We start from the raw sequence: 719,709 nt of genomic DNA, 5'->3' as shown, positions 1-719,709 counted from the left end.
TGTTTGTTTTTTGGTAATCGTACCCGGCCGCCATTCAGCGGTTCCCCCGGCACGCCACAAGCGGCGTTTACGCCGCGCGATCCGGGCCATCCTTACCGTATTAGGAATCAATTCCGTTCGGTGAGGCCTCCGCGGCATGCCAATGCAGCAGCCAGCGAACCTTCAGGTTCGCCGCACTGGCGTGCGTTCAGTCATGCGTTGCCGCGGTGGGGGCCCGGGTTGCGCCTGCGCCACGCAGCCCGTGTAGTGTTTGGACCCGGATTGTACCCCCGCCCCTGAGTTATCCACAAAGGATAAGTCTGTGGACAACTTGTGCAAATGCAGTGGATTTGTGTGCACAACCCTTGCTGTGATGCGGCTTTCCGGGGTGTGAAAACGGGGAAAATTTCAGGTAAAACAGGGACTTCACCTGTGGATGACTGCACTGGCGGTGGCCCGGAGGGCACATACAGTTACCCACCGGGCGTTGTGGACAATGACGCACCAGGGGCCACAGAGCGGTGTAGCAATTGTGTCCTTGCACACAGACCGGCCGCTTGACAGCGTCGGAGAAAATCGGTTAAATGCCGGGTTCTGCGATGCGGCAGGGGATCACGTATGCGCATCGCCGGGTCTGGCCTGTTCGTGCCGTCCTTGCTAACAGGTTATCGACCTGCACATGCATAAACACGGCCGGCAGCAAGACAGAACCAGAATCGTCGGCAATCCCGCTGCAGTGTCTTGCCAGCGGCAGCCCCATGCGAACCATACGCGGCGGCCACGGCACCCCGGCACCGGCCGGTGTCAGGCGCGCCCAGATCAACCAGAGAGTGCAACATGAAACGTACCTACCAACCTTCCGTTACCCGCCGCAAGCGTACCCACGGCTTCCGTGTCCGCATGAAGACCCGCGGCGGCCGTGCCGTCATCAACGCACGCCGCGCCAAGGGCCGCAAGCGCCTGGCCATCTGAGGCCGGGGCGACCGGTATGACGGCGCGCACTGCGTTGCCGTCATGGCCTGACGCCTTACCTCAGGGACGGCCGGCAGCTTGCCGCAGGGCTCAGCTAGTTAGTCAGCAGTATCTCTCGCCAGCATTGCCCAGCGTGTCTGCCCATGCCTTCCCCAAAGCCGCAAGACTGACAAAGACGGATGAGTTTTCATCCGTTTTTGCTTTGCGGCCCCGGCGTCGCAGCCCGCATTTCGTGCTCTATGTACGCGCCAATGACCGGCCGGAAGGCCGCCTTGGCGTGGTGGTGGGCAAGAAGTTCGCGCCGCGCGCCGCTGAGCGCAACCTGGTGAAGCGCATGGCGCGCGAGCTGTTCCGCCAGCGCCGTGAAGCGCTGGCGGGGCGCGACGTGCTGCTGCGCCTGCAAGCCAAGTTTCCGCGCGCGGAATTTGCGACGCGTGCTGCGGTCAGACAGGCGTGCCTGGCGGAAATCACCAGCTTGCTGGAAATTGCCGCCAGGCCGCTGCCGCCACCACCGCCGACGGCAAACCCCGCACCGCCTGCGCCACCCAGCCAGGCACCGGGCCTCCCAGCCTGACCACCCCGCCATGAAGCCGATCCTGCTAGCCCTGCTGCGTATCTACAAGATCGCCCTGAGTCCTTACCTGGGCTCGCAGTGCCGCTTCGTGCCGACCTGTTCCGAGTACGCCCGCGACGCCGTCGTCCATTACGGCGCCGCGCGCGGCAGCTGGATGGCCGCCTGCCGGCTGTGCCGTTGCCATCCTTTCACACAAGGCGGGTATGATCCCGTGCCGGGCACGGAAGCTGACGACACTGCCAGGCCGGACACCCACGCGGGCCGTTCCGTCCATGCCGCCGCAGGCCATGCGCCTGTGGCGATCCGTCTGCCCAGACCCTGATTTCTCCGACCACAGCCAGACATGGATATCAAACGCACCATCCTCTGGGTCATCTTCTCGATGTCCCTCGTGCTGCTCTACGACAACTGGCAGCGCTCCCAAGGCCATGCGTCGATGTTCTTCCCGAGCACGACGCAACAGCAGGGCGCTTCGGCGCCGGGCGCCAGCGGCGCTGCCGCGCAGGGCGACGTGCCCAAGGCCAACGTGCCGGCAGGCGCAGCGGGTACCGCTGCCCCGGCCGCGCCGCAGGCCGCGGCCCAGCCCACCGGCGAGAAGATCGTGGTGACCACCGACGAGGTGCGCGCCGAGATCGACACCGCCGGCGGCATCCTGTCGCGCCTGGAGCTGCTCAACGAGCACGAGAAGGACGGCAAGCCGGTGGTGCTGTTCGAACGCGACACCACCCGCACGTATATGGCCCGATCGGGCCTGATCGGCGGCGACCTGCCCAACCACACCACGGTGTTCACCGCGGCCCCGGGCCCGCGCTCGCTGGACGGCGCCGACAAGCTGGAAGTCACGCTGACCGCCGACAAGAACGGCGTGAAGTTTGTGAAGACCTACATCTTCCACAAGGGCAGCTATGTGGTGGACACGCGCTTTGCCGTGACCAACGAAGGTGCCGCGCCGGTCTCGCCGACGCTGTACCTGGAACTGGCGCGTGACGGCAGCAAGGTCGAGCAGTCGCAGTTCTACAGCACCTTCACCGGCCCGGCCATCTACACCGACGCCGACAAGTACCACAAGATCACCTTCGACGACATCGGCAAGGGCAAGGCCAGCGTGCCGGCCGCAAGCAGCAGCGGCTGGGTGGCCATGGTGCAGCACTACTTTGCCTCGGCCTGGATTCCCCAGTCCGGCAAGGAGCACAGCTTCTACGTCGAGAAGATCGATGCCAACCTGTTCCGCGTGGGCATTCAGCAACCGCTGGGCCAGATCGCCCCGGGCGCGACCGTGACGACCGACGCACGCCTGTTTGCCGGTCCGCAGGAAGAGCGCATGCTCGAGAAGATCACCCCGGGCCTGGAACTGGTGAAGGACTACGGCTGGCTGACCATCCTGGCCAAGCCGCTGTTCTGGCTGCTGGAAAAACTGCACGGCTTCCTGAACAACTGGGGCTGGTCGATCATCGCGCTGACGGTGCTGATCAAGCTGGTGTTCTTCCCGCTGTCGGCGGCAAGCTACAAGTCCATGGGCAAGATGAAGGACCTGCAGCCGCGCATGACGTCGATCCGCGAGCGCCACAAGGGCGATCCGCAGAAGATGAACCAGGAGATGATGGCGCTGTACAAGACCGAGAAGGTCAACCCGCTCGGCGGCTGCCTGCCCATCGTGATCCAGATCCCGGTGTTCATTGCGCTGTACTGGGTGCTGCTGTCGTCGGTGGAAATGCGCGGCGCGCCGTGGCTGGGCTGGATCCATGACCTGTCGGTGCCGGATCCGTTCTACATCCTGCCGGTCGTGATGGCCGCATCGATGTTCGTGCAGACCAGGCTGAACCCGACCCCGCCGGACCCGGTCCAGGCCAAGGTCATGATGATCATGCCGCTGGTGTTCTCGTTCATGTTCTTCTTCTTCCCGGCCGGCCTGGTGCTGTACTGGGTGGTGAACAACATCCTGTCGATCGCCCAGCAATGGCAGATCAACCGCATGCTCGGCAAGGGCAAGGCGGGAGCGGTGGCGAAGAGCTGAAGCTGTTGCAGGATGCGGTAAGTGAAAAGCCCGGCAGAGATGCCGGGCTTTTTGTTTGGTGCGCGCTGATGGTTTTCTCTCCTACCCCAGTAGCCGTTTGCCAAGAAAATAGACCCCACTCCGTCATTCCCGCGCAGGCGGGAATCCAGCGACTTTGAGAAGCGCTAGTGCTTCAAAGACACTGGGTCCCCGCCTTCGCGGGGACGACGTGTCGGTTCTTGGGAGCAAGTCAGCATGGCCAGCGTGCATCGGTCTCACCCGCAAGCGGGCGAGGAGTGCCTCGTTCACGCGGCATTGCCTGCGGCAGGCGTATCCTACTGGCCTGTCCCAAAAGTCAGGAGATCCCCATGAGCTGGTCTTCCCGCCAATACGTCGCCTTTGAAGACGAACGCACCCGCCCGGTCCGCGACCTGGTGGCTGCCATCCCCAATGAGATCGTGCGCAGCGCGGTGGATATCGGCTGCGGGCCGGGCAACTCGACCGAGGTGCTGCTGGCGCGCTATGCGGGGGCGTCGGTGACCGGGATGGACAGCTCGCAGGACATGATCGACGCGGCGCGCAAGCGCCTGCCCGACGTGCAGTTCCGCGTGGCCGACATCGGCGCCTGGGACGAGGCCGGTCCCTATGACGTGATCCTGGCCAATGCCGTGCTGCAGTGGCTGCCTGATCATGCCAACCTGTTCCCGGCACTGGTGTCGAAGCTCTCCACTGGCGGCACGCTGGCCGTGCAGATGCCGGACAACCTGGAAGAACCCGCGCACCGGCTGATGCGCCAGGTGGCGGCGGAAGGCCCGTGGGCCGGCAAGCTCGCGGGTGCCAGCAAGGCCCGCGCCGAGCGTGCCCCGGCGCGCTGGTACTACGAGCTGCTGCGCCCGCTGTGCCAGCGCGTGGACGTTTGGCTGACCACGTACCACCATCCGCTGGCCGGCGGCCCGGCCGCAGTGGTGGAGTGGTTCAAGGGCAGCGGCCTGCGCCCTTTCCTGCAGCCGCTGGATGACGCCGAGCGCGCCGCCTACCTGACCTGCTACGAGGCCGGGATTGCCAGGGCGTACCCGGCGCTGCCGGACGGATCGGTGCTGCTGCCGTTCCCGCGCCTGTTCATCGTGGCGACGCGCTAAACGCGCCGCCGGTCAAGCGGGCATGTGGCAGACCGCCTCGATGTTGTGCCTGTCATGGGTGGGCGCCTTTAGCGAGTGGCTTGCGCGTCGCCTGGCCGCGCAAGCGCGTGCCGTCACCTACACTGAAAGCATCCGCGTCCCGCCTACGCGCCTGACCGCATGCAGCCCGCCATGACCGTCGACGCCCATCCCCCCACACTGCACCGCAAGACGCGGCCGGCTGCTGCCTTTGCCGCGCTGATACAGGCCAGCCTGGCGCGCATCGAAGCATGCCTGGACCAGTTGCTGCACCGCGACGAGCCCGAAGACCTGCACGCGCTGCGCGTGGCGGTGCGCCATGCGCGCGCGGTGCTCTGGGCCCTGGGGCCGTCGTTGCCGCGGCAGGAGCGCGACCGCTGGCAGCAAGACCTGCGCATGCTGGCGCGCGCCACCAGCGCGGTCCGCGACTGGGACGTATTCCTGGCCGAAACCATCGCCCCGGCATGCAAGCTGGAACCGGACGACACCGTGCTGGCGGCCATCGGCGACACGGCGCGTGAGCGCCGCACTGCGGCCCGTGACGCCATGCTCGCGGCCCTGGCCCGCTACCGCGACTGGCCGCTGCCCGCGCTGCATCGGGACCTGGCGCACCTGGCCCATCTTGCCACCCGCGCCCGCAAGGACGGCGGCCGCCTCGGACCCTTTGCCCGCAAGCGCGTGCGCCGTGGCCGCAAGCAGCTGCGCGCGCTGACCAAGGTTGCGCGCCATGGCGATGCCCGCGCGGTGCACAAGCAACGCATCGCCGGCAAGCGGCTGCGCTATGTGATTGAAGCATTCGAGCCGGTGCTGCCGTCGCGCTATACCAGGCGCCTGCATCGCAAGCTGGTCAAAGGCCAGACCAAGCTCGGAAGCTTTGTCGACGGCATCGTCGCGCGCCGGCTGATGGCCGATTGCCTGGACGCGCAGGCAATGCCGGATGAAGCGCCGCCGCCGCTGCCCGGCGCCACCTGACCACCCGCCCGCCATGGCGGCCTGCCCACCGTGTGCCACGCCAACTGCACCCGATCTGCGACAATACCGCCATGACTGCACCCCAGGTTCCCATTGCCGCCATCGCCACCGCGCCCGGACGCGGCGGCATTGGCGTGGTGCGCGTGTCGGGCCCCGATGTCGGCCCCGTGATGCGCGCCGTCTGCGGCCAGGCACTGAAGCCGCGCCACGCGACTTACCTGCCGTTCCTCGATGGCCATGGCAAGGTCATCGACCACGGCCTGGCGCTGTATTTCCCGGCGCCCAATTCCTATACCGGCGAGGAAGTGCTGGAGTTGCAGGGCCACGGCGGCCCGGTGGTGATGCAGATGCTGCTGACGCGCTGCCTGCAGGCCGGCGACGGCCTCGGCCTGCGCCTGGCCGAGCCCGGCGAGTTCACGCGGCGCGCCTTCCTTAACGACAAGCTCGACCTGGCCCAGGCCGAGGCCGTGGCCGACCTGATCGAAGCCAGCACCGAAGCCGCGGCGCGCTCGGCCGCGCGCTCGATGGAAGGCGAGTTCTCCAACGCCATCCGCAAGCTTGTGGATAAAGTTATCCACCTGCGCATGCTGGTGGAAGCCACGCTCGACTTCCCCGAGGAAGAGATCGACTTCCTGGAGCAGTCCGACGCGCGCGGCCAACTCGCCACCATCCGCAACGAACTGGGCGCGGTACTGGCGCAGGCGCGCCAGGGCGCCCTGCTGCGCGAGGGCCTGTCGGTAGTACTGGCGGGCCAGCCCAACGTGGGCAAGTCATCGCTGCTGAACGCACTGGCCGGCGCTGAGCTGGCCATCGTCACGCCGATTGCCGGCACCACGCGCGACCGCGTGCGCGAGACCATCCAGATCGACGGCATCCCGCTGCATATCATCGACACCGCCGGCCTGCGCGAGCACGCCGCCGACGAAGTCGAGCGCATCGGCATCGAACGCACCTGGGACGCCATCCGCCGCGCCGACATCGTGCTGCACCTGGTCGACGCCACCGACTACCTGCGCCACGGCCTGTCCGAGACCGACGACGCCATCGACGACCAGCTCAGCGGCCAGCTGCCGCCGGGCTCGCCGATCGTGCGCATCGTCAACAAGATCGACAAGGCGCCGGCGGTGGGGGATGTCGTGTTCGGCGGCAACCGGCCGCACGTGGTCGCGGCCAATGGGCCAAATCCGACAGAGATCTGGATCTCGGCACGCACCGGTGCCGGCATCGAACTGCTGCGCCGCGAACTGCTGCGCCTGGTCGGCTGGCAGTCTGGCAACGAGGGCACCTTCCTGGCCCGCGAGCGCCACCTCACGGCGCTGCGCCAGGCGCAATCGCATCTCGACGTTGCCGCCGAGCAGGCCGCGCAACAGGCACAGGCACTGGATCTCTTTGCCGAGGAGCTGCGGCTGGCGCAGGAACACCTGAACAGCATCACCGGCGACTTCACCAGTGATGATTTGCTGGGGACGATTTTTACGCGGTTTTGTATTGGGAAGTAGCAGTTCCCGCGCCTCTGCAAGAGATGCCTAGGGGGCCTGCGTGTCGCGCCCCGGTGCAGCGTGGTCGCCCGCGCGAACGAGCTTTGCCACTGTATATTCATACAGTAGAATGACCCTGGAACACTGAGGGACACCCAACATTTCCGGGGAGATCACATGGCTGATGATCGAGTGGCGGCACAGCACCACCAGACCTTCGAAAGCATTCGGCACGAAGATGAGCTCGGCCGCGAATTCTGGCTTGCAAGACAGCTGGCTGGAGTGCTCGAATATTCACAATATCGCCACTTTGTTCCTGTCATAGACCGCGCAAGGGAGGCTTGCCGCAACAGTGGCCAGGCGGCAGACAACCATTTTGAGGACGTCCTCACAATGGTCGAGATCGGTTCCGGCGCGCGCCGCGAAATTGAGGATTGCCGACTCTCCCGCTACGCCTGCTACCTGATCGTGCAGAACGGGGACCCATCCAAGCCCGTGATCGCCAACGGTCAAACGTACTTCGCGCTCCAGACAAGGCGGCAAGAGCTAGCCGATGAAGCCCGCTTCAGAACCCTCACCGAGGATGAGCGTCGCTTGATGCTGCGGGGGGAAATGACTGAACACAACAAAGCCCTGACAGCAGCGGCAAAGAACGCAGGCGTCGAGACCACATTGGACTATACGGTTTTTCAGGACCACGGCTACAAAGGGCTCTATGGCGGGCTGGGTGCAAAGGACATCCACGCTACCAAAGGCCTGAAGAAGAGCCAGAAGATCCTGGACCATATGGGCAGCACCGAGCTGGCTGCCAACTTGTTCCGTGCGACGCAGACGGAAGAGAAGCTGCGACGGGAAAGCGTTCAGGGCAAGAAGCAGGCAAACCAGACCCACTATGAGGTTGGTGCGAAGGTACGGCAAACTATCGCCGACCTTGGCGGCACCATGCCAGAGAAGCTTCCCACGCCGCAAAAAAGCATCAAGCAGATCGAGCGTGAACAGCGTCAGCTGCAAAACGATGCAGACAAGTCCACACCTGACGACTTCTGACCCAAGGGAAGCCGGCGCTTTGCAGCCGGCCACGCGCGAACGGGCCGCCACGCTGGGCCGCGCGATCGCCGCCGAGCGCGGCGTGGACAATGCCGTGGCCGCGATTGAGCGCTTTTGCGGCAGGCAGGGGGCATAATCCGGTTCCGCCTTCCGCTTTCACAGACGCAGGACCTCCTGATGATGAACCGTACCCAGCAAATCCTGATTGCCATCGTCGCCGTGGCTGTCCTTGGCATGTTGTGGTTTGCCGGCAATGACCGCCGCGACGATGTCGGCGGTGCCACGCCCGACGCACAGGCTGAAGCACAGGCCGCGGCCAGCGCGGTGCCTGCCAGCGACGTGCGCGGCGTGCCGCGCAACGGCACGCTGGACCCGGTCAGTATCGACCCGGAGCGCCCCGCGGACCGCCTGCCGCAACTCCAGGCCGACGCGCTGCTGAATGAATACCGCGACAACCCCAGGGGAGCCAACACCCGCTACCTGGGCCAGTACCTGATCGTCGAAGGCGTCGCCAGCGGCATCCGGCGCGAAGGTGACCAGGTCTATGTCGATATCCGCACCAACGATCCCGGCGTAAGCGTGCGCGCGCTGCTGCTGCAACGCCAGATCTGCGGCCCGGCAGGGCGGGTGTGTGAAGTGGAAGCCCGCGCCACCATGGTGCGCCGCGGCCAGAAGGTGGCGGTGGAATGCAATGGGGCAGGGCTGGCGGATGGCTCGCCGCTGCTGCGCGACTGCCTGCTGCGCGGCGGCGCCAACTGATCGCGCTGGTCCAGGAATCCGGAGTCTTTCCATGCAATCCGTACTGTCCGTCCTTGCCATCCTGATCATGGTGGGCACCATCGTCGGCCTGGTCTCGCCGGCCTGGCTCAGCCAGACGCTGTTTGGCGGCAAACCCGTTACGCGCGTGCAGGTGGCAGTGATCGGGGTCTGCCTTGCCGGGCTGTGCCTGGTCCTGGTGGGCCGGCTGGCGCAGGGCGGCTGAGGCGCCACCCCTTCATGCAGAAGCGGCGGATTTGCGCTTCTGTTTGGACGATTGGATCGGCGTGCCGGCACCTACAGTGTGAAGGTATGCGGTAACCACTGCGCCTTGCATGGCACGCCGCCCCAGCCATCCAGGACATCCCATGAACAAAGCTCTGCTGGCCGCCGGCCTTGGCCTGCTGCTCACCGGCTGCTCGACCTACCAGGCCGTGACGCCGGTCGACCGGCCTGACCGCAACGATCCCCTTGTCGCGTTCCAGGTGCCGGCCGGCGGCGGTCCGCTGGGCAACTACGGCGCCAATGGCACGCTGCTGTGCGTGGTGGTGAACCCGGTCACCGGCAATGACTTTGTCGAGAGCTTCCTCGCGTCGCTGCGGCGGCGCAATTTCGAGGTGAAGGTGCTGCAGGCGCAGGCCTCCCCCGGGGCGTGCCCGATGGTGGCGCTGTACACGGCGCGCGGCGCCTGGTACTGGACCTCTTACCTGAACAGCGCGGACATCACCGTGTTCCGCAACGGCGACCGTGTCGGCAAGGCGATCTACGACGCCAACCGCAGTGCGGGCGGGCTGAACCTGAGTAACTTCGTGCAGCCGTCGTCCAAGCTGGATGAACTGGTCGAACAGCTGTTCCCCGGCATGCTGCCGCCGCCTCCGCCGCCGGCGGGGACGCAGGCTAGTCCGGCGGCGCAAGGCGCGACACCTGCGGCCTGAGCGGGGGCGTGGCAACTTTTCTGAACCCTGCGGTTTGCTCCCCTGCCGCTTGCGGGAGCGGGGCAGGGGGTGAGGGCAGGCACTGGCAGACCGACACGCCATACTTCGTCGATACCCCCGCCCTCACCCCAACCCTCTCCCGCAAGCGGGAGAGGGAGCACACACGCGGTAGATCGGAGCGCCTCGCCGGGTCAGCGTTCCAGCCGGCCCAGGCGCACCACGGTCACGCCCGGGCGCAACTGGCGCAGCGACGGCATCACCAGCACGCAATCCGGATACGGCGTCACCACTGGCTCGCCGTCGCGCCAGCCGATTACGGTCCCGGCCTCGGTAAAGGTCTCCAGCCCGGTGTAGGGACCGGCAAAGCGGAAGTCCATGCTGGTGGCCACCACCGGCTCGGTCACGCGTACCACGCGCTGCGTGGCGGGCAGCGGCTGCAGCCAGCCGGCGGGCAGGTCGGCTTCATCCACGATGCCGGCATGCAGCAGGAAGCGCGCGGTGCTGTCCTGCGCCACAGTCACGGCGCTGGGCTCCCAGTGCTGGCCGCACTCGATCAGCAGCGCGTTGCGCGGGCTGGCGGCATCGCCAAAGCCATCGTAGTCGCGCATGCGGCGGCCTTCGGGGTGGCCTTCGTCGACGATCACATCGGCCGGCGCGCCCAGCGCGCGTGACAGTGCAATGCCCTTGTCCAGCGGGCCGGAGACGATCAGCGGCCGGCTTTTCTCATGCATGGAATGCAGGTCCAGCAGCAGGTCGACGGTGTCGATCACCGGGCGCATGGCGCGCGCGCGGCGCAACTCCGATGAATCCAGGCTGGTGTCGTCCAGCACCCTGGCGGTCCATACGCGGTTGAAGTCCTGGTCGACGAAGCGCGAGGCGTCGGGCCTGGCGGCATCGAAGCGGTGATAAGCATCGACGTTGGCAAAGGCCAGCGTCAGGCGGCCACGGCGCGGGCGCAGGCCATGATCCAGCAGCGCCTTGACGGCGATGGCGCCGCAGACCTCGTTGCCGTGGGTCAGCGCGTTGACCATCACGTGCGGGCCGGGCTGGCCGCTGTCGAAGGTGAACAGGTAGGGGATGCCGGTGTTGCCGGCGGCGTAGGGGCGGATGTCGGGGAAGGCGACATCGACCGGGTAGGCGTCGATCGGTGCGGTGGGCTGGGTCATGGGAATCGGTGCGTTCAGGGTGCCTGGCGGGTCGAGTGCCTGCCGGGTCAAGGTTTGAGATTGGCATTATTGAGGGCAGCGGTACTGCCAGCGCCCGCCCTCACCCCCGCCCCTCTCCCGCAGGCGGGACGGGCGCAAACCGGCAGATTAAGGAAGGCTTCAGCCTTTGCCATTGCCGATTGCGGTCTCCCCTCTCCCGCGCGCGGGAGAGGGGCGGGGGTGAGGGTGAGGGTATGCAAGAGCGATATCGCCCGCCACCTCACTTACTCATGAATCCCAGCCGTCTGCACGATGGTGCGATAGCGCCCCGTCTCGCGCTTGATAAAGCTGCCGAACTGCGCCGGGTTGGCAGGCGCCACTTCCACGCCGGCTTCTGCCAGCTTCTTCTTCACATCCGGCATCGCCAGCACGGCCTGCATCTCGGTGTTCAGGCGATCCACCACCGGTTGCGGCAACCTGGCCGGGCCCATCAGGCCGAACCACACGCCCATGTCGACGCCCTTGAGCGCCGGGGTCTCGGCCAGCGCGGGCACGTTCGGCGCTACCGGCGAGCGCTTGGCATTGGTCACGCCGTATGCCTGCACGCGGCCGGCCTGGATATGCGGCAGCGCCGACGACAGCACCATCACCGCCAGGTCGATCTGGCCGCCGAGCAGGTCGGTGGCCATGGCCGAGGCGCCCTTGTACGGCACGTGCGTGATATTGACCTTGCCCTGCTGCTTGATCAGCTCGCCGGCCAGGTTCAGCGGCGTGCCCACGCCCGACGAGGCATAGGCCAGCTTGCCCGGCTGGGCCTTGGCCAACGTAATCAGCTCGGCCGCATTTTTGGCCGGCAGGCCGGTCTTGCCGACCAGCACCATCGGCTGGGTGCCGACGAAGGTCACCGGGGCCAGGTCCTTCTCGCCGTCGTAGCGCACGGCGGGGTTGGTCAGGCGGGCGATCGACACTTCACTGCCGGAACCCATCAGCAGGGTGTAGCCGTCCGCGTCTGCCTTGACCACCTTGGACGCGCCGATGGTGCCGCCGGCGCCGCCCAGGTTTTCGATCACCACGCTCTGGCCCAGGCGCTTGCCCAGTTCCGGGGCGATGGTGCGGGCCACCAGGTCGACGCTGCCGCCGGCGGTGTAGCCCACCACCAGCGTGATCGGCTTGGTGGGCCAGGTGGAAGCGAGGGCGCCGGCGGAAGCGGCAAGGAAGAGTGCGGCAGCGGCCGCGCGCAGGGTGGTCTTCATGGTCTTGGCTCTGGGGGTCCCGGAATCATGGTTGTGGACCGATGGTAGAGAGCGCGGAGCCGGCCCGGCGTGCAGCTTTGGCAAGGGGGGTTGCCGATTCGGCAATGGTGCGGCCGAAGGCGAATCAGCGCGGTGCCTGCACCGCCGCCTGCCAGAATGCCTCGGCCAGCGGCCGCATCGGCGCGCGCGGGCGGTACAGCCGGATATCGAGCGCCAGGTCGCCGCCATCGTCGCCCCGTGCGGCGCTGATGGCACGCACCAGCCGGCCCGCGTGCAGGTCATCGGCAATCAGCCGCGCCGGCAGCCAGGCCAGGCCCATGCGCTGGCGCACCATCTCGTGCACCGACTCGGCAAAGTCGCTGACCGCGATCACGTCCAGCCGCGCTGCCAGCTTGCGGCGCGCGATCTCCTGGTTGACCATGCGGCCCAGCGTCAGGGTCTCGGCGTAGGCGATCATCGGCACGGGCTTTGCAGCCGCCCTGGCAGTGGCCAGCCGGTGCAGCGGCGCGCCGCGCGCATCGGCGGCGCTGACGCACACCAGCCGCTCCACGCCGGCCAGGTGGAACTGGTAGCGCGCGTCGTCCAGCATCACCGGCAGGTCCGGCGGGCTGTAGCAGAGCAGGAAATCGGCATCGCCCTCGGCGAACATCGCCAGTGCATCGTGCATCGGGAAGGTCGACAGGCGCGTGCGGAAGCTGGCCGCGGCGGGGTCGTGCCGCAGTGCCTCGCGCAGGCCCGCCAGCCAGGCCGGCACCATCGAGCGCGCCAGGGTCTTGCCGGTGGCGATGGTGACCGTGCTGGCGTCGGCGCGGTGCGCGGCGCGCAGCGCCAGGCGGGTTTCATCCAGCGTGCGCAGGGCGCTCTGCGCGGCTTCCAGGAACTGGCGGCCTTCGGCGGTCAGCCGCACCGGGAAGGCGCTGCGGTCGATCAGCGGGGCGCCGGCCCAGACCTCCAGCGCCTGCATGCGCCGGCCAAAGGCGGGCGGGGTCACGTTGCGCAGCTCGGCGGCGCGCGCCAGGCTGCCGGCCTGGGCCAGGCAGACGAAGTCTTCGAGCCAGCGGATATGCATGGAGGTGGACAATTGAGGGTAGGGCGGCAATGCCCTCATTATCGGCAAAACCAGGCGCCACCTTTGCCTGCCGCATTCCTCGGTTAGAATTTTTCGCATGACACTGACCCGGCGCCGCCACCCCTCGTCCCCGACCAGCCAGGCATCGGACACCACGCCGCCCAGCCCGGAATACACCATCGACGAGCTGGCGCGCGTGGCCGGCACCACGGTGCGCAACGTGCGCTCCTACCAGGACCGCGGCCTGATCGACCCGCCGCAGCGGCGCGGGCGCGTGGGCATCTACACGCAGGCGCACCTGGGCCGGCTCAAGCTGATCCACCACCTGCTGGCGCGCGGCTATACGCTGGCCAATATCACCGAGCTGCTCAAGGCGATTGTCGAAGGGCACGACCTGCGCTCGATCCTGGGGCTGGAGACAGCCATCAGCAGCCCGTGGACCAATGAGACGCCGCGGCACTATTCCTACCTGGCGCTGGCACGGCTGTTCGGCCGCGCGATCTCGCGCCCGGCGCTGGCCAAGGCGATCTCATTAGGGCTGCTGGAACCGGACGGCCTGGGCTATCTTGCGCGCAGCCCGCGCGCGCTGGCCGCGGGCGCGGAGATCGCCCAGGCGGGCTTTGCGCTGGAAGACGTGCTGGAGATCATCGCGCAGTCGCGCGGGCATTTCCAGGCGGTATCGGACCATATCGTCGCCACCGTGGTGCGCGAGCTGGACCGCTTTGGCGAGGGCAAGCTGCCGCCGCCGCAGGACGTGCCGCGGCTGGTGGACATCCTGTGGCGCATCCGCCCGCTGGCGCTGGTGATGGCGGAAACAGAGATGATGCGGGCGCTGGAGATCTCGGCCAACAAGTACCTGGGGGACCGGGTGGCGGCGATCATCGAGCATTTGCATGATGAGGAGGGTGGGGGCGCCAAGCCGTAACGGCCGGCGCCTCAGCCCTTTTCCAGCACCACCGCCCGCCTATAGCGCAACCATGTCGAAATCCGCTTTCGCCATGCCGCAGTCCGGGCAGTTCCACTCCGGCGGGACCGCGCCCCACGGTGTGCCGGGCGCGATGCCGTGCTCGGGCATGCCGAGCGCTTCTTCATAAACGAATCCACAGATACGGCACTGCCAGATGGTCATGCCGCCCCCCGCAGCGAAGGCGCACGGGTGGAGACGCCGGCGGCGCGCGCGGTGTCCTCGATCTCCTGGACCAGCGGCGCGATGCGCGCCAGCTCGGCGCGGTTGTCGTCGTCCCATGGATGGAAGCCGGGGCGGAAGTAGCTGAGCCACTCCGGGATCATCTTGGGCAGCACGCCGGGCGAAGCCCACAGGAAGCGCAGCACGCCGCCAAACCCGGTCAGCTTGTTGCGGCAGCCCTTGTCGCCCATCACCAGCGCGATGTGGAACACGAACACCATGGCCCAGAACGTCACCGTGGTGGTCAGCATGGTGAAAGTGCGCAGGAAGTAGCGGTACGGGCCGGGCTTCATCACCGTGTTCCAGACATCGTAGGCCACGGCCTTGTGCTCGGTTTCCTCCAGCGCGTGCCAGGTCCACACCTGCCGGTAGCCGGTCTCCGAGGCCGCGCCCATGTGGCGCTGATCCCGCAGCAGACCGTCGGCCAGCATCGCCGTGTAGTGCTCCAGCGCGATGGTGTGGGCCAGCTGCCACGACTTGGGCAGGATCTTGCGCAGCACGTCCAGCAGCTTCCACACCGCGCGGTCCAGCGCCGCGGCGGGCAGGCCGGCGTCTTCCATCAGCCGGTTGTAGAGGATGTGCTCGCGCGTGTGCATCGCTTCCTGGCCGATAAAGCCGGCGATGGCACGGCTCAGCTCCGGGTCCTTCACCTGGTCGCGGTAGTTGCGCACGCTGTCCATGAAGAAGCGCTCCCCGCCCGGGAAGAAGATCGACAGCGCGTTGATGAAATGGGTGACGTGACGGCCCCGTTCGTGCCAGTCGCTGATGCGTTCTGGCGGCAGGTGGGGATGCACGTCGCGGCGGACTGGCATCATGGCGGTCTCCTTGGGTGGCAGGCTCATTGAGCTAAAAAGGGCAGCAGGTCTGCGGCCACGCGTTGCGGGTCTTCTTCCATCGGCACGTGGCCAAGCCCCGCGTAGCGGCGCAGCTGCGCGCCGGGGATACGCTCGGCGAAGGCCTGTGCGTGCGCGGGCGGGATCCAGCGGTCGCGCTCGCCCCACAGCACCAGCGTGGGCGCGCGCACGCTGCCGAGCAGGTGGGTGCCCAGCTGGGCAAAGTCGAGCCTGGGCACCATCTTGCCGACGGCCTCGCGGCTGCCTTCGGCATAGAAGAAGTCCACATAGCGGCGGAAGGTGGATTCCGGCACGCGCGAGGCATCGCCATAGACGTCGCGCGTGGCGGCGCGGATGATGAACTCGGGCAGCATCCACGGCGCCGACCAGCGCACCGGCGCATGGCGGAACAGGTCGATATAGATCGGCAGCCGCATCGGAAAGCCGGCGGCGTCGATCAGCACCAGCTTGTCGACCGCATTGGGCCGGCGCACCGCCAGGTCCCATGCAATCAGCCCGCCCAGCGAATTGCCGATGATGCTGGCGCGGCGCACGTTCACCGCGGCCAGGAAGGCGTCGATGAAATCGCGGTAGCGGTGCACGTCCATGGTCTCGATGCGCCCGCGCGCATCGCGCAGCGGGCCGGTCAGCCCGAACGGGGCGATGTCCAGCCGCAGCACGCGATAGCGCTGCGCCAGCGCCGGCACGATCCCTTCCCATGTATGCAGCGACGCGCCGAAGCCGTGGATCAGCACCAGCGTTTCGCCGTCAGGGGGACCTTCGTCGGTGTAGTGCACCATCGCACCGAGCACGCGCACCCAGCGCGAGGCCGGCAGCGCGTGGCGCTGCGCCAGCGTGGCGCGCGACAGGCTGAACAGCCCCACGCGGCCCTGCCCGAACCAGCGCGTGAGCGCGCCCGGTGGCGCCAGCAGCGCCGCATCGTGTTCGATCGCCAGCCGGTTCACGGGCGCTCTCCCTGGCCCACCGGGGCCGGTGCCGCGGCGGGGCCGAGATCGCGCTTGCGGCGCGTCTCGCGCACCACCAGCGACTGATAGGCGGCGGGCAGGAGCCGCGCCATGGCATCGGCGGCGTAGGCATCCGGCCCGATCAGCACGCGCCGGCGGTTGCGGCGCACGCCTTCCAGGATCACGCGCGCGGCCTTGTCGGGCGAGGTGATGAAGAATTTCTCGAACTCATCCTTGCCGTGCTGCGCGTCGCGTACCAGGAAGCCGTTGACGCTGGCCGACACGCGGCTGGCCTGCGCGATATTGGTCTTGATGCCGCCGGGGTGCACGGTGGTGGCCGACACGCCGCAGTCCATCAGGTCCAGCTCCTGCCGCAGCGATTCGGTGAAGCCGCGCACCGCGTACTTGCTGGCGTTGTAGGCGCCCATGCCGGGCTGGGCGAAGATGCCGAAGATGCTCGACGTATTGACCACGTGACCGTCGCCGCTGGCCTTCAGGTACGGCAGGAAGGCCTTGGTGCCATACACCACGCCCCAGAAGTTGATGCCGATGATCCATTCCAGGTCGTCGTAGCTCATGCCCTCGACGGTGCTGGACAGCGCCACGCCGGCGTTGTTGAAGATCAGGTTGACGCGGCCATGCGCCTCGGCGGACGCGGCAGCCCACGCATGGACCGCGGCGCGGTCGGCCACATCCACGGTGTGCTGCGTGATGCGGGCATGCGGCGCCGCGGCCATGGCCTGGGCCACGGTCTGCGCCAGCCCGGCCTCGTTGCGGTCAGACAGCGCCAGGTGGCAGCCTTCGCGGGCCAGCGCCACCGCCAGCGCGCGGCCGATGCCCGAGCCGGCGCCGGTGATCGCGGCAACCTTGTTGCGGAAGTCCTTCATGTCCGGTCTCCTTCCGGTGTGGTGTCGTTCTTTTGGTTGGGAATCGGGGGAAATGCGCGTGCGTCAGGCACCGGCGGCCGTGGCGATGTCCGGCGACGGCTGCATCGCGGCCTCCTCGGGCAACGCGTGCCGCACCGGGTACAGGTCGTAGTCGGTCATGCGGAAGCTCGCGGTGGCGCGGCGGAACTGCCAGGTGAAGCCCGGCCACAGTGTGGTGTTGCGGCCGCTGCGCGGGTCGATGTACCAGCTGGCGCAGCCGCCGGCGGACCAGATGGCATGGCCCAGGCGGGCCTGCAGTTGTTCATTGAAACGGCGCTGCACCGGCTCGCGCACGTCCACCGCCTGCACGCCTTCGCGGCGCATCTGCTGCAGGGCGTCGACGATGTAGGCCACCTGCGATTCGATCATGAACACCATCGAGCTGTGGCCCAGGCCGGTGTTGGGGCCGACCACGAAGAACAGGTTGGGAAAGCCCGCTACCGTGGTGCCCAGGTAGGCCTGCGCGCCGTCGCGCCAGGCATCGACCAGGTCCACGCCGTCGATGCCCGAGATCACGCCGCGCGGCAGCGGGTCGGTGGCATGGAAGCCGGTGCCCAGGATGATGCAGTCCGCCGGCCGGCGCGTGCCGTCGCGCAGCACCACCGCGTCGCGCTCCACGCGGGCGATGCCGCTGGTGACCACGTCCACGTTGTCGCGCGTGAGCGCCGGGTAGTAGTCGTTGGAGATCAGCACGCGCTTGCAGCCGATGGTGTAGTCCGGCGTCAGCGTTGCGCGCAGCGCGGGGTCGCGTACCTGTCTGGCCAGATGGCGGCGCGCGACGCGTTCCACCACCTTCATGATCTTCGGATGCAGCACGAAGCCCAGCACGCGCGATTCCAGCATCCAGTAGATGCCGGTGCGCACCAGTGTCTGCGTGAACGGCAGGCGGCGGAACAGCCAGCGCTCGGTCGCGCTGACCTCGCGGTCCGGCTTGGGCATGATCCACGGCGGGGTGCGCTGGTACAGGTCCAGTTGCGCCACCTGGGGCGCGATCTGCGGCACGAACTGGATCGCGCTGGCGCCGGTGCCGATCACGGCGACGCGCTTGCCGGCGAGCGCATACCCGTGGTTCCAGTGCTGCGAGTGGAAGCACTCGCCTTCGAACGAATCCAGCCCGGGGATATTGGGGTAGGAAGGCCGGCTCAGCCCGCCCATGCCGGATACCAGCACGCGCGCCCGCACCACCTTGCCGTCGGCCATCTCCAGCCGCCACACCTGAGCGGCCTCGTCCCAGGCGGCATGGCGCAGTTCATGGTGCAGCCGCAGGTGCGGGCGCAGGCCGAAGCGGTCGGTGCAGCCTTCCAGGTAGGCGCGGATCTCCGGCTGGGTCGAGAACATGCGCGACCAGTCCGGGTTCGGGGCGAACGAAAAGGAATACAGGTGCGACTGCACATCGCAGGCGCAGCCCGGGTAGTGATTGTCGCGCCAGGTGCCGCCGACCGAGCCGGCCTTCTCGAAGATCAGGAAATTGCGCTCGCCGCGCTCGCGCAGCCGAATCGCCATGCCAAGGCCGGCAAAGCCACTGCCGATGATGGCAATGTCGGTGTGCTCAGGGGCAGGGGATGCCTGTTGCGGCAGCTCCGCGGGTGCATTCATGGGCGCTCCTCACCGTTATTACAGTGTTTATTGTGACATTGATGGATGTCATCGTAGGAAGCGCGGCGCGGGTGGTCAATGCCGTGAGTTGAAGGATGATTCTAATTTTTGGGATTTTCCAGCGGCGCCTGGCGCACATAAAACGAGGCGAAGCCACCCTATAGGCGCTTGTGCCGTGGGATTCAGTTGTGCGTTTGAAACCGGGAAGTTTTTTTCAGGCTTCGCGGATCACGAAGGCGTGGAAACACCACCGTCATTCCCGCGCAGGCGGGAATCCAGCGTCCTTTGAAGTGCCAGCGACGTTTGAAGTCACTGGGTTCCCGCCTGCGCGGGAACGACGATGGTTAGCCAAGGGACATAGGCGCTACGCCGTCCGCCCCCTGCGCCGCCAGCCATGCGGCGTTTCACCGGTCCAGCGCTTGAAGGCGTGGGTGAAGGCGCTCTGCTCGGAATAGCCCAGCCGCATCGCGCACTGCGCGAGACTGATGCCGGGATCGGCAAGGTACTGCTCCGCCAGTGCGCGCCGCACGTTATCCACAAGCTGTGAATAACTGATGCCCTGCGCCTGCAGCCGCCGCTGCAGGGTGCGCACCGGCAGGCTCAGGTGCGTGGCGACGTCGGCAATGGGCAATTCGCCCTGCTGCAGCCGCCCGCTGATATAGGCACGCGCCTGCGCCAGCGCGTCGGCGCCCACCGGCACGATCTGCTGCAGCTGGGTGTCGGCAATGCGCGTCATCTGCGCCTGCATGCCCGCGTCGGCCTGCAGCGACGGCAGGTCCAGCAAGGCCCGCTCGATATGCATGGCATGGCGCCCGGCGTTGAACACCACGGGGCAGCCAAACACCTCGGCATGCAGTCGGGTGTCCGCTGGCGCGGAGTGCGGGAATTCCACCTGCGTGGCCACGTGCTGCGCACCGATCAGCCAGCGCGCGAATACCACCCAGGTCGCCATATGCAGTTCATGCGCGTGGCGCGTCAGCGGGCCATGCCGCGCTTCCCAGGTCATGCAGGCGGCCTGCGGCGTTTCGATCAGGCGGGTGCCGCCGATATCGTTGGCCAGGACTTCATAGCGGATGCCTTGCAGGATGGCGTCGCGCACGGTGGGCGTGGTCAGCACCACGTAGCCCATCTCGGCATAGTGGCGCGGCGCGAAGGCGGCGCCGGCGCGCAGGCCGACGTTGGGATCGCCGGTGACCTGTTCCAGCCAGTCGAGCAGGGCCAGGTAGGCAGCACCGGGAAGGCGCGTGGCGGTCTGCGCGCCGGTGACGTGCAGCAGCTCGGGCGGCACGCCGACGGCGCGCAGCTGTTCGGCCGGGGCAATGCCCTGGCGCGCGCCGTGGTCGAGCACGGCGCCGAGGTAGGCAAGCGAGACGGTGCCCGCTTGCGTACCACTGGCACCGCCATCAGGCAGGTTGGCGCGTGGCATCAAATCACCTGTCATGCGGGATCAAGACCGGGCCCCGATCTTTATCCAAACTCCGGGTAGCGTCAATGCGGGCCAGCCCCGCCTGAAACCAAGAGACCGACGCATGGAGACAATATGCCCCCCGATCATCCACACCGCCTTGCGGGTGCAGATGCTGATGCCGATGCGCTGCACGCGCTGACGCGGCGCGGCTTCCTCAAAGTCGGCATCGGCTTCTCGGCCGCGCTGGCCTGTACCGCGCTGGTGCCGTCGCTGGCCGGCTGCTCGCCGGCCGATCCCGCGCCGCAGGCCGGCATGAAGTGGCTGCGCCCCGAAGACGTGGCGATGTTCCGCGCGCTGCTGCCGGCCATCGTCACCGAGCTGGCCGAGGCCCCGCCGCCACGGCGCGCATCGCTGGAGCAGGACGCGCTGCGCAATATCGACACCACCTGCGCCGCGATGGGCGCGGGCGCGCAGGCCGAGGTGCGCAAGCTGTTCGGCCTGCTTGCCAGCATGCCGCTGCGCTGGGCGCTGACCGGCATCCGCCACGACTGGAGCGCAGCCACGCCGGCGCAGGTGCAGGCCTTCCTGGCGCGCTGGCGCGCCAGCCGCGTGGCCACGCTCAATGCCGGCGCGCTGGTACTGGTCAAGCTCACCAGCGTGGGCTACTACGTGCTGCCGGCCGCGTGGGCCGGCAGCGGTTATCCCGGCCCCAACGCGGCCGTCTACCAGGCGCTGCACGCCTGATCCCCGACATGGCCATCGACAATCTCTACGACGCCGGCATCGCCGCCGGCTGGAAGATACTGGACGCCGCCGCCTTCACCACCACGCGCACGCTGGATGCCGACGTGGTCATCGTCGGCAGCGGCGCGGGCGGCGGCATCAGCGCCGAGGCGCTCAGCCGCGCGGGCCTGCGCGTGGTGCTGCTGGAAGAAGGGGCGCTGCGCACCTCGGACAGCTTCCGCGACATGGACGAGCAGCGCGCCTATCGCGAGCTGTATCAGGAGGCCGCGGCGCGCACCACGGCCGACGGCGCCATCGCCATCCTGCAGGGGCGCTCGGTCGGCGGCAGCACCACGGTCAACTGGTCGTCGAGCTTCCGCACGCCGCCGCAGACGCTGGCGCACTGGGCCACGCATCATGCCGTCACCGGCCACAGCGAGGCCGACATGGCCCCATGGTTCCAGAAAGTGGAAGAACGCCTGGGCATCGCGCCATGGGCGATGGCGCCCAATCCCAACAACGACGTGCTCAGGCGCGGCTGCACAACGCTGGGCTGGGAATGGCACGTGATCCCGCGCAACGTGAAGGGCTGCTGGAACTCGGGCTATTGCGGGCTGGGCTGCCCGGTCAATGCCAAGCAGTCGATGCTGGTATCGACCATCCCCGCCGCGCTGGCCAGCGGCGCGACGCTGGTGCACCGCGTGCGCGTGCGCACGCTGGACCATGACGGCAAGCAAGTGCGGTCGGTCACCGGCGAGGCACTGGGCGCGGACGGCTATACGCCCACGGGCGTCGGCGTGATCGTGCGCGCCAAACACGTGATCGCCGCCGGCGGTGCCATCAACACACCGGCGCTGCTGCTGCGCTCGCGCGTGCCGGACCCGCATGAGCGGCTGGGATTGCGCACATTTATCCATCCGGTGAATATCAGCATCGCAAAAATGCAGAACCGCATTGATCCCTATTATGGCGCGCCGCAGTCGATCGCCTCCGACCACTTCCAGTGGAAGGACGGCGCGACCGGGCCGATGGGGTACAAGCTGGAGGTGCCGCCGCTGTTCCCCGGCATCAGCGCGGGCGTGGTCAACGGCGTGGGCGAGGCGCTACGCCGCGACATGGCGCAGCTGCCGCACACCAATGCCATGCTGGCGCTGCTGCGCGATGGCTTCGTGCCGGAAAGCGTGGGCGGGCGCGTGCGGCTGGCGGCCGACGGCAGCCCGTTGCTGGACTATGCGATGACGGACTACGCCTGGGACGGCGTGCGCCGCGCGTGGCTGAGCATGGCGCAGGCGCAGTTCGCCGCCGGCGCCGAGCGCGTGCGGCCCGCGCACCTGGATGCCGCCGAGTACCGCAGCTGGCCGCAGGCGCGCGACGCCATCGCGCAACTGCCGCTCAAGCCGTTCCGCACCGCGCTGTTCACCGCGCACCTGATGGGCGGCAGCGGCATGAGCGACGATCCGCGCGGCGGCGTGGTGGACAGCCACGGCGCTCACCACCAGCTGGCCAACCTGTCGGTGTTCGATGGCTCGGTGTTCCCGACCAGCATAGGGGCGAACCCCCAATTGTCGGTGTTTGCGCTGACGGCGCAGAATGCGGATGCGCTGGCCCGGCGCCTCACGTCATGATGGATTGGCCGCGCAAGCCCGCAATGTCCGCCATTGCAGGCATTCGGCGAAGCGCCTCAATGCAGGACGCGGCCGACATTGTTGCGCGATTCCCCACATCACTGGCGCAATTAGAATATCCACTCCAATTCAGGTCTTGTGAAACGCTCGAAGCACTGGATAGGCTTCGTACAGTTGTTTCAAGCATCCGTATGCCGTCAGAGCAGGGAGCGGAACAGCGTAGCAAATTGCTAAGGGGTTTACGGCAGCAAAGAAGAGAGACGCCCCCATGAAGACCGGCAAGAGCTCGGCAGGAGACACCAAGGCCCGGATTCTCGACGCCACGGAAAAGCTGTTCACCGAGGTCGGCTACGAAGCCACCTCGCTCAGGCAGGTCACGTCGCGCGCCATCGTCAATCTGGCCGCCGTGAACTACCACTTCCGCAGCAAAGACATCATGATGCACGCCGTGCTGAGCCGGCGGCTGGATCCGCTCAACGCGCGGCGCCTGGCGCTGCTCGATGCGTGCGAAGCCCGCTGGCCCGGCAACAGCATCCGCTGCGAGCACGTGATGGGCGCGCTGTTCGTGCCCGCGCTGCAGATGGCACGCGACCCCTCGGTGGGCGGGCCATCGTTCCTGCGGCTGCTCGGGCGCGTGTATTCGGATACCTCGCCCTTTATCCAGCAATATCTGCTGGAACACTACGCGCCGATGTACGGCCGCTTCTTCGATGCCTTTTCGCGCGCCATTCCGGCGCTGCCGCGGCATGAGCTCGGCTGGCGCCTGCAGTTTGCGCTCAAGGCGCTGGCCGGCGTGCTGGCCGGCGAAGAACTCGCCAGCCTGCTGCCCGTGTTCACGCAAGGCCGGCAGATGAGCGATGCGCACGTGCTGGCCCAGCTCACCGCCATGGTAGAAGCCGTGCTGAACGTGGCGCAACCCGGCGCGGACGAGTTCTCGGCCCTGCAGTCGGTGTTCGACCTCGGCGAGCAGCAGCAGGCCGAGCAACGCGCCAGCGGGCTGGCCGCGGTGCAAACCGCCGACGACCTGAGTGCCAGTTGCGCCGCGATGGCGGCAACGCGGGGCGACCCGGCCAGCCATACCGCCGCCACGCTCGACAAGGCCCGCATCAGCGCGCGTACCGTGCGCAATGCGGGCACCAAACGCGCCGCCGTGACCAGCGTACCGGTCCGCGCGCGCGAGCACACCGTGAGCTTCCCCAGCAATCCGCTGGATGACTGGATGCGAATGCGCACCAGGACATAGCGGCGCGCGCCGCGCCCGGCTACCGCCGGACGGCGCCACCGCCCTCACGCAAACCTGAACTGACGATCCACCCAGCGAGGCCACGCACAGGCCCCGCGGACCCCGTGCGCCCGGTCGGAATTCCCGCGGGCGCGGCGGTGGCCCCGTTCGTCCCTGCGCTGCCGCGCTCCGCCGCTGGCGGACACCTTGAGGAGGAAGCTGCCATGTCGATCCAACCGCTGTATCTCGCCGCCGTCACCGGCGCCGTCATCGGCCTGCTGGCCGCGCCACTGGCCATGCCACCCGTGGCCATCGCCCAGCCGGCCACAACCACTGCCGCCGCGGGCACGGGCTATGACGGCCTCCCATCGGCACAACAATCCGCGCTGTTCTCGCGCCAGGTCGCCAGCGGCGAACTCGCGCGACTGTCCGACGAGCAGGTGCTGGCCGTGTTCCAGGCGCTGCAGCCCGATGCACTGCTGAAATGGGCACGCGCCGAGATGAACCGCTATCCCGAGTACGAGTACTGGATGTCGCGCCAGGAACGGCTCAACAACCAGTGGCAGGACCAGCCCGCGAAGATGCAGATCCGCTACCGCCATCAACCGCGCCAGCTCTATGCGAAATGGCTGTCCGGCGGTGCGCAGTCGGGACAGGAAATCCTCTATGACGAGACCCGCCGCAAGGACGAGATGTACGGCCACCTGGGCGGCGTGCTGGGGTTCACCTCGATGTGGATCGCACTGGACGGCACGCTGGCGCGTTCGCAGTCCAACCACACCGTGCGCGACCTGGGCTTCCAGTTCGTGCTGTCGATGCTGGAGCGCGATGCCAGGTCCCTGCGCGCCGCCGGGCTGTCCGAGAAATACAGCAAGGCCGAGATCGTGCAGGAGCAGGGCGTGCGCATGGTGGCGCTGACCTGGGACCTGCCGGCCGGCGCGCCGCAGTACTACGCCAAGAAGGTGCAGCTGATGCTGGACCTGAAGCATCCATATATCCGCGTGGAAACCGCATGGGATGCCGACGGCAACATGGTCGAGAAGATCGTGTTCGACAAGCTGGTGCGCAAGACCTTCGAGGCCTCTGCGTTTGATCCGGCCAACCCTGACTATCGCTTCTGAAATACGGCAAAGCGGCGCGCACCGTGCGTTTGAATCGCTGGCCGCGCCGCTTGCCGCGCAGTCCGAGCCAGGCCCGCAATCCACGGCCACACGCGGCACGCACGGCAGGTTCGTCTGTTTGGAACGGCCGCTCTATTGACGCAAAAACACGCGAGCGGCGAGAGTCGCCGCACCCGGGAGGGATCCGGACACAGAGCCGGACGACAGATCCGGAACCAGGGGTCGCCAGAAAAGTCAGGAGACAGGCCATGACCATGTCGATGCTTCGACGCAGCACTTTCGTTTTGACAGGGGTGAGTCTTGCCGCGGCGCTGACCGGCTGCGGTGGCGGCGGCGATGCAGAGGCGCCGCGCGCCAGCACGCAGGCACCGCCGCAATGCGCGGACACCGGCACCTGCCCCGCGCAGGGGCCGGTGACCATCGGCGGCCCGCCCGGATCCTTGTGCCCGGCGGCGCTGGACTACAGCACCACCTTCACCGGCGGCTCCGGCGCGGGCGAGCTGGTGAAGCTGCGCTTCGACACCGCGGCCCGCACCTACCAGCTGGAGATCATCGAGTCGCCGGTGCCCAAGCAACCCGGCAGCGTCAGCCCGACGCGCGCGGGCGTGACCTTCACCGGCACCTTCGCCAACCTGACCTCGCTGCCCACCGCCGAGCAGAACCGCTGCGCGGTCGCGCTGCAGACGGCCACGGCCTCGGACGGCACTTCGCAGGCCAATATCGACAAGGCAAAGCCGCCGGTGATCTTCCTGGGCAACGGCGTCGCCGGCGGCGGCATCCCGGGTGCCACCATCTCCTATCCGGGCGTGCTCGGACTGGGCGCGATCCCGGCCACCACGTTCCCGTTCTACCCGGTGCTGGCCTTCGCGCAGACCGAGACCGACTTCACCAAAGTGGCCGGCAGCTACAACCTGCTGGGCTACCACCAGGTGCCGTCCGGCGGCTCGCTGACTGCGTCGAGCCACTTCACGCCCGCCACTGCGCAGACCACCGAGACACTGAATGCCGATGGCAGCTGCACGGCAGCCGCCGGCAGCTGCCTCAGCACCGGCAACAGCTGGAAGCTGCGCAGTGCCGACGGCGCCTTCGAAAGCAGCAATGCCGACGGCAGCCGCCGCTACCCGTCGTTCCAGAGCCAGGCCATCACCAGCAACAACGCCAGCCGCGCCAAGGGACTGATGGTGGTGGGCAAGCTCAATGGCGCGCTGGTGCCGTTGCTGGTGCGCACCGGCTACGCGCAGATCTCGCTGCTGCCGCTGACGGTCAATGTCGACGATGAATCGGGGCTGGCATTGATGGCGCCGGCCAGGGCGGTGGCCAGCGGCCAGCTTGACGGCGGCTATATCGGCTCGGGCAGCGACTTTGCCTACACGGCATCGCTGATCAAGGGCGCGCGCGTGGACCTGCTCGATCCGATGACGATGCACCAGACCGGCGGCTTCCAGCTCGACTTCACGCAGACCGCGCCGGGCATGGTGGCCACCACCGACAACAGCGGCACCACCGGCGCGCTGATCGCGAGCGGCCGCGTGTTCAGCCACCTGTCCGGCACCGGCGGCGCCAGCCCGACCTTCCGCGTCGGCGTGCTGGCGGCACCCTGAACACACCACAGACAAATAACACCGAGGAGACAACGCCATGCAACCCCATCGAATGATCCCGCCGCGGGCTTCGCGCCCCGCCACTGTGCCGGCGCGCGCGCTGGCCGTGGCCGCCACCGCCATGCTTGCCGCCTGCGGCGGCGGAGGCGGCGGCAGCGATGCGCCATCCACGCCGGCGGCCGTGCAGACGCGGCTGTGCCCGGCATCGCTGGACTACACCACCACCTTCACCGGCGGCACCGGCTCCGGCGAGCTGGTGAAGGTGCAGATCGACACCACCAAGAACACCTGGCAGGTGACCTTCCTGGATTCCTCGGTGCCGCGCCAGACCGGCACCGTGCAGCCCACGCGCAGCGACCCGACCAACGGGCAGAACGTGATGCGCGGCACGCTGAAGGCGGAGACGGGGTTGCCCACCGAAAAGCTTAACCAGTGCGCGTTCGAACTGGTCGGGGCGAGCCTCGATCCGAACCGCCCGGCCAAGCTCTTCGTCGGCGAAGGCGTGATGGGCGGCACCATCCCCGGCGCGCGCATCCAGTTCAACGGCGTGCTCGGTGCCGGCGCGGTGCCCGATACCACCTTCCCGTACTTCCAGTTCATCGGCTTCGCGCAGACCGAGACCGATCTGTCGAAGATTGCCGGGCAGTACAACGGCACGGGCTTCCACGAAGTGCCGTCCAAGCAGTTCAAGACGGTGGCGCAGGACTACCGCATGGCGCTGGCCGCGGATGGTTCATTCACGGTTTGCGACAACGCCACCAACACCTGCGAGCGCAAGGGCAACAACTTCGTGCCGCAGGCCAACGGCGCGCTGCTGTCGACCAACTACAAGGCCGAGAGCCAGCCGCCTACGCTGGGCAGCACGCTGGGCAAGGCCTACCTGATCGTGGGCAAGCTGCGCGGCCAGCTGGTGCCGGTCATGATTCGCGTGGGCTATGCCAATGACTCGCTCGCCAACGGCCCGCTCGGCGCCGACGACGAGATCGGCATCGGCATGATGGCGCCGGCGGTGGCGATCACCGAGGGCACGGTCAACGGCGAATACGTCGGCGTCGACAGCAACTTCAACTACCGCGTGACCGCGCTGGTCGGCGCCGCGGCGACCATGATGGATCCGTTCCGGCCGTCCGATGCGTCGCTGGCGATTCCCTACCAGCTGGACTACTCGCAGCAGGTGCCGGGTGTGGTCCGCACGTCGCGGCGCGATGCGCCCGCGGGTTCGGCGCCGACCGGCAAGCTGATGTTCACCGGCGGCGTGTTCGGCTTCCTGGAACAGCGCGACAGCGGCCCGTACTTCACCGTCGGCGCATTCGTGCAGTAAGCACGCGACAGGCCCGGGCCATCGCCGCCCGGGCCGCCATGACTCGACCAACAGAGACATCCACTGCCGGGGGACACAAGATGAAGACCATACGCCTCACTCTCACACTGATGCTGGCCGCGCTGGCCAGCTTCGCCCTGCCTGCCCATGCCCAGAAGAAGGGCGACAACGTGGTATCCGCCGGCTGGTTCTATATCCAGACCCACGGCCAGAGCGACCCGCTGACCACCACGCTGCTGGACGTGCCGATCAACTACCCGCTCGGGCTGCCGTCCAGCTTCACCGCACCGGGCAGCAGCCTCTCCTCATCCAATGCCAATACGCTGGGGCTGACCTTCAGCCACTTCGTCACCGACCATATCGCGATCACCGCGGTGGGCGGCATCCCGCCGGAGTTCAAGCTCTATGGCCACGGCGAGCTGATCCCGCCCGGTCCGGCCGGCGCGCTCGGCCGCCAGAGCCTGGGCGATCCGTCGCTGAACCCCATCATCACCAAGGCACGCCAATGGAGCCCGGCAACGATGGTGCAATACCACTTCCTGGATCCGGGCACGCGCTTCCGGCCGTTCCTGGGTCTGGGGCTGTCGTACAACTTCTTTACCAACATCGAGGTCAACCCGGCGTTTGCGAGTTCGGTCAACAACAACCTCGGCGCGATCCTGGCGGCCGGGGCGGGGATTCCGGGCCCGACGTCGGTGAGCGCGGATGCGTCGTCGTCATGGGCACCGGTGTTCAATGTCGGCGGCACCTACAACTTTGACGAGCATTGGGGCGTGACGGCGGCGGTGACTTATATTCCGCTGAAGACGACCTCGACGATGACGATCAAGGCGGCCAATGGCACGGTGCTGTCGACGTCGAAGACCAAGCTGGAGCCGGATCCGCTGGTGTTCTTTCTGGCGGCTTCGTATAAGTTCTGACGGCAGAACGAAGAAGAGCCAGCGGCAATACCGCTGGCTCTTGATTGACCGATTGTGGTCTCCCTCTCCCGCTTGCGGGAGAGGGTTGGGGTGAGGGTGGGCGTGTCGACGAAGTAATGCGTGTCGGTATGCGAGTGCCTGCCCTCACCCCCTGCCCCTCTCCCGCAAGCGGGAGAGGGGAGCAAACCAGCAGCGCGGAAAGCGCCGCGGGTGACCTTACTGCGTCGCGGTGCCCGATGTCGCAGGCGTCGCCTGCTGCGCCACCGCACCGCTCTCCTGCAACCCGCCACCCAGCGACCGGTACAAATCGATCGCATTGTTCAGCCGCAGCTGCCGCGCCTGGATCAGCGCCTGCTCCGCGGTGAACAGCTGGCGCTGTGCATCGAGCTCGTCCAGGTAGCTGGCCACGCCGCTGCGGAAACGCAGGCGCGCCAGGTCGTAGCGCGCGGCTTCGGCATTGCGCACGTCTTCCTGGCCGGCCACCTGGTCTTCCAGCGTGCCGCGTGCCACCAGCGCGTCCGCCACTTCCGCGAAGGCCGTCTGGATGGTCTTCTCGTAGTTGGCGATCTGGATGTTCTTGCGCACGTTGGCCAGGTCCAGGTTGGACAGGTTGCGGCCATAGTCGAAGATCGGCAGCACCAATTGCGGCGCGAACGACCACGCGTGCGTGCCCGCATCGAACAGCCCGGAGAAGCTCGGGCTGATGGTGCCGGCGCTGCTGGTCAGCGTGATGCGCGGGAAGAACGCCGCGCGCGCGGCGCCGATATTGGCGTTGGCCGACAGCAGCAGCTGCTCGGCCTGGCGGATATCGGGGCGCTGCTCGAGCAGGTCCGACGGCAGGCCGGCCGGGATATCGCTGATGATGCGCTCATCCGACAGGCGCATCGGCTCGGGCAGGTTCTCGATGGTGCCCAGCGGCTTGCCCACCAGCACTTCGAGCGCGTTCTGCGCCTGCGCGCGCTGGCGCGCCAGCTGCGCGGCGGCCACGCGGGCCTGGGCCACCAGCGACTCGTTGTCGCGCAGGTCCAGCGCCGAGGTGGCGCCAGCGTCGAAACGCTGCCTGGCCAGGCCGTAGGTGCTTTCACGCGCCTTCAGCGTGTCCCGGGCAATGTCGTACTGCTCGGCGAAGGAGCGCTCGGCCAGGTAGGCCTTGGCCACTTCCGACACCAGCGAGATCTGCGCCGAGCGGCGTGCCTCTTCGGTGGCGAAGTACTGCGCCAGCGCCGCGTTGGACAGGCTGCGCACGCGGCCGAAGAAGTCCAGCTCGTACGAACTGATGCCCACGCCCACCTGGTAGGTGCTGCCGGTGAAGTCCCGGCCGGCCGGCGACTGCGAAGCCGGCGTGCGGCCGCGGGTGAAGGCGGCGGTGCCGTTCACCGTGGGCAGCAGGTCGGCGCGCTGCACCTGGTACAGCGCGCGCGCTTCCTCGATGCGCAGCGCGGCGGTGCGCAGGTCGCGGTTGTTTTCCAGCGAGGTCGCGATCAGCGACTGCAGGCGCGGGTCGCGGAAGAACTCGCGCCAGCCGATGTCGACGGCGCGGCGGGTCTCGCCGCTCTTCGCCTCGGCGGTGGCGTAGCCCTCGGGCGCCACCGGGAAGCTGCCGGCCACCGGCGGGGCAGGGCGGTCATAGTGGGGCGCCAGGGTGCACCCCGTCAGAACGCCGGCCACCAGCAGCAGCGTGGTCAGAGTCTTGGTCATGTTCAGATTTCCTCTTTCGGCTCGTGCCACTTCTGGTCCAGCATTTGCTGGCGGGCATTGCCCTTGAAGCGCTTGCGCACCACGACGAAGAAGACCGGCACCAGGAAGATCGCCAGCACCGTGGCCGTGATCATCCCGCCCATCACGCCGGTACCGATGGCGCGCTGGCTGCCCGAGCCCGCGCCGCTGGCGATCGCCAGCGGCAGCACGCCCAGGATGAACGCCATCGACGTCATCAGGATCGGGCGGAAGCGCAGGTGCACCGCTTCCAGCGTGGCTTCGACCAGGCCCTTGCCTTGTGCCTGCAGGTCCTTGGCGAATTCCACGATCAGGATGGCGTTCTTCGCCGACAGGCCGATGGTGGCGATCAGGCCCACCTTGAAGTACACGTCGTTGGGCATGCCGCGCAGCGTCACGCCGAGCAGTGCGCCCAGCACGCCCAGCGGCACCACCAGCAGCACCGAGAACGGGATCGACCAGCTTTCATACAGCGCGGCCAGGCACAGGAACACGATGATCAGCGACAGCGTGTACAGGATCGGCTCCTGCGAGCCGGCCAGGCGCTCTTCATACGACTGGCCGGACCACTCGAAGCCGAAGCCCGGCGGCAGCTTGGCGAAGTTTTCTTCCATTGCGCGCATGGCTTCACCGGTGCTGCGGCCCGGCGCGGCCTGGCCCGCCAGCTTCACCGCCGGCATGCCGTTGTAGCGCTCCAGGCGCGGCGAGCCCATCACCCACTTGGACGTCGCGAACGCGGCAAAGGCCACCATGTCGCCGTTGCTGTTGCGCACGCGCAGCTTGGTCAGGTCGTCCGGCAGGCGGCGGTCCGAGCCGTCGGCCTGCACGATCACCTTGCGCACGCGGCCTTCATAGATGAAGTCGTTGACGTAGTTCGAGCCGAAGGCGATCGACAGCGTCGAGTTGATGCTCGCCACCGTGACGCCGAGCGCCTTGGCCTTCTCGCGGTCGATGTCGATCTGCAGCTGCGCCGCGTCCTCCTGGCCTTCCGGGCGCACGCCCATCAGCACCGGGGTCTTGGCCGCCATGCCCAGCATCATGTTGCGCGCTTCCATCAGCTTGGCGTGGCCCTGGCCGGTGCGGTCCTGCAGGCGGAAGTCAAAGCCCGAGGAATTGCCCAGCTCGGAAATCGCCGGCGGGTTGAGCGGGAAGATGATCGCGTCCTTGATGAACGACAGCGCGCCGAAGGCGCGGCCGACCAGCGCCTGCGCGGTTTCGCCGGCGCCGGTGCGCTCCTTCCAGTCCTTCAGGCGCACGAACGCGATACCGCCGTTCTGGCCGCGGCCGAAGAAGGAGAAGCCCGCCACCGTGATCATCTGGTCCACCACCTTGCTTTCTTTCTGCAGGTAGTAGTCCTCGATCTGCTTGAGCACGCCGATGGTACGGTCCTGGGTGGCGCCGTTGGGCAGCTGCACCACGGTGATCATGTAGCCCTGGTCTTCGTCGGGCAGGAACGAGGACGGCAGGCGCTTGAACAGCACCACCACGCCGACGATGATGACCGCGTAGATGATCAGGTAGCGGCCGGTGCGCTTGAGGATGCGCGCCACCACGCCCTGGTAGCTGGTCGAGGCGCGCGCGAAGGTGCGGTTGAACCAGCCGAAGAAGCCGGTCTTCTCATGGTGATGGCCTGCCTCCACCGGCTTGAGCAGCGTCGCGCAAAGCGCCGGGGTCAGCGTCAGCGCCAGCAGCGCCGAGAACGCCATCGAGGCGATCAGCGACAGCGAGAACTGGCGGTAGATGTTGCCCACCGAGCCCGAGAAGAATGCCATCGGGATGAACACCGCGGTCAGCACCAGCGTGATGCCGACGATGGCGCCGGTGATCTGGCCCATGGCCTTGCGCGTGGCTTCACGTGGCGAGAGACCTTCCTCGCTCATGATCCGCTCGACGTTCTCGACCACCACGATGGCATCGTCCACCAGGATACCGATGGCCAGCACCATGCCGAACATGGTCAGCACGTTGATCGAGAAGCCGAAGGCCAGCAGCGCGCCGAAGGTGCCCAGCAGCGCGATCGGCACCACCAGCGTCGGGATGATGGTGGCGCGGAAGTTCTGCAGGAACAGGAACATCACCAGGAACACCAGCACCACGGCTTCGAGCAGGGTCTTGATCACTTCCTCGATCGAGATCTTGACAAAGGCCGAGGTGTCGTACGGCACCGAGTACTGGTAGTCCGCCGGGAAGGTCTTGGACAGCTCTTCCATCTTGGCGCGCACCGCGGTGGCCGTGGCCAGCGCATTGCCGGTCGGGGCCAGCTTGATGGCGATGGCCGCCGACGGGCGGCCGTTGGTGCGGGCCAGCGTCGAGTAGTCGGCACCGCCCAGTTCCACCCGGCCCACGTCCTTGATGCGCACCGACGACCCGTCCGGGTTGGTGCGCAGCAGGATGTTGCCGAACTGCTCCGGCGTGGTCAGGCGGCTTTCGGTGGTGACAGTGGCGTTCAGCTCCGTGCCCCTGGGCGAGGGCGTGCCGCCCAGTTCGCCCACGGCGACCTGGATGTTCTGCTCGCCCACCGCGGCGGTGACGTCCAGCGGGGTCAGGTTGTAGCCCGTCAGCCTGGCCGGGTCCAGCCAGATCCGCATGGCGTACTCGGTGCCGAACAGGTCGGCCTGGCCCACGCCCGGCACGCGGCGGATCGAGTCGATCACCTGCGCCGAGACATAGTTGCCGAGTTGGATGGCATCGGCCGTGCCGGACTTGGACGACACGGTCAGGAACATCATGTAGTTGTTCCCGGCCTTGTCCACGCGCACACCCTGCTGGCGCACTTCCGCCGGCAGGCGCGCTTCCACGCGCTTGAGGCGGTTCTGCACTTCGACCGAGTTCAGGTCGACATTCGAACCCGGCGCGAAGGCGATGGTGATGCTCGCCAGGCCGGACGACTCGCTGGTGGAGTTGTAGTAGAGCAGGTTGGGGGCGCCGTTAAGCTCCTGCTCGATCACCGAGGTGACGGAATCCTCCAGCGTCTTGGCCGACGCACCCGGATAGGTGGCGGTGACCGAGATCGTCGGCGGGGCAATGTTCGGGTACTGCGCGATCGGCAACTGCAGGATCGACAGCACGCCGCCCAGCACGATGATCAGCGCGAGCACCCACGCGAACACCGGCCGGTCGATAAAAAACTTGGCCATAAGACTGGCTCCCTTTGGTCTGGCGGTCTAGCCGTATTTGCCGGTTTGCCGGGTTCAGCCTTTCCTGGCGCCAGACTTGGCTTCGGACTGGGCCTCGGTCTTCGGGGCCGAGGCCGGGGCTGCTGCCGAGGCCGGCGCCGCAGCCGGCGCCGAGGCCCCGGCCGCGACAAACGGCACCGCCCTGGCGGGCGCGCCCACCTTGATCTTCTGCAGGCCCTCGACGATCACCTTCTCGCCGCCCTTCAGGCCCTCGGTCACCACCCAGCTGTCGCCGATGGCTTGCGGCGCCTTGACGGGCACCGCCGCGACATTGCCGTCCGTGCCCACCACCATCACGCTGGCACCCTGCGCGCCGCGGATCAGCGCCCGCTGCGGCACGGTCAGCGCGTTCTCGTCCACGCCCTGCTCGATCTTCACCCGCACGAAGGTGCCCGAGAGCAGTTCGCGCTTCGGGTTCGGGAACTGCGCGCGCAGCGTGATCGCGCCGGTGGTCGGGTCCACGGTCATGTCAGAGAACAGCAGCTTGCCGGTTTGCTCGTATTCCCGGCCGTCTTCGACGTACAGGTGCACCCTGGCGCCGCCGTTCATGCCCTTGACCGCGCCGGACTCGATGGCGCGGCGCAGGCGCGTGACTTCCGAAGCCGGCTGGGTGAAGGTGACCCACATCGGGTCGACCTGCTCCACCAGCGCCAGCTTGGTCGCCTCGCCCTTGCCCACCAGTGCGCCCTCGGTCACCAGCGCGCGGCCGGCGCGGCCGTTGATCGGCGCTGTCACGGTGGTGTAGCCGAGGTTGATCTGGGCGGTGCGCACCGCCGCCTTGGCCGAGGCCACGTCGGCGTTGGCCTGGCCGGCAGCGGCCACGGCGTCGTCGTACTCCTGCTTGCTGACCGCGTTGACGGCCACCAGCGGCTTGTAGCGCTCAGCCTTCAGGCGCGCCGACACGGCGTTGGCCTCGGCGCGCTGCAGCGCGGCCTGGGCCGAAGCCAGCGTGGCCTGGTAGGGCGCCGGATCAATGCGGAACATCACCTGGCCGGCCTTCACTTCACCGCCTTCGGTGTAGTTGCGCGACAGCACGATGCCTTCGACGCGAGCGCGCACTTCGGCCGTGCGCACGCCTTCCAGGCGGCCCGGCAGTTCATTGACGACGGCGACGGGCGACGGCGTCACGGTCACGACGCCCACTTCCGGCGGGGGCGGGGCGCCGCCCGCGGCCTTCTTGTCGCCGCAGGCAACAAGCGCCACGGCTGACAGCGCCGCTAGTGCATAGGCAGCAACGCAACTGATACGTTGGGACTTCCTCATCGATAACCCCATGATGGCAATTTGAGATCTGCCGCATTGCCCCGAACTGTCATCAGACAAACGGAAACGACACAGCGCGCCGCACGGTTTGCGGCGGACAAAAGCGTGATGCTAGCCACAAATCGCTGCGTCGCGGTGACGATTGCGACGAACGGCGGCTTTTATGTAACGACTGGATTAATGACCGGATGGCCTGCGGCAGGGATTGCCAGCTGTGCTGGGTAGGGCACAGAAGGCGGCTGGCCGAATGCCGGGCAAGCGCGTATTATATATACATCCAAGCATGTATGTTAAGTTGATGTTTTGGAAGGGACTTTCGGCGCACAACCCTGCAAGCGAAGGCCCCCGGCAATACGGATCCCGGCGCCAGTCAATCCATTGGATCGGTCCGAAATGCTCCCAATCCGCCCGGAATCACGGCGCAAACCGCCGGCTCGGGTTAGGATGCGCGCCTGCCGGGTGAGGCAGTGGCGCCTGGGAAGGCGGCAGCGCCCAGCGACGCCGACGCGCTCCAAAGAACCGACACGTCGTCCCCGCGCAGGCGGGAATGACGGAGTGGGATCAACGTTTCAGGAAGCCCAACAAGCCGGCCATGACTGCCCACTATCGGCGTTATGCAACCGGCACCAGAGACAAAAATGGTCAGACGCACCAAGGAAGAGGCGCTTGAAACGCGCCACCGGATTCTCGACGCGGCCGAAGCCGTGTTCCACGCCCGCGGCGTGGCGCGCCCGTCGCTGGCCGACATCGCCGAGGCCGCGGGTGTCACCCGCGGCGCGATCTACTGGCACTTCAAGAACAAGAGCGATGTGTTCGCCGCCATGTGCGACCGCGTCCACCTGCCGGTGGAGGCCCTGTGCGACCCCGAGCGGCTGGCGCGCCAGGAAGACCCGCTCGGCGGCATCCGCGACATCTGCGCCTATGTGATGCGCCAGACCGTGGTCAACCCGCGCTGGCGCCGGGTCTTCGAGATCATCTTCCACAAGTGCGAAATGGTGCAGGACAACGGCGCCATCTTCGAGCGCCAGCGCCAGTCGCACCAGGAGGGCCTGGTCAAGATGCGCGAACACCTGCGCCTGGCCCTGGAGCGCGGCCAGCTGCCCGCCGACCTGGACCTGGACCTGGCCGTCAACGCCTTCCATGCCGCCATCGGCGGGGTGCTTGCGCACTGGCTGTTCTCACCCCCTGACTTCGACCTCGACGCCAACGCCGAGCGCCTGTCCGACGCCCTCATCGACACCCTGAAATTCTCCCCGGCGCTGCGCCACGGCTATGTGCCGCGCCCGATGGCGGAGCTGGACCAGGAACTGTCCACGCTGTGCCAGCAGGCCTGCCCCGGCGTCCAGAAGGTCGGCCTCGATACGGGCGACCTGGTGCCCTGAGCCCGCCAGCGCTGTCGTTCTATCCGCGTATGGCCTCGCGCCAGCGTGCCAGGAACGCGCGCTTGCGCATCGCGTCCTGCGCCGCCAGCAGGCCCGGACCGACGCTGATCGGCCTGAGCGCGTAGCCCAGCCGCTCCGACAGCGCCGCCGCGGTGTGCACGCTGTCGGTATCGGTGCGGATGGTGTAGAGCTGTGAGGTCGACCTGGCCAGCAGCGCCTGGCCTTCGCGCGACAGCAGGTAGTCCAGCCACAGCCGCGCCGCATTGGGCCGCGGCGCGCGCCGGGCGATAAAGGCCACCCGCGACATCACCAGCGTGTAGTCGCGCGGGGCGATCACATCGATGGCCGCGCCGCGCTCCATCAGCGACAGCGCATACGGGCCCAGCAGGTTGTAGCCCATCACCAGCTCGCCGCTGGCAATGCGCTCGATCATCTCGGCGGTGGACGCCGACAGTTGCACGCCGGCGCGCCCCAGCGCCTGCGCCAGGTACCAGAACTCGCTGCCCATGCGCGCGTCCTGCTGCGCCAGCAGATAGCCCACGCCCGAACGCTCCACGTCATAAGTCACCACCTTGCCATGCCAGCGCGGCGTATTTTCCTGCAGCAGCCGTGCCAGCCCGCTGCGGCTGCGCGGCGGGCGCATGCCGGCCAGGTGGCGGCGGTTGTAGACGATCACCGCGGGCTCGAAGGTGGTGCCCCACGCCTCGTCGCGCCACACCGCCCAGCCGGGCAGGCCGTCACGCTCGGGCGAGGGGTAGCGCTGCGCATGGCCGTCATTGACCAGCTTGATCTGCAGGTCCATGGCCGTGCTCCACAGCACATCGGCAAAGGCCGCGTTGGGCGCGGGGGGCTTGCCGGCCAGCGCCGCGGTTTCGGCCAGGAAGCGCTGGTTGAGTTCGACCGTGTTGAGATCCTGGTAGTGCACGCGGATGCCGGGGTAACGCGCCTCGAACGCCGCGATCAGCGGCCGCGCCACTTCCAGGTCGGTCGATGCGTACACCGTGACCATGCCTTCGCGCAGGGCGCCGGCAATGGTGGCGTCATACCCGGACGGATACCCCGGCGGCGCTGCCGGCGGCCTAGACTGGGCATGAAGGGGCCACGCGGCCGGCAACGCGGCGCCGGCCAGCAGCGATGCGCCCAGCAGGCGGCGGCGCTGGGTCGAGGCGGGCGGCTCGTATATGAACGGCAGGGGCGGACGCGTGGGCACGGTGATCGGGAAGGAGCGGCTGCCTGTGGCATGACGCTGGCGCGCCGGGACCGGCGGGGCGGAGGTATTATAGGCGCCCGCGGCGGGCACGCTCCATCGGTGCAGCCCCCTGTTGTCCGGACGCTTTCCGCGCGTCTTCCCGCCGCCGCAACCGCAACATGAACTCAACCGGCAGAGGAGGAGACCGGCATGCGCATCCTGCTGGTGGAGGATGAAGTCGAACTGGCGCGCTGGGTCGCCCGCGCGCTGGAGCAGGGCGGCTTTGTGATCGAGCACGTCGCCGACGGGCTGCAGGCCGACGCCCGCCTGCAGGCCGAGGAATACGACGCGGTGCTGCTCGACCTGCGCCTGCCCGGCAAGGACGGGCTGGCCGTGCTCAAGTCCATGCGCGCGCGCGACGACCGCACCCCGGTGCTGATCCTGACCGCGCAGGACACGCTGGATGAACGCGTGCGCGGCCTGAACCTGGGCGCCGACGACTACCTGCCCAAGCCCTTTGCCATCGCCGAGCTGGAAGCCCGGCTGCTGGCACTGATCCGCCGCAGCCGCGGGCGCGCGCATCCGCGCCTGCAGTGCGGCACGCTGGTGTTCGATGGCGAGACCCGCAGCTTCACGCTGGACGGCGCGCCGCTGGCGCTGACCCCGCGCGAATCGACCCTGCTGGGCGCGCTGCTGGCACGCAGCGGCCAGCCGCTGACCAAGGCGCAGCTGCTCGACAAGGTGTTCTCGCTCGACGCCGACGTCTCCCCCGACGCGATCGAGGTGTTGGTCTACCGGCTGCGCAAGAAGCTGGCCGGGCATGGCGTCACCATCGTCACCCTGCGCGGCTTCGGCTACCTGCTGGAGCCCGAGGCCGGGCGTTGACATGCGCTGGCGGCTGAGCCCCCGCCATCCCGTGCTGCTGTGGCGCCGCGGCAGCCTGCGACGGCAGTTGCTGTTGCTGCTGGTGCCGGCGCTGGCCGCGATGATGGCGATCGACACCTGGCTCACCTACGGCACCCTGCGCGACGCCGCCAACACGGCGTATGACCGCTCGCTCTATGGCTCGATCCGCGCCATCGACAACGCCATCGGCATGGCCGGCGACAGCGTCCAGCTGACCCTGCCCGATGCCGCCATGGAGATGTTCGAGACCGCGGCGCAGACCCATGTGTTCTACCGCGTGTCGACCGAGCGCGCCGGCCAGATCGAAACCGTCACCGGCTACGACGACCTGCCGCTGCCCGCCGGCAACCTCGTCAGCAACCAGCCGCGCTTCTACGACGCCGAATACCGGGGCGACGCCGTGCGCATCGCCGCGATGGCGCGGCCGGTGTACCGGCCCGATGCGCACATGCGCGTGATCATCCAGGTGGCCGAGACCGCCGAGCCGCGCACCGCGCTGATCGGCACGGTCTGGCGCAGCGCGCTGGCGCGCGACCTCCTGCTGATCCTGCTGAGCGCTGCCATCCTGGTGGGCGGCGTCACCTACGTGCTGCGCCCGCTGGCGCGCGTGCGCGACGATGTCGAAGCGCGCTCGCCGGACGACCTGACGCCGCTGGCGTTCGAGCGCGTGCCCGCCGAGGTGCGCCCGCTGGTGGACGCGGTCAACCTGCACGTGTCGCGCTCGGCCGCGATGGCGCAGGCGCAGGCCCAGTTCATCGCCGACGCCGCGCACCAGCTGCGCACGCCGCTGGCCATTCTGAAGACCCAGGCCGAATACGCCCAGCGCCAGCTGCACACGCCCGACCCCGAGGCCGCGCGCCAGGCCGCCGGCGAGGCCGTGGGCGGCATCGTCACCCAGCTGGAGCAGGCCGCGCGCCTGACCAACCAGCTGCTGGCGCTGGCGCGGGTACGCCAGCACCCCGGCGACACCGCGCAGCCGGGCGAGGCCAGCGACGGCATCGACATCATCGACGCCGTCACCGTGGCCGAGCAGGTCGCGCTGGACTACCTGCCGCTGGCGCGCGGCAAGCAGCAGGACTTCGGCTGGGAGCCGGTGCCGGGGCTGAAGCTGCCGGTGCGCGCCGATGCCGCGCTGCTGCGCGAGGCGCTGGCCAACCTGGTCCATAACGCGATCCAGTACTCGCCGCGCGGCAGCCGCATCACGCTGTCGGCCACGCGTGCCGACCAGAGCGCCTGCCTGGTGGTGGAAGACGACGGCCCCGGCATTCCGGCCGAAGAGCGCGAGAAGGTCTTCGCGCGCTTCTACCGGCGCGTGGGCAATGCGGAGCCGGGCTCGGGGCTGGGCCTGGCGATCTCGCGCGAGATGGCGGCGCGGTTCGGCGGCACGGTGGAACTGGGCGAGGGCCTGCAGGGCACCGGCGTGCGCGCGGTGCTGAAGCTGCCGGTCGGCGAATAACCGCTAGCCGAACAATTCCTCCGCCACGGTCGGATGCAGCTGCACCGTCGTCTGCAGATGCGATTCGCGCACCCCCAGCCGCAACGCCACCGCCAGCGTCTGCACGATCTCGGGTGCGGCGTCGTCCATCAGGTGCGCACCCAGCACGCGCCCGCTGCGCGCGTTCAGCACCAGCTTGAACATCGACTGGTGCGGCGTGCCGGCAAAGCGGTGCTCCAGCGAGACAAAGCGCTTGACCACCGTGCGCACGCGCCCGGGCTTGCCGGCGGCCTCGATCGCCTGGGCCTCGGTCAGGCCCACGGCGCCAATGGCCGGCTCGCAGAACACGGCGGTGGGAACAAAGTCGAAATCGGCGCGTTCGCCGCGCCGGCCGTACAGGCGGTCGGCCAGCCAGCGGCCCTGCGCAGTGGCCACCGGGGTCAGGTGCAGGCCGTCGATGGCATCGCCCAGCGCGTAGATGCCGCGCACACTGCTGCGGAACTGGCGGTCCACGCGGATGCCGCCCTTGTCGGCAAACTCCACGCCCAGCGCTTCCAGCCCAAGGCCCTGCACATTGGAGATGCGCCCGATCGCCGCCAGCACGGCCTGGGCGCGCACCGTCTCGGTCTGGCCGGGCCGGCCGGTGGGGCGGTAGCAGACTTCCACCGCGCCGTTGGCCTGGCTCAGCAGGTGCGCGCGGGCGTTCAGGTGCAGCCGCACGCCGCGCGCCACCAGCGCATCGGCAAGCGCCGCGGAGATGTCGTGGTCGAAGTGCGGCAGCACCCGGTCGCTGGCGACCAGCAGGTCGACCTTGACGCCATAGCGCGACAGGATCGAGGCCTGCTCCACGCCGATATAGCCACCGCCGATGACCGCGATCGACCCCGGCAGGCTCTGCCAGGTGAAGACATCGTCGGAGCTGGCGGCGAGGTCGCCGCCGGGCACGTCCAGCGTGCGCGGACGCGCGCCGGTGGCAATCAGGATGCGGCGCGCGTGGATGGTCTCGTCGCCGACGCGTACTTCGCCGGGGCCGGTGACCAGCGCGTCGCCGTGCAGCACCTCGACGCCGGCCTCGGTCAGGCGCTGGGTGTAGCCGACGTTCAGCCGCGCGACTTCGGCGTTGACGCGCACGATGGCGTCGCGCCAGTCCTCATGCCCGCCGGTGTGCGACAGGCAGCCCGACAGGATGGCCGACCAGGATGCGCCGTAGGACAGCATCTTCTTGGGCACGCAGCCGCGGTTGACGCAGGTGCCGCCGATGGCGTCGCGCTCGACCAGGATCACGCGCGCGCCGTGCGCGGCCGCGCGCCGCGCGCAGGCCACGCCGCCCGAGCCGCCGCCGATCACCACCAGGTCTGCCTTGCGTACCTTGTCGTTGCGGCGCGCGCGGCCATTGCGCGCGCGCGGCACCTGCTCCACCGGCGGCGCCGCGCTGACTTCGCGGGCGCGCCGCGGTTCCCTGGCCCCGGCGGGGGTTGTCTGGCGCTTAGTCATCCATGCCTCCTGTCGCGGCACGCGGGCCGCATCGACAACAATCAGGCCAGCGCCAGAAACGGAAACCAGGCGGCCGGCCGCAGTTCGGTATTCAGGATCGACGGCCGCTCGCGCAGGAAAGTTTCCCCGTCGCGGCGGGCTTGAATCAGAGCAGGGCGTAGGTGGTGGTGGCCTGCACCGCCAGCTTGCCGTCGGCGCCGGTCAGCTCGATCTCGCCAAACACCACGGTCTTGCCCAGGCGCAGCACGTTGGCGCGCACCATCACGTCGCCGTCGATCACAGGGCGCATGAAGTTGGTGGTAAGCGTGACCGTGGTCATCGGGCGGAAGGCGCCCAGCGCACTGGCCACGGCGACGATCATGGCGGTATCGGCGGCGGACATCAGCACCTGGCCGCAGACCACGCCGCCCGCATGGCGGAACGATTCGCTGAACGGCAGGCGCAGCGTGACGCCCTGGGCATCGACGGCTTCGGCGCGCAGGCCAAGCTGGCGCACCCATGGCGCCAGCACGCGTTCGAGCGTGGCGTCGATATCGGCGAGGGTCAGGGCTTCGGGCATGGTGCTCCTGGTTCTGGCTGGCCGCGCCGCAGCCGTCCTGTGGCGGACCGCTACGCTGTCTCCTGCGGCGCGACGCGATGTTTGAGGCAATGATACAGGGGCCCGGTGGCAAGCACCACGAAGGCCATCCGGATCACATGGAAGGCCGTCACCAGCGGCACCCCCACCTCCAGCACCTTGGCGGTGATGCACATCTCGGCAATGCCGCCCGGCGTGGTGCCCAGGATCACGGTGGCCGGGTGCGCGCCCGACAGCGCCGACAGCCCCCAGCCCAACAGCGCCGACACCACCAGCGCCAGCACCGTGTACAGCGCCACGCCCGACAGGAAGCGCGGCGCGGTATGCAGGAATTCGCGCGAGAAACGCACCCCCAGCGACACCCCGATCAGAAGCTGGCCGGCGCGGCTCATCCAGATGGGAATGGCCGACAACTCAATGCCGGAAGCGGTCAGCACCGCCGCGGCCAGCAGCGTGCCGATCACGAACGGGTTGGGCATGTTCAGCCGCTTCACCAGCAGCGCCACGGTCAGTGTGATGGCGATCAGCGCCAGCAGCCCCGGCGCGCTGATCACGCGCGGGCCGGGAATATAGGGATCGAGCCCGTGGATGCCGCCGTACTGGAAGATCGCCGGTACGGTCACCACCACCATCAGCACCCGCAGTGAATGCGCGGCCGCCACCTGGTCGATGCGCGCGCCGTTGCGCTCGGCCAGGTTGGCCATCTCCGAGGCACCGCCGATGGCGGTGGAAAAGAACGCGGTCTTGAAGGCCACGCCGGTGGTCCGCTGCAGCAGGATGGCGCCGCCCGCGCCCAGCAGCAGCGCGAACAGCGAGCCGGCGACGATGTAGGGCAGGAACTCCACCAGCCGCGCCACCACGTCCGGGGTGAAGTAGAGTCCGAGCGACGCGCCGATCACCCACTGGCCCGCATTGCGCGCCTGCGTCGGCGCCCGCAGGTCGGTCCCGGCCATGCGCGCGGTGGCCACGGACAGCAGCGGGCCGATCATCCACGGCAGCGGGGTATGCAACGCGGTACAGAGCAGGGCGGCGGCGAGCCCGAGCGCCAGCGTGGGCAGCGCGGACAGCCAGCGGTTGGAGAAGAGACGCATGGTGCGGCGGCCTGGCGCGGGGGGCCGGCGGCTTGTTGTTGTTCGGGTATGAAAATGCAAACGCCCGGCAAGGGTTGCGCCAGGCGTTTGCATTCTACGGCGGATATTTCGTCATCCCCGCGCAGGCGGGGATCCAGCGTCTTTTAACGTCGCTGGGTTCCCGCCTGCGCGGGAACGACCGGCAAAGAGCGACGGCGGAACATATGCCTCGCGCTCGCGCATCATGCTGCATTGTCGGCCTGCACATGCGCCGAGGTGCGGCTCGCGTGCCAGCGCAGCAGGCGCGGGATCACCACCACGGCCACGGTCAGCGCCAGGATGGTGGCCGAGATCGGCTGGCGCAGGAACAGGGTCCAGTCGCCCTGGCCGATCGAGAGCGCGTTGCGCAGCTGCTTCTCGGCCATCGGCCCCAGGATCATGCCGACGATCACCGGCGCGGTGGGGAAGTCGAAGCGGCGCATCACCATGCCCAGCAGGCCGACCACGAACAGCAGCAGCAGGTCGAACCACGACTGGCGGATGCCGTAGGCGCCCAGGCCCGCGAAGATCAGGATGCCGCCGTACAGCAGCGGCGTGGGCACGCGCAGCATGCGCACCCACAGCCCGATCGCCGGCAGGTTCAGCACCAGCAGCATGACGTTGCCGATGTACAGCGATGCCAGCAGGCCCCACACCAGGTCGCCCGAGGTCTGGAACAGCATCGGGCCCGGCTGCAGATTGTAGTTCTGGAACGCGGCCAGCAGGATCGCGGTGGTGTTCGAAGTCGGGATGCCCAGCGTCAGCAGCGGGGCCAGCGTGGCGGTCACGGCGGCGTTGTTGGCCGCTTCCGGGCCGGCCACGCCTTCGATGGCGCCGACCCTGCCGAATTCATCCTTGTGGTTCGACAGCTTCTTCTCGGTCGCATACGACAGGAAGGTCGGGATCTCGGCGCCGCCGGCGGGAATCAGCCCGAACGGGAAGCCGATCACGGTACCGCGCAGCCACGCCGGAACCGAGCGCTTCCAGTCCGACTTGTTCATGTGGACCGAGCCAAGCTTGTTGAAGGTGCCCTCCGGCTGCGGGAAGAACGCGTTGAACAGCGCCTCGCCCACGGCAAACAGGCCCACCGCCACCACCACGATATCGATGCCGTCGTACAGCTCCTGCACGTTCATCGAGTAGCGCGTCTGGCCCGACAGCGAATCCATGCCGATCAGGCCGATGCCCAGGCCGAGGAACAGGGCGGTCATGCCGCGCAGCAGCGACGAGCCCAGCACCGCCGAGACCGTGGTGAACGCGAGCAGCATGATCATGAAATACTCGCCCGGGCCAAACTGCAGCGCCACGTCGGCGGCCACCGGCGCGAACATCGACAGCAGCACGGTGGCGATGGTGCCCGCCACGAACGAGCCGATCGCCGCGGTGGCCAGCGCCGGGCCGGCACGCCCGTTCTTGGCCATCAGGTTGCCTTCCATGGCCGTGACCATGGTGGACGACTCACCCGGGGTGTTCATCAGGATCGAGGTGGTCGAGCCGCCATACATGGCGCCGTAGTAGATGCCGGCGAACATGATCAGTGCGGCGGTGGGTTCCACCTTGGCGGTCAGCGGCAGCAGCATCGCCACCGTCAGCGCGGGGCCGATGCCGGGCAGCACGCCGATGGCGGTGCCGAGGAAGCAGCCCACCAGGGCCCACATCAGGTTGACGGGCGTGATGGCGACGGCAAAGCCGTGCATCAACAGGTTCAGGGTATCCATTCGATGACTCCTTGCTGGACGGGCGGGGCTCAGAAGCCGGCGATGGGCAACAGCGGCAGGTTGATGCCGAGCAGGAATTCAAACAGCGCCCACATCGGCACTGTGATGCACAGGCCGATCAGCGCATCGCGCACGATGCGGCGGCTGCCGTAGCCGCGCGCCACGCACACCATCAGCAGCGTGGAAGCCAGCACGAAGCCAAGCGTGCCGATCAGCGCCATGTTCAGCACCAGGCCAGCGGCCACCCACAGGAAGCCGCCGAAGTTGTGCGGCGCGTCGGGCAGCTCGGCGTCTTCCTCCGGCATGTTGCGAAAGCCGCCGCGCACGCCCTGCCAGGTCAGCAGCGCGCCGCACACGGCCAGGCCGACGGCCACCAGCGTGGGCACGAAGCGCGGCGACAGGCCGGCATAGCCCTCCTCGCCGGAGATGCCGGACAGTCCGAGGAAGAAGAACAGCGAGATCGCCAGCACGGCGATGCCGATGGCGAGGTGCGAGGGTTTCATGGAGACTCCTTGGCCTTTGCCGCCAGCGTGGGGACACTGGCGTTGCACGGCGCTGGCTGGATTGCCCGCGCGGCGGCGGGGCCCGGTGACATATGGTTGTAGTCGTCGGTATCGCAGGTGGACACCGGGCCCCGCGCCGTGTTTCCCACCGCCGGGGTCACCGGCGGTTTGGCAGGCACGACAGGTAAGGCGGGTTGATGCGGTATTGCGAAGCTGCGGGCAGCCCTTACCTGGCCACGCCCAGTTCACGTAGCGAGCCGCCCAGGCGGGCCGATTCGCTGTCGACGAACTTGCCGAACTCGTCGCCGGTCAGCAGGAACGGGGTCCAGTCGTTCTTCTCCAGCGTGTCCTTCCACGACTTGCTCTCGGTGGCCTTGACCACCGCGTCGATCATGGCCTTGCGCTGCTCGGCGCTGATGCCAGGCGCGCCGTACACGCCGCGCCAGTTGTAGATCTCGACGTTCACGCCTTGCTCCTTGAGCGTCGGGATATCGGCGGTGCGGTCCTTGGAGGTCACCGCCAGCGCACGCATCTTGCCGCTCTTGATGAAGGGCAGGAACTCCGACACGCCGGCAATGCCCACCGTCACGTGGCCGCCCATGATCGAGGCCGAGGCTTCGCCGCCGCCCTGGAACGGCACGTAGTTGATCTTCTTGGGGTCAACGCCCGATTCCTTGGCGATCAGGCCGGCCAGGATATGGTCGATCGAACCCTTGGAGCCGCCGCCCCAGCTGACGCTGCCGGGGTTGGCCTTGAGCTGCGTGGTCAGGTCCTTGACCGACTTGATCGGCGAGCTGGCCGGCACGGTGATGACCATGGTGTCGGCGAACAGGCGCGCGATCGGGGTGGCGTTCTTCAGCGTGACCGGCGGATGGTTGGTCTCGATCGCACCCACCATCACCGCGCCCACCACCATCAGCGCACTGGGGTTGCCCTTGTCGGTGTTGACGAACTGCGTCAGCGCGATGGTGCCGCCGGCGCCGCCCTTGTTGTCGTACGAGGCGGTCCTGGCCGTGCCCGATGCGATCATCGCGGCGCCCAGCGAGCGGCCGGTCTGGTCAAAGCCGCCGCCCGGGTTGGCGCCGATCATGACCTTGACGCTGTCCAGCGCAAAGGCCGGTGCGGCGGCAAAGGTGGCGGCAACGGCGGCCGATGCCATCACGGCATGGGCCAGGCGGGAATAGGTACGGCGCATAGCGGTCTCCTGGTTGTACCGGGGACGCGCCATGCCAGCCTGCTGGCAACCGCGATCGGACCCGGGCGTTCCGGCAGCCACTGCGTTGCGGGGGGACGGGAAGAGTGTCCGGAGGCTGCGCGCAAAAGCGCAGTGCCGGTGCTGGTCTCCTGTCCGGCTTGGCGGGGCGTGGCCGGGACTGTTCTTGGATTCTTGGAAAACGTCAGACCGGAACGACTGGTCATGGGCCGGATTCTAGGCGGCGGAAACTGTCAAAAGGCTGTCAAATGCGGGGAGAAAGGATCGGGGTTTACGTGGATGGCGGGAGATGGGCATGTGGGCTGGCGGTACTTCGTGGAGGCTCTGGCCCTCACCCCCACCCCTCTCCCGCGCGCGGGAGAGGGGAGCGATTGCGAGCGCTGGCAGCAAGCACCAACGCTTCCAAATACCGGCGGTTTGCTCTCCCGCTTGCGGGAGAGGGGCAGGGGGTGAGGGCAGGCGCGTCCATAACGACCGGCTCTGAAGACCACCTCACCCCACTGGCTTTGCCTGCAGGCACGGATCCTTGCGCTCGACCGCCGGCACCACCACCGCCATATCGAACTCGCCATCCGCCGGCGGCGTTTCCACATAACCGATGCTGACCACCTGCCCCGCGTCCACCCCCAGCCAGCGCGGCACGCCGATATCGCGCCGCACGTGGCCGTTACCGGCGATCAGCACCGCGCCGCGTTGCGCATACGCGCCCAGCGTCTGCGCCATCACCGCATCGCGCGCGGCCTGCGCCGCCAGCATGCCGGGCAGCATGGCCCTGGGGAAATTGCCGCAGTGGCCCTGGTCGAGCACTGCTGTCTGCGCGGCGACGAGGTCGTCGGGCAACGCACCGGACAGTCCCAGCTGCCGGCGCTCGCCGGGCGGGAACAGGCTGTCCAGCCCGCCGCGCACGATCTTGCCGGCATCGGCACGCGACAGGTTGGCGGCCACCAGCGGCAGGTCGTACTGCAGCGCCAGCGCCACCACCGGCCGGTACAGCGGCCACTGCCAGGCACCGCCGCCGGCCTGCGCGATCAGGTAGTCGGCATCGCGCGGGCGCTCGCGGCGGGCGCGCTCGATATCGGCCTGGCGCTCGCGGTCGAACTGCTCCATGGCGATGGCGGGGCGCCAGCCTTGCTCGAGCGCGCGCGTCAGCGCGGCCAGGCGCTGCTGCTGCGCGGCGGCGTTGTCATGGACCTCGCCCAGCAGCACGTAGGACTTGCCGGCGAAGGCGGCGCTGACGGCCTCGGGCGCCGGGCGCGTCGCGGCGCAGCCGGTGGCCAGCATGGCGGCAGCCACGGCGAGCATGCCGGCAATACGCAAACGCAATGACATCACGCAGATCCTTTCTTATCTCGTTGCGGTCGTGGGATTGGCGGCCTGCTGTTCCGCTGGCTGCCCGGCCTGCTCCGGCACATACACCATCGACCCGTCCTTCATCCGATAGGCTACGCCAGCCTTGATGCCGTCGCCCGAACCCGCCTGTCCGCTGGCCTGGTAGCGCACCACCTTCTCGCCCTGGCGCGACACGATCTCCATATTGGGCTTGCCCGGGTTGGTAATGACGGTCACGTCGTCATGCGTGAACGGGTTGGCCGGATTCTGCGCGATCGCCACCAGCAGCGCGGCGATCACCACCAGGAACACGTCGATCAGGTTGACCACCGACAAGATCGGATCGTCGGCTTCGCTTTCTTCCAGGAACCTCATTCGTCGACCTCCCATTGCGGCAGCGACTGCCCCAGCCACACCAGCTCCTCGGCCAGCCAGCGGCGGCGCACGTTGACCACCCAGAACGTGATACTGGCCGCGATCAGCGCCAGGATCACCGCGGAGAAGGCGATGGTCAGATTCTCGCCCACATTGGCGAGGTTGCTGCCGGACAGGCCCTTGAGCGCCGGGCCCATCGGGATCATGGTGGCCACCAGCCCCAGCATCGGCGCCACGCGCGTGGCAATGCGCGGGCGCTCCAGCAGGCGGTGCGCGGCGACGTCGAGCGCATCCGCATTGGCCACCTTGTGCCGGCGCGCCCACGCCACCAGCACATAGCCGCGTCCGCTTGCGACCGGATGGCGCGCGCGCAGCCAGGCCTGCATGGCGAACTCGCCCAGCGCCCAAAAGGCATAGAGGAACAGCAGCGCGATCAGCGCCAGCGTCGGGATCAGGAACAGCTGGCCGACGTCATACATCAGGGTTTCAAGCAGGGTAGGGGTCATGGTGTTTCAGTTGTTGTGCATTACAAGGCCAAGATCTTCTCGCCCGTCGTCCCCGCGCAGGCGAGGACCCAGCGGCTGTTGAAGACACTGGATTCCCGCCTGCGCGGGAATGACGGTAGCTTTTGTGCTGTCATCGGTCAGCGCGGTCCCGGTATCCAGCTGCCGCCGGCAGCCGCCTGGCGCCGCCGCGCGCTGACGGCGCCGCCGAAGATGGCCGCGGCGAGCGCGATGCCGCCGGCCAGCCACGACAGCACCGGCACGATGGCGGCCGCGGGCGGCTGGCGCTCGACCAGCTGCATGCCCTGCACGGGCTGGGGTTGGGACGGGTCCGGCGCGGGCGGCGGCACGGGTGCGGGTTCGGCAGCGGCAAAGCTGGAAGCGCGGGGCGGCGCGGCCGCCGGCGCCTGCATGCCGAAGCCCTCGGTTGCCGCCTGCACCTGCTGCTTGCGGTACTGGTTGAATGCGCGGTTGTTGCTGACGATGTCGTGGCGTTGCGCGAGATCTTTGTAGCGCTGCGCCAGCGTTTGCAGCAGCTTGCTGTCGGCCTTCCAGTAGCCCTTGCGCGCGGCTTCCAGCATGCGCTCGATCACCTGCGCCTGGGCCTGCGGCGCGTTCTTCTCGAACCACGCGTTCAGCCCCAGCTTGTGCTTGTCGTTGACATAGACCTCGGCAAACTCGGTCCACTGATCGTCGCGCACGATCTCGGGCGAGACCGCGGTCCAGCCCCAGAAATTGTTGACGGTGTCGAGCACGTTCAGCGCGCCGCTGTAGCCCTCGGCCTTCATGCCCTCGATCCAGCCGGGGTGGAAGTAGCGCGTGCGCAGTTCGCTGGCAAGAAAGCCGGCCGCGGTCTCGGTGCGCGCGTTGTTCGCATCGCGCAGATTGGAGATCAGCAGTTCCGGCGCCTTGCCGGTCAGGTGCCGCACCGCCAGGCCGATGCCGCCGAGGTACTGGAACGGATCGTCGGTGGTCAGCATGCCGTACAGGTTGGAGCTGCGCGCCAGCAGCGCGCCGTCCACGCCCTTCAGGTTCTCGGCATACAGGTTGACCTGCGGCAGCGCCTCGCCCCAGTGCCGCTCGTCGGGGCCGTAGGCGTACTGCATGCGGGCGAGGTAGAGCCTGGCCAGCTTTGCATCGGCTTCGCGGCCACTGCCGAAGGTGTCGGTTGCCATCGCGGCATCGTTCAGGCCGGTGCCGTAGTTGCCCGATTCACTGGCGAAGATGCGCGTCACCGCCAGCGCGTCGAGCCGGTCGGCAGGGACGTTGAGCCTGGCCAGCCGTTCGCGCAGCGCGCGCGTGTTGGCGCCAACGACGTTGCCGGCCTCCGGCTGCGCGGCAGCCAGCTTCACCGCCTCGGCCAGCCACTTCATCAGGTTGGGGAAATGGTCGCGATACAGGCCCGTGGCCGACAGCACCACATCCACGCGCGGGCGCCCCAATTCCGCCGTGGAAATCGCTTCCACACCGACCACGCGGCCGCCATCGTCCCACCTGGGCCGCACGCCCAGCACCGCCATGGCTTGCGCTTCCAGCATGCCCTGGTGGCGCATGGTCTCCACGCTCCATAGCGAGAACGCCAGCTTATCCGGATAGCGGCCATGGCGCTTGCGCCAGTCGGCAATCATGGCTTCAGCCGCGGCTTGACCGGCGTTCCACGCCTCACGGCTGGGCACCTTGGACGGATCGAAGCCATACAGGTTGCGCCCGGTCGGCAGCGTATCGGGATTGCGCACCGGGTCGCCACCGGTGCCTGGCAGCAGGTGCCGTCCGGCCAGCGCGATCAGCAGGCCGGCAGTCTCCGGCGCCGCATCGAGACTGGTGTAGAGTTGCCGCGCGCGCTCCATGTCTTCGCGCTGGCGCGCGTTGCGCAGTTCGTCCGGCGGCGCGCCTTCGGCCACGTAGCGGCGCACCATCGCGTAGGGCGCGGTCTGCGACAGTTGTGCGTAGTCGACCGCGAACAGCTCTTCGGGCTCGTCCGGGAACACGCGCTTGAGCCAGTCCTTGCCAAGCATCGCCATGGTCGTATAGAGCCGCAGTCCGTCGTCCTGCGACTGGCCGAAGGTGTGCAGGCCATACGGCTGCAGCGTGCCGCCAAGTTCATGCAGGTGAATATGCAGCGCATCGAGATAGCCGGTGAAATCGGCACGCGCTCGCGCCGCAGTCCAGCCCATGTCCTCGAACAGATGCATCGACGCGCTGCGCGCCAGGATCTGCTGCCTGATCGTGTCCTTCACCGCGCCTTCGTCCTGCTGCAGGAACTGGTGCAACTGGTCGTGCAGCGACACCAGTTCGGTATGCAGCCCCGCCGGGCGGAACGGCGGCGTCTGGTGGCTGACGATCACCGCGCGGCCGCGGCGCTTGGCCTGAATGGCCTCGCCCACATCGTCGACGATATACGGATAGATCACTGGAACGCTGCCCAGCACCAGGTAGGGCTGGTCGGTGACGGACAGCCCGCGCTCCTTGCCCGGCGTCCATTCCTGCGTGCCGTGCGTGCCGTAGTGCACCAGTGCCTCGCGTCCTTCGCGTGCCCAGAGGTAGGCGGCCATGTAGAAGTGGTTCAGCGGCGTGGTGGTGGAGTGGTACAGCGCCTTCTCGTCCGGTTCATTGCGCTCGCCGCGCGGCGGCACCGGCATCAGCGCCACGTTGCCGAGCTGCAGGCGCGGGATCACGAAGCCGGCCTCGCCGTTGCGCGTGGCGGCCATCGCCGATTGCTCGGGGTTGCCCCAGCGCTGCGCCACCGAGGCGCGGAATGCGGCTGGCTGCGCGTCGTACCAGCGCCGGTATTGCGCCATCGGCATCCATGCCGCCAGCCCGGCATCGAGCAGCGGCTCCAGCTTGCCGCCGCGGTAGAACGGAGCCAGCAGCGCGCCCAGGTCGCGCTGCAGCCGGGCTTCGTCGGCGGCTTCGGTGGTGTAGCCCGCGGCGCGCAGCGCGGCCAGCGTGCCGGCCAGGCTTTTTGGCAGATTCAGGAACGAGGCCGACAGGTTCTTTTCGCCGGCCGGGTAGTTGTAGTACAGGATCGCGACGCGCTTGTCGGCATTGGGCAGGTGCCGCAGCCGCGCCAGTGCCAGCGCCTTGTCCGCCACGGTATCGAGCTGCGCCGGCAGGCCGACGATGGCGCCGTCCCCCTTGGCCGTCGCGGCGGCGACGATGGGATCAATCGCGCCGGCCAGTTCGGGCTGGACGAGGTAGAACGGCGTATCGGTCAGGCTGATGCCGTGCGGATCGTCCTGCCACGCCTGGGCATCGCCCTTGCGGTAGGGCATCACCTGCAGTACAGGCACGTCGAGCTTCTCAAACTCGGCCTTGCGCCCCTGCGGGTTCAGCATGATCTGGCCGTTGATCAGCACATCGACCACGCGCCTGCCTTCGGGCATGGCCATGCGCAGGATGCCGTCGGCATCCATTACCGGGCTGTAGAAGGCCAGCACGCGCGCATGGCGGGCTTCCAGGCGGCGGATCAGATCGTCGATAAAGCCGCTGTCCAGCCCCGACACGTAGGCCTGGTGGATGGCGATGCCCACCACCGGACCGCTGCTGCCGGACGCGGCCAGCGCTTCGTCGGGCGAGGTGGTGATGACGCTGGCCAGCCTTGGGTGGTAGTAGGCCGCCTTGGGGAACGCCACCGGTGCCGGGATATTGCTGTCGGCGCTCAGGCGGAACTGCTGCGCGGCTAGGGTGCGCATCATCGCGCTGAAGTTGGCACGGCCACCGTTGACGTAGTACGCGTGCAGCTGCGCGGCAAGCCTGTCGTCAACGCCGTGGGTCTCGTAGCGGTCCGTAGCGATCAGCACGCGCGGCACGCGCGCCTGCGTCCACAGTGAACCCAACTGCTGCAGCATCGCAGTAACGATATGGTCGCGCGGCGCATCGAGGATCAGCAGGTCGGCGTCGTTGATAAAGGGCGCGATCTCCTGCACTGGCGTGCGCTCGAGGTAGCGCGCCTCCAGCGTCATGCCCTGCGCCTGCGCCATCTCGCGCAGCGGTGCGAACTTGCCGGCGGGCACCGGCGAGCTGGTCAGGATGGCGATGCGCGGCACCGCGCCCGCGTGCGCAACACCGGCCAGCATCAGCAGCCATAGGAGCACCCGCAGGAAGCGGCTTCCCATTATGTTTTGTGGGGACATGGCAAACCTCCCGCGGCTCAGAACGACAGCTTCAGGCTGGCGGCGAAGGTGCGGCCAGCCTGCGTGTAGAAGTCCACGCCGGGCTCGCTGGCGGCCACGCCGGTCTGGCGCACATCGCCCCACAGCCAGTATTTCTTGTCGAACAGGTTGTTCACCGACAGCGCCAGGCTCGCATAGCGGTTAAAGCGCCACCACGCCTGCAGGTCGACCACGCCGTAGCCGGCGGGCCTGAAGTAGGTGAACGAGGTGTCGTCGGTGCGCGTGACCGGGCGCGCGCCGCGCCAGCGCACGCCCGCACCCTGGCCGGGCGCGCGCTCCCAGCTCAGGCCGGCACTGGCGCGCAGCGGCGACACGCTGTTCAGCGGCTGCCCGGTCTGCTCGTTGTTGCCATGCGCATAGGCCACCGCGCCGTCGACGCGCCATTGCGGCAGGAAGCGCCACGCGCCGCGCCACTCGGCGCCGTAGATGCGCACGCTGGTCTGGTTGCGGTACTGGTAGGTCGCGCGCAGGCCGGGGAGGCAGGCCGGGTCGGACGGGCAGCTCAGCTGCACCTGCTCGATAAAGTCGCGGTAGCGGTTGTCGAACACGGCCACGCTGGTCTGCACGTTGTCGTCGGTATAGCGCGCGCCGATCTCGAACGAGCGGCTCTTCTCCGGGTTCAGGCTGGCATTGGGCGCCGCGCCATAGCCCTGGATGGTGTTGCGGAAGCTGCCGTTGACCTCCTGATAGTTGGGCGCGCGATAGCCAAAGACGTATTGCGCCCACAGGTTGATGTGGTCCGTCGCCTGCCACAGTGCCGACAGCTTGGGCGACAGGTGCGAATCGCTCTTGCTGACGGCGGGGCCGCCCGCGGCCTTGTTGTAGACCGCGTCGCCGCCGTCGGGCGACAGCGCGTAGTGGTCATAGCGCAGGCCCGGCGTCAGCGTGAAGCGGCCATCGAAGAAGCGCAGCTCGTCCTGCACGAACAGGCCCGTCTGGCGCGTCTCGCCGGTGGGGAAGTCGTGCATCGGGAAGTTGTCGCCGGCCAGCGCCTTGCTGGTGGTGCCGGTGGTCAGGTTGCGCACGGTGCCGTCGCGCGACTCCGCGGTGCGCGTGCGCAGGAAGTCCACCCCGCCGATCAGCCGGTGCCCGACGCTGCCAGTGGCGAAGGACTTGTCGGCCTGCAGGTTGAAGCCGGTCTGCGCCTGCCGGAAGGCAAAGCCGAGCTCGACCTGGCACCGGCTGGTGCCGCGTGTGGAGGCCGAGCAGCCGGTGCTGGTATTGCTGCGCACCTGGTTGGTCAGGGTCCTGGTATCGGACTCCTGGTAGTACACCTGGGCGGTCAGCTGGTCGAGCACGCCGCTGGCCGGCTTCCACGCATAGTCCAGGCTGACGCGGTCGCGGTTCAGGTCTTCGGTGCCGTTGGCCGAGGTCACGCGCGGCAGCGCGGTCGACAGGCGCAGGAGGTTGGTGTCGGTATTGCCTTCGCGGTGTTCGTAGGTGAGCTTGAACTGGTGCTCGGGGCTGGCGTTCAGCAGGATCTTGCCCAGCCAGGCCTGGGTGCGCGCGTCCTGCGGGTTGGGCCTGGTGCGGCTGACCGAGTTGGAATCGTCGCTGCCCATGTTCTTCATTTCATGCGCGTTGCGGTTCGCAACCATGAACAGGCCCTGGATGGTGTCGTTGCCGCCCGCCACGCCGGCCGTCTGGCCGAAGCCGTTGTCGATGCCGTTCCAGTTCAGGCCGATTTCACCGCCAGCCTTGCGGCCCTGCATCAGGTCGGACGGGTCCTTGGTGGCATAGGCCACCACGCCGCCGATGGCGTCCGAGCCGTACAGGCTCGACGCCGGCCCGCGCAGCACTTCCACGCGCTTGAGGAACGAAAACTCAGGCGCATCGCGCGTGGCGCTGGAAATATTCGATGGCCCGCCGCCATTGAAGAAGTCCGGCAGCCGCACGCCATCGACCATCTGCAGCACGCGGTTGTCTTCGATGCCGCGGATATTGATGCTGCCGGCGCCAAAGCGGCGGCGGTCGCGCGGCACGTCGATATCGGGCTCGTCGGCAAAGAGACCGGTCTCGTCCACCGGCTGCGCGCGTTCGATCTGGCGCGCATCGCGGGTGGTGATGGTCGAGGCCACCGAATCGGCCCGCTCCTCGGTGCGGGTGGCGGTCACCACCACTTCATTGAGGGCGGCGAGCGCGATGGACTTGTTGTCGCCTTCGGCGGCCATGGCTGGCGCGCCCAGGGCGGCACAGACGGCAGCGACAGGCGTGACCTGGACGGTGGCGCGCAAGCGCGCCAGGCAGCGGCGTTTCATGGATTCTCCCCATAAGAAAGCGGACGCTGGCTGGCAAGGACCGTGACAGGATGGCTGGCTCGCGTTTGGGCGCGGCATGCGGCAACAGGTGTCGCGGCAGCTTGCGCCGTATTTAGTTAACGAGAATTATTATCATTTAAGGCTGATAGGTAAAGAGCTTAGATCAAAGCCGGCCGGGATGTGGCTGAGATGCCACATGTACGCCAATGTCTGGGGGGATCAGCGTGGAAGAGGGGCGCGGTTTTAAGTGCCCCCAAACCGCCCGAACTAGCCTAAGCAAGGTGTTCTCCCTCTCCCCTCATGGGGAGAGGGCCGGGGTGAGGGGTGGTTCAGCTAGGAGCCACAACAAGCGGAGCCAACGGTTTTCACCCACGGGCCTCAGCCCTTGACGCCCCAGCCCTCACCCCCTGCCCCGCTTGCGGGAGAGCGGGAGAAAACCAGTGGCAGAAGCAGGGCCTCAGTGCTGGTGCACCGTCTCGCCCGGCACCTTGTCCGGCAGCCTGTTGCCCTCGGCATCGATCTGCAGCGGACCGGTGCCGGAGAAGCGGTCCAGCGCCAGGTAGATCACCGGCGTGATGAACAGCGTGATCACCTGCGAGAACAGCAGGCCGCCGACCACGGCCAGGCCCAGCGGCTGGCGCAGCTCGGCGCCGGCACCCAGGCCCAGCGCCAGCGGCAGCGCGCCCATCACCGCGGCGAAGGTCGTCATCATGATCGGCCGGAAACGCAGCAGGCACGCCTGCCGGATCGCCCTGGCGGGGGTCATGCCCTGTTCGCGCTGCGCCGCCAGCGCGAAGTCGATCATCATGATCGCGTTCTTCTTGACGATGCCGATCAGCATCAGCACGCCGATCACCGCGATCAGCGACAGCTCGACATTGAAGAGGAACAGCGTCAGCAGCGCGCCCACCGCGGCCGAGGGCAAGCCCGCCAGGATGGTCAGCGGGTGGATGTAGCTTTCATACAGCACGCCCAGCAGCGTGTAGATCACCGCGATGGCCGCCACCAGCAGCACGATCTGCGTGGCCTGCGACGACTGGAACACTGCCGCGTCGCCGCCCCAGCTGGTAAAGATCGAGGTCGGCATGGCGATCTCCTGCCGGTAGCGGTCGATGCGCGCGGAAGCATCGCCCAGCGCCGCGCCCGGTGCCAGGTTGAACGACACCGTCACCGAAGGCAGCTGCCCCTGGTGGTTGACGGCGATCGGCCCGACCCGGCGCTCGGTGGTGGCGAAGGCCGAGACCGGCACCATCTGGCCGGTCTTGCTGCGCACATAGAGCTTGGAGAACGCGCTTTCGTCGGTGCGGTCGGCATCGGCCGCCTGCAGGATCACGTAGTAGTTGTCGATCGGCGTATAGATGGTCGACACCTGCCGCTCGCCGAAGGCCGAGTACAGCGCGGTGCGCACGTCCTGCATCTGCACGCCCAGCGCATTGGCCTTGTCGCGGTCGATCGACAGCTGCGCTTCCAGGCCCGACTGCTGCGAATCGCTGGTGACGTCGCGGAACACGGCATCGGCGCGCATCTTCGCCATCAGCCGGTCGGAGAATTCCTGCAGCTGGCCCGCCTTCACGCTCTGCAGCGTGTACTGGTAGCGGCTCTTGCTCTGGCGCCCGCCCAGGCGCAGGTTCTGCACCGGCGAGAAATACACCGCCAGCCCCGCAATGCCTGCCACGTCCTTGCGCAGCGACTCCACCACCTTCGCCATCCTGGGCCGTTCGCCCAGCGGCTGGAGTTCGATGAACATGCGGCCGGTGTTGATGGCGGGCGAGGGGCCGCCGCCGATGGAAACCACCACGCTCTTCACCGCGGGATTGGCGCGCATGCGCTCGGCCGCATCGCGCAGCCGCGCGGCCATGGCATCGAAGGAAATATCCTGCGGGCCTTCCGCGTTGACCTGGATCTGGCCGATGTCCTCTTCGGGGAAGAAGCCCTTGGGGATGGTCACGAACAGCACCGCGGTCAGCACGAAGGTCAGGCCCGCGGCCACCAGCACGGTGCGGCGGTGCGCCAGGCACCAGTCCAGTCCGCGCGCATAGCGGTGCAGCGTGAACTCGAACAGGTTCTCGAACCACTGCGTGGAGCGCATGCCCAGGGTCTGCTTCTGCGCTGCGGCAGCCGGCGCCGGATGACCCGGCGCGTGGTCGCCATAGGCGTGATGCGATTCGTCCACCGGCACGTTCTCGGCCGACAGGAAGCGCGCGCACAGCATCGGGATCAGCGTCAGCGACACCAGCGCCGACACCAGGATCGCCAGCGACACCACCGCGGCAAATTCATGGAACAGCAGGCCGATCACGCCCGGCATGAAGAAGATCGGGATAAACACCGCCACCAGCGAGATCGAGATCGACAGGATGGTGAAGCCCATCTCGCGCGAGCCCACCAGCGCGGCCTTCAGCGGTGCCACGCCTTCCTCGATATGGCGCACGATGTTCTCGAGCATGACGATGGCGTCGTCCACCACCAGGCCCACCGCCAGCGTGATGGCCAGCAGCGAGACGTTGTCCAGGCTGTAGCCGAAGGCCTTCATCAGCGCCACCGTGCCGATCAGCGAGATCGGCAGCGACACCGTCGGGATCAGCGTGGCGGCGGCGCGGCGCAGGAACAGGAAGATCACCATCACCACCAGCGCCACCGTCAGCGCCAGCGTGAACTGCACGTCGTGGATCGATTCGCGGATCGAGCTGGAGCGGTCGTTGACCACCGCCACATTGACCGAGCCCGGCATCTGTGCGGTCAGGCGGGGCAGGGCGGCCTTGATGGCATCGACCACCGCCACGGTGTTGGCATCGGGCTGGCGCAGCACCGCCAGCACGATCGAGCGCTCGTTGTTGAGCCAGCTGCCGGTCTTGATGGTCTCGACGCTGTCCTCGACCTCGGCCACGTCGGACAGCCGCACCAGCGCGCCGTTGGGCTGGCTGGCGACGATGATATTGCGGAAGGCATCGGCGCTGGTCAGCTGCCGGTTGGCCTGGATGGTCAGGGTCTGGCGCGCGCTGTCCAGCGTGCCCACTGGCGTGTTGGCGTTGGCGCGGTTCAGCGCCGTGGCCAGCTCGTCCAGCGTCAGCCCGCGCGCGGCCAGCGCATCCGGGTGCGCGCGCACGCGCACGGCAAAGCGCTTCTGCCCGAACACCTGCACCTGCGCCACGCCCGGCAGCGTGGCCAGCGTGGGCGAGATCAGGTTGTCGCCGAAGGCGTTCAGGTCCGCCAGGCTCATCGCCGGCGAGTTGATCGCCAGCAGCAGCACCGGCGCATCGGCCGGATTGACCTTGCGGTATGACGGCGGCACCGTCATCTCGATCGGCAGCGAACGCTGCGCGCGGAACAGCGCCGCCTGCACGTCCACGGCGGCGGCGTCGATATCGCGGTCGTTGTTGAATTCAATGGTGATGCTGGAATTGCCGAGCGTGTTCGACGAACTGATCACCGACACGCCGGGGATCGTCGCAAACTGCTTCTCCAGCTGCGTCGCCACCGATGCCGCCATGGTCTCGGGGCTGGCCCCGGGCAGGGTGGCGGTGACCTGGATCACCGGCGAGTTGAAGCTGGGCAGCGCGGCGATGGGGATGGTCGGGTACAGCACGATGCCGGTGACCACCACCGCCAGGCACAGCAGCACCGTCATCACCGGACGGCGGATGCAGAGTTCGGACAGCGTCATGGCTCAGTGCCCCGCGGTGGCCGGGCGGGCGGCGGCTGCGCCGGAGGCACCGGCAGCCGGGGCTTCGCGCACGAGCGCGCCGGGGCGCAGGTTCTGCGTGCCTTCCACCACCACGCGGGCGCCGGGCTGCACGCCCTCGACCACGGCCGCGGCGGCGGTGGTGGTCACCACCTGCACCGGCACGCGCGCGACCTTGCTGTCGGGCTGGACCACGTAGACGAAGCGGCCTTCGGGGCCGGTCACCACCGCCTGCGGCGGCACCGACAGCGCCCCCTTCAGGGTCTGCACCACGGCGCTGACGTTGGCGTAGGTGCCCGGCCACAGGCGCTGCTCGTCATTGTTGAACTGCGCCTTGACGCGGATGGTGCCGTACTGCGGATCGACCGTGTTATCCACAAAACTGATCTTGCCGGTCACCGGGGTCTTGCTGCCGTCGTTGGGCAGCGCAGTGACCTGCACCGGGCCGGCGCGCAGCGCCTCGCGCAGCGCGCCCAGCTGCCGCTCGGGCAGGCTGAAGGTCACGGCGATCGGCTGCACCTGGGCAATGATGACCATCGGCTGGGTGCTGTTGGGCAGCACCAGCGAGCCCGGGAAGGCGTTGATCACGCCGGTGCGGCCGCTGATGGTGGCGCGGATGGCACCGTAGCTGACCGCCACGCGGCTGGCTTCGATGGCGGCCTGGTCGGCGCGCACGGTGGCGGCAAAGCCGTCTACCTTGGCCTGCGCGGTATCGACCGCGCTCTTGGAAATGAAGTTGCGCTGCAGCAGCTCCTGGCTGCGCGCGAGCGTGCGGCGGGCATCGGCCAGGTCGGCCTGGTCGCGCAGCAGCTGGGCCTGCGCCTTGGCCAGGTTGGCCTCGTCCATGCGGGTATCGAGCGAGAACAGCAGGTCGCCTGGCTTGACGGTCTGGCCTTCCTTGATGTGGACGGTGCGCACGGTGCTGGACACCTGCGGGCGCACCTCGACCGTGGACAGCGCCGTGACATTGCCGTTGGCCGAGACCTGCAGCGGCACGTCGCCCTGCTGCACGGCCACGGTGGACACCACCGCCACCGCCGGCGGCCTGGGCGCCGGCCTGGGGGCCAGCCAGGTGCGCCAGGCAAGCCAGCCCAGGCCGGCAAGCACCAGCGCCACGGCCACCATGACCCAAGGCGATACGCGGCCGCGCCCCGTTCCGGTGGCCGACCTCCAGTTGCTGTCGACGAAGCCCTTGGGCTGGTCGATCCTGTCAGATTTCATGTTGTGTGGACCCTCTGCGCCGCGTCTTCGCGCCACTCCCCGTGATCCGCCCGGCCTGTTGTGCCCAGATGTTGCCGGTGCGTGTCGCGCAAAGCCTCTACTAGTACCGCGCTTCGCCCGCCGGAGCCAGCGCCGCGTATTACAGTCCGTTACAGGGGTGCAAAGGTCTGGCAATGCCCGGCGCCGGCAAACGCCGTCCGGGCCACAGGGGAGGCCGGGGATGTGTGTAGCGGGACGCTTGTATGATTAGACAAACATTATCAGAAAAGCTGCCGCCGGCCATCGCGGCGCCACTGATTAACGCTGTCGACCGACAGTTCGCGTGGCCCGGCCTGCACAATCACGGCATCGCCGGCGCGCACTTCCCCCTTGAGCACCACGCTGAGATAGACGCCGGAGTAGCCGCTCTCGACCATGTCGCGCACCGCGTGGCGGTAGCCCAGCGCGGCGTTGAACTTGTAGCAGGGCTGGCGCGGCGACTCCACCCGCAGCAGGGCCGTCCCCACGCGTACGAGGTCGCCGATCCACAACTCGGATTCGAGCAGGCCTTCCAGGGTCAGGTTCTCGCCCATGGCGCCGTAGGGCAGCGGCGGGCCCGATTCAGGCTGCGCGCAGGCGCGGCGGCGCGCGTTCCACCAGGCGTAATGCTCGGACGGGTAGGCGTAGACCGCCTTGTCCAGGCCGCCGTGCACGGTCAGGTCGCCCTGCTCGTCGCCGGCCAGGCCCAGCGGCTGCACCTGGACCCGCAGCGGATGCAGCAGCGTGCTGACAGGGTGCTTGCGGATGCCAGACAGCACCACCGCCTCGGTGCCCGCCCCGGCCACCACCAGCGGGATGGCCTTGCCCAGGCTGATCGCCAGCACACGCGCAAGGCCCGGCCAAGGTCTGGAATCGCTCACGTGCGCCCCCGCTTGGTGGTTGTGGAAAGAGATGTGGATAAGCTGCGGATATCCCTGAGGATAACGGGGCGGATAACGCTGTGGACAAGTGCTTGGTGCGCTTCCTCACAAGGCGCCCGGCGGCAGGGGACGGTGCCGGTTTCAGCCCTGCATCACACCTGGCGGGCCGCCTGCGGCCGCTGCCACTGGCAGCCCAGCATGCGGGCGCGCTGCGACACCGCCAGCGCCGCCAGCATCAGCGCCGCCGCGCCCCAGTGCAGGGCATCGGGACCGGCCAGCGTATAGATGGCCGCGCCGGCCATGGCGCCGGCTGCCTGGCCCAGGTAGATCGACGAAGAATTCAGCGAGATCGAGACCGAGGCCCGCTCCGGCGCCAGCAGCACCAGCCGCGCCTGCTGCGCGCTGTTGGTGGCAAACCCGCCCAGGCCCCACAGCATGAACAGCAGCACCAGCGCCACGCCGCCCAGTCCGGCCAGCGGCCACAGCACCATGGCCGTGATCGAGGTCAGCAGCGCAACCTGCACGATCCGGCCGGGCGTGACCCGGTCCATGCGCGACGCCGCCATGGCATTGCCGAACACCCCGCAGGCGCCGTAGGCCAGGAACATCAGGCTGAGCGCGCCGCCGCTGATGCCGTAGACATCGCGCATCAGCGGGGCGATATAGGTAAACAGCGTGAACATGCCGGCCGAAGAGATCATGGTGGTCAGCACCACCAGCATGACCGGTTTGTGGCGCAGCACCGCGCCCCAGGCCTCGCGCCCGGCCGGCGGCACCATCAGCCCGCGCGGCAGCGCGCGCCAGACCGCCGCCGACACCAGCAGCGCCATCACGCCGACCAGCGCCATGCTGACGCGCCACCCCATCGTGCTGGAAATCCATGTGCCCAGCGGCACGCCCACCACGCTGGCGACGCTCCAGCCCAGGAACACAAAGCTGATGGCGCGCCCGCGGGTCTGCGCATTGACCAGCAGCGGCAGTGTGGCCGCGGTCTGGGGCGTATAGATGGCCGCGCCGATCGCGGTCAGGAAGCGGATCGCCATCAGCGCGGCAAAGCTGGGCGCGCAGGCCGCGGCCACGTGCATCACCCCATAGACCAGCAGCGAACCCGTCAGCAGCAGCCGGCGGTCGATGCGCGAGCCCAGCGTGGCGAATAGCGGGGCGCCGATGCAGGTGGCCAGCGCGAACACCGAGATCAGCTGGCCGGCGCTGGCCACACCCAGCCCGAAATCGCCGGCAATATCGTTCAACATGCCGGTTACGATCATCGCGCCGGTGCCGATGACAAAATTGCCGACGCAGAGCGTCACAAGCCTGGGGTCCATGCCGGCCTTGGGAGAGGAATCGGCGCGCGGGGGCGCCTTGTTGTTGTCCGGGGGTGCCGCGGGCCATGGCGGCCGGGCGGTTGGGGAAGTCCCGAGTGTAGCGGGTTCGGGGAATTCGCGTTCGCGGGGGGGGGGGCGGCAGGCGCCAGCCGCAGCCACCACCGTGCAAACGAGGCTCCCCTCGCCCGCTTGCGGGGGAGGGGAGAAAACCGGCGGGAGCCGAAGCGTATCAGCGCGTCAACACCGGCGCCAGCGCCTTCGGATTGACGATGCAGTCATGCTTGCCGTCCAGCACGTCCAGGATGTTCTGGAACGCCGTGCGGAAATACAGCTCGTAGCTGTCGCGCTCCACATAGCCCAGGTGCGGCGTGCAGATGCAGTTTTCCATGCGCAGCAGCGCATGGCCCTGCAGGATCGGCTCGGACTCGAACACGTCCACCGCCGCCATGCCCGGACGGCCCCGGTTCAGCGCGGCGACCAGGGCGTTCTCTTCCAGCAACTCGGCGCGGCTGGTATTGACGAACAGCGCAGTGGGCTTCATCCGGGTCAGGTCGGCCTGCTTGACGATGCCGCGCGTGTCGTCGTTCAGGCGCAGGTGCAGCGACAGCACATCGCTGTCCGCAAACAGTTGTTCCTTCGACTCCGCCACGTCCAGGCCATCGGCGCGCGCGCCTTCCAGCGACGTTTCGCGGCCCCAGACCAGCACCTTCATGCCGAAGGCGCGGCCGAAGCCGGCCAGCAGCCGGCCGATCTTGCCGTAGCCCCAGATCCCGAGGGTCTGGCCGCGCAGCACCTGGCCCAGGCCGAAGTTGGGCGGCATCGTCGTCGATTTCAGCCCCGACTGCTGCCAGGCGCCGTGCTTCAGGCTGGCCACGTACTGCGGGATGCGGCGCTGGGCGGCCATGATCAGCGCCCAGGTCAGTTCGGCCGGAGCCACCGGCGAGCCCACCCCTTCGAGCACGGCCACGCCGCGGTCGGTGCAGGCCTCCAGGTCGATATGGCTGCCGGGACCGGCGCCGACCCGGCCGGTCTGGCTGATCAGCTTGAGCTTGGGCAGTTTTTCCAGCAGTTGCCGGGTGATGCGGGTGCGTTCGCGGATCAGCACCACGGCTTCCACGTCTGACAGGCGCGCGGCCAACTGGCCAACGCCCTTGACGGTATTGTTGAACACCTTGACGTCGTGACCTTCCAGCAGGCTGAAGCAAGACAGCTTGCGCACGGAATCCTGGTAATCGTCGAGTACAGCGATCTTCATCGGCAACCCTGGTTATCTTCGGGACGTTGTGCCGGTTGGTGCGCGCGCCCACCGAGCCGCGCGCCGGCCAACAGTATTGTTGTGAAACGTTGCGAACCCCGCCGGCACCCCGCGACACTGCCGCCGGGCGGCGCCAATGTCGCGCCAGCCGGCGCCCGCGATTGTTGCGCAGCAAAAAACAGGGGGGTGCGCCAGTGGTATCCTTGCCCGCTCCGGTGCCGCCGCGGATTGTCGGTCGAGCCTTGCTCCCGTTACGCGGACGCCTCCGGACAAAGCCCGGCCGGCACGTGCAGGCACCCCTGCGCTGGCGAAGCGCAACTGTAGCGCAGCCGCAGGGACCGCCGCGACCTTTTGCATAAACGGGGCCGCCGCGTAGTTGTAACGGGATGTGACGACCCGGGGATGACACACCGGAAGTGACGATTCCATCCCGGGACGTACGGCGGACCATGGGCCCACTGGCCAGGCTTTGAAAGGATTCCTTCCCTTCCTTCCCTTTACGAACCTGGAGTTTGCAGTATGAACCACCCCACGATGCAAGGCACGGTCGCCGTCAATGCGCCGGCCTGGGTCAAGCACCCCAAGCTGATTGCCTGGGTTGCGGAAATCGCCGCGCTGGCCAAGCCCGACAATATCTACTGGTGCGACGGCTCCCAGGAAGAATATGACCGCCTGTGCGAGCAGATGGTCGCCGCCGGCACCATGCAGCGGCTGAACCCGGCCAAGCGCAAGAATTCCTTCCTGGCCCTGTCGGACCCGTCGGACGTGGCGCGCGTGGAAGACCGTACCTTCATCTGCTCCGAGAAGCAGGAAGATGCCGGCCCGACCAACAACTGGACCGCCCCCGCCGAGATGCGCCAGACGCTCTCCGGCCTGTTCGACGGCTGCATGCGCGGCCGCACGCTGTATGTCGTGCCGTTCTCGATGGGCCCGCTGGGCTCGCCGATCGCCCATATCGGCGTGGAACTGTCGGATTCGCCATACGTGGCGGTCAATATGCGCATCATGACGCGCATGGGCCGCGCCGTGTACGACGTACTCGGCGCTGACGGCGCCTTCGTGCCGTGCGTGCACACCGTCGGCAAGCCGCTCGCCGCGGGCGAACAGGACGTGGCCTGGCCGTGCAACCCGACCAAGTACATCGTCCATTTCCCGGAAACGCGCGAGATCTGGTCGTTCGGCTCCGGCTACGGCGGCAACGCGCTGCTGGGCAAGAAGTGCTTTGCACTGCGCATCGCATCGACCATGGGCCGCGATGAAGGCTGGCTCGCCGAGCACATGCTGATCCTGGGCGTGACCTCGCCCGAGGGCAAGAAGTACCACGTGGCCGCCGCCTTCCCGTCGGCCTGCGGCAAGACCAACTTTGCCATGCTGATCCCGCCCAAGGGCTTCGAGGGCTGGCAGGTCACCACCATCGGCGACGACATCGCCTGGATCAAGCCGGGCCAGGACGGCCGCCTCTACGCCATCAACCCGGAAGCCGGCTATTTCGGCGTGGCCCCGGGCACCAGCGAGAAGACCAACTTCAACGCGATGGCGACGCTCAAGGAAAACGTCATCTTCACCAACGTGGCGCTGACCGACGACGGCGACGTGTGGTGGGAAGGCATGACCAAGGAAGCGCCCGCGCACCTGGTCGACTGGCAGGGCAAGGACTGGACCCCGGAAATCGCCCGCGCCACCGGCGCCAAGGCCGCGCACCCGAACGCCCGCTTCACCGCGCCGGCGTCGCAGTGCCCGTCGATCGACCAGAACTGGGACAACCCCGCCGGCGTACCCATTGATGCGTTCATCTTCGGCGGCCGCCGCTCGACCACCGTGCCGCTGGTGACCGAGGCCCGCAACTGGACCGAAGGCGTCTACATGGCCGCCACCATGGGCTCGGAAACCACCGCCGCGGCCGCCGGCCAGCAGGGCGTGGTGCGCCGCGACCCGTTCGCCATGCTGCCGTTCTGCGGCTACAACATGAGCGACTACTTCGGCCACTGGCTGGAACTCGGCCAGAAGCTGGAAGCCGCGGGCGCAAAGCTGCCCAGGATCTACTGCGTCAACTGGTTCCGCAAGGACGCCGACGGCAACTTCGTGTGGCCGGGCTTCGGCGAGAACATGCGCGTGCTGTCGTGGATGATCGACCGCGTGGAAGGCAAGGGGCAGGGCGCCGAGCATGTGTTCGGCACCACCCCGCGCTACGAGGACCTGAACTGGAACGGCGTGGACTTCAGCCCGGCGCAGTTCACGCAGGTGACCTCGATCGATCGCGATGCGTGGCAGCAGGAGCTGGCGCTGCATGACGAGCTGTTTACCAAGCTGCAGCATCGGCTGCCGCAGGCGCTGGCGCAAGCGCGGGCGGCGCTGGGCAAGCGGCTGGAGGGGTGATCTTCGGCGTCAGCGCCTGATGAAGAAGCCCGCTTCGCGCCGGTTTGCTCCCCGCTTGCGGGAGAGGAACAGTGGGTGAGGGTAGGAGGGTCAAAGGCTGACGCCTGTGGGTTTCAACCGTTGGCACCGCTTGATGTGGTTCCTTGCTAGACCACCCCTCACCCCGGCCCTCTCCCCATGAGGCTTGCCTTTACCCACAACTTCCGGCGGCTTACTCGTTTTTCTGGAAGATCCGATACATTTCGGTGATTTCGTGCAAAACGAGGAAGCCGCGCCAGAGGACAGTAGCACCGGGGGGATCGTCGTTTTTGCGACCCAGGTAGCCACCGAGCTTGGCGATCCAAAGGACCGTTTCGCTGAGTTTGGGTGCCTGCTCCGGTGGCTTGGTTGTGCCGTGCGTGCGGCAGTACAAGGCCTGCCATTCGAGCGACTGCAATAGCACCGAGCAAGGGATATCGGCTTCAAGCCGGCCGAGCATGGTCGCGTACATGATGCGCCAGCCGATCACGGCGAACAGCGCCGTGGCGCGCAGGAACCGCTCCAGCGTCCCGAACTGCCGAGCCTCGATCTGGCAGCCACTTTTCAGGACACGATGCCAGGATTCAATGGTCCAGCGCCGGGCATACCAGCTCAGCCGTTCCAGCACATCTTCCAGCGTTTGGGTGGGCATCGAACTGAGCAACATCCATTCGAGCGGCTCAACACCTTCGGGCGGATCGATTTCCAGTGCGTGAATGGCAAACACTTCGAGGCTTGGTAGGGCCTCTGCACCGCGGCTGCGCGGCGGTCGCAGTTGGACGGGCACACAGCGCAAAGCCAGTCGGGCGCTACGCGCTTGCCTGGCGCCACTCCTGGGCACGTGCAGGACGGTCTCCCCGAGTACGGGGGCCGCAGCAACCGTCTCCCACAGATACTTCTCTGGGTGATCCACGCCCCGATTCCAGGCGGCCCGCACCAACCAGTCCACCCCCGCTGGGCGCTGCGCCAGGAACACGTCGTACACATCGCCCTCGCGATCGCTGACGGCAACAAGGTGCGTGTCCGGACACTGCATCTTGAGCGGCTCAAGGCATTCCAGCCCCTCCAGCCACTTCACGCTTTCCTTGTCACGAATGGACAGCGCCCGGCGCTGCCTGGCCTTGCCCGATGCTTGCGGCGCACGCACCCACGTCTTCATGCTCAACACGCCCAGTGGCAGGCCCTCAGGCGTCACCGCCAGCACGCTGTGCAACATGAATCCGCGCAAATTGCCGCCCGTGCCGTGACCAAGTCCCTCAGTCGCGGGCAAATTTGCCAGATTGAATTCCGTGGTGTCCTGCACCGCCAATACGACAGGTACCTGCTGCATGCGACCCACGGTTTGAACGACGTGGCTCGCCAGTATTCCGTCCGGGTCGACCGCCTCATTATCAAAGAAGCGATATGCCGCCTTGAGTTGGGCACCACTCAAGGCCTGCGGGAACGAAACATGGGCTTTTTGCGCTAGTCCGCGCGCCAATGCCACAAGGCGCTGCGTGCGACGTGCATCGCCCAACTGAGCGCCACCGAATTCGTCGCTGGCCCAGTCTTCCAGATCTTCCGTATCAGACAAAATTGCCACCACTGATTGTCAACTTCCCCGAAGTTAACACCGTCCAATCCCGTTTACAACCTTTCCTATCGAGATGTGGGTAAAGACAAGCCATGAGGGGAGAGGGAGAACACCTTGCTTAGGCAAGCTCGGGCGGCTTGGGGCACCCCAAACCGCTCTCCTCGTTGGTATCGCGGGGCGTCCATCACCCCCCCTCGCTATCCCCCAGCGTCTGCACCGCATACTTCACCAGCCCGGCGCGCCCCTCGATCCCCAGCTTGCGCTTCAGGTTCAGCCGGTGCGTCTCCACTGTGCGCACCGACACCCCCAGCTGCGCCGCGATCTCCTTGTTGGCCAGGCCCCGCCCGATGCCGCGCAGGATGTCGCGCTCGCGCGGGGTCAGCGCATCCAGCGGGCCGGCCGCAGGGCTCTGCTCGGCCATGCCGCGGGCGATGCGGGCGCTGTAGAACACGCGCCCGGCCAGCACCGACTGGATCGCCGCCATCAGTTCGTCGGCTGGCGCGTCCTTGAGCACATAGCCGCGCGCGCCCGCTCGCACCGCCTGGCGCACGTATTCCAGGTTGTCGTGCATCGACACGATCAGCACGGCCAGCTCCGGATAGCGGTCATGCAGCGCCGCCGCCAGGGCAATGCCGCCCATGCCGCGCATGCCGATATCGGTAATGACCAGGTCGGGCAGCTCGTCGCTGCCGGCGCGGTCCAGCCACGCCAGCGCGGCTTCGCCGTCGTCGGCCTCGCCCACCACGCGCAGGCCGGGCTGCAGCGCCAGGTGCATGCGCATGCCGTCGCGCACCAGCGCGTGGTCGTCGATCAGCAATACGCGGGCGGGCACGTCGGTGGCGTCGGAAACAGACTGGGTCATGATTGCGAAGGTCCTGCCGATACGGCATCGTGCGCGATGGCCGCGGGCCTGGCCAGCGGCAGCGACGCGACGATCCGGGTGCCGCCCGTGCCGGAAATGATGTCGAACTGCCCGCACTGCGCAGCGATGCGCTCGCGCAGGTTGCGCAGGCCGATGCCGCGCTGTGGGTCCGCCTGCATGCGCGCCACGTCGAAGCCATGGCCATCGTCGCTCACGGTCAGGCGCGTGGCATCGGCATCAAAGGCCAGCGACACCGCGACGCGCCGCGCGCCGGCATGGCGCTCCACGTTGGTCAGCGCTTCCTGCGCGATGCGGAACAGCGCCGTGGCCTGCTCGTCGGGCAGCTCGCGCGGGGGGCCGCCCTGGGTCACCGTGATCGCCAATCCGCTGCCGCCCTGCATCTCGCGCGCCAGGTGCTGGAGCGCGGCGAACAGGCCCAGGTCGTCGAGCAGGGCCGGGCGCAGGTTGCGCGCCACGCGGCGCACTTCATTGAAGACGGCGTCGAGCCGGTTCAGCGCCATGCCCAGCACCGGCGCCACCGCGGCGCCTTCGGCCGGGGCCAGGCGCAGGCGGTTGGCGGCGGTTTCCAGCACCAGCTTGACCGATACCAGCAGCTGGCTGATGCCGTCGTGCAACTCGCGCGAAAGCCGGGCGCGCTCGTCTTCCTGCGACTGCACCACGCGTTGCGCCAGCTGGCGCAGCTTGGCGTCGGCCTCGCGATGCTCGCTGACATTCAGTGCCAACCCGCTGGCGGCCACCAGCAAGATGCTGATGCCGGCAATCACGCCGATCCAGGCCATGGTTTCGCGGATATCGGTCTCGGCGCGGGCGTCGAGCTGGCGCAGCGTGCTTTCCACGTCATCCAGGTAGATGCCGGTGCCCAGCATCCAGCCCCATTCGGGCACCGCCACCACATAGCCGAGCTTGGGCGCCAGCTGCTGTGACGACGGCTTTTTCCACAAGTAGCGCACCGCGCCGCCGCCGCCCTTGGCCGCGGCGATCAGCTGCTGGATGGTCAGCGCGCCCTGCGGGTCGCGCAGCGTCCACAGGTCCTGGCCGACCAGCTCGGGCTGGCGCGGGTGCATCAGGTTGCGGCCCTGCAGGTCGTACAGGAAGAAGTAGCCGTCGGGGCCGTAGTCCAGCCGCGCGAGGGCGTCCATTGCCGCCTGGCGGGTGGCGAGGTCGGTGCGGCCTGAGCGCACCAGCGGCGCGATCGCGCTCTGCGCCAGTTCCACGTAGTGGCGCAGCTCGGTTTCCTTGCTCTGGAGATAGGCCGCCTCGACCAGCGCGCGCTCGTGCCGGGCGAGCTGGGTGGCCTGGAAACGCACGGCGAATGCAATGCCGAGCATGGCCACCGCAAGGGGCGCCACGGCAAGCAACAGGATCTTCTGGCGGAGTTTCATCTGGACCGGGGGTAAACACCGACGCCGCGCAGGCGGCATGCCACCGTCGGCTTGCGTAGTACTACGCAGAAGTGCTGCGTAGTTACGCGCTTGTGCCGGGTTCGGCGGGTGTCAATACTACACGCCGGATGCGCAAGCCGCCCCAACATGGCACGCGCATCGACGCAGCTGGTGCACCGCCTACCCGGATGGCGCACCGCCTGCCTGCAAGACGAGATCCGGAAACGACGACACAACCGGGCGCGCAGCAGCATCCCCAGGAGACACCCTCACCGCCGGATTGCCCCGCTGCCTGCCCTCGGCGCACCTCCGCTGCCGATCCTGCCAGTTGCCTGTTACCAGTCCTTCGCCGCCGCAGGCTATCGATATCCCGGTCTGAGGAGACCCTTACTATGAATCGCATCGGAGAACACCTGGTGTGGCTGGCCGTCGCCGTCCTTGGCGCGTTTGCCTTCGGCACCGTCGCGCTGGCGCGCGGCGAGGCCGTCAGCGCGCTGTGGATCGTGGTTGCCGCGCTCTGCATCTACCTGATCGCCTACCGCTACTACAGCCGCTTTATCGCCGACAAGGTGATGCAGCTCGATCCCAAGCGGATGACGCCTGCCTGGCGCCACAACGACGGCCTGGACTACGTGCCGACCAACAAGGCGGTGCTGTTCGGCCACCACTTCGCCGCCATTGCCGGCGCCGGCCCGCTGGTCGGCCCCGTGCTGGCCGCGCAGATGGGCTATATGCCGGGCATGCTGTGGATCCTGGCGGGCGTGGTATTCGCCGGCGCGGTGCAGGACTTCATGGTGCTGTTCATCTCCACGCGCCGCGACGGCCGCTCGCTGGGCGACCTGGTCAAGTCCGAGATGGGCACGGTGCCGGGCATGATCGCGCTGTTCGGCTGCTTCATGATCATGATCATCATCCTGGCGGTGCTGGCGCTGATCGTGGTGAAGGCGCTGGCCGGCTCGCCGTGGGGCACCTTCACAGTGGCGGTGACGATTCCGATCGCGCTGTTCATGGGCATCTACACCCGCTACATCCGCCCGGGCCGCATCGGCGAGGTGTCGGTGATCGGCTTCGTGCTGCTGATGCTGGCCATCATCGGCGGCCAGCACGTGCATGAGAGCGCCGTGCTGGCGCCGCTGTTCACTTACGACGGCAAGGCCCTGACCTGGATGCTGATCATCTACGGCTTTATCGCCGCCGTGCTGCCGGTGTGGCTGCTGCTGGCGCCGCGCGACTACCTGTCGACCTTCCTGAAGATCGGCACCATCATCGCGCTGGCCATCGGCATCCTGATCGTCGCGCCGGAACTGAAGATGCCGGCCTTCACCCAGTTCGCCAAGGGCGGCGGCCCGGTGTGGTCGGGCAACCTGTTCCCGTTCCTCTTTATCACCATCGCCTGCGGCGCGGTGTCGGGCTTCCACGCGCTGATCTCGTCGGGCACCACGCCCAAGCTGCTGGAAAATGAATCGCACGCGCGCTTCATCGGCTACGGCGCGATGCTGGCCGAATCCTTTGTTGCCATTATGGCGCTGGTGGCCGCTTCGGTGATCGAGCCGGGCGTGTACTTCGCCATGAACAGCCCGTCCGCCGTGATCGGCACCACGCCGGACGCGGTGGCGCACGTGGTATCGACCTGGGGCTTCGTGATCACGCCCGACGTGCTGATCCAGACCGCAAAAGACGTCGGCGAGAACACCATCATCTCGCGCGCCGGCGGCGCGCCGACGCTGGCCGTGGGCATCGCCCACATCCTGCACCAGGTGGTGGGCGGCCAGGCCATGATGGCCTTCTGGTACCACTTCGCCATCCTGTTCGAGGCGCTCTTCATCCTGACCGCCGTCGACGCGGGCACCCGCGCCGGCCGCTTCATGCTGCAGGACCTGCTGGGCAGCTTCGTGCCATCGCTCAAGCGCACCGACTCGCTGCCCGCCAACCTGATCGCCACCGCACTGACCGTGGCGGCCTGGGGCTACTTCCTGTACCAGGGCGTGGTCGACCCGCTGGGCGGCATCAATACGCTGTGGCCGCTGTTCGGCATCTCCAACCAGATGCTGGCTGCCGTGGCGCTGGTGCTGGGCACCTGCGTGCTGGTCAAGATGAAGCGCGGCCAGTACGCCTGGGTCACGCTGCTGCCGACCCTCTGGCTGCTGGTCTGCACGCTGACCGCCGGCTGGCAGAAGCTGTTCGACGCCGATCCCAAGGTCAGCTTCCTGACCCATGCCGCGAAGTTCAGTGCCGCCATTGCCGAAGGCAAGGTGCTGGCCCCGGCCAAGTCGATCGCGCAGATGCAACGCATCGTCTTCAACGACTACCTGGACGCCGGCCTGTGCGCGCTGTTCATGTTCGTGGTGCTGTCGATCGTGTTCTACGGCTTCAAGACCGCGCTGCAGGCCCGCACGGCCAGCCGCCGCACCGACAGCGAAACGCCGTTCGAGCCGCTGCCGGCGGCCGCCTCGGCACAGTCCTGAAGCAGGAGCCGCCATGCTGGAACAACTGGGAACGATGGGACGCTACCTCGGGCAGTCGCTGCGGCTGATGGTCGGGCTGCCCGACTACCAGACCTATGTGGCGCACATGGAAAGCACCCACCCGGACCGCGCGCCGATGAGCTACGAGGAATTCTTCCGCGAGCGCCAGGAGGCGCGCTACGGCGGCGGGCAGGGCAAGTGCTGCTGAGCAGACTCTGATCCCAGCGTCCGCTAGCCGGATGCCGATACAAAACAGACAGGTGGCCTTAAGGTCGCCTGTCTTTTTTTTGCGATGTTGTTTTCTCACCGCGCTTTTGTTACGGCTTCCCGACCTTTCTGGGGAGGGTTACAGCGCCTTACAGGTGGTTACAGCAAGGCTGCGGCTCGTTATCTACACTTGCGACACTGTGGCAATTAAAGGAACAACTATATGTCTCGCCATTCCGTTCGCAATATGACCCTGGCCATCGCCCTGGCGGCTTCCGCGCTGCCGGCGTTCGCGAGCGATATGAACAATGCCCTGGGCGGTGCGCTCGGTGGCGTAGCCGGTGCGGCCGTTGGCGGCGCGCTGGGCGGCAGCACCGGCGCAGTAATCGGTGGCGCGGTTGGCGGCGGCGCCGGCGGCGCGGTGACGTCAAATCGCCGTGAGCGCACCGGCGCCATCATCGGCGGCGCACTGGGCGGCGGCGCGGGCACTGCGGCCGGCAACGCCATGGGCGGCCGTGCCGGCGGCCTGATCGGCGCAGGCCTCGGCGGTGGCGCCGGCGCCGCGCTGGGCGGCAATGTCTCGCGCAGCAACTCGTACGATAACGATCGCCGCTATTACGGGGGCGGTGGCTACCGGCACAAGAAGCACAAGCATCATCATCACGACTACGACGACTGAGTCGTTGCAGCGAAGCAGAAGAAACGGGCCAGTCGGCCCGTTTTTTTATTTGCTTGCTCTGGCATAATGACTCGCAAGCGGGCTATCTTCTGTCGACGCCAGAAACAAAGAAGCCCGCAACCAGTGCGGGCTTCTTCTCCAATAAAGTCGGAGAGGGCTGTGAGGCGCTCTCCCAAGGACCTGTGGAGACCAGGTTAAAGCAGGCGGGACGCCCAAGGGGAGGATACGGCCCCGGGACCGCGCGCTGCCAGGCCACTCGGGGAGGGCAGGCCCGGGCTGGCCTCAGAGGGGCGCGCGATCGGTGGTGGTGTCGTACTTGGCGCCTTCCGAGAAGGTGTCGAACTTGCCGGCGCGGGCACCGTCGGTGAAGGCATCGAACTTGCCGGCCTTGGCACCATCAGTGTACGGGTCAAACTTGCCCACCTTGGCGCCGTCGGAATACACGTCGAACTTGCCGTTCTTGGCAAAGGCCGGCGCGGCCGACAGGGCGGCGGCGAGCGTGGCGACAGCGATCAGGGCGTAACGATTGGATTTCATGATTCAGACCTTCTTTTGTTGCGTGGATGCCTGATTCGTCACTCCGAGGACGGACTATGTTGCGTTGCGGCATCCAATGGCTAGATATTAGGCATTTCCCTCATATCAATAAATATCAAGATCCACAATGATTAGTTCTGATTCGAACAATAAAATAGGCTGATTACGTAAGAATTCAGCGCAGAACCGGGAGACTGTGTCATGGATCGCCTGCAATCGATGCGTGTGTTTTCCAAGGTTGTGGAACTGGGAAGCTTCGCGCGTGCAGCGCAGCAGCTGGAAATGTCCAACGCGGTGGTGACGCGCTACGTGGCCGACCTGGAAAGCCATCTCGGCACGCGGCTGCTCAACCGCACCACCCGCAGCCTGTCGCTGACCGACGCCGGCGAGACCTACCTGCAGCGCTGCCAGCAAATCCTGGAAGACGTGGAGGAGGCTGAAAGCGTGGTCACCGCGCGCAGCCAGTCGCTGTCCGGCACGCTGCGCCTGGTGACCCCGGTGATGTTCGGCCTGCACCTGCTGCCAGAATTGCTGGCGCGCTTCCAGCAGCTGTACCCGGACGTGGTCTTCGACGTGATCCTGTCCGACCGCAACGTCGATATCGTCGAAGAAGGCCGCGACGTGGCCGTGATGCTGTCCGACCTGGGCCTGGGCTCGCACCTGGTGGCGCGCCCGCTGCTGTCGGCCGAGGTGATCCTGTGCGCCTCGCCCGGCTACGTGGCGGCGCACGCGCCGATCCGCCATGCGCACGAACTGAGCCACCACCGCTGCATCGCCATGCGCCTGCCCAGCGCCGAGCACGAATGGACGCTGCTGGGCCCGGAAGGCGAGGTGACCGTGCCGATCCGCCCCGGCCTGATGTGCAGCAATGCCGAGCTGGCGCACCAGGCGGCGCTGGCCGACATGGGCGTGGCCATGCTGTCGTCGTACCTGGCGCGGCCCAATATCGAATCGGGCAAGCTGGTGCACGTGCTGCCGCAGTACCAGCTGCCGCGGCGCGATGTCAGCGTGGTCTACCCGAGCCGCAAGTTCCTGCCGACCAAGGTGCGCGCCTTTATCGACTTCCTGCTCGAAGAAGGGCAGGTACGGGGCAAGGAAGTGCAGCCGGCGCCAGCCGCCAGCCACGGCGCGCAAACCGTGCGCACCTGAATTGCCCGCCTGAAGCCGCCTGCATGAGGGGCCGACCCAAAGCAAAACGCCCGGCGATGCCGGGCGTTTTGCCGTGAGACGCGCCGGCGCTTACTCGCCGGCGGCGGCCGCGCGCGACTTCTTGGCCGCCGTGGTCTTGGCAGGGGCCTTCTTGGCCGCCGCCTTCTTTGCCGGGGCCTTGGTGGCTGGCGCCTTGGCCGCGGTTTTGGTTGCGGTCTTGGCCGCGGTCTTGCTTGCCGGAGCCGCCTCGGACTCGGCCGCGCCGCGCGATGCCGCCGCCTTGGCCGGGGCCTTGGCTGCAGTCTTGGCGCCCGCCTTGGGTTCGCGCACCTCGAACTCGAAGCCGATCTTGCCGTCCGGCTGCTTGACCAGGAAGGCCTTGAAGTTGCGGCCGGTGCGTGACGACTTGAAGCCGGTCAGCAGGTCGGTCTTGCCTTCGTTGAGCAGCTTGCCGATCTGCTCGCGGCTGATTTCCTGCTGCAGGATGATCTTGCCCGTGGTGAAGTCGCAGCTCTTGGGGCTGGTCGTGCTGTTCTCGCAGACGTACTTCATGCCGTGCTCGAACACCGAGCCGCCGCACTTCGGGCAGGTGCCCACCGGCTCCTGGCCGCTGAAGTCGACCGGCTCGCCGTCGTTGTCGTCGTCGTTCTGGCCAAAGTCGAATTCCATCTTGAAATGGCCTTCGTCGTCCTTGCCCAGCTTCAGGATGGCGGCGAACGGACGGCCCATCTTGCTGCGGAAGCCCTGCAGCGGTCCGATTTCCTTCTTGAGCAGCAGCTCTTCGACCTCTTCGATCTCGAACTGGCGTCCGCCCGGGATCTTGCTGATCGAGAACTCGCACGCGGTGCAGGCAAAGCGGCGGTAGTTCTCCTTGACCTGCCCGCCGCACTGCGGGCAGGGCGTGTCCAGCGTGGCGTAGTCGCCCGGGATGGTGTCGCTGTCGTATTCCTTGGCGCGCTTGACGATCTGCTGCGTCATCTGCGCGATCTCGAGCATGAACTCGTCGCGCTTCAGGCGCCCGCGTTCGATCTGCGAGAGCTTGTGCTCCCACTCGCCGGTCAGCTCGGCCTGCGTCAGTTCCTGCACGCCCAGGCCGCGCAGCAGCGTCATCAGCTGGAACGCCTTGGCGGTGGGGATCAGCTCGCGGCCTTCGCGCACCAGGTACTTCTCGGTCAGCAGCCCTTCGATGATGGCCGCGCGCGTGGCCGGCGTGCCCAGGCCCTTGCCGGCCATGGCTTCACGCAGCGCATCGTCGTCCACCAGCTTGCCGGCGCCTTCCATGGCGGACAGCAGCGTGGCTTCGTTGTAGCGCGCGGGCGGCTTGGTGGTCAGGCCAACACCCTCGACCTTGTCGGTCTTGACCTTCTCGTCCTTCGCCACCGGCACCAGGTTGGCGGCATCCTTGTCGCCCTGCGCCTCGCGGCCGTAGATCACCAGCCAGCCCGGGTTGACCAGCACCTTGCCTTCGGTCTTGAAGTGGTGGCCGGCGACTTCCGTGATGCGGGTGGTGACCTGGAACTCCGCCGCCGGGAAGAACACCGCCAGGAAGCGGCGCACCACCAGGTCGTACAGCTTCTGTTCCGGCTCGGACAGGTTCTTGGGCGCCTGCAGCGTCGGGATGATGGCGAAGTGATCGCTGATCTTGCTGTTGTCGAAGATCTTCTTGTTCGGCTTGACCCAGCCCTGCGCCAGGATCTTCTTGGCGTGCGGCAGGTAGTTGGGCGAACTGTCGGCCAGCATGTCCATGGTCTGCTTGACCGTGTCCAGGTAGTCCTCGGGCAGCGCGCGCGCGTCGGTACGCGGGTAGGTCAGGACCTTGTGCTTTTCATACAGCGCCTGCGCCAGGCCCAGCGTGTTCTTGGCCGAGAAGCCGAAGCGCGAGTTGGCCTCGCGCTGCAGCGTGGTCAGGTCGAACAGCGCCGGCGACTGCTGCGTCGACGGCTTGGACTCTTCCGTGACGGTGCCCGGCTTGTCGCGGCAGGCCGCCACGATGCTCTTGGCCTCGGCCTCGCTCCACAGGCGCGACTCGCGCGCCTCGGGATCGAACTCGTTCTTCTTGAACTTGGGGTCGAACCAGCGGCCTTCATACAGGCCGGCGGCGGCGATGAACTCGGCGTGCACTTCCCAGTAGTCGCGCGGCACGAAGTGCTTGATCTTCTCTTCGCGCTCCACCACGATCGACAGCGTCGGTGTCTGCACGCGGCCCACGGTGGTCAGGAAGAAGCCGCCGCCCTTGCTGTTGAAGGCGGTCATGGCGCGCGTGCCGTTGATGCCGACCAGCCAGTCGGCCTCGGAGCGGCAGCGCGCGGCGTCGGCCAGCGGCAGCATGTCCTGGTCTTCGCGCAGGCTGGCAAAGCCGTCGCGGATGGCCTGCTGCGTCATCGACTGCAGCCACAGCCGGCGCACCGGCTGCCTGGCCTTGGCCTGTTGCGCGATCAGGCGGAAGATCAGTTCCCCCTCGCGCCCCGCGTCGCAGGCGTTGATCAGGGCGGTGACGTCCTTGCGCTTGATCAGGCGGTTCAGCACCTTCAGGCGCGACTCGGTCTTGGCGATCGGGCGCAGGTCGAAGTGCGGCGGGATCACCGGCAGGTTGGCGAAGCTCCACTTGCCGCGCTTGACCTCGTATTCGTCCGGCGCGGCGATCTCGACCAGGTGGCCAACGGCGGAGGACAGCACGAAGTCATCGCTCTCGAAATACTCGTCGTGCTTGGTAAACCCCCCGAGGGCACGGGCGATATCCGCCGCGACCGACGGTTTTTCCGCGATGATGAGGGCTTTTGACATGGGAAGGGTCCTTGCGAGCTGCATCCGGCAACCCGCTAATTGCACTGCAAACGAAGTAATCAGAACGCCGGGGGGCTATGAGGCGCCAATAATAAGCGCGGTTTCAACGGCGGTGCAAGAGAAGCCCCGCCGCCGCACGAGACGGCGCCTAGGCGCCGTCGCTCCCCCCGGCAAGCAACCAGTCCAGCACCTGCGGTATGTCTTCGGCGCTCGCCGGCATCGCCGCGCCGCGGCTCAGCATGCGTTCCAGCACCTCGATATGCGGCAGCAGGGTGCCATAGAACTGGGGAGAGCCACCCGAGGCTGGCTGCACCAGCAGCGTCGGGAAATTCTCGATATCGACATCGCCCAGCGCATCTGCATGCGTCTCGATATCGATCCAGACAAAGCAATCGTCCGGATGGCGCGCGGCCAGCGCCGTCAGCGCCACCAGGTAGTCCCGGCACGTGCCGCACCACTGCGCGCACAGGCAGGCCACCAGGCGGCCTTGCGGCCGCGCCGCCAGGCACCGGGCTATGGCGCCGGCATCACGTTCAGGAAAGTAAACGGTCATGGGTTCGGAAACATGAGGCGCCCGCGACACGCGGCTCGCGGACAGCCGGCGATTGTATAGGTATTGCGCTGCGCCCCTGCCCAGGATCAGCCAAGGCGCCGGAACAGGTTTCCCGGCAGACGCTCGGCGTGCCCGGCCAGTTCCAGTTCCAGCAGGCGCGCCGCGGCGGCTTCCGGAGGCTGGCCGCAGCGCTCGCATAACGCATCCAGCGTAACCGGATCGTAGCCGAGAGCGGCCAGCAGGGGGTCGGCGTGGCCGGCAAAGTCAGAAAGATCCGGTTGTTCCGGCGTGGCCGCGGGAACTCGCCGGGCAGCAGGGCGGGCAGGTGCCGGCAGCAGATTGATCTCTTCCAGTACATCCTCCACGCTCTCCACCAGCTTCGCGCCCTGGCTGATCAGCAGGTGGCAGCCCTTTGACAATGGCGCGTGGATCGAGCCTGGGACGGCAAACACCTCGCGCCCGAGTTCGGCCGCCAGCCTTGCCGTAATCAGCGAGCCCGAGCGCGCTGCGGCCTCCACCACCAGCACCCCGCGCGCCAGCGCCGCGATAATGCGGTTGCGGCGCGGGAAGTTGGCCGGCATGCCCGGCATGCCGAGCGGGAATTCGGTGACGATGGCGCCGCGCGCGGCCACTTCGTGCGCCAGCGCCAGGTTCTCGGCCGGGTAGACCCGGTCAGGCCCCGTACCCGTCACAGCGACCGTGCCGCCGCAACCGAGCAGGCCGCCGGCATGGGCGGCGGCATCGACGCCCAGCGCCAGGCCCGAGATCACCGCCAGGCCCGACTCGGACAGTTCGCGGCCGAACGCCTGCGCATCGCGCTTGCCCTGCTCGGTGGCGCCGCGCGCGCCGACGATGGCCACCGAAGGGCGTGACAGCAGCGCGGGATCGCCTTTGATATATAGCAGCGGCGGCGGATCGGGCAGGTCGAACAGGCGGGCGGGGTAGGCGTCGTCGGCCAGCGTGACCACATGGTTGCCGGGCGTGCCGAGCCAGGCGAGGGTGCGTTCGACCAGTGCCGGCAGCCCGGCAGCGGGCCTGGCCAGCACCGCGCGGGCGTGCTTCTTGGGCACCACCGAGGACAGCGCGGCCACGCTCTGCGCCAGGACCTGCTGCGGCAGCCCGAACGCGGCCAGCAGCAGGCGCGCCGTGGCAGGGCCGACCCCGGGCGCACAGGCGAGTTGCAGCCAGGCCTTCAGGTCGTCGGGATCGCGCATGGCGGCCTGCCGGGCAGCACCGGCACGGCAAACGGAGGCGGCGGTCGCCAAGACCGGCTCAGCGCGGCGAGGTCGCGCGGTCCCCGACGGCGATCACGTTGGAGGCGTCGGTGACCAGCGCATACGACACCCCCGGGAACACGCGGAAGACGAAGGCCAGGCCGTAGCGCTCGTCGGGCAGCCGGATGGCGCGGTTGCTGTCGGTCTTGTCCGGCACGGTCTCGCCGGTGCGCGACAGTGCCAGCACGTGGCCGGGTTCCACCCCGGCCTGGCTGCCCAGGTTGAGCACCACCACCTGCCTGGCGCCGCCGAACTCGACCCCGCCGTAGACCTTGGCGATGCGGCCGTCAAGCTGCGCATCGGGCGCGTGCGGCACGTAGCGCAGCGCTTCTCGCGCAGGTTGCGGCATCAGCAGCGTGCCCACGCCCATCTCCTGCCTGGCCCGCGTGACCTGCATCGTGGAGACCGCGTCCGGGCCCTGCGCGCCGCGCGCCAGGCGCACGTTGCCTTCATATTCGGCCTCGTAGCCGAGCACGGCATTGGTGACCGGATCGCGCACCGGGGTGACCGGCCGGTAAGCCTGCCAGTCGCCGCCCGGCGGCGCGTCGGCGGGAATGCCGCGCGCGTAGCCGGTGTCGTCGCGGCCCAGGATGACACGCGACTCGGACACGGCGACGATGCGCGCGGAGGTCGCCAGCGTGTCCTGGTCGACCACCAGCGGGCGGATCAGGAAGGGCTCGATATCAGAGGCCGCGATGCTCAGGATGGCGGCGCCGTCGGCGTCGCCGCCGCGCATCTGCGGCGACAGGCGCACCGTGCCGCTGCCGCCCGGCGTGGTCGACAGCCAGGCACGGCCGTCGCGCTGGATCAGGTACAGGATCTGTCCCGGATAGATCAGGTGCGGGTTGTGGATCTGTTGCCGGTTCATGCCCCACAGCTCGGGCCAGCGCCAGGGCTGGCGCAGGAAACTGCCCGAGATTCCCCACAGCGTGTCGCCCCTGCGCACCGTGTACTGCGACGGCGCATTGGGAGACAGGTCTGAAACGGGGATGCCCTGCTGGGCAACGCGCTGGGCTTCGGCCTGCTGTGCCGGCGTGACCGTCAGGTCCGCGGCCAGGGCCGGAAGCGTGGCCGCGGCGGTGAAGCCAGCGGCACTCAACAACGCATAGGCAAGCTTGGGGATGAACGCGTGCAGCCTGCGGCCCGACGCCGCCTGGTGTTCTTTGGTAAGATCGCGCATTTTCCTGACCAGCCGGTGGTGCGGCCGGATTGACCCGGGAGAGCGTGCCTGTTGCGGCGCGCCTTGAATTTTTGTACTTGCGCCCCGATTCTGCATGTAAACACCCGCCGCCGCAACGCGGCCCGGTTGCCGGCTGCCGCCGGCGTTGCGCCCTAGCATCATGGCAAAACTCGACATCCTGACCTACCCCGATCCCCGCCTGCACACCGTCGCCAAACCCGTTGCGGCCGTGGACGACCGCATCCGCCAGCTGGTCAAGGACATGGCTGAGACCATGTACGAAGCGCCCGGCATCGGGCTGGCCGCGACGCAGGTCAATGTGCACGAGCAGGTGGTGGTGATCGACGTCTCGGAAACGCGCGACCAGCTCCAGGTCTTTATCAACCCGGAGATCGTCTGGGCCAGCGACAACCGCAAGGTGTGGGAAGAGGGCTGCCTGTCGGTGCCCGAGGTCTACGACCGGGTCGAGCGCCCCGACCGCGTGCGCGTGCGCGCGCTCAACGAGAAGGGCGAGAGCTTCGAGCTCGACGCCGACGACCTGCTGGCGGTCTGCATCCAGCATGAGATCGATCACCTGCGCGGCAAGGTCTTTGTCGAGTACCTGTCGCCGCTCAAGCTCAACCGCATCAAGAGCAGGCTGCAGAAGCGCGAACGCACCCGCATGTAAGCGGCGTCCTGCCACAAAGATGTAACAGCCCGCCCGGAATCCCGCCGCCAGCGCGCGGCACCCGCGCGGGGTCTGTTATCTTTATGACTCCCGAAGAACAAAGGTACCGGCCGCTATAGCGGCCGGTCCTGTTTCAGGCCACGGAACCTGCCATGTCCCAAGCCAGCCCCTTGCGTGTCGCCTTTGCCGGCACGCCCGAATTTGCGCGCGTCGCACTGGAAGCCATTCACGCCGCCGGTTTTCCGGTGGTGGCCGTGCTGACCCAGCCCGACCGTCCTGCCGGCCGCGGCATGCAGCTTCAGGCCAGCCCGGTGAAGCAGTTCGCCGTCGCCAGCGGCCTTGCGCCGGTGCTGCAGCCGCGCTCGCTGCGCCGCCAGGGCAAGTACCCGGAAGAGGCCGCCGCCGCCGTTGAATCGCTTGCCGGCATCGCCCCCGATGTGATGGTGGTCGCCGCCTACGGCCTGATCCTGCCGGCCGAAGTGCTGACCCTGCCGCGCCTGGGCTGCCTGAATATCCACGGCTCGCTGCTGCCGCGCTGGCGCGGCGCGGCGCCGATCCACCGCGCCATTGAAGCGGGCGATGCCGAGACCGGCATCACGCTGATGCAGATGGACGAGGGCCTGGACACCGGCGACATGCTCACGCGCGAAGCTGTGCCGATCGGCCCGGAAGACACCACCGGCACGCTGCACGACACCCTGGCCGCGCTGGGCGCGCGCATGATCGTGGCAGCACTGCAGGAACTGGCTGCCGGCCGCGCGCTGGCCGCCACGCCGCAGCCGGCCGAAGGCGTCACCTACGCCGAGAAGATCGCCAAGGACGAGGCCCCGCTGGACCTGCGCCGCCCGGCCGCGGCGCTGGCCAGCCAGGTGCGCGCGTTCAACCCCTTCCCCGGTGCCACAGTGCAGGTCGGCGATACCGTGATCAAGTGCTGGCAGGCCGCGCCGCTGGCCGCCGCCGGCAGCCTGCCGCATCCGCCCGGCACGGTGCTGGCGGCCGACGCCGCCGGCATCCTCATCGCCTGCGGCGAGGGCAGCGCGCTGCGGGTCACCGAGCTGCAGAAGCCGGGTGGGCGCCGCCAGCCGGCGCAGCAGTTCCTGCAGGGACTGCCGCTGCCGCCGGGCACGCGCTGTGCGGTGCCTGGCAACGGCGCCAAGCAGGCATAATCGGGCAGGCCTATGCAGCACATGACGGCATAAGTGCCGGCGGAACCGCGCGGCCGGCGCGAGGCGCCGGGACACCACCCTGAAACCGTTGAACAACCGTTGAATTTTCGGGTATCCCCCCCTATCTAACGGTCAACGCGTCCGCTTTCCGCGGGGACGCTGCTCACGATTACACGGAGATCACCGCAATGTTCAACTGGGTCAAGACCTTCATGCTGATGGCGGCCATCACGGCGCTGTTCATCGTCATCGGCGGCATGATCGGCGGGCGCAGCGGCATGATGTTCGCGCTGCTGATGGCGCTGGGCATGAACTTCTTCTCCTACTGGTTCTCGGACAAGATGGTCCTGCGCATGTACAACGCGCAGGAAGTCGACGCCGGCAGCGCGCCGCAGTTCTACGGCATGGTGCAGGAACTGGCGCAGCGCGCCGGCCTGCCGATGCCGCGCGTCTACCTGATCAACGAAGACGCGCCCAACGCGTTTGCCACCGGCCGCAATCCCGAGCACGCCGCGGTGGCGGCCACCACCGGCATCCTGCGGGTGCTCTCCGAGCGCGAGCTGCGCGGCGTGATGGCGCATGAACTGGCGCATGTGCGCCACCGCGACATCCTGACCTCGACCATCGCCGCCACCATGGCCGGCGCGATCTCGGCGCTGGCCAATATGGCGATGTTCTTCGGCGGGCGCGACGAGAACGGCAACCGCACCAACCCGATCGCCAGCATCGCCGTGGCGATCCTGGCGCCGCTGGCGGCGTCGCTGATCCAGATGGCGATCTCGCGCGCGCGCGAGTTCGAAGCCGACCGCGGCGGCGCCGAGATCAGCGGCGACCCGCAGGCGCTGGCCAGCGCGCTGGACAAGATCCACCGCTACGCCCAGGGCATCCCGTTCCAGGCGGCCGAGGAACACCCGGCCACGGCGCAGATGATGATCATGAACCCGCTCTCGGGCGGCGCCATCGCCAACCTGTTTTCGACCCACCCGGCCACCGACGAGCGCATCGCGCGCCTGATGCAGATGGCCCAGACCGGCACCTATCCGGCCTGAACGGCTGGAAATCCGGGGCCAGGCCCCGGCACAAGGTAAACTGCCCGCTGTTCCGCACGGACCGGCGGGCTTTTTCTTATGAGCTTGCCAGGACCCCCTGCCGTTTCTCACGCCGATTCACCATTTTTCCGCTGCCTGATCCGCCGCCTGACCGATATGCGCCTGCCTCCCGATTCGCTTGCCTTCCAGATGCTTGGCGCCGCCACCGCGGTGCGCGCCGTCAGCGAAGGCACGGCCTTGCCCCAGGCGATCGAGGACGCCGCCGCCCAACTGCGGCTGGACCGCGTGCGCGATGCCGCCACGCGCGGCGCGCTGCAGGACATCGCCTATCGCACCATGCGCCAGTTCGGCACCGCGCGCGCGCTGGTGACCAGGCTGGTCACGCGCCCGCCGGGCGCGCAGGTCGATTCCCTGCTGGCCGTGGCGCTGGCGCTGTTGCTGGAACACGCACCGGGCCCGCGCGACCGGCAGGACCAGGACGCCGACGCCGGCCGCCCGGGCTACAGCACCTTCACGGTGGTCGACCAGGCCGTCAGCGCCGCCGCCTCCGAACCCAAGACTGCGCACGCGCGCGGGCTGGTCAACGCGGTGCTGCGCCGGTTCCTGCGCGAACGCAAGGCACTGCTGGCCGACGTCAACCGCGACGAGCAGGCACGCTGGAACCTGCCGCCATGGTGGCTGCAGATGCTGCGCGAGGCCTACCCTGACCAATGGACGGCGCTGGCCGCGAGCGCCAACGTGCGCCCGCCGATGACCGTGCGCGTGAACACCGCGCGCGTGTCGGTGCAGCAGTACCGGACCGACCTCGCCAACGCCGGCCTGGCCGGCCACGTGGTCGGCCCGCAGGCCGTGCGCCTGGTGCGCGCGGTGCCGGTGACGCAGCTGCCGGGCTTTGCCGAAGGCGTGGTGTCAGTGCAGGACGCCGGCGCGCAACTGGCCGCGCCGCTGCTCGAGGTGGCCGACGGCATGCGCGTGCTCGATGCCTGCGCCGCGCCCGGCGGCAAGACCGGGCACCTGCTGGAGCTGGCCGATATCGACGTCACCGCGGTGGAAAGCGACCCGCAGCGCGCCACCCGCATCGGCGAAAACCTGGCGCGCCTGGGCAAGCAAGCAAAGATCGTGGTCGGCGATGCCAGCCGGCCCGCCGACTGGTGGGACGGCCAGCCCTTCGACCGCATCCTGGCCGACGTGCCGTGCTCGGCCTCGGGCATCGTGCGGCGCCACCCTGATATCCGCTGGCTGCGCCGTGAGACCGATATCGCCAAGCTCATCACCGAGCAGCGCCGCATCGTCTCGCAGCTGTGGCCGCTGCTCAAGCCGGGCGGCATCCTGGTCTATGTCACCTGTTCTATTTTCCCAACGGAAGGGGAGGAGCAGGCGCGCTGGTTTGGTGCCCAGCTGGCAGATGCGATACGATTGCAGGCGCCGGGGCAGCTGCTGCCCGGCACCCATGCAATGCAAGCCGCCGGCGCAGATGGTGACAGGGACGCCCTTGCCGGCACCAGCGGCACCAGCGGCACCAGCCTGCCATCGGATCACGATGGCTTCTTCTACGCCCGCTTCCAGAAACGCGCCTGATCTGATCCGATGCTGAGCACGCCGCGCCTGTCAGACTTCCGCGTGAATGGGGATACCAGCGTAGGCACCATCGCGGACACGCGCAGCCTGCTGGCGCGCTGGTCGCTCGTGCTGGTGCTGGCGCTCGCAGCGGTGCTGTGGCTGCCCCCCGCGGCGCGCGCGCAGGTCATCGAGGCCACCGAAGCCCGCATCGAGTACCAGGACGGCGGCTTCGAGCTTGCCGCCAGCTTTGACTTCGACCTGCCGCCCGCGCTGGAAGACGCGTTGCACAAGGGCATCTCCCTCTATTTCGCGGTCGACTTCCAGCTCTCGCGCTCGCGCTGGTACTGGTTCGACGACAAGCCGGTCAACACCAGCCGCAGCGTGCGCCTGTCGTACCAGCCGCTGACGCGCCAGTACCGCGTCTCCACCGGCGGCCTGCAACTGCCGTTCACGCGCCTGAAGGGCGCGCTGCAGTTTATCCAGCACGTGCGCGGCTGGCGCATATTCGAGCGCAATGCAGTCAAGCCGGGCGAGAGCTACAACGCGGAAGTGCGCATGCGGCTGGACCTGTCGCAACTGCCCAAGCCGTTCCAGATCAACGCCGTCAACACCCGCGAATGGAACCTGGCCTCTGACTGGCGGCGCTTTGTCTATACGGTGCCGACGGACCTGAACGCGCCGCCACCACCCCCGCCGCCCGCACCGCCGCCGCCATCCGCGCCGGTTCCGGCGCCCGCATCGCCGGCGCTGCCGGCCTCGCCGGCCGTACCCGCACCTGCGTCGGCGCCTGCCGCGGCCGTTGACGGACGCGGCCTGACCATGCAGACGGTGTCGTACGGGCTGTCGCCCGCACTGCTGGTGCAGCCCGCATCGAGCCAGCCATGAACAACTCGCTGTGGGACAGCCGGTTCCGGCGCGTGCTGTACCGCGTCGTGGCCGGGATCATCGTCTTCCTGGCACTGGTGCTGGTGGGCCTGCTGGCCGGCGCCTCGGCCAACACCGAATTCTTCGATCGCTATTTCACGCTGCTGTTCAAGGTGAACCTGGTGATCGGCGCCCTGCTGGTGCTGATCGTGGGCGCGCTGGCGCTGACGCTGTGGCTGCGCTACCGCCGCGGCAAGTTCGGCACGCGGCTGATGACCAAGCTCGCCGTGTTCTTCGGCGTGGTGGGCGTGCTGCCCGGCGTGCTGATCTACCTGGTGTCGCTGCAGTTCGTTTCGCGCAGCATCGAGTCCTGGTTCGACGTGCGCGTGGAAACCGCGCTCGAGGCCGGCCTGAACCTGGGCCGCTCCACCATCGACAGCTCGCTCGCCGACCTGCAGACCAAGGCGCGCCTGATGTCCGAGCAGCTTGCCGGCGCCTCCGGCGTGGCCACCTCGCTGCAGCTGAACCGGCTGCGCGAGCAATATGGCGTTGAGGAAGCCGCCATCTTTACCGGCAGCGGCCGCGTGCTGGCCACGGCGTCCAGCAACTATGCGTCGCTGGTGCCGGACCTGCCTTCCGGCGTGCTGGCCGAACAGGCACGCCTGGCCGGCGGCTACGCGGCCGTGGAGGGCGGCACGGATCCGTCGGGCGACGGCAGCCCGGGCCCCGAGCGCGTCGACAGCAGCCACCTGTACCGGCTGCGCGTGATCATTCCGCTGGGCTCGACACCGGCCTCGGCGCGGGATGGGGCGGCCGGCACCAGCGCAGCGCGCGCACTGGCCAAGCCGCCGCGCTGGGCCGGCTCCGGCCTGTCCGTGGAACGGCGCCCGGAAGACTCGCCGTCAAGCGGCTTCGGCCTGGTCGGCGAGACCATGCGCGAAGAGCGCTACCTGCAGGTGCTGAACCCGGTGCCGGCCGTGCTGGCGCGCAACGCCGACGAGGTCCAGCGCGCATACCAGGAATACCAGGAAAAGGCGCTGGGCCGCACCGGCCTGCGCAAGATGTATATCGGCACGCTGACGCTGACACTGTTCCTGGCCGTGTTCATCGCGGTGATGCTGGCGCTCCTGCTCGGCGGACAGCTGGCGCGGCCGCTGCTGATGCTGCTGCAGGGAACCAAGGAAGTGGCCGAGGGCGACCTCTCGCCCAAGCGCGAGCTGAAAAGCCGCGACGAGCTCGGCATGCTCACGCAGCAATTCAACCAGATGACGCGCCAGCTGGCCGAGGCGCGCCTGGCGGTGGAAGAGAACCGCACCGCGCTGGAGCAATCGAAGGCCTACCTGGAAAGCGTGCTGCAGAACCTGACCGCCGGCGTGCTGGTGTTCGACCGGCGCTTCGTGCTGATCACCGCCAACCCCGGCGCGGAGCGTATCTTCCGCCAGCCGTTCGGCGCGGTGATGGGCCTGCCGGTGGAGCATATCCCCGGCATGGGGCCGTTCGGCGAGATCGTGCGCCAGGCCTTCTCGGACCAGAACACCAGCGAGGTGCTGGGCGGCGCCGAGCACTGGCAGAAGCAGATCGAACTGCCGCAGGGCGAGGAACAGCCGCTCACGCTGCTGGTGCGCGGCGCGCGCCTGCCCGGCGGCGAGCGCGACGAACCCGGCTATGTGATCGTCTTCGACGATATCTCCGATGTGATTTCCGCTCAACGCTCGGTCGCGTGGGGCGAGGTGGCACGGCGCCTTGCGCACGAGATCAAGAACCCGCTCACGCCGATCCAGCTCTCGGCCGAGCGCCTGCAGATGAAGCTCTCGCCCAAGCTTGAAGGCACCGATGCCGATGTGCTCAAGCGCGGCGCCGCCACCATCGTCAACCAGGTGGCCGCGATGAAGCGCATGGTCGATGACTTCCGCGACTACGCGCGCACGCCGCCCGCGGTGCTGCAATCGCTGCAGCTCAACAGCCTGGTGGCGGAGGTGCTGCACCTGTACGGCATCGACGACCCCGCGGTGCACGAACACCCGGTGATCCATCCGGCGCTGGGCACCGCGCTGCCCGAGATCAAGGGCGACCCCACGCAACTGCGCCAGGTCATCCACAACCTGTTGCAGAACGCGCAGGACGCCGCCGCCGAGAACGTCGCGGCCGGTAGGGCCGCGCCCCATATCACTCTGCACACCGAGACTGTAGAATACAAAGATTCTGCCGGCGAGAACCGGCAGGCCGTCAAGCTCACCATTGCGGACAATGGTCCCGGTTTTGCACCGCGAATCCTGAGCCGTGCGTTCGAGCCTTACGTGACCACGAAAGCCAAAGGCACGGGTCTGGGGCTCGCGATGGTAAAGAAGATCATTGACGAACACGGCGCGCGTATCGAGTTGCGCAATCGCATGGAAGGTGCGGAGATCGTCGGTGCACAGATCTCGATCCTGTTCGTTAAACTGACATAGTCAACATTGGCGTCCGGTCCCGGAACGCTGCGGTGGGGTTAAGAGGGGAAGTATGGCAACCATCCTCGTAGTCGATGACGAAATGGGAATCCGGGAGCTGCTCTCGGAGATTCTCAGCGACGAAGGCCACGTGGTCGAACTCGCGGAAAACGCGCATCAGGCGCGCGAATACCGCGCGGCGGGCACGCCCGACCTCGTGCTGCTCGATATCTGGATGCCCGATACCGATGGCGTGACCCTGCTCAAGGAGTGGTCCGCACAGGGACAGCTGACGATGCCCGTCATCATGATGTCGGGCCACGCCACCATCGACACCGCGGTCGAGGCGACCAAGATCGGCGCGCTCAATTTCCTGGAAAAGCCGATCGCGCTGCAGAAGCTGCTGTCCGCGGTGGAGCAGGGCCTGGCCCGCGGCATCGAACGTCCGCGCAGCAGCGCGGCCGCAGCGCCGGCAACAGCCCCTTCGGCCGAACCCGGCACCGCCGCCGCGCCCGAGTCCGCCGCCGAGGCCGCGCCCAACGGCAGCCCCGCGCGCGTGCCCGAGGCCGAGATGCAGTTCTCCTTCGACATGCCGCTGCGCGAAGCGCGCGACCTGTTCGAGCGCGCCTATTTCGAATATCACCTGCTGCGCGAGCACGGCAGCATGACCCGCGTGGCCGAGAAGACCGGGCTGGAGCGTACCCACCTGTACCGCAAGCTCAAGCAGCTCGGCGTCGAACTGGGCCGCAACAAGCCCGAGCCGGCCGAACAATGAAGCAGTGACGCACATGACGCTTGACTGGCCAAAAAAGTCCAGCTATAGTTTCGCTTCTTTGGCCCGGTAGCTCAGTCGGTAGAGCAGAGGATTGAAAATCCTTGTGTCGGCGGTTCGATTCCGTCCCAGGCCACCAGAACAGGAAAAGCCCGGCTCTTGCAGCCGGGCTTTTTGCATTGGGGCGCAGATTCCCACGCGCGCGCCATGCTTCCCTTGCTGTTGCCGCACCGGCGACACACTTCCATCCCGCTTCCGTCGTACTTCCCTGAACGTCCCGACACGAGTGATCGAGATCAAGATTCTCCGACGCGTGCGGGCACATTTTCAGGCCTTGCCCCGCCAGTAGCCGGACGTTGCCTGCTCCGACCGGCTCGAGGGAATTTTCGTATAGACAAATATTCCTTGCCTTGCCTATTTAACGCCAATACAATAAATAGATGCCGCTTGAGTTCGATCCCGTCAAGGATCTGGCCAACCAGATCAAGCATGGCGTACCGCTGGCATTGGCCGAAGCATTCGAAATGGATGGTGCGCTGATCCGGGACGATCTGCGCTTTGCATACGGTGAAGGGCGCATGGTCGCCACCGGGCTGATCGGCAACCGTGTGTTTGTGATGGTCTACATCATGCGAGGCGAGACGATGCGCGTCATCAGCCTGCGCAAAGCCAACCGCCGCGAGGTATTGAAGTATGTCGACGAAACGCAGGATCCATATCCCGACTGATGCCGAGGACAAGGCGCTGACGCGCGCTGCCCAGGCAGACCCGGACAACCCACCGCTGACCGATGCCGAACTGGCGCGCATGCGGCCCGCGCGGGACGCGCTGCCCAGGCTGGTTGGCGAGAAAGCAGCGCAGGCACTACTGCGGCCCCGCGGCCGCCCGGCACTGCCGGAAGACCAGCGCAAGGTCACGCTGAACATGCGCTGCGACCGCGACGTCGTAGAGGCCTTCAAGGCTACCGGCGACGGATGGCAGACGCGCATCAACGATGTGCTGCGTGCCTATGTGAAGTCGCATCGCATGCTGCCCGGTCGCTGACTGTCCTGGACTGATATTTTGCGCAACGCGCAACACCCAACCCAGAAGTAAATATCTTCTACTTGGCAGCCGGTCCATGTATCTCTACGATGCCCTGACGTGCTGCCGCCAGGCAGGGCGGGCCGAGCCGGCCAAGCCGCACCCACAACGCGGACATCCGGCCCGGGGCTGACACTTTCTTACCGGGGGGTCTTCTGATGGATACGTTGATCGGGACGGACGAGCGCTGGCCGCCGCAGACGGCGGGCGGCGAGCGCGGCTTGTGGAAGAGCACCGTGGCCGCGGCCAGCCAGGCGGCGGGGCGGATGCAGCAGGCGGTGTCGCAGACGCTGAAGCTGCAGAACAAGATCCGCGCGCTGCGCGACGAGCTGCACCAGATGGAAGCCGAGCGCGACGTCTACCGCGAACTGCATGCGCGCACGGTGGAAGAACTGCACCAGTCCATCGACCGCAGCCCGGCCGAGATCAAGCGGCTGCGCGCCGAGACCGAGGCCATGCAGGTGCGCCACCGCGCCTACAAGCTGCTGGTGCAGCACTATATGCGGCTGGGCACGCCGATCGATCCGGCGGTATTTGCCGAGCAGCGCAGCCGCGTGCAGCAGCACATCCTGTTCCAGCGCCGCAAGGGCATCCCGGTGACACAGATCAGCGTCGAGGACATCGCGTTCCTGCTGCGCTGAGACCCGGCGTCACGACGCGGGCACGGCCTCGCTGGCGTGCAGGCGGTCGTCGCTGACGACGCGGTTGCGGCCGTGCTGCTTGGCGTCATAGAGGCGCCGGTCCGCGACCGCCAGCAAGGCGTCGAGCGCCAGCGGCGCGCCAGCCGCGGATTCCGCCACGCCAACCGAGATCCTGAAGCGGATCAGCCGGTCCGATGGCGCCGCGGTGGTGTCGGCATCAGCCTCGACCACGCAGCCTTCAATGGCCACGCGCAGGCGTTCGGCAGTCTGCGCCGCCTCCGCCAGGTTCGTCTGCGGCAACGCCACGGCAAATTCCTCGCCGCCCAGGCGGCCCGGCAGGTCTGCCGCGCGCAGGGTGCCGCGCAGGGTCTGCGCGACCGTCGTCAGCACGCGGTCGCCCAGCGCAAGGTAGTGGTCGAACAGTTGCGTCACCACGCGCAGCGTGACCCAGAGCAGCAGCGGCAGCAGCAGCCAGACCAGCAGCAGCGGGCCGCTCATGCGCGCGGCCATTGCCATGGCCAGCGTGGACAGCGGCAGTACGTCCACCAGCAACCAGGGGCTCTGCCCGGCACGCTGGAAAAACAGGACGTCGCCGCTAATGCCGTTCAGTTAGCGACTGTCGTTCCCGCGCAGGCGGGAACCCAGTGACTTCATCCCCGAAGGGGACGTGAAAGACGCTGGATTCCCGCCTGCGCGGGAATGACGGTAGCGTTTGATACCTTAACTGAACGGCATTAGGACGTCGCCGCGGCTTTCCAGCATGCCCGCACCGCGCGCAAAGAATTGCGCCGGCGTATGGCCGGACCAGTTGCCGGGCACGGCCTGCGGCCACTTGAGCACACCACTGAAACCGCTCCCGGCCGCGGCAATGACATCGCCCTGCATATCGACCATGTAGCGCACCGTGTCCGGCGACGTCGCCGCCGCCAGCAGGTCATGCAGGCGTTTTTGCGCCACGTCCACGGCCACGACGCCGCGGAACTGGTTGCCGGCGTACACGGGCATGCTGATGGTGGTCAGCACCCGCGCACTGTCGAACTCGGTATAGAGCGGGGCCCAGTGGATGGCGCGCGCCGGCCGCGGCAATTCGATACCCATCGTCAGCACACAACAAAGCCGCCGCGCATTGACGCGCGCGGGGCCGGACGGAACACTGTCGCGACCGCGCGGCCCCTCGCGCGCCGGTCTTGCCACCCCAATGGCACGGTCCTGCCACTGTTCGAGGCGTCGTCTCAGGCGACGTTGTCCATCTTGCCGCTGCACGCTGTCCCCTCAGTCCTTCCCGCCGCTGCCCTGCGCGCGCGGCCGACCCCTTGCCGAATCCACGCGCCGCTGCGCGCCAGCAGCAGAGCGCAGCGATGAGTACGCTGGCGCGCCGCCTGGTGGCGGAAGGACTCGGCACGGCGCTGCTGGTGGCGATCGTGGTCGGCTCAGGCATCCGTGCCGAGCGCCTGGCCGCCGGCGACACCGCGCTGGCGCTGCTGGCCAATTCGCTGGCCACGGGGGCCGGGCTGGTGGCCTTGCTGGTGTCGCTGGGCCCGGTCTCGGGCGGGCATTTCAACCCGGTGGTAAGCCTGTCGGCGCTGGTGCAGGGCGCGTTGTCGCCGCGCGATGCGCTGCGCTATGTACTGGTGCAGGTGGCGGGCGGGGTCTGCGGCGTGCTGGCCGCGCATGCAATGTTCGGCGAGCCGGCGCTGGCCTGGTCGGCGCAGAGCCGCACCGGCGCGGCGATGTGGTGGAGCGAGTGCGTGGCCACCTTCGGCCTGATCGGGGTGGGCATCGGCACGCTGCGCAGCCGCCCGCAACTGGTGCCGTTCGTGGTGGCGGGCTATATCACCGCGGGGTACTGGTTCACGTCGTCGACCTCGTTTGCCAACCCGGCGCTGACCATCGCCTGCGCGCTGACCGATACCTTTACCGGGATCCGGCCGCAGGACGTGCCGGGCTTCGTGCTGGCCCAGATCGGCGGCGGCCTGGCGGCCACGCTGCTGTTCCACTGGCTGTGCCGCAAGCCGGCACCTGCGGCGGCTGCCGTGCCCGCGCAACCCGACTGGCGCGCCGCCCCCGCCAGCGTTCCTGCCAGCGCAACTACCAGCGCCGATTAAGCTGCACGCCGAAGACCGAGCCGCTCGCCTGCGAGGCCCACGCATCGGCCGGCGCAATGTAGCCGATGCCGTCCACGTCGCTGGCGCGGCTGTAGGTATAGAAGGCGCGCAGGTTGGCGTTGCCGGCAGACTTGCCCAGCGTCAGCGTGGGGGCCACGGTCAGCGCGGTGCGCTGGCCTCCGACGCCGAAGCCCGATGAGATCTGGTCGTGCGAGACCTCGAAGTTCAGGCGGAACTGGTCGCTCGCAATATAGGCGGGGCGCACGCGCGTGGTGGTCCACTGCAGCGTGCCGACCGGCGAACGGTCGAACTGCAGGCTTTGCTCCACCGCGCCGCCCAGCCCTGATCGGCCCTTCCATTCGATCGACTCCGCCACGCGCGTGCGCGACAGCCCCGGCCCCATGCCGGTATAGCCGGTCATGGCACTGCGCGAACCCGAGCCGAACTGCACGCCCAGCCGGTTGGTGCCGAACAGCACGCCTTTCTGCTCATGCAAGGCGGACGCCCACCAGGCGCCGCCGGTATCCTGCACCATCGGCTGCGCTTCCACGCGCGTGAAGCCGAGCTGGACCGAGCCCTGCTGGTTGGTGTGGATCGGCGCGGTGCGCAGCGAGTGATAGCTGGGCAGGTTCTGGCCGTTCTGGTCGGCGCGCGCCGTGTACTGGTAGTTCAGGCCGATATCGCCGATCACCCTGGCATTGTCGACGCCGAAGCGCATCGCCGTGGAATTCGGCGGCAGCAGGCCGGACGACATCAGGAAGGGCGCATTGTCGCGCCGGCCGGCCCACATGGTGGCGCCGTCCAGCACGGCCAGGCCGCTGACCGCGGTATAGAACTGCGGCACCAGCGCGTAAGGATCGATCGCCGCGGGGCGGCCATTGACGGTGGTGGCGTCGGTGCCGCGCGCCTGAGCGATCAGCATCACCTGCGCGCCGCCGTCCAGGTCGAGCACCGATTCGCGGATCTTGACCTCGCCAGCGCTGCGGCATGCCAGGCCGCCGCCGATGCCGGTGGACAGCGCGCCGCCGGGGCACGCGCGCATGGTGGCGGGACGCTCTTCGGCCGCGGCGCGGCCGCTGTAGCTGAGGCGCCAGACCGACTCCCCGGCGGGGTCGTCGGCGGGCAGCTGCGAGCGCAGCACCGGGGGCGCCTCTGGCGGCGTATCGGCATTGGCCGAAGCGCCGTCCGCGGGCGGGGTGGACGCCTGGGCCTGGAATTCGCCAAGCCGCGGCGGGAACAGCACCAGGGGCGGCGGCGGCGGGGCGGCGGGCGGTTCGGGTGGACCGACGAAATTCGGGTCGGCCGCAGTCGCCGCCGCGGCAACGCTTGCCGCCTCGGCCGGCGCTGGCGCGGTCACGCTGGCCGCGGGCGCGGCATCGCCCGCGATCAGGGCAGCGAGCGGATCGTCCGGGGCCGCGCTTGCCTCGGTGGCCGGCCGGGCCGGGGCCGGCGCTACCGCCGAGACCGTCGCCGGCACCGCCGGCAGCGGCCCGATACGGGGAGGCTGCAGGGTGGCGCTGGCCTGACCGGCGGGCAAAGCACCGCTCTGCGCGCACGCCGCCAGCCCCCACGTGGCCAGCACGGCAAAGCCGAGGCGGCGCAGGGGCAGACCGCGTCCGGCGCAAGCGCTGGGGCCGGGCGGCATCGGGGGGATTCGGCGGGAGGCGGGTGGCAAGTCGTACAACAATTCAGGCAAGCAACAACAATGGCCGGAGCAGGCAAGGGCTCCGGAGGCGGGACTGTTTTTTATCAGCCGACCCATTGGACCGCAAGCCGGGTTACAAAATCCATCACACCGTGCGCCGTCTCACGATGCGAAAAAACCCCGGATATGGCGTAATGCCGTTCAGTTAGCGACTGTCGTTTCCGCGCAGGCGGCAACCCAGTGACTTCATCCCCTAAGGGGACGTGAAAGACGCTGGATTCCCGCCTGCGCGGGAATGACGGTAGGGCTTGAGACCTTAACTGAACGGCATTACCGGATGTGGCGCAATTGATTAGCGAAAACCCGCACTTGCACAGGACCCCGTGGCGAAAGGGTCACCGCTATAATCGGCTGGCTTGTCTTTCGGGTAAGACAGCCCTTCGCCGTGGCCCGCGTCCGGCGCCCGGCATGCAGGGCCCGCCGCCGTGCCCGGTCGCAACAGGCACAGCGCTGCGCAGGCTGCCGTACCACGGCGGCCGGTGCGTCACGGTCCGGCGCGCGGCATCATGCAAGCCGCGGGCCCGCATCCGAATCAAAATCTATAAGAGGAGAAGTGGAGATGGAACGTCGTTCCTTTCTGTTGAAAGCGTCGGCCGTGGCTGCCACCGGGGCCCTGGCCGCATGCGGCAAGGGTGAAGAAAAGGCAGCGCCTGCCGCCGCCAGCGGCCCGGCCGCACCGGCTGTGGTCGGCAGCAATCCCGCCGTGGAATGGCGCCTGGCCTCGAGCTTCCCCAAGTCGCTCGACACCATCTTCGGCGGCGCTGAAATGCTGTCCGCCCGCGTCAAGGAACTGACCGACGGCAAGTTCAATATCAAGGTCTTTGCCGCCGGTGAAATCGTGCCGGGCCTGCAGGTGCTGGACGCGGTGCAGAACAACACCGTGCAGATCGGCCACACCGCCGGCTACTACTACTTCGGCAAGAACCCGACGCTGTGCTTCGACACCACCATCCCGTTCGGCCTGACCGCACGCCAGCAGAACGCCTGGATGCTGCAGGGCAACGGCATGAAGCTGATGCGCGAGTTCTTCAAGGAATACAACGTCGTCAACTTCCTGGGCGGAAACACCAACGCGCAGATGGGCGGCTGGTTCCGCAAGGAAATCAAGACCGTGGCCGACCTGCAGGGCCTGAAGTACCGTATCGCCGGGTTTGCCGGCGTGGTGCTGTCGCGCCTGGGCGTGGTGCCGCAGCAGATTGCCGGCGGCGACATCTACCCTGCGCTGGAAAAAGGCACCATCGATGCGGCCGAGTGGGTGGGCCCGTACGATGACGAGAAGCTGGGCTTCTACAAGGTGGCACCGTACTACTACTACCCGGGCTGGTGGGAAGGCAGCGCGCAGCTGTCGTTCTACGCCTCGGCCACCGAGTACGAGAAGCTGCCGGCGCTGTACAAGCGCGTGCTGGAAACCGCCACCATCGAGGCGCACACCAACATGATGGCAAAGTACGACACGGTCAACCCCCAGGCACTGGCGCGCCTGCTGGAAAACGGCGTCAAGCTGCGCCCGTTCTCGAAAGAGATCATGGAAGCCTGCTTCAAGGCGACCCAGGAAGCCTACGCCGACGAAACCGCCAAGAACCCGTCGTTCAAGAAGATCTATGACGACTGGCGCGTGTTCCGCAATAACGAGGCCGCCTGGTTCAACGTGGCCGAGCAGGCCTTCGCCCAGTTCAGCTACGCGCGCAAGCTGTAAGCCGGGGCCGGCCCTGGCGCTGCCGCAAACCCCATGTTCCTTCGGGACCATGGGGTTTTTTTCTGGCGGCGGCGCCAGCGCCCGCGCCGGGCGGGGATCGCGCGGCACCGGTAGAATCGCCGGCATCTACCGGAAAACCCTATGCAACTCGGCATCTTCTACGCCCTCATGGCCTACGTCATCTGGGGGCTGCTCCCGCTCTACATCAAATCGCTGCCCGGCATCGCGCCGGTGGAAATCCTGCTGCACCGGATGGTGTGGTCGCTGGTATTCCTGGGCCTGATCCTGGCGTGGCGGCGCCAGTGGGCGTGGCTGGGCAAGGTGCTCAAGGACCGGCGCCTGCTGCTGTCGTTCGGCGCCAGCGCGGCGCTGCTGTGCGCGAACTGGTTCCTCTATATCTGGGCGGTGTCGGCCAACCGCGTGGTCGACGCCAGCCTGGGCTACTTCATCAACCCGCTGTTCAGCGTGCTGCTGGGCGTGGTGTTCCTGCATGAGCGGCTGCGCCCGCTGCAATGGCTGTCGATCGCGGTGGCCGCGGCCGGCGTGGCCTGGCTGACGGTGGCGGCGGGCCAGTTGCCGTGGATCGCGCTGGGGCTGGCGGCCAGCTTCGGCGGCTATGGCCTGCTGCGCAAGACTGGGGCCCTGGGCGCGCTGGAAGGGCTGTCGCTGGAGACGCTGCTGCTGTTCCCGCTGGCCGCCGCGGCGCTGGCCTGGCTGTTCGGCACCGGCCACGACAGCTTCACCCACGCAGCACCGGGTACGCAGTGGCTGCTGCTGCTGGCGGGGCCGGTGACGGCGGTGCCGCTGCTGTTCTTCGCGGCCGGCGCGCGGCGCATTCCGCTGTCGCTGCTGGGCCTGCTGCAGTACACCGGGCCGACGCTGCAGCTGCTGCTGGGCGTGTGGCTGTGGAATGAGCCGTTCCCGGCGCAGAAGCAGGCCGGCTACGCGCTGATCTGGCTGTCGCTGGCCTTGTATGCAGCAGAAGGCTTGTGGATGAATACGCGGCAAAAACCGGCGAGCATCCAGGCGATTAATGAATCAACAAAATAATCAAACCCGTCCATTCATCGCGACGATAATTAACGGATAGCCGATCCGGTGCCTCGCCGCCATGTCCGCCCCGCCTGAAGCCACGCCCGCGGTCCAGCGCAAGATCATCCATTGCGACTGCGACTGCTTCTACGCCTCGGTCGAGATGCGCGACGACCCGTCGCTGCGCGGCCGCCCGATGGCCGTGGGCGGCGCGCCCGACCGGCGCGGGGTCATTGCCACCTGCAACTACGAGGCACGCGCCTTCGGCGTAAGGTCGGCAATGGCGTCGGCGCAGGCGCTCAAGCGCTGCCCGGAACTGCTGATCGTGCGCCCGTCGATGGACAAGTACCGCGAGGTCTCGCGCCGGATCTTTGCGATCTACCGCGAATACACCGGGCTGGTCGAGCCGCTTTCGCTGGACGAGGCCTACCTGGACGTGAGCCTGTGCACGCGCCACGCCGGCAGCGCCACCCGCATTGCCGAGGAGATTCGCCAGCGCGTGCGCGAGGAAGTGGGCGTGACGGTGTCGGCCGGCGTGGGCCCCAGCAAGTTCGTCGCCAAGATCGCCAGCGACTGGAACAAGCCCGACGGGCTGTTCGTGGTCAGGCCGGCGGCGGTCGATGCCTTTGTCGCCGCGCTGCCGGTGGAGCGCATCCACGGCGTGGGCAAGGTCACCGCGGCCAGGCTGCGCCGGCTGGGGGCCGAGACCTGCGGCGACCTGCGGCCATGGTCGCCCGACCGCCTGCACCGCGAGTTCGGCGTTTTCGGGGCGCGCCTCTACAAGCTGTGCCGCGGCGTGGACGAACGCGCGGTCACGCCCGAGCGCGAGCGCAAGTCGATCAGCGTGGAAGAGACCTATGCCGACGACCTGCCCGACCTGCAGGCCTGCCTGGCGGAGCTGGAACCGCTGGTCGCCATGCTCGAGGCCCGCATCGACCGCGCGCAGGCGCACGACACCATCGACAAGCTGACCGTGAAGCTGCGCTTTGCGGACTTCCGCCAGACCACGGTGGAATGCCGCGGCCATGCACCGGACCGCGCCGTCTACGCGCGCCTGCTGGCCGAGGGCCATGCGCGCCGGGGCTTGCCGGTACGGCTGCTGGGGGTGGGGGTAGGGACGAGCGACCGGGATACGTCGCAGCTGGAGCTGTTCGACTGAGCAGAAGATTATTCGGGCGAATTATCGATGCGCCTAAAATCACAACCACTCGATAAATAGCATCGATAACTCGTTACTGCAGCTCGTTCCGCATCACCAGCAACCACGGCATATGCGAATTGGTGACGCCGTCGAGCTGGCCAGAATCGCCCAGCTCGATTTCCTCCATCGAGACCGACTGCTGGACATTGCCGCCGATGGCGCGCACCAGGCGGGCGGCGGGGTCCACGGCCACCACGATGTCGCAATGCATGGGCGTCGTGCCGAAGCCGATTTCGGCGATGTCCTCGAGATAGCGGTCGCGCCCGCGGCCGGCGCAGATGATGTCGCCGGGACGAGGCATGGCGGGGACTGGCTCGATGCGGAAGGCGGGCCTGGGCAGGATGCCGTCGCGGGCGTCGACCACGTACATCGAATGCGACTGTCCGGTCAGGAACTGGCGCTCGTCCAGGCCCGCCTTGCGCAACACCCATGAAATGAACACCGCCGACCACGCCCAGGACCCCTGCGTGACCTGCCGGCAGCTCGGCGTTTCGCCGACGATGCCCCAGTAGCGGCGCGCCAGCGTGCAGCCCAGCGCGGTGGCCTCCATGCCTGTGCCATCCGGGAACGACAGGCAACTGGCCGCGGGCGGGGGATTGCCGTTGGATTTGGACTCGGTGTCGGTGGTGGCTGCCCTGGGCGCTCCCGTTTCCGCGGGCGCCGCTGGTTCGGGCCCTGGCGTCTCGGCCAGTGCCGGCGGCAACTCCGGCGCGGGCGCCGGGCTGTAGGTCACACAGGACGAGTCGTCCCGGCCCAGCCGCACCACCTGCCCGCCCCAGCGGCTCCATTCCTGGGTGGCGATCTCGACGATGCGCTCGCGCGGCGTGGCGCCCGGGCGCGTCACCGGCCGCTCCGTGTCGGGCAGCGCGCGCGCCTGCGGGCGCACCGGCTCGCTGACCGTGGCGCAGGCGCTCAGCAGGGCCAGCGCCGCCGCCACGCAGGCGGCACGCAGGGTGCCTGCCGCCGGTGGAGAAAGCTGTGGAACCGGCTGTGGAAAGCGCTGTGCATAACGCTGTGGAGATCTGCGGCGCGGCGGACGGGCAAGCATGTTGGCCCCACATGGCACGGCGCCCGGTGCGGCCTGTCGCGGCCACGGCTGGACGCCTGTTGGAAGACTTCGCGCGCCATCGCCAGGGTGTGGATTTGGCGATGCGGCGGGTACTGCAGAATATTCAGATCACGACTGTGGATAACGTCCCCCGCCTGGCGCACGCCCGCGCCCTCGGGCACCGGGGCGGCGGCATGGCGGGGTCAGGCTACTCCGGGCCCGTCAGGCTCACTGGTTGACAGCGTCCTTGAACTTCTGACCAGCCTTGAACTTCACGGTCTTGGCGGCTTCGACCTTGATTTCTTCGCCGGTGCGCGGGTTGCGCGCCATGCGCTCGCCACGCTCGCCCTTGCTGAACGTGCCAAAGCCGATGAGGCTGAGCGTATCGCCCTTGGCCACGGCGTCCATGATGGCCGACAGGGTCACGTTCAGTGCCTGTTCCGCCTTGGCCTTGGTCAGACCGTCCACGCCGGCTGCGATAGCGTCGATCAGTTCGGTTTTCGTCATGCTTCACTCCGTATCGAGTTGATAAAACACAGGCGTCCGCATGCCGGGCGGCCAGGCTGGCACGGCTCCGGCAAAGACGCCGCGGGCCACATGATACCGTGTCGGACAAGGCGCACCGGGAACAGATTGTTACCAGGCAGTTTCCGCAAGCCCGCGCCAGGCCGGGCTTCGCGGCAAATCGACGCAGTCAGGCAGCGCCGGAACGAAGGCCCGCAGGTGACGAAAACGCGCTATGGCCGCATGAGAACCATCAGGGTGTCGTAGCGCGCCGTTAGGCATGCAGATCGCGACAGGCCTCGCCAGAGGCCCTCACAGGGCTCCTGAGCGCCCGCAGGCACGCGGACAGGGCAGCAGAGCCAGCGCCCGCCAAAACTGCGGGAAGGCTCCTTGCAAGCCTCCCCATCGATAACTGCACTATGGTGCATGTTTTCCGGATCAACGCCCCGGATCATCCTGCATGGTTATTCGGCTCATGCATGACGCGGGTTCAAGCCGGTTAGCGGCTCTCTCTCGCAAGCCGCGGGGAGGCGCGTATACGCTGGCCCTTCCAGTTTCGCTGCTTTGCCGCATACGCCTGCCGGGGTATACGCGCTCCCAGCCAGGTCAAATCGAAAAGTTTCGCGCAATCCTGCCGTTTACGCCTGCCGCCATTCGGATGGGCCGCTGCGCGGGTGTCGTTCTTTCGGTTTACCTTTTTCTTTCATGTATACAAATAGTAGTAGTAGGTAAACGCCGGCCTCCTCTGTGGAAAACCCTGTAAACGTCTTTCCGTTCAAAGGTTTACGTAAACGAGAAGTGGTCGTATCCAGTGTTGGTCGAGGTGGATGACTCAGCCCGATGGATGAGGCTGGTCCCGGCCCCCCTCCGACTTATGCCTGAGGCATCCCCATGCCAGCCCCAGGCAGCCCACATCCAATCCGCGTGCTTTTCCACAGATCGGGGCCGGGTTATCCACATGCGGGGAGGTAAACGGACGCGGCGGGGCTGGTCGGGTAAACGGAAGTAGAGGGTGGGTGGGGCTGCGTATACCGGTGTGGCGACGTATACCGTCCGGTTTGCGGCTGGCTCGTGTCGATGCGGTTGCCGCCGGAGGTGGTTGCCACGTATACGTGCAGCAGCCGCCCCGGTATCATCCCCGATCGCGCCGGGGCGCCCGGCACCGGCCACCCAGGCACAACAGGCGACGAGCACGGAAAGGCAAATGGCGGACAAGGCAAAGCGCAAGGAAGCAGGCGAGGGCGGGAGGAAGACGGCGAGCGACCGGATCGAGGTGCGCCAGTCAGGCGTGCACGGCAAGGGCGTCTATGCCATCGCCCCGATCGCCGAAGGCGAGCGCGTGATCGAATACAAGGGCGAGCACATTTCGTGGAAGAAGGCGCTGGAACGCCATCCGCACGATCCCAGCGATCCCAACCACACCTTCTATTTCAGCCTGGACGACGGCAGCGTGATCGACGCCAAGTACGGCGGCAACCGCGCGCGCTGGATCAACCACGCCTGCGAGCCCAACTGCGAGGCGCGCGAGAAGAAGGGGCGCGTCTTTATCCACGCGCTGCGCGATATCGCCCTGGGCGAGGAATTGTTCTACGACTACGGCCTGGTCATCGATGCGCGCTATACCGCCAAGCTGAAGAAGGAATTCGAGTGCCGCTGCGGCAGCCCGAAATGCCGCGGCACCATGCTGGCGCCAAAGGAAAAGAAGAAGAAGGACAAGTAAGGCGATCGGAAGCAGGTTGTCGTTCCCCCGCAGGCGAGAGCCCAGTGATTTTTTCCCGGAGGGGACGTGAAAGACGCTGGATTCCCGCCTGCGCGGGAATGACGGATCGGTTAATTGAGTGCCATTGGTACTACGAGTGGCTTCATTTCGCCGATCCCGCCGGTTCGCATGGGACCCGGATCACGAAGCGCATGGTCGGCCGCCGCTCGGGCGCGCCGTCCGTGGCTGGCGCAACGCCGGCCGCAGCCGGTACCTGCGGCACATCCTCGATGCGGATGGTGCCCTGGTGCAGGGTGATGATCTCATGCACGATGGCCAGACCCAGGCCAGCGCCGGCCGGCTGGTCCGCGCGGCCGCCGCCCGGCTCGGGCGCACGGTCGCCGCCCGGCTCGGGCGCACGGTCGCCGCGGAAGAAGCGCTTGAACACTTCTTCGCGCCGCTGCGGCGCGATGCCGGGGCCGTTGTCTTCCACCATCACCACCGCCATGCCGCGGTGGCCCATGGCCTCGCCGCCGGCGCGCACCGTGATGCGCCCGCCCGCGGGCACGTACTTCACCGCATTGTCGATCAGGTTGGACAGGGCTTCGCGCATCAGCAGCCGGTTGCCGCGCACCACCGCGGGCGCGCCGCCGGTGAAGGTGGGGCCGGGCAGGATCTCGAAGCCCAGGTCGATGCGGCGCGCCAGCGCCTGCGGCACCCACTCGGCCCCGGTCTCGAAGGCCAGCTCGGCGAGGTCGAAGTGCTCCACCGGCCCGAGACGCTCCAGCGACAGCCCCGGCTCGGCGCGTGCCAGCGACAGCAGCTGGTTGGACAGGCGCACCGCGCGGTCGGCGGCGGTCTGGACCTCGCGCAGCGCGTGCCGGGCGACTTCCAGCGAATCGGCTTCCTGGGCCCGGTCGGCATGCAGCTTGACCGCGGTCAGCGGCGTGCGCAGCTGGTGCGCCGCGTCGGCAATGAACTTGCGCTGGGCGTCGAGCGCGTCGCGCAGCCGCGCCAGCAGCGCATTCAGGCCGCGGATCAGCGGTGCCACCTCGGCCGGCACCTGGGTTTCATCCAGGGCGGCAAGCGAGCGCGCAGTCTGCCGGTTGAGCTTGTCGGCCAGGATCTGCAGCGGCACCAGCTCTTCCTTGAGCACATGCGACAGGATCAGGCTGCCGACCAGCAGCAGCAGGATCAGCGGCACCGATACCGACAACAGGATCTCGTTGGCGGCGGTCTCGCGCCGGTCCAGCAGTTCGGCCACCTCCACCACGATGGGTCCGCGCGCCGGCTTGCCGGCTTCGCTGGTGCCGAGTTCATCCACCGCGATGCTGGGCAGCATCACCGGCAGCCGCACCGCGCGCACCTGGCGGCCGCTGAACCAGGCGTAGAACAGGCGCGCGTCGTGCAGCGTGGTCTGGCCGGTGCCGTAGCCCAGCCAGGTGTCCATGCCGCCGATCAGCCCGTCGGGACCGTGGATGCGCCAGTAGATGCGGTCGTTGCCCTCGGCCTCGACCAGCGTCTGCGCGATCATCGGGATGTCGTGCTCCAGGCGCGGGCCCGCGATGCGGATCTGCTGGGCGATGCTGTTGGCCACGCCATACAGCGCGCGGTCGAACACCTGCGTGGTGTAGTGCGCCGCCAGCCAGTACGACAGCGAGCCGCTGGTCAGCACCAGCGCAAACAGCGGCGTGGCCAGCGCGCGCAGCAGGTGCACGCGCAGGCTGAGGTTGAGGCCGGGCCGGGTGGCCTGGCGCGGGGCGGGCGCGGCAGCTTCGCTGCCGGGCGCAGCCTTGCCGCCGCCGGGGGGATCAGCCGTGGCTGAATCGGAGCGGGCGTTGCGGGATCTGGGCCACATGGCCTAGGCCGGGAGTCGCGAGGGCAGCGGGGGCTTCATTTGCCGGCGCGCATCTGCAGCAGGTAGCCGAAGCCGCGCACGGTGACGATCTCGACATCGCTGTCTTCCAGCTTCTTGCGCACGCGGTGCACGTAGACCTCGATCGCGGTGTCGCCGACGGTGTCGCCGCCCTCGCCGGCGGGGTGGGCAAAGGTAGCCAGGTGGTCCTGCAGCTGCGCCTTGCTGACCACGCGGCCCTGGCGCTGCAGCAGCAGCTCCAGCACCGCGAACTCGCGCGGCGACAGTTCCAGCGGGCGGGCGTCGATAAACATGCGGCGGTCGTTGCCCGACAGCCGCAGGCGCCCCAGGCGCACGTCGCGCTCGGGCGCGGCCTCGCCATGCTGGCTGCGGCGCAGCAGCACGCGCACGCGCGCCTCCAGCTCGGGCAGGGCGAAGGGCTTGATCAGGTAGTCGTCGGCGCCGGCGTTCAGGCCGGAGAGCTTGTCTTCGAGCTCGTCGCGCGCGGTCAGGATGATGACCGGGGTGGTGCGGTTGCGGGCGCGGTAGCGCGCCAGCAGGGTCATGCCGTCGATGCCGGGCAGGCCCAGGTCGAGGATGACCAGGTCGTGCTGCTCGCGCAGCAGGTGTTCGGTGGCATAGACGCCGTCATGGACGACGCGCACCTGGTGGCCGGCGCGGGACAGGCCGGCTTCGACGCCGCTGGCAATCTGGCGGTCGTCCTCGATCAGCAGGATACGCATGGCGGCAGCTCGGGTAGGACGTTGGGCATGACTGGAGGGAAGGCCTTGTGGCGCACACGGGAGGTGCGGGCCTGCGGCAGATTGTACTAGGCGCAGGCCGCGGGTTCCTTACGGATTGCCTACAGCTGCAATGCCTTGCCGCCCGATTCAGCCGCCAGGCTCAGTCCGTCACCGCGTCGGCGGCGCGCTCGATGAAGCGGGCCAGGTCGATGTCGCGCTGCGTCAGGCCGTTGGCATCGTGCGTGGACAGCGTGATGTCGACCCGGTTGTAGACGTTGAACCATTCCGGGTGGTGGTCGGCCTTCTCGGCCTGGATCGCCACGCGCGTCATGAAGCCGAAGGCGGCGTTGAAGTCGTGGAAGGTGAAGCGCTTGAAGATCGCGTCGCGGTCCGGGACGGTGGTCCAGCCGGGCAGGTCGGCGAGGAGCGTGGCACGGGCTTGCGGGGAAAGAGGCGTCATGATGGGCTCGATCTGAATCTTGGGGAAAAACGTGGGTCGCAAAATGCGGACAGCCGGCCCGCCCGCGCCGAGGCGGCGGGCATGCCGGCATTGTTTCATAAAGCGGGAAGCGGGGCAGGACGCCCCGGGTTTGCGGTCGGGTGCCGGATCAGATGTCGTCGGTATCGGCCCAGCCTTCGCGGTTGCCGGCGTTGAGCACCTGGTCGCCCGGGGCCACGTCGCCCGCGCCCAGCGTGGGCTGCGCGCGCAGTGCTTCGTACAGCGGCGCAAAGTCGGGCCGGGTGGCGTCAAACAGCTGTTCGAAGCTGTCGATCACGAAGTAGGTCTTCTGGAAGGTGTCGATGCGGTAGCGCGTACGCATGATGCGGCGCACATCGAAGCCGATCCGGTTGGGGCTGGCCGAATCCAGGCTGTAGATCGACTCGCCCTGGCTCGACAGAATGCCCGCGCCGTAGATGCGCAGCCCTTGCGGGGTGCGGATCAGGCCGAATTCAACCGTGTACCAGTACAGCCGCGACAGCATCTCCAGTGCGCCGAGGCCGGCCGCCTTCAGGCCGCCCTTGCCGTAGGCTTCCATATAGTCGGCGAAGACCGGGTTGATCAGCAGCGGCACGTGGCCGAACACATCGTGGAAGCAGTCCGGTTCCTGCAGGTAGTCCAGCTGCTCGGGCTTGCGCATCCACCAGCTGGCCGGGAAGCGGCGGTTGGCCAGATGCTCGAAGAACACCTGGTCCGGCACCAGGCCGGGCACGGCCACGACTTGCCAGCCGGTGGCGCGCATCAGGGTCTCGTTGAGCTGGTCGAAATCGGGGACGCGGTCCTTTTCCATGCCCAGCGTGGCCAGGCCTTGCAGGAACTCGTCGCTGACGCGGCCCTGCAGCATTGAGGCCTGGCGCTCGTACAGCTTGCGCCAGATGGCGTGGTCGGTGCTGGTGTAGCGGTGCACCGGCTGGGCGATGGTGAAGTCCGGGCGCAGTGCCTGGCCGGACAGCAGGCCGGCGTCGAACTGTTCCTTGAGCTTGTCGGTCAGGGTGCCCTGGAAGGCGCCGGGGGCTTCGGTGGCCGTTGCGATGGACATGGGTGCGCGTCTCCTGAATGCGTGCTTGCTGCATCGGCGGCAGCGTGAATGCGGATTTACTGCGTAGTTTAGGCGTCGGATGGCGCAATCTGGCCGCATAATCCGCCTGTTTCCAATGGATCGTGCATATAATTTGCAGCATCCGATCAAGAAATGCGGGATTTGTGTATGGCTGCCCAAAGCGTCTCCCTTGACCCTTATGACCTGGCCCTGCTGGCCGCGCTGCAAGCCGATGGCCGCACCACCCACCAGCAGCTGGCCGAGCGCGTGCACCTGTCGCCCAGCCAGGTCGGGCGCCGGCTGGCGCGGCTGGAAGCCGACGGCGTCATCACCGGCTACCGCGTCAACCTGTCCTCGCAGGCGCTGGGCCTGGGGGTGATGGTGTTTATCAGCGTCAAGCTGGCCCACCATGCCGACACCATCATCGAGCGCTTCCGCGAAGAAATTCTGCTGCTGGAAGAGGTGCAGGAGTGCTATTCGGTGGCCGGCGAGGCCGACTACCTGATCCGCGTGGTGGTGCCCGACCTGCCCACGCTGGCCGAATTCACCATGAAGCGGCTGATGCGCGTGCCCGGCGTGGAAAGCGTGCGCTCGAATATCGTGCTGACTGCGATTAAATGCGACGGCCCGCTGCCGCTGTCGCACCTGCGCTAAAACTTTTCCGGCGGCGCGCTGCAGGTTTGCGTGCCGGTCTTGCGCTCCTGTGGCGTGCGTGTCACCCTCGCCGGGTGCCGCAAACGCGGCGGGAACGGAGATGGCAGGATGAAGGCAATCGTCGCCCGAGCCGGTCGGGGCCTTGGCAGGTCGCCAACGCAATCGCAATCGCATGCGCTGCGCGCAGCCCTGGCCCTGGCGGCCGCGCTGGGAATCCTGGCCGCCGGCAGCGCCCAGGCCGCACAGGTGACGCGCTTTTCCCCCGAAGGCACGGTCGGGCAGGTGCGGCAGGTGGCGATCCGCTTCGACGAGGCCATGGTGCCGATGGGCGACGTCCAGGCCACCGCGCCCGCGGCGGTTTCCTGCACCGGCGCCGGCACTGGCGGCCAGGCCCGCTGGATCGATGCGAAGAACTGGGTCTACGACTTCGCCAGCGACCTGCCGCCGGGCGTGCGCTGCACCGTGCGCATGCGCACCGGCCTGCGCAGCGAGGCCGGCGCCGCCTATGCCGGCAAGCCGGAATACCGGTTCGAGACTGGCGGCCCGACGGTCGTCTCCAGCCGCCCGTCTGGCGGCGAGATCGAGGAGGACCAGGTCTTTGCGCTGCGCTTCAACGGCGCCGCCACGGCGGCCTCGGTGCGCGAGCACGCCTGGTGCCAGGCACAGGGGCTGGGCGAACGCATCCCGGTACGGCTGCTGACCGGCAAGGAGCGCGATGCCGTGCTCGACGCCATCCATTGGGACCGCATCGCCAGGCAGGCGCCTGATGCCGTGCACCTGCTCGCCTGCCAGCAGCGGCTGCCGGCGGCGGCGCGTGTCCAGCTGGTGCTGGGCGCGGGCATTGCCACGCCGTCTGGCGTCGCCACGCGCGACGAGCGCCGCTTTGACTACACCGTGCGCGAGCCCTTTACCGCCAGCTTCAGCTGCGAACGCGAGCACGCGCAGTCGCCGTGCACGCCGCTGCGGCCGATGTCGGTGTCCTTTTCTTCGCCGGTGCCGCGCAAGCTGGCCGAGAGCGTGGTGTTGAAGACCCCGTCTGGGCCCCGCGCGCCGCAGTTCGATCCCGACCAGGCGCCTGACGCCAGCGTCAGCAGGCTGACCTTTGCCGCGCCGTTCGCCGAGAAGGCGCAGTTCACCATCGAAGTGCCGCGCAACCTGCAGGACGACAGTGGCCGCGCGCTGGCCAATGCCGACCTGTTCCCGCTCAAGGTGGCCACCGCGTCGATGCCGCCGCTGGCCAAGTTTGCCGCGGCGCCGTTCGGCGTGGTGGAGCGCTTTGGCGAGCTGCCGCGCGGCAAGTCGCCGGCCGACTACCCGCCGTTGCTGCCGGTGACGCTGCGCAATGTTGAAGCCGACCTCGCTGTGCGTGGGCTGCAGGCCAGGGCGGGCACCGTGATGAAGCTGCGCGTGGACGAGGACGCCGCCGTGATGCAGTGGTTTGGCCTGGTGCGCCGCATGCATGAGGCCAGCTACACCCGGGCCGAGCTCGACGCCATGCTGGCGGGCCGCTCGCCATATCGCGTCAGCAACCCGCGCAATGCGGTGTCGATCGAGACCCGCTCGGTGTCGCTGCTCGAGCGCGCTGCCGGGGTGCAGAAGCTGGCCGTGCCCAAGACTTCGGGCGATGCGCCACGGCCGTTCGAGGTGGTCGGCATCCCGCTGCCGGAGCCGGGCTTCCACGTGGTGGAGATCGCCTCGCCGATGCTGGGCGAGGCGCTGCTGGGCAAGCGCGCGCCCATGTACGTGCGCACCGCGGCGCTGGTCACCAACCTGGGCGTGCATTTCAAGCTGGGCCGCAGCGCCGGCAATGAAGACGACGGCAGCCGCAGCGGGCTGGCCTGGGTCACCGCGCTGGACGACGGCAAGCCGGTCGCCGAGGCCGCCGTGGCGGTGCGCGACTGCAGCGGCCGCCTGCTCGGCGAAGGCCGTACCGACGGCAGCGGCGTGGTGCGCTTCGCCAGGCTGGCTGCGGCGCCCGAGGGCGCCTGCGACCAGAACGGGCTGTCCGGCTATTTCGTCTCGGCACGCATCGCCGCCACGCACCCGCAGGCACGCGGCAAGGCCGACATGGCCTTCGTGATGTCGGACTGGAACCGCGGCATCGAGACCTGGCGCTTCAATGTGCCGACCGACACCAGCCCCACGCCCACGGTGCGCGCGCACACCATCTTCGACCGCACGCTGCTGCGCGTCGGCGAGACCGTGTCGATGAAGCACCTGATCCGCGCCGAGACCGCGCAGGGCTTTGCCCTGCCGCCGGCCGGCCGCCCGCTGCCCACGCGCGTGGTGATCCGCCATGAGGGCAGCGGCCAGACCTACGAGCTGCCGCTGCAATGGCGCCAGACCGCGACCGGCGGGCGCAGCGCCGAAAGCACCTTCCAGGTGCCGCCGGCGGCCAAGCTTGGTGTCTATACCGTCGGGCTGGAAACGCAGAAGGGCGATGGCGCGCACGACGATGGCGGCGCCCGCGGCTACACCAGCGGCAGTTTCCGCGTCGAGGCCTTCCGCTTGCCGGTGCTGGCCGGCACGCTGCAGGTGGCGGGCAAGGCGGGGCCAGTGGTCGCGCCTGCCGAGCTGGCGGTCGGCGTCGAGATCCACTATCTCTCCGGCGGCGGCGCGGCCGGGCTGCCCGTGCGCGTGTCCGCGCTGCTGCGCGACAAGTACGTCAGCTTCCCCGGCTATGACGAGTTCTCGTTCAACCCGCCGCGCGCGCAGCGCGAAAGCGCCAGCGGCGACGAGGAGATGGATGAGGACCAGCAGGGCGACGCCAGTGCCGACGGCCAGAAGCTGGTCGCCGACAAGCTGCCGGTGACGCTCGACAAGAACGGCAACGGCACCGTCACGCTGCGCAAGCTGCCCAAGACTGACGCACCGCGCGACCTGCTGCTCGAAGCCGGCTTTGCCGACCCCAACGGCGAGATCCAGACGCTGCGCCAGACCGTGCCGGTATGGCCGGCGGCGGTGGTGGCCGGCATCCGCACCGATGGCTGGGTCTCGGTCAAACAGAAGCTGGCCGTGCATGGCGTGGTGCTGGACGTCAACGGCAAGCCGGTGGCGGATGCGCCGGTCAAGATCAATGCGCGGGCACGCATCACCACCTCGGCGCGCAAGCGCGTGGTGGGCGGCTTCTACCGCTATGACAACCGCACCGAGACGCGCGACCTGGGCACCGTGTGCGAGACCCGCACCGATGCGCAGGGCCGCGCGCGTTGCGACGTGGCGCTGGAGCAGGCCGGCCAGATCGAACTGGTGGCCAGCGCGCGCGACAAGGACGGGCGCACCGCGCAGGCGGCGTCGACGGTCTGGGTCACGCGCCAGGGCGAACTCTGGTTTGGCGGCGAGAACCACGACCGCATCGACCTGCTGCCGGAGAAGAAGTCCTATGAACCGGGCGACACCGCGGTGTTCCAGGTGCGCATGCCGTTCCGCCACGCCACCGCGCTGGTGGCGGTGGAGCGCGAAGGCATCTACCAGACCCAGGTGGTCGAACTGCATGGCAGCGATCCCACCGTGCGCGTGCAGGTGAAGCCGGAGTGGGGCCCCAACGTCTACGTGTCGGTGCTGGCCCTGCGCGGGCGCCTGCATGAGGTGCCCTGGTATTCGTTCTTCACGTGGGGCTGGCGCCAGCCGGGCGAGTGGTGGCGCGCATTCCGCAGCGAAGGCCGCGAGTACGCCGCGCCGAACGCGCTGGTCGACCTGTCCAAGCCGGCCTTCCGGCTGGGACTGGCCGAGATCCGCGTCGGCAATGCCGGCCACCGGCTGGATGTCACCGTGACCCCGGACAAGGCCAGCTATCCGGTGCGCGGCAAGGCACGCGTGGCGATCCAGGTGAAGCTGCCCGACGGCAAGCCCGCCGCCAACGGCGAAGTGGCGCTGGCCGCGGTGGACCAGGCGCTGCTGGAGCTGATGCCCAACACCAGCTGGGACCTGCTCGATGCGATGCTGCAGCGGCGCGGCTACGGCGTGGAAACGTCCACTGCGCAGATGGAGATCATCGGGCGCCGCCACTACGGGCGCAAGGCGGTGCCGGCCGGCGGCGGCGGCGGCAAGAGCCCCACGCGCGAGCTGTTCGACACGCTGTTGCTATGGAACCCGCGCGTGCAGCTCGATGCCGAGGGCCGCGCCAGCATCGAGGTCCCGCTCAACGATTCGCTGACCAGCTTCCGCATCGTCGCGGTGGCGGACCTGGGCCTGGGACGCTTCGGCACGGGCAGCGCCACCATCGCCGCCACGCAGGACCTGCAGGTGATTTCCGGCCTGCCGCTGCTGGTGCGCGAGGACGATCGCTACCGCGCCATGTTCACGCTGCGCAATACCACCAGGCGCGCCATGACGGTGCAGGCCACAGCGCGCGGCACGCTGCTCGGCAACGAGGCCGGCCTGCCCGCGCAGACCGTGCAGATCCCTGCGGGCGAAGCGCGCGAGATCGGCTGGGACGTGACCGCGCCCGCGCTGCTGGCGTACTCGCGCAGCGGCACGGTGATGTGGGAAGTGCAGGCGAGCGAGCAGGGCACTGGCGGCGCTTCCGACCGCATCAAGGTGTCGCAGCAGATCGTGCCGGCGGAGCCGGTCACGGTGCAGCAGGCCACGCTGGCGCAGGTGTCGCCGTCGCTGTCGGTGCCGGTCAAGGCGCCGCCGGGCGCGCTGGCCGATCCGGCGGGCAAGGTGCGCGGCGGGCTGCAGGTGAACTTCCAGTCGTCGCTGGCGGGCGGCATGCCGGGCGTGCGCGAGTGGTTCCGCAACTACCCGTTCACCTGCCTGGAGCAGCGCGCATCGAAAGCCATCGGCCTGAATGACACCGCCGCGTGGGACGCGCTGATGACGCAGCTGCCGTCCTACCTCGATGGCAACGGCCTGGCCTCGTACTTCCCGCTGAATGCTGACAGGGACTACGGCAGCGAAGTGCTGACGGCCTATCTGCTGGCGGTGACCGATGAGGCTGCGCGCGCCGGACTGGCGCTGCGCATCCCCGACGCGCAGCGCGCGCAGATGGAGCGCGGCCTGACCGACTTTGTCGAAGGCCGCATCCGCCGCGACAGCTGGTCGCCGGCAGACAGCACGCAATACCTGGAAGTGCGCAAGCTGGGCGCGCTCGAGGCGTTGTCGCGCACCGGCCATGCGCAGGCGCGCATGCTGGGATCGATCCAGATCCTGCCGGCGCAATGGCCGACCTCGGCCCTGCTGGACTGGACCCTGCTGCTCACGCGCCTGCAGGACATCCCGCAGCGCGAGCAACGCCTGGCCGAGGCCCAGCAGCTGCTGCGCTCGCGCCTGACGGTGCAGGGCACGCGCCTGGCGTTCTCCACCGAGCGCAACGACAACTGGTGGTGGATGATGGCCGGCGGCGACACCAACGCCGCGCGCCTGCTGGCGCTGGCGTCGGAGCTGCCGGGCTGGAAGGAAGACGCGCCGCAACTGGCCACCGGACTGCTGGGCCGGCAGGTGCATGGCGCCTGGGGCACCACCACTGCCAACACATGGGGCATGCTGGCGGTGACGCGCTTTGCGCAGGCGTTCGAGAAGACGCCGGTGGCGGGCACCACGCGCGTCAGCGTGAGCCATGCGGCCGACGCTTCGCGCAGCTTCGACTGGGCGCGCGCGCAGCGCACCGAGGGCGTGGCCCAGGGCAGTGTCGACCTGCCGTGGCCGACCGGCGCCGAGGGTGGCACGCTGCAGGTGGATCACGCCGGCGCCGGCCATCCGTGGGCCACGGTGCGCGCCATGGCGGCGGTGCCGGTGACCGCGCCGCTGGCCGCTGGCTACCGCATCAAGCGCACCGTGACGCCGCAGGAGCAGGCGGTGAAGGACAAGTGGTCGCGTGGCGACGTGTACCGCGTCAAGCTGGAGATCGATGCCCAGGCCGACATGACCTGGGTGGTGGTCAGCGATCCGATCCCTGCCGGCGCCACCATCCTGGGCAGCGGCCTGGGCCGCGACTCGGCCATCGCCACGCGCGGCGAGCAGCGCAAGGGCGCGGTGTGGCCGGCTTATATCGAGCGCACGCCGCAGGCCTACCGCGAGTACTTCGGCTACGTGCCCAAGGGCACGGTCTCGGTCGAATACACGGTGCGGCTCAACAACGCCGGCGACTTCGCGCTGCCGCCCACGCGCGTCGAAGCGATGTACGCGCCCGACGTGTTCGGCGTGGCGCCCAACCCGCGGCTGGCGGTAGGAGCACGCCCATGAGCTGGCTGGCAATGATGATGCCGGCGCGCGTGCGCGAGTGGTGGCTGGCGGGCGCGATGGCCGGCATCGTCTACGGCGCGCTGCTGGTGCAGGTGGCGATCGAGCTGCCTGATGGCGCGCCGCTGACCGGGCAAATCGCCATGCAGCCCATGTGGAAGACCGCGATGGCGCTGCTGCTGGCACGCGCGGCGTGGTTCCACCGGCCGCTCGGCGAGCGCCGCTGGCTGGTCACGGCGCTGCTGTTCTCGGCGCTCGGAGACTTCCTGCTGGCGCTGCCGGCGCTGTCGTTTTCGTTCGTGGGCGGGCTCGGCGCCTTCCTGCTGGCGCACCTGGCCTACCTGCGCGTGCTGGTGCCGCTGGCGGGCGATACCCGCCCGCACCGCCTGGTTGCGTGCGGCGCCCTGCTGGGCGTGGCGGGCACCATGCTGGGCCGCTTCTGGCCCAACATGGGTGCGCTGACGGTGCCGGTGGTGCTCTATGTGGGCGTGCTTGCCGCCATGGCCTGCAGCGCGCTGGTGGCGCGCCTGCCGACGCCGCTGGCGGCGCTGGGGGCGCTGTGCTTTGCCGCATCGGACATGATGATCGGCATCGCGCGCTTCCTGGTGCCGTTTGATTCCTTCCAGCTTGGCATCTGGTGGACCTACGCCGCGGCGCAGGTGCTGCTGGTGGCGGGCATCGTGGCAGGACGCAAGCAGGAATGACGTCGCGCGGGCCTCTGGTGGCACTGGTGATGGCGCTGGCCTGGTCCGCGCCGGCTGCGGCCTTGCCCGCGTTCGAGCAGGTCCGCGCCGATTGGCGCAGTGCGGACGTGGTGGTGCTGGACCGCCACGGCGACACCGTGGGCCGCGTGCGCGATGATTTCCGCGCGCGCCGCGGCGACTGGGTGGCGCTGGCCGATACCTCGCCCGCGCTGCGCACGGCCATCGTGCTGTCGGAGGACCGGCGCTTCTATGCGCACAGCGGGGTCGACTGGCAGGGCGTGGCCGCCGCCGCCTGGGCCAACCTGTGGAATACGCGCACGCGCGGCGCCTCGACCCTGACCATGCAGCTGGCAGGCCTGCTCGACGAGGACCTGCGCCGCCCGGGCGCGGCGGGGCAGGGGCGCAGCCTCACGCAGAAGCTGGGGCAGGCTGCGGGTGCGGCATCGCTGGAACGCAGCTGGAGCAAGGACCAGATCCTGGAGGCCTACCTGAACCTGGTGCCGTTCCGCGGCGAACTGGTGGGCCTGTCGGCGATGTCGCAGGTGCTGTTCGGCAAGTATCCGGAAGGACTCAACGCGCGCGAATCGGCACTGGCGGTAGCGCTGGTGCGCGCGCCCAACGCCAGGGCCGGGCAGGTGGCCAGCCGCGCCTGCGGCATCCTGCGCGAGATGCGCCTGCCGCGCGAGTGCGATGGCCTGGAGGGCTTTGCGCAACTGGCGCTGCTGCGCACGGGGCCGGTCGCGCAGCGTGCCGCGGCGGCCACGCCGTCGGCGGCGTTGGCGGCGTCTCAGCAGCTTGCGCCGCACCTGGCACGGCGCCTGGTCAGCGAGACGCGCGCGCGACTGGCAGCGGGCGTACCCATGCCTGCGCGCATCGCCTCCACGCTCGACGCGCGCACGCAGCGCGTGGCCGCGGCCAGTCTCGACCGGCACCTGCGCGAACTGGCCGGGCGCAATGTCGAGGACGGCGCGGTGGTGGTGATCGACAATGCCAGCGGCGACGTGCTGGCCTACGTGGGCTCGTCGGGCGCGCTTTCCGGCGCCGCGCAGGTGGACCACGCGGCGGCGCTGCGCCAGGCGGGCTCGACGCTCAAACCCTTCCTGTACGAGCAGGCGCTGGAAGAAAGGCGGCTGACGGCGGCCTCGCTGCTGGATGACCGGCCGGTGAACCTGGCGGTCGGCGGCGGGCTCTACGTGCCGCAGAACTACGACCACCGCTATGCCGGCTGGGTCAGCCTGCGCGCGGCGCTGGCCGCGTCGCTGAACGTGCCGGCGGTGCGCACGCTGGTGATGGTGACCCCGCACCGCTTCCACAAGCGGCTGGTGGCGCTGGGACTGCCGCTGACCGAGGCGGGCGACTATTACGGCTACAGCCTGGCGCTGGGCAGCGCCGACGTGTCGCTGCTGGCGCTGACCAATGCATACCGCGCGCTGGCCAACGGCGGCAGCTATGCGGCGCCGCGGCTATGGGAAGGCGCACCGGCGGCAGCGGCAAAGACCGTGATGCAAGCGGGCGCCAGCTACGTGATCGCAGACATCCTGTCGGACCGCCATGCGCGCGCGCGCACCTTCGGGCTGGACAGCCCCCTCACCACGCGCTTCTGGACCGCGGTGAAGACCGGCACCAGCAAGGACATGCGCGATAACTGGTGCATCGGCTGGTCGCAGCACTACACCGTGGGCGTGTGGGTCGGCAATGCCAGCGGCGCCAGCATGCACGAGGTCTCGGGCGTGTCGGGCGCGGCGCCGGTCTGGCACGACGTCATGGAGGCGCTCCATCGCACGCTTGCCAGCCAGGCACCCGCCATGCCCGCGGGGGTGCAGCGCGTGGCGCTGAGCTTCGACGACGGGCTGGAGCCGGCGCGAGATGAGGTCTTCCTTGCCGGCACCGCGATCCGGCGCGTCAGCGTGGGCGCGCCGGCCGCGCGCCCGAGCGCACCCGCGATCGCCAATCCGGCCGACGGCACCGTGTTTGCCCTCGATCCCGACATGCCCCCCGCAGCGCAGCGCGTGTGGTTCCAGGCGGAGGGCGTGGCCGGGCAGGGTGCGCGCATGGTCAGCTGGCGCATGGACGGCAAGCCGCTGGGGCGCGGCGGCGAGGTGCCCTGGCTGCCCTGGCCGGGGCGGCACCAGGTGGAACTGCTCGATGCCGCGGGCAAGGTGGTGGACCGCATCGGCATTGAGGTGCGTGGCGCGTCGGTGCGCGCACCGGCGGCCTCGGCTAAGCGCTGAGGCCTGCGCGGGCTTTCAGGAAATCGACGAACACGCGCAGCTTGGGCGGCATCAACACGCGGCTCGGGTAATACAGGTAGAGGCCGTCGAATGGCGGGAGCCAGCCATCGAGCACGGTGACCAGCCGGCCGCTGTCGAGGGAGGGCTGGATATGCACCGGGAATTCGTGGATCAGACCGATGCCGTCGAGCGCCGCCTGGTGCAGCAGGGTCCGGTCGTTGGCAATCAGCGCGGCGCGCGTGTCCACGGTGAAGGTGTGGCCGTCTTCGACGAACTCCCAGCGATAGACGCTGCCGTGTGGCCCGAAGCGGTACTGCAGGCAGGCGTGCGCGTGCAGGTCGCGCGGGTGGGCGGGTGTGCCGTGGCGCGCGAGGTAATCGGGCGAGGCGGCCACCACCATGCGCAGCGGGCCGGTGACCGGGATGGCGACCATGTCGCGCTGCAGCGCCTCGCCCAGGCGCAGGCCGGCGTCAAAGCCTTCGGCCACCAGGTCGGCGAAGCGGTCGTCGGTGATCACGTCGACGGTGATGCCGGGGCAGGCGCGCAGGAAGTCGGCCAGCAGGGGCCGCAGCACCAGCGCGCCGGCGGTGGTCGGCGTGGTCAGGCGCAGCGTGCCGGCGGGCATGTCGCGCTGCTGGCGGATATCGTCGGTGGCGGCGCCGATCTCTGCCAGCGCGGGTTCCACGCGCGCCAGCAAGGCAGCCCCGGCCTCGGTCAGGCCGACGCTGCGGGTGGTCCGCTGCAGCAGCCGCACGCCCAGGCGCGCTTCCAGCTGGCGAATGGTCTGCGACACCGCCGAAGGGCTGACGGCCAGCGCCATGGCCGCGGCGGTAAAGCTGCCCAGCCGGGCCACGCGTGCGAAGGCGGCGAGCGCGGGCAATGAATCGATATCGATTGTGAAGTCTGGCTTCATGATGTATGCAGCGTAGCACGCTGTTTCCTGGCGGGTCGAGTGCCCATACTTGCCTGATCCGATGCACCGCCGGTGTCCAATCGGCCAACAGGAGGCTTCGATGACCGCCAATGCCATTTCCACCCCATTCCGCCAGCTGGGCAAGACCGGCCCCAGCGTGTTCCCGCTCGGCCTCGGCTGCATGGGCATGAGCGACTTCTACGGCGCGCACGACGACGCCGAGTCGGTCAGCACCATTCACCATGCGCTGGACCGGGGCATCAACCTGCTCGACACCGCCGATGTCTATGGCCCGCACACCAATGAGGCGCTGGTGGGCCGTGCCATCGCCGGGCGGCGCGGCCAGGTGGTGCTGGCGACCAAGTTCGGCCTGGTGCGCGATCCGGCCAACCCGGCCACGCGCGGCGTCAACGGCCGCCCCGACTATGTGCGCGCCAGCTGCGAGGCCAGCCTGAAGCGGCTGGGCACGGACCATATCGACTTGTACTACCTGCATCGCGTGGATCCGGCGGTGCCCATCGAAGAGACCGTGGGCGCCATGGCGGAACTGGTGCAGGCCGGCAAGGTGCGCTGGCTGGGATTGTCCGAAGCCAGCGCCGCCACGCTCGAACGCGCACACCGGGTGCATCCGGTCACGGCGCTGCAGAGCGAATATTCGCTGTGGACCCGCGACGCGGACGAGGACGGCATCCTCGCGGCCTGCGAGCGCCTGGGCGTCGGCTTTGTGCCCTACAGCCCGCTCGGGCGCGGCTTCCTGACCGGCGCGATCCGCAGTCCGGAGGATTTCGACGAAGACGATTTCCGCCGCACCAACCCGCGCTTCATGGGCGAAAACTTTGCGCGCAACCTGGCGCTGGTCGACAAGGTGCGCGCGCTGGCGGCGGACAAGGGCTGCACGCCGGCGCAGCTGGCGCTGGCGTGGGTGCTGGCGCGCGGGCCGCGGGTGGTGCCGATTCCGGGTACGCGCCGCATCGCCAACCTGGACGACAACCTCGGCGCGCTCGCGGTGCGGCTGGATGCGCAGGACCTGGCCGACATCGACGCGGTGTTCCCCGCCGGCGCAGCGGCGGGTACGCGCTATGCCGCGCAGGTGATGGCATTGCTGGCGCGCTGAAGCGCGTGCCGGGGCATGCGCAATAATGGCGCTTCGCAACGTCTTGCCGGAGCCAGCGCATGTCCCTCGTCCCCCTCGATGCCGCCAGCACCGCGGCGCGCCTGCCTTATCCCGAACTGGCGCAAGCCATCGCCGGCATGCTGGCCGAACTGCGCGACGGCACCGCCATGGCGCCGCCGCGTATCGCGCTGCCCGTGGGCGATGCGCAGGACGGCGAGGGCACGCTGCTGGTGATGCCGGCGCGCAACCGCAAGCTGGTGATGACCAAGAACATCACCGTCCATCCCGGCAACCCGCAGCGCGGGCTGCCCAATATCCTCGGGGAAGTGGTGGTGGCCGATGCGCATACCGGCGAGCGTATCGCTATGCTCGATGGTCCCACCGTCACGGGACGGCGCACCGCGGCCGTGTCCCTGCTGGCGGCGCAGTGCTTCGCTGCGCGCCAGGACGGCGAGCTGCTGATCGTCGGCGCCGGGGTGCAGGCGCTGACCCACCTGGAGGCCTTCGTCGCCGGGCTGGGCGTGCGCAAGGTGTGGCTGCATTCGCGCACGCGCGACAAGGCCGAGGCACTGGCCGCGCATGCGCGCGCGCTGGGGGTGGAAGCGCAGGTGGCTGATTCGGTCGCGGCGGCATTGCCGCGCGTATCGATGGTGGTGACGGTGACGTCCAGCCGCAGCCCGGTGCTGCCGGACCTGGACAGCGGCCTCTGGCGCGACGATCACTTCATTGCCGCGGTCGGCGCGTTCCGGCCGGACATGTGCGAACTGCCGCCGACGCTGTGCCATGCCGCCGCGGATAGCGGCCGGCTGCTGGCCGATACGCTGTTCGGGATCGAGGACGAAGCGGGGGACCTGCTGCAGGCCGGCATCGACTGGGCCGACGTGCAGCCGTTCGAGACCGCGATCCTGCGGGCCGACGTCATCCGCGCGCGGGCCGGCAGCCCGCTGGTGTTCAAGAGCGTGGGCTATGCGCTGTGGGACCTGGCCGCCTGCGTGCTGGCCAGCCGCTAGGCCGCACCGTCGCGGGCGCGCAGCCAGTCGCCGAAGAGCTCGCGCGCTGGCGCCAGGAAGCCGGCGATCGGCTCGCTGCGGTCGCTGGCGTACCAGTGGCAGTAGCAGCCGTGGATGGTCGCCACCATCAGCCGCGCCATGTTTGCGGGGAGAGGGCGCCCGGGTGCTGACAGCGCATCGACCAGGTCCAGCACGTGCGCGTCCCAACTGCGGCGGATTTCCTCGCGCACGCTGGGCGGCACGCTGCCCGAGAACAACAACGCCAGCACCACACCCTTGGCTTCCGGATTGGCCGTGAAATAGTCGGCCACCCGGTCGAAGGCGTTTTCGAGCCGCCGCGCCGCGGTCCTGCCCCGGTGCGGCTCTGTGCCGAGCCCCTCGCCGATATCCCGGAACAGGCTGGTGGCGGCCTCCGCCAGCAGCATTTCCTTGCTGCCGAAATGCCATAGCAGGCTGCTCTTGGCCACGCCGGCCTCGGCGGAAATCTGGTCGAGCGTCACCTCGGCGTAGCCGTGCGCGCTGATCAGGCCGCGCGTCACGGCAATCACGCGCTCCCGGGTTTCAAGTCCTCGGCGGTTCTTGGTGACGGAGGCTGATGGCATTTGCGCGGCAGGGCGGGTCGGTGGCATGGGCGGGGGCAGAAGACAGTGGGGGCCGGCGGCAATTCTGGATTATTCAGGCCGGATGCCAATTTGACAGCGGGCGGGGTCTGCCAGCAAACTCCGGTATTGTACTGAACGTTCAGCACAATTACAGCAGCGTTGCAGGCCGGGCACCGACGTCCGGCCCAGGATTTCCAGGAGACCAAGATGCCGTACCCGACTGCCATTGCCGCAGCCGCCGCCGTGCTGGCCGCAGCCGCCATCAGCCTTGCCGGCACCGCCGGCGCCGCACCTGCCCCGGCCACCGCGGGCAATCCCGCCACCGATGCCACCGCCCGCGCCAATGCGGCGGTGCTGCAACAACTGCCGTTCAATGACCGGCGTGACTTCGAGGCTGCGCGCCGTGGCTTTATCGGCACGCTGGACAACACCGAAATCCGCGACGCCAAGGGCAATGTGGTGTGGGCGCTGGACCCCTACGGTTTCCTCAAGCAGGACAGGGCGCCGGCCACGGTGAACCCCAGCCTGTGGCGCCAGGCCCAGCTCAACATGCACAACGGGCTGTTCCAGGTGACGGACCGGATCTACCAGATCCGCGGCTTCGATGTCGCCAACATGACGATCATCGAGGGTGATACCGGCCTGATCGTGATCGATCCGCTGACCGCGATGGAAACCTCGCGAGCCGGCCTGGACCTGTACTTCAGGCACCGGCCCAAAAAGCCGGTGGTCGCGGTGATCTATACGCACAGCCATGGCGACCACTTCGGCGGGGTCAAGGGCGTCGTCAGCGAAGACGACGTCAAGTCCGGGCGCGTCAGGGTGCTGGCGCCGGAAGGCTTCATGGAAGAGGCCGTCAGCGAGAACGTCTTCGCCGGCAACGCCATGAGCCGCCGCGCGCAGTACATGTATGGCTTCAACCTGCCGCGTTCGGCAACGGGCCAGGTGGACGTGGGGCTCGGCAAGAGCGTTGCGCAGGGCACCATCACGCTGATCGCACCGACGGACCTGATCCAAAAGACCGGCGAGACTCGCACCATTGATGGCGTGCAAATCGAGTTCCTGATGGCGCCGGGCACCGAGGCCCCGGCCGAGATGCTGATGTACTTCCCGCAGTGGAAGGCGCTGTGCGCGGCCGAGGACGCCACCCACAACCTGCACAACCTCTACACCATCCGCGGCGCCCAGGTGCGCGACGCCAACCAGTGGTGGCGCGCGCTGGACGAGACCATCGACCGCTTCGGTGGCCGCACCGACGTCCTGTTCGCCCAGCACCACTGGCCCACCTGGGGCCGCCAGGACATCGTCACCTACCTGGGCAAGCAACGCGACGGCTACAAGTACATCCACGACCAGTCGCTGCGGCTGGCCAACATGGGCTACGTGCCGGCCGAGATCGCCGAGCGCGTGAAGCTGCCGCCGTCGCTGGCCGCCGAATGGCACCTGCGCGACTACTACGGCACCGTCAGCCACAACGCCAAGGCGGTGTACCAGCGCTACCTGGGCTGGTATGACGCCAACCCGGCCAACCTGAATCCGCTGCCGCCGGAAGAGGCAGGCAAGCGCTACGTTGAATTCATGGGCGGCGCGGCGCGCGTGCTGGAGCAGGCGCGCGCGGCCTACGCGCGCGGCGAATACCGCTGGGTGGCCGAGGTGGTCAAGCACGTGGTGTTTGCCGATCCGTCCAACCAGGCCGCCCGTCAGCTGGAGGCCGAAGCGCTGGAGCAACTGGGCTACCAGGCCGAATCCTCGACCTGGCGCAATGCTTACCTGACCGGTGCCGCCGAACTGCGCAGTGGCCCGCCCAAGGCCGGCCGGCGCGCCGGCAGCCCGGACGTGCTGCGCGCCATGACCGACACCATGTTCCTCGATTACCTGGCGATCAGCCTGAACGGCGAGCGCGCCGCGGGCAAGACGCTGGCGCTGAACTGGGTACAGCCTGACACTGGCAAGCGCTTTGCGCTGACCGTGGAGAACGGCGTGTTCCGCTACAAGCCCGATGCACAGCACGCCTCGCCGCAGGCCACGCTGACCATGCCACGCGCCGTCCTGACGGGCGTGCTGGCCGGCCAGACCACGCTGCAGGCCGAGACCCAGGCAGGCCGCGCCCGCGTGGACGGCGACCCGCAGGCGGTGGCGGCGTGGACGGCGCTGCTGGACAAGTCCGAGCCGAACTTCGCCATCGTGACGCCCTGACGGCACCAGGATGGGGCAGGTGGGCGACCTCTGTTGCGCGCCTGGCCCATAAAACCTTGTCAATTTGAGGGTTTTTTTCCTGCTCACGGCATAAACCGTTGCGCGAATGCCTCGGCAATGGGCCCTGAAGGCTACTCTTCCCTTGAACTCTTAGTGGTTAACCCTCCTTTTAGGGGGCGTCCTCTACGAATCAGTGTCATCGGTGAAACAGTCGCGCTCCCGCTAGCCGGATAATGCACGCCGCAGTAACCGAAAGAGGAGTAAGAGGATTATGAAATCGACCTATAAGAAGATGCTGGCGGCAGGCGCTGTCATGGCGCTGGCTGGAGCCGCACACGCGCAGTCGGCAGGCAGCAATATCGTCAGCATGGGCTGGTTCCGCGTGATGCCGAACAGCTCCGCGGATCCGCTGACCGTGGACAGCTTTGGCGGCCGCCCGGTGAACCAGGTCAAGCCGAACACCGGCGCGGACATTGAATCCGCCGATACGCTCGGCCTGGCGTTCACGCATTACTTTACCGACAACATTTCGGGCGAACTGGTCGCCGGGGTTCCGCCCAAGCATGAGGTAAAGGGCACCGGCAGCTTTGCCCAGTACGGCAAGCTGGGCACGGTCAGGCAGTGGAGCCCGGCTGTGCTGGTCAAGTACCACTTCTTCGACGCCAAGACCAAATTCCGTCCCTACGTCGGCATCGGCGTGAACTACACCTGGTTCACCGAGGAAACCATCACCAACCAGAACTTCGTCAACCGCGAGTTCGCTCCGGGCGCGCGCATGACCGCCAGCGCGGCACCGTCGTGGAACCCGGTGTTCAATATCGGCGCCAACTACGCGATCAACGACAACTGGTTTGTTGGTCTGTCGGTCTCGTACCTGCCGCTGTCGACGCGCGCTACCTTCACCACGCAGGCCGGTCCGGTGACGATCGTGTCGCATACCAAGATCAAGATCGATCCGGTGGTGACCTTCCTGAACGTGGGCTACCGCTTCTGAGCCTGCCGCGCGGATAGCAGAAGGGCACCCTGAGGGTGTCATGCCGTTTGGTTAACCACCGTCGTCCCCGCGAAAGCGGGGACCCAGTGACTTCATCCCCAAAGGGGACGTGAGAGACGCTGGATTCCCGCGCGCGCGGGAATGACAGTGGCACTTGAGACCTTAACCGAACGCTATTACACCCGGGGGGTGCCCTTTTCTTGTTGACGGTGGCGGCTTATGCCAGCGACTTGACCGGGTAGCCAGCCTCTTCGATGGCATGGCGCAGCGCCTGTGTGTCGGCGCTGCTCTCGACGCGCACGGCCTGGGTGGGCACATCCGCGCTGACGCGCGCGGCGGGGTCGACAGCCTGCACGGCACGCGTGATGGCGCCGACGCAGTGATTGCACGACATGCCTTCGACCTGGAACTGGATCATGGTGGAACGCTCCTGAACGGGATGAAAAGGCGGCAGGGTGCCGCGACAGACATAGTTTGAACCTTCCCATGGTGGGAAGCGCAAGCGGTAATTTGCTGGTGCCGGCGTGACGGCGGCGGCATCCCGATCCGGCATTGACCTTCCAATGATGGTAAGGTCCATGATGCTGACATCGACACTGTGGATGACTCAGAACCATGCCGGATTCCAGCGCTGTGCTTGCTTCCCAACCCGTCCGGACGGACGTCCGCCCGCCAGCCGACGGCATGCCCGAGTGGCGCCTGCCGGTCGACGGCATGACCTGCGCTTCGTGCGTGCGCCGCGTGGAGAAAGCGCTGGCCCAGGTGCCGGGCGTGCGCGATGTCGCCGTCAACCTGGCCACTGAAGCCGCCACGCTGCGCGCGGACTCGGGCGCCGTGCTGCCGGCCGCCGCGCGTGCCGTGGCCGATGCCGGCTACGCCGTGCCGCAGGACACCATCGAACTGAATATCGCCGACATGACCTGCGCCTCGTGCGTGGGCCGGGTGGAAAAGGCGCTGCGCGCGGTGCCGGGCGTGATGGAGGCGCAGGTCAACCTGGCCACCGAGCGCGCCAGCGTCACGCTGCTGCGCGGCGCCGCCGATACGGCGGCGCTGGTGGCCGCGGTGGCACGCGCCGGCTATGGCGCGGCGCCGGTCGCCGATGCCGCGTCGCAGGGGCCACAAGCCGGGCAGGCCGCGGCTCTCTGGGACGGCCCCTGGCCGGTAGCGATCTCGGCGGCGCTGTCGCTGCCGCTGGTGGCGCCGATGGTGCTGGAATGGTTCGGCGTGCACTGGATGCTGCCCGCCTGGGTGCAGTGGCTGCTGGCCACGCCGGTGCAGTTCGTGTTCGGCTGGCGCTTCTACAAGGCGGGCTGGAAGGCGGTGCGCGCCGGCGCCGGCAATATGGACCTGCTGGTGGCGCTTGGCACCTCGGCGGCCTACGGGCTGTCGCTGTGGCTGATGTGGCGCAGCGCCGACGCCATGCCGCACCTGTATTTCGAAAGCGCGGCGGTGGTGATCACGCTGGTGCGCCTGGGCAAGTGGCTGGAAACGCGCGCCAAGCGCCAGACCGCCGATGCCATCCGCGCGCTCGCGGCGCTGCGCCCCGATACGGCCCGTGTGCGCCGCGGCGGCGTGGAGCAGAGCGTGCCGCTGGCGGCGGTGCGCGTGGGCGACGAGGTGGTGGTGCGCCCGGGCGAGCGCATCCCGGTGGATGGCGAGGTGATCGAAGGCATCAGCCATGCCGATGAATCGATGCTGACCGGCGAAAGCCTGCCGGTACCGAAACAGCCCGGCGACCGCATCACCGGCGGCGCCATCAATTTCGAAGGCCTGCTGGTCGCGCGCACCCAGGCGGTGGGCGCCGAGACCGTGCTGGCGCGCATCATCCGCATGGTCGAGCACGCGCAGGCGGCCAAGGCGCCGATCCAGCGCCTGGTCGACCAGGTCAGCGCGGTGTTCGTGCCGGTGGTGCTGGGCATTGCGCTGGTGACGGTGCTGGGCTGGGGCCTCTTTGCCGGCGACTGGGAGGCGGCGCTCCTCAATGCCGTGGCGGTGTTGGTGATCGCCTGCCCATGCGCGCTGGGTCTGGCCACGCCCACGGCGATCATGGCCGGCACCGGCGCCGGCGCGCGTGCCGGCATCCTGATCAAGGACGCCGAGGCGCTTGAGATTGCGCACCGGGTCAGCGTGGTGGCGTTCGACAAGACTGGCACGCTGACGGTCGGCAAGCCGGAAGTGGTGGCGCTGCATGCGGCCGACCCCGCCGACGCTGACGCCAGCGTGCTGCTGGCCCGGCTGGCCGCGCTGCAGGCCGGCAGCGAACATCCGCTGGCCCGCGCCGTGCTGGCTGCGGCGCAGGCGCGCGGCATTGCCGTGCCGCAGGCCAGCGGCGTGCAGGCCCTGCCGGGCCGCGGCATTGCCGGCGTGGTGGACGGCCACGCGCTGCAGCTGGGCAGCGAGCGCCTGCGCGAGTCCCTGGGCGCGGCAGCCGGCACGCTGGCCGCGTTGGCGGACCAGCTGCGCGCGGAAGGCCGCACCGTGTCGTGGCTGCTGGAAACCACGCCGCCGCGCGTGGCCGGGCTGGTTGCGTTCGGCGATGCCATCAAGCCGGGCGCGCCCGCGGCGATCGCAAGGCTGCGCGCCGCCGGCGTGCGCACGGTAATGCTGACCGGCGACAACGCCGGCGCGGCGGCGCGCGTGGCGCAGGCGCTGGGGCTGGATGACGTGCAGGCCGAAGTCCTGCCCGAAGACAAGGCCGCGCGCGTGCAGGCGCTGGGGCGCGATGGCGCGGTGGTGGCCATGGTGGGCGACGGCATCAACGATGCGCCGGCACTGGCGGCGGCCGGCGTCGGCATCGCCATGTCGACCGGCACCGACGTCGCCATGCACGCCGCCGGCATCACGCTGATGCGCGGCGATCCGTCACTGGTGGCTGATGCGCTGGCGGTGTCGCACCGCACCGTGCGCAAGATCAGGCAGAACCTGTTCTGGGCCTTTTTCTACAACGTGGTGGGCATTCCGCTGGCCGCGGCGGGGTTGCTGAACCCGGTGGTGGCGGGCGCGGCAATGGCGTTCTCGAGCGTGAGCGTGGTCAGCAATGCGCTGCTGCTGCGCCGCTGGCGCGCGCAAGCCGGTACGGCATCCACCGCGCACGGAGGCGAGTCATGAATATCGGCGAAGCGGCGCAAGCCTCGGGGGTGTCGGCCAAGATGATCCGGCACTATGAAGCGATCGGGCTGGTGTCGGCGCCACCGCGCACCGAAGGCGGCTACCGCCGCTATGACGAACGCGCCGTGCATAACTTGCGCTTCGTGCGGCGCGCCCGTAATCTGGGATTCTCGCTCGACGAGATCCGCAACCTGCTGTCGCTGTGGCATGACCGGGGCCGTGCCAGCGCCGACGTCAAGGCGCTGACGCTGCGGCATGTGGCCGAGCTGGAGCAGCGCATCGCCGAGCTGGCCGCCATGCGCGACACGCTGCGGGAGCTGGCGCAGCACTGCAACGGCGACGACCGGCCGGACTGCCCGATCCTGGCCGACATAGCGCAGCCGGAAGAGCAGGGCAGGCCAGCCTGCCACAGTTGAGCAGGACAAGCAGTGCCGGAGCACCAAGAAGAACAACGACAGCCGGCGCAAACGCCTTGTGAGCGCTCCGTGCCGGCAGCAGACCTGTGCGAATGGAACCACCGATGACGGACGATCCTGCTGTGGCCGGCATTGCCGGCATGCCTGCCGATACCCCTGCCGTCGCGCATGCGCCGGTGCAGAGCCGCCAGCGCATGCGCGACGGCACCGAGCTGCTGCTGCGCACCTGGCAGCCCGATCCCGCGCGCTTCGCCGAGCCGCTCGGCTCGGTGTTGCTGGTGCACGGGCTTGCCGAACACGCCGGGCGCTACCAGCACGTGGCCGATGTGCTGTGCGGGCTGGGGTTGCGCGTGCGCGCGCACGACCTGCGCGGCCATGGCGCCAGCGGCGGCGCGCGCATGGTGGCGGACCATCCGGATGTCTACCTGAACGACCTTGCCGAGATCTACGACGCCGCGATGCCTGGCTGGCATGAGCTGCCGATCCTGCTTGGCCACAGCATGGGCGGGCTGATCGCAGCGCGCTTTGCCACCGCGCGCGTGCGCCCGGTGCGCGCGCTGGTGCTGTCCTCGCCCGCGCTGGCGCTGCGGCTGTCGGGGCCGATGCTGGCGCTGCAGCGCGTGCTGCTGGCGCTGGCGCCGCGGCTGCGCGTGCCCAATCCGATCGATGCGCGGCACTTGTCGCACGATCCCGCCGTGGTCGCCGCCTACCGCGCCGATCCGCTGGTGCAGACCACCATCACCGCCGGCGTGCTGGAGGGCTTTATCCGCGGCATGGCGCAGGCACAGGCAGATGCCGCGCTGCTGGAGGCGCCCTCGCTGATGCTGGTCGGCGGCGCCGACCGCGTGGTGGACCCGGCCGGCAGCCGCACCTTCTTCGACAACGCGCCGCCCGAGCTGCGCGAAGCGGTGTGGTTCGAGCAGGGCTACCACGAGATCTTCAATGAAGCGCAGCCGCTGCGCGGCGAAGTGTTCGCGGCGCTGACCGGCTGGCTGCAGCGTCGCCTGGAGAACCCGCAGCGCTAGGTTCGGAATACGGATTCGGCGACGCCGAAGACCGCCGCGACGACCGGGTCGTCGCGGCGCGTGGCCAGGCAAACCAGCGTCAGCTCGGTCTGTACCGAGACCCCTTCCACGATCACCAGCCCGTGCGCATGCGACTCGCGCAGCGCAATCGAGTCGCGCACCAGCGACAGCCCCACGCCGGAGCGCACCAGGTCCAGCATCGATGCCTCCTGGTCGACATGCGCCACCTTGGGCACGCCGGCGGGGTCGACGCCCGCCTGCGCGAAACGCGCGGACAAGAGCCGGTGGTGCGCCGATTCGGGCGGCGTCCAGATCCAGGGCAGCGTGGCCAGTTGCGCCCATGAGCGCAGCGCGGTGCGCTCCTTCCAGCCCTTGGGTGCCACCACGTAATACGAGAACGGCGTTAGCGTCAGCGCATGGAAGCCGGCATCGGGCGGCTGGCCCAGATAGAAGCCCACGTCGAGCGCGCCGCTGCGTACCTGTTGCAGCACCCAGCCCGACATGCCGTGGCGCAGCTCGGTGCCGATCTGCGGGTGGCGTTCCACCAGCGTGCGCAGCATCGGGCCCAGGCGCGTGAATTCCGGGTCGAGGATGGTGCCGATCGCCAGCCGGCCGCGCACGGTGTGATGCATCGCGCTGACGGTGTGCTGCAGGTCGCCCACGCCATCCAGAATGCGCTCGGCCAGCGGCAGCAGCGCGGCGCCGTCGGCGGTCAGCGTCAGGCCCGCGGCAGTGCGCTCGAACAGCCGGATGCGCCATGCCGATTGCAGCGCCTTCAGCTGCAGGCTGACCGCCGGCTGCGTCAGGTGCAACTGCTGCGCGGCGCGGGTCAGGTTGCCTTCGCGCGCGACGGCAACGAAGGCGCGCAGGTGGTGGAGGTCCAAGACGAATTTCGGGGTGAGAGTTGGCGCGGCAACGGTGGTGTGGTGCGGCGCAATATTTTGCGTCGCTTATATTGCGATTGACGATAAATCATTGGACGGGGCCGCGCAACTGCACCAAGCTTGCGCTCATCACGGCCCGGCACGCCTTGTGCAGCGAGGCATCGATACCAGTGCAGGACTGGAGGATGCCGGCACCAGCGTCTTCACCAGACGCAAAGATCGGGCAAGCCGCATGCCGTCAGCGAACCAGCATTCAGGAGCGGAAGTGGAAGACATCCTTGCAGAAGCCAGCGCGGTGCAGACCATCATCGGACATGCCATCGCAGGCCGGCAGACACGCGGCGCATCGCAGCGTCTGGCCGATATCTACAACCCCGCCACCGGCGAAGTTGCCGCGCGCGTGGCCATGGGCACCACGCAGGACGTGGCCGACGCCGTCGCCGCCGCCAAGGCTGCCTTCCCGGCCTGGGCCGATACCCCGCCGCTGCGCCGCGCGCGCATCCTGTTCAAGTTCAAGGAGCTGCTTGACCAGCACCACGACGACCTGGCCGCGCTGATCACGCGCGAGCACGGCAAGGTGTTCTCGGATGCCAGGGGCGAAGTCACGCGCGGCATCGAGGTGGTGGAGTTTGCCTGCGGCATTCCCAACCTGCTCAAGACCGATTTCACCGACAACATCGGCGGCGGCATCGACAACTGGAACCTGCGCCAGCCGCTGGGCGTGGTGGCCGGCATCACGCCGTTCAACTTCCCGGTGATGGTGCCGATGTGGATGTTCCCGGTGGCGCTGGCGTGCGGCAATACCTTTGTGCTGAAGCCGTCGGAGCGCGATCCGTCGCCGAGCCTGCTGATTGCCGACCTGCTGCGCCAGGCTGGTTTGCCCGATGGCGTGTTCAACGTCGTGCAGGGCGACAAGGAAGCAGTGGACGCGCTGCTCGCGCATCCGGACGTACAGGCACTGTCCTTCGTCGGCTCGACGCCGATTGCCGAGTACATCTACACGGAAGGCACGAAGCACGGCAAGCGCGTGCAGGCACTGGGCGGCGCCAAGAACCACCTGGTGGTGATGCCCGATGCGGATCTCGATCAAGCCGTGGATGCGCTGATTGGTGCGGCGTATGGTTCCGCTGGTGAACGCTGCATGGCGATCTCGGTCGCTGTGGCCGTCGGCGATATTGCCGACAAGCTGGTGCCGCGCCTGGCCGAGCGCGCGCGTTCGCTGAAGATCCGCAGCGGCATGGAGTCGGACGCAGAGATGGGTCCGCTGGTGACCGGTGCGCACAAGGCCAAGGTCGAAGGCTATATCGCCAAGGGCGTGGCGGAGGGCGCAACGCTGGTGACGGACGGGCGCGGCCACAAGGTCGAAGGCCATGAGCACGGCTTCTATGTCGGCGGCACGCTGTTTGACAACGTCAAGCCCGACATGACGATCTACAAGGAAGAGATCTTCGGCCCGGTGCTGTCCGTCGTGCGCGTGCATGACTTTGCCGAAGCGGTGGCGCTGATCAACGCGCACGAATACGGCAACGGCGTGTCGTGCTACACCAGCGACGGCGGCATCGCGCGCGCGTTTGCGCGGCAGATCCAGATAGGCATGGTCGGCATCAACGTGCCGATCCCGGTGCCGATGGCGTGGCATTCGTTTGGCGGCTGGAAGCGTTCGCTGTTCGGCGACCACCATGCCTATGGCGAAGAGGGCGTGCGCTTCTACACGCGCTACAAGAGCGTGATGCAGCGCTGGCCGGATTCGATTGCCAAGGGCGCCGAGTTCACCATGCCGGTAGCGAAGTAAGCTCCAACGACCATAACGACAATATCGAAAAGAAGCCATGGAGACATTCGACTACATCATCGTTGGCGCCGGCTCGGCCGGCTGTGTCCTGGCGAACCGCCTGACGCAGGATCCGGACGTCAACGTGCTGCTGCTTGAGGCCGGCGGCAAGGACGACTACCACTGGATCCATATCCCGGTCGGCTACCTGTACTGCATCGGCAACCCGCGCACCGACTGGCTCTATCGCACCGAGGCGGAAGCGGGGCTGAACGGCCGCTCGCTGGGCTATCCGCGCGGGCGCGTGCTGGGCGGCTGTTCGTCGATCAACGGCATGATCTACATGCGCGGCCAGCGCGAGGACTATGACGAATGGGCACGGCTCACCGGCGATGATGGCTGGCGCTGGGACTATGTGCTGCCGCTGTTCAAGCGCAGCGAGGACCATCACCGCGGCCCCAGTGAATTCCACGGCGCCGGCGGCGAATGGCGCGTGGAGGGCCAGCGCCTGCGCTGGGACATCCTGGAGCGCTTTGCCGATGCCGCCGAAGAGGCGGGAATCCCGCGCACCGAGGATTTCAACCGCGGCGACAACTTCGGCGTGGGCTATTTTGAAGTGAACCAGCGCCGCGGCATCCGCTGGAACACGGCCAAGGCCTTCCTGCGGCGCGCGTCGGATCGTTCCAACCTGACCATCGTCACGGGCGCTCAGGTGAGCGCGCTGACCTTCGACGGGCGCCGCTGCACCGGCGTGAACTATATCGGCGGCGGGCGGCCGCATACGGCGGCGGCCGCGCAGGAAGTGATCCTGGCCGCGGGCGCGGTCAATACGCCGCAACTGCTGGAGCTGTCGGGCATCGGCCAGGCCGAACGGCTGCAGGCGCTGGGCATTCCAGTGCGCCACGCGCTGCCCGGCGTGGGCGAGAACCTGCAGGACCACTTGCAGCTGCGCTCGGTGGTGAAAGTCAGCGGCGTGCGCACACTGAACACACGCGCCGCGAGCCTGTGGGGCAAGTTCTGCATCGGCCTGGAGTATGCCTTCAACCAGAGCGGGCCCATGAGCATGGCGCCGTCGCAGCTGGGCGCCTTTGCACGCTCGGATCCGTCGCAGGCACGCCCGAACATTGAGTACCACGTGCAGCCGTTGTCGCTGGACAAGTTCGGCGATCCGCTGCATGCGTTCAATGCGTTTACCGCGAGCGCCTGCAACCTGCGCCCGACCTCGCGCGGCAGCGTGCACATCGGCAGCGCGGATTTCCGCCAGGCGCCGGTGATCGCGCCCAACTACCTGTCGACCGACGAAGACCGCCGGGTCGCTGCCGATTCGATCCGGCTCACGCGCCGCATTGTGGCATCGCCGGCGCTGGCCCCGTACCAGCCCGAGGAATGGCTGCCGGGCCCGGCGTTCCAGACCGACGAGCAGCTGGCCGAGGCCGCCGGCAATATCGGCACCACCATCTTCCATCCGGTGGGCACCTGCAAGATGGGCCGCGCCGACGATCCCATGGCCGTGGTCGACCAGCGCCTGCGCGTGCTGGGCATCGACGGCCTGCGCGTGGTCGATGCCTCGGTGATGCCGCTGATCACGTCGGGCAACACCAATTCGCCGACCATCATGATCGCCGAGCGCGCCAGCGACATGATCCGCGAGGACCGCCGGCAGCGCGCCGTCGCGACAGCAGTGGCGGCGCATGCGGAACCCAGGGCAGCGTCTGTGGCCGCTCCGGCAAGTGCTTGAAGCGCCGCGCCGCCTGGCCACGGACGGGGCCGTAGACAAGTGGCGTAGCCTGCGCATGTGCGCTTGCAAAAAAACTGACACTTGGTTCATGTTTCATAGTGCAAACCCCGATGTTTTGCGATGCAACAGGCGCACACAATAGACGCCTTACAGGGTGCGCCGGCAGCACATCAAGGCCGTCGCCGAGCCTGCGCGGGAGCCGCCCCGCAATGAACAGAAAGCCGCAGGCAGGGCCGCCACCACGGCCCAGCCTGACGGTACAAGCGGCAGCAAGGGCCTACGAGGCCGGTTCGGACCATTGTCAGTGCCGGGCATCACCCCGGCAGTTCAGCAAGAGGGCGGGCAGGAGACATGAACCAGCAGGAAACCATCCTGGAAACGCGGAACCTCACCAAGGAGTTCAAGGGGTTCACGGCGGTGAGCGACGTCAACCTGCGGGTGCGCCGCGGGTCGATCCATGCCTTGATCGGCCCCAACGGCGCCGGCAAGACGACCTGCTTCAACCTGCTCACCAAGTTCCTGGAGCCGACCACCGGCACCATCCTTTTCAACGGCATCGATATCACCCGCGACAAGCCCGCCCAGATCGCGCGGCGCGGCGTGATCCGCTCGTTCCAGATCTCGGCGGTGTTCCCGCACATGACGGTGATGGAGAACGTGCGCATCGGGCTGCAGCGGCAACTGGGCACGGCGTACCAGTTCTGGCGCAGCGAGCGCTCGCTCGATGTGCTCAACGACCGGGCCATGGAGCTGCTCGACCAGGTCGGCCTGACCGAGTTCGCGCACACGCTGACGGTGAACCTGCCGTACGGCCGCAAGCGCGCGCTGGAGATCGCCACCACGCTGGCGATGGAGCCCGAACTGATGCTGCTCGACGAACCCACCCAGGGCATGGGCCACGAGGACGTGGACCGCGTCACGCAGCTGATCAGGAAGGTCTCGGCGGGCCGCACCATCCTGATGGTGGAGCACAACATGAGTGTGGTGTCGTCAATTGCCGACAAGATCACGGTGCTGCAGCGTGGCGCGATCCTGGCCGAAGGCCCGTATGCGGAAGTGTCCCGGGACCCGCGCGTGATGGAGGCCTACATGGGCACCGCCGACGCGGAACTGCAGGGCGCGCACTGAGCCAGGGACGACACGATGAGCACATCCAATACTCCCGCACTGGAAATCAAGGACCTGCACGCCTGGTACGGCGAATCGCACATCCTGCACGGCGTAGACCTGACCGTGAACCGCGGCGAAGTGGTCACGCTGCTGGGCCGCAACGGTGCCGGGCGCACCACTACGCTGCGCGCGATCATGGGCCTGACCGGGGCGCGCAAGGGCTCGATCAAGGTCAATGGGCAGGAGACCATCAGCCTGCCGACGCACAAGATCGCGCACTACGGCATCGGCTATTGCCCCGAAGAGCGGGCCATCTTCTCCAGCCTCTCATGCGAAGAGAACCTGATGCTGCCGCCGGTGCTCAAGGGCGCCGACACCAGCCAGGGCATGAGCGAGGCCGACATCTACGAGATGTTCCCCAACCTGAAGGAGCGCCGCCAGAGCCAGGGCACGCGCCTGTCGGGCGGCGAGCAGCAGATGCTGGCGGTCGGGCGCATCCTGCGCACCGGCGCCAACCTGCTGCTGCTCGATGAAATCTCGGAAGGATTGGCACCGGTGATCGTGCAGGCGCTGGCGCGCATGATCCTGATGCTCAAGCAGAAGGGGTACACGGTGGTGATGGTGGAGCAGAACTTCCGCTTCGCCGCGCCGCTGGCGGACCGCTTCTACGTGATGGAGCACGGCAGCATCGTTGAGCGCTTCGCGGCCAGTGAGCTGCAGGCCAAGATGCCGGTATTGCATGAACTGCTAGGGGTCTGATCCGTACCCCGGATCAACGGTTGCTTGTTTGGCAGGAACGGGTGGCGCACACGCCGCCGCAAATCAGGAGACTAAGAGATGAAGAAGACTCGGCTCGCGGCCGCGATGGCGGCCATCGCCATGGGTGCGGTTTCGTTCGGTGCGGCTGCCCAGGTTTCGGGCGACACCGTGAAGATCGGCTACATCACGGACATGTCGGGCCTGTACGCCGACATCGATGGCCCCGGCGGCCTCGAAGCCATCAAGATGGCGGTCGAGGACCACGGCGGCAAGGTGCTGGGCAAGCCCATCGAGATCCTCTCCGCCGACCACCAGAACAAGGCCGACATCGCCGCCTCGAAGGCGCGCGAATGGATGGACCAGCAGGGCCTGGACATGCTGCTGGGCGGCACCAACTCCGGCACGGCGCTGGCCATGAACAAGGTGGCCTCGGAGAAGAAGCGCGTCTATATCAACATCGGCGCCGGCACGGCGCGCCTGACCAACGAAGAGTGCTCGCCGTACACGGTGCACTACGCCTATGACACGGTGGCGCTGGCCAAGGGCACCGGCAGCGCGGTGGTCAAGCAGGGCGGCAAGTCGTGGTTCTTCCTGACCGCCGACTACGCCTTCGGCCATTCGCTGGAAAACGACACCGCGGCCGTGGTCAAGGCCAACGGCGGCACGGTGGCGGGGCAGGTGCGCCATCCGCTGTCGGCATCGGACTTCTCGTCGTTCCTGCTGCAGGCGCAGGCGTCCAAGGCGCAGATCCTGGGCCTGGCCAACGCCGGCGGCGACACCATCAATGCGATCAAGGCGGCCAAGGAATTCGGCATCACCAAGACGATGAAGATCGCCGGCCTGCTGATGTTCATCAACGATGTGCACAGCCTCGGGCTGAAGAACACCGAAGGCCTGCTGATGACCGACAGCTGGTACTGGGACATGAACGACGACACCCGCAAGTTCGCCAACCGCTTCTTCGGCAAGATGAAGAAGATGCCGAGCAGCTTGCAGGCAGCGGACTACTCGGCGGTCAACACCTACCTGAAGGCGGTGGAAGCAGCCAAGACCGACGATCCGGACAAGGTCATGGCCGAGCTGAAGAAGATGAAGATCAACGACTTCTACACCAAGGGCTATATCCGCCAGGACGGCCGTGGCATCCACGACATGTACCTGATGCAGGTGAAGACCCCGGCCGAGTCGAAGAAGCCGTGGGATTACCTGAAGGTGGTCGCGACCATCCCGGGCGACCAGGCCTTCACCACGGTGGCCGAGTCGAAGTGCGCATTGCTGAAGAAGTAAGAATCAGCAGGCCCGCGACGTTTGCTCCCCTCTCCCGCGCACGGGGGAGGGGAGACACCACCAGCAACTGACGCTCATGGACATCTTCGGAATCCCCTTGCCGGCCATGCTTTCCCAGCTCTTGCTGGGGCTGGTCAACGGCGCCTTCTATGCGATGCTGAGCCTGGGCCTGGCGGTGATCTTCGGCCTGCTCAACGTCATCAATTTCGCGCACGGCGCGCTCTTCATGCTGGGCGCGGTGCTGGCCTGGATGGGCATGGAGTACGCCGGGCTGAACTACTGGATCATGCTGCTGCTGTCGCCGCTGGTGGTCGCCGCGCTGGGTGTGGTGATCGAGAAGACCATGCTGCGCTGGATCTATAAGCTCGACCATATCTACGGCCTGCTGCTGACGCTGGGCATCACGCTGGTGGTCGAGGGCATCTTCCGCTCCGTCTACGGCGTGTCCGGGCTGCCGTACTCGACGCCGGACGCGCTGCAGGGCGCGACCGACCTGGGCTTCATGATCCTGCCCAACTACCGCGCGTGGGTCGTGGTGGCGTCGCTGACGGTGTGCTTTGCCACCTGGTACGTGATCGAGAAGACCAAGCTGGGCGCCTACCTGCGCGCCGGCACCGAGAACCCCAAGATGGTCGAGGCCTTCGGCGTCAACGTGCCGCTGATGGTGACGCTGACCTACGGCTTCGGCGTGGCGCTGGCCGCGTTTGCCGGGGTGCTGGCCGCGCCGGTGATCCAGATCTCGCCGCTGATGGGGCAGAACCTGATCATTATCGTGTTCGCGGTGGTGGTGATCGGCGGCATGGGCTCGATCATGGGTTCGATCCTGACCGGCCTGGGGCTGGGGGTGATCGAGGGCCTGACCAAGGTGTTCTATCCTGAAGCATCGTCGACCGTGGTGTTCTTCATCATGGTGATCGTGCTGCTGCTGCGCCCGGCCGGGCTGTTCGGGAAGGAGAAGTGATGGGCGCACCGACCACATCATCGACGCCATCCACGGCGGCGGCCAACGCAGGCAAGGCAGGAAAGGGACAAGGCGTGCAGAAGAAACTGTTGTACGGATTGCTGCTGCTGGCACTGGTGGCCGCACCGCTGGCCGGGGCGTATCCGGTGTTCGTGCTCAAGGTGCTGTGCTTCGCGCTGTTTGCGTGCGCCTTCAACCTGCTGATCGGCTACACCGGGCTGCTCTCGTTCGGCCATGCGGCCTTCTTCGGCGGTGCCGGCTACGCGGCCGGCCATGCGATGAAGGTCTGGGGCGTGACGCCCGAGATCGGCCTGGTCCTGGGCACCGGCACGGGCGCGCTGATCGGCTACGTGGTGGGCTCGCTGGCCATCCGCCGCCAGGGCATCTACTTCTCGATGATCACGCTGGCGCTGGCGCAGATGCTGTTCTTCATCTGCCTGCAGGCGCCCTTTACCGGCGGCGAGGACGGCCTGCAGGGCATCCCGCGCGGCAAGCTCTTTGGCGTGCTGCCGCTGTCGGACGACCTGACGCTCTACTACGTGGCGCTGGTGATCATCGTGGCCGCCTTCGCGCTGATCGTGCGCACGGTGCATTCGCCGTTCGGCCAGATCCTGAAGGCGATCAAGGAGAACGAGCCGCGCGCGGTGTCGCTGGGCTATGACGTCGACCGCTTCAAGCTGACCGCCTTCGTGCTGTCGGCGGCGCTGTCGGGGCTGGCGGGTTCGATCAAGGCGCTGGTGCTGGGCTTCGAGACGCTGACCGACGTGCACTGGTCGATGTCGGGCTCGGTCATCCTGATGACGCTGGTCGGCGGCCTGGGCACCTTGTCGGGCCCGATCGTCGGCGCCTTCGTGGTGGTTGCGCTGGAAAACAAGCTGGGCGACATCGGCAACTTCCTGGCGTCGGTGACCGGCATGTCCTGGTTCGGCACGCTGGGCGAGTCGGTGACGATGGTGACGGGCGTGATCTTCGTCATCTGTGTGCTGACTTTCCGTCGTGGCATCATGGGCGAGTTGCTGGCGCGCTTCGGAGGCGACGGCGGGCGCAAGCAGCAGTGACTGTGGGGCGACATGCCCGATTCCAGGGCTAGGGTTTTTTCTAGCTTGTCCTCGATGCACTGCTTCGGTACATTCCATATACGGTTTTCGCAGGTTAAATGGAGGCGGAAGCGAGGAGACGACAGGCGCGCACCCGGTGTCGGGTAGCAGCGTTATAAATAAAGGGCGTTGCCGGGTGATCCTCGGCAACGCTTTTTTCATTTGGGCTTCCCGATCCTTCCTGTGGCGCTTTCGCCTTATTTCGGGGCATTCATGCCGCATCGGCATTACCTGCCCTGACGCCACATGCGACAATGCTGGCGCTCTCGTTGCCCGCCATGCCTGCCGTTCCTGATTCCCCCGACTCCCCAGACGCACCGGATTGTCCCGGCGCACCCGCGCCGCAGGGCTTGGTACGCCCTGGGCTGGGCGCCGACGCCGCCGTGCTCGAGGCCTGGCTGGACGCGGTGCAGCCGTTGCCGGTGCCCGCTGCCCGGGCGCGCCGGCAGATGCTGGACGACCTGCTGGCCCAGTCCGGGCGCGGCATCTGCCTGCTGGCATACGACGCGCAGGCACCGCACGGCCTGCTGGCCTGCCTGCCGGTGGCGCTGCTGCCGAGCCTGGAGCTTGCCGGCCTGGCCGCCTGTGCCACCGAATGGTGGGTACGGCCCGGGCTGGACGCCGGCGCCAGCCGCACCTGCCTGGCATCCTGCTGCGCCACGCTGGCCGACTGGGGCCGCGCGCACGGTATCCGCCATGCGCTGCTGGCGCCCGCGCTGGTGGCGGGGCACGGCGGCGCACCGCCGGGCTTCAGCCTGCACGGCAACGGCATGTGGCACCGCAGCCTGGTGCCGGCGGCGAAGGTGCTGGGCTGACCCGGCGCCGACTGGCTGCGCGCCCTTGTCCTGTTCCGATCCTTCCTGATTTTTCCCTTTTCGCTTTCCTGCAATGACGGAATTTGCATTCCTGGCGGCTGCCGCCTTTCTCGCCGGCCTGATCGACGCGGTCGCCGGCGGCGGCGGCCTGGTCCAGATCCCGGCGCTGTTCTCGGCCTATCCCAATATCGCCCCGGCCACGCTGCTGGGCACCAACAAGGTGGGCTCGATCGCGGGCACCGCCAATGCAGCGCTGCGCTACGGCCGCAGCGTGCGTATCTACTGGGGCGCGACCGCGCCCGCGGTGGTGGCGGCCTTTGTCTTCTCGATGGCCGGTGCCTGGGCGCTGACCATGATCCCCGCCGAGCCGCTGCGCAAGGCGCTGCCCTTCGTGCTGGTGGCGCTGCTGGTCTATACCGTGGCCAAGAAAGACCTGGGCGCCGAGCACGCCCCCACGCTGACCGGCTGGGGCGAGCGCAGCGCCGCCTTGCTGGCCGGCGCTGCGCTGGGCTTCTATGACGGGGTGTTCGGGCCCGGCACCGGCAGCTTCCTGATGATCGTGTTCGTGCGCGTGTTCGGCTATGACTTCCTGCATGCGGCGGCGTCGACCAAGCTGGTCAACCTTGCCACCAACCTGGCGGCGCTGCTGCTGCTGGCCAGCAAGGGCCATATCTGGTGGCAGCTGGGCCTGGTGATGGCGGTGGCCAACGCCGCCGGCAGCCAGGTGGGCAGCAAGCTGGCGCTGCGCCACGGCAGCGCCTTCGTGCGCAAGGTGTTCATCGTGGTGGTGAGCGCGCTGATCCTGAAGACCGCCTGGGACGCGTTCCTGCGCTGACCGCAAAGCCAGGCGGGGCGCGCGATGCGGGTTAATCCTCCCTTTTCGCGCCAAAGCGCTGTGATAGACTCGATCCGCATTCCCGACCGCGCGGTCGGTGAATGCCCGAAGCGCCTTTCCGGGGGAGTGGTGCGGGCGGGAAATGGGGAGCGGCCTTGCGCTGTTCCTGGCTGTAGCGCAGGTGCCGGCGATGTGCCTGCGTTGACCCGAGGGGTCGGTACAAAATAGAAGGGGCATCCGCCGGCGGACGCCGGACGGATGCCTTTCCGTTTCAGGAACCGAAGGAGACAAGATGGATTTCAAGCGCGCCAGCCTGCTGGCAATCGCTGCGGCCAGCCTGGCTGCCGGGGCAGCCCATGCACAGGTCAAGGTCGGGGTGACGGTGTCGGCCACGGGTCCGGCGGCGTCGCTGGGCATTCCGGAAAAGAACACCTTCACGCTGATGCCCAAGGAGATCGCGGGCAAGAAGATCGAGTACATCGTGCTGGACGATGCCTCGGACACCACCACCGCGGTCAAGAACACGCGCAAGCTGATTAGCGAAGACAAGGTCGATGTCGTGGTGGGCTCCACGGTCACGCCGAACTCCCTGGCGATGGTGGACGTGGTGGCCGAGAACGAGACGCCGATGATCACCATGGCCGCGTCGGCCCGCATCATCGAGCCGATGGATGCCAAGCGCGCCTGGGTCTTCAAGACGCCGCAGAATGACTCGCACATGGCGACCGCCATTGCCGAGCACATGACCAATAACAACGTGAAGACGGTGGCCTTCATCGGCTTCGCGGATGCCTATGGCGACAGCTGGGCGCAGGAGTTCGCCAAGGTGGCCGAGCTGCGCAAGATCAAGGTCGTCGCCAACGAGCGCTTTGCCCGCACCGATACGTCGGTGACCGGCCAGGTGCTGAAGATGATGGGCGCCAATGCCGACGCCGTGCTGATCGCAGGCTCGGGTACGCCCGCGGCGCTGCCGGCCAGGACGCTCAAGGAGCGCGGCTACAAGGGCAAGATCTACCAGACCCATGGCGTCGCCAACCCTGACTTCCTGCGCGTGTGCGGCAAGGACTGCGAGGGGACCTTCCTGCCGGCCGGGCCGTTGCTGGTGGCCGAGCAGTTGCCTGACAGCAATCCGGTGAAGAAGCCGGCCATGGCCTACAAGACGGCTTACGAGAAGGCGTTCGGTGGCCAGGTCTCGACCTTTGGCGGCCATGCGTGGGATGCGGGGCTGATCCTGCAGCATGCCATCCCTGAGGCGCTGAAGAAGGGGCAACCGGGGACCAAGGAATTCCGCAAGGCGTTGCGGGATGCGATGGAGCAGACCAGGAATCTGCCGGTGTCGCATGGGATTATGAACATGAGTGCTACTGACCATCTGGGCTTTGATCAGCGGGCGCGGGTGATGGTGGAGGTTGTTGAGGGGAAGTGGAGGTTGTTGGGGAAGTGAGGGTGGGGGTGTTTTGGTGGTTGGCTTGGTTATGTCGGTCGGGTTCGATGTTGTCGTAGGTTTTACCGCCTGGTTCCGCCCTGCTGGGCGGGTCACTTTTTGTCCGAGCGACAAAAAGTAACCAAAAAACGCGTCGCCTCAGGCGGCTGGCCACCCATTCCTCGGTGTTGGTGGTTCGGGCGGTGGTGATTTCCGTTCCATGGGGTAGGTGGTTCGACCCTGCTACGCTCCCGGGATGTGCCTTGCGTCCAGGGACTATTGGACGAACCCGACTTTAGGCCGTTGGCAGCCTGCTAACGAGGTTATCGGTAGGACGCCTACGGCTGCGCTGCGCGCACTCAGTATCGTAGGTCGGGGGCTCGGGCACGGAGTGCGTCGCTGCGCTCGCACGGCGTTGTCGCGGATGATGCCGGGCCAAAGGAAGAAATCAGGACGTGGCCGCTGGTTCTGCCACGTTAGGATGTGCGCGCAGCGCAGCCGAAGGCGTCCGACCGACGACTTGGTTAGTAGGCTGCCAACAGCCTAAAGTCGGGTTCGTCCAATAGTCCGTGGAAGCAGGCACAGACAGGGTGCGTAGCAGGGTCGAACCACCAACCTCATGGACTGGAAATCACCGCCGCTGGAACCACCCCCGCCGAGGAATTGGTGGCCAGCCGCCAGAGGCGACGCGTTTTTGGTTACTTATATGAACGCGCCCCGGTTTGCAAGGTAAAGCCAACATCAGGCTTGGACAGGATTGGCTGCAGACTTATATCCGGCCTTGCGGTGCAGGCCTGGCCTGCAGGCCCTGATGGATTTCGCCGGGAGTGTCCCTATCTTTTGGCCGTGCTTTGAGCACCAGTAACCAATTGGGCTTGCACTCCCGCGGTCCAACCTGTTTTGCCATCACGTGGACATTACCCTCGCAACCTGTGGACGGGTTCCTTGCTTGCTAGCTCAGGCCTGCCCGCTAGGCAGGCCTGACCGAGACGTAGTCTCGGTCATAGGTGCGGTCGTGGACCAACAGGGCCCAGATGGTACGCACCGTCTTGTTAGCCAGGGCAACAGCCGCGACGTTTTTCGGCCGTCGCTGGGCGAGCATCAGGCTCCAGCCGGGCTGGTTCTTTCTGCGCAGATGACTCAGCACGACCCGAGCGCCGTGAATCAGCAAGGTGCGCAGATAGGGGTCGCCGCGTTTGCTGATGCCGCTCAGCCAGACCTTGCCGCCGGTGCCGGTCTGTTTGGGCACTAGGCCAAGATAAGCCGCCAGTTGGCGCCCGGACTTGAAGGTGTGCGCGTCGCCAATGGTGGCAACCATGGCCGTGGCGGTAAGCATGCCGATGCCGGGAATGGCCAAAATCGTTTTGCAGGCCTGACTTTGCCGACCCCAGGTATCAATGCGTTGATCCAGGCGAGCTATCTCTTGATCGAGCCGTTCGATGCTTTGCAATTGTTCGCGCACGAACTCGAACAGCAAGGGCGGCACGTCCTGTTCGATTTCGTCCATTCGTTGCACGATTTCCTGCAGGCCAATCCGTAGCCCGGGACGGATCCGGATTCCGAACTCAAACAACGTGCCGCGCAATTGGTTGACCAGCATGGTGCGCATCTTCACGCGCAGCTGGCGCATGGCGTGCAGGCTGAGCACGCACTGTTGCGGCTCGGTCTTCGGGGCCACGAACGGCATCCCGGGCTGCTGCGCCGCGGTCCAGATAGCCTTGGCATCGGCCGCATCGGTTTTGTTCGTCTGCACGAACGGTCGCACGTACCTGGCGTGCAGCAGCACTGGCTCATGACCCAAGGCTTGCAGTTGGCGGGCCCACCAGTGCGCGCTGCCACATGCTTCGAGCGCGATACGTCCGGGCTCGCGATTCGCGAGAAACTCCAGCAGCTTGGGCCGGCTGAAGCGGCGGTTGGAACACTTGCCGGAAGGCTCGACCCAATAGAGCTGGAAGACAGTCTTTGCAATATCCAGGCCGTAAGTCGTAGTATTCATCTCGGGTCCCTCCATCCTCGCGTGGTTGGTGACACTCCCACTCTGGCACATCGATGCCGTTTCGTGATGGGGGACCCGCCTATCCTGTCACGTTTCCCCGGATGCACAACTGAACTACCGGCGCCTTTGATCGGAGGGCCGGGGCGCGTTCATTCCATCTTTTGTCGCTCGGACAAAAGTGACCCGCCCAGCAGGGCGGAACCAGGCGGTCCAACCTACGACAACATTGAACCCGACCTACATAACCAAAGCAGTCAATCCGCTTACCATCCAGTAATCCCAAAGCACACAGACCCCCTGTCAGCTCCCCCTATAAAGCAGGCAGGCATCCACAAAAGACGGGGAGACAATGGACTTATCAATCGCCGCCATCCTGGCCCAGGACGGCATCACCTCAGGCGCGATCTACGCGCTGCTGGCACTGGCCCTGGTGCTGGTGTTTTCGGTGACCCGCGTCATCTTCATCCCGCAAGGGGAATTCGTCGCCTACGGCGCGCTGACGCTGGCGGCGATGCAGGCCGGGCACGCGCCGCAGACCAGCTGGCTGCTGCTGGCGATGGGGGCGCTGACCTTCCTCTATGAGACCGTCACCGTGCTGCGCAGCGCCGAATTGCGGCGCACGCTGGGCCAGCGGCTGGCGGTGCTGGCCGGCAAGTACCTGGTGTTCCCGTTCGCGGTGCACTGGCTGGCGCAGCAGTACGGCGCGCAGCCGCTGCCGATGCTGGCGCAGATCGCGCTGACGCTGCTGATCATCATCCCGCTGGGTCCGATGCTCTACCGGCTGGCCTACCAGCCGCTGGCCGAAGCCAGCACGCTGGTGCTGCTGATCGTCTCGGTGGGCGTGCACTTTGCGCTGGTGGGGCTGGGGCTGGTGATGTTCGGCGCGGAGGGCTCGCGTACCAATGCGTTCTCGGACGCGCGCTTTGAGGTGGGCGCGCTCAGCATCTCGGGCCAGAGCCTGTGGATCGTGGGCGTGTCGGCGCTGCTGATCGGCGCGCTGTACTTCTATTTCGAGCGCACGCTGCAGGGCAAGGCGCTGCGCGCGACCGCGGTGAACCGGCTGGGTGCGCGCCTGGTCGGCATCGGCACCACGCAGGCGGGGCGGCTGTCGTTCACGCTGGCCGCGGCGATGGGCGCGCTGTGCGGCATCCTGATCGCGCCGCTGACCACGGTCTACTACGAGTCGGGTTTCCTGGTGGGCCTGAAGGGCTTTGTCGGCGCCATCGTCGGCGGGCTGGTGAGCTATCCGGTGGCGGCGCTGGGCGCGCTGCTGGTGGGGCTGCTCGAATCCTATTCGTCCTTCTGGGCCAGCGCGTTCAAGGAGGTCATCGTCTTCACACTGATCATTCCGGTGCTGCTGTGGCGCTCGCTGACGAGCAAGCATGTCGAGGAGGAGGAATAAGCCATGACCATGCTGACCGACAAGCAGGCGGGCGTTGCCGGTGCCGAGGCCGGCAGCCGTGCGCGGGTCAACCGCAACCGGCTGCTGGTGCTGGCTTTCATCGTGGTGCTGGCGCTCTTGCCGGTGCTGCCGACACCGGAGTTCTGGATCACGTTGGGCAATTACATCGGCCTGTACAGCATCGTCGCGATCGGGCTGGTGCTGCTGACCGGGGTGGGCGGCATGACCTCGTTCGGGCAGGCCGCGTTCGTGGGGCTGGGCGCGTACAGCACTGCGTACCTGACCACGCAGTTCGGGCTGTCGCCGTGGTTCGGGCTGATGGTGGGGCTGGTGATCACGATGGCATCGGCCTATGTGATCGGCCTGATCACGATGCGCATGTCCGGCCACTACCTGCCGCTGGCGACCATTGCCTGGGGCCTGTCGCTGTTCTTCCTGTTCGGCAACCTGGAGTTCCTGGGCAAGTATGACGGCCTGAACGGCATCCCGGTGCTGTCGTTCTTCGGCATCGAGCTGCAGTCCGGGCGCTCGATGTTCTACCTGATCTGGGCCGTGGTGCTGCTGGCCGTGCTGGCGATGCAGAACCTGCTGAACTCGCGCCCGGGCCGCGCCATTCGCGCGCTCAAGGGCGGCGGCGTGATGGCCGAGGCCATGGGCGTGAACACCGCCTGGATGAAGGTGGTGATCTTTGTGGTCGCGGCGATCCTGGCCTGCGTGTCGGGCTTTCTGTACGCGCACCTGCAGCGCGCGGTGAACCCGACGCCGTTCGGTCTGAACTACGGCATCGAATACCTGTTCATGGCCGTGGTCGGCGGCGTGGGCCATGTGTGGGGCGCGGTGCTGGGCGCGGGCGTCCTGACCATCCTGAAGGATGTGCTGCAGGGCGTGCTGCCCAAGCTGCTCGGTGCCAATGGCAACTTCGAGATCATCGTCTTCGGTGTGCTGCTGGTGCTGCTGCTGCAATACGCGCGCGATGGCATCTGGCCGTTTCTGCGGCGTCTGGTTCCGTCGGGTCCGCCGGTACTGGCGCCGGCGCAGGCCGAGGCACTGGCCGTGCGCCAGAAGCCCGAGGCCGGCGAGCTGATCCTGGACGTGCGCGCGGCGCGCAAGGAGTTCGGCGGGCTGGTGGCGGTCAACGATGTCAGCTTCGAGGTGCGCGCGGGCGAGATCATCGGGCTGATCGGCCCCAATGGTGCGGGCAAGTCCACCACCTTCAACCTGGTGACTGGCGTGCTGCCGGTCACGCGCGGTGAAGTCCGTTATCGCGGCGAGGTGATCTCGGGCCTGCCGTCGCGCGAGATCGTCAAGCGCGGCATCGGCCGCACCTTCCAGCACGTGCATTTGCTGCCGACCATGACGGTGCTGGAGAACGTGGCCATCGGCGCGCACCTGCGCGGCGACTTCCGTGCCCAGGGCGGCGTCTCGGCGGCGATCCTGCGCATGAACAAGGCCGAGGAAGAGAAGCTGCTGTTTGAAGCGAAGCGCCAGCTTGAGCGCGTGGGCCTGGCCGACTGCATGTACATGGAAGCCGGCAGCCTCGCGCTGGGTCAGCAGCGCATCCTGGAAATCGCGCGCGCACTGTGCTGTGACCCGGCGCTGCTGTTGCTCGACGAGCCGGCAGCGGGCCTGCGCTACAAGGAGAAGCAGGCGCTGGCCGAGCTGCTGCGCAAGCTCAAGGGCGAGGGCATGAGCGTGCTGCTGGTCGAGCACGACATGGACTTCGTGATGAACCTGACCGACCGGCTGGTGGTGATGGAATTCGGCACGCGCATTGCCGAGGGCGTGCCCGAGGAAGTGCAGAAGAACCCGGCGGTGCTGGAAGCCTACCTCGGTGGCGTGGAATAAGGACCGGACATGAGCCTGATTCTCGAAGTGAAGGACCTCCACGTCCGCTACGGCAAGGTGGAAGCGGTGCACGGGGCCAACCTGAAGGTGGAGGCCGGCCAGATCGTCACGGTGATCGGCCCCAATGGTGCCGGCAAGTCGACCATGCTCAATGCGGTGATGGGTGCGCTCCCGGTGACGGGGTCGTCGACCGGCGCGGTCAGCTACCTTGGCCACGACATGGCCGGCATCCCGGTGGAGGGCCGTATCGCGCGCGGCATGTGCCTGGTGCCGGAGAAGCGCGAGCTGTTTGCATCGATGACGGTGGAGGACAACCTGCAGCTTGGCGCCTTCCGCCGCAAGCGCGCCGGCGAGAAGAACTACCTGGACCAGATGGACGTGGTCTACGGCCTGTTCCCGCGCCTGCGTGAGCGCGCCCGCCAGGACGCCGGCACGCTCTCTGGCGGCGAACGCCAGATGCTGGCGGTGGGCCGCGCACTGATGGCCAAGCCGCAACTGCTGATGCTGGACGAGCCCAGCCTTGGCCTGGCGCCGCTGATCGTCAAGGAGATCTTCCACATCATCAGCAACCTGCGCCAGACCGGTGTGGCCACGCTGCTGATCGAGCAGAACGCGCGCGCCGCGCTGCAGGTGGCTGACTACGGCTATGTGATCGAAACCGGGGACATGGCGATGCAAGGGCCGGCGGACGAGCTGGCGGCGAACCCGAAGGTGATCGAAACCTACCTTGGGCTGGCAAAAAAGGCGGCATAAGCTGTAATGCTGTTCAGTTAACCACCGTCGTTCCCGCGCAGGCGGGAACCCAGTGACTTCATCCCCGAAGGGGACGTGAAAGACGCTGGATTCCCGCCTGCGCGGGAATGACAGTAGCGTTTGATACCTTAACTGAACAGCATTACGGCATAAGCTGCCTGGTTTTCGCCAGGGGAATGAGGGCCTGCAAATGCAGGCCCTCTGCTATTGGTGGTGTGAATAACTTTGGGGATAACCCAATTCGAAGAGGCTTTGGCGCGATGTCGCGGCTGGCGCACTGATGTAGGTACGCAGATATCCGCTGGATGAATTTTTGCCTGCCTACTCTGCGAAAAAGCATCCATACAGATGATAGATTAGTAAATATTATTCCCGGGATGGATGTATATCCGCCTTGATGCGAAGATGAAACTCATGCGGAGAATAAAGTGTTGGTGTCGCTGCCTGTGTCTTTCGCTGCGGTCTCCAGCAGCCAATCCCGGAAGCAGTTCAGCGCCGGATGATCGCGCCGTTCCTTCGGCGCACACAGGAAATAGCCGCGTTGCAGCGAAATTGGCAGGTCAAACGGCGCCGTGACGCGTCCGGCGGCAATTTCGTCGCGCACCAGGCAGCGCTGCAGCACGGCGACGCCGATGTCGGCGCGCACTGCCTGGATCAGGATCGAAACCTGGTCGAACGCTGTGGATAACCTTGGCGCAGCGTTGGGTACGCCGGCGGCCAGGAGCCAGTTTTGCCAGTTCGCCGGCGCGGTGGTGTGGTAGAGCAGGGGCTCGTCCAGCAACTCCGCGGGCGACTGCCAGCGGCCGGCCTCGCGGCGCGCACGGGCGCGGTCCGGATGGCAGACCGGCACCATTTCACGTCCCACGACGTAGTCGACCTGCAGGCCGGGCCACTTGCCGGCTTCACCGGCCAGGATGGCGGCGTCCGGTGACGGGCCGCAGAGATCCTCGTCGCGCTGGTACGGGACGAAGTTCAGCCGGATTTCCGGATGGCGGCGATGGAAGTCCGGCAGTCGCGGCACCAGCCAGACACTGGCCAGCGTGGGCACGACCGACAGTGTCAGGTGGTGCCGGCGGTCGCCGGCGCGCAGGGCGGCGCTGGCGTGCTCGATCGTGGCCAGCGGCTCGGCGACGGCATCGAGCAATTGCTGGCCGGCATCGGTCAGCATCAGCCGGTGCGCATTGCGTTGCAGTAGCGGCTGGCCGAAATGCGCTTCCAGCCGTGCGATGGCGCGGCTGATAGCGCCTTGCGTCACGCACAGTTCGTCGGCTGCGCGCGTGAAGCTGCCCAGCCGTGCCGCGGTGGCAAAGGCGTGCAGTTCGGACATCGATGGGGAATGCAGCCGCATGGCGGGGAAGGGCGAGGCCGGGGGGAAGTCAACTTCCGGAGCGGTCGCCGCAACAATGATCTTTGGTAATGCAAACGTGCAATATAGTCGTTTGTGCACAGCCGGTAAACGGCTGACACTCGCCCGGTTCATGCACAAAGCCAACAGGAGAAACCCCATGATCCGAGCCCGGATATCCCGCCGCCAGCTGCTGCTGTCCGGCACCGCTGCCGCCGCCACGCTGGCCCTTGCCGGCAGCGCCCTCGCGCAAGGCGACTACCCGACGCGCCCGATCCGCCTGATCGTGCCGTTCGCGGCCGGCGGCTCCACTGACCTGTCGGCGCGCCTGGTGGCTCAGTTTGCCGGCCGCGAGCTGGGCCAGACCATCGTGGTCGAGAACAAGGGCGGCGCCGGCGGCTCGGTGGGCATGGAGCAGGTGGCCAACGCCGCGCCGGATGGCTACACCATCGGCATGGCCACGGTCAGCACGCACGGTTCCAACCCCGCCGTATACCCGAAGCTCAAGTACGACCCGATCAAGGACTTTGCCCCGGTCACCAACGTGGTGTCGATGCCGAGCGTATTTACAGTGCACCCAAGCGTGCCGGCGAAAACCATGCAGGAATTCATTGCCCTGGCCAGGGCCAATCCCGGCAAGTATTCGGTGGCCTCGCCGGGCACGGGGACCCTCGGTCACGTAAACCTTGAGAACTTCCAGATGCTGGCGAAGATCGACCTGCTGCATGTGCCGTACAAGGGCGCCGGCCTGGGGCTCAATGATGCGGTGGCAGGGCAGGTCAATGCCATCTCGGACAACCTGGCCTCCGCGCTGCCTCACGTGAAGTCGGGCCGCCTGCGCGCGCTGGCGGTGCTTGGTGCCACGCGCTCGCCGCAGTTGCCAAATGTGCCTACCTATGCGGAGCTGGGCTACAAGGAAATGGGCGACGGCGGCTGGTTCGGCATCGTTGCGCCCGCGGGCACGCCGCCTGCCATCGTAGCAAGGCTGAACCAGGCCATCCACAAGGCCATGCAGAACCCCGAGTTCAAGCGCAAGGTGGAAGACTCCGGCGGCACGTTGGTGCCGACCACGCCGGAGCAGTTCAAGGCCCAGATCCAGCAGGCCATTGCACGCTACGCCCGCGTCGCCAAGGCCGCCAACATCCAACTGGACTGACGCATGGCTGAAGCGAATCACCTGGCCGCCGCCCTGCCGCCGGTCATTGTGCGCCTGCCGGAAGGGGAGGCGCTGCCGCTAGTGTGCGACTCGCCGCATAGCGGCACGGCGTACCCGGCCGACTTCGGCGCGGCAATTCCTGCCGCGCGCCTGCGCGGGGGCGAGGACACGCACGTCGATGCCTTGTGGGAGGCCGTGCCCGCAGCAGGCGGTACGCTGCTGGCGGCGACCTTCCCGCGCGTTTATATCGACCCGAACCGGATGGCCGACGACATCGACCCGGTGCAGATCGACGGCGCCTGGCCGACGGCGCTGGCCCCGGGGCCGAAGACGCAGCTGGGCTATGGCCTGATCTGGAGCCGGATTGATGCCAGCACGCCGATCTATGACCGGCGCCTGTCCGTGGCGGAAGTGCAGAGCCGGATCGACCGCTACTACTGGCCGTACCATGCGGCGCTGGCCGAGGCGGTGGAGGGCGCCTACCAGCGCTTTGGCGCGCTCTGGCATCTGAACCTGCACTCCATGCCCAACAACGCCTACGAGCGGCTCAAGATCGACAGCCCGCACCCGCTGGCGGACTTTGTGCTGGGCGACCGGGACGGTACCACCTGCGAGCCGGGGCTGGTCGACCTGGTCGAACGGGAGTTGCGCGGCATGGGCTACACGGTGGCTTGTAACGATCCATACAAGGGCGTGCAGCTGATCGCCCAGATCGGTCGGCCGGCTGAGCGGCGCAACAGCCTGCAGATCGAGATTCGGCGGCCGCTGTATATGGATGAGGTGACGCGGGAGCGCAATGCCGGATTCGTCACGCTGCAGCGTGACCTTGCCAAGCTGACGGAGCGGGTGGCGGGTTATATCCGCTCGCAACTCTGAGGCGCTTGTTCCACGTGAAACATCCGGCCGGGCCATGTGCCCGGCCTTTTTGTTTCACGTGGAACATAACGTCGCTTTCGAGCGACTTGGCGGGTATCGTCAACGCCATGTTTCACGTGAAACATGTTGTCGGTCGGAAGGCGGCCAGTCGAATGCCGCTATAATTTCGCATTCCCGTATTTTCCCGCCAGCCTCCCGGAGGAGGTGTCCCATGCTTTACCCAAAAGAATTCGATGTCATCGTCGTCGGCGGTGGCCATGCCGGCACTGAAGCTGCACTCGCCGCGGCCCGTATGGGCTGCCAGACGCTGCTGCTGACCCACAACATCGAGACGTTGGGCCAGATGAGCTGCAACCCGTCCATCGGCGGCATCGGCAAGGGACACCTGGTCAAGGAAGTGGACGCGATGGGCGGTGCCATGGCCGCCGCCACGGACGAGGCCGGTATCCAGTTCCGCATCCTGAACTCCAGCAAGGGCCCGGCGGTGCGCGCCACGCGCGCCCAGGCCGACCGCGTGCTGTACCGCAAGGCGATCCGTACCAGGCTGGAGAACCAGCCGAACCTGATGCTGTTCCAGCAGGCCGTGGACGACCTGATGGTGGAGGGCGACCGCGTGGTCGGCGCCATGACGCAGGTTGGCATCGCCTTCCGCGGCCGCGCGGTCGTGCTGACAGCCGGCACCTTCCTGGATGGCAAGATCCATGTCGGGCTGGATAACTACACCGGCGGCCGCGCCGGCGACCCGGCGGCGGTGTCGCTGTCGGCGCGCCTGAAGGACCTGAAGCTGCCGCAAGGGCGCCTGAAGACCGGCACGCCGCCGCGCATCGATGGCCGCACCATCGACTTCTCGGTGATGGAAGAGCAGCCCGGCGACCTGGATCCGGTGCCCGTGTTCTCGTTCCTGGGCCGCCCGGAGCAGCACCCGCAACAGTTGCCTTGCTGGATCACCCATACCAACGGCCGGACCCACGACATCATTCGCGGCGGGCTGGACCGCTCGCCGATGTACACCGGCGTGATCGAAGGGGTAGGGCCGCGCTACTGCCCTAGCATCGAGGACAAGATCCATCGCTTTGCCAGCAAGGAGAGCCATCAGATCTTCCTGGAGCCCGAAGGCCTTACCACCAACGAGTTCTATCCCAACGGGATCTCGACCAGCCTGCCGTTCGACGTGCAGCTGGAGTTGGTGCACTCGATCCGCGGCCTGGAGAACGCGCATATCCTGCGCCCCGGCTACGCGATCGAGTACGACTACTTCGATCCGCGCGGGCTGAAAGCGTCGCTGGAAAGCAAGGCCATCCGTGGCCTGTTCTTCGCCGGTCAGATCAACGGCACCACCGGCTATGAAGAAGCCGCCGCTCAGGGCCTGCTGGCCGGCATCAACGCGGGCTGCTATGTGCGCGAACGCGATGCATGGACGCCGCGCCGCGACCAGGCCTACCTGGGCGTGTTGGTCGACGACCTGATCACGCGTGGCGTGACCGAGCCGTACCGTATGTTCACCAGCCGCGCGGAGTTCCGCCTGAGCCTGCGTGAAGACAATGCCGATATGCGCCTGACCGAGGTCGGCCGCGAACTGGGCGTGGTCGATGACGCGCGCTGGGATGCTTTCAACCGCAAACGCGACGCTGTTTCACGTGAAACAGAGCGCCTGAAGAGCACATGGGTGAACCCGGCCATGCTGCCGGCCGAAGAGGCCGTGCCGCTGCTGGGCAAGCCGATCGAGCGCGAGTACAGCCTGGCCGACCTGCTGCGCCGGCCGGAAGTCCGCTACGAAGCACTGATGGCACTGCAGGGCGGTCGCCATGCCCCGGAAACCCCGCTGGACGCGGAGCCGATGCTGGCGGAACAGATCCGCGAGCAGATCGAGATCGGCATCAAGTACCACGGCTATATCGCCCGCCAGGCCGCCGAGGTCGACAAGCTGGAAGCCAACGAGGCGACGCGCCTGCCGGAAGGGCTGGATTACACCGAAGTGCGTGGCCTCGGTTTCGAGGTCAGCCAGAAGCTGAACCAGCACCGTCCCGAAACGCTGGGCCAGGCCTCGCGCATCTCCGGCGTGACGCCGGCTGCGATCTCGCTGCTGCTGGTGCACCTGAAGAAGAAGGGGCTGGGCCGCACGCGCGCAGAGTCGGGCTCACCGTCCGCCAACTCTGAAGAGGCAGCCTGAGTGGCCGGTCCGCGACACACCATGACCGACGACGCCACGCAGCGCCGTCGCCTTGAAGCCGGTCTCGAGGCGATCGGCCTGGCGCTCGCGCCGGCGCAGATCGACACGTTGTTCGCCTACCTGGCGCTGCTGCGCAAGTGGAACGGCGTCTATAACCTGACCGCGATCCGCCACCCCGACGAGATGCTAACGCATCACATGCTGGATTCGCTCGCTGCAGTGCCGGCGCTGGCCGAAGCCGCGCGTGCTGCAGAGGTAGGTACGCCGGCGCGGGGCAGAGTGCTCGACGTGGGTTCGGGTGGCGGCATGCCGGGCCTGCCATTGGCGATCGCCTGTCCCGATGTGTCGGTGCTGATGGTGGACATCGTGCAGAAGAAGACCGCGTTCCTGACGCAGTGCCGCGCGCAGCTCGGGCTGGCCAATGCCGCGGCGCACTGGGGACCGGTGGAGAAGCTGGACGACGACGTCGGCTTTGCCGTGATCACCTCGCGCGCGTTTGCCGAGCTGACGGACTTCGTGAACCTGTCGGGCCAGCTGCTGGCGCCGCGCGGCAAGCTGATCGCAATGAAGGGTGTTTATCCTCAGGCCGAGCTGGACCGCATGGAAGCTGCCGGGCTGATGGCGCAGTGGCAGGTCGATGCGGTGCCCCGCATCACGGTGCCGGGGCTGGATGCCGAGCGCCACCTGGTGGTGATGTCGCGGCGCGCAAGCGCCCACGCATGATGTACGCCGCGGCGCTGCACCCGGCGCCGCGAACTGCCAGCCCCGCGCTGGCCGGATGAATTGAAGCAGGAGCCTCAGTAGCTTATGGCCAAGGTATTCGTGATCGCCAACCAGAAGGGCGGGGTAGGCAAGACCACCACCACGGTGAACCTCGCCGCCGGCCTGGCCGCGCAGGACCAGCGCGTGCTGCTGGTCGACCTGGATCCGCAGGGCAATGCCTCGATGGGTTCGGGCATCGACAAGCAGGCGCTGGAGCACAGCGTGTACCAGGTGCTGGTCGGCCTCTCCAGCATCGCGCAGGCGCGCCAGCGTTCCGAGACCGGCAGGTACGACGTGCTGCCCGCCAACCGGGAACTGGCCGGCGCCGAAGTGGAGCTGGTCGACCTGGACCAGCGCGAGCGCCGGCTGCGCCAGGCTATCGCGGAAGTCGATGGCGAGTATGACTTCGTGCTGATCGACTGTCCGCCGTCGCTGTCGCTGCTGACGCTGAACGGGCTGTGCGCCGCGCATGGCGTGATCGTGCCGATGCAGTGCGAGTACTTTGCGCTGGAAGGGCTGTCGGACCTGGTCAACACCATCAAGCAGGTGCACGCCAACCTGAACCGCGACCTGCAGGTGATCGGCCTGCTGCGCGTCATGTTCGATCCGCGCGTCACGCTGCAACAGCAGGTGTCGGCGCAACTAGAATCGCACTTCGGCGAGAAGGTCTTCAAGACCCTGATCCCGCGCAATGTGCGGCTGGCCGAGGCACCGTCCTATGGCATGCCGGGCGTGGCGTTCGATCCGTCATCGAAGGGTGCCAAGGCGTACCTGGATTTCGGCGCCGAGATGATCGCGCGGGTCCGGCAGCTGGGCTGAAGGAGAGGGCAAGCATGAGCACTGCAAAGAAGAAGGGCCTCGGCCGCGGCCTGGAAGCGCTGTTGGGCGGGCCGGCTGAAATCGTTGAATCGGTGAAGCAGGAGGGCGCGCCCACGGTGCTGCACCTGAACCAGCTGCAGCCCGGCAAGTACCAGCCGCGCACGCGCATGGATGAAGGCGCGCTGCAGGAGCTGGCTGCCAGCATCCGCGCACAGGGACTGATGCAGCCGATCCTGGTGCGCCGCGTGGCCGAGCCCGACCGCTACGAGATCATCGCGGGCGAGCGGCGCTTCCGCGCGTCCAGGCTGGCCGGCCTGGACAAGGTGCCGGTGCTGGTGAAGGACGTGGCCGACGAAGCCGCGGCCGCGATGGCGCTGATCGAGAATATCCAGCGCGAAGACCTGAACCCGCTGGAAGAGGCGCAGGGCATCATGCGCCTGATCCGCGAATTCAGTTTCACGCACGAGCAGGCGGCCGAGTCGGTCGGCCGCTCGCGCAGCGCGGTGTCGAACCTGCTGCGCCTGCTGAACCTGGCCGCGCCGGTGCAGACCATGCTGATGGCGGGCGATCTCGACATGGGCCACGCGCGCGCGCTGCTGGCAGTGGATGGCGCCAGCCAGATCACGCTGGCCAACCAGATCGTCAACAAGCGGCTGTCGGTGCGCGAGACCGAGAAGCTGGTGGCATCGACGCTCAAGCCGTTCGACCTGAAGTCGCTCAAGCAGAAGGGCGTCAATAATGTGCGCGACGTGGCGCGGCTGGAAGAAGAGCTGTCGGATGCGCTGGGGCTGGCGGTGCAGATCAAGCTGGGCGCACGCGGCAAGGGCCAGCTCACCATTCACTTCAGCAACAACGATGCGCTCGAAGGCGTGCTTGTGCGCCTGCGCGAATCCACGGAAGGGCAGAAGGTCGCCTGAGGCTGCGGGCGAGGGCGCAAGCGAAGCCGCGCACGCAATTCGGTGCGATTAACGGCCGTCGCGACGATGACTGTTGCGTGCACGCTGCACTGGCCGTTCCAATTGCCGGTATACACACTGCGTACCCGGTAATCCCTCATCATGCGCGGGGTTCCCTGCGCAATCCAATTACGTCAAACATCATTGCCGCGCAATTATTGCGCGGCCATCATGCAATCGTGATGGCAACCGTTGTGCGCAACGCACTGCAAGGCAAATGTAAGCAGATTGACGCGAATCAGTAGTTCCCCTTAAAATCGTGCGGTTTGAATTCTGGTCGGGCCGAAAAGTTCCGGCCTGGAATAAGGCAGGCAGGTGGTGGTTCGAGACCGTCAGCAACGAGGCGCCGGCTCCCGTCAGGAAGATGACTGGGACGACTGGAAAGAAGGCGCAGACCGTGAGGAAGAAGCTGTCGATCCGCTGTCGCACGCCGAGGCGGTAACGCTGTTTGGCGAGCGCGCACTGCGCCCTTCGCGCATGACCCCGGGCAAGGTTGTCCTGGCGCAGGTGTTGGTTTCCCTGCTGTCGGCACTGTGCTGGGCGCTGTTTGCGAAAGAGCCGGCGCCATATGGGTGGTCGGCACTGTTCGGCGGCATGGTGTGCTTCGTGCCGAGCGGATTGTTCGCACTGCGCCTGTGGCTGGCGCGCGACCGGGCTTCGGTCGGCGGCCTGGTGCTGGGCGAGGCGATCAAGGTCTTTGCCACGGTGGCACTGCTGGTGCTGGTCGTGGTGCTGTACCGGGATCTGCGCTGGGTGCCGATGCTGGTCACGTTCCTGCTCGCACTCAAGACATATTGGGTGGTGGCCCTGCTGATGCGCTAGGCCAGCCGCTCGAAAACGGTGCTTCATCCGGAAGTGGGGCACCGAAACGGAATATCAAGAGTTTTCCGTGACGGTTTCAAAGCGGCTTTCATCGCCGTGACACCGGGCACGGCCAAGGTTGGACCCCGCTTGCATTGCGGTGACCGGCGCATCCGCCGAAGGCAATGCAAGACGCGTACCGGGCGTTTGCCAGACAGTGGCGGCGCGCGGCCTGAAGATTTCGCAATATACCGTTCGTATCGACATGTCTGATGCTACCCAAGGCGCCGAACACGCGCTGACACCCTCCGGCTATATCGCCGAACACTTGCAGAACTTGAACTCGGTCGGCGGCAAGCAAGCGTCGGTGGTCGATTTCTCCGTGCTCAACTACGACACGGTGTTCTGGTCCGTGCTGTGCGGCGCCATCGCCGTGCTGTTCCTGTACGCTGCCGCGCGCCGCGTTACCCCCGGCGTGCCGGGCCGCTTCCAGGCCTTCGTCGAGATGATCGTCGAGATGGTCGACGACCAGGCCAAGGGCATCATCCACGGCGACCGTTCCTGGATTGCGCCGCTGGCGCTGATGGTGTTCTGCTGGATCACCATGATGAACGCGATCGACCTGATTCCGGTCGACTGGGTCACCGGCCTGAACAACCTGCTGGGCATCTTCCACATCCATCTCCCGCACCACCGCGCGGTAGCCACGGCCGACCTGAACGGCACGCTGGGCATGTCGTGCTCGGTGCTGGTGCTGATGATCTACTACAGCTTCAAGATCAAGGGCACGGGCGGCTTCATGCACGAGCTGTTCTCGGCCCCGTTCGGCGCCAAGTGGTACCTGGCCCCGTTCAACCTGATCCTGAACCTGATCGAATTCCTGGCCAAGGCCGTTTCGCTCGGCATGCGGTTGTTCGGCAACATGTACGCCGGCGAACTCGTGTTCCTGCTGATCGCGCTGCTGGGTTCGATCTGGACGTTCGGCGCCGACCTGTCCGCGCTGGGTTTTGTCGGCCACGTGGTGGCCGGCACGGTATGGGCGATCTTCCACATCCTGATCGTCCTGCTCCAGGCCTTCATTTTCATGATGCTGACGCTGGTGTACATCGGCCAGGCTCACGATCACCACTGATTTCCGGTTTTTGGTTTTTTGGTTTTTTGGTTCTAAGTCTCTCTAAATTAAAGGAGTCATCATGCAAGCATTTCTCGCCAACATCCAGGGTCTGACCGCCATCGGTATCGGCATCATCATCGGCCTGGGCGCTATCGGCGCCTGCCTGGGCATCGCCCTGATGGGTGGCAAGTACATCGAAGCCTGCGCACGTCAGCCCGAGCTGATGAACCCGCTGCAAACCAAGATGTTCCTGCTGGCTGGCCTGATCGACGCTGCATTCCTGATCGGCGTGGGTGTTGCAATGCTGTTCGCCTTCGCCAACCCGCTGCTGGCTGTCATCAAGTAATTCTTTTCGGTCTGCATGATGCTGACGGGCGGCGCGGGCCACCAGCCCAGCCGCCTTTTGTGCATTTATCTGTAGTTTGATTACCGAAAGGAACACACCATGAATCTGAACGCAACGTTTTTTGCGCAGATGGTCGTGTTCTTCATCCTGTGGTGGGTTGTTGCCAAATTCATTTGGCCGCCGCTGGTGAAGGCGCTCGACGAACGCGCAAAGAAGATCGCCGATGGCCTCGCCGCTGCCGAGAAAGGCAAGGCCGAGCTCGAACTCGCCAACAAGCGTGTGGACCAGGCTATGGCCGAAGCCCGCACCGAGGGTGCACAACGCGTCGCTGACGCCGAGAAGCGCGCCCAGCTGACGGCAGACGAGATCAAGCAAAACGCCCAGGCAGAAGCCGCACGCATCATTGCCCAGGCCAAGGCCGAAGCAGAGCAGCAGGTTACCCGCGCACGCGAAACACTGCGTGACCAGGTTGCCGTGCTGGCCGTCAAGGGTGCCGAGCAGATCCTCAAGCGTGAAGTGAACGCGCAGGTCCACTCCGACCTGCTCAATCAACTCAAGGCTGAGCTCTAATCATGGCTGAAACCGCAACCATTGCCCGTCCCTACGCTGAGGCGCTGTTCCGCGTCGCCAGTGAATCGAGCGCAGGCAATCTGGGTGCATGGTCCGAGCTGGTGTCGGAGATGGGGCAGGTTGCTGCCAATCCCGACATGAAGGCGGTCGCCGACGATCCGAACGTTCCCGGCGATAAGCTGGCCGAACTGTTCCTGTCGGTGCTGAAGTCCCCGCTGAATGACGAAGCGCGCCGCTTCGTCAGGCTGCTGGTGGAGAACGGCCGCCTCACGGTGATGCCTGACATCGCCGAACAGTTCCATGCGCTCAAGAACGCCCGCGAAGGGTCGTCCGACGTCGAGATCACCAGCGCATTCCCGCTGGAAGATGGGCAGCTGAACGACCTGGTCGCCGCACTCGAACGCAAGTTCGGCCGCAAGCTGTACGCGCAGGTGGCGGTGGACCCGTCCCTGATCGGCGGCGTCAGCGTCAAGGTTGGCGACGAAGTGCTCGACACCTCCGTGCGCGCGCGCCTGGCAGCCATGCAAGTCGCGCTGACCGCCTGAACGCACCGGCCGACGGATTGAAGAATTAGGAGCATTGTGATGCAACTGAACCCCTCAGAAATCAGCGAGCTGATCAAGACCCGCATCTCGGGCCTTGGCGCTGAAGCTGAAGTGCGCAATACCGGCACGGTGATCTCCGTGACCGATGGCATCTGCCGCGTGCACGGCCTGTCCGGCGTGATGCAGGGCGAGATGCTGGAATTCCCCGGCAACACCTTCGGCCTCGCGCTGAACCTCGAGCGCGACTCGGTCGGCGCCGTGGTGCTGGGTGAGTACGAACACATTTCCGAAGGCGACACGGTCAAGTGCACCGGCCGCATTCTGGAAGTGCCGGTCGGCAAGGAACTGCTGGGCCGCGTGGTGAACACGCTGGGCCAGCCGATCGACGGCAAGGGCCCGATCAACGCCAAGGAAACGGACGTGATCGAGAAGGTCGCCCCGGGCGTGATCGCGCGTCAGTCGGTGAGCCAGCCGGTGCAGACCGGCCTGAAGTCGATCGACGCGATGGTGCCGATCGGCCGTGGCCAGCGCGAGCTGATCATTGGCGACCGCCAGACCGGCAAGACCGCCGTGGCTGTCGACGCCATCATCAACCAGAAGGGCAAGGGCGTCTTCTGCGTGTACGTGGCAATCGGCCAGAAGGCTTCGACCATCGCCAACGTGGTGCGCAAGCTGGAAGAGCACGGCGCGATGGAATACACCGTCGTCGTGGCCGCCGCCGCTTCGGACTCGGCTGCCATGCAGTACCTGGCTGCCTACGCCGGCTGCACCATGGGCGAGTACTTCCGCGACCGCGGCGAAGACGCGCTGATCGTCTATGACGACCTGACCAAGCAAGCCTGGGCCTACCGCCAGGTGTCGCTGCTGCTGCGCCGCCCGCCGGGCCGCGAAGCCTACCCGGGCGACGTGTTCTATCTGCACTCGCGCCTGCTGGAGCGTGCTGCCCGCGTGAACGCCGACTACGTCGAGAAGTTCACCAACGGCGCCGTCAAGGGCAAGACCGGTTCGCTGACCGCGCTGCCGGTGATCGAAACGCAGGCCGGCGACGTGTCCGCGTTCGTTCCGACCAACGTGATCTCGATCACGGACGGCCAGATCTTCCTGGAAACCGACCTGTTCAACGCCGGTATCCGCCCCGCCATCAACGCCGGTATCTCGGTGTCGCGCGTCGGTGGTGCTGCACAGACCAAGGTGGTGAAGAACCTGTCCGGCGGTATCCGTACCGACCTGGCCCAGTACCGTGAACTGGCTGCGTTCGCGCAGTTCGCTTCGGACCTGGACGACGCCACCCGCAAGCAGCTCGAGCGCGGCCGCCGCGTGACCGAACTGCTCAAGCAGCCGCAATACCAGCCGCTGCAAGTGTGGCAGCTGGCCGCGTCGCTGTTCGCCGCCAACAACGGCTTCCTCGACAACGTGGAAGTGAAGGACATTCTGCCGTTCGAGAAGGGCCTGCACGACCATCTGAAGACCAAGTACGCCGATCTCATCAATCGCATCGAAGAGACCAAGCAGCTCTCGAAGGAAGATGAGCCCGCCCTGCGTGCCGCTGTCGAGGATTTCAAGAAGTCCGCCGCGTTCTAACCGCGTGATTCCACGACACCGCCGCCGCGCCTGGCTCACGCCGGCGCGGCGATGGTTCGGATGGAGAGGAAGATATGGCCGGAACGAAAGAGATTCGAACCAAGATCAAGAGCGTGCAGAACACGCGCAAGATCACCAAGGCGATGGAGATGGTCGCCGCGTCCAAGATGCGCAAGGCGCAGGAGCGGATGCGCAACGCCCGTCCCTATGCCGAGAAAGTGCGCAACATCGCGGCGCACCTGGCTACGGCCAACCCCGAGTTCAAGCACCCGTTCATGCAGGAGCGCGAAGTCAAGCGCGTCGGCATGATCGTGGTCACGACCGACAAGGGGCTGTGCGGCGGCCTGAACACGAACGTGTTGCGCGCGGTCACCAATGAGCTGAAGAGCCTGCAAGGCCGTGGCGTGGACGTGCGAGCGACCGCCATCGGCACCAAGGGCATGCAGTTCCTCGGTCGTATCGGCGCCAAGGTGGTTTCGCACGTGGTGCACCTCGGTGACACCCCGCATCTGGAAAAGCTGATCGGCGCGATCAAGGTCCAGCTCGACGCTTTCACCAATGGTGAAGTCGATGCGGTGTACCTGGCGTACACCAAATTCATCAACACGATGAAGCAGGAACCGATGGTTGAGCAGCTGCTGCCGCTCGCCGCCGACAAGCTGGTCCAGACCGAAGATGAAAAGCGCGCCTACTCGTGGGATTACATCTACGAGCCCGACGCCCAGACCGTAGTGGAGGAGCTGCTCGTCCGCTACGTCGAGGCACTGGTGTACCAGGCCGTGGCCGAGAACATGGCGTCCGAGCAATCGGCGCGCATGGTGGCCATGAAGGCTGCGTCCGACAACGCCAAGAACGTGATCGGCGAACTGCAACTGGTCTACAACAAGACCCGTCAGGCCGCGATTACCAAGGAACTGTCGGAAATCGTCAGCGGTGCAGCTGCGGTCTAAGGCGTCACGAATTCAAGCTATCGGAGATACGAAATGAGTATCGGAAATATTGTGCAGTGTATTGGCGCCGTGGTGGACATCGAGTTCCCCCGCGACGCAATGCCGAAGGTGTATGAAGCGCTCGTGCTGGAAGACAGCAGCGACGGCTCGTTCGCCGAAAAGGGTCTGACCTTCGAAGTCCAGCAACAGCTCGGTGACGGCGTGGTGCGTACCATTGCCCTGGGTTCTTCGGACGGTCTGCGCCGCGGCATGGCAGTGAAGGGCACCGGCGCCCCGATTTCGGTGCCGGTTGGCCACGGCACCCTGGGCCGCATCATGGACGTGCTGGGCCGCCCCATCGACGAAGCTGGCCCGATCGCTTGTGACGAACTGCGCGCGATTCACCAGAAGGCACCGAAGTTCGACGAACTGTCGCCTTCCGTTGACCTGCTCGAAACCGGCATCAAGGTGATCGACCTGGTCTGCCCGTTCGCAAAGGGCGGCAAGGTGGGTCTGTTCGGTGGCGCCGGCGTGGGCAAGACCGTCAACATGATGGAGCTCATCAACAACATCGCCAAGCAGCACAGCGGTCTGTCGGTGTTTGCCGGCGTGGGCGAGCGTACCCGTGAAGGGAACGACTTCTACCACGAAATGAAGGACTCGAACGTGCTCGACAAGGTGGCCATGGTGTTCGGCCAGATGAACGAGCCGCCGGGCAACCGCCTGCGCGTGGCGCTGACCGGCCTGACCATGGCCGAGCGCTTCCGTGACGAAGGCCGTGACATCCTGTTCTTCGTGGACAACATCTACCGCTACACGCTGGCCGGTACCGAAGTGTCCGCACTGCTGGGCCGTATGCCTTCGGCCGTGGGCTACCAGCCGACGCTGGCTGAAGAAATGGGCAAGCTGCAGGAACGTATTACGTCGACCAAGACCGGCTCGATCACGTCGATCCAGGCCGTGTACGTGCCTGCGGATGACTTGACCGACCCGTCGCCGGCAACGACCTTCCTGCACCTGGACTCGACCGTGGTGCTGTCGCGTGACATCGCTGCACTGGGTATCTACCCCGCAGTGGATCCGCTGGATTCGACCTCGCGCCAGCTGGACCCGCAGGTCGTCGGCACGGAACACTACGAAGTGGCCCGCCGCGTTCAGCAGACCCTGCAGCGCTACAAGGAACTGCGCGACATCATCGCGATTCTGGGCATGGACGAACTGTCGCCGGAAGACAAGCTGGCCGTGAACCGCGCCCGCAAGATCCAGCGTTTCCTGTCGCAGCCGTTCCACGTGGCCGAAGTGTTCACGGGTTCGCCGGGCAAGTACGTGCCGCTGAAGGAAACCATCCGCGGCTTCAAGATGCTGGTCGATGGCGAGTGCGATCACCTGCCCGAGCAGGCGTTCTACATGGTCGGCTCGATCGACGAAGCCTTCGAAAAGGCCAAGAAGCTCCAGTAAGCCTTGCTCGTCGTTCCCGCGAAGGCGGGAACCCAGTGTCTTTCGCCACGCTGCAAAAGTCACTGGACCCCCGCCTGCGCGGGGGTGACGGTGAATCCGTGCTTTGCGGGTCCGCCGTCTGAGCGAAGTGAGTGGAGAAAGGATCTGATATGGCAACCATTCTTGTAGACGTCGTCAGCGCGGAAGCGTCGATCTTCTCCGGCCAGGCGAAGTTCGTGGCGCTGCCGGGCGAGTCGGGTGAACTGGGCATCCTGCCGGGTCACACGCCGCTGATCACGCGCATCCAGCCGGGTGCGGTGCGCATCGAGAAGGAAGACGGCAGCGAAGAGTTCGTGTTCGTTGCCGGCGGCATTCTCGAAGTGCAGCCCAAGCACGTCACCGTGCTGGCCGACACCGCGATCCGCGGTGGCGACCTGGACGAGGCCAAGGCGCAGGAAGCCAAGCGCGCTGCCGAGGAGCTGATGCAGAACCAGAGCAGCGATCTGGATCTGGCACGTGCTCAGAGCGAGCTCGCCGTAGCGGCTGCCCAACTGGCTGCCATCGCCCGACTGCGACGTAAGAAGTAAGCAATTAGTGGGTTGTCGCGCTGTTGTTTTTTTGGCGCGACAATTAAAAAAGGCAGCCCCATGGCTGCCTTTTTTATTCGGCTGGCGATATTCTTTTTGCGTGCCTGGACCAAAAAAAAGCGCGCGGGCCGGGGAGGCTCCGCGCGGACGGGAAAATCCCTTCGAGGGGTCAATTCGAAGGAACGGGTTCGGTCCAGGTGACAATCAAGGCGCAACGGATACCCAACTATCCGCCTACAGGCCGCAAAGGCCACGCGCTGCAACGGTCTTCCTGGTGTTCCGGCCCAGCAGCATTCTGCTGGATCGGAAAATCGGGTTACTGCCGGAAACACTTCAAAAGGCTTTCTTCACCACCCCCCTTTTAATCTGCATTGCCATTTTCACCGGGGGGGCCACGCCCTGGACAGCGGGTATGTCAATGCATTGTGGGGGAAACTCCCCGGCATGGCAGTAACAAAATGTATCGTTTTGAAAGAAGTTGAAAGCCCGAACCCTCAAAAACAGGCGTGATCGGCATATTTTTGCACGTTGACGTCACGTTCGCTGCAAATACGTGCCGATGGATTATCTTTTCGCGCGCGTTTTCCGTGTTCGTTCCCGCACCAATCGCTGCGTGACAATTACGGTTACGATTCAGTACGCGCGCGGCCGCTGTGTCACGTTTTTGGCCTGGCCGCGAGTCGCCCATGCCTGCCCACGGAGATGCGATGCCGCCTGAGATGCAGCAAGCCATACAAGCCATGCTGGCCATGAAGACAGTAGCCGTGGTCGGCCTGTCCGACCGTCCGGAGCGGCCCAGCCACGAGGTGGCCGAGTTCCTGCAAGGCCAGGGCTTCCGCATTGTGCCGGTCAATCCGCGCCATGCCGGCGAATGCATCCTGGGCGAGACCTGCCATGCCACCCTGCGCGAAGCCGCAGAGGCTGCGTCCGCGGCGGGCGCCCCCATCGAATGGGTCGACATCTTTCGACGCGCCGAGGAAACGCCAGCGGCGGTCGACGAGGCCATCGCCATTGGTGCGCGCGGGGTCTGGCTGCAGCTTGGCATCGTCAGCGACCAGGCCGTGCGCCGCGCCGCCGGGGCAGGGCTGCTGGCGGTGCAGGACTGCTGCAGCAAGATCGAGCTGACGCGCCGGCTTGGCCTGGACTGATACCCGGCATTTTCTTACCATTCCCGCATTCCGACTTGCCGCCGACCATGGCCATCGATCCGCAACTGCTTGCCTATTACCGCCGCCTGGCCGAGCGCTATGCCGCTGAACCGGCGCCGGCCGATATTCCCGCCCAGCGGGCGCGCTTTGCCGAGATCGCGGCCGCGTCGCTGATACCGGACCCGGAGGGCATCGCCGTGCAGGACCTGGAACTAGTGCTCGCCGGCCGCACACTGGGCGCGCGGCTGTTCCGCCCGGCCGGTGTGGCCGCGCCGCGGCTGGTTGTCTACTTCCATGGCGGCGGTTGGGTGATTGGTTCGCCGCAGACGCACCATACGGTCGCGGCCTTGCTGGCGGCCGATACCGGCTGCGCCGTGGCCAGCGTCGACTACCGCCTGGCACCCGAGCACGCCTTCCCGGCGCCCTGCGACGATGCCGCCGAGGCCGTCCTGTGGCTTGCCGGCCAACGCCAGGCCCTGGGGCTGGCGCCGGGCTTCCTGGCGGTGGCCGGCGACAGCGCCGGCGGTCACCTGGCGGCCCAGGCCGCGCAGCAGCTCAATGCCGGCGACGCCGTGCGGGTCGATGCCCAGTTGCTGGTCTATCCGGTCACCGTGCCCGTGCTCAGCACCGAGAGCTACCGTGCCTTCGCCGACGGCCCCGGTCTCACGCGTGACGAGATGGCCTGGTTCTGGACCCAGTTCATCGGCGCCGAGGGCCTGGCGCAGGGTGCCGCCCATGGCGATCCGCGCGTGCACCTGATGGCCGCGCCGCCGGTGCGTCCGCCCGCCACCGTGCTGATGGTGGCCGCGCACGATGTGCTGCGCGACGACGGCCTGGCCTATGCCGACTTCCTGGTGCGCCACGACGCCCCTGTCATCACCATCGAGGCCAGCGGCATGACCCACGGTTTCGCGCGACTGCAGCCCGATGCCGAGCGCGCGCGTGAGTGGATGCGGCGCGCCGCGTCGGCCTTCGCCGGGATGATCGACGACGTCTGAGCGGCATCCTCCCGCGGCCATCCCTTAGAATGGCGGTCTTACGAGGATGACCATGACCGCACTGCAGAACGATACCTTCCTGCGCGCGCTGCGCCGCCAGCCGACTGAATACACGCCGCTGTGGCTGATGCGCCAGGCGGGCCGCTACCTGCCCGAGTACAACGCCACGCGCGCCCGCGCCGGCAGCTTCCTCGGGCTGGCCAAGAATCCGGCCTACGCCACCGAAGTGACACTGCAGCCGCTGGACCGCTATCCGCTGGACGCGGCCATCCTGTTTTCCGACATCCTGACGGTGCCGGATGCGATGGGCCTGGGCCTCTCGTTCGCGCAGGGCGAGGGTCCGCGCTTCGCCCATCCGCTGCGCACCGAGGCCGACGTGCAGAAGCTGGCCGTGCCCGACATGGCGTCGCTGCAGTATGTCTTTGACGCCGTGCGCGAGATTCGCCGCGCGCTGGTCCAGGACGGCAGCCAGCGCGTGCCGCTGATCGGCTTCTCGGGCAGCCCCTGGACGCTGGCCTGCTACATGGTCGAGGGCGGTGGCTCGGACGACTTCCGCACGGTCAAAGCGATGATGTACGGCCGCCCGGACCTGATGCACCGCATCCTCGAGATCAACGCCCAGGCGGTGACGGCGTACCTGAACGCCCAGATCGAAGCCGGCGCGCAGGCCGTGATGATTTTCGACACCTGGGGCGGGGCGCTGGCCGATGGCATGTACCAGGCGTTCTCGCTGGCCTATATGCGCCGCGTGCTGGCCGGCCTGAAGCGCGAGCACGAGGGCCAGCAAGTGCCGGCGATCGTGTTCACCAAGGGCGGCGGCCTGTGGCTGGAGGCGCTGGCCGACACCGGCGCCGATGCCATCGGGCTGGACTGGACCGTCAACCTGGCCGAGGCGCGCCGACGCACCGGTGGCCGCGTGGCCCTGCAGGGCAATATCGACCCGACCGTGCTCTTTGCCCCCGAGGCTGCGATCCGCGAGCAGGTGCGCGGCGTGCTGGACAGCTATGCCGCCGGTGGCGGCAGCGATGGCCATGTCTTCAACCTCGGCCATGGCATTTCGCAGTTCACGCCGCCCGAGAGCGTCTCGGTCCTGGTCGACGAAGTGCATCGACACAGCCGTCAGCTGCGCGCCGCGCAGAAGTGGCGGTGACCGTATGCGGGCGGCCTGGCGGCTGCTGCGGTGCCGTGCGCCGCAGCGCGATGGCTGCCAGCGTACCCAGTGCTGCGGGAGCCGCGCCGCCGGACCCTGTCAAGTTAACTTTTTCGCCAGCATTCGCCAAAAAGGTGCTTGGACTTGACTGACGGCCCTTGACTTATGCACACCGATAGGTTTGCCGCAGTGCAGGACAGGGTTAGTCCCTAACCTATCCGGGGGATGTTGGCAAGCCTTTGATTTTTAAGGATTTGGAAGATTTGCAAAGTCAGGCTTGATGCCGGTGGATCCCTTGTTTCGCGGGGCTTTCCGGCCAGCCGAAGCGACTTTTCAACAAAGTTATCCACAGGGGCGGTGGAATTAGTGGAAAACCAGTCATCTATCATCGACTTAGGGCCACATTTGAAGTTTTACTTTAAGTTGATGTTGCGCCGCACACTAACTTTCCGCCGTCCGCAGACCTGCCGCCCGTTGCACAACGGTTGCGCAAAGGCGGTGCACCAGGAAGGGCCAAATGGCGTCGGCTAGCGGTGCGCTGCCCCTCCCGGAGGCCGACGCGGCAACCGCTGGCGCCTTGACGCCGTCGGCCCGGTCGGTCATCCGGGTAGCGTTGGACACCCCTGCCGACGACTGCTTCGACTACCTCGCCACCCCCGACGTGGCCCAGGGCGACCTGGTCGTGGTGCCGTTCGGCCGCCGCAGCATGGTCGGGGTGGCGGTGGAATACGCGGAAGGATCCGGCGTACCCGCGGACAAGCTGCGGCCCGTTGCGCAGCGGCTGGACTGGATGCCGCCGCTGCAGCCTGACTGGATCGAACTGGCCGCGTTTGCCGCCCGCTACTACCAGCGCCGTCTCGGCGAAGTGATGCTGCCGGCCTTGCCGCCAGCCTTGCGTGAAGCCGAGAGCTGGCCGGGACTGGCCCAGCGTGCCCGCACCGACGAATACCGCCTGTTGCCCGGCCATGCCGAGGCCTTGCTGGCTGCCGTGCCGCCCCGCGCACGCAGCGTGCGCGCGCTGGCACACGCGCTGGCCGAGCGCGCCGCCGCAGGCGAGCCGCTGGCCCTGGCCGACGCCCGCGTGCTTTGTGCTGCGGCCCCGTCACGGCTGGCCGAGTGGCACGCCGCCGGCTGGGTCGAGGCCAGCCGCACCGCGCGCACCTTGCTGCCAATCGACCCCACGCAGCCGCCATCTTCCGCGCCGCCGCTGCACGACGAGCAGCGTGCCGCGGTGCAGGCCATTGCAGAGGCCGAAGGCTTCGCCCCGTTCCTGCTGCACGGGGTCACCGGCAGCGGCAAAACCGAAGTCTACCTGCATGCGATGCAGGCGGTGCTGGAACGCGACCCCCAGGCCCAGGTGCTGATGCTGGTGCCTGAAATCAACCTGACGCCGCAGTTGCAGGCCCGCATCGCCGCACGCTTTCCGCACCTGCCGCTGGCGGTGCTGCACAGCGGCCTGGCCGACCAGGAGCGCAGCCTGCAGTGGCTGGCCGCCCACCGCGGCGAGGCCCGCATCGTGCTGGGCACGCGCATGGCGGTGATGGCGTCGCTGCCGGCGCTGGCGCTGATCGTGGTCGACGAGGAGCACGACACGTCATACAAGCAGCAGGAAGGGCTGCGCTACTCCGCGCGCGACCTGGCGGTATGGCGCGCCAAGCAGCGCGGCGTCGCGGTGGTGCTGGGCTCGGCCACGCCGTCGATGGAAACCTGGTGGCGGGCCGGGCAGGGCACTTACCGCAAGCTGGTGCTGCGCGAGCGCGCCCAGGCCGACGCGACCTTGCCGGCGGTGCGGCTGGTCGACCTGAACCACGAGCGCCAGCGCCAGCGCGCGCTGTTCGAGGGGCTGTCGGTGCCGCTGCTGGAAGCCATCGACGCCCGCCTGGCGCGCGGCGAGCAGAGCCTTTTGTTCCTGAACCGCCGCGGCTACGCGCCGGTGATCGCCTGCGACAGTTGCGGCTGGCTGTCGGGATGCCCGCGCTGCTCGGCGTACCTGGTATTGCACCGCCCGGAGCGGCGCCTGCGCTGTCACCACTGCGGCCTGGAGGCGCCGGTGCCGCACCACTGCCCGGACTGCGGCAATGTCGATATCGCGCCGCTGGGGCGCGGCACGCAGCGCATTGAAGAGGCGCTGGCGGCGCGCTTCCCGCAGGCCCGCATCGCCCGCATCGACGCCGATTCCACGCGGCGCAAGGGCAGCGCGCAGGCCATGTTCGACGAGGTCCACGCGGGCGAAGTCGACATCCTGGTGGGCACGCAGATGGTGGCCAAGGGCCATGACTTCCAGCGCGTGACCCTGGTCGGCATCGTCCATCCCGATGCCGCCATGTTCAGCCACGATTTCCGCGCCGCCGAACACCTGTTTGCCTCGCTGATGCAGGTGGCCGGGCGGGCAGGGCGGGCCGGCCTGCCGGGCGAGGTGCTGATCCAGACCCGCTATCCGGACACCCCGGCATTGCAGGCGCTGACGCGCCACGACTATGATGGATTCGCGGCCAGCCAGTTGCGCGAGCGGCGCCAGGCCGGGTTGCCCCCGTTCTGCTACCAGGTGCTGGTGACCGCCGAGCACGGGCAGCTGGAGCGGGCGCTGCAGTTCCTGGAAGCGGCGCGCCGGCATGCCGAAACCTGCGAACTGGCGGCCGAGGTGCAACTGCACGACCCGGTGCCGATGTCGATGGTGCGCATCTTCAACCGGGAGCGTGCCCAGATGCTGGTGGAGGCCACCTCGCGCCCTGTATTACAACGCTTTGTGGCTGAGTGGGTGCAGACTTTCGCAGAGGTGGGGACGGAAGCAAAGGGAGTGCGCTGGCAGCTTGAGATCGATCCGTTGCGGATCTGAGCTGGCCGGTGCGACGGTGCGAGGTGCAACCCTATCATTAGGGTTTTCTATAGGGTTGCACTAGGTTGCACCGTGGTGATTTTCGGGAGTAAGATCGCGCCAGCTCACAGGCTGCGGCCGGTCGCGCGCCCCTGCCTGTCGGCATGGACGAGGTAGCACCGGCGGCGGCTCCAGTCTTTCGGAGAATTGCCCGCATGGCCACCACCACACTCGGCGTCAAGCTCGACGACGCCTCGCGCGACCGCCTCAAGCGCGTTGCCCAATCCATCGACCGCACGCCGCACTGGCTGATCAAGCAGGCCATCTTCAGCTACCTCGAGCAGATCGAGCGCGGCCACCTGCCGTACGAGACCGGCGCCGCCGGCAGCGCCGACGCGGACGGCGCCGATGGTGCCGAACTGGCCCATGGCGATGCCGCGCCGCAGCCGTTCCTGGAATTCGCACAGAGCATCCAGCCGCAGTCGGTACTGCGCGCTGCCATTACCTCTGCCTATCGCCGTCCTGAAACCGATTGCGTTCCGGTGCTGCTGGAGCAGGCGCGCCTGCCGCAGCAGCAGGCCGAGGCCGCCATCAAGATGGCCAAGACGCTGGCCACGCGGCTGCGCGAGCAGAAGGTGGGCACGGGCCGTGAAGGCCTGGTGCAGGGGCTGATTCAGGAGTTCTCGCTGTCGTCGCAGGAAGGCGTGGCGCTGATGTGCCTGGCCGAGGCCCTGCTGCGCATCCCCGACAAGGCCACCCGCGACGCGCTGATCCGCGACAAGATCAGCGGCGCCAACTGGCAGTCGCACCTGGGCCAGAGCCCGTCGCTGTTCGTCAACGCCGCCACCTGGGGCCTGCTGCTGACCGGCAAGCTGGTCGCCACCCATACCGAGTCGGGCCTGACCACGGCGCTCACGCGCATCATCGGCAAGGGTGGCGAGCCGCTGATCCGCAAGGGCGTGGACATGGCCATGCGCCTGATGGGCGAGCAGTTCGTCACCGGCGAGACCATCTCCGAGGCGCTGGCCAACGCGCGCAAGTACGAGGCCGAAGGCTTCCGCTACTCCTACGACATGCTGGGCGAGGCGGCCATGACTGAGGCCGATGCCGCCCGCTACCTGGCGTCGTACGAGCAGGCCATCCACGCCATCGGCCAGGCCTCGCGCGGGCGCGGCATCTATGAAGGCCCGGGCATCTCGATCAAGCTGTCGGCGCTGCACCCGCGCTACAGCCGCGCGCAGCATGAGCGCGTGGTGGGCGAGCTGTACGAGCGCCTGAAGTCGCTGACGCTGCTGGCGCGCCAGTACGACATCGGCATCAATATCGACGCCGAGGAAGCCGACCGCCTGGAGATCTCGCTGGACCTGCTCGAGCGCCTGTGCTTCGAGCCCGAGCTGGCCGGATGGAACGGCATCGGCTTCGTGGTGCAGGGCTACCAGAAGCGCTGCCCGTTCGTGATCGACTACCTGATCGACCTGGCCCGCCGCAGCCGCCACCGCCTGATGATCCGCCTGGTCAAGGGCGCCTACTGGGACAGCGAGATCAAGCGCGCCCAGGTCGATGGCCTGGAGGGCTACCCGGTCTACACGCGCAAGGTCTACACCGATGTGTCGTATATCGCCTGCGCGCGCAAGCTGCTGTCGGTGCCGGACGCGATCTACCCGCAGTTCGCCACGCACAACGCACATACACTGTCGGCCATCTACCAGATCGCCGGCCACAGCTACTACCCCGGCCAGTATGAGTTCCAGTGCCTGCACGGCATGGGCGAGCCGCTGTACGACCAGGTGGTGGGGCCCACGGCCGACGGCAAGTTCAACCGCCCGTGCCGCATCTACGCGCCGGTCGGCACCCATGAGACGCTGCTGGCCTACCTGGTGCGCCGCCTGCTGGAGAACGGCGCCAACACCTCGTTCGTGAACCGCATCGCCGACGACACCATCTCGCTGGACGAGCTGGTGGCCGACCCCGTCGCCGTGGTCGAGGCCATGCACCGCGACGAAGGCGGGCTGGGCCTGCCGCACCCGCGCATCCCGTCGCCGCGCACGCTCTACGGCAAGAGCCGACCCAATTCGGCCGGCATCGACCTGGCCAACGAGCACCGCCTGGCGTCGCTGTCGTCGGCGCTGCTGGCCGGCACCAGCGAACGCGCCGTGGCCGAGCCGCTGCTTGGCGCCGCGCTGGTCGCCGATTCGCCGCGCGCGGCCGACGCCGTGGCGGCCCCGGTGCTGAACCCGGCCGACCATCGCGACGTGGTGGGCCACGTGACCGAGGCCAGCCAGGCCGAGGTCGAAGCCGCGCTGCAGGCCGCCGTCAACGCCGCGCCGATCTGGCAGGCGACGCCGCCGGACGTGCGCGCGGCCGCGCTGGAGCGCGCCGCCGACCTGATGGAAGCCCAGATGCAGTCGCTGATGGGCATCATCATGCGCGAGGCCGGCAAGACCTTTTCCAATGCCATCGCCGAAGTGCGCGAAGCCGTGGACTTCCTGCGCTACTACGCCGCCGAGATCCGCCGCAGCTTCGACAACGAGACCCACCGCCCGCTGGGCCCGGTGGTCTGCATCAGCCCGTGGAACTTCCCGCTGGCGATCTTCACCGGCCAGGTGGCAGCGGCGCTGGCCGCCGGCAACCCGGTGCTGGCCAAGCCCGCCGAGCAGACCCCGCTGATCGCCGCCGCCGCCGTGCGCCTGCTGCGCGAAGCGGGCGTGCCGGCCGGCGCGGTGCAGCTGCTGCCGGGCCGCGGCGAGACCGTCGGCGCCGCGCTGGTGGGAGACGCCCGCGTCAAGGGCGTGATGTTCACCGGCTCGACCGAAGTCGCGCGCATCCTGCAGCGCAACGTGGCCGGGCGCCTGGACGCCGCCGGCCGCCCGATCCCGCTGATCGCCGAGACCGGCGGCCAGAACGCGATGATCGTGGATTCGTCGGCGCTGGCCGAGCAGGTGGTCGGCGACGTGGTCAACTCCGCCTTCGACTCGGCCGGCCAGCGCTGCTCGGCGCTGCGCGTGCTGTGCCTGCAGGAAGACGTGGCCGACCGCGTGCTGGAAATGCTCAAGGGCGCCATGCAGGAACTGAACATGGCCAACCCGGACCGCCTGTCGACCGACGTCGGCCCGGTGATCGACGACGAGGCGCGTGCCAACATCGTGCGCCATATCGACGCCATGCGCGCCAAGGGCCGCCGTGTCCACCAGGCCGATCCCAACGCCGCGCAGGGCGCGAGCTGCCGCAACGGCACCTTCGTGCCGCCGACGCTGATCGAGCTGGACAGCATTGAAGAACTGAAGCGCGAAGTGTTCGGCCCGGTGCTGCACGTGGTGCGCTACCCGCGCGCGGCGCTGGACACCATGGTCAGCCAGATCAACGGCACCGGCTACGGCCTGACGCTGGGTATCCATACCCGCATCGACGAGACCATCTCGCACATCGTCAGCCGCGCCCATGTGGGCAACCTGTACGTGAACCGCAATATTGTCGGGGCCGTGGTCGGGGTGCAGCCGTTCGGCGGCGAGTCGCTGTCGGGCACCGGCCCCAAGGCGGGCGGCCCGCTCTACCTGCACCGGCTGCTGTCGGTCTGCCCGCAGGACGCGGTGGCGCGCAGCGTGCGCGCGGCCGACGCCACGGGTGGTGCCGAACCCGTGGGCCCGGACGGCGAGGCCGCGCGTGCCACGGAAGCCTTCCGCACCTGGGCGCGCGCCGAGCTGCCGGAAGTGGCCGCCGCCTGCGAGCGCTTTGCCGAGGCCTCGGCCTCCGGCCTGGCGGTGACGCTGGCGGGCCCCACCGGCGAGCGCAACACCTACACCCTGCTGCCGCGCGAGCGCGTGCTGTGCCTGGCCGCGCAGGAGGCCGACCTGGCCCTGCAGCTGGGCGCCGTGCTGACTGTCGGCGCCGAGGCGGTATGGCTGGAAAACCCTGTCAGCCGGGGGCTGTTTTCGCGCCTGCCTGAGGGCGTACAATCGCGCGTCCGCATGGTGGCCGACTGGACCGCGGCGGACACGGCCATCGATGCCGTGCTGCACCACGGCGATTCCGACCAGCTGCGCACGGTGTGCGAACAGGTGGCCGCGCGCCCCGGTCCGATCATCGGCGTGCAGGGCCTGGCGCAAGGTGAACCGAATATCGCGCTCGACCGTTTGCTGATCGAGCGCTCGCTCTCGGTCAATACCGCGGCCGCGGGCGGCAATGCCAGTTTGATGACGATCGGCTGAGGCAACCCTCGGACGTCGTCATGTCGAAGCGCGCGGCGGCGGCGGCGATCCCGCCCCGTTGCGCACAGGAAGCAAGGCGCGGCACTGCCAGGCTGCGCCGCTACAACTGCCGGCAACGGCACCACATCGGCACCATTTGGGACCCAAGGAGATCTGATGAGCTCGACATTCCACAAGACGGCAATGACCGTTGCCCTGACCCTGGCCGGCCTGACCGCGGCCTCCGCCGCGTTCGCGCAGGCGCAGGAAATCAAGCTGGGCTTTGCCGGCCCGATGACCGGCGGCCAGGCACAGTACGGCAAGGACATGCAGAACGGCATCGTCCTCGCGATCGAGGACATGAACGCCACCAAGCCCAAGATCGGCGGCAAGGAAGTCAAGTTCGTGCTGGTCTCCGAAGACGACCAGGCCGACCCGAAGACCGGTTCGGTAGTCGCACAGAAGCTGGTCGACAACGGCATCCAGGGCATGCTGGGCCATTTCAACTCGGGCACCACCATCCCGGCGTCGATGGTCTACAGCCGCGCCGGCATTCCGCAGATCGCCATGGCGACCGCGCCGGAATACACCAGGCAGGGCTTCAAGACCACGTTCCGCATGATGACCTCCGACACCCAGCAGGGTTCGGTGATCGGCGCCTTCGTGGTGAAGAAGCTGGGCGCGAAGAACATCGCCATCGTCGATGACCGCACCGCCTATGGCCAGGGCCTGGCGGACGAGTTCGAAAAGGCCGCCAAGGCCGCCGGTGGCAAGATCGTGCGCCGCGAGTTCACCAACGACAAGGCGGTGGACTTCAAGGCCGTGCTGACCAACATCAAGCGCAGCAACCCGGACATCATCTTCTACGGCGGTGCCGAGACCCAGTCCGCGCCGATGGCCAAGCAGGTCAAGGAACTGGGCATGAAGGCCCCGCTGGTGTCGGGCGAAATGTCCAAGACCGACAACTTCCTGAAGCTCGCCGGCCCGGCCGCCGAAGGCACGGTGGTGTCGCTGGCCGGCCTGCCGCTGGACCAGATGCCTGGCGGCGCCAACTACGAGAAGAGGTACGAGAAGCGCTTCGGCTCGAAGGTGCAGACCTACTCGCCGTACGCCTATGACGGCGCCACCGCGATGATGACGGCGATGGTCAAGGCCGGCTCGACGGATCCGGTGCGCTACTTGCCGGTACTGGCCGCTACCAATATGCAGGGCGTGACCACCAAGACGCTGGCGTATGACGCGCGTGGCGACCTGAAGGATGGTGGTATCACTGTCTATAAGGTGGTGGGGGGCAAGTGGACGGTGCTGGAGACGGTGGGCGGGAAGTAAGCTGCCTGCTGTTGCCGGTGATGGGAGACGCCGCCTTTTGGGTGGCGTTTTTCCTTTTGGGGCTTGGGCGCCATAGCGCCCACGCACCCAAACAAATCCGACGCCCCACCATTGGCGCATAATCCCGCACTCGCACATTTTTTCATTCCATAGGAGCAGTACGTGTCCGAGCAGGAAGCCAGCTACGACCACGCCATCGGGCTAGCCAACCAGGGGCGCTTCGCCGAAGCCCTGCAGATTGCCGACCAGCTCTCGCAGGGCCGCCCCGAGGTGGTTGATTTCGTCACGCTGCGGGCGCGGCTGCACTTTGACAACGGTGACGCCAATGCCGCGCTGGCGGTGCTGGACGAGGCCCTGGCTCGGCTTGACACCCTGCCGCTGCAGCCGCCGCACCGCTGGGTCTCGCGCGGGGTGATCGCGCACCGCTACGGCGCCATGCTGATGAGCCTGAGCCGCGATGCCGAGGCGCGCCCGTGGCTGCATGAGGCCGCGCAGCGCAGCGGCCTGCTGACCGGCGAATGGGCCGCGCATTTCCACGCCGGCCTGGCGGCCCTGCGCATGGGCGACATGGCCGCCGCGGGGCGTTACTGGTATGACCTGATGGTCCGCAACCCGGACCTGGGCGCGGATGACATTGCCCCGCTGGTGACGGATTACATTGCCCGGGCCGAGGCTGCCGGCGTGCCGGTGGAACCGCTGATGCGCATCTGCCTGGGCCGCGTGGCGCTGGACAACCCGCACCTGCTGGAGCTCGATGCCGCGGCCGGCGATACCGTGGCAGCCGACCAGGCCGCCCGCGTGCTGGCCGAGCACCCTGACCATCCCGAGGCGCGCCGCCTGCGCGCGCCGCTGCGCCATGGTGTGGGCGACGCGCAAGGGGCACTGGACGACCTCGCGGTTTTCCTGCGCCAGGTGCCCGACCCGCACACCCAGGTACGCGAACTGGCCTGGCGCCACCAGCTGGCACAGCGCGCCGACAACGCGCAAGCCGCCCAGCCAGCCGACCGCGAGCCGTGGCTGCGCTTCACGCTGACCGACCAGTCCGACGACGGCGCCGGCTACTACCGCACCGCGATGGCGCTGGGCGAGTTCATCGACGAGGTGCCGGCCGCCGAGGCCGCGCTGCGGCCAGTGCTGGTGCAGGCCGGCCGCGCCGGCGTGGCGCGCTTCGACCAGTACTTTGCCACCGGCCAGGGCGATGCCGCCGGCCATGGCGGCAATGCCGACCCGCATGTCTATTCACTGCTGTGCCGGCTGCTGTCGCGCAGCCTGCCGGCCGGCGCCGCGCATGCGGACGAGCGCATCGCGCTGCACCGCCAGGGCATGGCCGCCAGCGAGTTCATCGACCACTGGATCGACCTGCTCGATTGCCACGCCGACGCCGGCCAGCACCAGGAGGTGGCGGAACTGGCCGGCGAAGTGCTCAACCGCTATCCGCTCGAGCGCAACCCGGCCGACGTGACCTGGGCCTTCAGCCGCATGATCGCGGCCTGGAAGGCCATGGGCGGGGCCGAGCCGACCGAGGCCGCGCGGGCCGCGATGATGCACATGGATGCCCGCCTGGATGCGTTGCCGGTGGAGGCGCGCAGCGAGGCCGCGCATCCGATGGCGCACGCGCGCGCGCACTATGCCGCGCTGCTGCAGGCGCGGCTGGCCGGCATGGACGAGCACGACCGTACCGATACGCTGGCCGAGATCGAGGGCCAGCAACGCCGCGCGCTGTTGGTGGAAGACGCCTGGCTGTACAACCGCTTCGGCCAGGTCTGGCGCGACGTAGGTGACTCGGCGCGCGCGCTGCCGCTGTTCGAGCAGGCGGTGGCGCTGACCGAGGGCGATCCGCTGGACCAGGCTGGCCCGCGCGTGCAGCGCGGGCTGGTGCACAATGCCGCGCGCCGCCACGACGCGGCGCTGGCCGACTTCGTTGCCGCGTTCGCCGTGCGTGACGACTGGGACGCCGAGGTGTACCTGCGCGCGGTGCAGTCCGCGCTCGGCCAGGAGCAGCGCGACACCGCGCTCGGTTATTTCGACAAGGCTCGCGCCCGTGGTGCGGCACAGGGCGCGACGCGCACTTTGTACACAGAGGTGGAAACCGCGCTCAAGGCCACCAGGCCGATGTGGAAAGTCTGGGGCGTCTGAAACTTCGTTCCGCTCCCCCGGAACGGTCTGGAAATGTAAGGGTTGTAAAAAACGCCATCCGAAGATGGCGTTTTTTACGTGAAGATGGCAGAAGTAAGATATAGGTTTGGTGCGGTGTCGGACAATCACTGACATGGATTGTGATGTGCTTACATTACCATGTCGCCATGAACGGACTGAGCCAACTATTTCCAAGCCTCCCGCTCGCCCCAGGCGGCCTGTTCTGGGTCGGGCTGGCGCTGGTCGGCGCCGGCCTGGCTGGCGAACTGAGCCGGCGCTGGCTGCGCTGCCCGCGCATTGTCGGGTACGCGGCGGCGGGGCTTTGCGCCGGCATGCTGGGCCGCGGCATCGTCGACGAGAACATGATCAACCAGACCCGTATCCTGATCGACATGGCGCTGGCGCTGGCCTTGTTCGAACTCGGGCATCGGCTCTCGCTGACCTGGCTGCGCGCCAACCGCTGGCTGCTGCTGACCAGCGCCTTTGAAAGCGTGCTGACCTGGGGCCTGGTGGCCGCGGTGCTGCAGTGGATCGGGGCCTCGCCCGGCGTGGCCATCCTGGCTGGCGGCATCGCGGTCAGCACTTCGCCCACCATCGTGCTGCAGCTCAAGAACGAACTGCGCGCCGAAGGGCAGGTCACCGAGCGGCTGATGGCAATGGCCGCGCTCAACAGCATCTACGCCGCCGCCATCGTGCAGGTCGCCACCGGCTGGCTGCATTCGGAATACGGCAATCTCGGCGCCGCGCTGCTGCATCCGCTATACCTGCTGGCGGGTTCCTGCCTGCTGGCCTGGGTGGTGGGCAAGGCCGGCCATGCCATCTATGACCGCATGTCGGCCGACGACCACTACAGCTTCCTGGTGCTGGTGGGCCTGGTGCTGTTCACGCTGGCGCTGACCCGGGTACTAAAATTGTCGATGCCGCTGACGCTGATGCTGGCCGGCGTGGTCTTCAAGCACCAGGACAACCAGCCGCATGTGTGGCCGCCGCACTTCGGCAGCGCCGGCAGCCTGCTGATCATCGTGATGGTGGTGTCGCTGGGCTTGCCGCTGACGGCACAGGACTGGGCCGTGGGTGGCGCCTACGCCATCGTGCTGGTGCTGCTGCGCCATGCCGCCAAGCTGGCCGGCGTGGTGTCGCTGGGCTCGTTCTCGGGCCTGAGCATGCGCCAGTGCATGGCGTTGGGACTGGCGCTGGCGCCGATGTCGGGCCTGGCCTACCTGCTGATGCACGATGTTGCGCGGCTTTACCCGGGGACCGGCCAGCCGCTGACGGCCATCATCCTGTGCGCGCTGGCCATCGAACAACTTTTCGGTCCGGTGATCGCGGCCTGGGCGCTGCGCTACGCAGGCGAAGTCCGCGTCGATATCCGGGCCAATGGAGGAGGGCGCTGATGTCGCTCGAACCGTTCAAGCACTCAGAGGCACTGACCTTCGGCGTGGAGCTGGAGCTGCAACTGGTCAACCGGCATGACTACGACCTGGCCCCGTTCGCGCCCGACCTGCTGCGCGCGCTCAAGGGTGCGGAGCATGCCGGCGACATCAAGCCCGAGATCAGCCCGTCGATGATCGAGATCAGCACCGGCATCTGCCACAGCTACCAGCAGGCGCTGGAAGAGCTGACCGTGATGCGCGACCTGATGGTGGCGGCCTCGCATTCGCTGAACCTGGGCATCGCCGGCGGCGGCACGCACCCGTTCCAGCAATGGGCCGACCGCACCATCTCGGATTCGCCGCGCTACCAGTACATCTCTGAGCTGTATGGCTACCTGGCCAAGCAGTTCACGGTGTTCGGCCAGCACGTGCATATCGGTTGCCCCAGCGCCGACGAATCCCTGTTCCTGCTGCACGCCATCGGCCGCTATGTGCCGCACTTCGTGGCGCTGGCGGCGTCCTCGCCCTATGTGCAGGGCGTGGATACCGGCTTTGCCTCGGCCCGGCTGAATTCGGTCGCGGCCTTCCCGATGAGCGGGCGCGCGCCGTTCCTGCTGACGTGGGAAGCCTTCACCGCGTACTTCGAGAAGATGCGCAATACCGGCGTGATCGAAAGCATGAAGGACTTTTACTGGGATATCCGGCCCAAGCCGGAGTTCGGCACCATCGAGGTCCGCGTGATGGATACGCCGCTGACGGTGCAGCGCGCCTGCGATATCGCCGCCTATATCCAGATGCTGGCGCGCTACCTGCTGCTGTCGCGCCCATTCATGCCGCAGGAAGACGATTACCTGGTGTACACCTTCAACCGCTTCCAGGCCTGCCGCTTCGGGCTTGAGGGCGAGTACGTGCATCCCAACGAGCTGACGCGCATGCCGATCGCCGAACATATCCTGTCGATCTGCGATGCGCTGGTGCCGCACGCCGAGGCGCTCGGTTCGCTGGAGGCGCTCGCCAATATCCGCGCGCTGGCCGAGCGCCGCGACGGCGACGCCGAGTGGCTGCGCCAGGTCGATGCCGATGCGCGCAGCCAGCGCGAAACAGTGCGCAAGGCGTGTGACCGGTGGGCTGCCTGAGCCCACCGTTGCGCTGGTCCCGGACTTACTTGACGCTGTAGCCGCGCCCCTGCATGCAGGCGGTCCAGGCCTGGTAGTACGAGCCCATTGCCTGGCTGGTATTGGCCGCCGCCTGCTGGTTGGCCGCATTTGCCTGGCGGCGCGACTGGCGGTGCTCCACGCCGCCCGCCACCGTACCCGCTGCAGCGCCGATCGCCGCCCCCTTGCCGGCGTCACCCCCAATCGCCCCCGCCACGGCGCCCGCGGCGGCACCGCCCGCGGCACCGCGCACGCGCTGGCCGCTCTGCGCATGGGCCGGCGGCGGCGCGTTGGCGGCCTGGGCGGGATCCACGCCAGTCTGCTGCTTGGCCCAGCTGTAGCAAGCGCCGTCGTCGCTGGCCTGCTGTTGCTGGCTCTGGCCCTTGGCCGGGTAGGCCATGGGCTTGCTCTGCGCCATGGCCTGGGCCGGGATCAGCGCAACGGCCGCGGCCAGTGCGCCGAGGCCGCGGTACAGCTTGCGATGCTGGCTGTGCTTCATGATGGTGTTCCCCACGAGTGTCGGTTATGCAACGCCTGACGCGCCGCCCGGTGCCCGGGGCAGCGCGTCATTCTGTGGGGACCAGTATTTGCAGTGCCGGGGTGGCAAGTCAAATCAGCGTTTTGATGGCGAGATATAAATTGTTTGTTGTTCGTCGCCAGTTGCCAGTTGCCAGTTGCCAGTCGCCAGTGCACGCGGCCGCGCCGGTGCGGGGCCTGGCTAGACCCCGGCGTACACCGGGTCGCAGCGCACCTCGGTCCTGACCGAGTTGGCGATAAAGCAGGCGTCATGCGCGGCGTGGTGCAGGGCGTCGAGTTCTTCGCGCGTGGGCTCGCGCTGGCCGCCAAAGGTGACCTGCGGGCGCAGCGTGACCACCGTCATGGCCATCCGCCCGTCGGCGTTCTTTTCCATCACACCGGTGGCCGCGTCCAGGTAGCGGTCGACGACAAAGCGCTGCTTCGCCGCCAGCGACAGGAACCACAGCATGTGGCAGCTGGACAGCGAGGCGATGAACATCTCTTCCGGATCGACCGCGCTGGCATCCGACATCGGCAGCGGCACCACATGGGGCGACGATGAACCCGGGACCTCGGCGCCGCCGTCAAAGCGCAGCACATGCCTGCGGCTGTAGCGGTTGCCGGCGAAATCCTGCCCGTCGCGTTGCCAGAGGACCTCGGCGGTGTAGGTGGACATGCAAAGACTCCTGACGTTGGGAAAATCTCAGGCGCCGTGCGGCACGCTTTCGCCGTCGCGCAGCCCCAGGCGCTGGTTGGCCGGCACGGCGACATCGATCAGCTTCGGGCGCGGCAGGTTGAGGTTGCGCATCATCTCGATGAACTCCTCGCGCGTGCGGCCGGCAACGCGGCTGTTGTGGGCGCGTTCCTGGCCGATGGTGGATGAGGTGCGGCCCTTGTAGTCATGGGCCGGATAGACCTGCGTATCGTCGGGCAGCGCAAAGAGCTTCCGGGTCAGGCTGTCGTAGAGCGTGCCGGCGTCGCCGGACTGGAAATCGGTGCGGCCACAGCCGTCGATCAGCAGCGCGTCGCCGGTGAAGACGCGGCGCACGACGCCGCCGGCGGTGGGCTCCTCCCACAGGTAGCTCATGCTGCCGGCGGTGTGCCCGGGCGTGTGTATCGCGCGCAGCACCTGCTTGCCGAAGGCGACCGTATCGCCGTCGATCAGCTGCTTCTGGGCGGGCTTGATATCGCAGCCGGACGGCGCGGCGGTATGCGCGCCGGTCTGCAGCGCGAGGTGGCCGGCCGAGGTGATGTGGTCGGCATGGGCATGGGTCTCGATCACCCACGCCAGCCGCGCGCCGGTTGCCTTCAGCAGCGCCAGGTCGCGCTCCAGCTCGTGGTCGACCGGATCGATCAGCAGCGCCTCCCCGGTGGCGGCATCGATCAGCAGGTAGGTGAAGGTGGACGAGGTCTCGTCGAACAGCTGGTGGAAGGTCTGCATGGCTGTCCTCTTGTTTTTTGTACGCGGAACGCCGCCATGATACGCCGCACCACCATGGCTAGCACTCCACGATATTCACCGCCAGCCCGCCACGCGCCGTTTCCTTGTATTTGGTCTTCATGTCGGCGCCGGTTTCGCGCATGGTCTTGATCACCGAGTCGAGCGATACGTAGTGCGTGCCGTCGCCGCGCAGCGCCATGCGCGCGGCGTTGACTGCCTTGACCGAGGCCATCGCGTTGCGCTCGATGCACGGGATCTGCACCAGTCCGCCGACCGGGTCGCAGGTGAGGCCCAGGTTGTGCTCCATGCCGATCTCGGCGGCGTTCTCCACCTGCGCCGGGCTGCCGCCCTGCACCGCGGCCAGTGCGCCGGCAGCCATCGAACATGCCACGCCGACTTCGCCCTGGCAGCCGACTTCGGCGCCGGAGATCGACGCATTGAGCTTGTACAGCAGCCCGATCGCGCCCGCGGTCAGCAGGAAGTCGACCACGCCCTGCGGGTTCGCGCCCGGCACGAAGCGGTCGTAGTAGTGCAGCACTGCCGGGATGATGCCCGCGGCGCCGTTGGTCGGCGCGGTGACCACGCGCCCGCCGGCGGCATTTTCTTCATTGACGGCGATGGCGTACAGGTTGACCCAGTCCATCACCGAGAGCGGGTCGGACAGGGTGCGCTCGGCACGTTCGGTCAGGCTGCGGAACAGTTCGGGCGCGCGCCGCTTGACCTTGAACGGCCCCGGCAGCTCGCCGTCGGTGCGGCAGCCGCGCGCGACGCACGCCTGCATCACCTCCCAGATATGCAGCAGGCCGCTGGTGACTTCCGCCTCGCTGCGCCAGGTCAGCTCGTTTTCCATCATCAGGCGCGCGATGCTCTTGCCGCTGGCGGTGGCCATCTCCAGCATGTCCTTGCCGCTGCGGAACGGGTGCGGCAGCTGCTGCGCCGCCTTGAGCAACTGCGTATTGGGTGCGCCCGCGGTCACCACGAAGCCGCCGCCGACCGACAGGTAGCGCGCCTCGCGCAGCGTCGCGCCGCTGGCATCGAAGGCGTGGAACTTCATGCCGTTGGGATGCTCGGCCATGGCCTCGCGCCGGTAGAAGGCGATATGCTCTTTCTCGACGAAGGGCACGATATGCCGGCCCAGCAACGACAGCTCGCGGCTGGCGCGCAGCGCGGCCAGGCGCGTTTCGATCGAATCGGGATCGATGGTGTCGGGCGCTTCGCCCATCAGGCCGAGGATCACGCCCTTGTCGGTGCCGTGGCCCTTGCCGGTGGCGCCGAGCGACCCGTACAGCTCCGCGCGCACGCTGGCCACCTGCGGCAGCAGGCCGTCGCGCTCCAGCCCCTGCGCAAACATCAGGGCCGCGCGCATCGGGCCCACGGTATGTGAGCTCGACGGACCGATGCCCACCTTGAACAGATCGAAAACGCTGACTGCCACGAAGGTCTCCAGGGGTTCAATGGCCCACGCAGGGCTCTTGTCGTTGTATGAGGGACGACCACTGGCTCTGGTGGTCCGATTGTTCGCTCCCTCTCCCGCGTGCGGGAGAGGGTTGGGGTGAGGGCGGGTGTCTCCACGAAGTACGGCCGGTGGTTTGCCACCGCCTGCCCTCACCCCCTGCTCCTCGCCCGCAAGCGGGAGGGGAGCAAACCAGCAGCATGCGGCGTCCTCTGTATTGAGCATAGCGCAGCGCCCGGCAGCCCGCCCGGGCCGCTGCCTCAGTCGACCACGTAGTCGCTGACCGGCACGCAGGCGCAGAACAGGTTGCGGTCGCCGTACACGTTGTCGGCACGGCCGACCGGCGGCCAGTACTTCTGCGTGCGCAGCGATGCCACCGGGTAGGCGGCTTCCTCGCGCGTATACTGGCGGGTCCACTCGTTGGCGGTCACCACCGCGGCGGTGTGCGGCGCGTGCTTGAGCGGGTTGTCCTCGCGGTCGAAGGTGCCGTCGGCGACGCGGCCGATTTCCTGGCGGATCGCGATCATCGCGTCGATAAAGCGGTCCAGCTCGTGCAGGGCCTCGCTCTCGGTCGGCTCGATCATCAGCGTGCCCGGCACCGGGAAGCTCATGGTCGGCGCGTGGAAGCCGTAGTCCATCAGGCGCTTGGCCACGTCCTCGTTGCTGATGCCGGCGTCCTTCTGCAGCGGGCGCAGGTCCAGGATGCATTCATGCGCCACCAGGTCGTGCTGGCCCGTGTACAGCACCGGGTAGTACGGCGCCAGGCGCTTGGCCACGTAGTTGGCCGCGAGGATTGCGTTCTCGGTGGCGGCGGTCAGGCCGGCCGAACCCATCATCGCGATATACATCCACGAGATCGGCAGGATGCTGGCCGAGCCGAACGGTGCCGCCGACACGCCGCCGATGCCGCGCTCGTCGCGGCGGTAGCCCACGCTGTCCTGGTTGGGCAGGAAGTCAGCCAGGTGCGCGCCGACCGCGACCGGGCCCACGCCCGGGCCGCCGCCGCCGTGCGGGATGCAGAAGGTCTTGTGCAGGTTCAGGTGCGACACGTCGCCGCCGAACTGGCCCGGCGCGGCGGTGCCGACCATCGCGTTCATATTGGCGCCGTCGACGTAGACCTGGCCGCCGTGCTGGTGCACGATCTCGCAGATCTGCTGCACGCCCTGCTCGAACACGCCGTGCGTGGACGGGTAGGTGATCATGATCGCCGCCAGGTTCTTGCTGTGCTGCTCGGCCTTCTTCGCCAGGTCCTGCAGGTCGACGTTGCCGTTCTCGTCGCAGGCCACCACCACCACCTTCATGCCGGCCATCTGCGCCGACGCCGGGTTGGTGCCGTGCGCCGACGACGGGATCAGGCAGATGTCGCGATGGCTCTCGCCGCGGCTGGCGTGGTATGCGTGGATGATCAGGAGGCCCGCGTACTCGCCCTGCGAGCCGGCGTTGGGCTGCAGGCTGACCGCGGCGTAGCCGGTGGCGGCGCACAGCATGGCCTCCAACTGGTCGATCATCTCGCGGTAGCCCACGGTCTGGTCCAGCGGCGCGAACGGGTGGATCTGGCTGAACTCGGGCCAGGTCACCGGGATCATCTCGCTGGTGGCGTTCAGCTTCATCGTGCACGAACCCAGCGGGATCATGGTGCGGTCCAGCGCCAGGTCCTTGTCGGCCAGCATGCGCAGGTAGCGCAGCATCTCGTGCTCGGCGTGGTGCGTGTTGAAGACCGGGTGGGTCAGGTATGCGCTGGTGCGCGCCAGTGCCGGCGGGAAGGCATCCTGCGCGGCGGCCTCGAGCCTGTCGAAGTCCAGTTCGGCCGGCAGCGGCTTGCCTTGTGTGAAGACTTCCCACAGCGCGACCACGTCGGCGCGGCTGGCGGTCTCGTCCAGCGAGATGCCGACGCGCGTGGCGCTGATATGGCGCAGGTTGATGCCGCGCGCGGTGGCCGCGGCATGGATGGCATCGGTATTGAAGCCGGTTTCCAGCGTCAGCGTGTCGAAGAAGCTGGCGTTGGCGCGCGCGAAGCCCAGCGCCTGCAGGCCGGCGGCCAGCGTCGCGGTCAGGCGATGCACGCGCTGCGCGATGCGCTTGAGGCCTTGCGGGCCGTGGTAGACGGCATACATCGAGGCCATCACGGCCAGCAGCACCTGTGCGGTACAGATGTTCGACGTCGCCTTCTCGCGGCGGATATGCTGCTCGCGCGTCTGCAGCGCCAGGCGGTAGGCCTTGTTGCCCTGCGCATCGATGGTGACGCCCACCAGGCGGCCCGGCATCGAGCGCTTGAACGCGTCCTTCACCGCCATGTAACCGGCGTGCGGGCCGCCGAAGCCCAGCGGCACGCCGAAGCGCTGCGAGTTGCCCACGGCCACGTCGGCTCCCCATTCGCCCGGCGCGGCGATCAGCGTCAGCGCCAAGAGGTCGGCGGCGGCCACCACCAGGCCGCCGGCGGCGTGCACGGCGTCGGCAATGGCGCGGTAGTCATTGACGTCGCCGTTCACGCCCGGGTACTGCAGCAGCACGCCGAAGGCGTTGGCTGCTGCGGCTTCGGCGGCGGGGCCAACCTTGACTTCGATGCCCAGCGGCAGCGCGCGCGTGCGTACCACTTCCAGCGTCTGCGGCAGCACGTCATCGGCCACGTAGAAGGTGTCCGAGTCGTGCTTGTTCACGCGCTGCAGCAGCGTCATCGCCTCGGCCGCGGCGGTGCCTTCGTCCAGCATCGACGCGTTGGCGATATCCAGCCCGGTCAGGTCGGTGACCATCTGCTGGAAGTTCAGCATCGCTTCCAGGCGGCCTTGCGAGATTTCGGGCTGGTAGGGCGTGTAGGCGGTGTACCAGGCCGGGTTCTCGAAGATATTGCGCAGGATGACGCCGGGCGTGACGGTGTTGTAGTAGCCCTGGCCGATAAAGCTCTTCAGGACCTTGTTCTTGCCCGCCAGCCCGCGCAGCTTCGCCAGCGCGGCTTCTTCGCTCAGCGGCTCGGTGAACTCGCCCATCGGCATGCCGTCGCGGCGGCGGATGGCGGCGGGAATGACGGCATCGATCAGCGCGGCGCGGCTGTCATAGCCCAGCACCTTCAGCATGTGCTGCTGTTCGGGGGTATCGGGGCCGATATGGCGGGCGGCGAAGGCGTCGCGCGCCTCCAGTTCGGCCAGCGTGGGCCGGTTCACTTGGGCGGCGTTCATGGGAAGCGGGGCGTTCATGGGCAAGAACCTCGTTCAGTGCGCTCGGCAGGTGGTCAGCCATGCCGGCGCGCTTCAAATGTTGCTTGTCATTCCCGCCTGCGCGGGAATGACAAAAATCAGGCGCCGACGCTGGCCTTGTAGGCGTCGGCCGACATCAGGCCGTTGACGTCGTCGCCGTTGGCCGGCTTGAGCTTGAACAGCCACGCGTCGAAGGCGTTGGCGTTGACGCTTTCCGGCGCGGCCGTGGCGGCCTCGTTGACGGCGATCACTTCGCCGGCCACCGGGGCGTAGATGTCGGAAGCGGCCTTCACCGATTCCACCACTGCCAGCGCGTCGCCGGCACCGACCGACTTGCCCACTTCGGGCAGCTCCAGGAAGACGATATCGCCCAGCGCGTCCTGGGCGTGGTCGGTGATGCCGATGGTGAGCGTGCCGTCGGCTTCGACGCGTACCCACTCATGCGACTCGGTGTACTTGAGGTCAGCGGGGAAATTCATGGAGGTTCTCCGGATGCAGATTTGTTTCTTGTTGGGTGATGCCTGCCCGGCAAGCGCCGGCAGGCGAGGGCGACCGTTGGTATGAGCTTCAGCTCACGAGTGCCTTGCCATTGCGCACAAACGGCAGTTTAACCACAGTCGCGTTGAGTTTGCGGTCGCGGATCTCCACCTGCACCGTATCGCCCACGGCGACCTCCTTCGGCAGGCGGGCAAAGGCGATCGACTGGGACAGCGACGGGCTGAAGGTGCCGCTGGTGATTTCGCCGTCACCGGCCGGGGTGACCACCTTTTGGTGGGCGCGCAGCACGCCCCCCTTGTCACGCAGGATCAGGCCAAGGAATTGCTGGCGCGATCCGGCCGCGGCCAGCGCCGCCTTGCCGGTGAAGTCGCGCTCGCTCTGCAGGTCCACCGTCCAGGCCAGGCCCGCGTCCAGCGGCGAGGTGTTGATATCCATGTCCTGGCCGTACAGGTTCATGCCGGCTTCCAGGCGCAGCGTGTCGCGCGCGCCCAGGCCGGCCGGGCGCACGCCGGCCGCGTTCAGCTTTTCCCAGACGGCGGCCACGTTTTCCGCCGGCACCACCAGTTCGAAGCCGTCTTCGCCGGTGTAGCCGGTGCGCGCGACCATGATCTCGCCGATGGCGGGGTCCTGGACCACGGCGGCGTTGAAGGGCTTGAGCGCGTCCGAAGGCTGGGTCGAGGGGAAGGTGCTCCACACTTTGGCGCGGGCGTTGGGGCCCTGCACGGCGACGATGGCCAGCGGCTGCACGCCTGCGGGCGCAACGTCTTCACGGCGCGGGGTGATGGTCACGCCGCTGCCGGTGGCTTCGTTGCGCGCGCGGATCCATGCGATGTCGCCCAGCGCGGTGCTGGCGTTGACGACCAGGCGGAAGCGGTCTTCGGCAAAGAAGTAGACGATCAGGTCGTCGATCACGCCGCCTTTTTCATCCAGCATGCAGGCGTAGAGCGCCTTGCCCGGCGTCTGCAGCTTGTCGACATTGTTGGCCAGCAGGCCGCGCAGGAAACTGCGGGTATTGGCGCCGTTGAGATCGACCACGCACATGTGCGACACGTCGAACATGCCGGCGTCGCTGCGCACGGCATTGTGCTCTTCGATCTGGGAGCCGTAGTTGACCGGCATGTCCCAGCCGCCGAAGTCGACCATGCGGGCGCCGAGGGCGCGGTGGATAGCGTTGAGGGGCGTGGCCTGGAGCGTCATGGGATCCTCGGGGGCAATCTCGGTTTGCGAAAACGAAAAAGGGCCATCCGCCGCAACGCTCGCCACGCCCGTGGCGTGGCAATCCGCTGCGGCGGATGACCCCTCTGTCCTCGATACCTGAGAGATTACAAGGCGGATCCTGGCGGAACCGGTCCTCGTGCGCCCCTTCGGTGGGCACGCTCGCCACGAATGGCGGGTGCCGCTCTCCAGAGTGCGGCATGCATTGTGTGCATGTTGCATGCCGATCCGACCGGTCCGTGGTGCCTGAGAGTTTTCGGGTGATACCCCTTCGGCGGCGCAGTCGATGCGCGCTCTCCCGGTCGGATGCGCGCAATGTACGGGAGGCCCCGGGCTTTGTCAAACCGGCCGCGCCGGCCGGGCGCCGGTGCCCGGCGGCACGCGCTGCTTACTTGTGGTGACGGTTGTCGTCGGTCACCACATTGCCGATCACACCGCCGACGGCCGCACCGCCGAGCGTGCCCAGCGCACTGCCATTGGTCAGCACGGCGCCGCCAACGGCACCCGCGCCCGCGCCGATCGCCGTGTTGCGCTGCTTGGGCGTCATGTCCGCACAGCCCGCGAAGGCCGCGACCGTCACGCCGACCAGTGTCACCTTGGTCAAAGTCTGCAGGGTTTTCATTATTGGCTCCGATGTGATGATATGTGCATGTCCGCGCGGCCTCGGAGGCCAGGGGGACACGTTAGTTAGAACCTTGCATTGCGCGATCGGCTCCGGGCTTTACGAAGTGTTACGCCGGTGACACAAGCAGTTGCGTCAATGCGGTTTGCGCTGACTGACCTGCCGCGGCCAGCGTGTTAACATCAATAGCTTTGCCGCCGTTCCCGTCTCAGTGGTGCCGGCGTATCCCGCCTGGCGTTCCCGCTTTTCTGCTGATTTCCCTGCTTCCTACCGCATTCCACGCATGACCCACGGCCTCAATTCCGCCCAATCCGAAGCCGTCCGCTACCTGGACGGCCCTTGCCTGGTGCTGGCCGGGGCGGGCTCGGGCAAGACCCGGGTGATCACGCAGAAGATCGCGCATCTGATCGAGGACAAGGGCTTCGAGCCGCGTCATATCGCCGCCGTCACCTTTACCAACAAGGCCGCCAAGGAGATGCAGGAGCGCATCGGCAAGCTGATGGAGGGCAAGACCACGCGCGAGGGCAAGCGCATCCCGCTCAGGCAGCTGACGGTCTGTACCTTCCACTCGCTCGGGGTGCAGATCCTGCGCATGGAGGCCGAGCACGTGGGCCTGAAGCCGCAGTTCTCGATCATGGATTCGGACGACTGCTTTGGCCTGATCCAGGAGCAGCTGGGCACCACCGACAAGAAGCTGATCCGCGGCGTGCAGGGCACGATCTCGCTGTGGAAGAACGGCATGGTCGATCCCGAGGCGGCGATCGCCCAGGCCGCCAATGCCGACGAGCACCAGGCCGCGCTGGTCTACCGCAACTACGTGGCCACGCTGCACGCCTACCAGGCGGTGGATTTCGACGACCTGATCCGCCTGCCGGCCGAACTGTTCGCGCGCAATGAAACCGTGCAGCTCAAGTGGCAGAATCGCCTGCGCTATTTTCTGGTTGACGAATACCAGGACACCAACGCCTGCCAGTACCAGCTGCTCAAGCTGCTGGCGGGCGGCTCGCACCTGCGCGCGCCGGCGTTTACCGCGGTGGGCGACGACGACCAGGCCATCTACGGCTGGCGCGGCGCCACGCTGGACAACCTGCGCGGGCTGCAGACCGACTTCCCGGACCTGAAGGTGATCAAGCTGGAGCAGAACTACCGCTCCACCGTGCGCATCCTGGAAGCGGCCAATGCCGTCATCGCCAACAATCCCAAGCTGTTCGACAAGAAGCTGTGGAGCGAGCACGGCATGGGCGACCCCATCGCCATCCACCCGATGAACGACGAGGAACACGAGGCCGAGTCGGTGGTGTTCCGCCTGTCCGCGCACAAGTTCGAGCGCCGCGCGCAGTTCCGCGACTACGCCATCCTGTACCGCGGCAACCACCAGGCGCGGCTGTTCGAGCAGATTCTGCGGCGCGAGCGCATTCCCTATGTGCTGTCGGGCGGCCAGAGCTTCTTCGACAAGGCCGAGATCAAGGACATCTGCGCCTACCTGCGCCTGATCGCCAACCCTGACGACGATCCCGCCTTTATCCGCGCCATCACCACGCCGCGCCGGGGCGTGGGCAATACCACGCTGGAAGTGCTGGGCACCTTCGCGGGCCAGGCCAAGGTGTCGCTGTTCGAGGCGGCGATGATGGGCGGCATCGAAGGCAAGCTGCAGCCGCGCCAGCTGGAGCCGCTGCGCGTGTTCTGCGAATCGATGGTGCGCCTGGCCGACCGCGCGGCCAGGGACCCCGCCACCGTGGTGCTCGACGACCTGATGGCAGGCATCCACTACGAGGCCTACCTGTACGACAGCTTCGACGAACGGCAGGCACAGTCGCGCTGGACCAACACACTGGAATTTCTGGACTGGCTCAAGCGTAAAGGCACCAAGCCCGAGGGCGCCGAGGGCGAGGAAGCCACCGGCTTTGACAATGCCGACGGCTTCGGCAGCGAAGGCAAGAACCTGCTGGAACTGACCCAGACCGTGGCGCTCATGAGCATGCTCGAAGGCCGCGAGGAAGATCCCGACGCGGTGCGCCTGTCCACGCTGCACGCGTCCAAAGGGCTAGAGTACCCGCACGTGTTCCTGGTCGGCGTGGAGGAGGGCATCCTGCCCCACTGCCGCGAGGACGAGGACATGAGCGACGAGAAGATCGAGGAAGAACGGCGGCTGATGTATGTCGGCATCACCCGCGCCCAGCGCAGCCTGCATGTCAGCTGGTGCAAGAAGCGCAAGCGCGCGCGCGACACCTACTCGTGCCAGCCGTCGCGCTTTATCGGCGAGATGAAGCTGGAAGAGGCGCCCGCGCCGGTGGACCAGACCCCGGCAATGAGCCCCAAGGACCGGCTCGGCGCGCTCAAGGCGCTGCTGGGCACCGGCGGCAAGACCGCCGCCGGCTGAGGCAAGTGCGTCAGCGCGCGCCTGACACCGCCAGCGTGACGTACTGCGAGCCGCGCTGGCCGTGGGTGAAGTCGAGCGTGAAGTCACCCACGTCGACACGCCCCTGCAGCGCGCGCCGCAGCTCGGCCGGGCCGCTTGCGTGCGCGCCGGCAAGTGCCCGCGCCAGCCACGCAGCGCCGATATAGCCGGCCAGCGTCGCCGCCGACGGCGGCTCGTCCAGGTACTGCTTCATGCGGGCCACATGCTCCTTCACCACCCGCAAGGTAGCCTGCTGCGGCCCCGGCGCGACCTGGGTCAGCACCATGCCGCCGTTGTAGCCGCTGCCCAGGATCTCGCGCGCCACGGCGGCGCTGACCGACGACAGGCCGACCAGGAAGCCGTACCACCCCTGCGCGGCCAGCGCCCGGCCCAGGCCGGCATAGGCGAGGGTGTCGCCGGCCACGATCACCGCGCCCGGACGGGTCGCGGCGATGCGCCGGGCGGCGGCCTCGCCATTGCCCTCCAGGGGCACCGCGCGCGTGCCGGTCTGCGCCTCCAGCCGGGCCAGCGAGGGGACCGCGAAGTCCGGCGCCAGTGCCAGCGCAATGCTCGTCAGCCCATAGCTGCGCAGCTGTTGCACCGCCGCGTCCAGTTCAGTCTGGTAGTCGGCACGGGTGAACCAGACGTTCTCGGCCGCCAGCGCCAGCCCCGACCAAGGTGCCACGATCTGCACGCCGCGCCGCGAGAGTTCGGTGGATGCCGCCAGCCCCGGCAGCAGCCGGTCGCCCGGGCCGAACAGCAGCTCGGCGTGTTCGGTATCGGCCAGTGACACCGCCTGCGCCACCGCGCGGCGCGGATCGGGGTCGGCATCGCGCACCACGTGCAGGACGCGCACCGGGCCGTTGGCGGCATTGACGGCATCGAACATGACCTTGGCCCCGGCCAGGTAGTCGCGCGCCAGGTCGGCCTGCGCGCCGGAGCGGTCGAGCAGATGCCCGACCACCACCGTGCGGCGCGCCTGCGCAAGGGCCGGCCAGCCGGGGAGGGTTAGTGCCATGCCGGCGGCGGCAAGCACGCGGCGCCGCTGCCGGGCTGGTGCGGGCAGGCTGGCGCGCAGCGGTGGGTACGGTGCAGGGACGGGAGTCTGTTCGGAAGTTGGCATCGCAGAGGCAGGAACGGAGGGCGCGCGGGCCGCGGTGGCGCGCAGCTTAACCGCCGCACATGACACCAATGTGACGTCCGCGAGCGCGCGGTTCCGGCGTGGCCGGCAGCGCCAATGTCCGCGGTTGACGATGGTCAACGCGCCAGAGCCAGCGCGGTTCTACGATGGGGCGTCCTACATCCGTTCCCCTGCGCCCCCCATGACTGCGTCCGCGATGACTTCCCCTGCGCTCGACCGCCGCGCCCTGTCCGACTTCCGTGCGCTGGCCGGGCGCATCGACGGCAACGGCCCGCGCTACACCTCGTACCCGACCGCCGACCGCTTCCGCAACGGCCCCGACCTGTCGCTGTACCACGACGCCCTGGCCGCCTGCCGCGCCGACGCGCCGGCACCGCTGTCGCTATACCTGCATATCCCGTTCTGCGAGAACATCTGCTACTACTGCGGCTGCAACAAGATCATCACGCGCGACCACGGCCGCAGCGCCCGCTACGTCAGCTACCTGGGCCGCGAGATGGCCATGGTGGCCGACCGGCTCGGCACGCGCCGCGAGGTGATCCAGTCGCACTGGGGCGGCGGCACGCCCACCTTCCTCGACCCTGACGAAATGCGCCGCGTGATGGCGCTGCTGAACGAGCATTTCGCGCTGGCGGCCGACGGCGAGCACTCGATCGAGATCGACCCGCGCCGCGTCGGCCATGCCCGCATGGCGCTGCTGGCCGAGCTCGGCTTCAACCGCGTCAGCCTGGGCGTGCAGGATTTCGATGCCGAAGTCCAGCAGGCCATCCACCGCATCCAGCCTTTCGAAGCGACCCGCGCCGTGGTCGATGCCGCGCGCACGCTGGGCTTCCGGTCGGTCAGCCTGGACCTGATCTACGGCCTGCCGCACCAGACCGCGGCGCGCTTTGGCCGCACCATCGGGCAGGTGCTGGGGCTGCGCCCAGACCGGCTTTCGGTCTACAGCTATGCCCACCTCCCGCATGTGTTCAAGCCGCAGCGCCGCATCGACGAAAGCGCCTTGCCGCCGGCGGGCGAAAAGCTCGACATCCTGGTCTCCACGATCGAGCGGCTGACCGCCGAGGGCTATGTCTATATCGGCATGGATCATTTCGCGCTGCCCGACGACGACCTCGCCGTGGCCCAGCGCGAAGGCCGGCTGCAGCGCAATTTCCAGGGCTACTCGACGCACGCCGGCTACGACCAGGTCGGGCTCGGCATCTCCGCGATCGGCGCGATCGCCGGGCGCTATGTGCAGAACGCGCGCACGCTCGACGCATACTACGGCGCGCTCGACCAGGGCCGCCTGCCGCTGGCGCGCGGCGTGGCGATGAACGCCGACGACCACCTGCGGCGCGAGATCATCGGCGACCTGATGTGCAACGGCGTACTTGACCTGCCCGCGATCGAGGCGCGCCACGGCATCGATTTCAACTGGGTGTTTTCGGCGGAACTGGCCGATCTGGGCCGCTTGGCCGAGGATGGGCTGGTGCGGTGCGAACCCGGCCGCATCACCGTGACGCCGCTGGGCCGGCTGCTGGTGCGGCGCGTGGCGATGGTGTTCGACTCCTACCTGCGCGAGGATGCCGCCCGCCGCGCGGACAACGACGCCCATGCCGCCAGCGATGGCGCGCGGGCGATCCGCATCGTGCCGCGCTACTCGCGCGTGGTGTAGCGCCCGCGCAGTCCGCAGGGACGAACCCGGGACGAAAAAAACCCGCGCACATTGCGCGGGTTTTTTTGATTGCAGCGATTCGGCTTACTTGGCGGCGCTGGCCATGTAGTCGGCGGCGGCAAGCACATCCGCGTCCGGGCCGGCGTAGCCACCCTTGGGCGGCATCACGCCCTTGCCCTTGAGCGCGAAGTTGTGGACCGCATCCATCCCTTCCTTCAGGCGCGGCGCCCACGCGGCCTTGTCGCCGAACTTGGGCGCACCGGCCACGCCGGCCGCGTGGCAGGCGGCGCAGACTTGCTCGTAGACCTTCTTGCCGACATCCGCCGAGGCAGCTGCCGGTGCCGCGGCAGGTGCCGGTGCTGCGGCGGCGGCCGGAGCAGCCGGGGCCGGCGCGGCAGTAGCAGCCGGAGCGGCGGCTTCAGAAGCGGCGGCAGCCGTTGGCGCCGCAGCGGCCGGGGCAGCTGGCTCGGGGAACTTGGCGCCACCGGCATCGGCCATGTAGACCACGGCGCGGGACAGTTCGTAATCGGTGTAGTCGTCCGGGGTGCTGCCGGCGCGCGGCGGCATGGCGCCCTTGCCATTGAGCAGCGACTTCACCAGGCCCTCGAAGCCCTGGCCGATACGCGCGCTCCAGTCGCCGGCATTGCCGTACTTGGGCGCACCCGCCGCGCCGGTCGCGTGGCAGGCGGCGCAGATTTCCTTGTAGACCTGTTCGCCCGTCTTGAACACGCGCGGCGCGTTGGCATCCTTGATTTCGAGCGAGGCGACCGGCTTGATGCGGTCGTTGACGGCTTCCGCCGTGGTGACTGCACCGGCGCTTTCCGTAGAGCCGTGTCCGACAAAGTTGACCAGCAGGATGATCACGATGATCGGCACCAGGAACGCCGCGATCACGACTGCGATCAATTGCTTCGGGGTTTTGATGGGAGACTCGTGTTCGGGGTGTTCGTTGTGGACGTCGCTCATACAGAACTCTCAGTTTTGCAGGAAACCTTCTGGCCGCTTACGCTCGGCTTGCTTTTTCTGGCCCTGGCGTGGCCCTTCGCTGACCACTATCCGGCCCCATCCGGACCGCCCGCGCTCCCCTGCGGCCCTTGCCTGACTTGGGTCTGTTGCCATTTGCGCGCTTCGGACTGTCTCCCGGACCGGGCCCGATTGTCACCCACAACCAGCCGCGCGGACTTGATCCCGGTCGACTCGTTGCGTCGGCGGCGCGACGGGCACGATTTGACGCAAATAGCTGGCGATTATAGCGCCAAAGCCCCCTGGCCAGTGCCAAAAAGCGGCGGTTGCGAGACGTTCCCCGACGCCCGTGGAGGCCCCGCATGGACGGCGCCGGGCAAAAGCGGTATCCTATGCGACTTCTCTGCGGCGGCACTCGCCCGCCGCAACCGCTGTACCCGCAAAACCGGTTGCAAAACCGTCCTGTGCGCCCGTAGCTCAATGGATAGAGTACTGCCCTCCGAAGGACGGGAAGGCTGCAACGATAACCGTTGACCGGCTTGGGTTTGCGGCGGATCAGAGTCCCGTAAGTCACTCCCGTAGGACGCCTACAGGACTCGACTCATCATGGGCGTCATCACCAAGCGCATCGCCAAAAACGGCACAACGACCTTCCAGGCGAAGTGTCGCAGGGCTTCGTTCCCGACCGTCTCCAAAACCTTCACCAACCTCCAAGACGCCAAGGCTTTCGTCCGCCGCGTTGAACGCGCGTTCGACTTGGGCGAGCTACCGCCCGACCTCCTCCCGAAGTCCGCCGCAGGGCAGCGCGCGGCCAGCGACTCGGGGAACCTCGCGACCGTGGCCGACCTGCTCCGGAAGTACCGGGAGGATGTTGCGCCGAAGCATCGCGGCGCGGACCTCGAACAGATGAGGCTCGACTACTGGCTGCGGGGCGAACTGCCGTTTGCGGAGGTGGCCGTTGGTCTACTTACCCCGGCCCATCTCGCCTCCTACCGGGATGCGCGGCTGAAGGTCGTGTCCGCAGGGACGGTGCTCCGGGAGTTCAACCTACTGCGGGCCGTGCTCAACGTCGCGAAGATGGAGTGGGGCGTGGCCGTACCAGACTTGAAGATCACACGGCCCAAGGCTCCACCCCCTCGGGAGCGCGTCCTATCCGCCGCAGAGGAGACCGCGTTGCTGGCCGCAGCAGCGAAGGGCAGCCGCAACAAGTACCTCGCCCCAGCGATCATCTTCGCGGTGGAGACCGCCTGCCGGCAGGGCGAGATTCTGGCCGTGCTCTGGGAAGACGTGGACTATGAGAGGAGGGTGGCGCGGCTGCGCACCACCAAGAACGGGCTACCCCGAGACGTGCCGCTGTCCTCGCGCGCGATTGAAGTTCTCCGGGCGCTGCCGCAAGACACGCGCGACGGTCGTGTGTTCTGTACTTATGAACTCAAGCAGGCGTTCGCCCGCCTCGTGAAGCGAGCGAAGCTGCCGCACATCGTGTTCCATGACCTCAGACATACGGCCCTGACCCGATATGCGGAGCGCGGACTGGACCAGATACGTCTGTCGGTCATCTCCGGCCACAAAACGCTCCAGATGTTGAAGCGGTACGTCCACTTGAAGGCTGAGGACGTGGCGGAACTGATGGGATAAGTACCCGCAGACCCTTCCAGAACGCTTGTACGCCATGATGGGCGGCCCAATGTGGCCGCCCTTTTTGTTAGTATTCTCCTAATATTTAGACCGCAACTAGTTGATTCATAACGATATCGCAAAGGCGAAACGTACCCGCACTAGAAGTTACGTATGCGCTAACGAATAAGCTAACGTAAAGAAATACGGATTTCTGGCGTTTAGGGCTGGCACGACGCAAAACTTGCTGATACACTCCGGTCATTGTGAGATGGAGGTGACCGATGAGTGACGTGCGCAAGAAGAGCCCAAGGGCTCCGACGATGGCCTTGCCGGATGCGCTCGACCGCGTGGAGAAGATTTACGCGCAAGACGGCCGTCACGCCACGCCCGTCGAAATCATTGCGCAAGCTCTCGGCTACAAGAGCGCCACCAACGGTTCCGCCGCGCAGGCGATTGCGTCGCTGCGGTACTACGGCCTGCTGGAGCGCCCGAAGGAAGGGCACCTGGCCGTGGCCAAGGACTACGAGAGCTACAAGTACAGCCCGGACGAAGAGCAGAAGCAGTCCCTCCTGATCGGCTGGCTGCGCACGCCGCCGATCTTTTCCACCCTGCTCGAAAAGTACGATGGCCGTCTGCCGTCCGACGCGAACATTCGGTACGACCTCATCAGCATGGGCTTCATCCCTGCGGGCGCTGACGCGTATGTGAGCGTGTTCCGGCGTTCGGTCGAGTTCGCCCGGTTCTATGAGCAGGTCGCCGCACAGCCGGAAGATGACGAGCAGCAGTCCGCGTTCGTCAGCGGTGCTGAGCCGACTCCCGTCCAAGGCCAAATGTTGCTGCAGATGGCTGCGCCTCAACTGCACGCGACGGGTCATGTAGCGCAACCGGCTCCCGCCGCGCATAGCGCGGTACAGGCGGGCGTGTCCATTGCCCATGCGCAGACGCATAACCCGGACGTAATCCGAGTGCCGGTACGTCTGTCGAAGGGGCGTTGTGCGTATTTGGAGTTGCCGATTCCCTTCTATGAAGCCGATAAGAAGCGGCTGAAGGCGTATATCGACATGCAGCTTGCGGATGATGCCGATGAGGCGGATGACGATGCGGATGACGAGTAAACCGCACGCGCAAAGAAAAAGCCTTACGCAGCGCCAACTGCGTAAGGCCATTCATCTCCCTGTGACAAAGGTTCCGTCCAAAAGGGAGGCCGGGAACAATCCCCGAGGTAGAAACCCATTATTGGGTCGAGGGTTGCCGGTGTCAAGCGGAGCCGCAGGTAAGGAGTTCCAGATATGGAAAACCCCCACCGCCCCGCCCCGCCGGGGTTTCGCTGGGTCTACTGCAAGTGCTTCAAGCACTGGCGTACCGGCAAGCTCGTCTATCCGAAGACGGCGGACTGCTTCATGTTCCTTGTCCGGGCACGGTAAGTAGAGCGCCCAGGCAAAGAAGATGACCCCGTAACCCTCTACACCCCGGCAGCCGATGGAGCCTGCCGGGGGTTTTGCTTTTGGTTCGCTACGTCCTTGTCGCGTCCTTTCATCCCGCCGCAGCCAGCGCGACGTCTTATGCCGTAAGTAAGCGAGACCGCCTAGAACGGGCGGGGTGCGTTGGGCTTACAGCTTCCGGCTCTCCACGATAGAGAAGTGGTAAGCGGACCCTTCTGGATCGACATACACCTTGTGCCCCTCCGCTACCAATGCCGTGCGGAACCGGATACACGCGTTGGTCTTGACGCCTTGTTCGAAGATACCAAAGACATTAAAGGCTTCCGGAACGCTTTTGAACTCAAATGTCCGACCAGCAATGGTGACGGACACGCGATGACGCATCTGGCGTGCTCGCCGCACCTCCTTGTTGTTCCAGCTATCTGAGGTCGCTGCGGCCTGCTTCGCTTGGTAAGCCTCACACTCCCAAGTCTTCTTGCCTACCGCCGCCAACTTGGCGCGTGCTTCTGGCTTGCTGAACGTAGCCTTTGATGCTGCCGAGATTTTCGCCTTGACCTCTGGGCTGCTGAGCGCGGCACGGACGGATGCGGAGTGCTTCGCCTTGACCCCTGGGCGGCTCATGACTTCCTTGGCGATTGCGGAGAGTTTGGCCTTGGCTTCTGGCGTGCTATGGGCCGCGCTGATCTTTGCCGCTCTCGCTTCCTTGTGGCCGTCTCGCTCCCATACCGCTTTTGATGCTGCGGACTTTCGCGCTTTGGATTCTGGCCGTGCCCAAGCCTGTTTCAGCAACTTTGTCGCAATCTCCCCCATCGGAGGCTTACCGGCCTGCGGCACAAGGTTCATACAGATGTGCTTGCCCCAGATGGAGTCGATGTACTGCTGCTCGACTTCGATGAGGCGCTGATAGTCATCGACTCGCTCCTCAACGCGAAACCGCATATTCTCCACGCCATACTTGTCTGCCGTGCGCTGGAGAACCTTGTTGCCATGACGTCCCGCCGCGAGGGCTTGGCGATGCGCGTCCCACCTCTCCGGAATATCGACTGAACTGCCGTAGTACATGCGTCCACTCGGACTGGTGATGGAATAGATGCCCATCTCGCCAACCTTCCCAATCGTTTCCATCTTCTGTCTTACACCCACCAAAATTGCGATAGGTCGGACGCTACGCCAGCGACAATTGGGACGATGAACAAAGTGGTGTCGAATCTGCTGATGTATCGGGAGGCATGAAGCCAAGGCCAAAAACGGCCCGCCGCAAGCACGCGCGGCGACATGTAGCGAGTGAGCGCAAGGGCGTAGCGCCCTGGCAGTCGAGCAGGCAATCCGTCCCGTCTACGTCCTAAGATGGCGCTGGATCGGCTGCAAAGGCTTGCCCGGTAAGGAGGCGAGACCGCCTGCGAGGGGCAGGGTGCGCTAGACCCGGAAATTCCCGACCCACGAGAACGCGCTAGGAGCCCAGCGGGCGGTCGTGGGCCCATAGGTACGTCCCGAGCCGTCCGTGGGCGCGGCGGACGGAATCCGTGGGCGGGCGGGGCTAATGCAGGGTCCGGGCTTCCGGAGGCCGCGCGGGTTCGACCGCCGCAGGGGGCGCTTCATGTTTCTTCCCCACCGGCACACCCTCATACAGCGCCAAATAGCCGCCCGGATCGAACCTGTGAACCAAATCCGAGCGGCTGCGCTCGTGTTCGGGGAGTGTCGCCTCGCTTCCGTACTGCGCATAGAAGTCGGTCAGCGTGAGGCCTGTGTAGTGCCCTGCCGCAACAAGGTAGCGATTGGCGATGCGCCTTCCATGCTGAGCGAGGATGCGCATGTACTCCTGTGCTATGTCGCGTACATCGGACGACATGGCCGAAGTGCTCCGAGTCAATGTTGGGTGGCCGCGCCGCTCTCCGCGTCAGCCTGGCGCTGCGCAGCCTCCATCGCGTAGAACTCGTCCAGCGTCTTGCGCGAGCGCGTGTTGCCCTTCTCGTCAATGACTGTGATGCCTGTGAGCACGTTTAATTCTTTAATGGCCGCGAGGCACGTGCTGTCCTTGGTCTCGGGATCGTTGATGATGTTGAGCAGTCGATTCGCCGCAACGCGCTCGTTCCAGAGGCTGCTGACCGCGAGGGATTCGATGAAGTATTTGAATTGCCTAATGTAGAGCGGGGCACATTCGATGCGGTCGATGTAGGCTTGGGCGCGGGCGTGATCGGCGTACTTGTCGCCCCAGAGCATGCGCAGTGCCGCACGCGAAGTCCGGCCATACGCACGCAGGGCTGCGTACTGACCAATCGCAGTCTTGTACGCTTCCTCAAAGCCCTTGCCTTGAAATACGCTCGGCGGAATCATGTCGCGGAATTCGGGGTCGAGTGGGTTATACATGGCGGTTGGCTCTTGATGTGGAAAGTCTCCAATTTATTCTAATTGCGATTTGGGATCGTGGTTAAGCGGTATTTGCTGGGTGGTGCGTCCTCATGTGAAATTCGCCAGTTCGCCGCAGCAGAGTGTCCGGTCGGCCTGTCCGCCGCGCCCATTGCGTCGGTCAAGCGCGGTGGTGAACTCGCGCACCCGGAGTGCTTTCAAGCATCGCGACACGCGTGAATTCGCGCCCTGCGAGCGCGATTGGATTCGCATGAATCCAAGCGCAAGACGGTGTTTCAACCAAACCAAAAGTGAATCCGCCGCAAGGTGCTGTGGTCGAGTGCCACAAGCTTCATGAACGATTTCGGTTATTCAGAGCCAAGGCACACAAACACACACAGCTGCGGTGGGATGGTGGTGGAGAATTACGAATTTCTTGCGTAATTGCAATCGTAATTCCCCGCAAAGCCTTACCCCGCTTCGGTTTCAGTGGTTGCAAATTACGAATTACGTAATTAATACGATATAGGGATAAAAATAAACGCGCCCGCCCGCGCCAGAGGGGTGTGGGTTTGGTCGCACACATCGTAATTCCGCCGAACGTAATCCTCCGACCCCAAAACCCGCGCCCCTATTAGCTCTCCGGGCGAATTACGTCGTAATTTGAGGCCCAAGTCTCTAACGTCTGCATCCGAAAAACCACGGTGCAGCGACATAAATCTCCACTTCAAGGGCTGCAAGCCCATAACTCCAACATCCATCGCCAGTAGCGTGAGGCGAATCGCGTCACTTGCAGCCCTCGTAAGGCTCAAAAACCACCGTCCTCCCGCTTATCCATACCGGCAGTGTCCTCTCCAAGCACAGCCTTCTTGACCAACTCTTGCACCTCCTCTGTGGTGATTACGAGCCGAATCTCCCCCGTTTTCTGCGATTTCACCAACCGACTAGGCACCGTCTCGGCAACCTTCGTGCCAATCTCCCCAGACTTCCACAGCCGCGCAAACGCATCGCTCAACCGCCTATCACCAATCTCCGCCGCGCCACCACTCCCTGCGGCGGACTCGGCAGCCTTCCGGACCCACTCCGATTCCCGCAGCGCCTCCATAACGCCGGGCAAACTGGTCAGCACGCGCGGCGAGAGCTTCAGCAAGACATTAGGCAGTTCATAGCAGCCCTTCGCCACGGCAGCCCCAATCCCAAACACCAGTGCGCGCTTCTTGTCCGTGAATGTGCCTTCCAGCGATTCGTGTTTCATCCCGAAAGCACTCAGATTCTTAAGCGCAGTTTTGACGATGGTCTTGTTGTCGTTGCCGGACTTCTCGATGAACTTGCGCTTGAAGTCAGGGAAGTACACCATCACACAGTCGGGGTGATTTCCCCTGGCCGGCTTGTGCGGCGGTTTCACATTGTTCGCGATACCGCCAGACTTGTAAACGAACTGGGTCGCCGTAAGTGACTCGCCAAAATGATCCCTCACCGACCCATCATCAATCAGCCCGACACCCGCCTGCTGCTGATCGTTGTTGTACTTCAACACCATGTCGATGCTCTCGCCAACGTGCTTGCGATATGCGTCTTCACCTTCTCGCTCAATCCACTCATGCACTTCGGCAAAGAGTTGCCACAAGACTCTTTCAAGCAGTTCTACATCGACCGAAAATGACGTATCGGTCGGGTCATCTCGCCCGGACCAATTCAGCCCATTCTCATCGTCCGGAAGCTGGCCGACAATAACTGGAACGATGCGCCGCTCTCCGCTCTCGTCCCGATACATGCCCTCAATCCCATTCCCGTCCATCACTGGGGTCCAGCGGCGCTGCTGGGTGAACTGATGCCCATACTTCCAGTGCATCACATCGGAATTCTTATTCAGAAACTCCTTCAGCTTGTTCGTATCGGCGCGCGTCTGTCCTGCCCTTTCGTTGAACAGCAGAAAGATGCTGCGTGAAGTCACATCGCGCAAAAGATCATTCTTCTGTCCATCCAGCGATCCTGAAACGGCGATCAAATCCTTGTCGCCCATTACGGTGCCGTTGATCGTGTCCAAGAAAAGGTTCTTGCCTCCGCCTTGGCGCCCGACAAAGAACAGCATGTGCTGCGCGTTCGCACCCGGCTTAATAATGCGCATATAGATCGACGCGAAGAAGTATCGCGAGATGTGCCGCATCAGCGGCGTGTTCTGTGTGCCGAGAATTGCCACGAACGCATCATCAACCCGCTCCACGCCATCCCACGGCTGCTCTTCGGTGACCATCCGCAACATCCGCGTCTTCACACTGTCATAACTGGCCCGTCTTGCCCAGGTCATAAATGCCTTACCAACCGGCGCGAAGTTCTGGTCATTCATCCCAGCAGCAACCAAGGCATCCGCGAGAACAGTGGACACCTGTTCGAGGTCTTCCAGCGGTTTTCCGTCAATCCAATTGATCGTCATTCCGAACAGGTCCAGATATGGACGATTCGTATTGACCTCCAGCGACTCCCCGAACAATTGGTCAAACACCGCCATCCGGTTTACATCTCCGGCTCCGGTGCTGATGTACTTTCCGCCATTCTTGCCCGTCTTCACCTTAATGTCCGGGAAGTCGATCTGCCCGCGAAGCGACTTCGCCCGCCGCACAATGTCCGGGTATTTCTCGATGAGCTCTGCGAGGTCCGCTTTCCGGTCGCGCTTGATTGCCGCCACGCTGGCTGCGGCGGCTTCGCGTTCGATGCGCTCTCTGAGAGATTTCTCGACGTGGTGCGACCACGATTGCCATGCTTGCTGATGCCACTTGTGCTTTTGATCGATGAATGCGGCCCAAATTGCACGAGCCACCGTCTCGTCCGTGATCTCCTTGTCGAACCACTCCTCAGGCGCATCTTTCGGGTCGCAGAAATAGGCCCGTATTTCGACGTCTGGGTCTGAGAAGAGGTGGATGGTCTCCCCGCCCGCCGCAGGCTCGCCCTGTGTTGGCGCGGCGGACTTCGAATCCATGAAGGCAAAAAACTCCTCATCCGTCTTGCGCCGCTTTTCTTGTTGTGCCGCATCATCTAGCGCGGCGGGAGACTCGCCCCCTAACTCAAGATCATTCCGGTCTTCAGACGGACCACTTTGATTTTTCATTGCCGAATTCTCCATGAATATTCATTTCGCACCTCCCCTTCGGAAATAAGATTTCCGCTTTTTCATGAATAAATTCGTCGCTTCGTGGCACGGCGCTCTATGTCGCGTGCTCATTATCGAGGGGATGCAATTCCCCTTTTCTATCTTAATCGGCGTATACTAAATAGGCTGATCGGCGTTTCTCCGTGCGCCGGTTAGCAGCCATTTTATGGTTGTGTCCATAACTCACTTTTAAGGCCGCACAAGACTCCTTCCTTGCGCGGCTTTTCTTTTGCGAGAATCCCGCCGCGCCATAGTTGCGCTATGCACAGTCCTGTGGCTCGCGGACTCTCCGCCAGAATTCACCCCGCTCCCGCCGCGACCCGTAACACGCGCGCAATTCCCTCAAAGGCCAACAGGCACACACGGGTTAGAGATAGAGAGGGCATCACGCGCGCCCGCCCCTCGGGTGGGTCGCGGCGGGTGGGGTGATCGGTCGCGAGCCTTACCGCGCGCCGCGCATCCGCACACGCTCGCCGCGCTCTAGGGATGCGGCTACATCGTCCGCGTTCCATGGTTGTTGACGAACGCGCTCATCCACAACTCCCTGGCAATAGGCGTAGTTCGCGATAGCCCGCCGCGAGTTGCGCACGGAGGCATCGGCGGAATACGCCGGGTTTTCCGGGTCGGCCGCGTGGCGCTCCGGGAACGGATCATCGGCCACGGGCGGAGGGGTCGGGTTAGCGGGGGTGGTGCTGCCGCTGAGTTCGGCCTCGTTCTCCCCGGTACTTGCGCCGGGGCGGGCCGCGCTCAGCCCGGTGTCCCGCTTGAACTCCGCTTCGGAAGGCTTATGCGCTCCGGCGTGGCTGCCGGTACGCTCGCCTTGTGCTTGCGGCGGGGCGTCCTGCCGGGAGGCTTTGCTGCGCTCGTATGCCTCGACCACCATATTGATGCGCGTGATGACCTCGCGGATTGATTCACGCAGACTCTCATCCGCCTGAAGCCCACGCAGCCCCTTGACCTCCGGTTTTACTGCGTCTCCGATTCGCATTATCTGATCGCCGCGAACATTGGCGCGAAATGGAATCGCTGCGTCATAAACGCAAGCGTGCTTGAGTAGTGCCATCACGTGTCTCCTAGGACATATTGATGCCGGTCTTTTTCATTGTTGCCTTGCTTCGAAATCGAGCGGCATCGGGGTAAACGAGAGAAAAGGTGCGCAAAATAAAATCGAGCAACTTCTGTTTTGAAAGTTACCGGCAATCCCTGATTGACCTTTCATTTACTGCCTTCCGCGACACGTCTAAGAGTTTCATCCGTGTAACCCTTGAACATTGCGCGGCATTTAGCGCACGCGAAGCCTTCATAACTGGCAAGCGCCTCAAGTAGCAGCAAGTCAGCTATCAAGCACTCAGCACAGACGCTCGCCTCCGCGCCGCAAATGACGCACTCGATGACCAGGGCGCGAGGCATCACGCCGCAGCACGCGCACAGTTCGGTCGCGTCGGGCATAGCGACTTACGCGGCATCCCGCTCATGGCCAGTTTCTCCGACTGGCGCATGGTGTAACCGCTTCGCTTCCATACCCCGCGCCAACGCCTCCCGGTAGCCACCGTAAGCGACACTCGGGCGGCCCGGACGGATGCCGAGGACGCGCATTTGGAATGGCGCCTCTCCGGTTTCTATTAAATGGAAAATGGCGCAGCGGACAAAATCATTCAGGCTGACGCCTCGTTCATAGAGAAGTTTCTCTGCGGCTTGCCTCGTCCCGGTAGGCACGAGAGTTTGAATCTTCTCGTTCATTTTCTTGCTGCTCATACGTAACTCCGATATCAGGTGAGTTAATGTTGCGGCGTGAACATCGGGGATGTTAGTTGGTTATTTAGATTCCCCGCGATTCGATTATACTAATTCTATCGGTCGATTATTAGGACGAAATATCACCGATTTTCCATTCCCCGAATAATCTCGCCGCGCACACATTAAATCGGAGAAAGTAAATGGCCATTTCCACTAGTTCTGACGAAATGTTCCCGCGAATCTTGTTGAAGGAGGGTGAGCACGCGGGATTGGCGCTGCTGCCGGAGGACTTCGCGGCGGAGAGTGGCGCGCTGCTGTGCTCGTTGTTCGGGCGCGATACCGCCCTTTACTCGCATCTGCGCATCTGTGGCTTCGGCCCGCTCGATTCCTTCGTCACCGTGTTCGGGCATCGCTTTATCGCCCACCCCGACACGCTCGCTTGCGCTGCTGCGGCGTGGGAAACGTCCCAAGAGTACAAGCGCCAAGTCTCCGAGATCAGCGACACAGTCGCGTACAGCGACATGGCCGAGGAATGGGCCACGCGTTGCGGCGAGATTTCCTCCATCACCCGCAGCCATCTCATGGGCCTTCGGGTCTCGATGGCGAAACTGGCTGACTCGGGGATTGAACCGGTGGTGTTTGACGAGTACTGGGCGGATAGTCGGGCGCGCGGCGCGGCGGCTGTCTTCGATGCGCGCCGGGAAGCGTGCGAGAGGGAGAAGCGAACCGCCATATCTATGGGCAACAACTATCGCGGCGAGCCGTCGGCCGCAACAGCAGTGCAACCGTCTGGGCGCATGTACCTCACGCCGGACGGTCGCGTGACGGATGACCCCGGTGATCCGCGCACCCAGCCGCAGAGCATCGGGTACTGATCGCGGAGGGCGCGACACCATGAGCGCAGTCGAATTCGATGAACTCGGTCGCGGCGCTGAACTCGTCAACCACGTGCGCGGCGGCCCCGGCTTCACGGTCCACCTTGTCGCTGAGGACACCTATTCGAAGGGCATCCGGCTGACGGAGTTTTCTGCGGACGGCCCGCCGCGCACAGAACGGATTGTTGCGCTCGATGGGCTTTCCGTAACGGAGACGGGCGTGCGCATGGCGAAGGGTGCGTATGTGGCCCTGTCGCTCGTGCCGGACGGGGAGGACGCGCGGCGCGTGAAGCGTATTCAGGCCGCGCCCTATGCGGTGCGCCCGGACGGCCGCAGCCGTATCGACGCGAGCGCGGCGGAAAAGGTCACGCTCACGGTGAAGGGGCCGGTCTCCGCACAACGATTCAAGGATGGCGCGCTGGTCGGGTACTCGCCCAAGGGCCAGTTCATTTTCTATTTCTCGACCGTGAAGGAGGAGGCCGATGCCTAATCAATCTCGCTCGGAGCGTGCTGCGGCGGACCTCGCCAAATCAGCCGCGCCCGAAGCGGTCGCAAACGCAGTCACGATCCACACGAACAGCGGCACCCCTCATCAAGTCCTCCTCTCGCGCTTCCCCGCCCTAGAGGGATACGACCTCTCGCGCGGCTATCGGGACTATGTGACCTCGAAAGATCCAACGTTCCGGCGTGCGTTCGTGCTGAAGGTGCTTGGGTATTGCTCGATTGAAGGCGAACGCCTGGACACGCCCGAGACGGTCAATCGGAGGCTGGAGAACTGGCGCAACGTGGACACAGTGTTTCTCGCCGCGCTCACGAGCAACGATATTGACCCCGAGTTGGAAGTCACGCGGAACGGGTACTGGCTCGCGGCGGGCGAATCGCTCGCGGCCTCGTTTATCGCAGGCTCCGCGCGGCTGATCCTGCCGCTGATGGCTTCGATGCAGGACGCGCAAGCGGAGGAAGCGGAGGAAGCCGCCGCACCACCCGATAGCGCCCCGCCGCAAGCGGGCGCGGCGGAATAGGAGGAGCGAATCATGGCCGACGAGCTAGACAAATTTGTCCTTCAATACACGGTCGATCTGAAGGACAGCATCTCCCGACTGGAGCAACTTCAGAAGAAGGTCGAAACCACGGGCAAGAAGGGAGCGCAGAGCGGGAAGACGCTGAAGGAGTCGTTTGAGGAGGCTGTGCCCGCGTTCGGGCGGGCTTCCTCCGCGTTGGGGAAGATGGGGACGGTAGCGGGCGCTGCCGCTGCGACCTTCGCGCTGCTGGCCGCTTCGGTGAAGGCAGTGAACAAGGCGCTGAGCGAGTACAACGCGCGTGCGGAATTGGCGTACCGGACGGGCGTGGGCACGATCGCCATTACGCAGTTCGAGCGCAACATGCGCGCGGCCTCGGGCGGTCGCGTGAACCGGGCCGGAGCGCGCACCGCACTCGGCACGGTGTCCGATCTGGTCTACGAGGCGTACACCGACCCCACCCGGCAGGGCACCGCCGCACGCAAGCTCCAACGCCTCGGCGTGAATCCTGTGGGCGCGGGAGGAGCGATTGCGGGGACGGATGACGTGATGGCGCAGCTCTCCAAGCAGTTCGCCGCAGTCACCAAGGAGCAAGCCGCAGCCCTCGGCCAGATTATCGGTCTCACGCCGCAAGCCACCGAAGCCCTCCGCAACCTCGCCACTCAGACCTACGAAAACGCCAAGCTCACAGACGAGGAGGCGATGCGCAAGGAGCGCGCGAGTGAGGCATCGCTCAGGCTCCAAGGCGCATACAACGACATTTCCGAGTCGTTCAACGACATGGTCACGACGATTGGCGAATCGCTGATGCCTTCGTTTGCCGACATGATGGAGGGGCTGTCGAAGTTGATGAAGTGGATGGCGGACGCTACCCGCTCCATCACGGACTTTGGCGATTACACGGCCCGCTTCTTCGCTTCCCTCGCGGATCACTGGAAGGACATCTTCAAGGGCAAGTCCATCTCCGAAATCCTCGACACGATTAAGTCGGAAGCCGCGCCAAAGAGCGCAGCCAAGGTCGCATCCGCAGAGACCGAACGGTACAAGAAAATCCGGGAGATCACCGCGCAAGAAACGCTCAACATCAACACGTTCGCCTCTGCCGTCAATAAGTTCGCGGGAACCGTGGACATTCAACGCGCATGGGCCGCATGGGCCGGAGAGGTTGGGCGTGCGGGCGGGATCGGTGGAGCGCCGCCCGGAGGCGTTCCGGGGGCGCGGCTCGCGCCCGGAGAGATTCGCGGCAGCGCGACGTACAACGCCGCAGCGGCACAGGGCGCATTCACCGGGACGGGCAGCGGGGCATCACGCGGCATCCGCAACAACAACCCCGGCAATATCGAGTACGGGCCGTTTGCGCGGTCGATGGGCGCGACCGGATCGGATGGGCGCTTCGCGGTCTTCCCCACGATGCAGGCCGGAGAGGCCGCGATGCGTGCGCTGCTCGGCGGGAAGGGCTACATGGGCGGAGGCCGCAACACAATCGCCTCCATCCTCGGCAAGTACGCCCCCTCCAACGAGAACAACACGAAGGCATATGTTGCGGCGGTCGCGAAGCAAACGGGCATCGATCCGAACGCGACACTGTCCGCCGCGCAGATTCCGGCTGTGGCAGCGGCGATGATGGTGCATGAGAGTGGGTATCGGGGCGGAGGGGGCGCGGGGATTCCCGGAGGCGTGCCGGGGATGCCTGCGCCACTCGTGGACGCCAACAACCCCTACGCCACGCCCACCTACGGTTTCTCCGGCCCTGTTCTTTCCTTCGGAGGGCGCGGCGAGAGCCGGGAGAGTGTGCGGTATGCGAGCACGCAGCAGCGTATCGCGGCACGCCTCCCCAATATTCCCCTCGCGCAACTCCAGCAGGGCCAAGCGACCCGTGGTGATGTTGCGTGGGCCGGTTCGCAGGAGTACGCCTCCCTCGTAACAGACCGTGCGAATCTGATTCAGCAGTTGAAGAACCCCTCGCTGCCGCAGTATTCAAAGGAGTTGATCGGGAACGAGTTGCGGGATGTGGACATGGCGATCTCAAACTTGATGAACTTCATGCCCACGCTGCTTTCGCAAGCAAAGGCAGGCGGACGCTCCGCCACCCTCGGAGACATTCGCATCCAGGTCAACGCGGGCGCAGTTTCCGACCCGCACGAACTGGCGCGGCTAATCCGGATAGAGCTACAGCAGAGCCTGAGAGAAACCGTGAACCAGTACTCGCAACCGACGCAGAGTTGAGGTGGCGCGTCCCGTCCGAGTCCCGCCGCAACATGCCGACCACCGAAGCCGCAGAACGGGTAGCGCAGAAGACCGCCCTATTAAGGCGGTATCGCACAAGAACAAAGGAGGAGAACAACATGAACAAGCACACGTACAGCAATCTGGGACTCGCACCCGGAGAACATCCCGGAAGAGCAGTCCTCATCCATATCCGCCGCAGAGGGTTGACCATCGCCACTGCTGCGGCGGAAATCGGGATGTCCTCCTCTGTGCTGCGCAATGTTGTTAACGGCTTGGTGTCGATGTATCCCGGCACGGCACTGCTGATTGAACAGTGGGCGCCGCACCTCAAGGCGCACGACCTTGTGCACATCCAAGCCGATCACTACCTTCACTTGGCGAGGCGGCGCGCGGATGATCCGAACTGGCCTGCGGCGGGCATGCCCATCATGCATCGGGTGCGCCATGAGGAGGAGGCCGCAGCATGACCCCCTCCTACTATGTCAGCTACAAGGACCATGCGATTGCGGCACCTCCTTCGTTCTTCGCGAGCGAGGAGGCTGCGGCCGTACTGCGCCCCAACTTCGACCATTACATCACGCTCCGCCTTCGGGGCGACAGCCGCGACCGCGCGCAGCGGCGGGCGTTCCCTTTGGCGCTTGGGCGTAACGTCTATGGGCAGACGTTCACGCTCCTACCGCCTCACTGGGCCAACGAGTTGGACCGGCTCCGCGATAGCCCAAAGTGGGCGGAGCGCGTGATAGGCGAGACCATCGAGGCCATCGAACTCAACGCCTACTTCCAGGAGACATGGGACAGGCGACTCCGGGCCGCACGCACCGAAGACATCCTGCCGCTGCGGGAGATGATTGTGAAGTTGCACGGCGATTTGACCGACGGCCTGTTCCGCGACAAGCCGCGTTTGCGGAAGGAAGCGGAGGAGATACTGAAGCGCCTACAAGCCCATCGGCGTGAGGGCTTGCCGATGCGACAGTATTGATGCCCGCCGCAACAGACCCGGACGAGGAGAAGCGGCGCGCGTTCGACAAGTTGCGCGATGCCTCCATGCGTTGGCCGCATCCGAAAAGGGATGACCTGATACCGGAGGAGTGCGAGCGCACGGGATGGGTGTTGTTCAAAGCGTGCCTGATCGCGAGGCCCGGTCTTGTACCCGCCGCCTACCGGGAGGACGGCGAATTAGTTCACCACTTTGACCACGGCTTCTATCCGACCGACGCGAGGGGAACGGCTGCTGGCGCACCGGTGGTGATTGGCCATGACAACATCGGAAATTGGGAGCGCTGCTACGGGTTCGTTGATGGCCCGGCGAGGTGCTTGCCGAATGGTGATCTGGTCGTGGACATCGTCCTTACGCATAAATGGGCGAAGGATTTGGTCAAGGATGGCGGCCACTGCATATCGGTGTGTGCGAGATGGATCGAACATCCTGTTGAGAACAAGTACGTCGAACTCAGGGAAATCAACCATGTCGCGCTGCTTCCTCGCTGGGACAAGGGCGCTGTCCACGGCGCGTGCTTAACCGGGGCGGAACTGTGGTGTGCCGGTGACCATTGGATTCGGTGAAGGCCCGCCGCAAGCACGCGATGTACAGGCCGCTTATCGGCCCATGTCGCCTCGCGCTACGGGCCGGAAGTCTTCCGCCGCGCGGGCTCGGGGCGCGGCTTTCCGCGCGAGAGCGCGAGTACATAAAACCGGGAGGGTCAACCACGCCATGGCACGCCACACGCACGAGTTTCCCGCCTTCGGCTCTACGTACCGGGTCACGGACCTGAGCGCCGCAGAGGCGTTCCGATTGTTCCTGAGCGAAGGCGCGGCGGCTGAGGTTGATCCGTTGGCGGTCCTGCGCGCCGCACATGCGGAGGTCATCGCCCCTGCCGCCACAGCACCCTCCGCAGGGGAGACGGGCGAATGGTTGCGGCTGGACTCGCGCGCGGCGGTGAACCGGCTCGTGCGTGACCCGGCGTGCGGCGTGGCGAACCACATCGTGCTCGCGGGGCTGCTGCGGCTGATCCGTGAGCGCAACATCGGCTTCCTGCTCGATGGAAGTTGGCTGCCTGTGCCGATCCCCTCCCGGTTGCGGAGCGGGGTGGAGCCGGTGCGGCTGGCGCACGTCGATCCGATCCTCAGCACGCTCGTGGCCAACAGCCTCGCCTCCCTCCGGGAGCTTCAGGAGTTCTACTCCCTTCGCGATGCGTTCGACATGTTCGACATCTTCTCTGCGGACTCGCTGAACAAGGCTCTCGCCTCGGAGGCTGCGGTGGCGGACGCGAAGAAGTCTGGCGCGGCGGGGAGACGGTAGAGGGCTGAGGCTGGGGCGCGCGGGATGGGGCGCGCGGGATGGGCGAAGCGGTCCGCCGCAGGGCGGTCTGACCGGAGAGGCGGATTGTTCGCTTGGGTGCCTGGGCCTAGGGGCCGCGCGGACGGGCGGACGGCTCCTTGGATCGGCTCCCGGCGAACTGGGCGCGGCGGGCCACCTCGTGGGTCGGGGCGGTTGCTCGGAGCGTCCGAGAGGAGGGCGGCAACGCAACCGGGCAAGCCGCTCTCCGGAGCCCCGCCGCGCGGCCCGATTCTGACCGTGTGGAAGGCGGTATGCGTTCGCGGCCACAGCGAGCCGGAAATGCCGTAAAATAGCGGGTTCGCGGGCCGACCGGCTCGTGACTAACCCGCGTCCCTCGTAGGACTGACGCGGGACTCGAAGTGTCGTAAATGCGCGGAGTCTGGTATTCTCCCGGCTTCCCGTAGATGCGCTAAGTGCTTGATTTAGCGCAGCTTTCCTCCCGCGCGCCCGTAGCTCAATGGATAGAGTACTGCCCTCCGAAGGCAGGGGTTGCTGGTTCGATCCCAGCCGGGCGCGCCAATCCCCACAAGGGTTTCCCGCTTTTCCCACCACCGCCGCGAAGGGCGACTGTAGCTGAGCTGCAGCCAGCTTCGGTGCCGGCACCTCCGTCAGCGGCGCATCGCCAGGCGCTCGCGCTACGGCTTCCAGCCTGACACCCGCTGTAGTTCCCGACTCGGACTTGCAGATGGCGCCAGGTGCCATGCGCGCACCCAGGCTGGAGTCTACGCGGCAGGCGATAGCCTGCGAAAGACGACGCGGCGCATGGCATACCCCGCCTCTGTCAATGCGCCTCCGAAGCGGCCTTCGCTTTCGCGAAGCACGAAAGTAGGACGCATCCTGACACCGGGATTTTTGTCAACGAACTAGAACCAACACATGAACCACTCCACCGAAGGTGTGCACATGTCCATCAGTACCGTCCAGGTAGTGCCGACCGAGGAATCCCGCTGGGTTGTGGAAACTGATGACCCCAGCATGACGCGTCTTTCCTATGCCACCCGGCGCGCGGCAATTGCTGCTGGTGTGCACATGGCGATGGAGCAGGATGCCGTCCTTATGATTCAGGGCACAGGGGAGCCATGCGGCCTCGATTTCAGGGGTTGTGATGCCAGCTTGCTTAGCTGATAGCCATAAGTCAGCCAGGCCAATCCACATGTGAGCGGGAGCGCGCGTACCAAGTCGAGCAGCCAAAGAAGCAAGTTCCCATAGGCCGGATGACTCCTTCCGGTCTTTTCAAGAGCCCGCCGAAATGCTAATGCCGTTCAGTTAGCGACTGTCGTTTCCGCGCAGGCGGCAACCCAGTGACTTCATCCCCAAAGGGGACGTGAAAGACGCTGGATTCCCGCCTGCGCGGGAATGACGGTAGGGCTTGAGACCTTAACTGAACGGCATTACCGCCGAAATGCGGGTTTTTTTTGGGTTTTTATATGAGCGCGCCTCGTCTTGCTAGGTGAACGCCAGGGTCAGGCTCGACAGAGGGTTGGTTGCAGACTTATATCCGGCCTCATCGTGCAGGCCATGCCTGCGGGCGGCGGGCGAAGCCTTCAAGGCCCGCCAGCGTGCGTGGGCCGACACCCAGCAATACGGCATCGCCGTCTGCTGCCGGCAGTTCCCATACATCGTCGTTGCGGTGCTGGTAGGCGGCTCGGAGCTGCGGATCCGCCGGCATGGCGTGCGGCCCGGTTTGCAGCCTGAGCAGATGTTCGGCAAAGTTGCGCGCGCTTGTCAGGCGCTCGGCCTCCACGTCCAGCACCGAGCCGATGCTGGCGACCTGCACTTGCCGGGTTTGCTGCAGCGATTGGATTTCGTAGTCTCGCAGCAGCCTCAGGCCGTGCACGGAAATCATCAGCAGCAATATCGAGGCAACCGCAAACGACAGCACCACAAAGCGCTGTGGCGTGCGTACGGCTTGTTCCCAGAGACGGTCGAGCAGAGCGGAAAGGCGGGGGCGCATATGAGAGGGTCCAATAGGCCCGCGGGCACCTGCCGGACACTGCGCATAGTCATGGGCAGCGCCGCGCAGCCAGTGCGGTTCGCGAAGCTGGCGCCATGATGCGTCAGCGGTAATAAAAGGCAAACCGGGACGACTCCGCATTGCTTGATTCGGAATAATCTGACCTGCAAAGTATCGTTGTGAATACAATGTGCATTAATGGCCCGGCGCCGCGGTCACCGCTTAAATCGCTTGCTGAAAACTTTCAGCACGCATTGCGCCGTAGCGGACACTGGTGCTGATAAATTCACACGATCCACGCAATCTGATGCAGCGGGTCGTGTGCTGCGCTGCCGCAATCCAACATGGCAATTTCGACGTCCCTGCGCAAGCTGCGCGGCGCGCTGGCAACGCTGTCCCTCGCTGGCGCGACAGCCGCCGCCACTGCCACGCCACTGAGCCTGCCCGGTTCACTCCCGAACATGGCCGGGCTCGGCGTCGGCTCCACCACCGAGTTCGCGGGCGGCAAGGACCGCATGGTCGGGGTGGTGCCTGGCCTGCGCTATGTCACGCCGGGTGGCCGGCTGCTGGAATGGTACGGGCCCTATGCGCAATTCAACTTCGGCGGGCTGACCGGGTTCCAGTGGGGGCCGGCGGTGGGATTGCGGCTGGGCCGCAATAACGTGGACGATCCCGTGGTGTCGCGCGTGCATGAGATCGACACCACCGTCGAGGCCGGCGGTTTTATCGGCTACGAATACCTGAACGAAGGCCGCATCCCCTGGCGGCTGCGTGGCGGCGTCAACGTGATGACCAATGCGGGCATCGTCTATGGCGGCACGCATATCGCTGCAACGGGTTCGCTGTGGGTGCCGCTGCACCCGCGGGTCTACGCGGGAGTCGGGCTGGGCGCGACGTGGGTCAGCGGCAGTTTCAACCGCACCTATTTCGGCGTCACCCCGTCGGATTCGGCGGCCAGCGGGCTGCCGGTCTACAACCCGGGCGGCGGCCTGGAGCAGTTCACCGGCTGGCTGGCGCTGATCTACCAGTTCGACAAGCACTGGTACGGCGGGGCGATGGTGTACGGCCAGCGCCTGGCCGGCGATGCCGCCGACAGTCCCATTGTGACCCAGCGCGGCACACGCAACCAGATCACGTATGGCGTCGGCATCGGCTACGCGTGGCGTTAGCGCGCACCGGGGCGCTTGCTATGATGCGGCCATGACCGACGACCTTGTCATCCCCCACCACGAATACCTGATCACCGCGATCCGGGCGCAGGGTGCGGGCGGCCAGAACATCAACAAGGTGTCCAATGCCGTGCATCTGCGCTATGACGTGCGCGCGTCCTCGCTCGCGCCCGACCACCAGGAGCGCCTGCTGGCGCTGCATGACCACCGCATTACGCGCGATGGCGTGGTGGTGATCAAGGCGCAGCAGTTCCGCAGCCTCGACCAGAACCGCGACGAAGCAGTGCGGCGGCTGCACGAACTGGTGCGCAGCGTGGCCGTGCCGCCGCGCGTGCGCCGGCCCACGCGGCCGACGCGGGCGTCGCGCCTGCGCCGGCTGGAAAGCAAGAGCCAGCGCAGCCAGGTCAAGTCGCTGCGCGGCCGGGTGTCCGACTGACCCCTGGCATCAGCGCGCCGACTGCAGCGCGGCAATGCGCTGCTCGATCGGCGGGTGGCTCGAGAACAGCGCCATCCACGACCTGCCGCCGGCGATGCCCATTGCCTGCATGTTCTGCGGCAGTCCATCCGGCTCCAGGCCGCCGAGGCGGCGCAGCGCCGCCACCATGGGCGTAGGCGTGCCCATCATGCCGGCTGCGCCCGCATCGGCGCGGAACTCGCGGCGGCGCGAGAACCAGGCCACGATGATGCTGGCCAGGATGCCGAACACGATCTCGCAGACGATCACCGTGACCATGTAGGCGATGCCCGGGCCGCTCGATTCCTCGTCGTTCTTGCGCAGCATCGAATCGACGAAGTAGCCGACCACGCGCGCCAGGAAAATGACGAAGGTATTGACCACGCCCTGGATCAGCGTCAGCGTGACCATGTCGCCGTTGGCCACGTGCGCGACCTCGTGCGCCAGCACGGCTTCCACTTCCTCGTGGGACATCGATTGCAGCAGGCCGGTGGATACCGCCACCAGCGAGCTGTTCCTGGTTGCGCCGGTGGCGAAGGCGTTGGGTTCGCCCTCGTAGATGGCGACTTCCGGCATCGGCAGGCCGGCGCGCTGCGCCAGCTTCCCGACGGTCTGCACGAGCCATAGCTCGGTGCTGGTGCCGGGATGGGTGATGACCTGCGCGCCGGTCGACCACTTGGCGATGGTCTTGGACATCAGCAGCGAGATAAAGGCGCCGCCGAAGCCCATCAGGGCGGCGAATGCCAGCAGCATGCCCAGGTTCAGCCCGTTGGCGGTCAGGTAGCGGTTCACCCCCAGCACGCTGGCGGTGATGCTGAGGACAAGCATGACGGCGAGATTGGTCGCCAGGAAAAGCAGTACGCGTTTCATGTGTGTGTGTGGAGCAGTGGTGTGTCGAGCGGATACAGCAAGGATGCGGACCAGCCGCTGGCGCGCGCAGCACGGTGAGGCGCGGCGCGCAGGAACAGGCGGGCGCGGGAGGGCCGCGCCGGTGGGAATCAGGCGCGGGGCGGGCGCGGCAGCCTTGGCAGGTCGGGTTCGGGCAGCGGGGCGCCGGCATAGTGCGGCGGCCCCGCGCGGCCGGCCCAGGCCGCCAGGCGCAGGGGGGATGGCGGCAGAAGTTGCTCGGCCAGGTCGGCGCCGGGCTGCCACTGCGGCTCCGCGGACTCGGGTGCCGGCGACGGGTTGCCCGTTGCGGCGGTTTCGACAGCCTCGTCGTCGACGATGGCGGCTGCGGGCACGGATGGGACTTCACCGGTGCTAGCCGCGGCGTGCGCGAACGCGGCCGCCCAGCCCGGCAGGGGCAGGAAGGCCAGCATCATGACCAGCAGGAGTAGCCGGAGGGAGCGCACGACGGGGGACGGTCTATCGGTAGGAGTGGAAGGAATTCTACAGGATGCAGCCTGGCGCAGGCGCCGTCCGCAACGGCATCGCGCAGGGTATGCGTGCTGCGTCCGACACCTCTGCCAGAAGCGGACGACTGGCCTACACTATCGATAACCCTGTAGCGATTACAGGGTGTAACGTGAAGGACCAATCACCATGCGCATCGGCGAACTCTCCCGTACCAGCGGCTGCGACGTCGAGACCATCCGCTATTACGAACGCGAAGGGCTGCTCGACGCGCCCCGGCGCGAGGCCAACGGCTATCGCCGCTACGACGACGGCCACCTGGTGCAGCTGAATTTCGTGCGCCACTGCCGTTCGCTCGGCATGGGCCTGTCGGACGTGCGGCGGCTGCGCGAGTTCGAGCGCAACCCGTCGCAGGATTGTGGCGACATCAACAGTTTGCTCGATCGCCAGATCGCCCAGATCCACGCCCAGCGCGTGGCGCTGGAGGCGCTGGAAGGGCAGTTGCGCGCGCTGCGCGAGACCTGTCGCCACCACCAGCCCGCCAGTGGGTGCGGCATCCTGCAGAACCTGCAGCAGGCCGCCGCCGGTGCCGCGTGCGAATGCCATGCCGCCACACATGAAGCCGGCAATGCCGCCAACGGGTGACGCCAGGGTGCGCGCCGCTATGCTACGATGATTGTTCCCGGATCCGCACCAGCGCGGTGCACAGACCCGGCGGCAGCGAAGCTGGTGAGCGATGACTTACCTGTCTTGCCAGTGCAGAGAACCTTCCGCCGCCTTGATTTTATTTTCCGCATGACCATGACTGATCGCCTGACGCCGATGCCCGACGCGCCTGCCCGCCTGATGCGGACCGGCCGCACGCACGCGTTCGCGGTCGCCACGGCCAGCAGCCTGCCCCAGCGCGCGATGTCTCCCGGCCGGATCAGCGCACCGCCTGATTCCGCCCGGTTCCCAGCCTGATTCGTCTCCCAAAGCGGGGCCCGGGCCGAACCGGGCCCGAGCCAGCGTTTCCGCTGTTGCCGGCGATCGCCGCAAGGCTTTCGCCGATCCGTTGATGCCCGCGCTGCTGCGCGGCATGCCAAACCTGCAAGACCTGACCGCCGCCGCCTGCCATGCTGGCCGGGCCGCGCCAACCCATGACTGCCGGAGGACCCGCCATGACGGCCACCACGACCAATACCAATACCGTTACCCTGTACCTGACCGAACTCGACGTCACCCGTCTGGAGCGCATCGCCAGCCGCGCCGGCTCGGCGCAGCTCGACGACATGCTTGACAGCCTGCTGGCGCGCGCCACCATCGTCGCGCCGGAGGAGATCCCCACCGATGTGGTCACCATGAATACCCGCGTGGTGTGCGCCCTGCCGGGCGAGCAGGCCCCGCGCAACTGGACGCTGGCGTACCCGGACGCGGCGGACTTCGATGCCGGCCGGCTGTCGGTGCTGTCGCCGGTGGGGCAGGCGCTGTTGGGCGCGCGCGCCGGGCAGACCGTCAGCTACCGCCTGCCGGATGGCCGCGAGCAGCAGGTAAGTGTTGTCGAGATCGCCTTCCAGCCGGAAGCCAGCGGCCAGTACACCCTTTGAACTGGCGCTGAACCCGCCCTGGCGCATGCCGCCAGGGCCACGCGCGCGCGCCGCGCGGCTTGTTCCCGGCGATCCGTGGACACCATTCATCGGCAAGCCTGTCGTTTCACGACTCGCAACGCACCATTCGTCGCAGCGGTATTTCTGCTTGCGCGGACTGTGACTAATCTTCAGTCCGTGCTCGTATCGCAACATAGATTGCAGAGCGGCCGGAGTCTCTTCCCGGTCCTTACAAAAAAGCAAGACGAAATCAGTTGAAGGAGTCCCAAATGATCGCCAGACGTATCCTCGGCGGCGCGCTCGTGTTCGCGGCGGTAGCCGCGTCCGCTGCAGCGTTGGCTGCCCCCGCTACTGCCAGCAAGGTTGGCAAGTTTGATGTGTATGCCGACGCGCTGCGGGTCGGCAAGTACGACGTGTATACGGACGGCGCCAAGCAAGGCAAGTTCGATACGTACACCGACGGGGCCCGCGCCGGCCGCTTCGACCCGTACTCGGAAGGTTCGCGCCGCGACGGCAAGTTCGACAGCTTCAGCGAAGGCGCGCATAGCTTCACCGGTGAAATTGCCGACCGCGCGCTCGACAACTCGCGTACGGGCGACGGTTCGCTGTACGGCTATCGCGTCTGATCCCCAACGGTCTTCCTGAAGACCCCAGGCGGCCACTACGGTGGCCGCAAGTTTTCTCTCCCGCCTGCCCGGCCGACCTCCTCCTCCTTCTCTCTTCGCCTGGCAGGCGCTTTTCTATTCCGTGATCCCGTTGCCGCATCGGCATAGCGAGCCCGCCTGCGCGTGCGCCATGTTGATGGCGGCTGCGTGGCCGAAGCCTCTTGTGCGGGTTACGCCCGCGACTACAGGTCGCGCGACGCGAAGGTGTCGCACTTGCGGAGATCGCCGGACTCGATGCCGCGGCGCAGCCAGCGCACGCGCTGTTCGCTGGAGCCATGGGTAAAGGCTTCCGGCACGACATAACCCTGCGCCTGGCGTTGCAGCCGGTCGTCGCCGATCGCGGCGGCGGCCTTCAGGCCTTCCTCGACATCGCCCGGTTCCAGCAGCTGCTGGTTGGCACGCTGCGCGGTGGTGGCCCAGACGCCGGCCAGGCAGTCAGCCTGCAGCTCCATGCGCACTGACAGCTGGTTGGCCTGCGCCTCGCCCATGCGGCGGCGCGCGCTGTCGACCTTGTCCGATACGCCCAGCAGCTTCTGCACATGGTGGCCGATCTCGTGCGCGATCACATAGGCCTGGGCGAAGTCGCCGCCCGCGCCGAAGCGCTGGCGCAATTCGTCATAGAAGGCCAGGTCGAGATAGACCTTCTGGTCACCGGGGCAGTAGAACGGGCCCATCGCCGACTGGCCGGTGCCGCAGGCCGTGGGCGTCGCACCCGAGAACAGCACCAGCGTGGGCGGCGCATAGCGGCGGTTCAGCTGGGTTTCAAAGATGTGCTGCCAGGTACGCTCGGTATTGCCCAGCACCTTGCGCGTGAACACGGTCATGTGATCTGTCGCCGGCGGGCGGCTCACCTGCTGATGTTGCTGCTGCGGGCCGGAGCCCTGCAGCACCGAGGCGCCCTGCATGATCAGCCTCGGATCGATGCCGAAGAAATACGACGCCGCCAGCGCAATGACGATGGTGCCGATGCCGATGGTCTTCGGCCCGGCGCCGAACCCGCCGCCGAATCCGCCGCGGCGGTCTTCAACGTTCTGGCTTTCGGCTTCGTCATCTAGGCGCATGGGGGCTCCGGGATAGGGGGGGTGTTTGACTTGGGGAGGTGGCAATCAGTATAGCAATCCGGGGATTGGTGCTGCCTCCGCCATCAGCCGGGCACATCCAGGCGCACAATAAAAAAGACACCACCCACTTACCCTGGAGACGGGCAACGCAGGCGGTGTGCGGCAAAAAGAAAGAAACCGGGTTTGCACCCGGTTCCGTCAAGACCTGAACGTTCCGGGACGGGAACGCAAGCAGCGTTGTCAGGCCAGGGCAGCCTCACGCGCAGCCGGTGCGGCTGCCGCCGCGCTGGCACCCACTTCGGCCACGCGCAGCAGGTTGGTGGTTCCACCCTGTCCGAACGGCATGCCCGCGGCAATGGTGATCTGGTCGCCCGGTGCGGCATAGCCTTCGGCCACCGCCGCGCGCGTGGCGGCTTCGACCATTTCGTCCACGCTCTGCACATCCGGGCTCACGGTGGAGTGGATGCCCCACGCAATCGCCAGGCGGCGCGCGATCTCCAGGTGGGGCGTGATGCTGACGATCGGCGCGCACGGCCGCTCGCGCGCCGCGCGCAGCGCGGTGGCGCCCGAGGACGTATAGGTTACCGTCGCGGCCGCGCCGATGATCTGCGTGACTTCGCGCAGCGCCGCGCAGATCGCATCCTGGCGCGTGTTCAGCGGGGTCTCGTGCTGGGCGTCGAGCAGGTTGCGGTAGAGCGGATCGCGCTCCACCTCGGTGACGATGCGGTTCATCATCGACACCGCCGGCACCGGGTAGCGGCCGTTGGCCGACTCGGCCGACAGCATCACCGCATCGGCGCCTTCATAGATGGCGCTGGCCACGTCCGACGCTTCGGCGCGGGTCGGCACCGGCGAGTCGATCATCGATTCCAGCATCTGCGTGGCGATCACCACCGGCTTGCCCAGCTGGCGGCACACGCGCAGGATGCGCTTCTGCACGCCGGGCACGCGCTCGGGCGGCAATTCAACGCCGAGGTCGCCGCGCGCCACCATCACGGAATCGGACACGCGCACGATCTCTTCCAGCTGCTGCAGCGCGGCCGGCTTTTCGATCTTCGACAGGATGCCGGCGCGGGTGCCGACGATCTCGCGCGCCTCGACGATGTCCGACGGGCGCTGCACGAACGACAGGCCGATCCAGTCGGCGCCCAGCGACAGCGCGAAGTCCAGGTCCTTGCGGTCCTTCGCGGTCAGCGCGGGGATGGGGATCACGGCGTCGGGCACGTTCACGCCCTTGCGGTCGGACAGCGTGCCGTTGTTGGCCACGCGCGTGGTGATGGTGCCGGTGGTCACGGCTTCGATCGACAGGCGTACCTTGCCGTCGTCGATCAGCAGCGACTGGCCCGGCTGCGCGGCGGCGAACAGCTCGGGGTGCGGCAGGTGGACGCGGGTGCCGTCGCCCGGCGTGGGATCGCTGTCAAGCACGAACACGTCGCCGGTACGCACCGCGACCTTGCCCGCGGCAAAGGTGCCGATGCGCAGCTTCGGGCCCTGCAGGTCGGCCAGGATGGCGATCGGGCGGCCGGTCTCGGCCTCGACCTTGCGCACGGCGTCATAGCGCGCGCGGTGGTCTTCGTGCGTGCCGTGGCTGAAGTTGAGCCGGAACACGTCGGCGCCCGCCTCGAACAGTTCGCGGATCACCGCGATGTCGGTGCTTGCGGGTCCAAGCGTGGCTACGATCTTCGCTTTGCGCTGGCGTCTCATGATGTCTCCTCTTCCATTCTCGGACGGCGCGCCACGTGGCGCGCCGGGTAATGCTGTTCAGGTGAACTACAGCTTCGCTACGACGGTACTGCGCTGGCTGCCGCGGGCTTACACGATCAGGATCGCGCGGAAGTCATTCACGTTGGTACGCGTCGGGCCGGTGACGATCAGGTCGTCGACGCCGGCAAAGAAGCCATAGCCGTCGTTGTTGTCCAGGTGCGCGCGCGCCGACAGGCCGCGCGCGCCGGCGCGCGTCAGCGTGTCCGGCGACAGCATCGCGCCGGCGTTGTCCTCGGAGCCGTCGATGCCGTCGGTGTCGCAGGCGATCGCGTGGACGCCGGGCAGGCCGTCGAGCGCTACCGCCAGCGACAGCAGGAACTCCGCATTGCGCCCGCCGCGGCCCTTGCCGCGCACGGTCACGGTGGTCTCGCCGCCGGACAGGATCACGCAGGGCTTGCTGAAGGGCTGGCCGCGCTGCGCAACCTGGCGCGCAATGGCGGCATGCACTTCGGCCACTTCACGCGCTTCGCCTTCGATGCAGTCGGACAGGATGTGGGCCTCGTAGCCCAGTTCACGCGCGCGCGCGGCTGCCGCTTCCAGCGATTGCTGCGCGGTGGCCAGTGTCACGTGACGGTGGCCGTCGAAGCGGGCATCGCCGGGCTTGGGCGTTTCGCCAGCGCCGCTTTCCAGGTGGGCGCGCACGTTGGCGGGGACTTCAATGCCGTACTTGGCGATGACGGCCAGCGCGTCGGCGCAGGTGGTCGCATCGGGCAGCGTCGGGCCGCTTGCGATCAGGGTCGGGTCATCGCCGGGAATATCGGAAATCAGCAGCGTCTCGACGCGTGCCGGGGCGCAGTGCAGCGCCAGGCGGCCGCCCTTGAGGGCCGACAGGTGCTTGCGCACGCAGTTCATTTCGCCGATGCTGGCGCCGCTCTTGAGCAGCGCCTTGTTGATCGCCTGCTTGTCGGCCAGCGTCAGGCCGGGCGCGGGTGCGGCCAGCAGGGCCGAGCCGCCGCCGGAGATCAGGCACAGCACCAGGTCGTCGGCGCTCAGGCCCTGCACCAGTTCCACCATGCGTTGCGCGGCGCGCTGGCCGGCTTCGTCGGGAACGGGGTGGGCGGCTTCCACCACTTCGATGCGCTTGCAGTCGGCACCGTGGCCGTAGCGCGTCACCACCAGGCCCGACAGCTCGCCTTGCCAGTTGGCCTCCACAGCCTGCGCCATCGCGGCAGCGGCCTTGCCGGCACCGATCACCACGGTGCGGCCCTTGGGCGGCGCGGGCAGGTGCGGCGGCAGGCAGTGGCTGGCGCTGACGGAAGCGACCGCGGTATCGAACAGGTCGCGCAGCAGCGCGCGGGGACTGATCTGTTCGGGATGGCCTGCCGGGCGCTGGGGCGACAGCAGGGCGGCTTGGGGTTCGGTGGCGAGCATGAGGAATCCTGGTACTGACTGGGTACAGACTGACAGCGAAAGCGTGTCGTCCCCGCGGGGCGGGGACGACGGAGTTACTGCTTACTTGGCGATCTGGTGGTTGGACATGATCTCGATCGCGCGGCACAGAGCCGAGTGGTCCTGCTTGCCCAGGCCGTTGGCCGAACAGGTGTTGAACAACTCCTGCGCGGTGGCGGTGTTGGGCAGGGCCACGCCCAGCGCCTTGGCACCCTGCAGCGCCAGGTTCAGGTCCTTCTGGTGCAGTTCGATGCGGAAGCCCGGGTCGAAGGTGCGCTTGACCATGCGCTCGCCGTGCACTTCCAGGATGCGCGAGGCGGCGAAGCCGCCCATCAGCGCCTGGCGCACCTTGGCCGGATCGGCACCGGCCTTGGAGGCGAACAGCAGGGCTTCGGACACGGCCTGGATATTCAGCGCGACGATGATCTGGTTGGCCACCTTGGTGGTCTGGCCGTCGCCGTTGCCACCGACCAGCGTGACGTTCTTGCCCATCAGGTCGAACAGCGGCTTGACCTGGTCATAGGCTTCCTGCGGGCCGCCGACCATGATCGTCAGCGATGCAGCCTTGGCACCCACTTCACCGCCCGACACCGGCGCGTCCAGGTACGAAGCACCCAGCTTGTTGATGCGCGCGGCGAAGTCCTTGGTGGCGATCGGCGAGATCGAGCTCATGTCGACCACGATCTTGCTGTGGCTGGCTTCCTTGCCGGCAGCCTTGAACGCGGCGGCCACGCCCTTTTCGCTGAACAGCACGGCTTCGACGTGCGGGGTGTCCGGCACCATGATGACGATGATGTCGGCACGCTTGGCGACTTCCTCGGCGCTGGTGCAGACGGTCACGCCTGCATCGACCAGCGCTTGCGGGGCCGGGTTGACGTCATGCACGAACAGCGTGTGGCCGGCGGCGCGCAGGTGGCCCGCCATCGGTGCGCCCATGATGCCCAGGCCGATGAAGCCGACGTTGCGATTGGTTGCCATTGTGATGTCTCCTCAGATTGAAAAACTAAAACGAAGCCAGCGGTTTTGGGTGCGCCAAAGCCGCCCGAGCTAGCCTAAGCAAGGTGTTCTCCCTCTCCCCTCATGGGGAGAGGGTTGGGGTGAGGGGTGGGCTAGCTAGGAGCCACATCAAGCGGAGCCAACGGTTTTGGAAGCCCCGTGGCTCCGGCAAGCCCCCGCCCTCACCCCTCTCCCGCGAGCGGGAGAGGGGCGCAAACAAACGGGATTTGAAAGGCGACGAGCAGTTACTGCACGCCGTGCGCAGCCCGCCAGCCCAGCCCCGCTTCCGTCGTGGTCTTGGGCTTGTACTCGCAGCCGATCCAGCCGGTGTAGCCGATCTCGTCCAGGAACTTGAACAGGAAGTGGTAGTTCAGCTCGCCGGTTCCCGGTTCGTTGCGGCCGGGGTTGTCGGCCAGTTGCACGTGCTTGATCTTGGGCAGGTTGGCCTTGATGGTGTTGGCGATTTCGCCTTCCATCCGCTGCATGTGATAGATGTCGTACTGCACGTACAGGTTGGGCGCGTTGACCTGGTTGATCAGGTCCAGCGCCTGCTGCGTGCGCGACAGGAAGAAGCCGGGGATGTCGAAGGTATTGATCGGCTCGATGAGCAAATCGATGTGCTCGGCGGCCAGCGCGCTGGCGGCGAAGCGCAGGTTTTCCACCAGCGTTTCCTGCGCCTGCTCGCGCTTGACGTTCTGGGGCTGGATGCCGACCAGGCAGTTCAGCTGGCGCACGCCCAGCACCTTGGCGTACTTGATGGCCTCGCCCACGCCGTCCTGGAATTCGCCGACGCGGTCCGGGTGGCAGGCAATGCCGCGCTCGCCCGCGTCCCACTTGCCGGCGGGCAGGTTGTGCAGCACCAGGTCCAGCTGGAAGCGGTTCAGGCGGTCAGCAATCTGGTCCGCGTGGAACGCATACGGGAAGAGGAATTCCACGCCACGGAAGCCCGCGCGCGCGGCGGCTTCGAAGCGGTCGAGAAAACCCACTTCGTTGAACAGCATGGTGAGGTTGGCCGCAAGTTTAGTCATTTGTCATCTCCTGTGACTTGGTCTTTGTTCGTCGTTCCCGCGCAGGCGGGAACCCAGTGACTTTTGAAGACGCTGGATTCCCGCCCACGTGCCCTTTGGGTATGCGCGGGAATGACGTATCGGTCTGCAAGGGGCGGTAAGGTCTTACGCCGTTTCCACTTCTTCCTTCAGGATCGCTTCCTCGATGTCCTCGAGGTCTTCGATCGGCTCGAACTCGTTGACGTTGTCGATCTCGGTGCCCATCGCGATATTGGTCACGCGCTCCAGGATCACCTCGACCACCACCGGCACCGAGAACTCGGCCATCAGGTCGCGCGCTTCGGCGAAGGCCGGGGCGATGTCTTCCGGCTTGAACACGCGGATCGCCTTGCAACCCAGGCCCTCGACCACCTTGACGTGGTCCACGCCGTAGCCGTTCAGCTCAGGGGCGTTGACGTTGTCGAAGGCCAGCTGCACGCAGTAGTCCATCTCGAAGTTGCGCTGCGCCTGGCGGATCAGGCCGAGGTAGGAGTTGTTCACCACCACGTGGATGTACGGCACCTTGAACTGCGCGGCCACGGCCAGTTCTTCGATCATGAACTGGAAGTCGTAGTCGCCCGAGATCGCCACCACGTCCGAATCCGGCGAGGCGGTCTTCACGCCGATCGCGGCCGGGATGGTCCAGCCCAGCGGGCCGGCCTGGCCGCAGTTGATCCAGTGGCGCGGCTCGTTGACCGACAGGAACTGCGCGGCGGCGATCTGCGACAGGCCGATGGTGCTGACATAACGCACGTCGCGCGGGAAGTACTGGTTCATCTCGCGGTACACGCGCTGCGGCTTGACCGGCACGTTGTCGAAGTCGCTCTTGCGCTGCATGGTGCGGCGGCGCTTCTGCACGTCGGCCACCCACGACTTGCGGCACGGCAGGCGGCCGGCCATCTTCATTTCGCGGGCGACTTCGACGAACAGCTCCAGCGCGGCCTTGGCGTCGGAGACGATGCCCAGGTCCGGACCGAACACGCGGCCGATCTGGGTGGGCTCGATATCGACGTGCACGAACTTGCGGCCCTTGGTGTAGACGTCGACGCTGCCGGTGTGGCGGTTGGCCCAGCGGTTGCCGATGCCCATCACGAAGTCCGAAGCCAGCAGGGTGGCGTTGCCGTAGCGGTGCGAGGTCTGCAGGCCGACCATGCCGGCTTGCAGCGGGTGGTCGTCGGCCAGCACGCCCCAGCCCATCAGGGTCGGCACCACCGGCACGTTGACCAGCTCGGCGAACTCCACCAGCAGTTCCGACGCGTCAGCGTTGATCACGCCGCCACCGCACACGATCAGCGGGCGCTCGGCCGCGTTCAGCATCGAGATGGCCTTCTCGATCTGGGCACGCGAGGCCGCCGGCTTGTACGGCTGCAGCGACTGGTAGGTGTCCACGTCGAATTCGATCTCGGCCACCTGCACGTCGAACGGCAGGTCGATCAGCACCGGACCCGGACGGCCCGAACGCATGATGTGGAACGCCTGCTGGAACACCTGCGGCACCAGGGCCGGCTCGCGCACGGTCACGGCCCACTTGGTCACGGGCTTGGCGATCGATTCGATATCGACGGCCTGGAAGTCTTCCTTGTACAGGCGGGCGCGCGGGGCCTGGCCGGTGATGCAGAGGATGGGGATCGAATCCGCCCAGGCCGAGTACAGGCCGGTGATCATGTCGGTGCCGGCGGGGCCCGAGGTACCGACGCAGACGCCGATATTGCCGGGTTCGGCGCGGGTGTAGCCTTCGGCCATGTGCGAGGCGCCCTCGACGTGGCGGGCCAGCACGTGATTGATGTTGCCCGACTTGCGCATCGCCGAGTAGAACGGGTTGATGGCAGCGCCCGGCACGCCGAATGCCGTGGTCACGCCTTCCTTCTCCAGCACGGCGATTGCCGCGTCGATTGCTCTCATCTTTGCCATGATCTTGTCTCCGGTAATGGTGGGAATTTCGCTGGAGTCGATCCTATTCCCGCAAGCGGGGTGGGATAAACAGAAGGGAGATCAGTTGATTCGATACCTGGGGTACGCAATTTCGCCTTGGAAGCCTGATCGGACGGTCGGCGGGCGTACGCCGGGGTACGCAATTGGATATATGGTGTGACGGTGCGGGCACGAAGCGCAGCGGTGGGTACGGGCCGGCGCACTTGCAGCGGCCGTGATCCGCCGTTGCGCGGTGCGGCAAAATGGCGGGATTCCTCGCCATCCGGGCCGACCATGTATTCCAGGCTGCCATCTACCTACGAACTGCTTGAAGCGCTCAACGCGCCCACGCCGCGCGCGCCGGCTGCCGATCCGGCGCGCGCCAGCCGCCCCGGGCGCGTGCTGTGGGCAGCCTTTATCGCCGCGCTGCTGGCGACCCTGCTGAGCGGCGCGGCCCTGGCTTTCTGGCGGCTGTGGCTGAAACACCCGCTGCCGCTGTGGTCGCTGCGCACCTTCGAGGCGCTGCTGGCCTTGTCGGCCGCCTGCTATGTGGGTACGGGGCTGGCGCACTCCGGCACGGTACTGGCCAGGCTGCGCAACCCGCTGCGCTGGCAGGCGGCGGAGATGGACCGCCAGCGCGCGGCCGAAGACGCGCTGCTGCGGCAACTTGCGCGCATCCCGCCGGCGCAGCTGGCAGCGCGGCAGCGGCGCGTGGCCCTGCAACTGCGGCTATGGGAGGGGGCGGCGCGCACGGTGGGGCTGCTGCTGGCACTGGCGCCCGCCGCCGCGGTGCTGGCCAGCGCCTGGCGCACGCTGCCGCTTGCGCAGCAGATGGTGCCGATGCTGCTGTGGGGCTATGGGGTGATGCTGATCGCCGGCGGCGCCAGCTACCTGTACCTGCACGTGCAGTGCAGTCGGCCGTTGCGGCGGCTGGCTTATGTGCTGGGCGAGGCCGCGCAGATGAATGCCGAGCTCGACACCCGTCGGGGCGCAGGGCCCCGGCAAGCGTGATCAGCCGTGATCACGCCGCAAGATAGGTCTGCACCAGCCGCACCCAGGCCGCCGCGCCCAGTGGCAGCACCGCGTCGTTGAAGTCGTAGCCAGGGTTGTGCACCATGCAGCCGCCGAATTCGCCTTCGCCGTTGCCCAGGATCAGGTAGCAGCCGGGCACGGCGTTCAGCATCCACGCAAAGTCCTCGCTGCCGTTGAGTCCCTTCGGCGCCTGCGTGACCACGTTGGCGGCGCCGACCAGCTCGGTGCAGACGCGCTGCGCCAGCAGCGTTTCGGCCTCGGCGTTGACCATCGGCGGCGTCAGCTGGCGGTAGTCGATCTGGGCTTCCACGCCATGCGCCTGCGCGGTCAGCGCGACGATCTCGCGGATGCGCTGCTCGACCAGTGCGCGCGTGTCGGGCCGCGCGGCGCGCACGTTCAGGCCCAGCGTCACGGTTTCCGGGATCACGTTGTGCGTGGCGCCGCCGCGGATAAAGCCGACCGATACCACCGCGGTGTCGTCCGGCGCGACATTGCGCGCGACCACGGTCTGCAGCGCGGTGACGATGGCGGCCGCCGCCGCGATCGGGTCGCGCGCGCGATGCGGCATCGCGCCGTGCCCGCCCACGCCGCGCACGGTCACGTCGGCCACGTCCGACGACAGGCTTACCGGTCCCGGCAGCACGCGGAAGGAGCCCGCGGGCACGCCCGGCATGTTGTGCAGCGCAAAGATCGCGTCGCACGGGAAGCGCTCGAACAAGCCGTCCTCGATCATCGCGCGCGCGCCGCACAGGTTCTCTTCGTCGGGCTGGAAGATCAGGTTGAGCGTGCCGTCGAAGTCAGGCTTGTCGGCGATCGCCCTGGCGGCGGCCAGAAGGATCGCGGTATGGCCGTCGTGGCCGCATGCGTGCATCTTGCCGGGCACGCGGCTGGCGTAGGGCAGGCCGGTGGCTTCGGCGATCGGCAGCGCATCCATGTCGGCGCGGATGCCGAGGCGGCGCGTGCCGCTGCCGCGCCTGAGCTGCCCCACCACACCGCTCTTGCCGACGCCGGTGTGCACCTCGTATCCCCATTCGGCCAGCAGTGTCGCCACCAGCTTGCTGGTTGCGCCCACTTCGAAGCCCAGCTCCGGCTGCGCGTGGATCTGGCGGCGGATGCCGACGAAGGTGTCGGCGTCGATGCCGATGGCGGGCAGCAGGTGCGGCAGGTACTGGAACGGCTTGAGTGTCGGGGCGCGGGTCATGGGTCGGTTCTCCGGAAGGGTTGATTTCAATGGGCGCGGGTTTCGCGGATGCGCGATACGGCCAGCAGCGTGATCACGCCGCACACCAGCATGTAGAGGGCGGGCGACATCGGATTGCCGGTACGCGCCAGCATCCAGGTCACGATGAACTGCGACGAGCCGCCGAACACGGTAACACCCACGCTGTAGATCACCGACAGGCCGCTGGCCCGCACGCCGGCGGGCAGCATTTCAAGCATCATCAGGAACATCGGCGTGGTGCCCAGGTTGACCAGCGCGGTCAACAGCGCCGACACGCACAGCACCAGCGGCACGCTCGGATAGGCATTGATCAGCCAGAAGGCCGGATACACCGCCAGCATGCTGAGCACCAGCGAGGCCACCACCAGCGGCTTGCGCGCGGTGAGCCGGTCGGCCAGGCGGCCGGCAAACAGTGACACCGCAGTCAGCGTCAGCCCGGTGACGCAGCCGGACAGGAACGACAGCGATGCCGGCATATGCAACACGCGGATCATGTAGGTGGGCATGAAGAACACCACCAGGTACATGGTGGCCGTGCCTGCGGTGGTCGCCAGGATGCCCTTGAGCACGGTGGCCCAGTGGTTGCGGAACAGCTCGCCGAGCGGGCTGGGCGCGTCGGCGTCGGCCTGGTGAGTTTCATCGAGATGTGCGCGGATATACAGCCCCACGGGCGCGATCAGCAGGCCAACCAGGAACGGCAGGCGCCAGCCCCAGCTTTCCAGCGACGCGGTGGGCAGCACGGCATACAGCGTGGCGCCGGTCAGCGCACCCAGCATCGCCGAGATGCCCTGGCTGCCGAGCTGCCAGCTCACGCGCCAGCCGCGGCCCCTGACGCCGCCTGCCTCCATCAGCATCGCGGTGGAGGCGCCGATCTCGCCGCCGAGCGAGAAGCCCTGCAGCAGCCGGCCGGCCAGGATCATCAGCGAGCCGAAGATGCCGGCCGACGCATACGGCGGCGCCAGCGCGATGCACAGCGTGCCCGCCACCATCAGGCCGATGGTCAGCGTCATCGCCGCCTTGCGTCCGCGCCGGTCAGCGTAGCTGCCGATCAGCACGCCGCCGAGCGGGCGCATGATAAAGCCGATGCCGAAGGTGGCCACCGCCAGCAGCAGCGAGCCATAGGCGCTGTCCGAGGGAAAGAACAGCTTGCCGATCAGCAGCGAGAAGAAGCTGTAGACGGTGAAGTCGAACATCTCCAGCGCATTGCCCAGCGAGCACGCCGCGATCAGGCGGAACTGGCTTTGCGTGCGGGGGGCGCTGGCGGCGGCGGGAGCGGCGGCGACGGTGGCGGGTGTCGCGAGGGTGGCGTCGTTCATGCAGGGTCTCCACGAACTGGTGGGGGCGGCACGCGCGGCGGGCTGGTGTATTTGGGTCCCGACGGGAAAATGCGCGTGGCAGTCAGGTTGGCAACCTGTGGCGCTGAGTATTCAGGCAAACGGGCCGGGACAAAAAATCATATATTTTCATCCTGATAACCAGATCGAATCACCGTCATAACTGGTGTTGTCCCGGTATCGGGAAAACTACTGAAGGCGCGCGGCAACCTGGAACAAGAGGCGGAAACCATGAAACTGCATCAACTGCGGGTCCTGCTGGCCGTCGCCGAGCACGGCAGCATCCACGAAGCGGCGCGCGCGCTGCATATCTCGCAGCCGGCGCTGTCCAAGGCGATCGCCGAGCTGGAGCGCGAACTGGGCGTCACGCTGCTGTCGCGCTCGGTGCGCGGCGTCAGCCTGACCGCATACGGGCTGGCGCTGGTCAAGCGCGCCAGCGTGGTCGAGCAGGAGCTGCGGCATGCGCTGGAAGACATCGAATCGATCCGCGGCCATGCCGAGGCCGAGCTGAACATAGGCTTCACCGCGGTGGCCTCGAGCGGCCCGCTGCCCGCGGCCATGGCGGCATTCCGGCAACGCTTCCCGAACGTGGCGCTGCGCGCCTTCGAACTGCGCCCGCAGCAGATCCAGGAAGGCCTGCGCGAAGGGCGGCTGGACCTGGGGCTGATTTCCACCAACAGCGGCCCGGGCTCGGCCTCGCTGCAATGGGAGCCGCTGTTCTCGGTCGGCATGAAGCTGGCGGTGCGCGCCGGGCACCCGCTGCGGCGCGCGCGACGGCTGCGGCCGCTGCACGACGCCGACTGGCTGGTGCTGGATCCGGTCGACGATGCCGGCAGCCCGCTGGCCAGCCTGATGCGGCTGCACAGGATGGAAATGCCGCGCCGGGTGGTGCAGAGCGCGTCGAACCTGCTCGGGCTGCAACTCGCCACCCGTACCGACCTGATCAGCATGTGGTCGGACTTCGTCTTCCATGGCACTGGCGGCCCGCTGCAGCTTGCCAGCGACCAGTTGGTACCGCTGCCGATCCAGGACGAGCTGCCGGATTTCCACGTATTCCTGGTCTATCGCTCAGTCGACCTGATGACGCACGTCTGTGCGGAATTCAGCCGGGAAGTGCGGCATTGTGCCTTCGAACGCCGCGCCGCACCGCTCGCCATGCGCCGGGCCCGATCCGCGTCATAAGCGCCGCCGGGATGCCAAGGCGGCGCCGATGCCGCACAATGGCGCCCGGGAGACGAATATCCGATGGACAAACTCAAGCAAATCGAAGCCTTTATCGCCGTGGTGGAGCACGGCAGCATGGCGGCCGCGGCGCTCACGCAGAACGTGACGCCGGTGATGATCGGCCGCCGCATCAACGCGCTCGAAGCCCGCATCGGCGTCAAGCTGCTGCACCGGTCCACGCGCCGCATTGCCGTGACCGAGCAGGGCGCGGTGTTCATGGAGCAGTGCAAGAAGGCGCTGGCCGACCTGGACCGCGCCGAGATGCTGATCGCCGAAGGCAAGCACAAGGCCACCGGCCACCTGATCGTGTCGGCACCGGCGGCGTTCGGGCGCAAGCACGTGGCGCCGCACGCGCCGGCGTTCCTGGCGGCCAACCCGGAAGTGCAGATTTCCTTCAACCTGACCGACCGCGTGGTCGACCTGGTGCGCGAAGGCTATGACGTGGGCATCCGCATCGGCGGCGCCATCGACCCGAACTTTGTCGCGATCAAGCTGGCGTCGAACAAGCGCGTGGTGTGCGGCACGCCGGCCTACTTTGCGAAGCATGGGGTGCCGCAGACGCTGGACGACCTGGCCCAGCACAACTGCCTGGCGTTCAACCTGCAGGGCGGCCAGCAGCGCGGCTGGTACTTCAGCCAGAACGGCAAGGCCGTGACCGTGCGCGTCAACGGCAACCTCGACTGCAACGACGGCGAATTGCTGCACCGCTGGACCGGCGAGGGCCTGGGCCTGGGCTGGCGCTCGACCTGGGAGATCCTGCCGCAGCTGGAGAGCGGCGAGCTGATCACGGTGCTGGACGAATACGCGCTGCCCGCCTACGACATCCTTGCCGTGTACCCGCAGCAGCGCCCGGTGCCGGCCAAGATCCGCTTCTTCATCGAGCACCTGAAGGCGCAGTTCGCGCGTCCGGGCTACTGGATGGACACGGCGGGCGGCAACTGAGGCCGCTGCCGGGCGCGATGCCGATCACAGCCTGGCTGGCCGACCTGGTGGTCATCGTGCACGGGCTGTTTATCGTGTTCGTGGTGGCGGGCGGCCTGCTGGTGTTGCGCTGGCCGCGCGTCGCATGGCTGCACCTGCCCGCGGCGGCGTGGGGCGTGCTGATCGAATGGTCCGGCTGGATCTGCCCGCTGACGCCGCTGGAAAACACGCTGCGCCAGGCCGCGGGACAGGCCGGCTACAGCGGTGGTTTTGTCGAGCGCTACCTGTTGCCGCTGATCTATCCGGCGGGGCTCACGCCCGCGGTGCAGCTGTGGCTGGGCCTGGTGGTGCTGGCGGTCAACGTGGCGGTCTATGCGCTGTGGTGGCGCCGCCGGCGCCACCACTGAGGGCGCTGCTTCAGCCCGCGGGCTCGAAGCGCGGCGCGCGCTTCTGCATATTGGCCAGCACCGCCTCGCGCTGGTTGGGCGAGCCGACCAGCCGGTCCTGCTCGTCGGACTCGGCCTGCAGGATGGCGGCGTTGTCGCCGCGCTCCACCACCGCCATCAGGCGCTTGGCCGCGCGGATCGCATGCGGGTTCTTCTGCGCCGCCTGGCGCGCGGCTTGCAGCGCCGCGGCGCGCGGGTCGTCGGCCAGGTAGGTGCCCAGGCCCAGTTCGCAGGCTTCCGTGCCGTTCAGCACGCGCGCGCTGTAGATCAGCTCGCGCAGCACGTCGGGGCGCACCAGCCCGCGCGTAAGCACCATGCCGGCCATGTCGGGCACCAGCCCCCACTTCATTTCCATCACCGACAGCCTGGTATCGGGCGCGACATAGCGCACGTCCGCGCCCAGCGCCACCTGCAGCCCGCCGCCAAAGGCCACGCCGTGGACCGCGGCAAACACCGGCACCGGCAGTTCGCGCCAGACCATGCAGGCGTATTGCGGCCGGTTGGAGATGCCATTGGTGCGCTTGCCGAGGCGGCCGGCGCCGATGCTGTCGTTGTGGGATTCGCCGCCACCGTCCGACAACATGCCGGCCATGCGGTCCATGTCCAGCCCCGCGCAGAAGGCGCGGCCTTCGCCGGACAGCACCACCGCGCGCAGGTCGGGCATGCGCGCGAGTTGCTCGCCGGTCTCGATCAGGGCATCGAACATGGCCTGGTCGAGCGCGTTCATCTTGTCGGGGCGGTTCAGGCGGACATCGGCGACGCCGCCTTCGATCGTGACGAGGATACGTTCGTTGCTGCTGGCGCTCATGCGCTGGCTCCTTGGGATGCGGGTTCTATGTTGGATGGCGATGCGCCGGCGGGTCGACAAAGACCACGTCGTCCGGCGCCGCCAGCGCACCGTACGCTCAGCGGCCCTTGAACTGCGGCTTGCGCTTCTCCATGAAGGCGGCCACGCCTTCCTTGCAGTCTTCGCTGCGGCTGGCGCGCGACTGCAGCGTGGCTTCCACTTCGAGCTGCGCGCCCAGGTCGTTGTCGAAGCTCTGGTTCAGGGCTTCCTTGATCATGCCGTAGGCCATGGTCGGCATGGTGGCCAGGTGGCGGGCCAGCTTGCCGGCCTCGTCCTGCAGCGCATCGTCGGCGTGGACCTTCCACACCAGGCCGATGCGCTGGGCTTCCTCGGCATCGATCTTCTCGGCCAGGATGGCCAGCGCGCGGGCGCGCATCTCGCCGGCATAGCGCGGCACGAAGTAGGTGCTGCCGGCGTCCGGGATCAGGCCGATCTTGGAGAATGCCTGGAGGAAGCTGGCCGAGCGGGCCGCCAGCACCACGTCGCCCGCCAGCGCCAGGCTCATGCCGGCACCGGCGGCCACGCCATTGACCGCGGTGACGACCGGCTTGGGCATCTGGCGCAGCGCCATGATGATCGGGTGGTAGCGTTCGCGCAGCAGCGTGCCGGAGTCGGTGATGCCATCCTTGCCGCGCGCGGCCAGGTCGGCGCCGGCGCAGAAGCCGCGGCCCGCGCCGGTCAGCAGCACGGCGCGCACGCTGGCGTCGCCGGCGGCGCGCTCCACGCCCTCGCGCAGTTCGCGCATCAGGTCGCCGTTCATCGCGTTGAGCACGTCCGGGCGGTTCAGGGTCAGCGTGGCCACGCCTTCGCTGGCTTGATAGAGGACGGATGCGGTCATGGTGGTTCTCCTTGTTGCTTGGTCGTGGTTCGGTGCGGGTGCGGAAATCTACTGCGGCGTCTTCAGCGCGTCGGCCGAGGCGTCGCCCAGCTTGCTGCCGCCGTCGCAGTCGAGGATGGTGCCGGTGACGTAGCGGGCGTTGTCGCTGCTCAGGTACATCGCGGCATCGGCGATATTGTCCTTGGTGCCGTAGTCGCGCAGCGCCAGGCGGGCCTTGTAGCGGGCCTCGATCTCGGCCGTGGGCGCGAGGCGCGCCATGCCTTCGGTGTCGGCGATCGGGCCGGGCGAGATGCCGTTCACGCGCACCCCGGCCGGGCCCCATTCCATGGCCAGGCATTTGATCAGCATGTTGATGCCGGCCTTGGCGGCGCAGGCATGGGCCTGGAACATCATGGCGTTGACCGCCTGCGGCGCGGTGATCGCGATCAGCGACGCGCCCGGCTTGCTCAGGTGGTCGAAGCTGGCGCGGAATACGTTGAAGGTGCCGAGCAGGTCGATATCGACCACGGTCTTGAAGGCATTGGCCGACATGCCCACCACCGGCGCCAGGAAGTTGCCTGCGGCGCCGGAGATCACCACGTCGATCGGCCCCAGTTCATCCCGGGCGCGCGCAAAGGCCGCTTCCACGGCAGCATAGTCGCGCACGTCGGCGGCCATGCCGATGGCGGTGCCGCCGGCCGCGGTGATGGTGCCGGCGGCGGCCTGGATGCGCTCGGCGGTGCGGCTGATCAGGGCCAGCCTGGCGCCGGCGCGCGCGAAGCCGTGCGCGATGCCGAGGTTGATGCCGGACGAGGCGCCGGCGACGAATACGGTCTTGCCGGCAAAGGCGTCGGGGCGGAAGGCACTGGGCATGGGAAGTCCTCTCGATCGATGGTCAGGGCGAAATCCAGGGCAACGCGCTAGCGCTAATGCCGTTCGTCAACGTATCAAACGCTACGTCATTCCCGCGCAGGCGGGAATCCAGCGTCCTTTAAAGTCACTGGGTTGCCGCCTTCGCGGGAACGACGGTGCTAATTCAACGGCGTCAGGTGCCAGCGCCGGCGGCGCTGCTGCACGGCAGGGATGGCGCGATGGCGCATCACGGTCTCCATGTTTCTGTTCTGGTGCGCGTCCGCCCGGATGCTGCGGCGCCGGCCTCTGGCTTGGGCCCCTGGCATCCTAACCCGAAGCCGGGATTCGATTTTGCCTGCTGGCGGCAACGCCGGGCGACGCGGGCGCAACAACAGGCTGCGCCGTGAGCGCCGCCGGGCGCTGCAAATGGCTGGCGGGAACGGGAAAACGGATGCCGGACGGCGTTGCGGCCAAGGCGGGGCAGGGCGCTATTCCGCGGCGCAAAACCCAGTCCTCGGAAAAAAGAAAGCCCGCACACCGTTGCAGCGTGCGGGCAGCCTTCCGTCGATGAGGTGCCGGAAGGCGGAGTGCTCATGAAGTGCGCCCCCGCGTCTTCATGGCGGGGTCAAGTGTGCGCGTGAACGGCGGGCGCCGCTTTGACCCACGTCAAGCGCCGGCTTATGCCAGCAGCGCGGTCACCAGGTCCTTGCCGCGCGCCACCGGCGGAGTTTCCTCGAAATGCAGTGCGCCTTCCACGTGGCCCAGGTGGTCCACCATCAGCCTGACGGCGCGCTCGACATCGCCGGCCCGGGCGGCCTCGATGAATTCGCGGTGTTCGTCCGACGAGCAGGCCGCGTCGCGCCGCGACTGGTACAGCATGGTGATGACCGCGCTGCGCGCCGACAGCTCGCGCATCATCTCGGTCAGCACGCCGTTGCCGACCACCTCGGCCAGCACGATATGGAAGTCGCCCAGCAGCCGCGTGCGCACCTGGGCGTCGCTGCCTGCCAGTGACTTGCGCTCGGCCGCCAGGTGGCGGTCGATGCGCTTGTAGTCGGCGGCGGTCGCCTTGGCGACGAACTCGCGCGCCAGCGCCGCCTCCAGGATGCGGCGCACCGCGAAGACCTCGCGCGCCTCTTCGGCGCCGGGCTTGGCCACGAAGGCGCCCTTGTCCGGCACGATCTGGATGACCTTGTCCTTGGACAGCATCAGCAGCGCCGCGCGCACCTTGGTGCGGCTGACGCGGTAGACACTGGCCAGGGCCTCCTCGCGCAGCTTGGTGCCGGGCGGCAGGCGGTGCGAAACGATGGCCGCGACTATGTCTTCGGCGATCGCTTCGGCGGTCATGGCAGGATCAATATGCTCAGGCATGGCAGCGCACTTGCGCAGAGGCTGCGCGGTTGATGAGATGCGTGATTCTATCGCCCCGGCACGGCGACGGGAGAACCGGCGTCCGTGCTGTCTTCCGCCATCGCGGCCAGGCCGGCATCGAGGTCGGTCGCCTCGATGGTGCCGTTGAGCACGCCATGCGCCCGTTCACGGTCGATATCCTTCTCCCAGGCGGCCACCACCACAGTGGCCACGCAGTTGCCGATCAGGTTGCCCAGCGCGCGGGCGATGCCGATGAACCAGTCCACCGACAGCACCAGCACCAGCCCGATCGCGGGAATGGCCGGGTGTGCGGACAGCGTCGCGGCCAGGATCACGATGGCCGAACCGGGAATGCCGTGCGCGCCCTTGGAGGTGACCAGCGCCACCGCCAGGATGCCGAGGAGGTCCGGCAGCGACAGCGGGGTGTTGGTTGCCTGGGCAATGAACACGGCCGCGAGCGTCAGGTAGATCGAGAAGGCGTCAAGGTTGAATGAGTAGCCGGTCGGGATTACCAGGCCCACCACAGATTTCTTGATGCCCATGAACTCGAGCTTCTTCATCACCTGTGGCAGCACGCTATCGGAAGATGCCGTGCCCAGCACCACCAGCAGCTCGGCGCGCAGGTAGCGGATCAGCTTGATCACCGAGAAGCCGCACAGCCGCATGATGGTGCCGAGGACCACCAGCACGAACAGGGCCACCGCGCCATAGAACAGCATGACCAGGAAGCCGAGCTGCTTGAGCGAACCGATGCCGTACTTGCCCACCGTGAACGCCACCGCGCCCAGCACGCCGAGCGGCGCGAGCTTGATGATGAAGCCCATCATCTTGAACATGGTGTGCGAGAAGTTGTCGATCAGCCTGACCAGCGGCCGCGCCGGCTCGCCCACCAGCGACAGCGCGCAGCCGAACAGGACCGAGACCAGCAGCACCTGGAGCACGTCGCCGCTGGCGAATGCGCCCATGATCGTGTTGGGGATCAGCTTGAGCAGGAAGTCGGCCGTGCCCGAGCTCTTCACCTTGGTGGCGTTCTCGATATAGCCGGCGATGGCCGAGGCATCGAGCGAGCGCGGGTCCACATTCATGCCGGTGCCCGGATGGAACACGTATGCGAGCAGGATGCCCAGCGCCAGCGCGATGGTGGTGACGATCTCGAAGTACACCACCGCCTTGATGCCGACGCGGCCGACCTTCTTCAGTTCGCCGGCGCCGCAGATGCCGGCAACCACCACGCAGAAGACGATGGGCCCGATCAGCATCTTGACCAGCTTGATAAAGGCGTCGCCCAGCGGCTTGAGCTTGGCGGCGAATTCGGGGAAGAACAGGCCAAGTAGCGTGCCGATCACCAGGGCGATCAGCACCTGACCGAACAGGGAGCGGGTGAAGCGGGTGTGCAGGCGAGCGCCGGGGCCGGGCTGCGAGGGAACTGCGTGCTGCATGGTTGTCTCCGTACCGGGCCGGTCCGGCGCCTGTGCATTGGCTGGCGCTGGCTGGCCCATCTGATCCAGGAATCACCGGCGGCCCCGTACTGCTCTGCTGGCGGGTGGCTGCCGGCCTTACGTTCCGTGCGGGGCTTCCCGGTCGGGAGCACGCCACTTCGTGGACAGCCCCCCTGTTGAGGCGGAATCCACGCAATCGACTGTCCGGACCGGATTGTCCGCAGCAGATTGTCTGAACATGGAAGCGAATATAGTGCATATCATTTTTGTATGCAATTTTTGAATTCACTGTGCTAACATAAATCGCACAGAATAGAGCTTCGGCCCGGGCGCCCCGCCCGCGCCGGCAGGCCTCCGGCAGACGCCGGCGGGCCTTGCCGGACCACCCGCCGCGGCGTTCACGCACTTCCAGCAGGAGACAACGCATGGCAGCAAAACCGTCGCCGTCCGCCGCAGAGACTGGCACGCGCATCATGGCCTGGGCCGACGCCCTGGCCGTCCACACCGAGCAGCCTGGCATGCTCACCCGTACCTACCTGACCGAGGCCCACCACGGCGCCGCCGCGCAACTGACCGAATGGATGCAGCAGGCCGGCATGACGGTGCGGCGCGACGCAGCCGGCAACGTGATCGGCCGCTACGAGGGCGCCGTGCCGGACGCGCCGGCGCTGCTGACGGGTTCGCACTTCGACACCGTGCGCGACGGCGGCCGCTATGACGGCAACCTGGGCGTGATCCTGCCGACCGCTTGCGTGGCCGAGTGGAACCGCCAGGGCAAGCGTTTCCCGTTTGCGATCGAGGTGGTCGGCTTTGCCGAGGAAGAGGGCGTGCGCTTCAAGGCCACGCTGCTGGGCAGCCGCGCCATCGCCGGCACCTTCGACAACAACGTGCTGGACAACGTCGACGACAGCGGCAAGACCATGCGCCAGGTGATGCGCGAGGCTGGCTTTGACGCCGCCGCCTTGCCCGCCGCCAAGCATGACCGCAGCAAGGTCGCGGCCTTCATCGAAGTCCATATCGAACAAGGCCCGGTGCTGCTCAACGAAAACCTGCCGGTAGGCGTGGTGACCGCCATCTCCGGCGCCACCCGCTTTATCGTCGAGCTCGAAGGCCTGGCCGGCCACGCCGGCACCGTGCCGATGGACATGCGCCGTGATGCGGCCATGGCCGGCGCCGAGATCGGCCTGTATATCGAGAAGCGCTGCGGTGGCAAGCCGGGCCTGGTCGGCACTGTCGGCCAGTTCAACGTGCCCAACGGCGCCACCAACGTGGTGCCTGGCCGTGCCGTGTTCTCCATCGACATCCGCGCCGGCGTCGACGCCGAGCGCGAGGCCGCCGTCAACGACGTGCTGGCCGAGATCGAGCGCGTCTGCGCGCGCCGCAACGTGCGCTCGCAGATCCGCAAGACCCACGAGGCGAACAGCGTGCCGTGCGCCCCGTGGCTGCAAGAGCAATGGGCCGCCGCCATTGCCCGCCAGGGCGTGCCGGTGCGCCACCTGCCGTCTGGCGCCGGCCACGACGCCATGGCCATTGCTGCCATCGCCGACGTCGCCATGCTGTTTGTGCGCTGCGGCAACGGCGGCATCAGCCACCATCCCACCGAAACCATGACCGCCGAGGATGCAGCCTTGTCCGCGCGCGTATTCAGCGATTTCGTCGAGCACTTCCGGCTGCCGCAATAAGTCCGCGCCCGGAAGCCCCACCCGAACCCTCCTCAGTAGTTACGAGAACAAGTCATGACCGCACGAGACAATATGAACCCCACTGAAACCACGCTGACGCAGTTCATCGACCAGCACCGTCCGCAACAGGAAGCCTTCCTGGCCGAACTGGTCAAGGTGCCCTCGGACAACCCCGCTGGCGACTGCGACGCCCATGGCAAGCGCGCCAAGGAACTGCTGGAGGGCCTGGGCTTTACGGTGGAAGCGCACAAGGTGTCGGACGAGCTGGTGAAGGCCGCCGGCATGATCAGCGCCACCAACCTGATCGTGCGCAAGCAGTTCGGCACGGGCGGCCCGACCATCGCCATGAACGCCCACGGCGACGTGGTGCCCCCCGGCCTGGGCTGGACCAAGGACCCGTACGGCGGCGAAGTGGCTGACAGCGAGCACGGCCCCGTCATGTACGGCCGCGGCGTGGCGGTGTCCAAGTCGGACTTCGCCACCTACACATACGCGGTGCTGGCGCTGATGGAAGCCGAGAAGCAGGGCGCCAGGATCAACGGCGCGGTCGAACTGCAGTTCACCTATGACGAAGAAACCGGCGGCGACATCGGTCCCAAGTTCCTGCTCGACAACAACCTGAGCAAGGCCGACTACGCCATCTCGGCCGGCTTCTCGTACGGCATCACCTCGTCGCACAACGGCTGCCTGCACGTCGAAGTGACGGTCAAGGGCAAGCAGGGCCACGCCGCCATGCCGCACACGGGCGTGGACGCGATCGAAGCCGCCACCCACATCCTGCAAGCCATCTATGGCCTGCGTGCCGAGCTGGCCACGCGCAAGTCCAAGGTGCCGGGCATCGACACCGCCACGCTGAACGTCGGCCTGATCAAGGGCGGCATCAACACCAACGTGGTGCCTGACCTGGTGACGTTCCGCGTCGACCGCCGCATGATCCCCGAGGAAATCGGCTTCGACGCAGAAGGCGAGCTCCGCGCCGTGGTGGAAAAGGCCGCCAAGGACCGTCCGGGCATCGAGGTGAAGGTCGAGCGCATCATCCTGGCCGAGCCGCTGTCGGAACTGCCGGGCGTGGAGAAGCTGATCGGCGCCCTGAAGAGCCGTGCCGAGTCCGTGTTCGGCGTGGAAATCCCGGTGCAAGGCGTGCCGCTGTACACCGACGCCCGCCACTACACCAAGCGCGGCATCCCGACGGTGCTGTACGGCGCCGGCCCGCGCACGCTGATGGAAGCCCGCGGCCACAACTCGGATGAGAACCTGCGCCTGAACGACCTGAACCGTGCGACCAAGGTGGTGGCACTGGCGCTGTCGGACCTGATGAAGTAAGTCCTTGGCGCCGGCAGGCGCCGGGCTTTGCCGGGCAAGACGCCACGGAGGACTCCGTGGCGTCTTTGTTTTGGCGGGCTGCTGTTCCGCTACTCCGGATGCTCGACCGGCGGCCAACAGCGCGACGTATGTACCAACGCGAGCACCAGCACTGTATCGCCTTCGATCTCGTAGATCAGGCGATAGTGTTCGTGGACCACGAATTCGCGAGTGCCTTGCACGCTGCCAGCTGGCGCCAAGACGGGGAACGCGCACAAGCGCTCCGCAGCTTGGAGAAATCGTTCATCCAGGCGAGCAGCCGCTTCGAGGTCATCCTGGGCGATGAACTCGAAGATGAGTGTGCGATCGCGCCGTGCCAGTGCTGTCCAGACAGCCCTCAAGCGCGCCGTCGGGCCGCAGCGCGCCAGGCTGCAAACTCGGCTTCGACCTGTTCCCCGGGAATGCCGCCCGCCTCGCGCATCGACGCGCGGGAAGCTTCAACCTTGCTGTGCAGGAATGCCTCGTAGTCGCGCGTCTTGCCGCTGCGATCGAGGTACTCGCGCACCAGGTCCTGGAAGGCTTCTGACGCAGTACGCCCCTGCGCCGTTGCTTTGGCGATGAACGCGTCACGCAGCTGGGCATCCAGCGTGACCGTGAGTTTGGCTTCTTCCGACACAAGCATGTCCAAGGTCCTTGTAATGACGAAGTATAGGCATTGTCGATACCAGGACACCTGCGTGCCTATGGGACACGTCTGAACTTGCCGCAGCCGATTCCGCCTACTCCGGCAGCGTCGCCGCCCCCGTCCCCAGCACACGCTGCATCATCACCGTATCGATCCACTGCCCGTGCTTGAACCCCACCGCCTCGAGCCGGCCGACGGTGCGGAAGCCCAGCCGTTCATGCACGGCCAGGGAGCCCGCGCCTTCGCCGCCGGCGGTGCAGGCGACCACGGCGACCATCTGGCGCCAGGGACCGGTCTCGCAGCGGGCGACCAGCTCGGCCAGCAGGGCCTGGCCCAGGCCTTCGCCGACGCGGCGGTGGTCGATATAGATCGAATCCTCGATGGCAAAGCGGTAGGCGCTGCGCGCACGGTAGGCCGACGCATAGGCGTAGCCCAGCACCTCGCCGTCGCGCTCGGCGACAAGATAGGGCAGGCGCTTGCGGTGCACCTCGGCAAGGCGCAGCTGCATCTCGTCGACGCTCGGCGGCACTTCCTCGAACGAGGCACGGCCGTGCAGCACGTGGTGCGCGTAGATGGCGTGGATGGCGGGGACGTCGGCGGCGGTGGCGTCGCGCAGGGTGAAGGGTTTGCGCGTGGCGGTAAGGGTCGTGGAGGTCATCGGGAATGGTGCCCTATGCAAGGACTTGGGGCAACGCAGGATGCGTGCCGGGCACTTGCACCAGCGTGATGCTGCGCGAGGCCCGGTGTCTTGTATATAGTGCGGATTGATTTGCACCGCATTAGTGCCAACGCCCCGGGGCGGGGCACGGCAACGACAAGAAAGGACCTGCCATGATCACCATCTACCACAACCCCCGCTGCTCCAAGTCGCGCGAGACGCTCGCCCTGGTCCAGGCCGCCGCCGGGCGGCTGGGCGAACCGGTGGAAATCGTGGAATACCTGAAGCAGCCTCCGTCACTGTCGACGCTGCGCCAGCTGCACACCCTGCTGGGCGTGCCGGTGCGCGAGATGCTGCGCGCAAACGAAGCGCCGTATGCCGAGCTGGGCCTGGACGATCCCGGCCTGACCGAGGCCGAACTGCTGGCAGCCGTGGCTGACAACCCGATCCTGCTGCAGCGCCCGGTGGTAGTGCGCAACCGCCGTGCCGCAATCGGCCGCCCGCCCGAGAACGTGGCGCCGCTGCTGGCCTGAGCCAGCCTGGCCCGGCCCGAAATAGAACCGGCCCCCACGGTGAGTGGGGGCCGGCCGGTGCTTGAGGCAAACAGCTTCAGGCGGGTCGTCTAATGAACACCCAGCCAGTGCATGGCCTCCTGACCGAAAGCGATGGCCGCCAGCACCACCAGCAGCACCACCAGCGTCACGGTGCTGATGTACAGCGTCGCCTTGGCGACTTCGGCGTCCTCATCCGAGGTGTGGCGATGGGTAATAGGTGTGTCGCCCCGCGTGGCATGCGGCCAATGGATCCGGCCGGCCAGGTCTCTCAAGTGCAGGTCGGTGGGAAAACGCATGATCGACACCTCCTCGGCAGGCGCCGCGCGGTCCGGGCAATATGGATCAAGCGGTATATGGCGTGGTTGCGCAAGTGCGCCGGATAGTCATGGCTCATTTCGCCCGGTACGCCATATCGCTGTCTCTACTATAGACGCGCTGGTGCCAGTTGCGAGCGCCGGTCTGCAAGGGACGTGCCGCCGCCGCTGATGCGCCGCAGCAAGGGTTCAAGCCTGATCGGGCGAAGGTGAGGACTCGCTAGCATCGGCAGCAACGCCAGGCGCCATGGCGGCCAGCGCGGCTTCGCGCTCGCGCAGCGCGCCCAGCATGTTGCAGAACAGCGCACCCTGTTCGAGCGCGTCGTCCAGTGCCACGTGGGTGTGCGGCAGCGGATCCATCCATTCGGCCGGGAGCGCCGCCTTGACGGTCTTGCGATAGGGGCGCCCGGTCAGTGCAAAGCCCAGCGTCTTGATGTCGAGCGCGGCCCAGCCAAAGGGCGAGCGCCCGGCAAAGCGCATCATGTACCAGAACATCCAGGTGAAATCGAAGCCCGCCGGAAAGGCGACGAAGACCGGCTTGCCGGGCAGGTTCTCGACCCATTCGACATAGCGCACCATGGCGTCCTCGGGCCGCTGCAGGTCGCGCCGGCAGGCGCTCCAGGCTTCGGGCTGGGTTTGCCACCATTGCATCTGCACCGGGTGGCCGGCGGCGCCGGGCAGGGTCTCGAGGTTGGCCGAGAAGGTGTCGACCACGGTCTTGTCCGCCAGCATCGCCGCCGACGCGAACGACAGCATCGAGTGCGGGCCCGGGATCGGGCCGTCGGCCTCCACGTCGGTGCTGACGTAGATTTCCGGACGGGTGTCGGGCGCCTGTCGCTTGGCCATGGCCTCAGCCCGCGTCGATCAGGTGGTCGGCCACGAACGGGTTGTTGCGGCGTTCCTCGCCGAAGGTCGAGACCGGGCCGTGCCCCGGAATAAAGGTCACATCGTCGCCCAGCGGCCACAGCCGCGTGCGGATCGAGCGGATCAGGTCGGCATGGTTGCCGCGTGGGAAGTCGGTGCGGCCGATCGAGCCGGCGAACAGCACGTCGCCCACCACCGCCAGGCGGTTGGCGCGCGAGAAGAACACCACGTGGCCGGGCGTATGGCCGGGGCAGTGGTAGACCTCCAGGGTCTCGTTGCCGAACTGCACCGTATCGCCGTTTTCCAGCCAGCGGTCCGGCTCGAAGCTCTCGGCCTGGCCAAAGCCGAAGCGGCGCGTCTGCTCGGGCAGTTGCTCGATCCAGAAGCGCTCGTCCTGTTGCGGGCCTTCGATCGGGATGCCCAGTTCGCGCGAGAGCGCCGCGGCGCCGGCGCAATGGTCGACGTGGCCATGTGTGAGAAAGATCTTCTCCAGCGTCACGCCTTGCTCCTTCACGGCCTCGCGGATGCGGTCGAGATCGCCGCCGGGATCGCAGACCGCGGCGCGGCCAGTGCTTTCATCGATCAGCAGCGAACAGTTCTGCTGGAAGGGCGTTACGGGAATGAGCAGGACTTTCATGGACGTGTTCTTGTGGTCCGGGCGAGGATCGTCAGGGTGCGCCAGACTGGTCCGCCGGTCGGCGGCGGGTGCCCAGCATTGTAGCGCCCGGCGCCGCCGCACTGCCCGGATGCGCACAGTGTGCTTTATGGGATACCCCATGCCAAGCAGCGACCCTGTGGGGGTAATCCCTTGCTACAAGCGGGATTCCGGCCAATTAGGCCATGTTGGTGCGAAATCGCACAGATTTCGTAACAAAATGAAAGAGATAGTCGTAAAGAGTCAATGTTAGACTGCCGCCCATGCTAAGGATCTCCGCTCTCACCAAGCGCTGGCAACAGCTGGCCAAGCTCGGCGCATGCACCGCATGCGCCGTGGTCCTGGCCGCATGCGCCACGCCGCCTGAAAGCGGTAATGCCGGCAACGATACCGCCGGCGCCGTGCCGACGCGCGCCGCAAAGAACAGCAAATCCGACAAATCCGCGCGTGCCCCGGATAGCGGCAGCGGCAGCTGGAACCTGTTCGGCTATGACCCGGATGCAGGCCGCAGCGGCAGTTCCCTTGATGGCCTGCGCGCCGACATCGGCACGTTCGAGCAGCGTGGCGTTGCTTCCTGGTACGGCAAGGGCTTCCATGGCCGCAAGACCGCCAACGGCGAACGCTTCGACATGCGCGCCATGACCGCCGCCCATCCGTCGCTGCCGCTCGACAGCTGGGTGCTGGTGCGCAATCTGCGCAACGACAAGGTGGCCGTGCTGCGCATCAATGACCGCGGGCCGTACCACGGCAACCGCGTGCTGGACGTGTCCTACGGCGCCGCGCGCCGCCTTGGCTTTGTCGATCGCGGCGCAACCAACGTGGAAATCCGCCGCCTGACGCGCACTGAAGTGGCTGCGCTGGGTCCGCAGGTTGATGCCGGCGGCACCGAAGCCGGCGACGGCAGCGGCGACGACGACGTGTCGGTGCCGGAACTGGCCAACTCGCTCGCGCCTGCCAAGGCGCGCAAGGCCAGCGGCAAGACGGTCAAGCGCAAGCGCCACTGACGCGAGCAGCGCCGCCGCATGCCGCCGCGCGCTGACACCTCTCCCTTACGTTTCTCTCCCCAGGCCCGCATCCCCGCGCGGGCCGCGTCAGTCCTCTGCCTGACCGGCGCGCTGCGCCAATGCCAGTTGATAGAGCGCATCGGTGCCCGCACCGGTGATCGCAGCCGCCAGCTTGGCGGCACGCTTGGCCGGCAACTCGGCCAGCAGCAGCGCCAGCACGCGCTGCGCTTCGGCATCCGGCAGGCCATCCGCGGCGGCCGCGCTGCCGGCGCCTTCCACCACCAGCACGAACTCGCCCTTGGCCCGGTTCGGGTCGGCCGCCAGCCAGGCCGGCGCCTGTGCCACCGGCAGCACCGCAATGTCCTCGAACAGCTTGGTCAGCTCGCGCCCGACCAGCAGCCGGCGCTCGCCCGGCAGGCCGGCGGCCAGCGCGGCCAGGGTGTCGGCGATGCGGTGCGGCGCCTCGTAGCAGACCCAGGCGTGGTCCAGCGCGGCCAGGCGGGCGATCGCCTCGGTGCGCGCCTTGGGTTTGCTGGGCAGGAATCCGACAAAGGTGAAGCGGCCCTCGCCGGCATCGAGCATGTCGCCCGCGACCGACAGCGCCGCCACTGCCGCGCTGGGGCCGGGCAGGGGCACCACCGGATGGCCGGCTGCGCGCACCGCCTCGACCAGCCGTGCGCCCGGGTCGGAGATGCCCGGCGTGCCGGCGTCGGAGACGTAGGCAATACGCTCGCCCGCGGCCAGGCGCGTGGCGATGCGGCCCGCGGCCTCGCGCTCGTTGTGCTCGTGCACGGCCACCAGCGGCCGCTGCAGGCCGACGCGCGACAGCAGCTGGCCGGTATTGCGGGTGTCCTCGCAGGCCACGGCGTCGGCCAGGCCGAGCACATGCAGCGCGCGCAGCGACAGGTCGGCGACATTGCCGATGGGCGTGGCCACGACGTAAAGGGTGCCGGCCGGGTAGGACTGGCTTGCCGCCAGGGAGATCCAGTCACTCATGCTTGAGAACTTCCGTTGATGCGATCATTCAAATCCACCACGCAGGTGCCAACCGGGCAGGTGCAAAGCCGGCAGGTACGCGGTGCGCAGGCAGAGGACCGGGCCCTGGCACACCTGCGGCGCCAGGGCCTGGAGCCCGTGGTACGCAATTATCGCTGCAAAGGCGGCGAGATCGACCTGGTCATGCGCGCGCCGGACGGCACGCTGGTGTTCGTCGAGGTGCGCCAGCGCAGCGGCCGGGGCTTCGGCGGCGCCGCGGCCAGCGTCACGCCGGCCAAGCAGCGGCGCGTGCTGCTGGCGGCGGCGCACTACCTGGCCACGCTGGCCAGGGTGCCGCCGTGCCGCTTCGACGTGGTGGCGCTGGAACCCGGCCGGCTGGACTGGCTGCAGCATGCGTTTGACCTGGATGCCGCCGGGGCTGGTTCATAATGCGCGGCAGACCCTTTACCGGCGATCCACGGATCGCCACGGCAACAACAAGGCCCCCAGAGCCATGAGTATCGACAGTATCCAGCAACAGTTTCTAGACAGCGCCGAGACCAAGCGACAGGCCGCCGCGGTGATGGCCCCCGATATCGACATCGCGGTGGAACGCATGGTCGGCGCGCTGACCAGCGGCAACAAGATCCTGGCCTGCGGCAACGGCGGGTCCGCGGCGGATGCGCAGCACTTTGCCGCCGAACTGGTCGGGCGCTTCGAGCGCGAGCGCCCGGGCCTGGCCGCGATCGCACTGACTACCGACAGCTCGATCCTGACGGCGATCGGCAACGACTACGACTTCAGCAAGGTGTTTTCCAAGCAGGTCGAGGCCCTCGGCCAGCCCGGCGACATCCTGCTGGCACTGTCCACCTCGGGCAACTCGGCCAACGTGATCGCCGCCATCGCGGCCGCGCGCCAGCGCGAGATGGCCGTGATTGCGCTGACCGGCAAGGGCGGCGGGGCCATCGCCGGCCTGCTCGACGAATTCGATATTCACCTGTGCGTCCCGAGCGAGCGCACCGCGCGCATCCAGGAGGTGCACCTGCTGACCCTGCACTGCCTGTGCGACGGCATCGACGAGGCACTGCTCGGGGAAGCCTGAGCCTGGCCACTTCCAATCCTCCACTCCTAACATCCAGCCACAGCAAGGACCGCATGACGAATCTGCCCCCTACGCAAGCCTCCCGGAACGGCGCCGGCGCGCGCCATCCTTCCCCGACGTCCACCACTTCCGCCGCCTTCGGCCTGGGCCGCGCCAGCCTGGCCGCGGCCGCCGTGCTGGTGTGCGCCACCCAGCTCGCCGGCTGCTTCCCCGTGCTTGCCGGCGCCATGGGGACCGGCGTGGCGATGGCCACCGACCGCCGCCCGACCGCGACCCAGACCGTTGACCGCGGCCTGCAACTCGAGGCCGAGAGCACCATCAACTCGCGCTACAACGGCCAGGCCCGCGTCAGCGTGACGGTGTTCAACCGCAAGGTGCTGCTGACCGGCGAAGCCAGCAACGACAACGTCAGGCAGCAGATCGAGCAGTATGTGCGCGGCCTGCAGAATGCGCGCGTGGTGATCAATGAGCTCGAGGTCGTCAACTCGCCCGGCTTCATGACCCAGAGCCAGGACGCCTACCTGACCAGCAAGGTCAAGACGCTGCTGGTGACCGCCGAGGGCGTGCCGTCCAATTCGATCAAGGTCACCACCGAGAAAAGCGTGGTCTACCTGCTGGGCGTGGTCACAAGCGCCGAGGGCGACCGGGCCACGGATGTGGCGCGCAATGCCTCGGGCGTGACCAAGGTGGTCAAGGCCTTCGACTACATCAACGACGCCGAGCGCGCGCGCCTGGATGCGGCCTCGACCTCGCAGAACCCGTCGTTAGACGGCAGCGTCGGCACGCCGGCGCCGGTGCAGTCGGTGCCGGGCGTGGGCGGTCCGGTCGATGCGCCGGCCAGCGCCACGCCGGGCGCCGCGGGGGCCGCAACCGCCCCGGTCGCGGCGCCGGTCACCTCGCCCGTGGCGCTGCCGCCGGGCCGCAACCTGCCCTGAGCGCGCGCCCCGTTTCGTTTACCGGGGCCTGTCTCGACGGCGTCCGCTCATGCGGACGCCGTTTGTCCTTCTGCGGATTTCACCGCACACCGCTGCCGACCGATGTGCTACGGTTGCCACGCCGGCCGCCCAGCGGCACCCCGCGCCGGCCCCACACGGAGCCAGACCATGACAACCATCTCCCGGGCCGCTGCTGGTTTGCGCAGACCGCTGAGGCTGGCGCTGCTGGCGGCGGCGCTGTGCGGCGCCCAGCCGGCGCTGTCGGCCGACCCTGCCAAGTCGCCCTCCTTGCCCTCCGCGACCGCTGCCCCTGCCACCGATGCCGCGCTGCGCGCGCGCAGCCAGGCCGCCGCCTGCACCAACTGCCACGGCCCGGCCGGGCGGGCGCCGGCAGGCAGCACGATCCCGCCATTGGCCGGCCGCCCGCAGGCGGAGCTGGCCGCGCAGATGCAGGCCTTCAAGGCCGGCACTCGGCCGGCCACGGTGATGCACCAGATCGCCAGGGGTTACAGCGACGACCAGATCGCCGCGATCACGGCATGGTTTGCCGCCGTGCGCTGACAGGGGAAAGCCATGCAAAGACGAAGCTTCCTGGGCGCCGCCGGCGCCGCAGTACTGGGTTCGGTCGGCGTCAGTGGGGCGCGCGCCGCGGCCCCGGCCAGGGTGGTGGTGGTGGGTGGGGGCTATGGCGGCGCCACCGCGGCGCGCTACCTGCGCGAGTGGAGCGGACAGGCCATCGAGGTGACGCTGGTCGAACCGAGCCCGGCCTTTGTTTCCTGCCCGCTGTCGAACCTGGTCATCGGCGGCAGCCGGCAGCTCGGCGACCTCACCGTGCCCTACGACGCGCTGGTGCGCCGCCACGGGGTGCGGCTGGTGCGTGACACCGCCGTCGCCATCGACCCGGCCACGCGGACCGTGCGCCTCGCGGGCGGCACCACGCTGCCTTACGACCGCCTGCTGCTGTCGCCCGGCGTCGAGATGATGAGCACCGCGCTCCCCGGCCTGAAGCAGCCCGGCGGCGACCAGATCCTGCACGCCTGGAAGGCAGGTCCCCAGACCGCCGCCCTGCGCCGCCAGCTTGAGGCCATGCCGGATGGCGGCACCTATGCCATCAGTGTGCCGCTGGCGCCGTACCGCTGCCCGCCGGGCCCGTACGAGCGCGCCTGCCAGGTCGCGCACTATTTCAAGCAGCACAAGCCGCGCAGCAAGGTGCTGATCCTGGACGCCAACCCGGACATCACCTCCAAGGCCGGGCTGTTCCGCCAGGCCTGGGCCGCGCAATACCCGGGCATGGTGGAATACCGGCCACAGCACGAAGCGGTCGATGTCGACCCGGCCACGCGCACGCTCAAGTTCGAGGTGCAGGACGATGTGCGCGCCGACGTGCTCAACGTGCTGCCGCCGCAGCGCGCCGGCGCCATTGCCGTGTCAGCCGGGCTGGCCACGGCCAACGCCAGGTGGTGCGAGGTGGACTTCCTCAGCTTCGAGTCGCGCGCCGCGGCCAATATCCATGTGATCGGCGACGCCATCCAGATCGCGCCGCTGATGCCCAAGTCCGGCCATATGGCCAACCAGCACGGCAAGGTGGCGGCGGCGGCCCTGGTGGCGCTGCTGTCGGGCCGCGCGCCGGACCCGGAGCCGCTGTACAACAATACCTGCTACAGCTTCACCTCCGACCGCGAGGCGGTGCACGTGGCCAGCGTGCATCGCTATGACGCGGCGCAGAAGACCATGGTCACGGTGCCGGGCTCGGGCGGGCTGTCGCCGGCGCCGACGGCGCTGGAAGGCGACTATGCGCTGGCGTGGGCTAAGGGGATCTGGGCGGAGATGCTGGGGTAGGCGGCAGCGTTGCGCGGGCGGCGCGGCGCTGCCTTCACAAAACCGCAAGAATGTGCAATGCCGCGCGGCCCGGCGCTGCTACCCTCGGTGTTCCCACTGACACGCAGCCCGCCCGGGCACCGCCGCCCCATGCAAGCCAGAGACCGTCTCCTCGCCCTCGCCATCGTCTGCGTCTGGGGCGTTAACTTCGTTGTCATCAAGGTCGGGCTTGCGGGTGTGCCGCCGATGCTGCTGGGGGCGCTGCGCTTCCTGCTGGTGGCGTTCCCGGCCATCTTCTTCGTGCCGCGCCCGCGCGTGCCATGGCGGCTGTTGCTGGCCTACGGCGCCACCATCAGCCTGGGCCAGTTCGCCTTCCTGTTCTATGCCATGGCGGTCGGCATGCCGGCCGGACTGGCCTCGCTGGTGCTGCAATCGCAGGCCTTCTTCACGCTGACCATTGCCGCGCTGTGGCTGGGCGAGCCGGTGCGCTGGCACAACATCGCGGGCATGGCGGTAGCGGCGGGCGGCCTGGCGCTGATCGGCGCCGGCGCTGGCGGCACCGGGGGCATGAGCGTGGCGGGCTTCGTGCTGACGCTGTGCGCCGCGTTCTGCTGGGCCAGCGGCAATATCGTCAGCAAGAAGATCGGCCCGGTGGATTTACTGGGGCTGGTGATCTGGGGGGCGCTGATCCCGATCGTGCCGTTCGCGCTGCTGTCGCTGTGGGTCGAGGGCCCGGCGCGTATCGTGCAGAGCGTCACTCATGTGTCGGGCATGGCGGTCTTCGCCGTGGCCTACCTGGCCTTCGCGGCGACGGTGTTCGGCTACACCATGTGGGGCCGGCTGCTGACGCGCTACCCGGCCAGCCAGGTGGCGCCGCTGACGCTGCTGGTGCCGGTGGTGGGGCTGGTGTCGGCGCATGTGCTGCTGGGCGAGGACCTGTCCGGCGCGCAGTGGGCAGGCGCCGCGGTGGTGATGGCCGGGCTGCTGCTCAACGTGTTTGGCCAGCGCGTGTGGGCGGGCAGGGCGCTGGCGCGCCGCTGATCCGGACGCACAGCATGATGCTGTGCCGCATCAGTGGGTAAACACTATATGCGCATTCACGCATATACGAATATATTGGACGGCATGGAAGAGCTGGATCGCGTATTCGAAAAGGTATCGGGCTACTTCAGCCTGTTGGCGGAGCCGACGCGGCTGAAGATCCTGCACGCCTTGTGCGATGGCGAGAAGCCGGTCAGCACGGTGGTCGAGACGGTGGGTTCGTCGCAGACCAATGTGTCGCGGCATCTCAACGCGATGTACCGCTCGGGCGTGCTGTCGCGCCGCAAGGAGGCGAACCTGGTGTTCTACGCCATTGCGGACGAAAGCGTGATCGAGTTGTGCCGCACGGTCTGCGTGCAGGTGGCAAGCCGGCTGGAGGACAGCGCCTTGCCCTCCGGCGTGGTCGACCGCTTCATGGCACAGCCGCCACCGGAGCCGCCGGCGCGCAAGCGCCGCACGGCAGGCTAGGACACTAACCGCGCCACCACTCTTCCGGCAGCAAGCGGATGGCCGCCGCACCCGTTGCGGCGCCCCGCACATCAGGCACGCCGACCGGTCAGACCGACCGTGGCGGGCGCGCCGGAGGAGACCGACTTGCAGGAACGGAACCGGCCCGGGCGCATCGTGTCCGCGCCCGAGCACTTCGTCAGCGCATCGCTGCAGCAAGACATCGGCCGGCACGGCCTGGACGCGCCGCGGCGCGACTTCCTGCGCAAGAGCTTCCTGGGCGCGGCGGCGGGGATTGCCGCCGTCACGGCAGGCCGCCGCGCGCTGGCGGCAGAGGGCGATCCCGCCATCCTGCAGCCGCAGCCCTGGGCCACCTCGCTGGGCCAGCCGGTGGCGGCGCGCCCCTACGGCCAGCCCTCCGAGCATGAGAAAAATCTGGTGCGGCGCGAGTCGCCGGGCCTGACGCGCGTGTCGGCGGCATCCGTGGCCTTTGCCCCGCTGCAGGGCTTCTTCGGCATCATCACTCCCAACGGCCTGCATTTCGAGCGCCACCACCAGGGCTGGCACGATATCGACCCGGCCCGCCACCGCCTGATGATCAACGGCCTGGTGCGCACGCCGCGCGTCTACACCATGGACGACCTGATGCGCCTGCCGGCGGTGTCGCGCATGCATTTCATCGAATGCGGCGCCAATACCGGCATGGAGTGGGGCAACGTAGCCGTGCCCACGGTGCAATACACCCACGGCATGCTGTCGTGCTGCGAGTTCACCGGGGTGCCGCTGCGGGTGCTGCTGGACGACGCCGGCGCCGACCTGCGCCGCGGCCGCTACCTGCTGGCCGAAGGCGGCGACGGCTCGTCGATGACGCGCACCATCCCGATGGAGCTGGCCGACGAGATCATCGTCGCCTGGGGCATGAACGGCGAGATGCTGCGCCCGGAGAACGGCTATCCGCTGCGGCTGGTGGTGCCGGGCGTGCAGGGGGTGTCGTGGGTCAAGTGGCTGCGCCGGCTTGAGCTGGGGGACCAGCCCTGGAACGCCAAGGACGAGACCATCCACTACGTGGACATGATGCCGGACGGCAGGCTGCGCCAGTACACCTCGATCCAGGAGTGCAAGTCGGTCATCACCACGCCCTCGGGCGGGCAGCAGCTGGTGGGCAAGGGCTTCTACAACATCAGCGGGCTGGCCTGGTCGGGGCGTGGGCGCATCCGGCGGGTCGATGTCTCGACCGACGGCGGGCGCAACTGGCGCACCGCGCGGCTGGAGGCGCCGGTGCTGTCCAAGTGCCTGACGCGCTTCAACCTGGACTGGGTCTGGGATGGCGCCCCGGCCATCCTGCAGAGCCGGGCCATTGACGAGACCGGCTACGTGCAGCCGATGCTGGCGCAGTTGCGCGCGGTGCGCGGCACGCGCTCGATCTACCACAACAACGCCATCCAGAGCTGGCAGGTGGCGGCAGGCGGCGAGGTGTCCAATGTCCATGTGGGCTGAGTTCAGGACCCCCGCCGCCCTGGTGCTGGCCGCCGGCTGCGCCATCCCCGCATGGGCCGGCACGGCCGACGCGCGTGCGGCACTTGGCCGCACGGCCACGCCCGCGGAAGTCGCCGCGTGGGACATCGACGTCCGTCCCGACTTCCAGGGCCTGCCCAGGGGCAGCGGCACGGTGGCGCAGGGGCAGAAGATCTGGGACGGCAAGTGCGCGTCGTGCCACGGCGACTTCGGCGAATCCAACGAGGTGTTCTCGCCGCTGGTCGGCGGCACCACGGCCGAGGACATCAAGCGCGGCCGCGTGGCCGGCATGACCGGCAACCAGCCGTACCGGACCACGCTGATGAAGGTCAGCACCGTCAGCACGCTGTGGGACTACATCCATCGCGCCATGCCGTGGAACGCCCCCAAGAGCCTGAGCGTGAACGATGTCTATGCGGTCACCGCCTACCTGCTCAACCTGGGCGAGATCGTGCCGGCGGACTTCACGCTGTCGGACGCCAATATTGCCGAGGTCCAGCGGCGCATGCCCAACCGCGCCGGCATGACCACCGACCACGGCATGTGGCCGGGGCGCGGCCGGCCGGACACGCACAACACGGCCTGCATGAAGGACTGCACGGACCGGGTCGCGGTGGTCTCGTCGATCCCGGACTACGCCCGCGATGCCCACGGCAACCTGGCGCAGCAGCAGCGCCCGTTCGGCCCGGTGCGCGGGGTTGGCGCAAGCGGCGTGGCAAACGAAAGTGCCGCATCGGGTGCCTCCGCGCCGGCGGCGCCGGGCGCGCGGCTGGCCAGCCAGTATCAGTGCGTGGCCTGCCATGCGATGGACCGCAAGCTGGTGGGGCCGTCGTTCGCCGACATCGCCGGCAAGTACAAGGGCCAGGATGCGCATGCCGCACTGGCGCGCAAGGTCAAGGCGGGCGGGCAGGGCGCATGGGGCAGCGTGCCGATGCCGCCGCAGCCGCAGATCCCGGATTCGGACGTGCAGGCCATGGTGGGCTGGATTCTTGAGGCAAAATAGCGGACTGGCCGTCGCAGTGCCCCCAGGCAGCGGCCAGAGTGTGCCGCGAAGCCACCGCAGCACGGCCCAGCGGCATTTGCCGTCCCCACGGCTTTACAGAGCTTGGAGAGCTTAACAATGAAGCAGTTTGTCATCGCAGCGCTGATGCTTGGCGCCGCCGCATCGGCCCACGCGGTCGATGCCGCCAAGGCACAGGAAATCGCCAACAAGAACGCCTGCATGGGTTGCCACCAGGTCGACAAGAAGCTGGTCGGCCCTGCCTTCAAGGACGTGGCCGCCAAGTACAAGGGCGACAAGAACGCCCTGGCGACCCTGACCAAGAAGGTCAAGGCCGGTGGCTCGGGCGTCTGGGGTCCGGTGCCGATGCCCGCCAACGCGGCGGTCAGCGACGCCGACCTGAAAACCGTGGTCGAGTGGGTGCTGGCAGGCGCCCCCGCCAAGTAAGACCGACTGCCATGGCGGGCAGTCCGCCGATGCACCGGACCGGGCGGTGAACGCCGCTCGGCCTGGGACAACCAGCGGCCGGCCATGTACCGGCCGCATGCAACACCCTGAAGCGGTCCACGACCGACTGGAACGGAGTAGCCGGAGAGCAAACAATGAATTCCAAACGACGAGAAGTGCTGCGGGTCACCGCTGTCCTGTCGCTGATGGCCGCCACCGGCCTGATCAGCGAAGCGCAGGCGGCCGAGTGGAACAAGACCGCCTTTGACGGCAAGAGCGTTGCCGACGCGATCAAGGCGCTCGGCGGCAACGGCACCGAAAAAAGCACCGCCATCACCTTCACCGCCCCCGATATCGCCGAGAACGGCGCCGTGGTGCCGGTGGCTGTGACCAGCAATATCCCGGATACCGAGCAGATCGCGATCCTGGTCGAAAAGAACCCCAACACCCTGGCCGCCGACTTCGTCATCCCGGCCGGCACCGAGCCGTTCGTCTCCACGCGCGTGAAGATGGGCCAGACCTCGGTGGTGCATGCCGCGGTCAAGGCCGGCGGCAAGTGGTACGTGGCATCGAAGGAAATCAAGGTCACGCTGGGCGGCTGCGGCGGCTGACGCCGCGCCCCGGACCAGGATTTCCGCCAAACTGCAACAGGAGAGACATATGGCAGACCCGATGCGCGTACGCGCCACCGAAAACGGCGGCGTGGTTGACGTCAAGATTCTGATGAAGCATGACATGGAGACCGGCCAGCGCAAGGACGCGTCCGGCAAGGTCGTCCCGGCCTGGCATATCCAGACCGTGACCGCCCAGTGCAAGGGCAAGGAAGTGTTCCGCGCCCAGTTCGGCCCGGCGGTGTCCAAGGACCCGTTCCTGAACTTCAAGTTCAAGGGCGGCGCCAAGGGCGACAAGGTCAGCGTGACCTGGATCGACAACAAGGGCGACAAGCGCACCGACGAAGCGACCATCGCCTGATGCCGCTTGAAGCCGTTTCGCGGCCGGCAGTGCACGCCGTCCTCTGCTAAGGTTCGGGACGGATGCCGGGACTGGCCCGGCGGGAAGGAACAACATGCGGCGAGCATTTATTCGAGCATCGGCGGCACTGGCCGCCATCGGCCTGAGCGCCAGGGCGGCGGCGCAGGCAGCCCCGTCTGCCGCGCCGGCTGGCAAGGGCGGGCGCGTGAAGGTGGTGTACCAACTGTCCGAAGGCATCGACCAGGCCGTGCGGGCCATGGGCAACCTGCGCAACCACCTGAACGCCGCGCCGGACACCAGGATCGTGGTGGTGGCGTTCGGTTACGGCGTCGATTTCCTGGTCGAAGGCGCCAGGGATGGGCGCGGCAACACCTTTGACGGGCCGGTCGGCGCGCTGGCCTCGGCCGGGATTGAGTTCCGCGCGTGCCGCAATACGCTGACCGCGCGCAAGATCCCGGAATCCAGCCTGTTGATGGAAGCCAGGGTAGTGCCGGCCGGCGTGGTTGAGATTGCGCGCCTGCAGGCCGAAGAAGGCTACGCCTATATCAAGCCCTGAGCCGGGCGGCGCAGCTTCCGGCAATACAAGAGAGAACGGCCCGCCATCGTGCGAGGCCGCGAGGAGAAGCCCCATGAACACCATCCGAAGCCTGGGCCGCCGCGCCGCGCTGGCCGCGGCCGCCACCGCGGCGGTGGCCGGTGCTGCCGCCGTGCATGCGCAGGGCAGCACCGCCGACGAAATCGCCAAGTACCGCCAGATGCTGGCCGAAGGCAATCCGGCCGAGCTGTGGGAGGCCGCCGGCGAAGAGCTGTGGAAGAAGCCCGCCGGCCCGAAGAACGCCTCACTGGAACAGTGCGACCTGGGCAAGGGCCCCGGCGTGACCAAGGGCGCCTACGCCGAGCTGCCGCGCTACTTCAAGGACGCCAACAAGGTGATGGACCTGGAGCAGCGGCTGGCGTATTGCCGCGTGACGCTGCAGGGGCTCACCAAGGAAGAGGCAACGAAGAACCCGTTCTCCTCGTCGGGCAAGCCTTCGGATATCGAACGACTGGTGGCCTACCTGACCGGCGAGTCGCGCGGCGTGAAGATGAACGTGCAGCTCAGCCATCCGGACGAAAAGCGCACCTATGCGCTGGGCGAGAAGATGTTCTTCTACCGCGGCGGTGCCTACGACTTTGCCTGCGCCACCTGCCATGCGGTGGACGGCCAGCGCATCCGCCTGCAGGACCTGCCCAACCTGCTGACCGACAAGGGCGCGCAGGCGGCCTACACCACCTGGCCCGCCTACCGCGTCTCGCAGGGCGAGGTCCGCACCATGCAGCACCGCCTGTACGACTGCCTGCGCCAGCAGCGCTTTCCCGAACCCGCGTATGGCTCGGACGTGATCACCGCGCTGACCATGTTCCTGGCGAAGAACGCCAACGGCGGGACCTACGATGGCCCGGCGATGAAGCGCTGACCGGTACGGGAGACACCACATGCAACGACACCATCAAGCGCTGGCCATCGCGGCCCTGGCCACCCTGCTGGCAACCGGCGCTCAGGCGCAGGACAGCACCAAGGCTCGCGCGCCCAAGGGCAAGCCCGCCGCCGTCAGCGACGCCGATATCAAGCACCTGATCGAGGACTCGTTCTCGTCCCGCGGCCCGGTCACGGTCGAGGGCGTGCTGCACCAGGACGGCATGCAGCAGGCCTGCAGCCAGTACCCCGACCGCACCAAGGTGCCGGCAAAGGTGGCCAGGAAGGTCGAGGCCGCCGAACTCAGGCAGATCAAGTACCCGGCCGACGGCAAATGGCTGGGCGACTGGAAGGAAGGCGAGAAGATCGCCCAGAACGGCCGCGGCATGCAGTTCACCGACCAGGTCGGCGGCACCAATGGCGGCAACTGCTACGCCTGCCACCAGATGACCAAGGCCGAGATCTCGTTCGGCAATATCGGCCCGTCGCTGTACCAGTACGGCAAGCTGCGCGGCAACTCGCAGGATGTCATCAAGTACACCTGGGGCAAGATCTGGGACTCCAGCGCCTATGCCGCCTGCTCCAACATGCCGCGCTTCGGCCACAAGGGCATCCTGACCGAGGCCCAGATCCGCGACGTGATGGCGCTGCTGCTCGACCCGGCTTCGCCGGTCAACGAGTAAGCCCGATGCGCGCGCCTGCCGTGCTGCCGCGCTGGCTGCTGGCCTTCAGCCTGGCCGCGAGTCTGGCCGGTGTAGCGTCGAGCGCCGCGGCGCTGGAGGTCGGCGACACCGTGCGCCTGCCCGACGTGCGCACGCTCGACGGCCGCACGCTCAGCGCCGCCTCGCTGGCCGGCAAGCCGCTGGTGGTCGAGTACTGGGCCTCGTGGTGCCCGTTCTGCGCGATGCAGAACCCGCGCCTGCAGAAGCTCCATGAACGCACGCGCGGCACGCCGCTGCAGGTGCTGGCCATCAGCATCGACCGCGACCCGCGCGAAGCCGCCGGGTACATGAAGAAGCACGGCTACACCTTCCCGGCGACGATGGATTCGCCCGCGCTGCAGGCCGTGTTCGGCAAGCGCAAGGGGCTGCCGGAACTGTACGTGATCGACGCGCGCGGCCGCGTGGTGCAGAAGGAAGTGGGCGAAATGCTCGAAGACGAGGTGGCGGCGCTGGAGCGGTACGCGCGGCCATAGCCAGGCGATGGCGGACGCCCCGCGCCACGGGCCGACCGCCGCGCCAATTCCAGGAAGAGACATGAACCGACGCGAGTTCCTGCAGGTGCTGGCCATCGCCGGCGCCGGCGGCATGACGTTCCCCCATCAAGACGCGCACGCCGCGCAGGCCGCCGAGGCCATGTATGACCTGCCGCGCTTCGGCAACGTCCACCTGCTGCATTTCACCGACTGCCATGCGCAGCTGCGGCCGGTGCATTTCCGCGAACCCAATGTCAACCTCGGCATCGGCGAATATGCCGGCAAGCCGCCGCACCTGGTCGGCGAGGCGCTGCTGCGCCACTACGGCATCCGCCCCGGCACGCCGCAGGCGCATGCGTTCACCTATCTCGATTTCAATGAAGCCGCGCGCCGCTACGGCAAGGTCGGCGGGTTCGCCCACCTGGCCACGCTGGTGCAGCGGCTGAAGGCGGGCCGGCCGGGCGCCTTGCTGCTCGATGGCGGCGACACCTGGCAGGGCTCGGCCACCGCGTTGTGGACCAAGGGGCAGGACATGGTCGATGCCGCGCTGGCGCTGGGCGTGGACGTGATGACCCCGCACTGGGAGATGACCCTGGGCGCGGAGCGCGTGAAAGAGATCGTCGACAAGGACTTCAAGGGCAAGGTCGCCTTCCTGGCACAGAACATCAAGACCAACGATTTCGGCGACCCGGTGTTCGATCCCTACGTGATCCGCGAGATCAACGGCGTGCCGGTGGCCATCATCGGCCAGGCGTTCCCGTACACGCCGATCGCCAACCCGCGCTACTTCGTGCCGGACTGGACCTTCGGCATCCAGGAAGAGAACCTGCAGCAGATCATCGACCAGGCGCGCGGCAAGGGTGCCCAGGCGGTGGTGCTGCTGTCGCACAACGGCATGGACGTCGACCTGAAACTGGCCTCGCGCGTGCGCGGGCTCGACGCCATCCTGGGCGGCCACACCCATGACGGCGTGCCCGCGCCGGTGCCGGTGAAGAACGCCGGCGGCACCACGCTGGTGACCAATGCCGGCTCCAATGGCAAGTTCCTCGGCGTGCTGGACTTTGACGTAAAGGGCGGCAAGGTCGCCGATTTCCGCTACCGGCTGCTGCCGGTGTTCGCCAACTACCTGCCGGCCGACCCGGCCATGGACGCGCTGATCACCAGGGTCCGCGCGCCCTATGAGCAAAAGCTGGGCGAAGTGCTGGCCGTCAACCGCGGCCTGCTTTACCGCCGCGGCAACTTCAACGGCACCTTCGACCAGCTGATCCTGGACGGCCTGATGCAGGCCCAGGGCGCGCAGATTGCGTTCTCGCCGGGATTCCGCTGGGGCACCACGCTGCTGCCGGGGCAGGCCATCACCATGGAGCACCTGATGGACCAGACCGCCATCACCTATCCCTACACCACGGTGACGCAGATGAGCGGCGAGACCATCAAGACCATCCTGGAGGACGTGGCCGACAACCTGTTCAACCCCGACCCGTACTACCAGCAAGGCGGCGACATGGTACGCGTGGGTGGCCTGCAGTACACCATCGATCCCACCGCCGGCATGGGCAAGCGCATCAGCGACATGCGCCTGGCCGGAAAGCCGCTGGAAGCCGGCAAGACCTACAAGGTGGCCGGCTGGGCCCCGGTCGCCGAAGAGGCGCGCCAGGCCGGCGGCGCGCCGATCTGGGACGTCATGGCGCAATGGCTGCGCAGCACCCGGGAAGTCAGCGCCCGCCCGCTGAACCTGCCTCGCGTGCGGGGCATGGACGGCAATTCAGGCATGGCGGCGTGATGTTGCAGAGGCCCCGCAAGGCACGGGCCGAGGATTGAAGGCCGCGGCCCAAGTAGGCTACAATCCTCCGCGATGGGCCGATAGCTCAGCTGGGAGAGCGCTGCGTTCGCAATGCAGAGGTCGGGAGTTCGATCCTCCTTCGGTCCACCAGAATATTTCAGGAAAGGCCGGGAAACCATTTAATGGCTTCCCGGCCTTTTTTGTTTCTGGAAAGCCGGCGTGCCAACTGAGCCGCAAGCGGCCAATGCGCCACGCGGCGTGGCAGGTGTCGCCTTGCATCCCGGCCAGATGCTGGGTTCCTAAACAAGAAAAAGCCCGCGCGGCGCAAACCGTGCGGGCCAAATCAGCTGTGCAAACGCTTCAGGAGCGCGGCGCGCAGTTTAACCGGCGCGCTTCGTACTCCCCCTGCGCTCAGGGTATATTGCTCTGGGTGAAGTTGAACGGCTTGCCGGCCACTGCATAAGCACCGCCAAACTCGAACAGATCATTACCCGTCTGACCGATACCGATATTGAGCGGCGTATTTCCGCCCTGCAGGGAAATCGGAGCATAGCGATAATTCATCACCTGCTTGCCTGCATAATCGGTCAGCGTAATCACGCTGGTCAGCAACGGGCTTTGCTGGGTTTCATCAACCGTGATCGGATCGACGATGCGCGAGTCCTGCAGCGTCTTTTCGATCGTCAAGTTCACCATATCCACAAGCTGGACCTTCTGCTCACCACGGGAAACCACCCAGAGTTTGGTGTTCGAGTTGCCGAAGGAGTCACGGTTCACGTTGTAGGCGAAACTGGTGGGGTTCTTGCCGACCTGGAGAGTGGTCACCTCTTTGATCAGGGCCGGATCCAGGTTGGTACCCGACTGAACACCTGCCACCGAGATCGCATGAATCACGCCGTCTTCGGTTGCAACCCAGGCCTGGCCGGGGTTTGCCAGGATCGACACCTTAACGGCCGTGGGCTTTTGAGCCAGGCTCATGGTCTTGATGACGGTTGGCGCGTAGTTGTCCGTGGCAAACGTCTGCGGCCACTGCGTGTCACCCAGGCCGGTGTTGGACAGGGCCGATTGCAGATCGGCAAAGCTGCCTTCGAAGTAGGTATTGTTGACCTTGTCAAAGAGCGGCTTCAGGTCGAGGAACACCACCTTCTTTTCGGACTTGGAAATCACTGCGGCAACGCCGGAACGCGAAATCAGATTGGCGTTCGTGCCACCCTTTGCAAAGCTCTTCTGATTAGCTTGGCTGGAGGCCGGATTCAGTTCGTTCTTGTTCTTGCTGGCACCGCCGCTACCGCTCGGGTCAAACAGCCAACCCTGGGTATTGTTGTCTTGCATGACGCCAAAATCGGTGACCGCGGAAATATCCGTCGGCGCCACCATGCCAGGCAGGTCAACATAGCCGAGGACCTTCATGAACACGAAATTGGAGATGTTTCGCAGGCCCGGGTAGAGGCCCGGCCACGACAGCGCGTCAGCCGCCGGGTTGGTATCGTACGGTCCGCCCACCTGGCTGCCGTTCGAAATACTGCCGAGTGCGATCACTGCTACCTGGCCCTTGAGATTCACCGTGTCCCAGATCGTGACAAGGGCGAACTCGGAATTGTTCGTGATGGCAATTGCCGTAGGCACCTTGCCAGCGGGCAGCTTCACTGAGGCGGAGTGCGAAGCGGTGTTGCTGCCGACCGACGCGATCAGGCCATTCTGAAATGCAACCAGCGCTTGTGCGCAGTCATGCTCACTGCATCGGCCCATGGCAATGGGTTGCGTGGGCAATGCACCGCCGTTGGCGGGAATGTGGTTTTGCAGTTGCGGATCGGTGGTGGCGTTGTCATAGAACCACGCGGTCTGAGGCTTCTCGGTTATCACGCCGGCGCTCAGATCCAGGGACAACAGGGGCGTGACGCCGGGGTCCGAAGCATTGTCGGAGCGGTAGACGACGTCACCCATATTGCTGCCGTAATCGTTTCGGCCGCAATCAATCCCGCCCAGCTGGTAAATGATGCTGGTGCTGGTATCCATCGGATTGCCGGGGAATTCCTGCTGGTAGCAGGTATTACCATGCGGATAAAAGGTATTGCTGCCGGGCTGCCAGTAAGTCTTGACCGCTGCGGCTGCCGAATTACTCGCACCGTACCGATAAGCAATGGCCTTGTCGCTGCTGTAGTCAGAAGCAATGGCGACATATTCAGCCGCATTCAGATTGCCGGAAGCGTCGAAGATTGCATCCGGACCCTGGGCAGTTGCCGTTGTCGTCGCCGTAGTCGTGCTCGTCGACGTCGTCGGAGATGTGGAATTGCGGCTCGACCAACGGCTGGCATCGGTCGCAGAAGAACTGCCCGAGGATGCGTCGTCTCCGCCGCCGCCGCATGCCGAAAGCACCACAGCGGCGCAGGTAGCGGCCAGGATGCTGACTGCGTAGGAATTACGCGCTTTGCGCGCTTGGGTTGAGGTATTCGCGAGTAATTTTGTCCCAGTCATTGATTTATGAGTAACTTGATAAATTGAAAGTGCACAAACATCCCCACACCCAGGCAAACGCCTGACGGCGGGGTGCGCGACGAATTGCAGTGGCAGAAAAAGCGAATCGGGTTAACCCGTCGGAGTAAACCCAGCAGCGGCGATACTAGGGGCACGTGTTGGACAGCGTACAGACAAGTAACAATGGGTTACGTGTGATTTTCCGGCACAGCACCTGTGCACTGATGCGGGGCATGTATGCGATCTAGCGATTACTCGCGCATGGATCACATGTAAGGAATTGTTCGGCTTGTGGACGGCATTCCGCGCGGGCTAATATCATCGCGCGCGATTTTCGGCATCAAAATATCCGGGGTTTTGGGTAAAAATGAACTGGCCCTGGCCGGGCCATTAATGACGGGCCAGGCCGAGTCGCGGCCGGGTTAATGCCATATGTATGCCATATGTATTGCCGGACGAATGCCAGCGGCCGGCGCCGTTAAGCGCCACGCCGACGCCGTGCATGCGGCCGTGCGCCGGGCATCTCCCCCCGCGGCAGAATAGATGTCGCCCCTATAGAATTTGAACCCTGGGGGCGATAAGAGAAAGAAGTGGCTCGTTACGGACAAGAATTCAAGGACCGGGCGGTAGCACGGTTGTTACCGCCGGAGAGTGCGGCGGTGGAAGTGGTTTCAAGGGAATTGGGTGTGGCAGTGGCCACGCTTGAGCGCTGGCGTGCGGACGCTATGTCCATGCCCGCTCGCGAGCGAGCATGGACAGCGGCGGCCAGGTTTGAGGCGGTGCTGGCGACGGCTGCGATGGACGAGGCCAGTAAGAACGCCTGGTGCCGTGAGAAAGGTGTGTATCCGCAGGAGTTGGAGCAGTGGCGCACCGCCGCCACGCAGGCGCTGGCTGAGCCCGAGGATGCGCGCGCCACCCATCGTGAGACCAAGGCCGATCGGCGCCGCATCAAGGAACTCGAGCGCGAGCTGCGCCGCAAGGAGAAGGCCCTGGCCGAAGCCGCCGCCCTGTTGATACTCTCAAAAAAGCTCGAGGGCATCTTCCCGAAGGACAAGGACGAGGACGCATGATCGGCCTGGAAGATCGCCACACGATGGTCCGCCATATCGAAACCGCTCACGCAGGCGGTGCTCGCCTGCGCCTGGCCTGCGAGGTAGCTGGCATAACCGTGCGGACGCTGCAACGCTGGAAGGCCCACGATGGCTTGGTGGTCGGCGACCGCCGCCCCGGGGCCGAGCGGCCCACGCCCGCGCATGCGCTGAGCATCGAGGAGCGCGAACGCATTCTGGCCGTTGCCAACGAGCCGCGCTTCGCCGACATGCCGCCGGCGCGCATTGTGCCCATGCTGGCCGATGAGGGTGTCTACCTGGCCAGCGAGTCGAGCTTCGGCCGGGTGCTGCGCGCCCATGGGCAGGCCCGGCACCGAGGACGCGCCAAGGCGCCGCGCCAAAGCCGTCCGCCCACCACGCACGTGGCCACCGGGCCACGCCAACTGTGGTGTTGGGACATGACCTATTTGCCGGCTGAGGTCGCCGGGCGCTGGTTCTATCTGTACCTCATCCTGGACGTGTACAGCCGCAAGATCGTGGGTTTCGAGGTTCACGACCGTGACGACGCCGACCACGCGGCGCATCTGGTCAAGCGCACGGCGCTGGCCGAAGGCATCCATGCCATGGCGGCCAAGCCGGTGCTGCATGGCGATAACGGCGCCACGCTCAAGGCCACCACGGTGCTGGCGATGCTGCACTGGCTGGGGGTCAAGCCTTCGTACTCGCGCCCGCGCGTGAGCGACGACAATGCCTTCGTCGAAAGCCTCTTCCGCACGGCCAAGTACCGGCCGGAGTTCCCGTCTACAGGCTTTGCCGATCTGGCCACGGCGCGTACGTGGGCGGCCCACTTCGTCCACTGGTACAACCATGAGCACCGGCACAGCGGCATCCGCTACGTGAGCCCGGCACAGCGCCACGCCGGTCAAGACGACAAGATTCTCGCCGCGCGCCACGCGCTGTACGTTCAGGCCCGTGAGCGCAACCCGCGTCGCTGGTCATGCAACACTCGAGATTGGTCGCCAATCGACACGGTCACGCTCAATCCGGAGCGCGAGATTGCCGTGCCCACCGGTATCAAGCCAGGCGCCGAAAACCAGCGTTTGGCTGCATGAATGAGGCGACATCTACCTTGACGCGCGCCGATCTCGCCCAGGCCGCCGCCATACGCTATCGTTGACCCCTTTGGCATCCCGGCATTGACATGAGCCATATCCTGCTGATCAACCCGAATACCTCGAGCGCCACCACGCAGATGATGGTTCAGATAGCGCGCGCCTGGCTTGCGCAGCACATGGCAGCGCCGCCGGCCGTGGTCGGCGCGACGGTCACGCGCGGCGCGCCGATGATCGTCGACGAAGACGAGCTGGCCGTGGCTGCCGGTGCGATCTGCGATGCGGAGATGCTGCGCCTGGCCGGCTGTGCCGACGGCGTCATCGTCGGCGCCTTCGGCGACCCCGGCATCGAGGCCCTGCGCGCGCGGCTGGCGGTGCCGGTGGTGGGCATCGGCGAGGCCTCGATGCATGCCGCGGCGGAGGGGCAGCGGCGCTTCGGTATTGCCACCACCACGCCGCGCCTGGCCGCGTCCATCGATGCCAGCGTGCGCCGGCAAGGCCTGGGCGGCCTGTTCACCGGCGCGCGCTTCGCCGAGGGCGATCCGCGCGAGCTGGGCAAGTCGCCGCCGCAGCAGGAAGAGCTGCTGGCGGGGGCTGTGCAGGCATGCATCGAGGATGGCGCGCAGGCCGTGATCATTGGCGGCGGCCCGCTGGGCGAGGCCGCGCGGGCGCTGGGTCAGCGCTTTCCGATTCCCGTCATCGGGCCCGTGCCGGCCGCGTGCGCAGTGCTGGCTCAGGCATTGCGCGATTGCCCGGCGGTGTAGACGGCGTCGGCAATCGGCGCGGCAGTCACTAGGCCACGCGCGTTGGCCGTCTAGCCTTCATCGCCGAGGGCCGTACCTGTTGCAGCGCGCGCAGCGACTGCAGTGCGTCCTCAACCGCCTCGATGCCGTCGCGCAGGCGGCCGGTAGCGTAGCCCAGGCGGCTTCGCGCGTCGGCATCGGGCGTGGAAAGACTTTCGAGTGCGTCAATTTCCGCCTGCATCTGTCCGACCAGGCGGCGTAGCTGAGATGTGCTGTGCGAGGCAAGTGACCGAATCGCCATCGTGTAGGCCCTCCTTGCAAAGACCGGCACGCGCGTTGCCGCTTGTCCGTACGGTCTTCCGTCCGGCGCCCGTCCTTGTCTACGGTAAAGGTGGCGCAAGCAGTTAGCCAGCGCTGTTACGAAATCGGCACGACGCCGCCGCCGCGGGCCGGATTCGCGCCTGGTGCAGGTTCGGCTATAGTCACCCGATGGAATCGCACACCCATCCCATGCGGGCCGATCCCGCCGGCCTGCCGGACGACGCCGACACCACCGCGGCCGAAGCCGACGCGCGCCACCGGGCCGGCCGGCGCAGCACGCTGGTCAGCGTGGTCGTCAATATCGGTCTGACCGCCGCGCAGGCGGTGGCGGGCGTCGTCGCGGGCTCGCAGGCGCTGATTGCCGACGCCGCGCATTCCCTGTCAGACCTGTTATCGGACTTCGTAGTGCTGGCGGCTGGCTGGCAAAGCCGCAAGGATCCGGACGCCGACCATCAGTACGGCCACCTGCGCTTCGAGACCGCGGCCTCGCTGGCCCTGGGCGCGCTGCTGCTCGCCGTGGGCGTTGGCATGCTGTGGGCGGCGGTGGGCAAGCTGCAGCACCCGGGCGGCTTGCAGCCGGTGCAGCCGGTGGCGCTGTGGGTGGCGCTGGCCGCGCTGGCTTCCAAGGAACTGCTGTTCCGCTACATGCTGGCCGTGGCGCGGCGCGTGCGCTCGGGCATGCTGGTGGCCAATGCCTGGCATGCGCGCTCGGATGCGGCGTCGTCGCTGGTGGTGGCGCTTGGCATCGGCGGCAACCTGCTGGGCTACCACATGCTCGATCCGGTCGCGGCCATCGTGGTCGGGCTGATGGTGTCGCGCATGGGCCTGCGCTTTGGCTGGGACGCGCTCAACGACCTGATGGACCGCGCCGCCGACGAGCAGACCGTCGAGGCCATCCGCGCGACCATGCTGGGCACGCCCGGCGTACTGGGCCTGCACGACCTGCGCACGCGCAAGATGGGCGACCAGGTGCTGGTGGACGTGCACCTGGAAATCGATGCCACGCTGACCGTGGCCCAGGGCCACGCCATCGCGGTGGAAGCGCGGCGCCGCACGCTGGAAGACCACCACGTGCTCAACGTGATGACGCACGCCGATCCGGTATACGCCGCTGGAAAAGCCCCGCCGGCATGAGCCCGGCTGTGGACATCTTTGCCGAAGGCTGGGGATAACCGGCCGGACAAGCTGTGCCCCGCCTGGGGGGACGTTGTGGGACGTATACGGATAACTCCGGTGCCCGCATCGGCGATGTATGCGCGAGCACGGTTCTATCCCGGCAAATCAGGGTTATCCCGGATAGGTTATCTTCCCCGCAAGTCATTGAGCCAAAAGGGAAAAAGTGACTTATCCACGGCCTGTAGCCCGGTTTACCTACTACTACTATGTTTACATACGTAAACAATATAAAAGAGACAGGCGGGACCATTGCGCCGGCTGGAGCATCGAGCGTATACGGCCGCCAGCGCGTATACGGTCCCTGCGCGTATGCCGCCTAGCGCGGCACTTTGAACGCCTTGCGCGCGGCCAGTACTTCGGCGCGCGTCGTGCAGCCTTCCTGGTGGTCGTTGACCAGGCCCATCGCCTGCATCAGCGCATACATGGTGGTGGGGCCGACAAAGCGCCAGCCGCGCTTCTTCAGGTCCTTCGACAGCGCGGTGGACTCGGGCGAGATCGCCATGGTGCGCAGGACCTCGGGCGTCAGCACCCTGGGCCGGCTTGCCGGATCTGGTTCGTAGCGCCAGAAATAGGCCGCCAGCGACGACTCTGTTTCCAGCAGTTCGTGCGCCCGCCGGGCGTTGTTGATGGCCGCCTCGATCTTGCCGCGGTGGCGCACGATGCCGGCATCGCCCAGCAGCCGCGCGATGTCGCGCTCGCTGAAGCGTGCCACCTTCTCGATGTCAAAGTTGGCGAAGGCCTTGCGGAAAGCCTCGCGCTTGCGCAGGATGGTCAGCCAGCTCAGGCCGGACTGGAAGCCTTCCAGGCACAGCTTCTCGAACAGCCGGCGGTCGTCGGCGACCGGAAAGCCCCACTCGGTATCGTGGTAGTGGCAATAGTCCTCCAGCGTGCCGCACCAGTCGCAGCGCACCGGCGCGGCCAGCGCTTCCTTCTTGCTCGTCATGCGTACCTTTCCCAGTGGATTGTGCCGGGCCCCGGCCTGCCTCTCGCCGGCCGGCGCATTTGCTGCGATCATGCCCGCACCTGAGAGATTGCGGAAGGCTGAAAATGGACATGCGACTGACAACCCTGGACGAGGACGGATGGGAGCTCGACGACGCCGAGCCCATCGCTGCCGCCCATCCCGACACCTTCTGGATGCCGCCGCAGGAGGAGCGCGACGCGCTGACCGCCGGCCAGCAGGTCAAATTGATCTTCCGCATCCTGGTGGCGGACGATGCCGGCAACGAAGAAGTCCATGTCGAGCGGATGTGGGTCAACGTCACCGGGCGCGAGGGCGGGCTCTATACCGGTGAGCTCGACAACCAGCCGTATTGCACCGACGAGATGAACCCGGGCATGCCGCTGTGCTTCGAGGCACGGCATGTGATCAATATTTACCGGGAAGGCGGCGAAGAGATGTAGCCCGCCCCCACGGGCAACAAAAAAGCCAGCCGCGAGGCTGTAATGCTGTTCAGTTAAGGTATCAAACGCTACTGTCATTCCCGCGCAGGCGGGAATCCAGCGTCTTTCACGTCCCCTTCGGGGATGAAGTCACTGGGTTCCCGCCTGCGCGGGAACGACGGTGGTTAACTGAACGCCATTAGCCGCGAGGCTGGCTTTTCTACTGGAACCGGCGCTGGCGGTTCAGTCCAGCTTCTTGCCCGTGCGGTCGTGCATGAACACCAGCGCGATGAAACTCACCACGGCGGCGGCGATCACGTAGTACGCCGGCGCCAGCTTGTTGTGCGTCGACTCGATCAGCCACGTCACGATCAGCGGGGCAAAGCCGCCGAAGATGGTCACGGCGAAGTTGTAGGCCAGCGACAGCCCGGTCGAGCGCACCTCGGTCGGGAACTGCTCGGCCAGCACCGCCGGGGCCGGGCCGGTGAAGGCGGCCAGCAGGATGCCCAGCACGATCTGCACCTGCAGCAGCGTCTGCGTGCTCGGCGACACATTGAGCCAGTGGAACAGCGGGTAGGCCAGCACGCCGATCAGCAGCGCCACGATGCCCAGCATGCGCTTGCGGCCCATGCGGTCCGACAGCATGCCCATCAGCGGGCACAGCACCAGGATGATGGCGCCGCACAGCGCGGTCGACTTGAAGGTCGCGCCCAGCGGCAGGCCCAGCTGCTGCTTGGCGTACGACGGCATGTAGAACACCAGCACGTAGGTGCAGACCGTCCACAGGATGGTCACGCCCAGGCCGGCCAGCACTTCGCGCGGGTGGTCGCGCAGCACCTGCGACAGCGGCGAGAACTTGACCCTGGCGGCCTTGCGGGCGGCCTGGCGCGCCTCGAACTCGGGCGGCTCGTGCAGGTGCGAGCGGATATACATGCCCACCGGGCCGATCAGCAGGCCGAACAGGAAGGGGATGCGCCAGCCCCAGGCGTCGATCTGTTCCGGCGACAGGCCGTTGGTGACCAGCGCGCCCATGGCCGCGCCCAGCATGAACGAGATGCCCTGGCTGGCCTGCTGCCAGCTGGCGTAGGCGCCGCGCTCGGCGTCGGGCGCGTGCTCGATCAGGAAGGCGGTGGCGCCGCCCACTTCGCCGCCGGCGGAAAAGCCCTGGATCAGGCGCGCCAGCACGATCAGCGCCGGCGCCCACAGGCCGATCTGTGCGTAGGTCGGGGCCAGCCCGATGATGGCAGTGCCCAGCGCCATCATCAGGATGGTCAGGGTCAGCGCCGCCTTGCGGCCGACGCGGTCGGCGTAGACGCCGAGCACGATGGCGCCGACCGGGCGCATGAAGAAGCCCACGCCGAAGGTGGCGACGGTCAGCAGGAACGAGGTCAGGTCATCGCCGGTCGGGAAAAACAGCTTGGCGATGATGACGGCAAAGAAGCTGTAGACGGTGAAGTCGAACCACTCCAGGCCGTTGCCGATGGTGGCGGCGATGATCGCCTTGCGTCGGGTGGCGGTGGTCAGCTCGGGGATGGGGGCGGTGGTCGCGGTCATGAAGCGTTGGCAATGCAGGGGAAATCGCCATATTAAGCGATTCCTTAATCTCGCATCCGCCCCCTGTGCGGCTCAGAAGCTTGCGGCCAGGCCCAGCGAGAACCCCGAGACGTTGTTCCCGAACACATAGCGCAGCACCGCACGGATGCGGGTGACGAAGACCTCGTGCGCACTGGTATCCAGCTCCAGCCCCGTGCCGAGGGTGGTCAGGTTGTTGAAGCCGAGGATGCCGGCTTCGCTGCCGAGGTAACGCGAGTGTGACAGCTCCAGCACGTACCGGACCGGCCGGTCGAACGCATGCATGCCGGTCGGCGCCCGCCAGCGCGCCCACAGGTTGGCGGTCTGGGCCGTGGCCGTGCCCGTCACCGAGCTGGTGGTGCCGCCGAAACTCTGCAAGTGGATGTTGGTGTAGCGCAACTCCAGGTCGACTTCGTAGTTCTCGCGATAGTGCTCCCAGTCCAGCATCACCGAGCCGCCGAGGCCGTAGGCGTTCAGGCTGCCGCCGTCGAGAAAGTTGATCTGGCGGTCGGTGACCTGTTCGACGACCACCTTGCCGACCTGCAGGTCGCTCGAGACATTGCCCAGCGAGGCGTTGAAGATCGGCCGGAACACCAGTTCCTTGTTCGCCGTCAGCGGAAAATCCCAGCCGATGCCGAGGGTGCCGGAGAAGGTGTTCCAGCGGGTCGGGATGGCGCGGGACTCAGCCCCATTGGTGGCGACGAAGGTGGGGTCGTAGCGGCTGTAGGCGATCGCGCCTTCCAGGTAGAGCGGGAACGACTTGCTGACGGTAAAGCCTCCGCCCAGTTGCGACATGACGATGCCGGGATCGTCGGTACTCGTGTTCTTGATGGAAAGCGAACTCGAGGTCAGGTCCGGCACCACCGAGTACGACATCAGCGACAGCACGGCGTTGGCGTGCTTCTGCACATTGGCCCCGGCCAGACGCAGCCCCGGCACGCCCTGTGCGCTGGCCGTGCCGGCCGCCAGCAGCGATGCGGTGGCGAAAGCGCCCGCGGCGGCTTGCAGGCGCTGCCGCGAGGAACGGCGCAGCGCAGGACTGGGAGGCGCGGGTTGGCTTGCAGACATGGGGATCTCGGTGCAGTCGGTGCCGGGGATGCGCCGCAGTGTGCGGCATGCGGCAGTCCCCCGCGCATTCTAATGACGCAGGGTGGCGCGGGCGCGCCGTGCGAAATCTTTCAGATCGGACTGCCGGGAGCTTAATTCAGCCGAGATGCAGCTCAGCCGGCAGGATGGCGGCGTGGTGCCGGGCTGGCCGACGGGGCGGGGGAAGCCGCCTGCGGGTTTGCCTGAGCGGGCGGCGCGGTTGCCGGACGGCGGCGTGTGAGCCACAGCATCAGGGCGCTGGCGGCCCAGCCGGTCACGAACACCGTGTCGCCGGCGTGGTTCAGCCAGGCCGCGGCGGCGGGCGTCCCGGCCAGCGACTGCAGCAGGCCACCCGGCAGACGGGCCAGGATCCATAGCGCGACCGCGGGCACGCTGCCGTAGACGCCCGGCTGCCACCAGAGGCTGAGAAAGGAAGTGCGCCGCCCGGGGCGGCGCGGGATGCGCGGTACCACCGAAGTCTCCGGCCAGGCACGGCGCGCGTGGCGTGCCGGTGGCATCAAAGCGTTGCAGGCGTCAGTCGGACGACACCGCCGGCGGACTCCCGCTTGCATCATAGGCCGATCGCCCCGGCCGTGTGGCAGGTGCCCGAGGCGCTGTGTGCGCCACGCAACGCTGCGTTCGGTCCTTCAACGTTTTTGCATGAGATATCCGCAAATGATGCCCGTGCCCGCTGTCGATCTTTGCCAAACTGGATGCAGGTACACAAACAGTTTGAAGGTGGTCCTGCCATGCTTCCCGCGCTTTACATTTCCCATGGTTCCCCGATGCTCGCCATCGATCCCGGCCCCACCGGCGCCGCCTTCGACGCGCTTGGCGAGCGTCTGCGCGCGCAGCGCCCGCGCGCTGTGCTGGTGATCTCGGCGCACTGGATCTACAGCGCGCTGGCCGTCTCCGGCCGCGAGCGCCAGGAAGCCTGGCACGACTTCGGCGGCTTCCCACGCGAACTGTACGCGTTGCGCTACGATGCCCCGGGCTCGCCGGCGCTGGCCGCACGGGTCAAGGCATTGGTCGAGGCAGTGGCGATCCCTGGCGCCGGGTTTGTCGGCCAGGACGACGAGCGCCCGCTGGACCACGGCGCGTGGATGCCGATGCGCCACTTCTTCCCGGACGCCGGCGTGCCGGTGGTGCAACTGGCGCTGAACCCCTATCTGTCGCCCGCCACGCAGATCGAGATCGGCCGCGCGCTGGCGCCGCTGCGCGACGAGGGCGTGCTGGTGCTTGCGTCCGGCAGCTTCACGCACAATCTGCAGGAGGTGTTCGGCGGCGGCCGGCGCGATCAGCACGGGCCGCAGGCCGAGCCGTATGTGGAAGCCTTCCGCAACTGGATGACCGAGGCGCTGGGCGAGGCCCTGGCCACCGGCGATACCCGCCGCATTGCCGACTACCGCGCCCAGGCGCCATATGCGCGCCGCGCGCACCCGACCGACGAGCACCTGCTGCCGTTCTATGTGGCGCTGGGTGCCGCATTGGGCGCGGAGGGCGCGAGTCCTTCGATGTCCAGCCCGGCCAGGGTGTCGCGGGTTGCCGACGAAGTGACCTATGGCGTGCTGGCGATGGACAGCTTCGTGTTCGAGGGCAAGGGCGCCGGGGCGCCCGCAGTGCAGTCAGGCGCGGCGGCCTGACACCCTGGCGCGCGGCCGCGGCAAGCCCTAGCGGCTGGCGGCATCCACGCGCAGCAGCCCGCGCCGGTGCAGCGCGTAGCCAAAGGCCAGCAGCGCGCCCAGCGCCAGCGCCACCATTACCCACAGCATCAGCCAGTTGCCGCCGGCCGCGCGCCACAGCAGCGCGCCCAGCCATGGGGCCGCGGCCTGCATCAGCAGCACCGGCGTCATCATCAGCCCGTTGAGCGTGGCGTAGTGGTGGCGCGAGATCAGCTCCGGCATGGCCATCGCGCGCAGCATGGTGTTGACGCCGTTGGCGCAGCCGTACAGCACCGCGGCCACCATTAGCCAGGCACCGTGCCCCAGCGCAAAGCACAGCAGCCCCGCGCACATCAGCACATAGACCGGCAGCGACAGCCGCACCGGGTGGCGCACGCCCGCGCGCATCATCAGCATGCGGCCCACCACCTGGGCCGGGCCGATCAGCGCGGCCACCACCAGTTGCTGCGCCACCGGCATGCCCTTTTCGGTCAGCATCGGGATCAGGTGCGCGCCCAGCAGCGAGGCCACCACCGCGGTCGCGGTAAAGGCCAGCACCACTGCCCAGAACACTGGCTGGCGCAGCGTGGCGCGGGCGATGCCGCGGCTGCCGGACTGGCCGTCGGCCGGGGTCATGCCGGTGTAGGTGGGATGCAGCGCGTAGCGCATGCGCGCGTGCAGCGGTGCGCAGACCAGCAGGTTCAGCGCGGCAAAGCCGATCAGCGTCGGGCGCCAGCCCAGATGGATCACCAGCCATTGCGCCAGCGGCACGAAGATCGTGCTGGCAAAGCCGGCCATCAGCGTGACCGCCACGATCGGCTTCTGGTACTGGTCGCCATAGGCCTGGCGCAGCACGACGAAGGCGGGCTCGTACAGCGTGGTTGCCATGGCCAGCCCGATCGGCACCCACATCAGCAGGAACACGGGCTGCGACGGTGTCCACGCCCACAGCAGCAGGCCCAGCCCGCCCAGCACCGAGCCCGCGCCCATCACCTTGCGCGCCGGCGCGCGGTCCAGCAGCCGGCCCACCGCGAACGAGCACAGCGCCCACACCAGCAGCCCCAGCGAATAGCCGCCCGCCAGGAAGGGCTTGGACCAGCCCAGGCTGCGGATCATGGGGTCAATGAAGACGGTGAAGGCGAAGAACAACGTGCCCCAGGAGATGGTCTCGGTCAGGCCGAGGATCCAGACCAGCCCGCGCGGCGGCGTGGCGAGATGCGGAGGGTGCGCGGGTCCGGCGCGGGCCGGGCTGGCGTCTGGGTCGGTGCTGGCGGCGTCCGGGCCGGGGCTGGCTTCTGCTGTAGTCATGGCGGGTCCGGCGGGGGTGGTCGCCATCGATGGCGGCGCGTGGGGCCAGTCGGAAATTGTAGCGATCCTGCACGCATCCCGCGCGCGCGGCGCCGTAGGGTATGCGCGTTACTGTGCGGTCACCGGCGGGGGCGGCCCCTTGAGCTCGACCACATTGCCGTCCGGATCCTGCACATAGAGCGACGGCCCCTTGCCTTCGGCCCCGAAGCGCTGCGCCACCTCGCCGGCCTCCACGCCATGCCGCGCCAGTTGCGCCCGCAGCGCGTCGGCGTCGAACGGGTCGATGCGCAGGCAGAAATGATCCAGGTTGCGGCCCTCCGCGCCCGGCCCCGCGCCGCCGGCGCGGCCCAGCGGGCCGTCGAGCGCGACCAGGTCGATCAGGCCGCTGCCCGCGCGCAGCTGCGTCAGGCCCAGGTCGGCTTGCTCGCGCTCCACGCTGCAGCCCAGTACGTCGACATAGAAGCGCCGCAGCGCCCCTACGTCGGCGCTGCGCAGCACCAGGTGGTCGATGCCGAGGATGCGGAACATGGCGTCAGTGATGCAGCCCGTCGTAGTCGATGACCTTCAGGCTATCGAGGTCGACATTGTCCAGGCAGCGCACATTGACCGCGGCCATCGGCCTGCCGTCCTTGTCCTGTCCGTCCGCGTACGGGCCGCAGCCGCACACCGGGCAGAAGCGGTGCGCGATCTTCATGGTGTTGAAGCGATAGGTGGAGGCATTGCTCTCCGGCGTCTCCAGCCTGAAGGCCGCGCGCGGCACGAACCACAGCAGGTGGCCGCGCCGGCGGCAGATCGAGCAGTTGCAGCGGATCACGCTGGGGATGCTGTCGACCTCCACTGCAAAGGCAACGGCGCCGCAGTGGCAGCTTCCGTGGAGCGTCATGTCGTCTCCTTGGGCTTGGGTACCGCCCGGTCGAATCACATCAACGGCTGCTGCGCTGCAATAAGCCGGCACATTGTTAGCTTTTTGACAGTGTAGCGCCGCTGCGGGTGCCACAATGTCTGCCAAACATGACGAGACGATGCGCGGCCATCGCGCACGCCCACCAAAGGAGACCCGCATGAGCGACATCCACGCGCCCGCACGCGCCAGCTTCAGCCATATGGAGCACGGCACCCGCGAAGACTGGGCCGCCATCTCCGCCGAGTTCATGCCGTTCGCGCGGGCGTTGCCGGAGCGCGTGCTGGCGCACCTGCGGCTGCTGGATGGCGATTGCGGCGGCTTTCCCGTGGACCGGCTCACGCATTCGCTGCAGACCGCGACGCTGGCGCACCGCGACGGCCAGGACGAGGAGTACGTGGTCTGCGCGCTGCTGCACGATATCGGCGATACACTCGGCAGCTTCAACCATCCCGATATCGCCGCCGCCATCCTCAGGCCCTTTGTCAGTCCCGAGAACCTGTGGATGGTGGAAAAGCACGGCGTGTTCCAGGGCTATTACTTCTTCCATCACCTTGGCCTGGACCGCAACCTGCGCGAGCAGTACCGCAGCCAGCCCGAGCTGTTCGAACGCACCGCGGAGTTCTGCCGCAAGTACGACGGCGCCGCGTTCATGACGGACTACGACACGCTGCCGCTGTCATTCTTCGAACCGATGGTGCGGCGCGTGCTGGCGCAGCCGCGCAACTCGATGTACGTGAAGCCGGGCGAGGCCACGCTGGCGCAGCCCTGAAATTACGACGGCCTCGCTGCATGCACGCGAGGCCGTCGTGTGTTGCCGTGGCCGTCAGGCCGCGCGCTGCGCCGTCTCCGGATGGCGGAACTGCTCCAGCAGCCTGGCCCAGCGCCCGCGAGCCGCCTTCAGGTTGTTTTCCTTCACGTGCCCGAAGCCGCGGATATCGTCCGGCAGGTTGGCCAACGCGACAGCGGTCTCGTAGTTCGCGGCATTGAGGCCCGCCACCAGTTCATCCAGCAGCGCACGGTACTCGCCGATCAGCGCGCGCTCGGTGCGGCGTTCCTCGCTCTTGCCAAAGATGTCGAAGGCACCGCCGCGCAGGCCCTTCAGCCTGGCCAGCACGCGGAACAGCTTCATCGTCGACGGACCGAACTTGCGCTTGACCAGGTGGCCCTTGTCGTCGCGCTTCGCGCTTACCGGCGGCGCCAGCCAGAAGTTGAGCTGGTAGTCGCGCCCCGGCTCGCCTTCAAACTGCGCGCGCAGCTTGTCGAGGAAGACCGGGTCGGTGTATAGCCGCGCCACCTCGTACTCGTCCTTGTACGCCATCAGCCTGGCCAGGTTGCGCGCCGCCGCTTCGGTCAGCGGCAGCGCCTTGCCGCTGCCCGCCAGCGTGCTCTCGGCCACGCGCACGCGGTCGATGGCTTCGCGGTAGGTGCGCGCATAGGCGGCGTCCTGGTACGCGGTCAGGTGTTCCATGCGGCGGGCCACCAGCTTTTCGAGCATGGCCCCGGTCGAGGCCGGCAGCTTGACCACTTCGGCGCCTTCGGCGGTGGTCTTCAGCTTGCCGGTCAGCGACAGCACGTGCTCGGGGTCGTGCGCCATGTGGCGGCCCCAGTCGAACGCGGCCTTGTTCTTCTCGACAGCCACGCCGTTCAGTTCGATGGCGCGCTCCAGCGCCTGCAGCGTCAGCGGGATCCAGCCTTTCTGCCAGGCATAGCCCAGCACCAGCGGGTTGGTGTAGATGGCATCGCCCAGCAGCGCCACGGCCAGGCCGCTGGCGTTGATGAAGTCGCACTTCTCGCCCACGGCGTTGCGCACGTCCTGCTCGGCCGACAGGCCCGGGAACTGCCACTTCGGGTTCTTGATGAAGTCGGCGGTCGGGGTCTGCGCGGTATTGACCACGGCGCGGGTGCGGCCGGCCTGGGTCTTGGAGATGACTTCGTCGGTGGCGGACACGATGGCATCGCAGCCGATCACCAGGTCAGCCTCGCCCATGGCGATGCGGGTAGCGTGCAGGTCGTCGGGGCGCGCGGCCAGCTGCACGTGCGACAGCACCGCGCCCCCTTTCTGCGCCAGGCCCGCCATGTCGAGCACGGTGACGCCCTTGTTCTCCAGGTGCGCGGCCATGCCGAGCAGGCCGCCGATGGTGACCACGCCGGTGCCGCCCACGCCGGTCACGAGGATGCCGTAGGCGCGCCGGATCGCCGGCAGCTCCGGCTCAGGCAGCGCGGGCAGGTTGCCCATCGACACGCCATGCTGCTCGGGCTTGCGCACCTGCGCGCCCTCGGCCGTGACAAAGCTGGGGCAGAAGCCGTTCACGCACGAGAAATCCTTGTTGCACGACGACTGGTTGATCTGCCGCTTGGTGCCGAAGTCCGTTTCCAGCGGTTCCACCGACAGGCAGTTCGACTTGACCGAGCAGTCGCCGCAGCCCTCGCACACCGCGTCGTTGATAAAGGCGCGGCGCTGCGGGTCTTCCATCGTGCCGCGCTTGCGGCGGCGGCGCTTCTCGGTGGCGCAGGTCTGGTCGTAGATCAGGATGGTGCAGCCCGGCACCTCGCGCAGTTCGCGCTGCACGCTGTCGAGCTGGTCGCGGTGATGGATGTCGATGCCTTGCGGCAGCTTGATCGCCGCGTTGTACTTCTCGGGCTGGTCGCTGACGATGACGATCTTCTTCGCGCCCTCGCTGTGCACCTGCCAGGCGATGTCCCGCACCGACAGTTCGCCGTCCACCGGCTGGCCGCCGGTCATGGCCACCGCATCGTTGTACAGGATCTTGTAGGTGATGTTGACGTTGGCCGCGATCGACGCCCGGATCGCCAGCAGGCCGGAGTGGAAGTAGGTGCCGTCGCCCAGGTTGGCGAACACATGCTTGTCGCCGGCGAACGGCGCCTGGCCGATCCACGCCACGCCTTCGCCGCCCATCTGGCTGAAGGTGCTGGTGCTGCGGTCCATCCACACCGTCATGTAGTGGCAGCCGATGCCGGCGAGCGCGCGCGAGCCTTCGGGCACGTTGGTCGAGGTGTTGTGCGGGCAGCCGGAGCAGAACCACGGCTTGCGTTCGGCCGTGACGCGCGGCGTGGCCAATGCCTTTTCCTTGGCTTCGATGATGGCCAGGCGCGCGGTGATGCGCGCGCGCACGTCGATCGGCAGCTCGAACTTGTCCAGGCGCGTGGCGATGGCCTTGGCGATGATCGCCGGCGACAGCTCATAGTGCGCCGGCAGCAGCCAGTTGCTCTGCGGGATCGACCATTCGCCGCCCGCGTTGTCCTTCTCGTCGAACTTGCCGTAGACCCTGGGGCGCACGTCGTCGCGCCAGTTGTACAGCTCTTCCTTGAGCGCGTACTCCATGATCTGGCGCTTCTCTTCCACCACCAGGATTTCCTGCAGGCCTTCGGCAAAGGCGCGCGCGCCCTGTGCCTCCAGCGGCCACACGCAGCCCACCTTGTACAGCCGGATGCCGATCTGCGCGCAGGTGGCGTCGTCCAGGCCCAGGTCGGCCAGCGCCTGGCGCGTGTCCAGGTAGGCCTTGCCGCCGGTCATGATGCCGAAGCGCGCGTGCGGCGAATCGATTTCGATGCGGTCGATCTTGTTGGCACGCACATAGGCCAGGCCCGCGTACCACTTGTAGTCGAGCAGGCGCGCTTCCTGTTCCAGCGGCGGGTCCGGCCAGCGGATATTCAGGCCGCCCGGCGGCATGATGAAGTCGCCCGGCAGCGCGATCTGCACGCGGTGCGGGTCCAGCTCCACCGAGGCCGACGATTCCACCACGTCGGTCACGCACTTCATCGCCACCCATAGCCCGGAGTAGCGGCTCATGGCCCAGCCGTGCAGGCCGTAGTCCAGGTATTCCTGCACATTGGACGGATACAGCACCGGCAGGCCGCAGGCCTTGAAGATGTGCTCGGACTGGTGCGCCAGGGTCGAGGACTTGGCCGAGTGGTCGTCGCCGGCCAGCACCAGCACGCCGCCGTGCCTGGAGGAGCCCGCCGAGTTGGCGTGCTTGAACACGTCGCCGGTGCGGTCCACGCCCGGCCCCTTGCCGTACCACATGCCGAAGACACCGTCGAACTTCGCGTCCGGGTACATGTTGACCTGCTGCGAGCCCCACACCGAGGTCGCGGCCAGGTCTTCGTTCAGGCCGGCCTGGAACACGATATTGTGGGCGGCGAGGTGCTTCTTGGCCTTCCACAGCGACAGGTCCAGCGCGCCCAGCGGCGAGCCCCGGTAGCCGGAGATGAAGCCGGCGGTGTTCAGCCCGGCGGCGCGGTCGCGTTCCTGCTGCAGCATTGGCAGGCGTACCAGGGCCTGCGTGCCGCTGATATAGATGCGGCCACGCTCCAGCGTGTATTTGTCTTCGAGGGAAACGTTTTCGAGCGCGCGGCGGATGGCGTCGCTGACCGGGGAGGTCAGGGGGGCATTCATAGGTGCTCCTCTATGGGCGTGCTGTCGGGATCACCGACACCTGCAGTTGTGGGCAACCGCCTCATGGCCTCTTGTGAAGGCGCCGGACGGTTGTGTTTCTGCGCGGCATGGTAGCACCGCCACTGGCATGGCGGCACCTTGCAATGCAGCACAATGCGTGCCCGTTGCGCCCGTGATTTCCCGTATGGACAGGGGTTCGCGTGTACACTGCGTTGCATCGAGATCACCGGCGTGTGTGCCCCGGCGGTCTGCGATGGGCCACATTCCGGCCACCTTTGCCGCGCCAGCCTGGTGCAACCCGTTTTCCGATTGCGCGTCCCGATGAGATAAAGCGAGACGGGCAAACCAGTGACCACCTGAACATGACCAATTCCCCCCGCCAGGGCACCGCGACCCTGGCCGTGCTGATCGACGCCGACAACGCGGCGCCCGCCATCGTCGAAGGCCTGCTGGCCGAAGTCGCCAAGTACGGCGTGGCCGCCGTCAAGCGTATCTACGGCGACTGGACCCGGCCCAACCTGGCCGGCTGGAAGGAGCGCCTGCTGTCGCACTCGATCCAGCCGATCCAGCAGTTCCGCTACACCGTGGGCAAGAACGCCACCGACAGCGCCATGATCATCGACGCCATGGACCTGCTGTACACCGGGCGCTTCGACGGCTTCTGCATCGTTTCCAGCGACAGCGACTTCACCCGCCTGGCCTCGCGCATCCGCGAGCAGGGCCTGACCGTGTACGGCTTTGGCGAGCGCAAGACGCCCAAGCCCTTTGTCACCGCCTGCGACAAGTTCATCTACTCCGACGTGCTGCGCGCCGATGCGGATACGGAAGGTGCCGAGGGGGCTGACGGGGCCGCCGCCCCCACGCGCAAGCGCAGCACCGGCGAACTGCGCCAGGACTCGCGCCTGGTGCGCCTGCTGCAGAACGCGGCGCAGGCCGTGTCGGACGAAGACGGGTGGCTCGCGCTGGGCAGCATGGGCAACCATATCGCCAAGCAGGCGCCGGAATTCGACTCGCGCAACTACGGCTACGGCAAGCTGTCGGAACTGGTGCTGGCCACCGGCCTGTTCGAGGTCGAGACCCGCAACGGCGGCAACAACAAGACCATCTGGGTGCGGCTGAAGAAGCGCGCCAAGGGCGGCGGCGAGGGGGATGGCCGGGGCCAGCAGCAGCAACCGCAACAGCAGCCGCCGCGCCCGGCGCAGCCTGAAGCGCGCCGCCAGCCGGCACCGGCGCCCGTGCCCGCGGATCCGCCCGCGCCCGTCGTGTCCCAGCCGGAGGTGGCACCTGAGCCAGTGCCAGTCCGCGAACCCGAGGTCGAGCTGGCGGTTGTCGCCGCCGATGTAGTCGAGTCGGAGCCGGCTGCAGAGCCGGTGGCCGAGGCTGCGCTGCAGGCCGAATCCAAGAGCCGCCCCGCACGCAAGCGTGCCACCCGCCGCCCCGACGTGACGCTTAGCGAAACGCCGTGGCCGATTGATCAGTCGGTGTTTGCTGCGCCCGGCACGACCGTGCTGACGGCACAGGTCGAAGTCGAACCCCGGCCGCAGCCTGAGCCGGCCGCCGAGCCGGCCCCGGCACCTGCGCGGAAGACGCGCAAGCGCCCGAGCAAGAAGTCCGAATGACAGGGAAGCCGGCGCGATGCCGGCTACTCGCACCAAAAAGAACGCCGGCATCGCGCCGGCGTTTTTTTCGTTGCCGCGGTCCTTACCGCACCAGCTGATTGATCTCGATAATCGGCATCAACACCGCCAGCACGATCAGCAGCACCACCACGCCCATGGTCAGGATCAGCAGCGGCTCCAGCAAGCTGGTCAGGAACAGCGTGCGGCGTTCCAGCTCCTGTGCTTCGCTCTGCGCGGCGCGGTCGAGCATGATCGGCAGGTTGCCGGTGGCTTCGCCCGAGCGGATCAGGTGCACCAGCACCGGCGGGAACTGGTTCTGCGCCGCCAGCGCGCGCGCCAGCGAGGCGCCTTCGCGCACGCGCGTGTTGGCGTCTTCCACATTGGCGCGCAGCGCCTCGTTGGTCAGGGTCTCGCCGGCGGCCTGCAGGCTGCGCAGGATCGGCACGCCCGCCGACACCAGGATCGCCAGCGTGCCGGCGAAGCGCGCGGTGTTGTAGCCGCGCACCAGCTTGCCCACCAGCGGCGCGGTCAGCAGCCAGCGGTGCCATTCGAGCCGCACCGCGGGCTGGCGCAGCAGCCGGCGGATGCCGAAAGCAACCACCACGATCACCGCCAGCGCGGCCCACCACCAGTTGCGCACGAAGTCCGACAGCCACAGCATGACGATGGTCAGCGTCGGCAGCTTCTGCTTGGTATTGGCAAACACGCTCACCACCTGCGGCACCACGTACGACAGCAGGAAGATTACGATCGCGAACGCCACTACCGTAACGATGGCCGGGTAGGTAAAGGCCAGCCGGATCTTGGCAGTCAGCGTGTTGCGCGATTCGATATAGCCCGCCAGCCGCTCCAGCACCACTCCCAGGTGGCCGGAATGCTCGCCGGCCGAGACCAGCGCGCGGTAGATATCGGGGAAGTCGCGCGGGTGCTGCGCCAGTGCCACTGACAGCGAGCTGCCGCCCATCACCTCGGCGCGGATGCCGGCCAGCAGTTCATGCACGTAGGCGCGCTCGGCCTGGTCGGCCAGTGCCCCCAGCGCCTCGTCCAGCGGCAGGCCGGCCACGATCAGGCTGGCCAGCTGTCGCGTGAACAGCGCCTGCTCCTGCGTCGACAGCCTGCGCGCGAACAGCTGGCGGCCACTGCGCGGGGCCAGGCCGGCGCCGGCCAGCGGGTCGACCGTCAGCGGCGTCAGCCCGCGCGCGCGCAGCTGCGTGCGCGCCTGGCGCGGGCTGTCGGCCTCGATCACGCCGCGGTCGGTCTTGCCGGCGGCGTCGGCGGCTTCATAGCGAAAAGCTGGCATCGGGGCGGCTCCGCCTTAGTCGCGCGTCACGCGCAGCACTTCCTCGAGCGAGGTCGCGCCGCTGTCGACCCAGCGCTGCGCGTCGCCGCGCATGGTGTGCATGCCCTGCGCGAGCGCCACCTGCTTGATTTCCGACTCCGGCGCCTGCCGGTGGATCATGGTGCGGATCTCGTCATCGACCGTGAGCAGCTCATACACGCCCATGCGGCCCTGGTAGCCCGACTGGGCGCACTTGTCGCAGCCCACCGGATGCCACACGGCCTGCAGCGGTTTGCCCTGCGCGAGCAGCACGTCGGACTCGGCGGGCGTGACCTCGATCACTTCCTCGCGCTTGCAATGCGGGCACAGGCGCCGTACCAGCCGCTGCGCCAGCACCCCCAGCAGAGACGACGACAGCAGGAACGGCTCGATGCCCATGTCGACCAGCCGCGTCACCGCCGAGGCCGAGTCGTTGGTGTGCAGCGTGGCCAGCACCAGGTGGCCGGTCAGCGAGGCCTGCACCGCGATCTGCGCCGTTTCCAGGTCGCGGATTTCGCCGATCATGACCACGTCCGGGTCCTGGCGCAGGATCGCGCGCAGGGCCTTGCCGAAGGTCATGTCGATGCGCGCATTGACCTGGGTCTGGCCGATGCCGTCCAGGTCATATTCGATCGGATCTTCCACCGTCATGATGTTGGTGGAGCGCGAATCCAGCCGCGACAGCGCGGCATACAGCGTGGTGGTCTTGCCCGAGCCGGTCGGCCCGGTCACCAGCACGATGCCGTGCGGCTGGCGGATCAGGTGGTCGAAGCCGCGCAGCGTGCCGGGCGCCATGCCCAGCCTGGCCAGGTCCAGGCGGCCGGCTTCCTTGTCCAGCAGGCGCAGCACCGCGCGCTCGCCGTGGCCGGTGGGCAGGGTCGAGACCCGCACGTCCACCGGGCGCCCGCCCACGCGCAGCGTGATGCGGCCGTCCTGCGGCAGGCGTTTCTCGGCAATGTCGAGCTGCGCCATGATCTTGATGCGCGAGATCAGCGCGCCGTGCAGTGCCTTCTTGGGCCGCACCACGTCGCGCAGCGTGCCGTCCACGCGGAAGCGCACCACCGACGACGATTCGAACGGCTCGATATGGATATCCGATGCGCCTTCGCGCGCCGCCTGCGTCAGCAGCGCATTGATCATGCGGATGATCGGCGCGTCGTCTTCGGATTCCAGCAGGTCTTCCACCGCAGGGATGTCCTGCATCAGGCGCGACAGGTCGACCTCGCCCTCGACTTCGCCCACCACCTGCGCGGCGCTGCCGTCCTGGCGGTGGTAGGCGTCGGACATGGCGCGCTCCAGCGCCTCGGGTTCCAGCACGCGCAGGCGCAGCGCGCCGTGCACGCGCGCGACTTCGGCCAGCGCCGTCGGCGAGGTGGCGCGGCTTACCCACACTTCCAGCCCGTCGGGGCGCTGGTGCGCGATCAGCAGCGGCGCCTCGCGCGCAAAGCCGTATGAGACCAGCCGAGCCGCCATCGGCGAGGGCGGCTCCAGAGTCTCGGCCTGCGCATTGGCGCCGGCGGGAAGGGCGGTTTGGACTTCGCTGGCCATGTCGGGGCTCAGTTCGGGAGCGCGGATTCACCGCGCTGGTTCAGCGGCTGCGGCGCTGGCTGAGGCACCTGCTGCTCGGGCTGTGGCTGGCCCGGCTGCGGGGCACTCTGCGGCAGGGGCAACGGGCCGGCAACCGGGCCGTTCGAGCGCGGATCGACGAACGGCGTGGTCGGCGCGTCGGCCGGTGGCAGCAACGGCGTATTGGTGTCGCGCACCATGACGTTAGGCGAAACAAACTCCTGCTGCTGCCCGCGCATATAGTCGTAGCGGTCCTGCGTCAGGCGCTCGGCGGCGCCTGCCGTGCGCATCACATAGGGGCGCAGGAACACCAGCAGGTTGGTCTTGGAGCGGTTCTTGTTCTCGTAGCGGAACAGGCCGCCGATCCACGGGATATCGCCCAGCAGCGGCACCTTCTGCACGCCGTCGCCATAGGAGTCCTCGATCAGGCCCCCCAGCACGATGATCTGGCCGTCGTCGACCAGCACATTGGTCTCGATCGAGCGCACGTTGGTGGTCGGGCCCTGGATCAGGTTGGCGGTCGACTGCACCACCGATGACGATTCCTGGAAGATCTGCATCTTCACCAGCCCGCCGTCGGTGATCTGCGGCTTCACGCGCAGCGTGATGCCCACGTCCTTGCGGTCGAAGGTCTGGAACGGCGTGACCGAGGCAGCGGCACCGGTCTGGGCATAGGAGCCGGTGGTGATCGGGATGTTCTGGCCGATCAGGATCTTGGCTTCCTCGTTCTCCAGCGTGATCAGGTTCGGCGTGGACAGCAGGTTGACGCTGCCGTTGGTGCCCAGCGCGCGCAGCAGCGCGCCCAGGCCCAGCGCCTTGTTGACGATGCCCAGGTTCAGTCCGCCCACGTCCTGCACCAGCCCCTGCGCCGCGGCGATGCCGGCGGTGTGGTTGCTGTTGTACAGCGCGCCGGCCAGCGACAGGTTCAGGATGTTCTGCCCGCCGGTGCCGAAGTTGGTGCCGGCAAAGACGTTGGTGTTGTGGCCCGGCGAGGTGAGCAGGCCCTGCCACTGGATGCCGAGCTGGCTCGCCTGGGTGGCCGTGACCTCAACGATCATCGATTCGATATAGACTTGCGCGCGGCGCGCGTCGAGGTCGTCGATCACGCCGCGCAGGTTGCGGTAGACCGGCTCGCTGGCGGTGATGATCAGCGAGTTGGTGGAGGCATCGGCCTGGATGATGCCGCCGGTGGTCGGCTGGGTATTGGTGCCGAACGACGCGGCAAAGGCCGAGTTGCCATAGGCCCCGCCCGAGCCGCTGCTGCCGGTGCCGCCGCGCATGCTGGTCTGGGTGGCGGTGGCGCCGCCGGTGAACTGCCCTCCCGTGGGCGTCGAGACATTGGTCAGGCCTGCCGCGCCGCCAACGCCGCCGGCCTGTCCGCCAGGCTGGGTGGTGCTGGCAAAGCTGCTGTCGGCGGCGACGATGGCGCGCAGCGTGGCTGCCAGCTTGACCGCATCGGCATTCTTCAGCGGCACCACCCAGATATTGCCCGGGCGCGCATAGGGCTGGTCGAGCTTCTCGATCAGATGGCGCGCCTGCTGCAGGCGCGCGCGGCTGGTGGCGCGGATCATCAGCGAATTGCTGCGCGGCTCCGCCACCACCGAGGTGCGCAGGCTGGCGTCCACGCCCGGCGCGCCGCCGCCGGCGGCGCCCGCGGCGCCGGGGTCGAGCAGCTTCTGCAGCACGGCCGCGGTATCGCTGGCCAGGGCGTACTTGAGCGGCACCAGTTCGACCTCGCCCGAGGCCGGCGCATCGACCGCGGCGATGATGCGCGCGATCCGGCGCAGGTTGTCGGCGTAGTCGGTGATGACCAGCGTGTTGTTGGCCGGGTAGGCGGTGATGGTGTTGTTGGGCGCGATCATCGGCCGCAGCACCGGCACCAGGTTGTTGGCCGATTCATAGTTCAGCCGGAACACCTGCGTCACCACCTGGTCGCCGCGGCTGGCGCTGCCGCCGATCACGGTGGGCGAGCCCTGCAGCTTGGCATCGGCTTCGGGCACCACCTTGGTGAAGCCGTTGCTCTCGACCATGGCATAGCCCTGCATGCGCAGCACCGAACCCAGCGTCTGCAGCGCCTGCGCGCGCGACACCGGCTGCTCGGTGACCAGGTTGACCGTGCCCTTCACGCGCGGGTCGATCACGAAGTTCTTGCCGGTGGCCTGGCCGACCGCCTTGATCACCGATTCGAGATCGGCGTTGACGAAGTTCAGCACCACCTGGTCGCGGTTGGCCGGGGTCACGTCCGGCGGCGCGGGCGGCGTGCCGGTGCGCGCCCCGGGCTGAGCCCACAGCGGTGCGGGCGCCAGCAGGGAGAGCCCGCACAGCAGGGCCACGGCGCGGGCGCAGGCGGTCTGGAAAACAGGTCGGTTGGCGTGGGTTTTCATAGTCATTTCCGTGGGCTGTGCGATCTGCGTGGCATCAGAACTGCAGCCTGGTCACATTGTTGTCTCGTCGTCCCAGCAGGCTCAGCAGGCTGGTCAGCTGCGTCGCCGCTTCGGGTTCGGCGTGGGCGGTGCCTTCGAAGCGCGCCTGCCGCCCGAGCGTGCCGCTGCCCTCCAGGTACAGCGGGCCCGCGATGGTGCTCAGTTGCAGCTTGCCGCCGCCTTCGCCGGTCCAGTCGATCTCCGCGCGGTAGCTGCCCAGCGGGCGCAGCCGGCTGACCGCGGCCGACACCTGCTCGATGCGCAGCGTCATATGGCCGCTCATGCCCGTGCCCGAAAACCGTCCCTGCAGCGTGGACCAGTCCACGCGCATCAGCCCGTCCGGGCGCAGCGTGTTGAACGGCGCGCCAACGCCTTCCAGCAGCGACGCGGGCAGCCGGATGGCGCCGGACTGCGCGGTCCAGCCCAGCGGCGTCGCGGTGACGGCCACCGGCGCGGCCATGGCCTCGGAGTGGCTCAGCACCACCCGTGCCCGGCCAGTCAGCAGCGGCCAGAACGCCAGCGTCCATTGCAGCCTGCCAGGCAGCACGGTGGCAGTCTGGCTGCCGGCGCCGGCAGACAGTGCCAGCGTGGCGCTGCCATGCCACAGCGAGCCGCTGGCATCGGCCAGCAGCACCCGCCCCTGCGTCTGCGCGGCCACGCGCGCGGCGATCCAGGTCGCCGGCAGCATTGCCACCGTGGTCACCGCGGCGCTCGCCAGGCCCAGGCCGAGCCAGCGCAGGCGCCGCCACGTGGCCGGCTGGCGCAGCGCGCGGCGCGGCAGGCGCAGGGTTTCCAGCCGTACCATCAGCTGCGTCCGCCCGGACCCTGCAGGGTCGCGGTGACGTTCACCAGCGCCGTGGCGCCGACATAGACGATGCGGGCATCGACCACCTTCATGCGCTGCTGCTGGCGCACGTCCTGCAGCCAGCTGCTGACCGCGCCGAAGGGCACCTTGTCCAGCTGCACCTGCACGCTGTTGTCGGCGCCGGCGGCCAGCCGCGTTGCCTTCAGGCCGTACTGGCCCAGGCTGTCCTGCAGCGCCTGCGTCAGCGCGTCGCCGCGCAGGGACGGCGCGGGCGAGGCCTTCATGCCGCGGGCTTCCTGCGCCAGCGTTTCCATTTCGGCCAGGTCGGCACGCAGCTTGGGCAGGTTGCGCGCCACCCGCTCGCGGCCGTCGGCGGCCGGCTCCCACAGCAGCAGGTAGCCGACCACCAGCGCCAGCACCGCGCCGCCGCCGGCCAGGATGGCCTGCTCGCGCGGGTTGCGCGCCGACCAGAAGGCGTTGAAGTGTTCCTGCCACGCCTGCGGCACGGACGGGCGCAGCCGCGCCAGGCGCGCGCGCAGGCTGGAGGCTGCCGAGGTCGCGCCGGGCCTGCTGGCGCGTGGCGTCTGGCTGCGGGCAGAGTCTTTCAATGGGTTCATGTTGCGCGTGCGCCGGTTACAGGCCGGGCTTGATGGTCCAGCGCGAGCCGGGTGTCACAGGCGTCCCGGCACTGGTGCCAGTGCTGCCTGACGCGTTGCCGGCCTTGTCTTCTTCCATCTGCAGTCCTGCCTGGCTTGCCGCATTGCGCAGGCCGGCCGTGTCCGTGCCGGGCTTGAGCGTCACCACCAGCACGCGGCCGCGGTACTCCAGCGCCTGCAGCCCGTCGGGCGGCAGCCGGCGCGCGGCCTGGGCGAAGCGGTCGGCCAGCGGCAGGAAATCTTCCGGGGTGCTGCGGCCGCTGGCGATGCGCAGCTGCTCCACCTGCCGGCGCATCTGCAGCGGTGCATCGAGCACCGTCTGGATCTGCGGGAAGGCGCCACGCAGCGTCTGCAGCTGCGCGGCTTCCAGCCGCTGCTGCTCGTTGCGCAGCAGCAGCCAGTGTGTGTTCATGCCGATGATCTGGACCAGCACGATGCCGGCCAGCAGCGCCAGCGGCAGGCGCCATGCCACCAGGTTCCAGCGGTCGGCGCGGCCCTGCGCGAACTCAAACTGTGCCAGGTCCAGCGCCGGCTCGCGCAGGCAGTCCTGCGCACCGTCGATCCACAGGCGCCAGCCGGCACGGGCGGCCTGGCGCAGACCGGGCACCGGCGCCATCGCGGCGGCGTCGGCATCGGCATACCAGGTGCCGTCCGGGGCAAGCGCCTGCCAGGCGGCCAGGGCGTCGTCGCCCAGCAGCAGGCCGTAGCCGGCATGCGCACTGGTGCGCACGGTCAGCTGCCACTGGCGCGCGGTGCTGGCTGCGGTGGCCGGCAACTCGCCGCCTATGGCATCGCTCAGCTCGCCATTTCGGGCCAGCTCGCTGGCGGCGGCTTCGACCACCAGGGTGGCGGGCTGGGCCGGTGCCGGCAGATCGTCGGCCGGCGCGAGCGTCGGCTCGGCGCCGGCTTCTGCTTCGGCAACCGCGGCCAGCGGCACGCACAGCTGCGCGGCCAGCACATGGCGGCGGCGATGCTGGTGTTCGGCGAAGGCATCCAGCACCGCGCGCAGCCAGGCGCGGTCGGCCACCATCAGCAGGCGCTGGCGAGGCCCGCGCGGCCCACGGGCAGGGGTGCTGCCGTCGAGCGCGGGACCAATGCCGATATGGCATGGCTGCGCGTCGGTGGCAAGCGCATCCTCGACCAGGTTGGGCAGCGCCAGTTTCAAACGCGCGGGCGGCAGCGGCGGCACGCTGGCGCTGGTCAGCAGCACGTCGCTGGCGGCCAGGATCAGCACCAGGCGCTCGGCCGCCGGCAAGTCGGCGATACGGGCGTGGCCTTCTCGCAACACTTCTGGCGCAGCACGAGCCTGGCCGCGCCGTGCGGGGTCGGCCAGGGCCGTGCGCACCAGCGCGAACGGCAGGGCGCCGAACTGCCACGGTTGCGGCTGGTCGTGCGGCCGGTGCGGCAGGCGGACGTACAGGGTGGTGCTCAAGATGTCCTTGCTCAGGCTTCAGTAGAACGGCTCGATAAGGCGCATGGCCCGTGGGGTTGCGCCCCGGATCGCCCCGGCGCTGGCAGCCTGCCGGGGTGCGGGGATGCCGTCGGGCGGCCTGTGAGGCCGTGCCGCGGCGGGTGGGCTGGTGCCACGCTCGCGCCAGCGCCGCAGCATACCTTGCCTGCGTGACTAAATCGCGTCAATACCATTCTCCCCGGCTGCCCGGACGTGCGGCTTTCATATGTGCGCCAGACCGCGTTGCCATGGTTCAGCGCAGGTCCGGCAGCCGGTCCGCATCCTGGATCCAGATCACGCGGGTGGTGTTGGCCGCACCGAGCGGTTCGCCGCGAAAGATCAGCGACACCTGCAGCCGGCTGGCGCGCTCATGCCGCACCAGCCCGTAGACCAGGAAGTAATGCGTGCGCACATCGAACAGGTTGCCGAGGTTGGCGGTGCTGGCCTGCGGCGCCACGGCGGCCAGCTGGTTCTGCAGGTTGCCGATGTTGTTGAAGTAGGCGCGGTCGCGCTGGCGCACCAGCTCGCGCGCGCGCTCCAGCGGCAGCTTGTCGATCACGGCTGCCAGCACTTCGGCGTCAGCGGTATTGGCGTTGACCAGGGTGCGCTCGGGCAGCACGATGACAAAGGGTTCGAGCACGGCCACCATTTCAGGCGTGTAGCCAGGCAGCGCCAGCAGGCCCTGCACGCTGTCGAGCGGGCGCGGCGCCGGCCGGCCGGATGAATCGCCCGCTTGCGCGGCCTGCAGCATGAAGCGCGCGGTGGTCTCGGCCAGCGACGGGTTCAGGCCCACGGTCTGCAGCAGGCGGCCGTAGGCGGCCAGCGCCGTCTGGTCGATGATTGCCACGCGCCCGACCTGGCCGCCGTCGCCGCTGGTGGCGGACCACGTCACCAGGTTGGCAAGGTTCAGGCGCGCCTGCGCATCCAGGATGCGCCCGGACAGGAACGAGGTCTCGCCCGCGACGTCGGTGCGCAGCGACGCGCCCAGGAAGTCCGACAGCCGGGTCTCGGCGATCGGCACCGCCCACGGCTCGCCCAGCTCATCGACATTGCTGCGGCGCTGGTCGTCGCGCAGGATCAGCCGCGCCCAGTCCACCGCGGCGCGCTCGATCCAGGTGGCCTGGGCCTGCAGCCGCTGGTTCTCGATGGCGCGGATCTGCACCTGCTGCCGCCACAGCATGCCGGACACCACCACCACGGCCAGCGTCACCATCAGCAGCGCGGTGACCACGGCCGCGCCGCGCTGGCGGCGCAAGGGCAGGGGACGGGGCTGGCGGCAGGCGTGCGTCATAGCCCGGTCACGCAGATCTTCTGGAACTGCCGCGGCGCGTCGCCGTCGCCCATGCGGGCGAAGATGGTCAGCTCCACTGCGCGCACCGCGGCGGTGGGCAGCGCCGCGCCGGCGGCCGAAGCCGCCACTGCGCTGGCGGCGTTGCCGCTGAACAGCGCGTTGCGGATCCGGTTGCTGTCGACCTGCCAGCCGCCGGGCTCCACCCACGCACGCGTGCTCATGCTATCGACGTCGGCCAGCACGCGCCGCACCTGCGCGCCGTTGGCCCCGCCCTGGCGCAGCGCCAGCAGGGATGATTGCAGCGCCGCGCGGCTGTCCACCGGGGGTGCGGCCACGCGCACCAGCGTGTTGCCGTCTAGCTGGTAGGACAGTGCCTGCCAGGTCGGCGGCTGGCCTTCGTCGCGGCGGTCGCGCACCAGCAGCACCCGGTTCTGGCCGATCTCGACCGGACTGGCCTGCAGCAGCACGGGGCTGGCCAGGTGCTCGCAATCGGCCTGCCACTGGCCGTAGAGGACCTTCAGCGCATCCAGGCGCGCGTCGTGGTCGGTCAGCCGTTCGCGGCTGCGCGTGAGACTGTCCAGCGCGCGCCAGCCGATCACGGCCATCACCGCCAGCAGGGTGATGGCGACCAGCATCTCCAGCAGCGTGAAGCCGCCGGCGAATCTGCGCCCGCGCCGGCGCTCAGAGCACGTTGCGGGTTTCATTGGGGACAATGGTGACCAGCCACGCCAGCCGCACGGACTTGTCGGTGGCGGAGGGGTAGACCGCGATCTCGACGCGGCGGAAAACCGGGTTGGGCGTGGCCGACACGGACTGCTCGCAGTACAGCGGCGTGCCGCCCTGCGGGCAGGTATAGCCGCTGACGCCGGGTTCAGGCCAGGTCTTGGCCAGGCGCAGCGAGGCCAGGTGGTTCTCGGCGCTCCATTCGGCCAGCATGCGGGTCTGCAGCGAGGCGCTGGCATCGACCATCGAGCCCATCGCGCGCATCGCCGCGGTCAGCGCCACGGCCAGGATGGTCAGTGCCACCAGCACTTCGATCAGCGTGAAGCCGCGCGCGCGCCGGCGTCGGGGAAGGAGAGCGCGGTGCGTCATGGCGTGCTGGCGAAATAGCGGCCGCTGCCGTCGCCGGCAACGTCCACGCGGATATCGCCGCGCACCAGCACCAGCCGCTGCGGGGCATCGATCAGCTCGCGCCCGAAGATAAGCCGCGGGGGGCTGTTGGTGCCGGTGGCGCGCCCGCCTTCGGCGACGATGACCTGGTCCAGCGCCAGGCGCCAGTGGCCGGGGGCAAACACGTCGGTGCGCATGGGGATCCAGCCGTTGGGGCTTGACTCCAGGAAGCGCCAGCCGCTGGCATCGCCCTCCCACGCGATCGGACGGGCGCCCAGCTGCGCCTCTTCCTGCGCCAGTTCGAACAGCCGCGCGATGCGCTGGCCGTCGTCGAGCACGCGGCCGCGCTCGTTGGGCGAGGCATTGACCGCGACCAGCGAGATCACGATGCCGGCGATCACCATGACCACCAGCAGCTCCAGCAGCGTGAAGCCGCGGCGCCGCTGGCGGGGCGCGCGGCGGTGCGGCGCCGTGGTCATGATGGGTGCGGCAAGGGTGGCGGCGGGACTGGGCTTATTCCCAGTTGCCGATATCGGCGTCGTTGCCGGTGCCGCCAGCCTGGCCGTCGGCACCGTAGCTGAACACGTCGATCTCGCCGCGCACGCCGGGGTTCAGGTACTGGTACGGATGGCCCCAGGGATCCTTGGGCAGTTTTTCCAGGTAGCCGCCGCCCTTCCAGTTATTCGGGATCGGCTCGGTGGTGGGCTTGACTACCAGCGCGCCCAGGCCCTGCTCGGTGGTGGGGTAGCGGCTGTTGTCGAGGCGGTACAGCTTGAGCGCCTGCATGATCGACGAGATGTCCTGGCGCGCGGCCACGATGCGGGCCTCGTCCGGGCGGCTCATGATCTTGGGCACCACCAGTGCCGCCAGCACGCCGAGGATCACGATCACGACCATGATCTCGATCAGGGTGAAGCCGCGCGCGCGGCGGGCGCGCTCGGAACGGGCGGGGCGGGCGATCTGGGTAGTGAATCTGCGCATTGTTGGTGGACCTCTTTGCTTGAAAGGCGGGACCCGCGCCAGGGGGCTGGCGGGGCCGGGTTCGCCAATCAGTATAACCGGCGCCTTATGACTCTTTTATGGGCACGCCGGGCGGGACCCTGGGAAAGTCGGATCCGAATCACAAAGCGCGCGGGGCGTCATTCGGCCCGGAAAATAAACTTGCATCCTGTATGCATCTTTTTTAAGATGACGCCACGATGCAACTGACCCGCTTCTCCGACTATGCGCTGCGCCTGCTGATGTACGTCGCCCGTGGCGACGGCACCCGGCCGATCACCATTGCCGAGGTGGGCCAGCAGTTCGACATCTCGCACAACCACCTGGTCAAGGTGGCGGCGCGGCTGTCGAAGCTGGGCTGGATCAGCGCCACGCGCGGCCGCCACGGCGGCCTGCAGCTCGGCCCCGGCGCCGGGCGGCTGACCATCGGCACCATCCTGCGTGAGCTGGAAGGGCACAAGGCGGTGATCGACTGCGACAACCCGCCCTGTGCGCTGAGCGGCAACTGCCGCCTGAAGCGCGCGCTGGACGTGGCCGAGCAGGCTTTCTACCGCACGCTGGACGACGTCACGCTGGCCGATGTCACCGGCAGCCAGACGGCCGAGTCGATCATCCGCCTGCATCGAGATTTCCTGAACCGGCGTACGGCCTGAGCGGCCTGGTCCGCGCGGGCCGGCGTATGCCGGTTTTTTGTTGAGCTAAAACATGCATTTAATTTGCATGAAATAAAACGGAGTGATTCCTGATGCTGTCCGCTGCTTCCCGCCCCTTTATCGATGCAAGCGTGCCCGTGCTGCGCGAGCACGGCCTGGCCATCACCACGCATTTCTACCGCGAGATGTTCGCCGACCGGCCCGAACTGACCCAGTTGTTCAACATGGGCAACCAGGCCAACGGCAGCCAGCAGCAGTCGCTGGCCTCGGCCGTGTTTGCCTATGCGGCCAACATCGATAACGCGGCGGCACTGGGGCCGGTGGTCGAGCGCATCGTCCACAAGCACGCGGCCGTGGGCATCACGCCCGCGCATTACCCGATCGTCGGCCGCCACCTGCTGGGCGCGATCTCCGCGGTGCTGGGCGATGCCGCCACGCCGCCGCTGCTGGCTGCCTGGGACGAGGCCTACTGGCTGCTCGCCGGCGAACTGATCGCCGCCGAGGCGCGGCTGTACCAGCGCACCGGCGTGGCCGCCGGCGAGCTGACGCCGGTGCGGGTGGTGCGCCGCGAAGTGCAGGGCGACCAGGTGGTGGCGTTCACGCTGGCCGCCGCCGACGGCCAGCCGCTGCGCGACTTCCGCCCGGGCCAGTACATCAGCATCGAGGCGCGCCTGGACCACGGCACGCGCCAGCTGCGCCAGTATTCGCTGTCTGCCGAGAGCGGGCTGCCGACCTGGCGCATCTCGGTCAAGCGCGAGGACGGCGACCAGGCGACGCCGGCCGGCGCGGTCTCCAACTGGCTGCACGCCAATGCCCGCGAGGGCACCGGGCTCAAGGTGAGCGCGCCGTTCGGCGAGTTCACGCCGGTGCTGGAAAGCCGCCGCCCGCTGGTGCTGCTGTCGGGCGGCATCGGCATCACACCGATGCTGTCGGTGCTGCGCACGCTGGCCGCGCAGGGTTCGCAGCGCCCGGTGCTGTTCGCCCATGCCGCCCGCAACGGCCGCTACCATGCCCACCGTGCCGACCTGCAATGGGCGCGCGAACGCCTGCCGGAACTGGCGGTGCACATCAGCTACGAGAGCCCGGAAGCCGGCGATGTCACCGGCCGCGACTATGACCACGCCGGCACCATGCCGGTGGCCGAGCTGCTGCGCCAGCCGGACCTGCAGCGCTTTGTCGATGGCCGCTTCTACCTGTGCGGGCCGCTTGGCTTCATGCAGGCGCAGCGCCATGCGCTGGTCAGCGCGGGCGTGCCGGTGGCGCATATCGAGCGCGAGGTGTTCGGCCCCGACCTGCTGGACGACCTGCTTTAAGCAGCACCGCCGCGCTGGCGCGGCAGACAGCGTCATGGGGCTCTGGTACGCTTGGCGCGTCTGCGCTTGCGCGCCATGACCCGCCCGAGCGGGTATCCAGGGTACCGATCCCATGCAACTGTCCCTCCGGCCTTCGTTCCGCTTCGATGCCTCGGCGGCCTGGCTGCCGCGCCTGGCCAGCCTGGTGCTGTTTATCGCGCTGTGTGCGCTGGCGACGTACTGGGTGCTGGCCTTCAGTGCGATGCGGACCATCCCGGTGCCGCAGAGCGCGCGCGTGGCGCAGACCGAGGCAGTCGAGACCGGCGCGGTCGCCACGCTGTTCGGCGGCTCGGCCCAGGGCGGCCCGCGCGATGTGCAGCTGCTCGGCGTGGTGGCAGAAGTCGGCGGCGGCGCGGGCGCGGCGATTGTGTCGCTCGATGGCGGCCCGGCCAAGGCGGTGCGCATCGGCGCCGACCTGTCGCCGCAGATCCGGCTGGTGGAGGTGCGCCAGCGCGCGGTAGTGATCGAGCGCAACGGCGTGCGCCAGGAGATCGTGCTGCCGGTGCAGGCCGGCGCCACGCGAGGCGCGCCGCGCGGGGCCTCCGCATTGCCCACCCCGCCCTCTGGCGCCGCTGCGCCGATGGCAACACCCGTGCCACCCCCGGCGCCAGCCACAAGCCCGGCTGCGGCAGGGTCCCAGCAGCCCGCTCCGGAATCCCAGCCGCAGCCGCAACCGGTCGATCCGCGCCAATACCAGCCCGTGACGGCTCCGCAGGCAGCCGGCGAAGGCCAGCCGGCACCAAAAGACTAGCCCGAACACCCGATTATTCGTCCTGGCTTGCATTCGCTTACGCCCTGCAGGCCTTTCTGTGAGGCCGGTAACATCGTATTAAAAGCGCCAACTTTCGTTCATCGTCTGCGTTCTAATCCGTACATGCCCAACGTGATGAAAAGGAGCAAGACATGCAACGCAATCACAAGACGCAGATCCTGAAGCAGTTCCTGGCCGCATCGGCGGCCCTCCTGGCCGCCGGCGGTGCTTTTGCCCAGGCCAGCGCGCCAGCCGCGCCCGCCGGCAAGCCCGGCATGGAGCGCCACCACATGGGCCACGGCGGCGGCATGTGGATGAAGTCGATCGATACCGACGGCGATGGTTCGATCTCCAAGGCCGAACTCGACGCCTGGTTCAACAAGCTCGACGCCAACCACGACGGCAAGATCGACCAGGCCGAAATGGACGCTTACCGCAAGTCCATGATGGCTGAGCGCCACGCACGCATGCAGGCTGCCCTTGACGAGAAATTCAAGGCCGCCGACAAGAACGGCGATGGCGCGTTGACCAGGGCCGAGGTCGCGGCCGGCCTGCCGGGCCTGGCCAGGCACTTCGACCAGCTCGACACCAACCACGACGGCAAGCTGACCCGCGACGAAATCCGTGCCGGCATGGAGAAGATGCACCGCGAGCACGAGCAACGCGGCGACCGCGGCCCGCGCGGCCAGGCTCCGGGCAGCCAGCCGGCGCCCGCGACCCCGGGTGGCCCGTCCGCCAGCGGCGGCTGACCGGCCCCGGCAGGGCCGCGCCAGCGGGCCCTGCCAGCGATGCCAAAAAGCGCGCGAGCCTGATGGCGTGCGCGCTTTTTCTTTGCCCGTTGCCCGATGGCACGCGTCCGGGGCAGCAGGAAGTCTCTGACCTGATCGCCAAACGCCCGTAGAATGCCGCTTCCCTGTTTGCCGGGCTTGGCACCATCCTTGCCTGCTTCCGGCGGCGGGGCGCGTCCGCGATACGCGGCGGCGCCACCAGACAGGTATTGCCCAGCCCGACCGGCTGCCGCACATGTGACCGATAAGGCTGCCGATTCATCCGAATCGGGCCCGAATCGGGCGCAATTGCACAAAAAATTGCGTACATGTGCACGGCTTGCTAAATTTGCGCAAAAAAATTGCCAATAAACATATTGCGGAGCAACAATATCGTGAGCAAGGTGGAGTTGGACAAGATCGACCGGAAGATTCTGGAAGTGCTGCAGACCAACGGCCGGTTGACCAACCTGGAGGTGGCCGAGCGTGTGAATCTGTCGCCCAGCCCCTGCCTGCGCCGCATCCGGCGGCTGGAGGAGATCGGCGTGATCCGGCAGTACGCGGCGCTGCTGGAGCCCAACAAGATCGGGCTGGGTCTGCTGGCCTATATCAATGTCCGGCTGGAGAAGCATGGCGGCGCGGCCAAGGGCAAGGCGCCGCTGGACCTGTTCCGCGCCTCGATCGCGGTCTGGCCGGAGGTGGCCGCGTGCCACGCCATGACCGGCGAGATGGACCTGCTGCTCAAGGTCTACGTGGAAGACATGGAGCACTTTGCGCGCTTTATGCAGGAACAGCTGCTGGCACACCCGTCGGTGATCGACGTGCGCTCCAGCTTTGCCCTGGAAAGCATCAAGGACACCACGGCGCTGCCGGTGGGCGGCGCGGCCTGAAGCGGCAAACCTGAGTCCGGAAGCAGAAACGGCGCATCGTTGCGATGCGCCGTTTCTGTCGTTGCCGCGGGGCCAGCCAGGCCCGCGGGCTCAGGCAGTATGCTTCTGCGGCACCATGGTGCGCCAGAAACGCAGCCCGAAGCGGCGAGCGTCGCGCAGGTTGCGGCGCACCGCGTAGTCCAGGTCGGCGAGCTGCTCGTCCAGCGCCTCGGACAGGCGGCTGGCGGTGTCCGCCGGCGGCAGTTCCAGGTAGGCATCGGCTTCACCGTAGGCATATTGCACCTTCATGCCGGCCTTCTTGGCGATGTGCATCATCGCGGCGTTGCGCGACAGGCAGTGCATGTACAGTGTGCGCACATTGGTATTGCGGCCATGGATGGCGGCACGCTCGAACAGCGCGCTGCCGATGCCGCGGCCGCGGGCGCTGCCCGAGACCGACACGCCGAACTCCGCCACGCGCCCCTGGGCGTTGTCGCGCAGGTTGGCGAAGTGGCCCACCCCGATCAGCTCGAGCTTGTCGTCGTAGACGCCGAACACGCTGTCATGGTCGAAGTCGATGCTGTCGACATAGGCTTCGATCACGTGGTCGCCCACCGACTGGCCGAAACGGAGCAGGCGATCCTCCTCGCCCAGGGCGAGGAAATGCTTCAGCAGGCGCGAGCGGTGATGGGCCGCCAGCTCGCGCACCAGAACGGTGGCGCGCTGGGTGGCCTGTGCGGCTTCGGCTGCCTTGCGCAGATCTTCGTCGGTCAGTGCGCCGACGGCCTTGCTCAGTTCGAGCGGATTCACTTTTTTTCCTTTCTGGGTGCAGTCACAGATAAAAATAGGCACTGCCGCAGTGTTTTTCCAGGCACTTCTCTCTGGGTCGGTGCGGAACTCGGGGAAACACCAGCTTGATGCGACACGAAAAGTATTGTAGTGGAATTGTCAGTTTGACGTAAGCTTCCCGCGCCGCAGCAAGCCGTCATCTCGCCACTGTGTTGCTAAAAATCAAATAAAATCAATGGCTTGAAAAAATGTGATGAATTGTTGCACGGTGCTGGTTGTGGATTTGCTGCAACGCCGCAATTTCTCGCCTGACCCAGGATTTTTCCCGACTACTCGCCAGCCGATCGCCTTTTGATGACCGAGCCCCCAATCGTTGTGATCTACGCTCACCCTACGCCCAGCCGTTCACGCGTTAACCGGCCGCTGGCCGATGCGCTGGGTGCGCTGCCGCAGGTACAGGTACGCGATCTCTACCGCAGCTATGTCGATTACGACATCGACGTTGTCGCCGAGCAGCGCGTGCTGTCGGTTTCGGACACCATCGTGCTGCAGTTCCCGGTGCGCTGGTACAGCGTGCCGGCCTTGCTCAAGCTGTGGCTCGATGAGGTCCTGGAGCCGGGCTGGGCATACGGGCCCGGCGGTACCGCGCTGCGCGGCAAATCGCTGCTGGTGGTGGTCAGCACCGGCGGCACGGCAGACGCTTACGGCCCGGAGGGTACGCATGGCCACCCGATCGCGGACTTCCTGCTGCCGCTGGAGCAGAGCGCCTTGCTGTGCGGCATGAACTGGCTGCCGCCGGTGGTGCTGCACGACGCCAACAACGCCGACGCCCAGGCGCTGGCCGACCATATCGCCCACGTCTGCGGGCGGCTGGAGACCCATGCCGCACCGGCGGAGGTGCGGGCATGAACCAGCACGACTTCCTGATTGCGCTGCTGGTGTTCCTGGTGGCGGCGGTAGTAGCGGTGCCGCTGGCGCGGCGCAGCGGCCTGGGCGCGGTGCTGGGCTACCTGCTGGCGGGGGCGGCGATCGGGCCGTTCGCGCTGCGCCTGGTGACCAATGTCGAAGCGATCCTGGACTTCTCCGAGTTTGGCGTGGTGCTGATGATGTTCGTGATTGGCCTGGAGCTGGAGCCGCGCAAGCTGTGGGCGCTGCGGCGGAGCATCTTCGGCTATGGCGGCGCGCAACTGGCGGCCTGCGCGCTGGTGATCGGCACGGTGGCGGCGCTGGCGGGCGCGCCCTGGCAGGTGGCGCTGGTGGCGGGCCTGGGGCTGGCGCTGTCGTCCACCGCGATCGCGCTGGCGACGCTGACCGAGCGCAACCTGTTCGGCACGCCGGCGGGGGCCGCCAGCTTTGGCATCCTCCTGTTCCAGGACATCGCCGCGATCCCGATGATCGCACTGCTGCCGCTGCTGGCCACGCAGGGCGCCGAAGGCGCGGGCCCGGGCGCGGCCGGGTGGCTGGCGGCGGGCAAGGCGGTGGCGGTGATCGGCGCGGTGGTGGCCGGCGGCCGCTACCTGGTGCGCCCGGCGCTGCGGTTTATCGCCGGCACCGATATGCGCGAGATGTTCACCGCGTTTGCGCTGCTGCTGGTGGTGGGCATCGCGCTGATGATGGACGCGGTGGGTTTGTCGATGGCGCTGGGCACCTTCCTGGCCGGCGTGCTGCTGGCCGATTCGGAGTACCGCCACGCGCTCGAGGCCGACCTGGAGCCGTTCAAGGGCCTGCTGCTGGGGCTGTTCTTCATGGCGGTCGGCATGTCGATCGACTTTGCCGTGCTGGCGCGCTCGCCCTGGCTGGTGCTGGGGCTGGTGGCCGCCTTCGTGGTCGCCAAGACCACGGTGCTGGCGCTGCTGGCGCGGCATTTTGCCATTGCCCGCGGCCAGCGCCTGCTGTTCGCGCTGCTGATCTCGCAGGGCGGCGAATTCGCCTTCGTGGTGTTTGGCGTGGCCGGCACCGCCGGCCTGCTGCCCCGCGAGACCGAGGCGCTGCTGGTGCTGGTGGTGGCGCTGTCGATGGTGGCCACGCCCCTGCTGCTGCTGGCCTACGACCGGCTGGTGGCGCCGCGCCTGGGCGCGGGCAAGGCACGGCCCGACGACGCCATCACGCCGCAGCACAATCCGGTGCTGATCGCCGGCTTCGGGCGCTTCGGCCAGATCATCGGCCGCCTGCTGTACAGCCAGGGCGTGGGCGTGACGGTGCTGGACCACGACCCCGACCAGATCGAATTCCTGCGCCAGTACGGCTTCAAGATCTTCTATGGCGACGCCACCCGGCTGGACCTGCTGGAGGCCGCCGGCATTGCCGACGCGCGCATCCTGGTGGTGGCCATCGACGGCATGGACGAGAGCCTGGAACTGATCGACCGCGTGCGCGAGCGCTTTCCCGAACTGCAGATCTACGCCCGCGCGCGCCATGTGTCGCATGTCTATCAGCTCAAGGACCGCGGCGTGCACCTGTTCGAGCGCGAGATGTTCGAGGGCTCGCTGATGCTGGGCCGCCGCGTGCTGGAGGGGCTGGGCTTCGATCCGGCCGAGGCGCGCAACGTGGCGCTGCGGTTCCGGCGCCACAACATCCAGGCGATCGACCGCTTCTATCCGCACTACACCGACCAGAAGAAGCTGGTCTCGCTGGCACGCCAGGCGCGCGACGAACTGGAAGAGATGTTCCGCCAGGACCGCGAGCAGCGGCGCCAGCGCGAAGAGGCCGAGTGGATGTAAGAGCCGGCGCGCCCGGCCGCCTCAGCGCCCGGCCGCCGCCCGGCCGGGCAGGCCGCCTTCGAGCAGGTCGACCACCGTCTCGGCAAACTCGGCATAGGACAGCCGGCCACCCGGTTTGAGCCAGGTGAAGGTCCAGTTGATCATGCCGAAGATGGTCATGGTCAGCGCGGTCTGGTTGTCGCGCGTGACGCGCTCGGGATAGGCCCGGCGCAGCAGGCGCGAGAACGCCGCGACCACGTCGCGCTCGCGGCCCAGGATCAGGTCGCGCTGGGTCTCGGCCAGGAACTTGACGTCGTTGATCAGCGCGATATGGCGCGTCTGCGAGGTCTCGTACTCGGCCAGGAAGGCGCGGATCAGGTTGGCGAAGGCTTCCTTGTCGGTGCGGGCGTGGCGCTCGGCGTCGGCTTCGACTTCCGTGACCAGCAGCATCAGCCGGCGCGTGTAGCGGTCCAGCAGGTCGAACAGGATCGCTTCCTTGCTCTCGTAATAGTGGTACAGCCGCGCCTTGGAGGTGCCGCAGGCGGCGGCCAGGTCGGCCATCGAGGTGCTGGGGTAGCTGCTGTTGGCAAAGGCGGCGGCGGCCAGGTCCAGGATCTGCTCGCGCTGCGCCTCGAAATCGGGTGCCTTGGTACGGGCCATGTTCTTCTGTTTATTCGCCGCCGTTATTCGCCGCCGCTTCCGCTGCTACCGGTATGGCGGCGCAGTTCGCACGTGTCCAGCGAGTCGGCGTTGCCGCGCAGCACCAGCTGGCCCATGGCGATCAGCTCGCGGCAGCGCCAGAACACGAACCAGTCGCTGGCCAGCAGGCCCTCGATCGCGCCCATCACGCTGCCCACCACCTGCGCCGCCGGGGTCCAGTCGGACGGGGCGCGTTCCATGATGATGTCGTCGATGGTGTGGTACGCCGCCGGCACCAGCGTATTGCCCTTCCACAGCCGCACGTCGGCGTTTTCCTTGACGTTCTGCTGCCACTCGTAGCCGAGCCGGCCCAGCCGCAGCACCGAGACCGGGGCGATGGTGGAAAAGCGCCGCGCCAGCCGCGCCGGCGAGTACATGCCGATGGCCGCCAGATTGCCCTGCACGGGCATTTCCAGCTCGCGCAGGTCCATCGCGACTTCATTGATCCGCTGTGGCGCCTGGTAAAGGTGGAACACCACCCGGCGCAGCATCAGCTGGTCGGCCGCGCTCTGGCCGTGCCAGACCGCCACTTCCATGTCGTCCTGGCGCAGCGCCTGGAGCTGGTCCAGCGCCTGGCGCATCTCGGCGCCGAAATCGATGTCGGTATGCGGGGCGACCCGCTGCCAGAAGCCGGAGCGGATCAGCCCGGTGCTGTCGATGTCGGCCAGCGGACCCACGGCAAGGTCGTCGCGCAGCACCACGACAGGATCCGGCCGCGCGGCCTGGGCCAGTGCCTGGCGCAGGGTCGTGCCTGCTACATCACCGTTGACGACGTGGATATATTGCATGGCCGTGATTGTATATGGGTGGGGCGGTTCGCTGGCGCCGCCGCGGCGGCGATGCGACAGGCGCAAGCGCCGCCCGCACTGTCACGGTCCTGCAAGCATCGCGCCAGCAGGAAGCCGCTTGCCGCCATTGTAGCCACGGCCCGTGCCGGCCCATGCCGGCCATTGTCTGAATACGCACGCCCCCGGCGCGCCGGGATCAGCGTTCGTCGTAGCTGACCACCACCCGCGGCGTCAGCGCGCGCGCCTGGCAGGTGAGCACGAAACCCTTTTCCATTTCCCACGGCTCGAGCGTGTAATTCTTTTCCATTTCCACCTTGCCTTCCAGCACCTTGGCGCGGCAGGTGCAACAGACGCCGCCCTTGCAGGCGTAGGGCAGGTCCAGCCCGGCGGCCAGCGCGGTGTCGAGCACGTTGGCATCCTCCAGCGGCAGGCGCATGCTGTGCTGCTTGCCGTCCAGCACCACCACCAGCTCGGCCGTGCCGGCCAGGTCGGTGTGCACGGCAGCCGGCTTGCGCCTGGCCTGGGCCAGCGGCACGCCGAAGCGCTCGGCATGGATGCGGTGCGGGTCGAGGCCCGCGTCGCGCAGCGCCGCCTCGACCTCGTCGATCATCGAGGCCGGCCCGCACACAAAGGCCGCGTCGATGTCGTCCACCGGGATCAGGGTCTGCAGGAAGGCCGTCACGCGGGCGTGGTCGAGCCGGCCGTGCAGCAGCTCAACCTCCTGCGGCTGGCGCGACAGCACGTGGTAGAGCGTGAAGCGCGCCAGGTACTGGTTCTTCAGGTCTTCGAGCGCCTCGGAGAAGATGATGCTGTCGACGTTGCGGTTGCCATAGACCAGCGTGAAGCGGCTGAGCGGCTCGGCCTGCAGCGTGGTCCGCACCAGCGACAGCACCGGCGTGATGCCGCTGCCGGCGGCAAAGGCCACGTAGTGGCGCGCGGCGCCGGCATCGAGCGGCACGTGGAAGCGACCGTCGGGGGTCATCACGTCGATCATCTGGCCCGGGGCGATGACGTCATGCAGGTGCGTGGAAAAGAGCCCGTCCTCGACCAGCTTGACCGCCACGCGCAACTCGCCGCGTTCGTCGTAGTCCTGCACCGCCGAGCAGATCGAGTAAGAGCGGCGCAGGTCCTTGCCGTCGACCGGCGCCTTCAGCGTCAGGAACTGGCCCTGGGTGAAGCGGTAGGCGTCGCGCAGCGTGTCCGGCACCTCGAAGGCGATCGAGATGGTGTCGGCGGTCTCGGGGCGCACCTGCGCCACGCGCAGCGGGTGGAACTGTGGGGTCATGGCAGCCTGGCTTCGGCCCGGCGGGGCTCAGTAGGGTTTGAAATAGTCGAACGGCTCGCGGCAGTCCAGGCAGCGGTACAGCGCCTTGCAGGCGGTCGAGGCAAAGCGCGAGATCTCCTGCGTGTGCACGCTGCCGCAGCGCGGGCAGGCGACCGCATCGGGCGCACCGGCGCGGGCGGCGCGGGGCACGAAGCGAAGCGACTGCGCGGCGGCCGGCGCACCACACTGGCCCGGCGGCGCAATGCCGAAGGCGCGCAGGCGCTCGCGCGCGGCCGGGGTGATCCAGTCGGTGGTCCAGGCCGGCGCCAGCACGGTGCGGATGCGCCACGGCGCCAGCCCGGCGCGGTCCAGCGCCCGGCCGATGTCCTCGGCGATCTGTGACATCGCCGGGCAGCCGGAGTAGGTGGGCGTGATGACGATCTCGATCACGCCGCCGGCAGCGGGTACGACATCGCGCAGAATCCCCAGGTCGCGGATCGACACCACCGGGATTTCCGGATCCGGCACTGCCTCGAGCGCCGCCCATGTCCGTGCGATGCGCTCATCGCGGGCGCGGTCGTTGCGCAGGGGGAGGGTGGCGACGTTCATGTTGGTCAAGCCTTTGCGGCGAAGCGTGCGCTTACCATTGCGCGCCCGGATGGGACCGTGCCAGCCCCTGCATCTCGCCCAGCAGGTAGCCCATGTGTTCGGAATGCACGCCGTGCTTGCCGGTCGACACAAAGCCCGTGGCCTGTGGCAGGGTCAGCGTGGCGGCCTGCAGCGTCTCGGCAACGGTGGCGTCCCAGGCCGGGCGCAGTGTGGCCGTGACCACGCCGACGCCTTGCACGGCGGCCTCGGTCTCGACCGCGTCTTCGGCAAAGCACTCGTTCATATAGGGCAGCAGGTGTTCCAGCGCGCGCCGCATGCGCGCGTGCGACGCCTCGGTGCCGTCGCCCAGGCGCACCACCCAGCCGGCCGCGTGGTGCAGGTGGTAGCGCGCTTCCTTGACCGACTTGGCGGCGATCGCGGCCAGTTGCTGGTCGCGGCTGGCCAGTAGCGCCTCCCACAGTTCGACCATCAGTGCGCTGTACAGGAAGTTGCGCATGATGGTGACGGCGTAGTCGCGCTCGGCGGCGGCGTTGCCGGCCAGCGGGCCGCGGTGCGGCAGTTCCAGCAGCGTCCAGTTGCGGAACTCGCGCTCGGCGCGCCAGTATGCATAGTCGTCCTCGTGGCGGGGCAGGCCGGTCAGCTCGCCTTCGAGCTCGCCGGCGCGGCCGTACAGCAGCCGCGCCTGGCCGATCAGGTCCAGGCTGATGTTGGCCAGCGCGATGTCTTCTTCCAGCACCGGCCCGTGGCCGCACCATTCGGCGTTGCGCTGGCCCAGGATCAGGGCGTTGTCGGCCAGGCGCAGCACGTAGCGCAACGCGGCGGCGCGCGCCGGCCGCAAATGATCCAGCGAGGCAGGCACGGAGGGCTGTGGGGACGCGGTCATCGTGCGGGCCTTACATGTGGTTGACTTCGTCGGGCAGCTGGTAGAACGTCGGGTGCCGGTAGATCTTGTCGGCCATCGGGTCGAACAGCTCAGGCTTTTCCTCGGGCACGCTTGCGGTGATGGCTGCCGACGGCACTACCCAGATCGACACGCCCTCCTGGCGCCGCGTATAGACGTCGCGCGCCATGTGCAGCGCCTGCTGCGCGTCGGCGGCGTGCAGGCTGCCGCAATGCTTGTGTTCCAGGCCTTGCTTGCTGCGCACGAACACTTCCCACAGCGGCCATTCCTTGCGTTGCATGGTATCTCCTCCGTCCTCGGACGCTAGGTTCAGGCGGCGGCCCGGCTGGCGCGGGCTTCGCGTTCGGCCACCTTGGCGGCATGCGCCAGCGCGGCTTCGCGCACCCAGGCGCCGTCCTCGTGCGCTTTCACGCGGGTGGCCAGGCGCTCCTTGTTGCAGGGGCCGTCGCCGTTGATCACGCGCCAGAACTCATCCCAGTCCAGCGGGCTGTGGTCATAGTGGCCACGGTCGGCATTCCATTGCAGGCCGGGATCGGGCAGGGTCACGCCCAGCACGCGCGCCTGCTCGACGGTGGCATCGACGAATTTCTGGCGCAGGTCGTCGTTGGAGATGCGCTTGATGCCCCAGGCCATGGTCTGAGCGCTGTTGGTCGAGGCCGCGTCGGGCGGGCCGAACATCATCAGCACCGGGAACCACCAGCGGTCGACCGCGTCCTGCACCATCTCGCGCTGGGCATCGGTGCCGCGCATCATCGCCAGCAGCGCATCGAAGCCCTGGCGCTGGTGGAACGACTCTTCCTTGCAGATGCGGATCATGGCGCGCGCGTACGGGCCGTACGAGCAGCGGCACAGCGGGATCTGGTTCATAATCGCCGCGCCGTCGACCAGCCAGCCGATCACGCCCACGTCGGCCCAGGTCAGCGTCGGGTAATTGAAGATGGACGAATACTTGGCGTGGCCGCTGTGCAGCGCATCGACCAGGTCGTCGCGCGAGGCGTCCAGCGTCTCGGCGGCGGAATACAGATAGAGGCCGTGGCCGCCTTCGTCCTGCACCTTCGCCAGCAGGATGGCCTTGCGCTTGAGCGACGGCGCCCGGCTGATCCAGTTGCCCTCCGGCAGCATGCCGACGATTTCCGAGTGCGCGTGCTGCGAGATCTGGCGCACCAGCGTCTTGCGGTAGGCCTGCGGCATCCAGTCCTGCGGCTCGATCTTGCCGTCGGCGGCCATGCAGGCATCGAACGCTGCCTGGCGGGCGGCTTCGTCCTGGGGTGCGCTGGCCTGCGCCGCATCGGCGTGCTGGCCGGGCAGGTCAAGACTCTGCGTATACATGTCGTCTCCTCTGGCGGGGTCGCCGCACGACTGCCTCCGGGGCGGCTGGCCCTATTATATATAAGCCGACCGGTCGGTCAATTTAAGGGGAAAACCTGCTTTCCGGGCCGTGGCTTGATCCCGCCACATACGGGTGTCGCGGCGTGCGCTGGCTGGTGCCGGGCAGCGTGGCCGAGGTGGTGATGCGCTAGATAAGAAAAAGAAAACGCCCCCGGGGCTACGGGGGCGCCAGGACCTGGTGGCAGGATTCAGCCCGCGAAGCGAAAATGGCCGCTGCGCAGCACGATCTCGCGCGCCTCGGTCAGCTCGAACAGGCTTTCGGCCAGGCGCTCGATGCGCTGGCGGTTGCTGGTGAAGGCCGCCACCAGGTCTTCCTCACGCGGCGAACGCGCGCCGAAATGGGCCTCCAGGGCCTCGGCGGTGACGGAATACAAGGTGGGACTGCCGTTGACCGTGGCGGGGCAGGACAGCGTGAGGCTGGCTGCGCAGTAGGTCGGGAGGCTGCGAGGGAACGTGATGTCTGGCATGGCGTGCCTCGTGCTGGCGGCGGGTATTGGATAAATATAGGCCATTGCCGCGTTCCGTAAAGTCCGGCCGGAGCATGGACCAGGATCCTCGCGGGCATCCCAGGTTGGCTGCCCATCGCGAGGTCGCTCAACGACACTGTCTGCTGCGTTGCAACAAAATTAACTGTCGTCCGGATCGACGGGGTGGCCGCACTACGATGGGGTGGTGACTCCGCCTGGCGAAGATCTAAGCACAATTCCTGCGCATTGGCAGGCAGAGGAAGCACAGTGTTGTGGAAGTCTTTGCGTGCAGGCGAAAAAAAACCCACGCAGGTTGTGCGTGGGTTGGAATCCACCGAGGTGGTGGAGGAGACAGACTTCACTATACATGATTTGTTGCGACGCACCAAGCCGCAATGTGTCAATGTATGATGATGCGCACAATAGCGTTGCATCGATGCAACAAAATCGTATGTCCCGGCGCTGGCAGAAGCCTAGCGGAACAGATAAGCGGCGCCAACTGCACACACAAGCCCCGCGGCATCAGCCACCAGTGCACAGCCCAGGGCATGACGTGTATTGCGCACATTGACGCTGCCGAAGTAGACCGCCAGCACATAGAAGGTAGTCTCGGTCGATCCCTGGATGATCGCCGCCAGCCGGCCCTGGAACGAGTCCACGCCGTAGGTCGTCATGACATCCACCATCAGCCCGCGCGCGCCGGCGCCGGACAGGATCTTCATCAGCCCGACCGGCAGCGCCGGCACGAAGTCGGTATTGACGCCCAGGTGGGCAAAGCCCTGCGTCAGCCAGCCCATCAGCACGTCCATGCAGCCTGTGGCCCGGAACAGGCCGATGGCGACCAGGATCGCCACCAGGTAGGGAATGATCTGCACGGCGACGCCGAAGCCTTCCTTGGCGCCGTCGATAAAGGCTTCGTAAACATTCACACGCCGCAGTGCGCCGCAGACCAGGAACACCGTGATCAGCGACAGGATGAAGCCGGCGCCGGCCAGCGCCGTCACGTTGCTGACCTGCTCCGGCGGCGCGTGGTGCAGCCACGCGAACATCGCGCCCAGCAGCGCCACGACCAGCCCGAACGCCGCCAGCACGGCAGGGCGCAGCAGGTTCAGCCGCTGCACCCACGCTACCGCCAGCAGCCCGGCGAGGCAGGAGCCGCCGGTGGCCAACAGCGTCGGCAGGAAAATATCGGCGGCGTTGAAGCCCACCAGCCCCTGCTTGACCGCGATCGCCTGCCGGATTGCGATCACCGAGGTCGGGATCAGCGTCAGTCCGGCGGTATTCAGCACGATGAACATGATCTGCGCATCGGTGGCGACGTCGGGGCGCCGGTTCAGCGTCTGCAGCTCGCGCATGGCGTTCAGGCCGAGCGGCGTGGCGGCGTTGTCCAGCCCGAGCAGGTTGGCCGACACATTCATCATCATCGCGCCCTGCGCCGGGTGGCCCTGCGGCACGCCGGGGAAGAAATGGCGCAGCAGCGGGCTCACCAGCCGCGCGAAGGCATCGACCACGCCGGCGCGCTCGCCGATGCGCATGATGCCAAGCCAAAGGCTCATCACCCCGGCCAGGCCGAGCGCGATCTCGAAGGCCGTGCGCGCGCTGTCGAACAGGCTCGCCAGCATCGCCGGGAAGACGGTGAGGTCGCCGCTGGCCAGGCGGACGCAGGCAGCGACAAAGGAGACTAGGAAGAAACCGAGCCAGACAACGTTCAGGGCCATCGGAATGCGGGAAGCGGGGGAAATCAAAGCCGGGAGACGCCCCGGCACGGCGTGGAGCTCAGTCGATCACGGCTCCGCGCTCGGCCAGCAGCTCGCGCAGGATCGAACGGTGGCAGTGCGCCTCGTTCTCGCAATAACAGCCGACCGAGAAATTGGTCTGGTGCGACAGCGCCGCCAGCAGGTCGAGCGTGCGGCTGGCGTCCGGCTCGGCCATTTCCTTGCGGAAGTGCCGCACGAAGGCCCGCCATTGCTTGTCGTCGGTGGCCTGCAGCGCCTGTGCCACCAGTTCCGGCGACGGCGACAGCACCGGATACCAGACATCGTAGAAGTCGCGGCTGGCGAACTCGGATTTGGGTACGCCCCGTGGCGGGCGGCGTACGGTGCCGATGCGCAGGCCCTCATCGGCCGCCCGCGGTGTTCCCAGTCTTACGATCCTGATGGTCATGAAGGTTGCTCCCGCCGTTCTCTGTCTTCTCGGCCCAGGCGTTGGCGCCTGCCTGCGTGTCTTGGCTTAAGCCTCAGATCATGAATCATGGTGTCGCGCCTGACAAACTTCTGCACCGTCACTGTCACCAACGCGATGAATAAGACTTATACGCCGCTCGCGGGGCTGCTTCGAATTATTTCGCGAAATCGCTTGCCAAGCCCACGATGCTCCCTTACTATTCGCCCCCTCGCAACACAACGCAGCGCTGCAAAGCAGACGGGGCAAGGGTTGCGGGGTTGACCGGAAGGTTGGTGCAGCGAAGTTGGCGCGCCGGCCGCAGCAAAAAAAGATTGCTGAAACGGTTGACGAAACGAAGAAAGCTCTGCATAATCTCGTTTCTCTGCTGCAGCAAACGCAGCGACGCAAACGGCAAAGCCGGTAGCGCAGTTCTTTAACAAACAAACAACCGATAAGTGTGGGCGCTGGGTAGCGGACGCCGCTGTCTTCGGACAGTGTTGCTTCACAAGTTATACAGTGCTCGCACAGCAAAACGTGACTGGGTCTTTGGATCTGGTCAGTCAGTTTTCTGAGAGTGAGCGACCGCTCGAAAGAGCGAGGGAGCCGCGAGGCTTCCACACAGAGATTGAACTGAAGAGTTTGATCCTGGCTCAGATTGAACGCTGGCGGCATGCCTTACACATGCAAGTCGAACGGCAGCACGGGCTTCGGCCTGGTGGCGAGTGGCGAACGGGTGAGTAATACATCGGAACGTGCCCTGTAGTGGGGGATAACTAGTCGAAAGATTAGCTAATACCGCATACGACCTGAGGGTGAAAGCGGGGGACCGCAAGGCCTCGCGCTACAGGAGCGGCCGATGTCTGATTAGCTAGTTGGTGGGGTAAAAGCCTACCAAGGCGACGATCAGTAGCTGGTCTGAGAGGACGATCAGCCACACTGGGACTGAGACACGGCCCAGACTCCTACGGGAGGCAGCAGTGGGGAATTTTGGACAATGGGGGCAACCCTGATCCAGCAATGCCGCGTGTGTGAAGAAGGCCTTCGGGTTGTAAAGCACTTTTGTCCGGAAAGAAATGGCTCTGGTTAATACCCGGGGTCGATGACGGTACCGGAAGAATAAGCACCGGCTAACTACGTGCCAGCAGCCGCGGTAATACGTAGGGTGCGAGCGTTAATCGGAATTACTGGGCGTAAAGCGTGCGCAGGCGGTTTTGTAAGACAGGCGTGAAATCCCCGAGCTCAACTTGGGAATGGCGCTTGTGACTGCAAGGCTAGAGTATGTCAGAGGGGGGTAGAATTCCACGTGTAGCAGTGAAATGCGTAGAGATGTGGAGGAATACCGATGGCGAAGGCAGCCCCCTGGGACGTCACTGACGCTCATGCACGAAAGCGTGGGGAGCAAACAGGATTAGATACCCTGGTAGTCCACGCCCTAAACGATGTCAACTAGTTGTTGGGGATTCATTTCTTCAGTAACGTAGCTAACGCGTGAAGTTGACCGCCTGGGGAGTACGGTCGCAAGATTAAAACTCAAAGGAATTGACGGGGACCCGCACAAGCGGTGGATGATGTGGATTAATTCGATGCAACGCGAAAAACCTTACCTACCCTTGACATGCCACTAACGAAGCAGAGATGCATCAGGTGCCCGAAAGGGAAAGTGGACACAGGTGCTGCATGGCTGTCGTCAGCTCGTGTCGTGAGATGTTGGGTTAAGTCCCGCAACGAGCGCAACCCTTGTCTCTAGTTGCTACGAAAGGGCACTCTAGAGAGACTGCCGGTGACAAACCGGAGGAAGGTGGGGATGACGTCAAGTCCTCATGGCCCTTATGGGTAGGGCTTCACACGTCATACAATGGTGCGTACAGAGGGTTGCCAACCCGCGAGGGGGAGCTAATCCCAGAAAACGCATCGTAGTCCGGATCGTAGTCTGCAACTCGACTACGTGAAGCTGGAATCGCTAGTAATCGCGGATCAGCATGCCGCGGTGAATACGTTCCCGGGTCTTGTACACACCGCCCGTCACACCATGGGAGTGGGTTTTGCCAGAAGTAGTTAGCCTAACCGCAAGGAGGGCGATTACCACGGCAGGATTCATGACTGGGGTGAAGTCGTAACAAGGTAGCCGTATCGGAAGGTGCGGCTGGATCACCTCCTTTCTAGAGGCTTGTGTCTCAAGCCTAGCGTTCACACTTATCGGTTTGTTTGCTGTTACAGCCAAGGGTCTGTAGCTCAGGTGGTTAGAGCACCGTCTTGATAAGGCGGGGGTCGTAGGTTCAAGTCCTACCAGACCCACCAAGTTATCCGGAAGGGGGATTAGCTCAGCTGGGAGAGCACCTGCTTTGCAAGCAGGGGGTCGTCGGTTCGATCCCGTCATCCTCCACCATCACTTACGAGTGAGCCTGGTACCTTGGATTGGTGGTCAAATGCAAGCGCTTAGCCTTGAGCGTTTGCATTTGGCATTGCCAAGCGATCTGATGATCGGCTGTTCTTTAACAATATGGGATGTAGTAAAGGTGTCGCGAAGCGTTGATGAGACGCTGCAGTACAAAACGCGATACCGGGTTGTGATTGTATCAACCAAAATGTATTTAAGTGATCGAAAGATGACTTGGAATACGGCACAAATGCGAGAACTCATCCTGTAGCGACGTTTCGAGCAATCGAGACACACTCGTTATAGGGTCAAGCGAACAAGTGCATGTGGTGGATGCCTTGGCGATCACAGGCGATGAAGGACGCGGTAGCCTGCGAAAAGCTTCGGGGAGCTGGCAAACAAGCTTTGATCCGGAGATGTCCGAATGGGGAAACCCGGCCCGTATGGGTCATCCCACACTGAATCCATAGGTGTGGGAAGCGAACGCGGCGAACTGAAACATCTAAGTAGCTGCAGGAACAGAAATCAACCGAGATTCCCAAAGTAGTGGCGAACGAAATGGGAAGAGCCTTGTACTCTTTAGCAGTGGTGTTAGCAGAACGGGATGGAAAGCCCGGCCCTAGCAGGTGATAGCCCTGTATGCGAAAGCACGATTGTGGAACTAGGTGTACGACAAGTAGGGCGGGACACGTGAAATCCTGTCTGAAGATGGGGGGACCATCCTCCAAGGCTAAATACTCGTGATCGACCGATAGTGAACCAGTACCGTGAGGGAAAGGCGAAAAGAACCCCGGGAGGGGAGTGAAATAGATCCTGAAACCGCATGCATACAAACAGTCGGAGCCTGGAAACGGGTGACGGCGTACCTTTTGTATAATGGGTCAGCGACTTACATTCAGTGGCAAGCTTAACCGATTAGGGAAGGCGTAGCGAAAGCGAGTCCGAACAGGGCGTTGAGTCGCTGGGTGTAGACCCGAAACCAGATGATCTATCCATGGCCAGGTTGAAGGTGCGGTAACACGTACTGGAGGACCGAACCCACTAACGTTGAAAAGTTAGGGGATGAGCTGTGGATAGGGGTGAAAGGCTAAACAAATCTGGAAATAGCTGGTTCTCTCCGAAAACTATTTAGGTAGTGCCTCGTGTGTCACCTTCGGGGGTAGAGCACTGTCATGGTTGGGGGGTCTATTGCTGATTACCCCGCCATAGCAAACTCCGAATACCGAAGAGTGCAATCACGGGAGACAGACATCGGGTGCTAACGTCCGGTGTCAAGAGGGAAACAACCCAGACCGCCAGCTAAGGTCCCCAAGATTGGCTAAGTGGGAAACGAAGTGGGAAGGCTAAAACAGTCAGGAGGTTGGCTTAGAAGCAGCCACCCTTTAAAGAAAGCGTAATAGCTCACTGATCGAGTCGTCCTGCGCGGAAGATGTAACGGGGCTAAGCCAGTCACCGAAGCTGCGGACGCACAGCAATGTGCGTGGTAGGAGAGCGTTCTGTAAGCCTGTGAAGGTGTCTTGTAAAGGATGCTGGAGGTATCAGAAGTGCGAATGCTGACATGAGTAGCGATAAAGGGGGTGAAAGGCCCCCTCGCCGTAAGCCCAAGGTTTCCTACGCAACGTTCATCGGCGTAGGGTGAGTCGGCCCCTAAGGCGAGGCAGAGATGCGTAGCTGATGGGAAGCAGGTTAATATTCCTGCACCGTCGTATGATGCGATGGGGGGACGGATCGCGGAAGGTTGTCCGGGTGTTGGAAGTCCCGGTCCCTGCATTGGAGAAGGCGCTTTGGCAAATCCGGGCGCGGGATTCAAGGATGCGGGGCGAGCGGCCTAGTGCTGCGAAGCAATTGGAAGTGGTTCCAAGAAAAGCCTCTAAGCTTCAGTCATACGAGACCGTACCGCAAACCGACACAGGTGGGCGAGATGAGTATTCTAAGGCGCTTGAGAGAACTCGGGAGAAGGAACTCGGCAAATTGGTACCGTAACTTCGGGATAAGGTACGCCCTGGTAGCTTGACTGGCCTGCGCCAGAAGGGTGAAGGGGTTGCAATAAAATGGTGGCTGCGACTGTTTAATAAAAACACAGCACTCTGCAAACACGAAAGTGGACGTATAGGGTGTGACGCCTGCCCGGTGCCGGAAGATTAAATGATGGGGTGCAAGCTCTTGATTGAAGTCCCGGTAAACGGCGGCCGTAACTATAACGGTCCTAAGGTAGCGAAATTCCTTGTCGGGTAAGTTCCGACCTGCACGAATGGCGTAACGATGGCCACACTGTCTCCTCCCGAGACTCAGCGAAGTTGAAGTGTTTGTGATGATGCAATCTCCCCGCGGCTAGACGGAAAGACCCCATGAACCTTTACTGTAGCTTTGCATTGGACTTTGAACCGATCTGTGTAGGATAGGTGGGAGGCTTTGAAGCGTGGACGCTAGTTCACGTGGAGCCGTCCTTGAAATACCACCCTGGTTTGTTTGAGGTTCTAACCTTGACCCGTGAATCCGGGTCGGGGACAGTGCATGGTAGGCAGTTTGACTGGGGCGGTCTCCTCCCAAAGTGTAACGGAGGAGTTCGAAGGTACGCTTGGTACGGTCGGACATCGTACCTAAAGTGCAATGGCAAAAGCGTGCTTAACTGCGAGACCGACAAGTCGAGCAGGTGCGAAAGCAGGACATAGTGATCCGGTGGTTCTGAATGGAAGGGCCATCGCTCAACGGATAAAAGGTACTCTGGGGATAACAGGCTGATACCGCCCAAGAGTTCATATCGACGGCGGTGTTTGGCACCTCGATGTCGGCTCATCTCATCCTGGGGCTGTAGCCGGTCCCAAGGGTATGGCTGTTCGCCATTTAAAGAGGTACGTGAGCTGGGTTTAAAACGTCGTGAGACAGTTTGGTCCCTATCTGCCGTGGGCGTTGGAATCTTGACGGGGGCTGCTCCTAGTACGAGAGGACCGGAGTGGACGTACCGCTGGTGTACCTGTTGTCTCGCCAGAGGCATCGCAGGGTAGCTATGTACGGAAGAGATAACCGCTGAAAGCATCTAAGCGGGAAACTCGCCTGAAGATGAGGATTCCCTGGCGGCTTGACCGCCTTGAAGGGTCGTTCGAGACCAGGACGTTGATAGGCTGGGTGTGGAAGCGCAGTAATGCGTTAAGCTAACCAGTACTAATTGCCCGTAAGGCTTGATCCTATAACCAGTGTGTTTTGCCTGGTGAGCTGATCGCCTTGTGCCACCGATACGCACAACCAAGACTACATCCCTATTCGCAGCGTTGACCTCAACCTCAGCGCTGCACCCCCTTATGCCTGGTGACCATAGCGAGTTGGAACCACCCCTTCCCATCCCGAACAGGACCGTGAAACGACTTTGCGCCGATGATAGTGCGGATTACCCGTGTGAAAGTAGGTCATCGCCAGGCTCTTATTCCCAAAACCCCTCGACAGCGTGTGCTGCGAGGGGTTTTGTCCTTCCCGGAACACCGTGCGTGTGTGTCTCCGACCCCCGCCAGTGGCCTCGGAGCCGCTAGAAGCCGCGCCGGAAAGTCCCTATAGGGTGAGAACGCAGAAATCTAAACTGCGCTTGTGGGAGCGATCGGGCGGTTCAAGCGACACGCTGGCACGCCTTCCCTGGTCTGACCAAGTAACGCATCCGCAACGGAAAGTGCTTGACAGGCAAGGTGAATAGCCCCATAATTGATAGTTCTCTGCGGAGAGGTGCCCGAGTGGCTAAAGGGGGCAGACTGTAAATCTGTTGGCTTACGCCTACGCTGGTTCGAATCCAGCCCTCTCCACCAGAATGCAAGACAGCAGCCGGCAATGCCGGTGAAGAAGCAGGAAAGAACCGGGCGGGTGTAGCTCAATGGTAGAGCAGAAGCCTTCCAAGCTTACGACGAGGGTTCGATTCCCTTCACCCGCTCCAGTCGCGCGGTTGCTGTCAAAGTAGTACGTCAAGTTTCGCCCATGTGGCTCAGTGGTAGAGCACTCCCTTGGTAAGGGAGAGGTCGGCAGTTCGATCCTGCCCATGGGCACCAAATACCACGCACTGGCAATATCGCTACCGAGACAGGAGTCGCGAAATGGCAAAGGAAAAGTTCGAGCGGACCAAGCCGCACGTGAACGTTGGTACGATTGGTCACGTTGACCATGGCAAGACCACGCTGACCGCAGCGATCGCCACGGTGCTGGCCTCGAAGTTCGGCGGCGCCGCCAAGAAGTACGACGAAATCGACGCAGCGCCGGAAGAAAAGGCACGCGGTATTACCATCAATACCGCCCACGTCGAGTACGAGACGGCCAACCGCCACTACGCGCACGTTGACTGCCCGGGCCACGCTGACTATGTGAAGAACATGATCACGGGCGCAGCGCAGATGGACGGCGCGATCCTGGTTTGCTCGGCCGCTGACGGCCCGATGCCGCAAACGCGCGAGCACATCCTGCTGGCGCGCCAGGTTGGCGTGCCTTACATCATCGTGTTCCTGAACAAGTGCGACATGGTGGACGACGCTGAACTGCTCGAGCTGGTCGAGATGGAAGTTCGCGAGCTGCTGTCGAAGTACGAGTTCCCCGGTGACGACACCCCGATCATCAAGGGTTCGGCCAAGCTGGCGCTGGAAGGCGACAAGGGCGAGCTGGGCGAAGTGGCGATCATGAACCTGGCCGACGCCCTGGACAACTACATCCCGACGCCGGAGCGCGCGGTTGACGGTACGTTCCTGATGCCGGTGGAAGACGTGTTCTCGATCTCGGGTCGCGGCACGGTGGTGACCGGCCGTATCGAGCGCGGCGTGATCAAGGTCGGCGAGGAAATCGAAATCGTCGGTATCAAGCCGACGGTGAAGACCACCTGCACCGGCGTGGAAATGTTCCGCAAGCTGCTGGACCAGGGCCAGGCTGGCGACAACGTCGGTCTGCTGCTGCGCGGCACCAAGCGTGAAGACGTCGAGCGCGGCCAGGTGCTGTGCAAGCCGGGTTCGATCAAGCCGCACACCCACTTCACCGGTGAGGTGTACATCCTGTCGAAGGACGAAGGCGGCCGTCACACCCCGTTCTTCAACAACTACCGCCCGCAGTTCTACTTCCGTACCACCGACGTGACTGGCTCGATCGAGCTGCCGGCGGACAAGGAAATGGTCATGCCGGGTGACAACGTGTCGATCACCGTCAAGCTGATCGCCCCGATCGCCATGGAAGAAGGCCTGCGCTTCGCTATCCGCGAAGGTGGCCGTACCGTCGGCGCCGGCGTCGTGGCAAAGATCCTCGACTAAGTTGTTTGATGGCGAACGCGGCACCAACCGGCCGCGTTCGTTGCCAGAAGGGGTTGGCGGCAGCGCCGGCCCCACAGTTGTTTTAGGGGTATAGCTCAACTGGCAGAGCGTCGGTCTCCAAAACCGAAGGTTGGGGGTTCGATTCCCTCTGCCCCTGCCAAATCAATCAGCCGCGTCGCGAGGAGCAATCGTGACGCGGCTTAGTCTCGTTTGCGAAACATGGCCAATCCCAATGTTGAAACCGTGAACGCCAGCAGCGGCAAGTGGATGCTTGGCGTCGCGGTGCTGCTGGTGGTTGCGGGCGTCATCGGTTTCTATGCACTGGCACAGCAACCGTCTTATGTACGTGGCGCCGCACTGTTCGGTGGTATTGCACTGGGTATCGTCGTTGCACTGGTGTCGGCACCGGGCAAGGACTTTATCGGGTTCGCCAAGGAATCGTATCGGGAAGTTCGCAAGGTCGTCTGGCCGACGCGCAAGGAAGCCGGGCAGATGACGGGGCTGGTCTTCGTCTTTGTCGTCGTCATGGCAATGTTCCTGTGGTCGGCAGACAAGCTCATCGAGTGGGTTGTCTTCTCGCTCGTGCTGGGCTGGAAATAAGAGGTAGCACATGACGGATAACGCTCAGCAGGAAACCACCGCGCCGGAATCGCCTTCGTCGAAGAAGCGCTGGTATGTCGTGCATGCCTACTCCGGCATGGAGAAGAGCGTGCAGCGCGCGCTGCAGGAGCGCATCGACCGCGCCGAGATGCAGGACAAGTTTGGCCGCATCCTGGTGCCGTCCGAAGAAGTCGTGGAGATCAAGGGCGGCCACAAGTCGGTCACCGAGCGCCGTTTCTTCCCGGGCTACGTGCTGGTGGAAATGGAAATGACCGACGAGACCTGGCACCTGGTGAAGAACACCAGTAAGGTCACCGGTTTCGTGGGCGGTGCCCGCAACCGCCCGAGCCCGATTTCGCAGCGCGAAGTCGACAAGATCATGACCCAGATGCAGGAAGGGGTCGAGAAGCCGCGTCCCAAGACGCTGTTCGAAGTGGGCGAAATGGTGCGCGTCAAGGACGGCCCGTTCACCGATTTCAACGGCAACGTGGAAGAAGTGAACTACGAGAAGTCGCGCCTGCGCGTCTCGGTCACGATCTTCGGGCGCGCCACGCCGGTCGAACTCGAATTCGGCCAGGTCGAGAAGGTTTAAGGAATTTGCCGGCGGCTGCCTGAACGGGCGGCAACCGGCAACGGCGACGCCCCGGTGGCGGCGCCAAGAGGAGCGTGAGGCCGTGCCGGTGGTGCGGCGACAGCGCGTTACGACTCAACAGGATCGCATCCCGAAGGAGCGATCCGGATTGGAGTAGAGATGGCCAAGAAGATCATTGGCTTTATCAAGCTGCAGATTCCGGCTGGTAAGGCAAATCCCTCCCCGCCCGTTGGTCCTGCACTGGGTCAGCGTGGTCTGAACATCATGGAGTTCTGCAAGGCGTTCAACGCCCAGACCCAGGGTATGGAACCCGGTCTGCCGGTGCCGGTGGTGATTACCGCCTTCGCCGACAAGAGCTTCACGTTCGTGATGAAGTCGCCCCCCGCGACCGTGCTGATCAAGAAGGCAGCCGGCGTGGCCAAGGGTTCGCCGAAGCCCCACACCGACAAGGTTGGCAAGATCACCCGCGCCCAGGCTGAAGAAATCGCCAAGGCCAAGAACGCTGACCTGACCGCCGCCGACCTGGACGCCGCCGTGCGTACCATCGCCGGTTCGGCTCGTTCGATGGGCATCACCGTGGAGGGTCTGTAAATGGCTAAGGTTTCCAAGCGCGTCGCCGCCAACAAGGCGAAGATCGAGCGTACCAAGTTCTACCCGATCGACGAGGCCCTGGGCCTGGTGAAGGGCTGCGCCTCGGCGAAGTTCGACGAATCGATCGACGTGGCCGTGCAACTGGGCATCGACGCCAAGAAGTCGGACCAGGTGGTTCGCGGCTCCGTGGTGCTGCCGGCCGGTACCGGCAAGTCGGTGCGCGTGGCTGTGTTCGCCCAGGGCGAGAAGGCCGAAGCCGCCAAGGCCGCCGGCGCTGACATCGTCGGCATGGAAGACCTGGCTGAGCAAGTCAAGGCCGGCAACCTGAATTTCGACGTCGTGATCGCCTCGCCGGACACGATGCGTATCGTCGGTACGCTGGGCCAGATCCTGGGCCCGCGCGGCCTGATGCCGAACCCGAAGGTTGGCACGGTGACGCCCGACGTGGCCCAGGCTGTGAAGAACGCCAAGGCTGGTCAGGTGCAATACCGTGTCGACAAGGCCGGTATCATCCACGCCACCATCGGTCGCCGTTCGTTCGACGACGCCGCGCTGAAGAGCAACCTGTCCGCACTGCTGGAAGCCCTGGTCAAGTCCAAGCCGGCTACGAGCAAGGGCGTGTACCTGCGCAAGATCGCCGTCTCGTCCACCATGGGCGTTGGCGTGCGCGTGGAACAAGCTTCGCTGTCGGCCTGAGCTGACGGCATAGGCTGACCGGACCCGATAACACCGGTCGGCCGCGAATTGAAGGTCCTCGCCACGGCGGGGATCGTCTCCGGACCGAACAGGGAAGGAGCAAGGCTTTGGGCAGTGGTGCCGCCCGGTTGCGCAAGCAGCGACGGCACTGCTGGTTATCAAAGACCGCTGGTGTCCTGGTCCGCTGCAGTGTTGGCGGAGAGGGCTTAATCGGTCGGTGCGTGCGGGATGGCTTTCGGGCCTGACCGACGTCTTCCGGCCAGCCAGCGCAGATGGCGCACCCGAAGGGATTGAAGCAGCCGGGCACGACCCGGATGATTCGGGCCAATCGGACGCCGTTCGTTTGTGCTGACGTGAAGGCTCCGGTATTGCCGGAGAGCTAGCGTCATTTTGGAGCTTAACCGTGCCACTCAATATTGAAGATAAGAAGGCCGTCGTTGCTGAGGTCTCGGCGCAAGTCGCCAAGGCCCAGACCATCGTCGTGGCCGAATATCGCGGCATTGCGGTTGGCGATCTGACCAAGCTGCGTGCCACCGCTCGCCAGCAAGGCGTGTACCTGCGTGTTCTGAAGAACACGCTGGCCCGCCGTGCCGTCGAAGGTACGCCGTTTGCAGGCCTCGCAGAGCAGATGACCGGCCCGCTGATCTACGGTATTTCCGAAGATGCAGTGTCGTCGGCCAAGGTTCTGAACGACTTTGCCAAGACCAACGACAAGCTGGTCCTGCGCGCAGGGTCGTATGACGGCAAGGTTCTCGACGCTGCCGCCGTGAAGGCGCTGGCCTCGATCCCGAGCCGCGACGAACTGATTGCTCAGCTGCTGGGCGTGATGCAGGCACCGGTGTCGGGCTTCGCCCGTCTGCTGGCTGCACTGGCTGCCAAGAACGCAGAAGGCGCTCCCGCGGAAGCGGAAGCCGCCGGCGCCTAAGGCAATCCAGGCCGCGCATCGAAAGATCGCATTACCGATACCGAATCAAATCTAGTAGGAGTATTTCAAATGGCAATCACCAAAGACGACATCCTGGAAGCCGTTGGCGCCATGTCCGTGATGGAACTGAACGACCTGGTCAAGGCGTTCGAAGAGAAGTTTGGCGTGTCGGCCGCTGCCATGGCCGTGGCTGCTGCTCCGGGCGCTGGCGGTGCCGCCGCTGCTGAAGAGCAGACCGAGTTCAACGTGATCCTGGCCGAAGTCGGCGCCAACAAGGTTGGCGTGATTAAGGCTGTTCGCGAAATCACCGGCCTGGGCCTGAAGGAAGCCAAGGACCTGGTCGATGGCGCACCGAAGCCTGTCAAGGAAGGCGTGGACAAGGCCGCTGCTGCCGAAGCCAAGAAGAAGCTGGAAGACGCTGGCGCGAAGGTCGACGTCAAGTAAGGCTATGCTCGCGTGCCCTTGTGGCACGCGAATGGGGCTGGCAAAGGGAAATTCCCGGCGCCAGCCTTTTTGCGCTTGTGCGATTGTGTTTTAGTCGCCACTCCGCAGAGCGAGCGAGCAGTAGAAAGTGATGTTTGCGATTCGCGGCAGGCTTTGATTTGCCGGCGATTCAGCAGAGGCCAAACATCAGTGGCACACTAAGTGGTTGCTGCTGATGTTTGTCTTCTGAACCGACTGCAGAAGACAAGTTTGGTCGGGTGTCCCCCGGGCGAGTACAGGCGTTGCGCTGATGCGACGACCACACCGCCCGCAGCGTGCGGACACCGTCAGCCAGAGGTTGGTAGCGGCCAACCGCCAAATCCCCTCCCAGTCGCTGAACACCTCAGGCGCGGCCAGGTCCAGCCGTCCTGCGATGATTCGGAGATCCCATGGCGTACAGCTTCACCGAAAAGAAGCGCATTCGCAAAAGTTTTGCGAAGCGCGCGACGGTACATCAGGTTCCATTCCTGCTTGCCACTCAGATTGAATCCTACACCCAGTTCTTGCAAGCGGAAACGCCGACCGCGCGTCGCAAGACTGAAGGCCTCCAGGCCGCTTTCAACGCAATCTTCCCGATCTCCTCGCATAACGGGCTTGCCCGTATGGAGTTCGTCTCGTATCACCTGTCCAACCCGCCGTTCGACGTCAAGGAATGTCAGCAGCGTGGCCTGACCTTCCACTCGGCCCTGCGCGCCAAGGTTCGCCTGATCATCAACGATCGCGAGAACCCGGGCAAGGTCAAGGAAGTGAAGGAGCAGGAAGTCTACATGGGCGAAATCCCGCTGATGACTTCCACCGGTTCGTTCGTGATCAACGGCACCGAGCGTGTCATCGTCTCGCAGCTGCACCGCTCGCCGGGCGTGTTCTTCGAGCACGACAAGGGCAAGACCCACAGCTCGGGCAAGCTGCTGTTCTCGGCACGTATCATCCCCTACCGCGGTTCGTGGCTGGACTTCGAATTCGATCCGAAGGACATCCTGTACTTCCGCGTCGACCGCCGCCGCAAGATGCCGGTGACGATCCTGCTGAAGTCGATCGGCCTGACCCCGGAACAGATCCTCGCGCACTTCTTCGTGTTCGACAACTTCACGCTGCAGGCCGAAGGCGCGCAGCTGGAGTTCGTGCCCGAGCGCCTGCGCGGCGAAGTCGCGCGCTTCGACATCGCCGACAAGAACGGCCGTGTCGTGGTCGAGAAGGACAAGCGGATCAACGCCAAGCACATCCGTGACCTGGACTCGGCCGGCACCAAGCTGATCAGCGTGCCGGAAGACTACCTGCTGGGCCGCGTGCTGGCCAAGAACATCATCGACCCGGATACCGGCGAGGTGATTGCAAACGCCAACGACGAGCTGACCGAAACGCTGCTGGAAAACCTGCGCGAAGCCGGCGTCAAGCAGATCCAGACCCTGTACACCAACGACCTGGACCAGGGCCCGTACATGTCGCAGACCCTGCGCGTGGACGAGACCGCCGACCAGACCGCCGCGCGTATCGCGATCTACCGCATGATGCGCCCGGGCGAGCCGCCGACCGAGGAAGCCGTGGAAGCGCTGTTCCAGCGCCTGTTCTACAGCGAAGAATCTTACGACCTGTCGCGCGTTGGCCGCATGAAGGTCAACAGCCGCCTGGGCCGCCCGACCGGTGAAGGCGCCATGGTGCTGCAGGACGAGGACATCCTCGAGACCATCAAGATCCTGGTCAACCTGCGCAACGGCAAGGGCGAGGTCGATGACATCGATCACCTGGGCAACCGTCGCGTGCGTTGCGTCGGCGAACTGGCCGAGAACCAGTTCCGCGCCGGCCTGTCGCGCGTGGAGCGTGCCGTCAAGGAACGTCTGGGCCAGGCCGAGACCGAGAACCTGATGCCGCACGACCTGATCAACTCGAAGCCGATCTCGTCGGCGATCCGCGAGTTCTTCGGTTCGTCGCAGCTGTCGCAGTTCATGGACCAGACCAACCCGCTGTCCGAGATCACGCACAAGCGCCGTGTCTCCGCACTGGGCCCGGGCGGCCTGACGCGCGAGCGCGCCGGCTTTGAAGTCCGTGACGTGCACCCGACCCACTATGGCCGGGTGTGCCCGATCGAAACGCCGGAAGGTCCGAACATTGGCCTGATCAACTCGCTGGCACTGTATGCCCGCCTGAACGAGTACGGCTTCCTGGAAACGCCGTACCGCAAGGTGGTCGACAGCAAGCTGACCGACCAGGTCGACTACCTGTCCGCGATCGAGGAAGGCAAGTACGTGGTGGCGCAGGCCAACGCGACCGTTGACGCCGAAGGCAACCTGACCGACGAACTGGTGTCGGCGCGTGAAGGCTCCGAGCGTGAAACCCGCATGGTGACGCCGGACCGCGTGCAGTACATCGACGTGGCGCCGTCGCAGATCGTGTCGGCCGCTGCCTCGCTGGTGCCGTTCCTGGAACACGATGACGCGAACCGTGCACTGATGGGCGCCAACATGCAGCGCCAGGCCGTGCCTTGCCTGCGTCCGGACAAGCCGCTGGTCGGCACCGGCATCGAGCGCACCGTTGCGGTCGACTCGGGTACGGCCGTGCAGGCGATGCGTGGCGGCGTGGTCGACTACGTCGACGCGATGCGTATCGTGATCCGCGTGAACGACGACGAAGCCGTGGCCGGTGAAGTCGGCGTGGACATCTACAACCTGATCAAGTACACGCGCTCGAATCAGAACACCAACATCAACCAGCGTCCGATGGTGAAGGTTGGCGATATCGTTGCCCGCAACGATGTGATCGCCGACGGCGCCTCGACCGACCTGGGTGAACTGGCTCTCGGCCAGAACATGCTGGTGGCGTTCATGCCGTGGAACGGCTACAACTTCGAGGATTCGATCCTGATCTCGGAGCGTGTGGTGGCCGAAGACCGCTATACCTCGATCCACATCGAGGAACTGTCGGTCGTTGCCCGCGACACCAAGCTGGGACCGGAAGAAATCACGCGCGATATCTCGAACCTGGCCGAAGCCCAGCTGGCGCGCCTGGACGAGTCGGGCATCACCTACATCGGCGCCGAAGTCGAAGCCGGCGACGTGCTGGTGGGCAAGGTCACGCCGAAGGGCGAGACCCAGCTGACCCCGGAAGAGAAGCTGCTGCGCGCGATCTTCGGCGAGAAGGCTTCGGACGTGAAGGACACCTCGCTGCGCGTGCCGTCGGGCATGAGCGGCATCGTGATCGACGTCCAGGTCTTCACCCGCGAAGGCGTGACCCGCGACAAGCGTGCCCAGTCGATCATCGACGACGAACTGAAGCGCTACCGCCTGGACCTGAACGACCAGCTGCGTATTGTGGAAGGCGACGCGTTCCAGCGTCTGGAGCGCCTGCTCGTCGACAAGACCGTCAACGGCGGTCCGAAGAAGCTGGCCAAGGGTGCCAAGATCACCAAGGAGTACCTGGCGGACATCGACAGGTACCACTGGTTCGACATCCGTCCGGCCGACGAGGAACTGGCTGCCCAGCTGGAAGCCGTCAAGGAAGCCATCGAGCAGAAGCGCCACGAGTTCGACCTGGCCTTCGAAGAGAAGCGCAAGAAGCTCACGCAGGGCGACGAACTGCCGCCGGGCGTGATCAAGATGGTCAAGGTGTATCTGGCCGTCAAGCGCCGCCTGCAGCCTGGCGACAAGATGGCCGGCCGTCACGGCAACAAGGGCGTCGTGTCCAAGATCACCCCGATCGAAGACATGCCCTACATGGCCGACGGCACGCCTGCCGACATCGTGCTGAATCCGCTGGGCGTGCCTTCGCGGATGAACGTGGGCCAGATTCTCGAGACGCACCTGGGCTGGGCCGCGCGCGGCCTGGGCGAGCGCATCGGCAACATGCTGAAGGCGCAAGCCAAGGCAGCCGAAGTGCGCAAGCTGCTCACGCAGATCTACAACGAGAGCGGCAAGGTCGAAGACCTCGACAGCCTGTCGGATTCGGAAGTCCTGGAGCTGGCCGAGAACCTGAAGAAGGGCGTGCCGTTCGCGACGCCGGTGTTCGATGGTGCGCATGAGGATGAAATCCGCCGCATGCTGGACCTCGCCTATCCGGAAGAGATCGCGAAGGAGAAGGGCCTGACCGCTTCCAAGCAGCAGGTCACGCTGTTTGACGGCCGCACCGGCGAAGCGTTCGAGCGTCCGGTCACGCTGGGTGTGATGCACATGCTGAAGCTGCACCACCTGGTCGACGACAAGATGCACGCGCGTTCCACCGGCCCGTACTCGCTGGTGACGCAGCAGCCGCTGGGCGGCAAGGCCCAGTTCGGTGGCCAGCGTTTCGGTGAGATGGAAGTGTGGGCACTGGAAGCCTACGGCGCGTCGTACGTGCTGCAGGAAATGCTGACGGTCAAGTCCGATGACGTGAACGGCCGTACCAAAGTGTACGAGAACATCGTCAAGGGCGAGCACTCGATCGACGCCGGCATGCCGGAATCGTTCAACGTGCTGGTGAAGGAAATCCGCTCGCTGGGTATCGACATCGACCTCGATCGCTACTGATCGGGCAGGTGAGGGGAGCCGGCCACGGCCGGTTCCCCGTCGACACACAGCAGCGCAGGATTTCCCACAGGATGAATGCCATCGACCCGGAGCAACTCCGGGGCGGTGGCGAAACAAGGAGTTGCAATGAAAGCATTGCTCGATCTCTTTAAGCAGGTACAGCAGGAAGAGCAGTTCGACGCGATCAAGATCGGCCTGGCCTCGCCCGAAAAGATCCGTTCGTGGTCGTACGGCGAAGTGAAGAAGCCGGAAACGATCAACTACCGTACGTTCAAGCCGGAACGCGACGGCCTGTTCTGCGCCAAGATCTTTGGCCCGATCAAGGACTACGAGTGCTTGTGCGGCAAGTACAAGCGCCTGAAGCACCGTGGCGTGATCTGCGAGAAGTGCGGCGTTGAAGTGACGCTGGCCAAGGTGCGCCGCGAGCGCATGGGCCATATCGAACTGGCCGCGCCGACCGCGCACATCTGGTTCCTGAAGTCGCTGCCGTCGCGCCTGGGCATGGTCCTGGACATGACGCTGCGCGACATCGAGCGCGTGCTGTACTTTGAAGCATTCGTGGTGCTCGAACCCGGCATGACCCCGCTCAAGAAGAGCCAGATCATGTCCGAAGACGACTACCTCGCGAAGTGCGACGAGTACGGCGAGGGCGAGTTCGTCGCCATGATGGGTGCCGAGGGCATCCGTGAACTGCTGCGCGGCATCGACATCGAGAAGCAGATCGAACAGATCCGCGCCGAGCTGCAGGCCACCGGTTCCGAAGCCAAGATCAAGAAGTTCGCCAAGCGCCTGAAGGTGCTCGAGGCCTTCCAGCGTTCGGGCATCAAGCCCGAGTGGATGATCCTCGAAGTGCTGCCGGTGCTGCCGCCCGAGCTGCGTCCGCTGGTGCCGCTGGACGGCGGCCGCTTCGCGACCTCGGACCTGAACGACCTGTATCGCCGCGTCATCAACCGTAACAACCGCCTCAAGCGCCTGCTGGAGCTGAAGGCGCCTGAAATCATCGTGCGCAACGAAAAGCGCATGCTGCAGGAAGCGGTTGACTCGCTGCTGGACAACGGCCGTCGCGGCAAGGCGATGACCGGCGCCAACAAGCGTCCGCTGAAGTCCCTGGCCGAAATGATCAAGGGCAAGGGCGGCCGTTTCCGTCAGAACCTGCTGGGCAAGCGCGTCGACTACTCGGGCCGTTCGGTCATCGTGGTGGGCCCGACGCTCAAGCTGCACCAGTGCGGCCTGCCCAAGCTGATGGCGCTCGAGCTGTTCAAGCCCTTCATCTTCCACAAGCTGGAAACGATGGGCATCGCCACCACCATCAAGGCGGCGAAGAAGGAAGTCGAAAGCCAGACCCCGGTGGTGTGGGACATCCTCGAAGAGGTGATCCGCGAGCACCCGGTGATGCTGAACCGTGCGCCGACGCTGCACCGCCTGGGTATCCAGGCGTTCGAGCCGGTGCTGATCGAAGGCAAGGCCATCCAGCTGCACCCGCTGGTCTGCGCGGCGTTCAACGCCGACTTCGACGGTGACCAGATGGCTGTCCACGTCCCGCTGTCGCTGGAAGCGCAGATGGAAGCCCGCACCCTGATGCTGGCCTCCAACAACGTGCTGTTCCCGGCCAACGGCGACCCGTCGATCGTGCCGTCGCAAGACGTGGTGCTGGGTCTGTACTACACGACCCGCGACAAGATCAACGGCCGCGGCGAGGGCATGACCTTTGCCGACATCAGCGAAGTGATCCGCGCCTACGAGAACAAGGAAGTCGAACTGGCTTCGCGCGTGAACGTGCGTATCACCGAGTATGAGCTGGTCGACAAGGACGCCGAAGGCGACGCCCGTTTCGCACCCAAGATCACGCTGCAGGCCACCACGGTCGGCCGCGCGATCCTGTCCGAGATCCTGCCCAAGGGCCTGCCGTTCTCGGTGCTGAACAAGCCGCTGAAGAAGAAGGAAATCTCGCGCCTGATCAACACCGCGTTCCGCAAGTGCGGCCTGCGCGAGACCGTGATCTTCGCCGACAAGCTGCTGCAGTCGGGCTTCCGCCTGGCAACCCGCGCCGGTATCTCGATCGCCATCGACGACATGCTGGTGCCGCCGCAGAAGGAAAAGATCATCGCCGAGGCATCGGCCAAGGTGAAGGAATACGACAAGCAGTACATGTCGGGTCTGGTGACCGACCAGGAACGCTACAACAACGTCGTGGACATCTGGGGCGCCGCCGGCGACCAGGTGGGCAAGGCGATGATGGAGCAGCTCCAGCACGAAGACGTGGTCGACCGCGAAGGCAAGACCGTGAAGCAAGAGTCGTTCAACTCCATCTACATGATGGCCGACTCGGGCGCACGGGGTTCCGCCGCGCAGATCCGCCAGCTGGCCGGCATGCGTGGCCTGATGGCCAAGCCGGATGGCTCGATCATTGAAACGCCGATTACGGCGAACTTCCGTGAAGGCCTGAACGTTCTGCAGTACTTCATCTCGACCCACGGCGCCCGTAAGGGCCTGGCCGATACGGCGCTGAAGACCGCCAACTCGGGTTACCTGACCCGTCGTCTGGTCGACGTGACGCAGGATCTGGTCGTGGTGGAAGACGATTGCGGCACCTCCAACGGCGTGGCCATGAAGGCCCTGGTCGAAGGCGGTGAAGTGATCGAAGCCCTGCGCGACCGTATCCTTGGCCGCGTGACCGTGGCCGATGTGGTGAACCCGGAAACCCAGGAAACCGCGATCGAAGCCGGCACGCTGCTGGACGAAGACCTGGTCGAGATGATCGACGCGATCGGCGTGGACGAAGTCAAGGTCCGCACCCCGCTGTCGTGCGACACGCGCTATGGCCTGTGCGGCAAGTGCTACGGCCGCGACCTGGGCCGCGGCGTGCTGGTGAACTCCGGCGAAGCGGTGGGCGTGATTGCCGCGCAGTCGATCGGTGAGCCGGGCACGCAGCTGACCATGCGTACGTTCCACATCGGTGGTGCGGCATCGCGTGCGGCAGTGGCATCGAGCGTGGAAGCCAAGGCAACCGGCACCGTGCGTTTCACGGCGACCATGCGCTACGTCACCAATGCGAAGGGCGAACTGATCGTCATCTCGCGTTCGGGCGAGGCGCTGATCACCGACGACCACGGCCGCGAGCGCGAGCGCCACAAGATCCCGTACGGCGCCACGCTGCTGGTGCAGGACGGCCAGGCCATCAAGGCTGGCACGCAGCTGGCCACGTGGGATGCGCTGACGCGCCCGATCGTGTCGGAATACACCGGTACGACCAAGTTCGAGAACGTCGAAGAAGGCGTGACCGTCGCCAAGCAGATGGACGAAGTGACGGGCCTGTCGACCCTGGTGGTGATCGACGCCAAGCGCCGCACGGCTGCCACCAAGGGCATCCGCCCGCAGGTGAAGCTGCTCGACGCCGCCGGCCAGGAAGTGAAGATCCCGGGCACGGACCACTCCGTGACCATTGGCTTCCAGGTGGGCGCGCTGATCACGGTGAAGGACGGCCAGCAGGTGCACGTGGGTGAAGTGCTTGCGCGTATCCCGACCGAATCGCAGAAGACCCGCGACATTACCGGTGGTCTGCCGCGTGTGGCCGAGCTGTTCGAAGCGCGTTCGCCGAAGGACGCCGCCGTGCTGGCGGAAGTCACCGGCACGACCTCGTTCGGCAAGGACACCAAGGGCAAGCAGCGCCTGGTCATCACCGACCTGGACGGCAATGCCCACGAGTTCCTGATCGCGAAAGAAAAGCAGGTGCTGGTGCACGACGGCCAGGTGGTGAACAAGGGCGAAATGATCGTGGAAGGTCCGGCGGACCCGCACGACATCCTGCGCCTGAAGGGCATCGAAGAGCTGGCGCACTACATCGTCGACGAAGTCCAGGACGTGTACCGTCTGCAGGGCGTGAAGATCAACGACAAGCACATCGAGGTGATCGTTCGCCAGATGCTGCGCCGCGTCCAGATCGCCGACGTGGGCGACACCAAGTTCATCCCGGGTGAACAGGTGGAGCGTTCGGAACTGCTCGACGAGAACGACCGCGTGATCGCCGAAGGCAAGCGTCCGGCCACGTACGAGAACCTGCTGCTCGGTATCACCAAGGCGTCGCTGTCGACCGACAGCTTCATCTCGGCGGCATCGTTCCAGGAAACCACCCGCGTGCTGACCGAAGCCGCGATCATGGGCAAGACCGACGACCTGCGTGGTCTGAAGGAAAACGTGATCGTCGGCCGTCTGATCCCGGCCGGCACCGGCCTGGCCTACCATCGTGCCCGCAAGGCGCGCGAGGCCTCCGAGCGCGAACGCGCCCAGGCGATCGCCGAAGAAGAGCAGTCGCTCTTCATCGAGCCGACGCCGGTGGTGCAGGCGACCGAGGGTGAAGGCGACAACGCCTGACCGCAGTAGAGACAGATCCCGCCGCAAGGCGGGCCAAAGCCCGGCTGATCCAGCCGGGCTTTTTTTTGTCCGCTCGCCGGTGGCGCTGTCGTGAGAAAGATCGGACTGTTTGCCCGGCGAGCACGGAAGCGGGCCACCTTAGTGGTATGGTTACGGCTTTTCCGGCTTCAGCAATTCCGTTGTCTATGTCGCACGCGCTGGCGATCCTCAAAGATGTCTTCGGCTACCACGCCTTCCGCGGGCGCCAGGCCGAGATCATCGACCACGTCGCGACGGGCGGCGACTGCCTGGTGCTGATGCCGACCGGCGGCGGCAAGTCGCTGTGCTACCAGATCCCGGCGCTGCTGCGCCAGCGCGCCGGCGACGGCGTCGGCATCGTGGTGTCGCCGTTGATCGCGCTGATGCAGGACCAGGTCGCGGCGCTGACCGAGGCCGGCGTGCGTGCCGCGGTGCTCAATTCGACGCTGACCGGGGCCGAGGCCTCGGCCGTCGAGCGCGACCTGCTGGCCGGCCGCATCGAGATTCTCTACGTGGCGCCGGAACGGCTGATGACGCCGCGTTTCCTCGACCTGCTCGAGCGCACGCGCGTCGGGCTCTTCGCCATCGACGAAGCGCACTGCGTGTCGCAGTGGGGCCATGACTTCCGCCCTGAGTACATCCAGCTGTCGGTGCTGCACGAGCGCTTCCCGTACGTGCCGCGCATCGCGCTGACCGCGACCGCCGACGCGCTCACGCGCGACGAGATCATCGAGCGCCTGGCGCTGCACGATGCGCGTGTCTTCATCTCCAGCTTCGACCGGCCCAATATCCGCTACCGCATTGTCGAGAAGGACAATGCGCGCCAGCAGTTGCTGGCCTTTATCAAGGCGGAGCACACCGCGGCCGACGGCACCCATGACAGCGGTATCGTCTACTGCCTGTCGCGCAAGAAGGTGGAAGACACGGCGCAGTGGCTGAGCGGGCAGGGCATCAATGCGCTGGGCTACCACGCCGGCATGGACTCGCAGGTGCGCCAGCACCACCAGGCCCGCTTTCGCGAGGAAGAAGGGCTGGTGATGGTGGCCACGATCGCCTTCGGCATGGGCATCGACAAGCCCGACGTGCGCTTTGTCGCCCACCTGGATCTGCCCAAGAGCATGGAAGGCTATTACCAGGAAACCGGCCGCGCCGGCCGCGACGGGTTGCCGGCCAATGCCTGGATGGCCTATGGCCTGGGCGACGTGGTGCAGCAGAAGCGCATGATCGACGAGTCCGAGGCGGACGAGGCCTTCAAGCGGGTGTCGTCGTCCAAGCTCGACGCGCTGCTGGGTCTGTGCGAGACCGCCGGTTGCCGGCGCGTGCGCATCCTGGCGTATTTCAATGAAGCCAGCGAACCCTGCGGCAACTGCGATACCTGTCTGGAGCCGCCCGCCACCTGGGACGGCACGCGCGAGGCGCAGATGGCGCTGTCCTGCGTCTACCGCACCGCGCAGGCGAGCCGCGTGCACTTTGGCGCCACCCACCTGATCGACGTGCTGCGCGGCAATACTTCCGAGAAGATCCGCCAGTGGGGGCACGACAAGGTGTCCACCTTCGGCATCGGCAAGGACCGCTCGGTGCATGAGTGGCATACCGTATTCCGCCAGCTGATCGCCCAGGGCCTGCTGACCATCGACCATGGCGGCCACGGTGCGCTGCTGCTGGGCGAGGACGCCCGCGCGGTGCTCAAGGGCGAACGCCAGATCATCCTGCGCCGCCAGGCCACCAAGCCCGGCAAGTCGGGCGACCGTCCGGCGCGCGGCACCCGCACCGACCACACCGCCGACATGGATGCCGACACGTTGGCCAACTGGGAGGTGCTGCGCCGTTGGCGCACCGAGGCCGCGCGCGAGCATGGGGTGCCCGCCTATGTGATCTTCCACGATGCGACGCTGGCGGAGCTGGCCCGGACCGCACCTGGTTCCCTGTCGGCCATGCAGGGGATTCCCGGCATTGGTGCATCCAAGCTGGAGCGCTACGGGCAGTCCATCCTCGAAGCCCTGCGCGGGGTTTGAAAGGCGACATGCGCCACCCGGTTCCAGGTCGGGTATACGGCTTGACGGTATACGATTCCGCTGCTAGGATGCCAGATTCGAGTTTTTGGCTTTGGATTTCGCTCGCCCGTCGGAGAAGTGGCCTTGAGGCCGCTGCCGGCAAGCCTTCCGGACTGGGTTTCCATGGACGGGTGGCGGCAGACGCGGGATCCGGGTGCCGGCTCGCGCTCTTTGGCATGCTGTTACCGCACAGTCCCGTCTCCAGAGCGCGTCCGCTCACCTCTCCCGCCCAAAACCCGTAGTTGCCTTTCCATTTCGGTGTAGCTGCCGGTGCGAGGGGCGTTTTTCGTAAAAACCAAGCTGGATTGAACAATGCCAACTATCAACCAACTGGTTCGCAAGCCGCGCGTCTCTGAAGTCGTCAAGAGCAAGAGCCCGGCGCTTGAGAACTGCCCGCAGCGTCGCGGCGTGTGCACCCGCGTGTACACCACGACGCCGAAGAAGCCGAACTCGGCACTGCGTAAGGTCGCCAAGGTGCGCCTGACCAACGGTTTCGAAGTCATTTCGTACATCGGCGGTGAAGGCCACAACCTGCAGGAACACTCGGTCGTGCTGATCCGCGGCGGCCGTGTGAAGGATCTGCCGGGTGTGCGTTACCACATCGTCCGTGGCTCGCTCGACCTGCAAGGCGTGAAGGACCGCAAGCAGGCTCGTTCGAAGTACGGCGCGAAGCGTCCGAAGGCAGCCTAAGCTACGGTAGCCTGGGTCGGAAAGACCCGAAGCAACAAACGATAGCCTGTGGCGCGAGTCATGGTGCTGTCACCAGGCGGCGGTACAACGGAACGCCTTTTTTGGCACCGTGCCGTCGAGTAAGTGGTCACCCGGCGAATTTGCTGTCTTTTGCATGCAAGCTAGTTGGTGGCCGGAGAGCGGGAACTACTGACCGCGCTCTCAACTGAATCTAAAGGAAAGAAGATGCCACGTCGTCGTGAAGTCCCCAAGCGGGATGTTCTGCCTGATCCGAAGTTCGGTAACGTTGAAGTTGCCAAGTTCATGAACGTGCTGATGCTGGACGGCAAGAAGTCGGTTGCCGAACGTATCGTCTATGGCGCGTTCGACCAGATCGAAAAGAAGGCAGGCAAGGCCCCCATCGAAGTGTTCTCCGTTGCGATCAACAACGTGAAGCCGGTGGTGGAAGTGAAGAGCCGTCGCGTGGGCGGCGCCAACTATCAGGTTCCGGTCGAAGTCCGTCCGTCGCGTCGTCTGGCATTGGCGATGCGTTGGCTGCGCGAGGCCGCGAAGAAACGCAGCGAGAAGTCGATGGCGCTGCGCCTGGCAGGTGAGCTGCTGGAAGCATCGGAAGGCCGTGGCGGCGCAATGAAGAAGCGCGACGAAGTGCACCGCATGGCCGAAGCCAACAAGGCGTTCTCGCACTTCCGCTTCTAAGCGCGCGATAGCGTTTGTTGGTTGCCGGGCGGGCTGTGTTTTTACACATCTCGCCCGTTTGTGTTAGGGGCGCAGGCCATGAGATGCCGGCGCCTCACGGACAAATAGAGGATTAAAGTGGCTCGTAAGACTCCTATTGAGCGCTACCGTAACATCGGTATTTCGGCTCACATTGACGCGGGTAAAACCACCACGACCGAGCGGATCCTGTTCTACACCGGTGTGAACCACAAGATCGGTGAAGTGCATGATGGCGCCGCCACCATGGACTGGATGGAGCAGGAGCAGGAGCGCGGCATCACCATCACGTCTGCTGCGACCACTGCCTTCTGGAAGGGCATGGGCGGCAACTACCCCGAGCACCGCTTCAACATCATCGACACCCCGGGCCACGTGGACTTCACCATCGAGGTGGAGCGTTCCATGCGTGTGCTGGATGGCGCCTGCATGGTCTACTGCGCAGTGGGTGGCGTGCAGCCGCAGTCGGAAACCGTCTGGCGTCAGGCCAACAAGTACAAGGTGCCGCGTCTGGCGTTCGTCAACAAGATGGACCGTACCGGCGCGAACTTCTTCAAGGTCTACGACCAGCTGAAGACCCGCCTGAAGGCCAACCCGGTGCCCGTGGTGGTGCCGATCGGCGCTGAAGACGGCTTCCAGGGCGTCGTCGATCTGCTGGAAATGAAGGCGATCATTTGGGACGAAGCCAGCCAGGGCGTGAAGTTCGAATACCGGGACATCCCGGCCGAGCTGCAAGCCACTGCTGACGAATGGCGCGAGAAGATGGTCGAGTCCGCCGCCGAAGCCAGCGAAGAGCTGATGGAAAAGTACCTGGGCGGCGAAGAGCTGACCCGCGCCGAGATCGTCAAGGCGCTGCGTGACCGCACCATCGCCTGCGAAATCCAGCCGATGCTGTGCGGCACCGCGTTCAAGAACAAGGGCGTGCAGCGCATGCTCGACGCCGTGATCGACTTCCTGCCGTCGCCGGTCGACATTCCGCCGGTTACGGGCACGGACGAGGACGACAGCGAGAAGAAGCTCGAGCGCAAGGCTGACGACAGCGAAAAGTTCTCGGCACTGGCGTTCAAGATCATGACCGACCCGTTCGTTGGTCAGCTGATCTTCTTCCGCGTCTATTCGGGCAAGATCAATTCGGGCGACACCGTGTACAACCCGGTCAAGGGCAAGAAGGAACGCCTCGGCCGTATTCTGCAGATGCATGCCAACCAGCGCGAAGAAATCAAGGAAGTGCTGGCCGGCGACATCGCCGCTGCAGTGGGCCTGAAGGACGCCACCACGGGCGACACGCTGTGCGATCCGGCTGCACCGATCGTGCTCGAGCGCATGGTGTTCCCGGAGCCGGTGATCTCGCAGGCCGTCGAGCCGAAGACCAAGGCTGACCAGGAAAAGATGGGCATCGCCCTGAACCGCCTGGCCGCTGAAGATCCGTCGTTCCGCGTGCGTACCGATGAAGAATCGGGTCAGACCATCATTTCGGGCATGGGCGAGCTCCACCTCGAAATTCTGGTCGACCGCATGAAGCGCGAATTCGGCGTGGAAGCCAACATCGGCGCGCCGCAGGTGGCCTACCGCGAAACTATTCGCAAGACGGCCGAAGGTGTCGAGGGCAAGTTCGTCAAGCAGTCGGGCGGCCGCGGCCAGTACGGTCACGCCGTGATCACGCTGGAACCGCAAGAGCCGGGCAAGGGCTTCGAGTTCATCGACGCCATCAAGGGCGGTGTGATTCCTCGCGAATACATCCCGGCGGTCGAAAAGGGTATCGTCGACACGCTGCCGAACGGCATCCTGGCTGGCTTCCCGGTGGTGGACGTGAAGGTCACGCTGACGTTCGGTTCGTACCACGACGTGGACTCGAACGAAAACGCGTTCCGCATGGCCGGCTCGATGGCTTTCAAGGAAGCCATGCGCAAGGCCAGCCCGGTTCTGCTCGAGCCGATGATGGCCGTGGAAGTGGAAACGCCGGAAGACTACACGGGTACCGTGATGGGCGACTTGTCGTCCCGCCGCGGCATCGTGCAGGGCATGGACGACATGGTGGGCGGCGGCAAGATCATCAAGGCCGAAGTCCCGCTGTCGGAAATGTTCGGTTATTCCACGTCGCTGCGCTCGGCCACGCAAGGCCGTGCCACGTACACCATGGAATTCAAGCACTACGCAGAGGCACCGAAGAACATCGCCGAAGCCGTGATGTCGGCCAAGGGCAAGTAATAAACGCTGCGCCGCCACGCATGACCTGCGTGGCGGCGCAATGAATCGAATCAGACTGTATTCCATTAGGAGCTGAAACATGGCAAAGGAAAAGTTCGAGCGGACCAAGCCGCACGTGAACGTTGGTACGATTGGTCACGTTGACCATGGCAAGACCACGCTGACCGCAGCGATCGCCACGGTGCTGGCCTCGAAGTTCGGCGGCGCCGCCAAGAAGTACGACGAAATCGACGCAGCGCCGGAAGAAAAGGCACGCGGTATTACCATCAATACCGCCCACGTCGAGTACGAGACGGCCAACCGCCACTACGCGCACGTTGACTGCCCGGGCCACGCTGACTATGTGAAGAACATGATCACGGGCGCAGCGCAGATGGACGGCGCGATCCTGGTTTGCTCGGCCGCTGACGGCCCGATGCCGCAAACGCGCGAGCACATCCTGCTGGCGCGCCAGGTTGGCGTGCCTTACATCATCGTGTTCCTGAACAAGTGCGACATGGTGGACGACGCTGAACTGCTCGAGCTGGTCGAGATGGAAGTTCGCGAGCTGCTGTCGAAGTACGAGTTCCCCGGTGACGACACCCCGATCATCAAGGGTTCGGCCAAGCTGGCGCTGGAAGGCGACAAGGGCGAGCTGGGCGAAGTGGCGATCATGAACCTGGCCGACGCCCTGGACAACTACATCCCGACGCCGGAGCGCGCGGTTGACGGTACGTTCCTGATGCCGGTGGAAGACGTGTTCTCGATCTCGGGTCGCGGCACGGTGGTGACCGGCCGTATCGAGCGCGGCGTGATCAAGGTCGGCGAGGAAATCGAAATCGTCGGTATCAAGCCGACGGTGAAGACCACCTGCACCGGCGTGGAAATGTTCCGCAAGCTGCTGGACCAGGGCCAGGCTGGCGACAACGTCGGTCTGCTGCTGCGCGGCACCAAGCGTGAAGACGTCGAGCGCGGCCAGGTGCTGTGCAAGCCGGGTTCGATCAAGCCGCACACTCACTTCACCGGTGAGGTGTACATCCTGTCGAAGGACGAAGGCGGCCGTCACACCCCGTTCTTCAACAACTACCGCCCGCAGTTCTACTTCCGTACCACCGACGTGACTGGCTCGATCGAGCTGCCGGCGGACAAGGAAATGGTCATGCCGGGTGACAACGTGTCGATCACCGTCAAGCTGATCGCCCCGATCGCCATGGAAGAAGGCCTGCGCTTCGCTATCCGCGAAGGTGGCCGTACCGTCGGCGCCGGCGTCGTGGCAAAGATCCTCGACTAAGCACTTCCTGGGACATGCCCGCGGGCATGTCCCCATTCAACGGGCACGTTGCCCAATCGCTCTTTTAAGGAAATATCATGCAGAACCAGAAGATCCGTATCCGCCTGAAGGCTTTCGACTACCGCCTGATCGACCAGTCGGCCGCCGAAATCGTGGATACCGCCAAGCGTACCGGCGCGATCGTCAAGGGCCCGGTGCCCCTGCCGACCCGCATCCAGCGCTTCGACATCCTGCGTTCGCCGCACGTCAACAAGACCAGCCGCGATCAGTTCGAGATCCGCACGCACCAGCGCCTGATGGACATCGTCGACCCGACCGACAAGACGGTTGACGCGCTGATGAAGCTCGACCTGCCGGCAGGCGTGGACGTCGAGATCAAGGTGTAATCATGCTTTGGGCCGCATCGGCGGCCTGTTGCAGCAAAACGGCGAACCTCGGTTCGCCGTTTTTGTTTTCTGGCATGCGAAATGACGCCTAGCCCCGGCCGCGCCGGCGCAGCGTGTCAGCCGGGCATTCGCCGAAGGCGCGCCGATAGTCGGCACTGAAGCGTCCCAGGTGTGCAAAGCCCCAGCGCAGCGCGGCGCTGGTCACCGACGACAGTGCCGCATCGTTGAGCAGGTCGTGCCGTACCCGTTCCAGGCGGACGGTGCGCAGGTAGGCCATCGGGCTCAGGCCCCGGTGCTCGCGGAACCCCGCATACAGGCTGCGCAGGCTGACGCCCGCCGCCTCGGCCAGCAGCGCCGGCGTGAGCGCAGCGGCGGCATGGGCATGGATATATTCCTCGACCACCTTCACATGGCGCGGCGCCAGCGGCTTGCCGTGCTGCTGCAGCGCCTCAGACAGGCTGTGCGGCTGCAGCGTCAGCAGGGTCCCGATCACCAGTTGCTCAAGCTGGCACGCCGTCAGCGGATGGCGCGCGGCTTCCGGCGCGACCGACAGCATCTGCGCCAGGTATTCCACCAGCTGGTACCAGCCCGGGCTGCGCCAGGCCATGCCGAGCTGGAAGCGCAGCGGCTGATCCGGACGATGGCCGAGATAGGCGGCGCACACGCGCTCCAGCGCGCTGCGCTCGACGCGCACGATCAACTGGTCGTTGTCGGCGCTCCAGCGCATCAGCAGCGGGTCGCTGGGCGTCAGCACGGAAGCGCAGTCGGGCGTCGACAGCACCTGCTGGCTGCCGCAGCGGATCTCCGCCCGGCCGCTGAGCGGCATCTGCACCAGCAGGAAGTCTCCGAGCGGGCCCGGATCGATGGTGACATCGGCGCCGTAGGCCAGCCGGTTCAGCGACACCGCGCCCAGCGGCGCGTGGTGCATGCGGGCCGACAGGCTCGAGCCGCGGATATCGAGCCGGTGCGGCTTGAAGACCTTGCCGACCGCCGCGCGCGTCTGCCCGAGGTCGGCGGAGGCGAACACCAGCCGGCCGGCATCGTGTAGCAGGGCATTGGCCAGCGGCGCCGGGGCCCTGGCAGTGGGGGGCAGCTGCAGCATTGTCTCGCTCCTCGGGCGTGTCCGCGGCGCTGGCCGGCGCCCACGGCACCGGTGCCGGGGCACCATGCGCGCAGCATGGTCCACGGGTCAACTATAGCGGATAGGGTCCCCGGGCCCGGCGCCGCGTTGACCGAAGCCACAGTTTCCTGCACTAATTGGATAGCCGCTGCACCCCGCGGCTAGCTTGCTGCGGTGCGGAGCCACCATGATGGAATCCAGCACGGCAGCCCCACCCGGCACCAGGCAGTCACCGAACAGAGAACGACAAGGAGCGCAGGCCATGGGCCAGACCATCCAGATCCAGACCCCCGAAGGCAGTTTCAGCGGCTATCTCGCCACCCCGGCGGCAGGCAAGGGCCCGGGCATCGTGCTGTGCCAGGAGATCTTCGGCGTCAACGCGACCATGCGGCAGGTGGCCGACTACTACGCCGAGGAAGGCTATACGGTGCTGGTGCCCGACCTGTTCTGGCGCATCGCACCCGGGATCGAGCTGACCGACCGCGGCGAGGACTTCCAGCGCGCGCTGGGCCTGTACCAGCAGTTCGACGAGGCCAAAGGCGTGCAGGACGTGGGCGCCGCGCTGGAGGCGCTGCGGGCGCGGCCGGAATGCGCCGGCCAGACCGGCGTGCTGGGCTTCTGCCTGGGCGGCAAGCTCGCCTACCTGGCGGCGTGCCGGCTGCCCGACGTGGCCTGCGCGGTGGCGTACTACGGCGTGGGCATCGAGCACGCGCTGGGCGAGGCCGCCAACGTGCGCGGCCGCCTGGTGCTGCATATCGCGGAGCAGGACGGCTTTTGCCCGCCACAGGCGCAGGCAGCGATCCGCGAGGCGCTGGCCGGCCGGGACAACATCGACGTCTACGTCTACCCCGGCGTCGACCATGCCTTTGCCCGCACGGGCGGCGAGCACTTCGACAAGCCCTCGGCGCTGATGGCGCACCAGCGCTCGCTCGCCGCGCTGCGCGGCGAGATGGGGCCGCACTATGACTTCTCGGCGCTGTGGGACAAGCACTGCGAATATGAATTCGCCACCCGCGACGTCGACGCCACCATGGCGACGATGGTGCCGCAGCCCTACGTGAACCATATCCCGACCATGACCGGCGGCGTCGGCTACGCGCAGCTGCGGCGTTTCTACCAGCACCATTTCGTGCACAGCAACCCGCCCGACACCACGCTGATCCCGCTGTCGCGCACCGTCGGGGCCACGCAGATCGTCGACGAGATGCTGTTCTGCTTCACCCATACCTGCGAGATCGACTGGATGCTGCCCGGCGTGCCACCCACAGGCAGGCGCGTGGAGATCCCGCTGATCGCCATCGTCAAGTTCCGCGGCGACAAGCTGTACCACGAACATATCTACTGGGACCAGGCCAGCGTGCTGGTGCAGATCGGCAAGCTGGACCCGGCGGGTTTGCCCGTGGCGGGCGTGGAGACCGCGCGCAAGCTGCTGGACGAGACCCTGCCGTCGAACACGCTGATGGCGCGCTGGCAGCAGAGCGAAGGCAAGTAGGCCGCGTCGCGGCACTGATCCGGATCGGGTCCGCAGAGGCCCGCCCGCAACCATCGCCGGCTGTAGCCGGCACAGGAGACCAGCATGAAAGGACTGCAGGGCAAGGTGGCCATTGTCACCGGCGGCGCCACGCTGATCGGCGCCGGCGTGGCGCGGGCCTTTGTCGAGGCCGGCGCGCGCGTGGCGATCTTGGATATCGATGCGGCCAACGGCGAGCGCGTGGCCGCGCAGCTGGGGGCGAACGCGCGCTTCATCGCCACCGACATCACCCGCGACGAGCAGGTCCGCGACGCCGTGGCACAGGTGGTGCAGCATTTTGGCGGCATCGACTGCCTGGTCAACCTGGCCTGCACTTATCTCGATGACGGCTTCCGCTCGAACCGTGCCGACTGGCTGGCGGCGCTCGACGTCAATGTGGTGTCGGGCGTGATGCTGGCGCAGGCGGTGCATCCGCATATGCGGGCGCGCGGCGGCGGGGCCATCGTCAACTTCACCAGCATCTCGGCCAGGGTGGCGCAGACCGGGCGCTGGCTCTACCCGGTGTCGAAAGCCGCCATTGCGCAGCTGACGCGCAGCATGGCGATGGACCTGGCGCCCGACCGCATCCGCGTGAACGCGGTGTCGCCGGGCTGGACCTGGTGCCGGCTGATGGATGAAGTCAGCGGCGGCAACCGCGCGCGCACCGACGCGGTGGCCGCGCCGTTCCACCTGCTGGGCCGCGTCGGCGAGCCCGACGAAGTGGCACAGGTGGTGCTCTTCCTCTGTTCCGACCACGCCAGCTTCGTTACCGGTGCCGACTATGCCGTCGATGGCGGCTACTCCGCCATGGGCCCGGAGCAGAACGTGCCCGCCATTGGCAAGCTGGCCGGCTGAACGCCAGCAAACGATCCTTCAGGAGACAACGTCATGAGCCAACGCATCGCCATCGTCGGGGCCGGCCAGTCGGGCCTGCAAATGGCCCTCGGGCTGCAAGCCAAGGGCTACCGGATCACGCTGCTGTCCAACCGCACGCCCGAGCAGATCCGCGGCGGCAAAGTCATGTCCAGCCAGTGCATGTTCGACCGCGCGCTGCAGACCGAGCGCGCGCTTGGGCTGAACTGGTGGGACGATGCCTGCCCGCCGGTGGAAGGCATCGGCCTGGCCGTGCCGCATCCGGAACAGGCCGGCGCGCGCGCGATCGACTGGGCCGCGCCGCTGGACCGCCCGGCGCAGGCGGTGGACCAGCGCCTGAAGATGCCGGCATGGATGGAAGCCTTCGTTGCGCGCGGCGGCGACCTGCGCATTGTCGATGTGGGCGTGGACGAACTGGAGGACCTGACGCGTGAGCATGACCTGGTGCTGCTGGCCGCAGGCAAGGGCGAGATCGTCAGCCGCTTCGAGCGCGATGCGTCGCGCAGCCCCTTCGACAAGCCGCAGCGTGCGCTGGCGCTGACCTATGTGACCGGCATGGTGCCGCGCACGCCGTACTCGCGGGTTTGCTTCAACCTGATCCCGGGCGTGGGCGAATACTTTGTCTTCCCTGCGCTGACGCTGTCGGGGCCGTGCGAGATCATGGTGTTCGAAGGCATCCCGGGCGGTCCGATGGACCGCTGGGCCGACGCGCGCACGCCCGCGCAGCACCTCGCCGAAAGCCTGCGCATCCTGCAGACCTACCTGCCATGGGAGGCCGAGCGCTGCGAGCGCGTCGCGCTGACCGACGACCATGGCATCGTCGCGGGGCGCTTTGCGCCGACGGTGCGCAAGCCGGTGCTGACGCTGCCGTCCGGGCGGCTGGTGTTCGGCATGGCCGATGCCGTGGTGGTCAACGACCCGATCACGGGGCAGGGCTCGAACAATGCCGCGAAATGCTGCAAGGTCTATCTGGATGCGATCCTGGCGCGCGGCGACCGGCCCTACGACCAGGCCTGGATGGAGCACACCTTCGACCAGTACTGGCAATACGCCGGCGACGTGGTGGCGTGGACCAACACACTGCTGACGCCGCCGCCGCCGCACATCCTGGCGCTGCTGGGCGCGGCGGGCCAGGCCCCCGCGCTGGCCGCGCGCATCGCCAACGGCTTCGACAACCCGCCGGACTACTTCCCGTGGTGGTCGGATCCGCAGGCCTGCCACCAGCTGATCAACCAGTACGTTGCCGAGGCAGCGTGACATGGACACCGCCACGCCCGCCACCTCCGTCCATGATCCGCGCGAGCTGCGCCGGGTTTGCGGCCGCTATGCCACCGGCGTGGCGGTCATTGGCGCCTGCGGGCACCAGGGCCGCCCGGTTGGCCTGACCGTGAACTCGTTCGCCTCGCTGTCGCTGGCACCGCCGCTGATCCTGTGGAGCCTGGCGCTGCATTCGCCGAATGCGGGCCTCTTTGCGCCGGGCGCGCATTTCGGCGTCAGCATCCTGCGCGCGGGGCATGGTGAACTGGCCCGCCGCTTCGCCACGCCGGCGCCGGACAAGTTCGCCGGTGTCGCCCACCGGCGTTGCGAGCGCGGCGTGCCTTACCTGGACGAGGCGCTGGCGACGCTCGCCTGCCGCGTGGAACGTGCCGATCCGGTTGGCGATCACCTGCTGATCGTCGGCGCGGTCGAGGGGTTCGAGGCGGGGGAGGGCGAACCGCTGGTATTCTATGGCGGCGATTTCGTGCGCATCGCGGCCTGAGCAAGCCTCTTTTTGTGTCATCGGCGCCGCTTCGTTTCGCAGCCGTCGCCTCCGCACCACACTCCAAGCAACGCAAGCGCCACTGCCGTGGCCTCCCTGTCTACAACATTGCAGGGAAATCCGCAATTCATATTGCCCTTCCCAAGCTGCTGCGATATAGTGTAAGGCTACCCGTTTCCTCGGGTAGTGGGCTGGCCATTTTGGCCGCGCGCAGTCTTCTTTAGCGCAGGTCCACAGCAAACACAGTTTTCGTGTATCAATCAGCCCCGGCCAATCGCAGCTGGGAATGGAGCAAACCATGAGCCTTGGCCTTGTAGGTCGCAAGGTTGGCATGACCCGTATTTTCACGGACGACGGTGATTCGATTCCCGTTACCGTGGTCGAGGTCGGCGACAACCGCGTGACGCAAATCAAGACGGACGAGACCGACGGTTACACCGCCGTTCAAGTCACCTTCGGCGCGCGACGCGCAAGCCGCGTTACCAAGCCGCTGGCGGGTCACCTCGCCAAAGCCGGCGTGGAAGCCGGTGAAATCATCCGCGAATTCCGTATCGATGCAGCCAAGGCTGCCGAACTGCAAGCTGGCGGTTCGCTGTCGGTCGACCTGTTCGAAGTCGGTCAGAAGATCGACGTGCAGGGCGTGAGCATCGGTAAGGGCTACGCCGGTACCATCAAGCGCTATCACTTCGCCTCCGGCCGTGCCAGCCACGGTAACTCGCGCTCGCACAACGTGCCGGGCTCGATCGGTATGGCGCAGGATCCGGGCCGCGTGTTCCCGGGCAAGCGCATGACCGGTCACCTGGGCGATGTCACCCGCACCGTGCAGAACCTGGAGATCGCCAAGATCGACGCAGAGCGCAAGCTGCTGCTGGTCAAGGGCGCCATCCCCGGCTCCAAGGGCGGCAAGGTCATCGTCACCCCGGCCGTCAAGGCCAAAGCCAAAGCTTAAGGAGCGCATGTAATGGAACTCAAGCTCCTCCAGGACAATGGCCAGATCGGCGCAGGCGTTGCCGCTTCGCCCGAAGTCTTCGGCCGTGACTACAACGAAGCCCTCGTTCACCAGATCGTCGTCGCTTACCAGGCCAACGCGCGCAGCGGTAACCGTAAGCAGAAGGATCGTGAAGAGGTCAAGCACACGACCAAGAAGCCGTGGCGCCAGAAGGGTACGGGTCGCGCCCGTGCCGGTATGTCCTCGTCGCCGCTGTGGCGCGGGGGCGGCCGTATCTTCCCGAATTCGCCGGAAGAGAACTTCACCCAGAAGGTCAACAAGAAGATGTTCCGTGCCGGCATGCGCTCGATTTACTCGCAGCTCGCACGTGAAGGCCGTATCAACGTGGTGGACGGTTTCACTGTCGACGCGCCCAAGACCAAGCTCTTGGCCGACAAGTTCAAGGCCATGGGCCTGGACTCGGTGCTGATCATCACCGACAGCCTCGACGAAAACCTCTACCTGGCTTCGCGCAACCTGCCGCACGTGGCAGTCGTGGAGCCGCGCCAGGCTGATCCGCTGTCGCTCGTGCACTACAAGAAGGTGCTGGTGACCAAGGCGGCCGTCGCGCAGATCGAGGAGTTGCTGAAATGACGCAAGTAGCCAAGAACGATCATCGTTTGATGCAGGTGCTGCTCGCGCCGGTGGTTTCCGAAAAGGCAACCCTGGTCGCCGACAAGAATGAACAAGTCGTGTTCGAAGTGGCCCGCGATGCCAACAAGGCAGAAGTGAAGGCCGCCGTCGAACTGCTGTTCAAGGTCGAGGTGCAGTCCGTTCAGATCCTGAACCAGAAGGGCAAGCAGAAGCGTTTTGGCCGTTTCATGGGGCGTCGCAACCACGTGAAGAAGGCCTACGTTTCGCTGAAGCCGGGTCAGGAAATCAATTTTGAAGCGGAGGCCAAGTAATCATGGCACTCGTCAAGACCAAGCCGACTTCCCCGGGTCGTCGCTCGATGGTGAAGGTGGTCAACAAAGACCTTCACAAGGGCGCCCCGCACGCTCCGCTGCTGGAAAAGCAATTCCAGAAGTCGGGCCGTAACAACAATGGTCATATCACCACCCGCCACAAGGGCGGTGGTCATAAGCACCACTACCGCGTGGTCGACTTCAAGCGCAACGACAAGGACGGCATCCCCGCCAAGGTCGAGCGTCTGGAATACGACCCGAACCGCAGCGCCAATATCGCGCTGGTGCTGTTCGCCGACGGCGAGCGCCGCTACATCATCGCCACCAAGGGCATGGTTGCCGGCCAGCCGCTGATGAACGGCTCGGAAGCCCCGATCAAGGCCGGTAACAACCTGCCGATCCGCAACATTCCGGTCGGTACCACGATCAACAACGTGGAAATGCTGCCGGGCAAGGGTTCGCAGATCGCGCGTGCCGCTGGCGGTTCCGCCGTGCTGCTGGCGCGTGAAGGCCTGTACGCCCAGGTTCGCCTGCGCTCCGGTGAAGTGCGCCGCGTGCACATCGAGTGCCGCGCCACCATCGGTGAAGTGGGCAACGAAGAGCACAGCCTGCGCGTCATCGGCAAGGCCGGTGCGACCCGCTGGCGCGGTATCCGCCCGACGGTCCGTGGTGTCGTGATGAACCCGGTCGACCACCCGCACGGTGGTGGTGAAGGCAAGACCGCTGCTGGTCGCGATCCGGTTTCGCCGTGGGGTACCCCGGCCAAGGGTTACCGTACCCGCAGCAACAAGCGCACGGACAGCATGATCGTCCAGAAGCGCCACAAGCGTTAATCGGTAGGTAGGAGCTAAAGATATGACTCGTTCCGCTAAAAAGGGTCCGTTCTGCGACGCCCACCTGCTGAAGAAGGTGGAAGTCGCAACGAGCGGCAAGGACAAGAAGCCCATCAAGACTTGGTCGCGCCGCTCGACCATTCTGCCGGAGTTCATTGGCCTGACGATCGCCGTCCACAACGGCCGTCAACACGTGCCGGTGTACGTTACGGAAAACATGGTTGGCCACAAGCTCGGCGAATTTGCGATGACCCGCACGTTCAAGGGCCACGCGGCTGACAAGAAAGCGAAGAGGTAAGGTGCCATCATGGAAGTGAAAGCGATTCATCGCGGTGCCCGCATCTCCGCCCAGAAGACGCGCCTGGTCGCTGACCAGATCCGTGGTCTGCCGATCGAGCGCGCGCTCAATGTCCTGCAGTTCAGCCCGAAAAAGGCTGCCGGGATCGTGAAGAAGGTGGTCGAATCGGCCATCGCCAACGCCGAGCACAACGAAGGCGCCGACATCGACGAACTCAAGGTCAAATCGATCTTCGTCGACAAGGCAACCTCGCTCAAGCGCTTCACGGCACGGGCAAAGGGCCGCGGCAACCGCATCGAGAAACAAACCTGTCACATCACTGTGACGCTCGGCAACTAAGGAGTCACGATGGGACAGAAGATTCATCCGACTGGCTTCCGTCTGGCTGTCAGCCGCAACTGGGCTTCGCGCTGGTACGCCAGCAACACGAAGTTCGCCGGCATGCTGAAGGAAGACATCGAAGTTCGCGACTTCCTGAAGAAGAAGCTCAAGAACGCATCGGTTGGCCGCGTCGTGATCGAGCGCCCCGCCCGCAATGCACGCATCACCATTTACAGCTCGCGTCCGGGCGTGGTGATCGGCAAGAAGGGTGAGGACATCGAACTGCTCAAGGCTGAACTGCAGCGTCGCATGGGCGTGCCCGTGCACGTGAACATCGAGGAAATCCGCAAGCCGGAAACCGATGCTCAGCTGATCGCCGATTCGATCACCCAGCAGCTCGAGCGCCGCATCATGTTCCGCCGCGCCATGAAGCGCGCCATGCAGAACGCGATGCGCCTGGGCGCCCAGGGTATCAAGATCATGAGCGCCGGCCGTCTGAACGGTATCGAAATCGCACGTACCGAGTGGTACCGCGAAGGCCGTGTGCCCCTGCACACCCTGCGCGCCGACATCGACTACGGCTTCTCCGAAGCAGAAACCACCTACGGCATCATCGGTGTCAAGGTGTGGGTCTACAAGGGTGATCACCTCGGCCGCAACGACGCGCCGGTGGTGGAAGAGCCGCAGGACGACCGTCGTCGTCGCCCGGGTCGTCCGGAAGGCCGCCGCCGTGAAGGCGAAGGCCGCCCGGGTGGCAACCGTCGCGGTGGCGCCGGTGCAGGTGCCGGTCGCCGCGGTGCGCCTGGCGATGCGAAGAGTGGAGAATAACGATGCTGCAACCTAAGCGCAGAAAATACCGCAAGGAGCAGAAAGGCCGCAACACGGGTAAGGCTACCCGTGGCAACGCCGTGTCTTTCGGCGAATTCGGCCTGAAGGCCATGGGCCGTGGCCGCCTGACCGCTCGTCAGATCGAGTCGGCACGTCGTGCGATGACCCGCCACATCAAGCGTGGCGGCCGCATCTGGATCCGGATTTTCCCGGACAAGCCGATCTCGAAGAAGCCCGCCGAAGTCCGTATGGGTAACGGCAAGGGCAATCCGGAGTACTACGTGGCTGAAATCCAGCCGGGCAAGATGCTGTACGAAATGGATGGCGTGAGCGAAGACCTGGCACGTGAGGCGTTCCGCCTCGCGGCCGCCAAGCTGCCGATCGCCACCAATTTCGTGGTGCGCCAGGTCGGGACGTAAGGAGAGCAGGGATGAAAGCATCCGAACTTCGCGGCAAGGACGCCGCCGGGCTGAACCAGGAGCTCTCCGAGCTGCTGAAGGCCCAATTTAGCCTGCGCATGCAAAAGGCGACCCAACAGCTGCAGAACACCAGCCAGCTGAAGAAGGTTCGCAAGGACATCGCGCGTGTGCAAACCGTGCTGACTCAAAAGGCAAACGCGAAATGACTGAAGCTGCACAAACGGAAAAGTCGCTTCGCCGCACCCTGGTCGGCCGTGTCGTGAGCGACAAGATGGACAAGACCGTTACGGTCTTGGTGGAAAACCGCGTCAAGCATCCTCTGTACGGCAAGTACGTGCTGCGTTCCAAGAAGTACCATGCACACGACGAAGCCAACCAGTACAAGGAAGGCGACAAGGTCGAGATCCAGGAAGGCCGTCCGCTGTCGCGGACCAAGTCCTGGGTGGTTTCCCGGCTGGTAGAGGCTGCACGCGTCATCTAAGAACAACACGTTCTTAGCCTGACTTGCAAGTCCAGGATTATGTAGCTATAATCCTGGACTTCCGCTTTGTTGCGTTCGCCTTTGCAGTATCACCTGGGCGGGCCTGTGAAGCGAGCCAGGGCCGAGCGGCCTCAGCAAATTGTTGAGATCGCCTGGTTCCTACCGACTTCAAAGTTGATCAACCCATACGGAGCTGGCGCAATGCCGGAGCCGACGGGACCAAGACTGACCGACGGGCGCTTTTTGCACCTGACGGATTAAGTTGGGAAGACAAACACCATGATTCAGACAGAAAGCCGGCTCGAAGTGGCCGATAACACTGGTGCGCGCGAAGTGCTGTGCATCAAGGTGCTGGGTGGCTCCAAGCGCCGCTACGCAAGCGTTGGCGACATCATCAAGGTGACCGTCAAGGACGCAGCGCCGCGCGGTCGCGTGAAGAAGGGCGACATCTACAACGCCGTCGTCGTGCGTACCGCCAAGGGCGTGCGCCGCGCTGACGGTTCGCTGATCAAGTTCGACGGCAACGCCGCCGTCCTGCTGAACAACAAGCTCGAGCCGATCGGCACCCGTATCTTCGGGCCGGTGACTCGTGAACTCCGTACCGAGCGCTTCATGAAGATCGTGTCGCTCGCTCCGGAAGTGCTGTAAGGAGCCGCCATGAACAAGATTCGCAAAGGCGACGAAGTCATTGTGCTGACCGGCAAGGACAAGGGCAAGCGCGGTACCGTGCAAGCCGTCCTCGGCGACAAGGTTGCGGTGCAAGGCGTGAACATCGCCAAGAAGCATGCCCGCCCGAACCCGATGCTGGGCACTACCGGTGGTGTGGTCGACAAGGTCATGCCGCTGCATATTTCCAACGTTGCGCTCGTGGATGCCAATGGCAAGCCGTCGCGCGTCGGCATCAAGGTGGAAGACGGCAAGCGCGTGCGCGTGCTGAAGACCACCGGCGCCGTCGTGGCAGCTTGATTCTGGGCACGTATAGGAGTTGAGCATGGCAGCACGTCTGCAAGAGTTTTACAAAGCACAGGTTGTGCCGAAGCTGATCGAACAGTTCGGCTACAAGTCGGTCATGGAAGTGCCGCGCATCACCAAGATCACCCTGAACATGGGCCTTGGCGAAGCGATCAATGACAAGAAGATCATTGAGAACGCCGTGGGCGACCTGACCAAGATCGCCGGTCAGAAGCCGGTCGTGACGAAGGCCAAGAAGGCCATCGCCGGCTTCAAGATCCGCCAGGGCTACCCCATCGGTGCGATGGTGACCCTGCGTGGCGAGCGCATGTTCGAATTCCTCGATCGTTTCGTGACCGTGGCCCTGCCGCGCGTGCGTGACTTCCGTGGTGTGTCGGGCCGTTCGTTCGACGGTCGTGGCAACTACAACATCGGTGTGAAAGAGCAGATCATTTTCCCCGAAATCGAGTACGACAAGATCGACGCACTGCGTGGTCTGAACATCAGCATCACGACGACGGCAAAGAACGACGAGGAAGCCAAGGCCCTCCTCGGTGCGTTCAAGTTCCCGTTCCGCAATTAAGGGGTAACCGTGGCTAAACTGGCTCTGATTGAACGTGAGAAGAAGCGCGCCAAGCTGGTGGCGAAGTATGCCGCCAAGCGCGCCAACCTCAAGGCCATTATTGACGACCAAGAAAAGTCGGAAGAAGAGCGTTACAGCGCGCGTCTCGAGCTGCAGCAGCTCCCGCGCAACGCGAGCCCGACTCGCCAGCGTAACCGCTGCGCGATCACCGGTCGTCCCCGCGGTACCTTCCGCAAGTTTGGCCTGGCGCGTAACAAGATCCGCGAAATCGCCTTCAAGGGCGAAATTCCGGGTCTGACGAAAGCCAGCTGGTAATTACGCACAGGCTACAGGAGAAACAGTATGAGCATGAGCGATCCTATCGCCGATATGCTGACGCGCATCCGCAACGCCCAGGGCGTGCAGAAGGCGTCGGTTGTCATGCCGTCGTCGAAGCTGAAAGTGGCAATCGCCAAGGTCCTGAAGGACGAAGGCTATATCGACGACTACGCCGTCCAGGAAGATGGCGGCAAGGCACAACTGAGCATCGGTCTCAAGTACTACGCCGGCCGTCCGGTCATCGAGCGCATTGAGCGCGTCTCGAAGCCCGGCCTGCGCGTGTACAAGGGCCGCAGCGACATCCCCCAAGTGATGAACGGCCTGGGTGTGGCGATCATCTCGACCCCGCAGGGTCTGATGACCGACCGCAAGGCACGCGCCACCGGCGTGGGCGGCGAAGTTCTTTGCTACGTCGCTTAAGGAGTAACCATGTCCCGTGTAGGTAAGGCTCCCATCGCGCTGCCCAAAGGCGCGGAAGTGAACGTGGCGGCTGGCGTGCTCTCCGTAAAGGGCCCGCTCGGCACGCTGTCGCAGCCGATTCACAGCCTGGTCAAGGTCAATGTCGAAAACGACACGCTGACCTTCAGCCCGGCCGACGAATCGCGTGAAGCAAACGCTCTGCAGGGCACCATGCGTGCTCTGGTGGCCAACATGGTCAAGGGCGTGACCACCGGTTTCGAGCGCAAGCTGAACCTCGTCGGCGTGGGCTATCGTGCCCAGCTGCAAGGCGCTGCGCTGAAGCTCCAGCTTGGTTTCTCGCACGACGTGATCCATGAGATGCCGGAAGGCGTGAAGGCGGAAACGCCGACACAGACCGAGATCATCATCAAGGGTGCGGACAAGCAGAAAGTCGGTCAGGTTGCCGCGGAAGTCCGCGCGTACCGCCCGCCTGAGCCCTACAAGGGCAAGGGTGTGCGTTACTCGGACGAGCGCGTCATCCTGAAGGAAACCAAGAAGAAGTAAGGGGTGCAATGATGAACAAGAAAGACGCTCGTTTGCGCCGTGCACGTCAGACCCGCGCCAAGATCGCGGAGATGAAAGTCAATCGTCTGACCGTGTTCCGTACGAATTCGCATATTTACGCCCAGGTCTTCTCGGAGTGCGGCACCAAGGTGCTGGCTTCGGCTTCGACCGCAGAGGCAGACGTCCGCAAGGAACTGACTGGCACTGGTGCTACCACCGCTGCCGCGACCGCGGTCGGCAAGCGCATCGCCGAAAAGGCGAAGGCTGCCGGCGTGGAAACCGTCGCGTTCGATCGCGCCGGCTTCCGCTTCCACGGTCGCGTGAAGGCACTGGCTGACGCTGCCCGCGAAGCCGGCCTCAAGTTCTAAGCGCACAAAGAGAGATACGTCATGGCAAAGATGCAAGCAAAAGTCCAGCAGGACGAACGCGACGACGGCCTCCGCGAGAAGATGATCTCGGTCAACCGCGTCACCAAGGTGGTGAAGGGCGGCCGGATTCTCGGTTTCGCTGCGCTGACCGTGGTTGGTGACGGCGATGGCCGCATCGGCATGGGCAAGGGCAAGGCCAAGGAAGTGCCCGTCGCCGTTCAGAAGGCAATGGACGAAGCCCGTCGCAAGATGGTCAAGGTCTCGCTGAAGAACGGCACGCTGCAACACGAAGTCGTTGGCAAGCACGGCGCCGCCAAGGTGCTGATGATGCCCGCCAAGGAAGGTACCGGCGTCATCGCCGGCGGCCCGATGCGCGCGATTTTCGAAGTGATGGGCGTCACCAACGTGGTGACCAAGTCGCACGGCTCCACCAACCCGTACAACATGGTTCGCGCCACGCTGGACGGCCTTCAGAAGATGAGCACGCCGGGCGAAATCGCCGCCAAGCGTGGCAAGTCGGTCGAAGACATCCTGGGTTAAGGTGAACGCAATGTCGCAGAAAACCGTAAAAGTGCAACTCGTGCGCAGCCTGATCGGCACGCGCGAGGATCATCGCGCCACCGTTCGTGGCCTGGGCCTGCGCCGCATCAACTCGGTGTCGGAGCTGCAGGACACGCCCGCCGTGCGCGGCATGATCAACAAGGTCTCGTACCTGGTCAAGGTTCTGGCCTGATACCGGGAACTCGGAGAGCAAGATGCAACTGAACAACCTGAAACCGGCCGCCGGTTCGAAGCACGCCAAGCGTCGCGTCGGCCGCGGTATCGGCTCCGGCCTGGGCAAGACTGCCGGTCGCGGTCACAAGGGTCAGAAGTCGCGTTCGGGCGGCTTCCACAAGGTGGGCTTCGAAGGCGGCCAGATGCCGCTGTATCGTCGCCTGCCCAAGCGCGGCTTCACCTCGCTGACCAAGGCGTTCACCGCCGAAGTCACGCTGCGTGACATCGAGCGCCTGGAAGCGGCCGAAGTCGACCTGCTGGTCCTGAAGCAGGCTGGCCTGGTCGGCGACCTGGTCAAGAGCGCCAAGGTCATCAAGGCCGGCGAGCTGACCCGCAAGGTGACGATCAAGGGTCTGGGCGCCACCGCTGGCGCCAAGGCCGCGATCGAAGCCGCCGGCGGCCAGATCGCAGCCTGATACGGCATTTATCGCAGCATAGGCAGTCATAGTCGGAGCATCGTTTGGCCACGGCGAAACCCAATGCAAGCGCGCAAGCCAGGAACACGGCGAAGTACGGCGACCTCAAGCGCCGGCTGATGTTCCTGGTGCTGGCCCTGATCGTGTACCGCATCGGCGCTCATATTCCGGTGCCCGGTATCGATCCGGAGCAGCTTGCGAAGCTTTTCCAGAGTCAGTCGGGTGGCATCCTCGGGATGTTCAACCTGTTCTCGGGCGGGGCGCTGTCGCGCTTTACCGTCTTCGCGCTCGGCATCATGCCGTACATCTCGGCGTCGATCATCATGCAATTGCTGACGATCGTGCTGCCGCAGCTGGAGTCGCTGAAGAAGGAAGGGCAGGCAGGGCAACGCAAGATCACGCAGTACACGCGCTACGGCACCGTGGTCCTGGCCACGTTCCAGGCGCTGTCGATTGCGGTGGCGCTGGAGTCGCAGCCTGGGCTGGTGCTGGATCCGGGCCTGATGTTCCGGGCCACGGCGGTGATTACGCTGGTGACCGGCACGATGTTCCTGATGTGGCTGGGTGAGCAGATCACCGAGCGTGGTCTGGGCAACGGCATCTCGATCATCATCTTTGGCGGTATCGCGGCGGGCCTGCCCAACGCGATCGGCGGACTGTTCGAACTGGTCCGCACGGGTTCCATGAGCATCATCGCGGCGATCTTCATCGTGGCGATCGTTGCCGGTGTGACCTTCGCCGTGGTGTTTGTCGAGCGGGGCCAGCGCAAGATCCTGGTGAACTATGCCAAGCGTCAGGTCGGCAACAAGGTGTACGGCGGCCAGTCGTCGCACCTGCCGCTCAAGCTGAACATGGCAGGGGTGATTCCGCCGATCTTCGCATCGTCGATCATCCTGTTCCCGGCGACGATCGCGGGCTGGTTCACGTCCCAGTCGACGGGTGCGGTTGGCAGGTTCGTCAAGGACCTGGCTGCCACGCTGTCGCCGGGCCAGCCGGTCTACATCCTGCTGTACGCTGCTGCGATTGTATTTTTCTGCTTCTTCTATACGGCCCTGGTGTACAACAGCCGTGAAGTGGCAGACAACCTGAAGAAAAGCGGTGCCTTCATTCCGGGCATTCGTCCGGGCGAGCAGACGACGCGCTATATCGACAAGATTCTGGTGCGCCTGACGCTGGCTGGTGCGATCTACATCACACTGGTCTGCCTGTTGCCGGAATTCCTGGTGCTGCGGTGGAACGTTCCGTTCTACTTTGGCGGAACCTCGCTGCTGATCATCGTGGTCGTCACGATGGACTTCATGGCTCAGGTTCAGTCTTACGTGATGTCGCAGCAATATGAGTCGCTGCTGAAGAAGGCGAATTTCAAGGGCAATCTGACCTTGCGCTGACTTCGGATCGGTACAGGCTAGGTATGGCAAAAGACGACGTCATCCAGATGCACGGGGAGGTCCTGGAAAACCTGCCCAATGCGACGTTCCGGGTCAAGCTGGAAAATGGCCATGTAGTACTGGGCCATATCTCCGGCAAGATGCGAATGAACTACATCCGGATTCTTCCGGGTGACAAGGTGACGGTCGAGCTGACCCCATATGATCTGTCGCGCGCACGAATCGTCTTCCGGACGAAGTGAGCGAACAGGAATTGAAGGAAGAGGAAAATTATGAAAGTGCTGGCTTCTGTTAAGCGCATTTGCCGCAACTGCAAAATCATCAAGCGCAACGGTGTCGTGCGCGTGATCTGCTCGTCGGATCCCCGCCACAAGCAACGCCAAGGCTAATCGGAAAGAGGATTGACGAATGGCACGTATCGCAGGGGTTAACATCCCGAACCACAAGCACACCGAAATCGGTCTGACCGCCATTTACGGTGTTGGCCGCTCGCGCGCTCGCAAGATTTGCGAGGCCACCGGTGTACCGTTTGACAAGAAGGTCAAGGATCTGACCGACGCCGACCTGGAAAAGCTTCGTGACGAAGTGGGCAAGGTCACGGTCGAGGGTGACCTGCGTCGTGAAACCACGATGAACATCAAGCGTCTGATGGACCTTGGTTGCTATCGTGGCATGCGTCACCGCAAGGGCCTGCCGATGCGCGGCCAGCGTACGCGCACCAATGCCCGTACCCGCAAGGGTCCGCGCAAGGCCGGCGTGGCTCTGAAGAAGTAAAGCCGAAGGCAGAGGAAGAAACTAATGGCAAAAGGTCCGAATAACGCCGCTCGCGCGCGTAAAAAGGTCAAGAAGAACGTTGCCGACGGCATTGCGCACGTCCACGCCTCGTTCAACAACACCATCATCACGATCACCGACCGTCAGGGCAACGCCCTGTCGTGGGCGACCGCCGGTGGCCAGGGCTTCAAGGGTTCGCGCAAGTCGACCCCGTTCGCTGCCCAGGTTGCTGCCGAGAACGCCGGCCGCGTGGCGCAAGACCAGGGTATCAAGAACCTGGAAGTGCGCATCAAGGGCCCCGGCCCGGGTCGTGAATCGGCTGTCCGCGCACTGAACGCGCTGGGCATCAAGATCGCGATCATCGAAGACGTCACGCCGATTCCGCACAACGGCTGCCGTCCGCCGAAGCGCCGCCGCATCTGAGCGTTGGTGTGTCCGGACCCGGTAGGTTTACCTGCCGGTTTCGGATATGGTAGTATCGCGCGTTGACCTGCTGCATTTTAATGCGGCAGGTTTTCGTTTTGCGTCGAGGGAATGTCTCTTAAGGCACATTCCCATGCCGGCGCACTGGTAAATGCTTGCAGCGTCGTACCCGGCCATACGTGGCAAGGGGGCACGCTTAATAAGCCCACCGTCCGTCACGGTCTCCCGGGTGCAACATCGCACCGCGGAAGTACTGCGTTGACGGACTCGCGGCGCGTCCTGAAGGCGCCGCGATCGATCAAAGGAAGACAACGTGGCACGTTATACCGGCCCGAAGGCCAAACTTTCCCGCCGTGAAGGCACCGACCTGTTCCTGAAGAGCGCACGCCGCTCGCTGGCCGACAAGTGCAAGCTGGACAGCAAGCCCGGCCAGCACGGCCGTACCTCGGGTGCCCGCACCTCCGACTACGGCAACCAACTGCGTGAAAAGCAGAAGGTCAAGCGCATCTACGGTGTGCTCGAGCGCCAGTTCCGCCGCTACTTCGCCGAAGCCGACCGCCGCAAGGGCAACACCGGCGAAAACCTGCTGCAACTGCTGGAATCGCGCCTGGACAACGTCGTGTACCGCATGGGCTTTGGCTCGACCCGCGCTGAAGCGCGCCAGCTGGTGTCGCACAAGGCGATCCTGGTGAACGGCCAGACCCTGAACGTGCCGTCGGCCCAGATCAAGTCTGGCGACGTCGTCACCATCCGCGAGCAGTCGAAGAAGCAAGTCCGTATCGCTGAATCGCTGTCGCTGGCCGAGCAGTCGGGCTTCCCGGCCTGGGTGGCGGTGGATTCGAAGAAGTTCGAAGGCACCTTCAAGCAAGTGCCGGATCGCGCCGATATCTCGGGTGACATCAACGAAAGCCTGATCGTCGAACTGTACTCGCGTTAATCACGCGAGCGGAACGGCCAGAGCTTGCGTTCGCCGCAAAGCTTCTCTTCAGCCCGACGCGCTGTACGCGCGGTCGGGCTTCGCCCATCTCGCGATGGGATTTTCAGGTTCCAAACGTCAGCCTTATCGGTGTAACGAGCCGAGGGTATTGAAAAGGACAACCTAATGCAAACAGCACTCCTCAAGCCAAAAATCATTGCCGTCGAGCCTCTGGGCGACCATCACGCCAAAGTCGTGATGGAGCCGTTCGAGCGCGGCTACGGCCATACGCTCGGTAACGCCCTGCGTCGCGTGCTGCTGTCGTCGATGGTCGGCTATGCACCGACCGAAGTCACGATCGCTGGGGTGGTCCACGAGTATTCCACCATCGACGGCGTGCAGGAAGACGTCGTCAACCTGCTGCTCAACCTGAAGGGCGTCGTGTTCAAGCTGCACAACCGCGACGAAGTCACGGTGTCGCTGCGCAAGGATGGCGAAGGCGTGGTCACGGCTGCCGATATCGAGCTGCCGCACGACGTCGAGATCATCAACCCGAGCCACGTGATCGCCCACCTGTCTGCCGGCGGCAAGCTGGACATGCAGATCAAGGTTGAGCAAGGCCGCGGCTATGTGCCGGGCAACGTGCGCAAGTTCGGCGACGAGTCGGGCAAGGTCATCGGCCGCATCGTGCTGGACGCTTCGTTCTCGCCGGTGCGCCGCGTGTCGTATGCGGTTGAGTCCGCTCGCGTGGAACAGCGTACCGACCTGGACAAGCTGGTGATGAACATCGAAACCGACGGCGTGATCTCGCCCGAGGAAGCGATCCGCCAGTCGGCCCGCATCCTGGTCGACCAGCTGTCCGTGTTCGCCGCCCTGGAAGGCACCGAGTCGGCAGCGGAAGCTGCATCGAGCCGCACGCCGCAGATCGACCCGATCCTGCTGCGCCCGGTCGACGACCTGGAGCTGACGGTGCGCTCGGCCAACTGCCTGAAGGCCGAAAACATCTACTACATCGGCGACCTGATCCAGCGTACCGAGAACGAACTGCTCAAGACCCCGAACCTGGGTCGCAAGTCGCTCAACGAGATCAAGGAAGTCCTCGCCTCGCGTGGCCTGACCCTCGGCATGAAGCTCGAGAACTGGCCGCCCGCAGGTCTGGAGAAGTAATGGTGGCGCGGGATATCCGTCCCGCGCCGCGGTAACCGCCCTGGCTTCGGCCGGGGCTTGTATGACTACCGGCCCGCGTCCAGCCGCATCGGACGATAGAAGAGCTGGTCAAACACTTAACTGAAAGGAATCATCATGCGTCACCGTCATGGTCTGCGGAAACTGAACCGCACCTCGTCGCACCGTCTCGCGATGCTGCGCAACATGTCCAACTCGCTGTTCCAGCACGAGCTGATCAAGACCACCGTGCCCAAGGCCAAGGAACTGCGCAAGGTTGTCGAGCCGCTGATCACGCTGGCCAAGAAGGACACCGTTGCCAACCGCCGCCTGGCTTTCGCCCGCCTGCGCGACCGCGACATGGTCACCAAGCTGTTCACCGAACTGGGCCCGCGCTACGCCACCCGTCCGGGCGGCTACACCCGCATCCTCAAGTTCGGCTTCCGTCAGGGCGACAATGCGCCGATGGCGCTGGTCGAACTGGTGGATCGTCCGGAAATCACCGAAGCCCCGGCCGAAGAAGCCGCGGAATAAGGTAGTTTCCCGCCCGCCGCCGCGGCGACGGGTCCGGGCACACCGCTTACAATCGAGCCAGGCATCTGCCTGGCTCTTTTGTTTTTGCGGCCACGGCCGCTGCCTGGCGCAAGGAGAGTGTCGATGCAAAGCCATACAGACCCGGACGAGGTGATCGTCGTCATCACCAATGCGCCCGATGCGCAGACCGCGGCGCACTTGTCCCGGGCCGTGCTGCAGGCGCGCGCCGCCGCCTGCGTGAACCGATTGGCGCCGGTCGAATCCGAGTACTGGTGGCAGGGCAACCTCGAAAGGGCACAGGAGTGGCCGTTGCTGATCAAGACCACGCGCGCACGCTACGCTGCGCTGGAGGCCGTGATCCGGCAACATCACCCCTACGACGTACCGGAGCTCATTGCCTGGCCCGTGACGGCGGGTTACCCGCCTTACCTGGCGTGGGTCCGCAGCGAGGCCGCGAGCCCCACGGGGCCGGCAGAATAAGGCCGCGGCGTCCCCGGCGCAGCAGCAGGTACGGCGGCATCCCCAATTCAAGACAGACAGGAACCAGTTTCATGAACATCGGTTTGGCACTTCCGGAGCGCGCGCGCGGGCAGGTTTGGGCGCGGCATATTGCCGCAGTGCTGCTGGCGGCGCTGGCCTGGCTGTGCCTGGCGGGCGGCGCGCGCGCCGCCACCGAGGACGACTTCCTGCCGCCGGAGCAGGCCTACCGCTTTGCCGCCAGCCAGCTCGACGACAAGACCATCGAGGTGCGCTTCGAGGTTGCCCCCGGTTACTACATGTACCGCGAGCGCTTCCACTTTTCCGCACAACCCGCCGACGTGAAGCTGGGCACACCCGTGTATCCGCACGGCCAGGTCAAGTTCGACGAGACCTTCGGCAAGGAGATGGAGACCTACCGCGACAGCGTGGTCATCCGCGTGCCGGTGGAGGCGGCGCCGGCCGACGGCAAGTGGTCGCTGACGGTCACTTCGCAGGGCTGCGCCGACAAGGGCCTGTGCTATCCGCCGATGGAGAGCGTGTACAAGGTTGGCGGCAGCGGCCTGGCCGACCTGTTCGGCAAGCGCGCACGCACGGATGCGCCCACGGCGTCGCCGGCACCGGAGCCGGCCACGCCTGGCGCGGCGGTGGTGCTGCGCGGCGACGACAGCGACCGCATCGCCGGCGCGCTGGCCAGCCGCAACCTGGGCCTGATTGCCGCGCTGTTCTTCGGCCTGGGCCTGCTGCTGACCTTTACCCCATGCGTGCTGCCGATGGTGCCGATCCTGTCGTCGATCGTGGTGGGCGAGCACGTCACCCGCGGCCGCGCGCTGGTGGTGTCGCTGGCCTATGTGCTGGGCATGGCGGTGGTGTACACCGGGGTCGGCGTGGCCGCGGGGCTGCTGGGCGAGGGCCTGTCGGCCGCGCTGCAGACGCCGTGGGTGCTGGGCGCGTTTGCAGCGCTGATGGTGGCGCTGTCGCTGTCGATGTTCGGGCTGTACGAGCTGCAGCTGCCGCAGCGCTGGCAGATCCGCCTGACCGAAACGTCCAACCGCCGCCAGGGCGGCCAGGTGGCCGGCGCGGCGGCGATGGGCGCGATCTCGGCGCTGATTGTCGGACCGTGCGTCACCGCGCCGCTGGCCGGCGCGCTGGCCTATATCGCGCAGTCCCGCGATGCCGTGATCGGCGGCGCGGCGCTGTTCGCGATGGCGCTCGGCATGGGCGTGCCGCTGGTGCTGGTGGGGGTGGGGGCGGGCAACCTGCTGCCGCGCGCGGGGCGCTGGATGGAGGTTACCAAGCGCTTCTTCGGCTTCCTGCTGCTGGGCGTGGCGCTGTGGATGCTGGCGCCGGTGCTGCCGGCCTGGACCACGATGCTGGCGCTGGCGGCGCTGCTGCTGGTGGCGGCGGTGTTCCTGGGCGCCTTCGACGGGCTGGGCCCGGATCCGCGCAACCTGGCGCGTGTCGGCAAGGGCGTGGGCGTGCTGTTTGCGATCGCCGCGGCGATCGTGCTGATCGGCGTGGCCTCGGGCGGGCGCGATCCGCTGCAGCCGCTGTCGCACCTGAGCGTGGCGCGCGGTGGCGCGGAAGCCGCGGCCGGCGCGCAGGCGTTGCGCTTCGAGCGCGTGCGCAGCGTGGCGGAACTCGACGCCCGCGTGGCCCAGGCCGCGGCCGCGGGCAAGCCCGTGCTGCTGGATTTCTATGCCGACTGGTGCGTCAGCTGCAAGGAAATGGAGCACATGACCTTCGTCGATCCGCGCGTGAGTGCGCGGCTGTCGGAGATCGTGCTGCTGCAGGCGGACGTGACCGCCAACAATGCCGACGACAAGGCGCTGCTCAAGCGTTTCGGCCTGTTCGGGCCGCCCGGCATCATCCTGTTCGGCGCCGACGGACGCGAGCGCCCGGTGCGGGTGATCGGCTACCAGTCGGCCAACCGCTTCCTGGAAAGCCTGGAGCGCGCCTTCGGCACGCGCACGCGTACCTGAGGCGTACCCAGCCCTGCGCTAGCGCTCCAGCTGCCGTGCCAGCCCCCATAGCGCGGCCAACACCACCACCACGGCACCCATCAGGCCGATCGACCACCAGAACCCCTGTGGCTCGCGCAGCCAGGGCATGCGGTCGAAGTTCATGCCGAACACCCCGGTGATCAGCGTCAGCGGCATGAACAGCGCCGTGATCAGCGTCAGCGCGCGCATGGTGCGGTTGGTCCGGTGCGCCACCGCCGAGAAGTGGATCTGCACCGCGGATTCGATCGAATCCTCCAGTCGGCGCGCATGCGCGAGCACGCGCTGGATATGCTCCATCACGTCGTTGATGCGCACCAGCAGCAGCTCGTCGCGCCCCGGTGCATCGGCCGCGCCGTCGGGCTGGTCGCTGCTGTAGCGGTTGTCGAGCAGGCTGTCGCGGAATTCCTGCAGCGCGTCGCGTTGTTCCTCGCTCAGGTGTTCCAGCTTGCGCAGCTGGATGCGCGCATCGAGCAGGCCTTCCCAGCTTGAGAAGCTGCGGCGCGAATTGAGCAGCGCGCGCTGCCAGCGGTCGAGCTGGCGCGTCAACGGCGCGCGCAGCTCCAGGTAGCGGTCGACCATCGCATTGAGCAGGCGCAGCATCAGGTCCTCGGGCCGGCTTGGCGGGCGCACGCCGTGCAGCAGCGCCTGGCCGTTGCCGCGCGCGGGGGCGGCCTGCGGCCGTGGCCCCTGGCACAGCTCCAGCAGGCGCTGGCGTACCTGGTCGACCGTGCGCGACTGCCCGGAGCGCACCGTGACCAGCACGGTATCGAAGACGAAGAACGTGACCGGCTGCGTGTCGATCCTGGCCAGCGCCGGCAGGAAGCCGGGCGGATGGCGCTTGGGGCGGGCAGCAGGCGCTTTCATCGTGCCCGCCGTGGCCTCCTGCGGCTCGGCCTCGGCGATGGCGCGGCTGGTCTCGAAGGTCAGCTTGCGGAAAATCACCATGTCGTACGCATTGGTCGTATCGAAATACGACGGATGCGCGGCGTTGGTGGCGTCGGTCAGGTGCAGGTCCAGGACCGGCGCGCCGGCAAGCTGGCGCACGCTCTCGCGCCAGGCATCCGGCGCGGCGGTGACTTCCTCGGTGGAGAAGTCCGCCCAGACGAACAGCGATGCGGCATTGCCGCTGAGGAAGCTGCCCGCCTCGGTGAGCGAGGCAAGCGGGTGCACCTGGCTGGCCGAGAAGCCGAGCAGTTCCATAGGCCCTTGTCCGTTACCCGCTCAGGCCTTCAGCAGCCGCGCGGCGTCGCGTGCGAAATACGTCAGGATGCCGTCGGCGCCGGCGCGGCGGAAGGCCAGCAGCGATTCCATCATGACCTTGTCGTGGTCCAGCCAGCCATTCTGCGCGGCGGCCTTGAGCATCGCGTACTCGCCGCTGACCTGGTAGACGTAGGTCGGGAAGCGGAACTCGTCCTTGACGCGGCGCAGGATGTCCAGGTACGGCATGCCGGGCTTGACCATCACCATGTCGGCACCCTCCAGGATGTCCTGCGCCACTTCGCGCAGGGCCTCGTCGGTGTTGGCCGGGTCCATCTGGTAGGTCATCTTGTTGCCCTTGCCCAGGTTGGCGGCCGAGCCCACCGCGTCGCGGAAGGGGCCGTAGAACGCCGACGCGTACTTGGCCGAGTACGCCATGATGCGGGTATGGATATGGCCGTTGTCTTCCAGCGCGGTGCGCACTGCGCCGATGCGGCCATCCATCATGTCGGACGGGGCGACGATGTCGACACCGGCTTCGGCCTGTGCCAGCGCCTGGCGCACCAGGATTTCCACCGTCACATCGTTGATGACGTAGCCGTTGTCGTCGAGCACACCGTCCTGGCCGTGGCTGGTGTACGGGTCGAGCGCCACGTCGCACAGCACGCCAAGCTCGGGGAAGCGGTCCTTGAGCGCGCGCACGGCGCGCGGCACCAGGCCTTTGGGATTGGTGGCCTCAATGCCGTCCGGGGTCTTCAGCGACGGGTCGATCACCGGGAACAGCGCGAGCACGGGGATGCCCAGCTTGACGCAGTCTTCGGCCACCGGCATCAGCAGGTCGACCGATACACGCTCGACGCCCGGCATCGACGCCACCGCCTGGCGCTGGTTCTGGCCGTCGAGGATGAAGACGGGATAGATCAGGTTGTCCGGGGACAGGCGATGCTCGCGCATCATGCGACGGGAGAAATCATCGCGGCGCATGCGGCGCGGGCGGTATTCGGGGAAGGTGGACATGGCGGGCTTTTTGACTGAAGCACTGGACAGAAAGCAGACCGGCAAGCACGGCGCGCGCAGCGTCATGCGGCTGGCCGAAGAAAAACTAAACTTTTGAGCGTGCCCGCTATCATACTCGCGGACACATTGCGTTGCGCCCTGCGTGGCGCGGTGTCCCCCGCTACTCCTCCCTGAGCGGGTACCCGCCCCAGCGGCGGGAAAGTTTGTCCCCGCTGCTTGCAGCGGGGCTTTTTTTCTGTGCGCTGGGCAGAGGCTTACTCAGCCGGATCGGCAGCGGGCGGCTCCGCTTTTTCAGGGGCGCCCTTCTGTTCGGCCTTCTGCGCTTCCGGCAGGTTCAGCCAGCCGGCGATCACGCCCTGCGCCTCTTCGATGCCGCGGCGCTTCAGGCTGGAGAACAGCTGTGCCGTCATCGGTACCGGCGTTTCCATCTGCTCGGCGTAGCCCTGCAGCATCTTGCGCGTCTCGCGCAGCGCCTTGGCGTTGTCGCTGTTGGTGAGCTTGTCGGCCTTGGTCAGCAGCACGTGGATCGGCCGGCCCGTGGGCAGGAACCACTCCACCATCTGGCAATCGAGATCCGTGAACGGCCGGCGCGCATCCATCATCAGGATCAGGCCCGACAGCTGCTGTCGCGTCTGCACGTAGTCGCTCAGCAGGCCCTGCCAGTGGTACTTGGCCGAGCCCGAGACCTCGGCATAGCCGTAGCCGGGCAGGTCGACCAGGAAGGCGAGCGGGTCGGGTGCCTTGACCGGCGCCACCGAGAAATAGTTGATGTGCTGCGTGCGCCCGGGAGTGCGCGACGAGAACGCCAGCCGCTTCTGGTTGCACAGGATGTTGATGGCCGTGGACTTGCCGGCGTTGGAGCGCCCGGCGAACGCCACCTCAGGCACGGCCGTGGCGGGCAGGTCGCGCAGGTGGTTCACGGTGATGAAGAAGCGGGCCTGGTGAAGAAGGGACATGCGCAAGAGCGGTGGGGCGGGCCGCGGAGGCAGCGCGCAGTACGCATGCCGGGGCCGGGGTCTCGCCAGGGTGGGATGGCTGGCGGCCTGGGCCGCCCGCCGGGGTTGATCTGGCGCAGCCCGATGGGGGCATGACAAGGCGCAAGGCATCAATCCGGCACATAACTTATTGTACAATACGACGGTTTACGGTCTCCTGAACGGGTGACGCGTGGCATCCACGGCCACGCGCCTCGGCTGCCGTCGTCCGGGCGGGAAGCCTAGTGTGTCGTTCCATCGTGGGCAAGGCCTTGCCCCGCATTGCGCGTTGCGCCGAAGGGTGCTGCGGCGGCGGGAGCGGGCTGGCGGGGTCTGCCGCCACGGCCAGCACTATGCGGATCGGTCAGCCGCACGCGGGTCGCCACGATACCAGCCTTTTGCACCGGCGCGTCCTCACCGCCGGCAAAGCGCCGGGCCGGCACGCATCACGGTATCCAAAACAATTCAGAGAAGGTGTGCGAATGAACCGCATTGCGAAGATTCTGGGTGTCCTGGCTCTGGCCGTTCCTGCCGCCGCCCTTTCCGGACTGGCATCTGCCACAGAGCAGGCCGCCGCAAAGGCTGACCCGGCCAAGGGTGAAACGCTGTTCACGCAAGGTGCCCCCGATCGCAATGTGCCCGCCTGCCTGAGCTGCCACGGCGCCGCCGGCAACAGTGCCGCCGCCGCCAACCCGAAGCTGGCCGCACAGCATCCTGAATACATCCACAAGCAACTGGCCGACTTCAAGTCCAAGGCACGCGGCAACGCCATCATGATGCCGATGGCGTCGGTGCTGACCGACGAGGAAATGCGCAACGTCGGCGCCTACCTGGCCAAGCAGTCGCTCAAGCCGGCCACCGCCAAGAACAAGGACACCATCGAAGCCGGCCAGAAGATTTACCGCGGCGGCATTGCGGCCAAGGGCGTGCCGGCCTGTGCCGCCTGCCACGGTCCCACCGGTGCCGGCATTCCTGCCCAGTACCCGCGTATCGGCGGACAATGGGCGGACTATACCGAGGCACAACTGGTGGCATTCCGCCAGGGCACCCGCAAGAACAACCCGGTCATGACGACCATTGCCGCCAAGATGTCGGATGCCGAGATCAAGGCGGTGGCGGATTACGTCGCCGGCGTTCGTTAACGATTCCGCGACTCTGCCGGCGCCTGCGAGGCGCCGGCGCGTTGGTTTGGCGGCCCCCGTTCCAGCGGGTGTGCCGCGTCATGCAACCGAACGCGCTTGTCACAATCGAAAAGGGTGGCCTGCTTGCCAAAGCATGTCCACCCTTTATTCATTTCCAAGCTGCACGTTGTTTTAGGTTTCACTGCACATGTCGACCGCTTCCACTTCAGGGCTGCACCTGAAGACCTCTCACCGCGTGCTGCGCGACGCGGTCGAATTGTTGTCCTCGATGCGCTTCGCGATCACGCTGCTGACGGTGATCGCCATCGCCAGCGTGATCGGCACCGTGCTCAAGCAGAACGAGCCGTATCCCAACTACGTCAACCAGTTCGGGCCGTTCTGGGCCGACGTGTTCCACACGCTGTCGCTGCAGAAGGTCTATGGTTCCTGGTGGTTCCTGCTGATCCTGGCCTTCCTGGTGGTGTCGACCAGCCTGTGCCTGGTGCGCAACGCGCCCAAGATGGTGGCGGACATGCGCTCGTGGAAGGACCATGTGCGCGAGCGCAGCCTGCGCGCCTTCCATCATCGCGGGGAGTTCGACGGCGCGCGCCCGCGCACCGAGGCGGTGAGCCGCCTGTCGGCGCTGCTGCGCAACCGCGGCTACCGGCTCAAGGCAGTCGAGCATGACGGCGCCACGCTACTGGCCGCCAAGGCCGGCGCCGCCAACAAGGCCGGCTATATCCTGGCGCACACCGCCATCGTGGTGATCTGCATCGGCGGCCTGCTCGACGGCGACATGCTGATCCGCGCGCAGATGTGGCTGGGCGGCAAGACCCCGCTCAGCGGCAACGCGGTCATCAGCGAAATCCCGCCCCAGCACCGGCTCTCGACGAGCAACCCGGGCTTCCGCGGCAACGCCTACGTGCCCGAGGGCTCTACCGTTTCCACGGCCATCCTGAATATCGCCGATGGCGCGCTGGTGCAGGACCTGCCGTTCGCGCTCACGCTCAAGAAGTTCAAGGTCGATTTCTACGAGACCGGCATGCCCAAGCTGTTTGCCTCGGATGTGATCGTGACCGACCGCGCCACCGGCAAGCAGACCGAGGCCACCATCAAGGTGAACGAGCCGCTGATCGTCGACGGCATCGCCATCTACCAGTCCAGCTTCGAGGATGGCGGCTCGCGCCTGAAATTCGTCGGCTACCCGATGCAGGGCAGCGGCCACGGCACCTTCACCATCGACGGCGCGGTGGGCGGCAACAAGCCGCTGGCGGGCACCGGCACCGGCGCGGACGGCGAAGGGCTGACGGTCGAGTTCAGCGATTTCCGGCTGATGAATATCGAGAGCGTCACCGATGCCTCGGGCAAGCCCGACGCGCGCGGCGTGGCACGCAAGTCCTTCAACGAGACGCTGGAAAAGCACCTGGGCGCTGCGGCCAGCACCGACCGCGCCAAGACGCTGCGCAATGTCGGTCCGTCGGTGCAGTACAAGTTGCGCGACCGCACCGGCCAGGCGCGCGAGTACAACAACTACATGGTGCCGGTGCAGATGGATGGCCAGTCGGTGTTCCTGGCCGGCATGCGCGAGTCGCCCAGCGAGCCGTTCCGCTACCTGCGCATTCCCGCCGACGACCAGGGCAGCGTGGCCGACTGGATGCGCCTGCGCGCCGCGCTGCAGGACCACGCCCTGCGCGGCGAGGCCGCGCGCCGCTTTGCGCTGGCATCGATGCCCGGCGATGACAAGGCCGAGCTGCGCCGCCAGCTGGCGGAGAGCTCGCTGCGCGCGCTCGACCTCTTTGCCGGCGCCACCCGGCCCAGGCCGGATTCGCCGCCGGGCGGCTTCACCGCGATCGCAGCCTTCCTGGAAAAGTCCGTGCCTCCGGCCGAACAGCAGAAGGCCGCCGACGTGCTGCTGAAGATCCTGAACGGCTCGATGTGGGAGCTGTGGCAACTGGCGCGCGCGCAGGACAAGCTGCCGGTGGTGGCCAACAGTGCGCAGAGCGGCGCCTTCCTGCAGCAGGCCATCAACGCGCTGTCGGATAGTTTCTTTTACGGCGCACCGGTGTTCCTGCAGCTCGACGACTTCAAGGAAATCAAGGCCAGCGTGTTCCAGCTGACCCGTGCGCCGGGCAAGAACATCGTGTATCTTGGCTGTCTGCTGCTGGTGCTGGGCGTGTTCTCGATGTTCTATATTCGCGAGCGCCGGGTCTGGATCTGGGTGAAGGACAAGCTCGCCGTGGGCGACACCGGGCCAGGCAGCCATGTGCTGATGGCGATGTCGACCCAGCGTCGCACCATGGATTTCGAAAGGGAATTCACGGCGTTGCGCGACGATATCGGCCGCGCCGCAGGGGGCCGCGCCGAAGTGCCCGAATCCGCCGGCTCCTCCGGTCCCTCCGGCACCACACACTGAATTGAGCAGGTACGCTATGTCCTCAAATGTGAACCAGGCCAACCCCGCCATGCGCGGCGCCGCGCGCGCCGACACCGGTGGCGCTGACGAGGCCTATCTCGAACCCTCCTTCCTGCGCCGCCTGACCTGGGTGGACTGGCTGTTCGCACTGGCGCTGGCCGTCGGCGCGGGCGTGGCGCTGTCGCGGTACGGGCAGTGGATGAACGGCTACGACAAGGCGGTGCTGATCGCCGCCGTGCCCACCTTTGCACTGCTCGGCTGGCACTGGAAGGCGGTGCGCCTCCTGATGCCGGCGCTGGCGGTGCTGTCGCTGTTCGCGATCCAGCTCTACCACGGGCAACTGGCGCGCGCGGAACAGGCCTTTTTCCTCAAGTATTTCCTGTCGAGCCAGTCGGCCATCCTGTGGATGAGCGCGCTGGTGTACCTGTCCACGCTGTTCTACTGGGTCGGGCTGGCAACGCGCTCGGACACCGGCTACAGCATTGGCAGCAAGCTGTGCTGGGCCGCGGTGGTGCTGGGCTTCACCGGCCTGCTGGTGCGCTGGTACGAGTCGTACCTGATCGGGACCGACATCGGCCATATCCCCATCTCGAACCTGTATGAAGTGTTCGTGCTGTTTACGCTGATCACTTCGCTGTTCTACCTGTACTACCAGGGCCGCTACGCCACGCGCGCGCTGGGTCCGTTCGTGATGCTGGTGGTGTCGGCGGCGGTCGGCTTCCTGCTGTGGTACACGGTCAGCCGCAATGCGCAGGAGATCCAGCCGCTGGTGCCGGCGCTGCAAAGCTGGTGGATGAAGATCCATGTGCCGGCCAACTTCATCGGCTACGGTACCTTTTCACTGGCGGCGATGGTGTCGGTGGCCTACCTGCTCAAGCAGCACGGCATCCTGGCCGAGCGCCTGCCGTCGCTGGAGCTGCTCGACGACGTGATGTACAAGGCGATTGCGGTCGGCTTTGCCTTCTTCACCATCGCCACCATCCTGGGCGCGCTGTGGGCCGCCGAAGCCTGGGGCGGCTACTGGAGCTGGGACCCGAAGGAAACCTGGGCGCTGATCGTCTGGCTGAACTACGCGGCCTGGCTGCATATGCGCCTGATGAAGGGCCTGCGCGGCTCGGTGGCGGCCTGGTGGGCGCTGGTCGGCCTGCTGGTGACGACTTTCGCGTTCCTGGGCGTCAACATGTTCCTGTCGGGCCTGCACAGCTACGGCGAACTGTGACCGTTCCCATGTTGCGATGCAAAAACCTGCCTTCGGGCAGGTTTTTTTATCTTTTTTGCAACGTGACGGAATATAGGCATCACATCCGGTGTTTACTGGAGGAGCGGTGCCGGCTGGCGGCACCGGTACGCATGGAGAAAAAGATCATGGCAAGTCTGCGTCCTACTTCTGCTGCATCCCTCGTTCGTCCCGCCGTGCTTGCGCTCGGCTGTGCGGCGGTCCTGCTTGCCGGCTGCGCCGGCATGAGCGGTGGCACCGCCGGCAACATGCCGCCCACGGTGAAGGTGGCCGACGGCGTGCTGACCGATCCGCAGGGCCTGACGCTGTACACCTTCGACCGCGACACCGCCGGCAGCGGCAAGAGCGCGTGCAACGGAGCCTGCGCCAGCAACTGGCCGCCGCTGATGGCCGCGCCGGGGACCAGTGCCTCGGGCCAGTACACCATCATCACGCGTGACGACGGCGGCAAGCAGTGGGCGTACCGCGGCATGCCGCTGTACCGCTTCGGCAAGGACGCCAAGCCGGGCGACCGTGGCGGCGACAACATCAACAACGTCTGGCACGCCGCCAAGCCCTGACGCGCCAGTAGCACCCGCGCAGCCACAGCATGGAAGGGTTTGACGGCCAGCTCGTCGCGCTGGCGCCGCGGCTGCGGCGCCATGCGCGCGGCCTCACCGGCGACGCGGCGCTGGCCGACGACCTGGTGCAGGACACGCTCGAGCGCGCGCTGCGCTACCGCTGGCGCTTTCACCTGCGCCCCGGCGCGTGGTGGGGCGATGGCGCCGATGGCCTGCTGCCGTGGCTGCTGACGATGATGCACCGCCTGCGCCTGAATACCCTGCGCAGGAAGGATCTGGTGGTCACCACCGATACGCTGCCCGAGGTCAGCGGCCCCGCGGATGACCCGGGCCTGCGCCGCGACCTGGTGCAGGCGCTCGCGCAGTTGCCCGAGCCGCAGCGCGCGGTGCTGCTGCTGGTCAGCCTGGAACAACTGACGTATGCCGAGGCCGCGCGCGTGCTGGACGTGCCGCAGGGCACGGTGATGTCGCGCCTGGCGCGGGCGCGCGAGCAGATGCGCCGGCTGCTCGACGACACGGCGCCCGCTGCCGCGCCGGCAGCTGCGGGCAAGCCCTTGCAGCGGGTGAAATGATGTCCGCCATCCACGAAGCCGATCTCCACGCCTACGCCGATGGCCAGCTGTCCGGCGCGCGCCGCGCGGCCGTGGAGGCGTACCTGGCGCAGCACCCGGACGCGGCGGCGCAGGTGGCCGCCTGGCGCCGGCAGGCCGATGCCCTGCATGGCACGCTGGATCCCGTGCTGAATGAACCGGTGCCACTCGCGGCGCTGCCGCCCGGGCTGCACGGCGATGGCGGGCGCAATGCCGCGCGGCCCAGGCCGCGCTGGGCCATGGCGCTGGCGGCCACCTGCGCATCGGTCGCGCTGCTGGCCGTGGGCGGCGCGCTTGGCTGGCTGGCGCATGGCCGGCTTGGCAGCAGCACGCTGGTGCTGGCCCCGGGCGAGCGCTTTGCGCGCGAGGCGCTGGCCACGCACGCGGTCTACGCGCCGGAGATGCGCCACCCGGTGGAAGTCGCGGCGACCGAAGAGGCACACCTGATCGCCTGGCTGTCCAAGCGCCTGGGCACGGCACTGCAGGTGCCAGACCTGCGCCCGCAGGGCTTTCACCTGATCGGCGGCAGGCTGGGCGTGGCCGAAGGCGGCCCGTCGGCCATCCTGATGTATGAAGCGGACGACGGCACGCGCCTGTCGCTGCAACTGCGGCGCATGGCGCGGGGCACGCCCGATACGGGCTTCCGCGTCGAGCGCATGTCAGGCGAGGGGACCACGCGGCCAGCGCCGGGCCGCGACCCGATGATGGCCTTCTACTGGATCGACCGCGACCTGGGCTTTGCGCTGGCGGGAACGCTGGAGCGCGCGCGGCTGCTGACGCTGGCGCAGGTGGTGTACCAGCAATACCAGGGCGGATAGCCGGACGGAAATGCGGGCGCACGCAGCGCTTGCTGCACATGGCACGCGGTTGGCGCGTCATGACCTGCTTCGTTTCGAAGCATCCAAAAAAGCTGTCAGGACTGGCCCGCACTCCGCGACCAAGCCCCGAGTCCAATCCTGCAAGCGTGCAGGCGCAACCTGCGCAGGCACGGCCAGGCAACAAGGAAAACCATGCTGATTCCTTCCCCCAAATGGCTGCGCGGCGGCGATATCGCCGCCGGCGAAATCACGCCCCGTCACGTCTTCGAAAGCCGCCGCCGCGTGCTGGCATTGGCCGCCGCGGGGGCGGCGGGCAGCGCGCTGTCGCCCTGGCTTGCGCGCCAGGCGTTGGCGCAGGGCCAGCACGGCGCGAAGCTGGCCGCCACGCCCAACAACACCTACGTCGTCACCGAGAAGCGCACGCCCTACGCGGAAGTGACCACCTACAACAACTTCTACGAGTTCGGCACCGACAAGTCCGACCCGGCGCGCAACGCCGGCACGCTGCGGCCGCGTCCGTGGCAGGTGGCGGTGGAAGGGCTGGTGAAGAAGCCCAGGGTCTATGACCTGGACGAGCTGGTGAAGCTGGCGCCGATGGAAGAGCGCGTCTACCGCCTGCGCTGCGTGGAGGGCTGGTCGATGGTGATCCCGTGGATCGGCTACCCGCTGGCCGAGCTGATCCGCCGCGTCGAGCCGCAGCCCGGCGCGAAGTACGTCCAGTTCATCACGCTGGCCGACAAGAAGCAGATGCCCGGCGTCAGCAGCGGCGTGCTCGACTGGCCGTACAGCGAGGGCTTGCGCCTGGACGAAGCCATGCACCCGCTGGCGCTGCTGACCTTCGGCCTGTACGGCGAGGTCCTGCCCAACCAGAACGGCGCGCCGGTGCGCATGGTGGTGCCGTGGAAGTACGGCTTCAAGAGCGCCAAGTCGATCGTGAAGATCCGCTTTGTCGACAAGCAGCCGCCCACCAGCTGGAACCTGGCCGCGCCGCAGGAGTATGGTTTCTACTCGAACGTGAACCCGGACGTGGACCATCCGCGCTGGAGCCAGGCCACCGAGCGCCGCATCGGCGAAGAGCGCGGCAGCGGCTTTGGCGCGCTGTTCGCGCCCAAGCGCAAGACCCTGCCGTTCAACGGCTACGGCCAGCAGGTGGCGTCGCTGTACCAGGGCATGGACCTGAAGAAGTTCTTCTGATGCAAGGCGAGCGCATGGCCACCTCTTCCCCCAGCACCGCCGCCGTGTCGGCACGCAAGCCGGCCGGCCCGGCCACGCTGTCGCCGCAGCGCGTGCGCGCGCTCAAGTTCGCGCTCTGGCTGCTGGCGCTGCTGCCGTTCGCGCGGCTGCTGTACTTGGGCGCCACCGAACAGTTCGGCGCCAACCCGCTTGAGTTTGTCACCCGCTCCACCGGCACCTGGACGCTGGTGATGCTGTGCCTGACGCTGGCCATTACCCCGCTGCGCCGCCTGACCGGCTGGAACTGGCTGATCAAGATGCGGCGCATGCTGGGCCTGTTCGCGTTCTTCTACGGCCTGCAGCACTTCCTGCTGTGGATCGGCGTGGACCGCGGCTTTGATCTCCCCTACATGATCAAGGATGTGTACAAGCGGCCCTTTATCACGGTGGGCTTCACCGCCTTCATGCTGATGGTTCCGCTGGCGCTGACCTCGACCAACGGCATGGCGCGCCGCCTGGGCGGCAAGCGCTGGCAGGCGCTGCACAAGCTGGTCTACGCCATCGCCGTGGTGGCCATCCTGCACTACTGGTGGCACAAGGCAGGCAAGAACGACTTCAGCGAAGTGTCGATCTACGCGGCGGTGGTGTTCGTGCTGCTGGGGATGCGGCTGTGGTGGCGGCTGCGCCGGCCGGCCGCGGGGGCGCGCCAGCCGGCCGCGTAGAACGCATCGGCAGGCCGGGCTGTGGGATTCAGTCTTGCAGCAGGCGCTCGTCGCGGAACAGGTCCTCGACCAGTTCGCGCTCGCGCACCAGGTGCACCCTGGCGCCGTCGACCATCACTTCGGCGGCGCGCGGGCGGGTGTTGTAGTTGGAACTCATGGTGAAGCCGTAGGCACCCGCCGACATCACTGCGAGCAGGTCGCCCGGCTGCACCGCCAGCGCGCGGTCACGGCCCAGCCAGTCGCCCGATTCGCACACCGGGCCGACGATGTCGTAGGTCACGGCTTGCGCGTCGCGCAGCGCCACCGGCTCGATGCGGTGGTAGGCCTCGTACATGGCCGGGCGCGCCAGGTCGTTCATGGCCGCATCGACGATGCAGAAGTTCTTGGCCGCGCCGGGCTTCAGGAACTCCACCTGCGTCAGCAGCACGCCGGCGTTGCCCACCAGCGAGCGGCCCGGCTCGAACAGCACCTCGCGGTGGCCGTGGCCGCGCGCGGCCACGCGTTCCAGCAGCGTGGCGGCAAAGCCGGTGATGTCCGGCGGGGTCTCGTCGGTGTAGGTGATGCCCAGGCCGCCGCCCACGTCGATATGCGCCAGGCTGATGCCTTCGCGCTCGAGCGCCTCGACCACGTCCAGCACCTTGTCCAGCGCTTCCAGGTAGGGTTCGACCTCGGTGATCTGCGAACCGATATGGCAGTCGATGCCGGTCACTGCCAGGTGCGGCAGCGCGGCCGCGGCGCGATAGGTCGGCAGCACGTCCTCGAAGGCGATGCCGAACTTGTTGCCCTTCAGGCCGGTGGAAATATAGGGGTGGGTCTTGGCATCGACGTCCGGGTTGATGCGCAGCGACACGCGCGCACGCTTGCCCACGCTGCCGGCCACTTCGTTCAGGCGGTCCAGCTCGGGAATCGACTCGACATTGAAGCAGCGCACGTCGTGCGCCAGCGCCAGTTCCATCTCAGCCGCGCTCTTGCCCACGCCGGAGAACACCACCTTGCGCGGGTCGCCGCCGGCGGCCAGCACGCGCTTGAGCTCGCCGCCCGAGACGATGTCGAAGCCGGCACCAAGCCTGGCAAACACTTGCAGCACCGCCAGGTTGGAGTTCGCCTTCATGGCGTACTGGACCTGTGCCTTGCGGCCCTGGCAGGCGGCGGCATAGGCCTGGTAGGCAGCGGTAAGCGCCGCGCGCGAGTACACGTAGGTGGGCGTGCCGAACTCGGCGGCAATGCGCGCCAGCGGCACCTGCTCGACGGCAAGCGCGCCGTCCTGGCGATGGAAAAATGCGGTCATGGTTATCGGGTGGTGGGGGCTGCTGGGGACGATGCGGGCGTGGTTGCCGGTGTATTGGCCGGTGTATTGGCCGGCGCCGCAGGGGCGGCCGGCACGGCATCGGCATGGCCCAGGCCCGGATCTGTCACGGTCGGCGGGGTCGGCTCGGGCGGCACCCTGGGCATGGTCAGCGGCCCGCGGATACCGCATCCGCCCAGCAGGGGCATCGCAAGGGCGGCGGCAAACGCCGATACAATCGCAACACGACGCAGCATCGGGTCGTCCTTTAGGCTGTTGGCAAGGCGTTGGATGGCCGACGCGCAACGGCCGGGCATCCGAAGGATTCTTAACAAAAAAGCCGTTCGCGCCACGTACGCCCGGTCCGGGCAGCGGCGGCAACGGCGGTCTCGGAGTTTAGCATGCCCCCCTTGAGCGAAAGCGAGTTCCTGGCCCTGGCCACGCAGGAGCTGGACCGCATCGAAGCCGCGGTCGAGGCGGCCGCCGACGCGGCCGACGCCGACATTGAAATCAGCCGCACCGGCAACGTGATGGAGCTGGAATTCGAGAACGGTTCCAAGATCATCATCAACAGCCAGGCGCCGATGCAGGAGCTGTGGGTGGCCGCGCGCTCCGGCGGCTTCCACTTCCGCCGCGACGGCGAGCGCTGGATCGACACCCGCAACGGCGGCGAGCTGTACGCGGCGCTGTCGGGCTATGTCAGCGAGCAGGCGGGCGCGGCGCTCAAGCTGGGCTGACAGGTAGTCAGCTTTGGGCCTGCTTCGCGGGCAAAGAAAAAGCCGGCCTCGCGGCCGGCTTTCTGCTGTCTGGCGACCGCGCTCACGCGCCGCCGAACATCTCCAGGATCTTCTTCTTCTCGGCCTCGGTATCGGCCGGCGGCGTCGTCGACTCCTCCGCCTTGCCCGGCCACGGGTCGCCCAGGCCCACCGATGCCACGCCGGCGCCGCCGGCGTTCTCTTCGAAGGTCCAGTCGCCGCCCACCATCAGCACGCCTTCCGGCACCGGCCGCTCGGGCGCTTCCGGCACGCCCTTGAGCGCCTTGCTCATGTAGCCCACCCAGATCGGCAGCGCCAGGCCGCCACCGGTTTCGCGCACGCCCAGGCTCTTGGGCTGGTCGTAGCCCATCCAGGCAATCGCCACCAGGTTGGGCGTGTAGCCGGCGAACCAGGCATCGACCGCGTCGTTGGTGGTGCCGGTCTTGCCGGCCAGGTCGTTGCGGCCCAGGCGCTGCTTGGCGCTGGCGGCGGTGCCGATGCGCACCACGTCGCGCAGCATGGTGTCGGCGATAAAGGCGGTGCGCGCGTCAAGCACGCGCACGGCGTCGGTGCCGGCGCGCTGCGGACGGGTTTCGGAGATCACATTGCCGCGCGCGTCCACCACCTTCTGGATCAGGTACGGGTTGACGCGGTAGCCGCCGTTGGCGAACACCGAGTACGCGCCCGCCATCTGCAGCGGCGTCACCGCGCCCGAGCCCAGCGCCATCGGCAGGTAGGCAGGGTGCTTGTCGGCCTCGAAGCCGAAACGCGTAATGTAGTCCTGCGCATACTGCGTGCCGATCGCGCGCAGGATCCGCACCGAGACCAGGTTCTTGGACTTGGCCAGCGCGCGGCGCATGGTCATCGGGCCTTCGAAGCGACCGTCGTAGTTCTTCGGCTCCCACACCTGGCCGCCGGTATCGGGGCCGATCGTCAGCGGCGCGTCATTGATGACGGTGGCCGGCGAGAAGCCCTTTTCCAGCGCGGCCGAGTAGATGAACGGCTTGAAGCTGGAACCCGGCTGGCGCCAGGCCTGGGTCACATGGTTGAACTTGTTGCGGTTGAAGTCGAAGCCGCCCACCATCGAACGGATCTCGCCGTCCTGCGGGCTGATCGACACAAACGCCGCGGCCACTTCCGGCAGCTGCGTCACCGTCCAGTTGTCTTTCTCGTCCTGCGTCACGCGGATGATCGCGCCCGGGCGCATCTTCATCTTGGGCTGGGCGCTGGACGACAGTGAGGGCGAGATAAAGCGCAGCGCCGCGCCTTCGATGGTTGCCACTTCGCCGGACAATAGCGTTGCCTTCACCTGCCTGGTCGACACACTGGTGACCACGGCCGAGCGCAGGTCGCCGCTGCCGGGGTGCTCGACCAGGGCATCGTCGATGGCCTGCTCGCGCTCCGACGGGTCGGAAGGCAGGTCGATAAACGCCTCGGGACCGCGGTAGCCGTGCTTGCGCTCGTAGTTCATGATGCCCGCGCGCACGGACTCATAGGCTGCGTCCTGGTCCGGCTTGGTCAGCGTGGTGTAGACCGTCAGGCCGCGCGTGTAGGTCTCTTCACGGTATTGCGCATACATCAGCTGGCGCACGATCTCGGCAACATACTCGGCGTGCGTCGAGAACTCGTTGCCTTCGGTGCGCACCTTCAACTCGGCATGCACGGCCTGGTCGTACTGCTCGGGCGTGAGGTAGCGCAGGTCGCGCATGCGCTGCAGGATGTATTCCTGGCGCACCTTGGCGCGGCGCGGGTTGACCACCGGGTTGTACGCCGACGGCGCCTTCGGCAAGCCGGCCAGCATGGCGGCCTCGGCCGGCGTCACGTCGCGCACCGACTTGCCGAAGTACACGCGCGCGGCGCTGTCAAAGCCGTAGGCGCGCTGCCCCAGGTAGATCTGGTTCATGTACAGCTCGAGGATCTGGTCCTTGCTCAGGTTGGCCTCGATCTTGTACGCCAGCAGCATCTCGTAGATCTTGCGGGTGTAGGTCTTCTCGCTGGACAGGAAGAAGTTGCGCGCCACCTGCATGGTGATGGTGGAGGCGCCCTGCGACAGCCCGCCGCGCAGGTTGGCCAGCCCGGCACGCATCACGCCGACGAAGTCGACGCCGCCGTGCTCATAGAAGCGGTCGTCCTCGATCGCCAGGACCGCCTTTTTCATCACGTCCGGGATCTCGGCGATGGGCACGAAGTTGCGCCGCTCCTCGCCGAATTCGCCGATCAGCACATTGTCCGCCGTGTAGATGCGAAGCGGGATCTTGGGACGGTAGTCGGTGATGGTGTCCAGCGACGGCAGGTTGGGCGCGGCCACCAGCAATGCGTAGCCGAGCAGCAGCGCAAGCACGACGGCACCGGCGACAACCAGCCCGACCGCCCAGAACATGAGCCGCGTCCAGATCGGACGGCGGGCAGGGTGGGACGGCTTCTGTTGTGCTGTGGCCATAAGGGAAATACCTAGTCAGGGGTGCCCGGGATTATATCTTCCGGCATCGGCCCGCCCGGGCGTACAGTGGCGGGGGCGCCGCTATCGCGCTGTTACAAGATGTAAGGCGGCGAATGCCGGTGTGCAAGCGACGTTGGCGGCTGCTACGGTGGCATGGGCGGGCGCACAAGCCCGCACGGAAAGGAACCCGACGACCGTGGGGTTTTGGCAACGGATTGGCGAGGGCCTTCTGAAAAAGAAGTTTGGGCCAGTTCGGCACGTTGCCACCGATGCTGTATTTTGTGAGAATCGACCAACATAAAAAAGCACACGTTTCACTCAAGAAACTAGGCTCGCCCGATTAGAGCATGCAAGCCAGGGGCGAGTTCAAAAGTCAGGGGGTCACCTTGCGTCGGGGCATTTTGTCGGGGCTTCTACGCCGGACTACGGTCGGCGTGGACATCGGGTCGTCCAGTATCAAGGTAGTCGAACTGTCCGTTGGGGGCAGCAGGCAAGACTACCGGCTGGAAAAATGCGCCAGTGAACTGCTGGACCGCAACGCCGTTGCCGATGGCAACGTCATCAATATCGAGGCAGTCGGGATCGCGCTCAGGCGCGCGCTCGGCAAGGCCGGCATCCGCTCCAAGGACGTGGTGCTGGGCGTGCCGTCCATGCTGACCGAGTCACAGACCGTCAGCCTGCCGGACAACCTGTCCGAAGACGAACTCTATTCCCAGGTCGAATCCGAGGCGCATCGGCTCTATCCGCCGTCGCAGGCAGTCAATTTCGACTTTGCCGTGATCGGCCCCAGCGAGACCGAGGGCGGCATCGGCGTGCGCGTCACCGCCGCCAACAGCGACCGCGTGCAGGAACGCGTGACCGCGGCCGAAATGGCCGGGCTCAAGCCGCAGGTCATGGACGTAGAGGAATACGCGGTGCAGCGCTCAATCGTGCAGATGCTGGGCGTGCCGCAGGAGATATCCGAGGCCGACGCCCGCGCGCTGCCGGTGGTGGCGGTGGTCCACCTGGGCGGCAGCCGTTCCAAGGCCATCTTCTACCAGGGCTGGAAAGAACTGTACGAGCAGCCGCTGAACAGCTACGGGGACCAGCTCACGCAGAGCGCGGCGCGCATGTTCACGCTCGACGCGCTCAAGGCCGAGATCAAGAAGCGCAAGAACACGCTGCCTGAAGCCTGGCGCGCGCAACTGCTCAAGCCGTCGCTGGATGCCCTGGCAATGGAAGTGCAGTCCGCGATCGGCAACTTCATTGCCAGCTCCAGCCTGGGCCGGGTCGACGAGATCCTGCTCTCGGGCGGCCATGCGTCGCTGTTCGGCGTGCAGGCGGCGATCCAGCACCAGACCAAGATCACCACCACGCTGGCGAACCCGTTCGCCAACATGGCGACCAACGCCAAGGTCAATGAGCGCTACCTGCAGCGCGACCTGCCGGCATATATCGTCAGCGTCGGCCTGGCTCTGCGCGGCCTGCAATAACCCACCGGAGGCATCAGATGTCTACGAACACACTGCCTTCGGTCAACCTGCTGCCTTACCACGAAGCCCGCAAGGCAGCACGGCGCAAGAAGGTCTATACGATGCTGGCCGCCGCGGCGGCCGGCGGCGCGGCCATGGTGCTGCTGGGCGGTGTCTATATTGACGGGCGCATCGCTTCGGTGGTCGCGCTGAACCAGGTTTTGAGCACCGAGAATGCCAAGCTCGACGGGCAGATCCGCGAAGTCAACAACCTGAAGAAGGACATCGACGCGCTGCTGCAGCGCCAGAAGGCGGTCGAAGGCCTGCAGACCGAGCGCAACCGCCCGGTGCAGCTGCTTGAGGAACTGGTGCGGCAGGTGCCCGAGGGCGTCTACCTGACCAGCCTGAAGCAGACCGGCGAGGCCTTCACCATCTCCGGCGTGGCGCAGTCCAACGAGCGCATTTCCGAGCTCTTGCGCAACCTGGGCGGCGTGGCCTGGCTGGACAAGGCCGAGCTGGTCGAGTCCAAGGCGGTCACCATGACCAACAACCTGCGCGAACAACGCCGGCTGTTCGACTTCTCGATGCGCTTCGCGTACCGCGCGCCGGAGACGCCGGCCGACGGCAAGAAGGCCGCGCCGGGCGCTTCCGCGCCATCCGCCGCACCTGTTCCCGCACCTGCCCCCGCGGCCGGAAAGGCCTGACCATGGCGCTCAATACCGAAATCAACCTGGCCGACCTGACCAGCCAGTTCCGCGGGCTCAGCCTGAACGAGCCGGAGACCTGGCCGACCGCGCCGCGCGTGCTGTTCGCGGTCCTGGCCGCGGCGGTGGTGCTGGTGCTGGGCTGGCAGTTCTACTGGAGCGCCAGGTTCGACGAGCTCGACCGCCAGCGCCAGGAACAGGAAAGCCTGAAGCAGGCGTACCAGTCCAAGGTGGCCCAGGTGGCCAACCTGGACGCGCTGCGCGAGCAGAAGAAGCAGGTGGAGCAGCGCGTGGCGCTGCTGGAGCGGCAACTGCCCAACAAGACCGAGATGGATGCGCTGCTGGCCGACGTCAACCATGCCGGCGTGGCGCGCGGGCTGCAGTTCGAACTGTTCAAGCCGCAGGCCGCGGTGCTCAAGCCCTACTTTGCCGAGATTCCGGTGAACCTGCGCGTGACCGGCCGCTACCACGAGGTGGCGCAGTTCAATGCCGACGTCGCGGCGCTGTCGCGGATCGTTTCGATGCAGAACCTGCAACTGGCCAATACCAAGGACGGCGGGCTGTCGATGGAGGCGGTGGCAATGGCCTACCGCGCGCTCGATCCCGACGAGCAGGCGGCGCAGCGCAAGGCCGCCGCAGCCGCGGTGGCCGCCAAGGCGGGAGGTGCCAAATGAGCCGCACCATCCGTACCCGCAGCCTGGCATGGACCGCATCGCCGCGTGCGCTGGCGGCGGCAGCGCTGGCCGTCGGCTTGCTGGGCGCCTGCGGCGCCAGCGACGAAGACGCGCTGCGCCAGTGGATGAATGCCACCCGCAGCGCGCGCGCCAAGCCGCCGGAGCCGGTGCCCGATGCCAGGCCTTATGTGCCGCGCGAGTACGCCGCGGCCAATGCGCCCGAACCGTTCGCGCAGGAAAAGATCGGCGAGCTGAACCGGACGCTGGCGGATTCGCCCGAAGCCGGGCGGCGCCGCGAGCCGCTGGAGGACTACCCGCTCGAGAACTTCAAGATGCTTGGCATGATGAAGAAGAACGGAGAGACCTACGGCATCGTGCGGGTAGATAACAAGATCCACCATGTCAAGGTGGGTCAGTATCTCGGCCAGAGCTACGGCCGGGTGGTCCGCATCACCGATCAGGAGATCGTGTTGCGCGAATTGGTCCGGGAGGGGGTATCAGAGTGGAAAGAGAAAATGACCAGCCTGAAGCTGGAGGCGGCGGCATGACCCCCGCGCGCTGGTATCGTGCGCTCGCGGGCGCCGCAAAGACGGCGATGGCGCTGTTGCTGTTGATTGCCGCTCCGGCCGCGCTGGCACAAGGCAACCGGATCAAGTCGGTTGACGTCAGTAGCGTCGGGGAGCAGACCGTGTTCACGGTCGAGCTCGAACGGCCGCTGACGCAGAAGCCGGCGGACTTCACCACGCAGAACCCGGCACGGCTCGCGATCGATTTCTTCGATACCGGCTTTGACAAGCGGCGCGCGCAATATGAGTACGGCGGCAAGCTGCTCAAGGCCGCCAACGTGGTGCAGATCGGCGATCGTACCCGCGTGATCCTCGACCTCGCGCGCAACGCCACCTATCGCACCGACCTGCGTGGCAACTACTTCGTGGTGGCAATGGATAATGTGGCGCCTGCGCTCAAGAGTGCCGCTCCCACGTTCGCGCCGGCACCGTCGGCTGAGGCGGCCGCGGCGGCCGGGCGGCCATCGGTGCGCAATATCGACTTCCGCCGTGGCGCCGACGGTGCCGGCCGGGTGGTGGTGGACCTGTCCTCGCGCGACTCAGGCATCAATATCGCGCAGCAGGGCCAGAATGTGGTGGTCGATTTCCTCGCCACCACGCTGCCCGAAAACCTGCGCCGGCGCTTTGACGTGAGCGACTTCGGCTCGCCGGTGCAGGCCATGCGCGCTTCGGATGCCAACGGCAACGCGCGCCTGACCATCGAGCCGCGCGGCCACTGGGAGTACAGCTCGTACCAGACCGACACCCAGTTCGTGGTCGAGGTGCGGCCGGTCAAGGAAGACCCGACCAAGCTGATCAGCGGCCCGGGCTACCGCGGCGAGCGCCTGTCGCTGAACTTCCAGAACATCGACATCCGCTCGCTGCTGCAGGTGTTTGCCGATTTCACCAACCTGAACATCATCACCAGCGAAAGCGTGCAGGGCAACATCACGTTGCGCCTCAAGGACGTGCCGTGGGACCAGGCGCTGCAGATCGTGATGGATGCCAAGGGGCTGGCCTCGCGCCGCAACGGCAATGTGCTGTGGGTGGCGCCCAAGGCCGAGCTGCAGACCAAGGAAAAGCTGGAGCTTGAGTCGCAGCAGCAGATCAACGACCTCGAGCCGATCCGCAGCCAGGTGTTCCAGCTCAACTACCAGCGCGCGGAGGACGTGCGCAAGATGCTGCTGGGCTTGAGTACCGGCGCAGGCGCCGCGGCTGCGGCACCCGTGCCCATCGGGGTGCCGGGGGCGGCGGGTCTGAGCACGCGCATGCTGTCCAAGCGCGGCTCGCTGACGGCGGATGCGCGCACCAACCAGCTCTTTGTCTCGGATATCGCCACCAAGCTGGAAGAGGTGCAAAACTTTATCGGCAAGATCGACATCCCGGTGCGCCAGGTGATCATCGAGGCGCGCATTGTCGAGGCGACCGATACCTTCAGCCGCAACCTGGGCGTGAAGCTCGGGTTTGCAGGCCAATACAACAATGCGCGTCTGGGCAACACCTATAACAGCGTGTCCCCTGTGCCGGTCACCACACCGGGCAATCCGCCGACTCAATTGGGCTTTGCGCCGGACAACGGTTCGTTCCTGAGCCTTCCCGCCGCCGCGATCAATGGCGCGAATCCGGCCAACGTGGCGATAAGCCTGTTCAATAGTGCTGCCACCAAGTTCCTGTCTCTGGAGCTTTCAGCGCTGGAAGCGGACGGCAAGGGCAAGATCATCTCCAGCCCGCGCGTGGTCACGGCCAACAATATCAAGGCGCTGATCGAGCAGGGCACCGAACTGCCGTACCAGGCCGCCACCTCCAGCGGCGCCACCTCGGTGCAGTTCCGCAAGGCCAACCTGAAGCTGGAAGTCACCCCGCAGATCACGCCGGAAGGCAATGTGCTGCTGGACGTGGATGTGAACAAGGACAGCGTGGGCATCCAGACCACCTCGGGCTTTGCCATCGACACCAAGCACGTGCAGACTCAGGTGCTGGTGGAGAACGGCGGCACGGTGGTGATCGGCGGCATCTATACCCAGACCGAGTCCAACGACGTGGACAAGGTGCCGTTGCTGGGCGATATTCCGGTGCTGGGCCACCTGTTCAAGAGCAACGCCAAGGTGCGCAACCGCACTGAACTGCTGGTGTTCCTGACCCCGCGCATCCTGAACGAGAGCGTGTCGCTCAAATAAGGGCATGGCGCCCGGAGGCGCCGGATACAGTAGACTGGCAGGCCGCATCGAGGGATGCGGCCATTTTTTTGCGCGCCGCCGCAGCGGAGCCCGGCGACAGCCCCGGAACGGACCCGGAAATGCGGTCTATGCCGCATTCGGCACTTGCCGGCCGCGCCACAACATAAGAAGATGATGCAGTTCCCAACCGGGGAGGACGGCTCGCAAGCCGCGCTCCCGAACGACAGTCCAGTGACAGCCTCAGCGACAGGGCCGGCGGCACAGCGCCAGGCCCAGGATCGGCGCGACGCCGATCGATCCGACTCCGAGCGACCGGAATCGGATCGACCCAACCTCTTTTTCGTCGGCCTGATGGGCGCCGGCAAGACCACCGTGGGCCGCACGGTGGCGCGGCGACTGCACTATCCGTTCTTCGATTCCGACCATGAACTGGAGGCCCACTGCGGCGTGCGCATCCCGGTGATCTTCGAGGTCGAGGGCGAAGCCGGCTTCCGCGACCGCGAGGCCGCGATGATCCGCGAACTCGCCGCGCGCCAGGGCATCGTGCTGGCCACCGGCGGCGGTGCCGTGCTGCGCCCCGAGAACCGCGAGGTACTGAAGTCCCGCGGCACGGTGGTGTACCTGCGCGCCAGCCCGCATGACCTGTGGTTGCGTACCCGTCACGACCGCAACCGCCCGCTGCTGCAGACCGAGGACCCCAAGGGCAAGCTCGAGGCCCTGTATGCCGAGCGCGACCCGCTCTACCGCGAAGTCGCCGACTTCATCATCGAAACCGGCAAGCCCTCTGTGGCGCAGCTTGCTAATATGGTGTTGATGCAACTTGAAATGGCCGGTTTCCCGATCGATCCCCCGCAGCCGGCGTCGGCGCCCGCGGGCGAGTCCGGGCCGCCGGCGCAGGACCCCAATCCATGATTACGCTTGAAGTCGACCTGGGCGAGCGCAGCTACCCCATCCACATCGGTACCGGCCTGCTGGACAACGCCGACCTGCTGCGTCCCCACGTGCGCGGGCAGCACGCCGTCATCGTCACCAATGAAACCGTCGGCCCGCTTTATGCAGCGCGGGTGGAGGCCACCCTGGCCGCGCTCGGCAAGACCGTGCGCACGGTCACGCTGCCCGACGGCGAGGCCTTCAAGCACTGGGAAACGCTGAACCAGATCTTCGACGCGCTGCTGCAGGCCGGCGCCGACCGCAAGACCACGCTGGTCGCGCTGGGGGGCGGCGTGGTGGGCGACATGACCGGGTTTGCCGCCGCCTGCTACATGCGCGGCGTGCCTTTCATCCAGATGCCGACCACGCTGCTGGCGCAGGTGGATTCATCGGTGGGCGGCAAGACCGGCATCAACCACCCGCTGGGCAAGAACATGATCGGCGCGTTCCACCAGCCCAACGCGGTGATCGCCGATATCGACACGCTGCGCACGTTGCCCCCGCGCGAGCTGGCCGCCGGCATGGCTGAGGTCATCAAGCACGGCGCCATTGCCGACGCCGAGTACTTCGGCTGGATCGAACGCCATATCAAGGCGCTGAACGACTGCGACCCGGACCTGATGGCGCTCGCCGTGCAGCGCTCGTGCGAGATCAAGGCCGGCGTGGTGGCGCAGGACGAGCGCGAGGGCGGCCTGCGCGCCATCCTCAATTTCGGCCATACCTTCGGCCACGCGATCGAGGCCGGCATGGGCTATGGCGCCTGGCTGCACGGCGAGGCCGTCGGCTGCGGCATGGTGATGGCCGCCGACCTGTCGCACCGCCTGGGCTTTATCGATATCGAGACGCTGGCCCGCATCCGCACGCTGACGCAGGCGGCGATGCTGCCCGTGGTGGCCCCGGAACTCGGTGCCGACCGCTATATCGAACTGATGAAGGTCGACAAGAAGGCCGAGGCGGGCAGCATCAAGTTCATCCTGCTGAAGCGGCTCGGCGAGGCGTTCATCACCGCCGTGCCGGACGCCGACCTGCGCGCCACGCTTGCGCACGCCGTGCTCAAACCTCCCACCGAGGCCCCGGTCGCCTGACCGACCGGTTATGCCTCGCCACCCCGACCCAGCCACCGGACGCGCCGCATGACCGACTTTGAAAGCCATCTCGCCCCTTACGCCGCCCGCTCCGCGCACACGCGCGGGCGGGTGCATGCCGAACCCGCATCGCTGTCGCGCAGCGAATTCCAGCGCGACCGCGACCGGGTCATCCACAGCACGGCGTTCCGGCGGCTCGAGTACAAGACCCAGGTTTTCGTCAACCATGAGGGCGACCTGTTCCGCACCCGGCTGACCCACAGCCTGGAGGTGGCGCAGATTGCGCGCTCGATCGCGCGCAACCTGCGCCTCAATGAGGACCTGGTCGAGGCCATCTCGCTGGCGCACGACCTGGGCCACACGCCGTTCGGACACGCCGGGCAGGACGCGCTGAACAACTGCATGAAGAACCACGGCGGCTTCGAGCACAACCTGCAGAGCCTGCTGGTGGTGGACGAGCTGGAAGAGCGCTATGGCGGCTTCAACGGCCTGAACCTGACCTTCGAGACCCGCGAGGGCATTCTCAAGCATTGCTCGCGGGTCAATGCCTCGGCGCTGGGCGAGCTGGGCCGGCGTTTCCTGGAAGGCACGCAGCCGTCGCTGGAGGCGCAGCTGGCCAACCTGGCCGACGAGATCGCCTACAACAACCACGATATCGACGATGGCCTGCGCTCGGGGCTGCTGACGCTGGAGCAGCTCGACGAGGTGCCGATGTGGGCCCGCCACCGCGCCGAGGTGGCCGATGCCTTCCCTGGCATCAACGGCCGCCGTGCCATCAACGAGACGGTCCGGCGCATGATCAATACGCTGATCGTCGACCTGATCGAGACCACCAGCCGCAATATCGCCGCGGCCAGCCCGCGCACGATCGACGCGGTGCGCGCCGCCGGCCCGCTGGTCGGCTTCAGCCCGCAGATCCATGAGGAAGCCGCGGCGCTCAAGCGCTTCCTGTTCCGGCACCTGTACCGGCACTATCTGGTGATGCGCATGTCGGCCAAGGCGCAGCGCATTGTCGGCGACCTGTTCCAGGCCTTCATGTCCGATCCGCGCCTGCTGCCGCCGCAGTACCAGGCCGGCCACGGCGGCGACCAGTCGCGGCTGATCGCCCACTACATCGCAGGCATGACCGACCGCTACGCGATCCGCGAGCACCGCCGCATCTTCGCGGTCAGCGAAGGCAACTGAGCACTGGATTTCTTCGCAGTAACGCCAGGATCCCTGGCGCGCCCAAAACGGCCACTCCGTCATTCCCGCCTGCGCGGGAATGACGGGCAAGAGATATCGGCAAGGAAATAAGTAGGGACGGATCAGGCTATCATGCGGGCTCCGATGCTCGCATGACCTGCCATGGCACGCCTTCCCCGCTTCTCTCCCGCCGGCCTTCCCGCACTGGTGTTGCAGCGCGGCAACAACCGCCAGGATGTTTTCCTGGGGCCGGACGACTACCTGCACTACCTCGACTGCCTGCGCATGGCCGCGCGCGAGCATGATCTTGCCATCCATGCCTATACGCTGCGGCCCAACCACGTGCACCTGGTCGCCACGCCCAAGGGCACAGATTCGCTGAGCCTGACCATGCAGGCGGTCGGGCGCCGCTATGCGCGCTACTTCAACCGCGTGGCAGGCCGCACCGGCACCCTGTGGGAGGGGCGCTTCCGCTCCGCGGTGTTCGATCCGCTGCAGTGGATGCTGCCGGCGATGCTCTATGTCGAAGGCAACGCGCTGCGTGCCGGCGAAGTGACTACCCCCGAGGCCGACCGGTGGAGCAGCTACCGCCACCACGCCGGCATCGAAGCCAGCCCGTTTGTAAGTGACCACTCTGCGTACTGGGAACTCGGCAATACGCCGTTCGAGCGCCAGTCGAACTACCGCATGCTGACCGCCGAGGGCCTGTCCGGCAGGACCCTGCAAACACTGCGCAGCCATGCGCACAGCGGCTGGCCGCTTGGTGACGAAGCCTTCCTTGCGCAACTGGAACGGCACGCCACGCGGCGTGTTCAGCCCTTGCCGAAAGGCCGCCCCAAAAAGGTGCAAGCGGTTGCCGATCCAGTGCCCGACGCGGCAGGAAATTAATGTGTCCCCATTTAATCAAATCACAGAAACGGTGCGTTTATTAATGTGTTCTGACCCCATTTAAAAATTTTGCGAGGTCGGCGCGATTCCCATATAGTTGCTCCACCCACAGTCATTGTGCGGCGCGTCACGCTCGTGTACGCCGCTGCGGCCCGCAGACAGCTTCGTCCCCATTTTCCAACCCGCCGGATCCGGTCCTGGGTGGATCTGATAGAAAGCGCGCGGTCTCCGTTCCGGTATGTCCAGCAGTTCGCGCAGCCTTCACCGGAATTCAGCCCGTGGACCAAATGAAGAACCTTTCGGCCCAAGCGCAGACCAGCGAGCAAATCAGCGAGTCTTCCTCCGCCCTCGACCTGCGCCCGCAGGCGCAAGGCATGTACGACCCGACCAACGAGCACGACGCCTGCGGCGTCGGCATGGTCGCGCATATCAAGGGCAAGAAGTCGCACGAGATCATTTCCCAGGGCCTGAAGATCCTGGAGAACCTGGACCACCGGGGTGCGGTCGGCGCCGATGCGCTGATGGGCGACGGTGCCGGTATCCTGATCCAGATCCCGGACCAGTTCTACCGCGAGGAAATGGCCGCGCAGGGCGTGAGCCTGCCGCCCGCCGGCGAATACGGCGTGGGCATGATCTTCCTGCCCAAGGAACACGCCTCGCGCCTGGCCTGCGAGCAGGAGCTGGAGCGCACGGTCCGCCTGGAAGGCCAGGTCGTGCTGGGCTGGCGCGATGTGCCGGTCGACGCCAGCATGCCGATGTCGCCGACGGTGCGCACCACCGAGCCGGTGATCCGCCAGATCTTCATCGGGCGCGGCCGCGACATCATGACCACGGACGCGCTGGAACGTAAGCTCTACGTCATCCGCAAGACCGCCAGCCACGCCATCCAGGCGCTCAAGCTCAAGCACGGCAAGGAATACTTCGTGCCGTCGATGTCGGCACGCACCGTGGTGTACAAGGGCCTGCTGCTGGCCAATCAGGTCGGCGAGTACTACCTGGACCTGCTGGACCCGCGCGCCGTGTCGGCCCTGGCCCTGGTGCACCAGCGCTTCTCGACCAACACCTTCCCGGCCTGGGAACTGGCCCACCCGTACCGCATGGTCGCCCACAACGGCGAAATCAACACGGTCAAGGGCAACGTCAACTGGATCAACGCACGGACCGGCGCGATCTCGTCGCCGGTGCTGGGCGACGACCTGCCCAAGCTGTGGCCGCTGATCTACCCCGGCCAGTCCGACACCGCATCGTTCGACAACTGCCTCGAACTGCTGACGATGGCCGGCTACCCGCTCGTCCACGCGATGATGATGATGATCCCGGAAGCCTGGGAACAGCACACGCTGATGGACGACAACCGCCGCGCCTTCTACGAATACCACGCCGCCATGATGGAGCCGTGGGACGGCCCGGCCGCGATCTGCTTCACCGACGGCCGCCAGATCGGCGCCACGCTGGACCGCAACGGCCTGCGCCCGGCACGTTTCTACGTGACCGAGGACGACGTCGTGGTGCTGGCCTCGGAAGCCGGCGTGTTGCCGTTCCCCGAGTCGCGCATTGTTGAGAAGTGGCGCCTGCAGCCCGGCAAGATGTTCCTGATCGACATGGAGCAGGGCCGCATCATCGACGACAAGGAACTCAAGGACAATCTGGCCAACGCCAAGCCGTACAAGAGCTGGATCGACGCCGTGCGCATCAAGCTCGACGAGATCGACGCCAAGCCCGAAGACGTCGCCGCCGAGAAGAAGCCCGTGGCCAAGCTGCTGGACCGCCAGCAGGCCTACGGCTACACCCAGGAAGACGTCAAGTTCCTGATGGCGCCGATGGCGCTGTCCGGCGAGGAAGCCACCGGCTCGATGGGCAATGACAGCCCGCTGGCGGTGCTGTCGTCCAAGAACAAGACGCTGTACCACTACTTCAAGCAGCTGTTCGCCCAGGTGACCAACCCGCCGATCGACCCGATCCGCGAGAACATGGTGATGTCGCTGGTGTCGTTCATCGGCCCGAAGCCGAACCTGCTGGAGCTGAACAACATCAACCCGCCGATGCGCCTTGAAGTGTCCCAGCCGGTGCTGGACTTCAAGGACATCGCCAAGATCCGCAACATCGAGCACTACACCGGCGGCAAGTTCCGTTCGTACGAACTGAACATCTGCTATCCGACCGCCTGGGGCAAAGAAGGCATCGAAGCGCGCCTGGCCTCGCTGTGCGCCGAAGCCGTGGATGCGGTGCGTTCGGGCTACAACATCCTGATCGTGTCGGACCGCCGCGTGGACGCCGACCACGTCGCCATCCCCGCGCTGCTGGCTACGTCCGCCATCCACCATCACCTGGTGGAGAAGGGCCTGCGCACGTCCACCGGCCTGGTGGTCGAAACCGGCACCGCGCGTGAAGTGCACCACTTCGCGCTGCTGGCCGGCTACGGCGCCGAAGCCGTGCACCCGTACCTGGCGATGGAAACGCTGTCCGACATGGCCAGCGGCCTGTCCGGCGACCTGTCGCCCGAGAAGGCGGTCAAGAACTTCGTCAAGGCGATCGGCAAGGGCCTGTTCAAGGTGATGTCCAAGATGGGCATCTCCACGTACATGTCGTACACCGGCGCGCAGATCTTCGAAGCCATCGGCCTGTCGCGCGAACTGGTGCAGAAGTACTTCCACGGCACGCCGTCGAACGTCGAGGGCATCGGCATCTTCGAGGTGGCCGAGGAAGCGCTGCGCCTGCACAAGGACGCCTTCGGCGCGAACCCGGTGCTGGAAAACATGCTGGACGCCGGCGGCGAATACGCCTTCCGCATCCGCGGCGAAGAGCATATGTGGACCCCGGACTCGGTCGCGAAGCTGCAGCACTCGGTGCGCGCCGACGACGGCAAGGGCGCCTACCAGACGTACAAGGAATACGCCAACATCATCAACGACCAGAGCAAGCGCCACATGACGCTGCGCGGTCTGTTCGAGTTCAAGGTGGATCCGGCCAGGGCGATTCCGCTGGAAGAAGTGGAGTCGGCCAAGGAAATCGTCAAGCGCTTCGCCACCGGTGCGATGTCGCTCGGCTCGATCTCGACCGAAGCCCACACCACGCTGGCGCTGGCGATGAACCGCATCGGCGGCAAGTCCAACACCGGCGAAGGCGGCGAGGACGAGAAGCGCTACCGCAACGAGCTGCGCGGCATCCCCATCAAGCAGGGCGATACCCTCAAGGGCCTGCTGGGCGACAACGTGATCGAACGCGACCTGGAGCTGCAGGCCGGCGATTCGCTGCGCTCGAAGATCAAGCAGGTGGCGTCGGGCCGTTTCGGCGTGACCGCCGAATACCTGGCCTCGGCCGACCAGATCCAGATCAAGATGGCGCAGGGCGCCAAGCCCGGCGAAGGCGGCCAGCTGCCCGGCCACAAGGTCTCGGACTACATCGGCAAGCTGCGTTACTCGGTGCCGGGCGTGGGCCTGATCTCGCCGCCCCCGCACCACGACATCTACTCGATCGAGGATCTGGCACAGCTGATCCACGACCTGAAGAACGTCAACCCGGCGTCGGACATCTCGGTCAAGCTGGTGTCCGAAGTGGGCGTCGGCACCGTGGCCGCGGGCGTGGCCAAGGCCAAGGCCGACCACGTGGTGATCGCCGGCCATGACGGCGGCACCGGCGCTTCGCCGTGGTCGTCGATCAAGCACGCCGGCACGCCGTGGGAGCTGGGCCTGGCCGAAACGCAGCAGACCCTGCTGCTCAACGGCCTGCGCAACCGCATCCGCGTGCAGGCCGACGGTCAGATGAAGACCGGCCGCGACGTCGTCATCGGCGCGCTGCTGGGCGCCGACGAGTTCGGCTTCGCCACCGCGCCGCTGGTGGCCGAGGGCTGCATCATGATGCGCAAGTGCCACCTGAACACCTGCCCGGTGGGCGTGGCCACGCAGGATCCACAGCTGCGCAAGAAGTTCCAGGGCAAGCCTGAGCACGTGGTCAACTTCTTCTTCTTCGTTGCGGAAGAAGCCCGCGAGATCATGGCCCAGCTGGGCATCCGCAAGTTCGACGAGCTGATCGGCCGCGCCGACCTGCTCGACACCAAGCCCGGCATCGAGCACTGGAAGGCGCGCGGGCTGGACTTCGGCCGCATCTTCCACCAGGTGTCGCTGGGCGCGCAGGTGCCGCTGTTCCACACCGACGTGCAGGACCACGGCCTGTCGGCCGAGGCCGGCAAGGCGCTGGACCACGTGCTGATCGCCAAGGCCCGTCCGGCCATCGAGAAGGGCGAGCGGGTCTCGTTCATCCAGCCGGTGAAGAACGTCAACCGTACCGTCGGCGCGATGCTGTCGGGCGTGGTGGCGCGCCAGCATGGCCACGAAGGCCTGCCTGACGACACCATCCACATCCAGCTGCAGGGCACCGCCGGCCAGTCGTTCGGCGCATTCCTGGCGCACGGCGTCACGCTGGACCTGGTGGGCGACGGCAACGACTACGTCGGCAAGGGCCTGTCGGGCGGCCGCGTGATCGTGCGCGCCCCGCATGAGTTCCGCGGCGACCCGACCCGCAACATCATTGTCGGCAACACCGTGCTGTACGGTGCCATCGCCGGTGAAGCGTTCTTCAACGGCGTGGCCGGCGAACGCTTCGCGGTGCGCAACTCCGGCGCGGCCGCCGTGGTGGAAGGCACCGGCGACCACGGTTGCGAGTACATGACCGGCGGCACGGTGGTGGTGCTGGGCGGCACGGGCCGCAACTTCGCGGCCGGCATGTCGGGCGGCGTCGCCTACGTCTATGACGAGGACGGCCTGTTCGACAAGCGCTGCAACACCTCGATGGTGGCACTGGAGGCCGTGCTGGCCGCCGCCGACCAGGAGAAGGGCCAGGGCCCGGCTTCGTGGCACAAGGTCGACGGCAAGCGCGTGCTGGATGAAGTCATCCTGCGCAACCTGATCGAGCAGCATTTCCGCTACACCGGCTCCGAGCGCGCCAAGGCGCTGCTGGCTGACTGGGCCACGGCACGCCGCAAGTTCGTCAAGGTCTTCCCGACCGAGTACAAGCGCGCGCTGGGCGAGATGTACGCCAAGGAACAGGCCGCCCGCGACAGCGACCGCGAAGCCATCGCGGCCTGAGCGCAGGCAACGGCACAGCAACCAAGCAGCGATGGGCTGCGGCAGCCGCCGCGGCCCTGACAAGATACTGACCCCACCGCAGGGCCGGCGACGCCGCCGGTCCCGCGCAGCATGACCAAGGACGCAACATGGGTAAGGCGACTGGCTTTCTCGAATTTCCGCGCCAGAACGAAGGCTACGAAGCGGTAGTCAAGCGCGTGAAGCACTACAAGGAATTCGTGTTCGCGCTGTCCGACAGCGAAGCGAAGATCCAGGGTGCGCGCTGCATGGACTGCGGCATCCCGTTCTGCAACAACGGCTGCCCGGTCAACAACATCATTCCCGATTTCAACGACCTGGTGTACCGCCAGGACTGGAAGTCGGCGATCGAGGTGCTGCACCAGACCAACAACTTCCCCGAGTTCACCGGCCGCATCTGCCCCGCACCGTGCGAGGCCGCCTGCACGCTGGGCATCAATGAACTGCCGGTCGGCATCAAGTCGATCGAGCACGCCATCATCGACAAGGCCTGGGAAGAGGGCTGGGTCGCGCCGCAGCCGCCGCGCCACAAGACCGGCAAGACCGTGGCCGTGGTCGGCTCCGGCCCCGCCGGCATGGCCGTCGCGCAGCAGTTGGCGCGCGCCGGCCACGACGTGACCGTGTTCGAGAAGAACGACCGCATCGGCGGCCTGCTGCGCTATGGCATCCCCGACTTCAAGATGGAGAAGTCGCTGATCGACCGCCGCATGGAGCAGATGCAGGCCGAAGGCGTGACCTTCCGCGCCGGCGTGATGGTGACCGACGGCGAACTGCCGGCCGGCATCAAGAACTACGCGCGTGAAACCATCTCGGCCCAGGCCCTGATGGAACAGTTCGACGCCGTGGTGCTGGCGGGCGGCGCGGAAGTGCCGCGCGACCTGCCGGTGCCGGGCCGCGACCTGGCCGGCATCCACTACGCGCTGGAATTCCTGATTCCGCAGAACAAGGAAGTGGCCGGCGATGGCACCAACGAGATCCGCGCCGAAGGCAAGAACGTGATCGTGATCGGCGGCGGCGATACCGGCTCCGACTGCGTGGGCACGTCCAACCGCCACGGCGCCACCTCGGTGACGCAGTTCGAACTGCTGCCGCAGCCGCCCGAAGAAGAGAACAAGCCGCTGGTGTGGCCGTACTGGCCGATCAAGCTGCGCACCTCGTCGTCGCACGACGAAGGCTGCGAGCGCGACTGGTCGGTCGCCACCAAGGAATTCATCGGCGAGAACGGCAAGGTCACGGCGCTGAAGGCCTGCCGCGTCGAATGGAAGGATGGCCGCATGCAGGAAGTCGAAGGCAGCGAGTTCATCCTGCCGGCCGACCTGGTGCTGCTGGCGATGGGCTTCACCAACCCGGTGGGTTCGATGCTGGAAGCGTTTGGCGTGGACACCGATGCGCGCAAGAACGCCAAGGCCTCGACCGAGGGCGAGCGTGCCTACCACACCAACGTGCCCAAGGTGTTCGCCGCCGGCGACGTGCGCCGTGGCCAGTCGCTGGTGGTGTGGGCGATCCGCGAAGGCCGCCAGGCCGCGCGTTCGGTCGACGCCTTCCTGATGGGCCACACCGACCTGCCGCGCTGATCCGCTGCGGCCACAACAAAAAGCCCGCCTGGCGCAAGCCGGCGGGCTTTTTGTCTTTGGCGGCTGGGGCGCTCACTCGGCCAGGGACCGCTCCATCAGCACCGCGCTGGCGCCGTAGCCGGACAGCTTGGCCGCGTGCATGGCGGCCGTCTCCGCCGCCACCGGCGCGTACCCGAGCCTGCGCCACCAGGACGCGGCCGACTGCACCGCGATCAGCCGCGAGCGCCGCAGCCCGGCCGCGCGCGCGGCAGCCTGCGCCGCCGCGTACAGGCGCGGGGCCAGCCCGGCGCCGCGCCCGGCGGGCGCAACGGCCATGTCGTGCACGAACCAGGTGAGGGTGTCCGGCGGGGCGGGATGGCGGCAGCCATCGTCGAGCAGCCCGTCCAGCGGCGGCAGGGTGGCTTCGGGCCAGGCGTGGGTGAAGAGGTAGGCGGCGAGGCCGCCGCGCTGTCCGGGGTCGTCGGCGACCCAGCAGGTGGCGGGGGACAGCGCCAGCCGGGTGGCCAGCGCGGCCTGGCTTTCCAGCAGGACCTCGGTATAGCAGCTGGCCTGCACCGCCAGCACGGCCGGCAGGTCGGCGCAGACCATGGGCCGCACGGTGAAAATCGTCATCGGCAGATTATAGCCGGGGCTGTTCGCGCGTCCCCGCGAATGGCGCATTTGGCCAGGCGTGGCAAGGCCTTCAGGGTTCTCCCGGCTATGGTTTACGTGTCTGTGGAGGCCTGGGCATTGTCCTTACAATTTTCAAAAAACAACGAACGGAAACCGCCTCGCAAATCCTTTTTCCCCAGAACCAGTTTGCCGCCTCCTCAGGAGGCCGGCCGGAGGAAATTGATGTCCGAAGTGCGCAATTTGACGCGGCTTTGGCGAGGTAAAGCGAAGTTTGCGCCGCGCCCATCAGTGGGCGCCGCCCGGCGCTGGCTCCAGCCTTTCCTGTGCCTGTATGCCGTGGGGTGTGCCACGCTGGCGCTCGCTGTGCCAGCCATGCCAGCGCTTGCCGGGACCCAGCAGCTCGCGCGCAGCATGTCGTTCCCCGACCGTCCGATGCGCCTGATCGTGCCGTTCCCGGCCGGCGGCGTGGCCGATGCCGTGGCACGCCTGCTGGCCGAGCGGCTGTCCGCCCGCCTGGGCGTGCCGGTGGAGGTCGACAACCGCCCCGGCGGCGCCGGCACGATCGCCGGAGACGTGGTCGCCAAGGCCAGTTCCGACGGCCACACCCTGCTGCTGCACCAGGCCAATATGCTGATCCAGCCCGGACTGGAGCCGGTGCCGTACGACGTCGTGCGCGATTTCACGCCGGTGGCGCGCGTGGCCACCACGCCGCTGTTCCTGGTGATCGACGCGCGCCTGCCGATGCGCACGCCCGAGCAGTGGATGACCGCGGTGAAGTCGAACCCCGGCTCCTATAGCTATGGCTACGGCCAGCCGGGCAGCCCCTCCCACCTGTATGCCGAGTACGCTGTGCGCGGCCTGCGCAGCGGGGTGCCGCTGGTGACCGCCAAGGGCGAGGCCGCCGTGGTCCTGGAGATGCTGGCCGGGCGCGTCAGCGCCTGCTTCTGTTCGTTCGCCGCGGTCCAGGGCCAGGTCAGGAGCGGTGCACTGCGCATGGTCGCGGTTACCGGCGCGGCCCGCTCGCCCCTGGCGCCGCTGGTGCCGACGCTGCAGGAATCGGGGCTGGAAGGCTATGCCGCGGCGGCCTGGTTCGGCGTGATGGCGCCGGCCAAGACCCCGCGCGCGATCGTGGCGCGGCTGGCGGGCGAGCTCGACGGCGTGATGGGCGAGCGCGAGGTGCGCTCGCGGCTGCAGGCGGCGGGCCTCACGCCGGTGCGCGACTCGCCGGAGGCGTTTGCCACCGCGATCCGCTCGGAATCGATCCAATGGCAGGTGATCCTGAAGGATGTGGGGACCGTCCAGGAGCCTTAAGCCGCACTGCGCCGGATTGCCTGGGCCGCGTTCGGGACCCGCTAGGTCGATTCTGAGCCTTTTCGGGCAGGATTCATGTGGCGCGGGACACACGGGTGCCAGCAGGGCTAGGTAGTAGACCTTATAATGCGCCCCTGTCCCGACCGGTGCCAACGTGACCGATTCTGCTCAAAACCTCGTCGAACTGAATGCGGTGGATTTCGCTTACGCGGACCACGGCAAGCCGATCCTGTCCGGCCTGACCATGCAATTCCCGCGTGGCAAGGTGATCGCGGTGATGGGCGGCTCGGGTTGCGGCAAGACCACGGTGCTGCGGCTGATCGGCGGCCAGGTCCGGCCGCAGTCGGGCGCCGTCTGCTTCGCCGGCACGGATATCCACAAGCTGGATACTCGCGGCCTGTACGCCGTGCGCCGCCAGATGGGCATGCTGTTCCAGTTCGGCGCGCTGTTTACCGACCTGTCGGTGTTCGACAATGTCGCGTTCCCGCTGCGCGAGCATACCGACCTGCCCGAGTCGATGATCCGCGACCTGGTGCTGATGAAGCTCAACGCGGTCGGCCTGCGCGGCGCGCGCGACCTGATGCCGTCGCAGATCTCGGGCGGCATGGCGCGGCGCGTGGCGCTGGCGCGCGCGATCGCGCTGGACCCGGCGCTGCTGATGTATGACGAGCCTTTCGCCGGCCTGGACCCGATCTCGCTGGGCCTGACCGCGCGCCTGATCCGCAGCCTGAACGACGCGCTCGGCGCCACCACCATCATCGTCTCGCACGATGTGCACGAGACCTTCCAGATCGCCGACTACGTCTATTTCATTGCCGACGGCCGCATCGCCGCCGAGGGCGAGCCCGAGGCGCTGCGCGCTTCCACCGACCCGTTCGTGCACCAGTTTGTCCATGCCGAGGCCGACGGCCCGGTGCCGTTCCACTACGCCGGACCGTCGCTGGCCGAGGATTTCGCCGGAGGTGCGCGGTGACGGGCTTTTTGTCGGGCTTCCTGCGCGCCATCGGCGCGGCCGTGCGCGGCAGCGTGTCGGGGCTGGGCCACGCCACGCGCATGTTCCTGACGGTGCTGGGCCTGTCGCCGGCACTGCTGCGCCGCTTCCGGCTGGTGACCGACCAGGTCTTCTTTGTCGGCAACCTGTCGCTGGTGATCATCGCGGTGTCAGGCCTGTTTGTCGGGTTTGTGCTCGGCCTGCAGGGCTACTACACGCTTAACCGCTACGGCTCCGAGCAGGCGCTCGGGCTGCTGGTGGCGCTGTCGCTGGTGCGTGAACTGGGCCCGGTGGTGACCGCGCTGTTGTTCGCCGGCCGCGCCGGCACCTCGCTGACCGCCGAGATCGGCCTGATGAAGGCGGGCGAGCAGCTGACCGCAATGGAAATGATGGCGGTGAACCCGCTGCAGCGCGTGGTCGCGCCGCGCTTCTGGGCGGGCGTGATCGCCATGCCGGTGCTGGCCGCGATCTTCAGCGCGGTGGGCATCCTGGGCGGCTATGTGGTCGGGGTGCAGTTGATCGGCGTCGACGCTGGCGCCTTCTGGTCGCAGATGCAGGGCGGCGTGGATGTGCGGGCCGACGTGCTCAACGGCGTGATCAAGAGCTTTATCTTTGGCATTGCGGTGACGTTTATTGCCCTGTACCAGGGCTTTGAGGCCAAGCCCACGCCGGAAGGCGTCTCGCGCGCGACCACCCGCACCGTGGTGATCGCGTCGCTGGCCGTGCTGGGGCTGGATTTCCTGCTGACCGCGCTGATGTTCAGCACCTGATGCGGGCGCCACCGGCCACAATGCGAACCACACGACAACAAGACAGCGACAAGACACTACGGGGTTGAAGAAAGAGATCCGATGAAAAAGAACACACTCGATTTCTGGGTGGGGCTGTTCGTGGCGGCGGGGTTCGTCGCCGTGCTGTTCCTGGCCCTCAAGGCGGGGAACATGAGCGCCTTCAGCTTCCAGGACACCTATAGCGTGCAGGCCCGCTTCGACAATATCGGCGGGCTCAAGCCGCGCGCGCCGGTCAAGAGCGCGGGCGTGGTGGTCGGCCGCGTCGCGGCGATCCGCTTCGACGACAAGACCTACCAGGCCACCGTCGAGATGAGCCTGGAGAAGCGCTACCAATTTCCCAAGGACACCTCGGCCAAGATCCTGACCTCGGGCCTGCTGGGGGAGCAGTACATTGGCCTGGAAGCCGGCGGCGACACCGCCATGCTGGCCGAAGGCGGGCGCATCACCATGACGCAGTCGGCGGTGGTGCTGGAAAACCTGATCGGCCAGTTCCTGTACAACAAGGCGGCAGATGCCGGCGCCAGCGGCGGTGCGTCCGCGGGTGCCAGCGCGCCGGCACCGGCCGGGAATCTCAAATGAGTGCCGCCCCCTCCTTCCGCAAGGGCCTGGCCGCGACCGCGGCCGCCGCCGCGGTCCTTGCCGGTTGTGCCACCGGCCCGACCGCCAACCCGAAAGACCCGCTGGAGCCGTTCAACCGCGAGGTCTCGAGGATCAATGAAGACTTCGACAAGGGCGTTCTGCGACCGGTGGCCCAGCTGTACGCCGACTACACGCCAACGCCGGTGCAGCGTGCCGTGGAAAACTTCTTTTCCAATGTCAGCGACGTTTATTCGGCGGTGAACAACCTGCTGCAAGGCAAGCCAGGCCGCGCCGCCGAAGACACCATGCGGGTGGCGATCAACACCGTGCTGGGGCTGGGCGGCCTGATCGACATCGCCACGCCGGGTGGACTGCCCAAGTACAAGGAAGACTTCGGCCAGACACTGGGCGTGTGGGGCGTGCCGCCCGGCCCGTACCTGGTGCTGCCGCTGTTCGGGCCGAGCACGGTGCGCGACACCGCCGGCATGCTGGTGGACCGCCAGTTCGATCCGTCGGCCTATTTCTACCCGGTATCGCTGCGCAATTCGCTGATCGGGGTGCGCATTGTTGCCGGCCGGGCGCAGTTGCTGGGCGCGAGCAACCTGCTGGAGCAGGCAGCGCTGGACAAGTACTCGTTCATGCGCGACGCCTACCTGCAGCGGCGCCAGTACCTGATCTACGACGGCAACCCGCCGCCGGAAGCGGACGAGGATACGGAAAAGACCCCGGCCAGCCCCGCGGCCCCCGCCGGGACCGAAGGCGGAAAGCCAGCGGCACCCGCTGCGCCGGCTCAACCGGCTCAACCGCCACAAGCGGCTCCGGCAGCGCCGCCGGCCGACGCCTCCGCCCCTGCCGCCACGCCGGCACAGCCGACGCAGCCGCCTTCGGGCGATCTCCAGCCCGAGAGCCAGAGCCTGCCGGTGCCAGCGGTGGATCCGATGCAGCGGATCATGCCGGGGGTCATTCGCATTCGCTGAACCTCGTGTCGCGGGCGGCTCCAGGGCCCGCGACAGGCTGTGAATGCCCTGTGAGGGCTGAAACAATTTGTTTTTAAGTAGCGAAAAAGGCACCAGTGCATACAACCGCCGGTGCGCGCTTGTGTTCCAATCACCGCAAGGCCCACGCGCCGGCCATGGCGCCCAGGCCGGTTCGCCCCAGGCGAAAACGTCTTTGATAACGAAGGAAAATCCATGATAAAGCGACTGTTGGTCCCCTTCCTTACGGTAGTTGCCTTTGCCGGCGCGGCGCACGCCCAGGTGGCATCCCCGGACGCTGCCACCCCGGACGGCCTGGTCAAGGCCGTGGTCAGCGACGTGATGTCGACCGTGAAGGCCGACAAGGACATGCAGGCCGGCAATATCGGCAAGATCACCGCGCTGGTCGAGCAGAAGATCCTGCCCAACGCCAACTTCCAGAAGACCACCCAGATCGCCATGGGCCGCAACTGGTCCAAGGCCACGCCCGAGCAGCAGAAGCAGATCACCGAGGAGTTCAAGACCCTGCTGATCCGCACCTACGCCGGCGCCATCGCCCAGATCCGCGACCAGACCGTGCAGTACCGTCCGTACCGCGGCACCGCTGACGATACCGACGCCACCATCCGCACCCAGGTCGTCAACAAGGGCGAGCCGATCCAGATGGACTACCGCCTGGAGAAGACCGCGCAGGGCTGGAAGGTCTACGACATCAACGTGCTGGGCGCGTGGCTGACCGAGGCCTACAAGGGCAGCTTCAACACCATCGTCGGCCAGCAGGGCGTCGAAGGCGTGATCAAGACGCTGCAGGACCGCAACCGCCAGCTGGCCAACGCCAAGAGCTGACGCGTGCGTCCAACGGCGTGCCGCTGCAATGCAGCACGGCGCGCCGAAGTGCTCTACAATGGCCGTTCGCGGCGCAGGCTCCCGCCCCAGTGCGGGAGTCGTCGTTTTGTTGCCGCCGCGTTCAAGTCATCGCATTCAAGCCACTGATTCCAGGCCACGCATCCATGCTCTCGCTCGGTACCTCGCTGACCAACCAGAACGCCGCCGCTGTGCTGCGTGACGGGCTGGCGCGCGTGGCGCAGGGCGAGGTGCAGGTCGACTGCGCCGGCCTGGCGCAGGTGGATTCCTCCGCGGTCGCCGTGCTGCTGGCATGGAATCGCGCCGCCGCTGTGCGCAACCTGGCCCTGTCGCTGCGCGGCGTGCCGGCGCAGCTGTCGCAGCTGGCCAGCCTGTACGGCGTGGACAGCCTGCTGGGCCTGGCGCCCGAGGCCGCGCCCCAGGGACACCACCACCGACATTGATCCGGCATCGCCGGTCGCCAGCACGGTGGCCGCCCGCGATGCCGCGGCGACGGCCTGGTGCGGTCGCCGAGCCCCTGGGGGCGGATCCGGTGGGGATCAAGCGGGACTCACCCCGCATCCCCTATAATTCCGGGTTGTTCGCCCATCCCCCTGCCTGATACCGGTTCATGCCATGCCGGGCCAGGATATCCGGGCACGCAGTTGCTCCCAATTCCTGGCGGTCGGCCCCTCAAAGAGCCGGATCCGCCACAGACAATCGGCCATGAAAGCCATTGAAATCCACGACGTTCGCAAGCGCTACCGCAACCTGCAGGCGCTCAAGGGCGTCAGCTTCACCGTCGAACGCGGCGAATTCTTCGGCCTGCTCGGGCCCAACGGCGCCGGCAAGACCACGCTGATCTCGATCCTCGCCGGCCTGAACCGCGCCGATTCCGGCCGCGTCAGCGTGCTCGGGCACGATGTCGTCGGCGATTACCGGATGGCGCGGCGTATGCTGGGCGTGGTGCCGCAGGAGCTGGTGTTCGATCCGTTCTTCACGGTGCGCGAGACGCTGCGGCTGCAATCGGGCTATTTCGGCCTGACCCGCAACGACGACTGGATCGACGAGATCATGGCCAACCTGGACCTGACCGGGAAAGCCGATGCCAATATGCGCCAGCTCTCGGGCGGCATGAAGCGGCGCGTGCTGGTGGCGCAGGCGCTGGTGCACCGCCCGCCCGTGATCGTGCTCGACGAGCCCACCGCCGGCGTTGACGTGGAACTGCGCCAGACGCTGTGGAAGTTCATCTCGCGCCTGAACCGGGAAGGGCACACCATCATCCTGACCACGCACTACCTGGAAGAGGCCGAGGCCCTGTGCGACCGCATCGCCATGCTCAAGTTCGGCGAAGTGGTGGCGCTGGACCGCACCAGCAACCTGCTGACCCAGTTTGCCGGGCTGCAGCTGGTGCTGACCTTTGCGCGCGGCGGCCTGCCGACCGCGCTGGAGCCGCTGCGCATGCCGTCCAACCCCGGCGAGCGCGCGGTGCGCCTGCGCTTGTCGGGCTACCAGGCGGTGGAGCCGATCCTGTCCGCCTGCCGCGAAGCGGGCTGTGAGATCGAAGACATGGAAATCAACAAGGCCGACCTCGAGGACGTGTTTGTGCAGATCATGCGCCGCGAGGGGCATATGCCCGGCGCGCTGCCCGATCCGGCGATGGAGGCCGCGGCATGAAGCAGCCTGGCGAAATCGAAATCCTGGAAGACACCCGCCTCGGGCCGATGGCCGTGGGCAGCCTGGTGGGCTTCCGTACCCTGCTGTACAAGGAAGTGCTGCGCTTCTGGAAGGTCAGCTTCCAGACCGTGGCCGCGCCGGTGCTGACCGCGGTGCTGTACCTGCTGATCTTCGGCCATGTGCTGGAAGACCGGGTCAAGGTCTACGACCAGATCAGCTACACCGCCTTCCTGGTGCCGGGCCTGGTGATGATGAGCGTGCTGCAGAATGCGTTCGCCAACAGTTCGTCGTCGCTGATCCAGTCCAAGATCACCGGCAACCTGGTGTTCGTGCTGCTGCCGCCCCTGTCGCACTGGGAGATGTTCGGCGCCTACGTGGTGGCCTCGGTGATCCGCGGGCTGACCGTGGGCCTGGGCGTGCTGCTGGTGACGGCTTGGTTTGCCAACCTGCATTTCGCCAATGTGGGCTGGATCCTCGTCTTTGCCCTGCTGGGCGCGGGCATCCTCGGCACGCTGGGCCTGATCGCCGGCATCTGGGCCGAGAAGTTCGACCAGCTGGCCGCGTTCCAGAACTTCCTGATCATGCCGGCGACCTTCCTGTCCGGCGTGTTCTATTCGATCCATTCGCTGCCCGCCTTCTGGCAGGCGGTGTCCCATGCCAATCCGTTCTTCTACATGATCGACGGCTTCCGCTATGGCTTCTTCGGCGTCTCGGACGTGTCGCCGCTGTTCAGCCTGGCGGTGGTCGGATCGGCATTCGTGGTGCTGGCCGCGCTGGCGCTGCGCCTGCTGAAGTCCGGATTCAAGCTGCGCCACTGAGCGGCGGCCGGCCCTGTTGAATCAAGCTGAATCACGCTGAAGAGAACCCCATGCTGCCTACACCGGAACAAGTCAGGGAATATATTGCCCAAGGACTGCCCTGCGAACATTTGCAAGTCGAGGGCGATGGCCAGCATTTTTTTGCCACCATCGTCAGCAACGAATTCGAAGGCAAGCGGCTGATCCAGCGCCACCAGCGTGTCTACGCCGCGCTGGGCGACCGCATGCGCGCCGAGATCCACGCGCTGTCGATGAAGACGCTGACGCCTGCCGAGTGGCAGGCGGGCGAGGGCAAGTAAGCCTCGCCGACATGCGCCGCGCCAAGCGCGCGGCCCCAGAACCATGACGCCGGGCGCGTGCCCGGCTCCAGACGACAGAACATGGACAAATTCCAGATCCACGGCAACGGCCCGCTGCAAGGCGAAATCCGCGTGTCGGGCGCCAAGAACGCCGCCTTGCCGATCCTGTGCGCAGGCCTGCTGACGGCCGATACCGTCTCGCTGGACAACGTGCCGAACCTGCAGGACGTGCGCACCACGCTCAAGCTGCTGCGCCAGATGGGCATGCAGGCCGGGCTGGACGGCGCCCGCGTGACCCTTAACGGTGCTGGCGTCAATCTGCTCGAGGCCCCGTATGAGCTGGTCAAGACCATGCGTGCCTCGATCCTGGTGCTGGGTCCGCTGGTGGCGCGCTTTGGCGAGGCCCGCGTGTCGCTGCCCGGCGGCTGCGGCATCGGCGCGCGCCCGGTCGACCAGCACATCAAGGGCCTGCAGGCGATGGGCGCCGAGATCACCATCGAACACGGCTTTATCCATGCCCGCGCCAAACGCCTGAAGGGTGCGCGCGTGGTCACCGACATGATCACCGTGACCGGCACCGAGAACCTGCTGATGGCCGCCACGCTGGCCGAAGGCGAGACCGTGCTGGAAAACGCCGCGCGCGAGCCCGAGGTGACCGACCTGGCCCACCTGCTGGTCAAGATGGGCGCGAAGATCGAAGGCATCGGCACCGACCGCCTGGTGGTGCACGGCGTCGAGCGCCTGCATGGCGCCAGCCACAGCGTCATCGCCGACCGCATCGAGGCCGGCACCTTCCTGTGCGCCGCCGCCGCGACGCTGGGCGACCTGGTGCTGCGCGGCGTGCAGCCGGACATCCTCGACACCGTGCTCGACAAGCTGCGCGAAGCCGGCGCAAAAATCGAGACCGGCGCCGACTGGATCCGCCTGGCCATGCCGCAGCGTGCGAAGGCCGTGAGCTTCCGCACCTCGGAATACCCCGCCTTCCCGACCGACATGCAGGCGCAATTCATGGCGCTCAATGCCGTGGCCGAAGGCACCGCGCGCGTGACCGAGACCATCTTCGAGAACCGCTTCATGCACGTGCAGGAGCTGAACCGCCTGGGTGCCGATATCGTGGTCGAAGGCAACACCGCGGTGGTCAACGGCGTGCCGCGCCTGTCGGGCGCCAACGTGATGGCGACCGACCTGCGCGCCTCGGCCAGCCTGGTGATCGCCGGCCTGGTGGCCGATGGCGAGACCGTGATCGACCGCATCTACCACCTGGACCGTGGCTATGACCGCATGGAAGACAAGCTGTCGGCAGTGGGCGCCAAGATCCGCCGCATTGCCTGAGGACGTCCGATGAGCCCCACCTTCAACGCATCGCCCAACCAGCTGACGCTGGCGCTGTCCAAGGGCCGCATCTTCACCGAGACGCTGCCGCTGCTGGAAGCCGCCGGCATCCGCGTCACCGAGGACCCCGAGACCTCGCGCAAGCTGATCCTGCCGACCTCCGACCCCGCCGTGCGCGTGGTGATCGTGCGCGCCTCGGACGTGCCGACCTACGTGCAGTACGGCGCCGCCGACTTCGGCGTGGCCGGCAAGGACGTGCTGATGGAAAGCGGCATGGCCGGCCTGTATGCGCCGATCGACCTGAACATCGCCCGCTGCCGCATGTCGGTGGCGGTGCCGGCGGGGTTTGACTACGCCAACGCCGTGCGCCAGGGCGCGCGCCTGGCCGTGGCCACCAAGTACGTGCAGACCGCGCGCGAGCATTTTGCGAAAAAGGGCGTTCACGTCGACCTGATCAAGCTGTACGGTTCGATGGAGCTGGGCCCGCTGGTGGGCCTGTCCGACGCCATCGTCGACCTGGTCAGCACCGGCAGCACGCTGCGCGCCAACAACCTGGTCGAAGTGGAAGAGATCGTGCAGATCTCGTCGCGGCTGGTGGTGAACCAGGCCGCGCTCAAACTCAAGCGCGAACGGCTGGCGCCGATCCTCGACGCCTTTGAACGCGCTTCAGCGGCGCTGGCCTGAGGCCGGGCCGCCCGAGAGGAACAGAAGTCATGAATGCAACCGAAATGGAAAACCTGCCGGTCCGCCGGCTTGATTCCAGAGAACCGGGCTTTGCCGACGCGCTGCGCCAGGTGCTGGCCTTCGAGGCTGGCGAGGACGAGGCCATCGACAGCGCCGCGGGGCAGATCCTGGCCGACGTGAAGGCGCGCGGCGATGCCGCGGTGCTGGAATACACCAAGCGTTTCGACCACGTGGAAGCGTCGTCGATGGGCGCGCTGGAGATCTCGCAGCAGCAGCTCGAAGCCGCGCTCGAAGACCTTGAGCCCAAGCGCCGCGCCGCGCTGGAGGCCGCCGCCGCGCGCGTGCGTGCCTACCATGAGAAGCAGAAGATCGAATGCGGCAGCCACAGCTGGGAATACACCGAGTCCGACGGCACCATGCTGGGCCAGAAGGTGACGCCGCTGGACCGCGTCGGCATCTACGTGCCGGGCGGCAAGGCCGCGTACCCGTCGTCGGTGCTGATGAACGCGATCCCGGCGCGCGTGGCGGGCGTCAAGGAAATCATCATGGTCGTGCCCACGCCGGGCGGCGTGCGCAATGAACTGGTGCTGGCCGCGGCGCAGATCGCCGGCGTGGACCGTGTGTTCACCATCGGCGGCGCGCAGGCGGTTGGCGCGCTGGCCTACGGCACGGCGACGCTGCCGCAGGTGGACAAGATCGTCGGCCCCGGCAATGCCTATGTGGCCGCGGCCAAACGGCGCGTGTTCGGCACCGTCGGCATCGACATGATCGCCGGCCCGTCCGAGATCCTGGTGATCTGCGATGGCACCACCGACCCCGACTGGGTGGCGATGGACCTGTTCTCGCAGGCCGAGCACGACGAGCTGGCGCAGTCGATCCTGCTGTGCCCGGACGCTGGCTATATCGCCCGCGTCGAAGCCAGCATCCAGCGCCAGATCGGCACCATGCCGCGGCGCGAGGTGATTGCCGCGTCGATGTCCGGCCGCGGCGCGCTGATCAAGGTGCGCGACATGGAGGAAGCCTGCGAGATCGCCAACGCGATCGCGCCCGAGCACCTGGAGATCTCGGCCGAGAACCCGCGCCAGTGGAGCGAGAAGATCCGCCACGCCGGCGCCATCTTCCTGGGCCGCTACACCAGCGAGTCGCTGGGCGACTACTGCGCCGGCCCCAACCACGTGCTGCCGACCTCGCGCACCGCGCGCTTCTCGTCGCCGCTGGGCGTCTATGACTTCCAGAAGCGCTCGAGCCTGATCGAAGTGAGCGAGGGCGGGGCGCAGATGCTCGGCCAGATCGCCGCCGAGCTGGCCTACGGCGAAGGCCTGCAGGCCCACGCCCGCAGCGCGGAATACCGTTTCAAGCGCAGTTGACGACAAGGTGGACTATTGCGTAACCGCATTGCCGTGCCCTTAGTCGAACGTCGTCCCCGCGCAGGCGGGGACCCAGCGGCTTTATCCCCGCAGGGGATGTGAAAGACGCTGGATTCCCGCCTGCGCGGGAATGACGGTTGAAGGTGTCAGTAGCAAGAACGCCGTTAGCCGCCCCCATGACTTTAGAGGAAGCTCCATGTCAGCAGTAGACCCCTCCCTGATCGAACGCATCATCCGTGACGACGTGCGCGCCATGGGCGCCTACCACGTGCCGGATTCGCACGGTCTGGTCAAGCTCGACGCCATGGAGAACCCGTACCGGCTGCCGCCCGCGCTGCGCGAGCAACTGGCCGCACGCCTGGGCGAGGTGGCGCTGAACCGCTACCCCGTGCCCAGCAGCGAGGCGCTGCGCGCCAAGCTCAAGAGCGTGATGCAGGTGCCCGCCGGCATGGACGTGCTGCTGGGCAACGGCTCGGACGAGATCATCAGCATGCTGGCGCTGGCCGCGGCCAGGCCCGGTGCCAAGGTGATGGCGCCGGTGCCGGGCTTTGTCATGTACGCGATGTCGGCGCAGTTTGCCGGCCTGCAGTTCGTGGGCGTGCCGCTGCGCGCCGACTTCACGCTGGACCGCGCCGCCACGCTGGCCGCGATGGCCGCGCAGCAGCCCGCCATCATCTACCTGGCCTACCCGAACAACCCCACCGGCAACCTGTTCGACGCCGCCGACATGGAGGCCGTCATCCGCGCCGCCCAGGGCGAGGTCTGCAACAGCCTGGTGGTGGTGGACGAGGCCTACCAGCCGTTCGCCCAGCAAAGCTGGATGCCGCGCCTGGCGGAGTTCGGCAACCTGCTGGTGATGCGCACCGTGTCCAAGCTGGGCCTGGCCGGCATCCGCCTGGGCTACCTGGCCGGCGCGCCGGAATGGCTGTCGCAGCTGGACAAGGTGCGACCGCCCTACAACGTCAACGTGCTGACCGAGGCCGCCGCGCTGTTCGCGCTGGAACACGTGTCCGTGCTGGACGAACAGGCCGCGCAACTGCGTGCCGAACGCTCTCGCGTGGCCGATGGCATGGCCGCGCAGGCCGGGGTCACGGTGTTCCCCAGCGCCGCCAACTTCCTGCTGGCGCGCGTGCCGGATGCCGCACAGACGTTCGACCGGCTGCTGGCCCGCAAGGTATTGATCAAGAACGTGAGTAAAATGCACCCGTTGCTGGCCAATTGTCTGCGCGTCACGGTCAGCACCCCTGAAGAAAACGCGCAGTTCCTTGAGGCATTCGCAGCGTCGCTGCAGGATTAACACCATGCGTGTTGCAGAGGTCACCCGCAATACTTCGGAAACGCAAATTCGCGTTTCCCTGAATCTCGACGGCAGCGGCCGCCAGAAACTGGCGTCCGGCGTGCCGTTCCTTGACCACATGCTGGACCAGATCGCCCGGCATGGCATGTTCGACCTGGAGGTCGAAGCCACCGGCGACACGCATATCGACGACCACCATACGGTGGAAGACGTGGGCATCACGCTCGGCCAGGCCGTGGCGAAGGCCATCGGCGACAAGAAGGGCATCACCCGCTACGGCCACAGCTACGTGCCGCTGGATGAATGCCTGTCGCGCGTGGTGATCGATTTCTCCGGCCGCCCCGGCCTGGAGTTCCACGTGCCGTTCACGCGTGCGCGCGTGGGCAGCTTCGATGTGGACCTGACCATCGAGTTCTTCCGCGGCTTCGTCAACCATGCGGGCGTGACCCTGCATATCGACAACCTGCGCGGCATCAATGCCCATCATCAGTGCGAGACCGTGTTCAAGGCCTTTGGCCGGGCACTGCGCATGGCGGTGGAGCTGGATCCGCGCGCGGCCAACACGATCCCGTCGACCAAGGGTACGCTCTGACCTTGACACCACGGTAGGCGTGCCGGCTGGTTGCGGCGCCCGCTGACCTTCCAAGTCTGAACCTGGCCAGCGACGCTGGCGACCCGCAACCAATGGATACGCTCAAGTCGTTTATCTCGCTGCTGGCGCTGATCAACCCGATCGGGGCGATCCCGTTCTTCATCAGCCTGACGACGCAGCAGACCGAAGCGGAAAAGCGGCATACCATCAAGATTGCGTCGATTTCTGTGGCGATCGTGGTGGCGGTGTCGGCGTTGCTGGGGCAGCAGATCATCGAGTTCTTCAATATCTCGGTGGCCTCGCTGCAGGTGGGCGGCGGGCTCATCATGATCATGATGGCCATGAACATGCTGAACGCGCAGACCAGCCGCACCAAGGCCACGCCGGAAGAAGAGGACGAGGCCGAGGCGCGCTCGAGCATCGCGGTGGTGCCGCTGGCGCTGCCGCTGCTGACCGGGCCGGGCTCGATCAGTACGGTGATCGTCTATGCGGGCAAGACCCAGCACTGGTACCAGTTGCTGATCCTGGTCGGCATCGGCGTGCTGCTGGGCTCGGTGGTGTACCTGGTATTCCGCGCGGCCGACCCGATCGCGCGGGTGATCGGGCGCACCGGCATCAATATCGGCACGCGCCTGATGGGGCTGATCCTGTCGGCGCTGGCCGTGGAATTCATTGTGGACGGGCTGAAGACATTGTTGCCTGTTTTGAAATCATGACTACCATAGCAATTGTGGATTACGGCATGGGCAACCTGCGCTCGGTGGCGCAGGCGCTGCGTGCCGCGGCGCCGGAAGCGGACGTCCGGGTGGTGGATGCTCCCGAAGGCATCCGCTCGGCGGACCGCGTGGTGCTGCCCGGCCAGGGCGCGATGCCCGACTGCATGTCGGCGCTGGGCGCGTCCGGGCTGCAGGAGGCGGTGTGCCAGGCCGCCGCCAGCAAGCCGATGCTGGGCGTGTGCGTGGGCGAGCAGATGCTGTTCGAGTTCAGCACCGAAAGCCGCGCGGGCTCGGACCGCACGCCGGCGCTGGGCCTGATGCCCGGCCAGGTGGTGCGCTTTGCCCTGGACGGCATGACGCAGCCCGACGGCTCGCGCTACAAGGTGCCGCAGATGGGCTGGAACCGGGTGCGCCAGGCCCGGCCGCATCCGCTGTGGGACGGTATCCCGGACGACAGCTGGTTCTATTTCGTCCACAGCTACTATGTGCAGGCGCAGGATCCGGCCCATGTCGCCGGCGAAACGGAATACGGAGTCGTGTTTACCAGCGCCGTAGCGCGCGATAATATTTTCGCGACGCAGTTCCACCCCGAGAAAAGCGCGGCCCTGGGCCTGCAGCTGTACCGGAACTTCGTCCACTGGAATCCCTGAAGCGCCGGCTTGCCGATACGCGATTCGCTTTTTTACCGATGATCGACCGCTACCGACCCGTCACTTGACCCGTTTCCGATCGACTATCGACCCGACCTGACCGGCACGCGCCGGTCTCGCTCAATCTCTATCACTCAACCACGCTCGTCACGCATATGTTGCTCATTCCGGCCATCGACCTGAAGGACGGTCAGTGTGTACGCCTCAAACAAGGCGACATGGACCAGGCCACCGTCTTTTCCGAAGATCCCGCCGCCATGGCACGCCACTGGGTGGAGCAGGGCGCCCGCCGCCTGCACCTGGTGGACCTGAACGGCGCGTTCGTGGGCAAGCCCCGCAACGAGGAGGCCATCAAGGCCATCATCGCCGAGGTCGGCGACGAGATCCCGGTGCAGCTGGGGGGCGGCATCCGCGACCTGAACACCATCGAACGCTGGCTGGACGACGGCCTGTCGTACGTCATCATCGGCACCGCCGCGGTGAAGAACCCCGGCTTCCTGAAGGACGCCTGCTCGGCCTTCGGCGGCCATATCATCGTCGGCCTGGATGCCAGGGACGGCAAGGTGGCCACCGACGGCTGGAGCAAGCTGACCGGCCACGAGGTGGCGGACCTGGCGCGCAAGTATGAAGACTACGGCGTCGAGGCCATCATCTACACCGACATCGGCCGCGACGGCATGCTGCAGGGGATCAATATCGACGCCACCGTCAAGCTGGCGCAGTCGATGTCGATTCCGGTGATCGCCAGCGGCGGGTTGTCCAACCTCGCCGATATCGACAACCTGTGCGCGGTTGAGGGCGAAGGTGTCGAAGGCGTCATCTGCGGCCGCGCGATCTACTCCGGCGACCTCAATTTTGCCGCCGCGCAGGCGCTGGCGGACAAGCTGCGCGACGGGCAATAAGGCAACGGCGCCGCGGGGCGCAGCCGCCTGGCCGCTGCCCGCACGGCAGCGGTGGCGGACAAGGAATCTCATGCTAGCCAAACGTATCATTCCCTGCCTGGACGTGACCAACGGGCGGGTGGTCAAGGGCGTCAACTTTGTCGAGCTGCGCGACGCGGGCGATCCCGTGGAAATTGCGCGCCGCTACGATGAGCAGGGTGCCGATGAAATCACATTTCTGGACATCACCGCGACCAGCGACGGGCGTGACCTGATGCTCCACATCATCGAGGACGTCGCCTCGCAGGTCTTTATCCCGCTGACGGTGGGCGGCGGCGTGCGCACGGTCGAAGACGTGCGGCGCCTGCTCAATGCCGGCGCCGACAAGATCAGCGTCAACTCGTCCGCCATCGCCAATCCGCAGCTGGTCTCGGATGCCACAGCCCGCTATGGCTCGCAGTGCATCGTGGTGGCGATCGACGCCAAGCGCTGTTCCGCCCCGGGCGAAGCGCCGCGCTGGGAGGTCTTCACCCACGGCGGGCGCAAGGCGACCGGGCTCGATGCCGTCGAATGGGCGCGCGAGATGGCGACGCGCGGCGCCGGCGAGATCCTGCTGACCAGCATGGACCGCGACGGCACCAAGAGCGGCTTCGACCTGGAGCTGACCCGCGCGGTCAGCGACGCGGTGCCGGTGCCGGTGATCGCCTCGGGCGGCGTCGGCGGCCTGCAGGACCTGGCCGACGGCATCACCCAGGGCCGCGCCGATGCGGTACTGGCCGCCAGCATCTTCCACTACGGGCAACATACCGTGGGCGAAGCCAAGGCATTCATGGCCCGCGAGGGCATTCCCGTGCGGATCTGATCATGGCAAAGAAGTGGCTCAACAAGGTCAAGTGGGACGATAACGGCCTGGTGCCGGTGATCGTGCAGGAAGTCGGCTCGAACGACGTGCTGATGTTCGCGTTCATGAACCGCGAGGCGCTGCAGCGCACCGTGGAGCTGGGCGAGGCCGTGTTCTGGTCGCGCTCGCGCAAGCGCCTGTGGCACAAGGGCGAAGAGTCGGGCCACGTGCAGAAGGTGCACGAGCTGCGCCTGGACTGCGACGAAGACGTGGTGCTGCTGAAGGTGACGCAGGTGGACAGCATTGCCTGCCATACCGGGCGCCATTCCTGCTTCTTCCAGAAGTTCGAGGGCGACGTGGAATCCGGCGACTGGCAGACAGTCGAGCCGGTGCTGAAGGACCCTGCCCAGATCTACACCAAGCCATGAGCGACACCTCACTCAGCAGCAACGATGTCCTGGCGCGCCTGGCCGAAGTGCTGGAATCGCGCAAGCCCGCCAACGGCGGCGACCCCGACAAGTCCTATGTGGCGCGCCTGTTCAGCAAGGGCGACGACGCCATCCTGAAGAAGATCGGCGAGGAGGCCACCGAGACCGTGATGGCCGCCAAGGACGCGCGCGCCGCCGGGCAGACCGGCGCCGAGGCCGGCAAGGTGGTCTATGAAGTCGCCGACCTGTGGTTCCACAGCATGGTGTTGCTGGCCAACTTCGGCCTGACGCCGGCTGACGTGGTCAATGAACTGGCGCGGCGCGAAGGGCTGTCCGGCCTCGAGGAAAAGGCCCGGCGCAAGGACTAATTGGCCCAGGCGCCGGGCGGTCTTCCGCCTGCCGCAAGACAGGCATCCAACCAAGGGCGAATATGGCGAACGACTACACCGCGCAACTCACCACTCCCAGCGGCGAACAGCTGAGCAGCCTGCGCAAACTGCTGCACATCCTGTATGCCCTGTATGCGATCTTCTGGCTCACCGGCGGCATCACCGCGCTGATCGCCATCGTGATCGACTACGTCAAGCGCGACGACGCACGCGGCTCGCTGTATGCCTCGCACTTCACCTGGCAGATCCGCTCGTTCTGGTGGTCGGTGGTCTGGGGCGTGCTGGGCGGGGTGCTGTTTGCGACAGTCGTGCTGATGCCGCTGGCGTTTGCCGTCTGGGGCGTGCTGTCGCTATGGATGCTGTATCGTATCGTCAAGGGCTGGCTGTACCTGAATGACAGCAAGCCGATGTACCCGGATCAACAGTTCTGATGCGGGGCAGGCCGGGCGCGCGAAGTTGATGCCGGGTGCCGCGGCAGTCGCAATGAAAACTTCATGAACACTCAGGATAATTGCATCTTCTGCAAGATCGTGGCCGGCCAGCTACCGTCGCGCAAAGTCTATGAAGACGCCGACATGGTGGCTTTCCACGATATCCATCCCAAGGCCCCGGTACACTTGCTGGTCATTCCCCGGTCGCATGTCGACTCGCTGGCCGATTGCGGCGCCGGCGAAGGGGAGGTGCTTGCTAGAATGATGCTGAAGGTGCCTGAACTGGCGCGCGCGGCAGGCTGTTCCAACGGTTTCCGGACGGTGATCAACACTGGTCCGGACGGTGGACAGGAGGTCTACCACCTGCATCTCCATGTGCTCGGTGGACCGCGCCATGCGTGGAAGGGACCGCTGCCCTGACCGGGGCAGCCTTGGCATGGGAGCGCCCGTGGCGGCAACGCCCGGGCAGAAGCTGCGCCGGCAACCGTCGCCCGGCGCGGCCATAACGGGACGGAACAACGGGTCCGGGCATATATATGAGTGCGCCCGCGGCTTCATCAGGAGCAAGAAATGGGTTCGTTTAGCATTTGGCACTGGCTGATCGTGCTGGTGATCGTCATGCTCGTGTTCGGCACCAAGAAGCTGCGCAATATCGGCCAGGACCTGGGCGGCGCGGTCAAGGGCTTCAAGGACGGCATGAAAGAGGGCGAGGACAAGGCGGCCCAGCCGGCCCAGTCGAAGGAACTGCGCGACTCCACCACCATCGACGTCGACGCCAAGGAAAAGTCCCGCCAGCAGTGATCCGGCGGTGTGCCCTCCCAACGCAAACCTCGCTGCCTGCGTGTCGTCCCGCGCCTGCGCTTTTTTGGCATGTTGTCCGCATGATGTGTCCGCATGATTGATCTCGGCATTTCCAAGCTGGCGCTGATCGGCGCCGTGGCACTGATCGTGATCGGTCCCGAACGTCTGCCCAAGGTCGCGCGCACGGTCGGCGCGCTGGTGGGCCGGGCGCAGCGCTACATCAACGACGTCAAGGCCGAAGTCAGCCGCGAAGTGGAACTGGAAGAACTGCGCAAGATGCGCACGGAATTCGAGGACGCCGCGCGCGATGTCGAGCGCACCATCCACAAGGAAGTCAGCGAGCAGACCCAGGCGCTGAACGAAGCGCTGGGCGGTGCCGAGGCAACCGGCAGCGGCACTGGCGCAAGCGGCGGCTTCGTGCCCAGCTGGGACGCGGCCCACAAGGCGCACAACGGGCGCAAGAGCTGGCGCGTCAAGCAGGGTGCCCGCCCGCTCTGGTTCAAGCGCCAGCACAATGTCCGCGTCTGGGTGCAGTCGGGGGCGGCGCGCGTCAAGCGCCACCGTCCGGCCACGCGGCCGGCCCGATCCTTCTTCGAGTGAGCATGTTCTGCGGCAACACCTTGCCGGCCGTCGTTCCGGCCGCTGCCGTCGTGGTCGCAGTCCTTGCCGCACTCGCGCGCCGCCGCATTGCGGCTTCACCGATCCACCTTGCCAGCCCCCGCGGCTGAGCGGTTCACGCCATGAGCGACACCCGGTCCACAGATCCCCAAGACCCGCAAGACGAGTCGCAGCAGGAAACCTTTATTTCCCACCTGATCGAACTGCGCCAACGCCTGGTCAAGGCGGTGGCCGGCATCATCCTGGTGTTCGTCGGCCTGGTCTACTGGGCGCCGCTCATCTTCAACCTGTTTGCCGCGCCGCTGATGGCGTCGCTGCCCAAGGGCGGCAGGATGATCGTGACCGACGTGACCGGCTCGTTCTTCGTGCCGATGAAGGTCACCTTGCTGGTGGCCTTCCTGGTCGCGCTGCCGTGGGTGCTGTACCAGGTCTGGCAGTTTGTCGCGCCCGGCCTGTACCAGCATGAGAAGCGCCTGATCCTGCCGCTGGTATCGAGCAGCTACGTCCTGTTCCTGTGCGGGGTGGCGTTTGCGTATTTCCTGGTGTTCCCGACCGTCTTCCACTTCATGGCGCACTACAACGCGCCGCTGGGGGCGGACATGTCGACCGACATCGACAAGTACCTCAGCTTTGCCATGACCATGTTCCTGGCCTTCGGCATCACCTTCGAGGTGCCGGTGGTGGTCATCGTGCTGGTGCGCTTCGGCGTGGTGGAACTGGACAAGCTCAAGCAGATCCGCCCCTATGTGATCGTGGGCGCCTTCATCATCGCGGCCGTCGTGACGCCGCCCGATGTGCTGTCGCAGCTGCTGCTGGCCGTGCCGCTGGTGGCGCTTTACGAACTCGGGCTGATCATGGCGCGCTTTGTCGGCCGCCCGGCACCTGACGTGGCCGCTTCAGGGGAAACCCAGCCCGATTAAACCCGCTGAGGTAGGTCTTTCCTGTCCAGCTAACCCCTGTTTTTGCACCAAAATGGGGATTTTTTGGGGTATTCCTGTTGCTCCCCGACAACAAAAACCGCCAGTAAGCATGGTTTACGCCGAAAAAGCCTTCTGACGGCCGGGGGGGCTGGCCCATAATACGCAGCAGACGTGAACGTAAATGCGTCGCCCAAGCACTTGGGCAACCAAGATTTCCCAATCAGTTGACAAGGAAAGTGTCGATATGAAGATGAAACTGTTTGCTGCTGCCGTCGCCGCTCTGGCCGCTGGTGGCGCTTATGCCCAGTCGAGCGTAACCCTGTACGGCGTTGTTGACGCTGGTATCGAATTCCAAAACAACCAGCCTGGTGGTGATCACACTGTGACCCGCATGACGTCGGGCAACCAGTCGGGCAGCCGTTGGGGCCTGCGTGGCGTTGAAGACCTGGGCGGCGGCCTGAAGGGCGTCTTCGTGCTGGAAAGCGGTTTCAGCGTTGACGACGGCAAGATGGGTCAAGACAGCCGCCTGTTCGGCCGTCAAGCATACGTCGGCGTGAGCAGCCAGTGGGGTCAACTGACCCTGGGTCGTCAACAGACCCCGTTCTATGAATTCGGTCTGCAGTTCGATCCGATGGCCATTGCGTCGAAGTACTCGATCACCTCGCAGGACGCAGCCTTCGCTAGCCGTGCTGACAACTCGATCAAATATGTCGGTACGTTCGGTGGCCTGACCGCCAACGCCCTGTACAGCTTCGGCTCGAACACTGGTGGCGCAGCAAGCGCTTTCCAAGGTAACGCTGGTGAAGTTCCGGGTTCGGCAAAGATCGGTCGTGAATACAGCCTGAGCCTGACCTACGCTGGTGGCCCGTTCGCTATCGGTGCCGTCTACGACGAAACCAACCTGGGCATTCTGGCTACGCCGGACGCCAAGACCCGCCGCGCTTCGGTGGCAGGTTCGTATGCCTTCGGTCCGGCCAAGGCATTCGCTGGCTACCGCTGGGCTAAGGGTTACGATGTGGGCGGCGTGATCCCGGGCGTGATCGCTGGCAACAAGAACTCGTCGAACCTGTACTGGCTGGGTCTGGGCTACCAAATGACCCCCGCGTTCTCGCTGACCGGCGCGGCTTATTACCAAGACTTCCGTGGTTCGGGCGCCGATCCGTGGACCTTCGTCGCAACGGCTGACTACGCTCTCTCGAAGCGTACCGACGCTTACCTGTCGATGAGCTACGCCAAGAACAAGGAAAATTCGAATCTGGGCGTGGACGGCTTCGGCAAGACCAACGCTTCGGACAACCAGTTCGGCGCCGTGGTTGGTATCCGTCACAAGTTCTAAGCTGACGCGAGCGCCAGCTCGCATCAGATTGGCTTGAAAAACGCCGGCATCCGCAAGGATGCCGGCGTTTTCTTTTGTGCGACCGGGGTATGGAGGGAACGGCTGGCTGATTCCGGAAGTTGCTTTCGCCGCAAATGTGGACTTCGGCGTGCACGGGCGCGATGCCAGGGCCGACAGCCGATGAAACACCTGCTTGCGCAGCGTCGAAAACCACCTCGCCTTCACGTACCGCAAAATGCGAACCCATGCCGAAACACTGCGACTGGCGCGCCGGGCGTGGACGGGGAGATTGGCACGGGTGAAACGATCTTCGCCGAAGTGTAGGCCGTTGCCATCGCCATAGCGCGGCCCGTCATCTTGCGTGACTGAGGCGCCCGGCATCCGGATGCCAGCCACTACATCAGGCCATAAAAAACCCGCCATGTTTGGCAGGTTTTCGCATCGGCCTGGCAACGCGCCGGCGTTACTCTTCCTCTTCGAGCGGCAGCGCGCGGCGCGGCGGCGGAGGCCGTTTGCCGATCGTCACCGTCAGGTCCGTCGGCTTGCCGCGGCGGATCACGGTCATCTTGATGCCCACGCCCGGCTTGAGCTGGGCAATCGCATTGAGCAGCGCAGTCGTGTCCGTGATCGACGAGCCATCCACCTTGGTCAGCACATCGCCGGGCTTCACGCCTGCCTTGTCGGCCGGCCCGCCCTGGACCACGGCGGCGATCAGTGCGCCTTCCTTGGCATCGAGCCCGAAGGACTCGGCGATCTCCGGCGTCATGTCCTGCGGCTCGACCCCGATCCAGCCGCGCGTCACACTGCCGGTGGAGATGATCGATTCCATCACCTGCTTGGCGGTCGACACCGGAATCGCAAAGCCGATCCCCAGCGAGCCGCCCGAGCGCGAGTAGATCGCCGTATTGATGCCCAGCAGGTTGCCCTGTGCATCCACCAGTGCGCCGCCCGAGTTGCCAGGGTTGATGGCCGCATCGGTCTGGATGAAGTTCTCGAAGGTGTTGATGCCCAGGTGGCTGCGGCCAAGCGCCGAGACGATGCCCATCGTCACGGTCTGGCCGACGCCGAACGGGTTGCCGATGGCCAGCACCACGTCGCCGACCTTCACATTCTCGAGCCGGCCCAGGGTGATCGCGGGCAGGTCCTTGAGCGTCACCTTGAGCACGGCCAGGTCGGTTTCCGGGTCCGAGCCCACCACCTTGGCGTTGGCCTTGCGGCCGTCGGTCAGCGCGATCTCGATCTCGTCGGCACCGTCGACCACGTGGTGGTTGGTTAGAATGTAACCCTCGGAGCTGACAATGACGCCGGACCCCAGGCTGGAGACCGGCTCTTGCCGCTCAGGCAGGCGGTCGCCAAAGAAGAAGCGGAACCACGGATCCTCGGCCTGCGGGTTGGGCGAGCGCTTGTTGCCGTTCTTGCTCGTAAAGATGTTGACCACCGCCGGCATGGCCTGCTGGGCGGCTTGACTGTAAGACCCTTCGGCCGCGGGACCGGACACGTTGGGCACAACTTCCTTGAGCGCCACGATGGGCGAACCGGACTGGACCGCGACGCGCCCCCTCTGCAGCCATTCAGGCTTGAGCGTTGCCACGACGAACCAGACCGCCAGCACGACGGTGACAGCCTGGGCAAAGAACAGCCAAAAGCGCCGCAACATATTGGAGTTTGAGCAGAAAATGAAAACAAAAGAGCTTGAATTGTACTTGAACGACCTGTTGGAAGTTCCCCGCTACAAGGACTATTGTCCCAACGGGCTGCAAGTGCAAGGTCGCGCTGAAGTCACACACGTGGTGACCGGTGTGACGGCAAGCCTGGCGCTGGTCGACGCGGCGATCGAGGCGGGCGCCGACGCCATCCTCGTCCATCACGGCTACTTCTGGAAAAACGAAGATGCACGCGTGGTCGGGCAGAAGTACGCGCGCTTGAAGCGCCTGCTCGGTGCCGACGTCAATCTGTTTGCCTACCACCTGCCGCTGGACAACCACCCGGAGTTCGGCAACAACGCCCAGCTTGGCCTGCAGCTCGGCTTTACCCCCACTGGCCGCTTCAGCGACGACCAGCTTGGCTGGACCGGCACGCTGCCCGCGCCGATGCCGCTCTCTGCGCTGGCTGCGCACGTCGGTGGCGTGCTTGGTCGCGAACCGCTGGCCATCGGCGAGCCTGACCAGATGATCCGCACCGTGGGCTGGTGCACGGGCGGGGCGCAGGGCTATTTCGATGCCGCGATTGCCGCTGGTGTCGATGCCTACCTCAGCGGCGAAGTCTCGGAGCAGACCACGCATCTGGCGCGCGAGAGCGGCGTCGCGTATCTCGCCGCAGGACACCACGCCACCGAACGCTACGGCATCCGCTCACTGGGTGAGCATGTGGCCGAACGCTTTGGCCTGCGTCATACCTTTATTGATATTCCAAATCCTGTCTGATCTGACGCAAAACAAAACGGCCCCATCGGGGCCGTTTTATCTTTCGGGATCGGATCAGCGCGTCTTCAGGCTGTCGCGGATCTCACGCAGCAGCACCACTTCCTCGGGCGGGGCGGCCGGCGGCGCTGCCGGTTCCTTGGCGCGCATTCTGTTAAAGGCGCGCACCATCAGGAAGATGATGAACGCAAGAATCAGGAAGTTGACAACGATAGTCAGGAAATTGCCATAGGCAAATACGGGAACGCCGGCCTTCTTCAAGGCATCGAGCGTTGAAGGCGTGCCGGGCGGGGGATCGGCCAGCAAGATGAACATATTGGAAAAATCCAGCTTGCCGACGATACGGCCAATCACTGGCATGATCAGATCATTCACCACTGAATCCACGATTTTCCCAAACGCAGCGCCAATGATCACGCCGACCGCGAGGTCGACTACGTTGCCACGCATGGCGAAGGTTCTGAATTCCGAGATCATGCCCATGGGGGGTTCTCCTTCTTGTGGCTAGCGATGAACGGTTTCAAGCTCGAAGCCTGCCGCATGACTCTGCGGAAAGCAAGCACGCAGGCCGCTTTCCGGGTTGCATGTCCGATAATCGCGCATAGCCGTGGCATTTTCTGCCTATCTAGTGCGCAGGTGTCTAAGGTACACTTTATGGTTGACGCAAAATCTAAATTGACTTCCCCTGGGGTTTGGAATGAGTGACCAGCAAGACGTGAAGAGCGTGGATAAAGGTCGCCGCAATTGGTTGATCGCGACATCCGTCGCTGGCGGCGTCGGAGGCGTAGCGGTAGCGGTTCCTTTCGTCAGTACTTTTGCACCATCGGAGAAGGCCAAAGCCGCGGGTGCCCCGGTCGAAGCGGATATCGGCGCGCTGAAACCGGGCGAGATGATGACCGTCGAATGGCGCGGCAAGCCGGTCTGGATTCTGAAGCGGACCGAGGAAATGCTCGCCTCGCTGAAGAAGACGGACGGCGAAGTGGCCGACCCGAATTCCGACGTGCCATTCACGATGAAAACCCCTGAGTACTGCAAGAACGAAACCCGTTCCCGTGCAGACCACAAGGATCTCCTGGTCGTGGTGGGCATCTGTTCCCACCTTGGCTGCTCGCCTTCCGGCCCCTTCGCTTCCGGCGCCAATCCCCAGCTCGGCACCGATCCCGGTTTCCTCTGCCCCTGCCATGGCTCGACCTTCGACCTGGCCGGCCGCGTCTTCAAGAACAAGCCGGCTCCGCAAAATCTCGACGTACCCCCATACCAGTTCCTGACCGATACCAAGATCGTGATCGGCAAGGACGAGAAAGGAGAAGCTTGATCATGGCGGCCGAAAAACAAGTCAAGACGACCGGCCTGCTGGGCTGGATCGACGCCCGCTTCCCCGCAACCCAACTGTGGGAAGACCATCTCTCCAAGTACTACGCCCCGAAGAACTTCAATTTCTGGTACTTCTTTGGTTCGCTGGCGCTGCTGGTGCTGGTGATCCAGATCGTTACCGGCATCTTCCTGGTGATGAACTACAAGCCGGACGGCACGCTGAACGCCGCCGGCATTCCCGTGGCCTTCGCCAGCGTGGAATACATCATGCGCGAAGTCCCCTGGGGCTGGCTGGTGCGCTACATGCACTCGACCGGCGCCTCGGCCTTCTTCGTCGTGGTCTACCTGCATATGTTCCGGGGCCTGCTGTACGGTTCATACCGCAAGCCGCGCGAGCTGGTCTGGATCTTCGGCTGCCTGATCTTCCTGTGCCTGATGGCCGAAGCCTTCATGGGCTACCTGCTGCCATGGGGCCAGATGTCGTACTGGGGCGCCCAGGTGATCGTGAACCTGTTCTCGGCCATTCCCGTGATCGGCCAGGACCTGTCGCTGTTCATCCGCGGTGACTACGTGGTGAGCGATGCCACGCTGAACCGCTTCTTCTCGTTCCACGTCATCGCCGTGCCGCTGGTGCTGCTGGGCCTGGTCGTTGCCCACATCATCGCGCTGCACGAAGTGGGCTCGAACAACCCGGACGGCGTCGAGATCAAGGCCAAGAAGGACGAGAACGGCGTGCCCCTGGATGGCATTCCCTTCCATCCGTACTACTCGGTGCACGACACGCTGGGCGTGGCCGGCTTCCTGATGATCTTCTCGGCCGTGATCTTCTTCTTCCCGGAAGTGGGCGGCTATTTCCTGGAAGCCAACAACTTCTTCCCGGCTGATCCGCTGAAGACCCCGCCGCATATCGCGCCGGTCTGGTACTTCACGCCGTTCTACTCGATGCTGCGCGCCACCACGTCGAATTTCCTGCCGATCCTGTGGGTGTTCTTCGCGCTGGTGCTCGGCATGGTGTTCCTGCGCAGCAAGGATGCCCGCATCAAGGCTGGCGCCGTGGCCATCGCCGTGATCCTGGCCGTGGGCTTCTACTTCATCGACGCCAAGTTCTGGGGCGTGCTGGTGATGGGCGGCTCGGTCGTGATCCTGTTCTTCATGCCGTGGCTCGATTGCTCGCCGGTGAAGTCCATCCGCTATCGTCCCGCCTTCCACAAGACCATCCTGATCGTCTTCGTGGTGGTGTTCCTGGTCCTCGGCTACCTCGGCGTGCAACCGCCGTCGCCGGTTGGTGAAAAGGTGTCGCAGCTCGGCACGCTGCTGTACTTCGCCTTCTTCCTGACCATGCCGCTGTGGAGCCGTGCCGGCGAGTTCAAGCCGGTGCCGGAGCGCGTCACGTTCCATCCGCACTGAGCGAAGCGCGAACCCGACAAGAGGACAAGGACACAAGATGAAAAAGCTGCTTTCGATCTTCGCGCTGGCCGGCGCCTGCTTTGCCGCCGCGCCCGCCATGGCATCCGAGGGGGGCTACCCCCTTGAGCCGGCACCGGTAAACACTGCAGACCTGTCGTCGCTGCAGCGCGGCGCCAAGCTGTTCGTCAACTACTGCCTGAACTGCCACGGCGCATCGATGATGCGCTACAACCGGCTCAAGGACATCGGCCTGACCGACGACCAGATCCGCGAGAACCTGCTGTTCAGCGCGGACAAGGTTGGCGAGACCATGACCATCGCCATGCAGCCGAAGGAAGCCAAGGCCTTCTTCGGTGCGCAGCCGCCGGACCTGTCGGTGATCGCCCGCGCCCGCGGCGACGACTGGCTTTACACCTACCTGCGCACGTTCTACCGTGACGACAGCCGCGCCACAGGCTGGAATAACCTGGTGTTCCCGAGCGTCGGCATGCCGCACGTGCTGTGGGAACTGCAGGGCCAGCGCGCCGCCAAGTTCACGGAAGTGGAACAGCACGGCGAGAAGGTGCACAAGTTTGCCGGCTTCGAGCAACTGAGCCCGGGCAAGCTGAGCAAGGTCGAGTACGACCAGGCCGCGGCTGACCTGGTCGGCTTCCTGGACTGGATGGCCGAGCCCGCGCAGAACCACCGCAAGCGCCTGGGCGTCTGGGTGTTGATGTTCCTGGGCGTGTTCACCGTCTTTGCCTGGCGCCTGAACGCCGCGTACTGGAAAGACGTGAAGTAAGCCTCGCCAGCAGCCCGAACCCGGGCCCTGACAGGACAAAGGCCAGGAGTGGCCGCTGCGAAAGCAGCGCCGCTCCTGGCTTTTTTCACTTGGAAGCGAGCAGAGGGTCACCTTATAAGTGCATCATTTGCCACAAATTTGCTTTCTAGTGGCCGACTTTGGCAGAATGTCAGACCTTACTGTCCGACCCTGCTTCGGCTAAGCCCAAGGAATCCAACCATGATGGTGTTGTATTCGGGTACGACTTGCCCGTTCTCCCAACGTTGCCGCCTTGTCCTGTTTGAAAAGGGCATGGACTTTGAAATCCGCGACGTCGACCTGTTCAACAAGCCCGAAGATATTTCGGTGATGAACCCGTACGGCCAGGTGCCTATCCTGGTCGAGCGCGACCTCATCCTGTATGAGTCGAACATCATCAACGAATACATCGACGAGCGCTTCCCGCACCCGCAGCTGATGCCGGCCGACCCGGTGCAGCGCGCCCGTGCCCGCCTGTTCCTGTTCAATTTCGAAAAGGAACTGTTCACCCACGTCTACACGCTGGAGAACGAAAAGGGCAAGGCCGCGGAGAAGAACCATGAACGCGCCCGCGCCGCGATCCGCGACCGCCTGACGCAGCTCGCGCCGATCTTCGTCAAGAACAAGTACATGCTGGGCGAAGAGTTCTCGATGCTCGACGTCGCTATCGCGCCGCTGCTGTGGCGCCTGGACCACTACGGCATTGAGCTGTCGAAGAACGCCGCGCCGCTGCTGAAGTATGCTGAACGCATTTTCAGCCGCCCCGCGTACATCGAAGCGCTCACCCCGTCGGAAAAGGTGATGCGCCGCTAAGCGGCACCGGCCCGGGCGCATCCGCCCTCGGGCCATCGCGGCGCCATTGGAAGCACAATGTCTGAAACCTCCACCAAGCCCTACCTGATCCGCGCCATCTATGAATGGTGCACGGACAACGGCTTCACGCCGTACATCGCCGTCTTCGTCGACGCCAACACCAGCGTGCCGCGCGAGTTCGTCAAGAACAACGAGATCGTGCTCAACGTCAGCTTCGACGCCACCAGCGGCCTGGACATGGGCAACGAGTGGATCACCTTCAGCGCACGCTTCGGCGGCATCTCGCGCAAGATCGACGTCCCCGTCGAAAACGTGCTGGCCATCTACGCCCGCGAAAACGGGCAGGGCATGGCCTTCCCGGTCGAACGCAGCGTGCCGGAAACCCAGGCAGCCACCGAGCGCGAGAACAACCCGCCGCCCAAGCTGGCCCCGGTGGAAGCCGAGACCTCGGCCAGCACCGCCGACACCGGCCCCGGCGACGATGACACGCCGCCCCCGGTGCCCCGCATCGGCGGCAAGAAGCCCGCACTGAAAGTGGTGAAGTAAGCCGCTCCCAAAGCGGACCGCAATGCAGTAGAATCGCGGTCTGCACCAGACATGCCGGCTTAGCTCATCAGGTAGAGCAGTTGATTTGTAATCATCAGGTGGCGGGTTCGAGTCCTGCAGCCGGCACCAGAATATGAAAACGGGCTACGCAATCTTGCGTAGCCCGTTTTGCTTTTGTGGGCGAGAAAATGACCGCTTGGCACGGTCAACTCCCGACGCGGATGGGAGCCATCGCTCCATCCCAAGGGATCCGGTCAACTAAATCCGCCGCTTCTGCGTGTCACCGGGCAACTCATTGAAGCGTGCCGCGTAATAGGCGGCGAAGCGGCCAAGAGCAGCTTGACCAGTTTCGGATGGTGCCGCTGGCAGCGAATTTCTACACTCGGCCCTCCCAGGTCCCCGCCGTGAAATTAGTTGAAATATAAATAATCGTAATCTAAATTAACTCGTGAAGGGCCGTCCCTCGGGATAGCCCTTGTTCCGGCTGCCAGCGACGCGGCCGGAATCGCGCACGCCAACTAGAAAGAAACAGGGGAGCAACGAATGAAAATCAGTGGGAGCAGGGGAGTGCCGGGTTGGCTCGGACTTGTGGCCATCGTACTGCTGCTTGCAGGATGCGGGAGCTCATCCGAGCCTGTCGCCGACACGGTCTACACCAACGCGAAAGTCCTGACCGTCGATGCCGTCAATACCGTAGAGCAGGGCTTCGCCGTCAAGGATGGAAAATTCCTGGCGATTGGATCCGCAAGTGCATTGGGCAAGCATATCGGGCCGGCCACGCGTGTGGTCGACATGGGCGGGCGTACTATTGTCCCTGGCCTCAGTGACGGCCACCTGCATGGTGCTGGCGGCGGTCCCGGCATCGACCTGTCGCGCACGCGCAGGATTGACGATGTGCTGGCTGCAATTCGCGATGCCGTCGCCAGCCATGCACCGGGCGAACTGTTGCAAAGCAACTCCGACTGGCATGAGGCCCAACTGAAAGAGGTCCGCCTGCCTACCCGCGCCGAGCTCGATGCGGCGGCGCCGAACAACCCGCTGGTGCTGCACCGCGGCGGCCTGACGGCCATGCTCAACAGCGCGGCGTTGACAAAGTGGAATATCACCGAGAGCACGGTGTCGCCCGAGGGCGGCATCATCCAGAAGGACAGTAACGGCCAGTTGACCGGTGTCCTGATCAATAACGCGCGCTCGCTGATGACGCTGCCCCCGCCGCCCAAATTTGACACTGCGGCCCTGGAAGAAATGCAGCGCAAGCTCAATGCGCTGGGGCTGACCAGCGTGCGCGTGCCGGGCATGTTCACGGGCACCGACGTGCCGTCGGCCTATGCCGTCATCCGCCAACTTCAGGGTGAAGGCAAGCTTAGCCTGCGCTTTCAGCTGCTGCTCAACGCCATGGCGCCGGTGAGCACCGCCGCGCAGATCAAGTCGATCATTGGCTCGGCCCAGCTGCCGCCGGGCACTGGTGATGAATGGGTGCGCATCTGGGGCGCGAAGACCTCGGTCGATGGCGGGTTTGAGGGCGGCTATATGAGCCAGCCTTACAGCGAGCCCTACGGCAAGGGCGGGACGTTCTACGGGCTGCCGCTGGTTTCCGGCCAGGCGTACCAGGATGTGGTCGGCGAACTGGCCCGCAACAAGTACCGCGTGGCCGTGCACGTGGTTGGCGATGCGGCACTGGACCAGGTCCTGGCGGCGTGGGAGAGTCTTGACAAGGCCAGTCCGGGCGCCGTCAAAGGCTGGACCATCGAGCATGCATTCGTGGTCCGCAAGGAGCAGCTCGAACGTGTGCGCGCCCTGGGCGCCAGGCTGTCCGTGCAGGCTCACCTGTACGTTGCGGCGCCGGTGCTGTCGCGGTACTGGGGGCACGACCGCGCTGAACACGTGACCCCCGTGAAGACCTTCATGGATTACGGCTTCCAGCTCGTAGGCGGCACCGATTCCGCAAACATGCCGGTCAATCCGTTCTGGGGGATGTATCACTTCATTACCCGCGACACGATCACCGACGGCGTATATGGGCCGGACGAGCGCGTGGGACGCAACGACGTGCTGCGCATGTTCACCATCAACTATGCCGACCTGAACGGCGAGACCGATACCAAGGGCTCGATCGAGAAGGGCAAGCTGGCTGACTTCGTGGTCTTGTCGGGAGACTATCTGACGGTGCCTGAAGTGGACATCCAGAATCTTCATGCCGTTGCCACCTATGTCGGAGGCCGCCAGGTGTACCGCGACGCGGCCACTTCAGTTCCTGCCTTCTAAGCCGAAGCCGGGGCCAGGCGCCTGGATCAGAGCGGCCCGAGAGGGCCGCCATCGCCTAGGCGCCGGCCACGCGCACGATCGCTGGCGCTGGCGCCGGATTTTCCGCCCCTCCGCAAGCCCTGCTTGCCGGCCACGCACGATTGCAGAGCCTGGCGCAAAGCCAGGGTATCTAACCGGCCTGCGATTCAGCCGCCCGGAATTGGCCCTTCACTGGAATCAGGACGGCGACGCTCAAGCCTGTCTGATGCCCTTCGTCAGAGAAGTCCAGCCGAATATCCGCGCCGATGCGCTTCGCAATTGTCCTGACGATGGAAAGCCCCAGCCCCGAACCGATCTGCGCGCTGCCAAGCGTACGGTAGAAGGGGTCGAAGACCCGATCCCGTTCGGCCAAGGGGATGCCCGGCCCGGTGTCCTGGATGCGCAGCACGGTACACCCTTCGGCCGAGCTCACTGACAGATCCACGCGGCCACCCTGCGGGGTATAGCGGATGGCGTTGTCGACCAGGTTCCTGACCACGGCGATCATGTCCAGCTCACTCGCCCATACCCGAGCGTCTTGCGTTCCCTCGACGCCGATGTCGATATGCTTTGCCTCGGCCAGCGGCATCAGGTCCTCCAGAACACGGCGGTAAATGCCCTGGATGGATACCGGCGACGCCGGCGATTCGGCAGGCGATTGCACCCTGGCCAAGGTCAGGAGCTGATCCAGCAGGCTCCTGCCGCGTTCAATGCCCTGGCGCAGCACGGTCAATCGTTCACGCGCCGGGCCGGACATTTCCGCTTCAGCCAGTCGTTCCGCCTGCAGCGACAACGCCGTCAGTGGTGAGCGCAGCTCGTGCGCGGCATCCGCGACAAAACGGCGCTGGGTGTCCATCGACTGCGCAACGCGGGCGAGCAGGCGGTTGATCGCCACCACAAACGGACGCACCTCGGAGGGCAGGCGGCGGTCGTCGATGGGGTGCAGCTCCTGCTCGGCACGCTGGTCGATTTCCCTGGAGAGCGCGGCAATCGGCTGGAACATCTTGCGCACCAGGTCGGCGACGATCAGCAGCAGGAGCGGCACCAGGACCAGGAAGGGTGTCACGGTACGGAGGGCGCTTTCGCGCGCAATCTGGTCCCGGAAGCCGGACTCTTGTGCGACTGCAATCCGTTCGCCGGCGGTGGTTGTACTGACCAGGACACGGAAGGTTTCGCCATCGACGTCCAGCGTGTGCAGGCCATCAGTCAGCGTCTCGGGCAGGGGTAACAGTCCGCCGGCATCGACGCCTTTCTGTGACCCCTTGCCGTCGCCCAGTCGCTGGACGATCACACGCGATTCCTCGTTGCTTTCCTTGAGGCCGGTATCGGTGGGCGCAGGGGCAGGCGACAGGTGCTGCTCACGCATCAGCCACGCGACCTGGCGCAAGACATCGTCTTGCAGTTCGTGCGCTTCATCGAAGGCGGACATGAAGGAGAAGATGCCCGCCACGATGGCAACGACCGCAATCGCGGCCGCCAGGGTGAAGGACAGCTTGATCTGAACTGACGCGTTCAGCCGCCCTTTGAGACCATCCATCCCACCCCCCTGACGTTCTTGATGACCTCGCTGCCCAGCTTGCGTCGCAGCGCGTGGATCAGATATTCGACGGCATTGCTTTCGACCTCCTCTCCCCAGCCGTAGATGCGATCCTCCAGCTCGCTGCGCGACAGGATGGCCCCCGGTCGTATCAGCAAGGCCTGCAGGAGCGCAAACTCACGATTGGAAAGTTGTAAGGGGGCCTCACTGCCCACCGAGGCCTGCCGCGTGGCCGGATCAAGCGAGACCACGCCGTTGCTGAGCACAGGCGTGGCGCTGCCCCCCTTGCGTCGCAGCACGGCACGCATCCGCGCGAACAGTTCCGCAATCTCAAAGGGCTTGAGGACGTAATCATCGGCCCCGCCATCCAGGCCGCGCAAACGGTCATCCAGTTCGTCGCGAGCCGTGATGATCAGCAAGGGAACGGGGTTGCCCCTGGCCCGAATGCTGGTCAGGACGTCCAGGCCGTCCTTGCCTGGCAAGCCAAGGTCGAGCAGCACCAGGTCATAGTGCTGGCAGTCCAGGGTCGCAAGGGCGGCCTGGCCGTCGCTGACCCAGTCAGCCGCATAAGACGCATCCTTCAATGCGCCCTGGATCGCTTCACCAATCATGGGATCGTCTTCGACCAGCAAGACCCGCATGCCGCCCCCGTCCAATCGTCGTCGTTCAATGCGCCGTCCGCGCTGCGCGCTGCCTGAACAGCAGGATACCGGTCAGGATGAAGGCAAACAGCGCGGCCGACGCGGAATAGCGGCTCAACGCCAGACCTCCGGCGTTCAGCGGCTTGTCCAGGAAGTCGCCGACCACGGCACCCAGCGGGCGGGTCAGGATAAACGCCGCCCAGAACAGAAGGGTACGGGATACACGGGTCCAGTAGTAGGCCGCAACGATCAAGGCTAGCAGGCCACCAAAGACGATGGCTGCGCCGGTGTAGCCCAGGCCCGCCGTATCGGCGGTCCAGTCGCCGAGTGCCGTGCCCAAGGTCTGGGAGAACATGATCGTTACCCAATAGAACGCCTCCGCCGTGGGCGAGCTGACAGTGCTCACCGACACGGAGCCAAGGGTACGATGCCAGACAAGGAGCGAGCCGAGCAGCATTGCTAGCAGCAAGCCCGAGCCGCCGGCGTAGCCGATGCCGAGCGAGCGGTCGGCAAAGTCCGCCAGTGTCGTGCCCACCGTGGTGGTCGCGATAATCGTGGTCCAGTACAGGAAGGGATGGAAGCGCCTGGCTCTGATCTGCGCGATCACGGCGGCCAGGAAGATCGCTGCGAAGATGCCCGTGCCGACCAGATAGCCCAGGTTCATGGACATCGAGACGGCATCGCCGCCGGTTTCGCCGAGCGTGGTGGCGGCGATCTTGATCAGCCAGAACCCCAGCGTGACTTCGGGAACTTTGGCCAGGGCGTGTTCTGTGGAGGCTTTCATGGGAGCTCGCGCTAGTTGGTCAAGGATGGAGGCTACGCAGGCAGACTTAGCTGGTACTGAGCCAGACCGCCATGGGGGTCTGGCCCCTTGGACAACGTCTTGGTGTGCCATATCAGGCGCTTGTCGAGGGCCCGGCGCAGGGTTAGTCCATGTGATCTCGGGCCGGCGACGGGGACCGTCCAGTATCGGACTTCACCCTACAGCGCGATGAACCGAGCAGTCTGCGCCCGCTTACCCGCGATTCACGTCGCCAATCCGTCGGTTCCCGCCAGCGCGGTATCACGACCCGGAACGCGATGGTAACCTCCTGCCATCTCCCCGCTGCCACCCGCCCGTGCACGCCCCCGACTCCCGCATCTGGCGATCCGCCCCCGAACAACGCGCCTACGAAGACGCCCGCCGGCGCGTGCGCGCGCTGCGCTTCTTCTACATGCACGCCATGCTCTACGTGGCGGTCAACGCTTTGCTGATCGGCTTCCACCTGGTGGCATCGCCGCAGCGCCCGTGGTCCGGCGGGCCGCTCATTGGCTGGGGCATCGGCCTGGCCATGCACGGCGTCATGACCTGGGGCCGCGTCGGCATGCTCGGGCGGCAGTGGGAAGAACGCAAGATTGCCGAGTACATGGCGCAGGAGCAGGTGCGCACGCTGTCGACGGAGAAGCAGTTGGTGGAGGCCCGCATGCGCTTGCTGCAGGCCCAGATCGAACCGCACTTCCTGTTCAACACCCTGGCCAACGTCGTCAGCCTGATCGAGCCCGCGCCGCAGAAGGCCACACTGATGCTGGAACACTTCATCGCCTACCTGCGCGCATCGCTTGCGGCCAGCCGCGCCACGCAAGGCACGGTGGCGCAGGAAGCAAAGCTGCTGCGCGACTATCTGGCACTGATCCGCATCCGCATGGGTGACCGGCTGCATTACTCAGTCGATGTCGACCCGGAACTTGAGCCGATGCCGCTGGCGCCGATGCTGCTGCAGCCCGTGGTCGAGAATGCGATCAAGCACGGGCTGGAGCCGAAGATCGAAGGCGGGCGCCTGCAGGTCCGGCTGGAGTGGCGCGGCCCGCGCATGCTGGCGACCATCGAGGACGATGGCATGGGTTTCCGCCCCTCGGCTGGCGCCGGCGTCGGGCTCTCGAACCTGCGTGAGCGGCTGGCCGTGCTGTATGACGGGGACGCCCATGTACGGATTGAAGAACGCTCCCCCGGCACCGCCGTGCTGATCGAAATCCCGCTGCCGCGCGCATCCTGAAACGGAGACGCCCCATGACGCCCACCGCCCTGATTGCCGACGATGAAGAGCACCTGCGCGCGTATCTGCGCACCAAGCTGCAACGCCTCTGGCCGGAGCTGCAGATCGTTGCCGAGGCGACCAACGGCATCGAAGCCGCCGACGCCATCGCACGGTTGTCGCCGAGCGTAGCCTTCCTCGACATCAAGATGCCCGGCCTGTCCGGGCTGGAAGTGGCGCAAGGGATTGAAGCCGATACGCGGCTGGTGTTCGTCACGGCCTACGACGAATTCGCACTCGATGCGTTCGAGCGTGCGGCAGTCGACTACCTGGTCAAGCCGGTCAGCGAGGAACGGCTTGGCCGCACCATCGAACGGCTGCGCAAGGCGTTGCAGGAAGCCACGCCGCCGCCCGAACTGGCCCAGCTGCTGAACCAGCTCACACGCGCCCAGCCGCGCGCGGAAAGCGGCGGCCAGCTGCGCTGGGTGCGCGCCAGCCGCGGCAATACCACCAGCCATGTGCCGATCCAGGAGGTGATGTACTTCCAGAGCGATGACAAGTACGTGGTCGTGCACACCCGCGATGGCGAACACCTGATCCGCACGCCGCTGGCGGAGTTGATCGCCGGCCTGGATCCCGAAGTGTTCTGGCAGATCCACCGCTCATCCATCGTCAATATGGAATACGTGGCCGGCACGCGCCGCGATGAGGCGGGACGGCTCTTTGTAAGGATGCGCGACAGCGATGCCGAACTGCCGGTATCGCGCGCCTACATGCACCGCTTCCGGCAGATGTAAGGCAGCCGGCGGCGCAGTGCGCCGCCGGCTCAGGGATTCACTGGCGATCCATGAATTCCTGGATCTTGCGCTGTTCCCAGTCACGCCCACGGCGCGACAGCCGCGTCCAGACCAGCAGCCCGTGTATCGTCAGCGCCAGACCCCAGCCCAGCGTGGTGCTCAGCGGCCACGGCCAGCCCGTGGTGGAGTAATGCGACCACACCGGCGACGGAAAGTAGAAGAAGCGCAACCACAGCCAGGCATTGACGACAGCGTAGACCAGCAGGTGGATGTACCAGCCGCGCAGGGCACGCACCATGCGGCGCGCGCGCCAGTAGGCCATGGCGTTGGGGTCGTCGGGCGGGAAGGCGTGGTGCATGGGATACCTCGTGGTGAAGTTTGTTGGCATGCGTAAGGTAGGTCACCACGAAGGGCAGTACCAGGCCTATGGGGCGAATCGACGGATTTTGTTCGTGGATGGGCGGGCGGGGAGCGTGAATGTCATGACGCGCTTTCATATCGGGCCGGCCAGCCGCTATGCCGCAATGCCTTCGTCACTGCCTTGTGGCTCCATCTTAGATGCCCACCCGGATTTCGCAGTGCGTAGCACGATCTTCTGCTTTTCCGCGCGCTCGACTGCGTTGATGCGTTCAATCACTGAGGCGATAGGAGCACTGCCTTCTGCGCGCGCCAGGTAAAGCAGGCGTACCAGTTTGTCGGCCCACCTTGGCAACTTGCCGGTCTTCTCCCAACGAGCGACGGCCTGCTCATTGTTCCCAAGCAATTTCGCCAGACCGGCTTGCGATTGCATCAAGCCTGCGCTGCGGATGTAGCGGAACTCTGTACCTGTGAGGGGGGATGGCTTCTTGGCCAGGGCGAGACAGATGGCGACGCAAAGACCGTCCAGATCTTCGATCGATATGCCTTCGCCGTAGGGCGTGCTCTGGAATTTGTATCCATTGACCAGCCACACGTTTTTGAGACCGCCGTCTGTGTAGTGGTACATCTTCCATACCCCACCTATTACTTTGATGGGTTGAAGTGTACCGAGTTGGCTTGCTGCCACGCTTTGCGTCTGATGCATTTGCCACGAGGCAATACCAGGGGGAGAGAGGCTTCCCGACTTCGCAGTCAACGCCTTTGCCGGGAAGCCGTACCAATTAAGACGCAGGCAGTTCATCCGCCAACACACTCTCCAGCTGCGCCTTCACCAGCCCCAACAAACAGAACGCACTAAAGCATGCCTCCGACTGCTCACTATGCTGCTCCAGCAGCATAAGCACCCCTTCCATACCCGCTGCCACCGTCTCAATGCTGTACCGCGCCATGGATAGATCGATTTCCGACATAGGACCTCCTACCGTTGGATGAAGGTCCGCCGCTCGACGTTAGGGGAGGGCGGCGGGCCTGACGACGAGGGTGGAAAACCGGTGCTTCACCCAATCCCGGTCAGCCTTGCGGCTGCCTCGTCCGGCCCGCCATATGGAGAAATGGCGCGTACGCGGAAGAGGGCAATCGCAAAAGCGATCGCCCTGGATGAAGCTGTCGAGTTTCCACACTCGGTCACCGTTGTTCGATGACAGCCCCAGTCTCACGCTTTAAGGCGCTCGAATCGATAGGACACTTCGCATTCCCGTACGGACGCCGCATCGTGCCCGAGCCGCGCCCGCCAGCAAATAGCCAAACGCCTAATCCACCAGCGTCGCCAACGCCTCCCGCGCCTCCCGCCGCAGCTTCTCCAGGTCCAGCCCCACGACCGCTCCATCCCGCACCACCTGCCGCCCCCGCACCAGCACATCCCGCACCGGCGTAGGCTCGCCAGCCGCCACCGGTGCCGTGCCGATGTCATGGAAGCCATGGAACCGCAGCCCGCTGACGTCATAGATCGCCAGGTCGGCAGACTGCCCCGGCGCCAGCGTGCCGATCCCCGGCAGCCCCAGCACCTGCGCACCACCTGCGGTGCCCCAGTGGATGACTTCTTCCACGCGGGTTTGCGCAGCCCCGCCGAGTGCCCGGTGCACCAGCCACGCGAAATTGGCTTCATGCACCATGCTGCCCGATTCATTGGACGCCACGCCATCCACGCCCAGTGAAATCGGCACACCCGCATCGGCCATCGCCCGCACCGGTGCGATGCCGCTGCCCAGCCGCGCATTGCTGACGGGGCAGTGCGCCATGCCGGTGTTGGTCACCGCCAGCATGCGGATCTCTTCGGGATTCACTGTGACCAGGTGCGCGAACCAGACGTCAGGCCCCAGCCAGTCGTGGTCGGCGACGAACTGCACCGGTGTGCACTGGTACTTCTCGCGGCAGAACTTCACATAGTTGTCGGTCTCGGACAGGTGCGAATGCAGGCGCAGGTCCATGCCGCGCCCGAAGGCAGCCAGCTCGCGCAGCAGGGCGGGTGGCAGCGAGAAGGTTGGCGTCGTTGGTGCGACCACTACGCGGCGCAGGCCATCGGCAGAGGCATCGTGGTAGCGCGCCTTGAGCCGTTCGATATCGGCCAGCATCTCGTCCAGCGTCTCGGGCACCAGTGCAGTCGCGCGCATGCCGGGATGATCGGCGGCCGACTGGATGGCGCCGCCGCGGCACAGCACCAGGCGCATGCCGAGCTCTTCCGCCACCTCGAACAACACGTCGCCGGTCTCCGCGCCGTGGCCGTGGTGGTAGAGGTAGTGGTGATCGGCGCAGGTGGTGGTGCCGGACAGCAGCAACTCCGCCATCCCCAGCCGCACGGCGGTGCGGAAGATCTCGGGCGTAAAGCGCGCCAGGCGCGGGTAGGCGACGGAGGCCAGCCATGGCTCCAGCCCCACGTTCATGCCGCTGGGCACGGCCTTGAGCAGGTTCTGAAACAGGTGGTGGTGGGTGTTGACCCAGCCCGGGTAGACCACGCAGCCGCTGGCGTCGAGCACGGGCTCGCCGTCTTGGCGCGGCAGGCCTGCACCGATTTCGGCGATGCGGCCGTCGCGGATGCGGATGTCGGCGGCGCCGGCGCGGGCGGCGTTGCCGGTACGGCCGGTCATCACGGCGGCGGCGTTGCGGATCAGCAGGTCGCCGGCGGATGTGTTGCTGGTGGCGCTGGTGGCGTTGGTGTTCTGCACCATGTTTCAGACCCCTTGGACGTTGTCGGCGGTGGCGGGCAGCTCGTCGGCTTCACGCGCGGGCATGCCGTTGAGAATCAGGTTGAGGACCACGGAGACCACGCAGGCGATGATCACGCTGCTGTGGACAAAGGGCTGCAGGAAGCCGGGCAGCTTCTCCAGCATGCCGGGCAGCATCACCGGCATCATCGCGCAGCCGAGCGTGACGGCGACGATGGAGAGGTTGTTCGGGTTGCGGTCGTACTCGACCTCGCCCAGGGTCTTGATGCCGGCGGCGACGACCACGCCGAACATCACCATGGTGGCGCCACCCAGCGCGGCGGCCGGGATCGAGGCGAACAGGGCGCCGATCTTGGGCACCAGCGCCACGGCGCAGAGCATCGCGCCGCAGGTGGCAACCACCCAGCGGCTGCGCACGCCGGTGACGATGACCAGCCCCACGTTCTCCATGAAGGCGATATACGGGAACGCCGCGAACATGCCGCCGATGGCGCTGGCCAGGCCGTTGGCGCGCAGGCCGCGGGTGGCGTCGCGCTCGGTCAGCGGGCGCTTGACGATATCGCCGACGGCGATGAACAGGCCCATCGATTCCACCATCTGCACCACCATCACGATCACCATGGTGGTGATGGCGCCCACGTTGAAGGTGGGCATGCCGAAGGCGAACGGCGTCACCATCGTGAACCACGGTGCGCGCCCGACTTCATCGAAGTTGCCCATGCCCAGCATCCACGCCACCGTGCCGCCGACCAGCAGGCCGATCACCACGGACAGGTTGCGGATCAGCTCGCCGCCGTGCCGGTTGATAAACAGGATCAGTGCCACCACGCCGAAGGCGACGATGAAAAAGATGGGGGCGCCGAAATCAGGCGCCCCCCTTCCGCCTCCAAACCAGTGAAACGAAACCGGGAACAGCGACAGGCCCACCGCGGTGATGGTGCAACCGCTGACCACCGGTGGGAAGAAGCGCTTGAGCTTGCCGATGATGGGCGCAAGGAACATCGCGATCACGCCCGCGGCGATGATGGCGCCGCACACGCCGTTGAAGCCGAGCGCGGGATCGGTGCCGATGGCGATGACGGGCCCCACCGAGCTGAACGCCACGCCCTGCATCAGCGGCAGGCGCACGCCGAACTTCCAGAAGCCGACGGTCTGCAGCAGGGTGGCGATGCCGGAGGTGAACAGCGCGGTGCTGATCAGCATGGTGGTCTGCGCCGGCGTCATCTTGAGCGCGCCGGCGACGATCATCGGCACCGCGATGGCGCCGAGATAACTGACAAGCATGTGCTGGAAGCCGAGCGACGCCATGGCGCGTGCCGGCAGGATCTGGTCGACGGGGTGAACCGCTGGTTGCATGATGTTGTCTCCTGCCGCATTGGGGGAAAGTGCGCCATGCCGGCGGCGGCTGGCCCGGTCTGTGGTTGCCGGGCTCGGTCCGTCACGGTGCCATGCGCGGCGCATGGCCGACGCATGCCTTGCACAGTAGTGATGCAGGGCATGCCGTCATAGCGTTATTGCGAAGGCCGTGGCACCGGGCCGCAATTGCGCTTGCAAAATGCGAGCCCGGGGGATCAGGGGTTTCCCTTGGGTTGCGTGAGCGGGGTGGGGGTCCTAGGATGGATGGCGTACTTCGCGGCGAAGGCGTGCTGCTCGCCGCTTGTGTGCTCCCCTCCCGCTTGCGGGAGAGGGGCAGGGGGTGAGGGCGGGCGCTGGCATACCGACGGGCTGCACTTCGTCGACGCGCCCGCCCTCACCCCCACCCCTCTCCCACTTCGCGGGAGAGGGGAGCGTTCACAGCGGGCGTGAGCAAGATTTGGCGCAGTCGTGCACAGGTGCCCGGGGTACGTCGGCAGCCAGGCCTTTGTAGTCGCTCCTTTCAACTTCGCCGTCCACATCACATATGTCACCCAACGCAGGATGGTTTGCTGCAGCTTCCCGCTCGCCAGTCAGCCGCGGCGGTGACCTCGATCGCATCCAGTCGCTGTCCGGCCGCGTGTTCGGCCCCACGCGGCTGCGCGCGGCCGAAGCCGATGCGGCGCTCGATGCCCGTATCGACACCAGCACCATCGGCCGGCTGACACTGGTCACCATCGCCTACAACCAGGCAGTGCAGATCGAACCACAGCCGAACAAGGATGAGTTCGTGATCCAGACCGTGCTGGCGGGAACGTGCCACGTGGAGACGCCGCGCGGTGCGATGCTGATGCCGCCGGGGGCGACCTTTGTGTTCTCGCCGACCGTGCCGGCCACGCTGTCGCTGGACCCTGGTTGCGAGCGCTTCAGCGTGGTGATCCGCCGGCAGCTGATCGAAGAGGCGTTCCGCCAGCAGTTCAGCTTCGAGCCGCCGGCGCCGATTGAGTTCGACATGCAGCCGGTGGCGGACGATGGCCGTGCCGAGCGCTGGCAGGCGCTGGTGAGCTACCTGCGCGCGGAAACGCGGGTGCGGCGCGAAGGCAGCGGTGTGCCTGCGGTGGATGCCAGCATCGAACGCATCGTGCTGTCGACGCTGCTGCTCGACCGCTTCGCCGCGGACGGCAATATGCTGCCCCGCCGGTTCGACGCGGCACTGCCTGACTATGTGCGCAATGCTATCGCTTACCTGCGCGCCAATCTTGACCAGCCCTTGACGCTGGAGCAGATCGCGGCGCATTGCGGCGTATCGGCGCGCACCTTGCAGCTGGGTTTCCGCAAGAGCAAGAACACCACACCGATGGAGTACCTGCGGCTCCTGCGCCTGCATGGCGCGCGCGCCGACCTGCAGCGGGCGCGGCAAGAAAAGGGGATGGTCAGCGCGATCGCGCTGCGGCACGGATTTACCCACCTGAGCCTGTTCTCGCGCGAATACCGGCGCGAGTTTGGGGAACTGCCGTCGCAGACGCTGCGGGATCCAGGCGCTGGCCGGTAGTTCCGTTCGCTTAACCATCGTCGTTCCCGCGCAGGCGGGAACCCAGTGACTTCATCCCCGAAGGGGACGTGAAAGACGCTGGATCCCCGCCTGCGCGGGAATGACGGTAGCCTCGGATACATTACTGGGATCTAAGCCGCCTGTGCCAGCGGCAGGCACAGCTTGAGCAGCGTCTGCAGACGTTGCTTGTCCAGATTGCGGCCGATAAACACGAACTTGCTTTGCGCCGCTTCCGCGCCCCACGCATCGGCGGGATGGAAGTCCATCAGCCGGTGCACCGCCTGCAGCACGTAGCGGTGCGTGTCGCCGTCGATGGCCACGATCCCCTTCATCCGGAACACGTCGTCGCCCTGTGCGGCCAGCAGGGCCTTCAGGCCATGCTCAAGGCGCTGGCGGTCGAACGGCTGGTCGAACACCAGCGATACCGACGCGACCGACGGATCGTGGCGGTGGCCATGCGCGTCGTCATCGTGCACGTGATCGCAATGCTCGTCGCAGACGTGGTCGTGATCGTCATGGTCATGCACGTGATCGTGGTGGTCATCGTGCGCATCCGCCTGGATGGTGCCAGGCGTAAAGCCGCCGATGCCGAGGATCTTGCCCAGGTCCACCTGCGCGAAGTTGGAGCGCAGGATCTGCGCGCCTTCGTTCAGGCGGTGGATGCGTGCCTCCAGCCGGTCGAGCTGCGGGGCGTCGACCAGGTCGGTCTTGTTGAGGATCACGCGGTCGGCCGCGACGATCTGGTCGACGGCCTGGTTGTCGAAACCCGTCAGCTGGGGATCATCGAGGTGGCTTTCAATATGCACCGCGTCCACCAGTGTCAGGATGCCGTCCAGCGTGACCTGCCTGGCGACTTCGTGGTCCATGAAGAAGGTGGCGGCCACCGGCGTGGGATCGGCCAGGCCGCTGGTCTCGACCAGGATATGGTCGAAGCGCTCGGGACGCTCCAGCAGCTTCTGCAGGATGCGCACGAGGTCGGTGCGCACATCGACCACGCAGCAGATGCAGCCGTTGGTCATCTGGTAGATCTCTTCATCCGAGGTCATCACCAGGTCGGAATCGACATCGACCTCGCCGAACTCGTTCTCGATCACGGCGATGCGGTGGCCGTGCTTCTGCGTCAGGATGTGGTTGAGCAGCGTCGTCTTGCCCGAGCCGAGGAAGCCGGTAAGGATGGTGACCGGGACGGGGGGGTGTTGTGCGACGGCAGGTGCGTTCATGTTGTCTCCTGATTTATACCGAGTTGGGTACTGCGTTCCTCGCTACCGCGAGGCGAAATCTTCTTCTCACGCGGTGGCGACATTGGGGCGCAAGCCTTCCCAGCGTTCCACCAATCCGTCGTGCGGCACGTCGAACAGGTCCAGCACGCGCCCCACGGTGTGGTTGACGATGTCGTCCACCGATTGCGGATGTGCATAGAACGCCGGCATCGGCGGCAGCACGATGGCGCCCATCTCCGTCACCGTGGTCATGTTGCGCAGGTGCACCAGGTGGAAGGGCGTCTCGCGCGCCAGCAGCACCAGCCGGCGCCGCTCCTTCAGCATCACGTCGGCGGCGCGGGTGACGAGGTTGTCGGCAAGCCCGGTGGCGATGGCGGCCAGCGTGCGCATGGAGCACGGCGCCACCACCATGCCATCGCAGCGGAATGAACCGCTGGCGATGGTGGCGCCGATATCGCGCACGTTGTGCACCACGTCAGCCATGGCTTCGATCTGCGGGCGCTGCAGGCCCAGCTCATGGTGCGCGGTCAGCAGGCCGGACGGCGAGCAGACCAGGTGGGTCTCCCAGCCGTCCAGTGCCGACAGTGCCTGCAGGATGCGCACGCCGTACACCGCGCCGCTGGCGCCGGTGATGGCGACCACCAGGCGTTGCTTGCGGGTCATGAGGTGGCGCCTTCCTTCGCCGTCTTCTCCGCCAGTGCCTGCAGCACCTGCTCCGGCTTGATCGGGTAGTGCCGGAAGCGCACGCCGATGGCGTCGAATACGGCATTGGCGATCGCTGGCCCGATCGCGACGATCGGGTCCTCGCCCACGCCCTTGGCGCCGAAGGGGCCGCCGGGGTCGGGCGCCGCTTCCAGGATTACCGTGTGGATGGGCGGCATGTCCATCGCCAGCGGCATCTTGTAGTCGACGAAGTTGGCGTTAAGCGAGCGGCCGGTGCGCATGTCGATCTGGTAGTCCTCATACAGCGTGTGACCGATGCCTTGCTGGATGCCGCCTTCGATCTGGCCCGCGGCCGCCACCGGATGGATCACCTTGCCGACGTCATGCACCGGCACTACCTGCTGCACGGTGATGAAGCCGGTCTCGGTATCGACCGCCACCTCAACGAAATGCGCGGCGAACGAGTACGACTTGGTCGGGTGATAGGTCGCGGTGCCCACCAGCTGCGCGGCGGGAATGCCCTTGCGCGGCATCACGGCCTCGCGCACGGTCAGCGTGGGGCCGTCGCGGTCGCGCACGGCGATCACGCCGGCGGTGAGCGTCAGGGCATCGGGCTCGCATTCCATCAGCTTCGCGGCGCGCTCGAACAGCTGGCGCTTGATCTCGCCGGCGGCCATCTGCGCGGCCTTGCCGACCATATAGGTGGTGTGGCTGGCAAAGGCGCCGATGTCCCAGGGCACGACGTCGGTGTCGCCGTGCACGACCGATACCGATTCGAATGGCAGGGTCAGTTCTTCTGCAACGATCTGCGCGAGGGCGGTATGCGCACCCGTACCCAGCCCGGCCGCGCCGGTCAGCAGAACCACTGTCCCATCCTCATTCATCTTGATGATGGCGTTGCCCTGTTCCTTGATGCCGGGATAGGCGCTGCTGCCGTGCATCTCGCAACCCAGGCCCCAGCCGGTGCGGATCGGGCCGGTGGTGTCGCGCGGGCGGCGCCGCAGCGCGGGCCAGTCGACCAGCTCCATGCCTTTCTCGATGCAGGCCTCCAGGCCGTGCCCGATCAGCGGATGGTTGGACGGCGCGATATCGCCTTCGCGCACGGCGTTCTTCAGTTTCAGTTCGGCGGGGTCCAGGCCCAGGTGCTCGGCCGCTTCGTCCATCTGCACGTCGAGCGCATAGTAGGTCTGCACCACGCCATAGCCGCGGAACGCGCCCGCGATGGGGCTGTTGGTGTAGACGCAGCGGCCTTCCAGCAGCACGTTGTCGCAGCGGTACAGCGAGACCATGGCGGCGGTGCCGACATTGGTCACGCCGGGGCCATGCGAGCCATAGGCGCCGGAGTTGAACACCACCCTGGCCTGGCGCGCGGTGATGGTGCCGTCGTTGCGGAAGCCTTGCCTGAGCCAGATCTTCGCCGGATGGCGCGTGCGGCCGCCGAGGAAGGTTTCCTCGCGCGTGTACTCCATGCGCACCGGGCGGCGCGTCTCGCGCGCCAGTAGCGCGCACAGGAACTCATGCTGGAACAGGTCCTGCTTGGCGCCGAAGCCGCCGCCCATATGGTCGACCAGCACGCGCACCTTGTGCAGCGGCAGGCCCAGCACCTCGGCCATGATGCCGCGCACCATGAAGGCGGTCTGGGTGGAGATCCACACCGTCAGGTTGCCGTTGCCGTCCCAACTGGTGGTGCAGACGTTGGGCTCCATGTAGGCGGGGGTGGGGCGGCCGCCTTCGTAGATGCCCTCCAGGATGAAGTCCGCTTCGGCAAAGCCCGCTTCCACGTCGCCGCGCTTGATGATGACCGGCGGCAGCACCAGGTTGCCGCCGGGTTCGCGGTCGTGGATGCGCGGGGCGTCGGAGCGCTCGGCGTCTTCGGTGGTGAAGACCGCCGGCAGCGTTTCGTATTCGACTTCGATCAGCTCGATCGCGCGCTCGGCGATCTCTTCGCTGATGGCGGCCACCGCGGCCACGCCTTCGCCCCAGTAGCGCACCTTGTCGTCCAGGATGTACTGGTCGCAGGTCACCGAGGCGGAGCGCGGGTGGGGCGAGCCGGCGTGCAGCACGCGCGGCACGTTCTCATGGGTCAGCACGGCCTTGACGCCCGGCAACGCCAGGGCGCGCGAGGTGTCGATGCGGCGGATCCTTGCATGGGCGACATTGCAACGCTTCAGCTTGCCGAACAGCAGGCCGGCGAAGGGCATGTCGGCAACGTACTTCGCGTTGCCGGTGACCTTGTCGAGCAGGTCGGTGCGCTTGACGCTGTGTCCGATCACGGCGTGGGTCATCGTGCCTCCTCGCTGGCGCGGACGCGGTTTGCGGACCCGGCAGGGTCCATGGCCTCGGCGGTCTTCTCGATGGCCTCGATGATCTTGGTATAGCCGGTGCAGCGGCAGATATTGCCGGCAATGGCAAAGCGGATCTCGTCGCGCGTGGGGTGCGGGTTCTCGTCCAGCAGCGCCTTGGCCATCACCACGAAGCCCGGCGTGCAGAAGCCGCACTGCGCGGCGCCGCACTGCATGAACTGCTCCTGGATCGGGTGCACGGTGTCGGGCGCGGGCTGGATGCCTTCGATGGTGGTGATGTGGCAGCCGTGCGCTTCGGGCGCCAGCACCAGGCACGAGTTCATCGGCTGGCCGTCGATGATGACGGTGCATGAGCCGCATTCGCCCACGTCGCAGCCCTTCTTGGTGCCGGTCAGGCAGGCGTCGTTGCGCAGGGCGTCGAGCAGCGTGCTGTGTGGCGCCACCGCCAGTTCGCGCGGCTCGCCGTTGATGACGAGTTCGATCATTTTTCGCATGCTGCTGCCTCCACGGCTTGTTCCAGGGCGCGGCGGGTCAGTACGCTGACCATCTGCCGCCGGTACGCTTCGCTGGCGCGCACGTCGCTGATGGGGCGCGCATCGCCCATGGCGGCGTGCGCGGCCTGCAGGATCAGGGCGTCGGTCACGCGCTGGCCGCGCAGCACGTGCTCGGCGCGCACGGCGCGTACCGGGGTGGGGCCGACCGCTGCCAGCACGATGCCGACCTCGGCACAGTGGCCGTTCTCAATCGTCAGCGATACCGCCACGCCAACCGTGGCCAGTTCCATCTGCACGCGGCGGCCATGCTTGAGGTAGACCTTGCCGGTGTGGGGACGCGGCGCCGGCACGGTGATGCGGGTGACGATCTCGTCCGGCGCGATGGCGGTCTTGCCGACGCCGGTGACAAAGTCCTCCACGTGCAACTCGCGCGAGCCGGATAGTCCATACAGGTGCACCGAGGCACCGTCCGCCACCAGCGGCGCGATCGAATCGGCCGACGGCGATGCGCGGCAGACGTTGCCCACCACGGTGGCGCGATGGCGCACCTGGATCGAGGCGAAGTCCGTCACGGCCTTCGCCAGGCTGGCGTAATGGCGCTGCACGAAGCCCGACGTCTCCACCGCGCGCGTGGTCACCAGCGCGCCGATGCGCAGGCCGTTGACGGGATCGAAGGTCAGCACGTCCATGCCCGGGATCTTCTTGATGTTGATCACCTGCTCGGGCTTGCGCACGGACTCCTTGATCTGGACCAGCAGGTCCGTGCCGCCGGCCAGCACGCTGGCCTTGCCGCCGCACCGGTGCAGCATGGCCGAGGCTTCCGCCAGCGTTGCCGGTTCGAAGTATTCAAACGCTCTCATTGCTCCTCCTGGTCTGTGCCATCGGCGGCGTCTGCCTGTCGTGTGGGGCGCGCACCGTTGAAGTCATCATGGGCGGATGGCCGTCATCGGTAAAGACCCGGAAACGGATTAATTGATCGTGTTACCCTATGAATCAGACGCGCCCGCCAGACCTGGCGAAGCAAGCGCGCACCCCGATATACCGGAGGTAGACAACATGCCCAACATCAGCAACATGAACGTGTCGCTGCGCCAGTTGCGCGCGTTCATCGCCGTGGCGCAGGAGCGCCACTTCACCCGCGCGGCCGAGAAGCTGGACCTGTCGCAGTCGTCGGTCAGCGCGCTGATCCACGAGCTGGAAGGCAATCTCGGCCTGAAGCTGTTCGACCGCCACACGCGCCAGTTGCACATCACCCAGGCGGGCGCTGAGCTGTTGCCGCTGGTGAAGAAGGCGGTGGCCGATATCGACAGCGTGATCGAGAACTCCAGCGAGCTGCGCACGCTGGGGCGCGGGCGCGTGTCGATCTCGGCATCGTCGATCCAGGCGGCGCTGATGCTGCCGCGCGTGATCCGCGAGTTCTGCGTGAGCCATCCCGGCGTGAAGGTGGAATTGCACGATGTGTCCGAGCATGAGGTGACGAAGATGGTCAGCTCGGGCGAGGTGGACTTCGGCATCGGCACCATCCCCGAAGGCCAGCCCGACCTGAGCGCGCACCGGCTGATGTCCGATCCCTTCGTGATCGTGATGCCGGCTCACCATCCGCTGCGGCGGCGCAAGACACTGCGCTGGGAGGACGTGGCCGGCCTGCCCGTGATCGGGCCGCACAAGGGCAACCCGATCCGCGATTGCCTGGATACGGCGCTGGCCGCGCGCGGCATCTCGCTGCAGCGGGTGCACGAGGTGTTCCTGCCGCTGACCATGGTGGGCATGGTGGATGCCGGGCTGGGCATCGCGGTGATGAGCGCGGCGGTCACGCGGCTGACTTCCGCGCTGGGGCTGGCCACGGTGATGCCGACCGATCCGGTGATCCATCGCGAGATCTCGCTGCTGGTGCACGCGGACCGGTCGCTGTCGCCGCCGGCCCAGGCTTTCCGCGACCTGCTGATGCGCTATCGCGCCAAGCTGGCCGACGCAGGCTGACTACGTCATGCCGTCTCGTTGGCCAGCCCGTGGGCCTGGGGGGCCGGCGAGCGGGCGTTGAACAGCAGGTTCAGCAGCACCGCCGTCAGCGTGCCGAGCAGGATGCCGTTCTGGCAGAACTTGGCCAGCAGCTCGGGCATCTGCGCGAAGAACTTGTCCGACACCAGCGGGATCATGCCCAGCGCCACGCTGACGGCGACGATATAGGCGTTCTTCTTGTTCTCGACAAAGTCCACATGGCCGAGAATGCGCACGCCCGTGGCGGCCACCATGCCGAACATCACCAGCGCCGCGCCGCCCAGCACGTATTGCGGGATCGATGCGGCAAAGAAGGCCAGCTTGGGCAGGCAGCCCAGCACGATCAGGATGCCGCCGGCGGTGGCGCAGACCCAGCGGCTGCGCACGCCCGTTACCTGCACCAGCCCGACATTCTGCGCGTACGAGGTGTAGGTGAAGGTGTTGAACACCGCCCCCACCAGCGCGCCCACGCCGTCGGCACGCAGGCCGCGCGCGAGGTCGTCGCAGCCCACCGGGCGGCCCACGATCTCGCCCAGCGCCAGGAACTGGCCCACGCCCTCGATCATGATCACGATCATCACCACGCACAGGGTGACCGCGGTCATGGCGTCGAAAGTGGGCCAGCCGAAGTGGAAGGGCGTGATCAGCTCCACCCAGTGCGCGTTGTGCAGGCCTTCGAAGTTGACCTTGCCCAGTGACAGCGCGATCACGAAACCCACCGCAATGCCGATCAGCACCGCCACGTTGCACAGGAAGCCCCGGGCAAAGGCCACCAGCGCCAGCACCGTGCACAGCACCGCGGTGGCGATGGCGATGTTCACCGGCAGGCCGAAGTTGGGATTGGGCATGGGACCGGCCGCGGTGTTGATGGTCGGGTTGCCGCCCGCTGCCCAGTTGATGCCGACCCGCATCAGCGAGATGCCGATCACCAGCACCACGGTGCCGGTCACCACCGGCGGGAACCAGCGCACCATCTTGCCGACGTACGGTGCGGCAAAGTAGGTGAAGATGCCCGCCACCATCACCGCGCCGAACACTGCGGGCAGACCCAGCGAAGGATTGGAGCCGGTGGCGATGATCGGCGCGATGGCGGTGAAAGTGACGCCCATCATCACCGGCAGGCGGATGCCGATCTTCCAGATGCCGATGCTCTGGATCATCGTCACCAGGCCGCAGCAGAACAGGTCCGCGGCGATCAGGAAGGCCACCTGGTCCTTGGGCAGCTTGAGGGCGCCGCCGATGATCATCGGCACGGCAATGGCGCCGGCATACATCACCAGCACGTGCTGCAGGCCCAGGGCCAGCAGGCGGGGCGGGGGCAGGACCTCGTCAACGGGATGCACGGGGGCATTCCCTTGCGCAGGCAGGGTAGGGTTCATGCTGTCTCCTTTGGTCGGTATCACGCCGGTCGCGCTTAAAGCGCTCACGTGTCGCCAAGGTCGCCGGCGTTTCCTCTGCGGGATGGTGGTGCCATCCTCTCGTGCGATGCCCGCGCCTGTCCTGTCTTATGAATCCAGCATGACAGCGGCGGCGGGAGGGTACAACGTTTGCGGCGGATTTATCGATCGGGTGAAACGATGAATCCGCCGGTTTCAGCGGGTTATCCCTTACGGCACGTGGGAGCCCGCGCGTTCCAGCCGCTTCAGCAGTGCCGCTGCGCGCTCCATCGCGGCCGGGTCGATGCGCGCCCGGATGCCGTCGAAGGCAGGTCCGCGCGTGGCGTCCAGCCCCATGCGTGACGTGGTGCCTACACCTGACGCCGAGGGGTCAAGTGCGCTGCCAGGCAAGCCATCGACCATCACCACGTCCAGGTGCGGCTGCAGGTGCGTGGCCATCGCCCACAGCACGTCTTCATCGCGGGTGATGTCGACGTCCTCATCCACCGCGACCACCGTCTTCAGGTACGGGTCCCAGCCGAGCAGGCCCAGCATCACCTGGCGCGCCTCGCCGGGGCGGCTCTGGCGCAGCGCCACGTAGGCGTGGAAGTGCGTGCCGGAGCTGGGGTAGTGCACCGCGGTGACGCCCGGGAAACGCTCCCTGAGCTTCTCGACCATCTCCGATTCGCGCGGGATGCGGCCCAGGTTCAGGTGCTCGGCCGAGTTGCCGCCGACCACGTCGACCAGCCAGGCGTCCGTGCGGCGCATCACGCTTTGCACGCGCAGCAGGTTGTTGGTCGAGCGGTCCGACGAATAGCCGGTGAACTCACCGAAGGGGCCTTCCTCGACGCGCGCTTCGGGATCGATCACGCCTTCAAGCACGATCTCGGCATGCGCCGGCACCAGGATGCCGTGGCGCGGCGTGCGTATCACTTCCAGTGGCGCGCCGAACAGGCCGCCAGCCACATGGCGCTCATCCACGCCATAGGGCAGCCGCGCGGCGCCGGCCAGCATGAACAGCGGATGCGCGCCGATCACCATGGCCACCGGCAGCGGCCGGCCCAGCTCGGTGGCGCGCTGCTGCATGCGCCACAGGTGCCCGCGCGAATGCAGGCTGGTGGCGATCTCGGTCGGCGAGTGCAGCATCGAGCGGTGGTAGCTGGCGTTGCCGATGCCGGTGTCGGGGTCTTCCGCGATCAGGATCGCGTTGGTGATGTAGGGACCGCGGTCGGTGGCGAAGTGCCTGATCGCCGGGATCGTGCGCAGGTCGATGTGTTCCGTCTCGACATGGCCGGTCACGGCGCCGCTGTCCAGCACGCGCGGCGCCGCCATGCGGCGGCTGCGGGCCTGGTATTCGGCATGGATGCCGGCGGGCGGCACGCCGCCCAGCATGCGCCCCACGCGCTCGCGCGAGGCAAAGAGGTTGGTTGCCAGCGACGTGCCCAGGCCTTCGACATGGTCGAACAGCAAGGCCGGATGGCGGCCCTGCGCGGCCAGCGCCCACACCAGCGCGGTCGGATCCTGGTCGGCGCCGACCGGCTCGCGGATATGCAGGACGTCTTCGGGGAAGGCCTCGCGGTAGGCGGCCAGGAACTGGTGGAAATCCTGCGAGGTGTCGTGGAAGGGCTTGCGCGCCGATGCCGCCGGGGCAAAGGGCGCTGAGGGTGAGTTCATGGATCGGCTCCTGTGGTCAGGGTTGGCCAGGGCGAAGGCTGCCCCGGCGGCCGGGAATGCTCCCGGCCGCCGTGCCGTGCCTGCCTGCCGAACTACTAGCGGCTAGCGACTATCGGGTACTGGCATACGTATCCTTCAGCCGCGCCAGTGCCTCTTGCTGCGTCCTGGGCGGCGCCGTGGTCTCGATGCCGACCAGCCGGGCGATGTTGTTGCCCATGTAGTCCTCCAGCCCGTCCTCGTCCAGGTCCATGCCCTGCGGCGCGGGGCCGCACAGCATCTCCAGCTCGCGCAGCCACATGCCGGGCTCGTTGGGCGGGGTGTCGGTGCCGAACACGATCTTGTCGCGCGGCAGCTGGCGCGCGAACTCGACGATGCGCGACTGGAAGCACCAGCCCGATTCGCAATACACGTTGGGCGTGTCCATCGCCATCCAGAAGGCCTCGAACGAGTAGTTGCCGCCGGTCTGGATGCCGAAATGGCCGATGATGAAATTGACCATCGGGAATTCGCGGATGATCGGGTAGAACATCGTCGGGATCGTGTACGGGCCGTCGCCGGTGTGGATCAGCACTACCACGTTGTACTTGGCGCAGACCTTCATCGCCGGGCGCAGCCAGTCCAGCGCGCGGTCGGGGCGGTAGCCGTGCATGTTGGCATGCAGCTTGAGCATCTTGAAGCCGTATTCCCTGACGTGGAATTCCAGCTCCTGCGCGCCTTCTTCCGGGCCCCAGCGCGGGTTGAAGGTGAAGTTGCCAATAAAGCGGTCGGGGTACTTCTGGCAGAGCTCGGCGATGTAGGCCATGTAGTCGCGGATGCCTTCGCGTCCGCGGCGGTTGCCGTCGCGGTAGCCGGTGTTGCCCGGCGGCGGCTGGATAAAGCCCATGTCGATGCGGCGCGGCTTGCCGTTGATCATGTAGGGGCCGTCCATCATCTTGAGCATGCGCTCGCCGTTGAAGGGCTCGCCGGTGTGGCGCCAGGCTTCGTCGACGAGATTGGTCGGGTGCAGATGGGTATCGATAATCATGTTGTGTGCTCCGGAGTCCGTTGTCGGTGGCGCAGGCCGTTGTGCTTACGCGGCCAGGCGCGCTTTCGCTTCTTCGAGCGTGCGCGGGACCGGTGTCGGCGCGAGGCCGATCATCCGGGCGACGTTGTTGCCGAGGTAGTCCTCCAGCGTGTCTTCATCCAGGTTCAGGCCCTGCGGCGGCTCGAAGCACAGCACTTCCAGCAGGCGCAGCCACATGCCGGGCTCGTTGGGCGGGGTGTCGGAGCCGAACAGGATCTTGTGCTTCGGCAAGACCTTGGCGAACTCGACGATGCGCGACTGCAGGCACCAGCCCGATTCGCAGTACACGTTGGGCATGTCCATGGCCATCTGGAACGGCTCGAAGCAGTACACGCCGCCGGTCTGCACGCCGAAGTGGGCCATGATGAAGTTCACCGTCGGGAACTCCTTCATCATCGGCACCCATTCGGTCGGGATGCTGTAGGGGCCGTCGCCGGTATGCAGCTTGACCAGCACACCCAGCTCGGCGCACTTCTGCAGCGCGGGGCGCAGCCAGTCGAGCGCGCGGTCGGGGCGGTAGGCGTGCATATTGGCCTGGAACTGGACCATCTTGAAGCCCAGCTTCCTGACGTAGTGTTCCATGGCGTTGACACCGTTCTGCACGCCGCAGCGCGGGTTGTAGACGAAGCAGCCGATAAAGCGTTCCGGGTACTTCTTCACCATCTCGACGGTGTAGGCCATGTAGGCGTCGATGGACTCGCCGCCCGACTTCACGCCATCGGTGTAGGTGTAGATGGTGTTGCCCTGCGGGGGCTGGATAAAGGCTTTGTCGATGCGGCGCGGCTTGCCGTTGATGGTGAACGGGCCGTCCATCATCCGGATCAGGCGCTCGCCGGTGAACGGGTCGCCGTCGTGGCGCCAGGCCAGGTCCACCAGGTTCGTCGGATAACAGCTGGTGTCGATGATCATGGGAGATCCCCTAACAATGACTAGGTTGGACACGCATGCGGCAGGCGCGCGCGAACAACGCCGCGGGGCCGGCCTTGCATGCTGCTATCGGGAGTCCTTGTCAGGGGAGCTGTTGGACCACTGCGCCACCGACGAAACACTCCGTCAGTGAGCAATCTCCAGTTGAACCTCGCGGCATTGCACCGCTGCTGTCCAATCGACCGCTTCTACCCACGTGCTCTTTATACATAGCGCGCAAGCGCGGCGTCAAGAAAGTTATGTGTTGCGTTGCACGAACAGTCGGGCCATGCGCATTCCGGCCAGGGTACTAATCCGCTACATTGCATAAACCACAGCGGCAGGCCCGCCGCTGCAGGGCAGGGACAACATGGGCCGATTGCCTTTCAACGGGGTTTACGACAGGGAAGGGGGAAATCATGCACGGCAAATATGCAGTCATGGCGGGGGCCATGCTGTCTGTTGCGCTGTCAATGGCGCTGGGCGGCTGCGGCGGGGACGGGGGCGTGACGGAGATGGCGTCGCCGGCCGCGGCAACGGCAACGGAAGCCACAAAGTACGGCACCACGGCTACCACTGTCACCAGCACAACCACGCGCTGGATGCCCGCGATTACCGACACCTGGCAGATCCAGCTCACCGGCACGCTCAATACCAGCTACCCGGTCGCGATGTACGACTTCGACCTGTTCGACACGCCGCAGGCCACCATCGACGCGCTGCACGCCAAGGGTGAGCGCGTGGTCTGCTATTTCTCGGCCGGCAGCGCGGAAGACTGGCGTCCGGACTACAGCCGGTTCACCGCGAGCGACCTGGGCAGCCCGCTGTCGGGCTGGGCCGGCGAGCGCTGGGTGGATACGCGCTCGGCCAACGTGCGCAGCATCATGCAGGCGCGCATGGACCTGGCTGTGTCCAAGCGCTGCGATGGCGTGGATGCGGACAATGTCGACGGCTATACCAACAGCACGGGCCTGCCGCTGACGGCCGACACGCAGCTGGACTACAACCGCTTCCTGGCGGCCGAGGCGCATGCGCGCGGCCTTGCCATCGGCCTGAAAAACGATATCGACCAGGTCGGGCAACTGGCGGCGGACTTTGATTTCGCCGTCAACGAGCAGTGTTTCCAGTACCAGGAGTGCGGCGCCTATACGGCCTTCACCGGCCAGGGCAAGGCGGTCTTCAACATCGAGTACAAGTCGAGGTACAAGACCGTGTCCCAGCGCAATGCGCTGTGTGCCGCGGCCAGGGCAGCGAACCTGCGCACGCTGGTGATGCCGGCCTACCTGGACGGCAGCTCGCGCTACGCCTGCGACTGAGTCATTGCGGGGGCGGCGGCGGCCGCCGTCCCCGCCTTGTCCAGTTCGCGCCACGCCAGCCACAGGCGGGTGTCGAACTCCAGCTGGTGGTAGCGCGGCTCCATGTGTTCGCAGAGCCGGTAGAAGGCCTTGTCGTGCTCGCTCTCCTTCAGGTGGGCGAGCTCGTGCACGACAATCATGCGCAGGAATTCCGGCGGCGCCTCTTTGAACAATGAGGCCACGCGGATTTCCTTCTTGGCCTTGAGCTTGCCGCCCTGCACGCGCGAGATCGCGGTGTGCAGGCCCAGCGCACGCTGGGCCGAATCAAGGCGCGCATCGAAGCCGACCTTGTGCAGCGGCGGCGCGCTGCGCAGGGATTCCTGCTTGATGTCCGTGGTGTACTCGTACAGCGCGTGGTCGGTCTGCACGATATGGCGCCCGGGGTAGCGGCGCGCAATATGGTCGCCGAGCCGGCCGGCGGCGATCAGCTCGCGCACCTGCTCCAGCACGCCGGGCGGATAGCCGCCCAGGAAGCGCATCGGGTCCTTGCCGGCGGGGCGCCAGGTTTCAGTCACCGCAGCGGCCTGGTCAGTGGTGGTGGTGATGGTGGTGCATCCAGCTGTTGTCCAGCGAGTTGACGAAGGACTCGACCGCGTCCTTGTCGCCGGTGGCGTGGCGCATCATCTCGCCGCACTTGCAGAAGCCCTGGTACGGGGTGATGTGCGAGCAGGCCGACGTCTTCTGCAGGTACAGCGTGACGGGTTTGGTGCACTTCTTGCACTTGAACTTCAGGGTCAGGGCGGGTTTGCTCATGGCGATGGCTTGAAAGTTCAGCGGAAAGTCGAACCCGGCATTGTACCGTCGGGGGCGGGATCCGGCCGGCGCCGGCTCAGCGCGCCGCGCGTGCCTGATACACTGCCGCCATTCCCGCAATTCCCGCACAACCCACCAACACGCACCCATGGCACAGTACGTTTTCACCATGAACCGCGTGGGCAAGATCGTTCCGCCCAAGCGTCACATCCTGAAGGACATCTCGCTGTCGTTCTTCCCCGGCGCCAAGATCGGCGTGCTGGGCCTGAACGGCTCGGGCAAGTCCACGCTGCTCAAGATCATGGCCGGCCTCGACAAGGAAATCGAGGGCGAAGCCACGCCGATGCCCAACCTGAACATCGGCTACCTGCCGCAGGAGCCGCAGCTCAATCCCGAGCAGACCGTGCGCGAGTCGGTGGAAGAAGCCCTGGGCGGCGTATTCGAGGCGCGCAAGAAGCTCGACGAGATCTACGCCGCCTACGCCGAGCCGGACGCCGACTTCGACGCGCTCGCCGCCGACCAGGCCAAGTACGAAGCCATCCTGGCCGCCAGCGACGGCAACAACGTCGAACTGCAGCTGGAAATCGCCGCCGACGCCCTGCGCCTGCCGCCGTGGGACGCGAAGATCGGCAACCTGTCCGGTGGTGAAAAGCGCCGCGTGGCGCTGTGCCGCCTGCTGCTGTCGCGCCCCGACATGCTGCTGCTGGACGAGCCCACCAACCACCTGGATGCGGAATCGGTGGAATGGCTGGAGCAGTTCCTGACGCGCTTCCCGGGCACCGTGGTGGCCGTGACCCACGACCGCTACTTCCTCGACAACGCCGCCGAGTGGATCCTGGAACTGGACCGCGGCCAGGGCATTCCCTGGAAGGGCAACTACAGTTCGTGGCTGGACCAGAAGGAAGCCCGCCTGAAGCAGGAAGAGGCCAGCGAATCGGCCCGTCAGAAGGCGCTGCACAAGGAACTGGAGTGGGTGCGCCAGAACCCCAAGGGCCGCCAGGCCAAGTCCAAGGCGCGTCTGGCCCGCTTTGACGAGCTGAACAGCCAGGACTACCAGAAGCGCAACGAAACCCAGGAAATCTTCATCCCCGTGGGGGAGCGCCTGGGCAACGAGGTGATCGAGTTCGACGGCGTGAGCAAGGGCTACGGCGACCGCCTGCTGATCGACAATCTCAGCTTCAAGGTGCCGCCGGGCGCCATCGTCGGCATCATCGGCCCGAACGGCGCCGGTAAATCGACCTTCTTCCGCATGCTGACCGGCAAGGAACAGCCGGACAGCGGCGAGATCAAGATCGGGCCGACCGTGAAGATGGCCTTCGTCGACCAGAGCCGCGACGCGCTGGACGGCACCAAGACCGTGTTCGAAGAGATCTCGGGCGGTTCCGACATCCTGACGGTGGGCAGGTACGAGACGCCGTCGCGCGCCTATATCGGCCGCTTCAACTTCAAGGGCGGCGACCAGCAGAAGCAGGTCGGCACGCTGTCGGGCGGCGAACGCGGCCGCCTGCACATGGCCAAGACGCTGATCGCCGGCGGCAACGTGCTGCTGCTGGACGAACCGTCCAACGACCTTGACGTGGAAACGCTGCGGGCGCTGGAAGATGCGCTGCTGGAATTTGCCGGCTGCGTGATGGTGATTTCCCACGATCGCTGGTTCCTGGACCGGATTGCTACCCACATCCTGGCGTTCGAGGGGGACTCGCATGTGGAGTTCTTCCCGGGCAACTATCAAGAGTACGAGGCGGACAAGAAGCGACGGCTGGGTGAGGAAGGGGCCAAGCCGAAGCGGATTCGGTATAAGCCGATTGCGCGGTAATGGGTTGTTAAGTGCGATAGAGTGCCGGGCCTGCGGCCAGGCACGTTGCTGACAACCTTCACACGCCGCGGGTTTGCTCACCTCTCCCGCGTGCGGGAGAGGGAGCACACAAGTGGCGCTTCGAAACCTAGGCGCCCCAAAAACAAAGCCCCGACTCAGATGAGTGGGGCTTTTTGCTTCGCCTCAGCGGCAATCAGGCCTACGCCCGCACCAACCTCACCCGCGTAATCTCCGACGGCGCCCCGAACCGCTTTGGCGGTCCCCAATACCCGGTGCCACGGCTGACATAGATCCAGAGCGAACCATGCCGCTCCAGTCCGGCAGTGTATGGCTGCTGCATCGGCACGAACAGGTTCCACGGCCAGAACTGGCCGCCGTGGGTGTGGCCGGACAGCTGCAGGTCGAAGCCGGCTTCTGCCGCGGCCGGTGCCGTGCGTGGCTGGTGGGCCAGCAGCACGCGCGCGCCGGCGTGTGCCGGGGCGCCGGCGATGGCGCGGTGCGGGTCGCTGCGGTGGCTTTCGTGGAAGCGGCCGGCGGAGTAGTCGGTTACGCCGCCGAGCACCAGTGCGCCGCCGTCGTGCTGCAATACGACGTGTTCGTTCATCAGCACGCGCACGCCCAGGCGACGCAGTTCGCGGATCCAGGCTTCAGCGCCGGAGTAATACTCATGGTTGCCGGTGACGAAGTAGGTGCCGTGGCGCGCCTGCAGCCGCGCCAGCGGCGAGGTGTGGGCGGATAGCTCAGGCACGGTGCCGTCGACGAGGTCGCCGGTGATGGCGACGGCGTCGGCGTGCAGGCTGTTGACGCGGTCGACGATGCGGTCGAGGTAGGGGCGCTTGATGGTGGGCCCGACATGGATGTCGCTGATCTGCGCGATGCTGAAGCCGTGCAGGGCTTCGGGCAGGCCGGCCACCGGCACGTCGACTTCGACCACGCGCGCCAGCCGGCGCGCATTGATATAGCCGGCCAGCGTGACCAGCAACGCCAGCAGCGGCACCGCCACGGCGCTGTCCGCGGACAGGCCGGGTGCGTGCCAGCCGAGCAACCGCCCGGCCAGCCAGGCGGCGGCCAGCGTCACGTCGCGTACCAGCGTCAGCACCAGCAGCGAAGAGAAGAATCCCATCGCCAGCATGCCGATCCAGGAAACCAGGTCCGACCAGGGCTGGCTGACGCGCCGCGCCAGCAGCCCGGCCGGCAGCAGGGCGCAGGACAGCGCCAGCCAGGCGAAGGCCAGGGCCTTGACCGCCATCGGCACCGGCAGCGCCGGCAGCAGGCGCAGCCCGATATAGGCGTGCAGCATGGCTGTCACGAGGGCGGCTGTCAGAATGGTGGTGCGTGGAGGCATGGGGGCGGCCAGGGTGGAGTCTTTAAAGATGAGGCCGCAGGGAGGCGGCTTCAAGGGGCTTGGCGGTGGCTTCAGGTCACGCAAGATGCACACCTGGCGCGGCCGATCTGTCTTTTTTCTGCCGGATCCTGAATGTTTTCGAATCAGATTGTTCGCCTTGGCGGCCTAATTTAGATTCGCGGAATGGGCCGCCCCGTTGTGCAGCATCGTGCCCGCAGTGCCGATCAGCCGGCGCAGGCGGCTTCCTCCCGGAGAAACCCTCATGTCTTTTCGCCTGAAGCAGACCAGCGCCCTGATCGCCGCGGCGTGGTTTGCCCTCGCCCCGCTCAGCCTGCAGGCCGCCACGCCGCCCAAGCCAAGCGCGGCCGCCCTGAACTGGCCACGCAACTTTGACGCCGCCACCGACCATGTGGAGTTGTACCAGCCCCAGATCGAGACCTGGGAGGGCAACCGCTTGTCCGGACGCGCGGCGGTGGCGGTGGGAGAGAAGTCGGGTTCGCCGACCTACGGCGTGGTCCATTTCTCGGCCACCGGCGATATCGACAAGCCCTCCGGGCTGGTGCAACTGACCCGGATCACGGTAGACAGCGTCGACGTCCCGACCAGGCCCGACGCCGCCGACCGGGTGCGCCAGGCGCTGGTGTCGCGCCTGCCGGCCAACGGACTGACGGTGCCGCTGGAGCAACTGCAGGCCAGCTACGCGGTGTCCCAGCAACTGGCCAAGGCCGGCCGCGTGGCGGTGCGCAATGACGCGCCCCAGATTCTTTTTGCCACCACGCCGACGCTGCTGGTGCTGGTCGATGGCGAGCCGGCGTGGCGCACCGTGCCCGGCACACAATACGAGCGCGCGCTGAACAGCCGCGCGCTGCTGCTGCGCGAGCCGGGCGGCGAGCTGCACCTGCAGGCGGCCGGCTACTGGTATCGCTCCGAATCGGCCGGCGGCGCCTGGGAAGTGATGACAACCGTGCCCCAGGCGCTGCAGAGCGCGGCCACCAAGGCCGCGGCCAGCATGAAGCCCGACACGATGCTGCCGGCCGACGGCAAGCGGCCGGCCAGGGCGCCGGCAATCCTCTTCGCCACGCAGCCGACCGAGCTGGTCGTCACCAGCGGTGCGCCGCAGATGGCGCCGGTGAGCGGGGTCAGCCTGCTGACGATGTCCAACGCCGACCACGCGGTCTTTGTCGATCCGGCCGGCAACCAGTATTACGTGCTGGTCTCGGGCCGCTGGTTCCGGGCGCCGATGCTGACCGGGCCGTGGCAGTACGTGCCCGGCAGCCAGCTGCCGGCGGACTTCGCCAGGATCCCGCCGACCGACCCCAAGGCCAATGTGCTGGTCTCGGTGCCCGGCACGCCGCAGGCGCGCGAGGCCGAGATCGCCGCGACCATTCCGCAGACCGCCACGGTGTCGCGCAGCAAGGCCAGCCTGGCGGTGGCCTATGACGGCGCGCCGCGCTTCACGCCGATCACCGGCACCTCGCTCAGCTACGCGGTCAATTCCGGCACGGCAGTGATCGAGGTCGACAGCAGCCACTACTATGCGGTGGCCAACGGCGTCTGGTTCACCGCGCCGGCGCCGTCCGGCCCGTGGCACGTGGCCACCGAGGTGCCGTCGGCGATCTACACCATCCCGCCGACCTCGCCGGTGTACTACGTGACCTACGTGCGCATCTATTCGGTCACGCCGGAGACCGTGGTGGTGGGCTATACCCCCGGCTACATGGGCGTGGTGGTCAGCGCCGACGGCACGGTGGTGTATGGCACCGGCTACGTCTATCCGCCCTACGTGGGCGCAGTCTATTACGGCTACCCGGCCACCTATGGCTATGGCGCCGGCTTTGGCATCGGCATGGCCGAGGGCTTTGCCTTCGGCTTCGCTGCGGGCGCATTCTGGGGGGCGGCCTCGCCTTACTGGGGCCCGTACTGGTGGGGCGGCCCGTACAACTGGAACTACGTCAACGTGAACCAGGCGAATTTCTACGGCCGCTGGGGCCAGGGCACCGTGACCCATGCCCAGGGCTGGAACGCCTGGACCGGCACAGAATGGCGCGGCACCGCCGGCGCCGGCTACAACCCGGCCACCGGGGCGCGCTACCAGGGCAGCCGGGGCGCCGCGTTCAACCCCTATTCGGGCAACTATGCGGCGGGCCGCCAGGGTTCGTTCGCCAACCCGTCGACCGGGCGCGAAGGCGCGGCGCGCGGCGGCGTGGCCGGCAACACCTATACCGGCGACTATGCGGCCGGCCACCAGGCGGCGGGCTACAACGCGCAGACCGGCCGTGTCGGTGCTGCCGAGGCAGGCATCGCCGGCAACACGCAGACCGGGCAGCACACCGCCGGCAGCCGCGGCTTTGTCGCCAACCCGGACAAGAACAATGCGGTGGTGTGGAACAACGGCAACGTGTATGCCGGCCATGACGGCTCGGTCTACCAGCACACCGACAACGGCTGGCAGAAGCACACCCCCAGCGGCTGGGAGCCGGTGCAGCCCAACAACGACGCGACGGCCCGGCTGGAGCAGCAGCGCCAGGCGCGCGAGGTCGGGCAGCAGCGCTTCCAGGGCACGGCACAGCAGTGGCAGGGGCGCGGCTTCGGCGGCCGGGCCGGGCGCGGCGGTGGCTTCCATGGAGGCTTCCGGCGTTGACGCGGCGCCCTTGAAAGCAGTTAAGACGATCGCGAAAGAATTGACTTGGCGCCTCCCGGGCCGGGCCTTACCCTGCCGGAATAGACGCCAGCGCGCCCGCCGGTCCGGCGCCATGTCATTGCCTGCATCCGGCATGCGCGCGCAGCCGTCGCATGCATAACCATGGCGGGAGAAGGATCCGTGAACACTGCTTTCCACTGGCGCGGCGCGCTCTGGCTGGCCTGCGCAATGACGCTGGCAGCCTGCGGCAAGGACAAACCGGCAGCCCACGCGCCGCCTGCGGCCGAAGTCAGCGTGATGACCGTGGCACTGCGCGACGTGCCCATCGTCTACGACTTTGTCGGCCAGACGCAGAGCTCGCAGCAGGTGGAGATCCGCGCCCGGGTCAATGGCTTCCTTGACCAGCGCGTCTATACCGAGGGTGCGGTGGTCAAGGCCGGGCAGACCATGTTCATCATGGATCCCAAGCCGTTCGCCGCGGCGCTGGATGCGGCCAATGCCGAGCTGGCGCAGCAGGTGGCGCGGCTCAAGACCGCCAACGCCGACCTGGCGCGGGTGCGCCCGCTGGCCGAGCGCAACGCGCTGAGCCAGCGCGACCTGGATGACGCAACCGGCAAGCAGCAGGCCGCCGCGGCCGCGGTGGAGGCGGCCCGCGCCAACGTCACCAACGCCAGGCTGAACCTGGGCTACACCACCATCAAGTCTCCGGTCAACGGGGTGTCCAGCTTCGCCAAGAAGCAGGCAGGCAGCTATATCGATCCGTCGAACAGCCTGCTGACCTACGTCGCCAAGCTTGACCCGATGTGGGTCAATTTCAGCCTGTCCGAAAACGAGGTGCTGGCCGCGCGCACCGGGCAGGAGTCCGGCGCGCTCAAGTTCCCGGCCCAGGGCGCCTTCGACGTGGTGATCGTGCTGGCCGACGGCAGCCAGTTCCCGCATCACGGCAAGATCACCTTTGCCGATGCCGCCTTCAACGCGGAAACCGGCACCTACATGATCCGCGCCGAGGTCTCCAACCCCGCAGGCACGCTGCGCCCCGGCCAGTTCGTGCGCGTGAAGCTGCACGGCGCCGAACGCACCAGGGCCATCGCGGTGCCGCAGGAGGCCATCATCCAGGGCCCGCGCGGCCAGCAGGTGTGGGTGGTGGGCCCCGACAACAAGGCCCAGCAGCGCGTGGTGGAAGCCGGCCAGTGGACCGGTGACAACTGGATCGTAAGCTCCGGCCTGAAAGCGGGTGAGCGCGTGGTGGTCAGCGGCACGCTGCGGCTCGCGCCCGGCGCCCCGGTGCGGCCGGTGGAGGCTGTGGCCGGGCAGAAGGCGGCGGCGGCCTCCGTGCCGCAACCGCAGCCCCAGGCCGCGGCCGGCGCCGGGGGCAAGCCATGAAACTGTCCCACTTCTTTATCGACCGGCCGATCTTCGCATCGGTCCTGTCGATCATCATCGTGGTGGGCGGGCTGGTGGCGCTGACCAAGCTGCCGATCGCCCAGTTCCCCGATATCACCCCGCCGTCGATCACGGTCAGCACCAAGTACCCCGGCGCCAGCGCCGAGGTGGTGGCGCAGAACGTGGCCGCACCGATCGAGCAGCAGGTCAACGGCGCCGACCACATGATGTACATGAACTCGTCGAGCTCCTCCACCGGGGACATGACGCTGACCGTGTATTTCGACATCGGCACCGACCCGCAGCTGGCGCAGGTGGACGTGCAGAACCGCGTCAACCTGGCGCTGCCCACGCTGCCCGACGCGGTGACCTCGCAAGGCGTGTCGGTGCAGAAGCGCTCGTCGGCGTTCATGATGGTGATCGCGCTGTATTCGCCGGACAACAGCTACGACCAGACCTTCGTCGGCAACTACGCCAACATCTATGTGCTGGATGCGCTCAAGCGCATCCCCGGCGCCAACCAGTCGTCGATCTTCGGCAGCCCCGACTACGCCATGCGCATCTGGCTGCGGCCGGACCGGATGGCGTCGCTGGGCATCACGGTGGAAGACGTCAAGAACGCGGTCAGCGCGCAGAACCAGCAGTACTCCGCCGGCCGCATCGGCCAGTCGCCCACGGACGGCGAGGTCAAGCTGACTTTCCCGATCGCCACCAAGGGCCGCATGACCGAGCCCGCCGAGTTCGAGAACATGATCCTGCGCGCCCAGTCGGGGGATGCCGCGCTGGTGCGCCTGAAGGACGTGGGCCGGGTCGAGCTGGGGCAGAAGGACTACTCGCTGCGCAGCCGCTACAAGGGCAAGACCGCCACGCTGATGGCGGTCTACCAGCAGCCCGGCGCCAACGCGCTGGACGTGGCCAGGCAGGTGCGCAGCACGCTGGCCGAGATGAAGAAGTCGTTCCCGCCCGGCCTGGAATACGAGGTCGCGCTGGACACCACCGAGTTCGTGCAGGAGTCGATCGACGAGGTGGTCAAGACCCTGCGCGACGCGGTGATCCTTGTGATCCTGGTGGTCTTCCTGTTCCTGCAGAGTTTCCGCGCCACGCTGGTGCCGATCCTGGCGGTGCCGGTGTCGATCATCGGCGCCTTTATCGGCATGAGCATGTTCGGCTTCTCGGTGAACATGCTGACGTTGTTCGGCATGGTGCTGGCGATCGGGATCGTGGTGGACGATGCCATCGTGGTGATCGAGAACGTCGAACGCAACATGACCGAGTTCAACCTGCCGCCCAAGGAGGCCGCCAAGCGCGCCATGGACGAGGTCAGCGGGCCGGTGGTGGCGATCGTGCTGGTGCTGCTGGCGGTGTTTATCCCGGTGGCGTTCCTGTCGGGCATCACCGGGCAGTTGTACAAGCAGTTCGCGGTCACGATCGCGGTGTCGGTGGTGCTTTCCGGCGTGGTGGCATTGACGCTGTCGCCGGCGCTGGCGGCGATCCTGCTCAAGCCGGGCGAGCAGAAGAAGAACCGTTTTTTCCGCTGGTTCAACGCCAGATTCGACCAGCTCGTGGCACGCTATGACACCGCCAACCAGGCAGTGATACGGCGCACAGTGGTGTCGCTGGGCGTGATCGTGGCGATGCTGGCGGCGATCGGGCTGATGTTCGCGCGCATCCCGTCGTCGTTCCTGCCGGTGGAGGACCAGGGCTATCTGCTGGGCGCGGTGATCATGCCGGACGCGGCCAGCCTGGACCGTACCCAGGCGCTGTCCAGGCGCGCGGAGGAATGGTTCTCGAAGCAGCCGGGCGTGGCCGCGGTGGCGACGCCGACCGGCTTCAGCCTGATCGATTCGCAGAACAAATCCAATGCGGGCACCATCTTTGTTTCGCTCAAGGGCTTCCATGAGCGCGGCAAGGGCGAGAGCGCGGCCGACATCATCACAAACGCCAAGAAGGAGTTCTCCACCTACCAGGAGGGCGTGGTCATTCCAATCAACCCGCCGTCGATCCCGGGCCTGGGCAGCACCGGCGGCTTCGAGTTCTGGCTGCAGAGCACCGGCGACGGCACCTACCAGCAGCTCGAGGCGCGGGTGCGCGCCTTTATCGCCAAGGCGCACGAGCGGCCCGAGCTGACGGGGGTGAACTCCACCATCAACACGCGTTCGCGCCAGCTGATGGTGGAGGTCGACCGCGAGCGTTCGGAAACGCAGGGCGTGCCGGTCGAGCAGGTCTACTCGGCGCTGCAGACCATGTTCGGTTCGCTCTATGTCAGCCAGTTCCCGAAGAACAGCCGGCTGTTCCAGGTGATCCTGCAGGCCGAGCCCGATTACCGCTCGCGCCCGGAGGATATCGACAAGGTCTACGTGCGCAACCGCGCCGGCGACATGGTGCCGATCAAGGCGGTTACCACGGTCAAGTACGTGCCCGGCGCCGACATCGTCACGCGCTTCAACAACTTCCCGGCGGCCAAGATCATGGGCGACGCCGCGCCGGGCTACAGCTCGGGCCAGGCGCTGCGGGCGATGGAGCAGGTCGCGCACGAGGTGCTGGGCGAGGGCTACAGCTTCTCCTGGAGCGGCCAGGCGTTTGAAGAAAAGACCGCGGGCTCGACGGCGGTCTATGTGTTCGCCTTTGCCTTGCTGATGGTGTTCCTGATCCTGGCGGCGCAGTACGAGAAGTGGTCGTTGCCGATCGGGGTGCTGCTGGCGGTGCCGTTCGCGCTGTTCGGCGCGCTGCTGGCGATCTTGCTGCGCGGCATGCAGAACGATGTGTACTTCCAGATCGGCCTGACGGTGCTGATCGCGCTGGCGGCCAAGAACGCGATCCTGATCTTCGAGTTCGCGGTGGAGATGCGCCACAAGGAAGGGCTCAGTGCCTACGACGCGGCGCTGCACGCGGCCAGGCTGCGGCTGCGGCCCATCATCATGACCTCGCTTGCGTTTATCCTGGGCTGCGTGCCGCTGGCCATCGCCAGCGGGGCCTCGGCGGCCAGCCGCCAGTCGCTTGGCACCGGCGTGATCGGCGGGATGCTGGGGGCCACGGCCATCGCGCTGTTTTTTATCCCGCTGTTCTTCTGGGGGCTGGAGACGATGTCGGAGCGCAAGCCCAAGGCCAAGGCGGGCGCCACGCCGACCACACCGACTACACCGCCCACGCCCCCCGCAGGAGAACCGTCATGAACGCGGGCCGCGGCATTGCCGGCGCCTGCCTGGCCGCGCTGCTGGGCGGCTGCGCCATCGGCCCAAACTACCAGCGCCCCGAGACCCCCGACCCGGCGCAGTACCGCATCGACACCGGCGTGCTGGCGGTTGCCGCCGACAGCGCCTGGTGGGACAGCTTCAACGACCCGGTGCTCAATGCGCTGGTGGAAGCGGCGCTGCGCAACAACTACGACGTGCGCATCGCCGCGGCCCGCATCGACGAGTTCCGCGGCCAGCTGATGGTGGCGCGCAGCGGCTTCTTCCCGCAGCTGGGGCTGTCGGCATCGGCCGCGCGCCAGCGTGCGGGCACCTTCAACGGCACGCCGTTTGCCTCGCTCGACGGCCCGCGCGATTCGTACCAGCTGCTGGCCAATGCCAGCTGGGAGCTGGACCTGTGGGGCCGCATCCGGCGCCAGGCCGAGGCCGCCGAAGCCGGGGTGTGGAATGCCGAGTACGCGCGCCGCGGCGTGGTGTTGTCGCTGGCGGCATCGGTGGTGCAGGGCTATGCCACGCTGCGCGGGCTGGATGCGCAGCTGGAGATCGCGCAGCAGACGCTGCAGTCTCGCGCCAGGGGGCTGGATATCTTCCGCCAGCGCTACCAGGGCGGGGTGATCTCGCAGGTGGAGCTGTCGCAGGCGGAAAATGACTACTACTCGACCGAGGCCGCGATCCCGCCGCTGCGCGCATCCATCGCCCAGACCGAGAACGCGCTGTCGGTGCTGCTGGGGCGCGAGCCCGGCCCGATCGAGCGCGGCAAGGCCGTGCATGATCTGCTGCCGCCGCCGGCGGGCGCGGACCTGCCGGCGGCGCTGCTGTCGCGGCGCCCGGACCTGCTGCAGGCCGAGCAGTCGGCCATCGCCGCCAATGCGCAACTGGGCGCCGCGCAGGCGCTGTACCTGCCGGCGGTGAACCTGAGCGGGGTGTTCGGCGCCATCGCCAGCACGCCCGGCGCGCTGTGGCACAGCGCCTCGCAAGTGTGGAGCGTCGGCGCCGGGCTGACCCAGCCGATCTTCCAGGGCGGCGCCATCCGCGGCCAGGTGCAGACCGCGTCGGCACAGCGCCAGCAGGCGATGCTGGCCTACCAGGGCACGGTGCTGGCGGCGCTGGCCGACGTCAACAGCGCGCTCGCCAACAACATCGAGACCCGCAATCGGCTGGTCAGCCTGCGCCAGCAGGAGAAGAGCCTGGTGGTCTATGCCGACCAGTCCAGTGCGCGCTACGAAGGCGGCTATTCCAGCTACCTGGAAGTGACCACTGCGCAGGAGAAGCTGTTTGCCGCGCAACTGGCGGCGGTACAGGGGCAGGTTGATGTGCTGACCGGCGCCGCGGCGCTGTACAAGTCGCTCGGCGGTGGCTGGCCGTCGGTGCCGCAGGATGTTAGAGAGGCGGGGATGCAGGGGGATGCGAAGGTGTTGAGGCGGTAGGAAGAATCCTTGCCAGACGTTTACCTGTGCGCACCTGTGCCGTCGGAACTAGCCACCACCTCACGCGGACGCTCCCCTCTCCCGCGAAGTGGGAGAGGGGTGGGGGAGAGGGCCGGAGTGCCCACGAAGTGCAGGGCGGCGGTGTGCCAGCGCCTGCCCTCTCCCCCACCCCTACCTAGTACAACATCCCTTAAATAGGTTTAATAATTATCGGGCTGCAAATACGGCTGCAGAAGCGTGACGACCAGCTCGGCCATCTCGTCGAGCGAGCCTTCGCCTGGCAACGGCTCCCAACGCCCACTATGGGTGCGAAAGGCGGCGCCATAACGATTGCGGCCGAGCTCGGTCAGTCGAGCCACCACGGTCGGCTCCTCGTCATCCAGACGTTTGATCAGCAGGTGACGCCCATAAGCTTGCGTGATGATCTGCTTGTGGCCGAGCAGGCTGCGCAGTTGCCGCTGCAATTCGGCAGCGTAATGTTTGGCGGGTAAAGCTGGCATGTCGATCCTCGATTACGATGCGCCGGTTTGCAGCGGATAGCCCCGGAAACTCCATTTGAACGGGCGTGCCGCCTGATTGTGCGCGCGGACAAACTGCTCGGTGCGCTCGCGCAGGTGCGCGATGCTGGTGTGGCTCGCATGGCGCAGTACCCGGCGCGTGTAGCGGGCAAACCAGAGTTCGATCTGATTGACCCAACTTGCGTGCAACGGCGTGAAGTGGAAGTGAAACCGCCCATCGTGCCGCGCGTTGAACGCCTGCCAGACGGCCTGGGCGCAATGTGTGTTCAGGTTATCCCAGACGACGTGCACCTGTTTGCCCGGGTAAGCGGCCGCCACGCGCTCCATGAAGGCCACCAGATCGTCCTGGGTGCGCCGGTCGCGGCATTCTGCCAGCACCTGTCCGGTATGCACGTCGAGCGCGGCAATCAACGCCTGGGTGCCGTGACGAATATATTCAAACTCACGCCGACGCAGTCGCCCCGGCGCGGGGGCACGTCCCGGGTACTTACGCTCGATGGCCTGAATGCCGGTCTTCTCGTCGATACTGAGCACCACCGCGTTTCGCGGCGCCTTGCGGTACAGCTTGCAAATCCCGTTGACCTTCTCGCGAAAGGCCGGGTCTGGGCTATGTAGCCATTGCTGGACCCGGTGCGGACGCACGTCGCCGGCCTGCAGAATGCGCTGCACCTGGCTGCGGCTGATCTGCCCGACGACGCCGCGCTCCACGGCGCGCGCCACAATCTCATCGAGCGTGGGCGTGGCCCGCCCCTCAGGTTCCTGCGTTTCACAAGCCAGCGCGATCAACTGTAGTCGTGCTTCCTGGCTGATGCGTGGCGGACGACCACTGCGCTCGCCCTCGCGAATGCCTTGGGCACCTTGCTGGGCAATGCGCTTGCGCCACAGGCAGACCGTTTGCACCGATACCCCGAGCTCCCGCGCAATGGTCGTATTGGGGTGGCCCTCGTGGGCCCACAACGCGATTCGCGCCCGCATCACGTCTCGCTGCGGGGCCGTCTTGCGCTCGATCAGCGCTAGCAGTTCCTGTCTTTCTTTCTTCGCCAGCTTCACTGGCGTTGCATGGCGACCTCGACTCATCCCGCCATGATATCGGAGGCGGTTAATTATTCAAGATATTTACGGGATGTTGTACTAGGAACCTTCGCTAACCCATTGTTTTTACTGGCACGAGAGCCAGACCATGTTTCAGCGCGAGCTTGCGCAGTACGCACTGTTCGGACTGCGCGGCGCGGGCCTGGTAATGCCGCAGGCCTTTTTCGACGTAGTCTGCGCCCTTGACCATGGTCTGCCAGAACAAGGCAGCGAGCTTGCGGGCGAGCGCCTTGTTGGCGATGAGTCCGCCCCGGCGGGCCTTGAGGCGGCGATAGAAGCCGCCCAGGGCCTTGTCTACGCTGTTGGCCAGGCTGCGTGCCATGTGGCAGAACAGTTCACCGGTGCGGTTGCGGTGGCGGGACTGGTGGCCATGGCGCTTGCCACTCTGATGGGCGCCGGGGGCGAGCCCGGTCCACGCCGTGAAGTGTTTTTCGCTGGGCCAACGGCTCAAGTCGGTGCCGACCTCGCCGATGACCAGCAGCAGCGAGTAGTCGGCCAGCCCCGGCAGTTGGGTGGGATCATTGCCGCCGCACAGTTGCAGCAGCATGCGGTGCAGGCCGTCGATCTTGGGCGTATGCGTGCCACCCGGCTTGGCCGGCGAGGCCGCCGGATCGTCGTCACGGTGCGGGCCGCTGAGCTCGTGCAGCACCTGTTCAATCGCGCGATCGCATTCGGCGATCTGGTGTTGGTAGAACTGCCACCCCTCAAAGGCTTGGCGTAGGGCAAACAGATGTTCGTCCTTCCACATGCCGCGCAACGATTCCTTGACCCGATCGGCCTTGTGCTTGCGGATTTGCACGTCGCATAGCGTCAGCAGGCAGGCGGGATCGCGCTGACCGGCCAGGATGGCCTCGATGACCTTGAGCCCACTGACACCGGTGAGGTCGCTGATGACCGCATGGAACTTGATGTTCATGCGCTCGAGCGCCTTTTGCATGTGTTGCACGTGGCTAGCGGCCATCGTGATGTGATCCTGGCGCAGGCGCAAATAGTCCTGCAGCCGGCGGATGGCGGCCGGGGGCACGAAGCCGGAGTGCAGCAGACCGTGCGCATGCAGCGTGGCCAGCCACTGACAGTCGGCCATGTCGGTCTTGCGTCCGGGCAGATTGCGTACCTGCCGGCCATTGACCACCAGAACCGTGATGCCGGCGGCCTCGAGCGCGCCGTACAGGTATAGCCAGTACACCCCGGTCGCCTCCATGGCCACCGAGCGCACGCCTTCATCACGCAGCCAGTTGATCAGCATCGACACGTCTTGGGTCATGGTGCCAAAGACCCGTGGCGTGTCACCCGCGATGGACACGTGCAACTTCTGGCTGCCCACGTCGATGCCGGTGGCGCGTTCATCCAATATCGGTAGCGTTTTCATCTGCGGCCTCCTCTTGCTCGGAAGGCTCGGCGCCAACGTGCCCGGTAGACACAAAAATGGAAACAAACCTACCTAGCGGGAAGCTAACAACGCTCACCAAACAAGCCGAATGTCATCTGCCGGAGCCAGTCTCTCCCACGGGCGACAGAATGTGCACCAGAGGGGACGCGGCCACACTGCGCGTCATGCCGAGTATCAACCACTGTAGTACTGGTTCCTGGTACGGCAAGTCGGCATGGGCCGCATGCGGCGGTCTCTCCCGCAGGCGGGAGAGGGGAGAAAACCGCCAGTATTGGGCCGCGCGCTAGCGTGCCGACCATTCCCCCTGCCGCACCCCCAGCGCCGTGATCACGCCATAGGCCGTGATCCCCAGCGCCACGCCCAGGAAATGCCCGTCCAGGCCCATCCCGAACACATTGGCCAGCAGCCAGCCGCCGCCCACGGCCAGCGCGATCCGGCACAGCCCCGCGGCCGCCGGCCAGCGCATGCGGCCCGCGCCCATCGCGGCGAAGTACAGCGCCATCCCCAGCCCGAAGCCGCCGAACGCCGGCCCCACCCATGACAGGGCGCGCGCGGCGATGGCGATGACTTCGGCGTCATGGGTGAACAGGCTGGCAAAGCGCACCGGCGCCATGCCCACCGCGGCGCCTGCGCTGCCGGCGATGACCAGTGCCAGGAAGGCGCCCACCCACGCGGTGCGCCGCGCCGTGTGCCAGTCGCCCGCGCCCACGGCGCCGCCGACCAGCGCGGTCAGGGCCGAGCCCACGCCGAATGCGAGCGGGATCATCAGGAATTCCAGCCGCGCCGAGATGCCATAGGCCGCCACCGCCGCGGTGCCATGGTGGCGCAGTTGCGCGGTGACCAGGATGGTGGTGAGGTTGGCCACCGAGGCCAGCGCGCAAGCCACCAGCCCGACCGACAGGATGCGCGCGAACAGCGCCCACGACGGCCGCGCCCGCAGCACCGGCACGAAGCCCGCGCCGCCGCGCGCCACCACGAACGCCATGGCCAGCGCGGCGGCCCACGACACCGCCGCCAGCGCGGCGCCGATGCCGGCCAGGCCCATGCCGGCAGGCTCGGCCAGCAGCCACGCCAGCACCGGGAAGGCGATCCACATCAGCGCCAGCACGCGCGCGGCCAGCGCATGGCGGCCGCCGCCGCGCAGCACCGACGCGAGCGTGTTGGCCAGCCAGGCCGGGATGGCACCCGCGCCGAACAGCCAGATCGCATAGGTGGCGGCCGCTTCGGCCGCGGTGGCGCCGGCCACCGCGCCCAGCACGCCGCGCGGAAAGCCCGCAAGCACCACGGCAAAAGCCAGCCCGGCGGTCACAGCGATCAACAACGCGTGCACGACCAGCGAAGACGCTTCCTCACGCTTGTTGGCGCCGAGCGCGCGGGCGATGGCCGCGACCACGCCGCCGCCCATGGCCCCGGTCGACATCTGCTGCAGCAGCAGCGCAAACGGCAGCACCACGGCCCAGCCGGCCAGTGCCGCCGTGCCCTGGCGCGCGGCCAGCCAGGTTTCGATCAGCTGGGCCGTGGCCTGCAGCACGGCAATCAGCGCGGTCGGCCCGGCCAGCCTGCCGATGCGGCGGGCGAGCTCGGTGGCCGGTACCGCTTCGGCGGGCATGACGCCCGCGGGCAATGCGCGCGCGTCAGTCATGGCGGGTCTCCCCTTGCTCGCCAACGGTCTCGGCCTCGCCAAAGCGCCGCTGCAGGAAGCGGCCGGCGCCCGGGCCGGGCAGGACGCGCACATCGTCCAGCGTGATCGCGCTGCCGTCGGCGCGCGTCAGGGCGGGCTCGGTGATCTCCATGCCGGTGCAGCGGTCCTGCAGCAGCGTCAGCGGACCCTTTTCATCGGTCATCCAGCGGTCGGCCCAGGCCTTGAGCGCGACATAGGCCGGGAAGAAGTCTCGGCCCTTGTCGGTCAGCTGGTAGACGTGGCGGGCGCCGCCCTCGGGCGTGACGCGTGCCAGCAGCCCGTGCGCCACCAGCGTCTTCAGGCGCGCACTGAGGATGTTGGGAGCGATGCCGAGATTGCGCTCGAACTCGTCGAAGCGCGTGCTGCCGTAAAAGGCCTCGCGCAGCACAAGGATGGCCCAGCGTTCGCCCAGCACGGCCATCGAGCGGGCGACGGGGCAGGGCATCGAGGTGAAATCGGTAGGGGGCATGGTCTGCGCCGGTCTGGTTTTTTTACTTTCAAAATGCAAGTTTCCTGGAGAATAGCTTGCAAAGCGAAAGTACGCCGGATGGCATTCGACCCCACACGCCGAAAACGTTCGTTCACCGGCCAGCGGTGCCGGTTACGCCACTGCGTCGCGAAACACCTCGAGCTTGCCGAGTTCCTCGCGCAGGAACCCGATCAGCGCCCGCGTGGCCATCGACGGATGCAGGTTGGGCGTGGTGATGATGAAGAGCTTGTTGCCCAGCCCTTCGGGGCGCCAGTCCGGCAGCACCGGCACCAGCCCGCCGGTGCGCACTTCCTCCCAGCCGATATAGGCCGGCAACAGGCCGATGCCATGCCCCTCGCGCACGGCACGCGCCAGGAACAGGAAGTGTTCGGACTGCAGCGTGGGCGTCAGCGCCACGTCCACGCGCTGGCCCTCGCGGTAGAGCGACAGCGGGAATTGCCGCGGCGGGTAGGGCGGGCACAGGAAGTTGCAGCCGGTCAGGTCGGGCGGCACCCGCACCGGCGGGATGCGCTGCAGGTACTCCGGCGATGCGTACAGTTGCCAGCGGATATCGCAGATTTCACGCGCCACATGGTCCAGCGGCGGCGCCGAGGTGACCTTCAGCGCCACATCGATCTCGGCCGCGATCAGGTCGTTGACGCGGTTGGCAAAGAACACGCGCAGCGTGATGCCGGGGTGCTTCTGCGCGAACTGCAGCAGCAGCGGCGCGATATAGGCATCGCCCAGCCCGGTGGGCACGCTCACGCGCACATGGCCGCGCAGGGTCTGGCCCAGGCTGTCGATCTCGGCCTGCGCCGACGCCACTTCCTGCAGGATGCGCACGCCGTGCTGGTACAGCGCGTGGCCGGGCTCGGTCAGTTCCAGCCGGCGCGTGGTCCGGCGCAGCAGTTGGGCGCCGGCCTGGTGCTCGAGTTCGCGCAACTGGCGGCTGACCTGCGAGCGTGTCACGCCGCGGCGCCGTCCGGCTTCGGCCAGGTTGCCCGCATCGACGATGTCGACGAAGGCCTGGATCAGGTTCAGGTCCATCGGGGATTGCCTGCAGGATTGTCGCGTCTGGTGCAACATTGTGATTCCGATGCGCGTGATTGTCGATGCACGGCTACGCCGATACAGTGGTCGGCTGACAGAATGCATCGCATACAGGAGACAACGGATGGCCACGGACCTCTGGTTTGAAGACATGCACCGCAGCGGCGATGCACTGCTGGCGCGCGGCGCCCGGCTGGCCGGCGGGCTGCGCGCGCTGGGCGTGCAGGAGGGCGACGTGGTCGCGGTGCTGCTGCGCAACGACCCGGCGTATGCCGACGTGGTCCATGCCTGCCGCACCGCCGGCTGCTACTACTGCCCGATCAACTGGCACTTCACCGCCGACGAGGTGCGCTTCCTGCTGACCGACAGCGGCGCGAAGGTGCTGCTGGTGCAGGCCGACCTGCTGCCCGCCGTGCGCGAAGCCGTGCCGGCCGGCATCACCGTCCTGTCGGTGGGCGGCCCCGCCGACGGTGCGATCGAATATGAAAGCTGGCTGGCCCGGCAGCCCGCCTATGACGGCCCGCGCGTGGCGCCGCGCGGCCATATGGCCTACACCTCCGGCACCACCGGCCGGCCCAAGGGCGTGGTGCGCCGGGCGGTGCCGCTGGACCAGCTGGAGGCACAGCTGCCGCGCATTCGCTCCTTGATACGGCAGACCTACGGCATCGAGCCGGGCTGCCGCGCGCTGATGTCGGCGCCGCTGTACCACAGCGCGCCGGGCTCCTTTATCCAGAACGCCCTGCAGATGGCCGAGCGCCTGGTGCTCACGCCGCGCTTTGACGCCGAGCAGGTGCTGGCGCTGGTGGAGAAGCACCGCATCGACGTGCTCTACCTGGTGCCGATCATGTACGTGCGCCTGCTCAAGCTGGCGCCCGAGGTGCGCGCGAAGTACGACCTGTCTTCGATCCGCTTCGTTGCCTCGACCGGCTCGCCATGTTCGCCCGACGTGAAGCGCGCAATGCTGGAATGGCTGGGCCCGGTGATCCATGAAACCTACGCCTCCAGCGAAGCCGGCATGATCACCGTGGCCACCCCGGCCGACGCCGCCGCGCGCCCCGGCACCGCCGGCCGGCCGGTCGACGACGCGCAGCTGCGCATCCTTGACGAGAGCGGCCGCCAGTGCGCACCGGGCGAGATCGGCCTGGTCTACGTGCGCCAGCCGGCCTACCCCGACTTCAGCTACCGCAACAACGACGCCGCGCGCGCCGCCATCGACCGCGACGGGCTGGTGACGCTGGGCGACATGGGCTATGTCGATGCCGACGGCTACCTGTTCATCTGCGACCGCGCGTCCGACATGGTGATCTCCGGCGGCGTCAACATCTACCCGGCCGAGATCGAGCACGAGCTGGTGCGCTACCCTGGCGTGGCCGACTGTGTGGTGTTCGGCATTCCCGACGACGAATATGGCGAGCGCCTGCTGGCCATGGTGCAGCCGATGCCGGGCGTGGAGATCCGCGAGGCCGAGGTGATCGACTGGCTGCGCCAGCGGCTGTCGGGCTTCAAGGTGCCGCGCAGCATCGTGATCGAGGCGCAGCTGCCGCGCGATGAAACCGGCAAGCTCGCCAAGCGCCGGCTGCGCGACCGCTACTGGGAAGGCCGCCAGCGCCGCGTCTGAACGCCTGCCCGGCCTGGATGGATCACGACCGATAACAACAGGAGGAGACGCGATGCAGAACAAACCGACCGGACGGCGCGCCTGGCTCGCCGCGATGGCAGCCGGCGCAGGGTGCGCGCTGGCCTTGTGGGGCGGCGCCGCGCAGGCCGCCTATCCCGACCACCCGATCAAGCTGGTGGTGCCCTATACGCCCGGCGGCTCGACCGACCAGTTCGCCCGCGGGCTGGCCGACGGCATGTCGCGCCAGCTTGGCCAGACCGTGGTGGTGGAAAACCGCCCCGGCGCGGCCACCATGATCGGCACCGCCAGCGTGGCACGCGCGCCGGCGGACGGCTACACCATGGTGCTGGCCACCAACGGCAGCATGGTGCTCAACCCGATGCTGTACAAGAAGATCAACTACGATCCACCCAAGGATTTCAAGATCTTCAGCATTGGCGTCGAGGCACCGCTGGTGGTGGTGACCAACAGGGTGCCGGCCAGCAATATCCGGGAGTTCGCGGCGTACGCCAAGGCCGAGGGCGGCAAGCTCAACTATGCCTCCGTGGGCCTGGGCAACGCGCTGCAGCTGGCCACGGAAATGCTCAAGACCGAACTGGGCATCGGCATCACCCACGTGCCATACAACGGCAGCGCCCCGGCGCTGTCGGCGCTGCTGGCCAATGACGTGCAGCTGATGGTGGATGTGGTCAGCACTTCGCTGCCGCATATCAAGGCGGGCAAGCTCAAGGCCCTGGCCGTCACCGGGCGCAGCCGGCTGGAAGTGCTGCCCAACGTGCCGACCGTGGCCGAGAGCGGCTATCCCAACTTCCAGGCCGCCACCTGGTTCGGCCTGGCCGTGCCCGCGCAAACGCCGCCTGATGCCGTGGCCAGGCTGCAGGCGGCCGCTGCCCACGTGCTGAAGGATGCGCAGTTCCGCTCCACCTTCAGCGCGCTGGGACTGGTCGTGCAGGAGCCGCGCACGCAGGCCGAGATCGACCGCTATATCGAGGCTGACCGGGCGCATTGGGGCAAGGTGATCAAGGCCAATCACATCTCGCTGGATTGAGAGCGATGGCGATGGGCGTATAGTTCGAAGTCATCCCGGCGGACGCTGCGCCACGCGTCGCGCCGGATGCCTACGCCACGCCCAGTCATGACCGATCGCGATCCCAACGATCCCAAGCCTCCCGTTTCTTCTTCCGCCGCTCCGGGCGCCAGCCCGGACCCCCAGGCGCAGCCCGATGCCGGCGCGCCGCCTCCCGATCCTCGCCTGCTGAACCAGCTCAGCCGCCATGCGCGCCTGGCCGCGTGGCGCAAGTCGCGCCAGGCCGGGCGCATCTCGCGCACCACCATGCGCTATGCGGTGTTCATGTTCGGCGCGGGCTGCGTCGGGCTGTTCTCATTGGTGTTCGCCTGGATCGCCGAAGTGGCGCTGCGCTGGAACCATCACCTGACCCAGGCCACGCCGTGGCTGGCCTTTGTGATGCTGCCGTTCGGGCTGGCCGCGCTGCGCTGGCTGACGATCCGGCTCGCGCCGCAGGCGCGCGGCAGCGGCATCCCGCAGGTGATCGCGGCGGTCACGCTGCCGCCGTCGGGCCCGGCGCAGACCGTGCTGGTGTCGTTCCGCCAGTCGATGTGGAAGGTGGTGCTGACCGCCGCGGCGCTGCTGGCCGGTGCCTCGGTCGGGCGCGAGGGGCCGTCGGTGCAGGTGGGCGCGGCGGCCATGCTGGCCTGGGGCCGCTGGTGCCACGAGAAGCTGCGTTTTCGCATCGGCTTCCACCCCAATGCGCTGATTGCCGCGGGCGCTGCCGGCGGGCTGGCGGCGGCGTTCAACACGCCGCTGGCCGGGGTGGTGTTCGCCATTGAAGAACTGGGCCGGGGCACCGCGGTGCGCTGGGACCGGCTGGTGCTGTCGGGGGTGCTGACCGCCGGTTTCCTGTCGCTGGCGGTGCTGGGCAACAACCCGTACTTCGTGGTCAAGGTGCCGATGCTGGCGCTGCATGACGCCTGGGGCCCGGTGCTGCTGTGCGCGGTCGTCACCGGCGTGCTGGGCGGCCTCTTCGCCAAGGCGCTCAAGGGCGGCGTGCCGGCGCTGCTGCCCGCGCGATGGCGCGGCTGGCCGGTGCGGCATCCGGTGTGGGTGGCGTTCGGCTGCGGTCTGGTGGTGGCCATCATCGGCTGGGCCACCGCTGGCGCAACCTTCGGCACCGGCTATGAGCCGGCCGCGGCGCTGATCAACGGCGAATCGCATGCCACGCTGTGGTTCGGCATCGCCAAGCTGGTGGCGACGGTGGTCTCATATTTTGCCGGCATCCCGGGCGGCATCTTCACGCCGGCGCTGGCGATCGGCGCGGGCATCGGCGAAAACGTCGCGCACTTCGTCACCGGCATGGCCGAGCCGCGCGTGCTGGCGCTGGTGTCGATGGCGGCGTTCCTGGCCGCGGCCACGCAGGCGCCGATCACCGCCAGCGTGATCGTGATGGAGATGACGCGCACGCAGGACCTGACGGTCTTCCTGCTGGCCGCGTCGCTGCTGGCATCGTTCATCTCTCGGCAGTTCTCGCCGCACCCGTTCTACCACCAGGTCGGCCACGCGTTCCGGCGCGAGGCGCTGGCGCTGGTACGCAAGGCACCGGCTGGCTGACCAGGGCGAGGGCCGCAAGTGCCTGCGGCGCCGGGGCCATGGGGTAAGCTACCGCTCGCCCCATGCCGGCACGGCTGGTAGTGATCTTTCCGTCACGATCACGCGCTGCGCAGGAACAACCCGGCCGGGGCAGGCTCCAACCCGGAGCCTTTCACCAGGAGTCCGATTTGAAATTCCCCGTTGCCGGGCTGGCGCTTGCCGGCCTGCTGGGCGCCGCCGGCGCCATTGCTGCCCCTGCCTCCGCCCCTGCCGCCAGTCCGGCGGCCCCCGCACCGGCCAAGGCCCAGGCAGAAAACAGCGCGCTGTCGCCGTTGCTGGCCATGCTGCAAATCGGCAGCCCGCTGCCGGCCCTGCCTGACTGCGCCGACAAGCGCACGCCCGATGGCCGCGACGTCACCGGATTCTGTGTCGAACTGAAGGGCGATGGCCTGATGCGCCAGGTGGGTGTGCCGCGTGCCCAGCGGCCGGCTTTCATGGATGGCCCCTTTGTGCTGGCCTTTGTCGACCGCAATGCGCTGGTCGGCCTGGTGGTGCCGACCGCCGGCGCCAACTCGCAGCAGGCCGCGGCCGACAGCGTCAGCGCGCTGTACGGCAAGCCGTTCCGGCAGGAGCAGGTCGACATGCCCGACAAGGCTGGCAAGAGCGTCAAGACGCTGCACGCAGGCTGGATGCACAAGCCGCTGACGGTGGAGCTGTACGCGATGCCCGAAGACCCCAACACCGGCACCATCGAAATGCTGCTGCCGCAGGCGCGCACGCTGATGGCGGACAAGGATGCCGAGGTGGACAAGCAGCTCAACCCGGCATCGGCGCCCGCAGCCAGGGGCAGCAAGGCGGCAGCCGCCAAGCCAGCGCCGAAGCCCGCGACCAAGCCGGAGAAGCCCGGCAGCTGGTAACCCGCAGGCGGCTCAGCCGCCTGCTTTCGCCGCTCGCGGCTTCAGAGTCCTTCCATCACCTTGTCCAGCCCCCGCACCACGCCGCGCACGGTGTGGACCTTGCGGATCGCCAGCAGCGCGCCGGCGACATAGGGCTTGGAGCCGTCGCCGGCTTCGTGCTTCAGGTGCAGGCGCTGGCCGTCGGCGCCGAAGATCACCTCCACGCCAAGCTGGTAGCCCGGCAGCCGCACCGCATGCACCTGCGTGCCGGACATGGTGGCGCCGCGGGTTTCCTTCGGGCCGTTGACCTGGTCGACCGGCACCGCCTGCGCGGCGGCCTTGACCTGGCCAAGCCGGAAGGCCAGCTCGCGCACCGTGCCGGAGGGCACGTCGATCTTGCCGGCCTTGGCGTAGTCGATGATCTCCCAATGCTCCAGGTGGCGCGCGGCCATCTCGGCAAACTTCTGCAGCAGCACTACCGTGATGGCGAAATTGCCGCAGGCGAGCACGCCGCGGTCGGCCTTGCGCGCGGCCGCGTCGATCTCGGCATAGTCCTCGTCGGTCAGCCCCGAGGTGCCCACCACCACGTGCGCGCCGTGTGCCAGCGCCTGCAGGATGTTGTGTTTGGCGATGCCCGGCTTGGTGTATTCGACATAGACGTCGTAGGGCGTTGCCCCCAGCGCCTCGATGCTGGCGGCCGCCACGCCCGGGGTGTCGGCATGGCCGGTCAGCTGCGCCAGCGTCTGACCGGCGGCGCCGCGCGACAGGCCGGCCACCAGGGTCATGTCGGCCGCGTGGGCCACGCCGCGGGCCAGTTCGCCGCCGGCCCAGCCGGTCACGCCGCCCACGGCGACACGGATCGGATTGCTCATGTTCTGTTTCTCCGCAAAGGCTGATGGGTCTGGCAGCATACCGCGTCAGCCGGCGGCACGCCGGCGGTCGAGCTTGCGCGCCAGCACGATCGAGGTGGTGGTGTGGTTGACGCCGTCGAGCATGCCGATCTCGTCGAGCAGCCGGTCCAGCCGGTCATGCGTGTCGCAGCGGATCGCCACCAGGTAGTCGACCGGCCCGCTGACGGAATTGACCTCCTCGATCTCGGGCAGCCGCTGCAGCGCGCGCAGGATGGCGGGCGCGGCCTTGGGCTGCACCGACAAGCCGCAGTAGGCGAGGATGACGTTGCCTTCCATGCGCTGTCCCAGCCGCACGCCGTAGCCGGCAATCACCCCGGTGCGCTCCAGCCGCGCGATCCGCGCCACCACCGTGGTGCGGGCGATGCCCAGGTGCCGGGCGAGGTTGGCGGCGCTTTCGCGGGCATTGGCCTGCAGCAGCGACAGCAGGTGCCGGTCGGTGGTGTCGAGTTCGGTCATTACGTCGGCAGGCTTCGTCGTTTCGTTCGATTATGGCGGGTTTTCGTCGTTCTTGCGCCTTCATTGTGTCGCGCCGGCTATCCATACTCCAGTCAACGGGACAATCTTTTCTTGTGGACGGAGACACCATGCAAGCCTCGAACCTGGGCCGGCAGGCCCCGAGCGACCTGCCCAAGGCACCCCGCCCGCTGCACGTGACGGTACTGGGCGCGGGCAAGATCGGCCGCACCATGGCGGCGATGCTGCATGACAGCGGCGACTACCGCGTCAGCCTGGTCGACCACGACGCCCGCCGTCTCGACGGCCTGCCGCGCGGCGTGGTGGCGCGCGCCGGCGACCCCACCGAGCCCGGCACCTGCGCCGCGCTGCTGGCCGGTGCCGATGCCGTGCTCAACGCGCTGCCGTTCCATGCCGCCATCAGCGTGGCCTCGGTGGCGGCGCGCCTGGGCGTGCATTACTTCGACCTGACCGAGGACGTGGCCGCGACCCAGGCCATCCGCCAGCTGGCGCAGGGGGCGCGCTCGGTGCTGATGCCCCAGTGCGGGCTGGCGCCCGGCTTTATCGGCGTGGTCGGGCATGACCTGGCGCAGCGTTTCCTGCGCGGCGGCGGCGAGCTGCTGGACCTGCAGATGCGGGTCGGGGCGCTGCCGCGCTACCCCAGCAATGCGCTCAAGTACAACCTGACCTGGAGCACCGAGGGACTGATCAACGAGTACTGCAACCCGTGCGAGGCCATCGTCGACGGCCGGCGCGTGGCACTGACCGCGCTGGAGGGGCTGGAGAGCTTTGCGCTGGACGGCATCGAGTACGAAGCCTTTAATACATCTGGCGGACTTGGCACGTTGCCCGAGACGCTGGCCGGGCGCGCGCGCCATGTCGACTACAAGTCGATCCGCTATCCCGGCCACTGCGCGCTGATGAAGCTGCTGCTCAACGACCTGCGCCTGCGCGAACGCCGCGACTGGCTGCGCGATATCTTCGACCGCGCCATTCCGGTGACCGAGCAGGACGTGGTGATCGTGTTCGCCACCGCCACCGGCTACCCGGCCGGGGGCGAACGCGGGCGCGGGCCGCTGACGCAGGCTTCGTTCTCGTTGCGCATCGGCGGGGTGGACGGCAAAGGGGGCCATGTCAACGCGATCCAGCTGACCACCGCCGCGGGCATCTGCACCGCGCTGGACATGGTGGCCACCGGCGCGCTGCCGCAAGCCGGCTTCGTGCGGCAGGAGTCGATGCCGCTGGATGCCTTCCTTGCCAACCGCTTCGGCCGCCACTACACGCAGCATCCGCTCCAGGAGAGCCTCGTATGAAAGCGCAAGAGTTCGCCGCCTGCTGGGATTCGCTGGGCCTGCCGCGGCCGTGGCGCGAGGGCACGCCCGCCGGTACCGTGACGGTCCGCTCGCCGGTCGACGGCGAGGCCATCGGCCATGTCCCGGCCTGCACGCCGGCGCAAGCCGACGCATGGATCGCCCGTGCCCACGCGGCCCAGAGCACCTGGGCGCTGCTGCCAGCGCCCGCGCGCGGCGAGATCGTGCGGCGCTTCGGCGAGGTGCTGCGCGAACACAAGCCGGCGCTGGGGCGGCTGGTGTCGCTGGAGTCCGGCAAGATCCTGCAGGAAGGCCTGGGCGAGGTGCAGGAGATGATCGACATCTGCGACTTCGCGGTCGGGCTGTCGCGCCAGTTGCACGGGCTGACCATTGCTTCCGAGCGCCCGCAGCACGCCATGCGCGAGACCTGGCACCCGTACGGGCTGTGCGGCGTGATCTCGGCCTTCAACTTCCCGGTGGCGGTGTGGGCGTGGAATGCGGCGCTGGCGCTGGTGTGCGGCAACGGCGTGATCTGGAAACCGTCGGAAAAGGTCAGCCTGTGCGCGCTGGCCGCGCATGGCCTGCTGGAGCGGGTGCTGGCCGCGGCAGCGCCGCAGCATACCGGCATCTGCGCGGTGCTGCCGGGCGGGCGCATGCTGGGCGGGCACCTGGTGTCGCATCCGGCCGTGCGGCTGGTCAGCGCCACCGGCTCGACCCGCATGGGCCGCGAGGTCGGCATTGCCTGCGCCGGGCACTTCAAGCGCAGCATCCTGGAGCTGGGCGGCAACAATGCCGCCATCGTCGCACCCTCGGCCGATATCGAACTGGCGGTGCGGGCCATCACCTTTGCCGCGGCCGGCACCGCGGGCCAGCGCTGCACCACGCTGCGCCGCTGCCTTATCCACGCCGACCTGATGGACACCATGGCGAGCCGGCTGATCACCGTGTTCGACCGCCTGCCCGTGGGCGATCCGCTTGCGGACGGCACGATGATCGGCCCGCTGATCGACACCGCCGCCGGCGATGCCATGGCCAACGCGCTGGCCGCCTGCCGCGCGCAGGGCAATATCGTCACCGGCGGCGAACGGCTGCTGGCCGACCGCTATCCGCATGCGTACTACGTGCGGCCCGCGCTGGTGATGACCGACGCGCAGCACGACACCATGCTGACCGAGACCTTCGCGCCGATCCTTTACCTGATGCCATACACCACGCTGGACGAGGCCATCGCCCTGAATAATGCCGCAGCGCATGGGCTATCGTCGTGCATCTTCACGGAATCGATGCGCGAGGCCGAGCGCTTCCTGTCCTCGGCGGGCAGCGACTGCGGCATCGCCAACGTCAATATCGGCACCAGCGGCGCGGAAATCGGCGGCGCCTTCGGCGGGGAGAAGGCGACAGGCGGGGGGCGCGAGTCGGGATCGGATGCGTGGAAGGGCTATATGCGGCGCGCCACCAATACCATCAACTACGGCGATTCGCTGCCGCTTGCGCAGGGGATACGGTTCGAGATCTGACGCTATCCCCGGGGTGCGACGGGACGTGTGACAGGGCGCGTAGGGAACGGTAACAAGCCTTACACGGCTTTGACGCCGTATTACGCTTTGTGCACGTATAACGTCAGCAGGGCAGGCACATGCCCGTTCGGATCCCAAGGACAAATCATGAGAATGCTGACGATTGGACTGGCCGCCGCTGCGGCATCGGTCACCCTGCTGGGCGGCTGCGCCGTCTATCCCACGCCCGCCGGCCCCGCGATCGGTCCTGCGCCGGTGTACGTGGCGCCGGCACCGGTCGTGGTGGCACCGCGGCCGTACTACTACGGCGGCTATGGCTATGGCTACTACGGCCGGGGATACCGCCACTGGTATTGACCGCGGCAGGCAGGACAATGCAGGAGGATGCCGGCGCGCAGAGAGAGGCTGCGCGCCGGCGGCGTTTCAGTTGCCGGCCGCGTCGCCGGCCCGGGCATTCAGCCCGCCCCAACTGGGCGCCAGCGTCTGGGCCATCTCCGGCAAATCGACCAGGTCGAGCACGCGACCGACCGTATGGTCGACCAGTTCGGCAATGCTCTGCGGCTTCTGGTAGAAGCCCGGCACCGGCGGGAAGACGATCCCGCCCATTTCCGTCACCGCCGTCATGTTGCGCAGATGCGCGAGATTCAGCGGCGTTTCCCGCACCATCAGCACCAGCTTGCGCCGCTCTTTCAGGGTGACGTCGGCGGCACGCGTGATCAGGTTGTCGGACAGGCCGTGCGCAATCGCTGCCAGCGTGCGCATAGAACAGGGGGCCACCACCATCGCCTGCGCGCGGAACGAGCCGCTGGCGATGGTCGCGCCGATGTCGCGCACGTTGTGCACGACGCTGGCCAGCGCCTCCACCTCGGCACGGCTGATGTCCAGTTCGTGCTGCAGGTTCATCACGCCGGCCGGCGAAATCAGCAGATGGGTTTCCACCGAGGGCGCCGCGCGCAGCACCTGCAGCAGGCGCACGCCGTAGATGGCGCCGGTGGCGCCCGTGATGGCGACGATCAGCCGTCTGGGTGTGCCGCCGGTCACGGACATGGCCGAACGCACCCTTTGATCAGCCCTTGAGCAGGGTTTGCAGTTCGCCGTTCTGGTACATCTCCATCATGATGTCCGAGCCGCCGATGAACTCGCCGTTCACGTAGAGCTGCGGGATGGTCGGCCAGTTGGCGTATTCCTTGATGCCCTGGCGCACGCCTTCGTCGTCCAGCACGTTGACCGTGGTGGGCGCGTCCACGCCGCAGGCCTTCAGGATCTGGATGGCGCGGCCCGAGAAGCCGCACATCGGGAACTGCGCGGTGCCCTTCATGAACAGGACTACCGGGTTGCCCTTGACGATCTGGTCGATCTTTTGCTGCACGTCGCTCATGGTTTGCTTTTCAGTGGGGCGAGGCCGTGTCGCGGGCGCCGCCTGGGGAGAATGGGATGCCGCGCGGCCGGGCTGCGTGGCGGGGATCTGACAGCGATTTTACCGGAATCGCCGCCGCGCTTCAGGGGGCCGTACCGCGCCGCCCGACTATACGCCCGGCCAGCGTCCGCCGGTGCAGCGCTCCAGGCCGGCCAGGTCGCGGGCGGTGAAGACCTCGGTGAAGCCGGCCTGCTCCAGCAGCTTGCGGGTGGCCTGGGCCTGGTCGTAGCTATGTTCCATGAGCAGCCAGCCGCCTGGCAGCAGCCGCGCGCCGGCGCCGCCGACGATGGTCCGCAGGTCGGACAGGCCGTCGTCGTGGTCGGTCAGCGCGTCGATCGGTTCGAAGCGCAGGTCGCCCTCGGCCAGGTGCGGGTCGCCCGCGGCGATATAGGGCGGATTACTGACGATCAGGTGAAAGCGCAGGTCCGGCGGCAGCGCCGCGTACCAGTCCGACACCAGGAAGTGGATGCGGTCGGCGCCGAGCGCGCTGGCGTTGTCCTGCGCCACCATCAGCGCGCCGGGCGAGATATCGGTGGCCCAGACTTGTGCGTCGTGGCGCTCGCGCGCCAGCGTCACGGCCAGGATGCCCGAGCCCGTGCCCAGGTCCAGCACCCGTGGCTGCGGCACGTCGGCCAGCCGCGCCAGCGAGGCTTCGGCGGCGACCTCGGTATCGGGGCGCGGGATCAGCACATCGGGCGTGACCCGGAACCTGCGGCCGAAGAACTCGCGCTCGCCGATCAGGTAGGCCATCGGCTCGCCCGCCAGCCGCCGCGCCAGCAGCGTGGCAAAGGCATCGCGCTGGGCGATGGTGAGGGTGTCGGTGTCGCGCGTGATCAGCTGCGTGCGGCTCAGGCCGGTGACATGGGTCAGCAGCATGCGCACTTCCAGCGCAGGCAGGCCGGCCATGGCGGCCAGGGTCTGGGCTTCGCGCAGCGTGGGGGTCGCCGGCAGCGCGGCAGAGTTTGGGGAAGACATCGAAAGGGAGGAGACGGTTCTTTTGCCGGCTACAAAAAACCCCACCGGCGCAAAGGCCTGGCGGGGCTTTGGGGCGGGACTTCCAGCTTGGCGCCAGTGTACCGCTCATCGACAGCGGGCGGCGCAATGCCCCCGCCCGGACGATTACTTATTGACGGCGTCCTTGGCCTTGTCGGCACCGGCGTTGACGGCGTCCTTGGCGGCCTGCTTGGCGTTTGCCATGGCATTGCCGGCGTCTTCCTTGGCCTTGTCGGCGGCAGCCGCGACGTCGGCCGCAGCACCGCTGGCGGCGGACTTGGCGGCGTCCGCGGCGTTGCCGGCCGCCGCGGCGGCATCGCTGGCAGCAGCCTTGGCGGATTCAGCGGCGCTCTTCATGGCGCTCTCGGCGCTCGAGGCGGCAGGCGGGGCTTCTTCCTTCTTGCTGCAAGCGGCCATGGCCGCGGTGATCATCAACAGTGCGAGCAGTTTTTTCATGATTTCGTCCTAGGTATGTTCTCGGGGAGTGACTACCCGGCACCATTCTCCGTTTGCCGGTCGAAATCGATTATAGACAGCGGCCTTACCCCCACCAGTGCTGTTTCAAGCATTTACAACAAATACAAAGATATCGGCGACTTTACGCGGTGTTCGTGACGGAAGCTTGATCGCACGACACATAGTGGTGCTCAAGCCTCTTCGCCAAGCGCTGCCAGCTGATCGGCCTGGTGTTCCGAGGCAAGTGCCGACAGCAGCTCATCCATGTCGCCGTCCATGATCATGTCGATCTTGTACAGGGTCAGGTTGATGCGGTGGTCGGTCACGCGCCCCTGCGGGAAGTTGTAGGTGCGGATGCGGTCGCTGCGGTCGCCCGAGCCGATCAGGTTGCGCCGCGTGCTGGCCTCTTTTGCCTGGGCGGCGCGCGTCTGCATGTCCTTGATGCGGGCCGCCAGCACCTTCATCGCCTTGTCCTTGTTGCGGTGCTGGCTGCGGTCGTCCTGGCACTCGACCACGATGCCGGTCGGCAGGTGGGTCAGGCGCACCGCGGAATCGGTCTTGTTGACGTGCTGGCCGCCCGCGCCCGAGGCGCGGAAAGTGTCGATGCGCAGGTCGGACGGGTTGATCTCGACCTCGCCCACTTCATCGGCTTCGGGCATCACCGCGACCGTGCAGGCCGAGGTGTGGATGCGGCCCTGGGCCTCGGTGGCCGGCACGCGCTGCACGCGGTGACCGCCCGATTCGAACTTCAGCCTGGAAAATGCTGCATCGCCGGCGATCCGCACGATCACTTCCTTGTAGCCGCCGAGGTCCGATTCCGATTCGCTCATGACTTCGACCTGCCAGCGCTGGCGTTCGGCGTAGCGCGTGTACATCCGCAGCAGGTCGGCGGCGAACAGCGCGCTTTCCTCGCCGCCGGTGCCGGCGCGGATTTCCAGCAGCAGGTTGCGGTCGTCGTTGGGGTCCTTGGGCAGCAGCAGGCGCTGCAGGCTGGCCTCCAGCGCTTCGAGCCGCGCGCGCGCGCTGGCGATCTCGTCGGCGGCAAAGTCCTTCATCTCCGGATCGTCCAGCAGCGCCTGCGCGGTGGCCAGGTCGTCCTGGGCCTGGCGGTACTGCCCGTATTGCTCGGCTACCGGCGACAGCTCGGCATGCTCGCGGCTGAGCTTGCGGTATTGGTCGATCCTGGCGGTCGCGTCTTCGCGCGCGAGCAGGGCGTTGACTTCATCGAGTCGCTCGGCCAGTTGGTCGAGCTTGGCAAGCATGCTGGCTTTCATCGGGGGCGGACAGGAGTGGGGTGGGCCGGGCCGCGCGCACGACAGGGGCGGCGGCGTTGGCGTGCCCGGCGCGGCGCGCCGGCGGCTGGGCGAGCGCGGCTAGCGCTCGGAGTGGCTGCTGTGGCGGAACAGGCCAGGCACCAGGCGCAGCAGCGCCTCGCGGTCCTCGCCCTGGGTGTGGTTCAGCGCGTGCGTGGGGCCGTGCAGGAACTTGCGGGTCAGTGCGCCGGAGAGGGCCTCGAGCACGGCTTCGGGGTCGTCGCCGCGTGCCAGCATGCGGCGCGCGCGTTCCAGCTCGGCCTGGCGAATGGCCTCGCCGCTGGTCTGCAGCTCGCGGATGACGGGCACCACGCTGCGGGTTTCGAGCCAGTGCATGAAGTTCTGCACCCGGCTTTCGATAATGGCCTCGGCCTGCGCTACCGCGGCCTGGCGCATCGCGTTGCCTTCGCGCACGATCGCGCCGAGATCATCGACGGTGTACAGGAAGACGTCGTCCAGGCGCGCGACCTCGGGCTCAACGTCGCGCGGCACGGCCAGGTCGACCATCATGATCGGGCGGTGCTTGCGGCGTTTGACCGCGCGCTCCACCGCACCCAGGCCGATGATCGGCAGCGAGCTGGCGGTGCAGGACACCACGATGTCGAATTCATGCAGGCGCTCGCCCAGGTCCGTCAGGCGGATCGCGTTGGCGGTCAGGCCCTGGCCGGAGAGCTGCTCGGCGAGCTTTTCGCCGCGTTCCACGGTGCGGTTCGCCACCACGATCTGGCGTGGCTGCTGCGCGGCGAAGTGCGTGGCGCACAGTTCGATCATCTCGCCCGCGCCGATAAACAGCACGCGCTGGGTCGAGACGCTTTCAAAGATCCGCTGCGCCAGCCGTACCGCGGCCGCTGCCATCGACACCGAATGCGCGCCGATCTCGGTCTGGCCGCGCACTTCCTTGGCCACCGCGAAGGTGCGCTGGAACAGCTGGTTCAGGTACGTGCCCAGCGAGCCGGCTTCGCCGGCCGTGCGCACGGCGTCCTTGAGCTGGCCCAGGATCTGGGTTTCGCCCAGCACCATCGAATCCAGGCCGCTGGCCACGCGGAAGGCATGGCGCACGGCTTCGGACTGCGGCAGCGCGTAAAGGTGCGGGGCCAGTTCGCCGGCCGGCACGTTGTGGTGCTGCGACAGCCAGTGCAGGGTGTGCTCGAAACCATCCGTGCCCGGCGTCAGGACGTCGGTCGCGCAGTAGATCTCGGTGCGGTTGCAGGTGGACAGGATGGCGGCTTCGGTGCCGCTGCGCCCCGACAGGTGGGAGCGCAGCGCACCCAGCGCGGGTTTGATCTGCTCGAGCGGAAACGCCACCCGCTCGCGCAGCGAGACAGGTGCCGTGGTGTGATTGATGCCGATCGCGAGCAGTTGCATTTGTAGGGGACGGATACGGCCCGGAGCGTGGCCGGACCGAATGTCATTATACCGCCGGGATCGCTAATTGCAGGCGCAGGGCCGCGGCGGGTGGCAGCGGCCCCGGATTGCAGTATCGTTACGCCGCAGCCTTTTCGGTTGTGATGCTGACAACACAGGAGAAGCGGATGCTGGGCACCTTGATCGTGGGTTTGCTGGTGGGGCTGGCGGCGCGCCGGCTGCATCCGGCAGGGCGCGTGGTGACCCTGCCGGCCGCGCTGGTGCTGGGCGCGGCGGGTGCGGCGGGCGCATTCTACGGCGGCCGGGCGCTGCACTTGTTTGTCGACGGGCAGCTCGGCAGCTGGCTGGCAGTGATCGCCGGCCCGGCGCTGCTGGTGGGGTTCTGGGGCGCGGTGCGGCCGCGCGGACGGTAAAAACAGAACTGACGGCCCGGTCGGGAATCCGCACGCGGTTTGATCGCGGTCAGATGCGCTCCGGGCCCCGGCTCAGGCCCTGGCTGCCAGCAGGCGGCGCAGCACGCCGCTGGAATAGTGGCTGGCCACGTCGGTAAGGAATGCCGAAAAGTCCACATGCGCGGTATCGTCGGCGCGGTCCGAAATCGTCCGCATCACCGCGTACGGCACGCTGTACTCATGGCAGACCTGCGCCACCGCGGCGCCTTCCATTTCCACCGCCAGCAGCCCGGGCAGGCGCTCGCGCAACTCCGCCACCGCAGCGGGCGAGCCGATGAACTGGTCGCCGCTGGCGATCATGCCCTGGTGCAGCGCCGGAGAGGCGACCCCAAAACGATCGCGCACCTCGCGCGGTACCTCGGCGGCCAGGTCCTGCCGCAGGAAGTCCGCGGCGGCGGCATGCAGCTCGGCGGTCAGTGCCGGGTCAGCCGGGAACTCGGCGCGGTCCAGCAGCGGCACCTCATGGCGCCCGAAGAACGGGCGCGCGTCCAGATCATGCTGGATGGTGCGGTCGGCGATGACGATGTCGCCTACCTGTGTATCGGCCCCGACACCACCGGCCAGCCCGGTAAAGACAATCTGCTTCGCCCCGAACTCGCGGATCAGCGTGACCGTGGTGGCCGCCGCCGCCACCTTGCCCATGCGCGCCAGCACCAGCACGCATGGCTGCCCGTACAGATGGCCGGCGTAGTAGTCGCGCATGCCGATGGTATGCACGGTGGCGCGGCTGTCGTCATGGCGCATGGCGGCCACCAGGCCATCGACTTCATCATGGATGGCGGCAAGGATTCCGAGAGTCATGGAGCGGGGGAGGCGTGAAAAGCCACAGCATACCGGCCCGCGCAGGTCCGGCATAGATTTGAGCGCGACCGCACCGCCCCCTCCCACGCAACAGGTGCGGCCCCCGCTTCGCTTTGCTAAAGTCCCCGGCATCTCGGCACGTAAGGACACTTACATGCAAGGCACACCCACCGCAAGCGGCGAGCAAGGCGAACGACGGGCCATCCGCCGGGCACTGGCCCACTGGCGCGCACTCGGGCGCCTGGCGCCGGCCGGCGTCGCCGCGCCCTGGGCGCGCACCGAACCGGTCGCCACCGACTGGCGCCGCTGGCTGGACACGGCACTGATGGCGCTGGGCACCGCGCTGCTGTGCGCCGGCGTGATCGTGTTTTTCGCCTTCAACTGGCAGGATCTGCACAAGTTTTCCAAGTTCGCCGTGCTGGCCGGCGCACTCACGCTGCTTGCCGGTTTTGCCTGGCTGCGCCCGGCTGGCGACACCGCGGGCCGCGCCGCGCTCGGCGGCGCGCAGGTGCTCGCCGGCGTGCTGCTGGCCGTGATCGGGCAGACCTACCAGACCGGCGCCGATGCCTGGCAGCTGTTCGCGCTGTGGGCCCTGCTGGCGGTGCCCTGGGCGCTGGCGGCGCGCGCGGCGCCGCACTGGTGGCTGGCGATCGTGGTCGGCAACGTGGCGCTGCTGCGCTACTTCAGCATCCGCTTCGGCATGGAGGGCGTGTTCGCGTTGCTGTTCGACGCGCGCTATATGCGTACCGCCTCGCTGGCGCTGCTGGGCGCGGTCATGCTGCAGCTGGCGCTGTGGGAGCTGCTGTGCGCCCGGGCGCCGGCACTGGGCTTTCGCGGGCAGACCGGCAGCCGCATGCTGGCCGCGCTGGCCTGCGTGCACGCCGGCTCGCTGGGGCTGGCCAGCCTGCTGGGCAGCCATTTCGATGGCGCCGCCTTCACGCTGGCGGTGGTGGTGCTGGCCGCCCTGATCTGGTGGTTCCGTCAGCGCGCCTTCGACATCGTGGTGCTGAGCCTGGCCTGCCTGACCGGCATCGTGCTGGCGGTGGCCGCGATCGCCAAGGTGCTGTTCGAAGGCAAGGGCGATTTCGGCGCCTTCCTGCTGCTCGGGCTGGTGACCATCGGCCTGGCCGCCGGCGCGGCTGCCTGGCTGATGCGTGCCTGGCGCAGCCAACTGGAGCAGGCATGACCAACCTACTGCGCACCGAGCAACAACTCTGGCAGCAACTCGCCGCCCGCGGCGAGGTACAGGGCGAGCCGCCCGCGCACATCGATACCCCCTGGGCCGTGCGCTGCCTGATGGGCGCGGCGGGGTGGCTGGGTGCCTTGTTCTTCCAGTTCTTCCTGGTCGGCACGGTCTTCGTCGCCGCGCGCGAGAACGGCATCGCCATGGCCGTGACCGGCCTGGCCATGATCGCGCTGGCCGCGCTGCTGTACTGGCGCGGCGGCGGCATCGCCGCGGGGCAGTTCGCGCTGGCCGTGAGCCTGAGCGGACAGGGCATGGCCGTGTTCGGGCTGAGCGAGGCGCTGGGCTTCACGCGCGTCACCGAGAGCGCGGGCTTCTGGGCCGGACTGGCACTGTTCGAGGCCGCACTGGCGTTGCTCGTGCCCAACCGGCTGCACCGGCTGTTGTGCGGGCTGGGCGCATGGATCGGGCTGGCAGGCGCCGTGCATCTCGTCCTGGCCGGCAGTGAGCCAAAGGACTGGCTGCTGTTGACGTGGTCCCTCGGCTGGCTGGTGCCGCTCGGCTGCGCGCTGGTGACGGGCTTCACGCTGGCTGAATCCAGCCTGTGCGCGGCAGGCAGCCACACGCTGCTGGAACCACTGGCCGACGCGACCCTGCTGTTCACGCTGGCGGTCGCCCTGGTCGTCACCGGCATGAGCCATCCGCTGGCCTGGCTGGGCAGCCCGGCAGCCGCGCACATCCCGCTGGCGCACTGGGTCGCGGGCGCACTGGCCACGCTGGTGCTGGCCGGGTTTGCGCTGGCCGAATGCCGCCGCCTGGCGCTCAGCACCGCCATGCAGGGCGCCGTCCTTGCCGGCGTGGTGGCTTTCGGCGCGCTGATGGCGGCCGCGCCCGCCGTGGTGGCCGGCGTGCTCGTGCTGGGGCTGGCCCTGCGGCGCGCGTCGATGCCGTGGCTGGGCCTGGGAATCGCCAGCATCGCCATCGGCTTCATCTGGTATTACTCGGCGCTGCACTGGACCCTGCTGGCCAAGTCCGGCACGCTCGCCGCGGCCGGCGTGCTGCTGCTGGCCGGCCGCTACTGGCTGCTGGGCCGCACCGAGATGGAGGCCGCATGAAACGCTGGATCCTGATCGCCTGGGCCCTGACCCTGGCACTGGCCGCCGCCGGCATCGCCGGCAAGGAGCGCCTGCTGGCGCGCGGCGACACCGTCCTCCTCAAGCTCGCTCCGGTCGACCCGCGCTCGCTGATGCAGGGCGACTACATGGCCTTGAACTTCGACATCGGCAACCAGATCCGCACCACGCAGACGCGCGACGACCGGCCGCCCCGCGATGGCGTGGCCGTGATCCGCCGTGATAAACAGGGCGTGGCCAGCTTCGTGCGCGTACACGGCGGCGAGCCGCTGGCGGCGGGCGAGCAGCTGCTGCGCTACCAGATCGCCCGCTCGCGCTGGGGTGGCATGCAGGTACAGGTGTCGACCGATGCGTATTTCTTCCAGGAGGGGCAGGGGGAGAGGTTTGCGCAGGCCGGGTATGGGGAATTCCGCGTGGATGCGGACGGGCAGGCGTTGTTGGTGGGGTTGCGGGGGAGGGGGATGGAGAAGTTGTGAGGCGAAAGTGATATCGCTCGCGCCAAAAAAAGCCCGCATCGCTGCGGGCTTATTCATGGGGTCTGTCGGGATCAGACGTTGAACAGGAAGTTCATCACATCCCCATCCTTCACCACATACTCCTTGCCTTCCGCCCGCATCTTGCCGGCTTCCTTGGCGCCGGTCTCGCCCTTGAAGCCAATGAAGTCCTCGTAGGCGATGGTCTGCGCGCGGATGAAGCCGCGTTCGAAGTCGGTGTGGATCACGCCGGCCGCCTTGGGGGCGGTGTCGCCGACATGGATGGTCCAGGCGCGCACTTCCTTGACGCCGGCGGTGAAGTAGGTCTGCAGGCCGAGCAGCTTGAAGCCGGCGCGGATCACGCGGTCCAGGCCGGGTTCTTCCATGCCCAGGTCAGCCAGGAATTCAGCCTTGTCGGCGTCGTCCAGATCGGCGATCTCGGCTTCGATGGCGGCGCAGACGGACACCACGGGAGAATCCGTCTGCTTGGCGTGCTCGCGCACGGCGTCCAGGTGCGGGTTGTTCTCGAAGCCGTCTTCACGCACATTGGCGACGTACATGGTCGGCTTGGCGGTGATCAGGCAGAACGGGCGGATGGCTTCCCACTCTTCCGGGGCCAGGTCCAGGGTGCGCACGGCCTTGGCCTGGTCGAGCACGGCCTGGGCCTTTTCCAGCACGGCGACCAGCCGCTGGGCTTCCTTGTCGCCGGCGCGGGCCGGCTTGATGTAGCGGGCCAGGGCCTTTTCGACGGTAGCCAGGTCGGCCAGCGCGAGCTCGGTGTTGATGACTTCGATATCCGACAGCGGGTCGACCTTGCCGGCCACGTGGATGACGTTGTCGTCCTCGAAGCAGCGCACCACGTGGGTAATGGCGTCGCATTCGCGGATATTGGCCAGGAACTGGTTGCCCAGGCCTTCACCCTTGGAGGCGCCCGCCACCAGGCCGGCGATGTCGACGAACTCGACCGTGGCCGGCAGGATGCGCTCAGGCTTGACGATTTCGGCCAGCTTGCCGAGCCTCGGGTCCGGCACTTCGACCACGCCCACGTTGGGCTCGATGGTGCAGAACGGGTAGTTTTCGGCGGCGATGCCGGCCTTGGTCAGGGCATTGAACAGCGTGGACTTGCCGACGTTGGGCAGGCCGACGATGCCGCATTGGAGGCTCATGGTGTTGTCTTAGGAATCAATGGGTTGCGTGATGCGGGGCCCGTGCCGCCAAGCCTGCGACAGGCGCGGATCGCACTACAACCGGGACTGCATCAGGGCGAGACAAAGACATCACATCGCGCTGGCTCAACGATGTTGTGCGAGTTTTGCCACGGAAAACCGCGATTGTAACCCTTTCAGGCGCCGGCATTGGCAGATGGGCGGCGAAGTCAGGCCGCGGGATGGTGGCGTGCAGCTTGCGGCGCTTACCCTGCATTTTCGGGTAGGTCTCATTGCCTTGCGTCAGCCGCGGGGCCTGGCCCGGACTGCCTGCGGAGTGACGTGGCTATAATCCAGCCATGACCCGATCCCACGCGTCCGCGCGCCCGTCCGCGCGCAACTCCTCCGCTTTCCAGGTTGCTGTCGTCGGCGGCGGCATCGTCGGCAAGTCCTGCGCGCTGCTGCTGGCCCAGCAGGGCATGGACGTGGCGCTGGTCGCGCCGAAGCCGCCCCGCGCCAGCGGCCGCACGGCGGCCGGGCCGGATGACTGGGACAGCCGCATCTATGCCTTCTCGGCCAGCTCGCACGCGCTGCTGGAGCGCATGCGCGTGTGGGAAGCGCTGGACCCGGCGCGGATCCAGCCGGTGCGCGACATGCGCGTGTTCGGTGATGTCAGCGCGGCAGAGACGTCGCCGACCCTGGACGGGGACCTGCATTTCTCGGCCTACGCCGCCGCGGTGCCGCAGCTCGCCTGGATCATCGAATCCGGCCACGTCGAGCGGGCGCTGGACACGGCGCTGGGCTTCCAGCACCAGGTGACCTGGCACGACGCCACGGCAAGCGCGTTCGAGCGCGATCCGGACGGCGTCACGCTGACCCTGGCCAATGGCGAGAAGCTGCGCACGGCCTGCGTGGTCGGCGCCGATGGCGCGCGCTCCTGGCTGCGCCAGCAATGCCATATCGGTGTCAGCACGCGCAAGTACCGCCAACTGGGCGTGGTCGCCAATTTTGCCTGCGAGCGCCCGCACCAGGAAACCGCGTGGCAGTGGTTCCTGGGCGCGCCGGAAAAGCTGATGGCGGACGAGGAACCCGCCAACGGCGAAGTGCTGGCGATCTTGCCGCTGCCGGACAACCATGTGTCGATGGTCTGGTCCGCCGACGAGGCCCACGCGCGCGAGCTGCTGGCACTGTCGCCCGAGGCCCTGGCCGCCACCGTGATGCAGGGTGCCAGCGGCGCGGTTGGCGCGCAGTTCGGCGCGCTGCGCTGCGTGACCCCCGCGCAGGGCTTCCCGCTGGTGCTGCAGCGTGCCGACCACTTCGTGCAGCCGCACATGGCGCTGGTGGGCGACGCCGCGCATGTGGTGCATCCGCTGGCCGGGCAGGGCATGAACCTGGGCCTGCGCGATGTCGCGGAACTTGGCCGCGTGATGGCCGACAAAGAATCTTTCCGCAGCGAGGGCGACCTGCGCCTGCTGCGCCGTTACGAGCGTGCCCGCGCCACCGATCTGTTGTCGCTGACCGCGGCCACCGACGGGCTGCACCGGCTGTTCTCGCTGCCTGGCGGCGTGGCGCGCGTGGTGCGCAATACCGGCATGCGCGCGGTTGGCGGCCAGTCCTTGCTCAAACGCTTTCTGATCGGGCGCGCGCTCGGCTGAGCGAGGCCGAATCCACCACCCGATCTCACTACCGAATACTCTGGAGTCCATATGTTCCAAATCCTGCGCCGCCATCCAGCCTGGACCGCCGCGATTGCCGGCGGGCTGGCCGCGGCCGGCTTCGCGCTGCATGCCATGGCCGCCGGCGAGCCCGGCACCGACCGCATCAAGGAGTCGCTGCAGAAGATGCTGGGCGCCCGCGCCGAAGTGAAGAGCGTCAGCAAGACCCCAGTGCCGGGCCTGTTCGAGGCCAATATCGGCGGGCAGGTGGTCTACACCGATGCCTCGGGCCGCTACATCCTGAACGGCGAGATGATCGACACCCGCACCGGCACCAACCTGACAGAGGAGCGGCTGGCCGAGATCAACCGCATCAAGTGGTCGGACCTGCCGCTGGCGCGCGCGATCAAGTGGACCAAGGGCGATGGCAGCCGCCAGGTGGCGGTGTTCTCCGACCCCAACTGCGGCTACTGCAAGCGCATCGAGCAGACCTTCCAGCAGATGGACAACATCACCGTGTACACCTTCCTGTACCCGGTGCTGTCGCCGGATTCGGAAACCAAGGCCAAGCAGGTCTGGTGCGCGTCCGACCGCACCAAGGCCTGGCGCGACTGGATGCTCAAGCAGGTGGCGCTGAGCGGCAACGGCAGCTGCAAGACCCCGCTGGAAGAGAACCTGGCGCTGGGCCACAGCCTGAATATCAACGGCACGCCTGCGGTGTTCTTCATGGACGGCACCCGCATCCCGGGCGCGGCCGACGTCGCCACGCTGGAACGCAAGCTCGCCAGCCTCAAGAAATAGGCGCGCGCCGGACCTGTCCCGGCCCGATCGACGGCCGGACTTGTCCGGCCGTTCTGCTTTCTGCCTTTCCCCATATTTCATGCGATCGCCGGCAGGCGACAAAGGAGACACCATGACCTTCCAGGCATTGCTGCTGACCCAGGCCGACGGCGCCACCCAGGCCAATATCGCCACGCTCGACGACACGCAGTTGCCCGCTGATGGCGACGTGCTGGTCGCCGTCGACTATTCCACCATCAACTTCAAGGATGGGCTGGCGATCACGGGCCGCTCGCCGGTGGTGCGCAAGTGGCCGATGGTGGCGGGCATCGACGGTGCCGGCACGGTGCTGGAATCCGCGCACCCGCGCTGGCAGGCCGGCGACAAGGTGGTGCTCAACGGCTATGGCGTGGGCGAGACGCACTGGGGCTGCCTGGCGCAGCGCGCGCGGCTGAAGGGCGACTGGCTGGTGCGCCTGCCCGGCGCCTTCACCACGCGCCAGGCCATGGCGATCGGCACGGCGGGCTATACCGCGATGCTGTCGGTGCTGGCGCTGGAGCGCGGCGGCGTCAACGGCCCGGTGCGCCCGGGCGATGGCGAGGTGCTGGTGACCGGCGCCTCGGGCGGGGTGGGGACGGTGGCGATCTCGCTGCTGAGCAGGCTGGGCTACAAGGTGGTGGCCTCGACCGGGAAGACCAAAGAAGCTGACTTCCTGAAGGCGCTGGGCGCCGACGAAGTGATCGACCGCGCCGAGCTGGGCGTGCCCGGCAAGCCGCTGCAGAAAGAACGCTGGGCCGCGGTGGTCGACTCGGTCGGCTCGCACACGCTGGTCAATGCCTGCGCGCAGGTGCGCTACGGCGGCGTGGTGACCGCGTGCGGGCTGGCGCAGGGCCTGGACTTCCCGGGGTCGGTGGCGCCGTTCATCCTGCGCGGCATCACGCTGCACGGCATCGACAGCGTGATGGCGGCGATGCCGCTGCGCGAGCAGGCCTGGCAGCGGCTGGCCAGCAACCTGGAGCCAGACCGGCTCAGTGCGTTGACGCGCGAGATCGGCCTGGGCGACGCGATCGAGGCGGGCCGCAAGATCATGGAAGGCGGCATGCGCGGGCGCGTGGTGGTGGATGTGAATCGCGGCTGATCGCGCGCGCCAGTCGCCTTGCCGCAAAACCGCGTCGGCACCGACGGTATGTGCCGACGTTACAATCCTGCCCATGACGCCGATCCGCTACGCCATCGCCCCGCTTCAACCTGAAGCGCACCTGTTTGCCGTCACCGTCACCGTGAGCGAGCCCGATCCTGCCGGCCAGCGTTTCTCGCTGCCTGCCTGGATCCCGGGCAGTTACATGATCCGGGACTTCGCGCGCAATATCGTGCGCATCCGCGCCGATGCGGGCGGGCGCGCGGTCAAGCTGACCAAGCTCGACAAGCAGAGCTGGCAGGCCGCGCCGCTCAGCGTTGCCGACGGCCCGCTGACGCTCAGCTACGAGGTCTATGCCTGGGACCTGTCAGTGCGCGCGGCGCACCTGGACACGACCCACGGCTTCTTCAACGGCAGCTCGGTGTTCCTGTGCGTGGACGGGCAGGCCGAGCGGCCATGCACCGTCGATATCCATGCGCCCGCGGGCGAGGCCTACCGCGACTGGCGCGTGGCCACCGCCATGCGCGAGGCGCCGGGCCGCGCAGGCGCGAAGCGCTACGGCTTCGGCCGCTACCAGGTGGCCGACTACGATGAGCTGGTCGACCATCCGGTCGAGATGGGCACCTTCCAGCTGGCCAGCTTCCGCGCCTGCGGCGCGCAGCACGACGTGGTCTTCACCGGGCGCGTGCCGCAGCTCGACCTCGAGCGCGTCTGCCGCGACCTGAAGCGCATCTGCGAGACGCAGATCCGGCTGTTCGAGCCCAAGACCGCGCAGGCGCCGTTCCTGGACAGCAACCGCCGCTATGTCTTCATGACGATGGTCACCACCGACGGCTACGGCGGCCTGGAGCACCGCGCCAGCACGGCACTGATCTGTGCGCGCAATGACCTGCCGGTGCGCGGCATGAGCGACAACGGCGACACCAGCGAGGGTTACCGCACCTTCCTCGGGCTGTGCAGCCACGAATATTTCCACACCTGGAACGTCAAGCGCATCAAGCCGGCCGCGTTCGTGCCGTACCGGCTGGCCGAGGAAACCTACACGCCGCTGCTGTGGCTGTTCGAGGGCTTCACCAGCTACTACGACGACCTGGTGCTGGTGCGCTCGGGCTGCGTCACCGATGAACAGTACCTCGAGATGCTGGCCAAGACCTGGAACGGCGTGCTGCGCGGCAGCGGCCGCACCAAGCAGAGCGTGGCGGAAAGCTCCTTCGACGCCTGGACCAAGTACTACCGCCAGGACGAGAACGCCCCCAATGCCATCGTCAGCTACTACACCAAGGGTTCGCTGGTGGCGCTGGCGCTGGACCTGACCATCCGCGACAAGACCCGCGGGCGGCGCTCGCTGGACGATGTCATGCGCGCGCTGTGGCGCCGCTACGGCCGCGGCTTCTATGCGCCGGGCGCGGTGCAGCGCGGCGTGACCGAGGCCGAGGTCCATGCGCTGTTCGATGAAGTCACCGGCCTGCGCATGGGGCCGCTGCTGCGCTCGCTGACCGAAGGCACCGGCGAGCTGCCGCTGCCGGGGCTGTTCAAGGCGTTCGGCGTCAAGGCCGAGGCGCAGAAGCCGGCGCGCACCGCGGCGCTGGGGATCAAGGTCAAGACCGAGGACGGCTGGGTGCGCGTCAGTCAGGTGCTGGACGGCGGCGCGGCGCAGGCCGCGGGCCTGTCCGCGGGCGACCTGCTGGTGGCCGTCGACGGCCTGCGCGTGGCGCCGGGCCAGCTCGACAAGCTGCTGGCGCGCTACCGCACCGGCGACCGGATCGCGGTGCACGCCTTCCGGCGCGATGAGCTGCAGACCTTGCCGGTGACGCTGGCGCGCGAGCCGGCGGCGCAGTTCAAGGTCAAGCTTGAGAGTGGGCGGCACGCGGCACGCTCGCGCTGGCTGGGCCAGTGAACTAGTCTTCCGCAGCCACACCCGCCACCGCAGTCCATCGCCCCCACTGCATGCAATACGCGCACGATCCCCGCACCTTCCTGTATTCGCACTACGTCTACCGGGGGCTGCGTTCGGCCACGGGCGTGATCGGCGCCACGCTGATCGCGCTGCACTTCAGCGACCTGCCCACCGCGATGGTGGTGTCGATGGGGGCGCTGTGCACCAGCCTGATGGATCTGCCCAGCCCGCTGAACCACAAGTTCAACGAGATGCTGGCCAGCGTGCTGCTGTGCAGCGTGGTCACGCTGGTGGTGGCGCTGGCCACGCCGTTCGCGCGCGTGGTGCCGTTCCTGCTGGTGCTGGTGACGTTCCTGGCCGGCATGATGACGGTGTACGGCAACAAGACGCTGCCGCTGCAGTTTGCGGCGCTGTTCGTGATGACCCTCACGATCAACGAAGACTTCCTGGTGCGGCGCGCGCTGGAGCACGCGGCGCTGTTCAGCATCGGGGCGGTTGCCTACCTGGGCTACGCCATGCTGGTGAGCTGGATCACCGAGCGCCGCACCAAGCAGCAGGTGCTGGCCGAATCATTGTACGAGCTGGCCGGCTATCTCGAGATCAAGGCCGGCTTCTATGATGCCGGCAACGACTACGAGGCTCAGTTCAACCAGCTGGTGCGCCAGCAGATCGTGGTGGCCGAGCGCCAGCAGGCCGCGCGCGACCTGGTGCTGCGCGGCAACCGCACCCCGTACGACGGGCTGCTGGTGCAGGTGCATATGCGCATGCTCGACCTGTACGAGTACATCCTGTCGACCAACACCGACTATCCGCTCTTGCGCCAGACCTTCGGCGGCACGCCGGTGCTCGACCACCTGCGCGGGCTGGTGGTGCTGATGTGCAAGGATGTGGAAGAGATCGCCTACGAGGTCACGCGCGGCCGCGCCTCGTACGCGACGGTGGAGTACCGCCAGGGCCTGCGCGCGGTCGAGGCCGAGATCGCGCAGCTGCGCCACCACCATATCAACCCGGCGGCGATGACGGCGCTGGTCGAGACCCTGGACATGATGCGCGGCGCGATCACGCTGGTGGGCCAGCTGCACGAGGCCTCGCGCACGCCGGTGGAGCCGTCCAGGGTGCTGCCCGGCTCCGACATGACGCCGTTCCTGACGCGCCAGAAGTATGAGTTCAGCGTGCTGCGCGACAACCTGAAATGGCGTTCGCCGGCGTTCCGCTTCGCGCTGCGGATTTCGATGGCGGTGGCGCTGGGGCTGTGGATCGCCGAGCACCTGCCCTATGTGTCGCACAGCTACTGGATCCTGCTGACCATCATTGTCATCCTGAAGCCCAATTTCAGCATGACCAAGCAGCGCTACAACGATCGTGTGATCGGCACGCTGATCGGCTGCGTGGTGTCGGTCGCGATCCTCAAGGTGATACACCAGCCGCTGATCCTGCTGGGCGTGTTGTTCCTGTCGCTGGTGGCCAGCGCCGCATTCGTGACCATCAAGTACCGCTACACCGCGATTGCCGCCTGCATCCAGGTGCTGATCCAGATCCACCTGCTGATGCCGAACAGTCCCACCGTGGCCGGCGAGCGCCTGGTGGATACGGTGATCGGCGGCATCATCGCCTCGCTGTTCAGCTTTGTGCTGCCGAGCTGGGAGTACCGCGCCATTCCCAAGCTGGTGGAGGCCGTGCTGCAGGCCAACCGCCGCTATATCGGCGCCACGCGTGACCTGCTGCTGCGCCGGGCCAAGGACGACTTTGCCTACCGCGTGCAACGCAAGCAGTTCATGGACAACCTGTCGGCACTGATCTCGTCGTTCCAGCGCATGCTGGACGAGCCCAAGAGCCGGCACCGCGCGGTGGACAACCTGAACCGCTTTATCGTGCAGAACTACCTGGTGGCGGCGCACGTGGCGGCGGCGCGCATCCAGGTGCGCCAGCACTATGGCGAGCTCGATATCCCGGCTGCCGAAGCCGCGATCGAACAGGCCACCGAGGCGGCCAGCCACAGCCTGCAGGTGGCCAGCGAGCGGCTGCATGCCGATGAGCGCGGCGGTGGCCGCGGCGCGGGATTTATCCGCGGCGGGAAGACGCCGGCGGAACGGAAGGAGGCGGCGCCTGCGGCTGCGGACAAGCCGGTAGCGACCATCGACAGCACCGTCAGCAACGAAGTCGCGGAGGCCGCCGAGGACGCCGCTGCCGAACGCCGCGCGCGCCTGGCCGATTCGGCCGACAAGCGCCGCACCGACGTGCTGGTGCACGCCGCCGCCGCCGGCGAATCCAGCCACGAGGCCGGCCCCACCGCCAGCTCCACCGGCCGTTCGGCCAACGCGGTGCTGGACCGCCGCCTGCGCGCGTTGCGCGAGGACGCGGCCAAGATCGCACTGCGCACGGGGGCGATCGGACGCGCCATGCGCGCACGCGCCTGAGCGCCCCGGGGCCGGTCAGTCTTCGGCTGACTGCGCTTCGGGCAGCTCTTCCTCAGGCAGCGTCAGCATGCCGCTGTTGTAGCTGTATTCGTAGATCTCGCCATAGCGTCCCCAGCCGATCGCCACGCTCAGCACGCGCTCGGCCTCGGCCGGCTTCAGGAACTGCTCCAGTTCGTTCAGCACCTGTTCCTCGCGGATCTCGCCGGCTTCGCTGGCCACCAGTTCGCGGCGGATATGCGCGGCCAGCGCGATATTGCCCAGCAGCTGCTGGCCGAACATCACCTTGCGCTGCTGCGGCTCGGCGGCGTACCACGCACGCCCGGCATGGGTGACGGCGATGTCGCCGCGCTCGATCGAGACCAGTTGCACCAGCTGCAACGCCTCGCATGCGGGCAGCAGTTCGTCGTCGGTGAGGCCGGCTTCGTCGGCCAGGTGGGGCAGGTCGGCACGGCCGTCGAAGGGGGCCTCGCACAGCAGGTCGAGGATGGCTTCCATCTGGCTGATGTCGGCCTCCGGCAGCCGGTAGCCGATCTGGCGCGCGGGCGCTTGCGCGGGCAGCCGCGCTTCGGCGGCGGGGGCGGTCATCAGCGCGTAGATCTCGTCGACCAGCGCGCGCACCTGCGCGCTGTCGCGGTTGCGCGGGCGCGGCAGTGCCACCCGCACCTCGGCGCGGATGCGGCCCGGGTCGCTCGACAGGATCACGATGCGGTCGGCCATCATCACCGCCTCTTCGATATTGTGCGAGACGATCAGGATGCTCCGGATGTTGGCGCGGCCGCTTTCCCACAGCGCCAGCATCTCGTCGCGCAGGGTCTCGCCGGTCAGCACGTCCAGCGCCGAGAAGGCCTCGTCCATCAGCAGCAGGTCCGGCTCGGTCACCAGCGCGCGCGCAATGCCGACGCGCTGGCGCATGCCGCCCGACAGCTCGCGCGGCAGCGCGCTGTTGAAGCCGGCCAGCCCGATCATGTCGATCGCGGCCTCGGCGCGGCGCTCGCGCTCGGCCTTGGGCACGCCCTGCGCTTCCAGTCCCAGTTCGACGTTCTGCTGCACAGTCAGCCACGGGAACAGCGCGAACGACTGGAACACCATGGCGATGCCCTCGGCAGTGCCGGCCAGGCGCTCGCCGCGAAAACGCACGTCGCCGCGGTCGGCGCCGACCAGCCCGGCCATGATGCGCAACAGCGTGGACTTGCCCGAGCCGGACTTGCCCAGCATGGCGACGATCTCGCCCTCGCGCAGCGTCAGGTCCACGCCTTCGAGCACGGAGCGGTCGCTCTGGCTGGCGGTGCGGAAGATCTTGCCGACGCCGCGCAGTTCGATCACGGCGGGCGCGGCAGCGGTAGCGGTATGGTTCTCGGCCATCATTGCCTTACAAGCGGGTGCGCTCTTGCGCGAGTTGATACAGGCGGTTCCACAGCAGCCGGTTGAAGCCGACCACGAACAGCGCCATCACCACGATGCCCAGCGCAATGCGCGGGAAGTCGCCGCGCGCGGTGGTCTCGGCGATATAGCTGCCCAGCCCGGTGGCGACGATGGTGCGGTCGCCCCAGGTCACGTACTCGGACACGATACTGGCGTTCCATGAGCCGCCGGCGGCGGTCACCAGCCCGGTCAGCAGGCTGGGGAAGACCGCGGGGATCAGGAAGCGCTTCCAAAGCAGCCAGCCGCGCAGCCCGAAGTTGCGCGCCGCCAGCTTCAGCTCGGTGGGGATGCCGGAGGCCCCCGCGACCACATTGAACAGGATGTACCACTGCGTGCCGAAGATCAGCAGCGGGCTCAGCCAGATCTCCGGGTTCAGCCCGAAGCGCACGATCAGCATCACCGCCAGCGGGAACATCAGGTTGGCGGGGAAGGCGGCCAGGAACTGCGCCACCGGCTGGGCAACGCGCGCCAGGTCAGGGTTCAGGCCGATGCGGATGCCGATCGGCACCCACACCAGCGCCGCCAGGGCGATCAGCACCACCACGCGCACCATGGTGATGGTGCCGAGCCACAGTACATGGCCGACTTCGGCCAGCCCCACTTCGCTATGCACGAAATAACCCACGCGCAGCAGCGCGGCCAGCGCCACCAGTACGATCACGGCGTCGCGCAGGCGGCCAAACCACTGCGCGCGGCGCGGATTCTCCGGCCGCCCCGGGGCCTGCCCGCGGCGCGCGCCCCAGGCGAGCGTGCGTTCGGCCAGCGCTGCCGTGCGGGTCAGCAGCGCGCCCGTCCACACCGAGCGGCGCAGCAGGTCCAGCAGCCACGACTCTGGCTGCTTGTCCTGTGCCAGGGTCTCGAAGCGGAAGCGGTCGGCCCACGCCACCAGCGGGCGGAACAGCAGCTGGTCGTACAGCAGGATGCCCAGCAGCATCGCCAGGATGGCCCAGCCGATCGCAGCCAGGTTCTGCTGCTGGATCGCCAGCGCGATGTAGGAGCCGATGCCGGGCAGGCGGATATCGTGGCCCGACACCGAGATCGCCTCGGATGCCACCACGAAGAACCAGCCGCCGGACATCGACATCATCATGTTCCACAGCAGCCCGGGCATGGCGAACGGCACTTCCAGCCGCCAGAAGCGTTGCCACGGCGACAGCCGGAACATGACCGCGGCCTCAAGCAGGTCGCCCGGAATGGTGCGGAACGACTGGTACAGGCTGAACGCCATGTTCCACGCCTGCGAGGTAAAGATGGCGAAGATGGCCGCACATTCCACCCCCGCAATGTTGCCCGGGAAGAGTGCGATAAAGCCGGTCACGGTGATCGACAGGAAGCCCAGCACCGGGATTGACTGCAGGATGTCCAGTGCAGGCACCAGCACCTTCTCCGCCGTGCGGCTCTTGGACGCCAGCGCGGCAAAGGCCAGCGAAAACAGCAGCGACGCCGCCAGCGCCGCCAGCATGCGGATGCTGGTGCGCATCAGGTAGTAGGGCAGGTAGGCCACGTCCAGGTGCACCGCCAGCTGCTGGTCGGGGTGGAACGGGGCATTCATCTGCTGCGCGGCGAACGCGACCATCACGATCACGGCCAGGATGATCGGCAGCAGCGCCAGGTCGAAGCGGTTGGGCGGCGCGCGCAGCAGCTGGCTGTCATAGCCAGGGGCGGGCGGGGGCGCGCTGTGGTCGGCGGGTGGCATCATGGGCGCTTCTCGGGCTTGTATCGAGCTTGGATGGCGAGGCTGGTAACCCGGCCCTGGTTCGCGGCCCCGGCGGACAATGGCAAAGCCCGCATGCCGCCGGCTTCACGCCGGGCGGCGCGCATCTCTTTGTAACGCCCGGCATGGCGGTCTAGTTTACTTGGTGTGGATGACACTTCGCGCATGCTGCCGGCGTGCGCCCGGAGGAAAGAGCCATGAAGAAGGAAACCTGGCGCCTGGTCGCGCATGGACGTGTGCAGGGCGTGGGCTACCGCGCTGCCTGCGCCGACGCGGCGGACGACCTGGAGCTTGGCGGCTGGGTGCGCAACCGGACCGACGGTACCGTCGAGGTGATGGCGCACGGCACGGTCAGGCAGCTCGAAGCCCTGCAAGCGTGGATGGAAAAGGGCCCGCCGGCGGCGCAAGTGACGTTTGTCGAGGGCGGTCCCGGGGCAGGGGAGTTCGGCGGCTTCGAGTTCCGGCCGACGATTTAAGGGATCAGGCGGTAGTCCAGTCGACCGGCGTGCGGCCGTTCGCTTCCAGCCAGCGGTTGGCTTCGCGGAAGTGGCCGCAGCCCAGGAAGCCCCGGTGCGCCGACAGCGGCGACGGATGCGGCGCTTCCAGCACGCAGTGACCGGCGCCCAGCAGCGGCTTCTTGGCCTGCGCGTGGCTGCCCCACAGCATGAACACCAGGTTCTGCCGGCTGGCGGCGAGGCTCTGGATCAGGCAATCGGTGACGGCTTCCCAGCCGCGCCGCGCATGGCTGGCGGCCTGGCCCTGTTCCACCGTCAGCACGGTGTTGAGCAGCAGCACGCCCTGGCGCGCCCAGCCTTCCAGGTTGCCGGAGGTACGCGGCGCACCGTTGCCGTGCGCGCCGAACTCGGCGGCGATTTCCTTGAAGATATTGCGCAGGCTGGGCGGCACCTTGATGCCTTCCGGCACCGAGAACGCCAGCCCATGCGCCTGCGGCAGCTCCGCGCCGCCGACCGTGCCGGTGCCGTGGTAGGGGTCCTGGCCCAGGATCACCACCTTGACCGCGTCGGGCGGCGTCAGGTGCAGCGCGTGGAAGACATGGTGCGGGAACACCGGCTTGCCGGCGGCACGTTCGCCGTCGACAAAGGCGGCCAGCTCCTGCCACGCCGGCACGCGGATGCACGGGTCCATCAGCGCGCGCCAGGCGGCGGGCAGGGCGTCGGCCTGGGCCTGCAGGCTGGCGGCAGGGGACGGTTCGCCGGGGGCGCGGGGGGCTTCGGCGGCGAAGAGATCGGCTTGCATGCGTGAGGAGAGCTTGGCGGGAAAACCGCGATTATGACGCCTTGCCCTCGGCGATTCCCGCCAGGCGGTAGCCGCGGGCGGCTTTGCTGAGGTCCGAGGGCGTGAGCGCGGCAATGGTGGCCAGCCGCGCGGCAAAGGCGCGCAGGGCATCGGCCGCGAGGGCGGCGTCACCCTCCAGCCATTCCAGTTCGAGTTCCTGGATGCGTTCCTGCGCGGCGCTGGCCGGCGCGGTGATGCTGCCGGTGTCGAGCGCGGCCTCGATGCGTGCGCCGTCCTGCGTGACCAGCCAGGTGCGGCGGACAAAGTCGGTGCGGAACACCGGGGCCAGCCGGCCGGCCAGCGGTGCGAGCACGGCCTGCGCTTCGGCGGGGAAGCCTTGCAGCTCGATGGCTTCGCCCGCGATCTCGGTTTCCCATTCGTGGCGCGTGGCCAGCCCGCCCTGGCTGCTGCCGGCGGTCTTCAGTGTCTGCAGCCATTGCGCGCCCTTGCGGCGCAGCCGCAGCGCGGCGCGCGCCTGCGCCAGGTTGCGTTCCGGGGTGTCGAGGTAGACGTTGAGCAGCGTGGCTTCGCCCTGCGGGGCGCCGTTGGCGTCGAGCCAGGCGGCCAGCGGGGCTAGCATATCGTCGGGGACCGCGAGTTTTAGTTCAATTTCCTGGGGCATGGCGAGGGGAGGATTTCAGGCATGGGCGAGGGGGATACCGCCTCAATCACCTTGAGCCGGTCCCCTCTCCCGCTTGCGGGAGAGGGTTAGGGTGAGGGCAGGCCGTTGTGTACCAACATGTCAAATCGCGAGGCACGCGCCTGCCCTCACCCCCTGCCCCTCTCCCGCAAGCGGGAGGGGAGCAAACCGCCAGCGTGCTTAGCGCATCGGCAAGGCGTTCGCCTCAGGCAAACAGCCGCGCCAGCTCCACACCCGGATCCGGCGCCCGCATGAACGCTTCACCGACCAGGAAGGCATGCACGTTGGCGTCGCGCATGCGCTGCACATCGGCCGGCCCGAGGATACCGGATTCGGTCACCACCAGCTTGTCGGCAGGCATGTGCGGCAGCAGGTCCAGGGTGTTGTCCAGCGACACCTCGAAGGTGCGCAGGTTGCGGTTGTTCACGCCCAGCAGCGGGGTCTTCAGGCGCAGGGCCGCGTCGAGCTCGTCGTCGCCATGCACTTCCACCAGCACGTCCATGCCGAGCTCAAGCGCACAGGCTTCCAGGTCGGCCATCAGGCCCGGGTCCAGCGCGGCGACGATCAGCAGGATGCAGTCGGCGCCCCAGGTGCGCGCTTCATAGACCTGGTACAGGTCGACCATGAAGTCCTTGCGCAGGGCAGGCAGCGGGCAGGCGCCGCGGGCGCGCTTCAGGTAGTCGGCGTGGCCCTGGAAGAAGTTCACGTCGGTCAGCACCGACAGGCAGGCGGCGCCATGGCTGGCGTAGCTTTCGGCAATCGCCTCGGGCACGAAGTGTTCGCGCAGCACGCCCTTGGACGGCGAGGCCTTCTTGACCTCGGCGATCACGCCGGCGTCGCCGGCGCCGATCTTCTCGCGCAGCGCGCGTTCGAAGCCGCGCGGGGCGAGGCCGGCCTCGCTGCGCAGGCTCTCGGCCTCGGCGCGCAGGCTGGGCAGGTCGCGCTTCTTGCGCGCGGCGGCGACTTCATCGGCCTTCACGGCCAGGATCTTTTGCAGGATGTCGGACATATTCGCACTCTTTGAGCGTCGCTCCCGCGCAGGCGGGAGCCCAGTGACTTTCATCAGCGCCTGAACGGCAAAGACGCTGGATTCCCGCCTACGCGGGAACGACGTGCGGCTACTTGAACTGCTGGGTGGCACGCACGAACTGGTCGAGCCTCTCGCGCGCCGCGCCGCTGGCAATCGCTTCGCGCGCGCGGCGGATGCCGTCTTCGACCGAGTCGGCCACGTTGGCGGCGTACAGCGCGGTGCCGGCGTTCAGCGATACGATCTCGCGCGGGGTGCCCGGCACGTTGGACAGCGCTTCGAGCAGCATTTCCTTCGATTCCGCCGCATCGGCCACCTTCAGGCCACGGTTGGAGATCATCTGCAGGCCGAAGTCCTCGGGGTGGATTTCATATTCGCGCACCTCGCCGTCCTTCAGTTCGCCCACCAGCGTGGCGGCGCCCAGCGAGACTTCGTCCATGCCGTCCTTGCCGTAGACCACGATGGCGTGCCTGGCGCCCAGGCGCTGCATCACGCGCACCTGGATGCCGACCAGGTCGGGGTGGAACACGCCCATCAGGATATTGGGCGCGTCGGCCGGGTTGGTCAGCGGGCCCAGGATATTGAAGATGGTGCGCACGCCCATTTCCTTGCGGATCGGTGCGACGTTCTTCATCGCGGGGTGGTGCGTGGGCGCGAACATGAAGCCGATGCCGGTCTCTTCGATGCACTGCCCGACCTGCTCGGGCGTGAGCATGATGTTCACGCCCAGCGCTTCCAGCACGTCGGCGCTGCCCGACTTGGAGCTGACGCCGCGGTTGCCGTGCTTGGCAATCTTCGCGCCGGCAGCGGCCGCGACGAACATCGACGCGGTCGAGATATTGAAGGTGTGCGAGCCGTCGCCGCCGGTGCCGACGATATCGACGAAGTTCTCGCGGTCCTTGACCGGCACCTTGTTGGCAAATTCGCGCATCACCTGCGCGGCGGCGGAGATCTCGCCGATGGTTTCCTTCTTGACGCGCAGGCCGGTCAGGATCGCGGCGGCCATCACCGGCGAGATCTGCGCCTGCATGATCTGCCGCATCAGGTGCAGCATCTCGTCATGGAAGATCTCGCGGTGTTCGATGCAGCGCGTCAGGGCTTCTTGCGGCGTGATGGACATGGCGTTCTCGGTATCTGAAGTCTGCGGGGCGTGGTGCGTGCTGGCGGGTGCGGAATCGAGCAGTCTCATCGCGGCGCCTTGACGAAGTTGGCGAGCAGGGCATGGCCGTGCTCGGACAGGATCGACTCGGGATGGAACTGTACGCCTTCGACGGCGAGCGTCTTGTGGCGCACGCCCATGATCTCGCCGTCCGGGGTCCAGGCGGTGATCTCCAGGCAATCGGGCAGGGTTTCGCGCTCGATCGCCAATGAATGATAGCGCGTCACGTCAAAGTGCCTGGGCAGCCCGGCGAACACGCCTTGCTGCGTGGTCTCGATGGTGCTGACCTTGCCGTGCATGACCTGCTTGGCGCGGATCACCTTGCCGCCGAAGGCCTCGCCGATGGCCTGGTGGCCCAGGCACACGCCCAGCAGCGGGACCTTGCCGGCAAAGTGCTGCAGCGCCGCCACCGAGATGCCGGCTTCCCTGGGGCTGCACGGCCCGGGCGAGACGCAGATATGGTCGGGCCTGAGCGCCTCGATCTCCTCGATGGTGATCTCATCGTTGCGGTAGGTGCGCACGTCCACGCCCAGTTCGCCGAAATACTGGACCAGGTTGTAGGTGAACGAATCGTAGTTGTCGATCATCAGCAGCATGGCGTCTGTCTCCTGTTCTTTCAGATGTCGGAGTCCAGGCCATCCTGGACCTGCTCGGCGGCGCGGATCACGGCGCGCGCCTTGGCTTCGGTTTCCCTCCATTCGGCCTCGGGGTCCGAATCGGCAACGATGCCGGCGGCGGCCTGCACGTAGAGGTTGCCGTCCTTGACGATGCCGGTGCGGATCGCGATCGCCAGGTCCATCTCGCCGCCGAACGACAGGTAGCCCACCGCGCCGCCGTAGATGCCGCGCTTGCGCGGCTCCAGCTCATCGATGATCTCCATGGCGTGGACCTTGGGCGCGCCCGACAGCGTGCCGGCCGGGAAGGTCGCGCGCAGCACGTCCAGGTTGCTCATGCCTTCGCGCAACGTGCCTTCGACCGAGCTGACGATATGCTGCACGTGCGAGTATTTCTCGATCACCATCTTGTCGGTGACCTTGACCGAGCCGGTCTCGGCAATGCGGCCGATGTCGTTGCGCGCCAGGTCGATCAGCATCACGTGCTCGGCGATCTCCTTGGGATCGTTCAGCAGCTCGGTGGCCAGCTGGGCGTCCTTTTCCGGCGTATTGCCGCGCGGGCGCGTGCCGGCCAGCGGGCGGATGGTGACGATGTGCTCGCTGCGGGTGTCGCCATTGGTGCCGACCTTGCGCTCTTCCTGGCGCACCAGGATCTCCGGCGAGGCGCCTACCACCTGGAAGTCGCCGAAGTTGTAGAAGTACATGTACGGCGACGGGTTCAGCGAGCGCAGCGCGCGGTACAGCGACAGCGGCGCGTCGCGGTAGGGCTTGACCAGGCGCTGGCCGATCTGCACCTGCATCATGTCGCCGGCCATGATGTATTCCTTGGCCTTGTGCACGGCGGCCAGGTAGTCGGGCTTGGCGAACTCGCGGTAGACCTCGGTCTGCACCGACGGGCTCGTGACCGGCACGTCCACCGGCTGGCGCAGTTTCATGCGCAGCTCGCGCAGGCGCTGGCGGGCGCGGGGATAGGCCTCGGGCGTGGTCGGGTCGGCGTAGACGATCAGGTAGAGCTTGCCCGACAGGTTGTCGATGACCGCCAGTTCCTCGCACAGCAGCAGCTGGATATCGGGCAGGTTCAGGTCGTCTGGCTTCTGCGTGTTGGCGAGCTTCTTCTCGATATAGCGCACCGCGTCATAGCCGAAGTAGCCGGCCAGGCCGCCGCAGAAGCGGGGCAGGCCGGGGCGCAGCGCCACCTTGAAGCGTGCCTCGAATTCGCCGATGAAATCGAGCGGATTGCCTTCGTGGGTTTCGACCACCTTGCCGTCGGTCACCACCTCGGTGCGGTTGCCATAGGCGCGCAGCAGCGTGCGGGCATGCAGGCCGATAAATGAAAAACGCCCGAAGCGCTCGCCGCCGACCACCGATTCCAGCAGGAAGGTGTTGACGCCGCGGGTCTGCGACTGGGCCAGCTTCAGGTACAGCGACAGCGGCGTTTCCAGGTCGGCAAAGGCCTCGGCGATCAGGGGGATGCGGTTGTAGCCCTGGTCGGCCAGCGATTTGAATTCCAGTTCGGTCATGTCGGTCCTCTTGTGCGGCCCGCGCTGCGGCATGGGTCAGGCGCGGCGCCGCTTGTCGGCAGATAAGGCTGGAGCGTATGGAATCCCGCCCCGGTGGCGGACCGTGGTGCAGCAAGCTTGCGGACAAGTCTGCACACGGCCGGAGAGAGGGCGTGCGGCGCGTTCTTGAGCTAAACGTAGCAGAGAATTTTGGCTACGCTGGCTTTTGGCGGGTTTGGGTGGTGATGCCCGGCATCGGTGGCTACCTTGGCCGGTGGTGGCGAGGCCCTCGGGTCGAGGGCTCGTCAGCAGACTCGCGAACGCACTTTACGCCTGTTGGGAGGCGCGCCAGCGACGCCAGGGCCAGGCCTGCCGATCACTGCCAGAAGAGATGCGTTTGCGGTTGAGAAACATGAAATGTCTTGAGATTCGGTCGCTATCGGTGACCTGCCCAGTGTGACGCAAACAGCGCTGCGGCATGGGCAATGGAGTCGACTATACCATCGGCTTCAACGCCTTGTACAGGGTTGCCATGGTTGTAGCCATAGGGCACCAGCAGCACCCCCATGCCGGCCGCGCGGGCCGCCTGCGCGTCGTTTTCCGAGTCGCCCAGCGCCGCCATCGCCGCCGGCTCCAGGCCGAAGGCGTCGGCCACTTTCAGCAGCGGGAAGGGGTCGGGCTTGCGCAGCGGGAAGGCGTCGCCGCCGTAGACCAGCTCGAAGTACTGGGCCAGACCGGTCTTGGCCAGCAGCGGCTCGGTGAAGCTGTAGGGCTTGTTGGTCACGCAGGCCAGGCGCAGCCCGGCCGCCTTCATCGCCGCCAGGCCTTCGCGCACGCCCGGGTAGACCTGCGAGAACTGGCCGTTGATGCGGATGTACTCGCGGTCGTACAGCGCATAGGCGTCGGCGAACAGGCCGTTGGCGTGCAGCGGCGAGAAGCGCGCGTCCAGCACGCGCCGGATCAGGTTCTCGGAGCCCTTGCCGACATAGCTCACGATCTCCGCCTCGGACATCGGCGCCACCGGGCCCAGGTTGGGGTGCTGGCGGCCCAGCGTCAGCAGCATGGCGTTGATCGACGCGTGGAAGTCGCCCGCGGTGTCGACCATGGTGCCGTCCAGGTCGACGATCACGCCTTCGATGCCGCGCCAGTCGGTGCGGCGCAGGACCATGCCGTCCATCATTGGCCGGCCTGCTGGCCAACCTTCGCCAGTTCGCCGCGCAGCGCCGAGATGATGCCGCGGTAGCCGCCGTCGGCATCGGGCTTGCCGAACACGGCCGAGCCCGCCACGAAGGTGTCGGCGCCGGCCGCCGCGACCTCGGCGATGTTGTCCACCTTCACGCCGCCGTCGACTTCCAGCAGGATGGTGCGGCCGGTGCGGGCGGTGTATGCGTCGATGCGCTGGCGCACGGCGCGCAGCTTGTTGAGCGTCTCGGGGATGAACGACTGGCCGCCGAAGCCCGGGTTGACCGACATCAGCAGAATCACGTCGAGGCGGTCCATCACGTGGTCCAGGTGGTGCAGCGGCGTGGCCGGGTTGAACACCAGGCCGGCCTGGCAGCCGTGATCGCGGATCAGCGCGAGCGAGCGGTCGACGTGTTCGCTGGCTTCGGGGTGGAAGGTGATGATATTGGCGCCGGCCTTGGCAAAGTCCGGGATGATCCGGTCCACCGGGCGCACCATCAGGTGCACGTCGATCGGGGCCGTCACGTGCGGGCGGATCGCCTCGCACACCAGCGGGCCCACGGTCAGGTTGGGCACGTAATGGTTGTCCATCACGTCAAAGTGGATCCAGTCGGCGCCGGCCTCGGTCACGCGGCGCACTTCCTCGCCCAGGCGGGCAAAGTCGGCGGACAGGATGGACGGTGCGATGCGGTAGGTGGGCGTGCTCATGTCGGCGGCTAGGATGTGGGGTGCAGGGGAATGCTGTTTGCGTCTCTGGCGCGGCCAGGGGCGGGCGCCAGAGGGGAGCGGGAGGGGCGTCCGGCACGGCCAGGCCCTGAAAGGGCTATATTCTACCGCTGCCCCGCCGCCCGGTGCTCTTGCCAGTGCTCTTGCCCGTGCCGCGGCCATCCCGCACAATGCGGCTACCCTTTTCCCTGCCTGGCGTCCCGCGCCGGCCCTGCCCACGATGAGCGAATACGCTTTTTCCGTCTCGGTACGCACCCAGTACCTGCCGGACCAGTCAGACCCTGAGCGCGGGCGCCATGCCTTCGCCTACACCATCACCATCCACAATACCGGGGAGGTCGCGGCACAGCTGATCTCGCGCCACTGGATCATCACCGACAGCGACAACGGCACGCAGGAAGTGGCGGGCCTGGGCGTGGTCGGCCATCAGCCGCTGCTCAAGCCGGGCGAGCATTTCGAGTACACCAGCTGGGCCACGATCTCGACCCCGGTGGGTTCGATGAAGGGCGAATACTTCTGCGTGGCCGAGGACGGCCACCGCTTCGAGGTGCCGATCCCCGAATTCGCGCTGGTGCTGCCGCGCATGCTGCACTGAACGTGCGGGGAACCTACTGGCGCGGCGCGCTGTCCTGATCCTGCGGCGGCGCTTGCGCGGCGCCCTGCGCCGGTTGGCGCGACGGGTGGTCGGACGGTGCGCGCGTGGGACGCGGGTTCTTTTTTGCCGTGCCCATGGTCCAGACCACGATAAAGATCAGCAGGAACAGCGCCACGCCGGCTTCCAGGGCGAACAGCAGCATGGGATGGGCTTCGAAGAACTTGCTCATGGCGGATGTGGCGCAGCCCGCTGGGGCGCAGGCGGTGGTTGAAGGATGACGGTGGGATTGTAGGGGCATTCCAGGTGAGTGCGGCCCTGCAAGCTGCGCCTTCCAGGACTTTGAACAATAGCAAGATGGCATACGCGGACGCTTCCCTGATTTCCCCGGTTTCCCCTTCGCACCCGCGCCGCATGCGCGGCTGGCTCGCGCTGGCCGGCGCGGCGGTGCTGCTGGCCGGCTGCATGAGCGGCCCGCCGCCGCGCATCGAGACCGGCCCGTCCGGCACCGCGCCGCCGTCGGCGTCGTCGCAGAAGGGCCGGCTGCAGGCCGCCAGCTGGGGCGAGATCGGCGGCTGGGCCCAGGACGACGTGCGCGCCGCCTGGCCCGCGCTGCAGCAGAGCTGCCAGGCGCTGAAGAAGCGCGCCGAATGGAGCCGTGCCTGCGCCGTCGGCATGATGGTCGACGCCGGCGACGTCAACGCCATGCGCGCCTACTTCGAAAGCAACTTCCAGCCGTTCCGCGTGGTCAATGGCGATGGCAGCGACAGCGGCCTGATCACCGGCTACTACGAGCCGATCCTGCACGGCTCGCGCACGCGCCAGGGCCAGTACCAGGTGCCGCTGTACCGCAAGCCCGCGCAACTCGCCAACCGCGCGCTGCCGGCGCGCGCCGAGCTGCTGCAGAACCCGGCCATGCGCGGCAGCGAGCTGGTCTGGGTGGATGACGCGGTCGAGGCCGCCTTCCTGCAGATCCAGGGCTCGGGCCGCATCCGCATGGCCGACGGCAGCATGATGCGGGTGGGCTTTGGCGGCACCAACGACCAGCCGTTCCGCTCGTTCGGCAAGTGGCTGCTGGACCGCGGCGAGATCACGCCGGCGCAGGCCACCATGCAGGGCATCAAGGCCTGGGCGCGCGCCAACCCGGGCCGCATCGAGGAGATGCTCAACATCAACCCGCGCTTTGTCTTCTTCCGCGAGCTGCCGCCCAACAACGACGGCCCGGTGGGCGCGCTGGGCGTGCCGCTGACCGCGGAGCGCTCGATCGCGGTCGACCCGGCCACCATCCCGCTGGGGGTGCCGGTGTTCTTGTCGACCACGCGCCCGCTGTCGACCGAGCCGATCCAGCGGCTGATGTTCGCGCAGGACACCGGCAGCGCCATCAAGGGCGGGGTGCGCGCGGACTTCTTCTGGGGCGCCGGCGACGCCGCCGGCGAGACCGCGGGCCGCATGAAGCAGGGCGGCCGCATGTGGGTGCTGATGCCGCGCAGCTGACGGGTTTGCTCCCCTCCCGCTTGCGGGAGAGGAGAGCGTTCACCAGGGGCGGTGGCTTGCGCTTAAAGCTCGTTGGTGAACGAACGCTCTTGTTGCTCTAATGCTGTTCAGTTAGCGACTGTCGTTCCCGCGCAGGCGGGAACCCAGTGACTTCATCCCCGAAGGGGACGTGAAAGACGCTGGATTCCCGCCTGCGCGGGAATGACGGTAGGGCTTGAGACCTTAACTGAACGGCATTACTCTTGTCGCGCCACACCTCAGCGTGGCCGCTGGTCGACGATGCGCCGCGCCTTGCCCACCGAGCGCTCGATGCCGCCCTCTGGCATCACCTCGATGCCGGCGGTGACGCCGATATAGGCCTTGATCTCGTGCGCCAGCCGCTCGCGCGCGCCTTGCGCCAGCGCCGGCTCGTTGCCGTGGGCGCATTCCACGCGCACTGTCAGCGTGTCCATGTGGCCGTCCTTGCTCAGCACGCACTGGTAGTGCGGCGCCAGCTCGGCGTGCCTGAGGATCAGTTCCTCGATCTGCGACGGGAACACGTTGACCCCGCGCACGATCATCATGTCGTCGGTCCGGCCGGTGACCTTCTCCATGCGGCGGAATGCCGCACGCGCGGTGCCTGGCAACAGCCGGGTCAGGTCGCGGGTACGGTAGCGCACCACCGGCATCGCCTCCTTGGTCAGCGAGGTGAACACCAGTTCGCCGAACTCGCCGTCGGGCAGCACTGCGCCGGTAACAGGATCGATGATCTCCGGGTAGAAGTGGTCTTCCCAGATGGTCGGGCCGTCCTTGGTCTCGGCGCATTCGTTGGCCACGCCCGGGCCCATGACTTCCGACAGGCCGTAGATGTCGACCGCCGAGATGCCCATGCGCTTCTCGATCGCCAGCCGCATTTCCGGCGTCCACGGCTCCGCGCCGAAGATGCCCACGCGCAGCGAGGTGCTGGCCGGGTCGATGCCCTGGCGCTCGAATTCGTCGGCGATCGCCAGCATGTAGCTGGGGGTCACCATGATCACTTCGGGCTTGAAGTCCATGATCAGCTGCACCTGCCGCTCGGTCTGGCCGCCGCCGAACGGGATCGCGGTCAGGCCGGCCTTTTCCACGCCGTAGTGCGCGCCCAGGCCGCCGGTGAAGAGGCCGTAGCCGTAGCTGATGTGCACCTTGTCGCCGCGCCGCGCGCCCGACGCGCGGATCGAGCGCGCCATCACCGTGGCCCAGTTGTCGATGTCCTGGAGCGTGTAGCCGACCACGGTGGGCTTGCCGGTGGTGCCGGACGAGGCATGGATGCGCGCCACGCGGTCCTGCGGCACGGCGAACATGCCGAACGGGTAGTTGTCGCGCAGGTCCTGCTTGCTGGTGAACGGAAAGCGCGCCAGGTCGGCCAGCGAGCGCAGCTGGTCCGGATGCACGCCGGCCTCGTCGAACTTGCGGCGGTACACCGGCGAATTGGCGTAGGCGTGGTGGAGCGACCAGCGCAGGCGCTCCAGCTGCAAGGCCTGCAGCTCGGCGCGGCTGGCGGTCTCGATCGCATCCAGGGGCAGATCGGTCAGGCGCGTGCTCATGTCGTCTCCTGCACGGGGGGCGTTTGTCGTCAGCGTATTGTTGTTCAGGCGACTTCCGTTGCTTCTGGCGGCGGCACCACGTGTCCCTTGATCTGCGCCGACTTGCCGCGGAACATCGCCACCACCTGGCCCGCGGCATTGGTCACGCGGATGTCGTAGATGCCGTGCCGGCCGGACAGGACCTGCTCGGTGGCCTCGGCGGTCAGCACGTCGCCGCCGTGCACGGGCCTGAGGAACTCGATGCTGCAGCCCGCCGCCACGGTGTTGATGTTATGGCTGTTGCAGGCGAAAGCGAAAGTGGAATCGGCCAGCGTGAACATCAGCCCGCCGTGGCAGATGCCGTGGCCGTTGAGGAATTCCTTGCGCACCGGCATGGTCAGCCGCGCATAGCCGGGGCGCACGGCCTCGACCGTGATGCCCAGCCAGCGGCTGCAGGTGTCGGCTTCATACATGGCGGCCGCGGCCGCTTCGGCGAGGGCCTGTGGGTCCTGTTTCAAGCTGGTCTCCTATATATATGCGCGGGGCTGGCCCGCGCGGCTTATTTGCCGGTGAAGTGCGGCGCGCGCTTTTCGAGGAAGGCATTGACCCCTTCCGCATAGTCGGCGGACTGGCCCAGCTCGCGCTGCAGGTCGCGCTCCAGGTCCAGCTGGGCGTCCAGCGTGGCGGTGGCGCTGGCATACATGGCGCGTTTGATCGCGGCCAGCGCGCGGGTTGGTTGCCCGGCCAGGTGCGTGGCCAGCGCCAGCGCCTGTTCCGGCAGCAGCGGGTCGTCCATGGTCTCCCAGACCAGGCCCCATTTCTCGGCCTTTTCGGCGCTCAGCCGCTCGCCGGTCATGGCCAGGCCCAGCGCGCGCGCCATGCCGATGCGCTGCGGCAGCAGCCAGGTGCCGCCCGAATCGGGCACCAGCCCGATCTTGACGAAGGCCTGGATAAAACTGGCCGAGCGCGCCGCCAGCACCATGTCGCAGGCCAGCGCCAGGTTGGCCCCGGCACCGGCCGCGGTGCCGTTGACCGCGGCCACCACCGGCAGCGGCAGGGCCTGCAGCCGGCGGATCAGCGGATTGAACCAGGTATCGATCAGCTCGCCCAGGTCGGTCATGTGCCCGGGCGTGAAATCCAGGTCGGCCAGGTCTTGGCCGGCGCAGAAGCCGCGGCCCGCGCCGGTCAGCAGCAGCGCGCGCGCGCCGCCGGCCTCGACGTGGTCGAGCGCCTCCTGCAGCGCCTGGTGCATCGCGCGGGTGAAGCTGTTGAGCTTGTCGGGGCGGTTCAGGGTGATCACGGCCACCGGGCCCTGCCATTGCAGCAAGACCGGGCCGGCATCGATGCTGACCGGCTGGCCAGCGGAGGTGGACATCGGGGGCATTGTTTGTCTCCTGCCGGATTCTGTTCTTGCGGTCGGCGCGGCGGCTGCTTGCGACGGCGCCTCTTAAATAAACCGACCAGTCGGTCGGCAAATGTTAGCACTAATTTTTGGCTGCGGGTGTCGCGCGCCATCTAAGTCCAGAGGATTGCCACCATCGTCAGAGCAAAGTCGGCCATGCTTACCATTGAGTCAGGGCTAACCCCTGGGGTAAGTACGTGCACATCACCGGAAAGCCAAGATTAGGTGGTCTCACATCCGAAAGCATCTGGAATCAGGGCTTCGGTATCGCGAAATCCAGGAGCACCTGAAGGCGAAGCACCCACAAGGCAGCGCCTTGAACCCAGGCAACCTAATTCGGTCACTGGGCGTTGTGGCGCACTGCAAGCCAAGGATTTGGTGCCAGGAACTGCTTGAACTCGTCGATCTGCTCACGGGCCCGATAAGACTGCGGCAGAAGGGATCTAGTCGCGTGCGGACCGACACGAGCGCGGCACAGCATCGGTGCCAGTTGCCGATCGAGATGCAGGCCGGCCCGATAATGCTCGCCGCGCGCGAACAGCCTTCGCGTGCAACTGACCGTACAACGGAAACCTCGTGCGCGCAGCCTTAAGCAGAATCCCCTTCGAGTCCTGCAAGGAGCGCATCGACCGCCTTGTAGACCAAGTTCACAACATCCCGACCGACCTGAGACTCCAACTCCGCGTATTGAGCTTCCAATTCTCCACTCAGGGCATCCACGAGTTCAATACTGGCGGAAGTTAGCGAAACACGAACCCGCCGCTGATCGTCGAGGAACCGCTCCTTGGTAACGAGTTGCATTGCTTCCATCCGGGCAAGGACACCTGCCATGCTCGGACTGGAAATCGTGCAGATGTCCGAAATCTGGCGGGGTTCTATTGGCCCGTACTCGTGAAGCGCCCGGATCACGCGCCACTGTTGTTCGGTCAATCCGTGCGCAGTAAGAAGCGGTCGGAAGCGCTCCATCATTTTTTCCCGCGCCCGAAGAAGCAGCATCGGCAGGTTGCGGTGTGACACCGCCTGTCTCGTCTTGGCGTCCATACGTTTAGAGCAAACAGGTTCTGTCTGTGACGACTGGGGGAAACCCGTGGTCCACAGGTACATCCTTGACAACAGATCATAGCAAGCCAAATAATACTAACATGTTAGTGATTTCAAGGGAGCGATCGCCAATGTTTGCACCAATTGACCACGTGATTCATCTTGAGGGGGAACCTCTTGCGCGTGATGTCTGCGCGCGCGAAGTACGGGAGTTGCTCTCCAATGATGTGGCTTGCCGTCCGCCTGTGCGCGGAACGATCTACGGAACTCTCCTGAACGACGCCGCCGCGTTGGCGGCACTCGGGGATGCCGTTCACGCAGCCCCTTACAAGGCTCCCCCGAAGGCGCCTGTGTTGTACGTGAAGCCGCGCAACACACTAGTGGGCCGTGGAGCAACGGTCGCCGTGCCGGATGGCGAGTTGGGCGTGCAGATCGGCGGTTCACTTGGCATCGTGATCGGGCGCACTGCCTCACGGGTGAGCGCGGACAAAGCGCTCGAGTTCGTCGCTGGCTACACGATCGTCGCGGATCTTTGCATTCCTCACGAAAGCGTTTACCGACCGTCAGTGCGTTTTCGCGCGCTGGATGGATTCTGCGTGATTGGGCCGGCAGTTGTAGGGCGTCAGCACGTGGCTAATCCGGACGCGCTGAATATCTTGATCAATATCGAGGGAAAGGAGACCTTTCGGGCAAGCACCGCCACGACGATCCGCAACGTTGCTCAACTGATCGCGGATGTCACCGACTTCATGACGCTCGCACCTGGCGATCTGCTGACGCTTGGTGTGCCACATGGTGCACCGATCGCACATGCATCTGACCGGGTCAGTATTGCAATTGATGATTGGGCACCACTGGAATTTTCGACGATTGCGAAGGGAGACGTTCGATGAAGCGGGGTCGTGTTGCATATGCGGGGGCAATTCACGAGGCCTATCCGCACGAGCGGGGCGTAGAACTAGCGGATGGACGTATCTGCCGGGAAGACGAAGTTGTGTGGCTGGCACCTATCGAGTCCGGCACGATCTTCGCGCTCGGCCTCAATTACGCGGACCACGCGAAAGAATTGCAGTTTTCGAAGCAGGAGGAGCCACTCGTCTTTCTGAAAGGGCCAGGGTCGGTGATTGGCCATCGCGGCGTTACCCGTCGTCCGTCTGACGTTAAGTTCATGCACTACGAGTGCGAGCTCGCGGTGGTGATCGGCAGGCCAGCGAAGGAAGTAAAGCGTGACGAGGCGATGCACTATGTTGCCGGCTACACGATCGCAAACGACTACGCAATTCGCGATTACCTGGAAAACTATTACCGGCCCAATCTGCGCGTGAAGAATCGCGATGGGGGCACAGTGCTCGGTCCATGGTTCGTCGATGCGGTAGACATCACTGACGTCACGCAACTCGGATTGCGTACCTACGTGAACGGTACGCTGCAGCAGCAAGGTAACACACGCGATCTGGTTACCGATATTCCGGCGCTGATCGAGTATCTGAGCAGCTTCATGACGCTCGCGCCTGGCGACATTATTCTGACGGGCACACCTGAGGGGGTCGTCAATGTGAATACAGGCGACGAGGTTGTATGCGAAATCGACGGCCTCGGTCGTCTCGTCAACGTTATCGCTTCAGATGCGGAATTCAACCGCAACTGATCATCCAGGAACTGTCATGCGAATCGAACATCTGATCAACGGAAAGTCGGCCACTGCCCGCGAGTACTTTGAAACCGTGAATCCGGCCACGCAGGAAGTGCTGGCCGAAGTCGCGAGCGGAACGGCGGAGGACATCGACGCAGCCGTGCGCGCTGCAAAAGATGCGTTTCCCGCATGGGCTGCGAAGCCCGCGCCGGAACGCGCGAAGCTCGTCCGCAAGCTTGGGGAACTGATCACGAAGAACGTGCCCGAGCTGTCCGACACGGAGACGCGCGATTCTGGTCAGACCATTTCGCAGACTCGCAAGCAGCTTGTTCCGCGCGCAGCAGATAACTTCACATACTTCGCCGAGATGTGTACACGCGTGGATGGCCACACGTACCCGACCGATTCACATCTGAATTACACGCTGTTTCATCCCGTCGGTGTTTGCGCGCTGATCTCGCCGTGGAATGTGCCGTTCATGACCGCGACGTGGAAAGTCGCGCCTTGCCTGGCGTTCGGCAACACGGCGGTACTGAAAATGAGCGAACTGTCGCCGCTTACTGCGTCCATGCTTGGTCAGCTTGCTTTGGAAGCGGGCATTCCAGCCGGCGTGCTCAACGTCGTCCATGGCTACGGTAAGGATGCCGGAGAACCGCTCGTCGCACACCCTGACGTGCGCGCGGTTTCGTTCACCGGTTCGACGGCCACTGGCAACCGTATCGTGCAAACGGCTGGTCTGAAAAAGTTCTCGATGGAGCTCGGCGGCAAGTCGCCATTCGTGATCTTTGACGATGCCGATGTCGAGCGCGCCCTCGACGCAGCGGTGTTCATGATCTTCTCGAACAATGGTGAGCGCTGCACGGCGGGTTCGCGCATCCTGGTGCAGAAGTCGATTTACATGAAGTTCGCGGAGCGTTTCATCGAGCGGGCGAAGCGCCTGACCGTCGGTGATCCACTCGACGAGAAGACTATCATTGGCCCGATGATCAGCCAAGCACATCTATCTAAGGTCCGCAGCTATATCGAGCTCGGCCCGAAGGAAGGTGCCACACTCGCGTGCGGAGGTCTCGATGCACCATCACTGCCGGATAGTCTGAAGAAAGGAAATTTCGTCATGCCGACAGTGTTTGTGGATGTCGACAACCGCATGCGTATTGCACAGGAAGAGATCTTTGGTCCCGTCGCGTGCCTGATTCCGTTCGACGACGAGGCAGAAGCGATCCGGCTGGCCAACGATATCTCGTATGGCCTTTCCAGCTACGTATGGACCGAGAGCACTGGCCGCGCACATCGCGTGTCGGCCGCAATCGAAGCGGGAATGTGTTTCGTGAACAGTCAGAACGTGCGCGACCTTCGTCAGCCATTTGGTGGTGCAAAGGCGTCGGGCGTCGGTCGAGAAGGCGGTACGTGGAGCTATGAAGTGTTCCTCGAACCGAAGAACGTCTGCGTGTCCCTGGGTTCGCATCACATTCCGCGCTGGGGCGTTTGAGATTCCTGCCCAGCCCTTCGATTAGAACGGAGGCAGTCAACGCATCCTGGCAAGGACGCGCTGCCTGCTTAGTAGGTAATCAACGGAGTCACACATGCCACATCTGACGCTCGAATACAGCGAGGGCCTGTCTGATGAAGACAGTATGACCCTACTCTGTCGCAAGCTCGCCAGATCGCTTCATGAACAGAAAGAAGGCGACAAGGCGGTCTATCCCTTAGGCGGAATTCGTGTGCGTGCGTTGCGCTGCGAAGAGTATTGCATTGCGGATGGCCAGACGGATGCTGCCTTCCTACATGCGAATCTGAAGATTGCTGTGGGCCGCTCGGAAGCAGTGAAGAAGGCAACCGGCGACGCGCTTTTCGACATCATCAAACAACATTTCGCCGGCATCTTCGAGAAACAGGGGCTGGCGCTCTCACTGGAGATCAATGAATTCAGTGAAGCTGGTACTTGGAAACACAATAATCTGCACACGCGTCTGAAGCGCTAAGTAGTGACAGGAAAATTCATCATGCTAGAGCAGACCATCATTAGGGAGCTTGCTGCGAAACTGGATCACGCCGAGAAGACCCGAACGCAGCTACGGCATTTCTCGGCTGCCTATCCCGAGATGACTATCGAGGATGGTTACGCGATCCAGCGCGAATGGCTGAAGATCAAGCTAGACGAGGGACACGTGATCAAGGGCCGGAAAATTGGCTTAACATCGCGCGCAATGCAGCGCTCGTCGCAAATCAACGAGCCGGACTACGCGCCGTTGCTCGACAGCATGTTTATTGAGAGCGGGCAGGATATTCCAGCCGAACGGTTTATTGCACCGCGTGTGGAGGTGGAACTTGCGTTCATCCTGAGCAGGCCCTTGAAAGGCCCGGGAGTAACGCTCTTCGACGTGCTCGATGCGACTGCTTACGTCACGCCAGCCGTTGAAATCATCGATGCACGTATTGAGCAGTTCGATCGCGAGACGAAGGCACCGCGTAAGGTCTTCGACACAATCTCCGATTTCGCGGCGAACGCGGCCATCGTGACAGGCGGACGCCCGATACGACCAATGGATGTCGACCTCCGCTGGGTTGGTGCATTGCTGTATAAGAACGGTGCCGTGGAAGAGAGCGGTCTTGCAGCTGCGGTACTGAATCACCCTGCAACAGGCGTGGCATGGCTTGCGAACAAGATCGCTCCCTATGACGAGGGGCTGAACATCAATGACGTAATACTGAGCGGCTCGTTCACCAGTCCGATCGCTGCACGTGCTGGGGATACGTTCCATGTCGACTATGGTGCGCTTGGTAGCATTGCGTTCAATTTCGTGTGAGCTCACTGATGAAATCCATCAAGAATGATTTCAAGCGCAAACTCGCCACAAGCGAGCTGCAGTTCGGTTTGTGGGCAGCGCTCGCCGATCCGTACGTGATTGAAGTGCTCGCGACAGCTGGTTTTGACTGGTTGCTCATCGACAACGAGCACGCGCCAAATGATGTTCGTAGCACACTGACTCAGTTGCAGGCGGTCGCTGCATATGCGTCGCATCCTGTCGTGCGCCCTGTCAAAAGCGACGCGGCCATCATCAAGCAGTTGCTTGACATCGGCGCGCAGACGTTGCTGCTGCCGATGATTGATACGACAGAACAGGCTCGCGAAGCCGTGGCTGCGACCCGATACCCGCCGGAAGGCGTGCGCGGCGTCGGCAGCGCACTTGCTCGAGCTTCACGCTGGAATCGCGTACCGGATTACCTGGAAGCGGCCGCCCGTGAGTTGTGTGTGCTAGTGCAGGTGGAAACGGTAAGAGGCATGGACAACCTTCGGGCAATTGCCGGTATAGAGGGAGTCGACGGCGTGTTCTTCGGTCCTGCGGATCTCAGCGCATCCATGGGATTGCTTGGGAAGCCCGGCGCGCCCGAGGTCCGCAGCGCCGTCTGCAAAGGCATCGCGACTGTCCGCAAGCTCGGCAAGGCAGCGGGCGTGCTGGCGGCTGACCGGGCGATCGCGCGGGAGTACATAGATGCCGGTGCGACCTTTGTTGCAGTGGGCACGGACACCGGACTGCTAAGCAAGGCAGCCGCGCAGCTAGCAGCGTCCTACAAGAGTTCCGAATCTGAGGTCAACGCGGACAGGGGCGGCTACTGAACCGGCGAACAGATACCGACTGCCAGTGGCCGGCCGACGCGCCGGCAACCCGCACAGTGAGCGGTTCCACGCTGCTTTGATCCGGCCGCCAATGGCACGCTACCGACCCGGCGCCGATGCTCGATCGCTAACACTTCGGCCTGCGCTTGAGACCGGGGCCGAGGGGGCGAAGGGCAGTTGGCATACACCCGTTCGAGCCGGACTCACTCGAACCACAAGTGGACTGGACACAGGTCACTTGGTGACATACAATTGCATTGGCTGAGGGTAATCGAAGACCCGCATACCTCGATACGGCCGTATAGGAAGTAGCGATTGCTCTCGACTGCAATCGCTCTTTTGACGCCAAGGCGTGCGATATTAGGCTGACCACTCCGATCAACAGAGTGTGAGTGAATCGAGAAGCCAGCACACTGGCGCGGGCACATTTGATCACTTCCGCAATCGATTCGCGCAACTGCCCTACGTAACGTGCACTGCCGATCTGCCCAATTAGTTCGACCGCTAACAAGGTATATGGCGACGGGTCTTCGCGGACATCCATGGTGCGTACTTGCATCTTTCCCGACCGCCTATCTAGATAGGAATCCCTTACCCACCCGATGTCGCTGCGGTAGGCTGGAATAATTATAAGTGCCCTCAAGGGACGATTTGGAGACACCCCAAATGCGGAATAGCCCTTCCGGCTTTCCGGAAAGCGGTGCAAGACTTTCGGTCGAATTGATCGAAGCCATGACTCGCTCCCTTGGAACGCCTCGGTTTGGTCGCCAGCTACTCGATGCGCTGGAAGCGTATGTCCGTGTCGATCATTGCTCAGTGTTCATAAGATCGGCGCAAGGGACATTGCGGATGCTCACCACCGCTAGCCGAGTGCAGCAAAGCAACGGTGCGCGCGCTGCACTTCGGTACATGAGCGAAATGCATTGCTACGATGGATTTGGAGGCAGCAGTGCCGCTGCTACGAGTGGCGCAACGACCAATGATCTGGAAAAAGGAACGGTGCGCGTGACATACCGGACGCGTGATCAGATTTCACACACAGCTTATCGGCTCGCCTGTTACGAGCAGGTCGGGATTGAAGACCGACTGTCGATGTCACGTAGTCACCAGAATGGAACTGCGACGATTCTCAACTGTTACCGTGATACAAGAACGGGGCGGCTATCTGCGGCTGACATCGAAGCGATGGCAGGTGTAGCGTCGATGTTTTTAGCTTATGCAGAGGCCCATGCAAGACTGTCGATTCCTCATGTGACGCCTGCCTCGGAGTGGCGGGAGTCGCTCGATGCGATGAGCAGCGCCGGCCTGTCGGCGCGCGAGCGGGAGGTGTGTGCTAGCCTGTTAAGTGGTCTCACGCTCGCGGACACTGCACGCAAACTTGATCTCAGTCTCAACACTATTGTTACTTATAGTCGTCGCGCACACGCCAAACTGGGGGTCAATTCAACTCGCGAGCTACATACGCTTCTGATCGAGGCTGGTACGCAGGCAACCCTCGACTGACGTCGTTGGATTGATCGACCCTACACTCCTCTTCGTGTCGATCATAGCTGCATCGATTCCGCATGGCCCGAGTCGTCCCAGAGTTAGGCACTCACAGACTCCCTTAAGTTGGGTCTGTGGCGCAGCCGTGAGGAAATCATTCGGAGTGAGAACCGCGCTCAGCGTCCGTCCAGGTGACGCTGCCGGATTGGACGCTATTACGCCACTACGCCGTCATTGGGCGAGGAACGTTAGCCTCGACCGAAATTTCGATACGCCAATCTCAGTCTGTCTGCGGGACGGAAGCCCGGATCAACAATCCGCGATTGTATCCGCCCTTTGTTGACAGGTCCAAACGCGGCTTCCGACGCCTTCGCCGCCATGCCTGCGGCAAAGGCTTCCCCACAGGAGCGGCGCTATCTCTGCACAATCTTCAGCACAGCTCTCTCGCATTTACGAGGTGACAGATGTGTCGACCTTCGACGTTGCGCCACGAAGTCATCGGTATTTGCCACTTCATTTAAAACGGCTCTCGATACTGACTTTCATCAAGGGCTACCTGTCATCAATGGGAGGTGACATACCAAAACGGTCAAACCAATAACCTTCAGTTGATCATCACCCAAATTTGCATTGGAGGGCCCGCGAACGAACTCGCATCGCGTGACGTGGCGCCCAGAAGCCCCTAAGCGCTCAATGGTCTCCACTTCCTTAAAGGCTTCGGTCAGGACAAGGACGTCATCGAAACGCAGCAGAAGGTGCTGAGGGACGATCCGGCTTTCCGGCTTCGAGCGATTGCGGCGGATGCCCCGCTGTCCCATCTGCGGTGGCTCGTTTCGCAACGGATCAAGGAGGAGAGCGAGCGGGCGGCGGCGCAATCGTAATGCGCGCGCTCTGAGAGTTTGTTGGAGCGTGTATGTCGGCTGCCTGCACCAGGTGCAGGCGCCGCCGGTTAATTTTTGCAAGAGAGGTATGGCGTGGCAGAAGTTCTCAAAGTCGTCGTGACCAGGCGAACGGACGAGGCAAAGGGAATTGTCGGATTGAAGTTGCGAGCGGTCGATGGTGCTGCGTTACCGCGGTTCACGCCTGGTTCCCATATCGACATATTTCTTCCCAATGGTCTCGTCCGTCAGTATTCACTGGTCAATGATTGCGACGAACAGGATCGATACGAGATTGCTGTTTCCCATGCGGCAAACAGCCGGGGCGGATCTTCGTGCGTACATTCCATGCTAATGAAGGGCAATACGCTTGGGATCGGTGCGCCTCGCAACAACTTCGCCTTGAGGGATGAGCACAAGCGCTTCTTCTTTGTCGCTGGAGGAATTGGTATTACGCCGATTCTCTCAATGATCCGATTCTGCCATCGCAACGGATTCGAATGGAATCTGCTCTACCTTGCTCGAAGTCGCGATCATGCTGCGTTTCTTGAAGAACTGGGTCAATACGGGCCTGACCGTGTGCGGCTTCACTTCGATGATGAGGCTGGCTGCAATTTTGACATCGGTACCTGCGGAGACCTGATTCCTGCAGGCGTGCCCATCTATTGCTGCGGTCCAGCTCCGTTGATGCAGGCCGTAACGGAGTTCTCGGCCCGTCACCCTGACAATCCCGCTTTCCTGGAGTGGTTCGCGCCTCCGAAAGAGAAAGCAGATCAAGCACCTACCCGAGGGTTCGATGTCAAGTTGAATCGTAGCGGGAAAGTGTTTCACGTAAGCGATGATCAGTCGATTCTTGAAGTGCTGGAAAGCCATGGTTATGACATCCCGTGCGCATGCCGCGAAGGCATGTGCAGGACGTGCGAGACCGGCGTGGTGGAGGGTATTCCAGAGCACCGGGATTACGTTCTATCGAAGGCGGAGCGCGATGAGGGGCGAACCATGATGATTTGCGTGTCGCGCGCGCAAAGTCGGACGCTGGTACTTGATATTTGATGGCTTTCCAAGGGGCGGTTGGATGAAGTTTGACTACGATCTCTTTGTAATTGGCGCAGGCTCCGGTGGGGTGCGCCTGAGTCGCAGAGCAGCCGCGTTTGGCGCGCGGGTTGCCATCGCGGAGGAAAGCCGCATAGGCGGCACGTGCGTAGTGCGGGGTTGCATACCTAAGAAGCTGTTGGTTTACGCCTCGCGATTCCGCCAGGAGATGGAGGATGCCGTGGGGTTCGGTTGGCGATTCGGCGAAGGTCAATTCTCCTGGATTGATTTCAAGCGCGCAAAGGACCGCGAAGTGGCTCGCCTGGTGGGCATTTATTCGATCCTACTGGCTCAGTCGGGGGTACGTGTTGTACCGGGTAGGGCAATCGTCGTCGACCCGCATACGGTGGACGTGGACGGTCGTCGTTACACCGCAGAACACATTGTGATCGCCACGGGGTCGACGCCGTCGCTGCCATCCATCCCAGGCATCGAGCACGCTTACTCATCCGCCGAGATGTTCGACCTGCCCGAACTGCCGAAACGCATAGGAATCGTCGGTGGCGGATACATCGCGGTTGAGTTCGCATGCATGCTTGAAGGTCTGGGTAGCAGCGTGGATATCTGGCACCGCGGTAACCAAATATTGCGCGGCTTCGATGACGATGTCCGTAATTTCGTTGCTGACGCCATGTCCGAGCGCGGAATACGGATCCAGACCCAAAGCAATGTGTCGGCGCTTGAAAGGATGGGGAATGACACGATTGAACTCCAATCGCCGACTGGTCAACACGGGCAGTATGATGCGGTACTCTACGCGACCGGGCGTGTGCCGCATACTTTTGGCCTTGGGTTGGCAGAAATCGGGGTTGTACTTGATCAGAATGGGGCTATCAAGGTCGATGAGTACTCGGCAACGTCCGTTAGCTCGATACACGCCATTGGTGATGTCACAGCACGTCCACAGCTTACCCCAGTGGCCATTCGCGATGCCGGATTGCTGGCGCTGAGGCTTTTCGGAAAGTCGCCGCAAGCCGCCAATCACGAATGTGTTCCTACGGCTGTATTTACCACTCCAGAGATCGCGACCGTCGGTATGACCGAGGCCGACGCGAGACTGCGGTACGAACAGCTGGATGTTTTCAAGACTTCGTTCCGACCACTGTTGCACACGTTGTCGGGCCGTGAAGACAAGACCTTTATGAAACTTGTCGTGGACCGCAGAAGTCAACGGGTGATCGGTGCCCATATGGTCGGAAAGGATGCTGCGGAAATCATTCAAGGTATCGCGATCGCAGTCGGCGCTGGGGTCACAAAAGCCCAGTTCGACGCAACCATTGGAATACACCCGACAGCGGCAGAAGAATTCGTAACCATGCGCTAGCCGGACCCGGAGGCAGCGTTCTGACGGCGTCGTACGCCGAGAGGATGTGGACGTAGTTACGAGCCAGGAGAGGCGGTCGGTGCAGATAACGCGACCGCTAGTCGCAGCCGCCCGTAGCGGACCCAGACCGTCGGGTCCATGTGAGATTGAACGTGGACATTCTCACAGTTGATCTTGATGCAAGGTTGGTGGCGTCTGCCGGTATATCGCTCCGGTGCATGCCACTGAGCTCAATCCTATTTTTTTCCAAGGGCATCATTCCAGCGTTTGCATGCGAATTTCCTCTCTCGTCGATCGGCGCGCGATCCTGCGCGGAATGCAGCGTTGGCCATACTTCGGCCTGTTCTTGCTCGGCGCTGTCGCGACGGGGCTCGTGGCGGTAATCTACGCGCGGCTCGTCGACTTCGGCTATGACATATTTCTGCGAATAACAGCCCACGCATGGTGGATATCGCTGCTTGTCACACCTTCGGTCGCCGCGCTTGGTGTCTGGATCACACGGCGCTGGTTTCCCGGATCGGAAGGGAGTGGCATTCCGCAGGTCATCGCGACGCGACACGCGGTGCGCGAACTCGGGCCACGATTGCTTACCATCCGCATACTGATTGGCAAGATTGCCGTCTCGTTCCTCGCAGTTCTTGGCGGATTCGCGATCGGTCGCGAAGGGCCGACGATCCACGTGGGCGCTGCACTGATGTTCAGCCTTCGGCGCCTTTATCCAGCACGCTTGCGCGCCGTGTACGGTATCGGGTTCGAACAAAAGCTGGCGCTCGCAGGCGCCGCAGCCGGACTTTCCGCGGCGTTTAATGCCCCGCTCGCCGGCGTAGTTTTCGCCATAGAGGAACTCTCACGCAGTTTCGAGCAGCGCACCAGTGGTGTTCTGATTACCGCGATCATCTTCGCAGGCATCGTCTCGCTGGCGCTGCAAGGCAATTACGTCTATTTCGGTACCATCGCAATCGATGGAGAATTTCCAAACAGGCTCGCGGTGGCAGTCGTCATCCTCGGTGTCACGACAGGTGTAGCAGGCGGAGTGTTCTGTAGGATCCTTCTCGATGTCGAACATTGGATGCCTCGGCGGCTCCTCGCGCTCAGACAGGAGCGTCCAGTAGTGTTCGGCGCCGTGTGCGGCCTTTTCGTTGCCGCTCTCGGCGTATGTAGTCGTGGTCATCTATTTGGCAGCGGCTACGCGGAAGCACAAAACATGCTTGAGGGCCACTCCCAACTGGGTCCAACCTACCCGCTACTCAAGATGGCATCGGTGGTCGGCTCGTATCTGCCAGGGACGCCTGGTGGAATTTTCGCACCCTCGTTGGCGATTGGTGCGGGTATGGGCAATGCTCTCCATTCTGTGTTCGGGCAAATGCAGTTGCCAATGCTCATAGCGCTCGGCATGGTGGGCTATCTCGCTGCCGTCACGCAAAGCCCGATTACGGCATTCGTTATCGTCATCGAGATGATCAATGGGCATGCGTTGGTGATCTCATTGATGGCCACCGCGTTGATTTCGAGCCATTTCTCAAAACTATTCGCGCCCCCATTGTATGAAGCTTTGGCCCAGCGATATCTCGGACGTTGACGACGGTGACGCCCAGCCTCCGGTGTCATGCCTCGTCATGCAATAAAGGATTTCGCGGCCAACAGCATATATCCGCATCGGAGCTATCACATTCATCCGTCCGACTGAACCGACAGAAAGGTGCGAAAAGCGGCATCGGGATCTGTTTGCTTAGTGACTCACGCTGTTAGTCGGTAGCTGGTTAGCGAGCGAAGCACATTGTGGTTCGCTCCGCGAGGGCGAGCGATGTGCGGGAGCTTCGCGGGGGATGCGATATGCCAGAGCGCAAGAACGCGCTTACATGCCGATGCAAGAGGTCGCGATCAAGTGTAGTAATGCCCCGCCCGCTGTGCCAGATCCTTGCTGCCGCGAGGGGAAACATCACGAGCGCCAGGATCGAATTGAGAAGGAACATCGGCTCGAGCTCGGGGTTGATCTTGCCCGCTTCCTGGGCTCTTGCGATATCTGCGGCAAAGCGTTCGATCTGTTCGATGGGCACGCGCTTGATCATCCGATCGCGCAGTAGCCCGCCTTCATTCGCCATTTCGCGCATCCAAAGCGAAGGCAGCCACGGCATGTGTACCGTCACTTCAAAGAGTCGTTCGACGAGTTCCTGCACGAGCGTGAATGTATCGCTTTCTTTGCTCAGTCTTCCAGGGCCTTCATCCCAAACGAATGCGACTGCCTGCGCGAGACGCTCCTCGACAACCGCATCGAGCAGTTTTTCGCGAGTGGTGAAGCAGTAGTGCACCATCGCTGAGCTGACGCCAGCGGCGGCTGCAATTTGCGCGACGGTGGTAGCGGCGATTCCGCGTTCGGCGAAGAGCTGCGTGGCGAGGTCGAGCATGTGCTCGCGTGCGTCGAAATCTGCGATGACGGGGCGTCGGCCGAGCAGCTTCGCGCGGGACCGCTTAGGGTTGGCGTTCATCATGAAGCCTCAAACTAGTTGACTCGTATGGAGCTGCGGCGGCGAAATTCCAGGCAGCTCGAAAGCTCGGACGGACATCGATTGTGCGCCGGGACATCAATATCTAGACGTGCTTCACGCTTCGCCTACGTGCTCGCTACTCTCCTGGCAACAGGTCCATAAGGCTGCGACGTCTGGAAACGAAATTTGCCTCAGGCATATGTTTTAGCGTCTTCTGTATTTCCTCTCCTTATCAACGTGAGCTTGTCATCAATTGCAGGTGACATGTGGAAAAGCTCAAACCAATAATCTTCCGTTGTAGCCAGTCCAACTAGAAACGGAGACTCCCCATGAATGAACCTGCATCGCCGGCTATGCCCCCCGCGTTGACTCTGTACTACAGTCCAAAGGCGTGCTCATTGGCTTCCCACATCGCACTTGAGGAGTCCGGTTTGACATACCGAGCGGTTTCGGTCGACATTCGTGCGGGAGAGAACCAGCAGGATGCCTATCGGAAGATCAATCCAAGTGGGATTGTTCCTGCACTGAGTGCAGGTGGTGAAATCATTACCGAATCGCAAGCTATTCTGACCTATGTGGCCGATCTTGCGCCAGAAAGCGAGCTGATTCCCCGACCTGGCACCCGGACACGAGCCCGGGCGCATGAGTGGATGAACTGGATATCCAGCACTTTGCACGTCCGGTATCGATCCATCTTTCGACCGCAGGTGTATGCAGGAGAGGGCGAAGCCGCAGCCAATGCGGTGCGAGAGCACGCTCGTCTGAAGCTCGCCGATGCGCTACTCGATATCGAAGCACGGCTGGGTCAACAGCCTTATGCGCTCGGATCGACTTTCTCGGTGGTCGATGCCTATTTGTTCGTGTTCTATTTGTGGAGCCACGACGAACGCATCGCAGCCGAACTACCGCAGAGACCGCTCTACAGAGCGCATGCCGCGCGACTGCTCGAACGGCCGGCGGTGCGCACAGCCCTGACGCGAGAGCGAAAGGTACGGGCCTACGACCTTCCCCCCGAGTTTCCGGCGGTGATTCTGGAGTAACCATGAGCCTCTACGCATTGCAAAAAGCGATCTATGAACTGAATCGCGATCCTGCGGCCATGAAGCGTTACCTGGACGACACCGTCGAATATTCCAGCCACTACGAGCTGACCGAAGAGGAGTCGCGGGCATTGTGCACATCCGACGTTGGGTTGCTCTACGTCCTTGGCGTGAACGGGCAATTGTTGATGCATTACGCAGCCGCTTGTGGCTATGAATGGTCTGCCTACATTGAAGCGATGGAGCAAGGTCTGTCCATTTATGGTCCGGTGCGAGCCGGTCTTTATGCCACGATAGGAGATCGTCAATGAGTCTTGTTTTTTTGGGTGTTTGTAGCCACGGTCCCGGCATTACTGCACGCAGCGAGCGCGCCGACCCAGAGCAGTATGGACGCGTGATGGAGGCATATAGCCGTATGCGCGAGGCGCTGTATGCGGCAAGACCTGATGCGCTTGTGGTGATTGCTGCAGAGCACTTCGCCAACTTCTTCATGAACAACATGCCATCGTTTGCGATTGGCATGGCGGACCACTACGAGGGGCCGATCGAAGATTCAGAATGGCTGCGGATTCCTCACCGAAGAGTTCCAGGTAGTGTGGAAATCTCTCGCAAGTTGATCGATGGGGTGATGCAGAAGTCTGATATCGCCTACTGCGAGGAGTGGAAGTTTGACCATGGAATCATGGTCCCCCTACATCACCTCACTCCGGAGAACGACCTGCCCATCGTGCCAGTCAACATCAACTGCCAGTGTCCGCCGATGACGCCATTACATCGGGCCTATGCATTCGGTAACGCGATGCGGGAAGCCATCGATCGGATGCCGGAGCGCATCGCGGTCGTCGGCACCGGCGGCATCTCGCATTGGCCATGCACGCCGGACTCGGGAACAATCAACGTTGAGTGGGACCGGGAGTTTCTCGGACGTTGGTGTGAGAACGATTCCCGCGCACTGCTGGACTATACCGACGAGCAAACGTATCTCGACGGGGGACAGGGCGGCTACGAAATCCGCACGTTTATCGCGGCGGCAGGCGTCGGCAACGGCGCGCGCGGCGAAGTCTGGTGCTATGAGCCGATCCCGGCTTTCGCGTGCGGGACGACCATCGGTGTGATGGACATCCAGTAGATCTTGCATTACCCAAAGGCGTCATTGGATGACGACCAATTCTGACACACAGGAGATGAAGCATGTTTATGAAGAATTGTTGGTACGTGGCAGCGTGGAGCCACGAACTCATTGATGATGTGCTGCTTGGCCGTACCCTGCTCAACCAAAAGGTATTGCTGTACCGTGGCAGCGACGGCAAGGTGAACGCAATTGACGACCGTTGCTGCCATCGCGGCGCGCTCTTGTCCAAGGGGCGTCTCGAAGGGAATTGCGTCCGCTGCATGTATCACGGGCTGCTTTTCGATGGCAACGGGACCTGTGTGGAAATTCCCGGCCAGGAAACCGTGCCGCCGGACCTCAAGGTGAAGACATACAAGGTGGTCGATACAGGGAGGCTGGTATGGATCTGGATGGGCGATCAGACCTTGGTGGACGAATCGAAGATTCCGGAATTCCCGTATCTGAATGACCCAGAGTGGCACGGGTTCCCCGACTACTTGCATTACCAAGCAAATTACCAACTGATCGCAGACAACCTGGCGGATATCAACCACATTGCCTACGTGCACACCAATACCCTGGGTGGCTCGGAACGGTATGTCATGGAACAAACGGCGAGCCCGCTGGAGCGATTCGAAGACGGATTCCGTCTGACGAAGTGGCATATGAACAGTGATCTACCACCGTTCGTGAGGAAGATTGACAAGAAAATGGGCAAGGTCGATCGATGGAACACGGCGGAAATGAAAGTGCCTGCGCTGTTCTTCCTGGAGTCGGGCTTCTCTCCCGCCGGCACGGGTATCCAAGAGGGGAACAAGGAGGGTAGTCACGAGTTTCACAACTTCCAGGCTATGACTCCGGAGACGGAAGAGACGACTCATTTCTTCTGGGTCTACATGCACAACAAGAAGCAGGATGTCGAACTCCTCTCCCATTCGCTTCACGACAGCATCCTCGAAGGTTTTCATGAGGACAAGGACGTTATCGAAACGCAGCAGAAGGTGCTGAGGGACGATCCGACTTTCCGGCTTCGAGCGATTGCGGCGGATGCCCCGCTGTCCCATCTGCGCTGGCTCGTTTCGCAGCGGATCAAGGAGGAGAGCGAGCGGGCGGCGGCGCAATCGTAATGTGCGCGCTCTGAGAGTTTATTGAAGCGTGTATGTCGGCTGCCTGCACCAGATGCAGGCGCCGCTGGTTAATTTTTGCAAGAGAGGTATGGCGTGGCAGAAGTTCTCAAAGTCGTCGTGACCAGGCGAACGGACGAGGCAAAGGGAATTGTCGGATTGGAGTTGCGAGCGGTCGACGGTGCTGCGTTACCGCGGTTCACGCCTGGTTCCCACATCGACATATTTCTTCCCAACGGTCTCGTCCGTCAGTATTCACTGGTCAATGATTGCGACGAACAGGACCGATACGAGATTGCTGTTTCCCATGCGGCAAACAGCCGGGGCGGATCTTCGTGCGTACATTCCATGCTAATGAAGGGCAATACGCTTGGGATCGGTGCGCCTCGCAACAACTTCGCCTTGAGGGATGAGCACAAGCGCTTCTTCTTTGTCGCTGGAGGAATTGGTATTACGCCGATTCTCTCAATGATCCGATTCTGCCATCGCAACGGGTTCGAATGGAATCTGCTCTACCTTGCTCGAAGTCGCGATCATGCCGCGTTTCTTGAAGAACTGGATCAATACGGGCCTGACCGTGTGCGGCTTCACTTCGATGATGAGGCTGGCTGCAATTTTGACATCGGTACCTGCGGAGACCTGATTCCTGCAGGCGTGCCCATCTATTGCTGCGGTCCAGCTCCGTTGATGCAGGCCGTAACGGAGTTCTCGGCCCGTCACCCTGACAATCCCGCTTTCCTGGAGTGGTTCGCGCCTCCGAAAGAGAAAGCAGATCAAGCACCTACCCGAGGGTTCGACGTCAAGTTGAATCGTAGCGGGAAAGTGTTTCACGTAAGCGATGATCAGTCGATTCTTGAAGTGCTGGAAAGCCATGGTTATGACATCCCGTGCGCATGCCGCGAAGGCATGTGCAGGACGTGCGAGACCGGCGTGGTGGAGGGTATTCCAGAGCACCGGGATTACGTTCTATCGAAGGCGGAGCGCGAGGAGGGGCGAACCATGATGATTTGCGTGTCGCGCGCGCAAAGTCGGACGCTGGTACTTGATATTTGATAGCTTTCCAAGGAGTTTCAATGTCGACAAGCTTATTTGCCTCGGCGGTGGTGCTGCGCGATTCGAGCCTGATTCGGAACGCTTGCCTGATCGCGGGGGAGTGGACTCAGGCGGACGACGGCAAGACAGTCGACGTGCGTAATCCGTCGACTGGGCGCTCGCTCGGAACGGTACCTTGGATGGGCCAGGCTGAGGCGCGGCGCGCGATCGAGGGAGCCCGCGACGCATTGGCGGCGTGGAGTGCGCGCACCGGGAAGGAGCGCGCGGCAGTGCTGCGTCGCTGGTATGAACTGATGCTCGAAAACCAGGAAGACCTGGCGGCCATCATGACGGCCGAGCAAGGCAAGCCGTTTGCGGAGAGTCGTGGCGAGATTGCGTATGCGGCTTCATTTTTCGAGTGGTATGGGGAGGAGGCCAAGCGGATCTACGGCGATACGATCCCCGGGCATGCGCGTGACAAGCGCATCGTTGTGCTCAAGCAGCCGATCGGGGTGTGCGCGGCGATTACGCCGTGGAACTTCCCTGCGGCCATGCTGACGCGCAAGATTGCGCCGGCACTCGGCGCGGGCTGCACGATGGTGCTGAAGCCAGCGATTCAGACGCCGTTCTCTGCACTCGCGTTATGCGTACTAGCCGAGCGCGCCGGCGTGCCGAAAGGCGTGATCTCGTGCGTCACGGGATCGGCTGCGGAAATCGGTGAAGAACTGACGACGAGTCCGATCGTGCGCAAGGTGTCGTTCACCGGGTCGACTGAAGTGGGAAAGATGCTGCTGACGCAATGTGCGTCGACTGTAAAAAGGGCGTCGATGGAGTTGGGCGGCAACGCACCCTTCATCGTTTTCGACGACGCCGATCTCGATGCAGCAGTCAAGGGGGCGATCGCGTCGAAGTATCGCAATGCGGGGCAGACCTGCGTCTGCGCGAACCGCTTGCTGGTTCAGGACGGCGTCTATGACGTGTTCGTTGAGAAGCTCGCCGCGGCTGTGCTAGCCCTCAAGGTTGGCGACGGATTCGAGGAGGGCACGACAATTGGTCCGCTGATCGACGAGCGTGCGGTCAGCAAGGTGGCCGAACACGTCGCCGATGCCGTTTCCAAGGGGGCGCGAGTTGTCGTCGGCGGGAAGCCGCATCATATGGGCGGAAATTTCTATGAGCCGACAATTCTGGCAGACGCGTCGCCCGCGATGCAGATCTTTCGCGAGGAAACCTTCGGCCCTGTCGCTCCTGTGTTCCGCTTCAGTACCGATGACGAAGCGATTGCGCTCGCGAACGACACGGAATTCGGTCTTGCGTCCTATTTTTATAGCCGCGATATTGGTCGCGTGCTCAAGGTCGCCGAAGCACTGGAATATGGGATCGTCGGTATCAACGAAGGGCTGATTTCCACTGAAGTCGCGCCGTTCGGTGGCGTTAAGGAGAGCGGGCTCGGCCGAGAAGGATCGAAGTACGGCATCGAGGATTATCTCGAACTGAAGTATCTCTGCGTTGGCGGAATCACCTAAAGGAACGTGGCCGGCGGCGCGCCGGCTATTCTCCATGCCGAGGCGCGTGGCTCGCGAGACCCCTCCGATGAGCCCCAGGGGCAGTCTGCGTGCGCGACGTCGTGTGTCTGTTGGCGACGGGGACGTCATCGCTGCGCGGAGCATCGCAGCCGCGCGCATTCCGACCGTTGGGGATACCAGATGCCACGGTCACCGGGATAATTGATCTCTGGTCACCAAGCGACTACTTTTCGAGTATATTGTGGGGGTTACCAAAAGGAACCCCATCATGCAGGAATCGCCTTTCGGCGCATGGCAACCGTCAAAGCGCATTGACCGCGGCAAGGCTGCGGAGCAGCTTCTCGATGATTTGCGGGAACAAATCCTTAGCGGACAACTTGCTCGGGGCGCAAAGCTTCCGACTGAGAAGCAACTGGCCGAGGCATACGGTGTGAGCGGCCCGACTGTGAGAGAGGCGATACGCGGTCTCACCACGGCGTGTCTCGTGGAGGTGCGGCACGGTAGCGGCGCCTATGTGACTGCTGAAGCGGATCAACTGATCGCAGTTTCGCTACGTTCGATGATTCAGATGGAGCGCATCGGCCTTCGCCAGGTGCTCGGGGTACTCGGCGCCCTAGTTGAGTATGCCGCCGGCCTGGCCGCGGAGCTTTCGACTGCTGATGATGTAAGGACGATGCAGCAAATCGTTCAAGATATCACGCAGGCTAAGGATGCCGTAGGGATCACATCTGGCTTGACGCAGTTTGTCGATGCGCTGGGACGGGCCTCCGGTAATCCATTGGTGGCCGCACTGTGCAAATTCCTTGTTGGTGTGCAAGTAGGTCTTGCTGCGCATTTATTGAGAAGTTCACCTGCGTCGTTGCGAAAGACTGCGGGTCGGCTTGCAAAGGAGCGGCAAGAGTTAGTCGATGCAATCGCCACGCGGGATCCGGAGGCCGCGCGAGCTGCGGCGCGAGCCTATCAACAGCGCGCACTGAAGACGATGTTGGCGCTGCCCAATGCGGACACAGCGCTCATGCCGTCGCCGGAGATGTCATTTTTTACGTCATTGCTCCAACACAAGTGATGAGCGTCGCCAGCTGAGATGCCATTCCGAGCCCTTAGCCAGGATCTGCAACCCCGACCGAGTGCGGGGTTCTTCTTTTGTATCAATACCCAATGGGTATTAAGGCATTGGAAGAATTTGAGCTCACGTCTGTGCTTAAGCGGCAGATCTCTGTGGGCAAGCGGCATTTTTTCCTGGTAGCGGGGCCATTCAATCAGGGGCTGAGTTCAGACGCCATATGGAATGCGACCGTAGCGGGCCGGAGGCAGGCTATGCCCACACACTTTCATCGGAAGCCCCTGGTGATGCTCATCCACCCACTCACGTGCGGCTTCGATCGAATCAAACTTGGCCGGGATACAAATTGAGTTGTCGTGGAATACGACTATCACCAGCCAACGTTCGTTGATCTGTGAGATGCGGATTCTCTTGGGGGGACTCATGCCGAAGAGCGTATTCCCGATCCGCGGGTGCAGCCTCTGACAGTGCGGCAGTTGAGATAGCAGATCCTGCGCGCAGGGAAGAGTTTTGACATGTCTATCCAGGCCTTGCCTTGGTCGGTGCCGTCTGTCGAGCGGACCTGAGCCCAGTGGAGGCGGCATTCAGTAGATGTCGGAGTTACACGCGAAACGGTGGCAAGGTGAGGCTGAGCATTGTTCTGCTTCGATCGCGTGAGGGTGTCCGATTCGTCCTCTCGTCGTTGACCGCCTTCCGCAGCCTTGACGTGCTTTCCGCTCGATCGTCCGCTTGGGCGGGGACGGTCATTCGTCCCGTCGCTCTTGTGCCGACGATATCAACAACGCAAGTATCGGGTTGGGGATCGTTGCGCCGCTAGCGTTCGGTTGCGCGGTAAAGATCTCGATCGCGCGCTCCTGATAGGAGCGTGCTGCCTTGCGCGCAGCCTCCGGATTGCGCTTTTTGATGGCTTCTAGAATACGCAAGCGGTGGCGCTGCATCGCTCCCGCTGTTGCATGCCAGCTTTCAACGCTTCCGTCAGCTAATTCTGCGACGAGTCCGATCTGAATTTTTGCAAGTAGCCGGCTGAGTGCAACCAGTAGTGGATTACGTGACGCGTTCGCAATCGCTTCAATGAAGCCACTGACACCCGACGAAATGACCTCAACTTCGGTACCCTGCTGAATCCGCTTCAACGATGCCTGAATCGCGGAGATATCGGATTCCGTGGCTTGCGTGGCCGCGAATTCAGCCGCGTAGGAGATCAGTGCGAACAATACGCCCAGCACGTGCGGTGCACCGATGCGTTCCAACTGGATCACGGAGCGCAATGAGAACGCAATCAATTGATCGGTGTTGGCGGTCACATAAGCACCGCTCCCGTGCCGGACCTCGATGAGTCGTGCAACGGTCAGTCCGCGAACCGCTTCCCGAATTGTGGCACTGCTTACCCCGTAGCTGTCCGCAAGGCGCTTTTCTGTCGGGAGTTTCGTCCCGCGAGGAAGCTTTCCGCCGAGTATTCCTTCGCGTAAGTCATCAAATATCTGTTCAGCCGCGTTGCCCCGCTCGACCCGCTTCGACGGATGCCAATCCGACGCAGTGACTTTGTCCATGAAATCTCCTTCTGTTGCACAGATGACTATACTATATTCAACAGGTGACAATGTGACGTAATGACATAACGATGAATGGGCTGTTTGCCGGAACGGTCATGCGGCGTGGAGTCTGCGAGCCTATCCTGACGTCTTGCGGCATTTTGGGAGGAGCGATGGTATTGCTAGCAAGTCAGCAACTGGCGCCACAAGGCGTCCTGCGCGCAGGGGTGAACCTTGCCAATACACTGCTTGTCAGCGGAGTCAGGGCAACTGGAGAGCCCTGGGGTGTTGCACCGGATCTCGCGCACTGGATCGCGGAGCAACTCAGTGTCCCGTGCGTCTGCGTACCGTTCGCATCACCGTCCGATTTGCTAGCGGCGGCGGACGATGACGTTTGGGATATCTGCTTGATCGGTGTGGATTCGCGGCGCTCCAACACAATCTCATTTACAGGTCCCTATGCGGAAACGGAAGCCACATATCTTGTGCGTCGCGACTCCGGAGTACGAAGGATCTCTGAGGTCGATCGACCGGGTGTACGAATTGCGGCCGCAGATGGTAGCGCATATGCTCTCTGGCTATCGCGTCATCTCACACATGGGATCCTTGTACCGAGGAAATCTCACGAGAGTGCGCATCAGGCTTTCATGATAGGAGAGGCGGACGCACTTGCAGGCCTTCGCCCCAATCTGTCACGTAGCATGTTGATGTTGCCGGATTCGCGGGTGCTCGATGGAGGCTTTCTGGCAATCCAACAGGCGGTCGGAACTCGTAAGCAGAACTACGCCGGTATCGAGTTTCTTCGAACCACGATCCACGAAGCTTGCTCGCGCGGGGTCGTCGCTGACGCGATTGCGAAACACCGAATAGGTGGCTTAAGAGTAGTAAGCGCAATGGCCGATTGAAGTCATGCGAATTCAGTACCCGTTGCGCGCATGACGGGTTGCCATTGGTGGACGGTTGGCGACTGCGACCTTTCACTTCGCCGCTGATGTCGCACCGGAGGTGAGTCAAGGCTCCGAGACCATGAGCGTTGTGATTCGACCGCACATCGCATCGGGTTTTCGACACCGTGACGGCATCTCCGGGAAGTAGTGCGCACTTCTATCCGACACCCGTCGAGACTTTCTGCCTGGTTTTGGCGACGAATAGCACTGTCTGCAGCTTCGATGTGCTATTCATCAATCGTTCAACAGGGAGCAGGCACGCGTTGCGTCAATCGGTCACCGCATGTAGTCCGACTTGTGTGATGCCGTGGATCGCACAAAGTTCATCATTATCGGGGTGATCGCCACTAATGCCGATCGCTCCTACATTATTGCCGATGGCGTCGCGAATCAGCACACCACCCGCTACTGGAACGATCCGACCACCCGAGATATCAGTGAGAGCTGAAAAGAATGCAGGAGCCGCGAGCGCCCGTTCGGCCAGTCCTCGCCCCCCGTGCCCCATCCCAAGTACGCCCCAGGCCTTCGCATGCGCGATCTGCGGGCGCAGGATGCTGCTGCCATCTTCACGCTTGAGTGCGAGGAGATGTCCGCCGGCATCCAACACGGCGACCGTGAGTGGTTGGAATTTTTCTTGATGTGCCTTGTGCAAGGCGGCGTCGATGATTGCAGATGCCTGGGAAATTGTGAGTGCTTGCATGTAGATACTCCATCGTTTGCTTTGAGGAAATGGGAGTCGCCGTTGAGCGCCCCCTGAAGAGCCGCTTACCTTCATCTGGTATGGCGTGGCACCGCGGGTGAGTCTTGCGACATTTCTGAATCCATGGATGCTCGCGCGCGCGGAATGAGCAAACGTCCGATCAAGAACACCGAAACTGACGCGCCGAGCGAGGTTGCGCCAACCGCGATAAACAATTGCTCCGTGTCCATGCCGGCCCCGAACAAAATGCCTCCCAAGACCGGGCCGATGATTGCGCCAACGCGACCCACGCCCACGGACCAGCCGATGCCCGTGGCACGCAAATGCGTGTCGTAGAATGCGGCACAGAGTGCGAGCGTGCACATCTGGGCACCGATGCTCAAGCAACCGGCCGCGAACGCCATCGTGCTTAGCATTTCGGCGGAATCCCCTGCAACGCCAAGCAAGGCTATGGCGACCGACCCAAGCGCAAATGCGGTGCTGATCACGAAGGCCGTGCCGAATCGATCTGCGAGTTTGCCGAGTACGATGCAACCGATGACAGCGCCGAGATTTAGCATCGATACAGCGTGCACGGCGCTCTCGATCTCCAACCCTTGGCGTTGCGCGACCAATGGGATCCAGTTGACGAGAAAATACGTTAGCAACAAGCTGAGAAACAGCGTGATCCAAAGCAGTACCGTGCCTGGTGCGCGACCGTCCCGGAACAAGCTGCGTATCGGTGCCCGTGTTTCGCGGATGCTTGCGCAAACTGCGCCGCTCCATTCAGCTTCGCAGCGCATACGTCGGACAATCCGAGCAACGCGAATGTAGTCGTTCCGCAGTGCCAGATAATGAATCGACTCTGGCATGAACACCACTAGGAGGGGCATGAGCAGAATGGGCAGTATGCCGCCAATGATGAATACACTTGCCCAACCAAGAGTTGTAATGAGTTTCGCGGAAGCCAGTCCCCCGATTACTGCGCCAATCGGGAATCCACAAAACATCATCGAGACCAGCGTGGCCCGTAGTCGTGCTGGCGCGTACTCGGAGGTGAGCGAGATGAAGCTCGGCAGTGCGCCGCCGAGGCCGATTCCCGTAACGAGCCGGATACCACCAAGCATGGTGACGGATGTGCATAGGGGGGTAAGCAGCGAACCTACCGAAAACAGCAGAACCGTGCACAGCAATACCTTTCTGCGTCCGATCCGATCGCTGAGGATTCCAAACACGATCGCACCGATCAAACCACCAACGAGGCCCGCCCCGAAAACCGGGCCGAATGCCGAAGGCACTACGTGCCATTCCTGCAGAATCGCCGGAGCAACGAATGCAATCGCTTGCGTATCAAAGCCATCGAGCATTGCGACCAGCGCGCAGAGTAGAACGATGACAGTTTGGAAACGGCCGATGCGACGCGTGTTGATGAGGGTTTCCAGGTCGTAACCGGGAATCGATTGCATATCATCTCCTTGCTAGGAATCCGGCACATCTCGATGAGTTTGGTGCGGCGAGTCCAGTCAGCACGCGATGTCCTCGGCCACGCTTGAAGCGCGCTGGAGACTTCTGCACACTCCAATAAGGCCAGTCGGTGCAATTTGCGAAGAACGGGCCAAGACAATCGATAGCATGGACCGTTCCGATTCCAGCGCGCCCTTCATCCCGATCACGGACAGCGCCCGCATGGAGCGGTCCCTGCCGTGCACATCCCTGCATCGACACCATAATGGCGTCCTATGTCCGACGATTGGTGCCACTGCGTACAGGGCCAGGCTACACAGCTGCAAAGTGACAAGGTGACTTGTTGAGTAATCGTAGCTGCGATCGGCCAGAGACGCAAGAAGAATCAGGTCTTGCCGGTGTCCGTTCACCTCAACTTCGGTGTGGTGAAGGGGGCCAGACGCGCGAGGCGATACAACGAGCGATCGATGTCTTGGGCGAAGTTCAGGCGAATGCCGCGATCAAGTAAGCCCAAGTACGAGATCGTCATGGACCTCCCGCAGCGCAGCGAGCATGGTGTAACCGATACTTCGCGTGCAGATGTCGTCCGCGCGGGTATCGCGCTGCCGATATCTTGGAGCGTCGCGACGCGCTGACGCGTAGCGAATACATATAGCGTGCGATCTGCGGCAGCACTTGCGAGTGCCGTCGCAGATCTGACCGGTAGCCGCGTCTGCGTGTGATACGCCCTGCGCCAGACGAGCCCGTGGGCTTGTCTGTTCAGCTGAAGCCTCGCTCGCCTTCTCGCGGCGAGGCAAGCGAGTCGACATTAGACGGCACTGGACCAGTCATTCAGCGAAGGGCTTTTGCGTGATGATCGATGTGCTCGCCGATGAAAGTCCCGATGAAGTAGTAGCTGTGGTCGTAACCCGGCCTGAGGTTCAGTTGTAGAGGGTATGCCTTGGCCAGGCACGCTGCACGAAGCAGTTCTGGTTTCAGCTGGCTTGCCAGGAACTCATCGTCTTCGCCTTGATCTACTAGTAGTGGTAACCGCGCGGCTCCTGCTCTGATCAACTCCAGAGCGTCGTGCAACTTCCAGGACTCACGGTCATCGCCAATATAGGCCGTGAATGCCTTGGCGCCCCAAGGCACCTGGCTCGGTGCGACGATCGGCGAAAAAGCGGACACGCTGCGATAGCGCGCAGGGTTGCGGAGTGCGATGACCAGCGCGCCGTGACCACCCATCGAATGTCCGCTGATCGACCGTGCGTCACTGGCCGGAAACTGGCTTTCAATCAACCCCGGCAACTCGTCGACCACGTAATCGTACATGCGAAAGTGCTGCGCCCATGGTTGTTGGGTGGCATTGACGTAAAATCCGGCCCCTTTTCCTAAGTCATAGCTTGGATCGTCGGGTACATCATCGCCGCGCGGACTGGTATCCGGCGCGACGATGATGATGCCGTGGGCGGAGGCGTATCGCTGCGCGCCGGCCTTGGTGATGAAGTTTTGCTCTGTGCACGTCAAACCGGAGAGCCAATACAGAACGGGACATTTTTCGCCGCGCAATGCTGCACCGGGCAGATATATGCCGAACCTCATCTCACAGCCGAGGGTGGTGGAAGTGTGCTTCCAGACTTCCTGGTAACCACCGTGGCTCGCGTGCTGCTCTACGCGCTCCATGCCATCAGACCTCCAGATAAGTGCCTTTGGCCTTGGCCGCATGGATAGCAAGAATATCCATCAGCTCCGGGCAGAGGCTATCATAGGGCTCCAGACCTTTGCTACGCAGCGTCTGGCGTACCTCGTTCATTGCGGACGGCGGGACACCGCTTTCGATAATCGAGGAGACAAAAGCTGCAAAGCCGGGGCCGTCCCAGCCGGCATCCTTTGACAGTTCCGTGTGGATAAAATCCAATCCGTAAAAGGCGTGGTCCTTGTTTTCGATGCGTCCGTAAAGGTGCGTGCCGCATGCGGAACAGGCGTGGCGCTGGATCAATGCCTTGTCGTCGACAACCTTGAGCTTCTCGCTATGGGCCGTAACCGCCAGGCTCTGCCGTGGAACAGCACCGACGACCGAGAACAGCGCATCCGCTGGCTTCCAGCACTTGGTACAGCCGCAGGCGTGATTGAAGGCGACCTGCGCATCAACTCGAACCTCGACCGGATCATGTACACATTGGCAGCGCAGCGTACCGCCTGCGAATTGATCGGTTCCCTTTTGAATGCCGCGATCTACAGTAGGGTGAATTTTCACGGTCACAATTAACCTCCTTTACGATGAGTCAATATTGAATGACGGTCCGGATTGACCTTCCTTCTTGCATCAGAACGAATGCTTCGTTGATGTCTGCGAGCGATTTCGTGTGGGTTACAAATGGCGCGAGCCGAATCGTCCCGTTCATGGCGTCCTCCACCATGCCTGGCAACTGCGATCGGCCTTTGACACCTCCGAAGGCCGTGCCGAGCCAACGGCGACCAGTGACCAACTGAAACGGACGAGTTGAGATTTCCTGACCGGCTCCGGCTACGCCGATGACGACTGCTTGCCCCCAGCCTCGATGCGCGCTTTCGAGCGCGGCGCGCATGACATTTACGTTGCCGATGCACTCAAAGGTGTGATCTACACCCCAACCCGTCATTTCCACGATCACTTGCTGGATCGGCTTCTCGAAGTCCTTGGGGTTGACGCAATCGGTGGCCCCGAACTCCCGCGCCAGATCAAACTTGCTGGGGTTCGTATCGATAGCGATGATGCGTCCGGCCTTAGCGAGCTTTGCACCCTGAATCACCGCGAGGCCGATTCCGCCGAGTCCGAATACCGCCACGGTGTCGCCTTCTTGCACCTTGGCGGTGTTCTTCACCGCGCCAAGACCCGTGGTCACGCCGCAGCCAAGCAGGCATACGTGCTCATGGTTGGCCTCTGGATTGATCTTCGCCAGCGATACTTCCGCCACTACGGTGTACTCGCTGAACGTGGAGCAGCCCATGTAGTGGTAGATCGGCTGCCCGTTGTAGCTGAAGCGAGTGGTGCCGTCGGGCATCACGCCTTTGCCTTGGGTGGCGCGTACGGCCACGCAGAGGTTCGTCTTCCCGCTCTTGCAGAACAAGCATTCGCCGCATTCGGCAGTGTAGAGCGGGATAACATGATCGCCCGGTTTGACGCTCGTCACCCCTTCGCCAACCTCCACGACAACGCCGGCTCCTTCGTGACCAAGCACGACGGGAAAGAGACCCTCCGGATCTTCGCCAGAGAGCGTGAAAGCATCCGTATGGCACACGCCGGTGTGGGTAACTTTCACCAGTACCTCGCCTGCGCGAGGCGGCTCGACGTCGATTTCGACAATTTCCAAGGGTTCGCCGGGTGCGAAAGCAACGGCTGCGCGCGATTTCATGTCATTCCTTTAGACGAGAAGCAAACTGTAAGCGAACAATCACATTCAAACGATCGAGTGGCAACAGCGACGTACATAATCGATTCATCGATCCCGCGTCGGGGGTATGACGCGCCAGACGCCGTCCTCATGGCGGAAGAAGAACATCGAGATCACCCCTGTGGGCTTGTCCGCCTGGACACATACATAGCATTCCCGTCTAGATCGCCTATTCCTGAACAACGTGACACGAACGCCCTTCACAGGGTCGGGGACGAGCCAGTAGTCGACCATCAGACGCAGGGACTTCCTCCATGAGCTAGCCATCGCCTTCTCCTCAATCTCGGGCTGGCGCCCGAGTTGTGCACTTGCGCCGCCCCATCTATCTAACGCCTTTTGTCACTACGTCACCTGGTAACTAGTTTAGTTGGTGTCACGGCGGGATGCAACTTCTGAATGTTCCTGCAGGGCCTTCACACAAGCACAAGTGCCATGGACTACCACCTCGGTACCCGTCGTCAGTCGCAGATGATTTGGACAGTGAACTGATCAGGAAGAAAAGAGTGGCGCCGAAGATCGCTTACAGGTCGTTGAAACGTGCGTACGAGCGCAGCAGGCTGTAGCGTATTTCGATCCATTCGTTCATGGCACGCCTGGCCAGTTCGCACGCCAATAGATCACTCGTGTGTCATGCTTCCGGGAGACTGATGCGGACGCTCCCGCGGCCGGAAGTTGCCAATGGACACGAATGTCCGGACCAACAACTTCGCATGCAGCCTCGAGTGGGCTTTGCATCGAACGATGAACTCAATTCTTGAAGCAACCGGAACACCCACGGGTGCCCGGTTGAGGTGACGGCCGAGACGAACTTCAAAGAGGCAGGACGACTGTGTAGGAAGCTCGCGAAGAGGCCGTTACTCAGCGGACGCGACCGTCATCTCACGGTTGATCAGTCGTCGTGCAAACCGCCATTGGCCCTGACTATCTCGACGCAAAGTATCTGATAAGTCGCTGATGCGCAATTGGGCTGGCCTCTCCGGGCCGTTTTGCTCGAAAGTGAGTTGCACAGCGGTCGTCTCTGCGGAGTGGTCATCCATTGAAACGACGCGCAAGTTTGACCAAACGTGCCGCGTTTTGCGCCCGGGAATCCGCGAGCGCCGGCTGGCTTCGTCGCCAATTGCCAGTTGGCCCTTGATTTCTTGCCCTCCCACACAGAGCACGCCATCAGATGCGAACAATCCCGAAAGGCCGGCAGCATCGCCGTGGTCGACGCACCATGAGAACTCATTGAACAGGCGCTCAATCTCTAGCCTGTCAGATACCGTCATTGCGTTGTCAATCGCTTGCATTGGATCTTCCGTAAACTGAATGTGAACAAGACACCAGGTAACACGGTGACGAGTATATGCCAGCTATGCAGGAAAGGGAACAGACCGCGGACGACGGCGTTCCTCTATCGATTCGCTCAATGTTCGGGTGCTGATCGGGCTCGAACAGGGTGCAGAAGTTCACCTGCTGTCAGGGAAGACCGAGTTCCGTCCCGTGATGTAACTCGGAGTCGTCATCGCTTAGCCACGCAAGTTCGGTTCGACCCCTAAAGTGCACTTTCAGAGTGGCTGTTCAGCATCTCTTCCGTTGACCGCTGCCGGGCACACAGAGGCCCTCTCAGCCCACGCAACCTGCGCGTAGCGAACGGCGGCCGACACCTCAGAGCGGCGCCGTTCGATCCAGTATCTGATCGTCGGTCCAATGTCGCCCAATAAGGGATACCCCTTGGAGATTTTCACAATAACATGTGCTAGTGTACATGTCACCAGGTGACCTCATGACAAGTTCACGATAAGACGGTGATGCCGAGTGTACCGGCGTAGCTGTTAGCGTGACGAATCGTAAGGAATGCTACAAACTCCATGATGAGGAGGAGGAGACATATGAATACGCCGAGGCAGGCACTCGCGGTGGCAGCGAACATCGCGGTGCTGAGTTTGATGCCATCCACGGCAGGTGCCTACGAGTTTGGGTCGGTCGGTTTTGCGCAGCCCCCCGGAGTTGACATCCTGGATGTGGGGGGATCGCCGCCGCCCGGGCTGTACGGCGGGGTGGGGATGAACTTCAGTAGCAGAACCGCGACTGGTCCAGGGGCCCCCACGGGAGGCGCGGAGCAAATTACGGCAGTCGGGCTTTCACCGGCGCTGAACTGGGTTACGCCCTGGACGTTGTTTGGTGGGCGATACAGCGTCGTGGCAGTACAGCCGCTTAACTACAACAACGTCGGAGCCCCGATCAACTTAGACAGGCAGGGATTACACAATACATATGTCGCGCCATTGAATCTCAGCTGGGCACTTGGCGATTCTGGGGTCTTTGTTAAGACTTTCTTCTCCGCCTTTGTCCCGGTTGGATCGATTAGTGGACCCACTGGCCTAGGCAGCGTGGGCGTTCCCTGGTGGACGCTCCAGCCGGGTGTAGTTGTGTCATACCTCAAAGATGGATGGAATCTTACTTTCAGGTCGGCGGTTGAATTCAATACACCGAACTGGAAGACTGGCTATAAGAGTGGCGATGTCTTGCACCTAAATCTCGTCGCAACCAAGACCTTCGGGCCGTGGACGGTCGGTCCCATCGCGACCTATATCGGGCAGATCTCGGACGATCACTCGAGTTCCGTCTATCGCGGCGCGATCAATGCGAATCGATACAACGACACAGCGGTCGGAGGCCTGGTGAGCTACAACTTTGGGCCTGCTTCCGCGCACCTCTGGTTCACGAAAGACATAGTTGTCAACGCTTCGGGAGGCCGAGCGGGGAGAGCGGATCCTGCGATCTTCGCAAAGGGTTGGAGCGTATTCACTTCGATTTCGTTTCCGTTCAAATAGCCCGAACACTCAGCCATCTGGGCCGGCGTATCAAGTTCGTTGTTGCGCTGGCTTAAGCATCGGTTGTTGCTCGCTATACCGATCCTTGAGGGTCATTATGTCAGAGAAAAAGTACGTCCAAATTAGAGAAGGTCTTCTCGAAGGCGGGACGAACAACGGGGTTCACAGGTTTCTTGGTATTCCCTACGCCGCCCCTCCTGTGGGAGACCTGCGCTGGCGTCCACCTGCCCCCCCACTTGCCTGGGAGGGTTCGCGCGACGCAACGCGGTTCGGGCCATGCGCGATACAAACCATCGGTGCAAGTTTCGACTTGCGTGTCGCACAAAAGAGCGAGGATTGCCTGTATCTCAATGTGTGGACCACCTCACTGGACCAGCGGGATTGCAGGCCGGTGATGGTATGGATTCATGGCGGTGGAAACTTGGGGGGGGCAGGCTCGGAGGATGCGTTCGACGGTACGCGCCTTGCAGGAAAGGACGTCGTACTCGTTACGCTGAACTATCGCCTTGGCGCGTTCGGGTTCCTGAGTCATCCGACGCTCGGGGCCAACTTCGCCGTGCTTGACTGGGTCGCTGCGCTGGAATGGGTTCGCGTGAACATTGTGAGCTTTGGTGGTGATCCCTCGAATGTGACAATTTTCGGGGAATCAGCCGGAGCAGTTGCTGTAAGGATGCTACTCGCGTGTCCGCGGGCCGACGGCCTGTTCCACAAGGCGATTATGCAGAGCGGAGGCAACGAGCGTGCAGCCTTTGCCCAGGAGCTTTCTTGGCAGCAAGCTCAAAAAGCCGCTGAACGGTTCTTTGAGCGGGTTGGCACTTCGGATCCGGTCGAGCTAAGACGTATTCCTGCAGAACTAATCGGTCAGGCATCCCACGACCTGTGCGGTCTGCCGCCGCCGCCTCGTCGCATTCATACGCCGGCGCATCTTGTGTGGGTTCCTTTTGCCGATGGTGATGTCGTTTTGCCTGGCGCGGACCCCCTTCACAGAAGGGGTATTCCCGTCCTCATGGGGTGTACGGAGAACGAGACGCGCTATTTCATCAAACCAGGCCGCGCATATCCCAAGCTCATGCTGGCGGGGATGACCGCGGTGCTCGCTGGATCCCGCCGAGCCGACGTAGCCGGCGTCCTGTCCAGGAAGCGACAAAGCACGTATGACTCGATCGACCAGCTATTTACAGCAGCGATCTTCACCGAGCCGGCGTATGAAACTGCACGCCGACTTACCAATTCAGGCAGACGTATCTACTACTACCATTTCAACAGGGTAGCGCCTGGTGCCGCCTCATCGCAGGAATTGGCCAAGCATACGGCAGAGATCCGTTACGTCTTCGGCAACCTGACTGCCGACGAATACTACGATGCACAGGATCAGAAGCTTTCGGCCCAGTTGCAAGCGGCTTGGGTCGAGTTCGCGAGCACGGGAGTACCAAAGGTGCAGGGATGCGAAGCGTGGCCGGAGTATCGAGTGGACGATCCGCAGATGACATATATCGGAGACACCATTGAGAAGCGCCCATTCAGACCTACCGAGCTGATCGAGATACTCAATTCGATGCGCACGCAGACCGCGCACACAACATTCTTCTCGACCAGTCGGATGCTACTAGCGCTCTTCACAGGGGGGGTGTTCACGCATAAGAAGCGCGTCAGGTGGTTACGGTCAAACAGCTGACTCTCACAGCCCGTCCATGGTCTGTTAGCAGTGAATGTCACTCCGACGCAAGGGCAAGCCCACTGATGAGGGCGCGCTCAGAGCAGCAATGGGACTTGGTACGTATCGAAGGAAGATGCAATGACTTGGAAAAACACAAAAATTGGCACTCGCCTCGGTCTTGGATTCGGGTTCGTGCTGCTGTCGGTGCTGATGCTGATCGGAATCTGTCAATCCCGCTTCACCAGCGTCGGTGACCTAAATACGAAGTTGGTTGACGTGGATTGGCCGAAGGCCCAAGCGACGACGACGATCAACACCACCATGCGCTCCAATGCCGTCCGTACCATGGAGTTGGTCATCCTGAATGACCAGGCGAAATTGAATGGGGCCATAGAACAGATCGACGGAAACAGAAAGATAATCAATGCGGCGGTGAACACACTAGACGAGCTGACATACAGCCAGAAAGGTAAAGAGCTTCTGAAGAAATTTAAAGAGAAGCGCGCGCGTTATGTTGAGTCCTTAACCAAGGCTCAACAGTTGATGAAGGAAGGGCAGCAGGAGGAGGCTCGACAGGTAGTGAGCACCGAAACACTCCCAGCGCTAGACCCTGCATTAGTGGCGATCCAGGAGTTGGCAGACTTTCAGAACAATCTGGCCAAAGAGAAAGGCGAACAGGTCAATGAACAGATTCATTCGGTCCATGGGGTGATCCTAGGTATCGGCGCCCTGGTGATACTGATGGGGGTTGGGTGCGCCTACTGGATCACGTGCTCCATTACCGGTCCGATCAATGAAGCTGTGAAAATCGCACAGACAGTGTCTGCCGGCGATCTTACCAGCCGGATCGAGGTGGCGAGCAACGATGAAACTGGCCAATTGCTTCAGGCGCTAAGGAATATGAATGACAGTCTGGTCACCATCGTCAGCAACGTGCGAACCAGCACGGAGGCGATCACCAGCGCCTCGAGCCAAATAGCCGCAGGTAGCCTCGATTTGTCCTCGCGTACCGAGCAGCAGGCCGCTTCACTAGAGGAGTCTGCCGCGTCGATTGAAGAGCTCACGACAACGGTAAAACAGAACGCCGACAACGCGCTTCAAGCCAACCAACTCGCATTCTCCGCTTCGGAAGTAGCTAGCAAAGGCGGTGAGGTCGTGTCGGAGGTGGTAGAGACAATGGGGGCGATCAATGAATCGTCGAAGAGGATTGTAGACATCATTGGGGTAATTGAAGGCATCGCGTTTCAGACCAACATTCTGGCGCTCAATGCTGCTGTCGAAGCGGCGCGTGCGGGCGAGCATGGTCGGGGGTTCGCGGTAGTGGCCAGTGAGGTGCGTACACTGGCTCAGCGCTCGGCTTCAGCTGCGAAGGAGATCAAGGCGCTGATCGACGATTCGGTTGAAAGAGTTGACTTGGGCAGTGAGCTGGTTTCCCAAGCAGGCAGTACGATGGCGGAGATAGTCGAATCCGTGAAACGTGTAACGAATATCATGAGCGAAATCACCGCAGCCACGCAAGAGCAGACCTCGGGTATCGAGCAAGTCAACCAGGCCATCTCGCAGATCGATGAGGCAACCCAACAGAATGCGGCATTGGTAGAGGAGACCTCCGCTGCGGCGCAATCTATGCGGGAGCAGGCGACCAGCTTGATGCTGGCGGTGAGCGTCTTCAAGTTGGATGCCGGTTTGTCGCCGACAAGGACGGCCGCTGATGTGCCGCTGAGGGGGCCGTGGTTGGCGAACTCACAGTTGCCAAGTACGGTCGCGACAGAGCTGCTGCCCACGGCCAAGGCAGAAACCGCAGGGGATTTGCGGTCCGGTCGTCTTACCATGAACAGATCAACTGCATCGGAAGAGTGGAAGAAGTTCTAAGAAGCAGATCAGCCGCGGCCTGACGCTTATTCGGAGTACCCGCTGAAAGACCCTATATGTTCGCGGGCTGGCCAACAGGATATGCGTGGAAGCTACGGCGGCGAAGGGGGGCGAAGAAATGCACACAGTCGCCTTTCGTTCGGTCCGTTCTCGGGCGCGTAGCGGGATTCCACTCCCGCTGCCGCACGGACTTGACCTCGTTTGATGGAAATCGGCGAGGCCCTTTCAATTTGTTGCCAAGGTTCGTTGGGGATGACGAGAGCGTGGTGGGTGCTAGAAGCTTCAAATCCAGAGCCACCGGCGAGAGCACCGCGTCAACCGTTATGGTTGGAATTGGTCCGGCCCTTGCTCTCAACGAGAACACTGGCTACGTCGCACTTGAGTTAGTGCAGTAACGCCGATATTCAGCTCCCCCACTTTCGGGCATTCGGTCGGGGCTGTGTAGCGCATTCACTTGGCATAGAACCTCGTCGTTTGCACCCTCTGTGTCGTTGTCATCATGGGAACAGCCCTCCTTTCCACAGGCTATCGGCCACCGGTGATTAAGGATTCCCCGCTTGCACATGAGATCAATGGCCCTGCCTTCGGCGGCGCAATTAGCGCTGCTGTCTCGGGATCTCGGGGCCCTGCCACACAGATAGGGCGGTTTATGGAGCTCGTTTTGGGGCGCGTTGGTCATCGGGCGTAAGCCTCTCGGTGACAGACGCGACCTCGATACATGGGAATGCCTTCCCGTTGAAACCATTTCGCTACAGGGCATCCACCACCTCCATCCGAATTAATCGAACGATGAAAGAACTGGACCCAGGTCACCTGGTGACCTACAATTGCCATCACAGAACGTAAAACGAAGATCCGCATACCTCGATGGGAGGAGACGCAAATGTATGGAAAGAACCGATTACTCTCGATGGTCGCGCAGAAGCAGGTACCGCTCGGCATCCAGATGTTCACTGGCAGCGCAGCGATCGTCGAGGTCCTCGGCCGGACCGGCTACGACTTTGTCATGATCGACACGGAGCACTCTCAAGCCAACGCGCAGGCGCTCGAAGAAATGATCCGTACAGCGGAGCTGGCCGGCCTGGCTCCCTATGTTCGGGTAACGAGCTTGCTTGGCGAGGTCGAGATTCGGCGCGCGCTTGAGGCCGGCGCCGAGGGGCTTTTCTTGCCCCGGGTGAACTCTGCAGAAGACATCAATCGGGTCGCTGAGTTTGCATTCATCCCGCCAAAGGGTAGGCGTCGCATATGCCCAGCAGTACGCGCGGCGAACTATAGCGCCCCGAGTTTGGAGCAGTACGCCGAGTGGAATAACGCCGAGATCGCTCTCATTCCGATTATCGAAACTGCCCAGGCCCTGGAAGACGTCGATGCGATATGCGCCCATCCCGACGTAAAGATGCTGTATTTCGCTCCAGGAAACCTTTCCCTCCAACTTGGTTTGGGCATGAAGGGAGTCCGCGGGCCACAACTTCAAGCCGCCTCGCGCAAGGTTTCGGACGCAGCGGCACGCCACGGTGTGGTTATGGTGGGCGGGCCAATGTTTGCGACCCCGGACTCTTGCAGAAGGGCTCTCGAAGACGGAATCAGGATCTTTTGTCTTGGGCTCGATACGTTCGGTTTCCGTTATTTTTGCGAACAAACTGTGGCCGCGGTCCAAGACGGAGTTACCGGCACAGACTTTACTCGACCACCTGTTCCGCCGGCCGGCCTTTAGCTACCTGGTAGAGGACCAAGAGAGAGCAGGAATAAGGTAATTACCAAAGGAGAAGCTATGGAAGAATATCGTTACAAAAGAATCGTCGTCGGAAAAAACGATGAAGGAAAATCTGCCGTTCTCACAACAACCGGTACTAACGTACAGCAGGAGCCGAATCGCTTTTATCGTGCGACGTTGTGGAGCACCAGCGAACACCCGGTCGACAACTCGATTGAAGGAGATCGAGCGGAAAAAGGCATCGGCCGCAACCCACCAAAGGGTGGCTCGCACGTTCGTGTACTCGAACTGTATCCCGACAATCCGGACAAAGAAAAGCTTCTTGCCCAAGTCAAGGAGGCCCACGAGAAGTACGGTCAGAAGTACAAGCCTACGGACGAGGACTTGGCGCGGCATCCAATGATGCACAGAACGGATACTCTGGATATTGTCTTCGTAGTCCGTGGTGAGGTGTACCTCATAACTGATGTCGACGAAATTCGTTGCACGCCCGGTGATTGCGTCATTGTTCGGGGGACAAATCATGCTTGGAGTGTGCGTGGCACGGAGCCGTGCCTGATGATGGGTGTGATGCTGGACGCGCATCCTCTCGATTAGGCGGCATTCGAGCCCGCAAGGGGCCCTGCCGGCGTCCGAGGGTTGGCCCGTCCGGGAGGTAGACGCACCGCTGTGGGCGCACACCGAGATTTCGCAAATCGCGCCGAGCTTACGTGTTGCCGATGTGGTCCTGCCGGCTTACGCCGGCAGCGGTGTCCCCGCGTTGGCTGCCATACGCAAGGGTGTGTCCATCCTGTACTGGCTGCCTCTGCCGCGGCCCGCGAGCCCTTGAAGGCCGAGCTCCGCCAAGATGCAGTGAAGCAGGTTCTTCTCGGTGTCTGGCGAACTAGACCGGTCACCACCAGTTTGACATCACAGTTGCATCGCGTCATACCTTCTAGGTCGCCATTGACAGTACATCGAAAGAATAACCACAGAGCGACGCTGACCTTCAAAGGGCCACGCCGAATCTCTCGTACTTTCCGGCTCATCTGAATATTCGGAAAGTCTGCGCTGTTGGCGGAAGTGAAGACTGTCTCGTGACTTAATGAGATGCAGCGGGATTTAAAAATTGCAATCTGATTCGGTTGTTGCGCGCAAAGCAATTAGAAAACCGAAAGAGCTAGCAGACAGAGGTGAGTAATGATAATTCATGGCGAGCACACTCCAGAATTTCAACGGATGTTGTATATCGACGGCAAGTTTGTGCCGCCGTTGGATGGCGGTACTTTCGATGTTGTCAATCCTTCAACCGGTAAGGTTCTTACGTCGGTCGCCTCGGCCGGACCTGAGGATGTGAACCTCGCCGCGAAGGCGGCATATCGCCAATTCAAGTACGGTGAGTGGTCGCGGATGGATGGGAGGGAAAGAGGACGACTGCTAAATCGACTGGCGGATCTTGTCGAACGAGATAAGGAGTGGATCGCCAGACTCGAGTCCATGGACAACGGCAAACTATACCGTGTTGCGCTGCATGCGGATGTGCCAAACCTTGTCGCGACTTTTCGATACTTTGCCTCACTCGCCGACAAGTTGTTCGGCCAAGCTATCCCAACTCCCGCGGCTTTCGGACGGCCGACCCTCACCTATACGGTTCGCGAACCCCTCGGCGTTATTGGCGCCCTCGGTGCGTACAATGCGCCGACCGTATATGTTGGCTGGAAGTGTGCCCCGGCGCTGGCAGCAGGAAATACCGTGATCTACAAACCTGCTGAAGAAGCTCCGCTGACGACGCTCTATCTTGCTGAGCTCTTTGACGAAGCGGGCTTTCCTGCCGGCGTGTTCAATGTCGTGTCGGGCTTGGGGCCAATCGTTGGCCCAGCAATCGTCAAGCATCCAAACGTCGCGAAGGTGAGCTACACCGGTGGTGGGGCAGTAGGGAAATTGCTTGCGGCGGAGGCGGCTCAATTGTTGAAGCCGATGACGCTGGAGCTCGGAGGCAAGGCTCCTGCAATCGTCCTCGAGGACGCACGTCTGGACGAGACATTACCCATGCTCGCTATGGGTCTGTTCGCGAATCAAGGGCAAATCTGTGCAGCTAGTACACGGATTCTTGTGCACCGTTCGATTCATATGCAAGTGATAGAGGGCCTAGCGGCTGCAGCCGATGGACTGCGGCTCGGTGATGCGCTCGATCCAGACTCGACGATGGGACCCCTGACCACCGAACGTGCCGTCGAACGTGTACTGCGCTACATAGATAGCGGCAAGAAGCAAGGCGCGCAACTGATTTCTGGCGGTGGGTTATCGCCGATCGGTAGTCAGTTCGTCGAGCCTACTGTCTTTGTCGGCACAAACGACATGACGATCGCCCAGGAAGAGATATTTGGGCCGGTCGGAATTGTCGTCTCATTTGAAACGCACGACGAGGCGATCCAAATCGCGAACAATACCAAGTATGGCCTGAGCGCGAGCATCTTCACTCGCGACATCTCTCACGCGAATCTTCTTGCCCGGAAGATCGAGACAGGAACTGTATGGATCAACGGGTTCGCATTGATCGATCCTGCCGTTCCATGGGGCGGTGTGAAGCAAAGTGGCTATGGTCGGGAGAACGGCCATGACGGGCTGGCGGACGTTACGTACGAAAAGGCGATCAGCGCGCTGCTGTGAAAACCGCGGAGCTATTCAACGGCGAATTTTCGCAAACGAAGTGGAGTACTGAAATGGATCGTGTTGTTGAAAGAGCAGCTTCGGGATCGTCCAGCAAAGCAGAGGGCGCCGGAACAGGGGCTGAGACGCTTCCGGTGATGACAGGCGGCGACGCGTTGGTTGCCGGCTTGCGCGACCACGGCGTGGATACCGTCTTTGGACTGCCTGGAGCCCAGACATATGGGCTGTTCGATGCCATTCATAGAGCTGGCCCAGAAATGAAGGTCGTAGGTGCTCGTCACGAACAAACCTGTGGTTACATGGCGTATGGATATACCCGCTCAACCGGGCGCCCGTCGGTTTTTTCGGTGGTTCCCGGGCCGGGGGTGCTCAATGCAAGTGCTGCCATGCTTACGGCGTTTAGCGGTAATGAGCCGGTCCTTCTGCTCACGGGACAGGTACCGACCGCGTTTCTCGATCTTGGACGAGGTCATTTGCACGAGATGCCCGATCAGCTGGGGACATTACGAACGCTGGTCAAATCTGCGGAGCGTGTCGAAACGCCTGGGACGGCTCGTAGTCAAGTTGCGCAGGCATTTCAGAAAATGCTTTCAGGCCGTCGCGGACCCGCGGCACTTGAGATGCCTTGGGACGTCTTCACGGCCAGATCCCCTGTCGCGGATCCAGGGGACACTTCACTACTGCCGTCTCCGCCGGTTGACAGCAATCAGATAGACCGGGCCGCGACGCTGATCGCAAACTCTCGCAGGCCTATGATCTTTGTCGGCAGCGGCGCGATTGGGGCGGCAGATGCGGTTCGGGAACTCGCCGAGATGCTCGACGCGCCCGTCGTGTCTTTCCGAAGCGGGCGGGGGGTTCTAAGCGATGACCACCCCCTCGGCCTCACTATCGTGCAAGCTTACGAGCTATGGGACAAGACAGATCTGGCGATCGGAATTGGCACGCGTATGGAAGTGCCTGGCTGGCGCTGGGGCTATCGTCCTCCGGAACAAAAGTCGGTGCGAATCGATATCGATCCTGCCGAAATGCGGCGGACGGTGCCCGACGTTTCGGTGATTGCCGATGCAAGACCGGCCGTTGAGTCGCTGATTGCAGCGGTCGGCCGGCATGGGTTCATGCGCACCGCCGGGCGTCGGCAGGAGATTGGGGATGCTGCGGGACGAGCGATGCAGACGCTCGAACGTGAGCTCCAGCCTCAGATGTCCTATCTTCAGGCGTTGCGAGAGGTGCTTCCTCGGGATGGCATCGTTACCGACGAACTCTGTCAGGTAGGTTACGGTGCATGGATTGCCTTTCCTGTGTACCAGCCTCGCACCTTTATCAGTTCCGGCTACCAGGGCAATCTCGGGTCGGGTTTCCCTACCGCATTGGGTGTCAAGGTCGCACACCCCGATCGTCCGGTGGTGGCTCTGACGGGCGACGGTGGCTTCATGTTCGCCGTACAGGAGCTTGCTACTGCAGCGCAGTATCGACTCGGAGTAGTGACCGTCGTATTCAACAACAACGCCTTTGGCAACGTGTTGCGTGACCAGGTTCAACAGTTCGAGGGCCGTGACATAGGATCGAGGCTGGTCAACCCTGATTTCGTAAGACTTGCTGAGTCGTTTGGCGTCGCAGCGGAGCGTGTTGCTAATCCTGAAGCCTTCAAGCGAGCGCTCGAGCGGGCGCTTGCTGACGGTGGTCCGCGCCTGATAGAGGTGAGAGTTGAAAATGAACCCAGTCCGTGGGGTTTCATTCACCCTAAGCGACCCTAAGCGCTACCGCCGCTCTGTGGATGCGCAGAGCGGTGGGTTGCACGGGTAGCGCGACAAGGCTAGGTCGGCGGTGCGGCGGGCGGACTTGGCTGCGGGCCCGCTAGCCTTTGCAGGATGAACCTGCTGGCACCGACATCCAGCTCAGGCGAAAAGCCATGACAATTGGCTGGTTCCGTGCAGCAGGGAGAGACCAGACAGTTGTGCTAGCGGATGCTGATGGCGCTTAGCTTGGGCAACAAGTGTGCTGGTCAGGCCAGGACATCAAGGCGATCGAGGATCGTAGGGTGCTGACACGAGTACAGACGTAGTGGACTGCGGTGTGGCCTCCTAGTGCGAAACATGCTGTGAGTTTGGACGCTAGAGTGCCTACCGACGTTTCGGATTTGTCAGACGGAAACAGCCATGGGAAGGAAACTGTCTTACCAATGGAAGATTGTAGCCATGCTTAGATCTGGCTTCCGATTTGAGCTGATGTTCTCGCCGCTGGATGGTAGGTTTATCGAGCGCGTGCGCGTAAAGGATCCATCAGGGGATTCGCGTGAAATCATTCAATGGTGGAGATTGAAAAGAATGCTTGAGCGCGGAGTACTACAGCTAGATGGGCATACTCTTCAGACGTCGTGCAAGCTCAGGCTTTCCGAAGAGCTAAGAATTGTCGAGGCGACGACGAAAGGCATGGGAGAAAATTTTCCAGATGGTGCTGTTGATGACGCGTAGAGGACGTAGAAGGAGCATTCAAGATCAGACTTCTACTATGTGATTGACGTCGGGGCCCAGCGGCATGATTTCCCCCCCCAATTGACGAGATTTCAGATGCAACCAATTCTTCCCTCCTCCTGGCGTATCCATCGTGGGTTTCTGGGCGTCATTTCACTGGCGATTGGCGTCATGGTTCAAGTCCCTGCAGCCGCCGCTGAGCGTGTCAACAGTCTCGCGCCTAGTCTATATCGCAGCGTTCGCGCCAGACAATGGCGAGTCCGTGCAAAAGCTGATCACCAATCCCGCTCCTGGTGCGCCGTTGCCCCCGATCCTGCCGGCGGTCGATGGGTTCCTGTTGCTGGATAGGACAAAATTCGCCGCGGCGTTCGCCGGCGACGTGAAGCCTGAACGAGCCGCCTTCCTGACGAGCGCTCAGGTGCCATGGGGAGCGGATGCCATGCGGGGTGAAGTCACCTTCCCTGCATGGGGGGCCAAGCCGAACTGGTACCTGGTTACCCAGGACGACAAAATGATTCCGCCGGACGCCAAGCGAAGCGCGCTGGTGCTAGGGTAGTTGAAACGTCCGGCAGCCATGCTGTCTATGAATTGAAGCCTGCCGTTGTCGCAGCCCTGATCGAAACGGCCGCGATGGCGAAAGACTGAGCGCCTCGCGCAGTTCGCAAGAAGCCCTTCGCGCTGAGTGTTGAAGGGCGTTTTGTGGAGCGCGCGCCTCGAACATTGTCAAGTTTGTAGGCGCTGTCATCTGCTCCCGATTCGTCGAGGAGTTCTGTTAGCCGCTCTAAGCGCGATAAACGACATGCGCACCGTTAACACGTGCCTTTCGCCATGAGGTCAAGTGCAGAAAATCGGTTTCTGCGCAAGATACTGTGGATCAAGGGCCACGTAGGGATAAGCCGTCGTCATCAATTCGTTCCACCAACTGGTCCCCAGCCTTCCAACCCAACTGCGCACACAAATCAGCGGGCAGAAGGGATCAAGCCAAATCGCGCAGACGTCATCCGAGCACTCCGCCCAAGAAAAAGGTGGCCTCATTGGCCGTCGTCTTGAATCCAGCTTCCTCCAGGCACAGGAGAATTCTTACAACATGCTTGGGGAACTCTTTCCTGAGTTCCTTGAGTTCAATGACGGTACGCTTCACAAATATGTCCGTCCGAAATCCATCCACCTCTATCCAAGTTCAACTGAAGTCTGTCCGTCAAAAATCCACTTCGCATACCCATAGCGGAGCCTTCGAAGCCATGCTGCTCGGAGAGAACATCCTTCGCCAATGACACACATTCGCGCAAGGGGACTTAACCGATGATGCTCGGTAGTTGTCATTCAGTACATTCTTCGAGAGTCGCTACTCGAAATGCTGCTCAAGTATCAAGCAGATCAACTTGCGCGCCATCTTCGGCATCGGTCGATGTTCGGCGGATTCGGTGGGTAATAGCCAGTTGTCCAACGCTCTCTTCGTCGTAGCAATCTCTTCCGCGAACTGTTTCCGATTCATTGAAAGATGAGTCATAGCGTAGCGTAGGAGGTCTTGTTGTTTGAATTTGTCGAAGTCCATCCCTAATGATCCTGTTGGCGAGCCGGCAGCATTGGTGCTTCCGGGCGAAGGCAGAGTGGCAAGTGAGTCGTGACGCAGAGGGGGGGAGGTTGAGTGGTGTCGCCGCTTCGCTACAGATAGTGAGTATCAATCTAGCGATCTTGTCAAGCCGTCATCTAAGATCGCCAGGCGTTCCGAGCCTTTCGTGGATGAGCGTGCCGCGTGCCGGTGCTGCACTAGTTCTATCGGGGGCAGGTTGATCGAATGTCAACCGCACACAAAATAAACATTAAATTTACGTGAGGGAAGGATATAAGTGTCTAGCTTTGTGGTGATTCTAACGGGAAGGAAGAAGAATTCGCGTTAGCGTGACGTATTTCATCAAATGACCGTCACTTTAATCAAATCTGATGGAATTAAGTTGAAAGTTGGTGATGAGATACGCGCATATCACGGGGACATTTACATCTACCAAATAGCGTCCTAGTATCCTGTTGATCGTGGAGTGGAACGGCGACTACAGCAATGGAATAGTGAGTCCTCAAATTGACCCATACAATCCTTCCGTCCTCCTCCTTTTCCGAGATGCTGCATGTGCTTCGGCGCCGCTCGGGTCTCAAGCAGAAAGATGTGGCCATTGCTGCAGGTCTCGATCAGTCGTACTTCGCGTCGTTCGAGAACGGTCGCAGAGCTCCCCCTTCCTTGGAAGCACTGCATAAGATTCTCGACGCCATCGAGGCGGGCCCTGAGGATCGAGCGACGCTATTGCACGCCGCATTTTGGGAGCGATCCGGGCATCAGCTTGAGCAGTTGCTGCCGCAGGCACAGCTCGAATCTCTACGTGAACATCTCTACCAGTTGGTCAAGAAGGACCAAGTTGGTATCGAGTTGCTGTCGAAACTATCCTCTCTGCCTGACGAGAAGCTTCAACTCCTCGTTTCAGTAGCAAGTTGGCCATCCAATGCGCTGGACATCGTTTCATTGTTCGCGAGTCTTCCACCTCGGGAGTTGTCCTTGGTGACAAGGGTGGTCGCAGCAGCCGTACGAGCTGAGCAATCCGAGGAGGAGACCATGTAAAAAGAAAACGGCGAGACACCCTTTCGAGCACCTCGCCGCTTGCCTCACCAGAAAATCAACATACTGGCTTGGCCTAGGAATCCCCAGTATGTCGTTCTGGTGGGCACGCGTCAAGGGACTCCTTTTGTCCAAAAAATGGCGCCAGTGTCCAGACCTAGACACCGGCGCCCACAAGGAGAGCGCCAGTGTCCAAGTCAAGTCCACATGCCAGCTTACAGAGCCGGCACCAGCCGTCTTTGACCTACCGGGAGCCCGACGGTGTTGTGATTCGGGGTCGACTTGTTGATCCTGCGGCGCCAATGCGGGAGATCGAGAACCTACACCCCGGTCGTACTGTCGGCGGAAGCTTCTTCCCTGGACGTGGTACCTACCATGCCATCGACGAATCGGCGTTGGAGGCGCTTGCAAGCCTAGCCATTGCACTTGCAGCGGATATCCACTTTGCCGCCACCCAGCCGCTTAGGTTGACGTATGAATGGCAGGGCAGAAAGCATAGATACACCCCTGATATCTATATACGGCGTAAACGCGGTCCCGCTCTGGTCGAGGTCAAGGAGTTAGAGACCCTGCTCCGCTACGAAGATCTCGAGAAGCATGCAGCTAAAGCGCGTCAGCTCTGTGAGCTACACGCGTCGTTGGTCTTCATTACAGATGATGTCTTCAGTTGCGGACGCTTCCTAGAGCAGAACCTGCTGAAGCTGCAAACGCACCTTCGGCTCCCGCCGGACGACTCCTCCTTCAGCGTGATCTCACATGTGCTGCGCGACCAAAGCCTGTCTATCAAAGATGTCATGTACGCAGCCGACGTATCTTTTGGCGAGATTCTACGTCTGCTGGCACACCGGCGTTTGGCTTGCGACTGGTACGCCGAACTGACGCCTCGGAGCGGCATCTCGCTCCCTGGCAGACCGTTCAGCTTGTTCGATTCATCGGAGATTTTGAATGCAGGTGAATTCAGTGATCTTCTGGAAGAGCTCTCTTTGGGTCGTATCCCGAAGGATCAACGAAGGCTACAACTTGCGACGGCTCCGAGATCAGTACTTAAGATACGTTCCAGATTCGGAAATATTCTCTAGACGCTTCTCATTGGAGAGCAGTGTCGTATCCGAGAGCGAATCGTTTAGATTCGATGTTATGGCACGAAGCCAAATCCTGGAAATTGAGAGGTCTTTGTCGGAGCTAGCATGGAACGCTTCTATCTTTCCAAGGGACTAGTCATAGAAGGTAGCGGCACGCTTTGGGAACTTGTCGGTCGAAGTCATGAGGAGATCTACTTCAAGGATCCTTTGACTGGGGTATCAACCGTGATCCGGGAGGGCGACTTCTGGAGTCGACTCGCGGAAGGTAGCATCAAGATAAAGAAGGCGTTGTCTAACCACGGTGAGCTGAGATTCAAGGTAAGCGCGAAATTGACCCCACCTAGTATTTGCGGCTGAGAGTGGGCAGGCTTGCGTCCGCAACCACTATTTGCGGACGCAATCATGATGGAAGCCGAGTTTGACGTTCCGCCGCTGAGGGTGATCCGTATTCGCTCCAACGGAAAGCGGGACTTTGACCGAAGGGACAAGCGCCGACTGGTCGAGGCATGTCTGCGGCCTGGGGTATCGGTAGCCGGGATGGCTCTCAAGCTCGGCATCAATACGAACCAGTTGCGCAAGTGGATTCGGCTGCACCAGGTCGCAAATGAAGCCGCCGCGGCCACAGGGTCTACGTTGCCGGCGTTCGTGCCGGTCGTCGAGGTGAGCGACGTGATGCGTGTCACGGAACCGCCGGTGGTGCGTGGAAGTCCGCCGGCCGAGGCGCCTGCTCGCACGCAACCATCGCAACGCCCATCTCTGACACCAGCGCTACTGAGGGCGCGGCTACCCAACGGCGTGACGCTCGAACTTGAATGCGGCGGGCAGGACGTTACGCTTGTGAAGGCGATGATCGAAGCGTTGGGAGTGCGTTGATGTTCCGATTCGGCGCCGACGTGCAGGTCTACCTTCACCGCAATGCCGTGGATTTCCGCCTCGGGATCAATGGATTGGTTGCGCTGGTCGAGCAGTCGATGCAGCTTGATCCCTTTGCCCGCGCCGTCTATGCCTTCCATAACCGCCGGCGCAACCGCGTCAAGCTGTTGCTGTGGGACCGCAACGGGTTCTGGTTGCTGCTCAAGCGCCTGGAGGAAGACCGCTTCGCGTGGCCACGGCGTCAGCAAACAGTGATCGAGCTGACAACCGAGCAGTTGCACTGGCTGCTGGACGGTATCGATGTGGACGCCGTGCAGCGCCACCCGTCACGCCAATATCAGCACACGGCTTGATTGCTGTTCGGGGTGACGTATACCTATCTGCGTGGTAGCTGCGCTATCGTGTCCAGCATGAACGAACACGACTTCTCGGGATTGCCGCCGGCGGCCCAAGCCTATATCCGCGAGCTCGAAGCGCGGGCTGCCACTAACGCCCAGCACATCGCCGAGCTGACCGAGCGCATCAAGCTCCTCGAAGAGCAGTTCCGCCTCGCACAGTCCAAACGCTTCGCACCGAGCAGCGAGAAGCTCAAGGACCGCGTGTTCGATGAAGCCGAGCAGATGGCTGCCACGGCTCTGCCTGATGACGAGGATGACGCATTCGCGCTTCCGGACACGGGATTGCCGGAACCTGACAGGTCTGCAGGCCGAAAACGCGGCCGCAAGCCGCTACCGGCAGAGCTGCCGCGCCAGCGCATCGAGTACGACCTGACCGAAGACCAGAAGATCTGCCCATGCTGTCAGGGATCGATGCACCGCATGGGCGAGGAAGTCAGCGAGCAGTTGCACATCGAAGCAAAGGTCTCGGTACTGCAGCACGTACGCTTCAAATACGCGTGTCGGCACTGCGATCGCAATGCCGAGCGCACGCCGGTGTTGACCGCGCCGATGCCAGCCCAACCCCTGCCGGGCAGCAACGCAAGCCCGGCGATGCTGGCGACGGTGACCATCGGCAAATACGTTGACGGCACACCGCTGTACCGCATGGAAGATGCGCTGGGGCGCGCTGGGATTGCGGTTGGCCGTGGCACGCTGGCGAACTGGATCATTCGCCCTGCGCAATTGCACTACAGCCGTCTGTACGAGGCGCTACGCCGCACGCTGCTGTCGCAGCCACTGATCCATGCCGATGAGACGACGGTGCAGGTGCTCAAGGAGGAAGGCAAGGCCGCGCAGAGCAAATCGTATATGTGGGTGTATCGCAGCGCGGAGGATTGCGAGCATCCGGTGGTGCTATTCGACTACCGGCCGGGGCGCGGACAAGAGTATCCGCGGGCGTTCCTCGCCGGCTACGAGGGCATGCTGATGACCGATGGCTACAGTGCCTGGCGTACCCTCGAAGACGTCACGCACTTCGGCTGCCTGGCGCACTCAAGGAGGATGTTCGTTGATGCGCAAAAGGGTCAGAAGAAGCCCAGCGCTCGAGTGGGAAAGGCCCTCGAGTACTTCAAGGCCCTGTATCAGGTCGAAGCGCTCGCCAAGGAGGATCTGCCCAACGGCGAAACACGCGCCAACTACACGTACCGGCTGCGTCAGCAACACAGCGTACCGTTACTGAAAGCCTTCAAGGCGTGGCTGGATGAGCAGGCGCCGCAGGTACTGCCGGAAAGCCTGCTGGGCAAGGCCATCGCCTACGCGCGCAATCAGTGGGAATACCTGAGTCGATACGCTATCGATGGACGGGCGCCGGTGGACAACAACGCGGTGGAACGTGACATTCGGCCATTCTGCACAGGCCGAAAGGCGTGGCTCTTCGCAGACACCGTGGCCGGCGCCAAGGCAAGCGCCATGATCTATAGCCTGATGCTGACGTGCCGGGCCTGTGACGTCGAGCCATATGCCTATATGCTCCACGTGCTCACAGAGTTGCCACAGCGAACGCCAGACGCCGACATCAGCGACCTGTTGCCGTTCAACTTCGCCCCGCCGAAAGCCGCCCCGCCGCATCCTGCCTGAATACGCTCGTCGCACTCAAGGTGTGCCGAAACTGGCGCTTACGATTCAAGGAAGGCGACGATCAGGATGTGTCTATCTCTCTGATGCACTATAGCGAGCGTGAGCAGCTGCACGTATTGAGAAAGCTCTCCTACATTCAGGGGATACAAGACCGTGGCATCACCCGAGGACAGCTTAAGCTGATTGCCGAAGCGGCAAGGATGATCGCCGCTGAGTTGGGCGACAAGAATACCCCAGGTGAGTCATCGATATCCGCCTGGATGAAAAAGTACGAGGAGAGCGGAAGCCAACCAACTAGTTTAGTTTCCGGTCGTGAAGGCGTCCGGCGGTCAGCCAGCGTGGACGCCTCACATGAGGAAATTGTAGATAAAGTTATTAATGATAAATACTGTAATCTACGTCGCCCATCCGTAAAGACAGCTTATCTAAGTTACATTCGATCCGTAAGAAGGGAAAACCGCCAGCGCGCTGAGCATGGCGTAACTGAATGCCGTGTAATGTCGGAGCGAACGTTCCTCCGGCGTATCAAGGCTAAGCCTGCTTTCGAAGTCTACGAGTCGAGGTATGGGCACCAGGCGGCACTGGCGAAGTTCAAGCATGTCAAGAGCAGTAGTCCGGCCAGATCCATTCTCGACTTTGCTGAGATTGATCACACTAGGCTCAATCTTTACGTTATCGACGATCGCCTCCTGATCCCGCTGGGAAGACCCTGGATCACGGTCATTAGGGATCGATTCTCCGGCGCGGTACTCGGGTTCTTTGTTACCTTTTGCGCCCCAAGTTTGCGGAGTGTATTCGGCGCGCTGAAGCACTCGATCCTCCCTCATCGGGATGTCAGGGGATTTTGGCCAGGAATCATTAATGAATGGACGCCATGGGGCCTTTCAGCCGCGTATCAGGTCGATCGAGGTGCAGAGTTCATGTCGGAGAGCTTTCGCATAGCGATAGCAGAGCTTGGCGCTCGGTACGTGTACAGTCCGGCGCGCCAACCATGGACAAAAGGCTCGATAGAGCGATTCTTCGGAATGATGGAGCTAACGTTCCTCGACGACATTCCTGGAAAGACGTTCCGAAGTCTTCTGGTCCGTGGTGAGTACGATCCTAAGACTACTGCGGTTGTCCGCTTCTCCACGCTGATCTATCTTCTCCACAAATGGGTTGTCGACTTTGTGCATATATCTCCAAATTCGAGGAAACATCTATCACCCATTGAGATCTGGAATCAGCATGTAGATGATATCGATCGGGTCGGGATAAGTCATATCGACAAGCTGGAGGCAGTGTTGGGCCATCGTAGGACCGCGCCGCTGACACGTAGGGGCATCGCTTTTGAATCCCTCCAGTATGCGTCTGCAGATACAGATGCTCTTTTTAGGAAACATGGCCCCGGCTTGCTGGTTGACTACGTCGTGGCACCCGAGAATCTCGGGTTCATCCATCTACTTCATCCAGACCTCAAGAAGTACGCTTGCATCCCGTGTACCTCTCTCGATTACGCAAACGGACTGAGTCTATTCCAACATAAGCTGCTGAAGCGCTATATCAAGGACTACAGACGACGCCACTGCGTGATTGATGATCTGGCGAACGCTCAAGGTGAGATCCATGACTCCCTACACAAGGATATCAACAAGCTCGGACACCTTGGGCCGAGGGAACTGACCGGTCTCGCGGCACTGGCACAATTGGACAGCGCCGCGATCTATAGGGGCGAAATCAGATCGGTTCTCGATTGCACCAGTGTTCCCATTGATATCTCACCTAAGGATCGGGAAGAGATATCTAACCAAGGTATCTGGCCTACTGCGGACCGTCAGCGTCCCGACAACTCGGACGAACAAGTTCCCGGATGGAGCATGGATTGAGGCATGCTATGACGAGACCATTCCCGAGTAATCAAGGCAGAGCGTTGCAGGGAGAGTTCCCTGATCAAAACCTTTTCGGCGACTACCGAGCTCCTGCGAGCGCGGTGGATCGCGCCTTGAAAAGTTCCGGTTCCGGTGAACCTACGGATTCCCTTCTTGATGATGTCATTGAACGCCTTCGCGTCGAAACAGTGGCTTCAACGAGGGCGATCTTGGCCATTCAAACCTTAATCGCCAGAGCGAACGTGACGAAGCGACCGGGCGGCCTTCGGATATATGGCGTCGGCGGGACCGGGAAGTCATTCATCTTCGAAAAGATAATGAAGATGTATCCCAGGATTGATGGCGGCTTTCGGATCCAATGTCCCGTTGTATGCATAAGCATCCCGCGCAGGCCCACACCAACGTCCGTGGCAGATGCGATCCTGAAGGCATTGGGTAACAGCATGCCAGGAGCAAGGGACGCGGATGAGAAGTTGGAGAAGGATGTGATTAGGTCATTGGATGCGTGTCAGACCACCACCATGCTGTTCGATGAAGCACATCGAATCCTCCCCGCTTCTCGCATGCGTGGCAACAAGGACATGCTGGCTGGCGACGTGGGTGAGTATATGAAGAGACTGTCCGACCTGTCGGGGAGGGGGATGGCGTGGGCAGGACTGCATAGCTTTAACGAACTTTGTGAGCACGACGATCAGCTTGGCAGTCGATGGCCCGGCTCCATTGAGCTTCCGCAGTACAAATATACGGGCGAATGGCGATCGTTGCTTGTCGGCTTAGGTAACGCACTAGCGGGTGGTACAGGCTACAAGTTCGACTTCGATGTTACAGCAGAGGACGTTTCGAGAAGGATGCATGCAGTAACACACGGGAACTTCAGACGACTGAAGCACCTCGTCTCGGAGATGGTTCGCATCGCTTCTGAGGAACGCATGCTGAAGTTGCGAGAAGAGTATCTCGAACTAGCCATAGACCGACTGGCCATGCGCGCCGTCGAAATCGACCTCTCCCAGGAGAGCGAATCAGATTCCTCCAGAACGTCATCGAAGCCAGTACGTGGAAAGACGAGCGTCCTGTCCCGCAGGAGGTGACTACGATGGAAAGGTTATTTTATCCCATCGGTCCGCATCCCGCAGAGAGCGTTCGGAGTTACATCCTCCGAGGCGCCGCTGCCAATCGTGTGTCACCGACTGAACTGACCCGCAAGATATTCAGGGACCCAAAGCGAATGTCCATCGGGTGTGCAGCTCTTCTTGCGGAGGTCCTGCGTAGCGATCCGATCAACGTTGCGTCCCTTGATGGATACTGGCGCGTTGGAAATTGCAGACGGGGAGAATTTCGCCACAATGATACGTGGCTGAACCATGCTGAAATTATGCCTCGTGCACGACTGGCTGTTTGTCCGATCTGCTTGATAGAAGCACCAGTACTGCGATTTGCATGGGAGTTTGGACTAGCTGCCGCTTGCAGGAAGCATGCCGCTTCCCTGATTGATAGTTGCCCTACCTGCGGGCGGAGGATCGGGGCATCAAGGCGTAGCATTGTTACTTGTATATGTGGGAAGGATTTCAGAAAGGTTCAACCATGCTATGCATTGCGATCCGCTCATACGATTAGCGTGCTATTGGAATCGACTGGTCCCCAATGCAAGCTACCGGCACTCGGGCCTACGTCGCAGGCAGTGAACAACCTGCTCCTTGCCGACAGGTCTTCAGCACTTCGGACACTACGGTTTCTGGCGTTGTTGCCATTTGACGAATCGAGCGCTGCCATCCGTGCGAGGCGGGGTGGTGTTGAAATAAATGTAAGCCAAAGTGCACGGCGAGCACAGGTGATGATGGAAATGTTGGACGCCTGGCCTGAGAGCTTCGCAAGTCGAATTTCCGCATTTGCAAAGTGCAAGGCTGCTACCTCAAGTGGTGAGGCATCACGGATGTTGCGTGGTGTACGAGATGGTGTTGCGTGGGCAACAGAACGGAATGATCCCTTGGGAGTCTTCGCACTGTTTCAACATTGCGCACGGTCTATTACTCGAGAGCTTCGTATGGATGGAGCGCTCCGAGGATATGTGAAGCAGCTGGAACTGGATTTAGACTAGCTCCTGCGCGGGCAGCGCATCGGGACCAGGGTGGGATTGTTACACAGGCACAAAGGGAACGAGATGACGCCACGACATATGTACCCGGATAAAGACCCTGACGGAGCCATCCTTGCTCGGCATCGAACCCGTGCGTTAGTGAGGCGTAGCTCTTCCCTTCCTTGGGGGTGCGAAAATACACCACGACTCCACGGTTCTCCACAACCGATACTGGGCGAGGCGATTAGCAGTTGGATCTATCGAGTCGGGTCCCACCATCGCTTGCATCCTCGAAGGTTGATTCGTGCCATTGGATACGATGGGCCCAGCACCGGTCTAGACTTCGGGCTCGACCGAGCCATTGTGCGTGACCGCTTATCGATACTTCTTCAGACGCATCCAGCCCCTATCGCTGCGCTCACTTTTACGACTCATTCTTACCTGAATAACAGCCACTATCTCTTTCTCACATACCAGTTTCATTCTGGGCGCCCAGTACAGAGGTGGTGTCCGGCCTGTATGCGTGACGGCGCTACGCCATACTTTCGCTATGTCTGGCGGCTCGAATTCAACCTTTGTTGTCCAGAACATCAATGCTGGCTACGAGATCAATGTACCGCATGTGGTGCGAGGCAAGACCTGGCCCTCAGCGGTGACAAGGGCCGTTGGTCTTTGCCCGGTGCGGTTGGCCGTTGCATCAAGTGCGATGGGGAACTCGCACTTCAAAGCTGCACGAAGCTAGATGATGAAGATTTCGAATTGCTGCGTGGCTTCTATGAAGAGGTTGCTAAATGCCTGGACGCCGAAGACTACGTGCCTCGAGGTAGTGCACGTTTGGATACGCTTCCTAAACTCGATCGACTTATTCTACGTATCACGCGGCGGACTCATTCATCTAGGAAGCGCATCATCGGATTTAAGTACGATGTCATCTTTCGTGAGCGGTGGCATAAGTTTAGCACCGTAGATGTTTTTTCCGGGAAGTAGGAGAAATGATATGACGTCATATAAAGACCGGAAAACGGTATTTGGCAGGCAACATGAACGATCTGATCGGCAGAAGTCGCTGTCGTTTATCGGGAGAATGAATATGTTAAGAGTTCGAGTGGAACTAATACAGAATGGCGATGAAACAGCGGCCCGTTTGCTGGGAGACATCGAAATCGCGAATGACGGGACTGGAACTGAGTTCACCGGAAACTATGACGTTGTCTTGAGGGAGTATGGGCAGAATGCGAATGGGGCGACGTCGGTCTACGTGACAACGGCTGTTATTGAGGATATTGAGCGAGACATCGTTCGGCCGCTACAGGTCGTGGGTGTGAGTCTTGATCTATTGGCGCCGGTCAAAAGGACAATGGCGAGCAACTGTAGATCATGGGGGAGGATCCTCTCTCAAAAAGAGACGTGAAGCTGATGTCGGAGAGAGGTGGAGAGCAGGTTTTTTGGCACGATTGGCTGAGCTGTTTAGGCACAGTCGGAGTAAGGGGACGATGCGATGAGAAAGCCGACAGCACGTCAACAGTTGACTCATGCAGCAGCCTTTGAAGGCATTCCTGAGGCTTGGGATGCCGATACATGGATACTGCTGTCACAATGTGTCCGGCGCAAGCCGGAGATGTTCGCGAGTTTTATTATCGACGCCGGTAGCGGAGTCTGTTTGGCAGCTCGCATTGACAGCCGGCCGCTAGGAGAGGAAGTATCGTCATTCCTAGATTGTGTCGTCGAATCACTAGGTGAAATGCAGGCGCGGCCAAGGCATGTCATTACCGATCGCAATAGAATAATCAATCTAGGATGGCTCGCAAGCTGGGGCTGCAGCCGAAATGTTGAAATAGGTCTTCATCCTGCGTGGACAATTCATCACGCTACACGAAATGTGATGGCGAAATTCACACTGTTACTGAATAGCGATTCACTTGCGAATTCTTTTCAAGAACGTGGCTTATTGGCGCTGGGTGTTGAAGTCGATCGCTGGCGATCGGAGTTCAATGTTTCGCTGCACGGTTTTAGCGTGGCTTGATGAGGCATGAGTCGTATGGAGTCGTTTAAGATGGTTTGGACGCATGATGTTGGGAAGCCGTGGAGGGAGGCGCAAGAGCGCCACATTTGTTGAAATGATTGTTTTCCTTGACTACGATGGCGTTCTCCATCCCGATGCGGCTTACTATGTGCAATCTAGGAGAAGGTCCTATATTGAACTACGTGCCGATGGTGAATTGTTCATGTGGATGCCAATACTTGAACGACTTCTCGAGCCGTACAGCGATGTGAAGATCGTCCTATCGACTTCCTGGGTCCGTGAGCTTGGCTTCTCGAAGGCAAGAGCTTTTCTATCGCCTTGGTTACAAAGTCGTGTAATCGGGGGTACTTGGCATTCGATGATGTCGCAGCACAGGGAAGGCTTCCACCGGATCTCTGAAAGATGGAGCGAGCTGACGCGGTATCAGCAAATTGCAAGATACATCAGCACGAAGAAGCCGGGGGACTCTTGGATCGCAATCGATGACGACATTTTGGGTTGGGATCAAAGCGTTGCGCATCGGCTTGTTGCGACCGACCCAAGTACAGGTCTTTCTGACCCGGCCACTCAAGAGTTGTTGATCGAACGGTTGTATGCTTGCGCGCACAGCAGTGATCGTGGTGGTGGCTCGTGCATCTACGATTGACTTTGGGGGGGGCGACCGTGAGGCTCTATGTTGATTGCGAGTTCACAGACTTCATCAGTTGCGAGTTGATTAGTATTGCGTTGGTCAGCGAAACTGGTGATGAGTTCTACGGCGAACGGTCCGATTTCGACGTGTCGGTATGTAGCGAGTTTGTTCGCGAGACAGTACTGCCGCAGCTTGGGAAGCAGGCCGCTCCACTCTACACAGCTTGTGAGTTGCGCGATGCATTGCTCAACTGGTGGCAGGGGATTCCCGCTGCAGGTGGCGAGTGCCTAGTTTGCGTCGACAACGTTATTGATTGGGATCTGCTCATCGATCTACTAGGAGAGGTCCCTAGTGGGTGGCGAGGGGTTCTTGTCGGGCACTTAATTAATCCTAGCCAACAGGAAGCTTATTTTTCCCAATATGGTGGTAGGCATCATGCCCTACATGACACCCGAGCATTGCGAGCCTCGTTAGTAGGGGAACTCAGCAATGTTGTCCCGGTAGCTGATGTGAAGCCTTCACGCTTCAATTTTTGACTTATACCTTACCGCCGTCAGAAATCATGGCGCGCATACTAGACAGTCTCGCGGATTTGAGACTGTAAGCTCTTATGTAACAGCGTAGTAGCTTTTCTTGGCCCTGATATCGAATGCTGGTATTCCTCGACACCGAATTCACAAATCTCGCCGACCGAGAACCTATCAGCATCGGGATGGTGTCGGAGGATGGGCAGCATGTTTTCTACCGAGAAGTGGCGAACTTCGATCTCGATACGTGCAGCGCGTTCGTACGGTCGAATGTTGTACCCCTTCTCGGGCGCTTTAAGGATGTGACCGTCCAGGCAGCAATGCTGCCCGTTGACGTTCGGAATTGGATTGGTACCCTTCCTCGAAGTTTAACCATTTCGTGTGATAGTGAGTGGGACTGGGAAATCTTCGTCCAACTCGCAGGCTATCCCCTCCCGATGAACGTCTCCGGGCGATTTGACTTGCGTCCGCTCATTGACACAGCGGTGTTTCACAAAGCGGTTTGTCGATTTCACGAGCATCCTGATCGCCCATGGCACCACGCGCTACAAGACGCGCATGCGCATCGATTGGGCTGGATGGCGTGGAAGGATGCGCGCAGGCGGACGAAGTTGGTCGCCAAGTAGATAATACAACGTATCGCATGGCGGACTACCTGGTTGCGCACGGTCTGGTGCCGGACCGGCTGATCCACAGTGAACGGTACACCGCCGGCGAGGCAATACGAAACTGCTGTGACATTCTCAATGGCTTACAGCGTCAAGGCCAACTGGCCCTTTGCTGCCATGCCAATTTCCAGCTACCCACGTATCCCAGTCCTATGCATAGGCTAGGTCCCCGTCACCGGAAAACGATGGTACGGCAGAGCCTTGAATGTCGTGCCAAAATTGTTCTCGCCAAGGCATGGGGACTTAGGCCAGGCGAACGAAAGAGCGACGTCCTTTGTAATCGTGCACGGGCACTATCTGCACCAACTCTTGACGAGTCATTATTCGCTGATCAGCCTGAGCAAAAACCAAGGTACGCGATCTGGAAAGATCAGGGCGGCACACAAAGCGCCAATGCCCACTTCCATCCGCATCAGACTGGCGTCACCCAATAGCTGAGGGACACATACTGTCGACCAGCGGTCACGCAGGTCGCTCAGCGTCCAGACGCCGTGGCCGACTTGGAAGACGTGATTTCGCCCTTCTCGGATCACTATCTCGGCGAACTCGGTGTGATCGCTTGGGAGAAAAATGAACGCATGGGCATGATCCAGTCGCTCCATGTCTGGATCGAACACGTCATCAAGTCCAAAGTAGGAGCCGAGTAGCATCGTCAGTGCCAACATTTCCGACGGATTGGCGCGAAGTTCCCCATCGCTTTCGCCGTCTGCGCGAGCACGGAGGCACAAGTACTTAAATGCCTCAGCGGGTTTCAAACTACAATGTGCGAAGGCACCATTGCAATTTAGTAGCCCGCTCCAGAGCATCCCAAGTAACTGTTCGCCATGCTCTGCGGTCCCATTCCTACGATGCCATACCAGGTAAGTCATCCAGAATGGGGTCTCACGCTCGCTCATGCCACACAGGTTCGCTCCGTACTCGTCGAAAAGTACCTGCTGAACAGCAATAAAGCGCTCACTAAGCTCTCGTGTGTCGACTGAGAGATGCTCGGCAATCAGAAGAGCGGCGGCTCCCCATCCGAGAATTCGGGAAATTCGCTGCGGAAGAAGGAACAGATCGGGAATTCCGGACTGACAAATGCCGCCCGGTTGCCGAAGAGCGACTGCTGTCTCGTCAAGGGCAGTGGACACCTGCTCTATGAGGTCCATACCGAGCCGGCCACACAGGCCGGCGATATCCGCGTCCCTGATGACATCTCTAAGCAGCATTGCTATGCAGGTCGCAGTTATCTCGGCACGCAAGAAGCTGTGTTCTCGTGAACCAGGGCTACTGAGGAGAGATCGATGGATACCCTCGACAAGCTGCGCTGCAGCTCCGGGGATTGGTGCAAGATCACGTACGTGCTGATAGAGGCCCTGAAAGATTGCACGCGGAGACATGTCTTCCGCGCGACCAGACATGAGCCGGAATATGAACGGCGTGCATTCCGCAATCAGTTGTCCGGCGGCGGAGTCGGGCGAAATCCCTGTTGTTCCCAGCATGGACCAAGCCCCTTCCGAAGCGTGAGGATTGGTACAGATCGCTGCAGCACCATAAAGATTCATGCCCCAAACCGATGGCGATTGCTCGCCCGCTGATTCCGAGATAACTGTTTGAGCCGCAGCTCTGCCAACGTCAAGCAGGTCCAGGTGGGAGGATCTGGACCCCGTGTCAATGTCCCCCTTCAGGACGCGAATCAGCGCCGAGGTGCCGTATCCTCCGGTCGCAACTTCGGCGGCATACTGATCGCTTGCAGCGGAGACGAAGATGGAAACGCCGACCGACTTCGATCGTCCGATGATCTCAGGCTTCAGGAGTGCGCCGATATCGGCAACCATACCGCCTGCGTTGCAGGCGTCAATGATGATATTGCAGTGACTGACGCCGGACTCGTTGACAAACTCAAACAGATGGGTCAGCGCGAAACCACTGGTGGACATTTTGTGAACCTGCGTGTCCCGGACGCAAAAGTAATAGCTCCCATACGATAGAGTCCCGTGTCCCGCAAAGAAGACCGTAAGGGTTGTTGCGCGCACCGTCCCGTCTTGCATGTGGGATAGCGTGTTCCGCAGCTCTTGCAGTGTGGGAGAAGGAAGCAAGACAGAATGTGTTGGGGCAAAAACAGCACTTGGACCCGACGTCAGGGCTGCATACATTTCCCTGGCATCCCTTTCCGCCCCTTGAAGCCGGTCAATGTACTCGTATTCGTCGCAACCGACGCAGAGCAGCATTGCAGTCATGGTCGCGGACCCCGAAACTTCTCACGACGCTCCCTTTCCCGTGACAGTGCGTCGTCTGTCTTCTTCTTGGTTAGCGCCTCAATTCGCTCCTGAATGTCCGGATCCTGTGCTGTCAATAGTCGAGGATCTAATGCTTGAAGATTCTCAGGAGCAACGTAGATGGAAGGGCGCGTGACATTGCCTTCGCGGTCGACACCAAATTCAATCTTCTCGAGCATCTCTATCAGAGATGCTGCAACATTGCCCTGGTTGTGGACCACGTTGCCCACTCGATCTGCCCCCGCGCTAACGGTCGCGAATAGGCTCCTAACCAGCGCTTCGTGCATGGCATCGGTGAGCGCGTCGGCTTGCTCTTGGATGATCGCGAGCCTTCCGTTCTTGACGTCATCAAAACGAATAGAGATTTCATGCGAGTGGGTCTTGAGTTCTGTCACCTCATCGGGTTCAGAACTGTTATGGGCCTGCCACGCGACACCGTGCGTGAAGTGCTGCACATTGTCTGCATTGATGAATTCCGCACGGCGGACCTCCAGCCGATCGGCCACCATACGATTGAATGCCTCCATTAGCTGCCTTGACTCCTGAGGCCACGGGAAGATCTTGTAGTCGTGCATGCTCATTTAGTGTGAGATCTGCTGCTTCGCCTTCCATTGCGATCAGACTCAATGCCATGCGTCGTGTTCGCATAGCGCAGGTGCATGTGAAGCCTTGTCGCTACATTGCTGGCCGAGGTGCGACTCCTAGGAATCCAACCAGGTCGCTTGGCCGTGTGATGCGAACGGGAGGCGGCGATGTGCGGCGTAAGTCTTGCTGATCAAGATGTCGATTGAGTGACGTATTATGCCTCTGTTGCCGAATGGCACGAAATGTGCCAACTCTGACGATGATTGGCAATTTTGGACGACCTGCAAAGCGTCAGAGTGTGGCTAACTAATTGATAAAAAAGAAGATTTTATCTGGGTATTCTTGGCGGACGACAGCGGGGGCGGGCACGTGGCTGCCAATGCCGGCAGGGTCCGCAATGCCGGTCGCGGGCGCCGCTCTATAATCGCGCTGCCAACAACAATCTGAAACCTGCCGGCATCCGCGTGCGGACCCCGGCATGTTCGCCTATTTGCCTCTATCCGCATTGGAAATCTTATGAAGAAGATCGCTGCATTACTCCTGATTTCGTCCGTGGCGCTGTTTGCGGCGTGCGGCAAGAAAGACGCAGCCCCCGCCGCCGGCACCGACACGGCCACGGCCACGGCCACGGCCAGCAAGATCATTGTCGGCCTGGACGACAACTTCCCGCCGATGGGTTTCCGCGATAACAGCAACGAGCTGGTCGGCTTCGATATCGATATGGCAAAGGAGGCCAGCCGCCGTCTCGGCATGACGGTTGAATTCAAGCCGATCGACTGGAGCGCCAAGGAGGCGGAGCTCAACGGCAAGCGCGTGGATGTGCTGTGGAACGGGCTGACCATTACCGAAGAGCGAAAGAAGAACATCAGCTTCACCGCGCCCTATATGACGAACCACCAGATCGTCATCGTCGGTGCCAACTCCCCGGTGAAGGCCAAGGCGGACCTGGCCGGCCGCGTCGTCGGCGCGCAGGACGGCAGCAGCGCGGTGGATGCGATCAAGAAGGAAGCCCAGGTCGCCGCCAGCCTGAAGGAACTCAAGACCTTCGGCGACAACGTGACGGCCCTGATGGACCTGTCGACCGGCCGCCTCGACGCGATCGTGGTGGATGAAGTCGTGGGGCGCTACCTGATCAGCAAGCGTGCCGGCGAATACAAGGTGCTGGAGGAAAACTTCGGTACCGAAGAGTATGGCGTGGGCGTGCGCAAGGATGACGCCGAGCTGCTCGGCAAGCTCGACAAGACCCTGGCCTCCATGAAGCAGGATGGCACGGCAGCCCGCATCGCCACGCAGTGGTTTGGCACTGACATCACCAGGTAATCCGGACGCTGCGTGACGCCCTGCGCCGTTCAGGCCGGGCGCCGCGCCGCATCCGGACCCGGGCGCCGCCCTGGCGCCCGGGATTCCACCCCTTTCTGTTTCACGCGAGCATGGACTACGTCTTATCTCTTCTGGCGCCATTGGCGCAGGGTGCGCAAGTCACGCTCACACTGTTTGCCATCACGCTCGCCCTGTCGGTGCCGCTGGGCCTGGCGCTGGCGCTGGCACGCATCTCGTCATGGCCGTGGCTGAGCGGCCTGGTCAATGGCTACATCTGGCTGATGCGCGGCACGCCGCTGATGCTGCAGATGCTGTTTATCTATTTCGCGCTGCCGTTCGTGCCGGTCATCGGCGTGCGCCTGCCCGACTTTCCCGCCGCGGTGGTCGCCTTTGCCCTGAACTACGCGGCCTATTTCGCGGAGATTTTCCGTGCCGGGATCAAGTCAGTCGATCGCGGCCAGTATGAGGCCAGCAAGGCGCTGGGCATGAGCTACTTCCAGACCATGCGCCGGGTCGTGCTGCCGCAGATGGTCAGCCGGGTCTTGCCGCCGGTCAGCAACGAAACCATTACGCTGATCAAGGACACGTCCCTGATCTACGTGCTGGCCCTCAACGATATTCTTCGCACCGCGCGCGGCATCGTGCAGCGCGATTTCACCACCACGCCTTTCCTGGTCGCCGCGCTCTTCTATCTCGTGATGACGCTGATTCTGACCTGGTTCTTCCAGAATCTCGAAAAACGCTATGCCAAACATGATGACTAGCCCGACCGGCGCCACGCCGAACCATGCGCCCGGCGTCATGATCGCGGCGCGGGACATCTTCAAGTCGTTCGGGCCGTTGCAGGTCTTGCGCGGTGTCTCCCTGACCTTGCGCAAGGGCGATGTCACCGCGGTGATCGGGCCGTCGGGTTCGGGCAAGAGTACCTTGCTGCGCTGCCTGAATCATCTTGAAGTGATCGACCGCGGCACCGTCGAAATCGAAGGCGAGCCGCTGGCCGCCGCCGGCCCCGACGGCGCAGCCAGATATGTGGCGGACGCGGAAGTGCGCCGCATCTGCCGGAAGATGGGCATGGTGTTCCAGTCGTTCAACCTGTTTCCGCACATGACGGTGCTGCAGAACATCATCGAAGCACCCATGACCGTCAAGGGACTGGCGCGCGACGCGGTGGTGCCCAAGGCAGAGGAGCTGTTGCGCAAGGTCGGCCTGCTGGCCAAGCGGGACAGCTATCCCGCGCGCCTGTCCGGCGGCCAGAAGCAGCGGGTGGCGATTGCGCGGGCGCTGGCGATGGAGCCCGACATCATGCTGTTCGACGAGCCGACTTCCGCGCTGGATCCGGAACTGACCGGGGAGGTGCTGCGCACCATGCGGCAACTGGCTGACGAACATATGACCATGCTTGTCGTCACGCATGAAATGGGGTTTGCGCGGGAAGTGGCAAACCATGTCGTGTTCATGGACGAGGGCAGGATTCTTGAGGAAGGGCCGCCAGAGGACGTGTTCGGGGCACCAGCCCACGCGCGCACGCGCGAATTCCTGGCGCACATGCTCTAGACGGCGCCTGCGCCGCCACGCCGCGTCCGGTGGCAGAATAGCCCGCAGCCGGTGGCGACGGTGCCATCCGCCTGCCAATACATAGGAGAAGACATGCCGTACGAAAACATCTTGGTCGAGACGCGCGGCCGCGTTGGCCTGGTCACGCTGAACCGCCCCAAGGCCCTGAACGCGCTCAATGACGCGCTGATGGATGAACTGGGCGCCGCACTGATCGCCTTCGACCAGGATGAGGGCATCGGCGCCATCGTCATTACCGGCAGCGAGCGCGCTTTCGCCGCCGGCGCCGATATCGGCATGATGGCCAAGTATTCCTTCATGGATGTGTACAAGGGCGACTACATCACCCGCAACTGGGAAACCATCCGCAAGATCCGCAAGCCGGTGATCGCCGGCGTGGCCGGCTATGCGCTGGGTGGCGGCTGCGAGCTGGCCATGATGTGCGACATCATCATCGCGGCGGATTCAGCCAGGTTCGGCCAGCCTGAGGTGAAGCTGGGCACCATGCCCGGCGCCGGCGGCACCCAGCGCCTGCCGCGCGCGGTGTCCAAGGCCAAGGCCATGGACCTGTGCCTGACCGCGCGCATGATGGACGCCGCCGAAGCCGAGCGCGCCGGCCTGGTGTCGCGCGTGGTGCCGGCCGACAAGCTGCTGGACGAAGTGCTGGCGGCCGCCGAGACCATCGCCGGGTTCTCGCTGCCGGTGGTCATGATGATCAAGGAATCGGTCAACACCGCCTACGAGACCACGCTGGCCGAAGGCGTGCACTTCGAGCGCAGGCTGTTCCATTCGACCTTCGCCAGCGAAGACCAGAAGGAAGGCATGGCCGCCTTTGTCGAGAAGCGCGCGCCGAATTTCCAGCATCGTTAATAGTCTGGATCAGGGAATACCCGAGGTCCGCGCGGGGGTATTATCTTTCTCCCGCGCCTGGGTTTCCGGGGATTTCCTTTGCAGCTCAATGGGTTACGACATAATCACCGAAACCCCTAGCGGATCATCGTGACAAAGTTGTTGCAAGGGCGGCGAAACCGGCCTACTATTCGCCCCCTCGCAACACACAACGCAGCGCTGCAAAGCAGACGGGGCAAGGGTTGCGGGGTTGACCGGAAGGTTGGTGCAGCGAAGTTTGCAGTGCCGGCCGCAGCAAAAAAAGATTGCTGAAACGGTTGACGAAACGAAGAAAGCTCTGCATAATCTCGTTTCTCTGCTGCAGCAAACGCAGCGACGCAAACGGCAAAGCCGGTAGCGCAGTTCTTTAACAAACAAACAACCGATAAGTGTGGGCGCTGGGTAGCGGACGCCGCTGTCTTCGGACAGTGTTGCTTCACAAGTTATACAGTGCTCGCACAGCAAAACGTGACTGGGTCTTTGGATCTGGTCAGTCAGTTTTCTGAGAGTGAGCGACCGCTCGAAAGAGCGAGGGAGCCGCGAGGCTTCCACACAGAGATTGAACTGAAGAGTTTGATCCTGGCTCAGATTGAACGCTGGCGGCATGCCTTACACATGCAAGTCGAACGGCAGCACGGGCTTCGGCCTGGTGGCGAGTGGCGAACGGGTGAGTAATACATCGGAACGTGCCCTGTAGTGGGGGATAACTAGTCGAAAGATTAGCTAATACCGCATACGACCTGAGGGTGAAAGCGGGGGACCGCAAGGCCTCGCGCTACAGGAGCGGCCGATGTCTGATTAGCTAGTTGGTGGGGTAAAAGCCTACCAAGGCGACGATCAGTAGCTGGTCTGAGAGGACGATCAGCCACACTGGGACTGAGACACGGCCCAGACTCCTACGGGAGGCAGCAGTGGGGAATTTTGGACAATGGGGGCAACCCTGATCCAGCAATGCCGCGTGTGTGAAGAAGGCCTTCGGGTTGTAAAGCACTTTTGTCCGGAAAGAAATGGCTCTGGTTAATACCCGGGGTCGATGACGGTACCGGAAGAATAAGCACCGGCTAACTACGTGCCAGCAGCCGCGGTAATACGTAGGGTGCGAGCGTTAATCGGAATTACTGGGCGTAAAGCGTGCGCAGGCGGTTTTGTAAGACAGGCGTGAAATCCCCGAGCTCAACTTGGGAATGGCGCTTGTGACTGCAAGGCTAGAGTATGTCAGAGGGGGGTAGAATTCCACGTGTAGCAGTGAAATGCGTAGAGATGTGGAGGAATACCGATGGCGAAGGCAGCCCCCTGGGACGTCACTGACGCTCATGCACGAAAGCGTGGGGAGCAAACAGGATTAGATACCCTGGTAGTCCACGCCCTAAACGATGTCAACTAGTTGTTGGGGATTCATTTCTTCAGTAACGTAGCTAACGCGTGAAGTTGACCGCCTGGGGAGTACGGTCGCAAGATTAAAACTCAAAGGAATTGACGGGGACCCGCACAAGCGGTGGATGATGTGGATTAATTCGATGCAACGCGAAAAACCTTACCTACCCTTGACATGCCACTAACGAAGCAGAGATGCATCAGGTGCCCGAAAGGGAAAGTGGACACAGGTGCTGCATGGCTGTCGTCAGCTCGTGTCGTGAGATGTTGGGTTAAGTCCCGCAACGAGCGCAACCCTTGTCTCTAGTTGCTACGAAAGGGCACTCTAGAGAGACTGCCGGTGACAAACCGGAGGAAGGTGGGGATGACGTCAAGTCCTCATGGCCCTTATGGGTAGGGCTTCACACGTCATACAATGGTGCGTACAGAGGGTTGCCAACCCGCGAGGGGGAGCTAATCCCAGAAAACGCATCGTAGTCCGGATCGTAGTCTGCAACTCGACTACGTGAAGCTGGAATCGCTAGTAATCGCGGATCAGCATGCCGCGGTGAATACGTTCCCGGGTCTTGTACACACCGCCCGTCACACCATGGGAGTGGGTTTTGCCAGAAGTAGTTAGCCTAACCGCAAGGAGGGCGATTACCACGGCAGGATTCATGACTGGGGTGAAGTCGTAACAAGGTAGCCGTATCGGAAGGTGCGGCTGGATCACCTCCTTTCTAGAGGCTTGTGTCTCAAGCCTAGCGTTCACACTTATCGGTTTGTTTGCTGTTACAGCCAAGGGTCTGTAGCTCAGGTGGTTAGAGCACCGTCTTGATAAGGCGGGGGTCGTAGGTTCAAGTCCTACCAGACCCACCAAGTTATCCGGAAGGGGGATTAGCTCAGCTGGGAGAGCACCTGCTTTGCAAGCAGGGGGTCGTCGGTTCGATCCCGTCATCCTCCACCATCACTTACGAGTGAGCCTGGTACCTTGGATTGGTGGTCAAATGCAAGCGCTTAGCCTTGAGCGTTTGCATTTGGCATTGCCAAGCGATCTGATGATCGGCTGTTCTTTAACAATATGGGATGTAGTAAAGGTGTCGCGAAGCGTTGATGAGACGCTGCAGTACAAAACGCGATACCGGGTTGTGATTGTATCAACCAAAATGTATTTAAGTGATCGAAAGATGACTTGGAATACGGCACAAATGCGAGAACTCATCCTGTAGCGACGTTTCGAGCAATCGAGACACACTCGTTATAGGGTCAAGCGAACAAGTGCATGTGGTGGATGCCTTGGCGATCACAGGCGATGAAGGACGCGGTAGCCTGCGAAAAGCTTCGGGGAGCTGGCAAACAAGCTTTGATCCGGAGATGTCCGAATGGGGAAACCCGGCCCGTATGGGTCATCCCACACTGAATCCATAGGTGTGGGAAGCGAACGCGGCGAACTGAAACATCTAAGTAGCTGCAGGAACAGAAATCAACCGAGATTCCCAAAGTAGTGGCGAACGAAATGGGAAGAGCCTTGTACTCTTTAGCAGTGGTGTTAGCAGAACGGGATGGAAAGCCCGGCCCTAGCAGGTGATAGCCCTGTATGCGAAAGCACGATTGTGGAACTAGGTGTACGACAAGTAGGGCGGGACACGTGAAATCCTGTCTGAAGATGGGGGGACCATCCTCCAAGGCTAAATACTCGTGATCGACCGATAGTGAACCAGTACCGTGAGGGAAAGGCGAAAAGAACCCCGGGAGGGGAGTGAAATAGATCCTGAAACCGCATGCATACAAACAGTCGGAGCCTGGCAACGGGTGACGGCGTACCTTTTGTATAATGGGTCAGCGACTTACATTCAGTGGCAAGCTTAACCGATTAGGGAAGGCGTAGCGAAAGCGAGTCCGAACAGGGCGTTGAGTCGCTGGGTGTAGACCCGAAACCAGATGATCTATCCATGGCCAGGTTGAAGGTGCGGTAACACGTACTGGAGGACCGAACCCACTAACGTTGAAAAGTTAGGGGATGAGCTGTGGATAGGGGTGAAAGGCTAAACAAATCTGGAAATAGCTGGTTCTCTCCGAAAACTATTTAGGTAGTGCCTCGTGTGTCACCTTCGGGGGTAGAGCACTGTCATGGTTGGGGGGTCTATTGCTGATTACCCCGCCATAGCAAACTCCGAATACCGAAGAGTGCAATCACGGGAGACAGACATCGGGTGCTAACGTCCGGTGTCAAGAGGGAAACAACCCAGACCGCCAGCTAAGGTCCCCAAGATTGGCTAAGTGGGAAACGAAGTGGGAAGGCTAAAACAGTCAGGAGGTTGGCTTAGAAGCAGCCACCCTTTAAAGAAAGCGTAATAGCTCACTGATCGAGTCGTCCTGCGCGGAAGATGTAACGGGGCTAAGCCAGTCACCGAAGCTGCGGACGCACAGCAATGTGCGTGGTAGGAGAGCGTTCTGTAAGCCTGTGAAGGTGTCTTGTAAAGGATGCTGGAGGTATCAGAAGTGCGAATGCTGACATGAGTAGCGATAAAGGGGGTGAAAGGCCCCCTCGCCGTAAGCCCAAGGTTTCCTACGCAACGTTCATCGGCGTAGGGTGAGTCGGCCCCTAAGGCGAGGCAGAGATGCGTAGCTGATGGGAAGCAGGTTAATATTCCTGCACCGTCGTATGATGCGATGGGGGGACGGATCGCGGAAGGTTGTCCGGGTGTTGGAAGTCCCGGTCCCTGCATTGGAGAAGGCGCTTTGGCAAATCCGGGCGCGGGATTCAAGGATGTGGGGCGAGCGGCCTAGTGCTGCGAAGCAATTGGAAGTGGTTCCAAGAAAAGCCTCTAAGCTTCAGTCATACGAGACCGTACCGCAAACCGACACAGGTGGGCGAGATGAGTATTCTAAGGCGCTTGAGAGAACTCGGGAGAAGGAACTCGGCAAATTGGTACCGTAACTTCGGGATAAGGTACGCCCTGGTAGCTTGACTGGCCTGCGCCAGAAGGGTGAAGGGGTTGCAATAAAATGGTGGCTGCGACTGTTTAATAAAAACACAGCACTCTGCAAACACGAAAGTGGACGTATAGGGTGTGACGCCTGCCCGGTGCCGGAAGATTAAATGATGGGGTGCAAGCTCTTGATTGAAGTCCCGGTAAACGGCGGCCGTAACTATAACGGTCCTAAGGTAGCGAAATTCCTTGTCGGGTAAGTTCCGACCTGCACGAATGGCGTAACGATGGCCACACTGTCTCCTCCCGAGACTCAGCGAAGTTGAAGTGTTTGTGATGATGCAATCTCCCCGCGGCTAGACGGAAAGACCCCATGAACCTTTACTGTAGCTTTGCATTGGACTTTGAACCGATCTGTGTAGGATAGGTGGGAGGCTTTGAAGCGTGGACGCTAGTTCACGTGGAGCCGTCCTTGAAATACCACCCTGGTTTGTTTGAGGTTCTAACCTTGACCCGTGAATCCGGGTCGGGGACAGTGCATGGTAGGCAGTTTGACTGGGGCGGTCTCCTCCCAAAGTGTAACGGAGGAGTTCGAAGGTACGCTTGGTACGGTCGGACATCGTACCTAAAGTGCAATGGCAAAAGCGTGCTTAACTGCGAGACCGACAAGTCGAGCAGGTGCGAAAGCAGGACATAGTGATCCGGTGGTTCTGAATGGAAGGGCCATCGCTCAACGGATAAAAGGTACTCTGGGGATAACAGGCTGATACCGCCCAAGAGTTCATATCGACGGCGGTGTTTGGCACCTCGATGTCGGCTCATCTCATCCTGGGGCTGTAGCCGGTCCCAAGGGTATGGCTGTTCGCCATTTAAAGAGGTACGTGAGCTGGGTTTAAAACGTCGTGAGACAGTTTGGTCCCTATCTGCCGTGGGCGTTGGAATCTTGACGGGGGCTGCTCCTAGTACGAGAGGACCGGAGTGGACGTACCGCTGGTGTACCTGTTGTCTCGCCAGAGGCATCGCAGGGTAGCTATGTACGGAAGAGATAACCGCTGAAAGCATCTAAGCGGGAAACTCGCCTGAAGATGAGGATTCCCTGGCGGCTTGACCGCCTTGAAGGGTCGTTCGAGACCAGGACGTTGATAGGCTGGGTGTGGAAGCGCAGTAATGCGTTAAGCTAACCAGTACTAATTGCCCGTAAGGCTTGATCCTATAACCAGTGTGTTTCACCTGGTGTGTGTGTGATCGTAACTGTGCCAGAACAGTTGACACAAGACGCACAACCCCAACTACATCCCTATTCGCAGCGTTGACCTCAACCTCAGCGCTGCACCCCCTTATGCCTGGTGACCATAGCGAGTTGGAACCACCCCTTCCCATCCCGAACAGGACCGTGAAACGACTTTGCGCCGATGATAGTGCGGATTACCCGTGTGAAAGTAGGTCATCGCCAGGCTCTTATCCCGCAGAACCCCCAGCCCCAAAAGGCTGGGGGTTTTTGCTTTGGCGCGGCACAAAGGTTGATCCAGGCGCAGGCACCCAGGAGCGCGTTGTTTTCGTGCCGCAGCACGGGTCAGGGAGCATTCCGACGCTGCCCGCCTTCTGATATGGTCGACACCCAAGTGCCCCTCTGCGGCACGAAGTCGGCTGCAACCCATGTTTGCAGCAAGTAGTGAGCAATGGCCGGACCATTGTCGACAGAGCAGGTCCGGGTTTCGGGTTTCGAGGGGTGACATGACGGCCAAGATGTTCCGGCTGGTTTTGACCGGCGCCGCCAGCGCGCTGCTGCTGGCAGGATGCGCATCCAATCCCTCTGATTCCGCGCTATCCCCGGGCGATCCGGCCCCGACGGCTGCCACTTCCGCGGTCGATTGCGAGGCGTTCGCCAAGCGCATGGCTGCATACGCGGCGGCGCAGAAGGATGCCGAAGCGGGGCCGTCTTCCGACCCGCTGGCTGCCGCCAACACCCGCGCGGCAGAAGCTGAAGCCGGGGACGATGGCGAACCCGCCGACGCAGCGCCGGTCACTCTCGCCACGCTGCCGTTGTTCTCAGTCTCGCCGCGCGGAGACCAGCTGCCGGTTGGCTGGCAGCCCTGGACCATCAACCGCAACAAGATCCCCACCCGCTATTCGCTGGCCGAGGTCGACCAGCGCGTGGTTGTCCATGCGCAGGCCGACAGTTCCGCCTCCGGCCTGTATGTCCCGCTGCGTGACCGCGATGCCGGCACGCTGCGCTGGACCTGGAAGACCAGCGGCATCATCCGCAATGCCGACAACAGCGTCGGCCCGCGCGAGGATTCGCCGCTGCGCCTGTTTGTCGCCTTCGACGGCGACAAGGGCGCCTTATCGTTGAAAGACCAGCTGATGTACGAGATGGCGCGGCTGACCACCGGCCGCGAAATGCCTTACGCCACCCTGATGTACATCTGGGGCGGACGGCGCGCCGAAGGCTCGGTGGTGAAAAATCCGCACACCGACCGTGTGCGCATGATCGTGGTGGATAGCGGCACGAAGCACGCCAATGAGTGGCGTTGCCATGAGCGCGACCTGCGCGCGGACTACCGCAAGGCGTTCGGGACCGACCCGGGCCGGGTCATCGCCGTGGGCATCATGACCGATACCGACAACACCAGGAGCCGGGCCGAATCCTGGTACGGCGATATCGCGCTGGACTGAAGCGCCCCGGCGGCATCCTCAGCCGCCGATCGGCTCGGCCAGCGCGAGCACAGCGAACGAGGCCAGCCAGTGCGTCGACACATACTCGCCTTCGACCGCCTGCGGCAGCGACGCCCCGAGATGCTCTGACCACGCACGGACAGCCAGTGGCCGCAGCGGATCGGGCAGGGCAGGCTCCAGCAGGCGCCAGCACCATGCGCGCGACAGGTTGAGTCCGTCCAGATGCGAGGTCTTGGGATCGCTGCGATTGGCGACTTCCACCGGCGTCAGCCAGTTGGCCAGCTCCGCCTGCCCCGGCACGAACAATTCCCACCATTCCGAAAACGCGCAGCCGTCCATCACGGCGTGCATCAGCACGGCTTCGGTCAGCCCGCCGGACAGGAATTCATCGCCGCCGGGTTCATAGCGGGCAGGATATTTCTGGTCGTGTCCGAACCAGCGATGCGCCCGCCGCACGATGGCGCGCCGCAAGGCCAGGTCCTGGTGCGCGCGCGCATAGGCCATCGCCATGACCAGTGCGAAGGCGCTGTTGTAGTGAGTGCCGGTGCGCACCGGGAATACCGCCGCATCGAGGAACTCCGCCAGCTGGTGCGACAGGTGAGACGCCAGCGGCGCGCACGCGTCGGCCCAGGTGGCGGCCTGCGGGTCCTGGCGCGCTTGCACCAGCAACTCGGCCTGCAGCTTCAGCATCCAGCCCCAGCCGTAGGGGCGCTCGAAGGTGCGTGCATGCGGCCGCTGGAAGTAGGCCAGTTCGACCGCCATGTGCTCCGGCCGCAGTTGGGCATCCAGCGCGGCGCGGATGCGCGGTGCCTCTTCCAGGTCCGGCCACAGTGCCAGCAGCCGCACCAGCAGCCAGTGCATGTGCACGCTGGAATGCCAGTCGTAGCTGCCGCAGAAGACCGGGTGCCAGGCCGCGGGCTCGGCCACGTCGCCGGCGCAGGCCATCATGTGGTCCAGCTTGTACGGATACCGGCGCAGGATATTGTCCAGCGCCACGCGCGCGAAGCTGCGCGCTGTCTCGCGATCCAGCGCAGAGCGGCCCATCGCGGAAGCTCCCCTGTAGTTATCGTAATGCTGCGGTCAGGCAGGTGCGCGCAGGTACGACAGTCACGCAGGCGCCAGCCACTTCTCCACCAGCCGCACGAAGAACGTCGCGCCGACCGGCAGCAGTTCGTCGTTGAAATCGTAGCTCGGGTTGTGCAGCATGCAGGGCCCGATGCCATGGCCGGCATCGCGATGCCCGCCGTCGCCGTTGCCCAGGAACAGGTAGCAGCCCGGCTTGTGCTGCAGCATGAACGAGAAATCTTCGGCGCCCATGGTGGGCTCGACATTGCTGTCGACGTTGTCCGCACCGACCAGTTCCGCGGCGACCGAGGTGGCAAAGCCGGTCTCGGCCTCGCTGTTGATGGTCGGCGGATAGTTACGGTGGAATTCGTATTCGATGGTGCAGTCGAATGCCGCCGCCACCGCGCGCGCGACTTCTTCCATGCGTCGCTCGATCAGGTCCAGCACCGGCACCGTGAAGGTGCGCACCGTGCCGCCGATCCAGGCCTGGTCCGGCACGATATTGGTGGCATCGCCCGCATGGAACTGCGTGACCGAGATCACCGCGGTGTCGATCGGGCGCTTGTTGCGCGTGATGATGCCCTGCAGCGCCGACACGATCTGCGCTGCGGTGAAGACCGGGTCATTGCCGTTGTTGGGCATGGCCGCGTGCGCGCCCTTGCCGCGCACGACGATGCGGAACTCGTTGCTCGATGCCATCAGCGGGCCCGCGCGCGTGCCGAACGCGCCCACCGGCATGCCCGGCCAGTTGTGCACGCCGAACACCGCGTCGCACGGAAAGCGCTCGAACAGGCCGTCCTTGATCATCTCGCGGGCGCCGCCGCCGCCTTCCTCGGCCGGCTGGAAGATCAGGTGCACCGTGCCGTCGAACGGCTTGTGCTGCGCCAGGTAGCGCGCCGCGCCAAGCAGCATCGCGGTGTGGCCGTCGTGGCCGCAGGCGTGCATCTTGCCGGTGTGCTGCGAACGGTGGTCGAAGGTGTTGGCCTCCTGCAGCGGCAGCGCGTCCATGTCGGCGCGCAGGCCGATGGCGCGCGCGCTGTTGCCGTTGCGGATCACGCCGACCAGGCCGGTGGTGCCCAGGCCGCGATGCACTTCGATGCCCCACGATTCCAGATTGCGCGCGACCACGTCGGCGGTGCGCTGCTCTTCGAAGCAGAGTTCAGGGTGGGCGTGGATGTCGCGCCGGATCGCGCGGATTTCGGCTTGTGCCTGCAGGATTTCGGGGATGAGCTTCATGATGCCGGGCTGCCCTGAGGGTAAGGGGCGTTAGCGTTGGATACCCCGATCATACGATGCCTCCCGCGAAAGCGCCAAAATGCGGCGATTTCCTGCGCGCTTGCCCGGTTGGCGCAGTGCAATATGCCAGCGCGGGCGGGTTTCCACGCATTGCCGTCGCGTATCCACTGCTGGAACAGTTCATGCTTGAAGTGCCCGGCCGGCAAGCCAGTCGCTTTGGGACGCGCAAGCGCATTCCAAAGCGCACCAAAACGCAGCGCCGCCGCGTGACCCGCGGTGCGGCGCATTGCCGATCCTAAAACGTCTGCTTCACTTCCTACAGGGAGAATTGCGCGATGTCCCTTCGCACTTTCAAGAAGGCAATTGGTGTGGTGGCGGTAGCCGGGGCCCTTGGCCTGGCACTTGCCGGCACCGCCCGGGCCGCGGACCTCAAACTGGCCATGAGTTCGCCGCCGACCTCGATGGATCCGCACTTCTACAACCTGTTCTCCAATATCAACGTCTCCGAGCACATGTTCGACTCGCTGACCAAGATGGACCCGGACAGCCGCATCATTCCGGGCCTGGCCGAGTCGTGGAAGCTGGTCAACAACCTCACGTGGGAGTTCAAGCTCCGCAAGGGCGTGAAGTTCCATGATGGCTCGGAGCTGACCGCTGAAGACGTCATCTGGTCGCTGGACCGCCCGGCCACCATCCAGAACAGCCCCGGCAAGTTCGACGTCTACACCAAGGCGATCATCAACAAGAAGGTGATCGACAAGTACACCATCCAGCTGACCACCAACCAGCCCTATCCGCTGATGCTGAACGACCTCACGTCGATCTACATCGTGCAGAAGAAGGCCACGCAGGGCCTGAGCTCGGATGATTTCGCGCAGGGCAAGGGCATGGTCGGCACCGGGCCGTTCAAGTTTGTCAGCTACGCGCGCGACGACCGGGTCGAGCTGGTGCGCAACAACGACTACTGGGGCCCCCGGCCGGCGTGGGACAAGGTCACGCTGCGCTTCATCCCCAACCCGGCCACGCGCCTGGCGGCGCTGCTGTCGGGCGACGTGCAGGCGATCGAGAACGTGCCCACGCCTGACCTGCCCAAGGTGCGCAAGGATCCCAAGCTGTCGTTCTTCTCCAAGATCTCGCACCGCGTGATCTACCTGTATTTCGATGCCAAGCGCGACAAGTCGCCCTTCGTCACCACGAAGGAAGGCGCGCCGATGGACAAGAACCCGCTGAAGGACGCGCGCGTGCGCAATGCCATCAGCATGGCGATCAACCGGCAGGGCATCAAGGACCGCCTGATGGAAGGCCTGTCCGAGCCGACCAACAACCTAGTGCCGCCCACGCTGTTCGGCTACAACCCCAACCTGAAGACGGTCAAGTACGACCCCGAGGGCGCCAAGAAGCTGCTGGCCGACGCAGGCTACCCGAACGGCTTCGGCGTGACGCTGCACACACCCAACAACCGCTATGTCAACGACGAGAAGATCGCGCAGACCATTGCGCAGAACCTGACGCGCATCGGCATCGTCACCAAGGTCGAGGGCATGCCGATGGCGACGTACTCGTCCAAGGGCATCAAGCATGAGTGGTCGTTCGGGCTGCTCGGCTGGGGCGCGCAGACCGGCGAGGTCAGCTCGCCGCTGCGCGCGCTGCTGGCGTGCGAGGACAGCAAGAAAGGCTTCGGCACCACCAACTGGGGCGAGTACTGCAACCCGAAGATGGACGTGGTGCTGGAGAAGGCCCTGGCCACGGTGGATGACAACGAACGCTCCAAGCTGTTGCAGGAGGCCACCGCGATCGCGATCAACGATGGCGGTATCATCCCGATCCACCAGCAGGTGACCACCTGGGCCACGCAGAAGGGCATTGCCTACGTGCCGCGTACCGACGAGCGCACCTACGCGCACAACTTCAAGCCCCAGTAAGCTCCGGTAACACAGGAGCCTCGGCCAGCGGGTTGTCTGCCGGCCGAGTTTGCGGTGCCGCGCATGGCTGCCGCGCCACACCCGGGAAGCGCCACGGCGCGGCCCGGGCGCGGCGTGCATTCGCGCGCGAAAGGAACGTGGTTCGAACATGCTGGTCTTTATCATCCGGCGCCTGATGCAGAGCGTGGTCGTGCTCTTCGTCATGTCGCTGCTGGTTTTCCTCGGCGTCTTTGCCATCGGCAATCCCGTCGACATCCTGATCAACCCGCAGGCCGACCAGGAGGACATCAAGCGCACCATCGCGGCGCTGGGCCTGGACAAGCCGCTGTGGGAGCAGTACTGGGTGTTCCTGCAGAACGCGCTGCATGGCAACCTGGGCACATCGTTCGCGCACGGCACGCCGGCGCTCAAGCTGATCTTCGAGCGCATGCCCGCCACCATGGAGCTGGCCGTCTGCGCGATCCTGCTGGCGATCGTGCTGGGCATCCCGCTGGGACTGTGGGCCGGGCTGCGGCCCAAGGGCATCGCCGGCAAGTCGATCATGACGGTGTCGATCCTGGGCTTCTCGCTGCCCACCTTCTGGGTCGGGCTGATGCTGATCATGGTATTCGCGGTGCAGCTCGGCTGGCTGCCGTCCAACGGCCGCGGCGAGACCGTGCGCGTGCTCGGCATCCCGCTCAGCTTCCTGACCGCCGACGGCATCCGCCACCTGATCCTGCCGGCGGTGACACTGTCGCTGCTGAATATCGCCATGGTGATCCGGCTCACGCGCGCCGGCACGCAGGAGGCGATGCTGCAGGACTACGTCAAGTTCGCGCGCGCCAAGGGGCTGTCCAACACCCGCATCGTCGGCGTGCATGTGCTCAAGAACATCCTGATCCCGATCGTCACGGTGATCGCGCTGCAGTTCGGCTCGATCATCGCCTTTGCGATCGTGACCGAATCGATCTTTGCCTGGCCCGGCATGGGCAAGCTCATCATCGACTCGATCCAGCTGCTGGACCGGCCGGTGATCGTCGCCTACCTGATGGTGATCGTGACGCTGTTCATCCTGATCAACCTGGTGGTGGACATCCTCTACAGCATGCTCGATCCGCGCGTGCGCATTGCCGACAACAAGGGCTGAGCCATGAGTGCCGTATCTGTAGATCACGACGACAAGACGCCGCCGCCCGCGGCGCGCGAGCAATCGCCGTGGCGGCGTTTTGCCGCCGAGTTTTTCTCCAGCAAGATCGCCGTGGCCGGGCTGGTGACGCTGGTCGTCATCATCCTGGTCGCCATCTTCGCGCCGTGGCTGGCGCCGCAGAACCCCTATGACCTGGCCACGCTGGACGTGCTCGATGCGCGCCTGGCGCCGGGCGAGCAGGCCGGCAACGGCATGACCTTCCTGCTGGGCTCGGACGAGCAGGGCCGCGACATCCTGTCGGCCGTGATGTACGGGCTGCGCATCAGCATCGGCGTGGGCGTGCTCAGCACCATCATCGCGCTGCTGCTGGGCGCCACGCTCGGCCTGCTTGCCGGCTTCCTGGGCGGGCGCACCGAGGCCTTCATCATGCGCGTGGCCGACCTGCAGCTGTCGTTCCCGCCGATCCTGCTGGCGCTGATCCTGCTGGCCTTCCTGCGCCCCGGGCTGGGCAATATCGTGATCGCGCTGGTGGCGGTGCAGTGGGCCTACTACGCGCGCACCACGCGCAGTGCCGCGCTGGTGGAGCGCCGCAAGGAGTACATCGAGGCCGCCACCTGCCTGGGCCTGCCGCCCACGCGCATCATGTTCCGCCACCTGCTGCCCAACTGCCTGCCGCCGCTGATCGTGATCGCGGCGCTGCAGGTAGCATCAGCGATCACGCTGGAAGCGACGCTGTCCTTCCTCGGGCTGGGCGTGCCGGTGACCGAGCCGTCGCTGGGCTCGCTGATCTCGAACGGGCAGCAGTACATGCTCTCGGGCAAGTACTGGATCAGCTTCTTTCCGGGCATCGCGCTGGTGGTCACCATCGTGGCGATGAACCTGGTGGCCGACCAGTTGCGCGATGTGCTGAACCCGCGCCTGCAGACGCAATAACCAGGAGCGGAACATGGCACAACCGACACTGGTGGTCGAACACCTGAGAACGCATTTCTACACGCGCGGCGGCATCGCCAGGGCCGTCGACGACGTGTCCTTCACCGTGGGCCGCGGCGAGATCATGGGGCTGGTGGGCGAGTCCGGCTCGGGCAAGTCCATGACCGGCTATTCGATCATGGGCCTGATCGATGCGCCCGGGAAGATCGTCGACGGCCGCATCGCGCTGACCAGCCGCGACGGCGTCACGCGCGACCTGCGCGCGCTCACGCCGGCGCAGCAGCGCGACGTGCGCGGCAACCGCATCGCCATGATCTTCCAGGACCCGATGATGACGCTGAACCCGGTCCTGCGCATCGACACGCAGATGATCGAGGCGGTGCTGGCGCATGAAAAGGTGGGCAAGGCAGTGGCGCGCGAACGCGCGCGCAACGCGCTGGCGCGGGTTGGCATCCCGTCGCCGGACGAGCGCCTGCAGGCCTACCCGCACCAGTTCTCGGGCGGCATGCGCCAGCGCGTGGCGATTGCGATCGCGCTGCTGAACAAGCCTGACCTGATCATCGCCGACGAGCCGACCACCGCGCTGGACGTGACCATCCAGGGCCAGATCCTGTACGAGATGCAGACCCTGTGCCGCGAGTCGGGCACGGCGCTGATCTGGATCACGCACGACCTGTCGGTGGTGGCGGGGCTGGCGGATACCGTGTGCGTGATGTACGCAGGCAGGATCGTCGAGGCCGGCGACGTGCGCCAGGTGCTGGAGCAGCCGGAGCACCCGTATACCCACGGCCTGATCAGCTCGGCGCCGTCGCGCAACCCGCGCGGCGCGCCGCTGCGGCAGATTCCGGGCATGACGCCGTCGCTGCTGAACCTGCCGGGCGGCTGTGCCTTCCGCGAACGCTGCCCCTACGCCACCGCTGCCTGCAAGAGCGAGCCGCCGCTGGAAACCGCCGCCGACGGCCGCCGCCTGCGCTGCTTCCATCCGGTGCTGGCCAACCAGGAGGCCGCATGAGCGCCACTGCACTGCAACCCCGACCGATGATGAATCCCACCGCTGAAGCGGGGACCACGCCGGGCGCACCGATCCTCGAACTGCGCGGCGTGTCCAAGCGCTTCGTCAAGTCGCTGGATGCTGCCGCCCGCATCGCCAACCTGTTCGGCGCCCATGCGCATGAAGAGGTGGTGCACGCGGTCGACCGCGTCGACCTGAGCATCCGCGCGGGCGAGGTGGTGGGCCTGGTCGGCGAGTCCGGCTGCGGCAAGTCCACGCTCGGGCGCATGGCCGTGGGCCTGCACTCGCTGACCGAGGGCGAGCGCCTGTGGCGCGGCATCAACCTGGACCACCTGCCGCCCGACAAGCGCCGCGAGAAGCAGCTGGCGATCCAGATGATCTTCCAGGACCCTTATGCTTCGCTCAATCCGCGGCTGCGCGTGCTGGATATCGTCGGCGAGGCACCGGTGGTGCACGGCATGGTCGAGCGTGGCGCGCAGAAGGGCTATGTCGAAGACATGCTGGTGCGCGTGGGCATGGACCCGACCGTGCTGCGGCGCTTCCCGCACCAGTTCTCGGGCGGGCAGCGCGCGCGCATCGGCATCGCCCGGGCGCTGGCGGTCAAGCCAGAATTCCTGGTGTGCGACGAGTCAGTGGCGGCGCTGGACGTGTCGATCCAGGCCCAGGTGCTGAACCTGTTCATGCGCCTGCGCGAAGAGCTGAACCTGACCTACCTGTTCATCAGCCACGACCTGGGCGTGGTCAAGCACATCAGCGACCGCGTGGTGATCATGTACCTGGGGCGGGTGGTGGAGTCGGCGCCGACCGAGGACGTGTTCGCCGCGCCCAACCATCCCTATACCCAGGCCCTGCTGGCCGAGGCCCCCAAGCTGGAGGTGGCCCGCAAGACCTATGTCGCGATCCGCGGCGAGATCCCGTCGCCGCTGGACCCGCCGCCGGGCTGCCACTTCCATCCGCGCTGCCCGCACGCGATGGCGCGTTGCCGGGAAGAGCAGCCGCTGCTGAAGGAGATTGCGCCGATGCGGTTTTCGGCGTGCCACCTGAACGACATGAAGTAGGGCGTTGTTTTCTCCTCCCTCGAGCGGGGAGGAGAAAAGCCCGGAAGCTCAGCGGATCACCTGCCCCTTCGAATTGATGATCGTCATCTCCACGAACTTCGAACCCACGTGGTTCTCCGGCGTGAAGTTGACGATGTATCCACCCAGGTCGTAGCTGCGCATCGTTTCCAGCGCGGTGACGAACTTCTCGCGGTTCAGGTCCTTGCCGGCGCGGCGCAGTCCTTCGGTGAAGGCCTTGGCGGCGATAAAGCCTTCGATGCTGGCGTAGTCGAATTCGCTGGCCTTGCCGGCGGCCTGCAGCAGGCGCAGGTATTCCCGCACGATCGGCAGTGTGGCGTTGCCCGGGTGCGGCATCACCTGCGAGATGATCACGCCGCTGCCCTGCGCGCCGACCACGTTGGCCAGCGCCTGGGTGCCGACGAAGGAGACGTTGTAGAACTGGCCGTTGTAGCCGCGGCGCAGCGCTTCCTTCACAAAGGCGCCGGCGGTGCGGTAGGCGCTGATCATGACCACGGCGTCGGGCTGGGCCTTCATCGAGCCCTGCATGGCGTCGCCGATTTCCGTGGTATTGCGCACCACGCCCTCGCGTGCCACCAGCTGCACGCCGCTGTCGGCCATGGTCTTCAGCGCACGTTCCAGCTCTTCGAGCTCGGCCCTGCCGTAGGCGTCGTCGTTGTAGACCACGGCCACGCGTTTCAGGCCGGTGGTCTGGATCTGGCGCAGGATCGCCGTGGCCTCGTCGTTGTAGCCGGCGCGGACATGGAAGACGTAGCGGCTGCGCGGCTCGCGCACCGAGCGCGCGCCGGTGTACGGGCCAAAGAATGGCACCCTGGCCTGGATCGCCAGCGGCAGCGCGGCCTGGCTGGTGGGCGTGCCGACATAGCCGAAGAGGGCGAAGACACGGTCCTCCTCGATCAGCTTTTTGGTGTTCTTGGCGGCGGGCTCGGGCTCGTAGTAGTCGTCCAGCGCCTCCAGCTGGATCTTGCGGCCGTAGATGCCGCCCTGCTGGTTGATATGGTCGAAATACAGCCGCGCGCCCGAGTTCATCTGCTTGCCGAGCATGGCGGTCGGGCCGGTCAGCGCGGCGGACTGGCCCAGCAGGATGGTGTCGGCGGTGACGCCGCTTTCGGCTGTGGCGGCGGTGCCCGCCGTATTGGCTGCGAAGGCAGCGCAGGATGCGCCACCGGTGCCGATGGCGCACGCCAGCAGCAGGCCGGCAAGCCGGCCATTGACCCCTGATCGGAAAGACATAAACCCCCCGCGAATTGTGGTTCGGTTACCCGTTCGCCGCGTCGGCCGGTCTGTCGCCGGCAAGTTGCCCGGATCGTGCGGCATGGTGCGCGTCCCGGTCTGTGCCGCGAGCGCGCCGGCACATCATAATCGAATACAATCGGGTCGAGATACTCCCCGCCATCACCCCGCACGGCCGGGGGGTGCGCCGCCCGCCGGCGCGGCGCAGGCGCCGCTACCCGCCGCCTGCGCCGGCAGATCCAGTTCCGTACGACTGAACGAAAACAACACATCCCCCGCCCGGAGACCCCATGGCTTCCCGCATCGTCCGCGCCGCCTGTCCGCATGACTGCCCCGACACTTGTGCATTGCTCGTCACCGTCGAGGACGGCCGTGCCGTCAAGGTAGCGGGCGATCCCGACCACCCCGGGACGCAGGGCGTGCTGTGCACCAAGGTGTCGCGCTACACGGAACGCACTTACCACCCGGACCGGCTGCTGACGCCGATGAAGCGCATCGGCAAGAAGGGCGAAGGCAAGTTCGCGCCGATCTCCTGGGACGAGGCGCTGGACACCATCGCCACCCGCCTGCAGGCGATCGCCGCGCGCGATCCGCAGGCCATCGTGCCGTACAGCTACGCCGGCACCATGGGGCTGGTGCAGGGCGAGAGCATGGCCGCGCGCTTCTTCAACAAGCTGGGCGCATCGCGGCTGGACCGCACCATCTGCGCCAGCGCCGGCGCCACGGCGCTGCGCTATACCTACGGCGCCAGCGTGGGCATGGACATGGAGCACGTGGTCGATGCCAGGCTGGTGATCATCTGGGGCGGCAACCCGATTGCCTCCAACCTGCACTTCTGGACCCGCGCCCAGGAAGCCAAGCGGCGCGGCGCCACGCTGGTGGCGATCGACCCGTACCGCTCGCTGAGCGCCGAGAAGTGCCATCGCCATATCGCGCCGATGCCCGGCACCGACGGCGCGCTGGCGCTGGCGCTGATCCATGTGCTGATCCGCGACGACCTGCTCGACCACGACTACATCGAACGCCACACGGTCGGCTTCGAGGCGCTGCGCGAGCGCGCGCAGGCCTACACCCCGGCCCGCGCGGCCGGAATCTGCGGCATCCCGGTCGAGGACATCGAATGGCTGGCCGGCCTCTATGGCCAACTGGCCGTGCGCGAGCGCCAGCCGGTGGCGATCCGCCTGAACTACGGCATGCAGCGCGTGCACGGCGGCGGCCAGGCGGTGCGCGCGGTGGCGTGCCTGCCGTCGCTGGTGGGCGCCTGGCGCCACCCGGCGGGCGGGTTGCAGTTGTCGACCTCGGGCTTCTTCCCGGTCAACGAGGCCGCGCTGCAGCGCCCGGACCTGCTGCCGGGCTGGCCGCAGAAGCTGCCGCGCATCGTCAACATGAGCACCATCGGCGACGCGCTGCTGGCCGAGCCGGCGCCCGGCGCGCCGCGCATCGAGGCCGTGGTGGTCTACAACAGCAATCCGGTCGCGGTGGCGCCGCAATCCGGCACGGTCGCCGCGGGCTTCGCGCGCGAGGACCTGTTCACGGTGGTGCTGGAGCATTTCCGCACCGACACCGCCGACTATGCCGACATCATCCTGCCGGCGACCACGCAGCTCGAGCACACCGATGTGCACAAGGCTTACGGCCACACCTATTTCCTGGCCAACAACGCCGCCATCGCGCCGATGGGCGAGGCCCTGCCCAATACCGAGATCTTCCGGCGCCTGGCGCAGCGCATGGGCTTCACCGAGGCGTGCTTTGCCGACAGCGACGAGGCCATCGCCGCGCAGGCCATCATTCCGGGCGATGCGCGCGCGGCCGGCATCAGCTGGGAATCACTGAAGGAACAGGGCTGGCAGAAGCTGGCGCTGCCGGCGGCGCCGTTCGCCGAGGGCGGCTTTCCGACGGCGTCGGGCAGGTGCCAGTTCTACTCGGAGCCGATGGCGCGCGACGGCTTCGACCCGTTGCCCGACTACGTGCCGCAGTACGAGGCACCGCAGACCGCGCCCGAACTGGCGGCGCGCTATCCACTGGCGATGATCTCGCCGCCGGCGCGCAACTTCCTCAACAGCTCCTTCGTCAACGTCGACAGCCTGCGCGCCACCGAGGGCGAGCCGCACCTGGACATCCACCCGGCCGACGCCGCCGAGCGCGGCATCGTGCACGGTGCGCTGGTGCGCGCCTTCAACGACCGCGGCAGCATGGTGGCGCGCGCCCGCGTCACCGACCGCGCCCGGCGCGGGCTGGTGGTGGGGCTGTCGATCTGGTGGAAGAAGCTGGCCCCGGACGGCAAGAACGCCAACGAGCTGACCAGCCAGCGCCTGACCGACCTGGGCCGCGCGCCGGTGTTCTACGACTGCCTGGTACAGGTTGAGGCCTGCGCGGAAGGGGCGGTCCTGCCGGCATGACACAGCGGCCCGGCCGCCGCCGCTGGGCGGCACTCCTGGCGGCAACGGGCCTGACGGCCGTGGTCCTGCTGATGGCAGGGTGCGAGGCCCTGGGCTACTACGCACAGTCGATCGGCGGGCATCTTGGCGTGATGGCCCAGGCGCAGCCGCTGACCGACGCCATTGCCGGCGCGCGCGACGCCAACGACGCGCGCCTGGCCCAGCGGCTGGCGCTGGCCGGCCGCATGCGCGACTTTGCCTCGCGCGAGCTGAAGCTGCCCGACAACGGCAGCTACCGCCGCTACGCCAACCTGCACCGGCCCTACGTGGTGTGGAGCGTGTTCGCCACGCCCGAGCTGTCGATGGAACTGCGCAAGTGGTGCTTCCCCATCGTCGGCTGCATCAGCTACCGCGGCTACTACGCCCAGTCCGATGCCGAGCAGTACGCGCAGGGCCTGCGCCACGACGGGCTGGAAACCTACGTGGCCGGCATCCCAGCCTATTCGACACTGGGCTATTTCGACGACCCGCTGCTCAATACCTTTGTCTACCTGCCCGAGGGCGAGCTGGCGCGGCTGATCTTCCACGAACTGGCGCACCAGGTGGTGTACGTGCGCAACGACACTGCCTTCAACGAATCCTTCGCCACCGCGGTGGAAGCGGCGGGCGTGGAGCGCTGGCTGGCCGAGGATGCGTCGGAGGACGCGCGCGCCAGCTATCGCCACTACGATGCCCGGCGCCAGCAGTTCCGCGCGCTGCTGCTGGGCACGCGCGACCGGCTGGTGGCGCTGTACCAGACCCCGCTCGATGATGGCGCCAAGCGCGAGGGCAAGGCGAAGATCTTCGCCGACCTGCGCAGCGAGTACGCGCGGCTGCGCACGGAATGGGGCGGCTACAGTGGCTATGACCGCTGGTTCGACCAGCCGCTGACCAACGCCCACCTGGCCGCGGTGGCTACATACCAGCAGTGGGTGCCGGCCTTCACCGCGCTGCTGGCGCAGTGCAATGGCGACTGGCGGCGCTTCTATGACGAGGCTGCCCGCATCGGTGCGCTGCCCGCCGCCGAGCGCGAAGCCGCGCTGCACCGGCTGGCGCCGCCGGCCACGCGCACCGGGACGCTGACAGCAGGCGGCAAGATGGCGGCCAACTGAGGCCACTCAGTTTGCCGACAAAGCACGCGGGCTGCCGGTTTGCTCCCCTCTCCAGCTTGCGGGAGAGGGGCAGGGGGTGAGGGCAGGCGCTGGCATACCACCGGCTGTACTTCGTAGAGACTCTCGCCCTCACCCCAACCCTCTCCCGCAAGCGGGAGAGGGAGCACACAAGCGGTTGTCTGCGCGCTCCGCTACCAGGTATCGATGAAACGCCTCGTTGAACCCGCCTGCCGGCCGAGGCTGCCGGGCGGCACCGAGGCCAGCCCGCGCAGCAGCCAGTGGCGGGTGTCGGCCGGGTCGATCACGGCGTCGATCTCCAGGTGGCTGGCCATGTTCAGCGCGCGACCGCGCTGGTAGGCGCCGTCGACCATGCGCGCGAACAGCGCTTCGCGCTCGTCGGGGTCGGCCACGGCCTCCAGTTCCTTGCGGAAGCCCAGCCGGATCGACCCCTCGATGCCCATCGCGCCGAACTCGCCGCTGGGCCAGGCCGCGGTGAAGAAGGGCGCGGCAAAGCTGCCGCCGGCCATGGCCTGCGCGCCCAGCCCGTAGCCCTTGCGCAGCACCACGGTAAAGAACGGCACGCGCAGCGCGCCGGCGGTGACGAAGAGGCGCGACACATGCCGCACCGTGGCGGTTTTCTCCGCCTGCGGCCCGACCATGAAGCCCGGGGTGTCGCACAGCGACACGATCGGCAGCCCGTGCGCGCCGCACAGCTGCATGAAGCGCGCGGCCTTGTCGGCGGCGGCGCTGTCGATGGCGCCGCCGAGATGGCGCGGATTGTTGGCGATGCAGCCGAAGGCACGGCCTTCGATGCGGATCAGCGCGGTGATGATGCCGGTGCCGAAGGCCGCGCGCAGTTCCAGCACCGAGCCGCTGTCCGCCATGGCGGCGATCACCGCGCGCATGTCGTAGCTGCGCAGGCGGTTCTCGGGGATGGCGTGGCGCAGGTGGCGCGGGTCTTCGGCCTGCCAGTCGCGCACGTCGCCCTGGAAGTAAGACAGGTAGCGCTGCGCGGCATCGACCGCGGCCTCTTCGTCATCGACCAGCACGTCGATCACGCCATTGGGTCCCTGCACGCTGACGGGCCCGACTTCCTCCGGCGCGAACACGCCCAGCCCGCCGCCTTCGATCATGGCCGGCCCGCCCATGCCGATGGTGGCGCTGCGCGTGGCGATGATGACGTCGGTGCAGCCCAGCAGCGCCGCATTGCCGGCAAAGCAGCGGCCCGAGACGATGCCCACCAGCGGCACCTGGCCCGAGAGCCGCGCGAACTGGATGAACGAGGTGCAATCGAGCCCGGCCACCACCGGCATGTCGGTGTCGCCCGGGCGGCCGCCGCCGCCCTCGGCAAACAGCACCACCGGCACCTGCCACTGGCGCGCCAGCGCCAGCATGCGGTCCAGCTTCTTGTGCCCGTAGAAGCCCTGCGTGCCGGCCAGCACGGTGTAGTCGTAGGCCAGCACCATGCAGCGCGTGTCGGCATCGGGGAAGCGCGCGGCGTTGACGGTGCCGATGCCGGTGACGATGCCGTCGGCGGGCGTGGCGCTGATCAGGTCCTCGACGCTGCGCCGCTGCCGTTGCGCGGCAATGGCAAGCGCGCCGTATTCGATAAAGGAATCGTCGTCGCACAGCTGGGCGATGTTCTCGCGCGCGGTGCGGCCGCCTTGGGCGTGACGCCTGGCCACGGCCTGGGCACGCGCGGCGTCGTGGCCGAAAGCGTGGCGCTCCAGCGTCGCGCGCAGGTCGGCGCGCACATGGTCGAGGTCGGCCGCGGCGGCAGCTTCGGCGGCATGGCCGGCATCGTCGCCGGGCGCCAGCACGATCACTGCCGCGCCGGCGCGCAGCGTGGCCCCAGCGGCGGCCAGCACGCGCAGCACCGTGCCGGCGGCGGGCGCCTCCAGCGGGTGCTCCATCTTCATCGCTTCGATAATCGCCAGCGGCTGGCCGCGTCTGACGGTGTCGCCTTCGCGCACGTGGATGGCGGCGAGCGCGCCGTCCATGGGCGCGGGCACGGCGATGGCGTCGTCGGGGATATCGGCCAGCGCATTATCGTCATCGGCCGGTGCGCCGTCGGCGAGGGCGGGCGGCGCGTGCAGCACCGGGTGGTCGGCGTCGGCGGCGGCGAGCGCGGCCAGCGCCTGGTCCAGGTACTGCGTGTGCACGGCATTGCGGCGCACGTCGTCAAGCTGCAGCAGGTCCTGCAGCAGGCGGCGGTTGGTGTCGATGCCTTCGATGCGGAACTCGCACAGCGCGCGGTAGGCGATCGCCAGTGCGCGCCCATAGTTGCCGCCGGGTTCGTGCACGATCAGCTTGGCCAGCAGCGAATCAAAGCGCGGATTCGCCGTCATGCCGGCAAAGCCCGCGCTGTCCACGCGCACGCCTGGCCCGTTGGGCGGCTCGAAGGCCGTCAGCGTGCCGCTGGCCGGGCGCAACTGGCCCTGCGCGTCGAGGTGCTCGGCATTGATCCGCAGCTGCACCGCGATGCCGCGCGGCGCGGGCGCCTGCTCCAGGCCCAGGTCGGCCAGGCGCGCGCCGGCGGCAATCGCCAGTTGGGTTTGCACGAGGTCGACGCCGGTCACCATCTCGGTCACCGTGTGCTCGACCTGCAGGCGCGGATTGGCCTCCATGAACCAGAAGGATGGACCGCCATCGTTGCCGTCCTCCACCAGGAACTCGAAGGTGCCGATGCCGCGATAGGCGGCGGCGCGCGCCAGCGTCGCGGCGGCATCGGCCAGCTTTGCGCGCAGGGCATCATCCAAGGCTGGACTGGGCGCGATCTCGACCAGCTTCTGATGGCGGCGCTGCAGGCTGCATTCACGCTCGCCCAGCGTCAGCACGCGGCCCTCGGCATCGGCGACCACCTGGATTTCGATATGGCGCGGCGCGCTGACGATGCGCTCGACGTAGACCGCGCCGTTGCCGAACGCGGCGCTCGCTTCGGAGACGCAACGGGCATAGGCCTCGTCGATTTCCTCCGCGCGATGGACCGCGCGCATGCCGCGCCCGCCGCCGCCGGCGAGCGCCTTGATCATCATGCCCGCCGGTCCGTCCAGGTTGCTGAAGAAGGCCCGCGCCTGCTCCAGCGTGGTCGGGCCGGCGGTGCCGGGCACGACCGGCACGCCATGCTCGCGCGCCAGCGCGCGGGCGCGGGCCTTGTCGCCGAACAGGCGCAGCACGTCGGGCGCGGGGCCGGCGAAGACCAGCCCGGCGTCCAGGCAGGCCTGTGCGAAGTCGGCATTCTCTGACAGGAAGCCGTAGCCGGGGTGCACCATGCCGCAGCCCGCGCGCCGCGCGGCGTCCACCACGGCGGCAATGTCGAGGTAGGCGCGCGGACCGGTGCCGGGCAGCGCCACGGCCGCGTCGGCCTTGCGCACGTGCAGCGCGTCGCGATCGTCTTCGCTGTACAGCGCCACGCTGGGGATGCCCATGGCCGCGGCGGCACGCGCGACCCGGATGGCGATTTCGCCGCGATTGGCGATCAGGAGCTTGTGGGACGTCATGATGCGGGATGGTTGATGGCGTGCGTTGTACCGGGGCAGGGCGGGCCTGTACCCAATGGTATATTTATTTACCGTTGGGTATGATCGTAGGGGGATCGGGCATTTGCGTCAATCGGCCGAGGGCTCGGCCGGGCTGGCATACCGATCCCGTCATGCGAGAATTGCATCATGTCGATTGCACACAGATCCGCACCGCTGAACCCGCCGCCGAGCGCACCACTCGAGCCCCAGCCGGCCCGCCCGCATATCGCCGAGCGCCAGGAGGCCCGGCGCCGCCAGATCCTCGATACCGCCGCGCAGCTCTTCTACAGCAAGGGCTACCCCGGCATGACCATGAACGATCTGTGCCGCGCGCTGGGCGTGACCAAGCCGGCGGTCTACTACTACTTTACTGACAAGTACGAGATCTTCGACATCCTGTGCCGCGAGTCGGCCCAGACCTGCCTGCCCGTGATCCGCGAGACCGCGGACCCGGCGCTGCCGGTGCGCGAGCGCCTGCAGGCCTGCCTGCTCGAGATGGCACGACGCTGCGTGGCCTGCCATGTGCCGGCCACGCTGAGCTTTCGCGACAACCAGTACCTGCGCCCCGACACCGTGGCGTGGCTCGACAGCATGGCGCGCGACTTCTACCGTGATCTCTATGCGTTGCTGGAAGAGGGCAAGCGCGACGGCGTGTTTGCCTTCGGCGACGCGCGTGTGACCGCGCATGCGATCGGCAGCGTGGTGGGCTTCCTGTACACCTGGCATGAACCCGGCCGCGTGGACCCGGAGACGCTGGCGCAGGAGCTTGCTGCCAACATGATGAAGCTGGTGCTGCCCGGCGCCGGATGAAGGCAATTCGTATCACTAGGGGTTATCCCGCTGCTTACGGCTGACCAGTGGCGCATAATGCCCGTCAGGGGCCATCGGTCAGGACCGATGGCCCCGAGGACTTCGTCTAAGTTGTTGTTTTAACCGGGGCGCGCGTTTAGCATCTCGGCAAAATCGAACGACCATTCAGAAATTCAGGAGACGGTGCTATGGAAAGAATTTGGCTGAAACACTACCCGGCCGGCGTCCCTGCCGAGATCGATGCCAGCCAGTTCCGCTCGCTTGCCGCGCTGCTCGAAGCGTCTTTCCGCACCTATGCCGACCGCAAGGCCTTCATCTGCATGGACAAGGCCATCACCTACGGCGAACTGGACCAGCTCTCGGCACACTTTGCCGCATGGCTGCAGTCGCGCGGGCTGCGTCCCGGCGCACGCGTGGCGATCATGATGCCGAACGTGCTGCAGTACCCGGTGGTGCTGGCAGCGGTGCTTCGTGCGGGCTTCGTGGTGGTCAACGTCAACCCGCTCTACACCCCGCGCGAGCTCGAGCACCAGCTCAAGGACAGCGGCGCCGAGGCCATCGTGATCCTGGAGAACTTTGCCACCACGCTGCAGCAGGTGCTGGCCAGGACCCCGGTCAAGCACGTGGTGGTGGCCAGCATGGGCGACATGCTGGGCGGGCTGAAGGGCGCGATCGTCAATTTCGTGGTGCGCAACGTCAAGAAGATGGTGCCCGCGTGGGAGCTGCCCAACTGCGTGCGCTTCAACAGCGTGCTGGCCGAGGGCCGCAGGCTGGCGCTGCAGCCGGCTGCCACCGGCCCGGACGACATCGCCTTCCTGCAGTACACGGGCGGCACCACCGGTATTTCCAAGGGCGCTGTGCTGCTGCACCGTAACATCGTGGCCAACGTGCTGCAGTCCGAGGCGTGGATGCAGCCGGCGCTGAACAAGGGCGCCCATATCGACCAGCCGATCACCATCACCGCGCTGCCGCTGTACCACATCTTCGCGCTGACGGTCTGCTGCCTGCTGGGCATGCGCAGCGGCGGCACCAGCGTGCTGATCCCGAATCCGCGCGATATCCCGGGCTTCATCAAGGAACTGCAGAAGTACAGGTTCAACATGTTCCCGGCCGTCAACACGCTGTACAACGCGCTGCTCAACAACCCGGAAATCAGCAAGGTCGATTTCTCCGGCCTGCGCGTGGCCAATGGCGGCGGCATGGCGGTGCAGGAGGCGGTGGCCAGGCAGTGGCTGGCCAAGACCGGCTGCCCGATCATCGAAGGCTACGGCCTGTCCGAGACCTCGCCCTCGGCCACCTGCAACCCGACCGATACCAATGCGTTCTCGGGCACCATCGGCATGCCGCTGCCTTCGACCGAAGTGGTGATCCGCGACGACGACGGCAAGGACGTGCCGCTCGGCCAGCCCGGCGAGATCTGCATCCGCGGCCCGCAGGTGATGGCCGGCTACTGGAACCGCCCGGACGAGACCGCCAAGGTCATGACCCCGGACGGTTTCTTCAAGACCGGCGACATCGGCGTGATGGACGAGCGCGGCTATACCAAGATCGTCGACCGCAAGAAGGACATGATCCTGGTGTCGGGCTTCAACGTGTACCCGAACGAAGTCGAAGGCGTGGTGGCAGAGTGCCCGGGCGTGCTGGAAGTGGCGGCCGTGGGCGTGCCGGACACGCACTCGGGCGAGGTGGTCAAGCTGTTCGTGGTCAGGAAGGATCCGGCGCTGACCGAGGCCGATGTGATCGAGTTCTGCAAGGAGCGGCTGACCGGCTACAAGCGGCCCAAGTACGTCGAGTTCCGCACGGAGCTGCCCAAGACCAACGTCGGCAAGATCCTGCGCCGCGAACTGCGCGACAGCCGCCAGGCGGCCTGAGCGGCCCAGGCGGCGGTCGCCGCAAACGACAACGGCCTCCTGCGCGGAGGCCGTTGTGCTTTCAGGCCGCGCCGCGGCGGCTCAGCACTCGTTCGATGGCGCCAGGCGGGCTTCCTGGCTGCCGTCGGGGTAGATCACCCGCACGCACGCGCCAGGCTCCAGACCCGGCGCCGCCGGCGCGTTGGCCGACACGGTCGCGCCGTCCATGGTCCGTACCTTGTACTGGAACAGGTCGACTTGCTGCACCGGCGCGGGCTTGTTGAACAGCCGGCTCAGGTCGACGGCAAAGCCCACGCCCACGCCGCCGCCGCCGCCGCCGCCCGCGGCGCCCACGCCGACGCTGGTGCCGCCGCCATAGTAAGGAGGCAACTGGGCTACGTCCAGGCGGGTCAGGAAGGTCTTCTCGGTGACGCGGCCAAGCCTGATGGTGGCGTTCACCGGCGTGACCTGCGGTGGCTGCGGCGTGCTGCTGCAGGCCGCCAGCACCGGCAGCAGGCCGCACAGGGTGAGGATGGCAAACGGTTTCATGGCGAAATCAGGCCGGTCTTGAGCCGGCCCAGCAGTCGGAACAGGGCGCGCCGGTCGGTTTCGGCCAGGTCAGAGAACAGTTGCTCGATCCAGTCCTCATGCGCGCGCGCCATGCGCGAGAACGCGGCGCGCCCGGCTGGGGTCAGGCGGATCAGGTAGGCGCGGCGGTCGCTGGGCAGGGCCTCGCGCGAGACCAGGCCTTCTTGCTGCAGCTGATCGGTGATGCCGGTGACATTGCCGCCAGTCACCATCATGCGGCGCGACAGCTCGCCCATCTTCAGGCCTTCGGGGTGCCGGTCGAGTTGCGCCATCAGGTCGAAGCGGGGCAGGGTGCAGGCAAAGTCCTGGCGCAGCCGCGAGCGGATATCGCCCTCGATCAGGTTGGTACAGGTCAGCAGCCGCAGCCACAGGCGCAGGGCCTCGTGCCCGGTGTGATCGGCACGGGTTTCGAGGTCGACCGGCGCGCTCTCGGCGCCGGCGGCAGGGGACGGGTTTGGCATCTTCAGTGCATCGGTGCGCAGGGGTGCGGCAACAGCCGCCAGGGGCCACCCGCGCTGCGGGCGGCCGACATTTGATGCCTCAAGTATATGCGCGATGCGCGCCGCCGCCCTGCCGGCGATCAAATCGCCTTCAATCGACCTTGGCGCCCGAATCCTTGACTACCCTGGCCCACTTGGCGGTTTCGGCGCGGATGAACGCGGCGAACTGCTCCGGCGTGTTGCCGACGGGCTCGGCGCCCTGCGCCTGCAGGCGCTCGCGCACGGCCGGGGCGCCCAGGGCCCTGGCCACTTCCTGCTGGATGCGGTGAACGATGTCCGGCGGCGTGCCGGCCGGCGCCAGCATGCCGAACCAGGAGCTGGCTTCGTACTGCGGCAGGCCCGCTGCCTGGGCGACAGTCGGCACCCCGGGCAGTGCCGGCGACGGCCTGGCGCTGGTGACGGCCAGCGCCTTGAGCTTGCCGCTCCTGATCAGCGCCATCGACGAGGGCAGGTTGTCGAACATCACCTGCATGGTGCCCCCCGCCAGGTCCGTCAGCGCCGGGCCGCTGCCCTTGTACGGGAAGTGGACCATGAAGGTCCGGGTCTGCGTCTTGAACAGTTCCCCGGCCAGATGGATCGAGGTGCCGTTGCCGCTGGAGGCCATGTTGAGCTTGCCCGGATTGGCGCGCGCATAGGCGATCAGGTCTTTGACGCTATCGATCTTGTTCTGCTGCGCGAACGCCGGGTTGAGCACCAGCACGTTGGGCACGGCCGCCACTTCGGTGATGGGCGCGAAGTCCTTGATCGGGTCGAACGGCAGCTTGCCGTACAGGGACTGGTTGATGCCATGGGTGCCGACGGTGCCCATCAGCAGCGTGTATCCGTCGGGTGCGGCCTTGGCTACGATGTCGGCGCCGATATTGCCGCCGGCGCCGGGTCTGTTGTCGACCACCACGTTCCAGCCCGGCAGCTTCGCCAGCTCGGCAGCCACCGCACGCCCGAGGATATCCGTGGTGCCGCCGGCGGCGAACGGCACCACCAGTCGGATCGGCTTGTTCGGATAAGGATCTGCTGCCAGCACAGCCTGGCCGACAAGCGCGGCGAGACTGCCGGACAGCAACAGCGCGACGACGCGCCGGCGATGGGATGGCATGCAGGGTCTCCTGGGAGTGGCCGGGCGGTCCGGTTGGTCTGGTCAGTGCATTTTAGTTGCCGCCTTCGCGTACGCCGATGAGGTGATGCCCTATGACCGCAAGTTGGCTGCGCCAACGAATAAAGGCACCCGAAGGTGCCTTTCCAGTTCGAGCGCGATGCGCTCAGAACTTGTGGCGGATACCCACGCCGGCGGCAAACTGGTTGTCCTTGCCCTGGCCCAGGAAATAGGCGTTGGCAAAGCCGATGGCCGACGTATCGAAGTTCACGCCCGCGTTCTTGGTATAGGCGGTGGTCAGGTACACGTCGGTACGTTTCGAGAGGTTGTAGTCGGCAATGAAAGTGATTTGCCAGGGGTTCTTCGGGTTGACTTGTGCGCCGGTCTGGCTGGGCGGCACAACCAGCTTCATCAGGTCGTCGTAGTAGTACGACAGGGTCAGGCCGAGTGCCGGGGTCACCTGGTAGTTCGCGCCGATCCAGTACAGGTTGTCCTGCATCAGCTTGCGGTCGGTGCCATTGTTCAGACCCCAGCGGTAGCCGGCCATGATCTTGGCCGGGCCGAAGGCATAGCTTCCTGCGAAAGCGGCCTTCTTGAAGCTGCCGGTCGCGCCCGCGGCGTTCAGCGTCGGGTTGTACTGGTCGTAGGCGGCAGTTGCGCCGAAGGGGCCGGCGGCGTATGACACGGCAGCGCCGTAGGCGCTGTCGCGGCGGAACTGGCCCGGTACTTCACCGGTTGCGGCATTAGCGAACCAGGGCGAAGGCGTGCCGACGCCGAACGACCAGTGGGCTTCGGCCGTGACGGGACCGAACACGCCGGTGTACTTGACGGTGTTGTCCTCGCGGAAGTTGCTGCCAAGTTGGAAGACGACCGGTTCATATTGCGTGGCGTAGCCTGCCGGCGAGAAATTGGCCAGCGCATCGAACATGGACGTGTACTGGCGGCCGAGGGTAACGCGGCCGAAGCTGCTGCTTTCCAGACCCACAAACGCCTGGCGGCCGAACAGACGGCCGCCTTGCTGCAACTTGCCGTCGTCAATGCCGAACCCGCTTTCGAGCACGAACAGTGCCTTGAGGCCGCTACCCAGGTCTTCCACGCCGCGCAGGCCCCAGCGGGAGCCGGACAGGCCGCCGGAATTCAGCCGCACCAGGTTGTGCGCCGCGCCCGGGAACGGGTTCGTTACGCTTGCGGTGGTCGGCGTGCTTTGCGACATGTTGCTTACATACTCGATGTTGGCATCGACCACGCCGTAGAGCGTGACGCTCGATTGGGCTTGCGCAGCCCCGGCAAATGTGCCAAGCGCTGCCAGCGCCAGAAGCGATTTCTTCATGCTCGTTGATCTCCACTGTAAGAATTATTGGTGACTGCCCGGGGGAACCTCCTGTTGGTCTCCATCCCCCGCGCGTCAAACTTCGTTGGAAGTTGCGAAGTACTGTAACAAACAACTTTTCATTCACTAGTCGGGCTCAACCCCCTTGTCTGCTTTTAACAACTCAGGGTTTTTGAGTAGCCGGGCGTATCAATGCAAGGCGGGATGCGGGCTGGCGCCGATTAGAGGCAAGCTACAATACGGGTAATCCCGATGGTCCTGCGCGTGCCGCGCCACGGCTGCGCACCCCACCATGGCAGGGACTGCCGCGAACCAAGACCAACCGCCTCTGCGACATGGACACCCTGATCAAAGAATTCGACGTGGCATTGCGCGCCATTGCCGGCGCCACGCGCTCGGCGCGCGCCAACCCGGCTGACCGGCTGGCGCCGGACACGGAACAGATGAGCGCCGACGAACGCCGCCATGTGGCCGGCCTGATGCGCATCAATCATGTCGGCGAGGTCTGCGCGCAGGCCCTGTACCAGGCGCAGAAGCTGACCGCGCGCAACGGCGCGGTGCGCGCGCAGATGGATGCCGCCGCGCGCGAAGAGGAAGACCACCTGGCCTGGTGCGCCGAGCGCCTGCGCGAGCTGGGGTCGCGTCCGAGCCTGCTCAATCCGCTGTGGTACGCCGGCGCCTTCGCCATCGGCTGGGTCGCCGGCCGCGCGGGCGACCGCGTCAGCCTGGGCTTCGTCGCCGAGACCGAGCGCCAGGTCGAGCACCACCTGGGCGGGCACCTGGACCGCCTGCCCGAGGCCGACGGCCGCTCGCGCGCCATCCTCGAGCAGATGCGCGACGACGAGATCCGCCATGGCGACGCCGCGCGCGAGGCCGGCGGGATGCCGTTGCCCGCGCCGGTGCGGGCGCTGATGCGCGGCGCGTCGCGCGTGATGACCACCGCCGCTTATCGAATCTGATGCGGGCCTGAAGCCTGCCTGCCGCCGGGCCCTGGATTCAGCGGGGCTGGCGGGCAATTGTTGTATCCTTTCTCCGCGCGACGGGACAGGTCTTTCCCGCGCCGCCGGCAGTTCCCCCTCAAGTGGTTCTCAGGTGGTTTCTCTGCTTTCCTCCCTAAGATCTTCATTTCATTAAGGATTCACTTTTTCGGTGCGTGAAGTGTGCGCGCTAAGTCATTGTTCTGATTCAAAAAATCTCGTTTGCTGCCCTGCTTGCAGCCTTGACCGCCCATATCGCTTCCTCTAAAGTGGGAAATAGTGTGAGGAAGTGTATTTTTGTGTGAAATTGGGCCCCGACCGTGGGATGATCTCGTCATAGTCGGAACAGAAGGATTCACGCGCATGCCGGCCGGCAACTGGCCGGCAGGGACCGGGAGCAAGCTTGTTTCAGGGAGCTTCGGCACTCTCGCTGGATGCCAAGGGGCGGATGTCTGTTCCGTCCCGGCATCGCGAGGCGCTGCAACAGCAGGCCGAGGGCCGGGTGACGCTGACCAAGCACCCGGATGGCTGCCTGCTGCTGTTTCCCCGGCCCGAGTGGGAAAACTTCCGCACGCGCATTGCAGCGCTGCCGATGGATGCGCACTGGTGGAAGCGCATCTTCCTGGGCAACGCCGCCGACGTGGAAATGGACGGCGCGGGCCGGGTGCTGATCGCACCGGAGCTGCGCAGTGCCGCCATGCTCGACAAGGAAGTCATGCTGCTCGGCATGGGCAGCCATTTCGAAGTGTGGGATGCCGCGACCTACGCCGCCAAGGAACAGCAGGCGATGGCGCAGGGCATGCCCGAGGCATTGAAGAATTTCTCTTTCTGACGAAGTCATGAGTCCTACCGGAACGCCGGCAACCCCCGCCCTGCACCATCGCACCGTGCTGCTGGACGAGGCCGTCGAGGCTCTGGTCTGGCGGCCGGACGGGGCCTACGTCGACGGCACCTTCGGCAGGGGAGGGCACAGCCGGGCGGTGCTGGCCCGGCTGGGGCCGGACGGGGCCCTGGTTGCGTTCGACAAGGACCCAGCAGCAATCGCAGAAGCGGGCACCATCAAGGATGCCCGCTTCTCCATTGAGCACGCGAGCTTTGCGGCCATGGCCGAACGCCTGTCGGGGCGCGGCCACGTCGCTGGCGTGCTGCTCGACCTGGGGATCAGCTCGCCCCAGATCGATGAGGCGGCGAGGGGGTTTTCCTTTCGTTTCGAGGGCCCGCTGGACATGCGCATGGACACCACGCGCGGCATCACTGCCGCCCAGTGGCTGGCGCAGGCGGATGAGCAGGACATTGCCAGGGTGATACGAGACTATGGGGAAGAACGGTTTGCTGTACAGATTGCAAAGGCGATTGTTGCTCGCCGGCGCGAACCCGGCGATGGCGGACCCGTCGCCACTACTGCCGACCTTGCCGCGCTCGTGGCGAAAGCCGTCAAAACACGCGAGAAGGGTCAGGACCCTGCGACCCGCACCTTTCAGGCTCTACGGATTCACGTCAATCAAGAGCTTGAGGACCTCGAAAGAGGGCTGAAGGCGGCCTATGAACTGCTGCAGGTCGGAGGGCGCCTGGTGGTGATCAGCTTCCACTCGCTGGAGGACCGCATCGTCAAGCGGTTCATGGCGGCGCACGCCCGTCCCCAGCAGGATGCCGACCCGGCGCTGCGCCGCGCGCCGCTGCGCGCGGCCGACCTGCCGCAACCGACGCTGCGCCTGCTCGGCCGCTACAAGCCCGGCGCCGACGAGGTGGCCGCCAACCCGCGCGCGCGCTCGGCCGTGATGCGCGTGGCCGAGAAGCTGGCGCCCGCGGCGCCCGCCGGCGGAGGTGCGCGCGCATGAACCGCCTGACCTTCTTCCTGCTCGCCGCGCTGATCCTGTGCGCGCTGTCGCTGGTGAGCGCGCAGCACCAGGCGCGCACGCTGTTCGTGGCGCTGGAGCGGGCCCAGTCTGAAGAGAAGCAGCTCGATATCGACTGGTCGCGCCTGCAGTACCAGCAGAGCGCGCTGGGCAAGAGCGCGCGCATTGCCGATACGGCGCGCGCGCAGCTGAAGATGGCGCCGGTCAACCCCGGCAAGACCCAATACCTGTCCGGCATCGTGCTGCCGCCGCCCGCCGAGGCGGCGCCGGCCAGTGCCGCGGAGGCGCGCCGATGAGCATGGCCCGTCCCAACCCGCCCCGCCGCGACCGCAACGGCACCGCCTCGCGCCCGCGCAGCGGCCAGTTCTCGGCCAGCCCGGTGCTGGGCCTGCGCCTGCCGATGTGGCGCTCCAAGCTGGTGGTGTTCATGATGTTCGCGGCCTTCGCCGCGCTCGCCGTGCGCGCGGCCTGGATCCAGGGCCCGGGCAACCAGTTCTATGAGGCCGAGGGCAAGAAGCGCTTCCAGCGCACGCTGGAGCTGCCCGCCACGCGCGGCAAGATCCTGGACCGCAATGGCCTGGTGCTGGCCACCAGCCTGCCGGTCAAGGCGATCTGGGCGGTGCCAGAAGACGTGCCCAACCAGGTCGACGCCGCCAAGATCCGCCAGCTGGCCAAGCTGCTCGGCATGTCGGAGAAAGACCTGGGCAAAAAGCTGTCCGAGGACAAGGGCTTTGTCTACCTGAAGCGCCAGGTGCTGCCCGACGTCGCCGACAAGATTGCCGCGCTGAAGATCGAAGGCATCCACCAGACCCGCGAATACAAGCGCTTCTACCCGGAAGGGGAGGCGATGGCGCATATCGTCGGCTTCACCAACGTGGAAGACCGCGGCCAGGAAGGCGTGGAGCTGGCGCGCGAGCCCGGCCTGGCCGGCCGTGCCGGCGCGCGCCAGGTGATCAAGGACCGGCTGGGCCGCGTGGTCGAGGACGTGGGCGTGCTGAAGACGCCGCGCGACGGCGAGGACATCCAGCTGTCGATCGACGCCAAGATCCAGTACCTGGCCTACAACGAGCTCAAGGCCGTGGTCGAGCGCCACAAGGCCAAGGCCGCCAGCGCGGTGGTGCTGGACGCCCAGACCGGCGAAGTGCTGGCGCTGGCCAACTGGCCCACCTACAACCCCAACGACCGCAGCCGGCTGTCCGGCGAGCAACTGCGCAACCGCGTGCTGACCGACACCTTCGAGCCGGGCTCGATGATGAAGCCGATCACTATCGGCCTGGCGCTGCAGCTCAAGCGCGTGACGCCGTCCACGGTGGTCACCACCGCCGGCAAGTACAACTTCGAAGGCGCGACCATCAGCGATACCCACAACTACGGGGCCCTGACCGTGAGCGGCGTGATCCAGAAGTCGAGCAATATCGGCACGACCAAGATCGCGATGCTGATGAAGCCGCAGGAAATGTGGGACATGTTCACCAGCGTCGGCCTCGGCCAGGCGCCCAAGATCGGCTTCCCCGGCGCCGTGGCCGGCCGCGTGCGCCCGTTCAAGAGCTGGCGGCCGATCGAGCAGGCCACGATGTCATATGGCTATGGCCTGTCGGTCTCGCTGTTCCAGATGGCGCATGCCTACACCATCTTTGCGCACGACGGCGAGCTGATCCCGGTGTCGATGTTCCGCACCAGCGGTCCGGTCACCGGCGAACGCATCCTGTCGCCGCAGGTGGCGCGCGATGTGCGCGCCATGCTCGAGACCGTGACCGCGCCCGGCGGCACCGCCCCCGAGGCGCAGGTGATGGGCTACCGCGTCGGCGGCAAGACCGGCACCGCCTACAAGCATGAAGGCCGCGGCTATAACCGCAGCAAGTACCGCGCCTCGTTCATCGGCCTGGCGCCGATGTCGAACCCGCGCGTCATCGTGGCGGTCAGCGTGGACGAGCCCACCGCCGGCAGCCACTACGGCGGCCTGGTGGCCGGCCCGGCGTTCGCGGCCATTACCGGCGGCACGCTGCGCGCGCTGAATGTGCAGCCCGATTCGCCGATCCGCCAGCTGGTGGTCAGCGACAAGGTGCAGGAGAGCGAACCGTGGAGTTCGACCCAATGACGGCCAAGCCACTGCTTCCGCTCGAAGTCACCGCCCAGGCCAGCAACGCGCTGGCCTGGCTGCGTACCAACGTGGCCGCCGCGGCAAAGCTCACCGGCGATACCCGGCGCCTGGCGCCCGGCGATGTGTTCTTTGCCTACGTGCTCGGCAACGCGCGCCTGGCCACCGACGGCCGCCCCTATATCGCCCAGGCGATCGCCGCCGGTGCCGGTGCCGTGGTCTACGAGGCCGACGGCTTCGACTGGCGCTTCGGCGACGTCGTGCCGCACCTGGCCGTGAGCCACCTGCACCAGCTGGCCGGCCCGATCGCCGCCGGCTGGCATGGCAACCCGGTGCGCGGCCTGGCCGTGACCGGCATCACCGGCACCAACGGCAAGACCTCGTGCAGCCAGTGGCTGGCGCGGGTGCTGCAGGCCGCCGGCACGCCCTGCGCGGCCATCGGCACGCTGGGCACCGGCTTCCCGGGCGCGCTGCAGGCCACCGGCTTCACCACGCCCGACGCGGTGCAGCTGCAGGCCAGCCTGGCCGCGCTGCATGACGCCGGCGCACGCGCGGTGGCGATGGAAGTGTCCTCGCACGGCCTGGAGCAGGAGCGCGTGGCCGGCACGCATTTCTCGGTGGCGGTGCTGACCAACCTGACCCAGGACCACCTCGACTACCACGGCTCGATGGCCGAGTACGAGGCCGCCAAGAGCCGCCTGTTCCGCTGGGACGGCTTGCGCACGGCCGTCATCAACCGCGACGACGCCATGGGCCGGCGCCTGCTGGCGGCCGATGCCGCCGCCATCGCCGCGCCGCACGTGATCGAATACGGCATCGACGGCCCGGGCGCGGCCATGGTGCGCGGCCCGCGCGGCGAGTGGCTGCGCGCCACCAGTGTGCGCGCCACGCCCACCGGCACCGCCTTCCATATCGACGGCAGCTTCGGCAGCGCCGAAATGGCCACGCCGATGATCGGCGCCTTCAACGTCAGCAACCTGCTGGCAGTGCTGGGCGCGGCGCTGGCCAACGGCGTGCCGTGGGACGCGGCCATTGCCGCGCTGCGCGCGCTGACGCCGGTGGAAGGACGCATGGAGCTGTTCGGCGCCGGCGGCGGCCCGGATGCGCCGCTGGCCGTGGTCGACTACGCCCACACGCCCGACGCGCTTGAGCAGACCCTGGCCGCGCTGCGCCCGGTGGCGCAGGCGCGCAACGGCCGCCTGTGGTGCGTGTTCGGCTGCGGCGGCGACCGCGACCCGATCAAGCGCCCGCTGATGGGCGCGGTGGCCGAGCGCCTGGCCGACGAGGTCATCCTGACCAGCGACAACCCGCGCAGCGAAGACCCGCAGGAGATCCTGGAAGCCATTGCCGACGGCATGGCCGAGCGCGCGCGCGGGCGCCAGATCGAAGACCGCGCCGCCGCCATCCTCTATGCCGTCAGGCACGCGGCCGCGGCCGACGTGGTGCTGGTGGCGGGCAAGGGCCATGAGGCCACCCAGGAGATCCAGGGCCGCAAGCGCCCGTTCTCCGATCGCGAACACGTACGCCTGGCACTGGCCACACGCGGAGTATCGGCATGAGCCAGACCCCAATGACTACCTTGCAGCAAGCCGCCGGCTGGATCGCCGGCGCGCGCGTTCGCGGCGACGGCGCCGTGCAGTTTGCGCGCGTGCATACCGACAGCCGCAGCGTCGGGCCCGGCGACCTGTTCGTCGCCCTCAAGGGCGAGCGCTTCGACGCGCACGACTTTATCGCCGACGTGGTGGCGCGCGGCGCCGCCGCGGTGCTGGTCGGCCGCGAGGTCGATGCCGGCGTGCCGGCCATCGTCGCTCCGGATACGCGCCTCGCGCTGGGCGAGCTGGGCGCAGGCTGGCGCCGCCAGTTCACGCTGCCGGCGGTGGCGGTGACCGGCAGCAACGGCAAGACCACGGTCAAGGAAATGATCGCGGCCATCTTTGCCGCGGCGGTGGGCGAGGACCAGCGCCTGGCCACCGGCGGCAACCTGAACAACGATATCGGCCTGCCGCTGACGGTGCTGCGCCTGCGCGCCACGCACAAGCTGGCGGTGCTTGAGCTCGGCATGAATCATCCGGGCGAGACCGTCTACCTGGCCGGCATCGCCCAGCCCACCGTGGCGGTGATCACCAACGCGCAGCGCGAGCACCAGGAATTCATGGTCAGCGTGGAAGCCGTGGCGCACGAGCATGCCGCCGCGATCGCGGCGCTGCCGGCCGGCGGCGTGGCGGTGTACCCGTTCGACGCGGAAAGCGGCGGCGCTCACGCGCCGGTGTGGCGCGAGGCCGCGGGCGCACGCCGCGCGCTGTCGTTCGGCACCTCGCAGCGCGCCGATGTGCACGCCACCGTGACGCTGGTCGACGGCGCCCAGTTGATGCAGGTGCGCGCGCCTGGCCATGCCTTCGACGTGCGCCTGGCGCTGCTGGGCGAGCACAACGTGCGCAACGCGCTGGCCGCCATCGCCTGCGCGCTGGCCGCGGGCGTGCACGTGCCCGCGATCCAGTCGGGCCTGGCCGGATTCAGTGCGGTCAAGGGCCGGCTGCAGGTCAAGTACACGACGGGTGGGACGGTAGTCATCGACGACACCTATAACGCCAACCCCGACTCCATGCGCGCCGCCATCGACGTGCTGGCCGGCTTTGCCGCGCCGCGCGTGCTGGTGCTGGGCGACATGGGCGAAGTGGGCGATCAGGGCCCGGCATTCCACGAAGAGATCGGTGCCTACGCGAAGGCGCGCGGCGTCGACACGCTGTGGGCGACCGGCGCACTGGCCGTGCATGCGGTGCAGGCATTCGGTGCCGGCGCCCGGCATTTCGGCACCGCGGAAGACCTGGTGACGGCACTGGAGGAAGACAGCAGGGGCATGGTGGCGCAAGCGGGCGCCGTGCTGGTGAAGGGATCGCGCTTCATGCGCATGGAACGGATGGTCGCGGCGCTGGTCGCAGACACTTCCGCCCACTAAATAAGACAACACGATGTTATTGGCTCTGGCCCAGTGGCTGCAAAACGACTACAGCTTCCTCCGGGTCGTCAACTACCTGACTTTCCGCGCGGTGATGGCCAACCTCACCGCGCTGCTGATCGGGCTGGCGTTTGGTCCGTGGGTGATCCGCAAGCTGACCGAGCTGAAGGTCGGCCAGGCGGTGCGCACCATCGGCCCGCAGACGCACCTGGTCAAGTCCGGCACGCCGACCATGGGCGGCGTGCTGGTGCTGGTTTCGATCGCGGTGTCGACGCTGCTGTGGTGCGACTGGGGCAACCGGTTTATCTGGGTGGTGATGCTGGTCACCTTCGGCTACGGCGCCATCGGCTGGGTCGACGACTACCGCAAGGTGGTGTATCGCGACCCGCGCGGCATGTCGAGCCGCGAGAAGTTCTTCTGGCAGACGCTGATTGGCCTGGTGGCCGCGGTCTACCTGGCGTTCTCGGTGTCGGAAAGCAGCAACGTGAGGGTGTGGGACCTGTTCCTGAGCTGGGTCGAGGGCGGGCTGTCGCTGGACATGCCCTACAAGTCCAACCTGATCGTGCCTTTCTTCAAGGAGATCAGCTACCCGCTGGGCGTGGCCGGCTTCATCGTGCTGACCTACCTGGTGATCGTGGGCTCGAGCAATGCCGTCAACCTGACCGACGGCCTGGACGGTCTGGTGATCATGCCGGTGGTGCTGGTCGGCAGCGGGCTGGGTGTGTTTGCGTATGTGATGGGCAGCGCGGTCTACAGCAAGTACCTGCTGTTTCCGCATATCCCGGGCGCGGGTGAGCTGCTGATCTTCTGCTCGGCGCTGGCCGGGGCGGGGCTCGCGTTCCTGTGGTTCAACGCGCACCCGGCGCAGGTATTCATGGGCGACGTCGGCGCGCTGGCGCTGGGCGGCGCGCTGGGCACGGTGGCGGTGATCGTCCGCCAGGAGATCGTGCTGTTCGTGATGGGCGGCATCTTCGTGGTGGAAACGCTGTCGGTGATGCTGCAGGTGACGTGGTTCAAGATCACCAAGCGCCGTTATGGCGAAGGCCGGCGGCTGTTCCGGATGGCGCCGCTGCATCACCATTTCGAACTGGGCGGCTGGAAGGAAACCCAGGTCACGGTGCGCTTCTGGATCATCACCATGCTGCTGGTGCTGATCGGGTTGTCGACGCTGAAGTTGCGTTAATGGCGGCGCAGGTCAGGGACTGACGGCGCTCTCTCTTTAGATACAGGAAACCAAGGGCAGGAAATCGAAGTGTTTGGCGAGCTGCAGAAACCTCATGTGCTGGTACTGGGCCTCGGTGAGTCGGGGCTGGCCATGGCGCGCTGGTGTGGCCTGAACGGCTGCGCGGTGCGCGTGGCCGACACGCGCGAGGCCCCCGCCAACCTTGTCTTCCTGCAGGCCGAGCTGACTTCGGCCGAATTCGTCGGCGGCCCGTTCTCCGACAGCCTGCTCGACGGCATCGGCCTGGTGGCGATCAGCCCCGGCCTGTCGCCGCTGGAAGCCGGCACCGGCGCGCTGCTGGCCGCCGCGCGGGCGCGCGGCATCCCGGTGTGGGGCGAGATCGAGCTGTTCGCGCGCGCGCTGCGCCACCTGGAAGCCGAGTCCGGCTACGCGCCGAAGATCCTGGCGATCACCGGCACCAACGGCAAGACCACCACCACCGCGCTGACCGGCCGGCTGGTCGAGCGCGCCGGCAAGAGCGTGGCGGTGGCGGGCAATATCAGCCCGTCGGCGCTGGACAAGCTGTCGGCCTGCATCGCCTCGGCATCGCTGCCGGACGTGTGGGTGCTGGAGCTGTCCAGCTTCCAGCTGGAAACCACGCATACGCTGGCGCCGGCCGCGGCGACCGTGCTCAACGTCACCCAGGACCACCTGGACTGGCATGGCTCGATGGAGGCCTACGCCGCGTCCAAGGCCCGCATCTTCGGGCCGGCTGACAGCGAGTGCGTGCAGGTGCTCAACCGCAACGACCGCCTGACCCTGGACATGGCGCGCCCCGGGCGCACCCTGGTGACCTTCGGCACCGACCTGCCGGAAGCGCCGGGCAGCTTCGGCATCCTGCGCGAAGGCGGCATGCCCTGGCTGGTGCTGGCCGAACCCGATCCGGATGCGGAAGGGGAGGGCAAGCCGCGCCGCCGCAAGGCCGCCGAGGCGGCCCGGGAAGCCATGCCGGTGCGCCACAAGCGCCTGATGCCGGCCGACGCGCTGCATATCCGCGGCATGCACAACGCCACCAACGCGATGGCCGCGCTGGCGCTGTGCCGGGCCATCGGCCTGCCCATGAACGCACTGCTGCACGGCCTGCGCGAGTACCGCGGCGAGCCGCACCGAGTCGAGTGGGTCGCCACCATCGACGACGTGGAGTATTTCGACGACAGCAAGGGCACCAACGTGGGTGCTACCGTGGCCGCGCTGTCGGGGCTGGACAAGCGCGTGGTGCTGATCGCCGGTGGCGAAGGCAAGGGCCAGGACTTCTCGCCGCTGGCCGCGCCGGTGGCGCAGTACGCGCGCGCGGTGGTGCTGATCGGCCGCGCGGCGGGTGAGCTGCGCGAGGTGCTGACTGCGGCCTTGCAGGGCAGCGGCGCCAGCCTGGCCGACGCCACCACGCTGGAAGACGCCGTGACGAAGGCCGCCGAACTGGCCGAAGCCGGCGATGTGGTGCTGCTGTCGCCGGCGTGCGCCAGCCTTGACATGTTCCGCAACTACGTGCATCGGGCCGAGGTCTTCCGCGGCGCGGTGGAAGAACTGGCCCTGTCACGGGGGATCCTGCCATGAACGATGCACAGGTCAAGCGCAGCGGTTTTATCGGCGCCACCATCGGCAATGCCTGGGGCGGCCTGCGCGACGCGGTGTCGGGCGTCAAGCCGACCCGTTCGCGCATGATGGAGTACGACCAGCCCATGCTGTGGGTCTCGATCGTGCTGCTCGCACTCGGCCTGGTGATGGTCTATTCGGCCTCGATCGCGCTGCCGGACTCGCCGCGCTACGCCAACTACCGCGAAAGCCACTTCCTGCTGCGGCACGCGTTTGCGCTCTTGATCGGGCTGTCGGTCGGGCTGGCCGCGTTCCAGATCCCGGTGAAGGTGTGGGACCGCTATGCGCCCAAGCTCTTTATCGTGGCGCTGATCCTGCTGGTGATCGTGCTGGTGCCGTTCATCGGCAAGGGCGTGAACGGCGCGCGGCGCTGGATTCCGCTGGGCGTGATGAACTTCCAGCCGTCGGAGCTGATGAAGCTGGCGGTGGTGCTGTATGCCGCCAACTACACCGTGCGCAAGCAGGAGTGGATGCAGACCGTGTCCAAGGGATTCCTGCCGATGGGCGTGGCGGTGGTGGTGGTGGGCATGCTGCTGCTGCTGGAACCCGACATGGGCGCGTTCCTGGTGATCGCCGCGGTGGCGATGGGCATCCTGTTCCTGGGCGGCATCAACGGCAAGCTGTTTGCGGGACTGGTCGGCGTGGCGGTGGGCGCGTTCGCGCTGCTGATCACCGCGTCGCCGTGGCGGCGCGAGCGGATTTTCGCCTACCTGAATCCATGGGAAGAGAGCAATGCGCTGGGCAAGGCCTACCAGCTGACGCACTCGCTGATCGCTTTCGGGCGCGGCGAGTGGACCGGTGTGGGGCTGGGCGGCAGCATCGAGAAGCTGCACTACCTGCCCGAAGCGCATACCGACTTCATCCTGGCGGTGATCGGCGAGGAATTCGGCTTTATCGGCGTGCTGGTGGTGATCGTGCTGTTCTACTGGCTGGTGCGCCGCGCCTTCGGTATCGGCCGCACCGCGCTGCAGCTGGACCGCACCTTTGCCGGCCTGGTGGCCAAGGGCATCGGCGTGTGGATCGGCTGGCAGACCTTTATCAACATGGGCGTGAACCTGGGCCTGCTGCCGACCAAGGGGCTGACGCTGCCGCTGGTCAGCTATGGCGGCTCGGGGATTCTGATGAACTGCGTGGCGCTGGCGATCCTGCTGCGGATCGACTATGAGAACCGGGTGCTGATGCGTGGAGGGAAGGTATGAGCCCTCAATCCTTCATTGCCCGTCGTTCCCGCGAAGGCGGGAACCTAGTGACTTTCGCCGGCGCGTCAAAGACGCTGGATTCCCGCCTTCGCGGGAATGACGATGGTATGCGCGGAGGGAAGGTATGACCGCACCGCGCACCCTGCTCGTGATGGCCGGCGGCACCGGGGGACATGTGTTCCCGGGGCTGGCGGTCGCGCAGGCGCTGCGCGAGCAGGGCTGGAAAGTGGTGTGGCTGGGCAATCGCACCGGCATGGAAGCCACGCTGGTGCCCAGGCACGACATCCCGATGGAGTTCATCCAGTTCGGCGGACTGCGCGGCAAGGGGCTGGTGACCAAGTTCCTGCTGCCGCTGAACCTGCTGCGCGCGTTCTGGCAGAGCATCGTCGCGCTGCGCCGGGTGCGCCCGAGCGTGGTGCTTGGCATGGGCGGCTATATCACCTTCCCGGCGGGGATGATGGCCTCGCTGCTGGGGCGCCCGCTGGTGCTGCACGAGCAGAACTCGATCGCGGGCCTGGCCAACAAGGTGCTGGCCAAAGTGGCCGACCGGGTGCTGTGCGCGTTCCCGGATGCGCTTCCCGGCAGTGAATGGACGGGCAACCCGGTGCGCGAGGAACTGGCGCACCTGGACGCCCCCGAGGCGCGCTACGACCAGCGCAGTGGCCCGCTGCGCATCCTGGTGGTGGGCGGCAGCCTCGGCGCCGCGGCGCTCAACGAGGTGGTGCCCCGGGCCATCGCGCTGTTGCCGCAGGGCGAGCGCCCGGTGGTGACGCACCAGGCGGGCGCGAAGCAGATCGATACGCTGCGCGCCAACTATGCGGCCGCGCGGGTGCCGGCGCAGACGCTGCCGTTTATCGACGACATGGCCAGGGCCTATGCCGACGCGGACCTGGTGATCTGCCGCGCCGGCGCGATGACGGTCTCGGAAGTGGCCGCGGCGGGCGTGGCGGCGCTGTTCGTGCCGTTCCCGCACGCGGTGGACGACCACCAGACCACCAACGCAAAGTTTTTGTCGGGTCAGGGCGCGGCCCTGCTCGTGCAGCAAAAAGACCTGACGGCCGAAGGCCTGGCGCGGACCATCGCCAGCCTGACCCGGCCGCAGCTGAAAGACATGGCGCGCCTGGCGCGCGGACTGGCCAGGCCAGAGGCTACCCGGCGCGTTGCCGAGGTATGCCGCGAGCTGGCCAGGGACTGAAGCCTTTACAAGCAGCAATCGAATGAAGCATATCGTCAAGAACATCCACTTCGTGGGCATCGGCGGGGCCGGCATGAGCGGCATCGCCGAGGTCCTGCTGAACCTGGGATACAAGGTCTCGGGCTCGGACGTGGGCAGCAATGCCGCCACGCGGCGCCTGGCGTCGCTGGGCGCCACGGTGATGCACGGCCATGACGCGGCCAACGTGACCGGCGCCAACGCCGTGGTGGTGTCGACCGCGGTCAGCGGCGACAACCCCGAAGTGCTGGCCGCCCGCAGCAAGCGCATCCCGGTGGTGCCGCGCGCGGTGATGCTGGCCGAGCTGATGCGCCTGAAGCAGGGCGTGGCCATCGCCGGCACGCACGGCAAGACCACCACCACCAGCCTGGTGGCGTCGGTGCTGGCCGAAGGCGGGCTGGACCCGACCTTCGTGATCGGCGGCCGCCTGAACTCGGCCGGCGCCAATGCGCGCCTGGGCACGGGCGACTTCATCGTGGCCGAGGCCGACGAGTCCGACGCATCGTTCCTGAACCTGTTTCCGGTGATGGAGGTCATCACCAATATCGATGCCGACCACATGGACACCTACGGGCACGATTTTGCCCGGCTCAAGCAGGCGTTCATCGAGTTCACCCAGCGGCTGCCGTTCTACGGCATCGCGGTGCTGTGCGTGGACGACCCCAACGTGCGCGAGATCCTGCCGTTCGTGTCCAAGCCGGTGGTGCGCTACGGCTTTGCCGAAGACGCGCAGATCCGCGCCGTGGACGCGCGCGCGGTCGACGGCCAGATGCATTTCACGGTGCGGCGCCAGCTCAACGGCCATGCCGAGCCGCCGCTGGAGATCGTGCTGAACCTGCCCGGCCTGCACAACGTGCAGAACGCGCTGGCGGCGATCGCCATTGCCACCGAGCTGGAAGTGCCCGATGCCGCCATCGTCAAGGCGTTGCGCGAATTCCACGGCGTGGGCCGGCGCTTCCAGCGCTACGGCGAGGTGGCCACGCCCGACGGCGCCGGCACCTTCACCCTGGTGGACGACTACGGCCATCACCCGGTTGAGATGGCGGCCACGCTGGCCGCCGCGCGCGGCGCGTTCCCGGGGCGCCGCCTGGTGCTGGCGTTCCAGCCGCACCGCTTTACCCGTACGCGGGATTGCTTTGAGGACTTCGTCAAAGTGCTGGGCACCGTCGATGCCCTGCTGCTGGCCGAGGTCTACGCCGCCGGCGAAGCCCCGATCGTGGCCGCCGACGGCCGTGCGCTGACCCGCGCGCTGCGCGTGGCCGGCAAGGTAGAACCTGTTTTCGTGGAGCAGATGGAAGACATGCCGCAGGCCATCCTGAATGCCGTCCGGCCCGGCGATGTGGTCGTGACAATGGGCGCGGGCTCGATCGGAGGCGTGCCCGGACAACTGGTGTCGCACCAGCAACCGCTGCAGCAAGGGAGCCAGGCATGAGCTTCGTCGCCCATCCCAATATCGATCCCAGGTCGCTGGGCAAGGTCGGTGTGCTGCTGGGCGGGCGCTCGGCCGAGCGCGAGATCTCGCTGATGTCCGGCAACGGCGTGCTGGCCGCGCTGCTCTCGCGCGGCGTGGACGCGCATGGCTTCGACCCGGGCCTGCAGGGCGTGGCCGAGCTGGCCGCGGCCGGCTTTGACCGTGTCTTTATCGCGCTGCATGGCCGCTACGGCGAGGACGGCACCATCCAGGGCCTGCTCGAGCAGCTGGGCGTGCCATACACCGGCAGCGGCGTGCTGGCCTCGGCCATGGCCATGGACAAGCAGGCCACCAAGCGCCTGTGGATGACCCACGACCTGGCCACGCCGCGCTTTGCCATGCTGCATGCCGGCACCGACTTCGACGCCGTGGCCGCCGACCTGGGCCTGCCGCTGATCGTCAAGCCGGCGCGCGAAGGCTCGTCGATCGGCCTGACCAAGGTCACCGCGGCGGACCAGATGCGCGCGGCCTTCGAGAAGGCCGCGGCGCTGGACCACGACGTCATCGCCGAGACCTTTATCGACGGCGCCGAGCTGACCTGCCCGATCGTGGGCGAGGGCGACACCGCCGAAGCGCTGCCCGTGATCCGCATCGTCGCGCCCGAAGCCAACTACGACTATCAAAATAAGTACTTTACTGACGATACCCAGTACTTGTGCCCGTCGGGCCTGGACCCTGAAGTCGAACGCGAAGTCCAGGCGCTGGCGGTGCAGGCCTACCGCGTCCTGGGCTGCCGCGGCTGGGCGCGCGCCGACGTGATGCTGCGCGCCGACGGCAAGCCTTTCCTGCTCGAGATGAATACCTCGCCCGGCATGACCGGCCATTCGCTGGTGCCGATGGCGGCGCGCGCGGTCGGCATCAGCTACGAGGACTTCGTGATGCAGGTGGTGGCTGCCGCAACGCTGGACCTGCATCCGAACGAGCATTGGAAACCCGAATAACGCAACCGAACAGGACCCCACCGGACCATGTGGCATAACGCACGCCTGCTCAACCTGATCGCCTCCGCGCTGTACGCGCTAGTGGTGCTGATGGCGCTCGCGGCAGGCCTGCTGTGGCTGGCGCAGCGGCCGGTGTTCGCCATCACCCATGTGGAGATCGGCCCGCTGGACGGCGGTGCCCTGCGCCACGTGAACGCGCCCAGCGTGCGCGCCGGCGCGCTGGGCAAGCTGACCGGCAATTTCTTCACGCTGGACCTGAACGCGGCGCGGCAGGCCTTCGAGTCGGTGCCGTGGGTGCGGCGCGCCAGCGTGCGGCGCGAGTGGCCGAACGGCCTGGCGGTAGAAGTCGAGGAACACGAGGCGCTGGGCACCTGGGGCCCGCCCGAAAGCGGCCGCCTGATCAATACCTATGGCGAGGTCTTTGTCGCCAACACCGCCGAGGCCGAAGAAGATGCGCAGCTGCTGGCGCTGGACGGGCCGCCGGACAGCGAGGGCGACGTGATCGAGAAGCTCGAGGTCATGCGCGAGTGGTTCAAGCCGCTCAAGGCCGAGCCGCTGGCAGTAGCGCTGTCCGGCCGCTATGCCTGGCGCGCCAGACTGTCCAACGGCATGGAGATCGAACTGGGCCGCGAGCAGAACGATGAGGAACGCGTGGCGATGGACCAGCGCGTGCGGCGCTTTGTCGCGGCCTGGCCGCAGGTCACCCAGCAATGGGGCAGCCAGATCGAGTCTGCCGACCTGCGCTATCCCAACGGCTTTGCCATCCGCGCCGCCAATGCCCGCTTCCTGACCGACGCGCAGGTTGCGGCGGCGGTCCGGGCCGAGAAGGCGGCGAAGGTGGTGAAAGCAGCGACCGCGGCCAAGCCGGCGGCGGCAGCAACGGTTTCAGGTACTTCCAACAACAATCCGACGCGACTGAAGAGCAAGAACGCGGAGAAAACCCGATGAGCAAGGAATACAAGGACCTGTTGGTCGGTCTGGATATCGGCACCTCGAAGGTGGCGGCGGTGGTGGCAGAACTGCGCCCCGACGGCAGCTACGAGGTGATCGGCATGGGCCAGTCAGAGTCCAAGGGTCTGAAGAAAGGGGTCGTGGTCAATATCGAGGCCACCGTGCAGTCCATCCAGAAGGCGCTGGAAGAGGCCGAACTGATGGCCGACTGCAAGATTTCGGAGGTCTTCACCGGCATCGCCGGCAGCCACATCCGCAGCTTCAACTCCAGCGGCATGGTGGCGATCAAGGACAAGGAGGTCACGCAGACCGACGTGGCGCGCGTGATCGAGACCGCCAAGGCGGTCAATATCCCGACCGACCAGCAGATCCTGCACATCCTCACGCAGGAATTCATCATCGACGGCCAGGAAGACGTGCGCGAGCCCATCGGCATGAGCGGCATCCGCCTGGAAGTGAAGGTGCATATCGTCACCGGCGCGGTCAGCGCCGCGCAGAATATCGTCAAGTGCGTGCGCCGCTGCGGCCTGGAAGTGCACGACCTGATCCTGCAGCCGCTGGCCTCCAGCCTGGCGGTGCTGACCGAGGACGAGAAGGAACTGGGCGTGGTGCTGGTCGACATCGGCGGCGGCACCACCGACATCGCCATCTTCAGCGAAGGCGCGATCCGCCATACGGCCGTGATCCCCATCGCCGGCGACCAGATCACCAACGACATTGCGATGGCGCTGCGCACGCCGACGCCCGACGCCGAGGACATCAAGATCCAGTACGGCATCGCCAAGCAGGCGATCGCCGACCCGGAAGACATGATCGAAGTGCCGGGCGTGGGCGACCGCGGCACGCGCACGCTCAGCCGCCAGGCGCTGGCCGCGGTGATCGAGCCGCGTATCGAAGAGCTGTACTCGCTGGTGCACCAGGTGGTGCGCGAGTCGGGCTATGAAGAGCTGCTGTCGTCCGGTGTGGTCATCACCGGTGGCACCGCGATGATGCCGGGCATGGTCGAGCTGGGCGAGGACATCTTCCTCAAGCCCGTGCGCGTGGGTGTGCCGGAGTATCGCGGCAACCTGCACGAGGTGGTGAAGAGCCCGCGCTACGCGACCGTGATGGGCCTGCTGCTGGAAGGCCGCGTGCAACGCATGCGCGGACGCAAGGTGGCCGTGCAGAGCGGCTCGGTCAAGCAGGTGTGGACCCGCATGAAGGAATGGTTTGTCGGCAATTTCTGATCCATGCGGAAATTGACGCGCTGACGATGCAACGGCGCGCGGGCGGATCGGTCTACCGGACAGGCCTGCGTGCTGAATGGAAGTTTTCTGGTTTTCTTTTTATTGGTTTCTTGTTCAGAAACCAGGGGTTGCGGCGGGGAGGCTGCATCGTCTGGGGACTGATTTTTCTCGGAGGCAGTGATGGACTTTGACATGATCGAAACGGAAGTGCAGGACGGCACCATCATCAAAGTGGTCGGCGTGGGCGGCGCGGGCGGTAATGCCGTGCAGCACATGATCAGCCGCGGCGTGCAAGGCGTCGAATTCATCTGCATGAACACCGACGCGCAGGCGCTCAAGCGTTCGACCGCTTCGCGCGTGCTGCAGCTCGGCAATACGGGCCTGGGCGCTGGCGCCAAGCCGGAAGTCGGCCGCGGTTGTGCCGACCAGGCCCGCGAGCAGATTGCCGACGCCCTGCGCGGCGCGCACATGGTCTTCATCACTGCCGGCATGGGCGGCGGCACCGGCACGGGCGCCGCGCCGATCGTCGCTCAGGTGGCCAAGGAGATGGGCATCCTGACCGTGGGCGTGGTCAGCAAGCCGTTCGAGTTCGAAGGCGCGCGCCGCGCCAAGGTGGCCGAACACGGTTCCAGCGAGCTGGAATCGAGCGTCGACTCGCTGATCGTGGTGCTCAACGAGAAGCTGTTCGAAGTGATGGGCGACGACGCCGAGATGGACAAGTGCTTCCAGTGCGCCGACGACGTGCTGCACAACGCGGTGGCCGGCATTGCCGAGATCATCAACGTTGACGGCCTGGTGAACGTCGACTTCGAAGACGTGAAGACGGTGATGGGCGAGCAGGGCAAGGCCATGATGGGGACGGCCACCGTGTCGGGCGTGGACCGCGCCCGCCTGGCGGCCGAGCAGGCCGTTGCCAGCCCGCTGCTGGAAGGCGTGGACCTGTCCGGCGCGCGCGGCGTGCTGGTCAACATCACCGCCAGCCGTTCGCTGAAGCTGTCGGAAACCAAGGAAGTCATGAACACCATCCGCAGCTATGCCGCGGAAGATGCGACCGTGATCTTCGGTACGGTGTACGACGATTCGATGAGCGATGCGCTGCGCGTGACGGTGGTGGCCACGGGCCTGGGCCGCTCGGCCAAGAAGCAACAGCCGATGACCCTGCTCAAGACCGGCACCGACAACATGCCGGTGCAGATGATGGCCAGCATGACCGCCGCCGCGGCCACGCACAGCTCGCCGGACTACAGCAACCTGGATACGCCGGCAGTGTGGCGCAGCTCGCGTGAGTCGGCATCGGCCCACGTCGCTGCGCTGCAGGAGAAGGGTGTGGATACGTACGATATCCCGGCCTTCCTGCGCAAGCAGGCAGACTGAGCCCTGCCTGGCGCGGCATCGGTGCCTCCACCGGCCGCCTGACGGAACGCGTCGCCTTGTCGCGATGCACGTGCGCTCCCTATCCGCGCGTGCCTTGCATGGACTGACGTGAACCGCCGGGCCGCCGGCGGCGCCGCGCCTGCGCCGGACCGAGCTTCACCCGCATCCCGTCGCCGGGACGGGCGTGCCGCTGGCCGCCTCCCCGGACTGGTTTCCCGCCTTCCCGGTCGGGATGTATCGCCGTCCGCGCGGCGCACCCAACAGGTGCGTCGCGCGGACGTCTTTGTAGCAACGTGTATCGGGTTTGCGCCGGATGTCACCGGATGTGAACCGGCTTTGGCAACGCCGGCAGGAAGCCTATGATCCTGAGGTTGCCCTGCGCCGGGGCGCGGCTCCGCACCCCGGCATCCGGACTATTCTTCAGAAAACCCAGGAGACCACGACCCATGATCACTGTCGGTTCCCGCGTTCCCGACGCCACGCTGCAGGAATTCTTCGATACCGAAGGCAACGGCTGCGCGCTCGGCCCCAATGCCTTCAAGGTGGCGGACCTGGTCCGCGGCCGCAAGATCGTGGTGTTCGGCCTGCCTGGCGCCTTTACGCCGACCTGCTCGGCCAGGCATGTGCCGGGCTTTGTCCAGCACGCCGCCGCGCTGCGCGAAGCCGGCGTCGACGAAGTCTGGTGCGTATCGGTCAACGACGCCTTTGTGATGGGCGCCTGGGGCCGTGAGCAGCACGCCGCCGGCACGGTGCGCATGATGGCCGACGGCAGCGCGGAGTGGACCCGCGCGCTGGGCCTGGACCAGGACCTGACGGCTCGCGGCATGGGTGTGCGCTCCAAGCGCTACGCAATGGTGATCGAAGACGGCGTCGTCACCCGCCTCGATGTCGAGGCACCTGGCGAGTTCCGTGTCAGCAGCGCCGAGGCGGTGCTGGCAGCGTTGCGCGGCTGACACAGTTATCCGGGTAAACGTGGATAATACGTAACTTGTTAAGGCGGTGTTAACAGCCGGAAACAAAACCTGGCTGCAAGGCCCTTCAGGCGGTGGTAAAATCGCTTAATCAAAAAAATCATACGATAGATTTTAATAATAGTTGAGGCTGTCATGCTCAAACAGCGCACGATCAAATCCCTGGTGAAGACCGTCGGCATCGGCCTGCACTCGGGCCGCAAGGTCACGCTGACCCTGCGTCCCGCGCCGGCGGACACCGGCATCGTCTTTACCCGCGTCGACCTGCCCGAGGCCGTCGAGATTCCCGTGGCCGCGTCGGCCATTGGCGACACGCGCCTGGCGTCGGTGCTGCAGAAGGATGGCGCGCGGGTTTCGACCGTCGAGCACCTGATGTCGGCCTGCGCGGGCCTGGGCATCGACAACCTCTATGTCGACGTCGATGCCGAGGAAATCCCGATCATGGACGGCAGCGCCGCGTCCTTCGTGTTCCTGCTGCAGTCGGCCGGCATCGAAGAACAGAACGCGCTGAAGACCTTCATCCGCGTCAAGAAGCCGGTGGAAGTGCGCGAGGGCGACAAGCTGGCGCGGCTGGAGCCGTTCTTCGGCTTCAAGCTGTCGTTCACCATCGACTTCCGCCACCCGGCCGTCGACAAGACCGGCCAGACCTTCTCGATCGACTTTGCCGACACCAGCTACGTGCGCGAGATCGCCCGCGCCCGCACCTTCGGCTTTGCGCACGAGGTCGAGGCCCTGCGCGAGATGGGCCTGGCGCGCGGCGGCAGCCTGGACAACGCGATCGTGCTGGACGAGCACCGCATGCTCAACAACGAAGAGCTGCGCTACGGCGACGAGTTCGTGCGCCACAAGATCCTGGATGCGATCGGCGACCTGTATGTGGTGGGCCATCCGCTGATCGGCGCCTATGTGGCGAACAAGTCGGGCCACGGCCTGAACAACCAGCTGCTGCGTGCATTGCTGGCCGACCAGGAAGCCTATGAACTGGTCACCTTTGACCGCGCCGAGGCAGCGCCGGCCGCGTTCCTGCCGCAGGCACAGCCGGCCTTCGCCTGAGGCGCCGCGCAGGCATGAAAAAGCCGACCTTCGGGTCTAATGCCGTTCTGTTAGGGTCTCAAGCCCTACCGTCATTCCCGCGCAGGCGGGAATCCAGCGTCTTTCACGTCCCCTTCGGGGATGAAGTCACTGGGTTCCCGCCTGCGCGGGAACGACAGTCGCTAACTGAACGGCATTAGACCCTCGGGTCGGCTTTTTGTTTTCTGGCGCGCGCAGGCCGTCAGCGGTGGTGGGCCAGCAGGGTATTGAGCGCGTCGCGCAGCGGCGAGTCAGGCAGGCTGCGCGCGAGCTGGTCCAGGTTGGCCAGCCCCGTGGGCGTCATGCGGCCGCCGGTGCGCGGGCGTGCCACCGGCTCCACTTCCCAGTCCGAGTGGCGCTGCACCTCCGGCTGCACCCGTACCCGGATCGAGGTGACCGGAGAGCCGCGCTGCTGCAGCCGCCCGAGCAGCGTCGGCACGATCTGGCGCACCCGCGCCGCGGCTGCGCCGTGGGCGGCCAGCAACAGCAGTACCTGCCCGTTCGGGTCGCCCGGATCGCGCTTGATGCCGGCCACCGCCAGGCCGGCGTGCATGCCGGCGGGCAGCAGGGCCAGCACTTCGGCCTCCAGCGCCGACAGCTGGCGCGCGGTCTGCATCAGTGACGAAACCGGGCCGGCCTTGGCCAGCCAGTCGTTGAGCGGCTTGGCGGCGGGGGTTTGCAGGGCGTGGTGGGTGAAGCGGCGCATGCATCCATTCTAGCAAGGGGCGGCGCGCGCACGCCCAGGATTGAAGCTGGCGCGATCACCCCAAACTGCGGCTGGCAAGCCCCCGGGACAATATTCAGGCGGGTGTGGCGGCTCCGGTGCAACACGGCCCGCCCCCAGCCGGCCGTGACCCCGGCACATGATAAACTCGGCGTTTTGCGCCAATCTATCCATTACCGCGCCCGGCCGCCGGAGCAACCCGCCTTCCCTGGGGATGCCAACCCGGTTCCGCGCAGGTGAAAGCAATCGATGATCACGGGCCTTCTCAAGAAAGTCTTCGGCAGCCGCAATGAGCGGCTGATCAAACAATATCTCCGCACGGTGGCGCAGATCAATGCGCTGGAGCCGAAGTTCGAGCAGCTCTCGGACGACGAACTGCGCGGCATGACGGAGACCTTCCGGCAGCGCCACGCCGGCGGCGAATCTATCGAGGCGCTGCTGCCCGAGGCCTTCGCTGTCTGCCGCGAGGCCAGCAAGCGTGTCATGAAGATGCGCCACTTCGACGTGCAGCTGATCGGCGGCATGGTGCTGAACGACAACAAGATCGCCGAAATGCGCACCGGCGAGGGCAAGACGCTGACCGCGACGCTGGCCGTGTACCTGAATGCCATCACCGGCAAGGGCGTGCACGTGGTCACCGTCAACGACTACCTGGCACAGCGCGATGCCGAGTGGATGGGCCGGCTGTACAACTTCCTGGGCCTGTCGGTGGGCGTGAACCTGTCGCAGATGGCGCACGACGCCAAGCAGGCGGCGTACAACTCGGACATCACCTACGGCACCAACAACGAGTTCGGCTTCGACTACCTGCGCGACAACATGGTCTACGACCCGTCGCAACGCGTGCAGCGCCCGCTGAACTACGCCATCGTCGACGAAGTGGACTCGATCCTCATCGACGAGGCCCGCACCCCGCTGATCATCTCCGGCCAGGCCGAGAACCAGACCGACCTGTACCAGCGCATGAACGGCATCCCCAAGCTGCTCGAGCGCCAGATCGGCGAGGAAAAGGCCGATGGCACGGGTGTCGAGAAGCCGGGTGACTACTTCGTCGACGAGAAGGGCCACCAGGTCTACCTGACCGAGGCCGGCCACGAGAAGGCCGAAGAGATCCTGTCGCAGCTGGGCCTGATCGGCGAAGGCGAGTCGCTCTACGCGCCGCAGAACATCACGCTGATGCACCACCTGTACGCCGCCCTGCGCGCGCACAGCCTGTTCCATCGCGACCAGCACTATGTGGTGCAGAACGACGAAGTCGTGATCGTCGATGAATTCACCGGCCGCCTGATGACCGGCCGCCGCTGGTCCGACGGGCTGCACCAGGCCGTGGAAGCCAAGGAAGGCGTCACCGTCCAGCAAGAGAACCAGACGCTGGCGACGATCACCTTCCAGAACTACTTCCGCATGTACAGCAAGCTGGCCGGCATGACCGGCACGGCTGACACCGAAGCGTATGAGTTCCAGGAGATCTACGGCCTGGAAGTGGTGGTGATCCCGACCAACCGCCCGGCCCAGCGCAAGGACCAGCAGGACCAGATCTACAAGACCGGCAAGGAGCGCTACGACGCCGTGGTGCGCGATATCCGCGACTGCTACGAGCGTGGCCAGCCGGTGCTGGTGGGCACCACCTCGATCGAGACCTCGGAATACCTGTCGGGCCTGCTCGACCGCGAGAAGCTGCCGCACCAGGTGCTCAACGCCAAGCAGCACGCGCGCGAAGCCGAGATCGTGGCCCAGGCCGGCCGCCCCAAGATGATCACCATTGCCACCAACATGGCCGGTCGCGGTACCGACATCGTGCTGGGCGGCAATGTGGAGAAGCAGTCCGGCTTTATCGAGGCGGACCCGAACCTGTCCGACGCCGAGAAGGCCGCGCGCATCAAGCAGCTCGAGGATGAGTGGCAGTCGCTGCACGAGCAGGTCAAGACCGCCGGCGGCCTGCATATCGTCGGCACCGAGCGCCATGAGTCGCGCCGGATCGACAACCAGCTGCGCGGCCGTGCCGGCCGCCAGGGCGACCCGGGCTCGTCGCGCTTCTACCTGTCGCTGGACGACCAGCTGCTGCGCATCTTCGCGGGCGACCGCGTGCGCGCCATCATGGAACGCCTGAAGATGCCCGAGGGCGAGCCGATCGAGGCCGGCATCGTCACGCGCTCGATCGAATCGGCGCAGCGCAAGGTCGAAGGCCGCAACTTCGATATCCGCAAGCAGCTGCTGCAATACGACGACGTCGCCAACGACCAGCGCAAGGAAATCTACAAGCTGCGCAACGACGTGCTGGAAGCCCAGGATGTCGGCGAGATGGTGGGCAACCTGCGCGAGAGCGTGATCGTCGAGCTGTTCCGCGACCACGTGCCGGCCGACACCATGGAAGAGCAGTGGAACATCGCCGGCCTGGAAACGCGCCTGCGCGAGGACTGGGGCCTGGAATTGCCGCTGGCGCAGACCATCGAGGGCGCGCAGAGCATCGAGGACGATGCGCTGCTCGACCAGATCATGAAGGCGGCCGCGGAGCGCTACGACAGCAAGGTCGCGCTGGTCGGCCGCGAGTCGTTCGCCGGCTTCGAGCGCTCGGTCATGCTGCAGAGCATCGACACGCACTGGCGCGAGCACCTGGCCGCGCTGGACCACCTGCGCCAGGGCATCCACCTGCGCGGCTATGCGCAGAAGGATCCCAAGCAGGAATACAAGCGCGAGTCGTTCGAGCTGTTTGCGCGCCTGCTGGACCTGATCAAGAACGAAGTCACGCGCGTGACCTTCAACGTGCAGATCCAGTCGCCGGAAGAGCTGGAGCAGGCTTCGGAAGAGATCGAGGAAGGCCTGTCGCACCTGGAGAACGTGCAGTACAAGCATGACGAGTTCGCCGAAGGGCGCGAGCCGGTGGAAGAAGCGCCGTCGCCGCGCACCGGTATGGCCATGGCCGCCGCCGAGCTGGCGCTGGCAGAGATGCCCAAGGTCGGCCGCAACGACCCGTGCCCGTGCGGCTCGGGCAAGAAGTTCAAGCAGTGCCACGGCAAGCTCAGCTGAGCCACGAACAGCGAGACAGGCAGTAACGCCGCAACATGCCCGCGCAAGCGGGCATGTTTGTCAGTGGCGCAGCGAACGTGTGAATAATGCTTCGTCGTTCCCGCGCAGGCGGGAACCCAGTGGCCTTATCCCCGAAGGGGACGTGAAAGACGCTGGATTCCCGCCTACGCGGGAATGACGGTACCAACGAATGGAGTGATCATGCCCGTCAATCTTCCGCTGCCCCAGGCAGAGAACCTGAAATCCGTCGCCGGCGTGGAGCTGGGCTGGGCCGAGGCGGGCATCCGCAAGGCCAACCGCAAGGACGTGCTGGTGGTGCGCGTGGCCGAAGGCAGCACCGTGGCCGGCGTCTTCACCAGCAACCGCTTCTGCGCCGCGCCGGTGCAGGTCTGCCGCGAGCACCTGGCTGCCGGCAAGGGCATCCGCGCGCTGGTGGTCAACACCGGCAATGCCAACGCCGGCACCGGCGAGCCGGGCCTGGCCAATGCCCGTGCCACCTGCGACGCGCTGGCCGCGCAACTGGACATCGCCCCCGAGCAGGTACTGCCGTTCTCGACCGGGGTGATCCTGGAACCGCTGCCGGTTGACCGTCTGGTGGCCGGCCTGCCCGCCGCCATCGCCAATGCCAAGCCGGACAACTGGCTGGCCGCCGCCGAGGCCATCATGACCACCGACACGCAGCCCAAGGCGGCGTCGCGCACGGTGCAGATCGACGGCAAGACCGTGACGCTGTCGGGCATCAGCAAGGGCGCGGGCATGATCCGCCCGAACATGGCGACCATGCTTGGCTTTATCGCCATGGATGCCGCCGTGGCCCAGCCGGTGCTGCAGGCGCTGGTGTCGTACGCGGCCGACCACTCGTTCAACAGCATCACCATCGATGGCGATACCTCGACCAACGATTCGTTCGTGCTGATCGCCACTGGCAAGTCCGGCGCCGTGATCGACCGTGCCGAGGGCCCTGCCTTCGAGGCGCTGCGCGACGCAGTGACCGCGCTGGCGCAGGAGCTGGCGCAGATGATCGTGCGCGACGGCGAGGGCGCCACCAAGCTGATGACCATCCGCGTCGAAGGCGGCAAGGATGTGGCCGAGTGCCGCCAGATCGCCTATGCGGTGGCCCACTCGCCGCTGGTCAAGACCGCGTTCTACGCCTCGGACCCCAACCTGGGCCGCATCCTGGCCGCAGTCGGCTACGCCGGCGTGAATGACCTCGACGTCGACCGCGTGAACCTGTGGCTGGACGATGTCTGGGTCGCCCGCGACGGCGGCCGCAACCCCGACTACCGCGAAGAAGACGGCCAGCGCGTGATGAAGCAGGCCGAGATCACCGTGCGCATCGCGCTCGGCCGCGGCAAGGCCGAAGCGACCGTATGGACCTGCGACCTGTCGCACGACTACGTGTCGATCAACGCCGACTATCGTTCTTGACCCTGTCCGTCCTTCCCGCCCACGTGGGAAGGACATCGATTTCCCCTGCCAGCCGATACCGCGCCCCAGCGCGTCCCCGCCATGTCTGACCTTGCCGCCCGCCTCGACAACTTCCTCGCCCGACTCGAACAATGGCTGCCGCCGCAACTGAGCGACGCCGACTGGCAGGAGGCTGTGGCGTTCCGCTGGCGCAAGCGGCAGAGCCTGTTCGGCAATATCGGCTACCTGCAGCCGGTGCGCCAGCTGCCGCCGATCCATCTGGACGACCTGAAGAACATCGAGCGCCAGAAGGACGCCATCGTCGGCAATACGCGCCAGTTCGTGAACCAGCTGCCGGCCAACAATGTGCTGCTGACCGGCGCGCGCGGCACCGGCAAGTCGTCGCTGATCAAGGCCTGCCTCAATGCCTTCGTCAAGGACGGGCTGCGGCTGGTTGAAGTCGACAAGGACGACCTGGGCGACCTCGGCGATATCGTCGAGCTGGTGTCGCAGCGCCCCGAGCGCTTCGTGATCTTCTGCGACGACCTGTCGTTCGAGGAAGGCGAGTCGGGCTACAAGTCGCTCAAGTCGGCGCTGGATGGCTCGGTGGCGGCGCAGTCGGACAACGTGGTGATCTACGCCACGTCCAACCGCCGGCACCTGCTGCCCGAATACATGAAGGACAACGAGACCTACCGCCACACCGACGACGGCGAGATCCATCCCGGCGAAGTGGTGGAAGAGAAGATCTCGCTGTCCGAGCGCTTCGGGCTGTGGCTGTCGTTCTACCCGCCCAAGCAGGACGAATACCTGGCCATCGTCGGCCACTGGCTCAGGCATTTCGGCTGCACCGAAGAGGACATCGCCGCCGCGCGCGGCGACGCGCTGGTGTGGGCGCTGGAGCGCGGCTCGCGCTCGGGCCGCGTCGCCTGGCAGTTCGCGCGCGACTGGGGCGGTAAGCACGGCAAGCCCTATATCGCCGAGGTCCCCGGAGACGCCAAGGCATGAGCGCTGCCACGGAGAACCCCGCGCAGACCGGCGGCAACCCGCCGCGCAAGGTGACCGAGGTGGCGGTCGGCGTGCTGGTGCAGCCCGACGGCCGCTTCCTGCTGGCGCAGCGCCCGGCCGGCAAGCCCTACGAGGGCTACTGGGAATTCCCCGGCGGCAAGCTGGAGCCGGGCGAGTCGGTCGAGGCAGCACTCGCCCGCGAACTCCATGAAGAGCTGGGCCTTGATGTCACGCAATGCGAGCGCTGGCACATCCTGGAACATGACTACCCGCACGCCTATGTGCGGCTGCATTTCTGCAAGGTCACCGACTGGCGGGGCGAGCCCGTCGGCCGCGAAGGCCAGGCCTTCTCGTGGCAGCGCACGCCGGTGACGGTGGCGCCGCTGCTGCCGGCCACCATTCCCGTGGTGGCGTGGCTGGCCGAGGAATCGGGCAACGGCTGACCCTGCCTTCCCGCTGTCGGGCAAGCGGCCGCGGCGCCCGCTTGCGCGCCGCCAGGACCTGATCAGGCCCTGATCCACAGGAAAGGACCCTGCATGCACCGTGTCGATCGTATCGCCGACGACGTTTCCCTGCCTGAACTGACCCTGCGCGGCATCCTCCTCGGTGCGCTGATCACGGTCGTGTTCACCGCTTCCAACATCTACCTGGGGCTGAAGGTCGGCCTGACTTTCTCGTCGGCGATCCCGGCGGCCGTGATCTCGATGGCCGTGCTGCGGCTCTTCCCCGGCGCCAACATCCTGGAAAACAACATGGTGCAGACGCAGGCCTCGGCCGCGGGCACCCTGTCGTCGATCATCTTTATCCTGCCGGGCCTGGTGATGCTGGGCCACTGGCAGGGCTTCCCGTTCTGGCAGACGCTGGCGATCTGCGCGGCCGGCGGCATGCTGGGCGTGGTGTTCAGCATCCCGCTGCGCCATGCGATGGTGGTGCAAAGCGAACTGCCCTATCCCGAGGGCGTGGCCGCGGCGGAAATCCTGCGCGTGGGCAGCGCCGTGCCGGACGAGGCCGCGCCGGGCCAGAAGCCGCAGGCGACCGGCCTGGCCGACCTGATGGCCGGCGGCCTGGTGGCGGGGCTGTTCAGCTTTGCCGCCGGCGGGCTGCGCGTGCTGGCCGAGGGTGCCAACTTCTGGCTGTCTGCCGGCGCCTCGGTGGTGCGGCTGTCGATGGGCTTCTCGCTGGCGCTGGTGGGCGCGGGGTACCTGGTCGGCATTGTCGGCGGGCTGGCCATGCTGCTCGGGCTGGTGCTGACCTGGGGCGTCGCGGTGCCGTGGCTGACCGCCATCACGCCGCGCCCGGAGGGCGCCACGCTGTCGGCCTTCGGCACCATGGTGTGGAGCCAGCAGGCGCGCTTTATCGGCGCCGGCACGATCGGCATCGCCGCGATCTGGACGCTGCTGTCGCTGGCCGGGCCGATGCTGTACGGCATCCGCGCCTCGTTCGGCGCGCTGCAGGGCGGGCCGGCGGGGCAGGGCAAGATGCCGCGCACGCAGCAGGACATGCCGGCCAAATGGATCGGGCTGGTGATGCTGGGGCTGCTGGCGGTGCTGGTGACGGTGTTCGCGTGGTTCCTTGCGCCGGCGCCGCTCGATGGCGGCGCGCGCTGGCGCCTGGTGATCTATGCGGTGGTGTTCGCGTTTATCTTCGGCTTCCTGGTGGCGGCCGCGTGCGGCTATATGGCCGGGCTGGTGGGCTCGTCGGCCAGCCCGATCTCGGGCATCGGCATCATCGCGGTGATCCTGGTGTCGCTGCTGATCCTGGTGGCGGGCAAGGCCGACGGGCTGCTGGTCACGCCCGAGGGCAGCAAGTTCGCGATTGCGCTGGCGATCTTCACCACCTCGGCGGTGGTGGCGGTGGCGTCCATCGCCAATGACAACCTGCAGGACCTGAAGACCGGCTGGCTGGTCGGCGCCACGCCGTGGCGCCAGCAGGTGGCGCTGCTGATCGGCTGCGTGGTCGGCGCCGCGGTGATCCCGCCGGTGCTGGAACTGCTCTACAGCGCCTATGGCTTCGCCGGCGCACTGCCGCGTGCGGGCATGGACCCGAACCAGGCGCTGGCCGCGCCGCAGGCGACGCTGATGACGGCGATCGCCACCGGCATCTTCACCCACCAGCTGAACTGGACCATGATCCTGATCGGCATCGGGCTGGGCGCGGTGCTGATCGCCATCGACGAGGTCCTGCGCCGCCGCCGCGGCGCGGCGCGCCTGCCGGTGCTGGCGGTGGGCATCGGCATCTACCTGCCGCCGACGATCAGCTCGGCGCTGGTGGTCGGGGCGGTGCTGTCGTGGCTCCTGCTGCGCAGCGAGCGCCGCCGCGCCACCGCGCGCGGCGACGACGTCAAGCTGGCCTTGGAACACGCCGAGCGGCGCGGCACGCTGCTGGCCTCGGGCCTGATCGTGGGGGAAAGCCTGGTCGGCGTGATGCTGGCCGCGGTGATCGGCCTGTCCGGCAAGGATGCGCCGCTGGCGCTGGTCGGGGGCGGGTTTGAAGCGGCCGCGCAGTGGCTGGGCCTTGCGGTGTTCGTGCTGGTGTGCGTGGGGTTCCACCGCCGCGTGCTGGCGGCGGCGCACTGAGCCACGGGGGACGCTGAAGGGGAAGGCGCTTGCGTCGCCCCTTCAGTCGTCCTCGTCTTCAGACTGGTCGGGAGAGGTTTCGCCTGGCTTGCCGCCGATCACGTACTTCTCGGACGCCCAGGCGCCGAGGTCGATCTGCTTGCAGCGTTCGGAACAGAACGGGCGGAATTTGTTGTCGGGCACCCAGGCCACCTCAGTGCCGCAAGTGGGGCATTTGACGACAGCAGGCATAGCGTTCAGCGCAGGCTTCAGAAATTGCAAAGTTTCAGCAGGAACGGAATATCCGCATCGACCGGGCGCGGGCGCAGGTCGCCGTCCTGCTGCGTGAAGCGCACCCACAGCATGTACTTGTTGGCGCTCATCTCGGGGATGAAGGCCAGCAGCGATTCGTCCAGCCAGACCTGCATCAGCTGGTAGCTGCGCCCGGACAGCATCTGCTGGTAGCTGCCGCCGGTGGCGATCACCTTGCCGCTCTGGCCGGCCTCGCGCAGCAGGCGCAGCACGATGGTGGTGCCCATGCGCAGCGACAGCAGCGGACGAACCCACTTCAGGATATCGGCGCGGCGGTCTTCGGCGGGGCGGTGCTGCCAGGCGTAATAGGCCGGCAGGTCGAACTCGCAGGTGCCGCCGGGGATGATTGCGCGGCTGCGGATGCTGGTCAGCCACTCATTGTCGGCCAGCAGCTGGCCGGCCTTGCCCACGGTCTGGTTGAGCAGCCCGATGCCCTGCTCGATCTCGCCGATGACGGCATCCAGCGCCTCCTGGTCGATCTGCGGGTTGGCGCGCAGCGGTGCCAGGGCCTGGCGCTGGCGTTCCAGTTCCTTGATCAGGTCGGTCTTGAGGTCGGCGCGGCCGGCCACGTCGATGATCTCGAACAGCGTGGTCAGCGCGACATGGTGCTGATGGGCATGATCCTGGCCGAGAAAATATTCCAGCCGATCGAACAGGTCCTCCAGGCGCAGGAGGGTCCTGATGCGTTCGTTGAAAGGGTATTCGTACAGAATCAAGTGCTATGTCCGTGCAGGGCGTCGGGCGTTTTCAGGAGCGGCCCGGTGCAGAATGAGGCCCGGGAAATGCCGGAAGGGGCGATATATGGCAGGCGGATACCGGCAGTATGCGGTGATTTCCTCGCATATTCCAGCGCATTCTATGCGAGACAAGGGCCGAGGACAATGTCGCGTGCGTGATGCCATGCGCCGGCGTGCCGGGTTGCGCGTTATGGATGGACCCTGGCCGCGGCCGACAGTTCACGATATTGCCGGTCGAGCCGGTCGACCTGCGCGACGAGCGCTTCCGGCGGCCCGTCGTTGTCGATGACGTCGTCGGCACATGCCAGGCGCGCGTCCCGTGTCGCCTGTCTGGCCATGATGGCCTGTACCTGCTCACGGCTGAAGCCGTTGCGCGACATCACGCGCGCCACCTGGGTGGCCTCGGCGCAGTCCACCACCAGCACGCGGTCCACGCGCTCGCGCCATGTGCCCGATTCCACCAGCAGCGGCACCACGTAGATCAGGTAGGGATGCTCGCCCGCATCGCGGATCGACTGGGCGCGCTCGGTGGTCAGGGCACGGATCAGCGGGTGCGTGATGGCCTCGAGCCGCGCCTTGGCGGCCGGGTCGGCAAACACCAGCGCGCGCATAGCGTCGCGGTCCATGGCGCCGTCCGCGCGCAGGCAGGCGGGGCCGAAGGCCTCGACCAGCGCCGGGATGGCGCGCCCGCCCGGGGCAGTGATCTCATGCGCGAGCAGGTCGGTGTCGATGATCGCGGCGCCATGCGCGGCGAACATGTCGGCCACGCGGGTCTTGCCGCTGCCGATGCCGCCGGTCAGTCCGATTTCGAGCATGTGAGGTTCTGTTTGACGGGGTTGCTGCAACGATACCAGCTTCAGCGGCCGGCGTCGGACACCGCCATGGCCGTCATGGCCAGGCAAACAGCGGCAGCACGCCGGGGCCGAATAGCAGCACCACCACGCCGGCCAGCGCGATGAAGGGCCCGAACGGGAAGGGCGTGTCGCGTTCCTGGCGGCGCAGCGCGATATTGGCCAGCCCGAACAGCACGCCCACCACCGACGACAGCAACACCAGCGCCGGCAGCGCCTGCCAGCCGAACCAGGCGCCCAGCGCCGCCATCAGCTTGAAGTCGCCAAAGCCCATGCCTTCCTTGCCGCGCACCAGCCGGAACAGCCAGTAGGCCGTCCACAGCATCAGGTAGCCGGCGGCGGCGCCGATCACCGCGTCCGGCAGCGCCACGAACAGGCCGCCAAGGTTCAGCAGCAGGCCCAGCCACAGCAGCGGCAGCGTGATCTGGTCCGGCAGCAATTGCGTGTCGGCATCGATCATGGTCAGCGCCAGCAGTGCCCACACCATCACCAGTGCGGCCAGCGCCTGCCCGCCGGGGCCGAAGTGCCACGCCACCAGCGCGCTCAGCACGCCGCAGGCCAGCTCCACCAGCGGATAGCGCACGCTGATCGGCGCCTTGCATGCCGAGCAGCGTCCGCGCAGGAACAGGTAGCTCAGCACCGGCACGTTTTCCCAGGGTGCGATCGCGTGGCCGCAATGCGGGCAGGCCGAGCGCGGCACCATCAGGTTGTAGCGGCCGGGGTAGGGCAGCGGGTCGCCGCGCAGCTCGGCGATATAGTTGGCCTCGTCGCGCTCCATCATGCGCGGCACCCGGTGGATGACCACATTGAGGAAGCTGCCGACCACCAGCCCGAGCAGCGCAGCGACCGCCACCAGGAAGACGGGTGGCAGCGCCGCCAGCGCCTGCAGCAGCGGCGCGGAGCCGGCCGCGCTGTTGATCGGGTAGGGAGAAGCGGACCATGCAGGCAGCATTGCTTACACCACCTGTCCCAGCTTGAAGATCGGCAGGTACATCGCCACCACCATGCCGCCGATCAGCACGCCCAGCACCACGATGATCAGCGGCTCGATCAGGCTGGAAATGGCGGCAACGGCGTCGTCGACCTCGCGCTCGTAGAACTCGGCCACCTTCAGCAGCATGTTGTCCAGCGCGCCGGACTCCTCGCCGATCTGCGTCATCTGCAGCACCATGTTGTCGAACACATGGGTGGCCTGCATCGCGTTGGTCAGGCTGGTGCCGATGCGTACCGACTGCTCGATCTCGCGCGTGGCGTCATAGTAGACCCAGTTGCCGGCCGCGCCGGCCACGGACTCCATCGACTCCACCAGCGGCGTGCCGGCGGCGAACATGGTGGCCAGCGTGCGGGTCCAGCGCGCGATCACGGCCTTGCGGAACAGGTTGCCGAAGATCGGCAGCTTCAGCAGCGCGCGGTCGGTTGCGCGCTGTACTTTCTCGGATTTCTTCAGTGCGCGCAGGTAGAAGGCGATGCCGGCCACCGGCACCCCGATCACCACGTACCAGTACCGGACAAAGAAGTCCGAGATCGCGATCACAACCAGCGTCGGCGCCGGCAGGTTGGCGCCGAAGCTGGAGAACACGCCCTTGAACGCGGGGATCACGAACAGCATCAGGATCACCGTGACGGCAAAGGCCACCGTCAGCACCGCGATCGGGTAGATCATCGCCGACTTGATCTGGCTCTTCAGCGCGATGGTCTTTTCCATATAGAGCGACAGGCGCTCCAGCAGCGAGTCCAGGATACCGCCCTGTTCGCCGGCATCGATCAGGTTGCAGTACAGCGTGTCGAAATACTGCGGATGGCGCCGGAACGCCGCGGCCATGCTGCTGCCGGCCTCGATATCGAAGCGGATGTCGGACAGCAGCTGGGTGAAGTTGGGATTCGCGTGCCCGCGCGCGATGATGTCGATCGACTGCAGCAGCGGAATGCCGGCCTTGAGCATGGTGGACAGTTGCCGGGTGAAGTAGGCAATGTCCTTCTGGGTGATCTTGCGCCCGCGCGCGGCCTTGCGCTTCTTCAGCTTGACGATGGTCAGGCCCTGCTTGCGCAGCGTGGCGGTGACCTCGGCCTGGTTTTCGGCGCGCAGCTCGCCGGTGAAGGTCTTGCCCTTGCGGTCCTTGCCTTCCCACTCGAAGATGTACTGGGTGGGTGCCTTGCGCCCCTTCCCTGATTTCGCCCGTGACGTTGCCGCCGTCCGGGCGCCCGCCGCTGGTGCGCGCGTCGCCATGATATTGACCCCCAATGTAAACGACGCTTGTTCTGCGTCTTGTATTTACCTTGCTTCCCTAAGTATTCGTAGTCGCCAGCACTTCTTCGAGTGACGTGACGCCCTGCTTCACCTTCAGCAGACCCGCTTCGCGCAACGATAGCACGCCGTCCTTGCGCGCCTGCTCTGCAATCTGTAACGCCGTGCCGTGCGTCAGGATGATCTCCTGCATGGGCTCGGTGATCGGCATGACCTGGTAGATGCCGCAGCGGCCCTTGTAGCCAGTGCCGTTGCAGCGCTCGCAGCCGACCGGGTGGTAGGGCTGCCAGCTGCCGTCCAGGTCTTGTTCGCGGAAGCCTGCCTCCAGCAGCGCCTCGCGCGGGATCTCGCCCTCGCGCTTGCAGTGGCACAGCCGCCGCGCCAGCCGCTGCGCGGTGATCATCAGCACGCTCGACGCAATATTGAAGGCCGCCACGCCCATGTTCATCAGTCGGGTCAGCGTGGTCGGCGCATCGTTGGTGTGCAGTGTCGACAACACCAGGTGGCCGGTCTGCGCTGCCTTGATCGAGATATCGGCGGTTTCCAGGTCGCGGATTTCGCCGACCATGATGATGTCCGGATCCTGGCGCAGGAATGAGCGCAGCGCCGCGGCGAAGGTCAGGCCCGCCTTGTCGTTGACGTTGACCTGGTTGATGCCCGGCAACTGGATTTCCGCCGGGTCCTCGGCGGTGGAGATATTGATGTCGCCCTGGTTCAGCAGGTTCAGGAAGGTGTACAGCGACACCGTCTTGCCGCTGCCGGTGGGGCCGGTCACCAGCACCATGCCGTAGGGACGCTTGATCACGTCCAGCAGCAGCGCCTTCTGCGCGGGCTCGTAGCCGAGCTGGTCGATATCGAGCTTGTCCGACGACGATTCGAGAATCCGCATCACGATCTTCTCGCCGAACAGCGTCGGCAGTGTCGACACGCGGAAGTCCACCGCCTTCTCGACCGTTTCCTTGGAATCCTTGTCCTTGGGCAGGGCGAGCAGCAGCTTCATGCGGCCGTCCTGCGGCACGCGCTTTTCAGAAATATCCAGCCGCGACAGCACCTTGATGCGGGTGGCGATCTTGTCGCGGATATCCAGCGGCGGGCGCGCGACCTCCTGCAGCACGCCGTCGACGCGGAAGCGGATGCGGTAGAAGGTCTCGAACGGCTCGAAGTGCAGGTCCGAGGCGCCGCGGTGGAAGGCCTCGGTCAGCAGCTTCTGCAGGAAACGCACCACCGGAGCGTCGTCGATATTGTCGGCGGTAGTGCGGTTGCGCTGGTTGCCGGCCGCGGCCACCGGATCGTATTCGATCATCTTGCGCTCGGCCTGCACCGGCGAGATGTTCTTCAGGGTGCCCAGGGCCTCGCCGGCGGAGCGCACATGCTTCATCAGCTTGTCGTGCTCGACCACCACCGCTTCGACCGGCAGCTTGTACTTTTCCTTGATGGCATCCAGCCCGGCCTGGTTGGACGGGTCGGACATCGCCAGCAACAGCCGGTTCTCGCGCCGGCCCAGCGGCAGCAGCCGGTGCGCGTGGAACTCGCGGTTGCCGGCCAGCGCCGACGGCACCTTGGTCAGGTTGTATTGCGCCAGATCCAGCAGCGGCAACTGGTACTTGTCCGCGGCGAACAGCGCCAGGTCGTGCGCGCTCATGGTGCCGCTGCCAACGATCTCGTCGATCAGCTGCGACTGCTTTTCACGCGCGGCCTGCTCCAGCTGAGCAAGCAGGGCGGGCGCGATACGCCGGCTCTGGGCCAGGGCAAGACCGAGTGTCATGACAGGTGCGCTGTGTGGTGCGGTTGGGCGATGGCGGATGCCATGCAGGCGGGGGCGGACGGACCCACGTCCCCGGATCGGGGCAGTTTGCCGCTGGGGTCACTTTTTGTAAAGGCGATGAGGGCGTGGCATTGGCGTTTGCGCGACACGGGCGCAACCCTGTTGCGCGGGGAAATGTGGCGGCCCGAATGCCTCCGGGATGACATGGCGAGTTCGGCCATGCGCGCAGGCACTGTGTCTGTTGCGTTTGTTGCGGATATTGCGTCTACTGCAGTTGTGGGCTAGGCTCCTTTTGAGAAGAAACCTAACGGGACTTCGTGTTCTCATTTGAACCCAAGGAACGCCATGCGTACCGCAGACCCATTCCGCGACGTGATTCCGCCGCCCATGACAGAGGAAGACCTGGAAATGGCCCGCATTGCCCAACGCTGCATCATGGAGGCGCTAGACCACTCGCGCGCCGTCTCTATCACCCTCAGCACCGGGGACGGCTCGCACCCGCCTGTTGCCTTGCCGCCAGCAGCGCTGAAACTGATCGGCCAAGTCCTCGGCGCCATCAGCGAGGGGCGTGCGCTCACGCTGATCCCGGCGCATCGCGAATTCACCACGGTCGAGGCCGCGCAATTCCTGAACGTATCCCGGCCCTTCGTGATCAAGGAGATCGAAGCGGGCAGGCTGGCGCACCGCAAGGTTGGCACCCATCGGCGCATCGCCTATGAAGACCTGGCGGCATACGCTCGCAAGATGCGCGAACGGCAGTCGGCCGCACTCGAGCGCATGGCCGACGACGCGCGTGAGCTGGGCCTGGATTACTGATGGCGGGGTTTGCGCGCTGCACGGCATTGCTGGACGCGTGCGTCCTCTATCCGATCGCGATCACCGACGCTTTGCTGAGCCTTGCGACGGCCGGGCTCTTCGCCGCCAGGTGGACACTGCGGATCGAAGGGGAATGGATCGCCGCACTGGAGGCGCAACGACCCGAGCTGTCAGGGCGCCTCGGTGTGCGCCGCGACGCCATGCGCGAGGCAGTGGCCGACTGGGAAGTGGCAGAGGCCACGTGGATGCCGTTGGTGCAGAGTTTCTGCCTGCCGGACCCCGACGACAGGCACGTCCTTGCCGCGGCGATCGCCGGCCATGCCGACTATATTGTCACGCGCAATCGCCGCGATTTTCCGTGCGAGATCGTGAAGGCGTACGGGATAGAAGTCATCGATCCGGATGGCTTCATCGTCCGGCAATGGGATCTGGCGCCGGTCACTGTCGGTGCTGCTTTCAGGCAGATGCGCGCACGCCGCAAGCAACCGTTCAATACGGCCGAAGAATTTGCGCAGGCCCTGGCGCGGAACGGCTTGCCTGCCACGGCGCAAAGGGTGCGCGAGGCCGCGCACCTGATCTGACCACAACCGTTGGCGCAAAAGACAAAAAGCCGAATCAACTTTCGTCGATTCGGCTTCTTAAATCTGGTCGGGGTGAGAGGATTCGAACCTCCGGCCTCTACGTCCCGAACGTAGCGCTCTACCAGGCTAAGCTACACCCCGATTTGGTTTGCTGGCAGACGTTTTGGTCGTCAGCAGCAAAGAAGATAAGTGTAGCAGTGTTTTTTTGGGAATGGAAGAGGGTGAGGAAAATCGCCGTTCGTCCCGCTTCCGCGGCCATCCCCGCGGTCGTGTCAGGACTGCCGCTGCAGCGAGAACGCGCAGAGCTGGATCAGGGTTTCCTTCAGCTCGGACGGCGGGAACTGCCGTGCCGCCTGCTCTGCGGCCTCGGCTTCGCGCCGCGCGGCCTCGAAGGTAATCTCCAGCGCGCCGCTGGCGTGGATTGCCGCGAACACGGCGTCGAAGTGCTCGGTGCCCCCCTGCACGATGGCATCGCGCGCCAGCTGGCGCTGCTCGGGCGTGCCGTGTTCCAGCAGGTGCAGCAGCGGCAGGGTGGGCTTGCCTTCGCGCAGGTCGTCGCCGGCGTTCTTGCCCATCTGCTCGGCGCTGGCGGTGTAGTCCAGCATGTCGTCGATCAGCTGGAAGGCGGTGCCGATGCGCCGGCCGTATTCGGCCGCGGCTTCTTCCATCCGGGCGTCTGCGCCGGCCAGCACAGCGCCGAGTTGCGCGGCGGCCTCGAACAGCTTGGCGGTCTTGTAGCGGATGACCTGCAGGTAGCGCTCGACGGTGACGTCGGGGTCGTGCATGTTCAGCAGCTGCAGGACCTCGCCCTCGGCGATCACGTTGGTCGCGTTGGACAGGATCTCCATAATGCGCATGCTGCCCGCATCGACCATCATCTGGAACGCGCGCGAATAGAGGAAGTCGCCCACCAGTACGCTGGCGGCATTGCCGAACACGGCGTTGGCGGTGTCGCGCCCGCGCCGCAGCTCGGACTCGTCGACGACGTCGTCGTGCAGCAGGGTGGCGGTGTGGATGAATTCAACGACGGCGGCCAGCTCATGATGGCGGTTGCCGTCATAGCCCATCGCGCGTGCCATCAGCAGCAGGATCACCGGGCGCAGGCGCTTGCCGCCCGCGCTGATGATGTATTCGCCGATCTGTTCGATCAGGGGGACTTCAGAGGACAGCCGCTGGCGGATAACAGCATCGACCGCGCGCATGTCTGCAACGACCGGAGCAAGCAAGGCAGTAGCGGAAGGCTGGGGCAAGATGATCACCGTTACGCAAAACCGGACGATTATATGCGATGCACGCGGCGTTCTACGTATGGTCCCCTATCTAAAGATACCCGATCGGGGGGTGCGCCCCGGGTGTTCATGTGGGGCGCATCTATAATGCAGCCATGAACAAGCCCGCACCCCGTCGTCCGACGCACCGCACCGCGCTGTGGGTGGCGTTTGCCGCACTGGCGGGATTCCTTCTCGCCGACCTGGCCTGAGCCGCATGCCACACTTGCTGTGGCGATACCGCCGCGAACAGGCTATGTGCCTGTTTTCTTTGCCCTTTTCCAGGATTTCGTTTACAATTGCCGGTTTCCTCCGGTCGTTGCGCTCGCTTTGCGGGTTCTGGCCGGTGGGAGATAACCGGGCCGCAGTGAGCCCGCCCCCGCGCTATGCCGTGCTTTTGACCGGCTGCGCAGGGCGCGCCAGTGCCGGCAAGGCGTTTTATTCACATCCGAGAGGTTCGACAATGTACGCGGTCGTAAAAACCGGCGGCAAGCAATACAAGGTTGCTGCTGGCGAAAAACTTAAAGTAGAACAGATACCGGCAGACATTGGCGCAGAAATCACGCTGGACCAGGTGCTCGCAGTGGGCGCCGGCGACCAAATCAAGTTTGGTACGCCGCTGGTTAGCGGGGCTTCCGTCAAAGCTACCGTTATCTCCCAAGGTCGTCACGACAAGGTGAAGATCTTCAAGATGCGCCGTCGCAAGCACTACCAGAAGCGTCAGGGCCATCGTCAGAATTACACCGAACTGCGCATCGAAGCGATCGTTGCCTGATCGATCGAGCGTAACCAGGTAAAGCGACAGGAGTAAGACATGGCACAGAAAAAAGGCGGCGGTTCCACGCGGAACGGCCGTGATTCCGAATCGAAGCGTCTGGGCGTGAAGGTGTTTGGTGGCCAGGCCATCAACGCCGGCGGCATCATCATCCGCCAGCGCGGTACCCGCGTGCATGCCGGCGACAACGTCGGCGTGGGCAAGGACCACACGCTGTTTGCCCTGGTGGACGGCCACGTGCAGTTCGCCGTCAAGGGCCCTGCCAAGAAGCAGCAAGTCAGCGTCGTTCCGGCGGCCTGATAACAGCCTTTGCAGGATGAAGGCCCCGCAACGCTTGCGGGGCCTTTTCTTTTCTGGCGACAATGTCAGTTCGCCAGCGCGGATGGTGCCATCCAGCCGCTGATCCGCCGATCCATCACGGAAACCCATCATCATGAAGTTCATAGACGAAGCCCGAATCGAAGCCATCGCCGGCAACGGCGGCAATGGCAGCGCCTCGTTCCGGCGCGAGAAGTTTGTGCCCTTCGGCGGCCCGGATGGTGGCGATGGCGGCCGCGGCGGCAGCGTGTTCGCCGTGGCGGACCGCAATATCAACACCCTGATCGACTTCCGCTACGCCAGGAAGCACGTCGCCCGCAACGGTGAAAATGGCCGCGGCTCCGACTGCTACGGCGCCGCCGGCGAGGACATCACGCTGCGCATGCCGGTGGGCACGCTGATCACCGACATGGACACCGGCGAAGTCATCGCCGACCTGACCGAGCACGGCCAGCGCGTATGCCTGGCCGAAGGCGGCATGGGCGGCTGGGGCAACCTGCATTTCAAGTCCAGCACCAACCGCGCGCCGCGCCAGCAGGTGGACGGCAAGCCGGGCGAGCGCCGCATGCTCAAGCTCGAGCTCAAGGTGCTGGCCGACGTCGGCCTGCTGGGCATGCCCAATGCCGGCAAGTCGACCTTTATCTCGCACATCTCCAACGCGCGCCCGAAGGTGGCGGATTATCCGTTCACCACGCTGCACCCGAACCTGGGCGTGGTGCGCGTGGACCATGAGCAATCGTTCGTGGTCGCCGACATCCCCGGCCTGATCGAAGGCGCCGCCGAAGGCGCGGGCCTGGGCCACCAGTTCCTGCGCCACCTGCAGCGCACCGGCCTGCTGCTGCATATCGTGGACCTGGCACCGTTCGACGAAGCGGTCGACCCGGTGGCCGAGGCCAAGGCCATCGTCAACGAACTGAAGAAGTACGACGAGACCCTGTACGACAAGCCGCGCTGGCTGGTGCTGAACAAGCTCGACGTGGTTCCCGGGGAAGAGCGCGCCACCCGCGTGAAGGACTTCCTCAAGCGCTACAAGTGGAAGGGCCCGGTGTTCCAGATCTCGGCGCTGACCGGCGAAGGCTGCCGCGAGCTGATCTACGCGATCAAGGACCACCTGCAGGCGATCAAGGCCGAAGAGGCCGCGGCGCTGGCCGAACCGGACATCCGCCTGGACGAGCGCCTGCACAACGTCGACCACGGGCAGGGCGAGGCATAAAAAGGGTCAATGGTTTGCTCCCCTCTCCCGCTGGCGGGAGAGGGGCAGGGGGTGAGGGCGGGGGCCCGATCAGGCGTGGTGCCTAGTCAAACCACCCCTCACCCTGCCCTCTCCCCATGAGGGGAGAGGGGAACACAATGGGGCGGCGCAGGCCCCGGTGTAAAACGCGTTCCTACAGACTAATGCCGTTCAGTTAACCACCGTCGTTCCCGCGCAGGCGGGAACCCAGTGACTTCATCCCCAAAGGGGACGTGAAAGACGCTGGATTCCCGCCTGCGCGGGAACGACAGTGGCGTTTGATACCTTAACTGAACAGCATTAGTTCCTACAGACAGGATTCCCGTCATGCAATCGGTCATCGCGCAGGCAAAGCGCATCGTCGTCAAAGTCGGTTCCAGCCTGGTCACCAACGACGGCAAGGGTCTGGACCACGACGCCATCGCCCGCTGGGCGGCCCAGATCGCCAGGCTGCGCGTGGCCGGCAAGGAAGTGGTGCTGGTCAGCTCCGGCGCCATCGCCGAAGGCATGCAGCGCCTGGGCTGGGTGCGCCGCCCGAAGGAAATCCACGAGCTGCAGGCCGCCGCCGCGGTGGGCCAGATGGGCCTGGCGCAGGTCTACGAAAGCCAGTTCGGCCGCTACGGCATCCGCACCGCGCAGGTGCTGCTGACCCACGCCGACCTGGCCGACCGCGAACGCTACCTGAACGCGCGCTCGACCCTGCTCACGCTGCTGTCCCTGGGCGTGGTGCCGATCATCAACGAGAACGACACCGTGGTCACCGACGAAATCAAGTTCGGCGACAACGACACGCTGGGCGCACTGGTGACTAACCTGATCGAAGGCGATGTGCTGGTGATCCTGACCGACCAGCGCGGCCTGTACACCGCCGATCCGCGCAAGGACCCGGCCGCGCAGTTCGTGGACGAGGCCCTGGCCGGCACGCCCGAGCTGGAAGCCATGGCCGGCGGGGCCGGCACGTCGATCGGGCGCGGCGGCATGCTGACCAAGATCCTGGCGGCCAAGCGCGCGGCCAAGTCCGGCGCCCACACCACCATTGCCTCCGGGCGCGAGGCCAACGTGCTGGAGCGCCTGGCCGCGGGCGAGGCCATCGGCACCCAGCTGCTGGCGCCGACCGGGCGGCTCACGGCGCGCAAGCAATGGATGGCCGACCACCTGCAGCTGCGCGGCCGGGTCGTGATCGACAACGGCGCGGTCGAGAAGCTCACCAGCGGCGGCAAGTCGCTGCTGCCGATCGGCGTGACGGAAGTGCAGGGCGAGTTCGCCCGCGGCGAGGTGATCGCCTGCGTCGACACCCAGGGCAAGGAGGTCGCGCGCGGCATCACCAACTATTCCAGCGCCGAAGCGCGGCTGATCGCGCGCAAGCCCTCGTCCGAGATCGAATCCGTGCTCGGCCACCTGAACGAGCCCGAACTGATCCACCGCGACAACCTCGTGCTGGTCTGACCCGGCATCGCGGCTAAGAACCCTTCTTCATTATGAAATGGGTTCTAAAGGCCGGGCGCAACCAAAAACGGCGGGACTGCCTGGCAGCCCCGCCGTTTTTCATGCCGACGCCGCGCGCTTCAGCGCTTGCGCGGCGCGCGCGATTGCAGGTCGCGCACCATGGCGTCGGCAGTGCCGGCCACGGTATGGGAATCGCAGAAGAAATCGATTGCCAGCGTGGCCGCGTAGGCGTTGCGCACGCCGGTCTCCATGCGGTGCCAGGTCTCGCCATAGTCGCTGCTGTTGGGCACCCATTCGGTCGCGCCCTTCGGCAGCGTGGCGTAGAGCTTGCGCTCGAACACGTCGCAGCGCATGCCTTCAAAGGTCACGTTGCGCGCGCCGCTGTCGCTGGTGGTGACCACGGTGTAGCGCACCACTTTGTCCTTGCCCACCGAGACCGACTTGCCATCCACCGCAAACGACAGCGAGCCGGTGCCCGATACCGAGAACGGGATCAGGTTGGCGTCCTGCGGCGGCGCCGGCAGCATCGCCTTGGCTTCCTCGAAGGTCTTGGGCGCGAACGGGTTGATCCAGGTGCTGTCTTCCTGCGCCATCTCCTTGCCGGTGGTCTTGCAGCCGGCCAGCGCAAGGCTGGCCGCGGCAAGCAGCAATCCGGCAGCGCTCAGGCCGCGGCGGCGGCCCAGGCCGCTCATACTATTCATCAGTGCTCCGTGAAGTGGAAACCGGCGTCGCCGGCGATAGGTGCTCCTCCGCATGCCCGGCCTCGGCATTGCAGTCGGCGTCGGCCTGCTGCGCCTGCTGGGCTCGGCTGAGCGCCTGGCTGCGCGGCCCGCCGTGGCGGCCATGCATGCCGTGGGGCCCATGCGTGCCGTGCGTGCCATAAGGACTCAGCGGCACGCGCGGGTGCCGGTTCAGGAAGCGCGACAATTCCGTCAGCGCCAGCTGGTAGACATCGCGCTTGAATTCGATCACGGCCTCCAGCGGCACCCAGTAATGGCTCCAGCGCCAGGCGTCGAACTCCGGGTGATCGGTGGCGCGCAAGTGGATATCGCAGTCCCTGCCGGCCATGCGCAGCAGGAACCAGATTTGTTTCTGGCCCTTGTAGTGGCCGCGTATCTCGCGGCGGATGAACTTGTCCGGCACCTCGTAACGCAGCCAGTCGCGCGTGCGACCGACGATCCTGACGTGCTCCGGAAGCAGGCCGGTTTCCTCATGCAGTTCGCGGTACATGGCCTGTTCCGGCGTTTCGCCGTACTTGATGCCGCCTTGCGGGAACTGCCAGGAGTGTTCGCCGATTCGCTTGCCCCAGAAAACCTCGTTTCTTGCGTTGAGGAGGATGATGCCGACGTTCGGGCGAAAGCCTTCACGATCGAGCATGACTGCACCTCGAATCCTTTAGAATTACGCTGATTATAAAGGAAGCGCGCAGCCGGGCCCGGACCGGGGGATGCTGGTTTTCCCCGAGCGGAAGGGCAGTTTCAGGCGCGTGCGCATAATTCAGTGCCGCCGGCCCCCCGGATTCCACCGGGACGGATTTTTCCGACCTCAGCGGCCCAGAGAGAAATTACGGATGAAAGCCTCGCAATTCTTCATTTCCACCCTCAAGGAAGCGCCCGCCGACGCGGAAATCGTTTCGCACAAGCTGATGATGCGCGCCGGCATGATCAAGAAGCTGGGTGCCGGCATCTACAACTACATGCCGATCGGGCTGCGCGTGATCCGCAAGGTGGAGAACATCGTCCGCGAGGAAATGAACCGGGCCGGCGCGGTGGAGCTGGCCATGCCGGTGATCCAGCCGGCCGAGCTGTGGCAGGAAACCGGGCGCTGGGACAAGATGGGCCCCGAACTGCTGCGCCTGAAGGACCGCCATGAGCGCGACTTCGCGGTCCAGCCGACCTCGGAAGAGGTGGTGACCGACATCGCCCGCTCGGAAATCCGCAGCTACAAGCAGCTGCCGGTCAATTTCTACCAGATCCAGACCAAGTTCCGCGACGAGCGCCGGCCGCGCTTCGGCATCATGCGCGGGCGCGAGTTCACCATGAAGGATGCCTATTCCTTCGACCGCGACACCGACGGCCTGCGCAAGTCGTACGAGAACATGTACGACGCCTACGTGCGCATCTTCCGCCGCTTTGGCCTGGACTTCCGCGCCGTGGCGGCCGACAACGGCGCCATCGGCGGCTCGGGCTCGCATGAGTTCCACGTGATCGCCGAGACCGGCGAGGACGCCATCGTCTACTGCCCGACCTCGGACTACGCCGCCAACATGGAGGCCGCCGAGGCACTGCCGCTGCTGGCCGGGCGCGCCGCCCCCACGGAAGACCTGGTCAAGGTCTTCACCCCGGAAAAGGTCAAGTGCGAGCAGGTGGCGGAATTCCTGAACGTCCCGCTGGAGCGCAACGTCAAGTCGATCGTGCTGGCCAAGGACACCGAGGCCGGCGCCGAGATCTGGCTGCTGCTGATCCGCGCCGACCACGAGCTGAACGAGGTCAAGGCGTCCAAGGTGCCGGGGCTGGCCGACTTCCGCTTTGCCACCGAGAACGAGATCGTCGACGCCTTCGGCTCGCCGCCGGGCTACCTGGGCCCGATCGGCATGAAAAAGCCGGTCAAAGTGGTGGCCGACCGCACCGTCGCCAACATGAGCGACTTCGTCTGCGGCGCCAACTACCGCGACTACCACTACACCGGCGTCAACTGGGGCCGCGACCTGCCCGAGCCGGTCGTGGCCGACCTGCGCAACGTAGTGGCCGGCGACGCCTCGCCGGACGGCCAGGGCACGCTGGAAATCTGCCGCGGCATCGAGGTGGGCCACGTGTTCATGCTCGGCACGCGCTATTCCGAGTCCATGAACGCCACCTTCCTGGACGAGAACGGCAAGACCCAGCCGATGCAGATGGGCTGCTATGGCATTGGCGTCACCCGTATCCTGGGCGCGGCGATCGAACAGAACTTCGATGAGCGCGGCATCATCTGGCCGGCCGCGATCGCCCCGTTCGCGGTGGTGATCTGCCCGGTCGGCTACGACCGCTCCGAGGCCGTCAAGGCCGAGGCCGACCGCATCCATGCCGAGTTGCTCGCCGCCGGCGTGGACGTCATCCTCGACGACCGCGGCGAGCGCCCGGGCGTGATGTTTGCCGACTGGGAGCTGATCGGCGTGCCGCACCGCGTGGTGGTGGGCGACCGCGGCCTGAAGGAAGGCAAGGTCGAGTACCAGGGCCGGCGCGACGCGCAGGCCACCGCCGTCAGCGTGGCCGACGTGGTCGGCCACGTGCGCAGCCAGCTGGCGAACTGAGCCCCATGCGCGCCGCCCGCGGCATGACCGACGCCGCCCGCCGCCTGGGCGCAGGGCTGCTGCTGGCCCTGGCGGCCATGGCAGCCCACGCCGGCGCGCAAAAGGAAGAAGACCTGGCCGATTCGGTGCGCGGCGCGCTGGCCGCCGCCATTGCCGATGACCGGCCCACGCGGCCGGTGTTTGCATCCGGCGGCGAGCGCCTGGCTTACCTGAAGTGGCTGGGCGAGATGTCCACTCGGCTGGCCTCGCGCATCCCCGAGCCACAGGTGCGCGTGGAACTGATCGAAGTGGCCTACTACGAGGCCAAGCGCGCCGGGCTGGAGCCCGCGCTGGTGCTGGGCCTGGTCCAGGTCGAGAGCAACTTCCGCAAGTACGCGATCAGCGCGGCCGGTGCGCGCGGGCTGATGCAGGTGATGCCGTTCTGGGTGCGCACCATCGGCGACAGCGACGCGCGCAAGCTCTTTCACCTGCAGAGCAACCTGCGCTACGGCTGCACCATCCTGCGCTACTACCTGGACCGCGAGCAGGGCGACCTGTACCTGGCGCTGGGCCGCTACAACGGCAGCCGCGGCCGCCCCGAGTACCCCAACGCCGTGCTGGCGGCGTGGAAGCGCTGGCAGTATTCCGAAGCCACCGTCACCGTGGCCGGCGAACCCGAGATCGCGCCGTCGCGCCCGCGCGCACCGGTGGCGGAGCCGCCTGCCCGCAACCCGTTCTCGCCGCAACGCGTCGCAGCCAACCCGTCATGATCCGCGAAGCATCCGTTGCCGGCGGCAAGGCCGGCTACACCGAATCCTCGCCCGAACTCGAACATTGGCTGGCCCGGCATGTCGCGCAGGGCTTTGCCGCCGATGCGCTGGTGCTGTCGATGCTGCGCTCGGGCTATGACGATGCCTTCGCGCGCCAGGCCGTGGCCGCGGCGTTTGCACCTGGTGCCGATGGCCCCACGCCAGCTCAGCCGGGCCGGCCCGCACAGCCCCGCCCCGCGGCCACCGCCGGCAACCACGCGGTTTACGCGGCCGATGGTGGCGACCGCCAGGTCCCGATCCTGTTCCGGCTGGCGGCGCCGCAGGTCCAGCTGTTACAGCAGCTGCTGACCGACGACGAGTGCGATGCCCTGGTGGCGCTGTCGCGCGGCCGGCTGGCGCGCTCGCCGGTGGTCAACCCCGACACCGGCGACGAAAACCTGATCGACGCCCGCACCAGCATGGGCGCGATGTTCCAGGTGGCCGAGCATGCCCTGATCGCGCGCATCGAGGCCCGCATCGCCGCGGTTACCGGCGTGCCGGCCGAGCATGGCGAAGGGCTGCAGATCCTCAACTACAAGCCCGGCGGCGAGTACCAGCCGCACTTCGACTACTTCAACCCGCAGCGCCCCGGCGAGGCGCGCCAGCTTGCCGTCGGCGGGCAGCGCATCGCCACCCTGGTGATCTACCTGAACACGCCCGAGGCGGGCGGCGCCACCGCGTTCCCGCGCGTGGGCCTGGAGGTGGCCCCGGTCAAGGGCAACGCGGTGTACTTCAGCTACCTGCTGCCGGACGGCACGCTGGACGACCGCACCCTGCACGCCGGGCTGCCGGTGGCGTCCGGCGAGAAGTGGATCGCCACCAAATGGCTGCGCGAACGCCCGTATCGCAGCGAGCGTTGATGGCGCCGGCGGGGCGCCGCAAGTCAGGCAGCGGCTGAGGCTCAGTACGGCTCCTGCGCGGCGCCGTGGCGCAGCGTGCGCCGCAGCGTCTCGTCGTCCAGCCGCTGCATGCCGTGCAGCCAGTTGCCGAGCAGCGCCAGCAGTTCCACCAGCGCATCGATGCGCGCCAGCAGCTGGGGGTCGTCCTGGCTCACGTCGGCCTCCTGGCGCAGTGCGCGCAGTGCCCGCAGGGCCGGGTCGATCTCGCGGCGCTTGCGTTCGGCGGCCAGCGTGCGGAAGCTGACCCACACGTCGGCCGGCACGCGCAGGTATTCGCGCCGGTCGCGCGGGACATCGGCCTGGGAGGGGCGAGTCAGGTTCCAGGAATCCAGCTCCCTCAACCCCACGCTGATATTGGAGCGCGAGCGGCTCAGCGCCTGCGCGATCTCATCGGCGTTCAGTGCCCGCGGGGCGATATAGAGCAGGCTCAGGATCTGGCTGGCGGTGCGGGACAGGCCGCACTGGCTGCCCAGGTCGCCAAGGTGGGCAATCAGCAGTTGGGCAAGCGGTGACAGGTGCATGGTGTGGTCGTGGGTCGCTTCGCGGCCGCACCGGCGGCCATGTTTCCGGCGGGCCGGCGTGGCGGGTGTGCACCCGTCACGCCGGCCCGAGCTGCTACTGTGCGGGCATCCAGGCTTGCGCATCGACCTCCTTGGGCACCAGTGGCACTCCCGGCGTGTCATGCGATGCCTTGGTCAGGTAGACGCGCACGAGCGACGGGTTATGTGTCGCCGTGGCGTAGAACATCACCGGCTCGCGCTTATGGCGGATGCCATTGAAAATTCTCCCGCAATGCTACCCGCATTTTCATGGTTTCATGATTTCATAATTTTCTGAAATTGATGAAATAAATTGACTGCTTATTCTTGGTTGTAGAAGTTGGATTGACTGGATATGGGGCTAGATACTCATGTTCAAATTTATGCGCCATGGCTTCAAGTTTTTTGTGTGAGCTGCGTAAAATATTGCATAAGGCTCGATATTCGGCGATAAATCCCCCCTTCCAACGTCACTGAAATGAACAAACATAAGCAAGGCGTGGTTAAAAAAATGGAAAGAATGGTGTGCGCGGGACGCGCCGTGATCGAATTTTGTATTAGATCGGAATCGTTATATTTCCTGTGCTTCGGCAATTCAAGATTTCATCTTGAATCACGCTTTTTGCTGACTAGAATTTCCTCACCTCCGCAGGATGCGGTAATTTGAATCGAGGGGAGCCATGGCGCCGGACTGGTCTCAGGGCAATGACAGCGCAGCCATCATTGATGCGGTCCACCGGCCAACGGGCCCGGCGCGGCCTGAGCCTCGGCATGAGGGCAGCAGATCCCGGGAGCGGATATGGACATGACTGGCCTGCGCAAACTGATGCTGCGGCTGCGCGAGGGCATCGCCGCGGCCGGAGCGTGGGGGAGGGCGGCGCTGCACCGGCGACGACGGTCGCCGCTCGACTTCCACCGGCGGCGGCAGTGGCAGTCGCCCATGGCGGCGTGGCTGGGGGGAGCGGTGGCGGCGGGGACGGCATGGCAGGACTGGCTGGCGATGGAAGCGCAGGCACGGCAGGCGCAAGCGGTGCAGCGGCGCTTGACACGGCCGTCCGAGCCGCTGGCGCGCCAGCTCAAGAAGCGCATGCTGCGGCTGCCCTGGCGTTTGTGCTGGCAGCCTGCGGCACCTCCTGTGCCATCCGACATAAGGGAAAACTGACGATCCCTGTATCGGCCTATTTTTGATAAATTGTACCGGTACTGTACCGTTGACTGACCTTAGACTGATTTCTCTGAAAGCACCTGAATGCCCCTGGAGTCAGTCATGGAAGTGTCCCAACTCGCCGCCGGAACCGGTGTCTTTGCCGCGTTTGCCGGCTTTGCGCTGGTGTCGTCGATCACCCCCGGTCCCAACAACACGATGCTGCTCGCCTCGGGCGTGAACTTCGGCTTCGTGCGCACGTTGCCGCACCTGCTCGGCGTGAGCATTGGCTTTGCGCTGATGGTGGGGCTGGTCGGGCTGGGGCTGGGATCGCTGTTCCACGCCTTTCCGTGGACCTGGCAGGCGTTGCGCGTGGTGGCGACGGTCTACCTGGTGTGGCTGGCATGGAAGCTGGCCACCGCCGGCGGCGTGCAGGACCAGCAGGTGAAGCGGCCGATGGGTTTCTGGGCCGCGGCGGCGTTCCAGTGGGTCAATCCCAAGGCGTGGGTCATGGCGGTGGGTGCGTGCAGCACCTATGTGCTGCACGGCAACCTGTGGCTCAACGTGCTGCTGCTGGCGGGGATCTTCGGGGTGGTCAACCTGCCCAGCGTGGCGATGTGGGCCTTGTGCGGCTCGGCGCTGCGGCGCTGGCTGGCGCGCCCGCGGGTGTTGCGCGCCTTCAATATCGGCATGGCCGTGCTGCTGCTGGCCTCGTTGTGGCCGATTTTGGCGCCGCACCAGGCGTAAGCGATGGGGGTGCTCCCCTCTCCATGAACCGATTGTGTGCTCCCTCTCCCGCGTGCGGGAGAGGGAGAAAACCGAGAGGCGATCAAACTCAAACCATGGCCCGGATCGAGTCCAGGTTGCGCCAGTAGCCCTTGGCGTCCATGCCGCAGCCAAAGACATAGCGGTCCGGCACGGCAAAGCCGCAGAAGTCCGGGTGCATGGGCTTGATCTTGGTCAGCGTCTTCTCGCACAGCACGGCGGCGTGGAATTCCCTGGCGCCCATGTCCATGATGCGCTCGCGGATGGCGGCCATGGTCTCGCCTTCATCCAGGATGTCGTCCAGCACCAGCACCACGCGGTCCTTGACCGATTCGCGCGGGGCCACGCGCCACTGCATTTCGCCGCCCACGGTCTTGTTGTTGTAGCGCGAGAGGTGGATGTAGTCGAACTCCAGCGGGAACGCCAGCTTGGGCAGCAGCATGCCGGTGAAGACCACCGCGCCGCCCATCACGGACAGCACCAGCGGGAAGGCATCGCCCATCTTGGCGGTGATTTCCGTGGCCATGCGGTCCAATGAGGCCTGGACTTCCGCGGCGGAGACGATTTCTTCGGAGTTGGCCCACAGCTCGCGGGCCTGTACGGCGCTCATCATGATGTCTTTCCTGTTCTTTTGCGGGGAAGCAAGTCGGCTTGCGGCGACGGATGCTAGCGGTTGAAGAGGCCCTTCATGCCGCCCTTCATCGCGCCCATCTGGCGCATCATCTTCATCATGCCGCCGCCCTTGAGCTTTTTCATCATGGACTGCATCTGGTCGAACTGGTTGAGCAGGCGGTTCACTTCCTGCACCGGCACGCCGGCGCCCGCGGCAATGCGGCGCTTGCGGCTGGCCTTGATCAGGTCGGGCTTGGCGCGCTCGGCCGCCGTCATGCTGTTGATGATGCCTTCCATGCGGGCCACTTGTTTCTCGGCCTGGTCCATGTTGGCGCCCTGCGCCTGCTGGGCGAACTGCGCCGGCAGCTTGTCGACCAGGCTGCCCAGGCCGCCCATCTTCTTCATCTGGCCGATCTGGGCCTTGAAGTCTTCCAGGTCGAAGTCGCCGGTCTTCTTGATCTTCTTGGCCAGCTTCTCGGCCGCTTCCATGTCCACGCCGCGCTGGGCTTCCTCGACCAGCGCGAGGATGTCGCCCATGCCCAGGATGCGCTGGGCCATGCGGTCGGGGTAGAAGGGCTCCAGGCCGTCCAGCTTCTCGCCGACGCCGACGAACTTGATCGGGCGGCCGGTGATGTGGCGCACCGACAGTGCCGCGCCGCCGCGCGCATCGCCGTCCAGCTTGGTCAGCACCACGCCGGTCAGCGGCAGGGTGTCGTTGAAGGCCTTGGCGGTGTTGACCGCGTCCTGGCCCAGCATGGCGTCGACCACGAACAGGGTTTCGGCGGGCTTCAGCTCGGCATGCAGGGCGGCGATTTCCTGCATCATCAGCTCGTCGATACCCAGCCGGCCGGCCGTGTCGACGATCAGCACGTCGTGGTAGTGCTTGCGCGCCCAGTCCACCGCCGCGCGGGCGATGTCCGCGGGCTTCTGGTCCGGCTGCGACGGGAAGAAGTCAGCGCCGACCTGCTCGGAAACGGTCTTGAGCTGGGCGATGGCGGCGGGGCGGTAGACGTCGCACGAGACCGTCAGCACCTTCTTCTTTTTGTTTTCCTTGAGCCACTTGGCCAGCTTGCCCACGGTGGTGGTCTTGCCGGCTCCCTGCAGGCCGGCCATCAGGATGATGGCGGGCGGCTGCACGGCCAGGTTCAGCTCGGCTTCCTTGTTGTTGCCGCCGGCCGCGTCGGCGCCGCCGATCACGGCGGTCAGCTCGCGCTGGACCACGCCGACCAGGGCCTGGCCCGGGGTGAGGCTGCTGACAACCTCCTCGCCCATGGCCTTTTCCTTCACGCGGGCAACGAATTCGCGCACGACCGGCAGCGCCACGTCGGCTTCGAGCATGGCAAGGCGCACTTCGCGCAGCATCTCGGCGGTGTTGGCCTCGGTCAGGCGCGCCTCGCCGCGCATGGTCTTGACCACACGCGCCAGGCGTTGAGTGAGATTGTCCAGCATGGCAGGAATCGGGGGAGAAGTCTGAGCAGGGCTCGGGGCTGAAATCGGGGGCAGTCCGGCACACGGGGCGGACCTGGAACACCGGTTACACCGGCCGCCACCGTCCGTGGGCACTAAGGTAAACTGCGTAAATGGTCATTGTACTGTATGCCCTGACGGCACTTCTCTATTGCGGCCTGGCCTTCCATGGCTGGGCCACGCGCCATCCGCGTGTTGCGGCCACTGCCGGCCAGGCCGGCGGATCGGCATCGGCGGTGCTGGTGGCCGGCGGCGGTCCCAACCCTGCGGCCGGCGGCGCGCATGGCGAAGGGCGCCCGGCCTGGTGGCACGTGCTGATGCTGGCGGCGCTGGCCAGCCACGGCCTGCTGCTGCATGAAACCATCTTCCCGGCCGAGCGCATGATGTTCGGCTTTGCCTTTGCGCTGTCGGCCATGCTGTGGCTGGGCGTGGGCATCTACTGGATAGAAAGCTTCTTCTTCTCGCTGGCGGGGCTGGGCCTGATCGTGATCCCGGTGGCGCTGGTGGCCAGCCTGATGCCGCTGGCCTTCCCCGGCTCGCAGATCCTGGGCTACGCGGCGCGGCCGCTGTTCAAGCTGCATTTCATCATCGCCAACGTGGCCTACGGGCTGTTCACGCTGGCCGCCTTCCACGCCTTCCTGATGCTCTTGGCCGAACGGCGCCTGCATGGCTTCCGGCACGCGCCGGCGCGCCCGGCGGACCAGCAGCCCAGCGAGTGGCTGGGGCGCTGGCTGGACCTGCTGCCGCCGCTGCTGACGCTGGAGAAGCTGCTGTTCCGGCTGATCGGCGCCGGCTTTGTGCTGCTGACGCTGACCATCGGCTCGGGTTTGCTGTTTTCTGAAGAACTCTTCGGCCGCGCCTTCCGGCTGGACCACAAGACGGTGTTCGCGCTGATCTCGTGGGCCATGTTCGGCGGCATCCTGGCCGGGCGCATCTACCGCGGCTGGCGCGGCAAGGTGGCGCTGCGCTGGGTCATCGCCTCGTTCGGCATCCTGCTGCTGGCCTATGTCGGCAGCCGTTTCGTGATTGAAGTCGTCCTGCACCGCGTCTGAGTCCCCATGGCACGTATCCTGATCCTGCTGGCCGTGGTGCTGGGCGTCTTCTGGTGGCTGCGCGCCCGCGCCGAGGCCCGGCTGGCTGAACAGCGCGCACGCCAGGCCCGCAACGCCGGCCAGCGCCCCGCCGCCGGCCCGGCCGGCGACGCTGCCGAACCCATGGTCCAGTGCGCCCACTGCGGCGTGCACCTGCCGCAGGGCGAGGCCATTGCCTGGCGCGGCCTGCACTACTGCCGCCGCAGCCATCTGCCTGACGAAAGCCGGGCCGAGGGCGCTAACGGCAACGGCAGCGGCGGTGCCCGCCCATGACGGAGCCGGCGTCGTCGGGCTGGCAGCGGCTGAACGCCTGGCGTGCCCTGGCGCAGTTGTGGGGCCAGCCCGAACCGCCTGACTTCCACTGGCGCCTGCTGCGCTATTTCTGCTGGACCCGCGTGGCCGTGGGCCTGCTGCTGGTCGGCTTTGCGCTGATGCGGCGCGGCGAACTGGCCACCACGACGACCAGCGCCGCCATTCCTGCCTTGCCGTTCGGCCTGGGCGGCATGGTGCATGCGGCGGCCATGAGCGTGGCCGTGCCCTATCTTGGCATCGCCCTGGCCATGCTGGCCGGCACGCTGCTGCGCCGCCGCTTCCACCTGCGCGTGCGGGTGCAGGTGCTGGCCGACCTGGCCCTGCTGGCGCTGGTCTTCAGCGTGCTGGGGCGGGGCGGGCAGGCCGATGGCCTGGCCATGATCTTCCTGCTGCCCGCGCTGGAAGCCGGCGCGCTGACCAGCCTGCTGTTCGCGCTGTTTGCCGCGGCGCTCTCCGCGCTGGTGGTAATGGGCGGGCCCTTCATGCACACCATCCTGCTGCGCCAGGCCGATGCCGGGCTGCTGGGCTCGGGCCTGTTCGGCATGGTGTTCATGATCGCCGCGCTGCTGATGTATATGCTGGCCAACCGCCAGATCGCGCAGGAGCGCCTGGCGCTGGCGCGCGAGCAGGAGCTGCGCCTGCAGCAGATGGTCAACCGGCTGATGGTCAACGACATGCAGGATGGCGTGATGCTGGTGCGCGCCAACGGCGCGGTGGTGGCCGCCAACCCCGCGGCGGTGGTGCTGCTGGGCGTGCAGTCGCATGAGCGACTCCACTCGCGGCGATTGAGTGGCGCCACGGATGGCACGACGGGTGGCGCAACCGGGCAGGGTGGCGATGCCGAGCTGTTCGACCTGCGCCGCATCCCGCGCCTGCAGCCGCTGATGGAAATGCTGCGCGACTGGCTGCGCAGCAAGGACGACGTGCCGCGCATCCTGCAGCTGCTGCCGATGGCCTCCGGCACCGCGCTGGCCGACGGCACCATGCAGCACACCCGCCTGCGGCTGCGCTTTGTGCTGCCGGGGCTGGCCGGCTTGCGCTCGACCATGGCGCATGGCCGCACCGTGCCGGCCACGCTGGATACGGCCGCATGGCGCGAACTGTCGCCCGAAGCCGCCGGGCGCCTGCGCCTGGCCATCGCCCAGAACGAGGCCATGGCCTGGTCGCAGGAGGACGAGGCGCTCTTGCGCAGCGAGATGCGCGACACCGTGCTGGTCCATATCGAAAGCTGGGAACGCATCGCCGAGCAGGTGCAGCAGGAAAAGCTGGCCGCCATGGGCCGGCTGGTGGCCAGCATCGCGCACCAGATCCGCAACCCGCTGGCGGCGATCAGCCAGGCCAGCGAGCTGCTTGGCGACTCCGGCCGGCTCGATCCCGGCGCGCCGGAGCTGGGCGGTACCGTCGATATCGACGCCCGCCTGCTGCGCATCATCAACGACAACGTGCGCCGCCTGGACCAGGTGGTGTCAGACGTGCTGCAGATGTCGCGCCGCCCGCGCACCGGCCGCAGCACCGTGCACCTGGCGCAGGCGCTGCCCGAGATCATCGAGCGCTGGCGCGCCGAAATGCGCTCGCGCCGCCCGCGCGCCGGCGAGACCCGCCCTGCCGGCCGGGCCGACGTCAACGCCAACGCCATCCGGCTGACCGTGGACGTGGCCCAGCCGGTGGTGTTCGACGCCTCGCAGCTGCAGCAGGTGCTGGGCAACCTGCTGGACAACGCCTGGCGCTACAGCAGCCGGCTGCCGGGCTCGATCCGGCTGCTGGCGCATGCGCTGGACCAGCACCACGCCGAGCTGATCGTCTGGAACGACGGCGCCGAGGTGGCGCGCGAACACCAGCGCAGCCTGTTCGAACCCTTCTTCACCAGCAACGCCCAGGGCACCGGGCTGGGCCTGTTCATGGCGCGTGAACTGTGCGGTGCCAATGACGCGCAGGTGCGATATGGCGCGATCTCATTGGAGGCGCTGCTCGAGCGCACCGGCATGCTGGCCCCCGCCGCGCGCGATACACTGCCGGGCAAGGCGTTCGTGCTGACGCTGCGCATCGAGAGCGCGGATGCGGCTTCGACCGCCGCCGCCTGACCTGTTCAATCCAGCCACCACCCATGCGACCCCGAATGTCCCAAGCGCCCGATCCCATCCTGGTCATCGACGACGAGGCCGACCTGCGCGAGCTGCTGGACATCTCGATCCGCCGCATGGGCCATGACGTGGTGCTGGCCGGCTCCCTGGCCGAGGCGCGCGAGAAGCTGACGCAGGGCCGCTACAGCCTGGTGCTGACCGACATGCGCCTGGGCGACGGCCTGGGCATCGAGATCGTGCGCCAGCTCTCGGCCGCGCCCGAGCGCATCCCGGTGGCGGTCATCACCGCCTACGGCAGCGCCGACAACGCCGTGGAAGCGCTCAAGGCCGGCGCCTTCGATTACATCGCCAAGCCGGTGTCGCTGGAGCAGCTGCGCAGCCTGGTGCTGAACGCACTGGGCCGCCAGCAGCGCGACAGCGCCGATGCCGACGCCGCCGCCGCAGTGGAGCAGGCCGCCGACCGCGCCGCCGCGCTGTTGCCCGGCCATTCCGCCGCCATCCAGGAGGTGCGCCGCTCGCTGTCGCGGCTGGCGCGCAGCATGGCGCCGGTGGTGATCAGCGGCGAATCCGGCAGCGGCAAGGAGCGCGCCGCGCAAGCCATCCATGCGATCAGCGGGCGCGCCGCGCACCCATTTATCGCCGTCAACTGCGGCGCCATCCCCGAGAACCTGATGGAGTCCGAGTTCTTCGGCCACGTCAAAGGCGCCTTCACGGGTGCGGACGCCGAGCGCGGCGGCTTCTTCCAGGCCGCCAACAGCGGCACGCTGCTGCTCGACGAGGTGGCCGACCTGCCGCTGCCGATGCAGGTCAAGCTGCTGCGAGCGCTGCAGGAGCGCCGCGTGCGCAAGATCGGCGCCAGCCGCGAAGACGCTGTCGACGTGCGCGTGATGTGCGCCAGCCACAAGGACCTGGCGGCGATGGTGGCGGCCGGGCAGTTCCGGCAGGACTTGTATTACCGCCTGAACGTGCTGGCCCTGCGCATGCCCACGCTGCGCGAGCGCGGTGAAGACATCCCGGTGCTGGCGCGCGCCATCCTGGACCACCTGGCGGTGCGCTACGGCGACCCGCGCCCCAAGCGGCTGACGCCGGCCGCGCTGCAACGGCTGGTGGCATATCCCTTCCCGGGCAACGTGCGCGAGCTGGAGAACCTGCTGGAGCGCGCCTACGCCTTTGCCGAAACCGAAGAGATCGAGCTGGCCGACCTGGGCCCGCTGGACGACGGCGCCGAGCGGCATGCCCCCGCGCCGGCGCTGGCGCCTAACCCGATGGCGCCTAGCGCTTACGCGCCCTGGGGCACCGCAGGCATGTGGGCGGTGCCGCCGGCCGCCGCGCCGGTCCTGGCCCCGGCCCCGGCAGAGCCACCACCCGTGGCACCCCCCGCCGCCAGCGCGCCCGAACCCGAGCCCGCCGCCGATCCCACCGAGCGCGCCTGCCGCGGCATCGTCTTCCCGATCGACCTGCCGGCACGGCTGGAAGCCGTGGAGCGCGAGCTGATCCTGCAGGCCCTGGCGCAAACCAATTTCAACCGCACCGCGGCCGCGCCGCTGCTGGGCCTGAACCTGCGCCAGCTGCGCTACCGCATCCAGCAGCTGGGCATCCGCGAGGCCATGGACGCCGCCGACCGCGGCACCATGGAAGGCGAGGGCACCCAATGACCAGGGCCGCGCACCGCTACCTGCCCGACGCCGACGGCTGGGTTCCCGCCGCGCGCCGCGTGCCGTCGCCCAACTTTGACGAGCGCCCGGCCGGCATGCCGGTGGAGCTGGTGGTGCTGCACAACATCAGCCTGCCGCCCGGCCAGTTCGGCAGCGGCGACATCGAAGCCCTCTTCCAGAACCGGCTCGATCCCGATAAGCACCCGTTCTTTGCCACCATCCACCAGGTCCAGGTGTCCGCGCACTTCCTGATCACCCGCGCGGGTGAGCTGGTGCAGTTCGTGCCGTGCACGCAGCGGGCCTGGCACGCCGGGCAGTCGGACTTCTTCGGCCGCGCGCGCTGCAATGATTTTTCCATCGGCATCGAGATCGAGGGCTGCGACGACCTGCCGTTCACCCTGGCCCAGTACGACACCGTGGCCGCGCTGGTGCCTGCGCTGATGGCCGCCTATCCGGTGCGCGCGATTGCCGGCCACAGCGACATCGCCCCCGGCCGCAAGACCGATCCCGGCCCGCATTTCGACTGGGCGCGCTTTGCCAGCCAGGCAGGCGTGGCGCCCGGCATGTTGCCCTACCAGCGCCCTGGCGCGGCTGGTCGGGTGACGAATTCTTAACGTCATCTCCCGGCCCCGCGCGCCCCGTTCCGGCGCACATGCCCTGCCTCTGCGTGGGGCTATCGCAACCTCGCAACAATCAAAAAAATTTTTGTGAAATGTGCAGTTGCGAACGGTCTGGCGAAAACCCTTGCGAGTATTAGGCTTGCGGGCATGTGGCGCCGCCGCATCGGCGCCACCGCCCCCCAAAAAGCGCTTGTCAAGACTGGTCATTCGGATTCGTTTCACTATACTTAGCCCAGTTTCAGGCAGCACCCACTATATCTAGTAGTCAAACCGGGGAGCCGGCCCAAGGGTGAGTCGGGGATCACGAACTTCGTGCATCGTCCCGAAACCGCCCCGTAAGGCCAGCGAATCACAAGAGTCCCTGGCGAAATGTTCACGTGAAGGCAGTCTGTCCGAACCCGCTTTTCGAGTCGGGAGGGACGTTCTTTTCGCCGCATTTCGCCAGGGACTCTTTGTCTCTTATTTCCAGGGTAAAAACAGGAGTTCTCATGCAAACGGCCCAGAACGAAATCACCACGGGTGGCGCCGCCGCCGCTGGTGTTGCCAATGCAGCACCGACCGCGCAGCAGACCCCCAACGCCGCCAATACGAACTACCCGGATCACAAGATCATTCGACGCAACGGCGCCGTGGTGGCTTTCGAGCCGTCCAAGATCGCCGTTGCCATGACCAAGGCCTTCCTCGCCGTGAACGGCGGGCAGGGCGCCGCTTCCGCGCGCGTGCGCGAGATCGTCGAGCAACTGACCGACAACGTGGTGCGCGCGCTGGTGCGCAGCCGCCCCAACGGCGGCGCCATCCATATCGAAGACGTGCAGGACCACGTGGAACTGGCGCTGATGCGCTCGGGCGAGCATGAAGTGGCCCGCGCCTACGTGCTGTACCGCGAGAAGCGCAAGGACGAGCGCGCGCAAGCCAACGCGCAGGCCGTGGCCCGCGTGCAGGAAGGCGGCATCTCGGTCAACGTGACCGATGGCGGCGTCACGCATGTGCTGGACATCGCCGCGCTGCACGACCTGATCGACAACGCCTGCTCGGGCCTGGGCAACGCCGTCAGCGCCGAGCCGATCCTGAAGGAAACCCTGAAGAACCTGTACGAAGGCGTGCCGATGACGCAGGTGTACGACTCCGCCATCCTGGCCGCGCGTACCCTGATCGAAAAGGACCCGGACTACAGCCAGGTCACCGCCCGTATCCTGCTGCACACCATCCGCAAGGAAATCCTGGGCACCGAAGTGACCCAGGCCGAGATGTCCAGCCGCTACGCCGAGTACTTCCCCAAGTTCATCGCCCGCGGCATTGCAGCCGAACTGCTGGACGAGCAACTGGCCACCTACGACCTGGCCCGCCTGGGCGCGGCGCTGGACGCCGGCCGCGACTTCCAGTTCAACTACCTGGGCCTGCAGACCCTGTACGACCGCTACTTCCTGCATATCGATGAAACCCGCATCGAAATGCCGCAGGCCTTCTTCATGCGCGTGGCCATGGGCCTGGCGCTGAACGAGAAGGACCGCGAAGCGCGCGCCATCGAGTTCTACCAGCTGCTGTCGTCGTTCGACTTCATGTCGTCCACGCCGACCCTGTTCAACTCCGGCACCCGCCGCTCGCAGCTGTCGTCGTGCTACCTGACCACCGTGTCGGACGACCTGGAAGGCATCTACGAAGCGCTGAAGGAAAACGCGCTGCTGTCCAAGTTCGCCGGCGGCCTGGGCAATGACTGGACCAACGTGCGCGCACTGGGCTCGCACATCAAGGGCACCAACGGCAAGTCGCAGGGCGTGGTGCCGTTCCTGAAGGTGGTCAACGACACCGCCGTGGCGGTGAACCAGGGCGGCAAGCGCAAGGGCGCGGTCTGCGCCTACCTGGAAACGTGGCACCTGGACATCGAAGAATTCCTGGAACTGCGCAAGAACACCGGCGACGACCGCCGCCGCACCCACGACATGAACACGGCCAACTGGATTCCGGACCTGTTCATGAAGCGCGTGATGGAAGGCGGCGAGTGGACCCTGTTCTCGCCCGCCACCTGCCCGGACCTGCACGACAAGGTCGGCAAGGAATTCGAGCGCGCCTACCTGGGCTATGAAGCCAAGGCCGCCAGCGGCGAACTGAAGCTGTTCAAGAAGCTGCCGGCGCTGCAACTGTGGCGCAAGATGCTGGGCATGCTGTTCGAGACCGGCCACCCGTGGATCACCTTCAAGGATCCGTGCAACATCCGCAGCCCGCAGCAGCACGTGGGCGTGGTGCACAGCTCCAACCTGTGCACGGAAATCACGCTCAATACCAATGACAGCGAGATCGCCGTGTGCAACCTGGGCTCGGTCAACCTGGTCGCCCACATGACCAAACAGGCCGACGGCACCTTCGCGCTGGATCACGCCAAGCTGCAGAAGACCGTGCGCACCGCCATGCGCATGCTCGACAACGTGATCGACATCAACTACTACGCGGTTGAGAAGGCACGCAATTCCAACCTGCGCCACCGTCCGGTCGGCATGGGCATCATGGGCTTCCAGGACTGCCTGCACGTGCTGCGCACGCCGTATTCGAGCGACGCCGCCGTCAAGTTCGCCGATACCTCGATGGAAGCGGTGTGCTACTACGCCTACCAGGCCTCCACCGAGCTGGCCGAAGAGCGTGGCCGCTACCAGACCTACGCCGGCTCGCTGTGGGACCGTGGCATCCTGCCGCAGGACTCGCTCAAGCTGCTGGCTGAAGAGCGCGGCGGCTACCTGGAAGTGGACCTGTCGAGCACGATGGACTGGGACGCGCTGCGCGCCCGCATCAAGCAGCACGGCATGCGCAACTCGAACTGCATCGCGATCGCCCCGACCGCGACCATTTCGAACATCATCGGCGTGTCGGCCTGCATCGAGCCGACCTTCCAGAACCTGTACGTCAAGTCCAACCTGTCGGGCGAGTTCACCGTGGTCAACGACTACCTGGTGCGCGACCTGAAGGAACGCGGCCTGTGGGACGAGGTGATGGTTGCCGACCTGAAGTACTTCGACGGCTCGCTGTCGCGCATCGACCGCATCCCGCAAGACCTGCGCGACATCTACGCCACCGCGTTCGAAGTGGAGCCGACCTGGCTGGTGGAAGCCGCCAGCCGCCGCCAGAAGTGGATCGACCAGGCCCAGTCCCTGAACATCTACATGGCAGGCGCCTCGGGCAAGAAGCTGGACGACACCTACAAGCTGGCGTGGCTGCGCGGCCTGAAGACCACCTACTACCTGCGCACCATGGCTGCGACCCACGTGGAGAAGTCCACCGTGTCGCGCGGCTCGCTGAACGCAGTGTCGTCGGGCAGCGACAGCGGCTCCGCCCTGGACGCAGCCGCCGCATCGGCCCCGGCCATGCCGGAAGCCGAAGGCGCGGTCTGCACGATGCGCCCGGGCGACCCTGGCTTTGAAGAGTGCGAAGCCTGCCAATAACGTAAGAGAGTAAAAGCCACCCTCGGTTTGCTCCCCTCTCCCGCTTGCGGGAGAGGGGAGGGGGTGAGGGCCGGCGCCACCACGAAGTGCAGCGTCAAATCCGACCAAACCGCCGCCCCCAAATCGAATCACGGAGAACCACATCATGCTGAGCTGGGACGACGACGTTCAAGCCACCCCGCAGGCCGCACCGCAGCCTGCCCCGCAACCCGCTGCCACCACCGCCGACCAACAAGGCGTACTGCCGCCGGCCGCCACGCAGCCCGGCATCCTGGGCAACAACCCCAACGCCGCCGCCCTGCAAAGCAACCGCCGCGTCAACGCCGCCGACAAGCGCGTGATCAACGGCTCGACCGACGTCAACCAGCTGGTGCCGTTCAAGTACAAGTGGGCGTGGGAAAAATACCTGGCCGGCTGCGCCAACCACTGGATGCCGCAGGAAATCAACATGTCCCGCGACATCGCCCTGTGGAAAGACCCCAACGGCCTGACCGAAGACGAGCGCCGCATCATCAAGCGCAACCTCGGCTTCTTCGTCACCGCCGACTCGCTGGCCGCCAACAACATCGTGCTGGGCACCTACCGCCAGATCACCGCGCCGGAATGCCGCCAGTACCTGCTGCGCCAGGCCTTTGAAGAGGCCATCCACACCCACGCCTACCAGTACATCGTGGAGTCCCTCGGCCTGAATGAAGCCGAGATCTTCAACGCGTACCATGAGGTGCAGTCGATCCGCGACAAGGACGAGTTCCTGATCCCGTTCATCGACACGCTGACGGATCCGTCGTTCAAGACCGGCACGCCGGAAAACGACCAGAAGCTGCTCAAGTCGCTGATCGTGTTTGCCTGCATCATGGAAGGGCTGTTCTTCTATGTGGGCTTTACGCAGATCCTGGCGATGGGGCGGCAGAACAAGATGACTGGGGCTGCGGAGCAGTATCAGTACATTCTGCGTGATGAGTCGCTGCACTGCAATTTTGGTATTGACCTGATCAATCAGATCAAGCTGGAGAATCCGCATCTTTGGACGGCGGAGTTCAAGGCCGAGATTACTGAGTTGTTCAAGAAGGCGGTGGATCTGGAGTATCGCTACGCTGAGGATACGATGCCGCGTGGGGTGTTGGGGTTGAATGCGCCGATGTTTAAGGGTTACCTGCGGTTCATTTGCAATCGTCGGTGCCAGCAGATTGGGCTGGATCAGTTGTTCCAGAATGAGGAGAATCCGTTCCCGTGGATGTCTGAGATGATTGACTTGAAGAAGGAGAGGAACTTCTTTGAGACTCGGGTTATTGAGTATCAGACGGGTGGGGCGTTGAGCTGGGATTGAGGTGGTAGTGGTCCGAGCGACACGAGATTTGTCTTATGGTGTCATGGGTGAGTGTTTGGACATATAGCCCGTATGACGACCAGAGAAAACTCTTGCAAGAGGTGAGACGGTGTGGCGATCAAACGATCGTCGCACTTTTTTTTTGTGCGTGCGCAAACAACCATAGACCGATGCACGTACTTACCTCACGGTCCGATCTGGTAGCTGATATCGCCAAAGGTGCACTGGCAAGGGAAGGGGGCCACCGTAAAGATGGGCGTTTTGTATCAAGCGAAACTCGCCATGGGCGCGCTGCGACGTTTTCTGAGACGAGGTTTGTGAGCCGTGCGATCCGGCTTTGGCTTATGCAAAATACAGGGATGCAGAAGAAAGTAAGATTCGATTATCTAGATGAACTGTCGTTAAGAAATACGAATGCTCACGGCATCGTACTTCGTAGGAAGTAGGGCGTCCGAATTCTAGCCGATTCGATTGGTGATCGTTTGGGGAGGCGCGTCTTTGACTATTGTCATGCTTCCGTTGGCCAGTGCAAGATGGCGCATGATGTCATGAACGCTGCGATGCAATTTAGATGGTCATCAGAGCGCTAGACGCAAGTAGCTTAGCCACATGCCTCCGAGGTTGGAGTATTCTGATTGGATCAAACGCTAACTCAAATAGAAAGGAGCGGGAGATGGCCACTACTAAGAAGCCAAGAAAGACGATTCGTACGCCGAACCGGAAAACGGCAGCGACGCGGGCCGATGTTGATTCTTCTCGTGCAAAGTTCCCTAGGCATCCTGTAGCAAAATGTATTCGGATAGCCCGAGCAATTCTTGAACAAAACGCAGGCCGCCCGTGCTCCGTGGCCGAAGCTGCAGCTTTCGTTGGGGTCGGTGTTGGGGGGCCGTTTAAGGTTGAGGTTAGCTCGGCCTCCAAGTTCGGCTTGGTGGAGCGCCCGACAACAGGGCAGATCCAACCGACTGCGCTTGCCAAAAGGATTCTTCGCCCGCAATCTCCAAACGACGAGATTGATGGCTATCGCGAAGCAATTCTGAAGGCTCCGGACATTGCTGAGGTATACCAGCACTACAGAGGGGAGAACCTACCGGACGATCAGTTCTTCAAGAACACTGTTGTTGAAACGTATGGAGTGCCCGCCGAGAGTTTCTTGGAATTTAAGCAAGTATTTCTCGAAAGCCTCGAAACAGCACAACTTCTGGAGCGCCATGGAGAAAAGGTACGTTTGCTGGATGTATCTGCTGACGTTTCTGCACTCTCTTCGACATCGGATCGAATAAAGAAGTTAGGGAAGGCTGCAAACATTAGCGCTACTGATACTTGCTTTGTGATGCAACCGTTTGCACCCCCACTCGGTGACTACTACGAAAAGATTTACAAGACCGCGATAGAAAAAGCTGGATTAAAGGCTGTTCGTGCCGACGCCGATATATTCGGTACAGGAAAGATCATGGATCAAGTTTGGGATGGCATCGTCAGTGCAAAGGTACTTGTCGCGGAACTTACTACAAGAAATCCGAATGTCTTTTATGAACTGGGTCTCGCACACGCACTCGAGAAACCCGTCGTCTTAGTGTCCTCTCGCGAAGAGGATGTGCCTTTTGATTTGCAGCACATTCGCGTCATCTACTACGATATGTCAGATCCTTTCTGGGGCACAAAACTTATCGAGAAAGTAGCCGAGAACATTCTGTCTGCTATTCAAAATCCAGAGGAAGCCGTTTTTCGGCGGAAGACGGAGGGGTGAGCGGTCGGGAAATTGCACTTGCTCCGGAAAATAAGACTAAGACGTCGACCATATTGCCAGTGCGGTATTCTCTACAGTTAGTGACAGGTCTGGTTCCTTTCTATTCGGTTTTGGTCTATCTTAATATTGCAATCAGGCAGTGTTTTTCAAACAGTAATGAAGGATTTCAAGTCTAATTCCGGCGCTAGGAGTTCAAAGAACTCTGTAGCGTAGCAGGCCACCGACACCATGCGGGTATTGGCTTGCGAAGGGCTGCGTCGGCGATGCTAACGATGCGGCGTGCTGCGTGACACGAACAGCTCGTCATCGATAATTGTGCTTGCCGGAACACGGAAAGGCAGTGCAGGGAAGGAAAAATGAATAAAATTAAAATCTTCATTTCTTATAGCTGGGATAACGAAAACCATATCGGTTGGGTGAGAAAACTCGCCGATACGCTCGAAGAAATTGAAGAAATACATGTAACATGGGACGGTTACGACCTCGATTCTCTAGTTGATAAGAATCTTTTCATGGAGAGCGCTGTTCATGACGCGTCGCTGATTCTTATCGTAGCAACGAAAAACTATAAGAAGAAGTCGGATGAACGCTCAGGTGGTGTGGGCATTGAAACCTTCCTGGCAAGTGCGGCGCATTGGGATGGAATGCTCGAAAAGAAAAAAAGTAAGTTGGTCGTTCTGAAGCGCGAGGAGGAATCCACGCCGAGGTACCTTTCCGGTCACTTTTACATTGATTTTTCCGACGACCAGCAATACGAGAAGAGCGTAGAGAAGCTTATAGTCCTCATTCGAGGGACCGGAAAAGTACAAAGGCCCAAGAAACAGAAGACGTTGGTAGTTCGGGAAAAAATATATGAATTTACCCGGATTGAGGAACTCATTGGGCTGAATCACCCTAATCGCCGTGCTATTGTGGATTCGAGCGGTGGAACCGATTTTTCTGGCTCGAATAGAATCAAATACGAGTTGTGGGAAACTAAGTCCCCTTCGCTCGGTTACTTCTTTGCCCTACACGCAAACGCTAACATTACCCAGACTGCACAGCATGCGGCTCGGAAACTTCTAGCTTCTGGAGTAAAGCCTGCTGAGATGACAGTCCTTCGTCCTCGGAGTGCTAGGCCGGAGCAAGAGCTAATTGCAACGGTATTTTCCGAGAACAAGCTTTCAACCCAGCTGTACGAGTATACATATAAAGAGTACATTTGGGATTATTGTATCGATCCGTCGCTAAAAAAAGGTTCATCTCCAGCGACTGTAGAGAACTACACTAACCAGAGCCTCGAATGCAGTGACGCCGAGAGTGGCAATTCAATGAGAGTTGCTTCAGCCTTGGATCATTTGACAAAAGAGTTGCAAACGCCGTCGAGCATGGCGGCACATCTGGTCGTTGCTCCCGGTGGAATGGGTAAGACGTCCTTGTGCTTATCGGTGGCAAAGAACCTGCATTTTAGAAATGATCTGCGGTCATCCGTCATTCTGGTTCAAGCGGAGCTGATAAAGCGATATATCGAAGAGAATGGTGTTATTCAATCCTCCGTGGACTCGATATACGATATCTATGAGCTATATGCAAAATGCCAGGGTCACACGAATGTCTATGAGCGGTCGGCGTTTGATCTCGCTGTGGTTTGCGGAAACTTGACGGTTATTATCGACGGCCTGGATGAATTGAGTTCACTCTTTCAAGATAGATTCGATCCGGCTGCATTTCTGAGGTCGCTAAAGGACCTTCATGATCAACTGGGGAGTAGTAATATTCTACTGACAACCCGTGATAATGTGGTCGCGGATGTTGTGGATTTGGAGGGGCTAGCCATTTCAAAGTATGAATTACTGGGATTTGATATCGATAGTTGTAGGCACTACGTCACCAAGCGATTCCAGGGGTATGATGACGCAAGAAACCTGGTTGAAAAGGTTATGACGCAAATTGAGAGGATAAAGCTGAATGATCACGATGGTCGAATCGTTCCCTTTCTTGCTGATATCGCAGCAACGGTTGTTGAAGATGAATTGAAGGAGGGGGGTGGGCAGGAATTTGAGTTGAGTGAGGATTTAACTCCTTACGCTTCAAATAACCAGCTTACGGACCATATAATTCACTCTATACTTCGGCGCGAAGAAACTCGTCAAGCGCTCGGAATTCCCTTGGAGGAAGTCGTTGAAATTATAGGGGGGCTTGCTTCCGATTTTGGGTTCACTTGGACTGCGGCCGAGATGCGGTCTAGGTTGCAGATCATCTATGAAACACGTTCTCAGGATATTTTTTCAAAGCTGTCGTTGAATCCTCTTTTGGTAAGAAGGGCCGACAACTTTGAGTTGCGATATTCGTTTCTCACCTCATACTTTGAGATGCTCTTCACGCTGCAGGGGATTTTGAGAAGCAGTTTGGAGTCAGAGGTCATTCGATCGTTGAGTAGATTAAGTGCGGATGGTCAAGAAACGCGCGAGCTCAGACTCTATTTTTCTCGTAATATTGATGAGGTCAAGGCTGCAATATCAAAATTGATCCCACAGCTTCGTGATCGAGCAATCTCAAGTGATACCAATAAGGTGTCGCCGATCGAGCGTGAGAATGCAAGGGGGGCAATAGAGACCTTGCTTCTATTGTTCTTTGGCGTGCGGGAGCGATCAATAGAGGATGCAACGGCAGAGCTTCTCGAGATTTACGGTCTGTCTTTAAATGGTTCGACGTCTAAGACGTTGAATGGATTGTTTATAAAGGATGGTTTTCCTGCGATAGATTTTTCAGATTTGGTTGTTACGAACTCCCGCTTTAGGGGTTATAAGAATCTATTGAATTGTAAATTCGCTCGGACAATGTTCATGTATTCCGTGTTCGAGAATTGCGGTGGCTCTCACGTGCGTAGAGTTAACCTAGAGCCGTCAATGATCGATTCAACCTGTGATGCCGGCGATCTTCGTGAGGTGTTTGCACTTTCAAAAGCCAACAAGGATGGTGAGCAGGCCATGGTGAAGGCCGAGGCGAAGCGCTTTCTTCATTCATTTTTTCGAGGCGATCGGTTCATTGATAATAAAGCATCTCACATTAAATTTTCCAACAAAGTCCCGGGGTTGGCGTCGGATAAATTCGATCGATTAGTCGCTTCTGGTTGGGTCGTATTGGTTAAAGAGAAGACGATAGCGAGATTTTATGAAATTTCTAGTGATTTTAAGCCGAGTGTTCGAAAATATCTCGTCGATGGATATCCAGATGCTCGCATGAAACAGTTCTTTTCATCTCTTCGGTAGTGAGGATAAACGAAAAAGGGGGCAAACCTATTCCAAGTCTCAGAAATAGATCTGCCCCCTTCGTCCCTTCTCTGTCGTCGCTGGCAGAGTTTGGGGGATCCGTAGCAGAGCATCTACGAATCCCTTCCCACTGCGGCTACTCCGAGGAAATCACGACAACCTTATTCCGTACTTCCACCTTGAGCGCTTGCCCGACCTTGAAGCCTGCGCGTTCCAACCACACCCCACCTAACCGAATCCATGGAACGCATCGCATCCCACTATAGCGATTACCTTCAGTTGCCTTGACGCGGAAATGCCTGTAGCTGGTCGTGAAGGTGCGCACGTGCGCAGTGGAAGATATCTTCCGCATAGCGAACTCCTGATTCCAAACTTGGATTCGCCCGTGCAAACTGGGCGGCCGGGCACTTGAACACCGCCCCGCAGATCGGCCCGCATGTTTCCCCTTTCGGGTCTTGTATCGATGCGCGCTGCCCGGCCTTAGCAGAAAGCTATGGAAGACGCGCCACGGCTGTCGGACGTGGCAACGCTCGGGGGGTGTCCCCCCGCGGCAGAATAGATGTCGCCCCTATAGAATTTGAACCCTGGGGGCGATAAGAGAAAGAAGTGGCTCGTTACGGACAAGAATTCAAGGACCGGGCGGTAGCACGGTTGTTACCGCCGGAGAGTGCGGCGGTGGAAGTGGTTTCAAGGGAATTGGGTGTGGCAGTGGCCACGCTTGAGCGCTGGCGTGCGGACGCTATGTCCATGCCCGCTCGCGAGCGAGCATGGACAGCGGCGGCCAGGTTTGAGGCGGTGCTGGCGACGGCTGCGATGGACGAGGCCAGTAAGAACGCCTGGTGCCGTGAGAAAGGTGTGTATCCGCAGGAGTTGGAGCAGTGGCGCACCGCCGCCACGCAGGCGCTGGCTGAGCCCGAGGATGCGCGCGCCACCCATCGTGAGACCAAGGCCGATCGGCGCCGCATCAAGGAACTCGAGCGCGAGCTGCGCCGCAAGGAGAAGGCCCTGGCCGAAGCCGCCGCCCTGTTGATACTCTCAAAAAAGCTCGAGGGCATCTTCCCGAAGGACAAGGACGAGGACGCATGATCGGCCTGGAAGATCGCCACACGATGGTCCGCCATATCGAAACCGCTCACGCAGGCGGTGCTCGCCTGCGCCTGGCCTGCGAGGTAGCTGGCATAACCGTGCGGACGCTGCAACGCTGGAAGGCCCACGATGGCTTGGTGGTCGGCGACCGCCGCCCCGGGGCCGAGCGGCCCACGCCCGCGCATGCGCTGAGCATCGAGGAGCGCGAACGCATTCTGGCCGTTGCCAACGAGCCGCGCTTCGCCGACATGCCGCCGGCGCGCATTGTGCCCATGCTGGCCGATGAGGGTGTCTACCTGGCCAGCGAGTCGAGCTTCGGCCGGGTGCTGCGCGCCCATGGGCAGGCCCGGCACCGAGGACGCGCCAAGGCGCCGCGCCAAAGCCGTCCGCCCACCACGCACGTGGCCACCGGGCCACGCCAACTGTGGTGTTGGGACATGACCTATTTGCCGGCTGAGGTCGCCGGGCGCTGGTTCTATCTGTACCTCATCCTGGACGTGTACAGCCGCAAGATCGTGGGTTTCGAGGTTCACGACCGTGACGACGCCGACCACGCGGCGCATCTGGTCAAGCGCACGGCGCTGGCCGAAGGCATCCATGCCATGGCGGCCAAGCCGGTGCTGCATGGCGATAACGGCGCCACGCTCAAGGCCACCACGGTGCTGGCGATGCTGCACTGGCTGGGGGTCAAGCCTTCGTACTCGCGCCCGCGCGTGAGCGACGACAATGCCTTCGTCGAAAGCCTCTTCCGCACGGCCAAGTACCGGCCGGAGTTCCCGTCTACAGGCTTTGCCGATCTGGCCACGGCGCGTACGTGGGCGGCCCACTTCGTCCACTGGTACAACCATGAGCACCGGCACAGCGGCATCCGCTACGTGAGCCCGGCACAGCGCCACGCCGGTCAAGACGACAAGATTCTCGCCGCGCGCCACGCGCTGTACGTTCAGGCCCGTGAGCGCAACCCGCGTCGCTGGTCATGCAACACTCGAGATTGGTCGCCAATCGACACGGTCACGCTCAATCCGGAGCGCGAGATTGCCGTGCCCACCGGTATCAAGCCAGGCGCCGAAAACCAGCGTTTGGCTGCATGAATGAGGCGACATCTACCTTGACGCGCGCCGGCCCTATCGCCGCACGTCTTGCAGGATGGCGTGGATGCGCTGAGAACTTTCGAGTCATGCTTGGAGGGCGCAGTCGGTGCTCGTCCACTTGATGTGAGCGCATGTATAGCGGAACTCAGTGGGGGCATGGATTCCTCGTCGATAGCGGTCGCATCAACGCGCCTTCTCGGCGGTCTGAAGCAATCGGCTGGCATCGTGCTCGCCGGATCTGCCCGTACCGACCAGAGTACCCGACGGAGGCAAATTGCGCGGGAGATCGGCCTCCGAGACGCGTCGTTTGACATGTCGAAGCATATGCCTGATTTGGACCTGGATCCGTCCGCAAGAGAACCTGAGCATCCCCTTGGCGAATTTTATCTCGAGGCATTCGATGCAATGTGGCGTTACGCGGCAACACTTGGGTGCCACACAATCCTGACGGGAATTGGCGGCGACGAGCTGTTTCCTCGATATCAGACCGACAAGACAGCCGGCGACTGGAAAGGACCTGCACGGTTGATTGCGGCGGAAAGGGTTGCCCGATCAATGCTGAGCCGTCGTGCCCAGGTAGCCTTGGATACCGAGCCATTGTATTGCGCGCCTGGCAGTGTTGTCCCCCATACTGGCCTCATGGCTCATGCCTCGCGCTCCCCCTACATGTTGCGACGCGGACTTTGGCCGGTGAATCCGCTGTGCGATCCGGTGCTGGTCGGATTTTGTCATCGCTTACCGGAGGAATTTCGCCTTGACCGGCAATTACTCCGCCAGTATCTCCGTACTCATCTAGAGCATGATCTCTTTCCAATCGGGTACAAAAAGGAGACATTCGACTATGTACTTCCGGAGGTCATCGGGCGCCACTACGACCGGCTGAGTGCGCAACTCCGCGAATGTGCGCTGGCTGATTTCGGTTTGGTTGATATGACGGCGGTGAGGAGTGTGCTAAAGGGCGTAGCCGATACACGCGACGTTACCGCGACGGCGCCGCTCGCCATCTTTCTTTTCCTTGAGCGCTTCATGAGACAGGTCGCATAGCCTATGACATCGAACAGCGAAGCCGCATTCCGATATGACGCCACATTGGTGCGGCAGGCCCTCCTGGCTCTCTATGGCATGGATGTGCGCGATGTGCGTGAAGTCGTACGCGGAGTGAATCGTACATTCTCAGTTTGCGAGCCTGATGCTCGGACGTATTTTCTTCGCTTATACAGAACCCATGGACGAGACGAAGACGAGATTGACGCCGAGTTGCACTTGCTGGAGTGCGTCGAGCAGGATGAGGTGCTGGCAGCATCGCCCGCACGTCCAACGCGAGAAGGAGCACGCAGCTGTCGCATTGCCCTCTCGGACGGCGTGATTCGTCGTGCAGCCTTGTTTGACGCGGCGGCGGGCCGCCCTTTGGAAATGACGCCGGGCGATATTTGCGTGGCGGCGAACGCGCTGAGGCGACTTCATGGTCAGCAGCGACTAAGCGAGCTTGCGCCACGCAGACAGATCGCGGATCTTGGTGATGCATATCAGGCGTTGAGCCGGTTGGCAGACCAGTTCTCCTTCGCTGGCCCGGTTGTCGCTGCGACTCGGGAGCGCTGCAAGTACCTGGCTGCCGCTGGTTGGCCGGCCGCAGAGATGCCAGTCGGCTTTTGCCATGGCGACTTTCGCATTGCGAACATGCGGATTGATGGTTGCCGAATTACGTTGTTCGACTTCGACGATTGCGGTAGCGGCCCGCAATGGTTCGACCTGGCCACCGTTGGATGGTGGCTGGAGATTGAAGGCAGAAGCGAGGCCGCCTCCTTGTGGCGTGCGTTCGTCAACGCCTACATGCAGACACTGCTTGCGTCCCCGAGTTTTCGCCATGCGATTCCGTTTCTGATCCTACTTAACGAGATCAATTCGATCCGCTTCTTGCTCGACTACTGTGCACTGACGGACGATCTGTGGCGCGAAGTTTGTAGGCGCCTGGATGACCTGAGCTTTCGGGCGGTGTCCGGTCAGCTCGCGATTGGCTGTTGACGTGCGCGAGCAAATTCCAATGGCAACTGAAGGGGAGGGCCACGTGAAAATAGATGTCCGTCCTGCAAGGCCGCGCGATCTAAGTTGGTTCCAACTCCTGCATTCCGACGACGAGTTCAACCGATGGATTGTTCGTAAATCGGACGATCCGCGGTCCCTCGCGGATGAATTCCTGTTCAAGCTGGCAGCGCAGCGAAAGCGCCAAGGAGTATTTATTGTGGCGGATGCCCGAGGCTCGGGTCGGGGGTACGGTGTATTGCTATTCTCTGTCAAGGGGAATAGCGCTCATGTCGAATTCGGCGTGGACCCCTGCTATCAACGCCAGGGCATTGGTGGCTTGCTACTCGATGAGACTTTGCGCACTGGTTGCCGCATCGGTCCAAAGCTCAAAGGAGTCAAGGCAGTATGTCATCGAGATAACCAAGGCTGCATCTGGCTACTAAGGTCTCGAGGTTTTATCCCGTCAGAAATGCCTGAACTGGTAACGCTTCCATACCTTGGGTGGTGTCTGGCCGTTGATGTAGGGGAGATCCCCGCTTGCTGACGCCGCCTGATGGGCTGAGAATGGCCAAGCGAAAATTGCCGCATTCCGCGGCGCTCAGAGCAGCTTCCCTGTCCCCTTGGGTAGACCTTCCATGCAAGACGCCGCCTCCAAGCGCCGACCATCGTGACGTCCTCCGCTCCCTTGCGCACCACCCGCCTGCACTTCGACCTAACCACCGTCCAACTCTTCATCGCCGTGGCCGACTTCGGCAGCATCACCCGCGGTGCCGAGCGCCTGCACCTGGCCCCCGCAGCCGCCTCGCGCCGCATTCTCGAACTCGAAGCCCAGCTAGGCGTCTCCCTCTTCGAACGCCTCCCCCACGGCATGGCCCTGACTGAAGCCGGTCGCGCACTGCTGGCTCACGCCCGCGGCATTACCCACACCGTCCAGCGCATGCAGGACGACGCCGCCTCTTTCGTCGGCGGCGACCTGGGCGTGGTGCGGGTGGCGGCGCCAAAGTCCGCAGTGATCCAGTTCCTCCCCTTCGACATCCAGCGCTGCGCCACCGCCTGCCCCGGCGTGCGCATTGACCTGCAGGAGATGAACAGCCTGGAAGTCCAGCAGTCGCTGCGCCGGGGCACCGCAGACATCGGCATCTACGAAGGCAGCCTGGGCGTGATCGACCTGCCGATCGAGCCCTATCGGAACGATGAGTTGGTGCTGGTGGTGGCGCGCGGCCACGCGCTGGCGCGGCGCCGCAAGGTCACGGCGGAAGACGTGCTGGACTGCGACCTGATCGTGCTCAGCGAGAGCTCGGCGATCTCGATTGTGCTGGAGCGGCTGGCGGAGGAGGCTGGCCGCGTGCTGCGCATGCGCATGCGTGTGGGCGGTTTCGACAGCATGGCCGCGCTGGTGGCGCAGAACCTGGGCGGCGGGGTGATGCCGGAGGCGATTGCGCGTGAGGTGGCGGGCGGCAGCCGCTTTGTGCGGCTGCCCATTGCCGCGCCCTGGGCGCAGCGGCAGTTTGTACTGTGCCATCGGCCCCATGGGGCGCTTTCCTCGGCAGCGCTCGGCGTGCTGGAGGTGCTTGCGCAAAACGCGAAACCTGAATCCCTCAAATAGCGATAGCCCGCGGCGTATGCATTGCGGATGATGGCTCCATAACGATAACGACGGAGACACGCCATGCAGCGCAGACAATTTATTCTGGCGGCAGCAGCCGGGCTGGCGATACCCGGCCTCGTGCGCGCCGCCGACATTGCCGGCCCGGTACGCATTGTGGTGGGCTTCGCCCCCGGGGGCGGCACTGACGTGCTGGCACGCGTGATCGGGCAGAAGCTGGGGGTCATGTGGAACACCAGCGTGCTGGTGGAGAACAAGCCCGGCGCCACTGGCGCCATCGCCGCCGCCTACGTGGCCAAGCAGCCGCCTGACGGCACCACCTTGCTGATGGCGCATGTCAACAGCCACGCGATTGCCCCGGCGCTGCTGGACGTCAAGTACGACCCGCGCACCGACTTCACGCCGATTTCGATGGTGGGCGTCACGCCCAATATGCTGACCTGCCGTCCGGAACAAAAGGTACGCACGGTTTCGGACATCGTGGCGCTGTGCCGGCAGAAGCCGGGCAAGATCTCTTTCGGCTCGTCCGGTATCGGTTCGGCGCAGCACCTGGCGCTGGAGATGTTCCGGATGCAGGCGAAAATCGACGTGGTGCATGTACCGTACAAGGGCTCGGGCCCGTTGATCGCTGACCTGCTTGGCGGCCAGATCGACTATGCGTTCGACACCATGACGGCCGCTACCCCCTTTATCCAGCAGGGCAAGGTGATCGCGATCGCGCAGACGCGGCTCAAGCGCGCGGCCAGCCACCCCAGTGTGCCGACGCTGGCGGAGTCCGGCTTCCCCGGCCTGGACGCGGCGTCGTGGTACGGGCTGGTGGGCCCGAAGAACATGCCACCGGCGCTGGTGCAGCGCATGAATGCGGACGTCAACCGCGTGCTGGCCATGCCCGACGTGGCAGAGCGGCTCAAGAGCTTCGGCGCCGAGGACTCCGGCGGATCGAACCAGCAGTTCGGCGCGTTCATCGCCTCCGAGTCCGCCAAGTGGGCCAGGGTCGTGAAAGACGCCGGCGTAAAGGCCGAGAGCTGATGGCCGGGAACCGGCACACCCGCGCACGCTGCCCCGTCAATTTATCCAGGAAGAAGCATTCATGACAGATTTCCGCGACTCCGCCGCACAGGCGCCTGCCGCCGCCTTGCCGCTGGCCGGCGTGCGCGTGCTCGACGTCAGCCAGGTCATGGCCGGGCCCTACGCCTGCATGCTGCTGGCCGACCTTGGCGCCGACGTGATCAAGATCGAACCGCCCGATGGCGGCGACCAGACGCGCGGCTCGATGGGCTTCAAGATGAAGGGCCCGGACAGCATGGGCTTCCTCAACATGAACCGCAACAAGCGCAGCGTCACGCTGGACCTGAAGACGGAATCTGGCCGGCAGGTGCTCTATCGCCTGGCGGAAACGGCCGACATCCTGGTGGAGAACTACCGCCCGGGCGTGATGAAGCGGCTGGGGATCGACTACGAGACCCTCGCCAGGATCAATACCAAGCTGGTCTACTGCAGCATCTCTGGCTTTGGCCAGAGCGGGCCGTGGGCCGGGCGGCCGGGCTTCGACCTGATGGCGCAGGCCATGTCGGGCGTGATGAGCGTTACTGGCTATCCGGGCGGCGCGCCGGTGAAGGCGGGTGTGCCGGTGGCCGATATCGGCTGCGCGCTGTTCGCGACCTACGGGATGCTCGCCGCCTATATCGGCGCCAGGGAAACGGGCAAGGGGCAGTATGTCGATGCGTCGCTGTTCGATTCCGCGCTGGCGTTCTCGGTGTGGGATACCTGCGAATACTGGGGCACTGGCCGCGAGCCCGAGCCGCTGGGCACGGCCAACCGCATGAGCGCGCCTTACCAGGCTATGAAGGCCGCCGACGGCTACTTCGTCATGGGCGCCACCAACCAGAAGCTGTGGCAGCTGCTGTGCAATACGCTCGACCGTTCCGACCTGTTGGCGGATGCGCGCTTTGCCACCGTGGCGCTGCGGCTGGCCAACCGGCAGGCACTGATCGCCGCGCTGGAGGATAGCTTTGCCCGGGAGCGTGCCGACTACTGGATCGAGCAATTGCTTGAAGTCGGCATCCCGGCCGGTCCGATCCTGACCTACCCGCAGGCCTTCGACAGCGAGCATGGCCGGCATCGCCAGATGCGCATTGAGATCGATCATCCGATCGAGGGCAAAGTGCCCAATATCGGCTTCGCGGTGAAGATGGGCGGCACGCCCCAGCAGGTACGGCGCCCGCCGCCGCTGCTGGGCCAGCACACGGAAGAAATCCTGGCCGAGCTGGGTATCTCCAGGGACGAACAGCAGTCGCTGGCGGTGGCCGGCGCGTTCGGAGCATGAAGCCCGCGCTGCCGCCGGAAGGCGGTTCCGGCAACGACGGACAGGTCATGCTCACGGTGCAGGGGCAGATCGCGACGCTGACGTTCGACCGTCCGACCGCGCGCAATGCGATGACGTGGGCCATGTACGAGCAACTTGCCACGCACTGCCGCGCGCTCGCCGCGCAAGGCAACGCGGGCCCGCGCGTGGTGGTGCTGCGTGGTGCGGGAGGAGAGGCCTTTGTCGCAGGGACTGACATTGCGCAGTTCCAGCAATTCTCAAGCGGCGACGACGGGGTTGCCTACGAGGCGCGCATCGATGAAGGCATCCGCCTTGTCGAACAGTTGCCGATGCCGACCGTGGCGGTAATCGAGGGATGGGCCGTGGGTGGCGGCCTGGCCATCGCTACTGCCTGCGACTTCCGGGTCGCCACGCCCAAGGCCCGCTTCGGTGTGCCGATTGCGCGCACGCTGGGCAACACGCTGTCGGCGCTGAACCTCGCCAGGCTGCGCGCGGCGTGGGGGCTGCAGCCGGTGCGTCGCATGCTGCTGCTGGCGCAGATCCTGGATGCCGAGGCAGCGCTGGCGTGCGGGTTTCTTGAGGGCGTGTATGCCGCCAACGCACTGGAGGCTGAGGTTGCTTCGCTATGCGACCGGCTTGGCGCGCTGGCGCCTGTCACGCAGACGGTGGTCAAGGAGGCGTTGCGGCGCCAGACGGTGGAGGCGGTGGCCGATACCGACGATCTGGTGCGGTTGTGCTACGGCAGCGGCGATTTTCGAGAAGGGGTGGATGCGTTTGTGAGCCGGCGGTCGCCGGTTTGGAAGGGGAGCTGATTTGCATGTATTGCCCGACGGGTTGGAGGGAACATCAGTCACGATGACCACTGCACACGGATCACAGGTCATGCAACAGCGCCTCCATACACCAAGATGCAAATGCTGTTTCTAGTCGAACCCTGAAATGAGTGGGTTGGTTGCGCTATCGCAAGATGGAGATGCAGGCGCCTTTTGATTGCTGCGGGAGACCGATACGCTCTTGTGTTTGTTCCGAGCAACCAAGTGACCGCGCTATCAGGACGAACATGAAACCGTTGCATTGCCTTCTCATTCTCATCGGCTCCTTCGCACTTTCGACTGGCCATACTCTCGCTGCATATCAATGCGAGCCCGATCCTGGCGCGCCTCCTGTGGCGGAGCCATACACCGGCTACGGTCCCACGGGTTACAAGGGGGCCATTGAGCGCGATCCGGACTGGTTCAGCATGGTCTCCACAGTGAAGCACGGGGACGGCGTTACCCGGTACGTTCTTAAACGAGAGCCAGCGCGAAGCCGCCGGCAGTTTGAGTCCATCGTGCCAGTACCCCTTGGGGGCAAGCATCTTGGTGTCGTCGCCTACCGCCAGGGATGCGGCGAGTTACTCTACCCGGACGGGAAGCCTGCCGCGGTAGAGCGGTTTTCCGGTATCACTCTCGATTCGTGGGCGGACGACCGGACCTCGAGGCATGTTCGGTATCGACTCGACTTTGCCGGCGGCCCTGCGGCAGAGCATGCCTACGTGAGGTTCACCAACGGCAAGAAGTCTGCTGAGTCGCCTCACCACTATGTATCGTCCGCAAGCTGGGACATAGCCTTTGTGCAGGCGGGGCAAGGGCAGCAACTCAGAATCGAGGCAATAGCTGTCCCCGGAGGGTTTGGCGTCTTGGACATGAGGACGTTGCGAGAAGTACTGCGGCCCGAGTGGGAACGAATCTCGACCATTGAGGAAACACACACGACGGTACCCCAGGAGCTGAACGGCCCGGCTTACCTTGTGGCAACCAAGGATGGCTCGCAAGTATTTTCATTGTCCGGTGAGCGCGTCGATATCCCCCTCTTCGACGAGATTGAGGTCTTATATAACTTCTTCTTTCCCGTAAGCTCAGGCGGGCGTCCTGATCCGGTGCTGTGGAGAACAATTGACCGAAAGGCAAATGGATGCATGCTCTACAGCATGTCGTTCCGGCCGCTGCTTCCTACACCTATACCACTCGATCATCGCGGCGAATGTCCTGCCGATCATTGGAAGGACTCCCCCGGTTTTGCAGTCACGGACGCGAATCGCAAGACCCACATGTACCGTAAGGAACTAGCCGGTCCGGAGGGTATTCTTATCCAATCCGCAATGAGCATTGATGGCTCCATCGCTTTCCACTATTCGGGCGGATCTCTCATTCTGAAGAGAGATCGAGGCGGACGTCCCGAGTACCGACTCGTGAATCCTGAGGGAAGGGATATCGCAGGAGCTAGTTTCGATACCTTCCGGCGAGGCGGATGTGGCACGAGCCCCGAGGTCATGAAGGATGGGCTGTGGTGGAGCCTGAGTCCTGGTGGCAAACTCAATCCGCCAATCTACGGTTCCAGCTGCTAATTGAAGGTGATTGCTTGAAATGTCGCGGGCGTACGGCAGTGACCGAACACCCGCCCCTTAGCCTGTGCAATGGCAACGTATTCGCACGCCGCCGATTCCATAGCGCTCCCAACGTTCGCTCGAGCGTGGATCAAAATTTCGTTTCTCTGGAGATTCAATTTGGATTGGCCTTCCGCGAAGGCGTGGACGCGTTTGTGAGCCGACGCTCGCCAGTCTGGAAGGGCAACTGAAAAGCGCCTCTTGCCCCGCATCCCTGATGACTTGTCCCGAGCCGTGCCCATGCAACCCGTTTCATTGTTTTGTCACCGATTTTCCAGACAATCGCCACTCCTGAGGTGACTGGTCAACGGTCGAACCTTGGGCATGACAAAACAATGGCAAGGGCGCTCCCACAAGAGCCCGGCCGATCCGGGAGTTATCCATGCTGTTCAAGGGCCGATATTCGTTCGGCGTGCTGGGCCGTGCGGCCTGCGCGCTGATTTCTTGTGTCACGGTTGCAGGCGCCTTGAGCGCCTGCAACAGCTTTGGCGACAGTGGGCCGGCGACCATGCAGTCAGTCAAGCATGTCTTCGTGCTGACCATGGAAAACAAGAACTACAACAACACCTTCGGCTCCAGCACACAGGACCCCGACCTGCAAGCCATGGCGAAGCAGGGGGCGCTGCTGACGCAGTATTTCGGCACCGGTCACGTCAGCCTGGACAACTACATCGCCATGATGAGCGGCCAGCCCTCCACCAAGGAAACGCAGAGCGATTGCTTCCAGGGCTTCAACGACGTGGTTGCCGACGGCGCGGACGCCGGCAATCCGAAGGTGCTGAAGACGAAGAACGGCATGGGCTGCGTGTATCCCAAGGAAGTGAAGACCTTCGTCAACCAGCTGGATGACCTGGGCCTGACCTGGAAGGGCTATATGGGGGACATGGGCAACGACCCGACCCGCGAGTCGGCCACCTGCGGCCATCCCAAGATCGGCGCCATCGACAATACCCAGTCCGCGAAGGCACCGACGGCCGACGTGCCGAAGGGCGACCAGTACGCGACCCGCCATAATCCGTTTGTCTATTTCCATTCGATCATCGACAACCAGAGCTATTGCGATAACCATGTCGTGAACCTGGATGCGAACCTGGAAAAGGACCTGAAGTCGGTCGACACCACCCCCAACTTCGTGTTCATCACCCCGAACCTGTGCGATGACGGCCACGACGGTGATGGCACCGGCGCCAAGCCCTGTGTCAACGGCGACAAGGGCGGCCTGTTTTCGATCAATGCCTTCCTGAAAAAATGGATCGCGACCATTCAGGCCTCGCCCGCCTACCAGAAGGACGGCCTCATCATCATCAACTTCGATGAATCGGCCGACATCGTTCCGGCTGGCTCGACGACCGCCAACGGCGTGACGACGGTGACGTTGAACCTGCCCGGCGACGCCTGCTGCGGCCAGCAGATCGGCCCCAACGTGACGCGGCCGGACGATGCGATCCTGACGGTTTCGCCGAGCCTGCAATATAAGCTGCACTATCAGGGCGTGGGCGGCGACCGTGTCGGTGCGGTCATGCTCTCGAAGTACATCAAGCCTGGCACGGTGAGCAATACGCCGTATAACCACTATTCGTTGCTCAAGAGCCTGGAGAACATCTTCCAGACCAGTGAGTACCTGGGCTACGCGGACGACAAGAACCTGGCGGCTTTCGGTACCGACATCTTTACCAACCTGCAGTGAGCAAGACCTGGCGCAAGGCGGGAGCCGCCTTTATCGCGGCGGCGCTGCTTTGCCTGTACGCATGCAGCCGCGAGTCCAGGCCTGCCGCCGCGCCCTCCGGCAAGGCGGTGGCCGAGCTCGGGCGGCTGGCATTTTTCGACGCTTCGCTGTCGGCGTCGGGCCGCATGTCCTGTGCAAGCTGCCATAGTCCCGACCATGCCTACGGTCCGCCCAATGCACTGGCTGTGCAACTGGGCGGGCCGGACCTGCAGGCCCACGGGACCCGGGCAGTGCCGTCGCTGCGCTATCTGCGTCGCACGCCAATCTGGTTCAAGACTTATCAGTCGAACCTGCGCGAGCGCCTGACCGATACCGACAATGTCCCTGTCGGCGGCTTTACCTGGGATGGCCGCTTCAACACCATGGCGGAACAAGCGGCTGCGCCGCTGCTGGCCGCGAACGAAATGGCGAATCCGGGCATCGACGCCGTGGTGGAGCGCCTTTCCAGGAGCGCCTACGCCCAGCGTTTCCGCGAAGTCTTCGGCCGCGACATCTTTTCCCGCCCCGATGCAGCCTTCAAGGCGCTGGGCCAGGCCTTGCAGCGCTTCCAGCTTGACGATCCGAGCTTCCAGCCCTACGACAGCAAGTTCGATCTTTACCTGGACGGCAAGGTTGCGCTGAGCGCGCAGGAACTGCGCGGCCTCAGGCTGTTCAAGGACCGGGATGGCGGCAATTGCGCCGCCTGCCACATCGTTGAGCCAGGCGCCAACGGCGCGCACCCGCTGCTGACCGATTTCAGCTTCGCGGCGATCGGCGTGCCGCGCAATCCGGAGATTCCGGCTAACACCGATCGCGACTATTACGACATGGGATTGTGCGGCCCGGCACGGACCGACAAGACGCAGGAGCGGGCCTACTGCGGGATGTTCAGGACCCCTACGCTGCGCAACGTGGCCACGCGTGGGGCGTTCTTCCATAACGGGCGCTTCCACACGCTGGAAGACACGCTGCGTTTCTATGTGGAGCGCGATACCGCGCCACAGAAATGGTATCCGCATCCCGACAGCAAGCGCCGGTTCGACGACCTCCCCGAAGCGCTGCAGGACAATGTCGATCGCATCAACGCGCCGTTTACGCTTCACAGGGGCGAAAAGCCGGTCTGGTCTGGAGCCGATATCCGCGACGTGACCGCTTTCCTCAGAACGCTGAACGACGGCTATACGCCGTAGCGTGCCAGCCGTCCTTTTTCCCCGGTATCCCGCCCCGAAACCAGAGAACCGAGGCAAGCACACCATGTGTTTATAAAATCCTGTGAAAATAGTGTTTTGTAGATATTTATGCTGACTTACAAATATTACATGGCATAAGTACAAACACTAGTGCGCGCTTAGCGGATAAAAGTACTATCCTTCCGGCAATCCAAGCCATGTTGTTGCCTGAACTGCGGAGTAGGAAATGCCCCCCGGGTCCGATCTGAAGCGCGCCACGCCGTCTGAGCCCGGCCGGCGCGAACTTGATGACATTGATCGCCGCATCCTGCGGCTGCTGCAGACCCACGGGCGCGCGACCAACCAGTGGCTGGCGGCCGAGGTCGATCTCAGTCCCACGCCCTGCCTGGAGCGGGTCCGGCGCCTGGAGCGCGACGGCTATATCCAGTCTTACCAGGCCGTGCTGTCGCCGGAGCTGGTGGGCTATCCCATGCTGATCTTTGCGTTTGTGCTGTTCGACCGGGCGGTCGACGGCGTCTATGAGCGGTTCCGGGCCGCCATCGCCGATATCGAGGAGATCGTTGAGTGCCACATGATCACCGGCGATGTGGACTTCGTCATGAAGATCCGCGTGGCGCATATCGCCGCCTTCCGGCAACTGCTGGAGGAGCGCATCCTCAAGCTGCCGGGGGTGCGCATCACGCACTCCTACGTGGCGATGGATGAGGTGAAGGTGGGCGTTTCGACACCGGTCGCCGGTTAGTACTTTCTGGAGGGATCGCACGGTGCGCCGCCGCCCGGGGTGAATCATTCCCGGCCATCGGCGCCCGCATCCTGGCACTGCCAATTCTTCTATGTCTTTTCTTCCTGCGCGGACCAGGGGGGTGGCATCGCCACGCCTGTACGCCGCGCCGCTTATCACCTGACTGCCATGACTACCCCTTCCGTTTCCCCGCCATCTCATGCGCCCGCGGCGGCTGCAGGCCTGCCGCAGAGCCTTGCCTTTGTCGATGGCGCGATCGTGCCGATCAGCGAGGCAAAGCTCTCCATCCTCGACTGGGGCTTTCTCCATTCCGATGCCACGTATGACGTCGCGCAGGTCTGGGATGGCCGGTTCTTCCGGCTCGACGATCACCTGACCCGCTTTGAGGACGGCATGGCGAACCTGCGCATGTCGCTGCCGTATTCGCGCGCGCAGATCAAGCAGATTCTTGTCACGCTGGTGCAGCGCTCTGGCTTGCGCAATGCCTATGTCGAGGTCATCTGCACGCGCGGCGTTCCCGCGCCGGGTTCGCGCGACCCGCGCGACTGCACCAATCGCTTCTACGCCTTCGCCGTTCCCTTCGTCTGGATTGCCAACCCCGAGCAGCGTGAGCGGGGTTTGCAGCTGCACGTGAGCGAGGTGCGCCGCATCGCCCCGGAATCGGTCGATCCGACGGTCAAGAACTACCACTGGCTGGACCTGGTGCGCGGCCTGTTCGATGCCTATGACCACGGCCAGGAGACCGCGGCGTTGTCGGATGGCGCGGGCAATGTCGTGGAAGGGGCGGGCTTCAATGTGTTTGCCATCACGGACGGCATCGTCGTCACCCCGAAAGACGGCGTCCTGCGCGGCGTGACCCGGAAGACCGCGATGGAACTCGCGGCAAAGATGGGCCTGCGCGTCGAAGAGCGGGCACTTCCGGTCCAGGAACTGGAGCTCGCCGACGAAGTGTTCATCACCAGCAGCGCGGGCGGAATCATGCCGGTGGGCTGGGTCAATGGCGTGGCGATCGGCAAGGGCGGGGCCGGCCCGGAGACGGCCAGCTTGCGTGACGCCTATTGGGCCCTGCACAGCGATCCGCGCTACAGCTTCGCGGTGTTCAAGGAATGATGCCCGTCCGGCAGCCCATGGCGTGCCGGAACCTCTTCTGACCCGGGCGCTTTCAAGCGCCGCATCGAAGGGTCCTTTTTTAGCCGGCCAGTGAGCCGCCTGGATACCAGTAAGTGCCGCCTGGTCCGGGCGTGGTCGGCTTTTTTTTCTGAATTGCCTGATTTCCAGGTTGATGGCTGGTCTGCCGGACCAGGACAAAAGTGGCTGTTCGTGGAATTCAGCGGCTGCTGCTGACGCTGTCCGCGTTCCGGCGTGGCATGCAAAACGGGGGAGACCCCTCGGAGGAGAACCATGAGTAAAGAGACTGATACCAGAGAAGAGCGTTCAGACGCTTCCCGCTACCTGAAATCCAGGCATGTGGTCATGATTGCCTTTGGCGGCATCATCGGCGCCGGGCTGTTCGTGGGCAGCAGCGCTGCCATCCTGCGCGCTGGACCGGGCGTGATCGTCAGCTATATCCTGGCTGGCCTGATCGTGCTGATGATCATGCGCATGCTGGGCGAGATGGCGGTGGCGGACCCGGGCCGCGGTTCTTTCGTAGAGTACATCCGCAAGGGCATGGGCGACTGGGCCGGATTCACCAGTGGCTGGCTGTACTGGTTCTTCTGGCTATGCGTGGTCGCCATTGAAGCCATCGTCGCGACGGAGATGATCCAGGCATGGGTGCCGGCGCCGACATGGATGATGAACACGCTTCTGATCGGTTCGATGATGGTGACCAACCTGGTGTCGACCAAGGCCTATGGCGAGTTCGAGTTCTGGTTTGCCTCGCTCAAGGTGATGGCTATTCTTGTCTTCGCGATCCTGTGCGTGTCCTATATCGCGGGCGTCACGGGGCCGGGGCCTGCGGTGCTGGCAAATGTGGTGGACCATGGCGGCTTCTTCCCCAACGGCATCTCGTCGGTGTTTGCCGCGATTCCGGCCATCTTCTTTGCCTTCACCGGCAGCGAGATCGCGTCCGTTGCCGCCGCGGAGTCGGATGCGCCGGCCAGGAACGTGGCCCGCGCCGCCAACACCGTGACGCTGCGTATCCTGCTGTTCTATGTCGTTTCGATCATCCTGATCGTCAGCGTCGTTCCCTGGAGCTCGCTCAAGGCCGGTGCCTCGCCGTTTGTTGCCGCCATGGGCGTGATGGGCATTCCCGGTGCCGATATCGCGATGAAGTTCATCGTGCTGACCGCGGTGCTGTCTTGCCTGAACTCGGGCATCTATGTGGCCTCGCGCGCCCTGCAGGAGCTGTCGCGCAGCGGACACGCGCCGTTGGCCGCAGGCAAGCTGAACGCACGCCATGTCCCGTACCGCGCGGTGATCTTCAGTGCGGGGCTTGGCCTGGGCATGTCGATGCTGAACACCATCTCCATGGAAAGCGCATTCACCTTCCTGCTGAATGCGTCCGGCACGCTGGTCCTGTTCATCTATGTCCTGGTGGCGCTGGCCCAGATCCGGCAGCGCCGGCGCCATGAGCAATCCGGCGCGGCGCCGCTCCAGTTCCGCATGTGGGCATTCCCGTTCCTGAGCTACCTCACCATCGCCGTGATCGTCGCGATCCTGGGCGCCATGCTCTTCGTGCCCGGCGAGCGGATCCAGGTAGTGCTCAGCACCTGCACGCTGTTGCTGGTTGTTGCGATCTACATGGTGTTCTTTCGAGGCAAGCACCACGCAGCAAGCAAGGCGGCGCCGGCGTCTGACGGCAGCGATACGTCGCCGATGCCGTTGAAGGAGCGGTATCGGTCCCTGACTGGGGAGTAAAGCGTTGGACGGCCGCCCACCGGAGGCTCCGCGCAAGCCTCCGCCCGGGCCGGCCCGGCGGGCCAGTACGGCCGCCCTGAGGGATACCCCGGCCGGGCCTGGCCAGGCCGATGAAGACAAAGCAAACCGTTAATCGTCACTGTTTCACAAATGAAACGCTATCGTCGATTTACGGTGCAACAAGCACACCGTGCGAGCGTCACGCGCCCGCCCGTCAGCCTCTTGCCACGGGTGGCCCGCGATATGCGTCACTTGGTTGCTCTGGGCAATGCTGAGGCTCCGGCCTGCATGCCTGGACCTGCCATGCAGTGGATTTCACCAGTGCGGCTGGCGGCGGAACCGCCCGTCTGGCTGCCGTCTCAGGAAGGAGCGCACCATGAAGAACAAGCTTTCCCCGATTGCCACACTGGTTCTCGGCGTTTGCCTGACCATGCCTGCGGCATGGGCCGCCACCGCGAGCAATATGATCATGGTCACCCCCGATGAGCTCAAATGGACGGACCTAGCACTGATACCGGGCGCCAAAGTCGCCGTCCTCGAAGGGCAGATGGACAAGAAGGGGCCGATCACGGCCCGGATCAAGCTTCCCGCGGATGCCAAGGTGGCGGCGCACTGGCACCCTGGCGTGGAGCGGGTGACGGTGCTCTCCGGGACGTTCAACTATGGCATGGGCGACAAGCTCGACCCGGAAAAAACCTCGCCGCTCGGCCCCGGCAGCCTGATTGTCATGCCACCCAAGATGCACCACTTTGGCTGGACCAAGGAGGAGACCGTTATCCAGATCAACGTGGCGGGGCCATGGGGTATCACCTACGTCAATCCGGCCGACGATCCCAGGAAGAAGAAGTGATGCCTGGCGCCGGGCGACCCCGGCGAGGCAACATTCGGCACAGGACACCAGCCGCTTGAGAGCAGGCTTGGCAATTAGCTTGGCTCGCTGAAGCCACAGCGCTTCAGCAGCAAGGAGTCGTTCTGCCCGCGCGCCGACGATGCGCGCTTGCCGGCAAGCCCATCAGCCAGCGTAGCCAGACGAGCGACGCTGGCTACGGCTTCGTTTCCGCGGATTCCAGAGTCCTCTCAACACCCGCTCGGACCAGTCCAAAGACAATGCTCCGATTCCCTCGGATTGTGCTTATTTATTGGTTGTCACTTGACAACCAATGGTGGCCCATCTAATCTCGGAGACACGAATGACCCGCGCCAGGCACCCAAGGAAGGAGATTGAAGCCGCACTTCGACATGCAGAACTGAGTGGCTGGCGTGTCGAGCAGTCAAAAGGCAACGGTCATGCGTGGGGCCGCATCTACTGCCCCGACAACGACAAGGAGTGCCGCTGCGGCGAATTCTGCGTATCCAGCATCTGGAGCACGCCGAAGAATCCAGGCAACCACGCCAATGCCATCAGGCGGATCGTGGACAACTGCTCGCATCAGCAGGAAGTGACAACGCTGCGCGTACTGCAACTCAGGACATGACCATGGAATACGCCTTCACCCTCAAATTTCACCTGTCGCAGGCCGACAGCGATACCGACGCGCTGGTCGAACGCCTGGCCGAGGCCGGGTGCGACGATGCGCTGGTGGGCACTGGCCTGCCGGGCCGGGTAGCGCTGGCGTTTGTCCGCGAGGCAAAGTCGGCGCGCGCTGCCATGGTGAGCGCCCTGGCCGATGCTCGCCGTGCCATGCCGTCGGCCACGCTGATCGAGGCGGCGCCTGACCTGGTGGGCCTGACGGATATCGCCGATATGGTTGGCGTGTCTCGCCAGAACATGCGCAAGCTGATGCTCGGCTATCCGGAGTCCTTCCCGGTGCCGGTGCATGAAGGCAGCAGTTCGCTGTGGCACTTGCTGGATGTGCTCGAGTGGCTGCAGCAGCGGGGGTACGACATTGAGCCGGCACAGATTGAAATCGCGGCCGCGGCCAGGCAGGTCAATCTTGCCAGGTGTGCCAGCCAGCTGGTGCCTGCGATGCAGCGCGAGTTGCGGGCGCTGGTGGCATAGCCGGATACAGCGGCAGGGCAGGTGTCAGCGGGTCGCTACGCTGCCCACACGGCATAGGGCTCAACTGCCAGCGAAAGCATCATCCGTATCGCTTACTGCGGCATTCGGCCCCCATGGTGATGGACCATCAGCCAGTGCCCGTTGCGCTTTTCATAGACGTTTGTTGTCAGCGCTGAAAACTCGGCGGCATCGCCGTTCGCACGGGTGCCACGCACCTTCTCGATCCCGACAACGAGCGCGACATTGTTCGTGATGCTGATGCTTGGGTCATCCATGGTGACCGTGATTTCCTTGTATCGCGTCAGCGTACCCTCTGCCCAGCTCTTCCGCACGGCCTCCCACCCGACCAACACTGTCTTGCTGCTGGGGTGGATGATGGTGACGCTGTTGTCGTGCGCCCAAAGCGGATCGAACTCGGTCACGGCGCGTCATTTGCCCAGGCTCGCGCAGCAACCCGGTGGGCTTGCGGGAGGTGGGATCTGCCTCTCCGTATCATTCTCCCGGCCGCTCAATGCCCCATTTTTGGGCGCCTTTTCTCTCTAAAAAAGTTTGCTGGCGTGTGATATACCATATATTGTGTGTCAGTTAAGGGGCCATGGGGTGTGCATAGATAAGAGGCATTCATGTAGATCTCGCATGGAAAATGCGTTGCTCCCGGTTGGCACTTGCGCGTCCGGGAGAAATCATGCGCCGTGAACAATATGCATCTTTACGGCAATGACCATTCCAATGTGAGGCAAGTCCTCTTGGGTCATTAAAATTGTGCAGTAATAGGCATTATTAATGCTAGCTAAATATATCACATTCAGTATTTCTAATATAGATAAGGCTCGTCCAGGTGATGCCATGCACAGCGTTTAAGCGAGGAGAACAGCCAACAAAAGCATCTTGCCAATAGCGAAACACGCGAGTCGGTTCAGAAAAACAGGAGGAGACATCATGATGTACAGGAAATTTTTATCGTTACTAGCGGGAGGCCTGCTGGCATTCACGGTCAGCGCTCCCCAGGCGGCACAGCTGGACGACAATCTGGGCGCCAAATTCGAGGCACTTCAGCAGCAGATGCTTGCGCTCAAGGCCCAGATGGACCAGGTCAACGCCCAGATGCAGCAGAAGAGCGAGCAGCCTGCCCAGGCGGTGGCAGAGGTGCCAGCAGTGCGGATGAAGCCAGGGTCAGCGCTGACATTCCAGGTCGGCGGCGGTGAAATCACGCTGTATGGGCATGGTGATCTCTCGTTCGACTACGTCGACAACGGCCTCGGCGACCGGCCCGGCGCCCAGGGCAAGAACGGTTGGATGCCCCAGGTGTCAAGCAACAACTCCCTGTTCGGTATCAGGGGCGAACGCCCGGTTACCGACAACCTGAAAGCCTTGATCCAACTGGAGGCCGACATCCAGTTCGCGGCAACGCCGGGTAACAACTGCTGCACCAACGGCGGGGTGTCTAATGACAGCTCGGTCAAGGGCGCCATTGGATCGCGCAACAGCTTCCTGGGCATGCAGGGTAACTGGGGGGCGATCAAGCTAGGCAAGACCGATGCGCCGTACAAGAACTCGACACAGCGTATGGATCCGTTTGTGAACACGCTGGGCGACTACCGCAGCATCATGGGCAACAGCGGCGGCGACAATCGGGTGGAATTCGCCACGCGGGTACCGCATGCCATCTGGTACGAATCGCCGACGGTAAAAGGCTTCAGCGGCGCGGTGCTGTTCTCGCCGGGCCAGAACCGGTCGACCGATAACTCCATTACCGCCCGCGGCGAACCGAACTGCACCGGCGGCAATCTTCCCGGAAGCAATGGCTGCCAGGACGGTTCCTTCGGCAACTTGTGGAGTACGTCGCTGGCCTATTCAAATGGCCCGCTCTACCTGACGGCCGCCTACGAGCGTCATGCCAACGTCAACCGCATTGGCGACGAGCTGGGTGCGTCCGACGGCGTCAACCCGCCCGCGGGCTCGGTTGGCGTTGCCAACGAAAGCGCATTCAAGGCGGGCATCCAGTATGTGTTCGCGAAGACCGGCACGACCGCCAGCTTCATCTGGGAGCGCCTGAAACGCAGCGCCCCTGACAACACCTTCAATGAACGGACCCGGAACAACGCGTACTACACGTCGCTGACGCAGAGAATCACCCCGGCAGATGAGATCATCGCAGCCTGGGCCCATGCTGGCCGCACTCCCGGCGATCCGGGCGGCGTGGTCAATCAGCCTGGCGTTCCCCTGACGCAGGTGGCCGGGCCGATCGCCAATCAGGCCAATATGTATGCGCTCGGCTACCGGCACCACTTCGGTGACCACCGGACGACCTGGTACCTGGTCGGTGCCATCATGAAAAACCAGCAAGGGGCACACTACGATCTCGGCGCAGGTGGCCACGGAGCCGTGGTCGACTGCAAGGATGCGACCGGTACTTGCTTCAGCGGCACGACGATCAAGGCGGTCTCAACCGGCATGACTTACGACTTCTGAGTTTGACAAGCCCTTGCCGGAACCCGCGTTCACGGCGGGAAGACGAAGGTGGACGCAGCCGGGCTGGAGGTCTATCGGGCGGTGCATGGCAAGATCCGCTCGAAGGAGGCCTACTGGAAGCAGGTCTCCTGGACGGACGCCAGGCAGGCTGAAGGGCAGCACCGGCGGTTGCCACCGCCGTGTGCGGCGCGGCTGGCGCGTCAGCGGCAGACGTTACCGCCGCCGCCCGCGGCGCGTCAGTCCAGCCGGATGTTGTTTTCCTTGATCACCTTGCCCCAATACGCCTGATCCGCTTTGGTCGCCGCCGCAAAAGCCGCCGGCTGCGTCGTCTTGACGATCAGCCCCAGCTCGGCCAGGCGCTGGCGGATGTCCGGCGCGGCCATCACCGTTTCCACATCCGCCGAGATCTTGTCGACGATGGCCTGCGGCGTCCCGGCCGTGGTGAACAGGCCCATCCAGGCCGGGCCGTCCAGCCCCTTGTAGCCGAGTTCCTGGAAGGTCGGCACGTCCGGCAGCATCGGCGCGCGTGTATTGCCGGTGACGGCCAGCGGCTGGAGCTTGCCGGTGCGCGCATGCTGGCGCACGGTCATCGGCGACAGCGTGCCCAATGAAATCTGGCCGCCGATCAGGTCGGTGGCGATGGGGGCTTCGCCCTTGTAAGGGACATGGACCAGTTGGGCCCCCGCGCCCCTGAAAAAAACCTCCATGTAGAGGTGGGCGCCGGTGCCGATGCCGTATGTGCCATAGGAAAACTTCTCGGGCTGAGACTTGGCCAGGGTGACCATCTGCGCCAGCGTGCGCGGCATGGCGCTGCTGGCGGTCAGCACCAGGCTGGACGTGCACAGCTGGCTGATGGCGGTCAGGTCGCGCAGCGGGTCGAATGGCGGCTTGGCCACCATGTAGGGCGTCTGCACCAGGGCCGGCAACGCCAGCAGCAGCGTGTAGCCGTCCGATGGCGCCTTGGCGACCACGTCGGCGCCGATCATGCCGCCCACGCCGGGGCGGTTTTCCACGATCACCGGGCGCTGCCACAGCTTGCCCAGCGGGTCGCCCAGCGCGCGCGCCAGCACGTCGGTGGCGCCGCCCGCGGGGTAGGGCACGACCAGCCGGACCGGGCGCGACGGCCACGCCTGCTGGGCCAGGGCCCGGCCGATTCCAAGGGTCGAGGCGCCGGCGGCGAGGGTACCTGCTCCCAGCCAGTGCAGTGCTTTGCGGCGGTCAGCTTGCATCGTGTCTTCTCCTGTTGTTGACTTCGTGTTGGCGCGCGGCACGGGGCATCGGCCACGGCAACGCGCAGCGTACGAGGCAGCGCCTTGCCGCGGCATCGGCGGGATGGACGAAAAGGGTGGGGAGTACTTACCCGGATGAGAGGAATTATGGTGCGGCGCCGCAATCCGAATCGGCGCATCCCGTATGATGGGCGCCGCCACCGGCGCTGTCGCTTGTTTGCCTGATTCCGGGCGGCGTCCGATCCATTTTTTTGCTAGCTCCACCATGGCCCGCCTCAAACTTGACCTGCCCGCCGATCAGTTCTGCTACGCCACGCACCTGACTGTGCGCGTGACCGATATCAACTCGGCCAACCACCTTGCCAACGACTCGATGATCTCGATGATCTCCGAGGCGCGGGCGCGCTTCCTGTTTGAATTCGGCAGCGAGGACGTGCGGCAGGAAGGCGTCGGCATCATCGTGACCGACCTGGCCACGATGTACCGCAACGAGGCGCATGCGCGCGATCAGTTGCTGTTCGAGGTAGGGGTGATGGACTTCAACAAGTACGGCGGCGACATCATCTTCCGCATTACGCGCCCGGCCGACGGCGCGCTGATCGCGATGGCCAAATCGGGCTTTGTCTTCTTCGACTATGTAGGGAAGAAAGTGGTGGCGATGCCGGAAGGGTTCGCCGGGCGGTTCCCGAAGGTGAACTGGGTGGAGTAAGCGCTTGCGTGGCGCTGCCCTGCAACAGCGCCACGGGTCTTGCAGACGATTCGGCTCAGGCCTTGCGCTCGCCGCCGAGCGCCTCGGTGAGGTCGCTGAGCATGCCCGAGAGTTCGCCGGCCATCATGGTGAAGTCGGCGTCAAAGCGCTCGTTTTCATCGTGCGCCGTGCCGTCGGCCTGTTCCTTGATCACGTCGAGCGGCGCCACTTTCTTGACCACCAGCCCGTCGGTCAGCACGAACGAAACCCGGTCGTTCCACGTCATCGCCAGGCGCGTGCAGCGCTTGCCGGCGGCGATATGGCGGCGCAGGTCTTCCGGGTCCAGCGGGTGGCGCACGTAGCGCACCGTGGCCTTGCTTTCCGCGCCGGACTGCAGCTCGATTTCCTGGTCGACAGTGAAGCCGCCCGGTGCCGCATCGCCGGCCAGCCATTCGGTCATGGCAGCCACCGGCGACTGATTGACGTGCAGGTTGATCAGCGGCAGCGGATCCAGCGCCTTGAACAGCATGCCGCGCACTTCATCGGCCTTGGCCGCGGCGGCGGCGTCAATGGCAAGCCAGCCGTTGTCCGGGTCGATCCACACGCGCGTGTCGCGGCGGATGCTGAAGGCGCGCGGCAGCAGCTCTTCAGTGACCTGCTCCTTCAGTTCCTTCATTTGCTTGCGGCCCGGCTTGTAGCCTTGCTGCTCTTCGATCTCGGCGGCGCGCGCGCGCGTCACCTGGTTGACCACGGTGGTGGGCAGCAACTTCTTTTCGGTGCGCAGCGTCAGCAGCATCTGGCGGCCGACGGTATGGACCAGCTGGCCATTGTCACGCGGCGAGGCCCAGCCTTGCGTCTGCATTTCGAGGCTGGTGCCGGGGAAGAAGGCGTGCTTCGCCAGGCTGGCTTCGACCTCGTCGGCGCTCGGCGACCACGGGGCGGAGAAACGATGGACCTGCAGATTCTTGAACCACATGGGAATTCGGCCAAAGGGACGAATTCTATCCTCTCGCGGCGCGCGGCCGCGAAAAAGGAGGGCGCCGCACGGCGCGCAGGCCGCGCGGCGGTCGCCGAAAGCCCGCCCTTACAGGTCGAGCTTGCTGATCTTGCTGCCCTCGAAGCTCAGGCCCGCCATCAGGCCGGCATTGGTCATGACGAAGCCGACGATGGGCTGCTGGCCGGTGTTGGTGTCCAGCACGCCGTTTGCGCCAACGGTGGCCACTGCCACGGTGGCATCGACGCCCGCGGTCCAGCCGCTGCTGCGCACGAACTTGTCGTAGGCATCCGGCGTCAGGAACATCAGAATCACGGCCTTGGACTGTGCACCAATCTGCCAGCCGACTGAGCCCGCGATCAGGCGATAGTAGCCGCGTGTGGCGCCGCCTGAGCGCAGGGCACCGTCGCCATACTCGCCGCCGACGATAAAGCCCGCCGACAGGGTCTTCGGGAACACCAGGATGCCGCGTGCGCGGTTGCCCAGCTCGCGCGAGCCCTTGACCGAGTCGTACAGGCGCGACAGCGTGCCGTCCACGCCGGAGTCCAGCTCGCGCCGGCGCGCGGCCTTGTCGGTGGTGGCATCGGGTTTGGTAGTGGTGCAGGCGCCCATGGCCAGGCTGCCGAGGGCCAGACCCGCGCTGGCTGCAAGGAAGGTTCGACGTTTCATCTCGTCTCCTTGGTGTTGTTGTCGTCTCTGAAGCATAGGCGCCGGAAACACCCGGACCAATGGTGCAACGATGCCGAGTCGTTTCCATTTGTGACGAAGGTGGTGCGGGAGGGGCATTCGCGGCAAGAATAGTGGGCCTTGCGCCCGGTACGTCCCATAGTCCACTCATGTGACGCCTGTGCGCCGTGACCGCATCGACCCCGCCATGAAAAAACTCCTGACCGTCCTGCCGCTGGCTCTCCTGGCCGCGTGCGCTTCTCAGCCTCCGGGTTCTCCCACTGATGCCGGCGCCGACGCGCTGTCAGTCGCCGACGCCAGCGGCTGGCAGGCGCTGCGCGCGAAATATATGGATTGTGTCCAGAGGAAGGCCAACGACAACCTGTCGGCCAAGGGCCAGTCCAGGGACGTGGCGGACCTGGCCCTGTCCGCGTGCCAGCCTGAGCTGGACGCGATGCACAACGCCTTCCGCAGCTACCTGGATGCGCAGATGTCATCGTCGCACGGCAAGAGCAGCGCGCGCCAGGCGGCGGCGCGCGTGACCACTGACACGCGCGAGAAGGCGCGCAGCTACCTGGTGCGTTACGTCGAACGCGAGCGCTACCTGGCCCGCCAGAACTAAAGGCGAGCCCAGGCAGCTGCCTTACAGCATTTCCAGCGGGCCCGGGCCGTCGGGCGGCGGGAAGATGCGGTCGAGTTCGGCAAGCTGGGCCGCCGACAGCGTATGCGACAGCGCGCCCAGGTTCTCCTGCAGGCGCTCTCGTTGGCCGGTCTTGGGGATGGCGATCACGCCGTCCTGCGCCAGCAGCCACGCCAGCGCCGCCTGTGCCGCGGTCATGCCGTGGTCGCGCGCGAAGCGCTTCAGCCCGGGGTTGGTTAACAGGCGCGACTGCTCGATCGGCGAATAGGCCATCACCGGCACGCCGCGCTGGCGCAGCCACGGCAACAAGTCCCACTCGATGCCGCGCCGCCCCAGGTTGTACAGCAACTGGTTGGTGGCCAGCCGGTCGCCGCCCGGCGCATTCCACAACTCTTGCATATCGGACGTGTCCAGGTTGCTGACGCCCCAGCGGCGGATCTTGCCGTCGCGCTGCAGCGCCTCCATGGCCTGCACGGTCTCTTCCAGCGGCACGCCGCCGCGCCAGTGCAACAGATACAGGTCGATGCGGTCCGTGCGCAGCCGCTTCAGGCTGCGCTCGCAGGCCTGCACGGTGCCGCGCCGGCTGGCGTTGAAGGGATAGACCTTGCTGACGAGGAAGGCCTCTTCGCGGCGGCCGGCGATGGCCTCGCCGATCATCTCCTCGGACTGGCCCTCGCCGTACATCTCGGCGGTATCGATCAGCCGCAAGCCAAGGTCCAGGCCCAGGCGCAGCGTGGCGATCTCCTCAGCGCGCGCGGCGCGCGACTCGCCCATGTTCCACGTTCCCATGCCGAGCGCCGGGACGCGCTCGCCGTCGGTCAGGGTGATTTGTTTCATGTGTCGGCTTCCTGGTTTGCCGGGTTGGGTGCCCGGCGGCACCCAACCACACTAGTTAACAACACCTGGAATGTACAAGCCGCGCGAGCCGCGATTGCTTCAGACCAGTCCGGTCAGAAAATACACGGCGATGACGAAGAACACCGCGGCCGTCTTGATGAGTGTGACCGCGACGATGTCGCGGCAAGACTAGCCGTGCTGGTGGCGATACTCCTGCGTGCGCCCGCCATAGCCGTAGGCCGCGGCGCGGGCGTCGATCACGTGCACGTAGGACACCGGATGCAGGTTGCCCAGCAGCCCCGACATGGTCTCGAACACGGCCGCGATGAACTGCGCCTTCTCCGCCTTGGTATTGGTTTCATCGGTCACGCTGATGTCCAGGTGAAAGGCATTGCGGCCCTGCTCGGACAGCGGCACGTCGGCGATGATCCAGCTGTCGTGCGGGATGTACTGGACCGTGACGGCAATCACCTCGCGCTGCTTGCCGAGCACACGCTCGGTAAGGTCGGCGATCGCCTTTGCGCTGCGGCGGGTCAGGGCGGCGTCGGGTTGGCCGGACAGGTGCAGGACGATGTGGGGCATGGCTGGCTCCTTGGTTTTGCGAGGGTTGGTGATGCCATGGTAGGGGGTGGTGTAGTATCGGAAAAGCGGGAATATTCGATACGGTCCATCGGATATACCGAAGTAACCGTCCTTGCCGGGAGCCTTGCCATGCGTGGATTCGAAACCGACCAGTTGCGCACCTTCGTGACGGTCGCGGACAGCGGCAGCCTGTCGGCGGCGGCGCCCAGGCTGTTCCTGTCGCAGTCCTCCGTCAGCGAGCAGCTGCGCAAGCTGGAAGAGCGCGCCGGCGTGCCGCTGCTGACGCGCGGCCGCCACGGCGCACTGCCCACGCCGGCGGGCCAGCGGCTGCTGGAGCACGCGCGGCGCATCCTGGCGCTGAACGAGCTGGCCCTGCAGGAGCTGCGCGGCCACGCGCTGGAGGGCGAGCTGCGCCTGGCCGTGACCGACTATTTCCGCCCCGGCGAGATCGCCGGCATGCTGCGCGGCCTGCGCGAGCGCTACCCCTACCTGCGCCTGCACGTGACGGTGATGAAGAGCGCGGCGATCGATGCCGCCGCGGAGATGGACACCTTCGATATCGGCCTCAGCATGCGGTTGCCCGGCACGCGCGGGCAGGGCATGCGCGGCACGGTGCTGCGGCGCGAGCCGCTTGCCTGGGTGGCCGCGCCGGCCGAGGCCGACAGCCTGCCCGCGACGCTGCCGCTGGTGCTGCTGCCCGATACCTGCTCGCTGCACCAGTACGTGGTGCAGCTGCTGCTGCGCAAGCGGCTGCCGTTCGAGATTGCGCACTCGGCGTCGGGCGTGGCGGGGCTGCACCTGGCGCTGGCGGCGGGGCTGGGCATGTCGTGCCTGAACGCCTCGGCGATCGGCCCCGGCGTGGCGCCGCTGGACGCCGCCACCATCGCACGCCTGGGGCTGCCGCGGCTGCCTGAGGCGGAGTTCTTCCTGCTGCCCGCGCGGCGCGGCGAGTCAGCGTTTGTTGCCGAGGCGCGCGATGCACTCGCCGGGCAACTGGGCTAGGGAATGGGGGCATCGAGCCGGGCCTCAAGTCCGGGAATCGATCACAAGACGGACGGCGGCAGCCCTGTTTGTGTCGAAAGCAACATATAGTGACCGCGAATAGGAATAATTCGCAATCTCGTTGACCGTGACAAGGCTGTAATCGATAATGCGCCCGCATTTTCAAAAAAATTACAGTCGATTACAGGGCAATGAGAATCAAACTTCACCCGATGTACGCCGCGGTGGCGGGGAGCCTCGTTTTTCAACCGATGCTGGCGTGGGCCCAGGCCGTGCCAGCAGCGCCGGCGCAGTTGCCGGAGGTCACCGTCAAGGCCGATGTCGGCCGCGAGCTTGGCGAGGGCTATAACCCGCCCAATGCGGTCAGCGCGACCAAGACCGAGGCACCGCTGCGCGACGTCCCGCAGACCGTCAACGTGGTCACCGCCGATGTCATGCGCGACCAGCACGCCACCTCGATGCAGGACGCGCTGAAGAACGTCCCGGGTGTGTCGTTCTCCACCGGCGACGGCCAGCGCGACCAGGTGTCGATCCGCGGCTTCACCGCCATTGCCGACCAGTTCGTCGACGGCATCCGCGACGATGCGCTGTACTTCCGCGACCTGTCCAACGTCGACCGCGTCGAAGTCATCAAGGGGCCGGCGGCGGTGCTGTATGGCCGCGGCTCGTCGGGTGGCCTGATCAACCGCGTGACCAGGAAGCCGGGCATCGATGTCACCGACTTTGCGCTGAGCTACGGCATGTGGGCCGACCGCCGCGCCGAAGCCGACGTGGGCCGCGTGTTCGCCGACGGCGCCGCCGCCTTCCGCGTGACCGGCGCGGTGGAGAAGGCCAACAGCTACCGCTCGCAACAGTTCCTGGACCGCTCGGCAATCGCGCCGTCGCTGGAGTTGCGCATCGCGCCCGAGACCACCGTGCTGCTGCAGGCCGACTACCTGGAAGACCGGCGCGTGACGGACTTCGGCATCCCGGCCTACAAGGGGCGCCCGGTGGACGTGCCGGCTTCGCGCTACTACGGCGCGGCCAATGCGCGCGACGCCGACTTTAGCCAGTCGCGCGTGTACTCGGGCACGGCCACGATCAACCATCGCTTCAACGACGACTGGTCGATCCGCAATGCTACGCGGTACTACCATTACTCGCTGAATCGCAATAACACGCTGACCAGCTCGGTCAACGAGGTGACGCAGCGGCTGACGATGTCGCACTCCAACGTCTATCGCCAGGAGCACGGCTGGTTCAATCAGACGGACCTGACGCAGAAGGCAACGATCTTCGGTACGAAGCACCAAATCCTGTACGGGATGGAGATCGGTCAGCAGAACAAGGATCTGGTCAACTTTTCCAAGGCCGTGCCAGGCACCTTCGATCTGTTCAATCCGGTACTGCCGACGCTGCCGGTCCTGGTTGGCGGCACGCCGGCCACGAGCAACCTGGCCACCGCCAAGACCCTGGCGTTCTACACGCAGGACATGATCACGCTCACCGAGCAGTGGAAGGCGCTGCTCGGGATCCGGTACGACAACTTCCAACAGGACACGAACCAGCGCCTGGCCGGCCAGAAGAACCTGTCGCGCACCGATAACGCCTGGAGCCCGCGTGCGGGCCTGGTCTGGCAGCCGTCGAAGGTGCAGTCGTACTACGTTTCCTGGAGCAAATCGTTCCAGCCCTCGGGCGAAACCTTTGCCCTGGCCACCAACAATGCGGACCTGGCGCCCGAGACCACGAACAATACGGAGGTGGGTGCCAAATATGACTGGCTGGATGGCAAGGCCACCACAACCATCTCGGTCTTCCGGCTGGAGCGCAGCAACGTCAAGGTCTCCAGTGCCAACAACACGCTGATTCCAATCGGCGAACAGCGTACCGACGGCGTCGAGATCTCCGGCGCGGCCGAGCTCGGCCGCGGCTGGCGCATGCTGGCCGGCTACGCCTACCTGGACGCCACCGTCACTAAGTCCACCGCCGCGCTGCAGGGCAAGCGCGCCACCATCACGCCGCGCCACTCCGGCAACGCGTGGCTGACCAAGGACCTGGGCCACGGCTTCGGCGTGGGCGCCGGCGTGAACCTGGTGGGTGCGCGCTATGCCGACCCGCTGAACACCGTGACGCTGCCCGGCTACGTGACCGCCGACGCCATGGCCTGGTACCGCCATGGTCCGTTCGAGGCGCAGTTGAACCTGTACAACCTGTTCAACAAGAGCTACATCGTCTCGGCGCATGGCACCAATCCCAACCTGAACATGCCGGGCGCACCGCGCAGCGTCATGGCCACCCTGCGCTACCGGATGTAAAGCGCTGCATCGTGGACAAAAAAACCGGGGGGTTCATCACCGCCCGGTTTTTTTTCGACTGCCGTTTCTCCTTCGGCTCGGGCATGCAACGGCGTGCCCCGGAGAAACCCTGAGTCCCGCGCCGTCGTGGCAGGATCAGTGCTCGCGCTCCCAGGTCTGGGTGCGCCCGATCAGGCTGATGCCGATGAAGCCGCGCACGTTGAGCTTGTTGCCGTCCTCGGCCAGCGACATCTTGCTCTTGTAGATCTTGCCGCTCTCCGGATCCAGGATTTCGCCGCCGCTCCACTCGTTGTCGGCGGTCTTGCGCAGGCCGGTCAGGATGGTCATGCCGATGACGGGCTGGTCCTTGCGCGCGTCGGTGCACTTGTCGCACACCTTCGGCTTGCCCTCGCTCTCGACGAGGCTCTTTACCACGCGTCCGCTGAAGACGCCGTTCTTCTCGGTGATCTCCACCAGCCCGCGCGGCTTGCCGGTGTTGTCGTCGATGGTCTTCCACATGCCGCTGGGTGTGGCCTGCGCCATCGCCGCGGCGCTGCCGAGCAGGGTGGCGGCGAGCACGGCGGCGCGCAGGGTCGAGGCAAGAGGGGAATGGATGCGCATGATGTCTCCTTTGAGGTTCGTCGCCACGCCAATCTACTGGCGCAGGCGCCGCGCCGCAATCCGGCGCGGCGCGGCGCGCGCGTGTCCGCCGGGCCCCCACGCTGCCCGCAAAGCCGCTTGCAGCAGCCGTTTGCGGGTTATTGTGTCGCAGCAAAATGCGCCGGCGGGCGGGCGCTGAAGCAATCCTCTAAGCGGACGTACGAAGCGCCGGTCGTCAGCGCGCGGCGAGCGCGAAGGTGAGCGAGCGCGGACGCGAGACGCGACGCGCGCGATTCGAATCGCAGGGCAAGCGCGCGGGTCGGACACAGATGGCGGTGACCTGGCCGAAGCGGCCGACGAAGTGTTGCCGCGATGCTTCGCGAGCGTCGCCGCTTGGCTCGATCGCAACGCTTTGATGCCTGCGCGATGCCCATGCGCTGTTGCGTCGGTGCAAACCGTTGCGTGCACGCATCACTCTCTGACCCGCTCGGCGATGGTGTCGCGCAACGCTCGGCGCGCGTGTCGCCGAGCGGCGGCGCCATCGCGGCGCGAGCGCTGTCTGCCGACTGTGTAAAGCAAGCCGAGTACGCGCCGGGCAGCGCGTCGCGCGCGTGACTGAGTGTGCCGTCACGCAGGTCGACGCATGCCACTCGCGTTTCGATGCATCGCCCGCAAAGCCTTTGTCCATGCGGCTTTTCGGAAAGCGCGATGGCGCGCGCGGAAGTTCTGCGCGCGCTTCAGGCGCACGTCGCACTGCCTCTCATCGGTTCGCGCGGCGGTGTGAAAAAGCTGCGAGCGCGGTGTGTGCGATGGGGTGTCGCGCAGTGTGCGCGAGCGCGCGAAACGCGTGTCCGCACCTGCGCGTGAGCGATGCGTTTCGATGTCATCGACAACGTCTTCGTGACACTGCGCGTGAGATCTAGTTGGAGCGATGCATGCAGGCAAGTTTTTTTGCAATTTTTTCTTAACATCATCGTGCAAACGAATTATGATTCGCCTTGACAAGAGTCTCACTTCATTGCAGAGAAGCAGGAAGCAAGATGGAACGACGAGCGCGATGCGCGCTTCGATGCAGTGACGAAGGTAGTAGCTGAGGAGCACGAGAACTTTGACGCAGACCAGGCCGGACCGGCTTCTTAAAACGCGTGCAGTCTCCCTTGGTCCATTAACGGGTTGGACCCGCTACCAACGAATGAACGCCGCCTGCCGTGCGCGAGGCCAAGCCCGCACCGCAGGCCAGCTGTCCGATATCTCCTCATTTCTGGCCGTGCGCCGGCTCAACGGGCGGTGCGGGCTGATCGAATATTCCAGGGCGCGGCATGTGCCCGAGACCCGCTTGCGGGCTCGCTCCGGCCGCCAAGTCACCGCCAGGGGCGGTGCGCCTGCAACCGAATTCATTAGCGTGCAGCAGCTGTCGGGCCGCACGCCGATGAATCGCTCGCTCGACTGGGGCCGCGCTGAAGTGGCGCGCCTCGGGTCGGTCGGGTCGCCAACTTAGGTCATTCGATATTCACTCTCTAGTGAAGGAGTTATCCATGGCAACTGCTGCAAAGAAAAAGCCGGCGGCTAAGAAGGCCGCCAAGCCGGCCGCCAAGAAGGCTGCTGTGAAGAAGGTAGCCGCCAAAAAGGCAGCACCGGCCGCCAAGAAGGCACCGGCCAAGAAGGCCGCCGTGAAGAAGGTCGCCGCCAAGAAGGCCGCACCGGCCAAGAAGGCAGCCGCCAAGAAGGCACCGGCCGCCAAGAAGGCCGCGGTGAAGAAGGTCGCCGCCAAGAAGGTCGCAACCAAGAAGGTTGCAGCCAAGAAGGTTGCAGCCAAGAAGGCACCGGCCGCCAAGAAGGCCGCGGTGAAGAAGGTCGCCGCCAAGAAGGCCGCACCGGCCAAGAAGGCAGCCGCCAAGAAGGCACCGGCCAAGAAGGCTGCAGTGAAGAAGGTTGCTGCCAAGAAGGCCGCCGCCAAGAAGCCGGCCGCCAAGAAGGCTGCTGCCAAGAAGCCGGCTGCCAAGAAGGCTGCCGCCAAGCCTGCCGCGGCCCCTGCCGTTGCTCCCGCTTCGGCTGCCAAGACCGCGCTGAACCCGGCTGCTGCCTGGCCGTTCCCGACGGGCAACCGTCCGTAAGCTGCTCCGCCACGGAGTGGACCTTACGCGTTCCGCAAGGAACCGCACCGGCACGCAGTGCGTGCCCGCATGACCGGATACGGCGTATCCGGTCCGCAAGACACCTGGTCTTGCCGACCCGCCGATGGCATCCGCCCGGCGGGTTTTTTCATGGGCGCACGTCCCTCGCTCCTGCGCTCGTCCACGGCGATGTAACAGGCTTGCCAAGCCGCAAAGAAAAAGCGCCGCGACCCTTGCGGGTGCGGCGCCTGTGCTGCGCCTGGCCGCGGCCCCCGAGGGCCGTCAGGCAGTCAGTGCGTGACCCGGGTCACGCCGCCCGACGACAGCAGCCGCACCCGCTCGCCGGGGCGGAAGGCTTCGTCGGCCTCCTGCGTGATCGCGCGCATCTCGCCGTTGTCCAGGCGCACGGTGATTTCCAGACCGCGGCGCTGGTTGATCTTGTTCTCGGTCGCGCTGCCGGCAATGCCGCCCAGCACTGCGCCGAGGATGCCGGCCGCCACCGCGCCGTTGCCGCTGCCGATGGTGCTGCCGGCCGCAATGCCGCCGATGGCGCCGCCCGCCAGCGTGCCGGCACCGCTCTGGTTACCCTGGATGGTGACCTCGCGGATGCCTTCGACCACGCCATAGCGCACGATCTGCTCGCGCTGCGCCTGGCCGGAGCTGTAGACGCTGTTGGAGTTGGATTGCGTGGCGCAGCCGGCCAGCAGGGAGGCCACCAGGGTGGCACCAAGGACGGCCACCGCGCCGCCACGTAGCTTGTTGTTCATGTCATTTCCCGAAAAGAGCCACGCGCTGGCCGCAGGTCAGGCGTAGCGGTACCCGAATGCCGACTGGAACCGGTTGCCGATTTCCTCGCGCGACAACCAGTGGTTCTGCGGACCCTGTTGCGCGATCTTGACCGAACCCATCAGCGACGCCAGGCGGCCGGTCGTTTCCCAGTCTAATCCGTTTTCAATGCCGAATAGCAGGCCGCCCCGGAAGGCGTCGCCGCAGCCGGTCGGGTCCACGATGCGTTCGGCCGCAACGGCCGGGATCGCGTACTGGCGGCCATCGGCGAAGATGCTGGCGCCGCGTTCGCCGTGCGTGACGATGAAGGCACGAACCTTGGCGGCAACCTCGGCGCTGGTCCACGCGGTGCGGGACAGCAGGACCTGCGCCTCGTAGTCATTGACTGTCACGTAACTGGCGAGTTCAACGAACTCCCGCAGGTCGTCGCCGTTGAACAGGGGCATGGCCTGACCCAGGTCAAAGATGAACGGCACGCCGGCTTCGGCGAACTGGCGCGCATGGTGCAGCATGCCCTCGCGGCTGTCGGGCGCGACGATGCCCAGGCCCGGCGCGCTGGCGCCGCCCAGCGCATCCTTGACGTTGTTCAGCTGCGACTGGCTCATTGCGCCAGGATGGAAGGCGGTGATCTGGTTGTTGTCCAGGTCGGTGGTGATCATGGCCTGCGCGGTGAAGGTCTCGGGCAGCACGCGAATGTGGCCGGTGGGGATCTCCAGCTTGCGCAGGTAATCCAGGTAGGGCTCGGCGTCGGTGCCGACGGTGGCCATCACCACCGGATCGCCGCCGAGCATCTTCAGCGTGTAGGCGATGTTGCCGGCGCAGCCGCCGAACTCGCGGCGCATGCCGGGCACCAGGAATGAGACGTTCAGCATGTGGATCTGGTCCGGCAGGATGTGTTCGCGGAAGCGTCCGTCGAACGTCATGATGGTGTCGTAGGCGACGGAGCCGCAGATCAGGCTGGCCATGCTCTCTCCAGGTGTCAGGATGTTTGGGTGGAACGGAGCCCTTGCGGGCAGTGTCGGTCAGGCAGAAAACAAAAAGCGGCCGCCCGGGGATGCGGGCGGCCGCTGCCATCCCGGAACCCGAGGGTTCCGGGGCGTGCCGCTGATTACTTCAGCGCGGCCAGGGCTGCGTCGTAGTCCGGCTCGTTCTTGATCTCGGACACCAGCTGGCTGTACTTGACGGTGTCGTTCTCGTCGAGCACCACCACCGCGCGGGCGGTCACGCCGGCCAGCGGGCCGGTCTTGATGTCCACGCCGTAGTTGCCCTTGAACTCGGCGCCGCGCATGGTCGACAGCGGCACCACGTTGGCCAGGCCTTCAGCGGTGCAGAAGCGGCCCATGGCGAACGGCAGGTCGGCCGAGATCGTCAGCACCACAGTGTTGGCGAGGCCGCTGGCGGCTTCATTGAACTTGCGCGCGGAGGCCTGGCACACCGGGGTGTCCAGGCTCGGAACGATGTTCAGGACCTTGCGCTTGCCGGCGAAGTCGGCCAGCGTGACGTCCTTCAGGTCCTTGCCGACCAGCGAGAAGGCCGGGGCCTTGTCGCCGGCTTGCGGGAACTTGCCTGCGACTTCGATGGCGTTGCCGCCGAGGGTGACGTTGCTCATGTCTACTCCTTGATATCTGATGGATGTCCGGCCTGGGCCGGAGCGGGGGGGCGCGGCCCGCCGCCAGGCTCGGATTCGGTCCGGCGGCGGGCCAGGAATTCAGGGGTAAAAAATCAGCACGCGATAGTTGGCTGGCGCCTGCTGCGTCCGGAATCGTACCCGAACCGGCAGCTCCATGCCCGCGCGAAGACCCTGCGCGGCGAAGGCCTTTTGCGACGGCTCCAGGTACTCCGCGGGCTGCAGCACCCGGCGCAGCAGCAACTGGTCCTGCAGGTCGGTCATCACCAGCTCGATCGCGGGCAGGGCGGTGCTGGCGCGGCTCAGGTTGCGCAGCGTCACCGCCAGCAGGTAGGTGTCGCCGCCTTCATCCTGGCGCTGCAGCTGCGAGGTCTCGATGCGCAGCGCATCGATGTCGCGCCACGGCGGCACCTCGCAGCGCAGCGGTGCGCAGGCGGCTTCGAGTGCCGGGCGCAGCATCGGGAAGTGCCCGGCCAGCTGGCTGCGCCCCAGGTACACCCCCTGCACCAGCGCGGCCAGGGCGAGCAGCACGGCGGCAACGCGCCAGGCGGCGCGGGGCATCGCCACGGGCTTACGCGGCTGGCGTTCGCGCTCGCGCGCGCGCGCGTGGCGCAGGAAGTCGGGGGCGAAGACCGGGCCGGGCGGGGCCTCGGCGCGCACCCAGCGGCGCGTGGTCTGCTCGCGCGCGACGGCCCCGCCGGTGACGGTGGGGGGATGGCTGGTGTCAGGGCCGAGGGCCGGTTCAGCTTCGCCGCCGCCCTTGGCCGCTGCGGTGGACGATGCATCGGGCGCTGCGTCGATGTAGTGCTGCACGTCGTCTGGCCACGGGGCGGGTTGGGACCCGGCATCGGCCGACGCGGCCCGCAGGAACTCGCTCGCGCTGGGAATGGTGGCAGGGGCTGGCACTGCCGGCGTCGGCGCAGGTACTGGCGACACGGCTGGCGCAGGGGTATCCAGCGCGCCGTGATCGAGCGCCGGCCACGCGGATGCGGAAGCCGGCGGCGCCGGGCTGGCCGCCTGGCGTTCCGCGTCGCGCGCATCGCGATGGGCCACGGCTTCGTTGGCTTCGTGCAGCGCGCGCTCGATCTCGGCGTCGTCCATGCCTGCCTGCGGCGGCGTGGCCATGTCCTCCGGCGTCGACATCAGCATCGTTGGCGCATCCAGCGCCGGCACGTCATAGCCGGGGTCGATGGTCGGGGTGAAGGCGGGCTGCGGCGCGGGCGTGGCTTCCACCGACGCGGGCGGCGCGGCGGGTTCAGTTGCCGGGGAGGGTACAGATGGCGGCGTCGGCTTCCGGGCCGACGGCGCGGCGCTGCCCGCGGTGCTGTCTGACGGCAGCGGAATTTCGATCAGGTGCTCGCGCGCGTCGAACACCGTTTCGCACTGGCCGCAGCGCACCAGGCCCTGGCGCAGGCGCAACTGGTCGGCGACCAGCCGGAAGGCGGTGCGGCAGGCCGGACAGCGCGTGACTAGCTTGACGGCGGCCATCGGGGTGATTCAGGGACGGGTGCCATGCAGGCAGACCCAGCCTTCCTCGCTGCGCCACACCGTCAGCGGCAGCCAGGGTGCATAGGCCGCGGCGACCTCATCCGCCTGGCGCTCCAGCACGCCGGACAGCACCAGCCGCCCGCCGGCGCGCACGCGCGCGCTCAGCATGGCGGCCATCAGCTTGAGCGGATTGGACAGGATGTTGGCGACCACCAGGTCATAGCTGGCCTCGGACACCGATTCCGGCAGCGCGAACGACGCTTGCACGCGGTTGCGCCCGGCGTTGTAGCGAGACGCTTCCACGGCGTTGGGATCGATGTCGATGCCGACGGTGTCGCCCGCGCCCAGCTTGCGCGCCACAATCGCCAGGATGCCGGAGCCGCAGCCGTAGTCGAGCACGGTTTCGCCCGGCTTCAGGTTCTGCTCCAGCCACTGCATGCACAGCCGCGTGGTGGGATGGCTGCCGGTGCCGAAGGCCAGGCCCGGGTCGAGCTCCAGCACCACGGCATCGGGCTCGGGGGCGTCATGCCACGACGGCACCACCCAGATGCGCTCGCCGATGCGGATCGGCTCGAACTGCGATTGCGTCAGCCGCACCCAGTCCTGGTCCTCGAACGCGCGCAGCTGGTAGGCCGGCACCGGGTCGATGCCAAGCTGGTTGGCGGCTGCCGCCACGACGACGGCCGGGTCGGCATCGTCGCCGAACAGCGCCACCACGCGCGAGCGGTTCCACGCGAGTTGCTTCGGTTCCAGCCCGGGCTCGCCAAAGAGCGGCTGCTCGTCGGGCGTGTCGGCATCGGCGTCTTCCACCGAGACCGACAGCGCGCCGAGGTCGAACAGGGCGTCAGACCAGGCTTCGGCCTGGTCCTGCGCCACTTCGATCACACATTCCTGAAATGCCACGGGCTTCCTTGCGTGCTGCTTTGGTGTTGCGGGTTACGTTGCGTCAGGCCTTCGCGCGCTCCGCCAGGCGATGCTCGAGATAGTGGATGCTGGTGCCGCCTTCAACGAAGTTGGCGTCCATCATCAGCTCGCGGTGCAGCGGCACGTTGGTCTGGATGCCGTCCACCACCATTTCCGACAGCGCGATGCGCATGCGGGCGATGGCCTGCTCGCGCGTGGCGCCGTAGGTGATGATCTTGCCGATCATCGAATCGTAGTTGGACGGGACGAAGTAACCATCATACGCGTGCGAGTCGACCCGCACACCCGGGCCGCCGGGCATGTGCCAGGCGGTGATGCGGCCCGGCGACGGCGTGAACTTGAACGGATCCTCGGCGTTCACGCGGCATTCGATCGCGTGGCCGCGGAACTGCACATCCTTCTGGCGCAAGCGCAGCTTTTCGCCGAAGGCGATGCGGATCTGCTCCTGCACGATGTCGATGCCGGTGATCATCTCGGTGACCGGGTGCTCGACCTGCACGCGCGTGTTCATCTCGATGAAGTAGAACTCGTTGTTCTCGTACAGGAACTCGAAGGTGCCGGCGCCGCGGTAGCCCATCTTCCGGCAAGCTTCAGCGCAGCGGTCGCCGATGCGCTCGATCAGGCGGCGCGGGATGTGCGGCGCGGGCGCTTCCTCCAGCACCTTCTGGTGCCGGCGCTGCATCGAGCAGTCGCGCTCGCCCAGCCAGATCGCCTGGCGGTGCTGGTCGGCCAGGATCTGGATCTCCACATGGCGCGGGTTCTCGAGGAACTTCTCCATGTAGACCTCGGGATTGCCGAAGGCACGGCCGGCTTCTTCGCGCGTCATGTTGACGGCGTTGATCAGCGCGGCCTCGGTATGCACCACGCGCATGCCGCGGCCACCGCCGCCGCCGGCGGCCTTGATGATCACCGGGTAGCCCACGCGGCGCGCGGTGGCCAGGATTTCCTTGGGATCGTCGGGCAGGGCGCCGTCCGAGCCGGGCACGCACGGCACGCCGGCCTTGATCATGGCCTGCTTGGCCGACACCTTGTCACCCATCAGGCGGATGCTTTCGGCGGTCGGGCCGATAAAGACGAAGCCGGATTTCTCCACGCGCTCGGCAAAGTCGGCGTTCTCCGACAGGAAGCCGTAGCCGGGGTGGATGGCCTGCGCGTCGGTCACTTCGGCGGCCGAGATGATGGCCGGCATGTTCAGGTACGACAGCGGCGACGGCGCCGGGCCGATGCAGACGGCTTCGTCTGCCAGGCGTACGTACTTGGCCTCTTTGTCGGCCTCGGAGTACACCACGACCGTCTTGATGCCCAGTTCGCGGCAGGCGCGCTGGATGCGAAGAGCGATTTCGCCGCGGTTCGCGATCAGAATTTTTTCAAACATGGTCTCTCTCTGCGAGAACAGTAGCGGTCCCGCCGCGTGCCGCAACGGCACGCCGGGGTGCGCGGCCCGAGGGCTGTCGCCGCCGTGGCCACCATACTGCGCGGAACTGCATGGAACTGCACGGAACGGGCCGCGAAGCCCACAACGTCCCTGGCGTCAATCAACGCCATGGCATGCCGTGCGGGTGCTGCTGCGGAGGCCACTTGCGTGGCCGATGGCAGCGTGCGGCCTGGCATGCCGGTCAGGATCAGCCGATGACGAACAGCGGCTGGCCGTATTCCACGGCCTGGCCGTTCTCGACCAGGATTTCCTTGATGACGCCGGCCTTGTCGCACTCGATTTCGTTGAGCAGCTTCATGGCTTCGATGATGCAGACGGTTTGGCCTTCCTTGACCGAATCGCCGACGTTGACGAAGGGCGCGGCGCCCGGCGACGGTGCACGGTAGAACGTGCCCACCATCGGCGAAGTCACCACATGGCCGGCGGGCAGTTGCGCGGCGGCCTCGGCAGCTGGTGCCGCGGCACCAGCCGGTGCGGCGGCCGCAGCGGGCGGCAGCGCCTGCATCTGCGGCATGGCCATCGGCGCGGCGATGATTTGCGGCGGTTGCTTGACGATGCGTACCTTGCCGTCGCCTTCGGTGACTTCCAGCTCGGAGATGCCGGATTCGGCCACCAGGTCGATAAGCGTCTTCAGCTTGCGCAGGTCCATCTTTTTATCCTCCTGAATCGGGTTATCCGGCCGCTGCCCGGGACGGGCCGCGGCGGAAGAATCGTGTTGCCGGCCACCGGAAATCCGCGCCCGCCGTGCCGAGGCACGCCAACGGGCGCAGGCCGCCGGGCGGCGCGCGCAGGTTGTCGAAAAAATCTTGGGAGTTCAGCTCCCCGAACTCTCGGGCGGCGGCTGCTCCTGGCCCAGCACATAGTCCAGCGCCAGCAGGTAACCCTGCCAGCCAAGCCCGCAGATCACCCCGACCGCCACGTCGGAGAAATAGGAGTGGTGCCGGAAGCTTTCGCGCCGATGCACGTTCGACAGGTGTACCTCGACGAACGGGATCGCCACGCCGGCCAGGGCATCGCGCAGCGCCACGCTGGTATGCGTGTAGGCAGCCGGGTTGATGATGATGAACTCGACCCCTTCCGCGCGGGCGGCGTGGACGCGGTCGACCAGTGCCCCCTCGTGGTTGGACTGGAACGTCTCAAGCGAAATGCCGGCTTTTGCCGCGCGTTCCGCCAGGGCCGTGTCGATATCGGCAAGCGTCGTGTCGCCGTAGGTTTCCGGCTCGCGCGTGCCCAGCAGGTTCAGGTTTGGCCCATGCAGGACCAGCACCTTGCGGTAGCGGGCTGAGCGACGGATGGAGCGGGTTGCAGTCACGGCGGCTCGACCAGATCAACGAAATTGCGCGGAGATTACCGTAGCTTAGAGGGATTTGTCTAGCACGCGATACAAGGCTTGACGGCCGTGCGCGACGCTTCGACGCCCCTTTGAGCACTTTCTCGCTGTTTAGGCCTCTCAGCGAAACAAATCGCTGAAGAAAACCGAAATTCAGCGAACTTGGCGGAAGAATGTGTTCAGGTGCGCGGCAGCACGGAACGCAGTTCCTCGGCCGTCACTCGGCCCATCTTGCGATACTTCACCGATCCGTCAGGATTGATCACCACGGTGTAGGGCAGGCCGCCGGCGCTGTTGCCAAAGTTGCGGGACAGCTCGGTGCCGGCAAAGCCGGCCACGGCCAGCGGGTAAGCTACCGGCACCTTCCGGGTGAACTGCTGGATATTGGCGGCGGAATCGATGCCGATGCCGACAAACTCCACCTGGCGGTTCTTGTATTCCTCATGCAGGGCGGTCAGCTCCGGCATTTCCTCGACGCATGGACCACACCAGGGCGCCCAGAAGTTGACCACCACGGTCTTGCCGCGCAGCTTGCCCAGGTCCAGGTCGGCGCCGGCAGCGTCGGGCAGGCGCGTCTGGAAGAAGGTTTCCACCGCATGGTCGCCGGCGGGCTTGGGCGAGAACACGAAGTGTCCGGCCAGCGCGCCGGCGGCGCAGGCGGCCACGGCCGCGGCGATCCACAGCCAGAGGCGGGAGCGGCGGGTGGGCGAAGAGGCGGTTTCAGTCATGGAGATGGCTTGGACCAGTCAGTTGGTGGCGGCTTTCAGGTTGGGTCGGCCGGGTCGGCAGCAGCGGGCGCGTCCAGCAGCGCCCGTACCGCCTGCACATCCGCGCGGGGCTGGCGCCCGGAGGCGTCGGCACGCACGGCGCCGCGTTCGTCGACGGCATCATACAGTGCTATATGAATGCCGACTGGGGCACCCAGTTCCGCACGCACTTCGCCGGCCAGCAGCCGGGCCTCGCGGCGATCGGGCCACTGGCCTTTCCACAGGAAGCTGAGGGTCTCGACCTCGCCGCGGCCGCCGAAGTGGCGGCTCTCACTGGTTTCGAAGTCGACGCCGGCGTTGATCAGGTGCAGCGCCGCGTCCTTGGCGCTGTCGCAGAAGCACTGCAGATAGATATCGGAGTGCTCGGTGGCGGTGCCGTTGAGCACGGCGCCGGCCAGGTAGGGCCGGAACGCAGCCAGGTCTTCCATGGCCAGCACCGCCAGCCGGCGCAGCAGCGCCAGCACGCGCGGCTGGCTGTCGGCGTGGAACAGCGCCTGGTAGGCGCGCACTTCGGCTTCGACCTGTTCGTTGTCGGGCAGCCATTCGCCGGGCACGCGCTGTTCGCCCAGCACCTGGCGGGCGGCCTTGCGCTTGGCGGTGGCGTAGTCGGCACCGTCTTCGGCAATCATCCGGGCGGCTGCCTGGGCGATTTCCTCGCGCAGGCGGGTGGGGTCGGGGGCAGTGCGTCGGGTCATGCCCCATGATACCGGAGCTATCCGCGCTGCCGGCAGGCACGGTGCCGCAGTGCAGCGAAGGGCGCTGGCGCTCGGGTACAATCGAAGGCTTCCTGCCCGGCCGCCTTACGGCAAACCACGGCAAAAAGCCGCCGCGCCGCCGGGTGCCGAATCCCCACGCCTGCGGGCTTCAAGTCTTTCCGGGAACCCATGCATATTCACATCCTTGGCATCTGCGGCACCTTCATGGGCGGCCTGGCGGTGCTGGCCAAGCAGGCCGGCTATCGCGTCACGGGCTGCGATGCCAATGTCTACCCGCCGATGAGCACCCAGCTCGAGGCCCAGGGGATCGAGCTGATCGAGGGCTTCGACCCGGCCCAGCTGTCGCTGGAGCCGGACCTGTTCGTGATCGGCAACGTGGTCTCGCGCGGCAATCCGCTGATGGAGGCCATTCTCGACCGCAACCTGCCTTATGTGTCGGGCCCGCAATGGCTGGGCGAGCACGTGCTGGCGCGCAAGTGGGTGCTGGCGGTGGCCGGCACGCATGGCAAGACCACCACCACGTCGATGCTGGCCTGGATCCTGGAGGATGCCGGCTATAACCCGGGCTTCCTGGTGGGCGGGGTGCCGCAGAACTTCGGCATCTCGGCGCGCGTGACCGAGTCGGACTTCTTCGTGATCGAGGCCGACGAGTACGACACTGCCTTCTTCGACAAGCGCAGCAAGTTCGTCCACTATCGCCCGCGCACCGCCATCCTGAACAACCTGGAATACGACCACGCCGACATCTTCCCCGATCTGGCGGCGATCGAGACCCAGTTCCACCACCTGGTGCGCACCGTGCCCGGCCAGGGCCGGATCGTCGTCAACGGCGTGGAGGCCAGCCTGGCGCGGGTGCTCGAGCGCGGCTGCTGGAGCGAGGTCGAGCAGTTCGGCGTGGGCGACTGGCGCGAGAGCGACGCCGCCGGCGCCAAGGCCGCGCCCGGCAAGGACGCCTTCGACGTCTGGTTCGGCGAAGCGGTGGCCGGCACCGTGGTCTGGGACCTGCAGGGCACCCACAACCGCATGAACGCGCTGGCCGCGATCGCCGCCGCGCGCCATGTGGGCGTGCCGGCCGCGCAGGCGATTGCGTCGCTCGGACGCTTCGCCAACGTCAAGCGCCGCATGGAAGTGCGCGGCGTCGCCGGCGGCGTGACCGTCTACGACGACTTCGCCCACCATCCGACCGCGATCCAGACCACGCTGGAAGGGCTGCGCCGCCGCGTCGGCAATGCCCGCATCCTGGCCGTGCTGGAGCCGCGCTCCAACACCATGAAGCTGGGCGTGATGAAGGCGCAGCTGCCGGCCAGCCTGGCGCAGGCCGACCTGGTGTTCGGCTACGGCGCCCCGGCCGGCAAGGACGCGCTGGGCTGGGACCTGGCCGAATCGCTGGCGCCGCTGGGCGGCAAGGCCACCGCGTTCCAGGACCTGGGCGCGCTGGTGCAGTCCGTGCGCGCCGCGGCGCAGCCGGGCGACCACGTGCTGGTGATGAGCAACGGCGGCTTCGGCGGCGTGCACCAGAAGCTGCTGGACGCGCTGGCCCAGGACGCGGCACGCTGACCGGCGGACGCACGACCATGCTGCTGTATCTGCACGGATTCCGCTCCTCGCCCCAGTCGTTCAAGGCCCGGCTGGTGCAGGAGCGCATGCGCGAGTGGGGCGTGGGCCGCTACTACGCCTGCCCCACGCTCAATGTCTCGCCGGAACTGGCCATCGCCCAGGCGCAAGCGGCGATCCGCGCCGCACGGGCCGGCGGCGACCCGGACATCGCCATCGTCGGCTCGTCGCTGGGGGGCTTCTATGCCCGCTGGCTGGGGGAACAGCATGGCTGCAAGACCGTGCTGCTCAATCCGGCCATCCACCCCTGGACCGACCTGGAAACGTATCTGGGCGAACAGCCGCTGTGGCATGGCGGCGGCTCGGTCACGGTCGAGCGCCGCCACCTGCAAGAGCTGCTGGACCTGCGCGTGGACACCATCACCGACCCCGAGCGCTATTACCTGATCGCCGCCACCGGCGACGAGGTGCTGGACTACCGCGAAATGGTGGCGGCCTGCCCGGGTGCGAAAATCCGCGTGATCGAGGGCAGCGACCATGGCATCAGCGAGTTCGCCGACTACGTCGACGATGTGCTTGCCTTCTGCGGCTATGGTCCCGGCGGCAAGGTGCCGGCCGGCGCCGGCGCGGCATGAGCGCGCAGTCCGCGCGCCGCTGCGGCTGGAGTGCGCACCTGGCCTTTGATGCGGCCATCCCGCCCAACCTGCGGCGCTGGGTGACCGGCGATGACGGCTCGCTCACCGCGCGCCTGGTGGCCGCGTCGGAGCGCTTTTGCGTGGCGCGGCTGCTGCAGCGCCCGCAGCGCCCGCTGGCCGATGAATGGCAGGTGCTGGGCCAGCCAGAGCGCACCCCCGCGCTGACGCGCGAGGTGCTGCTGATCTGCGACGATATTCCCGCCATCTTTGCCCATACCGTCGTGCGCCAGCGCCACGCGCGGCGCGACTGGCCGTTCCTGCGCGGACTGGGCGAGCGTCCGCTGGGCGGGCGGCTCTTTGTCGATCCGGCGGTGGAGCGCGAGCCGTTCCAGTTTGCGCGGCTGCTGCCGCACCATCCGCTGCGCCAGGCACTGCAGCGCGTGCTGCCGGCCATGGCGCCACTGCCCATGCTGCCGGCGCGGCGCTCGGTGTTCCGGCGCGGCGGCGGTGTCATGCTCGTGACAGAAGTGTTCCTGCCGGACCTGCTGTCGCGGCCATCCCCGGGGACTGAGGCGATTCCGCATCCCAAATATATGCGGACCACAGACCGAAGCCCCGTTTCGACACTCGCTGCCGAAGCCAGGAAATAGACCACGAGATGAAACAGCAGGGTCTCGTTGCCACGCCAGCTTTATCAGCCGCGTGGCGATCGAGGCCAGCGGCGCTATCTCGCGCAGCGTCTGCGGCGCCACTGCGGGCTGGCATGCGTCTCCCCGGTCCGGCCCCTGGGGGCGCCGGACCGGGGTGCGGTATCATTCCGGATCTCAGGCCGTATCCATGCGGCGCGGTCCGCGGTCAGCGATTGGCTGCCCGCGCCCCCGCAGTCGTTTCCGTTCGCACGCGTTACTGCGCGTTTGCGCCCGGTTGCACCATTTTTCCCACAGGATCCGCTCCAGCGCTGCCCCCAGGGCGGCCCGACGCGGGTCCGCGCATATCTGAAAGTACCGATCGATGCAGTTGCTGTTCGAAGAAGGCGGCGAAATCCGCGCCGGCACCGTGCTGAACCAGCAGGGCGAGGCTTACCAGGTGGAACTGCCGGCGGGCAAGCGCACCAAGGTCAAGTCGCGCGACGTGCTGCTGCAGTTCGCGCAGCCCTCGGCGATCGAGCTGGTGCGCCAGACCGGCGACATGGTGGCCGAGATCGACCTGGACTTCCTGTGGGAATGCGCGCCCGAGGCGGAATTCGGCTTTGCCGAGCTGGCCGCCGAATACTACGGCGCCGAACCCGGCGCGCTGCAGCAGGCGGCGCTGGCGATGGCGCTGCACGGCAACCCGGTGTACTTCCGCCGCAAGGGGCGCGGCCGCTACCAGCGCGCGCCCGAAGACCAGCTCAAGGCGGCGCTGGCCGCGCTCGAGCGCAAGCGCCAGCAGGCGCTGGTGCAGGCCGAATATGAAGAACAGCTCAAGGCGCTGACGCTGCCCGAGACCTTCCGCAACAAGGTGCTGCAGCTGCTGTTCAAGCCGGACAAGAACAGCCTGGAATTCAAGGCCATGGACGCCGCCTGCACCGCGCTGGGCATGAGCCCGATGCGGCTGATGGTGGCCGCCGGCGGCGTGGCCAGTGCGCGCGCGCTGCATGAAGCCAAGTTCCTGGCCGAGTGCTTCCCCAAGGGCACGGGCTTCCCCGACAACGACGTGCCCGAGCCGTCCACCGACCTGCCGGTGGCCGACGTGGAGGCGTTCTCGATCGACGACGTCACCACCACCGAGATCGACGACGCGCTGTCCGTGACCCGGCTGCCCGACGGCAAGCTGCGCATCGGCATCCATATCGCCGCGCCCGCGCTGGGCATCCGCCGCGGCGAGCCGCTCGACGCCGTCGCGCGCCAGCGCCTGTCCACGGTCTACTTCCCCGGCGACAAGATCACCATGCTGCCCGACGCTGTGGTGGAGCGCTACACGCTGCAGGAAGGGCGCCAGTGCCCGGCGCTGTCGCTGTATGTGACGGTGGATCCGACCGTGTGGCTGATCACCGGCAGCGAGACCCGCGCCGAGATAGTGCCGATCGCCGCCAACCTGCGCCACAACCTGCTGGACGATGTGATCACCGAGGCTTCGCTTGCCGAAGGCACCGGCGACTACCCGTTCCGCGACGCGCTGACGCAGCTCTGGCACTTCGCCGGCTATCTGTACGACGAGCGCCAGAAGGCGCGCCTGGCCAGCGGCCTGCGCCCCGAAACGCACAACCGCGCGGACTTCAATTTCTACCTGGACGACCAGGCCGACGGCAGCCAGCGCGTGCGCATCGAACAGCGCAAGCGTGGTTCGCCGCTGGACAAGATCGTGGCCGAGATGATGATCCTGGCCAACAGCACCTGGGGCAAGCTGCTGGCCGACAACGGCGTGCCGGGCATCTACCGCACGCAGAAGGCGTGGGGCATGCACCGCACCCGCATGCAGACCTACCCGGCGCCGCATGAGGGCCTGGGCGTGGCGCAGTACGCGTGGAGCACCTCGCCGCTGCGCCGCTATGTCGACCTGGTCAACCAGTGGCAGATCCTGGCGGTGGCCCAGCATGGCGTGACCGCCAAGCTGGTGGCGCCGTTCAAGCCCAAGGACGCCGACCTGCTGGCCGCGGTGGCAGACTTTGAAGGCACCTACGCCGCCTATGCCGATCACCAGTCGACCATGGAGCGCTACTGGTGCCTGCGCTGGCTCAAGCAGGAAAACCGCGAGCGCATGGTGGCCTCGGTGCTCAAGGAAGGCGCGGTGCGCTTTACCGAGATCCCGCTGGTCACGCGCGTGCCCGAGCTGATGCAGGCGCAGCGCGGCACCCAGGTGCTGCTGGAGATCGGCGAGACCGACGAGATCACGCTGGAAGTGTCCTGCCGGGTGCTGGAAATCTTTGCCGGTGAAGGCGAGGTGCCCGAGGAAGAGCTGGAAAGCGACGAGGAAGCCGCAGAGTTGTCCGCTGAAGCCGCTGCCGAGGCGGCGGCGGAGGATGCCGCCGAGCAGGCCGCGGGCGTGTCGGACGAGGCCCCGGCCGAGTCCGGCGACGACGGCGCCGGCGAGGCGTCGGGCGAGCGCGACACCGGCGCGCCGGCGGCCGGCTGAAACCTTCGGAAATCGGCGGGGCTCACTTACAATGCCTACCGTCATTCCCGCGCAGGCGGGAATCCAGCGTCTTTTTAAGTCACTGGGTTCCCGCCTGCGCGGGAACGACAATCGACCGACTGCGGCACCGTCATGCCCGCATCCCGGCAGCCCCTCCAGAGCCATCTTCCAGCCATCGTGAACGCCACTCTCGCCGCTCCCCGCCACTGGTGGCATGCCAGGTGGCACAACAGCAGTACGCTCGCCAGGGCGCTGGCCGTTTCCGTGGCCGTGCACGCGGTGCTGCTGATGGTGCGGGTGGCCGCGCCCGAGGTGTTCGAGATCAAGCGCACCGATGCCGCGCTGGACGTGGTGCTGGTCAATGCCAAGTCGGCGCAGAAGCCGCGCAACCCGACCGCGCTGGCGCAAGCCAACCTGGACGGCGGCGGCGACCATGACCTGCAGCGCGCCACCACGCCGCTGCCCGCGCAGACCCTGACGCAGGAGGGCGACCTGGTGCGCCAGGTGCAGCGCCGCGTCGAGCAGCTGGAACAGGAACAGCAACGCCTGCTGACCCAGTCGCGCGAGGCCGCGCCGGCGGTGCGCAACCAGCCGCTCAAGCCCGGCGAGAAGCGCCAGGACACCCCGCAGCGCGGCCAGGACGAGCGCACCTCGACCGACGAGATGGCCAGGCTCGAGGCCGAGATCGGCCGCAACCTGGAGCACTACGCCAAGCGGCCCAAGCGCTTCCAGCTGACCGCCACCAGTGCGCAGGCCGTCGACTACGCGCAGTACTACGACCGCCTGCGCCGCAAGATCGAGGCGCGCGGCACCACCGACTTCCCGCAACGCAACGGCAAGCCGCTCTACGGCCAGCTGATCCTGGTGATCAACGTCAACCGGCTGGGCAAGCTCGGCTACAACCGCGACGGCTACAACGTCGACGCCATCGACGTGGTCAAGAGCTCGGGCGATCCCGCGCTGGACCGCCAGGCGGTGGCGATCGTGCGCGCGGCCGCGCCGTTCGGCGCCTTTACCGCCGAGATGACGTCGCGCCAGGACATCCTCGAAGTCATTTCCACTTTCAAGTTTTCGCGCAGCGGGCTGGAAACCCGCTTGCAGGCACGCTGATGACATCCACTGAATCTTCCCAAGCCAGCTCCGACCGCTATGTGGTGATCGGCAACCCGGTCGCGCACAGCCGCTCGCCGGCGATCCACGCCGCCTTTGCGCGCCAGACCGGCGAGGCCGTGCAGTACGAGCGCCTGGAGGCGCCGCTGGACGGGTTTGCCGACACCGTGCGCAAGTTCTTTGCCGACGGCGGCTATGGCTGCAACGTGACGGTGCCGTTCAAGCTGGAGGCCTACGACCTGGCCGACCGCCTGACCGAGCGCGCCGAGGCCGCCGGCGCGGTCAACACGCTGTGGATCGAAGAGGGCCTGATCCATGGCGACAACACCGACGGCATCGGCCTGGTGCGCGATATCCAGGACCACCTCGACACGCTGATCGAAGGCAAGCGCGTGCTGCTGCTGGGCGCCGGCGGCGCCGCCATGGGCGCGATGCTGCCGCTGATCGAGTGCCGGCCGTCGCGCATCGTGGTGGCCAACCGCACCGCATCGCGCGCCAGCGACATGCTGGAAGAATTTGTCGAAGCCGCCGACCAGTACGGCGTTGAACTGTGGGGCGGCGGGCTCGATGCCCTCGACGGGCTGTCCGAGGACGAAGCCGTCGACGTGGTCATCAATGCCTCGTCCAGCAGCCTGCACGGCGAAGTGCCGCCGGTGCCCGAGTTCCTGCTGGGCGATGGCGTGCTGGCCTACGACATGATGTACGGCGCCGAGCCCACCGTGTTCCTGCAGTTCGCCGCGCGCTGCGGCGCGCGCGTGAGCGACGGCCTGGGCATGCTGGTCGAACAGGCCGCCGAGGCCTTCTATATCTGGCGTGGCGTGCGGCCCCGCACCGCGCCTGTGCTGGCCGAGCTGCGCGCCGCGCTGCAGGCCGAACGCAAGGGTTGACCGGGGCGCCGCCAGCCGTGGCCAACCGCAATCGCCCGGCCGGTGCCGCGCCGGCCCGCGCCGTGTTCAACCCGCTGCGCTGGCTGGGCTACCTGCTCGGCTGCGTGGCCGCGGGCGTGGTGGCGATGCAGCTGTACTTCTTCGTGCAGATCGCCTCGTGGCAGTACCTCAACCCGACCACCACCACCTTCATGCGCGCCGAGCGCTGGCGCCTGTGCGGCCTCAAGGCCTGGCACTGCGGCCTCGACCGGCAATGGGTGCCCTACGACCGCATCTCGCGCAATCTGAAACGCGCGGTGATCGCCAGCGAAGACGCCGACTTCGTCAACCACCCCGGCTATGAGCTCGACGCCATGCTCGATGCCTGGGAGCGCAACAAGAAGCGCGGACGCATCGTACGCGGTGGTTCCACCATCACGCAGCAGTTGGCCAAGAACCTGTTCCTCTCGTCCGAGCAGAACTACCTGCGCAAGGGACAGGAGCTGGCCATCACGTGGATGCTGGAGTTCTTGCTGGACAAGCAGCGCATCTACGAGATCTACCTGAACTCAGTGGAGTGGGGCGAAGGCGTGTTCGGCGCGCAGGCCGCGGCGCAGCACTACTTCCGCACCGGCGCCGACAAGCTCAGCGTGGGCCAGTCCGCGCGCCTGGCCGCGGCGCTGCCGGCGCCCAAGTGCTTCGACAAGAAGGAATACTGCGCCAATGTGCGCGTGAACTTCCGCGTCAAGGCGGGCATCATCGCGCGGCGGATGGGGGCAGCCACGCTGCCCGACTGAGCCCCGCGGGGCTCAGCTCAACCACCCCTTCCTGCGGAAATACACCAGCGGGATCGCCGCCGACACCGCCATCAGCGCGATCGCCCACGGATAGCCCGCGACCCAGTCCAGCTCCGGCATGAACTTGAAGTTCATGCCGTAGATGCTGGCGATCAGCGTGGGCGGCATCAGCGCCACCGACACCACCGAGAACAGCTTGATGATCTTGTTCTGGTTGATGTTGATGAAACCGACGGTCGCGTCCATCAGGAAGTTGATCTTGTCGAACAGGAACGCGGTGTGGTTCTCGATCGAGTCGATGTCGCGCAGGATCTGGCGCGCTTCGTCCTGCTGCTCGGCCGACAGCAGCTGGCTGCGCATCAGGAAGGACACCGCGCGGCGCGTGTCCATCACGTTGCGGCGGATGCGGCCGTTCAGGTCTTCCTCGCGGGCGATGGTCTCCAGCACGTCGGCCGCGGCGGCATCGGTCACGTTCTCGGCCAGCACGCGGCGGCTGGCCTCTTCCAGGCGTTCGTAGACTTCCTCGATCGAGTCGGCGGAGTATTCCGCGTCGGTCGCGTA

648 protein-coding genes, 13 tRNA genes, 6 rRNA genes and 2 riboswitches (1 of these 669 cut by a window edge) are annotated in these 719,709 nt (G+C 65.6%); of the genes, 429 read left to right on the top strand and 238 right to left on the bottom strand.

Going from position 1 to position 719,709, the window contains the following annotated elements; genetic code table 11:
- Positions 1-816 precede the first annotated feature (816 nt).
- The 12 genes from rpmH (at position 817) to ACREYQ_RS17560 (ending at position 9,863) form a co-directional block, all read left to right on the top strand.
- Positions 817-951 (top strand): 50S ribosomal protein L34, encoded by a 135-nt coding sequence (rpmH, locus tag ACREYQ_RS17615; protein ID WP_008650850.1) that lies wholly within the window; start codon positions 817-819, stop codon positions 949-951.
- 133 nt (positions 952-1,084) lie between these two features.
- The gene (rnpA, locus tag ACREYQ_RS17610; RefSeq protein ID WP_432260441.1) at positions 1,085-1,525 is read left to right on the top strand and encodes a ribonuclease P protein component; all 441 of its coding nucleotides are present in this window, start codon (positions 1,085-1,087) and stop codon (positions 1,523-1,525) included.
- Between the two features lie 10 nt (positions 1,526-1,535).
- Positions 1,536-1,847: a membrane protein insertion efficiency factor YidD gene (yidD, locus tag ACREYQ_RS17605; RefSeq protein ID WP_432258781.1), complete on the top strand. Its 312-nt coding sequence runs from the start codon at positions 1,536-1,538 to the stop codon at positions 1,845-1,847.
- A gap of 21 nt (positions 1,848-1,868) precedes the next feature.
- Positions 1,869-3,539: a membrane protein insertase YidC gene (gene yidC / locus ACREYQ_RS17600; RefSeq protein ID WP_432258780.1), complete on the top strand. Its 1,671-nt coding sequence runs from the start codon at positions 1,869-1,871 to the stop codon at positions 3,537-3,539.
- A gap of 347 nt (positions 3,540-3,886) precedes the next feature.
- A complete protein-coding gene (gene tam / locus ACREYQ_RS17595; protein WP_432258779.1) occupies positions 3,887-4,657 on the top strand; it encodes a trans-aconitate 2-methyltransferase in 771 nt (256 codons plus the stop codon).
- A 171-nt stretch (positions 4,658-4,828) separates the two neighbouring features.
- The gene (locus ACREYQ_RS17590; RefSeq protein WP_432258778.1) at positions 4,829-5,647 is read left to right on the top strand and encodes a CHAD domain-containing protein; all 819 of its coding nucleotides are present in this window, start codon (positions 4,829-4,831) and stop codon (positions 5,645-5,647) included.
- A gap of 71 nt (positions 5,648-5,718) precedes the next feature.
- The gene (gene mnmE / locus ACREYQ_RS17585; RefSeq protein WP_432258777.1) at positions 5,719-7,146 is read left to right on the top strand and encodes a tRNA uridine-5-carboxymethylaminomethyl(34) synthesis GTPase MnmE; all 1,428 of its coding nucleotides are present in this window, start codon (positions 5,719-5,721) and stop codon (positions 7,144-7,146) included.
- Between the two features lie 156 nt (positions 7,147-7,302).
- A complete protein-coding gene (dinD, locus tag ACREYQ_RS17580; protein WP_432258776.1) occupies positions 7,303-8,172 on the top strand; it encodes a DNA damage-inducible protein D in 870 nt (289 codons plus the stop codon).
- A complete protein-coding gene (locus tag ACREYQ_RS17575; RefSeq protein ID WP_432260450.1) occupies positions 8,141-8,308 on the top strand; it encodes a hypothetical protein in 168 nt (55 codons plus the stop codon). Before dinD ends, ACREYQ_RS17575 begins: the two co-directional genes overlap by 32 nt.
- A gap of 41 nt (positions 8,309-8,349) precedes the next feature.
- Complete coding sequence (locus ACREYQ_RS17570; protein ID WP_432258775.1) at positions 8,350-8,931, top strand: OB-fold putative lipoprotein; 582 nt, start codon at positions 8,350-8,352, stop codon at positions 8,929-8,931.
- Positions 8,932-8,962: 31 nt separating this feature from the next.
- On the top strand, positions 8,963-9,154 hold the full coding sequence (locus ACREYQ_RS17565) for a hypothetical protein (RefSeq protein WP_432258774.1): 192 nt from the start codon (positions 8,963-8,965) through the stop codon (positions 9,152-9,154).
- Between the two features lie 142 nt (positions 9,155-9,296).
- A complete protein-coding gene (locus ACREYQ_RS17560; RefSeq protein WP_432258773.1) occupies positions 9,297-9,863 on the top strand; it encodes an Sbal_3080 family lipoprotein in 567 nt (188 codons plus the stop codon).
- Positions 9,864-10,054: 191 nt separating this feature from the next.
- On the opposite strand, the gene ACREYQ_RS17555 is transcribed toward ACREYQ_RS17560, so the two are convergent.
- The 3 genes from ACREYQ_RS17555 to ACREYQ_RS17545 form a co-directional block, all read right to left on the bottom strand.
- Entirely contained in the window at positions 10,055-11,029 is a 975-nt protein-coding gene (locus ACREYQ_RS17555) for a M14 family metallopeptidase (RefSeq protein WP_432258772.1), read from the bottom strand.
- A 263-nt stretch (positions 11,030-11,292) separates the two neighbouring features.
- Positions 11,293-12,261, bottom strand: a complete 969-nt coding sequence (locus ACREYQ_RS17550) for a Bug family tripartite tricarboxylate transporter substrate binding protein (protein ID WP_432258771.1) — start codon at positions 12,259-12,261, stop codon at positions 11,293-11,295.
- A gap of 124 nt (positions 12,262-12,385) precedes the next feature.
- Positions 12,386-13,330 carry a LysR family transcriptional regulator gene (locus tag ACREYQ_RS17545; RefSeq protein WP_432260440.1) on the bottom strand — a complete coding sequence of 315 codons (945 nt, stop codon included), beginning with the start codon at positions 13,328-13,330 and terminating at the stop codon, positions 12,386-12,388.
- Positions 13,331-13,427: 97 nt separating this feature from the next.
- Between ACREYQ_RS17545 and ACREYQ_RS17540 the strand changes: the two genes are divergently transcribed.
- Positions 13,428-14,255 (top strand): MerR family transcriptional regulator, encoded by an 828-nt coding sequence (locus tag ACREYQ_RS17540; RefSeq protein WP_432258770.1) that lies wholly within the window; start codon positions 13,428-13,430, stop codon positions 14,253-14,255.
- Positions 14,256-14,294: 39 nt separating this feature from the next.
- On the opposite strand, the gene ACREYQ_RS17535 is transcribed toward ACREYQ_RS17540, so the two are convergent.
- The 6 genes from ACREYQ_RS17535 to ACREYQ_RS17510 all read right to left on the bottom strand — a co-directional run bounded on the left by ACREYQ_RS17535 (position 14,295) and on the right by ACREYQ_RS17510 (position 20,262).
- Positions 14,295-14,459 carry a rubredoxin gene (locus tag ACREYQ_RS17535; RefSeq protein ID WP_432258769.1) on the bottom strand — a complete coding sequence of 55 codons (165 nt, stop codon included), beginning with the start codon at positions 14,457-14,459 and terminating at the stop codon, positions 14,295-14,297.
- On the bottom strand, positions 14,456-15,331 hold the full coding sequence (locus ACREYQ_RS17530; RefSeq protein WP_432258768.1) for a metal-dependent hydrolase: 876 nt from the start codon (positions 15,329-15,331) through the stop codon (positions 14,456-14,458). The genes ACREYQ_RS17535 and ACREYQ_RS17530 overlap by 4 nt, the downstream gene beginning before the upstream one ends.
- 23 nt (positions 15,332-15,354) lie before the next feature.
- Entirely contained in the window at positions 15,355-16,314 is a 960-nt protein-coding gene (locus ACREYQ_RS17525) for an alpha/beta fold hydrolase (protein ID WP_432258767.1), read from the bottom strand.
- Complete coding sequence (locus tag ACREYQ_RS17520) at positions 16,311-17,201, bottom strand: SDR family NAD(P)-dependent oxidoreductase (protein WP_432258766.1); 891 nt, start codon at positions 17,199-17,201, stop codon at positions 16,311-16,313. The genes ACREYQ_RS17525 and ACREYQ_RS17520 overlap by 4 nt, the downstream gene beginning before the upstream one ends.
- A gap of 63 nt (positions 17,202-17,264) precedes the next feature.
- Positions 17,265-18,836, bottom strand: coding sequence for a flavin-containing monooxygenase (locus tag ACREYQ_RS17515; RefSeq protein WP_432258765.1), 1,572 nt, complete (start codon positions 18,834-18,836; stop codon positions 17,265-17,267).
- Positions 18,837-19,200: 364 nt separating this feature from the next.
- Positions 19,201-20,262: an AraC family transcriptional regulator gene (locus tag ACREYQ_RS17510; RefSeq protein WP_432258764.1), complete on the bottom strand. Its 1,062-nt coding sequence runs from the start codon at positions 20,260-20,262 to the stop codon at positions 19,201-19,203.
- A gap of 114 nt (positions 20,263-20,376) precedes the next feature.
- On the opposite strand from ACREYQ_RS17510, the gene ACREYQ_RS17505 reads away from it, so the two are divergent.
- From ACREYQ_RS17505 to ACREYQ_RS17475, 7 genes are all read left to right on the top strand, one after another.
- The gene (locus tag ACREYQ_RS17505; RefSeq protein ID WP_432258763.1) at positions 20,377-20,988 is read left to right on the top strand and encodes a hypothetical protein; all 612 of its coding nucleotides are present in this window, start codon (positions 20,377-20,379) and stop codon (positions 20,986-20,988) included.
- Between the two features lie 8 nt (positions 20,989-20,996).
- Positions 20,997-22,592: a GMC family oxidoreductase N-terminal domain-containing protein gene (locus ACREYQ_RS17500; RefSeq protein ID WP_432258762.1), complete on the top strand. Its 1,596-nt coding sequence runs from the start codon at positions 20,997-20,999 to the stop codon at positions 22,590-22,592.
- A 268-nt stretch (positions 22,593-22,860) separates the two neighbouring features.
- Positions 22,861-23,835 (top strand): TetR/AcrR family transcriptional regulator, encoded by a 975-nt coding sequence (locus tag ACREYQ_RS17495; RefSeq protein ID WP_432258761.1) that lies wholly within the window; start codon positions 22,861-22,863, stop codon positions 23,833-23,835.
- A 203-nt stretch (positions 23,836-24,038) separates the two neighbouring features.
- The gene (locus tag ACREYQ_RS17490; RefSeq protein ID WP_432258760.1) at positions 24,039-24,935 is read left to right on the top strand and encodes a DUF1571 domain-containing protein; all 897 of its coding nucleotides are present in this window, start codon (positions 24,039-24,041) and stop codon (positions 24,933-24,935) included.
- A gap of 248 nt (positions 24,936-25,183) precedes the next feature.
- Positions 25,184-26,536: a DUF2957 domain-containing protein gene (locus ACREYQ_RS17485; RefSeq protein ID WP_432258759.1), complete on the top strand. Its 1,353-nt coding sequence runs from the start codon at positions 25,184-25,186 to the stop codon at positions 26,534-26,536.
- A gap of 37 nt (positions 26,537-26,573) precedes the next feature.
- Positions 26,574-27,857 (top strand): DUF2957 domain-containing protein, encoded by a 1,284-nt coding sequence (locus ACREYQ_RS17480; RefSeq protein ID WP_432258758.1) that lies wholly within the window; start codon positions 26,574-26,576, stop codon positions 27,855-27,857.
- A gap of 80 nt (positions 27,858-27,937) precedes the next feature.
- Positions 27,938-28,777: an OmpW/AlkL family protein gene (locus tag ACREYQ_RS17475; protein WP_432258757.1), complete on the top strand. Its 840-nt coding sequence runs from the start codon at positions 27,938-27,940 to the stop codon at positions 28,775-28,777.
- 216 nt (positions 28,778-28,993) lie between these two features.
- On the opposite strand, the gene ACREYQ_RS17470 is transcribed toward ACREYQ_RS17475, so the two are convergent.
- From ACREYQ_RS17470 to ACREYQ_RS17460, 3 genes are read right to left on the bottom strand one after another with little or no spacing between them, the layout of a single operon-like run.
- Positions 28,994-30,475, bottom strand: coding sequence for an efflux transporter outer membrane subunit (locus tag ACREYQ_RS17470; RefSeq protein WP_432258756.1), 1,482 nt, complete (start codon positions 30,473-30,475; stop codon positions 28,994-28,996).
- Between the two features lie 2 nt (positions 30,476-30,477).
- Entirely contained in the window at positions 30,478-33,630 is a 3,153-nt protein-coding gene (locus ACREYQ_RS17465; protein WP_432258755.1) for an efflux RND transporter permease subunit, read from the bottom strand.
- Between the two features lie 54 nt (positions 33,631-33,684).
- Entirely contained in the window at positions 33,685-34,932 is a 1,248-nt protein-coding gene (locus ACREYQ_RS17460; RefSeq protein WP_432258754.1) for an efflux RND transporter periplasmic adaptor subunit, read from the bottom strand.
- A 638-nt stretch (positions 34,933-35,570) separates the two neighbouring features.
- Between ACREYQ_RS17460 and ACREYQ_RS17455 the strand changes: the two genes are divergently transcribed.
- Complete coding sequence (locus ACREYQ_RS17455) at positions 35,571-36,314, top strand: TetR family transcriptional regulator (protein WP_432258753.1); 744 nt, start codon at positions 35,571-35,573, stop codon at positions 36,312-36,314.
- Positions 36,315-36,333: 19 nt separating this feature from the next.
- Here the strand turns inward: ACREYQ_RS17455 and ACREYQ_RS17450 are convergent, their stop codons facing one another.
- Positions 36,334-37,428, bottom strand: coding sequence for an ABC transporter substrate-binding protein (locus tag ACREYQ_RS17450; RefSeq protein WP_432260439.1), 1,095 nt, complete (start codon positions 37,426-37,428; stop codon positions 36,334-36,336).
- 285 nt (positions 37,429-37,713) lie between these two features.
- Between ACREYQ_RS17450 and ACREYQ_RS17445 the strand changes: the two genes are divergently transcribed.
- A complete protein-coding gene (locus ACREYQ_RS17445; protein ID WP_432258752.1) occupies positions 37,714-38,388 on the top strand; it encodes a response regulator in 675 nt (224 codons plus the stop codon).
- Position 38,389: 1 nt separating this feature from the next.
- On the top strand, positions 38,390-39,865 hold the full coding sequence (locus ACREYQ_RS17440) for a sensor histidine kinase N-terminal domain-containing protein (RefSeq protein WP_432258751.1): 1,476 nt from the start codon (positions 38,390-38,392) through the stop codon (positions 39,863-39,865).
- Positions 39,866-39,868: 3 nt separating this feature from the next.
- Here ACREYQ_RS17440 and ACREYQ_RS17435 read toward each other — a convergent pair whose 3' ends face one another.
- The 16 genes from ACREYQ_RS17435 to ACREYQ_RS17360 all read right to left on the bottom strand — a co-directional run bounded on the left by ACREYQ_RS17435 (position 39,869) and on the right by ACREYQ_RS17360 (position 63,477).
- Positions 39,869-41,338: a dihydrolipoyl dehydrogenase family protein gene (locus tag ACREYQ_RS17435; protein ID WP_432258750.1), complete on the bottom strand. Its 1,470-nt coding sequence runs from the start codon at positions 41,336-41,338 to the stop codon at positions 39,869-39,871.
- A 145-nt stretch (positions 41,339-41,483) separates the two neighbouring features.
- On the bottom strand, positions 41,484-41,897 hold the full coding sequence (locus ACREYQ_RS17430; RefSeq protein WP_432258749.1) for a PaaI family thioesterase: 414 nt from the start codon (positions 41,895-41,897) through the stop codon (positions 41,484-41,486).
- Between the two features lie 50 nt (positions 41,898-41,947).
- Positions 41,948-43,006, bottom strand: coding sequence for an AbrB family transcriptional regulator (locus tag ACREYQ_RS17425; RefSeq protein ID WP_432258748.1), 1,059 nt, complete (start codon positions 43,004-43,006; stop codon positions 41,948-41,950).
- A gap of 221 nt (positions 43,007-43,227) precedes the next feature.
- On the bottom strand, positions 43,228-44,742 hold the full coding sequence (locus tag ACREYQ_RS17420; RefSeq protein WP_432258747.1) for a tripartite tricarboxylate transporter permease: 1,515 nt from the start codon (positions 44,740-44,742) through the stop codon (positions 43,228-43,230).
- Positions 44,743-44,771: 29 nt separating this feature from the next.
- Entirely contained in the window at positions 44,772-45,245 is a 474-nt protein-coding gene (locus tag ACREYQ_RS17415; protein ID WP_432258746.1) for a tripartite tricarboxylate transporter TctB family protein, read from the bottom strand.
- A gap of 226 nt (positions 45,246-45,471) precedes the next feature.
- On the bottom strand, positions 45,472-46,440 hold the full coding sequence (locus tag ACREYQ_RS17410) for a Bug family tripartite tricarboxylate transporter substrate binding protein (protein ID WP_432258745.1): 969 nt from the start codon (positions 46,438-46,440) through the stop codon (positions 45,472-45,474).
- 510 nt (positions 46,441-46,950) lie between these two features.
- On the bottom strand, positions 46,951-47,787 hold the full coding sequence (locus tag ACREYQ_RS17405) for a ChaN family lipoprotein (protein WP_432258744.1): 837 nt from the start codon (positions 47,785-47,787) through the stop codon (positions 46,951-46,953).
- Positions 47,788-47,802: 15 nt separating this feature from the next.
- Complete coding sequence (locus ACREYQ_RS17400; protein ID WP_432258743.1) at positions 47,803-48,162, bottom strand: DUF2149 domain-containing protein; 360 nt, start codon at positions 48,160-48,162, stop codon at positions 47,803-47,805.
- Positions 48,159-48,668, bottom strand: coding sequence for a MotA/TolQ/ExbB proton channel family protein (locus ACREYQ_RS17395; protein WP_432258742.1), 510 nt, complete (start codon positions 48,666-48,668; stop codon positions 48,159-48,161). The genes ACREYQ_RS17400 and ACREYQ_RS17395 overlap by 4 nt, the downstream gene beginning before the upstream one ends.
- A 137-nt stretch (positions 48,669-48,805) precedes the next feature.
- Positions 48,806-52,798 (bottom strand): cobaltochelatase subunit CobN, encoded by a 3,993-nt coding sequence (cobN, locus tag ACREYQ_RS17390; RefSeq protein ID WP_432258741.1) that lies wholly within the window; start codon positions 52,796-52,798, stop codon positions 48,806-48,808.
- Between the two features lie 17 nt (positions 52,799-52,815).
- Positions 52,816-55,095, bottom strand: coding sequence for a TonB-dependent hemoglobin/transferrin/lactoferrin family receptor (locus ACREYQ_RS17385; RefSeq protein ID WP_432258740.1), 2,280 nt, complete (start codon positions 55,093-55,095; stop codon positions 52,816-52,818).
- A 457-nt stretch (positions 55,096-55,552) separates the two neighbouring features.
- Positions 55,553-58,759 (bottom strand): efflux RND transporter permease subunit, encoded by a 3,207-nt coding sequence (locus ACREYQ_RS17380; RefSeq protein WP_432258739.1) that lies wholly within the window; start codon positions 58,757-58,759, stop codon positions 55,553-55,555.
- A 3-nt stretch (positions 58,760-58,762) separates the two neighbouring features.
- Positions 58,763-59,998, bottom strand: a complete 1,236-nt coding sequence (locus ACREYQ_RS17375) for an efflux RND transporter periplasmic adaptor subunit (RefSeq protein WP_432258738.1) — start codon at positions 59,996-59,998, stop codon at positions 58,763-58,765.
- 260 nt (positions 59,999-60,258) lie between these two features.
- Positions 60,259-60,897 (bottom strand): MOSC domain-containing protein, encoded by a 639-nt coding sequence (locus tag ACREYQ_RS17370; protein WP_432258737.1) that lies wholly within the window; start codon positions 60,895-60,897, stop codon positions 60,259-60,261.
- A 152-nt stretch (positions 60,898-61,049) separates the two neighbouring features.
- Positions 61,050-62,222 carry an MFS transporter gene (locus tag ACREYQ_RS17365; RefSeq protein ID WP_432258736.1) on the bottom strand — a complete coding sequence of 391 codons (1,173 nt, stop codon included), beginning with the start codon at positions 62,220-62,222 and terminating at the stop codon, positions 61,050-61,052.
- Between the two features lie 229 nt (positions 62,223-62,451).
- Positions 62,452-63,477, bottom strand: a complete 1,026-nt coding sequence (locus tag ACREYQ_RS17360; protein WP_432258735.1) for a D-2-hydroxyacid dehydrogenase family protein — start codon at positions 63,475-63,477, stop codon at positions 62,452-62,454.
- Positions 63,478-63,996: 519 nt separating this feature from the next.
- On the opposite strand from ACREYQ_RS17360, the gene ACREYQ_RS17355 reads away from it, so the two are divergent.
- Positions 63,997-65,853, top strand: a complete 1,857-nt coding sequence (locus ACREYQ_RS17355; RefSeq protein ID WP_432258734.1) for a phosphoenolpyruvate carboxykinase (GTP) — start codon at positions 63,997-63,999, stop codon at positions 65,851-65,853.
- 211 nt (positions 65,854-66,064) lie between these two features.
- On the opposite strand, the gene ACREYQ_RS17350 is transcribed toward ACREYQ_RS17355, so the two are convergent.
- The 3 genes from ACREYQ_RS17350 to ACREYQ_RS17340 all read right to left on the bottom strand — a co-directional run bounded on the left by ACREYQ_RS17350 (position 66,065) and on the right by ACREYQ_RS17340 (position 69,709).
- Positions 66,065-67,453, bottom strand: a complete 1,389-nt coding sequence (locus ACREYQ_RS17350; protein ID WP_432257562.1) for an IS4 family transposase — start codon at positions 67,451-67,453, stop codon at positions 66,065-66,067.
- 175 nt (positions 67,454-67,628) lie between these two features.
- Positions 67,629-68,306, bottom strand: coding sequence for a response regulator (locus ACREYQ_RS17345; RefSeq protein ID WP_432258733.1), 678 nt, complete (start codon positions 68,304-68,306; stop codon positions 67,629-67,631).
- A complete protein-coding gene (locus ACREYQ_RS17340) occupies positions 68,303-69,709 on the bottom strand; it encodes a cache domain-containing protein (protein ID WP_432258732.1) in 1,407 nt (468 codons plus the stop codon). Before ACREYQ_RS17340 ends, ACREYQ_RS17345 begins: the two co-directional genes overlap by 4 nt.
- A gap of 392 nt (positions 69,710-70,101) precedes the next feature.
- On the opposite strand from ACREYQ_RS17340, the gene ACREYQ_RS17335 reads away from it, so the two are divergent.
- The 3 genes from ACREYQ_RS17335 to ACREYQ_RS17325 all read left to right on the top strand — a co-directional run bounded on the left by ACREYQ_RS17335 (position 70,102) and on the right by ACREYQ_RS17325 (position 73,060).
- The gene (locus tag ACREYQ_RS17335) at positions 70,102-72,174 is read left to right on the top strand and encodes a carbon starvation CstA family protein (RefSeq protein ID WP_432258731.1); all 2,073 of its coding nucleotides are present in this window, start codon (positions 70,102-70,104) and stop codon (positions 72,172-72,174) included.
- A 13-nt stretch (positions 72,175-72,187) separates the two neighbouring features.
- Positions 72,188-72,382 carry a YbdD/YjiX family protein gene (locus ACREYQ_RS17330; RefSeq protein ID WP_012354346.1) on the top strand — a complete coding sequence of 65 codons (195 nt, stop codon included), beginning with the start codon at positions 72,188-72,190 and terminating at the stop codon, positions 72,380-72,382.
- 222 nt (positions 72,383-72,604) lie between these two features.
- Positions 72,605-73,060: a hypothetical protein gene (locus ACREYQ_RS17325; RefSeq protein WP_432258730.1), complete on the top strand. Its 456-nt coding sequence runs from the start codon at positions 72,605-72,607 to the stop codon at positions 73,058-73,060.
- A gap of 282 nt (positions 73,061-73,342) precedes the next feature.
- Here the strand turns inward: ACREYQ_RS17325 and ACREYQ_RS17320 are convergent, their stop codons facing one another.
- Entirely contained in the window at positions 73,343-73,597 is a 255-nt protein-coding gene (locus ACREYQ_RS17320; protein ID WP_432258729.1) for a hypothetical protein, read from the bottom strand.
- Positions 73,598-73,798: 201 nt separating this feature from the next.
- Here ACREYQ_RS17320 and ACREYQ_RS17315 point away from each other — a divergent pair, with 201 nt between their 5' ends.
- Entirely contained in the window at positions 73,799-74,746 is a 948-nt protein-coding gene (locus tag ACREYQ_RS17315; RefSeq protein WP_432258728.1) for a LysR family transcriptional regulator, read from the top strand.
- Positions 74,747-74,836: 90 nt separating this feature from the next.
- Here ACREYQ_RS17315 and ACREYQ_RS17310 read toward each other — a convergent pair whose 3' ends face one another.
- The 4 genes from ACREYQ_RS17310 to ACREYQ_RS17295 all read right to left on the bottom strand — a co-directional run bounded on the left by ACREYQ_RS17310 (position 74,837) and on the right by ACREYQ_RS17295 (position 80,537).
- Entirely contained in the window at positions 74,837-77,530 is a 2,694-nt protein-coding gene (locus ACREYQ_RS17310) for a DNA topoisomerase III (protein ID WP_432258727.1), read from the bottom strand.
- Positions 77,531-77,678: 148 nt separating this feature from the next.
- On the bottom strand, positions 77,679-78,083 hold the full coding sequence (locus tag ACREYQ_RS17305; protein WP_432258726.1) for a thioredoxin family protein: 405 nt from the start codon (positions 78,081-78,083) through the stop codon (positions 77,679-77,681).
- Between the two features lie 86 nt (positions 78,084-78,169).
- Positions 78,170-79,297 (bottom strand): DNA-processing protein DprA, encoded by a 1,128-nt coding sequence (gene dprA / locus ACREYQ_RS17300; protein ID WP_432258725.1) that lies wholly within the window; start codon positions 79,295-79,297, stop codon positions 78,170-78,172.
- Between the two features lie 58 nt (positions 79,298-79,355).
- Positions 79,356-80,537 (bottom strand): LysM peptidoglycan-binding domain-containing protein, encoded by a 1,182-nt coding sequence (locus tag ACREYQ_RS17295; RefSeq protein ID WP_432258724.1) that lies wholly within the window; start codon positions 80,535-80,537, stop codon positions 79,356-79,358.
- A gap of 160 nt (positions 80,538-80,697) precedes the next feature.
- On the opposite strand from ACREYQ_RS17295, the gene def reads away from it, so the two are divergent.
- From def to ACREYQ_RS17240, 11 genes are all read left to right on the top strand, one after another.
- Complete coding sequence (gene def, locus ACREYQ_RS17290) at positions 80,698-81,204, top strand: peptide deformylase (RefSeq protein ID WP_115213642.1); 507 nt, start codon at positions 80,698-80,700, stop codon at positions 81,202-81,204.
- Positions 81,205-81,356: 152 nt separating this feature from the next.
- Entirely contained in the window at positions 81,357-82,370 is a 1,014-nt protein-coding gene (gene fmt / locus ACREYQ_RS17285) for a methionyl-tRNA formyltransferase (RefSeq protein WP_432258723.1), read from the top strand.
- A gap of 188 nt (positions 82,371-82,558) precedes the next feature.
- Positions 82,559-83,419, top strand: coding sequence for a zinc metalloprotease HtpX (gene htpX, locus ACREYQ_RS17280; protein ID WP_432258722.1), 861 nt, complete (start codon positions 82,559-82,561; stop codon positions 83,417-83,419).
- Between the two features lie 156 nt (positions 83,420-83,575).
- Complete coding sequence (rsmB, locus tag ACREYQ_RS17275) at positions 83,576-84,997, top strand: 16S rRNA (cytosine(967)-C(5))-methyltransferase RsmB (RefSeq protein ID WP_432258721.1); 1,422 nt, start codon at positions 83,576-83,578, stop codon at positions 84,995-84,997.
- A gap of 9 nt (positions 84,998-85,006) precedes the next feature.
- Positions 85,007-85,864 carry a DUF4390 domain-containing protein gene (locus tag ACREYQ_RS17270; protein WP_432258720.1) on the top strand — a complete coding sequence of 286 codons (858 nt, stop codon included), beginning with the start codon at positions 85,007-85,009 and terminating at the stop codon, positions 85,862-85,864.
- Positions 85,861-88,293 carry a sensor histidine kinase gene (locus tag ACREYQ_RS17265; RefSeq protein ID WP_432258719.1) on the top strand — a complete coding sequence of 811 codons (2,433 nt, stop codon included), beginning with the start codon at positions 85,861-85,863 and terminating at the stop codon, positions 88,291-88,293. The genes ACREYQ_RS17270 and ACREYQ_RS17265 overlap by 4 nt, the downstream gene beginning before the upstream one ends.
- A gap of 52 nt (positions 88,294-88,345) precedes the next feature.
- On the top strand, positions 88,346-89,047 hold the full coding sequence (locus ACREYQ_RS17260; protein WP_432258718.1) for a response regulator: 702 nt from the start codon (positions 88,346-88,348) through the stop codon (positions 89,045-89,047).
- Between the two features lie 60 nt (positions 89,048-89,107).
- Positions 89,108-89,183 (top strand) — tRNA-Phe (locus tag ACREYQ_RS17255).
- 301 nt (positions 89,184-89,484) lie between these two features.
- Entirely contained in the window at positions 89,485-89,772 is a 288-nt protein-coding gene (locus ACREYQ_RS17250; RefSeq protein WP_432258717.1) for a BrnT family toxin, read from the top strand.
- The gene (locus ACREYQ_RS17245) at positions 89,738-90,088 is read left to right on the top strand and encodes a BrnA antitoxin family protein (RefSeq protein WP_432258716.1); all 351 of its coding nucleotides are present in this window, start codon (positions 89,738-89,740) and stop codon (positions 90,086-90,088) included. Before ACREYQ_RS17250 ends, ACREYQ_RS17245 begins: the two co-directional genes overlap by 35 nt.
- Before the next feature lie 197 nt (positions 90,089-90,285).
- Positions 90,286-90,768: a hypothetical protein gene (locus tag ACREYQ_RS17240; protein ID WP_432258715.1), complete on the top strand. Its 483-nt coding sequence runs from the start codon at positions 90,286-90,288 to the stop codon at positions 90,766-90,768.
- A gap of 9 nt (positions 90,769-90,777) precedes the next feature.
- Here the strand turns inward: ACREYQ_RS17240 and ACREYQ_RS17235 are convergent, their stop codons facing one another.
- Together ACREYQ_RS17235 and ACREYQ_RS17230 are read right to left on the bottom strand one after the other, a co-directional pair.
- Positions 90,778-91,314: a diguanylate cyclase gene (locus tag ACREYQ_RS17235; protein WP_432260438.1), complete on the bottom strand. Its 537-nt coding sequence runs from the start codon at positions 91,312-91,314 to the stop codon at positions 90,778-90,780.
- 174 nt (positions 91,315-91,488) lie between these two features.
- Positions 91,489-92,031, bottom strand: a complete 543-nt coding sequence (locus ACREYQ_RS17230; protein ID WP_432258714.1) for a hypothetical protein — start codon at positions 92,029-92,031, stop codon at positions 91,489-91,491.
- Positions 92,032-92,126: 95 nt separating this feature from the next.
- On the opposite strand from ACREYQ_RS17230, the gene ACREYQ_RS17225 reads away from it, so the two are divergent.
- Positions 92,127-92,873: an aquaporin gene (locus ACREYQ_RS17225; RefSeq protein WP_432258713.1), complete on the top strand. Its 747-nt coding sequence runs from the start codon at positions 92,127-92,129 to the stop codon at positions 92,871-92,873.
- On the opposite strand, the gene ACREYQ_RS17220 is transcribed toward ACREYQ_RS17225, so the two are convergent.
- Positions 92,857-94,518: a carbohydrate porin gene (locus ACREYQ_RS17220; protein WP_432258712.1), complete on the bottom strand. Its 1,662-nt coding sequence runs from the start codon at positions 94,516-94,518 to the stop codon at positions 92,857-92,859. The two genes, ACREYQ_RS17225 and ACREYQ_RS17220, sit on opposite strands and share 17 nt — an antisense overlap.
- Before the next feature lie 619 nt (positions 94,519-95,137).
- Between ACREYQ_RS17220 and ACREYQ_RS17215 the strand changes: the two genes are divergently transcribed.
- The 3 genes from ACREYQ_RS17215 (at position 95,138) to dinB (ending at position 98,465) form a co-directional block, all read left to right on the top strand.
- Positions 95,138-96,274 (top strand): TRAP transporter substrate-binding protein, encoded by a 1,137-nt coding sequence (locus tag ACREYQ_RS17215; RefSeq protein ID WP_432258711.1) that lies wholly within the window; start codon positions 95,138-95,140, stop codon positions 96,272-96,274.
- 141 nt (positions 96,275-96,415) lie between these two features.
- Positions 96,416-97,324 (top strand): EamA family transporter RarD, encoded by a 909-nt coding sequence (gene rarD, locus ACREYQ_RS17210; protein WP_432258710.1) that lies wholly within the window; start codon positions 96,416-96,418, stop codon positions 97,322-97,324.
- A 61-nt stretch (positions 97,325-97,385) separates the two neighbouring features.
- Entirely contained in the window at positions 97,386-98,465 is a 1,080-nt protein-coding gene (gene dinB, locus ACREYQ_RS17205; RefSeq protein ID WP_432258709.1) for a DNA polymerase IV, read from the top strand.
- Between the two features lie 73 nt (positions 98,466-98,538).
- On the opposite strand, the gene ACREYQ_RS17200 is transcribed toward dinB, so the two are convergent.
- A complete protein-coding gene (locus ACREYQ_RS17200) occupies positions 98,539-99,555 on the bottom strand; it encodes a DUF2272 domain-containing protein (protein ID WP_432258708.1) in 1,017 nt (338 codons plus the stop codon).
- Between the two features lie 228 nt (positions 99,556-99,783).
- A complete protein-coding gene (locus ACREYQ_RS17195) occupies positions 99,784-100,062 on the bottom strand; it encodes an HU family DNA-binding protein (protein WP_012354324.1) in 279 nt (92 codons plus the stop codon).
- Positions 100,063-101,263: 1,201 nt separating this feature from the next.
- Between ACREYQ_RS17195 and ACREYQ_RS17190 the strand changes: the two genes are divergently transcribed.
- Positions 101,264-101,779 carry an SET domain-containing protein gene (locus tag ACREYQ_RS17190; protein ID WP_432258707.1) on the top strand — a complete coding sequence of 172 codons (516 nt, stop codon included), beginning with the start codon at positions 101,264-101,266 and terminating at the stop codon, positions 101,777-101,779.
- A gap of 142 nt (positions 101,780-101,921) precedes the next feature.
- Here ACREYQ_RS17190 and ACREYQ_RS17185 read toward each other — a convergent pair whose 3' ends face one another.
- The 4 genes from ACREYQ_RS17185 to phhA form a co-directional block, all read right to left on the bottom strand.
- Entirely contained in the window at positions 101,922-103,616 is a 1,695-nt protein-coding gene (locus ACREYQ_RS17185) for a sensor histidine kinase N-terminal domain-containing protein (RefSeq protein WP_432258706.1), read from the bottom strand.
- Positions 103,617-103,651: 35 nt separating this feature from the next.
- Positions 103,652-104,356, bottom strand: a complete 705-nt coding sequence (locus ACREYQ_RS17180; RefSeq protein ID WP_432258705.1) for a response regulator transcription factor — start codon at positions 104,354-104,356, stop codon at positions 103,652-103,654.
- A gap of 160 nt (positions 104,357-104,516) precedes the next feature.
- Positions 104,517-104,816, bottom strand: coding sequence for a 4a-hydroxytetrahydrobiopterin dehydratase (locus ACREYQ_RS17175; RefSeq protein WP_432258704.1), 300 nt, complete (start codon positions 104,814-104,816; stop codon positions 104,517-104,519).
- 148 nt (positions 104,817-104,964) lie between these two features.
- Positions 104,965-105,894 (bottom strand): phenylalanine 4-monooxygenase, encoded by a 930-nt coding sequence (phhA, locus tag ACREYQ_RS17170; RefSeq protein WP_432258703.1) that lies wholly within the window; start codon positions 105,892-105,894, stop codon positions 104,965-104,967.
- A 168-nt stretch (positions 105,895-106,062) separates the two neighbouring features.
- Between phhA and ACREYQ_RS17165 the strand changes: the two genes are divergently transcribed.
- The 4 genes from ACREYQ_RS17165 to pbpC all read left to right on the top strand — a co-directional run bounded on the left by ACREYQ_RS17165 (position 106,063) and on the right by pbpC (position 115,666).
- Positions 106,063-106,548, top strand: a complete 486-nt coding sequence (locus ACREYQ_RS17165) for an Lrp/AsnC family transcriptional regulator (RefSeq protein ID WP_432258702.1) — start codon at positions 106,063-106,065, stop codon at positions 106,546-106,548.
- A gap of 108 nt (positions 106,549-106,656) precedes the next feature.
- On the top strand, positions 106,657-112,734 hold the full coding sequence (locus ACREYQ_RS17160; protein WP_432258701.1) for an alpha-2-macroglobulin family protein: 6,078 nt from the start codon (positions 106,657-106,659) through the stop codon (positions 112,732-112,734).
- Positions 112,731-113,435 carry a lysoplasmalogenase gene (locus tag ACREYQ_RS17155; protein WP_432258700.1) on the top strand — a complete coding sequence of 235 codons (705 nt, stop codon included), beginning with the start codon at positions 112,731-112,733 and terminating at the stop codon, positions 113,433-113,435. Before ACREYQ_RS17160 ends, ACREYQ_RS17155 begins: the two co-directional genes overlap by 4 nt.
- On the top strand, positions 113,432-115,666 hold the full coding sequence (gene pbpC, locus ACREYQ_RS17150) for a penicillin-binding protein 1C (protein WP_432258699.1): 2,235 nt from the start codon (positions 113,432-113,434) through the stop codon (positions 115,664-115,666). Before ACREYQ_RS17155 ends, pbpC begins: the two co-directional genes overlap by 4 nt.
- On the opposite strand, the gene ACREYQ_RS17145 is transcribed toward pbpC, so the two are convergent.
- A complete protein-coding gene (locus ACREYQ_RS17145) occupies positions 115,656-116,579 on the bottom strand; it encodes a LysR family transcriptional regulator (protein WP_432258698.1) in 924 nt (307 codons plus the stop codon). The genes pbpC and ACREYQ_RS17145 overlap by 11 nt on opposite strands.
- A gap of 100 nt (positions 116,580-116,679) precedes the next feature.
- On the opposite strand from ACREYQ_RS17145, the gene ACREYQ_RS17140 reads away from it, so the two are divergent.
- Positions 116,680-117,693, top strand: coding sequence for an aldo/keto reductase (locus ACREYQ_RS17140; protein ID WP_432258697.1), 1,014 nt, complete (start codon positions 116,680-116,682; stop codon positions 117,691-117,693).
- A 59-nt stretch (positions 117,694-117,752) separates the two neighbouring features.
- Positions 117,753-118,703 (top strand): delta(1)-pyrroline-2-carboxylate reductase family protein, encoded by a 951-nt coding sequence (locus ACREYQ_RS17135; protein WP_432258696.1) that lies wholly within the window; start codon positions 117,753-117,755, stop codon positions 118,701-118,703.
- On the opposite strand, the gene ACREYQ_RS17130 is transcribed toward ACREYQ_RS17135, so the two are convergent.
- Positions 118,700-119,332, bottom strand: a complete 633-nt coding sequence (locus tag ACREYQ_RS17130; protein WP_432258695.1) for a TetR/AcrR family transcriptional regulator — start codon at positions 119,330-119,332, stop codon at positions 118,700-118,702. The two genes, ACREYQ_RS17135 and ACREYQ_RS17130, sit on opposite strands and share 4 nt — an antisense overlap.
- Positions 119,333-119,512: 180 nt before the next feature.
- On the opposite strand from ACREYQ_RS17130, the gene ACREYQ_RS17125 reads away from it, so the two are divergent.
- Both ACREYQ_RS17125 and ACREYQ_RS17120 read left to right on the top strand, forming a co-directional pair.
- Positions 119,513-121,501 (top strand): alkyl/aryl-sulfatase, encoded by a 1,989-nt coding sequence (locus ACREYQ_RS17125; protein WP_432258694.1) that lies wholly within the window; start codon positions 119,513-119,515, stop codon positions 121,499-121,501.
- 271 nt (positions 121,502-121,772) lie between these two features.
- Positions 121,773-122,495, top strand: coding sequence for an OmpW/AlkL family protein (locus ACREYQ_RS17120; RefSeq protein ID WP_432258693.1), 723 nt, complete (start codon positions 121,773-121,775; stop codon positions 122,493-122,495).
- A 217-nt stretch (positions 122,496-122,712) separates the two neighbouring features.
- Here ACREYQ_RS17120 and ACREYQ_RS17115 read toward each other — a convergent pair whose 3' ends face one another.
- Complete coding sequence (locus ACREYQ_RS17115; protein ID WP_432258692.1) at positions 122,713-122,913, bottom strand: heavy-metal-associated domain-containing protein; 201 nt, start codon at positions 122,911-122,913, stop codon at positions 122,713-122,715.
- Between the two features lie 197 nt (positions 122,914-123,110).
- Between ACREYQ_RS17115 and ACREYQ_RS17110 the strand changes: the two genes are divergently transcribed.
- The 3 genes from ACREYQ_RS17110 (at position 123,111) to ACREYQ_RS17100 (ending at position 127,044) form a co-directional block, all read left to right on the top strand.
- Positions 123,111-125,603, top strand: coding sequence for a heavy metal translocating P-type ATPase (locus ACREYQ_RS17110; RefSeq protein ID WP_432258691.1), 2,493 nt, complete (start codon positions 123,111-123,113; stop codon positions 125,601-125,603).
- On the top strand, positions 125,600-126,019 hold the full coding sequence (cueR, locus tag ACREYQ_RS17105) for a Cu(I)-responsive transcriptional regulator (protein ID WP_432258690.1): 420 nt from the start codon (positions 125,600-125,602) through the stop codon (positions 126,017-126,019). The genes ACREYQ_RS17110 and cueR overlap by 4 nt, the downstream gene beginning before the upstream one ends.
- A gap of 92 nt (positions 126,020-126,111) precedes the next feature.
- Positions 126,112-127,044 carry a lysophospholipase gene (locus ACREYQ_RS17100; protein ID WP_432258689.1) on the top strand — a complete coding sequence of 311 codons (933 nt, stop codon included), beginning with the start codon at positions 126,112-126,114 and terminating at the stop codon, positions 127,042-127,044.
- On the opposite strand, the gene ACREYQ_RS17095 is transcribed toward ACREYQ_RS17100, so the two are convergent.
- Positions 127,041-127,928 (bottom strand): LysR family transcriptional regulator, encoded by an 888-nt coding sequence (locus ACREYQ_RS17095; RefSeq protein ID WP_432258688.1) that lies wholly within the window; start codon positions 127,926-127,928, stop codon positions 127,041-127,043. The two genes, ACREYQ_RS17100 and ACREYQ_RS17095, sit on opposite strands and share 4 nt — an antisense overlap.
- 232 nt (positions 127,929-128,160) lie before the next feature.
- Here ACREYQ_RS17095 and ACREYQ_RS17090 point away from each other — a divergent pair, with 232 nt between their 5' ends.
- From ACREYQ_RS17090 to ACREYQ_RS17045, 10 genes are all read left to right on the top strand, one after another.
- Positions 128,161-129,720, top strand: a complete 1,560-nt coding sequence (locus ACREYQ_RS17090) for a CoA-acylating methylmalonate-semialdehyde dehydrogenase (RefSeq protein WP_432258687.1) — start codon at positions 128,161-128,163, stop codon at positions 129,718-129,720.
- A gap of 37 nt (positions 129,721-129,757) precedes the next feature.
- The gene (locus ACREYQ_RS17085) at positions 129,758-131,437 is read left to right on the top strand and encodes a GMC family oxidoreductase (protein WP_432258686.1); all 1,680 of its coding nucleotides are present in this window, start codon (positions 129,758-129,760) and stop codon (positions 131,435-131,437) included.
- A gap of 351 nt (positions 131,438-131,788) precedes the next feature.
- Positions 131,789-132,565: an ABC transporter ATP-binding protein gene (locus tag ACREYQ_RS17080; protein WP_432258685.1), complete on the top strand. Its 777-nt coding sequence runs from the start codon at positions 131,789-131,791 to the stop codon at positions 132,563-132,565.
- A 15-nt stretch (positions 132,566-132,580) separates the two neighbouring features.
- On the top strand, positions 132,581-133,306 hold the full coding sequence (locus ACREYQ_RS17075; RefSeq protein WP_432258684.1) for an ABC transporter ATP-binding protein: 726 nt from the start codon (positions 132,581-132,583) through the stop codon (positions 133,304-133,306).
- A 78-nt stretch (positions 133,307-133,384) separates the two neighbouring features.
- On the top strand, positions 133,385-134,593 hold the full coding sequence (locus ACREYQ_RS17070; RefSeq protein WP_432258683.1) for an ABC transporter substrate-binding protein: 1,209 nt from the start codon (positions 133,385-133,387) through the stop codon (positions 134,591-134,593).
- A 76-nt stretch (positions 134,594-134,669) separates the two neighbouring features.
- A complete protein-coding gene (locus ACREYQ_RS17065; RefSeq protein ID WP_432258682.1) occupies positions 134,670-135,554 on the top strand; it encodes a branched-chain amino acid ABC transporter permease in 885 nt (294 codons plus the stop codon).
- The gene (locus tag ACREYQ_RS17060) at positions 135,554-136,612 is read left to right on the top strand and encodes a branched-chain amino acid ABC transporter permease (RefSeq protein ID WP_432258681.1); all 1,059 of its coding nucleotides are present in this window, start codon (positions 135,554-135,556) and stop codon (positions 136,610-136,612) included. Before ACREYQ_RS17065 ends, ACREYQ_RS17060 begins: the two co-directional genes overlap by 1 nt.
- A gap of 389 nt (positions 136,613-137,001) precedes the next feature.
- Positions 137,002-137,466: a hypothetical protein gene (locus ACREYQ_RS17055; RefSeq protein ID WP_432258680.1), complete on the top strand. Its 465-nt coding sequence runs from the start codon at positions 137,002-137,004 to the stop codon at positions 137,464-137,466.
- 73 nt (positions 137,467-137,539) lie between these two features.
- Positions 137,540-138,301, top strand: a complete 762-nt coding sequence (locus ACREYQ_RS17050; protein ID WP_432258679.1) for a sulfite exporter TauE/SafE family protein — start codon at positions 137,540-137,542, stop codon at positions 138,299-138,301.
- Positions 138,302-138,593: 292 nt separating this feature from the next.
- The gene (locus ACREYQ_RS17045; protein WP_432258678.1) at positions 138,594-139,745 is read left to right on the top strand and encodes an ABC transporter substrate-binding protein; all 1,152 of its coding nucleotides are present in this window, start codon (positions 138,594-138,596) and stop codon (positions 139,743-139,745) included.
- 949 nt (positions 139,746-140,694) lie between these two features.
- On the opposite strand, the gene ACREYQ_RS17040 is transcribed toward ACREYQ_RS17045, so the two are convergent.
- Positions 140,695-141,720: an IS110 family transposase gene (locus tag ACREYQ_RS17040; RefSeq protein WP_432257737.1), complete on the bottom strand. Its 1,026-nt coding sequence runs from the start codon at positions 141,718-141,720 to the stop codon at positions 140,695-140,697.
- Between the two features lie 349 nt (positions 141,721-142,069).
- Here ACREYQ_RS17040 and ACREYQ_RS17035 point away from each other — a divergent pair, with 349 nt between their 5' ends.
- The 3 genes from ACREYQ_RS17035 to ACREYQ_RS17025 are packed head-to-tail and all read left to right on the top strand — an operon-like array spanning position 142,070 to position 145,720.
- Positions 142,070-143,122 (top strand): branched-chain amino acid ABC transporter permease, encoded by a 1,053-nt coding sequence (locus tag ACREYQ_RS17035; RefSeq protein WP_432258677.1) that lies wholly within the window; start codon positions 142,070-142,072, stop codon positions 143,120-143,122.
- Between the two features lie 3 nt (positions 143,123-143,125).
- Positions 143,126-144,967, top strand: coding sequence for a branched-chain amino acid ABC transporter ATP-binding protein/permease (locus ACREYQ_RS17030; protein WP_432258676.1), 1,842 nt, complete (start codon positions 143,126-143,128; stop codon positions 144,965-144,967).
- A 9-nt stretch (positions 144,968-144,976) separates the two neighbouring features.
- Positions 144,977-145,720 carry an ABC transporter ATP-binding protein gene (locus ACREYQ_RS17025; protein WP_432258675.1) on the top strand — a complete coding sequence of 248 codons (744 nt, stop codon included), beginning with the start codon at positions 144,977-144,979 and terminating at the stop codon, positions 145,718-145,720.
- 412 nt (positions 145,721-146,132) lie between these two features.
- On the opposite strand, the gene ACREYQ_RS17020 is transcribed toward ACREYQ_RS17025, so the two are convergent.
- Positions 146,133-147,068, bottom strand: a complete 936-nt coding sequence (locus tag ACREYQ_RS17020) for a LysR substrate-binding domain-containing protein (protein WP_432260437.1) — start codon at positions 147,066-147,068, stop codon at positions 146,133-146,135.
- Positions 147,069-147,225: 157 nt separating this feature from the next.
- Between ACREYQ_RS17020 and ACREYQ_RS17015 the strand changes: the two genes are divergently transcribed.
- The 24 genes from ACREYQ_RS17015 (at position 147,226) to ACREYQ_RS16900 (ending at position 177,983) form a co-directional block, all read left to right on the top strand.
- Complete coding sequence (locus tag ACREYQ_RS17015) at positions 147,226-148,221, top strand: tripartite tricarboxylate transporter substrate binding protein BugE (RefSeq protein ID WP_432258674.1); 996 nt, start codon at positions 147,226-147,228, stop codon at positions 148,219-148,221.
- 3 nt (positions 148,222-148,224) lie between these two features.
- Positions 148,225-149,097, top strand: a complete 873-nt coding sequence (locus ACREYQ_RS17010) for an N-formylglutamate amidohydrolase (RefSeq protein WP_432258673.1) — start codon at positions 148,225-148,227, stop codon at positions 149,095-149,097.
- Between the two features lie 211 nt (positions 149,098-149,308).
- A complete protein-coding gene (mnmG, locus tag ACREYQ_RS17005; protein ID WP_432258672.1) occupies positions 149,309-151,267 on the top strand; it encodes a tRNA uridine-5-carboxymethylaminomethyl(34) synthesis enzyme MnmG in 1,959 nt (652 codons plus the stop codon).
- Positions 151,268-151,288: 21 nt separating this feature from the next.
- Entirely contained in the window at positions 151,289-151,990 is a 702-nt protein-coding gene (gene rsmG, locus ACREYQ_RS17000) for a 16S rRNA (guanine(527)-N(7))-methyltransferase RsmG (RefSeq protein WP_432258671.1), read from the top strand.
- Between the two features lie 84 nt (positions 151,991-152,074).
- Positions 152,075-152,848 carry a ParA family protein gene (locus ACREYQ_RS16995; protein WP_432258670.1) on the top strand — a complete coding sequence of 258 codons (774 nt, stop codon included), beginning with the start codon at positions 152,075-152,077 and terminating at the stop codon, positions 152,846-152,848.
- 14 nt (positions 152,849-152,862) lie between these two features.
- A complete protein-coding gene (locus ACREYQ_RS16990; protein WP_432258669.1) occupies positions 152,863-153,765 on the top strand; it encodes a ParB/RepB/Spo0J family partition protein in 903 nt (300 codons plus the stop codon).
- 354 nt (positions 153,766-154,119) lie between these two features.
- Entirely contained in the window at positions 154,120-154,626 is a 507-nt protein-coding gene (locus ACREYQ_RS16985) for an ATP synthase subunit I (protein ID WP_432258668.1), read from the top strand.
- A 244-nt stretch (positions 154,627-154,870) separates the two neighbouring features.
- Entirely contained in the window at positions 154,871-155,737 is an 867-nt protein-coding gene (atpB, locus tag ACREYQ_RS16980; RefSeq protein ID WP_432258667.1) for a F0F1 ATP synthase subunit A, read from the top strand.
- A gap of 61 nt (positions 155,738-155,798) precedes the next feature.
- Positions 155,799-156,065, top strand: a complete 267-nt coding sequence (gene atpE, locus ACREYQ_RS16975; RefSeq protein ID WP_013958389.1) for a F0F1 ATP synthase subunit C — start codon at positions 155,799-155,801, stop codon at positions 156,063-156,065.
- Between the two features lie 99 nt (positions 156,066-156,164).
- Positions 156,165-156,635 (top strand): F0F1 ATP synthase subunit B, encoded by a 471-nt coding sequence (locus ACREYQ_RS16970; RefSeq protein WP_432258666.1) that lies wholly within the window; start codon positions 156,165-156,167, stop codon positions 156,633-156,635.
- A 2-nt stretch (positions 156,636-156,637) separates the two neighbouring features.
- Positions 156,638-157,180: a F0F1 ATP synthase subunit delta gene (locus ACREYQ_RS16965; RefSeq protein WP_432258665.1), complete on the top strand. Its 543-nt coding sequence runs from the start codon at positions 156,638-156,640 to the stop codon at positions 157,178-157,180.
- 39 nt (positions 157,181-157,219) lie between these two features.
- Complete coding sequence (atpA, locus tag ACREYQ_RS16960; RefSeq protein WP_171516233.1) at positions 157,220-158,761, top strand: F0F1 ATP synthase subunit alpha; 1,542 nt, start codon at positions 157,220-157,222, stop codon at positions 158,759-158,761.
- Positions 158,762-158,835: 74 nt separating this feature from the next.
- Positions 158,836-159,711 carry a F0F1 ATP synthase subunit gamma gene (gene atpG / locus ACREYQ_RS16955; RefSeq protein ID WP_432258664.1) on the top strand — a complete coding sequence of 292 codons (876 nt, stop codon included), beginning with the start codon at positions 158,836-158,838 and terminating at the stop codon, positions 159,709-159,711.
- 33 nt (positions 159,712-159,744) lie between these two features.
- Positions 159,745-161,148 carry a F0F1 ATP synthase subunit beta gene (atpD, locus tag ACREYQ_RS16950; RefSeq protein WP_432258663.1) on the top strand — a complete coding sequence of 468 codons (1,404 nt, stop codon included), beginning with the start codon at positions 159,745-159,747 and terminating at the stop codon, positions 161,146-161,148.
- 149 nt (positions 161,149-161,297) lie between these two features.
- A complete protein-coding gene (locus tag ACREYQ_RS16945) occupies positions 161,298-161,714 on the top strand; it encodes a F0F1 ATP synthase subunit epsilon (protein WP_010811262.1) in 417 nt (138 codons plus the stop codon).
- A gap of 707 nt (positions 161,715-162,421) precedes the next feature.
- The gene (locus ACREYQ_RS16940) at positions 162,422-162,862 is read left to right on the top strand and encodes a CoA-binding protein (RefSeq protein WP_432260436.1); all 441 of its coding nucleotides are present in this window, start codon (positions 162,422-162,424) and stop codon (positions 162,860-162,862) included.
- Between the two features lie 47 nt (positions 162,863-162,909).
- Complete coding sequence (locus tag ACREYQ_RS16935) at positions 162,910-163,860, top strand: alpha/beta hydrolase (protein ID WP_432258662.1); 951 nt, start codon at positions 162,910-162,912, stop codon at positions 163,858-163,860.
- Positions 163,861-163,912: 52 nt separating this feature from the next.
- On the top strand, positions 163,913-165,010 hold the full coding sequence (gene hemE / locus ACREYQ_RS16930) for a uroporphyrinogen decarboxylase (protein WP_432258661.1): 1,098 nt from the start codon (positions 163,913-163,915) through the stop codon (positions 165,008-165,010).
- 517 nt (positions 165,011-165,527) lie between these two features.
- The gene (locus tag ACREYQ_RS16925; protein ID WP_432258660.1) at positions 165,528-167,846 is read left to right on the top strand and encodes a primosomal protein N'; all 2,319 of its coding nucleotides are present in this window, start codon (positions 165,528-165,530) and stop codon (positions 167,844-167,846) included.
- A 194-nt stretch (positions 167,847-168,040) separates the two neighbouring features.
- Positions 168,041-172,030 carry a trifunctional transcriptional regulator/proline dehydrogenase/L-glutamate gamma-semialdehyde dehydrogenase gene (putA, locus tag ACREYQ_RS16920; RefSeq protein ID WP_432258659.1) on the top strand — a complete coding sequence of 1,330 codons (3,990 nt, stop codon included), beginning with the start codon at positions 168,041-168,043 and terminating at the stop codon, positions 172,028-172,030.
- Between the two features lie 156 nt (positions 172,031-172,186).
- Positions 172,187-173,338, top strand: a complete 1,152-nt coding sequence (locus tag ACREYQ_RS16915; protein ID WP_432258658.1) for a branched-chain amino acid ABC transporter substrate-binding protein — start codon at positions 172,187-172,189, stop codon at positions 173,336-173,338.
- A gap of 162 nt (positions 173,339-173,500) precedes the next feature.
- Complete coding sequence (locus tag ACREYQ_RS16910) at positions 173,501-175,474, top strand: tetratricopeptide repeat protein (RefSeq protein WP_432258657.1); 1,974 nt, start codon at positions 173,501-173,503, stop codon at positions 175,472-175,474.
- Between the two features lie 167 nt (positions 175,475-175,641).
- Entirely contained in the window at positions 175,642-176,868 is a 1,227-nt protein-coding gene (locus ACREYQ_RS16905) for a cation:proton antiporter (RefSeq protein WP_432258656.1), read from the top strand.
- Entirely contained in the window at positions 176,868-177,983 is a 1,116-nt protein-coding gene (locus ACREYQ_RS16900) for a YbdK family carboxylate-amine ligase (RefSeq protein ID WP_432258655.1), read from the top strand. The genes ACREYQ_RS16905 and ACREYQ_RS16900 overlap by 1 nt, the downstream gene beginning before the upstream one ends.
- Positions 177,984-178,008: 25 nt before the next feature.
- On the opposite strand, the gene ACREYQ_RS16895 is transcribed toward ACREYQ_RS16900, so the two are convergent.
- The 8 genes from ACREYQ_RS16895 to ACREYQ_RS16860 form a co-directional block, all read right to left on the bottom strand.
- Complete coding sequence (locus ACREYQ_RS16895; protein ID WP_432258654.1) at positions 178,009-178,500, bottom strand: YMGG-like glycine zipper-containing protein; 492 nt, start codon at positions 178,498-178,500, stop codon at positions 178,009-178,011.
- Positions 178,501-178,719: 219 nt separating this feature from the next.
- Positions 178,720-179,193 (bottom strand): OsmC family protein, encoded by a 474-nt coding sequence (locus ACREYQ_RS16890; protein ID WP_432258653.1) that lies wholly within the window; start codon positions 179,191-179,193, stop codon positions 178,720-178,722.
- A 27-nt stretch (positions 179,194-179,220) separates the two neighbouring features.
- Positions 179,221-179,958 (bottom strand): MBL fold metallo-hydrolase, encoded by a 738-nt coding sequence (locus ACREYQ_RS16885; RefSeq protein ID WP_432258652.1) that lies wholly within the window; start codon positions 179,956-179,958, stop codon positions 179,221-179,223.
- 58 nt (positions 179,959-180,016) lie between these two features.
- Positions 180,017-181,393, bottom strand: coding sequence for an L-serine ammonia-lyase (locus ACREYQ_RS16880; protein ID WP_432258651.1), 1,377 nt, complete (start codon positions 181,391-181,393; stop codon positions 180,017-180,019).
- A 278-nt stretch (positions 181,394-181,671) separates the two neighbouring features.
- On the bottom strand, positions 181,672-184,602 hold the full coding sequence (gene gcvP / locus ACREYQ_RS16875) for an aminomethyl-transferring glycine dehydrogenase (RefSeq protein ID WP_432258650.1): 2,931 nt from the start codon (positions 184,600-184,602) through the stop codon (positions 181,672-181,674).
- Positions 184,603-184,700: 98 nt separating this feature from the next.
- Entirely contained in the window at positions 184,701-185,081 is a 381-nt protein-coding gene (gcvH, locus tag ACREYQ_RS16870) for a glycine cleavage system protein GcvH (protein ID WP_018006183.1), read from the bottom strand.
- Between the two features lie 88 nt (positions 185,082-185,169).
- Positions 185,170-186,297 (bottom strand): glycine cleavage system aminomethyltransferase GcvT, encoded by a 1,128-nt coding sequence (gene gcvT / locus ACREYQ_RS16865; protein WP_432258649.1) that lies wholly within the window; start codon positions 186,295-186,297, stop codon positions 185,170-185,172.
- Positions 186,298-186,391: 94 nt separating this feature from the next.
- Positions 186,392-186,517, bottom strand: a riboswitch (glycine riboswitch).
- Between the two features lie 21 nt (positions 186,518-186,538).
- A riboswitch (glycine riboswitch) is annotated at positions 186,539-186,626 on the bottom strand.
- A 77-nt stretch (positions 186,627-186,703) separates the two neighbouring features.
- A complete protein-coding gene (locus ACREYQ_RS16860; RefSeq protein ID WP_432258648.1) occupies positions 186,704-186,937 on the bottom strand; it encodes a glycine zipper 2TM domain-containing protein in 234 nt (77 codons plus the stop codon).
- Positions 186,938-187,220: 283 nt separating this feature from the next.
- On the opposite strand from ACREYQ_RS16860, the gene ACREYQ_RS16855 reads away from it, so the two are divergent.
- Positions 187,221-189,317, top strand: a complete 2,097-nt coding sequence (locus tag ACREYQ_RS16855) for a UvrD-helicase domain-containing protein (protein WP_432258647.1) — start codon at positions 187,221-187,223, stop codon at positions 189,315-189,317.
- Between the two features lie 10 nt (positions 189,318-189,327).
- On the opposite strand, the gene ACREYQ_RS16850 is transcribed toward ACREYQ_RS16855, so the two are convergent.
- Positions 189,328-190,458, bottom strand: a complete 1,131-nt coding sequence (locus ACREYQ_RS16850) for an ABC transporter substrate-binding protein (RefSeq protein WP_432258646.1) — start codon at positions 190,456-190,458, stop codon at positions 189,328-189,330.
- A gap of 199 nt (positions 190,459-190,657) precedes the next feature.
- On the opposite strand from ACREYQ_RS16850, the gene hemN reads away from it, so the two are divergent.
- Entirely contained in the window at positions 190,658-192,130 is a 1,473-nt protein-coding gene (hemN, locus tag ACREYQ_RS16845) for an oxygen-independent coproporphyrinogen III oxidase (protein WP_432258645.1), read from the top strand.
- 84 nt (positions 192,131-192,214) lie between these two features.
- Here hemN and ACREYQ_RS16840 read toward each other — a convergent pair whose 3' ends face one another.
- Positions 192,215-193,096 (bottom strand): c-type cytochrome, encoded by an 882-nt coding sequence (locus tag ACREYQ_RS16840; protein WP_432258644.1) that lies wholly within the window; start codon positions 193,094-193,096, stop codon positions 192,215-192,217.
- Between the two features lie 603 nt (positions 193,097-193,699).
- Between ACREYQ_RS16840 and ACREYQ_RS16835 the strand changes: the two genes are divergently transcribed.
- The 3 genes from ACREYQ_RS16835 to ACREYQ_RS16825 all read left to right on the top strand — a co-directional run bounded on the left by ACREYQ_RS16835 (position 193,700) and on the right by ACREYQ_RS16825 (position 196,137).
- Entirely contained in the window at positions 193,700-194,731 is a 1,032-nt protein-coding gene (locus ACREYQ_RS16835) for an integrase (RefSeq protein WP_432258643.1), read from the top strand.
- 263 nt (positions 194,732-194,994) lie between these two features.
- The gene (locus ACREYQ_RS16830; RefSeq protein WP_432258642.1) at positions 194,995-195,828 is read left to right on the top strand and encodes a hypothetical protein; all 834 of its coding nucleotides are present in this window, start codon (positions 194,995-194,997) and stop codon (positions 195,826-195,828) included.
- A 174-nt stretch (positions 195,829-196,002) separates the two neighbouring features.
- Positions 196,003-196,137 carry a hypothetical protein gene (locus tag ACREYQ_RS16825; RefSeq protein WP_256376148.1) on the top strand — a complete coding sequence of 45 codons (135 nt, stop codon included), beginning with the start codon at positions 196,003-196,005 and terminating at the stop codon, positions 196,135-196,137.
- 186 nt (positions 196,138-196,323) lie between these two features.
- On the opposite strand, the gene ACREYQ_RS16820 is transcribed toward ACREYQ_RS16825, so the two are convergent.
- From ACREYQ_RS16820 to ACREYQ_RS16795, 6 genes are all read right to left on the bottom strand, one after another.
- Positions 196,324-197,280, bottom strand: coding sequence for a GIY-YIG nuclease family protein (locus ACREYQ_RS16820; protein WP_432258641.1), 957 nt, complete (start codon positions 197,278-197,280; stop codon positions 196,324-196,326).
- A 412-nt stretch (positions 197,281-197,692) separates the two neighbouring features.
- Complete coding sequence (locus ACREYQ_RS16815) at positions 197,693-198,004, bottom strand: hypothetical protein (protein ID WP_432258640.1); 312 nt, start codon at positions 198,002-198,004, stop codon at positions 197,693-197,695.
- 17 nt (positions 198,005-198,021) lie between these two features.
- Complete coding sequence (locus ACREYQ_RS16810; RefSeq protein WP_432258639.1) at positions 198,022-198,522, bottom strand: hypothetical protein; 501 nt, start codon at positions 198,520-198,522, stop codon at positions 198,022-198,024.
- Between the two features lie 787 nt (positions 198,523-199,309).
- Positions 199,310-201,622, bottom strand: coding sequence for a VapE domain-containing protein (locus ACREYQ_RS16805; RefSeq protein ID WP_432258638.1), 2,313 nt, complete (start codon positions 201,620-201,622; stop codon positions 199,310-199,312).
- 469 nt (positions 201,623-202,091) lie between these two features.
- The gene (locus ACREYQ_RS16800) at positions 202,092-202,712 is read right to left on the bottom strand and encodes a hypothetical protein (RefSeq protein WP_432258637.1); all 621 of its coding nucleotides are present in this window, start codon (positions 202,710-202,712) and stop codon (positions 202,092-202,094) included.
- Between the two features lie 392 nt (positions 202,713-203,104).
- Entirely contained in the window at positions 203,105-203,404 is a 300-nt protein-coding gene (locus ACREYQ_RS16795; RefSeq protein WP_432258636.1) for a hypothetical protein, read from the bottom strand.
- Between the two features lie 182 nt (positions 203,405-203,586).
- On the opposite strand from ACREYQ_RS16795, the gene ACREYQ_RS16790 reads away from it, so the two are divergent.
- The 10 genes from ACREYQ_RS16790 to ACREYQ_RS16745 all read left to right on the top strand — a co-directional run bounded on the left by ACREYQ_RS16790 (position 203,587) and on the right by ACREYQ_RS16745 (position 210,972).
- Positions 203,587-204,261, top strand: a complete 675-nt coding sequence (locus tag ACREYQ_RS16790) for a hypothetical protein (protein ID WP_432258635.1) — start codon at positions 203,587-203,589, stop codon at positions 204,259-204,261.
- 19 nt (positions 204,262-204,280) lie between these two features.
- Positions 204,281-204,751 carry a hypothetical protein gene (locus ACREYQ_RS16785; RefSeq protein WP_432258634.1) on the top strand — a complete coding sequence of 157 codons (471 nt, stop codon included), beginning with the start codon at positions 204,281-204,283 and terminating at the stop codon, positions 204,749-204,751.
- Complete coding sequence (locus tag ACREYQ_RS16780) at positions 204,744-205,283, top strand: hypothetical protein (RefSeq protein ID WP_432258633.1); 540 nt, start codon at positions 204,744-204,746, stop codon at positions 205,281-205,283. Before ACREYQ_RS16785 ends, ACREYQ_RS16780 begins: the two co-directional genes overlap by 8 nt.
- 12 nt (positions 205,284-205,295) lie before the next feature.
- Positions 205,296-207,506, top strand: coding sequence for a hypothetical protein (locus tag ACREYQ_RS16775; RefSeq protein ID WP_432258632.1), 2,211 nt, complete (start codon positions 205,296-205,298; stop codon positions 207,504-207,506).
- A 119-nt stretch (positions 207,507-207,625) separates the two neighbouring features.
- Positions 207,626-207,976 (top strand): hypothetical protein, encoded by a 351-nt coding sequence (locus ACREYQ_RS16770; protein WP_432258631.1) that lies wholly within the window; start codon positions 207,626-207,628, stop codon positions 207,974-207,976.
- Positions 207,973-208,488 carry a hypothetical protein gene (locus ACREYQ_RS16765; RefSeq protein WP_432258630.1) on the top strand — a complete coding sequence of 172 codons (516 nt, stop codon included), beginning with the start codon at positions 207,973-207,975 and terminating at the stop codon, positions 208,486-208,488. The genes ACREYQ_RS16770 and ACREYQ_RS16765 overlap by 4 nt, the downstream gene beginning before the upstream one ends.
- Positions 208,488-209,072 carry a hypothetical protein gene (locus tag ACREYQ_RS16760; protein WP_432258629.1) on the top strand — a complete coding sequence of 195 codons (585 nt, stop codon included), beginning with the start codon at positions 208,488-208,490 and terminating at the stop codon, positions 209,070-209,072. Before ACREYQ_RS16765 ends, ACREYQ_RS16760 begins: the two co-directional genes overlap by 1 nt.
- 148 nt (positions 209,073-209,220) lie before the next feature.
- Positions 209,221-209,808, top strand: a complete 588-nt coding sequence (locus tag ACREYQ_RS16755) for a hypothetical protein (protein ID WP_432258628.1) — start codon at positions 209,221-209,223, stop codon at positions 209,806-209,808.
- Positions 209,809-210,290: 482 nt separating this feature from the next.
- Positions 210,291-210,366 (top strand) — tRNA-Arg (locus tag ACREYQ_RS16750).
- Between the two features lie 357 nt (positions 210,367-210,723).
- Positions 210,724-210,972, top strand: coding sequence for a DUF2188 domain-containing protein (locus ACREYQ_RS16745; RefSeq protein WP_432258627.1), 249 nt, complete (start codon positions 210,724-210,726; stop codon positions 210,970-210,972).
- 379 nt (positions 210,973-211,351) lie between these two features.
- On the opposite strand, the gene ACREYQ_RS16740 is transcribed toward ACREYQ_RS16745, so the two are convergent.
- Positions 211,352-211,801 (bottom strand): hypothetical protein, encoded by a 450-nt coding sequence (locus ACREYQ_RS16740; RefSeq protein ID WP_432258626.1) that lies wholly within the window; start codon positions 211,799-211,801, stop codon positions 211,352-211,354.
- A gap of 344 nt (positions 211,802-212,145) precedes the next feature.
- On the opposite strand from ACREYQ_RS16740, the gene ACREYQ_RS16735 reads away from it, so the two are divergent.
- Complete coding sequence (locus tag ACREYQ_RS16735; protein ID WP_432258625.1) at positions 212,146-212,970, top strand: MipA/OmpV family protein; 825 nt, start codon at positions 212,146-212,148, stop codon at positions 212,968-212,970.
- Between the two features lie 31 nt (positions 212,971-213,001).
- Complete coding sequence (gene arfB, locus ACREYQ_RS16730; protein ID WP_432258624.1) at positions 213,002-213,406, top strand: alternative ribosome rescue aminoacyl-tRNA hydrolase ArfB; 405 nt, start codon at positions 213,002-213,004, stop codon at positions 213,404-213,406.
- A 9-nt stretch (positions 213,407-213,415) separates the two neighbouring features.
- Here arfB and htpX (ACREYQ_RS16725) read toward each other — a convergent pair whose 3' ends face one another.
- Complete coding sequence (gene htpX / locus ACREYQ_RS16725) at positions 213,416-214,294, bottom strand: protease HtpX (RefSeq protein ID WP_432258623.1); 879 nt, start codon at positions 214,292-214,294, stop codon at positions 213,416-213,418.
- A 128-nt stretch (positions 214,295-214,422) separates the two neighbouring features.
- Complete coding sequence (locus ACREYQ_RS16720) at positions 214,423-214,776, bottom strand: hypothetical protein (RefSeq protein WP_432258622.1); 354 nt, start codon at positions 214,774-214,776, stop codon at positions 214,423-214,425.
- A 190-nt stretch (positions 214,777-214,966) separates the two neighbouring features.
- Here ACREYQ_RS16720 and ACREYQ_RS16715 point away from each other — a divergent pair, with 190 nt between their 5' ends.
- The 3 genes from ACREYQ_RS16715 (at position 214,967) to ACREYQ_RS16705 (ending at position 216,989) form a co-directional block, all read left to right on the top strand.
- Positions 214,967-215,422, top strand: coding sequence for a Cd(II)/Pb(II)-responsive transcriptional regulator (locus ACREYQ_RS16715; RefSeq protein WP_432258621.1), 456 nt, complete (start codon positions 214,967-214,969; stop codon positions 215,420-215,422).
- Positions 215,423-215,937: 515 nt separating this feature from the next.
- Positions 215,938-216,363, top strand: a complete 426-nt coding sequence (gene rnk, locus ACREYQ_RS16710; RefSeq protein WP_432258620.1) for a nucleoside diphosphate kinase regulator — start codon at positions 215,938-215,940, stop codon at positions 216,361-216,363.
- A 269-nt stretch (positions 216,364-216,632) separates the two neighbouring features.
- Positions 216,633-216,989: a hypothetical protein gene (locus tag ACREYQ_RS16705; RefSeq protein WP_432258619.1), complete on the top strand. Its 357-nt coding sequence runs from the start codon at positions 216,633-216,635 to the stop codon at positions 216,987-216,989.
- Between the two features lie 221 nt (positions 216,990-217,210).
- Here ACREYQ_RS16705 and ypfJ read toward each other — a convergent pair whose 3' ends face one another.
- The 6 genes from ypfJ to gcl form a co-directional block, all read right to left on the bottom strand.
- Complete coding sequence (ypfJ, locus tag ACREYQ_RS16700) at positions 217,211-218,089, bottom strand: KPN_02809 family neutral zinc metallopeptidase (protein ID WP_432258618.1); 879 nt, start codon at positions 218,087-218,089, stop codon at positions 217,211-217,213.
- Positions 218,090-218,329: 240 nt separating this feature from the next.
- On the bottom strand, positions 218,330-219,793 hold the full coding sequence (pyk, locus tag ACREYQ_RS16695; RefSeq protein WP_432258617.1) for a pyruvate kinase: 1,464 nt from the start codon (positions 219,791-219,793) through the stop codon (positions 218,330-218,332).
- 108 nt (positions 219,794-219,901) lie between these two features.
- Positions 219,902-221,224 (bottom strand): glycerate kinase type-2 family protein, encoded by a 1,323-nt coding sequence (locus ACREYQ_RS16690; protein ID WP_432258616.1) that lies wholly within the window; start codon positions 221,222-221,224, stop codon positions 219,902-219,904.
- 81 nt (positions 221,225-221,305) lie between these two features.
- The gene (gene glxR / locus ACREYQ_RS16685) at positions 221,306-222,220 is read right to left on the bottom strand and encodes a 2-hydroxy-3-oxopropionate reductase (RefSeq protein WP_432258615.1); all 915 of its coding nucleotides are present in this window, start codon (positions 222,218-222,220) and stop codon (positions 221,306-221,308) included.
- Between the two features lie 263 nt (positions 222,221-222,483).
- Positions 222,484-223,266 (bottom strand): hydroxypyruvate isomerase, encoded by a 783-nt coding sequence (gene hyi / locus ACREYQ_RS16680; RefSeq protein ID WP_432258614.1) that lies wholly within the window; start codon positions 223,264-223,266, stop codon positions 222,484-222,486.
- 144 nt (positions 223,267-223,410) lie between these two features.
- Positions 223,411-225,195 carry a glyoxylate carboligase gene (gene gcl, locus ACREYQ_RS16675; protein WP_116383811.1) on the bottom strand — a complete coding sequence of 595 codons (1,785 nt, stop codon included), beginning with the start codon at positions 225,193-225,195 and terminating at the stop codon, positions 223,411-223,413.
- Between the two features lie 294 nt (positions 225,196-225,489).
- On the opposite strand from gcl, the gene ACREYQ_RS16670 reads away from it, so the two are divergent.
- Positions 225,490-226,206 (top strand): hypothetical protein, encoded by a 717-nt coding sequence (locus tag ACREYQ_RS16670; protein WP_432258613.1) that lies wholly within the window; start codon positions 225,490-225,492, stop codon positions 226,204-226,206.
- A gap of 10 nt (positions 226,207-226,216) precedes the next feature.
- Here ACREYQ_RS16670 and ACREYQ_RS16665 read toward each other — a convergent pair whose 3' ends face one another.
- Both ACREYQ_RS16665 and ACREYQ_RS16660 read right to left on the bottom strand, forming a co-directional pair.
- Complete coding sequence (locus tag ACREYQ_RS16665) at positions 226,217-227,428, bottom strand: M20 aminoacylase family protein (protein WP_432258612.1); 1,212 nt, start codon at positions 227,426-227,428, stop codon at positions 226,217-226,219.
- Between the two features lie 26 nt (positions 227,429-227,454).
- Positions 227,455-228,765: an MFS transporter gene (locus tag ACREYQ_RS16660; RefSeq protein WP_432258611.1), complete on the bottom strand. Its 1,311-nt coding sequence runs from the start codon at positions 228,763-228,765 to the stop codon at positions 227,455-227,457.
- Positions 228,766-229,014: 249 nt separating this feature from the next.
- Here ACREYQ_RS16660 and ACREYQ_RS16655 point away from each other — a divergent pair, with 249 nt between their 5' ends.
- The 3 genes from ACREYQ_RS16655 to ACREYQ_RS16645 all read left to right on the top strand — a co-directional run bounded on the left by ACREYQ_RS16655 (position 229,015) and on the right by ACREYQ_RS16645 (position 231,335).
- The gene (locus ACREYQ_RS16655; protein WP_432258610.1) at positions 229,015-229,965 is read left to right on the top strand and encodes a LysR family transcriptional regulator; all 951 of its coding nucleotides are present in this window, start codon (positions 229,015-229,017) and stop codon (positions 229,963-229,965) included.
- Between the two features lie 63 nt (positions 229,966-230,028).
- On the top strand, positions 230,029-230,949 hold the full coding sequence (locus tag ACREYQ_RS16650) for a LysR family transcriptional regulator (protein WP_432258609.1): 921 nt from the start codon (positions 230,029-230,031) through the stop codon (positions 230,947-230,949).
- 17 nt (positions 230,950-230,966) lie between these two features.
- Positions 230,967-231,335 carry a DUF2784 domain-containing protein gene (locus tag ACREYQ_RS16645; RefSeq protein WP_432258608.1) on the top strand — a complete coding sequence of 123 codons (369 nt, stop codon included), beginning with the start codon at positions 230,967-230,969 and terminating at the stop codon, positions 231,333-231,335.
- Between the two features lie 10 nt (positions 231,336-231,345).
- Here the strand turns inward: ACREYQ_RS16645 and ACREYQ_RS16640 are convergent, their stop codons facing one another.
- The 5 genes from ACREYQ_RS16640 to ACREYQ_RS16620 all read right to left on the bottom strand — a co-directional run bounded on the left by ACREYQ_RS16640 (position 231,346) and on the right by ACREYQ_RS16620 (position 236,700).
- Positions 231,346-232,182, bottom strand: a complete 837-nt coding sequence (locus ACREYQ_RS16640; RefSeq protein ID WP_432258607.1) for a crotonase/enoyl-CoA hydratase family protein — start codon at positions 232,180-232,182, stop codon at positions 231,346-231,348.
- A gap of 97 nt (positions 232,183-232,279) precedes the next feature.
- Positions 232,280-233,059: an enoyl-CoA hydratase-related protein gene (locus ACREYQ_RS16635; protein ID WP_432258606.1), complete on the bottom strand. Its 780-nt coding sequence runs from the start codon at positions 233,057-233,059 to the stop codon at positions 232,280-232,282.
- Positions 233,060-233,107: 48 nt separating this feature from the next.
- The gene (locus ACREYQ_RS16630) at positions 233,108-233,911 is read right to left on the bottom strand and encodes an SDR family oxidoreductase (protein ID WP_432258605.1); all 804 of its coding nucleotides are present in this window, start codon (positions 233,909-233,911) and stop codon (positions 233,108-233,110) included.
- 657 nt (positions 233,912-234,568) lie between these two features.
- Entirely contained in the window at positions 234,569-235,261 is a 693-nt protein-coding gene (locus ACREYQ_RS16625) for a GntR family transcriptional regulator (RefSeq protein ID WP_432258604.1), read from the bottom strand.
- A gap of 47 nt (positions 235,262-235,308) precedes the next feature.
- The gene (locus ACREYQ_RS16620) at positions 235,309-236,700 is read right to left on the bottom strand and encodes a C4-dicarboxylate transporter DctA (RefSeq protein ID WP_432258603.1); all 1,392 of its coding nucleotides are present in this window, start codon (positions 236,698-236,700) and stop codon (positions 235,309-235,311) included.
- Positions 236,701-237,125: 425 nt separating this feature from the next.
- Here ACREYQ_RS16620 and ACREYQ_RS16615 point away from each other — a divergent pair, with 425 nt between their 5' ends.
- Together ACREYQ_RS16615 and ACREYQ_RS16610 are read left to right on the top strand one after the other, a co-directional pair.
- Positions 237,126-238,382 carry an allantoate amidohydrolase gene (locus tag ACREYQ_RS16615; RefSeq protein WP_432258602.1) on the top strand — a complete coding sequence of 419 codons (1,257 nt, stop codon included), beginning with the start codon at positions 237,126-237,128 and terminating at the stop codon, positions 238,380-238,382.
- Between the two features lie 54 nt (positions 238,383-238,436).
- Positions 238,437-239,705: a M20/M25/M40 family metallo-hydrolase gene (locus tag ACREYQ_RS16610; protein ID WP_432258601.1), complete on the top strand. Its 1,269-nt coding sequence runs from the start codon at positions 238,437-238,439 to the stop codon at positions 239,703-239,705.
- A gap of 89 nt (positions 239,706-239,794) precedes the next feature.
- Here the strand turns inward: ACREYQ_RS16610 and ACREYQ_RS16605 are convergent, their stop codons facing one another.
- The 3 genes from ACREYQ_RS16605 to ACREYQ_RS16595 form a co-directional block, all read right to left on the bottom strand.
- Positions 239,795-240,085: a type II toxin-antitoxin system RelE/ParE family toxin gene (locus ACREYQ_RS16605; RefSeq protein WP_432258600.1), complete on the bottom strand. Its 291-nt coding sequence runs from the start codon at positions 240,083-240,085 to the stop codon at positions 239,795-239,797.
- Entirely contained in the window at positions 240,082-240,366 is a 285-nt protein-coding gene (locus tag ACREYQ_RS16600) for an antitoxin of toxin-antitoxin stability system (protein ID WP_432258599.1), read from the bottom strand. Before ACREYQ_RS16600 ends, ACREYQ_RS16605 begins: the two co-directional genes overlap by 4 nt.
- Positions 240,367-240,463: 97 nt before the next feature.
- Positions 240,464-241,027 (bottom strand): N-acetyltransferase family protein, encoded by a 564-nt coding sequence (locus ACREYQ_RS16595; protein WP_432258598.1) that lies wholly within the window; start codon positions 241,025-241,027, stop codon positions 240,464-240,466.
- A 173-nt stretch (positions 241,028-241,200) separates the two neighbouring features.
- On the opposite strand from ACREYQ_RS16595, the gene arsC reads away from it, so the two are divergent.
- Positions 241,201-241,560, top strand: a complete 360-nt coding sequence (arsC, locus tag ACREYQ_RS16590; RefSeq protein ID WP_432258597.1) for an arsenate reductase (glutaredoxin) — start codon at positions 241,201-241,203, stop codon at positions 241,558-241,560.
- An 89-nt stretch (positions 241,561-241,649) separates the two neighbouring features.
- Here the strand turns inward: arsC and ACREYQ_RS16585 are convergent, their stop codons facing one another.
- The 3 genes from ACREYQ_RS16585 to ACREYQ_RS16575 form a co-directional block, all read right to left on the bottom strand.
- Entirely contained in the window at positions 241,650-241,877 is a 228-nt protein-coding gene (locus tag ACREYQ_RS16585) for a hypothetical protein (protein ID WP_432258596.1), read from the bottom strand.
- A gap of 207 nt (positions 241,878-242,084) precedes the next feature.
- Positions 242,085-242,741 carry an exonuclease gene (locus tag ACREYQ_RS16580; RefSeq protein ID WP_432258595.1) on the bottom strand — a complete coding sequence of 219 codons (657 nt, stop codon included), beginning with the start codon at positions 242,739-242,741 and terminating at the stop codon, positions 242,085-242,087.
- Between the two features lie 4 nt (positions 242,742-242,745).
- Positions 242,746-243,396, bottom strand: coding sequence for an MBL fold metallo-hydrolase (locus ACREYQ_RS16575; protein WP_432258594.1), 651 nt, complete (start codon positions 243,394-243,396; stop codon positions 242,746-242,748).
- A 281-nt stretch (positions 243,397-243,677) separates the two neighbouring features.
- Between ACREYQ_RS16575 and ACREYQ_RS16570 the strand changes: the two genes are divergently transcribed.
- Entirely contained in the window at positions 243,678-244,418 is a 741-nt protein-coding gene (locus tag ACREYQ_RS16570; RefSeq protein WP_432258593.1) for a septal ring lytic transglycosylase RlpA family protein, read from the top strand.
- Between the two features lie 87 nt (positions 244,419-244,505).
- On the opposite strand, the gene rsmI is transcribed toward ACREYQ_RS16570, so the two are convergent.
- On the bottom strand, positions 244,506-245,414 hold the full coding sequence (gene rsmI, locus ACREYQ_RS16565) for a 16S rRNA (cytidine(1402)-2'-O)-methyltransferase (protein ID WP_432258592.1): 909 nt from the start codon (positions 245,412-245,414) through the stop codon (positions 244,506-244,508).
- A gap of 18 nt (positions 245,415-245,432) precedes the next feature.
- On the opposite strand from rsmI, the gene ACREYQ_RS16560 reads away from it, so the two are divergent.
- The 18 genes from ACREYQ_RS16560 to ACREYQ_RS16475 all read left to right on the top strand — a co-directional run bounded on the left by ACREYQ_RS16560 (position 245,433) and on the right by ACREYQ_RS16475 (position 259,254).
- Complete coding sequence (locus ACREYQ_RS16560; RefSeq protein WP_432258591.1) at positions 245,433-245,843, top strand: YraN family protein; 411 nt, start codon at positions 245,433-245,435, stop codon at positions 245,841-245,843.
- Positions 245,844-245,907: 64 nt separating this feature from the next.
- Positions 245,908-246,495 carry a phosphoheptose isomerase gene (locus ACREYQ_RS16555; protein ID WP_432258590.1) on the top strand — a complete coding sequence of 196 codons (588 nt, stop codon included), beginning with the start codon at positions 245,908-245,910 and terminating at the stop codon, positions 246,493-246,495.
- 53 nt (positions 246,496-246,548) lie between these two features.
- Positions 246,549-247,430, top strand: a complete 882-nt coding sequence (locus ACREYQ_RS16550) for a BON domain-containing protein (RefSeq protein ID WP_432258589.1) — start codon at positions 246,549-246,551, stop codon at positions 247,428-247,430.
- Between the two features lie 168 nt (positions 247,431-247,598).
- Entirely contained in the window at positions 247,599-247,991 is a 393-nt protein-coding gene (locus tag ACREYQ_RS16545) for a c-type cytochrome (protein WP_432258588.1), read from the top strand.
- A 12-nt stretch (positions 247,992-248,003) separates the two neighbouring features.
- The gene (locus ACREYQ_RS16540) at positions 248,004-249,269 is read left to right on the top strand and encodes an FCSD flavin-binding domain-containing protein (RefSeq protein ID WP_432258587.1); all 1,266 of its coding nucleotides are present in this window, start codon (positions 248,004-248,006) and stop codon (positions 249,267-249,269) included.
- Positions 249,270-249,398: 129 nt separating this feature from the next.
- Complete coding sequence (locus ACREYQ_RS16535; protein ID WP_432258586.1) at positions 249,399-250,289, top strand: EamA family transporter; 891 nt, start codon at positions 249,399-249,401, stop codon at positions 250,287-250,289.
- A gap of 48 nt (positions 250,290-250,337) precedes the next feature.
- Positions 250,338-250,757 carry an ArsR/SmtB family transcription factor gene (locus tag ACREYQ_RS16530; protein WP_432258585.1) on the top strand — a complete coding sequence of 140 codons (420 nt, stop codon included), beginning with the start codon at positions 250,338-250,340 and terminating at the stop codon, positions 250,755-250,757.
- 126 nt (positions 250,758-250,883) lie between these two features.
- Positions 250,884-252,233, top strand: a complete 1,350-nt coding sequence (gene soxC, locus ACREYQ_RS16525) for a sulfite dehydrogenase (RefSeq protein ID WP_432258584.1) — start codon at positions 250,884-250,886, stop codon at positions 252,231-252,233.
- Positions 252,217-253,254 (top strand): c-type cytochrome, encoded by a 1,038-nt coding sequence (locus ACREYQ_RS16520; protein ID WP_432258583.1) that lies wholly within the window; start codon positions 252,217-252,219, stop codon positions 253,252-253,254. The genes soxC and ACREYQ_RS16520 overlap by 17 nt, the downstream gene beginning before the upstream one ends.
- A gap of 117 nt (positions 253,255-253,371) precedes the next feature.
- Positions 253,372-253,698, top strand: coding sequence for a c-type cytochrome (locus ACREYQ_RS16515; protein WP_432258582.1), 327 nt, complete (start codon positions 253,372-253,374; stop codon positions 253,696-253,698).
- A 155-nt stretch (positions 253,699-253,853) separates the two neighbouring features.
- The gene (gene soxY, locus ACREYQ_RS16510) at positions 253,854-254,309 is read left to right on the top strand and encodes a thiosulfate oxidation carrier protein SoxY (protein ID WP_432258581.1); all 456 of its coding nucleotides are present in this window, start codon (positions 253,854-253,856) and stop codon (positions 254,307-254,309) included.
- Between the two features lie 49 nt (positions 254,310-254,358).
- Entirely contained in the window at positions 254,359-254,670 is a 312-nt protein-coding gene (soxZ, locus tag ACREYQ_RS16505) for a thiosulfate oxidation carrier complex protein SoxZ (protein ID WP_432258580.1), read from the top strand.
- Positions 254,671-254,764: 94 nt separating this feature from the next.
- Positions 254,765-255,226 (top strand): DsrE family protein, encoded by a 462-nt coding sequence (locus ACREYQ_RS16500; RefSeq protein WP_432258579.1) that lies wholly within the window; start codon positions 254,765-254,767, stop codon positions 255,224-255,226.
- 73 nt (positions 255,227-255,299) lie between these two features.
- Entirely contained in the window at positions 255,300-256,127 is an 828-nt protein-coding gene (gene soxA, locus ACREYQ_RS16495) for a sulfur oxidation c-type cytochrome SoxA (protein WP_432258578.1), read from the top strand.
- A gap of 19 nt (positions 256,128-256,146) precedes the next feature.
- Complete coding sequence (gene soxX / locus ACREYQ_RS16490; RefSeq protein ID WP_432258577.1) at positions 256,147-256,809, top strand: sulfur oxidation c-type cytochrome SoxX; 663 nt, start codon at positions 256,147-256,149, stop codon at positions 256,807-256,809.
- 5 nt (positions 256,810-256,814) lie between these two features.
- Positions 256,815-257,321, top strand: coding sequence for a TlpA disulfide reductase family protein (locus ACREYQ_RS16485; protein WP_432258576.1), 507 nt, complete (start codon positions 256,815-256,817; stop codon positions 257,319-257,321).
- A 61-nt stretch (positions 257,322-257,382) separates the two neighbouring features.
- Positions 257,383-259,104, top strand: coding sequence for a thiosulfohydrolase SoxB (soxB, locus tag ACREYQ_RS16480; protein WP_432258575.1), 1,722 nt, complete (start codon positions 257,383-257,385; stop codon positions 259,102-259,104).
- Positions 259,105-259,178: 74 nt separating this feature from the next.
- A tRNA-Ala gene (locus ACREYQ_RS16475) sits at positions 259,179-259,254 on the top strand.
- 261 nt (positions 259,255-259,515) lie between these two features.
- Here ACREYQ_RS16475 and ACREYQ_RS16470 read toward each other — a convergent pair.
- Positions 259,516-261,579, bottom strand: a complete 2,064-nt coding sequence (locus ACREYQ_RS16470; protein ID WP_432258574.1) for a hypothetical protein — start codon at positions 261,577-261,579, stop codon at positions 259,516-259,518.
- 590 nt (positions 261,580-262,169) lie between these two features.
- On the opposite strand from ACREYQ_RS16470, the gene ACREYQ_RS16465 reads away from it, so the two are divergent.
- Both ACREYQ_RS16465 and ACREYQ_RS16460 read left to right on the top strand, forming a co-directional pair.
- A protein-coding gene (locus ACREYQ_RS16465; RefSeq protein WP_432257673.1) for an IS3 family transposase occupies positions 262,170-263,740 on the top strand; the annotation gives its coding sequence in 2 pieces (ribosomal slippage) (positions 262,170-262,599 and positions 262,599-263,740; 1,572 coding nt in all).
- A gap of 89 nt (positions 263,741-263,829) precedes the next feature.
- Positions 263,830-264,504: an aspartate/glutamate racemase family protein gene (locus ACREYQ_RS16460; RefSeq protein ID WP_432258573.1), complete on the top strand. Its 675-nt coding sequence runs from the start codon at positions 263,830-263,832 to the stop codon at positions 264,502-264,504.
- 28 nt (positions 264,505-264,532) lie between these two features.
- Here ACREYQ_RS16460 and ACREYQ_RS16455 read toward each other — a convergent pair whose 3' ends face one another.
- A complete protein-coding gene (locus tag ACREYQ_RS16455; protein ID WP_432258572.1) occupies positions 264,533-264,784 on the bottom strand; it encodes a hypothetical protein in 252 nt (83 codons plus the stop codon).
- A 209-nt stretch (positions 264,785-264,993) separates the two neighbouring features.
- Here ACREYQ_RS16455 and ACREYQ_RS16450 point away from each other — a divergent pair, with 209 nt between their 5' ends.
- Positions 264,994-265,938, top strand: a complete 945-nt coding sequence (locus tag ACREYQ_RS16450; protein WP_432260435.1) for a cation diffusion facilitator family transporter — start codon at positions 264,994-264,996, stop codon at positions 265,936-265,938.
- Between the two features lie 358 nt (positions 265,939-266,296).
- Here the strand turns inward: ACREYQ_RS16450 and ACREYQ_RS16445 are convergent, their stop codons facing one another.
- Positions 266,297-266,923 (bottom strand): DNA-3-methyladenine glycosylase I, encoded by a 627-nt coding sequence (locus ACREYQ_RS16445; protein WP_432258571.1) that lies wholly within the window; start codon positions 266,921-266,923, stop codon positions 266,297-266,299.
- A 104-nt stretch (positions 266,924-267,027) separates the two neighbouring features.
- On the opposite strand from ACREYQ_RS16445, the gene ACREYQ_RS16440 reads away from it, so the two are divergent.
- Complete coding sequence (locus ACREYQ_RS16440) at positions 267,028-267,384, top strand: DUF2314 domain-containing protein (RefSeq protein WP_432258570.1); 357 nt, start codon at positions 267,028-267,030, stop codon at positions 267,382-267,384.
- 222 nt (positions 267,385-267,606) lie between these two features.
- On the opposite strand, the gene ACREYQ_RS16435 is transcribed toward ACREYQ_RS16440, so the two are convergent.
- From ACREYQ_RS16435 to ACREYQ_RS16425, 3 genes are all read right to left on the bottom strand, one after another.
- The gene (locus ACREYQ_RS16435; protein WP_432258569.1) at positions 267,607-268,917 is read right to left on the bottom strand and encodes an MFS transporter; all 1,311 of its coding nucleotides are present in this window, start codon (positions 268,915-268,917) and stop codon (positions 267,607-267,609) included.
- 72 nt (positions 268,918-268,989) lie between these two features.
- Entirely contained in the window at positions 268,990-270,003 is a 1,014-nt protein-coding gene (locus ACREYQ_RS16430; RefSeq protein ID WP_432258568.1) for a hypothetical protein, read from the bottom strand.
- 152 nt (positions 270,004-270,155) lie between these two features.
- The gene (locus tag ACREYQ_RS16425; protein ID WP_432258567.1) at positions 270,156-270,494 is read right to left on the bottom strand and encodes a hypothetical protein; all 339 of its coding nucleotides are present in this window, start codon (positions 270,492-270,494) and stop codon (positions 270,156-270,158) included.
- Positions 270,495-270,770: 276 nt separating this feature from the next.
- Between ACREYQ_RS16425 and ACREYQ_RS16420 the strand changes: the two genes are divergently transcribed.
- Complete coding sequence (locus ACREYQ_RS16420) at positions 270,771-271,664, top strand: dioxygenase family protein (protein WP_432258566.1); 894 nt, start codon at positions 270,771-270,773, stop codon at positions 271,662-271,664.
- A 27-nt stretch (positions 271,665-271,691) separates the two neighbouring features.
- Here ACREYQ_RS16420 and ACREYQ_RS16415 read toward each other — a convergent pair whose 3' ends face one another.
- The 3 genes from ACREYQ_RS16415 to ACREYQ_RS16405 all read right to left on the bottom strand — a co-directional run bounded on the left by ACREYQ_RS16415 (position 271,692) and on the right by ACREYQ_RS16405 (position 273,873).
- Positions 271,692-272,990, bottom strand: a complete 1,299-nt coding sequence (locus ACREYQ_RS16415; RefSeq protein WP_432258565.1) for an MFS transporter — start codon at positions 272,988-272,990, stop codon at positions 271,692-271,694.
- 108 nt (positions 272,991-273,098) lie between these two features.
- Positions 273,099-273,518 carry a VOC family protein gene (locus tag ACREYQ_RS16410; RefSeq protein ID WP_432258564.1) on the bottom strand — a complete coding sequence of 140 codons (420 nt, stop codon included), beginning with the start codon at positions 273,516-273,518 and terminating at the stop codon, positions 273,099-273,101.
- Positions 273,519-273,522: 4 nt separating this feature from the next.
- Entirely contained in the window at positions 273,523-273,873 is a 351-nt protein-coding gene (locus tag ACREYQ_RS16405; RefSeq protein WP_432258563.1) for a GFA family protein, read from the bottom strand.
- 178 nt (positions 273,874-274,051) lie between these two features.
- On the opposite strand from ACREYQ_RS16405, the gene ACREYQ_RS16400 reads away from it, so the two are divergent.
- Positions 274,052-274,663, top strand: coding sequence for an HD domain-containing protein (locus ACREYQ_RS16400; RefSeq protein WP_432258562.1), 612 nt, complete (start codon positions 274,052-274,054; stop codon positions 274,661-274,663).
- A 54-nt stretch (positions 274,664-274,717) separates the two neighbouring features.
- Here ACREYQ_RS16400 and ACREYQ_RS16395 read toward each other — a convergent pair whose 3' ends face one another.
- Positions 274,718-278,311, bottom strand: coding sequence for an indolepyruvate ferredoxin oxidoreductase family protein (locus ACREYQ_RS16395; RefSeq protein ID WP_432258561.1), 3,594 nt, complete (start codon positions 278,309-278,311; stop codon positions 274,718-274,720).
- Positions 278,312-278,673: 362 nt separating this feature from the next.
- On the opposite strand from ACREYQ_RS16395, the gene ACREYQ_RS16390 reads away from it, so the two are divergent.
- Positions 278,674-279,930, top strand: coding sequence for an NYN domain-containing protein (locus tag ACREYQ_RS16390; RefSeq protein ID WP_432258560.1), 1,257 nt, complete (start codon positions 278,674-278,676; stop codon positions 279,928-279,930).
- Positions 279,931-280,012: 82 nt separating this feature from the next.
- On the opposite strand, the gene gspF is transcribed toward ACREYQ_RS16390, so the two are convergent.
- The 11 genes from gspF to gspG form a co-directional block, all read right to left on the bottom strand.
- On the bottom strand, positions 280,013-281,230 hold the full coding sequence (gspF, locus tag ACREYQ_RS16385; RefSeq protein WP_432258559.1) for a type II secretion system inner membrane protein GspF: 1,218 nt from the start codon (positions 281,228-281,230) through the stop codon (positions 280,013-280,015).
- A gap of 15 nt (positions 281,231-281,245) precedes the next feature.
- The gene (gene gspE, locus ACREYQ_RS16380; protein WP_432258558.1) at positions 281,246-282,796 is read right to left on the bottom strand and encodes a type II secretion system ATPase GspE; all 1,551 of its coding nucleotides are present in this window, start codon (positions 282,794-282,796) and stop codon (positions 281,246-281,248) included.
- Between the two features lie 8 nt (positions 282,797-282,804).
- A complete protein-coding gene (gspD, locus tag ACREYQ_RS16375) occupies positions 282,805-285,198 on the bottom strand; it encodes a type II secretion system secretin GspD (RefSeq protein ID WP_432258557.1) in 2,394 nt (797 codons plus the stop codon).
- A gap of 34 nt (positions 285,199-285,232) precedes the next feature.
- Positions 285,233-286,042 carry a type II secretion system protein N gene (gene gspN / locus ACREYQ_RS16370; RefSeq protein ID WP_432258556.1) on the bottom strand — a complete coding sequence of 270 codons (810 nt, stop codon included), beginning with the start codon at positions 286,040-286,042 and terminating at the stop codon, positions 285,233-285,235.
- The gene (locus ACREYQ_RS16365; protein WP_432258555.1) at positions 286,042-286,659 is read right to left on the bottom strand and encodes a type II secretion system protein M; all 618 of its coding nucleotides are present in this window, start codon (positions 286,657-286,659) and stop codon (positions 286,042-286,044) included. Before ACREYQ_RS16365 ends, gspN begins: the two co-directional genes overlap by 1 nt.
- A 16-nt stretch (positions 286,660-286,675) precedes the next feature.
- The gene (gene gspL / locus ACREYQ_RS16360) at positions 286,676-288,130 is read right to left on the bottom strand and encodes a type II secretion system protein GspL (RefSeq protein ID WP_432258554.1); all 1,455 of its coding nucleotides are present in this window, start codon (positions 288,128-288,130) and stop codon (positions 286,676-286,678) included.
- 271 nt (positions 288,131-288,401) lie between these two features.
- Complete coding sequence (gene gspK, locus ACREYQ_RS16355) at positions 288,402-289,439, bottom strand: type II secretion system minor pseudopilin GspK (protein ID WP_432258553.1); 1,038 nt, start codon at positions 289,437-289,439, stop codon at positions 288,402-288,404.
- Positions 289,436-290,143, bottom strand: a complete 708-nt coding sequence (locus ACREYQ_RS16350) for a PulJ/GspJ family protein (protein WP_432258552.1) — start codon at positions 290,141-290,143, stop codon at positions 289,436-289,438. Before ACREYQ_RS16350 ends, gspK begins: the two co-directional genes overlap by 4 nt.
- Positions 290,121-290,531, bottom strand: a complete 411-nt coding sequence (gene gspI, locus ACREYQ_RS16345; RefSeq protein WP_432258551.1) for a type II secretion system minor pseudopilin GspI — start codon at positions 290,529-290,531, stop codon at positions 290,121-290,123. The genes ACREYQ_RS16350 and gspI overlap by 23 nt, the downstream gene beginning before the upstream one ends.
- Positions 290,528-291,028 (bottom strand): GspH/FimT family pseudopilin, encoded by a 501-nt coding sequence (locus tag ACREYQ_RS16340; RefSeq protein WP_078198187.1) that lies wholly within the window; start codon positions 291,026-291,028, stop codon positions 290,528-290,530. Before ACREYQ_RS16340 ends, gspI begins: the two co-directional genes overlap by 4 nt.
- Positions 291,029-291,062: 34 nt before the next feature.
- Positions 291,063-291,530: a type II secretion system major pseudopilin GspG gene (gspG, locus tag ACREYQ_RS16335; protein WP_432258550.1), complete on the bottom strand. Its 468-nt coding sequence runs from the start codon at positions 291,528-291,530 to the stop codon at positions 291,063-291,065.
- A 218-nt stretch (positions 291,531-291,748) separates the two neighbouring features.
- Between gspG and ACREYQ_RS16330 the strand changes: the two genes are divergently transcribed.
- The 5 genes from ACREYQ_RS16330 (at position 291,749) to ACREYQ_RS16310 (ending at position 295,961) form a co-directional block, all read left to right on the top strand.
- On the top strand, positions 291,749-292,201 hold the full coding sequence (locus ACREYQ_RS16330) for an RrF2 family transcriptional regulator (protein ID WP_432258549.1): 453 nt from the start codon (positions 291,749-291,751) through the stop codon (positions 292,199-292,201).
- Between the two features lie 92 nt (positions 292,202-292,293).
- Entirely contained in the window at positions 292,294-293,514 is a 1,221-nt protein-coding gene (hmpA, locus tag ACREYQ_RS16325) for an NO-inducible flavohemoprotein (protein WP_432258548.1), read from the top strand.
- Positions 293,515-293,626: 112 nt separating this feature from the next.
- Positions 293,627-294,304 (top strand): type II secretion system protein N, encoded by a 678-nt coding sequence (locus ACREYQ_RS16320; protein ID WP_432258547.1) that lies wholly within the window; start codon positions 293,627-293,629, stop codon positions 294,302-294,304.
- 152 nt (positions 294,305-294,456) lie between these two features.
- Positions 294,457-295,053, top strand: coding sequence for an EF-hand domain-containing protein (locus ACREYQ_RS16315; protein WP_432258546.1), 597 nt, complete (start codon positions 294,457-294,459; stop codon positions 295,051-295,053).
- Between the two features lie 413 nt (positions 295,054-295,466).
- Positions 295,467-295,961 carry an Lrp/AsnC family transcriptional regulator gene (locus ACREYQ_RS16310; RefSeq protein ID WP_078198652.1) on the top strand — a complete coding sequence of 165 codons (495 nt, stop codon included), beginning with the start codon at positions 295,467-295,469 and terminating at the stop codon, positions 295,959-295,961.
- 90 nt (positions 295,962-296,051) lie between these two features.
- Here the strand turns inward: ACREYQ_RS16310 and ACREYQ_RS16305 are convergent, their stop codons facing one another.
- Positions 296,052-296,750, bottom strand: a complete 699-nt coding sequence (locus ACREYQ_RS16305; RefSeq protein WP_432258545.1) for a GNAT family N-acetyltransferase — start codon at positions 296,748-296,750, stop codon at positions 296,052-296,054.
- Positions 296,751-297,083: 333 nt separating this feature from the next.
- On the opposite strand from ACREYQ_RS16305, the gene ACREYQ_RS16300 reads away from it, so the two are divergent.
- Positions 297,084-297,638, top strand: coding sequence for an NAD(P)H-dependent oxidoreductase (locus ACREYQ_RS16300; protein WP_432258544.1), 555 nt, complete (start codon positions 297,084-297,086; stop codon positions 297,636-297,638).
- On the top strand, positions 297,635-299,449 hold the full coding sequence (gene kefC, locus ACREYQ_RS16295) for a glutathione-regulated potassium-efflux system protein KefC (RefSeq protein ID WP_432258543.1): 1,815 nt from the start codon (positions 297,635-297,637) through the stop codon (positions 299,447-299,449). The genes ACREYQ_RS16300 and kefC overlap by 4 nt, the downstream gene beginning before the upstream one ends.
- A 21-nt stretch (positions 299,450-299,470) precedes the next feature.
- Here kefC and ACREYQ_RS16290 read toward each other — a convergent pair whose 3' ends face one another.
- From ACREYQ_RS16290 to ACREYQ_RS16245, 10 genes are all read right to left on the bottom strand, one after another.
- Positions 299,471-300,088: a TetR/AcrR family transcriptional regulator gene (locus ACREYQ_RS16290; RefSeq protein WP_432258542.1), complete on the bottom strand. Its 618-nt coding sequence runs from the start codon at positions 300,086-300,088 to the stop codon at positions 299,471-299,473.
- Positions 300,089-300,111: 23 nt separating this feature from the next.
- Positions 300,112-300,915 (bottom strand): DUF1835 domain-containing protein, encoded by an 804-nt coding sequence (locus ACREYQ_RS16285; protein WP_432258541.1) that lies wholly within the window; start codon positions 300,913-300,915, stop codon positions 300,112-300,114.
- Positions 300,916-301,111: 196 nt separating this feature from the next.
- Positions 301,112-302,200, bottom strand: coding sequence for a 1,2-phenylacetyl-CoA epoxidase subunit PaaE (gene paaE / locus ACREYQ_RS16280; RefSeq protein ID WP_432258540.1), 1,089 nt, complete (start codon positions 302,198-302,200; stop codon positions 301,112-301,114).
- Positions 302,201-302,227: 27 nt separating this feature from the next.
- Positions 302,228-302,788, bottom strand: coding sequence for a 1,2-phenylacetyl-CoA epoxidase subunit PaaD (gene paaD, locus ACREYQ_RS16275; protein WP_432258539.1), 561 nt, complete (start codon positions 302,786-302,788; stop codon positions 302,228-302,230).
- Positions 302,789-302,819: 31 nt separating this feature from the next.
- Positions 302,820-303,671 (bottom strand): 1,2-phenylacetyl-CoA epoxidase subunit PaaC, encoded by an 852-nt coding sequence (gene paaC / locus ACREYQ_RS16270; RefSeq protein ID WP_432258538.1) that lies wholly within the window; start codon positions 303,669-303,671, stop codon positions 302,820-302,822.
- Positions 303,672-303,681: 10 nt separating this feature from the next.
- Positions 303,682-303,969 carry a 1,2-phenylacetyl-CoA epoxidase subunit PaaB gene (gene paaB, locus ACREYQ_RS16265; RefSeq protein WP_012354162.1) on the bottom strand — a complete coding sequence of 96 codons (288 nt, stop codon included), beginning with the start codon at positions 303,967-303,969 and terminating at the stop codon, positions 303,682-303,684.
- Positions 303,970-303,998: 29 nt separating this feature from the next.
- The gene (paaA, locus tag ACREYQ_RS16260; protein WP_432258537.1) at positions 303,999-305,018 is read right to left on the bottom strand and encodes a 1,2-phenylacetyl-CoA epoxidase subunit PaaA; all 1,020 of its coding nucleotides are present in this window, start codon (positions 305,016-305,018) and stop codon (positions 303,999-304,001) included.
- Between the two features lie 248 nt (positions 305,019-305,266).
- On the bottom strand, positions 305,267-305,545 hold the full coding sequence (locus ACREYQ_RS16255; RefSeq protein WP_078198172.1) for a DUF1488 domain-containing protein: 279 nt from the start codon (positions 305,543-305,545) through the stop codon (positions 305,267-305,269).
- A gap of 473 nt (positions 305,546-306,018) precedes the next feature.
- Positions 306,019-307,263, bottom strand: coding sequence for a nucleoside recognition domain-containing protein (locus ACREYQ_RS16250; protein WP_432258536.1), 1,245 nt, complete (start codon positions 307,261-307,263; stop codon positions 306,019-306,021).
- Between the two features lie 58 nt (positions 307,264-307,321).
- A complete protein-coding gene (locus ACREYQ_RS16245) occupies positions 307,322-307,708 on the bottom strand; it encodes a DUF488 domain-containing protein (protein ID WP_432258535.1) in 387 nt (128 codons plus the stop codon).
- A gap of 627 nt (positions 307,709-308,335) precedes the next feature.
- On the opposite strand from ACREYQ_RS16245, the gene ACREYQ_RS16240 reads away from it, so the two are divergent.
- The 24 genes from ACREYQ_RS16240 (at position 308,336) to rpsJ (ending at position 335,443) form a co-directional block, all read left to right on the top strand.
- Positions 308,336-309,867, top strand: a 16S ribosomal RNA gene (locus ACREYQ_RS16240).
- Positions 309,868-309,929: 62 nt separating this feature from the next.
- A tRNA-Ile gene (locus tag ACREYQ_RS16235) sits at positions 309,930-310,006 on the top strand.
- A 12-nt stretch (positions 310,007-310,018) separates the two neighbouring features.
- Positions 310,019-310,094, top strand: a tRNA-Ala gene (locus tag ACREYQ_RS16230).
- A gap of 297 nt (positions 310,095-310,391) precedes the next feature.
- Positions 310,392-313,272 (top strand): 23S ribosomal RNA (locus ACREYQ_RS16225).
- 115 nt (positions 313,273-313,387) lie between these two features.
- Positions 313,388-313,501, top strand: a 5S ribosomal RNA gene (gene rrf / locus ACREYQ_RS16220).
- The 16S, 23S and 5S rRNA genes sit together here with 5 tRNA genes alongside, the layout of an rRNA operon.
- 289 nt (positions 313,502-313,790) lie before the next feature.
- A tRNA-Tyr gene (locus ACREYQ_RS16215) sits at positions 313,791-313,876 on the top strand.
- A gap of 51 nt (positions 313,877-313,927) precedes the next feature.
- Positions 313,928-314,001 (top strand) — tRNA-Gly (locus ACREYQ_RS16210).
- Positions 314,002-314,038: 37 nt separating this feature from the next.
- Positions 314,039-314,113, top strand: a tRNA-Thr gene (locus ACREYQ_RS16205).
- A 45-nt stretch (positions 314,114-314,158) separates the two neighbouring features.
- Positions 314,159-315,349, top strand: coding sequence for an elongation factor Tu (gene tuf / locus ACREYQ_RS16200; protein WP_432258528.1), 1,191 nt, complete (start codon positions 314,159-314,161; stop codon positions 315,347-315,349).
- Between the two features lie 84 nt (positions 315,350-315,433).
- Positions 315,434-315,509, top strand: a tRNA-Trp gene (locus tag ACREYQ_RS16195).
- Between the two features lie 59 nt (positions 315,510-315,568).
- Positions 315,569-315,949: a preprotein translocase subunit SecE gene (gene secE, locus ACREYQ_RS16190; RefSeq protein WP_432258534.1), complete on the top strand. Its 381-nt coding sequence runs from the start codon at positions 315,569-315,571 to the stop codon at positions 315,947-315,949.
- A gap of 10 nt (positions 315,950-315,959) precedes the next feature.
- Positions 315,960-316,541 (top strand): transcription termination/antitermination protein NusG, encoded by a 582-nt coding sequence (nusG, locus tag ACREYQ_RS16185; RefSeq protein ID WP_029049798.1) that lies wholly within the window; start codon positions 315,960-315,962, stop codon positions 316,539-316,541.
- 159 nt (positions 316,542-316,700) lie between these two features.
- Positions 316,701-317,132 (top strand): 50S ribosomal protein L11, encoded by a 432-nt coding sequence (gene rplK / locus ACREYQ_RS16180; protein WP_042882508.1) that lies wholly within the window; start codon positions 316,701-316,703, stop codon positions 317,130-317,132.
- Positions 317,133-317,828, top strand: a complete 696-nt coding sequence (gene rplA, locus ACREYQ_RS16175; protein WP_432258533.1) for a 50S ribosomal protein L1 — start codon at positions 317,133-317,135, stop codon at positions 317,826-317,828.
- A gap of 403 nt (positions 317,829-318,231) precedes the next feature.
- Positions 318,232-318,753: a 50S ribosomal protein L10 gene (gene rplJ / locus ACREYQ_RS16170; protein ID WP_432258532.1), complete on the top strand. Its 522-nt coding sequence runs from the start codon at positions 318,232-318,234 to the stop codon at positions 318,751-318,753.
- A 69-nt stretch (positions 318,754-318,822) separates the two neighbouring features.
- Positions 318,823-319,197 carry a 50S ribosomal protein L7/L12 gene (gene rplL, locus ACREYQ_RS16165; protein ID WP_010810464.1) on the top strand — a complete coding sequence of 125 codons (375 nt, stop codon included), beginning with the start codon at positions 318,823-318,825 and terminating at the stop codon, positions 319,195-319,197.
- A gap of 428 nt (positions 319,198-319,625) precedes the next feature.
- Positions 319,626-323,732, top strand: coding sequence for a DNA-directed RNA polymerase subunit beta (gene rpoB / locus ACREYQ_RS16160; protein ID WP_432258531.1), 4,107 nt, complete (start codon positions 319,626-319,628; stop codon positions 323,730-323,732).
- Positions 323,733-323,858: 126 nt separating this feature from the next.
- Positions 323,859-328,103 carry a DNA-directed RNA polymerase subunit beta' gene (rpoC, locus tag ACREYQ_RS16155; RefSeq protein ID WP_432258530.1) on the top strand — a complete coding sequence of 1,415 codons (4,245 nt, stop codon included), beginning with the start codon at positions 323,859-323,861 and terminating at the stop codon, positions 328,101-328,103.
- A 185-nt stretch (positions 328,104-328,288) separates the two neighbouring features.
- Positions 328,289-330,136, top strand: coding sequence for a DNA helicase RecQ (gene recQ / locus ACREYQ_RS16150; RefSeq protein WP_432260434.1), 1,848 nt, complete (start codon positions 328,289-328,291; stop codon positions 330,134-330,136).
- Between the two features lie 351 nt (positions 330,137-330,487).
- On the top strand, positions 330,488-330,865 hold the full coding sequence (gene rpsL, locus ACREYQ_RS16145; protein ID WP_010810460.1) for a 30S ribosomal protein S12: 378 nt from the start codon (positions 330,488-330,490) through the stop codon (positions 330,863-330,865).
- A gap of 225 nt (positions 330,866-331,090) precedes the next feature.
- On the top strand, positions 331,091-331,561 hold the full coding sequence (rpsG, locus tag ACREYQ_RS16140) for a 30S ribosomal protein S7 (protein ID WP_010810459.1): 471 nt from the start codon (positions 331,091-331,093) through the stop codon (positions 331,559-331,561).
- 117 nt (positions 331,562-331,678) lie between these two features.
- Positions 331,679-333,787, top strand: coding sequence for an elongation factor G (gene fusA / locus ACREYQ_RS16135; protein ID WP_432258529.1), 2,109 nt, complete (start codon positions 331,679-331,681; stop codon positions 333,785-333,787).
- A gap of 79 nt (positions 333,788-333,866) precedes the next feature.
- Positions 333,867-335,057: an elongation factor Tu gene (gene tuf / locus ACREYQ_RS16130; RefSeq protein ID WP_432258528.1), complete on the top strand. Its 1,191-nt coding sequence runs from the start codon at positions 333,867-333,869 to the stop codon at positions 335,055-335,057.
- A 77-nt stretch (positions 335,058-335,134) separates the two neighbouring features.
- Entirely contained in the window at positions 335,135-335,443 is a 309-nt protein-coding gene (gene rpsJ / locus ACREYQ_RS16125; protein ID WP_006160488.1) for a 30S ribosomal protein S10, read from the top strand.
- An 88-nt stretch (positions 335,444-335,531) separates the two neighbouring features.
- Here rpsJ and ACREYQ_RS16120 read toward each other — a convergent pair whose 3' ends face one another.
- On the bottom strand, positions 335,532-336,545 hold the full coding sequence (locus ACREYQ_RS16120) for an AraC family transcriptional regulator (RefSeq protein WP_432258527.1): 1,014 nt from the start codon (positions 336,543-336,545) through the stop codon (positions 335,532-335,534).
- Positions 336,546-336,825: 280 nt separating this feature from the next.
- Here ACREYQ_RS16120 and ACREYQ_RS16115 point away from each other — a divergent pair, with 280 nt between their 5' ends.
- From ACREYQ_RS16115 to dsbD, 34 genes are all read left to right on the top strand, one after another.
- Positions 336,826-338,055: a dienelactone hydrolase family protein gene (locus ACREYQ_RS16115; RefSeq protein WP_432258526.1), complete on the top strand. Its 1,230-nt coding sequence runs from the start codon at positions 336,826-336,828 to the stop codon at positions 338,053-338,055.
- 84 nt (positions 338,056-338,139) lie between these two features.
- Positions 338,140-338,928, top strand: coding sequence for an SDR family oxidoreductase (locus ACREYQ_RS16110; RefSeq protein ID WP_432258525.1), 789 nt, complete (start codon positions 338,140-338,142; stop codon positions 338,926-338,928).
- Positions 338,929-338,961: 33 nt separating this feature from the next.
- A complete protein-coding gene (locus ACREYQ_RS16105) occupies positions 338,962-340,203 on the top strand; it encodes a styrene monooxygenase/indole monooxygenase family protein (RefSeq protein WP_432258524.1) in 1,242 nt (413 codons plus the stop codon).
- 1 nt (position 340,204) lies between these two features.
- Positions 340,205-340,705 (top strand): flavin reductase family protein, encoded by a 501-nt coding sequence (locus ACREYQ_RS16100; RefSeq protein ID WP_432258523.1) that lies wholly within the window; start codon positions 340,205-340,207, stop codon positions 340,703-340,705.
- Positions 340,706-341,003: 298 nt separating this feature from the next.
- A complete protein-coding gene (gene rplC / locus ACREYQ_RS16095) occupies positions 341,004-341,654 on the top strand; it encodes a 50S ribosomal protein L3 (protein ID WP_078198156.1) in 651 nt (216 codons plus the stop codon).
- Positions 341,655-341,666: 12 nt separating this feature from the next.
- A complete protein-coding gene (gene rplD, locus ACREYQ_RS16090; protein WP_092299449.1) occupies positions 341,667-342,287 on the top strand; it encodes a 50S ribosomal protein L4 in 621 nt (206 codons plus the stop codon).
- Entirely contained in the window at positions 342,284-342,598 is a 315-nt protein-coding gene (gene rplW / locus ACREYQ_RS16085) for a 50S ribosomal protein L23 (protein WP_006576245.1), read from the top strand. Before rplD ends, rplW begins: the two co-directional genes overlap by 4 nt.
- Before the next feature lie 2 nt (positions 342,599-342,600).
- A complete protein-coding gene (gene rplB / locus ACREYQ_RS16080) occupies positions 342,601-343,431 on the top strand; it encodes a 50S ribosomal protein L2 (RefSeq protein WP_035817808.1) in 831 nt (276 codons plus the stop codon).
- 22 nt (positions 343,432-343,453) lie between these two features.
- The gene (gene rpsS, locus ACREYQ_RS16075) at positions 343,454-343,729 is read left to right on the top strand and encodes a 30S ribosomal protein S19 (protein WP_078198154.1); all 276 of its coding nucleotides are present in this window, start codon (positions 343,454-343,456) and stop codon (positions 343,727-343,729) included.
- A 9-nt stretch (positions 343,730-343,738) separates the two neighbouring features.
- Positions 343,739-344,068, top strand: a complete 330-nt coding sequence (gene rplV / locus ACREYQ_RS16070) for a 50S ribosomal protein L22 (protein ID WP_013958244.1) — start codon at positions 343,739-343,741, stop codon at positions 344,066-344,068.
- A 9-nt stretch (positions 344,069-344,077) separates the two neighbouring features.
- On the top strand, positions 344,078-344,878 hold the full coding sequence (rpsC, locus tag ACREYQ_RS16065) for a 30S ribosomal protein S3 (RefSeq protein ID WP_013958243.1): 801 nt from the start codon (positions 344,078-344,080) through the stop codon (positions 344,876-344,878).
- Between the two features lie 2 nt (positions 344,879-344,880).
- Complete coding sequence (rplP, locus tag ACREYQ_RS16060; protein ID WP_010812391.1) at positions 344,881-345,297, top strand: 50S ribosomal protein L16; 417 nt, start codon at positions 344,881-344,883, stop codon at positions 345,295-345,297.
- 11 nt (positions 345,298-345,308) lie between these two features.
- Positions 345,309-345,503, top strand: coding sequence for a 50S ribosomal protein L29 (gene rpmC, locus ACREYQ_RS16055; RefSeq protein WP_010812390.1), 195 nt, complete (start codon positions 345,309-345,311; stop codon positions 345,501-345,503).
- On the top strand, positions 345,500-345,778 hold the full coding sequence (gene rpsQ, locus ACREYQ_RS16050; RefSeq protein WP_010812389.1) for a 30S ribosomal protein S17: 279 nt from the start codon (positions 345,500-345,502) through the stop codon (positions 345,776-345,778). Before rpmC ends, rpsQ begins: the two co-directional genes overlap by 4 nt.
- Before the next feature lie 279 nt (positions 345,779-346,057).
- On the top strand, positions 346,058-346,426 hold the full coding sequence (gene rplN, locus ACREYQ_RS16045) for a 50S ribosomal protein L14 (protein WP_010812388.1): 369 nt from the start codon (positions 346,058-346,060) through the stop codon (positions 346,424-346,426).
- A 9-nt stretch (positions 346,427-346,435) separates the two neighbouring features.
- Positions 346,436-346,744, top strand: a complete 309-nt coding sequence (rplX, locus tag ACREYQ_RS16040; RefSeq protein ID WP_010812387.1) for a 50S ribosomal protein L24 — start codon at positions 346,436-346,438, stop codon at positions 346,742-346,744.
- A 25-nt stretch (positions 346,745-346,769) separates the two neighbouring features.
- Positions 346,770-347,312, top strand: coding sequence for a 50S ribosomal protein L5 (rplE, locus tag ACREYQ_RS16035; protein WP_432258522.1), 543 nt, complete (start codon positions 346,770-346,772; stop codon positions 347,310-347,312).
- A gap of 9 nt (positions 347,313-347,321) precedes the next feature.
- On the top strand, positions 347,322-347,627 hold the full coding sequence (gene rpsN, locus ACREYQ_RS16030) for a 30S ribosomal protein S14 (RefSeq protein ID WP_432258521.1): 306 nt from the start codon (positions 347,322-347,324) through the stop codon (positions 347,625-347,627).
- A gap of 27 nt (positions 347,628-347,654) precedes the next feature.
- Positions 347,655-348,050 carry a 30S ribosomal protein S8 gene (rpsH, locus tag ACREYQ_RS16025; protein ID WP_010812384.1) on the top strand — a complete coding sequence of 132 codons (396 nt, stop codon included), beginning with the start codon at positions 347,655-347,657 and terminating at the stop codon, positions 348,048-348,050.
- Positions 348,051-348,059: 9 nt separating this feature from the next.
- Entirely contained in the window at positions 348,060-348,593 is a 534-nt protein-coding gene (rplF, locus tag ACREYQ_RS16020; protein ID WP_010812383.1) for a 50S ribosomal protein L6, read from the top strand.
- 11 nt (positions 348,594-348,604) lie between these two features.
- Complete coding sequence (gene rplR, locus ACREYQ_RS16015; RefSeq protein WP_432260433.1) at positions 348,605-348,961, top strand: 50S ribosomal protein L18; 357 nt, start codon at positions 348,605-348,607, stop codon at positions 348,959-348,961.
- Positions 348,962-348,982: 21 nt separating this feature from the next.
- The gene (gene rpsE / locus ACREYQ_RS16010; protein WP_006160449.1) at positions 348,983-349,501 is read left to right on the top strand and encodes a 30S ribosomal protein S5; all 519 of its coding nucleotides are present in this window, start codon (positions 348,983-348,985) and stop codon (positions 349,499-349,501) included.
- Positions 349,502-349,511: 10 nt separating this feature from the next.
- Positions 349,512-349,694, top strand: a complete 183-nt coding sequence (gene rpmD, locus ACREYQ_RS16005; RefSeq protein WP_010812381.1) for a 50S ribosomal protein L30 — start codon at positions 349,512-349,514, stop codon at positions 349,692-349,694.
- A gap of 22 nt (positions 349,695-349,716) precedes the next feature.
- Entirely contained in the window at positions 349,717-350,151 is a 435-nt protein-coding gene (gene rplO / locus ACREYQ_RS16000; protein WP_012354135.1) for a 50S ribosomal protein L15, read from the top strand.
- A gap of 44 nt (positions 350,152-350,195) precedes the next feature.
- Positions 350,196-351,539, top strand: coding sequence for a preprotein translocase subunit SecY (secY, locus tag ACREYQ_RS15995; RefSeq protein WP_115212746.1), 1,344 nt, complete (start codon positions 350,196-350,198; stop codon positions 351,537-351,539).
- Between the two features lie 23 nt (positions 351,540-351,562).
- The gene (gene infA, locus ACREYQ_RS15990; RefSeq protein ID WP_018313956.1) at positions 351,563-351,781 is read left to right on the top strand and encodes a translation initiation factor IF-1; all 219 of its coding nucleotides are present in this window, start codon (positions 351,563-351,565) and stop codon (positions 351,779-351,781) included.
- 30 nt (positions 351,782-351,811) lie between these two features.
- Positions 351,812-351,928: a 50S ribosomal protein L36 gene (rpmJ, locus tag ACREYQ_RS15985; protein ID WP_008642959.1), complete on the top strand. Its 117-nt coding sequence runs from the start codon at positions 351,812-351,814 to the stop codon at positions 351,926-351,928.
- Between the two features lie 19 nt (positions 351,929-351,947).
- Positions 351,948-352,313, top strand: a complete 366-nt coding sequence (rpsM, locus tag ACREYQ_RS15980) for a 30S ribosomal protein S13 (protein ID WP_010812377.1) — start codon at positions 351,948-351,950, stop codon at positions 352,311-352,313.
- Between the two features lie 24 nt (positions 352,314-352,337).
- Positions 352,338-352,736: a 30S ribosomal protein S11 gene (gene rpsK / locus ACREYQ_RS15975; protein WP_010812376.1), complete on the top strand. Its 399-nt coding sequence runs from the start codon at positions 352,338-352,340 to the stop codon at positions 352,734-352,736.
- 313 nt (positions 352,737-353,049) lie between these two features.
- Positions 353,050-353,673: a 30S ribosomal protein S4 gene (gene rpsD, locus ACREYQ_RS15970; protein ID WP_432258520.1), complete on the top strand. Its 624-nt coding sequence runs from the start codon at positions 353,050-353,052 to the stop codon at positions 353,671-353,673.
- Between the two features lie 165 nt (positions 353,674-353,838).
- The gene (locus ACREYQ_RS15965) at positions 353,839-354,819 is read left to right on the top strand and encodes a DNA-directed RNA polymerase subunit alpha (protein WP_432258519.1); all 981 of its coding nucleotides are present in this window, start codon (positions 353,839-353,841) and stop codon (positions 354,817-354,819) included.
- A gap of 135 nt (positions 354,820-354,954) precedes the next feature.
- The gene (rplQ, locus tag ACREYQ_RS15960) at positions 354,955-355,350 is read left to right on the top strand and encodes a 50S ribosomal protein L17 (protein WP_010812373.1); all 396 of its coding nucleotides are present in this window, start codon (positions 354,955-354,957) and stop codon (positions 355,348-355,350) included.
- 123 nt (positions 355,351-355,473) lie between these two features.
- On the top strand, positions 355,474-355,830 hold the full coding sequence (gene cutA / locus ACREYQ_RS15955) for a divalent-cation tolerance protein CutA (RefSeq protein ID WP_432258518.1): 357 nt from the start codon (positions 355,474-355,476) through the stop codon (positions 355,828-355,830).
- 71 nt (positions 355,831-355,901) lie between these two features.
- Entirely contained in the window at positions 355,902-357,809 is a 1,908-nt protein-coding gene (gene dsbD, locus ACREYQ_RS15950) for a protein-disulfide reductase DsbD (RefSeq protein ID WP_432258517.1), read from the top strand.
- 18 nt (positions 357,810-357,827) lie between these two features.
- Here dsbD and ACREYQ_RS15945 read toward each other — a convergent pair whose 3' ends face one another.
- The 3 genes from ACREYQ_RS15945 to yihA all read right to left on the bottom strand — a co-directional run bounded on the left by ACREYQ_RS15945 (position 357,828) and on the right by yihA (position 361,000).
- A complete protein-coding gene (locus ACREYQ_RS15945) occupies positions 357,828-359,030 on the bottom strand; it encodes a magnesium transporter CorA family protein (RefSeq protein ID WP_432258516.1) in 1,203 nt (400 codons plus the stop codon).
- 21 nt (positions 359,031-359,051) lie between these two features.
- Positions 359,052-360,044, bottom strand: a complete 993-nt coding sequence (hemB, locus tag ACREYQ_RS15940; RefSeq protein WP_432258515.1) for a porphobilinogen synthase — start codon at positions 360,042-360,044, stop codon at positions 359,052-359,054.
- A 254-nt stretch (positions 360,045-360,298) separates the two neighbouring features.
- Entirely contained in the window at positions 360,299-361,000 is a 702-nt protein-coding gene (gene yihA / locus ACREYQ_RS15935) for a ribosome biogenesis GTP-binding protein YihA/YsxC (RefSeq protein WP_432258514.1), read from the bottom strand.
- A 500-nt stretch (positions 361,001-361,500) separates the two neighbouring features.
- On the opposite strand from yihA, the gene ACREYQ_RS15930 reads away from it, so the two are divergent.
- The 8 genes from ACREYQ_RS15930 to msrQ all read left to right on the top strand — a co-directional run bounded on the left by ACREYQ_RS15930 (position 361,501) and on the right by msrQ (position 369,652).
- Positions 361,501-362,160 carry a c-type cytochrome gene (locus ACREYQ_RS15930; RefSeq protein WP_432258513.1) on the top strand — a complete coding sequence of 220 codons (660 nt, stop codon included), beginning with the start codon at positions 361,501-361,503 and terminating at the stop codon, positions 362,158-362,160.
- 187 nt (positions 362,161-362,347) lie between these two features.
- The gene (locus ACREYQ_RS15925; protein WP_432258512.1) at positions 362,348-364,552 is read left to right on the top strand and encodes a cytochrome c biogenesis protein ResB; all 2,205 of its coding nucleotides are present in this window, start codon (positions 362,348-362,350) and stop codon (positions 364,550-364,552) included.
- 16 nt (positions 364,553-364,568) lie between these two features.
- Entirely contained in the window at positions 364,569-365,771 is a 1,203-nt protein-coding gene (gene ccsB, locus ACREYQ_RS15920; protein WP_432258511.1) for a c-type cytochrome biogenesis protein CcsB, read from the top strand.
- Between the two features lie 146 nt (positions 365,772-365,917).
- On the top strand, positions 365,918-366,349 hold the full coding sequence (locus tag ACREYQ_RS15915; RefSeq protein WP_432258510.1) for a COG4315 family predicted lipoprotein: 432 nt from the start codon (positions 365,918-365,920) through the stop codon (positions 366,347-366,349).
- Positions 366,350-366,378: 29 nt separating this feature from the next.
- A complete protein-coding gene (locus ACREYQ_RS15910; protein WP_432258509.1) occupies positions 366,379-366,921 on the top strand; it encodes an RNA polymerase sigma factor in 543 nt (180 codons plus the stop codon).
- Positions 366,918-367,757, top strand: a complete 840-nt coding sequence (locus ACREYQ_RS15905; protein WP_432258508.1) for an anti-sigma factor family protein — start codon at positions 366,918-366,920, stop codon at positions 367,755-367,757. The genes ACREYQ_RS15910 and ACREYQ_RS15905 overlap by 4 nt, the downstream gene beginning before the upstream one ends.
- Positions 367,758-367,949: 192 nt before the next feature.
- Complete coding sequence (msrP, locus tag ACREYQ_RS15900; protein WP_432258507.1) at positions 367,950-368,951, top strand: protein-methionine-sulfoxide reductase catalytic subunit MsrP; 1,002 nt, start codon at positions 367,950-367,952, stop codon at positions 368,949-368,951.
- On the top strand, positions 368,951-369,652 hold the full coding sequence (gene msrQ, locus ACREYQ_RS15895) for a protein-methionine-sulfoxide reductase heme-binding subunit MsrQ (protein WP_432258506.1): 702 nt from the start codon (positions 368,951-368,953) through the stop codon (positions 369,650-369,652). The genes msrP and msrQ overlap by 1 nt, the downstream gene beginning before the upstream one ends.
- A gap of 28 nt (positions 369,653-369,680) precedes the next feature.
- Here the strand turns inward: msrQ and lysA are convergent, their stop codons facing one another.
- On the bottom strand, positions 369,681-370,940 hold the full coding sequence (gene lysA / locus ACREYQ_RS15890; protein ID WP_432258505.1) for a diaminopimelate decarboxylase: 1,260 nt from the start codon (positions 370,938-370,940) through the stop codon (positions 369,681-369,683).
- Between the two features lie 2 nt (positions 370,941-370,942).
- The gene (locus ACREYQ_RS15885; RefSeq protein WP_432258504.1) at positions 370,943-371,194 is read right to left on the bottom strand and encodes a hypothetical protein; all 252 of its coding nucleotides are present in this window, start codon (positions 371,192-371,194) and stop codon (positions 370,943-370,945) included.
- Positions 371,195-371,338: 144 nt separating this feature from the next.
- Between ACREYQ_RS15885 and cyaY the strand changes: the two genes are divergently transcribed.
- A complete protein-coding gene (cyaY, locus tag ACREYQ_RS15880) occupies positions 371,339-371,674 on the top strand; it encodes an iron donor protein CyaY (RefSeq protein ID WP_115212761.1) in 336 nt (111 codons plus the stop codon).
- An 82-nt stretch (positions 371,675-371,756) separates the two neighbouring features.
- Here cyaY and ACREYQ_RS15875 read toward each other — a convergent pair whose 3' ends face one another.
- Positions 371,757-374,132 (bottom strand): penicillin-binding protein 1A, encoded by a 2,376-nt coding sequence (locus ACREYQ_RS15875; protein WP_432258503.1) that lies wholly within the window; start codon positions 374,130-374,132, stop codon positions 371,757-371,759.
- A 401-nt stretch (positions 374,133-374,533) separates the two neighbouring features.
- On the opposite strand from ACREYQ_RS15875, the gene pilM reads away from it, so the two are divergent.
- The 11 genes from pilM (at position 374,534) to ACREYQ_RS15820 (ending at position 390,447) form a co-directional block, all read left to right on the top strand.
- Entirely contained in the window at positions 374,534-375,604 is a 1,071-nt protein-coding gene (pilM, locus tag ACREYQ_RS15870; RefSeq protein ID WP_432260432.1) for a type IV pilus assembly protein PilM, read from the top strand.
- A gap of 17 nt (positions 375,605-375,621) precedes the next feature.
- Complete coding sequence (locus ACREYQ_RS15865) at positions 375,622-376,287, top strand: PilN domain-containing protein (RefSeq protein ID WP_432258502.1); 666 nt, start codon at positions 375,622-375,624, stop codon at positions 376,285-376,287.
- 2 nt (positions 376,288-376,289) lie between these two features.
- Entirely contained in the window at positions 376,290-376,961 is a 672-nt protein-coding gene (locus ACREYQ_RS15860) for a type 4a pilus biogenesis protein PilO (RefSeq protein WP_432258501.1), read from the top strand.
- Positions 376,958-377,509, top strand: coding sequence for a pilus assembly protein PilP (locus ACREYQ_RS15855; RefSeq protein ID WP_432258500.1), 552 nt, complete (start codon positions 376,958-376,960; stop codon positions 377,507-377,509). Before ACREYQ_RS15860 ends, ACREYQ_RS15855 begins: the two co-directional genes overlap by 4 nt.
- Positions 377,506-379,683 carry a type IV pilus secretin PilQ gene (gene pilQ / locus ACREYQ_RS15850; protein WP_432258499.1) on the top strand — a complete coding sequence of 726 codons (2,178 nt, stop codon included), beginning with the start codon at positions 377,506-377,508 and terminating at the stop codon, positions 379,681-379,683. The genes ACREYQ_RS15855 and pilQ overlap by 4 nt, the downstream gene beginning before the upstream one ends.
- Positions 379,684-380,034: 351 nt before the next feature.
- Positions 380,035-380,595 (top strand): shikimate kinase, encoded by a 561-nt coding sequence (locus ACREYQ_RS15845; RefSeq protein WP_432260431.1) that lies wholly within the window; start codon positions 380,035-380,037, stop codon positions 380,593-380,595.
- Complete coding sequence (gene aroB, locus ACREYQ_RS15840; protein WP_432258498.1) at positions 380,592-381,698, top strand: 3-dehydroquinate synthase; 1,107 nt, start codon at positions 380,592-380,594, stop codon at positions 381,696-381,698. Before ACREYQ_RS15845 ends, aroB begins: the two co-directional genes overlap by 4 nt.
- A 48-nt stretch (positions 381,699-381,746) precedes the next feature.
- The gene (locus tag ACREYQ_RS15835) at positions 381,747-382,883 is read left to right on the top strand and encodes a deoxyguanosinetriphosphate triphosphohydrolase (protein WP_432258497.1); all 1,137 of its coding nucleotides are present in this window, start codon (positions 381,747-381,749) and stop codon (positions 382,881-382,883) included.
- 162 nt (positions 382,884-383,045) lie between these two features.
- A complete protein-coding gene (locus tag ACREYQ_RS15830) occupies positions 383,046-383,771 on the top strand; it encodes a transposase (protein WP_432258496.1) in 726 nt (241 codons plus the stop codon).
- A gap of 287 nt (positions 383,772-384,058) precedes the next feature.
- The gene (locus ACREYQ_RS15825; RefSeq protein WP_432258495.1) at positions 384,059-388,855 is read left to right on the top strand and encodes a glutamate synthase-related protein; all 4,797 of its coding nucleotides are present in this window, start codon (positions 384,059-384,061) and stop codon (positions 388,853-388,855) included.
- Positions 388,856-388,983: 128 nt separating this feature from the next.
- A complete protein-coding gene (locus ACREYQ_RS15820) occupies positions 388,984-390,447 on the top strand; it encodes a glutamate synthase subunit beta (RefSeq protein WP_432258494.1) in 1,464 nt (487 codons plus the stop codon).
- A 72-nt stretch (positions 390,448-390,519) separates the two neighbouring features.
- Here the strand turns inward: ACREYQ_RS15820 and ACREYQ_RS15815 are convergent, their stop codons facing one another.
- A complete protein-coding gene (locus ACREYQ_RS15815; protein ID WP_432258493.1) occupies positions 390,520-391,059 on the bottom strand; it encodes a GNAT family N-acetyltransferase in 540 nt (179 codons plus the stop codon).
- Positions 391,060-391,281: 222 nt separating this feature from the next.
- On the opposite strand from ACREYQ_RS15815, the gene ACREYQ_RS15810 reads away from it, so the two are divergent.
- The 27 genes from ACREYQ_RS15810 to ACREYQ_RS15680 all read left to right on the top strand — a co-directional run bounded on the left by ACREYQ_RS15810 (position 391,282) and on the right by ACREYQ_RS15680 (position 412,625).
- On the top strand, positions 391,282-392,370 hold the full coding sequence (locus ACREYQ_RS15810; RefSeq protein ID WP_432258492.1) for a Bug family tripartite tricarboxylate transporter substrate binding protein: 1,089 nt from the start codon (positions 391,282-391,284) through the stop codon (positions 392,368-392,370).
- A 154-nt stretch (positions 392,371-392,524) separates the two neighbouring features.
- Positions 392,525-393,343 (top strand): ABC transporter ATP-binding protein, encoded by an 819-nt coding sequence (locus ACREYQ_RS15805; protein ID WP_432258491.1) that lies wholly within the window; start codon positions 392,525-392,527, stop codon positions 393,341-393,343.
- Positions 393,340-394,131 (top strand): lipid asymmetry maintenance ABC transporter permease subunit MlaE, encoded by a 792-nt coding sequence (mlaE, locus tag ACREYQ_RS15800; RefSeq protein ID WP_432258490.1) that lies wholly within the window; start codon positions 393,340-393,342, stop codon positions 394,129-394,131. Before ACREYQ_RS15805 ends, mlaE begins: the two co-directional genes overlap by 4 nt.
- Before the next feature lie 81 nt (positions 394,132-394,212).
- Complete coding sequence (gene mlaD / locus ACREYQ_RS15795) at positions 394,213-394,731, top strand: outer membrane lipid asymmetry maintenance protein MlaD (protein ID WP_432258489.1); 519 nt, start codon at positions 394,213-394,215, stop codon at positions 394,729-394,731.
- Positions 394,728-395,708: an MlaA family lipoprotein gene (locus ACREYQ_RS15790; protein WP_432258488.1), complete on the top strand. Its 981-nt coding sequence runs from the start codon at positions 394,728-394,730 to the stop codon at positions 395,706-395,708. The genes mlaD and ACREYQ_RS15790 overlap by 4 nt, the downstream gene beginning before the upstream one ends.
- 213 nt (positions 395,709-395,921) lie before the next feature.
- On the top strand, positions 395,922-396,551 hold the full coding sequence (locus ACREYQ_RS15785) for an MlaC/ttg2D family ABC transporter substrate-binding protein (protein WP_432258487.1): 630 nt from the start codon (positions 395,922-395,924) through the stop codon (positions 396,549-396,551).
- A gap of 164 nt (positions 396,552-396,715) precedes the next feature.
- A complete protein-coding gene (locus ACREYQ_RS15780) occupies positions 396,716-397,012 on the top strand; it encodes an STAS domain-containing protein (RefSeq protein WP_432258486.1) in 297 nt (98 codons plus the stop codon).
- A gap of 262 nt (positions 397,013-397,274) precedes the next feature.
- Positions 397,275-398,225, top strand: a complete 951-nt coding sequence (locus ACREYQ_RS15775; RefSeq protein ID WP_432258485.1) for an ABC transporter ATP-binding protein — start codon at positions 397,275-397,277, stop codon at positions 398,223-398,225.
- Positions 398,222-399,043, top strand: coding sequence for an ABC transporter permease (locus tag ACREYQ_RS15770; protein WP_432258484.1), 822 nt, complete (start codon positions 398,222-398,224; stop codon positions 399,041-399,043). Before ACREYQ_RS15775 ends, ACREYQ_RS15770 begins: the two co-directional genes overlap by 4 nt.
- Before the next feature lie 50 nt (positions 399,044-399,093).
- Complete coding sequence (locus ACREYQ_RS15765; RefSeq protein ID WP_078198113.1) at positions 399,094-399,342, top strand: BolA family protein; 249 nt, start codon at positions 399,094-399,096, stop codon at positions 399,340-399,342.
- An 81-nt stretch (positions 399,343-399,423) separates the two neighbouring features.
- Positions 399,424-400,674, top strand: coding sequence for a UDP-N-acetylglucosamine 1-carboxyvinyltransferase (murA, locus tag ACREYQ_RS15760; protein ID WP_432258483.1), 1,251 nt, complete (start codon positions 399,424-399,426; stop codon positions 400,672-400,674).
- A 9-nt stretch (positions 400,675-400,683) separates the two neighbouring features.
- Positions 400,684-401,358 (top strand): ATP phosphoribosyltransferase, encoded by a 675-nt coding sequence (gene hisG, locus ACREYQ_RS15755; RefSeq protein ID WP_010812333.1) that lies wholly within the window; start codon positions 400,684-400,686, stop codon positions 401,356-401,358.
- A 29-nt stretch (positions 401,359-401,387) separates the two neighbouring features.
- The gene (gene hisD / locus ACREYQ_RS15750; RefSeq protein ID WP_432258482.1) at positions 401,388-402,725 is read left to right on the top strand and encodes a histidinol dehydrogenase; all 1,338 of its coding nucleotides are present in this window, start codon (positions 401,388-401,390) and stop codon (positions 402,723-402,725) included.
- A 196-nt stretch (positions 402,726-402,921) separates the two neighbouring features.
- Positions 402,922-404,022 (top strand): histidinol-phosphate transaminase, encoded by a 1,101-nt coding sequence (hisC, locus tag ACREYQ_RS15745; protein ID WP_432258481.1) that lies wholly within the window; start codon positions 402,922-402,924, stop codon positions 404,020-404,022.
- A gap of 4 nt (positions 404,023-404,026) precedes the next feature.
- Positions 404,027-404,614, top strand: a complete 588-nt coding sequence (gene hisB, locus ACREYQ_RS15740) for an imidazoleglycerol-phosphate dehydratase HisB (RefSeq protein ID WP_013958203.1) — start codon at positions 404,027-404,029, stop codon at positions 404,612-404,614.
- A gap of 92 nt (positions 404,615-404,706) precedes the next feature.
- Complete coding sequence (locus tag ACREYQ_RS15735; RefSeq protein WP_115660975.1) at positions 404,707-405,330, top strand: YchE family NAAT transporter; 624 nt, start codon at positions 404,707-404,709, stop codon at positions 405,328-405,330.
- Positions 405,327-405,980 carry an imidazole glycerol phosphate synthase subunit HisH gene (hisH, locus tag ACREYQ_RS15730; RefSeq protein ID WP_432258480.1) on the top strand — a complete coding sequence of 218 codons (654 nt, stop codon included), beginning with the start codon at positions 405,327-405,329 and terminating at the stop codon, positions 405,978-405,980. Before ACREYQ_RS15735 ends, hisH begins: the two co-directional genes overlap by 4 nt.
- Before the next feature lie 155 nt (positions 405,981-406,135).
- Positions 406,136-406,882 (top strand): 1-(5-phosphoribosyl)-5-[(5-phosphoribosylamino)methylideneamino]imidazole-4-carboxamide isomerase, encoded by a 747-nt coding sequence (gene hisA, locus ACREYQ_RS15725; RefSeq protein WP_010812327.1) that lies wholly within the window; start codon positions 406,136-406,138, stop codon positions 406,880-406,882.
- A gap of 70 nt (positions 406,883-406,952) precedes the next feature.
- Positions 406,953-407,723, top strand: a complete 771-nt coding sequence (hisF, locus tag ACREYQ_RS15720; RefSeq protein ID WP_432258479.1) for an imidazole glycerol phosphate synthase subunit HisF — start codon at positions 406,953-406,955, stop codon at positions 407,721-407,723.
- 2 nt (positions 407,724-407,725) lie between these two features.
- Positions 407,726-408,130, top strand: a complete 405-nt coding sequence (gene hisI, locus ACREYQ_RS15715) for a phosphoribosyl-AMP cyclohydrolase (protein ID WP_432258478.1) — start codon at positions 407,726-407,728, stop codon at positions 408,128-408,130.
- Positions 408,127-408,498 (top strand): phosphoribosyl-ATP diphosphatase, encoded by a 372-nt coding sequence (locus ACREYQ_RS15710; RefSeq protein WP_432258477.1) that lies wholly within the window; start codon positions 408,127-408,129, stop codon positions 408,496-408,498. Before hisI ends, ACREYQ_RS15710 begins: the two co-directional genes overlap by 4 nt.
- Positions 408,499-408,560: 62 nt before the next feature.
- Positions 408,561-408,950: a DUF4870 family protein gene (locus ACREYQ_RS15705; RefSeq protein WP_432258476.1), complete on the top strand. Its 390-nt coding sequence runs from the start codon at positions 408,561-408,563 to the stop codon at positions 408,948-408,950.
- 63 nt (positions 408,951-409,013) lie between these two features.
- On the top strand, positions 409,014-409,370 hold the full coding sequence (locus tag ACREYQ_RS15700; protein WP_432258475.1) for a histidine triad nucleotide-binding protein: 357 nt from the start codon (positions 409,014-409,016) through the stop codon (positions 409,368-409,370).
- 150 nt (positions 409,371-409,520) lie between these two features.
- Positions 409,521-409,751: a Sec-independent protein translocase subunit TatA gene (tatA, locus tag ACREYQ_RS15695; protein WP_115212784.1), complete on the top strand. Its 231-nt coding sequence runs from the start codon at positions 409,521-409,523 to the stop codon at positions 409,749-409,751.
- Positions 409,752-409,844: 93 nt separating this feature from the next.
- The gene (tatB, locus tag ACREYQ_RS15690) at positions 409,845-410,351 is read left to right on the top strand and encodes a Sec-independent protein translocase protein TatB (RefSeq protein ID WP_432258474.1); all 507 of its coding nucleotides are present in this window, start codon (positions 409,845-409,847) and stop codon (positions 410,349-410,351) included.
- 140 nt (positions 410,352-410,491) lie between these two features.
- Positions 410,492-411,289 carry a twin-arginine translocase subunit TatC gene (gene tatC, locus ACREYQ_RS15685; RefSeq protein WP_432258473.1) on the top strand — a complete coding sequence of 266 codons (798 nt, stop codon included), beginning with the start codon at positions 410,492-410,494 and terminating at the stop codon, positions 411,287-411,289.
- A 244-nt stretch (positions 411,290-411,533) separates the two neighbouring features.
- A complete protein-coding gene (locus ACREYQ_RS15680; RefSeq protein ID WP_432258472.1) occupies positions 411,534-412,625 on the top strand; it encodes a porin in 1,092 nt (363 codons plus the stop codon).
- Between the two features lie 463 nt (positions 412,626-413,088).
- Here ACREYQ_RS15680 and ACREYQ_RS15675 read toward each other — a convergent pair whose 3' ends face one another.
- Positions 413,089-414,282 carry a Do family serine endopeptidase gene (locus ACREYQ_RS15675; protein WP_432258471.1) on the bottom strand — a complete coding sequence of 398 codons (1,194 nt, stop codon included), beginning with the start codon at positions 414,280-414,282 and terminating at the stop codon, positions 413,089-413,091.
- Between the two features lie 19 nt (positions 414,283-414,301).
- On the opposite strand from ACREYQ_RS15675, the gene ACREYQ_RS15670 reads away from it, so the two are divergent.
- Positions 414,302-415,048, top strand: coding sequence for a Nif3-like dinuclear metal center hexameric protein (locus ACREYQ_RS15670; protein WP_432260430.1), 747 nt, complete (start codon positions 414,302-414,304; stop codon positions 415,046-415,048).
- A 54-nt stretch (positions 415,049-415,102) separates the two neighbouring features.
- On the opposite strand, the gene mscL is transcribed toward ACREYQ_RS15670, so the two are convergent.
- Complete coding sequence (mscL, locus tag ACREYQ_RS15665) at positions 415,103-415,528, bottom strand: large conductance mechanosensitive channel protein MscL (RefSeq protein WP_115212790.1); 426 nt, start codon at positions 415,526-415,528, stop codon at positions 415,103-415,105.
- 214 nt (positions 415,529-415,742) lie between these two features.
- Here mscL and petA point away from each other — a divergent pair, with 214 nt between their 5' ends.
- From petA to ACREYQ_RS15630, 7 genes are all read left to right on the top strand, one after another.
- Positions 415,743-416,360 (top strand): ubiquinol-cytochrome c reductase iron-sulfur subunit, encoded by a 618-nt coding sequence (petA, locus tag ACREYQ_RS15660; protein WP_115212791.1) that lies wholly within the window; start codon positions 415,743-415,745, stop codon positions 416,358-416,360.
- 2 nt (positions 416,361-416,362) lie between these two features.
- Positions 416,363-417,766, top strand: coding sequence for a cytochrome b (locus ACREYQ_RS15655; protein ID WP_432258470.1), 1,404 nt, complete (start codon positions 416,363-416,365; stop codon positions 417,764-417,766).
- Positions 417,767-417,803: 37 nt separating this feature from the next.
- The gene (locus tag ACREYQ_RS15650; RefSeq protein WP_432258469.1) at positions 417,804-418,547 is read left to right on the top strand and encodes a cytochrome c1; all 744 of its coding nucleotides are present in this window, start codon (positions 417,804-417,806) and stop codon (positions 418,545-418,547) included.
- A gap of 219 nt (positions 418,548-418,766) precedes the next feature.
- The gene (locus tag ACREYQ_RS15645; protein ID WP_010812311.1) at positions 418,767-419,378 is read left to right on the top strand and encodes a glutathione S-transferase N-terminal domain-containing protein; all 612 of its coding nucleotides are present in this window, start codon (positions 418,767-418,769) and stop codon (positions 419,376-419,378) included.
- A gap of 57 nt (positions 419,379-419,435) precedes the next feature.
- On the top strand, positions 419,436-419,924 hold the full coding sequence (locus ACREYQ_RS15640) for a ClpXP protease specificity-enhancing factor (protein WP_432258468.1): 489 nt from the start codon (positions 419,436-419,438) through the stop codon (positions 419,922-419,924).
- 53 nt (positions 419,925-419,977) lie between these two features.
- A tRNA-Thr gene (locus ACREYQ_RS15635) sits at positions 419,978-420,053 on the top strand.
- A 459-nt stretch (positions 420,054-420,512) separates the two neighbouring features.
- On the top strand, positions 420,513-422,189 hold the full coding sequence (locus tag ACREYQ_RS15630; protein ID WP_432258467.1) for an amidohydrolase: 1,677 nt from the start codon (positions 420,513-420,515) through the stop codon (positions 422,187-422,189).
- A 169-nt stretch (positions 422,190-422,358) separates the two neighbouring features.
- Here ACREYQ_RS15630 and ACREYQ_RS15625 read toward each other — a convergent pair whose 3' ends face one another.
- The 3 genes from ACREYQ_RS15625 to ACREYQ_RS15615 are packed head-to-tail and all read right to left on the bottom strand — an operon-like array spanning position 422,359 to position 425,169.
- Positions 422,359-423,744, bottom strand: coding sequence for an ATP-binding protein (locus tag ACREYQ_RS15625; RefSeq protein WP_432258466.1), 1,386 nt, complete (start codon positions 423,742-423,744; stop codon positions 422,359-422,361).
- Positions 423,720-424,385 carry a response regulator gene (locus ACREYQ_RS15620; RefSeq protein ID WP_432258465.1) on the bottom strand — a complete coding sequence of 222 codons (666 nt, stop codon included), beginning with the start codon at positions 424,383-424,385 and terminating at the stop codon, positions 423,720-423,722. The genes ACREYQ_RS15625 and ACREYQ_RS15620 overlap by 25 nt, the downstream gene beginning before the upstream one ends.
- A 25-nt stretch (positions 424,386-424,410) precedes the next feature.
- On the bottom strand, positions 424,411-425,169 hold the full coding sequence (locus ACREYQ_RS15615; protein WP_432258464.1) for a COG4705 family protein: 759 nt from the start codon (positions 425,167-425,169) through the stop codon (positions 424,411-424,413).
- A gap of 334 nt (positions 425,170-425,503) precedes the next feature.
- Here ACREYQ_RS15615 and ACREYQ_RS15610 point away from each other — a divergent pair, with 334 nt between their 5' ends.
- Together ACREYQ_RS15610 and ACREYQ_RS15605 are read left to right on the top strand one after the other, a co-directional pair.
- The gene (locus ACREYQ_RS15610) at positions 425,504-426,418 is read left to right on the top strand and encodes a sensor histidine kinase (RefSeq protein ID WP_432258463.1); all 915 of its coding nucleotides are present in this window, start codon (positions 425,504-425,506) and stop codon (positions 426,416-426,418) included.
- Between the two features lie 14 nt (positions 426,419-426,432).
- On the top strand, positions 426,433-427,194 hold the full coding sequence (locus ACREYQ_RS15605; RefSeq protein WP_432258462.1) for a LytR/AlgR family response regulator transcription factor: 762 nt from the start codon (positions 426,433-426,435) through the stop codon (positions 427,192-427,194).
- A gap of 37 nt (positions 427,195-427,231) precedes the next feature.
- Here ACREYQ_RS15605 and ACREYQ_RS15600 read toward each other — a convergent pair whose 3' ends face one another.
- The 5 genes from ACREYQ_RS15600 to ACREYQ_RS15580 form a co-directional block, all read right to left on the bottom strand.
- A complete protein-coding gene (locus ACREYQ_RS15600; protein ID WP_432258461.1) occupies positions 427,232-427,552 on the bottom strand; it encodes a 2TM domain-containing protein in 321 nt (106 codons plus the stop codon).
- Positions 427,553-427,708: 156 nt separating this feature from the next.
- Positions 427,709-428,353 carry a hypothetical protein gene (locus ACREYQ_RS15595; protein ID WP_432258460.1) on the bottom strand — a complete coding sequence of 215 codons (645 nt, stop codon included), beginning with the start codon at positions 428,351-428,353 and terminating at the stop codon, positions 427,709-427,711.
- Complete coding sequence (locus ACREYQ_RS15590) at positions 428,334-428,522, bottom strand: hypothetical protein (protein ID WP_432258459.1); 189 nt, start codon at positions 428,520-428,522, stop codon at positions 428,334-428,336. Before ACREYQ_RS15590 ends, ACREYQ_RS15595 begins: the two co-directional genes overlap by 20 nt.
- Before the next feature lie 339 nt (positions 428,523-428,861).
- Positions 428,862-430,277 carry an amidohydrolase family protein gene (locus ACREYQ_RS15585; protein WP_432258458.1) on the bottom strand — a complete coding sequence of 472 codons (1,416 nt, stop codon included), beginning with the start codon at positions 430,275-430,277 and terminating at the stop codon, positions 428,862-428,864.
- 3 nt (positions 430,278-430,280) lie between these two features.
- Positions 430,281-431,630 carry a nucleobase:cation symporter-2 family protein gene (locus tag ACREYQ_RS15580; protein WP_432258457.1) on the bottom strand — a complete coding sequence of 450 codons (1,350 nt, stop codon included), beginning with the start codon at positions 431,628-431,630 and terminating at the stop codon, positions 430,281-430,283.
- Positions 431,631-432,174: 544 nt separating this feature from the next.
- Here ACREYQ_RS15580 and ACREYQ_RS15575 point away from each other — a divergent pair.
- The gene (locus ACREYQ_RS15575; protein ID WP_432258456.1) at positions 432,175-433,179 is read left to right on the top strand and encodes an AraC family transcriptional regulator; all 1,005 of its coding nucleotides are present in this window, start codon (positions 432,175-432,177) and stop codon (positions 433,177-433,179) included.
- Positions 433,180-433,310: 131 nt separating this feature from the next.
- Here ACREYQ_RS15575 and ACREYQ_RS15570 read toward each other — a convergent pair whose 3' ends face one another.
- From ACREYQ_RS15570 to ACREYQ_RS15550, 5 genes are all read right to left on the bottom strand, one after another.
- Entirely contained in the window at positions 433,311-434,399 is a 1,089-nt protein-coding gene (locus ACREYQ_RS15570; RefSeq protein WP_432258455.1) for a CobW family GTP-binding protein, read from the bottom strand.
- A gap of 66 nt (positions 434,400-434,465) precedes the next feature.
- Complete coding sequence (locus ACREYQ_RS15565) at positions 434,466-435,062, bottom strand: UbiX family flavin prenyltransferase (RefSeq protein ID WP_432258454.1); 597 nt, start codon at positions 435,060-435,062, stop codon at positions 434,466-434,468.
- The gene (locus tag ACREYQ_RS15560; RefSeq protein ID WP_432258453.1) at positions 435,059-437,347 is read right to left on the bottom strand and encodes a xanthine dehydrogenase family protein molybdopterin-binding subunit; all 2,289 of its coding nucleotides are present in this window, start codon (positions 437,345-437,347) and stop codon (positions 435,059-435,061) included. The genes ACREYQ_RS15565 and ACREYQ_RS15560 overlap by 4 nt, the downstream gene beginning before the upstream one ends.
- Positions 437,344-437,859 carry a (2Fe-2S)-binding protein gene (locus tag ACREYQ_RS15555; RefSeq protein WP_432258452.1) on the bottom strand — a complete coding sequence of 172 codons (516 nt, stop codon included), beginning with the start codon at positions 437,857-437,859 and terminating at the stop codon, positions 437,344-437,346. The genes ACREYQ_RS15560 and ACREYQ_RS15555 overlap by 4 nt, the downstream gene beginning before the upstream one ends.
- On the bottom strand, positions 437,847-438,719 hold the full coding sequence (locus tag ACREYQ_RS15550) for an FAD binding domain-containing protein (protein WP_432258451.1): 873 nt from the start codon (positions 438,717-438,719) through the stop codon (positions 437,847-437,849). The genes ACREYQ_RS15555 and ACREYQ_RS15550 overlap by 13 nt, the downstream gene beginning before the upstream one ends.
- Before the next feature lie 196 nt (positions 438,720-438,915).
- Between ACREYQ_RS15550 and ACREYQ_RS15545 the strand changes: the two genes are divergently transcribed.
- Positions 438,916-439,839, top strand: coding sequence for a LysR family transcriptional regulator (locus ACREYQ_RS15545; protein WP_432258450.1), 924 nt, complete (start codon positions 438,916-438,918; stop codon positions 439,837-439,839).
- 5 nt (positions 439,840-439,844) lie between these two features.
- On the opposite strand, the gene ACREYQ_RS15540 is transcribed toward ACREYQ_RS15545, so the two are convergent.
- The 4 genes from ACREYQ_RS15540 to ACREYQ_RS15525 form a co-directional block, all read right to left on the bottom strand.
- On the bottom strand, positions 439,845-441,236 hold the full coding sequence (locus ACREYQ_RS15540; RefSeq protein WP_432258449.1) for a nucleobase:cation symporter-2 family protein: 1,392 nt from the start codon (positions 441,234-441,236) through the stop codon (positions 439,845-439,847).
- Positions 441,237-441,464: 228 nt separating this feature from the next.
- On the bottom strand, positions 441,465-442,907 hold the full coding sequence (locus ACREYQ_RS15535; RefSeq protein WP_432258448.1) for a UbiD family decarboxylase: 1,443 nt from the start codon (positions 442,905-442,907) through the stop codon (positions 441,465-441,467).
- Between the two features lie 109 nt (positions 442,908-443,016).
- Positions 443,017-443,931 carry an amidohydrolase family protein gene (locus ACREYQ_RS15530; RefSeq protein WP_432258447.1) on the bottom strand — a complete coding sequence of 305 codons (915 nt, stop codon included), beginning with the start codon at positions 443,929-443,931 and terminating at the stop codon, positions 443,017-443,019.
- Between the two features lie 45 nt (positions 443,932-443,976).
- Complete coding sequence (locus ACREYQ_RS15525) at positions 443,977-444,879, bottom strand: amidohydrolase family protein (protein WP_432258446.1); 903 nt, start codon at positions 444,877-444,879, stop codon at positions 443,977-443,979.
- Positions 444,880-445,295: 416 nt separating this feature from the next.
- Here ACREYQ_RS15525 and ACREYQ_RS15520 point away from each other — a divergent pair, with 416 nt between their 5' ends.
- Positions 445,296-446,192 (top strand): endo alpha-1,4 polygalactosaminidase, encoded by an 897-nt coding sequence (locus ACREYQ_RS15520; protein ID WP_432258445.1) that lies wholly within the window; start codon positions 445,296-445,298, stop codon positions 446,190-446,192.
- On the opposite strand, the gene ACREYQ_RS15515 is transcribed toward ACREYQ_RS15520, so the two are convergent.
- Both ACREYQ_RS15515 and ACREYQ_RS15510 read right to left on the bottom strand, forming a co-directional pair.
- Positions 446,177-446,710, bottom strand: coding sequence for a YgjP-like metallopeptidase domain-containing protein (locus tag ACREYQ_RS15515; RefSeq protein WP_432260429.1), 534 nt, complete (start codon positions 446,708-446,710; stop codon positions 446,177-446,179). The genes ACREYQ_RS15520 and ACREYQ_RS15515 overlap by 16 nt on opposite strands.
- 49 nt (positions 446,711-446,759) lie before the next feature.
- Positions 446,760-446,984 (bottom strand): hypothetical protein, encoded by a 225-nt coding sequence (locus tag ACREYQ_RS15510; RefSeq protein ID WP_010812270.1) that lies wholly within the window; start codon positions 446,982-446,984, stop codon positions 446,760-446,762.
- Between the two features lie 148 nt (positions 446,985-447,132).
- Between ACREYQ_RS15510 and ettA the strand changes: the two genes are divergently transcribed.
- On the top strand, positions 447,133-448,800 hold the full coding sequence (gene ettA, locus ACREYQ_RS15505) for an energy-dependent translational throttle protein EttA (protein WP_432258444.1): 1,668 nt from the start codon (positions 447,133-447,135) through the stop codon (positions 448,798-448,800).
- 199 nt (positions 448,801-448,999) lie between these two features.
- Here ettA and ACREYQ_RS15500 read toward each other — a convergent pair whose 3' ends face one another.
- Positions 449,000-450,145 (bottom strand): metallophosphoesterase, encoded by a 1,146-nt coding sequence (locus ACREYQ_RS15500; RefSeq protein ID WP_432258443.1) that lies wholly within the window; start codon positions 450,143-450,145, stop codon positions 449,000-449,002.
- Positions 450,146-450,407: 262 nt separating this feature from the next.
- Here ACREYQ_RS15500 and ACREYQ_RS15495 point away from each other — a divergent pair, with 262 nt between their 5' ends.
- The 4 genes from ACREYQ_RS15495 to ACREYQ_RS15480 all read left to right on the top strand — a co-directional run bounded on the left by ACREYQ_RS15495 (position 450,408) and on the right by ACREYQ_RS15480 (position 458,787).
- On the top strand, positions 450,408-452,786 hold the full coding sequence (locus ACREYQ_RS15495; RefSeq protein WP_432258442.1) for a carbohydrate-binding family V/XII: 2,379 nt from the start codon (positions 450,408-450,410) through the stop codon (positions 452,784-452,786).
- Positions 452,787-452,948: 162 nt separating this feature from the next.
- A complete protein-coding gene (locus ACREYQ_RS15490) occupies positions 452,949-454,169 on the top strand; it encodes an efflux RND transporter periplasmic adaptor subunit (protein WP_432258441.1) in 1,221 nt (406 codons plus the stop codon).
- On the top strand, positions 454,166-457,342 hold the full coding sequence (locus tag ACREYQ_RS15485) for an efflux RND transporter permease subunit (RefSeq protein WP_432258440.1): 3,177 nt from the start codon (positions 454,166-454,168) through the stop codon (positions 457,340-457,342). Before ACREYQ_RS15490 ends, ACREYQ_RS15485 begins: the two co-directional genes overlap by 4 nt.
- Positions 457,339-458,787, top strand: a complete 1,449-nt coding sequence (locus tag ACREYQ_RS15480) for an efflux transporter outer membrane subunit (RefSeq protein ID WP_432258439.1) — start codon at positions 457,339-457,341, stop codon at positions 458,785-458,787. The genes ACREYQ_RS15485 and ACREYQ_RS15480 overlap by 4 nt, the downstream gene beginning before the upstream one ends.
- A gap of 200 nt (positions 458,788-458,987) precedes the next feature.
- Here the strand turns inward: ACREYQ_RS15480 and ACREYQ_RS15475 are convergent, their stop codons facing one another.
- The 6 genes from ACREYQ_RS15475 to ACREYQ_RS15450 form a co-directional block, all read right to left on the bottom strand.
- Positions 458,988-459,287 carry a hypothetical protein gene (locus tag ACREYQ_RS15475; RefSeq protein WP_432258438.1) on the bottom strand — a complete coding sequence of 100 codons (300 nt, stop codon included), beginning with the start codon at positions 459,285-459,287 and terminating at the stop codon, positions 458,988-458,990.
- 12 nt (positions 459,288-459,299) lie between these two features.
- Positions 459,300-460,382, bottom strand: coding sequence for an IS630 family transposase (locus ACREYQ_RS15470; protein WP_432258437.1), 1,083 nt, complete (start codon positions 460,380-460,382; stop codon positions 459,300-459,302).
- 67 nt (positions 460,383-460,449) lie between these two features.
- On the bottom strand, positions 460,450-461,766 hold the full coding sequence (locus tag ACREYQ_RS15465) for an IS110 family transposase (protein WP_432257995.1): 1,317 nt from the start codon (positions 461,764-461,766) through the stop codon (positions 460,450-460,452).
- 304 nt (positions 461,767-462,070) lie between these two features.
- Entirely contained in the window at positions 462,071-463,429 is a 1,359-nt protein-coding gene (locus ACREYQ_RS15460) for an MATE family efflux transporter (RefSeq protein WP_432258436.1), read from the bottom strand.
- A complete protein-coding gene (locus ACREYQ_RS15455; RefSeq protein ID WP_432258435.1) occupies positions 463,422-463,937 on the bottom strand; it encodes a winged helix-turn-helix transcriptional regulator in 516 nt (171 codons plus the stop codon). The genes ACREYQ_RS15460 and ACREYQ_RS15455 overlap by 8 nt, the downstream gene beginning before the upstream one ends.
- Before the next feature lie 132 nt (positions 463,938-464,069).
- The gene (locus ACREYQ_RS15450) at positions 464,070-464,984 is read right to left on the bottom strand and encodes a LysR family transcriptional regulator (RefSeq protein ID WP_432258434.1); all 915 of its coding nucleotides are present in this window, start codon (positions 464,982-464,984) and stop codon (positions 464,070-464,072) included.
- Positions 464,985-465,111: 127 nt separating this feature from the next.
- Between ACREYQ_RS15450 and ACREYQ_RS15445 the strand changes: the two genes are divergently transcribed.
- The 4 genes from ACREYQ_RS15445 to ACREYQ_RS15430 all read left to right on the top strand — a co-directional run bounded on the left by ACREYQ_RS15445 (position 465,112) and on the right by ACREYQ_RS15430 (position 470,127).
- Positions 465,112-466,605 (top strand): acyl-CoA synthetase, encoded by a 1,494-nt coding sequence (locus tag ACREYQ_RS15445; RefSeq protein ID WP_432258433.1) that lies wholly within the window; start codon positions 465,112-465,114, stop codon positions 466,603-466,605.
- Positions 466,606-466,657: 52 nt separating this feature from the next.
- Positions 466,658-467,653: a Bug family tripartite tricarboxylate transporter substrate binding protein gene (locus ACREYQ_RS15440; protein ID WP_432258432.1), complete on the top strand. Its 996-nt coding sequence runs from the start codon at positions 466,658-466,660 to the stop codon at positions 467,651-467,653.
- Positions 467,654-467,740: 87 nt separating this feature from the next.
- Entirely contained in the window at positions 467,741-469,231 is a 1,491-nt protein-coding gene (locus tag ACREYQ_RS15435; RefSeq protein ID WP_432258431.1) for a chloride channel protein, read from the top strand.
- Positions 469,232-469,398: 167 nt separating this feature from the next.
- Positions 469,399-470,127: a hypothetical protein gene (locus ACREYQ_RS15430; protein ID WP_432258430.1), complete on the top strand. Its 729-nt coding sequence runs from the start codon at positions 469,399-469,401 to the stop codon at positions 470,125-470,127.
- Positions 470,128-470,168: 41 nt separating this feature from the next.
- On the opposite strand, the gene dapB is transcribed toward ACREYQ_RS15430, so the two are convergent.
- Both dapB and ACREYQ_RS15420 read right to left on the bottom strand, forming a co-directional pair.
- The gene (dapB, locus tag ACREYQ_RS15425) at positions 470,169-470,978 is read right to left on the bottom strand and encodes a 4-hydroxy-tetrahydrodipicolinate reductase (RefSeq protein ID WP_432258429.1); all 810 of its coding nucleotides are present in this window, start codon (positions 470,976-470,978) and stop codon (positions 470,169-470,171) included.
- A gap of 45 nt (positions 470,979-471,023) precedes the next feature.
- Entirely contained in the window at positions 471,024-471,473 is a 450-nt protein-coding gene (locus ACREYQ_RS15420; protein ID WP_432258428.1) for an Lrp/AsnC family transcriptional regulator, read from the bottom strand.
- A 128-nt stretch (positions 471,474-471,601) separates the two neighbouring features.
- On the opposite strand from ACREYQ_RS15420, the gene ACREYQ_RS15415 reads away from it, so the two are divergent.
- The 3 genes from ACREYQ_RS15415 to ACREYQ_RS15405 all read left to right on the top strand — a co-directional run bounded on the left by ACREYQ_RS15415 (position 471,602) and on the right by ACREYQ_RS15405 (position 474,654).
- Positions 471,602-472,783, top strand: a complete 1,182-nt coding sequence (locus ACREYQ_RS15415) for a saccharopine dehydrogenase C-terminal domain-containing protein (RefSeq protein WP_432258427.1) — start codon at positions 471,602-471,604, stop codon at positions 472,781-472,783.
- Complete coding sequence (gene amaB / locus ACREYQ_RS15410; protein WP_432258426.1) at positions 472,780-474,297, top strand: L-piperidine-6-carboxylate dehydrogenase; 1,518 nt, start codon at positions 472,780-472,782, stop codon at positions 474,295-474,297. The genes ACREYQ_RS15415 and amaB overlap by 4 nt, the downstream gene beginning before the upstream one ends.
- A gap of 153 nt (positions 474,298-474,450) precedes the next feature.
- Positions 474,451-474,654 carry a hypothetical protein gene (locus ACREYQ_RS15405; RefSeq protein WP_432260428.1) on the top strand — a complete coding sequence of 68 codons (204 nt, stop codon included), beginning with the start codon at positions 474,451-474,453 and terminating at the stop codon, positions 474,652-474,654.
- Positions 474,655-474,720: 66 nt separating this feature from the next.
- On the opposite strand, the gene ACREYQ_RS15400 is transcribed toward ACREYQ_RS15405, so the two are convergent.
- The 6 genes from ACREYQ_RS15400 to hemA all read right to left on the bottom strand — a co-directional run bounded on the left by ACREYQ_RS15400 (position 474,721) and on the right by hemA (position 479,841).
- Positions 474,721-475,344: a UbiX family flavin prenyltransferase gene (locus ACREYQ_RS15400; protein ID WP_432258425.1), complete on the bottom strand. Its 624-nt coding sequence runs from the start codon at positions 475,342-475,344 to the stop codon at positions 474,721-474,723.
- Positions 475,345-475,363: 19 nt separating this feature from the next.
- Complete coding sequence (gene grxD / locus ACREYQ_RS15395) at positions 475,364-475,675, bottom strand: Grx4 family monothiol glutaredoxin (protein WP_041228169.1); 312 nt, start codon at positions 475,673-475,675, stop codon at positions 475,364-475,366.
- Positions 475,676-475,822: 147 nt separating this feature from the next.
- On the bottom strand, positions 475,823-476,689 hold the full coding sequence (gene prmC / locus ACREYQ_RS15390) for a peptide chain release factor N(5)-glutamine methyltransferase (RefSeq protein ID WP_432258424.1): 867 nt from the start codon (positions 476,687-476,689) through the stop codon (positions 475,823-475,825).
- 144 nt (positions 476,690-476,833) lie between these two features.
- Positions 476,834-477,163 (bottom strand): hypothetical protein, encoded by a 330-nt coding sequence (locus tag ACREYQ_RS15385; protein ID WP_432258423.1) that lies wholly within the window; start codon positions 477,161-477,163, stop codon positions 476,834-476,836.
- A 191-nt stretch (positions 477,164-477,354) separates the two neighbouring features.
- A complete protein-coding gene (gene prfA / locus ACREYQ_RS15380; protein ID WP_432258422.1) occupies positions 477,355-478,437 on the bottom strand; it encodes a peptide chain release factor 1 in 1,083 nt (360 codons plus the stop codon).
- Positions 478,438-478,536: 99 nt separating this feature from the next.
- A complete protein-coding gene (gene hemA, locus ACREYQ_RS15375) occupies positions 478,537-479,841 on the bottom strand; it encodes a glutamyl-tRNA reductase (protein ID WP_078198035.1) in 1,305 nt (434 codons plus the stop codon).
- Between the two features lie 167 nt (positions 479,842-480,008).
- On the opposite strand from hemA, the gene ACREYQ_RS15370 reads away from it, so the two are divergent.
- A complete protein-coding gene (locus ACREYQ_RS15370) occupies positions 480,009-480,254 on the top strand; it encodes a hypothetical protein (protein WP_432258421.1) in 246 nt (81 codons plus the stop codon).
- A gap of 72 nt (positions 480,255-480,326) precedes the next feature.
- Here the strand turns inward: ACREYQ_RS15370 and ACREYQ_RS15365 are convergent, their stop codons facing one another.
- On the bottom strand, positions 480,327-481,094 hold the full coding sequence (locus ACREYQ_RS15365) for a 5'-methylthioadenosine/adenosylhomocysteine nucleosidase (protein WP_432258420.1): 768 nt from the start codon (positions 481,092-481,094) through the stop codon (positions 480,327-480,329).
- Between the two features lie 154 nt (positions 481,095-481,248).
- Here ACREYQ_RS15365 and ACREYQ_RS15360 point away from each other — a divergent pair, with 154 nt between their 5' ends.
- Genes ACREYQ_RS15360 through ACREYQ_RS15350 form a run of 3 tightly spaced genes read left to right on the top strand, consistent with a single transcriptional unit; the run spans position 481,249 to position 483,886 of the window.
- On the top strand, positions 481,249-482,280 hold the full coding sequence (locus ACREYQ_RS15360) for a DUF2157 domain-containing protein (RefSeq protein ID WP_432258419.1): 1,032 nt from the start codon (positions 481,249-481,251) through the stop codon (positions 482,278-482,280).
- A complete protein-coding gene (locus tag ACREYQ_RS15355; RefSeq protein WP_432258418.1) occupies positions 482,277-483,392 on the top strand; it encodes a DUF4401 domain-containing protein in 1,116 nt (371 codons plus the stop codon). The genes ACREYQ_RS15360 and ACREYQ_RS15355 overlap by 4 nt, the downstream gene beginning before the upstream one ends.
- Entirely contained in the window at positions 483,389-483,886 is a 498-nt protein-coding gene (locus ACREYQ_RS15350) for a GDYXXLXY domain-containing protein (protein ID WP_432258417.1), read from the top strand. The genes ACREYQ_RS15355 and ACREYQ_RS15350 overlap by 4 nt, the downstream gene beginning before the upstream one ends.
- 71 nt (positions 483,887-483,957) lie before the next feature.
- On the opposite strand, the gene ychF is transcribed toward ACREYQ_RS15350, so the two are convergent.
- On the bottom strand, positions 483,958-485,049 hold the full coding sequence (gene ychF, locus ACREYQ_RS15345; RefSeq protein WP_432258416.1) for a redox-regulated ATPase YchF: 1,092 nt from the start codon (positions 485,047-485,049) through the stop codon (positions 483,958-483,960).
- A gap of 338 nt (positions 485,050-485,387) precedes the next feature.
- Here ychF and ACREYQ_RS15340 point away from each other — a divergent pair, with 338 nt between their 5' ends.
- The 5 genes from ACREYQ_RS15340 (at position 485,388) to ACREYQ_RS15320 (ending at position 492,915) form a co-directional block, all read left to right on the top strand.
- Positions 485,388-486,683 (top strand): UbiH/UbiF family hydroxylase, encoded by a 1,296-nt coding sequence (locus tag ACREYQ_RS15340; protein WP_432258415.1) that lies wholly within the window; start codon positions 485,388-485,390, stop codon positions 486,681-486,683.
- A gap of 51 nt (positions 486,684-486,734) precedes the next feature.
- Entirely contained in the window at positions 486,735-487,484 is a 750-nt protein-coding gene (locus ACREYQ_RS15335; RefSeq protein WP_432258414.1) for a DsbC family protein, read from the top strand.
- Positions 487,485-487,596: 112 nt separating this feature from the next.
- The gene (locus tag ACREYQ_RS15330; RefSeq protein WP_432258413.1) at positions 487,597-488,601 is read left to right on the top strand and encodes an MDR family oxidoreductase; all 1,005 of its coding nucleotides are present in this window, start codon (positions 487,597-487,599) and stop codon (positions 488,599-488,601) included.
- A gap of 73 nt (positions 488,602-488,674) precedes the next feature.
- On the top strand, positions 488,675-490,498 hold the full coding sequence (locus ACREYQ_RS15325) for a M61 family metallopeptidase (RefSeq protein ID WP_432258412.1): 1,824 nt from the start codon (positions 488,675-488,677) through the stop codon (positions 490,496-490,498).
- A 50-nt stretch (positions 490,499-490,548) separates the two neighbouring features.
- Complete coding sequence (locus ACREYQ_RS15320; RefSeq protein WP_432258411.1) at positions 490,549-492,915, top strand: FUSC family protein; 2,367 nt, start codon at positions 490,549-490,551, stop codon at positions 492,913-492,915.
- A 15-nt stretch (positions 492,916-492,930) separates the two neighbouring features.
- Here the strand turns inward: ACREYQ_RS15320 and ACREYQ_RS15315 are convergent, their stop codons facing one another.
- Together ACREYQ_RS15315 and ACREYQ_RS15310 are read right to left on the bottom strand one after the other, a co-directional pair.
- Complete coding sequence (locus tag ACREYQ_RS15315; RefSeq protein ID WP_432260427.1) at positions 492,931-494,277, bottom strand: ABC transporter ATP-binding protein; 1,347 nt, start codon at positions 494,275-494,277, stop codon at positions 492,931-492,933.
- A 7-nt stretch (positions 494,278-494,284) separates the two neighbouring features.
- On the bottom strand, positions 494,285-496,036 hold the full coding sequence (locus ACREYQ_RS15310) for an ABC transporter permease (protein ID WP_432258410.1): 1,752 nt from the start codon (positions 496,034-496,036) through the stop codon (positions 494,285-494,287).
- 212 nt (positions 496,037-496,248) lie between these two features.
- On the opposite strand from ACREYQ_RS15310, the gene ACREYQ_RS15305 reads away from it, so the two are divergent.
- Positions 496,249-496,527, top strand: coding sequence for an acylphosphatase (locus ACREYQ_RS15305; protein ID WP_432258409.1), 279 nt, complete (start codon positions 496,249-496,251; stop codon positions 496,525-496,527).
- Positions 496,528-496,531: 4 nt separating this feature from the next.
- Here the strand turns inward: ACREYQ_RS15305 and ACREYQ_RS15300 are convergent, their stop codons facing one another.
- The 8 genes from ACREYQ_RS15300 to rpe all read right to left on the bottom strand — a co-directional run bounded on the left by ACREYQ_RS15300 (position 496,532) and on the right by rpe (position 504,176).
- Entirely contained in the window at positions 496,532-497,308 is a 777-nt protein-coding gene (locus ACREYQ_RS15300; protein WP_432258408.1) for a uracil-DNA glycosylase, read from the bottom strand.
- Between the two features lie 31 nt (positions 497,309-497,339).
- Complete coding sequence (locus ACREYQ_RS15295; protein ID WP_432258407.1) at positions 497,340-497,969, bottom strand: CYTH domain-containing protein; 630 nt, start codon at positions 497,967-497,969, stop codon at positions 497,340-497,342.
- 223 nt (positions 497,970-498,192) lie between these two features.
- Entirely contained in the window at positions 498,193-498,996 is an 804-nt protein-coding gene (gene trpC, locus ACREYQ_RS15290; RefSeq protein ID WP_432258406.1) for an indole-3-glycerol phosphate synthase TrpC, read from the bottom strand.
- 109 nt (positions 498,997-499,105) lie between these two features.
- Positions 499,106-500,134, bottom strand: coding sequence for an anthranilate phosphoribosyltransferase (gene trpD / locus ACREYQ_RS15285; RefSeq protein WP_432260426.1), 1,029 nt, complete (start codon positions 500,132-500,134; stop codon positions 499,106-499,108).
- Between the two features lie 65 nt (positions 500,135-500,199).
- A complete protein-coding gene (locus ACREYQ_RS15280) occupies positions 500,200-500,769 on the bottom strand; it encodes an aminodeoxychorismate/anthranilate synthase component II (RefSeq protein ID WP_432258405.1) in 570 nt (189 codons plus the stop codon).
- 20 nt (positions 500,770-500,789) lie between these two features.
- The gene (trpE, locus tag ACREYQ_RS15275) at positions 500,790-502,307 is read right to left on the bottom strand and encodes an anthranilate synthase component I (RefSeq protein WP_432258404.1); all 1,518 of its coding nucleotides are present in this window, start codon (positions 502,305-502,307) and stop codon (positions 500,790-500,792) included.
- Between the two features lie 415 nt (positions 502,308-502,722).
- On the bottom strand, positions 502,723-503,466 hold the full coding sequence (gph, locus tag ACREYQ_RS15270) for a phosphoglycolate phosphatase (RefSeq protein WP_432258403.1): 744 nt from the start codon (positions 503,464-503,466) through the stop codon (positions 502,723-502,725).
- A complete protein-coding gene (gene rpe / locus ACREYQ_RS15265; RefSeq protein ID WP_432258402.1) occupies positions 503,463-504,176 on the bottom strand; it encodes a ribulose-phosphate 3-epimerase in 714 nt (237 codons plus the stop codon). The genes gph and rpe overlap by 4 nt, the downstream gene beginning before the upstream one ends.
- A gap of 238 nt (positions 504,177-504,414) precedes the next feature.
- Here rpe and apaG point away from each other — a divergent pair, with 238 nt between their 5' ends.
- The gene (apaG, locus tag ACREYQ_RS15260; RefSeq protein WP_012353991.1) at positions 504,415-504,789 is read left to right on the top strand and encodes a Co2+/Mg2+ efflux protein ApaG; all 375 of its coding nucleotides are present in this window, start codon (positions 504,415-504,417) and stop codon (positions 504,787-504,789) included.
- Between the two features lie 13 nt (positions 504,790-504,802).
- Here the strand turns inward: apaG and ACREYQ_RS15255 are convergent, their stop codons facing one another.
- Complete coding sequence (locus ACREYQ_RS15255) at positions 504,803-505,018, bottom strand: hypothetical protein (protein WP_432258401.1); 216 nt, start codon at positions 505,016-505,018, stop codon at positions 504,803-504,805.
- A 125-nt stretch (positions 505,019-505,143) separates the two neighbouring features.
- On the opposite strand from ACREYQ_RS15255, the gene mltA reads away from it, so the two are divergent.
- A complete protein-coding gene (gene mltA, locus ACREYQ_RS15250) occupies positions 505,144-506,280 on the top strand; it encodes a murein transglycosylase A (RefSeq protein WP_432258400.1) in 1,137 nt (378 codons plus the stop codon).
- 257 nt (positions 506,281-506,537) lie between these two features.
- Here the strand turns inward: mltA and paaK are convergent, their stop codons facing one another.
- The 4 genes from paaK to hpaR all read right to left on the bottom strand — a co-directional run bounded on the left by paaK (position 506,538) and on the right by hpaR (position 510,219).
- Entirely contained in the window at positions 506,538-507,842 is a 1,305-nt protein-coding gene (paaK, locus tag ACREYQ_RS15245) for a phenylacetate--CoA ligase PaaK (protein WP_432258399.1), read from the bottom strand.
- 44 nt (positions 507,843-507,886) lie between these two features.
- Positions 507,887-508,339 carry a hydroxyphenylacetyl-CoA thioesterase PaaI gene (gene paaI, locus ACREYQ_RS15240; protein ID WP_432258398.1) on the bottom strand — a complete coding sequence of 151 codons (453 nt, stop codon included), beginning with the start codon at positions 508,337-508,339 and terminating at the stop codon, positions 507,887-507,889.
- Between the two features lie 41 nt (positions 508,340-508,380).
- Positions 508,381-509,205, bottom strand: coding sequence for a 2-(1,2-epoxy-1,2-dihydrophenyl)acetyl-CoA isomerase PaaG (paaG, locus tag ACREYQ_RS15235; RefSeq protein WP_432258397.1), 825 nt, complete (start codon positions 509,203-509,205; stop codon positions 508,381-508,383).
- A 606-nt stretch (positions 509,206-509,811) separates the two neighbouring features.
- On the bottom strand, positions 509,812-510,219 hold the full coding sequence (gene hpaR, locus ACREYQ_RS15230) for a homoprotocatechuate degradation operon regulator HpaR (RefSeq protein WP_432260425.1): 408 nt from the start codon (positions 510,217-510,219) through the stop codon (positions 509,812-509,814).
- Between the two features lie 176 nt (positions 510,220-510,395).
- On the opposite strand from hpaR, the gene ACREYQ_RS15225 reads away from it, so the two are divergent.
- The 10 genes from ACREYQ_RS15225 to ACREYQ_RS15180 all read left to right on the top strand — a co-directional run bounded on the left by ACREYQ_RS15225 (position 510,396) and on the right by ACREYQ_RS15180 (position 521,874).
- Positions 510,396-511,157, top strand: a complete 762-nt coding sequence (locus ACREYQ_RS15225) for a fumarylacetoacetate hydrolase family protein (RefSeq protein WP_432258396.1) — start codon at positions 510,396-510,398, stop codon at positions 511,155-511,157.
- On the top strand, positions 511,154-511,912 hold the full coding sequence (locus ACREYQ_RS15220; protein ID WP_432258395.1) for a fumarylacetoacetate hydrolase family protein: 759 nt from the start codon (positions 511,154-511,156) through the stop codon (positions 511,910-511,912). Before ACREYQ_RS15225 ends, ACREYQ_RS15220 begins: the two co-directional genes overlap by 4 nt.
- A 16-nt stretch (positions 511,913-511,928) precedes the next feature.
- A complete protein-coding gene (gene hpaE / locus ACREYQ_RS15215; RefSeq protein WP_432258394.1) occupies positions 511,929-513,386 on the top strand; it encodes a 5-carboxymethyl-2-hydroxymuconate semialdehyde dehydrogenase in 1,458 nt (485 codons plus the stop codon).
- A 94-nt stretch (positions 513,387-513,480) separates the two neighbouring features.
- Complete coding sequence (locus ACREYQ_RS15210; protein WP_432258393.1) at positions 513,481-513,879, top strand: 5-carboxymethyl-2-hydroxymuconate Delta-isomerase; 399 nt, start codon at positions 513,481-513,483, stop codon at positions 513,877-513,879.
- Between the two features lie 21 nt (positions 513,880-513,900).
- Positions 513,901-514,704 carry a 2-oxo-hept-4-ene-1,7-dioate hydratase gene (hpaH, locus tag ACREYQ_RS15205; RefSeq protein WP_432258392.1) on the top strand — a complete coding sequence of 268 codons (804 nt, stop codon included), beginning with the start codon at positions 513,901-513,903 and terminating at the stop codon, positions 514,702-514,704.
- An 8-nt stretch (positions 514,705-514,712) separates the two neighbouring features.
- The gene (hpaI, locus tag ACREYQ_RS15200; RefSeq protein WP_432258391.1) at positions 514,713-515,516 is read left to right on the top strand and encodes a 4-hydroxy-2-oxoheptanedioate aldolase; all 804 of its coding nucleotides are present in this window, start codon (positions 514,713-514,715) and stop codon (positions 515,514-515,516) included.
- Between the two features lie 666 nt (positions 515,517-516,182).
- Positions 516,183-517,019, top strand: coding sequence for a LuxR C-terminal-related transcriptional regulator (locus ACREYQ_RS15195; RefSeq protein WP_432258390.1), 837 nt, complete (start codon positions 516,183-516,185; stop codon positions 517,017-517,019).
- A gap of 956 nt (positions 517,020-517,975) precedes the next feature.
- The gene (locus ACREYQ_RS15190; RefSeq protein WP_432258389.1) at positions 517,976-518,932 is read left to right on the top strand and encodes a PDR/VanB family oxidoreductase; all 957 of its coding nucleotides are present in this window, start codon (positions 517,976-517,978) and stop codon (positions 518,930-518,932) included.
- A gap of 22 nt (positions 518,933-518,954) precedes the next feature.
- Positions 518,955-520,295 carry a glutathione-disulfide reductase gene (gene gorA, locus ACREYQ_RS15185; RefSeq protein WP_432258388.1) on the top strand — a complete coding sequence of 447 codons (1,341 nt, stop codon included), beginning with the start codon at positions 518,955-518,957 and terminating at the stop codon, positions 520,293-520,295.
- Positions 520,296-520,566: 271 nt separating this feature from the next.
- A complete protein-coding gene (locus ACREYQ_RS15180) occupies positions 520,567-521,874 on the top strand; it encodes a chloride channel protein (protein ID WP_432258387.1) in 1,308 nt (435 codons plus the stop codon).
- Positions 521,875-522,055: 181 nt separating this feature from the next.
- Here the strand turns inward: ACREYQ_RS15180 and ACREYQ_RS15175 are convergent, their stop codons facing one another.
- On the bottom strand, positions 522,056-522,784 hold the full coding sequence (locus tag ACREYQ_RS15175) for a TetR/AcrR family transcriptional regulator (RefSeq protein WP_432258386.1): 729 nt from the start codon (positions 522,782-522,784) through the stop codon (positions 522,056-522,058).
- Positions 522,785-523,110: 326 nt separating this feature from the next.
- On the opposite strand from ACREYQ_RS15175, the gene ACREYQ_RS15170 reads away from it, so the two are divergent.
- From ACREYQ_RS15170 to ACREYQ_RS15140, 7 genes are all read left to right on the top strand, one after another.
- Positions 523,111-523,821, top strand: a complete 711-nt coding sequence (locus ACREYQ_RS15170) for a glutathione S-transferase family protein (protein WP_432258385.1) — start codon at positions 523,111-523,113, stop codon at positions 523,819-523,821.
- Between the two features lie 2 nt (positions 523,822-523,823).
- Positions 523,824-524,132 carry an aromatic ring-opening dioxygenase subunit LigA gene (locus tag ACREYQ_RS15165; RefSeq protein WP_432258384.1) on the top strand — a complete coding sequence of 103 codons (309 nt, stop codon included), beginning with the start codon at positions 523,824-523,826 and terminating at the stop codon, positions 524,130-524,132.
- On the top strand, positions 524,129-524,950 hold the full coding sequence (locus ACREYQ_RS15160) for an extradiol ring-cleavage dioxygenase (RefSeq protein ID WP_432258383.1): 822 nt from the start codon (positions 524,129-524,131) through the stop codon (positions 524,948-524,950). Before ACREYQ_RS15165 ends, ACREYQ_RS15160 begins: the two co-directional genes overlap by 4 nt.
- A gap of 62 nt (positions 524,951-525,012) precedes the next feature.
- Positions 525,013-526,059, top strand: a complete 1,047-nt coding sequence (locus ACREYQ_RS15155) for a Rieske 2Fe-2S domain-containing protein (protein ID WP_432258382.1) — start codon at positions 525,013-525,015, stop codon at positions 526,057-526,059.
- Positions 526,060-526,152: 93 nt separating this feature from the next.
- On the top strand, positions 526,153-527,109 hold the full coding sequence (locus ACREYQ_RS15150) for a PDR/VanB family oxidoreductase (protein ID WP_432258381.1): 957 nt from the start codon (positions 526,153-526,155) through the stop codon (positions 527,107-527,109).
- A 20-nt stretch (positions 527,110-527,129) separates the two neighbouring features.
- Entirely contained in the window at positions 527,130-528,611 is a 1,482-nt protein-coding gene (gene gabD, locus ACREYQ_RS15145; protein WP_432258380.1) for an NADP-dependent succinate-semialdehyde dehydrogenase, read from the top strand.
- A gap of 268 nt (positions 528,612-528,879) precedes the next feature.
- Positions 528,880-529,677, top strand: a complete 798-nt coding sequence (locus ACREYQ_RS15140) for a FadR/GntR family transcriptional regulator (RefSeq protein ID WP_432258379.1) — start codon at positions 528,880-528,882, stop codon at positions 529,675-529,677.
- A 740-nt stretch (positions 529,678-530,417) separates the two neighbouring features.
- Here ACREYQ_RS15140 and ACREYQ_RS15135 read toward each other — a convergent pair.
- Positions 530,418-531,224 carry a FadR/GntR family transcriptional regulator gene (locus ACREYQ_RS15135; RefSeq protein ID WP_432258378.1) on the bottom strand — a complete coding sequence of 269 codons (807 nt, stop codon included), beginning with the start codon at positions 531,222-531,224 and terminating at the stop codon, positions 530,418-530,420.
- 71 nt (positions 531,225-531,295) lie between these two features.
- Between ACREYQ_RS15135 and ACREYQ_RS15130 the strand changes: the two genes are divergently transcribed.
- Positions 531,296-532,111 (top strand): transporter substrate-binding domain-containing protein, encoded by an 816-nt coding sequence (locus tag ACREYQ_RS15130; RefSeq protein ID WP_432258377.1) that lies wholly within the window; start codon positions 531,296-531,298, stop codon positions 532,109-532,111.
- A 310-nt stretch (positions 532,112-532,421) separates the two neighbouring features.
- Here ACREYQ_RS15130 and ACREYQ_RS15125 read toward each other — a convergent pair whose 3' ends face one another.
- The 6 genes from ACREYQ_RS15125 to ACREYQ_RS15100 all read right to left on the bottom strand — a co-directional run bounded on the left by ACREYQ_RS15125 (position 532,422) and on the right by ACREYQ_RS15100 (position 538,998).
- Positions 532,422-532,853, bottom strand: a complete 432-nt coding sequence (locus ACREYQ_RS15125; RefSeq protein WP_432258376.1) for a GlcG/HbpS family heme-binding protein — start codon at positions 532,851-532,853, stop codon at positions 532,422-532,424.
- A 71-nt stretch (positions 532,854-532,924) separates the two neighbouring features.
- Positions 532,925-534,298, bottom strand: a complete 1,374-nt coding sequence (locus ACREYQ_RS15120) for an MFS transporter (protein ID WP_432258375.1) — start codon at positions 534,296-534,298, stop codon at positions 532,925-532,927.
- Between the two features lie 829 nt (positions 534,299-535,127).
- Entirely contained in the window at positions 535,128-535,958 is an 831-nt protein-coding gene (fghA, locus tag ACREYQ_RS15115; RefSeq protein ID WP_432258374.1) for an S-formylglutathione hydrolase, read from the bottom strand.
- 4 nt (positions 535,959-535,962) lie between these two features.
- The gene (gene gfa, locus ACREYQ_RS15110) at positions 535,963-536,538 is read right to left on the bottom strand and encodes an S-(hydroxymethyl)glutathione synthase (protein WP_432258373.1); all 576 of its coding nucleotides are present in this window, start codon (positions 536,536-536,538) and stop codon (positions 535,963-535,965) included.
- A gap of 22 nt (positions 536,539-536,560) precedes the next feature.
- Positions 536,561-537,670 carry an S-(hydroxymethyl)glutathione dehydrogenase/class III alcohol dehydrogenase gene (locus tag ACREYQ_RS15105; protein WP_432258372.1) on the bottom strand — a complete coding sequence of 370 codons (1,110 nt, stop codon included), beginning with the start codon at positions 537,668-537,670 and terminating at the stop codon, positions 536,561-536,563.
- Between the two features lie 893 nt (positions 537,671-538,563).
- Entirely contained in the window at positions 538,564-538,998 is a 435-nt protein-coding gene (locus ACREYQ_RS15100) for a nuclear transport factor 2 family protein (protein ID WP_432258371.1), read from the bottom strand.
- Positions 538,999-539,580: 582 nt separating this feature from the next.
- Between ACREYQ_RS15100 and ACREYQ_RS15095 the strand changes: the two genes are divergently transcribed.
- The 9 genes from ACREYQ_RS15095 (at position 539,581) to ACREYQ_RS15055 (ending at position 551,444) form a co-directional block, all read left to right on the top strand.
- The gene (locus ACREYQ_RS15095; RefSeq protein ID WP_432258370.1) at positions 539,581-540,525 is read left to right on the top strand and encodes a SphA family protein; all 945 of its coding nucleotides are present in this window, start codon (positions 539,581-539,583) and stop codon (positions 540,523-540,525) included.
- Between the two features lie 97 nt (positions 540,526-540,622).
- Complete coding sequence (locus tag ACREYQ_RS15090) at positions 540,623-542,200, top strand: carboxylesterase/lipase family protein (protein WP_432258369.1); 1,578 nt, start codon at positions 540,623-540,625, stop codon at positions 542,198-542,200.
- 120 nt (positions 542,201-542,320) lie between these two features.
- Entirely contained in the window at positions 542,321-544,054 is a 1,734-nt protein-coding gene (locus ACREYQ_RS15085) for a methyl-accepting chemotaxis protein (RefSeq protein ID WP_432258368.1), read from the top strand.
- An 883-nt stretch (positions 544,055-544,937) separates the two neighbouring features.
- Complete coding sequence (locus ACREYQ_RS15080; protein WP_432258367.1) at positions 544,938-545,768, top strand: HpcH/HpaI aldolase family protein; 831 nt, start codon at positions 544,938-544,940, stop codon at positions 545,766-545,768.
- Positions 545,769-545,825: 57 nt separating this feature from the next.
- On the top strand, positions 545,826-546,365 hold the full coding sequence (locus ACREYQ_RS15075; protein WP_432258366.1) for a cupin domain-containing protein: 540 nt from the start codon (positions 545,826-545,828) through the stop codon (positions 546,363-546,365).
- 621 nt (positions 546,366-546,986) lie between these two features.
- Positions 546,987-548,417, top strand: coding sequence for an aldehyde dehydrogenase family protein (locus ACREYQ_RS15070; protein ID WP_432258365.1), 1,431 nt, complete (start codon positions 546,987-546,989; stop codon positions 548,415-548,417).
- Positions 548,414-550,171 (top strand): thiamine pyrophosphate-dependent enzyme, encoded by a 1,758-nt coding sequence (locus ACREYQ_RS15065; RefSeq protein ID WP_432258364.1) that lies wholly within the window; start codon positions 548,414-548,416, stop codon positions 550,169-550,171. The genes ACREYQ_RS15070 and ACREYQ_RS15065 overlap by 4 nt, the downstream gene beginning before the upstream one ends.
- Before the next feature lie 402 nt (positions 550,172-550,573).
- Positions 550,574-550,888, top strand: coding sequence for a hypothetical protein (locus ACREYQ_RS15060; RefSeq protein ID WP_432258363.1), 315 nt, complete (start codon positions 550,574-550,576; stop codon positions 550,886-550,888).
- A 262-nt stretch (positions 550,889-551,150) separates the two neighbouring features.
- Positions 551,151-551,444, top strand: coding sequence for a hypothetical protein (locus ACREYQ_RS15055; protein WP_432258362.1), 294 nt, complete (start codon positions 551,151-551,153; stop codon positions 551,442-551,444).
- A gap of 441 nt (positions 551,445-551,885) precedes the next feature.
- Here ACREYQ_RS15055 and ACREYQ_RS15050 read toward each other — a convergent pair whose 3' ends face one another.
- Positions 551,886-552,029 (bottom strand): hypothetical protein, encoded by a 144-nt coding sequence (locus tag ACREYQ_RS15050; RefSeq protein WP_432258361.1) that lies wholly within the window; start codon positions 552,027-552,029, stop codon positions 551,886-551,888.
- 204 nt (positions 552,030-552,233) lie between these two features.
- Complete coding sequence (locus tag ACREYQ_RS15045) at positions 552,234-552,443, bottom strand: transcriptional regulator (RefSeq protein WP_432258360.1); 210 nt, start codon at positions 552,441-552,443, stop codon at positions 552,234-552,236.
- Between the two features lie 525 nt (positions 552,444-552,968).
- On the opposite strand from ACREYQ_RS15045, the gene ACREYQ_RS15040 reads away from it, so the two are divergent.
- The 15 genes from ACREYQ_RS15040 (at position 552,969) to ACREYQ_RS14970 (ending at position 565,215) form a co-directional block, all read left to right on the top strand.
- Complete coding sequence (locus ACREYQ_RS15040) at positions 552,969-553,499, top strand: helix-turn-helix domain-containing protein (RefSeq protein ID WP_432258359.1); 531 nt, start codon at positions 552,969-552,971, stop codon at positions 553,497-553,499.
- A gap of 185 nt (positions 553,500-553,684) precedes the next feature.
- Positions 553,685-554,575: a Tn7 transposase TnsA N-terminal domain-containing protein gene (locus tag ACREYQ_RS15035; protein ID WP_432258358.1), complete on the top strand. Its 891-nt coding sequence runs from the start codon at positions 553,685-553,687 to the stop codon at positions 554,573-554,575.
- Positions 554,576-554,683: 108 nt separating this feature from the next.
- Entirely contained in the window at positions 554,684-554,935 is a 252-nt protein-coding gene (locus tag ACREYQ_RS15030; protein WP_432258357.1) for a hypothetical protein, read from the top strand.
- Positions 554,936-554,980: 45 nt separating this feature from the next.
- Positions 554,981-555,451 (top strand): IS66-like element accessory protein TnpA, encoded by a 471-nt coding sequence (tnpA, locus tag ACREYQ_RS15025; RefSeq protein WP_432258356.1) that lies wholly within the window; start codon positions 554,981-554,983, stop codon positions 555,449-555,451.
- Positions 555,451-555,804 (top strand): IS66 family insertion sequence element accessory protein TnpB, encoded by a 354-nt coding sequence (tnpB, locus tag ACREYQ_RS15020; RefSeq protein WP_006163467.1) that lies wholly within the window; start codon positions 555,451-555,453, stop codon positions 555,802-555,804. Before tnpA ends, tnpB begins: the two co-directional genes overlap by 1 nt.
- A gap of 57 nt (positions 555,805-555,861) precedes the next feature.
- Positions 555,862-557,466, top strand: a complete 1,605-nt coding sequence (tnpC, locus tag ACREYQ_RS15015; protein ID WP_432258355.1) for an IS66 family transposase — start codon at positions 555,862-555,864, stop codon at positions 557,464-557,466.
- Between the two features lie 68 nt (positions 557,467-557,534).
- Positions 557,535-559,331, top strand: coding sequence for a hypothetical protein (locus tag ACREYQ_RS15010; RefSeq protein ID WP_432258354.1), 1,797 nt, complete (start codon positions 557,535-557,537; stop codon positions 559,329-559,331).
- A 116-nt stretch (positions 559,332-559,447) separates the two neighbouring features.
- A complete protein-coding gene (locus tag ACREYQ_RS15005; RefSeq protein ID WP_432258353.1) occupies positions 559,448-560,422 on the top strand; it encodes a TniB family NTP-binding protein in 975 nt (324 codons plus the stop codon).
- 5 nt (positions 560,423-560,427) lie between these two features.
- Entirely contained in the window at positions 560,428-561,429 is a 1,002-nt protein-coding gene (locus ACREYQ_RS15000) for a TniQ family protein (RefSeq protein WP_432258352.1), read from the top strand.
- 63 nt (positions 561,430-561,492) lie between these two features.
- The gene (locus ACREYQ_RS14995; protein ID WP_432258351.1) at positions 561,493-562,395 is read left to right on the top strand and encodes a TniQ family protein; all 903 of its coding nucleotides are present in this window, start codon (positions 561,493-561,495) and stop codon (positions 562,393-562,395) included.
- Positions 562,396-562,405: 10 nt separating this feature from the next.
- On the top strand, positions 562,406-562,819 hold the full coding sequence (locus ACREYQ_RS14990) for a hypothetical protein (protein ID WP_432258350.1): 414 nt from the start codon (positions 562,406-562,408) through the stop codon (positions 562,817-562,819).
- 87 nt (positions 562,820-562,906) lie between these two features.
- A complete protein-coding gene (locus tag ACREYQ_RS14985) occupies positions 562,907-563,431 on the top strand; it encodes a hypothetical protein (RefSeq protein WP_432258349.1) in 525 nt (174 codons plus the stop codon).
- Between the two features lie 43 nt (positions 563,432-563,474).
- On the top strand, positions 563,475-564,077 hold the full coding sequence (locus ACREYQ_RS14980) for an HAD domain-containing protein (protein WP_432258348.1): 603 nt from the start codon (positions 563,475-563,477) through the stop codon (positions 564,075-564,077).
- A 17-nt stretch (positions 564,078-564,094) separates the two neighbouring features.
- Complete coding sequence (locus ACREYQ_RS14975) at positions 564,095-564,598, top strand: hypothetical protein (protein WP_432258347.1); 504 nt, start codon at positions 564,095-564,097, stop codon at positions 564,596-564,598.
- A 113-nt stretch (positions 564,599-564,711) separates the two neighbouring features.
- Positions 564,712-565,215 (top strand): hypothetical protein, encoded by a 504-nt coding sequence (locus ACREYQ_RS14970; protein WP_432258346.1) that lies wholly within the window; start codon positions 564,712-564,714, stop codon positions 565,213-565,215.
- 362 nt (positions 565,216-565,577) lie between these two features.
- Here ACREYQ_RS14970 and ACREYQ_RS14965 read toward each other — a convergent pair whose 3' ends face one another.
- Both ACREYQ_RS14965 and ACREYQ_RS14960 read right to left on the bottom strand, forming a co-directional pair.
- Positions 565,578-567,476, bottom strand: coding sequence for a caspase family protein (locus ACREYQ_RS14965; RefSeq protein WP_432258345.1), 1,899 nt, complete (start codon positions 567,474-567,476; stop codon positions 565,578-565,580).
- Positions 567,473-568,096, bottom strand: a complete 624-nt coding sequence (locus tag ACREYQ_RS14960) for a hypothetical protein (protein WP_432258344.1) — start codon at positions 568,094-568,096, stop codon at positions 567,473-567,475. Before ACREYQ_RS14960 ends, ACREYQ_RS14965 begins: the two co-directional genes overlap by 4 nt.
- A 520-nt stretch (positions 568,097-568,616) precedes the next feature.
- Between ACREYQ_RS14960 and ACREYQ_RS14955 the strand changes: the two genes are divergently transcribed.
- The 10 genes from ACREYQ_RS14955 to ACREYQ_RS14910 all read left to right on the top strand — a co-directional run bounded on the left by ACREYQ_RS14955 (position 568,617) and on the right by ACREYQ_RS14910 (position 578,824).
- Positions 568,617-569,420: an amino acid ABC transporter substrate-binding protein gene (locus ACREYQ_RS14955; protein ID WP_432258343.1), complete on the top strand. Its 804-nt coding sequence runs from the start codon at positions 568,617-568,619 to the stop codon at positions 569,418-569,420.
- A 110-nt stretch (positions 569,421-569,530) separates the two neighbouring features.
- Positions 569,531-570,184, top strand: coding sequence for an amino acid ABC transporter permease (locus ACREYQ_RS14950; RefSeq protein WP_026201215.1), 654 nt, complete (start codon positions 569,531-569,533; stop codon positions 570,182-570,184).
- Positions 570,185-570,221: 37 nt separating this feature from the next.
- Complete coding sequence (locus ACREYQ_RS14945) at positions 570,222-570,974, top strand: amino acid ABC transporter ATP-binding protein (RefSeq protein ID WP_432260424.1); 753 nt, start codon at positions 570,222-570,224, stop codon at positions 570,972-570,974.
- A gap of 93 nt (positions 570,975-571,067) precedes the next feature.
- Positions 571,068-571,844 (top strand): enoyl-CoA hydratase, encoded by a 777-nt coding sequence (locus ACREYQ_RS14940; protein ID WP_432258342.1) that lies wholly within the window; start codon positions 571,068-571,070, stop codon positions 571,842-571,844.
- 579 nt (positions 571,845-572,423) lie between these two features.
- Positions 572,424-573,955, top strand: a 16S ribosomal RNA gene (locus tag ACREYQ_RS14935).
- A 62-nt stretch (positions 573,956-574,017) separates the two neighbouring features.
- Positions 574,018-574,094: transfer RNA gene (locus ACREYQ_RS14930), tRNA-Ile, on the top strand.
- 12 nt (positions 574,095-574,106) lie between these two features.
- Positions 574,107-574,182, top strand: a tRNA-Ala gene (locus tag ACREYQ_RS14925).
- A 297-nt stretch (positions 574,183-574,479) separates the two neighbouring features.
- Positions 574,480-577,360, top strand: a 23S ribosomal RNA gene (locus ACREYQ_RS14920).
- A 130-nt stretch (positions 577,361-577,490) separates the two neighbouring features.
- Positions 577,491-577,604 (top strand): 5S ribosomal RNA (gene rrf / locus ACREYQ_RS14915).
- A gap of 278 nt (positions 577,605-577,882) precedes the next feature.
- On the top strand, positions 577,883-578,824 hold the full coding sequence (locus ACREYQ_RS14910) for a DUF3047 domain-containing protein (RefSeq protein ID WP_432258341.1): 942 nt from the start codon (positions 577,883-577,885) through the stop codon (positions 578,822-578,824).
- 18 nt (positions 578,825-578,842) lie between these two features.
- On the opposite strand, the gene ACREYQ_RS14905 is transcribed toward ACREYQ_RS14910, so the two are convergent.
- Positions 578,843-579,868: a DUF2891 domain-containing protein gene (locus ACREYQ_RS14905; RefSeq protein ID WP_432258340.1), complete on the bottom strand. Its 1,026-nt coding sequence runs from the start codon at positions 579,866-579,868 to the stop codon at positions 578,843-578,845.
- 63 nt (positions 579,869-579,931) lie between these two features.
- Entirely contained in the window at positions 579,932-581,125 is a 1,194-nt protein-coding gene (locus ACREYQ_RS14900) for a M20 aminoacylase family protein (RefSeq protein WP_432258339.1), read from the bottom strand.
- Between the two features lie 335 nt (positions 581,126-581,460).
- On the opposite strand from ACREYQ_RS14900, the gene ACREYQ_RS14895 reads away from it, so the two are divergent.
- The 5 genes from ACREYQ_RS14895 (at position 581,461) to ACREYQ_RS14875 (ending at position 587,176) form a co-directional block, all read left to right on the top strand.
- Positions 581,461-583,047 carry an ABC transporter substrate-binding protein gene (locus ACREYQ_RS14895; RefSeq protein WP_432258338.1) on the top strand — a complete coding sequence of 529 codons (1,587 nt, stop codon included), beginning with the start codon at positions 581,461-581,463 and terminating at the stop codon, positions 583,045-583,047.
- A 148-nt stretch (positions 583,048-583,195) separates the two neighbouring features.
- On the top strand, positions 583,196-584,173 hold the full coding sequence (locus ACREYQ_RS14890) for an ABC transporter permease (protein WP_432258337.1): 978 nt from the start codon (positions 583,196-583,198) through the stop codon (positions 584,171-584,173).
- A 3-nt stretch (positions 584,174-584,176) separates the two neighbouring features.
- Complete coding sequence (locus ACREYQ_RS14885; RefSeq protein WP_432258336.1) at positions 584,177-585,106, top strand: ABC transporter permease; 930 nt, start codon at positions 584,177-584,179, stop codon at positions 585,104-585,106.
- A 13-nt stretch (positions 585,107-585,119) separates the two neighbouring features.
- Positions 585,120-586,118 (top strand): ABC transporter ATP-binding protein, encoded by a 999-nt coding sequence (locus tag ACREYQ_RS14880; RefSeq protein ID WP_432258335.1) that lies wholly within the window; start codon positions 585,120-585,122, stop codon positions 586,116-586,118.
- Positions 586,115-587,176, top strand: coding sequence for an ABC transporter ATP-binding protein (locus tag ACREYQ_RS14875; RefSeq protein ID WP_432258334.1), 1,062 nt, complete (start codon positions 586,115-586,117; stop codon positions 587,174-587,176). The genes ACREYQ_RS14880 and ACREYQ_RS14875 overlap by 4 nt, the downstream gene beginning before the upstream one ends.
- Positions 587,177-587,224: 48 nt before the next feature.
- On the opposite strand, the gene ACREYQ_RS14870 is transcribed toward ACREYQ_RS14875, so the two are convergent.
- On the bottom strand, positions 587,225-588,427 hold the full coding sequence (locus ACREYQ_RS14870; RefSeq protein ID WP_432258333.1) for an ABC transporter substrate-binding protein: 1,203 nt from the start codon (positions 588,425-588,427) through the stop codon (positions 587,225-587,227).
- Positions 588,428-588,717: 290 nt separating this feature from the next.
- On the opposite strand from ACREYQ_RS14870, the gene ACREYQ_RS14865 reads away from it, so the two are divergent.
- Both ACREYQ_RS14865 and ACREYQ_RS14860 read left to right on the top strand, forming a co-directional pair.
- On the top strand, positions 588,718-590,826 hold the full coding sequence (locus ACREYQ_RS14865) for a molybdopterin-containing oxidoreductase family protein (protein ID WP_432258332.1): 2,109 nt from the start codon (positions 588,718-588,720) through the stop codon (positions 590,824-590,826).
- Positions 590,823-591,956 (top strand): aminopeptidase, encoded by a 1,134-nt coding sequence (locus ACREYQ_RS14860; RefSeq protein ID WP_432258331.1) that lies wholly within the window; start codon positions 590,823-590,825, stop codon positions 591,954-591,956. The genes ACREYQ_RS14865 and ACREYQ_RS14860 overlap by 4 nt, the downstream gene beginning before the upstream one ends.
- Before the next feature lie 191 nt (positions 591,957-592,147).
- Here ACREYQ_RS14860 and ACREYQ_RS14855 read toward each other — a convergent pair whose 3' ends face one another.
- Positions 592,148-595,456 carry a carboxyl transferase domain-containing protein gene (locus ACREYQ_RS14855; protein ID WP_432258330.1) on the bottom strand — a complete coding sequence of 1,103 codons (3,309 nt, stop codon included), beginning with the start codon at positions 595,454-595,456 and terminating at the stop codon, positions 592,148-592,150.
- Between the two features lie 168 nt (positions 595,457-595,624).
- On the opposite strand from ACREYQ_RS14855, the gene ACREYQ_RS14850 reads away from it, so the two are divergent.
- Entirely contained in the window at positions 595,625-596,287 is a 663-nt protein-coding gene (locus ACREYQ_RS14850; protein ID WP_432258329.1) for a TetR/AcrR family transcriptional regulator, read from the top strand.
- 188 nt (positions 596,288-596,475) lie between these two features.
- A complete protein-coding gene (locus ACREYQ_RS14845; RefSeq protein ID WP_432258328.1) occupies positions 596,476-598,158 on the top strand; it encodes a long-chain fatty acid--CoA ligase in 1,683 nt (560 codons plus the stop codon).
- An 81-nt stretch (positions 598,159-598,239) separates the two neighbouring features.
- Here the strand turns inward: ACREYQ_RS14845 and ACREYQ_RS14840 are convergent, their stop codons facing one another.
- The 4 genes from ACREYQ_RS14840 to ACREYQ_RS14825 all read right to left on the bottom strand — a co-directional run bounded on the left by ACREYQ_RS14840 (position 598,240) and on the right by ACREYQ_RS14825 (position 601,645).
- Positions 598,240-598,686 carry a hypothetical protein gene (locus tag ACREYQ_RS14840; protein ID WP_432258327.1) on the bottom strand — a complete coding sequence of 149 codons (447 nt, stop codon included), beginning with the start codon at positions 598,684-598,686 and terminating at the stop codon, positions 598,240-598,242.
- A complete protein-coding gene (locus ACREYQ_RS14835; RefSeq protein ID WP_432258326.1) occupies positions 598,683-599,186 on the bottom strand; it encodes a MarR family winged helix-turn-helix transcriptional regulator in 504 nt (167 codons plus the stop codon). Before ACREYQ_RS14835 ends, ACREYQ_RS14840 begins: the two co-directional genes overlap by 4 nt.
- A 130-nt stretch (positions 599,187-599,316) precedes the next feature.
- Entirely contained in the window at positions 599,317-600,318 is a 1,002-nt protein-coding gene (locus ACREYQ_RS14830) for a Bug family tripartite tricarboxylate transporter substrate binding protein (RefSeq protein ID WP_432258325.1), read from the bottom strand.
- A 163-nt stretch (positions 600,319-600,481) separates the two neighbouring features.
- The gene (locus ACREYQ_RS14825) at positions 600,482-601,645 is read right to left on the bottom strand and encodes a porin (protein WP_432258324.1); all 1,164 of its coding nucleotides are present in this window, start codon (positions 601,643-601,645) and stop codon (positions 600,482-600,484) included.
- Positions 601,646-601,980: 335 nt separating this feature from the next.
- Here ACREYQ_RS14825 and coq7 point away from each other — a divergent pair, with 335 nt between their 5' ends.
- The 18 genes from coq7 to lpxC all read left to right on the top strand — a co-directional run bounded on the left by coq7 (position 601,981) and on the right by lpxC (position 622,746).
- Positions 601,981-602,604, top strand: coding sequence for a 2-polyprenyl-3-methyl-6-methoxy-1,4-benzoquinone monooxygenase (gene coq7, locus ACREYQ_RS14820; RefSeq protein ID WP_078198637.1), 624 nt, complete (start codon positions 601,981-601,983; stop codon positions 602,602-602,604).
- Positions 602,605-603,025: 421 nt separating this feature from the next.
- Positions 603,026-603,454 carry a division/cell wall cluster transcriptional repressor MraZ gene (gene mraZ, locus ACREYQ_RS14815; protein WP_432258323.1) on the top strand — a complete coding sequence of 143 codons (429 nt, stop codon included), beginning with the start codon at positions 603,026-603,028 and terminating at the stop codon, positions 603,452-603,454.
- Between the two features lie 7 nt (positions 603,455-603,461).
- Positions 603,462-604,460: a 16S rRNA (cytosine(1402)-N(4))-methyltransferase RsmH gene (rsmH, locus tag ACREYQ_RS14810; protein WP_432258322.1), complete on the top strand. Its 999-nt coding sequence runs from the start codon at positions 603,462-603,464 to the stop codon at positions 604,458-604,460.
- Complete coding sequence (ftsL, locus tag ACREYQ_RS14805) at positions 604,457-604,774, top strand: cell division protein FtsL (RefSeq protein WP_432258321.1); 318 nt, start codon at positions 604,457-604,459, stop codon at positions 604,772-604,774. The genes rsmH and ftsL overlap by 4 nt, the downstream gene beginning before the upstream one ends.
- The gene (locus ACREYQ_RS14800; protein ID WP_432258320.1) at positions 604,771-606,576 is read left to right on the top strand and encodes a peptidoglycan D,D-transpeptidase FtsI family protein; all 1,806 of its coding nucleotides are present in this window, start codon (positions 604,771-604,773) and stop codon (positions 606,574-606,576) included. Before ftsL ends, ACREYQ_RS14800 begins: the two co-directional genes overlap by 4 nt.
- Positions 606,573-608,135: a UDP-N-acetylmuramoyl-L-alanyl-D-glutamate--2,6-diaminopimelate ligase gene (locus ACREYQ_RS14795; RefSeq protein WP_432260423.1), complete on the top strand. Its 1,563-nt coding sequence runs from the start codon at positions 606,573-606,575 to the stop codon at positions 608,133-608,135. The genes ACREYQ_RS14800 and ACREYQ_RS14795 overlap by 4 nt, the downstream gene beginning before the upstream one ends.
- Positions 608,132-609,532 carry a UDP-N-acetylmuramoyl-tripeptide--D-alanyl-D-alanine ligase gene (locus ACREYQ_RS14790; RefSeq protein ID WP_432258319.1) on the top strand — a complete coding sequence of 467 codons (1,401 nt, stop codon included), beginning with the start codon at positions 608,132-608,134 and terminating at the stop codon, positions 609,530-609,532. The genes ACREYQ_RS14795 and ACREYQ_RS14790 overlap by 4 nt, the downstream gene beginning before the upstream one ends.
- Before the next feature lie 13 nt (positions 609,533-609,545).
- Positions 609,546-610,715, top strand: a complete 1,170-nt coding sequence (gene mraY / locus ACREYQ_RS14785) for a phospho-N-acetylmuramoyl-pentapeptide-transferase (protein WP_432258318.1) — start codon at positions 609,546-609,548, stop codon at positions 610,713-610,715.
- A gap of 69 nt (positions 610,716-610,784) precedes the next feature.
- On the top strand, positions 610,785-612,308 hold the full coding sequence (gene murD / locus ACREYQ_RS14780) for a UDP-N-acetylmuramoyl-L-alanine--D-glutamate ligase (RefSeq protein WP_432258317.1): 1,524 nt from the start codon (positions 610,785-610,787) through the stop codon (positions 612,306-612,308).
- Entirely contained in the window at positions 612,305-613,546 is a 1,242-nt protein-coding gene (gene ftsW, locus ACREYQ_RS14775; RefSeq protein WP_432258316.1) for a putative lipid II flippase FtsW, read from the top strand. Before murD ends, ftsW begins: the two co-directional genes overlap by 4 nt.
- Before the next feature lie 124 nt (positions 613,547-613,670).
- Positions 613,671-614,741, top strand: a complete 1,071-nt coding sequence (murG, locus tag ACREYQ_RS14770) for an undecaprenyldiphospho-muramoylpentapeptide beta-N-acetylglucosaminyltransferase (RefSeq protein ID WP_432258315.1) — start codon at positions 613,671-613,673, stop codon at positions 614,739-614,741.
- Between the two features lie 22 nt (positions 614,742-614,763).
- Positions 614,764-616,191 (top strand): UDP-N-acetylmuramate--L-alanine ligase, encoded by a 1,428-nt coding sequence (murC, locus tag ACREYQ_RS14765; RefSeq protein ID WP_432258314.1) that lies wholly within the window; start codon positions 614,764-614,766, stop codon positions 616,189-616,191.
- A complete protein-coding gene (locus ACREYQ_RS14760) occupies positions 616,188-617,171 on the top strand; it encodes a D-alanine--D-alanine ligase (RefSeq protein WP_432258313.1) in 984 nt (327 codons plus the stop codon). The genes murC and ACREYQ_RS14760 overlap by 4 nt, the downstream gene beginning before the upstream one ends.
- Positions 617,172-617,198: 27 nt before the next feature.
- A complete protein-coding gene (locus ACREYQ_RS14755) occupies positions 617,199-618,119 on the top strand; it encodes a cell division protein FtsQ/DivIB (RefSeq protein WP_432258312.1) in 921 nt (306 codons plus the stop codon).
- Positions 618,116-619,348 (top strand): cell division protein FtsA, encoded by a 1,233-nt coding sequence (gene ftsA, locus ACREYQ_RS14750; RefSeq protein WP_012353950.1) that lies wholly within the window; start codon positions 618,116-618,118, stop codon positions 619,346-619,348. Before ACREYQ_RS14755 ends, ftsA begins: the two co-directional genes overlap by 4 nt.
- A gap of 180 nt (positions 619,349-619,528) precedes the next feature.
- Positions 619,529-620,722, top strand: coding sequence for a cell division protein FtsZ (gene ftsZ, locus ACREYQ_RS14745; RefSeq protein ID WP_432258311.1), 1,194 nt, complete (start codon positions 619,529-619,531; stop codon positions 620,720-620,722).
- A gap of 446 nt (positions 620,723-621,168) precedes the next feature.
- Entirely contained in the window at positions 621,169-621,675 is a 507-nt protein-coding gene (locus ACREYQ_RS14740; RefSeq protein ID WP_432258310.1) for a peroxiredoxin, read from the top strand.
- A gap of 153 nt (positions 621,676-621,828) precedes the next feature.
- On the top strand, positions 621,829-622,746 hold the full coding sequence (gene lpxC, locus ACREYQ_RS14735) for a UDP-3-O-acyl-N-acetylglucosamine deacetylase (protein ID WP_432258309.1): 918 nt from the start codon (positions 621,829-621,831) through the stop codon (positions 622,744-622,746).
- Positions 622,747-622,966: 220 nt separating this feature from the next.
- Here the strand turns inward: lpxC and ACREYQ_RS14730 are convergent, their stop codons facing one another.
- Entirely contained in the window at positions 622,967-623,470 is a 504-nt protein-coding gene (locus ACREYQ_RS14730; RefSeq protein WP_432258308.1) for a DciA family protein, read from the bottom strand.
- 267 nt (positions 623,471-623,737) lie between these two features.
- Between ACREYQ_RS14730 and secA the strand changes: the two genes are divergently transcribed.
- From secA to ACREYQ_RS14705, 5 genes are all read left to right on the top strand, one after another.
- Positions 623,738-626,515 carry a preprotein translocase subunit SecA gene (gene secA, locus ACREYQ_RS14725; RefSeq protein WP_432258307.1) on the top strand — a complete coding sequence of 926 codons (2,778 nt, stop codon included), beginning with the start codon at positions 623,738-623,740 and terminating at the stop codon, positions 626,513-626,515.
- A gap of 201 nt (positions 626,516-626,716) precedes the next feature.
- Positions 626,717-627,943, top strand: coding sequence for a bifunctional glutamate N-acetyltransferase/amino-acid acetyltransferase ArgJ (gene argJ, locus ACREYQ_RS14720; RefSeq protein ID WP_432258306.1), 1,227 nt, complete (start codon positions 626,717-626,719; stop codon positions 627,941-627,943).
- 81 nt (positions 627,944-628,024) lie between these two features.
- Positions 628,025-628,930, top strand: a complete 906-nt coding sequence (locus ACREYQ_RS14715; protein WP_432258305.1) for an ATP-binding protein — start codon at positions 628,025-628,027, stop codon at positions 628,928-628,930.
- Positions 628,927-629,373: an NUDIX domain-containing protein gene (locus tag ACREYQ_RS14710; RefSeq protein WP_432258304.1), complete on the top strand. Its 447-nt coding sequence runs from the start codon at positions 628,927-628,929 to the stop codon at positions 629,371-629,373. The genes ACREYQ_RS14715 and ACREYQ_RS14710 overlap by 4 nt, the downstream gene beginning before the upstream one ends.
- Positions 629,374-629,466: 93 nt before the next feature.
- Positions 629,467-631,506, top strand: a complete 2,040-nt coding sequence (locus ACREYQ_RS14705) for an OPT family oligopeptide transporter (RefSeq protein WP_432258303.1) — start codon at positions 629,467-629,469, stop codon at positions 631,504-631,506.
- 42 nt (positions 631,507-631,548) lie between these two features.
- Here the strand turns inward: ACREYQ_RS14705 and ACREYQ_RS14700 are convergent, their stop codons facing one another.
- The 6 genes from ACREYQ_RS14700 to pilB form a co-directional block, all read right to left on the bottom strand.
- Positions 631,549-631,737 (bottom strand): DNA gyrase inhibitor YacG, encoded by a 189-nt coding sequence (locus tag ACREYQ_RS14700; RefSeq protein ID WP_116337924.1) that lies wholly within the window; start codon positions 631,735-631,737, stop codon positions 631,549-631,551.
- Positions 631,738-631,754: 17 nt separating this feature from the next.
- Positions 631,755-632,513 carry a cell division protein ZapD gene (gene zapD / locus ACREYQ_RS14695; protein ID WP_432258302.1) on the bottom strand — a complete coding sequence of 253 codons (759 nt, stop codon included), beginning with the start codon at positions 632,511-632,513 and terminating at the stop codon, positions 631,755-631,757.
- Between the two features lie 209 nt (positions 632,514-632,722).
- Entirely contained in the window at positions 632,723-633,349 is a 627-nt protein-coding gene (coaE, locus tag ACREYQ_RS14690) for a dephospho-CoA kinase (protein WP_432258301.1), read from the bottom strand.
- A 73-nt stretch (positions 633,350-633,422) separates the two neighbouring features.
- On the bottom strand, positions 633,423-634,337 hold the full coding sequence (locus ACREYQ_RS14685; RefSeq protein ID WP_432258300.1) for a prepilin peptidase: 915 nt from the start codon (positions 634,335-634,337) through the stop codon (positions 633,423-633,425).
- A 3-nt stretch (positions 634,338-634,340) separates the two neighbouring features.
- Positions 634,341-635,612 (bottom strand): type II secretion system F family protein, encoded by a 1,272-nt coding sequence (locus ACREYQ_RS14680; RefSeq protein WP_432258299.1) that lies wholly within the window; start codon positions 635,610-635,612, stop codon positions 634,341-634,343.
- A gap of 58 nt (positions 635,613-635,670) precedes the next feature.
- Positions 635,671-637,395: a type IV-A pilus assembly ATPase PilB gene (pilB, locus tag ACREYQ_RS14675; protein WP_432258298.1), complete on the bottom strand. Its 1,725-nt coding sequence runs from the start codon at positions 637,393-637,395 to the stop codon at positions 635,671-635,673.
- 345 nt (positions 637,396-637,740) lie between these two features.
- On the opposite strand from pilB, the gene ACREYQ_RS14670 reads away from it, so the two are divergent.
- Together ACREYQ_RS14670 and ACREYQ_RS14665 are read left to right on the top strand one after the other, a co-directional pair.
- Positions 637,741-638,211, top strand: coding sequence for a helix-turn-helix domain-containing protein (locus ACREYQ_RS14670; RefSeq protein WP_432258297.1), 471 nt, complete (start codon positions 637,741-637,743; stop codon positions 638,209-638,211).
- Positions 638,211-638,792 carry a PIN domain-containing protein gene (locus ACREYQ_RS14665; protein ID WP_432258296.1) on the top strand — a complete coding sequence of 194 codons (582 nt, stop codon included), beginning with the start codon at positions 638,211-638,213 and terminating at the stop codon, positions 638,790-638,792. Before ACREYQ_RS14670 ends, ACREYQ_RS14665 begins: the two co-directional genes overlap by 1 nt.
- A gap of 64 nt (positions 638,793-638,856) precedes the next feature.
- Here the strand turns inward: ACREYQ_RS14665 and ACREYQ_RS14660 are convergent.
- Together ACREYQ_RS14660 and ispB are read right to left on the bottom strand one after the other, a co-directional pair.
- Positions 638,857-638,933: transfer RNA gene (locus ACREYQ_RS14660), tRNA-Pro, on the bottom strand.
- Positions 638,934-639,064: 131 nt separating this feature from the next.
- Positions 639,065-639,994 carry an octaprenyl diphosphate synthase gene (gene ispB / locus ACREYQ_RS14655; protein WP_432260422.1) on the bottom strand — a complete coding sequence of 310 codons (930 nt, stop codon included), beginning with the start codon at positions 639,992-639,994 and terminating at the stop codon, positions 639,065-639,067.
- 529 nt (positions 639,995-640,523) lie between these two features.
- On the opposite strand from ispB, the gene rplU reads away from it, so the two are divergent.
- From rplU to proB, 4 genes are all read left to right on the top strand, one after another.
- Complete coding sequence (gene rplU, locus ACREYQ_RS14650) at positions 640,524-640,835, top strand: 50S ribosomal protein L21 (protein ID WP_006576525.1); 312 nt, start codon at positions 640,524-640,526, stop codon at positions 640,833-640,835.
- Between the two features lie 39 nt (positions 640,836-640,874).
- Complete coding sequence (rpmA, locus tag ACREYQ_RS14645) at positions 640,875-641,135, top strand: 50S ribosomal protein L27 (protein ID WP_010814747.1); 261 nt, start codon at positions 640,875-640,877, stop codon at positions 641,133-641,135.
- A gap of 133 nt (positions 641,136-641,268) precedes the next feature.
- Positions 641,269-642,366 carry a GTPase ObgE gene (gene obgE, locus ACREYQ_RS14640; protein ID WP_432258295.1) on the top strand — a complete coding sequence of 366 codons (1,098 nt, stop codon included), beginning with the start codon at positions 641,269-641,271 and terminating at the stop codon, positions 642,364-642,366.
- A gap of 345 nt (positions 642,367-642,711) precedes the next feature.
- Positions 642,712-643,830, top strand: a complete 1,119-nt coding sequence (gene proB / locus ACREYQ_RS14635) for a glutamate 5-kinase (RefSeq protein ID WP_432258294.1) — start codon at positions 642,712-642,714, stop codon at positions 643,828-643,830.
- Positions 643,831-643,949: 119 nt separating this feature from the next.
- Here the strand turns inward: proB and ACREYQ_RS14630 are convergent, their stop codons facing one another.
- Together ACREYQ_RS14630 and ACREYQ_RS14625 are read right to left on the bottom strand one after the other, a co-directional pair.
- Entirely contained in the window at positions 643,950-644,531 is a 582-nt protein-coding gene (locus tag ACREYQ_RS14630) for a CNP1-like family protein (RefSeq protein WP_432258293.1), read from the bottom strand.
- A complete protein-coding gene (locus ACREYQ_RS14625; protein ID WP_432258292.1) occupies positions 644,524-645,207 on the bottom strand; it encodes an RNA pyrophosphohydrolase in 684 nt (227 codons plus the stop codon). The genes ACREYQ_RS14630 and ACREYQ_RS14625 overlap by 8 nt, the downstream gene beginning before the upstream one ends.
- A gap of 193 nt (positions 645,208-645,400) precedes the next feature.
- Here ACREYQ_RS14625 and ACREYQ_RS14620 point away from each other — a divergent pair, with 193 nt between their 5' ends.
- Genes ACREYQ_RS14620 through ACREYQ_RS14610 form a run of 3 tightly spaced genes read left to right on the top strand, consistent with a single transcriptional unit; the run spans position 645,401 to position 648,770 of the window.
- A complete protein-coding gene (locus tag ACREYQ_RS14620) occupies positions 645,401-647,122 on the top strand; it encodes a proline--tRNA ligase (protein ID WP_432258291.1) in 1,722 nt (573 codons plus the stop codon).
- A 5-nt stretch (positions 647,123-647,127) separates the two neighbouring features.
- Positions 647,128-647,871, top strand: coding sequence for a lytic transglycosylase domain-containing protein (locus ACREYQ_RS14615; protein WP_432258290.1), 744 nt, complete (start codon positions 647,128-647,130; stop codon positions 647,869-647,871).
- The gene (locus tag ACREYQ_RS14610; RefSeq protein ID WP_432258289.1) at positions 647,868-648,770 is read left to right on the top strand and encodes a 2OG-Fe(II) oxygenase; all 903 of its coding nucleotides are present in this window, start codon (positions 647,868-647,870) and stop codon (positions 648,768-648,770) included. Before ACREYQ_RS14615 ends, ACREYQ_RS14610 begins: the two co-directional genes overlap by 4 nt.
- A 41-nt stretch (positions 648,771-648,811) precedes the next feature.
- Here ACREYQ_RS14610 and ACREYQ_RS14605 read toward each other — a convergent pair whose 3' ends face one another.
- Positions 648,812-649,330 (bottom strand): GbsR/MarR family transcriptional regulator, encoded by a 519-nt coding sequence (locus tag ACREYQ_RS14605; RefSeq protein ID WP_432258288.1) that lies wholly within the window; start codon positions 649,328-649,330, stop codon positions 648,812-648,814.
- 94 nt (positions 649,331-649,424) lie between these two features.
- Positions 649,425-649,556: a hypothetical protein gene (locus ACREYQ_RS14600; RefSeq protein WP_432258287.1), complete on the bottom strand. Its 132-nt coding sequence runs from the start codon at positions 649,554-649,556 to the stop codon at positions 649,425-649,427.
- Positions 649,557-650,153: 597 nt separating this feature from the next.
- Between ACREYQ_RS14600 and ACREYQ_RS14595 the strand changes: the two genes are divergently transcribed.
- Positions 650,154-650,510 (top strand): hypothetical protein, encoded by a 357-nt coding sequence (locus ACREYQ_RS14595; protein WP_432258286.1) that lies wholly within the window; start codon positions 650,154-650,156, stop codon positions 650,508-650,510.
- A gap of 105 nt (positions 650,511-650,615) precedes the next feature.
- Entirely contained in the window at positions 650,616-651,239 is a 624-nt protein-coding gene (locus ACREYQ_RS14590) for a LysE family translocator (RefSeq protein WP_432258285.1), read from the top strand.
- A gap of 88 nt (positions 651,240-651,327) precedes the next feature.
- Here ACREYQ_RS14590 and ACREYQ_RS14585 read toward each other — a convergent pair whose 3' ends face one another.
- Both ACREYQ_RS14585 and ffh read right to left on the bottom strand, forming a co-directional pair.
- Complete coding sequence (locus tag ACREYQ_RS14585; RefSeq protein ID WP_432258284.1) at positions 651,328-651,870, bottom strand: hypoxanthine-guanine phosphoribosyltransferase; 543 nt, start codon at positions 651,868-651,870, stop codon at positions 651,328-651,330.
- 53 nt (positions 651,871-651,923) lie between these two features.
- Positions 651,924-653,318, bottom strand: a complete 1,395-nt coding sequence (ffh, locus tag ACREYQ_RS14580; RefSeq protein WP_432258283.1) for a signal recognition particle protein — start codon at positions 653,316-653,318, stop codon at positions 651,924-651,926.
- Between the two features lie 131 nt (positions 653,319-653,449).
- Here ffh and ACREYQ_RS14575 point away from each other — a divergent pair, with 131 nt between their 5' ends.
- The 9 genes from ACREYQ_RS14575 to ACREYQ_RS14535 all read left to right on the top strand — a co-directional run bounded on the left by ACREYQ_RS14575 (position 653,450) and on the right by ACREYQ_RS14535 (position 668,851).
- Positions 653,450-654,388, top strand: coding sequence for a cytochrome C assembly family protein (locus ACREYQ_RS14575; RefSeq protein WP_432258282.1), 939 nt, complete (start codon positions 653,450-653,452; stop codon positions 654,386-654,388).
- Between the two features lie 6 nt (positions 654,389-654,394).
- Positions 654,395-654,700, top strand: a complete 306-nt coding sequence (locus ACREYQ_RS14570; protein ID WP_432258281.1) for a PP0621 family protein — start codon at positions 654,395-654,397, stop codon at positions 654,698-654,700.
- Entirely contained in the window at positions 654,697-656,820 is a 2,124-nt protein-coding gene (locus ACREYQ_RS14565; protein WP_432258280.1) for a sensor histidine kinase, read from the top strand. Before ACREYQ_RS14570 ends, ACREYQ_RS14565 begins: the two co-directional genes overlap by 4 nt.
- Positions 656,821-656,843: 23 nt before the next feature.
- Entirely contained in the window at positions 656,844-658,475 is a 1,632-nt protein-coding gene (locus ACREYQ_RS14560) for a sigma-54-dependent transcriptional regulator (protein ID WP_432258279.1), read from the top strand.
- Positions 658,472-659,089: a 1,6-anhydro-N-acetylmuramyl-L-alanine amidase AmpD gene (gene ampD, locus ACREYQ_RS14555; protein ID WP_432258278.1), complete on the top strand. Its 618-nt coding sequence runs from the start codon at positions 658,472-658,474 to the stop codon at positions 659,087-659,089. The genes ACREYQ_RS14560 and ampD overlap by 4 nt, the downstream gene beginning before the upstream one ends.
- A gap of 494 nt (positions 659,090-659,583) precedes the next feature.
- Positions 659,584-662,526: a ribonucleoside-diphosphate reductase subunit alpha gene (locus tag ACREYQ_RS14550; RefSeq protein WP_432258277.1), complete on the top strand. Its 2,943-nt coding sequence runs from the start codon at positions 659,584-659,586 to the stop codon at positions 662,524-662,526.
- 145 nt (positions 662,527-662,671) lie between these two features.
- Positions 662,672-663,853, top strand: a complete 1,182-nt coding sequence (locus tag ACREYQ_RS14545; protein ID WP_432258276.1) for a ribonucleotide-diphosphate reductase subunit beta — start codon at positions 662,672-662,674, stop codon at positions 663,851-663,853.
- Positions 663,854-664,526: 673 nt separating this feature from the next.
- Positions 664,527-665,600 (top strand): hypothetical protein, encoded by a 1,074-nt coding sequence (locus ACREYQ_RS14540; RefSeq protein WP_432258275.1) that lies wholly within the window; start codon positions 664,527-664,529, stop codon positions 665,598-665,600.
- Between the two features lie 356 nt (positions 665,601-665,956).
- Positions 665,957-668,851 (top strand): TIR domain-containing protein, encoded by a 2,895-nt coding sequence (locus tag ACREYQ_RS14535; protein WP_432258274.1) that lies wholly within the window; start codon positions 665,957-665,959, stop codon positions 668,849-668,851.
- Between the two features lie 136 nt (positions 668,852-668,987).
- On the opposite strand, the gene ACREYQ_RS14530 is transcribed toward ACREYQ_RS14535, so the two are convergent.
- Positions 668,988-669,203 (bottom strand): SymE family type I addiction module toxin, encoded by a 216-nt coding sequence (locus ACREYQ_RS14530; RefSeq protein ID WP_432258273.1) that lies wholly within the window; start codon positions 669,201-669,203, stop codon positions 668,988-668,990.
- Positions 669,204-669,457: 254 nt separating this feature from the next.
- On the opposite strand from ACREYQ_RS14530, the gene ACREYQ_RS14525 reads away from it, so the two are divergent.
- The 17 genes from ACREYQ_RS14525 (at position 669,458) to ACREYQ_RS14445 (ending at position 687,902) form a co-directional block, all read left to right on the top strand.
- Positions 669,458-671,028 (top strand): IS3 family transposase gene (locus ACREYQ_RS14525; protein ID WP_432257673.1). Its coding sequence is split into 2 segments (ribosomal slippage): positions 669,458-669,887 and positions 669,887-671,028, totalling 1,572 coding nucleotides; the frame shifts between segments, so codons are not numbered across the junction.
- Positions 671,029-671,088: 60 nt separating this feature from the next.
- Positions 671,089-672,072: an asparagine synthase-related protein gene (locus tag ACREYQ_RS14520; RefSeq protein ID WP_432258272.1), complete on the top strand. Its 984-nt coding sequence runs from the start codon at positions 671,089-671,091 to the stop codon at positions 672,070-672,072.
- A gap of 3 nt (positions 672,073-672,075) precedes the next feature.
- Positions 672,076-673,050, top strand: a complete 975-nt coding sequence (locus tag ACREYQ_RS14515; RefSeq protein ID WP_432258271.1) for a phosphotransferase enzyme family protein — start codon at positions 672,076-672,078, stop codon at positions 673,048-673,050.
- A gap of 19 nt (positions 673,051-673,069) precedes the next feature.
- Positions 673,070-673,594 (top strand): N-acetyltransferase family protein, encoded by a 525-nt coding sequence (locus tag ACREYQ_RS14510; protein WP_432258270.1) that lies wholly within the window; start codon positions 673,070-673,072, stop codon positions 673,592-673,594.
- A 123-nt stretch (positions 673,595-673,717) separates the two neighbouring features.
- Complete coding sequence (locus tag ACREYQ_RS14505; RefSeq protein WP_432258269.1) at positions 673,718-674,656, top strand: LysR family transcriptional regulator; 939 nt, start codon at positions 673,718-673,720, stop codon at positions 674,654-674,656.
- Between the two features lie 63 nt (positions 674,657-674,719).
- Positions 674,720-675,685 (top strand): tripartite tricarboxylate transporter substrate binding protein, encoded by a 966-nt coding sequence (locus tag ACREYQ_RS14500; RefSeq protein ID WP_432258268.1) that lies wholly within the window; start codon positions 674,720-674,722, stop codon positions 675,683-675,685.
- Positions 675,686-675,746: 61 nt separating this feature from the next.
- Positions 675,747-676,982 (top strand): CaiB/BaiF CoA transferase family protein, encoded by a 1,236-nt coding sequence (locus tag ACREYQ_RS14495; protein ID WP_432258267.1) that lies wholly within the window; start codon positions 675,747-675,749, stop codon positions 676,980-676,982.
- Positions 676,979-677,794 (top strand): enoyl-CoA hydratase/isomerase family protein, encoded by an 816-nt coding sequence (locus ACREYQ_RS14490; protein ID WP_432258266.1) that lies wholly within the window; start codon positions 676,979-676,981, stop codon positions 677,792-677,794. The genes ACREYQ_RS14495 and ACREYQ_RS14490 overlap by 4 nt, the downstream gene beginning before the upstream one ends.
- A gap of 518 nt (positions 677,795-678,312) precedes the next feature.
- Positions 678,313-679,368: a hypothetical protein gene (locus ACREYQ_RS14485; RefSeq protein WP_432258265.1), complete on the top strand. Its 1,056-nt coding sequence runs from the start codon at positions 678,313-678,315 to the stop codon at positions 679,366-679,368.
- A gap of 421 nt (positions 679,369-679,789) precedes the next feature.
- A complete protein-coding gene (locus ACREYQ_RS14480; protein ID WP_432258264.1) occupies positions 679,790-681,094 on the top strand; it encodes an alkaline phosphatase family protein in 1,305 nt (434 codons plus the stop codon).
- Positions 681,091-682,302, top strand: coding sequence for a cytochrome-c peroxidase (locus ACREYQ_RS14475; protein WP_432258263.1), 1,212 nt, complete (start codon positions 681,091-681,093; stop codon positions 682,300-682,302). Before ACREYQ_RS14480 ends, ACREYQ_RS14475 begins: the two co-directional genes overlap by 4 nt.
- 226 nt (positions 682,303-682,528) lie before the next feature.
- Entirely contained in the window at positions 682,529-683,044 is a 516-nt protein-coding gene (locus ACREYQ_RS14470) for an Lrp/AsnC ligand binding domain-containing protein (protein ID WP_432258262.1), read from the top strand.
- Positions 683,045-683,212: 168 nt separating this feature from the next.
- On the top strand, positions 683,213-684,154 hold the full coding sequence (locus tag ACREYQ_RS14465) for an aminotransferase class IV (protein WP_432258261.1): 942 nt from the start codon (positions 683,213-683,215) through the stop codon (positions 684,152-684,154).
- A 291-nt stretch (positions 684,155-684,445) separates the two neighbouring features.
- The gene (locus tag ACREYQ_RS14460; RefSeq protein WP_432258260.1) at positions 684,446-685,903 is read left to right on the top strand and encodes an amino acid permease; all 1,458 of its coding nucleotides are present in this window, start codon (positions 684,446-684,448) and stop codon (positions 685,901-685,903) included.
- A 376-nt stretch (positions 685,904-686,279) separates the two neighbouring features.
- On the top strand, positions 686,280-686,753 hold the full coding sequence (locus ACREYQ_RS14455; RefSeq protein WP_432258259.1) for a cupin domain-containing protein: 474 nt from the start codon (positions 686,280-686,282) through the stop codon (positions 686,751-686,753).
- A gap of 340 nt (positions 686,754-687,093) precedes the next feature.
- Complete coding sequence (locus tag ACREYQ_RS14450; protein WP_432258258.1) at positions 687,094-687,378, top strand: hypothetical protein; 285 nt, start codon at positions 687,094-687,096, stop codon at positions 687,376-687,378.
- Between the two features lie 2 nt (positions 687,379-687,380).
- On the top strand, positions 687,381-687,902 hold the full coding sequence (locus ACREYQ_RS14445) for a helix-turn-helix transcriptional regulator (protein WP_432258257.1): 522 nt from the start codon (positions 687,381-687,383) through the stop codon (positions 687,900-687,902).
- 92 nt (positions 687,903-687,994) lie between these two features.
- On the opposite strand, the gene ACREYQ_RS14440 is transcribed toward ACREYQ_RS14445, so the two are convergent.
- Positions 687,995-688,324 carry a YybH family protein gene (locus tag ACREYQ_RS14440; protein WP_432258256.1) on the bottom strand — a complete coding sequence of 110 codons (330 nt, stop codon included), beginning with the start codon at positions 688,322-688,324 and terminating at the stop codon, positions 687,995-687,997.
- 517 nt (positions 688,325-688,841) lie between these two features.
- On the opposite strand from ACREYQ_RS14440, the gene ACREYQ_RS14435 reads away from it, so the two are divergent.
- Positions 688,842-690,374: a porin gene (locus ACREYQ_RS14435; protein WP_432258255.1), complete on the top strand. Its 1,533-nt coding sequence runs from the start codon at positions 688,842-688,844 to the stop codon at positions 690,372-690,374.
- A 236-nt stretch (positions 690,375-690,610) separates the two neighbouring features.
- On the opposite strand, the gene ACREYQ_RS14430 is transcribed toward ACREYQ_RS14435, so the two are convergent.
- Positions 690,611-691,603: a Bug family tripartite tricarboxylate transporter substrate binding protein gene (locus ACREYQ_RS14430; protein ID WP_432258254.1), complete on the bottom strand. Its 993-nt coding sequence runs from the start codon at positions 691,601-691,603 to the stop codon at positions 690,611-690,613.
- 265 nt (positions 691,604-691,868) lie between these two features.
- Here ACREYQ_RS14430 and ACREYQ_RS14425 point away from each other — a divergent pair, with 265 nt between their 5' ends.
- A complete protein-coding gene (locus ACREYQ_RS14425; protein WP_078197880.1) occupies positions 691,869-692,312 on the top strand; it encodes a thioesterase family protein in 444 nt (147 codons plus the stop codon).
- Positions 692,313-692,367: 55 nt separating this feature from the next.
- Here the strand turns inward: ACREYQ_RS14425 and ACREYQ_RS14420 are convergent, their stop codons facing one another.
- Together ACREYQ_RS14420 and ACREYQ_RS14415 are read right to left on the bottom strand one after the other, a co-directional pair.
- Positions 692,368-693,267, bottom strand: a complete 900-nt coding sequence (locus ACREYQ_RS14420) for a recombination-associated protein RdgC (protein ID WP_432258253.1) — start codon at positions 693,265-693,267, stop codon at positions 692,368-692,370.
- A 108-nt stretch (positions 693,268-693,375) separates the two neighbouring features.
- Entirely contained in the window at positions 693,376-693,954 is a 579-nt protein-coding gene (locus ACREYQ_RS14415) for a BPSL1445 family SYLF domain-containing lipoprotein (RefSeq protein ID WP_432258252.1), read from the bottom strand.
- A 205-nt stretch (positions 693,955-694,159) separates the two neighbouring features.
- On the opposite strand from ACREYQ_RS14415, the gene ACREYQ_RS14410 reads away from it, so the two are divergent.
- Positions 694,160-694,573, top strand: coding sequence for a hypothetical protein (locus tag ACREYQ_RS14410; RefSeq protein WP_432258251.1), 414 nt, complete (start codon positions 694,160-694,162; stop codon positions 694,571-694,573).
- 21 nt (positions 694,574-694,594) lie between these two features.
- Here the strand turns inward: ACREYQ_RS14410 and ACREYQ_RS14405 are convergent, their stop codons facing one another.
- Together ACREYQ_RS14405 and ACREYQ_RS14400 are read right to left on the bottom strand one after the other, a co-directional pair.
- Positions 694,595-695,428, bottom strand: a complete 834-nt coding sequence (locus tag ACREYQ_RS14405) for an aldo/keto reductase (RefSeq protein ID WP_432258250.1) — start codon at positions 695,426-695,428, stop codon at positions 694,595-694,597.
- Positions 695,429-695,617: 189 nt separating this feature from the next.
- A complete protein-coding gene (locus ACREYQ_RS14400; RefSeq protein WP_432258249.1) occupies positions 695,618-696,010 on the bottom strand; it encodes a tautomerase family protein in 393 nt (130 codons plus the stop codon).
- A gap of 129 nt (positions 696,011-696,139) precedes the next feature.
- Between ACREYQ_RS14400 and ACREYQ_RS14395 the strand changes: the two genes are divergently transcribed.
- The gene (locus tag ACREYQ_RS14395; RefSeq protein WP_432258248.1) at positions 696,140-697,012 is read left to right on the top strand and encodes a LysR family transcriptional regulator; all 873 of its coding nucleotides are present in this window, start codon (positions 696,140-696,142) and stop codon (positions 697,010-697,012) included.
- A gap of 191 nt (positions 697,013-697,203) precedes the next feature.
- Positions 697,204-699,306, top strand: coding sequence for a TonB-dependent receptor (locus ACREYQ_RS14390; RefSeq protein WP_432258247.1), 2,103 nt, complete (start codon positions 697,204-697,206; stop codon positions 699,304-699,306).
- A gap of 135 nt (positions 699,307-699,441) precedes the next feature.
- Here ACREYQ_RS14390 and ACREYQ_RS14385 read toward each other — a convergent pair whose 3' ends face one another.
- Positions 699,442-699,906 (bottom strand): DUF2147 domain-containing protein, encoded by a 465-nt coding sequence (locus ACREYQ_RS14385; protein ID WP_432258246.1) that lies wholly within the window; start codon positions 699,904-699,906, stop codon positions 699,442-699,444.
- Between the two features lie 441 nt (positions 699,907-700,347).
- Between ACREYQ_RS14385 and ACREYQ_RS14380 the strand changes: the two genes are divergently transcribed.
- Complete coding sequence (locus ACREYQ_RS14380; RefSeq protein WP_432258245.1) at positions 700,348-700,500, top strand: hypothetical protein; 153 nt, start codon at positions 700,348-700,350, stop codon at positions 700,498-700,500.
- 920 nt (positions 700,501-701,420) lie between these two features.
- On the top strand, positions 701,421-701,999 hold the full coding sequence (locus ACREYQ_RS14375) for a histone H1-like DNA-binding protein (protein WP_432258244.1): 579 nt from the start codon (positions 701,421-701,423) through the stop codon (positions 701,997-701,999).
- A 290-nt stretch (positions 702,000-702,289) separates the two neighbouring features.
- Here the strand turns inward: ACREYQ_RS14375 and ACREYQ_RS14370 are convergent, their stop codons facing one another.
- From ACREYQ_RS14370 to ACREYQ_RS14325, 10 genes are all read right to left on the bottom strand, one after another.
- Positions 702,290-702,766 (bottom strand): hypothetical protein, encoded by a 477-nt coding sequence (locus ACREYQ_RS14370; RefSeq protein ID WP_432258243.1) that lies wholly within the window; start codon positions 702,764-702,766, stop codon positions 702,290-702,292.
- A 36-nt stretch (positions 702,767-702,802) separates the two neighbouring features.
- Positions 702,803-703,750: a carbohydrate kinase family protein gene (locus tag ACREYQ_RS14365; RefSeq protein ID WP_432258242.1), complete on the bottom strand. Its 948-nt coding sequence runs from the start codon at positions 703,748-703,750 to the stop codon at positions 702,803-702,805.
- 143 nt (positions 703,751-703,893) lie between these two features.
- On the bottom strand, positions 703,894-704,394 hold the full coding sequence (gene tpx / locus ACREYQ_RS14360) for a thiol peroxidase (protein WP_432258241.1): 501 nt from the start codon (positions 704,392-704,394) through the stop codon (positions 703,894-703,896).
- 99 nt (positions 704,395-704,493) lie between these two features.
- The gene (locus tag ACREYQ_RS14355; protein ID WP_432258240.1) at positions 704,494-705,900 is read right to left on the bottom strand and encodes a DUF3426 domain-containing protein; all 1,407 of its coding nucleotides are present in this window, start codon (positions 705,898-705,900) and stop codon (positions 704,494-704,496) included.
- 9 nt (positions 705,901-705,909) lie between these two features.
- Positions 705,910-706,803: a 50S ribosomal protein L11 methyltransferase gene (gene prmA, locus ACREYQ_RS14350; protein WP_432258239.1), complete on the bottom strand. Its 894-nt coding sequence runs from the start codon at positions 706,801-706,803 to the stop codon at positions 705,910-705,912.
- 43 nt (positions 706,804-706,846) lie between these two features.
- Positions 706,847-708,199: an acetyl-CoA carboxylase biotin carboxylase subunit gene (gene accC / locus ACREYQ_RS14345; RefSeq protein WP_432258238.1), complete on the bottom strand. Its 1,353-nt coding sequence runs from the start codon at positions 708,197-708,199 to the stop codon at positions 706,847-706,849.
- A gap of 247 nt (positions 708,200-708,446) precedes the next feature.
- Positions 708,447-708,908: an acetyl-CoA carboxylase biotin carboxyl carrier protein gene (accB, locus tag ACREYQ_RS14340; protein WP_432258237.1), complete on the bottom strand. Its 462-nt coding sequence runs from the start codon at positions 708,906-708,908 to the stop codon at positions 708,447-708,449.
- Positions 708,909-709,073: 165 nt separating this feature from the next.
- Entirely contained in the window at positions 709,074-709,571 is a 498-nt protein-coding gene (gene aroQ / locus ACREYQ_RS14335; protein WP_432258236.1) for a type II 3-dehydroquinate dehydratase, read from the bottom strand.
- Positions 709,572-709,768: 197 nt separating this feature from the next.
- Entirely contained in the window at positions 709,769-710,317 is a 549-nt protein-coding gene (locus ACREYQ_RS14330) for a TlpA family protein disulfide reductase (protein ID WP_432258235.1), read from the bottom strand.
- 35 nt (positions 710,318-710,352) lie between these two features.
- Positions 710,353-711,051 carry a UDP-N-acetylmuramate--alanine ligase gene (locus tag ACREYQ_RS14325; protein ID WP_432258234.1) on the bottom strand — a complete coding sequence of 233 codons (699 nt, stop codon included), beginning with the start codon at positions 711,049-711,051 and terminating at the stop codon, positions 710,353-710,355.
- 189 nt (positions 711,052-711,240) lie between these two features.
- Between ACREYQ_RS14325 and mpl the strand changes: the two genes are divergently transcribed.
- From mpl to mtgA, 7 genes are all read left to right on the top strand, one after another.
- Positions 711,241-712,629 carry a UDP-N-acetylmuramate:L-alanyl-gamma-D-glutamyl-meso-diaminopimelate ligase gene (mpl, locus tag ACREYQ_RS14320; RefSeq protein WP_432258233.1) on the top strand — a complete coding sequence of 463 codons (1,389 nt, stop codon included), beginning with the start codon at positions 711,241-711,243 and terminating at the stop codon, positions 712,627-712,629.
- 17 nt (positions 712,630-712,646) lie between these two features.
- On the top strand, positions 712,647-713,261 hold the full coding sequence (locus tag ACREYQ_RS14315) for a YqiA/YcfP family alpha/beta fold hydrolase (protein ID WP_432258232.1): 615 nt from the start codon (positions 712,647-712,649) through the stop codon (positions 713,259-713,261).
- Complete coding sequence (locus tag ACREYQ_RS14310) at positions 713,258-713,911, top strand: chorismate--pyruvate lyase family protein (RefSeq protein ID WP_432258231.1); 654 nt, start codon at positions 713,258-713,260, stop codon at positions 713,909-713,911. Before ACREYQ_RS14315 ends, ACREYQ_RS14310 begins: the two co-directional genes overlap by 4 nt.
- A 361-nt stretch (positions 713,912-714,272) precedes the next feature.
- On the top strand, positions 714,273-716,375 hold the full coding sequence (locus ACREYQ_RS14305) for a ribonuclease catalytic domain-containing protein (RefSeq protein ID WP_432258230.1): 2,103 nt from the start codon (positions 714,273-714,275) through the stop codon (positions 716,373-716,375).
- Positions 716,376-716,552: 177 nt separating this feature from the next.
- Positions 716,553-717,485 carry an energy transducer TonB gene (locus ACREYQ_RS14300; RefSeq protein ID WP_432258229.1) on the top strand — a complete coding sequence of 311 codons (933 nt, stop codon included), beginning with the start codon at positions 716,553-716,555 and terminating at the stop codon, positions 717,483-717,485.
- Entirely contained in the window at positions 717,485-718,372 is an 888-nt protein-coding gene (gene aroE / locus ACREYQ_RS14295; RefSeq protein WP_432258228.1) for a shikimate dehydrogenase, read from the top strand. The genes ACREYQ_RS14300 and aroE overlap by 1 nt, the downstream gene beginning before the upstream one ends.
- Positions 718,373-718,446: 74 nt before the next feature.
- The gene (gene mtgA / locus ACREYQ_RS14290; RefSeq protein ID WP_432260421.1) at positions 718,447-719,148 is read left to right on the top strand and encodes a monofunctional biosynthetic peptidoglycan transglycosylase; all 702 of its coding nucleotides are present in this window, start codon (positions 718,447-718,449) and stop codon (positions 719,146-719,148) included.
- A 12-nt stretch (positions 719,149-719,160) separates the two neighbouring features.
- On the opposite strand, the gene corA is transcribed toward mtgA, so the two are convergent.
- Positions 719,161-719,709, bottom strand: the 3' portion of a protein-coding gene (gene corA / locus ACREYQ_RS14285) for a magnesium/cobalt transporter CorA (protein ID WP_078197850.1). It continues 414 nt past the right edge of the window; 549 of the gene's 963 nt are visible here — the last part of the coding sequence; its start codon lies beyond the right edge, outside the window — the gene reads right to left on this strand; its stop codon occupies positions 719,161-719,163.

This window comes from Cupriavidus sp. TMH.W2 (genome assembly GCF_050847365.1).
Lineage (GTDB): Bacteria > Pseudomonadota > Gammaproteobacteria > Burkholderiales > Burkholderiaceae > Cupriavidus.
The sequence above is the reverse complement of the archived record's forward strand: the minus strand, read 5'-3'. Positions and strand labels throughout refer to the sequence as shown.

Excerpts from the sequence above, each read along its gene's own strand:
- hemN (WP_432258645.1), top strand. The coding sequence starts at position 190,658 with ATGACTGCGTCCGCGATGACTTCCCCTGCGCTCGACCGCCGCGCCCTG.
- ACREYQ_RS14615 (WP_432258290.1), top strand. The coding sequence starts at position 647,128 with ATGCGCGCCGCCCGCGGCATGACCGACGCCGCCCGCCGCCTGGGCGCA.
- ACREYQ_RS16560 (WP_432258591.1), top strand. The coding sequence starts at position 245,433 with ATGCGATCATTCAAATCCACCACGCAGGTGCCAACCGGGCAGGTGCAA.
- glxR (WP_432258615.1), bottom strand. The coding sequence starts at position 222,220 with ATGGCAACCAATCGCAACGTCGGCTTCATCGGCCTGGGCATCATGGGC.
- def (WP_115213642.1), top strand. The coding sequence starts at position 80,698 with ATGGCAAAACTCGACATCCTGACCTACCCCGATCCCCGCCTGCACACC.
- ACREYQ_RS15325 (WP_432258412.1), top strand. The coding sequence starts at position 488,675 with ATGACGCCGATCCGCTACGCCATCGCCCCGCTTCAACCTGAAGCGCAC.
- ACREYQ_RS16995 (WP_432258670.1), top strand. The coding sequence starts at position 152,075 with ATGGCCAAGGTATTCGTGATCGCCAACCAGAAGGGCGGGGTAGGCAAG.
- ACREYQ_RS14595 (WP_432258286.1), top strand. The coding sequence starts at position 650,154 with ATGACTGGCCTGCGCAAACTGATGCTGCGGCTGCGCGAGGGCATCGCC.
- atpB (WP_432258667.1), top strand. The coding sequence starts at position 154,871 with ATGTCTGATGCTACCCAAGGCGCCGAACACGCGCTGACACCCTCCGGC.
- ACREYQ_RS15945 (WP_432258516.1), bottom strand. The coding sequence starts at position 359,030 with ATGGAACTGCTCGGCTTCTCGGCCAGCCAGGTGCACCCGCTTGCCTCG.
- msrP (WP_432258507.1), top strand. The coding sequence starts at position 367,950 with ATGCTGATTCCTTCCCCCAAATGGCTGCGCGGCGGCGATATCGCCGCC.
- petA (WP_115212791.1), top strand. The coding sequence starts at position 415,743 with ATGAGTGACCAGCAAGACGTGAAGAGCGTGGATAAAGGTCGCCGCAAT.
- ACREYQ_RS15535 (WP_432258448.1), bottom strand. The coding sequence starts at position 442,907 with ATGAACTCACCCTCAGCGCCCTTTGCCCCGGCGGCATCGGCGCGCAAG.
- rplO (WP_012354135.1), top strand. The coding sequence starts at position 349,717 with ATGCAACTGAACAACCTGAAACCGGCCGCCGGTTCGAAGCACGCCAAG.
- ACREYQ_RS16415 (WP_432258565.1), bottom strand. The coding sequence starts at position 272,990 with ATGACTACAGCAGAAGCCAGCCCCGGCCCGGACGCCGCCAGCACCGAC.
- ACREYQ_RS15495 (WP_432258442.1), top strand. The coding sequence starts at position 450,408 with ATGTCTTTTCGCCTGAAGCAGACCAGCGCCCTGATCGCCGCGGCGTGG.
- pbpC (WP_432258699.1), top strand. The coding sequence starts at position 113,432 with ATGACGTCGCGCGGGCCTCTGGTGGCACTGGTGATGGCGCTGGCCTGG.
- ACREYQ_RS16585 (WP_432258596.1), bottom strand. The coding sequence starts at position 241,877 with ATGCGTTTTCCCACCGACCTGCACTTGAGAGACCTGGCCGGCCGGATC.
- lysA (WP_432258505.1), bottom strand. The coding sequence starts at position 370,940 with ATGACCGCATTTTTCCATCGCCAGGACGGCGCGCTTGCCGTCGAGCAG.
- ACREYQ_RS14680 (WP_432258299.1), bottom strand. The coding sequence starts at position 635,612 with ATGGCGACGCGCGCACCAGCGGCGGGCGCCCGGACGGCGGCAACGTCA.
- mpl (WP_432258233.1), top strand. The coding sequence starts at position 711,241 with ATGCATATTCACATCCTTGGCATCTGCGGCACCTTCATGGGCGGCCTG.
- ACREYQ_RS16420 (WP_432258566.1), top strand. The coding sequence starts at position 270,771 with ATGCTTCCCGCGCTTTACATTTCCCATGGTTCCCCGATGCTCGCCATC.
- ACREYQ_RS15095 (WP_432258370.1), top strand. The coding sequence starts at position 539,581 with ATGAATACGCCGAGGCAGGCACTCGCGGTGGCAGCGAACATCGCGGTG.
- ACREYQ_RS15520 (WP_432258445.1), top strand. The coding sequence starts at position 445,296 with ATGCACGGCAAATATGCAGTCATGGCGGGGGCCATGCTGTCTGTTGCG.
- ACREYQ_RS17380 (WP_432258739.1), bottom strand. The coding sequence starts at position 58,759 with ATGACGCTGTCCGAACTCTGCATCCGCCGTCCGGTGATGACGGTGCTG.
- hpaI (WP_432258391.1), top strand. The coding sequence starts at position 514,713 with ATGAAATCCATCAAGAATGATTTCAAGCGCAAACTCGCCACAAGCGAG.
- ACREYQ_RS14965 (WP_432258345.1), bottom strand. The coding sequence starts at position 567,476 with ATGACTGCAATGCTGCTCTGCGTCGGTTGCGACGAATACGAGTACATT.
- ACREYQ_RS14945 (WP_432260424.1), top strand. The coding sequence starts at position 570,222 with ATGATCGCGGCGCGGGACATCTTCAAGTCGTTCGGGCCGTTGCAGGTC.
- ACREYQ_RS16400 (WP_432258562.1), top strand. The coding sequence starts at position 274,052 with ATGAGCGACATCCACGCGCCCGCACGCGCCAGCTTCAGCCATATGGAG.
- ACREYQ_RS15930 (WP_432258513.1), top strand. The coding sequence starts at position 361,501 with ATGAACCGCATTGCGAAGATTCTGGGTGTCCTGGCTCTGGCCGTTCCT.
- ACREYQ_RS14370 (WP_432258243.1), bottom strand. The coding sequence starts at position 702,766 with ATGAACAACAAGCTACGTGGCGGCGCGGTGGCCGTCCTTGGTGCCACC.
- hemA (WP_078198035.1), bottom strand. The coding sequence starts at position 479,841 with ATGCAACTGCTCGCGATCGGCATCAATCACACCACGGCACCTGTCTCG.
- ACREYQ_RS14625 (WP_432258292.1), bottom strand. The coding sequence starts at position 645,207 with ATGCTCGATCGTGAAGGCTTTCGCCCGAACGTCGGCATCATCCTCCTC.
- gcvH (WP_018006183.1), bottom strand. The coding sequence starts at position 185,081 with ATGAATTTCCCCGCTGACCTCAAGTACACCGAGTCGCATGAGTGGGTA.
- ACREYQ_RS14990 (WP_432258350.1), top strand. The coding sequence starts at position 562,406 with ATGACGTCATATAAAGACCGGAAAACGGTATTTGGCAGGCAACATGAA.
- ACREYQ_RS17485 (WP_432258759.1), top strand. The coding sequence starts at position 25,184 with ATGACCATGTCGATGCTTCGACGCAGCACTTTCGTTTTGACAGGGGTG.
- ACREYQ_RS15030 (WP_432258357.1), top strand. The coding sequence starts at position 554,684 with ATGGAACGCTTCTATCTTTCCAAGGGACTAGTCATAGAAGGTAGCGGC.
- ACREYQ_RS16500 (WP_432258579.1), top strand. The coding sequence starts at position 254,765 with ATGCGGCGAGCATTTATTCGAGCATCGGCGGCACTGGCCGCCATCGGC.
- gabD (WP_432258380.1), top strand. The coding sequence starts at position 527,130 with ATGTCGACAAGCTTATTTGCCTCGGCGGTGGTGCTGCGCGATTCGAGC.
- ACREYQ_RS16250 (WP_432258536.1), bottom strand. The coding sequence starts at position 307,263 with ATGGCCCTGAACGTTGTCTGGCTCGGTTTCTTCCTAGTCTCCTTTGTC.
- rpsS (WP_078198154.1), top strand. The coding sequence starts at position 343,454 with ATGACTCGTTCCGCTAAAAAGGGTCCGTTCTGCGACGCCCACCTGCTG.
- ACREYQ_RS15385 (WP_432258423.1), bottom strand. The coding sequence starts at position 477,163 with ATGAAAAAACTGCTCGCACTGTTGATGATCACCGCGGCCATGGCCGCT.
- ACREYQ_RS17495 (WP_432258761.1), top strand. The coding sequence starts at position 22,861 with ATGAAGACCGGCAAGAGCTCGGCAGGAGACACCAAGGCCCGGATTCTC.
- ACREYQ_RS17165 (WP_432258702.1), top strand. The coding sequence starts at position 106,063 with ATGGCTGCCCAAAGCGTCTCCCTTGACCCTTATGACCTGGCCCTGCTG.
- paaA (WP_432258537.1), bottom strand. The coding sequence starts at position 305,018 with ATGTATACGCAGAGTCTTGACCTGCCCGGCCAGCACGCCGATGCGGCG.
- ACREYQ_RS17015 (WP_432258674.1), top strand. The coding sequence starts at position 147,226 with ATGATCCGAGCCCGGATATCCCGCCGCCAGCTGCTGCTGTCCGGCACC.
- mlaD (WP_432258489.1), top strand. The coding sequence starts at position 394,213 with ATGAAAAAGAACACACTCGATTTCTGGGTGGGGCTGTTCGTGGCGGCG.
- ACREYQ_RS15565 (WP_432258454.1), bottom strand. The coding sequence starts at position 435,062 with ATGACCCGCAAGCAACGCCTGGTGGTCGCCATCACCGGCGCCAGCGGC.
- ACREYQ_RS15590 (WP_432258459.1), bottom strand. The coding sequence starts at position 428,522 with ATGTCGGAAATCGATCTATCCATGGCGCGGTACAGCATTGAGACGGTG.
- rplW (WP_006576245.1), top strand. The coding sequence starts at position 342,284 with ATGACGCAAGTAGCCAAGAACGATCATCGTTTGATGCAGGTGCTGCTC.
- paaB (WP_012354162.1), bottom strand. The coding sequence starts at position 303,969 with ATGCAACGCAAGGAATGGCCGCTGTGGGAAGTGTTCGTGCGCAGCAAG.
- ftsZ (WP_432258311.1), top strand. The coding sequence starts at position 619,529 with ATGGACTTTGACATGATCGAAACGGAAGTGCAGGACGGCACCATCATC.
- ACREYQ_RS16965 (WP_432258665.1), top strand. The coding sequence starts at position 156,638 with ATGGCTGAAACCGCAACCATTGCCCGTCCCTACGCTGAGGCGCTGTTC.
- ACREYQ_RS17060 (WP_432258681.1), top strand. The coding sequence starts at position 135,554 with ATGGGCGCACCGACCACATCATCGACGCCATCCACGGCGGCGGCCAAC.
- trpE (WP_432258404.1), bottom strand. The coding sequence starts at position 502,307 with ATGACCGAACTGGAATTCAAATCGCTGGCCGACCAGGGCTACAACCGC.
- prfA (WP_432258422.1), bottom strand. The coding sequence starts at position 478,437 with ATGAAAGCCAGCATGCTTGCCAAGCTCGACCAACTGGCCGAGCGACTC.
- ACREYQ_RS15580 (WP_432258457.1), bottom strand. The coding sequence starts at position 431,630 with ATGCAACCAGCGGTTCACCCCGTCGACCAGATCCTGCCGGCACGCGCC.
- ACREYQ_RS17540 (WP_432258770.1), top strand. The coding sequence starts at position 13,428 with ATGACACTGACCCGGCGCCGCCACCCCTCGTCCCCGACCAGCCAGGCA.
- recQ (WP_432260434.1), top strand. The coding sequence starts at position 328,289 with ATGTCGCACGCGCTGGCGATCCTCAAAGATGTCTTCGGCTACCACGCC.
- ACREYQ_RS17145 (WP_432258698.1), bottom strand. The coding sequence starts at position 116,579 with ATGAAGCCAGACTTCACAATCGATATCGATTCATTGCCCGCGCTCGCC.
- ACREYQ_RS14445 (WP_432258257.1), top strand. The coding sequence starts at position 687,381 with ATGGAATACGCCTTCACCCTCAAATTTCACCTGTCGCAGGCCGACAGC.
- ACREYQ_RS15365 (WP_432258420.1), bottom strand. The coding sequence starts at position 481,094 with ATGACTCTCGGAATCCTTGCCGCCATCCATGATGAAGTCGATGGCCTG.
- hisC (WP_432258481.1), top strand. The coding sequence starts at position 402,922 with ATGTCAGCAGTAGACCCCTCCCTGATCGAACGCATCATCCGTGACGAC.
- ACREYQ_RS16515 (WP_432258582.1), top strand. The coding sequence starts at position 253,372 with ATGAAGCAGTTTGTCATCGCAGCGCTGATGCTTGGCGCCGCCGCATCG.
- ACREYQ_RS17445 (WP_432258752.1), top strand. The coding sequence starts at position 37,714 with ATGCGCATCCTGCTGGTGGAGGATGAAGTCGAACTGGCGCGCTGGGTC.
- ACREYQ_RS14470 (WP_432258262.1), top strand. The coding sequence starts at position 682,529 with ATGCCCCCCGGGTCCGATCTGAAGCGCGCCACGCCGTCTGAGCCCGGC.
- ACREYQ_RS15845 (WP_432260431.1), top strand. The coding sequence starts at position 380,035 with ATGGGCGCCGGCAAGACCACCGTGGGCCGCACGGTGGCGCGGCGACTG.
- soxZ (WP_432258580.1), top strand. The coding sequence starts at position 254,359 with ATGGCAGACCCGATGCGCGTACGCGCCACCGAAAACGGCGGCGTGGTT.
- ACREYQ_RS15445 (WP_432258433.1), top strand. The coding sequence starts at position 465,112 with ATGGCCACGGACCTCTGGTTTGAAGACATGCACCGCAGCGGCGATGCA.
- ACREYQ_RS14870 (WP_432258333.1), bottom strand. The coding sequence starts at position 588,427 with ATGTCTTTCCGATCAGGGGTCAATGGCCGGCTTGCCGGCCTGCTGCTG.
- ACREYQ_RS14895 (WP_432258338.1), top strand. The coding sequence starts at position 581,461 with ATGTCCCTTCGCACTTTCAAGAAGGCAATTGGTGTGGTGGCGGTAGCC.
- ACREYQ_RS17475 (WP_432258757.1), top strand. The coding sequence starts at position 27,938 with ATGAAGACCATACGCCTCACTCTCACACTGATGCTGGCCGCGCTGGCC.
- ACREYQ_RS15575 (WP_432258456.1), top strand. The coding sequence starts at position 432,175 with ATGTCACCCAACGCAGGATGGTTTGCTGCAGCTTCCCGCTCGCCAGTC.
- ACREYQ_RS14330 (WP_432258235.1), bottom strand. The coding sequence starts at position 710,317 with ATGACTGAAACCGCCTCTTCGCCCACCCGCCGCTCCCGCCTCTGGCTG.
- rpsC (WP_013958243.1), top strand. The coding sequence starts at position 344,078 with ATGGGACAGAAGATTCATCCGACTGGCTTCCGTCTGGCTGTCAGCCGC.
- ACREYQ_RS15585 (WP_432258458.1), bottom strand. The coding sequence starts at position 430,277 with ATGGTGCAGAACACCAACGCCACCAGCGCCACCAGCAACACATCCGCC.
- rsmI (WP_432258592.1), bottom strand. The coding sequence starts at position 245,414 with ATGAGTGACTGGATCTCCCTGGCGGCAAGCCAGTCCTACCCGGCCGGC.
- rpsH (WP_010812384.1), top strand. The coding sequence starts at position 347,655 with ATGAGCATGAGCGATCCTATCGCCGATATGCTGACGCGCATCCGCAAC.
- ACREYQ_RS17010 (WP_432258673.1), top strand. The coding sequence starts at position 148,225 with ATGGCTGAAGCGAATCACCTGGCCGCCGCCCTGCCGCCGGTCATTGTG.
- ACREYQ_RS15640 (WP_432258468.1), top strand. The coding sequence starts at position 419,436 with ATGTCTGAAACCTCCACCAAGCCCTACCTGATCCGCGCCATCTATGAA.
- hyi (WP_432258614.1), bottom strand. The coding sequence starts at position 223,266 with ATGACTAAACTTGCGGCCAACCTCACCATGCTGTTCAACGAAGTGGGT.
- ACREYQ_RS17535 (WP_432258769.1), bottom strand. The coding sequence starts at position 14,459 with ATGACCATCTGGCAGTGCCGTATCTGTGGATTCGTTTATGAAGAAGCG.
- ACREYQ_RS16540 (WP_432258587.1), top strand. The coding sequence starts at position 248,004 with ATGCAAAGACGAAGCTTCCTGGGCGCCGCCGGCGCCGCAGTACTGGGT.
- htpX (WP_432258722.1), top strand. The coding sequence starts at position 82,559 with ATGTTCAACTGGGTCAAGACCTTCATGCTGATGGCGGCCATCACGGCG.
- ACREYQ_RS15120 (WP_432258375.1), bottom strand. The coding sequence starts at position 534,298 with ATGCAATCGATTCCCGGTTACGACCTGGAAACCCTCATCAACACGCGT.
- ACREYQ_RS15645 (WP_010812311.1), top strand. The coding sequence starts at position 418,767 with ATGATGGTGTTGTATTCGGGTACGACTTGCCCGTTCTCCCAACGTTGC.
- accC (WP_432258238.1), bottom strand. The coding sequence starts at position 708,199 with ATGTTTGAAAAAATTCTGATCGCGAACCGCGGCGAAATCGCTCTTCGC.
- ACREYQ_RS14560 (WP_432258279.1), top strand. The coding sequence starts at position 656,844 with ATGCGACCCCGAATGTCCCAAGCGCCCGATCCCATCCTGGTCATCGAC.
- ACREYQ_RS17490 (WP_432258760.1), top strand. The coding sequence starts at position 24,039 with ATGTCGATCCAACCGCTGTATCTCGCCGCCGTCACCGGCGCCGTCATC.
- ACREYQ_RS14890 (WP_432258337.1), top strand. The coding sequence starts at position 583,196 with ATGCTGGTCTTTATCATCCGGCGCCTGATGCAGAGCGTGGTCGTGCTC.
- tatA (WP_115212784.1), top strand. The coding sequence starts at position 409,521 with ATGGGTTCGTTTAGCATTTGGCACTGGCTGATCGTGCTGGTGATCGTC.
- ACREYQ_RS17050 (WP_432258679.1), top strand. The coding sequence starts at position 137,540 with ATGACGGAATTTGCATTCCTGGCGGCTGCCGCCTTTCTCGCCGGCCTG.
- ACREYQ_RS17365 (WP_432258736.1), bottom strand. The coding sequence starts at position 62,222 with ATGGACCCCAGGCTTGTGACGCTCTGCGTCGGCAATTTTGTCATCGGC.
- ACREYQ_RS17310 (WP_432258727.1), bottom strand. The coding sequence starts at position 77,530 with ATGTCAAAAGCCCTCATCATCGCGGAAAAACCGTCGGTCGCGGCGGAT.
- ACREYQ_RS15650 (WP_432258469.1), top strand. The coding sequence starts at position 417,804 with ATGAAAAAGCTGCTTTCGATCTTCGCGCTGGCCGGCGCCTGCTTTGCC.
- ACREYQ_RS15450 (WP_432258434.1), bottom strand. The coding sequence starts at position 464,984 with ATGGACCTGAACCTGATCCAGGCCTTCGTCGACATCGTCGATGCGGGC.
- ACREYQ_RS15510 (WP_010812270.1), bottom strand. The coding sequence starts at position 446,984 with ATGAGCAAACCCGCCCTGACCCTGAAGTTCAAGTGCAAGAAGTGCACC.
- ACREYQ_RS15220 (WP_432258395.1), top strand. The coding sequence starts at position 511,154 with ATGAAGCGGGGTCGTGTTGCATATGCGGGGGCAATTCACGAGGCCTAT.
- soxB (WP_432258575.1), top strand. The coding sequence starts at position 257,383 with ATGAACCGACGCGAGTTCCTGCAGGTGCTGGCCATCGCCGGCGCCGGC.
- ACREYQ_RS14905 (WP_432258340.1), bottom strand. The coding sequence starts at position 579,868 with ATGGGCCGCTCTGCGCTGGATCGCGAGACAGCGCGCAGCTTCGCGCGC.
- ACREYQ_RS14740 (WP_432258310.1), top strand. The coding sequence starts at position 621,169 with ATGATCACTGTCGGTTCCCGCGTTCCCGACGCCACGCTGCAGGAATTC.
- gspK (WP_432258553.1), bottom strand. The coding sequence starts at position 289,439 with ATGACGCACGCCTGCCGCCAGCCCCGTCCCCTGCCCTTGCGCCGCCAG.
- ACREYQ_RS15180 (WP_432258387.1), top strand. The coding sequence starts at position 520,567 with ATGCGAATTTCCTCTCTCGTCGATCGGCGCGCGATCCTGCGCGGAATG.
- ACREYQ_RS14995 (WP_432258351.1), top strand. The coding sequence starts at position 561,493 with ATGACGCCACGACATATGTACCCGGATAAAGACCCTGACGGAGCCATC.
- ACREYQ_RS15105 (WP_432258372.1), bottom strand. The coding sequence starts at position 537,670 with ATGAAATCGCGCGCAGCCGTTGCTTTCGCACCCGGCGAACCCTTGGAA.
- ACREYQ_RS17215 (WP_432258711.1), top strand. The coding sequence starts at position 95,138 with ATGGAACGTCGTTCCTTTCTGTTGAAAGCGTCGGCCGTGGCTGCCACC.
- mnmE (WP_432258777.1), top strand. The coding sequence starts at position 5,719 with ATGACTGCACCCCAGGTTCCCATTGCCGCCATCGCCACCGCGCCCGGA.
- ACREYQ_RS15545 (WP_432258450.1), top strand. The coding sequence starts at position 438,916 with ATGCCCAACATCAGCAACATGAACGTGTCGCTGCGCCAGTTGCGCGCG.
- ACREYQ_RS17530 (WP_432258768.1), bottom strand. The coding sequence starts at position 15,331 with ATGATGCCAGTCCGCCGCGACGTGCATCCCCACCTGCCGCCAGAACGC.
- atpD (WP_432258663.1), top strand. The coding sequence starts at position 159,745 with ATGAGTATCGGAAATATTGTGCAGTGTATTGGCGCCGTGGTGGACATC.
- ACREYQ_RS17385 (WP_432258740.1), bottom strand. The coding sequence starts at position 55,095 with ATGAAACGCCGCTGCCTGGCGCGCTTGCGCGCCACCGTCCAGGTCACG.
- ACREYQ_RS17360 (WP_432258735.1), bottom strand. The coding sequence starts at position 63,477 with ATGAAGATCGCTGTACTCGACGATTACCAGGATTCCGTGCGCAAGCTG.
- ACREYQ_RS17220 (WP_432258712.1), bottom strand. The coding sequence starts at position 94,518 with ATGCCGCCCGGCCCCAGCGCTTGCGCCGGACGCGGTCTGCCCCTGCGC.
- rpmD (WP_010812381.1), top strand. The coding sequence starts at position 349,512 with ATGTCGCAGAAAACCGTAAAAGTGCAACTCGTGCGCAGCCTGATCGGC.
- ACREYQ_RS15625 (WP_432258466.1), bottom strand. The coding sequence starts at position 423,744 with ATGGATGGTCTCAAAGGGCGGCTGAACGCGTCAGTTCAGATCAAGCTG.
- ACREYQ_RS15615 (WP_432258464.1), bottom strand. The coding sequence starts at position 425,169 with ATGAAAGCCTCCACAGAACACGCCCTGGCCAAAGTTCCCGAAGTCACG.
- ACREYQ_RS17355 (WP_432258734.1), top strand. The coding sequence starts at position 63,997 with ATGAACCACCCCACGATGCAAGGCACGGTCGCCGTCAATGCGCCGGCC.
- ACREYQ_RS17245 (WP_432258716.1), top strand. The coding sequence starts at position 89,738 with ATGTCGACGAAACGCAGGATCCATATCCCGACTGATGCCGAGGACAAG.
- soxY (WP_432258581.1), top strand. The coding sequence starts at position 253,854 with ATGAATTCCAAACGACGAGAAGTGCTGCGGGTCACCGCTGTCCTGTCG.
- ACREYQ_RS16850 (WP_432258646.1), bottom strand. The coding sequence starts at position 190,458 with ATGCCAACTTCCGAACAGACTCCCGTCCCTGCACCGTACCCACCGCTG.
- ACREYQ_RS16805 (WP_432258638.1), bottom strand. The coding sequence starts at position 201,622 with ATGGAGAATTCGGCAATGAAAAATCAAAGTGGTCCGTCTGAAGACCGG.
- ACREYQ_RS17100 (WP_432258689.1), top strand. The coding sequence starts at position 126,112 with ATGGAACCACCGATGACGGACGATCCTGCTGTGGCCGGCATTGCCGGC.
- ACREYQ_RS17425 (WP_432258748.1), bottom strand. The coding sequence starts at position 43,006 with ATGCGTCTCTTCTCCAACCGCTGGCTGTCCGCGCTGCCCACGCTGGCG.
- ACREYQ_RS14465 (WP_432258261.1), top strand. The coding sequence starts at position 683,213 with ATGACTACCCCTTCCGTTTCCCCGCCATCTCATGCGCCCGCGGCGGCT.
- ACREYQ_RS16770 (WP_432258631.1), top strand. The coding sequence starts at position 207,626 with ATGAACAAGCACACGTACAGCAATCTGGGACTCGCACCCGGAGAACAT.
- tatB (WP_432258474.1), top strand. The coding sequence starts at position 409,845 with ATGATTGATCTCGGCATTTCCAAGCTGGCGCTGATCGGCGCCGTGGCA.
- ACREYQ_RS17440 (WP_432258751.1), top strand. The coding sequence starts at position 38,390 with ATGCGCTGGCGGCTGAGCCCCCGCCATCCCGTGCTGCTGTGGCGCCGC.
- ACREYQ_RS17465 (WP_432258755.1), bottom strand. The coding sequence starts at position 33,630 with ATGGCCAAGTTTTTTATCGACCGGCCGGTGTTCGCGTGGGTGCTCGCG.
- ACREYQ_RS15735 (WP_115660975.1), top strand. The coding sequence starts at position 404,707 with ATGGATACGCTCAAGTCGTTTATCTCGCTGCTGGCGCTGATCAACCCG.
- ACREYQ_RS15820 (WP_432258494.1), top strand. The coding sequence starts at position 388,984 with ATGGGTAAGGCGACTGGCTTTCTCGAATTTCCGCGCCAGAACGAAGGC.
- rsmB (WP_432258721.1), top strand. The coding sequence starts at position 83,576 with ATGCGCCTGCCTCCCGATTCGCTTGCCTTCCAGATGCTTGGCGCCGCC.
- tpx (WP_432258241.1), bottom strand. The coding sequence starts at position 704,394 with ATGAGCAACGTCACCCTCGGCGGCAACGCCATCGAAGTCGCAGGCAAG.
- ACREYQ_RS14885 (WP_432258336.1), top strand. The coding sequence starts at position 584,177 with ATGAGTGCCGTATCTGTAGATCACGACGACAAGACGCCGCCGCCCGCG.
- ACREYQ_RS15460 (WP_432258436.1), bottom strand. The coding sequence starts at position 463,429 with ATGACTGACGCGCGCGCATTGCCCGCGGGCGTCATGCCCGCCGAAGCG.
- ACREYQ_RS17185 (WP_432258706.1), bottom strand. The coding sequence starts at position 103,616 with ATGTGGCCCAGATCCCGCAACGCCCGCTCCGATTCAGCCACGGCTGAT.
- rplX (WP_010812387.1), top strand. The coding sequence starts at position 346,436 with ATGAACAAGATTCGCAAAGGCGACGAAGTCATTGTGCTGACCGGCAAG.
- hemE (WP_432258661.1), top strand. The coding sequence starts at position 163,913 with ATGACCGCACTGCAGAACGATACCTTCCTGCGCGCGCTGCGCCGCCAG.
- ACREYQ_RS15415 (WP_432258427.1), top strand. The coding sequence starts at position 471,602 with ATGCAAGCCTCGAACCTGGGCCGGCAGGCCCCGAGCGACCTGCCCAAG.
- ACREYQ_RS17420 (WP_432258747.1), bottom strand. The coding sequence starts at position 44,742 with ATGGATACCCTGAACCTGTTGATGCACGGCTTTGCCGTCGCCATCACG.
- putA (WP_432258659.1), top strand. The coding sequence starts at position 168,041 with ATGGCCACCACCACACTCGGCGTCAAGCTCGACGACGCCTCGCGCGAC.
- ACREYQ_RS14420 (WP_432258253.1), bottom strand. The coding sequence starts at position 693,267 with ATGTGGTTCAAGAATCTGCAGGTCCATCGTTTCTCCGCCCCGTGGTCG.
- ACREYQ_RS14325 (WP_432258234.1), bottom strand. The coding sequence starts at position 711,051 with ATGACCCGACGCACTGCCCCCGACCCCACCCGCCTGCGCGAGGAAATC.
- ACREYQ_RS17070 (WP_432258683.1), top strand. The coding sequence starts at position 133,385 with ATGAAGAAGACTCGGCTCGCGGCCGCGATGGCGGCCATCGCCATGGGT.
- ACREYQ_RS16110 (WP_432258525.1), top strand. The coding sequence starts at position 338,140 with ATGAAAGGACTGCAGGGCAAGGTGGCCATTGTCACCGGCGGCGCCACG.
- ACREYQ_RS16315 (WP_432258546.1), top strand. The coding sequence starts at position 294,457 with ATGCAACGCAATCACAAGACGCAGATCCTGAAGCAGTTCCTGGCCGCA.
- ACREYQ_RS15965 (WP_432258519.1), top strand. The coding sequence starts at position 353,839 with ATGCAAACAGCACTCCTCAAGCCAAAAATCATTGCCGTCGAGCCTCTG.
- ACREYQ_RS16445 (WP_432258571.1), bottom strand. The coding sequence starts at position 266,923 with ATGACGAGCAAGAAGGAAGCGCTGGCCGCGCCGGTGCGCTGCGACTGG.
- ACREYQ_RS14530 (WP_432258273.1), bottom strand. The coding sequence starts at position 669,203 with ATGCGGAAGATATCTTCCACTGCGCACGTGCGCACCTTCACGACCAGC.
- ACREYQ_RS15705 (WP_432258476.1), top strand. The coding sequence starts at position 408,561 with ATGGCGAACGACTACACCGCGCAACTCACCACTCCCAGCGGCGAACAG.
- ACREYQ_RS15355 (WP_432258418.1), top strand. The coding sequence starts at position 482,277 with ATGACCAACCTACTGCGCACCGAGCAACAACTCTGGCAGCAACTCGCC.
- ACREYQ_RS17090 (WP_432258687.1), top strand. The coding sequence starts at position 128,161 with ATGCCGTCAGCGAACCAGCATTCAGGAGCGGAAGTGGAAGACATCCTT.
- ACREYQ_RS15875 (WP_432258503.1), bottom strand. The coding sequence starts at position 374,132 with ATGGCCACAGCACAACAGAAGCCGTCCCACCCTGCCCGCCGTCCGATC.
- ACREYQ_RS17590 (WP_432258778.1), top strand. The coding sequence starts at position 4,829 with ATGACCGTCGACGCCCATCCCCCCACACTGCACCGCAAGACGCGGCCG.
- ACREYQ_RS16120 (WP_432258527.1), bottom strand. The coding sequence starts at position 336,545 with ATGCTGCAGCTGCCCCCCACTGCCAGGGCCCCGGCGCCGCTGGCCAAT.
- ACREYQ_RS15925 (WP_432258512.1), top strand. The coding sequence starts at position 362,348 with ATGTCGACCGCTTCCACTTCAGGGCTGCACCTGAAGACCTCTCACCGC.
- rpoB (WP_432258531.1), top strand. The coding sequence starts at position 319,626 with ATGGCGTACAGCTTCACCGAAAAGAAGCGCATTCGCAAAAGTTTTGCG.
- ACREYQ_RS15490 (WP_432258441.1), top strand. The coding sequence starts at position 452,949 with ATGGCGGGAGAAGGATCCGTGAACACTGCTTTCCACTGGCGCGGCGCG.
- ACREYQ_RS16635 (WP_432258606.1), bottom strand. The coding sequence starts at position 233,059 with ATGACCGCATCCGTCCTCTATCAAGCCAGCGAAGGCGTGGCCACGCTG.
- dinD (WP_432258776.1), top strand. The coding sequence starts at position 7,303 with ATGGCTGATGATCGAGTGGCGGCACAGCACCACCAGACCTTCGAAAGC.
- hisF (WP_432258479.1), top strand. The coding sequence starts at position 406,953 with ATGCTAGCCAAACGTATCATTCCCTGCCTGGACGTGACCAACGGGCGG.
- ACREYQ_RS17570 (WP_432258775.1), top strand. The coding sequence starts at position 8,350 with ATGATGAACCGTACCCAGCAAATCCTGATTGCCATCGTCGCCGTGGCT.
- ACREYQ_RS15710 (WP_432258477.1), top strand. The coding sequence starts at position 408,127 with ATGAGCGACACCTCACTCAGCAGCAACGATGTCCTGGCGCGCCTGGCC.
- rsmG (WP_432258671.1), top strand. The coding sequence starts at position 151,289 with ATGACCGACGACGCCACGCAGCGCCGTCGCCTTGAAGCCGGTCTCGAG.
- ACREYQ_RS16555 (WP_432258590.1), top strand. The coding sequence starts at position 245,908 with ATGAGTATCGACAGTATCCAGCAACAGTTTCTAGACAGCGCCGAGACC.
- ACREYQ_RS17340 (WP_432258732.1), bottom strand. The coding sequence starts at position 69,709 with ATGAAACTCCGCCAGAAGATCCTGTTGCTTGCCGTGGCGCCCCTTGCG.
- ACREYQ_RS16550 (WP_432258589.1), top strand. The coding sequence starts at position 246,549 with ATGACGAATCTGCCCCCTACGCAAGCCTCCCGGAACGGCGCCGGCGCG.
- fghA (WP_432258374.1), bottom strand. The coding sequence starts at position 535,958 with ATGGAGCGCGTAGAGCAGCACGCGAGCCACGGTGGTTACCAGGAAGTC.
- ACREYQ_RS16485 (WP_432258576.1), top strand. The coding sequence starts at position 256,815 with ATGCGCGCGCCTGCCGTGCTGCCGCGCTGGCTGCTGGCCTTCAGCCTG.
- ACREYQ_RS16905 (WP_432258656.1), top strand. The coding sequence starts at position 175,642 with ATGAACGGACTGAGCCAACTATTTCCAAGCCTCCCGCTCGCCCCAGGC.
- trpD (WP_432260426.1), bottom strand. The coding sequence starts at position 500,134 with ATGTCCATCACGCCGCAAGAAGCCCTGACGCGCTGCATCGAACACCGC.
- ACREYQ_RS14985 (WP_432258349.1), top strand. The coding sequence starts at position 562,907 with ATGAGAAAGCCGACAGCACGTCAACAGTTGACTCATGCAGCAGCCTTT.
- ACREYQ_RS17160 (WP_432258701.1), top strand. The coding sequence starts at position 106,657 with ATGAAGGCAATCGTCGCCCGAGCCGGTCGGGGCCTTGGCAGGTCGCCA.
- atpG (WP_432258664.1), top strand. The coding sequence starts at position 158,836 with ATGGCCGGAACGAAAGAGATTCGAACCAAGATCAAGAGCGTGCAGAAC.
- obgE (WP_432258295.1), top strand. The coding sequence starts at position 641,269 with ATGAAGTTCATAGACGAAGCCCGAATCGAAGCCATCGCCGGCAACGGC.
- ACREYQ_RS15915 (WP_432258510.1), top strand. The coding sequence starts at position 365,918 with ATGGCAAGTCTGCGTCCTACTTCTGCTGCATCCCTCGTTCGTCCCGCC.
- rplB (WP_035817808.1), top strand. The coding sequence starts at position 342,601 with ATGGCACTCGTCAAGACCAAGCCGACTTCCCCGGGTCGTCGCTCGATG.
- ACREYQ_RS14540 (WP_432258275.1), top strand. The coding sequence starts at position 664,527 with ATGGCCACTACTAAGAAGCCAAGAAAGACGATTCGTACGCCGAACCGG.
- ACREYQ_RS14620 (WP_432258291.1), top strand. The coding sequence starts at position 645,401 with ATGAAAGCCTCGCAATTCTTCATTTCCACCCTCAAGGAAGCGCCCGCC.
- rplE (WP_432258522.1), top strand. The coding sequence starts at position 346,770 with ATGGCAGCACGTCTGCAAGAGTTTTACAAAGCACAGGTTGTGCCGAAG.
- ACREYQ_RS16405 (WP_432258563.1), bottom strand. The coding sequence starts at position 273,873 with ATGACGCTCCACGGAAGCTGCCACTGCGGCGCCGTTGCCTTTGCAGTG.
- ACREYQ_RS16655 (WP_432258610.1), top strand. The coding sequence starts at position 229,015 with ATGAAACTGCATCAACTGCGGGTCCTGCTGGCCGTCGCCGAGCACGGC.
- ACREYQ_RS16745 (WP_432258627.1), top strand. The coding sequence starts at position 210,724 with ATGAACCACTCCACCGAAGGTGTGCACATGTCCATCAGTACCGTCCAG.
- ACREYQ_RS16670 (WP_432258613.1), top strand. The coding sequence starts at position 225,490 with ATGTATTCCAGGCTGCCATCTACCTACGAACTGCTTGAAGCGCTCAAC.
- hisA (WP_010812327.1), top strand. The coding sequence starts at position 406,136 with ATGTTGCTCATTCCGGCCATCGACCTGAAGGACGGTCAGTGTGTACGC.
- ACREYQ_RS16245 (WP_432258535.1), bottom strand. The coding sequence starts at position 307,708 with ATGACCATCAGGATCGTAAGACTGGGAACACCGCGGGCGGCCGATGAG.
- ACREYQ_RS16705 (WP_432258619.1), top strand. The coding sequence starts at position 216,633 with ATGATCGCCAGACGTATCCTCGGCGGCGCGCTCGTGTTCGCGGCGGTA.
- ACREYQ_RS16940 (WP_432260436.1), top strand. The coding sequence starts at position 162,422 with ATGCCGCCTGAGATGCAGCAAGCCATACAAGCCATGCTGGCCATGAAG.
- ACREYQ_RS16735 (WP_432258625.1), top strand. The coding sequence starts at position 212,146 with ATGGCAATTTCGACGTCCCTGCGCAAGCTGCGCGGCGCGCTGGCAACG.
- ffh (WP_432258283.1), bottom strand. The coding sequence starts at position 653,318 with ATGCTGGACAATCTCACTCAACGCCTGGCGCGTGTGGTCAAGACCATG.
- ACREYQ_RS16645 (WP_432258608.1), top strand. The coding sequence starts at position 230,967 with ATGCCGATCACAGCCTGGCTGGCCGACCTGGTGGTCATCGTGCACGGG.
- tam (WP_432258779.1), top strand. The coding sequence starts at position 3,887 with ATGAGCTGGTCTTCCCGCCAATACGTCGCCTTTGAAGACGAACGCACC.
- ACREYQ_RS16630 (WP_432258605.1), bottom strand. The coding sequence starts at position 233,911 with ATGCCCAGTGCCTTCCGCCCCGACGCCTTTGCCGGCAAGACCGTATTC.
- gspN (WP_432258556.1), bottom strand. The coding sequence starts at position 286,042 with ATGGTACGGCTGGAAACCCTGCGCCTGCCGCGCCGCGCGCTGCGCCAG.
- ACREYQ_RS15830 (WP_432258496.1), top strand. The coding sequence starts at position 383,046 with ATGGCACGCCTTCCCCGCTTCTCTCCCGCCGGCCTTCCCGCACTGGTG.
- ACREYQ_RS14845 (WP_432258328.1), top strand. The coding sequence starts at position 596,476 with ATGGAAAGAATTTGGCTGAAACACTACCCGGCCGGCGTCCCTGCCGAG.
- ACREYQ_RS15125 (WP_432258376.1), bottom strand. The coding sequence starts at position 532,853 with ATGCAAGCACTCACAATTTCCCAGGCATCTGCAATCATCGACGCCGCC.
- ACREYQ_RS15280 (WP_432258405.1), bottom strand. The coding sequence starts at position 500,769 with ATGCTGCTGATGATCGACAACTACGATTCGTTCACCTACAACCTGGTC.
- ACREYQ_RS14430 (WP_432258254.1), bottom strand. The coding sequence starts at position 691,603 with ATGCAAGCTGACCGCCGCAAAGCACTGCACTGGCTGGGAGCAGGTACC.
- ACREYQ_RS16470 (WP_432258574.1), bottom strand. The coding sequence starts at position 261,579 with ATGACTGGGACAAAATTACTCGCGAATACCTCAACCCAAGCGCGCAAA.
- ACREYQ_RS15155 (WP_432258382.1), top strand. The coding sequence starts at position 525,013 with ATGTTTATGAAGAATTGTTGGTACGTGGCAGCGTGGAGCCACGAACTC.
- ACREYQ_RS15770 (WP_432258484.1), top strand. The coding sequence starts at position 398,222 with ATGAAGCAGCCTGGCGAAATCGAAATCCTGGAAGACACCCGCCTCGGG.
- ACREYQ_RS15070 (WP_432258365.1), top strand. The coding sequence starts at position 546,987 with ATGTTGTATATCGACGGCAAGTTTGTGCCGCCGTTGGATGGCGGTACT.
- ACREYQ_RS15885 (WP_432258504.1), bottom strand. The coding sequence starts at position 371,194 with ATGCTGCGTCGTGTTGCGATTGTATCGGCGTTTGCCGCCGCCCTTGCG.
- paaK (WP_432258399.1), bottom strand. The coding sequence starts at position 507,842 with ATGAGCACGCGCCTGACCGATCTGCCCCTGGATGCGATCGAGACCGCC.
- ACREYQ_RS17510 (WP_432258764.1), bottom strand. The coding sequence starts at position 20,262 with ATGCCACGCGCCAACCTGCCTGATGGCGGTGCCAGTGGTACGCAAGCG.
- ACREYQ_RS14760 (WP_432258313.1), top strand. The coding sequence starts at position 616,188 with ATGAGCTTCGTCGCCCATCCCAATATCGATCCCAGGTCGCTGGGCAAG.
- ACREYQ_RS16350 (WP_432258552.1), bottom strand. The coding sequence starts at position 290,143 with ATGAAACCCGCAACGTGCTCTGAGCGCCGGCGCGGGCGCAGATTCGCC.
- ACREYQ_RS15655 (WP_432258470.1), top strand. The coding sequence starts at position 416,363 with ATGGCGGCCGAAAAACAAGTCAAGACGACCGGCCTGCTGGGCTGGATC.
- ACREYQ_RS15315 (WP_432260427.1), bottom strand. The coding sequence starts at position 494,277 with ATGGCCGAGAACCATACCGCTACCGCTGCCGCGCCCGCCGTGATCGAA.
- ACREYQ_RS15310 (WP_432258410.1), bottom strand. The coding sequence starts at position 496,036 with ATGATGCCACCCGCCGACCACAGCGCGCCCCCGCCCGCCCCTGGCTAT.
- atpE (WP_013958389.1), top strand. The coding sequence starts at position 155,799 with ATGCAAGCATTTCTCGCCAACATCCAGGGTCTGACCGCCATCGGTATC.
- ACREYQ_RS16755 (WP_432258628.1), top strand. The coding sequence starts at position 209,221 with ATGGCACGCCACACGCACGAGTTTCCCGCCTTCGGCTCTACGTACCGG.
- ACREYQ_RS16760 (WP_432258629.1), top strand. The coding sequence starts at position 208,488 with ATGCCCGCCGCAACAGACCCGGACGAGGAGAAGCGGCGCGCGTTCGAC.
- ACREYQ_RS17410 (WP_432258745.1), bottom strand. The coding sequence starts at position 46,440 with ATGCGCCGTACCTATTCCCGCCTGGCCCATGCCGTGATGGCATCGGCC.
- ACREYQ_RS15550 (WP_432258451.1), bottom strand. The coding sequence starts at position 438,719 with ATGAGAGCGTTTGAATACTTCGAACCGGCAACGCTGGCGGAAGCCTCG.
- ACREYQ_RS16815 (WP_432258640.1), bottom strand. The coding sequence starts at position 198,004 with ATGTCGTCCGATGTACGCGACATAGCACAGGAGTACATGCGCATCCTC.
- ACREYQ_RS16830 (WP_432258642.1), top strand. The coding sequence starts at position 194,995 with ATGAGTGACGTGCGCAAGAAGAGCCCAAGGGCTCCGACGATGGCCTTG.
- rplK (WP_042882508.1), top strand. The coding sequence starts at position 316,701 with ATGGCCAAGAAGATCATTGGCTTTATCAAGCTGCAGATTCCGGCTGGT.
- yihA (WP_432258514.1), bottom strand. The coding sequence starts at position 361,000 with ATGTCCCTTCTTCACCAGGCCCGCTTCTTCATCACCGTGAACCACCTG.
- mltA (WP_432258400.1), top strand. The coding sequence starts at position 505,144 with ATGGCATACGCGGACGCTTCCCTGATTTCCCCGGTTTCCCCTTCGCAC.
- ACREYQ_RS14795 (WP_432260423.1), top strand. The coding sequence starts at position 606,573 with ATGACGGCCAAGCCACTGCTTCCGCTCGAAGTCACCGCCCAGGCCAGC.
- rpsK (WP_010812376.1), top strand. The coding sequence starts at position 352,338 with ATGGCAAAAGGTCCGAATAACGCCGCTCGCGCGCGTAAAAAGGTCAAG.
- arsC (WP_432258597.1), top strand. The coding sequence starts at position 241,201 with ATGATCACCATCTACCACAACCCCCGCTGCTCCAAGTCGCGCGAGACG.
- ACREYQ_RS17265 (WP_432258719.1), top strand. The coding sequence starts at position 85,861 with ATGAACAACTCGCTGTGGGACAGCCGGTTCCGGCGCGTGCTGTACCGC.
- rplU (WP_006576525.1), top strand. The coding sequence starts at position 640,524 with ATGTACGCGGTCGTAAAAACCGGCGGCAAGCAATACAAGGTTGCTGCT.
- ACREYQ_RS16290 (WP_432258542.1), bottom strand. The coding sequence starts at position 300,088 with ATGGCCCGTACCAAGGCACCCGATTTCGAGGCGCAGCGCGAGCAGATC.
- paaE (WP_432258540.1), bottom strand. The coding sequence starts at position 302,200 with ATGACCCCACAGTTCCACCCGCTGCGCGTGGCGCAGGTGCGCCCCGAG.
- ACREYQ_RS14910 (WP_432258341.1), top strand. The coding sequence starts at position 577,883 with ATGACGGCCAAGATGTTCCGGCTGGTTTTGACCGGCGCCGCCAGCGCG.
- ACREYQ_RS14495 (WP_432258267.1), top strand. The coding sequence starts at position 675,747 with ATGACAGATTTCCGCGACTCCGCCGCACAGGCGCCTGCCGCCGCCTTG.
- ACREYQ_RS17375 (WP_432258738.1), bottom strand. The coding sequence starts at position 59,998 with ATGAAATCTGACAGGATCGACCAGCCCAAGGGCTTCGTCGACAGCAAC.
- rpmA (WP_010814747.1), top strand. The coding sequence starts at position 640,875 with ATGGCACAGAAAAAAGGCGGCGGTTCCACGCGGAACGGCCGTGATTCC.
- ACREYQ_RS16615 (WP_432258602.1), top strand. The coding sequence starts at position 237,126 with ATGGCAGCAAAACCGTCGCCGTCCGCCGCAGAGACTGGCACGCGCATC.
- ACREYQ_RS16890 (WP_432258653.1), bottom strand. The coding sequence starts at position 179,193 with ATGTCCACCTACACCGCCGAGGTCCTCTGGCAACGCGACGGGCAGGAT.
- ACREYQ_RS16915 (WP_432258658.1), top strand. The coding sequence starts at position 172,187 with ATGAGCTCGACATTCCACAAGACGGCAATGACCGTTGCCCTGACCCTG.
- hpaE (WP_432258394.1), top strand. The coding sequence starts at position 511,929 with ATGCGAATCGAACATCTGATCAACGGAAAGTCGGCCACTGCCCGCGAG.
- ACREYQ_RS16740 (WP_432258626.1), bottom strand. The coding sequence starts at position 211,801 with ATGCGCCCCCGCCTTTCCGCTCTGCTCGACCGTCTCTGGGAACAAGCC.
- ACREYQ_RS15500 (WP_432258443.1), bottom strand. The coding sequence starts at position 450,145 with ATGCCTCCACGCACCACCATTCTGACAGCCGCCCTCGTGACAGCCATG.
- ACREYQ_RS17550 (WP_432258771.1), bottom strand. The coding sequence starts at position 12,261 with ATGAAGACCACCCTGCGCGCGGCCGCTGCCGCACTCTTCCTTGCCGCT.
- ACREYQ_RS14960 (WP_432258344.1), bottom strand. The coding sequence starts at position 568,096 with ATGAGCATGCACGACTACAAGATCTTCCCGTGGCCTCAGGAGTCAAGG.
- ACREYQ_RS17320 (WP_432258729.1), bottom strand. The coding sequence starts at position 73,597 with ATGAAATCCAATCGTTACGCCCTGATCGCTGTCGCCACGCTCGCCGCC.
- ACREYQ_RS16520 (WP_432258583.1), top strand. The coding sequence starts at position 252,217 with ATGTCCATGTGGGCTGAGTTCAGGACCCCCGCCGCCCTGGTGCTGGCC.
- ACREYQ_RS15470 (WP_432258437.1), bottom strand. The coding sequence starts at position 460,382 with ATGAGTCGAGGTCGCCATGCAACGCCAGTGAAGCTGGCGAAGAAAGAA.
- ACREYQ_RS16810 (WP_432258639.1), bottom strand. The coding sequence starts at position 198,522 with ATGTATAACCCACTCGACCCCGAATTCCGCGACATGATTCCGCCGAGC.
- paaD (WP_432258539.1), bottom strand. The coding sequence starts at position 302,788 with ATGAACGTCGCCACCCTCCCCCTGCGCAACGACCGCGCCCGCGATGAG.
- ACREYQ_RS16990 (WP_432258669.1), top strand. The coding sequence starts at position 152,863 with ATGAGCACTGCAAAGAAGAAGGGCCTCGGCCGCGGCCTGGAAGCGCTG.
- ACREYQ_RS14565 (WP_432258280.1), top strand. The coding sequence starts at position 654,697 with ATGACGGAGCCGGCGTCGTCGGGCTGGCAGCGGCTGAACGCCTGGCGT.
- rplD (WP_092299449.1), top strand. The coding sequence starts at position 341,667 with ATGGAACTCAAGCTCCTCCAGGACAATGGCCAGATCGGCGCAGGCGTT.
- ACREYQ_RS15170 (WP_432258385.1), top strand. The coding sequence starts at position 523,111 with ATGAATGAACCTGCATCGCCGGCTATGCCCCCCGCGTTGACTCTGTAC.
- ACREYQ_RS17075 (WP_432258684.1), top strand. The coding sequence starts at position 132,581 with ATGAGCACATCCAATACTCCCGCACTGGAAATCAAGGACCTGCACGCC.
- ACREYQ_RS14715 (WP_432258305.1), top strand. The coding sequence starts at position 628,025 with ATGTCTGACCTTGCCGCCCGCCTCGACAACTTCCTCGCCCGACTCGAA.
- rplA (WP_432258533.1), top strand. The coding sequence starts at position 317,133 with ATGGCTAAGGTTTCCAAGCGCGTCGCCGCCAACAAGGCGAAGATCGAG.
- ACREYQ_RS17135 (WP_432258696.1), top strand. The coding sequence starts at position 117,753 with ATGTCCCTCGTCCCCCTCGATGCCGCCAGCACCGCGGCGCGCCTGCCT.
- ACREYQ_RS15865 (WP_432258502.1), top strand. The coding sequence starts at position 375,622 with ATGTCTACGAACACACTGCCTTCGGTCAACCTGCTGCCTTACCACGAA.
- phhA (WP_432258703.1), bottom strand. The coding sequence starts at position 105,894 with ATGTCCATCGCAACGGCCACCGAAGCCCCCGGCGCCTTCCAGGGCACC.
- argJ (WP_432258306.1), top strand. The coding sequence starts at position 626,717 with ATGCCCGTCAATCTTCCGCTGCCCCAGGCAGAGAACCTGAAATCCGTC.
- ACREYQ_RS14955 (WP_432258343.1), top strand. The coding sequence starts at position 568,617 with ATGAAGAAGATCGCTGCATTACTCCTGATTTCGTCCGTGGCGCTGTTT.
- hisG (WP_010812333.1), top strand. The coding sequence starts at position 400,684 with ATGAGCCCCACCTTCAACGCATCGCCCAACCAGCTGACGCTGGCGCTG.
- ACREYQ_RS16455 (WP_432258572.1), bottom strand. The coding sequence starts at position 264,784 with ATGGCGATTCGGTCACTTGCCTCGCACAGCACATCTCAGCTACGCCGC.
- ACREYQ_RS17250 (WP_432258717.1), top strand. The coding sequence starts at position 89,485 with ATGCCGCTTGAGTTCGATCCCGTCAAGGATCTGGCCAACCAGATCAAG.
- ACREYQ_RS17545 (WP_432260440.1), bottom strand. The coding sequence starts at position 13,330 with ATGCATATCCGCTGGCTCGAAGACTTCGTCTGCCTGGCCCAGGCCGGC.
- infA (WP_018313956.1), top strand. The coding sequence starts at position 351,563 with ATGGCAAAAGACGACGTCATCCAGATGCACGGGGAGGTCCTGGAAAAC.
- ACREYQ_RS16365 (WP_432258555.1), bottom strand. The coding sequence starts at position 286,659 with ATGAACCCATTGAAAGACTCTGCCCGCAGCCAGACGCCACGCGCCAGC.
- ACREYQ_RS17155 (WP_432258700.1), top strand. The coding sequence starts at position 112,731 with ATGAGCTGGCTGGCAATGATGATGCCGGCGCGCGTGCGCGAGTGGTGG.
- ACREYQ_RS14700 (WP_116337924.1), bottom strand. The coding sequence starts at position 631,737 with ATGCCTGCTGTCGTCAAATGCCCCACTTGCGGCACTGAGGTGGCCTGG.
- ACREYQ_RS14545 (WP_432258276.1), top strand. The coding sequence starts at position 662,672 with ATGCTGAGCTGGGACGACGACGTTCAAGCCACCCCGCAGGCCGCACCG.
- ACREYQ_RS17305 (WP_432258726.1), bottom strand. The coding sequence starts at position 78,083 with ATGACCGTTTACTTTCCTGAACGTGATGCCGGCGCCATAGCCCGGTGC.
- lpxC (WP_432258309.1), top strand. The coding sequence starts at position 621,829 with ATGCTCAAACAGCGCACGATCAAATCCCTGGTGAAGACCGTCGGCATC.
- ACREYQ_RS17110 (WP_432258691.1), top strand. The coding sequence starts at position 123,111 with ATGCCGGATTCCAGCGCTGTGCTTGCTTCCCAACCCGTCCGGACGGAC.
- ACREYQ_RS15675 (WP_432258471.1), bottom strand. The coding sequence starts at position 414,282 with ATGTTGCGGCGCTTTTGGCTGTTCTTTGCCCAGGCTGTCACCGTCGTG.
- tatC (WP_432258473.1), top strand. The coding sequence starts at position 410,492 with ATGAGCGACACCCGGTCCACAGATCCCCAAGACCCGCAAGACGAGTCG.
- tnpC (WP_432258355.1), top strand. The coding sequence starts at position 555,862 with ATGAACGAACACGACTTCTCGGGATTGCCGCCGGCGGCCCAAGCCTAT.
- ACREYQ_RS16625 (WP_432258604.1), bottom strand. The coding sequence starts at position 235,261 with ATGCCTGAGCATATTGATCCTGCCATGACCGCCGAAGCGATCGCCGAA.
- gph (WP_432258403.1), bottom strand. The coding sequence starts at position 503,466 with ATGATGGACGGCATGGTCCTGCGCCGCACCGACTGGCGCGGCATCGAA.
- ACREYQ_RS17080 (WP_432258685.1), top strand. The coding sequence starts at position 131,789 with ATGAACCAGCAGGAAACCATCCTGGAAACGCGGAACCTCACCAAGGAG.
- ACREYQ_RS16665 (WP_432258612.1), bottom strand. The coding sequence starts at position 227,428 with ATGACCCGCGCCCCGACACTCAAGCCGTTCCAGTACCTGCCGCACCTG.
- ACREYQ_RS17035 (WP_432258677.1), top strand. The coding sequence starts at position 142,070 with ATGGACTTATCAATCGCCGCCATCCTGGCCCAGGACGGCATCACCTCA.
- ACREYQ_RS15300 (WP_432258408.1), bottom strand. The coding sequence starts at position 497,308 with ATGCAAGCCGATCTCTTCGCCGCCGAAGCCCCCCGCGCCCCCGGCGAA.
- ACREYQ_RS17460 (WP_432258754.1), bottom strand. The coding sequence starts at position 34,932 with ATGAGGAAGTCCCAACGTATCAGTTGCGTTGCTGCCTATGCACTAGCG.
- ACREYQ_RS14970 (WP_432258346.1), top strand. The coding sequence starts at position 564,712 with ATGCTGGTATTCCTCGACACCGAATTCACAAATCTCGCCGACCGAGAA.
- secA (WP_432258307.1), top strand. The coding sequence starts at position 623,738 with ATGATCACGGGCCTTCTCAAGAAAGTCTTCGGCAGCCGCAATGAGCGG.
- ACREYQ_RS17260 (WP_432258718.1), top strand. The coding sequence starts at position 88,346 with ATGGCAACCATCCTCGTAGTCGATGACGAAATGGGAATCCGGGAGCTG.
- ACREYQ_RS15060 (WP_432258363.1), top strand. The coding sequence starts at position 550,574 with ATGGGAAGGAAACTGTCTTACCAATGGAAGATTGTAGCCATGCTTAGA.
- hpaR (WP_432260425.1), bottom strand. The coding sequence starts at position 510,219 with ATGCTGCTTCTTCGGGCGCGGGAAAAAATGATGGAGCGCTTCCGACCG.
- ACREYQ_RS17560 (WP_432258773.1), top strand. The coding sequence starts at position 9,297 with ATGAACAAAGCTCTGCTGGCCGCCGGCCTTGGCCTGCTGCTCACCGGC.
- ACREYQ_RS15210 (WP_432258393.1), top strand. The coding sequence starts at position 513,481 with ATGCCACATCTGACGCTCGAATACAGCGAGGGCCTGTCTGATGAAGAC.
- ACREYQ_RS17175 (WP_432258704.1), bottom strand. The coding sequence starts at position 104,816 with ATGACGCCTCTTTCCCCGCAAGCCCGTGCCACGCTCCTCGCCGACCTG.
- murA (WP_432258483.1), top strand. The coding sequence starts at position 399,424 with ATGGACAAATTCCAGATCCACGGCAACGGCCCGCTGCAAGGCGAAATC.
- rplR (WP_432260433.1), top strand. The coding sequence starts at position 348,605 with ATGAACAAGAAAGACGCTCGTTTGCGCCGTGCACGTCAGACCCGCGCC.
- ACREYQ_RS16860 (WP_432258648.1), bottom strand. The coding sequence starts at position 186,937 with ATGAAAACCCTGCAGACTTTGACCAAGGTGACACTGGTCGGCGTGACG.
- ACREYQ_RS16255 (WP_078198172.1), bottom strand. The coding sequence starts at position 305,545 with ATGCCAGACATCACGTTCCCTCGCAGCCTCCCGACCTACTGCGCAGCC.
- pyk (WP_432258617.1), bottom strand. The coding sequence starts at position 219,793 with ATGAGACGCCAGCGCAAAGCGAAGATCGTAGCCACGCTTGGACCCGCA.
- ACREYQ_RS14825 (WP_432258324.1), bottom strand. The coding sequence starts at position 601,645 with ATGAAGAAATCGCTTCTGGCGCTGGCAGCGCTTGGCACATTTGCCGGG.
- cueR (WP_432258690.1), top strand. The coding sequence starts at position 125,600 with ATGAATATCGGCGAAGCGGCGCAAGCCTCGGGGGTGTCGGCCAAGATG.
- ACREYQ_RS15090 (WP_432258369.1), top strand. The coding sequence starts at position 540,623 with ATGTCAGAGAAAAAGTACGTCCAAATTAGAGAAGGTCTTCTCGAAGGC.
- gcl (WP_116383811.1), bottom strand. The coding sequence starts at position 225,195 with ATGGCAAAGATGAGAGCAATCGACGCGGCAATCGCCGTGCTGGAGAAG.
- ACREYQ_RS14630 (WP_432258293.1), bottom strand. The coding sequence starts at position 644,531 with ATGAATAGTATGAGCGGCCTGGGCCGCCGCCGCGGCCTGAGCGCTGCC.
- amaB (WP_432258426.1), top strand. The coding sequence starts at position 472,780 with ATGAAAGCGCAAGAGTTCGCCGCCTGCTGGGATTCGCTGGGCCTGCCG.
- ACREYQ_RS15000 (WP_432258352.1), top strand. The coding sequence starts at position 560,428 with ATGGAAAGGTTATTTTATCCCATCGGTCCGCATCCCGCAGAGAGCGTT.
- hisI (WP_432258478.1), top strand. The coding sequence starts at position 407,726 with ATGGCAAAGAAGTGGCTCAACAAGGTCAAGTGGGACGATAACGGCCTG.
- ACREYQ_RS16595 (WP_432258598.1), bottom strand. The coding sequence starts at position 241,027 with ATGACCTCCACGACCCTTACCGCCACGCGCAAACCCTTCACCCTGCGC.
- ACREYQ_RS15405 (WP_432260428.1), top strand. The coding sequence starts at position 474,451 with ATGCTGACGATTGGACTGGCCGCCGCTGCGGCATCGGTCACCCTGCTG.
- rnk (WP_432258620.1), top strand. The coding sequence starts at position 215,938 with ATGACGGCCACCACGACCAATACCAATACCGTTACCCTGTACCTGACC.
- gcvT (WP_432258649.1), bottom strand. The coding sequence starts at position 186,297 with ATGACGCTCCAGGCCACGCCCCTCAACGCTATCCACCGCGCCCTCGGC.
- ACREYQ_RS17575 (WP_432260450.1), top strand. The coding sequence starts at position 8,141 with ATGCAGACAAGTCCACACCTGACGACTTCTGACCCAAGGGAAGCCGGC.
- murG (WP_432258315.1), top strand. The coding sequence starts at position 613,671 with ATGACCGCACCGCGCACCCTGCTCGTGATGGCCGGCGGCACCGGGGGA.
- yidD (WP_432258781.1), top strand. The coding sequence starts at position 1,536 with ATGAAGCCGATCCTGCTAGCCCTGCTGCGTATCTACAAGATCGCCCTG.
- ACREYQ_RS16765 (WP_432258630.1), top strand. The coding sequence starts at position 207,973 with ATGACCCCCTCCTACTATGTCAGCTACAAGGACCATGCGATTGCGGCA.
- rpsM (WP_010812377.1), top strand. The coding sequence starts at position 351,948 with ATGGCACGTATCGCAGGGGTTAACATCCCGAACCACAAGCACACCGAA.
- ACREYQ_RS16840 (WP_432258644.1), bottom strand. The coding sequence starts at position 193,096 with ATGAGCGACGTCCACAACGAACACCCCGAACACGAGTCTCCCATCAAA.
- ACREYQ_RS14865 (WP_432258332.1), top strand. The coding sequence starts at position 588,718 with ATGGCTTCCCGCATCGTCCGCGCCGCCTGTCCGCATGACTGCCCCGAC.
- ACREYQ_RS16820 (WP_432258641.1), bottom strand. The coding sequence starts at position 197,280 with ATGGAAACGATTGGGAAGGTTGGCGAGATGGGCATCTATTCCATCACC.
- ACREYQ_RS17270 (WP_432258720.1), top strand. The coding sequence starts at position 85,007 with ATGCTGAGCACGCCGCGCCTGTCAGACTTCCGCGTGAATGGGGATACC.
- ACREYQ_RS16790 (WP_432258635.1), top strand. The coding sequence starts at position 203,587 with ATGGCCATTTCCACTAGTTCTGACGAAATGTTCCCGCGAATCTTGTTG.
- tnpA (WP_432258356.1), top strand. The coding sequence starts at position 554,981 with ATGATGGAAGCCGAGTTTGACGTTCCGCCGCTGAGGGTGATCCGTATT.
- ACREYQ_RS17125 (WP_432258694.1), top strand. The coding sequence starts at position 119,513 with ATGCCGTACCCGACTGCCATTGCCGCAGCCGCCGCCGTGCTGGCCGCA.
- ACREYQ_RS17315 (WP_432258728.1), top strand. The coding sequence starts at position 73,799 with ATGGATCGCCTGCAATCGATGCGTGTGTTTTCCAAGGTTGTGGAACTG.
- ACREYQ_RS15780 (WP_432258486.1), top strand. The coding sequence starts at position 396,716 with ATGCTCTCGCTCGGTACCTCGCTGACCAACCAGAACGCCGCCGCTGTG.
- ACREYQ_RS16115 (WP_432258526.1), top strand. The coding sequence starts at position 336,826 with ATGGGCCAGACCATCCAGATCCAGACCCCCGAAGGCAGTTTCAGCGGC.
- ACREYQ_RS15350 (WP_432258417.1), top strand. The coding sequence starts at position 483,389 with ATGAAACGCTGGATCCTGATCGCCTGGGCCCTGACCCTGGCACTGGCC.
- ACREYQ_RS17435 (WP_432258750.1), bottom strand. The coding sequence starts at position 41,338 with ATGACTAAGCGCCAGACAACCCCCGCCGGGGCCAGGGAACCGCGGCGC.
- ACREYQ_RS15815 (WP_432258493.1), bottom strand. The coding sequence starts at position 391,059 with ATGACGATTTTCACCGTGCGGCCCATGGTCTGCGCCGACCTGCCGGCC.
- ACREYQ_RS15140 (WP_432258379.1), top strand. The coding sequence starts at position 528,880 with ATGCAGGAATCGCCTTTCGGCGCATGGCAACCGTCAAAGCGCATTGAC.
- murC (WP_432258314.1), top strand. The coding sequence starts at position 614,764 with ATGAAGCATATCGTCAAGAACATCCACTTCGTGGGCATCGGCGGGGCC.
- ACREYQ_RS17480 (WP_432258758.1), top strand. The coding sequence starts at position 26,574 with ATGCAACCCCATCGAATGATCCCGCCGCGGGCTTCGCGCCCCGCCACT.
- ACREYQ_RS15515 (WP_432260429.1), bottom strand. The coding sequence starts at position 446,710 with ATGCGCTTCCTGGGCGGCTATCCGCCCGGCGTGCTGGAGCAGGTGCGC.
- ftsA (WP_012353950.1), top strand. The coding sequence starts at position 618,116 with ATGAGCAAGGAATACAAGGACCTGTTGGTCGGTCTGGATATCGGCACC.
- ACREYQ_RS16545 (WP_432258588.1), top strand. The coding sequence starts at position 247,599 with ATGACAACCATCTCCCGGGCCGCTGCTGGTTTGCGCAGACCGCTGAGG.
- gspD (WP_432258557.1), bottom strand. The coding sequence starts at position 285,198 with ATGAAAACCCACGCCAACCGACCTGTTTTCCAGACCGCCTGCGCCCGC.
- rpsQ (WP_010812389.1), top strand. The coding sequence starts at position 345,500 with ATGACTGAAGCTGCACAAACGGAAAAGTCGCTTCGCCGCACCCTGGTC.
- ACREYQ_RS15080 (WP_432258367.1), top strand. The coding sequence starts at position 544,938 with ATGTATGGAAAGAACCGATTACTCTCGATGGTCGCGCAGAAGCAGGTA.
- ispB (WP_432260422.1), bottom strand. The coding sequence starts at position 639,994 with ATGCGCGCGGTCGATGCTGTTATCCGCCAGCGGCTGTCCTCTGAAGTC.
- ACREYQ_RS16535 (WP_432258586.1), top strand. The coding sequence starts at position 249,399 with ATGCAAGCCAGAGACCGTCTCCTCGCCCTCGCCATCGTCTGCGTCTGG.
- ACREYQ_RS16440 (WP_432258570.1), top strand. The coding sequence starts at position 267,028 with ATGGACATGCGACTGACAACCCTGGACGAGGACGGATGGGAGCTCGAC.
- ACREYQ_RS14400 (WP_432258249.1), bottom strand. The coding sequence starts at position 696,010 with ATGCCCCACATCGTCCTGCACCTGTCCGGCCAACCCGACGCCGCCCTG.
- ACREYQ_RS15420 (WP_432258428.1), bottom strand. The coding sequence starts at position 471,473 with ATGACCGAACTCGACACCACCGACCGGCACCTGCTGTCGCTGCTGCAG.
- ACREYQ_RS17405 (WP_432258744.1), bottom strand. The coding sequence starts at position 47,787 with ATGTCATTGCGTTTGCGTATTGCCGGCATGCTCGCCGTGGCTGCCGCC.
- ACREYQ_RS15360 (WP_432258419.1), top strand. The coding sequence starts at position 481,249 with ATGCAAGGCACACCCACCGCAAGCGGCGAGCAAGGCGAACGACGGGCC.
- ACREYQ_RS17085 (WP_432258686.1), top strand. The coding sequence starts at position 129,758 with ATGGAGACATTCGACTACATCATCGTTGGCGCCGGCTCGGCCGGCTGT.
- ACREYQ_RS16320 (WP_432258547.1), top strand. The coding sequence starts at position 293,627 with ATGCAACTGTCCCTCCGGCCTTCGTTCCGCTTCGATGCCTCGGCGGCC.
- dsbD (WP_432258517.1), top strand. The coding sequence starts at position 355,902 with ATGAACATCGGTTTGGCACTTCCGGAGCGCGCGCGCGGGCAGGTTTGG.
- ACREYQ_RS14860 (WP_432258331.1), top strand. The coding sequence starts at position 590,823 with ATGACACAGCGGCCCGGCCGCCGCCGCTGGGCGGCACTCCTGGCGGCA.
- ACREYQ_RS16885 (WP_432258652.1), bottom strand. The coding sequence starts at position 179,958 with ATGCAGACCTTCCACCAGCTGTTCGACGAGACCTCGTCCACCTTCACC.
- ACREYQ_RS15605 (WP_432258462.1), top strand. The coding sequence starts at position 426,433 with ATGACGCCCACCGCCCTGATTGCCGACGATGAAGAGCACCTGCGCGCG.
- ACREYQ_RS14755 (WP_432258312.1), top strand. The coding sequence starts at position 617,199 with ATGTGGCATAACGCACGCCTGCTCAACCTGATCGCCTCCGCGCTGTAC.
- ACREYQ_RS14940 (WP_432258342.1), top strand. The coding sequence starts at position 571,068 with ATGCCGTACGAAAACATCTTGGTCGAGACGCGCGGCCGCGTTGGCCTG.
- ACREYQ_RS16530 (WP_432258585.1), top strand. The coding sequence starts at position 250,338 with ATGCGCATTCACGCATATACGAATATATTGGACGGCATGGAAGAGCTG.
- ACREYQ_RS15765 (WP_078198113.1), top strand. The coding sequence starts at position 399,094 with ATGCTGCCTACACCGGAACAAGTCAGGGAATATATTGCCCAAGGACTG.
- ACREYQ_RS16435 (WP_432258569.1), bottom strand. The coding sequence starts at position 268,917 with ATGACCGCGACCACCGCCCCCATCCCCGAGCTGACCACCGCCACCCGA.
- ACREYQ_RS14515 (WP_432258271.1), top strand. The coding sequence starts at position 672,076 with ATGACATCGAACAGCGAAGCCGCATTCCGATATGACGCCACATTGGTG.
- ACREYQ_RS16450 (WP_432260435.1), top strand. The coding sequence starts at position 264,994 with ATGCGGGCCGATCCCGCCGGCCTGCCGGACGACGCCGACACCACCGCG.
- ACREYQ_RS14605 (WP_432258288.1), bottom strand. The coding sequence starts at position 649,330 with ATGCACCTGTCACCGCTTGCCCAACTGCTGATTGCCCACCTTGGCGAC.
- ACREYQ_RS17515 (WP_432258765.1), bottom strand. The coding sequence starts at position 18,836 with ATGAATGCACCCGCGGAGCTGCCGCAACAGGCATCCCCTGCCCCTGAG.
- ACREYQ_RS15295 (WP_432258407.1), bottom strand. The coding sequence starts at position 497,969 with ATGCCCCAGGAAATTGAACTAAAACTCGCGGTCCCCGACGATATGCTA.
- ACREYQ_RS17115 (WP_432258692.1), bottom strand. The coding sequence starts at position 122,913 with ATGATCCAGTTCCAGGTCGAAGGCATGTCGTGCAATCACTGCGTCGGC.
- ACREYQ_RS14415 (WP_432258252.1), bottom strand. The coding sequence starts at position 693,954 with ATGAAACGTCGAACCTTCCTTGCAGCCAGCGCGGGTCTGGCCCTCGGC.
- ACREYQ_RS14355 (WP_432258240.1), bottom strand. The coding sequence starts at position 705,900 with ATGGCCGCCGTCAAGCTAGTCACGCGCTGTCCGGCCTGCCGCACCGCC.
- ACREYQ_RS14365 (WP_432258242.1), bottom strand. The coding sequence starts at position 703,750 with ATGGCCAGCCTGATCTGCGGCTCCGTCGCCTACGACACCATCATGACG.
- ACREYQ_RS17555 (WP_432258772.1), bottom strand. The coding sequence starts at position 11,029 with ATGACCCAGCCCACCGCACCGATCGACGCCTACCCGGTCGATGTCGCC.
- ACREYQ_RS17200 (WP_432258708.1), bottom strand. The coding sequence starts at position 99,555 with ATGCTTGCCCGTCCGCCGCGCCGCAGATCTCCACAGCGTTATGCACAG.
- ACREYQ_RS17335 (WP_432258731.1), top strand. The coding sequence starts at position 70,102 with ATGAATCGCATCGGAGAACACCTGGTGTGGCTGGCCGTCGCCGTCCTT.
- ACREYQ_RS15485 (WP_432258440.1), top strand. The coding sequence starts at position 454,166 with ATGAAACTGTCCCACTTCTTTATCGACCGGCCGATCTTCGCATCGGTC.
- ACREYQ_RS14375 (WP_432258244.1), top strand. The coding sequence starts at position 701,421 with ATGGCAACTGCTGCAAAGAAAAAGCCGGCGGCTAAGAAGGCCGCCAAG.
- ACREYQ_RS15670 (WP_432260430.1), top strand. The coding sequence starts at position 414,302 with ATGAAAACAAAAGAGCTTGAATTGTACTTGAACGACCTGTTGGAAGTT.
- ACREYQ_RS15195 (WP_432258390.1), top strand. The coding sequence starts at position 516,183 with ATGCGGAATAGCCCTTCCGGCTTTCCGGAAAGCGGTGCAAGACTTTCG.
- ACREYQ_RS17120 (WP_432258693.1), top strand. The coding sequence starts at position 121,773 with ATGAAATCGACCTATAAGAAGATGCTGGCGGCAGGCGCTGTCATGGCG.
- gorA (WP_432258388.1), top strand. The coding sequence starts at position 518,955 with ATGAAGTTTGACTACGATCTCTTTGTAATTGGCGCAGGCTCCGGTGGG.
- ettA (WP_432258444.1), top strand. The coding sequence starts at position 447,133 with ATGGCACAGTACGTTTTCACCATGAACCGCGTGGGCAAGATCGTTCCG.
- rplN (WP_010812388.1), top strand. The coding sequence starts at position 346,058 with ATGATTCAGACAGAAAGCCGGCTCGAAGTGGCCGATAACACTGGTGCG.
- ACREYQ_RS17295 (WP_432258724.1), bottom strand. The coding sequence starts at position 80,537 with ATGCGCGATCTTACCAAAGAACACCAGGCGGCGTCGGGCCGCAGGCTG.
- coaE (WP_432258301.1), bottom strand. The coding sequence starts at position 633,349 with ATGCTCGAAATCGGACTGACCGGCGGCATCGGCAGCGGCAAGACCCGC.
- ACREYQ_RS16785 (WP_432258634.1), top strand. The coding sequence starts at position 204,281 with ATGAGCGCAGTCGAATTCGATGAACTCGGTCGCGGCGCTGAACTCGTC.
- ACREYQ_RS15135 (WP_432258378.1), bottom strand. The coding sequence starts at position 531,224 with ATGGACAAAGTCACTGCGTCGGATTGGCATCCGTCGAAGCGGGTCGAG.
- rpsE (WP_006160449.1), top strand. The coding sequence starts at position 348,983 with ATGGCAAAGATGCAAGCAAAAGTCCAGCAGGACGAACGCGACGACGGC.
- ACREYQ_RS16430 (WP_432258568.1), bottom strand. The coding sequence starts at position 270,003 with ATGTCTGCAAGCCAACCCGCGCCTCCCAGTCCTGCGCTGCGCCGTTCC.
- fmt (WP_432258723.1), top strand. The coding sequence starts at position 81,357 with ATGTCCCAAGCCAGCCCCTTGCGTGTCGCCTTTGCCGGCACGCCCGAA.
- mscL (WP_115212790.1), bottom strand. The coding sequence starts at position 415,528 with ATGGGCATGATCTCGGAATTCAGAACCTTCGCCATGCGTGGCAACGTA.
- dapB (WP_432258429.1), bottom strand. The coding sequence starts at position 470,978 with ATGAGCAATCCGATCCGTGTCGCCGTGGGCGGCGTGACCGGCTGGGCC.
- ACREYQ_RS16835 (WP_432258643.1), top strand. The coding sequence starts at position 193,700 with ATGGGCGTCATCACCAAGCGCATCGCCAAAAACGGCACAACGACCTTC.
- rpmH (WP_008650850.1), top strand. The coding sequence starts at position 817 with ATGAAACGTACCTACCAACCTTCCGTTACCCGCCGCAAGCGTACCCAC.
- ACREYQ_RS17180 (WP_432258705.1), bottom strand. The coding sequence starts at position 104,356 with ATGCGTATCCTGCTGATCGAGGACGACCGCCAGATTGCCAGCGGCGTC.
- ACREYQ_RS14600 (WP_432258287.1), bottom strand. The coding sequence starts at position 649,556 with ATGTTCTACGCCACGGCGACACATAACCCGTCGCTCGTGCGCGTCTAC.
- secE (WP_432258534.1), top strand. The coding sequence starts at position 315,569 with ATGGCCAATCCCAATGTTGAAACCGTGAACGCCAGCAGCGGCAAGTGG.
- ACREYQ_RS14900 (WP_432258339.1), bottom strand. The coding sequence starts at position 581,125 with ATGAAGCTCATCCCCGAAATCCTGCAGGCACAAGCCGAAATCCGCGCG.
- ACREYQ_RS15475 (WP_432258438.1), bottom strand. The coding sequence starts at position 459,287 with ATGCCAGCTTTACCCGCCAAACATTACGCTGCCGAATTGCAGCGGCAA.
- ACREYQ_RS15700 (WP_432258475.1), top strand. The coding sequence starts at position 409,014 with ATGAACACTCAGGATAATTGCATCTTCTGCAAGATCGTGGCCGGCCAG.
- hemB (WP_432258515.1), bottom strand. The coding sequence starts at position 360,044 with ATGTCCACCTTCCCCGAATACCGCCCGCGCCGCATGCGCCGCGATGAT.
- ACREYQ_RS17140 (WP_432258697.1), top strand. The coding sequence starts at position 116,680 with ATGACCGCCAATGCCATTTCCACCCCATTCCGCCAGCTGGGCAAGACC.
- ACREYQ_RS15340 (WP_432258415.1), top strand. The coding sequence starts at position 485,388 with ATGACCCGATCCCACGCGTCCGCGCGCCCGTCCGCGCGCAACTCCTCC.
- ACREYQ_RS14875 (WP_432258334.1), top strand. The coding sequence starts at position 586,115 with ATGAGCGCCACTGCACTGCAACCCCGACCGATGATGAATCCCACCGCT.
- ACREYQ_RS14385 (WP_432258246.1), bottom strand. The coding sequence starts at position 699,906 with ATGCGCATCCATTCCCCTCTTGCCTCGACCCTGCGCGCCGCCGTGCTC.
- prmC (WP_432258424.1), bottom strand. The coding sequence starts at position 476,689 with ATGTCTTCCCCAAACTCTGCCGCGCTGCCGGCGACCCCCACGCTGCGC.
- ACREYQ_RS16780 (WP_432258633.1), top strand. The coding sequence starts at position 204,744 with ATGCCTAATCAATCTCGCTCGGAGCGTGCTGCGGCGGACCTCGCCAAA.
- aroB (WP_432258498.1), top strand. The coding sequence starts at position 380,592 with ATGATTACGCTTGAAGTCGACCTGGGCGAGCGCAGCTACCCCATCCAC.
- ACREYQ_RS15835 (WP_432258497.1), top strand. The coding sequence starts at position 381,747 with ATGACCGACTTTGAAAGCCATCTCGCCCCTTACGCCGCCCGCTCCGCG.
- ACREYQ_RS16300 (WP_432258544.1), top strand. The coding sequence starts at position 297,084 with ATGACCGAGCCCCCAATCGTTGTGATCTACGCTCACCCTACGCCCAGC.
- ACREYQ_RS14710 (WP_432258304.1), top strand. The coding sequence starts at position 628,927 with ATGAGCGCTGCCACGGAGAACCCCGCGCAGACCGGCGGCAACCCGCCG.
- ACREYQ_RS17565 (WP_432258774.1), top strand. The coding sequence starts at position 8,963 with ATGCAATCCGTACTGTCCGTCCTTGCCATCCTGATCATGGTGGGCACC.
- ACREYQ_RS15595 (WP_432258460.1), bottom strand. The coding sequence starts at position 428,353 with ATGAACTGCCTGCGTCTTAATTGGTACGGCTTCCCGGCAAAGGCGTTG.
- ACREYQ_RS17065 (WP_432258682.1), top strand. The coding sequence starts at position 134,670 with ATGGACATCTTCGGAATCCCCTTGCCGGCCATGCTTTCCCAGCTCTTG.
- ACREYQ_RS14800 (WP_432258320.1), top strand. The coding sequence starts at position 604,771 with ATGAGCATGGCCCGTCCCAACCCGCCCCGCCGCGACCGCAACGGCACC.
- ACREYQ_RS17395 (WP_432258742.1), bottom strand. The coding sequence starts at position 48,668 with ATGACCCCTACCCTGCTTGAAACCCTGATGTATGACGTCGGCCAGCTG.
- hisB (WP_013958203.1), top strand. The coding sequence starts at position 404,027 with ATGCGTGTTGCAGAGGTCACCCGCAATACTTCGGAAACGCAAATTCGC.
- ACREYQ_RS14880 (WP_432258335.1), top strand. The coding sequence starts at position 585,120 with ATGGCACAACCGACACTGGTGGTCGAACACCTGAGAACGCATTTCTAC.
- ACREYQ_RS15775 (WP_432258485.1), top strand. The coding sequence starts at position 397,275 with ATGAAAGCCATTGAAATCCACGACGTTCGCAAGCGCTACCGCAACCTG.
- ACREYQ_RS16620 (WP_432258603.1), bottom strand. The coding sequence starts at position 236,700 with ATGCAGCACGCAGTTCCCTCGCAGCCCGGCCCCGGCGCTCGCCTGCAC.
- rplC (WP_078198156.1), top strand. The coding sequence starts at position 341,004 with ATGAGCCTTGGCCTTGTAGGTCGCAAGGTTGGCATGACCCGTATTTTC.
- ACREYQ_RS16715 (WP_432258621.1), top strand. The coding sequence starts at position 214,967 with ATGCGCATCGGCGAACTCTCCCGTACCAGCGGCTGCGACGTCGAGACC.
- atpA (WP_171516233.1), top strand. The coding sequence starts at position 157,220 with ATGCAACTGAACCCCTCAGAAATCAGCGAGCTGATCAAGACCCGCATC.
- rarD (WP_432258710.1), top strand. The coding sequence starts at position 96,416 with ATGCAACTCGGCATCTTCTACGCCCTCATGGCCTACGTCATCTGGGGG.
- ACREYQ_RS16580 (WP_432258595.1), bottom strand. The coding sequence starts at position 242,741 with ATGGCCAAGCGACAGGCGCCCGACACCCGTCCGGAAATCTACGTCAGC.
- ACREYQ_RS16105 (WP_432258524.1), top strand. The coding sequence starts at position 338,962 with ATGAGCCAACGCATCGCCATCGTCGGGGCCGGCCAGTCGGGCCTGCAA.
- pilB (WP_432258298.1), bottom strand. The coding sequence starts at position 637,395 with ATGACACTCGGTCTTGCCCTGGCCCAGAGCCGGCGTATCGCGCCCGCC.
- ACREYQ_RS15455 (WP_432258435.1), bottom strand. The coding sequence starts at position 463,937 with ATGCCCCCTACCGATTTCACCTCGATGCCCTGCCCCGTCGCCCGCTCG.
- ACREYQ_RS17455 (WP_432258753.1), top strand. The coding sequence starts at position 35,571 with ATGGTCAGACGCACCAAGGAAGAGGCGCTTGAAACGCGCCACCGGATT.
- ACREYQ_RS15175 (WP_432258386.1), bottom strand. The coding sequence starts at position 522,784 with ATGATGAACGCCAACCCTAAGCGGTCCCGCGCGAAGCTGCTCGGCCGA.
- ACREYQ_RS14450 (WP_432258258.1), top strand. The coding sequence starts at position 687,094 with ATGACCCGCGCCAGGCACCCAAGGAAGGAGATTGAAGCCGCACTTCGA.
- rpsJ (WP_006160488.1), top strand. The coding sequence starts at position 335,135 with ATGCAGAACCAGAAGATCCGTATCCGCCTGAAGGCTTTCGACTACCGC.
- ACREYQ_RS17225 (WP_432258713.1), top strand. The coding sequence starts at position 92,127 with ATGAGTACGCTGGCGCGCCGCCTGGTGGCGGAAGGACTCGGCACGGCG.
- ACREYQ_RS14685 (WP_432258300.1), bottom strand. The coding sequence starts at position 634,337 with ATGCTGCCTGCATGGTCCGCTTCTCCCTACCCGATCAACAGCGCGGCC.
- ACREYQ_RS15400 (WP_432258425.1), bottom strand. The coding sequence starts at position 475,344 with ATGTCCGTGACCGGCGGCACACCCAGACGGCTGATCGTCGCCATCACG.
- ACREYQ_RS14855 (WP_432258330.1), bottom strand. The coding sequence starts at position 595,456 with ATGACGTCCCACAAGCTCCTGATCGCCAATCGCGGCGAAATCGCCATC.
- ACREYQ_RS16330 (WP_432258549.1), top strand. The coding sequence starts at position 291,749 with ATGCAACTGACCCGCTTCTCCGACTATGCGCTGCGCCTGCTGATGTAC.
- ACREYQ_RS14390 (WP_432258247.1), top strand. The coding sequence starts at position 697,204 with ATGAGAATCAAACTTCACCCGATGTACGCCGCGGTGGCGGGGAGCCTC.
- ACREYQ_RS16575 (WP_432258594.1), bottom strand. The coding sequence starts at position 243,396 with ATGAAAGTCCTGCTCATTCCCGTAACGCCCTTCCAGCAGAACTGTTCG.
- ACREYQ_RS14410 (WP_432258251.1), top strand. The coding sequence starts at position 694,160 with ATGAAAAAACTCCTGACCGTCCTGCCGCTGGCTCTCCTGGCCGCGTGC.
- ACREYQ_RS15810 (WP_432258492.1), top strand. The coding sequence starts at position 391,282 with ATGTCCGAAGTGCGCAATTTGACGCGGCTTTGGCGAGGTAAAGCGAAG.
- ACREYQ_RS17415 (WP_432258746.1), bottom strand. The coding sequence starts at position 45,245 with ATGAAACCCTCGCACCTCGCCATCGGCATCGCCGTGCTGGCGATCTCG.
- rplP (WP_010812391.1), top strand. The coding sequence starts at position 344,881 with ATGCTGCAACCTAAGCGCAGAAAATACCGCAAGGAGCAGAAAGGCCGC.
- ACREYQ_RS16690 (WP_432258616.1), bottom strand. The coding sequence starts at position 221,224 with ATGCTCGCCACCGAACCCCAAGCCGCCCTGCTGTCGCCCCAGCGCCCG.
- cobN (WP_432258741.1), bottom strand. The coding sequence starts at position 52,798 with ATGTCCCCACAAAACATAATGGGAAGCCGCTTCCTGCGGGTGCTCCTA.
- ACREYQ_RS15130 (WP_432258377.1), top strand. The coding sequence starts at position 531,296 with ATGAATGGGCTGTTTGCCGGAACGGTCATGCGGCGTGGAGTCTGCGAG.
- nusG (WP_029049798.1), top strand. The coding sequence starts at position 315,960 with ATGACGGATAACGCTCAGCAGGAAACCACCGCGCCGGAATCGCCTTCG.
- ACREYQ_RS15225 (WP_432258396.1), top strand. The coding sequence starts at position 510,396 with ATGTTTGCACCAATTGACCACGTGATTCATCTTGAGGGGGAACCTCTT.
- ACREYQ_RS17045 (WP_432258678.1), top strand. The coding sequence starts at position 138,594 with ATGGATTTCAAGCGCGCCAGCCTGCTGGCAATCGCTGCGGCCAGCCTG.
- trpC (WP_432258406.1), bottom strand. The coding sequence starts at position 498,996 with ATGTCCGACATCCTGCAAAAGATCCTGGCCGTGAAGGCCGATGAAGTC.
- rplV (WP_013958244.1), top strand. The coding sequence starts at position 343,739 with ATGGAAGTGAAAGCGATTCATCGCGGTGCCCGCATCTCCGCCCAGAAG.
- ACREYQ_RS14455 (WP_432258259.1), top strand. The coding sequence starts at position 686,280 with ATGAAGAACAAGCTTTCCCCGATTGCCACACTGGTTCTCGGCGTTTGC.
- ACREYQ_RS15440 (WP_432258432.1), top strand. The coding sequence starts at position 466,658 with ATGCAGAACAAACCGACCGGACGGCGCGCCTGGCTCGCCGCGATGGCA.
- ACREYQ_RS15825 (WP_432258495.1), top strand. The coding sequence starts at position 384,059 with ATGAAGAACCTTTCGGCCCAAGCGCAGACCAGCGAGCAAATCAGCGAG.
- soxA (WP_432258578.1), top strand. The coding sequence starts at position 255,300 with ATGAACACCATCCGAAGCCTGGGCCGCCGCGCCGCGCTGGCCGCGGCC.
- ACREYQ_RS16935 (WP_432258662.1), top strand. The coding sequence starts at position 162,910 with ATGGCCATCGATCCGCAACTGCTTGCCTATTACCGCCGCCTGGCCGAG.
- ACREYQ_RS17195 (WP_012354324.1), bottom strand. The coding sequence starts at position 100,062 with ATGACGAAAACCGAACTGATCGACGCTATCGCAGCCGGCGTGGACGGT.
- ACREYQ_RS16460 (WP_432258573.1), top strand. The coding sequence starts at position 263,830 with ATGAGCCATATCCTGCTGATCAACCCGAATACCTCGAGCGCCACCACG.
- rplL (WP_010810464.1), top strand. The coding sequence starts at position 318,823 with ATGGCAATCACCAAAGACGACATCCTGGAAGCCGTTGGCGCCATGTCC.
- ypfJ (WP_432258618.1), bottom strand. The coding sequence starts at position 218,089 with ATGCGCCTAGATGACGAAGCCGAAAGCCAGAACGTTGAAGACCGCCGC.
- aroE (WP_432258228.1), top strand. The coding sequence starts at position 717,485 with ATGACATCCACTGAATCTTCCCAAGCCAGCTCCGACCGCTATGTGGTG.
- ACREYQ_RS14535 (WP_432258274.1), top strand. The coding sequence starts at position 665,957 with ATGAATAAAATTAAAATCTTCATTTCTTATAGCTGGGATAACGAAAAC.
- ACREYQ_RS16390 (WP_432258560.1), top strand. The coding sequence starts at position 278,674 with ATGACCAATTCCCCCCGCCAGGGCACCGCGACCCTGGCCGTGCTGATC.
- ACREYQ_RS17130 (WP_432258695.1), bottom strand. The coding sequence starts at position 119,332 with ATGCCACCGACCCGCCCTGCCGCGCAAATGCCATCAGCCTCCGTCACC.
- ACREYQ_RS15330 (WP_432258413.1), top strand. The coding sequence starts at position 487,597 with ATGACCTTCCAGGCATTGCTGCTGACCCAGGCCGACGGCGCCACCCAG.
- apaG (WP_012353991.1), top strand. The coding sequence starts at position 504,415 with ATGAGCGAATACGCTTTTTCCGTCTCGGTACGCACCCAGTACCTGCCG.
- ACREYQ_RS14550 (WP_432258277.1), top strand. The coding sequence starts at position 659,584 with ATGCAAACGGCCCAGAACGAAATCACCACGGGTGGCGCCGCCGCCGCT.
- rpmJ (WP_008642959.1), top strand. The coding sequence starts at position 351,812 with ATGAAAGTGCTGGCTTCTGTTAAGCGCATTTGCCGCAACTGCAAAATC.
- tuf (WP_432258528.1), top strand. The coding sequence starts at position 314,159 with ATGGCAAAGGAAAAGTTCGAGCGGACCAAGCCGCACGTGAACGTTGGT.
- ACREYQ_RS16395 (WP_432258561.1), bottom strand. The coding sequence starts at position 278,311 with ATGAATGCCCCCCTGACCTCCCCGGTCAGCGACGCCATCCGCCGCGCG.
- mnmG (WP_432258672.1), top strand. The coding sequence starts at position 149,309 with ATGCTTTACCCAAAAGAATTCGATGTCATCGTCGTCGGCGGTGGCCAT.
- ACREYQ_RS16855 (WP_432258647.1), top strand. The coding sequence starts at position 187,221 with ATGACCCACGGCCTCAATTCCGCCCAATCCGAAGCCGTCCGCTACCTG.
- msrQ (WP_432258506.1), top strand. The coding sequence starts at position 368,951 with ATGCAAGGCGAGCGCATGGCCACCTCTTCCCCCAGCACCGCCGCCGTG.
- ACREYQ_RS17500 (WP_432258762.1), top strand. The coding sequence starts at position 20,997 with ATGGCCATCGACAATCTCTACGACGCCGGCATCGCCGCCGGCTGGAAG.
- ACREYQ_RS16895 (WP_432258654.1), bottom strand. The coding sequence starts at position 178,500 with ATGAAGCACAGCCAGCATCGCAAGCTGTACCGCGGCCTCGGCGCACTG.
- ACREYQ_RS15530 (WP_432258447.1), bottom strand. The coding sequence starts at position 443,931 with ATGATTATCGATACCCATCTGCACCCGACCAATCTCGTCGACGAAGCC.
- mraY (WP_432258318.1), top strand. The coding sequence starts at position 609,546 with ATGTTATTGGCTCTGGCCCAGTGGCTGCAAAACGACTACAGCTTCCTC.
- hisH (WP_432258480.1), top strand. The coding sequence starts at position 405,327 with ATGACTACCATAGCAATTGTGGATTACGGCATGGGCAACCTGCGCTCG.
- ACREYQ_RS15465 (WP_432257995.1), bottom strand. The coding sequence starts at position 461,766 with ATGAAAACGCTACCGATATTGGATGAACGCGCCACCGGCATCGACGTG.
- rpoC (WP_432258530.1), top strand. The coding sequence starts at position 323,859 with ATGAAAGCATTGCTCGATCTCTTTAAGCAGGTACAGCAGGAAGAGCAG.
- ACREYQ_RS15045 (WP_432258360.1), bottom strand. The coding sequence starts at position 552,443 with ATGGACTTCGACAAATTCAAACAACAAGACCTCCTACGCTACGCTATG.
- ACREYQ_RS16970 (WP_432258666.1), top strand. The coding sequence starts at position 156,165 with ATGAATCTGAACGCAACGTTTTTTGCGCAGATGGTCGTGTTCTTCATC.
- ACREYQ_RS16900 (WP_432258655.1), top strand. The coding sequence starts at position 176,868 with ATGTCGCTCGAACCGTTCAAGCACTCAGAGGCACTGACCTTCGGCGTG.
- hmpA (WP_432258548.1), top strand. The coding sequence starts at position 292,294 with ATGCTGTCCGCTGCTTCCCGCCCCTTTATCGATGCAAGCGTGCCCGTG.
- ACREYQ_RS15905 (WP_432258508.1), top strand. The coding sequence starts at position 366,918 with ATGATGTCCGCCATCCACGAAGCCGATCTCCACGCCTACGCCGATGGC.
- htpX (WP_432258623.1), bottom strand. The coding sequence starts at position 214,294 with ATGAAACGCGTACTGCTTTTCCTGGCGACCAATCTCGCCGTCATGCTT.
- ACREYQ_RS16640 (WP_432258607.1), bottom strand. The coding sequence starts at position 232,182 with ATGAGCGCCAGCAGCAACGAACGTATCCTCGTCACGATCGAAGGCGGC.
- ACREYQ_RS15435 (WP_432258431.1), top strand. The coding sequence starts at position 467,741 with ATGACCGATCGCGATCCCAACGATCCCAAGCCTCCCGTTTCTTCTTCC.
- ACREYQ_RS16340 (WP_078198187.1), bottom strand. The coding sequence starts at position 291,028 with ATGACCACGGCGCCGCACCGCCGCGCGCCCCGCCAGCGGCGCCGCGGC.
- rpmC (WP_010812390.1), top strand. The coding sequence starts at position 345,309 with ATGAAAGCATCCGAACTTCGCGGCAAGGACGCCGCCGGGCTGAACCAG.
- ftsL (WP_432258321.1), top strand. The coding sequence starts at position 604,457 with ATGAACCGCCTGACCTTCTTCCTGCTCGCCGCGCTGATCCTGTGCGCG.
- ACREYQ_RS15480 (WP_432258439.1), top strand. The coding sequence starts at position 457,339 with ATGAACGCGGGCCGCGGCATTGCCGGCGCCTGCCTGGCCGCGCTGCTG.
- rpsG (WP_010810459.1), top strand. The coding sequence starts at position 331,091 with ATGCCACGTCGTCGTGAAGTCCCCAAGCGGGATGTTCTGCCTGATCCG.
- ACREYQ_RS14670 (WP_432258297.1), top strand. The coding sequence starts at position 637,741 with ATGCGTACCGCAGACCCATTCCGCGACGTGATTCCGCCGCCCATGACA.
- ACREYQ_RS14980 (WP_432258348.1), top strand. The coding sequence starts at position 563,475 with ATGATGTTGGGAAGCCGTGGAGGGAGGCGCAAGAGCGCCACATTTGTT.
- ACREYQ_RS15320 (WP_432258411.1), top strand. The coding sequence starts at position 490,549 with ATGCAATACGCGCACGATCCCCGCACCTTCCTGTATTCGCACTACGTC.
- gspG (WP_432258550.1), bottom strand. The coding sequence starts at position 291,530 with ATGCGCAGATTCACTACCCAGATCGCCCGCCCCGCCCGTTCCGAGCGC.
- gspE (WP_432258558.1), bottom strand. The coding sequence starts at position 282,796 with ATGGCCAGCGAAGTCCAAACCGCCCTTCCCGCCGGCGCCAATGCGCAG.
- ACREYQ_RS14950 (WP_026201215.1), top strand. The coding sequence starts at position 569,531 with ATGGACTACGTCTTATCTCTTCTGGCGCCATTGGCGCAGGGTGCGCAA.
- ACREYQ_RS14830 (WP_432258325.1), bottom strand. The coding sequence starts at position 600,318 with ATGCCATCCCATCGCCGGCGCGTCGTCGCGCTGTTGCTGTCCGGCAGT.
- ACREYQ_RS14425 (WP_078197880.1), top strand. The coding sequence starts at position 691,869 with ATGGCCCGCCTCAAACTTGACCTGCCCGCCGATCAGTTCTGCTACGCC.
- ACREYQ_RS15600 (WP_432258461.1), bottom strand. The coding sequence starts at position 427,552 with ATGCACCACGCCTTCCCGCCCGACGACCCCAACGCCATGGCCTACTGG.
- rpsL (WP_010810460.1), top strand. The coding sequence starts at position 330,488 with ATGCCAACTATCAACCAACTGGTTCGCAAGCCGCGCGTCTCTGAAGTC.
- ACREYQ_RS15620 (WP_432258465.1), bottom strand. The coding sequence starts at position 424,385 with ATGCGGGTCTTGCTGGTCGAAGACGATCCCATGATTGGTGAAGCGATC.
- ACREYQ_RS14310 (WP_432258231.1), top strand. The coding sequence starts at position 713,258 with ATGAGCGCGCAGTCCGCGCGCCGCTGCGGCTGGAGTGCGCACCTGGCC.
- ACREYQ_RS14315 (WP_432258232.1), top strand. The coding sequence starts at position 712,647 with ATGCTGCTGTATCTGCACGGATTCCGCTCCTCGCCCCAGTCGTTCAAG.
- ACREYQ_RS15335 (WP_432258414.1), top strand. The coding sequence starts at position 486,735 with ATGTTCCAAATCCTGCGCCGCCATCCAGCCTGGACCGCCGCGATTGCC.
- ACREYQ_RS17330 (WP_012354346.1), top strand. The coding sequence starts at position 72,188 with ATGCTGGAACAACTGGGAACGATGGGACGCTACCTCGGGCAGTCGCTG.
- ACREYQ_RS16285 (WP_432258541.1), bottom strand. The coding sequence starts at position 300,915 with ATGCAATATATCCACGTCGTCAACGGTGATGTAGCAGGCACGACCCTG.
- tnpB (WP_006163467.1), top strand. The coding sequence starts at position 555,451 with ATGTTCCGATTCGGCGCCGACGTGCAGGTCTACCTTCACCGCAATGCC.
- dprA (WP_432258725.1), bottom strand. The coding sequence starts at position 79,297 with ATGCGCGATCCCGACGACCTGAAGGCCTGGCTGCAACTCGCCTGTGCG.
- ACREYQ_RS15790 (WP_432258488.1), top strand. The coding sequence starts at position 394,728 with ATGAGTGCCGCCCCCTCCTTCCGCAAGGGCCTGGCCGCGACCGCGGCC.
- ACREYQ_RS14585 (WP_432258284.1), bottom strand. The coding sequence starts at position 651,870 with ATGATGAGCGCCGTACAGGCCCGCGAGCTGTGGGCCAACTCCGAAGAA.
- ACREYQ_RS14835 (WP_432258326.1), bottom strand. The coding sequence starts at position 599,186 with ATGCCAAACCCGTCCCCTGCCGCCGGCGCCGAGAGCGCGCCGGTCGAC.
- hpaH (WP_432258392.1), top strand. The coding sequence starts at position 513,901 with ATGCTAGAGCAGACCATCATTAGGGAGCTTGCTGCGAAACTGGATCAC.
- ACREYQ_RS15555 (WP_432258452.1), bottom strand. The coding sequence starts at position 437,859 with ATGCGAAAAATGATCGAACTCGTCATCAACGGCGAGCCGCGCGAACTG.
- ACREYQ_RS17430 (WP_432258749.1), bottom strand. The coding sequence starts at position 41,897 with ATGCCCGAAGCCCTGACCCTCGCCGATATCGACGCCACGCTCGAACGC.
- ACREYQ_RS16945 (WP_010811262.1), top strand. The coding sequence starts at position 161,298 with ATGGCAACCATTCTTGTAGACGTCGTCAGCGCGGAAGCGTCGATCTTC.
- rpe (WP_432258402.1), bottom strand. The coding sequence starts at position 504,176 with ATGAGCACGCCCACCTACCGCATCGCACCGTCCATCCTGTCCGCCGAC.
- ACREYQ_RS17325 (WP_432258730.1), top strand. The coding sequence starts at position 72,605 with ATGTCTCGCCATTCCGTTCGCAATATGACCCTGGCCATCGCCCTGGCG.
- ACREYQ_RS16570 (WP_432258593.1), top strand. The coding sequence starts at position 243,678 with ATGCTAAGGATCTCCGCTCTCACCAAGCGCTGGCAACAGCTGGCCAAG.
- ACREYQ_RS16610 (WP_432258601.1), top strand. The coding sequence starts at position 238,437 with ATGACCGCACGAGACAATATGAACCCCACTGAAACCACGCTGACGCAG.
- paaC (WP_432258538.1), bottom strand. The coding sequence starts at position 303,671 with ATGACCGCGTCCCCACAGCCCTCCGTGCCTGCCTCGCTGGATCATTTG.
- ACREYQ_RS14610 (WP_432258289.1), top strand. The coding sequence starts at position 647,868 with ATGATCCGCGAAGCATCCGTTGCCGGCGGCAAGGCCGGCTACACCGAA.
- ACREYQ_RS17345 (WP_432258733.1), bottom strand. The coding sequence starts at position 68,306 with ATGACCCAGTCTGTTTCCGACGCCACCGACGTGCCCGCCCGCGTATTG.
- ACREYQ_RS15855 (WP_432258500.1), top strand. The coding sequence starts at position 376,958 with ATGAGCCGCACCATCCGTACCCGCAGCCTGGCATGGACCGCATCGCCG.
- ACREYQ_RS15860 (WP_432258501.1), top strand. The coding sequence starts at position 376,290 with ATGGCGCTCAATACCGAAATCAACCTGGCCGACCTGACCAGCCAGTTC.
- ACREYQ_RS14790 (WP_432258319.1), top strand. The coding sequence starts at position 608,132 with ATGAGCCAGACCCCAATGACTACCTTGCAGCAAGCCGCCGGCTGGATC.
- ACREYQ_RS16775 (WP_432258632.1), top strand. The coding sequence starts at position 205,296 with ATGGCCGACGAGCTAGACAAATTTGTCCTTCAATACACGGTCGATCTG.
- ACREYQ_RS17470 (WP_432258756.1), bottom strand. The coding sequence starts at position 30,475 with ATGACCAAGACTCTGACCACGCTGCTGCTGGTGGCCGGCGTTCTGACG.
- ACREYQ_RS17040 (WP_432257737.1), bottom strand. The coding sequence starts at position 141,720 with ATGAATACTACGACTTACGGCCTGGATATTGCAAAGACTGTCTTCCAG.
- ACREYQ_RS14305 (WP_432258230.1), top strand. The coding sequence starts at position 714,273 with ATGCAGTTGCTGTTCGAAGAAGGCGGCGAAATCCGCGCCGGCACCGTG.
- ACREYQ_RS15255 (WP_432258401.1), bottom strand. The coding sequence starts at position 505,018 with ATGAGCAAGTTCTTCGAAGCCCATCCCATGCTGCTGTTCGCCCTGGAA.
- ACREYQ_RS17030 (WP_432258676.1), top strand. The coding sequence starts at position 143,126 with ATGACCATGCTGACCGACAAGCAGGCGGGCGTTGCCGGTGCCGAGGCC.
- ACREYQ_RS17520 (WP_432258766.1), bottom strand. The coding sequence starts at position 17,201 with ATGAAGGACTTCCGCAACAAGGTTGCCGCGATCACCGGCGCCGGCTCG.
- ACREYQ_RS14850 (WP_432258329.1), top strand. The coding sequence starts at position 595,625 with ATGTCGATTGCACACAGATCCGCACCGCTGAACCCGCCGCCGAGCGCA.
- ACREYQ_RS16410 (WP_432258564.1), bottom strand. The coding sequence starts at position 273,518 with ATGTTCCGCATCCTCGGCATCGACCACCTGGTGCTGCGCAGCGCCGAC.
- gcvP (WP_432258650.1), bottom strand. The coding sequence starts at position 184,602 with ATGAACGCCCCGCTTCCCATGAACGCCGCCCAAGTGAACCGGCCCACG.
- ACREYQ_RS16795 (WP_432258636.1), bottom strand. The coding sequence starts at position 203,404 with ATGAGCAGCAAGAAAATGAACGAGAAGATTCAAACTCTCGTGCCTACC.
- ACREYQ_RS15910 (WP_432258509.1), top strand. The coding sequence starts at position 366,379 with ATGGAAGGGTTTGACGGCCAGCTCGTCGCGCTGGCGCCGCGGCTGCGG.
- soxX (WP_432258577.1), top strand. The coding sequence starts at position 256,147 with ATGCAACGACACCATCAAGCGCTGGCCATCGCGGCCCTGGCCACCCTG.
- ACREYQ_RS14490 (WP_432258266.1), top strand. The coding sequence starts at position 676,979 with ATGAAGCCCGCGCTGCCGCCGGAAGGCGGTTCCGGCAACGACGGACAG.
- ACREYQ_RS14405 (WP_432258250.1), bottom strand. The coding sequence starts at position 695,428 with ATGAAACAAATCACCCTGACCGACGGCGAGCGCGTCCCGGCGCTCGGC.
- ACREYQ_RS14435 (WP_432258255.1), top strand. The coding sequence starts at position 688,842 with ATGATGTACAGGAAATTTTTATCGTTACTAGCGGGAGGCCTGCTGGCA.
- ftsW (WP_432258316.1), top strand. The coding sequence starts at position 612,305 with ATGAACGATGCACAGGTCAAGCGCAGCGGTTTTATCGGCGCCACCATC.
- ACREYQ_RS15075 (WP_432258366.1), top strand. The coding sequence starts at position 545,826 with ATGGAAGAATATCGTTACAAAAGAATCGTCGTCGGAAAAAACGATGAA.
- rplF (WP_010812383.1), top strand. The coding sequence starts at position 348,060 with ATGTCCCGTGTAGGTAAGGCTCCCATCGCGCTGCCCAAAGGCGCGGAA.
- ACREYQ_RS17400 (WP_432258743.1), bottom strand. The coding sequence starts at position 48,162 with ATGAGGTTCCTGGAAGAAAGCGAAGCCGACGATCCGATCTTGTCGGTG.
- ychF (WP_432258416.1), bottom strand. The coding sequence starts at position 485,049 with ATGAGCCTCCAATGCGGCATCGTCGGCCTGCCCAACGTCGGCAAGTCC.
- ACREYQ_RS14730 (WP_432258308.1), bottom strand. The coding sequence starts at position 623,470 with ATGCGCCGCTTCACCCACCACGCCCTGCAAACCCCCGCCGCCAAGCCG.
- kefC (WP_432258543.1), top strand. The coding sequence starts at position 297,635 with ATGAACCAGCACGACTTCCTGATTGCGCTGCTGGTGTTCCTGGTGGCG.
- ACREYQ_RS15540 (WP_432258449.1), bottom strand. The coding sequence starts at position 441,236 with ATGAACCCTACCCTGCCTGCGCAAGGGAATGCCCCCGTGCATCCCGTT.
- gspF (WP_432258559.1), bottom strand. The coding sequence starts at position 281,230 with ATGCCAGCTTTTCGCTATGAAGCCGCCGACGCCGCCGGCAAGACCGAC.
- ACREYQ_RS15100 (WP_432258371.1), bottom strand. The coding sequence starts at position 538,998 with ATGCAAGCGATTGACAACGCAATGACGGTATCTGACAGGCTAGAGATT.
- ACREYQ_RS14570 (WP_432258281.1), top strand. The coding sequence starts at position 654,395 with ATGGCACGTATCCTGATCCTGCTGGCCGTGGTGCTGGGCGTCTTCTGG.
- ACREYQ_RS16100 (WP_432258523.1), top strand. The coding sequence starts at position 340,205 with ATGGACACCGCCACGCCCGCCACCTCCGTCCATGATCCGCGCGAGCTG.
- ACREYQ_RS14460 (WP_432258260.1), top strand. The coding sequence starts at position 684,446 with ATGAGTAAAGAGACTGATACCAGAGAAGAGCGTTCAGACGCTTCCCGC.
- ACREYQ_RS16800 (WP_432258637.1), bottom strand. The coding sequence starts at position 202,712 with ATGGCACTACTCAAGCACGCTTGCGTTTATGACGCAGCGATTCCATTT.
- ACREYQ_RS14665 (WP_432258296.1), top strand. The coding sequence starts at position 638,211 with ATGGCGGGGTTTGCGCGCTGCACGGCATTGCTGGACGCGTGCGTCCTC.
- cutA (WP_432258518.1), top strand. The coding sequence starts at position 355,474 with ATGCAAAGCCATACAGACCCGGACGAGGTGATCGTCGTCATCACCAAT.
- ACREYQ_RS15560 (WP_432258453.1), bottom strand. The coding sequence starts at position 437,347 with ATGACCCACGCCGTGATCGGACACAGCGTCAAGCGCACCGACCTGCTC.
- coq7 (WP_078198637.1), top strand. The coding sequence starts at position 601,981 with ATGGACACCCTGATCAAAGAATTCGACGTGGCATTGCGCGCCATTGCC.
- ACREYQ_RS14395 (WP_432258248.1), top strand. The coding sequence starts at position 696,140 with ATGCGTGGATTCGAAACCGACCAGTTGCGCACCTTCGTGACGGTCGCG.
- ACREYQ_RS15680 (WP_432258472.1), top strand. The coding sequence starts at position 411,534 with ATGAAGATGAAACTGTTTGCTGCTGCCGTCGCCGCTCTGGCCGCTGGT.
- ACREYQ_RS14840 (WP_432258327.1), bottom strand. The coding sequence starts at position 598,686 with ATGAAACCGTTTGCCATCCTCACCCTGTGCGGCCTGCTGCCGGTGCTG.
- ACREYQ_RS17240 (WP_432258715.1), top strand. The coding sequence starts at position 90,286 with ATGGATACGTTGATCGGGACGGACGAGCGCTGGCCGCCGCAGACGGCG.
- ccsB (WP_432258511.1), top strand. The coding sequence starts at position 364,569 with ATGTCCTCAAATGTGAACCAGGCCAACCCCGCCATGCGCGGCGCCGCG.
- cyaY (WP_115212761.1), top strand. The coding sequence starts at position 371,339 with ATGCCCCCCTTGAGCGAAAGCGAGTTCCTGGCCCTGGCCACGCAGGAG.
- pilQ (WP_432258499.1), top strand. The coding sequence starts at position 377,506 with ATGACCCCCGCGCGCTGGTATCGTGCGCTCGCGGGCGCCGCAAAGACG.
- ACREYQ_RS15165 (WP_432258384.1), top strand. The coding sequence starts at position 523,824 with ATGAGCCTCTACGCATTGCAAAAAGCGATCTATGAACTGAATCGCGAT.
- ACREYQ_RS14510 (WP_432258270.1), top strand. The coding sequence starts at position 673,070 with ATGGCAACTGAAGGGGAGGGCCACGTGAAAATAGATGTCCGTCCTGCA.
- ACREYQ_RS17505 (WP_432258763.1), top strand. The coding sequence starts at position 20,377 with ATGCCCCCCGATCATCCACACCGCCTTGCGGGTGCAGATGCTGATGCC.
- ACREYQ_RS15570 (WP_432258455.1), bottom strand. The coding sequence starts at position 434,399 with ATGAACGCACCTGCCGTCGCACAACACCCCCCCGTCCCGGTCACCATC.
- rplQ (WP_010812373.1), top strand. The coding sequence starts at position 354,955 with ATGCGTCACCGTCATGGTCTGCGGAAACTGAACCGCACCTCGTCGCAC.
- ACREYQ_RS16660 (WP_432258611.1), bottom strand. The coding sequence starts at position 228,765 with ATGAACGACGCCACCCTCGCGACACCCGCCACCGTCGCCGCCGCTCCC.
- ACREYQ_RS15160 (WP_432258383.1), top strand. The coding sequence starts at position 524,129 with ATGAGTCTTGTTTTTTTGGGTGTTTGTAGCCACGGTCCCGGCATTACT.
- ACREYQ_RS15085 (WP_432258368.1), top strand. The coding sequence starts at position 542,321 with ATGACTTGGAAAAACACAAAAATTGGCACTCGCCTCGGTCTTGGATTC.
- ACREYQ_RS15370 (WP_432258421.1), top strand. The coding sequence starts at position 480,009 with ATGCTGGGCACCTTGATCGTGGGTTTGCTGGTGGGGCTGGCGGCGCGC.
- yidC (WP_432258780.1), top strand. The coding sequence starts at position 1,869 with ATGGATATCAAACGCACCATCCTCTGGGTCATCTTCTCGATGTCCCTC.
- rsmH (WP_432258322.1), top strand. The coding sequence starts at position 603,462 with ATGAGTCCTACCGGAACGCCGGCAACCCCCGCCCTGCACCATCGCACC.
- paaG (WP_432258397.1), bottom strand. The coding sequence starts at position 509,205 with ATGCCCCCGATGTCCACCTCCGCTGGCCAGCCGGTCAGCATCGATGCC.
- ACREYQ_RS14480 (WP_432258264.1), top strand. The coding sequence starts at position 679,790 with ATGCTGTTCAAGGGCCGATATTCGTTCGGCGTGCTGGGCCGTGCGGCC.
- ACREYQ_RS14590 (WP_432258285.1), top strand. The coding sequence starts at position 650,616 with ATGGAAGTGTCCCAACTCGCCGCCGGAACCGGTGTCTTTGCCGCGTTT.
- ampD (WP_432258278.1), top strand. The coding sequence starts at position 658,472 with ATGACCAGGGCCGCGCACCGCTACCTGCCCGACGCCGACGGCTGGGTT.
- tuf (WP_432258528.1), top strand. The coding sequence starts at position 333,867 with ATGGCAAAGGAAAAGTTCGAGCGGACCAAGCCGCACGTGAACGTTGGT.
- ACREYQ_RS16600 (WP_432258599.1), bottom strand. The coding sequence starts at position 240,366 with ATGCTTGTGTCGGAAGAAGCCAAACTCACGGTCACGCTGGATGCCCAG.
- grxD (WP_041228169.1), bottom strand. The coding sequence starts at position 475,675 with ATGAGCGACGTGCAGCAAAAGATCGACCAGATCGTCAAGGGCAACCCG.
- ACREYQ_RS17020 (WP_432260437.1), bottom strand. The coding sequence starts at position 147,068 with ATGCGGCTGCATTCCCCATCGATGTCCGAACTGCACGCCTTTGCCACC.
- ACREYQ_RS16825 (WP_256376148.1), top strand. The coding sequence starts at position 196,003 with ATGGAAAACCCCCACCGCCCCGCCCCGCCGGGGTTTCGCTGGGTCTAC.
- arfB (WP_432258624.1), top strand. The coding sequence starts at position 213,002 with ATGACCGACGACCTTGTCATCCCCCACCACGAATACCTGATCACCGCG.
- proB (WP_432258294.1), top strand. The coding sequence starts at position 642,712 with ATGCAATCGGTCATCGCGCAGGCAAAGCGCATCGTCGTCAAAGTCGGT.
- ACREYQ_RS17025 (WP_432258675.1), top strand. The coding sequence starts at position 144,977 with ATGAGCCTGATTCTCGAAGTGAAGGACCTCCACGTCCGCTACGGCAAG.
- gspI (WP_432258551.1), bottom strand. The coding sequence starts at position 290,531 with ATGACGCACCGCGCTCTCCTTCCCCGACGCCGGCGCGCGCGCGGCTTC.
- ACREYQ_RS16925 (WP_432258660.1), top strand. The coding sequence starts at position 165,528 with ATGGCGTCGGCTAGCGGTGCGCTGCCCCTCCCGGAGGCCGACGCGGCA.
- ACREYQ_RS14500 (WP_432258268.1), top strand. The coding sequence starts at position 674,720 with ATGCAGCGCAGACAATTTATTCTGGCGGCAGCAGCCGGGCTGGCGATA.
- ACREYQ_RS14575 (WP_432258282.1), top strand. The coding sequence starts at position 653,450 with ATGGTCATTGTACTGTATGCCCTGACGGCACTTCTCTATTGCGGCCTG.
- ACREYQ_RS15305 (WP_432258409.1), top strand. The coding sequence starts at position 496,249 with ATGAAGAAGGAAACCTGGCGCCTGGTCGCGCATGGACGTGTGCAGGGC.
- accB (WP_432258237.1), bottom strand. The coding sequence starts at position 708,908 with ATGGACCTGCGCAAGCTGAAGACGCTTATCGACCTGGTGGCCGAATCC.
- ACREYQ_RS17190 (WP_432258707.1), top strand. The coding sequence starts at position 101,264 with ATGGCGGACAAGGCAAAGCGCAAGGAAGCAGGCGAGGGCGGGAGGAAG.
- dinB (WP_432258709.1), top strand. The coding sequence starts at position 97,386 with ATGTCCGCCCCGCCTGAAGCCACGCCCGCGGTCCAGCGCAAGATCATC.
- ACREYQ_RS14705 (WP_432258303.1), top strand. The coding sequence starts at position 629,467 with ATGCACCGTGTCGATCGTATCGCCGACGACGTTTCCCTGCCTGAACTG.
- ACREYQ_RS16650 (WP_432258609.1), top strand. The coding sequence starts at position 230,029 with ATGGACAAACTCAAGCAAATCGAAGCCTTTATCGCCGTGGTGGAGCAC.
- ACREYQ_RS15525 (WP_432258446.1), bottom strand. The coding sequence starts at position 444,879 with ATGATCATCGACACCAGCTGTTATCCGACGAACCTGGTGGACCTGGCC.
- ACREYQ_RS15785 (WP_432258487.1), top strand. The coding sequence starts at position 395,922 with ATGATAAAGCGACTGTTGGTCCCCTTCCTTACGGTAGTTGCCTTTGCC.
- hisD (WP_432258482.1), top strand. The coding sequence starts at position 401,388 with ATGAATGCAACCGAAATGGAAAACCTGCCGGTCCGCCGGCTTGATTCC.